This is a genomic window from Mycobacterium sp. URHB0021 (genome assembly GCF_054057895.1).
Genome location: NZ_JBSRZT010000002.1, coordinates 1,930,373 through 2,849,938, shown reverse-complemented (window position 1 = coordinate 2,849,938; position 919,566 = coordinate 1,930,373). Strand labels below are relative to the sequence as shown.

Annotated in this window: 829 protein-coding genes, 8 tRNA genes, 3 rRNA genes and 71 pseudogenes (2 of these 911 only partly in view); 404 read left to right on the top strand and 507 right to left on the bottom strand. The window is 66.0% G+C overall.

The features are described from left to right. Positions 1-626: the 5' portion of a FadR/GntR family transcriptional regulator gene (locus tag ACVWWN_RS16330; protein WP_457144814.1), read on the bottom strand. It extends 70 nt beyond the left edge of the window; 626 of the gene's 696 nt are visible here — the first part of the coding sequence; it begins with the start codon at positions 624-626; its stop codon lies off the left edge, out of view. A 206-nt stretch (positions 627-832) separates the two neighbouring features. Between ACVWWN_RS16330 and ACVWWN_RS16325 the strand changes: the two genes are divergently transcribed. The 7 genes from ACVWWN_RS16325 (at position 833) to ACVWWN_RS16295 (ending at position 9,096) form a co-directional block, all read left to right on the top strand. Further along, positions 833-2,161, top strand: a complete 1,329-nt coding sequence (locus ACVWWN_RS16325; RefSeq protein WP_457144813.1) for an MFS transporter — start codon at positions 833-835, stop codon at positions 2,159-2,161. 203 nt (positions 2,162-2,364) lie between these two features. Continuing rightward, a complete protein-coding gene (locus tag ACVWWN_RS16320; RefSeq protein ID WP_457144812.1) occupies positions 2,365-3,582 on the top strand; it encodes a CaiB/BaiF CoA transferase family protein in 1,218 nt (405 codons plus the stop codon). Beyond that, on the top strand, positions 3,579-5,087 hold the full coding sequence (locus ACVWWN_RS16315) for a carboxyl transferase domain-containing protein (RefSeq protein ID WP_457144811.1): 1,509 nt from the start codon (positions 3,579-3,581) through the stop codon (positions 5,085-5,087). Before ACVWWN_RS16320 ends, ACVWWN_RS16315 begins: the two co-directional genes overlap by 4 nt. A gap of 255 nt (positions 5,088-5,342) precedes the next feature. After that, on the top strand, positions 5,343-5,582 hold the full coding sequence (locus tag ACVWWN_RS16310) for a hypothetical protein (RefSeq protein ID WP_457144810.1): 240 nt from the start codon (positions 5,343-5,345) through the stop codon (positions 5,580-5,582). Further along, positions 5,579-7,042, top strand: a complete 1,464-nt coding sequence (locus ACVWWN_RS16305) for a sodium:solute symporter family protein (protein WP_457144809.1) — start codon at positions 5,579-5,581, stop codon at positions 7,040-7,042. Before ACVWWN_RS16310 ends, ACVWWN_RS16305 begins: the two co-directional genes overlap by 4 nt. A gap of 43 nt (positions 7,043-7,085) precedes the next feature. After that, complete coding sequence (locus ACVWWN_RS16300) at positions 7,086-8,504, top strand: PE-PPE domain-containing protein (protein WP_457144808.1); 1,419 nt, start codon at positions 7,086-7,088, stop codon at positions 8,502-8,504. Then, a complete protein-coding gene (locus ACVWWN_RS16295; RefSeq protein ID WP_457144807.1) occupies positions 8,473-9,096 on the top strand; it encodes a class I SAM-dependent methyltransferase in 624 nt (207 codons plus the stop codon). The genes ACVWWN_RS16300 and ACVWWN_RS16295 overlap by 32 nt, the downstream gene beginning before the upstream one ends. Before the next feature lie 10 nt (positions 9,097-9,106). Here the strand turns inward: ACVWWN_RS16295 and ACVWWN_RS16290 are convergent, their stop codons facing one another. Continuing rightward, positions 9,107-9,241, bottom strand: coding sequence for a hypothetical protein (locus ACVWWN_RS16290; protein ID WP_457144806.1), 135 nt, complete (start codon positions 9,239-9,241; stop codon positions 9,107-9,109). Positions 9,242-9,254: 13 nt separating this feature from the next. On the opposite strand from ACVWWN_RS16290, the gene ACVWWN_RS16285 reads away from it, so the two are divergent. Next, the gene (locus ACVWWN_RS16285) at positions 9,255-10,007 is read left to right on the top strand and encodes an enoyl-CoA hydratase (RefSeq protein WP_457144805.1); all 753 of its coding nucleotides are present in this window, start codon (positions 9,255-9,257) and stop codon (positions 10,005-10,007) included. 2 nt (positions 10,008-10,009) lie between these two features. Here the strand turns inward: ACVWWN_RS16285 and ACVWWN_RS16280 are convergent, their stop codons facing one another. The 3 genes from ACVWWN_RS16280 to ACVWWN_RS16270 are packed head-to-tail and all read right to left on the bottom strand — an operon-like array spanning position 10,010 to position 12,938. After that, positions 10,010-11,026 (bottom strand): hypothetical protein, encoded by a 1,017-nt coding sequence (locus ACVWWN_RS16280; RefSeq protein WP_457144804.1) that lies wholly within the window; start codon positions 11,024-11,026, stop codon positions 10,010-10,012. Positions 11,027-11,036: 10 nt separating this feature from the next. Next, positions 11,037-12,356: a Dyp-type peroxidase gene (locus ACVWWN_RS16275; RefSeq protein ID WP_457144803.1), complete on the bottom strand. Its 1,320-nt coding sequence runs from the start codon at positions 12,354-12,356 to the stop codon at positions 11,037-11,039. 21 nt (positions 12,357-12,377) lie between these two features. Further along, a complete protein-coding gene (locus ACVWWN_RS16270) occupies positions 12,378-12,938 on the bottom strand; it encodes a hypothetical protein (RefSeq protein WP_457144802.1) in 561 nt (186 codons plus the stop codon). A 309-nt stretch (positions 12,939-13,247) separates the two neighbouring features. On the opposite strand from ACVWWN_RS16270, the gene ACVWWN_RS16265 reads away from it, so the two are divergent. Together ACVWWN_RS16265 and ACVWWN_RS16260 are read left to right on the top strand one after the other, a co-directional pair. Beyond that, positions 13,248-13,538 carry a hypothetical protein gene (locus tag ACVWWN_RS16265; RefSeq protein ID WP_457144801.1) on the top strand — a complete coding sequence of 97 codons (291 nt, stop codon included), beginning with the start codon at positions 13,248-13,250 and terminating at the stop codon, positions 13,536-13,538. A 44-nt stretch (positions 13,539-13,582) separates the two neighbouring features. Further along, a complete protein-coding gene (locus ACVWWN_RS16260; protein ID WP_457144800.1) occupies positions 13,583-13,933 on the top strand; it encodes a heme-binding protein in 351 nt (116 codons plus the stop codon). Here ACVWWN_RS16260 and ACVWWN_RS16255 read toward each other — a convergent pair. From ACVWWN_RS16255 to ACVWWN_RS16220, 8 genes are all read right to left on the bottom strand, one after another. Further along, positions 13,930-15,162, bottom strand: coding sequence for a dihydrolipoamide acetyltransferase family protein (locus ACVWWN_RS16255; protein WP_457144799.1), 1,233 nt, complete (start codon positions 15,160-15,162; stop codon positions 13,930-13,932). The genes ACVWWN_RS16260 and ACVWWN_RS16255 overlap by 4 nt on opposite strands. Then, the gene (locus tag ACVWWN_RS16250; protein WP_457144798.1) at positions 15,159-16,223 is read right to left on the bottom strand and encodes an alpha-ketoacid dehydrogenase subunit beta; all 1,065 of its coding nucleotides are present in this window, start codon (positions 16,221-16,223) and stop codon (positions 15,159-15,161) included. Before ACVWWN_RS16250 ends, ACVWWN_RS16255 begins: the two co-directional genes overlap by 4 nt. A gap of 27 nt (positions 16,224-16,250) precedes the next feature. Further along, entirely contained in the window at positions 16,251-17,342 is a 1,092-nt protein-coding gene (pdhA, locus tag ACVWWN_RS16245) for a pyruvate dehydrogenase (acetyl-transferring) E1 component subunit alpha (protein ID WP_457144797.1), read from the bottom strand. A 99-nt stretch (positions 17,343-17,441) separates the two neighbouring features. Next, a complete protein-coding gene (locus ACVWWN_RS16240; RefSeq protein ID WP_457144796.1) occupies positions 17,442-18,260 on the bottom strand; it encodes an HpcH/HpaI aldolase/citrate lyase family protein in 819 nt (272 codons plus the stop codon). Continuing rightward, on the bottom strand, positions 18,260-18,745 hold the full coding sequence (locus tag ACVWWN_RS16235; protein ID WP_457144795.1) for a MaoC family dehydratase: 486 nt from the start codon (positions 18,743-18,745) through the stop codon (positions 18,260-18,262). The genes ACVWWN_RS16240 and ACVWWN_RS16235 overlap by 1 nt, the downstream gene beginning before the upstream one ends. After that, positions 18,742-19,902, bottom strand: a complete 1,161-nt coding sequence (locus ACVWWN_RS16230) for an acyl-CoA dehydrogenase family protein (RefSeq protein ID WP_457144794.1) — start codon at positions 19,900-19,902, stop codon at positions 18,742-18,744. Before ACVWWN_RS16230 ends, ACVWWN_RS16235 begins: the two co-directional genes overlap by 4 nt. Continuing rightward, on the bottom strand, positions 19,899-21,914 hold the full coding sequence (locus ACVWWN_RS16225; RefSeq protein WP_457144793.1) for an ATP-binding protein: 2,016 nt from the start codon (positions 21,912-21,914) through the stop codon (positions 19,899-19,901). The genes ACVWWN_RS16230 and ACVWWN_RS16225 overlap by 4 nt, the downstream gene beginning before the upstream one ends. Before the next feature lie 5 nt (positions 21,915-21,919). Next, on the bottom strand, positions 21,920-23,470 hold the full coding sequence (locus ACVWWN_RS16220) for a carboxyl transferase domain-containing protein (RefSeq protein ID WP_457144792.1): 1,551 nt from the start codon (positions 23,468-23,470) through the stop codon (positions 21,920-21,922). A 94-nt stretch (positions 23,471-23,564) separates the two neighbouring features. Between ACVWWN_RS16220 and ACVWWN_RS16215 the strand changes: the two genes are divergently transcribed. Beyond that, positions 23,565-24,203 (top strand): SACE_7040 family transcriptional regulator, encoded by a 639-nt coding sequence (locus tag ACVWWN_RS16215; protein ID WP_457144791.1) that lies wholly within the window; start codon positions 23,565-23,567, stop codon positions 24,201-24,203. Here ACVWWN_RS16215 and ACVWWN_RS16210 read toward each other — a convergent pair. The 3 genes from ACVWWN_RS16210 to ACVWWN_RS16200 form a co-directional block, all read right to left on the bottom strand. Beyond that, positions 24,200-24,355, bottom strand: a complete 156-nt coding sequence (locus ACVWWN_RS16210; RefSeq protein ID WP_457144790.1) for a hypothetical protein — start codon at positions 24,353-24,355, stop codon at positions 24,200-24,202. The two genes, ACVWWN_RS16215 and ACVWWN_RS16210, sit on opposite strands and share 4 nt — an antisense overlap. 40 nt (positions 24,356-24,395) lie before the next feature. Next, positions 24,396-24,605 carry a hypothetical protein gene (locus tag ACVWWN_RS16205; protein ID WP_457144789.1) on the bottom strand — a complete coding sequence of 70 codons (210 nt, stop codon included), beginning with the start codon at positions 24,603-24,605 and terminating at the stop codon, positions 24,396-24,398. A 93-nt stretch (positions 24,606-24,698) separates the two neighbouring features. After that, positions 24,699-26,540 carry an alpha/beta hydrolase family protein gene (locus tag ACVWWN_RS16200; RefSeq protein WP_457149153.1) on the bottom strand — a complete coding sequence of 614 codons (1,842 nt, stop codon included), beginning with the start codon at positions 26,538-26,540 and terminating at the stop codon, positions 24,699-24,701. A gap of 156 nt (positions 26,541-26,696) precedes the next feature. Here ACVWWN_RS16200 and ACVWWN_RS16195 point away from each other — a divergent pair, with 156 nt between their 5' ends. Further along, entirely contained in the window at positions 26,697-27,476 is a 780-nt protein-coding gene (locus ACVWWN_RS16195) for an MmpS family transport accessory protein (protein ID WP_457144788.1), read from the top strand. Here the strand turns inward: ACVWWN_RS16195 and ACVWWN_RS16190 are convergent. Next, complete coding sequence (locus ACVWWN_RS16190) at positions 27,473-28,789, bottom strand: MFS transporter (protein ID WP_457144787.1); 1,317 nt, start codon at positions 28,787-28,789, stop codon at positions 27,473-27,475. The genes ACVWWN_RS16195 and ACVWWN_RS16190 overlap by 4 nt on opposite strands. A 24-nt stretch (positions 28,790-28,813) precedes the next feature. Between ACVWWN_RS16190 and cmrA the strand changes: the two genes are divergently transcribed. Continuing rightward, positions 28,814-29,620 (top strand): mycolate reductase CmrA, encoded by an 807-nt coding sequence (cmrA, locus tag ACVWWN_RS16185; protein ID WP_457144786.1) that lies wholly within the window; start codon positions 28,814-28,816, stop codon positions 29,618-29,620. A 16-nt stretch (positions 29,621-29,636) separates the two neighbouring features. Here cmrA and ACVWWN_RS16180 read toward each other — a convergent pair whose 3' ends face one another. Next, on the bottom strand, positions 29,637-31,214 hold the full coding sequence (locus ACVWWN_RS16180; RefSeq protein WP_457144785.1) for a helicase HerA-like domain-containing protein: 1,578 nt from the start codon (positions 31,212-31,214) through the stop codon (positions 29,637-29,639). Between the two features lie 81 nt (positions 31,215-31,295). Here ACVWWN_RS16180 and orn point away from each other — a divergent pair, with 81 nt between their 5' ends. Both orn and ACVWWN_RS16170 read left to right on the top strand, forming a co-directional pair. Further along, positions 31,296-31,943, top strand: coding sequence for an oligoribonuclease (gene orn, locus ACVWWN_RS16175; RefSeq protein ID WP_457144784.1), 648 nt, complete (start codon positions 31,296-31,298; stop codon positions 31,941-31,943). A gap of 41 nt (positions 31,944-31,984) precedes the next feature. Further along, a tRNA-His gene (locus ACVWWN_RS16170) sits at positions 31,985-32,057 on the top strand. 56 nt (positions 32,058-32,113) lie between these two features. Here the strand turns inward: ACVWWN_RS16170 and ACVWWN_RS16165 are convergent. Beyond that, positions 32,114-33,364, bottom strand: a complete 1,251-nt coding sequence (locus ACVWWN_RS16165) for a L,D-transpeptidase (protein WP_457144783.1) — start codon at positions 33,362-33,364, stop codon at positions 32,114-32,116. Positions 33,365-33,526: 162 nt separating this feature from the next. On the opposite strand from ACVWWN_RS16165, the gene ACVWWN_RS16160 reads away from it, so the two are divergent. Next, positions 33,527-33,602: transfer RNA gene (locus tag ACVWWN_RS16160), tRNA-Lys, on the top strand. Positions 33,603-33,872: 270 nt separating this feature from the next. Next, complete coding sequence (locus ACVWWN_RS16155) at positions 33,873-35,147, top strand: MFS transporter (protein WP_457144782.1); 1,275 nt, start codon at positions 33,873-33,875, stop codon at positions 35,145-35,147. 40 nt (positions 35,148-35,187) lie between these two features. On the opposite strand, the gene ACVWWN_RS16150 is transcribed toward ACVWWN_RS16155, so the two are convergent. Both ACVWWN_RS16150 and ACVWWN_RS16145 read right to left on the bottom strand, forming a co-directional pair. Beyond that, positions 35,188-35,466, bottom strand: coding sequence for a hypothetical protein (locus ACVWWN_RS16150; protein WP_457144781.1), 279 nt, complete (start codon positions 35,464-35,466; stop codon positions 35,188-35,190). A 620-nt stretch (positions 35,467-36,086) separates the two neighbouring features. Continuing rightward, a complete protein-coding gene (locus ACVWWN_RS16145) occupies positions 36,087-36,314 on the bottom strand; it encodes a DUF3618 domain-containing protein (RefSeq protein ID WP_457144780.1) in 228 nt (75 codons plus the stop codon). A gap of 102 nt (positions 36,315-36,416) precedes the next feature. On the opposite strand from ACVWWN_RS16145, the gene bcp reads away from it, so the two are divergent. After that, positions 36,417-36,890, top strand: coding sequence for a thioredoxin-dependent thiol peroxidase (gene bcp, locus ACVWWN_RS16140; RefSeq protein WP_457144779.1), 474 nt, complete (start codon positions 36,417-36,419; stop codon positions 36,888-36,890). Here the strand turns inward: bcp and ACVWWN_RS16135 are convergent. The 4 genes and pseudogenes from ACVWWN_RS16135 to ACVWWN_RS16120 all read right to left on the bottom strand — a co-directional run bounded on the left by ACVWWN_RS16135 (position 36,887) and on the right by ACVWWN_RS16120 (position 49,136). Then, positions 36,887-38,302 carry a M20/M25/M40 family metallo-hydrolase gene (locus ACVWWN_RS16135; protein ID WP_457144778.1) on the bottom strand — a complete coding sequence of 472 codons (1,416 nt, stop codon included), beginning with the start codon at positions 38,300-38,302 and terminating at the stop codon, positions 36,887-36,889. The genes bcp and ACVWWN_RS16135 overlap by 4 nt on opposite strands. Then, positions 38,256-38,648, bottom strand: a complete 393-nt coding sequence (gene acpS, locus ACVWWN_RS16130; RefSeq protein ID WP_457144777.1) for a holo-ACP synthase AcpS — start codon at positions 38,646-38,648, stop codon at positions 38,256-38,258. The genes ACVWWN_RS16135 and acpS overlap by 47 nt, the downstream gene beginning before the upstream one ends. 15 nt (positions 38,649-38,663) lie before the next feature. Beyond that, positions 38,664-47,901 (bottom strand): annotated as a pseudogene (locus ACVWWN_RS16125) (fatty acid synthase subunit beta domain-containing protein). 500 nt (positions 47,902-48,401) lie between these two features. Continuing rightward, positions 48,402-49,136 carry a DUF1906 domain-containing protein gene (locus ACVWWN_RS16120; protein ID WP_457144776.1) on the bottom strand — a complete coding sequence of 245 codons (735 nt, stop codon included), beginning with the start codon at positions 49,134-49,136 and terminating at the stop codon, positions 48,402-48,404. A gap of 264 nt (positions 49,137-49,400) precedes the next feature. On the opposite strand from ACVWWN_RS16120, the gene ACVWWN_RS16115 reads away from it, so the two are divergent. Genes ACVWWN_RS16115 through ACVWWN_RS16100 form a run of 4 tightly spaced genes read left to right on the top strand, consistent with a single transcriptional unit; the run spans position 49,401 to position 53,360 of the window. Then, complete coding sequence (locus tag ACVWWN_RS16115; protein WP_457144775.1) at positions 49,401-50,501, top strand: ABC transporter ATP-binding protein; 1,101 nt, start codon at positions 49,401-49,403, stop codon at positions 50,499-50,501. After that, positions 50,498-51,700, top strand: a complete 1,203-nt coding sequence (locus ACVWWN_RS16110; RefSeq protein ID WP_457144774.1) for an ABC transporter substrate-binding protein — start codon at positions 50,498-50,500, stop codon at positions 51,698-51,700. The genes ACVWWN_RS16115 and ACVWWN_RS16110 overlap by 4 nt, the downstream gene beginning before the upstream one ends. Then, positions 51,679-52,560: an ABC transporter permease gene (locus ACVWWN_RS16105; protein ID WP_457144773.1), complete on the top strand. Its 882-nt coding sequence runs from the start codon at positions 51,679-51,681 to the stop codon at positions 52,558-52,560. Before ACVWWN_RS16110 ends, ACVWWN_RS16105 begins: the two co-directional genes overlap by 22 nt. Beyond that, on the top strand, positions 52,560-53,360 hold the full coding sequence (locus ACVWWN_RS16100) for an ABC transporter permease (protein WP_457144772.1): 801 nt from the start codon (positions 52,560-52,562) through the stop codon (positions 53,358-53,360). Before ACVWWN_RS16105 ends, ACVWWN_RS16100 begins: the two co-directional genes overlap by 1 nt. A 4-nt stretch (positions 53,361-53,364) precedes the next feature. Here the strand turns inward: ACVWWN_RS16100 and ACVWWN_RS16095 are convergent, their stop codons facing one another. Continuing rightward, positions 53,365-54,108: a MerR family transcriptional regulator gene (locus ACVWWN_RS16095; RefSeq protein WP_457144771.1), complete on the bottom strand. Its 744-nt coding sequence runs from the start codon at positions 54,106-54,108 to the stop codon at positions 53,365-53,367. Positions 54,109-54,452: 344 nt separating this feature from the next. On the opposite strand from ACVWWN_RS16095, the gene ACVWWN_RS16090 reads away from it, so the two are divergent. Beyond that, positions 54,453-55,754 carry an MFS transporter gene (locus tag ACVWWN_RS16090; protein ID WP_457144770.1) on the top strand — a complete coding sequence of 434 codons (1,302 nt, stop codon included), beginning with the start codon at positions 54,453-54,455 and terminating at the stop codon, positions 55,752-55,754. Positions 55,755-55,758: 4 nt separating this feature from the next. On the opposite strand, the gene ACVWWN_RS16085 is transcribed toward ACVWWN_RS16090, so the two are convergent. Both ACVWWN_RS16085 and ACVWWN_RS16080 read right to left on the bottom strand, forming a co-directional pair. Then, complete coding sequence (locus tag ACVWWN_RS16085) at positions 55,759-56,178, bottom strand: ChaB family protein (RefSeq protein WP_457144769.1); 420 nt, start codon at positions 56,176-56,178, stop codon at positions 55,759-55,761. 211 nt (positions 56,179-56,389) lie between these two features. Further along, entirely contained in the window at positions 56,390-57,658 is a 1,269-nt protein-coding gene (locus ACVWWN_RS16080) for a low temperature requirement protein A (protein ID WP_457144768.1), read from the bottom strand. A gap of 151 nt (positions 57,659-57,809) precedes the next feature. Here ACVWWN_RS16080 and ACVWWN_RS16075 point away from each other — a divergent pair, with 151 nt between their 5' ends. The 4 genes from ACVWWN_RS16075 to ACVWWN_RS16060 all read left to right on the top strand — a co-directional run bounded on the left by ACVWWN_RS16075 (position 57,810) and on the right by ACVWWN_RS16060 (position 60,388). After that, positions 57,810-58,397, top strand: coding sequence for an AfsR/SARP family transcriptional regulator (locus ACVWWN_RS16075; RefSeq protein WP_457144767.1), 588 nt, complete (start codon positions 57,810-57,812; stop codon positions 58,395-58,397). Between the two features lie 133 nt (positions 58,398-58,530). Then, positions 58,531-58,953, top strand: coding sequence for a PPOX class F420-dependent oxidoreductase (locus ACVWWN_RS16070; RefSeq protein ID WP_457144766.1), 423 nt, complete (start codon positions 58,531-58,533; stop codon positions 58,951-58,953). A 423-nt stretch (positions 58,954-59,376) separates the two neighbouring features. Further along, positions 59,377-59,529: a hypothetical protein gene (locus ACVWWN_RS16065; RefSeq protein WP_457144765.1), complete on the top strand. Its 153-nt coding sequence runs from the start codon at positions 59,377-59,379 to the stop codon at positions 59,527-59,529. Positions 59,530-59,656: 127 nt separating this feature from the next. Continuing rightward, positions 59,657-60,388, top strand: a complete 732-nt coding sequence (locus tag ACVWWN_RS16060) for an IspD/TarI family cytidylyltransferase (RefSeq protein ID WP_457144764.1) — start codon at positions 59,657-59,659, stop codon at positions 60,386-60,388. Here the strand turns inward: ACVWWN_RS16060 and ACVWWN_RS16055 are convergent. The 3 genes and pseudogenes from ACVWWN_RS16055 to ACVWWN_RS16045 all read right to left on the bottom strand — a co-directional run. Continuing rightward, positions 60,351-61,058, bottom strand: a complete 708-nt coding sequence (locus ACVWWN_RS16055) for an IspD/TarI family cytidylyltransferase (protein WP_457144763.1) — start codon at positions 61,056-61,058, stop codon at positions 60,351-60,353. The genes ACVWWN_RS16060 and ACVWWN_RS16055 overlap by 38 nt on opposite strands. Continuing rightward, complete coding sequence (locus tag ACVWWN_RS16050) at positions 61,058-62,068, bottom strand: patatin-like phospholipase family protein (RefSeq protein WP_457149152.1); 1,011 nt, start codon at positions 62,066-62,068, stop codon at positions 61,058-61,060. Before ACVWWN_RS16050 ends, ACVWWN_RS16055 begins: the two co-directional genes overlap by 1 nt. A 16-nt stretch (positions 62,069-62,084) precedes the next feature. After that, a pseudogene (locus tag ACVWWN_RS16045) lies at positions 62,085-62,453 on the bottom strand (hypothetical protein); the annotation flags it as partial. A gap of 238 nt (positions 62,454-62,691) precedes the next feature. On the opposite strand from ACVWWN_RS16045, the pseudogene ACVWWN_RS16040 reads away from it, so the two are divergent. From ACVWWN_RS16040 to ACVWWN_RS16030, 3 genes and pseudogenes are all read left to right on the top strand, one after another. Continuing rightward, a pseudogene (locus tag ACVWWN_RS16040) lies at positions 62,692-63,158 on the top strand (enoyl-CoA hydratase/isomerase family protein). A gap of 153 nt (positions 63,159-63,311) precedes the next feature. Next, the gene (locus tag ACVWWN_RS16035; RefSeq protein WP_457144762.1) at positions 63,312-65,240 is read left to right on the top strand and encodes a multicopper oxidase family protein; all 1,929 of its coding nucleotides are present in this window, start codon (positions 63,312-63,314) and stop codon (positions 65,238-65,240) included. Positions 65,241-65,979: 739 nt separating this feature from the next. Continuing rightward, a pseudogene (locus ACVWWN_RS16030) lies at positions 65,980-66,165 on the top strand (thiolase family protein); the annotation flags it as partial. Between the two features lie 71 nt (positions 66,166-66,236). Here the strand turns inward: ACVWWN_RS16030 and ACVWWN_RS16025 are convergent. Then, complete coding sequence (locus ACVWWN_RS16025) at positions 66,237-66,893, bottom strand: TetR/AcrR family transcriptional regulator (RefSeq protein WP_457144761.1); 657 nt, start codon at positions 66,891-66,893, stop codon at positions 66,237-66,239. 361 nt (positions 66,894-67,254) lie between these two features. Here ACVWWN_RS16025 and ACVWWN_RS16020 point away from each other — a divergent pair. Then, positions 67,255-67,688 (top strand): annotated as a pseudogene (locus ACVWWN_RS16020) (hypothetical protein). A 9-nt stretch (positions 67,689-67,697) separates the two neighbouring features. Here ACVWWN_RS16020 and ACVWWN_RS16015 read toward each other — a convergent pair. From ACVWWN_RS16015 to ACVWWN_RS16005, 3 genes are read right to left on the bottom strand one after another with little or no spacing between them, the layout of a single operon-like run. Then, the gene (locus ACVWWN_RS16015; RefSeq protein WP_457144760.1) at positions 67,698-68,405 is read right to left on the bottom strand and encodes a hypothetical protein; all 708 of its coding nucleotides are present in this window, start codon (positions 68,403-68,405) and stop codon (positions 67,698-67,700) included. Between the two features lie 55 nt (positions 68,406-68,460). Further along, on the bottom strand, positions 68,461-69,186 hold the full coding sequence (locus tag ACVWWN_RS16010) for an MspA family porin (protein ID WP_457144759.1): 726 nt from the start codon (positions 69,184-69,186) through the stop codon (positions 68,461-68,463). Between the two features lie 29 nt (positions 69,187-69,215). Beyond that, positions 69,216-69,905, bottom strand: a complete 690-nt coding sequence (locus tag ACVWWN_RS16005) for an MspA family porin (RefSeq protein ID WP_457144758.1) — start codon at positions 69,903-69,905, stop codon at positions 69,216-69,218. Positions 69,906-70,334: 429 nt separating this feature from the next. Here ACVWWN_RS16005 and ACVWWN_RS16000 point away from each other — a divergent pair, with 429 nt between their 5' ends. Continuing rightward, on the top strand, positions 70,335-70,850 hold the full coding sequence (locus ACVWWN_RS16000) for a hypothetical protein (protein ID WP_457144757.1): 516 nt from the start codon (positions 70,335-70,337) through the stop codon (positions 70,848-70,850). A 26-nt stretch (positions 70,851-70,876) separates the two neighbouring features. Beyond that, entirely contained in the window at positions 70,877-71,560 is a 684-nt protein-coding gene (locus ACVWWN_RS15995) for a sensor domain-containing protein (protein WP_457144756.1), read from the top strand. Positions 71,561-71,570: 10 nt separating this feature from the next. Here ACVWWN_RS15995 and ACVWWN_RS15990 read toward each other — a convergent pair. Continuing rightward, positions 71,571-71,812: pseudogene (locus ACVWWN_RS15990) on the bottom strand (oxidoreductase); the annotation flags it as partial. Between ACVWWN_RS15990 and ACVWWN_RS15985 the strand changes: the two are divergent. Beyond that, positions 71,772-71,957: a ferredoxin gene (locus tag ACVWWN_RS15985; RefSeq protein ID WP_457144755.1), complete on the top strand. Its 186-nt coding sequence runs from the start codon at positions 71,772-71,774 to the stop codon at positions 71,955-71,957. The pseudogene ACVWWN_RS15990 and the gene ACVWWN_RS15985 sit on opposite strands and share 41 nt — an antisense overlap. An 11-nt stretch (positions 71,958-71,968) precedes the next feature. Beyond that, a pseudogene (locus tag ACVWWN_RS15980) lies at positions 71,969-72,237 on the top strand (alpha/beta fold hydrolase); the annotation flags it as partial. Between the two features lie 36 nt (positions 72,238-72,273). Here ACVWWN_RS15980 and ACVWWN_RS15975 read toward each other — a convergent pair. The 9 genes and pseudogenes from ACVWWN_RS15975 to ACVWWN_RS15935 all read right to left on the bottom strand — a co-directional run. Further along, the gene (locus tag ACVWWN_RS15975; protein WP_457144754.1) at positions 72,274-73,497 is read right to left on the bottom strand and encodes a globin domain-containing protein; all 1,224 of its coding nucleotides are present in this window, start codon (positions 73,495-73,497) and stop codon (positions 72,274-72,276) included. Between the two features lie 36 nt (positions 73,498-73,533). Then, positions 73,534-73,983 carry an RrF2 family transcriptional regulator gene (locus ACVWWN_RS15970; RefSeq protein WP_457144753.1) on the bottom strand — a complete coding sequence of 150 codons (450 nt, stop codon included), beginning with the start codon at positions 73,981-73,983 and terminating at the stop codon, positions 73,534-73,536. Positions 73,984-74,058: 75 nt separating this feature from the next. Next, positions 74,059-74,700 (bottom strand): TetR/AcrR family transcriptional regulator, encoded by a 642-nt coding sequence (locus ACVWWN_RS15965; RefSeq protein WP_457144752.1) that lies wholly within the window; start codon positions 74,698-74,700, stop codon positions 74,059-74,061. A gap of 124 nt (positions 74,701-74,824) precedes the next feature. Further along, positions 74,825-75,108, bottom strand: a pseudogene (locus ACVWWN_RS15960) (DUF1330 domain-containing protein). 16 nt (positions 75,109-75,124) lie between these two features. Continuing rightward, the gene (locus ACVWWN_RS15955; RefSeq protein ID WP_457144751.1) at positions 75,125-75,304 is read right to left on the bottom strand and encodes a ferredoxin; all 180 of its coding nucleotides are present in this window, start codon (positions 75,302-75,304) and stop codon (positions 75,125-75,127) included. Positions 75,305-75,347: 43 nt separating this feature from the next. Further along, a pseudogene (locus tag ACVWWN_RS15950) lies at positions 75,348-75,616 on the bottom strand (2Fe-2S iron-sulfur cluster-binding protein); the annotation flags it as partial. A gap of 87 nt (positions 75,617-75,703) precedes the next feature. Further along, complete coding sequence (locus tag ACVWWN_RS15945; RefSeq protein ID WP_457144750.1) at positions 75,704-76,159, bottom strand: MarR family winged helix-turn-helix transcriptional regulator; 456 nt, start codon at positions 76,157-76,159, stop codon at positions 75,704-75,706. A gap of 31 nt (positions 76,160-76,190) precedes the next feature. Further along, positions 76,191-76,974, bottom strand: a pseudogene (locus tag ACVWWN_RS15940) (amidohydrolase family protein); the annotation flags it as partial. Further along, positions 76,975-78,121 (bottom strand): annotated as a pseudogene (locus ACVWWN_RS15935) (SRPBCC family protein); the annotation flags it as partial. A 238-nt stretch (positions 78,122-78,359) separates the two neighbouring features. Here ACVWWN_RS15935 and ACVWWN_RS15930 point away from each other — a divergent pair. The 11 genes and pseudogenes from ACVWWN_RS15930 to ACVWWN_RS15880 all read left to right on the top strand — a co-directional run. After that, positions 78,360-78,446, top strand: a pseudogene (locus tag ACVWWN_RS15930) (hypothetical protein); the annotation flags it as partial. 73 nt (positions 78,447-78,519) lie between these two features. After that, positions 78,520-79,807 (top strand): annotated as a pseudogene (locus tag ACVWWN_RS15925) (aldehyde dehydrogenase family protein). Positions 79,808-79,897: 90 nt separating this feature from the next. Next, positions 79,898-80,693, top strand: a pseudogene (locus ACVWWN_RS15920) (NAD-dependent epimerase/dehydratase family protein); the annotation flags it as partial. Continuing rightward, positions 80,690-81,254, top strand: a pseudogene (locus ACVWWN_RS15915) (hypothetical protein). The pseudogenes ACVWWN_RS15920 and ACVWWN_RS15915, both read left to right, overlap by 4 nt. Positions 81,255-81,583: 329 nt before the next feature. After that, on the top strand, positions 81,584-82,219 hold the full coding sequence (locus tag ACVWWN_RS15910; protein WP_457144749.1) for a TetR/AcrR family transcriptional regulator: 636 nt from the start codon (positions 81,584-81,586) through the stop codon (positions 82,217-82,219). Positions 82,220-82,311: 92 nt separating this feature from the next. Beyond that, a pseudogene (locus tag ACVWWN_RS15905) lies at positions 82,312-82,871 on the top strand (zinc-binding dehydrogenase); the annotation flags it as partial. 19 nt (positions 82,872-82,890) lie between these two features. Beyond that, positions 82,891-84,192, top strand: a complete 1,302-nt coding sequence (locus tag ACVWWN_RS15900) for an acyl-CoA dehydrogenase family protein (protein ID WP_457144748.1) — start codon at positions 82,891-82,893, stop codon at positions 84,190-84,192. Then, a pseudogene (locus ACVWWN_RS15895) lies at positions 84,189-84,584 on the top strand (acyl-CoA dehydrogenase); the annotation flags it as partial. The gene ACVWWN_RS15900 and the pseudogene ACVWWN_RS15895, both read left to right, overlap by 4 nt. 698 nt (positions 84,585-85,282) lie before the next feature. Then, a complete protein-coding gene (locus ACVWWN_RS15890) occupies positions 85,283-85,939 on the top strand; it encodes a TetR/AcrR family transcriptional regulator (RefSeq protein ID WP_457144747.1) in 657 nt (218 codons plus the stop codon). 86 nt (positions 85,940-86,025) lie between these two features. After that, positions 86,026-86,304: a hypothetical protein gene (locus tag ACVWWN_RS15885; protein WP_457149481.1), complete on the top strand. Its 279-nt coding sequence runs from the start codon at positions 86,026-86,028 to the stop codon at positions 86,302-86,304. A gap of 547 nt (positions 86,305-86,851) precedes the next feature. Continuing rightward, on the top strand, positions 86,852-87,694 hold the full coding sequence (locus ACVWWN_RS15880; protein ID WP_457144746.1) for an SDR family NAD(P)-dependent oxidoreductase: 843 nt from the start codon (positions 86,852-86,854) through the stop codon (positions 87,692-87,694). On the opposite strand, the pseudogene ACVWWN_RS15875 reads toward ACVWWN_RS15880, so the two are convergent. Further along, positions 87,667-88,301: pseudogene (locus tag ACVWWN_RS15875) on the bottom strand (SDR family oxidoreductase). The gene ACVWWN_RS15880 and the pseudogene ACVWWN_RS15875 sit on opposite strands and share 28 nt — an antisense overlap. Before the next feature lie 533 nt (positions 88,302-88,834). On the opposite strand from ACVWWN_RS15875, the gene ACVWWN_RS15870 reads away from it, so the two are divergent. The 3 genes from ACVWWN_RS15870 to ACVWWN_RS15860 all read left to right on the top strand — a co-directional run bounded on the left by ACVWWN_RS15870 (position 88,835) and on the right by ACVWWN_RS15860 (position 93,388). Further along, positions 88,835-89,638, top strand: a complete 804-nt coding sequence (locus ACVWWN_RS15870; protein ID WP_457144745.1) for a putative hydro-lyase — start codon at positions 88,835-88,837, stop codon at positions 89,636-89,638. Continuing rightward, positions 89,635-90,948: an MFS transporter gene (locus tag ACVWWN_RS15865; RefSeq protein WP_457144744.1), complete on the top strand. Its 1,314-nt coding sequence runs from the start codon at positions 89,635-89,637 to the stop codon at positions 90,946-90,948. Before ACVWWN_RS15870 ends, ACVWWN_RS15865 begins: the two co-directional genes overlap by 4 nt. 64 nt (positions 90,949-91,012) lie before the next feature. Further along, on the top strand, positions 91,013-93,388 hold the full coding sequence (locus ACVWWN_RS15860) for a flippase-like domain-containing protein (protein ID WP_457144743.1): 2,376 nt from the start codon (positions 91,013-91,015) through the stop codon (positions 93,386-93,388). Positions 93,389-93,394: 6 nt separating this feature from the next. Here the strand turns inward: ACVWWN_RS15860 and ACVWWN_RS15855 are convergent. The 6 genes and pseudogenes from ACVWWN_RS15855 to ACVWWN_RS15830 all read right to left on the bottom strand — a co-directional run. Further along, positions 93,395-93,521, bottom strand: a pseudogene (locus ACVWWN_RS15855) (cytochrome P450); the annotation flags it as partial. Positions 93,522-93,588: 67 nt separating this feature from the next. Continuing rightward, complete coding sequence (locus tag ACVWWN_RS15850) at positions 93,589-94,023, bottom strand: hypothetical protein (protein WP_457149151.1); 435 nt, start codon at positions 94,021-94,023, stop codon at positions 93,589-93,591. Positions 94,024-94,088: 65 nt separating this feature from the next. Next, positions 94,089-94,206 (bottom strand): annotated as a pseudogene (locus tag ACVWWN_RS15845) (TetR/AcrR family transcriptional regulator); the annotation flags it as partial. A 125-nt stretch (positions 94,207-94,331) separates the two neighbouring features. Next, positions 94,332-94,972, bottom strand: a pseudogene (locus tag ACVWWN_RS15840) (hypothetical protein). Between the two features lie 168 nt (positions 94,973-95,140). Beyond that, complete coding sequence (locus ACVWWN_RS15835) at positions 95,141-95,743, bottom strand: TetR family transcriptional regulator (protein ID WP_457144742.1); 603 nt, start codon at positions 95,741-95,743, stop codon at positions 95,141-95,143. 96 nt (positions 95,744-95,839) lie between these two features. Further along, positions 95,840-96,013: a hypothetical protein gene (locus ACVWWN_RS15830; protein WP_457149480.1), complete on the bottom strand. Its 174-nt coding sequence runs from the start codon at positions 96,011-96,013 to the stop codon at positions 95,840-95,842. Between ACVWWN_RS15830 and ACVWWN_RS15825 the strand changes: the two are divergent. Further along, positions 95,958-96,405: pseudogene (locus ACVWWN_RS15825) on the top strand (helix-turn-helix transcriptional regulator); the annotation flags it as partial. The gene ACVWWN_RS15830 and the pseudogene ACVWWN_RS15825 overlap by 56 nt on opposite strands. Here ACVWWN_RS15825 and ACVWWN_RS15820 read toward each other — a convergent pair. Next, complete coding sequence (locus ACVWWN_RS15820) at positions 96,406-97,044, bottom strand: TetR/AcrR family transcriptional regulator (protein ID WP_457144741.1); 639 nt, start codon at positions 97,042-97,044, stop codon at positions 96,406-96,408. It lies immediately after the preceding pseudogene. 73 nt (positions 97,045-97,117) lie between these two features. Here ACVWWN_RS15820 and ACVWWN_RS15815 point away from each other — a divergent pair, with 73 nt between their 5' ends. Further along, positions 97,118-97,612 (top strand): SRPBCC family protein, encoded by a 495-nt coding sequence (locus ACVWWN_RS15815; RefSeq protein ID WP_457144740.1) that lies wholly within the window; start codon positions 97,118-97,120, stop codon positions 97,610-97,612. A gap of 1 nt (position 97,613) precedes the next feature. On the opposite strand, the pseudogene ACVWWN_RS15810 reads toward ACVWWN_RS15815, so the two are convergent. After that, a pseudogene (locus ACVWWN_RS15810) lies at positions 97,614-97,898 on the bottom strand (hypothetical protein). Positions 97,899-97,973: 75 nt separating this feature from the next. On the opposite strand from ACVWWN_RS15810, the gene ACVWWN_RS15805 reads away from it, so the two are divergent. Next, entirely contained in the window at positions 97,974-98,147 is a 174-nt protein-coding gene (locus ACVWWN_RS15805; RefSeq protein WP_457144739.1) for a hypothetical protein, read from the top strand. A gap of 185 nt (positions 98,148-98,332) precedes the next feature. Here the strand turns inward: ACVWWN_RS15805 and ACVWWN_RS15800 are convergent. Further along, positions 98,333-98,418, bottom strand: a tRNA-Leu gene (locus ACVWWN_RS15800). Between the two features lie 318 nt (positions 98,419-98,736). Here ACVWWN_RS15800 and ACVWWN_RS15795 point away from each other — a divergent pair. Genes ACVWWN_RS15795 through ACVWWN_RS15785 form a run of 3 tightly spaced genes read left to right on the top strand, consistent with a single transcriptional unit; the run spans position 98,737 to position 99,765 of the window. Beyond that, the gene (locus ACVWWN_RS15795) at positions 98,737-99,054 is read left to right on the top strand and encodes a hypothetical protein (protein ID WP_457144738.1); all 318 of its coding nucleotides are present in this window, start codon (positions 98,737-98,739) and stop codon (positions 99,052-99,054) included. Then, positions 99,035-99,412, top strand: a complete 378-nt coding sequence (locus ACVWWN_RS15790) for a hypothetical protein (protein ID WP_457144737.1) — start codon at positions 99,035-99,037, stop codon at positions 99,410-99,412. The genes ACVWWN_RS15795 and ACVWWN_RS15790 overlap by 20 nt, the downstream gene beginning before the upstream one ends. Beyond that, positions 99,409-99,765 carry a DUF3817 domain-containing protein gene (locus ACVWWN_RS15785; RefSeq protein WP_457144736.1) on the top strand — a complete coding sequence of 119 codons (357 nt, stop codon included), beginning with the start codon at positions 99,409-99,411 and terminating at the stop codon, positions 99,763-99,765. The genes ACVWWN_RS15790 and ACVWWN_RS15785 overlap by 4 nt, the downstream gene beginning before the upstream one ends. 22 nt (positions 99,766-99,787) lie before the next feature. Here ACVWWN_RS15785 and ACVWWN_RS15780 read toward each other — a convergent pair whose 3' ends face one another. The 12 genes from ACVWWN_RS15780 to clpS form a co-directional block, all read right to left on the bottom strand. Beyond that, a complete protein-coding gene (locus ACVWWN_RS15780) occupies positions 99,788-100,375 on the bottom strand; it encodes an Rv1733c family protein (RefSeq protein ID WP_457144735.1) in 588 nt (195 codons plus the stop codon). Between the two features lie 186 nt (positions 100,376-100,561). Beyond that, entirely contained in the window at positions 100,562-101,167 is a 606-nt protein-coding gene (gene rdgB, locus ACVWWN_RS15775; protein ID WP_457149150.1) for an RdgB/HAM1 family non-canonical purine NTP pyrophosphatase, read from the bottom strand. Next, positions 101,164-101,946 (bottom strand): ribonuclease PH, encoded by a 783-nt coding sequence (rph, locus tag ACVWWN_RS15770; protein WP_457144734.1) that lies wholly within the window; start codon positions 101,944-101,946, stop codon positions 101,164-101,166. Before rph ends, rdgB begins: the two co-directional genes overlap by 4 nt. 32 nt (positions 101,947-101,978) lie before the next feature. Further along, a complete protein-coding gene (locus tag ACVWWN_RS15765; protein ID WP_457144733.1) occupies positions 101,979-102,752 on the bottom strand; it encodes a cyclic nucleotide-degrading phosphodiesterase in 774 nt (257 codons plus the stop codon). A gap of 69 nt (positions 102,753-102,821) precedes the next feature. Then, positions 102,822-103,646 (bottom strand): glutamate racemase, encoded by an 825-nt coding sequence (gene murI / locus ACVWWN_RS15760; protein WP_457144732.1) that lies wholly within the window; start codon positions 103,644-103,646, stop codon positions 102,822-102,824. Next, a complete protein-coding gene (locus tag ACVWWN_RS15755; protein ID WP_457144731.1) occupies positions 103,643-104,341 on the bottom strand; it encodes a rhomboid family intramembrane serine protease in 699 nt (232 codons plus the stop codon). The genes murI and ACVWWN_RS15755 overlap by 4 nt, the downstream gene beginning before the upstream one ends. After that, on the bottom strand, positions 104,332-105,294 hold the full coding sequence (locus ACVWWN_RS15750; RefSeq protein WP_457144730.1) for a cysteine synthase: 963 nt from the start codon (positions 105,292-105,294) through the stop codon (positions 104,332-104,334). Before ACVWWN_RS15750 ends, ACVWWN_RS15755 begins: the two co-directional genes overlap by 10 nt. A 1-nt stretch (position 105,295) precedes the next feature. Then, on the bottom strand, positions 105,296-105,568 hold the full coding sequence (locus tag ACVWWN_RS15745) for a MoaD/ThiS family protein (RefSeq protein WP_457144729.1): 273 nt from the start codon (positions 105,566-105,568) through the stop codon (positions 105,296-105,298). A gap of 17 nt (positions 105,569-105,585) precedes the next feature. Continuing rightward, on the bottom strand, positions 105,586-105,999 hold the full coding sequence (locus ACVWWN_RS15740; RefSeq protein ID WP_457144728.1) for a Mov34/MPN/PAD-1 family protein: 414 nt from the start codon (positions 105,997-105,999) through the stop codon (positions 105,586-105,588). 25 nt (positions 106,000-106,024) lie between these two features. Next, entirely contained in the window at positions 106,025-107,044 is a 1,020-nt protein-coding gene (locus tag ACVWWN_RS15735) for a P1 family peptidase (protein WP_457144727.1), read from the bottom strand. Further along, positions 107,045-107,629: an oxidative stress transcriptional regulator AosR gene (gene aosR, locus ACVWWN_RS15730; RefSeq protein WP_457144726.1), complete on the bottom strand. Its 585-nt coding sequence runs from the start codon at positions 107,627-107,629 to the stop codon at positions 107,045-107,047. Between the two features lie 6 nt (positions 107,630-107,635). Next, positions 107,636-107,938, bottom strand: coding sequence for an ATP-dependent Clp protease adapter ClpS (clpS, locus tag ACVWWN_RS15725; RefSeq protein WP_457144725.1), 303 nt, complete (start codon positions 107,936-107,938; stop codon positions 107,636-107,638). Positions 107,939-107,992: 54 nt separating this feature from the next. On the opposite strand from clpS, the gene ACVWWN_RS15720 reads away from it, so the two are divergent. The 4 genes and pseudogenes from ACVWWN_RS15720 to ACVWWN_RS15705 all read left to right on the top strand — a co-directional run bounded on the left by ACVWWN_RS15720 (position 107,993) and on the right by ACVWWN_RS15705 (position 114,300). Continuing rightward, complete coding sequence (locus tag ACVWWN_RS15720; protein WP_457144724.1) at positions 107,993-109,309, top strand: nicotinate phosphoribosyltransferase; 1,317 nt, start codon at positions 107,993-107,995, stop codon at positions 109,307-109,309. Positions 109,310-109,326: 17 nt separating this feature from the next. Continuing rightward, on the top strand, positions 109,327-111,312 hold the full coding sequence (locus ACVWWN_RS15715; RefSeq protein WP_457149149.1) for an ATP-dependent DNA helicase: 1,986 nt from the start codon (positions 109,327-109,329) through the stop codon (positions 111,310-111,312). A 113-nt stretch (positions 111,313-111,425) separates the two neighbouring features. After that, on the top strand, positions 111,426-112,871 hold the full coding sequence (locus tag ACVWWN_RS15710) for a neutral zinc metallopeptidase (RefSeq protein WP_457144723.1): 1,446 nt from the start codon (positions 111,426-111,428) through the stop codon (positions 112,869-112,871). Positions 112,872-113,027: 156 nt separating this feature from the next. Then, positions 113,028-114,300 (top strand): annotated as a pseudogene (locus tag ACVWWN_RS15705) (DUF222 domain-containing protein). A gap of 151 nt (positions 114,301-114,451) precedes the next feature. Here ACVWWN_RS15705 and ACVWWN_RS15700 read toward each other — a convergent pair. The 3 genes from ACVWWN_RS15700 to ACVWWN_RS15690 all read right to left on the bottom strand — a co-directional run bounded on the left by ACVWWN_RS15700 (position 114,452) and on the right by ACVWWN_RS15690 (position 118,775). Further along, positions 114,452-115,180 (bottom strand): MspA family porin, encoded by a 729-nt coding sequence (locus ACVWWN_RS15700; RefSeq protein ID WP_457144722.1) that lies wholly within the window; start codon positions 115,178-115,180, stop codon positions 114,452-114,454. A 134-nt stretch (positions 115,181-115,314) separates the two neighbouring features. Continuing rightward, complete coding sequence (locus ACVWWN_RS15695; RefSeq protein WP_457144721.1) at positions 115,315-116,166, bottom strand: Vgb family protein; 852 nt, start codon at positions 116,164-116,166, stop codon at positions 115,315-115,317. After that, a complete protein-coding gene (locus tag ACVWWN_RS15690) occupies positions 116,163-118,775 on the bottom strand; it encodes a glycosyltransferase family 1 protein (protein WP_457144720.1) in 2,613 nt (870 codons plus the stop codon). The genes ACVWWN_RS15695 and ACVWWN_RS15690 overlap by 4 nt, the downstream gene beginning before the upstream one ends. A 207-nt stretch (positions 118,776-118,982) precedes the next feature. Between ACVWWN_RS15690 and ACVWWN_RS15685 the strand changes: the two genes are divergently transcribed. Together ACVWWN_RS15685 and glgB are read left to right on the top strand one after the other, a co-directional pair. Then, complete coding sequence (locus tag ACVWWN_RS15685) at positions 118,983-121,070, top strand: alpha-1,4-glucan--maltose-1-phosphate maltosyltransferase (protein WP_457144719.1); 2,088 nt, start codon at positions 118,983-118,985, stop codon at positions 121,068-121,070. A gap of 4 nt (positions 121,071-121,074) precedes the next feature. Then, positions 121,075-123,282 (top strand): 1,4-alpha-glucan branching protein GlgB, encoded by a 2,208-nt coding sequence (gene glgB / locus ACVWWN_RS15680; RefSeq protein ID WP_457144718.1) that lies wholly within the window; start codon positions 121,075-121,077, stop codon positions 123,280-123,282. A gap of 15 nt (positions 123,283-123,297) precedes the next feature. Here glgB and ACVWWN_RS15675 read toward each other — a convergent pair. The 3 genes and pseudogenes from ACVWWN_RS15675 to ACVWWN_RS15665 form a co-directional block, all read right to left on the bottom strand. Beyond that, positions 123,298-124,198 (bottom strand): annotated as a pseudogene (locus ACVWWN_RS15675) (tetratricopeptide repeat protein). Between the two features lie 12 nt (positions 124,199-124,210). Then, complete coding sequence (locus ACVWWN_RS15670) at positions 124,211-124,594, bottom strand: DUF3817 domain-containing protein (RefSeq protein WP_457144717.1); 384 nt, start codon at positions 124,592-124,594, stop codon at positions 124,211-124,213. Between the two features lie 44 nt (positions 124,595-124,638). Beyond that, positions 124,639-125,820, bottom strand: coding sequence for an acetyl-CoA C-acetyltransferase (locus ACVWWN_RS15665; RefSeq protein ID WP_457144716.1), 1,182 nt, complete (start codon positions 125,818-125,820; stop codon positions 124,639-124,641). A gap of 84 nt (positions 125,821-125,904) precedes the next feature. Between ACVWWN_RS15665 and mce the strand changes: the two genes are divergently transcribed. Continuing rightward, the gene (gene mce / locus ACVWWN_RS15660) at positions 125,905-126,381 is read left to right on the top strand and encodes a methylmalonyl-CoA epimerase (protein WP_457144715.1); all 477 of its coding nucleotides are present in this window, start codon (positions 125,905-125,907) and stop codon (positions 126,379-126,381) included. On the opposite strand, the gene ACVWWN_RS15655 is transcribed toward mce, so the two are convergent. Both ACVWWN_RS15655 and nucS read right to left on the bottom strand, forming a co-directional pair. Continuing rightward, on the bottom strand, positions 126,378-126,674 hold the full coding sequence (locus ACVWWN_RS15655) for a hypothetical protein (protein ID WP_457144714.1): 297 nt from the start codon (positions 126,672-126,674) through the stop codon (positions 126,378-126,380). The two genes, mce and ACVWWN_RS15655, sit on opposite strands and share 4 nt — an antisense overlap. Positions 126,675-126,694: 20 nt before the next feature. Then, the gene (gene nucS, locus ACVWWN_RS15650; protein ID WP_457144713.1) at positions 126,695-127,366 is read right to left on the bottom strand and encodes an endonuclease NucS; all 672 of its coding nucleotides are present in this window, start codon (positions 127,364-127,366) and stop codon (positions 126,695-126,697) included. 46 nt (positions 127,367-127,412) lie between these two features. On the opposite strand from nucS, the gene ACVWWN_RS15645 reads away from it, so the two are divergent. Then, a complete protein-coding gene (locus ACVWWN_RS15645) occupies positions 127,413-129,017 on the top strand; it encodes an adenylate/guanylate cyclase domain-containing protein (protein WP_457144712.1) in 1,605 nt (534 codons plus the stop codon). A 9-nt stretch (positions 129,018-129,026) separates the two neighbouring features. Here the strand turns inward: ACVWWN_RS15645 and ACVWWN_RS15640 are convergent, their stop codons facing one another. The 3 genes from ACVWWN_RS15640 to tpx form a co-directional block, all read right to left on the bottom strand. Next, positions 129,027-131,348 carry a hypothetical protein gene (locus tag ACVWWN_RS15640; protein WP_457144711.1) on the bottom strand — a complete coding sequence of 774 codons (2,322 nt, stop codon included), beginning with the start codon at positions 131,346-131,348 and terminating at the stop codon, positions 129,027-129,029. An 88-nt stretch (positions 131,349-131,436) separates the two neighbouring features. Then, entirely contained in the window at positions 131,437-132,306 is an 870-nt protein-coding gene (locus ACVWWN_RS15635; protein ID WP_457144710.1) for an alpha/beta fold hydrolase, read from the bottom strand. A gap of 55 nt (positions 132,307-132,361) precedes the next feature. Then, positions 132,362-132,856 carry a thiol peroxidase gene (gene tpx, locus ACVWWN_RS15630; protein ID WP_457149148.1) on the bottom strand — a complete coding sequence of 165 codons (495 nt, stop codon included), beginning with the start codon at positions 132,854-132,856 and terminating at the stop codon, positions 132,362-132,364. 291 nt (positions 132,857-133,147) lie between these two features. On the opposite strand from tpx, the gene ACVWWN_RS15625 reads away from it, so the two are divergent. Next, positions 133,148-133,471 carry a hypothetical protein gene (locus tag ACVWWN_RS15625; protein WP_457144709.1) on the top strand — a complete coding sequence of 108 codons (324 nt, stop codon included), beginning with the start codon at positions 133,148-133,150 and terminating at the stop codon, positions 133,469-133,471. Between the two features lie 52 nt (positions 133,472-133,523). Here the strand turns inward: ACVWWN_RS15625 and ACVWWN_RS15620 are convergent, their stop codons facing one another. The 5 genes from ACVWWN_RS15620 to ACVWWN_RS15600 form a co-directional block, all read right to left on the bottom strand. Then, complete coding sequence (locus tag ACVWWN_RS15620) at positions 133,524-133,904, bottom strand: hypothetical protein (RefSeq protein WP_457144708.1); 381 nt, start codon at positions 133,902-133,904, stop codon at positions 133,524-133,526. Then, complete coding sequence (locus ACVWWN_RS15615; protein ID WP_457144707.1) at positions 133,873-134,616, bottom strand: squalene cyclase; 744 nt, start codon at positions 134,614-134,616, stop codon at positions 133,873-133,875. Before ACVWWN_RS15615 ends, ACVWWN_RS15620 begins: the two co-directional genes overlap by 32 nt. Positions 134,617-134,630: 14 nt before the next feature. After that, positions 134,631-136,085, bottom strand: a complete 1,455-nt coding sequence (locus tag ACVWWN_RS15610) for a carotenoid oxygenase family protein (RefSeq protein WP_457144706.1) — start codon at positions 136,083-136,085, stop codon at positions 134,631-134,633. A gap of 100 nt (positions 136,086-136,185) precedes the next feature. Beyond that, on the bottom strand, positions 136,186-136,560 hold the full coding sequence (locus ACVWWN_RS15605; RefSeq protein WP_457144705.1) for a nuclear transport factor 2 family protein: 375 nt from the start codon (positions 136,558-136,560) through the stop codon (positions 136,186-136,188). A gap of 37 nt (positions 136,561-136,597) precedes the next feature. Beyond that, positions 136,598-137,146 carry a LysR family transcriptional regulator substrate-binding protein gene (locus ACVWWN_RS15600; protein ID WP_457149147.1) on the bottom strand — a complete coding sequence of 183 codons (549 nt, stop codon included), beginning with the start codon at positions 137,144-137,146 and terminating at the stop codon, positions 136,598-136,600. A gap of 390 nt (positions 137,147-137,536) precedes the next feature. On the opposite strand from ACVWWN_RS15600, the gene ACVWWN_RS15595 reads away from it, so the two are divergent. Next, positions 137,537-138,145 carry a CGNR zinc finger domain-containing protein gene (locus ACVWWN_RS15595; protein ID WP_457144704.1) on the top strand — a complete coding sequence of 203 codons (609 nt, stop codon included), beginning with the start codon at positions 137,537-137,539 and terminating at the stop codon, positions 138,143-138,145. 6 nt (positions 138,146-138,151) lie between these two features. Here the strand turns inward: ACVWWN_RS15595 and ACVWWN_RS15590 are convergent, their stop codons facing one another. The 3 genes and pseudogenes from ACVWWN_RS15590 to ACVWWN_RS15580 all read right to left on the bottom strand — a co-directional run bounded on the left by ACVWWN_RS15590 (position 138,152) and on the right by ACVWWN_RS15580 (position 141,410). Further along, positions 138,152-139,609: a dihydrolipoyl dehydrogenase family protein gene (locus tag ACVWWN_RS15590; RefSeq protein ID WP_457144703.1), complete on the bottom strand. Its 1,458-nt coding sequence runs from the start codon at positions 139,607-139,609 to the stop codon at positions 138,152-138,154. Positions 139,610-139,650: 41 nt separating this feature from the next. Next, positions 139,651-140,857: pseudogene (locus ACVWWN_RS15585) on the bottom strand (NlpC/P60 family protein); the annotation flags it as partial. 46 nt (positions 140,858-140,903) lie between these two features. After that, positions 140,904-141,410 carry a YkgB family protein gene (locus ACVWWN_RS15580; RefSeq protein ID WP_457144702.1) on the bottom strand — a complete coding sequence of 169 codons (507 nt, stop codon included), beginning with the start codon at positions 141,408-141,410 and terminating at the stop codon, positions 140,904-140,906. A gap of 562 nt (positions 141,411-141,972) precedes the next feature. Here ACVWWN_RS15580 and ACVWWN_RS15575 point away from each other — a divergent pair. The 4 genes from ACVWWN_RS15575 to ACVWWN_RS15560 all read left to right on the top strand — a co-directional run bounded on the left by ACVWWN_RS15575 (position 141,973) and on the right by ACVWWN_RS15560 (position 145,427). After that, positions 141,973-142,281: an ATP-binding protein gene (locus tag ACVWWN_RS15575; RefSeq protein WP_457144701.1), complete on the top strand. Its 309-nt coding sequence runs from the start codon at positions 141,973-141,975 to the stop codon at positions 142,279-142,281. Positions 142,282-142,708: 427 nt separating this feature from the next. Next, a complete protein-coding gene (locus tag ACVWWN_RS15570; RefSeq protein ID WP_457144700.1) occupies positions 142,709-143,344 on the top strand; it encodes an FAD-dependent oxidoreductase in 636 nt (211 codons plus the stop codon). Between the two features lie 92 nt (positions 143,345-143,436). Continuing rightward, positions 143,437-144,924 carry a DNA-3-methyladenine glycosylase 2 family protein gene (locus ACVWWN_RS15565; protein WP_457144699.1) on the top strand — a complete coding sequence of 496 codons (1,488 nt, stop codon included), beginning with the start codon at positions 143,437-143,439 and terminating at the stop codon, positions 144,922-144,924. Beyond that, on the top strand, positions 144,924-145,427 hold the full coding sequence (locus tag ACVWWN_RS15560) for a methylated-DNA--[protein]-cysteine S-methyltransferase (protein ID WP_457149146.1): 504 nt from the start codon (positions 144,924-144,926) through the stop codon (positions 145,425-145,427). The genes ACVWWN_RS15565 and ACVWWN_RS15560 overlap by 1 nt, the downstream gene beginning before the upstream one ends. A gap of 56 nt (positions 145,428-145,483) precedes the next feature. Here ACVWWN_RS15560 and rrf read toward each other — a convergent pair. The 4 genes from rrf to murA all read right to left on the bottom strand — a co-directional run bounded on the left by rrf (position 145,484) and on the right by murA (position 152,347). Continuing rightward, positions 145,484-145,598 (bottom strand): 5S ribosomal RNA (rrf, locus tag ACVWWN_RS15555). Between the two features lie 111 nt (positions 145,599-145,709). Further along, positions 145,710-148,831, bottom strand: a 23S ribosomal RNA gene (locus ACVWWN_RS15550). A gap of 385 nt (positions 148,832-149,216) precedes the next feature. Next, positions 149,217-150,738, bottom strand: a 16S ribosomal RNA gene (locus ACVWWN_RS15545). The 16S, 23S and 5S rRNA genes sit together here, the layout of an rRNA operon. Positions 150,739-151,093: 355 nt before the next feature. Next, the gene (gene murA / locus ACVWWN_RS15540; RefSeq protein ID WP_457144698.1) at positions 151,094-152,347 is read right to left on the bottom strand and encodes a UDP-N-acetylglucosamine 1-carboxyvinyltransferase; all 1,254 of its coding nucleotides are present in this window, start codon (positions 152,345-152,347) and stop codon (positions 151,094-151,096) included. Positions 152,348-152,416: 69 nt separating this feature from the next. Between murA and ACVWWN_RS15535 the strand changes: the two genes are divergently transcribed. After that, positions 152,417-152,995 carry a cob(I)yrinic acid a,c-diamide adenosyltransferase gene (locus tag ACVWWN_RS15535; protein ID WP_457144697.1) on the top strand — a complete coding sequence of 193 codons (579 nt, stop codon included), beginning with the start codon at positions 152,417-152,419 and terminating at the stop codon, positions 152,993-152,995. Here ACVWWN_RS15535 and ACVWWN_RS15530 read toward each other — a convergent pair. The 16 genes and pseudogenes from ACVWWN_RS15530 to ACVWWN_RS15455 all read right to left on the bottom strand — a co-directional run bounded on the left by ACVWWN_RS15530 (position 152,992) and on the right by ACVWWN_RS15455 (position 167,581). Beyond that, the gene (locus ACVWWN_RS15530) at positions 152,992-153,438 is read right to left on the bottom strand and encodes a DUF2550 domain-containing protein (RefSeq protein WP_457144696.1); all 447 of its coding nucleotides are present in this window, start codon (positions 153,436-153,438) and stop codon (positions 152,992-152,994) included. The genes ACVWWN_RS15535 and ACVWWN_RS15530 overlap by 4 nt on opposite strands. 12 nt (positions 153,439-153,450) lie before the next feature. Beyond that, entirely contained in the window at positions 153,451-153,816 is a 366-nt protein-coding gene (locus ACVWWN_RS15525; protein WP_457144695.1) for a F0F1 ATP synthase subunit epsilon, read from the bottom strand. A gap of 30 nt (positions 153,817-153,846) precedes the next feature. Next, the gene (gene atpD, locus ACVWWN_RS15520; RefSeq protein ID WP_457144694.1) at positions 153,847-155,391 is read right to left on the bottom strand and encodes a F0F1 ATP synthase subunit beta; all 1,545 of its coding nucleotides are present in this window, start codon (positions 155,389-155,391) and stop codon (positions 153,847-153,849) included. A 26-nt stretch (positions 155,392-155,417) separates the two neighbouring features. Beyond that, complete coding sequence (locus ACVWWN_RS15515; RefSeq protein ID WP_457144693.1) at positions 155,418-156,341, bottom strand: F0F1 ATP synthase subunit gamma; 924 nt, start codon at positions 156,339-156,341, stop codon at positions 155,418-155,420. Positions 156,342-156,363: 22 nt separating this feature from the next. Next, complete coding sequence (gene atpA, locus ACVWWN_RS15510; RefSeq protein ID WP_457144692.1) at positions 156,364-158,010, bottom strand: F0F1 ATP synthase subunit alpha; 1,647 nt, start codon at positions 158,008-158,010, stop codon at positions 156,364-156,366. Between the two features lie 52 nt (positions 158,011-158,062). Beyond that, entirely contained in the window at positions 158,063-159,394 is a 1,332-nt protein-coding gene (locus ACVWWN_RS15505) for a F0F1 ATP synthase subunit B/delta (protein ID WP_457144691.1), read from the bottom strand. Positions 159,395-159,397: 3 nt separating this feature from the next. Continuing rightward, positions 159,398-159,937: a F0F1 ATP synthase subunit B gene (locus ACVWWN_RS15500; RefSeq protein ID WP_457144690.1), complete on the bottom strand. Its 540-nt coding sequence runs from the start codon at positions 159,935-159,937 to the stop codon at positions 159,398-159,400. An 8-nt stretch (positions 159,938-159,945) separates the two neighbouring features. After that, the gene (locus ACVWWN_RS15495; RefSeq protein ID WP_024449289.1) at positions 159,946-160,191 is read right to left on the bottom strand and encodes a F0F1 ATP synthase subunit C; all 246 of its coding nucleotides are present in this window, start codon (positions 160,189-160,191) and stop codon (positions 159,946-159,948) included. Between the two features lie 63 nt (positions 160,192-160,254). Further along, on the bottom strand, positions 160,255-161,010 hold the full coding sequence (gene atpB / locus ACVWWN_RS15490; RefSeq protein WP_457144689.1) for a F0F1 ATP synthase subunit A: 756 nt from the start codon (positions 161,008-161,010) through the stop codon (positions 160,255-160,257). After that, positions 161,007-161,465: an ATP synthase subunit I gene (locus ACVWWN_RS15485; protein ID WP_457144688.1), complete on the bottom strand. Its 459-nt coding sequence runs from the start codon at positions 161,463-161,465 to the stop codon at positions 161,007-161,009. Before ACVWWN_RS15485 ends, atpB begins: the two co-directional genes overlap by 4 nt. A 244-nt stretch (positions 161,466-161,709) precedes the next feature. Continuing rightward, positions 161,710-162,921, bottom strand: coding sequence for a glycosyltransferase family 4 protein (locus ACVWWN_RS15480; RefSeq protein ID WP_457144687.1), 1,212 nt, complete (start codon positions 162,919-162,921; stop codon positions 161,710-161,712). A 49-nt stretch (positions 162,922-162,970) separates the two neighbouring features. Next, positions 162,971-163,630, bottom strand: coding sequence for an L-threonylcarbamoyladenylate synthase (locus ACVWWN_RS15475; RefSeq protein ID WP_457144686.1), 660 nt, complete (start codon positions 163,628-163,630; stop codon positions 162,971-162,973). A gap of 69 nt (positions 163,631-163,699) precedes the next feature. After that, complete coding sequence (gene prmC / locus ACVWWN_RS15470; protein WP_457144685.1) at positions 163,700-164,545, bottom strand: peptide chain release factor N(5)-glutamine methyltransferase; 846 nt, start codon at positions 164,543-164,545, stop codon at positions 163,700-163,702. Next, positions 164,542-165,615 (bottom strand): peptide chain release factor 1, encoded by a 1,074-nt coding sequence (prfA, locus tag ACVWWN_RS15465; protein ID WP_457144684.1) that lies wholly within the window; start codon positions 165,613-165,615, stop codon positions 164,542-164,544. The genes prmC and prfA overlap by 4 nt, the downstream gene beginning before the upstream one ends. Positions 165,616-165,714: 99 nt before the next feature. Further along, complete coding sequence (rpmE, locus tag ACVWWN_RS15460) at positions 165,715-165,951, bottom strand: 50S ribosomal protein L31 (protein ID WP_457144683.1); 237 nt, start codon at positions 165,949-165,951, stop codon at positions 165,715-165,717. A gap of 209 nt (positions 165,952-166,160) precedes the next feature. Then, positions 166,161-167,581: pseudogene (locus ACVWWN_RS15455) on the bottom strand (AMP-binding protein). Positions 167,582-167,726: 145 nt separating this feature from the next. On the opposite strand from ACVWWN_RS15455, the gene ACVWWN_RS15450 reads away from it, so the two are divergent. Next, positions 167,727-168,350 (top strand): TetR/AcrR family transcriptional regulator, encoded by a 624-nt coding sequence (locus tag ACVWWN_RS15450; RefSeq protein WP_457144682.1) that lies wholly within the window; start codon positions 167,727-167,729, stop codon positions 168,348-168,350. Here the strand turns inward: ACVWWN_RS15450 and rho are convergent. The 6 genes from rho to argS form a co-directional block, all read right to left on the bottom strand. Then, on the bottom strand, positions 168,347-170,410 hold the full coding sequence (gene rho, locus ACVWWN_RS15445) for a transcription termination factor Rho (RefSeq protein ID WP_457144681.1): 2,064 nt from the start codon (positions 170,408-170,410) through the stop codon (positions 168,347-168,349). The genes ACVWWN_RS15450 and rho overlap by 4 nt on opposite strands. A 281-nt stretch (positions 170,411-170,691) precedes the next feature. Then, the gene (thrB, locus tag ACVWWN_RS15440) at positions 170,692-171,636 is read right to left on the bottom strand and encodes a homoserine kinase (RefSeq protein ID WP_457144680.1); all 945 of its coding nucleotides are present in this window, start codon (positions 171,634-171,636) and stop codon (positions 170,692-170,694) included. 42 nt (positions 171,637-171,678) lie between these two features. Then, positions 171,679-172,761: a threonine synthase gene (thrC, locus tag ACVWWN_RS15435; protein ID WP_457144679.1), complete on the bottom strand. Its 1,083-nt coding sequence runs from the start codon at positions 172,759-172,761 to the stop codon at positions 171,679-171,681. After that, on the bottom strand, positions 172,758-174,080 hold the full coding sequence (locus tag ACVWWN_RS15430; protein WP_457144678.1) for a homoserine dehydrogenase: 1,323 nt from the start codon (positions 174,078-174,080) through the stop codon (positions 172,758-172,760). The genes thrC and ACVWWN_RS15430 overlap by 4 nt, the downstream gene beginning before the upstream one ends. Positions 174,081-174,083: 3 nt before the next feature. After that, a complete protein-coding gene (gene lysA / locus ACVWWN_RS15425) occupies positions 174,084-175,463 on the bottom strand; it encodes a diaminopimelate decarboxylase (RefSeq protein WP_457149145.1) in 1,380 nt (459 codons plus the stop codon). Positions 175,464-175,498: 35 nt separating this feature from the next. Beyond that, on the bottom strand, positions 175,499-177,151 hold the full coding sequence (gene argS / locus ACVWWN_RS15420; RefSeq protein ID WP_457144677.1) for an arginine--tRNA ligase: 1,653 nt from the start codon (positions 177,149-177,151) through the stop codon (positions 175,499-175,501). A 117-nt stretch (positions 177,152-177,268) separates the two neighbouring features. On the opposite strand from argS, the gene ACVWWN_RS15415 reads away from it, so the two are divergent. Then, positions 177,269-177,341 (top strand) — tRNA-Arg (locus ACVWWN_RS15415). A gap of 224 nt (positions 177,342-177,565) precedes the next feature. Here the strand turns inward: ACVWWN_RS15415 and ACVWWN_RS15410 are convergent. Genes ACVWWN_RS15410 through ACVWWN_RS15400 form a run of 3 tightly spaced genes read right to left on the bottom strand, consistent with a single transcriptional unit; the run spans position 177,566 to position 180,119 of the window. Further along, a complete protein-coding gene (locus tag ACVWWN_RS15410) occupies positions 177,566-178,306 on the bottom strand; it encodes a 3-oxoacyl-ACP reductase family protein (protein WP_457144676.1) in 741 nt (246 codons plus the stop codon). Further along, entirely contained in the window at positions 178,306-179,166 is an 861-nt protein-coding gene (locus ACVWWN_RS15405) for an NmrA/HSCARG family protein (protein WP_457144675.1), read from the bottom strand. Before ACVWWN_RS15405 ends, ACVWWN_RS15410 begins: the two co-directional genes overlap by 1 nt. Further along, positions 179,163-180,119, bottom strand: coding sequence for a DUF5996 family protein (locus ACVWWN_RS15400; RefSeq protein WP_457144674.1), 957 nt, complete (start codon positions 180,117-180,119; stop codon positions 179,163-179,165). Before ACVWWN_RS15400 ends, ACVWWN_RS15405 begins: the two co-directional genes overlap by 4 nt. A gap of 469 nt (positions 180,120-180,588) precedes the next feature. On the opposite strand from ACVWWN_RS15400, the gene ACVWWN_RS15395 reads away from it, so the two are divergent. Then, the gene (locus ACVWWN_RS15395; RefSeq protein WP_457144673.1) at positions 180,589-183,312 is read left to right on the top strand and encodes an AAA family ATPase; all 2,724 of its coding nucleotides are present in this window, start codon (positions 180,589-180,591) and stop codon (positions 183,310-183,312) included. Positions 183,313-183,367: 55 nt separating this feature from the next. On the opposite strand, the pseudogene ACVWWN_RS15390 reads toward ACVWWN_RS15395, so the two are convergent. From ACVWWN_RS15390 to ACVWWN_RS15360, 7 genes and pseudogenes are all read right to left on the bottom strand, one after another. After that, positions 183,368-184,419, bottom strand: a pseudogene (locus ACVWWN_RS15390) (substrate-binding domain-containing protein). 67 nt (positions 184,420-184,486) lie between these two features. Continuing rightward, a complete protein-coding gene (locus ACVWWN_RS15385; RefSeq protein ID WP_457144672.1) occupies positions 184,487-185,527 on the bottom strand; it encodes an ABC transporter permease in 1,041 nt (346 codons plus the stop codon). After that, positions 185,524-187,059, bottom strand: a complete 1,536-nt coding sequence (locus tag ACVWWN_RS15380; protein ID WP_457144671.1) for a sugar ABC transporter ATP-binding protein — start codon at positions 187,057-187,059, stop codon at positions 185,524-185,526. Before ACVWWN_RS15380 ends, ACVWWN_RS15385 begins: the two co-directional genes overlap by 4 nt. Further along, complete coding sequence (locus tag ACVWWN_RS15375; RefSeq protein ID WP_457149144.1) at positions 187,056-188,084, bottom strand: NAD(P)-dependent alcohol dehydrogenase; 1,029 nt, start codon at positions 188,082-188,084, stop codon at positions 187,056-187,058. Before ACVWWN_RS15375 ends, ACVWWN_RS15380 begins: the two co-directional genes overlap by 4 nt. A gap of 8 nt (positions 188,085-188,092) precedes the next feature. Beyond that, entirely contained in the window at positions 188,093-188,734 is a 642-nt protein-coding gene (locus ACVWWN_RS15370) for a ribulose phosphate epimerase (RefSeq protein WP_457144670.1), read from the bottom strand. Positions 188,735-188,805: 71 nt separating this feature from the next. Further along, entirely contained in the window at positions 188,806-190,305 is a 1,500-nt protein-coding gene (locus ACVWWN_RS15365) for an FGGY family carbohydrate kinase (protein WP_457144669.1), read from the bottom strand. Then, complete coding sequence (locus tag ACVWWN_RS15360) at positions 190,302-190,940, bottom strand: SIS domain-containing protein (protein WP_457144668.1); 639 nt, start codon at positions 190,938-190,940, stop codon at positions 190,302-190,304. The genes ACVWWN_RS15365 and ACVWWN_RS15360 overlap by 4 nt, the downstream gene beginning before the upstream one ends. A gap of 157 nt (positions 190,941-191,097) precedes the next feature. On the opposite strand from ACVWWN_RS15360, the gene ACVWWN_RS15355 reads away from it, so the two are divergent. The 8 genes from ACVWWN_RS15355 (at position 191,098) to ACVWWN_RS15320 (ending at position 201,220) form a co-directional block, all read left to right on the top strand. Next, positions 191,098-192,018 carry a sugar-binding transcriptional regulator gene (locus ACVWWN_RS15355; protein ID WP_457144667.1) on the top strand — a complete coding sequence of 307 codons (921 nt, stop codon included), beginning with the start codon at positions 191,098-191,100 and terminating at the stop codon, positions 192,016-192,018. A gap of 25 nt (positions 192,019-192,043) precedes the next feature. Beyond that, positions 192,044-192,817 carry an SDR family oxidoreductase gene (locus tag ACVWWN_RS15350; protein ID WP_457149143.1) on the top strand — a complete coding sequence of 258 codons (774 nt, stop codon included), beginning with the start codon at positions 192,044-192,046 and terminating at the stop codon, positions 192,815-192,817. 170 nt (positions 192,818-192,987) lie between these two features. After that, positions 192,988-193,347 (top strand): hypothetical protein, encoded by a 360-nt coding sequence (locus tag ACVWWN_RS15345; RefSeq protein WP_457144666.1) that lies wholly within the window; start codon positions 192,988-192,990, stop codon positions 193,345-193,347. Between the two features lie 692 nt (positions 193,348-194,039). Continuing rightward, entirely contained in the window at positions 194,040-197,561 is a 3,522-nt protein-coding gene (gene car / locus ACVWWN_RS15340; RefSeq protein WP_457144665.1) for a carboxylic acid reductase, read from the top strand. A 174-nt stretch (positions 197,562-197,735) separates the two neighbouring features. Then, complete coding sequence (locus tag ACVWWN_RS15335; protein ID WP_457144664.1) at positions 197,736-198,554, top strand: hypothetical protein; 819 nt, start codon at positions 197,736-197,738, stop codon at positions 198,552-198,554. Beyond that, entirely contained in the window at positions 198,544-199,077 is a 534-nt protein-coding gene (locus ACVWWN_RS15330) for an FGGY family carbohydrate kinase (RefSeq protein WP_457144663.1), read from the top strand. The genes ACVWWN_RS15335 and ACVWWN_RS15330 overlap by 11 nt, the downstream gene beginning before the upstream one ends. Before the next feature lie 14 nt (positions 199,078-199,091). Next, the gene (locus tag ACVWWN_RS15325; protein WP_457144662.1) at positions 199,092-200,618 is read left to right on the top strand and encodes a GMC family oxidoreductase; all 1,527 of its coding nucleotides are present in this window, start codon (positions 199,092-199,094) and stop codon (positions 200,616-200,618) included. A 5-nt stretch (positions 200,619-200,623) separates the two neighbouring features. Continuing rightward, positions 200,624-201,220 (top strand): DUF2165 domain-containing protein, encoded by a 597-nt coding sequence (locus ACVWWN_RS15320; RefSeq protein WP_457144661.1) that lies wholly within the window; start codon positions 200,624-200,626, stop codon positions 201,218-201,220. Positions 201,221-201,333: 113 nt separating this feature from the next. On the opposite strand, the gene ACVWWN_RS15315 is transcribed toward ACVWWN_RS15320, so the two are convergent. Continuing rightward, positions 201,334-201,492 carry a hypothetical protein gene (locus ACVWWN_RS15315; RefSeq protein WP_457144660.1) on the bottom strand — a complete coding sequence of 53 codons (159 nt, stop codon included), beginning with the start codon at positions 201,490-201,492 and terminating at the stop codon, positions 201,334-201,336. Positions 201,493-201,608: 116 nt separating this feature from the next. Here ACVWWN_RS15315 and ACVWWN_RS15310 point away from each other — a divergent pair, with 116 nt between their 5' ends. Then, on the top strand, positions 201,609-203,060 hold the full coding sequence (locus ACVWWN_RS15310) for an APC family permease (protein ID WP_457149142.1): 1,452 nt from the start codon (positions 201,609-201,611) through the stop codon (positions 203,058-203,060). Positions 203,061-203,076: 16 nt separating this feature from the next. Next, entirely contained in the window at positions 203,077-204,411 is a 1,335-nt protein-coding gene (locus ACVWWN_RS15305; protein ID WP_457144659.1) for an FAD-binding oxidoreductase, read from the top strand. Here ACVWWN_RS15305 and ACVWWN_RS15300 read toward each other — a convergent pair. The 3 genes from ACVWWN_RS15300 to ACVWWN_RS15290 are packed head-to-tail and all read right to left on the bottom strand — an operon-like array spanning position 204,405 to position 206,458. Then, positions 204,405-205,070, bottom strand: a complete 666-nt coding sequence (locus ACVWWN_RS15300; RefSeq protein WP_457144658.1) for a DUF899 domain-containing protein — start codon at positions 205,068-205,070, stop codon at positions 204,405-204,407. The two genes, ACVWWN_RS15305 and ACVWWN_RS15300, sit on opposite strands and share 7 nt — an antisense overlap. Positions 205,071-205,098: 28 nt before the next feature. Further along, on the bottom strand, positions 205,099-205,980 hold the full coding sequence (locus ACVWWN_RS15295; protein WP_457149141.1) for an LLM class flavin-dependent oxidoreductase: 882 nt from the start codon (positions 205,978-205,980) through the stop codon (positions 205,099-205,101). 37 nt (positions 205,981-206,017) lie between these two features. After that, positions 206,018-206,458 carry a DoxX family protein gene (locus ACVWWN_RS15290; RefSeq protein WP_457144657.1) on the bottom strand — a complete coding sequence of 147 codons (441 nt, stop codon included), beginning with the start codon at positions 206,456-206,458 and terminating at the stop codon, positions 206,018-206,020. A gap of 94 nt (positions 206,459-206,552) precedes the next feature. Between ACVWWN_RS15290 and ACVWWN_RS15285 the strand changes: the two genes are divergently transcribed. Beyond that, positions 206,553-206,966, top strand: coding sequence for a VOC family protein (locus ACVWWN_RS15285; protein ID WP_457144656.1), 414 nt, complete (start codon positions 206,553-206,555; stop codon positions 206,964-206,966). 6 nt (positions 206,967-206,972) lie between these two features. Here the strand turns inward: ACVWWN_RS15285 and ACVWWN_RS15280 are convergent, their stop codons facing one another. Beyond that, positions 206,973-208,913, bottom strand: a complete 1,941-nt coding sequence (locus ACVWWN_RS15280) for an SLAC1 family transporter (RefSeq protein WP_457149140.1) — start codon at positions 208,911-208,913, stop codon at positions 206,973-206,975. 161 nt (positions 208,914-209,074) lie between these two features. Here ACVWWN_RS15280 and ACVWWN_RS15275 point away from each other — a divergent pair. From ACVWWN_RS15275 to ACVWWN_RS15265, 3 genes and pseudogenes are all read left to right on the top strand, one after another. Continuing rightward, positions 209,075-210,381 (top strand): annotated as a pseudogene (locus ACVWWN_RS15275) (sensor histidine kinase). Further along, positions 210,369-211,013, top strand: a complete 645-nt coding sequence (locus tag ACVWWN_RS15270; protein WP_457144655.1) for a response regulator transcription factor — start codon at positions 210,369-210,371, stop codon at positions 211,011-211,013. Before ACVWWN_RS15275 ends, ACVWWN_RS15270 begins: the two are co-directional and overlap by 13 nt. A 32-nt stretch (positions 211,014-211,045) precedes the next feature. Then, the gene (locus ACVWWN_RS15265; protein WP_457144654.1) at positions 211,046-211,924 is read left to right on the top strand and encodes a DUF4097 family beta strand repeat-containing protein; all 879 of its coding nucleotides are present in this window, start codon (positions 211,046-211,048) and stop codon (positions 211,922-211,924) included. Here ACVWWN_RS15265 and ACVWWN_RS15260 read toward each other — a convergent pair. From ACVWWN_RS15260 to ACVWWN_RS15245, 4 genes are all read right to left on the bottom strand, one after another. Next, entirely contained in the window at positions 211,921-212,286 is a 366-nt protein-coding gene (locus ACVWWN_RS15260) for an FAD-dependent oxidoreductase (protein WP_457144653.1), read from the bottom strand. The genes ACVWWN_RS15265 and ACVWWN_RS15260 overlap by 4 nt on opposite strands. A 25-nt stretch (positions 212,287-212,311) precedes the next feature. Next, positions 212,312-212,518 carry an FAD-dependent oxidoreductase gene (locus tag ACVWWN_RS15255; RefSeq protein WP_457144652.1) on the bottom strand — a complete coding sequence of 69 codons (207 nt, stop codon included), beginning with the start codon at positions 212,516-212,518 and terminating at the stop codon, positions 212,312-212,314. Next, on the bottom strand, positions 212,508-213,059 hold the full coding sequence (locus tag ACVWWN_RS15250) for an FAD-dependent oxidoreductase (protein WP_457144651.1): 552 nt from the start codon (positions 213,057-213,059) through the stop codon (positions 212,508-212,510). Before ACVWWN_RS15250 ends, ACVWWN_RS15255 begins: the two co-directional genes overlap by 11 nt. 76 nt (positions 213,060-213,135) lie before the next feature. After that, the gene (locus ACVWWN_RS15245) at positions 213,136-214,149 is read right to left on the bottom strand and encodes a nitronate monooxygenase (RefSeq protein ID WP_457144650.1); all 1,014 of its coding nucleotides are present in this window, start codon (positions 214,147-214,149) and stop codon (positions 213,136-213,138) included. A gap of 41 nt (positions 214,150-214,190) precedes the next feature. Here ACVWWN_RS15245 and ACVWWN_RS15240 point away from each other — a divergent pair, with 41 nt between their 5' ends. Continuing rightward, positions 214,191-214,955, top strand: coding sequence for a class I SAM-dependent methyltransferase (locus ACVWWN_RS15240; RefSeq protein WP_457144649.1), 765 nt, complete (start codon positions 214,191-214,193; stop codon positions 214,953-214,955). Positions 214,956-214,981: 26 nt separating this feature from the next. Continuing rightward, complete coding sequence (locus ACVWWN_RS15235; RefSeq protein WP_457144648.1) at positions 214,982-215,380, top strand: VOC family protein; 399 nt, start codon at positions 214,982-214,984, stop codon at positions 215,378-215,380. Here ACVWWN_RS15235 and ACVWWN_RS15230 read toward each other — a convergent pair. The 3 genes from ACVWWN_RS15230 to ACVWWN_RS15220 all read right to left on the bottom strand — a co-directional run bounded on the left by ACVWWN_RS15230 (position 215,373) and on the right by ACVWWN_RS15220 (position 217,307). Further along, on the bottom strand, positions 215,373-215,849 hold the full coding sequence (locus tag ACVWWN_RS15230; RefSeq protein ID WP_457144647.1) for an Rrf2 family transcriptional regulator: 477 nt from the start codon (positions 215,847-215,849) through the stop codon (positions 215,373-215,375). The two genes, ACVWWN_RS15235 and ACVWWN_RS15230, sit on opposite strands and share 8 nt — an antisense overlap. Positions 215,850-215,885: 36 nt before the next feature. Beyond that, positions 215,886-216,551, bottom strand: a complete 666-nt coding sequence (locus ACVWWN_RS15225) for a pyridoxamine 5'-phosphate oxidase family protein (protein ID WP_457144646.1) — start codon at positions 216,549-216,551, stop codon at positions 215,886-215,888. Between the two features lie 273 nt (positions 216,552-216,824). Then, positions 216,825-217,307 carry a hypothetical protein gene (locus ACVWWN_RS15220; RefSeq protein ID WP_457144645.1) on the bottom strand — a complete coding sequence of 161 codons (483 nt, stop codon included), beginning with the start codon at positions 217,305-217,307 and terminating at the stop codon, positions 216,825-216,827. Between the two features lie 71 nt (positions 217,308-217,378). Here ACVWWN_RS15220 and ACVWWN_RS15215 point away from each other — a divergent pair. After that, a pseudogene (locus tag ACVWWN_RS15215) lies at positions 217,379-217,616 on the top strand (TetR/AcrR family transcriptional regulator); the annotation flags it as partial. 47 nt (positions 217,617-217,663) lie between these two features. Here the strand turns inward: ACVWWN_RS15215 and ACVWWN_RS15210 are convergent. Both ACVWWN_RS15210 and ACVWWN_RS15205 read right to left on the bottom strand, forming a co-directional pair. Continuing rightward, a complete protein-coding gene (locus ACVWWN_RS15210) occupies positions 217,664-218,263 on the bottom strand; it encodes an isochorismatase family protein (protein WP_457144644.1) in 600 nt (199 codons plus the stop codon). Positions 218,264-218,282: 19 nt separating this feature from the next. After that, the gene (locus ACVWWN_RS15205) at positions 218,283-219,095 is read right to left on the bottom strand and encodes a class I SAM-dependent methyltransferase (RefSeq protein WP_457144643.1); all 813 of its coding nucleotides are present in this window, start codon (positions 219,093-219,095) and stop codon (positions 218,283-218,285) included. Between the two features lie 85 nt (positions 219,096-219,180). Here ACVWWN_RS15205 and ACVWWN_RS15200 point away from each other — a divergent pair, with 85 nt between their 5' ends. Continuing rightward, positions 219,181-219,840 (top strand): winged helix-turn-helix transcriptional regulator, encoded by a 660-nt coding sequence (locus ACVWWN_RS15200; protein WP_457144642.1) that lies wholly within the window; start codon positions 219,181-219,183, stop codon positions 219,838-219,840. A 5-nt stretch (positions 219,841-219,845) separates the two neighbouring features. Here the strand turns inward: ACVWWN_RS15200 and ACVWWN_RS15195 are convergent, their stop codons facing one another. From ACVWWN_RS15195 to ACVWWN_RS15170, 6 genes are all read right to left on the bottom strand, one after another. Beyond that, positions 219,846-220,586 carry a 3'(2'),5'-bisphosphate nucleotidase CysQ gene (locus tag ACVWWN_RS15195; protein WP_457144641.1) on the bottom strand — a complete coding sequence of 247 codons (741 nt, stop codon included), beginning with the start codon at positions 220,584-220,586 and terminating at the stop codon, positions 219,846-219,848. Next, entirely contained in the window at positions 220,583-222,427 is a 1,845-nt protein-coding gene (cysC, locus tag ACVWWN_RS15190) for an adenylyl-sulfate kinase (protein ID WP_457144640.1), read from the bottom strand. The genes ACVWWN_RS15195 and cysC overlap by 4 nt, the downstream gene beginning before the upstream one ends. Beyond that, complete coding sequence (gene cysD, locus ACVWWN_RS15185; protein WP_457144639.1) at positions 222,427-223,356, bottom strand: sulfate adenylyltransferase subunit CysD; 930 nt, start codon at positions 223,354-223,356, stop codon at positions 222,427-222,429. Before cysD ends, cysC begins: the two co-directional genes overlap by 1 nt. A gap of 127 nt (positions 223,357-223,483) precedes the next feature. After that, positions 223,484-225,073 (bottom strand): UbiD family decarboxylase, encoded by a 1,590-nt coding sequence (locus ACVWWN_RS15180; RefSeq protein ID WP_457144638.1) that lies wholly within the window; start codon positions 225,071-225,073, stop codon positions 223,484-223,486. An 11-nt stretch (positions 225,074-225,084) separates the two neighbouring features. Further along, positions 225,085-225,678 carry a UbiX family flavin prenyltransferase gene (locus tag ACVWWN_RS15175; RefSeq protein ID WP_457144637.1) on the bottom strand — a complete coding sequence of 198 codons (594 nt, stop codon included), beginning with the start codon at positions 225,676-225,678 and terminating at the stop codon, positions 225,085-225,087. A gap of 11 nt (positions 225,679-225,689) precedes the next feature. Then, entirely contained in the window at positions 225,690-226,169 is a 480-nt protein-coding gene (locus ACVWWN_RS15170) for a hydrogenase (protein WP_457144636.1), read from the bottom strand. 250 nt (positions 226,170-226,419) lie between these two features. Between ACVWWN_RS15170 and ACVWWN_RS15165 the strand changes: the two are divergent. Next, a pseudogene (locus ACVWWN_RS15165) lies at positions 226,420-226,602 on the top strand (PaaI family thioesterase); the annotation flags it as partial. A 176-nt stretch (positions 226,603-226,778) separates the two neighbouring features. Here the strand turns inward: ACVWWN_RS15165 and ACVWWN_RS15160 are convergent. The 14 genes and pseudogenes from ACVWWN_RS15160 to ACVWWN_RS15095 form a co-directional block, all read right to left on the bottom strand. Further along, a complete protein-coding gene (locus tag ACVWWN_RS15160) occupies positions 226,779-227,012 on the bottom strand; it encodes a hypothetical protein (RefSeq protein WP_457149479.1) in 234 nt (77 codons plus the stop codon). A 163-nt stretch (positions 227,013-227,175) separates the two neighbouring features. After that, entirely contained in the window at positions 227,176-227,922 is a 747-nt protein-coding gene (locus tag ACVWWN_RS15155; RefSeq protein WP_457144635.1) for a hypothetical protein, read from the bottom strand. Further along, positions 227,922-228,595 (bottom strand): annotated as a pseudogene (locus tag ACVWWN_RS15150) (GAP family protein). Before ACVWWN_RS15150 ends, ACVWWN_RS15155 begins: the two are co-directional and overlap by 1 nt. Positions 228,596-228,621: 26 nt before the next feature. Continuing rightward, the gene (locus tag ACVWWN_RS15145) at positions 228,622-229,611 is read right to left on the bottom strand and encodes an NAD(P)-dependent alcohol dehydrogenase (RefSeq protein WP_457144634.1); all 990 of its coding nucleotides are present in this window, start codon (positions 229,609-229,611) and stop codon (positions 228,622-228,624) included. Between the two features lie 60 nt (positions 229,612-229,671). Further along, the gene (locus ACVWWN_RS15140) at positions 229,672-230,946 is read right to left on the bottom strand and encodes a cytochrome P450 (RefSeq protein ID WP_457144633.1); all 1,275 of its coding nucleotides are present in this window, start codon (positions 230,944-230,946) and stop codon (positions 229,672-229,674) included. A 23-nt stretch (positions 230,947-230,969) separates the two neighbouring features. Further along, positions 230,970-232,373: an NAD(P)/FAD-dependent oxidoreductase gene (locus ACVWWN_RS15135; protein WP_457144632.1), complete on the bottom strand. Its 1,404-nt coding sequence runs from the start codon at positions 232,371-232,373 to the stop codon at positions 230,970-230,972. Beyond that, complete coding sequence (locus ACVWWN_RS15130; RefSeq protein WP_457144631.1) at positions 232,370-232,585, bottom strand: ferredoxin; 216 nt, start codon at positions 232,583-232,585, stop codon at positions 232,370-232,372. Before ACVWWN_RS15130 ends, ACVWWN_RS15135 begins: the two co-directional genes overlap by 4 nt. A gap of 128 nt (positions 232,586-232,713) precedes the next feature. Next, a pseudogene (locus ACVWWN_RS15125) lies at positions 232,714-233,232 on the bottom strand (glycoside hydrolase family 15 protein). A 33-nt stretch (positions 233,233-233,265) separates the two neighbouring features. Beyond that, positions 233,266-233,758: pseudogene (locus tag ACVWWN_RS15120) on the bottom strand (beta-class carbonic anhydrase). Between the two features lie 154 nt (positions 233,759-233,912). Beyond that, positions 233,913-235,880 (bottom strand): ArnT family glycosyltransferase, encoded by a 1,968-nt coding sequence (locus ACVWWN_RS15115; protein WP_457144630.1) that lies wholly within the window; start codon positions 235,878-235,880, stop codon positions 233,913-233,915. A gap of 28 nt (positions 235,881-235,908) precedes the next feature. Next, positions 235,909-237,183: a glycosyltransferase gene (locus ACVWWN_RS15110; protein ID WP_457144629.1), complete on the bottom strand. Its 1,275-nt coding sequence runs from the start codon at positions 237,181-237,183 to the stop codon at positions 235,909-235,911. A gap of 47 nt (positions 237,184-237,230) precedes the next feature. Continuing rightward, positions 237,231-239,087, bottom strand: a complete 1,857-nt coding sequence (locus ACVWWN_RS15105; protein WP_457144628.1) for an ArnT family glycosyltransferase — start codon at positions 239,085-239,087, stop codon at positions 237,231-237,233. Between the two features lie 23 nt (positions 239,088-239,110). Then, positions 239,111-240,712 (bottom strand): sensor histidine kinase, encoded by a 1,602-nt coding sequence (locus ACVWWN_RS15100; protein ID WP_457144627.1) that lies wholly within the window; start codon positions 240,710-240,712, stop codon positions 239,111-239,113. Continuing rightward, positions 240,690-241,394 carry a response regulator transcription factor gene (locus ACVWWN_RS15095; protein ID WP_457149139.1) on the bottom strand — a complete coding sequence of 235 codons (705 nt, stop codon included), beginning with the start codon at positions 241,392-241,394 and terminating at the stop codon, positions 240,690-240,692. The genes ACVWWN_RS15100 and ACVWWN_RS15095 overlap by 23 nt, the downstream gene beginning before the upstream one ends. A 187-nt stretch (positions 241,395-241,581) precedes the next feature. Here ACVWWN_RS15095 and ACVWWN_RS15090 point away from each other — a divergent pair, with 187 nt between their 5' ends. Continuing rightward, complete coding sequence (locus tag ACVWWN_RS15090; RefSeq protein ID WP_457144626.1) at positions 241,582-242,130, top strand: hypothetical protein; 549 nt, start codon at positions 241,582-241,584, stop codon at positions 242,128-242,130. Positions 242,131-242,133: 3 nt separating this feature from the next. Here ACVWWN_RS15090 and ACVWWN_RS15085 read toward each other — a convergent pair whose 3' ends face one another. After that, positions 242,134-242,379: a hypothetical protein gene (locus ACVWWN_RS15085; protein ID WP_457144625.1), complete on the bottom strand. Its 246-nt coding sequence runs from the start codon at positions 242,377-242,379 to the stop codon at positions 242,134-242,136. A gap of 16 nt (positions 242,380-242,395) precedes the next feature. Further along, entirely contained in the window at positions 242,396-242,662 is a 267-nt protein-coding gene (locus ACVWWN_RS15080) for a hypothetical protein (protein WP_457144624.1), read from the bottom strand. A gap of 340 nt (positions 242,663-243,002) precedes the next feature. On the opposite strand from ACVWWN_RS15080, the gene ACVWWN_RS15075 reads away from it, so the two are divergent. From ACVWWN_RS15075 to ACVWWN_RS15060, 4 genes are read left to right on the top strand one after another with little or no spacing between them, the layout of a single operon-like run. Then, a complete protein-coding gene (locus ACVWWN_RS15075) occupies positions 243,003-243,980 on the top strand; it encodes an ABC transporter permease (RefSeq protein ID WP_457144623.1) in 978 nt (325 codons plus the stop codon). A gap of 50 nt (positions 243,981-244,030) precedes the next feature. Next, positions 244,031-244,906, top strand: coding sequence for an ABC transporter permease (locus ACVWWN_RS15070; protein WP_457149138.1), 876 nt, complete (start codon positions 244,031-244,033; stop codon positions 244,904-244,906). Next, positions 244,903-246,738 carry a dipeptide ABC transporter ATP-binding protein gene (locus ACVWWN_RS15065; RefSeq protein WP_457144622.1) on the top strand — a complete coding sequence of 612 codons (1,836 nt, stop codon included), beginning with the start codon at positions 244,903-244,905 and terminating at the stop codon, positions 246,736-246,738. The genes ACVWWN_RS15070 and ACVWWN_RS15065 overlap by 4 nt, the downstream gene beginning before the upstream one ends. An 11-nt stretch (positions 246,739-246,749) precedes the next feature. Continuing rightward, positions 246,750-248,420 carry an ABC transporter family substrate-binding protein gene (locus ACVWWN_RS15060; RefSeq protein WP_457144621.1) on the top strand — a complete coding sequence of 557 codons (1,671 nt, stop codon included), beginning with the start codon at positions 246,750-246,752 and terminating at the stop codon, positions 248,418-248,420. On the opposite strand, the gene ACVWWN_RS15055 is transcribed toward ACVWWN_RS15060, so the two are convergent. The 4 genes from ACVWWN_RS15055 to ACVWWN_RS15040 all read right to left on the bottom strand — a co-directional run bounded on the left by ACVWWN_RS15055 (position 248,407) and on the right by ACVWWN_RS15040 (position 255,349). After that, positions 248,407-249,663, bottom strand: a complete 1,257-nt coding sequence (locus tag ACVWWN_RS15055; RefSeq protein ID WP_457144620.1) for an alpha/beta hydrolase — start codon at positions 249,661-249,663, stop codon at positions 248,407-248,409. The genes ACVWWN_RS15060 and ACVWWN_RS15055 overlap by 14 nt on opposite strands. 311 nt (positions 249,664-249,974) lie before the next feature. Next, complete coding sequence (locus tag ACVWWN_RS15050; RefSeq protein ID WP_457144619.1) at positions 249,975-251,510, bottom strand: GMC family oxidoreductase; 1,536 nt, start codon at positions 251,508-251,510, stop codon at positions 249,975-249,977. 54 nt (positions 251,511-251,564) lie between these two features. Beyond that, a complete protein-coding gene (locus ACVWWN_RS15045; protein WP_457144618.1) occupies positions 251,565-254,204 on the bottom strand; it encodes an AAA family ATPase in 2,640 nt (879 codons plus the stop codon). After that, the gene (locus ACVWWN_RS15040) at positions 254,201-255,349 is read right to left on the bottom strand and encodes a metallophosphoesterase family protein (RefSeq protein WP_457144617.1); all 1,149 of its coding nucleotides are present in this window, start codon (positions 255,347-255,349) and stop codon (positions 254,201-254,203) included. The genes ACVWWN_RS15045 and ACVWWN_RS15040 overlap by 4 nt, the downstream gene beginning before the upstream one ends. A 144-nt stretch (positions 255,350-255,493) precedes the next feature. On the opposite strand from ACVWWN_RS15040, the gene ACVWWN_RS15035 reads away from it, so the two are divergent. Then, positions 255,494-256,012 carry a SixA phosphatase family protein gene (locus tag ACVWWN_RS15035; protein WP_457144616.1) on the top strand — a complete coding sequence of 173 codons (519 nt, stop codon included), beginning with the start codon at positions 255,494-255,496 and terminating at the stop codon, positions 256,010-256,012. A gap of 4 nt (positions 256,013-256,016) precedes the next feature. Here ACVWWN_RS15035 and ACVWWN_RS15030 read toward each other — a convergent pair whose 3' ends face one another. Next, the gene (locus tag ACVWWN_RS15030) at positions 256,017-256,568 is read right to left on the bottom strand and encodes a DUF3558 domain-containing protein (protein ID WP_457144615.1); all 552 of its coding nucleotides are present in this window, start codon (positions 256,566-256,568) and stop codon (positions 256,017-256,019) included. Further along, positions 256,565-257,071 (bottom strand): DUF3558 domain-containing protein, encoded by a 507-nt coding sequence (locus tag ACVWWN_RS15025; RefSeq protein ID WP_457149137.1) that lies wholly within the window; start codon positions 257,069-257,071, stop codon positions 256,565-256,567. Before ACVWWN_RS15025 ends, ACVWWN_RS15030 begins: the two co-directional genes overlap by 4 nt. Positions 257,072-257,297: 226 nt before the next feature. Here ACVWWN_RS15025 and ACVWWN_RS15020 point away from each other — a divergent pair, with 226 nt between their 5' ends. The 4 genes and pseudogenes from ACVWWN_RS15020 to ACVWWN_RS15005 all read left to right on the top strand — a co-directional run bounded on the left by ACVWWN_RS15020 (position 257,298) and on the right by ACVWWN_RS15005 (position 262,278). After that, a complete protein-coding gene (locus ACVWWN_RS15020) occupies positions 257,298-259,025 on the top strand; it encodes an ABC transporter ATP-binding protein (protein ID WP_457149136.1) in 1,728 nt (575 codons plus the stop codon). A gap of 8 nt (positions 259,026-259,033) precedes the next feature. After that, a complete protein-coding gene (locus ACVWWN_RS15015; RefSeq protein ID WP_457144614.1) occupies positions 259,034-260,932 on the top strand; it encodes an ABC transporter ATP-binding protein in 1,899 nt (632 codons plus the stop codon). Positions 260,933-261,001: 69 nt separating this feature from the next. After that, positions 261,002-262,007 (top strand): annotated as a pseudogene (locus tag ACVWWN_RS15010) (molybdopterin-containing oxidoreductase family protein); the annotation flags it as partial. Beyond that, on the top strand, positions 261,907-262,278 hold the full coding sequence (locus ACVWWN_RS15005) for a molybdopterin dinucleotide binding domain-containing protein (RefSeq protein WP_457144613.1): 372 nt from the start codon (positions 261,907-261,909) through the stop codon (positions 262,276-262,278). The pseudogene ACVWWN_RS15010 and the gene ACVWWN_RS15005, both read left to right, overlap by 101 nt. Here the strand turns inward: ACVWWN_RS15005 and ACVWWN_RS15000 are convergent, their stop codons facing one another. Both ACVWWN_RS15000 and ACVWWN_RS14995 read right to left on the bottom strand, forming a co-directional pair. Beyond that, positions 262,279-262,863 (bottom strand): hypothetical protein, encoded by a 585-nt coding sequence (locus ACVWWN_RS15000; protein ID WP_457144612.1) that lies wholly within the window; start codon positions 262,861-262,863, stop codon positions 262,279-262,281. It abuts the gene before it with no gap. A gap of 74 nt (positions 262,864-262,937) precedes the next feature. Next, positions 262,938-263,141 (bottom strand): hypothetical protein, encoded by a 204-nt coding sequence (locus ACVWWN_RS14995; RefSeq protein WP_457144611.1) that lies wholly within the window; start codon positions 263,139-263,141, stop codon positions 262,938-262,940. Between the two features lie 52 nt (positions 263,142-263,193). Between ACVWWN_RS14995 and ACVWWN_RS14990 the strand changes: the two genes are divergently transcribed. After that, positions 263,194-264,066, top strand: a complete 873-nt coding sequence (locus tag ACVWWN_RS14990) for an AIM24 family protein (RefSeq protein WP_457144610.1) — start codon at positions 263,194-263,196, stop codon at positions 264,064-264,066. A 9-nt stretch (positions 264,067-264,075) separates the two neighbouring features. Here ACVWWN_RS14990 and dtd read toward each other — a convergent pair whose 3' ends face one another. Further along, positions 264,076-264,507, bottom strand: a complete 432-nt coding sequence (dtd, locus tag ACVWWN_RS14985) for a D-aminoacyl-tRNA deacylase (protein ID WP_457144609.1) — start codon at positions 264,505-264,507, stop codon at positions 264,076-264,078. An 88-nt stretch (positions 264,508-264,595) separates the two neighbouring features. After that, positions 264,596-265,222 carry a DUF305 domain-containing protein gene (locus tag ACVWWN_RS14980; protein ID WP_457144608.1) on the bottom strand — a complete coding sequence of 209 codons (627 nt, stop codon included), beginning with the start codon at positions 265,220-265,222 and terminating at the stop codon, positions 264,596-264,598. A 94-nt stretch (positions 265,223-265,316) separates the two neighbouring features. Between ACVWWN_RS14980 and ACVWWN_RS14975 the strand changes: the two genes are divergently transcribed. Beyond that, a complete protein-coding gene (locus tag ACVWWN_RS14975) occupies positions 265,317-267,551 on the top strand; it encodes a heavy metal translocating P-type ATPase (protein ID WP_457144607.1) in 2,235 nt (744 codons plus the stop codon). On the opposite strand, the gene ACVWWN_RS14970 is transcribed toward ACVWWN_RS14975, so the two are convergent. Beyond that, positions 267,469-268,629 carry an adenylate cyclase regulatory domain-containing protein gene (locus ACVWWN_RS14970; protein ID WP_457144606.1) on the bottom strand — a complete coding sequence of 387 codons (1,161 nt, stop codon included), beginning with the start codon at positions 268,627-268,629 and terminating at the stop codon, positions 267,469-267,471. The genes ACVWWN_RS14975 and ACVWWN_RS14970 overlap by 83 nt on opposite strands. Positions 268,630-268,670: 41 nt before the next feature. On the opposite strand from ACVWWN_RS14970, the gene ACVWWN_RS14965 reads away from it, so the two are divergent. Beyond that, on the top strand, positions 268,671-269,171 hold the full coding sequence (locus ACVWWN_RS14965) for a DNA-deoxyinosine glycosylase (protein ID WP_457144605.1): 501 nt from the start codon (positions 268,671-268,673) through the stop codon (positions 269,169-269,171). Positions 269,172-269,720: 549 nt separating this feature from the next. On the opposite strand, the pseudogene ACVWWN_RS14960 reads toward ACVWWN_RS14965, so the two are convergent. Together ACVWWN_RS14960 and ACVWWN_RS14955 are read right to left on the bottom strand one after the other, a co-directional pair. After that, a pseudogene (locus ACVWWN_RS14960) lies at positions 269,721-271,111 on the bottom strand (amidase). Positions 271,112-271,119: 8 nt separating this feature from the next. Further along, complete coding sequence (locus ACVWWN_RS14955; RefSeq protein ID WP_457144604.1) at positions 271,120-271,953, bottom strand: DUF6597 domain-containing transcriptional factor; 834 nt, start codon at positions 271,951-271,953, stop codon at positions 271,120-271,122. Positions 271,954-271,979: 26 nt separating this feature from the next. Here ACVWWN_RS14955 and ACVWWN_RS14950 point away from each other — a divergent pair, with 26 nt between their 5' ends. Genes ACVWWN_RS14950 through ACVWWN_RS14940 form a run of 3 tightly spaced genes read left to right on the top strand, consistent with a single transcriptional unit; the run spans position 271,980 to position 273,358 of the window. Beyond that, positions 271,980-272,447, top strand: coding sequence for a VOC family protein (locus ACVWWN_RS14950; RefSeq protein WP_457144603.1), 468 nt, complete (start codon positions 271,980-271,982; stop codon positions 272,445-272,447). A 16-nt stretch (positions 272,448-272,463) separates the two neighbouring features. After that, positions 272,464-272,901 (top strand): HIT family protein, encoded by a 438-nt coding sequence (locus tag ACVWWN_RS14945; RefSeq protein WP_457144602.1) that lies wholly within the window; start codon positions 272,464-272,466, stop codon positions 272,899-272,901. Positions 272,902-272,905: 4 nt separating this feature from the next. Then, positions 272,906-273,358, top strand: a complete 453-nt coding sequence (locus ACVWWN_RS14940; RefSeq protein WP_457144601.1) for a nitroreductase family deazaflavin-dependent oxidoreductase — start codon at positions 272,906-272,908, stop codon at positions 273,356-273,358. Here the strand turns inward: ACVWWN_RS14940 and ACVWWN_RS14935 are convergent. The 3 genes from ACVWWN_RS14935 to ACVWWN_RS14925 are packed head-to-tail and all read right to left on the bottom strand — an operon-like array spanning position 273,342 to position 275,764. Further along, the gene (locus ACVWWN_RS14935) at positions 273,342-273,788 is read right to left on the bottom strand and encodes a Clp protease N-terminal domain-containing protein (RefSeq protein ID WP_457144600.1); all 447 of its coding nucleotides are present in this window, start codon (positions 273,786-273,788) and stop codon (positions 273,342-273,344) included. The genes ACVWWN_RS14940 and ACVWWN_RS14935 overlap by 17 nt on opposite strands. A gap of 26 nt (positions 273,789-273,814) precedes the next feature. Then, positions 273,815-274,864 carry an LLM class flavin-dependent oxidoreductase gene (locus ACVWWN_RS14930; protein ID WP_457144599.1) on the bottom strand — a complete coding sequence of 350 codons (1,050 nt, stop codon included), beginning with the start codon at positions 274,862-274,864 and terminating at the stop codon, positions 273,815-273,817. A gap of 36 nt (positions 274,865-274,900) precedes the next feature. Continuing rightward, the gene (locus ACVWWN_RS14925; protein WP_457144598.1) at positions 274,901-275,764 is read right to left on the bottom strand and encodes a uracil-DNA glycosylase; all 864 of its coding nucleotides are present in this window, start codon (positions 275,762-275,764) and stop codon (positions 274,901-274,903) included. Between the two features lie 60 nt (positions 275,765-275,824). Between ACVWWN_RS14925 and ACVWWN_RS14920 the strand changes: the two genes are divergently transcribed. From ACVWWN_RS14920 to ACVWWN_RS14895, 6 genes are all read left to right on the top strand, one after another. Then, on the top strand, positions 275,825-277,087 hold the full coding sequence (locus ACVWWN_RS14920; protein ID WP_457144597.1) for an MFS transporter: 1,263 nt from the start codon (positions 275,825-275,827) through the stop codon (positions 277,085-277,087). Positions 277,088-277,146: 59 nt separating this feature from the next. Further along, positions 277,147-279,765 (top strand): LuxR C-terminal-related transcriptional regulator, encoded by a 2,619-nt coding sequence (locus tag ACVWWN_RS14915; RefSeq protein WP_457144596.1) that lies wholly within the window; start codon positions 277,147-277,149, stop codon positions 279,763-279,765. Positions 279,766-279,780: 15 nt separating this feature from the next. Then, a complete protein-coding gene (locus ACVWWN_RS14910) occupies positions 279,781-279,915 on the top strand; it encodes a hypothetical protein (protein WP_457144595.1) in 135 nt (44 codons plus the stop codon). 147 nt (positions 279,916-280,062) lie between these two features. Continuing rightward, positions 280,063-280,224, top strand: coding sequence for a hypothetical protein (locus ACVWWN_RS14905; RefSeq protein WP_457144594.1), 162 nt, complete (start codon positions 280,063-280,065; stop codon positions 280,222-280,224). A 70-nt stretch (positions 280,225-280,294) separates the two neighbouring features. Further along, the gene (locus ACVWWN_RS14900; RefSeq protein WP_457144593.1) at positions 280,295-281,536 is read left to right on the top strand and encodes a cytochrome P450; all 1,242 of its coding nucleotides are present in this window, start codon (positions 280,295-280,297) and stop codon (positions 281,534-281,536) included. Continuing rightward, positions 281,536-282,117 (top strand): TetR/AcrR family transcriptional regulator, encoded by a 582-nt coding sequence (locus ACVWWN_RS14895; protein WP_457144592.1) that lies wholly within the window; start codon positions 281,536-281,538, stop codon positions 282,115-282,117. The genes ACVWWN_RS14900 and ACVWWN_RS14895 overlap by 1 nt, the downstream gene beginning before the upstream one ends. A gap of 9 nt (positions 282,118-282,126) precedes the next feature. Here ACVWWN_RS14895 and ACVWWN_RS14890 read toward each other — a convergent pair whose 3' ends face one another. The 3 genes from ACVWWN_RS14890 to ACVWWN_RS14880 are packed head-to-tail and all read right to left on the bottom strand — an operon-like array spanning position 282,127 to position 285,123. Next, positions 282,127-282,264, bottom strand: coding sequence for a hypothetical protein (locus tag ACVWWN_RS14890; RefSeq protein WP_457144591.1), 138 nt, complete (start codon positions 282,262-282,264; stop codon positions 282,127-282,129). 19 nt (positions 282,265-282,283) lie between these two features. Next, positions 282,284-283,426 carry an acyltransferase family protein gene (locus ACVWWN_RS14885; RefSeq protein ID WP_457144590.1) on the bottom strand — a complete coding sequence of 381 codons (1,143 nt, stop codon included), beginning with the start codon at positions 283,424-283,426 and terminating at the stop codon, positions 282,284-282,286. Next, the gene (locus ACVWWN_RS14880) at positions 283,423-285,123 is read right to left on the bottom strand and encodes a DEAD/DEAH box helicase (RefSeq protein ID WP_457144589.1); all 1,701 of its coding nucleotides are present in this window, start codon (positions 285,121-285,123) and stop codon (positions 283,423-283,425) included. Before ACVWWN_RS14880 ends, ACVWWN_RS14885 begins: the two co-directional genes overlap by 4 nt. 66 nt (positions 285,124-285,189) lie before the next feature. Here ACVWWN_RS14880 and ACVWWN_RS14875 point away from each other — a divergent pair, with 66 nt between their 5' ends. From ACVWWN_RS14875 to ACVWWN_RS14865, 3 genes are all read left to right on the top strand, one after another. Next, a complete protein-coding gene (locus ACVWWN_RS14875) occupies positions 285,190-285,768 on the top strand; it encodes an LppP/LprE family lipoprotein (RefSeq protein WP_457144588.1) in 579 nt (192 codons plus the stop codon). A gap of 104 nt (positions 285,769-285,872) precedes the next feature. Next, complete coding sequence (locus ACVWWN_RS14870; protein ID WP_457144587.1) at positions 285,873-289,307, top strand: TM0106 family RecB-like putative nuclease; 3,435 nt, start codon at positions 285,873-285,875, stop codon at positions 289,305-289,307. Then, complete coding sequence (locus ACVWWN_RS14865) at positions 289,304-290,662, top strand: FAD-binding oxidoreductase (protein WP_457144586.1); 1,359 nt, start codon at positions 289,304-289,306, stop codon at positions 290,660-290,662. The genes ACVWWN_RS14870 and ACVWWN_RS14865 overlap by 4 nt, the downstream gene beginning before the upstream one ends. Here the strand turns inward: ACVWWN_RS14865 and ACVWWN_RS14860 are convergent. Beyond that, entirely contained in the window at positions 290,659-292,743 is a 2,085-nt protein-coding gene (locus ACVWWN_RS14860; RefSeq protein WP_457144585.1) for an MFS transporter, read from the bottom strand. The two genes, ACVWWN_RS14865 and ACVWWN_RS14860, sit on opposite strands and share 4 nt — an antisense overlap. Positions 292,744-292,834: 91 nt before the next feature. Next, positions 292,835-294,148, bottom strand: coding sequence for a multidrug effflux MFS transporter (locus ACVWWN_RS14855; RefSeq protein ID WP_457144584.1), 1,314 nt, complete (start codon positions 294,146-294,148; stop codon positions 292,835-292,837). 149 nt (positions 294,149-294,297) lie between these two features. Here ACVWWN_RS14855 and ACVWWN_RS14850 point away from each other — a divergent pair, with 149 nt between their 5' ends. From ACVWWN_RS14850 to ACVWWN_RS14830, 5 genes are all read left to right on the top strand, one after another. Next, positions 294,298-295,041 (top strand): hypothetical protein, encoded by a 744-nt coding sequence (locus ACVWWN_RS14850; RefSeq protein ID WP_457144583.1) that lies wholly within the window; start codon positions 294,298-294,300, stop codon positions 295,039-295,041. Positions 295,042-295,206: 165 nt separating this feature from the next. Further along, positions 295,207-298,941 carry a multifunctional oxoglutarate decarboxylase/oxoglutarate dehydrogenase thiamine pyrophosphate-binding subunit/dihydrolipoyllysine-residue succinyltransferase subunit gene (locus ACVWWN_RS14845; protein ID WP_457144582.1) on the top strand — a complete coding sequence of 1,245 codons (3,735 nt, stop codon included), beginning with the start codon at positions 295,207-295,209 and terminating at the stop codon, positions 298,939-298,941. Positions 298,942-299,128: 187 nt separating this feature from the next. Then, the gene (locus tag ACVWWN_RS14840) at positions 299,129-299,959 is read left to right on the top strand and encodes an SDR family NAD(P)-dependent oxidoreductase (protein ID WP_457144581.1); all 831 of its coding nucleotides are present in this window, start codon (positions 299,129-299,131) and stop codon (positions 299,957-299,959) included. 30 nt (positions 299,960-299,989) lie between these two features. Then, the gene (locus ACVWWN_RS14835) at positions 299,990-300,616 is read left to right on the top strand and encodes an SDR family NAD(P)-dependent oxidoreductase (protein WP_457144580.1); all 627 of its coding nucleotides are present in this window, start codon (positions 299,990-299,992) and stop codon (positions 300,614-300,616) included. 65 nt (positions 300,617-300,681) lie between these two features. Continuing rightward, positions 300,682-300,825 (top strand): hypothetical protein, encoded by a 144-nt coding sequence (locus ACVWWN_RS14830; RefSeq protein WP_457144579.1) that lies wholly within the window; start codon positions 300,682-300,684, stop codon positions 300,823-300,825. A gap of 101 nt (positions 300,826-300,926) precedes the next feature. Here ACVWWN_RS14830 and ACVWWN_RS14825 read toward each other — a convergent pair whose 3' ends face one another. After that, positions 300,927-301,775 carry a glycine betaine ABC transporter substrate-binding protein gene (locus ACVWWN_RS14825; protein ID WP_457144578.1) on the bottom strand — a complete coding sequence of 283 codons (849 nt, stop codon included), beginning with the start codon at positions 301,773-301,775 and terminating at the stop codon, positions 300,927-300,929. Positions 301,776-301,782: 7 nt separating this feature from the next. Further along, on the bottom strand, positions 301,783-302,943 hold the full coding sequence (locus tag ACVWWN_RS14820; protein WP_457149135.1) for an NAD(P)-dependent malic enzyme: 1,161 nt from the start codon (positions 302,941-302,943) through the stop codon (positions 301,783-301,785). Between the two features lie 141 nt (positions 302,944-303,084). Between ACVWWN_RS14820 and corA the strand changes: the two genes are divergently transcribed. Further along, entirely contained in the window at positions 303,085-304,191 is a 1,107-nt protein-coding gene (corA, locus tag ACVWWN_RS14815) for a magnesium/cobalt transporter CorA (RefSeq protein WP_457144577.1), read from the top strand. Here the strand turns inward: corA and ACVWWN_RS14810 are convergent. The 6 genes from ACVWWN_RS14810 to ACVWWN_RS14785 form a co-directional block, all read right to left on the bottom strand. Beyond that, complete coding sequence (locus ACVWWN_RS14810) at positions 304,188-304,781, bottom strand: suppressor of fused domain protein (RefSeq protein ID WP_457144576.1); 594 nt, start codon at positions 304,779-304,781, stop codon at positions 304,188-304,190. The two genes, corA and ACVWWN_RS14810, sit on opposite strands and share 4 nt — an antisense overlap. Next, positions 304,778-306,022 carry an ABC transporter ATP-binding protein gene (locus tag ACVWWN_RS14805; RefSeq protein ID WP_457144575.1) on the bottom strand — a complete coding sequence of 415 codons (1,245 nt, stop codon included), beginning with the start codon at positions 306,020-306,022 and terminating at the stop codon, positions 304,778-304,780. The genes ACVWWN_RS14810 and ACVWWN_RS14805 overlap by 4 nt, the downstream gene beginning before the upstream one ends. A 4-nt stretch (positions 306,023-306,026) precedes the next feature. Then, positions 306,027-306,863 (bottom strand): carbohydrate ABC transporter permease, encoded by an 837-nt coding sequence (locus tag ACVWWN_RS14800; RefSeq protein ID WP_457144574.1) that lies wholly within the window; start codon positions 306,861-306,863, stop codon positions 306,027-306,029. A gap of 1 nt (position 306,864) precedes the next feature. Then, entirely contained in the window at positions 306,865-307,788 is a 924-nt protein-coding gene (locus ACVWWN_RS14795) for a carbohydrate ABC transporter permease (protein ID WP_457149134.1), read from the bottom strand. An 11-nt stretch (positions 307,789-307,799) separates the two neighbouring features. Next, positions 307,800-309,197, bottom strand: coding sequence for an ABC transporter substrate-binding protein (locus ACVWWN_RS14790; protein ID WP_457149133.1), 1,398 nt, complete (start codon positions 309,195-309,197; stop codon positions 307,800-307,802). Positions 309,198-309,405: 208 nt separating this feature from the next. Beyond that, positions 309,406-309,933, bottom strand: a complete 528-nt coding sequence (locus ACVWWN_RS14785) for a general stress protein (RefSeq protein ID WP_457144573.1) — start codon at positions 309,931-309,933, stop codon at positions 309,406-309,408. Between the two features lie 105 nt (positions 309,934-310,038). On the opposite strand from ACVWWN_RS14785, the gene ACVWWN_RS14780 reads away from it, so the two are divergent. Beyond that, entirely contained in the window at positions 310,039-310,731 is a 693-nt protein-coding gene (locus ACVWWN_RS14780) for a DUF4190 domain-containing protein (RefSeq protein WP_457144572.1), read from the top strand. 17 nt (positions 310,732-310,748) lie between these two features. Beyond that, positions 310,749-311,183: a DUF4190 domain-containing protein gene (locus tag ACVWWN_RS14775; RefSeq protein ID WP_457144571.1), complete on the top strand. Its 435-nt coding sequence runs from the start codon at positions 310,749-310,751 to the stop codon at positions 311,181-311,183. Positions 311,184-311,187: 4 nt separating this feature from the next. Here ACVWWN_RS14775 and ACVWWN_RS14770 read toward each other — a convergent pair whose 3' ends face one another. Beyond that, positions 311,188-312,144, bottom strand: a complete 957-nt coding sequence (locus tag ACVWWN_RS14770; protein ID WP_457144570.1) for an HpcH/HpaI aldolase/citrate lyase family protein — start codon at positions 312,142-312,144, stop codon at positions 311,188-311,190. A 25-nt stretch (positions 312,145-312,169) separates the two neighbouring features. Here ACVWWN_RS14770 and ACVWWN_RS14765 point away from each other — a divergent pair, with 25 nt between their 5' ends. The 5 genes from ACVWWN_RS14765 (at position 312,170) to ACVWWN_RS14745 (ending at position 317,642) form a co-directional block, all read left to right on the top strand. After that, a complete protein-coding gene (locus ACVWWN_RS14765) occupies positions 312,170-313,489 on the top strand; it encodes a magnesium transporter MgtE N-terminal domain-containing protein (RefSeq protein WP_457144569.1) in 1,320 nt (439 codons plus the stop codon). Next, positions 313,486-314,037, top strand: a complete 552-nt coding sequence (locus tag ACVWWN_RS14760) for a DUF1003 domain-containing protein (protein WP_457144568.1) — start codon at positions 313,486-313,488, stop codon at positions 314,035-314,037. The genes ACVWWN_RS14765 and ACVWWN_RS14760 overlap by 4 nt, the downstream gene beginning before the upstream one ends. A 96-nt stretch (positions 314,038-314,133) precedes the next feature. Next, positions 314,134-315,534, top strand: coding sequence for a lytic transglycosylase domain-containing protein (locus ACVWWN_RS14755; protein WP_457144567.1), 1,401 nt, complete (start codon positions 314,134-314,136; stop codon positions 315,532-315,534). A 58-nt stretch (positions 315,535-315,592) separates the two neighbouring features. Continuing rightward, positions 315,593-316,735: an Mrp/NBP35 family ATP-binding protein gene (locus tag ACVWWN_RS14750; protein WP_457144566.1), complete on the top strand. Its 1,143-nt coding sequence runs from the start codon at positions 315,593-315,595 to the stop codon at positions 316,733-316,735. Between the two features lie 52 nt (positions 316,736-316,787). After that, entirely contained in the window at positions 316,788-317,642 is an 855-nt protein-coding gene (locus ACVWWN_RS14745) for a hypothetical protein (protein ID WP_457144565.1), read from the top strand. Here ACVWWN_RS14745 and tatB read toward each other — a convergent pair. From tatB to sigE, 4 genes are all read right to left on the bottom strand, one after another. Next, positions 317,639-318,037, bottom strand: a complete 399-nt coding sequence (gene tatB / locus ACVWWN_RS14740; RefSeq protein ID WP_457144564.1) for a Sec-independent protein translocase protein TatB — start codon at positions 318,035-318,037, stop codon at positions 317,639-317,641. The two genes, ACVWWN_RS14745 and tatB, sit on opposite strands and share 4 nt — an antisense overlap. Positions 318,038-318,040: 3 nt before the next feature. Further along, entirely contained in the window at positions 318,041-319,531 is a 1,491-nt protein-coding gene (htrA, locus tag ACVWWN_RS14735; protein ID WP_457144563.1) for a serine protease HtrA, read from the bottom strand. A gap of 69 nt (positions 319,532-319,600) precedes the next feature. Further along, positions 319,601-319,996, bottom strand: coding sequence for an anti-sigma E factor RseA (rseA, locus tag ACVWWN_RS14730; protein ID WP_457144562.1), 396 nt, complete (start codon positions 319,994-319,996; stop codon positions 319,601-319,603). Positions 319,997-320,101: 105 nt separating this feature from the next. After that, a complete protein-coding gene (gene sigE / locus ACVWWN_RS14725) occupies positions 320,102-320,863 on the bottom strand; it encodes an RNA polymerase sigma factor SigE (protein WP_457144561.1) in 762 nt (253 codons plus the stop codon). A gap of 177 nt (positions 320,864-321,040) precedes the next feature. On the opposite strand from sigE, the gene ACVWWN_RS14720 reads away from it, so the two are divergent. The 6 genes from ACVWWN_RS14720 to ACVWWN_RS14695 all read left to right on the top strand — a co-directional run bounded on the left by ACVWWN_RS14720 (position 321,041) and on the right by ACVWWN_RS14695 (position 326,490). Further along, complete coding sequence (locus ACVWWN_RS14720) at positions 321,041-321,757, top strand: O-methyltransferase (protein ID WP_457144560.1); 717 nt, start codon at positions 321,041-321,043, stop codon at positions 321,755-321,757. A gap of 148 nt (positions 321,758-321,905) precedes the next feature. After that, a complete protein-coding gene (locus tag ACVWWN_RS14715) occupies positions 321,906-322,592 on the top strand; it encodes a TetR family transcriptional regulator (protein WP_457144559.1) in 687 nt (228 codons plus the stop codon). After that, positions 322,564-323,499: an ATP-binding cassette domain-containing protein gene (locus ACVWWN_RS14710; protein WP_457144558.1), complete on the top strand. Its 936-nt coding sequence runs from the start codon at positions 322,564-322,566 to the stop codon at positions 323,497-323,499. The genes ACVWWN_RS14715 and ACVWWN_RS14710 overlap by 29 nt, the downstream gene beginning before the upstream one ends. Then, on the top strand, positions 323,496-325,115 hold the full coding sequence (locus ACVWWN_RS14705; RefSeq protein WP_457144557.1) for an ABC transporter permease: 1,620 nt from the start codon (positions 323,496-323,498) through the stop codon (positions 325,113-325,115). The genes ACVWWN_RS14710 and ACVWWN_RS14705 overlap by 4 nt, the downstream gene beginning before the upstream one ends. Positions 325,116-325,130: 15 nt before the next feature. Next, the gene (locus tag ACVWWN_RS14700; RefSeq protein ID WP_457144556.1) at positions 325,131-325,805 is read left to right on the top strand and encodes a methyltransferase family protein; all 675 of its coding nucleotides are present in this window, start codon (positions 325,131-325,133) and stop codon (positions 325,803-325,805) included. Positions 325,806-325,815: 10 nt separating this feature from the next. After that, positions 325,816-326,490, top strand: coding sequence for a methyltransferase family protein (locus ACVWWN_RS14695; protein ID WP_457144555.1), 675 nt, complete (start codon positions 325,816-325,818; stop codon positions 326,488-326,490). Here ACVWWN_RS14695 and ACVWWN_RS14690 read toward each other — a convergent pair. Next, positions 326,463-326,864 (bottom strand): hypothetical protein, encoded by a 402-nt coding sequence (locus ACVWWN_RS14690; RefSeq protein WP_457144554.1) that lies wholly within the window; start codon positions 326,862-326,864, stop codon positions 326,463-326,465. The genes ACVWWN_RS14695 and ACVWWN_RS14690 overlap by 28 nt on opposite strands. Positions 326,865-326,961: 97 nt before the next feature. Between ACVWWN_RS14690 and ACVWWN_RS14685 the strand changes: the two genes are divergently transcribed. Both ACVWWN_RS14685 and ACVWWN_RS14680 read left to right on the top strand, forming a co-directional pair. Continuing rightward, positions 326,962-327,816: a sigma-70 family RNA polymerase sigma factor gene (locus tag ACVWWN_RS14685; RefSeq protein WP_457144553.1), complete on the top strand. Its 855-nt coding sequence runs from the start codon at positions 326,962-326,964 to the stop codon at positions 327,814-327,816. A 20-nt stretch (positions 327,817-327,836) separates the two neighbouring features. Continuing rightward, entirely contained in the window at positions 327,837-328,451 is a 615-nt protein-coding gene (locus ACVWWN_RS14680) for a DUF4126 domain-containing protein (RefSeq protein ID WP_457144552.1), read from the top strand. On the opposite strand, the gene glgC is transcribed toward ACVWWN_RS14680, so the two are convergent. After that, a complete protein-coding gene (gene glgC / locus ACVWWN_RS14675; RefSeq protein ID WP_457144551.1) occupies positions 328,448-329,662 on the bottom strand; it encodes a glucose-1-phosphate adenylyltransferase in 1,215 nt (404 codons plus the stop codon). The two genes, ACVWWN_RS14680 and glgC, sit on opposite strands and share 4 nt — an antisense overlap. 125 nt (positions 329,663-329,787) lie before the next feature. Here glgC and glgA point away from each other — a divergent pair, with 125 nt between their 5' ends. After that, on the top strand, positions 329,788-330,951 hold the full coding sequence (gene glgA / locus ACVWWN_RS14670) for a glycogen synthase (RefSeq protein ID WP_457144550.1): 1,164 nt from the start codon (positions 329,788-329,790) through the stop codon (positions 330,949-330,951). 35 nt (positions 330,952-330,986) lie between these two features. Here glgA and ACVWWN_RS14665 read toward each other — a convergent pair whose 3' ends face one another. The 7 genes from ACVWWN_RS14665 to ACVWWN_RS14635 form a co-directional block, all read right to left on the bottom strand. Beyond that, positions 330,987-331,154 (bottom strand): DUF3117 domain-containing protein, encoded by a 168-nt coding sequence (locus ACVWWN_RS14665; RefSeq protein WP_143768304.1) that lies wholly within the window; start codon positions 331,152-331,154, stop codon positions 330,987-330,989. A gap of 116 nt (positions 331,155-331,270) precedes the next feature. Then, positions 331,271-331,921 (bottom strand): DNA-3-methyladenine glycosylase I, encoded by a 651-nt coding sequence (locus ACVWWN_RS14660; protein ID WP_457144549.1) that lies wholly within the window; start codon positions 331,919-331,921, stop codon positions 331,271-331,273. Then, positions 331,918-332,292: a DivIVA domain-containing protein gene (locus tag ACVWWN_RS14655; protein WP_457144548.1), complete on the bottom strand. Its 375-nt coding sequence runs from the start codon at positions 332,290-332,292 to the stop codon at positions 331,918-331,920. Before ACVWWN_RS14655 ends, ACVWWN_RS14660 begins: the two co-directional genes overlap by 4 nt. A 42-nt stretch (positions 332,293-332,334) precedes the next feature. After that, positions 332,335-333,297 carry a glucosyl-3-phosphoglycerate synthase gene (locus tag ACVWWN_RS14650; RefSeq protein ID WP_457144547.1) on the bottom strand — a complete coding sequence of 321 codons (963 nt, stop codon included), beginning with the start codon at positions 333,295-333,297 and terminating at the stop codon, positions 332,335-332,337. Then, on the bottom strand, positions 333,294-334,178 hold the full coding sequence (folP, locus tag ACVWWN_RS14645; protein ID WP_457149132.1) for a dihydropteroate synthase: 885 nt from the start codon (positions 334,176-334,178) through the stop codon (positions 333,294-333,296). The genes ACVWWN_RS14650 and folP overlap by 4 nt, the downstream gene beginning before the upstream one ends. Before the next feature lie 97 nt (positions 334,179-334,275). Continuing rightward, positions 334,276-336,084, bottom strand: coding sequence for a long-chain-acyl-CoA synthetase FadD6 (fadD6, locus tag ACVWWN_RS14640; RefSeq protein WP_457144546.1), 1,809 nt, complete (start codon positions 336,082-336,084; stop codon positions 334,276-334,278). A gap of 54 nt (positions 336,085-336,138) precedes the next feature. Continuing rightward, a complete protein-coding gene (locus ACVWWN_RS14635) occupies positions 336,139-336,699 on the bottom strand; it encodes an LOG family protein (protein ID WP_457144545.1) in 561 nt (186 codons plus the stop codon). A gap of 28 nt (positions 336,700-336,727) precedes the next feature. Between ACVWWN_RS14635 and ACVWWN_RS14630 the strand changes: the two genes are divergently transcribed. Beyond that, entirely contained in the window at positions 336,728-338,725 is a 1,998-nt protein-coding gene (locus ACVWWN_RS14630) for an AAA family ATPase (protein WP_457144544.1), read from the top strand. Here the strand turns inward: ACVWWN_RS14630 and ACVWWN_RS14625 are convergent. From ACVWWN_RS14625 to ACVWWN_RS14600, 6 genes and pseudogenes are all read right to left on the bottom strand, one after another. Next, positions 338,722-340,329: pseudogene (locus ACVWWN_RS14625) on the bottom strand (ABC-F family ATP-binding cassette domain-containing protein). The gene ACVWWN_RS14630 and the pseudogene ACVWWN_RS14625 overlap by 4 nt on opposite strands. A 177-nt stretch (positions 340,330-340,506) precedes the next feature. Further along, entirely contained in the window at positions 340,507-341,571 is a 1,065-nt protein-coding gene (dapE, locus tag ACVWWN_RS14620; RefSeq protein WP_457144543.1) for a succinyl-diaminopimelate desuccinylase, read from the bottom strand. A gap of 56 nt (positions 341,572-341,627) precedes the next feature. Next, complete coding sequence (gene alr, locus ACVWWN_RS14615; protein WP_457149131.1) at positions 341,628-342,749, bottom strand: alanine racemase; 1,122 nt, start codon at positions 342,747-342,749, stop codon at positions 341,628-341,630. Then, the gene (locus ACVWWN_RS14610) at positions 342,746-343,795 is read right to left on the bottom strand and encodes an aminotransferase class IV (protein WP_457144542.1); all 1,050 of its coding nucleotides are present in this window, start codon (positions 343,793-343,795) and stop codon (positions 342,746-342,748) included. Before ACVWWN_RS14610 ends, alr begins: the two co-directional genes overlap by 4 nt. A 36-nt stretch (positions 343,796-343,831) precedes the next feature. Further along, positions 343,832-345,334, bottom strand: a complete 1,503-nt coding sequence (locus ACVWWN_RS14605) for an APC family permease (RefSeq protein WP_457144541.1) — start codon at positions 345,332-345,334, stop codon at positions 343,832-343,834. Between the two features lie 119 nt (positions 345,335-345,453). Then, positions 345,454-346,383 carry a LysR family transcriptional regulator gene (locus ACVWWN_RS14600; protein ID WP_457144540.1) on the bottom strand — a complete coding sequence of 310 codons (930 nt, stop codon included), beginning with the start codon at positions 346,381-346,383 and terminating at the stop codon, positions 345,454-345,456. 48 nt (positions 346,384-346,431) lie between these two features. Here ACVWWN_RS14600 and dapD point away from each other — a divergent pair, with 48 nt between their 5' ends. After that, on the top strand, positions 346,432-347,406 hold the full coding sequence (dapD, locus tag ACVWWN_RS14595; protein ID WP_457144539.1) for a 2,3,4,5-tetrahydropyridine-2,6-dicarboxylate N-succinyltransferase: 975 nt from the start codon (positions 346,432-346,434) through the stop codon (positions 347,404-347,406). 1 nt (position 347,407) lies between these two features. Here dapD and zwf read toward each other — a convergent pair whose 3' ends face one another. From zwf to ACVWWN_RS14575, 4 genes are all read right to left on the bottom strand, one after another. Next, on the bottom strand, positions 347,408-348,811 hold the full coding sequence (gene zwf / locus ACVWWN_RS14590; RefSeq protein WP_457144538.1) for a glucose-6-phosphate dehydrogenase: 1,404 nt from the start codon (positions 348,809-348,811) through the stop codon (positions 347,408-347,410). Positions 348,812-348,816: 5 nt separating this feature from the next. Then, complete coding sequence (locus ACVWWN_RS14585; protein ID WP_457144537.1) at positions 348,817-349,029, bottom strand: hypothetical protein; 213 nt, start codon at positions 349,027-349,029, stop codon at positions 348,817-348,819. A gap of 101 nt (positions 349,030-349,130) precedes the next feature. Beyond that, positions 349,131-351,590: a GcvT family protein gene (locus tag ACVWWN_RS14580; RefSeq protein WP_457144536.1), complete on the bottom strand. Its 2,460-nt coding sequence runs from the start codon at positions 351,588-351,590 to the stop codon at positions 349,131-349,133. A 40-nt stretch (positions 351,591-351,630) separates the two neighbouring features. Then, the gene (locus ACVWWN_RS14575; protein ID WP_457144535.1) at positions 351,631-352,554 is read right to left on the bottom strand and encodes a phosphotransferase; all 924 of its coding nucleotides are present in this window, start codon (positions 352,552-352,554) and stop codon (positions 351,631-351,633) included. A 96-nt stretch (positions 352,555-352,650) separates the two neighbouring features. Between ACVWWN_RS14575 and ACVWWN_RS14570 the strand changes: the two genes are divergently transcribed. Continuing rightward, complete coding sequence (locus tag ACVWWN_RS14570; RefSeq protein WP_457144534.1) at positions 352,651-353,934, top strand: glycosyltransferase; 1,284 nt, start codon at positions 352,651-352,653, stop codon at positions 353,932-353,934. 4 nt (positions 353,935-353,938) lie between these two features. On the opposite strand, the gene ACVWWN_RS14565 is transcribed toward ACVWWN_RS14570, so the two are convergent. Then, positions 353,939-355,132, bottom strand: a complete 1,194-nt coding sequence (locus tag ACVWWN_RS14565; protein ID WP_457144533.1) for an ROK family transcriptional regulator — start codon at positions 355,130-355,132, stop codon at positions 353,939-353,941. Positions 355,133-355,184: 52 nt separating this feature from the next. Between ACVWWN_RS14565 and ACVWWN_RS14560 the strand changes: the two genes are divergently transcribed. After that, entirely contained in the window at positions 355,185-356,372 is a 1,188-nt protein-coding gene (locus ACVWWN_RS14560; protein WP_457144532.1) for an MFS transporter, read from the top strand. Here ACVWWN_RS14560 and ACVWWN_RS14555 read toward each other — a convergent pair whose 3' ends face one another. Genes ACVWWN_RS14555 through ACVWWN_RS14545 form a run of 3 tightly spaced genes read right to left on the bottom strand, consistent with a single transcriptional unit; the run spans position 356,373 to position 358,716 of the window. Then, complete coding sequence (locus ACVWWN_RS14555; protein WP_457144531.1) at positions 356,373-356,966, bottom strand: M15 family metallopeptidase; 594 nt, start codon at positions 356,964-356,966, stop codon at positions 356,373-356,375. Positions 356,967-356,968: 2 nt separating this feature from the next. Beyond that, the gene (locus ACVWWN_RS14550; protein ID WP_457144530.1) at positions 356,969-357,319 is read right to left on the bottom strand and encodes a VOC family protein; all 351 of its coding nucleotides are present in this window, start codon (positions 357,317-357,319) and stop codon (positions 356,969-356,971) included. After that, positions 357,310-358,716, bottom strand: a complete 1,407-nt coding sequence (locus tag ACVWWN_RS14545) for an acyl-CoA synthetase (protein WP_457144529.1) — start codon at positions 358,714-358,716, stop codon at positions 357,310-357,312. The genes ACVWWN_RS14550 and ACVWWN_RS14545 overlap by 10 nt, the downstream gene beginning before the upstream one ends. Positions 358,717-358,775: 59 nt before the next feature. On the opposite strand from ACVWWN_RS14545, the gene ACVWWN_RS14540 reads away from it, so the two are divergent. Then, entirely contained in the window at positions 358,776-359,324 is a 549-nt protein-coding gene (locus tag ACVWWN_RS14540) for an NUDIX domain-containing protein (protein WP_457144528.1), read from the top strand. Here ACVWWN_RS14540 and ACVWWN_RS14535 read toward each other — a convergent pair. Beyond that, positions 359,321-359,515, bottom strand: coding sequence for a hypothetical protein (locus ACVWWN_RS14535; RefSeq protein WP_457144527.1), 195 nt, complete (start codon positions 359,513-359,515; stop codon positions 359,321-359,323). The two genes, ACVWWN_RS14540 and ACVWWN_RS14535, sit on opposite strands and share 4 nt — an antisense overlap. Before the next feature lie 97 nt (positions 359,516-359,612). Between ACVWWN_RS14535 and ACVWWN_RS14530 the strand changes: the two are divergent. The 3 genes and pseudogenes from ACVWWN_RS14530 to ACVWWN_RS14520 all read left to right on the top strand — a co-directional run. Beyond that, positions 359,613-359,957 (top strand): annotated as a pseudogene (locus ACVWWN_RS14530) (pyridoxamine 5'-phosphate oxidase family protein); the annotation flags it as partial. Positions 359,958-360,095: 138 nt separating this feature from the next. After that, positions 360,096-360,500 (top strand): YybH family protein, encoded by a 405-nt coding sequence (locus tag ACVWWN_RS14525; RefSeq protein WP_457149130.1) that lies wholly within the window; start codon positions 360,096-360,098, stop codon positions 360,498-360,500. Between the two features lie 82 nt (positions 360,501-360,582). Further along, the gene (locus tag ACVWWN_RS14520; RefSeq protein WP_457144526.1) at positions 360,583-361,080 is read left to right on the top strand and encodes an Rv2253 family sensor-like surface protein; all 498 of its coding nucleotides are present in this window, start codon (positions 360,583-360,585) and stop codon (positions 361,078-361,080) included. 9 nt (positions 361,081-361,089) lie between these two features. Here ACVWWN_RS14520 and ACVWWN_RS14515 read toward each other — a convergent pair whose 3' ends face one another. Together ACVWWN_RS14515 and pruA are read right to left on the bottom strand one after the other, a co-directional pair. Continuing rightward, a complete protein-coding gene (locus tag ACVWWN_RS14515) occupies positions 361,090-362,091 on the bottom strand; it encodes a proline dehydrogenase family protein (RefSeq protein ID WP_457144525.1) in 1,002 nt (333 codons plus the stop codon). Beyond that, complete coding sequence (pruA, locus tag ACVWWN_RS14510) at positions 362,091-363,719, bottom strand: L-glutamate gamma-semialdehyde dehydrogenase (RefSeq protein ID WP_457144524.1); 1,629 nt, start codon at positions 363,717-363,719, stop codon at positions 362,091-362,093. Before pruA ends, ACVWWN_RS14515 begins: the two co-directional genes overlap by 1 nt. Positions 363,720-363,813: 94 nt before the next feature. Here pruA and ACVWWN_RS14505 point away from each other — a divergent pair, with 94 nt between their 5' ends. Then, positions 363,814-365,463 (top strand): PucR family transcriptional regulator, encoded by a 1,650-nt coding sequence (locus tag ACVWWN_RS14505; protein ID WP_457144523.1) that lies wholly within the window; start codon positions 363,814-363,816, stop codon positions 365,461-365,463. Here the strand turns inward: ACVWWN_RS14505 and ACVWWN_RS14500 are convergent. The 3 genes from ACVWWN_RS14500 to fdxA form a co-directional block, all read right to left on the bottom strand. Next, positions 365,423-365,824, bottom strand: a complete 402-nt coding sequence (locus tag ACVWWN_RS14500; RefSeq protein WP_457144522.1) for a cupin domain-containing protein — start codon at positions 365,822-365,824, stop codon at positions 365,423-365,425. The two genes, ACVWWN_RS14505 and ACVWWN_RS14500, sit on opposite strands and share 41 nt — an antisense overlap. Before the next feature lie 70 nt (positions 365,825-365,894). Next, a complete protein-coding gene (gene dapC / locus ACVWWN_RS14495) occupies positions 365,895-366,971 on the bottom strand; it encodes a succinyldiaminopimelate transaminase (RefSeq protein WP_457144521.1) in 1,077 nt (358 codons plus the stop codon). A gap of 77 nt (positions 366,972-367,048) precedes the next feature. After that, complete coding sequence (gene fdxA, locus ACVWWN_RS14490) at positions 367,049-367,372, bottom strand: ferredoxin (RefSeq protein WP_457144520.1); 324 nt, start codon at positions 367,370-367,372, stop codon at positions 367,049-367,051. A 263-nt stretch (positions 367,373-367,635) separates the two neighbouring features. Here fdxA and ACVWWN_RS14485 point away from each other — a divergent pair, with 263 nt between their 5' ends. Further along, positions 367,636-368,193, top strand: coding sequence for a PadR family transcriptional regulator (locus ACVWWN_RS14485; RefSeq protein ID WP_457144519.1), 558 nt, complete (start codon positions 367,636-367,638; stop codon positions 368,191-368,193). Next, a pseudogene (locus tag ACVWWN_RS14480) lies at positions 368,190-370,237 on the top strand (oxidoreductase). Before ACVWWN_RS14485 ends, ACVWWN_RS14480 begins: the two are co-directional and overlap by 4 nt. A 7-nt stretch (positions 370,238-370,244) precedes the next feature. Here the strand turns inward: ACVWWN_RS14480 and ACVWWN_RS14475 are convergent. The 3 genes from ACVWWN_RS14475 to ACVWWN_RS14465 form a co-directional block, all read right to left on the bottom strand. Continuing rightward, a complete protein-coding gene (locus ACVWWN_RS14475; protein WP_457144518.1) occupies positions 370,245-370,790 on the bottom strand; it encodes a YceI family protein in 546 nt (181 codons plus the stop codon). Between the two features lie 170 nt (positions 370,791-370,960). Next, on the bottom strand, positions 370,961-371,422 hold the full coding sequence (locus tag ACVWWN_RS14470) for a DUF2231 domain-containing protein (RefSeq protein ID WP_457144517.1): 462 nt from the start codon (positions 371,420-371,422) through the stop codon (positions 370,961-370,963). A 184-nt stretch (positions 371,423-371,606) separates the two neighbouring features. Further along, a complete protein-coding gene (locus ACVWWN_RS14465) occupies positions 371,607-374,186 on the bottom strand; it encodes a bifunctional FO biosynthesis protein CofGH (RefSeq protein ID WP_457144516.1) in 2,580 nt (859 codons plus the stop codon). A gap of 206 nt (positions 374,187-374,392) precedes the next feature. On the opposite strand from ACVWWN_RS14465, the gene ACVWWN_RS14460 reads away from it, so the two are divergent. After that, complete coding sequence (locus ACVWWN_RS14460) at positions 374,393-375,631, top strand: hypothetical protein (protein ID WP_457144515.1); 1,239 nt, start codon at positions 374,393-374,395, stop codon at positions 375,629-375,631. A 3-nt stretch (positions 375,632-375,634) separates the two neighbouring features. Here the strand turns inward: ACVWWN_RS14460 and ACVWWN_RS14455 are convergent, their stop codons facing one another. Further along, on the bottom strand, positions 375,635-376,066 hold the full coding sequence (locus ACVWWN_RS14455; RefSeq protein WP_457144514.1) for a hypothetical protein: 432 nt from the start codon (positions 376,064-376,066) through the stop codon (positions 375,635-375,637). Positions 376,067-376,183: 117 nt separating this feature from the next. Continuing rightward, positions 376,184-377,059 carry an N-acetyl-1-D-myo-inositol-2-amino-2-deoxy-alpha-D-glucopyranoside deacetylase gene (gene mshB / locus ACVWWN_RS14450; protein ID WP_457144513.1) on the bottom strand — a complete coding sequence of 292 codons (876 nt, stop codon included), beginning with the start codon at positions 377,057-377,059 and terminating at the stop codon, positions 376,184-376,186. Positions 377,060-377,126: 67 nt separating this feature from the next. Here mshB and ACVWWN_RS14445 point away from each other — a divergent pair, with 67 nt between their 5' ends. The 3 genes and pseudogenes from ACVWWN_RS14445 to ACVWWN_RS14435 all read left to right on the top strand — a co-directional run bounded on the left by ACVWWN_RS14445 (position 377,127) and on the right by ACVWWN_RS14435 (position 382,299). Next, positions 377,127-378,374, top strand: a complete 1,248-nt coding sequence (locus ACVWWN_RS14445; RefSeq protein ID WP_457144512.1) for a chloride channel protein — start codon at positions 377,127-377,129, stop codon at positions 378,372-378,374. An 893-nt stretch (positions 378,375-379,267) separates the two neighbouring features. Next, the gene (locus ACVWWN_RS14440; protein ID WP_457144511.1) at positions 379,268-380,533 is read left to right on the top strand and encodes a hypothetical protein; all 1,266 of its coding nucleotides are present in this window, start codon (positions 379,268-379,270) and stop codon (positions 380,531-380,533) included. A gap of 135 nt (positions 380,534-380,668) precedes the next feature. Beyond that, positions 380,669-382,299 (top strand): annotated as a pseudogene (locus ACVWWN_RS14435) (LCP family protein). A gap of 9 nt (positions 382,300-382,308) precedes the next feature. Here the strand turns inward: ACVWWN_RS14435 and ACVWWN_RS14430 are convergent. The 4 genes from ACVWWN_RS14430 to ACVWWN_RS14415 form a co-directional block, all read right to left on the bottom strand. Next, on the bottom strand, positions 382,309-384,183 hold the full coding sequence (locus tag ACVWWN_RS14430; RefSeq protein ID WP_457149129.1) for an ABC transporter family substrate-binding protein: 1,875 nt from the start codon (positions 384,181-384,183) through the stop codon (positions 382,309-382,311). A 132-nt stretch (positions 384,184-384,315) separates the two neighbouring features. Then, complete coding sequence (typA, locus tag ACVWWN_RS14425; RefSeq protein ID WP_457144510.1) at positions 384,316-386,217, bottom strand: translational GTPase TypA; 1,902 nt, start codon at positions 386,215-386,217, stop codon at positions 384,316-384,318. A gap of 298 nt (positions 386,218-386,515) precedes the next feature. Beyond that, a complete protein-coding gene (locus ACVWWN_RS14420) occupies positions 386,516-386,641 on the bottom strand; it encodes a hypothetical protein (protein WP_457144509.1) in 126 nt (41 codons plus the stop codon). 104 nt (positions 386,642-386,745) lie between these two features. Then, positions 386,746-387,135 carry a (deoxy)nucleoside triphosphate pyrophosphohydrolase gene (locus ACVWWN_RS14415; RefSeq protein WP_457144508.1) on the bottom strand — a complete coding sequence of 130 codons (390 nt, stop codon included), beginning with the start codon at positions 387,133-387,135 and terminating at the stop codon, positions 386,746-386,748. A gap of 26 nt (positions 387,136-387,161) precedes the next feature. Between ACVWWN_RS14415 and ACVWWN_RS14410 the strand changes: the two genes are divergently transcribed. Further along, a complete protein-coding gene (locus tag ACVWWN_RS14410; RefSeq protein WP_457144507.1) occupies positions 387,162-387,446 on the top strand; it encodes a 4a-hydroxytetrahydrobiopterin dehydratase in 285 nt (94 codons plus the stop codon). Here the strand turns inward: ACVWWN_RS14410 and ACVWWN_RS14405 are convergent. Further along, the gene (locus ACVWWN_RS14405; protein WP_457144506.1) at positions 387,424-388,659 is read right to left on the bottom strand and encodes a mannosyltransferase; all 1,236 of its coding nucleotides are present in this window, start codon (positions 388,657-388,659) and stop codon (positions 387,424-387,426) included. The genes ACVWWN_RS14410 and ACVWWN_RS14405 overlap by 23 nt on opposite strands. A gap of 113 nt (positions 388,660-388,772) precedes the next feature. Between ACVWWN_RS14405 and ACVWWN_RS14400 the strand changes: the two genes are divergently transcribed. Beyond that, positions 388,773-389,360, top strand: a complete 588-nt coding sequence (locus ACVWWN_RS14400; protein ID WP_457144505.1) for a hypothetical protein — start codon at positions 388,773-388,775, stop codon at positions 389,358-389,360. Between the two features lie 50 nt (positions 389,361-389,410). Beyond that, a complete protein-coding gene (locus tag ACVWWN_RS14395; protein ID WP_457144504.1) occupies positions 389,411-390,415 on the top strand; it encodes an Rv1157c family protein in 1,005 nt (334 codons plus the stop codon). A gap of 91 nt (positions 390,416-390,506) precedes the next feature. Here the strand turns inward: ACVWWN_RS14395 and ACVWWN_RS14390 are convergent, their stop codons facing one another. Continuing rightward, on the bottom strand, positions 390,507-390,653 hold the full coding sequence (locus tag ACVWWN_RS14390; RefSeq protein WP_457144503.1) for a DUF1059 domain-containing protein: 147 nt from the start codon (positions 390,651-390,653) through the stop codon (positions 390,507-390,509). A 32-nt stretch (positions 390,654-390,685) separates the two neighbouring features. Between ACVWWN_RS14390 and ACVWWN_RS14385 the strand changes: the two genes are divergently transcribed. Then, positions 390,686-391,351, top strand: coding sequence for a nitroreductase family protein (locus ACVWWN_RS14385; protein WP_457144502.1), 666 nt, complete (start codon positions 390,686-390,688; stop codon positions 391,349-391,351). 115 nt (positions 391,352-391,466) lie between these two features. Here ACVWWN_RS14385 and ACVWWN_RS14380 read toward each other — a convergent pair. Continuing rightward, positions 391,467-392,146, bottom strand: a pseudogene (locus tag ACVWWN_RS14380) (aldo/keto reductase); the annotation flags it as partial. 285 nt (positions 392,147-392,431) lie between these two features. Between ACVWWN_RS14380 and ACVWWN_RS14375 the strand changes: the two are divergent. Beyond that, positions 392,432-392,818, top strand: coding sequence for a recombinase family protein (locus ACVWWN_RS14375; protein ID WP_457144501.1), 387 nt, complete (start codon positions 392,432-392,434; stop codon positions 392,816-392,818). 4 nt (positions 392,819-392,822) lie between these two features. On the opposite strand, the gene ACVWWN_RS14370 is transcribed toward ACVWWN_RS14375, so the two are convergent. Continuing rightward, on the bottom strand, positions 392,823-393,401 hold the full coding sequence (locus ACVWWN_RS14370) for an HhH-GPD-type base excision DNA repair protein (protein ID WP_457144500.1): 579 nt from the start codon (positions 393,399-393,401) through the stop codon (positions 392,823-392,825). A gap of 113 nt (positions 393,402-393,514) precedes the next feature. On the opposite strand from ACVWWN_RS14370, the gene ACVWWN_RS14365 reads away from it, so the two are divergent. From ACVWWN_RS14365 to ACVWWN_RS14355, 3 genes are read left to right on the top strand one after another with little or no spacing between them, the layout of a single operon-like run. Then, complete coding sequence (locus ACVWWN_RS14365) at positions 393,515-393,865, top strand: DUF485 domain-containing protein (protein WP_457144499.1); 351 nt, start codon at positions 393,515-393,517, stop codon at positions 393,863-393,865. Continuing rightward, the gene (locus ACVWWN_RS14360; RefSeq protein WP_457144498.1) at positions 393,862-395,499 is read left to right on the top strand and encodes a solute symporter family protein; all 1,638 of its coding nucleotides are present in this window, start codon (positions 393,862-393,864) and stop codon (positions 395,497-395,499) included. The genes ACVWWN_RS14365 and ACVWWN_RS14360 overlap by 4 nt, the downstream gene beginning before the upstream one ends. Before the next feature lie 51 nt (positions 395,500-395,550). Next, on the top strand, positions 395,551-396,747 hold the full coding sequence (locus ACVWWN_RS14355) for an MFS transporter (protein ID WP_457144497.1): 1,197 nt from the start codon (positions 395,551-395,553) through the stop codon (positions 396,745-396,747). Between the two features lie 101 nt (positions 396,748-396,848). On the opposite strand, the gene ACVWWN_RS14350 is transcribed toward ACVWWN_RS14355, so the two are convergent. Genes ACVWWN_RS14350 through ACVWWN_RS14340 form a run of 3 tightly spaced genes read right to left on the bottom strand, consistent with a single transcriptional unit; the run spans position 396,849 to position 398,141 of the window. Continuing rightward, positions 396,849-397,460 carry a LysE family translocator gene (locus tag ACVWWN_RS14350; protein WP_457144496.1) on the bottom strand — a complete coding sequence of 204 codons (612 nt, stop codon included), beginning with the start codon at positions 397,458-397,460 and terminating at the stop codon, positions 396,849-396,851. A gap of 28 nt (positions 397,461-397,488) precedes the next feature. Beyond that, positions 397,489-397,656, bottom strand: a complete 168-nt coding sequence (locus tag ACVWWN_RS14345; RefSeq protein ID WP_457144495.1) for a DUF5302 domain-containing protein — start codon at positions 397,654-397,656, stop codon at positions 397,489-397,491. 41 nt (positions 397,657-397,697) lie between these two features. Next, positions 397,698-398,141 (bottom strand): PPOX class F420-dependent oxidoreductase, encoded by a 444-nt coding sequence (locus tag ACVWWN_RS14340; RefSeq protein WP_457144494.1) that lies wholly within the window; start codon positions 398,139-398,141, stop codon positions 397,698-397,700. Positions 398,142-398,172: 31 nt separating this feature from the next. Here ACVWWN_RS14340 and ACVWWN_RS14335 point away from each other — a divergent pair, with 31 nt between their 5' ends. Genes ACVWWN_RS14335 through ACVWWN_RS14325 form a run of 3 tightly spaced genes read left to right on the top strand, consistent with a single transcriptional unit; the run spans position 398,173 to position 400,258 of the window. Beyond that, on the top strand, positions 398,173-398,877 hold the full coding sequence (locus ACVWWN_RS14335; RefSeq protein ID WP_457144493.1) for a class I SAM-dependent methyltransferase: 705 nt from the start codon (positions 398,173-398,175) through the stop codon (positions 398,875-398,877). After that, entirely contained in the window at positions 398,874-399,395 is a 522-nt protein-coding gene (locus tag ACVWWN_RS14330; RefSeq protein ID WP_457144492.1) for a DUF1697 domain-containing protein, read from the top strand. The genes ACVWWN_RS14335 and ACVWWN_RS14330 overlap by 4 nt, the downstream gene beginning before the upstream one ends. Before the next feature lie 23 nt (positions 399,396-399,418). Then, entirely contained in the window at positions 399,419-400,258 is an 840-nt protein-coding gene (locus ACVWWN_RS14325) for a class I SAM-dependent methyltransferase (protein WP_457144491.1), read from the top strand. Here ACVWWN_RS14325 and ACVWWN_RS14320 read toward each other — a convergent pair. Beyond that, positions 400,255-400,620: a GntR family transcriptional regulator gene (locus tag ACVWWN_RS14320; RefSeq protein WP_457144490.1), complete on the bottom strand. Its 366-nt coding sequence runs from the start codon at positions 400,618-400,620 to the stop codon at positions 400,255-400,257. The genes ACVWWN_RS14325 and ACVWWN_RS14320 overlap by 4 nt on opposite strands. A 36-nt stretch (positions 400,621-400,656) precedes the next feature. Between ACVWWN_RS14320 and ACVWWN_RS14315 the strand changes: the two genes are divergently transcribed. Beyond that, entirely contained in the window at positions 400,657-401,370 is a 714-nt protein-coding gene (locus ACVWWN_RS14315; protein WP_457144489.1) for an NAD-dependent deacylase, read from the top strand. Between the two features lie 22 nt (positions 401,371-401,392). Here ACVWWN_RS14315 and ACVWWN_RS14310 read toward each other — a convergent pair whose 3' ends face one another. From ACVWWN_RS14310 to ACVWWN_RS14300, 3 genes are read right to left on the bottom strand one after another with little or no spacing between them, the layout of a single operon-like run. Further along, positions 401,393-402,028, bottom strand: coding sequence for a class I SAM-dependent methyltransferase (locus ACVWWN_RS14310; RefSeq protein ID WP_457144488.1), 636 nt, complete (start codon positions 402,026-402,028; stop codon positions 401,393-401,395). Further along, a complete protein-coding gene (locus ACVWWN_RS14305; protein WP_457144487.1) occupies positions 402,006-402,725 on the bottom strand; it encodes a TetR/AcrR family transcriptional regulator in 720 nt (239 codons plus the stop codon). Before ACVWWN_RS14305 ends, ACVWWN_RS14310 begins: the two co-directional genes overlap by 23 nt. Beyond that, positions 402,718-405,030 (bottom strand): MMPL family transporter, encoded by a 2,313-nt coding sequence (locus ACVWWN_RS14300; RefSeq protein WP_457144486.1) that lies wholly within the window; start codon positions 405,028-405,030, stop codon positions 402,718-402,720. Before ACVWWN_RS14300 ends, ACVWWN_RS14305 begins: the two co-directional genes overlap by 8 nt. Positions 405,031-405,192: 162 nt before the next feature. On the opposite strand from ACVWWN_RS14300, the gene ACVWWN_RS14295 reads away from it, so the two are divergent. Further along, positions 405,193-405,738: a DoxX family protein gene (locus ACVWWN_RS14295; protein WP_457144485.1), complete on the top strand. Its 546-nt coding sequence runs from the start codon at positions 405,193-405,195 to the stop codon at positions 405,736-405,738. A gap of 85 nt (positions 405,739-405,823) precedes the next feature. Continuing rightward, a complete protein-coding gene (locus ACVWWN_RS14290; protein WP_457149478.1) occupies positions 405,824-405,976 on the top strand; it encodes a hypothetical protein in 153 nt (50 codons plus the stop codon). An 87-nt stretch (positions 405,977-406,063) separates the two neighbouring features. Here ACVWWN_RS14290 and ACVWWN_RS14285 read toward each other — a convergent pair. Continuing rightward, positions 406,064-406,514, bottom strand: a pseudogene (locus tag ACVWWN_RS14285) (nitronate monooxygenase). Between the two features lie 40 nt (positions 406,515-406,554). Continuing rightward, on the bottom strand, positions 406,555-407,319 hold the full coding sequence (locus ACVWWN_RS14280) for a 3-hydroxyacyl-CoA dehydrogenase (RefSeq protein WP_457144484.1): 765 nt from the start codon (positions 407,317-407,319) through the stop codon (positions 406,555-406,557). Positions 407,320-407,566: 247 nt separating this feature from the next. Here ACVWWN_RS14280 and ACVWWN_RS14275 point away from each other — a divergent pair, with 247 nt between their 5' ends. Further along, positions 407,567-408,775: an IS110 family RNA-guided transposase gene (locus ACVWWN_RS14275; RefSeq protein WP_457144483.1), complete on the top strand. Its 1,209-nt coding sequence runs from the start codon at positions 407,567-407,569 to the stop codon at positions 408,773-408,775. Between the two features lie 23 nt (positions 408,776-408,798). Here ACVWWN_RS14275 and ACVWWN_RS14270 read toward each other — a convergent pair whose 3' ends face one another. After that, entirely contained in the window at positions 408,799-409,893 is a 1,095-nt protein-coding gene (locus ACVWWN_RS14270) for a CaiB/BaiF CoA transferase family protein (protein ID WP_457144482.1), read from the bottom strand. Positions 409,894-409,974: 81 nt separating this feature from the next. On the opposite strand from ACVWWN_RS14270, the pseudogene ACVWWN_RS14265 reads away from it, so the two are divergent. Then, positions 409,975-410,788, top strand: a pseudogene (locus tag ACVWWN_RS14265) (enoyl-CoA hydratase). A gap of 99 nt (positions 410,789-410,887) precedes the next feature. Next, entirely contained in the window at positions 410,888-412,144 is a 1,257-nt protein-coding gene (tet(V), locus tag ACVWWN_RS14260) for a tetracycline efflux MFS transporter Tet(V) (RefSeq protein ID WP_457149128.1), read from the top strand. Here tet(V) and ACVWWN_RS14255 read toward each other — a convergent pair. Together ACVWWN_RS14255 and ACVWWN_RS14250 are read right to left on the bottom strand one after the other, a co-directional pair. Beyond that, positions 412,141-412,854 (bottom strand): CPBP family intramembrane glutamic endopeptidase, encoded by a 714-nt coding sequence (locus ACVWWN_RS14255; RefSeq protein WP_457144481.1) that lies wholly within the window; start codon positions 412,852-412,854, stop codon positions 412,141-412,143. The genes tet(V) and ACVWWN_RS14255 overlap by 4 nt on opposite strands. Beyond that, positions 412,851-413,999 carry an NAD(P)H-binding protein gene (locus tag ACVWWN_RS14250; protein WP_457144480.1) on the bottom strand — a complete coding sequence of 383 codons (1,149 nt, stop codon included), beginning with the start codon at positions 413,997-413,999 and terminating at the stop codon, positions 412,851-412,853. Before ACVWWN_RS14250 ends, ACVWWN_RS14255 begins: the two co-directional genes overlap by 4 nt. A 129-nt stretch (positions 414,000-414,128) precedes the next feature. Between ACVWWN_RS14250 and ACVWWN_RS14245 the strand changes: the two genes are divergently transcribed. The 3 genes from ACVWWN_RS14245 to ACVWWN_RS14235 are packed head-to-tail and all read left to right on the top strand — an operon-like array spanning position 414,129 to position 415,893. Then, positions 414,129-414,299, top strand: coding sequence for a hypothetical protein (locus ACVWWN_RS14245; RefSeq protein WP_457144479.1), 171 nt, complete (start codon positions 414,129-414,131; stop codon positions 414,297-414,299). Then, the gene (locus ACVWWN_RS14240) at positions 414,296-415,303 is read left to right on the top strand and encodes a TIGR03617 family F420-dependent LLM class oxidoreductase (protein WP_457144478.1); all 1,008 of its coding nucleotides are present in this window, start codon (positions 414,296-414,298) and stop codon (positions 415,301-415,303) included. The genes ACVWWN_RS14245 and ACVWWN_RS14240 overlap by 4 nt, the downstream gene beginning before the upstream one ends. Beyond that, positions 415,300-415,893: a TetR/AcrR family transcriptional regulator gene (locus ACVWWN_RS14235; RefSeq protein WP_457144477.1), complete on the top strand. Its 594-nt coding sequence runs from the start codon at positions 415,300-415,302 to the stop codon at positions 415,891-415,893. Before ACVWWN_RS14240 ends, ACVWWN_RS14235 begins: the two co-directional genes overlap by 4 nt. Before the next feature lie 75 nt (positions 415,894-415,968). On the opposite strand, the gene ACVWWN_RS14230 is transcribed toward ACVWWN_RS14235, so the two are convergent. Beyond that, positions 415,969-416,925, bottom strand: coding sequence for a GlxA family transcriptional regulator (locus ACVWWN_RS14230; protein ID WP_457144476.1), 957 nt, complete (start codon positions 416,923-416,925; stop codon positions 415,969-415,971). An 81-nt stretch (positions 416,926-417,006) separates the two neighbouring features. On the opposite strand from ACVWWN_RS14230, the gene ACVWWN_RS14225 reads away from it, so the two are divergent. After that, positions 417,007-418,305, top strand: a complete 1,299-nt coding sequence (locus ACVWWN_RS14225; RefSeq protein ID WP_457144475.1) for an MFS transporter — start codon at positions 417,007-417,009, stop codon at positions 418,303-418,305. A gap of 76 nt (positions 418,306-418,381) precedes the next feature. Next, positions 418,382-419,101, top strand: a complete 720-nt coding sequence (locus ACVWWN_RS14220) for a fasciclin domain-containing protein (protein WP_457144474.1) — start codon at positions 418,382-418,384, stop codon at positions 419,099-419,101. Here the strand turns inward: ACVWWN_RS14220 and ACVWWN_RS14215 are convergent. The 5 genes and pseudogenes from ACVWWN_RS14215 to ACVWWN_RS14195 all read right to left on the bottom strand — a co-directional run bounded on the left by ACVWWN_RS14215 (position 419,098) and on the right by ACVWWN_RS14195 (position 422,593). Then, a complete protein-coding gene (locus ACVWWN_RS14215) occupies positions 419,098-419,430 on the bottom strand; it encodes a cupin domain-containing protein (protein ID WP_457144473.1) in 333 nt (110 codons plus the stop codon). The two genes, ACVWWN_RS14220 and ACVWWN_RS14215, sit on opposite strands and share 4 nt — an antisense overlap. A 179-nt stretch (positions 419,431-419,609) precedes the next feature. Next, positions 419,610-420,100, bottom strand: a pseudogene (locus ACVWWN_RS14210) (acyl-CoA dehydrogenase family protein). Beyond that, the gene (locus ACVWWN_RS14205) at positions 420,058-420,645 is read right to left on the bottom strand and encodes an acyl-CoA dehydrogenase family protein (protein WP_457144472.1); all 588 of its coding nucleotides are present in this window, start codon (positions 420,643-420,645) and stop codon (positions 420,058-420,060) included. Before ACVWWN_RS14205 ends, ACVWWN_RS14210 begins: the two are co-directional and overlap by 43 nt. 8 nt (positions 420,646-420,653) lie before the next feature. Continuing rightward, positions 420,654-421,451, bottom strand: a complete 798-nt coding sequence (locus ACVWWN_RS14200; protein ID WP_457144471.1) for an enoyl-CoA hydratase-related protein — start codon at positions 421,449-421,451, stop codon at positions 420,654-420,656. Next, entirely contained in the window at positions 421,448-422,593 is a 1,146-nt protein-coding gene (locus ACVWWN_RS14195; protein WP_457144470.1) for a thiolase family protein, read from the bottom strand. Before ACVWWN_RS14195 ends, ACVWWN_RS14200 begins: the two co-directional genes overlap by 4 nt. A 171-nt stretch (positions 422,594-422,764) precedes the next feature. Here ACVWWN_RS14195 and ACVWWN_RS14190 point away from each other — a divergent pair, with 171 nt between their 5' ends. Continuing rightward, on the top strand, positions 422,765-423,556 hold the full coding sequence (locus tag ACVWWN_RS14190; RefSeq protein ID WP_457144469.1) for a FadR/GntR family transcriptional regulator: 792 nt from the start codon (positions 422,765-422,767) through the stop codon (positions 423,554-423,556). Positions 423,557-423,594: 38 nt separating this feature from the next. Here the strand turns inward: ACVWWN_RS14190 and ACVWWN_RS14185 are convergent, their stop codons facing one another. The 3 genes from ACVWWN_RS14185 to ACVWWN_RS14175 are packed head-to-tail and all read right to left on the bottom strand — an operon-like array spanning position 423,595 to position 426,431. Beyond that, entirely contained in the window at positions 423,595-425,361 is a 1,767-nt protein-coding gene (locus ACVWWN_RS14185; RefSeq protein WP_457144468.1) for a DUF3556 domain-containing protein, read from the bottom strand. 52 nt (positions 425,362-425,413) lie between these two features. Beyond that, positions 425,414-425,947, bottom strand: a complete 534-nt coding sequence (locus ACVWWN_RS14180; RefSeq protein ID WP_457144467.1) for a DoxX family protein — start codon at positions 425,945-425,947, stop codon at positions 425,414-425,416. A 22-nt stretch (positions 425,948-425,969) separates the two neighbouring features. Next, positions 425,970-426,431, bottom strand: coding sequence for an SDR family NAD(P)-dependent oxidoreductase (locus ACVWWN_RS14175; RefSeq protein WP_457144466.1), 462 nt, complete (start codon positions 426,429-426,431; stop codon positions 425,970-425,972). Positions 426,432-426,466: 35 nt separating this feature from the next. Here ACVWWN_RS14175 and ACVWWN_RS14170 point away from each other — a divergent pair. Beyond that, positions 426,467-426,999: pseudogene (locus ACVWWN_RS14170) on the top strand (TetR/AcrR family transcriptional regulator). 30 nt (positions 427,000-427,029) lie between these two features. Here the strand turns inward: ACVWWN_RS14170 and ACVWWN_RS14165 are convergent. Further along, positions 427,030-428,292, bottom strand: a complete 1,263-nt coding sequence (locus tag ACVWWN_RS14165) for a WS/DGAT domain-containing protein (RefSeq protein ID WP_457144465.1) — start codon at positions 428,290-428,292, stop codon at positions 427,030-427,032. A 24-nt stretch (positions 428,293-428,316) separates the two neighbouring features. Between ACVWWN_RS14165 and ACVWWN_RS14160 the strand changes: the two genes are divergently transcribed. Further along, positions 428,317-429,120 carry an SDR family NAD(P)-dependent oxidoreductase gene (locus ACVWWN_RS14160; RefSeq protein ID WP_457144464.1) on the top strand — a complete coding sequence of 268 codons (804 nt, stop codon included), beginning with the start codon at positions 428,317-428,319 and terminating at the stop codon, positions 429,118-429,120. Here the strand turns inward: ACVWWN_RS14160 and ACVWWN_RS14155 are convergent. From ACVWWN_RS14155 to ACVWWN_RS14105, 11 genes and pseudogenes are all read right to left on the bottom strand, one after another. Further along, a pseudogene (locus tag ACVWWN_RS14155) lies at positions 429,117-430,026 on the bottom strand (alpha/beta fold hydrolase). The gene ACVWWN_RS14160 and the pseudogene ACVWWN_RS14155 overlap by 4 nt on opposite strands. A gap of 3 nt (positions 430,027-430,029) precedes the next feature. Further along, positions 430,030-430,740: a hypothetical protein gene (locus tag ACVWWN_RS14150; RefSeq protein WP_457144463.1), complete on the bottom strand. Its 711-nt coding sequence runs from the start codon at positions 430,738-430,740 to the stop codon at positions 430,030-430,032. Beyond that, positions 430,737-431,393 carry an Mce protein gene (locus ACVWWN_RS14145; protein WP_457144462.1) on the bottom strand — a complete coding sequence of 219 codons (657 nt, stop codon included), beginning with the start codon at positions 431,391-431,393 and terminating at the stop codon, positions 430,737-430,739. Before ACVWWN_RS14145 ends, ACVWWN_RS14150 begins: the two co-directional genes overlap by 4 nt. Next, entirely contained in the window at positions 431,357-432,817 is a 1,461-nt protein-coding gene (locus ACVWWN_RS14140) for an MCE family protein (RefSeq protein ID WP_457144461.1), read from the bottom strand. The genes ACVWWN_RS14145 and ACVWWN_RS14140 overlap by 37 nt, the downstream gene beginning before the upstream one ends. Before the next feature lies 1 nt (position 432,818). After that, positions 432,819-433,949, bottom strand: coding sequence for a virulence factor Mce family protein (locus ACVWWN_RS14135; protein WP_457144460.1), 1,131 nt, complete (start codon positions 433,947-433,949; stop codon positions 432,819-432,821). A 26-nt stretch (positions 433,950-433,975) separates the two neighbouring features. Continuing rightward, complete coding sequence (locus ACVWWN_RS14130) at positions 433,976-435,298, bottom strand: MCE family protein (protein ID WP_457144459.1); 1,323 nt, start codon at positions 435,296-435,298, stop codon at positions 433,976-433,978. Beyond that, complete coding sequence (locus ACVWWN_RS14125) at positions 435,295-436,653, bottom strand: MCE family protein (protein ID WP_457144458.1); 1,359 nt, start codon at positions 436,651-436,653, stop codon at positions 435,295-435,297. The genes ACVWWN_RS14130 and ACVWWN_RS14125 overlap by 4 nt, the downstream gene beginning before the upstream one ends. After that, positions 436,650-437,681: a virulence factor Mce family protein gene (locus ACVWWN_RS14120; protein ID WP_457144457.1), complete on the bottom strand. Its 1,032-nt coding sequence runs from the start codon at positions 437,679-437,681 to the stop codon at positions 436,650-436,652. Before ACVWWN_RS14120 ends, ACVWWN_RS14125 begins: the two co-directional genes overlap by 4 nt. A gap of 38 nt (positions 437,682-437,719) precedes the next feature. Further along, positions 437,720-439,177: an MCE family protein gene (locus ACVWWN_RS14115; protein ID WP_457144456.1), complete on the bottom strand. Its 1,458-nt coding sequence runs from the start codon at positions 439,175-439,177 to the stop codon at positions 437,720-437,722. Positions 439,178-439,181: 4 nt separating this feature from the next. Then, entirely contained in the window at positions 439,182-440,036 is an 855-nt protein-coding gene (locus ACVWWN_RS14110) for an ABC transporter permease (RefSeq protein ID WP_457144455.1), read from the bottom strand. Continuing rightward, positions 440,033-440,800 carry an MlaE family ABC transporter permease gene (locus ACVWWN_RS14105; RefSeq protein ID WP_457144454.1) on the bottom strand — a complete coding sequence of 256 codons (768 nt, stop codon included), beginning with the start codon at positions 440,798-440,800 and terminating at the stop codon, positions 440,033-440,035. Before ACVWWN_RS14105 ends, ACVWWN_RS14110 begins: the two co-directional genes overlap by 4 nt. Positions 440,801-441,112: 312 nt before the next feature. On the opposite strand from ACVWWN_RS14105, the gene ACVWWN_RS14100 reads away from it, so the two are divergent. Continuing rightward, positions 441,113-441,691, top strand: a complete 579-nt coding sequence (locus ACVWWN_RS14100; RefSeq protein ID WP_457144453.1) for a TetR/AcrR family transcriptional regulator — start codon at positions 441,113-441,115, stop codon at positions 441,689-441,691. Positions 441,692-441,702: 11 nt separating this feature from the next. Here the strand turns inward: ACVWWN_RS14100 and ACVWWN_RS14095 are convergent, their stop codons facing one another. Together ACVWWN_RS14095 and ACVWWN_RS14090 are read right to left on the bottom strand one after the other, a co-directional pair. After that, positions 441,703-442,176 (bottom strand): VOC family protein, encoded by a 474-nt coding sequence (locus ACVWWN_RS14095; protein WP_457144452.1) that lies wholly within the window; start codon positions 442,174-442,176, stop codon positions 441,703-441,705. A gap of 76 nt (positions 442,177-442,252) precedes the next feature. Beyond that, a complete protein-coding gene (locus ACVWWN_RS14090) occupies positions 442,253-442,864 on the bottom strand; it encodes a TetR/AcrR family transcriptional regulator (protein WP_457144451.1) in 612 nt (203 codons plus the stop codon). Between the two features lie 100 nt (positions 442,865-442,964). Between ACVWWN_RS14090 and ACVWWN_RS14085 the strand changes: the two genes are divergently transcribed. From ACVWWN_RS14085 to ACVWWN_RS14075, 3 genes and pseudogenes are all read left to right on the top strand, one after another. Further along, positions 442,965-443,828 (top strand): alpha/beta fold hydrolase, encoded by an 864-nt coding sequence (locus ACVWWN_RS14085; protein ID WP_457144450.1) that lies wholly within the window; start codon positions 442,965-442,967, stop codon positions 443,826-443,828. Between the two features lie 33 nt (positions 443,829-443,861). Beyond that, positions 443,862-446,759, top strand: coding sequence for an aminotransferase (locus tag ACVWWN_RS14080; protein ID WP_457144449.1), 2,898 nt, complete (start codon positions 443,862-443,864; stop codon positions 446,757-446,759). 155 nt (positions 446,760-446,914) lie between these two features. Beyond that, positions 446,915-447,159 (top strand): annotated as a pseudogene (locus ACVWWN_RS14075) (hypothetical protein). Here the strand turns inward: ACVWWN_RS14075 and ACVWWN_RS14070 are convergent. Continuing rightward, positions 447,146-447,760 (bottom strand): TetR/AcrR family transcriptional regulator, encoded by a 615-nt coding sequence (locus tag ACVWWN_RS14070; protein WP_457149127.1) that lies wholly within the window; start codon positions 447,758-447,760, stop codon positions 447,146-447,148. The pseudogene ACVWWN_RS14075 and the gene ACVWWN_RS14070 overlap by 14 nt on opposite strands. A gap of 83 nt (positions 447,761-447,843) precedes the next feature. On the opposite strand from ACVWWN_RS14070, the pseudogene ACVWWN_RS14065 reads away from it, so the two are divergent. Together ACVWWN_RS14065 and ACVWWN_RS14060 are read left to right on the top strand one after the other, a co-directional pair. Continuing rightward, positions 447,844-449,294 (top strand): annotated as a pseudogene (locus ACVWWN_RS14065) (purine-cytosine permease family protein). Between the two features lie 69 nt (positions 449,295-449,363). Continuing rightward, on the top strand, positions 449,364-450,941 hold the full coding sequence (locus tag ACVWWN_RS14060) for an AMP-binding protein (protein ID WP_457144448.1): 1,578 nt from the start codon (positions 449,364-449,366) through the stop codon (positions 450,939-450,941). A 5-nt stretch (positions 450,942-450,946) separates the two neighbouring features. Here ACVWWN_RS14060 and ACVWWN_RS14055 read toward each other — a convergent pair whose 3' ends face one another. Then, positions 450,947-451,894, bottom strand: a complete 948-nt coding sequence (locus tag ACVWWN_RS14055) for a hypothetical protein (RefSeq protein ID WP_457144447.1) — start codon at positions 451,892-451,894, stop codon at positions 450,947-450,949. A 28-nt stretch (positions 451,895-451,922) separates the two neighbouring features. Here ACVWWN_RS14055 and ACVWWN_RS14050 point away from each other — a divergent pair, with 28 nt between their 5' ends. After that, positions 451,923-452,708 carry an adenylate/guanylate cyclase domain-containing protein gene (locus ACVWWN_RS14050; protein ID WP_457144446.1) on the top strand — a complete coding sequence of 262 codons (786 nt, stop codon included), beginning with the start codon at positions 451,923-451,925 and terminating at the stop codon, positions 452,706-452,708. Positions 452,709-452,714: 6 nt separating this feature from the next. Here ACVWWN_RS14050 and ACVWWN_RS14045 read toward each other — a convergent pair whose 3' ends face one another. Next, positions 452,715-452,873, bottom strand: a complete 159-nt coding sequence (locus tag ACVWWN_RS14045) for a hypothetical protein (protein ID WP_457144445.1) — start codon at positions 452,871-452,873, stop codon at positions 452,715-452,717. A 41-nt stretch (positions 452,874-452,914) separates the two neighbouring features. Here ACVWWN_RS14045 and ACVWWN_RS14040 point away from each other — a divergent pair, with 41 nt between their 5' ends. Continuing rightward, positions 452,915-453,589: a guanylate cyclase gene (locus tag ACVWWN_RS14040; RefSeq protein ID WP_457149126.1), complete on the top strand. Its 675-nt coding sequence runs from the start codon at positions 452,915-452,917 to the stop codon at positions 453,587-453,589. A 156-nt stretch (positions 453,590-453,745) separates the two neighbouring features. Next, positions 453,746-454,003: a hypothetical protein gene (locus ACVWWN_RS14035; protein ID WP_457144444.1), complete on the top strand. Its 258-nt coding sequence runs from the start codon at positions 453,746-453,748 to the stop codon at positions 454,001-454,003. A 252-nt stretch (positions 454,004-454,255) separates the two neighbouring features. On the opposite strand, the gene ACVWWN_RS14030 is transcribed toward ACVWWN_RS14035, so the two are convergent. The 3 genes from ACVWWN_RS14030 to ACVWWN_RS14020 all read right to left on the bottom strand — a co-directional run bounded on the left by ACVWWN_RS14030 (position 454,256) and on the right by ACVWWN_RS14020 (position 455,896). Next, positions 454,256-454,636: a hypothetical protein gene (locus ACVWWN_RS14030; protein ID WP_457144443.1), complete on the bottom strand. Its 381-nt coding sequence runs from the start codon at positions 454,634-454,636 to the stop codon at positions 454,256-454,258. A gap of 235 nt (positions 454,637-454,871) precedes the next feature. Next, positions 454,872-455,159: a hypothetical protein gene (locus ACVWWN_RS14025; RefSeq protein WP_457144442.1), complete on the bottom strand. Its 288-nt coding sequence runs from the start codon at positions 455,157-455,159 to the stop codon at positions 454,872-454,874. Between the two features lie 302 nt (positions 455,160-455,461). After that, the gene (locus ACVWWN_RS14020) at positions 455,462-455,896 is read right to left on the bottom strand and encodes a VOC family protein (protein WP_457144441.1); all 435 of its coding nucleotides are present in this window, start codon (positions 455,894-455,896) and stop codon (positions 455,462-455,464) included. Between the two features lie 71 nt (positions 455,897-455,967). Here ACVWWN_RS14020 and ACVWWN_RS14015 point away from each other — a divergent pair, with 71 nt between their 5' ends. The 3 genes from ACVWWN_RS14015 (at position 455,968) to ACVWWN_RS14005 (ending at position 457,703) form a co-directional block, all read left to right on the top strand. Then, positions 455,968-456,573: a class I SAM-dependent methyltransferase gene (locus ACVWWN_RS14015; RefSeq protein ID WP_457144440.1), complete on the top strand. Its 606-nt coding sequence runs from the start codon at positions 455,968-455,970 to the stop codon at positions 456,571-456,573. A 105-nt stretch (positions 456,574-456,678) separates the two neighbouring features. Next, on the top strand, positions 456,679-457,005 hold the full coding sequence (locus tag ACVWWN_RS14010) for an ArsR/SmtB family transcription factor (RefSeq protein ID WP_457144439.1): 327 nt from the start codon (positions 456,679-456,681) through the stop codon (positions 457,003-457,005). After that, positions 457,005-457,703 carry a cation transporter gene (locus ACVWWN_RS14005; RefSeq protein WP_457144438.1) on the top strand — a complete coding sequence of 233 codons (699 nt, stop codon included), beginning with the start codon at positions 457,005-457,007 and terminating at the stop codon, positions 457,701-457,703. Before ACVWWN_RS14010 ends, ACVWWN_RS14005 begins: the two co-directional genes overlap by 1 nt. A 330-nt stretch (positions 457,704-458,033) precedes the next feature. Here the strand turns inward: ACVWWN_RS14005 and ychF are convergent, their stop codons facing one another. Next, a complete protein-coding gene (ychF, locus tag ACVWWN_RS14000) occupies positions 458,034-459,107 on the bottom strand; it encodes a redox-regulated ATPase YchF (protein WP_457144437.1) in 1,074 nt (357 codons plus the stop codon). Between the two features lie 83 nt (positions 459,108-459,190). Here ychF and ACVWWN_RS13995 point away from each other — a divergent pair, with 83 nt between their 5' ends. Then, complete coding sequence (locus ACVWWN_RS13995; RefSeq protein ID WP_457144436.1) at positions 459,191-460,279, top strand: DUF6542 domain-containing protein; 1,089 nt, start codon at positions 459,191-459,193, stop codon at positions 460,277-460,279. Positions 460,280-460,295: 16 nt separating this feature from the next. On the opposite strand, the gene ACVWWN_RS13990 is transcribed toward ACVWWN_RS13995, so the two are convergent. Both ACVWWN_RS13990 and ACVWWN_RS13985 read right to left on the bottom strand, forming a co-directional pair. Beyond that, on the bottom strand, positions 460,296-462,065 hold the full coding sequence (locus tag ACVWWN_RS13990) for a penicillin-binding transpeptidase domain-containing protein (RefSeq protein WP_457144435.1): 1,770 nt from the start codon (positions 462,063-462,065) through the stop codon (positions 460,296-460,298). A 49-nt stretch (positions 462,066-462,114) separates the two neighbouring features. Continuing rightward, positions 462,115-463,116, bottom strand: coding sequence for a 4-hydroxy-3-methylbut-2-enyl diphosphate reductase (locus ACVWWN_RS13985; RefSeq protein WP_457144434.1), 1,002 nt, complete (start codon positions 463,114-463,116; stop codon positions 462,115-462,117). A 54-nt stretch (positions 463,117-463,170) separates the two neighbouring features. Between ACVWWN_RS13985 and ACVWWN_RS13980 the strand changes: the two genes are divergently transcribed. The 4 genes from ACVWWN_RS13980 (at position 463,171) to ACVWWN_RS13965 (ending at position 466,290) form a co-directional block, all read left to right on the top strand. Then, positions 463,171-463,725, top strand: coding sequence for a lipid droplet-associated protein (locus ACVWWN_RS13980; RefSeq protein ID WP_457144433.1), 555 nt, complete (start codon positions 463,171-463,173; stop codon positions 463,723-463,725). Positions 463,726-463,742: 17 nt separating this feature from the next. Then, on the top strand, positions 463,743-464,990 hold the full coding sequence (gene xseA / locus ACVWWN_RS13975; protein WP_457149125.1) for an exodeoxyribonuclease VII large subunit: 1,248 nt from the start codon (positions 463,743-463,745) through the stop codon (positions 464,988-464,990). Next, complete coding sequence (locus ACVWWN_RS13970) at positions 464,987-465,199, top strand: exodeoxyribonuclease VII small subunit (RefSeq protein ID WP_457144432.1); 213 nt, start codon at positions 464,987-464,989, stop codon at positions 465,197-465,199. Before xseA ends, ACVWWN_RS13970 begins: the two co-directional genes overlap by 4 nt. Positions 465,200-465,288: 89 nt before the next feature. Next, complete coding sequence (locus tag ACVWWN_RS13965) at positions 465,289-466,290, top strand: 3-beta-hydroxysteroid dehydrogenase (RefSeq protein ID WP_457144431.1); 1,002 nt, start codon at positions 465,289-465,291, stop codon at positions 466,288-466,290. On the opposite strand, the gene ACVWWN_RS13960 is transcribed toward ACVWWN_RS13965, so the two are convergent. Next, on the bottom strand, positions 466,233-466,568 hold the full coding sequence (locus ACVWWN_RS13960) for a dsRBD fold-containing protein (protein ID WP_457149124.1): 336 nt from the start codon (positions 466,566-466,568) through the stop codon (positions 466,233-466,235). The genes ACVWWN_RS13965 and ACVWWN_RS13960 overlap by 58 nt on opposite strands. Before the next feature lie 115 nt (positions 466,569-466,683). Here ACVWWN_RS13960 and ACVWWN_RS13955 point away from each other — a divergent pair, with 115 nt between their 5' ends. The 4 genes from ACVWWN_RS13955 to ACVWWN_RS13940 are packed head-to-tail and all read left to right on the top strand — an operon-like array spanning position 466,684 to position 471,619. Beyond that, a complete protein-coding gene (locus ACVWWN_RS13955; RefSeq protein WP_457144430.1) occupies positions 466,684-468,234 on the top strand; it encodes an arylsulfatase in 1,551 nt (516 codons plus the stop codon). Between the two features lies 1 nt (position 468,235). After that, positions 468,236-469,780, top strand: coding sequence for an arylsulfatase (locus ACVWWN_RS13950; RefSeq protein ID WP_457144429.1), 1,545 nt, complete (start codon positions 468,236-468,238; stop codon positions 469,778-469,780). A 2-nt stretch (positions 469,781-469,782) separates the two neighbouring features. Continuing rightward, positions 469,783-470,724 carry an HAD family hydrolase gene (locus ACVWWN_RS13945; RefSeq protein ID WP_457144428.1) on the top strand — a complete coding sequence of 314 codons (942 nt, stop codon included), beginning with the start codon at positions 469,783-469,785 and terminating at the stop codon, positions 470,722-470,724. Then, positions 470,717-471,619, top strand: coding sequence for a formylglycine-generating enzyme family protein (locus ACVWWN_RS13940; protein WP_457144427.1), 903 nt, complete (start codon positions 470,717-470,719; stop codon positions 471,617-471,619). Before ACVWWN_RS13945 ends, ACVWWN_RS13940 begins: the two co-directional genes overlap by 8 nt. A gap of 57 nt (positions 471,620-471,676) precedes the next feature. On the opposite strand, the gene ACVWWN_RS13935 is transcribed toward ACVWWN_RS13940, so the two are convergent. Continuing rightward, complete coding sequence (locus ACVWWN_RS13935) at positions 471,677-472,126, bottom strand: SRPBCC family protein (protein WP_457149123.1); 450 nt, start codon at positions 472,124-472,126, stop codon at positions 471,677-471,679. Between the two features lie 92 nt (positions 472,127-472,218). Here ACVWWN_RS13935 and ACVWWN_RS13930 point away from each other — a divergent pair. From ACVWWN_RS13930 to ACVWWN_RS13920, 3 genes and pseudogenes are all read left to right on the top strand, one after another. Then, a pseudogene (locus ACVWWN_RS13930) lies at positions 472,219-472,986 on the top strand (SDR family NAD(P)-dependent oxidoreductase). Further along, entirely contained in the window at positions 472,983-473,783 is an 801-nt protein-coding gene (locus tag ACVWWN_RS13925; protein ID WP_457144426.1) for an SDR family oxidoreductase, read from the top strand. Before ACVWWN_RS13930 ends, ACVWWN_RS13925 begins: the two are co-directional and overlap by 4 nt. A 149-nt stretch (positions 473,784-473,932) precedes the next feature. Further along, positions 473,933-475,141, top strand: a complete 1,209-nt coding sequence (locus ACVWWN_RS13920; protein WP_457149122.1) for an AI-2E family transporter — start codon at positions 473,933-473,935, stop codon at positions 475,139-475,141. Here ACVWWN_RS13920 and ACVWWN_RS13915 read toward each other — a convergent pair. Both ACVWWN_RS13915 and ACVWWN_RS13910 read right to left on the bottom strand, forming a co-directional pair. Further along, on the bottom strand, positions 475,122-475,919 hold the full coding sequence (locus tag ACVWWN_RS13915; protein WP_457144425.1) for a dienelactone hydrolase family protein: 798 nt from the start codon (positions 475,917-475,919) through the stop codon (positions 475,122-475,124). The two genes, ACVWWN_RS13920 and ACVWWN_RS13915, sit on opposite strands and share 20 nt — an antisense overlap. A 28-nt stretch (positions 475,920-475,947) precedes the next feature. Then, positions 475,948-476,574: a DUF4245 domain-containing protein gene (locus ACVWWN_RS13910; RefSeq protein ID WP_457149121.1), complete on the bottom strand. Its 627-nt coding sequence runs from the start codon at positions 476,572-476,574 to the stop codon at positions 475,948-475,950. Between the two features lie 285 nt (positions 476,575-476,859). Here ACVWWN_RS13910 and glpX point away from each other — a divergent pair, with 285 nt between their 5' ends. The 5 genes from glpX to ACVWWN_RS13885 all read left to right on the top strand — a co-directional run bounded on the left by glpX (position 476,860) and on the right by ACVWWN_RS13885 (position 485,267). Beyond that, entirely contained in the window at positions 476,860-477,888 is a 1,029-nt protein-coding gene (glpX, locus tag ACVWWN_RS13905; protein ID WP_457144424.1) for a class II fructose-bisphosphatase, read from the top strand. A gap of 23 nt (positions 477,889-477,911) precedes the next feature. Beyond that, positions 477,912-479,333, top strand: a complete 1,422-nt coding sequence (locus ACVWWN_RS13900) for a class II fumarate hydratase (protein ID WP_457144423.1) — start codon at positions 477,912-477,914, stop codon at positions 479,331-479,333. Positions 479,334-479,356: 23 nt separating this feature from the next. Next, positions 479,357-482,119 (top strand): AAA family ATPase, encoded by a 2,763-nt coding sequence (locus tag ACVWWN_RS13895; RefSeq protein WP_457144422.1) that lies wholly within the window; start codon positions 479,357-479,359, stop codon positions 482,117-482,119. Between the two features lie 111 nt (positions 482,120-482,230). Further along, on the top strand, positions 482,231-485,008 hold the full coding sequence (locus tag ACVWWN_RS13890) for an AAA family ATPase (RefSeq protein ID WP_457144421.1): 2,778 nt from the start codon (positions 482,231-482,233) through the stop codon (positions 485,006-485,008). A gap of 40 nt (positions 485,009-485,048) precedes the next feature. Beyond that, positions 485,049-485,267: a hypothetical protein gene (locus tag ACVWWN_RS13885; protein WP_457144420.1), complete on the top strand. Its 219-nt coding sequence runs from the start codon at positions 485,049-485,051 to the stop codon at positions 485,265-485,267. Positions 485,268-485,301: 34 nt separating this feature from the next. Here the strand turns inward: ACVWWN_RS13885 and ACVWWN_RS13880 are convergent, their stop codons facing one another. The 5 genes from ACVWWN_RS13880 to ACVWWN_RS13860 all read right to left on the bottom strand — a co-directional run bounded on the left by ACVWWN_RS13880 (position 485,302) and on the right by ACVWWN_RS13860 (position 491,361). Further along, entirely contained in the window at positions 485,302-486,183 is an 882-nt protein-coding gene (locus tag ACVWWN_RS13880) for a polysaccharide deacetylase family protein (protein ID WP_457144419.1), read from the bottom strand. Between the two features lie 33 nt (positions 486,184-486,216). Then, a complete protein-coding gene (locus ACVWWN_RS13875; protein ID WP_457144418.1) occupies positions 486,217-487,530 on the bottom strand; it encodes a PhoH family protein in 1,314 nt (437 codons plus the stop codon). A 225-nt stretch (positions 487,531-487,755) separates the two neighbouring features. Then, positions 487,756-488,577 carry an acyl-ACP desaturase gene (locus tag ACVWWN_RS13870; protein WP_457144417.1) on the bottom strand — a complete coding sequence of 274 codons (822 nt, stop codon included), beginning with the start codon at positions 488,575-488,577 and terminating at the stop codon, positions 487,756-487,758. Between the two features lie 58 nt (positions 488,578-488,635). Next, positions 488,636-490,111, bottom strand: coding sequence for a glycine hydroxymethyltransferase (locus ACVWWN_RS13865; RefSeq protein ID WP_457144416.1), 1,476 nt, complete (start codon positions 490,109-490,111; stop codon positions 488,636-488,638). Positions 490,112-490,152: 41 nt separating this feature from the next. Further along, on the bottom strand, positions 490,153-491,361 hold the full coding sequence (locus ACVWWN_RS13860; RefSeq protein ID WP_457144415.1) for a DUF885 domain-containing protein: 1,209 nt from the start codon (positions 491,359-491,361) through the stop codon (positions 490,153-490,155). Positions 491,362-491,391: 30 nt separating this feature from the next. Between ACVWWN_RS13860 and coaA the strand changes: the two genes are divergently transcribed. Next, on the top strand, positions 491,392-492,330 hold the full coding sequence (gene coaA, locus ACVWWN_RS13855; protein WP_457144414.1) for a type I pantothenate kinase: 939 nt from the start codon (positions 491,392-491,394) through the stop codon (positions 492,328-492,330). A 4-nt stretch (positions 492,331-492,334) separates the two neighbouring features. Here coaA and ACVWWN_RS13850 read toward each other — a convergent pair whose 3' ends face one another. The 4 genes from ACVWWN_RS13850 to ACVWWN_RS13835 form a co-directional block, all read right to left on the bottom strand. Then, positions 492,335-492,745, bottom strand: a complete 411-nt coding sequence (locus tag ACVWWN_RS13850) for a hypothetical protein (protein ID WP_457144413.1) — start codon at positions 492,743-492,745, stop codon at positions 492,335-492,337. A gap of 119 nt (positions 492,746-492,864) precedes the next feature. Next, positions 492,865-493,224, bottom strand: coding sequence for a hypothetical protein (locus ACVWWN_RS13845; protein ID WP_457149120.1), 360 nt, complete (start codon positions 493,222-493,224; stop codon positions 492,865-492,867). Between the two features lie 270 nt (positions 493,225-493,494). Next, complete coding sequence (locus tag ACVWWN_RS13840; RefSeq protein WP_457144412.1) at positions 493,495-494,847, bottom strand: hypothetical protein; 1,353 nt, start codon at positions 494,845-494,847, stop codon at positions 493,495-493,497. 12 nt (positions 494,848-494,859) lie between these two features. Beyond that, positions 494,860-495,651, bottom strand: a complete 792-nt coding sequence (locus ACVWWN_RS13835) for a (2Z,6E)-farnesyl diphosphate synthase (RefSeq protein WP_457144411.1) — start codon at positions 495,649-495,651, stop codon at positions 494,860-494,862. A gap of 55 nt (positions 495,652-495,706) precedes the next feature. On the opposite strand from ACVWWN_RS13835, the gene trhA reads away from it, so the two are divergent. Continuing rightward, on the top strand, positions 495,707-496,444 hold the full coding sequence (gene trhA / locus ACVWWN_RS13830) for a PAQR family membrane homeostasis protein TrhA (protein WP_457144410.1): 738 nt from the start codon (positions 495,707-495,709) through the stop codon (positions 496,442-496,444). Positions 496,445-496,456: 12 nt separating this feature from the next. On the opposite strand, the gene ACVWWN_RS13825 is transcribed toward trhA, so the two are convergent. The 4 genes from ACVWWN_RS13825 to mca are packed head-to-tail and all read right to left on the bottom strand — an operon-like array spanning position 496,457 to position 500,009. Next, positions 496,457-496,828 carry a nuclear transport factor 2 family protein gene (locus tag ACVWWN_RS13825; protein ID WP_457144409.1) on the bottom strand — a complete coding sequence of 124 codons (372 nt, stop codon included), beginning with the start codon at positions 496,826-496,828 and terminating at the stop codon, positions 496,457-496,459. 10 nt (positions 496,829-496,838) lie between these two features. Further along, entirely contained in the window at positions 496,839-498,851 is a 2,013-nt protein-coding gene (locus ACVWWN_RS13820) for a thioredoxin domain-containing protein (protein ID WP_457144408.1), read from the bottom strand. Continuing rightward, positions 498,823-499,107 (bottom strand): hypothetical protein, encoded by a 285-nt coding sequence (locus tag ACVWWN_RS13815; RefSeq protein ID WP_457149119.1) that lies wholly within the window; start codon positions 499,105-499,107, stop codon positions 498,823-498,825. The genes ACVWWN_RS13820 and ACVWWN_RS13815 overlap by 29 nt, the downstream gene beginning before the upstream one ends. Before the next feature lie 29 nt (positions 499,108-499,136). After that, on the bottom strand, positions 499,137-500,009 hold the full coding sequence (mca, locus tag ACVWWN_RS13810) for a mycothiol conjugate amidase Mca (protein ID WP_457144407.1): 873 nt from the start codon (positions 500,007-500,009) through the stop codon (positions 499,137-499,139). A 130-nt stretch (positions 500,010-500,139) separates the two neighbouring features. Here mca and ACVWWN_RS13805 point away from each other — a divergent pair, with 130 nt between their 5' ends. The 3 genes from ACVWWN_RS13805 to ACVWWN_RS13795 all read left to right on the top strand — a co-directional run bounded on the left by ACVWWN_RS13805 (position 500,140) and on the right by ACVWWN_RS13795 (position 501,992). Continuing rightward, entirely contained in the window at positions 500,140-500,562 is a 423-nt protein-coding gene (locus ACVWWN_RS13805; protein WP_457144406.1) for a DUF4307 domain-containing protein, read from the top strand. A gap of 235 nt (positions 500,563-500,797) precedes the next feature. After that, the gene (greA, locus tag ACVWWN_RS13800) at positions 500,798-501,292 is read left to right on the top strand and encodes a transcription elongation factor GreA (RefSeq protein WP_457144405.1); all 495 of its coding nucleotides are present in this window, start codon (positions 500,798-500,800) and stop codon (positions 501,290-501,292) included. 37 nt (positions 501,293-501,329) lie between these two features. Further along, positions 501,330-501,992 carry a GOLPH3/VPS74 family protein gene (locus ACVWWN_RS13795; protein WP_457144404.1) on the top strand — a complete coding sequence of 221 codons (663 nt, stop codon included), beginning with the start codon at positions 501,330-501,332 and terminating at the stop codon, positions 501,990-501,992. On the opposite strand, the gene ACVWWN_RS13790 is transcribed toward ACVWWN_RS13795, so the two are convergent. Further along, on the bottom strand, positions 501,984-503,138 hold the full coding sequence (locus ACVWWN_RS13790) for a cystathionine gamma-synthase (protein WP_457144403.1): 1,155 nt from the start codon (positions 503,136-503,138) through the stop codon (positions 501,984-501,986). The genes ACVWWN_RS13795 and ACVWWN_RS13790 overlap by 9 nt on opposite strands. A 55-nt stretch (positions 503,139-503,193) precedes the next feature. On the opposite strand from ACVWWN_RS13790, the gene ACVWWN_RS13785 reads away from it, so the two are divergent. Continuing rightward, positions 503,194-504,375 (top strand): acyl-CoA dehydrogenase family protein, encoded by a 1,182-nt coding sequence (locus ACVWWN_RS13785; RefSeq protein WP_457144402.1) that lies wholly within the window; start codon positions 503,194-503,196, stop codon positions 504,373-504,375. A 6-nt stretch (positions 504,376-504,381) separates the two neighbouring features. Here ACVWWN_RS13785 and ACVWWN_RS13780 read toward each other — a convergent pair whose 3' ends face one another. From ACVWWN_RS13780 to ACVWWN_RS13765, 4 genes are all read right to left on the bottom strand, one after another. Further along, on the bottom strand, positions 504,382-505,128 hold the full coding sequence (locus ACVWWN_RS13780) for an RDD family protein (RefSeq protein WP_457144401.1): 747 nt from the start codon (positions 505,126-505,128) through the stop codon (positions 504,382-504,384). 15 nt (positions 505,129-505,143) lie between these two features. Next, positions 505,144-505,818 carry an RDD family protein gene (locus ACVWWN_RS13775; protein ID WP_457144400.1) on the bottom strand — a complete coding sequence of 225 codons (675 nt, stop codon included), beginning with the start codon at positions 505,816-505,818 and terminating at the stop codon, positions 505,144-505,146. A 186-nt stretch (positions 505,819-506,004) separates the two neighbouring features. Continuing rightward, the gene (locus ACVWWN_RS13770; RefSeq protein ID WP_457144399.1) at positions 506,005-507,399 is read right to left on the bottom strand and encodes a cystathionine beta-synthase; all 1,395 of its coding nucleotides are present in this window, start codon (positions 507,397-507,399) and stop codon (positions 506,005-506,007) included. Between the two features lie 56 nt (positions 507,400-507,455). Beyond that, complete coding sequence (locus tag ACVWWN_RS13765) at positions 507,456-508,517, bottom strand: alpha/beta hydrolase fold domain-containing protein (protein WP_457144398.1); 1,062 nt, start codon at positions 508,515-508,517, stop codon at positions 507,456-507,458. Between the two features lie 197 nt (positions 508,518-508,714). Between ACVWWN_RS13765 and ACVWWN_RS13760 the strand changes: the two genes are divergently transcribed. Then, the gene (locus ACVWWN_RS13760; protein ID WP_457144397.1) at positions 508,715-509,680 is read left to right on the top strand and encodes an SGNH/GDSL hydrolase family protein; all 966 of its coding nucleotides are present in this window, start codon (positions 508,715-508,717) and stop codon (positions 509,678-509,680) included. 48 nt (positions 509,681-509,728) lie between these two features. Further along, positions 509,729-510,946 (top strand): acetyl-CoA C-acetyltransferase, encoded by a 1,218-nt coding sequence (locus ACVWWN_RS13755; RefSeq protein WP_457144396.1) that lies wholly within the window; start codon positions 509,729-509,731, stop codon positions 510,944-510,946. Positions 510,947-510,995: 49 nt separating this feature from the next. Here ACVWWN_RS13755 and ACVWWN_RS13750 read toward each other — a convergent pair whose 3' ends face one another. After that, complete coding sequence (locus tag ACVWWN_RS13750; protein ID WP_457149118.1) at positions 510,996-511,859, bottom strand: DUF559 domain-containing protein; 864 nt, start codon at positions 511,857-511,859, stop codon at positions 510,996-510,998. 165 nt (positions 511,860-512,024) lie between these two features. Further along, complete coding sequence (locus tag ACVWWN_RS13745) at positions 512,025-512,879, bottom strand: Bax inhibitor-1/YccA family protein (RefSeq protein ID WP_457149117.1); 855 nt, start codon at positions 512,877-512,879, stop codon at positions 512,025-512,027. 201 nt (positions 512,880-513,080) lie between these two features. On the opposite strand from ACVWWN_RS13745, the gene ACVWWN_RS13740 reads away from it, so the two are divergent. The 3 genes from ACVWWN_RS13740 to ACVWWN_RS13730 all read left to right on the top strand — a co-directional run bounded on the left by ACVWWN_RS13740 (position 513,081) and on the right by ACVWWN_RS13730 (position 516,874). Next, complete coding sequence (locus ACVWWN_RS13740) at positions 513,081-514,121, top strand: enoyl-CoA hydratase/isomerase family protein (protein ID WP_457144395.1); 1,041 nt, start codon at positions 513,081-513,083, stop codon at positions 514,119-514,121. 257 nt (positions 514,122-514,378) lie between these two features. Beyond that, positions 514,379-515,152: an enoyl-CoA hydratase gene (locus tag ACVWWN_RS13735; protein ID WP_457144394.1), complete on the top strand. Its 774-nt coding sequence runs from the start codon at positions 514,379-514,381 to the stop codon at positions 515,150-515,152. A gap of 9 nt (positions 515,153-515,161) precedes the next feature. Then, entirely contained in the window at positions 515,162-516,874 is a 1,713-nt protein-coding gene (locus tag ACVWWN_RS13730; RefSeq protein WP_457144393.1) for an alpha/beta hydrolase, read from the top strand. On the opposite strand, the gene ACVWWN_RS13725 is transcribed toward ACVWWN_RS13730, so the two are convergent. Both ACVWWN_RS13725 and ACVWWN_RS13720 read right to left on the bottom strand, forming a co-directional pair. Then, positions 516,871-517,245 (bottom strand): rhodanese-like domain-containing protein, encoded by a 375-nt coding sequence (locus ACVWWN_RS13725; RefSeq protein ID WP_457144392.1) that lies wholly within the window; start codon positions 517,243-517,245, stop codon positions 516,871-516,873. The two genes, ACVWWN_RS13730 and ACVWWN_RS13725, sit on opposite strands and share 4 nt — an antisense overlap. Positions 517,246-517,248: 3 nt before the next feature. Continuing rightward, entirely contained in the window at positions 517,249-517,806 is a 558-nt protein-coding gene (locus tag ACVWWN_RS13720) for a cysteine dioxygenase (RefSeq protein ID WP_457144391.1), read from the bottom strand. A 109-nt stretch (positions 517,807-517,915) separates the two neighbouring features. On the opposite strand from ACVWWN_RS13720, the gene ACVWWN_RS13715 reads away from it, so the two are divergent. Continuing rightward, positions 517,916-518,371 (top strand): lipoprotein LpqV, encoded by a 456-nt coding sequence (locus tag ACVWWN_RS13715; protein ID WP_457144390.1) that lies wholly within the window; start codon positions 517,916-517,918, stop codon positions 518,369-518,371. Positions 518,372-518,414: 43 nt separating this feature from the next. On the opposite strand, the gene ACVWWN_RS13710 is transcribed toward ACVWWN_RS13715, so the two are convergent. Further along, positions 518,415-520,079 carry a SulP family inorganic anion transporter gene (locus ACVWWN_RS13710; protein WP_457144389.1) on the bottom strand — a complete coding sequence of 555 codons (1,665 nt, stop codon included), beginning with the start codon at positions 520,077-520,079 and terminating at the stop codon, positions 518,415-518,417. Between the two features lie 48 nt (positions 520,080-520,127). On the opposite strand from ACVWWN_RS13710, the pseudogene ACVWWN_RS13705 reads away from it, so the two are divergent. The 3 genes and pseudogenes from ACVWWN_RS13705 to ACVWWN_RS13695 form a co-directional block, all read left to right on the top strand. After that, positions 520,128-520,561: pseudogene (locus tag ACVWWN_RS13705) on the top strand (patatin-like phospholipase family protein); the annotation flags it as partial. A gap of 759 nt (positions 520,562-521,320) precedes the next feature. Further along, a complete protein-coding gene (locus tag ACVWWN_RS13700) occupies positions 521,321-522,277 on the top strand; it encodes an LLM class F420-dependent oxidoreductase (protein WP_457144388.1) in 957 nt (318 codons plus the stop codon). 82 nt (positions 522,278-522,359) lie between these two features. Then, positions 522,360-522,642 (top strand): annotated as a pseudogene (locus ACVWWN_RS13695) (MFS transporter); the annotation flags it as partial. Positions 522,643-522,939: 297 nt separating this feature from the next. Here ACVWWN_RS13695 and ACVWWN_RS13690 read toward each other — a convergent pair. Continuing rightward, a complete protein-coding gene (locus ACVWWN_RS13690; RefSeq protein WP_457144387.1) occupies positions 522,940-523,356 on the bottom strand; it encodes a nitroreductase family deazaflavin-dependent oxidoreductase in 417 nt (138 codons plus the stop codon). A gap of 151 nt (positions 523,357-523,507) precedes the next feature. On the opposite strand from ACVWWN_RS13690, the gene ACVWWN_RS13685 reads away from it, so the two are divergent. Further along, positions 523,508-523,723, top strand: coding sequence for an XRE family transcriptional regulator (locus tag ACVWWN_RS13685; protein WP_457144386.1), 216 nt, complete (start codon positions 523,508-523,510; stop codon positions 523,721-523,723). A 652-nt stretch (positions 523,724-524,375) separates the two neighbouring features. Continuing rightward, positions 524,376-528,596 (top strand): carboxylic acid reductase, encoded by a 4,221-nt coding sequence (gene car / locus ACVWWN_RS13680; RefSeq protein WP_457144385.1) that lies wholly within the window; start codon positions 524,376-524,378, stop codon positions 528,594-528,596. Positions 528,597-528,935: 339 nt separating this feature from the next. Here car (ACVWWN_RS13680) and ACVWWN_RS13675 read toward each other — a convergent pair whose 3' ends face one another. Beyond that, entirely contained in the window at positions 528,936-529,793 is an 858-nt protein-coding gene (locus ACVWWN_RS13675; protein ID WP_457144384.1) for a patatin-like phospholipase family protein, read from the bottom strand. 55 nt (positions 529,794-529,848) lie between these two features. On the opposite strand from ACVWWN_RS13675, the gene ACVWWN_RS13670 reads away from it, so the two are divergent. Continuing rightward, a complete protein-coding gene (locus ACVWWN_RS13670) occupies positions 529,849-530,580 on the top strand; it encodes an HAD family acid phosphatase (RefSeq protein WP_457144383.1) in 732 nt (243 codons plus the stop codon). Here ACVWWN_RS13670 and ACVWWN_RS13665 read toward each other — a convergent pair whose 3' ends face one another. Further along, positions 530,581-531,435: a MurR/RpiR family transcriptional regulator gene (locus ACVWWN_RS13665; protein ID WP_457144382.1), complete on the bottom strand. Its 855-nt coding sequence runs from the start codon at positions 531,433-531,435 to the stop codon at positions 530,581-530,583. It lies immediately after the preceding gene. A gap of 5 nt (positions 531,436-531,440) precedes the next feature. Beyond that, positions 531,441-532,238, bottom strand: a complete 798-nt coding sequence (locus ACVWWN_RS13660; protein ID WP_457144381.1) for a class II glutamine amidotransferase — start codon at positions 532,236-532,238, stop codon at positions 531,441-531,443. A gap of 116 nt (positions 532,239-532,354) precedes the next feature. Between ACVWWN_RS13660 and ACVWWN_RS13655 the strand changes: the two genes are divergently transcribed. The 4 genes from ACVWWN_RS13655 to ACVWWN_RS13640 are packed head-to-tail and all read left to right on the top strand — an operon-like array spanning position 532,355 to position 537,716. After that, on the top strand, positions 532,355-533,677 hold the full coding sequence (locus ACVWWN_RS13655; RefSeq protein WP_457144380.1) for a glutamine synthetase family protein: 1,323 nt from the start codon (positions 532,355-532,357) through the stop codon (positions 533,675-533,677). A gap of 31 nt (positions 533,678-533,708) precedes the next feature. Continuing rightward, positions 533,709-535,235, top strand: a complete 1,527-nt coding sequence (locus tag ACVWWN_RS13650) for an APC family permease (RefSeq protein ID WP_457144379.1) — start codon at positions 533,709-533,711, stop codon at positions 535,233-535,235. Beyond that, positions 535,232-536,539, top strand: a complete 1,308-nt coding sequence (locus ACVWWN_RS13645) for an aspartate aminotransferase family protein (RefSeq protein ID WP_457144378.1) — start codon at positions 535,232-535,234, stop codon at positions 536,537-536,539. Before ACVWWN_RS13650 ends, ACVWWN_RS13645 begins: the two co-directional genes overlap by 4 nt. Then, positions 536,526-537,716 carry an amidohydrolase family protein gene (locus ACVWWN_RS13640; RefSeq protein WP_457144377.1) on the top strand — a complete coding sequence of 397 codons (1,191 nt, stop codon included), beginning with the start codon at positions 536,526-536,528 and terminating at the stop codon, positions 537,714-537,716. The genes ACVWWN_RS13645 and ACVWWN_RS13640 overlap by 14 nt, the downstream gene beginning before the upstream one ends. Positions 537,717-537,754: 38 nt before the next feature. Here ACVWWN_RS13640 and ACVWWN_RS13635 read toward each other — a convergent pair. Next, a pseudogene (locus ACVWWN_RS13635) lies at positions 537,755-537,904 on the bottom strand (class II glutamine amidotransferase); the annotation flags it as partial. 201 nt (positions 537,905-538,105) lie between these two features. Here ACVWWN_RS13635 and ACVWWN_RS13630 point away from each other — a divergent pair. The 4 genes and pseudogenes from ACVWWN_RS13630 (at position 538,106) to ACVWWN_RS13615 (ending at position 541,907) form a co-directional block, all read left to right on the top strand. Then, positions 538,106-539,396: pseudogene (locus ACVWWN_RS13630) on the top strand (DUF222 domain-containing protein). Between the two features lie 16 nt (positions 539,397-539,412). Then, positions 539,413-539,757 (top strand): annotated as a pseudogene (locus tag ACVWWN_RS13625) (transposase); the annotation flags it as partial. 360 nt (positions 539,758-540,117) lie between these two features. After that, positions 540,118-541,164, top strand: coding sequence for a zinc-binding dehydrogenase (locus tag ACVWWN_RS13620; RefSeq protein WP_457144376.1), 1,047 nt, complete (start codon positions 540,118-540,120; stop codon positions 541,162-541,164). Beyond that, positions 541,161-541,907: an SDR family NAD(P)-dependent oxidoreductase gene (locus tag ACVWWN_RS13615; protein ID WP_457144375.1), complete on the top strand. Its 747-nt coding sequence runs from the start codon at positions 541,161-541,163 to the stop codon at positions 541,905-541,907. Before ACVWWN_RS13620 ends, ACVWWN_RS13615 begins: the two co-directional genes overlap by 4 nt. On the opposite strand, the gene ACVWWN_RS13610 is transcribed toward ACVWWN_RS13615, so the two are convergent. Together ACVWWN_RS13610 and ACVWWN_RS13605 are read right to left on the bottom strand one after the other, a co-directional pair. Further along, positions 541,904-542,962, bottom strand: a complete 1,059-nt coding sequence (locus tag ACVWWN_RS13610; protein WP_457144374.1) for an NAD(P)H-dependent amine dehydrogenase family protein — start codon at positions 542,960-542,962, stop codon at positions 541,904-541,906. The two genes, ACVWWN_RS13615 and ACVWWN_RS13610, sit on opposite strands and share 4 nt — an antisense overlap. An 80-nt stretch (positions 542,963-543,042) precedes the next feature. After that, the gene (locus tag ACVWWN_RS13605; protein WP_457144373.1) at positions 543,043-543,906 is read right to left on the bottom strand and encodes a LysR family transcriptional regulator; all 864 of its coding nucleotides are present in this window, start codon (positions 543,904-543,906) and stop codon (positions 543,043-543,045) included. A gap of 109 nt (positions 543,907-544,015) precedes the next feature. Here ACVWWN_RS13605 and ACVWWN_RS13600 point away from each other — a divergent pair, with 109 nt between their 5' ends. The 5 genes from ACVWWN_RS13600 (at position 544,016) to ACVWWN_RS13580 (ending at position 547,255) form a co-directional block, all read left to right on the top strand. After that, positions 544,016-544,726 carry an SDR family oxidoreductase gene (locus tag ACVWWN_RS13600; RefSeq protein ID WP_457144372.1) on the top strand — a complete coding sequence of 237 codons (711 nt, stop codon included), beginning with the start codon at positions 544,016-544,018 and terminating at the stop codon, positions 544,724-544,726. Next, positions 544,723-545,280, top strand: coding sequence for an MBL fold metallo-hydrolase (locus ACVWWN_RS13595; RefSeq protein ID WP_457144371.1), 558 nt, complete (start codon positions 544,723-544,725; stop codon positions 545,278-545,280). The genes ACVWWN_RS13600 and ACVWWN_RS13595 overlap by 4 nt, the downstream gene beginning before the upstream one ends. Further along, entirely contained in the window at positions 545,211-545,627 is a 417-nt protein-coding gene (locus ACVWWN_RS13590; protein ID WP_457149477.1) for a hypothetical protein, read from the top strand. Before ACVWWN_RS13595 ends, ACVWWN_RS13590 begins: the two co-directional genes overlap by 70 nt. Before the next feature lie 166 nt (positions 545,628-545,793). Then, complete coding sequence (locus tag ACVWWN_RS13585; protein ID WP_457144370.1) at positions 545,794-545,988, top strand: hypothetical protein; 195 nt, start codon at positions 545,794-545,796, stop codon at positions 545,986-545,988. 64 nt (positions 545,989-546,052) lie between these two features. Continuing rightward, positions 546,053-547,255, top strand: a complete 1,203-nt coding sequence (locus ACVWWN_RS13580; protein WP_457144369.1) for a lipid-transfer protein — start codon at positions 546,053-546,055, stop codon at positions 547,253-547,255. On the opposite strand, the gene ACVWWN_RS13575 is transcribed toward ACVWWN_RS13580, so the two are convergent. Continuing rightward, entirely contained in the window at positions 547,179-548,375 is a 1,197-nt protein-coding gene (locus tag ACVWWN_RS13575; protein WP_457144368.1) for an alpha/beta fold hydrolase, read from the bottom strand. The two genes, ACVWWN_RS13580 and ACVWWN_RS13575, sit on opposite strands and share 77 nt — an antisense overlap. A 250-nt stretch (positions 548,376-548,625) precedes the next feature. Here ACVWWN_RS13575 and ACVWWN_RS13570 point away from each other — a divergent pair, with 250 nt between their 5' ends. Beyond that, complete coding sequence (locus ACVWWN_RS13570; RefSeq protein WP_457144367.1) at positions 548,626-548,940, top strand: hypothetical protein; 315 nt, start codon at positions 548,626-548,628, stop codon at positions 548,938-548,940. Here ACVWWN_RS13570 and ACVWWN_RS13565 read toward each other — a convergent pair. After that, complete coding sequence (locus ACVWWN_RS13565; protein WP_457144366.1) at positions 548,909-549,817, bottom strand: SDR family oxidoreductase; 909 nt, start codon at positions 549,815-549,817, stop codon at positions 548,909-548,911. The genes ACVWWN_RS13570 and ACVWWN_RS13565 overlap by 32 nt on opposite strands. A gap of 41 nt (positions 549,818-549,858) precedes the next feature. Further along, positions 549,859-550,590 (bottom strand): SDR family oxidoreductase, encoded by a 732-nt coding sequence (locus ACVWWN_RS13560; protein WP_457144365.1) that lies wholly within the window; start codon positions 550,588-550,590, stop codon positions 549,859-549,861. Positions 550,591-550,688: 98 nt separating this feature from the next. Here ACVWWN_RS13560 and ACVWWN_RS13555 point away from each other — a divergent pair, with 98 nt between their 5' ends. Then, positions 550,689-551,306, top strand: a complete 618-nt coding sequence (locus ACVWWN_RS13555) for a TetR/AcrR family transcriptional regulator (protein WP_457144364.1) — start codon at positions 550,689-550,691, stop codon at positions 551,304-551,306. A gap of 53 nt (positions 551,307-551,359) precedes the next feature. Here ACVWWN_RS13555 and ACVWWN_RS13550 read toward each other — a convergent pair whose 3' ends face one another. Both ACVWWN_RS13550 and ACVWWN_RS13545 read right to left on the bottom strand, forming a co-directional pair. Continuing rightward, the gene (locus ACVWWN_RS13550; protein WP_457144363.1) at positions 551,360-551,680 is read right to left on the bottom strand and encodes a hypothetical protein; all 321 of its coding nucleotides are present in this window, start codon (positions 551,678-551,680) and stop codon (positions 551,360-551,362) included. Between the two features lie 158 nt (positions 551,681-551,838). Beyond that, positions 551,839-553,215, bottom strand: coding sequence for a cation:dicarboxylate symporter family transporter (locus tag ACVWWN_RS13545; RefSeq protein WP_457149116.1), 1,377 nt, complete (start codon positions 553,213-553,215; stop codon positions 551,839-551,841). Between the two features lie 140 nt (positions 553,216-553,355). Here ACVWWN_RS13545 and ACVWWN_RS13540 point away from each other — a divergent pair, with 140 nt between their 5' ends. Genes ACVWWN_RS13540 through ACVWWN_RS13530 form a run of 3 tightly spaced genes read left to right on the top strand, consistent with a single transcriptional unit; the run spans position 553,356 to position 555,972 of the window. Next, positions 553,356-553,703, top strand: a complete 348-nt coding sequence (locus ACVWWN_RS13540; RefSeq protein WP_457144362.1) for an alpha/beta fold hydrolase — start codon at positions 553,356-553,358, stop codon at positions 553,701-553,703. Further along, the gene (locus ACVWWN_RS13535) at positions 553,700-555,289 is read left to right on the top strand and encodes a sensor histidine kinase (RefSeq protein WP_457144361.1); all 1,590 of its coding nucleotides are present in this window, start codon (positions 553,700-553,702) and stop codon (positions 555,287-555,289) included. The genes ACVWWN_RS13540 and ACVWWN_RS13535 overlap by 4 nt, the downstream gene beginning before the upstream one ends. Beyond that, positions 555,286-555,972, top strand: coding sequence for a response regulator (locus tag ACVWWN_RS13530; protein WP_457144360.1), 687 nt, complete (start codon positions 555,286-555,288; stop codon positions 555,970-555,972). Before ACVWWN_RS13535 ends, ACVWWN_RS13530 begins: the two co-directional genes overlap by 4 nt. Here ACVWWN_RS13530 and ACVWWN_RS13525 read toward each other — a convergent pair. Next, positions 555,969-557,480, bottom strand: coding sequence for a GMC family oxidoreductase (locus tag ACVWWN_RS13525; RefSeq protein ID WP_457144359.1), 1,512 nt, complete (start codon positions 557,478-557,480; stop codon positions 555,969-555,971). The genes ACVWWN_RS13530 and ACVWWN_RS13525 overlap by 4 nt on opposite strands. 101 nt (positions 557,481-557,581) lie before the next feature. On the opposite strand from ACVWWN_RS13525, the gene ACVWWN_RS13520 reads away from it, so the two are divergent. After that, complete coding sequence (locus ACVWWN_RS13520) at positions 557,582-558,301, top strand: TetR/AcrR family transcriptional regulator (protein ID WP_457144358.1); 720 nt, start codon at positions 557,582-557,584, stop codon at positions 558,299-558,301. Here ACVWWN_RS13520 and ACVWWN_RS13515 read toward each other — a convergent pair. The 4 genes from ACVWWN_RS13515 to ACVWWN_RS13500 all read right to left on the bottom strand — a co-directional run bounded on the left by ACVWWN_RS13515 (position 558,270) and on the right by ACVWWN_RS13500 (position 561,043). Then, positions 558,270-558,719 carry a hypothetical protein gene (locus ACVWWN_RS13515; RefSeq protein ID WP_457144357.1) on the bottom strand — a complete coding sequence of 150 codons (450 nt, stop codon included), beginning with the start codon at positions 558,717-558,719 and terminating at the stop codon, positions 558,270-558,272. The genes ACVWWN_RS13520 and ACVWWN_RS13515 overlap by 32 nt on opposite strands. Further along, positions 558,716-559,132 (bottom strand): hypothetical protein, encoded by a 417-nt coding sequence (locus tag ACVWWN_RS13510; protein ID WP_457144356.1) that lies wholly within the window; start codon positions 559,130-559,132, stop codon positions 558,716-558,718. Before ACVWWN_RS13510 ends, ACVWWN_RS13515 begins: the two co-directional genes overlap by 4 nt. A 16-nt stretch (positions 559,133-559,148) precedes the next feature. After that, complete coding sequence (locus tag ACVWWN_RS13505) at positions 559,149-560,078, bottom strand: class I SAM-dependent methyltransferase (RefSeq protein WP_457144355.1); 930 nt, start codon at positions 560,076-560,078, stop codon at positions 559,149-559,151. Positions 560,079-560,233: 155 nt separating this feature from the next. Next, positions 560,234-561,043, bottom strand: coding sequence for a helix-turn-helix transcriptional regulator (locus tag ACVWWN_RS13500; protein WP_457144354.1), 810 nt, complete (start codon positions 561,041-561,043; stop codon positions 560,234-560,236). Between the two features lie 141 nt (positions 561,044-561,184). Between ACVWWN_RS13500 and ACVWWN_RS13495 the strand changes: the two genes are divergently transcribed. Next, positions 561,185-562,087, top strand: a complete 903-nt coding sequence (locus tag ACVWWN_RS13495) for a class I SAM-dependent methyltransferase (protein WP_457144353.1) — start codon at positions 561,185-561,187, stop codon at positions 562,085-562,087. Between the two features lie 316 nt (positions 562,088-562,403). Here the strand turns inward: ACVWWN_RS13495 and ACVWWN_RS13490 are convergent, their stop codons facing one another. From ACVWWN_RS13490 to ACVWWN_RS13450, 9 genes are all read right to left on the bottom strand, one after another. After that, positions 562,404-562,922: a DUF302 domain-containing protein gene (locus ACVWWN_RS13490; RefSeq protein WP_457144352.1), complete on the bottom strand. Its 519-nt coding sequence runs from the start codon at positions 562,920-562,922 to the stop codon at positions 562,404-562,406. Further along, positions 562,909-563,889 carry a nitrilase-related carbon-nitrogen hydrolase gene (locus ACVWWN_RS13485; protein ID WP_457144351.1) on the bottom strand — a complete coding sequence of 327 codons (981 nt, stop codon included), beginning with the start codon at positions 563,887-563,889 and terminating at the stop codon, positions 562,909-562,911. The genes ACVWWN_RS13490 and ACVWWN_RS13485 overlap by 14 nt, the downstream gene beginning before the upstream one ends. A 185-nt stretch (positions 563,890-564,074) precedes the next feature. Then, positions 564,075-565,004, bottom strand: coding sequence for an SLAC1 family transporter (locus ACVWWN_RS13480; protein WP_457144350.1), 930 nt, complete (start codon positions 565,002-565,004; stop codon positions 564,075-564,077). 44 nt (positions 565,005-565,048) lie between these two features. Next, a complete protein-coding gene (locus ACVWWN_RS13475; protein ID WP_457144349.1) occupies positions 565,049-565,534 on the bottom strand; it encodes a winged helix-turn-helix transcriptional regulator in 486 nt (161 codons plus the stop codon). Between the two features lie 100 nt (positions 565,535-565,634). Continuing rightward, a complete protein-coding gene (locus tag ACVWWN_RS13470) occupies positions 565,635-566,702 on the bottom strand; it encodes an aminotransferase class I/II-fold pyridoxal phosphate-dependent enzyme (RefSeq protein ID WP_457144348.1) in 1,068 nt (355 codons plus the stop codon). 129 nt (positions 566,703-566,831) lie between these two features. Next, the gene (locus tag ACVWWN_RS13465) at positions 566,832-567,896 is read right to left on the bottom strand and encodes a hypothetical protein (RefSeq protein ID WP_457144347.1); all 1,065 of its coding nucleotides are present in this window, start codon (positions 567,894-567,896) and stop codon (positions 566,832-566,834) included. Positions 567,897-568,464: 568 nt separating this feature from the next. Further along, positions 568,465-568,701: a microaggregate-binding protein 1 gene (mbp1, locus tag ACVWWN_RS13460; RefSeq protein WP_457144346.1), complete on the bottom strand. Its 237-nt coding sequence runs from the start codon at positions 568,699-568,701 to the stop codon at positions 568,465-568,467. A 148-nt stretch (positions 568,702-568,849) separates the two neighbouring features. Beyond that, positions 568,850-569,038: a hypothetical protein gene (locus ACVWWN_RS13455; RefSeq protein ID WP_457144345.1), complete on the bottom strand. Its 189-nt coding sequence runs from the start codon at positions 569,036-569,038 to the stop codon at positions 568,850-568,852. Next, positions 569,002-569,352, bottom strand: coding sequence for a hypothetical protein (locus ACVWWN_RS13450; protein WP_457144344.1), 351 nt, complete (start codon positions 569,350-569,352; stop codon positions 569,002-569,004). Before ACVWWN_RS13450 ends, ACVWWN_RS13455 begins: the two co-directional genes overlap by 37 nt. A gap of 83 nt (positions 569,353-569,435) precedes the next feature. Here ACVWWN_RS13450 and ACVWWN_RS13445 point away from each other — a divergent pair. Next, positions 569,436-570,293, top strand: a pseudogene (locus ACVWWN_RS13445) (NAD-dependent formate dehydrogenase); the annotation flags it as partial. A 437-nt stretch (positions 570,294-570,730) separates the two neighbouring features. On the opposite strand, the gene ACVWWN_RS13440 reads toward ACVWWN_RS13445, so the two are convergent. Next, a complete protein-coding gene (locus ACVWWN_RS13440) occupies positions 570,731-571,453 on the bottom strand; it encodes an alpha/beta fold hydrolase (protein WP_457144343.1) in 723 nt (240 codons plus the stop codon). A gap of 204 nt (positions 571,454-571,657) precedes the next feature. Between ACVWWN_RS13440 and ACVWWN_RS13435 the strand changes: the two genes are divergently transcribed. Both ACVWWN_RS13435 and ACVWWN_RS13430 read left to right on the top strand, forming a co-directional pair. Further along, a complete protein-coding gene (locus ACVWWN_RS13435) occupies positions 571,658-572,392 on the top strand; it encodes a TetR/AcrR family transcriptional regulator (RefSeq protein ID WP_457144342.1) in 735 nt (244 codons plus the stop codon). A gap of 79 nt (positions 572,393-572,471) precedes the next feature. After that, complete coding sequence (locus tag ACVWWN_RS13430) at positions 572,472-573,974, top strand: flavin-containing monooxygenase (protein WP_457144341.1); 1,503 nt, start codon at positions 572,472-572,474, stop codon at positions 573,972-573,974. A 71-nt stretch (positions 573,975-574,045) separates the two neighbouring features. Here ACVWWN_RS13430 and ACVWWN_RS13425 read toward each other — a convergent pair whose 3' ends face one another. The 3 genes from ACVWWN_RS13425 to ACVWWN_RS13415 all read right to left on the bottom strand — a co-directional run bounded on the left by ACVWWN_RS13425 (position 574,046) and on the right by ACVWWN_RS13415 (position 576,226). After that, positions 574,046-574,639 (bottom strand): alpha/beta hydrolase, encoded by a 594-nt coding sequence (locus tag ACVWWN_RS13425; RefSeq protein WP_457144340.1) that lies wholly within the window; start codon positions 574,637-574,639, stop codon positions 574,046-574,048. Positions 574,640-574,742: 103 nt separating this feature from the next. Continuing rightward, the gene (locus ACVWWN_RS13420) at positions 574,743-575,903 is read right to left on the bottom strand and encodes a heme-binding protein (RefSeq protein WP_457144339.1); all 1,161 of its coding nucleotides are present in this window, start codon (positions 575,901-575,903) and stop codon (positions 574,743-574,745) included. Between the two features lie 128 nt (positions 575,904-576,031). Then, positions 576,032-576,226 (bottom strand): hypothetical protein, encoded by a 195-nt coding sequence (locus tag ACVWWN_RS13415; RefSeq protein WP_457144338.1) that lies wholly within the window; start codon positions 576,224-576,226, stop codon positions 576,032-576,034. A gap of 32 nt (positions 576,227-576,258) precedes the next feature. On the opposite strand from ACVWWN_RS13415, the gene ACVWWN_RS13410 reads away from it, so the two are divergent. After that, positions 576,259-576,801, top strand: coding sequence for a hypothetical protein (locus tag ACVWWN_RS13410; RefSeq protein WP_457144337.1), 543 nt, complete (start codon positions 576,259-576,261; stop codon positions 576,799-576,801). Between the two features lie 12 nt (positions 576,802-576,813). On the opposite strand, the gene ACVWWN_RS13405 is transcribed toward ACVWWN_RS13410, so the two are convergent. Continuing rightward, a complete protein-coding gene (locus ACVWWN_RS13405) occupies positions 576,814-577,344 on the bottom strand; it encodes a substrate-binding domain-containing protein (RefSeq protein WP_457144336.1) in 531 nt (176 codons plus the stop codon). Here ACVWWN_RS13405 and ACVWWN_RS13400 point away from each other — a divergent pair. Beyond that, the gene (locus ACVWWN_RS13400) at positions 577,337-577,606 is read left to right on the top strand and encodes a thiamine pyrophosphate-dependent enzyme (RefSeq protein ID WP_457144335.1); all 270 of its coding nucleotides are present in this window, start codon (positions 577,337-577,339) and stop codon (positions 577,604-577,606) included. The two genes, ACVWWN_RS13405 and ACVWWN_RS13400, sit on opposite strands and share 8 nt — an antisense overlap. A gap of 9 nt (positions 577,607-577,615) precedes the next feature. Here ACVWWN_RS13400 and ACVWWN_RS13395 read toward each other — a convergent pair whose 3' ends face one another. The 4 genes from ACVWWN_RS13395 to ACVWWN_RS13380 all read right to left on the bottom strand — a co-directional run bounded on the left by ACVWWN_RS13395 (position 577,616) and on the right by ACVWWN_RS13380 (position 580,855). Continuing rightward, positions 577,616-578,941 carry an MFS transporter gene (locus ACVWWN_RS13395; protein ID WP_457149115.1) on the bottom strand — a complete coding sequence of 442 codons (1,326 nt, stop codon included), beginning with the start codon at positions 578,939-578,941 and terminating at the stop codon, positions 577,616-577,618. Positions 578,942-579,028: 87 nt separating this feature from the next. Continuing rightward, on the bottom strand, positions 579,029-579,313 hold the full coding sequence (locus ACVWWN_RS13390) for a hypothetical protein (RefSeq protein ID WP_457144334.1): 285 nt from the start codon (positions 579,311-579,313) through the stop codon (positions 579,029-579,031). A gap of 57 nt (positions 579,314-579,370) precedes the next feature. After that, positions 579,371-579,787, bottom strand: a complete 417-nt coding sequence (locus tag ACVWWN_RS13385) for a YkvA family protein (protein WP_457144333.1) — start codon at positions 579,785-579,787, stop codon at positions 579,371-579,373. A 45-nt stretch (positions 579,788-579,832) separates the two neighbouring features. Continuing rightward, positions 579,833-580,855 carry a peptidoglycan-binding protein gene (locus ACVWWN_RS13380; protein ID WP_457144332.1) on the bottom strand — a complete coding sequence of 341 codons (1,023 nt, stop codon included), beginning with the start codon at positions 580,853-580,855 and terminating at the stop codon, positions 579,833-579,835. A gap of 187 nt (positions 580,856-581,042) precedes the next feature. Here ACVWWN_RS13380 and ACVWWN_RS13375 point away from each other — a divergent pair, with 187 nt between their 5' ends. Further along, positions 581,043-582,404, top strand: coding sequence for an alpha/beta hydrolase-fold protein (locus ACVWWN_RS13375; protein ID WP_457144331.1), 1,362 nt, complete (start codon positions 581,043-581,045; stop codon positions 582,402-582,404). A gap of 82 nt (positions 582,405-582,486) precedes the next feature. Here the strand turns inward: ACVWWN_RS13375 and ACVWWN_RS13370 are convergent, their stop codons facing one another. Further along, positions 582,487-583,377 (bottom strand): peptidoglycan recognition protein family protein, encoded by an 891-nt coding sequence (locus tag ACVWWN_RS13370; protein WP_457144330.1) that lies wholly within the window; start codon positions 583,375-583,377, stop codon positions 582,487-582,489. A 1,118-nt stretch (positions 583,378-584,495) separates the two neighbouring features. Here ACVWWN_RS13370 and ACVWWN_RS13365 point away from each other — a divergent pair. The 5 genes from ACVWWN_RS13365 (at position 584,496) to ACVWWN_RS13345 (ending at position 587,817) form a co-directional block, all read left to right on the top strand. Beyond that, positions 584,496-585,353 (top strand): YncE family protein, encoded by an 858-nt coding sequence (locus ACVWWN_RS13365; protein ID WP_457144329.1) that lies wholly within the window; start codon positions 584,496-584,498, stop codon positions 585,351-585,353. A 452-nt stretch (positions 585,354-585,805) separates the two neighbouring features. Beyond that, positions 585,806-585,982: a hypothetical protein gene (locus ACVWWN_RS13360; protein WP_457144328.1), complete on the top strand. Its 177-nt coding sequence runs from the start codon at positions 585,806-585,808 to the stop codon at positions 585,980-585,982. Continuing rightward, entirely contained in the window at positions 585,979-586,731 is a 753-nt protein-coding gene (locus ACVWWN_RS13355; protein ID WP_457144327.1) for an SDR family NAD(P)-dependent oxidoreductase, read from the top strand. The genes ACVWWN_RS13360 and ACVWWN_RS13355 overlap by 4 nt, the downstream gene beginning before the upstream one ends. Positions 586,732-586,818: 87 nt before the next feature. Continuing rightward, on the top strand, positions 586,819-587,154 hold the full coding sequence (locus ACVWWN_RS13350) for an ABC transporter substrate-binding protein (RefSeq protein ID WP_457144326.1): 336 nt from the start codon (positions 586,819-586,821) through the stop codon (positions 587,152-587,154). A 15-nt stretch (positions 587,155-587,169) separates the two neighbouring features. Further along, entirely contained in the window at positions 587,170-587,817 is a 648-nt protein-coding gene (locus ACVWWN_RS13345) for a hypothetical protein (protein ID WP_457144325.1), read from the top strand. A 34-nt stretch (positions 587,818-587,851) separates the two neighbouring features. Here ACVWWN_RS13345 and ACVWWN_RS13340 read toward each other — a convergent pair. After that, positions 587,852-588,169: pseudogene (locus tag ACVWWN_RS13340) on the bottom strand (transposase); the annotation flags it as partial. Between the two features lie 357 nt (positions 588,170-588,526). Between ACVWWN_RS13340 and ACVWWN_RS13335 the strand changes: the two are divergent. Next, a complete protein-coding gene (locus ACVWWN_RS13335; protein WP_457144324.1) occupies positions 588,527-590,176 on the top strand; it encodes a PucR family transcriptional regulator in 1,650 nt (549 codons plus the stop codon). 65 nt (positions 590,177-590,241) lie between these two features. On the opposite strand, the gene ACVWWN_RS13330 is transcribed toward ACVWWN_RS13335, so the two are convergent. Together ACVWWN_RS13330 and ACVWWN_RS13325 are read right to left on the bottom strand one after the other, a co-directional pair. Beyond that, positions 590,242-590,931, bottom strand: a complete 690-nt coding sequence (locus ACVWWN_RS13330; RefSeq protein ID WP_457144323.1) for a type 1 glutamine amidotransferase domain-containing protein — start codon at positions 590,929-590,931, stop codon at positions 590,242-590,244. 140 nt (positions 590,932-591,071) lie between these two features. Continuing rightward, complete coding sequence (locus ACVWWN_RS13325; protein ID WP_457144322.1) at positions 591,072-592,229, bottom strand: low temperature requirement protein A; 1,158 nt, start codon at positions 592,227-592,229, stop codon at positions 591,072-591,074. Between the two features lie 488 nt (positions 592,230-592,717). Here ACVWWN_RS13325 and ACVWWN_RS13320 point away from each other — a divergent pair, with 488 nt between their 5' ends. Both ACVWWN_RS13320 and ACVWWN_RS13315 read left to right on the top strand, forming a co-directional pair. After that, positions 592,718-593,866 (top strand): zinc-dependent alcohol dehydrogenase, encoded by a 1,149-nt coding sequence (locus tag ACVWWN_RS13320; RefSeq protein WP_457144321.1) that lies wholly within the window; start codon positions 592,718-592,720, stop codon positions 593,864-593,866. A 22-nt stretch (positions 593,867-593,888) separates the two neighbouring features. Then, positions 593,889-594,467 carry a hypothetical protein gene (locus ACVWWN_RS13315; protein ID WP_457144320.1) on the top strand — a complete coding sequence of 193 codons (579 nt, stop codon included), beginning with the start codon at positions 593,889-593,891 and terminating at the stop codon, positions 594,465-594,467. A 454-nt stretch (positions 594,468-594,921) separates the two neighbouring features. Here ACVWWN_RS13315 and ACVWWN_RS13310 read toward each other — a convergent pair. From ACVWWN_RS13310 to ACVWWN_RS13300, 3 genes are all read right to left on the bottom strand, one after another. Beyond that, positions 594,922-594,995 (bottom strand) — tRNA-Leu (locus ACVWWN_RS13310). 220 nt (positions 594,996-595,215) lie between these two features. Next, positions 595,216-596,073, bottom strand: a complete 858-nt coding sequence (gene istB, locus ACVWWN_RS13305; RefSeq protein ID WP_457144319.1) for an IS21-like element helper ATPase IstB — start codon at positions 596,071-596,073, stop codon at positions 595,216-595,218. Continuing rightward, positions 596,070-597,431, bottom strand: a complete 1,362-nt coding sequence (locus tag ACVWWN_RS13300; RefSeq protein WP_457144318.1) for an IS21/IS408/IS1162 family transposase — start codon at positions 597,429-597,431, stop codon at positions 596,070-596,072. Before ACVWWN_RS13300 ends, istB begins: the two co-directional genes overlap by 4 nt. Before the next feature lie 166 nt (positions 597,432-597,597). On the opposite strand from ACVWWN_RS13300, the pseudogene ACVWWN_RS13295 reads away from it, so the two are divergent. From ACVWWN_RS13295 to fmdA, 4 genes and pseudogenes are all read left to right on the top strand, one after another. Next, positions 597,598-597,852: pseudogene (locus ACVWWN_RS13295) on the top strand (hypothetical protein); the annotation flags it as partial. Positions 597,853-599,212: 1,360 nt separating this feature from the next. Beyond that, complete coding sequence (locus ACVWWN_RS13290) at positions 599,213-600,328, top strand: NDMA-dependent alcohol dehydrogenase (RefSeq protein WP_457149114.1); 1,116 nt, start codon at positions 599,213-599,215, stop codon at positions 600,326-600,328. A 464-nt stretch (positions 600,329-600,792) separates the two neighbouring features. Continuing rightward, complete coding sequence (locus ACVWWN_RS13285) at positions 600,793-601,083, top strand: FmdB family zinc ribbon protein (protein ID WP_457144317.1); 291 nt, start codon at positions 600,793-600,795, stop codon at positions 601,081-601,083. Positions 601,084-601,165: 82 nt separating this feature from the next. After that, positions 601,166-602,425 (top strand): formamidase, encoded by a 1,260-nt coding sequence (gene fmdA, locus ACVWWN_RS13280; RefSeq protein ID WP_457144316.1) that lies wholly within the window; start codon positions 601,166-601,168, stop codon positions 602,423-602,425. 16 nt (positions 602,426-602,441) lie between these two features. Here the strand turns inward: fmdA and ACVWWN_RS13275 are convergent, their stop codons facing one another. Further along, positions 602,442-602,978: a hypothetical protein gene (locus ACVWWN_RS13275; RefSeq protein ID WP_457144315.1), complete on the bottom strand. Its 537-nt coding sequence runs from the start codon at positions 602,976-602,978 to the stop codon at positions 602,442-602,444. A 197-nt stretch (positions 602,979-603,175) separates the two neighbouring features. Further along, entirely contained in the window at positions 603,176-604,009 is an 834-nt protein-coding gene (locus tag ACVWWN_RS13270; RefSeq protein WP_457144314.1) for a LysA protein, read from the bottom strand. 190 nt (positions 604,010-604,199) lie between these two features. On the opposite strand from ACVWWN_RS13270, the gene ACVWWN_RS13265 reads away from it, so the two are divergent. The 7 genes from ACVWWN_RS13265 to ACVWWN_RS13235 are packed head-to-tail and all read left to right on the top strand — an operon-like array spanning position 604,200 to position 612,432. Further along, the gene (locus ACVWWN_RS13265; RefSeq protein WP_457144313.1) at positions 604,200-604,328 is read left to right on the top strand and encodes a hypothetical protein; all 129 of its coding nucleotides are present in this window, start codon (positions 604,200-604,202) and stop codon (positions 604,326-604,328) included. Next, complete coding sequence (kdpF, locus tag ACVWWN_RS13260) at positions 604,325-604,414, top strand: K(+)-transporting ATPase subunit F (protein WP_457144312.1); 90 nt, start codon at positions 604,325-604,327, stop codon at positions 604,412-604,414. The genes ACVWWN_RS13265 and kdpF overlap by 4 nt, the downstream gene beginning before the upstream one ends. After that, positions 604,414-606,084 carry a potassium-transporting ATPase subunit KdpA gene (gene kdpA / locus ACVWWN_RS13255; RefSeq protein WP_457144311.1) on the top strand — a complete coding sequence of 557 codons (1,671 nt, stop codon included), beginning with the start codon at positions 604,414-604,416 and terminating at the stop codon, positions 606,082-606,084. The genes kdpF and kdpA overlap by 1 nt, the downstream gene beginning before the upstream one ends. Position 606,085: 1 nt before the next feature. After that, entirely contained in the window at positions 606,086-608,269 is a 2,184-nt protein-coding gene (gene kdpB / locus ACVWWN_RS13250) for a potassium-transporting ATPase subunit KdpB (protein WP_457144310.1), read from the top strand. A gap of 1 nt (position 608,270) precedes the next feature. Continuing rightward, positions 608,271-609,179, top strand: a complete 909-nt coding sequence (locus tag ACVWWN_RS13245) for a potassium-transporting ATPase subunit C (RefSeq protein WP_457144309.1) — start codon at positions 608,271-608,273, stop codon at positions 609,177-609,179. Positions 609,180-609,187: 8 nt separating this feature from the next. Then, a complete protein-coding gene (locus tag ACVWWN_RS13240; protein WP_457144308.1) occupies positions 609,188-611,746 on the top strand; it encodes a DUF4118 domain-containing protein in 2,559 nt (852 codons plus the stop codon). Continuing rightward, the gene (locus tag ACVWWN_RS13235; protein WP_457144307.1) at positions 611,743-612,432 is read left to right on the top strand and encodes a response regulator; all 690 of its coding nucleotides are present in this window, start codon (positions 611,743-611,745) and stop codon (positions 612,430-612,432) included. Before ACVWWN_RS13240 ends, ACVWWN_RS13235 begins: the two co-directional genes overlap by 4 nt. A gap of 29 nt (positions 612,433-612,461) precedes the next feature. Here the strand turns inward: ACVWWN_RS13235 and ACVWWN_RS13230 are convergent, their stop codons facing one another. Next, positions 612,462-614,087 (bottom strand): RecQ family ATP-dependent DNA helicase, encoded by a 1,626-nt coding sequence (locus ACVWWN_RS13230; RefSeq protein WP_457144306.1) that lies wholly within the window; start codon positions 614,085-614,087, stop codon positions 612,462-612,464. Positions 614,088-614,213: 126 nt separating this feature from the next. Next, entirely contained in the window at positions 614,214-615,077 is an 864-nt protein-coding gene (locus ACVWWN_RS13225) for an alpha/beta fold hydrolase (protein ID WP_457144305.1), read from the bottom strand. 74 nt (positions 615,078-615,151) lie between these two features. Between ACVWWN_RS13225 and ACVWWN_RS13220 the strand changes: the two genes are divergently transcribed. Next, positions 615,152-617,023, top strand: coding sequence for a propionyl-CoA synthetase (locus ACVWWN_RS13220; protein ID WP_457144304.1), 1,872 nt, complete (start codon positions 615,152-615,154; stop codon positions 617,021-617,023). Positions 617,024-617,029: 6 nt separating this feature from the next. On the opposite strand, the gene ACVWWN_RS13215 is transcribed toward ACVWWN_RS13220, so the two are convergent. Then, the gene (locus ACVWWN_RS13215) at positions 617,030-618,409 is read right to left on the bottom strand and encodes an HNH endonuclease signature motif containing protein (protein WP_457144303.1); all 1,380 of its coding nucleotides are present in this window, start codon (positions 618,407-618,409) and stop codon (positions 617,030-617,032) included. A gap of 675 nt (positions 618,410-619,084) precedes the next feature. On the opposite strand from ACVWWN_RS13215, the gene ACVWWN_RS13210 reads away from it, so the two are divergent. After that, positions 619,085-619,546 carry a DUF4383 domain-containing protein gene (locus ACVWWN_RS13210; RefSeq protein ID WP_457144302.1) on the top strand — a complete coding sequence of 154 codons (462 nt, stop codon included), beginning with the start codon at positions 619,085-619,087 and terminating at the stop codon, positions 619,544-619,546. A 38-nt stretch (positions 619,547-619,584) separates the two neighbouring features. Here ACVWWN_RS13210 and ACVWWN_RS13205 read toward each other — a convergent pair whose 3' ends face one another. The 5 genes from ACVWWN_RS13205 to ACVWWN_RS13185 all read right to left on the bottom strand — a co-directional run bounded on the left by ACVWWN_RS13205 (position 619,585) and on the right by ACVWWN_RS13185 (position 623,961). Further along, positions 619,585-620,532 (bottom strand): Ppx/GppA phosphatase family protein, encoded by a 948-nt coding sequence (locus ACVWWN_RS13205; RefSeq protein WP_457144301.1) that lies wholly within the window; start codon positions 620,530-620,532, stop codon positions 619,585-619,587. Between the two features lie 148 nt (positions 620,533-620,680). Next, positions 620,681-621,184 carry a DUF501 domain-containing protein gene (locus ACVWWN_RS13200; RefSeq protein ID WP_457144300.1) on the bottom strand — a complete coding sequence of 168 codons (504 nt, stop codon included), beginning with the start codon at positions 621,182-621,184 and terminating at the stop codon, positions 620,681-620,683. Then, positions 621,177-621,866, bottom strand: coding sequence for an FtsB family cell division protein (locus tag ACVWWN_RS13195; protein WP_457144299.1), 690 nt, complete (start codon positions 621,864-621,866; stop codon positions 621,177-621,179). The genes ACVWWN_RS13200 and ACVWWN_RS13195 overlap by 8 nt, the downstream gene beginning before the upstream one ends. 3 nt (positions 621,867-621,869) lie before the next feature. Next, positions 621,870-623,159: a phosphopyruvate hydratase gene (gene eno, locus ACVWWN_RS13190; RefSeq protein WP_457144298.1), complete on the bottom strand. Its 1,290-nt coding sequence runs from the start codon at positions 623,157-623,159 to the stop codon at positions 621,870-621,872. Between the two features lie 79 nt (positions 623,160-623,238). Then, positions 623,239-623,961 (bottom strand): lytic transglycosylase domain-containing protein, encoded by a 723-nt coding sequence (locus ACVWWN_RS13185; protein WP_457144297.1) that lies wholly within the window; start codon positions 623,959-623,961, stop codon positions 623,239-623,241. Positions 623,962-624,313: 352 nt separating this feature from the next. Between ACVWWN_RS13185 and ACVWWN_RS13180 the strand changes: the two genes are divergently transcribed. The 3 genes from ACVWWN_RS13180 to ACVWWN_RS13170 all read left to right on the top strand — a co-directional run bounded on the left by ACVWWN_RS13180 (position 624,314) and on the right by ACVWWN_RS13170 (position 626,824). Next, complete coding sequence (locus ACVWWN_RS13180) at positions 624,314-625,255, top strand: EfeM/EfeO family lipoprotein (protein WP_457144296.1); 942 nt, start codon at positions 624,314-624,316, stop codon at positions 625,253-625,255. Next, complete coding sequence (locus ACVWWN_RS13175; protein ID WP_457144295.1) at positions 625,252-626,523, top strand: Dyp-type peroxidase; 1,272 nt, start codon at positions 625,252-625,254, stop codon at positions 626,521-626,523. The genes ACVWWN_RS13180 and ACVWWN_RS13175 overlap by 4 nt, the downstream gene beginning before the upstream one ends. 79 nt (positions 626,524-626,602) lie before the next feature. Then, a complete protein-coding gene (locus ACVWWN_RS13170; RefSeq protein WP_457144294.1) occupies positions 626,603-626,824 on the top strand; it encodes a hypothetical protein in 222 nt (73 codons plus the stop codon). 12 nt (positions 626,825-626,836) lie between these two features. Here ACVWWN_RS13170 and ACVWWN_RS13165 read toward each other — a convergent pair whose 3' ends face one another. The 3 genes from ACVWWN_RS13165 to ACVWWN_RS13155 form a co-directional block, all read right to left on the bottom strand. Next, positions 626,837-627,955, bottom strand: coding sequence for a nucleoside triphosphate pyrophosphohydrolase (locus tag ACVWWN_RS13165; RefSeq protein ID WP_457149113.1), 1,119 nt, complete (start codon positions 627,953-627,955; stop codon positions 626,837-626,839). Positions 627,956-627,974: 19 nt separating this feature from the next. Continuing rightward, positions 627,975-631,619, bottom strand: coding sequence for a transcription-repair coupling factor (gene mfd / locus ACVWWN_RS13160; RefSeq protein ID WP_457144293.1), 3,645 nt, complete (start codon positions 631,617-631,619; stop codon positions 627,975-627,977). A gap of 81 nt (positions 631,620-631,700) precedes the next feature. After that, the gene (locus ACVWWN_RS13155) at positions 631,701-632,303 is read right to left on the bottom strand and encodes a TetR/AcrR family transcriptional regulator (protein WP_457149112.1); all 603 of its coding nucleotides are present in this window, start codon (positions 632,301-632,303) and stop codon (positions 631,701-631,703) included. An 85-nt stretch (positions 632,304-632,388) separates the two neighbouring features. Between ACVWWN_RS13155 and ACVWWN_RS13150 the strand changes: the two genes are divergently transcribed. From ACVWWN_RS13150 to pth, 8 genes are all read left to right on the top strand, one after another. Then, a tRNA-Gln gene (locus ACVWWN_RS13150) sits at positions 632,389-632,460 on the top strand. Positions 632,461-632,557: 97 nt separating this feature from the next. Next, a complete protein-coding gene (glmU, locus tag ACVWWN_RS13145) occupies positions 632,558-634,021 on the top strand; it encodes a bifunctional UDP-N-acetylglucosamine diphosphorylase/glucosamine-1-phosphate N-acetyltransferase GlmU (protein WP_457149111.1) in 1,464 nt (487 codons plus the stop codon). A gap of 100 nt (positions 634,022-634,121) precedes the next feature. Next, entirely contained in the window at positions 634,122-635,102 is a 981-nt protein-coding gene (locus ACVWWN_RS13140; protein WP_457144292.1) for a ribose-phosphate pyrophosphokinase, read from the top strand. Next, the gene (arsC, locus tag ACVWWN_RS13135; protein WP_457144291.1) at positions 635,103-635,450 is read left to right on the top strand and encodes an arsenate reductase (glutaredoxin); all 348 of its coding nucleotides are present in this window, start codon (positions 635,103-635,105) and stop codon (positions 635,448-635,450) included. Beyond that, the gene (locus tag ACVWWN_RS13130; RefSeq protein ID WP_457144290.1) at positions 635,447-636,109 is read left to right on the top strand and encodes an LpqN/LpqT family lipoprotein; all 663 of its coding nucleotides are present in this window, start codon (positions 635,447-635,449) and stop codon (positions 636,107-636,109) included. The genes arsC and ACVWWN_RS13130 overlap by 4 nt, the downstream gene beginning before the upstream one ends. Before the next feature lie 34 nt (positions 636,110-636,143). Further along, entirely contained in the window at positions 636,144-637,010 is an 867-nt protein-coding gene (locus ACVWWN_RS13125) for an oxidoreductase (RefSeq protein ID WP_457144289.1), read from the top strand. 169 nt (positions 637,011-637,179) lie between these two features. Further along, positions 637,180-637,857, top strand: a complete 678-nt coding sequence (locus ACVWWN_RS13120) for a 50S ribosomal protein L25/general stress protein Ctc (RefSeq protein ID WP_457144288.1) — start codon at positions 637,180-637,182, stop codon at positions 637,855-637,857. A 21-nt stretch (positions 637,858-637,878) separates the two neighbouring features. Then, a complete protein-coding gene (gene pth / locus ACVWWN_RS13115; protein WP_457144287.1) occupies positions 637,879-638,457 on the top strand; it encodes an aminoacyl-tRNA hydrolase in 579 nt (192 codons plus the stop codon). Positions 638,458-638,465: 8 nt separating this feature from the next. Here pth and ACVWWN_RS13110 read toward each other — a convergent pair whose 3' ends face one another. Both ACVWWN_RS13110 and ACVWWN_RS13105 read right to left on the bottom strand, forming a co-directional pair. Then, positions 638,466-639,233 carry a cutinase family protein gene (locus ACVWWN_RS13110; protein WP_457144286.1) on the bottom strand — a complete coding sequence of 256 codons (768 nt, stop codon included), beginning with the start codon at positions 639,231-639,233 and terminating at the stop codon, positions 638,466-638,468. A gap of 55 nt (positions 639,234-639,288) precedes the next feature. After that, complete coding sequence (locus ACVWWN_RS13105) at positions 639,289-640,323, bottom strand: epoxyqueuosine reductase (RefSeq protein ID WP_457144285.1); 1,035 nt, start codon at positions 640,321-640,323, stop codon at positions 639,289-639,291. A 124-nt stretch (positions 640,324-640,447) separates the two neighbouring features. Between ACVWWN_RS13105 and ACVWWN_RS13100 the strand changes: the two genes are divergently transcribed. After that, entirely contained in the window at positions 640,448-640,990 is a 543-nt protein-coding gene (locus tag ACVWWN_RS13100) for a DUF6611 family protein (protein ID WP_457144284.1), read from the top strand. Between the two features lie 131 nt (positions 640,991-641,121). Here the strand turns inward: ACVWWN_RS13100 and ACVWWN_RS13095 are convergent, their stop codons facing one another. The 4 genes from ACVWWN_RS13095 to ACVWWN_RS13080 all read right to left on the bottom strand — a co-directional run bounded on the left by ACVWWN_RS13095 (position 641,122) and on the right by ACVWWN_RS13080 (position 645,997). Further along, positions 641,122-641,970 (bottom strand): ABC transporter permease, encoded by an 849-nt coding sequence (locus ACVWWN_RS13095; RefSeq protein ID WP_457144283.1) that lies wholly within the window; start codon positions 641,968-641,970, stop codon positions 641,122-641,124. Continuing rightward, complete coding sequence (locus ACVWWN_RS13090) at positions 641,967-642,932, bottom strand: ATP-binding cassette domain-containing protein (RefSeq protein WP_457149110.1); 966 nt, start codon at positions 642,930-642,932, stop codon at positions 641,967-641,969. Before ACVWWN_RS13090 ends, ACVWWN_RS13095 begins: the two co-directional genes overlap by 4 nt. Positions 642,933-643,048: 116 nt before the next feature. Next, positions 643,049-644,683 (bottom strand): fatty acyl-AMP ligase, encoded by a 1,635-nt coding sequence (locus ACVWWN_RS13085; protein ID WP_457144282.1) that lies wholly within the window; start codon positions 644,681-644,683, stop codon positions 643,049-643,051. Between the two features lie 339 nt (positions 644,684-645,022). Beyond that, a complete protein-coding gene (locus tag ACVWWN_RS13080; RefSeq protein ID WP_457144281.1) occupies positions 645,023-645,997 on the bottom strand; it encodes a 4-(cytidine 5'-diphospho)-2-C-methyl-D-erythritol kinase in 975 nt (324 codons plus the stop codon). A 52-nt stretch (positions 645,998-646,049) separates the two neighbouring features. On the opposite strand from ACVWWN_RS13080, the gene ACVWWN_RS13075 reads away from it, so the two are divergent. Further along, on the top strand, positions 646,050-646,847 hold the full coding sequence (locus ACVWWN_RS13075; RefSeq protein WP_457144280.1) for a serine/threonine-protein kinase: 798 nt from the start codon (positions 646,050-646,052) through the stop codon (positions 646,845-646,847). A gap of 166 nt (positions 646,848-647,013) precedes the next feature. Here ACVWWN_RS13075 and ACVWWN_RS13070 read toward each other — a convergent pair whose 3' ends face one another. Together ACVWWN_RS13070 and ACVWWN_RS13065 are read right to left on the bottom strand one after the other, a co-directional pair. Next, a complete protein-coding gene (locus tag ACVWWN_RS13070; RefSeq protein ID WP_457144279.1) occupies positions 647,014-653,751 on the bottom strand; it encodes a type I polyketide synthase in 6,738 nt (2,245 codons plus the stop codon). A gap of 30 nt (positions 653,752-653,781) precedes the next feature. Continuing rightward, entirely contained in the window at positions 653,782-662,325 is an 8,544-nt protein-coding gene (locus ACVWWN_RS13065; protein WP_457144278.1) for a fatty-acid--AMP ligase, read from the bottom strand. A gap of 281 nt (positions 662,326-662,606) precedes the next feature. On the opposite strand from ACVWWN_RS13065, the pseudogene ACVWWN_RS13060 reads away from it, so the two are divergent. Beyond that, positions 662,607-662,791, top strand: a pseudogene (locus ACVWWN_RS13060) (IS1380 family transposase); the annotation flags it as partial. A gap of 118 nt (positions 662,792-662,909) precedes the next feature. Here ACVWWN_RS13060 and rsmA read toward each other — a convergent pair. From rsmA to ACVWWN_RS13045, 3 genes are all read right to left on the bottom strand, one after another. Further along, positions 662,910-663,899: a 16S rRNA (adenine(1518)-N(6)/adenine(1519)-N(6))-dimethyltransferase RsmA gene (rsmA, locus tag ACVWWN_RS13055; protein ID WP_457149109.1), complete on the bottom strand. Its 990-nt coding sequence runs from the start codon at positions 663,897-663,899 to the stop codon at positions 662,910-662,912. After that, entirely contained in the window at positions 663,896-665,023 is a 1,128-nt protein-coding gene (locus tag ACVWWN_RS13050; protein ID WP_457144277.1) for a transglycosylase family protein, read from the bottom strand. Before ACVWWN_RS13050 ends, rsmA begins: the two co-directional genes overlap by 4 nt. A gap of 81 nt (positions 665,024-665,104) precedes the next feature. Continuing rightward, the gene (locus tag ACVWWN_RS13045) at positions 665,105-665,977 is read right to left on the bottom strand and encodes a TatD family hydrolase (RefSeq protein ID WP_457144276.1); all 873 of its coding nucleotides are present in this window, start codon (positions 665,975-665,977) and stop codon (positions 665,105-665,107) included. Between the two features lie 16 nt (positions 665,978-665,993). Between ACVWWN_RS13045 and metG the strand changes: the two genes are divergently transcribed. The 6 genes from metG to ACVWWN_RS13015 all read left to right on the top strand — a co-directional run bounded on the left by metG (position 665,994) and on the right by ACVWWN_RS13015 (position 673,146). Further along, positions 665,994-667,529 carry a methionine--tRNA ligase gene (gene metG, locus ACVWWN_RS13040; RefSeq protein WP_457144275.1) on the top strand — a complete coding sequence of 512 codons (1,536 nt, stop codon included), beginning with the start codon at positions 665,994-665,996 and terminating at the stop codon, positions 667,527-667,529. 102 nt (positions 667,530-667,631) lie between these two features. Then, positions 667,632-668,804, top strand: coding sequence for an NAD(P)/FAD-dependent oxidoreductase (locus ACVWWN_RS13035; RefSeq protein WP_457144274.1), 1,173 nt, complete (start codon positions 667,632-667,634; stop codon positions 668,802-668,804). Beyond that, positions 668,801-669,700 (top strand): RNA polymerase sigma-70 factor, encoded by a 900-nt coding sequence (locus tag ACVWWN_RS13030; protein WP_457144273.1) that lies wholly within the window; start codon positions 668,801-668,803, stop codon positions 669,698-669,700. Before ACVWWN_RS13035 ends, ACVWWN_RS13030 begins: the two co-directional genes overlap by 4 nt. Before the next feature lie 52 nt (positions 669,701-669,752). Next, complete coding sequence (locus tag ACVWWN_RS13025; RefSeq protein WP_457144272.1) at positions 669,753-670,964, top strand: NAD(P)/FAD-dependent oxidoreductase; 1,212 nt, start codon at positions 669,753-669,755, stop codon at positions 670,962-670,964. Next, positions 670,961-671,863, top strand: coding sequence for an RNA polymerase sigma factor SigJ (gene sigJ, locus ACVWWN_RS13020; protein ID WP_457144271.1), 903 nt, complete (start codon positions 670,961-670,963; stop codon positions 671,861-671,863). Before ACVWWN_RS13025 ends, sigJ begins: the two co-directional genes overlap by 4 nt. A 20-nt stretch (positions 671,864-671,883) precedes the next feature. After that, a complete protein-coding gene (locus ACVWWN_RS13015) occupies positions 671,884-673,146 on the top strand; it encodes an aminodeoxychorismate synthase component I (RefSeq protein ID WP_457144270.1) in 1,263 nt (420 codons plus the stop codon). Here ACVWWN_RS13015 and ACVWWN_RS13010 read toward each other — a convergent pair. After that, complete coding sequence (locus ACVWWN_RS13010; RefSeq protein ID WP_457144269.1) at positions 673,085-673,825, bottom strand: alpha/beta fold hydrolase; 741 nt, start codon at positions 673,823-673,825, stop codon at positions 673,085-673,087. The two genes, ACVWWN_RS13015 and ACVWWN_RS13010, sit on opposite strands and share 62 nt — an antisense overlap. A gap of 42 nt (positions 673,826-673,867) precedes the next feature. Then, positions 673,868-674,704 carry a 16S rRNA (cytidine(1402)-2'-O)-methyltransferase gene (gene rsmI / locus ACVWWN_RS13005; protein ID WP_457144268.1) on the bottom strand — a complete coding sequence of 279 codons (837 nt, stop codon included), beginning with the start codon at positions 674,702-674,704 and terminating at the stop codon, positions 673,868-673,870. Between the two features lie 24 nt (positions 674,705-674,728). On the opposite strand from rsmI, the gene ACVWWN_RS13000 reads away from it, so the two are divergent. After that, positions 674,729-676,279, top strand: a complete 1,551-nt coding sequence (locus ACVWWN_RS13000; protein WP_457144267.1) for a dolichyl-phosphate-mannose--protein mannosyltransferase — start codon at positions 674,729-674,731, stop codon at positions 676,277-676,279. A 99-nt stretch (positions 676,280-676,378) separates the two neighbouring features. Beyond that, a complete protein-coding gene (locus tag ACVWWN_RS12995; RefSeq protein WP_457144266.1) occupies positions 676,379-677,248 on the top strand; it encodes a hypothetical protein in 870 nt (289 codons plus the stop codon). Between the two features lie 1,034 nt (positions 677,249-678,282). On the opposite strand, the pseudogene ACVWWN_RS12990 reads toward ACVWWN_RS12995, so the two are convergent. Beyond that, a pseudogene (locus ACVWWN_RS12990) lies at positions 678,283-678,390 on the bottom strand (hypothetical protein); the annotation flags it as partial. 968 nt (positions 678,391-679,358) lie between these two features. After that, a complete protein-coding gene (gene arcA, locus ACVWWN_RS12985; protein WP_457144265.1) occupies positions 679,359-680,570 on the bottom strand; it encodes an arginine deiminase in 1,212 nt (403 codons plus the stop codon). A 55-nt stretch (positions 680,571-680,625) separates the two neighbouring features. Between arcA and soxR the strand changes: the two genes are divergently transcribed. Together soxR and ACVWWN_RS12975 are read left to right on the top strand one after the other, a co-directional pair. Further along, positions 680,626-681,060 (top strand): redox-sensitive transcriptional activator SoxR, encoded by a 435-nt coding sequence (soxR, locus tag ACVWWN_RS12980; RefSeq protein ID WP_457144264.1) that lies wholly within the window; start codon positions 680,626-680,628, stop codon positions 681,058-681,060. A 33-nt stretch (positions 681,061-681,093) separates the two neighbouring features. Beyond that, positions 681,094-681,691, top strand: a pseudogene (locus tag ACVWWN_RS12975) (alpha-ketoglutarate-dependent dioxygenase AlkB). Positions 681,692-681,702: 11 nt separating this feature from the next. On the opposite strand, the gene ACVWWN_RS12970 reads toward ACVWWN_RS12975, so the two are convergent. Together ACVWWN_RS12970 and ACVWWN_RS12965 are read right to left on the bottom strand one after the other, a co-directional pair. Then, positions 681,703-682,407: a DUF5642 family protein gene (locus ACVWWN_RS12970; RefSeq protein WP_457144263.1), complete on the bottom strand. Its 705-nt coding sequence runs from the start codon at positions 682,405-682,407 to the stop codon at positions 681,703-681,705. Positions 682,408-682,435: 28 nt separating this feature from the next. Beyond that, a complete protein-coding gene (locus ACVWWN_RS12965; RefSeq protein ID WP_457144262.1) occupies positions 682,436-683,104 on the bottom strand; it encodes a DUF5642 family protein in 669 nt (222 codons plus the stop codon). Between the two features lie 276 nt (positions 683,105-683,380). On the opposite strand from ACVWWN_RS12965, the gene ACVWWN_RS12960 reads away from it, so the two are divergent. Beyond that, positions 683,381-683,677: a hypothetical protein gene (locus ACVWWN_RS12960; RefSeq protein ID WP_457144261.1), complete on the top strand. Its 297-nt coding sequence runs from the start codon at positions 683,381-683,383 to the stop codon at positions 683,675-683,677. Positions 683,678-683,685: 8 nt separating this feature from the next. Here ACVWWN_RS12960 and ACVWWN_RS12955 read toward each other — a convergent pair whose 3' ends face one another. Then, positions 683,686-685,425, bottom strand: coding sequence for a PE-PPE domain-containing protein (locus tag ACVWWN_RS12955; protein WP_457144260.1), 1,740 nt, complete (start codon positions 685,423-685,425; stop codon positions 683,686-683,688). Positions 685,426-685,881: 456 nt separating this feature from the next. On the opposite strand from ACVWWN_RS12955, the gene lpqN reads away from it, so the two are divergent. From lpqN to ACVWWN_RS12940, 3 genes are read left to right on the top strand one after another with little or no spacing between them, the layout of a single operon-like run. After that, positions 685,882-686,589 (top strand): envelope biogenesis lipoprotein LpqN, encoded by a 708-nt coding sequence (gene lpqN, locus ACVWWN_RS12950; RefSeq protein WP_457144259.1) that lies wholly within the window; start codon positions 685,882-685,884, stop codon positions 686,587-686,589. Between the two features lie 25 nt (positions 686,590-686,614). Further along, a complete protein-coding gene (locus tag ACVWWN_RS12945) occupies positions 686,615-686,824 on the top strand; it encodes a hypothetical protein (protein ID WP_457144258.1) in 210 nt (69 codons plus the stop codon). A 39-nt stretch (positions 686,825-686,863) separates the two neighbouring features. After that, entirely contained in the window at positions 686,864-687,001 is a 138-nt protein-coding gene (locus ACVWWN_RS12940; RefSeq protein WP_457144257.1) for a hypothetical protein, read from the top strand. A 62-nt stretch (positions 687,002-687,063) separates the two neighbouring features. Here the strand turns inward: ACVWWN_RS12940 and ACVWWN_RS12935 are convergent, their stop codons facing one another. The 3 genes from ACVWWN_RS12935 to ACVWWN_RS12925 all read right to left on the bottom strand — a co-directional run bounded on the left by ACVWWN_RS12935 (position 687,064) and on the right by ACVWWN_RS12925 (position 689,551). Further along, positions 687,064-687,435 carry a hypothetical protein gene (locus tag ACVWWN_RS12935; protein ID WP_457144256.1) on the bottom strand — a complete coding sequence of 124 codons (372 nt, stop codon included), beginning with the start codon at positions 687,433-687,435 and terminating at the stop codon, positions 687,064-687,066. A gap of 269 nt (positions 687,436-687,704) precedes the next feature. Then, positions 687,705-688,553, bottom strand: a complete 849-nt coding sequence (locus tag ACVWWN_RS12930) for a shikimate 5-dehydrogenase (RefSeq protein WP_457144255.1) — start codon at positions 688,551-688,553, stop codon at positions 687,705-687,707. Then, positions 688,553-689,551 carry a GNAT family N-acetyltransferase gene (locus tag ACVWWN_RS12925; RefSeq protein WP_457144254.1) on the bottom strand — a complete coding sequence of 333 codons (999 nt, stop codon included), beginning with the start codon at positions 689,549-689,551 and terminating at the stop codon, positions 688,553-688,555. Before ACVWWN_RS12925 ends, ACVWWN_RS12930 begins: the two co-directional genes overlap by 1 nt. 195 nt (positions 689,552-689,746) lie before the next feature. Here ACVWWN_RS12925 and ACVWWN_RS12920 point away from each other — a divergent pair, with 195 nt between their 5' ends. Further along, positions 689,747-691,486 carry an AMP-binding protein gene (locus ACVWWN_RS12920; protein ID WP_457144253.1) on the top strand — a complete coding sequence of 580 codons (1,740 nt, stop codon included), beginning with the start codon at positions 689,747-689,749 and terminating at the stop codon, positions 691,484-691,486. On the opposite strand, the gene ACVWWN_RS12915 is transcribed toward ACVWWN_RS12920, so the two are convergent. From ACVWWN_RS12915 to ACVWWN_RS12870, 10 genes are all read right to left on the bottom strand, one after another. Then, positions 691,483-692,202, bottom strand: a complete 720-nt coding sequence (locus tag ACVWWN_RS12915) for a glycosyltransferase (protein ID WP_457144252.1) — start codon at positions 692,200-692,202, stop codon at positions 691,483-691,485. The two genes, ACVWWN_RS12920 and ACVWWN_RS12915, sit on opposite strands and share 4 nt — an antisense overlap. Beyond that, positions 692,199-692,987, bottom strand: coding sequence for a glycosyltransferase family 2 protein (locus ACVWWN_RS12910; RefSeq protein WP_457144251.1), 789 nt, complete (start codon positions 692,985-692,987; stop codon positions 692,199-692,201). The genes ACVWWN_RS12915 and ACVWWN_RS12910 overlap by 4 nt, the downstream gene beginning before the upstream one ends. Positions 692,988-693,104: 117 nt before the next feature. Continuing rightward, a complete protein-coding gene (locus tag ACVWWN_RS12905) occupies positions 693,105-693,959 on the bottom strand; it encodes a class I SAM-dependent methyltransferase (RefSeq protein WP_457144250.1) in 855 nt (284 codons plus the stop codon). Between the two features lie 113 nt (positions 693,960-694,072). Continuing rightward, the gene (locus ACVWWN_RS12900) at positions 694,073-695,071 is read right to left on the bottom strand and encodes a rhamnan synthesis F family protein (RefSeq protein WP_457144249.1); all 999 of its coding nucleotides are present in this window, start codon (positions 695,069-695,071) and stop codon (positions 694,073-694,075) included. A gap of 5 nt (positions 695,072-695,076) precedes the next feature. Next, positions 695,077-695,838, bottom strand: coding sequence for a methyltransferase domain-containing protein (locus ACVWWN_RS12895; protein WP_457144248.1), 762 nt, complete (start codon positions 695,836-695,838; stop codon positions 695,077-695,079). A 65-nt stretch (positions 695,839-695,903) separates the two neighbouring features. After that, positions 695,904-697,154 (bottom strand): glycosyltransferase, encoded by a 1,251-nt coding sequence (locus ACVWWN_RS12890; RefSeq protein WP_457144247.1) that lies wholly within the window; start codon positions 697,152-697,154, stop codon positions 695,904-695,906. Then, positions 697,124-697,534 carry a TylF/MycF/NovP-related O-methyltransferase gene (locus tag ACVWWN_RS12885; RefSeq protein WP_457149108.1) on the bottom strand — a complete coding sequence of 137 codons (411 nt, stop codon included), beginning with the start codon at positions 697,532-697,534 and terminating at the stop codon, positions 697,124-697,126. Before ACVWWN_RS12885 ends, ACVWWN_RS12890 begins: the two co-directional genes overlap by 31 nt. 22 nt (positions 697,535-697,556) lie before the next feature. After that, positions 697,557-698,027 carry a TylF/MycF/NovP-related O-methyltransferase gene (locus ACVWWN_RS12880; RefSeq protein ID WP_457144246.1) on the bottom strand — a complete coding sequence of 157 codons (471 nt, stop codon included), beginning with the start codon at positions 698,025-698,027 and terminating at the stop codon, positions 697,557-697,559. Positions 698,028-698,230: 203 nt separating this feature from the next. Then, the gene (locus ACVWWN_RS12875) at positions 698,231-698,608 is read right to left on the bottom strand and encodes a class I SAM-dependent methyltransferase (protein WP_457144245.1); all 378 of its coding nucleotides are present in this window, start codon (positions 698,606-698,608) and stop codon (positions 698,231-698,233) included. A 442-nt stretch (positions 698,609-699,050) separates the two neighbouring features. Continuing rightward, positions 699,051-699,455: a hypothetical protein gene (locus ACVWWN_RS12870; RefSeq protein ID WP_457144244.1), complete on the bottom strand. Its 405-nt coding sequence runs from the start codon at positions 699,453-699,455 to the stop codon at positions 699,051-699,053. A gap of 280 nt (positions 699,456-699,735) precedes the next feature. On the opposite strand from ACVWWN_RS12870, the gene ACVWWN_RS12865 reads away from it, so the two are divergent. The 7 genes from ACVWWN_RS12865 to ACVWWN_RS12835 all read left to right on the top strand — a co-directional run bounded on the left by ACVWWN_RS12865 (position 699,736) and on the right by ACVWWN_RS12835 (position 705,705). Then, positions 699,736-699,987, top strand: a complete 252-nt coding sequence (locus ACVWWN_RS12865) for a hypothetical protein (protein ID WP_457144243.1) — start codon at positions 699,736-699,738, stop codon at positions 699,985-699,987. An 830-nt stretch (positions 699,988-700,817) separates the two neighbouring features. Beyond that, positions 700,818-701,057, top strand: coding sequence for a hypothetical protein (locus tag ACVWWN_RS12860; protein ID WP_457144242.1), 240 nt, complete (start codon positions 700,818-700,820; stop codon positions 701,055-701,057). A gap of 18 nt (positions 701,058-701,075) precedes the next feature. After that, a complete protein-coding gene (locus tag ACVWWN_RS12855; RefSeq protein ID WP_457144241.1) occupies positions 701,076-701,945 on the top strand; it encodes a class I SAM-dependent methyltransferase in 870 nt (289 codons plus the stop codon). Further along, a complete protein-coding gene (locus tag ACVWWN_RS12850) occupies positions 701,939-703,024 on the top strand; it encodes an acyltransferase family protein (RefSeq protein WP_457144240.1) in 1,086 nt (361 codons plus the stop codon). The genes ACVWWN_RS12855 and ACVWWN_RS12850 overlap by 7 nt, the downstream gene beginning before the upstream one ends. 217 nt (positions 703,025-703,241) lie before the next feature. Beyond that, positions 703,242-704,174, top strand: coding sequence for an ATP-binding cassette domain-containing protein (locus tag ACVWWN_RS12845; protein ID WP_457144239.1), 933 nt, complete (start codon positions 703,242-703,244; stop codon positions 704,172-704,174). Next, entirely contained in the window at positions 704,171-704,914 is a 744-nt protein-coding gene (locus ACVWWN_RS12840; RefSeq protein WP_457144238.1) for an ABC transporter permease, read from the top strand. Before ACVWWN_RS12845 ends, ACVWWN_RS12840 begins: the two co-directional genes overlap by 4 nt. Next, positions 704,911-705,705, top strand: coding sequence for an ABC transporter permease (locus ACVWWN_RS12835; protein WP_457144237.1), 795 nt, complete (start codon positions 704,911-704,913; stop codon positions 705,703-705,705). Before ACVWWN_RS12840 ends, ACVWWN_RS12835 begins: the two co-directional genes overlap by 4 nt. 17 nt (positions 705,706-705,722) lie before the next feature. On the opposite strand, the gene ACVWWN_RS12830 is transcribed toward ACVWWN_RS12835, so the two are convergent. Beyond that, on the bottom strand, positions 705,723-708,917 hold the full coding sequence (locus tag ACVWWN_RS12830; RefSeq protein WP_457144236.1) for an MMPL/RND family transporter: 3,195 nt from the start codon (positions 708,915-708,917) through the stop codon (positions 705,723-705,725). A 208-nt stretch (positions 708,918-709,125) separates the two neighbouring features. On the opposite strand from ACVWWN_RS12830, the gene ACVWWN_RS12825 reads away from it, so the two are divergent. Further along, positions 709,126-710,373, top strand: a complete 1,248-nt coding sequence (locus tag ACVWWN_RS12825; protein WP_457144235.1) for a glycosyltransferase — start codon at positions 709,126-709,128, stop codon at positions 710,371-710,373. A 9-nt stretch (positions 710,374-710,382) separates the two neighbouring features. Here the strand turns inward: ACVWWN_RS12825 and ACVWWN_RS12820 are convergent, their stop codons facing one another. The 3 genes from ACVWWN_RS12820 to ACVWWN_RS12810 form a co-directional block, all read right to left on the bottom strand. Next, positions 710,383-712,149, bottom strand: coding sequence for an AMP-binding protein (locus tag ACVWWN_RS12820; RefSeq protein ID WP_457144234.1), 1,767 nt, complete (start codon positions 712,147-712,149; stop codon positions 710,383-710,385). 194 nt (positions 712,150-712,343) lie between these two features. Continuing rightward, positions 712,344-712,565: a hypothetical protein gene (locus tag ACVWWN_RS12815; RefSeq protein WP_457144233.1), complete on the bottom strand. Its 222-nt coding sequence runs from the start codon at positions 712,563-712,565 to the stop codon at positions 712,344-712,346. A gap of 58 nt (positions 712,566-712,623) precedes the next feature. After that, complete coding sequence (locus ACVWWN_RS12810; protein WP_457144232.1) at positions 712,624-712,890, bottom strand: hypothetical protein; 267 nt, start codon at positions 712,888-712,890, stop codon at positions 712,624-712,626. An 86-nt stretch (positions 712,891-712,976) separates the two neighbouring features. Between ACVWWN_RS12810 and ACVWWN_RS12805 the strand changes: the two genes are divergently transcribed. After that, positions 712,977-713,798, top strand: coding sequence for a phthiotriol/phenolphthiotriol dimycocerosates methyltransferase (locus tag ACVWWN_RS12805; protein ID WP_457144231.1), 822 nt, complete (start codon positions 712,977-712,979; stop codon positions 713,796-713,798). An 84-nt stretch (positions 713,799-713,882) separates the two neighbouring features. On the opposite strand, the gene ACVWWN_RS12800 is transcribed toward ACVWWN_RS12805, so the two are convergent. From ACVWWN_RS12800 to pks2, 4 genes are all read right to left on the bottom strand, one after another. Continuing rightward, a complete protein-coding gene (locus ACVWWN_RS12800; RefSeq protein WP_457144230.1) occupies positions 713,883-715,223 on the bottom strand; it encodes a hypothetical protein in 1,341 nt (446 codons plus the stop codon). A gap of 74 nt (positions 715,224-715,297) precedes the next feature. Beyond that, entirely contained in the window at positions 715,298-716,647 is a 1,350-nt protein-coding gene (locus tag ACVWWN_RS12795) for a hypothetical protein (RefSeq protein ID WP_457144229.1), read from the bottom strand. A 14-nt stretch (positions 716,648-716,661) separates the two neighbouring features. After that, positions 716,662-718,107: a condensation domain-containing protein gene (locus ACVWWN_RS12790; protein WP_457144228.1), complete on the bottom strand. Its 1,446-nt coding sequence runs from the start codon at positions 718,105-718,107 to the stop codon at positions 716,662-716,664. Between the two features lie 26 nt (positions 718,108-718,133). Continuing rightward, positions 718,134-724,421, bottom strand: a complete 6,288-nt coding sequence (gene pks2, locus ACVWWN_RS12785) for a sulfolipid-1 biosynthesis phthioceranic/hydroxyphthioceranic acid synthase (protein WP_457144227.1) — start codon at positions 724,419-724,421, stop codon at positions 718,134-718,136. A gap of 896 nt (positions 724,422-725,317) precedes the next feature. On the opposite strand from pks2, the pseudogene ACVWWN_RS12780 reads away from it, so the two are divergent. After that, positions 725,318-726,053, top strand: a pseudogene (locus ACVWWN_RS12780) (hypothetical protein). 14 nt (positions 726,054-726,067) lie between these two features. Here the strand turns inward: ACVWWN_RS12780 and ACVWWN_RS12775 are convergent. Beyond that, on the bottom strand, positions 726,068-726,421 hold the full coding sequence (locus ACVWWN_RS12775) for an ArsR/SmtB family transcription factor (protein ID WP_457144226.1): 354 nt from the start codon (positions 726,419-726,421) through the stop codon (positions 726,068-726,070). Positions 726,422-726,524: 103 nt separating this feature from the next. Between ACVWWN_RS12775 and ACVWWN_RS12770 the strand changes: the two genes are divergently transcribed. Continuing rightward, complete coding sequence (locus ACVWWN_RS12770) at positions 726,525-728,459, top strand: heavy metal translocating P-type ATPase (RefSeq protein ID WP_457144225.1); 1,935 nt, start codon at positions 726,525-726,527, stop codon at positions 728,457-728,459. Positions 728,460-728,500: 41 nt separating this feature from the next. Here the strand turns inward: ACVWWN_RS12770 and ACVWWN_RS12765 are convergent, their stop codons facing one another. The 4 genes from ACVWWN_RS12765 to ACVWWN_RS12750 all read right to left on the bottom strand — a co-directional run bounded on the left by ACVWWN_RS12765 (position 728,501) and on the right by ACVWWN_RS12750 (position 732,972). Continuing rightward, positions 728,501-729,286: a bestrophin-like domain gene (locus ACVWWN_RS12765; RefSeq protein WP_457144224.1), complete on the bottom strand. Its 786-nt coding sequence runs from the start codon at positions 729,284-729,286 to the stop codon at positions 728,501-728,503. 208 nt (positions 729,287-729,494) lie between these two features. Next, positions 729,495-731,054: a flavin-containing monooxygenase gene (locus ACVWWN_RS12760; RefSeq protein ID WP_457144223.1), complete on the bottom strand. Its 1,560-nt coding sequence runs from the start codon at positions 731,052-731,054 to the stop codon at positions 729,495-729,497. 44 nt (positions 731,055-731,098) lie between these two features. Further along, the gene (locus ACVWWN_RS12755; protein WP_457149107.1) at positions 731,099-731,470 is read right to left on the bottom strand and encodes a MerR family transcriptional regulator; all 372 of its coding nucleotides are present in this window, start codon (positions 731,468-731,470) and stop codon (positions 731,099-731,101) included. A gap of 26 nt (positions 731,471-731,496) precedes the next feature. Further along, a complete protein-coding gene (locus ACVWWN_RS12750; protein WP_457144222.1) occupies positions 731,497-732,972 on the bottom strand; it encodes a SulP family inorganic anion transporter in 1,476 nt (491 codons plus the stop codon). 284 nt (positions 732,973-733,256) lie between these two features. Here ACVWWN_RS12750 and ACVWWN_RS12745 point away from each other — a divergent pair. Together ACVWWN_RS12745 and ACVWWN_RS12740 are read left to right on the top strand one after the other, a co-directional pair. Beyond that, positions 733,257-733,571, top strand: a pseudogene (locus ACVWWN_RS12745) (TetR/AcrR family transcriptional regulator); the annotation flags it as partial. Then, positions 733,568-734,247: pseudogene (locus ACVWWN_RS12740) on the top strand (hypothetical protein). The pseudogenes ACVWWN_RS12745 and ACVWWN_RS12740, both read left to right, overlap by 4 nt. A gap of 33 nt (positions 734,248-734,280) precedes the next feature. Here ACVWWN_RS12740 and ACVWWN_RS12735 read toward each other — a convergent pair. Next, positions 734,281-735,393 (bottom strand): aldo/keto reductase, encoded by a 1,113-nt coding sequence (locus ACVWWN_RS12735; protein WP_457144221.1) that lies wholly within the window; start codon positions 735,391-735,393, stop codon positions 734,281-734,283. Between the two features lie 53 nt (positions 735,394-735,446). Between ACVWWN_RS12735 and ACVWWN_RS12730 the strand changes: the two genes are divergently transcribed. Next, positions 735,447-735,860, top strand: a complete 414-nt coding sequence (locus ACVWWN_RS12730) for a MarR family winged helix-turn-helix transcriptional regulator (RefSeq protein WP_457144220.1) — start codon at positions 735,447-735,449, stop codon at positions 735,858-735,860. 36 nt (positions 735,861-735,896) lie between these two features. Here ACVWWN_RS12730 and ACVWWN_RS12725 read toward each other — a convergent pair whose 3' ends face one another. Together ACVWWN_RS12725 and ACVWWN_RS12720 are read right to left on the bottom strand one after the other, a co-directional pair. Further along, positions 735,897-737,309 (bottom strand): S1C family serine protease, encoded by a 1,413-nt coding sequence (locus ACVWWN_RS12725; RefSeq protein WP_457144219.1) that lies wholly within the window; start codon positions 737,307-737,309, stop codon positions 735,897-735,899. A gap of 102 nt (positions 737,310-737,411) precedes the next feature. Continuing rightward, positions 737,412-737,963, bottom strand: coding sequence for a GNAT family N-acetyltransferase (locus ACVWWN_RS12720; protein ID WP_457144218.1), 552 nt, complete (start codon positions 737,961-737,963; stop codon positions 737,412-737,414). A gap of 58 nt (positions 737,964-738,021) precedes the next feature. Here ACVWWN_RS12720 and ACVWWN_RS12715 point away from each other — a divergent pair, with 58 nt between their 5' ends. Beyond that, positions 738,022-738,606: a TetR/AcrR family transcriptional regulator gene (locus ACVWWN_RS12715; RefSeq protein WP_457144217.1), complete on the top strand. Its 585-nt coding sequence runs from the start codon at positions 738,022-738,024 to the stop codon at positions 738,604-738,606. A gap of 9 nt (positions 738,607-738,615) precedes the next feature. Here ACVWWN_RS12715 and ACVWWN_RS12710 read toward each other — a convergent pair whose 3' ends face one another. Both ACVWWN_RS12710 and ACVWWN_RS12705 read right to left on the bottom strand, forming a co-directional pair. Then, positions 738,616-738,936 carry a hypothetical protein gene (locus ACVWWN_RS12710; protein WP_457144216.1) on the bottom strand — a complete coding sequence of 107 codons (321 nt, stop codon included), beginning with the start codon at positions 738,934-738,936 and terminating at the stop codon, positions 738,616-738,618. Positions 738,937-739,483: 547 nt separating this feature from the next. Beyond that, a complete protein-coding gene (locus ACVWWN_RS12705) occupies positions 739,484-740,419 on the bottom strand; it encodes a glycosyltransferase family 2 protein (RefSeq protein WP_457144215.1) in 936 nt (311 codons plus the stop codon). Between the two features lie 467 nt (positions 740,420-740,886). Between ACVWWN_RS12705 and ACVWWN_RS12700 the strand changes: the two genes are divergently transcribed. Next, positions 740,887-741,723, top strand: coding sequence for a 2OG-Fe(II) oxygenase (locus tag ACVWWN_RS12700; RefSeq protein ID WP_457144214.1), 837 nt, complete (start codon positions 740,887-740,889; stop codon positions 741,721-741,723). Between the two features lie 192 nt (positions 741,724-741,915). Here ACVWWN_RS12700 and ACVWWN_RS12695 read toward each other — a convergent pair whose 3' ends face one another. Together ACVWWN_RS12695 and ACVWWN_RS12690 are read right to left on the bottom strand one after the other, a co-directional pair. Continuing rightward, positions 741,916-742,773, bottom strand: a complete 858-nt coding sequence (locus ACVWWN_RS12695; RefSeq protein ID WP_457144213.1) for an ABC transporter substrate-binding protein — start codon at positions 742,771-742,773, stop codon at positions 741,916-741,918. 38 nt (positions 742,774-742,811) lie between these two features. Then, entirely contained in the window at positions 742,812-743,555 is a 744-nt protein-coding gene (locus ACVWWN_RS12690) for an SDR family NAD(P)-dependent oxidoreductase (RefSeq protein WP_457144212.1), read from the bottom strand. Positions 743,556-743,701: 146 nt separating this feature from the next. On the opposite strand from ACVWWN_RS12690, the gene ACVWWN_RS12685 reads away from it, so the two are divergent. Beyond that, a complete protein-coding gene (locus tag ACVWWN_RS12685; protein WP_457144211.1) occupies positions 743,702-744,601 on the top strand; it encodes a LysR family transcriptional regulator in 900 nt (299 codons plus the stop codon). Between the two features lie 269 nt (positions 744,602-744,870). Further along, positions 744,871-746,244 carry an MFS transporter gene (locus ACVWWN_RS12680; protein ID WP_457144210.1) on the top strand — a complete coding sequence of 458 codons (1,374 nt, stop codon included), beginning with the start codon at positions 744,871-744,873 and terminating at the stop codon, positions 746,242-746,244. A 12-nt stretch (positions 746,245-746,256) separates the two neighbouring features. On the opposite strand, the gene ACVWWN_RS12675 is transcribed toward ACVWWN_RS12680, so the two are convergent. After that, a complete protein-coding gene (locus ACVWWN_RS12675; RefSeq protein WP_457144209.1) occupies positions 746,257-746,892 on the bottom strand; it encodes a DNA-3-methyladenine glycosylase I in 636 nt (211 codons plus the stop codon). 94 nt (positions 746,893-746,986) lie between these two features. On the opposite strand from ACVWWN_RS12675, the gene ACVWWN_RS12670 reads away from it, so the two are divergent. Beyond that, positions 746,987-747,421, top strand: a complete 435-nt coding sequence (locus ACVWWN_RS12670) for an ester cyclase (RefSeq protein WP_457144208.1) — start codon at positions 746,987-746,989, stop codon at positions 747,419-747,421. A 67-nt stretch (positions 747,422-747,488) separates the two neighbouring features. On the opposite strand, the gene ACVWWN_RS12665 is transcribed toward ACVWWN_RS12670, so the two are convergent. The 4 genes from ACVWWN_RS12665 to ACVWWN_RS12650 all read right to left on the bottom strand — a co-directional run bounded on the left by ACVWWN_RS12665 (position 747,489) and on the right by ACVWWN_RS12650 (position 750,855). Then, complete coding sequence (locus tag ACVWWN_RS12665) at positions 747,489-748,796, bottom strand: hypothetical protein (RefSeq protein WP_457144207.1); 1,308 nt, start codon at positions 748,794-748,796, stop codon at positions 747,489-747,491. 147 nt (positions 748,797-748,943) lie between these two features. Further along, positions 748,944-749,090 (bottom strand): hypothetical protein, encoded by a 147-nt coding sequence (locus tag ACVWWN_RS12660; RefSeq protein ID WP_457144206.1) that lies wholly within the window; start codon positions 749,088-749,090, stop codon positions 748,944-748,946. An 8-nt stretch (positions 749,091-749,098) separates the two neighbouring features. Then, the gene (locus ACVWWN_RS12655; RefSeq protein WP_457144205.1) at positions 749,099-750,271 is read right to left on the bottom strand and encodes an ABC transporter ATP-binding protein; all 1,173 of its coding nucleotides are present in this window, start codon (positions 750,269-750,271) and stop codon (positions 749,099-749,101) included. Next, positions 750,268-750,855 (bottom strand): hypothetical protein, encoded by a 588-nt coding sequence (locus tag ACVWWN_RS12650; RefSeq protein ID WP_457144204.1) that lies wholly within the window; start codon positions 750,853-750,855, stop codon positions 750,268-750,270. Before ACVWWN_RS12650 ends, ACVWWN_RS12655 begins: the two co-directional genes overlap by 4 nt. Before the next feature lie 161 nt (positions 750,856-751,016). On the opposite strand from ACVWWN_RS12650, the gene ACVWWN_RS12645 reads away from it, so the two are divergent. Beyond that, complete coding sequence (locus ACVWWN_RS12645) at positions 751,017-751,472, top strand: cupin domain-containing protein (RefSeq protein ID WP_457144203.1); 456 nt, start codon at positions 751,017-751,019, stop codon at positions 751,470-751,472. 129 nt (positions 751,473-751,601) lie between these two features. On the opposite strand, the gene ACVWWN_RS12640 is transcribed toward ACVWWN_RS12645, so the two are convergent. From ACVWWN_RS12640 to ACVWWN_RS12625, 4 genes are read right to left on the bottom strand one after another with little or no spacing between them, the layout of a single operon-like run. Beyond that, positions 751,602-751,922, bottom strand: a complete 321-nt coding sequence (locus ACVWWN_RS12640) for an AtuA-related protein (protein WP_457144202.1) — start codon at positions 751,920-751,922, stop codon at positions 751,602-751,604. Next, complete coding sequence (locus tag ACVWWN_RS12635; RefSeq protein WP_457144201.1) at positions 751,919-753,238, bottom strand: acyclic terpene utilization AtuA family protein; 1,320 nt, start codon at positions 753,236-753,238, stop codon at positions 751,919-751,921. The genes ACVWWN_RS12640 and ACVWWN_RS12635 overlap by 4 nt, the downstream gene beginning before the upstream one ends. A gap of 9 nt (positions 753,239-753,247) precedes the next feature. Then, positions 753,248-753,415: a hypothetical protein gene (locus ACVWWN_RS12630; RefSeq protein WP_457144200.1), complete on the bottom strand. Its 168-nt coding sequence runs from the start codon at positions 753,413-753,415 to the stop codon at positions 753,248-753,250. Next, the gene (locus tag ACVWWN_RS12625; RefSeq protein ID WP_457144199.1) at positions 753,412-754,584 is read right to left on the bottom strand and encodes a CitMHS family transporter; all 1,173 of its coding nucleotides are present in this window, start codon (positions 754,582-754,584) and stop codon (positions 753,412-753,414) included. The genes ACVWWN_RS12630 and ACVWWN_RS12625 overlap by 4 nt, the downstream gene beginning before the upstream one ends. Before the next feature lie 94 nt (positions 754,585-754,678). On the opposite strand from ACVWWN_RS12625, the gene ACVWWN_RS12620 reads away from it, so the two are divergent. After that, on the top strand, positions 754,679-755,635 hold the full coding sequence (locus tag ACVWWN_RS12620; protein ID WP_457144198.1) for a LysR family transcriptional regulator: 957 nt from the start codon (positions 754,679-754,681) through the stop codon (positions 755,633-755,635). 76 nt (positions 755,636-755,711) lie between these two features. On the opposite strand, the gene ACVWWN_RS12615 is transcribed toward ACVWWN_RS12620, so the two are convergent. From ACVWWN_RS12615 to ACVWWN_RS12595, 5 genes are all read right to left on the bottom strand, one after another. After that, positions 755,712-755,787, bottom strand: a tRNA-Ala gene (locus tag ACVWWN_RS12615). Positions 755,788-755,848: 61 nt separating this feature from the next. After that, positions 755,849-756,955: a divisome protein SepX/GlpR gene (gene sepX / locus ACVWWN_RS12610; RefSeq protein ID WP_457144197.1), complete on the bottom strand. Its 1,107-nt coding sequence runs from the start codon at positions 756,953-756,955 to the stop codon at positions 755,849-755,851. 154 nt (positions 756,956-757,109) lie between these two features. Next, a complete protein-coding gene (locus tag ACVWWN_RS12605; protein WP_457144196.1) occupies positions 757,110-757,763 on the bottom strand; it encodes a GNAT family N-acetyltransferase in 654 nt (217 codons plus the stop codon). A gap of 21 nt (positions 757,764-757,784) precedes the next feature. Further along, the gene (gene glp / locus ACVWWN_RS12600; RefSeq protein WP_457144195.1) at positions 757,785-759,059 is read right to left on the bottom strand and encodes a molybdotransferase-like divisome protein Glp; all 1,275 of its coding nucleotides are present in this window, start codon (positions 759,057-759,059) and stop codon (positions 757,785-757,787) included. Positions 759,060-759,124: 65 nt separating this feature from the next. Next, positions 759,125-760,036 (bottom strand): UTP--glucose-1-phosphate uridylyltransferase, encoded by a 912-nt coding sequence (locus ACVWWN_RS12595; protein ID WP_457144194.1) that lies wholly within the window; start codon positions 760,034-760,036, stop codon positions 759,125-759,127. Positions 760,037-760,082: 46 nt separating this feature from the next. On the opposite strand from ACVWWN_RS12595, the gene ACVWWN_RS12590 reads away from it, so the two are divergent. The 3 genes from ACVWWN_RS12590 (at position 760,083) to ACVWWN_RS12580 (ending at position 762,052) form a co-directional block, all read left to right on the top strand. Next, positions 760,083-760,748 carry a 5-formyltetrahydrofolate cyclo-ligase gene (locus ACVWWN_RS12590; RefSeq protein ID WP_457144193.1) on the top strand — a complete coding sequence of 222 codons (666 nt, stop codon included), beginning with the start codon at positions 760,083-760,085 and terminating at the stop codon, positions 760,746-760,748. A gap of 213 nt (positions 760,749-760,961) precedes the next feature. Further along, positions 760,962-761,324 (top strand): FmdB family zinc ribbon protein, encoded by a 363-nt coding sequence (locus tag ACVWWN_RS12585; RefSeq protein WP_457144192.1) that lies wholly within the window; start codon positions 760,962-760,964, stop codon positions 761,322-761,324. A gap of 68 nt (positions 761,325-761,392) precedes the next feature. Continuing rightward, a complete protein-coding gene (locus ACVWWN_RS12580) occupies positions 761,393-762,052 on the top strand; it encodes an SAF domain-containing protein (RefSeq protein ID WP_457144191.1) in 660 nt (219 codons plus the stop codon). A gap of 4 nt (positions 762,053-762,056) precedes the next feature. Here the strand turns inward: ACVWWN_RS12580 and ACVWWN_RS12575 are convergent, their stop codons facing one another. Continuing rightward, positions 762,057-762,266 carry a hypothetical protein gene (locus tag ACVWWN_RS12575; RefSeq protein ID WP_457144190.1) on the bottom strand — a complete coding sequence of 70 codons (210 nt, stop codon included), beginning with the start codon at positions 762,264-762,266 and terminating at the stop codon, positions 762,057-762,059. A gap of 138 nt (positions 762,267-762,404) precedes the next feature. Between ACVWWN_RS12575 and mscL the strand changes: the two genes are divergently transcribed. Further along, the gene (gene mscL, locus ACVWWN_RS12570; protein WP_457144189.1) at positions 762,405-762,869 is read left to right on the top strand and encodes a large-conductance mechanosensitive channel protein MscL; all 465 of its coding nucleotides are present in this window, start codon (positions 762,405-762,407) and stop codon (positions 762,867-762,869) included. Positions 762,870-762,934: 65 nt separating this feature from the next. On the opposite strand, the gene ACVWWN_RS12565 is transcribed toward mscL, so the two are convergent. The 8 genes from ACVWWN_RS12565 to ACVWWN_RS12530 form a co-directional block, all read right to left on the bottom strand. Next, positions 762,935-763,588: an MspA family porin gene (locus ACVWWN_RS12565; RefSeq protein WP_457144188.1), complete on the bottom strand. Its 654-nt coding sequence runs from the start codon at positions 763,586-763,588 to the stop codon at positions 762,935-762,937. A gap of 175 nt (positions 763,589-763,763) precedes the next feature. Continuing rightward, the gene (locus ACVWWN_RS12560; protein ID WP_457144187.1) at positions 763,764-764,408 is read right to left on the bottom strand and encodes an MspA family porin; all 645 of its coding nucleotides are present in this window, start codon (positions 764,406-764,408) and stop codon (positions 763,764-763,766) included. A gap of 709 nt (positions 764,409-765,117) precedes the next feature. Continuing rightward, positions 765,118-765,660, bottom strand: a complete 543-nt coding sequence (locus tag ACVWWN_RS12555) for a MogA/MoaB family molybdenum cofactor biosynthesis protein (protein WP_457149106.1) — start codon at positions 765,658-765,660, stop codon at positions 765,118-765,120. A gap of 35 nt (positions 765,661-765,695) precedes the next feature. Continuing rightward, positions 765,696-767,060 (bottom strand): S1C family serine protease, encoded by a 1,365-nt coding sequence (locus tag ACVWWN_RS12550; RefSeq protein WP_457144186.1) that lies wholly within the window; start codon positions 767,058-767,060, stop codon positions 765,696-765,698. Positions 767,061-767,229: 169 nt separating this feature from the next. Then, the gene (locus ACVWWN_RS12545) at positions 767,230-768,705 is read right to left on the bottom strand and encodes a HAMP domain-containing sensor histidine kinase (RefSeq protein ID WP_457144185.1); all 1,476 of its coding nucleotides are present in this window, start codon (positions 768,703-768,705) and stop codon (positions 767,230-767,232) included. Then, a complete protein-coding gene (locus ACVWWN_RS12540; RefSeq protein ID WP_457144184.1) occupies positions 768,705-769,391 on the bottom strand; it encodes a response regulator transcription factor in 687 nt (228 codons plus the stop codon). The genes ACVWWN_RS12545 and ACVWWN_RS12540 overlap by 1 nt, the downstream gene beginning before the upstream one ends. Positions 769,392-769,448: 57 nt before the next feature. Beyond that, positions 769,449-769,622: a 50S ribosomal protein L32 gene (gene rpmF, locus ACVWWN_RS12535; RefSeq protein WP_048420022.1), complete on the bottom strand. Its 174-nt coding sequence runs from the start codon at positions 769,620-769,622 to the stop codon at positions 769,449-769,451. A gap of 115 nt (positions 769,623-769,737) precedes the next feature. Beyond that, entirely contained in the window at positions 769,738-769,890 is a 153-nt protein-coding gene (locus tag ACVWWN_RS12530) for a hypothetical protein (protein WP_457144183.1), read from the bottom strand. A 451-nt stretch (positions 769,891-770,341) separates the two neighbouring features. Between ACVWWN_RS12530 and ACVWWN_RS12525 the strand changes: the two genes are divergently transcribed. From ACVWWN_RS12525 to ACVWWN_RS12485, 9 genes are all read left to right on the top strand, one after another. Continuing rightward, positions 770,342-772,039: an acyclic terpene utilization AtuA family protein gene (locus ACVWWN_RS12525; protein ID WP_457149105.1), complete on the top strand. Its 1,698-nt coding sequence runs from the start codon at positions 770,342-770,344 to the stop codon at positions 772,037-772,039. After that, entirely contained in the window at positions 772,036-773,199 is a 1,164-nt protein-coding gene (locus ACVWWN_RS12520) for an acyl-CoA dehydrogenase family protein (RefSeq protein ID WP_457144182.1), read from the top strand. Before ACVWWN_RS12525 ends, ACVWWN_RS12520 begins: the two co-directional genes overlap by 4 nt. After that, positions 773,196-774,824, top strand: a complete 1,629-nt coding sequence (locus ACVWWN_RS12515) for an acyl-CoA carboxylase subunit beta (protein ID WP_457144181.1) — start codon at positions 773,196-773,198, stop codon at positions 774,822-774,824. The genes ACVWWN_RS12520 and ACVWWN_RS12515 overlap by 4 nt, the downstream gene beginning before the upstream one ends. Before the next feature lie 3 nt (positions 774,825-774,827). Beyond that, positions 774,828-776,789 carry an acetyl/propionyl/methylcrotonyl-CoA carboxylase subunit alpha gene (locus tag ACVWWN_RS12510; protein WP_457144180.1) on the top strand — a complete coding sequence of 654 codons (1,962 nt, stop codon included), beginning with the start codon at positions 774,828-774,830 and terminating at the stop codon, positions 776,787-776,789. 30 nt (positions 776,790-776,819) lie between these two features. Next, a complete protein-coding gene (locus ACVWWN_RS12505) occupies positions 776,820-777,989 on the top strand; it encodes an acyl-CoA dehydrogenase family protein (protein WP_457144179.1) in 1,170 nt (389 codons plus the stop codon). Continuing rightward, positions 777,989-778,756, top strand: a complete 768-nt coding sequence (locus ACVWWN_RS12500) for an enoyl-CoA hydratase family protein (protein ID WP_457144178.1) — start codon at positions 777,989-777,991, stop codon at positions 778,754-778,756. The genes ACVWWN_RS12505 and ACVWWN_RS12500 overlap by 1 nt, the downstream gene beginning before the upstream one ends. A 4-nt stretch (positions 778,757-778,760) precedes the next feature. After that, on the top strand, positions 778,761-779,531 hold the full coding sequence (locus ACVWWN_RS12495; RefSeq protein WP_457144177.1) for an SDR family oxidoreductase: 771 nt from the start codon (positions 778,761-778,763) through the stop codon (positions 779,529-779,531). Positions 779,532-779,625: 94 nt separating this feature from the next. After that, a complete protein-coding gene (locus ACVWWN_RS12490; protein ID WP_457144176.1) occupies positions 779,626-780,210 on the top strand; it encodes a DUF1707 SHOCT-like domain-containing protein in 585 nt (194 codons plus the stop codon). 116 nt (positions 780,211-780,326) lie between these two features. Then, positions 780,327-781,721, top strand: coding sequence for an HNH endonuclease signature motif containing protein (locus ACVWWN_RS12485; RefSeq protein ID WP_457144175.1), 1,395 nt, complete (start codon positions 780,327-780,329; stop codon positions 781,719-781,721). Between the two features lie 84 nt (positions 781,722-781,805). On the opposite strand, the gene ACVWWN_RS12480 is transcribed toward ACVWWN_RS12485, so the two are convergent. The 3 genes from ACVWWN_RS12480 to ACVWWN_RS12470 form a co-directional block, all read right to left on the bottom strand. After that, positions 781,806-782,951 carry a hypothetical protein gene (locus ACVWWN_RS12480; protein ID WP_457144174.1) on the bottom strand — a complete coding sequence of 382 codons (1,146 nt, stop codon included), beginning with the start codon at positions 782,949-782,951 and terminating at the stop codon, positions 781,806-781,808. Positions 782,952-783,155: 204 nt separating this feature from the next. Further along, positions 783,156-785,156: a VWA domain-containing protein gene (locus ACVWWN_RS12475; protein ID WP_457144173.1), complete on the bottom strand. Its 2,001-nt coding sequence runs from the start codon at positions 785,154-785,156 to the stop codon at positions 783,156-783,158. Next, entirely contained in the window at positions 785,149-786,531 is a 1,383-nt protein-coding gene (locus ACVWWN_RS12470) for a sigma 54-interacting transcriptional regulator (protein ID WP_457144172.1), read from the bottom strand. The genes ACVWWN_RS12475 and ACVWWN_RS12470 overlap by 8 nt, the downstream gene beginning before the upstream one ends. Before the next feature lie 159 nt (positions 786,532-786,690). On the opposite strand from ACVWWN_RS12470, the gene ACVWWN_RS12465 reads away from it, so the two are divergent. Then, the gene (locus ACVWWN_RS12465; protein ID WP_457144171.1) at positions 786,691-787,719 is read left to right on the top strand and encodes a methyltransferase; all 1,029 of its coding nucleotides are present in this window, start codon (positions 786,691-786,693) and stop codon (positions 787,717-787,719) included. Positions 787,720-787,774: 55 nt separating this feature from the next. Here ACVWWN_RS12465 and ACVWWN_RS12460 read toward each other — a convergent pair whose 3' ends face one another. The 6 genes from ACVWWN_RS12460 to ACVWWN_RS12435 all read right to left on the bottom strand — a co-directional run bounded on the left by ACVWWN_RS12460 (position 787,775) and on the right by ACVWWN_RS12435 (position 794,006). Continuing rightward, complete coding sequence (locus ACVWWN_RS12460; RefSeq protein ID WP_457144170.1) at positions 787,775-788,605, bottom strand: MOSC domain-containing protein; 831 nt, start codon at positions 788,603-788,605, stop codon at positions 787,775-787,777. Positions 788,606-788,637: 32 nt separating this feature from the next. Next, positions 788,638-790,236, bottom strand: a complete 1,599-nt coding sequence (gene purH, locus ACVWWN_RS12455) for a bifunctional phosphoribosylaminoimidazolecarboxamide formyltransferase/IMP cyclohydrolase (protein WP_457144169.1) — start codon at positions 790,234-790,236, stop codon at positions 788,638-788,640. Beyond that, on the bottom strand, positions 790,233-790,862 hold the full coding sequence (purN, locus tag ACVWWN_RS12450) for a phosphoribosylglycinamide formyltransferase (RefSeq protein WP_457144168.1): 630 nt from the start codon (positions 790,860-790,862) through the stop codon (positions 790,233-790,235). Before purN ends, purH begins: the two co-directional genes overlap by 4 nt. A gap of 9 nt (positions 790,863-790,871) precedes the next feature. Next, positions 790,872-792,338: a cell division protein PerM gene (locus tag ACVWWN_RS12445; protein ID WP_457144167.1), complete on the bottom strand. Its 1,467-nt coding sequence runs from the start codon at positions 792,336-792,338 to the stop codon at positions 790,872-790,874. 60 nt (positions 792,339-792,398) lie between these two features. Further along, positions 792,399-793,256 carry a DUF5336 domain-containing protein gene (locus tag ACVWWN_RS12440; protein ID WP_457144166.1) on the bottom strand — a complete coding sequence of 286 codons (858 nt, stop codon included), beginning with the start codon at positions 793,254-793,256 and terminating at the stop codon, positions 792,399-792,401. Between the two features lie 96 nt (positions 793,257-793,352). Beyond that, positions 793,353-794,006, bottom strand: a complete 654-nt coding sequence (locus tag ACVWWN_RS12435; RefSeq protein ID WP_457144165.1) for an LLM class flavin-dependent oxidoreductase — start codon at positions 794,004-794,006, stop codon at positions 793,353-793,355. An 82-nt stretch (positions 794,007-794,088) separates the two neighbouring features. Between ACVWWN_RS12435 and ACVWWN_RS12430 the strand changes: the two genes are divergently transcribed. Then, positions 794,089-794,943 (top strand): enoyl-CoA hydratase/isomerase family protein, encoded by an 855-nt coding sequence (locus ACVWWN_RS12430; protein WP_457144164.1) that lies wholly within the window; start codon positions 794,089-794,091, stop codon positions 794,941-794,943. A 47-nt stretch (positions 794,944-794,990) separates the two neighbouring features. On the opposite strand, the gene ACVWWN_RS12425 is transcribed toward ACVWWN_RS12430, so the two are convergent. Then, on the bottom strand, positions 794,991-796,154 hold the full coding sequence (locus tag ACVWWN_RS12425) for a type III PLP-dependent enzyme (RefSeq protein WP_457144163.1): 1,164 nt from the start codon (positions 796,152-796,154) through the stop codon (positions 794,991-794,993). Further along, positions 796,123-796,653: a hypothetical protein gene (locus tag ACVWWN_RS12420; RefSeq protein WP_457144162.1), complete on the bottom strand. Its 531-nt coding sequence runs from the start codon at positions 796,651-796,653 to the stop codon at positions 796,123-796,125. The genes ACVWWN_RS12425 and ACVWWN_RS12420 overlap by 32 nt, the downstream gene beginning before the upstream one ends. Positions 796,654-796,782: 129 nt before the next feature. Between ACVWWN_RS12420 and ACVWWN_RS12415 the strand changes: the two genes are divergently transcribed. Further along, positions 796,783-797,631 (top strand): LLM class F420-dependent oxidoreductase, encoded by an 849-nt coding sequence (locus ACVWWN_RS12415; protein ID WP_457144161.1) that lies wholly within the window; start codon positions 796,783-796,785, stop codon positions 797,629-797,631. A gap of 185 nt (positions 797,632-797,816) precedes the next feature. Here ACVWWN_RS12415 and sucD read toward each other — a convergent pair whose 3' ends face one another. Together sucD and sucC are read right to left on the bottom strand one after the other, a co-directional pair. Next, positions 797,817-798,734 (bottom strand): succinate--CoA ligase subunit alpha, encoded by a 918-nt coding sequence (gene sucD, locus ACVWWN_RS12410; protein WP_457144160.1) that lies wholly within the window; start codon positions 798,732-798,734, stop codon positions 797,817-797,819. Between the two features lie 14 nt (positions 798,735-798,748). Continuing rightward, positions 798,749-799,912, bottom strand: coding sequence for an ADP-forming succinate--CoA ligase subunit beta (gene sucC / locus ACVWWN_RS12405; protein WP_457144159.1), 1,164 nt, complete (start codon positions 799,910-799,912; stop codon positions 798,749-798,751). Positions 799,913-800,161: 249 nt separating this feature from the next. On the opposite strand from sucC, the gene ACVWWN_RS12400 reads away from it, so the two are divergent. Next, the gene (locus ACVWWN_RS12400; RefSeq protein WP_457144158.1) at positions 800,162-801,241 is read left to right on the top strand and encodes a M23 family metallopeptidase; all 1,080 of its coding nucleotides are present in this window, start codon (positions 800,162-800,164) and stop codon (positions 801,239-801,241) included. Positions 801,242-801,243: 2 nt separating this feature from the next. Then, a complete protein-coding gene (locus tag ACVWWN_RS12395) occupies positions 801,244-801,867 on the top strand; it encodes a hypothetical protein (protein ID WP_457144157.1) in 624 nt (207 codons plus the stop codon). Here ACVWWN_RS12395 and pcrA read toward each other — a convergent pair. Next, a complete protein-coding gene (pcrA, locus tag ACVWWN_RS12390; protein ID WP_457144156.1) occupies positions 801,864-804,200 on the bottom strand; it encodes a DNA helicase PcrA in 2,337 nt (778 codons plus the stop codon). The two genes, ACVWWN_RS12395 and pcrA, sit on opposite strands and share 4 nt — an antisense overlap. A 199-nt stretch (positions 804,201-804,399) precedes the next feature. On the opposite strand from pcrA, the gene ACVWWN_RS12385 reads away from it, so the two are divergent. After that, positions 804,400-804,711: a chorismate mutase gene (locus ACVWWN_RS12385; RefSeq protein ID WP_457144155.1), complete on the top strand. Its 312-nt coding sequence runs from the start codon at positions 804,400-804,402 to the stop codon at positions 804,709-804,711. A 29-nt stretch (positions 804,712-804,740) separates the two neighbouring features. Here ACVWWN_RS12385 and ACVWWN_RS12380 read toward each other — a convergent pair whose 3' ends face one another. After that, positions 804,741-806,765, bottom strand: coding sequence for an acyltransferase family protein (locus ACVWWN_RS12380; RefSeq protein WP_457144154.1), 2,025 nt, complete (start codon positions 806,763-806,765; stop codon positions 804,741-804,743). A gap of 70 nt (positions 806,766-806,835) precedes the next feature. Further along, entirely contained in the window at positions 806,836-808,284 is a 1,449-nt protein-coding gene (locus ACVWWN_RS12375) for an NAD-dependent succinate-semialdehyde dehydrogenase (RefSeq protein WP_457144153.1), read from the bottom strand. Between the two features lie 49 nt (positions 808,285-808,333). Between ACVWWN_RS12375 and pgi the strand changes: the two genes are divergently transcribed. Beyond that, a complete protein-coding gene (pgi, locus tag ACVWWN_RS12370; protein WP_457144152.1) occupies positions 808,334-810,001 on the top strand; it encodes a glucose-6-phosphate isomerase in 1,668 nt (555 codons plus the stop codon). A gap of 83 nt (positions 810,002-810,084) precedes the next feature. Here pgi and ACVWWN_RS12365 read toward each other — a convergent pair whose 3' ends face one another. Next, the gene (locus ACVWWN_RS12365) at positions 810,085-810,408 is read right to left on the bottom strand and encodes a hypothetical protein (protein WP_457144151.1); all 324 of its coding nucleotides are present in this window, start codon (positions 810,406-810,408) and stop codon (positions 810,085-810,087) included. Between the two features lie 217 nt (positions 810,409-810,625). On the opposite strand from ACVWWN_RS12365, the gene ACVWWN_RS12360 reads away from it, so the two are divergent. From ACVWWN_RS12360 to ACVWWN_RS12350, 3 genes are all read left to right on the top strand, one after another. Further along, a complete protein-coding gene (locus tag ACVWWN_RS12360; protein ID WP_457144150.1) occupies positions 810,626-811,972 on the top strand; it encodes a cytochrome P450 in 1,347 nt (448 codons plus the stop codon). 192 nt (positions 811,973-812,164) lie between these two features. Next, positions 812,165-812,356 carry a hypothetical protein gene (locus ACVWWN_RS12355; RefSeq protein WP_457144149.1) on the top strand — a complete coding sequence of 64 codons (192 nt, stop codon included), beginning with the start codon at positions 812,165-812,167 and terminating at the stop codon, positions 812,354-812,356. Between the two features lie 102 nt (positions 812,357-812,458). Next, positions 812,459-813,019, top strand: coding sequence for a hemerythrin domain-containing protein (locus ACVWWN_RS12350; RefSeq protein WP_457144148.1), 561 nt, complete (start codon positions 812,459-812,461; stop codon positions 813,017-813,019). Between the two features lie 7 nt (positions 813,020-813,026). Here ACVWWN_RS12350 and ACVWWN_RS12345 read toward each other — a convergent pair whose 3' ends face one another. From ACVWWN_RS12345 to ACVWWN_RS12335, 3 genes and pseudogenes are all read right to left on the bottom strand, one after another. Beyond that, the gene (locus ACVWWN_RS12345) at positions 813,027-813,485 is read right to left on the bottom strand and encodes a zinc finger domain-containing protein (protein WP_457149104.1); all 459 of its coding nucleotides are present in this window, start codon (positions 813,483-813,485) and stop codon (positions 813,027-813,029) included. A 222-nt stretch (positions 813,486-813,707) separates the two neighbouring features. Then, positions 813,708-813,950: pseudogene (locus tag ACVWWN_RS12340) on the bottom strand (DNA-formamidopyrimidine glycosylase family protein); the annotation flags it as partial. A gap of 15 nt (positions 813,951-813,965) precedes the next feature. Continuing rightward, the gene (locus ACVWWN_RS12335; RefSeq protein ID WP_457144147.1) at positions 813,966-814,358 is read right to left on the bottom strand and encodes a phage holin family protein; all 393 of its coding nucleotides are present in this window, start codon (positions 814,356-814,358) and stop codon (positions 813,966-813,968) included. Positions 814,359-814,392: 34 nt separating this feature from the next. Here ACVWWN_RS12335 and ACVWWN_RS12330 point away from each other — a divergent pair, with 34 nt between their 5' ends. Beyond that, positions 814,393-814,860 (top strand): nucleoside deaminase, encoded by a 468-nt coding sequence (locus tag ACVWWN_RS12330; RefSeq protein WP_457144146.1) that lies wholly within the window; start codon positions 814,393-814,395, stop codon positions 814,858-814,860. Here ACVWWN_RS12330 and cobF read toward each other — a convergent pair. Continuing rightward, the gene (cobF, locus tag ACVWWN_RS12325) at positions 814,857-815,600 is read right to left on the bottom strand and encodes a precorrin-6A synthase (deacetylating) (protein ID WP_457144145.1); all 744 of its coding nucleotides are present in this window, start codon (positions 815,598-815,600) and stop codon (positions 814,857-814,859) included. The genes ACVWWN_RS12330 and cobF overlap by 4 nt on opposite strands. A gap of 114 nt (positions 815,601-815,714) precedes the next feature. Between cobF and ACVWWN_RS12320 the strand changes: the two genes are divergently transcribed. Further along, complete coding sequence (locus ACVWWN_RS12320; RefSeq protein WP_457144144.1) at positions 815,715-816,626, top strand: AurF N-oxygenase family protein; 912 nt, start codon at positions 815,715-815,717, stop codon at positions 816,624-816,626. After that, positions 816,623-816,919 carry a DUF4873 domain-containing protein gene (locus tag ACVWWN_RS12315; RefSeq protein WP_457144143.1) on the top strand — a complete coding sequence of 99 codons (297 nt, stop codon included), beginning with the start codon at positions 816,623-816,625 and terminating at the stop codon, positions 816,917-816,919. The genes ACVWWN_RS12320 and ACVWWN_RS12315 overlap by 4 nt, the downstream gene beginning before the upstream one ends. 198 nt (positions 816,920-817,117) lie before the next feature. Here the strand turns inward: ACVWWN_RS12315 and ACVWWN_RS12310 are convergent, their stop codons facing one another. Beyond that, the gene (locus tag ACVWWN_RS12310) at positions 817,118-817,390 is read right to left on the bottom strand and encodes a DUF4235 domain-containing protein (protein WP_457144142.1); all 273 of its coding nucleotides are present in this window, start codon (positions 817,388-817,390) and stop codon (positions 817,118-817,120) included. 76 nt (positions 817,391-817,466) lie between these two features. On the opposite strand from ACVWWN_RS12310, the gene ACVWWN_RS12305 reads away from it, so the two are divergent. From ACVWWN_RS12305 to ACVWWN_RS12290, 4 genes are all read left to right on the top strand, one after another. Continuing rightward, a complete protein-coding gene (locus ACVWWN_RS12305) occupies positions 817,467-818,342 on the top strand; it encodes a TIGR03619 family F420-dependent LLM class oxidoreductase (RefSeq protein WP_457144141.1) in 876 nt (291 codons plus the stop codon). Positions 818,343-818,451: 109 nt separating this feature from the next. After that, positions 818,452-819,471, top strand: coding sequence for a chemotaxis protein CheB (locus ACVWWN_RS12300; RefSeq protein WP_457144140.1), 1,020 nt, complete (start codon positions 818,452-818,454; stop codon positions 819,469-819,471). Further along, positions 819,461-820,222 carry an STAS domain-containing protein gene (locus ACVWWN_RS12295; RefSeq protein WP_457144139.1) on the top strand — a complete coding sequence of 254 codons (762 nt, stop codon included), beginning with the start codon at positions 819,461-819,463 and terminating at the stop codon, positions 820,220-820,222. The genes ACVWWN_RS12300 and ACVWWN_RS12295 overlap by 11 nt, the downstream gene beginning before the upstream one ends. A gap of 43 nt (positions 820,223-820,265) precedes the next feature. Further along, entirely contained in the window at positions 820,266-822,104 is a 1,839-nt protein-coding gene (locus tag ACVWWN_RS12290) for a CheR family methyltransferase (protein WP_457149103.1), read from the top strand. On the opposite strand, the gene ACVWWN_RS12285 is transcribed toward ACVWWN_RS12290, so the two are convergent. The 3 genes from ACVWWN_RS12285 to ACVWWN_RS12275 all read right to left on the bottom strand — a co-directional run bounded on the left by ACVWWN_RS12285 (position 822,101) and on the right by ACVWWN_RS12275 (position 824,229). Beyond that, on the bottom strand, positions 822,101-822,511 hold the full coding sequence (locus tag ACVWWN_RS12285) for a hypothetical protein (protein WP_457144138.1): 411 nt from the start codon (positions 822,509-822,511) through the stop codon (positions 822,101-822,103). The two genes, ACVWWN_RS12290 and ACVWWN_RS12285, sit on opposite strands and share 4 nt — an antisense overlap. Beyond that, positions 822,504-823,205 carry a GAF and ANTAR domain-containing protein gene (locus ACVWWN_RS12280; protein ID WP_457144137.1) on the bottom strand — a complete coding sequence of 234 codons (702 nt, stop codon included), beginning with the start codon at positions 823,203-823,205 and terminating at the stop codon, positions 822,504-822,506. The genes ACVWWN_RS12285 and ACVWWN_RS12280 overlap by 8 nt, the downstream gene beginning before the upstream one ends. 79 nt (positions 823,206-823,284) lie before the next feature. Next, positions 823,285-824,229, bottom strand: a complete 945-nt coding sequence (locus ACVWWN_RS12275; RefSeq protein WP_457144136.1) for a helix-turn-helix transcriptional regulator — start codon at positions 824,227-824,229, stop codon at positions 823,285-823,287. A gap of 148 nt (positions 824,230-824,377) precedes the next feature. On the opposite strand from ACVWWN_RS12275, the gene ACVWWN_RS12270 reads away from it, so the two are divergent. Both ACVWWN_RS12270 and ACVWWN_RS12265 read left to right on the top strand, forming a co-directional pair. Continuing rightward, positions 824,378-825,139 carry an SDR family NAD(P)-dependent oxidoreductase gene (locus ACVWWN_RS12270; protein ID WP_457144135.1) on the top strand — a complete coding sequence of 254 codons (762 nt, stop codon included), beginning with the start codon at positions 824,378-824,380 and terminating at the stop codon, positions 825,137-825,139. A gap of 69 nt (positions 825,140-825,208) precedes the next feature. Further along, positions 825,209-826,207, top strand: a complete 999-nt coding sequence (locus tag ACVWWN_RS12265; protein WP_457144134.1) for an amidohydrolase family protein — start codon at positions 825,209-825,211, stop codon at positions 826,205-826,207. 30 nt (positions 826,208-826,237) lie between these two features. On the opposite strand, the gene msrB is transcribed toward ACVWWN_RS12265, so the two are convergent. Next, positions 826,238-826,738 carry a peptide-methionine (R)-S-oxide reductase MsrB gene (gene msrB / locus ACVWWN_RS12260; RefSeq protein WP_457149102.1) on the bottom strand — a complete coding sequence of 167 codons (501 nt, stop codon included), beginning with the start codon at positions 826,736-826,738 and terminating at the stop codon, positions 826,238-826,240. Between the two features lie 236 nt (positions 826,739-826,974). Here msrB and msrA point away from each other — a divergent pair, with 236 nt between their 5' ends. The 3 genes from msrA to ACVWWN_RS12245 are packed head-to-tail and all read left to right on the top strand — an operon-like array spanning position 826,975 to position 829,671. After that, positions 826,975-827,679, top strand: a complete 705-nt coding sequence (gene msrA / locus ACVWWN_RS12255; RefSeq protein ID WP_457144133.1) for a peptide-methionine (S)-S-oxide reductase MsrA — start codon at positions 826,975-826,977, stop codon at positions 827,677-827,679. 4 nt (positions 827,680-827,683) lie between these two features. Next, positions 827,684-829,432: a cytochrome c biogenesis protein DipZ gene (locus ACVWWN_RS12250; protein WP_457144132.1), complete on the top strand. Its 1,749-nt coding sequence runs from the start codon at positions 827,684-827,686 to the stop codon at positions 829,430-829,432. A gap of 23 nt (positions 829,433-829,455) precedes the next feature. Beyond that, a complete protein-coding gene (locus ACVWWN_RS12245; RefSeq protein ID WP_457144131.1) occupies positions 829,456-829,671 on the top strand; it encodes a hypothetical protein in 216 nt (71 codons plus the stop codon). Here ACVWWN_RS12245 and ACVWWN_RS12240 read toward each other — a convergent pair. Further along, the gene (locus ACVWWN_RS12240; protein ID WP_457144130.1) at positions 829,661-829,909 is read right to left on the bottom strand and encodes a hypothetical protein; all 249 of its coding nucleotides are present in this window, start codon (positions 829,907-829,909) and stop codon (positions 829,661-829,663) included. The genes ACVWWN_RS12245 and ACVWWN_RS12240 overlap by 11 nt on opposite strands. A gap of 178 nt (positions 829,910-830,087) precedes the next feature. Here ACVWWN_RS12240 and ACVWWN_RS12235 point away from each other — a divergent pair, with 178 nt between their 5' ends. From ACVWWN_RS12235 to ACVWWN_RS12210, 6 genes and pseudogenes are all read left to right on the top strand, one after another. Next, entirely contained in the window at positions 830,088-830,327 is a 240-nt protein-coding gene (locus ACVWWN_RS12235) for a hypothetical protein (protein ID WP_457144129.1), read from the top strand. A gap of 1,181 nt (positions 830,328-831,508) precedes the next feature. Next, entirely contained in the window at positions 831,509-832,306 is a 798-nt protein-coding gene (locus tag ACVWWN_RS12230; protein WP_457144128.1) for an alpha/beta hydrolase, read from the top strand. Next, positions 832,303-832,887 (top strand): TetR/AcrR family transcriptional regulator, encoded by a 585-nt coding sequence (locus ACVWWN_RS12225; protein ID WP_457144127.1) that lies wholly within the window; start codon positions 832,303-832,305, stop codon positions 832,885-832,887. The genes ACVWWN_RS12230 and ACVWWN_RS12225 overlap by 4 nt, the downstream gene beginning before the upstream one ends. A gap of 25 nt (positions 832,888-832,912) precedes the next feature. Next, positions 832,913-833,610: pseudogene (locus tag ACVWWN_RS12220) on the top strand (glyoxalase). A gap of 35 nt (positions 833,611-833,645) precedes the next feature. Then, entirely contained in the window at positions 833,646-834,137 is a 492-nt protein-coding gene (gene rnhA / locus ACVWWN_RS12215; RefSeq protein WP_457144126.1) for a ribonuclease HI, read from the top strand. 106 nt (positions 834,138-834,243) lie between these two features. Beyond that, positions 834,244-834,342 carry a helix-turn-helix transcriptional regulator gene (locus tag ACVWWN_RS12210; RefSeq protein WP_457144125.1) on the top strand — a complete coding sequence of 33 codons (99 nt, stop codon included), beginning with the start codon at positions 834,244-834,246 and terminating at the stop codon, positions 834,340-834,342. 27 nt (positions 834,343-834,369) lie between these two features. On the opposite strand, the gene ACVWWN_RS12205 is transcribed toward ACVWWN_RS12210, so the two are convergent. Next, positions 834,370-836,634: an ATP-dependent DNA ligase gene (locus ACVWWN_RS12205; protein ID WP_457144124.1), complete on the bottom strand. Its 2,265-nt coding sequence runs from the start codon at positions 836,632-836,634 to the stop codon at positions 834,370-834,372. A gap of 31 nt (positions 836,635-836,665) precedes the next feature. Here ACVWWN_RS12205 and ACVWWN_RS12200 point away from each other — a divergent pair, with 31 nt between their 5' ends. After that, positions 836,666-836,893 carry a hypothetical protein gene (locus tag ACVWWN_RS12200; protein ID WP_457144123.1) on the top strand — a complete coding sequence of 76 codons (228 nt, stop codon included), beginning with the start codon at positions 836,666-836,668 and terminating at the stop codon, positions 836,891-836,893. Positions 836,894-836,985: 92 nt separating this feature from the next. On the opposite strand, the gene ACVWWN_RS12195 is transcribed toward ACVWWN_RS12200, so the two are convergent. From ACVWWN_RS12195 to ACVWWN_RS12175, 5 genes are all read right to left on the bottom strand, one after another. Continuing rightward, entirely contained in the window at positions 836,986-838,719 is a 1,734-nt protein-coding gene (locus ACVWWN_RS12195) for a PE-PPE domain-containing protein (protein WP_457144122.1), read from the bottom strand. 110 nt (positions 838,720-838,829) lie between these two features. Beyond that, positions 838,830-839,150 (bottom strand): putative quinol monooxygenase, encoded by a 321-nt coding sequence (locus ACVWWN_RS12190; protein WP_457144121.1) that lies wholly within the window; start codon positions 839,148-839,150, stop codon positions 838,830-838,832. A gap of 11 nt (positions 839,151-839,161) precedes the next feature. Next, positions 839,162-840,223 (bottom strand): NAD(P)-dependent alcohol dehydrogenase, encoded by a 1,062-nt coding sequence (locus ACVWWN_RS12185; protein ID WP_457149101.1) that lies wholly within the window; start codon positions 840,221-840,223, stop codon positions 839,162-839,164. A 5-nt stretch (positions 840,224-840,228) separates the two neighbouring features. Beyond that, on the bottom strand, positions 840,229-840,966 hold the full coding sequence (locus ACVWWN_RS12180; RefSeq protein WP_457144120.1) for an iron-sulfur cluster assembly protein: 738 nt from the start codon (positions 840,964-840,966) through the stop codon (positions 840,229-840,231). 1 nt (position 840,967) lies between these two features. After that, complete coding sequence (locus ACVWWN_RS12175; RefSeq protein ID WP_457144119.1) at positions 840,968-842,026, bottom strand: amidohydrolase family protein; 1,059 nt, start codon at positions 842,024-842,026, stop codon at positions 840,968-840,970. A 135-nt stretch (positions 842,027-842,161) separates the two neighbouring features. Between ACVWWN_RS12175 and ACVWWN_RS12170 the strand changes: the two genes are divergently transcribed. Beyond that, entirely contained in the window at positions 842,162-843,646 is a 1,485-nt protein-coding gene (locus tag ACVWWN_RS12170) for an AAA-type ATPase lid domain-containing protein (protein ID WP_457144118.1), read from the top strand. Positions 843,647-843,663: 17 nt separating this feature from the next. Here the strand turns inward: ACVWWN_RS12170 and ACVWWN_RS12165 are convergent, their stop codons facing one another. From ACVWWN_RS12165 to ACVWWN_RS12140, 6 genes are read right to left on the bottom strand one after another with little or no spacing between them, the layout of a single operon-like run. Next, positions 843,664-844,935 (bottom strand): DUF4032 domain-containing protein, encoded by a 1,272-nt coding sequence (locus ACVWWN_RS12165; RefSeq protein WP_457144117.1) that lies wholly within the window; start codon positions 844,933-844,935, stop codon positions 843,664-843,666. Between the two features lies 1 nt (position 844,936). Continuing rightward, complete coding sequence (locus ACVWWN_RS12160; RefSeq protein WP_457144116.1) at positions 844,937-846,016, bottom strand: ABC transporter ATP-binding protein; 1,080 nt, start codon at positions 846,014-846,016, stop codon at positions 844,937-844,939. Positions 846,017-846,054: 38 nt separating this feature from the next. After that, positions 846,055-846,924 carry a carbohydrate ABC transporter permease gene (locus ACVWWN_RS12155; protein WP_457144115.1) on the bottom strand — a complete coding sequence of 290 codons (870 nt, stop codon included), beginning with the start codon at positions 846,922-846,924 and terminating at the stop codon, positions 846,055-846,057. 2 nt (positions 846,925-846,926) lie between these two features. Then, entirely contained in the window at positions 846,927-847,901 is a 975-nt protein-coding gene (locus tag ACVWWN_RS12150; protein ID WP_457144114.1) for a carbohydrate ABC transporter permease, read from the bottom strand. Beyond that, entirely contained in the window at positions 847,901-849,259 is a 1,359-nt protein-coding gene (locus ACVWWN_RS12145) for an ABC transporter substrate-binding protein (RefSeq protein ID WP_457144113.1), read from the bottom strand. Before ACVWWN_RS12145 ends, ACVWWN_RS12150 begins: the two co-directional genes overlap by 1 nt. 14 nt (positions 849,260-849,273) lie before the next feature. After that, the gene (locus ACVWWN_RS12140; protein WP_457144112.1) at positions 849,274-850,314 is read right to left on the bottom strand and encodes a sugar-binding transcriptional regulator; all 1,041 of its coding nucleotides are present in this window, start codon (positions 850,312-850,314) and stop codon (positions 849,274-849,276) included. Positions 850,315-850,518: 204 nt separating this feature from the next. Here ACVWWN_RS12140 and ACVWWN_RS12135 point away from each other — a divergent pair, with 204 nt between their 5' ends. The 3 genes from ACVWWN_RS12135 to ku are packed head-to-tail and all read left to right on the top strand — an operon-like array spanning position 850,519 to position 853,804. Next, the gene (locus ACVWWN_RS12135) at positions 850,519-851,940 is read left to right on the top strand and encodes a mannitol dehydrogenase family protein (protein WP_457144111.1); all 1,422 of its coding nucleotides are present in this window, start codon (positions 850,519-850,521) and stop codon (positions 851,938-851,940) included. Further along, complete coding sequence (locus ACVWWN_RS12130) at positions 851,937-852,890, top strand: carbohydrate kinase family protein (protein WP_457144110.1); 954 nt, start codon at positions 851,937-851,939, stop codon at positions 852,888-852,890. Before ACVWWN_RS12135 ends, ACVWWN_RS12130 begins: the two co-directional genes overlap by 4 nt. Then, positions 852,890-853,804 (top strand): non-homologous end joining protein Ku, encoded by a 915-nt coding sequence (gene ku, locus ACVWWN_RS12125; protein ID WP_457144109.1) that lies wholly within the window; start codon positions 852,890-852,892, stop codon positions 853,802-853,804. Before ACVWWN_RS12130 ends, ku begins: the two co-directional genes overlap by 1 nt. A 93-nt stretch (positions 853,805-853,897) precedes the next feature. Here the strand turns inward: ku and ACVWWN_RS12120 are convergent, their stop codons facing one another. Beyond that, positions 853,898-854,917, bottom strand: coding sequence for a hypothetical protein (locus ACVWWN_RS12120; RefSeq protein WP_457144108.1), 1,020 nt, complete (start codon positions 854,915-854,917; stop codon positions 853,898-853,900). A 159-nt stretch (positions 854,918-855,076) separates the two neighbouring features. Here ACVWWN_RS12120 and ACVWWN_RS12115 point away from each other — a divergent pair, with 159 nt between their 5' ends. The 14 genes from ACVWWN_RS12115 to ACVWWN_RS12050 all read left to right on the top strand — a co-directional run bounded on the left by ACVWWN_RS12115 (position 855,077) and on the right by ACVWWN_RS12050 (position 866,873). Then, on the top strand, positions 855,077-855,868 hold the full coding sequence (locus ACVWWN_RS12115) for an SDR family oxidoreductase (RefSeq protein ID WP_457144107.1): 792 nt from the start codon (positions 855,077-855,079) through the stop codon (positions 855,866-855,868). A gap of 10 nt (positions 855,869-855,878) precedes the next feature. Next, positions 855,879-856,952: an NAD(P)H-dependent amine dehydrogenase family protein gene (locus ACVWWN_RS12110; protein WP_457144106.1), complete on the top strand. Its 1,074-nt coding sequence runs from the start codon at positions 855,879-855,881 to the stop codon at positions 856,950-856,952. Between the two features lie 35 nt (positions 856,953-856,987). Continuing rightward, entirely contained in the window at positions 856,988-857,251 is a 264-nt protein-coding gene (locus ACVWWN_RS12105) for a hypothetical protein (RefSeq protein WP_457144105.1), read from the top strand. A gap of 20 nt (positions 857,252-857,271) precedes the next feature. Further along, on the top strand, positions 857,272-857,598 hold the full coding sequence (locus tag ACVWWN_RS12100; RefSeq protein ID WP_457144104.1) for a hypothetical protein: 327 nt from the start codon (positions 857,272-857,274) through the stop codon (positions 857,596-857,598). Between the two features lie 28 nt (positions 857,599-857,626). Then, on the top strand, positions 857,627-857,872 hold the full coding sequence (locus ACVWWN_RS12095; RefSeq protein ID WP_457144103.1) for a hypothetical protein: 246 nt from the start codon (positions 857,627-857,629) through the stop codon (positions 857,870-857,872). 76 nt (positions 857,873-857,948) lie between these two features. Next, entirely contained in the window at positions 857,949-859,175 is a 1,227-nt protein-coding gene (locus tag ACVWWN_RS12090; protein WP_457144102.1) for an Nramp family divalent metal transporter, read from the top strand. A gap of 69 nt (positions 859,176-859,244) precedes the next feature. Beyond that, positions 859,245-860,327, top strand: a complete 1,083-nt coding sequence (locus tag ACVWWN_RS12085) for a poly-gamma-glutamate hydrolase family protein (protein ID WP_457149100.1) — start codon at positions 859,245-859,247, stop codon at positions 860,325-860,327. Next, positions 860,327-861,418: a serine hydrolase domain-containing protein gene (locus tag ACVWWN_RS12080; RefSeq protein ID WP_457144101.1), complete on the top strand. Its 1,092-nt coding sequence runs from the start codon at positions 860,327-860,329 to the stop codon at positions 861,416-861,418. Before ACVWWN_RS12085 ends, ACVWWN_RS12080 begins: the two co-directional genes overlap by 1 nt. Before the next feature lie 63 nt (positions 861,419-861,481). After that, positions 861,482-862,768, top strand: a complete 1,287-nt coding sequence (locus ACVWWN_RS12075; RefSeq protein ID WP_457144100.1) for an NAD(P)/FAD-dependent oxidoreductase — start codon at positions 861,482-861,484, stop codon at positions 862,766-862,768. Further along, the gene (locus tag ACVWWN_RS12070) at positions 862,762-863,535 is read left to right on the top strand and encodes a DUF1365 domain-containing protein (RefSeq protein ID WP_457144099.1); all 774 of its coding nucleotides are present in this window, start codon (positions 862,762-862,764) and stop codon (positions 863,533-863,535) included. The genes ACVWWN_RS12075 and ACVWWN_RS12070 overlap by 7 nt, the downstream gene beginning before the upstream one ends. Then, positions 863,532-864,806, top strand: coding sequence for a class I SAM-dependent methyltransferase (locus ACVWWN_RS12065; RefSeq protein WP_457144098.1), 1,275 nt, complete (start codon positions 863,532-863,534; stop codon positions 864,804-864,806). Before ACVWWN_RS12070 ends, ACVWWN_RS12065 begins: the two co-directional genes overlap by 4 nt. Next, positions 864,803-865,588, top strand: coding sequence for a DUF1295 domain-containing protein (locus ACVWWN_RS12060; protein WP_457144097.1), 786 nt, complete (start codon positions 864,803-864,805; stop codon positions 865,586-865,588). The genes ACVWWN_RS12065 and ACVWWN_RS12060 overlap by 4 nt, the downstream gene beginning before the upstream one ends. Beyond that, positions 865,585-866,166 carry a sigma-70 family RNA polymerase sigma factor gene (locus ACVWWN_RS12055; RefSeq protein WP_457144096.1) on the top strand — a complete coding sequence of 194 codons (582 nt, stop codon included), beginning with the start codon at positions 865,585-865,587 and terminating at the stop codon, positions 866,164-866,166. The genes ACVWWN_RS12060 and ACVWWN_RS12055 overlap by 4 nt, the downstream gene beginning before the upstream one ends. Continuing rightward, complete coding sequence (locus ACVWWN_RS12050) at positions 866,163-866,873, top strand: anti-sigma factor (RefSeq protein ID WP_457144095.1); 711 nt, start codon at positions 866,163-866,165, stop codon at positions 866,871-866,873. The genes ACVWWN_RS12055 and ACVWWN_RS12050 overlap by 4 nt, the downstream gene beginning before the upstream one ends. A gap of 15 nt (positions 866,874-866,888) precedes the next feature. Here ACVWWN_RS12050 and ACVWWN_RS12045 read toward each other — a convergent pair whose 3' ends face one another. Continuing rightward, positions 866,889-867,989 (bottom strand): glutamate--cysteine ligase 2, encoded by a 1,101-nt coding sequence (locus tag ACVWWN_RS12045; RefSeq protein WP_457144094.1) that lies wholly within the window; start codon positions 867,987-867,989, stop codon positions 866,889-866,891. Between the two features lie 175 nt (positions 867,990-868,164). Between ACVWWN_RS12045 and ACVWWN_RS12040 the strand changes: the two genes are divergently transcribed. Together ACVWWN_RS12040 and ACVWWN_RS12035 are read left to right on the top strand one after the other, a co-directional pair. Then, a complete protein-coding gene (locus ACVWWN_RS12040) occupies positions 868,165-868,989 on the top strand; it encodes an LLM class F420-dependent oxidoreductase (RefSeq protein ID WP_457144093.1) in 825 nt (274 codons plus the stop codon). Between the two features lie 321 nt (positions 868,990-869,310). Beyond that, positions 869,311-869,386, top strand: a tRNA-Arg gene (locus tag ACVWWN_RS12035). A gap of 14 nt (positions 869,387-869,400) precedes the next feature. Here ACVWWN_RS12035 and ACVWWN_RS12030 read toward each other — a convergent pair. The 7 genes from ACVWWN_RS12030 to ACVWWN_RS12000 form a co-directional block, all read right to left on the bottom strand. Further along, positions 869,401-870,570: a tyrosine-type recombinase/integrase gene (locus ACVWWN_RS12030; protein WP_457144092.1), complete on the bottom strand. Its 1,170-nt coding sequence runs from the start codon at positions 870,568-870,570 to the stop codon at positions 869,401-869,403. Next, complete coding sequence (locus ACVWWN_RS12025; RefSeq protein WP_457144091.1) at positions 870,563-870,859, bottom strand: hypothetical protein; 297 nt, start codon at positions 870,857-870,859, stop codon at positions 870,563-870,565. Before ACVWWN_RS12025 ends, ACVWWN_RS12030 begins: the two co-directional genes overlap by 8 nt. Positions 870,860-870,939: 80 nt before the next feature. Next, positions 870,940-871,185: a helix-turn-helix transcriptional regulator gene (locus ACVWWN_RS12020; RefSeq protein ID WP_457144090.1), complete on the bottom strand. Its 246-nt coding sequence runs from the start codon at positions 871,183-871,185 to the stop codon at positions 870,940-870,942. Continuing rightward, a complete protein-coding gene (locus tag ACVWWN_RS12015; protein ID WP_457144089.1) occupies positions 871,176-872,315 on the bottom strand; it encodes a cell division protein FtsK in 1,140 nt (379 codons plus the stop codon). The genes ACVWWN_RS12020 and ACVWWN_RS12015 overlap by 10 nt, the downstream gene beginning before the upstream one ends. A 356-nt stretch (positions 872,316-872,671) precedes the next feature. Continuing rightward, the gene (locus ACVWWN_RS12010) at positions 872,672-873,157 is read right to left on the bottom strand and encodes an endonuclease domain-containing protein (RefSeq protein ID WP_457144088.1); all 486 of its coding nucleotides are present in this window, start codon (positions 873,155-873,157) and stop codon (positions 872,672-872,674) included. Between the two features lie 190 nt (positions 873,158-873,347). Then, entirely contained in the window at positions 873,348-873,620 is a 273-nt protein-coding gene (locus ACVWWN_RS12005; protein ID WP_457144087.1) for a hypothetical protein, read from the bottom strand. A 158-nt stretch (positions 873,621-873,778) separates the two neighbouring features. Further along, on the bottom strand, positions 873,779-874,087 hold the full coding sequence (locus ACVWWN_RS12000; RefSeq protein ID WP_457144086.1) for a hypothetical protein: 309 nt from the start codon (positions 874,085-874,087) through the stop codon (positions 873,779-873,781). Positions 874,088-874,434: 347 nt separating this feature from the next. On the opposite strand from ACVWWN_RS12000, the gene ACVWWN_RS11995 reads away from it, so the two are divergent. Continuing rightward, positions 874,435-875,517, top strand: a complete 1,083-nt coding sequence (locus ACVWWN_RS11995; protein WP_457142590.1) for an IS630 family transposase — start codon at positions 874,435-874,437, stop codon at positions 875,515-875,517. A gap of 328 nt (positions 875,518-875,845) precedes the next feature. Here the strand turns inward: ACVWWN_RS11995 and ACVWWN_RS11990 are convergent. The 5 genes and pseudogenes from ACVWWN_RS11990 to ACVWWN_RS11970 all read right to left on the bottom strand — a co-directional run. After that, a pseudogene (locus tag ACVWWN_RS11990) lies at positions 875,846-876,276 on the bottom strand (two-component sensor histidine kinase); the annotation flags it as partial. After that, a pseudogene (locus ACVWWN_RS11985) lies at positions 876,276-876,582 on the bottom strand (winged helix-turn-helix domain-containing protein); the annotation flags it as partial. The pseudogenes ACVWWN_RS11990 and ACVWWN_RS11985, both read right to left, overlap by 1 nt. 411 nt (positions 876,583-876,993) lie before the next feature. Further along, positions 876,994-878,399 (bottom strand): annotated as a pseudogene (locus tag ACVWWN_RS11980) (IS1380 family transposase). 119 nt (positions 878,400-878,518) lie between these two features. Further along, positions 878,519-879,391: an FAD-dependent oxidoreductase gene (locus ACVWWN_RS11975; protein ID WP_457149099.1), complete on the bottom strand. Its 873-nt coding sequence runs from the start codon at positions 879,389-879,391 to the stop codon at positions 878,519-878,521. Between the two features lie 82 nt (positions 879,392-879,473). Then, positions 879,474-880,652 (bottom strand): FAD-binding domain, encoded by a 1,179-nt coding sequence (locus tag ACVWWN_RS11970; protein WP_457144085.1) that lies wholly within the window; start codon positions 880,650-880,652, stop codon positions 879,474-879,476. Positions 880,653-881,459: 807 nt separating this feature from the next. Between ACVWWN_RS11970 and ACVWWN_RS11965 the strand changes: the two genes are divergently transcribed. Both ACVWWN_RS11965 and ACVWWN_RS11960 read left to right on the top strand, forming a co-directional pair. Next, complete coding sequence (locus tag ACVWWN_RS11965; RefSeq protein WP_457144084.1) at positions 881,460-881,981, top strand: MarR family winged helix-turn-helix transcriptional regulator; 522 nt, start codon at positions 881,460-881,462, stop codon at positions 881,979-881,981. Between the two features lie 166 nt (positions 881,982-882,147). Then, positions 882,148-882,633: a hypothetical protein gene (locus ACVWWN_RS11960; protein ID WP_457144083.1), complete on the top strand. Its 486-nt coding sequence runs from the start codon at positions 882,148-882,150 to the stop codon at positions 882,631-882,633. Positions 882,634-882,859: 226 nt separating this feature from the next. Here ACVWWN_RS11960 and ACVWWN_RS11955 read toward each other — a convergent pair. Further along, positions 882,860-883,060, bottom strand: a pseudogene (locus ACVWWN_RS11955) (hypothetical protein); the annotation flags it as partial. Here ACVWWN_RS11955 and ACVWWN_RS11950 point away from each other — a divergent pair. Both ACVWWN_RS11950 and ACVWWN_RS11945 read left to right on the top strand, forming a co-directional pair. Beyond that, the gene (locus ACVWWN_RS11950; RefSeq protein WP_457149476.1) at positions 882,987-883,502 is read left to right on the top strand and encodes a hypothetical protein; all 516 of its coding nucleotides are present in this window, start codon (positions 882,987-882,989) and stop codon (positions 883,500-883,502) included. The pseudogene ACVWWN_RS11955 and the gene ACVWWN_RS11950 sit on opposite strands and share 74 nt — an antisense overlap. 82 nt (positions 883,503-883,584) lie before the next feature. After that, the gene (locus ACVWWN_RS11945; RefSeq protein ID WP_457144082.1) at positions 883,585-883,815 is read left to right on the top strand and encodes a hypothetical protein; all 231 of its coding nucleotides are present in this window, start codon (positions 883,585-883,587) and stop codon (positions 883,813-883,815) included. Positions 883,816-883,962: 147 nt separating this feature from the next. On the opposite strand, the gene ACVWWN_RS11940 is transcribed toward ACVWWN_RS11945, so the two are convergent. Both ACVWWN_RS11940 and ACVWWN_RS11935 read right to left on the bottom strand, forming a co-directional pair. Continuing rightward, positions 883,963-884,331 carry a response regulator transcription factor gene (locus tag ACVWWN_RS11940; RefSeq protein WP_457144081.1) on the bottom strand — a complete coding sequence of 123 codons (369 nt, stop codon included), beginning with the start codon at positions 884,329-884,331 and terminating at the stop codon, positions 883,963-883,965. 169 nt (positions 884,332-884,500) lie between these two features. After that, on the bottom strand, positions 884,501-884,686 hold the full coding sequence (locus ACVWWN_RS11935) for a hypothetical protein (RefSeq protein WP_457144080.1): 186 nt from the start codon (positions 884,684-884,686) through the stop codon (positions 884,501-884,503). 309 nt (positions 884,687-884,995) lie between these two features. Here ACVWWN_RS11935 and ACVWWN_RS11930 point away from each other — a divergent pair. The 5 genes and pseudogenes from ACVWWN_RS11930 to ACVWWN_RS11910 form a co-directional block, all read left to right on the top strand. After that, positions 884,996-885,407, top strand: a pseudogene (locus ACVWWN_RS11930) (SLC13 family permease); the annotation flags it as partial. 77 nt (positions 885,408-885,484) lie between these two features. Then, the gene (locus ACVWWN_RS11925) at positions 885,485-886,192 is read left to right on the top strand and encodes a haloacid dehalogenase type II (RefSeq protein ID WP_457144079.1); all 708 of its coding nucleotides are present in this window, start codon (positions 885,485-885,487) and stop codon (positions 886,190-886,192) included. Positions 886,193-886,395: 203 nt separating this feature from the next. Next, positions 886,396-886,893 carry an Lrp/AsnC family transcriptional regulator gene (locus tag ACVWWN_RS11920; protein WP_457144078.1) on the top strand — a complete coding sequence of 166 codons (498 nt, stop codon included), beginning with the start codon at positions 886,396-886,398 and terminating at the stop codon, positions 886,891-886,893. Further along, a complete protein-coding gene (locus tag ACVWWN_RS11915; protein ID WP_457144077.1) occupies positions 886,893-887,522 on the top strand; it encodes a bifunctional DNA primase/polymerase in 630 nt (209 codons plus the stop codon). Before ACVWWN_RS11920 ends, ACVWWN_RS11915 begins: the two co-directional genes overlap by 1 nt. 227 nt (positions 887,523-887,749) lie before the next feature. After that, entirely contained in the window at positions 887,750-887,989 is a 240-nt protein-coding gene (locus ACVWWN_RS11910; protein WP_457144076.1) for a hypothetical protein, read from the top strand. Here ACVWWN_RS11910 and ACVWWN_RS11905 read toward each other — a convergent pair. Next, the gene (locus ACVWWN_RS11905; RefSeq protein ID WP_457144075.1) at positions 887,932-888,768 is read right to left on the bottom strand and encodes a nitroreductase; all 837 of its coding nucleotides are present in this window, start codon (positions 888,766-888,768) and stop codon (positions 887,932-887,934) included. The two genes, ACVWWN_RS11910 and ACVWWN_RS11905, sit on opposite strands and share 58 nt — an antisense overlap. Before the next feature lie 199 nt (positions 888,769-888,967). On the opposite strand from ACVWWN_RS11905, the gene ACVWWN_RS11900 reads away from it, so the two are divergent. The 3 genes from ACVWWN_RS11900 (at position 888,968) to ACVWWN_RS11890 (ending at position 892,665) form a co-directional block, all read left to right on the top strand. Next, a complete protein-coding gene (locus ACVWWN_RS11900; protein ID WP_457144074.1) occupies positions 888,968-890,059 on the top strand; it encodes a methyltransferase in 1,092 nt (363 codons plus the stop codon). Between the two features lie 1,067 nt (positions 890,060-891,126). Continuing rightward, positions 891,127-891,270, top strand: coding sequence for a hypothetical protein (locus ACVWWN_RS11895; protein ID WP_457144073.1), 144 nt, complete (start codon positions 891,127-891,129; stop codon positions 891,268-891,270). A 354-nt stretch (positions 891,271-891,624) separates the two neighbouring features. Beyond that, positions 891,625-892,665 carry a GGDEF domain-containing protein gene (locus tag ACVWWN_RS11890; protein ID WP_457144072.1) on the top strand — a complete coding sequence of 347 codons (1,041 nt, stop codon included), beginning with the start codon at positions 891,625-891,627 and terminating at the stop codon, positions 892,663-892,665. 336 nt (positions 892,666-893,001) lie between these two features. Here ACVWWN_RS11890 and ACVWWN_RS11885 read toward each other — a convergent pair whose 3' ends face one another. After that, positions 893,002-894,201: a carboxylate-amine ligase gene (locus ACVWWN_RS11885; protein WP_457144071.1), complete on the bottom strand. Its 1,200-nt coding sequence runs from the start codon at positions 894,199-894,201 to the stop codon at positions 893,002-893,004. Beyond that, a complete protein-coding gene (locus ACVWWN_RS11880; RefSeq protein WP_457144070.1) occupies positions 894,104-894,463 on the bottom strand; it encodes a hypothetical protein in 360 nt (119 codons plus the stop codon). The genes ACVWWN_RS11885 and ACVWWN_RS11880 overlap by 98 nt, the downstream gene beginning before the upstream one ends. A 189-nt stretch (positions 894,464-894,652) precedes the next feature. Here ACVWWN_RS11880 and ACVWWN_RS11875 point away from each other — a divergent pair, with 189 nt between their 5' ends. Together ACVWWN_RS11875 and ACVWWN_RS11870 are read left to right on the top strand one after the other, a co-directional pair. After that, on the top strand, positions 894,653-896,113 hold the full coding sequence (locus tag ACVWWN_RS11875) for an aminotransferase class I/II-fold pyridoxal phosphate-dependent enzyme (protein ID WP_457144069.1): 1,461 nt from the start codon (positions 894,653-894,655) through the stop codon (positions 896,111-896,113). A gap of 291 nt (positions 896,114-896,404) precedes the next feature. Beyond that, a complete protein-coding gene (locus ACVWWN_RS11870; RefSeq protein WP_457142274.1) occupies positions 896,405-897,118 on the top strand; it encodes a DUF1942 domain-containing protein in 714 nt (237 codons plus the stop codon). Positions 897,119-897,518: 400 nt separating this feature from the next. On the opposite strand, the gene ACVWWN_RS11865 is transcribed toward ACVWWN_RS11870, so the two are convergent. Then, on the bottom strand, positions 897,519-898,373 hold the full coding sequence (locus ACVWWN_RS11865) for a carbon-nitrogen hydrolase family protein (protein WP_457144068.1): 855 nt from the start codon (positions 898,371-898,373) through the stop codon (positions 897,519-897,521). Positions 898,374-898,934: 561 nt separating this feature from the next. On the opposite strand from ACVWWN_RS11865, the gene ACVWWN_RS11860 reads away from it, so the two are divergent. Next, positions 898,935-899,162, top strand: coding sequence for an acyl carrier protein (locus tag ACVWWN_RS11860; protein ID WP_457144067.1), 228 nt, complete (start codon positions 898,935-898,937; stop codon positions 899,160-899,162). Between the two features lie 235 nt (positions 899,163-899,397). Beyond that, positions 899,398-899,826, top strand: coding sequence for a hypothetical protein (locus ACVWWN_RS11855; RefSeq protein WP_457144066.1), 429 nt, complete (start codon positions 899,398-899,400; stop codon positions 899,824-899,826). Positions 899,827-901,076: 1,250 nt separating this feature from the next. Here ACVWWN_RS11855 and ACVWWN_RS11850 read toward each other — a convergent pair. Then, positions 901,077-901,748, bottom strand: coding sequence for a phosphodiesterase (locus tag ACVWWN_RS11850; protein WP_457144065.1), 672 nt, complete (start codon positions 901,746-901,748; stop codon positions 901,077-901,079). Between the two features lie 843 nt (positions 901,749-902,591). Here ACVWWN_RS11850 and ACVWWN_RS11845 point away from each other — a divergent pair. Further along, a complete protein-coding gene (locus tag ACVWWN_RS11845) occupies positions 902,592-902,981 on the top strand; it encodes a hypothetical protein (RefSeq protein WP_457144064.1) in 390 nt (129 codons plus the stop codon). A gap of 583 nt (positions 902,982-903,564) precedes the next feature. Here ACVWWN_RS11845 and ACVWWN_RS11840 read toward each other — a convergent pair. The 12 genes and pseudogenes from ACVWWN_RS11840 to ACVWWN_RS11785 all read right to left on the bottom strand — a co-directional run bounded on the left by ACVWWN_RS11840 (position 903,565) and on the right by ACVWWN_RS11785 (position 919,111). Next, positions 903,565-904,437, bottom strand: coding sequence for a GAF and ANTAR domain-containing protein (locus tag ACVWWN_RS11840; protein WP_457144063.1), 873 nt, complete (start codon positions 904,435-904,437; stop codon positions 903,565-903,567). Positions 904,438-905,332: 895 nt separating this feature from the next. Continuing rightward, entirely contained in the window at positions 905,333-905,482 is a 150-nt protein-coding gene (locus ACVWWN_RS11835; protein WP_457149098.1) for a DUF7160 family protein, read from the bottom strand. Positions 905,483-906,264: 782 nt separating this feature from the next. Then, positions 906,265-907,644, bottom strand: coding sequence for a cation:proton antiporter (locus tag ACVWWN_RS11830; RefSeq protein WP_457144062.1), 1,380 nt, complete (start codon positions 907,642-907,644; stop codon positions 906,265-906,267). Next, on the bottom strand, positions 907,626-908,405 hold the full coding sequence (locus ACVWWN_RS11825; protein ID WP_457149097.1) for an ABC transporter permease: 780 nt from the start codon (positions 908,403-908,405) through the stop codon (positions 907,626-907,628). The genes ACVWWN_RS11830 and ACVWWN_RS11825 overlap by 19 nt, the downstream gene beginning before the upstream one ends. Before the next feature lie 77 nt (positions 908,406-908,482). Then, positions 908,483-909,292: an ABC transporter ATP-binding protein gene (locus tag ACVWWN_RS11820; protein WP_457144061.1), complete on the bottom strand. Its 810-nt coding sequence runs from the start codon at positions 909,290-909,292 to the stop codon at positions 908,483-908,485. 47 nt (positions 909,293-909,339) lie between these two features. After that, complete coding sequence (locus tag ACVWWN_RS11815) at positions 909,340-910,242, bottom strand: beta-ketoacyl reductase (RefSeq protein ID WP_457149096.1); 903 nt, start codon at positions 910,240-910,242, stop codon at positions 909,340-909,342. A gap of 118 nt (positions 910,243-910,360) precedes the next feature. After that, a pseudogene (locus tag ACVWWN_RS11810) lies at positions 910,361-914,896 on the bottom strand (type I polyketide synthase); the annotation flags it as partial. Positions 914,897-914,898: 2 nt separating this feature from the next. Beyond that, the gene (locus ACVWWN_RS11805) at positions 914,899-916,641 is read right to left on the bottom strand and encodes an NAD(P)/FAD-dependent oxidoreductase (protein WP_457144060.1); all 1,743 of its coding nucleotides are present in this window, start codon (positions 916,639-916,641) and stop codon (positions 914,899-914,901) included. Between the two features lie 348 nt (positions 916,642-916,989). Further along, positions 916,990-917,490, bottom strand: coding sequence for an XRE family transcriptional regulator (locus ACVWWN_RS11800; protein WP_457144059.1), 501 nt, complete (start codon positions 917,488-917,490; stop codon positions 916,990-916,992). 62 nt (positions 917,491-917,552) lie between these two features. Next, a complete protein-coding gene (locus ACVWWN_RS11795) occupies positions 917,553-917,927 on the bottom strand; it encodes a J domain-containing protein (RefSeq protein ID WP_457144058.1) in 375 nt (124 codons plus the stop codon). Between the two features lie 402 nt (positions 917,928-918,329). Further along, positions 918,330-918,635, bottom strand: a complete 306-nt coding sequence (locus ACVWWN_RS11790) for a hypothetical protein (RefSeq protein ID WP_457144057.1) — start codon at positions 918,633-918,635, stop codon at positions 918,330-918,332. A gap of 59 nt (positions 918,636-918,694) precedes the next feature. Continuing rightward, positions 918,695-919,111, bottom strand: coding sequence for an Hsp20/alpha crystallin family protein (locus tag ACVWWN_RS11785; RefSeq protein WP_457144056.1), 417 nt, complete (start codon positions 919,109-919,111; stop codon positions 918,695-918,697). Positions 919,112-919,243: 132 nt separating this feature from the next. Here ACVWWN_RS11785 and ACVWWN_RS11780 point away from each other — a divergent pair, with 132 nt between their 5' ends. Beyond that, a protein-coding gene (locus tag ACVWWN_RS11780) for a MerR family transcriptional regulator (protein ID WP_457144055.1) crosses the window boundary here: on the top strand, positions 919,244-919,566 show its 5' portion. 28 nt of this gene lie beyond the right edge of the window; 323 of the gene's 351 nt are visible here — the first part of the coding sequence; its start codon is at positions 919,244-919,246; the stop codon falls past the right edge of the window.

The following is a 919,566-nucleotide window of genomic DNA, read 5'->3' as shown; positions in this document are numbered from 1 at the left end:
TCGTCTGGGTCCTGCTTGCGAACCGCGTCGGCGATCCGGCGATGCCCTTGCAGCGACGCCCGGGGACGGTTCTGCTGCGAAAGCGACTCGATGCGAGTTTCCCTTATCAGACCGGATATTTCATGCATCAGCTTTGCCAAAAGTGACGAGTGCGCCGCAACGGTGATGGCCTCATGGAACATCTCGTCGCCGACAACACCGCGGTCCCCCGCCTCCACCTCGGCCTCCATGGTGAAGATCGCGGCGTCGATGGCGGCCATTTCCGCGTCGGTGCGCCGCGCGGCCGCCAGACCGGCGAGGTTCACTTCCAGAGCCACTCGCGCTTCGATGATGTCCGGAATCCGATCGGCATGTTCACGCAGCGCTCGGATGGCACGTTCCTCGGTAGGGCGGCGAACGAGAATGGCGCCGTCGCCGTGTCGCACCGACAACACGCCTTGAACCTCCAGCGCCACCAGCGCCTGGCTCACCGACGCTCTGCTGACCCCGAGTTTGGCGGCAAGGTCTCGCTCAGGTGGCAGCCGATCACCCTCGGAAAGGTTCTTGTCCCAGATGTAGGCGCAGAGTTGCTCGACGATCACCTCATACAGTCGCGGTCGTGTCACCGGACTCAGTTGCTCTGCCACTAGCTCACCCACTCTCTATGCCAAAAATAGCGCACTGAGACAAGCCGGGACGGTAGCCGGCGCCACAAAGCCGATTGACAGGTGACGACGCTCACTGATTTACTGGCCTAGCCAGTGATCCACTAGGTCAACACACCACTGGACTGTGGCATCCGAGGGATCACCAACAACGTCATCATCGAGCCAGCCCAGAATCGAGACTCACTGTGACGATCAGTCAAGATCCGCCGCAATCCATGGACATCGGCGTCGAAGGCCGCGCGGACCAGCCGACGCGCCTCACCAAACCTCAACGCCGCGCCTTCTGGGGTTCATTCGGCGGTTGGGCCATGGACGGGTTCAACTGGACCGTCTTCGGCTTGGTCCTCGCCCCCACGATGCTCGCCCTGCTGCCGCGGGCGGGCATCGACCCCACCGCCGCCAACATCGGCTGGTACGGCCAGATCAGCGCCGCGATATTCCTGCTCGGCTGGGGCTGCTCGGCGATCTGGGGACCGATCGCCGACCGGTTCGGACGCATGCCGGCCATGACGGCCTCCATCCTCATGTACGGCATCTTCACCGCCTTGGCCGGCACCGCCACCAACATGTGGGAATGGAATGGATACCGCTTTATCGCCGCCATCGGGATCGGCGGTGAATGGGCCATGGCCGGCACTCTGCTCGCCGAGATCCTGCCGGAGCGCGTCCGCGCACGCTTCGGCGGAGCCATGCACTCGGCCGCCTACTTCGGCGTCCTCGCTGTCTCGGCGCTCTACCTGGTGGCCGGTCCCCAACTCGGCTGGCGGGGCATGTTCTTCATCGGCGGCATACCCGCGCTGGCGGTGTTCGTGATCCGTCGCGCGACACCGGAACCGGAACGGTGGCAGCAACACTCCGACGAAGTCCGTCGACAGTCGTTCTGGCAACCCGTCGTCGACATCCTGAGGCCCCCCTACCGAGCACGGACCTTGGGCAATCTGCTGCTGCTCGCGGTGTGTGTGATCGGATTGTGGGCCGGATCGACCTACGTTCCGACCGCCATGACCACGCTGGCCGAACACGCCGGATACGGCCACGACGCCACCGTGCGCCTCGCAGGCATATCGGCGATGACGGTGGCGGCCTTCACCATCGCCGGCTGCTTCGTCGTTCCGCGCCTCGCCGATCGATTCGGACGCCGAAGGACGCTCGCGACACTGTTCGGGCTGCTGGCCGTCGGCACCGTCGGGACCTATGGCGTCGCCTATCCGTTGCAGTCGATCGCCCTGACCTTTCTGTTCCTGCCGATCCTCGGTATCGCCGGCGCCAACTTCGCCGTCTTCACCATCTGGCTTCCCGAGCAGTACCCAACCCGCATGCGCGCCACCGCATTCGCCTTCACCACGACGCTCTCACGTTGGGTCGCAGCGGTCGGCACCTTTCTCATCGGCTACGGCATCCACGCCACCGGATCGCTGACCGTGCCCATCAGCCTGACCGCTGTGGTGTTCATCTTTGGTATCGCCATGGTGCGTCTGGCACCCGAGACCCGCGGCCAAGCCCTGCCGGACTGAGCAGCTCATACCGCCGAGGACCGTCGGCCCGACCTTCGAGCGGGCCGGCGGCCACACCTGTAATGCGACGCCCGGTCGTGTGGCCCAGATCCCACTCCATGAGGTCCCAAACCTTTGACACCGCAGGTCAACTCGTGCTTTGATGGCTTAGTTGAATTGGCTAGGCCACTAGCCCACTGAGTCACTAGGCCGAAGGTGATGTCATGATCGCTCTCAAACCGGATCAACCGCTGACCGCCGAACACGCCGGCGGCCCCCTGCACGGCCTGGTCGTCGTCGATCTCACGCGCGCGCTGGCCGGGCCGCACGCGGCCATGATGCTCGGCGATCTCGGAGCCGAGGTGATCAAGGTGGAGAACCCGGACGGCGGCGACGACACCCGTGGCTGGGGGCCACCATTCGTCGAACCCCCTCAGGGCGAACGCGAGTCGACATACTTCCTGTGCACGAACCGAAACAAGAAGTCGGTGACGCTCGATCTCAAGAACGATGTCGGTAAGTCGGCGTTGGACGCGTTGCTGCGCCGAGCCGACGTTCTGATCGAGAACTTCCGGCCGGGAGTCCTTGACCGACTCGGCTTTTCCCAACAGCGCGTGGCCGAGATCAACCCGCGCCTGGTCGTTCTGTCAATCAGCGGCTTTGGCCATGACGGACCGGAAGGCGGACGGGCCGGCTACGACCAAATTGCGCAGGGCGAGGCGGGGCTGATGTCGCTGACGGGCTCGGGACCGACCGATCTCCAGCGCGTCGGGGTGCCGATCGCCGACCTACTGGCAGGTATGTACGGCGCCTTCGGAGTTCTTGCGGCACTTCAGGAACGCGAGCGAACCGGCAGCGGCCAAGTCGTGCGTGCGTCGTTGCTCGCCGCCATCGTCGGAGTACACGCCTTTCAGGGGACGAAATGGACGGTGGCCGGCGAAGTCGGCGAGGCTACCGGGAACCACCATCCGTCGATCTGTCCGTATGGCTTGTTCGACACAGCCGATGGCGCTGTGCAGATCGCGGTCGGCAGCGAGGGGTTGTGGAGCCGCTTCTGCGAAGGATTCGGCTTCGACGCCGAGACGCCTGGAATGACGTCGAATCCGCAGCGCGTGGCCAACGGCAAGCGTGTCAACGAGATGGTGCAGGCATCGTTCGGGCTCTATTCGACCGACGAGTTACTCGAGAAGCTTGACCGAATCGGCGTGCCTGCCGGACGAATTCGGAGCATTCGCGAGGTGTATGAATGGGAGCAGACGAAGTCGCAGGGGTTGCTCGTCGACGTCGAGCACGCCACGTTGGGAACAATCACGCTGCCCGGTCCCCCGCTGCGGTTCTTCGACGCGGAAGGTATTGAGCGCACCCGCAACCAACACAGCGCTCCGCCCGTGCTCGGCGCGGACAATCACCTTCTCGCATCGCTGCCGACGGAAGACCGATGACACGCCTCGGCGCGCACGACGTCGTGGCGGCCATCGCCGATCCTGGCTCGTGGATATCCTGGGACTCGTCCCCGATCGAGATGACGACCGACCGGAGGTACGCCGATGACCTGGCGAACGCTCGCTCCAGAACGAGCCTCGACGAATCGGTGATCACCGGGGCCGCGAAGATCCGCGGCCGTCGTTGTGCAATGCTGCTGTGCGACTTCGCCTTTCTCGGCGGTTCGATCGGAATCGCCGCCGGCGATCGACTGACGCGAGCCATTCGTCGGGCCACCGAGGAGAAACTGCCCCTTCTCGCGCTCCCCACGTCCGGTGGTACCCGAATGCAGGAAGGGACCACCGCGTTTCTGCAAATGGTCAAAGTTACCGCCGCCGTGGTAGCCCACAAGTCCGCCCACTTGCCGTACCTGGTGTACCTACGTCACCCCACGACCGGTGGGGTGTTCGCCTCGTGGGGCTCATTGGGACACGTGACGTTCGCCGAACCCGGCGCCCTGATCGGCTTTCTCGGGCCGCGGGTGTACGAAGCGCTGTATGGCAAACCGTTCCCCACGGGTGTGCAGACAGCCGAAAACCTATGTGCTCGAGGGCTGATTGACGCGGTGATCCCGGTGGACCAACTCGCCGACACGGTGGACTGCGCGCTGGACCTCATCACGCACCGCCCGCACGCCACCGCCACCCCCTGGCCGCTGCGTACCGCATCATTCGACATCCCGGCCTGGCATTCCGTGGCAGCCTCTCGACGCCCGGAGCGACCGGGAGTTCGCGAACTGCTCAACCACGCGACGACCCGGGTGATGGCACTCAACGGAAGCGGACAGGGCGAGAACGATCCCGGACTTCGTCTGGCGCTCACACGTTTCGGCGACATGTCCTGCGTGCTGCTGGGACAGGATCGCCGTGGCCAGACTCCGGAGACGCCTTTCGGCCCTGGGGCGCTGCGACAAGCCCGCCGCGGCATGCGACTCGCCGCTGACCTTGATCTCCCGCTGGTCACGATCATTGATACTGCCGGTGCCGCGCTGTCGCAGGAAGCCGAGGAAGGTGGAGTGGCCGGCGAAATCGCTCGGAGTATCGCTGACATGGTCGCGATGCAAGTACCCACCGTCTCAGTACTGCTGGGGCAGGGTGCCGGTGGTGGAGCGCTCGCGCTCGTACCTGCCGACCGCGTCCTTGCCGCCCAGAACGGATGGCTCTCCCCGCTTCCGCCCGAAGGGGCCAGCGCGATCCTGTATCGCGACACGAGTCACGCTGCGGCGATGGCGGCACGGCAGCGGATCAGGTCCTCGGACTTATTGGCAGACGGCATCGTCGACTCGGTGATCCCTGAGTACCCAGACGCTGCCGACGAACCAGAGCGGTTTTGCCGTCGCGTCGGCGCGGCGATCCACAGCGAACTCGTGGTACTCGGAAACACCGACAGCGCAGAACGACTCATGGAGCGCGAACGCCGCTTCGAACGGATCGGCCGGCTGGGCCAGGCCCTGGCACCGGCCTGACACGTGGTCTGAAAGGGTTGTGGCGTTATCTGCGGCCCTCGAGTATCCATAATCGGCCGAGCGCGTCCGAGGTCGAGCGAACTCATGCTGACCCACGACGGGCAACCGGCGAAGAGGTAGACGGCCTGTCACCCCCTCGCCTGGAGTAGGACCGGCGTCATGCCGACGGCATGACTTTGTCTGATCGGGTCGTTAGATGATTGGCGCGCTTCGGGAAGTCAGGCGGGTCCATTCGCCGTAGTCGGGAGGTGGGGTATGACAAATTCTGTACCGCAACACAACTGGCTGCACGTCAGTAGACGTTACCTACCACCGGTCGTGCCGGTCCTGGCGATCGTTCTCATGCCGTTCCTCCCGTTCGTCAACGCACCGGGGCTGTGGCTCGGCCTGCCGAAGATGATGGTCTGGGCGGCATTCTGGACTATTTGCCTCACCCCCGCGATGGCCTGGTCGCAGCGACTGATGGAGCGCGACGGAATGGACGACAGCCGATGATTCTGGCGTTCGCGATTGTTGGCATCGTCGCGATCGCCGCACTGGGCGTCGCGGGCAGGAGACGCGCTCAAGCGCCGGACCTGACCGAATGGACAGTCGGCGGACGCAGGCTCGGCGCGCTGACGATCTGGTTCCTCCAGGCCGGCGAGACATTCACGACGTTCACCTTCCTCGGGATGGCCGGCCTGGCCTTCACCGGTGGCGTCGCGGGCCTCTACGCCGTGGCCTACGCTGCGGTCGGCTGCGCCATCGTGTTCTTCCTGTGCGGACGCGTGTGGAGGATGGGACGTGAGCGCGGCTACTTGACGCAGGGCGATTTCCTGCAGGACAGGTTTTCCAGCCCCATCCTGGGCACCACCTCGGCGGTGCTCGGCATCGTGTTCATCCTGCCCTATCTACAACTGCAGATCACCGGCCTGGGATTGATCGTGTCCCTGGTGGCTGGTGACAGCGGGTCCGGCACATTGAGCATGATCATCGGCGCCGTGATGGTGGCTGCGTTCGTCCTGTGGTCCGGCCTTCGTGGCGTGGCGGCCACCTCCTACTTCAAGGACGCGGTGATGCTGCTCGCCCTTGCGGTGCTGGCGGTGGCGGTGCCGGCTCATTTCCCGGGCGGCTTCTCGGGCATTTTCCGTCGGGTGAACCAGATCCATCCGGACAAACTGTTCATCCATGCCGGCGCCAACGATCACACGTGGTTCATCACCAGCGTGTTGGTGAGCGCCATCGGCATCGGGTGCATGACCGTGCCACATGGGTGGCCCGCCCTACTGTCGGCGCGTGATCCGAAGGCGTTGCGCCGCAACTTCACCTATCTGCCGCTGTACTCGCTATGCATATTGCTGCCTGTGGTCATCGGGTTCGCGGCGATCTTGCAGCTGTCCCCGAACAGCAGTTCCAACGGTGTTCTTCTGACACTCAGCAAGCAGGTGCTGCCTGGCTGGCTGACCGGCCTCGTCGTCGTGGCCGCAACAGCGACGGCGATGGTGCCCGCCGCCGGGATCCTGATCGCCATCTCGACGCTGGCCGCCCGCAACATAGTCCGGGTGCGCGGGGAAAGAGCGCAGTTGAGAGTGAACTACGCCATGGTGGTGATCGTATGCGCGCTCGCCCTGGGCCTGAGCCTGGCGCGGCCCGATCTGCTCGCCAATCTCCTGCTCTTGTCGTATTCGGGTTTGGTGCAGCTGGCACCCGCCAACATGATCGGCCTGACAAGGGCGCGGACGATAGTCGGTAGCGGTCCGCTGCTGTGCGGCCTGGCGGTGGGCGAATTCGTGGTGATCTGGACGACTTTTGTCGACAGCCACCTCGTCGGGACATTCAATGCCGGATTGATCGGGCTGGTTGCCAACCTCGCCGTAGTGGCTCTCGTCGCCCTGGTGCGACGGACCCGGGATGCGCCGACGTCCCGAGCAAAGGCCCTAGCCAATCAAATTTCCATCGGCAGCAAAGATTGTTGAATCGGTAGCTACTGCCTAACATGGCCCGGGGAGGACTCGGGACATGGGCAAAGCCGACGGTAGGCGGGCGAGCGGGATGGCGATCGGCGCCGCGTCGGTCGGGGTGGCGATGAGCGTCGTCGGGGTCAGCGCCACACAACCCGCTGCGTTCGTCGATCTGGCCGCGCTGATCGTCCTCGGCAGTTCGACGCATCCCGATGGCAGTGGCAACGAGGCGTTCTTCCGGGGAAAGTTCAACAATCCGACATACACGGGCGTGAACGGTGCCGACGGTAGCGACATAGTTCACGTCAACTTCCTGGCCGGGCCGGCCGGTATCAATCAGGCGCTGCAGGCCAACGCGGGTGAGCCCAACGCGATTCTCGCCTCGGGCTGGGGCGCCGCCAACGCGAGTTTGCTGCTCAGGCAGCTGAGCGCGCAGAACGACCCCGTCCTGAAGCAGACCGTGTTCATCCTCGACAACGACGTCGCCATTCCGAACGGCGGCTTCGGCACCCGGTACCCGTGGTTTGCGCTGATCGGGGTCAACCCGCTGCCGACGCCGACGGACACCATCGCGGCGGCCGTAGTGGACATCGCCTACCAGTACGACTACAACTCGAACGCGCCCGCCGACGTGTGGAACGTGCTCGCGGCCGTCAACTCACTGGTTGGCTACCTCTACCGCCACCTGAACCAGAACGAGATCGACCTGCCGGTCACTCTCGATGGATCGCCCGACGTCACGTGCGGCACCGCCAACACGTGCGGCGTCACCGACAACAACGTGGTGCTCAAATGTCCCGACGCACAGTGCGAGCCGGTACCGGCGGGTGACCGCGTCGCCGCCTATGTGACGCAGCGCGGAAAGACCACCTACGTCACCTACACGACCAAGGAACTGCCGCTCACCCGGCTGATCCGCGACGTCGTGCCCGTTGTCGGGAACTTCATCGCCGACCTCACCGGGCCGCTGCTGACGACGCTCGTCAACTCGGCCTATCCCAACGGCCAGCCGATCCCGGCCGATCCCAGCAAGTACCAGCCGGCCCGCATCGCCCCGCCGCTGAACGAGATCGTCGCGACGGCCGCGAAGATCCCGGGCGCTATCCAGCAGGGGGTGACCGCAGTGACCGGAGGAGGCTGGCGGCCGAGCGCAACGGTCACGAACAGTCGCACCACCGAAATGGACGAGACCGTAGAAGACCAGGAGCGCACCCGGGCCGTCGACGAAAAGCCGAAGCTGCGAAGCAACATCGTGCGCAACAGTGTCAAGGCCGTGCCGGGCACCACGGGCCTCGAGACCTCACCCACCAAAGGCCCCGAATCCGTTGAGGCCGTTGACCACTCGACGACCCCGGAGGACACGGAGCCTCCCGCGGCTCAGGAGAACGCGTCGAACGAGTCCGGTCAGACGGGGACGGCGTCGACGATTTCCCAGACGACCCAGCATGAAGCCGGGAAGGCGGCACCCGCTGCCTGAGTACTGGAACCACAACACCGCCTTCCATCCGTGGCTGGTCGACATCGCCGCCCGGCACCGGGGCGACGTGCTGGATGTGGGGTGCGGCGACGGCCTGCTGGCCCAACGACTGGCGCCGGTGTCCCGGTCGGTGACGGGCATCGATCCCGACCCCGGCGCGGTTGAGCGCGCAATCGGCCGAGTGGCGCCATCGGCTCAGATCAGCATCGCGCAACGGGACTTCGACGGATACGCGCCTGGCGGGCACACCTTCGACCTCATCACCTTCGTGGCGAGCCTGCACCACATGGATCTTCGGGCCGCCCTCGAGAAGGCACGTAGCTTGGTGCGACCCGGCGGCGAGATCGCCGTAGTCGGACTGTCCGCCAACAAGAGTGTGCGCGACTGGGTGTGGAACGCGATGTGCGTGCCGGGCGCACGTCTCGGGTCCTGGCTGCACTCGGAGACTGGCGATGTCGGCCTGGTAATGACCGATCCGCGCGAGGGCCTCGATGACATTCGCCGCGTAGTCGATGAGGTGCTACCCGGGGCATCAGTCCGGCGCGCGCCGTACTTCCGTTACCTGATGCGCTGGGCCTGCCCTCAGCCCTGATTTGCTTGTGTCACTGGGGTCCGGTTTTCAGCGAGCCGTCGATGTTGGATTGGCCGCCGTGTTTCCAGTCGCGGGCGGCGTGGTGGACCTGGGCGGTGTAGCCGAGCGCTACCTCATACCCGCAGACGACGACGAAGACGATCACTAGGCTGAGCTATGTGTCTGACTGCGTATTGGTGGAGGTCGACGACCACGTCGCCCTGATCACCGTCAACGACCCCGACCGCCGCAATGCCGTCACGAAGGAAATCTCGGCGGCGTTGCGCGCGGCCGTCGACGCGGCCGAAGCCAACGTCGACGTGCACGCGCTCGTCGTCACCGGTGCCGGCAAGGCGTTCTGTGCCGGCGCCGACCTCACCGCGCTGGGCGAAGCGACCGAGGACGGCCTGCGCATCATCTATGACGGCTTCCTCGCCGTCGCCAACTGCGCGCTGCCGACGATCGCTGCGGTCAATGGTGCGGCGGTCGGCGCCGGACTGAACCTCGCGCTCGCGGCAGATGTCCGAATTGCCGGGCCCGCAGCACTATTCGATCCGCGATTTCAGAAGCTGGGAATCCATCCCGGCGGCGGGGCGACGTGGATGCTGCAGCGCGGAGTCGGCCCGCAGGTCGCTCGCGCGTCACTGCTGTTCGGTATGCGCTTCGACGCCGAAGCAGCAGTTCGCTACGGCCTCGCGCTGAAGGTCGCCGACGATCCCGTCGCCGCCGCGCTGGAACTCGCCGCCGGGCCCGCCGCGGCCCCCCGCGACGTGGTGCTCGCGACGAAGGCCTCCATGCGGGCCACCGCCAACCCGGGTGTCGTGGACACCGAACAGCACCGGATCGCCGTCGATACCGAACTCAGGCCGCAGGCCACGTCGATCCTGTCCCCCGAGTTCGCCCAACGGTTGGCCGCCGCCAAGAAACGGTGAGGTTATTTCGTCATCGTCGCCAGGTTGTGCCACAGGTTACGCAGGCTGTCGGTCCCGCCGAATAGCGTGGTGAAGTGCGTGGAGTCGATCAGAACGATGTCCCCGGAGCGCTGACCCGACGGTGGCATCCAGATCAGGGCGTTGAACTCCGCGTTGCCTGCCTCGGTGAACGGGTGCGGCCGGTTGGGATCGACGCGCTGGCGCCCGAGCACCCGCAAGTCATCGCTTTCCGGCGCCATCAGCTCGTAGTGCGGCAGGTGCGGGTGGAAGTTGAAGGTGGTGACGTTGTCGAGCAGGCACGCATTGTCCAGATCCCGGAAACCGGTGAGCGGCGCGATGTCCTTGGTGCCTTCGACCACCGCGGGACGCAGGCCCCACGTGTTGTGCACCGGCACCTCGAGCGCCTTCATCAGTGAGCGCGTGTACTGACTGAACCGCTGTTGTCTGGGCACCAACCGATCGCCGTGATGCTCGTATTCGACCTGGCGTTGCGCGAAGTCGTCGGTAAACCCGACGTCGTGGTGAGGCGCCAACAGCAGGCACTTACCCTCCTGCTTGAGCCACTCCTTGATGGCCGCGATCTCCTCCGGCGCGGCCTCCTGTTCGGAGAGCAGATGATCGAGTCCGAACACCATGAGAGTGTCGGTGTCGGCCAGGATGCGCTCATCGATCAGGAGTTTGTAGCCGGCCTGGTCGATGCGTTGGAAGACCGCCACGGGATGTCCGGTGGCCTCCTCGGCCAGTCCCTGAAAGTCCAGGGTGGACCGATGGAACAACTCCAAGGTTCCCGCGATGCCTTGAAGAAAGTTTGCCGCGTCGTACTCCGTAGTCTCGTAGGCCGGCCACGCGACGTTGCGCACCTCGGTTATCGTGGAGAAACGGTTGTAGACCTCCGCTGGATCACGCTGCGACTCCCAGGGATAACTCCACGTCCAATAGATGCTGACGCGCCGGGCGCCATTGTCCGGCCGGGTGGCATGGCTCTGGTTATAGGTCCGGGCCCGCGGTGGTGCAGTCATGATCGGTCCTTCAATTGGCGAGCGAGGCGAGATAGCGCAGCCCGTTGAGTCCCGGCAGGAAGAAGTAGCCACCACCCCTGAGCGTGGTGAAAGCCGGTATCCCCTTGTGCACCTTGCGGATCGGTCGCTTGGGAACGGTGAAATCGAGGGTTCTGTCCTGCGTTCCGCAGATCGGGTCGTGCTCGTTGCCGAGTTCGTGGAACGTCTTGTCGTTGATCCATACGTTCTGCGCGAACTCGAACTGGCGCACCAGGTCGGCACAGATGATGAACGCAGCGATGCCGCGGTCCACACCGTCGTCGGGTGCATCATCGGGCAGCGCCGGGCCGTAGGTCGCGCCGCGCCGGATCATCCGGCGGCGATTCATGTAGTGCGCGGTATCACGTGGATTCAGCCTCCGCGCATGCGACCCCAATGGGCACGCGTATCCGAGCGGATCCATCTCCTTGTAATTGAAATCGTTGTTGCGCATCGGGTCAGCGCCCAGATCAGGGTCGTCCCGATCGGGGCTGAGCACCAGCGGTGCGCCGCTTCGCCACCGCCCCATGAACTTCGCGGCGAGTAATTCCTCGCCCTCCGGCGTGTCGGAGTTCTCACGCAGATAGTCGCGGAACGCCCCGACGTGCTCCTCCAGCCGCCGATACGCCATATAGCTGCCGTTGCGGGACAACTCGTCGGGCTGTGGCAGATCTGCCGGCGGTCCGTTTTCGTCGGGATAGCCGAGGATGAACTCTCCCGGCTCCAGTGCCGCGCCGGAACCCGGGGTCGGTTCTTCGCCCGAGCCCTTCATCACGGGCTGCGACAGTCGATCGCGAAAGCCGAAGTGGTCATGGGCGTAGTTGAACGGCGGCGTCGCGTTCAGGTCGAGGAAGGACAGGCTTCGCACACCGTCGCACCGGGCGATCAGTGCGTCGTGCACACCGATACACCGGCGGTGTTCTTCCTCGGTGCGCGCGAACAGGATCGCGATGGCATGCAGGTCCTCGCTCGCAAGATCACCCACCCAGTTGTCCGGATGGCTCGCCCCGGTGTCGCCGAGAATGTCGGCACGGGCCGCCATGCCTTCGCGGAACGCATCGGGGAAGCCGGCAAGCGATTCCTCGGACACTCCGAGCGCCCGAAGTCCGTTGAAGGTGAACGCGAGCGTGATCCAGCGTTGGGTGCTGTCCATGCCGGCGATCGCCTCAGTGGCGGAGTCGACGCGGTCGATCAACTCCGACAGCCACGCCCGGCCGCCCGCCGGGTTGGCGAACGACAGGAACTCGTAGCGTCCCGTCATCGCCGGGGTGCGCGTGAGCAGGATGTGCTGGATGTCGTCGAACTCAAGCATCGGCGCAGGTTTCGGCGCGGTTCACTGCATCTGGTCGAGCATCGCGGAGAAGGCGGCCTTCAGCCGGAGCGCCTTCTTGATCTCATCGGCGGTCACGTACGGATACTCGCCGTACTCCAGGAAGCTCGGACACTGGTGCTCGCGGACGAACTTGACGAACGCCTCCGGGTTCTCCTTCCAATCTTCCGGGAACCCTTCGAGATTCGTGAACACCGTGGTGATACCGGTTGCGCTGAACAGTTGGACCGCGTCCTCGGTGTACTTGTCGAAATCCGTGTCGAAGATGCCCTGATACTGGAAGTGCAGGCCCGATCCGACGTCGAACAGCACCCACCGCAGGTAGTGCAACCGCAGCGGTGCGAGCACATCGGGGCTTCCGGCGATGGCCTCCTCGATCTGTTTGCCGTAGGCCCGGACCACCTCTTCGCGTCCCTCCTTGACCTTCGCGATGATGGAGAAGCCGTAGCAGGCCGGTGTCCTCGGATAGACCGGCCCGTAGCGGCCTCGATCTAGCTCGAAATACCCCTCTTCCGGAATTGCCATCGCCGCCGGCTTGGCCCACTTTTCGTCCTTCGCCGCCATATCGGCCCCTCCTGAGGATCTCGGCTGACATCGCCAGTAAACACCCGATTACGCGCTGACAGTGCCAATTTGGCAACGCGGGGCCGCCTTGGGGAAAGCAATTCGTGGCGGGGGTAGCACAACTAATATTTAAGTAAGTTCGCCTATCGACATAGCGAATTCCTTCAGATGACAAGAAAATTCCGGTCGGCGAAATCGCGAATCCGCCCCGCGTTCACTGGTATCGATTTACGCTCCGCCCAGAGTGGTTCCGGTGCGTTGCCGGGGAGCGTCTTCGCGGCGGGCCGCCTTATCGAGGAGGGAGCTGCCGTGCCATTGAGACAGCGCTACCTGATTTTGGGAATTGCCATAACGGTGATGCCGGTCGCGGTCACCGTCGCATCACCGGCCTCGGCGGAGTGCGTCAACGCCGGTGGGTCCACCGTGTGCGCACAGGGCGCGGTCCGCGGCGGCGGTCCCACACCCCCGTCGGCGGGCCCGTTCTACCCGTCCTATTGCTCCGACCCCTGGTATTGCGACGACGGCTGGGGGATCGACATCGACCTCAACCCCGGTCGTCCCGGCCGCCCCGGCGGAGGCGGAGGCATAGGACCGCGCTGACCTTCTTGACTGTGTCGCACCACCATTGAACGAAGGAGCTCACCATGTTGAAAGCTTTTCGAGGCGTCATCATCGCCACCGCGGTTGCGGGCTCGCTGCTGGCCGGAACCGCCGCAACCGCCGCCGCCGACCCGCCCAACTGCACTGCCGCCGACTTGGCCGGCGTGATGTCCGGCGTGTCTGCCGGGACGTCGTCCTACCTCTTCACCCATCCGGATGTGAACAACTTCTTCACCAGCCTCAAAGGCAAGTCCAGGGATGAGATCGTGTCGGCGGTCCAGGGGTATATGGACGCCAACCCGCAGATACGGGACGAACTGAGGGCTGTCAGGCAGCCGGCGGCCGACTTCCGGGATCGCTGCAACGCGCCGCTGCCTGATATGCCGATGGGCTAGAGGTCGAGTAGCGCCACATCGGGCGCCTCGATCAAGGTGCGAAGCTCACCAAGGAACGCCGCGGCTTGCGCGCCGTCGACGATCCGGTGGTCGAACGCGCACGTCACCGTCATCGTCGGCCGTGCGACCACCTCGCCGTCGACGACGACGGCCCGCGGTTTCAGCGACCCCATGCCGAGGATCGCGGCCTGCGGGTAGTTGATCACCGGCACACCCTCGTCCAGTCCGAGCGCGCCGAAGTTCGACACGGTGAAGGTCGAGCCCTGCAATTCCGCCGGTTTGAGCGTGCCTGCCCGCGCCTCGCGGATGAGCCTGGCCACCACGGCAGCCATCTCCCGGGTCGTCACGGCGTGCGCATCGCTGACGACAGGAACCAGCAGTCCGCGCGGCGCCGCCACACCAAACCCCAGGTGTATGGCGGGATGCAGATCTATCTGCGGACCGTCGGTGGTGTCCAGCCACGTCGAATTCAGCTTTGGATGATGGTGCAGCGCGATGGCCAGCAGCCGCAACGTGAGTACGAAGGATGTGATCGGCTCGTCCACCGCCGCCAGATCGCGCAATCGGTCGCGCAGTGACAGCAAGCCCGTGCAGTCGACCTGAACACCGGCGTGAGCATCGGGGATCTCCCTGCGCGACAGCGTCATTCGATGCGCCATCTCGGCCTGCACGCCGCGCACGGCGACCATGTCGTGGGTGGGTGCCGACCGACCCGCGGCGGCCAGCACATCCTCCCGCGTGATCACGCCGCTCGATCCGGTGCCGATCAGGCGGTCGAGATCGACGTTCAACTCCGCGGCCAGCTTTCGGGCCGGCGGCTTGGCGCGTGGCCGCGTCTCGGCCGAACCCCGCCTGCTGGTGTCCATCGCGTCGTCGGTGCCGTAGCCCACCAACACCGCCTTGCGCGCCGCTCCGTTGCCTTGGTGCGCCGGAGCCGCCGGCTTGGGTTCGGGTTCTGGTTCCGGTTCGCAGGCGACGGGAACGGCCGTCGCGATGCGCACCAGAACCGAGCCGACCGTGAGGGTCTCGCCCTCCGCACCGCCGAGTTCGAGGATCTGACCCGCGTATGGACTCGGAATCTCGACCTCGGCCTTGTTGGTCTCGACCGTGCAGAGGGTCTGGTTCAGCTCGACCTCATCGCCTGCCGCGACATTCCAGCTGGTGATCGTCGCATCCTCCAACCCCTCACCGAGGTCGGGAACCAGGAAGTCCTTCACGCCCGCGCTCACGGTTGCTCCATCGATCGCTCGACACAGTCCAGTAGCCGGTCCGGACCAGGCAGCCACAGCTTCTCCAACCGCGCCGGTGGGTAGGGCGTGTCGAAACCGGTGGCACGCAGCACCGGTGCCTCCAGGTCGTAGAACAGCTCCTCCTGGATTCTGGCGGCCAGCTCGGCGCCGAAGCCGAGGGTGCGCGGGCCTTCGTGCATCACGACCGCACGACCCGTCCTGCGCACCGAGTCGGCCACGGTGTCGAAGTCGAGCGGGTTCAGCGACCGCAGGTCGACGACCTCCAGGCTCCAGCCGTGCTGCTCGGCCGCCAGTTCGGCGGCGCTCAACGCGGTCGCGACCAGCGAGCCGTAGGTCAGCACCGTGACGTCGTCGCCGGGGCGCCTGATCGCGGCCCGTCCAATGGGCAGCACGGGCGCGTTGGTGTCGACCGGTTCGCGCGCCCAATACCGTCGCTTGGGCTCCATGAAGATCACCGGGTCACGGCTCTGAATGGACTGACGCAGAAGCCAGTACGCATCCGACGGCGTCGACGGCACCACCACCTTCAAGCCCGCGGTGTGCAGCCAGTAGCTCTCGGTGGATTCCGAATGGTGTTCCACCGCGCCGATACCGCCGAACGAGGGGATACGGATGGTCACCGGCATGTCGACGTCACCGCGGGTACGCATCCGGTACTTCGCCAGATGGCTGACGATCTGATCGAACGCGGGCGCAGCGAAGCCGTCGAACTGGATCTCCGGGACCGGCACGAAACCACGGATCGCCATCCCGATCGCGATCCCGATGATCGCCGACTCCGCGAGCGGGGTATCGAAACATCGTTGATCGCCGAAGGTTTCGGACAATCCCTCGGTGACCCGGAACACGCCGCCGAGAGTGGCGACGTCCTCGCCGAATACCAGCACCCGGTCGTCGGCGGCCATCGCGTCATGCAGTGCGCGGTTGATCGCCTGCGCCATCGTCAAAGTAGGCGTCGTCGGCACCGCCGTCAGTACGGGACCGTGAGGCTCCGGCACGTCGTCGCCGTGCATCGCGGGCCGCTCGATGATCTGCGTCATTTTGCTCCTCGCGTCCGCAGTGTCACGTCACGCCTCCTTCGCCAACTCGGCCAACAGCTGTTGCCGTTGATCCACCAGGTCGGGCGTGATGTCGTGGTAGACGGTGTCGAACATCTCGGCGACATCGATGTCTTCGGCGTCGACCACCGAGTCACGCAACTCGGCGCGCAGCCGTTTCGACTTTGTCGCGACCCGCTCTTCCAACCGCTCGTTCCAGACTCCGACGGACGTCAGGTAGGTGCGGTAGCGGGTCAGCGGATCCCGCGCGGTCCACGGGTCGACGTCTTCGGTGGACCGGTACCGTGTCGGGTCGTCTGAGGTGGTGTGCGGACCCATCCGGTAGGTGATCGCCTCGATCAGGGTCGGGCCACCACCCTCACGCGCCCGCCCGGCGGCCTCGGCCATCACTGCGTAACAGGCCAGCACGTCGTTGCCGTCGACCCGGATGCCGGGCATTCCGTAGCCGATGGCGCGGTGGGCGATGGACGGTCCGGCCATCTGACGGTCGACCGGGACCGAGATCGCCCACTGGTTGTTCTGGATGAAGAACACGCACGGCGCCTGGTAGACCGCCGCCAGGTTCATCGCCTCGTGTGCATCGCCCTCGCTGGTAGCCCCGTCACCCATGAAGGCCACCGTCACCGAGTCTTCGCCGAGTCGTTGAGCGGCCATCGCCGCGCCGACCGCATGCAGGCCATGAGTGCCGATCGGGATGGCGATGGGTGCGCAGCACTTCTTGGTGAACTCGAGGCCGCCGTGCCACTTGCCGCGCCACACCGCCCCCATCTGGGCCGGCGTGATGCCACGCAGCAGGAATGCGCCGATCTCGCGGTACTGCGGGAAAAGCCAGTCGGTCTTGCGCAGACACGCTGCGGCGCCGATCTGGGAGGCCTCCTGGCCGCGACACGACGCGAACAGCGCCAGCTCGCCCTGGCGTTGCAGGTTGACGAACTCCCCGTCGAGGTCGCGGGTGACGGCCATCAACTCGTACAGCCAGCCAAGGGTCTCGGGCGGCAGCTCCCGGGAGTAACGACGCTCGGAAGTGGGGGTCCCGTCGGGCGCGATAAGTCGAATCGGGTCGAGGTCGACACGCGGCGACGCGTCAAAACCCATGGCCATACCGCCTCCTAGGGTCACTGACGACGGATCGCGCCGTCAGGCGACTGAGGTGCTCAGCACGGTGGCGGTAGAGCAAACCTCTGGTTGGAGGCCTGTCCGCTAGCTGCCTGGGTGTGGCGCTAACGCGACGATGCGCTCTGCCCGCCGCAGTACTGGGGCATCCACCATTATGCCCTCGAACTGGAAGACGCCCCTCTGATGATGCGCCGCGTCGATGACGTGTCGCGCCCATTGCACTTGTTCGGCGGTGGGTGCATAGCCGTCGCGGATCACTGCGACCTGGGACGGATGGATGGCCACCTTGACGTCGAACCCGACCGCGACCGCGTCGTCGACCTCGGCACGGAGCCCGTCGAGATTCTTGATGTCGAGGAACACCGAATCCAGTGCCAGCCGCCCATAGGCCTTCGCCGCCAGCAGCGATTGAGACCGCACGTGGCGGGCCACCTCGCGATAGCTCCCGTCCGGATATCGGTTGGCGGTGCCTCCCAGGACGGCGAACAGGTCCTCGGCGCCCCACATCAGCCCGTACGCATTGTCCACATAGGCCAGTTCGTTGACCACCAACGCCGCCAACGGAGTCTCGATCAGCACCACCACGTCGTGCGGCGCGAGCGCACTCACCTGCTCGGGCGATTCGGTTTTGGCCAGCATCACCGTGGAATAGCCGGTCCGCGACAGCGCCCGCAGATCGCGTTCGTGTTCCTCTGTCGAGCTGGGATTGACCCGGACGACAGTGCGGCCGGGGTCGAGTGGCACATCGATCAACGCCTGCCGGGCCGCCTCGCGGTCCTTGGCCGCCACCCCGTCCTCCAAGTCGAGAATGACGACGTCGGCCGCCGCAGCGGCCTTCTCGAACCGCTCGGGGCGGTCGGCCGGGCAGAACAGCCAGGCGGGCCCGGTCCGAGTCAACGCCACTATGCCTGCTCCGGACGTTTGCGCACCATGGTCTTTCGTGACGCCGTCGCCACGACGTCACCGTGCTGGTTGCGCCCGGTGTGCGCGAAGGTGACGATGCCCTCGCCCGGTCGGCTCTTGGACTCCCGCTTGTCGGTCACCTCGGTCTCGGCATACAGCGTGTCGCCGTGGAACAGCGGCTTGGGGAAGGCGACCTCGCCGAAGCCGAGGTTGCCGACGATCGTGCCCTGCGTCAGTTGGGCCACCGACAGGCCGACCAGGGTCGAGAGCGTGAACATCGAATTCACCAGGCGCTGGTTGAACGGGGGCAGCGCGTCGGAGAATGCCGCGTCCAGGTGCAGCGCCTGGGTGTTCATCGTCAACGTGGTGAACAGCACGTTGTCCGCCTCGGTGATGGTGCGCCCGGGCCGATGCTGGTAGAGCACCCCGGCCTCGAACTCCTCGAACCACAACCCGCGCTGGATGACGATTTTCTTGTCGCTCAAAGGCCTGCCTCCCGCGCGATCAGCATCAGCTGCACTTCGGTTGTCCCCTCGCCGATTTCGAGGATCTTGCTGTCGCGGTAGTGGCGCGCCACCGGATACTCGTTCATGAAGCCGTAGCCACCGAACACCTGCGTGGCGTCGCGCGCATTGTCCATGGCGGCCTCGCTGGCCACCAGCTTCGCGATCGCCGCGGCCTTCTTGAACGGTTTCCCGGACAGCATGAGTGCCGCGGCGTCATAGTAGGTGGCGCGTGCGGAGTGTGCACGGGCCTCCATGCGCGCGATTTTGAAGGCGATGGCCTGATAGGTACCGATCGCGGCGCCGAACGCCTGGCGTTCCTTCGCATACTTGACGCATTCGTCCACACAGCCCTGCGCGGCCCCGACGGACAGCGCGGCGATCGCGATCCGTCCTTCGTCGAGAATGCGCAGGAAGTTGGCGTACCCGCGACCGCGCTCGCCGAGCAGGTTCTCCTGCGGCACCCGCACGTCGTCGAAGCTCAGCGGGTGCGTGTCCGACGCGTTCCAGCCGACCTTGTTGTACGCCGGTTCGGCGGTGAAGCCTTCGGTGGGCACCGGCACCAGGATGGACGAGATCTCCTTCTTGCCATGCCCATCCCCCGTGACGGCGGTGACAGTGACCAACCTCGTGATATCGGTGCCCGAGTTGGTGATGAACTGCTTGGAGCCATTGATGATCCAGTGTCCGTCGTCGAGCTTGGCGGTGGTCCTGGTGGCCCCGGCGTCGGTGCCTCCGCCCGCCTCGGTCAGCCCGAAGGCACCCAATGCCTTGCCAGACGCCAACAGTGGCAGCCACTGCTGCTTCTGCTCGTCGTTACCGAACCGGTAGACGGGCATCGCGCCGAGCGACACACCGGCCTCCAGCGTGATCGCCACACTCTGGTCGACCTTGCCGAGTTCCTCCAGCGCCAGGCACAGCGCGAAGTAGTCGCCGCCCATGCCGCCGTACTCTTCGGGGAACGGCAGGCCGAACAGCCCCATGTCGGCCATCCCCGACACCACCTCGTACGGGAACGAATGCTCCTCGTCATGTTTGGCCGCGACGGGGGCGACCACACTCCTGGCGAAGTCGCGCACCGTCTTGGCGAGCTGTTCGTAGTGGTCGGGCAGCGTTCCGGTGGCCAGAAAATTGCTCATGATTCGTCATCCTTCGCATCTGCTGTATTGCCGGCTGTGCCGGCGGCGGTGATCCTCGCCAGCGGCTGGCCCACCTTGACCTGGTCGCCGACGGCGACGAGCAGTTCCACCACACCGTCGACCGGTGCGGCAAGCGCGTGTTCCATCTTCATCGCCTCGACGGTGACCACGACATCTCCCGTGTCGACGCGCTCGCCGTCCGCAACACCAACGGCGACAACCGAACCCGGCATCGGGCTGGTGAGCTCGGCGTCCCCGCTGCGTTCGTCCCCGGGCCGGACCGGCGCTTCCCGCACCTCCTCGACGACGGCCGTGTGGCCGCCGCCGGACAGCCAGATCCGACCATCGCCGGCCGCGACACGATAGTCGGTGCGAAGGTCATCCAGTGTGACGGCCAGTCGCTCACCTTCGAGAACCGCTGTGAACATGTGCTTTTCACCGTGCTCGACGACTGCGGTCGCGGAGCCGGGAGACCCGGTGAGGTAGACGTGGTCGGTGCGCTCGCCCGCCCGCAGTCGGAATGTCGTCGGTGCCCGCTCCCCCATCCGCCAACCCGACGGCACCTGCCAGAGGTCAGCCGGCGGGTCGGGCCAGCTGCGAAGCCACTTGTACGCGGCAGCCGCGATCAGTGCGTCGTCGCCCGGTAGCGCCGGGGAGAAATCGGGCGATCGACGGTCCAGCAGGCCGGTGTCGAGGCGACCGGCGGCCACGTCGGCGTCCGCGAGTAGAAATCGGAGGAACTCGATGTTGGTCGTGACGCCGAGGACCGCGGTATCGGCGAGCGCCCGGTCCAGCACGCGCAGCGCGCCGGGCCGGTCACCCGCGTACGCGATGACCTTGGCCAGCATCGGGTCGTAATCGCTGCCGACCACCGTGCCCTCGGCCAGCCCGGAGTCGACGCGCACCCCGGGCCCGGCCGGTTCGGCCAGGCCGATGACCTGACCGCCGGTGGGCAGGAAGCCGTTCGCGGGATCCTCCGCGTATACCCGCGCCTCGATGGCGTGCCCGCGCATCGCGATATCGTCCTGGCCGACCGGCAGCTTCTCCCCCGCCGCGATGCGGACCTGCAGTTCGACAAGGTCGACGCCGGTGACCATCTCGGTGACGGGGTGCTCGACCTGCAGTCGGGTGTTCATCTCCATGAAGAAGAACTCGTCGGGGCGGTCGGCGGAAACGATGAACTCGACGGTGCCCGCACCCGTGTAGTCGACACTGCGCGCGGTATCGCACGCCGCCGCACCGATTCTCGCGCGCGTCGCTTCGTCGAGAAGTGGTGACGGCGCCTCCTCGATGACCTTCTGGTGGCGGCGCTGAAGGCTGCACTCGCGCTCGCCGAAGTGCACCACATTGCCGTACCCGTCGGCGAGCACCTGTACTTCGATGTGGCGGGGGTTCAACACGAATCGCTCGATGAACAGCGTGTCGTCGCCGAACGCCGAGGCGGCTTCGCGGCGCGCGGAGACGAGCGCGGCCGGTAGTTCGGCGGGCTCCTGCACCACCCGCATGCCTTTGCCGCCGCCACCGGCCGACGGCTTCACCAGCACCGGATAGCCGACGTCCCTCGCGCCGGCGGTCAGGTCGGCATCGGTGAGCCCGGGGCGGGACACACCCGGCACGACCGGCACTCCGAACGCCGACACCGCGGCCTTCGCGGCGATCTTGTCACCCATGGTCTGGATTGCCGTAACCGGCGGCCCGATGAACACGATCTCCGCATCCCGAAGCGCGGCGGCGAATTGCGCATTCTCCGAGAGGAATCCGTATCCGGGATGGACCGCCTGCGCGCCGGTCCGGCGGGCCGCCTCGATGATGGCGCCGATGTCGAGGTAACTCTGCCGGGCGGCCGCGGGGCCGATGCCGACCGCGACGTCGGCTTCCCGGACATGGCGGGCGCCGGCATCCGCATCGCTGAACACCGCCACCGACCGGATCCCCATCGCGCGCAGGGTGCGGATGACCCGGACGGCTATCTCGCCGCGGTTGGCCACCAGAACGGTGTCGAAGGTATCCATCTGCGTCACATCCGGAATACGCCGTAGGAGATGGATTCCACGGGGGCTTGCCCTGCGACGGAAAGGGCCAGTCCGACAACGGTTCTGGTGTCAGCCGGATCGATAACTCCGTCGTCCCAGAGGCGGGCCGTGGAATAGTACGGATTGCCCTGATCCTCGTACTGCTGACGGATCGGCGCCTTGAAGCGCTCCTCCTCCTCCGTGGTCATCTCACCGCGTACGGTGGCCAACACGGATGCCGCCTGCTCCCCGCCCATCACCGAGATCCGTGCGTTGGGCCACATCCAGAGGAAGCGCGGCGAATACGCCCGGCCGCACATCGAGTAGTTGCCCGCGCCATAGGAACCGCCGATCACGACCGTGAGTTTCGGCACCCGCGCACACGCGACGGCGGTCACCATCTTGGCGCCGTGCTTGGCGATCCCGCCGGCCTCGTAGTCCCGGCCGACCATGAAGCCCGAGATGTTCTGCAGGAAAAGGAGTGGTGTCATGCGTTTGTCGCACAGCTCGATGAAGTGCGCGCCCTTCACCGCGGACTCGCTGAACAGGACTCCGTTGTTGGCCACGATCCCGACGGGCTGCCCGTGAATGCGCGCGAACCCCGCGACGAGTGTGCTGCCGTATTCGGCCTTGAACTCCGAGAATTCACCGCCGTCGACGATGCGGGTGATGACCTCGTGAACGTCGTAGGGCACCCTGGGGTCGACCGGCACCACGTCGTAGAGTTCGGTCTGATCGGCCACGGCATCAACGGTAGGCGTCACCTCCCAGGGAGGTTGCGATCGCGGGCCCAGCGTGGCCACGATGTTGCGAACGATACGCAACGCGTCACGATCATCGTGAGCCAGATGATCTGTGACACCGGAGATCCTGGAGTGCAGATCACCGCCACCGAGGTCTTCTGCGGTCACGATCTCGCCGGTGGCGGCCTTCACCAGCGGTGGCCCGCCGAGGAAGATCGTGCCCTGATTGGCCACGATGACGGCCTCGTCGCTCATCGCGGGCACATAAGCGCCACCCGCAGTGCACGAGCCGAGCACGGCAGCGATCTGCGGAATGCCCTCGGCGCTCAAGTTCGCCTGGTTGTAGAAGATCCGGCCGAAGTGGTCGCGATCGGGAAACACCTCGTCCTGGCGGGGCAGGAACGCACCGCCGGAGTCCACCAAGTAGAGGCACGGCAGCCGGTTCTGGCCGGCGATCTCCTGGGCCCGCAGATGTTTCTTCACGGTGATCGGGTAGTACGTGCCACCCTTCACCGTGGCGTCGTTGGCGACGATCATGCATTCGCGGCCCGACACCCGCCCGATGCCTGCAATGATTCCCGCGCCGGGACATTCGTCGTCGTACATGCCGTCGGCGGCCAGTGGGGCCAGTTCGAGAAACGGACTGCCCGGATCGAGCAGGCCGTCCACCCTGTCTCGCGGCAACAACTTTCCACGGCTGACGTGTCGCTCGCGGGACCGTTCGGAACCGCCGAGTGCGGCGGTGGCCAGCTTCGTGCGCAACTGATCGACGAGGGCAAGGTGCTCGTCGCGATGAGAAGCCCGCGGTGTCATCGATGAAACCTGTTCGGTTGAGTTAATGACGACTAACTCATGGTATGTTAGTCGCGATTAACTCAAGTGTCCACCAGGAGTTCGGAGGGCGCCAATGGCGACAACGAGGCAGGCGTCAGGGTCCTCCGCCACGCGCCGCAGCAGGGCGAAATCGGATCGACGTTCCCAGTTGATGGCCGCGGCGGAGCGATTGGTGGCCGAACGGGGATATCCGGCAGTCCGATTGGAGGACATCGGCGCGGCGGCCGGTGTGAGTGGTCCGGCGATCTACCGTCACTTCCCGAACAAGGAGGCTCTGCTGGTCGAATTGCTCGTGGGTATCAGTACCCGCTTGCTGGCCGGTGCCACCGACGTGGTCGCCCACGCCTCCAATCCCGAAGAGGCGCTCGACGGGCTGATCGACCTCCATCTGGACTTCGCCCTCGGCGAGTCGGACCTGATCCGTATCCAGGACCGCGACCTTCCCAGTCTGCCGCCGACGGCCAAACGGCAGGTGCGCAAGTCCCAACGCCAGTACGTCGAGATCTGGGTCGACGTGCTACGCCAACTCGATGACAGCCGCAGCGAATCAGACGCCCGCTTGATGGCGCACGCCACGTTCGGGTTGTTGAACTCCACGCCGCACAGCGTGCGGCCGGCTCTCGGAAAAACGACCGAGGCCAGCGCGCGGGCCGTTTTGAGAGCGATGACGGTCGCTGCGCTGACCTCGGTCGGTCAGGCTATTGACAACTAGTACCAGACTTTACGGCCGCCGACGGGACGTCCGACGCTGCCGAGAACCCAGAACACGGCACCGATGACGAGCAAGACGACACCGATGTATGTCAGGATCGAGATGCCGAAGATGACACCGAGAATCAGCAAGATGGCACCCAAGACGATCATGGCTACTCCATTTCTTTCTGAATTGGTAACGGCCAGTTGATTACTGGCTGGGCTGCGGGATGTTGCAGTTCGCTACCTTGGGATTGACACCGGCGTAGTTGAGCGGGCCGGCGACAACGGTCAGCGCAATGCTGCCCGCTGTGGCGCAATTGCTTTCGCCACCCTTGAAGTAGTCGCGCTGATACGCGGCTACCACGCCGATCAACAGCCAGACCAGCACTATGACGCCGAGCAGTCCGCCGCCTCGCATGCTGCGCCTCCATTCGTGTTTGCACCGGTCGGTGCGCAGCTGAGATTTACCCGCCGGACAATTGCGGTAAACCTTCCGACGGTCAAGATCAGGTCACGATGCGTCGGTGGGCGTGAAAGCCCGAACGAGCCACTCACACATGACCCTGACGAGCACCGCCCGGTTCTCGCGCTTGTCGATCTCATGGCCGTCGTCGTCGAACGTCAACAGTTCGACGGTGCGGCCGAGAGAACGTAAGGCGTCGAACATTTGCTGTGATTCCCCTGGGGGGACATTCGTGTCGTTCAGACCGTGCACCAGCAGCAGCGGCGCGGTCAGCGCGTCCACCCGCTGTAGCGGTGACAGCCGATCGAGTAGGTCGCGGTCGGCGACGGGGTGGCCGTACTTCGGATAGGCCGCCGCCGCGATCCACGGCTCGGTGTTGCGGTACCACGTGTTCAGGTCGCTCATGCCGCAGATGCTGATGCCTGCGGCGAACAAGGCCGGATGAAAAGCGAGCGCGGCCTGGGTCAGGTAGCCGCCATATGACCAGCCGCAGCAAGCGATGCCGTCCGCGGGCGCGAAGCCGTTGTCGACCAGATACCGGGCCGCGTCCGCGACATCGTCGATCGCGGCGAAGCGGCGTTCCTTGTCGTCGGCGTGCATGAACGCCCGCCCGAAACCGCCCGAACCGCGCACGTTCGGGAGGAACACGGTGATGCCCGTTTCGAGCAGCGGCGGGAAGAACTCGTTGTAGCCCGGTCGGCCCTGCCCTTCGGGTCCACCGTGCAGGAAGAGCATGGCGCCGATCGGCTCGACCCCCACCGGCGGGCGGAACAACCAGCCGGTCAGTTCGAGGCCATCGCGCGCCACGACGGTCTCCAATGTGGGGTCAGCGGTAGTGGGACCTCGGCTCGGTTCGCGGTCGACGGGCTCCCATTCCCGGGACCGAGGATCGACGAGTTCCACCGTCGGGGGGGTCGAGGGACCTTCCACCGTCATCGCCAACATCGAACCACCCGCGCTGATACTGAGCTCGCTGGCGACCAGCCCGGGCAGCGGGATCGGATCGTACAACGTGTAATCGGCATACTCGAGAATTTGCAACTCACTGGCGCCGTTGATGTTCCACAACATCGCGACCGTCGACAGGTCGTCACTGACAGCGAACTCGTCGAGTTCGTGGCCCGGGCGCTCAGCGAGCACCTGGTAGGAGACGCCGTCGGGGGTGGTGGTCACCTCGATCAGGCGGGCGTAGTCGGCACCGTTCTCGCTGCGGATCAGGGCGCGCACATAACCCTCGGCGCTGTTGAGGCCGTAGCTCTTCGCCGGCTGGTACAGCTCGGTGAGCTCGCCCTCGTAGCCAGACCGCAGCCGACGCGGGCCGTGATCGTCAAGGATGATGCCGAAGTCCGTCGTCGAGCCGGGATCATATGGAAGTAAAGCGATTTCGGTCAATCCGCGCAACATGATGAGGTCGCGGTAGCCTCGGGGTCCGACCCGCACCAGCGATGCTCCCGCCCACGCGTCGACGAGCCGGCCGCCCGATCGGCGGTCCAACACGACGGTCCCGCGGGTGGCGGGGTCGATCAGACAAGAGCTGCCGACGCCGTCGTCACCGGTCAGGATCGCGGCAACTTGTGTTCCGTCCCAACCGATCAGCTCGGCGGCGCCCTCTGGCACGCCCTCGGGCCACGTGTCGATCCGATGTGCATCGCGGTCGTCGGGATCGGTTGTCACCACCCATATTTGGCTTCGGGTACCGCCTTCTGGGGCGACCTGGCACGCCAGCCAGTAGCCGTCAGCGGAGTGGATGACCTTGGTGACGGCGCCCTCGACAGGTAGTTCGACGTCTCGCGAGGAACTCGCCCGCCAGCCCCGCAGGAATCGCTGCACCGCACGCGGGTATCCGCCGTCGTCGACGATATGGGCGAACGCCGTCGCATCCGGGGACATCGACGCGCCGTATACCCGGCGGACCTGCTTTCCCACTGTTCCGATTCTGCATCCTCGACGACTCGCACGAACACTGGCCCTCCCTGTTTAGCCAGGTCGCGTTGGCTAACGGCCGACTGAGCGGCTGCACAGGTACCCTGCAGCCATGAGGTGGGCATGACCGATTCACCACGCCGGGACGGGCCCGATCCGACCCAACCGCTGGGCACCAACTACCCGGGGTACATCGACCCCGCGTACGCGAGCCAGGCGCCGTACGGACCCACCTACCAGGTACCCCCGGCATCCCAGCCCACCGAACGACTGCCCGCGTACGCGCCATACGGCTACGACCCATATGCCGCGGGCCAGTGGGGCCCGTCGGGCCCGTGGGGCGGCCCGCCGTATCCGCCGGGCGAACCGCCCGAGCAGCCTCCAGAGGGTCCGAAGTCGCCACGCTGGCTGTGGATACTTGCGGCGGTCGCGGTGCTGGCGGTCATCTGCCTGGTGATCGCGCTGGTGATCGTCAACAGCTCGCAACAGGACACCGTCGTCGCACCCCTGCCGTCTCTGCCGGAGCGGAGCTTCAGCACTCCGACTCCGACCACCACGTCGCCGGCGCCCACCGTGACCATCCCGATGCCGCCGCTGACCCCCAGGCCGCCGACCAGCGGCCCGGCCACCCCCGGCGCGACCGAGACCGTGATCTACAACGTCGAAGGCGACGGCCGGGCGATCAACATCACCTACGTCGACAGCGGCGGCGTGCTGCAGACCGAGTTCAACGTGATGCTGCCGTGGAGCAAGCAAGTCGAATTGACGAAGCCCGCCGGGGATTCGGCCAGTGTCAGCGTCATCAATGTGGGGCGTGAGGTGAGCTGCTCGATCACCGTCGACGGTGTTCAGGTCCAACAGCACACCGGCGCGGGGCTGACGATCTGCACCGGCACGGGTTAACCGGCCACGGTCCGCTGCGGCGCCGTCACCGCCAGCATCGCCAACAGGCCGCCGGTGAGGACGACGAGGATGCCTCCCATGCCCGCCCGGTCGGCGCCGAAGACCGTGATGAACGTGGAGAACAGAAAGGGCGCCAGATAAGAGACCGCGCGACCCGTGGTGGTGTACAGACCGAAGGCCATGCCCTCCTTTCCCTCCGCCGAAATGTGCAGCATCAATGTGCGGGCGGCCGACAGGGTCGGCCCGATGAACAGGCATAGCGTCAGCCCGCAGATCCAGAACGCCATTGGCCCGGACAGCACCATCAGCGTCGCCGCCACCGCGATCATCGCCGTCAGCGAGCCGACGATGACGGGTTTGGAGCCCACTCGGTCATCGAGCCTGCCACCCCCGACGGCCCCGACTGCGGCGATGACGCAGGCACTCATCCCGAACAGCAGCACATCGGCATCCGAGATGCCGTAGACGTTGACGCCCAGCACCGCGCCGAAGGTGAAGACGCCGGTGAGCCCGTCCCGGAAGACGGCACTGGCGAGCAGGTAATAGACGACATTGCGGTCGCGCCGCCATTCGCTGACCAGTTCGTCCCACAGTGTGCGGTACGCCCGAAACAAGCCGACCGGTTTTTCCCGCGCAAGTTCGGAATCCGGCGGCCGCACGCCGATCAGCAACGGCAGGGCGAACAACGCGAACCAGACCGCGGTCAACAGCATGGCCGCGCGCACGTTCTGGCCACCGGCGACCGGCAGCGACAACAGCCCTCGGGTGTCGCCGTCCCCCGAGATGAACCCGAGGTAGATGATCAGCAGGAGCACCACGCTGCCCAAATAGCCCATGCCCAAACCCATTCCGGATATCCGTCCGGAGGTCTGCGGCGTCGAGAGCTGTCGCAGCATGGCGTTATAGGGAACGCTGGCCAGTTCGTTGCACGCCGCGGTGCCCGCCAGCAGCAGCAGGCCCGCCCACAGGTAGCGGTGGTCGTCGCGGATCAGGCTCATCGAGATGGTCAGCACCACCACCACGGCCGTCAGCGCCGCGAGTACCCGGCGTCGGCGCCAGGGCGGATCGACCCACACCCCGGTGACCGGCGCGAGCAGGGCGACGGCCAACCCGGCCAGACCCAGCGCCCATCCGAGCCAGCTGGTGGGACTGGTGTCACCGGGCAGGTCATGGCCGACACCGTGGGTGAGATAGACGGAGAAGACAAACGTCACGACGATCGCGTTGACGCCCGTCGACCCGGTGTCCCACAGGGCCCAGGCCAGCACCGGTGACCGTCCTGCGCGGCGCGCGGACAGCCGCCTATCGCTCATGAGCGCCCACGATATAGTCCGCGCATGCCAGTACCCGCACCCAGCGCGGACGCCCGCGCCGTCGTCACCGGCGCCTCGCAGAACATCGGCGAAGCACTGGCCACCGAGCTCGCGGCCCGCGGACACCACCTGATCATCACGGCACGTCGCGAGGACGTGCTGACCGCGCTGGCGGGCAAGCTCACGGCGCAGTACGGGGTGACGGTCGAGGTTCGTCCGGTGGACCTCGCCGATCCGACCGAACGAACCAAGCTCTGCGACGAGTTGGCCGGCCGCAATATCTCCATACTGTGCGCCAACGCGGGAACCGGAACATTTGGTCCGGTGGCGAAGCTCGACCCCGGGGGCGAGAAGGCGCAGGTGCAGCTGAATGTCCTTGGGGTGCACGACCTTGTGCTGGCCGTCGTGCCGGGGATGGCCGCCCGCAAGGCCGGCGGGATCCTGATTTCCGGTTCGGCGGCGGGCAATTCGCCGATTCCGAACAACGCCACCTATGCCGCATCCAAGGCGTTCGTGAACACGTTCAGCGAGTCCCTGCGCGGCGAACTGAAGCGTGTCGGCGTGCACGTCACCCTGCTCGCACCGGGACCCGTGCGCGAGACGTTGCCCGACGCGGAACAGCAGTCGTTGGTGGAGAAGCTGATACCCGACTTCCTGTGGATCTCGACCGAGTACACCGCGAAGGTGTCGCTGGACGGGCTGGAGCGCAACAAGGCGCGCATCGTGCCGGGTGTGACGTCAAAGGCCATGTCGGTGGCAACCGGCTACACCCCGCGCGCCATCGTGGCGCCGATCGCCGGCGCGGTGTACAAGAAGCTCGGCGGCGACTAGCCCGTTTCGGCGGACACTACCGGCGCCTGCGGCCGGTGCCGAAGATGCTGCGGGTGATCTCGCGGCCGGCCACGGTGGCCGCCGACCGGATGAAGCTCCGGAAGGCCGAACTCTGCAGGACCTCCTGCACCATGCCGCCCTCCGCCGCACCGCGGCTCGTCAACTCTCCCGACGCGGTGGCGGCGCCGGGGACGTCAACCGGCGGCGGCAGCGGCGGCGCCGCTTCGGGCGGAGGCGCCAACCTGGCGTTGAGCCGCTCGTAGGCCGAGTCCCGATCGATCGTCTGGCCGTACTCGGCCTGCAGCGGGCTGGCCTTGGCCGCCGTGGCGATGGCCTCGGGGCCGATGGTGTCCATCAGCGAGCGGGGGGCCCGCATCCTGGTCCACGCGACCGGCGTGGGCGCACCCTTCTCCGAGAGCACGGTCACGACCGCCTCGCCGATGCCCAGCGAGGTCAGCGCCGACTCCAGGTCGTAGACGGTCGTTTTCGGGTACGTGCGCACCGTCTTGGACAAAGCCTTCTGGTCGTCGGGCGTGAACGCCCGCAGGGCATGCTGAATGCGCGCACCGAGTTGGCTCAGCACGTCGTTGGGCACATCGGTCGGCAACTGGGTGCAGAAGAAGACGCCGACGCCCTTCGACCGGATCAGCTTGACGGTCTGCTCAACCTGTTCCAGGAACGCCTTGGACGCATCGGTGAACAGCAGGTGGGCCTCGTCGAAGAAGAACACCAGCTTCGGCTTGTCGACGTCGCCGACCTCGGGCAGCGTGGTGAACAGATCGGCGAGCACCCACATCAGGAACGTCGAGAACATCACCGGCCTGGCGGCCTGGTTGCCGAGTTCGAGCAGGCTGATGACGCCGCGGCCCTGCGCATCCAGGCGCAGCAGATCCTTCGGCTCCAACTCCGGCTCGCCGAAGAAGGTGTCAGCGCCCTCGGCCTCCAGATTGACCAACGCACGCAGGATCACCCCCGCCGTCGTCGACGACACCGCGCCGAGCGCCTTCAACTCGGGCTTGCCCTCGTCGCCGGTCAGGTACTGGATGACCGCGCGCAGATCCTTCAGGTCCAGCAGCGACAGACCCTTCTGATCGGCCCAGTGAAAGATGAGCCCCAGGGTGGACTCCTGAGTAGCGTTGAGCCCAAGCACTTTTGACAACAGGATGGGCCCGAAGCTGGAGATGGTGGCTCGCACGGGAACGCCGATGCCCGACGTTCCCAGCGACAGGAACTCGACGGGGAACGCGGTGGGTGTCCATGAGTCACCGGTGTCCTCGGCGCGCTGTTCGGTCTTGTCATTCGTCGCACCCGGCCGCGACAGCCCCGACAGGTCCCCCTTGACGTCGGCCATCAACACCGGCACTCCCGCCGCCGACAACTGCTCGGCGATCACCTGCAGCGACTTCGTCTTGCCTGTGCCGGTGGCGCCGGCGACAAGGCCGTGCCGGTTAACGGTGGCGAGCGGAATGCGGACTTGCGCGGTGGGATCACAGGTCCCGTCCACGACGACGCTGCCCAGCTCCAACGCCTGCCCTTCGACGGCGTAACCTGCGGCGATCTGCTGTGCGGGGGAAGCTGTCGACTCAGTGGTCATGGCTGGCACCCTACTTGGGGGCCACGCCGACCGGGTGGGTGTGGGCTACCGACTGTCGGCCTTTGTCTTAATGTGAGCGCTGTGCGTGACGAACTGGTGTGGATCGACTGTGAGATGACCGGCCTGGACCTCAAAACAGACCGGCTCATCGAAATTGCGGTACTCGTCACCGACGCCGACCTCAACGTCCTCGGCGACGGGATCGACGTCGTGATCCACGCCGACGATGCCGCGCTTTCGTCGATGATCCCCGTCGTCACCGAGATGCACAGCCGCTCCGGCCTGACCGACGAGGTGCGGGCCTCCACCATCGGCATGGCCGAGGCCGAGGACCTCGTGCTCGACTACATCCGCGCCCACGTCAAGCAGGCCAAGACCGCTCCCCTGGCCGGCAACTCGATCGCGACCGACCGCGGGTTCATCGTGCGCGACATGCCCAAGCTGGACGACTACCTGCACTACCGGATGATCGACGTCAGCTCGATCAAGGAACTCTGCAGGCGCTGGTATCCGCGCATCTACTTCGGCCAGCCCGAAAAGGGGCTGGCACACCGCGCGCTCGCCGACATTCACGAGTCGATCCGCGAATTGAAGTACTACCGCCAGACCGCATTCGTTGCCCCACCCGGGCCGTCCACCAGCGATATCGCGGCCATCGCCGGGGAGCTCGGACCGCCGACCGGAACCTCAACGGCAACCGATTCGGCTGCCGAGCGTCCGAGCGGCTAATATCGACGACGCTGCGTATGCCTTCGGGCTCGGCAGCGATGGTGGCTGTAGTTCAGCTGGTAGAGCACCAGGTTGTGATCCTGGATGTCGCGGGTTCGAGCCCCGTCAGCCACCCGATACAGGTCAGGGAGCGTCACCGCTCCCTGACCTGTTTTTGGTGGGCGTGCCGATCAGATGGTGGCGTTGCCGGCCCGCCACTGTTCCCACGGGATGTTCCAGTCGCCCAGCCCGTCGACGCCGGGCAGGATCGATCCCACCGTGTTGACGATCTCGACCACGTCCCCGCGTTTGGAGTTGTCGTAGAACCACTGTCCGTTGGCGTTGCTCACGTTGATGCAGCCGTGGCTGACATTGCTGTAGCCCTGACTGCCCACCGACCACGGCGCGGCGTGCACGAAGATGCCGCTGTAGGAGATCTGGGTGGCCCAGTCCACCTCTGTGCGGTAGCCGTTCGGCGAATTCGACGGCACCCCATAGGTGGACGAGTCCATGATCATGTGGCTGAACCGGTCACCGACGATGTAGGTGCCGTTGTTGGTGGGCGTGCTGTTCTTGCCCATCGAGACCGGCATGGTCTTGATGATCTCGCCGTTGCGCTTCACGGTCATCGTCTTGGTGCTGTCGTCGACGGTCGTGATCACCTCGTCGCCGATGGTGAACCGGGTGCTGACGTTATCCTGCCCGAACAGCCCGTCGCCGAGGTCGACGCCGTAGCTGTTCACTGCGACCTCCACCGTGGTGCCGGGCTTCCAGTACGCCGCTGGGCGCCACCGCACCTCGCGGTTGCTCAGCCAGTAGAACGCACCCTGCACGGGCGGGTTGGACTTCACGGTGATGGCCTTCTCGGCGGCCTGGCGGTTCGGGATGTTCTCGTCGAACCGGACCGCGACGGGCTGACCCACGCCGACGACCTCACCGTCGTTGGGCAGCACGTAGGGCATCGTCAGGTTTTCCGGTGAATGCGTCTGGAACGACATCTGCTGGCGGGTGACGCCACCGAGACCCAGTGACTGCGCGCTCAGCGTGTAGCGCTTGTTGTAGTCGAGCGGCTCATTCGTGGACCAGGTCAGGCCGTCGGGGCTGAGCCTGCCCTCGACCTGGGTGCCTTCTGCGTTGACCATCGTCACCGCGCCCAGCACGCCGTCCTCGGCGCTGACGGTCACGGGCGAGTCCACGCTCACACCGACGGCGCCGTCCTTGACCGATGCCGTCAGTTTCGGCACGAGCAAATCCCCGAAGGGTGTGCCCTTGTCGGCGATCACCTCTGGTGGTGGCGGTGCGGAGTTACTGCTGCAGGCGCCGAGGCCGATCGCGAGTGCCGGAACGAGCATCAGGGTGATCCACCAGCGACGATTCGGGCGCCGGAGGCGCGCAGCCGCCGGCTGATGACGCGGACGGGTCACTGTTCGGACCTGCCACATTCTTTCTTCCACCTCGCAACCAATACTCACAGACAGACTGTCGGTGGCAACAGTCTAGGGGTTACTTCACCCCGCGGCGCCCTCACTGCGCCCGCGCTCCAGCCGCACCAAACGGAAGTGATTTCACGCCTCCCAGTGCGGCCTGTTATTGTCGCTCACGCGGCGCCGTTAGCTCAGTTGGTAGAGCAGCTGACTCTTAATCAGCGGGTCCGGGGTTCGAAACCCTGACGGCGCACCAGAACGCAATGCCGGGGCAACGCGCCGATCATGCGCTGTTCCTACTGCCTCATCCAGCGCGTCAGCCAACTGCCGAGATCCCTCCGCCCTGAGTCGACACCGCATGCGCAAATATGACTGCCTGCGATAAAGTACGCATAGCGTACTTTTATTGCGGGGGGGCCAGCATAAGCACTTCGACCATCGATGTGGACGCGCGGGCAATCGCGGCGCTCGGCCAGGCGCTGCTTACCTCGGCCTCCGCACGGCGGAGAGTCCTCGAGGTCGCAGCATGAAACGCTATCTGGCCGCCACCTTCGCGTCGCTGTGCTGTCGCAATTACCGGCTGTTCTTTCTCGGCCAGTCGGTGTCGGTGGCCGGAACCTGGATGCAGAGGATGGCACAGGGCTGGCTGGTGCTGGAGTTGACCGACTCGAGCGTCTGGCTTGGTGTCACGCTCGCTGCCCAGCAGCTGCCCACACTCATGCTGACGGCGTGGGGTGGCGTACTGGCCGACCGCTTCAGTAAGCGCAACATCTTGATCTGCACTGCGGTGGCCGCGATGATCCCTGCGCTACTGCTTGGCCTCCTCACCCTCACCGGACACGTCAATGTGCAGATCGTCCTTGCTCTCGTTCTCGCCGGCGGCGTCGGTGATGCATTGGAAAAGCCTGCGCGGCAATCCTTTCCGAGTGAATTGGTGCCCGCCGGCCGCCTCACGAATGCGGTGATGCTCAACAACGTGATGCAGGACACCGGAAAGGTGATCGGCCCCGCCATCGCAGGTGTGATGATCTCGGCGGTGGGGCTCCCGTACACCTTCTTGTTCAACGGGCTGTCCTATGTCGCCGTGATCGCAGGCCTGGTGCTGATGCGTACGCGCGAGCTGTTGGCTCCCGACCCGATCGCGCGTGGGCGAGGCCAATTGCGCGCCGGCCTTGCGTACGTGGGCACCACTCCCGAACTGCTCGGTCCGCTCGCCCTTCTGGCTTCGGTCGGTCTGGTGGCCTACAACTGGCAGCTCCTGCTCACGCTGTTAGGCCGCGACGTCTTCCACGGCGACGCTCGCATCGTCGGCTATCTGCTCGGCGCGCTCGGTGCCGGCTCGGTAATCGGTGGTCTCGCACTGGCAGGAGTGCTTCGCGCCACGATCGGGCGGATCATCGTCGCGGCCGCGACGCTGGCGATTCTCTTCATCGCCACCGGAGTCGCGCCGACGCAGGCTCTGGCTTTTGCCATGGTTTTCGGCCTCGGAGCGAGCAGCGTCCTGTTCAAATCGCTTGCCAGCACTTGGCTGCAACTGACAGCGGCACCGGAGATGCGTGGCCGCGTCTTGTCCCTTCTGGTCCTCGCCATTGCTGGAACCACACCGATCGGTGCACCGCTGATGGGCTGGCTCGCCGAACATGTCGGCACCAGGGCCACCTTTGTGGTGGCGGGTGCGCTGACCGCGCTCGCCGCGGCGCTGGCCTATCTGTACATGCGCCGGACGTCTATCCCCTCGACGTCCCGGATGGTGGCGGCCAAGTCGTCAGCGCACGATCCGATCGTGGACGCCGCTACCTAGCGACCTGGATCGCGGATGCTGCCGCTCATCGATCCAAGCCTCATCGCCCGATCTGGCGCCGATCCGTGCAGCCGCCCGATCTGAGGCGCTCGGGCCGGGTCTCGGGGAAGCGACGGTGAAGCCGGTCGATCAACCCGTGCGCTTCGTAGAGTTCGTGGCGCAGGCTGGCGACCCGCCGCCGCGCGACCACCGCCGCGTGACCCTGCACCCGCCTGGTGCGATTCTCCGCCGACTCCACTTTCTTGGAGATCTCGTCGACGTGAGCATGCAGCGACTGCAGTAGTTCCCTCGCCTGGGCGGCGTCGGCATCATCGGTCACAGCGGCATCATCGCACCGACGGCGATGTTGCGCGCGACCGGGTGACCTCAGCAAATCGGTCGCCGCTACGTCGACGCCCGTTCGGCAAACAGCCAACTCACGAGCGACCATTACCGCGCCGGTGGGCACGGCTGTCGCGTATCCACCGATATGCTCGCCGACGTCCGGCACGACCCGACCCGGCGTTGCCGCTGACGGATACGTAAATTATTCGCTGATCGGCGCATCGGCCCGGTAGGAAATGTGCTGGAAGTAACATAAAGCTCCTTATGGTGCGCATTCGACAGCGCTACGTTGCGTTGCGGAAGTAATTCCGGGCATCAACAGTTGTGGTTTTAAGCTGCGGCTGAAAGGGTACGAGTGCTAGAGTTCGGTTAGCTGACGCCCGTCCAGGGCGTCACAAGGAAGCACTAGGAAGCACGGATCGAGGAATTAGCTGATGGCGGCGGCAGCGGGCCCTTTCCCGAACGGTGCGTCCGGTGCGCACGGATCCGGCGAGGTAACTACGCAGGCGCCGCTTGCGGTCTACAGCTGTAACCGCCTCGGCCGTGTGGCTAATCCCCCCGGCTTCTCGCTTTCCGACTGGTTCCGATCCGGGCGCCGCCGCAGAATCGGCCCCGTCAGCGCTGCCTGATCCGGCGCACGAACACCACGACAACGACCGCTCCCACGCCCGCCAGCGAGACCGCGACGGCCGGCTTCTTGACGAACCGCACCACCGCGAACTTGATGTCATCGGCGATCCTGCGCGGGTTGGCGCGTTCGGCGAGGGAATCCACGGTGGAGGCCAGCTGATCGCGAGCCTGATCGATGTCCTGCTTGATGGTCTCGGGATCCCGATCCGCCACTGTCGCCTCCAAGCCGCTTCAAGTCCGACGTCCTGCCGCACTACCCTAGATCAGCCGACGCCATCCGATCGCGCCGGTCGAGAAGAAGGGTTATTCAACCGCATGCCAGAAACCTCGCGCCTCGAAGTCGGCGACACGGCGCCGGCGTTCAGCCTGCCCGATGCCGACGGGAACACGGTGAAGCTGTCCGACTTCAAGGGACGCAAGGTCATCGTGTACTTCTATCCCGCGGCCTCGACCCCGGGTTGCACCAAGGAGGCCTGCGATTTTCGCGACAACCTGGGTGATCTCAACGACGCCGGTCTCGACGTCGTCGGCATCTCGCCCGACAAGCCCGCCAAGTTGGCCAAGTTCCGCGATGACCAGAAGCTGACGTTCCCCTTACTGTCCGATCCGGACCGCGGCGTGCTCACTGCTTGGGGCGCCTACGGCGAGAAGACGATGTACGGCAAGACCGTTCAGGGCGTCATCCGCTCGACGTTCGTCGTCGACGAGAAGGGCAAGATCGAGGTAGCGCAATACAACATTCGCGCCACCGGTCATGTCGAAAAGCTACGGCGCGACCTGTCCGTCTAGGTGGTCGGTTCGACGCGCAAGCGCTCATCGCCGCCGAGATTCGCGAGCAGCAGCGCCTCCGCGGTGGCTGCTCGCTCCAGCACCCGCAGGTCCAGGCTCTCGTTGATGCTGTGCGCCTGCGTCTGCGGGTCCTCGACGCCGGTCACCAGTACCTCCGCGTCCGGAAATGCCGCGGCGATCTCGGCGATGAAGGGGATCGAGCCGCCGACGCCGGTGTCGACCGGTTCGTTGCCCCACGCCTGCCTGAAGGCGGCGCGCGCGGCGTCGTAGACGGCACCGTCGGCGTCGATGGCGTACGGCTGCCCGACGTCACCCGGGGTCACGGTCACCTGCGCACCCCACGGTGCGTGCTGTTCGAGATGACGCGTCAATGCGGCGAGATGCTCCCGCGCGTCACCGCCAGGAGCGACTCGCATGCTGACCTTCGCCGTGGCACGTGGGATCAACGTGTTCGATGACCGCGCGATCGGCGTGGTGTCGATACCGATGACCGTGATCGACGGCTTCGCCCAGAGCCGTTGCGTCACAGTGCCGGATCCGATTTCGGAGACACCGTCGAGCAGGCCTGCCTCCTCGCGCACTCGCTCGGCCGAGTAATCGATGTCGGCCACTTCACCCTGATGCAGCCCGGCCACCGCGACGTTCCCGTCATCGTCGTGCAGGCTGGCCAGCAGACGGATCAGGACGGTCAGCGCATCGGGCACCACGCCGCCCCACAGGCCCGAGTGCAACCCGTGGTCCAGCGTGGCGACCTCGACCACGCAGTCGGCGAGGCCGCGCAACGACACCGTCAGCGACGGCACGTCGGTGCTCCAGTTGTCCGAGTCGGCGATCACGATCACATCGCAGGCGAGTGTGTCGCGGTGCGCCGCCAACAACCGAGGCAGTGACGGCGAGCCCGACTCCTCCTCGCCTTCGACGAACACGGTCACTCCTACGGGCGGTTTGCCGCCATGCGCCCGGAATGCGGCCAGATGCGTTGCGATACCGGCTTTGTCGTCGGCGCTGCCGCGGCCGTACAGGCGTCCGTTACGCACTGTCGGCTCGAACGGTGCGGTATCCCACTGCCCGTGGTCGCCCTCGGGTTGGACATCGTGATGGGCGTACAGCAGCACCGTCGGTGCGCCCGGCGGAGCCGGATGCCGGGCGATGACGGCGGGAGCGCCGCCCTCGCTGACGATCTGGACATCATCGAACCCCGCCGCGGACAACAGCTTTGCCACCGCGTCGGCGCTGCGCTGCACTTCGCCGCGCCGGGACGGGTCGGCCCACACCGATTCGATCCGGACCAGGTCCTCCAGATCACGACGCACCGCGGGCAGCACCTCGCGCACGCGCTCCACCAAATCGCTCATGGAGCCGAGGCTATCTCTCCTCGAGGATCGCCACCGCCGCGGCTGTGTCCGCCTCATGAGTCAGCGAAAGGTGAATCGTCACGTCCTTCAAGTGCTCGGCGATCGCACCGGTGAGCCGCACCTTCGGCCGTCCCCACATATCGGTGACGACCTCGATATCGCGGTGAATGCCCTCGGGCAGCATCGGCCGCTTCGAAAACCGTGAACCCGACCACGCCTTGATGACGGCTTCCTTGGCTGCCCACCGCGCCGCCAGATGCCGCGCGGCCGACGAACTCTTGTCGGCGGCATCACGACGCTCACCGGGGGTGAACGTCTCGGCGAACACGGTGCCGGGCTGGTCGACCTGTTCGGCGAAATCGGGAATGGAGACCAGATCGATCCCCACCCCGACTACCGCCATGGCCGCAACGCTATCTCACACCCCCGGCCGGACATACACATCGTCGTCGCCGAGCCGGGCGTTCGGGTCGAGTAGCATCTCGGCCTCCTGCCGCTTCTCCGGCGCCTCTGCGCTGAACCGTCGGTCGGCCGGCTTCTCGTAGAGCGGCCGCCCGCCGGCGATCGCCGCCGCCAGCCTGCGCTGGCCCGCCAGCACCCGAGCGTCCGCCCGCTTCTTGTAGTCATCGCGTTCCTGCGGGCTGAGCGCGGCCAGGAAGGCCTGCGGGTGCACGAGCGCGACCAGACCGGAGACGTGGCCGAATCCGAGGCTGGTGACCAGGCCGGCCTTCAGCGGGAACTGCTCTCCCAGTCGCAGGGTGTCGCGCACCCAGACCAGGTGAGCGGCGCCGTCGAGTTCGTCGTCGACGCAGTCCAGGCTGCGGTTCGGCGGAATCACACCGTCGCGCAGGATCTGGCACAGCCCCATCATCTGGAATGCCGCGGCACCGCCCTTGCTGTGACCCGTCAGGCTCTTCTGCGAGACCACGAACAGCGGTGCGCCCGGCGAGCGCCCCAGCGAATCGGCGAGCCGCTCGTGCAGTTCGGTCTCGTTCGGATCGTTGGCCAACGTGGAGGTGTCGTGCTTGGACACCACCGCGATGTCGTCGGGTCCGACGCCGAGCTTGGCCAGCGAGCGCGCCAACTGCGAATCCCGGCCGCCGCGACCGGCGCTCAGCGCACCGAGCCCCGGAGCGGGGATCGACGTGTGCATGCCGTCACCGAACGACGACACGTAGCCGATCACCGACATCACCGGCAGACCCATCTTCAGCGCGAGATCGCCACGGGCCAGCAGGAGGGTGCCACCGCCCTGCCCCTCGACGAATCCGAGCCGGCGACGGTCATTGGCCCGCGAGAACTTCGAGTCGCTGATGCCCTTGGCGCGCATCACCTCGGTATCGGCGGTGGCCGACATGTCACCGAATCCGATGATCGCCTCGAGCGTCAGGTCGTCGTAGCCGCCCGCGACCACGAACTCGGCCTTGCCGAGCCGGATCTTGTCGACGCCCTCCTCCACCGACACCGCGGCCGTCGCGCATGCGCCGACGGGGTGGATCATCGCGCCGTAGCTGCCGACGTAGGACTGAACCACGTGTCCGGCAAAGACGTTCGGCAGGACCTCCTGCAGGATGTCGTTCGGCTTGTTCCGGCCCAGCAGGTTGCCGTGGTACATCGTCTGCATCGACGTCAGGCCACCCATGCCGGTGCCCTGAGTGCTGGCGACCAGGCTGGGGTGCACCCAGCGCATCAACTCTGTCGGGCTGAACCCGGCGGAGAGGAACGCGTCGACCGTCGTGACGAGGTTCCACAGTGCGACACGGTCGATCGAGCTGACCATGTCCTGGCTGACGCCGTACACCGTCGGGTCGAATCCCGTCGGGATCTGCGCGCCCACGGTCCGCGACAGCTTCACCTTGCGCGGCACCCGGATCTCGGTGCCCGCCTTGCGAGTCACCTGCCAGTCGGCACTGTCCGGCACCGGCGCGATGACCGTGTGCTCCGGGTCGAATTGGACGAATGCCCGCGCGTCGGCCTCCGAGGACACCACGAACGTGAAGTCCTTGTCCAGGAACACCGAGACCAGCAGCGGCGCTGCGTGATCCGGGTCGATCGCACCGTCGTCGACCAGCTCGCGAATGCCCACCCGCTCGACGACCACATCGTGGTAACGCTCGACCAGTTCGCCCTCGTCGACCAGGTCACCGGTGTCGGTGTCGTACCAGCCCGGCGTGGGATCGTCCTCCCACTTGACGAGCCCGGTGGTCCAAGCGAGCTCGAGGACACCCGCGGCCGACAGCTCGTTGTCGGTCTCCATCTCGAAGCGGGTGCGCGACGACCCGTACGGTCCCAGTTCGGCACCGCCGACGATGACGACCAGATCGGCCGGATCGACGTCCAGGTCCTCCCAGGCCGGTGCCGGTGCGGCCTTGTAACCGCGTGGCGGCGACGGGAGCGCCCGGATCGTTCCGTGCTCCTGCTCCTCGTCTACGCCGCCCTTTCCGGTCTCCAGCATCTCCTCACGCGCCTTGGCGGCCAGCTCGGACATGTCGAGATCGACCTCGGCCAGGCCACCGGTCAGGTCCACCTCCAGCGGTTCACGCGCCGCGGCGACCTTGGACTCGATGCCGCAGAGATCGAGCAACATGCGGGCCATCTCGTCGGTGGTGTACGTGGTGACGCCGGCTTCCTCGACCGCGCCGACGATGGCGTCGTTGTGACCCATCAGGCCGGTGCCCTTGGTCCAGCCGATCAGCGCGTGCGCCAACGAGACTCGCTGCGACCACGACGACTCCGCCTTCCAGCGTGACACCACCGCGTCGAGCGCGGACTTGGCCTCGCCGTAGGCGCCGTCGCCACCGAACATGCCGCGGTTCGGCGACCCGGGCAGCACCACGTGCAGCCGGGCGGCGATGTCCCGCTCGGCACCGATGTGCGAGAGGCCGCCGATCAGCCGCTGCACGGCCCACAAAAGCACCTTCATCTCCATCTCGGCGCGCGAACCGGCGTCGGACAGATCACCCGCGACCCGCGGTGCTGCGAATGGGAACAGCAGCGTCGGAGTCTGGGCATCCTTGAGGTGAATCGATTGCGGCCCAAGGCTTTCGGTCTGCTCACTACCCACCCACGAGACCAGCGCGTCGATGTCGGTGTAGGACGCCATGTTGGCGGGCACCACCCACAGCTTGGCGCCGAACCGGGCATTGTCGCGGTACAGCGTGCGGTAGAAGGCCAGTCGGTCATCGTCGAGCTTGGACGTGGTCGCGACGACGGTCGCACCCCCATCGAGCAGTTGAGCGACGACCGACGCGGCGATCGAACCCTTCGATGCGCCGGTGACGACCGCAACCTCGTCGTGGTAGCAGCCCGTACCCGGGTTCTCGGCTCCGGCCGCGGCGCGGCCGTACAGCGAGGCGTGCACATTGCGGCCGGCGGCCAGCGCCTTGCCCTGCCACCAAGTGGCCTGGGTGCCGACGATGTGCCCGGCGCCCTCGAAGCGCTCGGACAGTCGCGGCCAGTCCGCGTCGACCTCACTCTCATCGAGCAACCAGAGCTTGGCCAGATCCTCACGGGCACTCGCCCAGCGGTCGTCGAACAGCACCGCCTTGCGGCCGTCGAACACCGGCGCCACCAAACGCGGCCAGTCCGAACCGAGTTCGGCGGTCACCAGGTCGATGAGCTCGGCATCGGTGGCAGCTTCGGGAGTGCTGACCGGGGCGTCGTGCCCGAGCTGATTCAGAATCATGCGGGCAGCCGAGGCCAGCACGCCGTCACGACCGGTGACCGTCTCGGCGAACTCTCCCAGCGCGGCGGAGTCCACCACGCCGCCGCCACCGCCTGCGGCCGAGGGCAGCGAGACCGGAACCCCTTGCCTGGCACCCACCGCGGTGACTGCGGCGTCGATCACCTTGTCGACCGTCGCTGCATCGGCCAGCGCACCGTCGTGCAGTCCACCGAGCCCACCGCCGCGGACACTGGAACCCTCGCGGGTGCCCAGCGCCACCTCGACCGTCACGTGCTTGACCCAGCCTGCGCCGAGCTCCCAGGTCTTGGTGACCCGTTCGGCGATGTATGCGGGACGCTTGCCCGACGGGCCGAGCACCGTGCGCAGCTGATCGTTGATCGCGTCGGAAAGCACCGGGCCGAAAGGCTTGTAGGTCCGGGCCAGCTTGGTGACCTGTCCCTTCAGCCCGGCCAGGTCGGCCTCGGCGGCACCGTCGATGGCGCCGAGGTTCAGCTCCGAACCCAGGTCCACCAGCAGCTGGTTGCGTCGCGACGACGCACCGTCGGTGATCGACTCGATCGAATCCAGTGGCTCGATCTGATCCATCCGCATCTTGGCCGACAGCGCGATCAGCGCCATGGTGGCGTCGGCCGCGGTGTAGCCGAGGTCGTCCGGACGCGGGCCGCCGCTGGGAGCGACGGGCGCGGCCGGTGCCGCGGGAGCGGCCGGCGCGGGCGCGGCGTCGGCGACCGGTGCCGGCGAGTCGTGCTCTTCCGCATCCGGCTCGGGATCGGTGTCCGTGGCGAACAACACCGCGGCGTCACGCTCGGAGTTCAGCACTTCGGTTGTGCTGTGCGAGTATTCGGGCAGTTTCAGCGTGTTCGTCGCCAGGCCGGCGACGGTCGGCGCCGATTTGACGCCGATCTCGACGAACCGCTCGATGCCCAGACCGCCGGCGGCCTCCTCGATGAAGAGCAGATCCTGGGTCTCGATCCAGCGCACCGGGCTGGCGAACTGCCAGGCCAGCAGCTCGATGACGACCTTGCGGCACAGCTCGGCCGGCCTCTCGTTACGCCAGGTGTCGTAGTCGGCGAGGATCTCGTCCAGCGGCTCGGCGGGCACCAGATCGCGGATCTCCTGGATGAAGTCGCGATCCAGCGTGAACGGCCTCGGCACCAGGTTCGGGATGTACTTGCCGACGATGAGTTCCGGATTCTGATCGCGTGGCATGACGCGCTCCAGGGACCGGCGGAAGTCGGCCACACCGACCCGCAGCACCGAGGAGTGGAACGGTACGTCGATGCCGGGCACCAGGATGAACGAGCGCTTGCCGCCACTGATCTCGCGGCGCTTCTCGACCTCTTCCTCCAGTACCTCCAGGCCACGCACGCTGCCGGCGATCGCGTACTGCGAGCCACGCAGGTTGTAGTTGACGATCTGCAGGAATTCACCGGTGCGCTCGGAGATGCCGTCGATGAACGCCGGAACGTCGGCGTCGTCGAGATCGATCTGCGACGGCCGGATCGCGGCCAGCCGGTAGTTGGACCGGCCCATGTGGTCACGCGGAACGATGTCGTGCATCTTGCTGCCCCGGTGGAACACCACCTCCAGCAACGCCTCGAGTTCGTAGACGCCGCTGACGCAGGCCAGGGCCGTGTACTCCCCGACGGAGTGACCGCAGGCGATCGCCCCCTCGACGAAGGCGCCCTGCTCCCGCATCTCGGCGACCTGTGCGGCCGCCACCGTCGCCATGGCGACCTGGGTGAACTGGGTCAGATACAGCACACCCTCGGGATGCTGATAGTGCACGCCGCTGGCGATCAGGCTGGTCGGGTTGTCGCGCACCACGTGAAGCACTGAGAATCCCAGGGTTTCACGGGTGAACTTGTCGGCGGTGTCCCACACCTTGCGGGCCGCCTTCGAGCGGGCGCGCACCTCCATACCCATGCCCTTGTGCTGGATGCCCTGGCCGGGGAAGGCGTAGACGGTCTTCGGTGCGGCGAGTTGCGCGGTCGCCGACATCACGAGTTCGTTGTCGACCTTGGCGGTGACCTCGATGATCTCCGCACCACGGTCGATGCCGACCCGGTCGACCCGGAAGTCGATTTCGTCGCCGGGCAGCACCATGCCCAGGAATCGTGACGTCCAACCCACCAAACGGGCGGGCGGAGTTGCCCTGCCGTCGGTCGCGGTCACCACGTGCTGGGCGGCTGCGGAGAGCCACATGCCATGCACGATGGGCGATTTCAGGCCGGCCAGCAGTGCCGCGGCCCGGTCGGTGTGGATCGGGTTGTGATCACCCGAGACGACCGCGAAGGCGCTCATATCGGTGGGCGCACTGACCGTGACGTCGCGGCGGCGGCGCCGTGGCGTGTCGGTGGCGTTGTCGGTGATCGCCCCGCCGGCGCGCAGCGGATCGGCGAGCTCGGCCCCGCCGGTGCGGCCGCGGATCGCGAACCGCTCCTCGAAGCGTGCTACGAGTGTGCCCTCGGCGTCGGCGATGGTCACCTCGACCGGGATGACGCGGCCGTACTCGGTGTCGGTGGCCGCCGAAGCCGTTGCGGTGACGGCTAATTCGGCCTTGGACTTCGGCATCGGGGCGAGCAGGTGGGCGGCGTGATCCAAGTGGACCAGGCTCAGCAGCCCCTCGATGACGGGGAAGCCGTCGTCGGTCACGGCCGAACCGATGGCGGCGAACACCGCGGGCCAGCAGTCGCCGACCAGCGCATCGGGCGCCAGAGTCAGGCCCGGCGCCAACGGGGCGCCGAAGGTGGCGGTCACCCCGGTGTGGTCGGCGACCTTCTCGGGATCCCAACCGACGGTGACGGTCGCGGTGTTGTCCTTAACCGGCGGCAGGTCGTCGGGGCCGTCGACGCCTGCGGCAATCGCGAGCACCGAGCGCATCGCGGTCGCCGCGTCTTCGACGGTCACCACGGGCATTCCGCCGTCGACCGTGCAGGACGGCAGCGTGAACGGGATGTTGATCCAGGTATCCGACAGTGGCACGCTCAACGTCACGCTGTCGCCGGCGCGCTCCAGCCGGGCGCCCGTGGACGGGTGTGTGGCACTGCGGTTTTCGTTGACCTGCCACTCGTCCGGGGCACCGATCCGGTGGACCGGGTTGATGGCGGTGCGTCCGGCCCACCGCACGTCGGGCGAATCGAGGACGACGGCCAGCGGACCGGTCACGTCGATCCGGGCCTGGCGGCGCGACACCACCGGTGTCGGCTCGCCGCCGGCAGCGATCACCTCGTCGATCGAGGCCTGCTCGAAGCGGTCCAGCAACTCGCCGACAGGCTCGTCGACGCGGGTGATCCCGGCGACCGCCTGCGTGCCGGGGATGATGCACACCTGGTCGGCGGTGTAGCGCGCGTCGTGTGCCTGCCACAGCGAGTCGCTGCGCCACCAGCGCCGCACATCCTTGTCGATCACGGGCACGAAGTTGACCGGCTTGCCGGGCGTCTTGCACAGCGTGATGAAGAACGGGACATCGGCCGGATGCAGCTTGACGGCCTCGGCATCGGCGTAGCGCGACGCCAGTGCGGCGATCGCCTGATCCGGATTCTCCAGCAGCGCTTCGTCATCGAACAACGTCTCGATCGGTCCGGAGTCCTGCGGATGCAGCCGGGCCTCGGCACGCTTGAGCATGTCGGCGAACCGGTCCCGCCAGGTATCGGCCAGCCACGGGCTGCCCGGCGATGCGGTATCGGCGGTGGTGTTGCCGTCACCGATCGCCAGTTCGACGTAGCGCTGCAGCCACTGCAGGTAGGTCATGTCCCCGACGTCGCCGAAGTACGGCTTGGCGGTGTTCGCCATCGCGGCGATCAACTCGTTGCGGCGGGCTGCCACGGCCTCGGCGTCACCGGCGACCTCGTCGAGCAGTCGGCCGCACCGCGATGCCGTGTTGTCGATCTCGTGAATGTCGGCACCGAGCTGGCTGCGGCTGGAAGCCATGCCGCCCTGGGCCTTTCCGGCGCTGATCCAGTGGTCAGTGCCGGTCGTGTCGACCAGCATCTGCTTCACCGACGGCGAGGTGGTCGCCTCGAGGGTGGCCATCGCGGCCGTGCCCACCAGGATGCCGTCGACCGGCATGAGCGGGAAACCGTACTGCTCGGCCCACCGGCCGGACAGGTATCCGGCGGCACGTTCGGGTGTGCCGATGCCGCCGCCGACGCAGATGGTGATGTTGGCGCACTTACGGAGTTCGCCGTAGGTCGAGACGAGCAGATCGTCGAGGTCTTCCCACGAGTGGTGGCCGCCGGCGCGGCCGCCCTCGATGTGCACGATGACGTCGCGCTCGGGGACCTCGGCCGCGATCTTGATGACGGACTTGATCTGGTCGACCGTGCCCGGCTTGAACACGACATAGCTGATGCCGATCGAGTTGAGCTCGCCGATCAGCTCGACGGCCTCCTCGAGATCGGGGATGCCCGCCGACACCACGACGCCGTCGATCGGTGCACCCGACTGACGGGCCTTCTGCACCAATCGCTTCCCGCCCACCTGCAGCTTCCACAGGTAAGGATCGAGGAACAGCGAGTTGAACTGGATCGCACGCCCCGGCTCGAGCAGTTGAGTCAGTTCCTCGATGCGCGCGTCGAAGATGGGCTCGGTGACCTGGCCGCCGCCCGCAAGCTCGGCCCAGTGGCCGGCGTTGGCCGCGGCCGCCACGATCTTGGCGTCCACGGTGGTCGGCGTCATGCCGGCCAACAGGATCGGCGAACGTCCGGTGAGGCGGGTGAACTTGGTCGACAGCTTGACCGAGCCGTTGGGCAGCGTGACCGCCGACGGCGCGTAGCTCGACCAGGCCGGCGCGATCTCGGGAGCGGCGCCGACGGTGAACAGGTTGCGCTGACCGGCCCGGGTGGCGGCGGGCACGATACCGACGCCGAGGCCGCGGATGACCGGCGCGGTGACACGGGTGATGGTGTCGCTGGGGCCGAGGTCGATGATCCACTCAGCACCCGAGTCATGCAGGCCGCTCGACCTCACCGACCCAGTCGATGGGTTCTGTGTAGATCGACTTGGTGAGCCAGTGCAGCAGCTCACGGTCGAGCCCGAGCTTGCTTCCCCAGCCATCGACGACGTCGACACCGTCGGCCAGGCGCGGGGTGTGGAAGCCGACCTCCACCTGGACCCCGTTGAACACAGGGCTGAAGACTGCGCCCCCGCGCGTCTTGTTCTTGCGCTCGGCCTCTTCCTTCTCGGTGATCTTGCTGCAGTACAGCTCGAAGCGGGCCAGCTGTTCGGGCGTGCCGGTGATGACCACCGACCGACGCCCGTTGCGGATCGAGAGGATCGGCGGCAGCACGGTGCGAACATCGGTGGAGAAGTCTTCGAGCAGTTCGGCGATGCGCTGGGGATCGGCGTTGGTGATGGACACCATCGGGGACTTGTCGCCCCGCCCGACCATGCCGCGCCTGCGCGAGATCAGCGAACCCGCGGCACCGATCAGCTGCGACATCGCCAGAATCTCGGCATCCCGCGCACCGTTGGCCTTCAATGCCTCGCAGGCGAAGATGCCCTGCGAGTGACCGGCCATGGCGACCGGCGGGGTGCCCGCCAGATCAAGCCCCTGGCGCGTCACGGCGCGGATGGCGGCCATCTGGGCCAGCAGGATGCCGGGGCCGGAGATGGCGGCGGTGATCAGCTGCTTGGAGGTGGGCAGTGGCTCTTCGGCGGCCAGGGCACGCACCCACTGCATGGGCTGGAAGCCGATCGGTCGCACCACGACCAGTTCGCGGGCCACCGGCTGGAGCAGCAGTTCGGCCTCGCCGACGACCTCGCTCAGCTCCGATTCGATGCCGGCCGAGCTGACGAGCTCCTCGAGGTTCTCCAGCCAGGCGCCGCCCTGACCGCCGAACGCGACGGCGTACGGCTCACCGGCATTCAAACGATCCACGAGGGCGGCGTGGCCTGCCAACGCGTCACTCTGCTCGCGGGTCTCGCTGATGCGGTCGGTGGACACACGGCGCTGCTCATTGATCGTCACGTCTTGTTATCTCCCTCGGTACGTCTCGCGCGTTGCGTTTCGTTCGTCTTGTGGGCTGGTGTGTGTGAAGCTCGACGACCTGCGCTCCCCTGCGGAGGTCATCTCGATTCTTCGTCGAATCACGGGCTGGCTTCGGGCGCATCCGGCGCCGCGTGGCCACTCCAGCTGTACTAAGAGTGTCATAAGGAACGACACCATCTTCACGCCCGAAATGGTTACTGGCGAGTTCTACCTCTTAGTAACCACAACTTGGATAACACCGGGCTGCGCATGGGCGGAAGACATCCGGGACAAACGTCCTGCATGCAGGTGGTTACGGTCGAGTAGGCATAACAGCGCAGATCAAAGCAGTATTGTTATGTAATCGTTATGTAAAAATTTTGGCCCGCTTCGCCCGCCACACGGTGCCGCGCGGAGCCGACAACTGGACACGCATTGTCTCGTCAGGCTCGTCGGCCACCAAAAAACGTTTGCTGAATTTTATTACTAGTCGGTAAGTCTCAGTCCCACTGACCGAACTGTGGCTTCATGATGTTGTTGATGTCCACCCCAACGCCCGCGACCGAGCGCTTATCGATCTCGACCTGGTGCAGATGTGCGGCCGGGTGGGTGACCCCCCCGGGCGAACCCCAGTTGTGCTGCCAGAAGTAGGTGCCGAGCCCGTCCTGCAGTGCCCATTCGATGGTTTTGGAGTTCGCGTAGACGCCGACCCGCTGATGTCCCAGCACCGCTTCCCAGCCCTTGAGATAGGGCGCGACCTGGCTCTTGTACTGGTCATAGGAGGGGGCGTCATCGATCGAGGCGTAGATGGGCGCGCCATAGGAACCGCCCGCGGCCAGATGTAACTGCCAGCCCCGCTGCGCGTGCTGCACTCCGGCGTTCTGACCACCGAGCCAGTCTGCGGTGTCCTGTTTTCCGAACTGATAGCAGGACACGATCTTCAGACCGTTCTGGTACAGGTCGCGGGCCTCGGGCAGTTGGATCGGCTTGCCGAGCATCCAGGCGCCGCCCGGACGCCGGTCCGATACGTATCGGATCGCACCGAGTGCGCCGGAGGACCGGAGATCGGCGGCCTTGATGACACCCGCCGCGTAGTCCAGGAGCACGCCCAGCGGCGCCGCAGAGGCCGGGGCCGGGGTCAGCGCCGAGGCCATCGCCTGCAGGCCGCCGCCCAGGCCCAGCGCAGCCGGGGCCGCGGCAGCGCTTTTCAGCACGGCGCGCCGGGATATTGACACGTGCCACAGATTACGACAGCTACATCATGTTTCACCTCAACTCCGCCAGTCACAACTGCATCAACGTGCCCAACCGCCGGTGTTCTGACTAGTTGCCCAGCGAAGGGTGCCGAACGACAGTGCGGTGGTCGATTCACCCTCACGGACCCCGAAAGGCCGCTTCGGCGCGGGTTGCTGTGATGCGAAACACGTACCGAGATCGGCGCTGGACGCAGGAATCCGCAATGCCGCTGCAGTATCGACGCGGAATTCTTAGGATCAGCCATGCCTTTCGGTATCGCCCGTGCGCCGCGCGATGCAGATACCCCGTCACCCGCCTCCGATCCCCAGATCGAACTGATCGGCGTGCGCAAGGTGTTCGGTGACCGCGGCAAGCAGATCGTCGCCGTGGAGGACGCGAACCTGGTGGTCGAGGACGGTGAACTGTTCGGGATCCTGGGGCCGTCTGGCTCTGGTAAGACGACGGTCCTGCGGATGGTCGCGGGATTCGAGCAACCCACCGAGGGCATCATCAAGCTCGGCGGCACCGATGTCACATCGCTGCCCGCCCGTCGCCGCGACGTCAACACTGTGTTCCAGGAGTACGCGCTGTTCCCCCACATGACCGTGGCGCAGAACGTCGAGTACGGGCTCAAGGTGCGGGGCGTGCCCAAGGCCGAACGTCGCCAACGCGCCGCGGATGCACTCGACATGGTGCGCCTGACCGATCTCGGGCCCCGGCGGCCCACCCAGTTGTCTGGCGGACAACGTCAACGGGTGGCGTTGGCGCGCGCATTGGTGGGCAGGCCGCGGGTGTTGCTGCTCGACGAACCGCTGGGCGCACTTGATCTCAAGCTGCGGGAGCAGATGCAGATCGAACTCAAGGCGATCCAGCGCGAGGTCGGGATCACGTTCGTCATCGTCACCCACGACCAGGACGAGGCGCTGACCCTGTGTGATCGGCTCGCGGTCTTCAACGACGGCCGCATCGAGCAGATCGGCAAGGCCCGCGACGTGTACGAGAATCCGGCCAACCGGTTTGTCGCCGACTTCGTCGGCACCTCCAATGTGCTCGACGGCGCCGCCGCGGAGGCGGTCATCGGCAAGAGCGGGATGTTCGTCATCCGTCCCGAACGCATCGCGGTCTTCAGGCCTGGCACCGACCCGGTGCCCGGTGTGCGCACCGTCGAGGCCACCATCTCCGAGATCATCTACGCCGGCCCCACGACCCGGATCGCGGCCACCGCGCCGCCGGGGGTGACGCTGACCGCCACGGTGCTCACCGCGAGCACCTGGCTGCCACCCGATCTTCACCACGGCACACCAATCACCTTGGCGTGGCCAGAAAAAGCGATTCACCAACTGTCACACGAGGAGAAGCGATGAAAGCCAATGTGATGCGAACGGGCTTCGCCCTGACAGCGTGCGCCGTATTGGCGTTGTCCTTTGCCACTGCCTGTTCGGGCTCCCAGGACTCCGGCAGCGGCGGTGAGACGCTGCCGCAGATGGAACCGCTGTCGGCGCTGGGCGACGGCGAAGGCCAGCTCAACATCATCGCGTGGGCGGGCTACGCCGAGGATGGCTCCAACGACAAGGCCATCGACTGGGTGACCCCGTTCGAACAGAAGACCGGATGCCAGGTCAATGTGAAGCTCGGCAACACCTCCGACGAGATGGTGCAGTTGATGAGGACCGGTCAGTACGACGGTGTGTCCGCATCCGGTGATGCCACGCTGCGGATGATCTATGCGGGTGACGTCGCACCGGTCAACACCGACCTGGTGCCGAATTACGCGACGATCTCATCCTTCCTCAAGGACAAGTCGTGGAACTCGGTGGAGGGCAAGATGTATGGGATCCCCCACGGCTGGGGCGCGAACCTGCTGATGTACAACATCGGGGTCGTCCGCGATGCACCGAACTCCTGGTCGGCAGTGTTCGACGACTCAGGCAGCTATAAGGGCAAGGTCACCGCCTACGACTCCCCGATCTACATCGCCGACGCCGCGTTGTATCTGTCCAAGGCCAAGCCGGACCTCGGCATCAAGGATCCCTACTCGCTGACTCCCGAACAACTCGACGCCGCAGTCGATCTGCTCAAGAAGCAACGCGAGAACATCGGCGAGTACTGGTCGGATTACACCAAAGAGGTGCAGGCGTTCGAGTCCGGCACCTCGGTGATCGGCACGACGTGGCAGGTGATCGCCAACACCATCGGCGCGGACAACAAGGTTCAGGTGAACACCGTCTTGCCCAAAGAAGGAGCAACGGGATGGTCGGACACCTGGATGGTGTCGGCCAAGGCCGCCCACCCGAACTGCATGTACAAATGGATGGACTGGATCTCCTCCCCCGAAGTGAATGCCCAGGTCGCCGAATACTTCGGTGAGGCCCCCGCGCAGACGAAGGCGTGTGAGCACACCAGCCAGAAGGACTTCTGCGACATCTACCACGCGACCGACGAGAAGTTCGCGGCCGAGATCCACTACTGGACCACACCGCAGAAGCAGTGCGTCGACGGCAGCGGCGACAACTGCACGACCTACACCGAGTGGGTCGACAAATGGCAGCAGATCAAGGGGTGACCCGAACCGGCGCCACGCTGCCGACATCCTCCATATCACTGCGGCGCCGGATCAGCCTCGCGCTGCTTCTCGTACCGCCGATGGTCTGGCTCATGGTGGCCTACCTGGGTTCGCTTGCGGTGCTGCTGGTTTCGGCATTCTGGACCACCAGTGCGTTCACCGGCGCGGTGGTGCACACGTTCACCACCGAGAACATCGAGCGGGTGCTCACCGATGAGGTGTTCCGGGTGGCGACCCTGCGCACCGTCTCGGTGGCGCTGGTCGTCACGGTGATCTGTGCAGTGCTGGCGGTTCCGCTCGCGTTCTACATGGCCAAGGTGGCCTCGCCGCGGGTACGGCTCGCGCTGGTGGTGGCCGTGACGACGCCGCTGTGGGCCAGCTACCTCGTGAAGGCCTACGCATGGCGGATGCTGCTCTCACCCGAAGGGCCGCTGGCGCGGACGACTGGCTACACCCCCGGTTACGGCCTGACCGCCACGATCGCCACGCTGGCCTATCTCTGGTTGCCGTACATGGTCATCCCGGTCTTCGCCGCGTTCGAACGCGTGCCCGACGCGCTGATCGACGCGAGCTCGGACCTGGGCGCCTCCGATATGTCGACCCTGCGAATGGTGATCGCGCCGCTGGTCTTCCCCGGCATCGCGGCGGGCTCGATCTTCACCTTCTCGCTGTCGCTCGGCGACTACATCGCGGTGACGATCGTGGGCGGCAAGACCCAGATGCTGGGCAACATCATCTACGGCCAGCTGGTCACCGCCAACAACCAGCCGCTGGCGGCGGCGCTGTCGATCATCCCGCTGGTCGCGATCGTCGCCTATCTTTTGGCGATGCGGCGCACCGGCGCGCTGGAGAATGTCTGATGCTGTCGACCACGGCCCGACGGGCTGTCCGGGTATGGACGGCAATGGTGTTGGTATTTCTCTACGCCCCGCTGCTTCTCGTCGTGATCAACGCGTTCAACTCATCGCGCTCGTTCGCCTTCCCGCCGTCCGGGTTCACGGTGCGATGGTGGGTGGACGCATGGCACAGCGAAGGGATGTGGCGGTCGTTGGCGAACTCTGCCGTGGTGGGCCTCGGCGCCACGGCGATCGCGCTCGTGCTCGGAACGATGGCGGCATTCGCGGTGCAGCGGTATGACTTCTTCGGTAAGCATGTCGTGAGTTTCCTTGTGGTGCTTCCTATTACTCTTCCCGGCATCGTCACGGGTATCGCGTTGAACGCCACCTTCACCTCCGCGCTGGGAGTGACACTCGGCATCGCGACGGTCATCATCGGACACGCGACGTTCTGTGTGGTCATCGTCTTCAACAACACGCAGGCCCGGCTGCGCAGACTGGGCACCGCGCTGGAGGATGTCTCCGCCGACCTGGGCGCCTCGCCGTGGCAGACCTTCGCGTACATCACGTTCCCGATGATGCGCGGGGCGCTCGTCGCGGGCGCGATCCTGGCCTTCGCGCTGTCGTTCGACGAGATCGTGGTGACCACGTTTACCGCGGGACCGACGGTGCAGACCCTGCCGATCTGGATCTTCGGAAATCTGTTCCGCCCGAATCAAGCTCCGGTCATCAATGTGGTCGCCGCCGCGTTGACGCTGGTCGCGATCATCCCGGTGTGGCTGGCGCAGCGCTTCGGTGGCGATCCGGCCAATACCCGCGTGTAGCCGGCTAGTGCTGATCGCGGGAGTCGGCCTCGGCCGGCGTGGCGGCCGCCCACCGGACTGCGGCGTCGAGCCGGACGGACATGATCCTGGAACCCAGGTCGCGGTAGTCCTGCGCGATGTGGCTCAGCCCGTCCGCTTCGTCGGGTCCCGGGGTGTCACCCGCGTTGAACAGGTCGGTCAGGCATTCCTCGAGCACCGCGACAAACTCCGCGCGCAGCTTCTCGACCGGTGCCCGGGTCGCCTCCAAGATCCGCAGGATCGTGCGCACGTAGCGCCGGTGATCCGACGACGACATGACGATGTCGGACATCGGAGGATCGACAAGCACCACCGCGCCGTCGACCAACTCGGCGAGCCCGTAGTCGAGCAGCTTGCGGGCGTCGTCGCTGCGCGGATCAATGTTGACGAAGGGGCCTGCCGAAACGCTGGACGCACCTTCCGGTGCGCCGCTCGCCTCACTGTCCTGATCGCCCTGCGGTCCGAGCACGGCCCGTTGAATTCCGAGGATGTCCGCAAGGTCGGCTCCGTGCCGCATGCTCTGGAAGAACTCGGCGATATGCGCGGAGTTGAACCCCTTGCGGAGCAGTTGGTTGATGGTCTTGAGCTGCGACAAGTGGTAGTCGTCGTAATAGGCGGACCGGCCGACCCGCCGTGGCGGATCCAGCAGACCGCGTTCCCGGTAGGCGCGGATGTTGCGGGCGCTGACGCCTGAAACCTTCGCGAGGTCGTCCAGTCGATACTCAGCCACTTCGATGCACATCCCCCTGGACAGAGGCGCGCGCCCCGTGGGCGCCGTGGCGAAGCATGCGACCACTGTAGCGGCCAGCCACCGTTTGCGAGCGAAGTCTATGGGCGTTTCGCGGTACTTGGCTGATGATTCGCCTTACCGGCAGTCATCTGCACTTATGCCTATCCGCACATTGGACAGTCAACGCGGAGATGCAATTCCAGCCAACTCTTCGTCGGACGTTCGGCGGGCTGGCCGGTGAGGCAGTTCACTGGCTTCGAATTGGCGCCTGCCACCGGGGATGCGCGATGATGGGGGCTGGCAAGTGTCGAGACAAGGTCTCGGTCAGATCGGAAAGGTTCGGTGTGCGTCCCTGGATCGTCTGGGCCACCGGACTGCTCGCCTACATCGTCGCCGTGCTCGATCGCACCACGCTCGGCGTTTCCGGCCTCGAGGCCGCCGACCGGTTCGGCGCCGGCCCCGCTGTCTTGTCGACCTTCGTCGTCCTTCAGGTGATCGTCTATGCCGGCGCGCAGGTGCCCGCCGGACTGCTGCTCGACCGCTTCGGCTCCAAGGTGTTGATCATCGCGGGCGCCGCGCTGATGGCGTCGGGCCAGGTCGCGCTCGCGTTCACCGAATCGCTTCCGCTGGCCATCGGCGCGCGTGCGGTGGTCGGCCTCGGTGACGCGGTCACCTTCATCTCAGTGCTGCGCCTGGTGCCACATTGGTTCACACCGCGAGAGGTCCCCCTGGTCACCCAGCTCACCGGCATCTGCGGACAGCTCGGCCAGGTGCTCTCCGCAGTCCCGTTCATCGCGGTGCTCACGGGGCCGGGCTGGACCACCGCCTACACGTCGGTCGCCGCGATGGGCCTGATCTCGATCGTGTTGACCCTGACGCTGGTGAAGAACACCCCGCACGGCGACGTGACCGAAGCCGAGGCGATGTCACTGCGGGAGACCCTGGCCGGTGTGAAGACGGTGTGGCTGCGCCCGGGTACGCGGCTGGGTTTTTTCACCCATATGGGCACGCAGTTCTCGGTGACGGTATTCGCCCTGATGTGGGGAGTCCCGTATCTCACCGTTGCACAGGGTCTGTCGATCGGTGCGGCGGGCACCTTGCTGACGATCTCGGTCGTGGCGGCGATAGCGGCGGGCATCGTCGTCGGCGTCTTCACCGGCCGAAAACCGCACCGGCGATCGCGGCTGGTGCTGGCCATCATCGCGAGCAACGTCATCGCGTGGACCGTGGTGCTGGCGTTGCCGGTTCGCGCCCCGCTGTGGCTGCTGGTCGTGTTGGTCGTGGTGATCTCGATCGGCGGACCGGGGTCGATGGTCGGGTTCGACTTCGCCAGGACCTTCAATCCGAGCACCACGCTGGGCACCGCCCAGGGCATGGTCAACATGGGGGGCTTCATCGCCGCGCTGCTGGTGATGCAGGCCATGGGTCTGATCCTCGACGCCACCGGCGATTTTTCGTTCGAATCGTTCCGCCTGGCCTGGACGGTTCAGTATGCGGTCTGGGCACTCGCGGTGACCGGAATCCTGATCACCCGTCGCAAGACGCGACACCTGCTCGAGGTCGAGCAGGAGCGGATGCTGATGGAGGGCGGTTTCGACGCTGTCGAGGACCTGGCCGCGCCGCAGGTTCGGCCTGGCGCCGGCTGACGCGCTAGCGGCCCCGCGCCGACTCGCGGCGGTTGGCCTTCTTGATCGCGGTGACCAATTCGCTCTTACTCATCGTCGAACGGCCGGGGATGTCCAACCGCCGGGCCACCTCGGTCAGGTGCTTCTTCGAGGCGTTGGCGTCGACGCCCTCGGCAGTCGCGCCCTTGGCGTCCGGCCCACCGCTTCGCGCACGCTGATCCGACGGACCCTTCTCGTCCTTGGCCTCCCAGTGGTCGCCGACCTTCTCGTAGCTGTGCTTGAGCGCACTGTAGGCGACACGGTGTGCGCGTTCGCCTTCTCCGTATTCGTCGGCGGCCGAGTCGTGCGCCTTGGCGAAGGTGCGCTGAGCCTTGGCGTCAGATTTCTGCAGCGTGCTGGGCAGTTCGCTCTGTTTTGCGCTTCCGCTCTTCGTGGTCTTCGGCATCGTGGCTCCTCCGGGTTTGACGTTGGAAGTGAGCGCCGCCGAGGCGGCGGCACCGGGATTCGCCAGCGGGTAACAGGTGAACCCAGGCCGCGTCTTGACCGTGGTTCGGTTTGCTCACGGGTTCGCAAGCAGATGCTGTGAATCTCGTCGCGCCGCCTCGGACGGCTCGCCATATCGCGTACCCGGCGGTCAGGCCACCAAAACCCGGCCTCTAGAGGGCTTCTCTGAGTCGCTTCTCGATTGCGTTCGCCGCGTGCCGGTGCCCCAGCACCTCGTAACCGATGACGGTCACCATCGGCGCAACGGTGACGACCAGCAGGCAGTTCGCCATCGAGAATCCCTCGGCGGCCAGCCATACCGCGGTCGCCAGCACGCCCACGGTGATCACGAACAGCAGCGCGTGAAACGGGTCCCAGGTCTTCAGCATGAGGATATAGAGGACATAGACCGAGGCGATATAGCCGCCCACGGGCAGGGCGACGGCCAGCACCGTCTCGACCGAGCCGAGCTCGGAGTGGTGCTCGATGTAGTATGCCGCGGCATGCAGGCCGGCGCCCGTCGCCACGATGGAACCGAAGATCACGATATGGAAGTACCCGAACCGGAACGAGAGGTGGCGACGCTCGGTGAGCAGATCCGACTGTGGCACCACGAAATACGTCCACCACATGCCGAACGTCAGCCCTGTGCCGGCCACCGCGACGAACGCGGCGTCGAACGTCCAGCCCTGCGCGGTCACCACGGCCGACAACGACGCGACGGTGCCGACCACGCCCTCACCGAGGGCGATGATCGCGAACAGCGAATAGCGCTCAGCAATGTGATGGGCGTGCCACGGTGTGCCACCCATGCGGGTCTCGGCCGTCAGCGGGCCGAGCAACTCGATGCAGATCAGCACCGCCACCACCACGAAGCTCACCGGTATCGACGTGTGCAGCCAGAGGCTGGCGATCCAACCGATCTGGGCGACGGTGACAAAGAACGCGTAGGTCAGACATGCCGACCGTCGATCCGGATCCTGTTTCGCGGCACGCAACCACTGCCCTACCAACGCAATTCGCATCACGACGTAGCCGGCCGCCATCACCCTGTTGTCGACGTGCTCCCCGTGCTCGATGGAGGCGTACATCGGGGGGAAGCCGAGCGCCATGATCACCACGCCGACCATCTGCAGCATCGTCATCAGCCGGTAAATCCAGTCGTCGGTGTCATATGCCGACGCGAACCAGCTGAAGTTGATCCATGCCCAGCACACCGAAAAGGTGGCCAGTGAGAATGCGAGCAGGCCCGCGCCGACATGGTTCTCGGCCAGCATGTGCGCGAACTCCGACGAGGCGATCCCGAACGCGACCACAAACGTCAGGTCGAAAAGCAGTTCGAGCGGGGTCGCGACCCGGTGGCTCTCATGGGGGTCCCGTCCCGCCATCCGCCGGACTCGATGCTGCAGCGGCACCGGCCGTTGCGATTCGACCTCACTCACCTTGTCTTACCCTTTCCACGTCGGCCGTTGACCGTACCCGGCCGCCCGCCGGGCCCGTGACGTTTCACCACATAGCTTGCAACGCGAGCGCCGAGAAAACAGGTAGTCGCCTACGCATGACCGTGGATCGCGCCGGTCCGAAGATCAAGGGGTGTCTGAACAGTTCTCGCTGAATATGCTCGGTGGTTTCGCGCTACACCGCGGTGATCGGCCCGTCGACCTGCCGCCGGCATGCCAGCGCATGATCGCGCTGGTGGCGGCGAAACAGCGGCCCGTGCACCGGCTATGGGTCTGCGCCATGCTCTGGCCGCATGCGCAGACGCGGCGGGCCACCGCCAGCCTCCGTTCGGCCATGTGGCGCCTACGACCCGTCGGCGCGGAGGCGCTGCTGGTGGTCGACCCGCAATACGTCGTGCTGTCACCTGAGATCAGGGTGGACCTTCACGAGGCACGGGATCGCATGGAGCGCCTCCTCGATCACAGTGAGCCCGCGGGTGCCGACCCCACGCTGATTGCCGAGTTGCTTCCGCTGCTTCGGGCCGGGGACCTGCTCGACGGCTGGGACGAAGCGTGGGTTGTCCGCGAGCGCGACGCTTACCGCAGCGCCCGTGCGGCTGCACTCGATTTGCTCGGTCGCAATTCGGACAAGCAGGTACCGCACTACTCGTGTGCGTCCAGGCACTCCGCTCACCCGCTCCGTCCTGTCGTACCTGCCAGCAACGATCCGGGGGAGCCATGAACGCCTTGTTGATCATCTGCACGTCGGTCGCCGCCCCGCTCGCGGCCTGCGGTCTGTACGAAGTGCAGGCGCGGCTGGAACGCTGGGACCACGACCGCCACGCCGAAGACTGATCGCGGCCTACGGTGATGGGATGGACGAACTTTCCGATGAAGTCATCACGTTTCTGTCCGAGGGCACTCGCACCGGAAAGCTGGGCTATCGGGCCTCCGACGGCAGACCGCTGATCGCGCCCGTGTGGTTCGTCGTGGACGGCGGCGAGTTGGTGTTCAACACCGGCAGGGACACCGCCAAGGGCCGTGCGCTGGCCCGCGATCCGCGTGTGGTGATGTGTGTCGACGATCCCCATCCGCCGTACTCGTTCGTTCAGGTCCAGGGCACCGCGACCATCAGCGAGGATCCCACGGAACTGATCGACATTGCGACCAGGACCGGCGGTCGGTACATGGGCGCCGATCGGGCCGAGGAGTTCGGCAGGCGCAATGGGGCCCCCGGCGAACTGGTGGTCCGTATCCGGCCGACCCGGGTGCGTGCGGCGTTCAACGTGGCGGGCTAGTTCTCCGGCGGGGGGTTGCGGACGGCATTGCCGGCACCGATGACGGAAGCATGGTCGACGTGCCGTCGGCGGCGAGGGCCCGAATGCGGCGTCGCCGAGCAGCGCCACCCGCCCGTCGACCATCGGGGCAGCCGCACCTGGCTCATCGCGTCGAAGTAGAAGTCGTACGCGTGGGGTAGCGCATCGATGAGACGTGCTCTCTGCCAATCGATCCCGTCGAATCGCCGTCGCAGCAACTCGCACTGACTTCGCGGATTGCCGAAGTCGACGTCGAGGGCAGGCTGCGAAACAGCAACACCACCTTCGCGCGCTGCTTTCCACGCGCCCTGAACATCGCGGCGCCGCGGCCCGGTTCGTTGTAGAGCATGGCCTGGTCGCGCAGCCCAGCGGATTGTCGACAGAAGGCGAGTTCACGCAGCGCGAATGCTGGCCGTCGGCACCGACCACCACGTCGAACTCACGAGGCACACCACGGTCGCCCACCGCACCGAACAGGATGCGCACCAGGTTCGTCCGCATGATCTCGACTTCGCGGTCGCCGCGGCGCTCGTGAGGGGACGAAGCGCCCCGTCATAGGCGCGACGACCGTCGAACCGCACCCTCGAAAGGGTGCCCGAGATGAGGACCGTCAACGGGCGTTGCACAGGACCAAAATACGAGCTTGACTGCCGGATTCACGGCCCGCAACGCTAGGGTTTCGCCCATGGGCAAGCCGTTTCACGCCGTCGGTGTGGTGCTCGCCGCGGGTCTCGGCACACGCGTCGGGGCCGACGGGAACAAGGCCTATCTGCCGTTGGCCGGGCGCAGCATGGTGTCCTGGTCGCTCGAGGCGGTCACGCGGGCTCCGGGCATCGCGCGCACGGTGTTGGTGTTCCGCCGCGGCGAAGAGGCGCTCGCCAGATCCACGGTGCAGGCCGAGCTTCCCGACACGGCCGTGGAATTCGTCGAGGGCGGCGATACCAGGCACGCATCGGAATTCAACGTGTTGCGGCATCTGGCCGCCGACATCGAAGCCGGCTCGATCGACGTCGTGCTGATCCACGATGCCGCCCGGCCGCTGGCGACTCCGGAGATGTTCGTCGGCGCGCTGACGATCGCGCGCGAAGTCGGCGGCGCGATACCGGCACTGACGGCTCCCGATGTGGCGCGCGCGGGACCCGCCGGATTGGAATCGCTGAGCGGGGCAGGCAGACTCGTGCGTGTCCAGACGCCCCAGGCGTTCCGCGCGGCGCCGCTGCTACAGGCGTATCGCGCTGCGCAAGCCTCAGGATTCGAAGGCACCGACACGTCATCGTGTATCGAGCGGTTCACCACTGTCGAAGTGCGCACGTTCGGTGGCGAGGAGCGCAACCTGAAGGTGACCTACGCCGGCGACGTCGCGATCGCGGAACGTCTGCTCACCGACGGTGATGATCTATCTGGACACACGCGATGATGGCCTCCAGAAACGCAGTGTCACGGGGTAATTCGGCGAAGATCGCGCTCGGATCGCCGTCGACGAGGGTGATCGGCACGCCGGCGCGCACCGCCTCGTCGAATTCGTCGAATGACTCGCCGGCGCGCGCCGCCAGCAGCGCCGTGAGCTGATCGACGGCAAAGCCGCGCGGGTACTGCACAAACCGCAGCGCCGAACGATCGACGGTGCCGGTCACCGATCCCCTGGCGTCGACGGCTTTGACACTGTCGGTGACGGGTAGCGCCGGCATCACCACGTCGCTGCCCGCCCGAAGTGCGGCGGTCACCCGGTGGGACAGGTCCGGTGACGCCAGCGGGCGCCGAAGATCGTGCAGGAGTACCCAGCGCGCCGACACATTATCGCCCGCCAGATATTCGAGCGCCGATGTCACACACCCGGCCCGGTCCGCATGGTCACCGGACACCGCCAAACCGACAGCCGAGAGGTCATGTGCGCCAAGACATTGGCGCACATCGTCGATCAATGCTCCGGCGGCGGCCACCACCGCGTCACCTGGCCCGGACAGTCCCGAGATCATCGTGCGCAGCACCCGGGCGAGCGGTGCCTGCCCCGCCACCGGACCGAATGCGGCAGCCTTGTTGCCGATGAAGGCCGAAGGCAGCGGGACGATCGCCCCCACCTCGCCCATCAGCGGAACCGCTTCAGGTATGCGTCCCAGTCCCAACCGGCGAGGAACCGCTCGGTCGCGGCATATCCCTTCATGTACAGGGCGTCGATCTCGTTGGCGGAGATGTCGAAGTCGAGAAAACCGATGTCGGTCGAGTCCACCCGGATCGTGCGGGCGCTCACCCAGGGCTGGTTGAGGTAGGCCTGATCGCGACCGACCAGCATGGTGGTGACGACGCTCTCCAGCAGAGTGGGTGGACCGAGCAGTCGCAGCGGCGCGAGGGCCGGAATGACCTTGTCGTTTCCGTGGGGCAGATTCGGCAGGACCGTCACACCGAAACTCGGCCAGCGCGGCTTGCGTCCGTCGTGCCGGTCGAGCGAATCGATCGGAAAGTTCGACAGCACACCGCCGTCCACCAACGTCGACGTGAGCCCGGCGGTGCTCGTCAGCGTGACCGGCCGAAAGAAGAACGGAATCGACATCGAGGCACGCACCGCGTCCGCGACCGACTGCTCGTCGGGGTCGAGGCCGTAGACCCTGCGGTAGTCCCAGGCCAACCGGACCAACTGTCCCGTCGTCACATCGGCGACGGTGACGACCAGCCCATAACGCTGTTCAGGGGGCAAATCGTCATCGCGGATCGCCAGATCACCGAACGTGCTGACACCAAGATTCTCCAACTGGCTGCGAACCCAGTCGCGCGCGTAATCTCCCCTGTACACACCGGTTCCACGCAATACAGCCACCGACGGCCCCACCACGGGGACGCGCTCGATCGGACCGGCGTCGGTGAACTTGTGGTAGTCCAATTGCAGCGCAAGCTCTTTGACTTCCTCGGGGCTCAACTGGTCACCCTGAGCGGCGGCGGCGACGATCGACCCCACGATCGATCCTGCCGAGGTGCCCGAGACCCGTTGCGAGCGATATCCCGCGTCCATCAATGCCACGACGGCGCCCACCAGGCCGATGCCCTTGACACCGCCACCTGACAGCACAAGGTCGGCGGGGCGGGGATGAGACAACGACGGCACCGCCACCGCGACGACGCTACACGGGGTCGAACGTCGAGATCAGCCAGGCGCCGTCGATCTTCTTCATGCCGACCTTCACGCTGCTCGCGGCGAAAGCGCCGTCCGGGTTCTCCTTGCTCGTCGTCATCGCATGGTTGACGAACACAAGCACGACCGCGGACTCCGGATGGATGTCCGACACCGCCGCGTGCACCACGGACGCGCTGGTCTTCACCGACTTCTGGGTGGCCGCGGGCGTCACGATCTGTTCCGTGAACTGGGTGTAATAGGACAGGAAGTCACCCGTCAGATGCGTCTTGGCGGACGCGAAGTCCTTGTCGAGGCTGTCCGGCGAATACGACAGCAGCGCCACCGTGCCGTTCTTGGCGGCTTCCAGCGCGATTTCCGGCATCCCGTTTATGCAAGCCGGCGCGCCTGCAGTTCGACATCGGCGAACGTGCCGGCGAAGGCCGCACGGCGGAGTGCACCCAGAAGCCGGTATTGGGGTGGTCCGCCAGGCCGCGGGCGACGAGATCGCCGAGCGTGTCAGTTGTCGCTCTACGTGGATTTTGTCGCACCTCCACTCTGAAGAAATGCTACTATCCGACGACGAGAATGCCAATATCGCGTTTGGAGAACGCTTGATGGTCGATCTCGAAACAGACGGTGTCTCGCGGTCATCACGATCGACCGCCCACACGCCCGGCAACGCCATCTCGCTCGAGACGATGGACCAGTTGGACAAGGCGCTCGACGGGGCGGAGGGAGCGACCGCACTTGTCCTCACCGGCGCGGGCGACAAAGCGTTCGTGTCCGGTGGTGACCTGAAGGAACTCGGCGCTGCGCACCGAATCGGAGGCCGCGGCGATGGCCTTCCGGATGCGCACCGTCTGCGGAACGCATCGGCCTGATCGACCGGGTGTTGCCGCGGGCGTCTTTCCACGACGACTTGCGCTCGATCGCCCGACTGCTCGCTTCCCGGGCCGCCGGTGAGATCAAGACCGTGATGCGCGGAGCAACCACCACCGAAGCGGTGTCGGCCTTTGCGAGGCCTTGGCGTTCGGATGAGCACTGGAGCGCGGCCGATAAGGTGATGAAGCGCGGCAAGTGATTTCGCTGCGCATAGAATGATCCGCGGCGCGGTGCGACCGTTGAACCCTTTCATGTCGCTGCGCCGTTGAGCTCTCTGACAGTGGCTTATCAGCGTCCGCCGTGCCTCTGGACTGTTCGAAGCGGATCCGTGGTTGTGAAGGAGACCTTCGTCGTGACTGTGGCAGACAGACGTGCGTTCCTGGGGGTGGCGGCGGCTGCGGTCGCCGGCGTCGCGGCGGTGGGCGCGGTGGATCTGTTCTCCGGACACGCCGCGGCGGCCCGGGACCTTGGCGGTATCGACGAGCCGCAGTTCGCCGAGTTGACGCCGTTCAAGGACGCGCTGCGCATTCCACCCACCCTGCGGCCGAAAGGGACGGGGGTGACAGAGATCGACATGGTCGAGGCGCGGATCCGCTTACACTCCCAACTGCCGCCGACCCGATTGTGGACCTACCGCGGCCACTTCCCGGGCCCGACCATCGACGTGCGCCAGGGACAACTGGTCCGTATCGCGTGGACAAACAAGCTGACCGGTACCACTCCCGTCAAAGCGGTGTGGGTTCGGGGCGAGGGTCCCGGCCCGGGCAAGCTGCCCTACAACACGCCGGGCGCACCAGGGGGATTCGCCCGGCCCGAGATCGACGCACTGACGGCCTGGACGACAGTGCATGTTCATGGCGGACACCAGCACGCCGCCAGTGACGGCGCAACGGAATACGGGATCACGCCGGGCAATGCGCAACTGGGCGAGTACGCCAACGATCAGGCGGCCACCCACCTGTTCTACCACGACCACGCCATGTCGGTGACCGCGCTCAACGTGCTGGCCGGACTGTTCGGCCACTACCTGATCCGGGATGACGAGGAGGATCGGCTCGATCTGCCCCGCGGTCGCTACGAGATTCCGCTGGCGATCGGCGATGTCAACTTCGACACCGATCCGCGGGGCCGGTTGACCGGCCAACTGCTCGGCAAGCGCGTCATAGCCGGGCACCGCGGCGCGCCTCCACCGGGCACGATCCCGGCGTCCGTTCCGTTCTTCGGGCCCTTCACCATGGCGAACGGGGTGGTATGGCCGTACCTTTCGGTGGAGGCGCGCAGCTACCGGTTCCGCGTGGTGAACGTGTCGCTGGCCCGTGCATACCGGTTGGCGGTGATCGACGAACAGACCGGCCAGACCGTGGCGGGTGCGATGACGCTGATCGGGACAGACCTCGGACTGCTCGACAAACCGCTCGTCATCGACGAGACGCTGTCGCTGTCCTGCGCCGAGCGCGCCGACGTGGTCATCGACTTCGCGGCCCATCCCGGTAAGCGGCTCAAGCTCGTGAACACCGATGTCTCCCGGCCCGCGGGAGCGGCAGCGCCGGCCGCCAACATCCCGTATCCGGACGTGATGGAATTCCGCGTCGGGCCGGCCGACCGGCCTGCGCGCCCACTGCCCGCGGCGTTGTCCGGTAACTTCCGCAGGCTGTCGGCGGCCGATGTACCGGCACACGCCGTCGAGCGGTTCGTGCTGACGTCCTACGACAAAAGCGGTGTGATGCCTCAGCTTTGGGAGATGCAGGAGGTCGACCCGGCTACCCCGGCGGGCGACGGCATCGTGCAGGTCGCGTTGCCATCAGGCGTGAAGACCCTGCGCCGCGTGGGGGTGATGTTCGAGGACACCACGACGTTCTTCGCGTCGTCCGAGACATGGGAGAAGTGGCACTTCATCAACGTCGTGTCGCCCCCCGCGCCGCCCATCAACCACCCGATGCACATTCATCTGATGAATTTCCAGGTGATCCAACGCGCGTCGATCGAGCCCGGCGGAATGGACTTCGCCGCAGGCGGCACCCGCAGGCCGATCACGCTCGGGGCGCCACTGGCCATCCTGCCGGAGGAGTCCGGCTGGAAGGACACCGTCACCGTGGCGTCCAACACGCTCGTGACCGTCGCCGGCCAACTCGCCCGGCAGACCGGAAAGGTGATGTACCACTGCCATTTTCTGGATCATGAAGACGAGGGCATGATGCGACCGTTCGTGATCATGCCGGCGCCGGTGAATCGGATTCACGACATGCTCATGGCCATGGCCAGCCGGCCGATGGCGAGGTAGCGCAGGTCGGTGAGCCCAACAGCTTGCGGATCGGCTCGCTACCGTCCCAACCCGCCGCGGCGTCGCGAATGGACTCCGCACTGGCCGCCGTCGCGTCGTGAGTTCCGAGATCTCGATGACGGTGGCGGGCGCGTTCGGCGGTTCGACGTAGGCGAAACGCACGCCGAACCGTTCCCCGCCGGACCAGACGACCGGCCAGCCGGCGTCTTCGATGGCCTTTCATCGCGGCATCGAAATCGTCTGTCGAGTGGCAAAGTCGATGCTACCCAGGCCCGTTGGACGCGAGAGACTCCGTGAGGATGGATGCTGGGCACTGGATCCAGCCGGCCCTCAACCACCGCGCCGAGCGTGCCGCGTCAGTGGACGGGATGCGGGCCGCCGCCGAACTGAATCGTCATTCCCATGTGTGCCGCATTCGTGCAGTCGATCGTGCCCGCGGCGCACGCACTTGAATTGCGGCGCGCGGCTGTCTTTTATCAGAACGTCATTTTCCATTATTGTCAACGGCGTGCGCGCCGGACGTCTCCGCGTGGCCCGACGACAAGCCGCAGCTCATCGGAAGCAGATGCGACGCGGCGCGTGTGGCGGACCATCTTCGCCATGCAGCGGCACTGCCCGAAATGCAGCGCCGGCGAGATGGCCGACGCGCCGCTGCCGCGACAGGGCACCCTGGTGGTCTGGAGGACCCAGGGCTTCCTGCCCGGCGCGCCATTCAAGGGCCATCCGGCGATCCCCTGGCATGACCACCGATACGAACTCAGTCGCCATCATCGGCGTTGGCCTTCATCCATTCGACCGGTTCGACAAGACGGCCATGAAGATGGGCGCCGAGGCGATCCAGTCCGCACTGACAGACGCGCGAGACCCACTGGCAGGATATCCAGTTCGGCTTCGGCGGCAGCTCGAGGTGTCGAACCCCGACGCCTGACCCGGGGGCGCCAAAGCCGAACGTCCGCAGGGCGGCGCTTGTGGTCGACGGCGTTGTGTCTCTACCAATCAGGGACCGAAGTGCGCGCTTTGCTCGATCGGCAATTGGTGACCGCGGGCCGACAATGCTTGCTCCGCAGGGAGCGCTTCACCCTCCAGTCGGCGAATCCACCGTTCGCAGTATTCGAAGGTCTCAGCGTGGCCGGTGGTCATGCCGAGCGCACGCTCCATCACCAACCCCTGCGACACACTGGTCGCGAACACCGTCCACACCACGGGCGGAACCTCGGTCGGGTCGATGTTGTAGCGCCGCAGGGCGGCGGTGATCGCATTTTTCTGTTGCTGCCGGGAATGTTCCGCGTAATAGACGATTTCGGCGCGCAGCGCCTTGCGGTGGATCGCCAGACCCATGAACTCCATCGTCAGGCGAGTGGCTTCCGGCTTGGTGCTGAATCTCCACAGCGCCCACAGCGGCTGAGGCGACTTCAATGCCTTCGCCAGAACGTGGAGCCCTTCCTCGGCCCTGCGGCGGAATACCGCCAAAAAGAGATCCTCCATGGTCCGGAAGTAGTAGTGCACCAGCTGAGGTTTCAGTCCGGCCCGGTCGGCCACGCGCCGCGATGTCACCGCCGCGTAGCCGTCCTGGAGAAGCAGTTGCTCGGCGGCATCGAGCAGCACCCCGCGATTCTTTGCGTCTGGCGCCCCGATTCTTCGCGCCGATGCCATGCCGACTCCCGTCCTTCGGCGAGTCCGTCCGTCCATCCGGTCTCGACACGCCGATCGTAACGTCGACCCGCCGCAGGTTCTTTACCCCAACTCTGCCACAGTGCTGGACAAGTGCTTAGCGCTGGTCATGCGTATGGATAAATCGCCGGCTTCTACAGGGACGTAGTACATGAGCAACTCCGATCCGCACCCTATTTCGACTTCCTGCGCACCGAGAATCGGTGTGCTGCCCATCAACTACGGTGTGGCTGGCCGTCACGGGCTGCGAAGCGGCGAACGCCGTCTCAAGGACACCGAGAACGACTCGTCTGCATGGCCAGGTGGTTTGATAAGCAGCCGTCGGAAGGATGAAGGGACGAGCATGAAGGCCGTGAAGGTCGCGATCGCCGCGTCCGCGCTGACCCCGGCGGCGACGGTGATCGCCCCACCCGCCCACGCCGCGATGCAACTGGGTAACTACGACGTGCTCACCAACAGGTACGACCGGGCGTCGTGGGTGTGGTTCATTTCCGCGTGCATCCCGGAGAAGTCGGCCGACTGCATCGACGTCAGCGGCATCGCGCGCCTGAAGTACTACTACGAGTAGGGGGGCGCGCGCCTGTTGAACGGCACCTACTCGTTCACCGTCGATGTGCCCGACGGCGTGCGATGCCTCGGGTACAACCTGCCCAGTCGCGACACCTACACATGGGACGCGGTCACCTCGCCGGAACCATCGATTCGCAATACGACGTCGGCTGCTTCAACGGTCCGCCCGGCTCCCAGCTCTCGACCTTCGCGCTACAGAGGCTCTAGGCAGACCACTCAGCCACCCGGTGGCGGGGGCGGCGCGGGAGCGTCGGGCGGTGGCGGCGCATCCGCGGGCGGAGCCGCCGGGTCCGGCTGGAACTGATCCAGCCCCGGCGGAATGTTGGTTCCCGGCGGCGGTGCGGTGCCCGGCAGCGGCTCGCCCAGTTGCTCCTTGGGCATCTGGCCCAAGAGGCCGCCCTTGAGCATCCCGGCGCGGTACATGTCGATGTATCGGCCGAACCACTCCCGGCGGGTGACATCGGCGTGCTCATCACCCGGAGCGACGTCGAACTCCTGACCCTTGCCGGGTGCGGCGGGCGCGATGTTCTGCTGAATGCCGTAGGCGTTGTTGAACACGTTCAGGTTCGGGGGTGTTCCCGGGTTCGCGCCAGGTGCGGTGGGAACCGGATTCTGACCCAGCACACTGGTGGCGTCCAACCCGGCGACCGGAGGCGCGCCGAGCCCGCCGGGAACGTCAGCGGGAGCTTCGCCTCGTTGTCCCAGCACCGAGAATCCGGCGGGGCCGAGAGGAACGCCGAGCACCGGAATCGGTGGACCGGGGTCCGGAGGAGGGGGCGGAGCGGCGGGGTCCGCCGGCGCCGGAAGCACCGGGTCCGGCGGCGGCGGGTCCGCAGCGGCGGTCGCCGGGAAGGCGACCGCCGCCGAAAGGGTGAACAACCCGACTGCCGCGACGCTCGCAACCGCATTCCTGCCTGCCGTCATACGATCCCGATCGACCACACCAATCGTCCTCTCTCCCTTCGGAAGCAGCCTCATTTCAGACGGACTTCGTCGTCCCGTAGTACGCGACCACGTCGTCGGTGTCCGTCGTCGAGCTCGTCAACGTGGCGTACGAGCGAAGGAACGACTGGCCGACGCATCCGTCGACCTTGACGTGGGTGTCCTTCAGTGTGACGCGCACGGGTGCCGCCTTGAACGTCTTCTTGTCGACGGTCACGGTGGACACCGTGCCCGGCTTGGGGTGGATCTCGATGGTGCCCGACAGCGGGAAGGAGATGCCCGTCGGGACGATGCCACCGGTCAGCGTCGAGCCGGAGGTGCTGATGCCGGCCTGGCCGATGAGCCTGACCTGCCCGAGCTCGATGCCGCAGCCGATCTGATAACCGGCTTCCAGCGAACCACCGTTCAGCGTCGTCTTGCCGCCCCCGCCGATCGTGCCGGTGAAGGTGCCGCCCACCAGGTACTCGCGCGACGAGGTAGCCGTCGTCAGGGGCGCAACGGGCAGCTCGCTCTCGTTGGTGGCCGCCACGGTGAGCACCCAGCCGTCCGGGGTCGTCACGACGGCCGGCTCGTTGGACGCGACCAGGCCGTTGTCCGGCGGCGGGCCGTCATCGGCGGCCTGGTCGACCGGAGCGGCCGGAGCGGCCGGAGCGGCCGGCTCCGCGGGAGCGGCCGGAGGGGCCGGAGGGTCTGCCAACGCCAGCGGTGCGGTCCCGAGCGGGATCAGCATGCAAGCGGCCAGTGCGGCAAAGCGATTAAACATGATCATCTTTCGTTCGGGTTCGACTGGGGTTAAACGGCTTTGGTGACGCCGAGGTAGGTGATGACGTCGTCGGTGTTGTCGGTCGAGCTCGTCAGGGTGGCGTACGAGCGGATGAAAGACTGCCCTGCGCACTGGTCGGTCTTGATCCGGACGCCGGTGATCGAGATGCGCGTCGACGTGCCCTTGAACGACTTCTTGTCGATCGCCACGGTCGTCACCGTGCCAGGCTTCAGGTACACCTTGCCCTGAAGACTGACGCCGAAGCCGGCGTTGGCGTTGGTGAACGGAATGCTGATGCCCGGGGTGAAGGAGGCGCCGGGGTTGATCTCCTCCTCGTCGGAGATGATGCCGCAACCGATCTGCTCGCCGGCCTCCATGGTCCCGCCGGTCAGTTTCGTCTTGCCCCCGCCGGTGATCTTGCCGGTGAAGGTGCCGGCGATCAGGTACTCGCGCGATGAGATCGCGGTGGTCAACGGCGCTACCGGCAACTGCGTCTCGTTGGCGCCGACCACCTCGAGGTGCCAGCCGTCGGGGGTGTCCAGCACTCCTGGTGCGGCCGAGGGAACTGCCCCCTCGGGAGGAAGCGGGTTGGTGGCGTCGACCGGCACCACGGCCGGATCCGGCGCCGGCGGAGGAGGCGGATCGGCCACCGCCAGGGGCGCAGTCCCGACCGGGATCGCGATGCAGACGGTTGCCAACACGGCAAAACGGTTCAACATAGTTGTTCTGGCGCCTCTCGTGGTCGGAATCCGGATGGATCCAACGGATCTGTCGCGAGGGAGCCTCTAATGGCCGAGTTTCGAAACGGTGAACAGACCGCGAACGGCCCGCACCCTGTTCCCGTCGAGTGAGCGTCCGACCCTCCCTTTTCTCACAGCGAATTCCATTGTGTACACAGTGATCTCACAGATCCGCGGCGGCCAATGGACGGCGATTGGAAATCGCTTGTTGGGTGGTGGTTCACTACCCGGACACCTGACCCATCGACCGTGGTTCCAGTTGGTGCCCTCGCGACTGGAGGGTCTCGTCGACGTGGGTTTCGGTTGGCCGGTGCGACAGGCTGCCGGCGGCGATCCAGCGCCAAGCTGAGCCTGCGGGATCGACCATTGGAGGACACGTTGAAATCGACCCATGTTTGCGGACGCGCCGTGGCCGCGTCCCTGGTCACCTTCGCTATCACAGTGGCCCCGGCCGCGACGGCGTCGGCCGACGACATCACATCCGACCCGTCCGACCCTTCGATGCCCGGCCCGGTGCAGGTGCAGGTGGCCCCGGCGGAGGCCTCGGACAACGCCGATCCCGCGGCGGTGTCGGCCTGCGGTCAGTTTGCCCAGGTGCTCGACGGTGCGTCGACCTACTACGGAGACTTCGCCGACTCGTTCGAGGGCTCGGACTACAACGACCCGGCGGTCAACGACAGCAACGCGGTCGGCAGGACGGCGCTGCGGCAGGCGGCCGGCGTGGCGATGGACGCCTCGAACACTCCCGGTCTGGCGCCCGATATCGCCGATCCGATGCGAACCTGGTCCCTCGGCGCGACCAAGCTGCTCGTCAAGATGGGACTTCGCATTCCCGGCGACAGCCTTAACAGCACCGCCACCGAGATGAACAACCAAGCGACTTCGGTTCAAGAGGCCTGCGCGGCCGCGGGGACGCACGCCTAGCAATCTCCCTTAGTAGAAGGAGCCTCGTGAAGAGGTGTGTCATCGCGGCGCTCGCGGCCGGCCTCCTGCTCGTCGGGTGCGCACGAGGCGGCGCCACGGACGCTTCGCCGCCACCGAAACTCGTCCCAGACTCCGCACTCGACGGTCTGCTGCTGAGCACCGCCGACATCGACGCCGTGATGGGGACCAGCGGGATCTCACCGCACAAGCCCGTCGCCCAAATGGGCGATCACCGTAATCTGCTGCCCAATCTCAACTGTCTCGGTGTCTGGCAGGTCAACGAATCCCCGATCTACGGCGACAGTCATTGGAAAAGCGTTCGGCAGCAATTACTTCGAACTCCCGATGCGGATCGGTGGGACACCCTCGTCGTGCAGTCCGTCGTCTCCTACCACACCGCCGATGACGCGCGGGCATTCTTCACGGCGTCGGCCGACCGATGGTCGAAGTGCACCAATCATCACGTCAACATCCGGCTCAACGATCAGCCGTTGCCGGCCTGGTTCAGCGGCGACCTGACCAAGACCGACACCGGGCTCGCGATGCCCTACACCCGCGGCACGGGTGATCAGACCCGGTCCTGTCAACGTTCGCTTGCGGTCGCGGACAACCTCATCCTGGACATCCAGGCATGTCAGCCGCAGCAGTCGTCCGCCAGCACGAAGGCGACGGATATCGCGGACAAGATTGAGGCCAAGATCCCCGGGTGAACCGCACTCCTCAAGCCGGCCAACCGACTTCGCGGAGGAGAACGCCTGCGTGTGCGCGATGCGGCCGGTCGATGACTTCGGGTCGGCGGTGCGCAGCAGCAACGCGGTCTGGGTGATGAGTTCGATGTCTTCGGTGTCGGTCTTGGCCAGATCGAGCGTGCCGGCGCCCGGTGTCGCGACGGGATTCGAGGGTGCCACGGCGTTGACGGCGATGCCGTCGTCGTACAATTCGGCCGCCAGGCTTTTCGTCATGGGCATCATCCCCGAGGTGTTCTATCTCGACGACGAGGTTTTCCTGCATGTGTTGTCTGACGAGGTGACGCCGGACAACGAGCAGCAGATCAAAGTGGCGGTGCGGGAGCGCCCCCGTCAGGCCATCGCGATCCGCGACGAGTGACGTCCGCCTAGATGCGCTTCGTCTTCGTCCACGGCGGTTTCCGCGCCCGCGTGGTGCTGGGAACAGACGATCGACGAGCTTCGACGACTCTGCCATGACGGTGTCGCCGTAGACCTGCCCGGCCACGGTGCGCGCGTCGACGAGGAACCGCGCGCTGGGCTTTCGAGCGCCTGGATCCGGAGCGGTTCGGCGACACCACCGTGACACCGGTTCTCGTACCGAATTTCTGCGCGGCCGATCTCCGCGTAACTTCACCCGGTGCCTGCAGGACAAGTCGATGCACGCTGACCCCTCAATAGACAGCGCGCCGGCTTCGCTATACCGGCTGACGGCTGCCGGTGTCCGGGCCGAACACTTCGTAGTGGATGTTCTCCCTCGGTACGTCCCGCGCGATCAGCGCGTCGCGGACGGCGGTCATGAACGGTAACGGGCCACATAGGTAGGCGCGTGTGCCGGGCTCGATCGGCAACGCGTCGAGATCGACGCGTCCGAGTCGGACGCCGCCGCCTGGCTGCCGGTCACCGAGGTCCTCGTACCAGCGGTGCACCCGTGCGTGCGGCAGCCGTTCGGCCAATTCGATCAGCTCGGCCCGGTGCGCGTGCCCGGCAGCCGACCGATCGGCGTGCAGCACGGCGACGCTACGGGCACTCGATGTCTCCGCCAGATGATTGAGCATGCCGATGATCGGTGTGCATCCGATGCCTGCTGACACGAGGAGCAGCGGCTCCTGTCCCTCGGAGAGCACGACATCCCCGAAGGGATGCGTCACCTCCAAGGTGTCTCCCTCGAAGACATTGTGATACAGAAAGTTCGACACCTCGCCGGCGTCGATATCGGTGCCGTCGGGCGCCGTCGACTTGGTGACCAGCTTGACGCTGATACGCCAGTCGTCGTGTGAAGGGGCACCGGTAAGGCTGTACTGCCGGATCTGACGTGCGCCGTCGGGTAGCCGCACAGCCACCGAAACGTATTGGCCCGGTGCGAATTCCGGTAGCGGCGTACCGTCGAGCGACGTCATTACAAAGCTGACGGTATCGGCGGACTGCAAAGCGCGCCGGCGTATCTTGACTGTCCGCCACACGTCTCCCGGTGCGATACCGGCCGACCGGTACAAATCCGCTTCCAGCGAGACCAGCGTGTCGGCCATCAGCCAGAACAGCTCGTCCCAGGCACCGGCGACGTCAGGGGTCGCCGCATCGCCGAGCACTGTGACGATGGCTTGGAAAAGATACTTGTGCACGATTCGGTATTGATCGGCGGTAATCCCCAGCGAGGCATGCTTGTTCGCGATCCGGGTCAACACGGCGCGGACCTTGTCGGCGTCGGGTTCGAGTTGCAGACCGGCGAAATTCGCGAATGCGTCGGCCAGCGCCTTCTGCTGCCCGCCCTGCTTCTGGTTTCCCCGGTTGAAAAGGTCGCGTTCCAGTTCGGGATGGGCCGCAAACATCTTCCGGTAGAACAGCTCGGTGATCTCGCCGATCGCGGCGCCCACCGCGGGCAGCGTTGCCCGGACGATGTTCATGGACTCGGGTGACAACACGGGGGTGCTCCTCTGTTTGGGTGACGCTGACGACAACTAGACGGCCCTGTGCAGTGACGGATGCAGCGTGAGCAGTACCGCACGGGTTGGTGGTTCGGCCAGTTCCGCTAGGGTCAGTTCGTCGAGGACTGCGAAGAAGGCCTCCTGCGCCCGGCGAAGCTGGGCGCGCAGCCTGCAGTTGCGGCGGAGCGGGCACGGCGCTTCGCCCTCGCACTGGATCACCTCGCCGGGGCCTTCCAGCCGACGGGCCAGCCAGCCGACGGTGGCGCTGCGACCCAGCTCGGTGATCGCCAGGCCGCCACCCCGCCCGCGCCGGGTGCTGACCACCGCGAGTTCGGCAAGGCGCGCTGTCACCTTGGTTGCGTGGTGGTAGGAGACGTTGAGCTCATCGGCCAGTTGCCGGGTCGAGGGCGCCTCGTCGTCACCAATTGTCGCCAGCAGCATGACAACTCGAAGCCCGAGATCGGTGAAGCGGGTCAACTGCATGAAGCCAACGTAGCGTAATTAGCATTTGAGACTCCAATTAAGTGACACAGCTCTCTGCCTCGGCCATCGCGGAATCTAGCGGCTAGCCTTCTTCGGCCGCGTCCTGGGCTGCTTTTCGGTGTGCCCGAGCATGGCAGCCGCCTGCCGCAACAGGCCGTCGCGGAAGCGGTCCGCGGACGGTGTCGCGAAGTGCAGCACCCGGGGAACCATCGCCCCAGCGAGCGAGGCGAGCAGCAGGTTGACGACATCCTCGGGATCGGAGGCGCCCGCGAAAACACCGGCTTTGCGGCCGTCCACCACGGTCCTGACAAAGGACTCGCCGTAGCGTCGCCAGTTCTCCTCCCCGTAGTCCCGCAACTCCGCGTCGCGGATGCCGGAGCGCCAGAACTCGATCATCAACGCGAGCGTGCGCGCCGGCATGTTGAGGTTCCGGTTGATCAGTGCCACAAGCCGATTCCATGGATCGCTCTCGGCGTCCGCGACGGCCTCCAGCGCGAGCAGCTCGCGGTCGGTCGCCTGCCGCATGGCCTCGATGAGCATGTCCTCGCGGGACCCGAAGTAATTCTGCAGCGTGCTGATCGCCACTCCGCTGGCCGCCGCCACATCGGTGAACCGGGTGTTCTCGTACCCTCGTTCGGCGAGTACCTCCACCACCGCGTCGAGAACCGCGCTCCGGCGCGAACCGCCCGCGCGGCGGGTGCGGGAAGCTGGTGGCATATCGCTATCATACGGCGATGCCGGTGCGAGTTTCCGTTGTCCGGGAAAGTCGTGCCTGGACACGAAATAGACTGCGCCAGTTCAGGTTCCAGGGGCCGTGCCGCCGCGGGCCAGGAACCGGCCGTCACAGGCCGGAGACGATGACACCGTTAGAGTCGGCTGCCGCCTGGCGCAGCTTGGCGGCCTTCTGATACACCTCCGAGTGATACCACTCGCGCGTCGCGTCGACCGACTCGAATTCCAGCAAAACAGTCTGGCTGCCGTGCCACTCCCCTCGAGCACCTCGGGCTTCTGGTCGAATGACAGCAGCGTCGCGCCGGCCATCGCCTGGCTCGCCACGTTGCCGTATTCCGCCATCCCGGCCGGGTCCTTGATATTCTCGGTGAGGATGATGTAGCCCTTCGGCATCCGAACTCCCTGATTGTCAGTGGATGTCGACAATCGGTTGTTCAGGCCAGTTGTCGATCGCGTCTTTGGCCGCGCCTTCGAGGCCGGCAGGGACCTCCGACGGGTGGGCGATGGCGTAGTCGTCGTCGGTCATGGTGAACACGTCTAAACACAGCGTCAGGCACATGCCGTGGCCGCGGCAGCGGTCTTCGTCCACGCGGACTAGGTCATGACTCTGCCATCCAGTCCCCTTCAGCTTTCTACTCGTAGATCACCCGAACGGTGCGACTGGTCGGCAGCGCCTGGCAGGTGAGCACCCAGCCCTCGGCCACCTTGCCATCTTCGAGTGCGTCGTTGTTCAGCATCCGGGCGCCGCCCTGGATGACGCGTGCGATACACGTTCCGCAGGACCCGGTTGACACGAATACGGGGGTTGCAGGCCAGCTAACCGCGCCGTCTGCAGCAGGGTGTTGCCGGCCCGATAGGTCGCGATCGTGGTCCGGCCGTCAAGTTCGATGACGACCTCTTCGGCCTCAATGACGGCGACATCTTTTTCGGCGTCGTCACTCATCAGAATCCATATTATCAAGTACCTGTCATTGGTATCACGGGCTTACTACTCAGGCCCGATGTGGTCGGTGTGCAATGGGTGCCCGGTGCCCTGTTCGATGACCCGGCCGAGCAGGTCGCGCAGCGTTTCCTGCTCGAGGCTGTTGAGCACTCCGAAAACCTGGTCGTGCGCGGCGATCGCGTCGCTGACCACCGCCTCGGCCACCTTGCGCCCCTGGGCGGTGAGAAAGGCCTGCAGGATCCGGCCGTGTTGCGGATCCTGTTTGCGCTCCACCAGGCCACGGCGCTCGAGCTCCTTCAGGGCCAGCTGCACGCCCTGTGGGCTGATGAGCAACCGGCGCGCCAGATCCGCGCCGGACAGGCCCGGCTCGGTGGCCAGTTGACGCAACATGCCGATCTGTGCGGTGCTGACACCGTGCTCACTCACCGCGTCGTTCACCGTCGTCAGCGAGAAGTACCACGCCTGCTTGAGCAACCAGAGAATGTTGTCTCTCTGTTCCATGCCAGCTCCTCCCGTCGGCGTCACCGCGCCGCTAGTTCTTGTAGAGCGCACCATTTTTCATGACGAACCGCACGTCGAGCGTGGTGGCGATATCGCACGACGGATCGCCCGGTACCGCGATGACGTCCGCGAGATATCCCGGTGCAAGGCGCCCGAGTTCGTTGTCGACCTCGCTCAGCTCCGCACTGACGACCGTTGCGGCCCGGATCGCCTGCATGGGCGTCATGCCCCTGTCCACCAGAGCGCACAGTTCTTTGGCGTTCTGTCCGTGTGGAATCGCCGGGGCATCGGTGCCGCATGCGATGCGCATCCCGCGGCGATCGCCTCGGGCGCCATGTGCCGACGGCCATCGCCTCGGTGAGGTACGTCGTTGACACGAGGAAGGTGCCATGGTCGACCATCATCGCAATGTGTCGTCGGTTGCGAGGAGACGTGCTCGATGCGGTCGATGCCGGCCCAGATGCACGCCCGGATGGCGCTGTCCCCGACGGCGTGCGCCGCCACGCGCACGCCCGCCCATGGGCCTCGTCGGCGATCGCAGCGAACTCCTCATCGGAGTACTGCTGGGCACCCGGCGCAGTGCTGTGTGGCATCACGCCACCTGAGGCGGAAACCTTGATCAGCCTGGCGCCGTGCCGAATCTGATAACGCACACATGCCCGCACATCGTCGACACCGTTGGCGATCCCCTCGGCCACCGACAGCGGCATGATGCCGGGCGCGAGCCGATGGAACACCGTGGGGCCGAGGTGCCCACCGTAGGGCCTGACCGCGTGCCCCACCGGAACGATTCGCGGTCCGACATGCCAGCCCTCAACCTCCTGGTCGCAGGGCAGGAATTTGTCGACGACCTGTGATTCGACCATGGTTTGGGTGGCCTCCAAGGTGTTGGTGTTGGCGTCCTGCAGGCCGTACTCCTTGAACGAGAGCGCGGCCAGTTCTTGCGCGATGCGCTCCCGCGGCGTGCGCGGCTTTGGGAAGTACAGCGTGCCCTCGAAGAGGTGCGAGTTATACGACGTCGGCCAGTAGTGGTGGGTCAGGTACCAGCCCTGACCCCAGACCAGGATGACGAAATTCGGGAACAGCTGGAACGAATGCAGGCCCCAGGGATCACATTTCGCTGGGTTGAGTCCCGGCGGCATGTCTCCCAGATCGGGTTTGTCCCATGGCCCGAACAGCCCACTCTGGCAGATGTCCTCGTTAGGCTTGCGTATCTCGGCGTCCATTTCCCACGCCCGGATACCCGATGTGCTGACCAGCCGGTGCGGGCCGTCGATGCGGTAGTGGGGAGCCTCGAATCCGGCCTCCGCCGCGGCTTTTGAATACTTGGACGGCGACTGGTTCGCGTACAGGACGGGTGCGTGGTAGAACTCCTGGAAGGCGTCCATGGAGGGCTTCCAATTGGCCTTGACCGCGGAGCGATAGTAGAACCGCGAGGTCATTTCGGAGAACGGGTATCCCTCGAGCCCGGTGATCATTGGGCCGAGGAAATCGCGAAGCGTCTGCTCGGGTGGTTCAGCGTTGCTCGCGAAGTTGACGAAGATGAATCCCTGCCAAACGTCGCAGTGCGCGCTCACCAGGCCGTAACGGCTCTTGTCATCGAAGAACTCTTCCTCCTGCTGCACGAACGTCAGGTTGCCGTCGAGGTCGTAGCGCCAGGCATGGTATTTGCAGGTGAACTGCCGACAGACGCCGCTGGTTTCCTCCAGCGGCATATCGTTCTAAACCAGATTGTTTCCGCGATGCCGACAGGTGTTGTGATAAGCCTTGACCTCCCCCGCGGCGTTTCGCACGATGATGATCGACGTATTGGCCGCCTTTATCTCCTTTGTGAAGTAACTGCCTTTTCGGGGAAGTTGTTCAATGCGGCCGACATTCAGCCAGGCGCGCATGAAGACCCGTTCCCAGCTGCGGATAGTGCTCCGTCCAGCTGCCGTCGGGCGGTTTGGGGAAACGGGGCATCGGCTTCTCCTGTCCACTCTTTGGCAATCAGCAACGCACCATTGCTTTTTCACCCATTCCGCAGGAGCCTGCAACGCCGACGGTATATGCTTCGACGGGTAATCACAAGTAGTTGATACTCTAGTGCGGGGAAGGGGATGCTGGCTTGTGCCGGGACGAACTGTTCATTGGTGGCCGGTGGTCGAAAGCGAGCACTGACCAGCGCATCGAGATCATTTCCCCGCATACCGAAACGCCGGTGACGCAGGTTGCCGCCGCCGGACCTGCCGATGTCGACGCGGCCGTGCAGTCCGCCCGGGTCGCATTCGACACCGGACCGTGGCCGCGAATCGAGCCGGCCGAGCGCATCGAGGTTGTACGCAGGCTGGCGGAAGGTGTACGGCGAACGACGTTCGGAGATGGCCGAGGTCATCACATCCGAGATCGGTGCCCCGATCAGCTTCGCGCAGCGGGCGCAGGTCGCGCTGCCGTACATCATGATGAAGGCGTTCTGCGATCTGGCCGAGGCCTATCCCTGGCGCGAGGCGAGGCCGGGGCTGTACGGCTCCGATGTGCACATCCGTCGCGAGCCGGTCGGCGTCGCCGCGGCCATCGTGCCGTGGAACATGCCGCAGTTCCTCATCGTCACGAAGCATTCCCGCACTACTGGCCGGCTGCACGGTGGTTTCATACCCGCACCGGAATCACCGCTGAATGCACTGCTCCTCGCGGAGATGATCGCGGAGTCGGCATTGCCCGAGGTGTGGTGAGCGTGCTGCCCGGCGATGCGGCGGTCGGCGAATATCTGGTGAGTCACCCGGGTGTGGGCAAGGTGTCCTTCACCGGTTCGACAGCCGCGGGCAAGGCCGTCGCCGCGGCATGCGCCGGCGACCCGCGCCGGGTCAGCCTCGAACTGGGCGGCAAATCAGCCACGATCATCCTCGACGACGCCGATCCCGGCACCGTCGCCATCGGCGTCCGATCGGCCAGCCTGTCCAACAGTGGTCAGATCTGCAACGCCCTGACCCGCATCCTCGTTCCGGCCCATCGCGCCGGCGACTTCACCGACGCACTGGCCACCGAGATGACGTCGATAGCGGTCGGGGATCCGACGGAGGACGTCACCCAGGTCGGTCCGGTCGTCGCGCAACGCCAGCAGGCGCGGATGCGCGGCAACATCGAGACGGGCCAGACGGAGCGGGCCCGCCTCGTCGTCGGCGGCACTGCGATGCCCGACGGCCCGGACCGGGCTGGTATGTCCGACCCACGTTGTTCGCCGACGCCGACAATTCGATGCGCATCGCCCGCGAGGAGAACTTTGATCCCGTGCTGACGGTCATTGCCTACGAGGACGAAGACGACGCGGTCCGCATCGCCAACGATTACGACTACGGCCTGACCGGGTCGGTGTACACCGCCGACACCGATCGCGGCCTCGAGGTCGCCGTGCGCGTTCGCCCCGGCACGTTCGGCGTCAAACAGGACTACACGATGGACCCGTTCGCACCTTCGGGGTGTCAAAGCCAGCGGATACGGACGCGAGTTGGGCGCGAGGGCATCGACGGCTTCACCGACAGCAAGTCCATTTCCGTGGCCGGAGGCCACATTCCGGCTTCCGTGGCCGGAGGCCACATTCCGGCTTCCGTGGGCGTCGAGCACCTAGGTGACGCGGAAATTCGCGTGGTCGACCACTTAACGCCGAGGTAACCGGTTCGCGTACATCCACGGCCTGTCAATCGGTTGAGTAATACCCGGGAGTCAGGGCAGCGCCGACAAGTCAGCGTGCGGGCAGGCCACCTGAAGGCTGCGGCAGACCGGGACAAGCTCACGGACGCCGAAATCATACCCGTGGCGCTCGACATGACCGCACCCGACTTCTCCACGCTGCCAGACGATTTCAGCTACGTCTTGCATGCGGCGGTAGATGCCGGCACCGATGACTGGACACGATGCGTCGAGACGAACGCGCACAACTCGGGCGAACTGCTCCACCACTGCCGCACCGCCAAGGGCTTCGTCTTCTGCTCGACCGGTTCGATCTACGCCTACCAGGGCCGGCGTCCGCTGCGCGAAACCGACCCACGAGTGGTGCCGCTACGGCCCAACTACAGCGTCTCCAAGATCGCGACGGAGTCGGTGTGCACCTGGATCGCCAAGCGGTACCGGATTCCACTGACGATCATCCGGATCTGCTCCACATATGGGCCCGAAGGCGGTGCACCGGCCGACCGCCTCGAGGCGATATTGGTGCGTAAGCCGATAGGACTTCACTCGGACAAGCCGAACAATTACCACTCGATCTACGCAGACGATTACGTCGAGCTCGGCATCCGGGCGATGGAGATCGCCGACATCCCGCCGGTGGTGGTGAACTGGGCGGGCAGTGAGACCGTCAGCGTCGAGGATTACTGCACCTACATGGCGGTCTCGTCGGCGTCAAGCCCGGCTTCGAATTCACATCCGACGCCCACACCCGTAGTGGCCGGACGTAATCCGAATGTACGAGGTGCTCGGCCGCACGAAAGTGCCTTGGCGAGAGGGTTTCCGCCGAATGGTCGCCGCCCGTCACCCCGAAATCGAGGTCGCTGAATGACATTGCCGCGAAAGCCGTCCGACGAGGTCGATGGCATGCTCGCCGTCGGACGCGGCGAGATCGGCACGCTGTTCGTCTCCATGGCGCGACGCCACCCCGAAGGGCGTGATGCCGAATACCTGCCCTGGCACACCCTCGACCACCGTCCCGAACAGCATCGGCTGGCTGGCGTGAGCGCCTCCCTGAGACTGGTGTCGACGCCCGCCTGCCGGGCCGTGAGGGCGCACAGCGATGAGCGTCTCGATGCGATCGACCACGTCGTGACCTACTTCTTCACCGACCAGAGCGGGCTGACGGGTTTCCTCCAACTCTCATCAGCGCTGGGCGACGCGGACCGCATGCTGCCGCTGCTGCCGCCTCCAGCGCGGCGTCTAAGCCGTGCAGGGCAAGGCGTCCGCGCCGCGCGTCAAGATCGGCGCCGACGTCTTGCACCCTGATGGCCCAGGCGGGGCGTCTACCTGCTGCGAGAAACCGGCACCGCCGATCGAACTCACCGGACCCCTGCTGGCCGCACCCTTCCACCCGGTCGCACCGTACGAGTGGGATGGCTATGTGCCCTAGTGGGTTCGCATGCGTATCGGCCTGATGGTCAGCTCGGACGAGGAACGGCCACGCGCGGACCGGCTCAGCGGTCTACTGGATGAGGGGAACACCGCGGAGATCGCCCGGGGGCCTGCGCGGATTCGCCGACCTCACATCGACGGCGGCCGACTCCCGCACATCGCACTGCAGCCACGTGACGCCAGCTCGCTTGGATGGCGGAGTCCGATAGTGACGAGAATGCGCCTGGCCTGCGGTGGAGAACTCATTCGTCATAGTTAGACAGACGTCAACTATATACACGGGCCAAATTGCTGTTACAGTCCGGCTGTGCCGAATATGCCGATGGCATGGTAGTTGACGGTGGTCAGCGTCGGGCATCCTTTCAGCGGGCGCGATCGCACGAGACCAAGCGCGGTCTGGTTCAGGCCGCGATGGCGCTGTGGCGGACCAAGGGCTACGCCAAGACGACGGTCGCCGACATCTGCCGGGCGGCCGGAGTCTCGCGGGCGCTGTTCTACTTCTATTTCCCGGCCAAAGAAGACGTGCTCTTCGAGGTCGGCCTGCTGTCCACCAGGGCCGCGCAGAAAACGGTGCACGCACTGTTGGGCACCGAGTACGAGGTGGAGGCCGTGATCGCCCGAGCGTTGCGCAGCCTGGAGCGGTCGATGGCGCGCAATCCTCGCGAACTGATCATCGAAACGATCCTCGAGGGCTACCGTCATGAACACCGGATCCTGGCCGGAGACGAGTCGGACCGATCCGACGCCGACATGTTCGGCGAACTCCTCGCCAGGGCGCAGACCGACGGCAAGCTGGCCGCGCACATCGACATCGGACATCTGTCCCTCCTGGCGCAGATGCACGTCAGGGAGGGAGTGCGGCACTGGGCCGGGGGCAGTTTCGGCGACCGATCGTTCGCCGACGTCGTCACGCGCGACATCGCGGCCTTGATCGCCGGCTACAACCAGGAGCCGGCCCGTTGAGGGTCGCGATGGTGACCGCACCGGGTGAGGCGACCGTCGTCGACGTCCCGGTGCCGACGGCCGGGCCTTCGGACGTACTCGTCAAGATGCGCCTGGAAGTCGCGCCCGAGCACATACCGTTCGACGTCGCCGCGCTCAACGAGCCGGTGGCCGTCCTCCGCCACGGGGTAAATCGCTGTGCCCCAGAGCCACCGACAAGGTCGTCGTGTTCGGCGCAGGCCCGATCGGACTCGGCGCGACGATGGTCAACTCCGCCGACGAGGACGTCATGCAACGTCTGCTCGAACGACGCGGCGCGCGCGACTCGATGTTTCCCGGCAAGGCGGGCACCGACATCTATTTCGACGCCGCGGGTGCGCCCGCGGTGATCAACACTGCGCTGGCAGCAGCCATGCCAGGCGTCCGGCTTGGGGTGGTCGCCGTGCACAACGAATCCGTGCCAGTCCATTTCGTCAACATCATGAGCAATGAGATCACCATCGTCGGATCGATGGGCTACCGCGACGAGATCTTCGAAGTCACCGAAGATCTGATCGTGAAGTGGGAGAAATACGGGGTGATCATCAGCCACCCGATCCTCTTCGACGATGTCGGCGAGACCCTGCGGATCACCTCCACCCCCGGCGCGGCCGACAAGGTCATCACCACGTTCAACCGAGAGGAGACCTTCAATGGCATGGGATTTCGAGACCGACCCCGAGTACCAGAGAATTCTAGACTGGGCGGACGAGTTCGTCCGGGACGAAGTCGAGCCGCTCGACCTCGCGTTTCCGCATCAGCAGTTCGTGCCGCTGGACGGCAAGCGCCGTCAGGCGGTCGACCCGCTCAAGGACGAAGTGCGCCGGCGGGGCTTGTGGGCGACCCACCTCGGTCCCGAGTTGGGCGGCCAGGGCTACGGACAGCTCAAGCTCGCGCTGCTCAACGAGATCCTCGGGCGCTCGCAGTGGGCCCCCATCGTGTTCGGTTGCCAGGCGCCGGACACCGGAAATGCGGAGATCATCGCCCACTTCGGCACTGAGGAACAGAAGGAGCGCTACCTGCAGCCGCTGCTCACCGGTGAACTGTTCTCCAGCTACTCGATGACCGAACCGCACGCCGGCGCGGACCCCACCCTGTTCAAGACGCAGGCGGTGCGCGACGGCGACGACTGGGTGATCAACGGCTGGAAGTTCTTCTCCTCCAATGCCAAGACTGCGTCGTTCCTGATCGTGATGGTGGTGACCAACCCGGACGTCAGCGCCTACCAGGGCATGTCGATGTTCCTGGTCCCGACTGACACGCCAGGCGTGAACATCGTCCGCAACATCGGGCTGCACGGTGAGCGCGAAGGCGAGGGGTCGCACGCGCTCATCCACTACGACAACGTGCGGGTGCCGTCCGATGCCGTGCTGGGCGGCGAGGGACAGGCGTTCGTCATCGCCCAGACCCGGCTCGGCGGTGGGCGGATCCACCACGCGATGCGCACGATTGGGCTGTCGCGTAAGGCCCTCGACATGATGTGTGAACGCGCGCTGAGCCGCGAGACACAGGGCAGCCGACTGTCGGAGAAACAGTTCGTGCAGGGTTACATCGCTGATTCGTATGCGCAGCTAGTCCAGTTCCGGCTGATGGTGCTCTACACCGCGTGGGAGATCGACAAGTACAACAACTACAAAAAGGTCCGAAAGGACATCGCCGCAGTCAAGGTCGTCATGCCCACGGTTCTGCACGACATCGCCTGGCGGGCAATGCAGGTACACGGTGCCCTCGGTGTCACCAACGAGATGCCGTTCATGGGGATGGTGACCGGTGCGGCGGTGATGGGGCTGGCCGACGGTCCGACCGAGGTACACAAGACGACGGTGGCCAAACAGGTGTTGCGCGACTACCGGCCCACCGACGATACCTGGCCCACCGAGTGGACACCGCGCAAGCGCGAAGCCGCGCGCGCGAAATACGCCGACTACCTGGAACACGAAGTGGGCAACCTGTGAGTGAAATCGACGCTTGCGCAGGTTGCCGAATGGATCGACAGCGCAGTGCTGCCCAGGAAGGCGAACGGCTGCAGGAGCTTCCTGTCCGCCGGCACCAGAATGTGATCTACCAGATCCGCCGTGGCGAAGGGTCTGCGTGCTCCGGATGCCACCGCCCGAAGCTCCGCCCGACTGCGACAAGGGCATCGCGCGAGTGGCGGATCATCGAGGCGCTCGACGGCACCGAGGTGCCGCACACCAAGGCGGTCGGGGCGTGCCCGGACGCCTCCGTGCCGGGCACGCCGTATAACCTGATGGGGTTCGTCGACGGCTGGTCGCCGCTGGACCAGGGGACGCGGCCCGGGCCGTTCGACAGCGACCCGATCGCGACCGGGCTGGCCGACCAGTGGGCCACCGATGCGCGCGTGGCCCGGCCCTACGCGAGCACCCAGCGAGGTGATGATGGTGATCATCTCGAAGTCACTGGGCTCTAAGACCTGATCCGGATCGGGCTACCTGATGGACTATCCGATCGCCACCACGTGCAGTTGGCCGTGATGTTCTCGGTTAAGAAACCGTCTTCCTCAAATAGAGAATCAATGTCCGTCGCCCTCGGGCCAGCGGGTACCGTCGCGGTCCCGGCCGTGATCGCTCCAACCAGCGAACCTGACCGTCGGGATTGACGATCCGCGAGGAATTGCGAAACCCATTGGCGATGTATCAGAACCTAATTCTCACGAACGAGGGCAGGCGCGCCGTGCGTGTGCCACGCGGCTGGCGGACCAGTGGACGACGACCGATCAGGCACTCGCCGTGATGCCTGGGCAAGAGCGCCGCAATCCGAGAACGCATCCACGCGGTCATCTCCGCCCGCAGTATTGAGTACCGCTTACCGCCGCTGCTGCGGGGGCGTGCCGAACGAGATCAGCGACACGGAAATGATACCGACGCACCTAAGACTGCGGATGTTCAGAATGAGAGTTAGTTCTCTTGGTGAGAAAGTTTTGCTCTCTGACACGTCGGCCGCGAGCGGGTCGAGGACCGCAATGGCAAGGCGTCCTCCGATACAGTCAGTTCATGTTCTCCCTAATCAGCCCGATTTGACCGCCAGGTGACCAGTCCGAGCGACGAACCAGCCTGGAAGCAGCGCGCGGTCGAGCGATCGATCAAGACGGCGAAGCTCCGGGCGGCGCAGCGGGTGCAGCGATTCCTGGACGCCGCCGAGGCGATCATCATCGAGAAGGGCAGCACGGACTTCACCGTGCAACAGGTCGTCGACCGCTCGCGCCAGTCTTTACGAAGCTTCTACCTGCAGTTTGATGGTAAGCATGAGCTGCTGCTCGCCCTGTTCGAAGATGCTCTGAGCCGCTCGGCCGAACAGATCCGCGCCGCGACGTCGAGCCAGGATGATCCGCTCGAGCGCTTGAAGGTGGCCATCCAGCTACTGTTCGAGTCGTCCCGGCCGGACCCCACCGCGCGGCGGCCCCTGTTCACGGATTTCGCGCCGCAGTTGCTGGTGTCGCATCCGTCCGAGGTTAAAACCGCCCACGCACCGTTGCTGGCGCTGCTCACAGAGCTGATGGAAAGCGCCCGCGCAGCAGGCCAATTGCGTCCAGAAATCAACCCGACGCGAATGGCCGTGATGACCATGCAGACCGTGATGTGCGTCGCACAGTCGAGCGGCGAATCCGACGACGGAGTCGCGGACCAGCCCATTACCCCAGATGAAATCTGGGACTTCTGCTCTCACGGTTTCGCCACCGACTAGACCGAGAATTTCGTTCTCGTCGCGTAGAACGTCGTCTTCACAAGGTTGGTCCCTGACCTCTGGTCCCATCTGCTGCGTGCCTTCACATGTCCAAGGAGCCACGGCCGGACAAGGCGGGTCACATCCCAGCACGCGGTGTCGCCAAGGAAGGCCGGGCCGACGAGCCCATTCACTACGAGGTGACGCGCCACCACGATGGGCGGTCCTTCGCGGGCCTCACCATCACCGCCCGTCAGAACCGCGGCGTGTCACCACCTCTGCGCGCTGAGCCGCTCATGGACGTGAACAACGTGTTGGTCGACCATGAAACCTTCAGCTCGGCCCGTGGCGCCATTGTCGAGTTGATCAAGGCCAACATCGAGTGACGCCAGTGGCGGGCATCGAATCCAGATCGTGTACGTCTGCGCGGAAGTAGCGCTTGGTGACCGACCCTTCCTAGTTCTTGATCTGCCGAGTGAACCCGGGATCCCACTTGGCGACCTGCCCCCAGCGCTTCGATCCGAAGGCCATGCCCCGTTCAAAGCCGACGCCTTCGAGAACGCGCTACCCGCCGACGGTGAAGATGTACAGCGTGGATGTCCGCGACGGGGCGTGGGCCTTCGCCGCGGCGACCACCGCTGACGTCGCCGGGGAGATCCTGCTCATCGCGGGCGATGACAACCACAATTTGAGACGGCGACATCGGCCCCTCGTTCGCCCCCACCCGCGGCCTCAAGGAGGCTACCGGCGGTCGGCGGGGTAGTCCCGACGACATCAACGACGACTGGCTCGTCGCCGACTGCACGAACACGGCGCGCAGCAAGCACTGCAGTTCTAGCACCCTTCATGGCCCGACTTGCTGACCGATCCATAGGGTGCGATCTGTGCGAACGCTCGGCGGGCCCGGCCCGGACAAGCCGTAGTGTTCGGGATGTGGATGGTTTCGACGGACGCGCCGCAGTCATCACCGGCGGCGCCAACGGCATAGGGCTCGCGACGGCACGGGAGTTCGCCCGGCGCGGTGCCCGCCTCATGCTCGGTGACATCGATGAGAACGCGCTCGACACCGCGGTCGCGACGCTGCGCACCGAGGGTTTCGACGCGAACGGCTTTGTCTGCGACGTGCGCAGGCTCGACGAGGTCAGTCACTTGGCCGATGAGGCGTTTCGCGTGTTCGGTGAGGTGCACGTGGTCTTCAACAACGCGGGCATCGCCTACGCCGGTCCGATCGCGGCGACCAGCCACGACGACTGGCGCTTCGTCATCGACGTCGACCTGTGGGGCCCGATCCACGGCGTGGAGGCGTTCCTGCCGCGCCTGATCCCGCAGCAGGGCGACAGCCACATGGTGTTCACCTCGTCGTTCGCCGGGCTGATCCCGAACGTGGGCCTCGGACCGTACTGCGTGGCGAAGTACGGCGTCGTCGCGCTCGCCGAGACGCTGGCCAGGGAGGCACGGCCCAACGGCATCGGGGTAACGGTGCTGTGCCCGATGATCGTCGAGACCGACCTGCTCGCCAATACCGAACGCGTCAGATGCGCGGACTACGCCCGAGCGACGCCGTCGGCGGCCGAAAATGTTCAGCAGTTGGCCTCCGCGCCCACCGACGACTCCGTGCTCGACGTAGTGGATGTGGCGCGGTTGACCGCCGAGGCGATCCTGGCGAACCGGCTCTACGTCCTGCCTCACCGCGCGTCGCGGGAATCGATCCGGCGCAGGTTCGAACGCATCGACCGCACCTTCGACGATCAGAACGCCGAGGGGTGGCGGCATTGATCAACCGGGGCCCAGTGGTAGTCCGCCCCTCTGCGGTTGTAGCACCAACCACTCGCGGCCTGCGTTCCGCCGTCGACGTGGATCGTCTGGCCGGTGATACAGCTCGACATCTCCGACGCATGGAAAACGCTGCCGCGCCTGCCATCTCGTCGACATGACGGGGCCGGCCCATCGGAATCAAGTGGCCGGCGTTCTGCGTAGACCATCCGGCGAAATGCGCAGCAGTCCCTCGGCCATGGTGAGGTCAGGGGCGAGCACGTTCAGCCGGATGTTGTGTGGCGGCAACTCCAGAGCGGCCGTCTTGGTGTAGTCGATGACGGGGCCTTGGCGGTCGCGTAGGCCGCGTCCCCGGGGCGGCACGGAGCGCGTCCCAGCCGTTCTCGGTGGTGTCCAACAGCGGCGAGCCGAACACCCCGCCGTCGACCTGGTCGCCGTCGCCCACATCGGTCTTGAAGCCCACTGCGCCAACGGCTTTCGGACAGACGCACACGTGTCGGCGTTTCGTTCCTCGATGGCCACCGATGCGCCGAACGAGACCTTCCGCAATACCGCGGCCGATGCCCTCTCCCCCGCCGGTCACGACCGCGACGCAGCCGGTGAGCAGGATTTCGACAGTTCGATGGTCACCGGTTCAAACCAGCGGGCGAGCCCTGGCCGCTCACGCCCTTGACCTGCTCGGCGCGATGCATGGCCGGCGCTCGTCTGATCACCCCATCGGATTCGAGTTCGGCGATCTGCTCCTCGATCAGGCCGAGACCGGACAGTATCTCGTGGTTGTGTACGCCGAGCAGACGTGCCGGGCGGGTGTGGACCCCGGCTCGCCCGCGGGAGGACGTGAACGCCAGCGCGCTGTGCCGGGTCCGCTCATTGGCGTTGGTGTTGAGACCCGAGAAGATCGGCGACTTCTCCCCACCACCGGTCCTCGGTGACCGGTACTCCCGCGATCAAGCGCGTGCCGTCGGGATGGTGGGTGGGCTCGACGTAGGACGTCGGACCCGAGAGCCCATTTCGTCTCGTTGATCTCGAGCACTTGCGGTGGCGGCGCGAACGGGCCCGGGCATCCCGGTCCATCGGATCGGCGCCCACCGCCTGAATGGCGCGGCAGAGTTACTTCTGCCGGGCAACGGGGAATGCAGGTGTATGACTGTGCGCACCGAGGAGCCCCCACACGCCGCACGCGCACGTATCCGCGCGGGCGAGCACGTTGCCCCGACCAGCGGCCTGGCGCCCGGTTTCGCGCAGGCCAACCTCGTGGTCCTACCTGCGGACCACGCTCTCGACTTCCTGCGCTTCTGCGTTCGGAACCCCAAACCGTGCCCCCTACTCGAGGTCACCGACACCGGATCGCCCCGGCCGGTCGCGCTGGCGCCTGCGGCGGATCTGCGAACGGATGTGCCCCGCTATCGCGTTTTTCGAGACGGAGTGCTTGTCGATGAGCCGACCGACGCGACCCCGTACTGGCGCGATGATCTGGTGGCGTTCCTCCTCGGCTGCTCGTTCACGTTCGAATGGGCGCTCGGCGACGCCGGACTGCCGCTCGCGCACCAGGATCAGCGCGTCAACGTGCCGATGTATGTCACCGACCGTCGCTGCGTCGGAGCCGGACCGTTCGAGGGGCCACTCGTGGTGTCGATGCGCCCCTTCGCACCGACCGACGTTCCGCGCGCCGTCGAGATCTCGACCCGCTTTCCGACCATGCACGGCGCTCCGGTGCACATCGGTGATCCCGAGGCGCTCGGCATCGCCGATCTCGCTGTCCCCGACTTCGGCGACCCGGTCCGGATTGCCACGGACCATGTCCCCGTCTTCTGGGCGTGCGGCGTGACGCCGCAAGCCGTCGCGCTCGAGGCCCGGCCGTCGCTGGCGATCTTCCACGCGCCCGGCCACATGTTCATCACTGATCGACCCCACGGCGACTTCGACTCTCAAGGGGATCTGCCATGACCGTCCATGACGCGCCCGACCGGCACAAGGACGTCGAACCGCAGGTGCTCCGCAGAGCGGTGCGCGGCGCCGCGATCGGTAACACCGTGGAGTGGTACGACTTCGCCATCTACGGATTTCTGGCCACCTACATTGCGGACAAGTTTTTCCCGTCGGGGGACGACACCGCCGCCCTGCTCAACACATTCGCGATCTTCGCCGCGGCGTTCTTCATGCGCCCCCTCGGCGGATTCTTCTTCGGCCCGCTCGCCGACCGCATCGGGCGGCAGCGGGTGCTGGCACTTGTGATCCTGCTGATGTCCGCCTCGACTTTGGCCATCGGCCTGGTGCCGAGCTACGACACCATCGGCGTGTTTGCGCCCATCTTGTTGCTGTTTCTCCGCTGCCTGCAAGGTTTTTCGGCCGGCGGCGAATACGGCAGCGGAGCCTGCTTCCTTGCCGAGTATGCGTCCGACAAGAATCGCGGATTCGTGGTGTCCTTCCTCGTGTGGTCCGTGGTGGTCGGATTTCTTCTGGGATCGCTGACCGTCACCGGTCTGGAGACGGTGCTCTCGGAGAGCGCGATGGACTCCTACGGCTGGCGCATTCCGTTCCTCATCGCCGGCGTACTCGGCGGCGTCGGTCTCTACATCCGGCTGCGCCTCGGCGACACCCCGGACTTCGAGAGGCTCCGCGAAGAGGGCGACGTGGCTTCTTCGCCGCTGCGGGAGGCCATCACCACATCGTGGCGCCCGATCCTGCAGATCATCGGGCTGGTGGTGATCCACAACGTCGGCTTCTACATCGTGTTCACCTATCTGCCGACGTACTTCACCAAGACCCTCGAATTCACCAAGACCGACGCCTTTGTGTCCATCACCGTGGCCAGCCTCGTTGCGCTGATCCTCATCCCTCCCCTCGGCGCGTTGTCCGACCGGATCGGTCGCAAACCACTGTTGATCAGTGGTGCCGTTGGCTTTGCGGTCTTCGCCTATCCGCTGTTCTTGTTGCTCAACGCGGGCTCACTGGCCGCGGCGATCGCCGCGCATGCCGGCCTGGCGGCGATCGAGTCGGTTTTCGTATCCGCATCGCTGGCGGCAGCGGCGGAGTTGTTCGCCACCAGGGTGCGTTCGAGCGCCTACTCGATCGGCTACAACGTCTCGGTCGCGATCTTCGGCGGAACGGCACCGTACGTCGCGACGTGGCTGGTCGCCCGCACCGACAACGAAATTGCACCGGCTTATTACGTGATCGTCGCGGCGGTCGTCAGTCTCGCCACGGTGCTCACCATGCGCGAGACGGCGGCGCGCCCGCTGCGCATGCGCGTCTGACGCACGCGACCCGCCCACGTAACACCCGCTCACGCCGGCTTCGGCGTGCAAAAATGCTGGGGATATGCGAGTCGACGGGCGTCACGTCACCGTTTCGGGCAGCCTGCTGCAACCGTTGACGCGACGGACCAACGACATCCTGCGTCTCCTTCTCGCTGCGGTGTTGCTCGCTGTCGTCGTCACGAGTTCACTGATCACCCGCAACGAGTGGGTCGCTCTCGAGAAATCCATCTCGGAGATCGTCGGGGTGCTGACGCCCACCCAGTCCAATCTCGTTTACTTCATTTACGGCATCGCGATCCTGGCGCTGCCGTTCATCATCTTCATCGGCCTGATCGTCGCCAGACAGTGGAAGCTGCTCGGTGCGTACGCCGCAGCCGCCTTCCTGGCGTTCCTCGCGCTGTCGGTCACCGGTAACGGGATCGCAGCGCCCAGATGGCACTTCGACCTGTCCGACCGGCTCGACACGCTTCTCTCCCAGTTCCTCGACGACCCGCGCTGGATCGCGATGCTCGCCGGCGTCCTGACGGTGTCCGGTCCGTGGCTGCCCGCGCGGTGGCGGCGATGGTGGTGGGCGCTGCTGCTGGCCTTCGTGCCCATCCATCTCGTGGTCAGCGCCGTGGTGCCGGCGCGCTCGCTGCTGGGGCTGGCGGTGGGCTGGTTCGTCGGCGCACTCGTCGTGCTCGTGGTCGGGACGCCTGCCCTCGAGGTGCCACTGGACGGCGCCGTCCGGGCGATGGGCCGTCGCGGATTCGTCGTTTCGACGTTGACCGTCGAGCGGCCGGCGGGCCCCGGACCCCTGGTGCTGTCGGCGAGCTGCGAGCAACCGCAATCGCTCGGCGTGGTCGAGATGTACGGACCGAATCAGCGTAGCTTCGGCGCGCTTCGCCAGTACTGGCGGTGGTTACGGCTGCGGAACCGCGAAACCGGTCCCCTGCAGATGTCGATGCGCCGGGCCGTCGAGCACCGTGCGCTGATGGCCATCGCGATCGGCGACCTCGGCGTCGCGAACACCACGACGATGGCGGTCGCCGCCCTCGAGCGGGGATGGACGCTGTACGCGCACAGCGCAACCCGTGGAACTCCGGTCGCCGAGGCCACTGACGAGGAGGGCGTCAACAAGGTGTGGGAGTCCCTGGGCGTCCTGCATCAGCACCAGATCGCACACGGCGATCTGCGTAGCCGCGAGATCACGATCGACGGCGAGACCGCGCTCTTCGGCGGGTTCGGCAACGCCGAATACGGCGCCGCGGACGAACAGTTGCAGGCCGACATCGCCCACCTGCTGGTGACGACCACGGCGGTGCACGGCGCCGAGCGGGCCGTGACCGCGGCGATCGCCGTATTCGGCAAGGACCCGGTACTGACGGCATCGGGGCGACTGACGAAATCGGCGATCCCGGCCCGGATCCGCAAATCGGTGGACAACGCCGGCGCCGTGATGTCCGCCGCCCGCGACGAGGTGAAGCGTCAAACCGGCGCCGACGAGATCGAAGCCGAGCGCATCACGCGTTTCACCCGTTACCAGGTGATCCAGTTGGTCCTGCTCGTCGCGCTGGTCTACGTGGCCTATCCGTTTATCAGCACGGTGCCTGCGTTCTTTTCCGAATTGCGGACGGCCAACTGGTGGTGGGCGCTGCTCGGGTTGGCGGTGTCCGCACTCACCTATGTCGGCGCCGCGGCCGCGTTGTGGGCCTGTGCCGACGGGATGGTGAGCTTCAAGAACCTGACGATCATGCAGGTGGCCAACACCTTCGCCGCGACCACCACGCCGGCCGGCGTCGGCGGGCTGGCGCTTTCCACCCGGTTCCTGCATAAGAGTGGCCTGGGCGCGCTGCGTGCGACCGCGGCGGTGGCGTTGCAGCAGACCGTCCAGGTGATCGCGCACGTCGGGTTGCTGATCTTCTTCAGCGCCGCCGCCGGAGCATCAGCCAATCTGTCGCATTTCGTGCCCAGGGCGACGGTGCTCTATCTGATCGCGGGTGTGGCGCTCGGCCTGATCGGCGCCTTCCTGTTCGTGCCCAAGCTGCGACACTGGCTGGCGACGGCGGTGCGGCCCCGGCTCAAAGAGGTGATCGGCGACCTGGCCGAACTGGCACGAGAACCCAAGCGACTCGGTCTGATCGTACTCGGTTCTGCCGGAACAACTCTCGGGGCAGCGTTGGCGTTGTGGGCCAGCATCGAGGCGTTTGGCGGCGATACCTCTTTCGTCACCGTCACTGTCGTGACGATGATCGGAGGGACCCTGGCGTCGGCGGCGCCCACCCCTGGGGGTGTCGGCGCGGTCGAAGCGGCACTGATCGGTGGACTGGCCGCGTTCGGCCTGCCCGCGGCCATCGCGGTTCCTTCGGTCCTGCTCTATCGCATGCTGACGTGTTGGCTGCCCGTCGTCATCGGCTGGCCGGTGATGCGCTGGCTCACTCGCAACGAGATGATCTGACTTCCCGTCGAACTCGATCGGCAGGCCGGTCGGTCCGCTCATGCCGAGCAGCGGCTTCCACGGCGACGGTCCGGCGCGCCGAGGGTTTCCTGAGGCGCCGCGCCAGGATGGTGAGCGCTTCGCTGCCTTGGCGGGTCGAGCGTGATAACCAGATCGCCGGCAAGCTGTTCGGCCCCTTTGGGAGTCGGGTTGCTCGAGACTCAGCCGGCTTTTGCGTCACGGATTGGTGGCCCCTGCTGCCCGGCTGCCTGACGTGCCTCGCGCTCCTGGTGAATCCGCACCAGTTCACGGAAACCCAGGAGGTGGTACTTGGGCACCGGTTGGACGCCCCACTCGTCCTGGGCGGTGTCCGTGCCCTCGGCGCCCTCCGGAGGGTCCAGCGGCGGGTAGGGGTACTTGGACTCCAAGGTGTCGTCGGAATACCGGACCTTGAGCAGTTCACTGCAGATCTGGGTGGGGCTCAGCGTCGGATAGCCGTCGTAAAACGCCATGAACGGCAATGTGAACGCGCCCTCGATCACCAGGGCGACCAGGCACACGAGCACTGCTCGTTTGATCCACTTGTGCATGTTCGCGTAGAACGCGGTGGTGCCCGGCGGCAGGTCTTCGGGCCTCGCCTTCCTCTGTGGCCTCAGGCGTCGCGGTCACAGCAGTACTCCTTGAATCATTTCAGTCGGAGAAGATTTCGCGGTTGACCGTCGAATTCCGCTGCCAGACGGGCCTCTTCCCGACCCTCCAGCTCGAAGAGCACATGTTCCTTGCTGGGAAAGTGGAAGAAGAAGGTTCCGTGCGCCGAGTATCCGTTCTCGTGTCTGCAGCCGGCGTGCCGCGCGCGCCGATGGCTAGACCTGAGGCGTCACACCTTTTGTAACGTAGCTACTGACTTAAGTCACTGAATTAAGTCAGCGAATTGCACGACCTGCACCGCTCCGTGGAGCCGAGATCAGTCCGAGACGATCTCGCGGTTGACCGTGTGCAGATACGGGATCGCAAGGAACGCCGTGATGTAGAAGATGAGCCACCAACCGACGACCAGAAGACCATCCCCGCGAACCTCACATCGGCGAACATTGTCATGTTGAACACATAGACGCACCAGATCAGCGCGCCCGTCCAGGAAGTGACGACCATCCACTGGTGGCCCCAGCGCTTCATCTGCACGAACCCGATCGCCGCGGCGATCCGCATCGTGAAGACGGTGGGGATCAGCCCGACTTCCACTGCCTTTTCGCCGGGCCCGGCGGCACCGCCGAGCCATAACTCGTCGTGGTGCCAGAAAACCCCGGCGTCGAACATGTTGCCCCAGCCGTTCAACAGCACTCGGGCCGGCATGGTGTGGTTGGCCATCAGGTCCAGCGCCCAACACACGGTATTGATCGCGGCGTCGATGATGACCAGATAGCCGAGGAGCGTGACCAGCATCGGCCGCACCGACAGGCCGTCCCCCGGTGCGCGCCGCAGCAACCAGACTCCGCGTAGGAACAGCGGAAGCCCGATGATACCGAGGGCGGCCGTGCCGATCAGGAGGCTGCCCGAGATGAGCCACTTGTCAGCCCGCCGCTGCGCAAGCCGCGACAGTTCCATGTATTCGTCCAGGCCGCCTGCGGTCCGCGTTCGCGCCTCGGCTGCGCCGTTCCCGCGGCTGTGGCGCAGATTCGACGTTGGAAGATTCAGGACTCTCCCCCTACCGATCGGGCGGACGGACCTCGCGTCGGAAACTGACTATAGTCAAAAAGAGCGTCGCCAATCCCGCTATCGGTTCTGGATGCTGCGCAGAGTCCGGTTCACGTAGTCCTCGAGCATCGCGTCTTGTGCCGGCCATTCGTCCGTAGCGGTCAGCAGCGCGTAGAGGCCGAGGAGGAAAAATACCGCGCTGTTCATCGGATTCGCGTCGGGATCCGCCCAGCCCCGGGTCTTGGCATGCTCGATCTCCCGGGCGACCGAGACGATCACCGGGTGTTCCCTGCGCTCGTCGCCAGACGGTCGAGTCTGAGAAAAGTGAAGCGCAAGAAAATCTTTGAATAACACTGCGCCAAGGCGGCGTTCCAGACCCATCACCAGACGGACGGATTCTCTCAACGTCGAGGACAGATCGCGACCTGAATCCGCGTAGCGGTCGAGCTGTTTGGCGATCCGCTCCTCTTCTCGACGCTCCAGCTCCAGCAGCACATGTTCCTTGGTCGGGAAGTGGAAGAAGAACGTGCCGTGGGCCACACCGGCCGCGGCCACGATGGCGCCGACATCGGCGGCTGCCATGCCTGATCGCTTGAACTCGGCGATGGCAGCGCCCATCAGCCGCTCGCGCGTCTGGAGACGCTTGGCCTCACGCGCAGAAGGCTTGTCCACCAACGCCATAGTTTGTTCCCTCTGGTCTAGGACGAACTGATTCCACCAACGACGATATCGCGCCGGGCGTGCATCCACTTCGTTGACTTCAGTCAATCCGGGTCGTTAGATGAGCACCACGTGCGGCGGTCCGTCCCGATCTGGAGGACTGGTATGGCGTTGGAGCAGTTCGATCTGGACGGGCAGGTTGCGATCGTGACCGGTGCCGGCAAGGGTGTCGGCCAGGTGGCCGATCGATCGCGCCCACGGCGACGATGTGTCCGACGGCTTCTTCGGCACCCTCGCAAATCTGGTGTCGGAGGCGCTGGACCACGAGGCGCCCTTGAGCCTGCCGACCTCCGACCATCCGATCGTCGCAGCCGCGCTGGGCCTATACGAAGGAGAGCCTTGCATCGATGACGGCCGACGAGCTCAGTCGCGCCGTGGCGGTATCCGAACGGACCCTGCGACGTCTCTTCCGCGACACGGTCGGACTGTCGTGGCGCAGTTATCTACTGCACGCGCGCATGCTGCGGGCGATGGCGCTGCTGGCCGGTCCCGGTCAGTCGGTGCAGGAGACGTCTGCCGCAGTCGGTTTCGACAGCCTCAGCTCCTTTACCCGCGCGTTCACCCAGTTCTGCGGCGAGACACCGTCCAGCTACCGCAAAAGAGTTGCCGGGGGACAGGATTGACTATCGTTCCGGCGAGTCGTCGTCCCCCCGCCGGAGTAACCCTTCGCGAAGCAGGCTGTTGACGGCCTTTTGCCAGCGTTCGAGCTGCATCGGCGTGCTCAACGGTTCCGGTAGGTGGCGATCGATATGGGTGCGCAGAATCTGGGCGCCCAGCACGAGCACGAGCGAGTTGAGCGCTGCCCACGTCAGATCGAGGTCGGGGCCCGTCTCGCCGTATTCGGCGCGCTGGCTCCACCGGGCGGTGCCGACGGCGACCAGCGTGTCGAAGATGGTGGTTCCCAGGGGACTTCCGTCGACGAGGGCACGTCCGACGTAGTCGGCGATATCGGGATGCTCGGCGATGATGCGCGTGACCCTGCTTCCGACTTCGGCGATCGAGTCTACGGGCGAATCCGAAATGGGTCCCGACGTGGACGAGATCACCAGCGCCAACAAATGGTCGTCGACAGCCTTGATGAGGCCGGCCTTGGTGGCGAAGTGGTGCTGGACCAGCCCGAGGGATACGCCCGCGGCCGCGGCCACCGAACGCAGCGAGGTGCCGGACGTACCGTGTCGGGCGAAGCTCTTCAGCGCCTCGTCGCGGATGCGCTCGACGTTTCGCGGTTCGTCCGTGCCCGTCCGGTCGGACTCCGACCTCACACGGCCACCGTAACCACGTCCGGAACAGATGAGTTCGGATTTCAGCCGCCTCGGGCTGCAATGATGATCCGTTATGACCCGCTGGTATCCGCTCGAATCGGCCGATGAACACTTCCTCGCCTCGGCTCCGCATGTCTTTCGCTATCAGAAGCGGTTCGCCGCTACACCCGAACAGGTCTGGGAATCGCTGACCTCCGATGTTTCGCTGGCAGCTTGGAGTCCGTCGATCAAGAAGGTCAACTGGACGTCGCCGCGGCCTTTCGGCGTCGGCACCACCCGCGATGTGGTCGCCCCCGGCGGTTCGACCATGCGTGAGCGCTACTTCCAATGGGACGAGGGCCGCAGTCATTCGTTCGCCGTCTACGAGTCGAGCCTGCCCTTGTTCAGGCGCTTCGCCGAGGAGTACGTCGTCGAACCCGATGGCAGCGGGACGCTGTTCACCTGGACGGTCGCGATCGAACCGAAGAACGCGTTCAGGATTCCGGTCAGAGTGCTGGCGCCCGTACTCAAGGCGGGTTTCGGTCGGATCGCCAGTGGAGGTCAGAGCTACTTCGCCAAGCGAGCCTGAGTCACGGCGGTGCCATGGTGGAGTCGGGATGGCGCCAGTCCGGCGACACGAAACGGGCCTTATCAACCACTCCTCGCCGACGGGCTCGAACACGTCTCGATAACGCCCGTAATGATCGAGGCCGATCTCGGTGAGTAGGTGAAATTCGAAGCAGCACCCCCATTTTTTCGAGTTTGCCGTCGAGCCAAAAGCATTGCGCGAGATCTTCGATCCGTCCCGCGTCACCCGACCGGGTGTAGCGTGCGATGGTGTCGGGGATTCGTTCCCTGGCCACCAGTTCCCACATCTCCGTTCCCGCTGGATCCTAAGCTGTCGTGGTGACGGCGGGGCGGGAACCGCTCTGGCCGTTGCCGATTCGCGGGTGGACCTCCCGGCCGACAACGTCGGCGATTTTCGTCCCCCCGGCGTGATCGTGAACAACACGACCGTCGAGGCGATCCGCGATATCTCGTACGACGCTGCGGACGCGGCGTTCAACGCAGGTGTGGTGGCTTTCACCGTGGATCCCGGTGGGCCGATTCGGGCAGCCCGATGACTACGCCGCGCCGCGGTGACGACCGCAAGGGCTGGACAAACATGCCGAAGGAGGCCTGAACCCGCGACGCGGCCTCTGTGGGCATGTCTCTTTTGCGCGGCGTCATTTGTTTGTTGACACGTTCGGGGCAACACATGGTCATGAGGTGGTGCGGGCCCGTTCCGGATCCGTCAGCATCTGTTGACTGGTGCGGGCGGTGGGACTCGAACCCACAAGCTCTTTCGAGCACGGGCACCTAAAACCCGCGTGTTTGCCATTTCACCACGCCCGCGGCGTGCCGATCGTACCGCTTCGCTCGTCCACCAATTTGTCGGTGGCGCCGCACAGCTTGATTCCGTCTCGTCGGCCGAGCAATTCGACACCGTGCAGCGGCTTGTGTGAATCGCACTGAATGACTGTGTGATCGCCCAACGAACGGGCATACCGCGAAGCGCTGTGCGGGATTGGCGGCGACGCCCGCAGTACGGCAACGGCTCCTGAGCGCATCACCGTGCGGCGTGGCGGCGGCTGTGGCGACGTGTCCTTGTGTTCGAAGCACTGGCCTTCTCTGTTCCCCCAGCACGGCCGGGTAGGAAGCACACGAGGGGCATTGCGTTGGAGCCCTGGCAACAAGCGCTCGTCGACCTGGATACCGAGGAATTCAATCCTCGGCCTCATCCACAGCGACGGCCGTCGCGTCGTCGCCAACGACTGCGGCGTCAGTAGCATCCGCTATCACTTCTCGAACAGATCAGAAGACATCCTCGGGCTGTTCACCGCTGCTCTCGACACCCTCGGCATCACCTGGACACGGTCGAGCCGATACAACGTCTCCGTATACCGCAAAGCCGCGACGGCGCGTCTGGACGAGTTCGTCGGACCGAAGATCCGCGCGGTACCGTTGAAAGATGTCCACTACACGACGTAGGAGACCGGCGCTAGTGGCGTTGGTGATCCTCGCCGCGTGCGGCTGTCTGGCCCTGGCATGGTGGCAGTGGACCCGATTCGAATCGGCATCCGGCAGCTTCCAGAATCTCGGCTACGCGCTCCAGTGGCCACTGTTCGCCGGGTTCTGCGTTTATGCCTATTACAAGTTCGTCCGCTACGAAGAAGCCCCGCCCGGGCCTCACCGTCACGGCGCCGTGACAGAAATCCCCACCGGGCTACTGCCCGAAAGACCGAAATCCACAACACAATCCGAGGACGACCCGGCTCTGCGCGAATACAACGCCTATTTGGCCGAGCTCGCGAAGAAGCCCGACAACGACGACAGGACCGCCACGTGACCGCACCCGAAACCCCTGAGGCTTCGAGCCCGACCACTCCGGTCGAGACCATCCGCAAGGCACTGCTCGGCTACCGAATCATGGCCTGGACGACCGGCGTCTGGCTGATAGCCCTGTGTTACGAGATGGTGCTCAAGTACCTGGTGCATGTCGACAACCCGCCGAATTGGATCGCGATCGTGCACGGCTGGGTGTATTTCGTCTACCTGCTGTTCACCGCCAACCTCGCGGTCAAGGTGCGCTGGCCGATCGGCAAGACCGTCGGTGTGCTGCTCGCAGGTACCATCCCGCTGGTCGGCATCATCGTCGAGCATGTGCAGACCGGCGACATCAAAGAGCGTTTCAGCCTGTAGATGCCCCGTCAGCGGCTCGAGACTACCGGTTGGCGCGCCCGCTACCGTCGTCGCTCGCCAGCCTGTCGAGTTCGCGATCCCAGCCGGCGAGTCGCGCGTGGTTGAGCCGTAGCCACACCACCATGAACACGGCGACGGCGCCGACCGCAAAACTCAGCCAGATCCCCAAACCAACCGCCACTGCATGGAATGCCGGCCACGACGGGGGCGCGACCTTCTGGCCATCAGCGTTCACCCAGATGTCCATCTGGTCGCCGACGCTGACCTCCGGGCGATCCCACTTCAACAGTCCCGTGTGCTCGCGCCCGTTGACCTGCCACCGTGCCATCACGGAGACCGGGACGGTTTTCAACCCTGCCGTGTCGATGCTGCTCTTGATCGCTGTTGCGGCCACGGTATGTGACGTCGGCGCCTGTTCGGCCAGCCTCTGGCTGCTCGAGTCATAAACCGCGGTGCCGACGGCACCGGCTATCGGCACCGAGACGAGCAGAACTCCGACCATCAGCGCCATGACCAACGCCTCGATGCGGTCACTGACCCGAATGAGCGGGTTCCTCGCAAAGATCCGGGCGATGCGCCACCGGGCAGGGTCGACGGTAAACGACTGCATTGAAGCTCCTCAGGATTCCAGCGGCCGGGCATGATCCCACGGGCCGCGTCAACCGCTGTATGGCGCCCCGCGAGCATCCCGCACCACTAGCGAAAACGCCGGCGCGAGCTGGACGAGTCCCTGCGCCGATGTCAGCCTCGCCACATTTGCCGCACCGCCACTGCAGACAGGCTCCGCAAATACCGCTCAACCGGTGGCGAGGTCGCGCAGCGCCGGCACCAACAAGGCCAGTGCCCGTGACCGGTGCGACACCGCATCTTTCTCTGCAGGCGTGAGTTCGGCGGCGGTGCGAGACGAGTCCTCGGGCAGGAACACCGGGTCGTAACCGAATCCACCGTCCCCGCGCGGCTCGCGCACGATGGCGCCGCGCCAGACCCCGCGCACCACCACCTCACCCGACCAGGAAACCAGCGCACACGCCGACACGAACGCCGCGCCGCGGCGTTCGTCGGGCACGTCGGCGATCTGCGCCAGCAACAAGGCCGTGTTGGCCGCGTCGTGCCCATGCCGGCCCGACCAGCGTGCCGACAGCACACCCGGCATGCCGTTGAGTGCGTCCGCTTCCAGTCCCGAGTCGTCGGCCACCGACGGCAGGCCCGAAGCGCGGAACGCATCGCGCGCCTTGGCCAACGCGTTCTCTTCGAACGTCGCACCCGTCTCGGGCGCTTCGTCGAACGGCTCGACGTCTTCGAGCGACAGCAGCGTCAGACCCGACACCCCGGCGGCATCGAGCACGCGGCGCAGTTCGGCCAGCTTCTTGCGGTTGCGGCTGGCCACCAGCAGCTCGGTCAGCTTCCGAACGCCTTCTTCGCCGGCTCACCCGACTCGGGCAGCACTCCGGGATATGGCAGGGCAAGTGCCTCGCGCTGGATCTCGAACAGCTGGTCGCACGCGGCCATCGCGGCGTCGAGCAGCTTGTCCAGCGTCGACCTCGGGAACGTCGCACCCTCACCGGTGCCTTGCACCTCGACCAGTGTCCCGGTGTCGGTGGCGACGACGTTCATGTCCACCTCGGCGCGCGAGTCCTCCGTGTACGGCAGGTCCACGCGGATGCGCCCGTCGACCACACCGACGCTCACCGCCGCGATCGCGCACGACAGCGGCCGTGGATCGGACAGCCTGCTCGCCGCGGACAAATAGGTCACCGCGTCGGCCAGCGCGACATAGGCGCCCGTGATCGCCGCGGTCCGGGTGCCTCCGTCGGCCTGCAGCACGTCGCAATCGATCGCGACGGTGTTCTCCCCCAGCGCCGCCAAATCGATGCACGCACGCAGCGATCGCCCGACGAGGCGGCTGATCTCCTGAGTGCGACCGCCCACCCGGCCCTTGACGGATTCGCGGTCGGAACGTTCGTGCGTCGCGGCGGGCAGCATCGCGTACTCGGCGGTGAGCCAGCCCAGCCCCGAGCCCTTACGCCACCTCGGCACCCCTTCGGTGACGCTGGCGGTGCACATCACCCGGGTCTGGCCGAACTCGACCAGTACCGATCCTGCGGGATGTGAAGTGAAGCCGCGGGTGATACTGACCGGACGCAGTTCGTCGTCTAAGCGGCCGTCTTCTCGTCTGGACACGCGCCAACCCTAGCGGGTTGGTCCGACCACGCTCAGCCGCGTTTGACGTCGAACGCCTCGTTACACACGACCGCGTGCACCGGTCCGTCGAATTCCGCCTTGGCCTCGCTGATCACGTCCTCGCGCGAGGTCCATGGCGGGATGTGGGTCAGCAGTAGCTCGGCCACCCCGGCCTCGGCGGCCGCGCGGCCGGCCTCGGTACCCGACAGGTGCAGTCTCGGCGGCCGCTCCGGCGAGTGCGTCCAGGACGCCTCGCACAGAAAAAGATCGGCACCGCGGGCCAGATCGATCAGCGCATCGCAGTAACCGGTGTCGCCGCTGTAGACAAGCGTCGCCCCGGACGGGTCCGTGATCCGGATGCCGTACGACTCGGTCGGGTGGCACACCACTCTCGGCATCACCGACAGCGCACCGATCTGCACGGCCTGGTTGTCGACCCAGTGGCGGATGTCGAAGACGTCGGAGAAGTCGTCGATCTCCCCACCCTCGGGGGATGACGCCGCGCCCAGACGAGCCCAGGTGTTGGCCGGGCCGTACATCACGCCACGCTGCTGGGCGGGCGACGGGTGATACCGCCGCCACACGAACAGACCGGGCAGGTCCAGGCAATGGTCGGCGTGTAAGTGCGACAGCAGCACGTGCACGGAGTTGGGGTCGGCGTGACGCTGCAGCGCGCCCAGTACCCCGCCACCGAAATCGATCACCAATGGAGGTGTGTCAGGGGCGGTTACGAGGTAACCCGACGCCGGCGAATCAGGCCCGACGACACTGCCGGAGCAACCGAGCACGGTGATTCGCACATTCACTAGCTTGCCATGCCCACTATCCGGTTGACGAAAACATCGCCGCTTTTAGTTCCGTTATGGCAATGAGAATCACTTTTGGGCACCGACGTGACGCTGAACAGGCCGGACTCCCTCCAACGTCGGACCGAGGAACCGGGCGGCGAGTGTGGTGAACGCCTCGGGATCCCCAGTGGCCTCGAACAGGCGGGTGGCCGGTGCCGCATCGTGGGAGCGCAGCAAATCGTTCTCGGTGAGCACCCGCAGCAAGTCCTTGGCGGTCTCCTCGGCACTGGACACCAGCGTCACTTGATCACCCATCGCCAGCTGTATGAGTCCCGACAGCATCGGGTAGTGGGTGCACCCCAGCACCAGCGTGTCGACCTCGCTGCGTTGGAGCGGTTCCAGGTAGCCCTCGGCGAGCCCGAGGACCTGGCGGCCGCTCGTCACCCCGCGCTCGACGAAGTCGACGAAGCGCGGACAGGCGACACCGATCACCTCCGTGTCGCGGGCAGCCGCGAAGGCATCCTGGTAGGCACCTGACGCGATGGTCGCCGCGGTGCCGATCACTCCGATGCGGCCATTGCGGGTGGCCGCCGCTGCGCGGCGCACGGCGGGCAGGATCACCTCGATCACGGGCACGGGTGCATACCGCTCGCGGGCGTCGCGCAGGCACGCCGACGACGCGGTGTTGCACGCGATCACCAACGCCTTCACGCCCCGCTCGACGAGGTCATCGCCGATCGCCAGTGCATGCGCGCGGATCTCGGGGATGGTCAGGGGGCCATAGGGTCCGTTGCCGGTGTCGCCGACGTAGAGGATGTCCTCATCGGGCAGCTGATCGATGATCGCCCGCGCGACAGTGAGTCCCCCGACGCCGGAATCGAAGATCCCGACGGGAGCCATCGGCGGGCTCACGGTGTCAGATACGGATTCGCCGCTGTGGCCTTGCGGAGCTCGCGCGCCTTGCGCTCCGGACCGGAGAACAGATACGCCGCCACCACTCCGGCGACGGCACCGCACAGGTGGCCCTGCCAGGACACCCCCGGCGTGCCGGGCAGCAGGCCGAGCAGCACACCCCCGTAGACGAACAGCACGATGACGCCGACGACGATTTCCCACACCTTGCGGGTGAAGAAGCCGAACACGATCAAGAATGCCAGCCAGCCGAAGATCAGGCCGGACGCGCCGATGTGGTTGGTCTCGCAGCTGACGCCGACGTACGGGCAGTGGGCGCCGACATTGCCGATCAGCCACGTGCCGAAGCCACCGAGAATCCAGACGATGGCGGTGGCGAAGATGAACCGCGACATCCCCGCGAGCGTCATCAGGAAACCGAGGATCAGCGCAGGAACCGTGTTGGCGATCAGGTGATCCCAGTTCGCGTGCAGCAGCGGCGCGAAGACGATGCCCATCAGGCCCTCGGTCTCCAGGGGCCGGATGCCATTGTCGTCGAGGCGGTGGTTGGACAGCGAGTCGAAGAGTTCGATGACGTAGAGCAACACCACGAAGCTGACGACGGAGACCCCACCGACCAGCCAGGCGGGTCTTTTCTTCGGCGCCGCGGGCGGCCCGGCCATGCCCGGATAACCGCCCGGTCCACTCATGCCCATAGCTGCCCTTCCAGCGCGTCCTCCGCGTCGTCCAGGCTACCGGCGTAGGCGCCGGTCGACAGATACTTCCAGCCGGCGTCGGCAACGATGAACGCGATGTCGGCGCGCTCACCCGCCGTGCGGGCCTTGGCGGCCATGCCGAGCGCAGCGTGCAGGACCGCGCCGGTCGAGATGCCGGCGAAGATTCCCTCCACCTGGACCAGGTCCCGGGTCCGCTTGACCGCGTCGTAGGAGCCGACGGAGTACCGCGTCGTCAGCACGTCGGGGTCGTACAACTCGGGGATGAATCCCTCGTCGATGTTGCGCAGCGCGTAGACCCCTTCGCCGTAGCGGGGTTCCGCGGCGACGATCTGGATGCCGGGCACCTGCTCACGCAAATACCGACCGGTACCCATCAAGGTTCCGGTGGTGCCGAGACCCGCCACGAAGTGGGTGATCTCCGGTAGGTCGGCCAGTATCTCGGGGCCGGTGCCGTAGTAGTGCGAGTCGGTGTTGGCTGGATTGCCGTACTGATAGAGCATCACCCACGAAGGGTTCTCGGCGGCAAGCTCTTTCGCGTGGGCGACCGCGGTGTTCGACCCGCCTTCGGCCGGCGAGAAGATGATCTTCGCGCCGTACAACTCGAGCAGTTGACGCCGTTCGATCGACGTGTTCTCGGGCATCACGCAGATCATCTGATAGCCCTTGAGCAACGCGGCCATCGCCAGCGATATCCCGGTATTGCCGCTCGTCGGTTCCAGGATCGTCGTGCCGGGCGACAGGATCCCGCGCCGCTCCGCGTCCTCGATCATCCGCAGCGCGGGCCTGTCCTTGATCGAGCCGGTGGGATTACGGTCTTCGAGCTTGGCCCACAATCGGAGGTGCGGTTCGGAATCCCACTGCGGAGACAGCTTTTTCAGCCCGACCAACGGGGTGTTGCCGAGCGCCTCGAGCAGCGAGTCGTACCGGGTCAAGTCATCCGCCCGCGACGGCGGGCAAGATGGTGACAGAGTCTCCGTCGGAGATCTCGGTCTCCAATCCACCCGAGAACCGCACGTCCTCGTCGTTGACGTAGATGTTTACGAACCGGTGCAGTTTGCCGTTATCCACCAGGCGTTCGGAGATGCCGGAGTAGTTCGCCTCAAGGTCCCTGATCACCGCCTGCAGGGTGTCACCGCTGGCGGTGACACGCTTCTCGCCACCGGTATGGGTGCGCAGGATGGTCGGAATGGAAACGCTGATGGGCATGGGTCGCTCTTCCTGAATCAGTACTGCTCAACGATTTTGACGGGCTCTTCGGTGACGACGCCGTCGACGATGCGATAGCTGCGCAGTTCGTGTTCGTCGGGGTCGCGGGTGGACACCAACACGTAGTGGGCGTCAGGTTCGGATGCGTAGGAGATGTCGGTGCGGCTCGGGTACGCCTCGGTGGCGGTGTGCGAGTGATAGAGCACCACCGGCGCATCGCCTGCCTCTTCCAAACCGCGCCACACCTTGAGTTGCTCACCGGCATCGAACCGGTAGAAGGTCGGCGACCGTTCGGCGTTGAGCATCGCGATGAACCGCTCGGGCCGGTCCGATCCCTCGGGTCCGGCGATCACGCCGCACGCTTCGTCGGGATGGTCGGCGCGGGCGTGCGCCACCATCGCCTCGACCAGGTCGGCCCGGATCACCAGCACTGGCCTACCCCTCTCGCGATCCCTGTCATTCGAACGCTCCGGGCAACAGACTGCGGTAGGTCGGTATTCCGGCGACCGGTTCCGCCGCCAGCACGCCGACCAGCACCGCACGGGCCAGACAGTCCGCCGCCGCGGCCCCGACCTCGGTGATCAGGGGCACGTCCGGTGACATCGACGCCGGCGTGGTGGGGTCCGGCGGTACCTCGACGGCACCGGTGGCCAGTGCAAACACGGTATCGCCGTCGAGCGGGGTGTGACTCGGCCGGATGGTGCGGGCCAGACCGTCGTGCGCGGCGACAGCGATCCGGCGGCACGCGGCCGGGCCGAGTGCGGCGTCGGTGGCCACCACGGCGATCGTCGTGTTGAGGGGACTGAACTCGGTGTGCCGGTCGGCGTAGGCGGCGATCTCGTCGGCCGGCGGCGCGAGCAGGCCGAACTCCTCGATCTGATACGCCAGCCAGGGCAGTCCGGTGGCCGGGTCGACGGCGTTTCCCGCCGCGTTGACCACCACCAGGGCGCCGACAGTGACCCCAGAGTCGAGCATCATCGATGCGGTCCCGATCCCGCCTTTAAGCACGCCCACGCGGGCACCGGTACCCGCGCCGACGGTGCCGATCGCCACGTCCAGACCTGCGCTCTCGGCCGCGGCATAGCCGAACTCCGCGGTCGGCCTGCACTGCCAGCCACCGACCGGCAGGTCATAGATCACCGCGGCGGGCACGATCGGCACCACACCGCCCGCCATCGCCACCCCCCGGTCACGAGCCTCGAGCCACGTCATCACACCGTCGGCGGCCGCCAGTCCGTAGGCACTGCCGCCGCTGATCACCACGGCGTCCACGTGGCGCACCGAGTTGATGGGGTCCAGCAGATCGGTCTCGCGGGTGCCCGGCGCACCGCCCCGGCCGTCGACGGCGCCGACGGTGCCGGGCGGGGTGAGGACAACGGTGGTTCCGCTGGCCCAGCCCGAGCCGAGCTCGACACCGGGATCGATTCGCTGGTGATGGCCGACCCGGATTCCGCCGACGTCGGTTATCGTGCCCATCTACCGCGCCTTCCCCATCAGCCCCAGCACGAGGTATTCCTGCAGCACGGTCAGCCATTGATACACATCGAGATGCCCGGCCATCGGGTGGTCAGCGGGCAGCTGGTCGGGACCGTTGGGGCCCACCTCGAGCATGGTGCCCAGCGCCAGCCGGACATCGTTGACCGCGGCCGCCCAAGCGTGCGCGTCATCCTCGGTCAGCTCGAACTTTCCGCCCGCCGCTGGGACGGTGTCCAGCAGGCGTTGCGCCGCATGGCGTTTGGCGTCGATGATCTCGGGCTCGTGCAGACTGCGCAGCGCGCTGTTGAGGCTCTCCGCGGCGGCCGAACCCGCCGGGTGATCGTTGTGGGTTCGGAAGAAATCGGGCAGCAGGCGCCTCATCGTGTCGTCTTCCGGCGGCCGTGAATTGCCGGTACGCATGCCGGTGATTTCTTCGAGTTCATCTGCCGGCGAAGCGGATTCGCGTTCCTCGAGCATTCCGAGCATCGACGTCACGAGGCTCGACAGCAACGCCGCCTCGTGAGAAGCCAGGGATGACCGGAACCGCGGGCCGTTAGCGGTGTCGACTCGTTTCCACTTACGCACTCTGTGTCAGCGGTCCTGCTGCATCGTCGCCCACAGGCCTGCGGCGTGGAGTTTGGACACGTCGACCTCCATGGTCTCCCTGCTGCCCGCCGACACCACGGCCTTGCCCTCGTTGTGCACCTGAAGCATGAGCTTGGTCGCGTGCGGCTCGCTATAGCCGAACAACTTCTGCAGCACGTACGTCACGTAGGTCATCAGATTCACTGGATCGTCCCAGACGAGGGTTATCCACGGGGTGTCGGTGGCATCGGCGGTTGCGGCGCCCCGCTCCTCGCTTGTTCCCGGTCGAGCCTTCGCCGGCGTAACCATGTGCCCCAGAATAGCCCGGGCATACCGAGCCGTCCGAGCGGCTACGGTTGCGGTGTGACTCTGGCCTCCCCGGCCCTGCTGACCGACAAATACGAGCTGACCATGCTCGCCGCCGCGCTGCACGGCGGCAGCGCGCATCGCCGCACGAGCTTCGAGGTGTTCGCCCGCCGCCTGCCCGAAGGGCGGCGGTACGGCGTGGTCGCGGGCACCGCACGCTTCGTGGAAGCCTTGGGCCAGTTCAGGTTCGACGAGGCGGCTCTTGCGTCACTGTCGGATTTTCTGGATCGCGAGACGCTCGCGTACCTCGCCGACTACGAGTTCACCGGCGACGTCGACGGATATCCGGAGGGTGAGCTGTACTTCCCCGGCTCCCCGGTGCTGTCGGTGCACGGCACCTTCGGCGAATGCGTTGTGCTGGAGACCCTGGCGCTGTCGATGGTCAATCACGACACGGCGATCGCCTCGGCGGCCGCGCGGATGGTCAGCGCCGCGCAGGATCGCCCGCTGATCGAGATGGGTTCGAGGCGCACTCACGAGCAAGCCGCCGTCGCCGCGGCGCGCGCGGCCTACATCGCCGGCTTCGGCGGGTCGTCGAACCTCGAGGCTCAGCGCAGATACGGGGTGCCCGCCCTGGGCACCAGCGCGCACGCATTCACGCTGTTGCACACCTCAGCTGCAGGTCCGGACGAGAAGGCGGCGTTCCGGGCACAGATCGACGCGCTGGGAGTCGGCACGACCCTGCTCGTCGACACCTACGACATCACCGCCGGGGTGGCCAACGCCGTCGAGGCGGCGGGTGCCGGACTCGGCGCGGTCCGCATCGACTCCGGCGATCTCGGGGAGTTGGCCCGACAGGTCCGCGAACAACTCGATGGGCTGGGCGCGACCAAGACCCGCATCGTGGTGTCCGGCGATCTCGACGAGTTCGCGATAGCGGCGCTGCGTGCCGAGCCTGCCGACATCTACGGCGTCGGTACGTCTGTCGTCACCGGTTCGGGCGCCCCGACCGCCAGCATGGTGTACAAACTGGTCGAGGTGGACGGCATCCCGGTGGAGAAACGCAGCAGCCACAAGGGGTCCCACGGCGGCCGCAAACAAGCGCTGCGGCTGGCCAAGCAGTCGGGCACGATCGTGGAGGAGGTCGTCCATCCCCACGGTCACCCGCCGGTCGATCACGGCTTGGTCGAACGGTGCCTTACGGTGCCATTCGTGCAGGCGGGCAGACCGGTCATCGACGACAGCCTCGAGGCCGCCCGGGAACGGGTGCGGGCGGGGCTGCTGAGCCTGCCGTGGGACGGACTGAAGCTCTCAAAGGGTGAACCTGCCGTCCCGACCCGCATGATCGCCCCCGAGCCGGGCAGAGGCGCATAGGAGTACCCACGGACGAGATAGCGGGCGTCAACGAGCTGCTGGCCACGGCGGTCACCGCGCTGGGCGGTGCGGAGCGGAGCGGCCAGATCGAGATGGCCGAGGCGGTGGCCCATGCCTTCGACACCGGTGAACACCTGGCGGTGCAGGCCGGCACCGGCACCGGCAAGTCGCTGGCCTATCTGGTGCCCGCGATCGCGCGGGCGGTCGCCGCCGAGGAGCCGGTCGTCGTGTCGACGGCGACCATCGCGCTGCAACGCCAGCTCGTCGATCGCGATCTGCCCCGGCTGGCCGATTCGCTCGCCGACGCACTCCCGCGTCGGCCGGAGTTCGCGCTATTGAAGGGTCGCGGAAACTATCTGTGCCTGAACAAGATTCACAATGGCATTCAGAATGGCACGGCAACAGAACCGGACGGGCCACAAGAGGAATTGTTCAACCCCATGGCGGCCAGCGCTCTCGGCCGGGACGTGCAGCGGCTCATCGCATGGTCGTCGGATACCGATACCGGAGACCGCGACGACCTGACGCCCGGGGTTCCGGACCGTTCGTGGTCTCAGGTTTCGGTGTCGGCGCGCGAATGCATCGGCGTGGCCCGCTGCCCGTTCGGGACCGACTGCTTCGCCGAGAAGGCACGGGACAAAGCAGGCCATGCCGACGTCGTCGTGACCAACCACGCGCTGCTGGCCATCGACGCCATGACGGATGCGGCGGTGCTGCCCGCACACGAACTGCTCGTCGTCGACGAGGCGCACGAACTGGTCGACCGGGTGACGGGCGTGGCCACCGGCGAGCTGTCGGCGACGTCGATGGGCGTGGCACACCGCCGCGCCGCGCGCCTGATCGACCCCGAACTCGCGCAGCGCCTCGAGGCCACGACCGCGACGCTGTCGTCGGCGCTCCACGACGCCGCACCGGGGCGCATCGACGTGCTCGACGAGGAGATGGCGACGTATGTGACCGCGTTGCGAGACGCCGCCAGCAAGGCTCGCTCGGCGATCGACACCGCGCCCAGCGACCCGAAAGCGGCGGCGGCACGGTCCGAGGCGGCGACGGCGCTGTCCGAGATCAGTGACACCGCCACACGAATCCTGACGTCGTTCGTGCCCGCGATCGCCGACCGCACAGATGTCGTATGGCTGGACCATGAAGACAACCGCGGAAGCGTCCGCGCGGTTCTGCGCGTAGCGCCGTTGTCGGTGGCAGGGTTGTTGCGCGGCAGGCTGTTTGAGCACTCCACGGCGGTCCTCACCTCGGCGACGCTGACGATCGGCGGGACGTTCGACGCAATGGCATCAGCGTGGGGATTGGCCGGCGCGGACGGCAAAGCAGTGAAATGGCGCGGCATCGACGTCGGTTCACCGTTCGAGCACGCCAAGTCGGGCATTCTCTACGTCGCGGCGCACCTGCCTCCGCCAGGGCGGGACGGCACCGGTTCAGCCGAGCAGCTCGACGAGATCGAGGCACTGATCACCGCCGCAGGCGGACGCACCCTAGGGTTGTTCTCGTCGATGCGCGCCGCCAAGGCCACCGCCGAGATCATGCGAGAGCGCCTCGACACCCCGGTGTTGTGTCAGGGCGAGGACACCACGTCGGCCCTGGTGCAGCGGTTCTCCGAGGACCCGGAGACGTCGCTGTTCGGCACGCTGTCGCTATGGCAGGGAGTGGATGTGCCCGGGCCGTCCCTGTCGCTCGTGCTGATCGACCGCATTCCGTTCCCGCGCCCGGACGACCCACTGTTGACCGCGCGGCAGCGTGCGGTGGCCGCCCGCGGCGGCAACGGGTTCATGGCCGTCGCCGCGAGCCACGCGGCGCTGCTGCTGGCGCAGGGTGCCGGCCGATTGCTGCGGCGCGTCGACGACCGTGGCGTCGTCACGGTGCTCGACTCCAGGATGGCCACCGCCCGTTACGGGGGCTTCCTCCGTGCGTCTTTGCCGCCGTTCTGGGCGACCACCGACCCGCAGCAGGTGCGCAAGGCGCTCGAACGCCTTCGCGCGCAGGCCTGATCGCCACTGGTTGTCGGTGTATTGACGCGCTTGCGTGCGCCTTTTCACTATCCTGTCAGCAATCTTCCAGTGCGCGCCGCCCCGGCCGCTAGACCACTCGAAAGGCGGCGTCCATGAGCCGACCACACCTGGTGGGCGTCATTGTCGCCGCGTGCTCGGCATTGCTCGTCACGTCGTGCAGCACGACGCTGCAGGGCAAGGCCGTCTCGGTGTTCGACGATCCCTTCCACGTGGCCGGCATGCCGGCGACGGACGGCCCGACCGGGCTACGCCCCGACGCGCACGAACCGGCGCGGGATGTTCAGGGCACCGATGACGGTGAGGTCGACGAACTGGCCCGCAACGCCGTCAGTGACATCGAGGAGTTCTGGGACGGCACCTACAGCGACACTTTCGACGGCTCGTTCAGCCCCGTCGAGGCATTGATCTCCTGGGACGCCAACGGTTTTGACGGCACCTTCTGTGGCGAGGATACCTACGGCCTGGTCAACGCCGCGTTCTGTCACGACGACAACACCATCGGCTGGGACCGCGGCGAACTGCTTCCGTCACTGCAACGCACCTATGGTGACATGGGCGTGACGATGGTGCTCGCCCATGAATACGGCCACTCCGTGGAGCGTCAGTCCGGGCTCACCAAGAAGGGCACCCCGACCCTGGTCTCCGAACAGCAGGCCGACTGTTTCGCGGGGTCGTACATGCGTTGGGTCGCCGAGGACAAGTCACCCCGGTTTTCGCTGTCGACCGGCGAGGGACTCAACAACGTGCTGGCGGCCGTGATCGCATTCCGGGACCCGCTGCTCGCCGAGGGTGATCCGGAGGCGGGTATCGACGAACACGGCTCGGCGTTCGACCGGCTCTCGGCCTTCCAGTTCGGTTTCAGCGAAGGCCCCTCGGCCTGCAAGTCCATCGACCTGAGGGAGATCGGCCAGCGGCGCGGCGATCTGCCAAAGCTGTTGCCGGAGGACCAGACTGGCGAGCTTTCGGTCACCGAGGATTCGGTGCGATCGATCGTCGACGCGATGGGGATTCTGTTCACACCGGCCGAACCTCCGCAGCTGACGTTCGACACGTCGCAGGCGTCGAAATGCCCCGACGGCCGGCCGAGTGGACCCGCCTCGTACTGTCCGGCCACCAACACCATCGCAGTGGACTTGGACAAACTCGCGAAAATGGGCACGCAGAACGACAACGAGGACAGCGGCGGGCTCGCCTCGGGTGACAACACCGCGTATTCGGTGCTGGTATCCCGATACATGCTGGCCATCCAGCAGGAGCGCGGTGGGCTGAAGCTCGACAATGCCGAGGCCGCGCTGCGCACCGCCTGTCTCACCGGCGTCGCGACGGCGAAGATGTCGAAGGATGTCACCACCCCCGACGGCAACACCGTCGCGCTGACCGCGGGTGACGTCGACGAGGCGCTGTCCGGAATCCTGACCAATGGCCTGGTCGCCAGCGACATCAACGGCGAGTCGGTGCCGTCGGGTTTCTCCCGCATCGACGCATTCCGCGTCGGGGTACTCGGCGACGAGGACCGCTGTTTCAAGCGCTTCCCCTGAGTCAGACCTGCTGGTGTGTCGCGCCTGAAATTCTCCAGCACACCGGGCATCGCGAAGCCGGCTGATGGCGTCCGATCGGGTTGGGCCTGTTGGCATCTGATCCCGGCCGGGTTCGGGTGGCCCGAATTTGTCGGACCTGGCTGTGATGATGGGGTTATGTCTTCGACCGCGTCGCTTGAGGTGCCGGTGGTGCGGGCTGGCGAGCGTGTTGAGGTGTTGTTCGGGGAGTTGTCGGAGTTGGCGGGGCAGCGCAATGCCATTGATGGGCGCATTGTGGCGATCGTCGCGGAGTTGGACCACGACGGGTTGTGCGGGTCGACCGGGGCGCGCTCGATCGCGGCGTTGTTGGCCTGGAAGCTGGGCGCCTCGTCGGGCAACGCCGCCACGATCGCCACCATCGCGCACCGGTTGCCGGTGTTCCGCGCTGCGCGCAGGGGATGCGGGAGGGTCGGCTGTCGCTGGATCAGGTCGGGGTGATCGCCGGCGGCGCCGCCGATGGCTCCGATGAGCATTACGCGGAGTTCGCCCGCGTCGCCTCGGTGTCGCAGTTGCGCACCGCGGTCAAGCTCGAACCCCCACCCGACCCCGACGCCCAGCCCCAGCCGCAGCCCGAGCCCGAGCCGGAGTCGCAGGTTTCGATCAGCTCCACCTCCGATGAGACGTGCACCCAGTATCGGATCACGTTGCCGCATCTGGAGGCGGCGAAGTTCGACGCGGCCCTGCGGTCTCATCGTGAGGCGCTGGTCGCCGAGGGCAAACGCGATCACGCCGCCGGCGGTGACGCGTCCGGGCGGCGGCCGCCGCTCCCGTCCACCGGCGCGGCGTTTCTGCGGTGGTGGATGCCGGCTGGGACGCCGAGGCGGCGGCCCGCCCGCACGGGCAGCACACCACCGTGGTGGTCCACGTCGATGTGCAAGACCAGGTCGCTCAGTTGCATCTGGGTCCGCTGCTGTCGGCTGCCGATCGGCGCTACCTGAGCTGTGATGCCACCTGCGAGGTGTGGTTCCAACGCGCCGGTCAGCCGATCGGGGCGGGGCGGGCGACCCGGGTGATCAGCCGCCGGCTGCGCCGCGCCCTGGAGCACCGCGACCGCAGCTGCGCGGTGCCCGGGTGTGCGGCCACCCGGGGTTTGCATGCGCATCACCTGTGGCATTGGGAAGACGGCGGACCCACCGAGCTGGACAACCTGGTGCTGCTGTGCCCCTACCATCACCGGCTGCACCACCGCGGCGGCATCACCATCACCGGACCCCCAGCCCAGTTGTGCGTCACCGACAGCGCCGGGCGCACCCTGACCCCGGGATCGCTGGCCCGCCCCCCAACCCAACCCCCATCGGCGGTCCCACCGTATCCGGGACCCACCGGCGAACGCGCCCACTGCTGGTGGTATCAACCCTTCCAACCCCAACCACCACCCACACTGAATTAGGTTCAATCACCGCAGCCGGTCAACACCGGCCCTGGGGCCATCCGCGTCCAGACATGGGGTCATGAGTTGTCGTCGCAGATGTCGATCCAGGCTCAGACATCGGCGTTGAATTGCTGGCACCGCCAACCACCGCACTGAAAATGACACAGGACTAGACCTTCTTGGTCACGCCGTACCAGGCCCGAACCGCGTCCGACATGGGGGTGGACCTGGTCAGAAACGCATACGAGCGAATGAACGACTCGCCGACGCACCCGTCGATCTTGATGCGAAACCCGTCGACCATGATCCACGGATCGGCACCGTGGAACGCCTTCTTCGACACCGGAACGATGTTGATGAGCCCGGGCTTGAGACCGACGGTCACGCCGCCGCCGATGTTGGTGCCGACGCCCGGAATGACGCCCTCGGGGATTGGCGAAACCAGGTCGGTGCCGAGCACGCCGATTGACGGGCTGAGTCCCATCGTGCCGGTCAGCGAGACACCGTTGGACGTGCTCATATCGATGCCGCAGCCGATCTGGTAGCCCACTTCGAGCGTGCCCTCCGGCGGATCCGCTGACTCCGGGCCCGTCAGGGAGCCGCTGAAGATGCCACCCACCTCGTATTCACGCGACGATATGGCTGTGGTCAGCGGTGCGGTCGTACGTTGTGTCTCGTCCCTGGCCGACAGCGTGAGAGTCCACCCGTCCGGAGTCGTGGTCGTCGCCGGTGGCGACGATTCCACCCGGCCGTCATCGGGTGGTGGCGGCGGAGCGGCCTGCGGCGCGGGGACCTCCGCAACGACGGGCGCGGTGTCGGGCTCCGCGGATGCGATCGGAGTGGCTGGCGCACACGCGACAAAGCAGGCGGCAAACACGACCAACGGACGAACCACCACAACGCAGCCCTCCTCGGCCGGAACACGGTCCGCCAAAGATCATTACCCGGCAGATGCGCTTCGAGCCGCGAGGCGACGCATATGTCGACGCGTCTTTATGCGAGTGTGACCAGGTCAGTTCGATTCGGGCGCTCTCAGGTGGGCAGTCGAAGTACGAACCCCGACTCCAACGCGACCCATGGCGCGCCATCGCACCCAATCGCCAATCCATGGGGCTCGCTGCCCGGCGGGAGGTCGATCGTGACCACTTCTGAGCCGTCACCGGAGACGCGCGCGATCTGACTCGCTCCCCAGAGGCTCACCCATACGCCGTCGTCAGGATCGGCAACCACGGCGTGTGGTTTACCCGGCAGGTCCATCTCCTGGATCGCCTCGTCCATCGGAATGCGGCCGAGCTTGTCGGCAACAATCTCCGTGAACCACACCGCGTCGTCGTGGGTCGCGGCGATGCCCACCGGCCCCGCTGCCGCGGTGGGCAATTCGCGTACTGTGACCCCATCTGCGGACGCCAACCGGCCGATCGCATTGCCTTGATTGAGGGTGAACCACAACGCGTTGTCAGGGCCGCTGACGATCATCGACGGCGCAGCACCGACCGACGGCCAGCTGGACAATTCGCCGTCTACCGAGATCCGGCCGATACCACCCGATTTCATCGCGGTGAACCACAGCGCACCATCCGGGCCCGCCGTGATGCCGAACGGACCGCTGTCCTCCTGCAATTCGAATGCGGTCAACTCGCCTGCCATGGTGATCCGGCCGATGCGGTCGTCGCCGGTGCGGGTGAACCACATCGCGCCGTCGGGTCCGGCTGCGATGATCGAGGGCCGCGATTGCGGACCGACCGGATACATCGTGACGTCGCCGTCGTCTGTGACCCGCGCTATCGCGCCGCTCTCGACCAGCGTCACCCACATCGCCCCGTCCGGAGCTGCGGCCAGCGCGTATGGCCCGCCGCCAACCGATACTTTGAGAGCAGCGCTCACGCAAGCGTGACCAGGCCGAGTTCATTGTCGCCGGCCAGCAACTCGTGGTGGGGCAGCACGCGCACCGTGTAGCCGACCGGACCGGCGACCGGCAACGGCGCGGTCGTCGAGAAGATCTCGTTGCCGCTGTCGGCGGTGCCCGTGTGTTGCATCGGCACGGTCATCGGATTCACGAGGGCGTCGCCGGCATCGACCCGGCCCAGCACCGCCTGCACCGCGACCTCGTCGGGCCGCAACCCGGCCAGGTCGACCGTCGCGGTCAGCGTGAGTTCCGAGCCGAGCAGGGGCGTATCCGGAAGCCCGTAGCTGTCCACATCGGTGATCTGGATCTTCGGCCATGCTTCATGTGCACGCGTCCGATAGGCGGCCAGGTCACGCGCGGCGCCGAACGGCTGACCGTCCCCGTCGGGTTCGACGGTCCGGCGTAGCGAGCGCGCGGCCGGGGCATAGTACTTCTCGGTGTAGTCGCGCACCATCCGCGACGCCAGCACCTTGGGCCCCAGCTCCATCAGGGTGTGACGGACCATCTCGACCCACCGCGTCGGAACTCCGCTCTCGTCGCGGTCGTAGAACCTCGGCGCGACCGACTTCTCGACCAGGCTATACAGGGCGGCCGCTTCCAGGTCGTCGCGCCGGCTTTCGTCCAGCAGACCGTCGGCGGTCGGGATTTCCCAGCCGTTCTCCCCGTCGTACCACTCGTCCCACCAGCCGTCGCGAATCGACAGGTTCAGTCCGCCGTTGAGTGCGCTCTTCATCCCCGACGTCCCGCACGCCTCCAGCGGCCGCAGCGGGTTGTTGAGCCAGACGTCGCAGCCGTAGTAGAGATGGCGTGCCATCGACATGTCGTAGTCGGGGAGGAAGGCGATGCGATGCCGCACCTCCGGCCGATCGGCGAACTTGACCACCTGCTGGATGAGCGCCTTTCCGCCGTCGTCGGCGGGGTGCGACTTGCCCGCCACGATCAGCTGGACCGGCCGCTTCTCGTCGAGCAGCAGCCGCTCGAGCCGCTCCGGGTCGCGCAGCATCAGCGTCAACCGCTTGTACGTCGGGACCCGCCGGGCGAACCCGATGGTCAGCGCGTCCGGATCGAATGCTGTTGCGATCCAGCCCAATTCCGCATCGGAAGCGCCTCGTTCCACCCATGATCTGCGTAGCCGGGCCCGGACGTCCTCGATCAACGCCTGGCGCAGCTGCGACCGGATCCACCACATGTGCCCGGGATCGACCTGGTGCAGCCGCTGCCACGTGTCGGGCTCGGTCAGCGAGCCGAGGTCTTCGCTGCCGACCAGCTCACGCCCCAGCTCCAACCACTGCGGGGCGGCCCAGGTCGGCCCGTGTACCCCGTTGGTGATCGAGCCGATCGGCACCTCGTTGGTGTCGAAGCCCGGCCAGAGCTCGTTGAACATGGTCCGGCTGACGCGGCCGTGCAGCAGCGACACCCCGTTGGCGCGCTGCGCCAGCCGCAAGCCCATGTGCGCCATGTTGAACTTCGACGGGTCGTCCTCCGCGCCGAACGCGATGATCCGGTCCAGTGACACACCGGGCAACAGCAGCGAATCCGCACCGGACGGGTCTCCGGGGGCGCTGCCGAAATAGCGCTTCACCATCTCCACCGGGAACCGGTCGATGCCGGCGGGCACCGGGGTGTGGGTGGTGAAAACCGTCGACGAGCGCACCACCGCCAACGCGGTGTCGAAGTCCAGGCCGGCGTCGATGAGCTCCCGGATCCGTTCGGCGCCGAGGAACCCGGCGTGGCCCTCGTTCATGTGGAAGACCTCCGGCGAGGGCAGCCCCTCGATCTCGGTGAACGCCCGGATCGCGCGCACCCCGCCGATGCCGGCCAGGATTTCCTGCTTGATCCGGTGCTCCTGGTCACCGCCGTACAGCCGGTCGGTGACGCCACGCAACTCGTGCTCGTTTTCCGGAATGTCTGAATCCAGAAGCAACAAGGGGATCCGGCCGACCTGCGCGATCCACACGCGGGCCCGCAACTGGGCGGAGTCGGGCATCTTCAGCTCCACCAGAACCGGATTGTCATCGTGGTCGGCGAGCAACCGAAGGGGCAGCCCCTGTGGATCCAGCGAGGGGTAGCTCTCGTGTTGCCAACCGTCCGCCGTCAGCGACTGGCGGAAATACCCCGAGCGGTACAGCAATCCGACAGCGATCAGCGGCAGGCCCAGGTCGGAGGCGGACTTCAGGTGGTCTCCCGCGAGGATGCCCAACCCGCCGGAGTAGTTGGGCAGCACCTCGGCCACGCCGAACTCCATGGAGAAGTAGGCAATGCCGTTGGGCAGCTCGGCGCCACCCGCGTTCTGCTCCTGATACCAGAGTGGCCGGGTCAGATAGTTATCGAGATCGCCCGCGAGTCCGTCGAGACGACGCACGAACGATTCGTCCTCGGCGAGCTCGTCCAGCCGCTTGGGGCTGACTTGCCCAAGCAGCGCAACCGGGTCGCACCCGACCTGCGCCCACAGCACCGGATCGATGGCCGCGAACAGGTCCTGGGTGGGTTTATCCCACGACCAACGCAGGTTGATCGAAAGCCGTTCGAGCGCGACGAGGCGATCAGGGAGGTGGGCACGGACCGTGAACCGGCGAAGGGCTTTCACGCGAGACCACCTTACTGACAATTCGCATGCCTGCAGCCCTGGTGGACCGATCGCTTCACCAGCGCTGGATTGAGCCGGACACTACGGTGGGTATAGGGCGCACGAAGGTTCAAGACGCTTTCAAGACGGTGAAGACGAACGAGAGCGGCCGTGTCGGCGACGTCGACGACTGACCTCCACGGCCGCGTCACGGTGAGGAGTGGTGGGGTGGCCGGTCGGATCGGAATCGACGACGTCGCGCCTGTCGTCTCTGGCGGGCGGTACCCGGCCAAAGCGGTCGTCGGTGAGGTTGTGCCGGTGTCGGCGACGGTCTGGCGCGAAGGCCACGACGCGGTGGCGGCCACATTGGTGGTCCGCTACCACGGCACGGCGTACCCGCAGCTGGCGGAGGGCCCGCCCGGGCTCGTCACGTCCGCGGAGCCCGTTCCGATCCAGGATGTGGTCGCACCGCCGTCCCGTAAGAAGCCGCGGGTCCTCCCGATGTCGAGCGGCCGGACGCCCGATGAGTTCCACGGCCAGTTCAGCCCCGACAGCGTCGGGTTATGGACCTTCCGGGTGGACGGCTGGGGTGACCCCATCGCCACGTGGCGAAAGAATGTGACGGCCAAACTCGACGTCGGTCAGAGCGAGAACGAATTGTCCAACGATCTGTTGGTGGGCGCCAAATTGCTGGAACGCGCCGCGACGGGCGTGCCGCGGCAGCTTCGCTACCCGCTGATCGACGCCGCGGCGAGGTTGCGCGAACCCGGCGACCCGTTCACTCGCGGGGGAGCGGCACTGGCCGAGGAGGTAACCGGGCTGCTCGATCAGTACCCTTTGCGCGAACTGGTGACCCGCGGCGAACAGTACGGCGTCTGGGTCGATCGCCCGCTGGCCCGATTCAGTTCGTGGTATGAGCTGTTCCCGCGCTCCACCGGTGGCTGGGACGAAAAGGGCAACCCGGTGCACGGCACGTTCGCGACCGCGACCAAGGCCCTGCCTCGAGTCGCGCGGATGGGCTTCGACATCGTGTACCTGCCGCCGATTCATCCGATCGGCAAAGTGCACCGCAAGGGCCGCAACAACAGCGTCACCGCCGCGCCCAACGACGTCGGCTCACCGTGGGCCATCGGCAGCGACGAAGGCGGCCACGACGCGATCGACCCGAAATTGGGCACCATCGAAGACTTCGACCACTTCGTCGCCGCCGCCCGCGACGACGGCATGGAGGTCGCGCTGGACCTGGCGCTGCAGTGCGCGCCCGACCATCCCTGGGCCAGGGACCACCCGGAGTGGTTCACCGTGCTGCCCGACGGGACGATCGCCTACGCGGAGAACCCGCCGAAGAAGTACCAGGACATCTACCCGCTGAACTTCGACAACGACCCGGCCGGCCTTTATGAAGCGGTACTGCAGGTGGTGCGGTATTGGGTCTCGCACGGGGTCAAGGTATTTCGGGTCGACAACCCGCACACCAAGCCGCCGAACTTCTGGGCCTGGCTGATCGGGCAGGTCAAGAACGAAGATCCCGACGTGCTGTTCCTGGCGGAGGCGTTCACCCGGCCGGCAAGGCTGTACGGGCTGGCCAAACTGGGATTCACGCAGTCTTATTCGTATTTCACGTGGCGCACCGCGAAGTGGGAGATCACCGAGTTCGGTCAGCAGATCGCCGAGCACGCCGCCTACGCCCGGCCCAACCTGTTCGTGAACACGCCAGACATCCTGCACGAGAGCCTGCAGCACGGCGGTCCCGGCATGTTCGCGATCCGAGCCGTCCTGGCCTCCACGATGAGCTCGGCGTGGGGTGTGTATTCGGGCTACGAGTTGTTCGAGCACCGGCCGGTCCGGGAGGGCAGCGAGGAGTATCTGAACTCAGAGAAGTACGAACTTCGACCCCGCGACTTCGAGGCGGCCCTGGCCGACGGTGAATCACTCGAGCCGTTCCTCACCCAGCTCAACGAAATCCGCCGGCTGCACCCTGCGCTGCACGAGCTGCGCACCATCAAGTTCCACCCCATCGACAACGACGCGTTGCTGGCGTACAGCAAGTTCGACCCACAGACCGGCGATCAGGTGCTGGTGGTGGTGACCCTCAATCCGTTCGGCCCCGAAGAGGCGACGCTGTGGCTGGACATGGGAGCGCTCGGAATGGAGCACTACGACCGCTTCTGGGTGCGCGATGAGATCACCGGAGAGGAATACCAATGGGGACAAGCCAACTACGTCCGCATTGATCCGGGCCGCGCGGTGGCCCATGTGCTGAACATGCCGCAGATATCGGCAGACCAACGACTCAACCTACTGCGTAGGGAGTGACGAGATGACGCAGACCAACCAACTCACCAGCCCGCACCTGAGGCCGCATACGGCCGATCTCAATCGGCTACTGGCGGGCGAACACCACGATCCGCACTCGATCCTGGGTGCTCACGAATACGACGACCACACCGTGATCCGGGCCTATCGGCCGCACGCGACCGACGTGGTGGCGCTCATCGGCGGCCAACGCTACCCGTTTGTCCACATCGAAGCGGGGCTGTTCGCCGTCGCGGTGCCCTTCACCAAACTTGTCGACTACCGGCTCGAGGTGAGCTACCCCGGCGCAAATGGGTCCACCGACGTGCACACCATCGCCGACGCGTACCGGTTCCTGCCCACGCTGGGCGAGGTGGATCTGCACCTGTTCGCCGAGGGGCGCCACGAGCGCCTCTGGGAGATCCTCGGTGCCCATCCGCGCACCTTCACCACCCCCGACGGCGCCGTCGACGGCGTGTCTTTTGCTGTGTGGGCGCCAAACGCCAAGGGCGTCAGCCTGATCGGCGATTTCAACCACTGGGACGGCACCGAGGCCCAGTTACGGGTGCTGGGCTCGACGGGTGTGTGGGAGTTGTTCTGGCCCGGGTTCGAAGTCGGCGGCATGTACAAGTTCCGCATCCACGGCGCCGACGGGGCGCTGACCGAACGCGCCGATCCGATGGCGTTCGCCACCGAGGTCCCACCGCAGACGGCGTCGAAGGTGACCAAGAGCGACTACACCTGGGGCGACGACAACTGGATGACGCAGCGGGCCACCCAGAACCCGGTGTTCGAGCCGATGAGCACCTACGAGGTGCACCTGATGTCGTGGCGGCCGGGGCTGAATTACCTTGAGCTGGCCGAACAACTCACCGAATACGTTGTCGAGCAGGGCTTCACACATGTCGAGTTGATGCCCGTGGCCGAACACCCGTTCGGCGGATCCTGGGGCTACCAGGTCACCTCCTATTACGCCCCGACCTCACGGATGGGGTCACCCGACGAGTTCCGCTTCCTGGTCGACTCGCTGCACCGGGCCGGTATCGGCGTGCTCATGGACTGGGTGCCCGCGCACTTCCCGAAGGACTCGTGGGCCCTGGGCCGGTTCGACGGAACCGCGCTCTACGAGCATTCCGACCCTCGCCGTGGCGAACAGTTGGATTGGGGCACTTACGTGTTCGACTTCGGCCGCGCGGAGGTACGCAATTTCCTGGTGGCCAACGCCCTGTACTGGCTGCAGGAGTTCCACATCGACGGCCTGCGCGTCGACGCGGTCGCGTCCATGCTCTACCTCGACTACTCCCGGCCGGTGGGCGGCTGGACGCCGAACGTGTACGGCGGCAGGGAGAATCTCGAGGCCGTGCAGTTTCTGCAGGAGATGAACGCCACGGTGCACAAGCTCGCGCCCGGCATCGTCACCGTCGCCGAGGAGTCGACGTCGTGGCCCGGCGTGACTCGCCCGACAAATCTTGGCGGCCTCGGTTTCTCGATGAAGTGGAACATGGGCTGGATGAACGACACCTTGGAGTTCATCAAACGCGACCCGATCCACCGCAGCTACCACCATCACGAGATCACGTTCTCGATGCTCTACGCATTCAGCGAGAACTTCGTGCTGCCGATCAGCCACGACGAGGTCGTGCACGGCAAGGGCACGCTGTGGGGACGGATGCCGGGCAACGACCACGTCAAAGCGGCCGGCATGCGCGGCCTATTGGCGTATCAGTGGGCGCATCCCGGCAAGCAACTCCTGTTCATGGGCCAGGAGTTCGGCCAACGGGCGGAGTGGTCTGAGGAACGCGGGCTGGACTGGCACCAACTCGACGAGAACAGCTTCTCGGGCGGGCTTCAGCGACTGATGCGCGACATGAACGACATCTACCGCACCCGTCGGGCGCTGTGGTCGCGCGACAGCAGCCCCGAGGGCTACTCGTGGATCGACGCCAACGACTCGGCCAACAACGTGCTGAGCTTCCTGCGCTTCGGCGATGACGGCTCCGTGATGGCGTGCGTGTTCAACTTCTCCGGCTCCGAACACACCCGATATCGACTCGGCCTTCCCCATGCAGGCACGTGGCGCGAGGTACTCAACACCGACGCCGATATCTACAACGGCTCCGGCATCGGCAACTTCGGCACGGTGGAGGCCACCGACGAGCCGTGGCACGGTCGGCAAGCGTCGGCCGTGATGGTGCTGCCGCCACTGGCCGCGCTGTGGTTCGAACCCGCCTGATCCCCCGCGAGCGGGTCAGTAAAGCGCGTTGGCCAGGTTGCGCCGGCCCGCGATCACTTCGGGATCGGCGGGGTCGAAGAGGTCGAACAGCTCGATCAGCCGGGTTGCGCACCTTCGTACGGTCCTCGCCCGCCGAGCGTTTGACCAGCGCGATCAGCCGATCGAAGGCGGCGACGGCGTTCTGCTGCAGGATGTCCACGTCGGCGGCGGCGAAAGCCGCGTCAATGTCGTCCGGCGCCGCGTCTGCCACGGCGACGGCATCCGGGCGCTGAGCCGAGGCACGCTGCAGAAAGCCGATCTGGCGCACCGCCCCCTTGGCCTCGGCGTGGTTGGGGTTGGCGTCGAGGATCGCCTGATACGCGGTTTGCGCCGCGTCGAACTCGCCGGCGTCCAGATGTGCCCGCGCCTGCGCGAGCTGCGGATCCACCTGTTCGGGTTCGTCACTGTCGGCGCTTCCGGCGAGCTTGCCGGCGGTGGCCTCCAGCAGCGAATCGACCCAGCGACGCAACTGCTCGGGCGGCTGCGGACCCTGGAAGCTCGAGAGCGGCTGGCCGGCGGCCAGAGCTATCACCGTCGGCACGGCCTGCACACCGAACATCTGGGCCACGCGCGGCTGGGTGTCGACATTCACGGTCGCCACCGACCACTTGCCGCGGTCGGCGGCCGCGAGCTCGGCGAGCACGGTGCCCAGTTGGACACTGGGTTCGCTCCGAGGCGACCACAGCAGCACCACCACGGGCATCTGATTGGACCGGACCAGCACCTCGGTTTCGAGGTTGGCCTCGGTGATTTCCACGCCACCCGGAGCAGCGGTGGCATCGCCGCTTTCGGCGCCTGCGGAAGCTCGCTGCTTGAGGGCCGACAGATCAACCGCACCGGCCATGGAGGCCGCGATGGGGGGTCGGGGACGAGTCACCCCCCAAGTCTGTCATGTCGTTTCGGGTGCTGACCGCCCCGGCCGGGCAACGGCGGCCCCAGATCCCGCGGCACCCATGCGCCCGGTCCGGTCGGCCCATATGAGGAAGATCACACTGCAAAGCGGCACGATGCTTGCCAGCAACGCCAGCAACCAAGTCCCGGCCGCCCATTTCAACGCGATTCCGGTCAGCAGCGCGGTCACCACGAAGGCGATGAAGACCAAGCCATGGGCCATTCCGAACACCTTGACGCCGATCTCGGTCCGCGGGCTGCCCAGGTACTTGAAATACATGCCGACCAGCAGACCCACCCAGCTGACCGCCTCCAGCAAGGCGATCAGCCGTAACCAGCCGCTGGCCGACCGAAGATCGAATGTGCTCGTCATGGGCGCCATTGTGCCGGAGCGCAACGCCAGCTACTACGACGTGTCGTTGGTTGCTAGCCGGCTCGTAGGATGAGCGCGTCGCCCTGCCCACCGGCGCCACAGAGGGCCGCGACGCCGTAACCGGAACCGCGTCGCGCCAGTTCGAGCGCGACGTGCAGGGTGATCCGAGCGCCGGACATGCCGATCGGATGCCCGATCGCGATCGCGCCGCCGTTGACGTTGACCTTCTCCGGGTCGACGCCGAGTTCCTTGATCGAGGCCAACGCGACCGCCGAGAACGCCTCGTTGATCTCGATGACATCGAGCGCGTCGATCGAGATGCCCTCGCGGGCAACCGCCTTCTTGATGGCATTGGCGGGCTGCGATTGCAGGGTGGAATCCGGGCCCGCGACGACACCGTGGGCGCCGATCTCGACCAGCCAGCTGAGCCCCAGCTCGATTGCCTTGTCCTTGTTCATCACGACCACCGCGGCCGCCCCGTCCGAGATCTGCGACGCGGACCCCGCCGTGATGGTGCCGTCCTTACGGAACGCCGGTTTGAGGCCGGCCAACGACTCCACGGTGGTGTCGGCGCGGATGCCCTCGTCCTCGGTGAACTCGATCGGGTCGCCCTTACGCTGCGGGATACTCACCGGCACCACCTCATCGGCGAAAACACCGTCTTTCCATGCCGCGGCGGCTTTTTGGTGTGACTGCGCGGCGAACTCGTCCTGCTGTGCGCGGGTGAACCGGTCGACGTCGTTGCGCTGCTCGGTCAGCGCGCCCATCGGCTGGTCGGTGAACACGTCGTGCAGGCCGTCGTAGGCCATGTGATCGAGCACCGTCACATCGCCATACTTGTAGCCCGCACGGCTGTCCATCAACAGGTGCGGCGCCTTTGTCATCGACTCCTGGCCGCCCGCAACCACGACGTCGAACTCGCCGGCCCGGATCAACTGATCGGCCAGGGCAATTGCGTCGATGCCGGACAGGCACATCTTGTTGATCGTCAGCGACGGCACGTCCCAGCCGATGCCCGCGGCAACCGCCGACTGCCGTGCCGGCATCTGACCGGCCCCCGCGGTCAACACCTGACCCATGATCACGTATTCGACGAGCGATGCTGGCAGCTTGGCCTTTTCAAGCGCCGCGGAGATGGCGATACCGCCCAGGTCGCTGGCCGAGAAGTCCTTGAGCGACCCCATCAACTTGCCGACCGGCGTACGCGCACCGGCAACAATCACCGACGTTGTCAATTCCTACCTCCAAGGGGTGTCTTCGGCGAACTGTGTGGCCGATCACACATACGCAAACATTCCAGTAAAGGTTACCGTTACGTTATGACGACCGAGCACGTAGATGCACGTCCGGTGCTCGCTAGTGCCCTGGTGACCGCAATCGATCACGTCGGCATCGCGGTGCCCGACCTGGACGCCGCGATCAAGTGGTATCACGACCATCTCGGCATGATCGTGGTGCACGAAGAAGTCAACGACGACCAGGGTATCCGCGAAGCGATGTTGTCGGTGCGTGGTGCGCCCGTCGGCAGCTCACAGGTCCAGCTGATGGCCCCACTGGACGAGACATCGACGATCGCGAAGTTTCTGGACAAGCGCGGTCCCGGTTTGCAGCAGTTCGCTTACCGCGTCAGCGACATCGACGCGCTCACCGAGCGGCTTCGCGAGCAGGGCGTCCGGCTGATCTACGACGCCCCCCGCCGCGGTACCGCAACCTCGCGGATCAACTTCATTCATCCCAAGGATGCCGGCGGCGTGCTGATCGAGCTCGCCGAGCCGGCCGCCGACCACCAGGCCTAAGACCACTTCCGCGTCGGGCCGCGGGTGCCCCGGTTCGCCCAGCACGGCGTGTGCCAGTGCCTTCTGTCGTCCCCCGCCTGCTCTCCCCGATCCGCCGGCCACGCGACGACATGCGCTGTGCCGGAACGGATTTCGTGGTCACAGCCCGGGCAGCGGTAGATCTTCGTCGCACGCGAGGCCGCTATCGCGCGCACTTCGTACTCGTAGCCGTCGGGCCCCGGTTCGATCCGACGGGTCGCCGGGAACGGCGGCAACGGGGGTGGCCTGCGGGGCGGGGTGCGGCGCCGGGGCATACTGCCCAGTGTAGGGCGGGTCAGAACAGCCGGAACTCGTCGCTGTCCATGCCCCGCATCTTGTCGTAGTCCAAAGTCACGCAACGAATCCCGCGATCGGTGGCCAATGTTCGGGCCTGGGGTTTGATCTGCTGGGCGGCGAAGACGCCGGCGACGGGGGCCAGCACGGTATCGCGATTGAGCAGCTCGAGATAGCGGGTGAGCTGTTCGACCCCGTCGATCTCACCGCGGCGCTTGATCTCCACGGCGACCGATCGGCCCTGCTCGTCGCGACACAAGAGGTCGACCGGGCCGATGGCGGTCATGTACTCGCGGCGCACCAACGTGTAGCCGGTGCCGAGCAACTCGACGTGCTCCGCCAACAGCGCCTGCAGGTGCGCCTCGACGCCGTCCTTCACCAGCCCCGGGTCGATCCCGAGCTTGTGGCTGGAGTCGTGCTCGATGTCCTCGACCGTGATGCGCAGCTGCTCCCCCGTCTTGTTCTCGACCACCCACACCGGCGCCGCGCCGCCCGCCTCCTCGGTCAGCCAACAGGGCGGACTCATCCAGTTCAACGGCTTGTACGCGCGGTCGTCGGCGTGCACGCTCACCGATCCATCGGCCTTGAACAACAGCAGTCGGCGGGCCGACGGCAGATGAGCGGTGAGCCGACCGACATAGTCGACGGTGCACTGGGCGATCACGAGACGCACCCGAACACCTTATGCGGCATCGCGGGCAAATTAGGCTGAGCCCACGATGAACTCCAACAAGAGCGTCGCCCAGCGGCTCGGCCGGGTCCTCGAGACGGTCACCCGCCAGAGCGGCCGACTCGTCGACACGCCCGACTACGGCTCTTGGCTGCTGGGCAAGGTCACCGAGAGTCAACGGCGCCGTCGCCTACGCATCCAGCTGATTCTCACGACCTTCGTGGTGGTCGCCAACCTGATCGGCATCGGCATCGCGATCCTGGTGGTGACCATCACCTTCCCCACGCCCAGCGTGTTCGAACCCGGAGTCAGGTGGATCACCTTCGCGGTCGCGCCGGCGTACATCGTCGCGGCCCTGGTTGTCGGGGTTTTCTGGGCCACCCGACGGGTCATCAACAATGTCCGGTGGGCCATCGAAGAGGTCGCACCGACCCGAGAGGATCAACGCAACACGTTTTACGCGCCATCGCGGCTGACCCGGGTACTGCTCGTGCTGTGGGGGACGGGAACTGTGGCGCTGACCACGCTCTACGCGATGGTCGATACCAATTTCATTCCAAAGGTCGCGCTGGGCATCAGCTTTCCCGGCCTGGTGGTATCAGCGAGCTGCTATTTGTTCACCGAGTTCGCGCTGCGTCCCGTTGCGGCGCAGGCCCTGGAGGCCGGTCGCCCACCGCGCCGCTTCGCCCACGGCATCATGGGCCGCACGATGCTGGTGTGGGCCGTCGGTTCCGGGGTTCCCGTGCTCGGTATCCTCCTGGCCGCCGTGATCACGCTCGCGCTGCAGAATCTGACACCGACGCAGTTCACGGTCGCGGTGATGATCCTTTCGTTGTTCGCCCTGATCTTCGGCTTCATCCTGATGTGGCTGCTGTCGTGGCTGACCGCGACCCCGGTACGTGTGGTGCGCTCCGCACTGCAGCATATCGAGGACGGCGACTTCGACTGTGAAGTCGTGGTTTTCGACGGCACCGAACTCGGCGAGCTTCAGCGCGGATTCAACTCGATGGTCGGTGGGTTACGCGAACGCGAGCGGGTCCGTGACCTCTTCGGGCGTCACGTCGGGCGCGAGGTGGCGGCCGCGGCCGAGCAACAACGTCCGAAGTTGGGCGGTGAGGAACGGCACGTCGCGGTGATCTTCGTCGACATCATCGGCTCGACGCAGTTGGTGACCGGCCGGCCGGCGACCGAAGTGGTCGACCTGCTCAACCGGTTCTTCGCGGTGATCGTGGAAGAGGTTGATCGCCACCACGGGTTCGTCAACAAATTCGAGGGCGATGCCGCGCTCGCGGTATTCGGCGCGCCGAACCACCTCGACCATCCCGAGGACGAGGCACTGGCGGCCGGCCGCGCGATCGCCCACCGGATCCGCCAGGAGGTGCCCGAGTGCGATGCCGGAATCGGCGTCGCGTCCGGGGAGGCGGTGGCGGGCAACGTGGGCGCCAAGGAACGTTTCGAATACACCGTGATCGGCGAACCCGTCAACGAGGCGGCACGACTGTGCGAACTGTCCAAGAACGCGCCGAGCCACCTGCTCGCCTCCTCGGACACAGTGGCCGGTGCCACCGAGAATGAAGCCGCCCATTGGACTTTGGGCGACACGGTGACACTGCGCGGGCATGACGAACCCACCACGCTGGCGCTGCCGGTCTAGCCCCCTCGGCTACAGCTGCGGGAAGGGCGCGAACCGGTTGTCGAAGCCGGCTTTGCGCGCCGCCAGCTGCAGTGCCCGGTCCGCATCGCTGATGCGCTTGATGTCGGCGGGCAGCGCGTCGCGCTCGTACACGGTGGCGCTGACGGTCGGAAGCCTCGTCGGATTGACGGGCAGATCCTGGAAGCGAATGGAGATCGTGCCCTGGCTCAGACCGCCGGTGGAGACCCAGTTCGCCACGCCGGGGTCGGTCGGTGAGACCACGATCGTGTAGGTCCTGCCGTCGGCGTTCTTGACGGCCTGCACATTGTTCAGGCTGGTCTGCTCATCCCAGTAGTTGTCGCTGATCGTCCAGTCATCGGTCACCGGGACGACAAAGTATTTGGCATCACCCGGGTCGATGTCGATCACCAGGGCCTGGGTGCCGGACAGCTGGAACCATCCGGCGCTCTGCAGCTGTGTCGCAAGGAATTCCGCGTTGCGGGTGGGGTTCTTCAACACGTTGGGCCCAAGGGGCAGTCCGGTTGCGGGGTCGGTCGTGGCCACCGCCATGTACGTGACCTCCCGCTGGATGCCCAGGGCCATGATCACGGCGGTGACGACGCCTCGCAGGATCGGCGGGTGGTAAGGCAGCGGTGGAATCAACGAGACCAGCGTGGTGAGCAACGGATTGCTCACCACCAGCGGCCCGAGGCCCGGGATGGCGAAACCGCCGAGCTGGCTGAAGAGGCTGTTCGGCGGGCCGCCGACGCGCTGGATCGACAGGCTCATCGGCACCTGGTTAATCCAGTCCGACAACGTGTTTCGCGACGCGATCAGGGTGGCGTCGTTGGGCAGCTGAAGATGGTTGTCGCGCCCGTTGGCAGGCGAGGAGTCGGCGGCGATGGTGAACGTGCCATCCGGATTGACTTTGAGTTGGTCCTTGGTCAGCACGCTCGCGGTGTTTCCGGTCAAGCCGGTCAGCACGCTGAACGTGGTGTCTGCGGGGACGTCGCCCGCGAAGCGGCCGGTGATGACATAGGACGACGCGGCGTTGACACCCATGAAGCGGTAGATCGTGTCCGGATTGTCGTAGAGGATGCGCGAACCGGGCACGAACTGGCCGTACCACGAGTGCGGCGGTGCCACCTGCATGACGACGGTGGGGTCGTTGGAGTTGAGAATCAGTTGCTGGAACGCCGACGCCATGGCGTATTCGTCGACCGCGGCGCCGAGTTGGTCGAGATTCTGCTGATCCGCGCGACCGAACTGCTGGTTCGCCGACGACATGAATCCCAGCCGCAGCACGAACTTCATCAATTGAACCGGAATCGACGCCGCGGTCCTGGCGGCGATCTGCTCGGCCGCGAGCTGCTGTTGAGTGCCCAGCGGACTAACGGGAGCCGCCGCGAGAGGCACCGGCTGCACCAACGCTGTCATCGCCGTGGCCGCAGGCGCGGCCGCCACCGTGGCGCCGGGGTTGAACGCATGGCCGATCTCGCGGCGCACCCAGCCGAGCAGGGCCCACAACGTCGGGGGTTCGGCCGGTGCGACCGGGCCGCTGGACACCTGCTCATTCAGTCCGACTGCCGACAACAGCCCCGCGACCAAGCCCGTCACGAAACCGACCGGACCGCGGGCGGGCGGCGTGACCAGCGACGCAGCGGCGGTCACCGGAACGGCGACGTCCTCGGTCACAGCACCGGCTCGCATGCTCACCTGCATGGACGGCGGCCCCGCCGCGTCGACGGGATCGGCCGACGAGCCACCGTCGTCGCGCATTCGGACCATTCGACCGTCCGATGGTTCGTCTGGCTCGTCCGTCGTGGATCTCTCGTCCGGGACGACGCTGCGCTTCACGACAGTCGTGGTGGTGTCGTCGGGCGCGCCGATCGGCACCGGACGGTCGTTGCGTTTGACGGGCCTCGGCGCCACCGCGTCTTTCTTCGGCACGATCTGCAGTGTCGTGTCGGCCTCGTCGTCCGTCGCCGCCGCCGCGTCGGGGACATGCGAGGTGGTCTCGACGGGGTTGTCGTCGTTCTTCTTGACATCGTGGCCGGGTTCGACCTCGGATTTGTCGTCATCAGCGGTCGACTGGGCAGACGTCTCGGCCGCCGTCTGACCGGTCGCATCCGACGACGAGTCCTTCGACGCCGAGGAGTCGGCGGACGCTGACGGCGCCCCGGAGGCAGCGCCTGGCTCCTCGTCGGCCTGGGCGATCCCGGGGGTGTTCGCAATCGCCGCGCCAAGGCCGAACGCCACTGCGAGCGCGCCGACACGGCCGATGAACCTGCCGTATCCCGCGGCCGGGGTCACCGAACGCTGGCTGGATGAATCTGCGCGCGACATCGACATCGAGGTCCGCTTTCTCTGACGGAACCGAGCGTCCCGGATTCGTTATAGCAGCGCGCGACGTTGCCAGAATGGGTTTCAGGCGGTCGGATCAACCGCCGGTGGTGGCCTCGTCGAGAAATCGCCCGGCCAGATCGGCTACCAGGCCGGGAGCCTCGTCGAGCGCGAAGTGGCCCGCATCGATGACTCGGACCTGCGCATTCGGGACATCGCGGCGGTACGCCTCGGCCTCTGCGACCTCGAAGGAGGGGTCGTATCGGCCCCACACCACCAGCAGCGGCGGTTGAGTGGAGCGCAGCCATTGCTGCCACGCTGGATAACTCGCCACGTTGGTGCGGTAGTCATAGAAGAGGTCGGTCTGGATGTCCGGCTGGCCCGTCCGGCCGAGGAACGCCAATTCGTCGGTCCAGAGGTCCGGGTCGTAGCGGTCGGGATTCGGACTGTTGCCGACGTGTCGCTGCCGGGTCGCGGCGGCCGAGAGGAAGTTCACCCGAAGCGCCTCTTCGTGGCCGCGACGGTCGGCCCAGAACGCGCGCCGCGTTTCCCAGAGCGGACCGAGGCCGTCCTCGTGGCATACCGCGTTCTGCACAACGAGCGCAGTGAGGCGATCGGGCCGTCGTACTGCCAGACGCATCCCGACTGGCCCGCCGTAGTCCTGGACGACCATGGCGTAACGCGCAAGTCCGACCTCGTCGGCGAACCGCTCGATCACTTCGGCGATGCGGTCGAAACTGTAGGTGAATACCTCGGCCGGTGGCGCATCGCTGTGCCCGAATCCCGGATAGTCCGGGGCGATCATCCGGTAGCGGTCGGCGAGACGGTCGATCAGCGGCTGCCACATTCTCGACGAGGAGGGGAAGCCATGCAGCAGCAGGATGGCCGGCGCCTCGGCCGGCCCCGCCTCGCGGTAGAAGATGTTCAGTCCGTCGACGGCGATCGTGCGGTAGTGGGTCGGCGCCATTCCTGCAGCGTAGACGGGCTATCCGCAGCTGACCGGTCATCGCCGGCCGGAGTAGTTACTTGATCGCCGAGATGGCCGCGTCGTAGTCGGGTTCGTTGGCGATCTCGGGCACGAGTTCGGTGTGAACGACGCTTCCGTCCGCGTCGACCGCGACCACGGCTCGCGCGAGCAGTCCGGCGAAGGGACCGTCGGCCATCGTGATGCCGAAGTCCTCACCGAAGCTGCCGCGGAACGCCGACGCCGTCACGACGTTCTCGATCCCCTCCGTGCCGCAGAACCGCTTCTGCGCGAAGGGCAGGTCGTTCGATACACACACCACTGCGAAACCACCGGCGGCGGCACGCTCGTTGAAGGTTCGCACGCTCATGGCGCAGACCGGTGTGTCCACCGATGGAAAGATGTTAAGCAGCAGGGGCTTACCACGGAACTGTTCGCCGCGCACCGCGTCGAGATCGGTGCCGGTGAGTGTGAAGCCGGGGGCCAGCGACCCGACGGCGGGCAACTCGCCGACCGTATTGACGGGATTTCCACGCAACGTTATCTGTGCCACCCGGACAGTCTGCCAAGGAAGAGCAGGCCGACCACACCCGGGGTCGGGATTCCCGGCGCCGTCGGCGGCGCGGAACCGCATGGACGTGCTCCGCGGGCCGGCCTCGCCGATTCTGCCGGGCGGCGTCCGCGGCACCGCGCGCTTCAATCTCATTGAGGGCAACCGTTTGCCAATCCGTTATGGCTTACACAGCGCCCGCACACTGTGAACACAGCGCTGGCCGATTTCCGGCTCCTAGCGTCTCTGTGTGTGCGGCACGCCCGTCGCATCAGCGAGAAATGGAGCGAGAGAATGTCTTTCAAGCGTGCCCTATGCGTATCGTCGTTGGCGGCCGGGATCGGCATCACCGGGCTGTTCGGCGTCGGTCTCGGAACCGCCAATGCAGATCCCTGGCAGGGATGTGGCCACCCGGGAGCCCCGCAGTGCGACGACCACCGCGATGACCACCGCGATGACCGCGGCCCCGCCCCGGTCGACTGGCACAACCGTGGAATCGACCAGGGACGCTTCGACCACCAGCCGTTCAACTGGAACGGCCAGCAAGTCAATCCGGTGCCGGCCGGTAATGGTCCCGGTTGGGGTTTCTGGTTCCTCGGAACGTGGATTCCGCTGTAAAAAATGCGCTTCACCCTGTTCCGACCAGGCCCGACGGCCGGGCCCGGTCGGATCAGGACACCTCGTGGTCCCACCAGGCGAGCACTCGCACTCCGAACAGGGTCAGCCACTTGGACGGCTCCCCTACCGGCGCATCGACTTCGAACCACACCCGTCCGGGATGCCGATGGCGCTGAAGCCAACATCCGTCCGGCTGCCTTGCGGCACGGATCATCTCGATAGCATCCGCCATACGTGGGTCTGGCGCTCGTCCGTCCAGAAGTGACGCCTGGCGGAAATACTCGGCTCCGTTGAGGACGCTGTACACCCAGCGATCGGGATAGGCGAAACGATCGACCCACGGCGCCACCGGCAGGCCACTGGACAAGCGCCGGAAGAGATCTCGCTGCAGGAGGTACTCCTCACCCGATCGCCGCGGCGCTCGTCCGTCCATCGGGATAGGCGAAACGATCGACCCACGGCGCCACCGGCAGGCCACTGGACAAGCGCCGGAAGAGATCTCGCTGCAGGAGGTACTCCTCACCCGATCGCCGCGCTGCCCGAGTGGCATCCGTGCCCCCGGTCCCCGTGTCGTAGGCGAGCAGTCCTTTCAGCACATTGAGCGTCGAGTGAAACGACGATCGCGTCGAGCCCTCGATCCACTCACAGTTCCAGCCGCCGTCGGGTAGCCGATGTTGCACGAGCCAGTCGACGACACCGGTGATGTCGGCGCCGAGCCACACGCCGTTCGCCACCGTCCAGGCATTGATGCAGCAGTCGACCTCGCCGCTCCAATACGGCAGATTCTCGTACTCCCAGCGACAGTTCGCGGTGAGGAGTTCGGCCGTGCCCCGCCGGCGTAGGACGCCGGGATCGAGGCCCCACTCCCGCAGCGAGTTGAGCGTCCACGTCGTGGCTGTCCACGGCTGTCCCTCAGACGCCTCGGGCTCTCGACAGTCGAAGTCCGCGGGAAAGAATGCGCCGCCTGCCCATTGGCCGTCCGGATCCTGAAGCGCGAGAAGGCGCGCCCCGAAGCCGTCGATCGCTATCCGCGCCCGCGTCGCCTGCCAGACCTCGGGCGGCGCGCCGACCAGATCGCGCTCGACCTGCCAGCGCAGCGCGGAGTCAGAGTCAAGGAGCCAACCGACGAGAGACTCGGGGACCACGGAACGACTCCAAGTCAATCGGCCGCCGGCACCCAGTTGCCGTGGAATCCGGCAGGCACCCGGTGAGGCAGCTTGACGGCCGCGACGTCCCGCAACGTCGCGGCATCAAGGATGGCCAGCTCACTGCGATCGGTCGCGCGGTCGTACACATAACCCATCAGCACACCGTCATCCTCGGTTGCGTCCGGCGCAGAGGGTTCAAACACGAATTCCCCCAATACTTTCCCCGATCCAAATGACCTGGCCGCGCTGGTCTCGCCGAGAAAATCGTGCTTGAGCAGCGTGTCGGCGCCGCTTGCACCGTCCCCGACCATGGGCGCATACCCGTACCGGTGCCGCTTTCCGACAAGCCGCTCGTCGACCCGAGGAAACTCCTGCCCGCGGTCGTCGATGCGCGATTCCCTTACCTTGCCGTCGGCGAGATCAACGGTCCACCGGTCCAGCGTCGGAGTCCCCTCATTGGGGCCGAGTAGGTCGGTGGCGAACATCTTCGGATGCCGGACCACGTCCAGCACGACGGTATCGCCTTCGGAAGTGTCGGAGTCGTAAGCGTTCAGCGGATGGAAGACATAGCAGGGTTCCACGTCGAACCAGCGGACGTCCGCGTTGCCGCCGTCGCGTGGCATCACACCGACCCTGGCCGGATAATCCGGATTCCACGCGTACGGGAAGCGTCGGTCGGACGTGTTCCCACGGGGCTGCCGCGCGCTGACGGGATCTGGAATGCGAACCCGTCCGATCAACGCGGACAACATCATCCGGGCAGGCAACCGCAGCCCGCGGGGCACGGTCATCTCGACGGCCTGACGAACGTTGAAGGTGACCGGCAGGTCGTAGAACACCACATGGCGTTCGGTCAGCGAGAAGTCGTGCATCATCGGACTGCCGGCCACCTTGATGTCGACGGTGCGTCGCGCCCTGCCGTCGGCGCCGATGACCGAATACTGCACCGTGTTGCCGCGGCACATACTGTACGAAACCGCGTGCAGCTCACCGCTATTTGGGTCACGTTTGGGGTGTGCGGTGTACCCACCGGTCAGCGTCCCGTCGAAGTCGCACACACCGACGGTGTCCAGATCGTCGTTGAGTTCGAAATTCGTGACCCCGGATTCGACCAGGGCCAGAGTCTTGCCCGCATGTCCGATCACATTGGTGTTGGCGCCGATCCCCGATAGACGAAACTCGCCGGCCGGCGCCTGCTCTCCCAGCGCCCTTGCCGCCTGCGGCCCACGCACCCAGCGGTTGCGGTACCACTCGGCCTTGCCGTCCCGGATACGGATGCCGTGCACCATGCCGTCGCCGACGAACCAGTGATAGAGGTCGGGATCGACCTCTCCGATCGGGTTGGGACCGTTGCGCAGATACCGTCCGTCGAGGTGTTCCGGGATCGTCCCGATGACATCAAGGTCGGTCAGCGTGTATTCCGCGTCGATCGGCGCGAATTCATCCTCGAGGTAACGGTTGGTCACGGCGGAACCCCCCATAACAGTGTGATGAATGGCTTCTGTATATCACCGTCATGGACGAGCGTGACGGCATCGAGGGCATCGCCGGGCAGGATTCGAGGTGCTAGTCCGGCCGCTGCGTCTGCTGATACAGCGCCAGCTTCCAGCCGTCGCCGGTGCGGTGGTAGACGCTGGACATGGCGCCGACGAAGGCCGGCTCCTCGCCCTCGCGGTAGCCGGTCCCGGTGTACACCAGGGCGGCGTTGTCCGAGTCGGCGGTGATCAGTCGAACGTCGTCGATCTCGTACCTGCGCCACGGCGGCGACTCCGACAAAGCCGACACGACGGTCTCGCGGTCCATCACCATGCCGTTGGCCAGCACCATCACCGCCTCGGGCAGCATCACACCGCCATAGAAGTGGGAGCCGGTCGAATCGCACAACGAATTCCAGCCCGCCCGTTCGAGTTCCAGCAACACGTCAAGCATTTCCTCGCTCATGGCTGGGCAATACCCGTTCGCCGGAGTTTCTATCTGGTCAGCCCGGGTCACACCTGGTCGGCATACCGCGCCGGTGAAGGTCGGCAAGAAACTGTGGTACGAGATTGTCGGAGGGTGCGGCGACTACCGCAATGATGTCGCGCTGCCGATATCGGCACGATGGACACTCCCACCCACGCCGCTGCGAGTTGGGCGGGCCGTGCGCGGGCTGCCCGTGCGCAGGACCGGATTGAGAGCCACGTCGTGGTCGGGCGGCAAATTGGTCGACCCGTACCGCCGTGCCGTTGCTCGGGTGGTAATGGACAAACGGCTCGTCGGACAGGTCCGCGAGGGTTACTCCCCCACCGTCTCTGCGAAAACGGTGTCCCCGGGCAACAACGACCACGATTTCCTCTTTGCGAGGACACTGACGTGGGCCGTCGTGCTGTCGGTCGAGGCCCGATCGCGATGCAGCCAGGCGGTCATCGTCTTGGCACAGGCAACCCGCAGCCGGCCGGCAGTCGCGCGGCTGACCCTTCTGCCGGCCTGTATCGCCTGTTCGGCCACGGCGAGCGCGATTCGGACCTTCGGCTACCGTCCAGCCCATGGCCGTCACCCGCACCCCCGCGGCAGGCGCTCCACCACAAGTGCGCCCACCTCGCGTTCCAGGGACGCGATCTGGTTGGGACAACGCGGGCTGCCACATGTACAGCGCGGACGCGGCCTTGCTGATCGAGCAGTGGTCGACCACTGCGACGACGCATTCCGATGTCCGCAGGGGGATCATGGCCGCATGACCAGGGCACCGACCGACGGTGAGGAAGGCATCAGAACCGCCAATCGCGTGAACTAATGGTCCTGTGCTCTATGGCCATAAGTAGCATACGGAAGGTCGCGGCGGTCAAGCCGGCCGCACTAATGCCAGTTGCGGTAGTTGGCCATTAGAATGGCGGTTCAGGATGCCACCACTACGAGCGCCGACAGATGGGGAGGGCCTATGACAATGACGTCGCCCCCGCCGCGACTGGATGAGCCCGCACCGCTCGCGCTGGCCAACACCGTCTGGATCGATCGGCACGGCGTCCACGACTCGTTCGCCGAGGGGACGTATGCGCAGGGCTGGGTCAAGGCCATTGGTGAGCGGTCCGAATTGATGACCGAAAGCCACCGCACTGACGGCTTGTCCGGGGACGCCGTGGAGCGTCTTGTCAGTCTGCGCGACGCGGTTCGCAGGCTGGCCGCTGAGCACACGAACGATCCGCGAACCGTGGGACAGTCTCCGGTGCCCGATCTGTCCACAGCGACATCGATCGTGAACGCTGCCTGCACGGCGACTTCGATGTGGCCCGAACTTCGACCCGAACACCGCGGGCTGACACGTCGTGACCGGTGGGCCGGGAAGTCATATGGCGACGCGCTGATCACCCTGATCGCCCGACAGACGATCGACCTTGTCACCGGCCCGCTGTGGCAACAGCTACGGCCGTGCACAGCACCGGGGTGCGCCTATTACTTCGTCAAGGACCACTTCCGTCGGGAGTGGTGCTCGGCTCTGTGTGGTAATCGCGCCCGGGTAGCCCGGCACGCGCAACGCCAACGCGGCTGAGCCCGTTCAGCGATTCGCGTCGCGAAAGCCTTCCAGCAGGCGTAGCCACACCTCGCTGACGGTGGGGAAGCAGGGCACTGCATGCCACAGCCGATCGATCGGAACGCGGCCGGCCACCGCGACCGTGGCCGAATGCAGCATCTCGCCCACGCCGGGCCCGGTGAAGCTGACGCCGAGCAGATACCCGTGATCCTGGTCGACGACCATGCGGGCATGTCCGCGATAGCCGTCGGCGTAAAGCTTTGCGCCGGTGACCACCTCGCCGATCTCTACGTCCACCACCTGGATCCGGTGGCCGGCCTGCTCGGCCTCGTGCGCGGTCAAGCCGACCGCGGCCGCCTCCGGATCGGTGAAGAAGACCTGGGGTACGGCGTGTATGTCGGCCGTCGCCGCATGTGGGCCCCACGGGGCGGTGTCGACGGATCGCCCGTCGGCCCGCGCGGCGATCACCGCAGCGGCGATCCGTGCCTGATACTTGCCCTGGTGGGTGAGCAGCGCCCGGTGGTTGGCGTCGCCGGTGGCATAGAGCCAGCCGCCGTCGACATCGCGCACTTGCAGGGTGTCGTCGACGTCAAGCCAGGTGCCCGGTGTCAAACCGATTGTCTCCAGGCCGATGTCGTGCGTGAGCGGTGACCGGCCAGTGGCGAACATCACCTCGTCGACCTCCAGTTCGGTGCCGTCGTCGAGTTCCAGGGTGACCGGACCGCTGCCGCCCGGTCGGCGCAGTTTGGTGATCGACACCCCGACGCGCACGGCGACCCCAGCCGCGTCGAGTCCAGCACCGACGAACTCACCGACAAACGGTTCCATCCGGGGCAGCAGGCCGGAACGTCGGGCAAGCAGCGTCACCGACGACCCCAAACCCTGCCAGGCTGTTGCCATTTCGACGGCCACACCACCACCGCCCACCACCGCAAGCCGATCGGGCACAGCGCTGCTGTCGGTGCCCTGGCGATTCGTCCACGGTCGGGCTTCGGCGATGCCGGGTAGATCCGGCAGCGCGGCGCCGCTGCCGATGCAGATCACCACGGCATGCCGCGCGGCCAGCATGACGGTCTGGTTGTCCGGCGCGGCGACCGCGACGCGCCGAGGCCCGGCCAGCCGAGCATGACCGCGGATCAATTCCGAGCCCGTCGCCTCCACCCAGTCGGCTTGGCCGGTGTCGTCCCAGTTGGTCACGTAACGATCCCGCCTGCCGAATACGCCTGAGGCGTCGATCGGGCCGGTGAGCGCCTCACGGGCGCCATCGATCCGCCCGACATCGGCGACGGCCAGCACGGGCCGCAGCAACGCTTTGCTAGGAACGCAAGCCCAGTAGGAACATTCACCGCCTACGAGCTCACGCTCCACCACCGCGACCGACAGCCCCTCCGTGCGGCTGCGTTCGGCGACGTTCTGTCCGACCGGACCGGCGCCGATCACGATGACGTCGTAGGTGTTGTCCGACATATCGGGTGTCTCCATTCCTGATTAAATTTCTTACCGTAAACGGTGGTCGTGCCTCGATATTCGATGAGGCGGGTGACGTACGGGTCATGCCCGTCGTGCGGACGGGCGAGATGTATTCATCAGATCCGGTGAAAGGCGCTTCGAGCACCACGCCCCGGCCGAGGTGGAGCGCTTCGTCTGACCTGCGTTGGGACCGTAGAAGATCAGATCACCGCGGCGCATCTGCGATGACGGGATCTTGCGGCCGGCGTTGTATTGGTCGCCTGAATAGTGGGGAAGTTCCTTTCCGACTCCAGCGAACGCGTAGAGAACGATGCCCGAGCAGTCGAAGCCCGCGATGCCTGCGCCGTCGTCGATCCCTCGCGAGGGGCCTGCGGCAGTCCCCCCGCCCCAGGAATACGGGACACCCAGCTGCGAGATCGTTCGACGGATGACGTATTCCGACGCCTGCCGCCCGTACACACGTGGGATACGACCGTTGGTGATGCCCGTGTCGGCGCCACCGACCGGGCCGCCGACATCGATGCCGAGCGCCGAGAGAAACGAGGGGCCCAGTGGTGCGGTCACCTGCGCCGAGGTCGCGGAAATCTGCAGAACTGACTTCAAAAGTGCAGCAGGATCGCCACCGACATTCGCGCTGGGCACCATCGGCAAGGTGGTGTCCGATTGGCTGCGGCCCCTCGATGGATCGGCGGCAGGCGCGCGGTCCCACAGATCGCCGCCGACGGGCCACCAGTTCGACGGCTGTGTGGCGGCCTGCGATGCGGGCTCGGTGCGGGCCCGCTGCAGAGTGGACAGGGCCACGACGAAACTCTGCGCCAGGGTCTGCTGCTGGGAATCCGCCTCGATCAAGTCCTCGGGGCTCGCCGCGGTCAGGTACGACGCCGGCGGTCCATTGACGTAATCGGCGAGCGCGAACTGGTCAAACCGCTGTTGCGCAGACGTGATCGCGGCGGTTGCGGCAATGACAGCACGGTGGCTGTCCACCACATTGCGCGAGGCCTGGTCGGCGAGGTGGCGGGCCGACTGCACCTCGATGATCGCCTTGTTCACCTGGTCCTGTCGCGTCTGGATTGCTGCGCCGACATCGCTCAATTGTTGTTCGGCGTCGGCAAGTGTGGTCACCATTTGGGCCAGGTCGTCAGAAGCGGGTTGGGCGGCCGCCCGTTGGCTGTCGAACAGAAGCACAGATGCGCACACCGCAAGCGCCAACACCGCCGCTGATCCCCTGCCCGCCGCCGTCGCAGCACCGTCAAACCACACCGCACTCCCTGCGCTTCGATCCGGATCCGGGCAGTTGGACCGACTGCTACATCGTCGTCCTGCGCCGCTGGGCGGCGCGGATCGAATCCGCCAGCGTCCAGAAAGAAAGACCCAGCAGCGGGATGTCTTTGAGCAGGAATTCGCCGGTAAGCGAGATCGCCGGGAAACCACCACCGGCCGGTTCACCCACCCCTGGTGTGGTGAACAGGAAGCTGACGGTGGATACGAACAGCACGACGGACATCACACTGCCGGCCATCGACAGCCGCGGAGCCAGTGGCTTGATGGCCAGCAAGACCGCGGCGGCGACTTCGAAGACACCCAACAGCGCCGAGAAGGTGTACACGGGCAGGAAGTCATACAGCCAGCCCATGAAGGGACTGTGAGCGACCAGCGGCTGAATCTGGTGTGCCTCGAAGTCGGCGAATTTCAGCACGCCTATCCACCCGATGACGACCACGAGCCCGTAGCGGCCCAGGACGCCCGCGATGGCATCGATAGTGGAGACGCTCAGCAGGCGGTCGCTGAGCGAGCGGTTCGAAAACGTCGTCATCGCGTCCTCCGGAGGATCGGTAGACCTAATGGTTAATCGGATAATAACCATTAGGAGGATAGGACTTCGGGCCCCGAACGGTCAAGCCCGTCGGCCGCCTGTCGTCGCTTCACGCAACGAGTGATCGACCGCCTCGCGGCGCGCACCAGACAGATTTACAGCGCTGCCGACCGTCTGCCGGCGAATGATTTGCGCGAAACAGCAACGACTTTCGTAGGTCGCGTGCCGAGGGACAGACGATGCGTCTGACGCCCCGCAGGAGCCGGGGCTAGGTGGGCAGTTGGTAAAGATCTGGACCTTTCCACGGTGGCGCGCGGCTCAACGAACCTCACACCACTCCCACAGGCAGTCATTCTTGACACCGGCGGACATCGTCTGCGCAGGCCGAAGGTGTTGACCCGCGTAGCCGAAGGTAGCTGTCAGAGTGGTCAAATGGACTGCACGCAAAGGGGTTTGCCAACCTGACGGAATCGGCGCGCCGACCGCTTGAAGGTCGACCGTGACATCGGTAAGGCCCTGCCGCGTCTCAAGTGACAGGCCTGGGGGGTGAAGGGAGTTGCAGGTGACAGCTCGGGATCGCTCTCTGCCTACCCTCATCGGCCGGCGCCGCGAACTCGCGGCCCTGGAGCAGTTGCTGGATGGAGCGCGGAGAGGCGCTAGCGCGGCGTTGGTCCTGCGTGGCGAGTCCGGAGTCGGCAAGACTGCACTGCTGGATTACTTGCTTGGCCAGGCATCGGACGTCCACGTCGCGCACATCGCCGGAGCGGAGTTGGAGATGGAACTGGCGTACGCCGGCTTACACCAGTTGTGCGCATCCATGCTCCATCTTCTGGACCAGATCTTCTGGACCAGCTCTCGACTCCACAAGTGAAGCCCTTGGCGTGGCGTTCGGCCTCCGTGAAGGAAAGAGGCCAGACCAATTCCTGGTCGCCCTCGCAGTTCTGAGCCTGCTGGCCGAATTCTCCGCCACGCAGCCGTTGCTGTGTGTGATCGATGATGTGCAGTGGCTCGACCGCGCATCGGTGCGAGTGCTGACCTTCGTGGCACGACGGGTCCTGGCAGAGCCGATCGGGCTGCTCTTCGCCGTTCGCGATCCCAGCGATGGCTGTGAGCTAGCGGGGCTCCCACAACGATCATCAACGGTCTGGAGGGCAAAGACGCCTGCGCGCTCCTTTGTGCAGCGTTGCCTGGGCCGATCGATGAGAGGATACGTTCGAGCATACTCGCCGAAGCGCGTGGTAATCCCTTGGCGCTGCTGCAATTACATGAAGATCTGACGCCGGCCGAACTTGCCGGCATTGTTCCGGCACGAGGACGAAGTCGACCTGATCCTGGCCCCCTCGGGGCGCAGGCCCGCAACCCGTGAACTCGGTTTGGAGGCGGCGGGCATTGCGACCGACGCGCACGGCGCCATCCTCGTGGACGAGCACCTGCGGAGCAGCCAGCCGCACGTGTTCGCGATCGGCGACGTCAACGGAGGCCCGCAGTTCACCTACATATCGCTCGACGACGGCCGGATCGTCGCAGACCAACTTGTGGGCGATGGGACTCGGGCCGTCACTGACCGAGTTGCGGTGCCGCAGAACGTGTTCATGACCCCGCCGCTGTCGACCGTCGGGCTCACCGAGAGGGAGGCGATCGACCAGGGGCACCGAATTCTGGTCGCCGCCAAGCCCGTCGCGCAGATCGTCGGGATGCCGCGGGCGAAAATTGTCGGGGAAACCCGGGGCATGATGAAGTTCGTCATCAGCGCCGACACCGATCTGATTCTCGGCGCCGCCATACTGAGCGTGGATTCTCAGGAGCTGATCAACACCGTCGCGCTGGCCATGCGCAACTCGGTAACCGCCAGCCAGCTGTGCCAGGCAATCTACACCCACCCCAGCTCCACCGAGGCATTCAACGATGTACTCGACAGCGCGGCGCCGAGGTAACCGGTGAACTAGTTCCGCCGCGCCCACTGCGCCGCGACATCGATGTCGTTTTTCCGCCAGTGATGTCGGTGGGTACGTGTAATTGTCGAGGTATGCACGAGGATTTCGACCGCTGCTACCGGGCCGTTCAGTCGAAGGACGCCCGTTTCGACGGCTGGTTCGTCACCGCCGTGCTCACCACCAAGATCTACTGCCGCCCGAGCTGTCCGGTGCGGCCGCCATACGCCCGCAACATGCGGTTTTATCCGACCGCCGCCGCCGCGCAGCAGGCCGGCTTTCGGGCCTGCAAACGCTGTCGTCCGGATGCTTCACCGGGCTCACCGGAATGGAATGTGCGCAGCGACGTGGTGGCCAGAGCGATGCGGCTCATCGCGGACGGCACCGTGGATCGCAAGGGCGTCACGGGATTGGCCGGCCGCGTCGGCTATACCACCCGCCAACTCGAGCGACTGTTACAGGCGGAGGTCGGGGCGAATCCGCTTGCGCTGGCGCGGGCACAACGCACCCAGACCGCCCGGGTACTCATCGAAACGACCGAGCTGCCGTTCGGAGACGTCGCGTTCGCCGCGGGCTTCTCCAGCATCCGCCAGTTCAACGACACCGTGCGCACGGTCTGCGCACTCACACCGACCGCACTGCGTGAGCGGGCGCGTTCGCGTTCGCGTTTCGAGCGAGGTGGCGGCGCCGGCGCGCTGTCGCTGAGACTCCCGGTGCGGACCCCTTTCGCGTACGAGGGGCTGTTCGGTCATCTCGCCGCGAGTGCGGTGCCCGGCGTCGAGGAGGTCCGTGACGGCGCCTACCGGCGTACCCTTCGGCTGCCCAACGGCAGCGGAATCGTCAGTCTCACTCCGCACCCCGACCATGTGCTGTGCAGGATCGCGTTGGACGACTTCCGCGATCTGTCCACCGCGATCGCGCGGTGCCGCCGATTACTCGACCTCGATGCGGATCCCGAGGCTGTCGTCGACGCGCTGAGCACCGACCCGGATCTGATCAGCGTGATCGCGAAGGCGCCGGGGCAGCGGATACCGCGCACCGTCGACGAACACGAGCTCGCGGTTCGGGTGGTGCTCGGCCAGCAGGTGTCGCTCAAGGCCGCCCGCACGCACGCCGGGCGTATCGCGGCGGCCTACGGCGCGCCGGTGGAAGACGTCGATGGTGGCTTGACGCATGTCTTTCCGGCGGTCGACGACCTCGCCGAGATCAACCCGACGCACTTGGCCTTTCCGAAGGCCAGGCAGCGGTCGCTGGTCGGTCTCATCGCGGCCCTCGCAGCCGGTGATGTGGTGCTCGACGCGGGATGCGATTGGAACCAGGCCCGCGAGCGGTTATTGGCCCTGCCTGGCGTCGGGCCGTGGACCGCCGAGGTGATCGCAATGCGTGGATTGGGTGATCCCGACGCGTTTCCCGGCGCCGATCTCGGCGTTCGGTTGGCCGCCAAGCAGATCGGTCTGCCCGACGATCCTCGCTTGCTCACCGAGCGCAGCCGCCGATGGCGACCATGGCGCTCATACGCCACCCAACATCTGTGGACAGCGCTCGATCATGCGGTCAATGAGTGGCCGCCGAAGGAGAAGTGATGGCAACATTGCAATTTCGCACCGTCGACAGTCCGGTCGGACCGCTTACGCTCGCCGGCAAGGACGGCAGATTGATGCACCTTCGGATGGTCGACCAGACCTATGAGCCGAGCCATGACGGTTGGGAGTCAGACGACGGTGCCTTTCCGGCGGCTGTCGAACAGCTCGACGCCTACTTCGCCGGCGATCGGTTGGACTTCGACCTGGCTCTCGACCTGGTCGGTACGGCGTTTCAGCGGCGGGTATGGGAGGCGCTGCTGACGATCCCGTATGGGGAGACGCGGTCCTACGGCGAAATCGCCCGCCAGATCGGCTCGCCCGGAGCGTTCCGCGCCGTCGGCCTGGCGAATGGCCATAATCCGATCGGCATCATCGTGCCGTGTCACCGGGTTATCGGCTCGAACGGCAGCCTCACCGGATACGGCGGCGGGCTGGACAGAAAGCGGGCGTTGTTAGAAATGGAGAGAAGTCGCATTTCACCAATCGCGACATTATTCGATTAGCTCCACAAATGCCTCGACCCTCCAATCGAAATTGGAGGGTCGAGGGCTTAATTTGTGTTCGGCGGTGTCCTACTTTTCCACCCGGGTTGGGTAGTATCATCGGCGCTGGCAGGCTTAGCTTCCGGGTTCGGGATGGGTCCGGGCGTTTCCCTGCCGCTATTAACCGCCGTAACTTTGTGCACTCTGTGGGAGTGCCCCCCTTTTGGTGGGTGGGGGAGGTGTTATTGGTGGTGGGGTGTGAATGCTTGTTTGGCATTCGTGGATGTGTGTGGTTGCGAGTTTGTGTGTAAGTTTTCGGCCGGTTAGTGCCAGTTCCCTGACGCATTGCTGCGGTTATAGGTCTGGTCTATTGATCCCGTGGTCTGCGGGGGGCCTTATCCCACTGAATGGGTGAGAAGCCTGGTCTTGGAGGGGGTTTCCCGCTTAGATGCTTTCAGCGGTTATCCTGTCCGAACGTGGCTATCCAGCGGTGCCCCTGGTGGGACAACTGGTGGACCAGAGGTTCGTCCGTCCCGGTCCTCTCGTACTAGGGACAGGTTTCCTCAAGCTTCTGACGCGCGCGGCGGATAGAGACCGAACTGTCTCACGACGTTCTAAACCCAGCTCGCGTGCCGCTTTAATGGGCGAACAGCCCAACCCTTGGGACCTGCTCCAGCCCCAGGATGCGACGAGCCGACATCGAGGTGCCAAACCATCCCGTCGATATGGACTCTTGGGGAAGATCAGCCTGTTATCCCCGGGGTACCTTTTATCCGTTGAGCGACACCCCTTCCACTCGGGGGTGCCGGATCACTAGTCCCGACTTTCGTCCCTGCTCGACATGTACGTCTCGCAGTCAAGCTCCCTTGTGCACTTACACTCAACACCTGATTGCCGTCCAGGTTGAGGGAACCTTTGGGCGCCTCCGTTACATTTTAGGAGGCAACCGCCCCAGTTAAACTACCCGCCAGGCACTGTCCCTGAACCGGATAAACGGTTCGAGGTTAGAGGCCCAATACGATCAGAGTGGTATTTCAACAATGACTCCACAACCACTGGCGTGGCCGCTTCACAGTCTCCCACCTATCCTACACAAACCGTATCGAGCACCAATACCAAGTTGTAGTGAAGGTCCCGGGGTCTTTTCGTCCTGCCGCGCGTAACGAGCATCTTTACTCGTAGTGCAATTTCGCCGAGTCTATGGTTGAGACAGCTGAGAAGTCGTTACGCCATTCGTGCAGGTCGGAACTTACCCGACAAGGAATTTCGCTACCTTAGGATGGTTATAGTTACCACCGCCGTTTACTGGGGCTTAAATTCTCCGCTTCACCCCCGAAAGGGTTAACAGGTCCTCTTAACCTTCCAGCACCGGGCAGGCGTCAGTCCGTATACATCGTCTTGCGACTTCGCACGGACCTGTGTTTTTAGTAAACAGTCGCTTCTCACTGGTTTGTGCCACCCCCCACCGCTGCCCACCGCAAAGGTGCTGACGGTACGGGGTCCCCCTTCTCCCGAAGTTACGGGGGCATTTTGCCGAGTTCCTTAACCATAGTTCACTCGTACGCCTCGGTATTCTCTACCTGACCACCTGTGTTGGTTTGGGGTACGGGCCGTGTGTGTGCTCGCTAGAGGCTTTTCTCGGCAGCATAGGATCACCGAATTCACCTCACTCGGCTATGCATCACCTCTCAGACACCTGAGACCCGGATTTACCTAGATCTCGTCCTACAGGTTTACCCCAGTATTACCACTGACTGGTACGGCTACCTTCCTGCGTCACCCCATCGCTTGACTACTACCCATCCGGGTCCCGCGCAGCCCTTGAACCCCATCGACCCGAAGGTCTCCGGTGGCCCAAGTTTTGGGCGGTTAGCAGAACAGATTCATCAGGGACGCGCACACACGGGTACGGGAATATCAACCCGTTGTCCATCGACTACGCCTGTCGGCCTCGCCTTAGGTCCCGACTCACCCTGGGCGGACTGGCCTGGCCCAGGAACCCTTGGTCTTTCGGCGGGCAAGGTTCTCACTTGCCTTATCGCTACTCATGCCTGCATTCTCACTCCCACACCCTCCACCACACCATTACCAGGTGGCTTCACCGGATGCAGGACGCTCCCCTACCCAGCACACACGTGTGCTGCCGCGGCTTCGGCGGTGTGCTTGAGCCCCGCTACATTATCGGCGCACAATCACTTGACCAGTGAGCTATTACGCACTCTTTCAAGGGTGGCTGCTTCTAAGCCAACCTCCTGGTTGTCTTCGCGACTGCACATCCTTTTCCACTTAGCACACGCTTAGGGGCCTTAGCCGGCGATCTGGGCTGTTTCCCTCTCGACGCACGGAGCTTATCCCCCGCCGTCTCACTGCCGCATTACACCTTGCCGGCATTCGGAGTTTGGCTGACGTCAGTAACCTAGTAGGGCCCATCGGCCATCCAGTAGCTCTACCTCCGGCAAGAACACTGCGACGCTGCACCTAAATGCATTTCGGGGAGAACCAGCTATCACGGAGTTTGATTGGCCTTTCACCCCTACCCACAACTCATCCCCTCAGTCTTCAACCTAAGTGGGTTCGGGCCTCCACAACATCTTACTGCTGCTTCACCCTGGCCATGGGTAGATCACTCCGCTTCGGGTCCAGAACACACCACTACACCAAACACTATTGTTCGGATACGCCCTATTCAGACTCGCTTTCGCTGCGGCTACCCCACCCGGGTTAACCTCGCGACATGTCCCTGACTCGCAGGCTCATTCTTCAAAAGGCACGCCATCACCCCACGACAAAATCGAAGGCTCTGACGGCTTGTAGGCACACGGTTTCAGGTACTCTTTCACTCCCCTCCCGGGGTACTTTTCACCATTCCCTCACGGTACTAATCCGCTATCGGTCACTGGGAAGTATTCAGGCTTACCGGGTGGTCCCGGCAGATTCACAGCAGATTTCACGGGCCCGCTGCTACTCGGGGACAGCTTCACAGAAGCCATTGCGTTTTCGCCTACGGGGCTCTCACCCTCTACAGCAGACCATCCCAGGCCACTTCGACTAACACAACGGTTTATCACTCCTGCCCCCCTCGGCGGAGGAGAGAAGAAACGCCCCACAACACCGCACACACAACCCCCGCCGGGTATCACATGCCTACGGTTTAGCCATCCTCCGCTTTCGCTCGCCACTACTCACGGAATCACACTTGTTTTCTCTTCCTACGGGTACTGAGATGTTTCACTTCCCCGCGTTCCCCCCCACCGGCTATATATTCACCGGTGGGTGACACGACATCACTCGTGCCGGGTTTCCCCATTCGGACATCCTCGGATCCACGCTCGGTTGACAGCTCCCCGAGGCATATCGCAGCCTCCCACGTCCTTCATCGGCTCCCAGTGCCAAGGCATCCACCATGCGCCCTTAAACACTTACAACACAAAACCAAAAGTTTAAAAAACTCTGAAATTGCACATCAACACCGAACAACACACCCACGGAAAACCATGCGCATGCCCATTCGCTGCTAGATGCTCGCAACCACTATCCACAAATCAAACACCACACCCCACCACCAAAGCAGGGCGACAACCAGACCTATCCCCGGTTTCCCACAACGGGACAAAGAGATAGCGGGCCTGTTGCCTCAAAGCCCAATAGTGTGTCCGATGATTTCGCACCCGCAGTTTCCCCTGCCGGCACCCAATGCTTGTCGCGCACCAGACCCCCACCCACTACAGGCGAAAGGCCATCCAACGAACCGCCTGGCACACCGAACCCCCACACACTGTGGGCGGGACCAGATCTCGTGGTGCTCCTTAGAAAGGAGGTGATCCAGCCGCACCTTCCGGTACGGCTACCTTGTTACGACTTCGTCCCAATCGCCGATCCCACCTTCGACGGCTCCCTCCCACAAGGGGTTAGGCCACCGGCTTCGGGTGTTACCGACTTTCATGACGTGACGGGCGGTGTGTACAAGGCCCGGGAACGTATTCACCGCAGCGTTGCTGATCTGCGATTACTAGCGACTCCGACTTCACGGGGTCGAGTTGCAGACCCCGATCCGAACTGAGACCGGCTTTGAAAGGATTCGCTCCACCTCACGGCATCGCAGCCCTTTGTACCGGCCATTGTAGCATGTGTGAAGCCCTGGACATAAGGGGCATGATGACTTGACGTCATCCCCACCTTCCTCCGAGTTGACCCCGGCAGTCTCTCACGAGTCCCCACCATAACGTGCTGGCAACATAAGATAAGGGTTGCGCTCGTTGCGGGACTTAACCCAACATCTCACGACACGAGCTGACGACAGCCATGCACCACCTGCACACAGGCCACAAGGGAACTGATATCTCTACCAGCGTCCTGTGCATGTCAAACCCAGGTAAGGTTCTTCGCGTTGCATCGAATTAATCCACATGCTCCGCCGCTTGTGCGGGCCCCCGTCAATTTCTTTGAGTTTTAGCCTTGCGGCCGTACTCCCCAGGCGGGGTACTTAATGCGTTAGCTACGGCACGGATCCCAAGGAAGGAAACCCACACCTAGTACCCACCGTTTACGGCGTGGACTACCAGGGTATCTAATCCTGTTCGCTCCCCACGCTTTCGCTCCTCAGCGTCAGTTACTGCCCAGAGACCCGCCTTCGCCACCGGTGTTCCTCCTGATATCTGCGCATTCCACCGCTACACCAGGAATTCCAGTCTCCCCTGCAGTACTCCAGTCTGCCCGTATCGCCCGCACGCCCACAGTTGAGCTGTGAGTTTTCACGAACAACGCGACAAACCACCTACGAGCTCTTTACGCCCAGTAATTCCGGACAACGCTCGGACCCTACGTATTACCGCGGCTGCTGGCACGTAGTTGGCCGGTCCTTCTTCTATAGGTACCGTCACTTGCGCTTCGTCCCTACTGAAAGAGGTTTACAACCCGAAGGCCGTCATCCCTCACGCGGCGTCGCTGCATCAGGCTTGCGCCCATTGTGCAATATTCCCCACTGCTGCCTCCCGTAGGAGTCTGGGCCGTATCTCAGTCCCAGTGTGGCCGGTCACCCTCTCAGGCCGGCTACCCGTCGTCGCCTTGGTGGGCCATAACCCCACCAACAAGCTGATAGGCCGCGGGCCCATCCCACACCGCAAAAGCTTTCCCCCACCAGGCCATGCGACCAGCAGGGTGTATTCGGTATTAGACCCAGTTTCCCAGGCTTATCCCAAAGTGCAGGGCAGATCACCCACGTGTTACTCACCCGTTCGCCACTCGAGCACCCCGAAGGGCCTTTCCGTTCGACTTGCATGTGTTAAGCACGCCGCCAGCGTTCGTCCTGAGCCAGAATCAAACTCTCCAAACAAAAACAACCCAACCCAACAGGCCAGGCGAATTCGAATCAGAACAAGTCCGACCTAACAAAACGACACCAAAACTGGCATCACAAAAAAACCACACCCCTAAACGGGAAAAAGAGGCACGGCAAAAAACAACAAACAAAAACCACCAAACACACTATTGAGTTCTCAAACAACACACCCGCTCGGCAGGCAACCCTGCCACTGTACTCCATAAGGAGAGAGACGTCAAGCCTCGTCCGCCAGTCGATTTCTACTGGGGCCGTTGGCTTCTGTTGAAATAGTACGCCCTAAAGCCGCTTAACCCAAAACGCCAGGAACACCGCGTGATTCGCCCCAATGAACCGTCGCGGATGAGTGTCAGCCGACCCGCTCGATCTCCGCGCCGAGAGCCACCAGGTTCTCGACGAAGAGCGGATATCCGCGGTCGATGTGGAACACGTCGTGCACCTCGGTGTCCCCATCTGCGACCAGGCCGGCCAGCACCAGACCGGCGCCGGCACGAATATCCGATGACCACACGGGCGCACTCGACAGCTGCGGAATGCCCCGCACCACCGCATGGTGGCCGTCGGTACGCGCATCGGCGCCCAGGCGGATCATCTCCTCGACGAAACGGAACCGGGCTTCGAAGACGTTTTCGGTGATCATCGACGTGCCGTCGGCGATCGACGCCAGGCCGATGGCCATTGGCTGAAGGTCCGTCGGGAACCCGGGGAAGGGCAGCGTTGCGACATTGACCGCTTTGGGCCGCTCGTACTGGACCACCCGGAAACCGTCGTCGCTCTGCGTCACCGTGGCCCCGGCATCGTGCAGCTTGTGCAGCACCAGTTGAAGATGCTGCGGGTCGACTCCGGTCACCGAGATGTCTCCGCGAGTCATGGCGGCGGCGATCCCCCACGTGGCCGCCACGATGCGGTCACCGATGACTCGGTGCTCGGTGGGATAGAGCCGGTCGACGCCGGTGATCGTCATGGTGGGCGTGCCCGCGCCGGTGATCTGGGCGCCCATCTGATTGAGCATTGTGCAGAGATCGACGACGTCGGGTTCGCGGGCGGCATTGTGGATAGTCGTCACACCTTCGGCCACCACCGCGGCCATCAGGATGTTTTCGGTGGCCCCGACCGACGGAAACTCGAGCTGAATCTCGGCGCCGCGCAGGTGCTCTGCCTCGGCGACCACGCAGCCGTGCTCGATATTGCAGCGAGCACCGAGTTGCCGCAGGCCGGCCTGGTGCATGTCGAGCGGGCGGGACCCGATGGCGTCGCCACCCGGCAGCGCCACTTTGGCCCGCTTGCACCGGCCGACCAGGGGCCCGAGCACGCACACCGAGGCGCGGAACTGACGGACCGCGGCGAAATCCGCGTCGTACTTCGGTTCATCGGGCGAGGTGATGCGCACGGTGCCGCCGTCGAGCTCGACGGTCGCGCCCAGACCCCGCAGAACCTCCGCCATCAGCGGTACGTCCAGGATGTCCGGGGCGTTGGTGATCGTGCTGGTCCCCTCGGCCAGAAGCGAGGCCGCCATCAGCTTCAACACGCTGTTCTTGGCTCCCCCGACGGCAACTTCGCCAGATAACCGGTTGCCACCGGCCACCACGAATCGCTCGCTCACGCGGGTTAGTGTAAACAGCGCCATGGGCCATGTCAGTTTCCCAGGCGGGTGCGCCGGTACGGTTTGACTATGGCAGTTCATTTGACCCGCATCTATACCCGAACGGGAGACGACGGAACCACCGGTCTCAGCGATTTCAGCCGGGTTTCGAAGAACGACGCCCGCCTTGCCGCTTACGCGGACTGCGATGAAACCAACGCCGCCATCGGCGTGGCAGTTGCCCTGGGCAACCCCGCTGAGCAGATCCTCAACGTGTTGCGACAGATTCAGAATGACCTCTTCGACGCGGGTGCCGACCTCTCCACCCCGGTGGTCGAGAACCCCGAGCATCCCCCGCTGCGGATCTCACAGAGCTACATAGACCGGTTGGAGTCCTGGTGCGACGAGTTCAATGCGCCGCTGCCTGCGCTCAATTCGTTTGTACTGCCGGGTGGTACCCCGTTGTCGGCGCTGCTGCATGTGGCCCGGACCGCGGCCCGCCGTGCCGAACGCTCTGCATGGCACGCCGTCGAAGCGCATGGCGAGACGGTCAGCGCGCTACCCGCCAAGTACCTGAATCGGCTGTCGGACCTGTTGTTCATCCTGTCCCGCGTGGCGAACCCCGACGGTGACGTGCTCTGGCAGCCCGGCGGCCCCGCAACAGGTTAATACGTGCGTCGCCGCGCGCGTGGCGAGGGTCGCGATTCAAGCCACGAAAGAAACGCGGTCAACGCACCGCGATCGAGAGCGATCTCATATCCCTGTCGACGTTCGGCACTGGAGTCACGCAACTCGAGAACAACGATCTCATCGGTCATGATGTCGAACTCGTCGCCGCGCGGAGACCGGCGCGACACGATCTCCACCCCGCGCCGACTCAGCCTGCGGTCAGGCCACCACCGCATGCTCGAAAGGCGATAAAACGCGGCTTCCCCACCGCGATAACGCACTACGCCATGCCGCCAGCCGTGCCCGCCATTGGCCGGCACGTCACGCAGGATCGCCGCGGTCCCACCGACCTGGCGCAGCTTCCACAATCGGTAACACAGCGCGATGACAACCAAGAGCAGCACACCGACGAGCGCCTCCATAGTCAGCGTGTAGGCGCTCATCGGCGGGGCCCGTTAGTCGATCTTGCCCAGGGCGCGAAGCCTCGCTCGGCCCCTGGCAGCAATCGCGGGTTCGTCGGAGTCGGAATCCTGTTGTGCCGCGGCTTCGTCGATCTCGGATTCGAGTTCGGCCGATTCCGCGAGGATGATGACACCTTCGTCGGTCACGGACATGAAGCCACCATCGACGGCGATACGGAGGTCGTCTTCACCTTCTCGCTCCACTCGCACCATGGCGTCGTCGACAAGTTGCGCCACCAGCGGGATGTGCCGCGGCAGGATGCCGATTTCGCCAGAGGTCGTTCGAGTGAACACAAAAGTGGCCTTGCCGGACCAGATCTGGCGCTCGACGGCGACGATATCGACGTCTAGGTCGGCCATGGCGCACCACCTCTCGGTGTAGACGAAGAACTAGTCATCTTTGTCGTCGCCATCGACCTTCTTGGCGTCGACCTTCTTGGTGTCGTCCTTCTTGGTGTCGTCGCCGCTGGGCGCACCGTCGCCGCCACCGTCGTCCATCTTCGCGCCGAGGCTCTCTGCCTTCTTCTGCAGATCCTCGAGGCCACCGATCAGGAAGAACGCCTGCTCCGGCAGATGATCGAAATCGCCCTTCGCCAGCTTGTCGAAGGCTTCGATCGTCTCTTTCAGCGGAACCGTCGAACCCGGCTGACCGGTGAACTGCTCCGCCGCCATCATGTTCTGGCTCAGGAAGCGCTCGATCCGGCGAGCCCGCTGCACCAGCTGCTTGTCCTCCTCGGCCAGCTCGTCGATACCGAGGATTGCGATGATGTCTTGAAGGTCCTTGTAGCGCTGCAGGATCCGGATGACTTCCTGGGCGACGCGGTAGTGCTCGTCACCGACCACGCTCGGGTCAAGGATCGTCGAGGACGATGCCAGTGGGTCCACTGCCGGGAAGATGCCCTTCGAGAAGACCGTACGAGACAGCTCGGTGGTGGCATCCAGGTGGGCGAACGTGGTCGCGGGCGCCGGGTCGGTGTAGTCGTCGGCGGGCACGTACACGGCCTGCATCGAGGTGATGGAGCGGCCACGAGTCGAGGTGATGCGCTCCTGCAGCTCACCCATCTCGTCGGCCAGCGTCGGCTGGTAGCCCACCGCGGACGGCATGCGGCCGAGCAGCGTCGACACCTCGGAGCCGGCCTGAGTGAATCGGAAGATGTTGTCGATGAACAGAAGAACGTCCTGGCCCTGCTCATCGCGGAAGAACTCCGCCATCGTCAACGCCGACAGAGCCACGCGCATACGGGTGCCGGGCGGCTCGTCCATCTGGCCGAACACCAGCGCGGTGTCCTTGAGCACGTCGGCGTCGGCAAGCTCGACCCACAGGTCGTTGCCCTCACGCGTGCGCTCGCCGACGCCGGCGAACACCGAGGTGCCACCGAAGTTGCGGGCGATGCGGTTGATCATCTCCTGAATCAACACGGTCTTGCCCACGCCGGCACCGCCGAACAGGGCGACCTTCCCGCCTCGCACGTACGGGGTGAGCAGGTCGACCACCTTGAGGCCGGTCTCGAGCATCTCGGTGCGCGGTTCGAGTTGGTCGAAGGCGGGTGGCTTGCGGTGGATGGACCACTTCTCGAAATCCTTGCCGTAGCCAGGCTCGTCGAGGCAGTCGCCCAGCGCGTTGAACACGTGGCCCTTGACACCGTCGCCGACCGGAACCGAGATGGAGGCGCCGGTGTCGGTCACCTCGACACCCCGCACCAGACCGTCGGTGGGCTGCAGCGAGATGCAGCGCACCAGGTTGTCGCCGAGGTGCTGGGCGACCTCGAGTGTCAACGTCTTCGCGAGATCCTTATAAGCGATCTCGGCGTGCAAGGCGTTGAAAAGTTCGGGCACCGAGCCACGCGGGAACTCGACGTCGACGACCGGCCCTGTGACACGGACGACGCGGCCGGCGGTGTCGGTGCTGGGCTTCTTTTCGGCAGTGGCAGTCATGTCTTCTCTTCGCTTCCTACGGGCTACTACTTGGCGGCGTCCGCGAGCGCGTTCGCGCCACCGACGATTTCGCTGATTTCTTGGGTGATCTGAGATTGCCGTTCGCGGTTGGCCATCAGGGTGAGGTCCTTGATGAGGTCGTCGGCGTTATCCGTGGCCGACTTCATGGCGCGCCGGCGCGAGGCCGACTCCGACGCCGCCGCCTCGAGCAGCGCGGCGAAGATACGGGTGGACACGTAACGTGGCAACAGCGCGCCGAACAGCGTCTCGGCGTCCGGCTCGAACGAGAACAGCGTGTGCGGTCCGGTGTCTTCGTCGCTGTATTCGACCTCCATCGGCGCGATCCGGCGGGCCACCGCCGACTGCGACAGCATGGAACGGAACTCCGTGAACACGATGTGCAGTTCGTCCACGCCGAGGACGTTGTCGGCGCCTGGATCGTCGCCTTCGTCGTCGACACCTGCCATGAAGGCCTCAACCAGGGTGCCCGCGATCTCCTGCGCGTGCTCGTACTCGGGCCGCTCGGAGAAGCCGGTCCACGAATCGGTCACGTCCCAATTTCGGAAACTGTAGTACCCCAGCGCTTTCCGGCCCACCACGTACAGGACGGGCTGCTTGCCCTCATCACGGAGCAATGAGAAGAGTTCTTCGGAACGCCGGAACACGTTGGCGTTGTAAGCACCACAGAGCCCGCGATCAGAGGACACCACCAGCACAGCCGCGCGCCGGGGCTGCTCGCGGGCAACCAGCAGCGGATGGTCGAGCGCGCTGGCACTGGCCAGTTCGGTGAGCATGCTGGTGATCTCACGGGAGTACGGCCGAGCCGCCTCGACCCGAGCCTGCGCCTTGGCGATGCGAGACGTCGCGATCAGCTCCTGCGCCTTGGTGATCTTCTTGATCGCCCCGGCGGAACGGATGCGTCCGCGTAACTCGCGCAGTGTTGCAGCCATTGGCTTCCCAGACCCTCCGGTCCTACTTCTTCTTCGGTGCGGGCTTGCGGACCTTCACCGATTCCTTCTCGACGTCCTCGTCCGACATCGCGTCGACGTGCTCGTCACGCACCACCGAGCTGCCGTCGGAGGCGGCGAAGCCCTTCTTGAACTCGTCTATCACACCGACCAGTTTGTCTTCGAGCTCTTCGGAGAGCTTCTTGCTCTCCCGGATCTCTTTGAAGATCTCGTCGTGCGACGCCGTGACGTGCTCCAGGAATTCCTGCTCGAAGCGCTGAACGTCCTCGATGGGCACCGAATCGAGATGCCCCCTGGTGCCGAGGAAGATGGCGACCACCTGGTTCTCGACCGGCATCGGGCTGTTCTGCGGCTGCTTGAGCAGTTCGACCAGGCGGGCACCGCGGTCCAGCTGAGCCTTCGACGTCTCGTCGAGGTCCGAGGCGAACGCCGCGAACGACTCGAGCTCGCGGTACTGCGAAAGATCGAGGCGCAGTGAACCTGCGACCTCTTTCATCGCCTTGATCTGCGCGGCGCCGCCGACGCGGGACACCGAGACACCGACGTTGATGGCCGGCCGCACACCCTGGTTGAACAGGTCGGTCTCGAGGAAGCACTGACCGTCGGTGATCGAGATGACGTTGGTCGGGATGTAGGCCGAGATGTCGTTGGCTTTCGTCTCGATGATCGGCAGGCCGGTCAGCGAGCCGCCACCGAGCTCGTCGGACAGCTTCGCGCAGCGCTCCAGCAGGCGGGAGTGCAGGTAGAACACGTCACCCGGGTAGGCCTCGCGACCGGGCGGGCGGCGCAGCAGCAGCGAGATCGCGCGGTACGCCTCGGCCTGCTTGGTGAGGTCGTCGAACACGATCAGGACATGCTTGCCGTCGTACATCCAGTGCTGCGCGATGGCCGAACCGGTGTAGGGCGCAAGCCATTTGAAGCCGGCGGAATCAGAGGCGGGCGCGGCGACGATCGTCGTGTAGTCCATCGCGCCACCCTCGTCGAGGGTGCGGCGCACGCTGGCGATCGTGGTGCCTTTCTGGCCGATCGCGACGTAGACGCACCGGACCTGCAGGTCGGGATCGCCGGTCTCCCAGTTCTGCCGCTGGTTGAGGATCGTGTCCACGCATACCGCGGTCTTGCCAGTCTTGCGGTCACCGATGATCAGCTGGCGCTGGCCGCGGCCGATGGGTGTCTGCGAGTCGATCGCCTTGATGCCCGTCTGCAGCGGCTCACTCACCCCCTGGCGCTGCACCACCGACGGCGCCTGCAACTCCAGCGCCCGGCGCTGACTCGTATCGACGTCGCCACGGCCGTCGATCGGCTGGCCGAGCGGGTTGACCACGCGTCCGAGGAATTCGTCGCCGACCGGCACCGAGAGGACCTCACCGGTGCGCTTGACCTGCTGGCCCTCTTCGATCTTCTCGAAGTCACCGAGGATCACGGCGCCGATGCTGTGCTCGTCGAGATTGAGTGCGACGCCGAGCACGCCACCGGGGAACTCCAGCAGCTCTTGGGTCATCACCGACGGCAGACCCTCGACGTGGGCAATGCCGTCGCCCGCGTCGATGACCGTGCCGATCTCTTCGCGCTCGGTGTCGGCTTCGAAGCCGGCGACGTACTCCTCGATTGCGCCCTGGATCTCATCTGCTGAGATGGTCAACTCTGCCATGGCTTTCGTCTTCCTGATTCGTGTGCGTGTATAGGTCTTCGGGGCAACCGGGTCAGTCGGGCAAGCGCGTCTCGGCCGCCGACAGCTTCGACGCCAACGAGCCGTCGATCACCTCGTCACCGACCGCGATCGTCAGACCGCCCAGCAGCGCCGGGTTGACGTCGAGCTGAATCGAGACGGGATGGCCATAGATCCGGGTGAGCAGTTCGGTCAGACGGTTGCTCTGGGCCTCATTGAGCTCGGCTGCCGCGCGGACGTGCGCGACGACCTCGCCGCGCCGCGACACCGCCAGATTCGCCAGTTCGCGAATGACTTCATCGGCGCGCTCGCCGTGCAGCAATTCGACGGTCTGTCGCAAAAGATCTGCGGCGTTCCTACTGGCCCGGCCGGCCAGCACGTTGTTCAGCAGGCTGATTCGGCCGTCCAGCGGCGCGGTGTAGTCACTCAAAATGGTGATCATCCGCGGCTCGTTGTCGAGGATGCGGCTGAACCTGAACAGCTGGTCCTCGACATCGTCGATCTGGCCTTCTCGCTCAGCACGCACGAGCAACACCAAGCGGGCGACGTGCTGCAGCCCGTGGGTCAGGTCCGACGTGGCCGACCACCGTTGTGAAACCGCCGTCTTGAGGATGTCGATGGCGGGATCGGAGACCTTGCCCGACAGCAATCGTTCCACCAACTGGACTTTCGGGCCGGTGCCCATGCTCGGATCGGCCAGATGCCTGCCCAGCAGCGCCTCGCTGCGGAAGAGCTTGACCACAGATGCCAGATCGTCGGCCAGGCGCGTCAACCCGTCTACGTCGAGACCGGAGGTGGCCTCGTCGAGCCGACCGACGACGGTGTTCAGTGAATCACGGCTTGCGGCACGCAGTTTGACCGCGACGGGATCATCGAACACGGCGCTGGAGGGGGCCATTTCGTCGAGTTGGTCGAGGAATCGGTCGACCGTCGCGGATTGCTCGGAGGGATTGGAGACGAACTCGCGCACCATGTCGCCCGCCCGGTGCACCGACTCGACGCCCAGGCTCTGCCGAAGCTCACGGATGAGCTGCTGCCGCAGCAGTCGAACCTGCTGCGCCCCTTGCGTTTTGATGCGCTCGAGCTCGATGTCGGCTTGGGCGCGAAGTTGTTCGGCGATCTTCTCCGCATCCTGCCGCGCCTCGTCGACCACTTTCGCGGCCTCGGCCTTGGCTTCTTCCAGCGCCTTGGCGTGCTCCTCGTCCGCGTCGGCGACCTTCTTCCCGGCCTCGACGTGGTCGCTGAGTTGAGTGCGAACCGCGTCCTGCTGGTTGTTCATCATCTTGCGCAAAGGTGGCACAACGTATTTCCAGAGCAGGAAGATGATGACGGCAAAACCGATGAGCTGCCCGATGAACGTCGACACTGTTTACTGCCCCTGCCCTGTCGTCACGGGCACCGTGCGGGTGGTCACGTCGACGCCGATCACGCGGCTCGCGAGGCGGGTCGACAGATTCTCCACCGATGCCTGGAGATCGGCCGTCAGCGCACGCGACTGTGCCGACAGCTCTTCGTTGGCTTGCTGCAGGACCGCCGAGACCTCGGTGTTGGCGCGGGTGCGCGCCTCGTCGACGATCTTGCGCCCCTCGGCGCGTGCCTCCCCGCGGACAGAGGACGCCTCGCGGCGGGCCTGAGTCATCACCTTGAGGTAATCGGCGTCGGAAGCGGCGCGCAGTTCGGCTGCGCGCCGGTTGTCCTCGGCGGTCTTCTTGATCATGGCGTCGCGCTCGCGCAACACCTTGCTGACCGGTGGCACCACCCACTTGCCGATGACACCGAGCACGATCAAGAAGATGACCAGCACGAAGAAGAAGGTGCCGTTGGGCAACAGGAAGTTGCTCTGGCCACCTTCTTCTGCCGCGAGGAGTTCCACTTCTCGAGAGAGGACCGACGTGCTGAGGTCAACCATGGCGTCGACTAGCCAACCGGGGTGGCGAATACGAACAGCGCCATGAACGCCAGGTTGATGAAGTACGCCGCCTCAACCAGACCCACGGTGATGAAGAACGGAGTGAACAGACGACCCTGCGCCTCTGGCTGGCGCGCGATGCCGGCGATCAGCGCGTTACCAGCGATGCCGTCACCGATACCGGCGCCGATTGCGCCGCCGGCCATGATCAGTCCACCGCCGATGAGCGCGCCGGCAGCGATTGTGGGATCCATCCATATCCTCCTTGATAACTGGTAGTTCTCTACCAGGAAGTGGGTCGAACTTGTGCGGCCATGTCAGTCGTGATGCTCATCGAGTTCCATGGACTGACCGAAGTACAGAATCGTCAGCAGCGCGAAGATGAACGCCTGGATGGCGCCGACGAACAGGTCGAAGCTCTTCCAGATCGCGTTCGGCAACCACAGGATGTACGGCGGGAACAGCGCGATCAGGGCGACCAGGATGCCGCCGGCGAAGATGTTGCCGAAAAGTCGGAGCGACAACGAGATCGGCTTCGCCAGTTCCTCGACCAGGTTGATGGGCGCCATCAGCGTGACGTGGCCCTTGAGGAGCTTGACCGGGTGTCCGACGATGCCGCGGCGCCACACACCCGCCGCGTGGTAGCAGACGAACACGAACAGTGCGAGCGCGAGCACGAAGTTGATATCCGACGCGGGCGGCTTGATCAGCTCATGGGTGGCACCCGTCGAGTCGGTGTACTGCACCGGCAGCACCGACAGCCAGTTCGCGATGAGAATGAAGACGAACAGCGTCACCGCCAGCGGAAGCACGAACGGCGCGATCTTCATGCCGATCGCGGCCTCGATCTGATTGCGCAGCTGAACGGTGATCGCTTCCCAGAACAGTTGGACGCCACCGGGAACGCCGGTCGAGGTGACCTTGGCCCGCAGGAAGAACGCGAGCGCGATCACGATCACGGCGGCCACCGCGGTGGCCAGCACGGTGTCGACATTCACGGTCAGCCCGAACCAGTGGGCCTCCTCGTGGTGGCCGACCTCGATTGCGGCTTCGGCGAGGATCGTCTCAGTCATTGCTTGGAGGCCTCCCCTTCGAGTCCGTCAGCTGTGCCTTCTGGGCTACCCGCTCGCAGCTTCTTCATCACCGGCAGCGCAGTGGATATCACCAGCACCACCTGGAAGAGAGCCATTCCGAAGACCACGCCCAGACCCTGCGGGCGGAAGATGAAGGCGATCGTCAGACCGATCACCGTCATCACCAACAGGCGGGTGGCCGAGTTCACGGCCATTTTGCGTTTCAGCGGATGTGCCTCGGCGGTAATGGCATCCACCGACCGCTGCACCAGAACCGCGTTGAGCAAACCCAGTGCGAGGCCGACGCCGAAGAACACGCCGACCATGACATGGCCCAGCAGGCCAGCGGCCAGGGTCACCAGTCCGGCCAACGCGACACAGACCGCGAGCAGCCGCAATGGCCTGAATGCAACGGACGGAAACACCAACGGCGCGTCTTGCGCTGGCGTCGTCACTGCGTCACCTCAATCCCGCGGTCATGGGAAGCTGCCGAATGATCCCGAGTTTCCTGTGCGTGGCGCCCCGAGCGTATCGGAGGGCCTCAAGCTCGCTGGAATCACCCAAGGGGTAGCTCCCTTTGTCGGTCGTTATTCCGTGCCGAACGGCGATGAACCGTCAGCCCGGAGGCCGGCAACCCGCGAGGTTTTTCGGGTTCTGACAGCACCCTAACACATGGTTAGAGCCATAAAAGGGGGTCTACTACTTTTCGTCGTACATTTGGTCGAACTGGCCGTCTCGGCGGCGCAGAAGAGGAATCAGCGTCACCACGATCGCGACCAGAGTCGCCGCCAACATGACCACTCCCGTGTAGCGAGGGTTGAAGAAAATCGTGCTCGCCGCACCCAACGCAACGATGCCCACCCACAGGTAGATGAGGAGCACCACCCGTCGGTGTGAATGCCCGATCTGCAGCAACCGGTGATGCAGGTGCATCTTGTCGGGGCTGAACGGACTCCTGCCCGCACGGGTACGCCGGATGATCGCCAGCAGCGTGTCGAGCGCCGGGACGAACATGACCGCCACGACCAAGAGGAACGGCGACAGAAGCGCGAAAACGTCGCGCGCGCCATAAGCCGTTTGCGATATCGGGCCGGCGGCGGTGGTCGATGCGGCGGCCAGCATCAGACCGATCAGCATCGATCCGGAGTCACCCATGAAGATCCTGGCGGGGTGGAAGTTGTGCGGCAGGAAGCCAAGGCAGACGCCGGCCAGCACCACGGAGATCACCGCGGGCGGATAGAAGAGAACGTCCCCACCGTGATCACGTAGCAGGCCGATGGAGAAGATGCAGATCGCCGACGCGGTGATCAAACCCAGCCCGGCGGCCAGTCCGTCGAGTCCGTCGATGAAGTTCATCGCGTTGACGATCGACACCGTCAGCGCCAGCGTCAGCAGGATCGACGACACCTGATCCAGCACGATGGTCCCGACGCCGCCGATCGGGATATAGAGCACGCTCCACGCCACCCCCATGGTGACCAGCACGCTGGCCGCCGTGATCTGACCCGCGAACTTCGTCAGCGAGTCCAGACCCCAGCGGTCGTCGATGAGACCGACGGCCATGATCAGGCCGCCGGCGACCACCACGGCCGGCATACCGGTCGAGTAGACGAAACCCCGGGTCAGTGCGGGCAGTTGGGACGCCAGGAGGACGCCGGCGACCACGCCGGTGTACATCGCCAGTCCGCCCATGCGCGGAACCGGCCGCATGTGCACGTCGCGGTCCCGCGGCACGGCCACGGCACCGAGGCGGGTGGCCAGCACCCGGACCCAGCCGGTGGCGAAGTAGGTGATGATCGCCGCGGTCAGACCGACCAGCGCGAGCTCCCGCAACGGGACGCCGGCGCCCCGATCGGAGAGCGCAAGCAGCCCACCGGCCACGTTCTGCACTTCGCTCACCACTGGATGCACCGTACTGGACAACGTTGAGAGCGACGGCCAGTCAACGCTCGGGCGCGGGTCAAGCGGTCGCGGTCAGGGTGTCGACATCGACACCGAGCACCTCGGCGATGGCCTCGGCGGTCACGGGACCCTGTCGGAGTACCCGCGGGCGGTCGCTGGTGAGGTCGACGATCGTCGATGCGGCCTGCTTCTCCGCCGGACCGCCGTCGAGATAAACCTCGACGAGATCGGCGAGTTGGCCCCGCGCGTCGTCGACGGTGACCGCGGCGGGCTGACCGGAGATGTTGGCGCTCGACACCGCCATCGGCCCAACTTCGCGCAACAACTCGATGGCCACCGGGTGCAGCGGCATTCGCAGCATCACGGTCCCCTGGGCGTCGCCGAGGTCCCACTGCAGGGACGGGGCTTGACGCACCACGAGGCTCAACGCTCCGGGCCAGAATGCATGAATGAGTTCCCGCGCGCTGTGCGGAACGGCGTACACCAGCCCGTCGATGGTGTGCCACGAGCCCACCAGTACCGGCACCGGCATGTCGCGCCCACGCCCCTTGGCCGCCAGCAGCGCGGTGACGGCGCCGCTGTCGAAGGCGTCGGCTCCGATTCCGTAAACGGTGTCGGTTGGCATCACAACCAGGCGGCCGCCCTTCAGCGCGCTGACCGCCGAGGCAATCCCCTCGGCGCGCTGCCCGGCGTCGCTGCAGTCGAAGACCTGGGTCATGACCTGAGTACCTCCGTCATTCCTCGACTCCCGCTCGCTCCGGTCCTCGCTCGCAGTCGTCTTCCGCAGTCACGAAGTCAGCCTCTCACGTACCGCCGTCACGAAACGGGGTCGGCCGGTCAAGTCGGCCCTGGCCGTGACCTCGGTGAACGATCCGGTGCGCGCGAACGTCTCGACCGTGCGGACGGACGTGGTGTCGTCGTGTTCGACGGCGCACCGACCTCCGTCCCTCAGCCATCGCGCGGCCAGGTCGACGATGTGGTCGATGACGGCCATCCCGTCCGGTCCCCCAAACAGCGCATGCGACGGATCGTGCTCGGCCACTTCGGGTTCCAGAGTCGCGCCGTCGGGTATGTATGGCGGGTTGGCGACGACGAGGTCCACGGCCCTGTCGAGCTCGGGAAGCAAACCCGACCGGGTGACGTCTGCGCGGATCAGCTCGACGGAGGTGCCTGCGGTGTTGCGGCGGGCGTACGTGAGCGCGTCGTCGGAGTCGTCGACGGCGATCACGCGCGCGGTCGGCCAGTGCTTGGCGAGCGCGAGCGCCAGCGCGCTTGAGCCCGTGCACAGATCGACGATCACCGGTTGCGACGACAACGGTTGCGCGACAGCCCAGTCCAGCAGCGACTCGGTCTCTGGCCGCGGGATGAACACGCCCGGCCCGACCTCGACGGTGACCGGGCCGAACGCCGCGGTGCCGATCAGGTGTTGCAGTGGCACCCGCTCGGCCCGTTGCGTCACCAGTTCGTCGTACCGGTCGAAGAATTCGGGACTCGCCTCGGTGATGGTGAGCCGGCCGCGGTCGGTGCCCATCGCGTGGGCGGCGAGAAGTTCGGCGTCGATGCGCGGCGATCCGACTCCCGCCGCGGCGAGCACCGCCTGCGCGGCGTCGATCGCCTGGCGGATCGTGGTCATGCTTGCTGGAGTCGCGCCTGCTTGTCGGCCACGGCGAGGGCGTCGAACAGTGCGTCGAGGTCGCCGTCGAGGACCTGGTCGAGGTTGTGCGCCTTGAAGTTGATCCGGTGATCGGCGATGCGGTTCTCGGGGAAGTTGTAGGTGCGGATCCGCTCGCTGCGGTCGACGGTGCGGATCTGGCTCGCGCGGTCCGCCGAGGCGTCGGCATCTGCCTGCTCCTCGGCGAGGGCCTGTAGCCGCGCCGCCAGCACCAGCATCGCGCGGGCCTTGTTCTGCAGCTGACTGCGCTCGTTCTGACATGTGACGACGATGCCGGTCGGCAGGTGCGTGATCCGCACCGCCGAATCCGTCGTGTTGACGCCCTGGCCGCCCTTGCCCGATGAGCGGTATACGTCGATGCGCAGATCGGATTCGTCGATCTGGACTTCCTCGACCTCTTCGGGCTCGGGATAGACCAGCACGCCCGCCGCCGACGTGTGGACTCGGCCCTGCGACTCGGTGACCGGCACCCGCTGGACGCGGTGCACGCCGCCTTCGAACTTCAGCCGCGACCAGACACCGTCGGCGGCATCGCCCTTGCTTCTGATCGACAGCGTCGCGTCCTTGTAGCCGCCGAGATCGGAGAAGGTCTCGTCGAGAACGTTCACGGTCCAACCGTGCCGTTCGGCGTAGCGGATATACATGCGCGCCAGGTCGGCGGCGAACAGCGCGGACTCCTCGCCGCCCTCCCCCGACTTGACCTCGAGGACGACGTCGTCGGCATCGTGCGGGTCGCGCGGCGCCAGCAGATCGGCAAGCTGCGTGCTCAGTTCATCCACGCTTGCCTCGAGCCCCGGCACCTCAGCGGCGAAGGATTCGTCGTCTGCGGCCAATTCGCGCGCCGCTTCCAGATCGCCACGGGCGGCTTCCAGCTTGCGGTAGGTCGCGACGATCGGCGAGACCTGAGCGAACCGTCGGCCGACCTTGCGGGCGGCGCCCGGATCGGCGTGCAGGCCGGGGTCGGAGAGCTGACGTTCGAGCTCGGCATGCTCGGTCACCAGCGCATCGATCTTCGGCGCCGTGTCCGTCATGTCACCCTCCTTTCCGCTCCGCAGCCGGTGGGTGGGCGGCTGAACGCAAACCGACGCCCGGCCTGCGCTGGCGCGCAAGATCGGGCGTCGGTGAGACAGCTACTTGTCGGCGGCCTTGTCGGCACCGGCCTTGCGCTTGCCGTAGCGCTTCTCGAAGCGGGCCACGCGGCCGCCGCTGTCGAGGATCTTCTGCTTGCCGGTATAGAACGGGTGGCACTGCGAGCAGACCTCGACGACGATCTGTCCGCTCTGCTTGGTGCTGTGGGTGGTGAACGTGTTGCCACAGCCACAGTGCACCGTGGTCTCGACATACTCAGGGTGAATACCCGATTTCATGGTTTCCTCTTCGATCGTGGGCCCCGGGTCGCCCCTCCGCTTGTCAGAGGCGTGCGGCGTGAACCGGAACCGAGGTGTCGGCGGTTCATTATGCCAGTTCAACCGCCAGCTTCCTAAACACGGAGGCGAGGTCAGCTATTCCTGGTCGGCGCCCGTGACGTGAGGTCAACGCCAGCCGAGGTGTGGCCGGTCAGATGGGCCAGGCCCGGCTACTGGACACGGAAGCCGGTGCCGTCATGCTTCCACAGCACCCGCCCGACGGGGTCGACACCGCGGGCGACGAGTTCGCGCTTGAGCACCTTGTTGGTCGCGGTGCTCGGCAGATCATCGGCGATCCAGACATAGCGCGGCCACGCCTTCGGCGACAGGTCGCGCTGGGCGGCCAGGAACTCCTCCAATGCCTGCGGGGAGAGTTCTGCGTCGTCCTGCAGCACGACGGCGGCCATGACCTGGTCACCGACGAGTTCGTCAGGGTACGGGATAGACCGCGACCCGGTTGATCGCGGGCAGTCGGAGCAGGATGCGTTCGATCGGCGCGGTGGTCAGGTTCTCCCCGTCGACGCGCATCCAGTCCGCGGTGCGTCCGGCGAGGTAGATGAAACCGTCAGCGTCGCGGTATGCCAGATCGCCGGACCAGTACATGCCGTTTCGCATCCGCTCATCGGTGGCTCCGCGGTCGTTGTAGTAACCCGAGAAGAAACCGGTGCCCGAGGTGTTCACCAACTCCCCCACGGCGACATCGCCGTTGCGCAGTGCGCCGTTCTCGTCGAACTCTGCGACCGGGCACTCCCTCACCTGTCTTGCTGTTGTAGATCTCAACGCCCGGAAAACCGATGCCGGGTTGTCCGCGTCGTCGGACCGCTCCGGCGTGGCGAGGACGTATGCCAGCGGCTTGCCGCCGTAGTTCATTTAGGTGGCACCGCACGCGCGGATGTCGTCGAGGAATCCCGAGGCCGAGAACTTCGCGGGCACCATGGCGGCGCCGGCCACCAGGGCGGGCGCCCAGCCACCCACCACGGCGTTCGAGTGAAACAGCGGCATCGACAGGTAACAGGTGTCCTCCGGCGTCAGTGCGAACTTCTCGACCAACGCTCCGCGTGCGAACAACACCATCGAGTTGGCCACCTGGACGGCCTTGGGATCTCCGCTCGTTCCCGACGTGAAGCTCATCATGAACGTGTCGTCGGCCGCGACCTCGCGGTGGGGCTTGAGCGCGGAGCGCCGGCGAGCATCGCTGCCCACTGATCGCCGGACACGTCGAACACCGTGACACCGGCCAGTTCGATGTCGCCCAGCAGATGCCGGCCCTCCTCGTCGGTGATCAGGATTTGGCAGTCCAACCGGGTGATGTCGCGGGCCAGGGCATCCGCGCGGCGGGTCGTGTTGATGCCGCACACGATGTAGCCGCCGAGCGCGGCGGCAGCCAGCGCGGTCAGCATGCCGGGGTTGTTGCCCATCAGCACGCCGACGTGCAGCGGCCGCGTCGGGTCAGCCATCGCGATGAGCGACGTCGCTTGTGTCCTCGCCTCGGCAACGTGCTCACGCCAGGTCCAGGTGCGGCCACCGTATTCCAGCGCGACGGTGTCCTGCTCAGCTCACTGACAGAACAGTCCTGCAGCGTGTTCGACATGCCTCTCCTCGTTGCACTGACGGCGTGTGAACAGATTCGGGGAAGTGTCTACCATGTTGATCCTGGCGCACAATGGCCGCCTGCGTCTTGACAGAATGCTCTGATCACGCCAGGCGAGGCGGAAAAACGATGAGGAGACAACCCGGTGACGAGCGGCACCGCCACCAAGAACGTGCGCGATCGACTGATCGACGCGGCTGAGATTTTCTTGCGCTCCAAGGGGATTCGATCGACGACCGTGTCCGAGGTGGCCGAGGCGGCAAAGGTGTCGCGGGGCTGGCTGTACCGGCACTTCCCCGACAAGGTCTCGCTGCTGGGCGCGGCGATCGTGCGCCTCAACGAGGCGTACTGGTCGGAGGCACATGCACTGCTCGAGCAGTTCGACGGCCTGGACCGCCAACTCGTCGCGGGTATCCGCCACGGCCGGACCGCCTACGACGACCCGGGCACGCTACTGATGAAGCTGCGACTGGAAGAGCCCGAGGAGTTCGCGGCATGCGCCGGCGCCGGCGTCCAGGGACTGGTGCCCGACCTCGCCGACTTCTGGTCGCGCTACCTGATCGCGGCGCGCGAACGCGGCGATATCCACCCGGACACCGATATCGCCGAAGCGTCGGAATGGGCGGCGCGCGTTGTACTTTCGTTGACCACTGTTCCCGGTGACACGCTCGACCCGAGCGACGCCGACGCGGTGCTCACGCACGTGCGCCGTTATCTCATGCCCGGACTGCGCGCCGACCCGTCGTGCGCCCACGCGCCTGGCGACTAGTCGGCGTCCATCGAGCCCGGCGTGGTCTTGGAGACCTGCACCAGGAACTCGTAGTTCGTCTTGGTCTTGCGCAGCTGGCTCATCAGCAGATCGATGGCCTGATGCGGGTCCAGGCCCGAGAGCACTCGACGCAGCTTGTGCACGACCCCGAACTCGTCCGTGGACAGCAGTAGCTCGTCCTTACGGGTGCCGGACGGGTTGACGTCGACAGCCGGGAACACCCGGCGCTCGGCAATCTTGCGGTCCAGCTTCAGCTCGGCGTTACCGGTGCCCTTGAACTCCTCGAAGATCACGGTGTCACCGGTCGAGCCGGTTTCCACCATGGCGGTGGCGACGATGGTCAGCGAGCCACCCTCCTCGATGTTGCGGGCCGCGCCGAGGAACCGCTTGGGCGGATACAGCGCGGTCGAGTCGACACCACCGGACAGGATACGGCCCGACGCCGGCGACGCGTTGTTGTACGCGCGGCCGAGACGGGTGATCGAGTCCAGCAGAACGACGACGTCCTTGCCCTGTTCGACCAGGCGCTTGGCCCGCTCGATCGCCAGCTCCGCGGCCTGGGTGTGGTCTGACGGCGGCCGGTCGAAGGTGGAGGCGATGACCTCACCCTTCACCGAGCGCTGCATGTCGGTGACCTCTTCAGGTCGCTCGTCGACGAGCACGACCATGAGGTGGCACTCCGGGTTGTTCCTGGTGATCGCGTTGGCGATGTCCTGCATGATCGTGGTCTTACCGGCCTTGGGCGGTGACACGATCAGGGCGCGCTGGCCCTTGCCGATCGGCATGATCAGGTCGATCACGCGCGTGGTCAGCTTGTCGGGGGCCGTTTCGAGCCGCAGCCGCTGATTGGGATACAGCGGGGTCAGCTTGGTGAAGTCGGGACGCTTCTTGGCGTCCTCGACCGGACCTCCGTTGACGGTGTCCAGCCGGACCAGTGGATTGAACTTCTGCCGCTGGTTGGGCTGCTCGCCGTCCTTGGGGACGCGGACCGCACCGGTCACGGCGTCGCCGCGACGCAGTCCGTTCTTGCGCACCATGTTCATCGACACGTAGACGTCGTTGGGACCGGCCAGGTAGCCCGAGGTCCGCACGAACGCGTAGTTGTCGAGCACGTCGAGGATGCCGGCGACCGGCTGAACGACGTCGTCCTCGCGCAGTTCGGTATCACGATCAACGCTGCCGCCGCCTTCACCGCCACGCTCGCGGCGCCTGCGGTCACGGAAGCGCCGGCCACGACGGCCGCCGCGGCCTTCGCCGTCCTCGTCGTCTCCGGCATTGTCGCCGCGGTTGGCATTGTCGCTGCGGTTGGCATTGTCGCCGCGGTTGGCATTGTCACCGCGGTTCTGGCCGCCGCGATTGGCATTGTCGCCACGGTTCTGGCCGCCGCGATTCTGGCCGCCCTGCTGTTGGTCGCCGCCGTCAGCCTTGCCGTCCGACTTCGCGGGCCGGTCACCCTCGGACTTGGCGGGGCGGTCACTGTCGGACTTCGCGGGCCGATCGGCCTCCGGCGCGCCCTTGGTGTCCTGGCTGTCCTGCTGCTTGCTGTCCTCGGCGCCCGCGGCGGGTGCACCTGCATTGCGGGCCGCGCTGCGGCGCTCACGGCGTGGCGGGGCCTGCTGCTCGCTCTGCTCTCCGGCGGTGCCGGTCTCGGCGGGCGTCTCGGTGGTCGTGGCCGCTGCGGGCGTTTCGGCGGCGGCCGCTTTAGCGGCGGTCGCTTTGGCGGCGGTCGCTTTGGCGGCGGTCGCCTTGCGTGGAGCACCGTTGGACTCCCCGCGGCGCTCGCGGATTGCGGAGATGAGTTCGCTCTTGCGCATTCCGGATGCGCCCTCGACACCGATCTCCCGGGCCAAGGCGCGCAGTTCGGGCAGCACCAGGCTGGTCAACGCGGTGCCGCGACCGCGATCGCCCGAGGCCACGTCGGCCGTTGGGGCGGTTTCTGCGGGCGGCGCCGAAACCGGCGCATCTGCTTCCGCGGAAGGTGAAGCATCTGGAGTCACGGTATTCGGCAGCACTGGGTTCTCGTTGCTGCCATCAGCCGTGATGAGGTCCGTTTCAGTCACGGATTTCCTTTCTTTCCCTCGCTGAGTCAGTCACGCGAGGGTCCGGGGCATTCAGCTGATGCGCTGAACGCGGAGGTTCCCACCATTGCCTCTGCAACGGTGATCGCCGGGATCCACCGGTATACGGCGGACCGTCATCCACAAGAAGAATTGGTGGTGTCCTAGTGTCGGCGCAGGCAGAGACGCTGCGATTGCTGGACGAGAGCGAGGATAACCCGCTTCGGGGCCGGAAGCAAGAAACACGCTGGTTCTTGTGTGACTGCTGTTGCGAATCGCACAGCTCAACTGCGAACGGCTACGCCTGACGTCCACCGTACGCCCTCACCACCCGCCATCTCACTGACGGTGTACCCGTTGGCGGCGCCGTAATCGAGGGTTTCCACCGGCAACTCGGTCCGCGTGGTGAGCACCAGCAGCGCGGGACCAGCTCCTGAGAGCACCGCCGCAACTCCACAACGTCGCAGGATCCGCAGGTATTCCGCCGATGCCGGCATGGCACCAGCACGCGCAGGCTGGTGAAGGACGTCTTCGGTCGCGGCCATCAACAGATCGGGCCGCTGAGTCAGCGCCACCACCAGCAGCGCCGTCCGGCTCAGGTTGAAGCGGGCGTCGGCGTGGCTGATCCGGTCCGGAAGCAGCACGCGGGTCTCGACCGTCGACGACCGCTCCTGGGGAATGAGGGAGAACAGCCGGATGTCGGGGTGCAGATCGAGTGATGCGGCCGCATAGTGCCGCTGGGCTCCGTGCTGCTCGGTCCAGGACACCACCGCCCCGCCGAGTACGGCCGCCGACGCGTTGTCGGGGTGCCCTTCGAACTCCGACGACAACTGAATCAATTCCGCTTCGGTCAGCGGCATCGAATCAACTTGTGCAACAAGGCCATTGACCGCAGCAAGGCCACCAACCACGGCGGCTGCCGACGAGCCCAGCCCGCGTGAGTGTGGAATGTCGTTACGGCAACGGACTATCAGACCCCGCGCGGTGACACCGGCGGCCTGCAGACCCCGTCGCACCGCCTGCACCACGAGGTGTGTCGAGTCGAGCGGGATCTGCCCGGCGCCTTCCCCGTCCACCTCGACCGTGAGCCCGGATTCGGTTGTCTCCAACACCACTTCGTCGTACAGACTCAGGGCCAACCCGAGGCTGTCGAAGCCTGGCCCCAAATTCGCGCTGGACGCCGCGACGAGAGCACTGGCCGTCAGCCCGGCCGGCAGGGTCTGGGTCACCGACGGACCTCCTGCTCCTCGGATGCGCGCAAGTCCGCTCCGCTAGACCAGGCCGAGCTTGTCGACGACTGCCGCGGGGTCGACCGGCACCGGCGTCACGGCCGGCATGCCCTTGAGAGCAGTATCGGGGTCCTTGAGCCCGTTGCCGGTGACGGTGCAGACCACGGTCGATCCCTTGGGCACCCAGCCGTCCTCGATCGACTTGAGCAGCCCGGCGATGCTCGCCGCGGACGCAGGCTCGACGAACACGCCCTCGGTCCGTGCGACCAGGTGGTATGCCGCGAGAATCTCCTCGTCGGTGGCGGCCAGGAAGCGGCCCTTGGACTGCTGTTGGGCCTCCACCGCCGACGCCCAGGAGGCCGGCGACCCGATCCGGATGGCCGTGGCGATCGTCTCAGGGTGGCTCACCGGTTCGCCGAGCACCAGCGGCGCGGCGCCGGCGGCCTGCGTGCCGAGCATCCTCGGCAGCCGGTCCGACAACCCGTCACGGTGGTATTCGGTGTAGCCCTTCCAGTACGCGGTGATATTGCCGGCGTTGCCGACGGGCAGGGCATGGACGTCGGGAGCGGCGCCGAGCGCGTCGACGATCTCGAAGGCCGCGGTCTTCTGTCCCTCGATGCGATACGGGTTGACCGAGTTGACCAGTGACACGGTCGGGAAGTCGGCGGTGAGCTTGCGGGCCAGCTCCAGGCAGTCGTCGAAGTTGCCGTCGACCTGGATGATCTTCGCGCCGTGCATGACCGCCTGGGCCAGCTTGCCCATCGCGATCTTGCCCTGTGGCACCAGCACCGCACACGTGATGCCCGCGCGCGCCGCATACGCCGCGGCCGATGCGGACGTGTTGCCCGTCGATGCGCACAGCACGGCCTGCTGGCCGCGGGCCACCGCCTCGGTGACGGCCACCGTCATGCCCCGGTCCTTGAACGAACCGGTCGGGTTGAGCCCCTCCACCTTGAGATGCACAGTGCAGCCGGTGTATTCGGACAGCCGCGGAGCGGGCAGCAGCGGAGTGCCGCCCTCGCGCAGCGTGACCGACGACCAGCCGTCCTCGACCGGCAGGCGGTCGCGGTAGGCGGCGATCAGGCCGGGCCAGGGCCGGTGGACCGCGAGCTGTTCGCCGCTCATTCGCTGGTCCCCTCCATGCGCAGCACGCTGTTGACGCTGTCCACCACGTCGAGGTCGGCGAGTGCGGCAACGGTGTCCGACAGCGCCGCGTCGGTCGCCTGATGAGTGACCACGACGATGCGCGCGCCGCAGCGCTGGCCGCCCTCGTCGACCATCCCCTCCTGGCGCACCTCGGCGATGCTGACCTCACGTTTGCCGAATTCGGCTGCGACCGAGGCCAGCACGCCGGGACGGTCGGCGACATTCATGTTGACGTAATAGCGGGTCGGGATGAAACCGATCGGTGCGATGGGCAGCTTGGCGTACTTGGACTCGCGCGGACCGCGTCCGCCCTGCACGCGGTTGCGCGCGGCCATCACCAGATCACCCATCACCGCCGAGGCCGTCGGCGCTCCGCCCGCCCCCTGGCCGTAGAACATCAGCCGGCCCGCGGCCTCGGCCTCGACCACCACGGCGTTGAACGCACCGTTGACCGCTGCCAACGGGTGTGCGTGCGGCACCAGTGCCGGGTACACCCGAGCCGAGACGCGTTGCTGTCCTTCGTCGTTGGTGAGCCGTTCGCAGATGGCGAGCAGCTTGATCGTGCATCCCAGCGCGCGGGCCGACACGAAGTCCTCGGCGCTGACCTTCGTGATGCCTTCGCGGTAGACGTCGTCGGCGGTGACCCGCGTGTGGAAGGCGATGGACGCGAGGATGGCGGCCTTGGCGGCGGCGTCATAGCCCTCGACGTCGGCGGTCGGGTCGGCTTCGGCGTAGCCCAGGGCGCCGGCATCGGCCAGTGCGGAGTGGTAATCCGCTCCGGTGCTGTCCATCTCCGAAAGGATGTAGTTGGTGGTGCCGTTGACGATTCCGGCCACGCGCAGCACGGTGTCACCCGCCAGCGACTGGGTCAGTGGCCGGATGACCGGGATGGCACCCGCAACCGCGGCCTCGAAATACAGATCGACGTGGGCGTGCTCGGCGGCCTGGGCCAACTCGCCGGTGGACACCGCCATCAGCGCCTTGTTGGCGGTGATCACCGACTTACCCTGCTCCAGCGCGGTGAGGATGGCCTTGCGCGCCGGGTCGACCGGACCCATCACTTCCACCACGATGTCGACGTCGTCGCGGGACACCAGTTCCTCGACGTCGTCGGTGAGCAGTTCGACCGGCACGCCACGATCGGCAGCGACTCGGCGCACTCCGACGCCCCGAAGCTCCAGCGGAGCGCCGATGCGCGCGGTCAAATCGGTGGCGCTTTCCTCGATGATCCGGACGACCTCGCTGCCGACGTTCCCCAGACCCAATACCGCCACGCCGATTGGCTTCTCACCCGTCATCGCTTACCTCACTTCCAGACTGAGCAGATCGTCGACCGTCTCCCGGCGCAGGATCAGGCGGACCTGCCCGCCGCGCACGGCCACCACTGCTGGGCGGCCGATCAGGTTGTAGCGGCTCGACATGGAGTAGCAATAGGCGCCCGTCGCCGCGACGCCGAGCAGATCACCAGGTGCCACATCATCCGGCACCCAAGTGTCTCGGACTACGATATCGCCGCTCTCACAATGCTTTCCGACGATGCGCGACAGCACCGGCGGCGCCTCGCTGGCGCGGGAGAGCAGTCGGACGTCGTACTCGGCGCCGTAGAGCGAGGTGCGAATGTTGTCGCTCATGCCGCCGTCCACACTCACGTACCGGCGCTTCGCGATCTGGCCGATGGCCACATCCTTGACCGTGCCGACCTGGTACAGGGTGATGGTGCCGGGGCCCGCTATCGCCCGTCCGGGCTCGACCACAAGTCGCGGCGCGGGCAGACCGACCGCGGCCGATTCGCTGCGAACGATCGCCTCGAGCTTGGCCGCAAGGTCTTCCACCGGCGGTGGGTCATCGGAGGGTAGGTACGAAATGCCCAGTCCGCCACCGAGGTCCACCGTGGCGATCTGCGACGTCTTGTCGACGCCGAACTCGGCGACGACGTCGCGCAGCAGCCCGATCACCCGGTGCGCGGCCAGTTCGAAGCCGGCCACGTCGAAGATCTGTGATCCGATGTGGCTGTGCAGGCCGACCAACCGGAGGTTGTCGGTTTCGAAGACTCGCCGAACGGCGGTCATCGCGGCACCGCTGGCCAGCGAAAGCCCGAACTTCTGGTCCTCGTGCGCGGTGGAGATGAACTCGTGGGTGTGGGCCTCGACGCCGACGGTGACGCGCACCAGCACGTCCTGGACCACGCCCGCCGCACCCGCGATCTCGTCGAGGCGGTCGATCTCGATCATCGAGTCGAGCACGACGTGGCCGACGCCGCTCTTGACGGCCATGGTCAGCTCATCCACGGATTTATTGTTGCCGTGCAAGGCGATTCGCTCGGCAGGGAAGCCTCCGTGCAGCGCGACGGCCAACTCACCGCCGCTGGCCACGTCCAGCGAGAGAGCTTCTTCGTTGATCCAGCGCGCAACTTCCGAGCACAGGAACGCCTTGGCGGCGTAACGCACGAACTCGCCCCCGCCGAATGCCGCGGCGATCTCCCGGCACCGGGTGCGGAAATCGTCCTCGTCGATCACGAACACCGGTGTGCCGAATTCCTCGGCGATGTCGGTGAGCCGCACTCCGCCGATCGACACCACCCCGTCGTCCTGACGAACGGTATTGCGTGGCCAGACGTTCGGAGCCAACCCGAGCACCTCGGCAGCCGTCCGCGGGCGCGGTGGGGCGCCGCCGTGGTGAATCTCCTCGGCATGCCTGGGCCCGGCGGGGTGCGCGTTCACATCCGCTCCGGGGCGCTGACGCCGAGGATGCCCAGACCGTTCGCGATGACCTGCCGGGTGGCCACACACAGCGCAAGACGCGCGGCGTGCAGATCGTTGGGTGTTTCATCGCCCTGGGGCAGCACGCGGCACGAGTCGTAGAACCGATGGTAATCACCGGCCAGATCTTCCAGGTAGCGAGACACGCGATGCGGTTCACGCAGCGTCGCAGCCGTTTTGAGCACGCGCGGAAACTCGCCGATGTTGCGGATCAGCTCGCCTTCCTTCTCGTGCGTGAGGAGTTCGGGGTGCTCCGCGCTGGGCACAAGCCCCAGCTCAGCGGCGTTACGGGCCAGGGCCGATAGCCGGGCGTGTGCGTATTGCACGTAGTAGACCGGGTTTTCGTTCGACGCCGACGACCACAGCTCAAGATCGATGTCGATGGGTGAGTCCACCGATGACCGGATCAGCGAGTACCGGGCGGCGTCGACGCCGATCGCCTCGACGAGGTCGTCGAGAGTGATCACGGTGCCTGCGCGCTTGCTCATCCGCATGGGCTGACCATTGCGGACCAGGTTGACCATCTGCCCGATGAGGACCTCGACGGTGGCGGGATCCTCACCGAGCGCCGATGCGACGGCCTTGAGCCGGGCGATGTAGCCGTGGTGGTCGGCGCCGAGCATGTAGATGCACAGATCGAATCCGCGCTCACGCTTGTCCAGGTAGTACGCGATGTCCGCGGCGACGTACGCGGGCTGGCCGTCACTCTTGATGACGACACGGTCTTTGTCATCGCCAAAGTCGGTAGTGCGCAACCATACTGCGCCATCGTCCTCGTAGATGCTGCCGGCCTGCCGAAGCTTGTCGATGGCGTGTTCGACCCGGCCTGAACTGTGCATCGAGTCTTCGTGCGTGTAGACGTCGAAATCGGTGCCGAAGTCGTGCAGCGACTGCTTGATGTGGGTGAACATCAGGTCGACGCCGATCGCGCGGAAAGTCTCGCGCATTTCGTCGTCGGGCAGGCTCAGGGCACGGGGGTCTTTCGCCAGCACCTGCGCGGCGATGTCTTTGATGTAGTCGCCGGCGTAACCGTCCTCGGGGGTGGGCTGGCCCTTGGCTGCGGAGATCAACGAATTGGTGAACCGGTCGATCTGGGCGCCGTGGTCGTTGAAGTAGTACTCCCGGACGACGACGGCGCCCTGCGTCGAGAGCAGCCGGCCCAGCGCGTCGCCGACAGCGGCCCAGCGCGTGCCGCCGATGTGGATGGGACCGGTCGGGTTGGCCGAGACGAATTCGAGGTTGATGTGTTGGCCCTCGAGCGCAGCGGAGCTGCCGTATCCCGCGCCGCCGTCGAGGGCGTTGTTGACGATGACGCCCTGTGCGGAGGCCTCGATGCGCAGGTTGACGAAGCCCGGACCGGCGACGTCGGCGGAGGCGATACCGTCGGCCTCGGCCAGCGCGGCAGCCAGCCAACCGGCCAGCTCGCGCGGGTTGGCGCCGACCTTCTTGCCCAGCTGGAGGGCCAGGTTGGTCGCGTAATCGCCGTGCTCGGGATTGCGCGGACGCTCGACGGTGGCTGTCGCCGGCAGTGCCGCCGTATCCAGCCCATGCTCGGCGAGCACCACGGCTGCGGTGTTCTTGAGCAGGTCGGCCAGGTCGGCGGGTGTCACGAGGATCCATCCTATGGTCTGAGGTGGTCAGGCCCCGAATCCATTCCGGTTGCCAGGCCCGTTACCCGGATGCGTTAGGCTGTCGAAGCCCGACTGGCGCAGAGTTTCCGCTGTTGCGCCCCCGTAGCTCAGGGGATAGAGCGTCTGCCTCCGGAGCAGAAGGCCGCAGGTTCGAATCCTGCCGGGGGCACTTACATCACCGCAGTTCAGAGGCCACTATGTGCCTCCAGCCGGTCAGCGGGCGTGCCGATGTTTGCCGTCTGTTAGTCGTCGGCAGCTCAAGCAGGCGACTCCCCCGTGCCCTGGTCGAAGCCCTGAGAGCCACCCTCCGGGTGAGTTCACCGATTTGGTACCGGGAAAGTGCCCGCCGCGGCAGTTTCAGTCTGAGCTTGATTTCCGGCCCGCTCCGTCAGGTCAGGCGGCGAATCCGCCGTCGACATTCCAGCTGATGCCCGTGATGAAGCCTGCTTCTGGGCTCGCGAGGTAGGCGACTGCACTGGCGATGTCAGCCGGCCGGCCGTAGTGGGCGACGGCGATGCGTTCACGCATCGCATCGGCAAATTCACCCGCCTCGGGGTTGGCATCGGTTGCGGTCGGGCCTGGCTGGATCACGTTGACGGTGATCCCGCGCGGCCCCAGCTCGCGCGCTAATCCGCGTGTCAATCCGGCGACGGCGGCCTTCGTCATCGCGTAGACAGCGCTGCCGGGCCGCGGGACGTGGTCGGCAAAGATGCTACCAATCGTGATGATCCGCCCACCGCTAGCTAGGTGAGGTATCGCACGCTGAATCGCGGTGAAGACGGCGCGAACGTTGATCGCGAGCATCCGTTCGAACCGCTCCGGCGGAAAAGACTCGACCGAACCGGAGGTGGCCATCCCGGCGTTGTTCACGAGGATGTCCAGTCCGCCGAATTGCGACACTGTTTCATCAACGGCCGCGATGACCTGGCGCGTGTCGGCGCTGTCGGCCTTGATCGCCACCGCCATACCGCCCTGCGCCAAGATGTCCGATCGCAGTTCGTCGGCCGGGCCAGCCGATGCGGCGTACGTGAACGCCACTCGGGCACCGTCCGCTGCCAACCGCTGCACGATCGCCGCACCGATTCCGCGCGACCCGCCGGTTACCAGTGCACGCCTTTCGCATAGCAGCGTCATCAGGTTGTCCTGGTGGCCGGTTCGAAGGTCTGCTGCACCCAGTCGGCGAACGAGGTCCATGCGATATCCGGGTTCTGCGCGCGAAGGACGTCGACCCCGACACGGTATCCGGGGCCGTTGAGGAACTGCCACATCGCATGCATATCCGGATTGCGGATCGACTCGAGCGGTGTCTGTTCGTGTCGCACTGGTCGACCCAGCGCTGTACTGAGGACCGCGCTCATCTGCCGCGGCGTCACGGAGTCGCCGGCGAGTTCGATGCGCTGCCTTACAAATGGTTTCGGCTCCAGCAACACCTTCGCGACGAAAGCACCCAGATCCGAGCGGGCCAACTGTTGCAGGGGGCGGTCGGGCGGCAGGGGTAGCTCGAGAACTCCGGCATCGATACCGTCCATGCCCCCGAGCGCGTTGTCGAAGAAGTAAGTGGGCGCGGTGATTGTGTACGGCAAACCACTCGAGATCAGCTCCTGTTCGATGATCGCCTTGCTCTCGAAATGCGGCACCCCGGTGTGCTGGTCGGCGCTGGCCACAGAGCTGAGCACCAGGTGCGGGACGCGCGCGCCGACTGCTGCGCCCAGGATGGCGCGGCCCTGGGTCACCTCGGCATCAACCCCGCTCTCGAACGGAGTGGTGACGGCAAACACTGCATCGACACCACGCATCGCCGTGCTCAGCGCCGCGAGGTCGTCAAACGAACCCGCAACGAGGTGAACACCACGCTCACCAAGGCGGCGGGCCGAGAGCGCCTCAGGCCGGCGCACCATGGCCCGCACCGCCGCCCCACGGGTGAGCAGCGCGTCGGTCACCGCGCCGCCCTGTCCCCCCGTCGCTCCTAGTACCAGAATCGGCCTACCAGTCATGTGAGGCGCCGGGCAATTACGTTGGCGGACAGCCGGTGCGGATCGTCTTCGAGTGCGGCGCGGTCCCAGCCACCGCGGTCCGCCGCCGCGGCGTACGTGCTGTGCAGGAACTGCGAAAGCGTCTGATCTGGATTGTCGGCGGTGCGCACGGCCTCGTACGGCAGGAGGAACTGCTTGTACTCGTCGCTGTAGAAGGCAGCATCAGGCCCTACCGCACAGTCCGCGAAGCCCTCCGGCTCGGGATATGCGTAGGCGTAGAAGGCGCCTTCTTCGCCACCGCCGGGCCAGAAGCCACAGCTGCTGAGCTCACGGGAGTAACCCTCGGTCATCACCCAGTCCGGGCAGTTGGGTGCGCCGCCCGCGTGCTCGGGCGCCGGCCGTCCCGAAAATCGGGTGCAGGCCAAATCCATAGCGCCCCAGAAGAAATGCACAGGACTGACCTTGCCGACAAATGAGGCGCGAAATTCACCGATGACACGATTGGCCTGCACCAGCTGCTGCCAGAACATGCGTGCAGCGTCGGGGTCGTAATCGGCATGCTGATAGTCCTCAGCGAACCGAATGGCGGCGTGAACCTCGTTCGGGTGCGCGACGATGCGCGATGCGATGCCCAAACTGTCCAGCGTAGAGAGCGTTTCGCCGTAGAATTGGGCCACCGATTTAGGCGCCAGTGGCACCGAACGCTCGCTTCCGTCGCTGTGACGGATCGCCAGCACATGGTCGACGAAGTTGAACTCTATGTCGAACATCGCAGTGCCGTATGGGATGGCGCCCGTAGTCAAGCCGCGCGGGCTGACGTACAACGTCACCTGCCACCAGTGGTTGATCAACGGCATGTGGGCCAGGCGAATCTTACCGACGATCTGCGCCCACATGTGCAGGGTCTCTCGGGTGGGCGTCCAGTCCTCAACCCGCGGCGATGGCCATCCGTACGTCCCGACCCGGGCCTCCATCCGGCTCCTTTCGAGCGGCACCTCCACCGCGACGCATGCCAAGAACCGATCCGATGTTCGGCGTAGCGACTTCACTCAGAACCGTGCGCGACGGTCCTGGCCCGGTGCCCGGTCCCTGATCTGGGTAGCACTGTGCGATCGCCGCGAAGAGGCGCCGTGCGGTAGGCCTGCGACAAATTGTGCCGCCACCGAAAGGGTATAAGACGGGCCGGGCGTCGGCCAGGGCTCACACCGTATTGGTGCCGCTGCGAGCGACCTCATCGCATGTGACCGCCTGGACGCCGGGCCAGAGTGCGGTGCCCACCGCGCGCCGGCGCCGAGCGCCTCGATGACCGCCAGCCGGGCGCGTGCTGAAGCCCCGAGCCTGTCGAGTTGAATGCCATTGGCGGATGGCAACCATTGCCCGATGAGCCGCCGTGCGAGCAGAACTGCATGTAGAGCGGTGGCGGATTTGGAACTATCTATTGCGATGGAGCTGATCAACCGCCGGGCAGAACGCAGCCAACTGGATGGTGTGCTGCGGGATTTGCGGTCGGGTCAGAGTCGGGTGATGGTGATCCATGGCGATCCGGGCATCGGCAAGTCGGCGTTGATGGACTACCTGGCGAGTGAGGCCTCGGACTGCCGACTGGTCCGTGCCGCCGGTGTCGAGTCCGAGATGGAATTGGCATACGCGGCTCTGCAGCAGTTGTGCGTGCCCATGCTGGATCGACTCGGCCGTCTTCCGCCCCCGCAACGTGCCGCTCTCGAGACGGCGTTCGGCCTGAGTCCGGGCCCGCCGCCGGATCGGTTCCTGATCGGGTTGGCAGTGTTGAGCCTGTTCGCCGACGTGGCCGATCAGCCCCTGCTCTGCTTGATCGATGACCTGCAATGGCTGGATCGCGGCTCGGCGCAGACTCTCTCCTTCGTCGCACGCCGCCTCGGCGCCGAAGCGGCGGGCATGGTCTTTGCGACCCGGGTTCCCCATCCGGACCTGGCGACGCTGTCTGAGATGGCGGTCGGTGGCCTGCGCGAACCTGATGCCAGGGCGTTTCTGGACTCCACGCTGGCCGCGCCTCTCGATGATCAGGTCCGCGACCGCATCATCGCCGAGACGGGCGGAAATCCGTTGGCGTTGCTGGAGTTGACTCGCGGTTCGAGTGCGCATGAATTTGCCGGTGGGTTCGGACTTCCGGGGACCGCGCAGTTGTCAGCCGCGGTTGAAGCTAGCTTCATGCGCGACGTGCAGGCACTGCCTGAGACGACTCGCCGCCTGCTGCTGCTGGCGGCGGCCGAGCCGCTGGGTGATTCGGCGCTCTTGTGGCGAGCCGCCGCACGGTTCGACATTGGAGGTGACGCGACTGCGCCGGCAGTCGAAGCGGGCCTGGCGTTTTTCGGTGCCCGCGTGCGATTTCGCCATCCGCTGGTGCGTTCAGCCGTCTATCGATCTGCGTCCGTTCGGGACAGGTACGCGGTGCACCAAGCGCTGGCGGCGGCTACCGATCCACAGATCGATCCTGACCGGCGTGCGTGGCACCGGGCCCAGGCAACCGACGGTCCCGACGAAGACGTCGCCGCCGAACTCGAGCGTTCGGCGGCCCGTGCACAGGCTCGTGGGGGTCTGGCTGCAGCCGCCGCGTTCCTCGAGCGAGCGACCGTGTTCACATTGGATCAGGGCCGGCGGGCTGAACGGGCGCTGGCCGCAGCGTCGGCCAATGTGGATGCGGGTGCGTTCGACGCTGCGGTGGACCTGCTGAAGGCGGCTGAAAGCGGCCCGCTCAGCGATTTTCAACATGCCCGCGCCGACCTTTTGCGGGCCCAACTCGCATTCGTCACAGGCCGGGGCAGCGAAGCCCCGCCGTTGTTGGTGAAGGCCGCCGAGCGGCTGGAGTCGATCAACGTCGCGCTGGCCCGCGCGACCTACGTGCACGCTCTACAGGCGGCGATATTCGCGGGTCGCTTGGCGGTCGGTGGCGGCATCGTGGATGTGGCACGTGCGGCGAAGATGTCGCCGCGGCCGTCGAATCCGACTCTCTCTGACCTTCTCCTCGACGGATTTGCGGCGAACTTCACAGACGGGTACGCCGCCGGCCTACCGATGTTGCGCCGCGCCGTCAGCATGGCCCGCGGCGAGGTGACGGGCGAAGAGCAGCGGTTTCTGTGGTTGGCCGGAATCGCCGCTTTACACGTCTGGGATGACGACAGCTGGGACGCGATCTCGAGTCGTCATGTCGAGCTCGGCCGTTCGGCAGGCGCGCTGGCCGAGCTGCCGCTGGCACTGAGTTCTCGTGCGATCATGCTCACGTTCGCCGGTGACCTCACCGCAGCCGGCGCCCTCCACCAGGAACTGAAGACGGTGACAGAAGCGACCGGCGACAGCCTCGCGACCGATCCCGCGATGAGCCTTGCCGCGGTCCGCGGCAATCGGGATCAGGCGTCGGCGTTGATCGAGGCAACCCACCAAGGTGTCATGCGCCGCGGTGAGGGGATGTGGCTGAGCGTCGCCGAGTGGGCGGAGGCGGTCCTGAACAACGGTGTGGGCGACCATCAGGCCGCGCTGACCCCAGCCCAACGCACTGTCCAGCAGCCGGATCTCGCCCTTTCCGCCTGGTCTGCACTCGAGCTCATCGAAGCCGCCGCGCGTAGTGGGGCCTCCGATATCGCGGCCGGCGCCGTCGCGGAGCTCTGTGAGATGACGAGTGCCAGCGGCACCGATTGGGCGCTCGGTGTCGAAGCGCGATCACAGGCGTTACTGAGCGAGGGAGCCGACGCCGAGCCACTGTATCGGGACGCCATCGAGCGGCTCGGTCGTACGCGGATGCGCGTCGAACTTGCCCGTACCCATCTGCTGTTCGGGGAGTGGCTGCGCAGGCAGCGGCGCCGGACCGACGCACGGACCCAGCTGCATATCGCGCAGGATTCGTTCGATGCAATGGGAATGAAGGCGTTCGCCGACAGGGCCCGGCGAGAACGTCGAGCCACCGGGGAGAGTGCCCGCCCCCGCGCAACCGGGCCGACCGGTCCGCCACTCACGTCGCAGGAAGAACAGATCGCGCGATTGGCCGCCGAAGGCTTGACCAACCCTGACATCGGCGCCCGGCTCTTCATCAGCGCCAAAACCGTTCAATACCACCTGAGCAAGGTGTTCGCCAAGCTCGGCATCAGGTCACGGAGCCAGCTCGAGCAGACCTTCGCCGGCAATCGCGGCTCCTAGAGTCGACAACAAAGGCCGGTCACCGAGATGACCGGCCCTGTTGTGCACTAACGCTTTACGGCTGCTTCTGGCCGGGGATGCCTTCGTAGGCGATGTCGCCGGTCTTGAGGTTCTGCGCGGTCAGCTCGCTGAGCCCGTCCAAGAACTTCTTGCGGTCGGTCACCACATGCTGGATCGCTACGTCGACGTTGTCCTTGGTGATGGCTGGCATGATGTAAACGGGTTCGGTGTTGACCTGTTCCTTCTTGGCCAGCGCGTTGGCAACGGCCAGGCCTGCGGACAGCTCCACGGTGCCGTTCTGCAATGAGGTACCGATGAACTCACCGCTCTTGACCGCGTTGAGGCCGTCCTCGATACCGTCGATCCCGACGATCGGCACATCCGTGCGGCTGGATTCCTTCAGTGCCTGCAGCGCCCCGAGTCCCATGTCGTCGTTCTCCGACACCACCGCGTTGATCTGGGGTCCGAAGCCCGAGATCCAGTTCTTCATCTTGTTGACGGCCTCGTCGCGCTTCCAGTTGGCGGTGTCCTTGGCCAGCACCTTGATGTCGGGGTACTTGGCAAGGACCTGCTCGATTCCCTTGGTGCGGTCGATTTCACCCGACTGCCCCAGCGGGCCCTGCAGGATCACGATGTTGCCTTTGCCGCCGAGAGGTGGTCGGCCATCATCTGCATCTCCTGCTCGCCCGCGGCGACATCGTCGGGTTGCACGTTGCCTGCGACGTCCTTGTTGTTCAGCGCCGCATTGACCGGAACCAGCGGAATTCCCTTGGCTTTTGCCGATGCGACCTGCGGGCCCAGCGAATCCGCCTGCACCGGCACGACGATGATGGCGTCGACGCCCTGGTTGATCATCGAGTCCACCTGGTTGGCCTGAGTGGACACGTCGAGATTGGCCGAGTTCCAGACCAGTTCGATGTTGTTGTCCTTGGCGTATTGATCCATGCCCTCCTTGCCCGCAGTGATGAAGGAGCTCATGTCGTACACCGAGACGCCGATCCGCTTGGTGTCCTTGTTGGCCGAGGTGTCGCCCGCGCCGCAGGCAGTGAGGCCGAGGCCGAGCACGCCTGCCGAGGCGATGGCCGCGATCTTGATGGGAGTTTTCATTGGTAAACTCATTTCTCTTGCAGTGACCTATTTCGACTGTGGAATATGCTGCAGCGCTTGGACTTGCTCAGATGCGCCTCCTGGAAGACCACACGTCGACGGCCACCGCCGCGACGATGAGCACGCCCTTGATGACGTCCTGCCAGTACGCGGGCACGACGAGGATGTCCAAACCGTTGTTCAGGGTCATGATCATGAACAGGCCCAAAGCCGTTCCCCAGACGGTGCCGCGTCCGCCCATCAGGCTCGCGCCGCCGATCACGACCGCGGCGATGGCGTCGAGTTCGTAACCCTGCCCCAGGTTGGGTGGGCCGGAGATGACGCGAGATGCCAGCATCACCCCGGAGATTCCCGCTAGCAGTCCCGAGATCGCGTACACGCTGAACAGCACGTTCTTGGCGTTGATACCGGCGATTTCCGCGGCGCTGCGATTGCCGCCCACGGCATAGACCCGCATGCCGTAGGTGGTGCGCTTCATGATGATCGCCAACGCGATGATGCCGACGATCATGAGCAGCACCGGGATCTGGAGACCGAGGATCTTGGTGTTGGCGATCGAGCCGAACTCGGCGGGCAGCCCGTTGATCGGTGCGCCCCCGCCGATCACATATGCCATGCCGGAACCTGCGGTGAGGGTTCCCAGCGTCGCGATGAACGGTGGAACGTTTATGCGCGACACCAGGATTCCGTTGAGGGACCCGACGGCCAGGCCGACCACCATGGCGACGAGCACCGTCATCCAGACCTGTCCGGGGTTGGCCTTGGCAGTTGCCGCGGCTGCCATCGCCGACACGGCGATCACACTGCCGACCGAAAGATCGATGCCGCCGGTGAGGATGACCAACGTCTGGCCGAGTGCGATCAGTGCGAACGGCGCCGCGGCCACCAGGATGGTGATCAGGTTGTCGGGTGTGGAGAATCGTGCGCTGCGGTAGCTGAAGTAGGCGATCACCAGCAGCACCACGATCACCATCGAGTAGCGCAGGAGAATGCCCGAAAACCACTGCCGGGAGAACAGTTTGACGGGCTCGCCAGTGGTCGCGGAGGCGACGGTGTGGGTCGTCGCCGTTTCCGGCGGCTTGCCGTCTGCGTCGAGTTGGGTGGTCATGAGGCTTTCTCCTCGGTGGTGTCAGTGTTCTTGGCGTCCAGAGCGGTGGCCAGTCGGAAGACCGACTCCTGAACCTCGGGATGGTCGAGCGCGTCGCGGTCGAGCTCGCCCACCAGCGTGCCGCCGCGCATGACGAAGGCCCGGTGGGACAGCCCGACGATCTCCGGCATATCCGACGATGCCATCAGCACCGCCATGCCTTGGGACGCGAATTCCGTGACAATGCGGTAAATCTCGCTGCGGGCCCCGACATCGACACCGCGGGTCGGCTCGTCGAGCAACAATACGTTCACGTCTCCGGTGAGCCAGCGGGCCAGCACCACCTTCTGTTGGTTGCCGCCGGACAGGGTGCCGACCTCCTGGCCCAGCCCGCGGCTGCGCAGGCGAACCGAGGTCATCACGTCGGAGACCGCCTTGGTGCGCGCCTTGCCCCGAAGCCAGCCGGCCAGGGATAACGAGGACAGCCGGGGCAGTGAGCCGTTGTCCAGCACGCTCATCGACAACACGACGCCGGACAGCTTGCGGTCCTCGGGCACCATCGCCATGCCTGCGGTGATCGCCGCGGCGGGTCGATTGCGCTTGACCGTGCGTCCGCGGACCAGGATGTCGCCGGCCGTGGAGCTGCGGGCGCCGAAGATCGCCTCGAGCAGTTCGGTTCGTCCCGCTCCCACGAGTCCGGCCAGGCCGACGATCTCGCCTGCCTTGACGGTGAACGAGACGGGTCCGGTGGCGCCCGCGACGTGAAGGTCGCGGACCTCGAGGACGGTGTCGGCACCCGGTGCCGGACGCTCGGGGAACAGCGCATCGAGTTCTCGGCCGATCATTGCGGTGACGATGTCGTCGTCGGATACGTCCGCGATGGGTTTGTCGAGAATCAGTCCGCCGTCCCGCAGCACCACGACCCGGTCGGCAACAGCACGGATCTCGGCCATCTTGTGGGTCGTGTAGACCATGGCGACACCGCGCTCACGGAGCTGCCGGACGACCTTGTACAGCCCTTCGACCTCCCGCTCGGAGATCGCGGAGGTGGGTTCGTCCAGCATGACGACCTGCGCACCCGTCCGCGCCGCCTTGACGATCTCGACGATCTGGCGCAGTCCGACCGGCAGGCTGCCCATTCGGGCGGTCGGCGAGATCGCGACATCGAAGACGGCGAGGGTCTTTCGGGCCTCGTCGATCATGGCGCGACGGTTCAGGAAGGGTCCGCGGCGAATCTCGCGGCCGACGAAGAGGTTCTCGTAGACGGTCATGTCCTCGATGGAGGCCAGCTCCTGCGGCACGATCGCCACGCCGTGCTTGACGGCGTCGTGAGTGTTGCCGGGTGTCAGGTGGGCGCCCTGCACCGAAACTGTGCCATGGTCGGCGGTGTACTGTCCGCTGACGATCTTCATCAGCGTGGACTTGCCCGCGCCGTTCTCGCCCGCCAGCGCGGTGACGGTGCCCGGTTCAAGTACCAGCGAGATGCCCGTGAGCACCGGCACACCGCCGAAACCCTTTCGGATGTCGGTGCATTCGAGCAGCGGCTGACTCACGAGGGCACCACGATCGACTTGAGGCTGGCCGGTTCGGAATCGCTGTCGAGAGCCTCACCAACGTGCTCCAGGTCGTACCGACCGGTCACTATCCCGTCGAGGTCGACGGCACCGCTGGACACCAAGTGGATCGCCGCGGGCCACGTGTCGGTGTAACGGAAGACGCCGGTCACGCTGATCTCCAGGTTCTGGATATGACTGATCGGCAATGGAAAGTCGCCCGAGCCCATGCCGACCAGCACGACGTGTCCAGCGGGGCCGACGGCCTTGATGCCACTGACAACTGCGGGGGCCGCACCACTGGCGTCCACGAAAGCGTCGACCGGGGGATCGAGCGCGGCGACGTCCACGGCCGCCGGATCGAGCACCTCGGTGGCGCCGAACTGCAGCACCCGCTCGCGGCGGGCAGGCATGGGGTCCGATACGACGATCCGCGCGGCTCCGAACGCCCGCGCGGCTTGAGCGCAGATCACCCCGATCGGTCCAGCGCCTGCGATCAGAAGGGACGAGCCGGGCACCACGTGCGCCTTGCGCATCGTGGCGATCGCCACCGACAGCGGTTCGAGCAGCGCGGCGGCCTCATCGGACATCGAATCCGGCACGGGATGCGCCATGTCGTCGTCGGTGAGCACGTACCGGCAGAACGCACCGTCGATCGGCGGCGTGGCATAGAACTCCATGTCCGGACAGAGGTTGTAGCGACCGGCCTTGCACTGCTTGCACCGGCGGCACGGATGCTGAGGCTCCACCGCGACACGCTGACCGACCCGTTGCGGGTCCACTTCGGCGCCGACCGCGGCGATCCGCCCGGACAGTTCGTGCCCGAGGATCATGGGTGCATCGACGACGAAGTCCCCGATCCGCCCGTGCTGGTAGTAGTGGACGTCTGAACCGCAGACCCCGACGGCGGCAACTTCGACGAGCACTTGGTGGGCGCCGGGGACGGGCACCGGCCGGTCTTCGATCCGCAGTGTGCGGACGCCCGTCATCACACTCGCCCGCATGGTGCTGGGCGCAGGGTCCATCGTTGCGGTCACTTCACATTTCCTTTCGCTGGGGCGAGCAGGGCGCGCCCGACGACCATGGATTGAACGCCGGCCGCAACACACAGCGGCGCAACTTCTTCGGTGACGCCGCCGTCGACGATGACCGGCAGCTCGGCAGCGCAGGCGGCTGCGATCGCGATCCGATCCGGCAGGCAGGTCCCCGCCGTCCCGGGTTCGAGGAGCATGACGAGCGCTCCGTCGGGCGACGTGGGCCACCGCGGTACACCCACGCCGTCCCATTCGGTCCACAGCGCGATCCAGGGCGAGCAGCCCGCAGCGCGCACGGCCTCAATCCGTTGACCGGTGAACGAATGCCAGGGCAGGAACACCTTGCCGGGTCGGGTCGCCAGCACGGCGGGCAGCACGGCGTCGACAAAAGCTTCCGAGCCGATGAGTTGCACACCGACGCGGACACGTGGAACCGACTCGGCGATGTCCCGAAGTTCTTCCACGCTCACTCCGACGGGATAACCTTCGTCGGCGGCCATCACGTCGACGTGCACATCGAGGCCGGCGTCGGCCAACTCGCGGGCGCTCTGCCTGCGCTCCCCCCGCGGCACGGCGTACACCGACCCTGCCAACAGCCCTGGGTACCGGGCATGCCACCGGGCGAGGCGCCTCGGGATCATGCCTCGACTCCCGCTCGCTCCGGTCCTCGCTCGTCCCTCGCTGCGATCCTCACTCGCGCTCGCCTTCGGGATCATGCCTCGACTCCCGAATCCAACACTGGCGACGCCGCCAACTCCGCCCACCTGTTGCGCAGCGCCTCCAGATCGCGGCCATGCCGGGCCGCCGGTACGCGTTGGCGGACGGCGGGTTGCCATGACTTGGCCAGATCCGTCAGTCCGGCGACATCAGCCCCGCTCGCGACCGCGGCGGCCTGCACGCACGCCCCTCGAGCGGTGGCGTCATCGGCATCGAACACGACGATCTCGTCGTCCAGCAGATCAGCGAGCAGTTGCAGCGTCGCCGGCGACCGTGCGCCGCCGCCCACGGCAACGGCGGCACCGTCGAGGCGGATCCCACAATCGAGCAGCTGATCGCGGCCGCTCATCAGAGACAACAACGGACCCTCGACGAAGGCGCGCGCGAGTTCCGCGCGCGTGGTGTGCGAGGTGACGTCGGCCAGCGCGCCGCGCGCATGCGGCCGGTCCGGTTTGCGTTCGCCGTCGAGGAAGGGCACCAGCACCGGACCCACGGTGTCGCCGGCATCGAGCGCGAGTTCAGCCAGCCCGGCGAGGTCGGTGCCGAGCAGACGTGCCGCGACATCGCTGACCCGCGCGGCGTTGAGCGTGCTGACAAGTGGCAGGTACCCGCCGGTGAGGTCGCAGACACCATCGACCATCCCCTTGAGGTCGTAGACGGGCATGCGCGAGGAGGTGGCGATAACCCCGGAGGTGCCGATCCCGATGTACTGGTCGCCATCGGTGAGCCCGAGCCCGAGGTAGGCGGCATGCTGGTCACCCCCGCCGGCCGCGACGACAATGTCGGAGCCGTCGCTGTCGAGGCCGAGACTGGCGATGGCCGCCGGACCGACGGTGCCCGCGGCCTCGCATGGTGAAAGCACCGACGGCAACAATGCAGCCCAGTCCCTGCTGCCGCCGGCCAAGGCGAGGTATTCCGGGATCCACTGTTCTGCAACGGAATCGAAATACCCGGTACCCGACGCATCGGAGCGGTCGGTGACCTTCGCCCCGCTGAGCCAGAACGTCAGGAAGTCATGCGGCAGCAGGATCGACGCGGCACGGTCGAGCACGGCCGGTTCTTGGTCGGCGATCCAGGCCAGTTTGGCGATGGTGAAGGCGGCGGTGGGAGTGGAACCGATCCGCCGCAACCACTTCTCGGCCCCGATTCGCTCGACCAGCCGATTCAGGTTGGGCGTGGCGGTCGTGTCGTTCCACAGTTTCGCGGGACGCAGCGGCCGGTCATGTTCATCGAGCAGTACCAGGCCGTGACATTGTGCGGCGACCGCGATGGCGCACAGTCGGGGCGTCTCGACGCAGTGGGCCAGCGCATCGCGCGCCGCGTCGACGAAGGCGGCGATCCATGCCTGCGGATCCTGTTCACTGCTCGGCGGAAAGGCAGGCGGATGCGGGGCGGACGCTCGGGACAGCAGCTGTCCGGTGACCAGCTCACGGACCTCGACCTTGCACGATTGCGTTGACGAATCTACGCCCAGCACAACAGGATTGGCGCTCATGTCCGCACCACAGGCTCCGATTCGTCCCCGGGCCGGTGCCCGCGGTGGCCAACGCCGCCCGAGGGATGGCTGTTGATGACGTCGCGCAGGGTGAGCCCGCGCATCGCCATGGTGACCACCGCGAGCGCGTCACCCCACGCGCCGACCGCCAGCGTGCTGGCGAGCGCGATCATGTCCCCGGGATCGGCATCGGGCGCCGTCGGCGGCAGGAGCGCCACCATGGTCGCGGAGCTCGCGAACGGCGATTCGGGATTCTCGGTCACTGCGACCACCTCCACGCCGCGGTCGACGAGACGGCGCACCAATTCCGTCAACTCACCGGATCGCCCGGTCTTGGAGATCGCGAGCACCAGGTCGGCGCGCGTGATCGCGCCCATCCCGCCGTGAAGCGCATCCATCGACGGCAGATAGACCGCGGGTGTTCCACATACGGACAGGAGGTGAGCGAGTCGCTCGGCCATGATGCCGGAGGTGCCCGACCCCGTCGTCACGACCTTGCCACCGACGGCCAGCACCTGGCGTGCGACATCGATGACGGCCTTCTCCGTGGTGCCCACCAGCGCGGCAACCGCGGCCGATTCGCGGGACAGTACCGAGCCGGCCAGCGTCACCAACTCGACGTCCTGTCCTTGCATCCAGCCGCCTCCCGGGTGCCGTCTACCCAACGCTCGTTTGTGATATGCGTCGCTCATCTGATTGCTTGTGATGCGAATCATTCTCGGGGCTATGCTCATATGTCAAGCGGTAGCGCTCATATGAGCGGGCAATGGGGATGCAGTGAGGGAGAGCGTCGTGAGGCCGGATGAGCTGTTCCAGCGCGCCGTGATCGCGCGCCGCTACTACCTCGAAGGACGCACGCGGGTAGAGATCGCCGAGGAGTTCGGACTGTCACGGTTCAAGGTGGCCAGGGTGCTGGAGGAAGCGCTCGAATCCGGCATGGTCGAGATCACCATCCACGACCCCGGCTCGATTGACGTGGAGGTGTCTACTGCGCTTCAGCGGCGGTACTCCCTGCAGCACGCGTACGCGGTCGCCGCCGATGCCACGAACACCGCCGACCGGGTCGAGGCGGTCGCCAAGGCGATGGCCGAGTTGCTGCAGTCGATCGTGCGCCCGGGGGATGTCATCGGCGTCGACTGCGGCCGCACGATGACGCACATCGCGCCGTATCTCAGCGACCTACCGCAGTGCGACGTCGTGCAGCTGACGGGATTGGCCGGAGCCCTCACGACCAACGGTGCCGACCTGGCTCGACGGATCAGCGCCGCCGCCGGCGGCAAGTCATGGCCGCTTTACGCCCCCCTGGTCGTGCCGGATGCCCGAACTGCCGCGAGCCTGGCAGGTAATCAACAGATCCAGCACACCTTTGCCCAGCACGACAAGGTCAGCTGCGCCCTTGTTTCGATCGGCGCGTGGGGACCGGACACGTCACAGGTTTACCCGTCATTGCCCGAATCGGAGGCGCTGGCGTTCCTGGAGGCCGGTGTGTGCGCGGAGACGTGCGCCTTGTTGCTGGATGCCGATGGCAACCGGGTACCCGGGCTCGACGAGCGTCGGATGGGAATCAGCGAGAACGCGCTTCGGGCAATCCCGACCGTCATCGCCATCGCCACGGGTTCCGCGAAGATCGCGGCAACCAGGGCCGTGCTGCGTTCCGGACTGGTGTCGGCCGTCGTCACCGACACCGAGGTCGCTGCCGCCGTACTCGATTGACGTCAATCCCGAAAACCGAAAGGACATCACCGAAATGCCGGAACCGATCGTTGATTTGGACTTCAACCTACGCGACAAGACCGCACTGATCACCGGCGGGGCCTCCGGCATCGGTGCGGCCATCGCCTCGGCGTTCGTCGCGAAGGGCGCCCGGGCGGCGGTCGTCGACCTCAACGAGTCCGCGGCAATGGAGATGGCCGCCACCGTCGGCAACGATAGCCGCGGCTTCCATTGCGACGTCGCCGATCCCGCATCCGTGACCGCGACCGTGGATGAGGTTGTCGAGGCGCTGGGCAACATCGACATCCTCGTCAACAGTGCGGGGGTAGCCATCCTCGCCCCCGCCGAGGACCTTGAACTGGGCGCGTGGGACAAGACGATCGACGTCAACCTGAAGGGCACGTTCCTCATGAGCCAGGCGGTGGGCAGGCACATGTTGGCGGCGGGCCACGGCGTCATCATCAACATGGCCTCGCAAGCCGCGACCGTGGCGCTCGACCAGCACATCGCCTACTGCGCATCGAAATTCGGGGTGGTCGGCATCTCGAAGGTGCTTGCCGCAGAATGGGGCGGCCGCGGCGTGCGGGTCAACACCATATCCCCCACCGTGGTGCTCACCGAACTCGGCCACAAGGCGTGGGACGGACCGCGGGGCGACGCGCTCAAAAAACTCATTCCCACCGGGCGCTTCGCCTACCCGAACGAAATCGCCGCCGCCGCAGTGTTCCTCGCGTCCGATGCCGCGGCCATGATCACCGGCGCCGACCTGCTCGTCGACGGCGGTTACACCATCAAGTGACGGCACCGCCGGCCGCGTGATCCCGACAGCCGGCTCTCAGATACTTCTGCGGCATACACGGCGTCGGCCAAAGCTCACAGCGGGCCTCAAGCTCGCGCTGTTCGCGCTCTCATAATTGCGGCTTAGCGTCGAGATGCGTTGCACCACTTAGTTATGAAGGGAGCAGATCGATGCTACGAAGATCACCGCTACGGACACTCACGCTCGCGGCGGCGGGAGTATCACTCATGGCCGCACTGGCGGTTCCGGCTGTCGCGTCGGCCAACGTACCGACGGCGCCACCGACTGGTTATGCGACCGACTGGGGACACTACGGCCGTAACGGGCCTGCGCACCCGCGTGACTGGGATCACCCGGAATGGGGTCCCGGGTGGAACAATGGCTATCCGGCCCCCGGCTGGTATCCGCCGGCCGGCTGGGCGCCACCCCCGGACTGGTACCCCCCGCGCGGCTGGGCGCCGCCTCCGGATTGGGTCGGGCCCTGCGCCGGACCACTTTTCAACCTGTTCCACCCGCTACGCTGCCAATAGCCGATGCTCTGAGCCTGCCCCCACGTGGGGCAGGCTCAGAGCCCTTATCGGTTGTAGACTTCGAGCGCATGCGCGATCCAGCCGGCGCAGCGCCCGATCACGAAAACCGCCTCCCCGGCAATGCCCCTGACCGGCTGTTGCGGGAAACCGACTGGCCGCACAGCGGAGGCAGGGCGCGGACCACGGACAACCGGTGACGGTTGAACCCTTCCGCACCGAAGACGACATGCTTCTGCGCGTGAAACACATTGTGTGGAATAGCATCAGGTGACCGAATCTGATCCGAAGGGTTGGCCGGACGCCAGTCCATGGAACCAGGGACTGTCGGCCCCTCATTTCAGCAGCGGACGTAGCGGATTCAACATCGGACAGCCTGACCGCGGAACGTGCCAAGAGCCGTGTCGGAGGTCACAGACCTCGGACGATCCGGCGCAGCGCACACGCGTGATATTGATCACCGTTTCCGGCGCCGGGTGCTTCCAATATTGCGCGGCTTCTGCCGCCTGAACGGAAGCATTTGTCCGGCAAATGCTTTCATCGCCTCCGAGCCAGGCTCGGTGACCGCGCACTCAGCCGTGTTGGCGCATTGACAGCGACCGTCCAGGAATAATTAGCCTTCCTAAGGTACTTAGTCTAGTAGGCCGTTAGGCCACATTGACACTTAATTCATGTTCGTTGAAGGAGATCTTCCGATGTCAACTTCAGCCAATACTCGCGAAGCACGGACCCAAAGCCGCTTCGAGAAATTGACCTCGACCGACCCGCAACTCATCGCGGCCCGGCCAGATCCGGCGGTGACCGCAGCCCTTGCCGAGCCCGGCCTGCAACTCACTGACGCAATCCGCACAGTGATGAACGGCTACGCCGACCGCCCGGCGCTGGGCCAGCGCGCCGTTGACTACGTCACCGGCGCAGACGGCCGTACCGTCGCCGAACTGCTGCCCCGCTTCGACACCCTGACCTTCCGCGAGACGTGGAATCGCGTCCGCGCGCTCGCCGACGCACTGGCCGGCAACCCGGTCCATCCCGGCGACCGCGTGGCCACTCTCGGCTTCACCAGTGCCGACTACGCGATCGTGGACATGGCGCTGTCACTGACCGGCGCCGTCGCAGTTCCATTGCAGACCAGCGCGCCGGTGCAACAACTGCACCCCATCCTCGTCGAAACCGAACCGGTCGCGATGCTGTCCAGCGTCGACCACCTTCCGGACGCCGTCGAACTCGCGCTCACCGCCTACACACCAAAGCGCCTGGTGGTCTTCGACTACCACCCGCAGGTCGACGATCACCGCGAAGCGTTCGAGTCCGCCGCGGCACGCCTCGCCCCGCACCAGGTCACCGTCGAGTCGCTCGACGACGTCATCGACAAGGCCGCCCAGCACACCGACGGACCCGAGATTCAGCGCGGCGACAGCGATGCGCTGCGGCTCCTGATCTACACATCCGGCTCCACGGGAACCCCGAAGGGCGCGATGTACACCGACCGGCTGATGACCAACTGCTGGCGTGGATGGTTCAGCCCCGAATGGGACACCGACAACAGGCTGCCGTCCATCACGATGAGCTTCATGCCGATCAGCCACGTGATGGGCCGAGTGATCCTCTACTCCACCCTGGCCGCAGGCGGAACGTCTTACTTCGCCGCTCGCAGCGACCTGTCCACTCTGCTCGACGACCTCGCGCTGGTGCGCCCGACCAAACTTGATCTGGTGCCCCGCATCTGGGAGATGCTGTTCCAGGAGGTGCAGAGCCAGGTCGATCACCGCTGGATCGAGGGGACCGACCGCGACACCGTCGAGCAGCAGGTGATGGCGGAGCAGCGGGAGAAACTCATTGGTGGGCGCCAGTTCTCGGCGCTGACGGGCTCGGCGCCCATTTCACCAGAACTGCGGTCGTGGGTGGAGGATTTCCTCGACATTCGCCTGACCGAAGGCTACGGCTCCACCGAGGACGGCGTCATCATCGTCGACGGCCGCATCAAGCGCCCACCGGTGACCGACTACAAGTTGGCGGACGTTCCCGACCTCGGCTACTTCGCCACCGACCGGCCCTACCCGCGCGGCGAACTGCTCGTCAAGACACCGGATCTGATCCCCGGCTACTACAAGCGGCCGGAAGTCACCGCCGAACTCTTCGACAGCGAGGGCTGGTACCACACCGGCGACGTGATGGCCGAGCTCGGGCCCGATGAGCTCGTCTATGTGGACCGCCGCAACAACGTGCTCAAACTTTCGCAGGGCGAGTTCGTCACCGTGTCCAAACTGGAGGCGCTCTATGGCGGACATCCGTCCGTGCGTCAGATCTTCGTATACGGCAACAGCGCCCGCTCGTACCTTCTGGCAGTGATCGTCCCGACCGACGATGCACTGGCCAGTGTCGGCGGTGACGTCGCGGCGGTGAAGCCGGTGCTCAGCGAGGCGCTGCAGAGCGTCGCGAAGGACGCGGGTCTGCAGTCCTATGAGGTGCCCCGGGATTTCCTGGTGGAGACGACACCGTTCACGTTGGAGAACGGACTGCTGACGGGGATCCGTAAGCTGGCCCGCCCCAAGCTGAAGGAGCATTACGCCCCGGTGCTCGAGCAACTGTACGTCGATCTGGCGGACAACCAGGCCGACCTACTGCGCTCCCTGCGCAAGGATGGTGCGAAGCGGCCGACGGCGGAGACCGTGACCCGGGCCGCAGGTGCGTTGCTGGGTGCCGCCTCTGCCGATGTGAACGTGGGCACGGCGTTCACCGATCTGGGTGGAGATTCGCTTTCGGCGTTGACCTTCGGCAACCTGCTGCGTGAGATCTTCGACGTCGACGTGCCGGTCGGCGTGATCGTCAGTCCGGCCAGCGACCTGGCATCGATCGCGGCCTACATCGACGCGCAGCGTGCCGGCGGCGCCAAGCGACCGACCTACGATGCCGTGCATGGTCGCGACGCGACGGAGGTGCGTGCCCGCGACCTGACGCTGGACAAGTTCCTCGACGAGGCGACGCTGGCCGCCGCACCGTCGCTGCCCAAAGCGAGCCACGAGGTCCGCACGGTGCTGCTGACCGGGGCGACCGGTTTCCTCGGACGCTATCTGGCGCTGCAGTGGCTCGAGCGGATGAATCTGGTTGAGGGCAAGGTGATTCTGCTGGTGCGTGCCCGCGACAATGCGTCCGCGCGGCAGCGCATCGACGCGACCTTCGACAGCGGTGACCCCCGCCTGCTCGAGCATTACCGGTCGTTGGCGGCGGACCACCTCGAGGTGCTCGCCGGCGACAAGGGTGAGGCGAACCTCGGGCTCGACGACGCCACCTGGCACCGGTTGGCCGACACTGTCGACCTGATCGTCGACCCCGCCGCCCTTGTCAACCACGTGCTGCCCTACAGCGAGTTGTTCGGGCCCAACGTCGTCGGCACCGCGGAGCTCATCCGCATCGCCCTGACGACGCGGATCAAGCCGTTCGTGTACGTCTCGACGATCGGTGTGGGTGACCAGATCGAGCCCGGCAAGTTCGTCGAAGAAACCGACGTCCGCCAGATGAGTGCGACCCGGGCGGTCAACGACGACTACGCCAACGGATACGGCAACAGCAAGTGGGGCGGCGAGGTGCTGCTGCGCGAGGCCCACGACCTGTGCGGTTTGCCGGTGTCGGTGTTCCGCTGCGACATGATCATGGCCGACACCACCTATGGCGGGCAGCTCAACGTGCCGGACATGTTCACCAGGATGATGCTGTCGCTGGTGGCCACCGGGATCGCGCCGTACTCCTTCTATGAACTCGATGCCGACGGGCAACGCCAGCGCGCGCACTTCGACGGGTTGCCGGTGGAGTTCATCGCCGACGCCATCTCGACGCTGGGCGTCAATGTGGTCGATGCCTTCGAGACCTACCACGTGATGAACCCCTACGACGACGGCATCAGCATGGACACCTACGTCGACTGGCTCATCGAGGCCGGCCACCAGATCACCCGCGTGCCCGAGTACGCCGACTGGCTGGCGCGGTTCGAGACGAGCCTGCGCGGGTTGCCCGACAAGCAACGTCAAGCCTCTCTGCTGCCGTTGCTGCACAACTACCAGAAGCCCGACCATCCGATCAACGGCTCCCTGGCACCTGCCGATCACTTCCGAGCGGCCGTGCAGGACAACAAGATCGGACCCGATAAGGACATCCCGCATGTCTCTGCACCGGTGATCGTCAAGTACGCGACCGATCTGGAGCTGCTCGGACTGCTCTAAGCGGCGGGCACAGATACCCTCCGGGCGGTTTCCACCTCAGCCGCCCGGAGGTGCTTGCCGTCTCGGATCTGCAACGGGTCGCACTGTGATCCCGGTAACACTCTTGACGCTTTGTCGGACGGTCGCGTTTTAGCGAGTAGGCGCCCTCGAGCTATGCGTCGCGAAGGAGTTGGCATGGATATTCGTGGCTACGACACCGGTCCGATTCCGTGTCAGGCGGCGTTCACCGCCGATTTCACCGCACCCGCCGGCGTGACAGTGGATCTCCTCGTCAACGCCGCCGAAGCGGACCGGCCCAGCATGGACGTTCGATCGGGGATGCGCCACAAGTACACACCCCTGCGTTTCGATCCCGCGACGGGGACCATCCACTCCGGCGGTCGTTACCTCTTCGACAATGTTGGCGACGCCGACGATTACCTCCGATTCACCACTGCGGAGCTGGAGCTGGAGCCCGGCGTGAAGTTCTGGGACCGGCCGTTCCTCCTGGGGGCTGACAAGCGGACTTGGCGAGTGGTCGGCGCCGAGGACCTCATGCCGATCGGCACGCACTTCGTCAGCCGACTGCAACGCTTCACCTACAGCGGCTCGTACATCCTCGGCTCCCTGGCGGCGGTGTGGCTCGCGATGCGCGACGATGCGATCCGCCAGGGTATGGCGAGCATCTGGCTGCTGGTACAGCCCGAGGATCGGCAACTCGGTATCGTGACGGCAGCCGCGTGGGCGCCGGGCAGCGACATCACCGATGCGGCTTCACGGTCCCTTGCCGCCCTCGAGCACAGCGAGTCCCTGGCACGTCTCCTGCCGCCGGAACTTTCGCTATGTGAAGAATTCGACCGCACGAGCCTCAACGTCTCTCTCTGGCTGCCGAAGTCACGCGACGCCGGAGGAGATGCGAGCGCGTTCCCGGCCTATCCGCTGCATCCCCGGCCGGTCGCCGCCCGCAATGGCACGTCCCACACGTCGGTGGGCTCGAGCGCGCGTGGCGCCTAGCTTCCTGATCGGAATCGATGTCGGAACCACAGCCGTCAAGGCGATCCTGATCGATGCGGCAGGCAATCGGCTCGCCGATTTCCAGCGCCCGGTGCCGATGTCGCGGCCGTCGCCCGGCTGCGCAGAACAGAATCCGGACCATTGGGCAGAAGCGGTGCTCGCTGTACTGACGCTGTTTGCCTCTCGCGTTGATCTGTCCGGGCTCGCGGCGATCGGCATCTGCTCGCAGGTGAACACCCATGCGTTCGTCGGCTCTGACCGCGGGGGGGCACTGATGCCCGCAATCACATGCCACGACACCAGGTACACCCCCGAAGCCGAGGCGCTGGACGCGCAGGTGAGTCGCTCCGAAGACGGCCTGGTTCGGCGGTCCGGTGCCGATCGACGCGAGCCGCGCGCTGTCCCGGATGGCATACGCGGCCCGGGTTCATCCCGATGTTTATGCCAAGACACGCGTGTCCCGAGCAACATGGCCGGAGGCGGGAACAATGCGCGCTATCGCCGCCGCGCACCACTGCCATGAGAGAAAGAAGCCCGATGTCCGACCATCGAAGGTATGACTTCATCGTCGTTGGCGCCGGCACCGCGGGATGCGTGCTGGCCGCCCGGCTGACCGAGGACGGACGAGCCTCGGTGCTGGTGTTGGAGGCTGGGAGCGCCGTACCGCTGGATGCGATGGCCGTACCGCAGCTGTGGCCGAGTTTGGCAGGCACCACAGCGGATTGGTCGGACCGGACCGTGCCGCAGGAGATCAACGGTGCGGTGGTGGATTGGCCGCGCGGGCGCGCCCTCGGCGGTTCGTCGTCGATCAATGCGATGAGCTTCAACCGCGGTCATCGGTCCAGCTATGACGCCTGGGCTGTTTCGGGTTGGGGTTTCGACGACCTCCTGCCCTACTTCAGACGTTCCGAACGTGCGCCGCACCGCGACGCTTCGCTGCGCGGTGTCGACGGGCCACTCACCGTGGCATCGGCGGCAGATCCGCACCCGGTGGCTCGGGCGGGGCTGGCGGCCGCCGAACACGCCGGTTTCGGGCGGGCATCCGACATCAGCGGTGGTTTGGACGAGGGCTTCGACTTCGTCGATTTGAACATCGTCGACCGCAGGCGTCAGAGCGCCGCCGACGCCTACCTGAATCCGGCGCGCGAACGGGACAACCTCGAATTGATCAGCGACGCGGTGGTCCATCGCGTGCTGATCGACGGTGACAGGTGCACGGGGGTCGAGTACTCGGTCGGCGATCAACTGAGCACCGCGTACTGCGTCGAGGATGGCACCGTCGTGCTGACCGCGGGCACCGTGGGTTCCGCGCAGGTGCTGATGCTCTCCGGCATCGGCCCCGCCAAACATCTGAGGGCGCATGGCGTTTCGGTGGTGGTGGACGCGCCCGGCGTCGGTGACAATCTCCACGACCATCCGATGTGCGGGGTGGTTTACCGGTCCGTACGACCGGTACCGCCGCCGACCTACTCCTTCGGCGATGGTCAAGGTTTGATCCGCAGCGGCGTACCGGGCGGCATCGACGGACCCGACGTGCAGATCATGACCGCTGTTGTGCCCTTGCGGGATTTCGCGCTGCCCGGCCCCGATATCGGAGAGGGGTACGCCATCATCTCCTCGCTGATGCTGCCGCAGACGCGGGGCACGGTGCGACTGGCGAGCGCGACGCCCGGCGAGGCGACCGTCATCGACCCTCGCTACTACGGCGAGTACCGCGACCTCGCAGCGATGGCGGCCGGCCTGCGTGCTGCCCGCAAGATCGGGATGTCGGAACCGTTGCGCGAATGGCGTGGCGCAGAGGTATGGCCCGGTCCCGAAGTCGCCGATGATCAATTCGAGAACTACGCCCCGCACAATATGCGCACCTACTCGCACTACGCGGGCACCTGCCGCATGGGGTCCGATGCCACAGCCGTCGTCGACCCCGAATTGCGCGTATACGGCGTCAGCGGCCTGCGCGTTGCGGATGCATCGATCATGCCCGGCCCCGTGTCCGCCAACACCAATGCCACCGTCTACGCCATCGCCGAACGGGCCGCCGACCTCCTCGCTCGATCAAAATGACATCGATGGGATCGGACCACCAAAGAAGCCATCGCGCGCCGGCGGCGCCACGATGGACAGCGCTCGGCACCCTCCCGGCCGTCAGCGGCGTGCTGGTGGGATTGAATGCGCTGTACCTGATCCTTGTCGTCGTCGGGAACATCACCGACTTCGGCGTCAACCAGCAGTTCGTCCATCACGTCCTGGCGATGGACACCATCAACCTCGGTCAGGCTCCCGGCACCCGTTTGGACCCGCACGTGACGTGGCGCGCACTGAACGCGACGGCTCTGCAGGATGCCGTCTATATCGGCATCGTCATCTGGGAGCTGGCAGCGGGTCTCGTGCTCGCGACGGCTCTGGCGATGTGGTTCGTCGACCGCGCGCAGCGCCGAGAATATGCACGTCGACTTTCGACCATCGGACTGTTGATGGTCGTGCTGCTGTTCTTCGGTGGATTCATCGACATTGGCGGCGAGTGGTTTCAGATGTGGCGGTCAACCACATGGAACGGGCTAGACACCGCGTTCCGCAACGTCCTGCTCGCCATCGCGACGCTCATCGTGATCCACCTGCCCGTCGCGGAGGCATCTGACGCGGCCCAACGTGACGTTGAAATGTGAAAGTGATTGTAATAGCGCAACAATCGCGATCCGAGTTGACCACACGGAGGTGGCCCGTGCGGATCGTCGAGTTGCCCAGTCGGCCGATGTCGACGTCATCCCCGCTCACGCTTCTACGACGATGGAGGCACCGTGCCGTCGACGTACATCGTCTGTGATCGAGACACCGCCTGGCCGCCCGGCGGCCAGGCGGCCAGCCGGGCTTCGCGACGCGGACAGCCCAGCCGCCTCGACCAGCAATTATTTTCGTATCCGTCAATTAGTTTCGTCATTCGAGCTCACCGTTGAGGAACTGTGTTCATAATCGACACGTCGGCAACTCGTCAAATTTGATCGGAATCCGACTTCCTCCAAACGAAGGTGAGGCGGCGCGGTGACGGAAGCTCCGATCAAGGTTCAGACCGCCGACGAAGAATGCCGGGACTGCGGCTACCAGCCGGAGCTCAAACGCACTCTCGGCTCCTTCCAGGTGTTCGCCGTCTCGTTCGCGTTCATCTCCGTTGCGGTCGGCATTTTCGGCACCTATGACAACGTTCTGCGCGACGCCGGACCGGTGGGAATCTGGCTCTGGGTCGTCGTCGCATTGGGGCAGACCCTGGTGGCCCTGGTCATCGCCCAATTCGCGGCACGGATACCGCTGTCCGGTTCCTCCTATCAATGGGCCTCCCGGCTCGCCAACCCGAAAGTCGGCTGGCTGTTCGGTTGGCTGACGTTCTGCTACCTCGCCCTCGGCGTCGTGACGGTCGACAACGCTCTTGCGAGCTCGGCGCTCATGCCGCTGTTCGGCATGGAGCCGGACGAGGGCACCGCGCGTGTGCTCACGCTCGCCGTGGTTCTCGTTCAGGCCGTGCTCGTGGTGGCCTCGACCCGCCTCGTCGGCCTGATCACGTCGGGCGCGGTGGGACTCGAGTTGGTGATCATCGTGGTGCTGTCGATCGGCCTCTTCATCGCGGTGGCGGTCACGGGCGAGGGTTCGGTCGGCAACCTCACCTCACGCGGTATCGCTGACGGCGCGCCGGACTACTTCGCCATCGGCGGGGGGTTGATGGCCGCGATGATCATGGGGCTCGCGACGCTGGTTGGCTTCGACTCGGCGGCCAACATGGCCGAGGAGGCCAAGGACCCGTTTCGCAGCGTGCCCCGCGCAATCGTGGGATCCGTGGTCGCGGCCGGGGTGCTGGGATTGATCTTCCTGATCGCGTTGACGATCGCGATCCGCGACATCCCCCGGATCAGCGCCAGCCAGACACCGGTCGCGGCGATCCTGCGCGATCAGCTGGGTCCGGTAATGGAGCGCTCGCTGTTGATCGCGATTGCGTTCGCATTCTTCGGCGCCGGACTCGTAACGCTGGCGACCTGTTCGAGGATGGTCTTCGCGATGTCGCGTGACGCACGCTTTCCCGCTCACCAACTGATGCGACGGGTCAACCCGCGCACTCAGACGCCGATTCCCGCAACCGTTTTGATCGTCATCGTCGGATTCGTCCTGATGGCCGCCCTGCCCGGTGGCGCACTGCTCGAGTTGCTCACGGTTGGTACGGTCCTCGCCGCGGTGCTCTACGGCGGCATCATAGTGCTCTACCTGGCGGTGCGGAAACGGCTGGGACGCAAAGAGGACGCGTTCGACCTCGGCCGCTTCGAGATCCCAGTAGCGATCGGCGCGCTGGTGTGGTCAGCCCTGGTGTTGTTCATGGTCGTATCACCCCCCTCGGCGGTGACATCAGTACTGATCTCTGTCAGCCTGCTCGTCGCCGGCGGGCTGTACTTCGGCTATCTGCTGATCTTTCAGCGCGAGGTGCTGGAAACCGAACCCGGCGCAGCCGCCGTCTTCTCGCATTGATTCCGAACGTGACCGCATGACGACCAGTCAGCTGACCGGCGAGGTGGTGCGGGCCGGGGATCCCGGCTACGAGGCGGCGCGGATGGGCTGGAACCGCCTGCATTCCCGCTACCCCGACGCAATCGTTTTCTGCGCCAACGCATCCGACGTGGCCAACGCGGTCACATGGGCCCGCGAACACGGCGTGGCGCTTCGCGCGCGCAGCGGACGACACAGCCTGGAGGGGTGGTCATCGCTCGACGGCGGACTGGTCATCGATGTCAGCCGGATGAAGACCATCGAGATCGACGAGTCGACACGCACCGCGCGGGTCGGGACCGGGCTCACCCAGGCCGAAGCGGTCGCCGCGCTGGGCCGACGGGGCCACGTCATACCGACCGGCTCAGAGGGAGGCGTCGGCCTCGGCGGTGTCGTACTGGGCGGCGGCTTCGGATTGCTCACCCGGAGCCTCGGACTGGCCTGCGACAACCTGCTCGCGGCAGAGATTGTGATTGCCGACGGCGCACACTCGGCGAAGATCGTCGAGGCCGGCGAGCACGACCACCCCGACCTGCTGTGGGCGTGCCGGGGCGGCGGCGGGAACAACTTCGGGATCGCGACGTCCTACACCATCAGGTTGCACGAGTTGTCCGACGTCCAGTTCCTCATTGCCAAGTGGACCGGCCGCGAGAATCTGGCTGCGTTGTTTCGAGTTTGGCAACGCGATGCACCGGCCGCCGACCCTCACATAACGAGCGCACTGGAGGTCAACTCCGACGCCATCGAGCTCACCGCGCTGCTGCACGGTGGCCCGCCACTGAATCTGGAGGAGGAACTCGGCTCTCTGCTGGCGATCGGCAACCCCGAGGTGGAGGCGACGCATGGCGATTGGCCCACCCTCTACGGAGATGTGGACAGAGGTCCCGAGCTTCCCTACTGGAAGTTCTACTCCCAGTTCGTCAAACAGCCGTTTCCCGATGAGGCGATCGACCTGGTCGTGCATTACATGGCCAATGCACCCACCGCGCCGAGTAATTTCTTCGCCACCAGCTTCGGCGGCGTGGTGCGAAGCGATCCGCCGGGCGGATCGGCGTTTCCCCACCGCGACGCGCTGTTCTACTGCGAGCCCGGGGCGGCCTGGGACGACCACGCGCTGGACTCGAAAGCGCTGGGTTGGGCCTGTGACTTCTGGCATGCACTGCGTCCGTACGGCGACGGCGCGTATGTCAACGTACCGAACGCCGCCGCATCGAATTGGGAGCATGAGTACTACGGCGCCAACTGCGCGCGACTGCGTGAAGTGAAGGCCACCTTCGACCCTGACAACGTCTTCAGCTTCGACCAGAGCATCCCGTCGGCACGTTGTCAATAGGAGTCGTGGAGCCGCATCCACTCATAGGGTGGCCGCTGCGGCCAGCCCTGCGGTGAGTCCTCCCAGGTTTCCTGGCGGCCGAAGGGAGTGAGGTCGAGCAGATCGAATACGACCATGAACGGTTCTTCACCGCGGGCGAAGGTCGACCAGGTGTGGAAGACGCGATTGCCGTCGCGCAGGAACACGCTGATTGCCTGGCGTTCCTCTCCGTCGACCGTCGCACCGAAGTCCTCGTTGAACGTCGAGGACTCCGACGACACCCAGGGCAACCGCCAACACATCCGTTCCCGGAACGCCAGCAGCTTGGCCAGCGGTGCACGCGAGACCATGGCGAACGACGTGTCTTTCGCATGGAGGTGTGACAGCGGACCGATGTGGTCGGCCATCATCGAGCAGCCGTCGCAGCCCTCCCGCCAATCCGGACCGAACATGAAGTGCTGCACGATCAGCTGTCGCCGGCCGTCGAACAGATCGAGCAGCGACGCACCGCCGGCCTCTGTGGCGAACATGTACGAATCGGTGACCTCCACCATCGGAAGGCGGCGCCGCGCGGCGCTCACCGAATCCTTCAGCCGGGTCAGCTCCTTTTCACGGACAAGCAATTCCGCGCGGGCCTCGTCCCATTCGGAGCGGGACACGATCGGTGGCAACGGTGTCATGGTTCCAGCCTGCCACGCGGCGGCCCGACTAGGCGAAATCCTCCGCCACCTCCACTACCCGCCGCAGCTCGTCGATGTTCGAGCTGGTCGGGATCAGCTGAATCTCGTCGGTACCGATTTCGGCGAATTCGGCCAGTAGGTCCCGCAATTCGTCAGCGGCGCCTGCCCATCCGGTGGTCGGCGCCATGGCGTCGACGATGTCGGCCGGCACCCAGTTCATGTAGTGCCGCAGATGCCGGTGCACCTGTGCCCGCGGCTCGTCACCATCACCGATCGCGAACCAAAACGAAGTGGCCAGATGGGGTTTGGGCTTACCCGCACCGGCCCAGGCCCTGCGCGCGATGTCGAACAGCTCGTTCTGCTTGCCCACGTCCAGATCGAGGGTGGTGCCTGCCAGCCCGTCGGCCCATGCGGCCGCGCTGCGGACGGTCTTGGGCCCCATGGTGCCGACCAGCAGCCGGGGGCCGCCGGGTTGTACCGGCACCGGGCCGACCGGGACGACGGAGTCGGTCACCTTCTCCCCCGCCCAGATCCGCTTCATCGTCGCGACTCGTTCGGCCATGCCACGGATCGTCTGCGTCGACGGATCGGCGCCGACGGCGTGATAGTCCTCCTGTCGGCCGCCCAGACCGACGCCGACGGTGAGCCGGCCTCCGCTGAGCAGATCACCGGTGGCGAGCTGCTTGGCCAGCAACACCGCGTCGTGCAGTTGCGGGATCACCACCGTCGTCACCAGCTGCACCCGCTCGGTCCACGCCGACAGCGCACCCATCAGCGTCAGACACTCGGGGTTGTCGAACGCGATCCGCTCGCCCCAGCACAGTGACGAGAACGGGCCGGTGTCGATGGTGCGGGCCCAGGCCTCCAGCGTGACGGCGTCCAGGCCCGGCTCCATCACCGGCATCGTCATCCCAATGCGCATCCCGGGATTCTGGCACGCCGGCGACCTAGCTCCGCCGCAGCCCGAGGATCCTCAGCAGTTCCGGTCGCCGCAGGACGAGGCCGACCCACATCAGCACACCCAGGTATACGGCGAACAACGTGTGGGACAGCAGCGGCGCCTCGACCCGCATGTTCGCCGTCACCGCGCCGCCGAGGTACGCGGTGACGCCCAGCGCGCCCAGCACCGTCGTGCGGGGAATCGCATAGACGACCACGCAGAGGGCCAGGACGATGCCCATGATGAGCGCCTGACCTGCCGGGAACCCGAGGTCTGCGGTGCCCTCCTTGACCTGCGCCGCGCCGGCGAGCTTGCCGGCGGCGTCGAAGGTGAGGAACGCGGTGACCAGCGCACTGATGCCGATGCCGGTCCTGCGTGGCCACGAATTCGCCGGGCGATGTGCCTGTTCGACGCCGCCCTGATCGATGTGATTGGACAGAACGCTCATGGTGGTGCTCCCTGCTGACGTAACGACGTTGACGCCAGGACAGACCGGCGGGGTACACATAATTCATCGCGGGTGCTGCTGGCAGCATGGTGGTATGCCGATCACCACCACGTCCATCGCCCACGTCCGGATCACCGTGACCGACATCGCGCGGTCGCGTCAGTTCTACGAGAGCGTCTTCGGCTGGCCGGTCGCGATGCAGGTTCCCGCAGACGCCGACGAGGCCACCCGCGACGCCCTCTCGTTTCTGTTCGGTGGGGTCATTTATCAGATGGGCGACTCGCTGATCGGCCTGCGACCGGCCGCGACTGACACGTTCGACGAGGACAGGGCGGGCCTCGACCACCTCGCCTTCCGCCTTGCCGATCGGGCCGAACTGGATTTGGCCGCAGCACATCTCGACGATCTCGGGGTCGCACATGAACCCGTCAAGGACATCGGTCCGGCCTACATCCTGGAGTTCCGCGACCCCGACAACGTCGCCCTGGAGTTCAGCGCCCCGAAATAGGTCTGCTCAGCTGTCGTCGTCGACGAGTTGCGGGGGTTGCGGTCCGAGTTCGTACACGTGGTCGGGTGTCGCCAGCGATGTGACGACTGTCGCGATCTGGTCCGCCGAAGTGGGCTGGGGAATGTCGGAGTTCACACTGACCACAAGTGTGGCGTCCCGTTCCGGCAGGTACACCGATACGGTTGTGTAGCCGGGGATATCACCGTTGTGGCCGATCCACCCGTGCGCGTTGAAGATCGCGAAGGCGTAGTCGACGCCGTCGGTCACATAGCTGCCGTCCCCGATCCGGTGCGCCTGGGTGTCGGGTTGCAGCAGCGTGCCCTTGCCCAGCGCCGCCGCCCAGGTTCGGAGGTCGGCGGTGCTGGACACGATCTTGCCTGCCGCGTCGGCCCATTGCGGGTTCCACAGCGTGGCGTCGAAGACGGTTCCGTCCGGGGCCTTGTTGTAGCCGTGGGCGTAGGGGCCGGGGAGCAGTCCGTTGGCGGGATAGCTGGTCTGCGCCAGCCCCAGCGGGCCGAAGATGTTCTGCTGCAGGTAATCGCCGAGCGGCACGCCGCTCACCCTCTCGACGACCATGCCCAGCAGCACGAGGTTGGTGTTGCCGTACTTCCACTGTGTTCCCGGTGCGAACACCGTCGGTTGCTCGAAGGCCCAGTCGACGAGTTGTCGCGGCGTGATCGCGAAGGCATCCGGTCCGGTCGGCGCCTCGGTATACAGGCGGTCCAGGAATGCATCGGAATCGCTGTAGTCCGGCAGACCACTGCGCATCCGCCCCAGGAGATCGAGGGTGAGCGCGTCGCCGTTGGGCACCCCGTCGACGTAGCGGGAGATCGGGTCGCTCAACCGGATCCGGCCCTGGTCGACGAGCTGAAGCACGGCCGTTCCGACGAACGTCTTGGTGACACTGCCGATTCGGGTGCGGTCGGCGGATGTCATCGGAATGCCGGTGGCGGTGTCGCCGATCCCGAAGGCCTTGACGTAGTCGATCTCGCCCGGGATCGATAGCGCCACTACCGCACCGGGAACACCCATCTGCTCGATCCGCGCCTGGATCCCCGCGTCGAGCTGGGCGGCCAGATCGGTGGCGGGTTCGGCGGCGGCCGGTGACGCCGAAAGGGCCGCGATTGCGATGAGCGCCGTCGCTGCGGCGATCACCTTGCGTGCTGACAACATCGTTGCGCCGCTTCCGTTGAGGTCCGCAATGCGCCCAGATTCGCACCCAGTATGTTCGAGATCCTCGTCGGCGATCAGTCTTTGGACGCCTTGATGGGGACCGGTGACGGCGGCACGAAGAGGTAACCGCGCCATCCCCGCGGACGGTACGGACGGCGACCAGACACCACGTGGCACGGCGAATCCCCATACCGGCACGCCGTAGAGGATCGCGAACACACGCATGTCGTCGGCGAGGCGCGGCACGCGCGCGGTGCCGGAGGTCGCGAGCCGACTCCCGATCATCGTGATGATGACGATCGACGCGACGAGCGACAACCGAACATCGCGTAGCAGCTCTAAAGCATGGTCTGTCTTCCGGTTCCGGGCACCATGTGCGGGATCAGCAGGGCTGCCGTCCGCGGATACCATCGGAGGCACCACAGGCATCAGCCATCCCCGAAGGCGGCGTCGGGCTCCACCCGGTACTGGGTGGACATCATGTACGGAAGGCTGATCGCGTGAACAGCCCGCCGATCGTGCCCGCGGTCCACAGCAGCCAGTGAGGTGGACGGCGGCGCGTTCACCGATCAGTTCACGACCGACCAGCACCGCGCCCGCGCCGGCGGTGAGCAGCGCCATCGGCGCCGCCCCGTAGAAGTGCGCCATCTTCGGGTTGCGCCCGTGGTTGCGCGTGACGGTCGGGTTCCGCAGCCGGTGCGCTGCCACCGCGACCATCAGCAACAACAGCCAGACGGCGGCCACCACCCACACCGCCTCCGTGAATCCGGGGATCGTTCGCTGCGAGCGTGCGGCAACTCTCGATTCGTGACGGCGTGTCGCCCGCAGACACGCACGCTCGCGGGAGTTGGGGTGCCGGCGCGGGGGTTTTCCCCCGCAAGGTTGTCGGGAAAACGCAGTGTCGCAGGGCGCCGCGGGTCCATAGGTTGGTTGCCATGGTCGCAGTCACCGAATCGAGTTCAGACGCCGCGACGGCGCCTGTTGCCGTCCATCGAAACCCGACGTGGGCCCGCAACCTCGGCGTGGTGCCGACGGCGTCGATGATCACCGGCGCCGCGATCGCCGTGGTGTGGCTCTGGATTCCGTTGACGATATTGATCATTGGCATCTCGTCGATCCCCAGTGGGATCGGGTTCGCGCTCTCGGCCGTCGTGTTCGTCTACCTGATGCGGGGCACCGAGCATCTCGAGCGACTCCGCAGCGAGGCGGTGTTCGGTCTGGGGATCGGTGTTCCGCCGCGGCGAATGTCGCCCTACACCGGCTTTCGGCGCTGGCTGCATCAGCTGTGGCTGGACATCAGCAGTGCCAGATTCTGGAAGGCCTGCGCCCATCACTTCCTGCGGATGATCTATGACCTGCTGGTCACCGGTGTGGCGGCCGCTCTTCTGGTCTTCGCCTTCCTCGGGCCTGCCGCCGCGATCGCGATCGGGCACAGCGACGTCGACGCCGGACTGTCGTTCCTGTCGCCGCCACTGGCGTTCCTGCTGGCCGCCGTCGCCGCCGCGGCGGCCGTTGCGATCCTGGTGTTCGCCCCTGCGGTCGATGCCGTGATCGACCGATGGCTGCTGGCACCGTCACCGACCGCGGCGCTTCAGCACCAGGTCAGCGCCCTGGCCGACGCGCGCCTAGGGGCGGTGTCGTCGGCCCAGACCGAACGTCACCGCATCGAACGCGATCTGCATGACAGCGTGCAGCCGCGGCTGGTTTCGCTGGCGATGACGATCGGGCTGGCCCAGACCAAGCTGACACCGATCTGCCCGCGGCCAAGACGCTGATCGCCGAGGCCCACGACGACGCCAAGAACGCGCTGGTCGAATTGCGCAACGTGGTGCGCGGCATCGCCCCGACGATCCTGGCCGACCGCGGCCTGGATGCCGCCCTGTCCTCGGTGGTGCAACGGTCGGCCGTGCCGACCACCCTCAACGTCCACCTTCCCCGGCGGCTGCCGGACGAGGTCGAGGCGTGCGCGTACTTCGTGGTCGCCGAGGCGCTGACCAACGTCGCCAAACACGCCCATGCGAGCCAGGCGGTCGTCACGGTGCGGCTCGACGAGGTCACCAACCGGCTGCATGTCACGGTGTTCGACGACGGACGCGGCGGCGCGCAGGTGACGGACGACGACAACGCCACCGGCCTGCGGGGGCTGGAGGAACGCGTGCGAGCCGCCCGCGGCACCTTTGACGTGGAGAGTCCGGCGACGGGTCCGACCATCGTGACAGCGGTGTTGCCGTGCGCATCGTGATCGCCGAGGACTCGGCGCTGCTGCGGGCGGGCATCGAGCGCATCCTCACCGACGCCGGGCATGAGGTGGTTGCCGGGGTCCCGGACGCCACCAACCTGCTTCGGCTGGTCAACGAGAAGCGCCCGGATCTGGCGATCGTGGACGTGCGGATGCCGCCGACGTTCACCGACGAAGGCATTCGCGCCGCCGCGCTGCTGCGCAGCCAGAATCCGGAGTCGCCGGTGCTGGTGCTGTCGCATTACGTGGAGGAGCGCTACGCGGCGGATCTGATCGCTTCGGACACCAGGGGATTCGGCTACCTCCTCAAGGACCGGGTCGCCGACGTTCCCGCGTTTCTCGACGCCGTCGAGATGGTCGGTGCCGGCGGAACCGTGCTCGACCCCGAGGTGGTGTCGCAGATCCTGGTGCGGTCCCACCGCCGCAGCTCGCTGGACCAGCTGACACCGCGCGAACACGAGGTGCTGCAGCTGATGGCCGAGGGAAAGACCAACTCGGCGATCGCGGGGGCATTGCATGTCTCCGTCGGCTCGGCCGAAAAGCACATCGCATCGATCTTCACCAAGTTGGGCCTGGCGCCCGACGAGAGCGAGAACCGCCGCGTGCTGGCGGTGCTGCGCTTCCTTGAGTCCTGAAGAGTCCTGAAACCACTTCGAAAGGGATTCCCGTGACCACCATCGCTCCCCCACCACCGGCACCGGCCACGCCGCCGCCTCCGCTGTCTCCCGGCGGGCGCACCGCGGTGCGCGTATCGCTCATCGTCGTCGCGACGGTGCTGGTGGTGGGGACCGTCGCGTCGCTGGGTGCCGTCGCCTTGGGCATCAGCAGCTTTCGGGTGATCAAGGACAGCAAGCCGCTGCCGACCGGGATGCGATCGCTGGTCGTCGACACCGGTTCGGTTCCGATCGCGATTCGCATCACCACCGACCGGGAAGCCCGCGAGCCGCGTGCGGATCTGCGCATGGTCAACTCCACGCGTGCCGGCGCAAACCCGTTGGCGGTCAACGGTGATCCCACCAACGCCCGGGTCACGATCGATGGTGAGCCGTCACCGTTCCTGCAGTGGGGCCGCGCCGGTGAGATCAAGGTCGTGCTGCCGCCGGACCTTGCGCGCACCATGACGGTCACCACGCAGCAGGAGACCGGCGTGGTGCTCGCGCAGGCCGACATCGATACGCTGATCGCCCGGACCGACGACGGTGCGGTCGTTCTCAGCGGTGCGGCCCACCGCGTCGAGATCCACAACGACAGCGGCGACGTGGTCACCCGCGACCCGATCCGGGTGTCCGAATCCTTCACCGCCACAACGGTGACCGGTGACATCACGGTCGATCTGAAGGAGACGGCGCCGCGCACCGTCGATGTGTCGAGTGAACACGGTGACGTCATCGTCGCGCTGCCCGAAACAGGCCGGTACGCCGTAGACGCGAGCACCCGCACCGGCGACACGGTGGTCCGGGTGCCGCAGACCACGGGCGACCAGACCGCCGCCATCGTCAGGGCCAGGTCGGAGACGGGCGACGTGATCGTCGACAACCTGCGCTAGCCGAGGATTCGGTCCGCTTCCCGTAGTCCGCTGAGATACGCACCGTGGACAGTTGCGTAATATTTCTCGTGGGTCGTCTCGCCCGCGAAAAGCACCCGCTCACTTGCTGATCGGGCCACGGCGCGCAGGTCCTCGGGGCCCGAACCGACCGCGATGTGGCTATACGAGCCGCGGGCATACGGGTCCGCGGCCCAGCGCGTGACGACTGCGCCGTTCGGCTCGGGGGCGTCGATCGCGGCGCGTACCTGCTCGAGGGAGTCTTGATCGGACAGGGCCTCCCGTGACCGTGCCGCCTCGCCCCCGCGAATCCCCACCAGAAGCGGTGTACCCGTGAACGAGAGGCCGTTGACCAGATCGCCCAAGGGCTGCTGGTCGCCGAGAAGCCCGTCATGTCGGAGGATTCGGCCAGAACGGTTGGCCGAAGGCGAGTACGACCTTGTCCAGCACGCCGAACCCGAGCCGCTCGATCGCCTGACGCTTGGCTTCCGGAAGCGGTGGGTCGAAATCGATCGTTCGAGCCTTGAGCACTCCGAGCGGGACCGTGACGATCACCCGGCCGCCCTCTACGGCGCCCGAAGACGTCTCAACGCGCACGCGTGCGTCGTCGTATGCGGTCCGGTCCGCCCATTTCCTCTTCGCAGCCGAACCACCGCAGTGACAACTGAACCGGATCGGCGCCGTACTCGGCGACGATGCCCGACCTCACGCACCAGGCGATCAGCGGGTCGGCGAGGTCCGCAACCGCTGCGAGACCACCCGCGAGCGAGTTGTCCTCGGCCGCGTCGTGGCTCAGTGCATACAGTTTCGTCATGATGTCGTCCCAGGCGGTGAACGCGGCGTTGACGTCTGCGGCGTCGACAATGCGGCCGTTGTCATACACGGCGACGTCGAAGAAATCGGTCCCGACGTCCGTGCGCCCGCGTCGTGGGCCAGTCCGACGAGCGGATTGCCTTCCGTGCCGTGGATCCACGCCCGCGCCGAGGTCGATCGGGACACCCAGCGACGTGTCGGTCCAGACCCGGCCGCCGATCCGCTCGCGCGCCTCGATCACCGTGACGCGCATTCCGCCGTCGGACAGCCGCCGCGCGGCCGCGAGGCCCGCCATTCCGACGCCGATCACGACGACGTGCTCCATGACCTCGACGTTATCCGGCGGCGGTCAACAAACAAGTGATGACGCTTCGACAAGAAGTGGTGCCGTCGTCAACGGGTCAGATGAGCCGGCCCACGATGTCGGCGACCGAACCCGCTGTGGCCCGCCGAAAACCCGTGCCCGCCCAGATGTTGACAGCCGCCGGGTCACCGGCGCGCACCGACGCCGCGCGCAGTGGACTGGTCAGCCAGTGGACCTCCGGATACCCCAGGGGCGCTTCCGCCTCGTGATCGTTGACGAACCGGTTGCGCAGCCCGCGCGCGTAGCGGCCGGAAAAGGCCCGTGTCACAACTGTTTCGGTGAACTGCGGATCCTGCAGCGCGGCCCGGTGCACCGGGCTGCTGCCTGACTCGTCGCTGAGCAGGAACGCGGTACCTAGTTGGGCCGCGACCGCACCCGCCGTGAGCACGCGTTGCACGTCGTCGGCCGTCATCAGCCCACCCGCCGCGATGACCGGCACGTCGACGGTCTCGATCACCGACGCCAACAACTCGTCCAGCGGCTCGGTCGCCGGCTGCGCGGCGGGATCGAAGGTGCCGCGATGTCCACCGGCCGCGGGTCCCTGCGCGGCCACGATGTCGATGCCGTGCTCGACCGCCAGCCGTGCCTCCGCCACCGTCGTCACGGTGCCGACGGTGGTGATTCCCGCGGCGCGCAGACGCTGCACCTCTTCGACGCTCGGCAGACCGAACGTGAACGATGCCACCTCGGGTCGCACGTCGAGGAGTACGTCGACCTTGTCGGCCCAGTGGTCGTCGTCGTAGCGGGGCTGGCCCAGTTGCGCGCCGTAGTGCTCGGCCTCTGAAGCCAGCGCGGCCGCGTAACGCTCGATCGCCTCGGCGGTGCCCGCACTGGGCTGCGGCACAAACAGATTGGCACCCAGCGGGCCCGCGGTCAGCCGACGCGCCGCCTCGAGTCGCTCGGCGAACACCTCGGCCGTCAGGTACCCCGCCGCGACGAAACCGAGTCCACCGGCGTTCGCACCGGCGGCCGCAAGTTCGGGCGTCGACGGGCCGCCGGCCATCGGCGCGACGATCACCGGGACTGCAAGATCACGAATATCCAGCGCCATGGCTTCTTCGTATCACGCAAACCTGGATAATTCGACGCTAGATGTTCTCCGATGGCGAGGCTTACGAGCACTTCATGGGCCGGTGGAGCCGAAGGCTCGCGCCGCGCTTCGTCGAGTTCGCCGGTGTCCGCGAAGGTGAACTCCTGTTGGACGTCGGGTCGGGCACCGGGGTACTCGCGTTGGCCGCCGCGGCGGCGATCCCGTCGGTGCGGGTGACGGGGGTCGAGCCCTCGCCCGGCTATGTGCGGTATGCCCGTCAACACGCCGACGACCGGGTGCATTTTCAAATGGGCGACGCCGGCGCGCTGCCGTTCGCCGACGACGCGTTCGACCGGACGCTGGCGATGCTCGTGCTCAACTTCCTGCCCAATCCGGGGGGGGCGCTCCGTCAGATGATCCGGGTCACCCGGCCAAGCGGCGTCGTGGCGGCCGCGGTGTGGGATTACGGCGACGGGATGGAGATGCTCCGCACGTTCTGGGACACCGCGGTGGCGCTGGACCCGGCAGCCGAGGCGCGCGACGAACGCCACATGCCGCTGTCGACGCGCGGCGCGCTGGCCGATCTGTGGCGCACCCACGGTCTGCACGGCGTGGATGAAGACGGCCTGACCATTGACACGACGTTCGCGTCCTTCGATGACTATTGGCAACCGTTCCTGAGCGGACAAGGTCCCGCCGGCGGATATGTGTCATCGTTGAGCGAATCTGCCAGGGAAACACTGAGAATCGGGTTGACCGAGCGGACGGCGGGCGCGGGTCTTGCGATGCGCGCTCGCGCCTGGGCGGTGCGTGGCGTTGTCACCTGATCGGCGTGGTGGTTGACTGGATTCACATGGCTATCACGTTCAACCACACCATCGTCGCCGCGAAGGACCGCGAGGATTCGGCCCGCTTCTTCACCGAGTTGTTCGGCCTGCCCGACGCCAAGGAATTCGGACCGTTCCTGGCCGTGACGCTCAATCACGGCGTCAGCCTCGACTACGCCCAGGCGGCCGAGGGCGAACAGATCCACCCGCAGCACTACGCGTTCCTGGTCTCCGAGGACGAGTTCGACGCCATCTACGGCCGGATCCGCGCGCGGGGACTTCAGCACTGGGCCGATCCGCGGGGCAGTCGTGCCGGCGAGATCAACCACAACGACGGCGGCCGAGGCGTCTACTTCCAGGATCCGGCGGGCCACTACCTGGAGATCCTCACCCGGCCCTACGGGTCAGGCGCCGGCACTAATTGACCGAGTGTCCGCGCTCTTCTTCCTGGTCGCGGTAGTCGTCGGCCATGGTCTGCACGTGGGTGGGCAAGGCGCCCGCTGCGACATCCGCCAGGCTGGTTTCCTCGAGCACCGAGCGCATGCTGGCCCGCAGTGCCCGCCACACATCGGTCAGGGACGCCGTCGGACCGGAATAGGGCAGATCCCCCAGCCCGATGTCGCGGACGCTGGCCAGCGGACCGTCGATGCAGCGCAGCACGTCGGCGATGCTGATGCCGGCAGCGGAGCGGGCCAGCTCGTATCCGCCGTCACGACCGCGGTGGCTGCGGACCAGCCGATCGGTGCGCAGGTCCGAAAGGATGTCCACCAGGAATTGCGGCGGAATGCCCTGTGCCTTGGCCAGGTCGTCGGTCTTGACCAGAATGCCGTCGTCGACGGTGGCCAGCTGAACCATGGCCCGGACGGCATACTCCGCCTTGGCCGACATGCGCATACCGCGAATTCTGCCAGGTACGTCCGGCCGGCTGCGCTACCGAGCCTGAGGCGGGGTGTTGCCGCTCAACGCCCATACCGACGCGGGCGTCGGCGTGCCCGGTGGCACGTCAGGCGCGGCGCGCGGTTCACCGTAGCTGACCGTCATCGGCACCACGCCCGCCCACACGCCGGCGGCGATGTCCTCCTCGGGATCCTCCGGCCAGCCTTCGCTGATTTTCAGGGACCAGTTCGTGTCGTCGATCGGCATCCGCAACGCCAGCGTCGCCGCCAGCTCCTTGCGGCTGCTGGCGCGCAACTCGGCTACCCGGCCGGGGATGAACGATTCGACCAGCGCGTCCAGGTACCGCACCTTGCCGCCCTCGGCGATCGTCTCGAACACACCGAAGAGCGCGGCGCTGCGGTAGCGGAACGACGACTCGAATCCGCTGCGGGCCACGACCACACCGTCCAGCGCGGTCACTGAAACGGCCGCCGCCGCGCCCGACGCCAGCGCGCGAATCCACGGTGAACCCGTCGACCCGTGGATGACCAACTCGTCGCCTACGCGCGCGAAGCCGGTCGGAAACATCACCGGGTGACCGTCGCGCACCAGCGCGACCGTGGCCAGCGGTGTGCTGTCGAGAAGCTCGTCGAGCCGGCCCCGCGACGTGTCCTGCATCTCGCTGAGACGGGTGACCTGGGTCGAGGGCGTGGCCGACATGGGGCCAGGGTAGCCGGGGGTGTCAGCCCGACATCAGCGTTCCGAAGAGCTCGCCCATCTAGTCGCCGGGTCCGCGGGGCGCGGTGAAGGCCGCCCCGTCGAAACGCGGGCGTCGCTCATTCGTCGGTCCAGCTGACCGGTAGTTCCTTGATGCCGTAGATGCCCTGAGCACACCGTAGCCAAAAGCCAAATGCCCCCGGGTGTTCCGCTCGACGTCGAACGAATCAGCGTGATCGACGAAGTTCTCGTCCCAGTTTCCGGCGGGCAGGTTCATCACCAGGAAGTCGCCGGCACGGATCGGCTGATCCCCGAGCGTGAGGTCCTCGGTCGCGCCACCCGCTCCACCTCGCTGTGCACGATGGTGAGATAACGCATCAACTCTTCGACGGTGTTGGCGACGACGGCCCGGTCGTCGGTCCGGCCCAGACGATCGAAGACCTCGCGATGCTCGAGCAACGCAACGGTTCCCAGCGCAATCATGTTCGCCGTGGTTTCGTGGCCGGCCTGCATCATGATGACGCCGTTGGCCGCCGCGGTCGCGCGGTTGAGCCGGCCGGTCGCGACGTAGTCGGTGACCAGACGGCTCATCAGGTCGTCGCCGGGTCCGCCTTCCTTGCGCTCCAACAATTCCCAGAGATAGGCGAACATGGATCCGAAGGCCTGCGCCCTGTCCTCGTCGGACGAGTGTTTCGGCTGACCACCCAGGTCGGCCTTCCGTGGTTCAGGGCCAGTCGCAGCCCGTCGCCTTCGCGCCATTGCGCGAACTCTGAGGGTGGTGCGAGTGGACACCCGGGGTCGCGCGGCGCCGGAATCACGGGGAGATCGGTGTCGGAGCCGAGGCTGACCAGAGCATCGCCGAGGACCTGTCACCGGTTATCGAGCAGGCGCTTCACTCTGAGGACCCGTTGCAGGGGCTCACCGAGCTGATCGAGGCGGCGGTCTCGCTCGGCGCCCGTGAACACCACATCCTGGCGGCGGCACGCAGGGCGGGGCGTGCTGACTGCCGATGTGTCCACCGATCTGAACAACGCTCTCGGCGCGCTTGCCCGCCGCGCGCAGAAGGCCGCGCGCTACACGCCGGCCACGGGCAGCTGGCCCCTGCGAGGCACCCGTCAGTCGGGTATCGCGGCCCCATCGGGCACGACGACCGCGAACAGGTCGGCCACCGCGGCAAGACTGGCGGTCTGCATGGCCGCGGCGGGCACGGCCGTGCCGTCCACTCCGGGCAGCGCTCGGGTCGCGGTGGCGGCGGCGACCACCGTCGGCGCGTAGCCGAGATTGAAAGCGCCACGGGCGGTTGAGTTCACGCACATGTGAGTCATGAATCCGGCCAGCACGAGGTTGGACGCGCCGGCCGCCTTCAATCGCTCGTCGAGGTCGGTCTGCACGAACGAGTTCGGGTAGTTCTTGACCACGACCGGCTCACCCTCACGCGGGGCGACCCTCGGCACGATCGCGCCGCTCTCGCCCTCGATGTCGTAGAGCGAGCCAGGGCCGTCAGAGTGCTGGATGTGGATGATCGCGATGCCCGCCGTTCGGGCACGGTCGAGAAGTGCGGCGGCTTCGTCGAGCGCGGCCTGCACCCCCTCGAGTTCCATCACGCCCTGGGTGTAGGTGTTCTGGCAGTCGATCATGATCAGCGTCGATTCAGCCAGGCTGACGGGATTGAGCGGCAGTTCGGCGAGAGCACGGAGCGTGGTGGGATCGGGCACGCTGCCGAGCGTACTGCGCTCAGGGGGCGGTGGCCGTGGCGATCAGCGCCGGTGCGGCGAAACGGACGCTCCCGTCGCCGCCGACGAATTGCTTCAACCGGGTGGCCGCCGCGTGCTGCAGCGTCGCAAACTGGTCGTCGTGGATGTGCTCGGACAGCGTCCATCCGCGAATTTCGGTGTGCAGCCAATCGTCGAGCGATCGGAAGCGTGCCTCGCCGTCGTGGCGGGCCACGGCGACATCGGGGAACGACGGCCGCAAAAGGTCGCCGAGTTCATCCGGTTCACCAAGGCGGAACGGCGCCCGCAGCGCCTCGGCCGCCCAGTCTCCGATCTCGTCACTGAGCAGGTCGACCATCGCCGCGTAGCCCGGCGACTCCTGCAGCGCGGCCCATGCGGCCACCGCGACCCGACCGCCCTGCCGGGCAACGCGGGCCATCTCACCGACCCCTGCAGCCGGGTCCGCGAAGAACATCAGCGCGAACTGACAAGTCACACACTCGACTTCATCGCTGTCCACCGGCAGGTGCTCGGCCACGCCAGGCCGGATGTCGAGGTCGGCGGCCAGCCGCCGGGCCACGGCGAGCATGCCGTCATTCGGGTCGACCGCGATGACCGTGCCGCCCGGGCCGACCCGCGCGAGTGCCGCCCTCGCGACGACGCCGGTCCCGGCACCGACGTCGAGCAGACGGTCGCCGGCGCCGGCGCGCACGGCATCGAGCAGCGGCTCGACGAATTGACCGAACAGCGCAGGCACGAAGAAGTGTTCGTATACCTCGGCGGCGGTCAGAGAGACCTGGCCCGCCGAGGCGTCGGTTGAACGATTCATACCCATGCTGGAATCGTCCGCTCGCGATGACCGCCGGGAAAGTTCGGAATCAGAACTTCACCCGCCGCGCCTGCGGTGCGACCATTGGTGCGTGGGCACGTACCGCCAGTACTGTCCGATTGCACGCGCTTCGGAGATTCTCGCCGAGCGGTGGAATCCATTGATCGTGCGCAATCTGATGTTCGGCGCCGAGACATTCACCGCCATCTCCCGGGGTGTTCCGATGATGTCGCGCTCGATGCTGGTCAAGCGATTGGACGAACTCGAACGCGCCGGCGTCATCGCGTCGAATCCGAAACCCGACGGCCGCGGTCACTGCTATCGGCTGACCGAGGCCGGTGCCGACCTCGCCGGCATCATCGGCGGGCTGGCCGAATGGGGTGAGCGCTGGCTGGAGGTCACCACCGAACATTCCGACCCCGGTTTTGCCCTGTGGGCATGGTGCCAGGTGCAGATGGATCGGTCATTGCTACCGGCCGGACGCGTCACCGTCGCCCTGATCTTCCCCGACGAGGCACCGACCAATCGGCGGTACTGGCTGTTGATCGACGGGGGGGAAGCCGAGCTCTGCTACCGCGACCCCGGGGGACGGCCAAATCTGGTGGTGGAGGCCGCGTCGCAGCCGTTCGTGGACTGGCACCGCGGCGCGCGCAGCTGGCACGACATCCTGCGGTCAGGCGAGGTCACGATGACAGGACCGACGTGGCTGCGCCGGTCGTTCCCGACGTGGAATGCGCACCGCCTGACGTAGCCGTTCTAGCCTGCGGTGACGGCGAGCACCGCGTCCGCGAGTTCCGGCCGGCACACCACCAGATCAGGCAGCAGCGGATCCGGCCGGTTGTAGACCAGCGGCGAGCCGTCGATGCGGGAGGTGTGCAGGCCTGCCGCGCGCGCCACCGCCACCGGGGCAGCCGAATCCCACTCGTACTGTCCGCCCGCGTGGACGTACACATCGGAGCGGCCCCGCACCACCGACGCGACCTTGGCTCCTGCCGACCCCATCTCGACCAGTACACCGCCCAGCGCGTCACACACCGCGAGGGCGATCGCCGGGGGCCTGGTACGCGAAACGACGACGCGCGGCTGATCCGGTGCGGACGGCGGCCCGGGGACGGTGGGCGTCGCCAGCGTAATACCTTGCGCCGGAAGGGCCACCGCGCCCGCGATCAGCTGACCGGACTGCCAGAGCGCGACGTGCACGGCCCAGTCGTCGCGGCCCCGTTCGGAAAACTCCCGGGTGCCGTCCAACGGGTCGACGATCCAAACCCGGTCGGAACCGAGCCGGACCGGGTCATCGGCACCCTCCTCGGACAGCACGGCGTCGGCGGGTCGCTGGCACGCGAGTGCCGCCATCAGAAAGTCGTGGGATCGCTTGTCTCCCGCGGCTTTCCGCTCGGCTTCGGTGGCGTCGGCGAGCTCGGCGCGGACATCGAGAAGCAGCGTGCCGGCATCAGTCGCCAACTTTGCGGCCACCTCGTCATCCGCGCGGTCCGTCACTGCCGACTCTCGAGAAGTTCTATCACCGACGCCGCGAGTTCATCGGACGCGCGGTCGGGCGTGAGGCGCAGATCGGGGTTCTTCGGCCGCTGGTACGGGCTGTCGATTCCGGTGAAATGGGTGATCTCGCCGGCGCGCGCCTTCGCGTACAGCCCCTTCGGATCGCGTCGTTCGCAGTCCTCGATCGGCGTGTCACAGAACACCTCGAAGAACTCGAGACCGGCTTCGGTGGTCAACCGCCGCGCCAGCGCGCGGTGCTCCTCCAGTGGGCTGATTGCGGGCACCAGCACCACCTGACCGGAGTCGGCGAGGATGGCGGCGATGTGGGCCAGCCGACGCTGATTCTCGGCCCGGTCGGCCATTGAGAACCCGAGGTCGGCGTTGAGACCGTGACGCAGGTTGTCTCCGTCGAGAACGTATGCCGGAACACCCTTTTCGAGCAGCTTCTGCTCGACGAGCATGGCTACCGACGACTTGCCCGAGCCGGAGAGCCCGGTGAACCACACCGTCCGGCCCTTCGAGAGCCGGTCGTCGGCGGTGCACAGCGATTCGTGGCGCACGGTGTTGGGGCTCGCGGTGCGCGCCGTCAAGTAGGGCAGGATCATGCCCGCGGCGACGGTGCCGTTGGTGGTCGGGTCGATCAGGATGAACGAACCGGTCACCGAGTTGCGCCCGTATTCGTCGAGCAGCAGCGGCACCTGGGACCGCAGCGAGATACGGCCCAGCTCATTGAGTTTGAGCGCGGTGGCCGCCTTGTCGCGATGCAGCGTGTTGACATCGAGGCGGTAGTCGAGCGCGGTGACCTTCACCCGCGTGGTCCGGGTGGTGTGCTTGATCAGGTAGTCACGGCCCGGCTCGAGAGAGGACTCGTCGGCCATCCAGCACACCGTGGCGTCGAAATCCTGCGCCACCCTTGGCTGATTGTTGGGCCGGGCGATCAGGTCGCCCCGCGAGATGTCGATGTCGTCGGCGAGGCTGATCGACACCGCCATCGGCGGGAATGCCTCCTCGACCGGCCCGCCGGGTCCTTCGATCGAGGTGATGCATGACGACTTGCCACCGGGCAGCACGACGATCTCGTCGCCGGGTCGCATCACGCCGCTGGCCACGGTGCCCGCGTAGCTGCGGTGGTCCAGATGGTCGTGGGTCTGCGGCCGGATCACGTACTGCACCGGGAACCGCACGTCGACGAGGTTACGGTCGCCTGCGATGTAAACCTCTTCGAGGTGCGACAGCAGCGACGGCCCCTCGTACCAGGGACTGTTGGCCGACTTGGTGACCACGTTGTCGCCCAGCAGCGCCGACAGCGGAATCGTGGTCACATCCTGGACATCCAGCCGGGCGGCGAACTCATGGAAATCATCCCGGATCTTCTCGAACTGATCGCGATCCCAGCCGATGAGGTCCATCTTGTTGACCGCCAGCACGATGTGCCGGATGCCCAGCAGCGAGGCCAGGAACGCGTGCCGGCGCGACTGTTCGAGCAGTCCGTGCCGGGCATCGACCAACACGATCGCCAGCTGCGCGGTCGACGTCCCGGTGACCATGTTGCGGGTGTACTGAACGTGCCCGGGAGTGTCGGCGATGATGAATTTCCGCTTGGGGGTGGCGAAGTACCGGTAGGCGACGTCGATCGTGATGCCCTGTTCCCGCTCGGCGCGCAGGCCGTCGGTCACCAAGGCCAGGTCGGTGTAGTCGTGCCCGCGCTCTTTGGAGGTGCGCTCGACGGCGGCCAGCTGGTCCTCCATGACCGCCTTGGAGTCGTAGAGCAGCCGACCGATGAGCGTGGACTTGCCGTCGTCGACGGATCCCGCGGTGGCTAGCCGAAGCAACGTGGCCATCAGAAATACCCCTCACGCTTGCGGTCTTCCATGCCAGCCTCCGAGATCCGGTCGTCGGCGCGGGTGGCGCCGCGCTCGGTCAGCCGGGACACCGCCGTCTCGGCGATCACCTCGGACACCGTGCCCGCCAGCGATTCCACGCAGCCGGTGCAGGTGACGTCGCCGACGGTGCGGAACCGCACGGTCTTCTCGACGACCTCCTCGTCCTTGCGCGGCTGCAGGTACTTGTGGACCGCCAGGAACATGCCGTCGCGCTGAAACACCTTGCGTTGATGCGCGTAGTAGATCGACGGCAGTTTGATCTTCTCGGCTCCGATGTAGGACCAGATGTCGAACTCGGTCCAGTTGGAGAGCGGGAAGACACGGATGTGCTCCCCCTTGTGATGGCGCCCGTTGTAGAGATTCCACAGCTCGGGGCGTTGCCCCTTCGGATCCCATTGGCCGAACTCGTCGCGGAAACTGAACACCCGTTCCTTGGCGCGCGCCTTCTCCTCGTCGCGGCGGGCGCCGCCGAACGCGGCGTCGAACCTGTTCTCGCGGATGGCGCGCAGCAGCGTGAACGTCTGCATCGGGTTGCGCGAGGGAATCGTCTCGACCACGCGCCCCGCGTCGATGTCGTCCTGCACCTTGGCGACGACGAGGCGCACCCCTGACTCGGCGACGAGGTCGTCGCGCGCTTGCAACACCTCGTCGAAGTTGTGCCCGGTGTCGACGTGCATCACGGGAAACGGCAGCCGACCCGGCCGGAACGCCTTGATCGCCAGGTGCAGCATGACGATGGAGTCCTTGCCGCCGGAGAACAACAGCACCGGCCGCTCGAACTCCGCGGCCACCTCGCGGATGATGTGGATGGCCTCGGCCTCGAGCGAGCGCAGATGGCTCAGCTCGTAGCGGCCGGCATTCTGCGTGAGCCCCTGGGTCGCCGTCATCGTTTCCCCATAATGTTGGTAGAAATTACCAGATTTATAACCTTAACCCGATATGAAACCAGCACGGGACAGGCAGAGTCAACATCTGCGCGAATCTGGAGTTACCGGAACGTGAAGTAGGCCCGGCCTACACGTCCGGCAGCCGCTTGGACAGCTGCTCCATCGTCAGTGATTCACGCCGTTCGTCGTCGAGGTAGGGAATGCCAATCCCGTACTCGTGCCAGCGGGCAGCGACCCGGGCCTCCAGCTCCGGGGCGATCTTGTTGACCGCCGGGTAGTGACGGCCACCCCACTCCGGCCGGGGTTCGAACTCCCAGCTTCGGGTCGCGTCGATGAGCACTCGGTGCCATTCGCCGGAGCCGTACTTGGCCATGTTCGCCTTCTCGGGCGGGGTGGACGGATCCAGCGGCGAGCCGAGAGTCGGCCCATAGAAAGCGATATCTCCGAGTCCGGCGTTCACCCGGTATGCGAGGGCCCAGTCAAGCGCCTCCGGGTCGCGGATGTCGATGTCTTCCTCGACGACCATCACGTGCTTGTAGAACCATCCGGATCCACTGGTCCCCCACAGCGCCGCGGCGACCTGCTGGGCGTGGCCGCGGTAGGCCTTGCGGATCTGCACCACGATGTTGGTGCCGTTCGACACCTGCGACATCCACACGTCCGTGATGCCCCCGACGCCCAGGCCGGTCAGCACATTCCAGGCGATCGCCGAGCGCGCGTAGTTGACCATGGCGTCCTCGACCAGAAATCCGGGCCGAATCCCCTCGAGGGTGCCGCGCAGCACCGGGTCGTCACGGTGACTGATCCGGGTGACCCGCAGGACCGGCGTCGGTGCGGGATGGCCGTCGAGGTAGCCCGGGTACTCCGCGAACGGGCCTTCCGCCATGAACGTGGCGGGGTCGGGATCGAGGTAGCCCTCGACGACGATCTCAGCGCTGGCGGGGACGTGCAGTGGCACGGATTCGCAGGCCACCAGGTCCACCGGGCGTCCGAGCAGGGCGCCCATCATGTCCCATTCGCAGACGTCCTTGGGGAACGGGCTACCGGCGCAGAACGGCAGCACATCGTGCCAGCCGTAGACCACGGCGACGGGCATCGGATCGGGCTTGTACTCCTGGAAATGGCCGCCCCAGCCCTGGGTGGGCACCATCAGCTTGGCGATCTTGTCGCGGTCGACGATCATGCCGCGGTAGACACCGACGTTGTCGCGTCCGGTCACCTTGTCCTCGGTCACCACACCACAGAAGGTGTCGATGTATCGACCGCCGTCGGTGGCATGCCACTTCGGGGCCGGAAACTGCCACAGATCGATGTCCTCGCCCTCGACGATGTTCTCCTTGACCGGACCGGTCTCGACCATGCGTGGCGGGACGGGCTTCGTGAACACGTGCCTGAGGTGTCGCACGATGGCCGCATCGCTGGTGTCTTCGGACAGCCCCAGCATCAGCTGGATTTGCCGCCGGTTGCCGATTCCCGATGTCAAAAGCTTTCTGCAGCGCGTGTATTCGTGGCCGACGATGTTCTCGAACAGCAGCGCCGGTCCGCCGAGGGAAAGGTTCGCCCGAGTGATGGCGCCGATCTCCTCGTCCCAGTCGACCGAGGCCGTGACGCGACGCAGCTGGTCCGCTTCTTCGAGCGTGGCCAGCCAGCTGCGCAGATCGGGCCCCACCGACCGGGTCGTGGCGGTGGCGGCCGGCGGGCTTGTCTCCGTACTCAATTTCGTTCTCCTCACACGATCGCGGGTCGGTCGCCGTTCACGGGGTGCTGGTCGTCCTTCCAGCGCTTGATCAGCGAGTGCTCGATTCCGAGTTGGTCGATGACGCGGCCCGCCACGTACGTCGTCACCTCATCGACTGATGTGGGCCGCGCGTAGTAGGCCACCGTCGGCGGGAAGATCACCGCACCGAGGCGCGCCAGGTAACCCATGTTCTCCAGGTGGATCTCGCTCAGGGGCGCCTCCCGCGCGACGAGGACCAGCCTGCGGCGTTCCTTCAACGTCACGTCGGCGGCACGAGTGATGAGATTGTCGCTGTAGCCCACCCGGATCGCGCTCAACGTCTTCATGCTGCAGGGGCAGACGACCATGCCGTCCGTGCGGAACGACCCGCTGGAGATGCCCGCGGCAAGATCGCGCGAACTGTACGCATGCGACGCCAGTGCCCGAACGTCATCGGCGGTGTGCTCCGTCTCGAGCTTGATTGTCGCCCGCGCCCAGTCGCTGAGAATCAGATGCGTCTCGACACCAAGGTCCGCAAGAGCTTCCAGCAGACGAATGCCCAGCGCCGCCCCGGTCGCTCCGGTCATCGCTACCACCAAGCGCATCGTCTTGCTCCTTACGACGCGGCCGCCTCGTCGGCCGGTGCGACCCGAGTTTCGGCAGCTGCGTCCGGCACCGGTTGACGACGGGCAAGACCCCACAGAACCAGGACAACGGCAATGAGGATCGAATACGCGATGCTGCGGAAGCCGGCCCCCGCCAACTTCTCCTGCCACGGTTTCCCGTGACGCCCCTGCGACAGAATCGGATTCGCTGCGGCAGTGCCCATCGCGGCACCAAGCGTGGTGAACAGCCAATTGCCGTAGGTACCGAACAACAGCGTCGATCGTGCCGCCTTCTCAGCACCTGGTGGAAGTTCGACGTGGCCCCAGATCGCACCCAACGCGATCAGGAAGGTTCCGTTCATCACCCCCTCGAGATGCGCAGACAGCGCCATGCGCATGTTCTTGAAGCGCCGCTCCTGCAGGCCCGTCACGAGTCCGATCAAGAACAGGAACGCGCCGTGCCACATCAACCGGCGGTCGGCTGATCGCATGAGATCCCCTTTCCAGCCAAGCACCGCTGGAGCGCGCCAAGCTGCTTGACCACGTTGTCGACGTTTTTGCCGGCACTCGAGTGAACGCCGCCGCCCAGGCAAACTATTCGGATTGGCCCTAGGCTTCCCGCATTGAAATTAGGGCCTCGGCATGAGCGTCTCCTGTGTCTGCGCTGCAAGCACGCTGATCGTCGACGGACCAGTTGCCCCTTACCCCCGGGGTAATTGATCCACCGCAGATACTGGAGCCATGTCGACTCCCAGCCAGCCGCAGAGCGGCGCGGACGTCATGGCGCAGTTCATCCCGCAGTCCCCCTTCGTCCGCAAGCTCGGCATCGTGGCCGATTTGCTCGATGCCGACGAAGTGCGGCTGCGCCTGCCCTGGGACCCGACCAACGTGACGATCGGCGACATGGTGCACGGCGGCGCGATCGATGGCCGCCGCAACGCACCCTCCGATGAAGGCCGCGACGGCCTTGTCCCAGATCAGATCGAGGTAGCGCCCTTCCGTCGCGAAGAGCGGGACGAGCGCAATGCTCATCCAGAACACCGTCGCGGCGAAGGAGATGGGTGCGCTGACGATGGCGAAGAACACGCCCACCGCGCCGATCACGGCGGTCCAAAAAAGTTGTCCGGGACGCTTGCCGCGATGGCGACACCGGCGGTGGCTCCCACGATCGTGGCCGCGAGCCATATCCACGCTCGCCGGGTCGATGCCTCGGCCGATCCGGCGATGATGACGTACGCCGTCCACGCCACGAGGAGGCTTTGCTCGTTCCCCAGCGATTTGGCGATCAGCCCCGCCAGCACCGCCGCGACGGCGGCCTGTATCGCCGGAGCCATTGTGGGCGCTAGGGTGCGTCCGGCAGACGGCGCATACAGTCTTGTTGCGCGGCGGCGGTGGAGCTCGGCGGTACGGCGGCGATCGAGGCTACAGGCGATACCGTCGCCAATGCTGTTGCCTGCGAGATTGACTGGGCGATGAGGTGGGCCGCGCCGACCGTGGTCAGAACTGCCAGAGCGCGTCGCTGCGGACGGTGTGGTGTCTCATTGGCTGTCGCTGCAGTGGTCGCCGCATCGTAGAGGGGTCGCGGAGGCTCTGAAGTTCGTATGCGATCGCGTCCAATGACTGCGCGTCGGTGCTGTCTCTCAGGGCATTCGCAAGGACACGTAGGGCGCTCGCGATGGATCTTGCGATGTCGACGGGCAGCATGTCAATCCACCGCGGATCGTCGGCCTGGTTGATCACCTTCTGAATTCCTCTTTCCGCGCAGTACAGTGCCACGCGCAATTGTTCGATGTCGTGTTGTCCGAAGGCGGGCGGGAGAGCGCCGGAGAGCTCGCCCTCGACGGCCGTCCGGCACCGCATCACCCGGTCGAGACTGCGGCGCAGCGCTTTTGCAACACGATCGGGTGCGTGGCCGGTCAGCAAGCCCGCAGCGCCGGCGACCGCGTCTCCCGCGATCCGGCTGACTTCGACGGTGACAAGGATCACCACGGCCGCGGCAACTGCAGCCCAGCCGAACGTGTGAACGCGGTCGCTTCGGCAGGGATCGGTAACCAGCAACGCTCCGAAGAAGCACGCTGCGCCGCCGAACAGCGTTATTGGGAGCTGGTTGGCGATACCGAACGCCGCGGTCGCCAGTTCCGGTGTGAGTCCTGAAAGGACTGTCGCGCAAGCGGTTCTAGCACCACGGCGGACTCGAGCGAAGCCGGGATCGACGACTTCCAGTCGCACAGCAACGCATGCCATCATGAAGGTAAGCCGTGAATGCCCTTGTACAGCAACACAAGTCCGATGACAATGAGGATGGCCGCCACCAGCGCGGCGTTATGCCGCTCCATCCAGTCCTTGAGCCGGGCCAGCGGCCCGTCGAGCCGCTCACCGGCAGCGGCGTAGGCCAATACCGGAACCGCAACCGACGACGCGGCGACAAGGACGTAGAACGCCTCGGAAGTCCATGCACCCGCGATACCCAAGCCCGCGGACCCAATCGCCAAACCCGCTGCCGCGCAGATGAAGAGCACCTTTGGGTTCACCACCACCAAGGCCACCGCGATGGCCGCCGCCCGGCCCGGGCTGGCCCGGTGATCTTGTTCATCCAGGCTGGCGTGTGAACCGATCGCTTGCGCGTCAGCCAGCGGAACACACCAAAGACGATCAGCGCGATACCAATGACGATGCGCAGCCAGGAGGCCCATGTCGGCGTCTTGTCCAGCCCGACCAGCAGGCTGGACACCTCGACGAAGATCGCCGTCAACGCGGCCAGCCCGAAGATCCAGCCGGCCAGGAATGCCAGGCTGGTCGGCTTCGGCCGTGGTGTGTGCAGCACCAGCACGGCCGGGATGATCGAGAGTGGCGAGACCGCGACGACAAGCGCGAGGGGAATGAGTTCGATCAATTCCGAGCGCCAGCCGCCTGTCATCTGCGATATCTGATCGACGCGGGCCGTTAGTCGTTCGGTGTAATGACGGCGCGTCCCTGGATCTTCCCCTCGTGGAGCAGGTGATACGCGTGCGCCGCATCGTCGAGGGCGAAGTGTTCGACGAGCATCCTGATCCTGCCGGTCTGGGCGAGGCTGATCACCTCGATCAACTCGGGGATGGTGCCCCAGAACGGCGACGCGACAGAACATTCCTTCGCCGGGCTGTTGAAGTTCACCGGAAGCGCGGCGTCGCCGAGCCCGACGATGGTGAGGTGCCCGAGTACCCTTGACACCTGAGCGGCCATCGCGAGTGTCGGACTGACCCCGACCAGATCCAGCACGAGTTCGGCACCGTGGCCCTTGGTGATGTCCTTGATTCTGGTGACCGCGTCGTCGCCGGAAATCAGTGCCTCGTCGGCGCCCATCGCCGTGGCGATGTCCAGCTTGTCAGCCGAAGTATCCACCGCGACTACGGTTGTCGCCGACGCCAACGCCTTGAGCACCTGGATGGCCATCTGCCCCAGACCGCCCGCGCCGATCACCACCGCCGTCGAGCCCGGCCCCAACAGGTGCAGCGATCGCTTCACGGCGTGGTAGCTGGTCAGCCCCGCGTCGGTTAGCGGGGCCGCCGCCCGCGGATCGAGGTCGCCCAACGGTATGAGATAGCGCGTTGACGGCACGAGGAAATACTCGGCCATGCCGCCGTCGGTACCACCGAGGCCGCCCGGACTGGGTTTTCCGGGCGTCTGGCAATAGTTCTCCATCCCCTGACGGCAATTCACGCACAGCCCGCAACCCCACGGGCCGTAGACGATAACGGGATCGCTGGGTGCGAAACCCGTTGCTCCCGCACCCATCGTCTCCACCCAACCGGCGTTCTCATGACCCAGGGTGAAGGGCAGCGTCATCGACTTCGATCCGGCGGGCGCCTCCAACAGATGGAGATCCGAATGGCAGGCACCGGCACCGCCGACCCTCAGCAGCACCTCCCCCGGCCCCGGCTCTGGTACCGGCACGTCCCGAAGTTGGCCCGGCTGTTGCCATTCGGCGAACTGGAAGGCCTTGATGACGCGGCCTCAGTCCGTGATCCGGTCGAACTCGACCTCGAGATGTAAGGGTCCGCGGAACACCTGGTTCACCCGGTAGGGCGGCGGGTCGACCATCAGTCGTGGGTTCTCGACGCGCCGCAGGAACGTCTCCAACGCGATGTTGACCTCCAGGCGTGCCAGTGGACCGCCTACGCAACTGTGTACCCCGCGGCCCCAACCCACGTGTTGGTTGTCCGGGCGCAGGATGTCGAACGTGTCCGGGTCGGGGAATCGCTTGGGATCGCGGTTGGCCGCGCCATACAGCAGGTGCACCGCCGAGCCCGCAGGGATGACGGTGCCGCCGACCTCGACGTCGGCGGTCACGCTTCGGCTGGGGAAGAACTGAACCGCGGACTGCAACCGCAGGACCTCTTCGATCGCCTTCGGGATCAGTTCGGGTTTCTCGCGGAGCAGGTCGAGCGACTCGGGGTTGCGCAGGAGGAGCAGCACACAATGCGCGATGGTGTTCACCGTCGAATCATGACCGGCGATCAGCAGCAGCTGCGCATTGGCCGCAGCCTCGGCGGGCGCCATCGCGCCGTCGGGGCCGTCCGTATCGCTCACCAACTTCGACAACACGTTGTCGCCGGGCTCCTTGACGAACCCCTCGATCAGTCCCGCCATGTATTTCTTCATTGCCGCCATGCTTTCGCGGCCCTTTTCCAGGCGTGCCTGCCCTTCTTCGGTGGCGGCGTCCGGTCCCAGGTCCGTGCCGGCCATGAAGTCGAAGATCCACTTATGGAAGGTGGGTTCGTCCTTCACCGGGACACCCAGGATCTGGCAGATCACTGCGACAGGCACCGGATAGGCATAATCGTCGACCACGTCGAAGATGTTGCCGCCCTTGGCTTTCACCTTGTCCAGCGAGTCGTTGCACAACGTCTGGATGTCGGCTGCCATGTTGGGAATGACGTCCGGGGAGTGCGGCGGCGCGAAGTGCCGCATGACCTGTCGACGCTGCCTGTCGTGGCTGGCAGGATCGGACACGATCATGCTCGCTTGCCGACCGTAGGCCTGCATGTGTTCGGCGCCGACATCGGGCGCATCGGCCGTCGGCTGGGCCGAGATGGGACTCTTCGAGATGTCGGAGCTGACGTGCGGGTCGTGCGCGAGCTGTAATAACTCGCGGTAGCCGGTGACGACGTAGACCTTGTCGGCCACCTGCACGACCGGCGTCATGCGAAGCTCGTCGAAGAATCGGTACGGGTCATGACGGTTCTCGTATCGCATCGCCTCGGTCCAGGCGGTTTCCGCGGTTGTCATCGGGGCTTTCCTTTTGGGGTGGGCTAGCGTTTTTTGGCGCGGAACTCGGCGCCGCGGGATGTCGGGTCGTGGCCGGTCAGTACGACGTCGGGAATCCCCGTCGGCTCGCGCGGATCCGGGAAGCGCGCCGACATCGGTTCGGAGTTCGCGGGCACGTCATACCCCGCCGGCGGGGGCGGGAAGGGCGCCGACTGTTCGATGAGCCTGCCGTAGTACTCCAGCCACTTGCCATGGTTGAAGGTGATGGCTCCGACGATGCGGCCCTTCTTGCCGAAGGCAGCGGCAAAACGGAGATCCTCGACCGAGCCCTGGGTGAACACGATCTCATCACCGAAGGAACACACGCCAACACCTTTGATGTTCACGCCGAACTGGCCGGACCAGAACTGCGGCAACGGAAGATGCGGACGCCGTCCTTTCTCGAGGTTGACCATGTTGTGTGCCGCGGTCTGGGCGCCCAATACCGCCGCATCTACGTGCTCGATCGCCATGAACTGATACTCGTAGAGAACGTGTGGCGCCCGCGCGATGTCGCCGGCGACGAAGATGTTGTCCGTGACCACGCCGTTCATGTCGAAGGCGCGGCACCCGGCGTCGCACGCCACCCCCCAGAACCCGCTCGCCAGCTCGGCCCCTTCGAGCCATTCAATATTGCGGACGGATCCCAGCGATGCCACCACCACATCGACGTCGAGCAGGGTCCCGTCCGACAACTGAGCCTGCCGGACGTGCCCGTCAGCATCACCTTTCAGCGCCTCCACCGCCACACCGGTGCGCAGGTCGACGCCGGCGTCGCGCTGCATCTTGGCGGCGATGTCGCCGATCACGCCGCCGAGAGGCCCAACCAGTGGTGCGCTGGAGCGTTCCGCGACCGTCACTTCCAATCCGAGATCACGACAGACCGAGGCCATCTCGGAGCCGATGAAGCCCGCGCCGACGATCAACACCCGCTTCGGCCTGGCCTTCAACGCCGCTTGCAACTCGGCCGCGTCATCGCTGGTCCGCAGCGTGTAAAGACCCTTCAGCTTGGCCTCTTCAGGGTTGAACCATGCTCGGGAACGGACGCCGGTCGCGATCAACAACCGGTCGTAGGGCACCTTGTCACCGTTGGCGAGCAACACCTCCCGCGCGTCGCGGTCCAATCCGGTGGCCGCCACGCCCAATCGCCAGTCCGCATTGACCTCCCGCAGGCGCGGCAGCTTGGTGTCACCCGCGGAGACCCATCCCTTGAGCACCTGCTTGGACAGCGGCGGCCGGTCGTACGGCTCGTGGACCTCGTCACCGATGATGGTCAGCGAGCCAGAGAACCCCTCATCGCGCAACGCCTCCGCGGCACGCAGCCCGGCCAGCGACGCTCCGACGATGACGATCCGACCCTCTGCCTTGAAGGTCCTGACGAGGTCGGCGACCAGCGGATGCGTCCTCACTTCGTCGTCCTGTCCGCTGGGGGGTCCATCTCCGCGATGATTGCCTGCACCGGGCAGGACGCCACGGCCCGGGCGACCTGCTGACGTTGCGAGTCATCGGGATTCGGGTCGTAGGCGAGCGCTTCCTCCCCTTGCAATTGGAGGACATCCGGCGCCAGCGGGACGCACTGTGCGTATCCCAGACATCGATTCAAATCCACGACAATTCGCATCGTTTCGGCTCCTTTTCAACCGACGCTGAGGGCTGGTCAGCGGAGCTCCCGAAATCGCACGGGAAGGGTGCCGACAGTACCGCTTATGCACCCGGAAGTGATCCTTTTGGCGGATTGTTGACCGGCGGTCAGGTCGGCGCGTTGGCTGGCAGAAACACCCCGGAGATATCCGCGTCTTCTTCGGCGCGGATGACATGCATCACGGCGTTGATCAACGCCAGGTGGGTGACGCCTGTGGAAGATTGCCCAGGTGCCGACCCGTGCGGGGCTCGATCTCCTCGACGTAGAGATGCAGTGCGCTGGCGAAGGACCGCAGCCGCTCGCACAGGTGCTTGGCCCCGTTGGACTCACCGATCTCCACCACGGGCGGAGACCAGCCAGAACGAGCAGATGGTGAAGGTGTCCTCCGCGCCGGAAAGGCCGTCGTCGGTCTTCTCCACGCGGTACCGCAGCGCGAGCCCCTTCTCGGTGAGCTTGTCGGCGATGGCCAGCACCGTCCCGCGTAGACGAGGGTCCTCTGCCGGCAGGAATCGGGTCAGCACCGCCGGCAGGCCGTTCTCATCGGCTGGCGTCGTCTGCTGCCGGACCATCTCGACATCATCGACCGGCCCACCATCACGCGCAGGCGCAGACCCGGTCCCGGCCAGTCGGCCGCCGAGGCCGGCAGGTGGCCGGGCTCGCTAGAGCGTGACTTCGTCGAGCTTTCCCGAGGCGACAGCGAAGAATGAATCCGCGCGCGGATTCGTGTTTCGTCACGAACGGACTGGCCCCGATGCGGCGCAGCGACTGACCCACGTCCGCCTCGAGGTCCGGAAACGCCTCGGCGGCCCATTCGGGCTTGATGCCGGTGTCCTGCTGGATCGACTTCTTGAAGTCGTCGTCGGTGAAGGTCAGCATGCCGCAGTCGGTGTGGTGGATCAGGATGATCTCTCTGGTCCCCAGCAGCCGTTGGCTGATGGCCAACGACCGGATCTCGTCGTCGGTGATGACGCCACCCGCATTCCGGATCACATGCGCCTCACCGGCGCCGAGTCCCAGGATCCGGTAGACGTCGAGCCGGGCGTCCATGCACGCGACGACGGCCACCTGCGTGCTCGGCGGCAACGGCAGCGGCCCGCTGAAACTCTTCGCGTACTCCCCGTTGTTCTTCAGGTACTCGTCGGTGACGGACACTCAGGCCGCCTCGCTCGGCGGCAAACGACCCGACGATAACAACACGTGCGGCCCGCGCCACGAGTCAGAATCAGCACGATCGGATGAGTGACGGCCGCCCTGCCCGGGGGTCAGCAGAGCGGCCGTCACGACTAGTCTCGCCAGCGCCGTCTGGTCAGCGGGATCCGGTCGCTGCGCTGAGGTCGTACACGGTGACGCCGCCGACGTCGATGGGCGCGAAGTTCTGTTGCACCCATTGCGTGATCTCGGCGCCTGGGCCGGAGCGGTGGCCGCCGGGGCCTCCCCTCTCGCCGGCGATGAAGTAACGCACCTGGCGGTCGCCCACGTACTGCTGGAACTGGGCGAGCGTCGGCGAGTTGTCCGAGCCGGTGAACCCGCCGATCGCCATGATCGAGGCACCCGTCTTCAGCTCAAGGCTGCTCGCCGTGAACGACCCCACTCCCGCTGCCGCCCAACGGTTGTCGACGCCTTGCACGAGCTGTTCCAGCGCAGCGTTGTCCGATCCGAAGCCGGGACCGCGCTTGCTGCCGCCTGGCGGGAAACCGCCGCCGGGCCCACCGGGACCGCCGAATCCGCCGGCGCGGGCCGGTCCCGACATCGTGCCCGGACCGCCATGTGGATGGATGACGTTGTAGATCGAGAACGCCGCCGGTGCGGCCAGCGCCAGAAGGACGGCCGCGACGGCCACCGCGCCGGTGACGCGGCCGAGCTTGTTCGCGCCGACGGCGATCACCGCAGCCACCAGGGCGGAGCCGATCACCACGACCCAGCGCAGCCAGGGATTCCACTCCGGCGTACGGTCCAGCAAGACGTAGGCCCACCCGCCCGTCACCGCGACCATCACGGCCAGCACGATCCGCGGCGTCAGGAATGCCTTGCCACGCCACAACTCTCGTGCCGAGATACCGACAAGCGCGGCGATCGCGGGCGCCAGGGCCACGGTGTAATAGGGATGCACCGTACCGTCCATGAAGCTGAAGACGGCGCCGGTCACCAGCAACCAGCCGCCCCAGAGCAGCAACCCGGCCCTGATCCCTGCGGTACGCGCGGTCCACCGGGTGAACCACAGACCCGCAAGCAGACCGATCAGTGCGGCGGGCAGCAACCACGACGCCTCCACACCCATCGACGGCCCGAACAGCCGGCCGATGCCGGCATTGCCGCCGAAGAACAAATTCGCCCCGCCGTGCCCACCCGGACCGCCGGAACCACCGAAGCCGCCGTCACCGTGACCGCCTTCACCACCGGTGATTCGTTCGATCCCGTTGTACCCGAACGCAAGTTGGAGCAGGCTGTTGTCGGTCGATCCGGCGATGTAGGGACGCGAACCGGCGGCCCACAGGCTGACCAGTGCCACATACCAGCCCGCGGACACGATCATCGCGGCGCCGCCGACGAGCAACTTCCGGATGCGCTGCCACAGCCCGATGGGTGCGGCCACCAGGAAGGCCAGCGCCAGGCCCGGGACGATCAGGAACGCCTGCAGCATCTTGGTGAGGAATGCCAAACCGATGGCGCATCCGACCAGGGCCATCCAACGGGCGCTTCCCGTCTCGATCGCCCGCACCATGAAGTACGCGGCGGCCACCAGCAGAAGAACCAACAGTGCGTCTGGATTGTTGAATCGGAACATCAGGGCCGCCACCGGTGTCAGCGCCAGGGCGGCGCCGGCGATCAGGGCTGCACCCGCGCCGCTGGTCCGGCGAACGGTGGCGTGCAGAAGCGCCACCGAGCCCACACCCATCAGCGCCTGAGGCAGCAGCATGGTGAATGCGGTGAAGCCGAACAGCCTGCCCGACAAGGCCATCACCCACATCGCCGCAGGCGGCTTGTCGACCGTGATGGCATTGCCGGGGTCCAGCGATCCGAACAGCCACGCCTTCACGTCCTGAGTGCCGGCCTGCGCGGCGGCGGCGTAGTAATCGTTGGCCCAGCCCGACGAACCGAGGCCCCAGAGGTAGAGGAGGGCGGTGAGCACCAACAGCATGAGCAGCGCCGGACGGGCCCAACGCGGCTGGGACCCGTCGCCCAAGAGCACGCGTTTCAGGCTGCCTTCGGACCGGCTCGGTGCATCGTGCGAGATCACCGTGGCCGGTGACGGCACGTCAACAGTGGTTGCCATCGAACATTTCCCTTGTCTCGGAGTCCGGTCATCGGGATCTGCGGGGGTGAAACACCCAGCCGCGCAACAACACGAAGCGGACGGCGGTGGCGACCAGATTCGCCAGCACCAGGACGCTGAGCTCCACCAAGTGGTGCGGTTGGGCGACGACGGCGTGCAGCACACCCAGCGCGCTGCTGGTGATCGCCAACGCGATCGCGAACACGATCAGACCCTCGACATGATGGCGGGTCACGCGCTCGCGTCCGCCGACACCGAAGGTGAACCGACGATTGGCCGCGGTGTTGCCGATGGCCGTGACGAGCAGCGCGATCAGATTCGCCGCCTGCGCCCCGGACCAGCCCTGCATCAGCATGAAAAGCACGACATAGGCCGCCGTCGAAACGACGCCGACCGCGCCGAACCGCACGACCTGACGGAACAGCGATCCGGGTGCCGCAGATAGCTGCGACGAAGCCAGTTGAGCGGCAATGGTGTTCACCGGGATCGACCCGTTGGCAAAGCCGCGCAGCAGCCGTCCGACGCCCTTCAGGTCGGCCGTCGCGGTGGCGAGGATGTCGACCCGGGTGTCGGCGTCGTCCACCCAGTCGACCGGCACCTCGTGGATACGCAGGCCGCTGCGCTCGGCGAGCACGAGCAACTCGGTGTCGAAGAACCACCCGGTGTCCGCGACGTGCGGGAGCAGTCGAGCGGCGACGTCGGCGCGGATCGCCTTGAAGCCGCACTGGGCATCGGAGAAGCGGGCGGAAAGAGCGGATTTGAGGATCAGGTTGTAGCAGCGGGAGATGATCTCCCTCTTGGGACCGCGCACCACCCGCGCGCCGCGACCGAGCCGGGTGCCGATCGCCAGGTCCGAGTGACCGGAGATGAGCGGTGCCACAAGGGGTGCCAGCGCCGCGAGATCGGTGGACAGATCGACATCCATGTACGCCAGCACGGGCGCATCGGAGGTGGACCACACGCTGTGCAGGGCGCGACCACGGCCCTTCTGCTCAAGCCGCACCACCCGCACGTCGGTGAGCTCGGCGGCGAGTCCGGCGGCGATCCGCGGCGTGTCGTCGATGCTCGCGTTGTCGGCGATCGTGATGCGGGCCGTGAACGGGAAATGCTCATGGAGGTGACGGTGCAGTCGATGGATGGAATCCGCGAGGTCGGCTTCCTCGTTGTACACGGGAACCACGACGTCGAGCACGGGCACGCCGGCGAGACGGGCGGCCACCACGGCGTTGGGGCGTGATTCGAAGTGGATCCGGCGACCCCAGTTGGCGTCACGTTCGAGAGCGATGTCTGTCATGACACCCATGTTCGGGGGCCAGGATATGTCCACCGTTGGGTGAAGCTATGCACAGCCTATGAATCCTTCGGCCGCTGCGTGAGGTCGTAGACGACCACGCGATCGACGGTCTGCGGCGCGTAGTGGGTCTCCACCCAATCGGCGATCTCGGTGGCGTCGGTGCTGCCGCCGGCAGCGCCGCCCCAGTGCCCGATCATGATCCTGCCGCGGATGAAGTAATGGATCTGCCGGTCGGTGACATACCGAATGAACTCAGCGAGGGTCGGCGAGGGATCGGTCCCGTTAAAGCCGCCGATCGCCATAATCGGTGCGCCGCTGGCTAATTGGTAGCCCGCCGCGTTGTTGGAGCCGATCACCGCAGCGGCCCACCTGTAGTCTGCGGATGCCAGGGTGGCCGACAGCACGGCTCCCGGGTCGGGCGAATCCAAGAGGCCGCCAGGCCCGGCGAAGCCACCGCCGGGGCCGTGCCGAGCCGGACCGACGGACGGAATCGCTCCGGCATGCGAGGTGGCGGCCGTCGCGACGGAATACGCCGCGGGCCCGGCCAGGCACGACACCACGGCCAGGACCGCCACGACGCGAGCGACCGGATCGGCCAACCGTCCGGCCACGAGCAGCAGCACGGCTGCCCCGACTCCCCCGACCGCGATGGCCGCGCGCAGCCACGGCATCCACGTACTGTCACGTGACAGCAGCACCGCGGCAAGGACACAAGTGACAGGCACGGCGCCCGACAGAGCCGTCGCGGCGCGAATGTCGGAACGTCCGCGCCACAGCAGGGTTGCGCCGATGCCGATCGCCGCGCCGATCGCCGGTGCGAGCGCCACCGTGTAGTAGGGATGCAGGATGCCGTTTGCGAAGCTGAACAGCACCGCGGTGATGGTCAGCCAGCCGCCCCACAGGATCAGCGCGGCGCGCGTCGAATCGGTGCGTGCCGCCCGGCGGGTGAGAATCAGGCCGGCCATCAGGCAGATCACGGCCGCGGGCAGCAACCAGGCGACGTCCATACCCATGCCGGAGCCGAAAAGCCTGCCCCACCCGACGTCGTAGTTCAGGTTTCCCAGCCCACCCGGCTCGTTGCCCGTCAACCGTCCGAAACCGTTGTAACCCAAGGCGAGTTCGATGATGCTGTCGTGTTGCGATCCGCCGATGTAGGGCCGCGATGAGGCGGGCCACAGCTCGACGAGCAGCAGGTACCAGCCGCCGGTCACAGCGACCGCCGCGGCGGCTGCCAGCAGGTCGACGAGTCGGCGGCGCATCGATCGGTGCCCTGCGATCAGGTATGCGGCCCCGAAGCCGGGCAGCACCAGGAAGGCCTGCAGCATCTTGGCGAGGAACCCGAAGCCCACCGCGGCACCGGCGGCGACCAACCACCAGCGGCTGCTGTCCGGTTCGCAGGCCCGTTGCACGCAGTACGCCGCCGCGACGAGAAGCAGCACCAGCAGCGCATCGGGATTGTTGAAGCGAAAGATCAACGCCGCCACCGGCGTCAGCGCAAATACCGCTCCCGCCAGGAACGCGGCGCCGGGTCCGGCCACTCGCCGGACGGCGGCGTAGAGCAGCGCCACGGCCGCGACTCCTTCCAGCGCCTGGGGCACCAGCACGCTCCACGGGTTCAGACCGAACAGCCGCACCGAGATGTCGATCACCCACAGCGCGGCGGGTGTCTTGTCGACGGTGATGGCGTTGGCCGGGTCGCTGGATCCGAACAGCATCGCGGTCCAGTTGCTCGCACCGGCCTGCGCCGCCGCGGAGTAGAAGGCGTTGGCCCATCCACTCGCCGACAGGTTCCACAGGTAGAGCACCGCGGTGGGGATAAGCAATCCGAGGACGGCAACAGGCTCGGCAAGCCTCCGGCGCGCCTTTGCCGCAGCGACAACCGCAATGCTCGGTTCCGCCGCTACGAGGGTCACCCGATCGATCTTGGCCTTCGCGGCTAGGCCCCGGATTTGGCCCCGCTGTGGCTTGGCTGTGAATTGCCCGGCAGCTTCACCACGAACTCCGTCTTGCCGGGGCTGCTCTGCACATCGATCGTGCCGTTGTGGGCCCTGACCACTGCGGCGACGATGGCCAAGCCGAGCCCGGTGCTGCCGCCGCGCCGGGAGCGCGACGAATCACCGCGGGCGAACCGCTCGAAGATCTCGGGCTGAAGCCACACCGGTATCCCCGGCCCGTCGTCGGAGACGGTGAGCGTCGCTGCGCCGCCGCCGCCGTCGTCGACGGCGAGCGAGGTGGTGACCGCGGTCCCCGGCGGCGTGTGGGTACGGGCGTTGGCGAGCAGATTGGCGAGCACCTGGTGCAGGCGCGGCTCGTCGCCGATCACGGTGACGGGCTCCTCGGGCAGGTCCAGCAACCAGTTGTGGTCGGGACCGGCGACGTGCGCATCGCTGACGGTGTCGACCACGAGCCTTGACAGGTCGACGGGCTCGCGCTCCAGCGGCCGGCCGGTGTCGAGCCGGGCGAGCAACAGCATGTCCTCGACCAGCCGTGTCATCCGCTCGGTCTCGGACTCCACCCGGCCCATCGCGTGAGCCACGTCGTCGGGGACGTCGTCGCGTTTCCGTTGGGCCAGCTCGGTGTAGCCGCGAATCGCGGCGAGTGGGGTGCGTAGCTCATGGCTGGCGTCGGCGACGAACTGGCGCACCCGCGTCTCGCTGGCATGACGCGCAGACAGTGCGCCCGCGATGCGATCGAGCATCCGGTTCAGGGCGGAGCCGAGCTGGCCGACCTCGGTGTGGGCGGCGATCGGATCGACCTTGACGATGGGTGTCGGCAGGTTCACCTCGCCGCGGTCGAGTTCGAGATCTGCCACCTGCCGCGCCGCGGCGGAAACCCGTGACAGGGGCGCGAGTTGGCGACGGATGATCAGGATACCGACGGTCGCCGCCGCTATCAGCGCGATCACTCCGACGACGCAGAACATCACCAGAACGGACAACAACGTGTCATCGACGTCGGAGGTCGGAATGCCCGTGACGATCGACTGACCCGGACCTCGAGCGTGATTCGCCAGTACGCGATAGCGGCCGAGTCCGTCGAGATCGACGGTCGTCGGATGCCGGTTTGGTGTAATCTTCGAAAGTTGTTCCGCAGCAACCGTACTGATGCCCTGGCGGGTGCCGTCGGCGGTGATGATGCCCGCGTCGACCGTGGTGCCGTGGGAGACGACGGCGCCGAGGGTGCGGCTGGCCTGTCCCGGGGCGTTCAGGAACTCCGGTCCCGGTCCCCGGTCGTCACGAAAGACCCGTCGCCGATACTCGGGCGCAGGTCCGAAGCCGGGCCCCGCAATCATCCCCGGCGGCGAAGGCGGTGGCCCGAACTCGAAGATCGCCGAGGAACGCCGACTCGTCTCGAACAGCTGGGTGTCCAGCTGATGCATCAGGAAACGTTGCAGCGCAAACTCGGTGGCGATGCCGATACCGGCACAGACCACCGCGAGCAGCGCCACCTGGGTGACCACCAACCGGGTCCGCAGCGACCACGCGCGAGGCGAACGCAGGCGCCTCGATCCAGGATCAGCGCGGGGGCTTGAGGACATACCCCGCACCACGCAACGTGTGGATCATCGGCTCGCGGCCGCTGTCGATCTTCTTGCGCAGGTATGACACATACAGCTCGACGATGTTCGACCGCCCGCCGAAGTCATAGCTCCACACGCGGTCGAGGATCTGCGCCTTGCTGAGCACCCGCTTGGAGTTGCGCATCATGAACCGGAGCAGTTCGAACTCCGTCGCCGTCAGCGTGATGACCTCACCGGCGCGGGTGACTTCATGGCTGTCCTCGTCGAGGACCAGGTCCCCGACGACGAGCTTTGCGCCGCCCGTTTCGCTCGTGACCCCGGTCCGGCGCAGCAGCGCACGCAGTCGCAGCACCACCTCTTCGAGGCTGAACGGCTTGGTGACGTAATCGTCGCCGCCGGCGGTCAGCCCGGCGATGCGGTCCTCGACGGAGTCTTTCGCGGTCAGCAGCAGCAGCGGCAGCCCCGGGATCTGCTCGCGGAGCCTGTGCAGCACATCCAAGCCGCTCATGTCGGGCAACATCACGTCGAGCACGACGACATCGGGCGGCGTCTCGCGCGCCAGTGCGATGGCGGTGGCTCCGTCACCTGCCGTCGCGATCTCCCACCCTTCGTACCTCAGCGCCATCGAGACGAGTTCGGCCAGGACGGGCTCGTCATCGACGACGAGGACGTGGATCGGATTGCCGTCAGCTCGGCGCATGACGACGCGGGCGGGCTCGTTGTCGTTGACGGCGGATCCTTGGGGACTGGCCACGGCACTCATTATTCGCGGCCGCCATGGGCGAATACTGTGGGTTGTCTATGCGTCCGCTGTGAAGTGGACGATCACATCGAGCGCTGAATCCGCTCACAGCGCACACTAATATACCGCCTGCACTGTTGGTCGCATGAGCGCTGACGGGACGTCTGTCGACACTCCGATGTGGGGCTCGCCTTCGACCTCCACATCACGCTGGGGTCTACGCGAGACCCTCACCGCCATCGGTGTGGCGGCGGTCATCGCAGCACTCGGCGGCGCCGCCATCTACGCTGCGACGGAGGGGAATTCGAGCGCCTTCGGTGGCAATCACCACGCGTTCAGCCCTGGCGGCAGGCCCGGCGGGCCGCCGGCGCGCCCCGGTGGCCCCGGGCCGTCGGCTCCGGAAGACGCGTCCCTGCACGGCGAGTTCGTGGTGCGCAACGGCGTAGACGGGGCGGGCGGCTACACCACCGTGGTGACGCAGACCGGTTCGGTGACGGCGATTTCGCCGACGTCGATCTCCGTCCGCAGTGACGACGGCTTCAACGCGACCTACGTGATACCGCCGACGGCGGCCCACGCCACACCGCCGTTCCACACAGGCGACGACGTCGTGATTCGTGCCACCCGCAAGGGTCAGACGCTGACCGTAACGAACATCGGCGACCCGCGCGGCGGCGCACCGCACCCGAACTAGCCGCTATCCGCCACCGTTGCCGAATCCATCGGGAGGTTCCGCCGTCACAGGCGGCGTTACGAAGGTGGTCTCCATTTCGGTCGGCGCAGCGGAATCCGTCGTGGTTTCACCCAGGGTGATTTCGGGGCCGTCGCTGAGAGTCCCGGCTTCGTCGGGCGACGTGGCGAACGATGCGCCCAGCGCACCCATCGCGACGGCCGCGCCGGCACCGATGCCTGCGGCCAAAAGCTTGAACCGATTCGATTTCACAATGACATCTCCATGATCATGGTTGTTCCGCCGTTGGCGGGAAGGCCGACGGTGTCGTGGTAATCGGCGGCACGAACGCCGATGTCTCCGGTGCCTCCGGCGCCACCGTTTCGACGATGGACTCACCGGTGGTGACTTCGGACGTCGTCATGGGACCCGGCGGCGCCGGCTCGGGCGTCTCAGCCCCGCTGACGTTGCTGAATGTCACGGTAAGCGCGCCCATGGCCACCACGGCCGCAGCACCGGCGGTGGCCGCGATCACCTTAAACTGACTCGATTTCACGTCTGACCACTCCGTTCGGTCACTCCTCAGCCGCCCCCCTCCAGCGGGGACAGCCGTCGAACATTACGTGGAGGGTATTTATTCCCTCCACAGTCACGGGTAACCGAACCCACAGGAAGTAAAACGCCCGGCTGACGGCGCGGCCGCCGGGTTATCGGGGCGGTCACCCGTTCACAGTGGTCGCCTGTGAAAAATGAGGCAGAAGTTGCGACGCGGCGGCCTGTCGCGCGTCACCGCGGCCAACCGTCCGGCGCCGAGCCGCGCCCGAACTGCAGAAACCCGCCGCCGCGCCACCCATCTCATAACCTGTGCGCATGCAGCCGTGGGTGGGATGTCGCCGATGACGCGATTCCTCGCGCGCCAGCTGTTCAGCAAGATCGTGCTGCTGGCTCTGGCCTCCTTCTTGACCTTCTCGATGACGTCGCTGGCATTCAAACCGCTGGACAGCCTGCTGCAGCGGAACCCGCGCCCACCCGCGGCGGTGATCGAGGCGAAGAGCGTCGAACTGGGCCTGGACAAGCCGATACCCCTCCGCTACGCGCACTGGGCCGCTGGGGCGGTGCGCGGCGACTTCGGTACCACCAACGCCGGGCAGCCGGTCTCCGCCGAGCTGTGGCGCCGGATCGGGGTAAGCCTGCGGCTGCTGATCATCGGTTCGGTGCTCGGCACCGTGATCGGCGTCGTGGTCGGCGCGTGGGGCGCGATCCGCCAGTACCGCCTCTCCGATCGGGTGATCACGGTGTTGTCGCTCCTGATCATCAGCACACCGACATTCGTCATAGCCAGCCTGCTGATCCTTGCGGCGCTGAAGGTGAACTCGGTGCTCGGTGTCCGTCTCTTCGAGTACACCGGTGAGACGTCGCCCGACGCAGTCGGTGGAGCGTGGAACCAGTTCGTCGACCGGCTGCAACATCTGGCGCTGCCGACGCTGACACTCGCCCTGTCGGCGATCGCCGGATACAGCCGGTATCAGCGCAACGCGATGCTCGACGTCCTCGGACAGGACTTCATCCGCACCGCCAGGGCGAAGGGCTTGACCCGGCGCCGCGCACTGTTCAAGCACGGGCTGCGGACGGCGTTGATTCCGATGGCCACCCTGTTCGCCTACAGCGTCGCCGGGTTGGTCACCGGCGCCGTGTTCGTCGAAAGAATCTTCGGCTGGCACGGCATGGGCGAATGGGTGGTGCAGGGCATCGCGACCCAGGACACCAACATCATCGCCGCGATCACGTTCTTCACCGGTGCGATGGTTCTCCTTGCCGGCTTGCTCTCCGACGTCATCTACGCCGCACTCGATCCAAGGGTGCGCGTCTCATGACCGAACCCGTCGAGACCGAAACGTCGACGTCCGCGAAGTCCGGCGTTGACGTGGCGCGGTTCGCGTCGCGGCGCACCCTGACACTGCGCCGGTTCCTGCGCAGCAAGACCGCGGTGGTGTCACTGGCCCTGCTCGCCGTGCTGTTCGTCGGCTGTTACGCGCTGCCGCCGCTGCTGCCGTACAGCTACACCGACCTCGATTTCTATGCCCTGCAGCAGCCACCCAGCGTCAACCACTGGTTCGGGACCAACGCGCTGGGCCAGGACCTGTTGGCGTTGACGCTGCGCGGCATGCAGAAATCCATGCTCATCGGCGTGTGCGTGGCCTTCATCTCGTCGATCATTGCAGCGACCGTGGGATCGATCGCCGGCTACTTCGGCGGATGGCGAGACCGCACTTTGATGTGGGTCGTCGACCTGCTCCTGGTGGTGCCGAGTTTCATCGTGATCGCGATCCTGACGCCACGCATCAAACAATCCGGGACCACGCTGTGGCTGATAATTCTGCTGTCCGTTTTCGGCTGGATGATCAGCTCCCGCATCGTCCGCGGCATGACGCTGAGTCTTCGAGACCGCGAATTCGTCTCTGCGGCACGCTATATGGGAGTAAGTAACCGGCAGATCATCATTCGCCACATCCTTCCGAACGTCGCGTCGATCCTCATCATCGACACCGCCCTGAACGTCGGACTGGCGGTGCTGGCCGAAACGGGGCTGAGTTACCTCGGTTTCGGGGTACAGCCTCCCGATGTTTCACTCGGGACGCTGATCGCCGACGGCACGAAATCAGCGACGACCTTTCCCTGGGTGTTCCTCTTCCCTGCCGGAGTACTGGTGCTGATCATCTTCTGCGCCAATCTCGTCGGCGACGGCTTGCGTGACGCCTTCGATCCGGGCGCCCGAACGCTGCGGAGGAGGCGCCGATGAGCCTACTCGAGGTCACCGATCTGACGGTCGCCTTCCCGACCGACACCGAGCGGGTAGCCGCGGTGCGGGGCATGAGTTTTCATGTCAATCCGCGCGAGGTCGTCGCGCTGGTCGGTGAATCCGGGGCGGGAAAGTCGGCCAGCGCGATGGCGATCGTGGGCCTGCTTCCTGAGTACGCGGAGGTGTCTGGGTCGATTCGGCTGCACGGCAACGAAATACTGGGTCTGCCCGATCAGCGGATGTCGCAGGTCCGCGGTAAGAGCATCGGCACCGTTTTCCAGGACCCAATGTCGGCACTGACGCCCGTCTACAGCGTGGGCGACCAGATCGCCGAGGCGCTCGAGGTGCACGATCGCAGCCTGGGTAGGCGCGAAGCGCGGCTACGCGCCATCGAACTGCTCGAACTCGTCGGCATCGCCCAGCCGGAACGCCGCGCCCGCGCCTTTCCGCACGAACTGTCGGGCGGGGAACGTCAACGGGTCGTCATCGCCATCGCCATCGCCAACGATCCCGACCTGTTGATCTGCGATGAACCGACGACGGCGCTGGATGTGACCGTGCAGGCCCAGATCCTGGAGGTGCTCAAGACCGCCCGAGATATCACCGGCGCGGGCGTGTTGATAATCACCCATGATCTCGGGGTCGTCGCCGAATTCGCCGACCGCGCGTTGGTGATGTACGCCGGTAAGGCCGTCGAGACCGCACCCGTCGTCGAGCTCTACCGGGATCGCCGGATGCCCTACACGGTGGGCCTGCTCGGGTCGGTGCCACGCCTCGACGCGCCACAGGGCGCCCGCCTCGTGCCGATCCCGGGGGCGCCGCCGTCCATGGCCGCGTTGCCGCCCGGCTGCCCGTTCGCGCCGCGGTGTCCACTGGCCATCGACGAATGCCGTGCCGCCGAACCCGAGTTGGTCCGGATCGGAACACACCACGAGGCGGCTTGCATCCGAACCGAGGACGTCACAGGCCGTAGCGCCGCGGAAATCTACGGCGTGTCCACTGCTCCGACCAGGGAACCGGAAGACACCACCGCGGAGACGGTGCTGCGCGTACGGAATCTGGCGAAGACCTACAGGCTGACCAAGGGCGTCGTGTTCCGCCGTCAGGTGGGCGAAGTGCGGGCGGTCGAAGGCGTCAGCTTCGAGCTGGAACAGGGCCGCACCCTCGGCATCGTCGGAGAGTCGGGCTCCGGCAAATCCACCACGTTGCATCAGATCCTCGATCTGAAACCGCCTCAGGCCGGTGTCATCGAGGTGCTGGGCACCGACATGGCGACACTCGACAAGCGCGGCCGCAGGGCACTTCGCGGCGACCTACAGGTGGTATTCCAGGACCCGGTGGCGTCGTTGGATCCTCGGCTACCCGTTTTCGACGTGTTGGCGGAACCATTACAGGCCAACGGGTTTGACAAGACGGCCACCGACAGCCGCGTCGCCGAGCTGCTCGGCATCGTCGGGCTTCGGCGCGAGGATGCCAGCCGATATCCCGCCGAATTCTCCGGCGGTCAGAAGCAACGGGTCGGCATCGCCCGGGCGCTGGCATTGCAACCCAAGATCCTGGCGCTCGACGAACCCGTTTCGGCACTGGACGTATCCATCCAGGCGGGCATCATCAACCTGCTGCTTGATCTCCAGGAGCAGTTCGGGCTCTCCTACCTGTTCGTCTCGCATGACCTCTCGGTCGTCAAACACCTGGCCCACCGGGTGGTCGTGATGTACCAGGGCACGATCGTCGAACAGGGTGACGGCGACCAGGTGTTCCGCCACCCCCAGCACGAATACACCAGGCGATTGCTCGCCGCGGTACCGCAGCCCGACCCGGATCGCAGTTAGAGTCTGTCCGCATGAAGATCCGACGCTTCGCCGCCGCAGCCCTGATCGGCGTCCTGACACTGACCGGCTGCTCGGGCGGCAGCCAGGAGGCGCCCCCGGCCGGCGGCAATGCCGAGATCGGCACCACCAACGACACCAATCCGCAGGACGTGGCCGCCCTGCAACGGGGCGGCAATCTCCGCCTGGCGCTCACCGATTTTCCGTCGAATTTCAACACACTGCACATCGACGGCAACCAGGCCGACAGCGGGGCGATGCAGAAGGCGACGTTGCCGCGAGCGTTCCGGATCGCTGCCGATGGCTCGGCCACGCTGAACACGGACTACTTCACGTCCGCGGAGCTGACCAGCACCGAACCCCAGACCGTGACCTACACCATCAACCCGAAAGCGGTGTGGTCCGACGGCACACCGATCACTTGGGAAGACATCGCCTCGCAGATCAATGCCACCAGCGGAAAAGACAAACGGTTTCTGATCGCCGGCCCCAACGGTGCCGACCGAGTCGAATCGGTTACCCGTGGTGTCGACGATCGCCAGGCCGTGGTGAAGTTCGCGAAGCACTATTCGGAATGGCGTGGCATGTTCGCGGGTAACACGATGCTGCTGCCGAAAAGCATGACCGCAACGCCCGAGGCCTTCAACACCGCGCAGCTCAACGGCCCCGGTCCGTCGGCCGGCCCGTTCATCATCAGCACACTTGACAAGACCGCACAGCGCATCGTGCTGACCCGTAATCCGAAGTGGTGGGGGACTCCTGCGCTGCTGGACAGCATCACCTACTCCGTGCTGGATGATGCGGCGCGGATCCCCGCCTTGCAGAACAACGCGCTCGACGCCACCGGCCTGGTCTCGCTCGACGAGCTGACCATCGCCCGGGGCACAGCCGGGATCGCCATTCGGCGTGCGCCCGGAAACAGCTGGTATCACTTCACTTTCAATGGCGCGCCGGGTTCGATCCTGGCAGACAAGGCGCTGCGGCTCGCGATCGCCAAGGGCATCGACCGCCAGACCATCGCCAATGTGACGCAGCGTGGACTGGCCGACAAGCCCGCCCCGCTCAACAACCACGTCTTCGTCGCGGGGCAGCAGGGCTATCAGGACAATAGCGCGGTGGTGGCCTACGACCCGGAGAAGGCCAAACAGGAACTCGACGCACTGGGCTGGCGGCTCAACGGCCAGTTCCGCGAAAAGGACGGGCGACAGCTGGTCATCCGAGACGTGCTGTACGAGTCGCTGACCACCCGCCAATTCGGCCAGATCGCACAGAACAACCTCGCGCAGATCGGCGTGAAGCTCGATCTCGACGCGAAGTCCGGCGGCGGATTCTTCACCAACTACATCAACACCGGCGACTTCGACATCGCGCAGTTCAGCTGGGTCGGCGACGCCTTTCCGCTGTCCGGGCTGACCCAGATCTACGCGTTCGGGGGCGAAAGCAACTTCGGAAAGATCGGTAGCCCGGAGATCGACGCCAAGATCGAGCAGACGCTCGAGGAACTCGATCCCGACAAATCCCGCGCGATCGCCAATGAGGTGGACAGGCTGATCTGGGGCCAAGGCTTTTCGTTACCGCTGATTCAATCGGCCGGAAATGTCGCGGTACGAAGCAATCTGGCGAACTTCGGCGCCTTCGGCCTGGCCGATGCGGACTACACCAAGATCGGCTTCATGAAGCCATGACACGCGCCACGGTACGGGGTACCGCGGGGGGCACCGCCTGTTCCAGCATTGCGGCGGCGCCGATGCCCCACACCAACAGCCGGACCCCCAACCCGCTCGGGGCGGAATCCAGCTTCGCGGCGCGTGACGGCAGGCCGGTGATCGCACCGTCGTAGACCGCCGAGATGATCTCCAGCGCCGCACGCTCACGAAAGTCGATGATGCTGTGGCCCGCGGTCGCGAGGGTGACCAGAACGGCGTCGGGAATCAGCGTGGCGATCCGCTGTGCGACCGCCGGTGGGGTGATCAGATCACGGCCGCCGGAGATGACGACCGTCGGCCAGCTGAACTTGGGCATCTCGATCTCGAGATCGTAGGGCTCGGCCTCGAACTCCATTGTGTCCGGAGCGGACTCGCGGAACGCAAGGGCCGGGTCGAGTGGTTTGCCGTCGGGCACCGCGCCGTAGTTGAGCTCGCGGTAGCCGATCCGTCCGACCAGATCCGGTTCGTTGCGATACGGCGCCTTGCGTTCGGACACGAACTTCGCCGCCTGGCTCATACCCCACCACAACAGTTTGCGACCCGTCAGCAGCAGATCGAGTTGACGTCGCAACACGGCGGGACCGGCGAACCCGTAAACGGCGACGGCAAGCTGCTCGGAGGCCGGGGTCAGCACCTCGTCACCGACGAGTTGACGAACCTTGGGCGCCAAACCCGCCGTCTCGGGGTGGTCTCCGTCCCACAGCAGGCGGCGGGTGGCTTCCCGGACCGCATCGATGTCGCGGGCCGACAGCAGCGCCGAGTCGAGGACCATCGCGTGCACCCGATCGGGGTGCCGCACACCGAGACCGGCGGCCAGGTAGGTGCCGTACGAGGTGCCGTAGATGACCGCCTTGTCCACCGCAGCGTCGTCCAGCACGGCCGCGATGTCCTCGATCGCCTGGTCGATGGTCAACGCGTCCTGGGGCAGATCGGCGCCCCCGTCGTCATGGCGGGACATCCCGACGCCGCGGTGCTCGATCATGATCACGTCCAGGCCGTTGGCCACGGCACGTCGCCGGAACGCGCGATAGAGCGCCACCGAGGCGGCACCGGGACCACCGGGGATGACGACCAGCGGATGGGCCGACTTTCGCCCGGTCCGGACGTAGTAGAGGTCGAACTCGTCCTCACCGTCGGGCCGGACGGGCCGCCGCACCGGACGCACACCCGGCAACGCGGCCAGCTTGTCGTGCGCCCGGCGACGCTTGGCGTTCATCGTCATCACGACTTATTCTGCACCGCCCGGAGATCTTCGGCGCGGGGTGATCCGGGACAGCGCGGCCGGCACACACAAACGCCATCGCCCACACCTCGACCACCGATGGAACGTCACTGATGAAGTGTAAGCACCGATCACCTGGACGTCACGCTGCTCATCACCTGGACCGGTGTGCGCCGCGAAAATCTCTGTGGCGCAGACATCCTCCGTCATCATTTCGACCGTGCACGTGAATACTGTTGCGGCGCCGTATTTCGTTCCGGACCCAGGTACTGGCGCATGACCCGACGGTGGCGATCGCTGCCGACCCGCCATCAAGAAAGGATCAGGTCAGCGGCCTTCTCACCGATCAGCACGCTGGGTGCATGGGTGTGGCCGCGGATGATGGTCGGCATCACCGAAGCGTCCGCAACCCGTAGCCGCTCGACGCCACGCACTCTCAGCTGCGGGTCCACCACGCTTGCGTCGTCATTTCCCATCCGGCACGTCCCCACCGGGTGATAGAGGGTGTGCGACAGCGAATTCAACCCACGTTCGAGTGTCTCGTCGTCCAAGGTCTCGGCGCTCAAGGGCCTGGCGATCTTCCCGATGACGCCGCGCAGGGCCGGTGACGCAGCAATGGCCGCCGTCATCCGCAGGCCCGCCATGAGGGCCGCGCGGTCAGCGCCGTCGTCATCGGTGAGATAGCGCGGATCGATGATGGGCTTGGCCTTCGGATCGGATGAGCGCAGCGTGATGGTGCCGCGGCTCCGCGGTGTCAGCAGGATCGGGCCCATCACAACGGCGTGTCGGTCGTAGGGGTCGCCGATGCCTTCCTCGAAATACGGTGCGGGCGCGAAGATCAGCTCGAGGTCGGGCAGTTCGAGGTCGGGGCGGCTCTTCACAAAGCCGTACGCCTCCCCCACGTTGGAGGTCAGCATGCCGCGGCGCCGCAGGAGATAGTTGAGCAGCTCGACCGGCTTCTCGGCGGCGAACAGGGTGTCGTTGGGGACGTCGAAGCCGAGGGGCACGACGAGATGGTCGGTCAGGTTGTTGCCCACGTCGGGGGCGTGCCATACCAGATCCACCCCGTGCTCGGCGAGGTGGTCACGGTCACCGATGCCCGACAGCATCAGCAATTGTGGGCTGTTGATGGCGCCTCCGCACAGCACCACCTCACGACGTGCGCGGACGACGCGGCGCGCACCGTCGTGCTCGAATTCCACTCCGACCGCCCGGTTTCCGTCGAACATCACCTTCGTCACGGCCGATTCGGTGAGCACCGTCAGGTTCTCCCGCTTGAGCGCGGGCTTGAGGTATGCGTCGGCGGTGCTCCACCTGGCGCCTCTGCGCTGGGTGACGCGGGTCTCGCAAAAACCTTCAGGAGCAGCCCGATCCGGCGGATCGATCCGATGACCGCACTCCTGCACGGCGGTCAGCCACGCCGCGGTGGACGACCGCGGGCTGCGCTGACGGGAGATGACCAACGGGCCGTTCTCGATGCGGTCGAAGTACCGCTCGATATTCGCATAGCTCCACTGCTCGCCCGCGTGCTCGGCCCATTCGTCGTAATCGGCCGCGAAGCCACGCACCCACATCATCGCGTTCATCGACGACGAGCCGCCGAGCATCTTGCCTCGCGGCCAATAGATCTCGCGACCGTCGAGTTCCTTCTGCGGCTCGGTTCGGTAGTTCCAGTCCGCCGCGCCGCGCATCAGCTTGGCGAAACCGGCCGGGATGTGTACGAACTTGTCCCTGTCCCTGGGTCCGGCCTCCAGCGCCACTACGTGGACGGACGGTGGCGCGCTGAGCCGGTTGGCCACGACGGCTCCGGCAGAGCCTGTTCCCACGACAACGTAGTCGGCCTCCATCTGCCGGAGTCTAGACGCCGGCACCCGTCGATCGGCCGCTTCCGTGACGGGCGTCTACGCGCTCAACTCGATGTGGTGGGCGGCACCGACGCCGGCATACCGCTGCGGGCTGCACGTCAGCACGATCACCTGGCCGTCGCCTCCGACGGCGTCGAACACCGCGCCCATTTTGGTCAGCCGGTCCGCGTCGGAGAAGCCCAGCGCGTCGTCGATGACGACCGGGACGGCGTCCTCCTTGGCGACCAATGCCGCGCCGGCCAGCCGCGCGACGATGCCGAGCTGCTCCTTTGCGCCACCCGACAGGGATTCGTACGGGACGGTGCGACCCGCAAGCGTTCGGCTGCAGATCCGCAGTGCGCTGTCGATATCCACCTCGAAGCTCTCACCGAACACGATGCGGCCAAGCCGCTCCACCTGGGTGCGGAACGGGTCGACGTACCGCAGCCGGGTGGCGTCACGATGCCGCGTCATCACCGAACGCAGCGTCTGGGCGGCGCGGGCGCGGCGCTGTGCGCCCACGTATTCGGCTTCGGCATGCTCACGTTCCGTCTCGGCCGCATCGAGTTGCCCCTTGCGCCCTTCGGTGCCGTAGACCTTCAACCGGGTGGTCACCTCGCGTAGCGCGTCGGCGACCTGGTCGTGGCGGGTCTGGACCGCGTTCGCGCCCCGCATCGCGTCATCGAGAGCGGCGGCAACCACCGCCGGCGCGCTCCGCGCCAGCTCATCGGCCAACTCCGCGACGAGGGCGGCGGCGCGGCGCGCGGCCTCCCCGTCGGCCTCCGCCTTGACCGACAACTCGTCGTCGCCCGACACCGCACGCTGCTGCGCCAGCCGCTCGCGGATGCTGGTCAGCTCGGCCAGCGCCGTAGTGAGCTTCTCCTGCAGCACACTGGCGCGTGTCGTCCTCTCGCCGAGGCGCTTCGCCGCCTCCGCGGACACCTTGCGATGTGTTTCGCAGTTCGCCATCGCCTGCTGGTTCGCGGCCACCGCGGCGTCGAGCTCGGCGCGCGCCGCCGCGGGATCGGTCGGTCCGCCCGCCGCGACCACGAACAGGGCGCCGTCGGTGGCCTGCCGTTCCTGCAGCTCGGCCAACCGCGTCCGCAGCTCGTCGATCGGACCGTGGTCGGCCAGTGCCGCCGAGGTGGCACGCAGCCGATCACGCGCAGTGATCAACTCTCGGCGGTGTTGGTCGAGGACACGGGCGGCGGCAAGGTCCTCGACCCGCGCACCGGCGAGCGCGGTCGCCAGAACGTCCTGGGCCGCAGCGAGTTTGGCCTGGGTTTCCGAGGCTGGTACGCCCGGCACCACGCGCGCGGTCAACAGCCCGGGAACCTCGACATCGATGGGCGCGCTGATGCTCGCCGACCACCTGGCGCCCGCGCCGAGCGTGACCGGTTCACCGTCGAGGCGCAGGTCGACGTCAGTGACGGCCACGAACTCGATGTGCGCGGACGCCAGCTCCACCTGACCGGTGGCCCGTTCGACCGCGACGGCGGCCGCCTCGATCGAGCGCATCCGCTCGTCGGTCAGCGCGATCGCCGCCAGCTCGCGGTCCACTCGCTCGAGCTCGCGCCTGGCGGTGTCGATCCTGGCGATTCTGGCCGCCAGCCGCTCGGCTTCGTCGCGGTCGGACAGTCGCTCCGCGGTGCGCCGCGCCGACTCGACGCGTGACTGGCCGGCCTCCACCGCCGCCCGCGCCTCTTCGGCGGCGGCCTCGGCGGCTGCCTGCACCTCGGTGGCGGTCGCCAACTCTTCGACCTCTTCGGCGGCGACGACACGGAGTGCGTCGATCGCCGCGGCCCGCTCATCGATGTCGGCACGCAGCCGGCGGCGCTCGGTGAGTGCCGCCACCGACGCGGCGTGTGTGGCGGTGGCGGCGTTCGCGATCACCTCGGCTTCTTTGAGCCGGCGGCTGAGCATGGCGACGGTGTCGGCCGCGGCCCTGGCCGCGGCGAGCTGTTTCGCCGCCTCCGCCCGCCGCGCCGTCAGTCCGGCGAGTTCCCCGGCCAGCACGGCATGGTTGCGCACCGCGTCGTCGACCTCGGCAACCGCGGCGGCACGGGTGGCCACCTCGTCATCGGCGGCCTTCAGTCGGTTGACGGCGGCCGCCCACTCCCCCGTAGGCCGGCCGGTCGCAGTGAAGTAGCGCTGGTACTCGGCGTCGATACGGTCAACCAGCAACGGCTCGACGCCGGAGAGTTCGACCACTTCCCCGGCCGACACGTCCAGGGCCCTCGACAGCGCGTCACAGCCGGACAGGTCCACCGCCACGGTGGACGTCGCCTGCAGCACGCGCTGGGCCTGCCACAGGTCCATGTCGACGGTCTCGGCCAGCATGGCCCGTACCCGCTCGTGTGCCTCGTCTCCGGTGAGCTGCTCGCGCCGCGGAGCCAAGACCGTGAGCTGCGTCTCGGCGCGCTTGTGAAACCGCTTGTGGTAGACGAATCGATAGGGGCCGGTGGATATTTCGGCGGTGATCTCCGCTCCGACATCGGCGTGCGTCGGCTTGACCTGCTTGACCTCTTTCTTGGTGGACCGGTCCTTCGCCTCCAACAGCAGGTCGAGCGCCTCGATCATCGACGACTTGCCGATCTCGTTGGCGCCGCTGACGACCACGACGCCGCGGTCCGGGAATTCGATCTCGCGGTGGGTGATGCCGCGGTAATTGGTCAGGACCAGGCGGTGCAGTTTCATGCCACGCCCCGCTCGACGAGACGGAGCAGAAGCGCCAGCGCCGCGCGCGCGTCATCGGCGTCGGCACCGTCGGCGCGCGCCGTGATCACCAGTTCGTCCACGGCCGCCGCGGCGAAACCGCCGATACCGAGATCGTCGAACTCACCGTCGGCGGGGACCACCGCGATGTCGGTCTGCTTCTCCCACGTGCCGAGCGCGGCGAACAGCCGGGCGTATTTGTCCAGGCACGCATCGAGCGACGCCTTGTCGGTCACCGTCAACGACCCGCTCAGCGCGAGCCGGACCACTGTGCGCTCCTTGTCGGGCAGCAGGTCGAGGTTGATGTCGAGGTCGGCCACATCGCGGCTGTCGTCGACGGACCTGCGCAAGGTGACAAAGCGCCAGCGACCGACGTGACGGGCCTCGACCCGCACCGGACGGTGCGGCCCGTCCTCATCGATGTCCACGATCAGCACTTGGCCCGGGTCCGGTTCGATGTCGTCGTAGTTGGTCACCTCGGGCGAGCCCGAATACCAGATCCGCCCGGTGGAACCGACCTGCATGCGAGAGTGCTTGTCGCCCAGCGCCGCATAGTGGACGGCGCCGCGCGCGATCGCGGCTTCCAGCGCGTCGAGCCGGATCAGCGACGCCCGGTCCTTGTCGGGCACCAGGATGTCGACGGCACCGTGGCCGACGACGATGCGGGTGACACCGTCGGCCGCAAGGTGGTCGAGCACGTCCGCGACCAGGTCGGTGGTGGGCGCCTTGGAATGCCAGGGCGCGGCGACGATCTGCAGGCCCGGCCGAATCTCATGGATGCCCGCGCGGTCGAGAACCCTGACGTTGTCCGGGCATTCGGCAGTGAAGAGCGCACTGGTGTAGACCGATGCCGCATCGAGCGGGTCGTGGTTGCCGGGCAGTAGGTACACCGGAATCCCGATGGCGCGCATTGCTTCCAGCGATTGACTGACGTCACGTGGTGCGAGTTGGTTGTGCTCGAAGACGTCGCCCGACACGACGACGAACTCCGCTTCCGACTCCGCCGCGACCGCTCCGAGAGCCGCGACGACGTCTCGCCGTGCCGCCGAATACCGCGGCTGCGCCTCTCCGTTCAGGAAGTGGCGGGTCATGCCGAGTTGCCAGTCGGCGGTGTGCACGAATCGCATGTCGGCCCGTCCCTTTCCGGTCGTGTCTCATCAGGCATGGCGAGTGTAGGTCCGGCCGCTGACAAGTCGCGGGACCTCGATCGGCATGTACGCGAGCGACGATTTCAGGTACCGCCGGCGGCGACGCACCCTACGGTGGGGTGGGTGAGCGCCGGCTACCGCACCCTGTTGTTGCTACGACACGCCAAGTCGGACTATCCGGGCGGCGTGGTGGATCACGAGCGGCCGCTGGCGCCGCGCGGCGAACGGGAGGCCGGCCTGGCCGGTGACTGGCTGCGGGCCAACGCGCCCGCGGTCGACGCGGTGCTGTGCTCGACGGCCACCCGGACCCGGCAGACACTGCAGCGGACCCGCATCGACGCCCCGGTGCACTTCGTCGACCGCCTGTACGACGCCACCCCCGGCGCGGTGATCGACGAAGTCAACGGCGTCGGCTCGCGCTTCGATGCGGATGTCGCGACGCTGCTCGTCATCGGCCACGAGCCGGCGATGTCGGCGGTGGCGCTCGGGTTGGCCACCGTCGACGGCAGCAATTCCACTGCAGCCCAGCCAATCTCGACGAAGTTCCCGACGTCGGCCATTGCCGTGCTGCGCACCGCCGAACCATGGGATCAGCTGACCCTCGGCGGCGCCGCACTGATCACGTTCCACGTGCCCCGCTAGCCGGTCAGGAGTTGGTCGCGAGCGTCAACTCCATCAGCTTGATCGCCATCCCGCAGGCGTCGATGCCGGGCGCCTGGGGGTTCACCCACCAGCCGACGGCGCCGCCGGCGTCGCTGGCCACCCCGCACGACCCGTTCGGGTCGTTGGTGCGCATCACGATCGAGGGCACTCCGGCGATCGCCCGATTCTCGATCTGATATTGCAGCTTCTGCGCCGTCTCACGCTCGTTTTCCAGGCTGTCCTGCTCGAACCAGAACCGGGTGATGTCGATCAGGCCCGCCGGGTTGGCCGCCTGCCAGCGGCATACCGCGCCGACGAACGTGCTCTGGATGTCGAGGGGATCCGCACCGACCGTCTTGGCGAGGATGTCTTCGGTCAGCACCTCGCATTCCTTGAGCAGGTTCGGGTACTGCTTGGCGGAGTCGTCGTTGCGCGGTACGTCACCCGATCCTGCCTTGGCCGCGGTGCCCTGCACGGTCGATGTGCAGCCGGTCACCAGGGAAAACGCGGCCAGCGCGGCGACCAGGCCGGCCAGCGCGCCGCGACCGCGGGTCATTTGGCATTCACAATCGTCTGGCGGGTCAGTTCCTTGGCCACGTCGCACGGGTCGGGGAACGGCTCCTCGTTGAAGCTGATCGACCACTCGATGAAGTCGTCCTGGAACTGGATACCGATCTCGCACAGGTTGTTACCGATCGTCGGATCCTCGCCGAGCGCGATGAACCCGTTGTGGCCCTCGATGTTGATGTCCTCCACGCTGGCACGCGACAGTTCCTCGGTCTTGCGCTCCCGGCCGATCGGGCTGCCCCGGTACCAGGTGAACGAGAAGTGCGGACCCAGGATGCCGCCGCCCTGCAGCCACTGGCAGCCCACCGAGTTGCGGGCGGTGTTGACCAGGCCGGTCACCCGGGTCTGTTCGGCGATCGTCTGATCGCTGACGCCCCCGCACTGAGGGAAGAACGGTCCGTGCGCGGCGTTCGCGGTCGGCGCGGGCGACTGGGAGGCGTCCGGCGAGCTCGACCGTCCCGAATCCGAGCATGCGGCGAATATCGGAATCATGGCTGCGGCCGCAACGGCCAGCACCTTCGCGTTCCGGCCGGGTTTCCGTCCGCCGCCGTCTCGGCGCCGCAGTCCGGTCGCGCACGTGCTGGTGGTCACGCCATGCACTGTAGCGGCCACCCAATACCTCAACCACCGACATGCCGATTGACCTGCAATTTTATCGAATTCACAGGTGTTGCGGCCGAACACAACTCGGGGTGGACCGATGTGCGACAGTATCGGGATGCTCTGGGCGCTGCTGCGACAGTATGTCCGGCCGTACCGCGGACTGCTCACCGCCGTCGCCTCCCTCCAGCTGATCAGCACGCTGGCGTCGCTGTATTTGCCCACCGTCAACGCGGCGATCATCGACGACGGCGTCGCCAAGGGCGATCTGCAGGCCATCGTGCGACTGGGCGGAGTCATGCTGGCGGTGACCGCGCTGCAGGTGCTGTGCGCGGTCGGCGCCGTGTACTTCGGCTCGCGCGCCGGGATGGGGTTCGGCCGAGACCTGCGCTCGGCGATCTTCGGACACGTGACCAGCTTCTCCGCGGAGGAGACGGCGCGGTTCGGTGCGCCGTCCCTGCTGACCCGCACCACCAACGATGTCCAGCAGGTCCAGCTGCTGGTCCAGCTGACCTGCACCATGCTGATCACTGCACCCATCATGTCCGTCGGCGGCATCTTCATGGCGATCCACCAGGACGCCGGACTGTCGTGGCTGCTGCTGGTCAGCGTCCCGGTGCTGGCACTGGCCAACTACTGGATCGTCTCGCACCTGTTACCGATCTTCCGGCGCCTGCAACGACTCATCGACGGCATCAACCGGGTGATGCGTGAGCAGCTCTCCGGCATCCGGGTGATCCGGGCCTTCGCGCGGGAAGCATTCGAGCGCAACCGATTCGCCGAGACAAACCAGGCGCTGGCCGACACCGCGCTGGAGGCGGGTCGCTGGCAGGCGCTGATGCTTCCGGTCACCACGCTGGTGATCAACATCTCCAGCGTCGCCTTGATCTGGTTCGGCGGCCTGCGGATCGACGCCGGCCAGATGCAGGTGGGCTCGCTGATCGCGTTCCTGTCCTACTTCATGCAGATCCTGATGGCGGTGCTGCTGGCCACGTTCATGCTCGTCATGATTCCGCGGGCGGCGGTGTGTGCCGAGCGGATCACCGAGGTGCTGTCCACCACACCGCAGATCGCGAGCCCCGAAAACCCGGTGCGGCCACCGACCGTCGACGGTGTGATTCGGTTGACCGCGGCGACATTCAGTTATCCCGGCGCTGATCGCCCGGTGCTGCACGATGTTTCGCTGACGGCCCAGCCGGGCACCACCACCGCGATCGTCGGCTCCACCGGATCGGGCAAGTCGACACTGGTGTCGTTGGTCTGCCGGATGTACGACGTGACGTCGGGGTCGGTGGCGGTGGACGACGTCGACGTCCGCGACTACGACACCGAGCAGTTGTGGGCGGCGATCGGCCTGGTTCCGCAGCGTGGATATCTGTTCTCCGGGACGGTCGCCGAGAACCTGCGCTACGGCAAAGCCGACGCCACCGACGAGGAGATGTGGGAAGCGCTGCGGGTCGCCGCGGCCGACGACTTCGTCCGCGCCCACGCCGACGGCCTCGACATGCCCGTCGCCCAGGGCGGCATCAACTTCTCGGGCGGCCAGCGCCAGCGGTTGGCGATTGCGCGGGCCGTCATCCGGCGACCGGCCATCTACCTGTTCGACGACGCGTTCTCGGCGCTCGATGTGCACACCGATGCGCGCGTCCGTACCGCCCTTCGCGAGATCTCCGCCGCTTCGACCGTGGTCATTGTCTCGCAGCGTATTTCGACCGTGGCACAAGCGGACCAGATCGTTGTCGTCGACGACGGGCGGTTGGTGGGCATCGGCACACACGAAACCCTGATGGCGGACTGTCCCACCTACGCCGAGTTCGCCGATTCCCAGTCGGTGGGCGCGCAGTGAGCGGGCCGATGACGCGCCCCATCCGCGGTATGGTCCAGGCCCCGACGCAGCGGTCCCGCGACTTCAGGGGTTCCGCGATCCGGCTGCTCAAGCGGCTCACACCGCAACGGGGCCTGACGTCGCTGGTCCTTCTGCTCGCAATCGCCGGAATCGCGATCGGGGTGATCGGCCCGCGGATCCTCGGCCACGCGACCGATCTCTTGTTCAACGGTGTGATCGGCCGCCAACTGCCCATGGGTCTGACCAAGGAGCAGGCCGTCGAGGCCGCGCGGGCCCGTGGTGACGGCACCTTCGCCGATCTGCTGTCGGGGATGAACGTGGTCCCCGGTCGCGGTGTCGACTTCGATGCGATCGGCCGCACACTACTGTTGGCATTCGGGCTGTATCTCCTTGCGGCGCTGCTGGTCTGGCTGCAGGCACGGATCCTGATCGTCGCGGTGCAGCGAACCATGGTGGCGCTGCGGTCAGATGTCGAGGACAAGGTGCACCGCCTTCCGTTGCGCTACTTCGATTCGCGGCAACGCGGCGAGGTGCTGAGCCGGCTCACCAACGACGTCGACAACATCCAGACGTCGTTGTCGATGACCATCAGCCAACTGTTGACCTCCCTGCTGACCGTGGTGGCGGTGCTGGTGATGATGCTGACGATCTCGCCGCTGCTGACATTGCTCACGGTGGTGACGGTGCCGTTGTCGCTGCTGGTGACCCGCGCGATCGCGCGGCGGTCGCAACGTCTGTTCGTCGAGCAGTGGGCCAACACCGGCAAGCTCAATGCGCACATCGAGGAGACCTACAGCGGTTTCACCGTCGTGAAGACGTTCGGCCACCGCGCCCGGGCGCAGGAGCAGTTCCGCGAGGTCAACGAGGACGTCTATCAGGCGAGCTTCGGCGCCCAGTTCTTCTCCGGGCTGGTCTCGCCGGCGACCGTGTTCGTCGGAAACCTGAGCTATGTCGCGGTGGCGGTGGTCGGCGGGCTGCAGGTGGCGACCGGCCAGATCACGCTCGGCAGCATCCAGGCCTTCATCCAATACGTGCGCCAGTTCAACCAGCCACTGACCCAGGTGGCCGGCATGTACAACACCCTGCAGTCCGGGATCGCCAGTGCCGAGCGTGTCTTCGATTTTCTCGACGCCGAAGAGGAGCCGGCGGATCCGCCTGCGACGCTGCCGGGTCGGGCCGCTCAGGGGCGCATCGGCCGCGTCGAATTCCAGAACATCAGCTTCGGCTACCTGCCCGGCACCCCCGTCATCGAGGACTTGTCACTGGTCGCCGAACCCGGCAGCACCGTGGCCATCGTCGGGCCGACCGGTGCAGGCAAGACCACCCTGGTGAACCTGCTGATGCGGTTCTACGACGTCGATGCGGGCCGGATTCTGCTTGACGGGGTGGATATCTCGACGATGAGTCGGCAGTCGTTGCGCTCCCGCATCGGCATGGTGCTCCAGGACACCTGGCTGTTCGGCGGCAACATCTACGACAACATCGCCTACGGCCGACCCGATGCGAGCGAGGACGAGGTGCACGACGCCGCGAGAGAGTCCTACGTGCACCGATTCGTCCAGAGCCTGCCCGACGGTTATCAGACGCGGGTCAACGACGGTGGCATCAACATCAGCGCGGGTGAGAGGCAGCTGATCACGATCGCCCGCGCGGTGCTGGCCCGCCCACAGTTGCTCATCCTCGACGAGGCCACCAGCTCGGTGGACACCCGCACCGAACTGCTGATCCAGCAGGCAATGGGTGAATTGCGGCGAGACAGGACGAGTTTCATCATAGCGCACCGTCTTTCGACCATCCGCGACGCCGATGTCATCCTCGTCATGGAAGCCGGCCGGATCGTCGAGCGGGGCACACACGAGCAGCTGCTGGCCCGGCGCGGCGAATACTGGGCGATGACGCAGGCCTGATCGCCGATCAAGCGGTCCGCTCAATGCCAATCGTCGGTTTTATCCAAATCGGTTGGGCAGGATGACGGCATGAGCAGCACGACGGTGCACACCTTCTGCCGCTACTGCCTGGCGTCATGTGGTGTGAAGTGACGGTTGACGACAACCGGGTCACCAAGATCTCCCCCGACAAGCAGAATCCCCACACCTGGCAGGACTTCTGCGCCAAGGGCCGCACGGCCAGTGAGCTCGTCGAGCATCCGCGACGGATCCTCGACCCGATGCGGGCGGGTGGGCGACGGCAGGTACGTCGAGGCCACCTGGGATGAGGCCATCGGTGACATCGCGGCCCGGATGAACGTGCTGATCGACGCCCACGGCCCGGACGCGATCGGGGCCTACTACGGCAACCCGTCCGGATTTTCGTCGTCGAACATCATCTTCATGAACGGCTGGCTCGACGCCGTCGGCACCCGCAACCGCTATTTCGTCGGCTCGGTCGACCAGAACGCGATGCACGTCGTGGCCACCGCGATGTACGGATCGATGCTGATGGCCCCCGGTGTCCGACATCGACAACTGCGACTATTTCCTGCTGGTGGGGACCGACCCGGCGGTCAGCGCGTGGAACTGGCTGGAGACGGTGCCTGCCGGCTGGCGGCGCGCGGTCGGCCGCCGCAAGCGCGGCGCGAAGATCGTCGTCGTCGACCCGTTGCGAACTGAAACCGTCGAGAAGGCCGACCTGCACCTGGCCGTGCGGCCCGGGCAGGACTGGGCACTGCTGCTGGGATTGGTCAAGGTGATCCTGGACGAAGGCCTGGAGCATCGCCGCGACTGCACCGATCTGGCCACCGGCGTCGATGACCTGCGCAGCCTCGTCTCGGACGCCGATCTCGACGATCTGGCGTTGCGCTGCGACATTCCCCGCGCGCGGATCGAGCAGGTGGCACGCGAGTTCGCCGCCGCGCGCGGCGCGATGGTGGTCACTCGCACCGGTGTTTCGCTGCATCTGGCGGGCACCGTCGCCGAGTGGCTCGGCCACCTGCTCGGGCAAGTACAACGAGGTGATCATCCACCCCGACGACGCCGACGCCCTCGTCATCACCGAGGGCGATCGGGTGAAGGTGTTCTCCTCCGTCGGCGCCATCGAACTGTCGGCGTCGGTGAACGACCGGCCGCGACGCGGCGTGATCGTCATCGACCACGGGTGGGGCTCGCGGATCTTCGATCCGCGCGGCGGTGCGACGTCGGAAGCCTTTGCCGCGAACCGCAATCTGCTGATCGACGGCGGACCCGTCGACCCGCTGGCGCAGACCACCGCGTTGAGCTCGTCCTACGTCGGGCTCGAACGCGTGGACCGGAGCTGATCAGACCTGCGGACCTTCGGCGCGCAGGTCGTCGACGTTGCGCATGGCTTCGCGCAGCTTGCCCAGCCACTCGTCGGCGTGCTCGCCGACCAGCTTCACCGACCAGGCCAGTGCGTCCGATCGCGACCGCGCCACGCCCGCGTCGACCAGGGTGTCGAGCACCTGGCGCTCAGGCTGCTTGAGGCGGGTCATCACGGGTACAGCTATGTGCGTGAACAGGATTCGTTGAAACGTGTCGTCGCCTACCGTCCCGATCTCTACGCCCCAGGCGACCTTGCGCCCGTAGCGCGCCTCTGCCTCGTCGGCGATGCGCATGCGCTCGCCACGGGTGTCCTCCCGGAAGCGCGCAACGCGTCCCGAGGCTCGCGCCGCGCTCTCGGGATTCTCGGCGTCTTCGGGTTCCGGCAACCGGCCGGTGACGGTGATTTCTTCGCGGTCGACGACGACCGTCGGGTCGCCGGCGAACCAGCCATCGGGGAGGCGGCCGGCGATCCAGTCGGCGGCGTCGCTTGCGTCGGGTTGTTCAGCCTGCTGCCAGCCGCCGGAGCGGCCGGAACGTCGGCCATGGAGGTGATGGTTTCGCATAATTACATGATTACACCGTTACATTACTGACGGGACGGCTTTCACCGCCAGCGAAACGCCTGAGTTCGTCGCAGTCAGTCACGCTTCCTGAGCAGGACGACCCCGCCACCGACGAGGAGCCCGATCAGCAGGCCCACCCCCAATGTCGGACTGACCAACCACCACACCAGGGCCACCGTGATGATCGCCGGCGACAGCGCGAACAGCACCATGCCGGGGTGCTGCTTGATGACCGCGAGGGCGCCCCGCGCCCGTGTTCGGTCGATTTCCTTTGCCATGGTTAGAGAATGCCAGCGTCGCAGTCGCCGTGACTCGCCTACTGTGAGAACGGTGACAGGTAACTGGCAACCGGATCCCGAAGGCCGCTACGAATACCGCTGGTGGGATGGAGAGCGCTGGACCGATCAGGTCTCCCACCGCGGCCAGGTCGGCCGCGCACCGCTGGGTGCCCCCCCGCAGCCGCAGGGTGGTCCGCCGCAGGGTGGTCCGCCGCAGGCCGCCGCCGTCCCGGCTGCCGGCGGTGACGGTTTCGCCGGTATCACCGGGGATCTCGTCGACGGGCGCTTCAGCGAGAAGGAAGCCAAGGCGATCGCCAACCAGAACTCGAAGCTGCTTCGGGTGCGCCTCGGTGAGCCGTTCATGGCCCGGCAGGGCGCGATGGTCGCCTACCAGGGCAACGTCGACTTCACCTTCGAGGGCGGCGGCGCCTCGAAGTTCATCAAGAAGGCGCTGACCGGTGAGGGGCTGCCGTTGATGCGGTGCCAGGGCCAGGGTGATGTGTTCCTCGCCGAGCGCGCCTACGACGTGCACCTGCTGAACCTGAACAACACCGGCCTGTCCATCAGCGGCAAGAACGTGCTCGCCTTCTCGTCCAGCCTGGACTGGAACATCGAGCGGGTGAAGGGCGGCAGCATCGCGACGGGCGGGCTGTTCAACACGACGTTGCGCGGATCCGGATGGGTGGCGCTGACCACCGACGGCCCGCCGGTCGTGCTGAATGCCGCAGAGGCACCGACCTTCGCGGACACCAATGCGGTGGTGGCCTGGTCGGCGAACCTGCAGACGCAGCTGAAGGCGAGCTTCCGGGCGGGTGCGCTGATCGGCCGCGGATCCGGCGAGGCGGTCCAGGTGTCGTTCTACGGTCAGGGATTCGTCATCGTCCAGCCGTCGGAGGGCGCTCCCGTCGCCGTGCAGGCACACTGACCGCACGACTCACAGCTCGAGCAGCACCGTGACCGGGCCGTCGTTGACCAGTGCGACCTGCATGTCGGCGCCGAACACACCGGTCTCGACGTGCGCGCCCAACTCCCGCAGCGCATCGGCGAAAGCCGCCACCAGTGGCTCGGCGACCGCCCCTGGCGCGGCCGCGTTCCAGGTCGGCCGCCGGCCCTTGACGGTGTTGGCGTAAAGCGTGAACTGGCTGACCGCCAGAATCGGCGCGCCCACGTCCGACGCCGACTTTTCGTCGTCGAGAATGCGTAGCTGCCAGAGCTTTTCGGCCAACCGCTTGGCTTTGGCGGCATCGTCGGTGTGCGTCACACCGACCAAGGCGAGCAGTCCTTGGCCGTCCGGTTGCACGGCGCCGACCACCTCGCCGTTGACCGTGACACTGGCCGACGTCACCCGCTGCACGAGAATGCGCATGGTCGCAGATGCTGCCAGACGCGGCACTCGACACCCACGACGGATACCCCCGGCGGGCGGTACTGTCCGGGCTGCTGCAGGTCGTGGGCTACAGCGAGCCGAGCATGCCGTTCATGGCGTCGATCTCCCGCTGCTGCGTCTCGACGATCGACCGTGCCAGTTGCGTGGCCGACGGATACTGACCGATGTCGATCTCCTTCTGCGCCATGGTTATTGCCCCCTGGTGATGCGAAATCATCTGCGTCAGAAAAAGCTTCGACGCCTCAGCACCCTGCGCCGCGGTCAAGGCCGCCATGTCCTGTTCGGACATCATGCCGGTCATATCGTGCATGTCGTGGCCCGACATCGCGGGCATGGGCGGCACCTTCCACTGGTCGAGCCATCCCTGCATCTGCCGGATCTCCGGGCCCTGCTCGGCCTTGATCTGATTGGCGAGAGCGGTGACGCGCGGATCGATGCCCTGCTTCGCCAGCAACATATCGCTCATCTCCACCGCTTGCCGGTGGTGCGGGATCATCTGCTGCGTGAAAGCCACGTCCGCGTCGTTGTGCGCTTCGGCGCCGGGCGCCGAGGAGCCGGTGGCGCTTGCCGATGCCGACGCCGAATGACCCGAAGAGTGCTCACTGGTATTCGACTCGCCGCTGCTACATCCCGCCGAGACCACGACCACCACCAGAGCACCCGCACCTGCCAGAGCCGTTCGTTTCCACGTCACTTTCGGTCATCCCTTCTCATGACGAACATTCCCCTTTTACCTATACCCCCTATGGGTATAGGATGACAAACATGATGATGTGGTCGGTTTTGGCATGACCTCGGTCACCCTGGCGCTCGGCGGCATGAGCTGTGCCTCGTGCGCAGCCCGGATCGAGAACACGCTGAACCGGATCGACGGGGTTTCCGCGAGCGTCAACTTTGCCACTGAGCAAGCCGAAGTCGACTTTCCGCATGACGTGAGGCCGGAGGACCTGGTGAGCGCCGTGGAGGCGACCGGATATAGCGCGACGTTCGCCACAGTAGCCGGGGACGCTGCGCCGCAGGTGGCCGACGACTCCGCATCCCTGCGGGTGCGCCTCGCGTTGTCCGCGGCTCTCACCGTGCCTGTGTTGGCGCTTTCGATGGTGCCCGCGCTGCGGTTCGACAACTGGCAGGACGTGGTGCTCGCGCTCGCGACACCGGTGGTGGTCTGGGGTGCCTGGCCGTTCCACGTTGCGGCGTGGAAGAACCTGCGGCATCGCGCCACCACGATGGACACCTTGATCTCGCTGGGCGTGTCTGCGGCCTACGCCTGGTCGTTGTGGGCCTTGCTGTCCACACGGCCCGAGGCACCCGAGCCACATCTGTACTTCGAGGTGGCCGCGGTGGTCACGACATTCATCCTGGCCGGCCGATTCTTCGAGGCGCGGGCCAAGCGACGGTCGGGCGCGGCGCTGCGCGCGCTGCTCGACCTGGGGGCCAAGGACGTCGCGGTGGTACGGAACTTGGTCGAAACGCGGGTTCCCGTGGGCGAACTCACGGTCGGTGATGTGTTCGTGGTGCGCCCCGGTGAGAAGATCGCCACCGATGGCGTGGTCACGGTCGGGACGTCGGCCGTCGATGCGTCGATGGTGACCGGCGAGTCGGTGCCAACCGAAGTCGGTCCCGGTGACGCCGTGGTCGGAGCGACCGTCAATGTCGGCGGCCGGATTCAGGTGCAGGCGACCAGGGTGGGGGCCGACACCCAGCTCGCCCAGATGGGTCGGCTGGTCAGCCAGGCGCAGAACGGCAAGGCCGCGGTGCAGCGGCTCGCGGATCGGGCGTCGGCGGTGTTCGTCCCGATCGTCGTCGGCCTGTCGTTTCTCACGCTCGCGGCCTGGCTGCTGGTCGGCGGATCGGCCGGCGCGGCGGTCTCAGCAGCGGTCGCAGTGCTGATCGTGGCGTGCCCGTGCGCATTGGGACTGGCCACACCGACCGCACTGTTGGTCGGAACCGGCCGCGGTGCCCAGCTCGGCATTCTGATCAGGGGTCCGGAGGTGCTCGAGTCCACCCGGCATATCGACACGATCGTCCTGGACAAGACCGGCACCATCACCTCCGGTGCGATGACGTTGATCGATGTGATCGCCGTGGACGGCGAGCAGCCCGACGAGGTGCTGCGGCTGGCCGGAGCGCTCGAGGACTCTTCGGAGCATCCGATCGCCAAGGCCATCGCAACCGCCGCCCGGGACAAGCTCGGCGACCTTCCGGCGGTCGCGGAGTTCAGCAACGCACAGGGACTCGGCGTGCATGGGCGCCTCGAGGGTCGCGACGTGATCGTCGGCCGGCCACGCTTCCTCGCGGAGCGGTCGATGCGGTGGTCCGACGAACTCTCGGCAGGCGTGAAACACGCAGAGTCCGAAGGGATGACGGTCGTCGCGGCCGGCTGGGACGGCAAGGTGCGCGGGCTGCTGGTGGTGGCCGATACGGTGAAGCCCACGTCGGCGGAAGCGGTTTCCGGGCTGCGCGCCCTGGGGCTCACGCCGATCATGCTGACCGGCGACAACGACGCTGCTGCGCGGACGATCGCCGCCCAGGTCGGCATCGACGACGTGATCGCCGAGGTGCTTCCACAGGACAAGGTCGCGACCATCAAACGGCTGCAGGCCGACGGCAAGGTGATCGCAATGGTCGGCGACGGTGTCAATGACGCGGCCGCACTCGCGCAGGCGGACCTCGGTCTCGCGATGGGCAGTGGCACCGATGTGGCGATCGAAGCCAGCGATCTGACCTTGATGCGCAATGATCTGCGCGCGGTTGCCGGCGCAATCCGCCTCTCGCGCAAGACGTTGTCCATCATCAAGGGCAACCTCTTCTGGGCGTTCGCCTACAACGTCGCGGCGCTCCCGTTGGCCGCGCTCGGCCTTCTGAATCCGATGATCGCCGGCGCTGCAATGGCTTTCAGCTCGGTATTCGTCGTGAGCAACAGCCTGCGGTTGCGCCGGTTCAATCCGTCTCGCGAGCCGAAGAGTCCGCTTGTTCGGCGGCCGCGGCGCGGCGCGCGCGGAAGACCTTCACCTCAGACTTGATGCCCTTGAGGTGGCGCCTGCCCGCAAACGACCAGGTGAACCGTCTGTCATCCCCGATCGCCTCACGGGCCGATTCGGCCACCAATATCGAGCCGGGACGAGCCGCTCCGGTGACCCGGCTGGCCAGGTTGACCGGACTCCCGAACCAATCACCGCCCCGGCTCACCGCCATTCCGGTGGCCACACCGACCCGCAGTGTCGGATAGTCCTCGTCGTCGTCGGTGGCGTCGACCAGGTCCAGCACCGCGTCCAGCAGCGCGATGGGATCCGGGCTGACCAGCATCACCTCGTCGCCGATCGTCTTGATGAACCGCACGGGCTGCACGGCTACCTCACGAGCCAGATCGGCGAGCCGGTGGGCCAGGCCCTCGAGTTCTTCGGGCGGCACCACCTCGCCCAACCGAGTGAAGCCGACCAGGTCGGCGAACGCGATCGTCACCAGCCGCGCCCCGGGTATGCGCTGGCCCTCGGCACGCTCGCTGGCGCTGACGGCCTCATGCTCCATCAGATGCCGTAGCTGAAACAACAGCAACTCGTGGATCATCGGCCCGAGTATCGGAGCGACCTCTGTCAGCAGTGCCTCGGACGCCTGTGCGATCTCCAGTTCGGTGGCGCCGGGAGTCAGCACCGTGGCCAGCCCGGTGTACCTCATGACCTCGGCCGCTCGGGACAAACCCTCGCCCAGCATGTGGGTGATCTGCACGATGTCGTCCGGCGTGATGCCGAGATCGATGAACTTCTGCGCGAACGCCGCGGCTTCGGCGTCGGCACGCAGATGCACCGCGGCGTCGGGGTCGTCGACCCTCGGCAAGCCCATCGCGCGTTGCAACCGCTGCAGCAGTTCCAGATCGATCCCGGTCGTCTCGCTGGTCTCCCGCGCCGAGACGTAGACGCCGTCATCGCCCAGGATCCGGCGCGGGGCCAACAGCATCGGAGCGAACGCACCGCGGATGTGTTCGACGGTGATGCCGCGGTCGAGCAGCCACGGGATCAGTTCGGCGCGTTCGGTTCGGGCCTTCCCTTCGAGGCCGTCGAGCAGTCCGGACGCCTCGACGTCGAAGTCTGTCTCTTTCGGCACCGGCTCAACGTATACCGCGGCCGAATGCGATATTCAGAGCCGTGACGTCACCCTTGCTGCGCGGACTGCCGCAGATAATCGGCAACCGCCCCCACACGCTGATCCTCGGCAATATGCCGAGCGTGATGTCGCTGGCCGCGCAGCAGTACTACAGCAATCCGCGCAATGCGTTCTGGCGGATCATCGGTGAGATCCTCGGGTTCGACCCGAGCGCCGCCTACGACGTCAGAACAGCCGGCCTGCTCGAGCACGGCGTGGCCGTCTGGGACGTGTTGCGCGCATGCCGACGCGTCGGAAGCCTGGATTCCGCGGTCGAGCCGGGCAGCATGGTCGCCAATGATTTCGAGCAGCTGTTCGGCGAACATCGGCATATCACACGGGTCTTCTTCAACGGATCGGCCGCCGAGGCGAACTTCTCCCGGCTGGTACGCATCGACCACCCGCTCCGTTTCCAGCGCCTGCCGTCGACCAGCCCGGCCAACACTGTGCGATATGCGGACAAGCTGGACGCCTGGCGAGAAGCCATAACTGCACGTCAATAACGATCCCGGCATGGTTGGCACCCCTATCCTCAGTGCAGCAGCAGTGGCGAACACCCGGGGGTCCGTCGGATGACGACAGCAGTGACATGCCGGGAGTGCGGTACCGCGCCGCGAGCGGGGGTGCGGGTGCCGTGAGAGCCTGCGCCGCTTTGCGGCACGGAGCTGTGCGAGAACGCCAGATTCTGCGATGAGTGCGGATCGCCGGTCGGATGGCGCACGCTCGCCGAGCACAAGCAGGTGACCGTCCTGTTCCCCGATGTCGTTCGGTCGTTGGAGATGGCTTCCGCCTTCGACCCGGCACGGCTCCGCGAGAATCATGGCCGAGCTTGGTGTACATCAAGAATCTCGACGCCCCCGTCGTGGCGCGGCAGCTGCTGTCGATCGGCGGTCATCAGCCCCGCCGGAGGGACGAATCGAAACTCGTCGGCCGCACCTGGGAACTGAACACACCTATCGCGACCACTACCGCCAGCGACTCCGTCAGCGTGCGTGAACTACGAAATTTTCGCGGCGTGTCGGCCGCAGACACGCACTCTCGCGGGAAAGGGGTCAGGAAAGTGGGGGGCGGCGGTGGGCCCAGGGACGCGCCTTCTCGATCTGGCCGGCCAGCGCCAGCAACGTCGCCTCGTCCCACGGCCTGCCCACCAGCTGGATCGACGTCGGAATGCCGTCGCCGTCGAGCCCCCACGGCACCGCGGCCGCCGGCTGACCCGTCACGTTGAACACCCCCTGGAACGGTACGCGCGGTGCGACGAGCATCAGCGTCGAGATGGCGCCCCGCCGTTGATATGCGCCAACCCGCGAGGGTCCGCTCGCCGTCGTGGGCGTGATCACCACGTCGACGTCGTCGAAGATCGATTGAACGCGTTCGGCGACTTGGCTTTCCGTGGCGCGGATCGCGTTCATCCGCTTCGCCGAGATCAAGCCGCCGATCCGGGCGAAGCCGCGCGTGCGCGCCTCCAGCCGCTCCGGGTGCGGCAGCGACCGCACGTCGTCGTACACGCCGCGGAAGAAGCGCGGGAGCGCCTGGCCGTAGGCGGCCGACGGCGGATAATCCGGGTCGCGCACGTGCACGTCGTGACCGAGTTCGCGCAGCAGTGCGCCGGCCTCGTCGAGGGCCGCCCGCTGTGCCTTGCCGACGCGGGCGGTGAGCGGCGGTGGCACCTTGTGCTCAACGCGATCCGCAGCCGACCCGGCTCACGGCCCGCCGCGCCGACGAATCCGCCGTCGGGCGCCGGCTGCGTCGTCGTCACGTCGAGGAAGAGCGCCGCATCCTCGACGGTGCGCGCCAGCGGGCCGTTGACGCTCAGGCCGTTCCACGCATCGTCGTGCGGCGCCAGCGGCACCCGGTCCCGCTGGGGCTTGAGCCCGAAGAGCCCGCACCACGCCGATGGGATACGAATCGAGCCCATGCCGTCGGAACCCAGTGCCATCGAGGCGAGACCGGCTGCCACTGCGGCCCCGCTGCCGCCGCTGCTGCCGCCGGGCGCGTAGTCGGTGTTCCACGGATTGCGCGTGGCACCGTAGGCAAGCGTCTCCGTGAAGGACCAGATCATCATCTCCGGCACGGTCGTCTTGCCCACGATCACCGCACCGGCCGCCCGGAGCCGGCGGATGACCTCGGCATCCTCCGTACACGCCGGTCCGTGTGCCGCGCTGCCACAGGTGGTCACCTCGCCGGCGACGTCGACGTCGTCCTTGACCGCAATCGGCACGCCGAGCAAGGGCAGTCGCTCCCCCGCATCCAGCCGGGCCTGCGCGGCGACCGCCTCATCCCTCGCCCGAGCTGCGAGGACGACCCGATAGCAGCGCAGCGCAGGATCCAGCCGGGCGATGCGGTCCAGATAGACGTCGAGCAGCACCGGCGCAGTTGTCGTGCCGTCGGCAAGCAGGCGGGCCTGCTGTGCGGCACCCGCGAAGGCCAGATCAGTCGGATCCACGTGCGTTCCTAACTTCCATGGGTGGCGGCGTAATCACCCGGCGTAGTGCCGAGCATGGTGCGAAAGTCGTTGATGAAGTGCGCCTGGTCGTACCAGCCGAGCCGGACGGCGAGATCGGCGAAGTCGACGCCGGGTACCGTCTCGATCTCGAGCGCGGCCTGCTGCAGCCGATACCGGCACAACACCCATTTGACCGGCACACCAACGTAACGGCGGAACACCCGCTGGGTGGTGCGTGCGCTCCACGGCGAATGGGCCATCACCTGCTCAACCCTGTGCAGCCGATCGTCGTCCCGGATCCGGTCGACGAGCGCGGTCAGGGAGACGAACGTCGGGTCGGGATCACCCGGAAACGCCCCGATCAAGTCGTCGAGCCGGGCGGCGGCCGCATCCTTGTCGTCATCGAGATGAACGGGCCCGCTGAACAATTCGTCGTCGACCGGCTGCACCCGCCCCGTCATCTGCGCCGCGTCGCGAGCGAAGCGCGCGGTGAAGCCGCCGGGCCGGAACCGTGCACCGACGACACAGCCCCGCTCGCTGATCGTGGTATGGAACACCCGCTCCACCACGCCGTGCACCAACGTGTTCGGCAGGGAAAAACCGTGTCGTGGACCGTCTTCGCCCCATTCGTGGGTGAGGTGCATCGACGGGAAGGTGATCACACTGCTGTCGAAGGGGCCGTCTTCGCGCAGATCCCAGCTCACGGACCAGAAGTGCTCGACGAACCTGGCCGTCGCCGTCGATGGTGCCCACCGATCCAGATCGAACACGCCCGAACTACCCGCGCGGCCCACGACGCCGCGGGTGGGCGCCGGTCCTGTCGCGTTTTTCCAAGCGCCCATGGAGTAAGGCTACGAAACTGGCGAACATGAGCGTCAAACCAATCCCGGAGGGCTACACCAGCCTGACCCCGTTCCTGTGCATCGACGGCGCCGCCGCCGCGATCGACTTCTACACCTCGGTGTTCGGCGCCCAGCTCGTCGACCGGATGGACGGCCCCAACGGCACGGTGGCGCACGCCGAACTGGACTTCGGCAATGGACGCCTCCAGCTGGGCGACCCCGCCGAGGCCTACCAGATTGCCGCGCCCGACCCCGATCAGCCGGCGACCCATTCGGTCGCGCTGTACTGCGACGACACCGATGCCGTTGTCGCGAAGGCGGAAAAGGCCGGCGCCACCATTCGTGAACCGGCGCAGACGTTCTTCACCGGCGACCGTTTCGCCTCGATCGTGGACCCCTTCGGCCAACGCTGGACGGTGATGACCCGCGTCGAGGATGTCTCGCCGGAAGAGCGCGACCGCCGGATGGCCGACTGGGCGAAAGCGAACGCGTAGCGGCTACCGTGGCGGGATGTCCTGCATGTTCTGCGCGATCGTCGCCGGGGCGGCCCCGGCCATCACCATCAGCGAGGACGCCGACTACCTGGCCATCCTCGACATCCGTCCGTTCACCCGGGGCCACACCCTGGTCATCCCCAAGCGCCATACCGTCGACCTGACCGACACGTCACCGGAGACCGTCGCCGGCATGGTGACCCTCGGCCAGCGGATCGCCCGGGCGGCGCGTCAGTCGGGGCTGCACGCCGACGGCAACAACATCGCGATCAACGACGGCAAGGCCGCATTCCAGAGCGTGTTCCACATTCACCTGCACGTGGTGCCGCGGCAGGACGGCGACAAGCTGTCGTTCGCCAAGGGCATGCTGCTGCGACGCGATCCGGACCGCGAGACATCCGGCCGAATGCTGCGTGAGGCTCTGGCGCAACTCGACACCGCTGCGCAAGACTGACGTCATGGACATCACCCGATGGCTCGAGCAAAACGTCGGCGCCCCGCTGCTGATGATGCATGACAGGATCTACAAGAGCACCGGCGGCCGGATCGGCCATACGATCCCTGGCGGTCCGTCGAACCTGATCCTGCACACCACCGGCGCGAAAACCGGCCAGAAGCGGGCCAACACGCTCAGCTATGCCAGGGACGGCGACGACTATCTCGTCGTCGCGTCGAAGGGCGGCGATCCCAAGGCGCCGGGCTGGTACCACAATCTCAAGGCCGATCCGAAGGTCGAGATCAACGTGGGCCCAAAGCGATTCGCCGTGACGGCCACGCTGGTGCCGCCGGACGATCCGGACTACCCGCGGCTGTGGAAGATCGTCAACAACATGAGGGGCAACAAAGATCGCTACATCGGCTACCAGAAAAGGACGTCGCGGCCGATTCCGGTGGTCAGGCTGACGCCGTAGGCCACAGTTTCGCCTTGATCTCGCGCGATAAAACGTCGGGGTCGGTCTTGAGATCAACGAGGATCCGAACGGCGCCACCGTCACCCTCGCTCAGCAGACCAAGGAACAAATGCTCTGGCCCGATGCGGGCATGACCGAGCGCCAGCGCCTCCTCCAGAGCCGACTTGAGCGAATTTTTCGCCTGGTCGCTGAAGGGAAGATGACCACTCGGTTCTTCATCGCCGACGCCGAACGTCTGCTTGATGCGGTCGACCAAGGCCTGGAATTCGATCCCGTGAGCCTCGAAGACCGCCGTGGTGACCGGCTCCGGCTGGAGCATCACACCCAGCAACAGGTGCTCCGTTCCAACGGAGGTCTGTTTGAGCGCTTTGGCCTGCCACTGACTTTGCACGATCACCTGCTTCGCGGTGTCGTTGAAGCGCTCGAACATCGACTAAGCGTGGCACATCGGTGGCCTTAGAACAGCTCCTTGGCCAGCAGTTCCAGGGTCGAATCGCGCGCTGACGCGGTGGCCGGATCGGCGCCACGGCGGGCAGAGGCGACGGGGTTGATCATCACCTCGTCGACGCCGAACTGCTGCGCCAGTGCGCGCACCTGCTCGGCGGCCTCAGCAGGGGTGCCGACGACGGCGCGACGCAGGCCGGATTCGATGACGGCCTCCGCCTGAGGGCTCATCACGGTCTGCTCGGCATCCTCGACCAGGTCGAGCGCTCCGAGAAGTTGGCCGGTCCGCAGCCGGCCCATCATCTGCAGATTCGGCAGCAGCAAAGCCATTGCCTCGTCGTGGGTTTCGGCCACCACGGCGTTGACTGTCAGAAATGTCACCGGTTTGTCGGCCCGTTCGCTGGGCCGGAACTCGGACCGGTACACCTCGAGCGCCTCGGCGGTGCCCTGCCCCGAGAAGTGGTGAGCGAAGACATACGGCAGACCCTTGGCGGCCGCCAGATGCGCCGAGTACATCGACGATCCCAGCAGCCACAGCTTCGGCTCGGTGGCCGCGGCCGGGGTGGCCTTGAGGATGTAGTTCTCCCGCATCAGGTCGCGCGGCAAGGGGACCCGCACGCCGTGGGCCCTCATCAACGCCACCACATCGTCGAGGTACTGCGGAAACGCCTCGATGTCGCGGTCGTCGCGGCCCGCGGCCCCGCGCAACGCCAGCGATGTGACGGGATCGGAGCCGGGCGCGCGGCCGATCCCCAGATCGATACGGCCGGGATGGGCGGCCTCGAGAAGAGCGAACTGCTCGGCGACGGCCAGGGGGGCATGGTTGGGCAGCATCACGCCGCCGGAGCCGAGTCGCAGCCGCGACGTCTGCGCGGCAAGGTGCGCGATCAGCACCGGCGGGCTGGTGGCCGCCACGGCGGGCATGTTGTGGTGCTCGGCGATCCAGTAGCGCGTGTAGCCGAGGCGATCGGCCGTCTGCGCGAGGTGTGTGGTCGCCGCCAGGGCATCGGACGTCGACTGGTCTGTCCGTACGGGCACCAGGTCGAGCACGGAAAGCTGCATGGCTACCTCAACACTCCCGGACAACGGGATAGTCCTTCACTGCACACATCCGTCAGTATCGATTTCGGCGGCGGCCTGCATGAAGATGTCGTCGAGCATCTGCGGAGTGAGCCTGCCGGTGAACGTGTTCTGCTGGCTCGGGTGGAAACACCCGATCAGGGTGACCTCGCCCCGACCGGTGCGCAGCTCGGCCGTCGCGCCGTGGCCGAACTTCGGTGCGGGCGATGGCACTGTTCCTCCCCCAGTCCGGATCATCTGCAACGCGGCGCGCCACGCAAACCCACCCAGCGCCACCACGATTCGCACATCGGAGACGGTCAGGCGCCATTCGGCGTCCAGCCAGGGCGCGCACGTCGCCCGCTCTCCAGGCGTCGGCGCGTTCGCGGGCGGTGCGCAGCGCACCGCCGCGGCCACCCGAGTGTCGTTGAGCACCAGACCGTCAGCGGCATCCACCGATATCGATTGGTTGGCCAGTCCCGCGCGATGCAGGGCGGCGAACAGAAAATCGCCCGAGCGGTCCCCGGTGAACACCCGCCCCGTGCGGTTGGCGCCGTGGGCCGCGGGTGCCAGCCCCACCACCATCACCCGCGGCCGCGCCGACCCCCACCCCGGGGCGGGGCGGCCCCAGTACGGCTGATCCGCATACGACTTGCGCTTGACGACGGCCACCTCCTCACGCCACTCGACCAACCGCGGACAGGCCCGGCATACCGACACCTCGGCGTCGAGTTCCCCGATGGACCGCACGGCCTGAGCCATCGCCACCACCTGGGCGGCATTGGTGGCGACGGCGGTGCGCGGCGTGGCCGGATCACCGGGCCAACCACGTCCGGGGGGCACCGGCGAATCGAACGGCACGCCGGTACGCGGATGGGCCGATTTCACCCCACCACTCTGCATGCGCGGCGCAATCGGACGCCCGGCGGCCCCGCCCGCTGTTAGATTCGGCCGCGATACCCCATGACCGATTCCAAGCGCGGCCCGCTGCTGTTGATCCTGTTCGCGGCACTGCTGGCCGGAGCGGGCAACGGCATCTCCATCGTGGCCTTCCCGTGGCTTGTGCTGCAGCGCAACGGCTCTGCGCTCGATGCGTCGATCGTGGCGATGGCCGGGACGCTGCCGCTGCTGGCCGCCACACTGATCGCCGGCGCCGCGGTGGACTTCCTCGGGCGCAGGCGGGTGTCGATGCTCTCCGATGCGCTGTCGGCGTTGTCGGTGGCCGCCGTTCCCGTGCTGGCCCTGATATTCGGCGTGGACATCATCAATGTCGGGGTGCTGGCGGGCTTGGCCGCCCTCGGCGCCTTGTTCGACCCGGCCGGGATGACTGCTCGGGAAACCATGCTGCCCGAGGCGGCCACCCGTGCGGGCTGGACGCTGGATCACGCCAACAGCGTCTACGAGGCGGTTTTCAACCTGGCCTACATCGTCGGTCCGGGCATCGGCGGCCTGCTGATCGCGACGCTGGGCGGCGTCAACACGATGTGGGTGACCGCATCCGCCTTCGCGATGTCCATCGCCGCAATCGCGATCCTCCGCCTGGAGGGTGCGGGCGTGCCCGATCCCGACACACTCCCGCGGGGCGTGTGGGCGGGCATTGTGGAAGGCCTGCGCTTCGTCTGGCACAACAGGGTGCTGCGCACGCTGGCCTTCGTCGACCTCGCGGCCACCGGGCTGTATATGCCGATGGAATCGGTGCTGTTCCCGAAATATTTCACGGATCGCAATGAACCGGCCCACCTCGGCTGGGTGCTGATGGCGTTGAGCGTCGGCGGCCTGGTGGGGGCATTGAGCTACGCGGTGATGTCGAAATACGCGAGCAGGCGGGCCGTGATGCTCACCGCGGTCCTGACGCTCGGCGTGGCGATGACCGTGATCGCGTTCCTGCCGGCCCTGCCCGTGATCCTCGTCCTGTGCGCCGTCGTGGGGTTCGTCTACGGGCCGATCGCACCGATCTACAACTACGTGATGCAGACCCGCGCCCCGCAGCATCTGCGCGGCCGCGTGGTCGGGGTGATGGGCTCGCTGGCCTACGCGGCGGGCCCGCTCGGGCTGGTTTTGGCCGGCCCCCTGGCCGATGCCGCGGGGTTGCATGCGACGTTCCTCGCGTTGTCACTGCCGATGCTGGTGCTCGGCGTCGCCGCGGTATTCCTGCCCGGTCTGCGGGACCTGGACCGTCCGCCAGCCGGCCCGGTCGGCGAAACCGACCCGGCGTCGCGCAGATAGCGCACGCACCTTTCCGCGATTTGACGCGTGTGTGAGTTAGTACCTTCTAGGCTTTTCCGGTGCGGTTGACGTGGCCACTGACCGGTCGTCTCGAGGAGAAGCGAACCATCGAGGCCGCCCTGTCGGCGCCCGATCTGTCGGGAATTCTGGTGTGCGGGGCCGCGGGGGTGGGCAAAAGCCGGATCGCCCGAGAGGCGGTGTCCGCGGCTTCGTCGCGCGGATGCGAATCGCGCTGGGCAGTGGGGACGACGTCGGCTCGCAAGGTCCCGCTGGGGGCGTTCGCCCCGTGGGCCACGTCCACCGGTGGTGACCGGCTGCAACTGGTGCGCGACGTGATCGAATCGGTCACCGCGGCGCCGCCGGGCAGGACGGTCATCCTCGGCGTCGACGATGTGCAGCTGCTGGACGAACTGTCGACGTTCGTCCTGCACCAGATCGTCCAACGCGATGCCGCCAAAGTGGTACTGACCCTGCGCGACGGCGAACAGATTCCCGCCGAGGTCCACGAGATATGGAAGGGCGGCCAGTTCGACCGGCTCGACGTCCAGCCGTTGTCGGTCGACGAGATCGCCGAGCTGTTGTCCGCCGCGCTGGACGGACCCGTTGAACCGGACGTCGTCACCCGGCTGTGGAAACTCACCCGCGGCAACGCCCTGTATCTGCGCAACATCGTCGAGCAGGAGGTCGCCGACCGGCGGATCGAGCAACGGTCCGGGGTGTGGCGATGGATCGGCGACCCGATCATGCCCAACGGCCTGGTCGAAGCCATCGAATCCCGCTTCGGCACCTTGGCCACCCCCGTCCGCGACGTGATCGACGTTCTCGCGATCGGCGAGCCTCTGGAGCTCAGCGTGTTGAGGCGGATCGTCGATCCCGATGCCATCGAGGAAGCCGACGTCCGCGGCCTCATCACCGTCGACGAGGTGGAGACCGGCATTGAAGTTCGTGTGGCACATCCTCTCTACGGTGAGGTACGCAGGCTGCGCGCGCCGGCTACCACACTGCGGCGGCTACGCGGCCTCGTCGCCACCGAACTCGCCGCCGCCGGTGAGGGCGATATCCGGGCCGAGGTGCGGCGTGCGACGCTGCTTCTGGAGTCCGACCTGCGCCCGGACGTGGATCTGCTGCTCAAGGCGGCCAACGGCGCGATCTGGCTCGGCGATCTGCGGCTGGCCGAGCGGCTCGCGGAGACGGCGATCCGGGCCGGCGCCGGAGCGGAGGCGTATTTCATTCGCGCGCATGCCTTGTCGTGGTTGTTCGCCGCACCGGAGGCCGACGAGGTACTGGCCCATATGCCGACCGCCGGTCTGACCGACGACGAACGCGCCCGACTGGCCTACCTGCGCGCCTCAAACGCCTTGTGGGCGCTCGGCGACCCGGCGCGGGCCAAGAAGATCATCGACGAGGCGGCAACCAGTACCCCGCCGGGCGCGCGCACGTGGATCGATGCATTTCTGACGATCTACTCGTTCGCCATGGATCAGCCGGATGCCGCGCTGGAAGCGTCGAGAAGCCTTGTCCTCGAAGATCTGCCGCCGGTCGTTGGCGCCGAGACCTCATGGGCGCTGACCGTCATCACCTCCGACGCCGGCCGGACGTCGGACGCCGAGACCGTCGCCAACACGGGATATGCGGTGGCGTCCCGGGCTTTCGATTCTCCCCACATGAGATTCAACATCGCCGACGCCCATGTCAGTGCGCTGCTGTTGGCCGGCCGGATGGATGACGCGCTCACGGTGGCCGAGAACGTACGGCGTCAGGCCACCGAGATGTTCGGCGCGGCCGAACTGCTCGGCGCCGCGGTCGCCGGGCGGGCAGAGCTGGCTGCGGGCCGCCTCGACACCGCATGCGCGCTACTGCAGCGGACGGCGCCTGCACTGGTCGCGTCGGGCCTCGCCCTCGGTTGGGGATACCGCTACCAGATCCCGCTGGCCACCGCGTTCGCCATGCGTGGCGCGACGGCCGAGGCGGCCGCCGTACTCACGGCGCTCGCCCAGGTGCAACGCACGTACCGAATGTTGGATTACGAGCGCAGCCTGGCCGAGGCATGGGTGGCGGCGAACCAGGGGGCGGTCAGCGAAGCGATCCAATTGATGTTGTCCGCCGCGCAAACATGCGGATCCCGCGGTCAGTTCGCCGCAGAGGTCCTGTGCCTGCAGACCGCCGTTCAGTTCGGTGACCATTCGGGTGCGTCCCGGCTGGCCGAACTCCAATCGATCGTCGAGGGACCGCGCGCCGGCCTGGCGGCCCGCTTCGCCGCCAGTCTGCGCGACCGCGATGGACCTGAACTAGACGCGTTGTCAACGGCTTTCGAGGAGATCGGCGATCTGGTCGCAGCCGTGGACGCCGCCGCACACGCCGCCCTGGTGTACCGACACCGAGAGTTGCCCGGTAAGCGGCTGACATCTTCTGCACACGCGGACGCGCTCGCCAAGCAGTGCGGCGGCATCAACACGCCCGCGCTCTGCCAGGTCGCCGAGCCGATGCCGTTGACGGGGCGCGAGCGAGAAATCGTGATGCTGATCGCCACCGGGATGTCGACCCGCCAGATCGCCGACCGGCTCTGCCTGTCCGTGCGGACGGTCGAAGGCCACGTCTACCGGGCGATGACCAAGACCGGAACGACCACGCGCGAGGAGCTCGTGGCGCTCTTCAAGCATTACAAGCCGGACTCGTAGGCCGCCGCAGCGGCCATGAAGCTCAATCGCAAGACCAAGCAGGCGCTCGACCCGGAGGGCATCCTCAACCCCGGCGCGGCCATCTGGACCGACTCCGGCTCTCGCGGCTGCCTGCACCTCGCCGACCCGTCGTGTGCTGTGAACCTGTAGTCGAGCGACGGAGAACTTTCATGCCCACGTTCACCTTGCCCGACGGCGACATCCTGGGCTGCGAAACGCACGGCGACGGCCGCCGCTACTGGTGACCGGCGCCGCGCTCGCCATGCCGCACTGCCCCCGCCCCGGCTGAGCCGTGCAGTGGCTGAACGCATTCCGGGCGCAGAGTTCGTCGTCGTCGAGGGCGTCGGCTCGAGCCACGGAATGATCTACGAGCGGCTCGACGAAGGGGTCGACCCCGTCCGCGAACACCTGCGCCTGGTGGGACAGCACGTCCCAGCTGGCCGTCCGACCCACGGCTGACGTAACGGTCGGTGGAACGATTCGCCTGCGGCTATTGACACGACCTGGTGGCCTGTCGTACACATAAGACATGACCGCCACTTTGTCTCATGGCACACCGGTCCGCTTTCGGCTTGCTGACGCCGGCACCTGGGCGACACCGTGGCCGATGTACCGGGCGCTGCGCGACCACGACCCCGTGCATCACGTCGTGCCGGACGACCGGCCCGATCACGACTACTTCGTGATGTCCCGGCATGCCGACATCTGGGCGTCGGCACGCGACCACGAGACCTTTTCGTCGGCGCAGGGGCTGACGGTCAACTACGGCGAACTCGAGCTGATCGGGCTGGCCGACAACCCGCCGATGGTCATGACGGATCCGCCGGTGCACACCGAATTCCGCAAGCTGGTGTCGCGCGGCTTCACCCCACGGCAGGTGGAGGCGGTCGAGCCGAAGGTCCGCGAATACGTGATCGAACGCATCGAGCGCATCCGCGCGAACGGCGGCGGCGACATCGTCGCCGAACTGTTCAAGCCGCTGCCGTCGATGGTGGTCGCGCATTACCTCGGCGTGCCGGAAGAGGACCGCAGCCAGTTCGACGGCTGGACCGACGCGATCGTCGCCGCCAACACTTCCGAGGGCGGCGTCGCGGGAGCGTTGGGCACACTGGGCGAGGCGCTCGGCGAGATGATGGCCTACTTCACCGCTTTGATCGAACGCCGCCGCGTCGAGCCCGAGGACGACACCGTCTCGCACCTGGTGGCAGCGGGCGTCGGCGCCGACGGTGACATCGCGGGCGTGCTGTCGATTCTCGCGTTCACCTTCACGATGGTGACCGGCGGCAACGACACCACGACCGGCATGCTCGGCGGGTCGGTCCAGCTGCTGCACCAGCGGCCCGACCAACGCAGACTGCTGGCCGACAATCCCGACCTGATCCCCGATTCCATCGATGAGTTCCTGCGGCTGACGTCGCCCGCACAGATGCTCGGCCGCACGGTGACTCGCGATGTGACGGTCGGCAGCGTCACCATCCCCGAGGGGCGGCGGGTGATGTTCCTCTACGGCTCGGGCAACCGAGACGAGCGGCAGTACGGCGACGACGCAGGCGAACTGGACATCACCCGAAATCCGCGCAACATCCTGACCTTCAGCCACGGCGCGCACCACTGTCTCGGCGCCGCGGCCGCGCGCATGCAGTCGCGTGTCACGCTCACCAAGCTGATGGCACGGATCCCTGACTTCGAAGTGGATGAGTCCGCAATTGTCTGGGCCGGCGGCAGCTACGTCCGTCGTCCCATCTCCGTTCCGTTCACGGTGAAGCGCTGATGGCCGGTGATTGGCTGGCCGCGCGCCGGACCGAGGTGGCCGCCGACCGCATCCTGGACGCGGCGGGCGATCTGTTCGCACGCCAAGAGGCCGCCACCGTGGGCATGCACGAGATCGCCTCGGCCGCAGGGTGTTCGCGTGCGACGCTGTACCGGTACTTCGAGAATCGCGACGCGCTGTACACCGCATACGTGCACCGGGAGAGCTACCGGCTCTACCGCGAGATGACCGAGCAGATCAATTCGGTGGTGGATCCGCGGGAACGCCTCATCGAAGGCATGATGGCCTCGCTGCGCAATGTCCGCGAAAGCCCGGCGCTGGCATCGTGGTTCGCCACCACCCAACGTCCCATCGGCGCCGAGATGGCCGATCAATCCGAGGTGGTCAAGGCGCTGACGGAGGCCTTCGTGATCTCACTGGGGCCAGATGAGCCCGATCTGGTGGCGCACCGGGCCCGCTGGCTCGTGCGGGTGATGACATCACTGTTCCTGATTCCCGGGCCCAGCGAGGACGACGAGCGCGCGATGCTCGAGGAGTTCGTTGTCCCGACGGTGATACCGGCTGCGCGCGAGGTGACCTGACCGGCTTCTCTATCGGCGCGGCATCGAGATAGTGAACTCATCCTCCGCGGTGCCAAGGTGGTCGTGGCTGTCCTGGCCGATCTCGATCGTCACCTGGTCGATCGGTCCGGTGAACTTGTTTTCGTGCGGTCCATAGTTTTGCGTCATAGCCCTTTGCCCGCGGCCGTCAGCCGGTGCGGACGCGGGTGAACCGGTGCAACAGCCAGGCCAGTGGAACCGTCACCAGGACGGTGACGACGAACAGGGTTCCCATCGAGCCCGTATAGATCGGGAAGTGGACGATCTCCACCATCACCAGTTCCATGGTCACCAGATGGATCAGGAAGATCTCGTAGGAGATCTCGCCGAGGAAGACCATCGGCCGGCTGGCGAGAAATCTGGCGTACAGGCCGTGGTCGCCCAGCGCGAGGGGGGCCACCGCCAACGTGGCGATCACCGCGTAGAACGCCGCCTTGAACAGTGCTTCGCGGAGTTCGGCCGGCGACGTGGTCGGCGCGCCCGCGATCGGGGTGGACACGATGAAGTAGCAGGCCACCGCGAGCGGCACGCACACCAGCGCGTATGCCCGTACGCCCATCGGCTGCAGCACCGCCAGCATCATTCCGCCGATGAACCACCCGAGATACGTCGGCAGCCACAGCCGGGAGCCGTCGGGCAGAAAGTCGGTGGTGTGCACCAGGATCAGCCAGGCCGGCGTGATCAACGCCAAGCCCGACAGACCGGCCAGCAGCAGCACAGGTCGCCAGCGCCGCCGGCACAGCGCGCCCAGCAACACGTAGGACAGCAACGGCAGCGCGACATAGAACGCGACCTCCACCGCCAGGCTCCACATCTGCGTGAGTCCTTGGTGCAGATACGAATACAGGTAGTTGTCGGTGTAGATCTGCGAGAGCGTGAGGTTGCGGAACAACCCCGTCCACGTGTGACCGGGGTTCGGGCCCGCGGTGCGGAAGTGGTACACGGCATAGGCCACCAGCACGGTGACGACATAGGCCGGCATGATGCGCCGCACGCGATGCCAGGCGTAGCGGCGCACCGACGGCGGCGCGTTTCCCGACGCAGTGGCCTTCACCCAAGGGCCGAACAGCAGGAATCCGGACAGCACGAAGAAGATCGGCACCCCGATCTCCATGCGCGAGTAGATCAGCCCGACGTAGCCATGGGTGTATTTGCCTGTGGTGTAGGCGGCATGGGTGGCAACGACGAGCAACGCTGCAACCGCGCGGATGCCGGTGAGCGATGCGACCCGCTCGACTTTGGCGACCGACTCGAGGCCGCCCTGTGCGTCGACGTTCTTCGACAGGGTCATTTGGATTTGTGGCTGGGTTTCCCGCCTTTGCGTGGCGGGCGATCCGGTTGCAGATTGATCAGCATGCCCTGAATACGGGTGCGCTCCAAGGCTTTCACGGTCTCGCGGGACAGCTCGGCCGGCAGCTCCACAAGAGAGTGGTCGGGCCGGATGGAGATGTGCCCGAAATCGCTGCGGTTCAGACCGCCTTCGTTGGCGATGGCGCCGACGATAGCGCCTGGACTCACCTTGTGCCGCTTACCCACCGCGATGCGATACGTCGCGAAGCCCTGCCCCGCTCTGCGCGACTGCTTGGGTCCACCGTCGGAGCGCTCAGGTCGATCATCGCGGCGGCGCTTCTCCGGCGGCGGTTCGGACATCAGGAACTGTTCGCCGTCACGCGCCTGCGCCGCCAGTGCGGCGGCGATGTCCACCATCGGGACGTCGTTCTCGCGCTCGTAGTCCTCGATCATCCGCCGGAACAGCTCGAAGCCCGGAGCCCCGAGTGCATCGGTGATGGAGTCCCGGAACTTGGCTACGCGCTGCGCGTTGACGTGATCGACGGTGGGCAGTTCGGCTTCGGTGAGTTGTTGGCGCGTTGCCCTTTCGATGGACTTGAGCATGTGCCGCTCCCGCGGCGAGACGAACAGGAGGGCCTGTCCGGACCGGCCTGCGCGACCGGTTCGCCCGATCCGGTGCACGTAGGACTCGGTGTCGTGCGGAATGTCGTAATTCAGAACGTGCGAGATGCGCTCGACATCCAGCCCGCGAGCGGCCACATCGGTGGCCACCAGGATGTCTATTCCCCCCGGGCCGACCTCCTTCAGGGCCGCGATGGTGCGCTCGCGCTGCGCCTGCGGGATGTCGCCGTTGATCGCCGCCGCGGCGAGGCCACGCGCGCGCAGCTTCTCGGCGACCTCCTCGGTGGCCTGCTTGGTGCGGACGAAGACGATCATCGCGTCGAACGGCTCGACCTCGAGGAGACGGGTGAGCGCGTCCATCTTGCGTGGACCGGAGACCTGGATGTAGCGCTGCGTAATATTCTCTGCGGTGGCGGTTTTCGACTTGACCGACACCTCGACCGCGTCGTGCAGATATTTCTTGGTGATCTTGCGGATGGCCGGCGGCATGGTGGCAGAGAACAACGCCACCTGCTTGTACTCGGGAGTGTCGGACAGGATGCGTTCGACGTCTTCGGCGAAGCCCATCTGGAGCATCTCGTCGGCCTCGTCGAGCACCAGATAGTCCAGGTGGGTGAGGTCGAGGGTGCCTTTCTCCAGGTGGTCGATGACCCGACCTGGTGTACCGACGACCACCTGGGCGCCGCGCCGCAGACCCGCCAGTTGCGGGCCATAGGACGAGCCGCCATAGATCGGCAACACCTTGATCTGCGGCAGGTGGGCGCCGTAGCGGCTGAACGCCTCGGCGACCTGCAGCGCCAGCTCGCGGGTCGGGGCCAGCACCAGGGCCTGTGTCGCCTTGTTGGCGGGGTCGATCTTGGACAGGATCGGGATCGCGAAGGCGGCGGTCTTACCGGTGCCGGTCTGGGCCAGACCGACGACGTCGGAGCCGTTCAGCATCGCCGGGATGGTGGCGGCCTGGATGGCGGACGGCGACTCATATCCGACATCGGAGACCGCCTGCAGCACCGAAGGGTGAATCTGCAGGTCGGCGAAGGTCAGCTCGGCGCCGGCCGGATCAGGTTCCAGGGAGGTCATCGGGGTCAAAGTCTAGTGGCTCGAAGCCGGATCACCCGCCGCGCGCCTGATCGACCGTCCAACGCGATGCCGGTACGGTGCCCAGTTGTGAAAAGGGCGGTCGTGATCACGGCGGCGGCGCTGACATTTTCCGGCTGTGGGTCGAGCGACTCGACGGCCTCGCTCACGCCGGAGCCGACTGTCAGCAATGCCGCTCCCGCGACGCCGCGTCCCGCCGCCCCACCGCCCGTCGCTCCCCCGCCGCCGGCCGCGACCGCCGAGGCCGATCCGTGCGCGATCAACCTCGGCGCGGACGAGATCGCCAGGGCCGTCTCCACTCTGCCTCGCGATCCGCGAAGTAACCAGGGATGGAGCGCCGAGCCGCTGGCGGGGAACTACAACGAATGCGCGCAGTTGTCGGCGGTGATCGTCAAGGCCAACACGAACTCTGACAACCCGAACACCCGCGCGGTGATGTTCCACCTCGGCAAGTTCATCCCCACCGGCGTGCCGGACACCTACGGATTCAACGGCATTGACAACTCGGCAACCACCGGCGACACCGTGGCGCTCAAGTACTCCGGCGGCATCCAGGGCCTCGACAACGTGGTGAGGTTCCGCTGGAACGGCAACGGTGTCGAGCTGATCGGCAACACGCCCGGCTGACATCCTCGCCGAGACTGCGTAGAGATCCCGGTCACAGGCCGGAAGGCGATCTGTGCGCAGTTTCGGCGGGATCAGGTGTCGGCCGGCTCACATACAGTGGGCTCGTGTTCCTGGCATCTGAGGGGGCCGACGAGCGCGTCATCTACAGCGCATCAGACCTCGCCGCGGCCGCCCGCTGCGAGTACGCGCTGCTGCGGGCATTCGATGCGCAACTCGGCCGCGGCCCCGCCGTCGCGTCCGACGACGAGCTCCTCGCGCGCACGGCCCAACTCGGCGGCGAACACGAACAACGACACCTCGACGAGCTACGGGCGACGGCGGACGTGGCGGTCATCGGCCGACCGTCGTACAGCGTCGCGGGGCTGACCGCCGCGGCCGGGGCCACGCTGCAGGCCGTCGAGCGCCAGGCACCGGTGATCTATCAGGCCGCGATGTTCGACGGCCGGTTCGTCGGCTTCGCCGACTTCCTGATCTTCGACGGCGAACAGTACCGGCTGCGCGATACCAAGCTCGCGCGGTCGGTCAAGGTCGAGGTGCTGCTGCAACTCGCCGCCTATGCCGAGACTCTCGCCGTGGCCGGGGTGCCGGTGGCCCAGGAGGTCGACCTGGTGCTCGGCGACGGGGCGACAGCGAGCTACCGGGTCGACGAATTGCTGCCGGTCTACCGCCCGCGTCGTGCCGAACTGCAGGTGCTGCTGGATCGGCACCTCGCCGGTGGCGAGCCCGTGTCGTGGGACGACGAGCAGGTGCGGGCGTGCTTCCGCTGCCCCGAATGCACGCTGCAGGTGCGCGCGCACGACGACCTTCTGCTCGTCGCGGGCATGCGGGTCAGTCAGCGTGCCCGGCTGATCGACGCCGACATCACCACCGTGCACGAGCTGGCCGGCCACACCGGCCCGGTGGACGAGCTGTCCGCCCGCACGGTGAAGACGCTGGCGGCGCAGGCCCGGCTGCAGGTCGCCGAGCGCGTCGACGGCAAGCCGCCCTACGAGGTGGTCGACGCGCAGCCGCTGATGGTGCTGCCCGACGTCGACAAGGGCGACCTGTTCTTCGACTTCGAAGGCGATCCGCTGTGGACCGTCGACGGCCGGGAGTGGGGCCTGGAGTACCTGTGGGGCGTGCTGACCGTGGCCGATGAGTTCACCCCCTACTGGGCGCATGACCGGGCCGGCGAACGCCAGGCGCTGGTCGACTTCCTGGCCATGGTGCGCAAGCGGTTGCGGCGCTACCCCGGCATGCACATCTACCACTACGCGGCCTACGAGAAGAGCACCCTGCTGCGGCTGGCCGGCCGCTACGGTGTCGGCGAGACCGACGTCGACGACCTGCTCCGCAACGGTATTCTCGTCGACCTCTATCCATTGGTACGCAAGAGCATTCGCGTCGGCACCGAAAATTACAGCATCAAGTCGCTCGAGCCGCTCTACATGGGCAACGAGCTGCGCAGCGGCGAGGTGACCACGGCGACCGACTCCATCACGCAATACGCCCGATACTGCGCGCTGCGCGACGAGGGCCGGGCCGACGAGGCGGCATCGGTGCTCAAGGAGATCGAGGACTACAACGTCTACGACTGCCGATCGACGCGGCGGCTGCGCGACTGGATGATGGCACGCGCCATCGAATCCGGCGTACCGCCGCGCGGCCCCCAACCGGTGGCGGCCGAGGTCCCGGCCGAACCGAGTGACAGCCTGGAACGCAGGCTGCTGAAGTTCGCCGGCGATGGTGTCGAGGAACGCACCGCCGAGCAGCAGGCCGTGGCAATGGTGGCGGCTGCCAGGGGTTATCACAAGCGCGAGGACAAACCGTTCTGGTGGGGCCATTTCGACCGGGTCAACAATCCCGTCGACGAATGGGCGGACAACAGCGACGTTTTCATCGCCGAGCGCGCCGAGATCGTCAACGACTGGCATCAGCCAGCGAGGGCACGCAAGCCCCAGCGGCGCGTGCGGCTGATCGGCGAGATCGCCAACGGCGAACTGGGCACCGAGATGTATGCGCTGTACGACCCGCCCGCGCCCGCCGCCCTGGCCGACGATCCGGACCGGCGCGGGTTCGGTGCGGCGACGGTGATCGACTGCGACAACCCCGAGGCGCCCACCGAGGTGGTCATTCTGGAGCGCCAGCCCAAGGACGGAGACGTCTTCGACCAGCTGCCGTTCGCCCTGACCCCGGGTTCTCCGATTCCCACCAGAGCGCTGCAGGATTCGATTGCCGACACCGCGGCGCTCGTCGCGGCGGGCCTGCCCAACCTGCCCGCCGACGCGGTCACCGACATCCTCCTACGCCGCGCACCCCGCACCGTCAGCGGCCGACCCCTCCCGTGCACCGGCGTCGTCGCCGATGACATCACCGCCGCACTGCTCGACCTCGACTCGTCCTACCTCGCCGTGCACGGCCCTCCCGGCACCGGCAAGACGTTCACGTCCGCGGTCGTCGTCGAGCAACTCGTCAACCGGCACGGGTGGCGTGTCGGGGTGGTCGCACAGTCGCACGCCGTCATCGAGAACCTGCTCGGATGCGTCATCGACGCGGGCGTCGACACGAACCGGGTCGGTAAGAAGAAGAGCGCCGGCGCGAAGTGGCGCGACCTCGACGAGAAGGACTACGGCGCGTTCATCACCGAAGCCGCGGGCTGTGTGGTCGGTGGCACCGCATGGGACTTCGCCAACTCCAATCGTGTCCCGCGGCTGGCGCTGGACCTGCTCGTGGTCGAGGAGGCCGGCCAGTACAGCCTGGCCAACACCATCGCCGTGGCACCGTCGGCCAGGAACCTGATGCTGCTCGGCGACCCGCAGCAGCTGCCACAGGTCAGCCAGGGCACGCATCCCGAACCGGTGAACGAGTCCGCGTTGGGCTGGCTGGTCGACGGACACCACACGTTGCCCGCCGAGCGCGGCTACTTCCTCGAGTACTCCTACCGGATGCATCCCGCGGTGTGTGGACCGGTCTCGCGGCTGTCTTACGACGGGCGGCTGCGTTCTCAGGAGAGTGTCAGCGCCGCGCGTCGCCTCGCCGGGGTGGCTCCCGGCGTCCGGTTGCTGACCGTCGCGCACAACGGAAACTCCACCGACAGCCCCGAGGAGGCCGACGCGATCGTCGCGGAGATCCGCCGCCTGCTCGGCGCCCCGTGGACCGACGAAACCGGCACCACCGCGCTGGCACAGGGACACGTTCTCGTGGTGACGCCGTACAACGCCCAGGTGGTGACGCTGCGGCGCCGCCTCGACGCCGCGGGGCTCGCCGACGTCGAGGTGGGCACCGTGGACAAGTTCCAGGGCAGGCAGGCGCCGGTGGTCTTCGTCTCGATGACGGCGTCGTCCGCGGACGAGGTGCCGCGCGGGATCTCGTTCCTGTTCAACAGAAATCGACTCAACGTGGCCGTGAGCAGGGCCAAATACGCCGCGTTCATCGTGCGTTCGGCGCTGCTGACCGACTACCTGCCCGCCACCCCGGACCGTCTGGTGGAACTGGGTGCGTTTCTGTCGCTCACCGGCTCAGACGAGCCGACCAGCCGGTGTGATACACCGTCGCAATGACCGAAACGCTCGCTGAACGGCTCGCTCGGATCGTCGGAGCCGCTCACCTGAGCACCGATCGCGACGTGCTGGACGGCCGCAGCGCCGACCACACGGGCCGCTACCGCGGGCACGCCAGCGCGCTCGTCAGGCCCGCTGATGCCGACGAGGTCGCCGCCGTGCTGCGCACCTGCCGCGACGCGGGCGCCCATGTCACCGTGCAGGGTGGCCGCACCTCTCTGGTCGCCGGGACCGTCCCCGAACACGACGACGTCCTGCTGTCCACCGAGCGGCTGCGCGGGATCGGCGAAGTCGACACCGTCGAGCGGCGCATCCACGCCGGCGCCGGCGTGCCGCTGGCCGCGGTGCAGCGCGCTGCGACGGCAGCCGGGCTGGTGTTTGGCGTCGATCTCGCCGCTCGCGACTCGGCGACCGTCGGTGGCATGGCGTCGACGAACGCGGGCGGGTTACGCACCGTCCGGTACGGGAACATGGGCGAACAGGTCATCGGTGTGGACGTCGCGCTGCCCGACGGCTCGGTGGTGCACCGGCACAGCCGGGTGCGCATGGACAACACGGGATACGACCTCACGTCGCTGTTCATCGGCGCCGAGGGCACGCTGGGCGTGATCACCGGGCTGGACCTGCGGCTGCATCCCGTTCCCACCCACCGCGTGACGGCGATCTGCGGGTTCACCGAGCTGGCTTCCCTTGTCGAGACCGGCCGCCGGTTTCGGGACATGGACGGCGTCGCCGCACTGGAATTGATCGACGCGCGGGTGAGCGCGCTGACCGCCCGACACGTTGGCGTCGCGGCGCCGGTCGACGGGGCCTGGCAGCTGCTCATCGAATTGGTCGGCGACAGCGATCAAACGGAGCGGCTGGCCGACGAGCTGGAGAACGCCGAGCTGGCCGCCGAGCCCGCGGTCGGCGTCGACGTCAATGCCCAGCAGCGGCTGTGGCAGGTCCGCGAGGCGGTCGCCGACGTGCTCGGCGTGCACGGCCCACTGCTCAAATTCGATGTGTCGCTGCCGCTGTCGGCGATCGCGGACTTCGCCGCCGAGTCGGTGGAACTGGTCGCCGCGCACGCCCCCGACGCCATCCCGGTGTTGTTCGGCCATATCGGTGAAGGCAATCTGCACCTGAACCTGGTGCGGTGCGCGCTCGACGCTGAACGCGAGCAGGCGCTCTACACGGCGATGATGGAGCTGATCGCGCGCTGCGGCGGCAACGTCAGCTCCGAACACGGAGTCGGCACGCGCAAGCGCGATTACGTCTCGATGTCACGTACCGATGCCGACATCGCGGCGATGCGGGCCGTGAAGGCGGCGTTCGATCCCGAGGGCTACCTCAACGCCGGCGTGCTGTTCGGCTAATCGCGGCCCGGCATGGAATGCCTGCCGCGACTTGACGTCTCGTCAGGATCGACCCGCGAATGCCTGCCGTCGGCCTGGAACCAAGACGGCCGGCGCTCGGGTTCCTCGTCGGACCGATGGTGCCGGGCGGGACGTTCGTGGGCTTTCTCGGGGCGGCCCAGAGGCTGGAACCGTTCCTCCTCGTCGACGTGGAAACCGTTGTGCGCGAAGCCGACCGGCTCGACTGGCGACTGGACCGGCGACGCCTGGCTGACTTCGGGCACCGGCTTCGCTGTCACCTTCGGTATCCGTTCGGTCGGCTCGTCTTCAGGCGACCAGTGCCAGGTCGTGCCCGGCGCAGGAAGCAGATGGTCGGTACGCGATCGCATCGGCTCGGTGACGGTTTCGTCGAACCGGTCGATGGCCGGCGCCTGCGGGCGGCGTGGTTCGGGTTCGTCGTCGTCGTCCCACGACACCGTGTATTCGAGGTACTCGTCGTCGTCAACGAATGTCTCCTCTCCGCCGTAGTCGACCGCGTAACCGGCGAGACGATCCGCGTCTGCCACATCGTCGTCGACTCCGCCGTCGAGGGGGGCCGGCCGGGCAGTGGGGAAGCCGAGCATGAACAACGCGCCGATCACCCCGAACAACGCGATGAAGGCAGGCAGCAGCAGGGCCTGCGACATGGCCGCGGCGAACGGTTCGTGCAGGAAGGCCGGCAGCGCGACCACGGAGCCTCCGCCGCCTTCGCCCTGCGTCGCCCCGGCCGGCATGGGCGGCAACTCGGCGCCGATCCGCGACGTCATGAACGCGGCCATCCCGGCACTACCCAGCACCGAACCCACCTGTCGGGTGGCGTTGTACACACCGGAGCCGGCGCCGGCCTGCTGCAGTGGCAGGTTGCGGGTGGCCGTCGCGGCCAGCGGCGACCAGATGAAGGCCGAAGCGATGCCCATCGCGGTCAGGGGCAGCAGGAGCCGCCAGATCGGCGTCGCCGGCGTCATCTCGACCGACAGCCAGGTCAGGCTGATCGCCAGCACCGAGAAACCGAAACCGATGACCGGCCGGGGGTGGGAGCGGTCGACGATCTTGCCGACGAACGGCGCCAGCACGCCGGTCGCGATGGCCATCGGGGCGGTCAGCAGCGCGGCGCGGGTCGGCGACAGCCCGCAGACCACCTGGGCGTAGAACATCACCGGCAGGATCATGGCCGTCACCACGAAGCCGATGGTCGCGACGCCGAGGTTCGACATCGAGAAGTCGCGATCGCGGAAGATCCCGAGCGGGATGAGCGGCTCGTTGCGGTTCACCGACTGCCAGTAGAGGAACGCCGCCATGAATCCGATGCCGGCCGCGATGGTGCCCCATATCCATGGCGCCCAGTCGTGCGCCTGCCCTTCCTGCAGGGCGAAGACGATCAGGAACATGGCGAGGCCCGACAGCAGCACGCCGAGCACGTCGAAGCGGTGCTTCTGCGTCGGCAGCGCGGGAATCAGCCAGACCGCCAGGCCCAGGCCGACGATGCCGACCGGGACGTTGACGATGAAGATCCACTGCCAGCCCAGGCTGTCCACCAGCACGCCGCCGGCCAGCGGGCCGACCAACGTCGCCACGCCCGCAGTCGCCCCCCACACACTCATCGCAACACCGCGACGGTCGGCCGGGAAGATGCGGGTGATGGTCGACAACGTCTGCGGCGTGAGCAGGGCGGCACCGATGCCCTGCACGACGCGGGCGGCGACCAGCGTCTCGATGCTGCCGGACAGGCCGCACCACAACGAGGCGGCGGTGAACACCGTCAGCCCCAGCAAATAGAGATTTTTCGGGCCGTACCGGTCACCGAGTCGCCCGGCCACCAACAGCGGCACGGCGTACGCGAGCAGATAGGCGCTCGTCACCCAGATCACGGCGTCGTAGCCGGCGCCCAGCTTGTCCATGATGGACGGATTGGCGACGGCCACGATGGTCGCGTCGACCAGGATCATGAAGAAGCCGACCATCATTGCCCACAGGGCCCGCCATGGATTGTCCGCTGTTCCGACGGCTTTGAGCCGCACCCGTCGAGCGCGGCTTTCCTGCCGGTTGGTCAGCGTTGGGAACATCTCGAACCGACTAGATGAGGAATGACGATTCAGCCGACGCTACGGACGTTGGGCGTATCCCGACAAGTCGGGGTCACGCCCGTGACATACGTCAGGCGGGCTCGGCGACGGCGTCACCGCTGACGTCGCCACCGGGTGCGTTGGCCGGCGCTCTCACCGCCCGGGAGTACTCCCCGCGCAGTGTGGGGGCTAACGCCAGCAGCGCGATCACCATGCCGGCCATCATCACCAGCGACAACGCTACCTCGTCGTTGCCGAGCGCCCCGACCAGCGGCGCCACCGCCGCGCCGAGGCCGAATTGAGCGGCGCCCAGCAGCGAGGCGGCAGTGCCCGCGGCGTCGGGGTGGCGGGCCAGCGCCACCGCAGGTGCGTTCGGAATGACCAGGCCCATGGCGGCGAGGATGCCCCACACGGGCACCACGAAGCCCGCCAGCCCGCCGGCGTGGGTGGTGGACAGGCCGACGAACGCGGCCCCGGCCAGCGCCGCCGCCACCAGCGCCCACACCGTGATGACCTGGGGCGAGAAGCGGCGCAGCAACACCACGTTGAACTGCGTCGCACCGATCAACGCCACCGCGCCTGCGCCGAACACCAGGGCGAAGGCCTGCTGGTCGAGTCCGTAACGGCCCTGCAGCACGAAAGGGGCGCCCGCGATGTAGGCGAACAGCCCGGACATCCCCAGCGCAGCGACGAACACCAGAATGACGAAACGCGCGTCGCTCAGCACCTCGACGTAAGTGACCGCGATGCTGCGCACCTTCAGCGGGCGCCGGTGTGACGGGGGCAGCGTCTCGGGCAGCGCCATTGCCGCCAGCAGCAGCAGGGCGCCCGCCAGCACGACCAGCACGGCGAACACCCAGTGCCAGGAGGCCTTCAGCAACACCGCGGCGCCAAGCGAGGGAGCCACCACGGGGGCGACCCCCAGCACCAGCATCAACCGTGACATCATCGTCGCCGCGACCGATTCGGCGTAGAGGTCGCCGACCACGGCTATCGCCACCACCATTGCCGCGGCGGCGCCCACCCCCTGCAATGCGCGCGCCACGCCCAGCACCGCGATGTCGGGCGCGAACAGGCACAGCGCCGACGCCAGCATGTGCAGCACGACACCTGCCATCAACGGCCTACGGCGGCCGAGCGAATCCGACAGCGGCCCGACGATCAGCTGGCCCAGCGCCAGCCCGGCCAGCGTGCCCGTCAGCGTTAGCTGCGCCACCGAGGACGACACCCGGAGTTCGTCGGCGATCCTGGGCAGCGCGGGAAGGTACATGTCGATCGTGAGCGGACCGAGCGCGACCAATGCGCCCAGGATGACGATCATCCGGACCTGGCTTCGGCCAGCCGCGTCCCGGTTCACAGTCACGGATTCGATACCTCTCGCGTCCACGTCAGCCGATGTTGCCACGAAGATGGTTAGCACCGCATATCAAAATTTTCTTCCCCAGCTCACAGACAGTGACTGCAGTCACGTTCGGGCACCGGCGGTGCGTCCGCGTACGTTGGACAAGCGTTAGCCTGGAAGATCGGCTGCGAAAGCATTGAGGGGGACCGCACATGAGTGCTCGGTCAAGCGCCAAGAACCAGCTGCCCGCTACCACCGATGAAGATGCGGGTGCCGCCGCGAAGGTGCTGTCGCAGATCATCGAGCGCGGCTCCCGCGTCCAAGAGCCCGCGATCAGGGCCTACGTCGGCCGGTTGCGCGCCCACAGCCCGGACGCGACGCCCGCCGAGATCGTCAAGAAGCTCGAGAAGCACTACCTGGCCGCGGTGATGGCCAGCGGCGCCGCTGTCGGCTCGGCCGCGGCGTTCCCCGGGGTCGGGACGCTGGCCGCGATGTCCGCGGTCGCCGGCGAGACGGTGGTGTTCCTGGAGGCGACGGCCGTCCATGTGCTGGCCGTGGCCGAGGCGTACGGCATTCCGGCCGATCACCGGGAGCGCCGTCGCGCGCTGGTGCTCGCGGTGCTGGTCGGCGAGGAGAGCAAGCACGCGGTCGCCGATCTGATCGGGCCGCGCCGCACCAGCGGTGCCTGGCTGTCCGACGGAGCGGCGACGCTGCCGCTTCCCGCGGTGTCACAACTCAACTCGCGGCTGCTGAAGTACTTCGTCAAGCGCTACACACTCAAGCGCGGAGCGATCGCGTTCGGCAAGCTGCTGCCGGTCGGCATCGGCGCGGTGGTCGGCGGGGTGGGCAACCGGATGATGGGCAAGCGGATCGTGGACAACGCCCGCAAGGCGTTCGGCAACCCGCCGCCCCGGTGGCCCGCGTCGCTGCACGTGCTGCCGCCGCCGCGATCGTAGCCAACGCGCGATCGGCCCTTAACTGCCGTTCGCGTGGTTCGGCCGACGCCGGAAGCGTTAGCCTTTAGGCGGCGGAAGCGGGTCACCGTGGACGCTGCGAAAACCAAAGTGGCGAGCGTCGTCGCGCACGCTCGCCCGACAGATGAATCGAGGCGAGTAGCTGCCGTGAGCAGTTCACCTTCACCATTCGGTCAGAACGAGTGGTTGGTCGAAGAGATGTACCGCAAGTTCCGCGAGGATCCCTCCTCGGTCGACCCGAGTTGGCATGAATTCTTGGTCGACTACTCGCCAGAACCGCCCGCCGAAGCACAATCCACCGCAGGCAACGGAAGACCGTCCAGCGCGCCTACCGCCCCGCCGGAGCCGGCGCCCGCTCCGCCGCCCGAGGCGGCCGGCAGTAACGGGGTCGCCCCCACGAAGTCGGCACCGCAGGCGACAGCCGCACCCGTCGAGAAGACGGACAAACCGGAGAAGGCGCCTGCCAAGCCGAAGGTGGCGGCCCCCGCCACGGCGGACGGCGACGAGGTTCAGGTGCTGCGCGGCGCCGCCGCGGCGGTGGTGAAGAACATGTCGGCGTCGCTGGAGGTGCCGACGGCGACCAGCGTGCGTGCGATCCCGGCGAAGCTGATGATCGACAACCGGATCGTCATCAACAATCACCTCAAGCGCACGCGCGGCGGCAAGATCTCCTTCACCCACCTGATCGGCTATGCGCTGGTGCAGGCGGTCAAGCGGTTCCCCAACATGAACCGCCATTTCGCCGAGGTGGACGGCAAGCCGAACGCGATCACCCCCGAACACGTGAACCTCGGACTGGCCATCGACCTGCAGGGCAAGGACGGCAATCGCCAACTCGTGGTGGCGGGCATCAAGAAGACCGAAAACATGCAGTTCGGTCAATTCATCGCCGCCTACGAGGACATCGTCCGGCGCGCGCGCGACGGCAAGCTGACCGCCGAGGACTTCAGCGGCGTGACGATCTCGCTGACCAACCCCGGAACCATCGGCACCGTGCACTCGGTGCCGCGACTGATGCGCGGCCAGGGCGCGATCATCGGCGTCGGCGCGATGGAGTACCCCGCCGAGTTCCAGGGCGCGAGTCCGGAGCGCATCGCGGAGTTGGGCATCGGCAAGCTGGTCACCTTCACCTCGACCTACGACCACCGCATCATCCAGGGCGCGGAGTCCGGCGACTTCCTGCGGACCGTCCACGAATTGCTGCTGTCGGACGACTTCTTCGACGAGATCTTCCGCGAGTTGGGCATCCCGTACGAGCCGGTGCGCTGGCGCATCGACAACCCCGACTCGATCGAGGACAAGAACGGTCGCGTCATCGAGTTGATCGCCGCCTACCGCAACCGCGGCCACCTGATGGCCGACATCGACCCGCTGCGGCTGGACAAGAACCGCTTCCGCAGCCACCCCGATCTGGACGTGCTGAGCCACGGGCTGACCCTGTGGGACCTGGACCGGGAGTTCAAGGTCAACGGCTTCGCCGGCGCCGAGTACAGGAAGCTTCGTGATGTGCTCGGACTTCTTCGCGACTCCTACTGCCGCCACGTCGGCGTGGAGTACACGCACATCCTGGAACCCGAACAGCAGCAATGGATTCAGGAACGCGTCGAGGTAAAGCACGAGAAGCCGACCGTCGCGGAACAGAAGTACATCCTGTCCAAGCTCAACGCCGCCGAGGCGTTCGAGACGTTCCTGCAGACCAAATACGTTGGGCAGAAACGGTTCTCACTTGAAGGCGCGGAGACCGTCATCCCACTGATGGACGCCGCGATCGACCAGGCCGCCGAACACGCGCTGGACGAGGTCGTGGTCGGCATGCCGCACCGCGGCCGGCTCAACGTGCTGGCCAACATCGTCGGCAAGCCGTACTCGCAGATCTTCAGCGAGTTCGAGGGCAACCTGAACCCGTCGCAGGCGCACGGCTCCGGCGACGTCAAGTATCACCTCGGCGCCACCGGTAACTACATCCAGATGTTCGGCGAGAACGACATCCAGGTGTCGCTGGTGGCGAACCCGAGCCACCTGGAGGCCGTCGACCCGGTGCTGGAGGGTTTGGTCCGGGCCAAGCAGGATCTGTTGGACAAGGGCGACGGTCCCGACGGTTTCACCGTGGTGCCGTTGATGCTGCACGGTGACGCCGCCTTCGCCGGTCAGGGTGTGGTGGCCGAGACGCTGAACCTGGCGCTGCTGCGCGGTTACCGCACCGGCGGCACGATCCACATCATCGTCAACAACCAGATCGGTTTCACCACATCGCCTTCCGACGCAAAGTCGTCGGAGTACTGCACCGACGTCGCGAAGATGATCGGTGCGCCCATCTTCCACGTGAACGGCGACGACCCGGAGGCCGCGGCGTGGGTGGCGCGGTTGGCCATGGACTTCAGGCAGCAGTTCAAGAAGGACGTCGTCATCGACATGCTGTGCTACCGCAGGCGCGGGCACAACGAGGGCGACGACCCGTCGATGACGCAGCCCGCGATGTACGACGCCATCGACCTCAAGCGCGGAGTCCGCAAGACCTACACCGAGGCGCTGATCGGCCGTGGTGACATCTCGATGAAAGAGGCCGAGGACGCGCTGCGCGACTACCAGGGCCAACTGGAGCGCGTGTTCAACGAGGTGCGCGAACTGGAGAAGCACGAGATCGAGCCGAGCGAGTCGGTGGAGGCCGACCAGATGGTGCCCGCGGGAATGAACACTGCGGTCGACAAGTCGCTGCTGGCCCGAATCGGCGATGCCCACTTGGCTTTCCCGGAAGACTTCACGGTGCATCCGCGCGTCAGACCCGTGCTGGAGAAGCGCCGGGAGATGGCCTACGAGGGCAAGGTCGACTGGGCGTTCGCCGAACTGCTCGCACTCGGATCGCTGATCGCCGAGGGCAAGACGGTCCGGCTGTCCGGTCAGGACACCCGCCGCGGCACGTTCACGCAGCGGCACTCGGTGATCATCGACCGCAAGACCGGTGCCGAGTTCACGCCGCTACAGCTGCTCACCGTGAACAAGGACGGCACGCCGACCGGCGGCAAGTTGATGGTGTACGACTCCGCGCTGTCGGAGTTCGCCGCGGTGGGCTTCGAGTACGGCTATTCGGTCGGCGATCCCGAGGCACTTGTGTTGTGGGAGGCCCAGTTCGGCGACTTCGTCAACGGTGCCCAGTCGATCATCGACGAGTTCATCTCGTCCGGCGAGGCCAAATGGGGTCAACTCTCCGACGTGGTGCTGCTGCTGCCGCACGGTCACGAGGGTCAGGGTCCCGACCACACGTCCGGACGCATCGAGCGGTTCCTGCTGCTGTGGGCCGAAGGTTCGATGACCATCGCGATGCCGTCGACGCCGGCGAACTACTTCCATCTGCTGCGCCGCCATGCGCTGGATGGGATTCACCGCCCGCTCATCGTGTTCACCCCGAAATCGATGTTGCGCAACAAGGCGGCCGTCAGCGACATCCGCGAATTCACCGAGAAGAAGTTCCAGTCGGTCATCGAGGAGCAGACCTACACCGACGGCGACGGAGACCGCGGCAAGGTCAAGCGGATCCTGCTGACCAGCGGCAAGATCTACTGGGAGCTGGCGGCCCGCAAGGCCAAGGAGCAGCGCGCGGACGTGGCGATCGTGCGCGTCGAGCAACTCGCGCCGCTGCCGAGACGACGGCTGGCCGCAACGCTGGACCAGTATCCGAGCGTCGAACAGTTCTTCTGGGTGCAGGAGGAGCCGGCCAACCAGGGCGCATGGCCCACGATGGGTCTGACGCTGCCCGAGGCATTGCCCGAGCTGACCGGCATCAAGCGGATTTCGCGCCGCGCCATGTCGGCGCCGTCGTCGGGTTCCTCGAAGGTGCATGCGGTCGAACAGCAGGAGATACTCGACGAGGCGTTCGGCCAGTAGCCTCACCTCCCTTTTGCGCGAGCCGGGGCCGCTCGCGTTCGCGGGGGAGCGTGTCTGGGTGCGACACGCCGGTGGCGAACCCCAGTTCGTGCACGCTCGCGGGCGGCGCGGCCTGACCCGCTGAATGCGCTACCGCCGGTACCGGCTAACCTCGTCCCGATGTCACTGACGTGAGGGGAGGATGTCCATGCAGGGATTTGCCGGGAAGGTCGCGGTGGTCACGGGTGCCGGGTCCGGTATCGGGCAGGCGCTGGCGATCGAACTCGCCCGCTCGGGCGCCTCGGTGGCGATCAGCGACATCGACACCGACGGCCTGGCGGTCACCCAGAAGCGGCTGACAGACATCGGCGCCCCGGTGAAGGCCGACCGCCTCGACGTCACCGAGCGAGAAGCGTTCGAGCAGTACGCAGACGGTGTCGTGGCGCAGTTCGGCACGGTGAACCAGATCTACAACAATGCGGGCATCGCATTCGCCGGCGACATCGAGGCCACCGGCTACAAGGACATCGAAAAGGTGATGGACGTCGACTTCTGGGGCGTCGTCAATGGCACCAAGCTGTTCCTCCCCCACCTGATCGCCTCCGGCGACGGCCACGTCGTCAACGTCTCCAGCATCTTCGGGCTGTTCGCGGTGCCCGGCCAGGCGGCCTACAACGCGGCGAAGTTCGCGGTGCGCGGCTTCACCGAGGCGCTGCGGCAGGAGATGGTGGTTGCCGGGCATCCGGTCAAGGTGACGACGGTGCATCCGGGTGGCATCAAGACGAATATCGTGCGGAACATGACCACGGTCGACAGCGTGGACAAAGACCGGCTGTCGAACACCTTCGACAAGAAGCTGGCCAGCACCACGCCGGAGAAGGCGGCGACGGTCATCCTCGACGGCGTCCGGAAGAATCGGGCCCGTGTGCTGATCGGTTCGGACGCCAAGGCGCTCGACCTCATCGTGCGCCTCACCGGCTCCGGGTATCAGCGGCTCTTCTCTACCGTCATGTCCCGAATGGTGCCCGAAGCGCACTGACCGGGGACCCGCCCCTGTGATACTGCCGCCGTGGACACTTTTGCGGGCAAGGTCGCCGTGGTCACCGGTGGCGGCTCGGGCATCGGGCAGGCGCTTGCCACCGAACTGGCGCGCCGTGGCGCCAAACTCGCGATCAGCGATGTCGACTCGGACGGTCTGGCGCGCACCGGAGCAGCAGCTGCACAACGAGGGCGCACAGGTCAGAGCCGACTGCCTGGACGTGAGCGAGCGGAATCCGTGCTGGCATATGCCGATTCGGTGAAAACCCGTTTCGGCACGGTGCACCAGAGCGACCACATCGCGGGAATCGCGTTCATGGGTGACATCGAGGTCACCGCGTTCAAGGATCTCGGGTGGGTGATGGACGTCAACTTCTGGGGTGTCGTCAATTGCACAAAGGCGTTCCTGCCCCACCTGATCGCCTCGGGCGACGGCCATCTGGTGAACATGTCGAGCATGTACGGGTTGTTCGCCGTCCAGGGCCAAGCGGCGTACAACTCCGCCAAGTTCGCCGTGCGGGGATTCACCGAGGCGATCCGGCAGGAGATGGTGTCGGCCGGCCATCCGGTGAAGGTCACCTGCGTGCATCCCGGGTACATCAAGACGCCCTTGATCCAGCACCGACCTGGGCCCAGGGACTCGATAGGGCTGCGCTGACGGCCGTCTTCGACAAGGTCGCCATCACCAATCCACAGCGCACCGCGAAGATCGTCCTGAACGCCGTGCTGAGAACAGCCAAGAACAAGGCCCGGGTGCTACCGGGTCCCGACGCCAAGCTGTTCGATCTCATCGTGCGTGTCACGGGATCCGGCTACATGCGGTGGTTCGTCCCGATGAACAGACGGCTGTTGCCGCCGACGCGCTAGGAGCGCGAACGTGCGCGAAGTCGTGTATTCGACCGGCGTGTCGGCCGCAGACACGCTCCCCCGCAAGCGGGTCGTACCCCCAGCTCGCGGAGGGAGGTGCCCTAGCGGCCCAACGGGTGTTCGGCCAGGAATCCGTCGGCCACCAGTGCGGGGTCTTTGCCATCCGCGACCTGACCGAGCATCTGCGCGAGCGCGGCGGTGTCGAGCACCCCGGCCACCTCGTTGAGTGCCAGCGCCTGCGACTCGTTCAGCTCGTTGCGACGGTACAACGGCACCAGGTTCTCGGCGCGGATCAATGAGGTGCGGTCGGACAGCGTCAGCAGCTCGGCGGGGATGGCCTGCGCCGCGGTCGTCGTCCACGCGGCATTGATCTCCCCCGATCGCAGAGCCGCGAAAAGCGTTGACTCATCAGAGAACTGGCGCGGCCTCGGCAGCTTGCATACCCCGATCGAGGCGGGCTGGCGGGCGCCGCGCACTGCCCCGGGCGACAGTTTGGCGCAGTTGCGGACCGCGGCGGCGACATCGCGGCCGCCCCAGGCATCGGCGGTGGCTTCGGTGACCGCGAGCGAAGGTTTGTCCTCCGCGGACGTGGTGTAGTCGCCGGCCGCGACTCCTTCCGGCAGCGCGGCAACCATCTCGCGGTACACCTGTGCGGCGGACCGGGCGCTGGCATCCGGATCAAACCGGGTCAGGAGTCGGCCGGTGAAGCCGGGGACGACGCGCACCTCCCCCGAATCCAGCCCCGACAACGGATCGGTCATCGACTGGACGTGGGCGGGGTTGCCGTAGAAGCGCAGCGCGGCGGCGTAGAGATGCGCCACCAGCGCCGACCCGTGGTCGTCGGTGGCGCCGACGGCGATGGACGGAGCCTCGTCGTGGCCGCCGCACCCGGCGGCACAGATCATGATCAGCGCAATGAGCGCCGACGCCAATGCGCGGCGTAAGACCATCGCCGGCTCAGCCGTCAGAGGCTGCCGCGACCGCTTCCGCCACCGCCAGGCCGACCCGTGGGTCGAGTGCGTTCGGCACGATGTGGTCGACGGCCAGGTCGTCGCCGACCACCGAGAAGATCGCCTCGGCCGCGGCGAGCTTCATGGCCTCGGTGATGCGGCGGGCGCCGGCGTCGAGTGCACCGCGGAACACACCGGGGAAGGCCAGCACGTTGTTGATCTGGTTCGGGAAGTCGCTGCGGCCGGTGGCCACCACGGCCGCGTATTTCTTCGCGATGTCCGGATGAATCTCCGGATCCGGGTTGGACATCGCGAACACGATGCTGTTGGGCGCCATCGTCGCGATGAGTTCCTCCGGCACGAGGCCTGCCGACACACCCAGGAACACGTCGGCGCCTTCGAGCGCCTCGGCCATGCCACCCGTCCGCCCTTCCGGGTTGGTGCGGGTGGCCAGTTCTGCCTTGAACGGATTGAGGTCGTCGCGACCCGTGTGGACGATGCCCTTGGAATCCAGCACGGTGATGTGGCCGATGCCCTCGGCGAGCAGCATGTTGGCGCATGCCACGCCCGCCGCGCCGGCGCCCGAGATGACGATCCGAAGCGACGACACGTCGCGATCGAGCACCTTCGTCGCACCCAGTAGCGCGGCCAGCACGACGATGGCGGTGCCGTGCTGGTCGTCGTGCATGACGGGGCAGTCCAGCGCCTCGATCACCCGACGCTCGATCTCGAAACACCGCGGAGCGGAGATGTCCTCGAGATTCACCGCCCCGAACGTCGGCCGCAGCCGCACCAACGTCTCGACGATCTCGTCGGGGTCGTTGGTGGCCAGCACGATCGGGATGGAGTCCAGCCCGCCGAATGTCTTGAACAGCGCGCTCTTACCCTCCATCACCGGGAGCGACGCTTCCGGACCGATGTCACCGAGGCCGAGTACGGCACTGCCGTCGCTGACCACCACCACCAACCGGTTGGCCCACGTGTACCTGGCGGCCAACGTCCGATCGGTTGCGATGGCGCGGCTGACCTGCGCCACACCCGGGGTGTAGGCGATCGACAGGGCGCGCTGGGTGTCCAGCGGCGCGGTCAACCCGACCGAGAGCTTGCCTCCTTCATGGTGGGTGAAGATCTCGGCATCATCGATGACGACTTGCGGCGTGCGCACCATTTCGGACACGGCGTCAGGGTACTTCACAGCAGGGCCTCACAGAGGCGAGATCCTCTGTCGTGACAAGACTCTTCGCGGTTCGGGCGCGTACCATTTCAAAGGCCCGACCAGGCAACTCCAGGTCTGAGGGGAGGTTCGCGTATGCCGTCATTCCGAGCACTACAGCCATCACTGCTACGTCCGGCAAACAGAGGCAAGGCACCCGAGCCGGACGCCAGGAGTATTCACGTCCCCGTCTCGCGGGCGATGGTCGACTGCGGCGTGTACTCCGACGGCGCGCGCCTACCCGGCAAGTACACCCACGCCGCCGCGCTGAACAAGGTGCACGACCTCGAACGCGAGGGCAAACAAGCGTTCGTGTGGATCGGGCTGCATGAACCCGACGAGCACCAGATGCAGGCCGTGGCCGACGTCTTCGGCCTACACGAACTGGCCGTCGAGGACGCCGTGCACGCGCATCAGCGGCCGAAGCTGGAGCGCTACGACAACACGCTGTTCCTGGTCATCAAAACCATCACCTATGTCGAACACGAGTCGGAGGCCAAGGTCCGTGAGATCGTCGAGACCGGCGAGATCATGATCTTCGTCGGACCTGACTTCGTCGTGACGGTCCGCCACGGAGACCATGGCGGCCTGGCCACGGTGCGCAAGCGGATGGACGCCATGCCTGCCAACTGTGCGCTGGGGCCCTATGCCGTGATGCACGCGATCGCCGACCATGTCGTCGACCACTACCTCGAGGTCACCGATCTCGTCGAGTTCGACATCGACGCCATGGAGGAGAACGTCTTCTCCCCGAGTAGCGCCACCGACATCGAGCAGATCTATCTGCTCAAGCGCGAGATCGTCGAGATGCGCCGGGCGGTCAGCCCGCTGACCCTGGCGTTGCAACGCATCGGCACCGACCACAACGACCTGATCTCCAAGGAGGTCCGGCGGTACATGCGTGATGTCCTCGACCACAACACGCAGGCCTCCGATCGGATCGCCAGCTACGACGAGGTGCTCAGCTCGCTGGTGCAGGCCGCGGTGGGCAAGGTGTCCATGCAGCAGAACATCGACATGCGCAAGATCTCGGCGTGGGTGGCCATGGCCGCGGTGCCGACCGCGCTGGCCGGCATCTACGGCATGAACTTCGACCACATGCCGGAGCTGCATCAGGTGTGGGGTTATCCGGCGGTGCTGTTGGTGATGGCCACGGTGTGCGGGATTTTGTACACGACGTTCCGGCACAACCACTGGCTCTAACTGGGCTGTGCGGCCGGACGGGCGGGATCGAAGACGTCGACGCCGTCCTGCTGCCACGCCTCCCTCATGGCGTCGGCACCCTTGAGCCGCACCCACGCGGCCTCGGTCGCCGTGATCGGGATGGCCGACAGCACGGTGACCGGCGGCAACGGCGCGGTCAACGACACGTCGTCGATGTCGCTGCGGCCCAACAGAAACGCGGTGAACGCGGCGTCATCCCACAGCGGTGACTCAAGGTCGATGAGCGCGTCGGGTTCCAGGATCAGACCCTCGACGGCGGGCGCCGCCGCGACGATGGCCAGGGAGCGGGCCAGGCCGGCCGGCGACGGGCCGCGCAGCGCGGCCACCACCTCGGCGCGCGGGCCGTGCAGGGCGTCGGTCACCATCTCGGTCGGATCGAACATCGGATGCCGCGAACAGCCAAGCGACACATAATGGCTGACACCGTCGGCGGCTGGCCCGAAGCGCAACACGTCGATGCGTTCGGAGCCGAGGAACGTCACGCTCGCTTCGTCGGGCTCGGCGATAACCCCAGCCCCGGCGAAGTGCGCGCGCAGGTGCGCGCGGACTGCGGCGAGGACGTCGATCACTCGGTCGATGGCGGATCGCCGGGCTCCGCCGTCTGCTCGGTCTCCGACGGCGTCGGCTCGGCAGCTTCTGCGCCGCCGGGCGGGAGCATCAGGTTCGCCCCGCTGTCCGCGTCGAAGATGGTGATCTTGGATGTGTCGAAGGCCAGCTCCATGGTCTGGCCCGGCGTCACCTTGGATTCGGTGGAAACCCTTGCCACGAACTCGTTTTCGCCAGCGCCGGAGTCGGCGGCGAGCTCGGCCAGCTGGGCGGCCCGGGCGCCCGCTCCCTCGGTTTTGAAGTGCACGTACTTGTCGGCGCCGAGCGATTCGACGAAGTCGACCTTGACCTGGAAGGTCAACGCGCGGATCCGCGCATATGTGTCGATCAGCGCGGCGTCCTCGAGGTTCTCCGGCCGCACGCCGACGATCACGTTATCGGGCTTGGGGTGGCGCCCGAGTAGGTCGTGGACCTCTTGGGTGAGCGTGACTTCGCCGAACGGCAGGCGCACACCGACGTGGGTCAGGGTGGCCGGGAAGAAGTTCATCGCAGGCGATCCGATGAATCCCGCCACGAACAGGTTCGCGGGGTTGTCGTACAGCTCTTCCGGCGTGCCGATCTGCTGAACCTCGCCGGCGAGCAGCACCACCACCCGGTCACCCAACGTCATGGCCTCGGTCTGGTCATGGGTGACGTACACGGTGGTGGTGCCAAGGCGATTCTGCAAACGTGCGATCTCCGATCGCATCTGGACGCGCAGCTTGGCATCCAGATTCGACAGCGGCTCATCCATCAGAAATGCCTTGGGGTTGCGGACGATCGCCCGGCCCATGGCGACCCGCTGCCGCTGCCCCCCCGAGAGCTGCCCGGGCTTGCGATCCAGAAGCTCGGTCAGGTCAAGGATTTTCGCCGTCTCTTCGACCTTCTGCGCGATGTCGTCCTTCTTCGCCTTGGCCAACGTCAACGGGAACGCGATGTTCTGCCGGACGGTCATGTGCGGATAGAGGGCATACGACTGGAATACCATCGCGATGTCGCGGTCCTTGGGCGCCTTGTCGTTCACCCGCTGACCGCCGATGCGCAGCTCGCCCGAGCTGATCTCCTCGAGACCGGCGATCATGTTCAGCGTGGTGGATTTTCCGCAGCCGGAGGGCCCGACCAGGATGATGAACTCGCCGTCGGCGATCGTGATCGACAGATCTTTCACGGCCGTCGCGCCGTTGGGGTAACTCTTGGTCACCCGGTCCAACACAATTTCGGCCATGGAACTATCCCTTCACCGCACCGGACGTCAGGCCGGCGACGATCCTTCGTTGGAAGATTAGAACAAAGATGACGATCGGGATGGTGATGACCATCGCACCCGCCGCAATCGATCCGGTGGGCTCCTCGAACTGCGAACTGCCGGTGAAGTTCGCGATCGCCACCGGCGCGGTGATCGCCCGCTGAGTGGCCGTCAGAGACAGCGCGAGCAGCAGATCGTTCCAGGCGAAGATGAACACCAGGATCGCGGCGGTGACGATGCCCGGCGCCGCCAACGGCGCGATGACTCTGCGGAACGCCTGGGCGGGGCTGGCGCCGTCCATCTTGGCCGCCTTCTCCAGATCCCATGGAATCTCTCGGAAGAACGCCGACAGCGTGTAGATCGCCAGCGGCAACGCGAACGTGATGTACGGGATGATCAGGCCGGGCCAGGTGTCGAACAGGCCGATGCTGCGCCACAGGTTGAAGATCGGCGTGACCAGGGAGATCTGCGGGAACATCGCGATCAACAGGGCAACGCCGACGAGCAGGCGCTTGCCGGGAAAAGTCAGCCGCGCAACCGCATACGCCGCCATGCCGCCGACGACCACCGCGATCACGGTGGTGATCAGCCCGATACCGATCGAGTTGATCAGCGCGGAGGTGAACATGTCGCCAGAGAAGATGCCCTTGTAGTTGTCGAAGGTGATCTGCGTGGGAATCAGCTTGCCGTCTTTGACGCTTGACGTCGGCTTGAGCGAAAGGCTCAGAATCCACAGCACGGGGAACAGTGCGTAGAGCACGACGAGGATGTTGACGACCGTCCAACCCGCCGTGCGCCCCGTGCCGCCCCGCTCGGCCATGTCAGCGTCCCTCCGCTTCGGCGCCGGGCGCGGAAGCGCCGAAAAGCTTGATGTAGACGAACGCGATGAGTGCCACGGAGAGGAAGATCAGCACGCTGATGGCTGACCCAAGGCCGAGATTGAACGCCTTGAAGAGGTTGTCGTAGCCCAGGATTGAGACCGATCCGGTGTTGTTCGCTCCCCCGGTGAGCACGTAGATGTTGTCGAAGATCCGGAACGCATCCAACGTCCGGAAGAGCAGCGCCACCAGGATGGCCGGCTTGATCAGCGGCAGAATGACTTTGACCAAGCGCTTCCACGCGCCGGCCCCATCGACCTGGGCCGCGTTGAGCAGGTCCTGCGGCACCAGCGCCAGGCCGGCGAGCAGCAGCAGCGCCATGAACGGTGTCGTCTTCCAGACCTCGGCGAGTACCACGATGGCGAGTGAGGGAATCTGCTCGGTCAGCGGCGCGCTGCCCTCCGGCAGCAGGTTGGCCAGATAGCCGGTACCCGGTGTCCACGCGTAATACCAGCTGTAGGACGCGGCGACGGTGACGATGCCGTACGGGATCAGAATCGCGGTGCGCACCACACCCTTGCCGAAAATCGTTCGGTGCATCACCAGGGCCAGCGCCATGCCGAGCACCAACTCGATCGCCACGGAGACCACAGTGATCGCCAGCGTGACCATGAACGCCGTCCACCAGTAGCGGTCGGTGAGGACGGTGATGTAGTTCTGCAGCCACACGAACGAGGTGTCGTCGGGGGTGGCGAGGTTGTAGCGCTGAAGGCTCAGCCACACCGCGTAACCGATCGGGTACGCCGTGACCGCCACCATCAGCAGCACCGCGGGGGCGATCAGTATGTACGCGAGGCGGCGCTCGGACTTCTTGTCGTCGGTGCCACCGGCGGTCGCCCGGGACGCCGGGGACGCATCGACAGCCATGGGAGGTGCGGTCATGGAATCAGCCCCTTGCCGTCGATGGCCTTCTGCACCTGGACGGCCAGCTCGTCTGCCGTCCGCTCGGGATCGATGTCGGTGACCGGCGCCAACGTCACCGACATCCGCGTCGAAACCGCCTGGTAGACCGGTGTCGCTGGGCGCACCGCCGCATTGGTCAGCTGATCGCGGATGATCGCGTATTGCGGGTACTTGGCCTGGAACGCCGGGTCGTCGTAGAGCGATGCCCGCACGGCGGGCAGGCCGCCCTCGACGGATGTGTATCGCTGGTTCTCTTCGTTGCGAATGCAGCGGATGGCCTCGAAGGCTTCCTTGCGATGCTGGGTGGTCTTCGCGACGGCGAGGTTCAGCCCACCGAGCGTCACCTTCGCGGGCTCACCGGCCGCCACCCCCGGATAGGGCGCGAAGCCGAACACCTTCTTGCTTGCCTCGTAGGCGGACCGGAACTGGTCGTCGGTGGGCGAGAAAGTCCCGGCGTCGTTGATGCTGCCAGCCAGGTCGGGCTGCTTGTCCAGCGGCAGGAAGCTCACGCCGCCCTTGACGGCGTTCTCCAGCATCGACGGCAACACGAACGGCCAGTTCACCTCGAGCGCGGCTTTGCCCTGCTCGAGCGCGAGCCTCGCGGTGCCCTCATCGGTCTGGGTGATCGACGGGTCGGCGCCGGGCGCGGTAGCAACGGCCTTCATGATCTGCAACGCCTTGACGGTGGCGTCGCGATGCTCCTTGGTGTCGGTCAGCGTGACGGTCTTGCCGTCGGCGGAAAGCACTTGACCGCCTGCGCTTTCCAGCAAGGTGTTGAACCAGACCACCAGACCCTCGTACTGCTTGGCTTGCAGGGCGATCCAGCTCGGTTTTCCCGCGGCGTGCAGGCGCGTCGCCTCGGCCACCATGCCGTCCCACGTGTCGGGCGGTTCGTCCATCAAATCGGCTCGATACCAGAGCAATTGAGTGTTCGTCGTGACGGGTACCGCGTACAGCTTGTCCTGCCATTTCGCGGTTTCCAGCGGGCCGGGCAGTGTATCGCCGGTGGCGTCGGCCTCGGCGCGGCCTGCCGGATCGTCCGACAGCGGCAAAGCCCAACCCGCCTCGGCGAACTCGGCGGTCCACACCACGTCGAGCGCCATCACGTCGAGCGTCTTGTCGTTGCCGGTGAGCCGCCGCGCCAGCTGCAGCCGCTGCGCGTCGGCTTCCTTGGGCAAGCTGATCTGTTGGATGGTGAAGCGTCCGCCGAGTTCTTCGTTGCAACGCTTGGCGACCGCGGTGAACGTGGCCATCTCGCTGGCCGGTGTGTAGTAGTTGATGACGATTCCGCCGCCGCCGGAACCGCATGCGGTCACCAATGACGCAGTCGTCAGCGCGGCCGATGCCGCAGCACATAGCCGCCGAGCGAGCACCAGCCGCCTCCCGTCTGCGTCCGATGTCGCCACCGGGGCGGCTCCGGGCGGGAACCTCCCGCGGGCAAACCGTAGAGCGACATGCGCACCATATGCAACAGTTTCCGCCGCGCGTCGCACACCCGTTATTCAACCGCGAACGTGCGCAAACTCCCTGCTGATATCGGCGTGTCGGCCGCAGACACGCACTCTCGCGGGAGAAAGCGGGCTAGATCTTCAAGCGCGCCAGCAGATCCCGGCCCTGTTCGGCACTCTGCGGATCGCACAACACGTCGTAGCGGCCCGCCACAAGCTGCATCGTCGAGCTGAAATCTCTTGTGCCGCGCGCCATCGCGTAGGGGACGGCCGAGGTGATCAGTCCGAAGAACACCCCGGCGACCAGGCCGGTGGCCAGCGCACCCCACGGGCTGGGGCTGAAGAATCCGAGGATCAGACCGATGAACAGACCCAGCCAGGCACCGGTCAGCACGCCGCCGCCCAGCACTTTCGGCCAGGTCAGCCGTCCGGTGACCCGTTCCACCTGCATCAAGTCCACGCCGACGATCGTCACCTGCTGCACCGGGAACTGTTGGTCGGACAGATAGTCGACGGCGCGCTGCGCCTCGGCGTAGGTGGGATAGGCGCCGATCGGCCATCCTTTGGGCGGCGTCGGCAGGCTCGCTGGTCCGCCGCGTCCCGGGGTCGGGTTACCGGTTGTTCCGCTGGCGCTTTGTCCGGGTTGGAACGGGCTGGTCATCGATCCTCATTCTCCTCTATCCGCGGCTGAATTGCGCGGCTCTGTCTCACCAGGCAACGACTCGGCGGCCGCGATGGTGCCCGCCGGTTGCGCTAGGTTGACAGCATGACAAACCCGGGCGAGGACGCAGGCCGAACGTCATCATCCGACTCCGACTCAGGGGGATCGGAGCCGTCATCGGCAGGCTACGAGGCGCCGCCGATCGAGCAGTCGCACGGACCGGCCGAATCGGAATCGCCGCAGGCCCGGGGGGCTGCTGAAGCGCCCACGGCCTACGAGGCCCCCGGCTACACCCCGCCGCCGGCCTACATCCCGCCCAGCCCGCCGCCGGGTTATGAGACACCGCCCGGCTATCCGCAGGGGCCGGGCTACCCGCAGGCGCCCGGCTATCCTCCGCCCGACTACTTTCAGCAGGCCGGCGGTGGGCAGCCTGGCTATCCGCCGCCCTACCCCGACCCGTCCGGCGGCTACGGCGCCCCCTCCTACCCGCCGCCACCCCCGTACGGCGCGCCGCCGCCCGGGTACGGCCCCCCGCCGTCGGGCTACCCGGCCCAGGGCGGGTACGGGCAGCCGGCCCAGGGCACCAACACGTTGGCCATCGCGTCCCTGGTCGCGTCGGCGATCGGCGTGCTCTGCGGAATCGGCTCCATCATCGGCATCGTGCTCGGCGTCATCGCGCTCAACCAGATCAAGCAGAGCCGCGAGGGCGGCCACGGGCTGGCCATCGCCGGCATCGCGGTCGGCGGGGTGACGCTGCTCATCAACATCATCTGGACGGTCGTCGTTTTGAGTAGCTGAGTCTCGAGTAGCCGAGCATGACCACCGGCGGCCCCGAGCAGCCGTACGAGGACACCCCGCTGGACTATCCAGCCGACGCCGCCGGGCTGCCACCGCCGATCTACCCGCCGCCGTACCCGGGTGCCTACGGCCACCCGGGCTACGCCGGTTACCCCGCCTATGCCGCGCCCGGTTACGACCCGTACCGGCCGACGAAGCCGCCCGGCACCAACGGCAAGGCAATCGCGGCGCTGGTCACGTCCTTGGTGGGCCTCATGTGCTGCGGCCTGCCGTCGATCGCCGGCCTCATCATCGGCGTGATCGCGATGCGCGAGACCAGGCGCACCGGTCAGGACGGCTACCCCATCGCCCTGATCGGCACGATCATCGGTGGTCTGGTGGTGGCGGGTTGGGTGGTCTACCTGCTGCTGTCCGTCGGGCTCTACGCCAGCGGCTGGCAGTGGGCGCCGTAGTGCGCTAGACGGGCGGCCGGAACGGCTCGGCCTGGCGGACCATGCCCGCCGCGCGGCCTTTGCCCGCGATCACCAGGGCCATCTTGCGGCTGGCCTCATCGATCATCTCGTCGCCGAGCATGACCGCGCCACGCGCGCCGCCGGCCCGCGAAGTGTGCCAGTCATAGGCCTCGAGGATCTGCTCGGCGTGGTCGTAGGCATCCTGTCGCGGGCTGAAGATCTCGTTGCCGGCCGCGATCTGGTCGGGATGCAACACCCATTTGCCGTCGTAGCCCAGCGCAGCCGACCGCCCGGCCACCCGACGGAACGACTCGACATCGCGCACCTTAAGGAACGGTCCGTCGATGGCGGCGATGCCCCGGGTGCGGGCGGCGACGAGGATGCGCATCAGCACATGGTGATAAGCGTCGCCGACGTCGTAGCCCTCCGGCTGTTCCCCGACCTCCAGCGTGCGCATGTTCAGGCTGGCCATCATGTCGGCCGGGCCGAGCACCAGCGCCTGCACCCGAGGGGCGGCCGCAATCGCGTCAATGTTGGTCAGGCCCTGGGCGTTTTCGATCTGCGCCTCGATGCCGATCCGGCCCTGCGGTAGTCCGTGAGCGGTCTCGAGTTGGTTCAGCAGTAGATCCAACGCATGGATGTGCGCGACCTCGGTCACCTTGGGCAGCACGATGATGTCCAGTGCGGCACCGGCCGCGGAGACCACCTCGATGACGTCGGCGTAGGTCCACGGCGTGGTCCAGTCGTTGACCCGGACGCCGCGAAGCTGCCCCGCCCAGCCCGGTTCAGTCAGCGCGGCCGCGGCCCGGGTGCGGGCCTCGCCTTTGGCATCGGGGGCGACGGCGTCCTCGAGGTCCAGGAACACCTCGTCGGCCGGCAGGCCCTTTGCCTTCTCGATCATTCTGGCGTTGCTGCTGGGAACGGACAGGATCGTTCGACGGGGTCGATACCGGTTATCCATAAGCACACTCTCTACCCTTTGATCCATGGCTGCGGTGAACAGGGTCTATGCGGCCCGGCTCGCGGGAATGGTGGTGCTGGGTCCCGATGGGGAGTCCATCGGTCGCGTGCGTGATGTGGTGATCAGCATCAGCACCACGCACCATCAGCCTCGAGTTCTCGGACTTGTCGTCGAATTGCTCACGCGCCGAAGGATTTTCGTCCCAATACTGCGCGTCACGGCCATTGAGCCCAGTGCCGTCACGCTCGCCACCGGCAATGTGTCCCTGCGCAGGTTCGCGCAGCGGCCCGGCGAGGTGCTGGTGGTGGGCGAGGTGATCGAAACCCGGGTGCGCGTCGACGACCCCGATCGCTCCGAGCTGGCCGGAATCGACGTCGTCGTCGTCGATCTGGGCATCGAGCTGACCCGCACGCGCGATTGGGTGGTGATGAAAGTCGCGGTGCGGCCGCAGCGTCGGCTCGGCCGTCGCGGCAATGTCGTCATCGTCGACTGGAACCGCGTACAGGGTCTGACGCCGTCCGGACTCGCCATGCCCGACCAGGGGGTGGCCCAGTTGCTGGAACAGTTCCTGGGCCAGCGCCCGATCGAGGTGGCCGACGCGATTCGCGAGCTGCCCGCCAAACGCCGCCTGGAGGTGTTCAAGGCGCTCGACGACGAACGCCTCGCCGACGTGCTGCAGGAGCTTCCCGACGACGAGCAGGCCGACATACTGCGGCAATTGGAGACCGAGCGCGCCGCCGATGTGCTCGAAGCGATGGATCCCGACGACGCGGCCGATCTGCTGGGCACGATGACGCCCGCCGATGCCGAACAGTTTCTGCGCCGGATGGATCCCGAGGAGTCCGAGGATGTCCGACGGCTGCTCAGCCACTCCCCCGATACCGCGGGCGGATTGATGACCTCCGAACCGGTGGTGCTCGCCCCCGACACCACCGTGGCCGAGGCGCTGGCCCGGGTTCGCGATCCCGACCTGACCCCCGCGGTGGCGTCGCTGGTGTTCGTCGCCCGACCGCCCACCGCGACCCCGACCGGCCGGTATCTCGGATGCGTGCACCTGCAACGACTGCTGCGCGAACCGCCCGCCGCACTGGTCAGCGGCATCGTCGACACCGACCTGCCGAGCCTCCGCGCAGAGGACTCGCTGTCCGCCGTCACCCGGTACTTCGCTGCCTACAATCTGGTCTGCGGTCCGGTGGTCGACGATGAAAATCACCTTCTGGGTGCGGTGTCCGTGGACGATGTACTCGATCATCTGCTTCCCGACGACTGGCGGGAGCGAGAAGAACCCGAGCTGTTCGCCGCGCCGCCGGAGGCCGCGGGCCGAGCTGCAGAAGGGGTGACATGAGCGACTTGACGGCGCGCCAGCGGCTGGACACCCCCCGCGTCTCGCGGCGCCGAATTTCGTTCAACGTCGACGCCGAGGCCGTCGGGAATTTCAGTGAGTCGATCGCGCGATTTCTCGGCACCGGCCGTTATCTGGCGTGGCAGACCATCCTCGTCGTGGTTTGGATCTGCCTGAATCTCTTTGCGGTGGGGCTGCGCTGGGATCCGTATCCGTTCATCCTGCTCAATCTCGCATTCTCCACGCAGGCCGCCTATGCCGCGCCATTGATCCTGTTGGCGCAGAACCGTCAGGAGAATCGCGACCGGGTGTCGCTGGAGGAGGACCGCAGGCGCTCCGAACAGACCAAGGCCGACACCGAATATCTGGCCCGCGAGCTGGCCGCCCTGCGGTTGGCCGTCGGCGAGGTGGCCACTCGCGATTACCTGCGCCGCGAACTCGAGGAAGTGCGCGAAATGCTGACCGAATTGCGGGAGGCAACCGACTCCTCGATCGGCGATGGCCCGGGGAGATCGGAGAATTCAGAGCGAAGGGCAAAGCGGACGAGCTGAATTGCTCTCGCCATTGCGGCAACGAGCGAAGCCAGACTATGTATGGTGACTTGATTCACATTGCACTTTGGTAACAGCACACCTTAGGACGGTTGAGTGCACATAGGGGGAAGGACCGCCCTCGAGCAAGCGCGAAGCCGCGCAGGCCGAGCGGTTCGTACGCCTGCGTTCGGTATCGCTGTGATCGCCCCGATCGTCCTGGCCGGCGCCGTGGGCGCGTCCGCGCCGTCGTCCGTCACGCCTGTCCGCAATTCGGCGGTGACGCCTCTGGCCGCCGTCGAGCAGTCCCCGGGTAACCGCTCCGGCGTCACCGTCGTCGCAGTCACCAAGACCCCGACGGCTTTTCACATCGCCGCCGCGACCGTCTCCTCTCCTCCGCCCGCCGCGGTAGTCAATTCGCCCGGCTCGCTTCGCATTCCATCAATGGCCCTGTCCGCCTACCGCAATGCCGAACGGATGATGGCGGCGGCCGCCCCCGGCTGCGGCGTGAGCTGGAATCTGTTGGCGGGAATCGGCCGGATCGAGTCGATGCACGCCAACGGCGGCGCGACCGACGCCGGCGGCACGGCGGTGCGGCCGATCTACGGTCCCACGCTGGACGGGTCACTGCCCGGCAATGAGATCATCGTGCAGAGCCGCTCGGCCGACCGGGTCAACTACGCCCGCGCGATGGGGCCGATGCAGTTCCTGCCCGGCACGTGGTCGCGGTACGCCTCCGACGGTGACGGCGACGGCAAGGCCGACGTGCAGAACCTCTACGACTCGACGCTGGCGGCGGCGCGGTACCTGTGCAGTGGCGGGCTCAACCTCCGCGATCCGTCTCAGGTGATGGCGGCGATTCTGCGCTACAACAACTCGGTGGCCTACGCCCGTAATGTGCTGGGCTGGGCCGGTGCTTACGCAACGGGTGTGGTGCCGGTGGATCTACCGCCGATCACCGGACCGGTGCCGCCGATCGGCGATACACATCTTGACAACTACCAGGGCCTCGGACCGGGGCTGCCGATGAACGCCGCCGGGCTACCGGCCAGCGACCCACTGGCGCTGATGCCACTGGTGAACGGCAGCGTCGCCAGCCAGATCCCCGTTTACCCTGGCCAATCGCTCGGCCCGCTGCCGGGACCGGCGCCCGCTGCGGTTCCGGTTGCGCCGCCGCCGGAGCAGCCCGCGCCGCCGCCGTGGCTGCCGCCGTGGCTACACCCGCCCCCGGCCGCCCAGACGCTGCCGCAACGGCCCCCCGAGTGCGCGGTGTTCTGCATTCAGAGCACACCAGTGCCCGCCGCTGTGCCGCAGGCGCCTGCCCTGGCGTCAGCGCCGGGTGCCGTCGCGCCGCAGGCCACCCCGGCCGAGGCGCCCAATGCGGCGCCGCCGGCACCGTTCGGACTGCCACCGCCGCCACCGACACCGTTCGGGCTGCCGGCGCCGCCCCCGGCCCCCGAACAGCCGGTCGGCGTGCTGCCGCCCGCGCTCGGACCTGCGCCCGGTCCGGTGAACTGACCGGAGTCCAGCGGCCGCCGTCGGATGAGCCCGGCGAGTCGGCCTAGACTCGCAGGTGATGTCACAAAATCGCACCGACCTGGAATCCGCGGTTCGCGCCGCGCTCGGTAAGGTGATCGACCCCGAACTACGGCGGCCGATCACCGAAGTCGGGATGGTCAAGAACGTCACCGTCGACGCCGATGCCGGCGTGCACGTCGAGATCTACCTGACGACCGCGGCCTGTCCGAAGAAGAACGAGATCTCCGAGCGCGTCAACCACGCGGTCGCCGATGTGCCCGGCACCGGGGCGGTGAAGGTCAGCCTCGATGTGATGAACGACGAGCAGCGCACCGAACTGCGCAAGCTGCTGCGCGGCGACTCCCGCGAACCCGTCATCCCGTTCGCCCAGCCCGGCTCACTGACCAAGGTGTACGCCGTCGCGTCCGGGAAGGGCGGCGTCGGGAAGTCCAGCGTGACGGTGAACCTGGCCGCCGCGATGGCCACCCGCGGCCTGTCCGTCGGCGTGCTCGACGCCGATATCTACGGGCACTCCGTCCCGCGCATGATGGGCACCACCGACCGGCCCACCCAGGTCGAGTCGATGATCCTGCCGCCGGTCGCCCACGACGTCCGGGTGATTTCGATCGCGATGTTCACCCAGGGCAACACCCCGGTGGTGTGGCGCGGGCCGATGTTGCACCGGGCGCTGCAACAGTTCCTGGCCGACGTGTACTGGGGTGACCTGGACGTGCTGCTGCTCGACCTGCCGCCCGGCACCGGCGATATCGCGATCTCGGTCGCCCAGCTGATCCCCGGTGCGGAGATCCTGGTGGTGACCACGCCGCAACTGGCCGCCGCCGAGGTGGCCGAGCGCGCCGGCGCGATCGCCCTGCAGACCCGTCAGCGCATCGCCGGCGTGGTCGAGAACATGTCCGGCCTGCTGCTGCCCGACGGCACCACCATGCAGATCTTCGGCGAGGGCGGCGGCCGCCGCGTCGCGGAGAGCCTGTCGCGGGCGGTCGGCGCCGACGTACCGCTGCTGGGCCAGGTGCCCCTGGACCCGACGCTGGTGTCGGCGGGTGATTCTGGTGTGCCGCTGGTGCTGTCGGCACCCGATTCGGCGGCGGGCAAGGAATTGCGCGGCATCGCCGACGCGCTGTCCAGTCGCAAGCGTGGGCTCGCCGGCATGTCGCTCGGGTTGGATCCCGCCGGCCGCTGACGGTCGGCATATCGATCTCGGCGACGCGTCCGGGATGGCATCATCAGGCGCGATGGATTCTGAGCAGGTCATTCGCATCGCCCTGACGGTGGTCACGCCGATCCTGACCGCTGGAATCGGCATCGTCGCCCTCGTCATCGGCGACTGGCGGGAACGCCGAACCCAACACGGCCGGCGCAAGCTGGCCGTCGAAGACGCCGGCAGGCAGGTGGCGTTCGCTCAGGAGTGGTTCAACGCCAGCAAGCTGATCGCACCCGATGCGCAACAGCGGGCCGCCGCGCGCGCGCAGGCCTGGCTCGACGAAGCCGCGGAACTCCTCGCCGTCTCCAAGCCGGAGAAGGATGCCGACGAGAGGCGATCCGTCACCGCCCGGCGGTTGCTCCTCGCCTACCCGATGCACCGCCGGGGCGCGAGAATTCTTCGCGGCTTCTATTACTTCTTCATCGGCATGGTGGTCCTCCAGGTCAGTGGGGCGCTGGGATCCGCCTTCGGCCGAACGGACACGCTCGGCATACCCAACTACTTCTCGGGTGGGCTGATCTACGCCGACCTCATCGGCATCTTCCTGTACACGCTCATCGCGATGGCCTTCCGGTTCTGGTCGTTGCGCGCGGAGGAATCTCGGGCCGCTGTCGCGCCGAGAAGCCGGATGACGTTTCGGCGCGCGTGTCTGCTGTACAGGTTCAACGGGTCGAGGGCCGCCGTTGCGCGCTTGGTCTTCCACTGCTGGGTGGCGTTGACGGTCCTGGTCGCGGTCCTGACGGTGCTGAGCACGGTCGACGACCCAAGGGTGTTGCCCTCCAACCTCGTTGCGTTCGTCGCTTGGGCCGGATGGGGAATCGGCCTGCGCTACTGGGCGGTCTCACTGAACGAACGCACGACGATCAAAGCCAGGCCGGCCGGCTAGGTGGCGTCGGTGTCGAAGGGTGTCGCCGTCGGCTCCGCGGGCGGGTTGACCGGCTGCGGCGACGACGATGACACCGGTTTCTCCTGCGCCTTTTCCGGCCCGTCGAATTTGCCGGTGAAGAACGAGTCGTCGCCGTCGAGCAGATGCTTGGTGAGCGCGGCGCGCGGCGTCATGCCCCGCAGTTTCTGCAACTCGCTGAGCGGTTCGCGCAGGTCCTCGAACTCCGGGCCGAGATCCTCACGCAGCTGGCTGGTCGCCCCGCTGACGTAGTCGCGCGCCTGACGCAGCGCGCCCGAGGTCCAGCGGATCGCGCCCGGTAGCCGTTCGGGTCCGAGGATCACCAGACCGGCGATCACCAGGACCAGCATCTCGCCCCAGCCGACGTTGGCGAACATCGTTTAAGTGCTGTTGTCCGGGCCGGGCGTGATCGTGAGGGTCACGTTGCGGCCCTCGCGGACCACCTCGATCGGAGCGGGCTCGCCGATCTTGAGCTGGCGCACCGCGACCACGAACTCGTCCGCATCGGCGACCGTGCGGTTGCCGATCTTGACGACGACGTCGTTCTCCAGGACGCCCGCCTTCTCGGCGGGACCGCCCGCCTTCACATTGGCGATCTGCGCTCCGGAGGCGATGTCGTTGCTGACCGATCGCGCGGTCAGGCCCAGCGTCGGATGGGCGATCTTGCCGTCCTCGATCAGGGTCTGGACCGTGTTCTTGACCTCGTTGACCGGGATGGCGAAGCCAAGGCCGCTGGCACTGTCGGACAGCGACTTGCCCGCGGTGTTGATGCCGATCACGTCGGAATCCATGTTGATCAGCGGGCCGCCGGAGTTGCCGTGGTTGATCGCCGCGTCGGTCTGCACGCCGTCGATCACGGTGTCGGTGTCGGAGCCGTCGCCCGACAACGGCACCGGCCGGTGCAGCGCGCTGATGATGCCGTGGGTGACCGTGCTGCGCAGACCCAGCGGGGCACCGGCGGCGATCACCTCGTCCCCGACGTGCAACTTCTCGGAGTCACCGAGTCGCGCCACCCTGAGATTGTCGACGTTGTCGACCTTGAGCACCGCCAGGTCGGTCTTCGGGTCGCGGCCCACAAGGTTGGCCGGGACCTCCTTGCCGTCGTTGAACACGACCGACAACTTGTACTGGCTGGGGTTGGTGGCGGCCTCGGAGATTACGTGGTTGTTGGTGACGATGTAGCCACGGCCGTCGATGACCACGCCGGAGCCCTGCGACCCTTCGCTGTCGCTGGTCGCCTCCACCGTCACCACCGAATCGGCAACGGCGGCAGCGACTTTGGCAAAACGGCCGGCCGGGATATCGGGGTTGTCGTCGGTTTCCAGCGTCACCTTCGACGTGGTGAACGCCTCGACCACCTCGGCGGTCTTGCGCCCCACCCAGCCGCCGGCGAAGCCGATCACCAGCGCGACGATCCCCAGCACGGCCAGCGCGACATAGGACACCCTGCCGCCGAACAACACGTCGCGGACACCGAGCTTGCCCATTCCGACGTTCGATGTCGCGGGCGCCGTCTGCGGCAGCGCGGGCGTACCGAGCGCGGCGGCGGCGCCGGGATCGCGCCATGGGTCGTCCGGTTCGTCGGCGCCCTGCCCGTCACGCTCGGCATCGAGCGCGCCGGCGTCGGCCGGATGACGCTGCAGCGAGTCACCGCCGGAGTAGGGGCGGCCGAATGCCTCGGCGAGCACCGGGTCCGGCGCCTGATCGGTCGGGGTGTACTCACCCTGATCGCGATAGCGGTCCAGGCCCACGAACGATCCGTCGACACCGTCGGGCCGACCGAATGCGCGTCGCGAGGCCGGATCGACCGGTGGACGCGAGACGGGGCGCGGCTCCAGGCGCTCGCGCCCGGTCTGGTCCAGATTGGTCACCCGTTCATCACCCTCTATTGACGCGCCCGCCATCGCGAGCACTGGTCGCTGCTCGAACTTGCATTCACCCTACCGGCGCCTGCGCCGGGTACGCGGCATGCCGTCAGCTAACTGCGACGGTTCCGGCTGCTCCGGCGGATGCTGCGCGGTGTCGTGCGGGATCTGCGACAACATCCCCAGAAGCGAACTCGGGATGACGATCGGACAGGAATCCCGCAACGCGGCACGTGCCTGGCGCTGCGCGTCCACCTCGGTCGCGCACTCCGGGCACAGCGACAGATGATGCGCGGCGCGCAGGTGCGCGGTCATCCGAAGTTCGCCGTCGACGAACGCCGCGATGGCCTCGCTCGAGAGATGCTCGGTGGAGCCGAACTGCCTTGGGCCGACGGGCGTTTCGCTCTGCGAAGCGAACTGGGCGGGCAGCCAGGAGAATGCGCGTCGGAACACGTGTCCCGGGTCGACCATCACCCAGCTCCTCTCCCCGTTATGCACGTCCCCACGAAGTACGTGTGTGCATGATGTACTCAGTTGAATGTAGCGCGGCAGCCTGTGCCCGACACCGGCGAACACTCAGGCAGATTTGAGAGCGCTGTCCGGATGAGTGGCCAGGTAGTCGCGCAACGCCTGTCTGCCGCGGTGAATGCGGCTCCGCACCGTGCCCAGCTTGACGCCCAGCGTCGCGCCGATCTCCTCGTAGGACAGCCCTTCGATGTCGCACAGGACCACGGCGGCGCGGAATTCCGGCGGGAGTGAGTCCAGCGCGGCCTGCAGGTCCGGGCCGAGCCGGGAGTCGTGGTAGATCTCCTCGGGGTTCGGCTCGTCGGCGGGCACGCGGTCGTAGTCCTCGGGCAGGGCCTCCATGCGGATGCGGCCGCGGCGCCGAACCATGTCGAGGAACAGGTTGGTGGTGATGCGGTGCAACCAGCCTTCGAACGTGCCGGGCTGATAGTTCTGCACGGAGCGGAAGACGCGGATGAACGTCTCCTGGGTCAGGTCCTCGGCGTCGTGCTGGTTGCCGGACAGGCGATAGGCCAGCCGGTACACCCGGTCGGCGTGCTGACGGACCAGCTCATCCCATGACGGCATGGTGGTCTTGTCGCCGGTCGCATCGAACACCGCGGTGCCGCTCAACTCGTCGGCGGGCTCAACCCACTCCGCGTCGGTGTACTGCTCGCGATGCGCCATGGAGACAGGGGCAGCAGCGGCATTTGTCGTGGTGGTCGTCAGATCCTCCTGGTCAGAGCCGTCACCGGTCATCGACGGCCCGATGTCGATGGCAACATGAATATCAAGGTCGTTATTCCCGAAATGCCAGCGTCCGCCGTCTTCCATGGGACATACCGTCTCCGACCGGGGTGTGCTTGGCATATGAGCAAACTGAACATTTCCTGAGAAAGATTGCTACCCATTTTTCAACGAGCGAAACCGGGCGTTTTCGCCCACATTCTCGCCTGTGGACGCGGGCGTGTCGCGGTGTTGGGCAACACGGGTTGGCTCTACGCTGCGGACATGGACGACGCGGCGGGTCAGGACCGGGGCCGCACCGGGGGCGACAGTGAGACCCGGGGCCGCACCGGCGGCGACAGTCAGACCAAGCCCACCCGGGCCGAGTCGATCGTCGCGCACGCCGAACAGTCCATCTCCGAGGACGCCATCGTCGCCGCTGCCCGTGAGCGCGCCGTCGACATCGGCGCGGGCGCGGTGACGCCGGCGGTCGGGGCACTGTTGTGCGTGCTGGCCAAGCTGACCGGCGCCAAGGCCGTCGTCGAGGTCGGCACCGGCGCCGGCGTCAGCGGACTGTGGCTGCTGTCCGGGATGCGCGAGGACGGCGTGCTGACGACGATCGACGTCGAGCCCGAGCACCAACGGACCGCCAAGCAGGCGTTCGCCGAAGCCGGTATCGGCCCGGGACGCACCCGCCTGATCGGCGGCCGGGCGCAAGACGTGCTCACCCGCCTCGCCGACGGGTCCTACGACGTGGTGTTCATCGACGGCGACCCGGCCGATCAGCCACAGTTCGTCATCGAGGGCATCCGGTTGCTCCGGCCCGGTGGCGCGATCGTGGTGCATCGGGCCGCCCTCGGCGGCCGTGCGGGCGATGCGAACGCCAACGATGCCGAAGTCAGCGCGGTCCGTGAGGCCGCGCGGCTGATCGCCGAGGATGAGCGGCTGACGCCGGTGCTCGTCCCACTCGGCGACGGCCTGCTCGCCGCCGCCCGCGACTGACTTCTTTGCCCCGAAACAACGTTCCCGGTCGTTGATCGGGCGGATTGACGACCCGGAACGTTGTTTCGCCGGGCGTTTGACCATTTTTACGGATTCCTGACGGGGAGCCGCTTGACCATCCGCTGAACACGCGTTTAGTGTACTGAACATGCGTTCAGCTTCAGACGATCGCACGGGCATCGCCCGGATCCGCGACGCCGCGATCGACCAGTGGGGGCGGCACGGGTTCGGCGTGGGACTGCGCAAGATCGCCGAGGCCGCCGGGGTGAGCGCCGCGCTCGTGATCCACCACTTCGGCTCCAAGGAGGGCCTGCGCAAGGCCTGTGACGACTACGTGGCCGAAGAGATCCGCACCGGGAAGTCGGCGTCGCTGCAGAGCAAGGATCCGGCCGATTGGTTCGCCCAGATGGCCGAGATCGAGTCGTACGCGCCGATGATGGCCTACCTGGTGCGCAGCATGCAGTCCGGCAGCGAGCTGGCAAAAATGCTGTGGCGCAGAATGATCGACGACGCCGAGATCTACATCGAGGAAGGCGTGCAAGCCGGCCTCATCAAGCCGACCCGCGATCCGCGCGCCCGCGCCAAGTTCCTCGGCATCAACAACGGCGGCGGATTCCTGCTGTACCTCCAAATGCACGACAACCCAACCGATCTGCGGGCGGTGCTGCACGACTACGGCGAGGAAATGGTACTGCCGGCGCTGGAGATCTACTCGAACGGCCTACTGACCGACTCGACCATGTACGACGCATTCCTCGAACAGCGCGAGAACGGCGTCACGTTCACATCGGACAAAGGAGATGGCGATGACGGCCCAGACAAACAAGCGGGCTGACCCGACCGACCGGTCGCAGCCGGCGGTCGAGATCCGCGGTCTGTCCAAGTCGTTCGGCCGGACCCAGGCTCTTGACGGCCTCGACCTCACGGTCGCGCCGGGCGACATCACCGGATTCCTCGGCCCCAACGGCGCGGGCAAGTCGACGACCATCCGGGTCCTGCTCGGACTGCTGCGTGCCGACGGTGGGACCGTGCGACTGCTCGGGGGCGATCCTTGGCGTGACGCCGTCGCACTGCACCGGCGGATCGCCTACGTGCCGGGCGATGTGACGTTGTGGCCCAACCTCACCGGCCTGCAAGCCATCGATTTCCTCGCCCGGCTTCGCGGCAACGGCGTCGACACCCGTCGCCGCGACCAGTTGATCGAGCGATTCGAACTCGACCCGCACAAGAAGGCCCGCACGTACTCGAAGGGCAACCGGCAGAAGGTGGCCATCGTGGCGGCATTCTCGACCAATGCCGAGCTCTACATCCTCGACGAGCCGACGTCCGGCCTTGACCCGTTGATGGAGAAGGCGTTTCAGACCTGCGTCGAGGAGGTCGCCGACCACGGTGCCGCGGTCCTGCTGTCCAGCCACATCCTCGCCGAGGTGGAGAAGCTGTGCGACAACGTCACGATCATCCGCGACGGTCGCACCGTGAAATCGGGGACCCTCGAGGAGCTGCGGCATCTGATGCGTACCAACATCACCGTGCGCACCCGCGGTGACGCCAGTGGACTGCAGTGGATGGCGGACGTGCACGACTTCGAGAGCCAGGACAACGCGGTCCGGTTCTCGGTGGACCGCACCGATCTGGACTCCACCATGGAACGTCTCACCGATCTGGGTATCGAACAGCTCACCGTGACACCGGCCTCGCTGGAGGATCTGTTCCTGCGCGAATACCAGGGAGTGGAGCGATGACCACCACCCTGGTGCCGCACGCCGGTCGCCATGAGGCCGCCGCGGCCGGCCCGCCGTGGACCGGCGTCGGCAGCCTGATCATGCTGGCACTGCGCCGAGACCGGGTCCGGCTCAGCGTGTGGATCGCGATTCTGACGCTGATGATGGTCTACGCACCGAACACGATCGAGATGGCCTACCCGGAGGAGGCCCAGCGGCTCGCCCGGGTGAACCTGATGAAGACACCCGCCGGAACGATATTGGGCGGGCCCATGTTCGGCGTCAACGAAGCCGACCTCGGTGTGATGATGGCGAACGAGCTGATGCTCACACTGATCGTGGCGGCGTCGATCTTGTCGGTCTTCACCGTCATTCGGCACACGCGCTCCGAGGAGGAAAGCGGCGCGGCCGAATTGGTGTTGTCGTCGGTGGTCGGGCGCTACGCGCGCACCTCCGCTGCACTGATCGTCGCCGGCGGCGTCAACGCGATACTGGCGGTCACCATGACGGTCGCCATGGCGTCCACGGGATTCGCCGTCGCCGACACCGCGGCGATGTGTCTGGGTGTCACCGGCGTTGCCATGGTGTTCGGTGCCGCCGCCGCGGTGACCGCCCAGCTCTGGCGTCAATCGCGGACGGCGACCGGAGCGGCGCTGGCACTGCTGGCCATCGCGGCACTGATCCGCGGAATCGGCGACGTGATCAACAATTCCGGCAGCGCGTTGAGCTGGTTCTCCCCCATCGCATGGGCCCAGCAGATGCGTGCGTTCGTCGATCTGCGGTGGTGGCCGTTCACGCTGCTGGGGGTACTGGCCGTCGCGTTGATGGCGCTGGCCGCAGCGCTGGAGGGCCGGCGACAATACGACGACGGCACCATCCCGTCGGCCGGTGAAAAGCCGAACGCCCGCCCGATCACGGGAGTCTTCGGCTTGCACCTGACGCTGCATCGCGGTCAGACGATCGGCTGGGCCGTCGGATTGTTCCTGGCGGGGCTGGCATTTGGCTCGATGACGAGATCGCTGACCGATGCTGCGCAGGACAACCCGCTGCTGGCGCGGGTGCTCACCGCGCAGGGCAACGATGGCGTGTACACCACGATGACGCAGTTCCTGGCCGCCGCGGCCACCGCCTATGTCGCCAGCGCCGTGCTGCGCGTGTCCAGCGACGAGGAGTCGGGCCTGGGTGAGGCGGTGCTGGCCGGTGCGGTGTCGCGCTGGACGTGGTTGATGACTGCCGTGGCCTCGGCCCTGCTCGGCTCGCTCGTGTTGATGTTCTTCGCCGGGCTGGGCAACGGGCTCGGCGCCGGCATCACGCTCGGCGAACCGGGCACAGTGCTGCGCCTGACGCTGGCCGGACCGGCATACCTGCCCGCAATGGCTGTGGTGGCCGGTGTCGCAGCGCTGGCGGTAGCGGTCCGGCACACGTGGCTCGGTTGGCTGGCGGTCACCTTCGTCGTGGTGTCGCTGTATCTCGGTGCGCTGCTGCGGCTGCCCCGATGGCTCATCGACCTGTCACCGGTCGGCCGTACCACCGCACCGTCGAGTCTGTCCATCGGCGCGCTGACGGTCATGGTCGTCGTCGGCGCGGCGCTGACCATGAGCGCCGGCTGGTTCTACCGCAGCCGCGACGCACTGTAGAGAGAGGTGAAGGACATGAAAACCGCACTCCGAGCGGTCCTGACCACCGTCATCGGCCTCGCCGCCTTCCTGCTGATGGTGTTCTGGCCGGCGGGGACGTTCGACTACTGGCGCGGCTGGGCGTTCATCGCGGTGTTCGCCGCCGCGACGACGATCCCCAGTATCTACCTGGCGGCAACCAATCCGGAGGCGCTCAAACGGCGGATGCAGGCGGGGCCCGCGGCCGAGTCCCGGCCGTTGCAGAAGGTCATCATCACGATCGCGTTCGTCTCGATAGTTGCGATGATCGTGGTGAGCGCGTTGGACTTTCGCTTCGGCTGGTCATCGGTGCCCGCGGCGGTCTCCGTGTTCGGTGACGTGCTGGTCGGCGTGGGGCTGCTGATAGCGATGATCACGACGATCCAGAACGGATACGCGGCCGCGAACATCAACGTCGAGTCCGACCAGAAGGTGGTGTCGACGGGCGTGTACTCCGTTGTCCGCCATCCGATGTACTTCGGCAATGTGGTGTTGATGATTGGCACTCCATTGGCACTCGGTTCGTACTGGGGACTGCTGTTCGTGATCCCGGGATTGGCGGTGCTCGCCACCCGCATCATCGACGAGGAGAAGCTGCTGAGCCAGGAGCTCGCCGGCTATCCCGATTACGCCCAACGGGTCCATTACCGGCTGGTGCCCTATGTCTGGTGAAGGAGCAACCGTGAAGATGTTGGTGCAGGCCGTGGTGACGAGCCTGTTCGGCCTGCTGTTCTTCGGTGTGCTGCTGTTCTGGCCCGCGGGGACGTTGGCCTATTGGCAGGCATGGGTTTTCATCGCGATCTTCGCCGGGCTGTCATGCGGCCCGACCGTGTACTGGGCCTTGCGCAGGCCTGACGTGCTGCGCCGCCGCATGCGCGCCGGCCCGACGGCCGAGACCAGACCGGCGCAGAAGCTCGCCATCGTGGGCACCATCGCCACTGTCGTCGCGGTGTGTGTGGTCAGTGCCCTCGATCATCGCCTCGGTTGGTCGCAGGTGCCGTTGGCGGTCGTGGTGGTCGGCGACGTCCTGGTCACGCTCGGGCTGGCCATGGCGATGATCGTCGTCAGCCAGAACAGTTTCGCGGCCGCCACCATCACGGTCGAAGCGGACCAGACCGTGGTATCGACCGGTTTGTATGGCATGGTGCGGCATCCGATGTACGTCGGCGCGCTGATCATGATGATGGGCATGCCACTGGCGCTCGACTCCTTCTGGGGTCTGGTCACTCTCGTCCCGGGCGTGGCGATGCTCGCCTTGCGGATCGACGACGAGGAGAAGATGCTCCGCAACGAGCTCGCCGGCTACGACGAGTACATGCACAAGGTGCCCTACCGGCTGGTGCCCGGCCTCTGGTGATGGCGAGCCGCCGACCACCCGGCGACGAACACGACGACAACGGTGAAGCGCAGCACCGTGTTGGTGATCATCGTGGCGTTCACCGCGGTCAGGCTCAGGTAGACGATGTCGAGGATTCCACTGGCCAGATGCAGCACGACGAAGGTCGTGACGATGAGCCGCAAGGCGTCGAGGTCGGTGATCCGGATCGCGCCGAATGACAGCACGGCGACGGCCAACTCGGCCGCGCCGACCAGATAGACGAGCAGGTAGTCCGGCCGCTCGACGGCGATGCCCACGGCCGAGGGGATCGCGGTCGGCAACACGGTGAGCACCACCGCACCGGCCAGCGTTATCAACCCATGAACGAGGAAGATCACCCTCAGGGCTTTCATATCGTCACTCCTGTCGTCTCGGCCCGCGTTCATCCGTCATATGAGTGACGACCCGCGCGCGCGGAGTATGACGCGGACGACGACAAGGGGAGGTGCGGTGCCTACGGAGCCGTTCGAGGAGCACCGCCCGCATCTGCGGTCGGTGGCGTTCCGGATGCTGGGTTCGGCCGGCGAGGCCGACGACGCCGTACAGGAGGCATGGCTGCGGATGCACCGCGCCGACATTCGCGGGGTCCGCAATCTGCGCGGCTGGTTGACGACCGTCGTCGCACACATCTGCCTCGACATGCTGCGCGCCCGCAACACCCGAGCCGACGAGCCGCTCAGCGAAGTCACCGCGACCGCAGTGCCCGGCGCCGTCCTCGACCCCGAAGCCGAAGCGGTGCTGGCCGACTCGGTCGGGGTGGCCCTGATGGTGGTACTTCAGACGCTGTCACCGGTCGAGCGGCTGGCGTTCGTGCTGCACGACATGTTCGACCTGCCGTTCGCCGAAATCGCCCCGATCGTCGGGCGATCGGAGAACACGGCCGCCCAGCTCGCGTCCCGGGCCAGGCGCCGGGTGCGTGGGAAGACACCCGGGCCGGCAACCGACCTCGGGCGTCAGCGCAGGCTCGTCGACGCATTCCTCGCCGCCGCCCGCGACGGCGACTTCGACGCCCTGCTGGCGGTGCTGGACAGCGAGGTCGTGCTGCGCGTCGACGCGGCCGCGGCGGGATCGGCGACCACAATTCGCGGCGCGCACGCGGTCGCCAGCAATGCGCGGGCCTTCGCGGCCAACGCCCGCTTCGCCGACACGGCTCTGGTCGACGGGGCGGTCGGCATTGTCGTCGCACCCGAGGGCAGGCTGACGCTGGTGCTGCGGTTCACCGTCATCGACGCCAAGATCGCCGGGATCGACATCGATGCGGACCCGGCGCGCCTGAGTCGTTTCAGTCTGGCCATCCTCGACTGACCCGCGCCCATAATGCACAGATGGAACTGCTGACCGGTTTCGGGCTGGCCACCGCGGCGGGGTTGAACGCCTACATCCCGCTGCTGGCCCTCGGACTGCTCTCGCGGTTCACGGATCTGGTGACGTTGCCGCACAGCTGGGCCTGGCTCGAGAACGGCTGGGTCATGACGGTCGTCGCCGCACTGCTCGTCGTCGAGATCGTGGCGGACAAGATCCCCGCCCTGGACAGCGTCAACGATGCGATCCAGACGTTCGTGCGGCCGACGGCCGGCGGCATCGTGTTCGGCTCCGGCACGGCGGCACAGACGTCGGCGGTGGCCGATCCCGGTGCGTTCGCGCAGTCGGGGCAGTGGATTCCCATCGCCGTCGGCGTGGTGACCGCACTGGTGGTGTCGCTGACGAAGTCGGCGGTGCGGCCCGCCGCCAATGTGGCGACCGCGGGGATGGCGGCGCCGGTGTTGTCCACGGTTGAAGACGTCGCCAGCGTCGGCCTGGTGTTCCTGGCGATCCTGATCCCGGTGCTGGTGCTGGTGGCGCTCGTCGCCCTGGTCTGGGCCGGCTTCCGGATGCTGCGCCGACGCCGGAAGAGAAGGACGCCGTCGCGCCAACGGATCGGCGACGCCGAACCGGATTAGATCCAGATGCCCTTGCCGACCGCGACGACGCCGCCGGCGCTGATTGCGAACCGCTCCCGGTCCTTCTCGAGGTCGACGCCCACCATCTCTCCCGGCCCGACGACAACGTTTTTGTCCAGGATCGCATGGCGCACCACCGCGCCGCGGCCGATCCTGGTACCGGGCATGATCACGCTGCCCTCCACGATCGCGCCGTCGTCGACCACCACGTTGGACGACAACACTGAATTGCGGACCGACGCGGCCGAAATGATGCTGCCCGCGCCGACGACGGATTCCTGGGCGGAGCCACCGTTGACGAACTTCGCGGGCGCGAGCATCTCGGACTCGCCGCGGATCGGCCAGCGCTTGTTGTAGAGGTTGAACACCGGGTGCACCGACACCAGATCCATGTGAGCGTCGTAGAACGCGTCGAGCGTCCCGACGTCGCGCCAGTAGCCGTGGTCGCGTTCGGTCGCGCCCGGCACCTCGTTGTTGTGGAAGTCGTAGACGGCCGCCATGCCGTCACCGACCAGGCGCGGGATGATGTCGCCGCCCATGTCGTGGTCGGAGTGGTCGTCGTCGGCGTCGGCGCGGATCGCGTCGATGAGCACCTTGGTGGTGAAGATGTAGTTGCCCATCGACACGAACGTCTGCTCGGGGTCGTCGGGGGTGCCGGGCGGATCGGCCGGCTTCTCCACGAACTCGCGGATACGTCCGGACTCGTCGGCGTCGATGCAGCCGAAGGCACTGGCTTCGGCGCGCGGCACCCGGATGCCGGCCACCGTCGCCCCGGCACCGCTCTCGATGTGGAACTGGACCATCTGCTCGGGGTCCATGCGGTACACGTGGTCGGCGCCGAACACCACGATGTAGTCCGGGTCCTCGTCGTAGATCAGGTTCATCGACTGATAGATCGCGTCGGCCGACCCGGTGTACCAGCGCGGGCCGAGTCGCTGCTGAGCGGGAACGGGCGTGATGTACTCGCCGGCAAGCCCCGACAAGCGCCAGTTCTGCGAGATGTGGCGATCCAGCGAATGCGACTTGTATTGGGTGAGCACACAGATTCGCAAATATCGGGCATTGACCAAGTTCGACAGCACGAAATCGATCAACCGATACGCGCCGCCGAACGGGACCGCCGGCTTGGCACGGTCGGCCGTCATCGGATACAGCCGCTTGCCCTCCCCGCCGGCCAGGACGATACCCAGCACGTGTGGCAACTCCCGCATAGAAACAAACCTATCGGCAGGTTCTGCCGTCGGCTAGGCATTCGCACTATTGATCGTGATGTCCGGGGCTGTCTGTCAAGGCAATTGGTGCGACGAGTCCGCTCGACGCGACTACGGTCATGGATATGCGGGTCGCGATGATGACGCGGGAGTATCCACCCGAGGTGTACGGCGGGGCGGGAGTACACGTCACCGAACTCGTCGCCCAGCTCCGTCACCTCTGCGAAGTCGACGTGCACTGTATGGGCGCGCCGCGGGCCGGCGCGTTCGTGCACCAGCCAGATCCGGCACTTCGGGGTGCCAACCCGGCCTTGTCGACGCTGTCGGCGGATCTCAACATGGTCAACGGCGCATCAGAGGCCTCCGTCGTGCATTCGCACACCTGGTACACCGGAATGGCCGGGCACCTCACCTCACTGCTGTACGGCATCCCCCACGTCCTGACCGCCCATTCGCTCGAGCCGATGCGGCCGTGGAAGGCCGAACAGCTCGGCGGTGGTTATCGGGTGTCGTCGTGGGTCGAGAAGACCGCCGTCGAGGGTGCCGACGCGGTGATCGCGGTCAGCGCGGGCATGCGGGACGACGTACTGCGCACCTACCCGGCGCTCGACCCCAACCGGGTGCACGTGGTGCGCAATGGGATCGACACCGAGGTCTGGTATCCGATCCAGCCGGAGCCGGGCGATTCGGTGTTGGCCGAACTCGGAGTCGACGTCAGTCGCCCCATCGTGGCCTTCGTCGGCCGGATCACCCGGCAGAAGGGTGTGGCGCACCTGATCGCCGCGGCGCATCACTTCGATCCCGACATTCAGCTGGTGTTGTGCGCCGGCGCGCCGGACACGCCGGAGATCGCGGCCGAGGTGACGAACGCGGTCCAGGAACTGGCCCGTGCCCGCAGCGGCGTGTTCTGGGTGCGCGAGATGCTACCCATCGCCAAGATTCGCGAAATACTCTCGGCTGCAAGGGTTTTTGTCTGCCCATCGGTGTACGAGCCGCTCGGGATCGTCAATCTCGAAGCGATGGCGTGCGCGACGGCAGTAGTGGCATCCGACGTCGGCGGCATTCCCGAGGTGATCGCCGATCAGCAGACCGGGCTGCTGGTGCACTACGACGCGGATGACCCTGCCTTCTTCGCGCAGCGGTTGGCCGACGGCGTGAATGATCTGGTGAGCAGTCCGGAGCGCGCCCGACAGTTCGGTGAGGCCGGACGGCAGCGGTGCATTCAGGAATTCTCCTGGGCGCATATTGCCGAGCAGACCCTGGAGATTTACCGAAAAGTGTCTTCGTAGGCCGAACGCGGCCCACCGGGTGGCCGGCTGATGAACTAGCCGGTGACGCCCTTCAGTTCGTCTCCGAGGGCGGCGGCCTCTTCGGGGGTGAGCTCGACGACGAGTCGCCCGCCGCCTTCCAGTGGTACCCGCATCACGATGCCGCGCCCCTCCTTGGTTGCTTCCAGTGGACCGTCGCCGGTCCGGGGCTTCATCGCCGCCATCGAGTGCTCCCTCCGCATGAGCCGGCTGCCCACCCGTCGACAGCTCCCGGCACTGAACTGCTACTGAACTCCACCTATTGTTCCCTATACGCGCCGTTCGGTGTGCAAAGACCCGGCTAAGCCCCTCGCGACGACGGGTGTTCGGCCACCGGGACCCAGCAGTCGACGGTGTGGTCATCGACCATTCCGGTGGCCTGCATCAACGCGTAGGCGGTGGTCGGTCCGACGAATTTGAACCCGCGCCGCTTCAGTTCCTTGGCCATCGCCGTCGATTCCGGCGTCACTGCCGGAACCTTGGACATGTCCGCGGGCCGCGGGCGGGAAGCCGGGGCGAAGGACCACAGCAACTCCCCCAGGTCGACTCCGGCGTCCGAGAGATCGGCGACCGCGCGCGCGTTGGCGATGGTGGCCTCGATCTTGGCTCTGTTGCGCACGATTGACGGGTCGGCCATCAACCGATCGACGTCCTTGGCGGTGTAGCGGGCGACGCGTTGCGCGTCGAACCGGTGGAACGCGCGCCGAAAGTTCTCCCGCTTGCGAAGGACGATCAGCCACGACAGGCCACTCTGGAAGGCCTCCAGGCTGACCCGCTCGAACAGGGCATTCGAGTCGTGCAGCTGCCGGCCCCACTCGGTGTCGTGATAATCGCGGTACAGAATGAAATCTGCCGGTGCCAAACGTGATTCGTCGATCCACGCGCAGCGGACCCGGCCGTCGGGCTCCGGCGCGGGTGCGCTGTTCTTCGTGTTCTTCGCCGCCGCGCTCATGATTCGTCCCCGGCGTCGGCCTGCATCGCGTGCGCGCCGCCGTCGACCGGCTCGTCGGCGGCGTCGGTGTCATCGTCGAGACCGTGGGCGGCCCGCACCGCGGCGAGCTGACCACGAAGCAGATCGAGCTCCTGGGCCAGCCGGTCGAGCACCCAGTCCACCTCGCTGGTCTTGTAGCCGCGCACCGTCTGGGTGAACTTGACGGCGTCCACGTCCACGCCCGTGACACCGGAGGCCGGCAACACGGTGGCAGTGGTCGCGCGCGGTAGTGGCGGCAGCGGCTCGCCCCGACCGAAAAGCGCACTGCCGAGACCGAACAGCACCACGGCCACCAGGATGAGCACCACCAGGTACAGCAGAACCAGAGTCACGACGTCGATATTGCCCGATGTCCCCGACAGCGGCCCGGTGGGTCAGCCGCGTGGGCGCAGTGTGACCATCGGCGGGCGGTCGTCCAGCGACACACTCGACGTGCGAGGCGTGTAGTCATCGCCGTCGACGAAGAATTGCGTCAGCCCGACGGCGGAGTCCGGGATGCCGCAGCGCGACAGAAGCGTGGCGATGACCTGCCGGCTCATCGACGCGAGCTCGGTCAGCGGCCGGTTGCGGTGCGACCGGACGCCGAGGTTCACCTGGGCGATCGCGTCGAGGCCCAGCCGGTCGTAGGTGTCGACGAGCAAGCCGATCTCGACGCCGTAGCCGGGCGCGAACGGTACCGACGTGAGCAGTTCACGGGTCCCGGCGTATTCGCCGCCGAGCGGCTGCAACAGGCAGCTCAGCTCGGGCCGCAGCGCCGCTAGCAGTGGTCGCGCCACCAGTTCGGTGACCCGGCCGCCACCGTTGGCGTCCTCACTGCCGCTGATCTTCAGCGGCCGCCGGTAGAAACCCTTGACCAGGTGCACCCCGTCGGTGGTCAGCAGCGGGCCGACCAGCCTGGGCACGAACATGGGATCGGGATCGAGCAGATCGGAGTCGACGAAGACGACGATGTCGCCGGTGGTGGCGGCCAGCGACCTCCACAACACCTCGCCCTTGCCCGGCTGGGGCGCCACCTCGGGCAGCGCGACCTCGCGGCTGATCACCCGGGCACCCGCCGCGACCGCACGGATCTCGGTGTCGTCGGTGGAGCCGGAGTCCAGCACGATCAGCTCGTCGACAAGGCCGCCGAGCAGCGGCGTGATCGTCTCGACGACGCTTCCGACGGTCTCCTCCTCGTTGAGCGCGGGCAGCACCACCGAAATCGTGCGACCGGCCTTGGCGGCCACCAGCTCGGCAACCGTCCACGACGGCCGGCTCCAGCTGTGGTCGGCCAGCCACCGACCGGTGACGACGTCGGCGCCGGGCACTTCGGGTATCCGCTCAGAAATCAAGGTCATGCCAGTCCCCTCACCGTGCGCGTCGGCGGCCGTACGCCCTGGATCGACGCGACCATCTCGAGGACGCGCCGTGTGGGCCCGACTTCGTGCACGCGGAACATCGCTGCCCCGTCGGCCGCGGCCAGGGCGGTCGCGGCCAGGGTGCCTTCCAGGCGTCCCATCAGGTCCACACCCAGAGTTTCCCCGACGAAATCTTTATTGCTCAGTGCCATCAGCACCGGCCATCCAGTTTTTACAAGGTCTTTTACGTGACGCAACAAACTAAGACCGTGATAAGTGTTTTTGCCGAAATCGTGGGTCGGGTCGATGAGGATCGCGTCCTTGCGCACGCCGATCGCCGCGGCGCGTTCGGCGGCGGCGGACACCTCGGCGATCACGTCGTCCACCACACCGCGCTCCGAGGTGCCGTAGCTGACCCTGAACGGGCGGGTTCTGGGCACCGCGCCGCCGGTGTGGGAGCAGACCAGACCCGCGCCGAACTCGGCGGCGACCTCGGCGAGGCCCGGATCCACCCCGCCCCAGGTGTCATTGATCAGATCGGCGCCCGCCGCGCAGGCCTGCTTGGCCACCGGCGCCCGCCAGGTGTCCACACTGATCAGCTGGTCCGGGTAGGCGTCGCGCAGCCGTTCGATGAACGGCACCACGCGGGCGATCTCCTCGTCGACGCCGACGGTGCTGCCCGGGCCGGCCTTCACACCGCCCACGTCGACCACGTCGGCGCCCTCCTCGATCACCCGGCGGGCGGCGGCCATGGCGTCCTCATCGCGGAACGTGGCGCCGCGGTCATAGAAGGAGTCCGGTGTCCGGTTCACGATCGCCATGATCAGCGCGCGATCAGCCGCGACGGGACGGCCGCAGAACGTGGACTGCACGCCCTCCATAGTGCCTGGCCGTCTGTCGTAGCCGCCCCAGCGGCCGATCTCTGCACCATGGCCGCGGATCACGCGGACCAACCACCCTTACGCAGAGGTCGGCGAGCTATTCGGGCTTCTTGCCGTCGACCACGTCCTGCAGGTACTCGTCGTAGAACGGCACATAGCCCTCATCGCGGCCCGCCAGCACGTAGATCGGGTCCTCGATCTCCTCGACGTCCTCGTCGCCTTCGCCCGACGTGCCGCCGTAGCCCTCCTTGCGGAGGTGGCCCTTCTGGCTCTTGAAGGTCGACGTGTGCGCGAGTTCGCCCATCACGCGCACGAACAACGGCACCGCATAGCCGGGCAGCTTGTCGTAGGCGGCCTTGGCCAGCGCTTTGCCGTCGAACTCCTCGCCCTCCTTGAGCTGGACGGCGACCATGCCCGCCTTGCCGCCCGCGCCGGGCACCTCGACGCCGAACACCGTCGCCTCCTCGATCTGCGGATCGGTGGACACCGCCGCCTCGACCTCGGTGGTGGCGACGTTCTCGCCCTTCCACCGGAAGGTGTCGCCGAGCCGGTCGGTGAACGCGGCGTGACCGAATCCCTGCGAGCGCATCAGGTCGCCGGTGTTGAACCAGACGTCGCCCTCCTTGAACGCATCGCGGACCAGCTTCTTCTCGCTCTCCTTCTTATCCGTGTAGCCGTCGAACGGCTGGAAACTGCTGACCTTGGAGAGCAACAGGCCGGGCTGGCCGGTCTTGACCTTGCGCACCCGGCCGTCATCGCCGCGCTTCGGGTCGCCGGTCTCCTCGTCGTACTCGACGAAGGCCACCGGCGTCGGGCAGATGCCGGTCGACTTGTCGATGTTGAGCACGTTGACGAACGCGGTGTTGCCCTCGCTGGCGCCGTAGAACTCGCAGACCCGCTCGATGCCGAACCGCTCGGTGAACTGGTCCCAGATCGTCGGGCGCAGCCCGTTGCCGCAGATCACCCGCACCTTGTGCGTGCGGTCGGTGTCCTTGGCCGGCTGGTTGAGCAGATAGCCGCAGATCTCGCCGATGTACACGAACGCGGTGGCGTCGTAGCGGATGACGTCGTCCCAGAACTTCGACGCCGAGAACGACTTGCCGAGCGCCAGTGCCGCGCCCGAGTTCAGCACCGACGACAGTGCGACGGTCAGCGCGTTGTTGTGGTAGAGCGGCAGGCAGCAGTACAGGGTGTCGTTGCTGTTCAACCGCATCCCGAGGCCGCCGAAGCCGGCCAGCGCGCGCAGCCAGCGGTAGTGCGTCATCACCGACGCCTTCGGCATGCCGGTGGTACCCGAGGTGAAAATGTAGAACGCCTTGTCCTTGGCCAACACCGCTGCGGTGGTGCTCGGGTTCATGGTCGGCGCGGTTTCGGCCAGCCGCTCGAATTCGTCGAGGCTCACCATTCCGGAGGTGTCCGCTCCGCTCTCGGTGATCGGCTCGATGAAGTCGCGGTCGGCGACGAGGATCGTCGCGGACAGCAGTCCGAGGCTGTGTTCGAGGACATCGCCGCGCTGGTGATAGTTCAGCATTCCGGAGATGGCGCCGCACTTGACCGCCGCGAGCATCAACAGCACCGGCTCGGGTGAGTTGCGCAGCATGATGCCGACGACGTCGCCGTGCCCGACGCCGCGGGCGGCCAGCACGGCGGCGAAACGATTCACGGTCTCGTTGGCCTCGCGGTAGGTCAGTTCCCGGTCCTCGAACTTGAGGAAGACCTTGTCTGCATATTGCGCCGCTCGGTCCTGGAACACCTTGCCGATGGAGGTCTTGGCCGACGGCCGGGCACCGAACCCGGTGATGACGCCGCGCAGAATCGTCGGCGCGTCCATCAACAGGCCGGGCACCTGCCCGACGATGTCGAGCAGTCCGACGCTGCTGCGCGTCCCCGATTTGTCGTCGGCCATCTCGTGTGTCCCCTCCGCTGTTGGTTTGTCGCACACCCTAACGGCGGGTCACCGTCACGCGGGCGGTTCGCAGACCGCCATCGCCGCGTCGAGATCGTTGACCACGACCAACCGGTCCATCGCACTCTCGGTGACATACCCCCTGTCGACCAGGCTGGAAAGCCAGGTCAGCAAACCGTCGTAGTGCCCGAACGGGTCGAGCATGATGATCGGCTTGTCATGCATACCCAAATAAGCCGCTGTCCAGGCTTCGAAGAACTCCTCGAGGGTGCCGATTCCACCGGGCAGCGCGACGAACGCGTCCGCGCGCTCCTCCATCACCTGCTTGCGCTCACGCATGGTGTCGGTGACCACCAGCTCGTCGGCCTCGGTGTCGGCGACCTCTCGGTGCACGAGAGCCTTCGGGATGACGCCGACGGTGCGCCCGCCGTGCGCCCTTGCCGCGGCCGCCAGCGCACCCATCGCCGACACGTTGCCGCCGCCCGAGACCAATGTCCAGCCGCGGTCGGCGATCGCCTGACCGACGCGGCGCGCCAGCGTCAGCAGCTCGGGATGCGTTGGGCCGGATGCACAGTAGACACAGACCGCCCATTCGCGGCCGGGTTTCGCGGACACACGACAAACCTAGCCATAGACTCCGGCGGTGCCTGTCGACTGGGTGACCGCGCCGCCCGAGCCGGCACTCGAATCGCTGGAACGCGGTGTGCGCGACGGATCAGGCGCGGTGCTCATCGGCGCCGCGGGCGTCGGCAAGACCTGGCTGGCGCGAACGGCCGCCGAACGGCTCGAGCCGCAGTTCGACTCGGTCGACTGGGTGACGGCGACGTCGCCGGCGGGGGCGGTCCCATTCGCCGCGTTCAGCCACCTGATCGAAATCGGTGAGTCGAGCAAGACCGCGGCGGTGCTGCGGGCCGCGCGCGAAACGCTGGGCGACGGCCGGCTGCTCGTCGTCGACGACGCCCACCTGTTGGACAAGCTGTCCGCAGCGCTGGTCTACCAGTTGGCGGTCAGTCGCGCGGCGACACTGATCGTCACTGTCGCCTCCGGCGGGCCTGCGCCCGAGGAGATCTCGGCGCTCCTGCGCGACAACCTGCTGCCGCGCATCGATGTCGAGCCGGCCAACCACGACGAACACCGGCTGACCACCCAGGTCGAGGAATTCGTCTCGGCGCTGCCCGCCGGAGCGCATCGGGTGCTGGAGTATCTGGCCGTGGCCGATCCGGTGCCGCTGGGCGATGTCGTCGCGCTGGCAGGCCGGGAAGCCGTCGCCGAAGGCGAAGCCGCGGGTGCGGTCGTGATCGCCGAAGACCACGTGCGGCCCGCCCATCCCCTCTACGTCGACGCGGTCCGCAACGCATTGGGCGGACCGGATCTGCGCCGGCTGCGTACCGAGTTGGTCGACCGGCTGGCCGGGGCGCCGCGGCGTGGTGTCGTCGACCGTCTCGGCCTCGCGGTGCTGGCGCTGGACAGCGACCGCCCGCAATCGGTCGTCGAGGTGGCCGCGGCGGCCGACGAGGCGCTGCGGCTCGGCGATCTGCGCCTGTCGGAACGGCTTGGCCGGGCGGCGGTCGAGCGCTCTGGTGGGCTGGCCGAGCGGCTGACGCTGGCGTACGCGCTGGCCTGGCAGGGCCTCGGACGCGACGCCGATGCGGTGCTCGCCGAGGTCGATCCGGCGGGGTTGTCGGAAACCGAGCTGATGGCGTGGGCGTTGCCGCGCGCGGCCAACCAGTTCTGGATGCTCTCCGAGCCGGAACGGGCGACGGCATTCCTGATCGCCACCCGGAACCGGGTCTCCTCACCGGCCGCGCAGACCACGCTGGACGCGCTGTCGGCCACGTTCGCGATGAACGCGGGCAACCTCAGCCACGCCAGGGAGATCGCCGACGAGGTGCTGGTGTCGCCGGCCGCCGACGACACCGCCGTCGGGTGGGCCGCGGCCGCGGCGGCATTGAGCTCGGCCCGGATGGGCCGGTTCGACGACGTCGATGCGCTGGCCGAGCGGGCCATCGCGGCCGGGCATCCCGGACTGCTGCGCTTCACCAGCGGGTTCGGCCAGACGACGGCGCTGCTGATGGCCGACGAATTGGACCGGGCGCAGGCGCTGGCCCAGCAGCTCACCGACTTCGCGCAACTGCAGCAGCCGGGCCGCGCGATCGGGGAAGTCCTGGTGGCCGACGTGTTGATCGCCCGCGGCGAACTGGACGCCGCTGTCGCGGTGTTGCGGGGCGCCGCCAATGCGCTGTCCCCCACCGGATATTCGTGGGGACCGCTGGCGTGGATGCTGCTGGCGCAGGCGCTCGGCCAACAGGGTGAAACCGTCGAGGCGGGAAAGGCATTGTCGCGGGCGGAGTCCCGGCACGGCCTCAAGTCGATGCTGTTCTCACCGGAACTCGCGCTGGCGCGGGCGTGGACCATGTCGGCACGCCGGGACCAGCACGGCGCGGTGGCCGCGGCACGAGAGGCGGTGCGCGCCGCCGAGCGCGGCGGGCAGAAGGCGGTGGCGCTGCGCGCGCTGCACGAGGCGGCGCGCCTCGGCGACATCCGCGCCGCCGACGGCATCGCCCGGCTGGGCGCCGAAATCGCCTGCGCCTTCGGGCGATCGGCGCTCGAACACGCGCGATCGGTGGCCTCGGGCTCCTAGACCGTCACCAGCTGGCCGCCTTCCAGACGCAGCTCCCTCTCGACACCGATGTCGGCCAGGAACCGTTCGTCATGGCTGACGACGACGAAGGCGCCCTCGTAGGCGTTCAGCGCCGACTCGAGCTGGCCGACACTGACCAGGTCGAGGTTGTTCGTCGGTTCGTCGAGCAGGAGCAGTTGCGGCGCCGGTTCGGCGAAGAGCACGCAGGCGAGCGTGGCGCGCAACCGCTCGCCGCCCGACAGGGCGGTCACCGGCAGGTGAATCCGGTTGCCACGGAAAAGGAACTGCGCGAGAAGATGCCGGCGGCGCGTCTCGGACAGACTCGGCGCAAAGGCGGCGAGGCAGTCCGCGACGGAGCGGTCCGGATCGAGTAGGTCCAGCCGCTGGGACAGGTAGGCGATACGACCGTCGGCCCGCCGGATCGTGCCGCCGTCGGGGTCGAGCTCGCCGCTGATGACGCGCAGCAGCGTCGACTTGCCAGTGCCGTTCGGCCCCGTGAGCGCGATCCGCTCGGGACCACGGATAACCAGGTCGGCGGCTGCGAACAGATTCCGGCCGCCGCGAGTCATCGTCAGACCCTCGCCGCTGAACACCGTGCGCCCCGCGGGTACCTCGGTGGCCGGCAGGTCGAGCACGATCGCGTCGTCATCGCGTAGCGCGCGTTCGGCATCGTCGAGACGGGCCTTGGCGTCGGTGATCCGCGCGGCATGGACACCGTCTACCCGTCAGGACGATTCCTGGGCTTTGCGTTTCATCGCGCCCGCGATGATCTTCGGCAGCCCCGCATCCTTGATGTTGCGGCCGGCGGTGCTCGAGCGCCGCGCCGCGCGTTCGCGGGCCTGCTGACGCTGACGCTTCTGGACCTTCAGTTCTTGTTCGGCGTTTCGCACGTTGCTCTCGGCGGTCCGTTGCGCCTCGCCGACCGCCTCCTCGTACTCCGCGAAGTTGCCGCGGTAGAACAGCATTTCACCGCGATGGAGCTCGGCGATGCGGTCCATCCTGTCGAGCAGCACGCGGTCGTGGCTGACCAGAAGCAGGCACCCGCTGAAGTCGTCCAGCGCCTCGTAGAGCCGGTGGCGGGCGTCGACGTCGAGATTATTGGTCGGCTCGTCGAGCAGCAGGACATCGGGCCGCTTGAGCAGTTGGCCCGCCAGGCCCACCGAGACCACCTCACCTCCCGACAGTGAGCCGAGGCGACGCTGGAGCGAGACGTGCCCAAGCCCCAGCCGGTCCAGTTGCGCCCGCGTGCGCTCCTCGACGTCCCACTCATCGCCGATCGCCGCGAATACCTGCTCGCGGGCATCACCGGCGTTCAGCGCGTTGAGCGCTTCGATGACGGGCGCCACGCCCAGCACGTCGGCGACGGTGCGGCCCGCGTCGAACGGCAGTGTCTGCGGCAGATAACCGAGGACGCCGTCGACACCGACCGAACCTGCGGCAGCGCGATAGTCGCCGATGATCAGTTTGAGCAAAGTGCTCTTGCCCGCTCCGTTGGGTGCGACGAGGCCGGTGCGGTTGCCCTCGACCACGAACGACAGGTCGGTGAAAAGCGCTGTGCCGTCGGGCCAGGAGAACGACAGATTCGAACAGACGATGGAAGACATGCGAGGGATCTCTCATGAGGTGGTGGCGATGGGACGCCCAAAACGGGCGTCACGCGCCGCAGGAACAGAACGGACGTGTGCCTCCAGAACTCACCTGGAGATCTCGTCGTCTCCCACCATGTCGTCAGCCCACCTCGATGTCTGAAACGCTTGCGGTCACCCATGCTACCGAACGGTTCAAGCGGTTAAATAACGCCGCAATACGTCCGTGGCGGCGGTGATCTGGGCGATCTCGACGCGCTCGTCGGCGCGATGGGCCAGGTTGGGGTCGCCGGGCCCGTAGTTGACGGCGGGGATGCCCAGTGCGGCGAACCGGGCCACGTCGGTCCAACCGTATTTGGCGCGAACCTGGCCGCCCGCGGCGTCGACCAGCGCCGCCGCCGCCGGTATGGTCAGGCCGGGCAGCGCTCCGGCGGCGGAGTCGGTCAGTTCGATCTGCACCGGCAGCCCGTCGAACACCTCGTGGACGTGGGTCAGGGCGTCGTCGACCGTGCGGTCGGGGGCGAAGCGAAAGTTCACGGTCACCGAGGCGGCATCGGGAATCACGTTGCCCGCGACGCCACCGTCGATCCGCACCGCCGACAATCCTTCGCGGTAGGTGCAGCCGTCGATGTCGACGTGGCGCGACTCGTAGGCCGTCAGCCGGGCCATCACCTCGCCGAGTTTGTGAATCGCGTTGTCGCCCAACCACGATCGAGCCGAATGTGCGCGGGTCCCTGCGGCGCTGACCACCACCCGCAGGGTGCCCTGGCAACCGGCCTCGATATAGCCGCCGGACGGTTCCCCCAGAACGGCGACGTCGGCCTGGAGCCAGTCGGGGAGCTCACGTTCGATCCGGCCCAAACCGTTCGCCGACGACTCGATCTCCTCGCAGTCGTACATCACCAGCGTGATGTCGTGGGCGGGCTCGATGACGGTGGCGGCCAGGTGCAGGAACACCGCGTCGCCGGACTTCATGTCCGAGGTGCCGCAGCCGTGCAACTGGCCGTCGGACTGCCGGCTGGGCAGGTTGTCCGCCGCGGGCACGGTGTCGGTGTGACCGGCCAGCAGCACCCGCGACGGTCTGCCCAGGCGGGTCCGGGCCAGCACGGCGTCGCCGTTGCGGACGATCTCGAATCCGGAGGTCTGCTCGCGCAACGCGGTCTCGATCTCGTCGGCGATGCGCTGCTCGTGGCGCGACTCGCTGGGAATGTCCACCAGCGCCGCGGTCAGTGCGACTGGGTCGCTGTTCAGGTCCAGCACAATTGACCACGTTAGCCGCTCGGCGGGTCAGTGCCCCAGCGTGCGGCGGCCGCAGGTCACGTCAGGTAGCGGCGGACCCGGCGGCCGCGGATCGCGGTCAGTATCTCGTAGTCGATGGTCCCGGCCTGCTCCGCCCAGTCCAGTGCGGTCGGTTCTCCGTGGGCACCCGTGCCGAACAGGACCGCGCGGTCTCCCTCGCGCACGCCGGATCCGTCAGCGCCAAGGTCGACGACGAACTGGTCCATGCAGATCGTGCCGATGTTGCGGTGCCGTCGCCCGTTGATCCACACCTCGAGCCGGTCGGACAGCACCCGCGGCACCCCGTCGGCGTAGCCGCACGCCACCACGCCGGTCACGGTGTCGCATGGTGCGACCCAGGTGTGGCTGTAGGACACCCCCTGGCCCGCGGACACCCTTTTGATCTGCGTGATCTCGGACGTCAGTGTCATCGCCGGGATCAACCCGAAATCGCCCTGCTCGGGCACGGGCGTGCGGCCGTATACGGCGATACCGGCACGCACCATGTCCCGGGACAGGTCCGGCCGGGTCAGTGCGGCGGCGGAGTTCGAGACGTGCACGACCTGGGGTGGCGCGCCCGCGCGCCGAAGCTCGACGACACACTCGTCCAGCCGGTCGGCCTGCCGGACGTTGAGCGGGTGGCCGGGCTCGTCACCCCTGGCCAGGTGGGTCATCGCCGTGCGGAGCGAGATGGCCTCCGAGGCCTGGTATTTCGCCAGGTCGTCGCGGAGTCCCGGCCATTGGTCACCGGAGACACCGCTTCGGCCCAGGCCCGTGTCGACCTTGACGCCCACCGTCGCGGTGCGCCCCAGCGCGTCGGCCGCGGCGACCACCGCGGACAGCTGGCGCGCCGACGACACCACCACCTCGATGTCGGAACGCAGCGCCGCCGCGAAATCGGCTGCCGGCGTGTGTAACCAGGCGATCACCGGTCCGGTGACGCCGCCCTGCCGCAGTGCCAGGGCTTCCTCGATCGTGGCCACACCGATCTCGGCGGCACCGGCCTGTAGCGCGGCCCGGGCGACCGGTACCGCGCCATGGCCGTAGCCGTCGGCTTTCACCACGGCGAGCACCCCGACGCCGGACCGGTCACCCAGCACCGTGACGTTGTGGGCGATCGCGGCCAGGTCGACGACCGCCTCGACGGCGGCCACGGTCAGTACTGGATGGCTTCGATCAGCGGGGACGGCTCGTCCATCAATGCCCAGAACCGGTCCCGGATCTTCACCGTCAGCGGGCCGGGCTCGCCGTTGCCCACCGGTTCACCGTCGAGGGTGTTGATCGGCGTGACACCGCCCGCCGTGGTGACGGCCATCACCTCGTCGGCGTCGTACAGTTCGCGGCTGGTGACGTCGCGCAGGGTGGCCTCGATGCCCATCTGGTCGGCGAGCTCGAACACGGTCTTGCGGGTGATGCCCGGCAAGGCATTTCGCGACGGGGAGGCCAGTTTGCCGTCCTTGACGACGCAGACGTTGAAGCCGGGCCCCTCGGCGACACAGCTGTCGGAGTCGAGCAGGATCGCCGTGCGCGCGCCGCGGTCCTTGGCCTCGAAGCTCGCCGCCGTCAGATCGCCCCACTGGTAGTTCTTGATGGTCGGGTCGACGGTGTTGCGGCCCGCCCGGCGAACGTGGCGCGGGACGATCGCCGTGGTGCCGAAGATCTGCTCCGCGGGCGGAAACGCCCACAGGTACGGGATGGCGTAGATGTACACCTGATGGGTGAGCTTGGACAAGTCCTTCTCGCCCTTGCGCTTTCCGTAGCCGCGGGTGACGGTCAGGTTGACGAACGACTCACGCAGCTGCGACATCGCGACGCAGCGCTTGGTGATATCGGCGAGTTCCTCCTTGCTGATGCCGGCGTCCAGACGCAGTTTGGCCGCCCCGTCCAGCAGCCGGTCCAAATGGTCGCCGAGCCGGAAGATGTTGCCGTGCCACACATGCGCGACGGTGTAGGTCAGATCCGAGTGCCCGAAGCCGGTGTCGAAGATGGAGATCTTGGCGTCCTTGGCGGCCATGTACTCACCCTCGATCCAGGCCACGCCACCCGCGAACGGGCTCGAGGTGTCCAATTCGTAGTCGCTGTACTGGATCACCGACCCCGGTGGCGTGTCCTCGCGGATGGCGCCGGGTTCCACGGCGACCAGATTGCTGGTGCCGAGTGTCGGAGTGGTGGATGAGCGCTCGTGTGGCGACTGTGTGACGGTCATGATGGTCCCTTCGGAATTGCGTTGGGTCAGCGGTTTTCAGGAGATATGGGTCTTGGCGTAGTCAGGCCCGGCCTCGCCGGTGGCCAGCCGCTTGCGCAGTCCGGTGAAGGCCCAGAGCGTGGCGAGCACCAGCAGGCCGAGGAACACGTAGCCGTTGTTGGCGAACTGCGGGAGGAAGATCAGCGCGGCGCACACCAGGGTGAAGGCGATGACCGCGAGCCCGGCCACCGGCACCCGCGCCTTGCCGAGGTCGAACGTTCCCGGCTCGGCCGTCGGGATGGTTCCGCGGCGATTGGCGATCAGCACTGCGATCGTCTGCAGGAGGTACATCGAGCAGACCGCCAGCGAGGAGAGTCCGAGGATGAGGAAGAACGCCTTCTCGCTGATCAGTGCCGACAGCAACAGGATCGTCGAAAGCCCAAAGATTCCGAGCACGGCGTAGGTGGGCGTGCGGTTCGACGGGGACACGTGCCGCCAGACGTGCGAGAACGGCAGCATGTTGTCGCGGGCCATCGAGTAGGTCAACCGGGTGGCGACCAGGATGTTGGCCAGGATGCAGGCCATCACGTTGGTCAGGGCCACGGCGACGACGATCTTGCTGATGACCGGGCCGACCTGCTGGGTGATGATCTCCTCGATGGGGGCAGCGGAGGCGGCCGCAACGGCGTCCTGGTCCTTGATCGCCAGCACGTAGACGACGTACATGCCGAACTCGATCACGATCGAGGCGGTCAACGCGTAGAACATCGTGCGCGGAATGACGTGGCGAGCGTTGACGGTCTCCTCGGCGATGTCGGCACTGGCTTCCACTCCGATGAGTCCGAAGAAGGGGCCGAGCGACGCGGCCAGCCAGGCCAGGATGTACGGGGCACTGCCGTCAGACGTGCCGCCCGTGAAGAGCACCGAGACGGATTGGTGGTTGTCCGGCGAGGAGAAGGCGACGATCGCGACGAGAATCGTGGCCCCGACGGTGATCACGAACTCGAGGCTCACGCCGATGTTGTTGACCATCGTCGCGAACCGCACGCCGTACAGGTTGACGAGCATGCAGACGGCCATCACGCCGATGGCGACGAGGATCTGCGCGGTCTGGCTCATGTTCCAGCCGAACAGGCTGCCGAGGTAGCCGGACAGGATGAAGCCGACACCGGTCATGCCGCAGATCCAGCCGGCCAGCGCCAGTACGCCGGTGAACAGCGCCATCGTCGAGCCGACGAGGCGACTGGTCCACTGGTACGAATAGCCGGCCAGCGGGATCTTGGCCGTCAGGTCGGCGGCGATCAGCGTCCAGATCACGAACACCGCGGCGGCGAGCAGCAGCGTCCACACGAACGGTCCGCCCGCGGTGAAGTAACCGGCGCCGAAGCCGGTGAATACCGCGGTGGTGGCGCTGATGGTCGCGAAACCGATCGCGAACGATGCGAGTCGGCCGACGGAGCGGTCGAGCTTCTGGGTATATCCGAAATGTTCGAGTTTGGCGTCCTCGGCGTTGGCCGGGAGCGGCACTTTTGCGTCGGCGGCGGGTACGACGTCGGTCATGGTTTCTCCAGCGCAGTTGGGCATTCAGTGTTGTCAGCAAACCCGACGCTGCGGCACCGCGGAAGTTCCAAAAAATGATCTACTGATAAAGCGAGGTTATGAGTGGCTGGTGATCGACGTCAGTAATAAGTGGCGGGATGGTCAGGCGCTCTGCCGCCCGCTGAGCCCTCCCCCAAGCTCCATTGTTCGCGGACGTGGGCAATCAACGCCGCAGACTCCTCATTCAGCGTCTCGGGGTTCCACGCCAGCGCCGTGTAGTTGCGTGGGCGGTCGACGATCGGCACGTATGTTATGCCCTGGCGGTTGTACAGACGGGCGCTTGCCTCGCTGGTGAAACTGATACCCAGGCCCCGCGCGATGGTGGTGGTCTCCTCTTCATAGGTCGCCGCCACCGCGGCGATGGTCGGCGGCTTACCGCCTCTGGCGTCCATCGCCATCCAATAATCCCGCCACAGACCTGCGCTGGCGGGCGCGACGACGATGGGGTCGTCGAGTAACTCGGCGATCGACAACTCGGAGCGGTTCGCCAGGCGATGATCGCGGGGGAGGCAGGCCACCCAGCTCTCCGCGTCGAGAATGAACATCCTGTGGTCGGGCAAATCCACGGGTGGCCTGATGATCGCCACTTCCGTCGTGCGGTCGGCGAGACCGGCTGTCGGGTCAGAGAAATCGAATTCCCGTGCTTCCAAGGTGATTTCGGGATGCGCCGCCTCGAAGTGACGCACCAGCCGGAACAGCAAGTCGGCACCGGTGCCGATCAGGTAGCCCAGCTTGATCCGGCGGCGATGCGCCGCGAGCACGACGAGGTCGTCGATGGCGGCGTCGACACCGTGCAGCGCATCTCGTACCTTCGGCAACCAGACGCGGCCGAGCTCGGTCAGCGCTACCTCACGCGTGCTGCGGGTGAAGAGCGTGACGCCCACCTGGTGCTCGAGTTGTTTGATCGCGGTCGACAGCGCCGGCTGGGTGATGAACAACTTCTCCGCCGCACGCCGATAGTTCAGTTCCTCGCCGAGAACGGCGAAGTAGCGCAGCTGGCGCAACGTCACATCGCCGGTCGTGGCTGGCCTCTTTCCTGGTCGGGAGCCTGTGAAGCGATGCTAGGCGCACCGGTAGCCTGGAGCACCGTGACTGGAGCTTCGGGTATTGGATTGGCGACCATCACCGCCGACGGGACCGTTCTGGATACGTGGTTCCCGGCTCCGGAGCTGGGCGACGACGGGGCGTCGGGCACGAATCGGTTGTCGGTCGCCGAGGTGCCGGCAGACCTCGCGGCCCTCGCCGAGCGTGACGAGGCCCGCGACGTGGAGACCGTCCTGGTGCGGACCACCATCGCTTCTCTCGACGAGAAGCCTGCCGACGCCTTCGACGCCTACCTCCGTCTGCACCTGCTGTCGCATCGACTGATCGCTCCGCACGGGGCGAACATGGACGGCATATTCGGCGTCCTCGCCAATGTCGTCTGGACCAGCGCCGGCCCCTGCGCGGTCGACGGCTTCGAGTCGACCCGGGCCCGGCTGCGGCCCCGCGGCCCCGTCGCGGTGTACGGCGTCGACAAGTTCCCGAGGATGGTCGACTACGTGGTGCCGTCGGGCGTGCGGATCGCCGACGCCGACCGGGTCCGGCTGGGCGCGCACCTGGCGTCGGGTACCACAGTGATGCACGAGGGGTTCGTCAACTTCAACGCCGGCACGCTGGGCAGCTCGATGGTGGAGGGCCGGATCTCGGCTGGCGTCGTCGTCGGCGACGGGTCCGACGTCGGCGGCGGTGCGTCGATCATGGGCACGCTGTCGGGTGGCGGCACCCAGGTCATCTCCGTGGGTAAGCGGTGCCTGCTCGGCGCCAACGCCGGGCTCGGCATCTCGCTCGGCGACGACTGTGTCGTCGAGGCCGGCCTGTACGTCACCGCCGGGACCAAGGTGCAGACCGCCGACGGGGAGACGGTCAAGGCCCGCGACCTATCGGGCGCCAACAACCTTCTGTTCCGGCGCAATTCGGTCTCGGGTGCGGTCGAAGTCGTCAAGCGCGACGGCTCCGGCATCACGCTCAACGAGGCCCTGCACGCCAACTGAGTCAGGCCGAACTACCGGAATTCAGCCAGGGCTCGCGCCAACCGGGATGCCCGGCGAGCAATTTGTCCGCGGCCGGCGGCCCCCACGACCCGGGTTGGTAAACCACCACCGGCGGTGGTGCGTCGAGCAGCGGTTGCACGATTCGCCAGGTCTCCTCGACCCCGTCTTCCCGAGTGAACTGGCTGGAGTCGCCGCGCATCGCGTCGCCGAGCAGGCGCTCATAGGGTTCGGGCGCCTCGCCGAGTTCCTCGGCGAAGATCAGCGACAGGTCAACCGTGCGGGTGCGGTCGGCACCGGGCTGTTTGGCCTGCACGATCAGATCGGTGCCCGGATCGGGATCGATGCGCAGCACGAGTTCGTTGGGATCGGGCACCTGCGGGGTGATCGCCAGTCGGGGCGGGCGCTTGAAAATGACCCGGATCTCCGTGGCGCGCACCGGCAGTGCTTTGCCGGCGCGGAGGTAAAACGGAACACCCGACCAGCGCCAGTTGTCGATCTCCAACCGCAGGGCGGCGAAGGTCTCGGTCTGCGAATCCCATTGCACCCCTTTGATGGACTGGTATCCGGCGTACTGGCCGCGGACGTAATGCGCGGGGTCCGCCGAGGGAATCGAGCGGAACACCTCCGCCCGCTTGTCGCGCAGGCCGTCGGCACCGGCGAGGCTGGGTGGTTCCGCAGCGAACAGCCCGATCAGCTGCAGCAGATGGTTCTGTACCACATCGCGCAGGGCTCCGACGGAGTCATAGAAGCTGCCCCGGTCCTCCACCCCGAAGTTCTCGGCCATGGTGATCTGCACGCACTGGATCCGGTCGCGGTTCCACAGCGGCTCGAACACCGAGTTGGCGAACCTCAGGAACATGATGTCCATCGCCGGTTCCTTGCCGAGGAAGTGGTCGATGCGAAAGATCTGCCATTCCTCCAACACGCTGCGGAGTTCATCGTTGAGTGCGCGGGCGGACGTCAGGTCGTGGCCGAACGGCTTCTCCACCACGACCCTGGCGCGCGAGGTCAGGTTGGCGTGCGCCAGCCCCTCGACGACGGGCCCGAACAACGAGGGCGGCACCTCGAGGTAGAACACCGGCGTGTGCTTGCCCTCGATCGCCCGGCCCAGCCGCTCATAGGTGTCCGCGTCGTCGAATCCGCCGGCCACCATCGATAGGCGGTTCGCGAACCGGGCGAACACGTCCTCGTCGACCGTTTCACCGGCGCCCTCGATCGCGCTGCGGGCATGCTCGCGCAGGGCGTCGCTCGACCACTCGTGGCGGGCGACTCCTACGATCGGGCACTTCAGCAAGCCGCGCCGTTCCAGCCGGTACAGCGACCGGAACGTCATCTTCCTGGCCAGATCGCCGGTGATGCCGAAAATCACGAGCACATCCGCGGGTGTCGTCGCCGGTGCAGTCATGGTGCCTACTTCCTTCCGGCGTCGCCGCCGAATTCGCTGCGCATGGCCGAAAGTACCTTGTCGCGCAGAGAGGTCGCACCCGTCGCCCCCCGCACCCCCTCGGCGTTCACGTCGTGGACGACGCGGCGATGTCCATCGTCCATCAATCGCCGCACCAGGTCGGCCCGCGTTCGGCCGAGTCCCACCATGCCCACTTGCATGGGCGTGTCAGTAGACATGTCCCGCCTTCCTCCCCGGCCGTCATTTCCGTTCGCGGTATTCGTGGGACTCGTGGTCCCGGCCATAGCCACCCTGGACGGCACACCCGCGCACGCAGTGGTCAGGGCCGGATGCGCTCGTTCGCCGGGTCGTAGAGCGGCTTGAGCGACACCGAGATCGGGTACAGCTGGCCGCCGACATTGACCTGATAGGCGCCCGCGTTCACCCAGTCCGCGTTGATCACCGAACCGTCGGAGGCGCGGAGGTAGGCCAGACCGACGCACGCACCGGTCGTCGCCCCCCACGCCGCGGAGGTGACCTGACCGGCCACCGCACCGTCGCGCAGCACCAATTCGCCGCCCCACAGCATCGCCTCGGCGTTGTCGACGCGGAACCCAGCCAGTTTGCGGCGCGGCCCCTCGGCCCTGGCCTTCTCGACTGCCTCCCGGCCGAGGAATCCGATGTCGGTCTTGAGCTTGCAGGCGAACAGCAGACCCGCCTCGACAGGGTTTTCGCTCGGGGTGAGTTCGCGTCCGAAGGCGCGGTACCCCTTCTCCAACCGTAGCGACTCGATGGCGTAATAGCCGCCGCGGCCGACGCCGAACCCGGCCCCCGCCTCCATCAGGTCGTCGTAGACGCCGACGGCGAACTCGGCAGGAACGTAAAGCTCCCAACCCAATTCGCCGACATAGGTGATGCGGGTGGCGCGGACGGTGGCATATCCCAGTGCGATCTGTCGACTGCTGGCGAAGCCGAACGCGTCGTCGCTCAGATCGGCCGCGGTCAACGTGCACAGCAGGTCCCGCGACCTGGGACCCATCACACCGAACACGGCGTACGCGGATGTCACGTCGATCAGCGAGGCGCGGGCGCCGTCGGGCAGGTTCTTGCGGATATGATCCCGGTCGCGCTCGGTGGTCGCGGCGCTGCTGACGATCAGGAACTCCTCGGGGCCCGTACGGGTGACGGTCACGTCGGACTCGTAGGTGCCGCGCGCGTTGAGCATCCCGGTGTACACCGACCGGCCGACCGGCACGCCGACGTCGGCGGTGCAGAGCCACTGCAGCACCGCCTCCGCATCGGGCCCGACCATCACGTACTTGGAGAACGACGTCTGGTCGAACACCGTGACCGCTGTCCGGGTGGTGGTCTGCTCGGCCGCCGACCACGTCAGCCAGTTGGGCTTCCCCCAGGTGTATTCGATCGCCGGTACGGCACCGGGCGGGGCGAAGAAGTTGGCCCGCTCCCACCCCATTTTGCTGCCGAAGTTTGCGTTCGCCGCCTCGAGCAGGTGGTGTACCGGCGACCGGCGGAACGGCCGCGCGGTCGTCATCTCCCGGTTGGGCCATGGGAGTTCGTAGTGCAAGCCGAGGATCTCGGCGACCCGGTCATGCAACCAGCGGTTGTTGCCGTTGAACGGCGCGAACCGGCGAATGTCGACGCTGGTGAGATCACTGGTCGGTGATCCGTTGACGATCCACTCGGCCAGCGCCCGGCCCGCGCCACCGGCGGTGGCGATGCCGACCGAGTTGAATCCGGCGCCGACGAAGAAGTTGGCAACTTCGGGCGCTTCCCCGAGGATGAACTGGTTGTCGGGGGTGAAGCTCTCCGGGCCGTTGTAGAACTTCTTGATGCCGGTGGTCTCCAGTGCCGGAATCCGCAACAGTGCATTGTTCATCAGGATTTCGAAATGTTCCCAATCCTCCTCCAGCAGCTGGAATTCGAACGGGTACGGAATCTTGTCCGGCGCCACCCATGGCTTGGCCTCGGGTTCAAACCCGCCGATGACCAGGCCGCCGACCTCTTCCTTGAAATAGGTGTAGCCGTCGGGGTCCCGCAGGATCGGCAGGTCGGGGTGGACTCCGTCGATGCTCTCGCTGACCACGTAGAAGTGCTCGGCGGAGTGCAGGGGCACGTTCACCCCGGCCATCGCGCCGACCCGCTTGGCCCACTGGCCGGCACAGTTGACGACGATCTCCGACTCGACGTCGCCGTCGTCGGTGCGCACTCCGGTCACCCGGCCGTCGATCGTGAGAACATCAAGTACCCTGACCTTTTCGATGATCAGGGCGCCGCGCATACGGGCACCCTTGGCCAGCGCGAAGGTCAGGTCCGTCGGGTTGGCCTTCCCGTCGGCAGGCAACCAGACGGCACCGACGAGGTCGTCGACCCGCATCACCGGATAGTGCTCGAGCGCCTGCTCCGGGGTCAGCAGTTCGCATTCCATGTCGAAGGCCGCGGCGTTGGCGGCGGTGCGGCGCAGCTGGATCATCCGGTCCTCGGTCCGCGCGACCGTCACGCCACCGCACTGCTTGTAGCCGGCGGACAGGCCGACCTCGGCCTCCAACTCGGCATAGAGCGCCGTCGAGTACTGCACCAGGCGGGTGGCGCTCTCCGAGGCGCGCAGCTGCCCGACCAGTCCGGCGGCGTGCCAGGTTGTGCCGCTGGACAATTGGCCTTGTTCCAGCAGAACCACGTCGGTAAGGCCCAGCTTGGTCAGATGGTAGGCGACACTGGTGCCGATCACCCCGCCGCCGATGACGACGACGCGGACCCGGTCGGGAAGGGGTTTGGTGGCCATGGGTGCAGTCGGTTCCTCAGTGCTCGGTTTGTGACGTCGCTCAGTCGGTGGCCTGCGCGTCATCGAGCAAGCGGGCGAGATGCGGGCCCTGGAATGCGGCGACGGCGGCCTCGTAGCGCTCCATCGCCCAACCCCAGAAGTCGACATCCAGTGAGCTGGAGCCGTTCTGGATGCAACCCCACAGGGTCCAACCGTACTTGGCGACGATGCCCTGCAGGTGCGCGCGGGCGATCTTGTGCCGCAGCCGTCGACCGTAGTAGGCGGTGACCAGTTCGTCGAGCTGTTCGGTGCTCAGCCCGCACTCACTCCATACGTTGCCCAGCTCGAAGCACGGATCGTTGTTGCCGGAGTATTCGTAGTCGATCACCCACATCCGCTCGCCGTCCTCGATGAAATTGCCGGCCAGTAGGTCGTTGTTGCACGGGACGGTGGTCCGGTCGGTCGCGGTGAGGACCCGTTCGATGTCGGCGAACGTGGCGGCATGGTCGAGGTAGTCGTGCGGGATCTTGAATCCGTTGTCCCTGACGGTTTTCAGGTAGGTGGGTTGGCGTTCGAACATGTCGAACCGGCCGCGGAACCGGGGTCCGGAATGAAGCATCCGGCAGGCCGCGGCGGCCTTGGCGATTATCCCCGGTCGCTGGAAGTCCTCGTTGCACAGCGTCTTTCCGTTGAGGTAGCCGAGGAGGAGCACGCCGAGGTCCGGCCGGTAGTCGATCACCGGCGCGCCGACGCCCGCCTGCTCGGCGGCCTGACTGTTGAAATGTTCCCGGTCGCGATCGATCCCCAGCAGGTTGCACGAGATGTCGGTGCACCGGGCCACGTAGACTGCGTCGGGAGTGGTGATCTTGACATTGCGATTGGTCAGTCCCCCGGATAGCTCCTCGAGCTGTCGCGGCCGCCCTGCCAGCACGCCAATCTTGTCGAGCTGCTCGTTGAGCTGAGCATCCGTGAGCCGTAACGACATGGTTGTTCCTAAGCGGGCCAGCATGGTTGGTTCACTGTAGACCGTCGCTCCGTTTTGCGGCGCCGACTGCGCGCGGGCGGCGTAGATTCTGCCGGTATGAGTCGTCAGCCCACGGTAGCCCTGTTTCCCGAGCCCGGTGCCTGGGGCCCGACGAACAACCTGGTCGCGGTCGGCAACCATTTGCGTGAGCGCGGCATCCGCACGGTGTTCGTCATCGAGGAGTCGTTCGAGGGAGAACTCGCCGCCCGCGATTTCGAAGAACGGCTGATGCGGATGGCGCCCGCCCCCGAGGGCGACGAGGCGGTGGGTGGCGGCTGGGCCGAATTCGTCCGTGAGACGTCTCCGCAGTTCCGGCGCCCGACCATCGAACAGTTGGAGACGGTGACGGCACCGATCTGGGGTGAGTTCGTCGACGGCGCCGAGTACTCGCACGACCGCCTCACCGAGATCTGGGCGGAGTTGCGCCCCGATGCCATCGTGCACGACTGCGTTGCCAGCTTCCCGTCGGTGTCGGCGGCCGGCTGCCCGTGGATCCGGGTGGTCTCGGCCAATCCCCTCGAGGTGCGCGATCCCGACGTGCCACCGGTGTTCTCCGGATACCCGTCCGGCGACCGCAGCGGATGGGAGGACTTCTGCGCGGAGTACCGCAGGCTGACCGACCCACTCACCGGGCGGTCGAACGACTTTCATCGGCAGTGCGGGGCACCGCCGTTGCCGCCGGGCGAGTTTCAGTACACCTCGCCGTATCTGAACCTGTACATGTTTCCCGCCGAGCTCGACTACCGGCGGTCGACGCCGCTCGGGCCGACCTGGCGCCGGATCGACACCGCCACCCGCAACTCCGACGGCGCGTTCGACGTCGCGGACAAGGTCGGCGCCGAAGGAAAGCTGGTGTACCTGTCGCTGGGCAGCCTCGGCTGCATGGACGTGCCGTTGATGCAGCGGGTGATCGACTCGCTGAACCAGACGCCGCACCGGGTGATCGTGTCGATGGGCCCGCTGCACGAGCAGTTGCGGCTGGGCGAGCGGATGTGGGGCGAGCAGTTCGTTCCGCAGACCGCCATCGTGCCGCAATGCGACGTGATGATCACCCACGGCGGAAACAACACCGTGGGCGAGGCGTTCACGTTCGGGGTGCCGACGATCGTGCTGCCACTGTTCTGGGATCAGTACGACAACGCGCAGCGCATCGACGAATGCGGTTACGGCATACGGCTTTCCACCTACGAGTTCACCGATGACGAGCTTCATCAGACGATCGAGCGGCTGAGCGGCGATGCGGCACTGGCGGCGCGGCTGGCAACGGCCTCGAAGCGCCTGCAGACCTCGCCGGGCCGGCTGCAGGCCGCCGATCTGATCGAACAGGTCGTCCGCGGCTGAGCCGTCAAACGGGCTGTCGATCAACCCAATCCGCCAACCCGGCCGGGGTGGTGACGTGGTCCATGGCCAAGGCCACGGCGCCGTGGAGTGGGCCGTCCTCAGCGTGCTCGGCGTCGCGCACCGGCGGCGGGCAATTCTTGCGGAATGCCATCAGGCCGTCCCGGTAGGCGGTGTCGAAGGCCTCGGGCGCGGCGGCCCGTAGCAACGCGGCGACACCGCCCAGCGTGACGACCTCGGGATCGTGCAGGTTGACCAGGCCACCGATACCGCGGCCGAGCGATCCGGCCACGGCTTCGAAGGCCCGACGCGTCGCCTCGTCCGCTTCCGGACGGCCGACCAGATCGTGAACGTAGCCGACGGGATCGTCGGGCGGGGCATCGCCTCGATGCCGCGCCAACGCGCGGCCGTCGACGGTGAGGTCCCAGCAGCCGCGCGCACCGCACGGACAGACCAGAGCCGGGTCGCCGATTGGGATATGGCCATATTCGCCTGCCGCGCCGTGCGCACCGGCGAGCGGCTCGCCGTTGACCACCAACGCGCCGCCGATCCCTTGCGCGACGATGAGGTGCAGCGCGGTGGCGGCGGAGCGGGCCGCGCCGGTCCGGGACTCCGCCAGCCCCGCCAAAGTGGCGTCATTGCCTAGTAACAGCCGGATGCCCGCGCGGTCCGGAATATTGGCAGTCAACACCGAGAGGTTGACGTCATGCCACCCTCGAGACGTGAACTGGACCAGCTTGGCGCCGCTGATCGTGCCCGCGACCGAGACCGCTATCGCTTTGAGCCGCTTGGCTTTTCGACGGTAGACGGCGCCGATCGCATCCGCCAGCCGGGACAGCGCGACATCCAGCTCCTCACCGGCATACGCGTCCTGGGCCACCACCTGCGGTGCACCGTCGATGCCGGCCAGAGCCAGCCGCCAGTCGGCCGCGCGTAGGTCGGCCGCAAGGACGAGCGGCCCGTGTGCGTGGGGACCCAGCACCGTTGTCGGTCTCCCGCGGCCGTGCGCAGGGGCGGGGGTCTCGTCGAGCAGTCGCGCTTGCCGCATCCGGGCCACCAGCTCGGTCGCGCCGCCGCTGCCGATCCCAAGGCGCTGCGCGGCCGCGGCGCGGGTGATGCCCGGCTCGGACCGCACGACCTCGACGAGTTGAGCCGCACCCGACCAGCGGACCGGTGCCGCCTGACGTGGATCCTGTACCACGACCGTAGTATCCCATTTGATTAAACTCGTCGCCCGAGTATATTCGAAACGCATGACGGTCGCCACCGAGCGCGTACCCACCTCCGGCATTCGGCAAAGCCTGCCCGGACTGCTGTCGCTGGCGTTGGCGTCCTGCCTTGCGGTCACGACCGAGATGTTGCCAGTCGGGCTGCTGCCGGATATCGGCGCGGCGTTCGCGGTGCCCGATTCCGTCACCGGGCTGCTGTTCGGTCTGTATGCGGTGATGGTCGCGGCGCTCGCCGTTCCGCTGACCGTCCTCACCACCCGATTCGCCCGGAAGCCGCTGCTGCTGACCACCGTGGCCGGCTACGCCGTGAGCAACGCGCTGGTCGCCACGGCGCCGGTATTCGCGGTCGTCGCGGCGGGACGGACCGTCGGTGGGGTGACGCACGCACTGTTCTTCTCACTGGTGATCGGATACGCCCCGCGACTGGTGTCGCGGGGCCACGTCGGCCGCGCGCTCGCGCTCGCCGGCAGTGGCGGCTCCGCGGGCTTGGTTCTCGGTGTGCCGCTGTTGACGACGCTGGGTACCGCCGCCGGATGGCGCATGTCGTTTGCGGTGCTGGCCGCGCTGTCGGTGCTCACCTTCGTACTCGTGGCCAGGCTGCTCCCCCGGGTGCACCACGAACCGGCGTCATGCGGCTCCCGGCAGCGCGGCCGCGGTCCACTCGTCGCGGTGGCGACATCGAATATGTTGGTGTTTCTCGGACAGTTCACCGTCTACACGTTCATCAGCCTGGTGCTGTTGACAAGTGGAGTGAGTCCGGCGTTCCTCGGGCCGATCCTGCTCGCGTGCGGTGCCTGTGGGCTTCTCGGCCTGTGGTATGCGGGGCGAGGTCTCGACCGGAAGCCGAGGCGAACCGCGGTGGCCATCGTGGGCGTGGCCATGGGTGGGGTCGTGGTACTCGGCAGCACGTGGCCGACGCTGGTAACGGTGCTGATCGCCACCGCGGTGTGGAGTGCAGCGTTCGGGGGTGCGCCGTCCATCTACCAGACGTGCGCTGTGCGCACGCACGTGATGCCGCCGGAACGGGCCGGGGCGTGGATCAACGCCACTGCGAATGTCGGCATCGCGGGTGGCGCCGCCATCGGCGCGGGTCTGCTCGAAACAGCGGGGCTCTCGACCCTGCCGTGGGTCGGCGCCCTGCTGATCGGGCTCGGCCTGGTCGTGATCATGCTGTCACCCCGGGCTTTTCCGGTAGGTCTGCCGCGCGCGTGATCAGCCGGCCGCGTTGGGTTTCAGTGGCGGACAGCGGCCCTGTGCATCGGCGGCCAACTCGAAATGCCAGATCTCGTTGGCGTAGATCTGACACAGGCCGAACTGGGGTCCGTTGCGGATCAGCCAGTTGTCAGCGTCGACGGGCGCGATGTCGACCGCCTGGCCGGACACGTGCTTGGACGCATCCGGCGAGGCGACGAACTGATCGGCGGCGGCGACGCTTCCGTATCGCGCGACGGCGTCGTCGAACAGCCGTTGCTGGAATCCTCTTGTCCGCCAACCGGAGTTGACGCGCATGTCGATATTTGCTGTGGAGGCCGCGCGGGCGGCGTCCTGCACCGCGGTCAACAGGGCGGGATCGAGCAGACCCACGACGGGATTTTTCACATCGAACGGGCTGAGCGTCACACCGTCCGGGAGCCATCCGCCGACCGAGTCGGTGGCCGCCGGCCCGATCGTCATATCCGCCGGCGACGACGGCGGCGGCGCCAGTGTGTCGGTGGTGGCCGCCGGCCGCACCGACACCGCGTGGGGCGCACCGCACGCAGACAGCACCAGCGCCAGCAGGACGGCCCCGGCGCACCACTTCTGCACGGTCAGTCTTTCGGGGCCAGGATGCAGAACTCGTTCCCCTCCGGATCGGCCAGCACCACCCAGCTTTGGTGGCCCTGGCCGATGTCGACATGCCGTGCACCCAAACCGACCGCCCGCTCCACCTCGGCCTGCTGATCGTCGGGACGGAAGTCGAAGTGGATGCGGTTCTTGACCACCTTGTCGTCGGGGACGGCGATGAACAGCCAGTTGGGTCCCGCGCCCGGCGGGGCGTGCAGGACGACATCCCCGTCCTCGTCGACGTCCTGCGACCAGCCGAGCATCCTGGACCACCAAGCGCCGAGCGAGGTGGCGTCATGGGCGTCGATGCAGATCTCATCGAACTTCAGAGCCATCCCGTCAACTCCTTCTTGAGGACCTTGCCCAGGGCGTTGCGCGGTAGGCTGTCGACCAACCGAACCTCCCGCGGCCGCTTGTGTGCCGAAAGTTGCTGCGCGACAAATTCGATCAAGGCCTCCGGTTCGGCGTCACCCACGATGAATGCAATGATGCGCTGACCGAGGTCGTCGTCGGGCACTCCGATGACCGCCACTTCCTGGACACCGGGGTGTCCGAGCAGCGCGGTTTCCACTTCCCCCGCACCGACCCGGAATCCGCCCGTCTTGATCAGGTCGACCGACTCGCGACCGACGATGCGGTGCATGCCGCCACCGTCGATCACGGCGACATCACCGGTGCGGTACCAGCCGTCACTGCTCAGCACTTCGGCGGTGGCGCCGGGACGGTTCAGGTAGCCGTCAAAGAGGGTCGCGCCTCGAACCTCAAGCCGGCCAATGGTTTCGCCGTCGTGGGAAACGTCGGCGCCATTCTCGTCCACCAGTCGGGTCTCGATTTCCATCAGCGGCAGCCCCACCCACCCCGGTCTGCGCTCGCCGTCGACGCGGGTGCTGATGGTGATCAGCGATTCGGTGGCGCCGTACCGCTCCACCGGCGGGTGCCCGGTCGCCTGGGCGAGGCGCTCGAACAGCGGCACCGGCAGGGGCGCGCTGCCCGAAACCAGGAGCCGCGCCGGGGCCAGCGCGCGGGCCGCGTCACCGTCGTCGACGACCCGCGACCACACCGTGGGCACCCCGAAGTAGAGCGTGCCACCCGCCGCTGCATATGCCGCCGGCGACGGTCTTCCGGTGTGCACGAAACGATTTCCGATCCGCAGCGATCCGAGCAACCCGAGCACCAGGCCGTGCACGTGGTACAGCGGAAGGCCGTGAACCAGGGTGTCCTCGGGCGTCCACTGCCAGGCCTCGGCGAGCATGTCGAGGTCGGCGGCGATGGCTGCACGGCTGACCACCACCCCCTTGGGGGGACCGGTGGTGCCCGATGTGTACATGATCAGCGCGGTGGCCTCGGGCGGCGGCTCGGCGTAGCGGTGCCAGGAACGCGCATGCCGCCGCACCGGGATGTGCGGCAGTCCGTCGGTCTCTTCCGGCGCGTCACCCAGCCACGCCTGGGCCCCGGAGTCGGTGAGGATATGTCTGCGCTCGGCGACCCCGACGTCGGCGGGGACGGGGACGATGGGCACGCCTGCGATCAACCCGCCGGTGATCGCCAGCACCGTCGCGGACGTCGGCCTGGCCAGCACCGCCACCGGCCCCGCGCCGGCGACCCGCTCCGCCACCGAGGTCGCGGCGCCGACCAGGTCACTGCGGCTCAGGACGTCCTCGCCAATGCGCACCGCGTCGCCGACATCGGCACCACCGGCGACGGCTGCGGGGTTCAGCGAGGTCAGCAGCACGTGATGAGGTTACCGGCCGTGCCATCCCCCTGGGCTGCAGACTGGGCAATACTGGGGCGGTGGAACCCATCCAGACCCTCACGACGCGCGAGGTGTACCGGAACAGCTGGATAACGGTGCGTGAGGACGACATCCGCCGCCCGGACGGAACGCACGGCATCTACGCCGTCGTCGACAAGCCGACATATGCGCTGGTCGTCCCGCGCATCATCGACGAAGACGGTGACCGATTCCATCTGGTCGAGCAGTACCGCTACCCCCTCGGGCTGCGACGCTGGGAGTTCCCGCAGGGCACCGCGCCCGAGATGGCGCACCTCGAGCGCCATGAGCTGGCCGCTCGTGAACTCCGCGAGGAAACCGGCCTGCGCGCCGACTCGATGTCGGTGCTGGGCCAGCTCGACGTGGCGCCCGGCATGAGCAGCCAGCGCGGGTGGGTGTTCTTAGCCACCGGCATCACCGAGGGTGAGCACGAACGCGAGCACGAGGAACAGGACATGCGCAGCGAGTGGTTCAGCCGCGCCCAAATCGTCGGCATGATCCGCGACGGACAGATCACCGACGCCCAGTCGATCGCGGCCTGGGCGCTGCTGCTGATCTCCGAGCGTTAGTCGAATACCCGTCGAGCGGCCGACCCGCTCCCACGCGGCCAGTTCCGCCTTCGCGTCCTCCAGGGCGCGGCGATCCCGTTGACGGCATCCTCACCGAGCGCGAGTCGCAGCGGCGGCCGATCGGAGTCGAGCGCCTGCAGGGCCGCGGCCGCGGCCGGATCGCCGGGCTGCCTGCCGTCGTCACCGGGCATGCCGGTGCGCAGCGGTTCGGTCTTGTACCCGCGCCGCCCGTGCCGTGCACTCGTATCGCGCCGATGAAATGCGTCCGCCGGACCGGTCTAACCAGGCATGAAGGTCACAAATCAGAAGAACCTCGCCGGATACGGGCTGGCCCCGATCGCCTGGGAGGGTGTCGAGCAGGCGCTGGCCAGCGATGTCACGCAGGCGCCCCACACCGGTGGACCGAATCGGCACACCTCATGGCTGACCACCATCAACCCGGACGGCGCACCGCATGTGACTCCCATCGGTGTCATTCAGATCAATGGGATGTGGTACTTCACGTCCGGACCGGGAACCCGCAAGTCGCGCAATTTGGCCGAGAACCCGCGGTGCACCGTCAGCGTCGCGACGCATCCGTTCGATCTGGTCGTCGAAGGCAGCGCGGCGCGTGTCACCGACAGCGCCGAACTACACGCTGTCGCAGACAAGTTCAACCACGCCGGCTGGCCGGCCCTGGTGGACGGCGACGCGCTGACGGCGGAGTACAGCGCGCCGTCGGCCGGTCCTCCGCCGTGGCATGCCTACCGGCGCGACACGGTACGACGTCCGATGACCGACGAAGTGATGATCCGCGAGCTCGTCACCGGCTGGGCGAGGGCCGTGCACACGGGTGACCTGAACGGCGTACTGGCCAACCATGATTCGGACATCGTGATGTTCGACGTGCCGCCGCCCTTCGACGGGGTCCGCGGCATCGACGCGTACCGGGACAGCTGGCCGCCGTTCTTCGAATGGCAGCGACAGGGCGCCGAGTTCGAGATCGTGGAGCTCGACGTGACGGTGGGCGAAGACGTCGCGTTCGCCTACGCACTGCTCAAATGTGGCACAGCGGAGGAGCTGGAAGCCAATCCGGCAAACCGCCTCCGGATCACCATCGGCCTTCGTAAACAGGCTTCAGGCTGGACTGTTACCCACGAACACCATTCGTTTCCCATAACTGTTGCAAACCCGTAATCCAACGGAGCCTTGTCGCTCACGCTTTTGAGGGTACGGCCGAATAGTCTGACATTTCCAGTCCGCGAGCAAAGGAAATGCCATGCCCACCCGTCCGATCTGGAGTGCGCTGTCGACAGCGAGTTGCGTTGCGGCGGCCTGCATTTCGGTCTCGGCCGCCGCCGAGGCGGCGGGACCGGCGTGGAACGGGCGGTACTCCGTGGTGACCTATGCGTCTCAGAAGACCGGCAGCAGCGGGGCAGCCCGCCAACCCGAGTCCGACTTCAGCGCCCAGTTCGACTTCGTGACGGACTGTTCGAGTGGACGGTGTATCGCCACCGCCAACGGCCCGGCGCCCAGTAACCCCACCATCCCGCGACCTGCGCAGTACGGCTGGGACGGCTCCCGCTGGCTGTCGGTGTACACCTGGCAGTGGGAGTGCTACCGCGGCGAAACGCTGCCAAGGGAATACGCCCCGGCGCGGTCGCAGGTGTTCTACGCCCCCAGCGACGGGTCATTGTTCGGGACGTGGCAGACGGAGATTCTCAGCGGAGCCTGCCGCGGCACCGTCGTGATGCCCGTCGTGGCCTATCCGGGCTGACGCGTCGGATCAGTGTCTGCGCTCGGCCAGAGCGCGCAGGAAGAACGTCAGGTTGGCCGGACGCTCCGCCAGTCGCCGCACGAAATAGCCGTACCACTGCGTCCCGAACGGCACGTAGACGCGGACGTGGTTGCCCGCGTCAGCCAGCCGCCGCTGTTCGTTGTCGCGGATGCCGTAGAGCATCTGGTACTCGAAATCCTCGACGCTGCGGCTGGCCTGGCGTGCCATCGCGGGCACCGCCTCGATGATCTCGGGATCATGGGAGGCCACCATCGGATATCCCGTGCCAGTCATCAGCACCCGCAGGCAGCGTAGATACGAATCGGTGACGTCGTCGCGATCGCGGAAAGCCACCGATGCCGGCTCGTCGTAGGCGCCCTTGCACAACCGGATCCGTGCGCCGGACGCCGCGAATTCCTCACAGTCGCCGTGGGTGCGCCGCAGATACGCCTGCAGAACCGTGCCGAGCCAGTCGAAGTCGGCACGGAGATCGCGGACGATCGACAGTGTCGAGTCGGTCATCGTGTGGTCTTCGGCGTCGACCGTCACCCAGACACCGAGCTTTTGTGCGCGTTCACAGATGGTGTGGGCGTTCTCGAGCGCGATCTTCTCGCCGTCGCGGGGCAGCGACTGCCCGAGCGCGGACAGCTTCAGCGAGACCTCCAGCGGCCGCACCTTGCCCGACTGCTCGTCGCGACTGCCGAGCGCGTCGAGAAGGCCGAGGTAGGCATCGACGGTGGCGTGCGCCGTGTCGATGTCGGTGACATCCTCGCCGAGGTAGTCGATGGACACCAGACGACCCGAATGCCGCAACTGCTCAACGGAATTCAGGGCATCGGCAACCGTCTCCCCCGGTACGAACCGGTGCACGACCTCGCGGGTGACCGGCAGCCGCTCCGCGGTGCGCCGCAGGCCGTCGCGGCGGCTCGCGGCCATGATCGCCGGACGGGCCACCCGGTGGAACGCGCGGTGAGCGCTCGCGCGAAGAGCCGACGACACAGCGTCGATCATCACTGCTCCATGTGGGGGTAGTTGTGGTCGGTCGCCGGCACGAAGGTTTCCTTGATCGACCGGGCCGAAGTCCACCGCAGCAGGTTCAGCGCCGAACCGGCCTTGTCGTTGGTGCCCGATGCCCGGGAGCCGCCGAACGGCTGCTGCCCGACCACGGCTCCGGTGGGCTTGTCGTTGACGTAGAAGTTGCCCGCGGCGTGCCGTAACCGCTGTTCGGCCTTGAGCACCGCCGACCGGTCGTCGGCGATCACCGCACCCGTCAGCGCGTACTTCGCACCAGTGTCGACGACGTCGAGGATGCGGTCGTAGTCCTCGTCGCGATACACGTGGACCGACAGGATCGGACCGAAGTACTCCGTGCAGAACGCCTCATCCGTCGGGTCGTCGGACAGCAGCACCGTCGGTCTGACGAAATACCCTTCGCTGTCGTCGTATTCGCCGCCGACCGCGACGGTGACGTTGGCCGCGCTCTTGGCGCGCTCGATGGCCTTGACGTTCTTGGCGAATGACCGGTCGTCGATCAATGCGCCACCGTAGTTGGTCAGATCGGTGACGTCGCCGAAGCGCAGCGCCTCGGTGGCGCCGAGCAAGTCATCACCCATCTGCTGCCACACCGATCGCGGGATGAAGGCCCGCGACGCCGCCGAGCACTTCTGGCCCTGGTAGTCGAACGCACCGCGAATCAACGCGGTACGCAACACGTCAGGGCGCGCCGAGCTATGGGCGAGCACGAAATCCTTACCACCGGTCTCGCCCACCAGCCGCGGATACGTCTGGTAGCGGTCGATATTGGCGCCGACCTCCCGCCAGAGGTGCTGGAAGGTGGCCGTGGATCCGGTGAAGTGGATGCCGGCCAGGCGTGGATCCGCCAGCGCCACATCGGAAACCGCGATTCCGTCGCCGGTGACCAGGTTGATCACACCCGGCGGCAGGCCTGCGGCCTCCAGCAGCTGCATGGTCAGGTAGGCGGCGAAGGTCTGCGTCGGCGACGGCTTCCAGACCACGGTGTTGCCCATCAGGGCGGGCGCGCTGGGCAGGTTGCCCGCGATGGCGGTGAAGTTGAACGGCGTGATGGCGTAGACGAAACCTTCCAGCGGCCGGTAATCGGTGCGGTTCCACACCCCGCGCGAGCTGATCGGCTGCTGGGCCAGCAGCTGGCGGGCGAAGGCGACGTTGAAGCGCCAGAAGTCGATCAGCTCGCACGCCGAGTCGATCTCGGCCTGGTACGCGGTCTTGGACTGGCCGAGCATGGTGGCCGCGGCCACTTTCGCCCGCCACGGGCCCGCCATCAGGTCGGCGGCGCGCAGGAAGACCGCCGCGCGTTCGTCGAACGGGGTGGCCTCCCAGTCCGCCTTGGCGGCGATCGCGGCGTCGACGGCGGCGGTGGCATCGGCGTGCTCGGCGTTGGACAGGGTGCCCAGCCGCGCGGCGTGGCGGTGCGGTTGGACCACGTCGATGCGTTCACCGCCGCCCATCCGGTGGTGGCCCCCGATCACATGCGGCAGGTCGATGGGGTTGTTGCCAAGGGCCTCGAGGGCGTCGATGAGCCGGGTGCGTTCAACCGATCCAGGTGCGTAGTCTCCGACCGGCTCGTTGACCGGCAAGGGAACCTCGGTGATGGCGTCCATGCTGCAAGGATGCCCTCTTCGGGGGCGCACAACCCATATCTGATCGGACAACGGAATCGGGCGTCTATAGTCGAATCGGACAAAAGGAGCGTCGATGGCCGAGCCGGCGACGGGGCTGGGACTCGGCCAGTTGCTGCTCGCCCTGGACCGGACGATGGTGACGCTGGTCGATGCGCCGCGCGGACTGGACATGCCGGTGGGGTCGGTCGCGCTGGTCGACGCCGACGACGTGCGGTTGGGCCTGGCGGTGGGGCCGGGTTCAGCGGATCTGTTCTTCCTGCTCGGAGTGTCCGACGACGATGCCGTGCGGTGGATCGAGCAGCAGGTCGCGGGCCAGCACAGCAAGCTGCCCGCCGCGATCTTCGTCAAGGAACCGACTGCCGCCGCGGTGAAACGGGCCGTGGCGCTGGGCACTGCCGTGGTGGCGGTCGAGCCCCGGGCGCGTTGGGAGCTGCTCTACAAACTCGTCAACCACGCCTTCGAGCACCACGGCGACCGCGGTGATCCGCTGTCCGCCTCCGGTACCGATCTCTTCGGACTCGCGCAGTCCATCGCCGACCGCACCCACGGCATGATCAGCATCGAGGACGCGGACTCCCACATGTTGGCGTACTCGGCGTCCAGCGACGAGGCCGACGAACTGCGCCGGCTGACCATCCTGGGGCGCGCCGGACCGCCCGAGCATCTGGAGTGGATCGGCCAGTGGGGCATCTTCGACGCGTTGCGTGCCGGCGGCGAGGTGGTTCGCGTCGCCGAGCGGCCCGAGCTGGGTCTGCGGCCACGGCTGGCCGCGGGCATCCACCTGCCAGCCACCGATGCGCGCCGCCGGCCAGGCTTCGCGGGGACGATCTGGCTGCAGCAGGGCTCGGCGCCGCTGGCCGACGACGTCGAGGACGTGCTTCGTGGCGGGGCGGTGCTGGCGGCGCGGATCATGTCGCGGCTCGCGGCGGCCCCCTCGACGCACACCGTCCGGGTGCAGGAACTGCTGGGGCTGGCGGCGGCTTCCGGGACGGGTCCCGATGACGCCGACGTGGGTGTGATCGCGCGTGAGCTCGGGATCGCCGCCGACGGGCGGGCGGCGCTGATCGGGTTCCAGGGCTCCGACATCCCCGTTCCCGCTGATGTGATCGCCTTGAGCGCCGGCGCCTTTCGTGCCGACGCCCAGATCGCATCGACCGGTGAGCGGGTGTACGTGCTACTGCCCAAGATCGGCGCCCCGTCCTCGGTGAGCTCGTGGGTGCGCGGTGTGGTCGCGGCCCTGCGCCGCGAGCTCGGGCTGACGCTGCGGGCGGTGATCGCGGCGCCGCTGGCCGGGCTGGGAGCGGCCGCCGGGGCCAGGTCGGAGGTGGACCGCGTGTTCGACAGCGCCGAACGCCACCCTGGCGCCATCGGACAGGTGACGTCGCTGGACGAGGCGCGCACCACCGTGCTGCTCGACGAGATCGTTTCGCAGGTGGCCCAGCGGCCGCGCCTCGTCGACCCGCGGGTTCGGCAACTGCGCGAACAGGATCCGATGCTGGCGGAGACGTTGCAGATTTATCTCGACGGCTTCGGCGACATCGCTGCGGTGGCGCAGCGGCTGCATGTTCATCCGAACACGGTGCGCTACCGCGTCCGCCGCATCGAGAAGCTGCTCTCCACCTCGCTGGACGACCCCGATGACCGCCTGGTGCTGGCGTTGGGGCTGCGGGCGACCGAGGCGCTCAGCGAGCCGCCGGGTGCCGCAGGTGCGCCCGCGCGCTGATTTCGTCCTCATCGAGGAACGTCATCATCGGCACATCCGGTGAGCACAGCATGAACACCACGAACTTGCTCTCGATATCGGTGCGCAGGTTCGCCGCCTGATAGTGCACTACCTCAAAACCCGGCTCCCAGAACGCTTCTCCGGCCTTGACCGGATACGGCTCGTCACCTTCGAGTTCGAAGAGGATCTCACCCTCGAGCACGAAGCCGAACACCGGACCGGAATGACGATGGGGACCCGAGCCGGGATCACCGGGCGGGATCGTGACGGTGGCGACCATCGTGCACGAGCCGGCCGCGATCGCGGGTGTCTGGTGCAACAGCACATCGAGTGTGTTGGTTGGCGAAGACCCGATCGGCATACGTCAACGTTAGGGCGTAGCGCCCGGAGTCGGCGGTCCATTTTCGGCCCGCCCGCATGGGCCAATCGGGCTATGCCGTAAGCCGTTGCACGGCAGCCGATATCCGCTCGTCGGTCGCCGTCAGCGCGACACGTACGTGATGCGATCCGCGGGGTCCGTAGAACTCGCCCGGCGCGACCAGGATACCCAGCTGCGCCAGCCACGCCAGCGTGTCACGACCGGGTTCGTTCCGCGTCGCCCAGAGATACAGGCCCGCCTCGGAGTCATCCACCCTCAGCCCCGCCGACTGCAGGGCCGGCAGCAGCACGGCGCGTCGTGCCGCATACCGCTCCCGCTGCTCGCGTTCGTGGGCATCGTCGTCGAGCGCGGCCACCATCGCGGCCTGCACCGGCGTCGGAACCATCATCCCGGCGTGCTTGCGCACCGCGAGCAACTCCGCGACGACGGCGGGATCGCCCGCGACGAAGCCGGCCCGGTACCCGGCCAGCGACGACGTCTTCGACAACGAGTGCACGGCCAGCAGGCCGGTGTGGTCACCGCCGCTCACCGCCGGATGCAGCACCGAAAGCGGGTCGGCATCCCAGCTGAGGCCGAGGTAGCACTCGTCGGATGCGATCAGCGCACCCCGTTCTCGGGCCCAGCTGACCACCTTGCGCAGGTGCTCGACGCCGAGCACCTTGCCGGTCGGGTTGCTCGGCGAGTTGAGAAAGACCAGCGCGGGCGATCGCGGCCCGAGTTGCGTCAAGGAGTCCGCCCGCGCCACCTGTGCACCGGCCAATCGAGCGCCGACTTCGTAGGTGGGGTAGGCCAATTCGGGCACCACGATGAGATCGTCGGGGCCGAGACCGAGCAGCGTCGGCAACCATGCGATGAGTTCCTTGGTGCCGATCACCGGCAGCACCGCGTCCGCCGGCACGCCTGCGATGCCGTAGCGGCGGTCCAGGGCCGACGCCGCCGACGCCCGCAGTTCCTGCGTGCCCGCGGTGGTGGGATAACCCGGTGCCGAACTGGCCGCGGCCAGCGCCTCGCGGATTATCCGCGCGACCGGATCGACCGGTGTGCCGACCGACAGGTCGACGATGCCGTCCGGGTGCGCGCGGGCCAGCGCAGTCTCGTCGGCCAGGGTGTCCCAGGGGAACACCGGCAACGACGCCGCCGGCGTCCTTCGGGTCGCTCCGCTGCGCTCCGCGGACGTGAGCCTACCGAGCTGTTGGCGAGGCGTTATCAGTCCTCACCTTGAGGCGGCAGGTCCTTGACTACCTGCGGATCGTTGTCGGTCTGACCCACCTTGGAGGCGCCGCCCGGCGAGCCCAGCTCAGCGAAGAAGTCCGCGTTGATCTGGGTGTATCCGTTCCACTGGTCGGGCACATCGTCTTCGTAGTAGATGGCCTCGACCGGGCAGACCGGTTCGCAGGCGCCGCAGTCCACGCACTCGTCCGGGTGGATGTACAGCATGCGTGCGCCCTCGTAGATGCAGTCGACCGGGCACTCCTCGATACATGCCTTGTCCTTGATGTCGACGCAGGGTTCGGCAATCGTGTACGTCACTGAGTACTCCTCAAGTCCTCTCGTACCTGACCAGTGGGGCTGTTCGGTCTTAGGTAGGGCCCGCTAATTCGCTGCAAGTATCCGTTGCCGATACTTGCACGCCGGTCTCAGTGTGCCCTAACTCGCGCGTCGCCCGATTAAGGGTCGCGCACGGTTACTGATACTAGACGTAGCAGATACAAATTGCCTACACAGACACCCTATGCGCGGAGTTTTAGTGCAACAAGTTGCATATGGACCACCTCGGGTCCTACGCTGCGGCGGTGGCCCTAACCCACGCGATCCTGGTATCGCTGTGCGAACAATCCGGCTCGGGTTACGAGCTGGCCCGCCGGTTCGACCGGTCGATCGGCTACTTCTGGGCGGCCACCCATCAGCAGATCTACCGCACCCTGCGCGCGATGGAGGACGACAGCTGGGTGCACGCCACACCCGTCGTCCAGCACGGCAGACCGGACAAGAAGGTGTACGCCGTCTCCGTGGCGGGCCGCGCCGAACTCGCCCGCTGGATCGCCGAACCCCTCTCCGGTCGCGGCAGTTCGGTTGCCGACAACCGCACCCGTGACCTGGCGGTGAAGGTTCGCGGCGCCGCCTACGGCGACGTCGCCGCGGTGCACACCCAGGCCGTGGCGCTGCGCGCCGAACGTGCCGAGTTACTCGACACGTACCGGGGTCTCGAGAAGCGCCAATTCCCCGACCCCGGCGTGCTCACCGGCAGCGTGCTGCACCAGTGCCTGGTGCTGCGCGGCGGCGTCCTCGCCGAAGAGAGCGCGGTCGAATGGCTCGACGAGGTCACGGCAGCCCTGCCGGCGGCGCCATGACGGATCCCTATCCGAACCTGTTGTCGCCGTTGTGATCTTGGATTCACCACCTTGCGCAACCGCGTCATCATGGGATCGATGCACACCGGGCTGGAGGATCGGGCTCGCGATACCGCAAAGCTGGCCGACTGTTTCGCCGAACGCGCGCGCGGCGGTGTGAGCCTGATCATCACGGGCGGGTACGCGCCGATCCGGACAGGCCGGCTCCTGCCGTTCGCCGCGCAGATGGCGTCCTCCACGGACGCCCGGCGGCATCGCCGCATCACCAATGCCGTACACGAGGCCGGCGGCAAGATCCTGTTACAGATCCTGCACGCCGGACGCTATGCCTACCACCCGTTCTCGGTCAGCGCGTCGGCCATCAAGGCGCCGATCAACCCGTTCCGGCCGCGCAAGCTGTCGTCGCACGGGGTGAACCGCACCGTCGACGACTTCGCCCGCTGCGCCGCGCTGGCCCGCGAGGCCGGATATGACGGCGTCGAGATCATGGGCAGCGAAGGCTATCTGCTCAATCAGTTCCTGGCGCCCCGTACCAACAAGCGCACCGACGCCTGGGGCGGTACACCGGCGAAACGGCGCCGGATGCCGGTCGAGATCGTCCGCCGAATCAGGGCAGCCGTCGGTGACAACTTCATCGTGTGCTACCGGATGTCGATGGCCGACTGCGTCGAGAACGGCCAGAGCTGGGACGAAATCACCGCCCTGGCAACCGAAGTGCAGGCAGCGGGAGCCACCATCATCAATACCGGCATCGGCTGGCACGAGGCACGCGTCCCGACCATCGTCACGTCGGTGCCCAACCGCGTGTTCGTCGACATCAGCGATGCGGTGTCCGAGCATGTGCGGATTCCGGTGATGGCCTCCAACCGGATCAACATGCCGCAGGCCGCCGAGCAGATCCTGGCCGAGACGGGTGTGCAATTGATCTCGATGGCCCGCCCGCTACTGTCCGACCCCGAATGGGTGCGCAAGGCGCAGGCAGACGCCGCCGACGAGATCAACACGTGCATCGCGTGCAATCTGGCCTGCCTGGATCATGCGTTCGTGCACAAGACGGTGACGTGCCTGTTGAATCCGCGCGCCGGCCACGAGACGACGCTCGTGCTCGGGCCCACGCGCGCGGTGAAACGGGTGGCCGTCGTCCGCGCCGGACCCGCGGGCCTGGCCACCGCCGTCACGGCAGCGCAACGGGGCCACCGCGTCACGCTGTTCGAGGCGGGCGAGACGATCGGTGGTCAATTCGATCTGGCCCGAAGGATTCCCGGCAAAGGAGGAGTTCCGCGAGGCGATCCGCTACTACACCACGATGCTCGACAGGCATGGTGTCGAGATCCGACTGCACTCCCGCGCCGGCATCGAGGAACTCTCGGGGTTCGACGAGGTGGTTCTGGCGACCGGCGTGGTGCCGCGGATTCCCGACATCGCCGGGATCGACCACCCGATGGTGCGGTCATACGCCGAAGCCATCTCGGGCCGACCGGTCGGCGAGACCGTCGCAGTCGTCGGCGCGGGCGGGATCGGGTTCGACGTGAGCGCCTTCCTCGTGGCCACGCCGGCGGAGCGGGCAGACGACCACAGAAAGCCGTCAATCATTCTCGAGGCCTGGAAGGCGGAATGGGGCGCCGCGGATCCGCGAGAGGTACGCGGCGCATTGATCGCACCGGCTCCGGCGCCGGCCGCACAAGCGGTGTACCTGCTACAGCGCACGAAGGGGCCGCAAGGCACGCGGTTGGGCAAGACATCGGGCTGGGTGCACCGTGCGTCGCTGAAAGCCAAGGGTGTCCAACAGTTGTCCGGCGTGAATTACGAACGCATCGATGACGACGGACTGCGCATCAGCTTCGGTCACGATCATTGCGGGCGGCGGGTCCTCGCGGTCGACAACGTGGTGATCTGTGCAGGGCAAAATTCCGTGCGCGATCTCGAGGAGGGACTGCGCCGTCGCGGTCTGCACCCCCATGTCATCGGCGGCGCGGCGCGGGCCGCCGAACTCGATGCCAAGCGGGCGATCCGGCAAGGCACCGAGCTGGCGGCCCGGCTTTAGGACTGCGTCAGGCTTGCTTGATCGCCTCGATCTGCAGCGTGATGGTGACCTTCTCGCCGACGACAACGCCACCGGTCTCCAGCGGGATGTCGGCGTCGATCCCGAAATCTTTGCGGTTCAACACAACCGAGGCCTCGAACCCGGCGACCTCGCCGTGGCCCATCCCGGGATTGACCCCGTTGAACTCCAGCGCCAGACTGACGGGCTTGGTGATACCCCGCAGCGTGAACTCACCGTCGACAACGTAGTCGTCGCCGTCGGCCCGCACGCCCGTGGACCGGAACGTCGCGGTCGGATGCGTCTCGGCCTCGAAGTAGTCGGCCGACTTGACGTGCGCGTCGCGCTGCTCATTGCCGGTGTTGATCGAGTCGACGGCGATATCGGCGGTGACCGATGGCGTGCCGTCCTCCGCAACCACGATCGCGCCGCTGAACTGATCGAAGGTGCCTCGCACCTTGCTCACCATCAGGTGTCGCACGGAAAAGGCGATCGATGAGTGAACGGGATCGATCGCCCAAGTTCCGGTGCTGAGCTGGGTGGTGGCTGTGGTCATCACGGTGTCCTTATCACTCGGAGCGTCGGCCTCCCCGACGCCTCATCGAGCCAAAACGGACTCTGGTCCGGATCTATTCCTGAAGCCAAAAGAAAAAGGTGAAGCCACTGCGCAAAATCGCCAAAAACGCAGTGGCTTCACCACTACGTCTAACGCTCGACGACTCGAAACTAGTCGGTCCTGCCCCAGACGGCTTCCGAGCCGGCGTCACCGATTCGGACCACAGCGACGATCGTGGACGCGCCCACAACCAGCGCAAGAACCGCGACCACCACTTTGGCCGCCGTCTTCGGTGCGTCGGATCTGCCGGTCAGCCAGTGCAGCACGACCAATGCGAGCGCCACCACCAGCAGGCCGACCGAGAAGTAGATCATCCACTGGCCGCGCTCGGCGTGCGTCTGCAGGATGGCGGGTGGTTTGGCCTGCTGGTCGTAGAGCCACTGCCCGGCCTGAATGGTCAACGGTGTCAGCGCCAGGGTCACCGCGGCGAACGCGAGCACCAGCCACACGAGTCGTCGGCGGGCGGCCGGCCACAGCGCGCACAGCATTTCGAGCAATGCGGTCAACGGTGCCAGCACCACGATCGCGTGAACCAGCAACGCGTGTGCGGGAATACCGGTGATCGTGGTCATGGGCGCTCCTGGCTGTGTTGGCGCGTGGACCCAGATCGGACGGACGGGAAATTCGCTGACACCAGATGCTACGCGCCGCAGCCGTCGTGAGCGTGCGCAAAGTGTCGCCGGTCAGCGGCGTGTCGGCCGCCGACACGCTACCCCTTGCCGGGGGAGGTGCCCCCAGCTCGCGAAGGCGGAGTGGTCAGGCGGCGAGTGGGGTGTAGGTGGTGGAGCGTTGGCGCGCGGGGCGGCCGATGCCCGCGGCGATCTCCACCAGTTCGGCCACAGTCTTGGCCGAGCCGAACTCCGAGCCGGCCATCCGCGAGATGGTCTCCTCCATCAGCGTGCCGCCCAGATCGTTGGCGCCACCGTTGAGCATCACCTGGGTGCGTTCGACGCCGAGCTTGACCCAGCTGGTCTGGATGTTGGAGATCCTGCCGTGCAACATGATTCGGGCCAGGGCATGCACCGCCCGGTTGTCGCGGTGGGTCGGGCCCGGCCTGGCGCCACCGGCCAGGTACAGCGGGCTGCTCTGGTGCACGAACGGCAGCGGCACGAACTCGGTGAATCCCCCGGTCCGGTCCTGGATCTCCCGCAGAACCCGCAGGTGACCGACCCAATGATGCGGCTGATCGACGTGGCCGTACATCATCGTCGAGCTCGAGCGCAGCCCGACCTCGTGTGCGGTGCTGATCACCTCGATCCACATCGACGTGGGCAGCTTGCCCTTCGTCAACACCCAGCGGACCTCGTCGTCGAGGATCTCGGCGGCGGTGCCGGGAATCGAGCCCAGCCCGGCTTCGCGCAGCGCGGTGAGCCAGTCGCGGATCGACGTCCCGCTGCGGGTGGCACCGTTGGCGATCTCCATCGGCGAAAACGCGTGAACGTGCATCGACGGCACCCGGGCCTTGACCGCGCGCACCAGATCGGCGTACCCCGTCACCGCCAGCTCCGGGTCGATACCGCCCTGCATGCACACCTCGGTCGCCCCAGCCACGTGCGCCTGCCAGGCCCGCTCGGCGACCTCCTCGGTCGACAGCGAGTACGCATCGGCGTCGCCCTTGCGCTGCGCGAACGCACAGAACCGGCAGCCGGTGTAGCAGATGTTGGTGAAGTTGATGTTGCGGTTGACGACGAACGTCACGTCATCGCCGACGGTGTCGCGGCGCAGCGAATCCGCCAGCGCGCCAACCGCATCCAACGCCGGGCCGTCGGCAGTGGCCAGGGCCAGATACTCGTCGTCGGTGCAGCCCGCGGGATCACGCTCAGCCGAGCGCAGCGCCGCCAACACATCGGTGTCGATGCGCTCGGGCGCCCGGGCGGCCAGCTCCCCCACCTTCTCCCGGATGGACTCCCAATCCCCGAACGCGCTGCCCAGATCGCTGCGGGTTTCGGTGAGCCGGCCCTGGGAATCGATCGCCTCGTTCAAATCGGTGCGGCCCAAGGATTGCCACGCCTCGTCGGGCTCCTGCCACGGCAGGCCCACCGGATTGACCTCACGCGCCCAGCCGGTATCCGGGTCGGCCAGCGCATCGACGTGCCCACGCACCCGCGGGTCGATCCACGCCGCACCGGCCTGCACATACTGTGGCTGCGCGGTCAGCCGCTGCACCAGGTCATAACCGGCCTGCGTGGTGACCGCCGACAATTCCTCCAGCGCCGGCCACGGCCGCTCGGGATTGACGTGATCCGGGGTCAGCGGCGACACCCCGCCCCAATCGTCGACACCCGCGCCGATCAACGCCAGACATTCGGCCCGCGACACCAGGTTCGGCGGAGCCTGGATGCGCATCTTGGGCCCCATCACCAGCCGGGTGACGGCAATCGTCGCCAGGAAGTCATCGATACCCGCATCGGGCACCGCGGCCATCGCCGTGTGATCCTTGGCCCGGAAATTCTGCACGATGACTTCCTGGACGTGCCCGAACTCCTTGTGCAACCGGCGAATCGCATGGATGGTCTGCGCGCGCTCGGTCACGTTCTCCCCGATGCCGACCAGCAGCCCCGTGGTGAACGGAATCGACAACCGGCCCGCATCGGCCAGGGTGCGCAGCCGAACCTCGGGATCCTTGTCGGGGCTGCCGTAATGCGCCAGCCCCTTGGTCTCGAACAGCCGCCGCGACGTGGTCTCCAGCATCATGCCCATCGACGGCGCCACCGGCTTGAGCCGCGACAGCTCCGACCAGCTCATCACGCCGGGATTCAGATGCGGCAGCAGACCGGTCTCCTCCAGCACCCGGATCGCCATCGCCCGCACGTAGTCCAAGGTGGAGTCATAACCCCGCTCATCCAGCCACTGCCGCGCTTCCTCCCAGCGCGCCTCCGGCCGGTCGCCCAGGGTGAACAACGCTTCCTTACAACCCAACTCGGCCCCGCGACCAGCCACCTCGAGGATCTCGTCGGGCTCCATATACACGCCCCGACCCGCCGCGCGCAGCCGACCCGGAACAGTCACAAACGTGCAGTAATGGCAGTTGTCGCGGCACAGGTGAGTGACCGGAATGAACACCTTCCGCGAATAACTCACCGGCAACCGCCCGGCGGCGCCGCGGCGCCCCACCGACTCCAGTCCCGCGTCCCGCACCCGCGCCGCACTCGCACACAGATCGGCAAGATCGTCCCCGCGCGCGACCATCGCGATCGCGGCCTCATCGACATTCAATGCCACCCCATCACGAGCCCGCCGCAACACCCGCCGCAACGCGGCAGGCGGCAGTGCATCGGACTTTGGTGGGACCACCGGGCTGGGCAGATCGGCGCCGCGCTGGGGGTTCAGAGCCACTCCCCTGTAACCCCGGCGTAGTCGAAAATCATCCGCATGTCTCACATTCTGAAAACATTGCGCCTGGCATATCGGCCACAGTAGTCCCGCCGCCCGACCCACTGTGCGCCACGTCCTCGATCGGTTGCTCAATGTCGACCTGCTCGCATCGCCCACGCGTAAGTTCACTGACTATCCGGAGAACCACAGGCTCGAGGAGGCTTCTCATGGGTAGTTTCGTTCGCTCGTATTTGACGATCGGCGTGGCGACGGTGACCGCCGCGACCATCGCATTCGTCCCGTCAGTCAAGGAGCCCGCCGCCGTCGCATCGGATCCGCAAGTGGTTCAGGTCGCATCACCGCCGATCAAGCTCGCTGCGCTGGTTCAGCCGTCGGTGACGGCGACCAATCTGCCCGACCTCGTCTTCGAATGGCTGCAACGGGTCACGGTGCCGCCGAGCGCAGGCGCGGCCTTCCCCACACCTCAGCTTCCGCCGGTGGTGGTGGGAAATTCGGTAAGCAGCGTCATCAAGAACACCTACAACGCCGTCGAGCCGTGGGTGCAGTGGGGGTTCGAAGTTGCGGCTTATGCGGTCGGGTGGGTCCCGTACGTCGGCTGGCTGGCACCGCAGATCAATATCTTCTACAACTTCGGCGAACAGATCGTCCGCAGCATCACCTTCAACGTCGCCGATTGGATCGGCGGGCAAATCAGCTTCGTCCAGGGCCTGTCGAACGTCGGCGTGGATACGGTCAATGCCTTCATCTACCTGGCCAATGCGCAACTGGCGTTCTGGCTTCCCCCGCTTCCGCCCATCCCGCCGATCCGACCCTTCGCCGCCGTGGACAGTGCCAGCACCCTCGGCTCGCCGATCGAGGCCCTGTCGGCCGTGGGGCCGGTCGACGGTACGGAAATGAAGCAGGACCCGGGTCTCGCCCATGTCGAGGCCGATGTCGAGGAGGGCGACCAGGCTGTCCCCGTCGATGGCGACCAGACCGTCGTCAACGCGGAAGACCTCGGCGCCGGCACGGAAGATGTCACGATCACCACCGAAGACGTCAAGACCGAGACGGAAGCACTCACACCGGCCGAAATCGTGCCTGCCGAGTCCACCCCGTCCGTGGAGAACGTCGAGCCGGCGGCTGCAGGGAACGAAGTCCAGGGGACGCCTCCGTCCGCCAAGCCGGTGACAACGCCGGCGACAGAGAAGACACCCAAGTCACCGCCAGCCGAACCGGTCCGCGCCCATGATCGAACGGGCAATCAGACACACGAGCGCGGCACACCGGGCGACACGACCGCGGATCCGGGTGCCTCCTCACCACAGAAGCACGACAGGGTCGACAGGCCTCTTCGGGGCGAAAGACCGGACACCGTGAAGCGCTCCGGTGAGAAGGCCGGCCATGACGACGCATCGAATGACTCCGCACCGAAGCGGACGACGACGGGCGCAGGCCGGGAGTAAGGGTCAACCGGCTGGGTGCGTGTGCCGCCACAGCACCCAGGCCGGTGGCAGCGTACCCACCGCAATCAGGACGAACGGTGCGTACTCGGTGATGCCGACGCCACCGAAGACGATGTCGTCTCCGGGGCCGCCCAACGTCAGGCCGGCCACGGTCAACAACCAACCCCACAGCGGGAGGGCGGCAAGCCGTGGCGAGGACGTCCATTGCAGCGCCGCCCACACCAGCGCCGCGTTGATCAGCCCACTGAGCAGCGCGCTGATCGGAAACGGAACCGAGCCGATTCGCAGCGGCAGAAAGAACGCCGCCGCGACGGCCGACAACACCCCGTCGATGGCGAGGAAAGTGAGGACGACGGGGCGAAGCGGTGTCGGCTCGAGGTCGGCTGTCAGGTCGGGATGCTGTCGAGCAGTGCGACCAGCGAGCCGATCACCCACTGGAAGTTGTCGGCACGGTCCTGCTGATGCTGCAAGTTGGGATCCAGATCCGGGTCCATCGCCATCCCTTCCGCCACGCGCGCCGATTGAGCCGGAGCTTACCCCGTGCTGCATTCGCTAACCGAGGTTCACACCGGCGAGCAAGTCGCTCTCCCGGCCGCGATCGTCGCGGTCACCTGGGTGTCCGGCGGCGAGGATGTAGTACTCCGCCGCACCGATCGGCAAGGCCATGTTGTTGGACAGCGCGCACGCTCGGTCATCGGGCGCCAGCATGATCTGGGTGGCGTGCGCACGTAGCGCGGCCACCTTTGCCGGCAGCTGATCCGTGGCGTCGATGACCGCGTCGATCTCATCGTCGGGATAGCCGAAGGACAGGTCGTCGATCGCCACGCGCCGCCAGCCCGCCGGTATGTCGTCGATGGCCTGCAGCCCGGCCGCCATCGCCGATTTCGAGGTCACCGCCCAGTAGAGCTTGGGCACGCTCCAGGGATCGCCGGGAAACTCGGTTCCCGCCGACGCGGCGACGGCGGCGGTCGTCACCTCGTGCGCGTGGATGTGGTCGGGATGTCCGTACCCGCCGTCGGGGTCGTAAGTGACGACAACGTGCGGACGCAGATCGCGGATGATGGCCACCAGGGCGCCCACCGCCTCGCGGGGGTCGGCATCGATGAACCTCTGCCGGTGCCGCGGCGGCGAGCCCTTCATCCCCGAATCACGCCACCGGCCGGCACCGCCCAGGAAAATGGGGCCGTCGACTCCGAGGGCAGCCAGCGAGTGGGTCAGTTCTGCGATGCGGAACCCGCCGAGCTGGTCGGCCTGATCGACGGCCAGCTGGGCCCAACGGTCGCCGATCACTTCGCCTTCCTCGCCGAGCGTGCAGGTGACGACCTGCACCTGCGCGCCCTGGGCTGCGTAATGCGCGATCGTCCCGCCGGTGGTGAGGGTCTCGTCGTCGGGGTGCGCGTGCACGAAGAGAAGGCGTGGAGTCTGCATTCGTATCAGCTTGCCCTGTGATCGCCAGACGAACACACGCACCGTGCGGCTGGCATAGATTCACCTGGTGACGCGGCGCACCGTTGACTTCGGTTGCGCCGTCGTCATCATCGGTCTGCTGGCCGGCGTCGCGGGGGGCGCGACGACGCTGCTGTTGCACTGGATCGAACACCTCACGTATCACTACACATTCGGCACACTGCTCAGCGGCGTCGGCGGCAGCAGTCCGGTCCGGCGGGCCGTCGGCCCGATGATCGGCGGCGCGTTGGCCGGTGCGGGCTGGTGGTTCCTGCGGCGCCGAACCGAGGTCCGGCCGTTGGCGGAGACGATTTTGGCGCACCGGCCGATCCCTCGGTTGCCGATGGCGATCGATGCGGCCCTGCAGGTGTTGATAGTCGGGTCGGGTGCGTCGCTGGGACGCGAGGGCGCACCCCGCCAACTCGCCGCCGCCCTTGGCGATTTCGGCACCAGCCGGTTGTCGCTGACACCGCGCGACCGCGAGATCCTGTTGGCCTGTGCGGCCGGGGCGGGTCTGGGCGCCGTCTACAGCGTGCCGCTCGGCGGCGCACTGTTCGCCGCCCGGATACTGCTGGGCACGTGGCATCCACGCGCCGTGGGCACCGCTTTGATCACGTCGAGTCTCGCAGTGGCTGTCGCGTCACCGGTCACCCATCTCGAGCACTCACTGACTTGGCCTGATGCCAGGTTGTCGTATCTGTTCGTGTTCCTGGCGCTGGCCATCGCGCCGTTGGCGGCCGCTGTCGGGCTGGCGTTCAACATCGTGATGGCGATCGCCCGGCCCAAGGTGCAGTTCAAGTCGTGGATGCTGATTCCGTCGGTCGCGGCCGTGGGCTTGTTGACCGGCATCTGCTCCATCTGGTGGCCCGAGCTGCCAGGGAACGGCAGAAGCATCCTGACGGTGAGTCTCAACAGCGGTCTGACGCTTGGCGCCGCCGCGCTCATCTTGGCGTTGAAGCCGCTACTGACCGCGCTGTTTTTGCGTTCGGGCGCCGTCGGCGGCCTGCTCACCCCCGCACTGGCGACGGGCGCAGCGGCGGGATCGCTCGCGGCGCTCGCGCTGAACCAGTGGGCAGGCACCGATGTCCATGTGGCAGCGGTGTCTCTGACGTGTGCCGCGGGCGTGCTGGCGATCACGCAGCGGGCACCAGCGTTCGCGGCGCTTTTCGTGTGGGAGCTCGCCCGCCCACCCTTTTGGCTGCTCGTGGTGTTCACCATCGCGGCGTATGCCGCCCACGGAGTGCGTTTGCTCCGAGAAAGACGCCGCCGCGAGGATGCGGTAGTAACGCAACTGTAGATTGCTGTGGGGCGTCGACGGTGCCACAGCGAGGACAAGGACTGCTGATTACAGCGGGGTAACTGCGTTTGCGGACAAATGGTATTCATCAAAGATTTACACGCAATCGGCAAGCTTCGGCGGAGTGTCGCCCCAGCGGTTTCGGCGGAGTCAGATTGCTCGCGTCGTCCATGTGGGCACGAGCTCATAATTTGACGACATTGAGGGCCTTGGAGCCACCGTTCCTGCGATGTTCCTGCGATCTCGACACCACCTCCGCACTCGATGAGGAGGCTCCGCGTCGAGCCCGTGTGACAGGTCTGGGCGACGGCGAGTAACCGCCGCCAGGCTGCCTGTCCGGGAAGCGAAATGACGGGATCTTGTGCACGAACTTTTTTTGGGTGGTTCGAGACCGGCACGCGATTCCAGGCGAGACCGGGGCCAACAGCCTGCCGAGGCCGCTGTTTTGCATCAAGTCGTTGCCAAACATGCGTTCTTGCGCGTTGCCGCGACCTAGCGAGACGGCCTGTCAATCCAGACACGCCGGCCAACCACGCAATCGGTGACCACGATGGCAACTCAGCGACAGCTGTCGCCGAGTGGATGCGCGGGTAAAAAAATCCCGTATCGGCAATCGCCGCTAATCAAACTCAGGGGCAGAGCCGTCGAACCCGCTGTTAGGCGCAATGCGTACCCAGGCCTCAATGCTTTGCCGATATGAATTCTTTGCCGAAATGTGATTCATACTCGCGAGTAGCAATTTCAGTTACTTTTACATGCGGATGATTGGCGGTTCAGGCCTGAAAATTCACTTTGCGGAGACACACTTCGTGGTACTAAATTCGACGCTTTGTACGTTGTACTCAGCTATGTTTGCTGTATTGGACTCACGACAAGCTTGAAAGGGATCGAAAATGCAAATCGCACTACGTCGCTCCTATGCCACCGCCGGGGTGGCATTGGTCGGAGCTGGTGTCATAGCCATGAGCCCGATCGCACCGCAGGTGCCAGATATGCACCCTCCCACCCTGCAGGCCCCCGCAGTCGAGCTGACGGCGCTACCGAGCTGGCTGCAATGGGTGGACGACGGCACTCTGCAGCTCCAGACGCAGATCGCCGGCGTCGTAGCTCAACTCCAGTCCCAGATCGCCGATCCGCTGCCCGTCCTGGTGCAGATCGCCAGAAACCAGGGCGCCAATATCCAGCGGCTGGCGAGCGCCTTCACCACGTCCGGCGGAGATATTGCCGACGGGTTCGTCGGTGCACCGGCAGCACTGCTGAACGCCATCAATGATGCGATCGCCAACCCGGCAGATATCCCGGCAATCGTCGCCAGCCTGGTGAATGGCGCTGTTCAGAACGTAGCCGACGCGGCTGCCCCGGTAATCGATGCGGTTACCGCCATCGCCACGATCACTGTCACCCGTGCCGGCGGAGCAGCCCAAGCGCTCGCCGCCAATATTGAGCCGGTCACGCTCGCCACGCTGACCGCGCCGTTCGCGATCGGCGAGCAGGTCGTCACCAGCACCATGGCGGTGCTGGCAGCGGTGGCCACGCTCGATCTGACGCAGGTCATCCAAGCAGTCGGCGAGGGCGCGTTTGCCATCGAAGGCGTCGCGGCCCAGCAGTTCGGCAACATCTCCGGTGCCCTGACTACCCTGCGCGACGACGTCTTCGGCGCAGTGTCGGAACCGCTTCCGGCCGCAACGATGATGGCGCGGGCAGCGGGACCGGCGGCGCTGCCGAAGGCGCTGAAGACCTTCGACCTGAAGGTTTCCCCAGCCGCCGAGGCCACCGGCAAGGCAGCCGAGGACAGCACCGCCACCAAGGTCGAAGGCACCGACGCCAAAGCCGATACGGATGGCAGCGCCACCAAGGCCGAGGGCGATGACGCCTCCTCCGGCGCAAAGGGTTCTACCGCCGCAACCGGTACGGAATCCAATTCGGGCGAGGGCGCCACCAAGGGTGACACCGACACCAAGGGCGAAACCGCGAAGGGCGACACCGCGTCCAAGAGCGACACCACGAAAAAGGCCGACGCGTCCACCGCGAAGGGATCCGACTCGGACACGGGTTCGGCGTCGACCCACAAGGCCGACAGCAGCACGAAGAAAGCGTCCGACTCCAAGAAGGATTCCGGCGCCGCGAAGTCAACTCACAAGACGGCCGCCAAGGAGTAACCAGCCGTATATCCGAATCGGCCCCCTCTCCTGGCAGGGAGGGGGCCGATTCGGTGCTCGGCTACGAGCCTGCGCCGGCTGAGAGGACCGCGGCTGCCCGCACACAGGACATTCCGGGATAATTCGACGCTAGACATGACACGACCCGCCGAGCCGTCACGGCAGACGGACCCCCTGCCGGGAACACGACGGCCACGGCATCGCCTGAACCGTCGACCGAGCCGTGTCCGGATACTGGCCGGTGGCCGGGTGCTGGGCGGGCTTGTCACGGTCGCGGTGCTCGCGCTGACGGGGATCGGGTGGGCCGGTTACCGCAACCTGTCGGGCGGCATCACCACTTCTCAGGCGCTGGCCGGCGGAGCCGCATCCACGGGCGGTGAGCAGAACATTCTCATCATGGGCCTCGACAGCCGGCTCGACCAGCACGGCCAGCCACTGCCCCAGGACATCTACGACGCGCTGCACGCCGGTGACGAAACCGTGGGTGGCTACAACGCCAACGTGCTGATCGTGTTGCACATACCGGGCGGAAACGGCCCGGTCAGCGCGGTGTCGGTGCCCCGCGACGACTTCGTCGACCTGGTGGGATGCCCCAGCGGGGTGTGCAAGGGCAAGGTGAAACAGGCCTACGGACTGGCCTACCAGCAGAAGTTGGATTCACTGAGCTCCTCAGGGTCGTCGTCGGAGTCGTCACAGTCTTCGGGGCCGGCGGGCAACGAGCAACTGGCGCGCGAAGCCGGTCGCATATCCGAGATCAACACCGTGCGCCGCCTGCTGGGTGTGCCGATCGACCACTTCATCGAGGTGACCCTCGGCGCGTTCTTTCAGATCGCCGGCGTCGTGGCTCCCATCACCGTCTGCCTGAACGACGACACGTCCGACAGCTTCTCGGGGGCCGACTTCCACCGCGGCGTGCAGCAGAGCAGATCGACGCCGCCCAGGCGATGGCGTTCGTGCGCCAGCGTCGCGACGAGAACGACGAATTATTCACCGACCTGGATCGCACCCGCCGGCAGCAAGCGTTCATCGTCTCGCTGGTGAGCGCGCTGCGCCACGGCGGTGCGCTGTCCAGTCCCACCGCGCTACGCAATCTGCTTCGTGTCGCCCAACAGAACATCGCCGTCGACGAGGGGTTCGACCTGTCGGCGTTCGTCGGCAACGCGTCCCTTCTGAGCGACAGTCGGTTGTCGCTGTACACGTTGCCGATCCGCGAATTCGGCAGGGACGCCCGCGGCGAAGACGTCAACATCGTCGACGTCCACCACATCAGGGCCATCGTGCGCAACATCTTCACCAACGGCACGCCCGATCCGCCATCGACCAGTGCGCCGCCGCAAATACCTACTGCCCCAATGATTCTGGATGTGGTCAACGCCACGAGCCATGAGGGGCTCGGCACAGCCGTGGTGAAATCCCTTGGCGTCGACGGCCTGTCGGCAGGCTCCGTCACCACCGGTGGCAGCCTGGCCGAAAGCAGTGACATCACGTACGGTCCCGGCGCGGGCGAGGCGGCCGTCAGGCTGGCCGAGCAGCTTCAGCTGACGGCGACCGCCTCTGACGTCGTGGCGCCCGGCACGGTTCGGTTGACCATCGGCTCCGACTTCCCCTCCGCCGAGTACCTCACCGACAGCACGTCGACGAGCACTTCGGTCACCACCGCGCCGGCATCGATCACCACCGTCGACGCCACCGCCTCAGGCACCCGGGCGCCGGAACCCACCGACCTCACGGAGATGACGGGGAACAGCACGCCGTGCGTGAAGTGACGTCGGTCGCTACTGCGGGCTCTTCACCCACTTGCCCGCGTCGCCGACGATGCCGACCGGCACGGCGCCCGACAGGCTGACGTTCTGGACGCTGGGACCGGCCGCGACGATCGTGGTGTCCTGCAGGATCGGCAGCACCGTCGACATGTTCCACAGTCGCGGCTCGACCGCGGTGATCACCTCACCGATCTCCTCGGTGCCGTCGAGAGCCGCGTCGATCTTGGGCTGGATGCTCCGGTCACAGATCCCGGTGATGTTGCTCGGGGCCTGAACGAGCTGACCGGACTCCGGCGCCGGCAGTGGCGAGGTCGGGGTACCCGTCGTGGACGGTCCGGACGGCACCGATGAGGTGCTGGTCGATGCGGGGGACGACGACGACGTCGCCGGTCCCGGCGTGGCCGTCGACACCGCTGTGGCCTCCAGGGCGGGGCAGCCGTACCGGGAGGAGAGTGAGGTGGCGAGATCACCGCCGGCCTGATGCCAGCCGACCACGGCGTCGACGCGGTTGTTCACCAGCGCGTCCCCGTAGAGGGCGACCGGATCCAGCGCCGACACCGACGCGGTGATGCCGACGTTGCGCAGTTGGTCGGCTGCGGTGTTGGCCACGGCCACCGAGGTCGGGTCGTTGGCCGCCACCCCGAGCACGATCGTCAAGGGAATGCCGTCCTTGGTGATCCGGCCGCGGTTGTTCTCCGGGGCCGGAGTCCCCGGCGTCGGCGGCACCGGTGTGTCGACGGGATCGATGTGATAGTCCGCCGCCGCCAGCAGTCCCAGCGCCGCTTCCTTCGTCATCGCGGGCGGAGCGGTCGGCACATAACCGGGGTCCGACGGTGACCGCACCTGAGCCTGGGCCAGTGTGACCGTGTTGTCGACACCGGCGCCCACGGAGGCGAGCAGATCGACGTCGAGCAGACCCAGAATCGCTTTGCGCACTTGAGAATCCGCGAGCGCAGGCTGCTGTGCGCGCAGTGTCAGCTGCATGACGCGTGGCGTGACGATCCGGGCGGTGCGCACATCGGGAATCGCGGACAGCTGCGCGAACGCGGCGGAGCCGCCGTGTACCTGAGCGACCTGGGTGTCACCGTTGCGGATCGAGTCGGCCAGCGCCGCGGGCGCACCGCCGCGCCGGAACAGCACCTGGTCGGGTTTGGCGGGCGCGCTCCAGTATCGGTCGTTGCGGGCCAGCAGGATCTCGTCGCGCTGTGGATCGATGCTCTGCACACGGAACTGGCCGCCGGTGACGGGCAGGGCCCGCGCGAGCCCCGCCGCGAAGCCGCCGGGCACGTCCTTGACGATATGAGCGGGCAGGATGTCGTTGAACAGCTCGCGCCACGCCGGATAGGGCTGCGCGAAGGTGACCACCGCCGTCTTCCCGCCTTCGACCGACTGGACACCGGTGATCAGATCGTAGCCCGCAGGATCGACCACTCCCGGCTGGCTGACCATCTGACGCCACAAGTACCAGTAGTCGTCGGCGGCGATGGGGGCGTTGTCCGTCCACTGCGCTTCGGGCCGGATCTTGTAGGTGACGGTGAACGGGTCTTGATTGGTCACCTCCGCCGACTGCAGCAGAGTGGTGTCGAGTTCCCATCGCGAGCCCGTCGATGACATGGGGTCGGGAACCGGACGGAACGAGCTGGGCAGTACCAGCGCGCTGATCGCCGCGTTCACCGGGGACTGGTCCGACAGCAGATGCGGATTGAAACCGGGACCGATCGAGTCGATGGCCATGATGATCTGCGACGCGCGCGGCGGGGGCGCCGCCGTGGTCTCCGAGGTGTCGGTGCTCTGCGGCGCCGGCGGCGGGCTGACGGTGCACGACGCGACCAGCGCCACCAACGTCACCAGCACGGACAGCGTGGAGATGACGCGTAGGGGGCCCAGCACGCCATTTAGGGTATCGGCCCCTCCGCGGCCGGCTTCGGCGGTGATGACGCGGGCCGGAGCGCCACCTCGAGACCGCGGTGAGGTCACGTTTCGTGCCTCGGGGGAGAGCTGTGCGCAGGCTCGATCCCGTTACCCCCGGGCCTTGGCGCGAGCCTTGGCCCGGCCACGCAGGGTGGCGTCCAGCTCGACCTTGCGGACCCTGACCACCTCGGGCGTCACCTCGACACATTCGTCCTCGGCGCAGAACTCCATGGCCTGCTCGAGGCCCAGCTCCAGTGGACGGGCCAGCGTCTCCATGACGTCGGCCGTCGAGGACCGCATGTTCGTCAGCTTCTTCTCGCGGGTCACGTTGACGTCCAGATCCTCGGCGCGCGGGTTGATGCCGACGACCTGGCCCTCGTACGTGTCCTGGCCCGGCTCGACGAAGAACTGGCCGCGGTCGGACAGCTGGATCATCGCGAACGGTGTGATCGAGCCGGACCGGTCCGACACCAGCGACCCGGTGTGCCGTGCCCGGATCTCCCCCGCCCACGGGCGGTAGCCGTCGAACACGGCGTTCGCGATGCCGGTGCCGCGGGTCAGCGTCAGGAAGTCGGTGCGGAAGCCGATCAAGCCACGGCTGGGGACGATGAAGTCCATCCGGACCCACCCGGCGGCGTGGTTGGTCATCTCCTCCATACGGCCCTTGCGCGCGGCCATCAGCTGGGTGATGGCGCCGACGAACTCCTCCGGGCAGTCGATGGTCATGGCTTCGAACGGCTCGTGCAGCTTGCCGTCGATGGTCCGCGTGACCACCTGAGGCTTGCCGACGGTCAGCTCGAAACCCTCGCGGCGCATCTGCTCGACGAGGACGGCCAGCGCCAGCTCACCTCGGCCCTGCACCTCCCACGCGTCGGGCCGGTCGATCTCGACGACCTTGATCGACACGTTGCCGACGAGTTCGGTGTCGAGGCGCGACTTCACCATCCGGGCGGTCAGCTTGTGCCCCTTGACCTTGCCCGCCAACGGCGACGTGTTGGTGCCGACCGTGACCGAGATGGCGGGTTCGTCGACGGTGATGCGGGGCAGCGCGTGCGCGTGCTCGGTATCGGCCAGGGTGTCGCCGATCATGATCTCGGGCAGCCCCGCCACGGCCACGATGTCGCCGGCGATGGCCTCATCGGTGGAGGTTCGGTCCACGCCCTCGGTGACGAGCAGTTCGGTGATCTTGGCGTTCGTGATGACCGGGTGGCCGTCCACTTCGCGCATCCAGGCGACCTGCTGGCCCTTGCGGATGCGGCCCTTGTAGATGCGGATCAGCGCGAGCCTGCCGAGGAACGCCGACGCGTCGAGGTTGGTCACCAAGGCCTGCAGCGGCGCCTCCGGGTCGCCCTGCGGCGGCGGGATGTGCTCGAGCAGCACGTCGAACAGCGGGTCGAGGTTCTCGCCCTCGGGGTTCTCTCCGTTGGCCGGCTCGGTGGTGCTGGCGATGCCGGCCCGGCCCGAGGCGTACAACGTCGGAAGTCCGAGCGCGTCTTCTGCGGCCTTCTGCGCCTCCTCGTCGAGATCGGAGGCGACGTCGAGAAGCAAGTCGTGACTGTCCGACACGACCTCGGCGATACGGGCGTCGGGCCGGTCCGTCTTGTTGACCACCAGGATGACCGGCAGATGCGCGGCCAGGGCCTTGCGGAGCACGAAGCGGGTCTGCGGCAGCGGGCCCTCGGACGCGTCGACGAGTAGGAGCACCCCGTCGACCATCGACAGTCCGCGCTCGACCTCGCCGCCGAAGTCCGCGTGACCGGGCGTGTCGATGACATTGATCACCGTCATGCCGCCGTCCGAGTGCTTGCGATGCACGGCGGTGTTCTTCGCCAGGATCGTGATGCCCTTTTCTTTCTCCAGATCACCGGAGTCCATCAGGCGCTCGACCGCGTCATCGCCGCGATGACTCAACGCCCCCGATTGCCGCAGCATCGCGTCGACGAGGGTCGTCTTCCCATGGTCGACGTGTGCCACGATGGCGACGTTCCGGAAGTCAGGGCGAGAATCCACGACTGAATCATCCCAGTGCTGGCCGCCGATCACGAAAACGAGAGACGCCCGTCACGCGATGCCGCGCAACTTCGCCGAGCTGAAACCCAAGAAAAAGTGCTGCCGCAGCAAGCCGCGGTGCACGCATTGCCCGGTGGTGGTCCATGCGGTGCGCAAGGCGGAACGCAACGGGTTGGGGGGTCAATAACTGGCCAACGTGTTCTATCGGGCGCCGAAGTCGCGAACAGCCCTACTCAGAGTCCTATGTCTCCCATTTCGTCAAGGAGGCCTCGGCGGTCAGCTTGAGCGACCTGCTCGGCTACCTCCGATTGGCGATGGCCGAGAACCTGTTGCTGGCTACCGGCAGCACCATGCTGGAGATCGCCGCGAGCTGTCGATTCTCCGACGTGAAGTACTTCACCGCTCCTTCGTCGACTGGTTTCATCAGTCGCCAGCGGACTATCCAGGCGCTATCAGCCAGAAACACTGCGGGACAGTCGAACGCCGACGGACGACGAGCGCGAGTTGCTGTCCGACACGCTCGAGGTGCTAGGGCGCGAGGGCTCGCCTCAGCTCCTCGAGCCACTCACGGTCGGCCGGCACCCACGGCAGGCCGTCCAGTTCGTCGACACCGACCCACCGCAACGCCTGGTGATCGTTCGGATGCAGGGCACCGCCGGTCTGTGTGACGCGGTAGGCGCGCAGGCTCATCGACGCGCTCAGCGCGACATCGGTCCCGATGCGGGCGCCGACGGTGACGTCGACACCGAGTTCTTCGCGCAGCTCGCGGGCCAGCGCGCCGGCGTCGCTCTCCCCCGCCGCGACCTTTCCGCCCGGCAGTTCCCAGAGGCCGGCCAGCTCGGCCGGCCTGGCACGCTGCGCGACCAGCAGCGCGGAACCCGTGATCAGAGCACCCGCGACGACGATCTGTTTTGACATCCTCGCCGACGGTATACGGTCGGGAGATGGCTGTGTTAACCGACGAACAAGTGGACGCCGCACTGCCCGACCTTCCCGGCTGGGAGCGCACCGACGGCGCCCTGCGCCGCTCCATCAAATTCCCCGGATTCCTCGACGGCATTGATGCGGTCCGCCGGGTCGGCGAACACGCCGAGGAGAAGGATCATCATCCTGACATCGACATACGTTGGCGGACAGTGAGTTTCGCACTGGTTACCCATTCTGAGGGCGGCATCACCGAAAACGACGTCAACATGGCGCGCGACATCAATCAGATCGTCGGCGGCTAGCGGCGATCCACGCCAGCGTCGCCAGGGTAGCCACGCCGTAGACCAGGCCGGCCCACGCCAGGTACCACGGCCGGCTGATCACCCAGATCGTCGGCTGCGCAAAGCTCAGCAGCCACGGCACCCCGACCAGGGTCAGGACGAGCCAGCCCCAGCCGAGAATCCGTGCGCCCGGGCGCTCCCGCAGGGGGCCGTGCAGCAGCCAGATCATCAGCGGAATCAGCCAGACCCAGTGATGCGTCCACGAGATCGGTGACAGCAGAAGTCCGAACAGCTGCACGATGACGATCGCGCCGAGACGGTCCTCGGCGCCGCCGATCGCGCGCCAGGCCAGGATCGCCAAGACGGCGGTGACGGCGAGGGCTCCGAGTACCAGCGGCCCGTAGCCCGCGTCGTGCCCGAGAATCCGGGAGAAGCCGCCGCGCCAGGACTGATTGAACGAGGTGCCGATCGGTCCGATGCGGGAGGCGTTACCGAGCAATTTGGTGAAGTAGTAACGGGTTTGGCCTCCGACGACCAGTGTCGAGACGGCGATCGTGCCGAAGAACACCACGGCGGAGAACAGCACGCTGCCCCACCGCTTGGCGCCGAGGAAGTACAGTCCCGACACCGCGGGGGTGAGCTTGATTCCCGCGGCCAGTCCGACGAGTAGACCCGACACCCACCACCGTGTGCTGTACACGCCGTACAGCACCGCCAGCGCGAGCACCACGTTGATCTGTCCGTAGTCGAAGGTGCTGCGCAACGGTTCGATCCAGATCCCGACGGCGGTCCACAGCATCGCGACGCGCGGATTCCCTGCACCGTCCCCGGGCAGCAGGCGCTGGCTGATCCGCACCACCCCGTACAGCGCGGCGATGATGCCCAATTGCCAAGCGAACGCCAGCAATCCGAAGGGCACCATGTGCAGCGGATAGAACACCACCGCGGCGAACGGCGGATACGTGAACGGCAGCGGGAAGTCCGGTGTCTGGTCGGCGTAAACGTAGTCGTACAGCGTGCCGGGATGATCGAGCGTCCCGGCGCCCCCGACGTAGACATGCAGGTCGACGAAGTTGGCCCCGTTGGGCGCCAGGTAGGTCCACGCCAGTCGCGCGGCGATGCTGAGTGCCAACAGCAGCGGTGCCGCGGCGGCCAATCGGGGGGCCAGACGCGGATTCGTCGCGGCAGTCGATGCCGTATCTCTGTCAATCCGTCCGACTCTATCGACGGTCACCGAAACAGTTCGCCTTCGTCACGGTTGCATAAACGCCACACGCGTCACTTGAGTCACAGCAGTAACTGCGTAGCTTCGGGCTCAGGGCTTGCCGTCAACCGATTGGAAAAATGATGAAATTCACCAGGAAAATGCTTGCCACCAGCATGATCGCCGCTGCGGGCGCCGTTCCCGTCGCGCTCGCGCTCAGCGGCACGGCAGCCGCCGATCCGGTACCGCCGGCCCCAAGCGTGCCGAGCGTGCCGGGCCTGCCGTTCCTGCAGCAACTCGCCTCCAATCCGGCCGCGGCGACGCAGCTCGTTCAGGGGCTCACGTCGATGCTCGGCGCGGCGTCCGCGCCGGCCACGCCGGCCACGCCGGCCACCCCCCCGCCGGCCGCGACGGCCTCGGTGACGCTGCCGGGTGCGCCCGCGGCACCGGGCGCGGCGGCGCCTGCGGCCACCCCGGCCTCCGCGCCTGCGGCCACCCCGGCCTCCGCGCCGGCGGCCGGACCTCAGAGTCTGCTGCCGGCCAACGTGCCGCTTCTTTCGGACCTCGGCGCGCTCATGCCCGCCGGATCCCCGATCGCGAGCCTGACTCCCGCGGCGGCTGCCGCTCCGGCCGCCGCTCCGGCCGCCGCTCCCGCGGCTCCGGCAGCACCCGCCGCGGCGCCCGCCGCCGGTCTGCCGCCGCTGCTGATGCCGCTGTCTGCCCTCCCCTGATCGCGGCCGCAGCCGACGTCCACAACTACAAACACGCCTTTGGGGGAACGATGTCATCGACCAGGACGATGATCACGAAAACCGCCGTCGCGGTCGGCTCGTCGGCCGCACTGCTGCTGGGTGGTATGGCGGGAGTGGCGCACGCCGATCCACCGTCGCCGTTGCCGATTGATGCTCTGCAGGCACCCGGACTGCCGGCGGTGCAGAGCCTTGGCCCCGCCATCCAGCAGGCGGCGAACGACCCGACGAACGCGGCGTCGCAGCTGATGGCCGCTGCCGCAGTGTTCGCGGGTAACTCGCTGGCGCCCCCCGACTCGCAGAACGTGGCGTCGGCGGTGAATCAGTTCGTGTCGCACGTGCCTGCGCCGGGTGCGGTGCCCGGTGCCGAGGCGCACCTGCCCATGGGCGTCGACCCGGCGCACGCGGTGGGCCCGGTGCCCGATGCGGCACCGATGGCGGCGCCGGCCCCCGCGGCCGCACCGGCACCGGCGCCGGAAGCCGCACCTGCCCCGGCGCCGGAAGCCGCTCCCGCACCGCAAGCCGCGCCTGGTCCGGCACCCGAGGCCGCACCTGCTCCGGCACCCGATGCGAACCCGGCACCGGCACCTGGGCCGGCTCCGGCTGGTGCTCCGGCGTTCGGTCCGGATGCGCCGCCGACGCAGGACTTCATGTATCCGTCGATCAGCAACGGGTGTCTGGCGGACGGCGGCAATGTGTTGGCGACGGCAATCTCAGTGGCCGGACCGGCCACGATTCCGGCGCCGGGACCTCAGGCCGGCCAGACCGCGTATGTGTTCACCGCGATGGGCACACCGGGACCCGCTGCCGAGCAGAAGCTGCCGCTCAACGTCACGTGGGTCAACCTGACCACGGGCAAGTCCGGCAGCGCGACGCTGAAGCCCCGAGCAGACATCAATCCACAGGGACCGACCACGTTGTCGGTGATCGCGGACACCGGGTCGGGCAGCATCATCTCGACGATTTTCGGCCAGGTCTCCACGGCCGAGAAGCAGTGCCAGTTCATGCCGACCATCGGCTCGACGGTCGTGCCCTAACGGCTCACTCACCCCCCACCCTCCCGCGAGCGTGCGTGTCAGCGGGCGACACGCCGGCGCATCAGCGGAGAACGCGCACGCTCGCGGGTGGTCAGTAAGCCATGAAGAGGATCGCGTCCCGGTCGTAATCGCGGCCGGGATGCGCCTCGGACAAGTGCGCCTGGGCCTTCTCGACCAGATCGTCCTCGTTCTCGCCGGTGATGGCCTCACCGCACGGGCAGTTCAGGTGTGTCTTCATCTCTTCACCATCCCACAGGAAAGATGACGCGCATGGAGCTATACGACGTCATGCGTACCACAGCGGCAGTCCGCGAATTCAGTGATGATCCACTGCCCGACGAAGTCCTGGAGCGCATCCTTGACAACGCCCGATTCGCGCCGAGCGGCGGCAACCGTCAGGGCACACACGTGGTGGCGATCCGTGACCGCAGCACCCGGGAGACACTCGTCGATCTCACCCTCCCGGGCGCGCGGCGTTACGTTGCGCAGGGGCGCAACGGCGAAAGCCCATGGAACCCGGTGCAGCCCATGGGCGTATCACCCGAGCAGGTGGCCGCGACGGAGGTGCCAACCTGGTTGACCGCACCGCTGGTGGAGTCGGCCGTCGTGCTGGTCGTGTGCGTCGACCTCGCCGTCGTCGCCGCAATGGACCAGAACCTCGACCGGGTCGGTGTCATCGCGGGCGCCTCGGTGTACCCGTTGGTGTGGAACATCCTGCTGGCGGCGCGCAACGAGGGCTACGGCGGCGTGCTCACCACCATGGCCGTGCCCGAAGAGCCCCGCATCAAGGCACTGCTCGGCATACCCGAGAGCTACGCGGTCGCGGCGATCGTGCCGCTGGGCAAGCCGGCGCAGCAGGCCACCAAGCTGAGCCGCGCACCGGTCGACGAACTCACCACCCGCGAACGCTTCGACGGCGAACCCTTCCGCGCCTAGCGGTCGATGGTGGACATATTGGCGTACCGTTCGCCGGCGGCCGGGGCGATCGCGTCCAGCCGGGCAAGCTGGTCGGCGTTGAGCGTTATCCCGTCGGCGGCCGCGTTCTCATCCGGGCGCTCGACCGCGCGTTGTTGCGGCGAAAATCGTTGGGAGCCAAATCTGCCCGTGAACGGATCTGTCCCGCCAGAAAGCCGCGCACAGCAGGGAATAGGCGACGAAACCGATGCCCAGCTCGCGGGTCAGCGGCAGGAGATCGGCCCCCGGATCGCGCGTCCACAACGAGTCCTCGGTCTGAAGCGCCGTCACGGGATGCACCCCATGTGCCCGCGAATCGTTTCCGGCGCCGCTTCCGACAGACCGATATAGCGGATCTTCCCCAACTGCACCAGTTCCGCCAATGCCCCGATGGTGTCTTCGATCGGCGTACCGGGATCAACCCGGTACTGGTAGCCCAGGTCGATGTGATCGACCTCCAGCCGCCGTAGCGACCGCTCCTACCCGCCCGGAGGCTGTCCGGCGAACTGTCGAGGCCCTAGGCCGGCTCACCGCCCCGATGCGAGATGAAACAGCACGACGTCATCCCGGTGTCCGGCGATCGCTCTGCCGACCAACTCCTGGTTCGTAAAGGCCCGTAGATCTCGGCGGTGTCCAGGAACGTGATGCCGAGTTCGAGTGCTCGGTGGACGGTCCGGATCGATTCGGCATCGCTGCCCGCTCCCGCGTATCCGACATGCCCATACATCCCAAGCCGAGCCGCGATACGTCCGCACCTCCAAGTGAGACATGCTTGATTTTCTCCACGCTAGCCCGCGAAACCGGGCTGCACAGACCACCGGCGCCAACCGCGGCGCGGCCAAGCCAGGACCCACTTCGCCCGGCAGCTGCGGCCCAGCCCGGTGCCAGGATCATGCTGTGAAACCGATGTCCTCGAAGACCGGCGCGCGGTGCTGTTGCGGCAGACGCCCCGACGAGTTTCCGACTCTCGACATGTAGATGTTCCGTAACAGTTCGGCTGTTAGCCAGACTCGATCGGCGTTGCCGCTTCCCACCGCACCGAAGCCATGGGAGCTTGGATCCGTGACCTGCACGCTGGGCTACGCGACAGCCAGCACCGCCGAGCCGGACCTTGGTAGTCAGCTGGCGGAACTCAACGCGGCCGGGGTCGACCCGAGGCGCGTGTTCACCGACAAATTGTCCAACTCCGCCGATCGGGTGCGCGCGGGTCTGCTCGCCATGGTCAGCTACGCCCGCTCGGGCGACACCGTGATCGTCGTCGCCCTCGACCGGCTCGGGCGATCGACCGCCGAGGTGACGCGGACCATCGCCGACCTCACCGACCGCGGGCTGCGGTTACGGACGCTGAAGGAAGGACTCGATACGGGTACCACCACCGGACGCGTGGTTGCCAGCGTCATCACCGCTCTGGCGCGCCTCGACCTGCAGCCCACCGACGAGCCTCTCTGAGTCGTCAGGCCTTGGCGGCCTTCGCTGCTGCCTTCGCCTGTTTCTTGTACGACCGCACCTTTTCCAGCGATCCTGCGTCCTTCACGTCCGCCACCGACATGAAGGATCCGGCTTTGCCGTAATCCCCCGCCGCCTCACGCCAGCCCTTGGGGGTGACGCCGTACTGCTTGCCCAGCAGGGCGAGGAAGATCTTTGCCTTCTGCTCGCCGAATCCGGGCAAGCCCTTCAGTCGGCGGTACACCTCGGCGCCGTCGGCGCCGCCGGCCGTCCAGAGCGCGGCCGCGTCACCGCCGTACTGGTCGACGATGGTCTGCGCGAGCGTCTGGATCCGTTTTGCCATCGACCCCGGAAACCGATGCACCGCAGGGCGTTCCGCGCACAACGCGGCAAACTTGTCCGGGTCGTAGTCGGCGATCTCGCGGGCGTCGACACCGCCCATCCGGTCGGCGATCTTCTTCGGTCCGCCGAAGGCCACCTCCATCGGGATCTGCTGGTCGAGCAGCATGCCGACCAGGAGCGCAAAAGGATTGGAGTCCAGCAGTGCGTCGGCCGCCGGATCTTGCACTAGCTGCAGTTGTGCCACGCGACCAGTCTAGATCGGGGGTTTGACGCCGATCTTCACAGGGAACAACACGGTGTGACACAGGCCTCATTAAGCTTCCTCACGACAACTTCACAACGAGGTCAGGAGTGTTCGTGCCCGAAAACGACCTTCCATCCACCGACGTCGCCGTCGGCGGCGTCCGATTCACCGAAATCCAGGCCAGTCCGGAGTTCCAGGAACTGCGAAGCCGTCTGCGCCGCTTCGTCTTCCCGATGAGCGCGCTGTTCCTCGTCTGGTACGCCGCCTATGTGGTGCTGGGCGCATTTGCCCACGATTTCATGGCAACTCAGGTGTGGGGCAACATCAACGTCGGCCTGTTGATCGGCATCGGTCAATTCGTATCCACGTTCGTCATCACCGGTATCTACGTCCGGTTCGCCAACCGCGAGCTCGATCCGCGGGCCGAGGCCATTCGCGCCGAGCTCGAAGGTGGTGCGGCATGACCGGCACGCTGCTGGCCGCGGAGGGCACCACCGTCGGCAATCCCGCCACCAACATCGCCATCTTCGCGCTGTTCGTCGCGATCACGCTATTCATCGTGATCCGCGCCAGCAAGAAGAACGCCACCGCCGCGGAGTTCTTCACCGCGGGCCGCTCGTTCACCGGACCGCAGAACGGAATCGCGATCTCCGGTGACTACCTGTCGGCAGCCAGCTTCCTCGGCATCGCCGGCGCGATCGCGGTGTACGGCTACGACGGCTTCCTGTACTCGATCGGGTTCCTCGTCGCATGGCTCGTCGCGCTGCTGCTGGTTGCCGAATTGCTGCGCAATGCAGGCAAATTCACGATGGCCGATGTACTCAGCTTCCGGCTCAGACAACGCCCGGTGCGGCTCGCGGCCGCGACCACCACGCTGGCCGTCTGCCTGTTCTACCTGCTGGCGCAGATGGCAGGCGCCGGCGGGCTGGTAGCCCTGCTACTCAACATCACCAGCGACGTCGGCCAGGCCTTGGTCATCGCCGTGGTCGGCGTGTTGATGATCCTCTACGTGCTGATCGGCGGGATGAAGGGGACCACCTGGGTGCAGATCATCAAGGCCGTGCTGCTGATCGGCGGCGCCGCCGTGATGACCGTGATGGTGCTGGTGAAGTTCGGGGCGAACATCTCCGACATGCTCGGTGCCGCCCAGACCGCGGTTTCGGAATCCTCCAGCGAGGCCGTGGCCGGCCGCGACGTGCTCGCTCCGGGCGCGCAGTACGGCGCCTCGCTGACGTCGCAGATCAACTTCATCTCGCTCGCGATTGCGCTGGTGCTCGGGACCGCCGGCCTGCCGCATGTGCTGATGCGCTTCTACACGGTGCCCACCGCCAAAGAGGCACGCCGCTCGGTGGTGTGGGCCATCGTGCTGATCGGCGCCTTCTACCTCTTCACGCTCGCGCTGGGTTACGGCGCCGCGGCACTCGTGGGACCCGACGCCATCCTGGCGGCACCCGGCGCGCAGAATTCGGCAGCACCGCTGCTGGCCTTCGAGCTCGGTGGCGTCGTGCTACTCGCCGTGATCTCTGCGGTGGCGTTCGCGACCATCCTTGCCGTGGTGGCCGGACTGACCATCACCGCGGCAACCTCGTTCGCCCACGACATCTATGCCAGCGTGCTCAAGAGCGGCCAGGTGACCGAGGACGAGCAGGTACGGGTGTCGCGCATCACCGTGGTGGTGCTCGGCATCCTGTCGATCGGCCTGGGCATCCTGGCCGCGGAGCAGAACATCGCGTTCCTGGTCGCGCTCGCGTTCGCCGTGGCGGCCGCCGCCAATCTGCCGACCATCCTGTACTCGCTGTATTGGCCGCGGTTCAACACCCGCGGGGCGCTGTGGAGCATGTATGGCGGACTGATCGCGACCATCGTGTTGATCATCTTCTCCCCGGCGGTGTCGGGTGCGAAGACGGCGATGCTGCCGAACGTCGACTTCGCCTGGTTCCCGTTGGCCAACCCGGGCATCGTCTCCATCCCGCTCGCCTTCATCCTCGGCATCGTGGGCACACTGACATCATCCGATCGCGGCGATCCGGAGATCAACGCCGAATTCGAGGTACGGGCACTCACCGGGGTCGGCGCGGAGAAGGCGGTCTCGCACTGAGGGCCGTTCTCGCCGCGACCCGCCCAGGACCACCGGCTACCGTCGGATGTCGTGCCCGGTCGCCCACGTCGTTTGGCCTTAGGACTGCTGGCGTACGCGTTCGCCGCCATCATGGTCGGCACGACGCTGCCGACGCCGATGTATGCGCTGTACGCCGAGCACATGCACTTCGCGGTGCTGACCACCACGGTGATCTACTCGACGTATGCGGGCGGCGTGCTGTTCGCCCTGCTGGTGTTCGGTCGCTGGTCCGATTCCATCGGCCGGCGCCCGGTGCTGCTGGCCGGCGTGGCCCTCGCCGTCTCCAGTGCGGTGGTATTTCTGTTCGCAGATTCAGTGCCCACGCTGCTCGTCGGCCGGGTGCTGTCCGGTCTGTCGGCGGGGATCTTCACCGGCACCGCTACCGCTGCGGTGATCGAAGCCGCTCCCGAGACCTGGCGCACCCGCGCCGCGGCGGTGGCGACGGTCGCCAACATCGGCGGTCTGGGCACCGGCCCTCTGCTGGCCGGAATCCTCGTCGAGTACGCGCCGGAGCCGCTGAAGCTGAGCTTCGTCGTGCACATCGTGCTCGCTGCGCTGGCCGGGATCGCCGTGGCGATCGTCCCGGAAACATCCTCCCGCAACGGCAAGATCGGACTGCAACGTCTGTCCGTACCCGCCGAGGTGCGCGCGGTTTTCGTCATCGCCGCGCTCGCGACCTTCGCAGGTTTCGCGGTGACCGGGTTGTTCACCGCGGTGTCGCCGTCGTTTCTGGTCAGCGTCGTCGGGATCGACAACCATGCGCTCGCAGGCCTGATCGCGTGTCTGAGTTTCGCCGCATCGGCGGCCACACAGATCGCCGCCAACAACCTCAATCCGCAACGTGCCGTTGCGATCGGCTGCGCGATCCTGGTGATCGGCATGGTGATCCTGGCCGTGGCGCTGTATCTTTCGTCGCTGGCTCTTCTGATCGCCGCAGCAACCGTGTCCGGTATCGGCCAGGGCATGAGTTTCGGCCGTGGACTGGCGGCGGTCATCGAACAAACACCCCCCGACCGCCGGGCCGAGGTCAGTTCGACATATTTCGTCGTCGCTTACATCGCGCTGTCGGTGCCGGTGGTCGGCGAAGGCCTCGCCGCGCGGGCCTGGGGATTGCGCACCGCCGGCGTGAGTTTCGCGGTCGCCGTGGCCATCCTGGCCGTCGCCTGTCTGGCTGCCATTCTCGTGCGGGAAGCACGCGACTCCCGGCGGGAAGCCGCCGAAATCTGAGCGCTTTATCGAGATTCGGGGTCCTTGCAGCGGCGCTTGGGCAAGCCTGCCGAATCGGTCTCCGTGGCGTTGGTCGCCGCCCGCAGGCGCGCCGACGATCTTCAGCGGGTCTGCGCCGCCAGCCGGCCGGCGAGGACGACATAGGTGGCGGCGAAGCTGCGCCGCATCCACGCCACGATTCGCGGACGGCAGCTCACCTCACGGCGGACCGCCGAGGCGAACACACCGTAGAAGCTGAACACCACCAGAGTCACCGCCATGAAGATGGTGCCCAACCACACCATCAGCATCACCGCGCCGTCACCACCGGGTGCCACGAACTGCGGCAGGAACGCGAAGAAGAAGATGGTCAGCTTTGGGTTCAAGGTATTCACCAGGACCCCGGATACGATCACCCGCCACGGCGACACCTTCGCCGGATCGGCCTGCACGTCGAAGACCGACTTGTCTCGAAATGTCTTCCAAGCCAGATAAAGCAGATATCCGACGCCAAGCCATTTGATGACGGAGAAGGCCATTGCACTGGCGTGCATGATGGCCGCCAGTCCCGTCACCGCGGCGATCATGTGCGGCACGATCCCGAGCGTGCAGGCCACTGCCGCCACCAGGCTGGCCCGCCGGCCGCGCGACAATCCGGCGGCGACGGTGTAGAGCACACCGGCACCTGGCGTCGCCACCACGATCAGGGTCGTCAGCAGAAACTCGGGAGTCACTGTTGTCCTCCTGCCCCGCGTGTGCGGGCTAGCCGCTCTTGCGGCGGAACTCCCGACGGTTCTCGACCGGGCCGTGCGTCCGCGGCTGCTTGGCTCCCCGATCCTTGTGATCGGAACCGCCCGCCGACTTCGCTTTCTTCCGCTCGAGCGCTTCCCGGAACTTGCGCTTGTTTTCATCTTCCGGTGCATCAGCCATGAGCGCAGCGTAGCGCGGCGCTCGGGAGTCGTCGTACCCTTTTACCGCCTGCCCGGCGGCATGCCGTAGACGTGCGAGATCGGCAGAGTCAGCAGCACGCGGCGGTCATCGACCATGGCCCTGCGGTAGTCGTCCCAATCCGGATGCTCACCGGCGATGTTGCGATACAAGGCGATCAGTGCCTCCACCGTGTCATCACCGGGCTCGGCGGCCGGCGGGGTGAGGATCGCGTCGCCTTCGGCCACCGCGTAGGCCCAGCCGTCGTCGGAGCTGACGTGGATCGACGCGCGCGGGTCACGGCGCAGGTTACGGGTCTTGGCCCGCGGTTCAGTGATCGAAACCTGGATGGTCACATCGCGCGGGTCGAAATAGTAGGACACGTTCGACAGCTGCGGCCTGCCGTCGCGCTTGACCGTGGCAAGCACGCCCAGTGAATTTCCGCCGATGAGCGCCAGCAGCTTGTCGTCGAACACGTCGCGTCCCATAACCAGAGCGTACGGCTCTACGATCACATCAATGGCCGACCGCACTGGGTTTCTTCAAATCGACGGCGACGTCTTGGACGGCGTATCCGCCACCACGCTGTGGACGCTGCACAGTCGTGGCACCGAGGCCAAGCGCTCGGACGGGGTGATCCGCGATCCGTGGGCGCTCGGCGAAGGGCTGCAGACCAGCTTCTGGCGGCTGGACCGGACCGGCATCGCGAACGAATTGACGTGGTATTCGGTCGATTCGCCGCCTGTGATGGCGTTGCGAGATCGGTTGCTGCCGAAAGACGGCCGGATCGTCGCGCTGGCACAGTCGGCACTCGACCGCAGCTGGATGGACCGTGTCGATCCAACCAATGGGGTGTTCATCACGGCTGAGGGACTCCGGATGCATCTGCGACCCGACGACGTGCTGAACCTCATTCGTTACTGCGCGGCGCGGTTCGGCGGCGGCCAGATGATGTTCGACTCGGTTCCGCACTGGTTCAGCAGGCGCACGGTGAAGGGTTACACGCCGTCCGACCGCCATACCGCGCCGCCGATGCCGTTCGGGTTGAGCGCCGACGAGGGGGTCGCGCTGGCCGGTCGCATTCCCGGCGTGGCGGTGGCACGTGACATCGCCGCTCCGTCCGCTCGCGGCCTCTTCAAGGTCAACACGTGGCCGCCACTGGATCGCATCGGCCTGTTTCGGCGCATCCGGCCGAGCCTGACGCTGCTGGAGTTCGTCCGATGACCCGCTATGCGGCCTTCCTCCGCGGTGTCAATGTCGGAGGCGTCAACCTGAAGATGGCCGAGGTGGCCAGGGCGTTCGAGGATGCCGGGTTCAGCAACGTGCGGACCATATTGGCCAGCGGCAACGTGCTGTTCGAGAGTCGGTCAGGTGTCGACGCGGTGCGTAAGAAGGCCGAGAAGGCGCTCCGTGACGGATTCGGTTACGACGCCTGGGTATTGGCCTACGAGATCGACACCGTCGCGGCGATCTCGAGCAAGTATCCGTTCGAACGCGAGGTCGAGGGCCACCACTCCTACATCACGTTCGTCACCGACGAGAAGGTGCTCGATGAGCTCGCCGAACTGGCCAAGGAAGCCGGCGCCGACGAGAAGATCAAGCGCGGCCCGGGCGTCATCTACTGGCAGGTGCCCAAGACGGGGACGCTGGACACCACCATCGGCAAAACAATGGGCAAGAAGCGCTACAAATCGTCGACCACGACCCGCAACCTGCGCACCATCGACAAGGTGCTCAAATAGCCGCTACGGGTAAATTTGCCGAGGTGAGTTCGACACCGACAGCGAAGGTCGACGGAAGAGTCTTGACCGGCGTCTCCGAGACCGCCCTGATGACATTGCATGTTCGGGCGAGCGAGGCTCGCAGGCCCGACTCCATCATCGATGACCCCCTGGCCATCCAGCTGGCCGACAGCATCGAGTTCGACTACGCGAAGTTCGGCTTCACTCGTCGTCAAGACATGGCGGTGCGCGCGCTCGGCTACGACAGGCAGACCCGCCGATATCTGCTCGACCACCCGCAGGCCACCGTGGTGGCGCTGGCCGAGGGACTGCAAACCAGCTTCTATCGCCTCAACTCCGCCGATGTCGGTGATCGATTCTGCTGGGTCACAGTCGATCTCCCGCCCATGATCGAGCTCAGACGCAAGCTTCTGCCGCAGTCGGACCGGGTAACCCTGATCGCCCAGTCCGCACTCGACTTCAGCTGGATGGACCGGGTCGAGACAGAGCACGGTGTATTCATCACCGCCGAGGGACTGTTGATGTACCTGCAGCCGCCGGAGGCCCTGTCGCTGATCGCCGAATGCGCCAAGCGCTTCCCCGGCGGGCAGATGATGTTCGATCTGGCGCCGTCGAGGTTTGCCGCCCTGTCCCGCCGCGGCATGCGGACCTCACTGCGTTACCGGGTGCCGCCGATGCCGTTCAGCCCGTCGGTGTCCGATGCGGCGAACCTGGTCAATTCGGTAGCCGGCATCAGGGCCGTGCACGATCTCCCGCATGCCGCCGGACGGGGCAAAGTCTTCAACGCGCTGATGTGGACGCTGCAACGGTTGCCGCTTTTCGACCCCCTCCGGCCGTTGCTGATCCTGCTGGAATTCGGCTAGCCGAACGCGGCTTCCACATAGCGCAACGCCTCGCCCTTCTCGATCCCGAGCGCTTTCGCCGCGGACACGAAGGCGTGTGCCGCCGTTGCCATCGCCGCATCCGCCGGGTCGGCACGAGCGACGAAAGTGCCGAAACGCCCGCGGGTTTCGAGGATCCCCGCCGTCTCGAGCTCTCGGTACGCACGCGCGACCGTGTTGACCGCCAGGCCCACCTGCCCAGCTAGTTCGCGGACCGTAGGCAGTCGGGTGCCCGGCGCCAGCTTGCCGTCCCGCACCCCGTCGATGATCTGCATCCTGAGTTGGTCGAAGAGCGGCCTGGAAGCGTGCTGATCAACGCGTACCCAATCCCCCAAGTCGGCCACGTGCTCAGTATCACCTAAACCGGCTACTTTGGTGGGGTGCAACTGACGGTCCTCAGCGGCGCCGGCATCTCCGCCGAGAGCGGCGTGCCGACGTTCCGCGACGTCGAGACCGGTTTATGGGCGAAGGTCGACCCGTACGAGATCTCCAGCGCGGAGGGTTGGTGCGCGCACCCGGAGAAGGTGTGGGCGTGGTACCTGTGGCGCCACCGCATGATGAGCTCGGTGCAGCCCAACAACGGCCATCGCGCAGTGGCGGCGTGGCAGGACTACGCCGACGTGCACGTCGTCACCCAGAACGTGGACAACCTGCACGAGCGGGCGGGCAGCAAAAATGTCTACCATCTGCATGGCAGCCTGTTCGAATTCCGTTGCGACCGCTGCTGTTCCGCCTATACCGGTGAATTGCCCGCGATGGGCGAGCCGGTCGAGACGGTCGACCCGCCGCGCTGCGCGTGCGGAGGATTGATCCGGCCCAACGTGGTGTGGTTCGGCGAAGCGCTGCCCGATGAGGCATGGCAGCGTTCGGTCGACGCGGTGACCAACGCCGACGTGATGATCGTGGTGGGCACCTCGTCGATCGTCTACCCGGCCGCCGGACTGCCCGAATTCGCGCTGGCCGGCGGCACAACCGTCATCGAGGTCAACCCCGAGCGCACGCCACTGTCGGACAGCGCGACGGTGTCGCTGCGGGAGACTGCCGCCAATGCTCTGCCCAATCTGTTGCAACGTCTGCCCGCGCTGCTGGGCTGAGCCCGATGTCGATCGCCGAGCGCTAGGCGGGCCGGATCGCCCGGCCGATCGCGAACTCCGTGACCGGCACCGGCACCCATGCGGACAGGGCCCGCTCGCGTCGTGCACCGACGACCTCGAACCCGGCGTCGCGGATGGTCTGCTCGGTGTGACGGTGTGTGTGGCAGTTGCCGAGGAGCCTCGGCCACACTGTCGCGTCGGCGATCCTCTGCAATCCCGCACGCAAACCACCGCCGGCGACGTGTTCCAGATACCGCAGTTCCCCACCCGGCCGCAGCAGCGAAAGCAACTGCCGTCCCACGTCATCGGGTTGATCGACCGAACACAACACCAGTGAGCACACCACCGCGTCAAAGGGTCGGTCGGCCAGGAACTGCTCGACGGTGTCCATACTGACCGTGACAGGCACCCTCGCGCGGGCTCCCGCCTCCTGCGCCAGCACGCCGAGCCTGCGTTCCGGTTCGACCGCGACCACCTCCGAAACCGTGGCGGGATAGAACTCGAAATTGGTCCCGGTGCCGGCGCCGACCTCGAGCACCCGCCCCGATAGCCCGGCCAGGTTCTCGCGGCGCAGTTGCCGCAGCGATTCGGGTTCGTGACCGGACATCACCGTCCACAGCCGCGCGAAGAACGGGTTATCGACCGTGCTGCTGCTCATCGAGCATTCCCTTCACCATGGTGATCGCTTCCTGCGGCGGCATGTCGGAAGCGAGCGCGCCGGACACGATGCGGCCGAGGCACACCGATCTCAGCACTCGGTCGGCGAACTCCTCCACGTCACCGAATGGCAGATAGGGCCGCGAGATGAGCAGCGCGGCCAGCCCGTGCGCCACCGTCAGCAATTCCAGCGCCATCGTGGTGGAGTCCCCGTCGGGATAGATACCTTCGGCCATCAACGACTCGACCGCATGCCGCAGGTGCAGGAAAGCCGAACTGTTCAACGTCAGGTCGACGTCGCTGCCGGGCCGTCCCTCCCCCATCGTCGCAATGCGGTACAACTCTGGGGTTTTCAGCGCAAAGCGGACATAGGCCAGACCTTGGGCGCGCAGCACCTCGATCGTCGACGGCTCGACTCCGTCCGATGGGGCCGCCGCCCGCTGCATCTCATCGTCGAGCTTCTCGAAATACCGCGCACAGACCGCATCCAGCAGTGCGTCCTTGTCGGCGAAGTGCAAGTAGATCGACGGCGGGGTGACACCGACGCGCTCCGCGACCGACCGGATCGACACCGCCTTGGCGTGGCCCGTCTCGAGCAGCAAATCCTTAGTCGCGTCGAGGATCTCGGCACGCAACTGGTCACCGGAACCACGCGGAGCGCGGCGTCGCCGCAGAGGCTGAACCGCCACGTCAGCCATTATCCGTTACGGAGACGGCGGCGCGTTCGCGGTTGGCCGGCGGTGCGGGATCGTCATCGCCTCCTTCACTGATGCCGATCCGCTCGTGCAACCGGGCCAATGGCCTGGGTGCCCACCAGTTCCATCGGCCGAGGCGGTGCATGAACGCCGGCACCAGAAGCATGCGGACCAGCGTGGCGTCCGCGAGCACCGCGACGGTGAGACCGACGCCGAACATCCGCATGAACGCCACCTGCGCCGCGATCAGTGCAGCGAATGAGATCGCCATCAGCAGCGCCGCGGCGGTGACGACGCGTCCGGTGCGCGCGAGCCCGAGCGCGACGGCCTCATCGCTACGCACGTCGGGTGGAATCTCGCTGCCGTCCGCGCAGAAAGCCGCCGACTTGAGCCAATACTCACGGATCCGCGAGACCAGGAACACCTCATAGTCCATCGACAGGCCGAAGGCGATACAGAACAACAACACCGGCAGGTTGGCCACCAGCGTTCCGGTCGGCGTGGTGCCCAGCGCGCCCAGGTGGCCGTCCTGGAAGATCCACACCAAGGCGCCGAACGCGGCGGTCAACGACAAGACGTTGAGCACCAACGCTTTCAGCGGCAGTATCACGCTCCCGGTGAGCAGGAACAGCAGCACGAGCGTGATCGCGGCGATGATCCCGAGAACCATCGGCAGCCGCGATGTGATCGCCTGCGAACTGTCGCGGTTGACCGACGCGTTGCCGGTCAGCTGAACGGAGTGCCCGCCGGGCGTGCTGACCGCCCGCAACCGGTCGAGCTGGGTTTCCGACGCGTCGGTGAACAGCGGAGCGGTGCTGCCCACGGTGAGGAATGCGCTTCCATCCTTCAATCCCGTCGCCGCCGCGGGAGGTCCGGCTTGACGACCGTCGACGAACGAGCCGCCGGGCGCGGACACCGAGGCCACGTCGGGCACCCGCGACAGGGCCGCGGCGTAGCGGTCCAGATCGGCGGGCGTGATGCCGCCGGAGTCCGGCATCACGACGGTCACGTCCCTCGCCGAGTCGACGGCGAAGTCGTTGCGCAGCTGATCGCCGATCTGGCGCGCCGAAAGGGATTGTGGAAGCACACGGTCGTCGGGGAAGCCCCATTTGATGCCGAGGAACGGTGCACCGAGCACAAGCAGCAACACGATGATCGCCAATCCGATCGAAAGTGACCGGCGCATCACGAATTTGGTGCAGCGATACCAGAAGCTCTCTTCGACAGCCTTTGGCAGCGGCTCCGGCCTGCCGCGGATACGGCGGATGAGCCGGCGCACGTCGAGCGAATCCAGCCGGTCTCCCAGCAGGGCGATCGCCGCGGGCGCCACCACGATCGCGGCGACCGCGGCGAATGTCACCACGGCGATGCCGGCGTAGGTGAAGGACTTCAGGAAGTACATCGGGAACAGCACCATCGCGATCATCGACAGCGCGACCGTCATCGCGGAGAACAGCACGGTCCGGCCGGCGGTGGCCATCGTGCGCACCAGCGCGCGGTCGCGGTCGGCGCCGTCGGCGAGCTCGTCGCGATACCGGCTGATGATCAGCAGCGTGTAGTCGATCGCGAGTGCGAGGCCCATCGCCACCGAAAGGTTCAGCGCAAAGATCGACACGTCGGTGATCAGCGTGACGGCGCGCAGCACGGCCATCGAGCCGAGAATTGCGAACCCACCGACGACCAGCGGCAGCGCAGCGGCCATCAGCCCGCCGAACACCCAGACGAGCACGACGAAGCTCAACGGGATCGCGATGGACTCCATCATCAGCAGGTCTTTTTCGCTCTGACCGTTGATCTGGACGTATGTGATGGCCTCCCCTCCGGCCTTGACGGTGACACCGTCGCGGTCGTGCACCAGCCGGTCGGTGAGTTCCTTGGCGTATTTCTGGGCCCCGCTCTCGCCTCCGGTGATCCCCGCGACGATCAACCCGGTCTTGCCGTCCTTGCTGATCAGCGCGGAGGCGGCCGACTCCGGCGCGGTCCAGGCCGAGGTCACCTCCGCCACATGCGGTGACGCCTTCAGCTGCTCGGCGATCTCGGTGCCGACCGATCGGACCTGTTCGGTCTGCGCCGCGCCATCGCGGTCGGCGGTCACGCTGATCAACAGCTCCATGCCGCCCTGGCCGAACTTGTCGACCAGCAGTCTGGTCGCCTGCGCAGACCCCGACGTCGGATCCTGAAAGCCGCCCGCGGACAGGCTCTTGGCGACAGGTATCCCGAAGATGCCGCAGGCCACCATCACAAGGGCGGCAACCGCGATGATCCGTCGCGGAGCGGCGATGGCCAGCAGCGCGATTCTTTGCAGCACGTGCCCGTCCCTCCAGTCGCCGCGGCCGAATATCATCGCTAACTTATCGACGGTAACTTACGACGGCCGGCCCGGCCATCCTTCCCGTATCACGTCGCCAGGTCACAGGGAGTTCACAAGCGGAGCGTTCACAGCGACTTCACAGAAGAATAGGCTCGATTCATGTCGACCTTCGACGTGAAATCTTCGACAACCTCCGTCGCCGACCTTGCCCTCCCGACTGGGCTGCTGATCCTCCGGATCGGCATCGCCGCGGCAATGTTGCAGGCAGGACTGATAAAGGCGCTCGATTTCGACGCCACCGCCGGATTCATGGAGACGGGTGGCTGGCGACTTCCGACGTTCGCGGCATTCATGGTGACCGCGGCCGAAACCGCAGGCGGGATCGGTCTGCTGCTGGGTCTGCTCACACCGCTGGCCGCATCGGCGGTGGTCGGCGCGATGCTGTGCGCCTGGGCCGTCAACGTCTCTGGCGACGCGTTCTGGGCTGAGCCGTTCAACGTGCCGTTCCTGATCGCCGTCGGTGCCGCCACGCTGCTGTTCACCGGCCCGGGCGCCTACTCGATCGACGCTCGATTGTTCGGATGGAGCCGCGTGAGGGTCAAGATCGGGGCCGGCCTCTTCATCGTGGCGATCGTCGCGGCGCTGTTGACCTGGATCCTGCTGAACGGCACCAATCCGATCAACTTCACGGCCCCACCTGGGTAATTGCTACTCGCGGGTAGATCCGGACCCTACCCGGCGGTAAGAATTGCCACCATTTTCCGAATCGTGACTCAAAGAATCCTTAATAGTGACAGTTACTGTCCAGTACATGTGGATCGACGACACCAGTGCTGATGTCATCAAGGTTGACTTCGATGCGCTCTACCACGGCGATGTTCTGGTAGAGGGCGACACCTCGGAGCAACTCGACGACGAGCACACACTGCCGACAGCAGTCTGAGCAAGCGCGCATCCGGTGGGTGCGCGCTCACCCGGGACCGTTTGCCCGCTTGCGGGCACCCTGCGTTGATTTTTACTGATCCGATTTCTATGCGACGTTCTCCGCGACCGTCTGCACCACCGTGTCGGCGACTCGGCCGGTGATCAGCTCTTCTGCCTCGTCAACGATGCGTGCGACCAGGTCGGCGACCGTCGGGATGTCATCGATCAGACCCATCGCGGCGCCCACCGACCAGATGCCGGCGTCCAGATAGCTCACCTGGCAAACCTTGACTCCACGCGTGCCGGCCACCAGATCCTTGACGTCATCGGGCGTTGATCGTCGGCAGGATCGTCAGATTCGCCCCGAACGGCTTGTCGGTGAGTTCCGGGCACTTGGCGATCTCGTTGGCAAGATCCGCAGGCGTCGGCTGCGTCAGCGCGGTGATGAAACCGAGCGCACCCGAGTTAGCCGTTCGCACGGCCAACCCATTGGATTCCGACCTGCACGACGGGGCGCTCGACTCCGAAGGCTCGGTGAACGTCGTCGTGATCGCCACGGCACTTACCTGGGCCGCCGCCTTCTTTTCGCGGAAGCGCTCATCGGGGCGCCATTCGGATGGCACCGTCGAGCCGGATGACCTCGCCGTTGAGCATCGGGTTCTCCACGATGTGCACGGCCAGCGCGCCGTACTCGTCCGGGTTGCCGAGCCGCGATGGGTGCGGAACCTGCTTGCCCAACGACTCCTTCACGGGCTCGGGCAGCCCGCCCAGCAGCGGGGTGTCGAACAGGCCCGGCGCGATGGTCACCACCCGGATCAGATTCCGGGACAGATCGCGGGCGATCGGCAGGGTCATGCCGACGACGCCGCCCTTGGACGCCGAGTAGGCGGCCTGGCCGATCTGTCCGTCGAACGCTGCCACCGATGCGGTATTGACGATGACGCCGCGCTCTTGGCTTGTTTCGGGCCCGACGGGCTCAGTCCTGGCGATGCGCTCCGCGCCGAGGCGGATCACATTGAAGGTGCCGATCAGGTTGATCTCCACGACCTTCTTGAACAGGTCGAGTGGGAATGGGCCATCCTTGCCCAGCGTCTTGATCGCATTGCCCGTGCCTGCGCAGTTGACGACGATGCGCACCGGGCCCAGCCCTTCGGCGATGTCCAGCGCGGCGGTCACCGCCGCCTCGTCGGTTACGTCGGTCTCGGCGAAGACAGCGCGGTCGCCGAGTTCGTCGACAGCCGCTTTACCCCTGATGTCCAGCACGACTACCTGCGCACCGGCATCGAGCAGTCGTTTGGTGGTCGCCAGGCCAAGGCCCGAGGCGCCACCCGTGACGACAGCTACGGAGTCTTTGATCTGCACTGATTGGTTCCTTAAGTTCGTAGGTGCAGTTACGTCGTGTTGTTACGTTGTTCTGCGACCCGGATGGGTCGGGTGAGGCTGATGTGGGTTTGCCGGCCTTCGGGTGCGGCTTGAAAGGACTGGCCGCCCGACTTGCCTGGACTTCTCTGGCCGCTGATTGAGATCTGCGATGTGATCGCTTGGTTAAGGAAATGCCGGCGGGGTCGTCCGTGGGGATCATGTTGGTAGACAAGGGAAATGAGGATCGATGACTATGAGCCAGTTGTGGGCTGGTGTGGATGTCGGCAAGGAACATCACTGGGTCGTAGTCGTCGACGACACCGGTACAGTGAAGCTCTCTCGCAAGTTGGTCAACGACGAGCAACCCATCCGGGCACTGGTGGCCGAGATCGACGCCATGGCGGAGCGGGTGTCCTGGGCGGTCGACCTGACCACGGTGTATGCCAGCTTGATGTTGACGGTGTTGGCAGACGCTGGAAAGTCGGTGCGTTATCTGGCTGGTCGCGCGGTATGGCAGGCCTCGGGAACCTACCGCGGTGGCGAAGCCAAGACCGACGCCAAAGACGCCCGAGTGATCGCCGATCAATCGCGCATGCGCGGCACCGATCTGCCGGTGCTGCATCCCCACGATGACCTGATCTCGGAACTGCGGATGCTGACCGCTCACCGCGCGGACCTGGTGGCCGATCGCACCCGCACCATCAACCGACTGCGTCAGCAACTCGTGGCGGTGTGCCCGGCCCTCGAGCGAGTGGCCCAACTGACGCAGGACCGTGGTTGGGTGGTGCTGTTGTCGCGTTACCAGCGCCCGAAAGCCATTCGACAGAGCGGCCTTTCGCGCATTACGAAGACCCTGACCGAGGCTGGGGTGCGCAATGCATCCACCATCGCCGAAGCCGCCGTCACGGCCGTGAAGACCCAGACCCTGCGGCTGCCCGGTGAAGAGGTCGCCGCGGCGCTGGTCGTCGAACTGGCGCAGGGGGTGATCTCCCTCGATGACCGCATCAAAGCCACTGACGCTGACATCGAGGGCCGATTTCGCCGCCATCCACTTGCCGAGGTGATCACCAGCATCCCCGGCATCGGCTTCCGACTCGGCGCCGAATTCCTTGCCGCCGTCGGCGACCCGACACTGATCGGCTCGGCCGACCAACTCGCCGCCTGGGCCGGACTGGCTCCCGTTCCCCGCGATTCGGGGAAACGCACCGGACGGTTGCACACTCCCCAGCGCTACAGCAGACGACTGCGCCGGGTGACGTACATGTCCGCCCTGACCGCCATCCGCTGCGACCCGCACTCTCGGGCCTACTACCAGCGCAAACGAGACGAAGGCAAACGGCCCATCCAAGCCACGATCTGCCTGGCCAGACGCCGCACCAACGTCCTCTACGCACTCATCCGCGACAACCGCACCTGGCAACCCGATTCACCCCACATCACCGAATCGGCGGCTTGACATCTTCATTGAGAGTCCTTTCTCTATACCCAGTCGCGGAGGACGGCTTCGGTGTCGGCCCCTGGCACCCCTGGCGCCTTCGGAGCCGACGGCACGCTACGAGAGAACCGCGGCGCGGGCGCGGGGAACAGATAGCCGTTCTCGCGGTAGAAGGCCGAGCGCTCGGTGTTGTGCGATTCGGTTTCCACCTCCGCGAACGACAAGACGGGCGTGCAGCAGGCGTCGCTGTCGGCGAACACCCTGGCCCAGTGGTCGCGGTCCTGCGACGCGAAGACCTCGGTGAGCCGAGCGCGTAACTCGGGCCAGCGGCTCATGTCGTTCTGGTCGGGTAGATCGGCCGGGTCCAGACCGAGCTTCGAGAGCAGCTCCGCGAAGAACTGTGGCTCGATCGCACCGACGGCGACCCAGCGGCCGTCGGCGCACGTGTAGGTGTCGTAATACGGCGCGCCGGTATCGAGCATGTTGACCCCACGCTCGTCACTCCACATGCCCATCGCGCGGAAGGCCCACATCATCTGCGAGAGGACGCCGGCACCGTCGACCATCGCCGCGTCGATCACCTGCCCCTTGCCGGACCGTTCGCGCTCCCACAACGCCGACAGGATGCCGACGATGAGAAACATTGAGCCGCCACCGAAGTCGCCGGCAAGGTTCAGCGGCGGAACCGGTCGGTCGTCCGCCCGGCCGATGGCGTGCAGCACCCCGTTGAGCGAGATGTAGTTGATGTCGTGTCCGGCCTGCTGGCTGCGCGGACCGGTCTGTCCCCACCCCGTCATGCGGGCATAGACGAGCCGCTCGTTGATCTTCGCGCAATCGTCGGGCCCGAGGCCGAGCCGCTCCGCGACGCCCGGTCGGAAGCCTTCGATCAGCACATCGGCCTTGGCGATGAGGCGCAGCACGAGGTCTCGATCTTCCTCGCTCTTGAGGTTGGCCGCCACCGAGCGACGGTTGCGCAGCAGGTAGTCATTGCTGGGTGTGGCCTGCGGACCGGGACCCTTACCCGGCCGCTCGACGCGCACGACATCGGCGCCGAGATCGCCGAGGATCATGGCGGCGTGCGGGCCGGGGCCGATGCCGGCCAGTTCGACGACTCGCAGTCCTTGCAGTGGTCCAGCCATGCCCTAACCGCCCCTTCATCAGACCAACGCTGGCCGACATAGCTTACTTGTATAACCAGGGCCCGACCTAGGGTGCCTTCTATGACCCCCCTCGACTCCAGTGCCGACGCGTACCTCGGCATCGACGACCTCGCGGTCGCGCTTTCCGACGGCGTGCTGTCGGTGACGATGAACCGGCCGGACAGCCTCAATTCGCTGACCGCGGCGATGCTCACCACGATCGCCGACACGCTGGAACGGGCGCACACCGATCCGCGGGTGCGGGTGGTGCGTCTCGGCGGATCCGGACGGGGCTTCAGCTCGGGTGCGGGCATCAGCGAGGACGATCGCGCCAATTCGGGCACGGCAGGCACGCCGGGCGATGTTCTCGACGCGGCCAACCGCGCGGTCCGGTCGATCGTGAACCTGCCGCAGCCGGTGGTGGCCGTCGTGCAGGGTCCCGCGGCCGGCGTCGGCGCGTCGCTGGACTCCGACGTCGTATTGGCCTCGGAGAAGGCATTTTTCATGTTGGCGTTCACCAGGATCGGGTTGATGCCCGACGGCGGCGCGTCGGCACTCATCGCCGCGGCGGTCGGCCGCATCCGGGCCATGCGGATGGCCTCGTTGGCCGAGCGGATCCCGCCGCCGAGGCGCACGAGTGGGACCTGGTCAGCGCCGTCTATCCGGCAGATCAGTTCGACGCCGAGGTCGACAAGGTGGTGTCGACGCTGGTGAATGGTCCGGTCGTGGCGCTGCGCAAGACCAAGCAGGCGATCAACGCTGCCACGCTGGCCGGACTGGCCTACGCGCTCGAGCGGGAAGAGGAGGGTCAGTTGGTGCTGATCGACTCACATGATTTCCGCGAGGGCACCAAGGCATTCCAGCAGCGGCGTCGGCGAACTTCACCGACTCCTGACGCGTGCGGCCGCGGGTCCGAGGCGAAAATCAGTGGACTTGGGCGAGGTTCGTCGGCGACCATCGACACGTGAGTACGCAGTTCGACATCCAGCAGCCGGTGGCGCCCACCGGTGGCTGGCGCGTGCTCGCACCCTTCCGGATCCGCGAGTACCGGCTGCTGATCACCGCCGTCTCGCTGTCCATCTTCGCCGAAGGCATGTGGGCGGTCGTGATGGCACTCCAGGTCATCGAACTCGACAACGACCCGGCGTCACTGTCGCTGGTCGCCACCTGCCTCGGCGCCGGCCTGGTCGCCTTTGTGTTGGTGGGCGGCCTTGCCGCCGACCGGATCAGTCAACGCGCGATCATCATCGCCGTCGAGGTCGTCAACGTGATCGCCGTCGCGGCCATCGCTGCACTGGGATTCGTTGGCGCCCTGAGGATCTGGCATATGGCTGTCGCGGCGGCCGCGCTGGGCATCGCCGCCGCGTTCTTCTTTCCCGCCTACAGCGCGATCCTGCCGCGGATCCTGCCCGCCGACCAGCTGCTGGCGGCCAACGGCGTGGAAGGCGTGGTGCGTCCGGTATTTCAGCGGGCGATCGGGCCGGCCCTCGCCGGCCTGGTCGTCGGTGCGACGTTCCCGTCGCTCGGGTCCGCCGTCGTCGCCGCGCTGTTCGCCGTCGGGTTGGCCCTGCTGGTCGCAACCCGTCCGGCGATGAAAACGCCCCTGCAGCAACCGGACCAGGAGCACCCTCGGCTTTTGCGTGATCTGCGCGACGGCTTCGTCTTCGTGCTGGGCACGCCGTGGCTGTTGTGGACGCTGTTGTTCGCGAGCATGTTCGTGCTGCTGGTGCTGGGACCGATCGAGGTGCTGCTGCCGTTCATCGCAAACCAGCGCTTCGAAGACGGCGCGCAGACGTACGGCTTCATTCTCGCCTTCTTCGGGATCGGCAGTGCTCTGGGTGCGCTGGCGGTGTCGTCGCGGCGACTGCCGCGGCGCTACCTGACGGTCATGATGACGATGTGGAGTGTCGGCTCGGTCCCGTTGGTCATCGTCGGCATCACGTCGTTGTTTCCGTTGATGGCCGCCGCGACCTTCGTCATCGGTGTCACGGACGGCGCGGGCATGGTGATCTGGGGAACGCTGCTGCAACGCCGGGTCCCGACTGCGATGCTCGGCCGAGTGTCCAGCCTGGACTTCTTCGTCTCGCTGGCGTTCATGCCGGTGTCGTTCGCGATCGTCGGGCCGCTGTCGAAAGTCGTTTCAATGCAGACCATCTTCCTGGTGGCAGGCGTCGCGCCGGTGCTGCTGGCGGCGGTGGCGATGTGGGCCGCGCGGATGCGCCGCGACGAGCTGGCGCATCCGATGAACTAGACGCCGAACATCGGTGGCAGTGCGAGCACCAGGACCAGACCCCAGAAGAAGTGGGTCAGCATCGGTGCGAGCACGCCACCGGTGGCTCGGCGTTCGAATGCGCACACCGCGCCGAGGACGATCGCGGCGAATCCGAGCATCGGATTGCCCGTGGTGGCCGACGTGGCGAGGACGTAGAGCACGGTGGAGATGACAACGGGATACGTCTTACCCAGCGCGGTGTAGAGCGCGCCACGGAAGAACAGCTCCTCGGCGATGCCGTTGATGACCGTGATGAACACGACGAGCCACAGCGGTCCGTAGTTGGCGAATTCTAGTACCCGCGTGATGTATTCGCGCACCCCCGGAATCTCGCGCGCGATCAGCCCGCCGATGACGAAGGCGGCGCCGAGCAGCAACCCGACCGCGGTGCCCGTGATCAGGGGGCGCTGGTTACGCCCGCGCAACCGCACGCAACCCAGGTGCAACGGGCCGGACGCGAAGGCGCCGAACGCCCACACCGCCGCGAGCGCGAGGGTCAGCCAGTAGAACGACGCGTCCCCAGGGTGTCTGGTCAGCGAATAGCCAAGCAGCGCACCGCCGAACACCAACACAACGGCCACGACAACCCGCCTGCGCCGGATCACCGAGGGTGGCTCGTGATGCGGTACGGCGACGGTCCAGGCGACGTCTCGGATCTCGCGCATGACACCCGAACGCGGCTGCGTCATACCAGGCTGACCTTCGGCACCAGCTGTAGAAACGTGTCCAGGCCGGTGCGCACGGCGGCGGCGACGGGACCGGGCATGAGGCCGAGCAGGCGCAGAGCCGGCCGCGCGAATGGTGGCGTGAACGGCCGGGCCAGTTGGTCGATGCGCTCCGTATCACCGCCCGCCCATGCCGGGTCGGTGTCGGCGAGATGGTGCGGGTCGTCGAGCGCGTTGACAGGCTTGCGGCGACGGCTCGACAGTGACAGCGCGATCGCGTCGTCGATGGGCACAAGGCCGCCCGGCGGGTCGGGCACCAGCCCACGCAGATGGGTGTCGGACGCCATCATCGGATGGTCCAGAGACTCCACCAGATCCGAAGCCAGCCCGCCGGGCACCGGCAAAACGGCGCCCGTCAACCACGAGACCACGCTGGTGTCCACGCCGTTGACCGGCAGGCCCGTGCGCCACTTGCCCGCCACCCGGGCGAAGGTCCGCAGCAGATCTCCGTACGAGGTGGTCTCCGGCCCGAAGATGTCGTATCCGCCGGGAGGCACCCGGTCGGCGTCGGCGGCGGCGACGAGGTAGTAGATGACATCGCGAATCGATATCGGGTCGATCGGATTGGCCGACCATCCCGGCAGGGGAATCACCACGAAGCGGTCGCCGACGTAGCGCATCATCTCGAACGATGTCGAACCCGCCCCGATGATCATTGCCGCGCCCAGCCACACCACATCCGGCCCACCGTCCACCTCCAACGCGTGCGCCACCTCGGCGCGGCCGGTCAGATGCTCGGACAGCCCGACCTCGTCCGGCACGAAGCCGCCGAGATAGACGATTCGCCGCACACCGGCGTCCCTGGCGGCGGTCGCGACGTTGGCGGCGGCGCGGTTGTCGGCCTCCCGATAGTCAGGCTGGCCGATCCCATGCACCAGGTAATAGACCACCTCGATCGGGCCAGCCTCGGCGAACGCCCTGCGCGCCGAGGCCTCATTCCCCGCGTCCAACTCGACACCCGTTATCTCGTCGTGCCAGCCGAACGCGGCCAGCCGATCGGGGCTCCGAGTGGCGGCCACGACTTCGTGTCCTGCCGCGAGTAGGGCGGTGACGAGCCGCGAGCCGACATACCCGGTGGCACCGGTGACCAGGGTCCGCACGTTGTTCACGGTAGGGGCTGTACCCGAATCGGTCAGCCGGGAACCTGCTGTGTGATCAAAGACCAACCCGAGCGCACCGATTTCTTGTAGTCAAGTGCAATATTGCGGTTGACTGCACTCAACCGTAGCATCCGGTTGGTGCGCAAAGTCGCGGGCTGCCTGATCATCAGCGAGCTGCAGTGCAACGACGTTGTCTCGCTAGCGTTTTCGCACGTGCGATCCAGGGATCTTTGCGGCATCCAGGAGCAGGTCGCTCCGTACGCGGTCGACAGCGAGCAGGCGACGGCACTGTGGAACGTGCCCCGATGAAGGTGCACCTTCAGGTCGACGGGGCGCCCGCGACGATAGTGGACAGCATCCGCGGTATCGAGAGCGCCGGCGCCGACGGCATGTTCACCTTCGAGGGGCAGCACGACGTGTTCTTCCCGCTGGTGATCGCCGCGCGTGAAACGGATCTCGAGTTGATGACCAACGTCGCGATCGCTCTCCCGCGCAGCCCGCTTCACCTCGCGCACTCGGCCTACGACCTGCAATCGCTCAGCGGTGGCAGGTTCCGGCTCGGACTGGGATCGCAGATCCGCGCCCACATCGAGAAGCGGTACGGCAGCCAGTGGGGCAGGCCCGCGCAGCGGCTCGGCGAATCGGTGCGCGCCATCAAGGCGATATTCGATGCCTGGGAGGGTCGCTCCCGCCTGGATTTTCGAGGCGAGTTCTATACGCACACGCTGATGGCCCCCAATTTCAACCCCGGACCCAATCCGTTCGGTCCGCCACCGGTGCTGATGGGCGCGCTGGGTCCGATCATGACGCGCGCGGCCGCCGAGGTCGCCGACGGATTGCTCGTGATGCCGTTCAACAGCGCACGTCATTTCAACGAGCGGACCGTGCCCGCGATCACCGAGGGCCTGCGCCGGTCCGGTCGCGACGCCGGACAGTTCGGTGTGATCGCGCAGGCGATGGTCGCCGTGGGCTCGTCCGATCAGGAGCTCGCCGCTGCGGTCGACAGTGTCGCCATGCTGATCGCGTTCTACGGGTCGACGCCTGCGTACCTCCCGGTGCTCGAGGTGCACGGGTGGGATCACATCCAACCACGACTCAACATGCTGTCGAAGGAGGCCGAGTTCCGCCGAATGCGCGAACTCGTCACCGATGAAATGGTGGAAACCATTGGAGTGGTGGGGAACCCCGAAAAGTGTGCAGCGGAAATCGTCGACCGCTTCGGTGCCCACGCCGGTGATGTCTGCTGCTACTTCCCGGGGTATCGTCCCCGCCCCGAGAGCATCGCCGCACTGGTGCGGGGGTTGCACACGTGAGCAGGCTGGATCGGCGCAAGATGGAGGTGCGCGACCGGATCCTCGGCGCGGCGATCGAACTCTTTCTGTACCAAGGTGTTTCGGCGACGAAGATCGAGGACATCTGCAAGCGGGCCGACGTCGCCAACCGCACCTTCTTCAACCACTTTCCGACCCGGCAGGACATGATGCGCGCGCTCGCCGAGCGTCGCCTGCTCGACCTTCGCGACATCGTGTTCGACCGCGAAGACCAACCGATCCCGACCCGGCTGGTCGGGCTGTTCGACGACATCGCCGCCGCCCTCGTCCTGTCCAGCGACACCTATCGCGAAGTCATCGCCGAGATGCTGGCCGCATCCGGTTACGGCATCCAGCGCGGATCCGCCTTTCACGACACGTTTCTCGATCTCGTCAAGGACGGCGTCGCCCGTGGCGAGGTCGGCACGCGCCACGACGCCCAGACTTACGCCGACATCATCGTCGGCGCGCTGACCGGCGGCGTCGTCAACTGGACGGTGGACAACACGTATTCACTCAAGACAGGCCTGCACGACCTCGCGGTGGCGCTGGCTGACCTGTTGGTAGGGGAAACCGGTGACATCCGCACCTGACGACGCGGGCACCTTCCGCGACACTCCCGCCGAGCTGCCAGGGTCTTGACCTCGATACGCCGAAGAACACTGAGGTCACGACCCTTGGTAGACCTTGCGATAGCTGGAGGGCGACATGCCCACGCCGCGGCGCAGGTGGTGACGCAGGTTGCCACCGGAACCCAGCCCGGACCGCCGGGCCACCTCGTCGACGGGTAGGTCCTGGGACTCCAGGATTTCCCGCGCGCGATCGATGCGCCTGTTGCGGATCCACACCCCGGGCGACTGACCCGTCTCTTCGCGGAAGCGCCGGTTGAACGTCCGCGCACTCATCTTCGCGTGCCGGGCCAGTCGCTGCACCGGCAGTTCCTCATCGAGGTGGCGCAGGGCCCACTCGCGCGTCGTCGCCGTCGCGTAGTGGTCGGGCGCAGGCACCTGCCGATCGATGAACTGCGCCTGGCCGCCCTCCCGCCACGGCGGCACCACGCAGTACCTGGCGACGGCGTTGGCGGCCCGTGCCCCATGGTCGGACCGAATGATGTGCAGGCACAAGTCGATTCCCGCGGCGAGACCCGCCGATGTCAACACGTCACCGTCATCGACGAACAGCACGTTCTCGTCGACCAACACCTCCGGGTACAGCTGGCGCATCGCGTCGGCGAACTTCCAATGCGTGGTCGCGGGCCGGCCGTCGAGCAGTCCCGCTGCGGCGAGCACGAAAGCGCCGGTGCAGATCGACACGAGGCGAGTGCCCGGCCGGATCCGGGCCAGCGCGGCCGCGGCCTCCGCATCGAGCACACCGTCTGTGCGGGCGGGCGGATAGCGCGTGCCGGGGATCACCACGGTGTCGGCGGTCGCGAGCGCTTCCGGCCCGGCGCCGGGCAGTACGTCGAAGCCGCTCGTCGCCGCGACTACCCCCGGCGTCACGCCGCACGTCACCACCTCGTAGAGCGGCGCTCCGTCGGCATCGGTGGCGCTGGAGAACAGCGTCGGCGCGATCGCTGCATCGAATCCGACGACGGGCGCAAACAGCAGAACGGCGACGCGATGCATGAAGCCATTTTGGCATGTTTTTGACGAATGGTGGCGTTTATGCCACTGGCCGGATGATGGCCCGTCGGTGACAGTGGTCGGGTGACGCTCACCGCCGCAGGCACCCGCACGCCCGGAACCCGGATCCACTGGGCCTGGGTGGTCGCCGCCGTCAGCTTCGTCGCCATCCTGGGCGCGGCGGGCTTCCGGTCGGTTCCCGGCGTGATGATGAACCCGCTGCACCACGAGTTCGGCTGGTCGCACGGCGTGGTCGGGCTGGCGATGTCGGTCAACATGACGCTTTTCGGGCTGACGGCTCCGTTCGCGGCGGCGTTGATGGACCGCCTCGGCGTGCGCAGGGTGCTGACCGCGGCGCTGGCGTTGATCGCGGCCGGTTCGGCGCTGAGCGTGACGATGACGGCCAGCTGGCAGCTCGTGTTGCTGTGGGGCGTGCTGGTCGGCGTCGGCACCGGTGCGATCTCGATGGGTTTCGTCGCGACCGTGGCGAACCGCTGGTTCGAAGCGCGGCGCGGGTTGGTGACCGGCGTGCTGACGGCGGCCAGCGCGACCGGACAGCTGATCTTCCTGCCGGTCGTCGCGGAGGTGACCACCCGCCACGGCTGGCGCTGGGCGTCACTGATCGTGGCGGCCGCGGCGCTGAGCGTCGTTCCCCTGGTCGTCGTGTTCATCCGAAACCACCCACACGACAAGGGCTTGACGCCGTACGGCGCTATGTCGGCCGGCCAGACCGCCACGGTGCCCGTCGCAGTGCCTGCGTCGAGCTTCCACGCGGCGTTCGACGGACTGCTTCTCGGCGCCCGGGTGCCGGCGTTCTGGCTGCTGGCCGCGAGCTTCGCGATCTGCGGTATGACCACCAACGGGCTGATCGGCACGCACTTCATCCCCGCGGCCAACGACCACGGCATGCCGACGACCGTCGCGGCGGGCCTGCTGGCCACCATCGGGATCCTGGACGTCGCGGGCACGGTGTTCTCCGGCTGGCTCACCGACCGCGTCGACCCTCGGTTGCTGCTGGTCGTCTACTACACCGGCCGAGGCGTCTCCCTGCTGCTGTTGCCTTCCTTGCTCTCACCACACGCCGAACCCAGCACCTGGGTGTTCATCGTCTTCTACGGGCTGGATTGGGTGGCCACCGTGCCGCCGACGATCGTGTTGTGCCGCAACTACTTCGGCACCCGCTCCCCCGTGGTGTTCGGCTGGGTGTTCGCATCGCATCAGCTCGGCGCAGCGGTCGCGGCGGTCGGGGCCGGTCAGCTAAGGGATCTGCAGGGCAATTACGACCTCGCGTTCTACCTGGCCTCGGGACTCTGCTTCGTCGCGGCGGTGCTGTGCGCGAATGTGCGCAAAGTGCAGGTCAGCACCGCTATTGCCGAAGCCTGACGCGGTCGTCGCTTTGGCGTTGGCGCAGGTGTACCTCTAACATGCCATGCGACCTAACGAAGCCGAGGAGCCGAACGTGAAGACTCGTACCAGCAAGGCATTGGGCGCCGCCGCGGGCATCGCCGCGATCGCCGCATCACTGCCCCTGGCGATCACCGCCTACGCCGACCCGGAGCCGGCCCCGGCGCCGACAACGCCCACGACGACGTCGTCCATCGAGGCGCCGATCCCCGATCCGCAGGGCTCCGGCTGCGACGCATTCAAGAGTGCGCTGCCCACCTGGAAGAACTTCGCGACCCAGCCGGTCGGCCAGGTGCTCAGCAGCATTCCGGACATCTCCACGTTCAACTCGTTGATCTCGGGTCAGGCCAATCCGGCCGTCAACATCGTCTCGGTGCTCGACAACGGTCCGTATGTCGTGTTCGCACCCACCAACGCGGCGTTCGCCCAGATGGACCCCGCCGTACTGGAGGCCATCAAGGCCGATCCGGCGGCGCTGGCGAAGCTCGACTACTACCACGTCTTCCTGGGCCTGCTCGGCCCGGACGACGTGCACGGCCAGCGTCCGACGCAGCAGGGTGAAGAGATCAAGGTCACCGGCAAGGGCGGCGACATCAAGATCAACGACACCGCCAAGGTCGTCTGCGGCGGCATCCAGGCCGAGAATGCGCGGATCTACATGATCGACACGGTGCTCGACTCGTCGACCCCGCCGGAGCCGATCACTCCGACCGCCACGTCGTCCACCACGACGACGACGCAGGCACCGGCCCCCGCACCCGCTCCGGCCGGCTAGGCGACAGTCGGGTCCCAGCGACCGTCGACGGCAACCGCCTCGTCATCGCCGGGCCACGGCGGCATCGTCACACCGAGCGCTGCCAGCGGCGTCGAGCCGTGCGCGCGGAATTGAAAACGGGTGCCCACCGGAATGGTGAGGCAGTCGCCGGAAGTCACGTCGACGATCTCACCATCGCTGTCCGGCGACGCCAGCCACATCTGCCCGCGCCCGCCGAGAAAGAACCAGATTTCCTCGACCGTGCGGTGCACCACGGCGATCGACGTCTGCCCACCGGCGAGTTCGAAGTGCGCACAACTTCCGCGGTTGGTCGCCAGCAGCACGCGCACGTCGGAGCCGTCGGGAGCGGTGACGGCAGCCGCATCGTTTCCCAGGTGTCAGAACTCACTGCGGCAGGCTATTACCGATGGCCAACTGACGGCAATGCCTGTGCGACACAACACATTTCAGTTGCAAACCGGGCAGCGTCACGCTGAAGACGGCAGCGGTTTGCGCGGCAAACTCCGGCTCAAAGACCAACGTCGCGACCGATGATCTCTTTCATGATCTCGGCCGTGCCGCCGAAGATGGTCTGGATGCGCACGTCGACGTAGTCACGGGCGAGCTTGTACCCGTTCATGTAGCCGTATCCACCGTGCAGCTGCACGCGTTGTCGACCACCCTCTTGCCGACCTCGGTGCACCACCACTTGGCCTTGGCGCCTTGTACCGCGGTCAGCTCGCCGTCCACCACGGCGCACACGCACCGATCGATGTACTGTTCGGCGATCTCGAGCTCGGTGTCCATTTCGGCCATCAGGAACCGGTTGTGCTGGAAGCTGCCGATCGGCTGTCCGAATGCTTTGCGGTCCTTGACGTATTGCAGGTGTCCGTCCAGGTTTGGCGGGCACCGGCGATGGCGGTGACCGCGATCGAGAGCCGCTCGGAGGGCAAATTGGACATCAGACGATAAAGCCCTTACCCTCCTGGCCGAGCAGGTTGCCGGCGGGCACGCGACCACCAACAGCGAGAAGTCCTTGTGGCCGGCCTCGGGATCGGTGCGGCGACGACGATCACCAGGTCGCCGTTGATACCGGCGGAGATGAACGTCTTGGAGCCGTTGACCATCCAGTCGTCACCGTCGCGGACGGTCGACGTCTTGATACCGCCCGGGTCGCTGCCGGCACCGGGCTCGTTTATCACCATCGCGCCGATCAGCTCGCCGCTGAGGTAACCCGGCAGCCACCGCTGCTTCTGCTCGTCAGTGGCCAGCGACGCGAAGTACGGGCCGACGATGTCGTTCTGCAGGCTCAGGCGGGGGCCGCGGGGCCGAATTTGGGAAATTCCTCCACGATGACCGCGTTGAACCGAAAGTCGTCGACCCCCCGCCGCCGTACTCCTCCGGCATGTTGAAGCCGATGAGTCCGTATTTGCCTGCGGCCACTTATGATTCGCGGTCGACGAGCCGCTCCCACTTCTCGACGTGCGGCGCGCATTCTTCTCGAGGAACTGCCTCGCCGTCTCCCGTAGCGGCTCATGCTCGGTTTCGAAGACCAGTCGCTTCATTGGAGTTCTCACCTTGCTTTCCAGACCGGCTGACGCTTCTCCGCGAATGCCAGCGGCCCTTCCTTGGCGTCCTCGGAACGAATCAGTGTCCCGATTTCACGCATGGTCCGTGCCCAGCCGGACTCGTCGGCGTCGATGACGCCGCCATCGACGCCCATGGCCACCCGCTTGCTCGCCCAGACCGCCAGCGGCGCGTTGCAGGTGATCCGTTCGGCGAGCGCGAGGGCGGCGTCGACCGCGGTGCCGTCGGGCACAACCTGATTGACCATTCCCCACCTGAGCGCGTCGGCCGACGTCAACGGCTCGCCCGTGAACAGCAACTGCATCGCGACCTTGCGCGGCAGGTGGTCGACGATGCGGAATGCACCACCGGCAGCTGCGATCAGTCCCCGCTTGACCTCGGGAAGCCCGAACTTCGCCCGCTCCTCAGCCACCACGAGGTCGCTGGCCAGCGCCAACTCGGTGCCGCCACCGAACGCGGTGCCATTGACCGCGGCGATGGTCGGCTTGTCGATGTAATGGTGGACGTAGCCCGCGAAGCCCCATTCCCCGTGGTCGGGGTGGAACAGGTTCTCCCGCCGCGAAATGGCCTTGAGATCGGCGCCCGCGCAGAAGGATTCCCCGGCGCCGGTGATCACCACGGCACGCACGGCGGGATCGTCCTGCGCCTCCTGGAGTGCGTCACCGACCGCGGTGCTGACCGCGCTGTTGACGGCATTGCGCGCCGCGGAGCGGTTGATCGTGATGAGCAGGACGTTGCCCCACCGCTCGGTGAGAGCGGCCGGGGCCGTGGCAGCCTCGGTCACAGCAGTTCGAGAATGGTGGCGTTGGCCTGGCCGCCGCCCTCACACATGGTCTGCAATCCGTACTGAATTCCCTTGTCCCGCATGTGGTAGAGCATGGTGGTCATGATGCGGGCGCCGGAGCCGCCGAGCGGGTGGCCGAGCGCGATCGCGCCGCCGTTCGGGTTCAGCTTCTTCTCGTCGGCGCCGATGTCTTTCAGCCACGCCAGCGGCACCGGGGCGAACGCCTCGTTGACCTCGAAGACCCCGATGTCCGCCAGCTTCAGGCCCGACCGCTTCAGCGCCTTCTGCGTGGCGGGGATCGGAGCGGTGAGCATGATGACGGGATCGGCGCCGGCCAGGGTCGCGGTGCGCACCTTGGCGATCGGCTTGAGCCCCAACGACTTCGCCTTTTCGGCCGACATGAGCAGCAGCGCCGCCGAACCGTCCGAGATCTGCGAGGAGTTTCCGGCGTGGATCACGCCGTCCTCCTTGAACGCCGGCTTGAGCTGACCCATCTTCTCGATGGTGGTGCCGCGGCGGATGCCCTCGTCCTGGAGCACCGGATTACCGTCCTGATCCTTGATGGCCACGATCTGGTCATCGAAGGCGCCGGAATCCTGTGCGGCCGCGGCCTTGCCGTGTGAGGCCAGCGAGAACTCGTCCACCGCGGTGCGGTCGAAACCCCACTGCTCGGCGATCATCTCCGCGCCGATGCCTTGATTCGGCGTCTGGCTGTAGCGGCCGCGGAACGCCTCCGGATACGGGTGCCCGCCGTGGGCCAGCGACGCGCCCATCGGCGTGCGTGACATCGATTCCACCCCGCCGGCCACCACGACGTCGTAGTGCCCGGCCACGACACCGGCCGCCGCGAAGTGGATGGACTGCTGGCTGGACCCGCACTGCCGGTCCACGGTCACCCCCGGGACGCTTTCGGGCCAGCCGGCGGTGAGCACCGCGGTGCGGCCGATGTCGAGCGCTTGCTCGCCGGCCTGCATGACGCAGCCCCAGATGACGTCGTCGACGATCTCGGGGTCGATCCCGGCCCGCTGGGCCAGCCCGTTGAGCACCTGTGCGGAGAGCTCCGCGGGGTGCACACCCGACAGACCGCCGTTGCGCTTGCCGATGGGCGACCGCACGGCCTCGACGATGACGGCTTCAGCCATGGAACGTACTCCTTCGAAGACGATGGTGTTCCTTCGAACGTAAAGGAACAAGGTTTACTAGGTCAACCTGCTGCTTGGGAGGACGTCACACATCGCCGCCGCTTCCTCCACATGGTTTACTGAGTTGCACAGCTGGCAAAACGGCCGGTGATCGTCGTCCTGGGAGATGTCGTGGCTCGAAGCACACCGCTGGCGCCGATGATCGGCGCGAGCGCCATGAGTGCGAGTGCCCCGGTCCGGTCTCCCAAGACCGCCGAGCTCGTCGCAGGCACCTTGCGCCGGATGGTGGTCGACGGCCAACTCAAGGACGGCGACTTCCTGCCTAACGAAGCCGAACTGATGGCGCACTTCGGCGTGAGCCGCCCGACGTTGCGCGAGGCGGTGCGGGTGCTCGAGTCCGAGCGCCTGGTCGAGGTGCGCCGCGGATCGCGGACCGGGGCGCGCGTGCGGGTGCCGGGACCCGAGATCGTGGCCCGCCCCGCCGGTCTGCTGCTCGAGTTGTCGGGCGCCACCATCGCCGACCTGATGACCGCGCGGTCGGGCATCGAACCGATGGCGGCGCGCCTGCTGGCGGAGTCAGGCACCCCGGCGTCATTCGACGAACTGGATGCTCTACTCGCCGCGCACGTCCCGGCCGGCTGGCAGTCCGGGCGGCTCGCCGAGGCGACCGGCGAGTTCCACCAGCGCATGGTGGAACTCTCGGGCAACACCACGCTGACGATCATCGCGGGCATGTTGCATGAGATCACCGTCAGACACACCGCCTTCGCGATGAAGGAACGCCGCCCGGTGTCGAAGGCGGACTACGACAAGCTGATGCGGTCCTATCGGCGGTTGATGCAGTTACTGCGATCGGGCGACGGCGCTGCGGCGGAGGCACATTGGCGCAAGCACCTCGACACCGCGCGCGATCTGTTGTTGAAGGGTCTGGAGACCGTCAAAGTCCGCGACGTCGTGGGCTGATGTCGCGGCAGCCCCGCCGAGACTGCGGGGAGATCGCGTCATCGCGCTGAATCGCGATCTGTGCGCAGTCTCGACGTGTCGGTCCGGTTCACATACACCGGAACGTCGTCGGCCCACGGCTGGCGGGTCACCATATCGGCCACTTTGACGTAGCCCGTTTCGAATTCACCGGTGGCAGCGTCGACGAGCCGGTACTGCTGGGTCTGCCGGTGGATCGGTTGGGCATCGATCAGAACGATGCGCACCTCGCCGGGCTCGAAGTGACACCGCTCCTGCAGCGCGGCGATGAGCTGTTCGTTGTGCATGTGCCCGTCGCCGAAGTTCCAACCGATTGCGGTGCTGCAGATCCGCTCGCCGTCGGTGAGCATGTAGTCGCTCTCGTCGTATCCGGCCATTGCCCGGTGCGCGAGGGTGAACTGGGCCCGACCATGAGTGTTGAAGGCGCGGAATGCATATCCCATGTAGAGATACATCTCCGCGGTTTCCTTGCTGCCGTAGAAGCGCTCCATCTGGGCGGCGGGCATGCTCGCGATCGCGACGATACCGTTGGCCATCTTCTCCTCGGCCGAGGACTTGACGCACCACAAGCCGGTGTCCCAGTTGCCGGCGTAGTACCGCATGCCGGGCAAGAACGAAACCTTGCGCGGGAACATGTTTCCGATCACGACCGTGCCGGCGACGACGAGGAACAGCAGCACCGGCAGCGGTGTCGTCATATCGGTCAGCCCGATGTCCGCGTGCCCGACGAACAGCGCCAGCACGCAGAACATCATGAAGACGTTCCATTCCAGCGGCACCCCCATCGGGATCGCGGACAAGATGCCGAAGTGAAAGCAGACCATCACGAACGCGGCGATCGCCGTCACCCACCCGCCGTGGGAGAAGAACAGCGCGAGTGGTACCAGGCCCTCGATCGCCGTGCTGAAGTGCGCGAGACCCCGCGACAGCCGCCCCGGCCGCAAGTCGTCCGGAAAGTGCTCGAAGAACCGGCGTTTGATGACCCGCGGCCGGAACACCGGACTGTTGCTCATCATCGTCGAGATGACGAACGGGAAGTGCTTGTTGAGCTTGGAGGTCGCCGCCCCCAGCCAGATCACCAGGCACACCAGTTTGGCGGCGATGATCATGTCGCCCCCGTAGCCGACGAACAGGAACGCGACGGTCAACGAGGCATAGACCTCGCCGCGGGCCGCCAGGAAGATGACCTTGTCGCGCAGCGCCGCCGCGGCCAGGATTCCGAGGATCGTCCAGATCTGCCACATCGGAAGCACGCCGACGGTGGTGCCCAGCGCCGGGGCCGGTCCGGTGCCGTCGGAGAACAGCGCCACCGCCAGAATCACCAGCAGCGCGGCGTACAGCACCACGTCCACCGGCGTCCGTGCGGTGCCCTTGGTCAGCGGAACTCGACCCGGCCAGGGCGGCAGCCGGATGGTTCCCGGCCGCAGCCAGTACAGGATGGAGCCCATCGGCGGGAAGAACCGGTTGTTCAGCGGGCCGAAGCCGCAGCCGAGACCGATGACCTCGAAGAGCATCGTGTACAGCACAACCTTCTGGAAGACGATCGGTTCGGCGTACCAGGACGCCACGGCAGTGAACCCGTCGATGCCTCGGGCGGTGAGCGCAATCAGCCACGCCGCGAGAACGTAGAGGAGGATTTTCACGATATAGAACAAGTGCAGAACCACCGGCGTACCGAAGCCGACCTCGGCCCAGTGCCGGGCCATCGGGACCATCTTCTCGGCGCGGGTCCCCATGCTCCATTCCTGGTAATCGACGACTGGTGCGTCCTGCTTGAGAAAACCCATGGCGAAAGATTAGAACGTGGTTCTAGCGGGTGGATTCGGTTCAACCGAGCCGTCAGGCGTCGGCCTTGGCCGGTGGGCGCCAGAAGATGGCCAGCTGTCCGATGCCGCCGCCGAGACCCAGCGCTACCGAGATCACCAGGCCCCACCAACCGTGCAGGAGGTCGTAGAACCCCGTCGTGCGGAAGAAGAGGTAATCCAGGCTGAACTTGCCTGCCCCGATTGTGGCCACCGCCGCCGCGGACACCGACAGCGCCAGGTTGTACTCCCAGCCCTCCTTGACGATGAAGAAGCCGTTCGGTCGGTGCACCGTCCAGGCCGCCACGAACATCAGGGCGACGAAGCCCGCCGCGGGGATCGGCGTCAGCAACCCGACCGCCAGACCGATGCCCGCCGACATCTCCGTGGTGGCGGCAACCCGAGCGTGGAACATGCCCGGCTTCATCCCCATGCTGTCGAACCAGCCCGCGGTGCCGCCGAGGCCCCCCTTCCCGAAGAACTTGTTGTAGCCGTGTGCAGCCATGGTCAGACCCAGTACCACTCGAAGAATCAGCAGTCCGGTGTCGATAGCTGTGTGGTCGGCAGTCATGCAACAAAATCTAGGCCAGGTGTTAAACAGCCGCCCACCCGCCGTCGACGCTGCGGATCGCGCCGTGGATGTTCGCGGCGTCATCGCTCGCCGGGAAGACCACCGTGCCGGCGACCTCGTCCGGTGTGCCCATACGTCGCGACGGGATACGCACCGGCATGGCCGCCACATGGTCGCTGAACTCCGCTTGACGCTCCGTGGCGAGGAGCCCGGGCGCCACCGCGTTGACCCGCCCCCAACGGCGGCCGTATGCGTCGGCCCACGACTGGGTGAACGAATGAATGGTTGCCTTGGTCGCGGAATAGATCGCCGAACCGGCGCTGCCCCGCAGACCGGTGTTCGAGCCGATGTTGACGATCGCGCCGCTGCCACGCTCGGCCATGGCCGCAGCGATGGCACCCGTCAGCAGGAACGGACCGAACACATTCACGGCGAATGCATCGCGCAGTACCCGCTCGGAGAGGTCGCCTGTCGGGGCCGACATCAGCAACATGGCCGCGTTGTTGACCAGATGTCGAGATGTCCGCCCGCGGCGTCGGTGGCCTCGCCGTCGCCAACCTCGACGACATCATGGCGCGTACGAGGACATCCGAGAGCCAGTTGTTCCACTACTTCCCCGACGGCAAGGAGCAACTGTTGCTGGCCGTCGCCGAGCATGAGGCTCAGATGGTCCTCGCCGATCAACAGCCGCAGCTGGGCGCGTGACCTCATGGGCGGCGTGGCAGCGCTGGCGCGACGCCGTGATCGACCGGTACCGGCGCCAAGGGCAGCACTGCCCACTCGCCGCGCTCGTGTCGGAGATCGGCCGCAGCACGCCCGGCGCACAGGCGGTGACGTCCGCACTGATGACCAAGTGGCACACCGAGATCACCGCTGGCGTGCAGCACATGCAGGACCGGGGCAAGGTCGCTGATCGCCTCGACGTGGACCGGTTCGCCGCCGCGCTGCTCGCCGGCATCCAGGGCGGCGTCGGCATCATGCTGGCCACCGGCGACCTCGGTTTCCTCGAGTCGGCGCTGGATGTTGGCATCGAATCCCTGCGCGCGGTATAAGACAAGGCCACCTCGGCACCGACGTCGTCGTCAGCCCAGCGCGTCGTCCAGCCGCGCCACGTACGCGTCGACGTCGCCGATCGCGGACTCGGCCGCGTGCACACTGACCGAGATGGTGTCGCCGATGCCGCACACCGCGTGCGTCAGGCCCATCATCGGCGACAGTCCGGGGAAGGCGGACGCCATGACCACCGGTGCGCCGCCGAAGCTGAAGTCCGCGGCGCCGCAGTTCACGCTGGAGACCACGGTGTTGCCGGTGACCATTCCCACGCGAACATCTGGATCGAATCGGTCTATGCCCCAACGCAACAACGGCGCCGGGGTGGCCGCGAAGGCCAAGTCTGAAGCACGCATTGCGGGGTGGGCGGCCCGACGGCGTCGCGCGTCGAGATCGGCAGCAATCCGGTCGCCGCGATCCCGATCGGTGAGTTCCGGAAAGAGGCCGATACCGACGTTGCCGAAGTGGTTGTAGGCCAAGCGCGGCGGCGGTTTGGCCATCGGCACCTCGGCGCCAAGGAACGACGGGTCGTCGCCGAGGGCGCGCAGATGGGCGGCGAGCGCAGCGGACACCGACGACAGAACAGCGACCGTCACCGGATGGCCGGCCAGGTCGGAGCGCCTTCGCACCACCGTGCGAAGGTGTCTGGGGCCCGCCGGGCGCGTATTGGTTCGCAGCACCGGACGCAGATCGGCCGGTGGTGGAACTCGCCCTGCGTCGGTGTCTTCGATCATCCGGCGATGCGCCCTGGCCGCACGAAACCCCAAGAGCGGCAGTGTGAATACCCCGGGCGGCGAGGCGTCGATCCCGCGGACCACCGCAGCGGCGCGGCCGAACATCTGCGCCGCCGGCGCCGAGGTTCGGCCGCCGCCGCCAAGCGCGTGCGAGATCTGCAATACCGCGACCGTCCCCCGGCCGAGCACTCCGGGGACACCCCCGATGTCGGTGAACACATGCATTCGCCACGCCGCCGCCCGCGCTTCCAGCGGGTCGGCGGTGACTGCGCTCGCCTGCGCCAGACATGCCGCCCAGGTGCGGTCCCCGACGTCATGCACGACGAAGTACGAGCGGTCGACGTCGCGACGCACCCACGCGGGATACTCGAGGCGGCCGCCATCGTCGATGCGCACCATCAGGTCGGGGCAGTCGCGCGCACGCGCCGCGAGCTGTTCCAGTGCCTGTTCCAAGTCGACCGGCGCACCCGCGAAGGCATACAGCAGGACGGTGTCGTTGGGAATCTTGGCCGACATCCAATACGTTTGCGCATCGACCGCCGTTAAGCGGCGCACCGTCATCGTCTCAGGCTAGGCTCTTCAGCCATGCTTCCGCCCCCGAGCGACAACGGCGCCGCAATAATCACCGGCGCATCCTCGGGAATCGGTGAACAGATCGCGCGTGAATTGGCGGGCCGCGGTTATCGATTGGTCCTCGTTGCCCGCCGAGCCGACAAGCTCACCGAAGTGGCCGAGACGCTGGCCGGGCGCGCACACGTGATTCCGATCGATTTGGCCAAGCCTGCCGACCGCGCCATGCTGCCCCACGAGGTCGCCGCACTCGGACTGGTCACCGACATCCTGGTGAACAACGCGGGCCTGGCCACGGCGGGGCCGGTCGCGGAAGCCGATCCGGAAACCGAACTCAACGTCGTCCAGGTGGACGTCGCCGCGGTCGTCGACCTGTGCTGCCGGTTCCTGCCGGGCATGGTTGCGCGGGGTCGCGGGGCAGTGCTCAACGTCGCGACGGTCGGAGCGTTCGGGCCGGTTCCCGGGCAGGCGTCCTACGGTGCGGCCAAGGCCTTCGTGATGTCCTACACCCAGGCGATGCGAGAAGAACTGCGCGGCACCGGCATCAGCGCCGCTACGCTGTGTCCCGGACCGGTACGGACCGGCTTCGGGGAGGCCGCGGGCATACCCGACGAGGTAGCCGAGAAGTCCCTGCCGAAGTTCCTGTGGGAGGAGGCCGACACGGTGGCCAGGGCCGGAATCGACGGCCTGGCTTCGGGTCGGGGCGTCATCGTTCCCGGTATCGCCAACCGCGTGGCATCCGTGCTCTACCACCACGCGCCACGGAAGTTGTTGCTGCCGCTGATCGCGCGGAATCACCCCGGACTGAAGAAGTCTTAACGGGCCGCGCCGACGAAGTCGATGAGGTGGCGTGCGACGACGTCGGGCTGCTCGAGTTGCAGGAAGTGCCCGGCGTTTTCGACCAGCGCGGTGGTGCTGCCCTCAGGCAGTATCCGTTCGATCCGCGGGGTGTAATCCTCGCAACAACTATCGTCGGTGCCGTGCAAATACACCGTCGACAGCCGCGGCGTGGACAGCCAATACTGCTGCAGTCCCGCGTTTTGCGCCGGCGGGCGTCCACCGCGCAGGGCGGCGCGGTAGTAGCCGAGTGCGGCGCGCCACCTGTGGGGGCGCCGATCGGGGCATCGACATGCCGCAGGTCCTCGTCGGCGCGGTAGCCGGGCGACCACTGCCCCCACAGCCGCGGTGTCACCCATGACGCCGAACGGTCTGGCAGCCAAGGTGATTGGAAGTACAGGAAGTACCAGCTGTGAAGCAGCTGACGCGGCAGCTGCGCAGCCGGCCGCCGAGAGTCGGGAACCCACCCGAGCGGGCGGAAGGCCGAGCTCACCGGTACCGACATGACGACCGATCCGGCGAAGGGGCTCTTCGGCGCCGCGATCAGCCCGGCTCCCGCGATCGCACCCCAGTCGTGTCCGGTCAGGACATCGCGCCCGTGGGTCCGACCGCATCCAGCACGCGCAGCGCATCGTCCATGAGCGCGCCCACGTGATAGCTGCCATCGGTCGGCAGCGACGACGGCGCATACCCACGCAAGAACGGCGCGACCACCCGCCGACCGGCATCGGCGAGCATGGGCGCGACAATGCGCCGCGTCCAGGCCCTATCGGGGAAACCGTGCAGGCACAAGGCGATCGGCGCGTCCAGGTCATCCGGCGGTCCCCATGTCAGGGCTCGCCGATGCATGTTGGGCGTGGCGACGTCCAGCCAGGCTGGTTCGCTCACCACCTAGACCGGATCGAATTTGGAGATCAGCCAGCGGCCGTCGACCTTGTCCAATGTGACGCGGACGCTGGACGCGGTGTCGGTCGGTGGATCCTGGCCGACCACGACGGTCTGGTTGACGAACACCAGAACCACCGCATGGTTCGGGCTCACCGACACCGACGCCGCGGCAGGCACCGATGCGACCGCCGAGATCTGCTTCTGTTTGGCTCCCGGGATCACCACGTCGTTGGTCAGCGAGGTGTACTGCTGCCTGAAATCGCCGGTGAGCCGGTCACGCGCTTCGGCCAACTGCTTCTCGACCGTTTCCGGTTTGTAGGACAGCAACGCGACCGTGCTGTCCTTGGCCGCCTGCACCGATTCGGTCGCGACAGAAGGGTGCTTGGATGCATTCACCGGCACCTCGCTGTAACGGTAGGAACTGTCCTGCCATTTCAGGAATCCCGCTCCCAACGCCAGCAGCAGTGCCAGCGCGGGCAGCACCGCGAATGCGACGATCCGGGACCCGCGGCCGTTGCGCTCCGCCGTCTTCGGCCCGACGGCCGCCGATGTGTCGGCGGCCTCCGGCGTCTCGTCGGAGGCCGCGGTCGCCGAGTCGGATTCGTCGCCCAGCTCAGTGCCCGACGTCTCGGCCAGCTCAGCACTCGTCGTGTCCGTGTCGGCCACCACCGGGCTGTCCTCTTTCACCGTCTTGACTTTGCGCTTCCTGATCACGGAACGAACTCCACGTTGCTCACCTTGGCCTCGTCGCCGACCTTCTCCACCGAAATCCGCATCCGCCACGCGCGTGGTTGTTGATCGGGCGCACCGGCATTCGTCGTCTTCACCGTCACCGCGACGAGCACCTGGGCTTCGTCGTCCGATGCGGTCTCGAGGCCGGCCTCGGCGATGGTTCCGGTGGATTTGGACTGCGCCTGCTTGACGATCTCGATGAACGGCTGCGCACGCTTTTGGAAGTCGTCGTAAAACGTTCCCGTCGCCGAGTCGAGGATGCGCTGAACGTCCGCGTCGGCCTGCTGCCAGTCGATCGTGGTGAGATTCAGTGCGCCCTGCCTGCCGACCTGGAGGAAGAGCTTGCGCTCCGCGTCGGCCTTGTGCGATTCGTAGGTGCGGTAGCCGAGCCAGCCGGTCAACGCGGCCAGCGCCACCACCAACCCGAGTCCGGCGATCGTCGCCAGCCGCACATGCGACATCGGCGACCTGGGCGCGATGGCCGCCACGTCGTCGATGTCGTCGTCTTCGTCGTCATCTACGCCGTCTACGTCAATCGCGGTGGACGCATCGGACTCGGTTGCCTCGGTCTTCGTGGGGTCTGTCGCGGTCGAGTCGGTCAATTCCCCGTCGGGGGCAGCAGCATCGTCTGCCATGTTTGCTCCTCTGTGGCACTGCGGGCCAGGTTTGCCTGCGTGTACACACGCCCGTCCGGTCCAACGTACGTGCCGTTCACGGGGTCGTACTCGGCGGCCGCTATCGGCGGCGGCGCCGGACCCGGCGGCGGTGCCGCTTCCGCAGGCGGCGAACCCGGCGGCAACTCGGGAACCGGCTGTCCCGACAGGGTCGCGTTGGGGTCGCCCTTCCAGTTGTAGCCATCGTTCAGTGGCACGTAATACTCGTTGCTCTCGCACATCTTGGCCGTCGGCGCGCGTTTGCCCGGCACGGTCACACAGGGCAGATTGCGCGCACCGCGCACGTTGAACGGCGCATCCTGCGGGACGCGGCAGTAGACCTCGCCCGGCGCCCGATCCGGGTAGTCCTGCAGAGCGGGGGCCCGCCGCTGCTGGGGAGGCAGGAACCCGGTGGTGCACGGCGGCGGCAGGTTGAGGTTCAGATTGAGGGTCAGATAGTCACCCTCGTAGTCCTGCTTGGTGTTCCGCTTGGCCACGCCGATCGCCTGGGTGGTGGCGGTGCCCTGCGGCAGCAGCACGATCAGCTGTTCGAGGCTCGGCTGATAGGCGACGGCGACCTCACCGATGCTCACCAGGTTGGCGAGCACGATCGGCAGCGTGGGCTGCAACCGGTTGAACAGCGCCCGCACCTCGTCAGCGGCTCCCGGGCCCTTCTCGAGGACTCCGGAGACGGCCGCGTCCTGCGACTGCAGTTGATCGGTGATGTCCGCCAGATTCGACGCCCACGCCTGGATCGACCCCGCCGAGTCGGTCTGCGAGTCCAGTACCGGTTTTGACTGATCGATCAGGGCGGTCAGCGGATCGAGGTTCTTGCGCGCATCGATGGCGAGCGCGGTTCCGCCCTGCACCAGCCGCGAAAGCTCTGGTCCCAGTCCGCCGAACGCGATATAGGACTCGTCGACGGCCGTTTTCAGGCTGTCGCGCGGAAGCGCAGCCAGGCCGCGGTTGGTGGCGTCCAGGACCGTGTTGACATCGATCGGGACCCTGGCCCGGTCCTGCGATATCACGTCGCCGTCCGCCAGGGACGGTCCGTTGCCGCTGCGCGGTAGCAGCGTGACGTACAGTTCGCCGACCGCCGACTGCGAGTGCACCTCGGCTTCGACGTCGGCCGGGATTCTGATGCCGGAATTCAGCGAGAGCTCCGCCTCGGCACCGGAATCGGTCAGGCCGACGCTCTTGACGATGCCAACCTGGGTACCGCGGTACGTGACGTTGCTCCGCGGGTACAGACCGCCCGTTTCCGGCAACTCCAAGGTCACCCGGTACTGCCCGATGCCGAACATCGCCGGCAAGCGCATGTACCCGAAGATCATGATGCCGAGCGCCACGACCGCCAGCAGGCTGAAGATCAGCAACTGGATGACGATCTGCCTGGTCATTCTCATGTCACGGCCCCTGATCCCAGTGGTACGGAACAAGTATCGGGTTGCCCAGGGTGTACGAATTGCCGCCGGTGCAGGGACTGGGCATCTGGCCGATGGTGCGACCCCACTGCAGCTCCAGCCACGTCAGATCACACTCCCACCGCGTCCCGGTGAAGAACCCGGCGTCGATCCGGCTCAATGTCATGTCGACGATCAGCGACAGATTCGCGTAGTCGCCGCGCAACCAATTGGTCAGTGTCTCTTTCGGAAACGGGAACGTGGGCAGGAAGCTCAACGCACGGGTCAGCGCCGGACCGGCGTTGGCCAGTGATTCCAGCACCGGTCCGAGATCCTTGAGTTCTTGAACCAGGGCGTCCTTGGTCTGATTCACCGAGTCGCCGGCGACTGCGCTGAACTTGCCCAGCTGGGCAAGCGCCTCAGTGAGGTTGTCACGCTGATCCTTGAGCACCGCGAGGGCGTCCGGAATGGTCTTCAATGCCTTGTCCACCACGGGCTTCTGTGCTGCGAACTGACCGACCAGGTTGTTCAGGCTCTCGTTGGCGGAGATGATGTCGTCTTTCTGGTCGTTCACGTAACCGATGAACACGTTGAGCTGATCGATGAGGCTGCGCAGGTCGGCCTCGCGGCCGGCCCAGGCGGTGGAGAATGCCTCCGTGATGTCCTGAACCTTGTCTATGCCACCGCCGTTGAGCAGCAACGAGACAGCGGCCAACGTCTGCTCGGTGCTCGGATACTTGCTCCCCGACGACAGCGGGATCAGCGAACCCTCGTGCAGCCTGCCTTCCGGCGCCGCGTCTGTCGGAGCGGCCAACTCGATATGCAGCGAGCCCAGCAGGCTGGTCTGGCCGAGCTTGGCCGTCGCGTTCGCGGGTAGTTGCACATCGCCGTTCAGTTCCATCGTGACCAACGCGTGCCAGCCCTGCCGCTCGATCTTGGTCACGTTGCCGACCGTGACGTCGGCGACCCGCACCCGGGAGTTCGGTTCGATGTTGTCCACATCAGGCATCTGTGCCTGGACCGTGAACGCGTCCGGCCCCGTGCCCTGGACCCCCGGCAGCGGGAGCGAGTTCAGCCCTTGCCAATCGCCGCACGCGGTCAGCAGGGTCGCGATACCGAGCATGAGCGCGGCCATGTGCCATCGAATGCGTCTCGCGGGCATCATGATCCAGCTCCGGCCGGCACCATCAGACCCTGCAGGCCGTCGGCGGGGTTCGTCGGGATGGGCGCCTCGGCCGCCAGCGGGGACGGTGGTGGCGGCGGGGGCTCGCCCTCCGCCGGAAGCGGGGCGGGAGCGGCCGGCGGCGGTTGCGGCGGAACGTATTCGGGCCGCATCCATTCCTCGCTGTAGGTGATCTCATTCGGGCGCGCGGTCGCACCGATGAAGAGATTCTGGCCGATCGGCGGAAAGCTGTACTGGCGGTTCTTGACGATCGGAGCGAGGTACTGCGCGCACAGCTTCGCCGACTGCTCCGCACCCAGCCGCGACGCCGCCTGCACCGCACCACAGATGAAGATGATCGGATCCGCGAAGTTGTTGACCGCCAGGATGGCGCTCGCCCCGCCCTGGGCGGGTTGATAGACGTTGATGTAGTTCTGGATCGCGTTGGGCGCCACATGCAGGAACTGTTTGACGTCGTCGAGGCTGTCGTGCAGCGCCTGGGTGATGCCCGCCAGCTTGTCCGACGTGGTACCCAGTGATTCGCGATTGTCGGCCACGAAACTCTGGACGTCGCCGACCACGGCGTTGAGATCCCGTACGGCAGCGGCGACCTCCCCGGGATTGTCCGCGAGCACCCCGGTCACCGATGCCAGGTTCTGGTTGAGCTGTCGCATCAGCGTGGTGCTGTCCTGCAGTGCCGATACCAGGATCGACAGGTTCTTGACGGTGGAGAAGATGTCGGTGCTGTGATCACCCAGCGCCGAAAACGCCTGCGACAGCTTGATCACGGTGTCGCGAATGTTGGCGCCCTGGCCGCGGAGGTTGTCCGCGGCGGTGTTGATGACCGAGCCCAACGGGCTCACGCCGCCCGGCTCGGTCGGCTGCAGCTGGACCGCGATCCGCTCCAGTTGCTTGCGCAGGGTGTCCCATTCCACCGGAACCACGGTGCGCTCGCGCGGGATCACCGTGTGGTCGGCCATCACCGGCCCACCGGTGTAGGCAGGCGTGAGCTGGATGGCCCGCGACGTCACCAGTGTCGGAGACAGGACCGCGGCGTTCGCCTCGGCGGGCACCTTGTACTTGCTGTCGTACCAGAACGAGATCTTCACCCTCTCTGGCTGCGGCTCGATGCTCTCGATCCTGCCGACGTTCACACCCAGAATGCGAACGTCGTCACCGACGTAGATGCCATTGCTGTTGTCGAAATAGGCGACGACGTTGTGGCGGTTGAGGGTTTCGTCGGCCCGGAACAGCACCACCACTCCGGCGATCAGCAGCAATGCCAGGGCCACCGCCACCAAATTCCTCGCGTTGCGCATCATTGTCCGCCCTCCGCCGGTGGGAGGTGCGGCACCTCACCGGGCGCGGGCACCAGCACGGGGCTGGGTGTGGGCACCGGCGTGGCTTCGAGGCCCGGTGGCGCCTCGGCGGGCGGCCCCGGTGGCGGACCCCCGGGCGGTGGCGCGGGCAGCGGCTCGCGGTACGGGTAGCAGCCGGTGGGACCCGGCAGCGGCAGGCCGGGCGGACCGCACCCCTGTTGGCCGGGGTTGCCCGTGATGGCATCGGGCAGATACAGATTCGGTTCGCCGCCCTGACCCGTCCGCGGGAAGGGCACGGGCAGCGCGGGCAGGCCGGGCTGGCCGATCTGTGGGTCGGTGCGCTCGGACGGCAACAGCACGCTCGGGTCCAGGCCGAGGTCCGAGAACGCCACATCGACGAACGGCTGCACGAATTGACCGGGCAGCAGGTTGGCGATGTAGTTCTTGAAGAACGGCCCCGAGGACACCGATTCGCCCAACGACATCGCATACGAATTGAGGAGTTTCAGCCCCTTCTGCAGGCGCTCCTTGCGGTTGTCGATGATCGTGAGCACGCCGTTGAGCTTGTCGATCGCCGGCTTCATCGTGTCGCGGTTCTCGGCGATGAACCCTTGCAGCTGCTGGCTCAGCGTGGAGATGCTGCCCGAGATCTGATCCAGCGCTGCGCTTTGACTCTCCAGCTGGATCAACAGGGCGTTCGTGTTGGAGATCAGGCTGACGATCTGGCCGCTGCGCTCGGAGAGCACGGCCGTCGACTTGTTGGCGTTGGTCAACAGCTCGCGCAGTTGCGCGTCGCGATGGTTGAGGGTGTCGGAGAACCGGGCCACCCCCTCGACGGCGATCCTGAGCTCGGGAGGTGTCTCGGAGAACGTCTGTGACAACACGCGCAGCGAGTCGGACAGCTGGTCGGTGTTGAGTCCACTGATCGTCGTAGCGAGTTCGCCCAGCGCATCCGGCAATTGATACGGCGACGTGGTCCGCTCGAGCGGAATGGGTCCGTCCTGCCGGCCGTCCCCGCGCGAATTGACCTCGAGCATCTTCGTGCCCAGCAGGCCCTTCGTCTTGATCGCGGCCTCGGTCCGATCGCCGAGGCGGATGTTCTTGGCGATGGTGAACTTCACCAACACCCGCGGGCCGTCGAGCTCGATAGAGGACACCTGGCCCACCTGGAAGCCCGAAACCTGAACGCCGGCACCGGTTGTCAGCCCGCCGGCCTCGGCGAAGTAGGCCGAGTAGCTCTTGTTCTGGTTCAGGAATGGAATCTTGTCGTACTGCAGCGCCCCGACGATGATGACCGCGGTCAGCGCCAGCCCGATGGCGCCGATGACAAAGAGGTTGCGTTCGCTGAAAGGCTTCATCGGGGTGCGCACCTCCCGGTCGACTGGCCCGCGACCTTGACGTACACCGGCTGGCCGCCCTTGCCGTTGAGCTTGAGGATCAGGTCGCACAGATAAAAGCTGAAGAAGTCGCCGCTGATACCCTGCCGGGCCAGCGCCTGATAGGCGTCCGGCAGCGTGTTGAGCAGGTTGTCGAAGTAGTCGTGGTCGGCGACCACGATCCCCGCCGCTCTGTCGGTTTCGGCGATGGTCTTGGCGAACGGCGGACGGGCCTGAGTCAGCAGGTCGGCGACACTGCCTGCGGCGGCGTTGACGTACGCCACGCTGTTGCTGATGTCCTGCTTGCGCGCCTCCAGCCCCTTCACCAGTTCGTCCAGCGAGTCGATCGCCTTGGCGAACTGGTCACTCTGGCCGCCGAGCGAACCCAGCACGGAGTTGAGGTTGACGATGACCTCCCCGATCAGCTGGTCCCGGTCGGCAAGCGTGTTCGTCAGCGCCGCAGTCTGATTCAGGAACGAGCCGATGGTCCCGCCCTGCCCCTGAAAGGCAGCGATCAACTGCCCGGACAACGCGTTCACCTGGTCTGGATCCAGTGCGGAGAACAGCGGCCGAAACCCGCCGATCAGCGCGTCCAGATCGAGGGCAGGTGAGGTGCGGGCCAGCGGGATGGTGTCTCCCGGATTGAGTTTCGCGGTGCCACCGGCGCCTTCCTGCAGGGCCAGATAGCGGCCGCCGATCAGGTCGTCGTAACGGATGACGGCCCGGTTACCCTCCGTGAGAACAACCGATTGGTCGGCGGTGAATTCGACAAGCGCGGTGGTGTCGTCCTGGATGGAGACCTTCTCGACCTTGCCGACCTCGACGCCGGCGATACGGACGAAGTCGCCGTTCTCCAGCCCCGTCACATTCGTGAATTCGGCGCGGTACGTGTTGGCCTCCTCGCCGAAACGAAGTTGCCCGAACACCGCGTACAACGCAAACACGCCGAGCAGACACAGCGTCAGGAACACGCCGAGCCGCCAAAGGGCGTGTTTCCAGTCGGTGGCCATGGCGTGTTCCTTTCTTTACTCGTCGCCGGTGCTGGTGGTCATGGTGCCGGCGCCGCCAGCTCCGGCAGCGGGACCGGCGGCAGCGGCGTGGGCTGCAACTGGGCAGGCGCCGGAACCACGAACGGCTCCGAGCCCGGCCTCGGCCCCGGGTCTCGCGGCGCACCGGGGGGCGGCGCAGGCGGCAGGCCCGGCCACAGCGGGGTGCCGTCCGGCGCATACATCGGCGCGCCGTACGCCGGAGCGCCCGGATAGGGAATCGGTCCCGGCGCGGGCCCACCGAAGTTGTTGCGGATCAGGGGTGGTTCGGGCACCCCGCGAGTGACCGGCAGGTAGTTGAGGTAGCCGGGGAAACCGATACCGGGGTTCGGCCGCCAGTCGACACCCGTGCCGAAGCCGGTGTTGGTGATGAGTTGGCGCACCGGCCAGTTCTGGGCGACGTCGGGCAACGAGCCACAGCCGGGCTTGCCGCCCGGTCCGCCCTTGGCGCCGATGACCGGCAGGTTCTGCGGGTAGTGGTAGGGGTCGTCGCCGAGCGTCAGACCGGCGTCGAGGATCAGCGTCCGCCCGTCACCACCGGGCGCTTCGTATCCCCCGGTGTCCAACAACGTCTTCGCCCCGAGCAGCAAGCAGGTGTACTCCGGGTTGTACTTCATCAGTAGGTTCGTGGTGGGTTCGAGCACGTTGATGGCCTTGATCAGGTTGGCCTGGTTGGGCGCGAGCAGGTCGATGCCCTTGTTCGACAGCCCAATCGTGGCCAGCAGCAAGGCATCAAGCGCCTTGGCGTGACTGGTGACCGTGACACTGGTGGTGCTCGCGGCGTTCAGTGTCGAGAGGATGTCCTGCGCCGCAACACCGTACGTGTCGCTGACGCCTTTGAGCGCCTGCCAGTCCGCGCGCACCGTCTCGCTGCGGGGGTTCAGCGCCAGAAGCACCTGATTGGCATCGGTGGTGGCCTGGCCGATGCGCTCACCCTGACCACGGACGCCGTCCGCCAGCGCCGAGAGCACGCTGTTGAGCTTGGCGGTGTCGATCTGCTCGAGCACGCCGACCACGTTCTCGAACACCGTGTTGACCTCGACGCTGACGTTGCGTGACTTCAGCACCTGACCGGCCTGGAGCCGCTTCGCGTCTGGATCGCTGGGATAGACGAGGTCGACGAACTTGGCGCCGAACACCGTGGTGGCCCGGATTTGAGCCTCGACGTTGGCCGGGATGTGCTTGATCTGGTCCGGGTCGATCTCCAGCTTGAGCTGTACCGGTTCTCGCCCACCGACCACCGCGGCGACCCGGCCGACCTGTACGCCACGCAGTTTGACCTTCGCGTTGCTGTCCATGACGAGGCCCGACCGGTCCGACACGAGGGTGACCGGCACCGTCGACTTCAGGGTGCCGGTGAACAACGCGTACGTCAGCCAGATCGAGGCGATCAGGAGCACCAGCAGAATCAGTGTCCACCAACCGGGGTGCAGTCCTTCGTTCTTTCTCGCCTCGGCCATGGTGCTACCCGGCCAGGTTGAAGTTGCCGGATTGCCCGTATACGGCCAGCGAAATCATCATCACCACGAACGCCGAGATGATCAGCGAGGTGCGGACCGCGCGCCCGACGGCCTCGCCAACTCCCGCCGGCCCACCGCTTGCGGTGAAACCGTAATAGGTATGTATCAGCATGATGACCACCGCCATGGCGATGCTCTGGACGAACGACCAGATCAGGTCGGTGGGATTCAGAAACGTCCGGAAGTAGTGGTCGTAGACGCCCGTCGACTGGCCGTAGAGCGCGGTGGTGCCAAAGCGCGCCGCCCAGAACGACATCAGCACGCCGACGCAATACAACGGGATCACCACGACGAGGCCGGCGATCACGCGGGTGGACGCCAGATAGGCGGTACTGCGGATACCCATGACCTCGAGCGCGTCGATCTCCTCGTTGATCCGCATGGCGCCGAGTTGTGCGGTGGCGCCCGCGCCGATCGTGGCGGCGAGCGCGATGGCGGTGGTCGCGGGCGCGATCAGCCGGACGTTGAAGAACGCCGACGCGAATCCGGTCAACGCCTCAACGCCGATCTCCGAGAAGTCGGTGTAACCCTGCACCGCAACCAGTGCGCCGGTGGTCACCGTCAGGAAGGCCACGATCGCCACGGTTCCGCCGATCACCACGAGCGCCCCTGCGCCAAGGCCCATTTGAGCGATGATTCGCATCAACTCCACCCGGTAGTGGGTGAAGACGTAGACGATGTTGCGCAACGTGTTGCCGTAGAACTGTGTCTGCGTTCCGATGCGGTTCCACCCGGTACTGAAGCCGCGGGCGCGGCTCTTGATCCACGGGAACTGAGAATGTGGTCTCGCGACAGTCACATCGTCACCTTCACGGCCACGGCTGTCGCCACCACGTTGATGGCGAACAGCGCCATGAAGGTGAACACCACCGTCTCGTTCACCGCGTTGCCCACCCCCGCCGGGCCACCGCCCACGGAGATGCCCTTGTAGCAAGCGATCAGGCCGGCCGAGAGTCCGAACAGGGCGGCCTTGACCAGAGCGATCGTCACGTCCAGGGTGCCGATGATCAGCGTCAGACCCGCCGCAAAAGCGCCCGGCGAGACGTGCTGAATGTAGACGCAGAAGAGGTACGCGCCGGCCAGCCCGACCAGGATCACCGTCGCCGACAGGGCGAGCGACACGATGGTCGCGGCCAGCACGCGAGGAACCACAAGGGCCTGAATCGGATTGACACCCATCACGCGCAGCGCGTCGAGTTCCTCGCGAATGGTCCGGGCGCCCAGATCCGCACACATGGCCGTGGCGCCGGCGCCGGCGACCACGAGAACCGTTACGATCGGCCCGATTTGCCGCACGGTGCCCAGTGCGGCGCCCGTTCCCGAAAAGTCCGCCGCGCCGAACTCGGTCAGCAAAATGTTGAACGTGAACGTCAACAGCACTGTGTAGGGCACCGTCAACATCAACGTCGGCACGATCGACACCCGTGCGACGAACCACGATTGCATGATGAACTCGCGCCAGGCGAACGGCGGCTTGAACATCAAGACGAAGGTGTCGAGTGCCATCGCATAGAAACCGCCGACGGCGCGCACCGGCTTGGTAAACACGTTGGAAGCAACCATTTAACGGTTCCTCCCTCGTGTGCCCCTCACCGCCATAGGCCGCGATCCCTCCGACCAACAACCCGCTCTTCGTGAGGTTGTTGGCTGACGTTACAACGGGACGACGCCGAGGAACCCTACATCGCGAATTTCTCGCTGAGCAACCGGAATCGTTACTTTGGTGGTACCCCCTGCGCGGGCCCCGGTTCCGAGGACCTACACCGCCTCCGACGCGTCTCCGACGATGCGTGTCAGCAAACGCATTCCGGGCCGCATGCAGTCATTCCGGAGTTAGGTCGCAAGCCCGGCGAGATGTCGGCTAACTTGTCTTTCATGGTCACCCCGACCCGGCGTTGGGCGAAGACTGATGCGACGCAACTGCGCATCCTCGACGCGGCCACCGACGTCTTCGCCGCGCGTGGATTCACCGCGGCGACGATGGCCGACATCGTCACTCAATCGGGTGCCAGCATCGGCAGCATCTATCACCATTTCGGCGGTAAGAAGGAGCTGTTCCTCGCCATCTTCGAGCGGCTGGCCGCCGATATCGACCGACATATCGACGCAGCCACGCAGCGAGCCGCGCACCTGGACCGGAGACAGGCCTTCGAGGCGAACGCCCGGGCTTACCTCGAGGCCATGTGGGCCAATCGGCGGGCGGCCATGGTGATGGCCTCGGGTGACACGCCGGCCGGCTTCGACGGGGTACGCCGCAGCGCCATGATGAAGGGTTTCCGGCGCTCGACCACGGTGCTCGAACTCGACGGCTCGCCGCGCGGCCAGCTACTGACCCGCATCCTTGTCGCGGTGATGGTCGAGGCGTCGTCGATGGTGATCATGTGCGATGACGTGGGCGATGTCGGCCCGATCACCGGTGCCACCATCGAATGCATCGACAGGTTGACCGGCTGACGGGCCGGCGCTCACACACCGCGGACGGCGTCCTCCAGCTCGGCGATGATGATCTTGCGCATGCCGAGCATCGCCTTGGTCGCGGCGGTCGCCCGGGCCGGATCGGGGTCGCTGGTCAGCTCGTTGAGTCGCGTCGGCACGATCTGCCAGCTCAGCCCGAACCGGTCCTTGAGCCAGCCGCACTGCGACTCCTCGCCGCCCTCGACGAGGCGGGTCCAGTAGTAGTCGACTTCCTCCTGGTCCTTGCACTCGATCAGGAACGACACCGCTTCAGAGAACGTGAAGACCGGACCGCCGTTGATTCCGATGAACCGGTTGCCGTCGAGCACGAACGTGCCCGACACCACCTCGCCCGGGATGCCCGGGCCCGCGTCGGTGTACCGCTCGTATCCCTCGATCGACGAGTTCGGGAAGACCGACGTATAGAACTGCGCGGCTTCCTCCAGGTCGTTGTCGAACCAGAGCGATGGCGTGATCGACGGCATGGCGGGGCTCCTTTGAAAGATGACTTTTCGATCTTCCCGTACAGACCGGACCGTCGCCGGGAACTCATCGCCGGGCTCAGAGTTGCCGGCGCCTGTCGGCGCCCAGGGCGCGCAGCGCGAAGTCCAGCACCAGATCCATCGACCGCCGCACCCCCACCTCGTCGTCCGGCGACTGCGACAGCAACACGCGGCTGATCACGGCGCTGATCGCGATCGCGTCGCGATCGGGCTCGGCGAGCGGAAAGGTCCCGTCGCAGCGGCCGGCGCGCAGGATCTCGACCAGCGAGCGCTCCCGGTCGGAATGGGCCTTCTCGCGGGTCTCGCGATAACCCTTGGCGGCGCGGATCTCGTCGGAGTCGATGACGGTCAGGTGCATGCGCACCTCCGCGTCGTTGATCACGCCGAACATCTCCTCGATCCAGGCCTTCAGCTGCCGGACGGGGTCGCCCGGCACCTCGTCGACGATCCGATCCAGCCGTTCGGCCAGCGCGTCGGTCTCCCGCCGCAGCATCGCCAGGAAGAGCTCGTCCTTGGACTGGAAGTGACGATAGAACGCCCGGCTCGAGACCCCGGCCCGCTGAAGGATCGCCGCAACGGGGACCGGCCCACTGTGCGGCTCGGACAGACACCTGTAGGCGGCGTCTATGATGCAGCCGCGATCGTCGTCATTGGCGGTCTCGGGCTGCACGATCGCAAAGTCTAGGGACGCCACCGACCTCCCGGGCCGAAGATCGCTGCAAATCATCTGTGGGTAACGTGAGCCCCCGGGGTCAGCCGAGAGGACGTCCGTGAGCACTACAGACACCGAGCCGCAGACCGTGGAGTTCCGCGGCGTCGAGGGCCTCACGCTGGTGGCCGACGAATGGAACCGCGCCGCAGAGTCGGCGGCGTCCAGGCCGACAGTGTTGATGCTGCACGGTGGTGGGCAGAACCGGTTCTCGTGGAAGAAGACCGGCCAGGTCCTGGCCGAGCAGGGCCTGCATGTGGTTGCGCTCGACAGCCGGGGACACGGCGACAGCGACAGGGCGCCGAAAGCGAACTACTCGATCAACGCGCTGTGCGCGGACACCCTCGAGGTGCTCGACCAGATCGGCCGCCCGGTGGCCTTGATCGGCGCCAGCATGGGTGGAATGACCGGCATGTTGGTCGCCGACGCGGCCGGACCACAGCGGCTGACGCAACTGGTGCTGGTCGACGTGGTGCCCCGGTACGAGAAAAGCGGCAGCGCCCGGATTCGCGACTTCATGTTCAGCCACGTGCACGGCTTCAAATCGCTCGAGGAGGCGGCCGACGCCGTCGCCGAGTACCTGCCGCACCGGACCAAGCCGCGCAGCCCGGACGGGCTGAAGAAGAACCTGCGCCTGCGCGACGGACGGTGGTACTGGCACTGGGATCCCGCGTTTCTCTCGGCTCCCGATGACGATCCGTTCATCCGCGTCGAGAGGCTCGAGCAGGCCGTGATGAACCTGACCATTCCGATCCTGCTGATCCGTGGCAAGCTATCCGACGTGGTCAGCACCGAAGGTGTGAAGGACTTCCTCGACAAGGTCCCCGGCGCCGAGTTCGTCGAGTTGTCCCACGCCGGTCACACCGCGGCCGGCGATGACAACGACGCGTTCTCCGAAGCCGTGGTGCAGTTCGTCAGCCGGTGACCCGTGGGCTTCAATTTCCTAGAGCAGCCTGAGTTGCCGGTACCCCGGGTCGGCGAAGCGCAAGCCGAGGAAATTCTGCGCGTCCACTACGACATGCGCGCGCAGGCCACGTCGTTGGGCAGCAACCAGGACCAGAACTTCGTCGTCACCGGTGCCGACGGCAAGATCGCCGGGGTGCTGAAGATCGCCAATCCGGCGTTCACCGCAGCCGAACTCGAAGCGCAGGACCTGGCGGCGGAACTGATCGCCGAGGCGGCGCCGGATTTGCGCGTTGCCGTGCCCATCGCCGACGCGTCGGGCCAGAAGTGCACCGCCATAACGGGTCTGGTCGACGGTACCGCCTATGTGCGGCTGTTGCGCTTCTTGCCCGGCGGAACACTGCTGGAGTCGGGCTACATCTCGCCGTCGGCGGTCGCCGGGCTGGGCGCGGTCGCAGGCCGGGTGAGCCGGGCGCTGGAGAAGTTCACCCATCCGGGGCTTGACCGCGTCTTGCAATGGGACCTGCGATACGGCGCCGACGTGGTGGCAGCACTGCTTTCGCATGTTTCCGACACCGCGGACCGCGACAGGCTGGCCACCGCCACGCGCGAGGCGTGGTCGCGCATCGCCCCCGTGGCCGACGAACTGCCGCGTCAGGCGGTCCATCTGGACCTCACCGATGCGAATGTGGTGGTGTCACGCGCGGCTGACGGAACGGTCCGGCCGGACGGCGTCATCGACTTCGGCGACCTGGCCGACAGCTGGGCGGTGTCCGAGTTGGCGATCACCGCGTCATCGGTGCTCGGACATCTCGGCGCCGATCCGACGTCGGTGCTGCCCGCCATCCGTGCATTCCATGACATTCGGCCCTTGAGCCCGGTCGAGGTGGACGCCTTGTGGCCGATGCTGGTGTTGCGCACCGCGGTGTTGATCGTCAGCGGCGCGCAACAAGCCATGCTGGATCCGGACAATCCCTACCTCAGCGACCAGTCCGGTGGCGAGCAGCGAATGTTCGATCGTGCCACGTCGGTGCCGATGGATGTGATGACCGCAGTCATCAAAGCCCACCTGGGACTGGCCGCGCGGCCCGAGCCGCCGACGGTGTCGGTGCCGCTGGTTTCGCTCGATCCGGCAGCGGTGGTGACACTTGACCTGTCGACCACGTCGGATGTCTACGACGACGCCTTCGGACCCGACGGCACAATGCGACCGGGCATCGAGGAATCGTTGGCGCGCACGGCAGTGCAAGACGGTGCCGCAATCGTCCTGACGCGGTACGGTCAGCCACGGCTGAGCAGGGCCCCGAAGTTGAGCCAGATAAGCCCCGACGTCGTACCGACGGGGATCAGCGCATGGGCCGCATCGACCATGTCACTGGTCGCACCGTGGGACGGCGAGATCGTGGACCGCGGGCACGACCGGCTCACGTTCCGCGCCACCGGCTACGAGCTGACGTTGACCGGCGTCGGCGCGGTCGCCGAACTCGGGAGACTGCAAGCGGGACAGGTGATCGCGGAGGCCGCGCCGAGCACATGGTTCGAGGTCGGCGTGCGGCCGGCCGGAGCCCCCGCGGCGCCATTGTTCACCCGCGCCGAGCTGGCACCCGGCTGGCTGACCCTGACGCGTGACCCGCGGGCGTTGTTCGGGCTGCCCACATTGGAGACCCGCGACGTCGGCGACCTCTTGAGGCGCCGCGATGCAAGTTTTGCTTCAGTGCAGGAGCATTACTACCGCACGCCACCGCAGATCGAGCGGGGCCGACGGCATTACCTGATGTCCACCGAGGGCCGTTGGTACCTCGACATGGTCAACAACGTCACGGTGCTGGGTCACGCACATCCCCGGGTCGCGGACACGGCGGCCCGACAGCTGCGCAAGCTCAACACGAACTCACGGTTCAACTACGAACTGGTGGTCGAGTTCAGCGAACGCCTGGCGGCCACGCTGCCGGAGCCGCTGGACACCGTGTTTCTCGTCAACTCCGGTTCGGAGGCAAGCGATCTGGCCGTCCGCCTGGCCACGGCGGCGACCGGCAGGCGAGACGTCGTCGCGGTCCGCGAGGCGTACCACGGGTGGACGTACGGCACCGATGCGGTCTCCACGTCGACCGCAGATAACCCCAATGCGCTTGCCACCCGGCCGGATTGGGTGCATACGGTGGAGTCACCCAACAGCTTCCGCGGAAAGTACCGAGGTTCCGACGCCGCCCAATACGCTCGTGATGCGGTACAGCAGATCGAGAAACTCGCGGCCGACGGTAGACCGCCGGCCGGGTTCATCTGCGAGAGCGTGTACGGCAATGCCGGGGGCATGGCGCTGCCCGACGGGTATCTGCAGCAGGTGTACCGAGCGATCCGGGCGAGCGGCGGGCTGGCGATCTCCGATGAAGTTCAGGTCGGTTATGGCCGCCTCGGCGAATGGTTTTGGGGGTTTCTTCAGCAGGATGCGGTGCCCGATATCGTCTCGATCGCCAAGTCGACGGGCAACGGGTATCCGCTGGGCGCGGTGATCACGAGCCGGGCGGTCGCCGACGGATTTCGGTCGCAGGGTTACTTCTTCTCCTCGACGGGCGGCAGCCCGTTGTCGTGTGCGATCGGCATCACCGTGCTCGACGTGCTCGGCGAGGAGAGCCTACAGGAGAATGCCGCGCGCGTGGGTGCGCACCTCAAGTCCCGGCTGCAGGCGCTGGGTCACCGGCATCCGATCATCGGCACGGTGCACGGCAGCGGGTTGTATCTCGGTGTCGAAATGGTCCGCGACCGGCACACTTTGGAACCGGCAACCGAGGAGACAGCGGCCATCTGTGACCGCATGCTCGAACTCGGAGTGATCATCCAGCCGACCGGAGATCATCAGAACATCCTGAAGACGAAGCCGCCCTTGTGTATCGACGTCGAATCGGCCGACTTTTACGCCGACACGCTCGACCGGGTCCTTGAGGAGGGCTGGTAGATCTAACCGCCCTCGTCGTCTTCGTTCCCCTCGCGGCCTGGCGGCGGGTCAGGGTCTCCCACTGATGGGCTGGCGCCAGTGTTGGCCAGATTCCAGCGGGCGCTGACCTCTGGAGGCGGGCGGACACCCGCCGGCACGTCCTAGCCTTTACGGCGATGTCCGCTATCCTGCTCAGCGCCCATGTCATCGTCGCGATCCTCGCGGTCGGGCCAATTGCCGTCGCGGCCAGCATGTTTCCGCGCTATGCACGCGACAACGTCGCACCCGTTCTTCCCGGCCAGCGCGCAGCGCGGGCAACCCGGTCACCCGGATGGCGGTGACCACCGGAATCTTCAACGCGCTCTGGGTGGCCGTCACGATCCTGATGATCGTGCGACCGGGCCCCGCTACCGGCGTTTGAGGCCGGGGTCGACTCCCAGTTCGGAGGCGAAATACGCCTGCGCGATGTGCTTGGCCTCGTCCGACGGGACCGCGCGCACCACCTTCTGGGCGCCCAATCCGTCGATCATGGTCAACAGCCGTCGCGCCGCGACGTGCACGTCCGCCACGCGGAAGCAGCCCTCGACTGTGCCCGCCTGCACGATGTCGGCGATGCAGTCCAGCCAGTCGGCAGTCAGCGTCGCCGCTTCGGCGGCCAGCGGCGCATTGCGCCGGCCCAGGCTCCACGCCTCCAGCCACAGGGCGCTGGCGTCGTCGCTGGCGTCATCGAGCACGTAGTCCATCAACACGTCCATCTTCTCGACGGCCGTCTCGGCGGCATCGACGCGCGACTGCGCCTCCGCAAGGTCGGCCAGGGCCGCCGTCCGGAAGGCGGCCGTGATCAGCTGCTCCGCCGCCGCGAAATAGTGGCTGACCAGGCCGGGTGTCACCCCGAGGTCGGTGGCGACGCGGCGCAGCGTCACCGCGGTCAACCCTTCGGCCTGCGCGATCTCGACAGCCTTGGCCAACAACTCGTCGCGGCGCTCGGCCGGCAATTTCCGCTTGGCATCCCGCACCGGCACGGTCAACTTCGGTCCTTCCTATTGACGGATGACGATTCTTATTGAACACTACATCAACACTATTGAAATACCCATCAACAAGGATGCCGCTCATGACCGCAACCCTGTCTCTCCGTCCGGAGATCGACTTGTCCACCGACCGGGTCGGGGCGATCGAATCCGCCGGCGTCGAGTACCTGTCCGAGGACGCCCGGGACTCACGGGCACGCAATCTCGGTGCGGTCTTCCTGGGCGCGAACCTGACCTGGACGAACGTTGTGTTCGGCGCGTTCGCGATCATGTTCGGGCTGAGCTTCTGGCAGACGCTCATCTCGATGACCGTCGGTATTGCCGTCGGCACCCTGGCCGTGATGCCCACCGCGATCATCGGACCCGGACCGGCACCAACATGACGGTGTCCAGCGGCGCGTTCTTCGGCATTCGCGGCCGGTTCATCGGCTCGGGCATCGCGTTGCTCATCGCCTTCGGGTTTGCCGCGGTGACCGTCTGGACGAGCGGCGACGCGCTCGCCGCAGCGGGCCACCGACTGCTCGGCACGCCGGAGAACGACATCGTGCATGCGGTCACGTATGCGGCGGTCGCCGCATTGATGGTCACCGTCGCCCTTTACGGGCACGCGACCATCGTCGCGATGCAGAACATCGTCGTCCCGGTGGTCGGGGCGCTGATGATCCTCGGTGTGTTCGCATTCGCGGGGGACTTCCGCCCGGGGGCCTCCGCCGGCGGGTATGCACTGGGCGGGTTCTGGCAGACCTGGGCACTGTCGGCGGTGTTGTTCGCGGCGGCGCCGATCTCGTACGGTCCGACGATCGGTGACTACACCCGTCGGATCTCGGAACGGGCGTTCAGCAATCGGCGGATCAGCGGGTCGTTGGGTATCGGGATGTTCGTCGGCGTGCTGCTGCCAAGCCTCTTCGGCGCGTTCACCGCGATGACCTTCGCCAACCCGACCGATTCCTACCTCGATGACCTGGTGGCGGCCTCCCCCGGTTGGTACGTCCTGCCGATCGTCGTCATCTCCCTGCTGGGCGGGCTGAGCCAGGGCGTGCTGTGCGTCTACGCGAGTGGCCTGGATCTGGAAGGGTTGGCACCCCGGCTGAAGCGGACGCAGACCACGATCATCACGGCCGCCATCGCGATCGCGTTGCTCTATCTCGGCGTTTTCGTGTTCGACGCGGTCGAGTCCGTGACCGCGATGACGGTGGCATTGAACGCGGTCATCACACCTTGGGTCGCCATCCTGGCGGTGGGTGCACTTCGCACCAAAAGCTACGACCCCACCGATCTGCAGGCGTTCGCGCAGAACAGGCACGGCGGCCGCTACTGGTTCACCGCGGGTTGGAATCTGCCCGCTGTGGCGGCTTGGACAGTCGGCGCGGCGTTCGGTCTGCTGGCGGTCAACACCACCCTCTATGTCGGACCCCTGGCAGACATCGCGGGCGGCGTCGACCTGAGCACCATCGGGTCGGCCGTCCTGGCGGGCTTGATCTACGTTGTGTCGCTCGGCTTCAGCAGGCATTCGCCGTCCAGTTAGACACGGCGCATCGTTGTGGTGGGCGCCACCAAACAAACGCATTACGGAACTCGGCGCGTTGGGCGTGATATGACGACGATTCGTGTCGAACCGAAAACGCTGAAAAGCCAAGAAGGCCACCCGCCGAGCGACAAGACACTCACCGGGTTCGTATCGGGCGACAGGCGTATCAGCGCCGAACAGATGACGAACCGCGTGGCCCGCGCGGCAACCGTGCTGGAAAGACACGGCGTGACGCCAAACGACCACGTGGCCGTCATGTTGCGCAACGACTTCGCCTTCTTCGAGGCCTCCTATGCCACCCAGACGCTGGGCGCCGTCGCCGTCCCGATCAACTGGCATTACAAGGGCAACGAGGTCGGGTTCATCCTCCGCGACTCCGCCGCCAACGTGCTCGTCATTCACGCCGACCTGCTCGGTCAGATCGAGGGCCGGGTGCCAGACGGGTGTGTCGTGCTGGTGGTCGACACCCCTCCGGAGATTGCGGCGGCGTACGGCTGCCAGTCGGCGACGGCGCCCGCCGGCTCATCCTGGAACGCCGCCGTCGAGTCCGCGCAGCCGTGGCAAGGTGAGCCCCGCGCGGCGGCGCCGAGCATGATCTACACCTCGGGGACGACGGGGAAACCAAAAGGGGTGCGCCGCTTCGCTCCGTTGAACCCGGCCCATCCCGCGATGACCGGCGTTGTCAACGCGCTGGGGGTCGCCCCCGGGATGCGCACGGTCATGTGCGGCCCGATGTATCACACAGCGCCCAACGTGTACGGACTGCTCGCCGGGCGGCTCGGCGACCTCGTGGTCCTGCAGCCGAAGTTCGACGCGGAGGAACTGCTGGCGCTCGTCGAGCGTTACGCGATCGACAGTCTCCACCTCGTCCCGACGATGATGGTCCGGCTGTTGGCGCTGGACGCGAATGTCCGTGCTAGCTATGACATCTCGACTCTGAAATGCATTGCACACGGCGCCGCGCCATGTCCGCCCGCGGTCAAGCGCGCGACGATCGAGTGGTTGGGCCCGATCGTCAACGAGTACTACGGCGGCACCGAATCGGCCATCGTCACCGCCTGCAACAGCGAGGAATGGCTGGCTCACGCGGGCACCGTCGGCAAGGTCACCGCGGGTTCCGTGGTGAAGATCCTCGACGCCGACGGCTCGGAGTTACCGCGGGGCGAGGTCGGCGATGTCTATGTCTGGAACCCCGGTTACGGCGACTTCACGTACCACGATCGCGACGACGACCGCGCCGCGATCGAGAAGGACGGTCTGGTGACGATCGGCGACATCGGTTACCTGGACGATGACGGCTACCTGTTTCTCTGTGACCGCCGCAAGGACGTGATCATTTCCGGTGGCGTGAACATCTACACGGCAGAGATCGAGGCGGAGCTGATCCAGCATCCCGACGTGGCGGATTGTGCGGTGTTCGGCATTCCCGACGACGAGTTCGGTGAGTCGGTCGCGGCGGCCGTGCAACTGCGCGATGGTGCGGTCGGTGACGTCGACGGCATCCGGGCCTTCCTCGACGAGCGGCTGGCATCGTTCAAAGTGCCGCGCACCATCGAGTTCGGTGAGCTGCCTCGTGAGGACTCCGGCAAGGTGTTCAAGCAGAAATTGCGGGCACGCTACTGGCCCGAGGGCAAGGCCATCTAGACCCATCACGCCAGCAGCGGCACCGCGTCCTCGCGGGTGTCGGTGAGGATCTCGAACATCACGCGCCGGGTGGCGACGAGCTCCGTGCGCTCAAAGGCGTTACCCGCCAGTCGGATTCGGCAGCTGGCGATGGCGGAGTTATAGCAATATTTCGCGGCGCCGTCGGTGTCGGTGTACTTCAGGCCGATGATGTCGCCGGGCTCGGCCATGATCTCGCCCTCGATCATCTGCTCGGAGACCCGCCCGCCGAAGGTCCACGAGAACGGCCGGTACCGGCCGTGGGTGTGCAGGCTGCCCGGGACCGAGCGCACCGCGAACTCTGTTCCGGCATGCCGGAACACGAACAGCGTGGCCGACGGCAGGAGAACAGGACCGAGCGCTGCCCGCGCCGTGACGATCTCCAGGCTGGATTCCGGGGCATCCTCGAATCCGCACACCTGGCCGAAGGCGTACGCCGGGGTGTGCCGCGTGCCCCAGTTGTGGTTGACGCTGCCCGCCCATCCTTCTACCGAGAGCGCGACGTCATCGAGGTCGAGTCGGCCGTCGAACTGTGCCAGCGGATCGCGAACCATGGTCTTGGCCGTCGGAAGGCGTGCCCTGTACCCGCGTTCGGTGAGGAGTTTGACTGGCGCCGCGGTTCCCGGGGCGATCCGCAGGTCCCAGCGCGCGGAGCCGTCGGCGATCGCGCCCTGCACAGACCGGTCGTCGATCGACGCCTCGCCGATTCGGGCCCTCCAGTCGTCGTACTCGAATTCCGCGGCGTCGATCGGATGCGGCTGCTTGCGCGCGCGGTTGCCCGCGCCGTCGGGGTCGAACACCATCAGCCACACATCGGCGGCTGCTTCGCCGGCCGTCGGCAATAACAGCGTGTGGCGCAGCCACAGCGCCTGAGGGTGTTCCGGGTGGTTGGCCCGGATGTAGCGACTCTCGTAATAGGGGGCCTTCGCGGACATCACGGCCTCAGCATCCAATACTGGAGCCGTGACCGGAGCGGAGATCGCGGCCTACGCGCTTGCCGGAGTGGCCGTGCTGGAGGCGGTCGCACTGATCGTGCTGTGGGTTCGCCACTCGCACACTCAGCAGGAACTGGCAGAACTGCGCCGCCGCACCGATACCAGGAGCATGCTGCTCACTGGTGGACGCGAGGCGGTCAAGACGGTCTGGCAGACGGCCAACATCCTGCGCAAGGACGGGTTCGGCGCAGCGGTGCGGTCATCGATCGAGGACCTTGCCGACTGGGCCGAGGTGGAGCGGCCGGACCTGGCCCGACTCGCACCGAACGGCAAGGTGGCGATCCTGTTCTCCGATATCGAGCAGTCGACGGCACTCAACGAACGCATCGGCGACCGGGCATGGGTCAAACTGCTCGGACAGCACGACCGGCTGATCCGCCGCCACGTCAAGAGCCATTCCGGCCACGTCGTCAAGAGCCAGGGCGACGGGTTCATGATCGCGTTCGCCCAGCCCGAGCAGGCTGTCCGCTGCAGCGTCGAGGTGCAGCGCGCACTTCAGAAGAGGCCCAACGGCATTCGAGTTCGGATCGGCATCCACACGGGTAAGTCCGTGCGACGCGGTGACGATCTCTTCGGCCGCAACGTCGCGATGGCGGCCCGGGTGGCCGGGCAGGCGGACGGCGGCGAGATTCTGGTCAGTGAGGTGGTGCGCGACGCCGTCAACGAGGCCGAGGACCTTGACTTCGACGATGGCCGCGACGTCGAACTCAAGGGATTCTCCGGCACGCACCGGCTGTACGCGGTCGCCGTCTAGCCCCGCTCAGTCCTCGGCGGCCTCGGCGACCCGCTGATGCAGCCGCGTCCGGATGTCCTCCGGTGTGTAGGCGTTGCGACGGCGCTGGTCCCGCGTGACCAGCACGCCACCCGCCACCACGCCGGCGACACCGGCCAATCCGACCAACTTCCATATGCCACGCATGGGAAGAGTCTGCCTAAGCTGCGGTGGTGAAAGAAAGCACGGTGTCGCTGCAACGGGCGCTGGACGAGACCCGCACCGGGGATATCTGGCTGTTTCGCGGCAGTTCAGGGCCGGATCGGGCGATCCAATCGATGACCAACAGCCCGGTCAACCACGTCGGGATGACGATCGCCGTCGAGGACCTGCCGCCGTTGATCTGGCACGCCGAGCTGGGTGACAAGCTGACCGACCTCTGGACGGGCGGCAATCATCGCGGTGTTCAGCTCAACGACGCACGACAGGTCGTCGAGCGATGGATGCAGAACTACCACCAGCGCTGCTGGCTGCGAGAGCTGACGCCGTATGCCGACCGCGATCAGGAGGACCGCGCGCTCAAGGTGGTCGCCCGGATGGACGGCACCCCGTTTCCCAGCACGGCCCGGCTCACCGGCCGATGGTTTCGCGGCCGGATTGCCGTCGGCGATTTCACCCGCGGGATTCCCTTCGTGCACAGGAAGGTTCGTGAGGCGACTCAGCGCACGAAAGACGAAAAGCTCGACGTCGGACTGGAAACGGCCTATTGCGCGGAAACCGTCGCGATCACCTACGAGGAGATGGGCCTGCTCGCGACGGAAAAGCACTACAACTGGTTCGATCCCGGATCGTTCTGGAGCGGCGACACGCTTCCGCTCGCGCCGGGTTATGACTTGGGCGACGAAATCGCCGTTCTCCCATAGCTTTTCTGAGCCCAAGCCTAAGAAGAGCTGAGATTCATGGTTGGGATCTGAGCATCGTTAATGACAATTCCAGCTAGCGCCAAGGACATCCGCATGCCGAAGGGCGAACATTGTTCCCAAGTCCAGTGAGGATGGCCCAGCAGGCGGGAGAACATCATGACACCGACGATCAAATACCTTGCTCCGTGGTTGGCCGCGGCCGCGATCGGCGGCGCGATCACCCTCGCACCCATCGCCGGCGCCGCCGCTCCCGCGCGCGTCACGACCACCGTTACGCATCACGACCCCGACACCGGTACCGATCCGCTGGTGCCCTACGGCACCGATCCCGAGGTTCCGTACCGGCTTGGGTACATCAACCCGAACCACGACCAAGGCAACACCACCAACGGCGAATTGGATCTGCCCTTCTGATCACGCCCGGTTGGTTGGCGCGGGAAACCACCGACGGCGGGACGCGCTGCCCAGCAACGCGTTTGCGTATTGAGCATGTCGGTTCCAACGTGTAAGGATGATCGCCGAGCACCGTGAAGGTCGGTCCGTACCCGCGGCGATGCCGCCGAGGCGGTCCTCCGTCTGCCAGGCCACGGAGTTCAGCAACCCTTCATGACAGGGCCGGTGCTGGATGGCCCCACGTCCTCCACGCAGTCACAGATTCTGCCGTTGCTACTGGTGACGTTGTTTCTCGAACTCCGGCGTACCGGGTTGCACCGCGCACTCTCCCGCACCTTCGTCGGTGTGCTGTTCTCCGTTTTCGGGATCATCGAGACGGTGCTGGTGCTCTCGATCGACGGCATGCTCTACCAGTTCCAGTGGGGCGATCTTCTGTCGGCGCTGGCGATCTTCACACGGACACCACGGCGGGATCGGACAGAAGTTGAGGCCAGGCGGCGGAGCCGGGGCCGGCGGAGTCTCTCCCTCCCAGAAGTTTTGGGCGACGTTGCCCTGCCCGGCGTAGACGGACCAGTACGTGTGGCAGACATTCGCGTCCCACATCACCGGGTTGACCCTCAATTGCCGGCCTGCACCGGAGGATCCCCCGGGCACCAGCGACAGGGACCCGAGGGGTTGTCCTCCGGACAGCCGGGTCAGCTACCCAGCGGCACAGGACCGGGTTTGGACAGCCGCCGACAGCTTGACGTGTTCGCTCTGGTCATGGTGACCCCTTTTCGGTGCACGGTGGCACCCGACCCACTCGCCACCGATGTCAGTCGAACTCGGTGTGCGGTTGTGCGATCACGCTATTGCGTTGAGCAAACTGTGACAAGCCTCCGCGTTCAGGCTAGGGACACCAGGTCAGGTGCCCGAGCGGACCGCTGATGCAGCCCCACCGGCCGTAGCCGTAATCGGGGCCGTAGCCGTAGTCACGACGACCACCCCAGTCTCGACGGCCGCCGTGATCACCCCAATATCCGCCCCCGTGTCCCCAGTCCTGCTTGAATTGAATTCCCGTGACGAGGGGCGCGGGCGAGGCCGGCTCGGCGTTTGCGACGCCCGCACCGAGTCCAACTGCAGTGAAGCCGAGCGCACCGCTGATCGCCGCACCGGCCAGGATTTTCTTCAGATTCATTGGGCAACTCCATTTCGAGGACTTACTTAGACTAACAACGTAAAGACCCCGGCGTTCATGCCCTCTTCCGGCCACCAGATTCCGAAATCGTCTCAGACAGAAGGGTATCCATTCATCGGGATCGTGACGTTGCCCGCGTGGTCGCATCCGCGGCGCCGGACCGCCGTGTGTGCTCGCTGTTTTGCGGTCACCGACCGAAAGCAAAAGGTTTGCGGGGCGGTCAGTTCCACATCGAGGGAACGTGAGGGGCGTCACAGGCGCACCCGGAGAGGGGTCGAAATCTCGTCGCGTTCCGACGTCTGTCAGTCGAGGCAGAACTCGTTGCCTTCGATGTCCTGCATCACGATGCAGGACTCTTCTCCGTCGTCGGCAGATAACAGTCGTATGCGGGCGGCACCGAGTGTGACGAGCCGGGCACACTCAGCCTCGAGTGCAGCGAGGCGATCCGCGCCCACCAGCCCGGTACCGACCCTGACGTCGAGATGCACCCGATTCTTGACGACCTTGCCTTCGGGAACCCGTTGGAAGAACAGCCGCGGCCCCACACCTGTGGGATCAACGCAGGCGAACGCGGCACCCTGCTTTTCGGCGGGTAGTGCGCGGTCGAACTGGTTCCAATCCGCGAATCCCTCGGGCGGAGGGGGCACGACGTAGCCGAGCGTTTCACACCAGAAGCGAGCAACCCGCTCGGGCGCCGCGCAGTCGAAGGTGACCTGGAACTGTCGGACCCCAGCCATTTCCCCACAATAGTGCCGCGAGGCGCGCGTCGACGCCCATGAGCGGCCAGCGCCCTCCTAGGCTCTGCGCGATGACCGAAGCCGCGATCAGACGCCGCTACACCGAGATTGCTGACATCTACATCCGGATGTTCGGTGCCGTAGAACATGTCGATCCTGAAGACCTGGGATTTCTCGAGCGTAATCTCGGCGAGTGCGAGGGCACGGTCCTCGATGCCGGTTGCGGGCCTGGCCACCTCACCGCCTATTTGACGAATCTGGGTCTGGCTGCGACGGGTATCGACCTGGTGCCGGAATTCATCGACAGCGCCCGCGCGATCTGGCCCGAGGTCGACTTCGCGGTCGGCTCGATGCACAAGCTCGATATTCCCGACCGCTCACTGAGCGGAATCCTCGCTTGGTACTCGTTGATTCACTGCGAGCCGGCCGCCGGACTTGCAGCGGTTCTCACCGAATTCCATCGGACGATGTCCCGCGGCGGAACGCTTGTCGTCGGCTTCTTCGAAGGCGGCGAAGTCGCACCGTTCGACCACAAAGTGACAACCGCCTATCGCTGGCCCGCCGACGAAATGTCGCGGATGCTGTCGATGGCCGGGTTCGTCGAGGTCGACCGTCTGCGACGACCTGGGACGGATCGGATCCGGCCCCACGCCGCCCTTGCCGCGTGTGCGAAATAGTCTTCCGACAGGCTGCTCGCTAGACGCTGAATGGAACGCCACGCCGACTCCGGCGGAAATCAGTTCACGCTTCTCTGAATACAGAAGCTGATGTACTTTCGGTGGATGGAAACGGTGATGCATCGGGACGCCCTTGCCCGCTTCGGTTACGCCTTGTCCGATGCCACTCGTGCGCTGATTTTGCTGAGCCTTCGGGACGGCGGGCGGTATCCGTCCGATCTGGCTGACGAGATGGGCGTGTCTCGACAGATCGTGTCCAACCATTTGGCGTGTCTGCGGGGTTGCGGGCTGGTGGTTGCAGTGCCTGAGGGACGGCGGATCAGATACGAGCTTTCCGATTTGCGTATCGCTCATGCGCTTAACGACCTCCTCGGTCTGGTGCTCGCCGTCGATCCGGCGTGCTGCCCATCGAGCGATGAGGGCGGCTACTGATGGCCCATGACTTGAACGTTCCTTCGGCACAGCCTCGCGTATCGGATCAGCGTCGCTGGGTGTTATCGAGACGTATTCGCCTGTTGGTCGCCGCGACCATCACTTACAACGTGATCGAAGCCGTGATCGCGTTGACGGAGGGAGCGCGGGTTTCCTCTACGGCACTGATTGGGTTCGGGCTGGATTCCGTCATCGAAGTATCCTCGGCGGCCGCGGTGGCCTGGCAATTCGCCGGACGGGACCCAGAGGCGCGGGAGAAGATCGCGCTGCGAATCATCGCCTTCTCGTTCTTCGGACTGGCCGTCTACGTCACCGTGGATTCCGTCCGATCCCTGTTGGGTATCGATGCAGCCCAACACTCCACAATCGGCATTGCCTTGGCGGCGACAAGCTTGGCCATCATGCCGGTGTTGTCGTGGGCGCAACGCCGCGCCGGCCGTGAGCTCGGATCGTTGTCGGCGGTCGCTGACTCCAAGCAGACCCTGCTCTGTACATACCTGTCGGCGGTGCTGCTTGCGGGGTTACTCCTCAATAGTCTGTTCGGCTGGTCGTGGGCCGACCCACTGGCCGCACTCGCAATCGCGGTGATCGCCGTCCGGGAAGGCATCAACGCCTGGAAGGGCGATACCTGCTGTGCCACGCCGGTAACCACGAAAACCGGGAAGGACCACAACTGTGACTGCTGCGATGACGGCTGATGACTGGAAGGAGCTTTGATGGCCCGCATCAGCACCCGGTAAAAGTGGCACGGCTCACGCGGAGTGCGGTTGCGATGGTGCTCGCCGACCCTCCGCTGGCATGCATCCGCAGCGCCAACGCACCTTTGGACTTGTCTAGCGCCTTTGGGGTTCGATGTGTTGTCCGCGTGCCTTTCGGGCTTTGGGTGCCGCCGTCCGACGCTCGGCCACTCGAACGCGTCGGTCACTCTCAGAACCTACGGCCCACTTGTCCGACGCGGACGACGTTGTACGCGCTCTGCACTGCCTACCGGATGCATACCCGACGACGCCAAAAAGGCTTCTGCACATCTAGACGTTGAAACGGAACTCGACAACGTCGCCGTCGGCCATCACGTACTCCTTGCCTTCCATCCGCACCTTGCCCGCTGCCTTCGCGGCGGCCATCGAGCCGGCGGTGATCAGGTCGTCGTACGACACGATTTCAGCCTTGATGAAGCCCTTCTCGAAGTCGGTGTGGATGACGCCCGCCGCCTTCGGCGCGGTATCACCCTGGTGAATCGTCCACGCACGTGACTCTTTTGGGCCGGCGGTCAGGAAAGTCTGCAACCGCAACGTGTGAAAACCGGCCCGGGCCAGGGCGTCCAGCCCGCGTTCGCTCTGACCGATCGACTCCAGCAGTTCGGCCGCCGACTCATCGTCGAGCTCTTGCAGCTCCGCCTCGATCTTGGCATCGAGGAACACCGCGTCCGCCGGTGCCACCAACTCCCGCAGCGACGTCGTCCTCGCATCGTCGGTCAACACCGCCTCGTCGGCATTGAACACATAGAGGAACGGCTTGGTGGTCAGCAGATTCAGCTCACGCAACAGCGACGCGTCCACGCCTGCAGCGAACAGCGTCGTGCCCGAATCGAGCGTCTCCTGGGCCGCCACCGCGGCGTCGTAAACCGCCCGACGGTCTTTGTGGGTGCGAGCCTCCTTCTCCAGCCGCGGCAACGCCCGCTCGAGCGTCTGCATGTCGGCGAGGATCAGCTCGGTCTCGATCACCTCGATGTCGGACTTGGGATCGATGCGGCCGTCGACGTGGGTGACGTCTTCGTCGGTGAACACCCGCACCACCTGACAGATGGCGTCGCTCTCGCGGATGTTGGCGAGGAATTTGTTGCCGAGTCCCGCGCCTTCGGAGGCACCCTTGACGATGCCCGCGATGTCGACGAATGTCACCGGCGCGGGCACGATCTTGTCCGACTCGAACATCTTCGCCAGCTCGGCCAACCGTGGGTCCGGCAGCGCCACCACACCCTCGTTCGGCTCGATCGTCGCGAACGGATAGTTGGCTGCCAGCACGTTGTTGCGCGTCAGCGCATTGAACAATGTCGACTTGCCGACATTCGGCAGTCCGACGATTCCCAGGTTGAGGCCCACAGGCACCAGAGTCTAGGAGACAGTGACGGGCACGCCGAACCGAGCTGAAGGTCACTTTTGGGTTAAGCCGGTACGGTCAACCTGTGTCAGCACAGCGCACGCGGTCAGCGGTGACAGCCGACCACCGCTCCGCGCATCCCAATTTCCCAGGTGTTCCCTGGTGGGGTGCGCTGTTGTTCGCAGTGACGCTGACGGCCGTGGGCTTCGCGTTCGACGCCGGTTCAGGCGACAAAGAACTGTCTATGGTGTTCGCCGCCTGCTACGCGCTGGGCTGTGTCGCCGCGGTTCTCGCGGTGCGCCAGTCCTCGATCTTCACCGCTGTCATCCAACCGCCGCTGATCCTGTTCGTCGCCGTGCCGACCGCGTACTTCCTGTTCCACGGCGCGCACATCACCGGCATCAAGGACACGCTCATCAACTTCGGTTATCCGCTCATCGAGCGGTTCCCGCTGATGTTCTTCACGTCGGCCGCAGTGCTGATCATCGGCATGCTCCGCTGGTACTTCGGGATGTGGACGCGGCGCGCAGTGCCTTCGGACACCGCGGACGACGCGGCGGGCAACGGCAACAACCTGGTGTCGTCGGTCACCTCCAAGGTGTCGTCCTTGTTGGGCGGCAACGACGAAAGCGACGCCGACGACGACGCCGATGACGCCAGGCGGCCCCGCCGGCGCCGACATTCCATCGACCGCCCCGTCCGACCCAACAAGGCCGTCGCGGAGGAAACTCCCAGGAGCGGCAGGCCACGGCGCGTCGCTGCGCCGCGGTCACGGCATGCGCGGCCACCCGAGACCGAGATCATCGAACCGATCGTCGAGCGCCCGCGTCGCCCCCGCCGCCAGACCGAGCCGCCGCCGACGCCGCCCGGAGAACCGCGTCGCAGGCCGCGCACCTCGTCCACGCGCGAGCCGCGCAGTTCGTCGGCACGCGAACCGCGTAAGGGGAGCCCGCCGAGCGACCGCCGAACCCCCTACGAGCGCCCCGAGCGCCGTCGCCGCTATGACGACTACGAACCGAGGGAACCGCACACCTCCAACGGCAACGGGACCCATCACCCGATCTCGCGCGTGCGCTACCGCGGAGAGGGTGAAAGCGACAACCGCGCGGAATACCGGGTCCGGCGGCGGACCTCGCGCGACGCGGAAGCCGAAGGCTGGGAGTACGACATCTGACTCGCAGTGGCGAGTGTCACATCGGCGCGCGCAAGAATCGTCCCGCCGCATCCACCGCCGGACCGGAAGTGCCTGCGTCGCTGACGAACACGGCGATCGCGAGGTCGCCGTCGATGCCGACGAACCAGCCGTGTGCGTGTTGATCGTCGATGTATTCGGCGGTACCCGTCTTGCCCAGCATGTCGGGGATGTCCTGCAGTTGGGTCGCGGTGCCGCCGGTGATGGTCTCCCTCATCATCGATTTGACCTGATCGGCGACGCTCGACGGAAGCGGCTCGGGAGCGCGGTCCGGCTTGCCGGGCTGACCGGCGACGATCGCCGGCGCGGGTACCGAGCCGTGGGCCAGCGCAGCGGCCACCAGCGCCATGCCGAACGGAGACGCCGTCACCTGGCCCTGACCGATGCCCTCCTCGACACGCAGTGCAGCGGTGTCGGCGACGGGCACCTTGCCGGTGACGGTGGTCATGCCGGGCGCGGTGTAGTCGATCCCCAGCCCGAGTTGCGCGGCCGCCTTCGCCAGGCCGTCGGGCGGCAGATTCACCGCCAGGCGACCCATCGTGGTGTTGCACGACCGTGCGAACGCCGTGTGCAGCGGCACGTCGCCGAGGTCGAAATTGTCGTCGTTCGGGATCTGCCTGCCCTCGATGTTTTCGGTTCTCGGGCACCCGAGCACGGTGTCGGGCGTGACCTGGCCGGCCTGCAGCGCAGCCGAGACGGTCACGGTTTTGAAGGTCGATCCGGGCGGATAGAGACCCGTCAGGGCGATGGGCCCCTGGGCGTCGGCGGGCGCGTTCTGGGCGACCGCGAGCAGGTTGCCGGTCGACGGTTGGATGACGACCATCGCCGCGGGCGTGGGCAGCGGCGCCAGCGCGGCTTCGGCGTTGTGCAGCATGCCGCTGTCGAGCGTGCTCGAGATGTCGGGCACCGGTTTGGCCGGCTGGCCGCCGACCTGCTTCGCGCCGCCGGCCGCCTGAGCGTTCACCGCCCATCCGGTCGCGTCGTCGGTGGCGTGCTGCCAGAGGTCGGACAGACCGGACAGCGTCGGTGCCGACAACGCCTTGTCGGAGGTGAGCAGCCGCGTCTGTGGTGCGAGCGTGACGTTCGGCAATGCCGACAGCGGCTCCTGGATCGGCGCAAGGTCGTCGGCGCGCAGGGTGATCGCGGTGACCGGCTGGCCGTTCGCGCCGTCAAGCTGCGTTTGCAGTGATTGCGCAGTGATGCTCCCGTCGAGCGGGTTCACCAGTCCTGCAACGGCATTCAGGTCGGCCCCCGGTGACACATTGACCAGCGTCACAACCTGATTGGTCAACAATTCCGCGCCCGTGCGGTCCAGGATTCGGGCCGACGGATCAGGCGCCACCGTCCTGTATGACAGCGGTCCGGCGTCCAGGCCCGGCGCAATGGTCGTCGGGCTCCACGCGATCTTCCAGTCGTCGCCGGACGCGGCCGCGCTGCCGGTGGTGCTGTAGGTCCACTGATTTCGGTCGTTCGGGCCGAGCTTCCACGTGGCGGTGAGGCTGAAGGTGCCCTCGGCGTCCTGGTGGTCGACGTTGGCCACGTCGAAGTGCACGTCCTTGCCGAGGCTGTCGAAAAGCTTGCCGAGAGTGTCCGACGCCGCGGTGGGATCACTGGTGACGGCCGCGGCCGCCGAAACGTCGCCGCGGCTCAGCGCGTCGGCGAACGTGTGCACGGTGCCGTTCAGCCGGTCCGCCGCGTCGTCGCCACAGCCGGCAGTCGCCAGCACGGACACGACGAACAGTCCAAACAGCTTCCTGCGTAAGCGCACTCGGTTGACAGTACCCAGCACACCGAACGCCGGATCGCGACGCGCGGGCCTAGGTGCGAGCCGGGCGGATCTCCCGGGGCAGGGCGAATACCAGGGTCTCGTTGGCGGTGGTGACCGGCTGCACCACGTCATAGCCGTACTCCGCCAAGCGCTCGAGCACACCGCGCACCAGGATTTCGGGGACGGACGCGCCGGAGGTGACGCCGACCGTCGTCACCCCCGAGAGCCAGGCAGGGTCGATGTCGTCGGCGTAATCCACCAGGTGGGAGGTCATCGATCCGGCACCGAGCGCGACCTCCACCAACCGCACCGAGTTCGACGAGTTGCGTGAGCCGACCACGATCACGAGCTGACACTCCGGCGCCATCGCCTTGACCGCGACCTGACGGTTCTGGGTGGCGTAGCAGATGTCGTCGCTGGGCGGATCCTGCAGCGTCGGGAAGCGCTCCCGAAGCCGCCGCACCGTCTCCATCGTCTCGTCGACGCTCAGCGTGGTCTGGGACAGCCAGATCACCTTGTTCTCGTCGCGGACCGTGACGTTGTCGACCGCGTCAGGCCCGTCTACCAGCTGCACGTGATCGGGCGCCTCCCCTGCAGTGCCGATGACCTCTTCGTGGCCTTCGTGGCCGATCAACAGGATGTCGTAGTCGTCCCGGGCGAACCGCTTGGCTTCGTTGTGCACCTTGGTCACCAGCGGACACGTCGCGTCGATCACCTTGAGGTCGCGTTCCTGGGCGTTCACGTGCACGGTCGGGGCCACGCCGTGGGCGGAGAACACGACGATCGAACCCTCCGGCACCTCGTCGGTCTCGTCGACGAAGATCGCGCCCGCCTTGGCCAGCGTCTCCACGACGTGCACGTTGTGCACGATCTCGTGCCGGACGTACACCGGCGCGCCGTGTTTCTCCAGTGCGCGTTCCACGGTTTCGACGGCTCGGTCCACCCCGGCGCAGTACCCGCGAGGCTCGGCCAGCAGTACGCGCTTGCCGGCAACGCCACCAGTGACCGAGCTCGTGGCGCCCGGAATCCCCATGTTGACAGTCGGTGGCATGGCTCCCAGGGTACTGACCCGCGACCTCAGGAGGCCAGCCGTAGGCTGTGGGCCATGGCAACTGCACCATATGGGGTCCGTCTGCTGGTAGGTGCGGCGGTGACCGCCCTGGAGGAAACCCGGAAACTCCCGCAGACCATCCTGATGTATCCGATGACCATTGCGAGCCAGATCGCGCACCTGGTGATGAAGATGCAGCAAGACGTGGCCGACCTCGTCAACAAGGGTGACGAAACACTCGAGGCGATCTTCCCACCCAAGGACGAGCAGCCCGAATGGGCGACCTTCGACGAGGACCTCGAGGACGAGCCGTCCCGGCCCATCGATGGTGAACGCCTCACCGAGGGCCGCTTCGCGCTGTTCACCGGCGGTGAACCCGAGACGCCGGACCCAGCGCCCGACGCGCAGGAGCCACGGCGCGCCGGCACGCCCGAAATCGTGGCCGACCTCGACTACGAGTCGCTGACGCTGGCCCAACTGAGGGCCCGCCTGTCGACGCTGCGGGTCCCCGACCTGGAGGCCCTGCTGGACTACGAAGCCGCCACCAAGGCCCGCGCCCCGTTCCAGACCCTGCTCGCCAACAGGATCACCCGCGCGACTGCCAAGTGACCGAGCGGGTCGCCGCAGTGCCGAGCACCCCGCAGGGACAGTCGGCGGACAATCCGTACCCGGTCCGCACGGTCGCGATGTTGGTCAAGGGCTGGATCGACAAACTCGGCACTGTATGGGTCGAGGGTCAGATCGCCCAGATGAACGTCCGCCCGAATTCATCCACCGCCTACATCACCCTGCGTGACCCGGCGGCGGACATGTCGCTACAGATCACCTGCCCGCGGGAGCTGGTGCACAACGCGCCGGTGAAGCTCACCGAGGGCACGCAGGTGATCATGCTGGGCAGGCCGAACTTCTTCGTCGGTCGCGGGACGTTCTCGTTGCGGGTCAACCAGATTCGTGCGGTCGGCATCGGGGAGCTGCTGGCCCGCATCGACCGTCTCCGCCGGCTTCTTGACGCCGAGGGTCTCTTCGATCCCCGTCTCAAGCGGCCTATTCCGTTCCTGCCTGACTCCGTCGGCCTCATCACGGGTCGCGCGTCGCACGCCGAGCGCGACGTCGTCACGGTCGCGGAGACACGTTGGCCGGCGGTGCGGTTTGTGGTCCGCAACACCGTGGTTCAGGGTCCTAACGCGGTGCCGCAGATCGTCGAGGCGCTGCGCGAACTGGACGGCGACCCGGCTGTCGACGTGATCGTGATCGCCCGCGGCGGTGGCAGCGTCGAGGATCTGCTGCCGTTCTCCGACGAGACGCTGTGCCGCGCGATCGCCGCATGTACGACCCCGGTGGTCAGCGCCGTCGGCCACGAACCCGACAACCCGCTGTGCGACCTCGTGGCCGACCTGCGCGCGGCCACCCCGACCGACGCCGCCAAGCGGATCGTCCCGGACACCGCCGCCGAGCAGGCACTCATCGCAGATCTGCGGGGTCGCAGTGCCCGGGCCCTGCGCAACTGGGTGAATCGCGAACAGAACGCCCTATCGGCGCTGCGCAGCCGGCCCGTGCTGGCCCAGCCGCTGACGGCGCTCGCCGCCCGCGCCGACGAGGTTCACCGCGCCCGGTCCGCCGCCCGGCGCGACATCACCCGGCTGCTGGCCGCCGAGAACGAGCGCATCGGCCACCTGTCGGCGCGGCTGACGACGCTGGGCCCGGCGGCGACCCTGGCCCGCGGTTACGCGGTGGTCCAGACGATGTCCGCGGGTGGGACCGCGGGGATTCTGCGAGCGACCGCGGACGCCCCCGACGGGACCCGCCTGCGGGTGCGGGTGGCCGACGGCGCGGTCACGGCGATCAGCGAAGGCCCCGAGGGAGGCACAACATGAAGCCCATTAGTGAGTTGGGGTACGAAGAAGCGCGGGACGAGCTGATCGAGGTCGTACAACAGCTGGAGCAGGGTGGCCTCGACCTGGACGCGTCCCTGAAGCTCTGGGAAAGAGGCGAAGAGCTGGCTAAACGATGCGACGAGCACTTAGCCGGCGCGCGCAGGCGAGTGGAGGATGCGCTGGCCTCCAGGGATGGCGGAGAAAGTTGAAATTGAAACGAGTTTCAGTTTGATGCCTCGAAACTGAAACACGTTTCATTTATGCTCGCCGCTTTGGTGACCCAACGCTGACCACTGAATTGGGAAAAGTTCTCGTCACCGGAGGCTCCGGCTTCGTCGGCGCCAACCTTGTGAGCGAACTCCTCGATCGTGGTCACCGGGTCCGGTCCTTCGACCGCGTTCCGTCCCCGCTTGCCGGGCATCCGCGGATGGAGGTTATCGACGGTGACATCTGCGACGCGGACACCGTGGCGGCCGCTGTCGACGGCGTCGACACCGTCATCCACACCGCGGCGATCATCGATCTGATGGGCGGGACGTCGGCCACCGAGGAATACCGGCAACGCAGTTTCGCGGTGAACGTGACCGGCACCCAGAACCTGGTGCACGCCTCGCAGGCGGCCGGCGTGAGGCGGTTCGTCTACACGGCGTCCAACAGTGTCGTGATGGGCGGCCTGCACATCTCCGGCGGCGACGAAACACTGCCCTACACCGAGCGATTCAATGATCTGTACACCGAAACCAAGGTGGCGGCCGAGCGGTTCGTGTTGTCCCAGAACCGTGTTGGTGAAATGCTCACGTGTTCCATCCGGCCCAGCGGCATCTGGGGCCGCGGCGATCAGACCATGTTCCGCAAGGTGTTCGAAAGCGTGCTCGCCGGCCACGTGAAGGTGCTCGTCGGCGGCAAGAACGTCAAGCTCGACAACTCGTATGTGCACAACCTGATTCACGGCTTCGTCCTTGCCGCCGAGCACCTGGTGCCGGGCGGGACGGCGCCCGGTCAGGCCTACTTCATCAACGACGGTGAGCCGATCAACATGTTGCCGGGGCGGCTGGTGCGGTTCGCGATGACGGTTTGGCAGTGGTTCCACTTCCGCTTCGGCCTGCCCAAGCCGATGCTGGAACCCCTTGCCGTGGAACGACTCTACCTCGACAACTACTTCTCCATCGCCAAGGCGCGACGCGACCTCGGTTACCGGCCGCTGTTCACCACCGAACAGGCGATGGCCGACTGCCTGCCCTACTACGTCGACCTCTTCGAGCAGATGAAGGCGGCCACCCCGCAGCCCGTGTCCGCATAACGGACATCCAGCCCGGCAGACCTTCGGGCCCGGCCGCAGAGGTCGTGCGGCACGCGTGTGGCCTCCTCGCCGATCACCGGGTGTCCACAGCCCGCGGGGTCACGGTGGGCGTCCCCGCGGGTGGTCAGTGTGTCGCCGCCATTGCGCTGCGCGTGCGCGGTCGCGTGCATGTGCGTTGCATCCTGGTCGAACTCGATATCGACGCACCAGTTGTTGCTGAAGTCCTTGTCATACTCGCCATCACCTGCTCCCTCAAGGGACCGCCCGTTTGTCCGGATGCGGGTGGGAGCGGTCGCGTAAATATCGGCTGAGAAACGGGGCGAACCGCTCCGAATCGGGTTGACGCGGCCTAGCGTTCGCCTCGGACACAGTCGGTGCGAGAGAGGTCATGCAATGCCTGACGGCAAACCCAACATCCTGGTCATCTGGGGCGACGACATCGGGATTTCCAACCTGAGCTGCTACAGCGACGGCCTGATGGGGTACCGCACACCCAACATCGACCGGATCGCCGACGAAGGGATGCGGTTCACCGACTCATACGGAGAGCAAAGCTGCACCGCCGGCCGCGCAGCGTTCATCAGTGGACAAAGCGTGTACCGCACGGGAATGAGCAAGGTCGGCGTGCCTGGTGCCGACGTCGGCTGGGCCGCGGAGGATCCGACCATCGCCGAGCTGCTCAAGCCGCTCGGATACGCGACCGGGCAGTTCGGCAAGAATCACTTCGGCGACAAGAACAAGCACCTGCCGACCGTGCACGGCTTCGACGAGTTCTTCGGCAACCTCTATCACCTCAATGCCGAAGAGGAACCCGAACAGTTCGACTACCCCCACGCCGACCAGTTCCCCAGGCTGCACGACTTCGCCCTGCCGCGCGGAGTGCTGAAGTGCAAGGCCACCGACGAGGTGTCGAAGGAACCCGACGACCCGAAGTTCGGCCCGGTCGGCAAGCAGGTCATCGAGGACACCGGGCCGCTGGACACCAAGCGCATGGAGACCATCGACGATGACACCACCGGGGCGTGCATCGATTACATCAAGCGTCAGCACGACGCCGGCACACCGTTCTTCGTGTGGATGAACACCACCCACATGCACCTCTACACCCACACCAAGCCGGAGAGCCGCGGCCAGGCGGGGCTGTGGCAGTCGGGCTACCACGACTCGATGATCGACCACGACCGCAACGTCGGGCAGCTGCTGGATTGCCTGGACGAACTCGGCATCGCCGACGACACCATCGTCGTCTACAGCACCGACAACGGACCGCACCGCAACAGCTGGCCGGATGCCGGCACCACCCCGTTCCGCAGCGAGAAGGACACCAACTGGGAAGGGGCATTCCGGGTTCCGGAGATGATCCGCTGGCCCGGAAAAATCGAGGCGGGCTCGGTGTCGAACGAGATCATCCAGCACCACGACTGGCTTCCGACGTTTCTGGCGGCGGCGGGTGAACCGGACATCATCGAGAAGCTGAAGAAGGGCCATAAGGCCGGGGCCGACGGCAAGACCGAGTACAAGGTTCACATCGACGGTTTCAACCTGCTGCCCTACCTGACCGGCGAGGTCGAGACGAGCCCCCGGCGCGGCTTCTTCTACTTCTCCGACGATGGCGACCTGGTCGCGATGCGGTTCGAGAACTGGAAGGCGGTGTTCATGGAGCAGCGCTGCCAGGGCACGCTGCGGATCTGGGCCGAGCCGTTCACCACACTCCGGGTGCCCCTGCTGTACAACCTGCGGACCGACCCCTACGAGTACGCGAACATCACGTCGAACACGTACTACGACTGGTTGCTGCACCACGACTACTTCATCTTCTACATGACCGCGATGGCAACCATGTTCCTGGAGACGTTCAAGGAGTTTCCGCCGCGGCACGAGCCGGCCAGCTTCAGCGTCGACCAGGCGGTTGAGAAGCTTCACAAATTCCTAGCGAAGGATTGAAATGCCCGACAAGAAACCGAATATCCTCGTCATCTGGGGCGACGACATCGGCATCTCGAACCTGAGTTGCTACAGCCGCGGGATGATGGGCTACTTCACGCCGAACATCGACCGGATCGCCGACGAGGGAATGCTTTTCACCGATTCCTACGGTGAGCAGAGTTGCACCGCGGGACGGTCGTCGTTCATCACCGGACAGAGCGTCTACCGCACCGGCATGAGCAAGGTCGGGATGCCCGGCATGGACATCGGGTTGCAGAAGGAGGACCCGACCATCGCCGAACTGCTCAAGCCGCTCGGCTACGCGACGGGACAGTTCGGCAAGAACCACCTCGGTGACCTCAACAAGTTCCTGCCCACCGCGCACGGCTTCGACGAGTTCTTCGGCAACCTCTATCACCTCAACGCCGAGGAGGAACCGGAGAATCCGGACTATCCCACAGAACAAGAAGCTCCTCTGCTTCGCAAGGCACTGCTACCGCGTGGAGTCATTCACTCCTGGGACACCGACGAGGACGCCGGCGAGGTCGACGACCGATACGGCCCGGTCGGTAAGCAGCGCATCGAGGACACCGGACCGCTGACCAAGAAGCGGATGGAGACCATCGACGACGAGACCACCGCCGCCTGTACCGATTTCATCAGACGCCAGCACGAGGCAGACACGCCGTTCTTCGTCTGGATGAACATGACGCACATGCATTTTCGCACCCACACGAAACCGGAGAGCGTCGGCCAGGCCGGCCGCTGGCAGTCGCCGTACCACGACACCATGATCGACCACGACCGCCACGTGGGCACGCTGCTGGACCTGGTCGACGAACTCGGGATCGCCGAGGACACCATCGTCATCTACTCCACCGACAACGGACCGCATGCCAACAGCTGGCCGGACGGAGCCACGACCCCGTTCCGCAGTGAGAAGGCCACCAACTGGGAAGGCGCCTTCCGGATACCGGAGATGATCCGCTGGCCAGGAAAGATCAAGCCGCGCTCTGTTTCCAACGAGATTGTGCAGCATCATGATTGGCTGCCGACATTCCTGGCCGCCGCCGGCGAGCCCGATATCGTCGAGAAACTGAAGGGTGGGCACACCGCCGGAGATATGAAGTACAAGGTTCACATCGATGGCTACAACCTGCTGCCGTACTTGACCGGTGAGGTGGAGAAGAGCCCACGACGAGGGATGATCTACTTCTCCGACGACTGCGACGTGCTGGGCATCCGCGCCGAGAACTGGAAGGTCGTGTTCCAGGAGCAGCGCTGCCAGGGCACCCTGCAGATCTGGTTCGAGCCGTTCACACCGCTGCGGGCGCCGAAGTTGTTCAATCTGCGGACCGATCCGTTCGAACGCGCGGACATCACGTCGAACACATACTGGGACTGGGTCATTGACCGCATCTTCCTGGTGCTCTACGGGTCGGCGATCGCGACACAGTTCCTTGAGACGTTCAAGGAGTTCCCGCCGCGCCAGGAGCCGGCGACGTTCACGATCGACCACGCGGTCGAGGAGCTGAACAAGTTCCTCTCCACCCGGGGTGGCTGAAGGTGGCAGAACTCGCGACATGGTGCGACGGGTCCACGAAGTCGGCGATTGTCGACTTCGTCGGCCGGGTCACCGCCGAGGATGGTCCCGACCATGTACCGCCGGACGCGCGTGTCGCGGTGTTCGACAACGACGGCACGTTGTGGTGCGAGAAACCGATGTACATCCAGCTCGATTTCATCGTGCACCGGCTCGCCGAGAAGGCAGCTGCCGATCCGGCGCTGCGCGACCAGCAGCCCTACCAGGCGGCGACCACCGGAGACCTGAACTGGTTCGGCGGCGCCATCACCAAGCATTACCAGGGTGACGACTCCGACCTGAAAGGTCTTGCCGCGGCTGTGATGTCGCTGCACGCATCGATGACCGTCGAGGAGCATGCCGCCAAGGTCAGCGCGTTCTACGCCGAGGGACAGCATCCGACGCTGGGCCGGCCGTATCGGGCCTGCACCTACCAGCCGATGGTGGAGCTGTTGCGCTATCTCGAAGCTCACGACTTCACGTGCTACATCGTTTCCGGTGGCGGCCGTGACTTCATGCGACCGATCACCTCGGCGATTTACGGAATTCCACCAGAACGCGTCGTCGGGAGTTCACAGGGGCTGAAGTTCGACGGCGGCATTGGAGCCGAGGCCGGCCACGGCAACCTCCTTATTCAGCCCGCGCTAGACGTCTTCGACGATGGTCCAGAGAAGCCGGTGCGCATCTGGAACCGAATCGGCAGGCGCCCCATCTTTTCTGCGGGCAACTCCAACGGCGATGACGAGATGCTGATGTACTCAGGCAAGCCCGGTGCCCCGGCGCTGCGACTTCTGGTGCTCCACGACGATGCCGAGCGTGAATTCGACTACACCGCGGGGGCAGAGCGCGCATTGGAGCATGCCAAGCAGTACGGCTGGACCGTGGTGAGCATGCGAAACGACTGGGCGAACGTCTTCAGTGACTGACCTCGTCTGGATTCCGGGGCAGACGACCGTGCTGGGCTCGGAAGAGCATTACCCGGAGGAGGCGCCCGCCCGGGAGGTCGATGTCGACGGGTTCTGGATCCATGACCGCCAGGTGACAAACCTTGATTTCGTCGAATTCGTGGGCGCTACAGGTTATGTCACGGTCGCCGAACGTCCGCTCAGCGCCGACGACTACCCCGGCGCGCCGCCCGAGAACCTGCAACCGGGCTCGATGGTGTTCACCCGCACGGCCGGCCCCGTCGACCTGCGGCACCTCAACCTGTGGTGGACGTGGACGCCCGGGGCGTCGTGGCGCCGCCCGGTCGGCCCGCACTCGTCGATCGACAAACGCGCCGACCACCCGGTGGTGCACGTCGCCCACGAAGACGCCGAAGCCTACGCGGCGTGGGCGGGGCTGTCGCTACCGACGGAGGCCGAATGGGAGACCGCGGCACGCGGTGGCCTTGTCGGAGGGAAGTACACCTGGGGCGACGAGCCGGAACGGCCGGAGCAGCGACTCGCGAACTATTGGCACGGCGACTTCCCGTGGCGTCCCGAGCGGGGCTACGGGCGAACGGCGCCAGTCGGAAGCTTCCCGCCCAACCCGTACGGCCTTTTCGACATGGCGGGCAACGTCTGGGAATGGACCACCGACTGGTACGCCGACTCCCACGCGGGCGGATCGTGCTGCGTGGCGGACAGCTACGACCCGCAGCAGCCACAGTTCAAGGTGCCCCGCAAGGTCGTCAAGGGCGGCTCGTTCCTCTGCGCCGACGACTACTGTCTGCGTTACCGTCCCGCCGCCCGCCGGCCCCAACCGATCGACACCGGCATGAGCCACATCGGGTTCCGCTGCGTTCGCCGCCCGCAGTCGAGTTCTGCACCAGGCTTGTGAAATCTGCGGCGGTTTCAAGGGACGAACGACCCTGATGCAGAACTCGCGGGAGCTCGGTCAGCCGGCCTCGGCGGCTTTCTTGATCGCTGCGAGGGTGGCCGGGATGCCGCTCCTCGCCTGATCGGTGCGTTTCTCTATCTCGGCGTCGGCCTGGTCGCCGTACCGTTCGCGAAAGCCGGCGATGCCGGCGGGCAGAAACTCCCACGATTCGGTGAGTCGCGTGCCGTCGTTCTCCGGTTCAAACGAGTAGCCCCAGTAGACGAAGCCGTTGTTCACCTCCCAGGCGAACTTCCGACCCGGCTCGGCTGCCACCACCTGACATCGCGTCTCCCAGGTCCGCTCCGGAGTCTGGTTGCGGCCGGTGAACCACGCGCCGACCTGCGGGCCCCCTCCCTCGTCCCACCAACAGGCCTGGCAGATCGGGCTCCACTCACCGGTCCGCGTCACATCCGACACCAGCGCATACAGCTCGTCCGGTGTCACAGCCACGGAAATCGAATCGGACATCTTCAGCTCGGTCACGACTCGAGTCTGCCTGGTGACGGACCACTAGCGCTAAGTTGGAACGCGTTCTACCCCGTCGTGGAAGGGCCAACTGGATGAGCAACGGTAACGAGCGGCTCGCCGTCGTCATCGGCGCGGCGTCCGGAATCGGCTGGGCCACCGCCCGCGCCCTGGCCGCCGACGCTGCCGCGTCGTCATCGCCGACCGCAACATCGACGGCGCGAAAGCCAACGCCGCCGAACTCGGAAGCCCGCATACCGCCGCGACCGTTGATGTCATTCACGAGGAGTCGGTGCAGCGGCTGTTCGACGAGGCCGGGCCGGTCGACGTCGTGGTCAACTGCGCCGGGTTCAGCAATGTCGGCCTCATCACGGACATGCCGGTCGAGGACTTCCGCTCCGCGATCGACGTCTGCCTCAACGGCGCCTTCATCGTCGCCAAGCACGCGGGGTGGCATCTGCGTGAGGGCGGCGCACTGGTCTCGATCAGCTCGCTCAACGGGCCAGCCGGCGGCCGGGATGAGCGCCTACTGCGCCGCCAAGGCCGGTCGGTCCATGCTCACCCAGGTCGCCGCCCTGGAGATGGGGCCGCGCGGAATCCGGGTCAACGCCGTGGCGCCGGGTTTCGTGCACACCCCGCTGACCGCACCGGCGGCCGCCGTGCCGGGAGTGGTTGAGGACTACGTGGACAACACCGCCCTCGGCCGGGCAGGCACACCGGAAGACATCGCCAACGCGGTGCTGTACCTGTCTTCGCCGAGCTCGTCGTGGCTGACCGGCGAGGTACTCGACATCAATGGCGGTGCCCACCTCAAGCGTCATCCGGACATCATGGCCCGTGTGATGAAGCTTGCGGCACAATGAATTTCAGCGGAAAGCAGGCGATCGTGACCGGGGCGGGCTCCGGTATCGGCGCGGCACTGTGCCGTGCGCTGGCCGGCGCGGGCGCGAATGTGGTGTGCACCGACATCGACGGCGGCGCCGCCGATCGAACCGCGGCGGTGATCGGCACCCGCGCACGCTCGGCGCGCCTCGACGTCACCGATGCGGCAGCCGTCCAGGGAGCCGTCGACGACGCGGTGGACCGCGCCGGGCGGCTTGACCTGATGTTCAACAACGCCGGCATCTGCTGGGGCGGGGACACCGAACTGCTCACGCTGGACCAGTGGAACGCGATCATCGACGTCAACATCCGCGGTGTCGTGCACGGCGTCGCGGCGGCCTACCCGCTGATGCTGCGGCAGGGGCATGGTCACATCATCAACACCGCGTCGATGGCGGGCCTCACCGCGGCGGGCCAGATCACCAGCTACGTGACCACCAAACACGCCGTCGTCGGAATGTCGTTGGCGTTGCGTTCGGAGGCCGTCCCCCGCGGGGTCGGGGTGCTGGCGGTGTGCCCCGCTGCGGTGGAGACCCCGATCCTCGACGAGGGTGCAATCGGCGGCTTCGTCGGCCGCGATTACTTCCCCGCGGCCCAGGGCGGCAAGACCTACGACGCCGACCAGCTGGCCGGTGACACCCTCAAGGCCATCGCAAAGAACAAGGCGCTCTTGGTGAAACCCCGAAGCGCACACGGCCAATGGCTATTCGCGCGGCTCGCGCCCGCGCTGATGAACCGCATGTCGATGCGCTTCATCGAAGGCCAGCGTGCGAAGTAGGCCGCCGCGCGCGTCGGAATGGGGTTTCTTGACTGAGTTGAGGTTTCACCACCCGGCACTCGGCGGATAACCCATTCATCGCAAAGCGCACGAAGTGTGAAATACGCTGTTGACAACCGAACTGGGGGTGGAGAAGACCAGTGGCCGCCATGGATACCGAATTCACGCTGACACAGAAGCGTGCCTTGGCCGTCGCCACGGTCGTCGCCGTTCTGTTCGGCGCGTACTTCCTGCGGAACTATTTCATTCTCATCGTGGTGGCCGCGGTCGTCGCCTACCTGTTCAGCCCGGTGTACAACCGCATCAACAGGCGACTGAGCAAGGGCGCCTCGGCTACGCTCACGCTGTTGGCCGTGATCGCCAGCGTCATCGTCCCCCTCGGCCTGATCGTGTTGCTCGGGGTCGTCCAGATCACCGAGATGGTAAAGAGCGTCGCCGGCTGGGTCGAGCGGACCGACCTTTCCACGTTGGGCGACAAGACCCTGCGCATCATCAACGAGTTCCTCTCCCGGGTGCCGTTCGCGGACGTCACCGTTACTCCGGAGATGCTTCGCAAGGCGATGACAACCGTCGCCCAGAATGTCGGTCAGTGGCTGTTGCATGCCCTGCAGGGAGCCGCCGGCGGCGTCGTCGGCGGGATAACCGCCGCGATCCTCTTTCTCTACGTGTTCATTTCGCTGCTGACGAATCAGGACGGCGTGCAGACGCTTATTCGCCGGCTCAACCCGCTCGGCGAGGAGGTCACCGACCTCTACCTGGCCAAGATGGGCGCGATGGTGAACGGCACGGTCAGGGGCCAGTTCGTGATCGCCCTGTGCCAGGGTATCGCGGGCGCGGTCTCCATCTACGTCGGCGGCTTCCATGACGGGTTCTTCATCTTCGCAATACTTTTGAGCGCGCTTTCCGTCATTCCGCTGGGCAGCGGTATCGTCACGATTCCCTTCGGCGTCGGAATGATCCTGTTCGGCAATGTGATCGGCGGCCTCTTCGTCATTCTCTTTCACCTCATCGTGGTGACGAACATCGACAACTTCCTGCGGCCGATCCTGGTCCCGCGTGAGGCGCGTCTCGACTCGGCACTGATGTTGCTTGCCGTTTTCGCCGGAATCGGCATGTTCGGTGCATTGGGAATCATCATCGGCCCGGTGCTGATGATCGTCATCGTCACCACCATCAGCGTCTATCTGGCGGTGTACAAGGGCGTGCCCATGGACCAGCATGACGACGAGGGCTCACCGAAGAAGAAGCGCCGCTTGGGCTGGTTGACGCGCCGGGCCAGGCGGGTGCAGCCGGAGGCGCCCGAACCAGACGCGGACGCACCCGCGGCGGACCGGGGCGCTACGTCAGCCGGGCCCTGAGGAATTCGACGACGCGCTTGCGGGCCTCGTAGGCGGGGTGCCCCTCGTGCTCCCGCATCTCCAGGGTCAACACCGAATGCGACATCGTGCCGAATCCGTGCTCGTTGCCCTTCTTCGAGCTGATCTCTATCACCTCGAACGCGTCACCCAGACGGTCCTTCAGCGTCGTGAAGCGTTCCGCCGGCGACAGGCGGTCTTCGCTGAACCGCAGGCCCAGCGCGCAGAGTCCCTCGTCGGCGGCCCGCCTTTCGACGATCTTCAACTCGGCCTCGGACAGCCCGGGATCGCGTCGTTGCTTGGCCGTCAACCCAAACGGGAGCGACGGCTGGCTCAGCACCGGGGCCAGCACGCTGTCGTCCACCGCGGCCGCGAGCGCGAAGCCGCCGCTCCAGCACTCGCCGATCACCCCGACACCCTTGCCTGGCGTCTTCTCGTTGAGGTCGCGGGCCACGGCGCGAAGGTAATGCGCAACCGGCCGGTCCGCGTTCGTCGCGAACGCTGCGAATTCCTTTGCCACACAACCGCGCAGAATCACCGGCACCATGCCCGGCCGGACGCCGGGCGCACCCGGGGTACCGAACAGGGACGGGCAGGCGACGGTGAACCCGTTGTCCACCAAATGATTACCGAGCGCCAGCACACCGGGGTGGATTCCCGGCATCTCGGGGATCAGTACCACGCCGGGACCCTCACCCTTGCGGTAGACGTCGTGGGTGTAGCCGGTCGCGGTGAACGGCGCCGCGCTCCATCCGGTCAGATCTGCTTCGGGCGCGGTCATGCCGTCTCCGTCCTCGGGGATCGCGGGCCTACTTGACTGGCAGCGGCGGCTGCGTTTGCGTCGCCTGGGCCAGAATACGGTACTCATCAGTACCGGCGGCGCCGGTCAGCGCAATCTGTGCTCGTCCGGTCGGACCGCCCAGCCGGGTGGTCCACACCGGCTCGGCGGCCTTGCCGTCGTCGCGCTCTCCCTCGTAAACGATCCACCGGACGCCGTTGATGTCCTGCACACCCGTGGGGTGCAGTTCGGGATTGATCGAAGCGACCAGCTTGTCCTCGTCGGCGTTGCTCTGGGTCAGGCTCAGGTACACCCCGCTGGGCGTCAGGTAGCCCACGGTCGAGCTGACCGCGCGCGCCGGCTGGCCCGACGCGGCATCGGTGCGACCACCGTCGATGCCCTTTCGGCTGCCGGAGTTCGACTGCCAGCCCGGGGGCAGCTTCGGCAGCCGGATCGGAATGTTCAGGGCATCGGCGTCTGCCTGCAGCGCGGCCGGCGCGTCATAGGTCGGCACCGCACCCTGGCCGGGCCCGGTGGGCGCGAACGAACACATGCCGAGCATCCCGGCCAGCACAATGCAGGCCAGCACCAGTGGAGCGATCGACCAGAACATGTCCCGGCCGTCCTGCAGCAGGCGCGGCTTCGCCGGCCTGGGCACCGGAGCCGGGCTGCCGGCGACATCAGACCGCGGAGCCGGGCTGCCGGCGACATCAGACCGCGGAGCCGGGCTGCCGGCGACATCAGACCGCGGAGCCGGGCTGCCGGCGACATCAGACCGCGGAGCCGGGCTGCCGGCGACATCAGACCGCGGAGCCGGGCTGCCGGCGACATCAGACTGCGGAGCCGGGCTGCCAACGGGCTCGGGACCCTGCTGCGGCTGCGTCGTCATGTCAGCCAGTATCCCAGCTCACCTCGGACATGCCGTTAATGGGAGAATCGGGCCATGAGCCCCCAGCGTGGTGAAGCCCCTGATCGCAACCTCGCACTCGAACTCGTGCGCGTCACCGAAGCCGGCGCGATGGCGGCAGGTCGCTGGGTCGGCCGCGGCGACAAAGAGGGCGGTGACGGCGCCGCGGTCGACGCGATGCGCGAGCTGGTGAACACGGTGTCGATGCGCGGCATCGTGGTGATCGGCGAGGGCGAGAAGGACAACGCGCCGATGCTCTACAACGGCGAAGAGGTCGGCAACGGCGACGGGCCGGACTGCGACTTCGCCGTCGACCCGGTCGACGGCACCACGCTGATGAGCAAGGGGCTGCCCAACGCGATCTCGGTGCTCGCGGTCGCCGAGCGCGGCGCGATGTTCGACCCGTCGGCGGTGTTCTACATGAACAAGATCGCGGTCGGACCCGAGGCCGTCGACGCCATCGACATCACCGCCCCCATCGGTGAGAACATCCGCCAGGTCGCCAGGGCCAAGCGTCTGTCGGTGTCCGACATGACGGTGTGCATCCTGGACCGGCCCCGCCACGAGCGGCTGATGGCCGAGGTCCGCGACGCCGGTGCCCGGATCCGGCTCATCACCGACGGCGACGTGGCAGGCGCGATCTCGGCGTGCCGGCCGAACTCGGGCACCGACCTGCTCGCCGGCATCGGTGGCACACCCGAGGGCATCATCACGGCGGCCGCCATTCGCTGTATGGGCGGCGCCATTCAATGCCAGCTCGCCCCGAAGGACGACGAGGAACGCCAGAAGGCGATCGACGCCGGCTATGACCTCGACCGGATCCTGTCCACCGAGGATCTGGTGTCCGGGGAGAACGTCTTCTTCTGTGCCACCGGCGTCACCGACGGCGACCTGCTCAAGGGCGTCCAATACTACGGCGGCGGTTGCACCACGCAGTCGATCGTCATGCGGTCCAAGTCGGGCACGGTGCGGATGATCGAGGCCTATCACCGGCTGTCGAAACTGAACGAATACTCCTCCATCGATTTCACCGGCGACAGCAACGCCTTCCAACCGCTCCCCTGACCACCGACACCAGAAGGGCACACATGACCACCGACGCCGTCGACAACGCCGTCGAATACCGCATCGAACACGACACCATGGGCGAGGTCCGGGTACCGGCCAGCGCGTTGTGGCGGGCGCAGACCCAACGCGCGGTGGAAAACTTCCCGATCTCGGGACGCGGCCTGGAGCGCACGCAGATCCGGGCGCTGGGCCTGCTGAAAGGTGCCTGCGCACAGGTGAACAAGGACCTCGGGTTGCTCGACGCCGACAAGGCCGACGCCATCATCGCCGCGGCCTCCGAGATCGCCGACGGCCGCCATGACGGCCAGTTCCCCATCGACGTGTTCCAGACCGGTTCGGGCACCAGCTCGAATATGAATGCCAACGAGGTGATCGCAGGCATCGCCGGCCAGAACGGCGTGAGTGTGCACCCCAACGACGACGTCAACATGTCGCAGTCGTCCAACGACACCTTCCCCACCGCGACGCACATCGCGGCCACCGAAGCGGCTGTGCGCCATCTGATTCCGGCGCTGGAGGTGCTGCACGACGCGTTGAAGTCCAAGGCGCAGCAGTGGCGCACCGTGGTGAAGTCCGGCCGCACCCACCTGATGGACGCCGTACCGGTGACACTGGGCCAGGAGTTCAGCGGGTATGCGCGCCAGATCGAGGCAGGCATCGAGAGGGTGAAGGCCACGCTGCCGCGGCTGGGCGAACTCGCCATCGGCGGCACCGCCGTCGGCACCGGCCTCAACGCGCCGGACGGCTTCGGTACGAAGGTCGTCGACGTCCTCGTTCAGCAGACTGGGGTCGCTGAATTACGCACCGCCGTCAATTCTTTCGAGGCACAGGCCGCCCGCGACGGGCTGGTCGAGGCCTCGGGCGCGCTGAAGACGATCGCGGTATCCCTGACCAAGATCGCCAACGACGTCCGCTGGATGGGCTCGGGGCCGTTGACCGGCCTCGGCGAGCTCCAGCTGCCTGATCTGCAGCCCGGTAGCTCGATCATGCCGGGCAAGGTCAACCCGGTGATCCCCGAAGCGGTCACCCAGGTCGCCGCACAGGTGATCGGTAACGACGCAGCGATCACGTGGGGCGGCGGCAACGGCGCATTCGAACTCAACGTCTACATCCCGATGATGGCGCGCAACATCCTCGAGTCGTTCACGCTGCTCGCCAACGTCTCGACGCTGTTCGCCGAGCGCTGTATCAGCGGACTGATCGCCAACGAGGACCGGTTGCGCGAGTTGGCGGAGTCGTCGCCCTCGATCGTGACGCCGCTGAACTCCGCGATCGGCTACGAGGAGGCCGCCAAGGTCGCCAAGGAAGCGCTCAAGGAACGCAAGACGATTCGGCAGACCGTCATCGACCGCGGACTGATCGGCGACAAACTGTCGGAGGCCGAACTGGACAAACGGCTGGACGTGCTGGCGATGGCCAAGGTGAAAGAAGACCAGCGGTAGCGGGGCAGCCGAGTATCACCGTGGTGGCCGGCATCGCGAGCCGCCCTGCTGAGGAGGCCGCGGTGGCCGAGTTCCTGGACTCGGCGGCCGGCGCGCCGGCCGCCCTCGTGATCGAGGGCGAACCGGGCATCGGCAAGACCACGCTCTGGCTCTCGAGTCTGGAGCGGGCGCGGGGACGCGGTTTCCAGGTGCTGTCGGCGCGCGTGGCCACGGCGGAGTCCGTGTGTGCCTACGCCTCGCTGGCCGATCTGCTGGCCGGTGTCCTCCCGGCCGTCTGGGCTGCGTTGCCCGACCCGCAGCGAATAGCCGTGGACCGCGTCGTGTCACGGGAGGACGCCGTGACGCCCGCCACCGATCAACGCGCCGTCGCGGCGGCTTTCCTGTCGGTGATCGACCATCTCAGCGACGATGCACCGGTCCTGGTCGCGATCGACGACCTACAGTGGCTGGATCCCTCCAGCGCTTACGTCATCGCTTACGCCGCACGGCGGCTGTCCGGGCCGGTGGGATTTCTGGCCGCGGTGCGCACCGATTCGGACAGCGGTGACGTCGCATCCTGGCTGCAGCTACCCCGACCCGAAGCCGTACATCGGATCGAGTTGCGCCCGTTGACTTCTCGTGCACTTCACACCGTGGTGTCCGAGAACCTCGGCCGGCCGGTCCCCCGGGTGACGATGACCCGTATCCACGAGGCGTCGGGCGGAAACCCGTTTTATGCGATCGAATTGGCGCGCGCTCTCGAGGAGGGCGCCGTTGAACTGCTGCCCCACACGCTCGCCGATTTGGTCCGGGCCAGGATCGGCAGCCTCGACCCTGCGATTCACGACGCGCTGCTCGCGGCCGCCTGCCTGGCCACCCCGACCGTCGAGGTGGTCGGCAGAGCGATCGCCATGGACAACGACCACCTCGTCGAAGTCCTCGAGGCCGCCGAGCGCAAGGGCATCATCGCGATCGAGGGCCATCGGATCCGGTTCACTCATCCGCTGCTGGCGTCCGGTGTCTACACCGAGGCCTCCTCGACGCAGCGGCGAGTGATGCACGGCCGGCTTGCCGAGGTGATCGACGAATCGGAGTTGCGCGCAAGGCATCTGGCACTGTCGGCGGCCACGGGTGATCAGGACGCATTGCGTGCCCTTGATGCGGCCGCGGCTTCGGCCGACGCACGCGGCGCCCCGGCCGCCGCCGCGGAACTGCTCGAACTGGCGATCGCGTTGGGCGGCGACACCGTCGAGCGCCGGATTCGACTGGCGGCCCACTGTTTCGATGCGGGTGATCCGGGACGTGCGCGTGCGCTCCTGGAACGGGCGATCGCCGGCATGAAGCCCGGTCCACCCCGGGCGCACGCCCGTCACACGCTGGCGATCGTGCGGTTCATCGACGACGGATACCCCGAAACGGTCCAGCTGCTGATGCGCGCGCTCGACGAGGACGACCCCGATCCCGCACTGCGAACCCGGATGCTGGTGGCGTTGTCGCACGCCCTGTTCAACATCGGCAAACCCGAGGCAGCGCGGGATCGCGCCGAGGAGGCGGTCGCCCAGGCCGACCGTCTCGGCGATCGTGGCCTGGTCAGCCAGGCACTCGGCGTGCGAGCGATGCTCCACTTCCTGCGCGGCGACGGCATCGACGAACCGGGCCTTGCGCGGGCGCTCGAACTCGAGGATCACGAATCGTTCACCCCGACGGCGCTGAAGCCCAGTGTGGAGTGTGCGCTGATCCTGGGTTGGACCGGCGAGCTGGACAAGTCCTACGAACAGATGAGGGCGATCCAGCAACGGTGCATCGAGAAGGGCGAAGAAGGCGAACTGATCTTCATCGACTTTCACGTTGTGGTGAACCGGATTTGGCGCGGTGATTTCGGCGAAGCCAAGCGGGTGGCCGCCGCCTCGATGGAACTGGCAGGACAGCTGGGCGGCGAGTTCCCCGTGATGTTGAGCCGGATCATCCGGGCCTGGCTTGCGGCCTTCGGCGAGTCCGAGGACGACGCCCGCGCAGCCATCGCTGACGCGATAGACGCCAGTAAGCGCAACGGTTCGACCTGGCTCGAGGAGTGGTCGCTGACGGCGCTGGGCTTCCTGGAGACGTCGCTTGGCAACCACGAGGCCGCCTTGAACACGCTCGAACCCCTGCTGGTCAGACACGCGTCGATGCCGAACTCGACGGAGATCTTCGCGGCCTCGTTTGTGCCGGACGCCGTGGAGGCGCTGACGGCGTTGGGTCGGGTGGACGAAGCCGCGTACCTCGCGGACACGATGGAATCAAACGGGCGAAGGCTCGGCCGCGCCTGGATGCTCGCGGTCGGCGCGCGCTGCCACAGCATGGCGCTCGCGGCGGGCGGCGACACCGACGCCGCGCTGGCCGCGGCGCACCGCGCCATGGCCGAACACGACCGGGTGCCGATGCCGTTCGAGCGGGCCCGGACCCAGCTGTTCCTGGGGCAGCTCACAGATCGCCGCCAGACCGAGGACCCGGCGGCTGCGCTGCGCGCAGCGCTCACCACATTCGAGAGGCTCGGCACCCCGTTGTGGGCGGACCGGGCGCGCGCCGAACTGACCCGCACCGAGGCCGCGCGGCGGCGTCCCGCTGGGCTCAGCACCGCTGAACAGCGGGTCGCCGAGCTGGCCGCAACGGGAATGACCAACCGGGATGTGGCCGCCGCGCTGTATATCAGTCCCAAGACCGTCGAAGCGACGCTGGCGCGGGTGTACCGCAAGCTCGGCATCAAATCGCGCGGCGAGCTCGGCCGGCGCATCGCGACGGATACGGCCGGACCGACACCCTCCTGAGGATGTGTTGCCGGCCGGGGTGTGATCGGCCAAATGACGCAAAAAGGTGACCGCCGCGCCGTTAGCTGAGATTCTTCTCCTATGCCGGGGGTGGGGACTGCAAACGGTCCGATGAAAGCCCGGGCTGTCGGCGGTTTCTTGGCGTCCGCGTCCACGGCTCCGGCGGCGTTGCTCATCGAGGGTGAGCCGGGAATCGGCAAGACGACCCTCTGGTTGGCTGCGCTGGAGCAGGCGCGCGAACAGCGGTTCACTGTGCTGTCCACCCGGACCGCGGCCGCCGAGTCAGTCCTCGCATACACGGCGCTCGCCGATCTCCTCGATGGCGTCGATGCCTATGCGTGGGCCGACCTGCCTGAACCTCAGCGAGTCGCCGTTGACCAGGTGCTGTTGCGCGCCGAGAACGGCACCGCCACCGACCAGCGAGCGATTGCCGCGGCGTTCCTGTCGGTGGTCGAACGGCTCGCCGACGACGCGGCGGTACTCCTGGCGATCGATGATCTGCAGTGGATCGATCCATCCAGCGCGCGTGTCATCGCGTTCGCGACGCGCCGGCTCACCGGGCCGGTCGGTGTCATCGGTACCGTGCGTGCCGAAGCCGTCGAAGGCGCAGGCGCGAGCTGGCTGCAGATGCCGCGGCCGGACGCCGTCAATCGGATTCGACTGCACCCATTGGGCGTTCAAGACCTGCACGCCGCGGTGTCGGCACGGTTGCGCAGGCCGTTCTCCCGTCCGACGATGGGCCGCATCCACGAGGTGTCCGGCGGCAACCCCTTCTATGCAATCGAATTGGCCCGCGCGATGGGCGAGCACGCGCCGGGCAGCGAGACGTCGCTGCCGCGCACACTCACCGACGTCGTGCGGGCCCGGCTCGGCGGCCTCGACCCCGCGGTACACGAGGCACTGCTCGCGGCTTCCTGCATGGCCACGCCGACGGTGGAACTGGTGTCGAGCGCCACGACCACCGACGACGAGCGCCTGGTGGAGCTTCTCGAGAATGCGGAGAGCAACGGCGTCATCGCCATCGACGGAAACCGGATCAGCTTCGCGCACCCCCTACTGGCTCGAGGGGTGTATGCCGAGGCCGCACCGGGGCAGCGCAGGACGATGCATCGCCGCCTCGCCGACATCGTCGACGAACCCGAACTACGGGCGCGTCATCTGGCTCTGGCCGCCACCAGCGGAGATCACGTCACGCTCGGCGCGCTCGATGCCGCCGCGGAATCGGCGCGGGTTCGGGGCGCCCCGGCGGCGGCGGCGGAGCTGATGGACCTGGCGATCGGGCTGGGCGGTGATACCGCCGAGCGCAGGCTTCGTTCTGCGCTCCATCATTTCGACGCCGGAGATCAGGAACGGGCAGGCGTCGTGCTCGAAGAAACCGTCGAGATGCTGCCGCCGGGCAACCAGCGCGCGGAAGCGTTGAGCCGGCTGGCCATTGTCCGGCTCTATGGCGACGGCTTCCTGGAAACGTCACGTCTTCTTCAACGCGCGCTGCACGATGTGGACGACGACAGCCCACTGCGGGTGCAGATATTGATCACCCTGGGCTATGCGCTGCTCAACGCCAACCAGGCCGAAGCAGGACTGCACACCGCAACAGAGGCGGTGGCCAGTGCCGAACAGCTCGGCGAACCGCAGCTGCTCAGCATGGCGCTGTCAATGCGGGTGATCCTGCAATTTCTGTGCGGTCTGGGAATCAACGCCCAGGATCTGCGGCGTTCACTGGAGTTGGAGAATCCGGATATCCTCACGCCGTTGGTATTTCGGCCCTATGTACAGCACGCACTGTTACTGGAATGGACGGGTCAGCTCGACGCGGCCGACGAGAAGCTGCAGGCCGTGCGCCGCCGCTGCTTCGAGAAGGGTGAGGAAGGCGAGGACATCTTCATCGCCCAGCATGTCGTGCTGAACGCGATCTGGCGTGGCGACTTTGTCGAGGCGGGGCTCATCGCCGAGGACAGCATGGAGCGCGCACGCCAGCTCGGCGGCAACTCCCCGTTATTCCTGGCCAACAGCCTGCGAGCGCAGCTGGCCGCGTATGCCGGCCGCGAAGCCGAGGCCAGAAGCGCCATCGACGAAGCGATGGAGATCGGAAGACGTTCCGGCGCCGAGCGGTTGGTAGACCGCGTCATCGGCACGCTCGCGTTCCTCGAGGTGTCGCGCGGCGACTACCAGGCTGCCGCGGCGGCCCTGGAGCCGCTGCTGGCCCGTTTCAATCCGGAGAAAAGTCCAACCGAACTTCCCAGCGGCGCGTTTCTGCCCGACGCGATCGAGACCTTCGTTCAGCTCGGCCGGGCCGCGGAGGCGGAGCCGATGGTGGCGGCGCTGGAGCGAAACGGCCGCAGACTCGACCGGCCGTGGATGCTGGCGGTCGGCGCGCGAGGCCGCAGCATGCTGCTGGCGGCGACGGGTGACGTGGCTGGCGCGGCGGCAGCAGCACTACGGGCCGTCGCCGAACACGACCGCGTCGCGATGCCGTTCGAGCGGGCGCGAACCGTGTTACTCCTGGGCCAACTTCAGCGCCGCCTGCGCACCAAGGAGCCGGCATCGGCGAGCCTGCAACAGGCCCTTGCCGTGTTCGAGGAACTAAACGTCCCGCTGTGGGCGGACCGGGCCCGCGCCGAACTCGTCCGCGCCAACGTCGGGCCCCGCCGAACCGGTGACCTCACCCCTTCCGAACAGCGGGTCGCGGAACTGGCGGCGTCGGGCATGAAGAATCGCGACGTCGCGACCGCGCTCTTCATCAGCCCGAAGACGGTCGAAGCCAACCTGGCCCGCATCTACCGCAAACTGGGCATCAAGTCGCGGGCCGAACTGGGCCGACACATGGGAAGTCCTGGTGCCGTCACATATAGGGAAACACCCGATTCCCTCGGCGCGCATGACGAATAGCGTCGTGCGCGCCACCTTGATACGCCACAAAGGAGGACGGGTGCCGGTCAACCAGGATCCCGCGACCCTGGCCAGTTTGAGCACAGCTGCTCTGGTCACGACCGCAACCAGCCAGCCCGCGTTGCGCACAGGCTTCGCGATGCTCGGCCTGGTCTCACTGCTCGACCTGCCCAAAGCCGATCGGGCGGATCGGGTGGTGGCGCTGAGCGGCGCTGCGGCCGCGGGCTGGTTCCTGGTGCGCGGCAACCGCCGACGCTAGGCGCCGGCCCGAGCGCCGGCCCTGCGCACCAGTCCTAAGCACCGTTGTTGGGACCGCCGGAGTTCTGATCCGGGATGTCGGTGATCGGGACGTTCGGCATCGGCGTGGGCGACGGCGTGGCCGCCAGCGGGGGGATCTCGGCGGCCGGGATGTCGGTGAGGTCGTTGACCGCCGGCCCGTTGTCGCGGCTGCCGTAGCTGGTGCCCGGTTCGCGCGGGCCGACCATCTGGCTCACCGTGACGAGATGATAGCCATTGGCCTTCAAAACGGGGATGAATTGGTACACCAGATCGACTGTTGACGAGTACGTGTCGTGGAAGAGCACGACCGAATTCGGTTTGATCTGGGTCATCAGCATGTACCGGGTCGCGCCGGTGTTGGCATCGTTGGCCCAGTCGAACGGGATGACGTCCCAGTTGATGTCGGCCAGGCCCTGCTTCTTGGCCTCGGCCAGCACCGCGTCGTTGATCAGCCCGCCCGCGGTGCGGACCAGCTTCGGACGCTGACCCGTCGCCGCCTCGATCGCGTCACCGGCTTTGCTGAACTGCGCGGGAATGTCTTCCGGCGGGATGGTCGTCATGTTCGGGTGTTCCCACGTGTGGTTGCCGATCTCCATGCCCGCGTCGGCGATGCGCTTGGCGCCGGCCGGGTTGGCCGCGACCTTGTTGCCGATCAGGAAGAACGTCGACCTGGCGTCGTTCTGGTTGAGGATCTGCAGCAGTCGGTCGGTGAAGGGACTCGGCCCGTCGTCGAACGTCAGCGCGATGCACTTGACCTTCGAGCAGTCGACGTCCTCTGCGCCGGCCTTGCGGACATGGCCGGTGAGTCCGCCGACGAGCAGCACCGCGGCGGCCGCGACCACGCCCAGAACGGTCCTGGCGTACCGCCAGACCTGGTTGTCGGGACGCCTTGGCACCTTGGCAGCCTACCGGGGCGTGCTGAGCTCAATTCACGGGAGCGCGCCGGGACTGAACTCCTCCAGCATCTCGGTGACCAGCGCCGCGATCGGCGAGCGCTCGCTGCGCAGCAGGGTGATGTGCGCGAACAACGGGTGGCCCTTCAGCTTTTCGATCACCGCGGCAACACCGTCGTGCCGGCCGACGCGGAGATTGTCGCGCTGGGCGACGTCGTGGGTGAGCACCACCCGCGATCCCGCGCCCAGTCGGGACAATACCGTCAGCAGCACGTTGCGCTCCAGCGACTGCGCCTCGTCGACGATCACGAACGAGTCGTGCAGCGAACGGCCACGGATGTGGGTCAACGGCAGCACCTCGAGCATGCCGCGTGACAGCACCTCTTCGAGTACCGCGGGGCTGGCGAGCCCTTCCAGGGTGTCGAAGACGGCCTGCGCCCACGGGCCCATCTTCTCGCTCTCGCTGCCCGGCAGATAGCCGAGGTCCTGGCCACCGACCGCATACAGCGGCCGGAACACGACGACCTTGCGTTGGGTGCGGCGTTCCAGCACCGCTTCCAGCCCGGCACACAGCGCCAGCGCCGACTTACCGGTGCCGGCCTTACCGCCGAGCGAGACGATGCCGACGGACTCGTCGAGCAGCAGGTCCAGCGCCACCCGCTGCTCGGCGGAGCGGCCTCGCAGGCCGAACACCTCCCGGTCGCCGCGCACCAGCTGCACTCGCTTCTCGGCGTTGACCCGCCCGAGCGCATGGGAGTTTCCGCCGAGCAGCCGAATGCCGGTGTGGCACGGAAGATTTCGGGCAGTCTCCAGATCCACTTCGCCCTCGGCGAACAGTGCGTCGATCTCCTGGGCCGTTACTTCGATCTCGTCCATCCCGGTCCAGCCGGACGTGACCACATCCTGCGCGTGATATTCGTCGGCGGACACGCCGACCGCGCCGGCCTTCACCCGCAGCGGAATGTCCTTGCTGACCAGCGTGACTCGCTTGCCTTCTGCGGCGAGGTTGGCCGCGCAGGTCAGGATGCGCGCGTCGTTGGTGTCGGTACGGAAACCCGCAGGCAGAACTGTGGGGTCGCTGTGGTTGAGCTCGACATGCAGCGTACCGCCCTGTGTGCCAACGGGAATCGGCTGATCCAGCCGCCCGTGCTCGAGGCGCAGGTCGTCGAACATCCGCAGTGCCTGCCGGGCGAACCAGCCCAGCTCGTGGTGATGACGCTTGGCCTCCAGTTCGCTGATCACGACCAGCGGAACCACCACGTCATGCTCGGCAAACCGCGTGCACGCCCAGGGATCGGACAGCAGAACGGAGGTGTCGAGCACATAGGTGCGGAGAGCAGAATCGGTCACGTAGCGCTCCTCGAGGCGAGGGAATTCATGCGGCCCCGCACGATCTTCTCGGCGGACACTGCGGTACCAGGACCGGGGCCGGCCCTTTCGTGATCAAACCGATCGGTACCGCCCGGACAGCAGAGCATGTCGCTAGCCATCGAAAAAGACGCTACTCCCGTCGGCGCACGCGCGCCGGGCAGGCGCGCCGTCGCCGGGCTCGCGGTGTGTGCCGCGGCTAACGCCTCAGGCGAACTCGCGCAGCACGGGCTCGTCGGCCAGCCCCCACGCGGTGACGCGGTCGGAGATCACCTGGCGCAGCTGATCGGGGCCGAAGATACCGGCCTCGGCCACGGCGGCCACCTTGTCCGCGTAGGCGTCGATGTCACCGCCGACCACGCGGAGTCCGGCGGCCCGGCGGGCGATCGCCTCGATGGTTTCGTCGCGGCTGTAGGACAGGCAGTGCGTGACGAGGTTGGCGAAGAACTCCTCGTGGCGCTCTTCGTCCCTGGCGATCCTGCCGACCAGGCCAGCCAGCACCGGCTCGGTGATTTGCGCCTGCAGGTTGCGGCAGAACACCGCGTGGGCGCGCTCGAAGAACGCCATGAACGCCAGGGTCTCGATCTGGCTGTACGTGTCGGCGCGATAACCCTTCATCACGTGCTGGACGCGCACGTCCTCGTTGGCGGCCGGGTCGATCTCACGAGTGACCACCAGGTAATTGCGCAGCGCCACGGCGTGCAGGTGCTCCTCGGCGGTCCAGCGGCCGATCCACCGGCCCCACTTTTCGTCCAGGATGAAGTTGAACACCAGCTCGCGGTGATATCCGGCGAGGTTGTCCTTGGTGATCAGCAGGATTTCCAGGGCGTCGGTGACGGTCTTGGGCAGCGTGACCTGGGACGGATCCCAGTCGTGACCGCCCAGGAAGGCGAAGTTCTCCCCCTGGTCGAAGGGGACGAAATCGTGGGCGTACCAGATGTCCTCGGAGTCCAGATGGCGGCGCAGCTGCTCGCCGACCACCGGCTCGAGCTCCAGGATCAACGCATTAGCGACAGGTTTCTGTGCCATGCGGTTACAGTAACTCAATTCTGTGGGAATCGTAAAATTCCCACGCCGGGCGCGGCGCCTAGAGCGTCAACCCCGGATAGAGGGGGTTGGCCGCCAACATCTCCGCCGCCGCCGCGTGCACCCGCTCGGCGGTGCCGTCGGCAAGCTTGTACTTGGCCTTGGACGGCCCGGCAGCGCCTTCTCCCGGCTGTGTGTTGGACAACACCTCGACGACGAGTTCGGCCACCCGGTCGAATTCGGCGGTGCCGAAGCCGCGGGTGGTCAGCGCCGGAGTGCCGAAGCGGATGCCGCTGGAGTACCAGGCACCGTTGGGATCGGCCGGGATCGAGTTGCGGTTGGTCACGACGCCGGAGTCCAGCAACGCCGATTCGGCCTGGCGGCCGGTCAGTCCGAACGTCTGGACGTCCAGCAGCACGATGTGGTTGTCGGTGCCGCCGGTGACCAGCCGGGCGCCGCGGCGCAGCAGCCCGTCGGCGAAGGCCTTGGCGTTGTCGGCGACGCGTTGCGCATACGACTGGAATGCGGGCTGGCGGGCCTCGGCCAACGCCACCGCCTTGGCAGCCATGATGTGAGACAGTGGCCCGCCCAACACCATTGGGCAGCCCTTGTCGACGGCGTCGGAGTACTCGGGCGTAGCGAGCACCAGCCCGCCACGCGGGCCCCGCAGCGACTTGTGGGTGGTGGTGGTCGTGACATGGGCGTGCGGAACCGGGTCCTCGTCACCGGTGAAGACCTTGCCCGCGACCAGCCCGGCGAAATGGGCCATGTCCACCATCAGGGTGGCGCCCACCTCGTCGGCGATCTCGCGCATCTTCGCGAAGTTCACCCGCCGCGGATAGGCCGAATAACCGCCCACCAGAATCAGCGGCTTGAACTCGCGGGCGGCGGCCGCGAGCACGTCGTAGTCGAGCAGACCCGTCTCCGGATCCGTGCCGTAGCTGCGCTGGTGAAACATCTTGCCCGAGATGTTCGGCCGGAAGCCGTGGGTGAGGTGCCCGCCCGCGTCCAGCGACATGCCGAGCAGCCGCTGGTTGCCGAGCTTGTGGCGCAGCTTCTCCCAGTCCTCCTCCGACAGGTCGTTGACGTGCTTGGCGCCCAGTTCGGCCAGTTCGGGCGCCTCGACGCGGGTGGCGAGGATGGCCCAGAAGGCGACCAGGTTCGCATCGATGCCGGAGTGCGGCTGAACGTAGGCGTACGGCGAGCCGAACAGCTCACGCGCGTGTTCGGCGGCGACACTTTCGACGGTGTCGACGTTCTGGCAGCCGGCGTAGAACCGGTGCCCGATAGTGCCCTCGGCGTACTTGTCCGACAACCACGTGCCCATTGTCAGCAGCGCGGCCGGGGACGCGTAGTTCTCGCTGGCGATCAGCTTGAGCGAATCCCGTTGGTCGGCAAGCTCTTTGCGCGTCGCCGCCGCGATGCGTGGCTCGACGGACTCGATGACATGCAGCGCGGCGCGGTAAGCCTCGCTGGCGGTTTCGGCGTACTCGGCGCCGGGAGCGGCCGACGTCGTGGCGGTCGAGTCTGCAGTCATGTGGTTCAGCCTACGACGGCCCCAGCAGCGAACGTCACGCCTCACCCCCGAAGTGCGGACGGAATCAGCGGCTCGTCGAGCAGCGTCCCGAACCGCTCGGTGAGGCTGACACCGTCGGGGCGGGCATCCAGCCAGCCACGCAGCAACCGGTAACCCTCGACGTAGGTGCTCGTGTAGGCCCGCCACAGTGGCGAGGACAGGAATCGCAGCATCTGCCGGGCGCGCTCGTCATTGACCAGCAACCAGCGTTTGAGGAAGTCCACGACGTCATCGACATCGCGATGCTCGTCATGCAACATCAGGGCGGCGTCCTGACGCACATCGGCCAGGGCGGCGGCGGCCTCGGAGACGGCCGCGGCCCGGTCGCCATCGAACCGCAACCCGAGGTCGGCATAGATGGCACCTGCCCAGTCGCCCCAGTCCGGGCCGACCGCGGCGTACAGCGCCAGGTCGGCCAGGCCCTCGGCCATCAGGCATTGCGGGGTGTTGACCAAGAAGATGGTCTGCTCGTTCTGTCCCTTGCCCTCGACCAGTCCGGCCTCTTTGCGGCAGTGCTCGGTGTGGTGGCCGGGATAGGACTCGTGTGCCACCAGCCGAGGCAGGTTGGACATCTGCTGTTTCAGGTCGGCGTTGACGGCGACGGTCGACCGATAATCGCCGAGGTAGTAGTTGAAGCCCGACCACGGCTTGTCGGTGACGACCTCGTAGGTGATCGTCTCGCGCTCGGGCAGCGGAAACTCGGCGCGCACCCGGTCGCGCAGCGCACTGGAGAACGCATGGATGCAGTCCTCGAGGCGGGCGGGCGGTATCTCCTCCCCTGCCCGGTAGGACTGCATCCGGTCGGCGAGCGGGCCGGTGCCGCCGAGCGCCTCGTCGAGGTTGCAATGCGCCTGCCGGTACCGCTCGGGGTCACCCTTGCTGATGTGCACGTCGAAATACGCCTCGACCTCGTCGACGAAGCCGACCTGCACACCGGCGAACTTGCGGCCCGCGCACGCGAGGGCACGCAGGTGGGCGGCCACGTAGTCGGCCCGCGTGTGGTCGAACCCGCCCTCCCGCGGTACCTGCGGGAGCTCGGCCAGCAGGCGCTCGGCCTGACGGGCCAGGTCGGCGGGGTCGGGCTGCGGCTCGGCCTCGACCACGCCACGTAGGGCGGCATCTCCGGTGAAGGAGTCGACGTAGCCCTCCTCGACGCGGTCGAAGCGCAAGCCGAGCAGCAGGTATTCGCGGATCAGGGTGCCGGGCTCCATGCCCCCCACGCTAACTGCAAGACTTAGCCCATGCCGCGGCTGAGCGAGCCGAGCCCCTACGTGGAGTTCGACCGGAGTCAGTGGCGTGCGCTGCGTATGGCGACGCCGATGAAACTGAGCGAAGACGAGGTGCTGCGTCTGCGAGGTCTCGGTGAGACGCTCGATCTGCTCGAGGTCGAAGAGGTCTATCTGCCGCTGGCCCGGTTGATCCACTTGCAGGTGGCCGCCCGCCAGGCGCTGTTCGCGGCGACGGCGGAGTTCCTCGGTGAGCCGCAACAGAATCCGGACCGGCCGGTGCCGTTCGTCATCGGGGTGGCCGGCAGTGTCGCGGTGGGCAAGTCCACCACCGCCCGCGTGCTGCAGGCGCTGTTGGCCCGCTGGGAGCACCACCCGCGGGTGGATCTCGTCACCACGGACGGCTTCCTGTACCCGAACGCGGAGCTGAGCCGTCGAAACCTCATGCACCGCAAGGGCTTTCCCGAGAGCTATGATCGACGGGCGCTGATGCGATTCGTCACGGCCGTCAAATCGGGATCCGATCACGTGTGTGCGCCGGTCTACTCACACCTGCTGTATGACATCGTGCCCGGCGACAAGCAGATCATTCGGCACCCTGACATCCTCATCCTCGAGGGGCTCAACGTGCTGCAGACCGGCCCCGCGCTGATGGTTTCGGACCTGTTCGACTTCTCGGTGTACGTCGACGCCCGCATCGAGGACATCGAACAGTGGTACATCGCAAGGTTTCTCGGGCTGCGCACCACGGCATTCGCCGACCCCGCGTCGCACTTCCACCACTACGCCACGCTGACCGATCAGGCGGCGGTGTTCGCCGCCCGCGACATCTGGCATTCGATCAACCGGCCCAACCTGATCGAGAACATCCTGCCGACCAGGCCGCGGGCCACGCTGGTGCTGCGCAAGGACCCCGACCACTCCATCAACCGGCTGCGGCTTCGTAAGCTCTGAGGCTTCAGTGGCGCTTGATGCGCCGCACGCCCTGATACTGCAGCTCGGCGAACACCAGGGTGTACACGCCGGTGGCCAGGGTCAGGACGACGCCGGTGGCGATGAGTGCCCAGACATCGGCGAGCACGACGACGAGCGAGCCGACGGTGTACACCAGGTTGCCGATGACTACCGCGACTCCGGGTACGCGCACGGATCGAAGCGCGGCCAACCCGAACACGACGACGCCGTAGGCGATGAAGAAGGCACCCATGGCGTACTCCATCGCGGGTGTCGTGCCGGAGATCTCAGCGATCCAGCTAGCCAGTGCGACGTTCATCACACCGAGAACACCGGTGATCAGCGCATCGGCGCGCATGGCGAGGCGCAACAGCGAGTCGGTCGACTCGGAGAGTCGAGAAGCAATGGCGGTCATGCAATTTCCTTTCTTGGGTTACTTCTCGATGCCGGTTCCGGAGCCGACGCCGCAACCTCTTGCACATGCTGATTGCTCTTCACGTGCGCGGGCCGGCTCCGGACCCGGTCGACAAGGAGTCACGCCAGCCGGCGGACCCCGAGGTACTGGGCGTAGGCAAAGGCCACCGTGACGACGGTGAACGCGACGGTCGCGGCGACGCCGAGTTCGGTCAGCGGCACCCAGCCCTCCGCGAGCACGACCGTGACGACGATGGCGAACGCGACGTTTCCGGCCAGCACGCCGATGCCGACGCGCCGGACGTCGGCCACACCGGCGGCCGTGAACAGCAGCACGCCGTAAGCGACCAGGGCGGCGCCGCCGATCCATTCGGCCGTGGCCGACAGGCCGGACAGTCGCGACAGCGGGTCGGCGGCGATGGCGACGAGCAGGCCAAGACCGGCGCACAGGGTGGCGTCGGCGCGAAGGGCGAATCGCAGGAGCGCATCGCCTGACGCGACATCGGGCCGAGGAGCCGCGCCGGCGGCGAAATCGGGCCGAGGAGCCGCGCCGGCGGCGACATCAGGCCGAGGAGCCGCGCCGGCGGCGACATCAGGCCGAGGAGCCGCGCCGGCGGCGACATCAGGCCGAGTGCCCCGGATTGGGCGGGTATTGATGGCGGTCATGTCACCGATGCTGCTCAGCAGCCACTGCCAGATCGACACGCGACGCTGCCAGTTACTGCCAACGGCAGCTCAGCGGCGGTGCCGTCAGTCTTGCGCGGTCACCAGACTGCCGCGCAGATCGGCGGCGATGAGCCGCGCAGCGGCGTTCTGCCAGTTGTGCAGCGACCGCTGCGGCACCTCGGTGACCAACCACTGCCAGGCCTGCCGCGAGACAGGGTCCAGGCCGGCGGGCGTGGCGTTCTGTGCGTACGCCCGCACGCCGACGACGTAAGGGAAATACAGCGAGTTGTAATGCCGCCATTGCTCGGTGGTGCCGAAGTCGCCTGCGTCGCGGGGCTTGAGGCGGGCGATGCGGTCGGCCAGCAGCGCCCTGAGTTCGTTGGCCCGCTCGAGCGGCTGATCGGGCGCAGCGCGCGCGGCCAGCCGCGAGTCGATGATCGGCAACGCGGTGAGCGGACTCGCGACGAGCTTGGACAGATCGCCGTAGTGGCCGAGCGCGCGGCGGGTGAGCCTCGCGAAGGTGTCGTCGTCGATGCCGGCGAGCGGGCTCGGTGAGCGCAGCGGCAGCGCGGCCTCGGTGCGGCGCAGCGCGGCGCGGTCGGCCCGCAGATCGGGTGATCGCGAAAATGCCACTCGGTCAAGCAGACCGGCGAGCGGATCGGCGAGCACGTTGATCCCGATCGCGACGGTCAAACTGGTGAACAGCAGCACGGTCAACGCCGTCTCGTGACCGGTCATGGCCAACCCGACCAGCACCTGGCCGCCGAACAGCAGTGCTACCACCGCGGTCGCCGCGAATGAGCGCAGCATGTCCGCGCGGAGCGCCTGCCCCTCGTCGAACGCATCCCACATCGCCACGGCCACGCCCAGCAGCGCGACGTCGAAACCGGTGGACGCCAACGCCAGCCAGCTGGGGACCAACCCGAGGGGGATGACCAGAATCGCGTTGCCGAGCGCGAAGAACAGCGTCGCGACCACGAGGTAGCCCACCACGGGCCTGGGCTGCCAGGGCCCGAACACCGCCCGCAGCATCGCACCGAGCGACGACAGCGAGATCACCGCGAACATCACCCAGTGGCCCGGCCGCAGCGGCCCCTCGACGCTGCCCGCCATCGCCGCGCCGACGAAGGCGACCGTCGCGACGCCGGTGACGAGTATCACCTCGAGGGCCCTGCCACGCCACGTGTCGGACGGCCGCGACAATTCGAGCAGCACGGCGAACCACACGACGCCCGGCACGGCCACCAGGTAGATCTCGATGCGGCCGAGGATGTCGGAACCGGCGACCGACCGCACGGCGTCCAGCGCCACCACGACGGCGAAACTCGTCAGGCCGGCCGCGGCCAGCACCAGGACCGGTTTACGCGGGTCGCGGGCCAGCAGGTAAAGGCCCAGCCACCAACTGAGCGAGAAGACCAACGCCGAAAGCGCAGCCATGACTCAAGTCTCTCATTTGCCGTACCGGCGATGGCGGGCCGTGTAATCGCGCAGCGCACGCAGGAAGTCCACCCGCCGGAACTCGGGCCAGTAAGCCTCGGTGAACCACATCTCCGAGTACGCGCTCTGCCACAGCAGGAACCCCGACAACCGCTGCTCACCCGAGGTGCGGATGACCAGGTCGGGGTCGGGTTGTCCGGAGGTATAGAGATTCTCCGAGATGGCTTCGGCGGTGACGGCCTCGATCAGCTGATCGCCGCTCGCGCCGTTGGCCAATTCCTTGCCGAGCAGCGCGCGCACCGCGTCGACGATCTCCTGACGACCCCCGTATCCGACGGCGACGTTGACATGGAACGACCCAGCAGCCGCTTCTGTGGAAAGGACGGCCTCGCGGAGCCGCCGCGCGGGCTCCTCGCCGATCAGCTCCAGATCGCCGACCGTGCGGACGCTCCAGCGGTTGGCGGGGGCGCAGATCTCCTCGACGACGTCGGTGATGATCTCGATGAGCGGCGACAGCTCGTCACGGTCGCGCTGCAGGTTCTCGGTGGACAGTAAGTAGACGGTGGCCATTTCGATGCCGGCTTCCTGGCACCAGCGCAGCATTTCGGCGATCTTGCGGGCGCCGGCCCGGTAGCCGAAGCTGACATCCTCGTGACCTACCTCACGCGCCCAGCGCCGGTTCCCGTCGCACAGCACGGCGATGTGGCGGGGCAGTACCGCTTTCGACGAGGACAGGCCCTGCAGCAGCCGCATCTCGTAGAGCCGGTACATCGGTTCCTTGAGCCGCGGAGGAATGATGTCCACGAAGATCCAGACTACTGTGACCGACGTGAACCCCCATGCCATTAGTGGAGGTGACATGGCTCAGATGGACTCCGCTGACGAGGCTCAGCAGCCGCCACCACGCGCATTCGCCGAGGATCTCCCGGAAGCCGTCGTCGAACGCGTCGAGAAGTTCTTCGGCAGGCCCCGGGCCCGGGGCTGGATCCACGTCTACGCCGCCGTGGTCGCGTTCGTCGCGGGCGCCGCACTGGTGTCGGTGTCGTGGGCGCTCGAGGGGACACGTGCGGGTCTGGCCACGCTCCTCTACACCTGCACGATCGTGGCCATGTTCGGAGTGAGCGGCGCCTATCACCGGGTGACCTGGACATCGCAGACGGCACGCAAGTGGATGAAGCGCGCCGACCACTCGATGATCTTCGTGTTCATCGCCGGCAGCTACACGCCGTTTGCCCTGCTGGCCCTCCCGTCGGAAAAGGGCTGGGTGCTGTTCTGGATCGTCTGGTGCGGGGCGATCGTCGGGGTGTTCCTCAAGATGTTCTGGCCGTCGGCGCCACGGTGGGTCGGCGTGCCGCTCTACCTGCTCCTGGGCTGGGTCGCCGCGTGGTTCGTCGGTCCGATCATGGAGGGCGCGGGCGTCGCCGCGCTGGTGCTGCTGATTGTCGGCGGCGCCCTCTACAGCATCGGCGGTGTGCTCTACGCGCTCAAGTGGCCGAACCCGTGGCCCTCGACATTCGGTCACCACGAGTTCTTCCACGCCTGCACCGCGGTGGCAGCGATCTGCCACTACATCGCGATGTGGTTCGCGGTGTTCTAGAGGCGTGTCGTTCTAGAGCCGCGTGACGTTCTCCGGTCCCCAGTAGGCCTTCATCGACGCGATCTTGCCCTCGTCGTCGAACGTCATCACGCTGATGATCTCGATGCGCAGCCGGTTTTCGCCGAGAACGAATATCAGCGACCAGTAGAACGCCACCTCGCTGCCGAGCGCGCGCAACGTGAACACTTCGAATTCGGCATCTGTGAGCGGTTGGCCGGCGTAAAAGCCGCGGATCGCCGCATGCCCGATGTGCACTTCTCCCCCGACCGGATCCTCGACGGTGCCGTCTGAGGCGTAAAGGTCGGCGACGTCGTCGGCGCGACCCTGCGAGGCCAGCTCGAGGTAGCGGTTGACCGTCTCGGCGTTGTCTTCCGGCGTGGACATGCGCCGCACGCTACACGGCAATGCCCAGTGCCACAGCGAGTTCGGTGGTGGTGGTGACCGGTAGGTCGCAGACCTGACCACGGCACACGTAGGCCGCGTCGGCTCCGTTCACGCGGTCGCGATCGATGAGCAACTCGGTCGAATCGACCGGCCCGCCGACGACGACGGCGCCACCAGGCGCGAGCGTGCGCGCGGCGGCCAGCAGCTCCGAGCGCCCGGGATCGCACGCCACCGCCACCTGGATCGGTCCGCGCACCACGGCCTCCGCGACGGCCAGCCAGTGTCCGCCGGAACGTGCCAACCGGGCCAGCACCGGCGTCGCGCTGGCCAGCGTGGCATCGGCCGCGGCCGCATACCGCCCGGCCCGGTCGGCGGAGGCCAAACGCGCAGCCAGCATTAGCGCCTCGGCGATCGACGAGGCGCCAGACGGGGTGGCACCGTCGAGCGGATCCGACGGGCGCACCATCAGCTGCTCGGCGTCGTCGGCGGTGTCGAACCAGCGGCCGTCGCGGTCCGGGTCGGCGAAATGGTCGAGCGCGACATCGAGCAATGCCGTGGCAGTGTCCAGCCAGGAGCGCTCGCCGGTCAACTGATAGAGCGTCAGCAGGCCCGTGGCGAGCATCGCATGGTCTTCGAGGATGGCCGCGCTGTCGCCGACGCGGCCACCGAGGCTGGCCCTGCGCAGCCGGCCGTCGACGATATGGAGATCGATGACGGCGCGGGCGCATTGCGTTGCGGCATCGAGTAATTCGGGGCGGGTCAGCGCGACGCTGGCCTCGGCGAGCGCCGTGATCGCCAGCCCGTTCCATCCACTGACCACCTTGTCGTCGCGTCCCGGCTGCGGCCGGGTCAGGCGTGCGGCCAGCAGCGCGGTACGCACCCGGTCGAACCGGCCGACGTCGTCGGGGTCGGTGTGCAACTGCAGCACCGAACTGCCGTGTTCGAACGTCCCGGACTCCGTGACAGCGAAAAGCTGTGCGGCCCAACGTCCGTCGTCCTCGCCGAGCACCTCTCGCAATTGGGCGGGGGTCCACGCGTATGTCAGGCCTTCCCTGCCGTCGGCGTCGGCGTCGAGCGACGAGGTGAGCATGCCGTCAACGCCCAACTCATCCACCATGAATCTGGCCGTCTCGGTAGCCACCTTGCGCGCCAGCGGCTTCGATGTCCGACGTGCCCAGTGCGCATAGACACGCAGCAGCTGGGCGTTGTCGTAGAGCATCTTCTCGAAGTGCGGCACCACCCACGAGGCGTCCACGCTGTACCGCGCGAACCCGCCGGCGAGCTGGTCGTAGATGCCGCCACGGGCCATCGCCGTGCAGGTGCGCTCGACGGTTTCCAGCGGCAGCACGTCACCGGTGCGCTCATGGTTGCGCAGCAACGCCTCCAGCAGCGCCGACGGCGGGAACTTCGGCGCACCACCGAACCCGCCCCGTTCGATGTCCTCATCCTGCAGAGCCGCCGCGACAGCGTGGTCGCAGAGCGCGGGCTGCACCGGAGGGCCGCCCCCGGGAAGGCCCGAAGCCATCGAGCGCAACTCACCGGCGATTCGGTCGGAGGCCTCTTCCACCTCGCCGCGGCGGTCGCGCCACGTTTCGGAGACCGCGGCGAGCAGGTGCAGGAAGTTCGGTTTCGGGTAGTAGGTGCCGCAGAAGAAGGGTCGGCCGTCAGGGGTGAGGAAACACGTCATCGGCCAGCCGCCCTGACCGGTGAGCGCCACGGTCGCGTTCATGTAGACGGCGTCGATGTCGGGGCGCTCCTCGCGATCCACCTTGATGCAGACGAAGCCGTCGTTCATCACCGCGGCCACCCGGTCGTCCTCAAACGATTCGTGGGCCATCACGTGGCACCAGTGGCAGGCGGCGTAGCCGATGGACAACAGGATCGGCACGTCACGGGTCGCGGCCTCGGCCAGCGCCTCGGGAGTCCACTGCCGCCAGTACACGGGGTTGTCGGCGTGCTGGCGCAGGTACGGACTGGTCGCCGCGCCGAGGGTGTTACCCGCCGGGCTCACGCTTTTTCCCATCGGTCGGCGACTCCGTGGTCAGGTCAGGGTCGACGCCGACGGTGCCTTGGTCGGCGCCGGCGTCGACGTTCTGGTCCGCATCGGGGCCGCCGCGGTCGAACGACTGCGGCAGCTTGCGTAGGTGCCGGTTCATCGACCACACCAGCAGGAAGGTGCCGATCAGCAGCAGGACGACGACGATCAGCCCGAACGGGCTGGCCTTGCCGAAATCCGGGCCGGTATCGCGGGGGGCGTCGTCGGCCAGCAGACCCGTCATCAGATCCAGACCCACCGCCAGCGTGCCGTTCACCGACCGGGCTCGATCCCCGTGAACAGATCGGTCTCGGGCAGGGACACCGGCACCCGCGAGCGCGCGAGTTCGTATTCCTCTGTCGGCCAGAGCCGCTGCTGCCATTCGATCGGCGCCCGGAAGAAGTCGCCGTTGGGGTCGATCTGCGTCGCGTGGGCGCGCAGGGCGTCGTCACGCAGCGCGAAGTACTTGGAACACTCGATTCTGGTGGTCACCCGCTTGTCGAAGATGTCGCGCTCGGCGTCCCAGTGCTTCAGCCATTTCTCGAACGGCCCTTCCAGGCCGTGCTTGGCGAACTCGTCCTGCAGAAGCTGCATGCGCTTGCGCAGGAAGCCATGGTTGTAATACAGCTTTGCCACCTCCCACGGCTCGCCGGCATCCGGGAAGAGCAGGAAATCGCCTGCCGCTTCGTAGGCGGCCACCGACACCTGATGGGTCCGGATGTGGTCCGGGTGCGGGTAGCCGCCGTTCTCGTCGTACGTCGTCAGGACGTGCGGCTTGAACTTCCGGATCACCCGCACCAGAGCCTCCGTCGGTTCCTCCAGCGGCACCACCCCGAGGCAACCCTCGGGCAGCGCCGGCAGGGGGTCCCCCTCGGGCAGACCTGAATCGACGAAGCCCAGCCACGTGTGTTCGACGCCGAGGATCGAGGCGGCCTTCGCCATCTCGTCGCGCCGGATGTCGGCCATCCGTCCGTGCACCTCGGGCAGGTCCATCGCCGGGTTGAGGATGTCGCCACGTTCGCCCCCGGTCAGCGTCACGACGAGGACGCGCACGCCCTCGTCCACGTAGCGCGCCATGGTGGCAGCGCCCTTGCTGGACTCGTCGTCCGGGTGGGCGTGCACGGCCATCAACCGCAGTTCGCTCAACCTGTTCCCTCTTACCTGCTCACCTGTGCCGACCCTGTCGGTCGGCGTTTGACGGACGTTTCAACCATTTGGGGTAGTCCTATAGTTCCAGTTCTGTAGATCTATCCGACCGACGGGCATACAAAACGACATGATCGAGCGTCCCGCCGCCCGCTATGGGCGGCAGCGGCTGACGCGCAGCAACCGTCGCTGGATCGCCGTCGGTCTGACCGTGCTGGTTCTGGGCCTCGGTGTCGCGTTGGCACTGGTCGCCTCGCAGCGGCTGGGCACCGGCGAGGTGAAGGGCGAGCTGGGCGGCTATCAGCTGGTCGACAACGAGACCGTCCAGGTGACGATCACCGTCACCCGGGACAACCCGTCGCAGCCGGTGGTCTGCATCGTGCGGGCCCGCGCCGTCGACGGCAGCGAGACCGGCCGCCGCGAAGTGCTGGTACCCCCGTCGCAGCAATCCACCGTCCAGGTCACCACGATCGTGCGGGCCAGCCCCAAACCGGTCGTCGGCGATGTCTACGGCTGCGGCACCGACGTGCCGTCCTACCTGGTGGCGCCCTAGGCCACGGCGGTGGGCGGTGCAACAAACGGCATACTGCGAATACGTGAAAAATCGCTGTCGCGGCGGTGCTAGAATAGTCCGATACACGGTTCCCGCTGGGGCCGTGTATTGCTGCATTTAGTGCGCGGTTAATCGTTGACCATAGCGGCAATACAACTACGGGCTCCCGGCGGCGTACTCACGACATTTCTTACGCGAAGATGCGCGAGAGCAACGACGACAGGAGCGCGACGACATGACCGACACTCAGGTCACCTGGCTGACCCAGGAGGCGCATGACCGGCTGAAGGCAGAGCTCGATCAGCTGATCGCCAACCGCCCCGTCATCGCCGCGGAGATCAACGACCGACGCGAGGAGGGCGACCTCCGCGAGAACGGTGGCTACCACGCCGCCCGCGAGGAGCAGGGCCAGCAGGAAGCGCGCATTCGCCTGCTGCAGGAGCTGCTGAACAACGCCAAGGTGGGTGAGGCGCCCAAGCAGTCCGGCGTGGCGTTGCCCGGCTCTGTCGTAAAGGTGTATTACAACGACGACAAGAGCGACACCGAGACCTTCCTGATCGCCACCCGCCAGGAGGGCGTCAGCGACGGCAAGCTCGAGGTGTATTCACCCAAGTCGCCGCTGGGTGAGGCGCTGATCGACGCCAAGGTCGGCGAGAGCCGCAGCTACACCGTGCCCAACGGGAACACCGTCAAGGTGACCCTCGTCAGCGCGGAGCCCTACCACTCCTGACGCGACCGGCCGGCGCGGTCGCGATTACAGTCCGCTCATGGCGCAGATCGCCGAAGACCTGTTTCTCCTGCTACTGGACAACGCGTCCGCCCAGCCGGGGCTGGACCGTGCGCGCCGCGACCGCGTACTGGCCGCCGCGGTGTTGCTGGACCTCGCGCACAGCTGCCGGATCCGGCCAGCGGTGGCCGGCGAGCAGGTAGAGCCCGGCCGGCTGATCGTCCTCGCCACACCCGGACCTCTCGATCCCGTCGTCGCGCCGGCGTTCGGGCTGCTGCAGCGCGAACCGCTGCGCCCGGTGACCGCGCTGAAGCGGCTCGGCAAACATACTCAGGACGATCTCACCCACCACCTCGAGCGGACCGGTCAGATTCGCCGAATCCGCCTGCAATCCAAGCGATTCAGCCGTCCGTACGCCTGGCCGCTCACCAACCGTCAGCGCGTCACCCAGGCGAGGTCGGCGTTGCTGGCGGCGCTGTTCGACGGTCGGCCACCCACTCCGTCGACGGCCGCGATCGTCTCCCTGCTGCACGCGGTGGACGGTCTCGGGGCGCTGCTCAGCCTCAACGACAGGGGCTGGCGCTGGGTGCACGCGCGGGCCGGTGAGATCGCCAGCGGCAGTTGGGTGGACGAATACCCGACAGCGCTGGCCGAAGTGAATCTGGCCGTCACCGCCTCGGCGGTGCGGGCGGCGTTAACCTAGCGCCTGCTCCAAATCGGCCAGCAGGTCGGCAAGATCCTCGATGCCGACGGACAGCCGGACCAGATCGTCGGGCACCTCGAGCTGTGATCCCGCGGTCGACGCGTGCGTCATCGCTCCGGGGTGCTCGATCAGCGACTCCACCCCACCGAGCGATTCGGCGAGAATGAACACCTCAGTGCGCGAGCAGAAGTCGCGCGCGGCCTGCGGTCCACCGCGTAACCGGACCGACACCATACCGCCGAATGCGCTCATCTGCTTGGCGGCGACCCGGTGTCCCGGATGCGACGGCAGCCCGGGGTAGAGCACCGTTTCGATGGCCGGATGCCCATCCAGGAATTCGGCGATCACCGCGGCATTCTCGCTGTGCCGCTGCATCCGCAACACCAGTGTCTTGAGGCCTCGCATGGCCAGGTAGGCGTCGAACGGCCCCGGTACCCCGCCGGCGCCGTTCTGCAGGAAACCGAACGCCGCGTCGAGTTCCTCGTCGTTGGTCAGCAGGGCGCCGCCCACCAAGTCGGAATGCCCGCCGATGTACTTGGTGGTGGAGTGCAGCACGATGTCGGCGCCCAGCAGCAGCGGCTGCTGCAACGCCGGAGAGGCAAAAGTGTTGTCTACTAACACCTTGGTCTCCGACGCCCCGGCGACCGCGGCGATACCGCTGATGTCGGCGATGGACAGCAACGGGTTGGTGGGTGTCTCGACCCAGATCAATTTCGTGTTCGGGGTGACCGCCGCGCGGACGGCATCGAGGTCGGACAGCGCGGCCGCGGTGTAGTGGATGCCCCACTGCGTGAACACCTTGTCGATCAGCCGGAACGTGCCGCCGTAGGCGTCATCGGGCATCACGACGTGATCCCCCGGGCGCAGCAGCGCACGCAGTGCACAGTCGGTAGCGGCCATCCCCGAACTGAACGCCCGGCCGAACGCCGCCTCCTCCACCGCGGCCAGCGATGCCTCCAGCGCCAGCCGGGTCGGATTTCCGGTGCGCGCATACTCGAACCCGCCGCGCAGGCCGCCGACGCCGTCCTGCGCAAACGTCGAACTGGCATAGATCGGCGCGTTGACGGCGCCGGTGCCGGGATCGGGGCGAAACCCCGCGTGGATCGCCTTGGTCGCCAGGCCCTGATACCTTCGCTGCTCACTCATCACGGATCAGGGTAACGATGCGGAGGCGGCGCGCCGCGCGGTGTAGACATGGATCATGACTTCAGGCTCCGCGAGTGGCCGGATCGACGATCTGGTCGACGTCGACTCGCTGCTGACACCCGAGGACATCGAGTTGCGCCAGACCGTGCGACGGTTCGGCGAGCAGCGGCTACGCCCCCACGTCGCCGACTGGTTCGAATCAGCCGAGGTGCCGGTCCGCGAACTGGCTTCCGACCTGGGCAAGCTCGGTCTGCTGGGCATGCATCTGAAGGGGTACGGATGTGGCGGCTCGACCGCGACCGCCTTCGGATTGGTGTGCCAGGAACTCGAGGCGGTCGACAGCGGGCTGCGCAGCCTGGTGTCGGTGCAGGGCTCATTGGCGATGTTCGCCATCTACCGATGGGGCAGCGAAGACCAGCGCAACCGGTGGCTACCCGCGATGGCCACCGGCGACGTGATCGGCTGCTTCGGGCTGACCGAGCCGGACTACGGATCCAACCCCGGGGGCATGCGCACCACGGCGCGTCGCGACGGCTCCGACTGGATCCTCAACGGTTCCAAAATGTGGATCACCAACGGCTCGGTCGCCGATATCGCGATCGTGTGGGCCCGCTCCAAGGAAGGCATCATCGGATTCATCGTGCCCGCGGGCACGCCGGGGTTCACGACCCGGGACATGACCCACAAACTCTCCTTGCGGGCGTCGGTCACCTCCGAGCTGCACTTCGACGACGTCCGGCTACCCGCCGATGCCCAGCTGCCCGATGCCAGTGGTCTCGCGGGCCCGTTGAGCTGCCTGTCGGAGGCGCGTTTCGGCATCGTGTTCGGCAGCGTCGGCGCCGCCCGGGACTGCCTGGAGACCACGCTGGACTACGTCGGCACCCGCGAAGTCTTCGACAAACCGCTGGCGGGATATCAACTGACACAGGCGAAGCTTGCAGATATGGCCGTCGAGCTGGCCAAGGCGCAGTTGCTCGCGCTGCATCTGGGCCGGCTCAAGGACGAGGACCGCATCCGGCCGGAACAGGTCAGCCTCGGCAAGCTGAACAATGTGCGCGAGGCGATCAAGATCGCCCGGCAATGTCGGACACTGTTGGGCGCCAATGGGATCACCCTGGAATACCCGGTGATCCGGCACGCCAACAACCTCGAGTCCGTGCTGACCTACGAGGGCACGTCCGAGGTGCATCAGATGGTCATCGGGGAGGCGCTGACCGGAGTCAGCGCCTTCCGATGAACCTCGCTACTGCGGGCGGAACTCCTGCGATGGCGGCGGCTGCGGGTTGAGGCGCGGGGCCTCCAGCGGCACACAGACGGTGGTCATGATCTTGTCGGCGAGCGTCTGACGCTTGGCATCCCACAGCGGGAACAAGTAGCCGATGTAGCAGATGGCCCCATCGATGATGTGCGCCAGCTGTCGCACGATCGACAACCCGAAGCCGATTGGCCGCCAGGTCTTTTCGCTGACGACGCGGAACTTCATCACCGACTTGCCAATGCTCGAACCCGTGGTTCCCTGCCGGTAGCCCCAGTTCCACACCCAGTAGGCGGCCGACACGATGTAGGCCAGGGCGAGCAGGATCACACCGATCGTCGAGAAGTTCGACGTGCAGTAGACCCCGTAGTCGTAACCGCCGTCGCCGCCGACGCACCGGTTGTCGGCGGTGCCGAAGGCGACGCCGTACCCGATGCCCAGCACGATGAAGGCCGGGACATTGTCGATGAGCCACGCCAGCACCCGGGTCAACCACGGGGTGTAAGCCTCAGTCGGCAGCGCCGGACCCGGCCCAGCCGAGGCCGGCGGGTACCCAGGCCCACCCTGCGGCGACGGCCGATAGCCGGACTGTGGCGGGGGGTATCCGCCCGGTGGTGGCGAGTATCCGTCACCGGGGCGCGGAGGGTAGCCGCCCCCCGGAGGCGGCGGCGGGTAACCACCGCCAGGAGGCGGCGGTGGGTAGTTCCCCGGCGGCGGGGGCGAGTGATCGGTCATGCGAACCTTCCGGGCCTAAATCGGTACGGCGACGTTGGAGAAAATCTTGTCCACCAACGTCTGCCGCTTGTGATCCCAGAGCGGGAACAGCACCGCGACGAGCCAGAGAATCCCGAAGCAAAGCCCGGCGCCCACCCAGTAAATGACTTCGCGAACGAGCGATATGCCGAAACCGATTGGCTGCCAAGTCTTTTCGCTGACTATCTTGAACTTCATGATCGACTTGCCAATGCTGGAGCCCGTAGTGCCCTGTCGATAGCCGAGGTTCCAGACCCAATACGCTATGGCGAGAATCCCGGTAATCGCGACAGACACCTGGCCGAGCGTGGAGGCGCCGCTGGCGCAGAACTCGCCGAGGTCGTACTCCGACGTATCGGTGATACACGCCGTCTCGCGGGTGCCCAGCAGCAAACCCCAGCCGATGCCTTCAAGGATGACCACCGGAATGACGTCGATCAACCACGCCAGCACCCGGGTCATCCACGGGGTGTACGCCTCTGCGGGCAGTGCTCCCAGCGCCGGACCCGCGGGCGCTTGCCCGTAACCGGCCTGCCGTGGCGGCGGTGCGTAGCCACCACCGGGCGGTGGTGGCGGTGGGTAACCGCCGCCGTGAGACGGAGGAGGCGGCGGATAACCGCCGGGCGGAGGCGGAGGAGGCGGGTAGTTCCCGGGTGGCGGTTGATCGGTCATGGACGCCTTCCAGTGATCTTTTAGCTGGGAACGAGCGGTGCCTACCCTACCGGAGAAGCCGTCGTCAGCAGGGCTTCTGGCAAGATCTTGATCACGGGCGGACGACGTCGTCTGCTGGCATATTTCGGCCCGGATGACGGCGGGATGATCCTTTGCCAGCTTTAGCGAGACGGCCGGTGCACAGTGTTAGCGGCGGGTCTGACCGTCGGACAGGAAGCCGAGCAGATCGTGACGGGTCAGCACGCCGACGGGCTTACCCTCCTCGACCACCATCACCGCGTCGCATTCACGCAAGGACTTGGCGGCGGTGCTGACCATTTCGCCTGCCCCGATCAGCGGCATCGGCGGGCTCATGTGTTGCGAGACGGCGTCGGCGAGCTTCGCGCGGCCCTCGAAGACCGCGGACAACAGTTCGCGCTCAGAGACACTGCCCGCTACCTCGCCCGCCATCACCGGCGGTTCGGCCCCGACCACCGGCATCTGCGAAACCCCGTACTCCCGAAGGATGCCGATGGCGTCGCGGACGGTCTCCGACGGATGCGTGTGGACCAGGTCGGGCAACGCACCGGACTTGCGGCGCAGCACGTCGCCGACCGTGAACTCTTCGACCGATCCGTCGAGACGGCTGCGCAGGAATCCGTACGACGACATCCACGCGTCGTTGAAAACTTTTGAGAGATAACCTCTTCCGCCATCGGGCAGCAGGACGACGACCAATGCGTCCGGGCCCGCCTGTTCGGCGACCTTGACCGCCGCCACGACAGCCATGCCGCATGACCCGCCGACCAGTAGCGCCTCGTCGCGGGCCAGCCGTCGGGTCATCTCGAATGAATCGGCGTCGGAGACCGCGATGATCTCGTCGGGCACCGTCGGGTCGTAGGCGGACGGCCAGAAGTCCTCGCCGACACCCTCGACGAGGTATGGCCGCCCGGTGCCACCGGAGTACACCGACCCCTCGGGGTCGACGCCGACGATCTTCACCTGACCCCCCGAGACCTCCTTGAGATAGCGGCCTGCGCCGGTGATGGTGCCTCCGGTGCCGACGCCGGCGACGAAATGCGTCACCTTGCCGTCGGTGTCGGCCCAGATCTCCGGCCCCGTGGTTTCGTAGTGGCTGGCCGGGCCCATCGGATTGGAATACTGGTCGGGCTTCCACGCACCGTCGATCTCCTCGACGAGCCGGTTGGAGACGCTGTAGTAGCTGTCGGGATGGTCGGGCGGCACCGCAGTCGGGCAGACTACGACGTCAGCGCCATAGGCGCGCAACACATTCCGCTTGTCCTCGCTGACCTTGTCTGGGCAGACGAAGATGCATTTGTAGCCGCGCTGCTGGGCCACCAGCGCCAATCCCACTCCGGTGTTTCCCGACGTGGGCTCGACGATGGTGCCACCGGGTCGCAGCTCACCGCTGTCCTCGGCGGCGTCGATCATCTTGACCGCGATGCGGTCTTTGGCGCTGCCGCCCGGATTGAGGTACTCGATCTTTGCCGCGACGGTGCCGGCACCTTCGGGGACAACCGAGTTCAGCTCAACCAGAGGGGTATTGCCGATGAGCTCACTGATGTGCCGCGCGATCCGCATACGTTTATCGTCTCAGGCCCGCGGCCGCGGAGATAGGCGGCCTCCCTGCGGCGGTGCTACCAGGTGGCCTCGCGGATGTAATCGCCGATCTGGCGCAGCGACCTGGTGGCCTCCGACACCGCCGGCGCGGCCAGCTGAAACACGTGCATCTGGCCGGGCCATACCTTGATCTCTACGGGCACCCCGGCGGCGGCCAGCATGTGGGCCGCCTTGCGGGCGTCGCTGACGAGGACTTCGGACCCCGATACATGGATCAGGGTGCGCGGAAGGCCGGGCTCGATGTGGTCCAGCGGCTCGTAGACCTCTTCAGGTTTTCCGTCGACGAGGTGATGTTCCGCGGCCTCTTTTATGAGCTCGACCAGCGCATGGAACGCCTTGGGCGGAAACATGGCATCGGTGCGGGTGTTGGGATGGTTCGCCCGGGCTTCGTTGTCGATCTCGAACAGCGGTGACATGGTGACGATGGCGGCGGGCGTTTCTCCCTGGAGGCCTTCGGCCTGCAGCTTCTCGGCCAGCGCGAGCGCCAGATAACCACCGGCCGAGTCACCGGCCAGCACGATCTGGTCGGGCTCGTAACCCTTCAGCCGCAGCCACTCGTAGGCGTCGTAACAATCGTCCAGCGCCATCCCGACCGAGTTCTTCGGGATCATCCGGTAGTTGACCACCAGGACAGGGCTGTCCGCGTAGCGCGATAGCGCCGTCACCAGCCGGCCGTGTGAGTTCGCGCCGCAGGTCAGGAACGCCCCACCGTGCATGTAGAGGATGACGCTACGGTTGCCGTCGGCGGGCAACACGCCGTCGGCACGCACGAGTTGCGCGGTGCAGTTCGGCAGTCCGATGGTGGCGCGCACGGTGCCGGGAGCAGGCCGCAAGACGCGAGAGGCGAAGTCGACCAGACCCCAGGGCCACGGCAGTCGCGGAGCGTAGCTGCCAATAGCCAGAGTTGGCTTGATTGTTAGCAGAGCCGCCAGTGATACCAGCCTTCCAGCAATGCTCGGGCCGTCCTCCACAATCTCGAGAGGCGCTCCGTCGCTAACCGGAAATTTACGCGGTTTACGGGCTCTAGCTGGGCTGACTCCAGCGTAAATCGACCGGGATACCTTGCTCGGTGCCGTCATCGCCACCACTCCTACGCAATCGTAGTGCCGGGGTGTCCAGCGTTTACTGAGCTAACCCAACGGACTTAGCTTGACACCCTACAACCAGTTCAACAATCAACGAGTCGAAATCGATACCGCACTTGATACCGCACTGTGACCGCCGGGGTGGTTCATGCCACGCTGATAAGCCGAAAATTCCCACTTAAACTGACGGGGTGGGCATACGTGCACCGCGTCGGACGACCATCGCCCTGGCGGCGGCGGCCGGACTCGCGTCGACGGGTTCCGCGTACGTCGGGGCCCGCAACCTGCTGAGCGGGCAGGCCGACAAGGCTCGACGACTGATACCGAAGTCGTGGGACATCCCGCCGCGCGCCGATGGCGTTTACTCCCCGGGCGGCGGCCCGGTCGAACGCTGGTACCGCGGCCTCGCGGTCGACCTGCACCTGATGATCTTCGGCGACTCGACCGCCGCCGGCTATGGCTGCCAGAGCGCCGACGAACTGCCCGGCGTGCTGGTCGCCCGTGGACTGGCCGAGGAGTCCGGAAAGCGCGTCCGGTTGAGCACGAAGGCGATCGTCGGGGCGACGTCGAAGGGCCTGGCGGGTCAGATCGACGCCATGTTCGTAGCCGGTCCCCCGCCGGACGCGGCCGTGATCATGATCGGCGCGAACGACATCACCAAGCCGAACGGCATCGGGCCCTCGGCACGCCGGGTGGGCCGGGCGGTCCGGCGGTTGCGCGCCAGCGGCGCCGTCGTCGTCGTCGGCACCTGCCCGGACTTCGGCGTCATCACCGCAATCCCGCAGCCGCTGCGCTGGGTGGCGCGCAGCCGCGGGTTGCGCCTCGCACGTGCCCAGGCCTCCGAGATCCGGTCGGCCGGCGGCATCCCGGTACCGTTCTCCGATCTGCTGGCGCCCGAATTCCGCAAGATGCCCGAGGTGCTGTTCTCGCACGACATGTTCCATCCTTCGGCGGCCGGATACGCGTTGGCGGCCAACCAATTGCTTCCCGCCCTCGGTAAAGCCCTGCCAGAGTTCATCGGCCACCCGGTGTCTGAAGATGCGCTGGAATCGCGATCGCCCGAGGGCACTTCGCTGTTGGCCCGGGTCGGCAACCTGAGCAGGCTGTGGCGACGCTCGACTGGGGTCCCCGCGCCCATCGTGGTGACCGCGGGCTAGGTTGTCCATCTGCTCGATGGTGTCGAGTCAGTCGATTGAGGAGCCGTCATGCCTGAAGCAGTCATCGTTTCGACTGCGCGTTCGCCGATCGGCCGCGCCGCGAAGGGTTCTATGGTCGAGATGCGGCCCGATGATCTCGCCGTGCAGATGGTCCGCGCGGCGCTGGACAAGGTGCCTGGGCTGGACCCGAAGGACATCGACGACCTGATGATGGGTTGCGGTCAGCCCGGCGGCGAGGCCGGTTTCAACATCGGCCGCGCCGTCGCCGTCGAACTGGGCTATGACTTCCTGCCCGGCACCACGGTGAACCGGTACTGCTCGTCGTCGCTGCAGACCACCCGGATGGCGTTCCACGCCATCAAGGCCGGCGAGGGTAGTGCGTTCATCTCCGCTGGGGTGGAGACCGTTTCGCGTTTTCCCCGGGGCACGTCGGATGGCTGGCCGGACTCGCACAACGCACTGTTCGCTGATGCCGAGCAGCGCAGCGCACAAGCCGCGGCCGGCGCCGACGAATGGCATGACCCGCGTCAGGATGGCGTGCTGCCCGACTTCTACATCGCGATGGGTCAGACCGCGGAGAACGTGGCCTTGATGACCGGCATCAGCCGCGAGGAGCAGGACCACTGGGGCGTGCGCAGCCAGAACCGGGCTGAGGAGGCCATCAAGAGCGGCTTCTTCGATCGCGAGATCGCGCCGGTGACGTTGCCCGACGGCTCGACCGTCGCCACGGACGACGGCCCGCGGGCCGGCACCACCTACGAGGCGGTCAGCCAGCTCAAGCCGGTGTTCCGGCCGAACGGCACCATCACGGCCGGCAACGCCTGCCCGCTGAACGACGGCGCCGCGGCGGTGGTGATCGTGTCCGATACCAGGGCCAGGGATCTCGGCCTGAAGCCGCTGGCCCGCATCGTCGCGACCGGTGTGTCCGGGCTGTCGCCGGAGATCATGGGCCTGGGCCCGATCGAGGCGACACGCAAGGCACTGGCCAACGCCGGCATGACGATCGACGACATCGACCTCTACGAGATCAACGAGGCGTTCGCGGTGCAGGTGCTCGGCTCGGCCCGCGAACTGGGGATGGACGCCGACAAGCTGAACGTCTCCGGCGGCGCGATCGCACTGGGCCACCCGTTCGGCATGACGGGTGCGCGTATCACCGCCACGCTGCTGAACAACCTGACCACCCATGACAAGACGTTCGGCCTCGAGACGATGTGTGTCGGCGGCGGCCAAGGCATGGCGATGATCATCGAGCGGCTGTCCTGACACCTCCGCCGACTCACACCTGCGCCGAAACTGCGGAGAGATCGCAGAATCATGAGATTTCGCGATCTGTCCGCAGTCTCGATGCCCAGGCGCGCTCGATTCGGCGAATGATATCCGCGGGACAGTTCTCCTTCACCACCCTCACCCGTGTCCAACCGAGCTCGTCGAGATCCTCGGATCGCTGGATGTCGTAGGCGAATTGGACTGGGTCGACGCGGTGCTGCTCGCCGTCGTACTCCGCGGCCAGCTTCAGTTCCTTCCATCCCATGTCGAGGTAGTACTGCCGGCGCCCGTCGGGGCTCACCATCGGAATCTGCGTCTGCGGTCGTGGAAAGCCGGCGCGAATGATCAGCAGTCGCAGCCACGTCTCCTTCGGCGAGGCCGCGCCAGGGTCGTAGAGATCCAGCACGGCCTCGAGGCGACGCAGCCCCCGGGCACCGCGGTGTCGACGGGCGACCGCATAGACCGACTCGGCGGTGAGTCCGGTGGCGTTTCCGAGCACATCGACGCGGGCCACTGCGTCGTCGAGGCGACCGCGCCGCGCTATGTCGAAGCCGGTACGTGCCGGCGTCGTGACAGGGAGGCCGTTCAATCCGGCAAATTCCTCGCGGCGCAGTCTGATGTCGTAGGTCTGCAGCCCGTGCGGGCGTCGGGCGTTCGACCAAACGATCTCGATGGGCTCGCGCTCGTCCACCCATTTCGCACCGTGGAGCGCCGACGCCGTCAGCCCCGCGACAACACCCTGACGATGGGAGTACAGCCACGCGGCGTGGGCTCGCTCTTGAATGGTGAGAACCGCGCCCTTCGGCACGTATACATCGGGAAACAACGCCTTGTATTGGGCTCGAAGCTCATGTTTGCCAAGCGCTCCGTTGGCGATTGCCTCGCTACCGACGAACGGGCGGTAGAACATTTCCATCGTCCGACTCTCGCCTGTCGGGGCCGCCGAGAATGCGGTCAGATCGTGATTTGTGGATCGATCGCGATCTGTGAGCAGTTTCGGCGATGTCGAGGCAGCCAGGCACGAGACCCGAAAAAGCCCGGCACGTAGTCATGCCGGGCTTTTCTCGCAGGTTTACTAGTTCCGGTTCAACATGCTGAGCAGGTTGAGGATCTCGATGTAGAGCCACACCAGCGTCACGGTCAGGCCGAGGGCGATGCCCCATGCGGCCTTCTCCGGGGCGCCTGCGCGGATCATCTGGTCGGCAGCGTCGAAGTCGATCAGGAAGCTGAACGCCGCGAGGCCGATGCAGAGCAGCGAGAAGAGGATGGCGATCGGGCCGCCGCTGCGCAGGCCGAGACCTTCGCCGCCGCCCACGCCGAACATCGCGAGCAGGAAGTTACCGAGCATCAACGCCAGCACACCGAACAGGCCGGCGACGATGAAGCGGGTGAATTTCGGCGTGACCCGAATGGCACCGGTCTTGTAGACGACGAGCATGCCCGCGAACACACCGATCGTGCCCAACACCGCCTGGCCGATCAACGCACCTGCGCTGACGTTCGACACGTAGACGTTGGCCAGGATGAAGGAGATCGCGCCGAGGAACAGACCCTCCAGCGCCGCGTAGCTCAGCACGATCGCCGGGCTGTCCTGCTTGCGGCCGAACGTTGCGATCAGCACCAGGACCAGACCACCGAGACCGCCGACGACGGCGAACGGGGTGGCCAGTGACAGATTCTGGGCGATCAGGAAGTAGGAAACGACCGCGACCGCGGTCAGCACGGCCAGCGTGATGCCGGTCTTGGTGACGACGTCGTCGATGGTCAGCGGCCGGGAAACACCCGTCTGCCGCTGGTCGGGGTACTGCCCCACATATGGCTCGGCCTGTACCGCCTGCGCACCGTAGCCGGCGGCTCCGGTACCGAACTGTGCATAGCCGCCCTGCGTCTTGGGCAGGGAACGAAATACCGGGTTGCTGCTTTCCCGCACCGTCGGATCCTCTCCTGTGCTGTGGTTCGACAGATTGCCGAACATCCGCTCAACGATCGAAGACCTCGTATCAGTTCCCGAGAGAACCTCCCAGGTCTTTCACAGGAAACCCTACCCGCGGCCGATCAACTCTGGGGAACGATCTAGATTGCAATCGGGAATACTAGGAACTCCAAGCTTCGACGAAGGGGTGCTGCGGGCGTGACCGCTCAAACCGACAAAATCCTGGCCCACGTCGACGGTGGCGTCGGGCTCTTGACACTCAACCGACCCCAGGCCATCAATTCGCTCACCCATGCGATGGTCGTCGCGATGGACCGGGTCCTGACCGAGTGGGAGCACGACGGAGAGGTCGAAACGGTCCTGATCCGCGGCGCCGGCGATCGCGGCCTGTGTGCGGGCGGCGACATCGTCGCGATCTACCACAGTGCGCGCGGCGACGGCACCGAAGCGCGCGAGTTCTGGTACGACGAGTACCTGCTCGACCGGCATATCAGCCGGTACCCCAAGCCGGTCATCGCATTGATGGACGGCATCGTGATGGGCGGCGGTGTCGGTGTCAGCGCGCACGGCGGCGTCCGGGTGGTCACCGACACCACCAAAATGGCCATGCCCGAAGTGGGTATCGGCCTCATTCCCGACGTCGGCGGCACGCTGATCCTCTCCCGCGCGCCCGGTCTGGTCGGAATCCATGCCGCGCTCACCGGCGAACCGTTCGGGGGCGCCGACGCCATCGCTATGGGTTTCGCCGACCACTTCGTCCCCCACGACGAACTCGCCGGATTCACCGACGCGGTCATCGCCGACGGTGTCGATGCCGCGCTGTCCTCGTATGCCGCGGAGCCGCCCACGAGTCCGGTACTGGCACACCGGAAATGGATCGACGACTGCTACGCCGGCGAAACCGTCGAGGACATCGTCGCCGCGCTACGCGGCCACGACGCCGGCCCGGCCAACGACGCGGCCAACCTCATCGCCACCCGCTCCCCCGTGTCGGTCTCGGTGGCACTCGAGGCGGTACGGCGCGCCGGCAAGCTGGACACCCTGGAAGACGTGCTGCGCCAGGAGTATCGGACCTCTTGCGGAGCGCTGCGCTCCCATGATCTCGTCGAGGGGATCCGCGCCCAGGTCATCGACAAGGACCGCAACCCGAAGTGGTCGCCGGCGTCGCTGGCCGCGGTCACCATTGATGACATCGAGTCATACTTCGCACCCGCCGACCGCGAACTGACCTTCGACTAGACCATTCGACTAGACCAGGAGCAACGATGAAATACCGAAGACGACGACGAGCGAGGATCGCAGCGAGGAACGAGCGAGGACCGCAGCGAGGAGGAGTCGAGGCATGAATTACCGAAGACGACGACGAGCGAGGATCGCAGCGAGGAACGAGCGAGGACCGCAGCGAGGAGGAGTCGAGGCATGAATTACCGAAGACGACGACGAGCGAGGATCGCAGCGAGGAACGAGCGAGGACCGCAGCGAGGAGGAGTCGAGGCATGAATTACGAAACCATTCTCGTCACCCGCGACGACCGCGTCGGTACGATCACGCTGAACCGGCCCAAGGCGCTCAATGCACTCAACAGCCAGGTGATGACCGAAGTCACAACGGCGGCTGCAGAATTCGACAGTGATCCGGGCATCGGCGCGATCATCATCACCGGCAACGAGAGGGCATTCGCGGCGGGGGCGGACATCAAGGAAATGTCCGCCCTGTCCTTCGCCGACGTGTTCGCCGCGGACTTCTTCGCGCAGTGGTCGACATTCGCCGCAACGCGCACCCCGACCGTCGCCGCGGTTGCGGGCTACGCGCTCGGGGGCGGGTGTGAGCTGGCGATGATGTGCGACCTGCTGATCGCCGCCGACACAGCGAAATTCGGCCAGCCCGAGATCAAGCTCGGCGTGCTGCCCGGCATGGGTGGCTCACAGCGGCTGACGCGCGCCATCGGCAAGGCCAAGGCCATGGATCTGATCCTGACCGGACGCAACATGGACGCCGAAGAAGCCGAACGCGCCGGCCTGGTGTCGCGGGTGGTTCCGGCGGACACGTTGGTGGACGAGGCGAACGCGGTCGCCGCGACGATCGCCGGAATGTCGCTGTCGGCGTCCCGGATGGCCAAGGAGGCCGTCGATCGCGCCTTCGAGAGCACGCTCGCGGAGGGCTTGCTCTACGAACGTCGGCTGTTCCACTCTGCCTTTGCCACCGACGATCAGACCGAGGGCATGAACGCATTCACGGAGAAGCGCCCCCCGAACTTCACCCACCGATAAAGTTCGTTCGTGACCGACACCGGCGAAGCCACTGCAACCGCCGCGCCGACCAAGGAGGCTCCGCAGCGTGGCGAACCTGCCGAGCGGCCGTGGTGGCTCCGGCACTACACGTTCACCGGAACCGCTGTGGGCCTGGTGTTCCTGTGGTTCTCGCTGACCCCGTCGTTGCTCCCCCGCGGACCGCTGTTCCAGGGGCTGGTCAGCGGCGCGGCCGGAGCGATCGGCTACGGCCTGGGCGTGTTCGCGGTGTGGTTGGTGCGCTACATGCGGTCCAAGGAGACCAGTCCGCCCCCACCGCGAGGGGCGTGGACCGTCCTGGTCGTCATCGGCATCATCGGCCAGATCCTGATGATCATCTACTTCCACACCTGGCAGGACGAGGTGCGCGATCTAGACGGCGTGGCGCGGATGGGGTTCTGGGATCACCCGCTGACCGCCGTCCTGTCGATCGTCGTGCTGTTCTTCTTCGTCGAGATCGGCCAGCTGGTCGGCAGGTTGGTGCGCTTTCTGGACCACCAGCTGGAACGCTTTGCCCCGCCGCGGGTTTCGGCGGTCGTCGTCGTCGTGCTGCTGCTCGCGCTGACGATCGCGCTGCTCAACGGCATCGTGGTCCGGTTCGCGATGAGCACCCTCAATTCGTCGTTCGCGGCGGCCAATGACGAGACCGATCCCGATTTCCCCGCGCCGATGTCGCCGTTGCGGTCCGGTGGCCCTCAGTCCCTTGCCAGCTGGGAGTCGCTGGGACATCAGGGCCGGGTCTTCGTGTCGGCCGGACCGACGATCGACGAACTGTCCGAGTTCAACGGCAGGCCGGCCATCGAACCGATTCGCGCCTATGCGGGTCTCCATTCGGCCGACGGCATCAAGGCGACGGCCCGGCTGGCGGCCGAGGAACTGCGGCGCGAGGGTGGCCTCCAGCGCGCTGTGGTCGCCGTCGCCACCACGACGGGGACCGGCTGGCTCAACGAGGCCGAAGCATCCGCGCTCGAGTACATGTACAACGGCGACACCGCGATCGTCAGCATGCAGTACTCGTTCCTGCCCAGCTGGCTGTCGTTCCTGGTGGACAAGGAGAACGCCCGACAGGCCGGGCAGGCGCTGTTCGAGGCCGTCGACGCGCTGATCCGCGAGATGCCCGAGGCCCAGCGGCCGCGGCTCGTGGTGTTCGGCGAGAGCCTCGGCTCGTTCGGCGGCGAAGCGCCGTTCCTGAGCCTGAACAATCTGGTGGCGCGGACCGACGGCGCGCTCTTCAGCGGGCCGACGTTCAACAACACGATCTGGGCTCAACTCACCCGCGACCGCGACGAAGGCTCCCCGATGTGGCTGCCCATCTACGACGAGGGTCAGAACGTCCGGTTCGCCGCCCGGTCGGACAATCTGAAGAGGCCCGCCGAGCAGTGGGACCATCCGCGGGTGGCCTACCTCCAGCATGCCTCCGACCCGATCGCGTGGTGGAACCCGGATCTGCTGTTCGCCGAACCAGATTGGCTGAGGGAGCCCCGCGGCTACGACGTGTCCGGACGGATGCAGTGGATACCGATCGTGACGTTCCTCCAGGTGTCCGCCGACATGGCCGTTGCCGTAGACGTCCCCGACGGGCACGGCCACGTCTACGTCAGGAATGTCGCGAACGCATGGGCAGCCATCTTGGAGCCGCCGGGGTGGACCCCCGAGAAGACCGAGAAACTGCGCCCGCTGCTCAGCAACGACGAAAACGCTTAAACCAGAACACCTTCGGCCTTGAGCGCGTGATACCCGCCGACGACGTCGGTGGCACGGTGCAGCCCGAGGTCGACCAGCGCGGCGGCGGCCAGGCTCGAGGTGTAACCCTCCGAGCACAGCACCACCCATTCCACGTCGTCGCCGACGGCCTGCGGCAACCGTGCGTCGCTGGTGGGGTCGCACCGCCACTCGAGCACATTGCGTTCGATCACCAGAGCCGACGGCACCTCGCCCTCGCGCTGCCGCTGCGCCTGCGGGCGGATGTCGACGAGTAACGCGCCACGCTCCAGTGCTGCCGGCACGTCACGCGCGGCGAGGCGGCGCAGCCGGGTGCGGGCGTCCTCGAGGATGCGGTCGATGCGGCTGGCCATGAGTCAGTCCCCCTCGGGTGAGTCGGTGAGCTCGGTACGGTTGCGGCGCAGCGTGTTTCTCTCGGTGACGTCGTAATACGACATGGCCGTCAGCGGCGGCGAGTACGCGTGCACGCTCAGCGTCGGCGCGACTGGTGCCGACAGATCGCGTTCCGGCGTCCACACGACGTCGTGCACCCAGCCCAACGGGAACCCGGCCTGATCGCCCGCGCGTAGCCGACGGCGCCGCAAGGCCTGCCCGTCCCACCGGGTCTCCCGAAGGGCGCCGGAGACAACGGTCAGCGCGCCGAGCGAGCCACCGTGGTCGTGCAGTTCGGTGGAGCGTTCGGGCACCCAGCTGATCAGCCAGATGTCCAGTTCGTCGTCACCGTGCAGGCGCGTGAACCAACGTTCGTCAGCCGGTGGGCCGCCCTGTGGCAGCAGGTGGTCATACCGGCCGGACAGCACGTCGTCGGCACCGACATCAGTGGCGTGCAGCAGGTCGGGCAGCCGGAGCCGGGTGGGGGCGGACACGGCGGGGATACCGGCAGGGGGCAACACAGCGGATCGTGCGGGAAGCATCGGGAACTCCAGGGAATGACGAACGGGTCGGGGTCGGCGCTAAGGCCGACAACACTCTCCAGACCAGGTCATTTCCATCACGGCCGCCAGTGTTGCATAGATTGAGCAGATGCGCAGACACCCCTATGGCCTCGTGCTGTGCAGTGCGGTGGTCGGACTGGCCCTCGCCGGTTGTTCGTCCGGGGGCGAGAACAGCGGGAAGTCGTCCCCGACCCCGACGGCCCCCTCCGCCTCGACCCCGACCAGCGAGCCGCCGCCGCTTCCCGCCGAGCCGACCCGACCCGACGCGGTCGGGGTCTCGCCCGGTGGGGTGACGACCAAGGTCGATGTCCCCGCCGACTCCACAGAATCCCAGTACGGGCAGGCCTGCCACGCCGCGAAAGTGTGGATGGACGGCCAGCAAGGCGACCCCGCGACACTGGTCGAGCCCTATCTGAAAATGATGCAGGCACCCGACTTCACCGGTCCGGGCAACTTCAACACGCCGTGGGCGAACCTGACACCGGCACAGCAGGCCGGCGTCATCGTGGCCGTCATCGGGGCGGCGAACGGCGCGTGCGAATAGGCCGCGGGCCCATTTGAATCACGGCTGCACAAAAGTCCGTCAATTACCGGTCGGCCACCCACTGCCGCCCGCGCGCGACGGCGATGTCGAGCGCGCCGAACACCTCATCGGTCGCCTCGATCATGCCGTCCGGCCCGAGCACGTTGGGCAGGCCGCCCCTGGCGAGAATTCGCGCAGTCGCCGGCGTCACCCCGGCGATGATCAGCCGGCCGTTGTGTGCGTGGAGTTCACCCGCCCACCGTCGTAGTGCCTTGATCGCGACGGACGACGGCACGTCGGGCAGGGCACGCAGGCTGAGCACCACGACGGCGTTGCGGGTGTCGGCGACCGACGGCCACTCCTCGTCGATACGGGCCACCTCGGCGAACAGCCCGACTCCCTGATAGTGCAGCACCGTCACGCTGCCACTGGTGCAGCGCGAGGGCACCGCGGCCACCCGCCAGTGGCCGTCCTCGGTCGGTTCGAGCGCAACGAGTTGCGCGGACTGTGCGGCCTTGACGCAGTACAGGACCAGCGAGGTGATGACACCGATCAGGATCGCTGTGTGCAGCGGCAGTTGCGTGGTGGCGGCGAACGTGATCAGCATCGCCAGCGCGGATATCGGGGCAACGCGCAGCACCAGCTTGATGTCGGGGAGCCGGCCCACCACGAGTTCGACGCCGATGACGATGATCAGGCCGCCGATGACGGGCATCGGGATGATCTCGGCGGCTGAACCCGCGATCAGAACCAGTACCGCGAGCCAGATGCCTGCGAAGACGCCGGTCCACCGGGTCTGTGCACCTGCCGATGTCGCGACGCCGGTCCGCGACATCGAGCCGCCGGTCGGCAGGGCACCGAAGAATCCGCCCGCGAGATTGCCCGTCCCCTGGGCCAGGAAATCGCGGGACATGTTGGGCCGGCTGCCGTCCGGGTTCGGTGCGGCCGCAGAGATGCTGGCCGCCTGCGCCAGGCCGACAAGGGCGACGGCGACACCGCCGACGAGCAGCCCCGGCATGGCAGCGAAGTTCGGAACGACAAGCGGTGGTAGCGAATTCGCGATCGACGCGATGTCGCCCACGGTTTCGACATCGATCCGGGCCAGGGCCACCACCCCGGTGGCAACGACGAGCGCGAGCAAGATCGCGAACGCCTCGAGCGGCCTGATGAAATGGAATACCGCCCACACGACGATGGTGCCGACGGCCACGGCCACCGCATGCGGATGCCACCGTCCGATGTGGACCAGCCAATCGACAATCTTGCCAATGGTGTTGCCGCTCCGGGGTTTATAGCCCGTCGCATCGCCGAGCACCCCGGCGACTATCTGCACGGCGATGCCGGTGGAGAAGCCGGTCATCACGGCGTTGCTGACAAAACTCATGATCGACCCGAACTTCAGCAGCCCGAAAATCGCCATCACGGCGCCCACTACCACGGCCAACGCCGCGACATTCGCCGGGTCGCCCGGATCCAGCCCAGCCTCGTTGAGGACGCTGCGCGACGATAGTGCGATGGCACTGGTCAGTGTCGTCACCATCAGCACGGTGCGGGCAAGAAGCGACGCGACGATGCCTGGCACGATGCCCGAGTACAGGCCGAGCACCGGGTTGAATCCGGCGATGCTGGCGTAGGCCATTCCTTCGGGAATCGAGAACAGCCCGGTCACCAACCCGGCCAGCACATCGCGCGGTTTGGGCCGGCCGAGGCCGCCCAGCGGATTCCGCATGCGCAGATTGTCGCGTGCGTCCGCAAGCCGTCGCGCGACAATGACGGTATGGCGGGGAATCGTGTCGCGCTGGCACTCGCCAGCGGGGGTGCCCGCGGCTACGCGCACATCGGGGTGATCGACGAGTTGCGCCAGCGGGGCTAAGAGGTCGTCGGCGTCGCGGGTTCGTCGATGGGCGCACACGTCGGTGGTCTGCCCGCGTTGGGCCAAGCTCGACGACTGGGCCCGGTCGCTGACCCAGCGTGCCGTGCTGCGGCTGCTCGACCCGTCGATCACCGCGGCGGGTGTGGGGCGCGCGGAGCGGATCCTGGACGCGTGCGCGACATCCTCGGTGAGGTGACGATCGACGAGCTGCCGATCCCTACACCGCCGTGTCCACCGACCTCATCTCCGGTGAGTCGGTGTGGTTGCAACGCGGTGCGGTGGACGCGGCGATCCGGGCGACCATCGCGATTCCCGGGGTGGTCATGCCGCACGTGCTCGCGCTGACGCCGCAGAGTGACCGCCTCGGGAATGACGGAACAAGCACCGCGAGGAACTGAATCGACGATCCACCCAGTCGATCCAGGTGAAACCTAGCCCTACCGCAAATGCCGGAGCGATCTCCGCTCCCTTCCGCCTGGCCACGCACAAACCATCACTGTGACGACAAGCGTGCGGTGCAGCCCTTTTGATACACCGCATCGGGTGTGCCTAGCGCACAGGGCTCAGGGTCGACAGTCGGCCAGGCTGTGAACGACCCCTACGCTGACCGACCCCCGGGTGCTTCGTAGTGGCGAAGCATAAGGCGACACACAATCGCGGCTGGCCCTAGCCCGAGAAACGTCACAGCGACGAATTACACAGTGCTGCAAAAATTATCGGCCTACCATCGCCATCGAGTTCTGCAACTGGCTGACCGTGTTTCTGTCACCATAAGACCGGCATGGTCTGCATCCCGCCGACTGCCCGGACAACCGAGTGACCACCGCCGGCGAGACGCTCGTCAGATCATGACGCGGACCTGCGCTCGCTGTTCGCTGACTGGATGCTGAGAACCTTTCGAGATGGTCGGCGATGGCGTCTCTGTTGCGGGTCAGGATACGTTCGGGCCGCCGAGCCTTCCGCGTCGCAGCGTGATCGAGCTTACATTTGACCTTCACACCAGTGTGAACGTTTAACACTCGAAGGATGGCCCGAGTACAGCCGACATCAGCAGCCTGCGGCGGCGTCCACAATCGCGACCACATCGGAGACTTCAGATGAAGATCGGACTTCGCCTGCCCCAGAGATTGGGGGTCGACCTACAACACGACGTGATCGAAGCGGCCCGAACGGCCGAAGCCGCCGGATACGCCAGTTTGTGGACGTATGAACGGCTGCTCTTCCCGGCGTCGCCCCTCGAACCCTATGCCCCGCCGAACGAGCCGTGGCCGGAATCCTCGCGGCAGGTCGCCGACTCCCTGGCAGTCCTCACCGCAGCGGCGGTGGTGACCGAAAACGTCCGTCTCGGTACTGCCATTCTGATCGCTGCGCAGCACACACCCGTTCAGCTAGCGAAGGCGCTTGCCACGATCGACCAGATCAGCGGCGGCCGCATGATCGCAGGCATGGGCCCCGGCTGGTCCAGTGACGATCTCCAGGCCGCCGGCGCCACCCGGGCGGATCGCGGCCGCTTCCTCGACGAGACACTGGACGTCTTCGATGCCGTGTGGGGGCCCGACCCGGTCATCTTCCGCAGCCCTCGCGTCGTCATCGACAACGCCGCTGTCCTACCCAAGCCCGCTTCGAAAATCCCCGTGATGCTCGGCGGCGGTGGCAGCAACCTGGGCCGCAGCACCAGTCTCAAGGCCGTGCAACGCATTGCCAAACGCGCAGACGGCTGGCTGCCGCTGCTGACCACACCCGGGCCAGCCGGAGCCGCAGAACTGCGCGCAAACTGGGACCGGCTCCGGGAAATGGCATCTCAGTACGGCCGCGACCCCAGCCACATGGAGATGATCGTGGTCGGAAACGTGACCTTCACCGACCGTCTCGCAGGACCAGGCCGATCTGCGTTCGTTGGCACCCTCGACCAAATCCTCGACGACGTCCAAACCGCCGCGGATGCCGGCGCCGACGAACTCATCATCGACCTAAACCTGCAAGACTGGTTCACCAACACAAAGCAAATGCTCGAGACGGCTATAGAAATCCGCGAACGAACCGCAACCTCATAACCGATGGACCCAACGCCGAAAAACGCGAGAATCCCTCTGCCGCACGCCAGCCGAGTACGGCGCGGCAGCCAGCGTGCGAGTCATCGGGCTTCCGTTGCACGGCTATAGCTTTGAGTCGACACTGCTGTGGGCAGGCATCTACATGCTGCCGAATGACTGCGGGCTTCCTCATCGCCGGTCCGCTTGCGGGGTCGCTGTCAGATCGGTACGGAGCGCGGCCGTTCACGGAGTCGGCGATGGCGCTGATGGCGGCGTCGTTCATCGCGCTGGTGATGATCCCGCTGGACTTCAACTACTGGGTGTTCGCGCTGCTCGTATTCCTCAACGGGCTCGGCGGCGGCATCTTCACCGCAACAAACACCGCCGCCACTATTGTTGCCGCCCTTCTTCGTTGGCGTCACGGGCAGTCAGATCGAGCACATCGCGCTTGATCTGCACCTGCACCTGGGGCCCCGGCCCACGCGGACTTGCACACTTCAGTAGGGAGGAACACGGATTTCTGTGGCGAGTTGGTTCGAAGTCTCAATTGGCGACTTATAGACGATTGGTGCAAACGCCTCGACCGTAAACGTGTGCGTGGCCTAAACACGCTGTCGGCGACCGTTTGCACGCCACGCTCGCGCGTGGCAGGCCGGATTCCGTAGTCGTCCCTCCATGGCCCGTTATTCCACTATGAACAGAGGAATTAGCCGCGACGTCTTGGTTTGGTATTCCGCGTAGGGCGGATAAGCCTCGACGGCGCGCTTCCACCAGTACTCACGCTCGACGCCGTCGATTTCTCGCGCGGTCAGAGTCACCAACTTATCGCCGTCCTGCAGCGTCACGGTGGGGTTGGCCTTGACGTTGAAGTACCAGGCGGGGTGTTTGGGGTCGCCGGCCTTCGAGGCGACCATCGCGTACCGCCCGCCCTCCTCTACTCGCATCAGAGGCACGTACCGCTTCTTGCCCGACCTCGCTCCGGTAACGGTGAATAGAACAACTGGTCCGTCGCCGACTCCGTCGGTCGTGCCTTGCTTCAAGACGCGCTCCGTGTGCTCGCGTACCCAATCGGTAGGGCTGAGTTCCACTTGTTCAGTCACGCTTGTTCTAACAATGTGGCACCACTACGCAATACTCTGCAATTCTATGGCATACAACACACCATGTGTTCGGACAATCCGGACGCTGACAGCGTACGTAATGACGCCAGTCCGCCTGTACGGCAATACCTTTACCGTGTAGACGATTGGCGTGATCACCGCTGTCACCAAGCGCCTCACCCAACGGCTCGTCACCGCGGCTCAAGCAGCTGCCGTTCTCCAGTTCACCGGCCCACGGGTGACGAAGCTACTCCAGCCCAACATCGACGAATTCACGCTCGAGGAACTAGTCAGACGCCTGCGGCGCGTTTCGCCGGAAGCTAGATTACGTCAACTGGGCCGAGAGTTCGACTGCAGTACAGGCTGATTCACGCGCTGACAAAGGGGGGAGCGGACGTACCTTGGCGATTCCATACGGCCGCAATGCCACGACGACTGCGCTCTTCGGCAGACTGCGGCGCCTAAGGATGTACCCATCACGGACACGCCACGCACACCTCCGCCGACCGCAACCCTCGCGCTGCCCCACACCGCCGTCGCGCGCGCGGTAAGTCAAACGCGACGGCTTCTACGAACTCCACCCTCTGTCGTTTCTCAGGCACATCGATGCCGCGAGGTGAAGGGATGCGCGACGCCTTCGAGGACGGTGACGGCCGCGCCCGGGATTGTCTTCGCCGTCTCGCTCGCCTCAGCCACTGAGAATGTGGTGTTCTCGCAGCGGCGACCACCAGCACGGGTCTCCACACCCAGGTACAGCAGCGGGGCGCTGATCCGGGCGGCCCCGTCGGCTGCGCCTTGGTCGCGGCCAAGCCCGCCGCTGTTGCGGCGACAGCGGCGGGCTCTGGCCCCTGTTGGGCGCACTCAAGTGGCCCACGACCATCGCCGGTCCCCGGCTAGCCTCGGACATGCGTTGGTTACGGTGCCGCCATTGAGGCCTGGCGCGGTAGCTACCTGTTGCGCGTCTAAATTGCCGGGCCGCAAATCATTCCGGTCGATGGCTGTTGATCCCAGGAGGCTCCATGGTTCTCCCCGCGCTGCTTCTCGTCCACGGCGCCTGGCACAGGCCCGAGCACCTGCAATTGCTGGTGGATGAACTGTCGGGCATTGACGTGCACACTGTTTCTCTTCCCAGCAGCGGCGAAGACCCGGCTGCGTTGGGTGACATGTATGCGGATGCCGAAGTCGTCGCCGCGGCAGCCGCCGCGATCGACGCCCCGGTTGTCGTGGTTGCGCACTCCTACGGGGGGGTCCCCACCACCCAAGCACTCGCCGAGGTCAGCAACGTCCGACGCATCGTCTACCTTGCCGCCTTCCAGCTTGACGCAGGCGAGTCACTGTTCTCCATCAGCAGGGGGCCTATGGCCTTCTCGAACGTCTGTCGCAGGGAGGGCGTAGACGACTACCTCGAAGTCGCGGACCCTGTGAAGGTCTTCTATGGTGACGTCGATGCTGCAATCGCCCGGCAAGCTGCTGCGCAGCTGGGCTATCTGTCGTACGCAGCCGGGGAGCAGCCGCTGACGGAAGTGGCCTGGAAGAAGATTCCGAGCACGTACATCATCTGCGAAGCAGATCTGGCACTTTCACCACGATTCCAGGAACTCTTTGCCCAGCGCGCCGGAAAAGTGCTGCGAATGAACACTTCCCACTCCCCCTTCCTCTCGCAGCCCGCCGCGCTCGCGGCTCTCATCAGAAATGAGTTGGCTGAATCCCAAGGCGATGATCAGCCAGCGCAGACTACCCGTGAAGAGCGCTTCGAGCGCCGCCTTGCTGACCTGTACGCGACTGACCAACAGTTCACCGACGCCCGACCGAGCGAGGCGATCACGCGTGCGCTCGAATCGCCGGAGCTGCGACTGCCCCAGATCGTTCAGACCATTCTCGACGGCTACGCCGACCGGCCAGCACTCGCGCAGCGGTCCGTCAAGTTCGTCACCGACACGTCGACGGGCCGGACATCCGCGGAACTGATCCCCCGTTTCGACACCATCACCTACCGCGAGCTCTCGGACAGGGTCGACGCTGTCGCGGCGGCACTCACGGGGAATCCGGTGCGAGCGGATGATCGGGTCGCCATGCTCGGGGTCACGAGTGTCGATTACACGACCGTCGACATGGCCCTGCTACGCCTCGGGGCGATAGCGGTCCCCTTGCAAACCGGCGCATCACTCGGCCAGTTGCGGCCCATTGCCGCCGAGACCGAGCCGGTGGTCATCGCGTCTTGCGTTGATTTCCTCGACGACGCCGTAGAACTCATGCTGTCCGGCCACCTTCCTGAGCGGCTGGTGGTGTTCGACTACCGCGGCGAGGTGGACGACCACCGAGATGCCCTGGCGGCCGCGAGCGCGCGACTCGCCGGATCCACGGTTGTTATCGAGACATTGGCCGACGTACTCGCCCGCGGCAATGCGCTGCCGACGCCACCGTGGGTCGAGCGCGATGACGACACACTGGGCCTGCTGATCTATACGTCGGGTAGCACCGGCGCCCCCAAGGGGGCCATGTACAGCGTGAAGGCGGTTGCCGACCCCTGGCGGCAGTCCAACGTGTCGGCGGTGAGCAGTGGAGGCGCGTTCCCGGAGATCACGTTGAACTACATGCCGATGAGCCACATCATGGGACGCAACGTTCTGTACATCACGCTCGGCGCCGGCGGTACAGCGTATTTCGTTGCCAAGGGCGATCTTTCGACATTCTTCGACGATCTGGCGTTGGTGCGGCCCACCAAGTTGGGATTCGTGCCGCGGATCTGGGACATGGTGTTCCAGCAGTTCCAGAGCATGGTCGATCACCGGTCCGCCGATGGCGGCGACCGCCGGGCCGTCGAGGCAGACGTGCTGGCCGAAATGCGCAGCAACCTGCTCGGTGGGCGGTTTGTCTCCGCGGTGACGAGCTCGGCGCCCATCTCCACGGAGATGAGATCATTCATCGACTCCTTGGTCGACGACGTGCACTTGACCGACGGATACGGCTCCACCGAAGCGGGGCCGGTTTTCGTCAACGGTCGGGTGCAACGCCCACCGGTGATCGACTACAAATTGGCTGATGTGCCCGAACTCGGCTACTTCTACACCGACCGCCCCCATCCCAGAGGTGAGCTGCTGGTCAAGTCCGAGACCATGTTCCCCGGCTACTACAAGCGGCCGGAGGTCACTGCGGAGGTGTTCGACGCCGACGGTTACTACCGCACCGGCGACATAGTCGCCGAGGTGGGTCAGGACCAACTCAGGTACCTTGACCGCCGCAACAACGTGTTGAAGTTGTCACAGGGTGAGTTCGTCGCGGTCTCGAACCTGGAGGTGGTATTCGGCGACAGCCCGTTGGTGCAGCAGATCTTCGTCTACGGAAACAGTGCTCGGCCGTATCTGCTGGCGGTCGTCGTTCCCACCGAAGAGGCACTGCTGCGCTGGCCTGAGGCGGAGCTGAAGCAACTCATCACCAAGTCATTGCAGGACATCGCAGTGGCTGCGGGTTTGCAGGCGTATGAAATTCCGCGTGACTTCATCGTCGAGACCAACCCTTTCACGGTGGAGAACGGCCTCTTGACAGGCGTCCGCAAGGTCGCACGGCCGAAGCTCAAGGAGTATTACGGCGACCGGCTCGAACAGCTCTACACCGTCCTGGCTGACATCCAGGCCGAGGAGCTTCGGGAGCTACGCCTGCACGGCGCCGACCGCCCGACGCTGGAGACCATCAGTCGGGCCGCAGGAGCCCTACTGAGCGCGACAATTTCCGACCTGCAGCCCGACGCGCACTTCACCGATCTCGGCGGAGATTCTCTGTCCGCGTTGACATATTCCAAGCTGCTGCACGAGATCTTCGACATCGACGTGCCCGTCGGCGTCATCGTCAGCCCGGCCAGCGACCTGGCCTCCCTGGCGGCCTACATCGAGGCCGAGCAGCAGCCCGGCTCGACGAGGCCGACATTCGCGTCCGTGCACGGCCGCGACGCGGCCGAGGTGCACGCCCGTGACCTGACCCTGGACAAGTTCATCGACGCCAAGACACTTGCTGCGGCCGCGTCGCTGCCTGGCCCGAGCTCTGAGGTGGGCACGGTTCTGCTGACGGGTGCTACGGGCTTCCTCGGCCGCTACCTGGCCTTGGAGTGGCTGGAGCGGATGGCCATGGCCGGCGGCAAGGTGATCTGTTTGGTGCGCGCCAAGTCCGACGAGGAGGCGCGAGACCGACTCGACGCGACCTTCGACTCCGGCGATCCCGAATTGCTGCGGCACTACCGCGAATTGGCCGTCGACCATCTCGAGGTCATTGCCGGCGACAAGGGCGAAGCCAACCTCGGCCTTGAGTTGAAGACATGGCAGCGACTGGCCGACACCGTCGACCTGATCGTCGACCCTGCCGCACTGGTGAACCACGTGCTGCCCTACAGCCAACTGTTCGGTCCCAACGTGCTCGGCACAGCCGAGCTGATTCGCATCGCGGTGACCACCAAGAAGAAGCCAGTGATTTATCTGTCAACGATCGGGGTGGGTGCTGGGATCGAGCCCGGCAATTTCACAGAGGACGGCGACATCCGGATTATCAGCGCTACCCGAACGGTCGACGAGAATTACGCCAACGGCTACAACAACAGCAAGTGGGCCGGCGAGGTTCTGCTGCGCGCGGCACACGACGTGTGCGATCTGCCCGTCTCGGTGTTCCGCTGTGACATGATCCTGGCCGACACCACGTATGCGGGGCAGCTCAATTTGCCGGACATGTTCACCCGGCTGATGCTGAGCCTGGTGGCCACCGGCATCGCGCCCGTCTCATTCTACCAACTCGACGCCGACGGCAACCGGCAGCGGGCCCACTATGACGGTCTACCAGTCGAATTCATCGCCGAGTCGATCTCCACGCTGGGTGCACAAGTGGTTGACGGTTTCGAGACCTATCACGTGATGAATCCCCACGACGACGGCATCGGCCTCGACGAGTACGTCGACTGGCTCATCGACGCGGACCTTCCGCTCGGGCGCGTCACCGGCGATTACGCCGCCTGGTTGCGGCGATTCGAGACCGCGGTTCGCGCTCTGCCCGAACGGCAACGTCACGCCTCGCTGCTCCCGCTGCTGCACAACTACCAGCGGCCGGAAACGCCGATTCGCGGGTCGACCGCCCCGACCGACCGGTTTCGTTCCGCGGTGCGGAAAGCGGAGATCGGCGCGTGCAAGGATATTCCCCATGTCACGCGGGAGGTCATCGTCAAATACATCACCGACCTGCATCTGCTCGGACTTCTGTAGCTACATCGAGCGTCAAGCCGGGTGGGTCGTGTTTCCGGCTTCCGCTCAAGCAACTGCAAGCAACCGGTGAAACCTACGACTGGGACAAGTTGCGGCCGAAGTAGTCGGAGCAAATCTCGCGCGCGGCACGCGCGTTACGCAGGGATCAGCTGAACTTGGATTGACGGAATCATAGCTCGTGACGCTGGGCCCCAGCGCTGATATCGACAGGTGTTCGCGGCGCATGTCGTGTACGCGTAACTCGCCGGACGCCGTGAGCCAGTGAAGTTCCGGAACTCCGAACGCCCGCACCAGCGGCGTGGCCAGACGAGCTCGAAAATCCAACGCGGGAAGGCTGATTCAGCGGCCGAGAAACTGCGCGACCTGCGTGGCCACTCGCCGCCCCTGGTTGCGACCGGCCAGCGCGGACGATGTCCGGCAGGCGGGGTCGAGCGGGTTGGGTCCGAACGCCGCCAGGGACTCGTCGTCGGCGAAGACGCCCAGAACGGATCCGGGAAAAGCGTCGACTTCCTCCGCGGCGCCATTACCGAACGGTGACGGGGTAGCCCGGCCCTGCGGAATCAGGACCACCGCGACGTCGCAGTCGGCGGCCAATGCCATGTTGACGCCACTGCCGACGCCACCGTCCATGTAACGGCGATCGCCGATCGTGACGGGCGGCCAGACCGCGGGCACGGCGCAGCTGGCGGCCACCGCGTCGATCAGGCTGACGCCCGACGTCCGGTCGAATGTCACCAGTTCGCCTGTCGCGGTGTCGATCGCGGAGATCCGCAGATCCCTGTCCGGCCAGTCGTGCGACGGCAACCGCGCGGCGATCACCTCACGCCGAACCGTTTCGGTGACCGTCGATCTGGACAACGCGACGGCGCCGATCTTCCGCAGTTTCTCGGCGGTGGTCGCGCCGGGCTGCATCATCGCGGCGACGAACAGTTCGGTGATCTCGTCGACACTGACACCGGGATTGATCTCCGCCGACGTCGGCTCGGTCTGCCGCTCGAACAACGCATCCAATCCAAGGCCACTACCAAGTTGCGCGGCGACCGTCGACCCCGCGGAGGTGCCCAGGAGAACGTCGGAACCCAGCAGTGCCTGCGCCGACGCCGGCGACTCGTCGGCGATGCCCCGAAGAATCCCGGTCTCCCATGCAATGCCCGCAACGCCGCCACCGGCGAGCACCAGCGCTCGTCTCGTCGTCACGCCAGCGAGTGTGCCAGGCGTGCCCGAGCTACGCTCATCCAGCTAAAGTTCCGCCATGCGCGCACGCCCGTCGATCGTCCTGGCCGCAATGGTCGTCGCCGCGGTGTGCGGGCTCGCGCCCGCCGATGCGGAGCCGCCGGCGCCCCCCGCACCGATCATCCCGCCGCCGGTGCAGCCGGCCAACATCGGCGATCTCAAGGCCGACGTCACCCAGTATTACGACAGCGGCGCGTATCTGACCGATCTGGCGCTCGCGTCCGCTCCCGCGATCGGCTGGATCAACGACGAAGCACCCCGGGTCACTCGACCGGCGGTGGTATTCGACATCGACGAAACCGCGTTGTCGAATTGGGAAGCCATCAAGGCCAACGACTTCGGCCGTTTCATCGACGGCCCGTGCGTGGAGCTACCTCAGGGGCCGTGCGGTTGGCGGGCCTGGGATCTGCGCGGTCGGTCAACGGTGATCCAGCCGACGATGGACGTCTTCAACACCGCCAAGGACCGCGGCGCGGCGGTCTTCTTCATCACCGGCCGCGATGAGACGCAGCGCGCTGCGACCGAACGCAATCTGCAGTGGGTCGGCTACACCGGCTACACGCAATTGGTCATGGAACCGACGGGCTCCCATTATGCTTCGGCCGCCGACTTCAAGGCCCCGCAGCGCGCTCGCATCGAGGAGCACGGCTACACGATCATCGCCAACATGGGCGACCAGCCGTCCGACCTGGCCGGCGGGTTCGCCGAGCAGACCTACCTGCTGCCCAACCCGTTCTACCGAATTCCGTAGTCACGGCAGGAGTTCGGCGTTCCGCTGGTCCTCCCACAGCGCCATCCGGGTGCGGGCCGGCTCTCCGATCGTGTCCATCACCAGCGGGATGAGCAGCTCGGTGAGCAGGAAGCCGGCCGCCATGCTCTGGTAGGTGGTGCCGACGGTGCTCGACGCGGCGAGCACGACTTCGGCTTCCGGTGCGACCGGGCAGGCGAGGTCGTCGGTGATCAGCAGGACCGTTGCCCCCGCCCGGTGCACGCGTGCGGCGAGCTCGGCGGCGCTGCGTTGATAGCGGTGGTAGTCGAACAGCACCACGACGTCTCGTCGGGTCAGCTCGATCATCGCACCGAGGTCGCGTCCACTGGGGTCACCGAGCAACCTCACCCCTGGACGCAACTGCTCGAGGTGGGCGGCCAGATGCATCGCCAGCAGGTGCGAGAACCGGCCGCCGTGCAGGTACAGCGGGCGGCCCGTGTCGGACAACAGCGACACGGCGGCTTCGACCGCCGGTGCCGGCAGCTGGGCCAGCGTCTCGGCGGCCCGCTTGTTCTGTGCGTATGCCTGCTGCAGCAGGCGATCCAGCGGGCCGTCGGCGGGGGGTGCGCCGGGTAACCGGGTGATCGGGCCGTTGGACCGCGCGGTCAGCTCGGCCCGCAGCGCCACCTGCAGGTCGGTGAACCCGTCGTAGCCGAGCGACTGCGCGAACCTCAACACGGTCGGCGGACTGACTTCGGCACGCTCGGCAAGTCGGGCGGCACTGGCCAGGCCGGCGCTCGGGTAGTCGGCGAGCAGCGCCCGTCCCACCCGCCGCTCTGCCTTGCTGAGCGCGGGCAGCGCGGCACCCGCCCGCACGGCCACTGTCTCGTCGGTCACCGCGGTCAATCCGCCGCGAGCGGAAGTACGGAGACCGCCATGCCGTCCAACGGGATTGCGGTCACGCATTCCGGCTGCAGCGGCTCCCACCGGAGATCGCCGAAACCGGTGGAGCCGATGACCACGATGCCGTCGGCTGGGCGCGCCATGCGCAGCGCGAAGTAGTCCTCGAGATGCTCCGCGGGCAGGTCGGTGGCGCTGATCTCCTCGATGTCCTCGTCGAGTAGCCGGCTGCGCGCATGGGCGTGCACCGCGATCAGCTGACCCTCCCCGAGGAGCAGGGCGTTGAGGCTGGCGTCGGGATAGATCTGCCGGAGCTGGGCGACCGCGCGCCGGACCGCCTCGGCGAGATCCGGTGCGGTGCGGCGGTGTTGCCGGATCAACGCGAAGTACCGCTCGCTGTCGGTGGTGCCGCGCAGCGACGCCGCGACGTCGCGTTCGAGCAGGCCATCCAGCGGGCCCATCGGCTTGATACTGCCGTTGTGCGCCATCGCCAGGCCGTCGGCGAGGAACGGATGGGAGTTCCGCGGTTGCACCGCGAGCCCGTTCGTCGCCCAACGCAGGTGGACGACCGCCGCCGTGGACCGCGGGTCATGCGTTGCCGAACTGAACGCCGGGTCGTCGAGGGCAGTGCCGGCGGAGACACGGACCCGGGGATTGTCGCCGACGTGGTCCGCGCTCGCGACACCCCACCCGTCGCCGTGGATCTTGGTCAGGGCGAGAAAGTCCTTCAGCACGTCGTCGCCGACGGCATCGGCGATCGACACGGGAACCGCGGACACGACACCCAGCAGCCGGCACATGAGGGCATCCTCCGATCCCAGATTTTATGAATCAACCATAAACCGCCGATTTTAAAGATTCTGAAACATTCATGACATAGCTTTTGTGCAGACTCACGAACGTCCAAGGAGGTTCCATGCCGGAGGCGAGTGACCGCATCGAGGAACTGCGCGCCGACGGCGTCGAACTCGTGGCCGGCTCGGTGACCGATCTGGCAGGCGTCACCAGGGCCAAGTACGTCCCGCTGCGACGGCTGGGCGACTTCCACCGGGCCGGCATGGGTGTCTCACCGTCATGGAGCGTGTTCTGCGTCGACAGCGGTATCGCCTTCACCCCGACCATCGGTGTCACGGGCGACCTCCGGATCCGCATCGATCCGGCCGACGTGCGTGTGGTCGAAAACGGAATCGGCTGGGCGCCAGGTGATCTCACCGATCAGCCCGGCGATCCAGCCCCGCTGTGCCTGCGTTCGCTGCTGGCCCGCGCTGAACAGGCGGCCGCGCAACGGGGCCTGACCGCACTCGTCGGCGCCGAACTGGAGTGCACGATGCTGGCGCCCGACGCCACCGCGGCCTCGACCGACCCGTGGTCGCCCTACGGGATCCGCACGTCGCTGGACCGTTCGGCGTTCCTCGTCGACCTCGCCACCACCGCGGAGCGGGCCGGGCTGAATGTGGAACAGATCCACACCGAATACGGCCACGACCAACTCGAGGTTTCGCTCGCACCGACCACACCCGTCGCCGCCGCCGATGCCGCGGTCCTGGCCCGCATCGTGCTCGGCCGGGCGGCAGCCCGGCATGGATTGCGAATCTCGTTCTCGCCGGTGCCGTTCGAGGGCGCGGCGGGCAACGGGGCGCACCTGCACCTGTCGTTGGCCGACGACGACGGGCCTCTGTTCTCCGGAGGTGACGGGCCCCACGGCATCCGGTCCGCAGGCGGGTCCGCCATCGCCGGTGCCGTCGACTCACTACCGGACCTGCTCGGGGTTTATGCCGGTTCGCCGCTGTCGGGAATGCGGCTCAAGCCAGGCAACTGGGCCGGTGCGGTGCCGTGCTGGGGCCTGGAGAACCGCGAAGCGGCGGTGCGGCTCATCGCCGCCACCCCGGGCAACCCGCACGGTGCCAACATCGAACTGAAGCTGATAGACCCGAGCGCCAACCCGTACCTGGCCACCGCCGCGTTCATCGGCAGTGCGCTGCGCGGTATCGACCGCGGTCTGGAGTTGCCCGCCGAGGTGCCGGATAACCCCGCGCACTCGGAGGCGGCACCGCCGCCCCTGCCCACCGGCCAACGGGCGGTGATCGAGGCCTTCGAGAACTCGGCGACCGCCGCGGAGCTTCTCACGCCCGCGGTGATCGATGCGCTGTCGGCCGTAAGACGTTACGAACTCAGCACTTTCGGCGACCTACCGCCTGCCGAGACCACCAAGGCACTGCGCCTGGCATGGAGCTGTTGATTCTGATGACCGCGGACGTGAGGAGCCCGAAATGACCGACAAGGAGACATCGATGAGCACGAACACGTCGTCGGCGCGTCCGTCAGAAGGAGCCGATCAGCTTCCCCACCGCAGGCTGCCGTTCTGGGTGGCGCTGGCGCTGTCCGTGGCCCTGGTCGGGCCGACCCTGGCGATGTCCGGCAACGGTCAGGGCCTGATCGGCACCGTGGGCAAGGCCATTCCGCTGGTGTTCCTGATCGGCCTGCTGGGAGTGTCGCTGGTCGGCTACAGCTTCGTCCGGCTGACCCGCCACCTCAATCACGCCGGCTCGGCGTACGGCTTGGTGGGCGGCACCATCGGGCCGAGGACGGGGTTCTTCTCCGGCTTCGCGATGCTCGGGGCGTATTGGGGTTTCTCCATCGGCACCCTGGCGCTGACCGCCGCCTTCACCAACGCATTCATCGCGCAGATGCAGCCGGGCAACGACAACCCGTATCAGCTGCCGTGGCTGGTGGTGGTGGTGGTGGGGGCCGCGATCTCGTTGCTCTTGTCCGGCCGCGACATCCGGCTGCTGGCGAAGATCCTGCTCGCCATCGAGGGCATCGGCATCCTGTCCATGATCGTGCTGGTCGTGGTGATCTTCGCCAAGGGCGGGGCCCCGTCGACCGGGTTCGACTTCTCGGTGTTCTCCTTCTCCGGCGGCGTCTCCGCCTCCGCGGTGATCAGCGGTGTGGTCGCGGCGTTCCTGTCATGGGCCGGTTTCGAAGCGTGCGCGTCGATGGGTGAGGAGACCGACGATCCCGGCCGCAACATCCCCCGGGCCCTGGCCGGCACGCTGCTGCTGACCGGCGTGCTGTTCGTGGTCGTGATGTTCGCCCAGGTCATCGGTTTCGGCACCGACCAGGCTGGGCTCGACGCCTTCCAGAATTCGGGGAATACGTTGGGCGACTTGGGCGGTACGTATGTGGGTCAGTGGTTCTCGCTGGTGATCATCTTCACCGCCATCGTGTCGGCCTTCGGCTGCCACCTGGCGACGTCGGCGACCTCGGGACGGATGCTCTACGCGTTCGGGCGTGACGGCTTCGGCCCGAAGGCATTGGCCCACATCCATGCCGCGACCGGTGGCCCGCGCCGCGCCACCTGGCTGGTCGTCGGAGTCGCTGTGGTGGTCGTCCTGATCTGCGGGGCCGCCGGCTGGCCCGACATGGGTACCGGCAACGACGCGATCAACACCTATTTCCTGTTCGCGGTTGCCGGTTCGGTGTGCCTGATGGTGTGCTATCTGCTGGTCGAGGTGGCGGCGGCATGGTTCGTCGGAGCGCCGAAATTCGTTGAGGTGCATGGCGGCAAGGGCAAGGTTCCCGGGCTCATTCTGCCACTGCTGGGCGCATTGGTAATCGTGGTGGTGCTGTGGTTCAACGTAAAGGATGCCGAGACCTGGTCGGCGGCACCGCTTCTGGGACTGTACTGGTGCCTGGTCGGTCTGATAGTTGCCATCGCCGCTTCCGGAATCGCCAAGCGAGTGGGTGAATCCCTTGCCGTCGAACTGGCGCAGACTCCGCCGGTGCGAGCGGAATGAGCACGCTCTATCAGCGTGACGACGCGGCCATCGCCGGTATCGAGAAGCTGCGATTCTTCCCGCTGGAAGTGGTTTCGGGGCACGGCTCGACGCTGGTGGCGCCCGACGGACGCGAGCTGTTGGACCTGTCGGCGACATGGACGGCGAGCGGGCTCGGCCACGGTCACCCGGCCGTCGCCGAGGCCGTCAGCCGCGCGGTGCGCAGCGCCCCCGGTTCGGGTGGCTTGTCGGCCGTCCATCCCGATTCCGTCGGCCTGGCCGAAGACCTGTTGGCCCTGGTACCCGGCAGCGGTGAGCGCCGCGTTTATCTCGGGCACGCAGGCTCCGACGCCAACGACGTCGCGCTGCGCGCTTGCAGGCACGCTACCGGCCGTCGCACCGTCATCGCGTTCGAGCACAGCTATCACGGCGGCGTCGGTATCGCCATGGGCGTCTCGGGTGTACATGTCGATGCCGGTGTTGCGGCAGACCCCGACGCCGTATTCCTGCCCTATCCCAACCCGTTTCGGCCTGTCGGCGCCGGTGTGGACGTCGACGAGACCGCCTGCCTGCAGGCCGCAGAACAGCATCTCGGCGGCGGCGCCGTCGCCGCCCTGATCGTCGAACCGATCCTGTCCGACGGCGGCCTCGTCGTGCCGCCCGACGGATTCCTGGCCCGACTGCACGAGGTGTGCCGCCGGCACGGCGTCCCCATGATCTGCGACGAGGTCAAGATGGGGCTGGGCAGGTCGGGGACGCTGCACGCGTTCGAACACGATGGCGTGACACCCGACATCGTCACGTTCGGCAAGGTGCTCGGCGGGGGCCTGCCGTTGTCGGCGGCGGTGGGGCCTGCGGAAATTCTCGACAACCCGCCGGCCGCCGCGCTGCTCACCACCGCAGGTAACCCGGTGTGCACCGCGGCGGGCCGCGCCGTACTGGCCACCATCGTGGGAGAACGCCTGCCCGACCGTGCCGCCGAGGTGGGCACGCTGCTGGCCGACGGGCTCCGCGCACTGGCCGGCTCGCCGGGTTCCGACCGCATAGGTGACATTCGTGGGCGCGGCCTGGCGATCGGCCTGGAACTCGTCGACGCCGCGACCGGTGACCGCGATCCCCGGCTCGCGGCACAGGTGGTCTACCGTGCGTGGGAACTGGGAGCGGTCGTCTACTACGTCGGCGGCAACGTCCTGGAGATCACGCCGCCGTTGGTGCTCACCGAGACAGAGGCGAACCGGGCGGTGGAGATCCTCGGGAGAGCCATCGCCGATGCGGCCGCGGGAAGAGTGAACGCCGAGGAGGTCGCACGGTATGCCGGCTGGTGAGCTGCCCGGTGGTCGGCTGGCGGATGTGTTCGCCGGGGTCGACGCCGACGTGCCCGAGGCGTTGGCGGACCGCCTGCGCAACATCGGGCTGATCGACCACCACGTCCACGGCACCTACAACAAACCGGTGGACCGCGCCGGCTTCGAGGCGGCCATCAACGAGGGGTCCACCGATCCCGTGCCCAGCTTCATGACCCAGTTCGATTCACCGCTGGGACTGTCCATTCGGCGTTGGTGCGCACCGCTCCTCGGGCTCGAGGCCCACGCAGGCGCCGACGACTACTGGGCGCGACGTAGCGAACTGTCCCCCGACGAGCTGGCCGGGGTCATGCTGCCTGCCGCAGGCGTCTCGCGCTGGATCGTCGACACCGGGTTCAAGGGCGACCTGATCACCACGCCAGAGCAGCTCACCAGGCTCAGTGATGTGCCGTCGTCGGAGATCCTCCGGCTCGAACGCGTCGCCGAGGACCTGCTTGAGGACGGGACGCCACCCGGCGACTTCCCCGAGGCGTTCCGGTCGAAGCTGAGGGAGGCCGTTGGAAATCCGGATGTGGTGGGCACCAAGACGATTGCGGCTTACCGGACCAACTTCGACATCGACTGGTCCAGGCCAGGCGATGCCGACGTCGTGGCCCAGGCGCGCGAACTCACCGGCCGAGCCGGGCCGCTTCGGCTCGACAGCCCGCTGCTGATCGCGTTCGCGGTACACGAGGCGGCCGCGCACGGCCTGCCGATCCAGGTGCATGTCGGCTTCGGTGACCGCGATCTCGACCTGCACCGCTGCGACCCGATGTTGCTGCTGCCGTTGCTGCGGTCGATGGCACCGGTGCCCGTCCTGCTGCTGCACTGCTACCCGTTCCAGCGTCAGGCGGGCTACCTGGCCCAGGCGTTCGACCATGTGAACTTCGATGTGGGACTGGCGATCAACTACCTCGGTGTCCGGTCAACGGGCCTGGTCGCCGAGGCGCTCGAGACTGCCCCGTTCGCCAAACAACTGTTCTCCTCCGACGCCTTCGGCCCTCCCGAACTGCACGTGCTGGGCTCGGTGTTGTGGCGGCGCGCAATGGGTTTGGTGCTGGGCGGCTGGGTACGTACCGGCGACTGCACCGAAGACGATGCCATCAGGTTCATCGACATGATCGGCGTACACAACGCCGAGCGCGTGTACGCCCTCTGATGCGCGACACCCGCGGGTCCGTCACATCACCGAAAGATGTCCCCGTCGCGGTGGCGGACGGCCGCGATGATCAACGTGAAGACGCGTTCGGAGTCGGTCTCCCCCTTCACCAGGCCGTCGGCGCCGAGTTCACACAGGGAGGCGTCGACGACGTCGAGACCCGTTACCACACCGTTGTGCGCAAAGATTGGCATCAGCGGTCTACACAATGTTGGCGGCATGCGGAGTCGGCAAAACCCTGTCTGACAACGATGTTGCAGGCCGGCCGTCGCGATCATTGGTGGCGCAGGGGTGCTCGCCGCCACCGATCGGGTTGGGCCTGTTGGCATCTGATCCCGGTGGGACTCGGGTGGCCCGAATTTTTCGGATCTGGCTGCGATGATGGGGTTATGTCTTCGACCGCGTCGCTTGAGGTGCCGGTGGTGCGGGCTGGGGAGCGTGTTGAGGTGTTGTTCGGGGAGTTGTCGGAGCTGGCCGGGCAGCGCAATGCCATTGATGGGCGCATTGTGCAGATCGTCGCGGAGTTGGACCACGACGGGTTGTGCGGGTCGACCGGGGCGCGGTCGATCGCGGCGTTGGTGGCCTGGAAGCTGGGCGCCTCGTCGGGCAACGCCGCCACGATCGCCGCCATCGCGCACCGGTTGCCCGGGTTTCCGCGCTGCGCGCAGGGGATGCGGGAGGGTCGGCTGTCGCTGGATCAGGTCGGGGTGATCGCCGGCGGCGCCGCCGATGGCTCCGATGAGCATTATGCGGAGTTCGCCCGGGTGGCCTCAGTGTCGCAGTTGCGCACCGCGGTCAAGCTCGAACCCCCACCCGAACCCGACCCCGACCCGCAGCCCGAGCCGCAGCCCCGGCCCGATCCCGAGCCCGAGCCGGAGCCGCGGGTTTCGATCAGCTCCACCTCCGATGAGACGTGCACCCAGTACCGGATCACGTTGCCGCATCTGGAGGCGGCGAAGTTCGACGCGGCCCTGGCGTCTCATCGTGAGGCCCTGGTCGCCGAATGCAAACGCGATCATGCCGCCGGCGGCGACGCGTCCGGGCGGCCGGCGGCGCTCCCGTCCACCGGCGCGGCGTTTCTGCGGCTGGTCGATGCCGGCTGGGACGCCGAGGCGGCGGCCCGCCCCCACGGCCAGCACACCACCGTGGTGGTCCACGTCGATGTGCAAGACCAGGTCGCTCAGTTGCATCTGGGTCCGCTGCTGTCGGCTGCTGACCGGCGCTACCTGAGCTGTGATGCCACCTGCGAGGTGTGGTTCCAACGCGCCGGGGCGCCGATCGGGGCGGGGCGGGCGTCCCGGGTGATCAGCCGCCGGCTGCGCCGCGCCCTGGAGCACCGCGACCGCAGCTGTGCGGTGCCCGGGTGTGCGGCCACCCGGGGTTTGCATGCGCATCACCTGTGGCATTGGGAAGACGGCGGACCCACCGAGCTGGACAACCTGGTGCTGCTGTGCCCCTACCATCATCGTTTGCACCACCGCGGTGTCATCACCATCACCGGACCCCCACACAAGCTGTCGGTCACCGACAGCCGGCCGGATTCTGAGCCCGGGATCGCTGGCCCGCCCCCCAACTCAACCCCCACCGGCGGTGCCGCCGTGTCCCGGACCCACCGGCGAACGCGCCCACTGGTGGTGGTATCAACCCTTCCAACCCCAACCACCACCCACACCCACCTAGCTTCAATCACGAAGCCGCCCGGGGCTACGCCACCTTCGGCGTCGCCTGCCGCGGCTGCCCGTTGCGTGCGCAGTGCACCACCAGCGCCACCGGCAACAGCCTGTAGATCCGCCCGCACGACGCGCTCCAACGCGCCGCGCGCCAACACTCACGGGAGCCGAACTGGCTGAACGAATATCGACAACACCGACCGATGGTCGAACGCACCATCGCCTGGCTGACACGCAACAACCGCAAAGTCCGCTACCGCGGGGTCACCCGCAACGATCACTGGCTGCACCACCGCGCGGCGGCTGTGAACCTGCGTCGCCTGATCACCCTGGGACTGACCCAAACCGGCGCTGGCTGGGCCATCGCCTGACCCCGTAGGGCCGGGCTCTTGCATCACTGAGCACCAAGTGCCACGCTCAACACGGCGGGGTGACCCTCATGTTGTCGACCCCAGGTTCTGACTTAAACCCACGCGCCACAGAGCGCTCTGAGGCACCCCGCCCCAAACACCCCTAATTCAGCAGACTCCTAGGCCTGCCAGCCCCAGACCGCAACTGCTCACGCTCACCATCGGTCAACACCACGGGCACAACAATCAGACTCGGCACCCGATTCTCATGCCGACACCCGTACCAACGACACATAACACCAGGTCTTGCGGTGGCTCGAAAGTTCGACCATCAGCCGCGGCGTCACGTACCGATGGTAACTTCGCGACCAAGGGAGGGATATGGCGACCGAGACGATGCGGGCCGAACGTTTTTACGGTGATTCGAGAACCATTGCCGTGGAAGATGTTCCGATACCCGAGCCCGGTCCCGGCCAGGTGCTGGTCAAGGTGGCGTTCTGCGGGATCTGCCATTCCGACCTCAGCCTCATCAACGGAACGTTTCCGGCGCAGCGCCCGGTGGTGACGCAGGGCCACGAGGCGTCCGGAACCGTCGCCAGACTCGGCCCCGGCGTCACAGGCTGGGCCGAGGGCGATCGCGTGATCGTGGCCGCCGGCCGGCCGTGCACAGTCTGCGCCAACTGCGGCCGCGGTGACTACTCGAACTGCCAACGGATACAGCTGATGGCGTTCGCCTACGACGGCGCCTGGGCCGAATACACCCTCGCGCAGGCCGTCGGATTGACCCGTGTCCCCGACAATGTCCCGCTGGAGCAGGCGGCGATCCTGGCCGATGCGGTGTCGACGCCGTTCGGCGCCGTGGTCCGAACGGGAAAGGTGGGCCTGGGCGAATCGGTCGGCGTGTGGGGTGTCGGTGGAATCGGCACTCACATCGTGCAACTCGCGCGCCTGGTCGGCGCCGTCCCGGTGATCGCCGTCGACATCAACCCGGACGTGCTCGATCGCGCCCTCGCCGTGGGCGCCGACCACGCGTTCGACGCCCGCGACGATCAGCTGCACGACAAGATCGCCGACCTCACCGGCGGGCGCAAGCTCGATGTGGCGTTCGACGCGGTGGGCCTGAAGTCGACGTTCGAACAGGCGCTCGACTGCATCACCGTCGGCGGGCGCCTGGTTTGCGTGGGGATGAGTGCGGAGTCGCCGAGCGTTGGTCCGATCAGTATGTTCGCACTCACTCAAAAGCACGTGCTGGGCCACCTCGGCTACCAGAACGTCGACATCGAGACCCTGGCAACGTTGGTGTCGACGGGGCGCCTGAACCTGTCGCGCTCCGTAAGCGAGATCGTCTCGCTGGAGGACGTCCGGTCGGGCATCGAGATGCTCGAACGGCAGGACGGCAACCCGATCCGGATCCTGGTGAAGCCGTGATCGACGATCTGAAGGGCCGCATCGCACTGATCACGGGTGCCTCCGGTGGCATCGGGACGGCCATCGGCCGCCGCCTTGCCGACGAGGGCGCCGACCTCTGCCTGTCATACGGCCGTCACGCCGACGACGCCGAATCGGTCGGCGAATACGCCCGCCAGGTGGGCAGGCGCGTCACCGTCGTCGCCGCTGACATGTCCGATCCGGACGGTCCGGCCACCCTCGTCGAACACGCGACAAAGGAACTCGGCCAGGTCGATCTGCTCGTCGCCAACGCGGGCACCGCCGACATGAAGGATTGGCAGGACATCGACTTGGCGGCGTGGAACGCCACGCTGGCGGTCAACCTGACCGCGCCGTTCCTCCTGGCTCAGCAAGTCTTGCCCGGCATGATCGAGCGCACGTTCGGACGCATCCTGTTCATTTCGTCGGTCGCGGCCATCACCGGGGGTGTGGTGGGGGCACACTACGCGGCCAGTAAAGCGGGCCTGCACGGCCTGATGCATCACCTCGCACCGCGGGTGGCCGCCCAGGGGGTGACGGTCAACAGCCTCGCGCCCGCGCTGGTCGGCGCAACGAAGATGTTCCCCGCGGATCTGGAGACGGGCAAACCTCCGGTCCCGATTCCCGTCGGCCGCGTCGGCCGGCCTGACGAGATTGCCGACATGGCAATAGCCATGCTGCGCAACGGTTATCTGACCAACAAGGTCATCACGCTCGATGGCGGCATCGTTCCGCGCAACTAGCGCAGGCGCGGTGCCGCCTTGGCGCTGATCAACGGAAGGTCCAGCAGGGTCAGGATGCCCGGGTCTGCCGCGCAGACCGCGGGGACCGAATTCACACAATGCGCCGCGGTGCCGACGATGCCGTGCTCCGGCCCCTCGCCACCCACCTCGGAGTGAAAACCCTTGACAGCGATCATGATATCGGGATTGCCCCGGACCTCCATCTCGTACCGTTGCCCCTCGGGTCCGAGCGTCCATGCGGGCTCGAGGTTTTCCTCGCCCATCAGCCAGTTCACCGTGACCCGCACCACGGCCTCGCCGTCGACGAGCGCCTCCCAGTGGAACCGCCGGCCGGCGACCTGGCCGGGCTGGAGCACGCCGAGGGGAGATTCGATCGGTGCCGTCGCCACCGCGACCTCCTGCGACGCACGCACTTTCGGATCGGAGTTGAAACCCAACTGGTCGACGCACATCCGCACGGCTTGGATGAACCCGCTGTCGAGCATCTTCTGCATCGGTCCCGTCAGCGCCTTCTCCGGAACCTCACCAAAACCCATCACATGGCGCAGCACGTCGGGCGCCTGGTATGTCCGCAAATCAGAAAACTCCTCGGCGCGAACGAATGTCACGCCGGTGGAGAACGCCGAGAAGAGCAGCGGGAACTTCTCGCTGATACCACCCGGCGCCATCCCGGTGCCATGAAGCGTCGCGTTGCCTTCCAGCGCGGCGGCCCGCATCGGTGCGGCGCTTCGCTCGCTCGGGTACAGCCAGCCGACGGGGGTCACCACGTTCTTGCCCGAGCGCAGCAGCGCGGCGACCTCATCGGGGTTGGCGATCAGCGGCGAGTAGATCACCGCGTCGGCATCCAGGGCCAGGATCTCGTCGATGGCGTTGGTGGCGGTGACCCCCAACGGTTCGAACCCAGAATCTGCAATCAGTTCGCCGACGTCCTTGCCCGTCTTGTTCGTCGAATGCACCCAGCAGCCGGCGAGCTCCAGGTCGGGGTGTTCCAGCACGCCTCTGATCGCGGCTACACCCACGCCGCCCGTCGCCCATTGCACCACCCGCAGACCCATCTGTTCTCCTTCCGGGAGGACACAGAACTAGAACACGTTCTACGCAGGTCTACACCACTCGCCGGGGCCACGGGCCAGAGTCAATGCAGATCGAGCGCGGCGATGTGGTCCAGGAACGCGCGGGCGGGCGCCGACGCGCTGGCGGAGACGACGACCCCCAGATGCCGGACGGTCCTGGGCGTCAGCGGGCGCACCACCACATCGTCGGGCAGTTCCGGCAGTCCGGCCACCGGCAGGATGCTGACGCCGAGTCCGGCCCGGACGATTTCGAGCACCGCGGACATCTCCCGCGCCTCGAACGCGACATCGAAGTCGACGCCGAGCCGGCGCGCCACCGGCCCGAACACGTCCGCGCAGCCGCCCGTGGACCGGATGAACGGCTCCTTGGCCAGCTCGGCGTAGCTCACTTCGTCCCATTCGGCCAACCGGTGCCCGGCCGGCACCACCGCGACCATGTCCTGATTGCCGAGTACCGCGACGTCCATCCCGCGGATCGGCAGGCTGACCACACCGGCCTCGGCGGCGCCCTGGTCCAGCCAGTCCCGCACCTCCGTCTCGCTGCCTTCGAGCAGGCGGATCGTCACGCCCGGATACCGTGCGGCGAATGCCTGCAGCAGCGGCGCGATGAGAATGGCCGTGACGCTCGGCAGGCTCGCCAGGCTCAGGGTTCCGGTGACCTCACCCGCGAGCGCGGCAACTTCTCTGCGCATCAGGCTCAAATGCCGCACCGCCTCGCGCGCGTGTGTCAGCGCCACCGAACCGGCCCCGGTCAACGACAGCCCGTCGCGGCCGCGGATCAACAGCGGCGCGCCCAATTCCTTCTCGAGCGTGGCGACGGCCCGGCTGACAGCCGGTTGCGACAGCCCGAGCCGGCGGCTCGCCGCGGTGAAACCGCCCTGTTCGACCACCGTCACGAACGACTTCAGCTGCAACAGCGTCGTCATCGGTCCTCCTGCGATAACCCGAACGACATGAGCCATATCAATTCTGTTATCGATATTTGGTCACTCAATACGTTGATGTAATCAGCACAACGATTTAGGAGGAGATCCCATGTCATCGCGACGGATATTGATCACCGGAGCGTCCAAAGGCATCGGCCGCGCCGTCGCCAACCGATTGGCCGCCGCGGGCGACCTGCCGGTTGGTGTTGCGCGAACCACCCCGCAGGACTTCCCTGGCGAGTTTCATCAGGTGGACCTGGCCGACCGCGCAGGCACGGCCGAGGTGTTGGACAGGATCGTGGCGACCGGGAGGATCGATGCTGTGGTCAACAACGTCGGCTTCGCGCACTTCGGCCGAATCGGGTCGATCGACCTGGACCACCTGTTCGAAACCTACGACCTCAATGTGCGCACGGCGGTACAGGTGGTCCAGGCGGTCCTGCCCGGGATGCTGGCCGCGGGCTGGGGCCGAATCGTCAACGTCACCAGCCTGGTCACGCTCGGCACCCCCGAACGCACGCCCTATGCCGCGTCGAAGGCGGCACTCGAGACCTGCACCCGAATCTGGGCCAATGAGCTCGCCTCGACCGGCATCACGGTCAACGCCGTCGCGCCGGGACCTACCGAAACCGAGATGTACCGCGAGCGCAGCCCGATCGGCTCCGAGCGCGAAGCCCGCTTCCTGGAAACCATTCCCCTCAAGCGCGTCGGGGCGCCGCGGGAGATCGCCCATGCGATCTGTGCGCTGTTGGACGACGACGCCGGTTACATCACCGGTCAGATCATTCGCGTCGACGGTGGCGGGAGCATTGCGGCGTGACCGCCTCGGGCGGATCGGCCATCGGCCGAGCGGGTGATCCGTCCGCGGTGCGGTCTCTGGCGCTCGACGATGTGGAGGCCACCTACGTGGTCGACGGCGTGCTGCACACGCAGCCTGCGGCGTTCTTCCCCGCGATGCCGCGCGACTACTGGTCGGCGCGGCCGGAACTGTTCGCCGCGGCCGGCACGATGCCGATGAGCGCCGGCGGTCTGCTGATCGAGCGGGGCGATACGACCCTTCTGATCGATGCCGGGGTCGGCATGGCGACAGTGGATTTCCCGGGCGCCGATGTCGACTGCGGCGCGATGATCGACGTACTCGAAATGATCGGTCGCCGCCCCGAGGACATCGACGTGGTGGCCTTCACCCACCTGCACTTCGACCATGCCGGCTGGGCGTATGCGAACAGTGCCAAGATGTTTCCCCACGCGCGCTATGTGATCGCAGCGCGGGAGTGGGCCCGGTTCGCCGACGGCACCCACCCGTGCCGCGACAAGACAACGCCCTGGCATGTCGTCTGGCAGTTGCGTCCGACGCCGACTCGATCAATCTGATCGACGACGGCGAGGAGATTGTCCCCGGTGTGCGCGCCGTCGTCACCCCGGGCCACACGTCCTACGTGATCACTTCCTCCTCTGGGCGGCGCCTGGTCGCGCTTGGCGACGCCTTCCACACCCCGGCTCAACTCGCCCACCCGGAGTGGCTGTCGGCCGCCGACCCTGACGCGGCGGGCGTCGAGAGCGCCCGGCGCCGACTGCTCGCCGAACTGACCGAACCAGACACGCTCGGGTTCGGCTTCCATTTCGGTGATCAGTGCTTCGGACGAGTCATCTCGGGCCACGGCGGGGAGACGGCCTGGGAGCCGGTGCCCACCTCGGTGCTCGCCCCGTCCCCACGCTGACGCCTCACCCGCGCATTCGGGCTGTGGCACTGAGCGGCGTCGACTCGCCCGCGACCTGGCACTACACCGACACACCGGCGACCGAGAATCCGCCCAGGGACATCCGCGGACTCCGATGTCACCCCGAACTCCGAACCGGGATCCGACGACATCGCCAGGGAGTCCGATGACCCCCGCGCGTTGCTTCGCCAGGTTCACCAGGTTTGCCAGCATTGCCGGCACCGCGCTTGCGGCCGGCGCGCTCGGACTCGCCGCCCTCGACTCTGGCGCCGACCCGGTGCACCTGGGCACCGAGATGCTGGAGCACATCGACCTCACCACCCACCAGGCCGTCGTGTTCGTCGTCTCGGCAGCGAAGTAGTGCATCTAGACAGTTCGCCCGCCATGTGTTTCTGTCGACCGCAGGAACAGCGAAGGGACCAGGGATGCCGACCGCAGGAAAGAACCGAGTATTCGTCGTCGGAGTCGGGATGACGAAGTTCGAGAAGCCGGGCCGCCGCGAGGGCTGGGACTACCCCCAGATGGCCAAGGAATCGGGCACCAAGGCGCTGCAGGACGCCGGCATCGACTTCTCCGAGGTGCAGCAGGGTTTCGTCGGCTACGTCGCAGGCGATTCGACGTCGGGCAACCGGGCGCTCTACGAACTCGGCATGACCGGGATCCCGATCTCAAACGTCAACAACAACTGCTCCACCGGGTCGACCGCACTCTTCCTCGCCGCGCAGACGATCCGCGGCGGCCTGGCTGACTGCGCCATCGCGCTCGGGTTCGAGAAGATGCAGCCCGGCCCGCTCCAGGGTGGCGCCGAGGATCGGGAATCGCCGATGGGCAGACACGTCAAGGCCATGGCGGAGATCGACGAATTCGCATTCCCCGTCGCGCCCTGGATGTTCGGCGCCGCCGGACGCGAGCACATGGGTCAATATGGAAGCACCGCTGAGCATTTCGCCAAAATCGGCTACAAGAACCACAAGCACTCGGTCAACAACCCGTATGCGCAGTTCCAGGACGAGTACACCCTCGACGACATCCTGGGGGCGCGGATGATTTCCGATCCGCTGACCAAACTCCAGTGCTCCCCCACCTCCGACGGGTCCGGTGCGGCGATCGTGGCCGGCGAGGCGTTCGTGGACAAGCACGGCCTGGCCGCCCAGGCCGTGGAGATCGTCGGGCAGGCGATGACGACCGACTTCAACAGCACCTTCGATGGCAGCGCCAAGAACCTCATCGGCTATGACATGAATGTCCAAGCAGCACAGCAGGTTTACGATCAGTCCGGGCTCGGTCCGGCCGACTTCCAGGTGATCGAACTGCACGACTGCTTCTCCGCCAACGAGCTGCTGCTGTACGAGGCCCTCGGTCTGTGCGGCGAGGGCGAGGCCCCGAAGCTGATCGACAACAACGACACCACATACGGCGGTCGCTGGGTGGTCAACCCCTCAGGCGGGCTGATCTCCAAGGGCCATCCACTGGGCGCGACCGGCTTGGCACAGTGCGCCGAGCTCACCTGGCAGTTGCGCGGCACCGCCGACAAGCGGCAGGTCGACAACGTCACCGCGGCGCTGCAGCACAACATCGGGCTCGGTGGGGCGGCGGTGGTGACGGCCTACCAGCGCGCCGAGCGCTGACTGTTCTCTGCGCCAGCAGACGCAAACGGTCCCACACCCTCTGCCCGCCAAGGGCTTTTGTATCTTCTGGCCATGCATGATGGGGCCCCTCACGGAGCCGGTCGAGCGTAATACGCTGGGGTATTTCGGTTCCGAGTACATCTGGGGTGTGTTCGTTCAGGGTGCGCAATGGCGACTCATCCGTCAGCAGCGCGTCCGCCCAGCACTCCACGGAGACCGGCGCACCATCAGCCCGTCTGTCGGCCCGCAGCGCTTCACCGAGTTCGGCGGCCAGCAGCCTGCGCATCAGGTCGACCCCCTGTCGGGGATTGGCCAGCATCCACGAGTGATACGCGCCGGGCACACGGTAGAGCGCGCCGTCGGCACGGTCGGCCATGTCACGCGCGCTCTCGAACGGGACCACCAGATCCTTCTCGCCGTGCACCACGATCGTCGGCACCCGGTATTCGCGCATGGCGCCCAACATCGGCGTGTAGTCACCCGAGCCGATGATCGCCCGGAAAGCGCCGGGCAGCCCGAGTGGCGTCCGCGCGTTGCGTGCCAACGCCGACATCATCGCCAGCAGATAGCGGTTGCGCTCCCGCGACGGCAGTTGCAGCGGATCGCCGTGCGCGTCGTAGGCCGCACCCAGCAGGGCCCGCACGGTGCGTCGCGGTGACAGGGCGGGCCCGCGAAGCGACTCGTCGAAGGGCGCCCCGGCGGCGGCGTCGAGCAGGACGGCGGCCAGCACGCGTTCGGGCGCGACGGCCGAGAGGCCGACGATCATCCGCCCGCCCATCGAGTGTCCCAGGAAGACCGCCTTGCGGACGCCGAGCGCATCGAGGGTACGAATCGTCAGATCGATCCGCCGGGTCAGGTCGGCGGCCTCGCGCGGCAGGTTCGGAGTGTGGCCGTGTCCGGCGGCGTCGAGCGCGACGACCAGGAATCCCATTCCCGCGAGCCGGCTGAGCAACCGCACATACGCGCGGCCGCTGAGCGCGATGCCGTGCAGGAAGACCAGCGGAACGCCGCGGCCGCCGACGGTGACGCCGACCCGATGACCGTCATCCAGGGTCACCACGCGGTGTGTCAGCCTGACGCGCGTGGCCGGCTCCGCACCGGCCGCCGATGTCTGCCTCACCCGAACATGGTTAACCGCGCCGCGCGGCGCTGACCATTTCAGGCAGTGTGTGGTTGGTTACCGCCGGATGCCGCTGTGATGCACTTGGTACCGCACGTCACAGCGATCTTTCAGGTTGAGGTGAACCACACCGGCGACGATTACGTTCCACAACAGAGGTGAGTGCAGGACAAACGCGGGAACGAAAAGAGTTTCGCGGGCGATGTACTTGGAGGATCATGTGAACTCGCGGAAGACGGGAGGTGTGGCCATGCGGATGACGTTCAAGCTCGCCGCGGTGGCTTTTGGGGTGTGCGGGGTGATCGCAGCGCCCGCGGCCCTCGCCTCGGCCGAAACGCCGCAGGAGTTGATCAGCCGGCTCCAGAGCCAGGGTTACACGGTCAACATCGATCGAGTCGGAACAGCGCCGATAGATCAGTGCGTGGTCACCAATGTGCGCAACCCGCAGCAGGTCACCCAGTGGGTGCCCTACACGGGGCCCGGTCGGGGCCGAGACGGCGACCGCGTACTGGTGCAGGTCGTCACCAGCCAGTCTATTTCGGTGTCCCTGAACTGCTCACGCTGAGCAGATCGCTGAGACCGATCCGCTGGTAGAACCACTGCCGGACCCGGTCACCCACGCGGAAGACGTCCTCGGCGCCGTCGTCGGCCGGGTCGATGTAGATCCGGAACGGCCGTGAACCTTTCTCCGCGTCAACAACTTTCACAATCTGGCGGGCGACCTCGAACGGGTCGGCGTCTGCGGGCGCGATCTCGGCGAGCTTCTGCCCGACCTCGTCCAGCAGGCCCGCGTATTCGGTGTCATAGGCGGCCGCGACGTCGGCGTCGGCCGGGTGTCCGGCGTTGTCGAAGTGGTTGGTGCCCGTGGTGAACGAACCGGGGATGACGATCGTGGTGTCGATGCCGAAGCGGGTCAGTTCCGCGGCATAACTGACCGCGAGGGCATCCTCGGCGGCCTTGGCTGCGAAGTAGGGCCCGAGATAGGGCGGGGTGCCGCCGCGTGAACTCGACGAACCCACCCAGAGCACTAAACCGTCCCGTTGCGCCCGCAGATGCGGCAGTACCGCCCGGTTGACCCGCTGCGTGGACAGCACGTTGGTGTCGTAGATCGCCGCGACCTGCTCGGTGGTGAAGGCCTCGGCGGGCCCCAGCACCATGTGACCGGCGTTGTGGATGACCACGTCGATGCGGCCTTCGGCGTCGAGCACACTGCCCACGGCCGCGTCGACCGAGACCTGGTCGGACACATCCATCTCGACAGGATGGAGGGCGACGCCGTGTGCGCCGGAGTAGGCGCGGGCGGCCGCGGCCGCCTCGGTGTTGCGGCCGCCGATATCCCGCATGCCCGCATAGACAGCGTGCTTCGCGTCGGCGAGCGCTCGCGCCGTCATCGCGCCGAACCCGCTCGAAGCGCCGGTGATCAGGATGACCTTGGAACTCATGACCGTCCTTTCCTGGATCGGGAAAACTATTGGGGCACGTGTCAGGAAACGACGCCGCCATTGACGAGGATGACCTGACCGTTGACCCAGCGCCCCGGCCCGGCGAGGAAGGCCACCGCCTCGGCGATGTCCTGCGGCTCACCGAGCCGCTCCAACGGTGCGGCCGCCTTCGCGCGGTCGATGACGTCCTGCGTCTTGCCCTCGAAGTACAGCGGTGTGGCGGTCGGCCCGGGTCCGACGGCGTTGACGGTGACATCGCGACCCCGCATCTCCTTGGCGAGAATCAGCGTCATCGCGTCAACGGCGCCCTTCGTTGCGGCGTAGGCCGTGTAGCCGGGTACGGCGATCTTGGTGACCGAGGTCGAGAAGTTGATGATGGCGCCGCCCTTCCGGACGCGGCGCGCCGCCTGCTGGCTCACCACGAACGTGCCGCGCACGTTGGTCCGGTGCATCCGGTCGAAGTCGTCGAGGTTCAACTCGGTCAGCGGCGACAGCAACATGATGCCTGCGGTGTTGACCACCACGTCGATGCCTCCGAATTCGGCCTCGACCTCGTCGAACATCGCTACCACCTGCGCCTCGTCGGCCACATCGGCGGCCACCACGAGCGCGCGTCCGCCGGCGGCGACGATCTCCTCGGCCACCGCCTGCGCGCGGTCCTTGTTTCCGGCGTAATGCACGGCCACGGCCATGCCCGCCTGCCCGAGTCGGACAGCCACCTGATGTCCGATTCCGCCCGATGCACCCGTCACCAGGGCGACGCGATCAGCCATCTCACTCACACTCCTTGCCGTTGTGTACGATCCGTCCATATAAACATTAAGTGGATGCAGTGTCCATATATTCCGCCGACACCCGCCAAGGGACTGTGATGAGCGAACCGGAAAAAATCGGGCCCCCCGAGAGAGGGCTCAAGAGAGGGCGCGGGCGCCGCCCGGCAGCGGAGGTCCTCCGCGACGTACTGGAGGCCGCGGGCGAGCTGTTGTTCGGCGAGGGCATGGCCGCCTTCACCATCGAAAAGGTCGCACAGCGCTCGGGCGCCAGCAAGATGACGATCTACAAGTGGTGGCGATCGAAGGGAGCCCTCGCGCTCGACGGCTATTTCCACCGAGTGGAGCCGGACCTGAGGTACCCCGACACCGGCGACATCGAGACCGATCTGCGCACCCAGCTGCACGCGTTCCGGCACGTCGTCAATGACACCCCGGCCGGCCGGGTGATCGCGGAGCTGATCGGCCAGGCGCAGTCCGATCCGGATCTGAAGGTTGCCTATCTGCAGCGATATTCATCGCCGCGCCGGGCAATGGCGGTGGCGGCGCTCGACAGGGCCAGGCAGCGCGGACAATTGCGCGCGACTCTGGATCCCGAGTCAGTCGTCGACCAGCTCTGGGGCGCCTGCTACCACCGGCTGCTGCTGCCCGATCAGCCGCTCACCGACCAATTCGTTGATGCCTTGATAGACAATCTCTTTGGTGGAATCACTGCGTGAATAGGACGAGACCCCGGCCGGATCCCTCCCTCCGGCCGGGGTCTCGTCTGGTGTCAGCGTGCGGAGCAGTCAAGCGACACCGTGATGTTGCGATCAACCACCACAGGGACGAAGTCCCGGTTCCCGTTGCGTCCGCGCCCTCCGACGATCACGGGGGCGAGTTCGGTTCGCTCCCTTGGGTTGCGCACATCGGTGACCACACACTCCGAGAGCGGCGCGCTCCCGATGCGGTCGACCTTCACGTCGAACCCCTGCGCCTCGAGTTGACCGATCGTCACCTGGGCGGACTCGGCCGAGGCGATCGCTGTCGGTGCGATGATCGCTGCGCAAGCCGCCGCAGCCAACCCGATGAGTGTTAGCAATATGGCACGCATGGCGTCGCCTCCGTTTCTCCCGTGTACCGGGCTTTTTCGTCTTCAGCCGGATCAACGGGCATACCGCGGAGGAGGTTCAAAGGGATTTCAAAGTTTTTTACGCGCAGCGAAAGGCCCGGCCAGCGAGGGGTCTGACCGGGCCCTTCTCTTGGCGCGCCCTACGCCGGCGCAGGGACTCGCTCCTGCACTGGCTCTTCGACGCGCGGCGCACGATCGTCGTCGACCATGGTGAGTTCGTCGAACGGATCATTGCCGCCCAGAACGGCATTCACCTTGTCTCGATCGATCGTCTTGGTCCACGATCCGACGAGCATCGTGGCGACCGCGTTGCCCGAGAAGTTCGTCACCGCGCGCGCCTCGGACATGAACCGGTCGATGCCGACGATCAGGCCGACGCCGTCGAGCAGATCGGGACGGTGGCTCTGCAGTCCACCGGCCAGGGTGGCCAGGCCGGCGCCCGTGACACCCGCGGCGCCCTTGGACGCGACGATCATGAACACCAGCAGGCCGATCTGCTGACCGACAGACAGCGGGCTGCCCAGCGCGTCGGCGATGAACAGAGACGCCATCGTCAGGTAGATCGCGGTCCCGTCGAGGTTGAACGAATATCCGGTCGGCACCACGACACCGACGGTGCTGCGTTCCACGCCCAGATGCTCCATCTTGGCGATCAGCCGTGGCAGCGCGGATTCCGACGACGAGGTCGAGAAGATCAGCAGGTACTCACGCGCCAGATACCGCACCAGCTTGAAGATCGAGACACCCGACACCACGCGCAGCAGCGTGCCGAGTACGCCGAACACGAACACCACGCACGTGAGGTAGAACGCGAGCATCAGCGTGAGGAGTTGCGTCACGGCGGTCCAGCCCGTCTGCCCGACGACGTTGGCGATCGCGCCGAACGCACCGATCGGAGCCAGCCACAGGATCATCACAAGGACCTTGAACACCAGCTTCTGCAGGTGCTCGATGCCGCGCAGGATCGGCTCACCGGTGCGGCCCATCGCCTGCAGCGCGAAGCCGACGAGCAGCGCCACGAACAACGCCTGCAGCACATTGCCTTCGGTGAGGGACGACAGCAGCGAGGTCGGGATGATGTGCTGGATGAAGTCCATCAGGCCACCCGCTTCGTGCGCGGTCTCGGCCAACTCGGCGCCTTTGCCCGCCGCGCTCTTCGACAGGTGCATACCGCTGCCGGGATGGATCAGGTTGCCGACCACCAGACCGATCGCCAGCGCGAAGGTGGACATCACCAGGAAGTAGACGAACGCCAGCCCACCGACCTTGCCCACGGTGGCGGCCTTGCGGACTGAGCCGATGCCCAGCACGATCGTGCAGAAGATGACCGGCGTGATCATCATCTTGATCAGGCTGACGAACATCGTGCCGAGCACGGCCACGCTCTTGCCGACTTCGGGGGCCAACAAGCCGACCGCGATGCCGGCCAGCACCGCGACGATGACGGCGATGTACAGCCAGTGGGTGCGGTCGCGGCGCTTCGGGCCGGGCGGCTCGGGTACCGGTGTCCTGTCCATTTGAGTGCTCACGTCGAGTTCCTCCAGTTCATCCACCTCAGATTTGAATGTGGTCTGCAAGGATGGTCGGCGAGGGCGTGAGCCAGGTCACGTTTTAGTTCATTGTGTTCAGCGAAAGGCGCGACGCTCAGGTGGCGGCAGTGAAGACCCGAGACGGCCGTGAACACACCTATCTGGAGGTGGGAGAACCGAACGGCCTTCTGGTGATCCACAACCACGGTGGACCGAGCAGTCGGCGGGAAGCGCACCTGCTCGGACAGTCGGCGGCGAAGAACAGACTGCGACTCGTCTGTGTGGACCGGCCCGGAATGGGACAGTCGAGCCCGCAGACCGCGCGCAGCTACGCCGGTTGGGTGGAGGACATGACCGCAGTCGCCGACGAGCTGGGCTGTCACGAATTCGGGGTGACCGGCTGGTCGGAAGGTGGACCCTGGGCACTGGCGGCCGGCCGCTTCGCGATGGCGGCCGGGGAACTGAACACATCGTGAGTCGGAGGTGGCTGGGCCGGATCGGCCGCTCGCGGCCGCGTTCCCTGGCGACACAGGCGATCGCCCTGCAGATCCTCGTGATCGCGGTGGTGGTGCTGGCCGCCAGCGGCCTGGCGTTGCTCGACGCCCGCAACGACGGCGACGCCGCGGCGCGTCAGCAGGTGGTGAGCATCGCCACTGCGCTGGCCGATTCTCCATCGACGGCGACCGCCATCGAATCAGGAAGGGCCACTGAGGTTTTACAGCCGGTCACGGAGGCGGTCCGGACAAACACCGACGTCGCGTTCATCACGATCATGGGCCCCGACGGCATCAGGTTCACCCACACCGACCCGAACCAGATCGGCGGCCACTACCTGGGCACCATCGATCCCGCGCTGCGTGGCGAGACCTTCAGCGAGGTCTACACCGGCACACTGGGCCCGTCGATCCGGGCCATCGCACCCGTACGCAACCAATCCGGGCGCATCGTCGGACTGGTGTCGGCCGGAATCACCCAGCAGACGCTGGCTCAACGCTGGCGGTCGCAGTGGCCGACGATCGCCGCGGTCAGCGCTGCAGCGCTGGCCATTTCACTCGTCGGCGTGTGGTTCATCCGGCGCAGGTTGTTGCGGCAGACGCACGGGCTGCGGCCCGACGAGCTGCGGGTGATGTACGAGCACCACGATGCGATCCTGCATTCGGTGTCCGAGGGTCTGATCGTGCTCGACGGCAGCGGAGTGACACTCGTCAACGACGAGGCTCGCCGACTGCTTGCGCTGCCGCCAGGCCCGGTGCGGCGGTCCGATCTGCCCGAGTTCCTGCGCACCTACAACCCGGGAGCGCGGGACGAAGTACACGTCACCGACGAACGGGTGCTGGTGGTCAACCGCTCCCCCGTCGACAACAGATCGGGGAATTCGGAAGTCGTCACGATCCGCGACCGAACCGAATTGCAGGGCGCATTGGGCGAACTCAGCTCGCTGCAGGTCCTGACGAAATCCTTGCGATCGCAGGCCCACGAGGCCGCCAACAAGCTGCACACGGTGGTCACCATGGTCGAAATGGGGCGTCCGGAGGAAGCGGTGAAGTTCGCCACGAACGAATTGCAACTGTCTCAACAACTGGTCGACCGGCTGTCGAGTGCCGTGGGCGAGCCTGCACTGGTCGCGCTGCTGCTCGGCAAGTCCGCACACGCCGACGAACGCGGCATCGAGTTGACTGTCACCGAGGAGACGCACCTGCCGTCCAACACCGACGACATCCCACTGAGCGGCCAGGAGATGGTCACGGTGCTGGGAAACTTGATCGACAACGCGATGGACGCCTGTGACCGTGACGATCCATGGGTCGAAGTGACCGTGAGCCAGGAGAACGGCACGCTGTTGATGCGCGTCGCCGACAGCGGACCGGGCATGGACGCCGACACCTTCGCGAAGGCCATGCAGCGTGGGTACTCCACGAAGTCGGGTACCGATGCCGAGCCACACGGCCTCGGCCTGGCGTTGGTCGCCCAGGTGGTCAAGCGTCACGGCGGCCGGTTGACCGCCGACGTGACGTACGGGTCGGTGGTCACCGTGACCATCAACAACGCGGTCGAACCATGATCCACGTGCTGATCGTCGAGGACGAACCCCTGATCGCCGAGGCGCACCAAACCTATCTCGCTCGGCTGCAGGGCTTTTCGGTGGCGGCCGTCGCCCACACCGCCCGCGATGCCATGCGCGCGGCGTCGGAGGCGGCGACCGGTGACACGCCGATCGATCTGGTGTTGCTGGACATCGGGCTTCCTGACGCCAGCGGGATCGCGCTGGCGTCCGGGCTGTCCGGACTGCGCCCGGCGCCGGACATCATCGCGATCACGTCCGAGCGCGACCTGGAAATGGTGCGCGCCGCGGTGGGCCACGGCGCGCTGGCCTATCTGTTGAAGCCCTTCACGTTCGCGGCGTTCCGCGACCGCCTCGAGCGCTACCGGCGTTACCGTGAGGCACTGCCTGCGGGCACCGATGCCGCGAGCCAGGCAGAGGTCGATCGCGCGCTGTCCGAGCTACGTATCAGCACCGACAGGTCTGCACCGAAGGGCGCGGCACCCGGCACCAATGACGAAATCGCCCGCGCGGTCAGGGATTCCCGCGACGGGGTCACCGCCGATGAGGTCGCCAAGCAGGTCGGGGTGTCCCGGGTCACCGCCTGGCGTTACCTCGAACGTCTCGCCGACGAGGGGACCGTCACGCGGCACACCGATTACGGCAAAGCCGGGCGCCCGAAGACCCGCTATCAGTGGCGCTAGCCGTTCCGGATCAGCTCGGCGCCGCGTTCGGCGATGCCGTAGACGGTGGCCATCGTGTTGTTCGACGGCAGCGACGGCATCACCGAGGCGTCCACCACCCGCAATCCGCTGATCCCGTGCACGCGCAACTCGCTGTCGACCACCGACTCCTCGGTCTCGCCCATCGCGCAGGTGCCGACAGGGTGATAGTAGGACGACGTGGTCGCGCGGATGAAGTCACGCATGGCGGTCTCGTTGTCGACCGCGGGCCCAGGAGCGATCTCCGCCGCGCGCCACCCATCGAGCGCGGGCGCCGTGCCGATCTCGCGCGCGATGCGGAAGCCTTTGAGCATCGTGCGCATGTCGCGCGCGTCGCCCAGGTAGTTCGGGTCGACGATCGGAGCGACGTCGGCGTCGCGGCACGCCAGCCAGACCGAGCCGCGGCTGTGCGGCTGCATCACAGAGACCCCGATCAGGTAGGTGTCCGGCACATCGAGACCGACGACGGCCGAGGAATCGACGAACAGGATCTGGAGATTCGGCGCCGTCGTCTCGGCCGTGGTACGCAGCACTCCCATGGCCTCGCCGTGATTGTTCTCGGCGACAGGGACCGGCCGTGAGGATCGGTAGATGACACCGGTCACCGGATGATCCTGCAGGTTCGCGCCGACGGCGGGCAGATCGTGCACCACGTCGACGCCCACGGACCGAAGGTGGCCGGCCGGCCCGATCCCCGAAAGCATCAACAGCTGGGGCGATCCGATACCGCCTGCGGCGAGAATCACCTCGCCGGCATTCACACTGATCGATTTCCCGTTCTGGCGGTATTCGATCCCCGTGGCACGCCCTCGTTCGATCAGAACCCGCTGCACGATTGCGTCGGTCACGAGATCGACATTCGGGCGCTCGAGCGCCGTCGCAAGGTACGCGTCGGCGGCACTCTGCCGGTGGCCGTTCACGATCGTCGAATCCGCTAAGCCAAACCCGGTTTCCAGGCCGCCACTGATATCGGCGGCTTTCCGATGCCCCCGCTGAAGTGCCGCCGTCAGGCAGGCGACGACCACGGGGTTGATCGGGTCGGCGCGGCCGACGACCAACGGACCGTCCACTCCCCGGACCGCAGGATCACCGTGGACCACCTTTTCGCTGCGTTTGAAGTACGGCAGCAGGTCGTCGAATGTCCATCCCTTCGCCCCGAACCGGTCCCAGTCGGCGTAGCTGTCCCGATGCCCGCGGACGAACATCATCGCGTTGATCGACGATGACCCTCCGACACCGCGGCCGCGCGCCAGATGGATCGCGGTTCCGGTGCCCGGCTGCACGGTGGTGAGGTGGCCGAGGTCGGCCGGCCCCCGGAGCATGGTGTGCCATTCCGGCGGGTTGGCACTGGCCGGTGGCGGCGTGGCGCCGCCCCCCTCGACCAACAGCACCCGAGTGTGGTTGTCCTCGGACAACCTGGCCGCCAACACAGAACCGGCCGTTCCGGCTCCGACGACGATGAAGTCATACGATTTGTCAGAGCGTGTCATCGCGGTTTCCTTTCTCTACCACTCGATGTTTCCACTGTTATCAATCGTCGAGCTATCGCCGATAATTCCGTTGCTACAGCGATACTGTTACCATCGGAAACATGTCCGGGATGAAGACGCAGGTGGCCCCGCCGGCCGAACGGATTCTTCGCGCCGCCGCTGACCTGCTACGGGCTGGCGGAATCGACGCCGTGTCGACGCGCGTCGTCGCCGCTGCCGCGGGGGTCCAACCGCCGACGATTTACCGTCAGTTCCGCGATAAGGACGGCCTGCTGGACGCCGTGGCCGGCTTCGTTCTACGGGACTATGTCGCGCAGAAGCGACTCCTGCTCGCCGCGTCGAAGAACCCCATCGTCGACCTACGGGCGTTGTGGGAGTTGCATGTCGAGTTCGGGTTGAGCGAGCCCCACTGCTATGTCCTCACCTATGGCCAGGTGCGTCCGGGGCGGGTAATTCCGGTGGCGGAGGAAACCATCGGGCTGTTGAGCGAGGTCATCGCGCGGCTCGGAGACCAGGGACGGCTTCGTATGAGTGTCGAGCGCGCAACCGCCTATTTCCGCTCAACCTGTGCGGGATTCATCCTCAACCAGATCGGCGTCGGGCCCGACGGGCGTGACCCTGAGCTATCAGCGATCCTGTTCGAAAGTACGATGGCTGCGATCACCAACGATTCCGACTCGAAGGCTGCGTCTGACCTACCCGGGCGCGCCATGGCGTTGCGAGAAGCGTTGCGGGACGAGAAGTCTTTGCCGTTGACAACGGCCGAGCGCAGGTTGCTCGCCGAGTGGCTCAAGCGCCTCGCCGACGGCGACGGGCGCTAGGCGGGCGTTTCGACCCGGGCGGGACTCCATGACCAGTTCTGCCGCTCGTAGAGCGGCCGAAGCCCGAAGCGCAGCATGTGTTCAGCGAGGGATTGGATCGGTCGTGTGCCACGCCGGTCTCGGAGACCAGCCAGTGGCAGCCCGCTTCCGCCGCGGCCTTCGCTCGGGCGACAAGCAAGGCGGACTGGGCGCCCTTGGAGCGATGGTCGGCAAGCGTGGCCGCGGAGTTGAACGAACCGACACCTGCGTGGATGAACAGGTTTGCCGTCGCGACCATCTCGTCGCCGTCCCACGCTGCGAACGGGCGGAAGCCCGGATGAGCGATGGCGGCCGCCATCATCTGGGCCAGCCCCTCCTCGGGCATGCCGAATCCCCGCATGGTGACCGCCGCCCACTCATGGGTGCTGTCTTCCGTCACGGGGCCGACACGGAGTTCGGTCCGAACCGGGGCGCCGAAGCCTTCGACCCGGCACATGAGTTTGAACCACGCGTCCTGCGCGCGAATATTGCGTTCGGCGGCCAGCTGCTCCCAGTCGCCCGGTAGGCAGGCGGCGAGATCTGGATGACGGCTCCCGGGCTGGACTCGGCCCGGTAGAACTCGAGCACTTCGTCGATCAGAGCAGATGTGACAGGTTCGGTGACACCGAAACTCACTGCCTTGCGCCAATATCCCGTGACATCGTTGCGCATCGACAAGACGACGCCGCCGCCGATCCGCGTGGTCGAAATACCCAGCTGCGCCTTCACCGCGTTCGGAGCCATCGACTCGTACTGATACATGAATTCCGCCTCGGCACTCTCGGCAAAGGCGAAGCTGTCGTTCTCGGTCATCTACCCTCCGCTCGTATCAATGACGAAAAGCGGAGATGTATGCGGCGAGAGCGAACGGAGCGCGATGCGCATCTCCGCCGTCGACCTCCACAATTCCGTTCTCCGCGAACAGTTCTGATGTCGTCGTCTTCGTTGCCAGCCACCCGCGGTCCGCGAGATACTCCTGGAGTCCGCTGCGATGCTCGAGATGAACGGAGTCCGTCAAGTCGCTGTTCAGCCCGTTATCCCGCCAGGTGTCGAGCAGACAGCCGATCATCCGCAGACAGTGCTCTTCCTCGGTAGCTGAGAGGTTGGGAAGAACATCCGCGGCGAACCGGCTGCCATTCACACTCAGTGCCGTGATGTCGTCCACCAAGCGATCTTGCGCCTCGGGCGACAGATAGTTCAGCAGCCCTTCCGCGAGCCAGGCCGTGGGCTTGTTCTTGTCGAAACCTGCGCGCAGAAGCAGTCGCGGCCATTCTCCTTTGAGATCGACGCCGACGAATCGGCGGTCGGCGAGCGACCCTATTCCCATACCTGCGATCACTTGGCTCTTGAAGGCGATGACGAGCGGTTGATCGACCTCGTACACGGTCGCGGTCAATGGCAACCGCAACCGGTACGACCGTGCGTCGAGGCCGGCTGCGAGAATCACGATTTGCGAGATGCCCGAATGCGCCGCCTCGGTGAGGAAGCGGTCGAAGTGGCGAGTGCGGACAGCGAGCACATCGACCAGCCGCCGTATTGCGGGTCCCTGCTTCGCATCACATGCGACATCGTCGAACTCGCCGTCCGCGATACGGATGAAGAACTCCACCCCCACGGCCCGGACCAGAGGTCCCGCGAACGCGTCGTTGATAACCGCGTCGGATCGTCTGCTCGCTGCCGCCCTGGCGGCCGCGACCATTGTGGCCGTCGGCCCCACGCTCGTCGCCAGGTCCCAATGATCGTTATCGGTGCGCGTCATCCCATCCCCGCGGCACCGTCGTCATGGCACACCGACGTGGTCCTCCACCCATCCGGCAACGGCGAAAGCTTATGGACAGCAAAGAATCCCTTTTGTTCCACACTCCCAAAGTACGTGGATTCAGTGCGCATAACCTGTCCCTGTTACTAACAGTCTCATGACGTCGCCGGCGGCCCCTCGGCCAGCGCGCGAAGGCGATTCTCGGATGGCGACGCGGGCTCGGCCCAACAAAGGACGAGGAGATGCCCCGACGTCGGCAGAAGAAGGTGCTGAAAGTGCAGATCCAACGGCCCACTCCGGGCATGGTTGATCAACAGCGGCCCGCTGGTGGCCCATTTGACATCGTGTCGCACCCACAGATCGCGGAATTCCTCACAGCGCGCGGTCACCTCACCCACCAGCTCGACCAACTCCGGATCGGGCTTGTTGCCCATGAGAGAACGGACGAAACGTGCCGCCCACGCGGCCACAGTGGGCCACTCTCGATAGAAATGTCGCATCTCGGGCTCGAGAAACAGTGACCGCAAGGCGTTCGCGCCGGGTGTGTAGGTCGGCGAAAGCGCCCGCGCCAATCGATTAGCAGCGACCACTGTCAGCGAACCATTGAGCACCTGTGCGGCGGTCATCGGCCAACTGTTTATCAAGGAGACCATCGTCGAATCGACGGAGCGGGACAGTGGGATCCGACTCGGTGGTTGCCGGGCCAGGCTCCGCATGTAGTTGGTCGCTTCCTCGCCCAGCAGTAGGGCTCGGGCGATCCCGTCAAGCACCTGCTCGGAGGGAAAGCGGTCGCGGCCCTGTTCGAGTCGCAGGTAGTACTGAGTGCTGATGCCGGCCAGCATCGCAACCTCTTCGCGGCGCAGGCCGGTGACACGGCGGCGCTTCCCGGATGGCAGACCGACGTCAGCCGGGCTCAGCGCTTCTCGGCGCGAGCGCAGGAACCGTGCCAGTGTCGGATCGTTCACCGTGATCGCGCGCATTCAGGGGGGCCGAGCGGGCCCGGCGCCGATGTTTTGTCGGCACGGTGAACCGAGTCGGGGTGGTGTGCCGTTGAGGATATCGACGGAAGCTGTTCGGCGAAATCGTGGATCGGCGGGTGAGGGAGAATGTGGATCGACGAGCTCGAGGCTCTCATCGCTCTTCCGCGAGCGGACCAGTACGCGGCGCTCAGGCGCATTCGCGACGCCGCCGGTTCCTCGTACGAGCAGTGGAATACCGACTTCAGCCCAGCCAGCCTGTACGGGGCGTGGACGAAGCTACCGATCATGCAGAGCCTGTATCGCGACAATCGCACGGTGATCATGCAGGCCTTAGACGGTCGATCCGATTGGCACATCGTTGAACTCGGCGGCGGCACGGGGGCCCTTTGGGAGGGGTTCTTCGACGAGGGGTCCGCCGGCACGTTCACCCTGATCGACCCACATCCTCAGGCCCACACCGCGGTGGCCGCGCGGTTGCCGCAGGGCGTTGTGTTCGATCCGGTCACGTCCGGCGCCGAGCATGCCGAGATACCGGCGGCGGACGTCATCGTCTGCAGTCTGACGCTGCATCACGTCGCCGGATCGGACGCCGCCCAACGCCAAACGTTCGGTCTCGACGGCGACGGGAAGGCCGAAGTTCTGCGGCGCTGTGTCGCCGCGATCCGCCGGCGTGACGGCGTCGGCGTGCTCAATGAGGCGGACATCTACAACGAGATCGACCTCGCCCCCGGCGATCCCGTCCTGGTCGACAATTTCATCGACGTCTACGTCCGGCGTACCGCACGCGCGGTCGCGCACGCGATCGGCGAGGCCGATGGCGCTCCGGATCTCGTGGCGGCGTGGGAAGCCATCCTGCGCCATTGGTGTCTCGACCAGGTCGACAATGCGTTCCTTCCCCGGCATGAGCGCGACGTCTACGAACTCGACACGCAGCATTGGACTCGCCTCCTGCGGCAGGCCGGCGCTGCGGATATCGCACACAGCTTCACCGATGACTGGAACCTCTTTGCGCAGTACTTATTTCGCTGACCGCGATCAGGATTCAGGCAGATGGGCACCCCGGGTTGGGTGCATCCTCAGCCGCGGGCTTGTTGTCTCCGGCGTTGTAGACGCCGTCCACGGCGCAATCGGATCGGTAATGGGTCAGAGTGCCCGAAGACTGGGTGAGCTGACCCGAATCCACGCCCGACGCGGGAGTCGCCGACTCCCCACTGGACGACACGCGCAGCATCAAGGCTGACGTCGCCGGGACCAACCACGGATACCGCTGGGTCATGTAGCGTCGCCCTTTCGTCGCAGCGGCCAACGGTGGCCGCCTATCGGTATAACGAAAAAACGACGTCGACTATGCGCTCGGCGGCCAGGCCGTGACCTTCGATGCAAGTGCGGCGAGCTTCGCGTCGAGCTCTTCTGCGGCCGCCAGCAGAGCGGGGTTGTCCTCGACGACCATCAGGGACGACGGTTTCACATAGATCAAACTGCTGCGATCGCCCTCCTGCTCGAGGAGCAGTAGCTCGACCGGCGCGAACAAACCAGCGGTCACGTCATGACGCAGCATCGTGATCGCGATCAGTGGGTTGCCGATGATGGTGCGCAGCACCTTGCGGTCGATTCCCGCTTTCTTGATCCACCCGCCATGGTTGAACAGGCCGAACAGCATGAATCCGCTCGGGCCGACATGGGGTTGCACCGCAGCCTCATAGTCGTCCCAGCCGGCCGTCGTGGCGCCGAGATCGTCGATCGGCACCGGTTCTTTGCCGACGTCGGCCAGCAACGCGGCCACCAGTTCGTCATAGGACTTTTCGCTGTCGTAGCGCATGCGGACGCCCTGGAATGGGACGCCGTGCGGATCAGATTCCGGCATGATCGATCTCCTCTGCGCTCGCGACCGGCATCTGATCGAAGCGGTCGTGAATATGGGCGGTCGGCGTGCGGTCGATCAGCAGGCTCAGCAGTTCGGGACGGCTGTAATGTCCGCTGGCGTCCATCTTCGACTTTCGGCTGTCGATCAACGAGAAGTCGAGATCGGCGATCACCTCGCCCTCACCAGATCGAATCGGCTCGCCGAGGAGCTCGCCCTGCGGTGTGACGATCGCGGTGAAGCAGCCACTGGAGATCGGCCCGGTGGGCCCGCCGCCGGTGTCGGCCACTATCTGCGCCTGCTGGTCAGCGTCGAGCCATCCGGTGGCATTCACGACAAAGGCACCCGACTCGAGCGCATGATTACGCACGCTGATCTCGACCTGAGTCGAGAACAACTCGCCACCAAAGGATCCCGGCCACATGGCCGAGTGGATCTGCTCACCGTCGGCGATCAGCGCATAACGGGCAAGCACGGTGTAATGCTCCCAACAGGCCAGCGCACCGATGCGTCCCACAACGCTGTCGACCGCTCGCAGGCCGCTGCCGTCGCCCTGACCCCAGATCATGCGTTCGTGGTACGTGGGTGTGATCTTGCGGCGGCGCTGAATCAAACTGCCGTCGGCGTCGAAGAGGAGTTGCGTGTTGAACAGGGAACCGCCGTCTCGTTCGGTGATCCCGATGGACACCACCATTCCTGCCGCCAGCGCGGCTTCCCCGATGGCGTCTGTCGTCGGCGACGGAACGGTGACCGCCTGATCCATCAACTTCAGATGCTCGGTGCCCATTTCGTACGGACGCTGGACAAATGAGAAGTACGGGTAGTACGGGATGATCGCCTCGGGGAACGTCGCGAACTGCACGCCCCGGACGCCGAGTTCCTCGATTTTCTTGACTACCCTCCCCGTAGTTCCTTCCCGGCTGTAGAGCACCGGACTGATCTGTACCGCTGCCGCTCGGATCACGGTCACGAGAGAACCTCCTTTTCACCACTCTGTGATGTGTTGCTACTACTAACAACAAGACGGAAACGGGAGGAATTATTCCGTTGCTAGAACGAACACGTATGCATTGCAGTGCATTTCACGCCTCGCGAGCGGTCGAATTGCCGTCGGCGAGTTGATCGACTCAGCGTCGGCGTAACGTCCATTTGGTGCTATGAGGTTGTAGCACAGGGCATCTGGCGGATACCCACGATAATGTGGTTCGCGAACATTCGAGTGGTGTGTATGCCCAGCAGTGCCACCACCGAAGTTGCAATGGCAACAGCGACCCAGACAACCGGCGCAGCCGCCGGGCCGGGAGCAGCTAGGCCCCAATGGCCGACCGTGTTGGCCGAGGCGGCGACGGGAAAGGTAAAGACCCACGCGGACATCGTGAACGGCCGCCGCAGGTACTCGGGGAGGATGAACAACTGGATGAGCGCCATCATGGCCAATATCGCGGCCAGTCCGGCGCCGATGGTGGTGACGCGATTGCCGTGCATGGCGAACCAGGCGAGGCTGCCAGTTGCAGGCGGCACCATGAGCACCGCCAGAGATGGGTACCGCGCATCACTCAGGGGCTCTTCGCTCATCAGGCGATTCATGATCAGAGTCGTGAATATCAGCCAGAAGAACGCACCGAGGATGAACATCGCCGGGGCGAGTTCACCCCATCCGTTCGCCTGCAACGAGATTGCGGCAATAAATGGCCCCGCAACCACCGGCATCGACAGCCCCGGATGGATGGCGCGCCGTTCAGATGGCCTTGTGATCCATTGCGCCACAAGGGCTGCCGTGATCATCGCCCACGCCGTCAGCAAGATCATGTCGAGTATCCGGGCCGCCGGTACGCCCCGCCCGACGTGCGCCAGCAGCAGCAGCGGGATCACCGGCATGTAGGCGGCGGTGAAGCCCTGCTGCCGGTGGCGCAGGTCGGTGGCGAATGCCCGGGGGTTCAGGCCGCCATGCCGGAAGTACGCGATGGTCACGGTCGCCCACGCGAGTGCGCACAGCACATCCAGTGTGTCAGCCACGATGGCCGGTGCGCCGAAGGGGCCGGCTGTACGCCAGACTCCGCCCAGCCCTCCCAGGCCGAGCGTCAACGAATAGTAACCAAGCCAGCGAGCGCGGTGTATCGCGCTCATCTCTAGCCCGCTGCCAGTGGGATCAACCGTTGCGGATCGCTGGCCCTGCGCCATCCGGTGTTTCCGCGGGCCAAGGGCGCCGCACACGTCCGGCACCAGTCCGCGCTTTCACTGATCTGGCCGCACTTCAGGCACTCGATCCGCAGATTCCAACCGCCGGTCGGGGATTCAGTGTGACGAGTACCCCACTGCGACAATGCATTCAGCACTGGAAGCGTGTCCGATCCCGCATCGGTGAGGAAGTACTCGACGCGAGGGCGGACAGAACCGCCGTACGGAACGCGCTTCAGCAGACCGGCATCCACGAGCGCGCGGAGTCTCTTGCTCAACACCGTGTCGGCGATCGCCAGTTCATCCTTGAGTCCGTCGAACCGTCGATTACCCGTGAACACCTCGCGCAGGATCATCAGCGCCCACGGATCGCCCAGGACATCAAGCGCTCGCGCCATCGGACACTCGAGCCCGGAGAGCGGCGTCCGCAGTGTCATCGATGCCTCCAACCCAGTCATGAACCCTCTGCACGATTCTAACAGATTTACTATCTTAAAGCTAGTAAATCAGGCTGGGGCCCGTCGGGACACGGCAGGGTCAGGCCGCCACGCGTCCATCGATCACGTCGGTCACCGCCGCGGCGAAGCGGGCTCGTTCGTCACGGCGCGGTGCCATGATCCGCAGTGCGTCGGGCACGACACCGTGCGCCTCACCGAGCACGCGCACACCGATGCCGTGCCGATGGAACACCCTGGCCACCTCGTGAGCCCGCTTGCACAAGGCGTACTGGAAATGCACGTTCTGGTTGGCGAACAGATCGAAACCGGCGATGCCGGAGAGATGCTCGGCAAGCCAGGCGTTGTCGGCGTGCAGCTGCACCCGGGTGTGCTCCGACCACGCGAAGCTGCGTACCGCGGCGCACGCGACACGCACGTCCATCCCCGACAAGCCCCACTTCTCCTGCTTGCCGAACAGGTATGCCAGAGGCCCGGATTCGGCACACCATGCGATCCCCGTGCGGGTCGCCGCGATGCCGTAGAACTTCGTCGTCGACCGGAGCACGACGATGTTGGGGACGTCGCAGCCGATCACCGACCAGCCCACCGGTTCGGGAGTGAAATCGATGTAGGACTCGTCGACCACCAGGGTCGCCGCGGGATGCCCACCGGCGATGTCGATCAGCCCATCGGGATCGAGGTAGGCACCCGTCGGGTTGTGCGGGTTGGACATGATGACGACACCTGCGGCGTTCATCGCCGCGTCGATCTGGTCCAGCGTCGGGGTCTGCTGTCCCGCGGCGTTGAAACCCCGTCCGGGAAACGCCTCCAGGTAGTCGGTGTACGCGGGAAGCGGCACCTGCACGGAACTGGGCGTGAGCTCACGCCCCATCGCCCAGATGAACTCGCTGGCGCCGCGGCCGGCGATCATCGCGCCGTGCGGGACGCCCGTTGCGCCGCGGTACAACTCGACGAGTCGGGGCGCGGCATCATGCGGGTGCAGCAGGATGTCTTCGGGCTGAATGGCATGCAGCGCCGAGAGGGCCGCGGGCGGCGGCCCGTAACGATTCACGCAGGTGCTGAGATCGATATCGACGCCCTGCTCAGCATCCCTTTCTTGGGTACCGAAGTCGAGCGTCGGCACGTCGGCGGCGGCTGGGATGCCCATGTTGTTCTCCCCGATCGGCACTTTTCTTCATTGCGCTTGCGACCGTAGGGAGCGCCTGCGCACCGCCACACGCGTAGTTCACTACCTGTTTGTCGGCGGCGCCACCCGCAGCGGCGGATCGGCCGGGCGTCAGACGGCGGCGGGTTCGAGCTTGCGCCTCGGGCTCAGCGAGATGGGGTCGGTCGCCATGAGCTGCGAATACCGCAGCGGAAGCGTCGACGTCACCGCGAATACCGTGACACCGCCTGAGTAATCGGCCACCGAAAGCCGGGTCCCGTCGGCGCCAACCGCGACACACGCCGGACGCTCACCGATGGTGATCGTGTCAACGACGTCCAGGCTCAGCGTGCACAGCACCGCGATGCGGTCATAGTCGACGATGTAGGCCTGCGTCTTGTCCGGACTCATGGTCATCTGCGTCGGCGCGCCGCCGAGTTCGACAGTGTCGGTGATCCTGTCGGTGGCGAGATCGATGACGCTGACAGCACCACCTCGGACACGGTCCGATGTGAGCACGTAGACCGTTCCGTCGGCGAAGGCCAGATCACGGATCGGCGACCCGACCCACACCGTGCGGTCCACCGCGGCCGTTTCGGTGTCGACGACGACGAGGCGGCTGCCGCGGTCGTCGGTGGTCGCGACGTAGAGACGCTTACCGTTGGGGTCGGCCATCACGGAGTCGATACCGATTCCCGCGCCGGTGGCAATGTCGATGGTTCCGACGCGCTCGGCGGTGATGTCGATGACGGCGACGTCGACCTGGTCGTGGCCGGTCCGGCCGGCGTAGACGCGCTTGCCGTCGGGGCTGACGGCCAAGGCAGTGACGCTGAAGACCAGCGGGTAAGTCGCGATCATGGTTCCGCTGGTGAGATCAATCACCGCCACCGCGTCGTAATTCTCCGAGGACGTGCTGACGTACGCGCGGTCCTCGGTCATGACCACCGCAAACGGCTCACCGTCGACGGCGATGTCGCGCTCGACGGCCAGCGACACGGCGTCGAGCACGGAAATGCTGTCGCCGCAGGCGTTCGTCACCACGACGGTCGAACTCTCGGTGAATGCGGCGATGTCGCCGATGGGACCGCGGTCGATGACGACGGAGCCCATCACGGCGACGTCCGCTTCCACAGCGGTCTCGTCATTCACATGCGACACACCAGTGTCCTTGGGCATCAAAAAGTTAGCCATCTTCATCGGTACCTCCGGCAGCACGGCTTTCACCGGCCCTCGATTGCAAGTCCTCATGCGCCCTGTTCGGCGCGATCTGGATCGAGTCTAGCGACGAAATTTTCAGTTCCACGGGGCGCGATTTTCCGGAACGTCGTTACCGCCGCAGATCCTCTCAGACGCCGCTTAGGAAACTCTTCGTTATGCAAGCGTTATGTTGTGCTAGCAATATTGCAAAGGGCACTTTCCTGCATGATCACTCGGTCAGCTATCGAATTCCGGCCACGTTCGAGGGACCTGCAGATAACGGTTTCTTAGCTTTCCGAGCGAAAGTGAGCGGTAAATCACACCGCGACACGTCAGCAAACTTTACGGCGGGCATTGCGCCCGCGACCGCTGCGGACCGTGAGCGCCCGCGTCCGCAATCGGGCGATCGCCGCGAGATTCGCTGGCTTCCCGGCGTTCGCCCGCCGTTCACCGTGCCCGGTTGAGCGTGGCGGAATCGCCTGTGCGGGAACGAGATTCCTTCGACCGACGAAAGGCAGGCACCGCGCCAACCTTGTTGACGCGGTGCCTGCCGATTTCGGAGTTCTGCCTACTGCTCGGCCTTCTGACGCTCTTCGCTGGCCTTGGCCGCCGCGCGTGCGCTCTCGGCTTCGGCTTCCTTCTTGGCGGCATCGCGCTGCGCGTCCGCCTTGTCCTGCTGTGCTTCACCCTCGCGCTGCAGATCGTCGCGACCGGTGACCACACCGATGACTTCCTTGGCCTTGCCCTTGACGCCTTCCACGACGCCCTTGACGGCTTCTTCCGGGCCTGAATTGTTGTCGGCCATTTGCACGCTCGCTTTCTGGTGTTCTGCCCCGGACCGCATGTCCCGGGAGCGGCGTTACCGCCCAGCGAACGATTTATTCCCCCGAGGGGTGGCCGGCCAAACATCGCACCACGTGAACCGCCCTTGTCCTGGGCGCTCGGCGCACGGACTACGTCCGGCGGCCTCGCGCGGCGGCGAACGCGATGCCGATACCGATCAGCGCGATGATGGGACCAAGGATCGACCAGGTCATGGTGTTGCTCATCGGGCTGCCCCCCACCACGCCGATGCCCTGCAGTGTGAACAACAGGCCGAAGAGCGCTACGAAGACACCGAGGACGACCATGGCAATACGCATGGCTTCACGCTAGCCGCGATGGCTGGCCGGTCAGCTGTGCCCCTGCAGGATTCCCTCGATGTTGCGCTCGGCGAGTGCGGTGATCGACATGAACAGGTTGCAGCCCAGGTAGCCGGGAGCAGTGAGGCGTCGTTGACGTACAGCTTGTCGTACCCGTTGACTCGCCCGTAGCCGTCGGTCGCCATGCCCCGGACGCAGCCCCCGAGGGGGTGCACCGTATTGGGCGCGAACACCTGCCCCTCGAAGATGTCGCTTCGATAGTCGACGCCGTTGGCCTGGGTAACGCGATCGAACACCGCCTGAGCCCTCGCCACGAGGTTGTCCGTATACCCCTCGGGCCAGCCGATATTGATGGCCTCGGTGGCGCGGTCACCAGTGAGCGGACGCTGGCATTGTTCTGACGCCGGAGCGGTTCGCAAAGGCCCCTAACCTGAAGCTGGTCATCACGGCCGGAATCGGTTCGGACCACACCGATCTCGAGTCGGCCATCGCCCGCGGCGTCACGGTCGCCGAGGTCACCTACTGCAACAGCATCAGCGTGGCTGAACACGTCGTCATGATGGTCCTGTCCCTGGTGCGCAACTACCTTCTTTCGAATCAATGGGTCCGTGACGGCGGATGGAACATCGCCGACTGTGTCGGACGGTCCTACGACCTGGAGGGCATGGACGTCGGCACGGTGGCGGCCGGCCGAATCGGGCTCGCGGTCCTGCGGCGGCTGGCGCCGTTCGGTGTCCGGCTGCACTACTTCGACAAGCACCGGCTGCCCGAGGCCATCGAGCGCGAGCTGAACCTGCAGTACCACCCGAGCCCCGCGGACATGGTGCCCAACTGCGACGTGGTGACCATCAACGCGCCGTTGCACCCCGAGACCCAGAATCTGTTCGACGACGAGCTCATCAGCAAGATGCGTCGGGGCGCCTACCTGATCAACACCGCACGGGCGCTGATCGTGGACCGGGATGCCATCGTGCGCAACCTGCAGTCGGGCCAGCTGGCGGGCTACGCCGGCGACGTCTGGTACCCGCAGCCGGCATCTGGAGACCGCCCGTGGCGGACGATGCCCCACCACGGCATGACGCCCCACATCTCCGGGTCGTCACTGTCGGCGCAGGCCCGCTACGCAGCAGGCACCCGGGAAATCCTGGAATGCCACTTCGAGGGCAGGCCGATCCGCGACGAGTACCTGATCGTCGACGGCGGTCATCTCGCCGGGGTGGGCGCGCACTCCTACACCGCGAAGGCCGGCAAGTAGCAGTTCAGCAATCACGAGGCGCCACCGGCGATATCACCGGTGGCGCCGTTCGTGTTTGGTTCGGTCACACCGAAGTCAAGCGAGCGAAATCACCCCGGCGAGGATCCGAGCGACCTCGCCGGGACGGGACACGAAACCCACGGTCCGTGAAACCAGCTGTTTACCAGCAGAAGTCGACTCGGATTGCCGCTGCCTGACGCGACTTCTCGGCCAATGCCGTCCACGATGGCGACCCCTTGTGGTCACGCCGACTACTAATGCTTGACGGGCAGCGGCAATTCCATTCGGCAACGGTGCTGACGCCGGAAATCCGTCCCTGGCCTCAGTGCACGGTGATAGTCGCGGTGGACGTGTTTATGCACGCCGGAACCCAGGACTCAGTCAGTTATACGTGAATTCGGAGAAACCATCACTGGGCCCCGGCTGCCAGGATCCAGTCACCGAGGAAAACGGCCCACTTCGGCGATGATTCGAACAAGCTCGCCAGGTCGGGAAAGCATCGGGGAGTGGCTACTCGGAAGGCGGCGGATGTTCGTTGCGCGTTTGGCCAGGTGCTCCTGGACTGATGGCGGAAGCGCCCGGTCTTGCTCGCAAATCACATATGTCGACGGGATATCCTGTGACGCCATGGACTTAAGCCGTTGCGTGACCATGGCGTAACTCGACGGTCGCAGACGATCGACTGCGCGGAGCGCGTCATCGCGAGGGACGTCGTGGTAAAAAATCTCCAGGGGCCGGTCGACAGTTATCGTGTCACCGGCGATGTTCCACCACGGAGGTGGTTCGTCGACGAGGTCCAGCACCGATTCGCCGATGTCGAGCTGCAATGCCGCAAGAAACACAATGTGACTGACGTTCGCCAGGCCCGTGGCCGCTTGCGTGATGACCACTCCCCCATAAGAATGCGCGACGACCACGACCGGACCGTCTATGGCCTCGATACGACGGCGAACCTCGGCCGCGTCATCGTGGATGCCGTAGCGCACATCGCTCACGCCTGCCACGCTTGGTAATTCAACCGTATGCACCCGCCATCCGAGCGGTTCAATGCATTCGAGAACCTTCTCCCAAACCCAGGCGCCGTGAAATCCCCCGTGAATCAACAGGAGTTCGGTTTCGCGGACGCTTTCCGCCGAGTCTTCTGCCAGCGTTTCGTTCATGATTACTCACCGACCTTCATTGTCCGCGCCGGCCGCCCTGTCTTCTCTGCGGTCGAAATTCGAGAGGTATGCGACTGCTATCGCCGTCATCGTGTGACCCCTTCATGATCTTGGTCTCAAGGAACAGCATGTTTCCAGTGATATCTAATGCACCGATACCACCGATAATTCCATCGATAGCGGGATCCTGTTATCGTCGGAAACATGACTGGATCGAAGCGTGAGGCGACGCCGCCCGAGGAGCGGATTCTGTGGGCGGCGGCCGGCTTGCTACAGAAGGGCGGAGCCGAGGTTTTTTCGATGCAGGCGGTGGCAGGTGCCGCCGGCGTTCAACCGGCGGTCGTCTACAGTCACTTCGGCGATAGGGATGGCCTGCTTGACGCCCTCGTTAGTTTCCTCCTGCAGGGCCACCTCGACGAGAAGCACCGGATCGTACCCACCGCAGAGGACCCTGTGGTGCAGCTACGTCGGCTCTGGGACTTGCACGTCGACTTCGGATTGACCCAGCCCGACAGCTACGTCCTCGCCTACAGTCAAGCGCGGGCCGGAAGGCTACCATCGGCAGCCGCCGAGGCGATTGCTCTGCTGACTGCGGCGATCAGACGACTCGGCGAACAGGGTCGTCTGACGATGACTGTTGAGCGCGCGATCAATTACTTCCGTTCCAGCGGAGCAGGATTCATCCTGACACAGATGCCGCTGCCGCCGAGTGAGCGTGATCCCGAACTGTCGTCGATCATCTTCGAGAACACCGTGGCGGCGATGACAGGAGGCGCCAAAGCTCAAGGCTTGTCGCGGTCGGGCTCTGCAGACGATCTGGAAGACCACGCGGTGGCGCTGCAGGAAGCGTTGCGGCAAAAAGGAAGTCCTGCGCTGACGCCGGCTGAGCTCAGCCTGTTGTTCGAATTTCTGACTCGCCTTGGCGGGGATCACCCCTGAACTCTGCGCGTTATGCGAAGCGTTAGAGACCACAAGGAGCAGTACATGATTCGGCGCCCACAATGGAAATGAGGTTACGATGATCGCAGTTCCCGACGATTTCCCATCCGCCACAGCCACACCGCCGAGCGATGCCGAACAATTCGACGTCGTCATCATCGGCGCAGGCATTTCCGGCATCAGTGCGGCCTACCGGATTGCGGAACGCAACCCCGAAATGCGTTACGTCATCCTGGAGCGGCGCGCACAGATCGGCGGCACGTGGGATGTCTTCCGGTACCCGGGCGTTCGCTGCGACACCAGCACGTACACGCTGTGCTTCCCGTGGGAGCCCTGGACCCGCGCGGAAGCCATCGCCGGTGGCGAACAGATTCGCGACTACATCGCCGCGACCGCACATAAGCACGAGATCGATAGGCGCATCCGTTTCAACACCCACGTGCGTTCTGCCGATTGGAATTCCGCCACCGATACCTGGACGGTGCTGTCGCACGGCACCACTGGAGAAGCAACGACCTTCCGTGCCCAATTCGTCTTCTTCGGCACCGGCTATTACGACTACGACGAGGGCTACACCCCCGTCTTCCCCGCCATCGAGCAGTTCGCCGGCACCGTGGTACACCCTCAGCACTGGCCGCAGGACCTGGACTACACCGATAGCACGATGGTGGTCATCGGGAGCGGTGCCACCGCCGTGACGATGGTCCCTACACTGGCGAAGCGAGCAGCGAAAGTGACCATGCTGCAGCGTTCGCCGAGTTACCTACTCTCGCTGCCGAGGGTCGACCATGGTGCGGCGCTGGCACGTAAGGTGTGCTCCCCCAGGATCGCTCATGAGGTCACCCGGTTGCGGATCGCATTGGTCGAAGTGATGTTGTGGGAACTGTCGCACCGGGCCCCCGGCATGATCAAGCGGCTGCTGCGCAGGGCGGCACAAGCGCAACTGCCGGAGGGCTACGACATCGACACGCACTTCACGCCGCGGTACAACCCCTGGGATCAGCGGCTGTGCCTGATGCCCGACTCCGAGTTCTATTCGGCGATCCGTGACGACGGGGTGCAGGTGGTCACCGACGAGATCGACCATTTCGATGCCACCGGGATCGCACTGATGTCGGGTCGACACCTGGATGCCGACATCGTCGTTACCGCCACGGGCATGAACTTGCTGGCGCTCGGCGGGATCGCGATCAACGTCGACGGCGCGACGATTAGACCGCAGGACAGGTTCATGTACAAGGCGCACATGCTCGAGGACGTTCCGAATCTCGCCTGGTGCGTCGGTTACGCGGGCCTGACCTGGACGTTGCGGGCCGACCTCACCGCCCGGTCATTCGCCAAGCTGCTGGCGTACATGAAGTCGCGGCGATACACGTCGGCTTACCCGCATCGGGGTAGCGGGGCGATGCCGTCCGGACCGTTGCTGGATCTCACGTCGGGCTACGTGCTACGTAGCGCCCCTGAACTACCGAAGTCGTCGGGGGTATCAGGTCCCTGGAAGGTGGGCCAAAACTATTTCGTCGATGCGTTCCGCAACCGCTTCGGGCGCATCGACGACGCCATGGTGTTCGGCAGGACTTGAGGGCCGGTTTCTCGGACGATTGGCGATCCGCCATTCGCGATAGGTGCCGTCTTGGTCGCGCTGGCCGGAACTCAAGCGAACGACATCACCTCGGCGATGATCTGAGCAACCTCGGCTGGCCGGGACAGCATCGGGGAGTGACTCGTCGGCAGGCGGCGGACATTCGTCGAGCGCCGCGCCAGGTGCTCTTGAACCGCAGGAGTGATGGCGTGGTCCTGGTCGCAGATGACATATGTGGACGGGATGTCGCGCCACGCGGCGGCCGTCAACCGGTCCGTGACAATGGAGTAACTCGACGGCCGCAAACGAGCCACCGCCCGGTCGGCTTCCTCGGCCGGCACGTCGTGATAAAACGTCTCGACGGGGCAGTCGGCTGTCATCGTGTCACCGTTGATGTTCCACCACGGGGGTGGTTCCGTGATGGTGTCGAGCAACGATTCTCCGATGTCGAGCGCGAACCCCGCAACGACGACGATCGGTCCGTCGATGGCTTCGAGACGACGACGGACCTCCGCCGCGTCATCGAGCATGCCGTAGCGCGGCTCGCCCTTGGCGGCCACACTGGGCAATTCGACGGTCTGCGGCCCCAGCGGTGCCAGGCTGCTGATGACACTCTGCCAAAACCACGGCCCGTGAAATCCGCCGTGTACCAGCAGGAGTCGCATCCGGTTGCCTGCTTGCGTCCGCGTCTAAGGAAACACCTCCCCCATGCCTAATGCGGCGACGGCACCGAAAGAGTCCATCGCGTCACGACTCGCAGCAACGGGTTTACAGCTGCACGGTGGTCGGATCGGCAGGCACCAGCGTTGCCACCGATACGTGCGGCCACGTCAGGTTCGCGAAATTCAGGGACACGGTCTGGCTGTATTGGATCTGCCGGTAGCTCGCGGTGACCGAGCGCCTCTCCGCGTTTGCCGATCCCGCCCGGACACTGAACGTCGGCTGGGGCGCTCCGCCCGGCATCGAGGGCGTGACGATCTGCGTTGCTCCTGCTTTCATCGGTCCGACATCGATCGTGAGCTGCACTTCCTCGATCCAGAAGATCGCCGACATCTGGATCGCAGCAGCGTTGGGCCGGTTGGCATCGCCTGTCAGAAAACTGATGTTGTCGGTGCCTCCGCCGACGAGCGTCGACTGGGTATCGATCTGGATCACATCGGTGGACAACATTGTCAAACCGTCAATGTGCTGACGCAACAGCGTGTTCGGGTCGTCCAGCAACTCCTGCGTGATGGCCGGTGCGACGGACAGGTCCTGGGGTATGCGCGCAGTCGCAGAATCGCTGACGGTCTGACTCGGAAACCGGATGCGCGCCGACGGGTCGCCGGCTTTGAACGGCGTGATATCGACCGGGTCGATCTTGGGTCTGCCCTTCACCGTGAAGAACGTGCCCTGGGCATTCACCGTCGTCCCGTGCGGGATCGACGCCAGCCGCGCCAATGTCGGCTGCGTTTCGCTGGGGTCGGTGGTCGGTGGAACGATCATCCAGAGTCCGGGTTCGAAGTGAATGGACGTCGCGACCACCGGGTCGGTGACATCGTTGATGGACTGCAGGTAGGGCACACCATTGAGAAAGACATCACCCTGCGCCTCGCCCCGGTTGGGCACGGCGCCCAGGCTGGCCGAGAAGGACAATGTCTCGGCGGTCAAGTTCAGCTCGAGCACGTTGTCGCTGTCGGGCTGCGGAACAGGCAACGCCGTGGGAGTGGCCTTGTTCTGCGGCCGGAAGATCACGTTGAAGCCGTGCCCGGTGAAAATTCCCTTGAACGCTTCCAACGGGCCCAGCGACGGGGCGTTCTGTGCGACCGTTTCAGGCGCGATGCCCGGTCGGGCCGGAACTTCGTTCATCAGGAAGTTCCGCGGTTTGCAGACCGCCGCAGTGAGGTCGATCGCCGCGGTGGTGCGCGACCTCTCGTTCAATTCGGTCATCGTGATTCTCCTGATTCGGTGGGGCGACGCTCGTCGGTGGTCCGGCGTAAGTCACAACGAATCCGGCGCATACGGGTTCACTGTTCATGACCGATCAGCTGAGCGGCCGAAGGCTTTGTCGTTGCCGTTCAATGCCATTCGTGCAGCTCAGCGGCAAGCGCCGCGCTCTTTGCGGTGACAACACTCACCTGACGGGCGTGCACCACCTGTTCTGACATTCCGGGCACGGTCGTTACTCGGCTCACAACGTCGAATATCTCCCAGTAACGCGTCGCCGCCTCACCGGCGGTTTGCCCCACACCGACTCCGGTGCCTGCAGTCATGCGGAAACCGAACGGTATGGAATCGTGTCGGCATGACATCGATTCGGTCGGCACCCACGTTCACTGCGAAATGGCGTGTCATCGCGGGCATTCTGGTACTCGGCGCGGCCGCCATCACGACGGTCAACGCAACCCGGGCCACCGCGGCGCCGGCAAACGCTCGAGGTGCTGTGACGGTGCACTTCGGGACGCCCACCAAGCTGCAACGCTTCAAGTACACCGACCTGTACGAGAAGAAGCCGTTTCCCGATGCGGTGCTGCTCTACTACGACAACGGGATGTATGCCATCCTGTCGCAAGGCGAGAACCACTACGGCACATACGTGAAGCAGGGCGACTTCACCGACGCCACCTTTACCGTGAACTTCATCTCACTGCCGTCGGAGGATTGGTCAGGCACCAGCGTTCTTCACACCCTGGTGTTCGACAACACCGCGGGCACCTTCACCCAGCAACTCACCAATCCCCTGGACCCCAACGTGCCCAAGCAAACCGGCCATTTCACCACCGCCGACAACACAATCGCCGACCCCACCCAGTTGACCTGGGACTCGGCCCAAAATCTGGGTCGGTGAGTGCCGCCCGGACTACTGGCTCGCACCGTTCGTCACCCGCGCGTAGCGATCCCGCCACTCCGCGGAATGGGCAAGCAGGTCATCCTCCGGCGCCTCGATCAACTCGAGGCCCGTGAGGGGATCACCTTCGCTCGTCACCGAGGGAATCCGATTGACGCTCTCGAGCACCTTCTGCCCCTCGGTGAGCAGAAAGTCGGTGAACAGGACCGCCGCGGCTGGATGCGATGCGTGCTTCATCGTGGCTACACCGTTGGGGCGCAGAGTGATCGGTTGGACCGGTTGGCCGCTGGCCGGACGCCACGTTACGGGGGCGCCCTTGGCCGCGGGGGTATCGATGTTCTGCGTGTACGCCGAGACGAACACGCTGTACTGGCCGGCGCTGAGAAGTTCGCCGGTCGCGGTGTGGCCCTTGGTGATCTTGGAGTTGGCGGCGATCGCGTCGAAGAGGTCGTCGATCTGCGCCTGCGTCTTCCCGTGGCTCAGCCAATAGGTGCTCAGCGACGCGTACCAGTCGACCTCGTTGACCTCCATCGTGATGTTCAACAACCGTGCGTACTACAACGACTGGGAACACCAGGAACGGCTCGCCCGCCAGCGGGGGACGCCGCTGGAGAGAGCGCGCATCGGGATGGAGATCGACAACCCGGCACCCGACTTCGCTACCCTCGCCCGTTCGTTCTCCTGGCATGCGGAGGGACCGATCACCGACCCCGCCGATATCGAGAAAGCGGTTCAGCGTGCCGCCGAGTACGTGCAGTCGACGGGCAAACCCGCTCTGGTGGACGTCGTCTGCCAACCGAAGTAAGGCTGTCGATCACCCGCTGACGTGGGCACCCGCATCGCGGGGCAGGCGCAGGGTTTCGATGAGCGTGACGGCGAGCAGCGCACCAAGGAGCAGATATGCGTACGGGTAGGACGAGAGCAGGCTGAGTAGCAGCGCCGCCACGGCGATTCCGAGGCCCGCGGCGAGTTCCTGCACTGACGCGTTGAGCGTGTTGCCGTGGGTGAGGTCGTCGCCGTCGACGCCGGCGAACGCCAGGCTGTTGTACGCGGTGAAACCGATGGACCGCAGTGCTCCGCTGACGTAGAGGATGAGCGCTATCCCGATGATCGGAAGGCCCGGTCGCAGCAGCGCCAGCAACCCGAACCACCCGACCGAGGCGATGCCGTTGACCAGCAGCACACGCCGGATGCCGAATCTGCGCATCATCGGTGTGGTCGCCGGCTTGATCGTGAGGTTACCGGCGAACAACGCGGCCACCATGAGGCCCGAGGCAAACGGAGTCCAGCCGAACTCCAGCTGAAACTGCAGTGGTAGCAGGAACGGAACCGCAGTGATCACCATCCGGTAGAGCGAGCCCGCGGTGACCGTGATCCGCAACGTCTGCACGCGCAGCACATGCAACTGCACCAGCGGCGCGTCGGCGCGCAGCAGATGCCTGACCGCCCAACCCAGCAACACCGCCGCGAGGGCGCCGCCGACGCTGACGAACACCCAGTCGGTCCCGCTGACGCGGATGTGTTCGACCGCGATCAGGGTCACCGAGATACCGAGGCCGATCAGCAGCATCCCGCGCCAGTCCAGGGCCCGCACCGACGGCTTCGGACCACCGTGTACCAGCTTGAGCGCCAACAGGAATCCGATGATCCCGATCGGGATGTTGATCAAGAAAATCCATCGCCACGAGGTGTATGTCGCGATGGCGCCGCCGAGCGCCGGCGCGATGACGGGAGCTGCCAACGCCGGCCAGGTGAGCAGCGCGATGGCGCGGACCAGGTCGGATTTGTCGGAATCCCGCAACACCGCCAGCCGCCCGACCGGGACCATCATGGCGCCGCCGATGCCCTGCAGCACCCGCATACCGATCAGCATCGGCAGAGACACGCTGGCCGCACATCCGATCGAGGCGATCGTGAAGACTGCGATCGCCGTGATGAACACGCGCCGGATGCCGAATCTTTCGGCCAGCCATCCGGAGGCGGGGATCAGGACCGCAACGGTGATCATGTAGGCCGAGATCGCCACGTTGACGTCGACCGCCGCGACGCCGAACGAGTCGGCAATACGCGGAATGGCGGGTGCGACGATCGTGGCGTCGAGGATCTCCATGAAAAACGCGCCCGCCACCAGCAACGCCATCGCCCGTGGGAACGACGGTCGGGACGGCTGGGCGGGCGTCGGATCAGTCATCGACCGTCAACCTAGCGGGTCGTCGACCGCGATCTGCTAGTCGAGGTGGATGACGTAGGTCCCGTCGTCGTCTCGTTCGACCGGACGGCCGGCGGCGTCAACCCACACGATCGGGTCGCCGGGTGTGCCGATGTACGCATTGGTGACCGCGCCGCCAGGCGCCAGGTAGGCGCTCCACTCCTCGGCGGGCGAGAACACGGTCACAAGCTCTTCCCCGTCCGCGCGGCGGATCGACAGCGTATGAGCGTTTTCGTCCGCCACCACCGCGTCGTCGACGTCGTGCTCGTCCTCGTGCGTCAACTCATCGTCTCCGTCATGCATGGACTCAGCGTAACGAGGGCACTCACGCCAGTCATCGGCTGTTGCGGTGCATTTCGATTACCGCGGATCGGGCAACCTGCACAGTCGGCGCAAAGCCGCGAGGCCGTCCGGGGTGCCGGCCCAATGCCGATCCAGCGCATCCGGTCCCGCCAGGCGGGTGACCGAGCGAAGCACCAGTGCCACGACGATCGCGTCGTCGGCATAACCGAGGACCGGCACGAAGTCGGGAATGATGTCGATGGGCAGCGCGAGGTAGGCCGTCAGCAACACAAGCCGGACGCGGACGCCGCGCGGCATCTCGGGATCGGCAGCCAACCGCTTGAGCAGCCGGACGAGATCGGGCAGCAGGCGGATCGCGTCGCGAATGCCATTGCCGTCGGGTTTCGAGAGCCACAGCGCGACGATGAGGGCAAGCCAGATCAGAACCAGACCGCCGACGACGCTCAGCGGGATCAGCCACCAGCTCGACCACACGTCTCGACCCTAGAGGGGAAAGCGACACGACCCGGGAACTACTGCTCAGGGCGTCGGGCCACCCGTCGAGCCGGTCGCGAGGATCTGCACCGCCCGGTCGACGCCGGTGACTCCGTTGAAGCTGAGCCAGTCGTGGTAGTGGATGTGCGGATTTCGGATGAGGAAGTCACCGACGACTATCGCCGTCCTGACCACCTTCGCGAACGTCTCGGGGGTGTTGGCGAGGTTGAGCAGCTCGAGGAACTCGTTGCTCTGGATCAGGCTGAGGATCTTGACGGCGAACGGCAAATCGAGCTCCAGGGCGGTGAGCGCCTCGTAACCCAGGTGGAGCAGTGTGTCATCGGTGGTGGTCGAGTACATGTCGCCGTCGAGGACGAAATCGTAGGTCCTCGAACGAAATTCCTCAGGGGGATAGATTCCCGATATGCCCGCTCCCGGCAGATTGTTGCCCAGCAGGGTCGGCCCGGGCGGGCGGCACGGGCTGCCGAAGGTGACCACCCGGATGAGGTCACCGGCGCGGTGCGCCAGCGGTTGGCCGGGCGACATCAGACGCATCGTTCGCACCACCACTTCGGCACCCTGACTGTAGCCGCAGAGGTAGAACCTGCCGCCGTTCATCAGGATGAGCCGCACGAGTTCGGCGACGCCTAGCGCGACAGATTCGTTGTAGCTCAAGAAGGGGTTCGGATAGAGAAAGCCCGAGGCGGGATAGCCGACCGGCTGATTGCGAACCCGGCCCATCTGTTCCAGTCGCCACCCGACATCGAACGGCGGACCCATGAACGGCGTCTGCCACGTGCCGGAGGCACAGTAGAAGAACGGCAGGTCCGTCGGCAGCGCGGGGATTTGTTCGAAGTTGAGCCCGAGCCGCCCGAGGGTCTGTGGGCCGGCGATCCCGTCGACCACGAGCCCGGCGCGGCGCTGGAACTCTCTGACCGCGGCGGTTGTGCGCGGACCGTAGACGCCGTCGACCACCAGGTTCGAGTAGAGCGGGTAGTCGCGGTTCAGGCGGGCTTGAAGAATGCGGACCAGGTCATTGCTGTCGCCAGGATTGAGTACGACTGCCATTCTTCAGACGCTACGCCGAATAACGTTTGCAGATAATGCGTTTCGGCCAAATGCACACTCGGCAGGCTGCCCCGCGCCGCTCGGACGCCACGCCCAACCCAAACGGTTCAGCGCCAATCCGCCACCACCGACGACCGCCGCGGGCAAAATCGAGGCTAGAGCCAGTTGCCACCGAAGGAGTGAAACGATGGTCAGAACACATACGGTTGTCGCGGGGGAAACGCTGTCGGCTTTGGCGTTGCGCTTCTATGGCGACGCGGAACTGTACCGGCTGATCGCCACCGCCAGCGGGATCACCGATCCCAACGTCATCAATCCGGGACAACGGTTGATCATGCCCGACTTCACGAGATACACGGTCGTCGCCGGAGACAGGCTGTCGGCTTTGGCGTTGCGCTTCTATGGTGACGCGGAACTGGATTGGCAGATCGCCGGTGCCAGCGGGATCGCCGAGTCCAGCGTGATCAACGTGGGGCAACGGCTGATCATTCCGGAAATCACGACACATACGGTTGTCGCCGGCGACACGCTGTCGGCACTGGCTGCGCGCTTCTATGGTGACGCGGCGCTTTATCCGCTGATCGCCAAGGTCAACGGCATCGCCGATCCCGCCGTGATCAACGTCGGCCAGGTACTGGTCATCTTCGTCGGGCGTAGCGACGGGTTCGGCCTGACGATCGTGGACCGCAACGAGAACGACCCTCGGCTGTGGTACTACCGGTTCCAAACCTCGGCAATCGGCTGGAATCCCGGCGTCAATGTCCTGCTTCCGGACGATTACCGCACCAGCGGACGCACCTATCCTGTCCTCTACATGTTCCACGGCGGCAACGAGGATTTCCGCCAGTTCGACTTCCTGGGTATCCGCGAACTGACCGCCGGAAAGCCGATCATCGTCGTGATGCCTGACGGCGGGCACGCGGGCTGGTATTCCAACCCGGTCAGCTCGTTCGTCGGCCCGCGGAACTGGGAGACATTCCATATCGCCCAGCTGCTCCCGTGGATCGAGGCGAATTTCCGAACGTACGCCGAGTACGACGGCCGTGCGGTGTCCGGGTTCTCGATGGGTGGCTTCGGTGCGCTGAAGTACGCAGCCAAGTACTACGGCCACTTCGCCTCGGTGAGCGCCCACTCCGGCCCGGCGAGTCTGCGCCGCGATTTCGGCCTGGTGGTGCATTGGGCAAACATCACGTCGGCGGTCCTGGACCTGGCGGGCGGCACGGTCTACGGCGCGCCGCTCTGGGACCAGGCCAGGGTCAGCGCCGACAATCCGGTCGAGCGTATCGACAGCTACCGGAACAAGCGGGTGTTCCTGGTCGCCGGCACCAGTCCGGACCCGCTCAACTGGTTCGACAGCGTGAACGAGACCCAGGTGCTTGCCGGCCAGCGGGAGTTCCGCGAACGTCTGCGCGAAGCCGGCATCCCGCATGAATCGCATGAGGTGCCCGGCGGCCACGTCTTCCGGCCCAACATGTTCGTTCTCGACCTCAACGGCATCATCGCCCGGCTACGCCCCGCGTCACCCGTGAATGCGGTGCCGCAGCTGTGACAGGACAAGAAGGCACTTGCATCTGGTGAGACTGTCTCCGGATCGGCACACTGTTTAAGGCCCACGCGCGGTGACCAGTGTTTCAGTCCGTTTCGTTGTCGGCCACCAGTAGCAGCTCTGCAGGTGACACCACCCTCAAGTTCAAGGCGGCAGCCGTGGCAGGGCCGACGATGCCGTCGACCTTCAAGCCGCGAGTGCGTCGCTGAAACTCCCTGACCGCGGTCTCGGTTTGCGGGCCGTAGACGCCGTCGATCACCAGACGCCCCGCATAGGCGTTGTAGCCGTACTTGAGCTGGCGCTGTAGCTGGGCGACCTGTGGTCCCTCCGAACCGCGGAAGAGCAGGATGTCGGCGTACTGACCGACCGGCACGGGCGGTCTCGGTGTCGGCGCCGGGTCGGGAACGGTGCCGATTCGGGCTTGAATATCGCTGCGCAAGATGTCCATGTTGATGGCGCCCGGATCCCATTTGCCTTGGGCACGGCCGGCGTACTCCTTGTGTCCGATTGTGCGGCTGGAGTTCTGGGCCAGGCGGCGGTTGATCGCGGCGCAGCAACGTACCAGAGCGTCATACTGCGCGTCGGGCCAATTCATGCGGTGCGGCGCTGTCGGGCTGGTTCCGCTGTTGGCGCATTCGATTCCGATCATGTGCCAGTTGCCCATGTTGGTCGGCAACCACGGATACATGCCAATGCCCGCGTGCCACGCCACGCCGACCGCGATGATCGTCACCGAACCGTTGCGCGCGATGTGCAGCTGAGCCAGTGGCCCGGCAAGATCGGGGCGGCCTTCGGCGATCGAGGCCGCGCTTGCGACGTCGGATCCGGTGTGGTGCACCATCACGCCTCGGATGTCCTTGAAGTCTCCGTGACCGCGGCTCAGCCAGCCGGGATACTCGGCGGGGTTGACGCCCTCGGCCCGAAGCACATCGGCAAGCCAGACGGGATCACCGGTCCACGGTCCGGTCTGCGGCATCGAGCGGCCCCTTACTCTCGTTGCAGATCCTACGTCGGCGTCCCGACAACAGCTTCGAAAGCAAAACAGACGCCGACTCCTTAACCGCGGCGGTCGCGGCAAACAGCGCTAGCCAGCTCAGTGGATCCGCGACGGCGCCCAACCACCACCTCGATGGCTGGGCGGGCATTACAACCGTGTTTGCCGCAGCGGCGGCATTCGCGCGGATGACCGAGGCGGCCCGACCGGTATCCCCGTACCGGTCGGCCATGGTGGTAGTCGGTGGTGTACTGACCATCAGCCCGTGGAGGAACCTTCCTCAGCGTTAGTGTCAATGGCGTCACTCAGCGTGAGCCCGAGCATCGCGGCCAGGCAGCCGTGATCCGCGCAGTCGTGTTGGGTGACCGCTCTGGCGGTCACTTGACGGGTAGAGCTGGTTGTCTTGGCAGTCATCTCAATTCTCCTGTTTGCGTTGCTATCTCGAATGGTCACCGGCTTGTTCCGGTGCCTGAACGTGTCACAGCACCGAACCTACGGATGCGCCATCACCGCGTCGCGGTTGTGCGCACAAGCCGCGTAACAAGCGATCTTCGCCTTTTGCGCATTTTGACGTTGGGGGCGGGCGCTGTCGAAGCCACTACATGACCGGGCATCGAAAGGCCCTGAAACGCAACGCTCCTCGTGTACCTCAGGGTTGTCTAACGTTATCGAGAGGGTTTTAATGTGCACGTACTCAGCGCTGACAGGTGCCGCGCCCCCCAACCCGCTTCGCAATGGGTTGGGCCGCCGCACGACAACTTCGGGCACGTCGAGGTCCAAGAAGCTCGCGTATGCCGATACGGACGGCCTGGTGGACGGCTGCGCCGCGGTGGGCTGCAGGCCGGGGAAGTGGGTCGCCGGGGCGAGCTGAGGAGTTGTAGGCCCTCGCCACCGGCTAGCGGGCCGAGGCCCGGCGTAGCGTCAATACGGCGTATATATACATCTAGCAAAGGGGAGATGCAGTGCGATGGCGCTTGAGGCTGCTAGCTGGTCTGGCGACCGCCCTTGTTGGATGCTCGGCGTCGCCGCAAGTGGGCAACTTACCGCTTCGACAGGTGTCTGAGACGCCACTGACCGGAGGTCCGGTTCGGTTTGACTACATGGCGCTTGACGCCTCGCGCAGTCGACTGTTCATCGCACATATGGGCGCAGGCGAACTTATCGACGTAGACGTGAACGCCCACAGCGTGGTACGCACGGTTCCTGATTTACCCGACGTTCATGGCGTGATCGTCGTCCCCGATAAGCGCCGCGTGTACGCGACGGCCACCGGCAACAATCAGCTCGCCGCCATCGACGAAGACACCGGCCAGGTTGTCTTCCGCGCACCGACAGGCAACTATCCCGATGGACTGGCGTACGACCCGATCAGGCGCAGTGTGTGGACGACGAACGAGAGTGTGGGCACTGAGACAGTGATCGACGCCGAAACCGGTGCCGTCCGCGCGACCGTCCCGTTGGGCGGCGAGGTGGGAAACGTCGTGTACGACCCTGTCTCGGATCGGATGGTTGTGGCGGTGCAAGGCCGCAATGACCTCGCCATCATTGACCCTGTCAGTTTCACTGTGACAGAACGGATTCCAACGCCTGGTTGCGACCACCCGCACGGCCAGGCGCTCGACGTCACCGACCAGATAATGTTCGTCGGCTGCGAAGCCAACGCGACCATGGTCACTGTTGATTTAGCCAACCGAGCTGTGATCGACCGCCACGAGGTCGGCGAAACGCCCGACGTGCTGGCCTACGATCCCGGCGTGAACCGTGTCTATGTCGCCGCTGAAAGCGGTTGGGTTAATATCTTCGATCACACTCGTGGTCACCTGGCCGCGAAGGGTTCGTCTCACCTGGCAGATGGGGCGCACACACTGGCACTCGATCCAGCGACGCACCACATCTACTTTCCGATACCCAAGGGGAAAGATGGTTCGCCCGTCTTATTGGAATTTGGACCTGCTTGAGTCGCGGCATCTCGAAGTCTCGCGGAGGTAACTAGTGTCGCGCGTCTGAAGTTCGTTGACGTTGGGCGTGCGGCAGGATTTCGACTTACTAGTTGTGACAATGTTGTGACTACGTCTTGCGTCAAAGCTGTCGGCTGCTTGAATATCCACGGTGTTTGCTGAGCTGCTTGATGATCAGGTGCGCGGCGACCTGCTGGCCAATACAGGAACAACGTCTTCCCGACGGATTTGCAGAGCGCACGATCCCATCGACGTCAATGTGCTGACCGACGTTCACCGCGGGCTGTTGGGGGCGCGCACAGCCTGTTTTCCAGGTAGATTGTGGGGTGGCTCACAACGGGCAGGTGCAGCACTTGGCGACTGCAAGCGCCTCGGTCAGTGCCGAGATAGTGGAGCGCCCGATGGATCGGGTCCGGGGTTTCGTGCGTCTGTACCGACCTCAAATGTGCTTGGTGGCAGGCGAAATCGTGGCCGACGCCACGCCAGCCGCCCCGTACCTCGGGCCTCCACGCGAGCTGGTTCGTGGTGGGGCAATCGAGATTGAGCCCAACGACTGGGCCATCGGTGGCGCGCCCGCCAGCGTCCGCCGACGTGATGATGTGCGCGCCCGCGCGGCGGCCCACCAGTGAGCCCAAGCGCGCAAGCCGTTGTCGTCGGAGCGACCGGCGAGGTCGGCGCCGCCATCGTCGCGCGGCTGCGCAAAGCCGCGGTGCCCGTGGTCGCGGTGGCACGCGACCGTGAACGCCTCGAGCAGTTGAGCGCAACCGACGACGGGATCACGGCATGCCCCGCGGACATCGGTGATGACTCGTCAGGTGAGGCGATCGCTGCCGCAGTGTCCGGGCCCGTCCGGATGGTGGTCCAGTCAGCAGCCGAACCCGCCAGCCCGCCGCTGGCCACGATCGACCCAGACACCCTTGGCCGGTCGGTGTCGCTGAAGCTCGGCGGACTGCTGCGCCTCATCCGCGCTGTTGAGGACCGGTTTGTCGAGGGCTCCCGGATCGTCGCCATCGGCGGCCATTTCGGTTCTGAACCCACGCCGCAAACCTGCGCGGCCGGTGTCACCAATGCTGCTCTGGCCAACCTCGTTCGCCAGCTCGCCGACGCCTACGGGCCGCGGGGGGTGACTGTGCACATGATCGCTCCAGGTGTCTTAGAGACCGGTCGCCTCCGTCGGTTCGCCGGCGCGGCAGCCCAGGCGCGCGGCGTCAGCATCGAGACCGTCCTCGATGAATACCGATCCCACTCACCGCTGGGTCGGCTTACCACGGTCGACCAAGTCAGCTGGGCAGTAACTCAATTGCTAGCGCCCGAAGCCGACGCGCTGCATGGCGCAACCCTCGCCTTGGACGGCGGCGCCCGCCGAGGCCTCTTCTAGCCCGTTCCAGCCGGGCCGGTCAAGTGCGGGACGCCCTCAGATTCCGCCGCGACAGAAGTCATCAGATTGGGGAAGGGGGTTTTGGCCGTGCAGACCATCGATCTGGCCTACGTCGAGCGTGGCGTCCACGAGGAACTGGTCGCCTATGTGGCCGACCAGGAGGGCTATTACGAAGATGAAGGTGTCCATGTCGCCGTCCGCAACGGGATCGGCTGGGACCCGGAGCGTCTGCGCCGCGGCGCGTCGATCGGTCTGGGCCGGGCCTTGTTGCACCGGCTGACCGGCGGCATCGGTTGGAACGTGCTCAGCGTCAACACCCATCGTCCGCTGTTCTGGTTTGTCGGCAGCGCCGATGTGACTTCCATGGCTGATCTTCGCGGGCGCCGCGTGGCGGTTCATCCTGCCCAAACCGCCCCCGGTTGATTCACCCGGATCGTCGTGCGCAAGCACGGCCTGGACCCCGACCGCGACCTGCAATGTATGGCGCGGCTTCCGGTTAACTACCAGATGGACCTGCGACGGCTTCGGGACGGCTCGATCGACGCCGCCTGTGTGGGCACCACGTTCTCTCCCGAACAAGTCGCCGAGGAAGAAGGGTTCCACGTGCTGGCCTGGGTCGGCGACCACATCCAGATTCCCACCGTGGGCGTCGCGGTGGACCCCGTCCACATCCCGCTGGACAGCCCCGCACTGCAGGCGCTCGTGCGGGCCAACAATCGGGCCCTGCAGACGATCGCCGAACGCCCCAGCCTGGCCGTCGACTACATCGCCTCGTTCCTCGACCGGCTCACGCGTGACGAAGTGCAGCAGTACTACGAGCGCTACATCGGCCCGTACTTCACCCCCGACGGACACGTAGACCTCGCCATCCCGCAGCAAGGTATCGACGCGGTCGCGGCAGAACTCGGCCTCGCCTCAGTAGCCGCCGCGAGATCTATCAGCCGCCCCAGTGAGCCGCGGCATACAACCAGCCGGGGAGACCGCGGCGTAGCCTCGCACCCACCGCGTAACCGGTCCTGGCCGCAGCGGCAGAATCGGTGCGGTGCGATCGAGCGCCTGGATTCGCCGAGATCAACGACTGGGTAGCCGAACACCCCCGGGTCACGCTGCTTTTCAGCCCGACCTCCGGATCGAAGGTGCTGTTGGTGTCCCGCGGCACGTCGAGCTCAACCTGGCCGATCTCGGTGAACACCGTCTTCGATCGAGTGCCATTGCGGGAGTTTCCGCTGCCGCGCCCCGCGGAGTCATGCTTGTCGTAGCCGAGGTGCTCGGTCATCTCGGCACCTAGCGCGGTCTCGAGGACATTCTTGGTCAGTTGATTGAGCAGGCCGTTCGGACCTACCAGTTCCACACCTTGTTCTTTGGCCTGCGCGAGCAACTGCTCGGCGAGCTGCTTGTGATCCACATCGATCGCCACGGATTTCAGTGTTTCGGACATCATCAGTCCTTCCCGCCAAGCTCACGCCCGGCGTGTCAGACCAAGACCAGATCAACCGCTATTCAGACAGTCCCCGCTTGCGCGGAGATCCCGGTTGTCTCCTCACAGTTGTGCCGGTGACTTGACAGCGAACGGTTGTCGTGGTCGGCACATGCCCGTTGCATGTGCGCCCCGCATGTGTGCGCTGTCGACGGCGATCGCCACCTTTTACGAGCTGTTTGGCAGAGCATGCCGCGGGTAGGCAGAGCGTGCAAGGGCTGCGGTTCGTCGTGATATCGATCGAACGGCGGTGCGAGAGCAGTGACACAAGGAGCCGCGGTTGCGGGGGAATCGATACGTCCGGCCGGATGCCGCATCATGACTCCCACATCGCGGGGCGCCACTCCGACATCCGCGGAGATCGCCGCCGTGTCCGCCCTCACCTTCCAGGGGCTCGACGCGGGGGGCATCCTCGACGACGTCGGGGCCGCGGTGTTTCGGCTCGGGCCGTGTCGCACTGAAGCCACGTACCACCTCGTCGACGGTGTATGGCATATGTGCCCTGACGGCCAACAGCGCGAACGCCACGACCTCGAGCAACTGGTAGCCGAATCCGGCGGCAGCGGTCCTCTGACGATATCCGGGTGCGCGTGGGGTTGGGCATTCCCGCTCCAGCACCAAAAAAGGGTCGAGGGCTCCCTTGTCGTCAGCGCCACCGACCGACCCTCGAGCGGGCACATTCAGCTGTTGATGGCCCTGGCAAATCAGGCGGGCGCCGCCCTGGCATGTCTTGCCCACCATCAGCGACGTGAACGGTGTACCGAGGAACTGGTCAAAGCGACCACCGACCTCGCCGGCGCGCGGCAGCGGCTGCGGAGTCGAACACATGTCCACGAGATCATCGAGGCGGCGCTGGGAGGCGGTGACGGGGAGCATGCGATCACCGACGCGCTACATCAGTTGACGGGGTTGCCCATAGCTCTCGAAGACCGGTTCGGCAACCTGCGCAGTTGGTCCGGACCAGGACAACCGGTGCCGTACCCAAAACCAGACCCGGAACAGCGTCAGCGCCAACTTGCCGTCCTCGCCGATCGCCAACGGCCCATGCCGACGAAGAATCGCATCGCCGTCCTCGTCCAGCCGCGCGGAGAGATCCTCGGCGTGTTGGCAATCGTCGACCCGCACAGGCAGGTAACCGAAGACCACCTCTTTGCGCTGCACTTCGCGCGCACGCTGCTGGGCTACGAGTTGTCCCACCAGCGGAGTCTGGTGGAGATGGAGCTCAGCGTTCGCCGCGAACTCGTCGATGACCTGATCGCAGGCACGGACGACGACGGCGCCTTCGCACGAGCGGAAGCGTTGGGCCACGACCTTCACCGCCCGCATTATGTGGTCGTCGTGCACAGCTCGGCCAGTTCCGATTCCATGGTTGCCACGGCCGCCACCCGCGCCGCCGCTGCACTGCGCCTGAACAGGCTTCAAGGACGTAGCGGCGGGCTGGTGGTGCTTCTGACCGAAGGCCGCCCCGACCCCGAAGCCCTTCACAGCACGCTTACCGAGTTGATGGGCCGAGCCACGTGCGCCATCGGCATCGGCTCACGCTGTGAGGCACCTTCGGACTTTCCGAAATCGTTCGCCGAGGCCCAACGCGCCCTCAATGTGCGGCTGCATTCAGCCGCGCCCGCCGGGGCATCTGCTTACGACGAACTCGGGTTCTACCGTCTCATCGACGCAGCCCATACGTGCGGAGCCGTCGAGGATTTCATTCGAGAATGGCTCGGCGCACTACTGGAATACGACTTGACCAAGAGGTCGCATCTCGTCTTCACGCTGAGCGAACACCTGGAAAGTGGCGGCAATTACGACGAATCCGCCAAAGCGCTGCACATCCACCGCAGCACGCTGCGCTACCGGCTGGCGCGCATCAGCGAACTGACCGGTTATGACCTGCGCAATGTCAACACGCGATTCAATCTCCACGCCGCCACTCGTTCGTGGCGTTTCCTCTACTCCGGAGACGCCCACTAGCCACCGGCCCCCGGCTCGATGGTGCACCACCACTCGACCTTTTCGTCGGGGGCCGACGATACTTCCTAGTCTCGGATCGACACCCTTCTGCGCAGCGGCGGCGTCAGCGCGACAGCAGCGACACTGGTCAGGGCCGCCGCCGAGGGCTTGGGCGACCAGCGCAATGCGGCCATCGCCCAGCCGAGCGGCTTGTCGAGAGGCGAATCAGAGCCGGCATTGTCGGGGACCATCTCCTGTAGCTGACTCGTCGGCTGGGTGAAGATGTCGAGCATGGCAGGCACGAACGCCCGCATGTCCTGAGGCCCTCGACTCGTGACAAGATTGCGGTCCCGCACGACTTCGCGGTCAAGCCAGGTGGCGCCGGCATTGACCAGGTCGTCGCGGATGCCGGGCCAGGAGGTCAGGGTGCGGCCGGTCAGCAATCCGGCCGACGCGAGCACCCATGGACCGTGGCACAAGGTGACGATTGGCTTGCCGCTGTGGTCGAACGCGCGCACGAAGTCCCGCGCGGCCGCTGACTGCCGCAAGAAGTCGGGGTTGATGAAGCCGCCCGGAAGCAGCAGTCCGTCGTAGGAATCCGGGTCGGCCTCGGTAACCAGCTTGTCCACGCCGACTCGGGTGGCCGGCATGTGCAGGTTGACCCCACGGATCCGGCCTTTGCGTAGTGACACGATGTCGACTTTCGCACCGGCCAGCTGCAACGCACGCATGGGAACCACCAGTTCCACCTTCTCGAAGCCATCGGCTGCAAGCACCGCGATCTTCCGCCCTGCAAGGCGTCGATTGTTTGACATGACCCTCCCGTCAGTGTCGTGGCGCGTAGCGCCACTTGATCTTTCGAGCGACGGCTGCTGCTCAACCGACTTCGTACCCACTCATCTCATGGGCAACCACCTCAGCGCGCCTGCCCTGCTACGCCGGTACCGATGCGCGGACGCTGCCACAATTCCCAGGCCAATCGAACGCCTCCGATGCCGGTGAGCAAGGCAAGCGCCGCTAGGCCGGGAATGTGTAACAGCACCGGCAAGGTCGCTGCGGCGACAATCCCGGCCGCGGCGCGGTCGACGGGGATCTGTCGGTGGTCGCGCCATCGGTAGGCGACATCAGCCAGGTAGAACAACGCCGTGCCCGCGGCGAGTGCAATGGCTGGCAATAACGGCAGCGGGGCGGTGGCGTGTGCGACGGTGGCGTGGGCGCCGACCGCGAACAGCATGATGCCGGCGACCAGCGGTAGATGCAGGTAGCTGTAGGCGTCGCGCGCGAGATGGGCCCGTTCTGTACCGGTCGCCTGCTCCAGCCGCTGCTTGGCTCCGCCACTCAGGCCGAAGTACGTCCACCAGAAAGTCGCCATGATTGCGACACCCAGAACCAGAGCGGCAATCACCTCGAAACGGCGGAGATCCGTTGCGCCGGCGCCTAGCTCGACGATTGCCTCACCGAGCGCGATGATGATGATCGAGCCGTGGCGAGAGACGAAGTACGACGGTGAGACGCGAAATCCGCCGAGGCCGAGCACGGCCGGTGCGCCGTAGTCGATCACCGCTGCGGCGACCCACAGCAGCTCGCGGGCTGGCGATTCAACGAAGGCGGCCGCCACGATGCAGGCGGGCGCAGCGACGAAGGCCGGCGCGATGCGCCTGACGCTGCGCCGCAGATCGGCGTCTTCGTCCGACGAGTAGGCGACGAACTTCGCGACATGAATCAACCGCACCACCAGAAGAGCGATCGCGAAGACCAACGCCCCCGACGTGAACGCCGTGGGCAGCGCCGTTGCGGCGACCAGCATTGCCGCCATCGCAGCGATGACAACCGCCTCGTGCCAGACGTTGGCGGTGTCGAATGTGTTGATCAGCCAGGTGTAGCCGACCCAGGCCCACCACACTGCGAGCAGTGCGAGCGCCGCCCGACCGAATCCCGTCGGCGACAGATCATGCAGCATGAGCTGGGTGACCTGCGACATCGCGAAAGTGAACACCAGATCAAAGAAGAGTTCGAGGTTGCCCTCCGAAGTTGGCCCCCTCTGTTCATCGGAGTTCTGGTCAACGCCGGTCACGGTCTTACTCCCCCTCGTGCGTTACGCACTTGGAGCAACGCGGCTCTCGTGGGCGGCCTATCCTTCACCGATGACTTCCTTCCCCCGCAAAGGCGTACGGCCAGTTTGCCAACGCGAGACGAACGCATGCCCCGACCTCACAGTCGCAAGCGTTGATGGGTGATTCGTCATGACAGGCCGAAATAGCCCGTAACCGGCATAGCGACTGTGCGCCGGTGAGCGAATGCGCCGTCGTGACGAAATGCCGCCGCTTTTTTCACCCCGTCAGTACCAAGTGGCGAATGCGGTGGTTAGCCAGATTGCGCGACGTCGTCATGGCTATCCACTAATACATTGTCTATCAGTATGTTCCGGCAACACGTTGCGCGAATACCAAGCATTAAATGTTCGCTGAGAATGGTGCCACGTCGTCGCTGCGCCCCGTTTGGCCGACGACCACACGGGTAAAGGGGCTCGATCCTGACGCTTTCACGACACAAGGAGCACAGATGAAGGCAATGACCTATCGCGGACCTTACAAAGTGCGGGTCGAAGAGAAGGACCGTCCTAAAATCGAGCATCCCAACGATGCGATCGTGCGTGTACAGCTCGCCGCGATATGCGGGTCGGATCTGCACCTCTACCACGGCCTCATGCCGGACACTCGGGTCGGCCACACCTTCGGGCACGAATTCATCGGCGTCGTCGACGAGGTCGGCTCGTCGGTCCAGAACATCCAGCCCGGGGACCGGGTGATGGTGCCGTTCAACATCTACTGCGGTTCGTGCTACTTCTGCGCCAGGGGACTGTATTCGAACTGCCACAACGTGAATCCGAACGCCACCGCGGTCGGCGGAATCTACGGCTACTCACATACATGCGGCGGCTATGACGGTGGACAAGCCGAGTTCGTCCGTGTTCCGTTCGCCGACGTCGGCCCGTCGGTGATCCCGGACTGGATGGCCGACGAGGACGCCTTGCTATGCACGGATGCACTATCGACGGGATACTTCGGCGCACAGCTCGGCGACATCGTCGAAGGCGACACGGTGGTGGTCTTCGGCGCCGGTCCGGTGGGCCTCTTCGCGGCAAAGTCGTCATGGTTGATGGGGGCCTCGCGGGTTATTGTGGTCGATCATCTCGACTATCGGCTGGCCAAAGCCCGCGACTTCGCCCATGCCGAGACGTACAACTTCAGCGAGTACGACGACATCGTGGTGGAGATGAAGAAGACCACCGATTTTCTCGGCGCCGATGTGGCCATCGACGCCGTGGGCGCCGAGGCTGACGGAAACCTACTCCAGCACGTCACCACGGCTAAGTTGAAGTTGCAGGGCGGCTCACCGATTGCGCTGAACTGGGCCATCGACTCAGTCCGCAAAGGTGGCACTATCTCGGTGATCGGTGCGTACGGACCAATGTTCAGCGCCGTCAAGTTCGGTGATGCGATGAACAAGGGTCTGACTATTCACACCAACCAGGCGCCAGTGAAGCGGCAATGGCCCCGGTTGTTCTCACATATCGAGAACGGTTACTTGAAGCCCAGCGAGATTGTCAGCCATCGAATTCCGTTGGAGCACATCGCCGAGGGCTACCACATCTTCTCGTCCAAGCTCGACGAGATCATTAAGCCGGTCATCACCGTCAACGTCAACTGACAACTGAAAGAGGAGGAATCTCATGACACAAACCACCGAACGCGTGCCGGCGTACACAGCGGAACATCCGGCAGTGCCCGACAGAGACAGCCTGCAGGCGCGCATCCCCGGCTGGGGCGCCGACCTCAACAAGGAGGACCGGCCCTCGGTGCCCAAGCTGAAGTTCCTCGACACCGGTGCCTGGTGGGACTTTCCGGAGCGTCAACCCGAGAAGTGGCCGCGGGAACGCTCGGTCGAGCACAGGTTTCTCACACCGGTGTTCGGGACGGCTCAGCCGCCCAGTGGTCTTTCTGGCGTCATGCGCCGGTTCGCCTACAAGTTCAGCGAAGGCCGAGCGCTACATTGGCTCATCCTGCTGTACGCCGATCGCGTTGATGCCGCCGAACATCACATCCGTTCGATGGCAAGTCTGCGACCGGACAACCCGATCACTGAAACCGGAATCAAGACCGAATGGACCCATAAGGGAATGAAGTCCAGGTTCGGCAGGAAAAGGGTTGACACCCACCACATGTGGCTGGACCCGATGATCATAGGTGGGCCATGGCTTTTAGCAGGTGCGGTGATCGCCCTCCTGCTCAAAAGACGGCGAGCCGGCTGATGATGGTGTGGTGACTTCCGCGCGGCGCTTCTCTTGCAGACGTGGTTGCGTTGGGGCGAACCAGACGCGTCCGGCCCGCCCGGCTGGCCAGCCTCTGCTCAAGCCTAGCTGCGCAGGGGATGACACCATGCTCTGTGCCCCGGCGATCTGTCCCGCCATACCGAACCGACGGACGGCTGGCGGAGCCGGGCCGATGCAGGCCGGTCAGCGGCGGGTCTGCCAGGAAGCCAGAACTAGACCCTCAAGATGCCAATCCCGCGCGATCCCCAACCTCGCCAAGATCGGCTAGGCACGCGTCGGCCTCCTCGATTAACAAACCGCGCCCTAGCAGAAAGTTAGCTAGCGCTGCGACCTCTCCACCGGTCCTCTGCCACCCGCCGGGGCGACGCCGGGGTGAGCGGGGGCGCGAGCCGATCCAGCCGCGTACAGAACGCGTCTACCAGCGCCTGTGCGGTGCCCCCAGTCGGACTCGAACCGACACTGTGCGGATTTTAAGTCCGTTGCCTCTGCCAATTGGGCTATGGGGGCGTTGCAGCTCAGAGCTTACTTCGGACCAACTTGGCCTCAACTGATCGCCGTGAGCACCTGAGAGCTATCGATCGCCTTACCCAACGCATCGGCGACACGGTTCATATCGTCATCGAGGAGGACCGTATCGATCGAGCCTCGTCAGCAGCTGTCGCCTGTGACTGCGCTCATCGAAAGTCCTCAGGTGTGCTCGTTGAAATTCCTCACCTGTGAGCAGTGGTCAGTGTAGTGGTTGGCGGGTTCCGGTGGCGGCTCGGCGGAGGGTGTCGGCGGCGGCGTGGTGGTCGCGGAGTCGGTAGGACTCGCCGTCGAGGTTGATGACCACGGAGCGATGCAGGAGTCGGTCGAGCATGGCGGCGGCCACAGTGGCGTCACCGAGGATGTCGCCCCAGGCTCCGACGCCACGGTTGGTGGTCATCACGATCGAGGTCTTCAAATAGCGTTGGGACACAACCTGAAACAACGCCGAAGCAGCCTCAGCAGGCAGGGGCAGATATCCAAGCTCATCAATCACCAGGAGTGTGGGGCCGGCGTAGAACCGCATGGTGGTGGCCCAGCGACCCTCGATCGCGGCGCGGTGGCAGCGGGCAGCCAGGTCGGCAGCGGTGGTGAAGTAGGTGCGATATCCGGCATGGGCTGCTGCCCTTGCCAATCCGACCGATAAGTGAGTCTTGCCAGTCCCCGGCGGCCCGATGAGCAAAATGTTGGTCGCCGACTCGAGGTAGTGGCAGGTGCCCAGCTCATCGATCAAGGCGCGGTCGATACCGGCGGCTGCATCGACATCGAAATCGGCCAGAGTGGCCGGGGTGGGTAGGCAGGCGAACCGCAGTCGGCCGGCCAGCCGGCGGGCGGTGCTGGCGTCGACCTCGACAGCCAACAGCCGCTCCAACGCCACCGTCAGCGACAGCCCCTCGGCGGTGGCCTGGTCCAGCACGGCGGGCAGGGCTTCGGCAGCGGCGGCGAGTTTGAGCTCGCTCAGGTGGGAGCGCAGTTGCTGATAGCGGCTCGCTGCAGCCGATGGTGCCTCGTTCTCAGCGGGGCGGGTGGTGGTTTTCGGAGTGCGGGTCGTGGGCGTCATTGCAAGGTCCTTTTCTGGGCGGCCCGCTCGTAGACGGACAAGTCGATGAGCGTGGAATCGAGTGACGGAGTTGAGGATTGAGATTCAGGTCGCGGGTTGCCACGTAGCGTGAGTAGTTGTACTGCAGCAGCTTTGGCCGTCGGACCGGGTGGGATACGTTCCTTGCGGCGGTGCGGCCGCGCGGTCGATGCGGTGGCCATCGCCACAGCATCCAAGGCGATGACATGACCGGTGTCGCGGACCATCACCCCCAACCCGTCGGCGGCCATGCGGTGGCGGGCGACCACGATGCCGCTCGTGGCGGCGATGTCGAGGTATTCACCGCCGACCGGGTGGCTGACCGTGACTTCGGCGGCGGCCAACTCTGGTGGCACCGAGTAGCGGTTGCCGCGGTAGGACACCAGCGCTTGCCGCGAGGCGGTACGGGTCTCGGACACGATGACCGGATACGGCGCCGCTGGCAGAGGGCCGAGCGGCTCAGACTTGGCGACGACCGCGACCGAGGACCGGCCGTTAGCGGTGGCGCGGATACGGGTGTCGCCGCGTACGCGGGCGAAGCGGTCCACACTGGCCTGGGCCGCCTCGACGGTCACGTCGTCGGCCAGGGTGCGCCACCAGCGTTGCGCGGCGGTGTGGTTGACCTTCTCCACCACACCCTTGCGGTTGCCGCGCCGCGGCGGGCAGATCGCCACCGAGACGCCATAGTGCTTGGCCACCCCGGCGAACGACGCAGTCACCCGACCACTGCCGGGATCACACACCGTGGCCATCCGATCGAAACGCCACACCCTGCTCACCCCTCCCAGGCCGCGCACGATGCGGTCGATCGCGGCGACCAGATGAGGCTGATCGGCCGAGGGCGACAACACCGCCCGCCACTTCCCGGAATGCGCCAACGACCCCACCAACAGCAAGGCCTTCTTGCCCCAGCCCCACGATGCCGGCGGATCGGGCAATTCCAGCCAGTCCCACTGGGTTTCATCCCCTGGCGGATGCGCGATCACCGCGTTCGGACGCTCAGTGGCGGTCCGGCAAGCCTCACACACCGGGCGCAGATTCCGAGCACGGATGTTACGGGTCAAACTCGGATACGACAGGTCGAAGCCGAGCTCCTCCAACTCGTCGAACAGGGTGCGGGCCCACAGGTGCGGGTCCTCAATCAGCCGGGCGGTGATGTAGTCGACGAACGGGTCGAACGGATCCGGACCCGGCCGTGCCCGCTCTCCAGGCTTGCCGTCGCCGGCCAGATACTTGCGGACCGTCTTACGGTCGAAGCCGGTGTGGCGAGCGATCGCTGAGATCGTCCAACCACGTTTGCGTAGATGGTGTACTTCCATGTCGTCCTCCCATGTGAGCATGAGAAAGCGGGCCTCCTTCAACGGAGCTACTGGCGTCAGACACCAGCAGCATCGAGGGAGGCCCGCCCTTCTCGGCGAAGCCACACGGGCGGGGAATTTCGATGAGCGTCAATGGGGAAATTCAGCGAGCGCGGTCACCTGCCCCAGAAGCGTCTGCACGACCTTGACCAAGGTCACCAAAGGCCCCGGGTCCCGCGCCGCCGGAATTGCTTGGCCTACATCCTCATCGACGCCCGCCCAAGTCCGCCGGGGCGCCGTCAACGCCTCACCTGATGGCAGTGATCCGCGCCGGCGCCGTCTTCCGCAAAGGCAAATCCGCGAACGCCCATCGACATCACCCCACCGGAGCAAGACCGAATCAACAAATACTCAGGTCGCCAAAAGCTGGTCTTCGTTATTCGGGTTCGGCCCACCCACTTAGGCGGTGTCGATCTGGAGGAGCAGCCGGCCAGCTCACGCTCACCCATCTTCTGCGCTGCGATCAGGGTCACAATCGCCATCAGTGCCGGTATGACCATGCCGTGTCGTTATACCAAATATCGGGAGCTTGTCCCGTGACGGTCCTGCGCCAGGAGGCTCCGGGCTGTGGGTAAGTCCCGATTGAAACATCTGGAGTGTGAATTCATCGAGACTGGTACGACGGTCACGGACATTGAAGAGCTCACAGCGCCGTGTAGACACGCCGGAAACCCGGTGTTGCGAGCGAGGAACCCATGGTGGAACACCCTCAACGGCTTCAAGCGGTTCCGCACCGACTTCCCCCAACCCCGACGGCCCGCTCACGCCCGACGGTTGTTGCCCGACTGCGCAGCCGAGGATGAAGGCGACGCCGAATGGGACCGTAGGAAAGCATCATCGCGTCACCGAGGCCGCACGGATAGCGCTGGTGTTTAGTCTTCGTCTGATGTCGTTGTCTCCGAAGGAATGACAAGTACCTCACTGCGCGTTCGTACCTGCTTGCCGGATTCACAGCAGCCAGCATCGTCGCCGCCATCCCGATGGCGCCAAGGCCACTTGACCATGTGCCGAGTATGCGCGCCGTTGACGTACGTCTGGCGGCTGCCGAATCGAAGATGGCGTCGGCGGCGCGCACACTGCGAGCCGTGGACCGGTCAGTGTGGACGATCAGCACCGCCCCGCGCATATGCCGGGCACAATCCAGACCAGCCCGGCACACGGCACGAACACTTCCGTGCATTCCACTTCCGTGCATTCCACTTCCGTGCATTCCGCACCCGCCAAACCGTCTGCGCCCGCCAAGCGGCACACGGACGGACCGAAACACAGAAAGCACTGACGGCACCTACCTGATGGACCACACACCGGGTACCGCGCCGCCCGCGTAGACCCACGCAACTTCCGGAAGGATCAAACTTGTCGCGGGACAGCCTCCCCGCCCTTGCCCGCGTCGACGTGGATTCAACGATCGACCACGACGGTCCCAATGTTGCAGAGACGCCGGATAGCACCCCGCCCGCGACCGGCCGGGTTTGCAACCGTCGTCGACCTGACGAATAGGACTGGGAAGACCAGGGTTTGGGGCCCGAGTCGGCCGGCCAACGCATCACTACCTCTGTATCGCTATGTCGGGACCTTGCGTTGACACCGTATAGGTCACTCATTCGCACAGCTGTGCCTCGCCAGGCCGGGACTCGGAGCTGGTCTGCCGCACTGCGTCCGAATACGCGACCGGATCGAAAGACACCTCGGCGTGAGGGAAGCACTTTTGCCTGACGCTGACGCCACTCGTGACTAGAGAAAGATTCAACGTCCTGATGACGATAAAGACGCGCAGCGCCGTGATACGACAGGTCCCAGGGAAATTCGAGGTTGTTGAATTGGATCTCGACGAGCCCCGTCCCGGTGAAGTGTTGGTGAGGATGGTGGCGACGGGACTGTGTCATTCCGATTACCACTTGGCCTCCGGCAGCCTGCGCGCAGAAATCTTGCCGATGTGTGCCGGGCATGAGGGCGCAGGCGTTGTCGAGCGGCTGGGGCCCGACACCCACGGGGTGGAGGTTGGCGACCATGTGATTTTGGCTTTCATCCCGGTTTGCGGACGATGCAGGTTTTGTTCGGCTGGAATGCAGAACTTGTGCGACCTTGGCGCACACGCAACCCGCGGCTCGCGCGCCGTCGATCCGGATAGCTTCCGCATGCATCTGGACGGCCGCCCCGTCGGCCAGGCCCTGGGTTTGGGGGCATTCTCTGAGCACACGACGGTGGACGTCAGGTCGGTCGTGCGGATTCCCCGCGATGTTCCATTGGATTTGGCCTGCCTGGCGAGTTGTAGCGTTCTCACCGGTTGGGGCGCGGCGGTCAACGCAGCGCAAGTCCGCCCCGGTGACGTTGTGATCTGCATGGGCGTCGGCGGCATCGGTGTCAATGCCGTTCAAGGCGCGGCGCATGCGGGCGCTTCTGCAGTCATCGCTGTGGATCCCGTAGAGCTCAAACGCACCACCGCGTTGGAGTTGGGAGCTACCGCGGCCTTCGCCGATATGGAAGAGGCCACATGCTATGCGCGTTCGCTGACCAATGGCCAAGGCGCAGATCAGGCCATCGTGGCTATTGGAGAGTTGACAGGAGACGCTGTTGCAGAAGGGTTCGCCGCCATCCGCAAGGCGGGAACCTTAGTGGTCGTCACCCTCGGGGACGTTGCCGATCATGGCTTGCCGATCCCACCGCTTGAGCTTGTGGCATATCAGAAGCGTATCCAGGGAACACTTTTCGGCTCGTCCCGACCATTGTCGGACATCCCGATGGCACTGGACATGTACCGAGCGGGCAAGCTGAGGCTCAAAGAGCTCGTGACCAAACACTACCGGCTGGATGACATCGGCCAAGGGTATGAGGACATGCTCGGCGGGCAGATAGTGCGTGGAGTGATCAGTTTCTAGCGTCTGATCGGCTGGGTGCGCCGCGAAGATAGAGCCAGACGGAGACGGAGTCCGGCTTCTCAGAACCCAAGCCGCATCGATCAGCGTGCGCTTCGGCGACGTAGCGCACCAGCTGGTCACCTCGGTTGCCTTGACATGGCCCACGCTGCGCCGGATCGAGACACCGCTAGGAAGATCCCGCCGAGCAACTGCGGCTCGCGTCTCAGTCGTCGCTCCCCTGTGGCAGAGTCGGCCATGCTGTCCGCGTGGTTTCGGCCGCCGTGCGCTCCGATTCTCAGGTCGAGGACGCCGAATCCAATGTCGTCGCACCACATTCCTGATAACTTGCGCACAGTGTTGACAACTCGTCGCGACAGCGGACAGTTCGTGGCTTAGCTTAGGACGCAAGGTACTGGTTCGACTCAGCACGCTTCGCCCCCAACCCTTTCCGCACCGACCAGCGGCTAGGAGGAGGACTATTTCGCATGGCCACCTACCAGTATCGATGCGCCGACGACGGCGACTTCGACATCAGCCGCCCGATCGGCACGGCTACCCCCAAGTCGCAATGCCCGGCATGTAGCAACGACGCGGTACGCGTCATTCGCGCCCCGATGCTCTCCATGGCTTCCCGCGCCCTGATGACTGCGATCGACCGCACCGAGAGGACTCGAGACGAGCCCGATGTGGTGTCGGCGCCGCCGCAACGGACCTCCAGGAGTCGAACCCCGCCGCCCCCGCAGAACCCCGCCTGGCAGCGCCTGCCGCGGCCGTGAGCATTCCCGTACGCGAACCGGCAACGTTTTTCGCAATCTTTCTCGCCGCCGACCGAGCATCCCCAATCAGTCAGGAGATCCGATGCCGCAGGTAGTGTTCCCCCTCGATTCCAGCAAGAAGTTCACCGACCAACAGATCGTCGGCCACAACCGGTGGCACCCGGACATTCCGGCCCAGGTCCAGGTCAAGCCGGGAGATTCGTTCCGCGTCCACTGCCGCGAATGGTTCGACGGCGCCATCCACAACGACGACTCCGCCGACGACATCCTGAACGCACCCCTTCCCTCGGTGCATGTTCTGAGCGGTCCGATCTCCGTACAGGGCGCCAAGCCCGGCGACCTGCTCATCGTCGACATTCTCGATGTCGGCCCGATACCCCAGGAAGACTCCGGCCCGCTGGCCGGCCAGGGCTGGGGTTACACCGGTGTGTTCGCCACCAAGAACGGCGGCGGGTTCCTCACCGAACAGTTCCCCGATGCCTACAAGGTGATCTGGGACTTCCAGGGCGGCGTCGCGACATCGCGGCACGTGCCGGGCGTCTCCTATGCGGGGATCGTGCATCCCGGCTTGATGGGGACCGCGCCCTCGGCGGACCTCCTCGCGAAGTGGAACGCCCGCGAGCAGGCGCTCATCGACACCGATCCGGACCGGGTGCCGCCGCTGGCGCTGCCGCCGCTACCGAACTCCGCCGTTCTCGGCACCCTGTCCGGTGCGGATTTCGACCGGGTTGCCGCCGAAGCCGCCCGCACCGCACCGCCACGGGAGAACGGCGGCAACCAGGACATCAAGAACTTCACCAAGGGGACCCGGGTGTTCTATCCGGTCTTCGTCGACGGCGCGAACCTCTCGATGGGTGACCTGCACTTCTCGCAGGGAGACGGTGAAATCACCTTCTGCGGCGCCATCGAGATGGGTGGGTTCATCGACCTGCACGTCGACCTGATCAAGGGCGGCATGGAGACCTACGGCGTCAGCGAGAACGCGATTTTCATGCCTGGCACCACCGATCCGCGGTTCAGCCGGTGGCTGGCCTTCTCCGGAACGTCGGTGACACTGGATGGTGAGCAGCGCTACCTGGACTCACATCTGTCCTATCAGCGGGCCTGTCTGCACGCCATTGACTACCTGACCAAGTTCGGTTACAGCCCGATCCAGGCCTACATGATCCTGGGCTCGGCACCGATCGAGGGCAGGTTGTCCGGAGTTGTGGACATTCCCAATTCCTGTTCGACGGTCTACATCCCGACGGAGATCTTCGACTTCGACGTCCGACCCTCTGCCGCCGGTCCGGTGCAGATCGATCCCGGGATGGGTGTCCCGATGTCCAGCGCCGGAGGCTGACCCGCACACGTGACAATCACGCGCGGATGGACAGCGTCAGCGCAGGCCGGGGATAGCGGAACCGCGCACAACCGTCCTCCACGACGCCGTCGATCAACTCGGCGGCGCGCCGTAGCGCGGGCGGATCGGCGAAGTCGGCCAGATCGACGTCACCGAGGCTGAGCCGGGTCAACATGACTGCGTGCTCGCGGCTGATGTGAAACATCTGCGCGAACAGCTCATCCACCGTTGTGGCGAGGGTCGTCAGGTCGGTCTGGCCGACCCGGTAGTGCAGGCCGATGAGCTCCAATCGACCGTGCTCGGCCACCTCCGCGGCCAGCACATCCGGACGCTGCTCAGTTGCGTCCACGAGGACCCGCATCGGATTGGCCGCCAAACCCATTCGGCGGCGGGCGATCTGGTCGATATCGTCGACGACGTAGCGGCCGGCTCCCGCATGCGCCGCGGCCCTCATCACGCGGTGGTCCCGACAGCGCACGACGGTCTGCGCCGCCGGAATTCGGGCCGCCGTCGCGCGGTCGAATTCGTCGCCCGAGGCAACGTCGACCGTCACGCCTTCGGACCTGCACCAGTTCGCCACGGCATCGAATCGCAGCAACGGGGCCGGACAGCCCACCGCGGATCCGTGAAAGGCCCTTCGGTACAACGCACACCGGCGAAGAGCGATCGCCTCGTCGAGGCGTAGATCCGGCGTGGGCTGCGCCGAGACGCGCGCGGGAAGCACTGTCGTCCCGCCAGGTGGATGAACGATCATGCCGCGATCCGCCCCACGATCGCTTGGCCTGGGGAGAGGACCACTAGCGGACGTGGGTGACGCAATGTGGCGCAGGCGTCGTCAACCGATTGGTCGATCTGCGCGGCGAGGTCCGGCAGCTCGACGGACCAGTCGCCCGATGGCACCGCCCGCCCACCGCCGAGCCCCACCCGGTTGAGCACCACGCCGTGATGCCGGCGGATCCGGGCCATCTCAGTGATCATGTGGCCGATCGCCGCCGGGTAGCTGACGAAGTCGTGGTCATTGGACCCGACGTCACAGTGCAGCCCGACGAGGTTCAGCCGCACCACCGCGGAGATCCACGAGATCGCGGTTGCCAGCTCAACGGAATCGAAACGGAAGTTCCTTGCAACGGTGTCCTCTTCACCCGCCACGGCCGGCGCTGCCGGGTTGACGTCCGTCACGCGGACGACGACTCCCTGGGTCCGGCGCCCCACGGCAGGGGCCAACACATGAAGCTGGCCCATGGAGCTGACGACGATACGTCCCGGCCCGAGAGCGATCGCGGCGCGCAGTTCGGACTCGTGCAATCCGTCGGCGTGGAGGGTCATTCGGCCGGGATGGATGCCGACCGCGATCGCTAGTTCGAGCTCATCGCCGGACCGGACGTCCACCGTCAGTCGCTCATCGCGCACCCACTTGGCCAGCACATGATTCCTCAGCGCACTGCTCGGAACCGCGATGTCGCTCATCGGTAAGGCGGCGCGATAGGCCTGGCACAGATGCAACTCTTCACGCTCGTCGGCCTCCGCCGGCGGGTAAGGCCTTGGTCCCGAGAAGACCGACAGAAACACGCCGGAGATCGTCACGTCGTCGATGATTCATCCCGCCAAAGCCGCTGGCCGCAGTCCTAGTGGTCTCTTGACGGCCGCACGCCGAACCTTGACGGGACCCTGATGCGATGCCGATGGAGCGATGCAATCCGTAAAGGAACACCGCCGGACCGTCAAGAAACCGTAAACGCCGGTATTGATGCCCTGAGCTGCACCGATTCTCTAAGTGGTCGACGAAATACGGCGACCCGTAAACGCTCAGGAGCACGACATGTCTTGGCTGGTCTTCACCGTGCTGACAGTGGCGATCTTCGCCCTGCTCGGCCTTGTTCAGAAGTTGGTCGAGGGACTGTGAGCTACGACAACCTGGTCGGCCTGGTGCTGTCGATTCTTCTCGCGCTGTTTCTCTTCGCCGCGCTGCTCTTCCCGGAGAGGTTCTAGTGACAGACACAACCGCCGGGATCCTTTTCCTCGCTTCAATGATCATCGGTCTGGCGGCCGTGCACGTGCCGCTGGGCGACTACATGTACCGGGTCTACACCAGCACGAAGGATTCGCGCCCCGAGCGCATCATCTACCGGTTGATCGGTGCCGACCCGAAAGCGGAGCAGACGTGGGGTGCCTACGCCCGGAGCGTGCTGGCCTTCTCTGCGATCAGCATCCTGTTCCTCTTCGTCCTGCAACTGGTGCAAGGCAAGCTGCCGCTGCAACTCAACGATCCGGCCACCCCGATGATCCCGGCGCTGGCCTGGAACACCGCCGTCAGCTTCGTCACGAACACCAACTGGCAGGCGTACTCGGGTGAGTCGACCCAGGGCCACCTGGTCCAGATGGCGGGCCTCACGGTACAGAACTTCGTCTCGGCAGCGGTCGGTATGGCCGTCGCGATGGCATTCATCCGCGGCCTCGCCCGCCGGAGCAGCGGCGAGCTCGGCAACTTCTGGGTGGATCTCGTCCGCGGGACCATCCGAATCCTGCTGCCGCTCTCGGTGATTGCGGCGATCATTCTGATCGCCGGTGGCGCCATCCAGAACTTCCACCTGCATGACCAGGTCATGAACACATTGGCCGGTGGCCAGCAGACGATCACCGGCGGCCCGGTGGCCAGCCAGGAAGCCATCAAGGAACTCGGGACCAACGGCGGCGGCTTCTACAACGCCAACTCCGCGCACCCGTTCGAGAACCCCAACTCGTGGACCAACTGGGTCGAGATATTCCTGCTGCTCCTTGTCAGCTTCTCACTGCCGCGCACCTTCGGCCGCATGGTGGAAAGCAAGAAGCAGGGCTACGCGATCGTCGCGGCCATGGGCGTGATCGCCACGTCCAGCGTCAGCCTGATGATGCTGTTCCAGCTGCAGCATCACGGCACCGTGCCCACCGCGATCGGTTCGGCGATGGAAGGCGTGGAACAGCGGTTCGGCGTGGCCGACTCCGCGGTATTCGCCGACGCTACGACGTTGACATCCACCGGCGCGGTCGACTCGTTCCACGACTCCTACACCAGCCTCGGCGGCATGATCACGATGTTCAACATGCAACTCGGCGAGGTCGCCCCCGGTGGCACCGGCTCTGGCCTCTACGGCATGCTCATCCTCGCGATCATCACCGTGTTCGTCGCAGGCCTGATGGTCGGGCGCACGCCCGAATATCTCGGCAAGAAGATCACACCGCGCGAGATCAAGCTGGCTGCAACATATTTCCTGATCACTCCGCTGATCGTGCTCACCGGCACCGCCGTTGCGATGGCGATGCCGGGCCAGCGGGCCAGCATGCTCAACTCCGGGCCGCACGGCCTGTCGGAAGTGCTTTACGCGTTCACCTCCGCGGCCAACAACAACGGATCGGCGTTCGCCGGTATCTCCGTGAACACCGAGTGGTACAACACGGCGCTCGGCCTGGCCATGGTGTTCGGCCGATTCCTGCCGATCGTCTTCGTACTGGCGCTGGCGGCGTCGCTCGCCAAACAGGGCAAGACGCCGGACTCCATCGGCACATTGCCCACCCATCGACCGCAGTTCGTCGGCATGGTCGCCGGTGTGACGTTGATCTTGGTCGCCCTCACCTTCCTGCCGATGCTCGCGCTCGGCCCGCTCGCTGAAGGAATTCACTGAAATGCCAAGTACCAAAACCTCACAAGTCGCCGACCGTCAGGCCAGCGTGACCGCCGGAACCGAACGTCACGCCGGCGCGACGTCGGGCGGACAGAAGCGGATTCAGGGCGGCCTGCTGGACCCCCGGATGTTGTGGAAGTCGCTGCCCGACGCGCTGCGCAAGCTGAATCCGCGCACGCTGTGGCGTAACCCGGTCATGTTCATCGTGGAGATCGGCGCGGCGTGGAGCACCATCCTCGCCATCGTCGAACCCTCCTGGTTTGCGTGGCTCATCGTGGTGTGGCTCTGGTTGACAGTCATTTTCGCCAACCTCGCCGAGGCGGTGGCCGAGGGCCGCGGCAAGGCGCAGGCCGAGACGCTGCGCAAGACCAAGACCTCGACCATGGCCCGGCGCCTGATCGACTGGCGGCCCGGCGCACCCGGCCGCGAAGAAGAAGTAGCCGCGCCGCTGCTCCAGCAGGGCGACATCGTGGTGGTCGAAGCCGGCCAGACGATCCCGGGTGACGGCGACGTCGTGGAAGGCATTGCCTCGGTCGATGAGTCGGCGATCACCGGCGAGTCCGCACCCGTCATCCGCGAATCCGGCGGTGACCGCTCGGCAGTCACCGGCGGCACCACGGTCCTGTCGGACCGCATCGTCGTCAAGATCACCCAGAAGCCGGGTGAGAGCTTCATCGACCGGATGATCGCTCTCGTCGAGGGGGCCAACCGGCAGAAGACCCCCAACGAGATCGCGCTGAACATCCTGCTGGCCTCGCTGACGATCATCTTCGTGTTCGCGGTGGCGACGCTGCAGCCGCTGGCCATCTTCGCCAAGGCCAACAATCCCGGCGTCCCGGACACGTTGTCGCTCACCCGCAACGGCGTGAGTGGCATCGTCATGGTGTCGCTTCTGGTCTGCCTGATCCCGACCACCATCGGTGCGCTGCTGTCGGCAATCGGCATCGCCGGAATGGACCGTCTGGTGCAGCGCAACGTGCTGGCCATGTCGGGTCGCGCGGTCGAAGCCGCGGGCGACGTCAACACCCTGCTGCTGGACAAGACCGGCACCATCACGCTGGGCAACCGGCAGGCCGCGGCATTCGTCCCGGTCACCGGCGTCTCCTCCGATCAGTTGGCGGATGCGGCGCAGCTGTCCAGCCTCGCCGACGAGACACCGGAAGGGCGCTCCATCGTCGTGTTCGCCAAGCAGGAGTACGGGCTTCGCGCCCGCACACCGGGCGAGCTGGACAAGGCGCGCTGGGTCGAGTTCACCGCCCAGACCCGGATGTCCGGCGTCGACCTGGAAGACGGTCACATGCTGCGCAAGGGCGCCGCGAGTTCGGTCGCGGACTGGGTGCGCGACCAAGGCGGCCGGGTGTCGACCGAACTCGGCGACATTGTCGACGGCATCTCCGCCGCGGGCGGCACTCCCCTGGTCGTCGGTGAGGTCGTTCAGGGTACCGCTTCGGTGCTGGGCGTCATCCACCTCAAGGACGTCGTCAAGCAGGGTATGCGGGAACGCTTCGACGAGATGCGCTGGATGGGCATCCGCACGGTGATGATCACCGGCGACAACCCGTTGACCGCCAAGGCCATTGCCGACGAGGCGGGTGTCGACGACTTCCTCGCCGAGGCCACGCCCGAAGACAAGATGGCCCTGATCAAGAAGGAGCAGGCCGGTGGCAAGCTGGTCGCGATGACCGGTGACGGCACCAACGACGCCCCGGCACTCGCCCAGGCCGACGTCGGCGTGGCGATGAACACCGGCACCTCGGCCGCCAAAGAGGCCGGCAACATGGTCGACCTCGATTCCGACCCGACCAAGCTCATCGAGATCGTCGAGATCGGTAAGCAGTTGCTGATCACGCGCGGGGCGCTGACGACCTTCTCGATCGCCAACGACATCGCGAAGTACTTCGCCATCATCCCGGCGATGTTCGTCGCGCTCTTTCCCGGCCTTGACCTGCTGAACATCATGCGGCTGCACAGCCCGCAGTCGGCGATCCTGTCCGCGGTGATCTTCAACGCGATCGTCATCGTCGCGCTGATCCCGCTGTCGCTGCGCGGTGTGCGCTACACACCGAGCAGTGCCTCAAAGCTGTTGAGCCGCAACCTCTACATCTACGGCCTCGGCGGCATCATCGCCCCGTTCATCGGCATCAAGCTGATCGACCTGGTCATCCAACTCTTCCCAGGAATGTGACATGAGATTCTCCAACATTGCTCGTCAACATTGGGCGGCGCTGCGCGCGCTGCTGGTGCTCACCGTGATCCTCGGTATCGCCTACCCGGTCTTCATCTGGCTGGTCGCCCAGATTCCGGGCCTGCGAGATCAGGCCAATGGGTCGATCATCGAAGCGAATGGAAAGCCGGTGGGCAGCAGCCTGATCGGGCAGTCGTTCACCGACAGCGACGGCAATCCGTTGCCGCAGTACTTCCAGAGCCGCCCGTCGGCGGCCGGCGACGGCTACGACCCGATGGCCACCAGTGCCAGCAACCTCGGTCCGGAGAGCATCGTGGACACCCCAGGTGACCCGACGCTGTCCGCCGATGACAACGGTTACAAGGCCAGCCTGTTAACCTTGGTGTGCTCGCGCAGCGTCGCGGTCGGCACGCTCGAGGGTGTGGACGGGGCGCGCCCCTTCTGCACCGGCGGCGGCGTCGGAGCCGTGCTGTCGGTCATCGGTCCCCGCGACGCCCGCGGCAACGTCATCCACCCGACCCAGGTAGTCAGCGTCAACGAACCGTGCAAGACGACGTCGACCCCGTTCCTCAACAGCTACGAGGGCGTGCGTGTCCAGTGCGCCAAGTTCGGCGACGACTACAGCATGGGTCAGATCGTACCGATCCGCGGCAGCGCCCCCGCCGACCCGCAGGTGCCCGCCGACGCCGTCACCGCCAGCGGTAGTGGGCTGGACCCGCACATCTCGATCGGCTATGCGGACATCCAGGTGAATCGGGTGGCCAAGGCGCGCGGTGTCAGTGCCGACCAGATCCGGCAGGCCGTAGCCGACCACAGCGACGGCCGGTGGCTCGGCTTTTTCGGTGAGCCCAGGGTCAACGTGCTCGAACTCAACCTGGAACTCGACCAGAAGTATCCGGCAAAGAGCTGACGTGACCGGTGGATGATGGGCGGGTGAGCACTCACCAGTACGCCGCCAAACGCGGGGAGCTGCGCATTTATCTGGGCGCAGCTCCCGGCGTCGGCAAGACGTACGCAATGCTCGGGGAGGCGCATCGCCGGCTGGAGCGCGGCACTGACCTTGTCGCCGCGGTCGTCGAGACGCACGGGCGCAAGAAGACCGCCGAACTGCTCGAAGGCATCGAGTCGGTGCCGCCCCGCTACCTCGAGTACCGCGGCAAGCGTTTCGCAGAGCTCGACGTGGACGCGGTGCTGCACCGCCGGCCACAGGTCGTATTGGTCGACGAGCTCGCCCACACCAACACCCCCGGCAGCAAGAACCCGAAGCGATGGCAGGACGTCGAGGAGCTCCTCGACGCGGGCATCACCGTGATATCGACGGTCAACGTGCAGCATCTGGAAAGCCTGAACGATGTCGTCACGCAAATCACCGGTATCGAGCAACAGGAGAAGGTGCCCGACGAGGTGGTGCGGGCGGCCGACCAGATCGAGCTCGTCGACATCACCCCGGAAGCGTTGCGGCGCAGGCTGGCTCACGGAAACGTCTACACTCCCGAGCGGATCGACGCGGCTCTGTCGAACTACTTCCGCCGAGGCAACCTGACCGCGTTGCGGGAGCTGGCGCTGCTCTGGTTGGCCGACCAGGTGGACGCGGCGCTGGAGAAGTACCGGGAAGAGAACAAGATCACCGAACCGTGGGAAGCGCGCGAGCGGGTGGTCGTCGCAGTCACCGGTGGATTCGAGTCGGAGACGTTGGTGCGCAGGGCATCCCGGATCGCTTCGAAGTCCAGCGCCGAGCTCATGGTGGTTCATGTGGTCCGTGGCGACGGCCTTTCCGGTGTCGCCGCCCCGCAGATGGGCAAGGTGCGCGAGCTGGCCAACAGTCTGGGCGCCACCCTGCACACGGTCGTGGGCGACGACGTGCCCGACGCCTTGCTGGATTTCGCACGCGAGATGAACGCCACCCAGCTGGTTCTGGGGACGTCGCGGCGGTCACGGTGGGCGCGCATGTTCGACGAGGGCATCGGCGCGTCGGTCGTGAAGCAGTCCGGGAAGATCGACGTGCACATGGTCACGCATGAGCAGGCCCGCCGCGGCCCCGCGTGGTCCGACTTGTCGACGAATCAGCGCCATGCGACGTCCTGGCTTGCCGCCCTTGTGGTTCCATCCGCGATCTGCGCGGTGGTCGTCTTCCTCGTCGACCCATATCTCGGTATCGGTGGCGAGAGTGCGATCTTCTTCATCGGCGTGCTCGTGGTGGCGCTGCTGGGTGGTGTCGCGCCCGCCGCGCTGTCCGCGCTGCTGTCCGGGTTACTGCTGAACTACTTCCTCGTCGACCCGAAGTACACGTTCACGATTGCCGAGCCCGACAGTGCGGTCACCGTCGTCGTGTTGTTGCTCGTCGCGGTAGCGGTGGCCGCCCTCGTCGATGGCGCGGCGGGCCGCGCGCGCGAGGCCCGCCGGGCGTCGCAGGAGGCCGAACTGCTCGCGCTGTTCGCCGGATCGGTGTTGCGGGGCGCAGACCTGGACACGTTGCTGGAAAGGGTGCGGGAGGCCTATTCGCAGCGCGCCGTCAGCCTGCTGCGCGAGGGGCTGCAGGGTCCCGTACCCGTTGGCTGTGTGGGCGACGACCCGTGTCTGGACACCGACACCGCCGACACCGCGATCGAGGTCGGTGACGACGAGTTCTGGTTGCTTATGGCCGGAAAGCGACTGGCCGCCCGCGACCGCAGGGTGCTGGGTGCGGTTGCCAAACAGGCGGCGGGACTGATTCGCCAACGCGAACTGACGGAGGAGGCCGGCCAGGCCGAAGCGATCGCGCAGGCCGACGAACTGCGCCGCTCGCTGCTGTCCGCCGTGAGCCACGACCTGCGGACACCACTGGCCGCCGCCAAGGCCGCGGTGTCCAGCCTCCGCAGCGACGACGTCGACTTCTCCGAGGAAGACACGGCGGAGCTACTGGCCACCGTCGAAGAGTCCATCGACCAGCTGACGGCGCTGGTAGGCAACCTGCTCGACTCCTCACGGCTGGCGGCCGGTGTCGTGCGTCCAGAGCTGCACCGGGTATACCTGGAGGAGACCGTGCAACGCGCGCTGCTCGGAATAAGCAAGGGCACCACTGGGTTTGGCCGACAAGGCGTAGATCGGGTGAAGGTGGAGGTGGACGGCAGCAATGACGGGGCGGTGGTAATGGCGGACAGCGGTCTGCTCGAACGTGTGTTGGCCAACCTCATCGACAATGCGCTCCGGTACGCGAAGGGCAGCCCCGTGCGCGTCACCGCCGGCCGCATCGGCGAACGGGTGCTGATCGCAGTCGTCGACGAGGGCCCGGGTATCCCGCGCGGGACCGAGGAGCAGATGTTCGCACCGTTCCAACGTCTCGGCGATCACGACACCAGCATCGGTGTCGGCCTCGGCCTTTCGGTCGCCCGCGGCTTCGTCGATGCGATGGGCGGCTCGCTGACCGCAAACGACACTCCCGGCGGCGGGCTCACCGTCGAGATCGACCTGGCTGCCCCGAAGGATCTGACCACATGACACCGAAGACCAGGGTCCTCGTCATCGACGATGAACCACAGATCCTGCGCGCGCTGCGAATCAATCTGTCGGTGCGGGGCTACGAGGTGACCACCGCGGCCACCGGCGCCGACGCGCTGCGCTCGGCCGCCGACCACCGACCCGACGTCATCGTGCTGGACCTCGGCCTGCCCGATATGTCCGGGATCGAAGTGCTCGAGGGAGTGCGCGGCTGGCTGAGCGCGCCGGTGATCGTGCTGTCGGCGCGCACCGATTCGTCGGACAAGGTCGAGGCACTCGACGCCGGCGCCGACGACTATGTCACCAAACCCTTTGGGATGGACGAGTTCCTCGCCCGACTTCGCGCCGCCGTGCGACGCGGCGCGGTGGCTTCCGAAACCGACGAACCGGTCATCGAGACGTCGTCGTTCACCGTCGATCTCTCCGTCAAGAAGGTGACGAAGAACGGCGACGAAGTGCACCTGACCCCCACCGAGTGGGGCATGCTCGAAATGCTGGTGCGCAACCGCGGCAAGCTGGTCGGCCGCGAGGAGTTGCTGAAGGAGGTATGGGGCCCGGCCTACGCCAAGGAGACGCACTACCTGCGGGTCTATCTCGCGCAGTTGCGACGCAAGCTGGAGAACGACCCGTCTCACCCGGTACATCTGTTGACCGAGGCGGGGATGGGCTACCGCTTCCAGCAGTGAGTATCTGGCGATCATCCGTTCGCCCAACGCTATGTTGGTGTGTCGAGCACCCGCAACACGGAACCGCCGCGAATCGCCTCGACCGAGAGCACCCGGTAGCCGTAGTAGTCGAACAGCACAGTGACCCGGTCCGAGTCACCCTGCAGCACGACGCCAGGCCCCCACTCCCGGTGTTCGACCCGTGTGCCCGGGGCGATCGCGGGTTCTCCGGCACTCGCCGCGTCCCCTTTGTCACGGCAGCGGTCACAGTTGCCGCACGGCACCGGCAGGTAGTCACCGAAGTAGGCGAGCAGGAATTGACGCCTGCAGTCGGGGGTTTCCGCGTACGACCGCATCATTTCGACCCGGGTGCGGTCCACGCGCGCACCGATCTCGGCCATCTCGATCGCGTCCTGGACCGCCGCCGCCACCGGCACGCCTGAAGCCGAGAAGCCGGACCGACCGGAGGTTACCGCCCCGGCCTGCTCGAGCAGGTTCACCGCAGATGTCAGACTGCGCCCGCGGACACCGAGTTCTTCGCGAAGCCCTGTGAGCCGCACCGGCCCCCGCCGGTCGATCACCGAATACACCTTGTGCAGCATGTCGTCATCGACGTGCCGGCCGGCGAAATACGTACCCAGCGACAGATCCTCGGCGCGGTAGAACAGGAGCGCATGGGCCACCTCGCCGTCGCGGCCCGCGCGTCCCATCTGTTGGTAGTAGGAGTCGATCGAGTCCGGGATCGACCCATGGACGACGAATCGCACGTTGGGCTTGTCGATTCCCATGCCAAAGGCCGAGGTGGCCGTCACCACGTCCACTTCGTCCGTCTGGAACCGTCGATGAACGTCGTTGCGGTGCGCCGAACTCATGCCGGCGTGGTAGGCGACCGCCGAGAGACCCCGCATCTCGAGCTGATCGGCATAGTATTCGGCGTCCTTGCGCGTGGCGCAATACACCAGTCCGGGCCGCGGCATGCCCTCGACCGCATCCGTGACGGCGCTTCGCTTTTCGGCGTCGGTAATGGACTGGCGCACTTCGAGAGCGATGTTCGGCCGGTCGAAGCCACCGGCGACGACCAGAGGTTCGCGCAGCCGCAGGAAGTCCACGACCTCGCGGCGGACCACGGCCGACGCCGTCGCGGTCAGCGCAGCCACCGGAGGCCTGCCCAGTTGGTCGATGGCGTCGGCCACTCTCAGATAGGTGGGCCGGAAGTCGTGGCCCCATGCCGACACGCAGTGCGCCTCGTCGACGACCACCAGCGACGGCTTCGCCGCGCGAAGTCTCGCCACGACGTCCTCTTTAATCAGCTGCTCCGGCCCGAGGAAGACATACCCGGCTCGGCCGTCGTCGATGTCGGCCCACGCCCGATCCAGCTCGCGCGTTTTCTGTCGCGAGTTGATGGCGACCGCCCGCGGCGCATCGGTGCTCTGCAACTGGGTGATCTGATCCTGCTGGAGGGCGATCAACGGTGAGATCACCAGCACGGGACCCTCCAACAACACCGCGGGCACCTGATAGATGGCCGATTTGCCCGAACCGGTGGGCATCACCGCCAGCACATCGCGGCCACCGACGATTGCGGTCATCGCTTCGAGTTGGTCGTCGCGCAGCGCTGCCCAACCGAAGACCCTGGCGGCGATTTCTTGAAGTTGGCTCACCGTGTCGTCAGGCACACAACGGTGCGGGTCCGCCGAAGTGGGGGCCAAATCCGATCCCCCTCGACGCGCCGCTCACCAATGCGAGATCGTTCACCATGGTCGTGGGCTACCCGGCCGACGGGGCGCCAAACACGATCAGCGTCAGTGGCGAGTCTCCTCGGCGAGCGCAATGAGCTTTGCGCGCACCAGTTCTGGCCGCTCATCGACAATGAAGTGGGAGGCGTCGACCGTTTCCAGCGTGTAGTCGTCGGCCCTGGCCGTCTCGGCGGCCGCCAGCGATACGTGAATCGCCGTGTCCCCGCTACCGAACAACGCGCGGATCGGGATCGTCGCGCGCCGCTTCTCGGGCCGCCGGGCACCGCTCGGGATCTCCCTAAGCAGGAACGTCCGGTAGGTGTCACGTCCCGCGCGGGCCACCGCCGGATCGCGGAACCGATCCGAATAGACGCGGGCGGTCTGCGGATCCAATCTCGATCCGACCTTGAAGGCGAGGTCGACGAACCCGGTTCGCGTCTGCACCGGCACTCCCAGCGCGGCGATGAGCGGCTGATACTTCAGGAAGGGCGCGAAGTGCGGCAACAGGATCCGCGCGGTCACCCATGGGTGCGCCATGTTCAGCGCGAGGTAGCCGTCGAACCGTTCCGGGGAGCGCAGAACCATGAGATATCCGACGAAGCCGCCCCAGTCATGCCCTACCAGAAGGACGCGGTCCAGCCCGAGCGCATCGAGAAGAGCCAATACGTCGCTCGCGACGTCCTCCTTGGCCCAGCGGTGCGGAGCGGGCCCCGACCAGCCGTAGCCCGGCAGGTCGGGAGCGATGATCCGCAGTCCTGGCGGCGGCTCGGCCAGCAGATCCCGGTACGCCCAGTGGTGCTGCGGCCAGCCGTGCAGTGCAACGACGGGTCGCCCGTCTGCCGGGCCCGACTCGGTGACATGAAATCGCACGCCGCGGGCCTCGACGAATGATCGGCGCACCCCTGGGATCGGCGGCGGTTCGGCTGTCACCATGACTCCTCGCGCAAACGTTGGTCGATCACCAATCGGACTATAAGCGACCGTTCTCGCGCTACCGTGCGGGTATGGCCGGATATCGGGCACTCTTCGACGCCAGCATCTCCGATCCGACGGCCTTCTGGGCCGATGCCGCGCGGGCGGTGACGTGGACTCGCGAGCCACAACGGATCCTCGACGACTCCAATCCCCCGTTCTACCGATGGTTTCCCGACGGCGAGCTGAACACCTGCGTCAACGCGCTGGATCGCCACGTCGACGGCGGGCGCGCCGAGCAGGCCGCGCTGATCTACGACTCGCCGGTGACGGGTTCACAGCGCACCTACACCTACCGGGAACTGCTGGACGAGACCGCGCGCTTCGCCGGTGCGCTGCGCGGACTGGGTGTCGGCAAGGGCGACCGGGTGGTGATCTATCTGCCGATGGTCCCCGAGGCGATCATCGCGATGCTCGCGTGCGCCCGCCTGGGTGCCGTGCACTCGGTGGTCTTCGGCGGCTTTGCGGCCAATGAGCTGGCAGCGCGGATCGACGACGCCAAACCGGCCGTCATCGTTTCGGCCTCCTGTGGTATCGAGCCGACGCGCACCGTCGACTACAAGCCGATGCTCGACGCGGCCCTCGAGATCGCCGAGCATGCCCCGCCGGTCTGCGTGATCTTGCAGCGCGAGCAGCGTCCGTGCGCATTGACGGCGGGCCGGGACCTGGACTGGCGCGAACTGGTGGCGAATGCCGAACCGGCGGAAGCGGTTCCCGTCGCGGCGACCGACCCGCTCTACGTGCTGTACACCTCGGGCACCACCGGTAAGCCCAAAGGCATCATCCGCGACAACGGCGGGCATGCGGTGGCGCTGCTGTGGACCATGCGACACCTGTACGACACCAACCCCGGCGACGTCTACTGGGCCGCATCCGATGTCGGCTGGGTGGTCGGCCACTCGTACATCGTGTACGGCCCGCTCCTGCTCGGCGCGACGACGGTGCTCTACGAGGGCAAACCCGTCGGGACACCCGATGCCGGCGCGTTCTGGCGGGTGGTCTCCGAGCACGGGGTCAAGGCGGTGTTCACCGCGCCGACCGCGATCCGGGCCATCAAGAAGGAAGACCCCGACGGCCTCCACCTAGGGAAATACGACCTGTCCAGCCTGCGGTATCTGTTCCAGGCCGGCGAGCGCCTGGATCCCGGCACCTACGAATGGGCTTCGGAGAAGTTGGGTGTCCCCGTCGTCGATCACTGGTGGCAGACCGAGACGGGCTGGGCAATCGCGGGCAACCCGATGGGCGTCGAGCCGATGCGCACGAAGCCGGGCTCGGCGACCCTGCCGATGCCCGGCTACGACGTGCGGATCCTGCGGCCCGACGGTTCGGAGTGCGACCCTAACGAAGAGGGCGCGATCTGCGTCAAGCTGCCCTTGCCGCCGGGCACCTTGCCGACCTTGTGGGGCGCGGACGACCGCTACGTCTCCTCGTACCTGTCGGCGTTCCCCGACCACTACCTCACCGGCGACGGCGGTTACATCGACGAGGACGGCTATCTCTTCGTCATGGGCCGCACCGACGATGTGATCAACGTGGCGGGCCATCGGATGTCGACCGGATCCATCGAAGCCGTGCTGGCCGGCCATCCCGCCGTCGCCGAATGTGCGGTGATCGGTGTCGCCGACGAGATCAGGGGCCAGGTGCCCCGGGGATTCGTCGTGCTGAAATCGGGTGCAACCGCCGATCGCCTCGCCGAGGAGCTCGTCGAGGCCGTTCGCCAAAAGATCGGTGCCGTAGCGTGTTTCAAGCAGGTCGATGTCGTGCCGGGACTTCCCAAGACGCGCTCCGGCAAGATCCTGCGCAAGACCATGCGCAGCATCGTCGACGGTCGCGACGAACCGCTGCCGTCGACCATCGAGGACCCTGCGGTGATCGATGCGCTCAAGCCAATCCTCTTGCGCTGATCTCGGTTACGGATCGTCGTCGTCTTGTTTCCCGTCGTTGTCGGGTAGTAGGTAGCGCTGGGGGTGGTGGTAGTTGTTGATCCGGGTTTGTCCGGTGTCCAGTTGTGGGGGTGGGAGCCATTCGGTGCGGCCGTCGTTGCGTTTGCGGGTGTTCCAGCCGCCGGGTTTGACGCGGCGGTTGTCCGGGCCGCAGGCCAGGGTGAGGTCGGTGATGTTGGTTTGGCCGCCCTGGCCCCAGTCGGCGGTGGCGTGGTGGACCTGGGAGTGGTAGGCGGGGGCGGTGCAGCCGGGGAAGGTGCAGCCGCGGTCCTTGCTGTAGAGCACGATCCGTTGAGCCTTCGACGCCAGGCGCCGGGCCCGGCCCAGATACAGCGGCTCTTCGGTGTGGTGGTCGAACACCGCCAGATAGTGGTGGGCGGCGCCGGCTTGGCGGATCACCTCTGACATCGGCAGCAGGCTGCCCCCGCCGGTCACCGCGTGCCCGGCCGCTGATTGCAGCTCTTGGAGGGTGGTGGAGATGACCAGGGTGACCGGCAGCCCGTGGTGGCTGCCCAGCTGCCGCGAGGCCAGCAGCGCCCGGCCCATCGCGGTCAGCGCGTCGTGGTTGCGTTGGCCTTGGGTGCGGGTGTCGCCCTGGGTGGCCTCGATTGAGGGGGCCCCGTCCACACAGGGGGTGTCGTCGTCGGGGTGGCACATGCCGGGGGCGCCCAGTTTGGCGATCACCGCATCCAGCACGGCGCGGCCCTGCGGGTCGAGGCGGCCGCGGACCTCGCTCATCCCGTCGGGCTGCTGCGGGCCCAGGTGCAGGTAGCGGCGCCGGGCCCGGTCGGCGTCGGACAGTGTGCCGTCCTGATCCAGCAGTGCCGCCAGCCGGTCGGCGGCCGCGCGGAGTTCGTCGGGGTTGACCTCGGCGGCGATGTCGGCCAGCTGCGCTTCGGCCAGGCCCCGGGTTTCGGGGTCGACGAAGGACGGCAGCGTGGTGAAGAACTTGCGAATCTTTTTGACGTGTTCGGCGCCGATGCGGCCCTGCTGCTGGGCGGCGGCCGTGGCCGGCAGCACCGGAGCCAACACCTCACCGGTCAGGGTGTGCCGCGGCGCCAGATCCCGGGCCAGCCGGACCCGACCGGCGGCCTCGTCCTTGGTGATCCGCAACAACGTGGCCAGCGCGGCCGCGGGCGTCGGCGCCCCCAACTCGGCGACCGGGGCCGCGGCCAGCGCCGCCACCAGCCGATGCCCCAGGGCGGCTTGGCGGCGGACCAGGGTCTCCCACTGATACGTCAGGGCCAGCTGATCGGCGGTGCTGAGCATCTCCAGCGGCTCGGCCAACAACGCATCCAGCTCGGCGCTCATCGCCGCGACCCGCTTGGCCACCACCCCCAACCCCATACTTCGAACACTAGTGCGACCCACCGACAAATCCGGGCCCCACCGACCCCTGAAACCAAAGTGACACAAGTGAATTCATGCTCGGAGATCACGCGTTAACCACCACGCTTCCCGGTGCTGGTCCCAGCCAAGCCTTCAGCCGCGAGATCCTGTCATTCATTCGCGACCTCGACCGTCCCGGAATTCACAGCTGTCAACCGGATTCCGGATACCCGCGTTTACACCGAAAAGGCCATCGAGATGAGCAGGCCCCGGAAAACCGGATACCAACGGTCATCGGCCAGGGATATCCGATTCGTCCAAACCTGCGCAGGCACAAGCCTCGACGGCGCGGCGCCACGGGTGCGGCGGACCATTATTTCCGATGTGCAGCGAACTATTGTCAAATCGTCATATGTTGATATGCGTCGGCGCTACCGAACTCTGCTCCCACCTCGACAGGCGGTCAGAGCTACAGAGGAGTTGATCTGCGATGCGAGTATCAGAAGCCAAGGCGGGCTCGGGCTGTTCGTGCCATTGCAACGCCTGCGACAGCGGCCATCACTGCGGAAACCCGCCCAACTGCAACATCAGAAGGTAGTTCGAGGACGCCTTCGCCTGGCAGGTTAAGGGCTAGCGGACCGGGGTATTTCCTCTACCAACGCGTCAGTACGTGTTGGGCGAGGAGGCCTGGTGATGGCAAAGAGGCCCAAGGTGATGGCTGTTCAGGCGGCGGCGGTGCTGGTAGGGGCCGGTTTCCTGGTCCTCGGCGTGTTGGGTTTCATCCCGGGCGTGACCACCGGCTACGAGCACCTCGCCTGGGCCGGACACCACTCCGGGGCCAGATTGTTCGGGGTCTTCGCCATCTCCGGCCTGCACAATATCCTGCATCTGGCGTTCGGTGTGGCCGCGTTCGGATGCGCGCGCACCTACGCTGGGGCGCGGGCCTACCTGCTCGGCGGCGGGTTCATCTATCTCGGCCTGTGGGTGTACGGGCTCGTCATCGACCTCGCCGGCAGAGCCAACTTCATGCCGCTCAACGGGGCTGACAATTGGCTCCATCTCGGTCTCGGCGTACTCATGATGCTGCTGGGCGTCACGCTGGCCGGGCAGCACGACCCGACCAAACGGCGCGTGCGCGCGAAGGTTCGCGCCTGAACTCGACGAAAAGACCGGCGATTCAGCTGGTTTGGCGGCTAGGCGATCGAGAGCGCGATGCCGTCGAGGATGTCGTGCTCGCTGACCACCAACTCGTTGATGCCGGCGCGCTGGCGCAGCGCATCCGCCAACTCCTCGACGATGATCGCCCCGCCGCCGATCACATCGACGCGGCCCTCGTGCATGGGACCGAGCACGGCCCGCTGCCGACGCGTCATCGCGATCAGCTGGTCGCACACTCCCAGCAGATCTCCGAAGCCCACGCGCGACAGGTGGATGGCCTGCGCGTCGTAGGTCGTCATGTGTGCCGCCAGCGCCGCCAGCGTGGTCATCGTGCCGGCCACGCCCACCCAGGTGTGGGCCTTTTCGACGGGCACCACCCGTAGCGCTTCGCCGAGTCCGTCCCGCACTACCTCCCGAGCGGCGGCGATCTCGACCGCGGTCGGTGGGTCCGAATGCAAGCACCGTTCCGTCAGCCGCACACAGCCGATATCCGCGGAGAAGCTGGACTCGACGCCGTCCTCGGCCCGTTCGCCAAGCACCACCTCCGTCGACCCGCCGCCGAGATCAACGACCACGAAAGGCGCTGAGGCCGAGTCTAATTCGCCAACCGCCCCGCGAAAAGAAAGCGCCGCTTCCTCGGCGCCGGTGATCACCTCGGCGACCGCCCCCCGGATCACCGCGCCGAGCACCTCGGCAGTCATGGTGAAGAACTCGTCGCGGTTCGCGACGTCGCGCGCCGCCGACGTCGCGACCATCCGGACATCGGACACGTCGAAATCGCGGAGCAGTCGGGCGTAATCGGACAGCGCCGCCTGCGTGCGGCCCAGGGCGTCCGGCGCGAACTCTCCGGTGGCGTCGACACCCTGACCCAACCGGACGATACGCATTTCGCGGTGCACATCGCGCAGCCGACCGTCGATCTTGTCCGCGATCAGCAGTCGGATCGAGTTCGTACCGCAGTCGACGGCGGCAACCCTGCTCATGCCTCGACTCCCACTCGCTCCGGTCCTCGCTCGTCCCTCGCTGCGGTCCTCACTCGCGCTCGCCTTCGGGCCTCATTTCTCGACTCCCACTCGCTCCGGTCCTCGCTCGTCCCTCGCTGCGATCCTCACTCGCGCTCGCCTTCGGGCCTCATGAGGCATGCTTGCTCCATCTCCCCCGCTCGAGTACTCCGGCCATCGCCGGTTCGTCGGCCAGCACCGCCAGCGCCTCGTCGCCGAGCGGATTCACCCCCGGCCCCTTGGCCAGCGAGTGCGCGATCAGTACGTGGAGGCATTTGACCCGGTCGGGCATGCCCCCACCGGAAAACGTTGTGCCCAAAGGCTCGATCTCGTCACGCTCGGCCAGATAGGACTCGTGTGCACGGCGATAGGAGCCGGCGAGCTGGGAGTCGCACTGCAGGCGCTCGGTCATCTCGCGCATCAGGCCCGACGATTCCAGCCGACTGGCCGCCGCGGTCAACGCCGGACGCGTCAGGTAATACAGCGTCGGAAACGGCGTGCCGTCGGGCAATCTCGGCGCGGTCTTCACAACGCCGGGTTCGCCGTCGGGACACCGATAGGCGATCTCGAGCACACCGCGCGGCTCGCGGCCGAGCTGTCGCGCGACGGCGTCGAGATCAGACTGCTCAACCACCGGGAGGCGGGCCGCCGGGCGGAGCGGTGTCCGGCGGAGCGGGTGGTGGTGGAGCGTCGGGGGCGGGCGGCGGCGGCAAAACACCATGCGGCGCATCTGCGATGGTGTGCCACAGCGAGGTGTACCACGGCCCGGTGGGCGTCGTCACCGCCGGCTCGGCGCCGGGATTCTCCGGCACCGCCGCGTTGGCGGGCAACTGCACCTGATACGGAATGTCGCCGGGCATTACGAAGCCCAGCCGCTCACGGGCCTGTGCGGCGATGAACACCGGATCGGCAAGCTTGACCTTCTGTTCTTCCAGCTCGGCAATCTGTCCCCGCAGCTGCGACTCAGTTGCCTTGAGCTGCTTCATCTCCGTGCGCTGCGCGAAATACGTGCGCACAGGTCCGGCGATGGTAAGCGTCAGCACACACACCACGGCGGCCAGGATCGCCGCCCGGCGAGCCGCCGACCCGAACCGCTGCTCGGATTGCTGTTCGGCTGCGACCGCAATCGATCGGCGGATCGAATCGGCGGTTTCCTGCGGCTCGGCTTCGGCAACCGGTTTCGGTTCGGGGCGGGGTTCACGCCGAATCGGCGACGCCTTCCGCGGACGACCCCTCGAATCGCCGGCCTTGCTCGGCTTGCCTGGTCTAGGTGCCGGAGACCGTCGTTTCGGATCGGGCCGTTTCGCTTCGGGCACGGGCTATTTGGCCTCCACGGTGAAGCGGGGGAAGGCCAGATCACCCGCATACCGTGCGGCGTCGCCGAGGGTCTCCTCGATCCGCAACAGCTGGTTGTACTTCGCGACCCGCTCACTGCGCGCTGGGGCGCCGGTCTTGATCTGTCCGCTGCCCACCGCGACGGCCAGATCGGCGATCGTGGTGTCCTCCGTCTCGCCGCTGCGGTGGCTCATCATCGTGCGGTAGCCGCTCGAGTGCGCCAGCGCCACCGCGTCCAGGGTCTCGGTGAGGGTGCCGATCTGGTTGACCTTCACCAGGAGTGCGTTGGCCGCGCCCCTCTCGATGCCGTCCTCGAGTCGCTCGGGGTTGGTGACGAAAAGGTCGTCGCCGACCAGCTGGACGCGGTCGCCGATCGCCGTCGTCAGCGCCACCCAGCCGTCCCAGTCGTCCTCCGACAGCGGGTCCTCGATCGACACCAACGGGTAGGAGTCGATCAGCTCGGCGTAGAACGCAGCCATCTGATCGGCGCTGCGTGTCTCCTTCTCGAAGGCGTAACCGGTTCCTTCCGTGTAGAACTCGGTGGCCGCGACGTCGAGCGCGAGGGCCACATCCGTGCCGGCCTTGTATCCGGCCGCCTCGATCGCCCACAGAATCAGGTCGAGCGCCGCTTTCGTTCCGGCGACGTCGGGTGCGAACCCGCCCTCGTCACCGAGCCCGGTCGAAAGCCGTTGCGCCTTCAAGACACCCTTGAGCGCGTGGTAGACCTCTGCTCCCCAGCGGACCGCCTCCTTGAAGCTCGGCGCACCGATCGGCGCGACCATGAACTCCTGGACGTCGACTCCAGTGTCGGCGTGCGCGCCACCGTTGAGGATGTTCATCATCGGCACCGGCAGGATGTGGGCGTTGGGCCCGCCGACATAGCGGAACAACGGCAATCCGGCGGACTCGGCCGCCGCCTTGGACACCGCCAGTGACACGCCGAGAATGGCGTTGGCGCCCAGCCGCGACTTGTCCGGCGTGCCGTCGAGGTCCAGCAGGGCCTGATCGACCAGCCGCTGATCGTCGGCGCTCAACCCGATGACGGCCGGCGCGATCTCGTCGAGCACGGCCTGCACCGCCTTGTCGACGCCCTTGCCGCCATACCGGGTCCCACCGTCGCGCAGTTCGACCGCCTCGTGTTCACCGGTCGACGCGCCGGATGGCACGGCGGCACGCGCGAACGTGCCGTCGGTCAGGGCCAGCTCGACCTCGACCGTCGGATTGCCGCGGGAGTCGAGGATCTCGCGGGCTCCGACCTGCTCGATGATGGGCACTGGCATCTCCTTGGTCGCGGGTCTGACGGGATTTGTCGTACGACGTTGAGCCTAGAGCTTCGGGCACCGACCGGCGTGCTCAGAGGGGGTGCCCGCCGGCGTAGGCCGTAGCCCAGTCCCGCACCGTGCGGGCGTACTGATCTGAGAGGTTGTAGGCACGCAGTGCATTCATCCAACCGCGGGGGGTGGCCATGTCCTTACCGCGCCAGCACAGATAACCCGCCGCGGACAGTGCCGCATCGTCGAAATTGTCCGGGCTGACGATGCCGTCGTTGTTCGCGTCGACGCCGTAGAGCTTCCAGGTATCCGGGATGAACTGCATCGGCCCCATCGCCCGGGCGAACTCGGAGTCACCGTCGAGGTGACCGCCGTCGTTGTCGATGATCTCCAGATTGCCGTTGGTGCCGTCCAGGCGGACCCCGCGAATCGGCGGCGTGACATCGCCGTTGAGGGCGATCTCCGCGCCCCGGTAGGTGCCGTGGTGGCTCTCCACCTGACCGATCCCGGCCAGCGTCGTCCACGCCAGATGGCAGTCGGGGTTCTCGACTTCTGCGACGCGCGCGGCATAGGCATACGCCTCGAGCGCCTGCACCGGCATACCCAGCGCCGGCGCACGCTCCGCAGCCCATTCACGCAGCTGGTCGGCGGGTCGTCCCTTGGCGTGGGTATCGATCTTGGGCACCGGTTCGCCGGGCGGTGGCGGCACACCCTCGGGTATCGGGGTGCCCAACTGCCACGAACAGCTGGAAGCCAACAGCAGCGCCGTCGCGCACGTCACCGCGGCGGCCCGAAGCCACCTCATCGGGGCCGCCCTCGCGACGCTCCTGCCCCCTGCGCTGGATGCGGACTCCGTGGCCGACGCCCGGGTCGACACGCTCCCGTCGTCCGACAAAGCACTCCCTCAACCGGTTCTGGGTCGACATCACATGTTCCCACGCGACCGGGTCAACTCGGCTCTTCGACCCGGGGATGCGGCGGCTCCGGGCCGCCGGGCTTGTCGAGCTGCGGTTCTCTGCGCCCCGGGTGACGAATCTGTAAACGCCAGATTAGCGGTGCAGACCTGGGAAGCAGGGGTTGCTGCCATCAGTTCATTAGGTGTGCCTACCCTGCCTTCGAACCATGTAAGGTTCACGCCGATACCACAAGGAGGTTCGATGAAACGGCATCTCGCCTGGCAGATTCCTGTCATTGCGGTAGCGCTGGTCGCCGCCGGCTGTTCGAGCAAAGAGGCCGACAGCGGCACCGACACCAGCTCGAGCGAAAGCATGAGCAGCGCTAGCGCGAGTGAGAGCACCAGCGCGGCCGCCGCGCCCAGCCCCGAGCTGCAGAAGGCGGCAGACGACTACAAGGCCTATGCCATCGCGCAGGGCGACGAACTCGTGCGCGTCGTCAAGGTCTTCACCGATGCCGTGCGGGCGGGCGACCTGAAGGCCGCCCAGGATGCGTACGCGCCGTCGCGTCAGCCGTGGGAGCGCATCGAGCCGATCGCGGAACTCGTCGAGGACACCGACGCCATGACCGATTCGCGCGTCGACGACTTCGCCGGCGTCGATGACGCGAAGTTCACCGGTTGGCACCGGCTCGAGTACCTGCTCTTCGAGAAGAACACCATCGAGGGTGGCGCGCCGTTCGCCGACCAACTCGACAAGGACATCGCGGCGTTGAAGGATCAGCTACCGTCGGTCACGGTCGAGCCGATCAACGTCGCCAACGGCGCGGCCGAACTGATCGAAGAGGTGTCGCAGGGCAAGCTCACCGGCGAGGAGGACCGCTACTCCAAGACCGACCTGTGGGACTTCGACGCCAACCTGCTGGGTTCGCAGGTCGCCATCGACAAGCTGAGCGGGCCGCTGGGCGTAAAGGATCCCGCCCTGCTGGGCAAGATCACCGCAGGAACGTCCGCCCTCTTCGACACCATGCGGCCGCTGCGCCGAGGCGACGGCTGGGTTGCGTTCTGCATCGAGAACAGTGAGTTCCCGTCGCCGCTGTGTCCCGCGGTGACCGTGCAGCCACAGGTCGTCGACACCATGAAGGCGCAGCTGGCGGGGCTGTCCGAGGACCTGTCCCAGGTTGCGGGAGTGCTAGGACTGAAGTGACAGAGGGGCAGTCGCGCCGGGGCATCTCACGACGCGGATTCGTCACGGGTGCCCTCGGCGCGGGTGCCGGCGCTGCCGTCGGTGTCGGCGCCACCATGGCGCTGACGGACTCCGGAGAGCGCGACGCCGTCGCGTCTCCTCCGCCGCCCGCGTTCGTCCCGTTCGAGGGTTCGCACCAGGCGGGGATCACGACGTTGCCGATCCCGGAGCAAGGCCTGGTGGCGTCGTTCAACCTCCAGACCAGGGACCGCGCCGGGCTGAAGTCGACGCTGCAGGAACTCACCGCGGAGATCCGCGCGTTGATGGCGGGCAATCCGCCCGAGACGCGTGACCCGGCCTATCCGCCCGTCGACTCGGGCATCCTCGGGGAGAAGCCGCCTGCGGACAATCTCTCGATCGTGGTCGGCGTCGGCGCGTCGCTGTTCGACGACCGGTTCGGGCTGGCCAACCGCAAACCCAAGGAACTGGTCACGATGCCGTTCTTGGCCAACGACCGGCTGGATCCGAGGCTGTCGCACGGCGACGTGTCGATCATCTTCGAGGCCGGACACAACGACACCGTGCAGTTCGCGTTGCGACAGTTGATGCGCCGCACCCGCAGCGACCTCGTGTTGCGATGGATGGTCGACGGCTACGCCCGCGGGATCGGCGCCGGGCAGGCGTCGGAGGAAGTCACTCCGCGGAACCTGCTGGGGTTCAAGGACGGAACGGCCAACCTCGACGTGGACGATGCCGCGCTGATGGACCGCCACGTCTGGGTGGGGTCCGACGACGGCGAGCCCGAGTGGGCCGTCGGCGGCTCGTATCAGGCCGTGCGCGTCATCAGGATGTTCGTCGAGTTCTGGGATCGAACCCGGCTCGCCGAGCAGGAGGCACTGATCGGCCGCAGCAAGATCAGCGGCGCACCACTCGGCCTGACCGGCGAGTTCAGCGATCCCGACTACCCGGCGGATCCCGACGGCAAGCGAATTCCGCTCGACGCCCACATCCGGCTGGCCAATCCGCGCACCCCGCAGACCGACGAGAACCGGATCCTGCGCCGCGGCTTCAACTATTCGCGCGGATTCGACCGCGCCGGGCGACTGGACCAGGGTCTGGCCTTCATCGCCTACCAGCGCAGCCTGCAGAAGGGATTCCTGGCGGTCCAGGAGCGCCTGAAGGGCGAGCCGCTCGAGGAGTACATCCTGCCGGTCGGCGGCGGATTCTTCTTCATCCTTCCCGGCGTCGTCGGCGGAGATCGATTCCTCGGCGATCACCTGGTCGACTGACGTCTTCTCTACCGCACGCTTGCTGTGATACACGTCACGGTCGGACTATATTTGTCTGTCACCACAGCGGAGGTGTCCTATGGCAGACATGCACAACGGCGCCGTGGTTCCGTCCGACGTCGGCCCGCCCCGAGCAGCCCGCGCGCCGAGGGACACCCACATGATGTGGGAAGTGATCTTGGCCGTCTTGTTCGTCGCTGCGGTGGCCGCCATCGTGGTGACGGCGCTCCAGGGACTGACGACCACCGCCTTGATCATCGCGATCTTCACCGGCGCGTTCTTCTCGCGCTGCGCCTGCTGACGCTGGACGCCGCTACGCGCTGAACTTCTCGCTGTGAGCCTCGTCGTCCCGGTCCTCGGGTGACGGCTCGGGCACCTCGACGGGCGCCGGCTCCGGAACCTCCACCGGCGCCGGTTCGGGAACGTCGGCAGGTGTCGGCTCCGGAATGCGATCCGGCGCCGGTTCGGTCTCGGCCCGGTCCTGCTGTGTGCCCTGGTGTGGCCAGTGTGACCGCCACTCCTCCTCGGTGATCACGCCGAGCGACGCGATGTCGAGTTCCGCGGGCACGTCTTCGCCCCGGCGCCCGGCGGCGACGTCGCGCTCCACCCGCCGCACGGTGTCCATGAACTCCAAAACCGATGCCCGCAAGACGTTCTCCGTATCCTGGTCCGCCGATACTGTGATGGACGTGATGGCTTCGGGAAGGAGTTCGGCAGGCAGCCCCGAGGCGGTGGCTCGCTCGATCACCTTCTGCGCCAACGCCAATGCCGGCTGACCCGTCGGAACGTCGTCCATCGCGGAGTTACGGGATTTCGCCCTCTTCTCCATCGCCTTGCGCTCCTCCCACTGGGCGAGCTGCTCGTCCAGCGAAATCGGTTCGCCCGCAAGGACTGCAGGCACCCGGTTGCCGAGCTTGCGCACCAGCGAATCGGCGACGTCGTCGATGGTGAACGCATGCTGCGGCGCGTCCTCGGCGATGCGGGCGTGGAACAGCACCTGCAGCAGCACGTCACCCAGTTCCTCGCGCAGATCGTCGGCATCGCCGCTGCGCACGGCGTCGAACACCTCGTAGGTCTCCTCGAGCAGGAAGCGCCGCAGTGAGTCGTGCGTCTGCTCGCTCTCCCACGGTCCCGCCGTCCGCAGTTTGTCCATCATCGCGACCGCGTCCACCAACCGCTCGCCCGCCTGCGGTTCGGGTGCCGAGATCAGCCGGTCACCCGCGGCGAGCCGCGCCTTCACGGCCGGATGCCCGGGATCGGATGACAGCAGTACCGGAGCGTCCTCGCCGTCGTAAGCCGGGCGGGCCGCCGGCAGCGACCAAGGCACCTTCACCGGCATCTCTTCGGTGTACTGGACGTCACCGGAAAGCAGATCCACCGCCTCGACGGGAACCAGGGAGGGGCGGCGGGCGTCGACCAACACCACGGTCATCGCGCTTGGCGCCTGTGATTCACGGTCGCCCACCTCCGAACTTCGTTATATCAATATCTGCCTGCGGTTTTCCATCGAGTGCCAATATCAGTCCAGCCACCATCGCGACGAGTTCGAGGTCGCGGATGCGCGGGGCACCCACCCCGCTCCCGGCCCGCGGGATCGGCACCTGCACCGTAGACGTTGTCGCGCGATAGTGCGCGCCGGGGTACATCCGCTTGAGCCGCAGTTGCTGAGAGTCCACCAGTTGCAGCGGGGCGACCCGAAGCGTCGACTCCGACAGCGCGCTGACCTCGGTGACGCCGTAATGGCGGAGCAGCAGCCGCAGGCGCGCGACCGCGACCAGACGTTGCACGGGTTCCGGGAGCGGCCCGTACCGGTCGACCAGCTCCTCGACGACCGAGTCGACCGCAGCGTCATCGTGCGCGGCCGCCAACCTGCGATAGCCCTCCAGCCGCAGCCGGTCGCTGGCGATGTAGTCGGGCGGCAGATGCGCGTCGACGGGCAGGTCGATCCGCACATCTTTGGGTTCCTCTGCCGTGGTGACCGTCTGACCGTCGGCGGCCGCCCGGTAGGCCTCGACCGCCTCGCCGACCAGCCGCACGTACAGATCGAAGCCAACGCCCGCGACGTGGCCGGACTGCTCCGCGCCGAGGACATTTCCGGCACCCCGGATCTCCAGATCCTTCATCGCGACCGCCATGCCCGCGCCGAGCTCATTGTTCTGCGCGATAGTGGCCAGCCGGTCGTAGGCGGTCTCGGTCAACGGAACCTCCGGCGGATACAGGAAGTAGGCATAGCCGCGTTCCCGGCTGCGGCCGACCCTGCCGCGCAGCTGGTGCAGCTGCGAGAGCCCGAAGGTATCCGCCCGCTCCACGATCAGCGTGTTCGCATTCGAGATGTCCAGCCCGGTCTCGACGATCGTGGTGCACACCAGGATGTCGAACTCACGGTTCCAGAACCCCTCGACCGTGCGTTCCAGAAGATCCTCGGGCATCTGCCCGTGCGCGACGACCACCCGGGCCTCGGGCACCAGCTGGCGCACCCGGGCCGCCGCCTGGTCGATCGACCGGACCCGGTTGTGAATGTAGAAGGCCTGCCCGTCGCGCAGCATTTCGCGCCGCAGCGCGGCCGCGACCTGCTTGTCGTCATGCGGGCCGACATAGGTCAGCACCGGGTACCGCTCCTCCGGCGGTGTCAGGATCGTCGACATCTCCCGGATGCCGGCCAGGCTCATCTCCAGCGTGCGGGGGATCGGCGTGGCGCTCATGGTGAGCACGTCGACGTGGGTGCGCATCGACTTGATGTGCTCCTTGTGCTCGACGCCGAATCGCTGCTCCTCGTCGACCACGACCAGGCCGAGGTCCTTCCACGTGACACCGGTCTGCAGCAGGCGGTGCGTGCCGATCACGATGTCGACGCTGCCGTCCTTCATGCCCTCCAGCGCAGCCCGCGATGCGGCCGGGTCGGTGAACCGGGACAGCCCTCTCACCGTGACCGGGAAGCCCGTCATCCGCTCGGAGAACGTCTGCAGGTGCTGGTCGGCAAGCAGCGTCGTCGGCACCAGCACCGCGACCTGCTTCCCGTCCTGCACCGCCTTGAACGCCGCCCGCACCGCGATCTCGGTCTTGCCGTAGCCGACGTCGCCGCAGATCACCCGGTCCATCGGGACCGGCTTCTCCATGTCGGATTTGACCTCGGTGATCGCGGTCATCTGGTCGACGGTCTCGGTGAAGCCGAACGCGTCCTCCATCTCGGCCTGCCACGGGGTGTCCGGGCTGAACGCATGGCCGGGCGACGCCTGCCGCTTGGCATACAGCGACACCAGCTCCGCGGCGATCTCGCGAACCGCCCGCCGGGCCTTGGTCTTGGTGTTGGCCCAGTCGCTGCCACCCAGCCGGCTCAGGGTCGGCGACTCGCCGCCGACATAACGGGACAGTTGGTCCAGCGAGTCCATCGGCACATACAGCCGATCCGACCCGCCGCCACGCTTGCTAGACGCGTACTCCAGAACCAGGTACTCGCGGCGCGCCCCGCCCACCACGCGTTCGGTCATCTCCACGAAGCGGCCGATGCCGTGCTGGTCGTGCACCACCAGGTCACCCGCGGTCAGCGCCAGCGGATCCACCACGTTGCGGCGCTTGGCGGCCAGCCGCTTGCCGTCGGTCGCGGTTGCGCGGTTGCCCGTGAGGTCCGTCTCGGTGATCACCACGAGGTTGGCGCCGGCGATCACCACGCCGTCGTGCAGCGGGCCCTTCAGCACGCCGACGACACCTTCCCGGGGCGCCTCGCCCGGCGCCAACATTGTTGCGGGCGTGTCGGATTCACCGAGTTGTTCCACCACACGCATGGCGGTGCCGGTGCCGGGGGCGACGACGGCGGCGTATCCGCCGGTGACGACGTGGGCGCGCAGCATCGCGAAGATCTCGGCGATTCCAGAAGGCCCAGATTGTTGGCCCCGCGCCGATGGCGCCGGCCTGACGTTGAGCTGCAAGGCCGCCTCGTCGCTCAACTGGCTGAGCGTCCACCACGGGTGTCCACCGTCGCGCGCGGTCGACCGCGCGTCGTCGAGGTCGATGAAACCCGAGGCGCCCATGGCCTCGATGTCGATCGGCACATCCCCGCCGACCGCGGCGGTGGACCACGACGCCTCCAGGAACTCGCGGCCGGTTTTGATGAGGTCCGATGCGCGGGTACGCACCTTCTCGGGGTCGCAGATCAGCAGCGGGGCGCCCGCGGGCAGGTGGTCCGACAGCGTCGAGAGCCCGGTCGGGCGGAGCAGCGGCAACAGCGCCTCCATGCCGTCGACCGGAATCCCCTCCGACAGCTTGGCGAGCATGTCGGGCACGCTGCCGACGACGCTGTTCTCGTGAACCGGGTGCTCGGCGGCCAACTCCGCGGCCCGCACGCGAACCGCGTCGGTGAGCAGCAGCTCGCGGCACGGCACGGCGATCAGGGTGGTGATCTCGATCTCGGGAATGGACCGTTGGTCGGCCACCGAGAACATCCGCATCTCGGAGACCTCGTCGCCCCAGAACTCGGCGCGCACCGGGTGCTCGGCAGTGGGCGGGAAGACGTCGAGAATGCCGCCGCGGACGGCGAACTCGCCGCGCTTGCCGACCATGTCCACCCGGGTATACGCCAAGTCGACCAGCCGTTCGACGACGCGGTCGAACTCCGCCTCGGCGCCGACCGTCAGCGTCACCGGCTCGATCTCGGCCACATCGGGCGCCATCGGCTGCAGCAACGACCGGGTGGTCGTGACCACCACCCGCAGCGGTGGTCCGAGACGTTCGTCGTCCGGATGGGCGAGCCGCCGCAACAGCATCATCCGGGCACCGACGGTGTCCACCCCGGGCGACAACCGCTCGTGCGGAAGCGTCTCCCAAGACGGGAACATCGCGACGGCTTCACCCCAGACGCCGTGCAGTTCGGCGTTGAGGTCGTCGGCTTCGCGGCCGGTGGCGGTGACCACCAGCAGCGGTCCCGCTTGGGCGATGGCGGTCGCGGCGAACACGCGGGCGCTGGCCGGGCCGACGAGGCTGAGATCGGCGGGTCTGTCGGCGGCGCGGCGGGTGACTTCTTGGAGAGTGGGATCCCGAAGTGCCAGTTCGACTAGGCCCGCGATCGGGGTTTGGACATCGATGGTCCCCGATGCGGTCATGATGCCCCCATCCTAGGCGGCGTACCGAAGTCGTTGTCTCCCTGGCCAAGCGGCCCGGGCGCGGGTACGGGTCGGGGCGTGCTACTCGTCGACCAGTTGCGGGTCGTCCTCGAGGTGCACCAGCCCGTTCCAGCACAGGTTGACCAGGTGCGCCGCCACGACGTCCTTCTTGGGTTCACGCACATCGAGCCACCATTGCGCGGTCATCGACACCGACCCGACCAGCGCCTGGGCGTACAGCGGGGCCATGTCGGGGTCCAGGCCCCGGCGGGAGAAGTCGCCCGCCAAGATCGACGACACCTGGTTGACGGCCTCGTTGAGCAGCGTGGAGTAGGTGCCCGAAGTGATCGCCGCCGGGGAATCGCGGATCAGGATGCGAAACCCGTCGGTGCGCTCGTCGACGTAGGTCAGCAGCGCCAGTGCCACCCGCTCGATACGCAGCCGGGACCGGTTGTTGGTCGTCCTGGTCAACGACGACGTGATGCCGTCGAGCAGCGCCGACATCTCGCGGTCGACCACCACGGCGTAGAGCCCCTCCTTGCCGCCGAAGTGTTCGTACACGACGGGCTTGGAGACACCGGCGCGTTGCGCGATCTCCTCGATCGACGTGCCTTCGTACCCCCGTTCGGCGAACAGCGATCTGGCGATGTCGATGAGCTGGTGACGCCGCTCGGTGCCGGTCATCCGAGCGCGGGGTACGCGGGCGTCCTTCTCGGGTGCTGGCACGGCTACCAGGCTATCCGCTTCGACTAGAGTCTGACCCGACCATTCCGTCGTGGTGTAATCGGCAGCACCTCTGATTTTGGTTCAGATAGTTCAGGTTCGAGTCCTGGCGACGGAGCGAGGCTTGCCGAGCGACAATCGGCACGGAGCGAGGCTTGCCGAGCGACAATCGGCACGGAGCAGCTTTCGCGGCAAGAGGAATATCTATGTCCAACATGCACGGTGACACCGCGGTCCTCGTTCTGGCGGCCGGGGCGGGCACCCGCATGCGGTCCGACACACCCAAGGTCCTGCACTCGCTGGCGGGGCGCACGATGTTGTCCCACGCATTGCATGCGGTCGCCGGGGTGGCGCCGCGACACCTGGTGGTGGTGGTCGGCCAGGACCGGGACAAGGTCACACCGGCGGTCGCCGAGTTGGCGGCCCAACTCGGCCACACCATCGACACGGCGGTGCAGGAAAAGCAACTCGGCACCGGGCACGCGGTCAGCTGCGGTCTGGCGGCGCTGCCGGAAAACTACGACGGCATCGTCGTGGTCACCTCTGGCGATGTCCCGCTGATGGACTCCGACACGCTGGCCGACCTGATCACCACCCACCGCGCCGAATCGGCCGTTGCCACCGTCGTGACCACGACGCTGCCTGATCCGACCGGCTATGGGCGCATCCTGTGGACCCAGGACCGCGAGGTCATGGCGATCGTGGAGGAGGCCGACGCCTCGCCGTCCCAGCAGGCCATCTGCGAGATCAACGCCGGCGTGTACGCGTTCGACATCCAGGCGCTTCGCTCCGGCCTGAGCCGGCTGCGGTCCCACAATGCCCAGGAGGAGCTGTACCTCACCGACGTGATCTCGATCCTGCGCCAGGACGGCGAGAAGGTGCACGCGAAGCATGTCGACGACACCGCGCTGGTGACCGGGGTCAATGACCGCGTGCAACTCGCCGAGCTGGGCGGGGAGCTGAATCGGCGGATCGTCGCCGCACATCAGCGCTCGGGCGTCACGGTCATCGATCCGGCCTCCACATGGATTGATGTCGACGCGACCGTCGGCCGCGACACCGTCATCCACCCCGGCACCCAGCTGCTCGGGACCACCCGCGTCGGCGCTCGCTGCCAGATCGGCCCGGACACCACGCTGGCCGATGTGTCGGTCGGCGACGGGGCTACGGTTGTCCGCACCCACGGCAGCGCGTCCGCCATCGGCGTCGACGCGACCGTCGGGCCTTACACCTACCTGCGCCCGGGCACCGTCCTCGGGGAAGACGCCAAGCTCGGTGCGTTCGTCGAGACCAAGAACGCGACCATCGGCGCCGGCACCAAGGTGCCGCATCTGACTTACGTGGGCGACGCCGACATCGGCGAGCACAGCAATATCGGTGCGTCCAGCGTGTTCGTCAACTACGACGGACAGAACAAGACCCGCACCACCATCGGCTCCCATGTCCGGACCGGCTCCGACACCATGTTCGTCGCGCCGGTCACGGTGGGCGACGGCGCGTACACGGGTGCGGGCACGGTGGTGCGGGACGACGTGCCCGCCGGAGCGCTGGCGGTATCTGCCGGCCCGCAGCGCAACATCGAGGGCTGGGTGGAGCGAAAGCGGCCGGGATCGGCCGCCGCGGAGGCGGCCCGCAAGGCCCGCGGGAATCAGTCGGGGCCGCAGGCCGACGACGAGTGATGTGACGCCTTCCGTTGGCAATCTGGTAACCCGACAACCGACAGGCCGCAAGGCTACGTACGATTGGCGCGTATCGATCCCCAACCGGCAAGGGCGTTCAGTGGGCACCGAGTGGACCGACAACCGCAAGAATCTGATGTTCTTCTCGGGCCGCGCGCATCCCGAGTTGGCCGAGCAGGTGGCCAAGGAGCTCGACGTCCCGGTCACCGCGCAGACCGCACGCGACTTCTCCAACGGTGAGATCTTCGTCCGGTTCGATGAATCCGTACGTGGCAGCGATGCCTTCGTGCTGCAGAGCCATCCGGCGCCGCTGAACAAGTGGCTGATGGAACAGCTGATCATGATCGACGCGCTCAAGCGCGGCAGCGCCAAGCGGATCACCGCGATCCTTCCGTTCTACCCGTACGCCCGGCAGGACAAGAAGCACCGCGGCCGCGAGCCCATCTCGGCGCGCCTGGTCGCCGATCTGTACAAGACGGCCGGCGTGGACCGGATCGTCACCGTGGACCTGCACACCGATCAGATCCAGGGTTTCTTCGACGGTCCGGTCGACCACATGCGGGCGCAGTCACTGTTGTGCAGCTACATCGCCGAGAACTACCGCGACCATGACATGGTCGTGGTCTCCCCTGACTCCGGGCGCGTGCGCGTCGCCGAAAAGTGGGCCGACTCGCTGGGCGGCGTACCGCTGGCATTCATCCACAAGACCCGCGACCCGCTGGTGCCCAACCAGGTCAAGTCCAACCGCGTCGTCGGCGAAGTGCGCGGCAAGACCTGCATCCTCACCGACGACATGATCGACACCGGCGGCACCATCGCCGGTGCGGTCAAGCTGCTGAAGGAGGACGGCGCGGGAGACGTCCTGGTCGCCGCCACGCACGGCGTGCTCTCGGACCCCGCGCGCGAGCGGCTGACCGAATGCGGCGCCCGCGAGGTGATCGTCACCAACACGCTGCCGATCGGCGAGGACAAGCGGTTCCCGCAGCTGACCGTCCTGTCCATTGCGCCGCTTTTGGCCAGCACCATCCGCGCGGTGTTCGAAAACGGTTCGGTGACGGGGCTTTTCGACGGGTCCGCCTAGATGACCGCTGGCTTCACCATTTATCACAACCCGCGCTGTACGACATCACGCAAGACGCTGGACCTGTTGCGCGACAACGGCATCGAGCCGACGGTGATTCAGTACCTGAAGACCCCGCCGACACGCGCCGAACTGGCCAAGATGATCAAGGATGCCGGCATCGACGTCCGCGCCGCCGTGCGCAAGCGGGAGTCGCTGTATGCCGAGCTGAACCTCGCCGGCGCCGACGATGACGAACTGCTCGACGCGATGGCCGAGCACCCGATTCTGATCGAGCGGCCATTCGTCGTCACGCCCAGGGGCACCAGACTGGCCCGGCCGATCGACGCGGTTCGCGAGATTTTGTGACGGGCCGCCGGTGCGCGGCGGTCGTCGCGTCGGTAGCTCTGGCAGCCACCGGGTGCGGCGCGGAAACTCCTGACTACCAGTCGATCTGGTCGACGTCGGCGATCACGACAACCCCGGCGTCAACCGAGGCGCCGGTTCCGATTTCGCAGTTCCTGGAGCAGGCGGGAGTCGTCGGCCAGCCCGTCGCGCCGGACAAGCTGACCGATCTGACGATCACCATGGCCCGCCCGAAGGGTTGGCAGGGGTACAGCAACGTCAACCTCGCGCCCGGTACCCGCGTGATCGCCAAAGGCGACACCTACCCGACAGCGATGTTGATGGTGTTCCAGCTCAACGGCGACTTCGACGTCGCCGAGGCCATCAAGCACGGCTACGCCGATGCTGAGCTGTCGGAGAACTTCCGGCGACTCAACGCCTCCACCGATAATTGGAAGGGCTTTCCGTCCTCGATGATCGAGGGCAGCTACGACCTCAACGGTCGCCGCATGCACAGCTACAACCGCATCGTCATCGCCACCGGCGCACCGCCCGCCGATCAGCGGTACCTCGTGCAGTTCACGGTGACCGGTTACGCGGACAAGGCCGCCGCCGAGTCGACCGACATCGAAGCGGTCATCTCCGGCTTCAACGTCGCGGTGCCCGGCGCCCCCAAGAAATAGCGGCGACCAATCTGCCGCCATTAGGGTGTTTGCCATGAGTGCGTGGACCGCCGCCGATCTGCCCTCCTTCGCCGGGCGCACCGTCATCGTCACCGGCGCGAACAGCGGCCTGGGACTGGTCACTGCGCGCGAGTTGGCCCGAGTCGGGGCCACGACAATCCTTGCCGTACGCAATACCGCGAAAGGCGCCCAGGCCGCCGCGGGGATGACCGGCAACGTCGAGGTGCGCGAACTCGATCTGCAGGATCTGGGCTCGGTGCGCGCGTTTGCCGACCGGGTGGACCGCGTCGACGTGCTGATCAACAACGCCGGCATCATGGCGGTGCCTTACGCGCAGACCGCTGACGGCTTCGAAAGCCAGATCGGCACCAACCACCTCGGCCATTTCGCACTGACCAACCTGCTGCTGCCCAGGATCACCGACCGGGTGGTCACGGTTTCGTCGTTCGTGCACCTGATGGGCTACGTCAGCCTCAAGGACCTGAACTGGAAGTCGCGGCCATACTCGGCGTGGCCGGCCTACGGCCAGTCGAAGCTGGCCAACCTGCTGTTCACCAGTGAGCTGCAGCGACGCCTCGACGCGGCCGGCTCCGCGGTGAGGTCCTACGCCGCTCACCCCGGGTACTCGGCCACCAATCTGCAGGGCCACAGCGGACGCCGGGTGGCCGACACGTTGATGTCGCTCGGAAATCGGCTGGCCAGCGGCCCCGACTTCGGCGCCCGTCAGACGTTGTACGCCGCGTCCCGCGACCTTCCCGGCGACACTTTCATCGGGCCCAGGTTCGGGATGCGCGGCTCCACCGGCCGGTCGCCACGCAGCCCGCTGGCCCGCGACGAGCAGAAGGCCGCCGGGCTCTGGGAGCTATCGGAGCAGCTCACGGACACCAAATTCGCGCTCTGATTTGGACGCCAGCTGCTGCTCGCGCTAACCTTGCGGGCGTCACGGCGAGGGTGGTCCGTGATTTCTCCGGAAATCTCCAGCCACCGTTATCGACGGGAAACCGCATCTCGAAGGTTGCGACCCTGGGCCGTGTCCGAACACGACGACCGGCATACAGGAGCAACGACCCATGGCCAAGACAGCGGCTCGCAACGAGAACAAGATCACGGCTCTGGTCCGTACCGAGACGGGTAAGGGCGCGTCGCGTCGCGCTCGGCGCACCGGCAGGGTTCCCGCCGTCCTCTACGGTCACGGCAGCGAACCGCAGCATCTCGAACTCGACGCGCACGATCTGTCCGCCGTGCTGCGGCACTCCGGCACCAACGCCGTGCTGACCCTCGACATCGCCGGCAAGGAGCAACTCGCGCTAACCAAGGCGCTCGAGATCCACCCGATCCGCCGCAGCATCCAGCACGCCGATCTGCTCGTCGTGCGCCGCGGCGAGAAGGTGACCGTCGAGGTCAACGTCCTCGTCGAGGGCGAGGCGGCCCACGGCACGCTGGTCACCCAGGACGCCAACACGATCGAAATCGAAGCGGACGTGCAGTCGATCCCCGAGAGCCTGTCCGTCTCTGTCGAGGGCGCCGAGATCGGCACCCAGTTCGCGGCGAGCGCGATCACGCTGCCCAGCGGCGTCACCTTGATCTCTGATCCCGAGACGCTGGTCGTCAACGTCGTCGCGGCGCCGACGGCAGAGGACCTCGAGAGCGAGGGTGCCGGCGAGGCAGCGGCCGAGGCAGCCGAGGGCGCACCGGCCGACGAGGCCGAGGGCGAGACCGGCGAGGCACCGGCCGAAGAGTCCGAGTAGTTCGGGTAGGCGGAAACCGTCATGGCCGAGCCTTTACTGGTCGTCGGCCTGGGCAACCCTGGACCGCAGTACGCCACGACGCGGCACAACCTCGGCTTCCTGGTGGCCGACATCGTCGCCGACCGCATCGGCGCGGGATTCAAGGTGCACAAGAAGTCGGGGGCCGAGGTCGCGACGGGGCGGCTGGCCGGCCTGTCGGTCGTGCTGGCCAAGCCGCGGGTGTACATGAACGAGTCGGGCCGCCAGGTCGGGCCGCTGGCCAAGTTCTACTCCGTGCCGCCGGCCGACGTCATCATCGTCCACGACGAGCTCGATATCGAATTCGGCCGGATCCGGCTCAAGTTCGGCGGTGGGGTCGCCGGGCACAACGGTCTTCGCTCGGTGGCTTCAGCGTTGGGTACCAAGGACTTTCACCGGGTCCGCATCGGCATCGGCAAGCCGCCGGGACGCAAGAGTGGTGCGACCTTCGTGCTGGAGAACTTCAGTGCCGCCGAACGGCCGGAGGTCGGCACCATCTGCGAGCAGGCCGCTGACGCGACCGAGTTGCTGATCACCCACGGGCTGGAACCGGCCCAGAACACCGTGCACGCCTGGAGTTGATCAGCCTTTCAGCCGCCGGTGTGGCCCGCCAGCGTGCTGACCGGCGCCGCGCCGGTGAGCCGGTCCGCGGCGAAATGTGCGGCCTGCGTTGCAAATCCGGCCTCGACATACAAGCTGTGAGCCGGTGTGTCATCGCCGTCGGAGCAGACCGGGTCCGCACCGTTGCACAGATCGATCGTCTTGTATCCGTAGAGCGGGCTCAGCGACGTCAAAGGTCCGCCGAGCAGGCGGATGGACGGGTTGCCGAACACCGCGACCGCGGCGACGTGGTCGGCGACGGTGGCGGGCATCGGATCTGCGAAACCCAGGGTCGGCGTGCCGGCGACGGTGATGATGTCGATGACGGCCGCGCCCTGCGAATATCCGCCGAGAACGATCTTCGTGTCAGGGCAGGTGTTGGCGATGTTCTGGACGAACAAGCTGGCGTCGTTGGCACCATCGGCGGCACGCAAGAAGTCCCGCGTGGCCGGGTAGTTGACCCCGTACACCGCGACCGACTTGCCCTTGGCCAGCGGCCGAAGTTCGTCGACGAAAGCCTGACCGACCCGCCCGATGCCGTCCGGTTCGCCCGTTCCTCGCGCGAACACCACCTGGACGGCCGGGCAGGCGTCCGCCGACGCCGACGCGGCGCCGCCGACCTCGCCCTGAGGCAGCAAAGCGGGTGCGACCAGGGTCACCCCCGAAATCACCACAGCCGCAATCATCGTCAAGAGCCGACGCGGCGGCGACACAGCTTCTGACTTGGCGCGAAACGCCGCAACATCGACGATCTTCATGCATTGGGCAAACGCCGTCGCGCGCACAGGTATTCCATAGACAAGCGGTTGGGCGCTAGCGACCGCTGATCCCGCTGTCCACCACCTTGACCGGTTTGTGGGGGTATCGGCGCTCGGCATGCTCCTTGGCGGCCGAGTTCGGCAGCACGTAGAGGGTCTCCTTCTTCTCCTGCAGCGGCTTGAGCACCAGGTCCATGAAGCCCTTGCGGTCCTCCAGATACGGCTCGATGACGTCCTCACCGGCGGGACACACCGCCAGGCAGTAGGCGGCCTTGTAATTGGCCTTGAACGACAGGCTCTGCCACATGGAGGCGTTCTCGGAGTCGCTGACGCGGGAGCGGAAGTCTTCGGCGTCATCGCTGTCGGCGATGGTCTGGGCCCAGTCGGTGAAGCCACCCATGAACTCGCGGTAGTTGTGCACCGAGCAGGCGACGAAGTCGAAGTCGCCATTCTTCTTGATCGCACCCACGGGGCACGCGGCCACGCACAGCTTGCACTCAAGGCAGGGCGAATAGTCCAGCGGCTCACCGTAACTGGTGATCGGCGCGGCAACCAGGACGGTGCCGAGCAGGATGAAGTTGCCGAACTTGGGATGGATGACATTGCGGTGAATGCCCATCACGCCGAGGCCGGATGCCACCGCGACCGGTTTGTGCGCCACCACCCAGATACGGCCCGGGAACTTGTCCATCTCCATCGGGAAGGACATCGACGGGTTGATCGCGCGGTAGCCGGCATCCTGCAAGGCCCGGGTGATGCGGTGCGCCGCCTCGTTCATGATCTCGCCACTGCGGTGGAACTCCTGGTTGGCGACGCTGCGCGCGGTGGAACGAACGTTGTCACGGTTCATCTTGACGACGAGCGAGATGAAGCTCTGCGTTCCGGGTAGGGCCGCATCGACGTGCTCACGTTCCGATGCGAGGTCGGGGTTGTCGACGCTGGCGAACGCGACGTCGTCGACGCCCGCGTCGAGGCACACCTGACGCAGCCAGTCGGCGTCGATGATTCCGGGCTTCCGGGTGGGCCGCGCCCGGACTCGGCGAACCGTGGGATGGTCGGCCAGCCGGGCGGGAAGGCTTTCGATCGTCATGCTGGGTATAGTACACATTACTCAGCTCAGCGCGCCTCTTCGATGGCCGTAAAGAGATCCCCGGCGCGCGTAAAGAATCCGTTTGGGCCGCGGGTCGGCGTCATCAGGGCGGGTACACCGGGACATGCACGACATCGGGACAGGCCACGGCCTCCTGCACAGGGGCTGGCAGCGGGTGCTCGCCGGCGAGCGGCGCTGGGGGGCGATGGAGGTTCGGCCGGACCGTTTCGGGGTGACCCGTTACCGCTTGATGGTGTACCCGCCGGGCATCAGCGAATCCGAACGGCGCCGGGTCCGCGTGGCGCGGGGCTGGCCGCTGTGGGGCGCGCTGATGTGGGTGGTGTCCGAGATCTTCCTCAACCAGATGACTGGACCGTGGACCACACTGGCCATCTCGACGTCGCTCGTCGTCGGGTTGGGCACGGTGGCCACGATCCGCGCCGGAGATCCACGCAGGATGGTCAAGACCGCTTTCGTGGCGGTGCTGGCCGGCCACCGCGATCCGGTGACGATGGCCGAACGCGACCGGCTGGAGAACTTGGCGGGCGTGTTGATGGAGGCGGATGAGTTGCTTGCCCGCGGCGAACTCTCGGAAAGCGCCCACGAACTGGTGTGGTGGCGGGTCTACGACCGGATGGGTCCGGCCTCTCCCCGCGTCAAACGCTGAATCTGCCCGTAGGCGTCGATGCCCTGCTGTGCAAGGCCAGCCCAGTCGGCGAACGCGGTTCGCCCTGTCACCCAGGACATTTCGAGCACGGCGAGGATCGCCCGCTCGGATTGGTAAGCGGCGCTGCGACCCTAGCCGCCAGTGCGGCGACGGTACGCGCGCAATGCGAACGGCGCGAAGACCGCCGTCAGCGCGAGCGACCACAGAATCGTCGCCGGCACCGGATGATGCAGCGGAAGCTGCGCGCTCTCGGGCGCCGGTCCGCCGTTACCCCAGAGCTCGCGCATCGCCTGGGCCAGCGACGACACGGGATTCCATTCGGCGACCACCCGCAGCCACTGCTGCATCGGCTCCGTCGGGGCAAAGGTGTTGGCCAGGAAGGTGATCGGGAACAGCACGGTGAACATCACGCCGTTCACCGCCTCGACCGATCGCATCACCGAGCCGATGAGAATGCCGAACCAGATCATGCTGAATCCGAACAACAGGATCAGCACGAATGCCAGCACCGCCTCGGCGATGCCGCCCCGGATCCGCCAGCCGATCGCCAGCCCCGTCACCGCCATCACGACGACGCCGATCGACGAGTGCAGCAGGCTGGCCACGCTCCGCCCGATCAGCACCGACGACCTGGAGATCGGCAATGAGCGGAACCGGTCGATGATGCCCTTCTCCACGTCGGCGGTGATGCCCGACGCCACCACGAAGGCCGTGAAGACGATGGTCTGCGCCTGGATCCCGGGCAGCAGGAACTCGCGGTAGGACGCGCCGCCGCCGGTCGCTATCGACGCGCCGAACACGAACGCGAACAGCAGCACGAACATGATCGGCTGCACCGTCACGTCGCTCAGCATCTCGGGCATGCGCTTGGTGTCGATCATGTTGCGTTTCACCATGATCCACGACTGCTGGGCGATGTTGGTAGTCCGGGTCACCACCGGCCGCAGCCGGATCTGCGCCGGCGTGGCAGTGGCGGTCACGCCGACGCCTCCTCGTCATGCTCCGCGCTGCGGTGGCCCGTCAGCGACAGAAACACGTCGTCGAGGCTCGGCCGGGACAACCCGATGTCGTCGACGGCGATGCCACTGTCGCGCAGCCGGCCGGACACGCGGATCATGTCGTCGAGGCCTTCGGCGGCAGAGGTGAGCCGCCGGGTTGCCGGGTCGACGAACACCTCGGCGCCCGACTTGGCCAGCAGCGACTGCGCGGCGGGCAGGTCGTCGGCCCGCGTCACCGTGACGACCAGGCTGGCGGCGCCCGCCTGCTGCTTGAGCCGAAGCGGCGATCCCTCGGCGATTATGCGGCCCTTGTCGACCACCACGATGTTGTCGGCGAGCTGATCGGCCTCCTCCAGATACTGCGTGGTCAGCAGCAGCGTGGTGCCTTGGGCGACCAGCCCGCGCAGCACCTCCCACAGGTCGCTGCGGCTGCGCGGGTCCAGGCCGGTGGTCGGCTCGTCGAGGAAGAGCACCGGCGGCGACGCCAGCAGGCTGACCGCGAGATCGAGCCGTCTGCGCATGCCGCCCGAATACGACTTCACGGCCCGATCCGCGGCGTCGGCGATGGCGAACTGCTCCAGGAGCTGGTCTCCGAGCCGCGCGAGATCCCTGCGCCGGATGCCGTAGAGGCCGCCGATCATCCGGATGTTCTCGCGGCCGGTCAGCAGTTCGTCGACCGTGGCGACCTGGCCGGTGAGGCCCATGTTGCGGCGCACCATGTCGGGTTCGCGGCGGACGTCGTAGCCGGCCACCCGGGCGGTGCCGCTGGTGGGTTCGGTGAGGGTGGCCATCATCCGCACGGTGGTTGTCTTGCCCGCACCGTTGGGGCCCAACAGGCCGAGCACGGTGCCGGGCGGGACCGCGAAGCTGACCCCGTCGACGGCGCGATTGTCGCCGTAGACCTTCACCAGGTCGATCGCTTCGATAGCCGGCGCGGGTGGCATGACACCGAACGTATCGGCCTTCACCGACACGGCGTTACTTTGCGGGCGTGCGGAAAGTCGCGTCTGGCAACGGCGTGTCGCCCGCTGACACGCACGCTCGCCGGAGAAAGCGAGGGCTAGGTGACCAGCGAGACCGACGTCGAGCGGCGCAGCTTGCCCGACGGGGTCTTCGGGATGGTGCCGGGTCCGAGCACCACGACGTTGCGCGGACGCACGTCGACCTCGGCCACCACTTCGTGGGCCACCTGATGCTCGATGCGCCGCACCTCGAGCGGGTCCTGCCAAGCGTTGGACTCGACGGCGACGGCGAACGTCTCCCGCGAGTGCCCGGCGTCCAGTCGCACTGCGACGGCACAGCCGGGGCGGACACCTTCGACGCGGCCCGCCGCACGCTCGATGTCGGTCGGGTAGATGTTGCGGCCGGCCATGATGATGACGTCCTTGACGCGGCCGCACACCACCACATGACCTTCTTCGGTCAGGTAGCCCAGGTCGCCGGTGTCGTACCAGCCGAGGTCGTCCTGGGCCGGGATGAAACCGCCCATCGTGATGTAGCCCGGCGTCAGCGGCTCGCCACGCAGTTCGATGACCCCGACGCCGCGGGCCGGCATGACGTTGCCGTGCTCGTCGATCACCCGGGCCTCGAGCCCCTCCAGCAAGGGGCCCAGCGTCGCGAGCCTGCGGGTGTTGCCCTTGGAGGCGGGTACGGCCCGACGCAGCGCCGCCAACAGGTCGGCGTCGACCTCGTCGACGACCAGGCCGGCACCGCATTCGGAGAACGACACGGCCAACGTCGTCTCGGCCATGCCGTAGGCCGGCAGGATCGCCTCGGGCTTCAGACCGAACGGCTTGCCGGCGTCGATGAGGTCTTCGACGTCCGCAGGCTCGACCGGCTCGGCACCGGACAGGGCGAACCGCAGGGTGGACAGATCGAACTCGCCGGGCTTGGCCTGCCGGCGCAACCGCTTGGCGAACAACGCGTAGGCGAAGTTCGGCGCCGCCGTCATGGTGCCCTTGTACTTGTCGATCAGCCGGGCCCACAGCAGGGTGTCGCGCAGGAAGTCCATCGGGGTGACCTTGACCAGTTCGGCCCCGAAGTACATGGGAATGGTCAGGAAGCCGACCATGCCCATGTCGTGGAAGCAGGGCAGCCAGCTGACCATGACGTCTTTCTTGACGTCGTACTCGGCGCCGATGAACATCGCCTCGGCGTTCGAGTAGATGTTGCGGTGAGTGATCTGCACTGCCTTGGGAGATCCGGTCGAACCGGACGTCAGCTGCATCAGCGCCAGATCGTCCTCGCCGACCTCGACGGGGTCGATCGGCTCCGACTCCAGCAGATCGGTCACCGTGAGGACCTTGATGCCTTTTTCTTCCAGCACCGGAATGGCCACCAGGAAGGGTTCCGACACGATCACGGCCTTGGCCTCGATCATGCCGATCACCATCATGGTGTCCTCGGCCCACAGCACCAGGTCGGTGCGCGGCGTCGGCTGGTGCAACATCGTCAAACTCGCACCGCGCATCCACAGCCCCTGCGCGGTCGGGGCGATCTCCACCGGAAAACCGGCCAGCACGCCGACCGCGTCGCCGAGGCCGACACCGGCGGCGGCCAACCCGCCGGCGATCCGGCGGGCACGCTCGTGGACCTCGCCCCACGTGTGCCGGACAGGCTCGTACGGTTCACCGGTGACCATGCCCGTCGTGACGGTGCGGGCGTTGCGGTACATCTTCTCGGTGAATCTGCTCACGACAACCTCCTCGGTTCCGGCGCAAAAGCCCGGATGTAATGCTCCACCTGGTAGACGGCGCTTTCACGAAGGCGCGCACACAATTGGGGAGCGGTTAGGTCTCGAATCGGTGATGCGCTGGAACCTAACTGCATGATTGCCGGTGCGGTCCCGTCGGCTCCGTCGACACGTCTGGCTGAGCGCCCGCCGAGGTTTCCGGCGGGAAAAGTCGTCGCGCCCGATACGTGACCGCTAGCTTTCACCGTCGCTCATCTTAAGCAACTCTTAAGTAACCGCCAAACTCTGGTGCCAATTGAGGCGTGGGTCACACTTCGTGGGACCGGCCCGCCGGCCGAGAAATCACGCGGATGTCGACGGTGCGGGCACCACCCTGGCGCCGTGCACCGGCCCGCTGGCCACCCTAACCGTCCGGCACACGCCGGCGCCGGCCAGTTCGGCGCCGACGTCCACCGCGGCCGAGGACGAGGCGCACAGGAAGGCACACGTCGGCCCGGAACCCGACACGATGCCGGCCAGAGCGCCCGCCTCGGTGCCCGCTCGCAGGGTGCGGCGCAGGTCCGGATCGAGGCTCAGCGCCGCGGGCTGCAGATCATTACCCAGCAGCGGCGCCAGTTCGGCCGGGTCTCCCGACGCCAGCGCGGCCAGTACGGGCTCGGGGTCCGCCACCCGCGGCGGGGCGTCGCGCCCGGCGCCGGCCGTGTCCCGCAATCGGTCGATCTCGGCGAACACCGCAGGGGTCGACAGGCCGTCGTCGGCGAAGGCGAGCACCCAGTGAAACGTATTGCGGGCGAGCACCGTGGCCAGCTCCTCGCCGCGGCCGGTCCCCAGCGCCGTGCCACCGTGCAGCGCGAACGGCACATCGCTGCCCAACTGGGCGGCCAGCGAGTGCAGGTCACGCCTCGGCACTCCGAGCTCCCAGAGGGTGTTCATCGCCACCAGCACCGCCGCGGCATCGGCGCTCCCGCCCGCCATGCCACCGGCGACCGGGATGGATTTCTCGATGGAGATCGACACATCCGGTGCGCGTCCGACGTGAGCGGCCAACAACTCCGCCGCCTGCCAGGCGATGTTGCGCTCGTCGACGGGAAGTGAGTCGACACCCTCGCCGGACAGCTCCAGCGACAGCACATCCGCATTGCGCACGATGACCTCGTCGAGCAGCGACACCGCATGGAAGACGGTCGTCAGCTCGTGATAGCCGTCGTCGCGGCGGTCCCCGACACCGAGATACAGGTTGACCTTCCCCGGGACCCGCACGGTGACCGACCCGGTGGGAACCCACTCGGAGGCGGTACTTCCGTCGGACGCAGACACGGCACGACACTATCTCTCACCCTTGGTGGCCACCGAACCTTAGGGTGAGAAGGTGCTTTCGCCCGGTGACCGGTTCGCGGGCTACGTCATCGAGGCCACCGTCGGCCGCGGCGGGTACGCGACCGTGTACCGGGCTCACCACGCCGTCGGGTCCGATCATGCGATAGCGCTGAAGCTGCTCGACGAACAGCATCGCCATGCATCTCAAGTCGCCCGGCTGCACCGCGAGTTCGACTTCGCCCATCAACTCGACCACCCGCACATCATCCGGACCTATGAACGGGGCCCCGGCTGGTTGGCGATGGAACTTCTGTCCGGAGGCTCCGTCGCCGTCCTCCGAACGCTCACGGATCGGCTGGCCGCACTGTCCCAGGCCGCCGACGCCCTGGATTACATCCACAATCGCGGAATCGTGCACTGCGACGTCAAACCGTCGAATATCTTGACGCACCAAGACTTTTCCCGGAACGGGATAGCTATCATCGACTTCGGCGTCGCACGATCGATGACCGACGACATCGGCTACCGCCCAACGCGCGTCGAGGCGTCGCTGCCGTATTCGGCACCTGAGTTGCTGACCGGACACGCACCGGCCAGCGCCACCGACGAGTACGCGCTGGCGTGCACCACGGTCGAACTGCTCACCGGCTCACCACCATTCACGGCCAAGACGCAATTGGCGTTGATCAATGCGCACCTGAACAGCCCTCCCCCTCGCCGGTCTCGTCGGATTGATTGGCTCCCAAGGGTTTTCGATTCCATCCTGGCAAAGGCAATGGCGAAGAATCCCGCCGACCGCTATGGGTCCTGTCGCGAATTCATTTCATTGATCACTCGAGCATTGCGTTAACGATCGCCGTATACCCTTGTCACGTAGCTTTTTGGGTCTCCGAGTTTCGGGCTGGGGCCCGCCAGCACTAACACTGAGCATGCGCCCTCCGCGCCTGCGCAAAGAGTTCAGCTTGTCCTGAGGCCGCACGACACCGACCTCAGCCAAGCCACGCAGAAAACCGAGATCAGCAGTCGATCTCTGCAGTCAGGTCGAATTCGGCGAAGGTACGCGCCACGATCTCCCGCAGCTCATCTTTGGTATTTTGCCGGCCGAGAAGATAAGCGGAGACTCTGACGAAGATCCTCCCGTGGCTTCGCCCCGAAGCCAGAAACAGTTGTCCGCCCATCTGCTCGAGTGTGCTTTTCTTGATGTCCGGCTCGAGAGCCCTCATGTACACATAGTCGGCATCGGTGCCGTCGGGCCGGTTCGCCGCCGGCGGCAGGTCACCGACATTGGAGCAAGTGACCGGAAGGCTGGCACCACCCGCCGCAATCACTGCTAGCTTCCTGGCCACCCACTTCGGGGTCAGCGATGTCAGCGGAAGAGGCGCCAAAACCTCGTCGTTGGAGTTGTCGATCGCTTCGAGCATTGCGTGTGTCATCTTGACCTGGAGTCCCCCGAGGTCCGTCACCGGGTGCGTCGGGTCAACTGTGACATCGACAGCGGTGAGCGCATTGCCACGACTATCGTCTTCGGTCCGAAGCGATACCGTAAATCGTAGGGTGACCGTTCCGTCGTCACGAACGCGCCCCATACCCACCGCGAGTCTGCAAGCGAATCCTGCAACAAGCGAGTTACTCGTCCCGCCAAGGCTTTTCGCGCGAGCATCCCATTCCGCCACGTCAACGTATGCGGTCAGGGCGGGTATCTCTACTGTCTGATCGTTGCTGGCCGACCCCGGGGAAGGCGGAGCCACTTTGATCGATGGTTTGAGTTCTTTGAGATCACGCCGGGCTCTTCGCGCCACGGCGACCAACGCCTGCGCGATGTCGGGCAGTTCTTTGACTGTCTGCCGGAGGTCCTCACGTAACGCCTGCTTGCGGGTGCGCGATCCCCCGGGCGGATAGCCCAGATTGTGTGTCCTGCCCTCGGCGGCATCGGCTATCGCCTGGGTGAACGCGATCGCGTCGACGAGCGTATGCGAAACCACCAGACTCAACGCGGTCCCGCCATCCTCGAGCGGAAGCATTCCGAGATGCCAGCCGGGTCCCCACTCCGGATCGATGGGTAGGCGCGCCCTCTCGTCGGCCCATGCACTCACATCGGCGGGCCGCCGCGGTGTTGCAGCGATATCAATGTCGTCCGACGCCGGCGACGAGATCCAGCGATCACGCGCGAACGGTAACGGAGACCGTTCGACCCTGCGTCCGAACAACCCGCATCCAAGATTGCGGTGAAAACGCCGTAGTCCATCAATATCGATGGCACGGTCGTATATCCAAGTCACCTGAATCAGCGCGCCGTGAACCGCGCGCAGCGCGAGAAATGCCGCTTGATCCAAGTGTGCAAGCCTATTGTCCACCGGCTCTTCGTCATTCGGGCTGCCCTCAGACGCCAAGACCGCGGGCGCAGAGATGTCGGCCAGTAGGTCGGCCAGGTGGGTGACGATCGTTTTGGGGGTGGGGTAGTCGAGGGCCAGGGTTGCGGGCAGGGTGAGGCCGGTGTGATGGTTAAGGGTGTTACGTAGTTCTAGGGCGGTCAGTGAGTCGATGCCGAGGTCTTTGAAGGGTCGGTCGGGATCGATGGCGGCCGGGTCGGGGTGGGCCAGCACGGTGGCGGTGGCGTTGGCCACCATGGTGGTAAGGGTGCGGAGTTGCTGTTCGGCGGTTTGACCGGCCAGCCGCGCCACCAACCCTCCGGGGCTGGCGGTGGCGGCCTGTGGGCGGTTGGTGGTCAGCGCGGACAGGACCGGATCCAAGGTGTTGTCGCGTGCGTGGCGGGTCAACGCGCTGGTGTTGACGGGGCTGGCCAGCAGGTTGGGCCGCTGATCGGTGAGCGTGGCGTCGAACAGGGCCAGACCCTGTTCGTTGGTGATTGGGGTCAGGCCGGTGTTGGTCAGGCGGGTCAGGTCGGTCGTGGTGAGGTGGCCGGTCATGCCGGTGGGTGTATGCCAGTAGCCCCAGGCCAGACTGGTGGCCCGGCGGGTGTGATTACGGTGGCGGGCCAGCGCGTCCAGGAAGGCGTTGGCGGCCGCGTAGTTGGCCTGACCGGGGCTGCCGAGTATTGCCGCCGCCGAGGAGAACAAGACGAACGCGGCCAGATCAAGCTCGGCCGTGAGGTTATGCAGATGCCAGGCGGAGTCGGCTTTGGCGGCCAGAACGACATCGAGTTGCTGCGGGGTTAGTTCGGTCACCACGGCGTCAGCCAGGACACCGGCGGCGTGGATGACCGCCGTCAACGGGTGGCCGGCTGCAATGCTGTCAAGCACTGCGGCCAACTCGTCGCGGTTGCTGGTGTCACAAGCGGTGATCGCGACTTCCGCGCCCAGCCCGGCCAGACGTTGTTGCAGTTCACCGGCGCCGGGAGCGTCGGGTCCGCTGCGAGACACCAGCAGCAGATGCTTGATGCGGTGACGGGTGACGAGGTGTTCGGCGACGAGCGCGCCCAACATCCCAGTACCGCCGGTGACCAGCACCGTGCCCTCGGAATCCAACACCGCGGGGGCATCGGGCGGGGTCAGACTCGAAGTGCGGGCCAGGCGGGGGATGTGGACGACACCGTTGCGCAGGGCCAACTGCGGCTCGCTGGCCGGTCGCGTCGAGGCGATGGCCAGCAGGTTGTCCTTGCTGGCAGCACTGTCATCGGTGTCGAGCAGAATGATCCGGTCGGGTTGCTCTTGTTGAGCGGTGTGTATCAACGCCCAGACCGCGGCATGCGCCAGATCGGGGACACCGTCATAAACACTGACGCTGACCGCGTGACGGGTGAGGATCATCAGGCGGGTGTTGGCGGTGTCGGACCGGGCCAGCCAGCCCTGAAGCTGGGCCAGAACGTGGCGGGTCAGAGTATGCACTCGCCGCAGCGATTCAGCCTCCCCTTCCCCCATCCCCTCGGTTCGGGGTAGGAGCCAGATCACCAGGTCCGGGCATGGCGTCACGGTGGCCAGCTCGGTGTGAACCGGGCCGTCGGACAGGCTGGCCGGCAGGCGCCCGGGTGAATCGGTGCATACCGCCCACGTCGGCGGTTGGGTCGTCGACGGATCGGGCAGATCAGGCATCGACGGCCAGGTCAGCTCGAACAGGCTGTCGGATACCCCGGCTATCGACATCGGCCGGCCGATGTCGTCGGAGACAGTGCGCAAAGTCAACGCGCTGATGGTGATCACCGGCGCGCCGGCGGGATCGGTCGCGTGCAGCTCAAAGGTGTCCTCGCCGGTGCGAGTCAGCTGGACATGCAGCTGGGTGGCCGCGGTGGCATACAAAGTGATCCCGCTCAACGCGTACGGAAGCCGCAGCAACGCCGAGTCGGCATCACCGGTGCGGTCCAATACGGAGGCCAACGGATGCAGGGCAGCGTCCAGCAGGGCCGGATGAATACCGTAGCCGGCGACATCGGCGCCTGCAGGCAACGCCACCTCGGCATAGACGACCTCGGGTCGGGCCGGGTCGGTGCCGACACCGCGCAGCGACCGGAACAAGCCGCTGTAGCGGTAACCCCGCTGAGCCAGCCGTTCATAGAAGTCGTCCTGGTCAAGGGCTTCCACACCCGGCGCCGGCACGGGGGGCGCCGCGGCAGGCGGACCAGCACTCAACGCGCCGCTGGCATGCAACATCCACGCGGCGGAATGCTGGCCACCGGTGCGCGAGTGCACGCTAAACGGGCGCCGCCCCTGCTCATCGAGCGCCTGCACCACGATCTGCAGATCCGTCGGTACAGGCTCCGACAGAGTCAGGGCACTATGCAGAATCAGCTCACTGATCACCGGGCACCCGCTCAATTCACCGGCTCGCAGGATCACCTCGATGAACCCCGCCGCCGGGAACACCACGATGTCGTTGACCTGATGGCCGGCCAGCCAGCCCTGGGTGCTTGGTGACAGCCGCCCGCTGACCAGCAGCTGGTCTTGGTCGGCCAGCGCGGCGACCGCCCCCAACAAGGGATGCTCCGCACGGTCCAGACCCAGCCCGCCGGCATCCCCGGCCGGGGCCGGAGCCAGCCAGTAGCGACGATGCTCGAAAGGGTAGGTGGGCAACCCGACGGTGCGGGCATGGGGAAACAGGGCCGACCACGACGGGCTGTGACCGTGATTGTGCAGCTGGGCCAACGTGGTGGCCAGGCTGTCTCGGTCGGGCCGGTCGCGGTGCAACGTAGGGATCACCGCCGACTGGGTCCGCCCCGCGGCCTGAGCCAAGGTGTCGGTGATCGCTGGGGCCAAGACCGGATGCGGGGAGAGCTCCACAAACGTGCACTCACCGGCGGCCAAAAGCGCGACCACACTGTCGTGGAACCGGACCGGCTCACGCAGGTTGCGATACCAGTAGTCGGCGTCCATGGTGGTGGTGTCCAGGGGACCGGCTGAAAATGCTTCGCCCACAGTGGAGTACAGCGGAATGCGGGCGGGCCCCGGAGCCAGATCGGCCAGCTCGGCCAGGAGACGCCCACGTAGTGGTTCGATCTGAACAGAGTGCGAGGCGTAATCGACGGCGATGGGCCTGATGTGGATGCCGTCACGATCACAGGCTGCGGTGAACTGCTCCAGCGCATCAGGGGTGCCGCTGATGATGGTGTGTGAGGGACCGTTTATCGTGGCGATGCTCAACGCCTCACCCCAGGGCCGCAAGCGCGGGTGCAGTTCGTCGGCGCCCAGCAGAACCGACGCCATGGAACCGCCACCGCACAGTGCGCTCAGCGCCTGACTGCGCAGCGCCACAACCTTGGCGGCCTCGGGCAGGGAAAGCGCCCCGGCGACGTAGGCCGCGGCGATCTCCCCTTGGGAGTGGCCGATCACTGCGTCGGGAACAATGCCGTAACTGTCGAGCACCGCGGCCAGCGAAACCATCATCGTGAACAACACAGGCTGGACCACATCGACGCGGTCCAGGGGCGGGGCCGCCGGGTCCTGGCACAAGACCTCGCGCACCGACCAGCCCGTGAACGGGCGCAACGCCTGGTCACATTCGTCGACAGTGTCGGCGAAGACGGAGTGGTGTTCGTAGAGTTCTCGACCCATACCGAGGTGTTGGCCGCCTTGGCCCGGAAGGACGAACACGGTTTTCCCGCGAAGGTGGGCCAGGTGATGATGTTGGGTCAGCTGCGGGTGGGGCTGGCCCGTGCGCAGGGCATGTAGAGCGTCGAGCAGATCTTCGCGCGGATCGGCGGTGCCCACCGGTGCGGTGATCACCGCCCGATGGGAGTGATGCGTGCGGGTGCTGGCCAGGCTGTAGGCCACATCGGTGAGATCCAGGTCGGGATGGCGGACCAGATGTTCGTGCAGCCGGTCGGCCTGGGCGCGCAACGCTGTGGGGGTGCGCACCGAAACCGGCCACATCACCAACCCAAACCCAACACCGTCATCGCTTTGCTCAGCCGACACCTCCGGCGCGGTGGGCGGTTGCTGCAGGATCACATGCGCATTCGTGCCACTGATCCCGAACGAAGACACCGCAGCGGTGCGGGGATGATCGGTGACCGGCCAGGGCACCGGTTCGGTGAGTAGGCGAACGGTGCCCGCTGACCAATCGATGTGCGGACTGGGCTGCTCAACGTTCAGGGTCGGAGGCAACACGCCATGATTGAGGGCCTGAATCATCTTGATCATCCCCGCAACACCAGCAGCGGCTTGGGTATGGCCGATGTTGGATTTGACCGATCCCAGCCACAACGGATGCTGCGCATCACGCGCGGCACCATAAGTCGCGATCAACGCACCCGCCTCGATCGGATCACCCAACGTCGTGCCGGTGCCGTGAGCCTCCACCACATCAACCTGATCAAGCCCGACACCCGCATTGGCCACCGCCTGAGTGATCACACGCTGCTGCGCCGGCCCATTAGGAGCACTCAAACCATTAGAAGCACCATCCTGGTTGATCGCCGATCCCGCGATGACCGCCAACACCGGATGATTGTGGCGCTGGGCATCACTGAGCCGCTCCAGGACCAACACCGCCGCCCCTTCACCCCAGCCAGTGCCATCAGCGTCGCCGGAGAACGCTTTACAACGCCCATCAGCAGCCAACCCGCGTTGCCGGGCGAACTCGGTGAACACCGCCGGCGTGGTCATCACCGTCACACCACCGGCAAGAGCGAGAGTCGACTCCCCGTTACGCAACGACTGACACGCCAAATGCGTCGCCACCAACGATGACGAGCAGGCCGTGTCGACAGTCAGGGCGGGACCCTGCAAACCCAACACATAAGCCACACGCCCAGAAGCCACGCTGGTGGACGAGCCGGTCAGACCATATCCCTCCGAACTGTCAGAACCGCCCCCGCCGTAGACCTGTGCCCACGCCCCGACGAACACCCCGGTCTCCGAACCCACCAACGCAGCCGGATCAATACGCGCGGTTTCCAACGCTTCCCAGCACACCTCCAACAGCAACCGCTGCTGAGGATCCATCGTCTGGGCCTCGCGCGCCGAGATCCCGAAAAACTCCGCGTCGAACCCCCCCACCTCCGCCACAAACGCTCCGGCACGGGTGTAGGTCTTACCCACCGCATCAGGATCCGGATCAAACAAACCCGCCAGATCCCACCCCCGGTCGTCAGGAAACTCCCCCAACCCCTCCGTACCGCTGGCCACCAGCTCCCACAACGCCGCCGCCGAATCCACCCCACCCGGGAATCGACACGCCATCCCCACCACAGCCACCGGCTCATCGACACGCGCAAGAAGAGCACGATTCTGTCGCTTCAGCCGCTCGATTTGTAATAATGAGTCACGAAGAGCTTCGATTATATCGTCGTTTTTAATTGCCATTTTAGAATTTGTTCCTAATTGTTGAATTTATTACTGATTGCTCTTGTTCCCACGAGCAATGTTCATAAGTTCGCTCAGGCTCATGCTTGCAATGGCATCTTCTTCAGGCTTTGGTCCTGCTGAATTCATATCGTCTGCGATTTCGCGAAGCATCGCTAGAACCCCTGCATCCGCAAGCCGTTTTCCTGGAATTATTGAGATGAGACGCTTAATTTCGCCCTCCGGCAAATTGTGAGTTCCGCTAATGGCACTGTTTCCGGACAATTGTTCGCGAAGGCGCCTGGCCAGTGTAGCGGGCGTGGGATGGTCGAAGGCCAGGGTTGCGGGCAGGGTGAGGCCGGTGTGATGGTTAAGGGTGTTACGTAGTTCTAGGGCGGTCAGTGAGTCGATGCCGAGGTCTTTGAAGGGTCGGTCGGGATCGATGGCGGCCGGGTCGGGGTGGGCCAGCACGGTGGCGGTGGCGTTGGCCACCATGGTGGTAAGGGTGCGGAGTTGCTGTTCGGCGGTTTGACCGGCCAGCCGCGCCACCAACCCTCCGGGGCTGGCGGTGGCGGCCTGTGGGCGGTTGGTGGTCAGCGCGGACAGGACCGGATCCAAGGTGTTGTCGCGTGCGTGGCGGGTCAACGCGCTGGTGTTGACGGGGCTGGCCAGCAGGTTGGGCCGCTGATCGGTGAGCGTGGCGTCGAACAGGGCCAGACCCTGTTCGTTGGTGATTGGGGTCAGGCCGGTGTTGGTCAGGCGGGTCAGGTCGGTCGTGGTGAGGTGGCCGGTCATGCCGGTGGGTGTATGCCAGTAGCCCCAGGCCAGACTGGTGGCCCGGCGGGTGTGATTACGGTGGCGGGCCAGCGCGTCCAGGAAGGCGTTGGCGGCCGCGTAGTTGGCCTGACCGGGGCTGCCGAGTATTGCCGCCGCCGAGGAGAACAAGACGAACGCGGCCAGATCAAGCTCGGCCGTGAGGTTATGCAGATGCCAGGCGGAGTCGGCTTTGGCGGCCAGAACGACATCGAGTTGCTGCGGGGTTAGTTCGGTCACCACGGCGTCAGCCAGGACACCGGCGGCGTGGATGACCGCCGTCAACGGGTGGCCGGCTGCAATGCTGTCAAGCACTGCGGCCAACTCGTCGCGGTTGCTGGTGTCACAAGCGGTGATCGCGACTTCCGCGCCCAGCCCGGCCAGACGTTGTTGCAGTTCACCGGCGCCGGGAGCGTCGGGTCCGCTGCGAGACACCAGCAGCAGATGCTTGATGCGGTGACGGGTGACGAGGTGTTCGGCGACGAGCGCGCCCAACATCCCAGTACCGCCGGTGACCAGCACCGTGCCCTCGGAATCCAACACCGCGGGAGGGGTCAGCACGATTTTGCCGGTATGGCGGCCTTGGCTCATGTCACGGAAGGCTTGCGGCGCGTTCAGCAGGCCGAAGCTGGTGGTGGGCAGCGGTTTGAGGACGCCGGCGGCAAACATCGGCATCAGCGCTGTCCATGCTCGCAGGAGGAATTCTGATGCCGCGTTGCCCAGATCGTAGGCCTGATAGTGCACACCGGGATGGGCTGCGGCCACGTCGTCGGCCAGGCGGATGTCGGTCTTGCCTAATTCGATGAAACGGCCCCCACGGGGCAGCAGTTGCAGTGAAGCATCGACGAAATCTCCACTGAGGCTGTCCAGCACGACATCCATGCCCTCTCCATGGGTCGCGTCGCGGAAGGTATCGACGAAATCCAGCGTGCGCGACGAGGCGATGTGCCCGCGGTCGACCCCCAGATCGTCGAGGACGTGATGTTTGTTCGGGTGGGCGGTGGCAAAAACCTCCGCACCCAGGTGGGTGGCGATCTGGATGGCGGCTTGACCGACACCGCCAGCGCCGGCGTGGATGAGCACCCGCTGCCCAGCCGACAGTCCTGCGAGTTCAACCAATGCGATATAGGCGGTCAAAAACGCCGTCGGAACCGAGGCCGCCTGAGCAAACGACCACCCAGGCGGGATCCCAACCACCGCGCGGTGGTCAGTGACGGCGGTAGTCGAAAAAGCGTTCTGGGGGAAAAGGCCCATCACCCCATCACCGGGCCGAACGCTGGTGACGTCGGGGGCGGTGTCGATGATGACCCCGGCGGCTTCAGCGCCGAGGCCCTCATCGGCGATGGCACCTAATGCCACCACCACGTCGTGGAAGTTCAGCCCGGCGGCCTGAACCTGAATGCGGATCTGCCCCGGGGCCAGCGCCGTGGGAGCACTGGCGGGAACCAGGGTCAGGTTGGCTAAGTCACCTTTGCCGGTAGTGGCCAGCTGCCAGGCGGGGGCATCGGGCGGGGTCAGACTCGAAGTGCGGGCCAGGCGGGGGATGTGGACGACACCGTTGCGCAGGGCCAACTGCGGCTCGCTGGCCGGTCGCGTCGAGGCGATGGCCAGCAGGTTGTCCTTGCTGGCAGCACTGTCATCGGTGTCGAGCAGAATGATCCGGTCGGGTTGCTCTTGTTGAGCGGTGTGTATCAACGCCCAGACCGCGGCATGCGCCAGATCGGGGACACCGTCATAAACACTGACGCTGACCGCGTGACGGGTGAGGATCATCAGGCGGGTGTTGGCGGTGTCGGACCGGGCCAGCCAGCCCTGAAGCTGGGCCAGAACGTGGCGGGTCAGAGTATGCACTCGCCGCAGCGATTCAGCCTCCCCTTCCCCCATCCCCTCGGTTCGGGGTAGGAGCCAGATCACCAGGTCCGGGCATGGCGTCACGGTGGCCAGCTCGGTGTGAACCGGGCCGTCGGACAGGCTGGCCGGCAGGCGCCCGGGTGAATCGGTGCATACCGCCCACGTCGGCGGTTGGGTCGTCGACGGATCGGGCAGATCAGGCATCGACGGCCAGGTCAGCTCGAACAGGCTGTCGGATACCCCGGCTATCGACATCGGCCGGCCGATGTCGTCGGAGACAGTGCGCAAAGTCAACGCGCTGATGGTGATCACCGGCGCGCCGGCGGGATCGGTCGCGTGCAGCTCAAAGGTGTCCTCGCCGGTGCGAGTCAGCTGGACATGCAGCTGGGTGGCCGCGGTGGCATACAAAGTGATCCCGCTCAACGCGTACGGAAGCCGCAGCAACGCCGAGTCGGCATCACCGGTGCGGTCCAATACGGAGGCCAACGGATGCAGGGCAGCGTCCAGCAGGGCCGGATGAATACCGTAGCCGGCGACATCGGCGCCTGCAGGCAACGCCACCTCGGCATAGACGACCTCGGGTCGGGCCGGGTCGGTGCCGACACCGCGCAGCGACCGGAACAAGCCGCTGTAGCGGTAACCCCGCTGAGCCAGCCGTTCATAGAAGTCGTCCTGGTCAAGGGCTTCCACACCCGGCGCCGGCACGGGGGGCGCCGCGGCAGGCGGACCAGCACTCAACGCGCCGCTGGCATGCAACATCCACGCGGCGGAATGCTGGCCACCGGTGCGCGAGTGCACGCTAAACGGGCGCCGCCCCTGCTCATCGAGCGCCTGCACCACGATCTGCAGATCCGTCGGTACAGGCTCCGACAGAGTCAGGGCACTATGCAGAATCAGCTCACTGATCACCGGGCACCCGCTCAATTCACCGGCTCGCAGGATCACCTCGATGAACCCCGCCGCCGGGAACACCACGATGTCGTTGACCTGATGGCCGGCCAGCCAGCCCTGGGTGCTTGGTGACAGCCGCCCGCTGACCAGCAGCTGGTCTTGGTCGGCCAGCGCGGCGACCGCCCCCAACAAGGGATGCTCCGCACGGTCCAGACCCAGCCCGCCGGCATCCCCGGCCGGGGCCGGAGCCAGCCAGTAGCGACGATGCTCGAAAGGGTAGGTGGGCAACCCGACGGTGCGGGCATGGGGAAACAGGGCCGACCACGACGGGCTGTGACCGTGATTGTGCAGCTGGGCCAACGTGGTGGCCAGGCTGTCTCGGTCGGGCCGGTCGCGGTGCAACGTAGGGATCACCGCCGACTGGGTCCGCCCCGCGGCCTGAGCCAAGGTGTCGGTGATCGCTGGGGCCAAGACCGGATGCGGGGAGAGCTCCACAAACGTGCACTCACCGGCGGCCAAAAGCGCGACCACACTGTCGTGGAACCGGACCGGCTCACGCAGGTTGCGATACCAGTAGTCGGCGTCCATGGTGGTGGTGTCCAGGGGACCGGCTGAAAATGCTTCGCCCACAGTGGAGTACAGCGGAATGCGGGCGGGCCCCGGAGCCAGATCGGCCAGCTCGGCCAGGAGACGCCCACGTAGTGGTTCGATCTGAACAGAGTGCGAGGCGTAATCGACGGCGATGGGCCTGATGTGGATGCCGTCACGATCACAGGCTGCGGTGAACTGCTCCAGCGCATCAGGGGTGCCGCTGATGATGGTGTGTGAGGGACCGTTTATCGTGGCGATGCTCAACGCCTCACCCCAGGGCCGCAAGCGCGGGTGCAGTTCGTCGGCGCCCAGCAGAACCGACGCCATGGAACCGCCACCGCACAGTGCGCTCAGCGCCTGACTGCGCAGCGCCACAACCTTGGCGGCCTCGGGCAGGGAAAGCGCCCCGGCGACGTAGGCCGCGGCGATCTCCCCTTGGGAGTGGCCGATCACTGCGTCGGGAACAATGCCGTAACTGTCGAGCACCGCGGCCAGCGAAACCATCATCGTGAACAACACAGGCTGGACCACATCGACGCGGTCCAGGGGCGGGGCCGCCGGGTCCTGGCACAAGACCTCGCGCACCGACCAGCCCGTGAACGGGCGCAACGCCTGGTCACATTCGTCGACAGTGTCGGCGAAGACGGAGTGGTGTTCGTAGAGTTCTCGACCCATACCGAGGTGTTGGCCGCCTTGGCCCGGAAGGACGAACACGGTTTTCCCGCGAAGGTGGGCCAGGTGATGATGTTGGGTCAGCTGCGGGTGGGGCTGGCCCGTGCGCAGGGCATGTAGAGCGTCGAGCAGATCTTCGCGCGGATCGGCGGTGCCCACCGGTGCGGTGATCACCGCCCGATGGGAGTGATGCGTGCGGGTGCTGGCCAGGCTGTAGGCCACATCGGTGAGATCCAGGTCGGGATGGCGGACCAGATGTTCGTGCAGCCGGTCGGCCTGGGCGCGCAACGCTGTGGGGGTGCGCACCGAAACCGGCCACATCACCAACCCAAACCCAACACCGTCATCGCTTTGCTCAGCCGACACCTCCGGCGCGGTGGGCGGTTGCTGCAGGATCACATGCGCATTCGTGCCACTGATCCCGAACGAAGACACCGCAGCGGTGCGGGGATGATCGGTGACCGGCCAGGGCACCGGTTCGGTGAGTAGGCGAACGGTGCCCGCTGACCAATCGATGTGCGGACTGGGCTGCTCAACGTTCAGGGTCGGAGGCAACACGCCATGATTGAGGGCCTGAATCATCTTGATCATCCCCGCAACACCAGCAGCGGCTTGGGTATGGCCGATGTTGGATTTGACCGATCCCAGCCACAACGGATGCTGCGCATCACGCGCGGCACCATAAGTCGCGATCAACGCACCCGCCTCGATCGGATCACCCAACGTCGTGCCGGTGCCGTGAGCCTCCACCACATCAACCTGATCAAGCCCGACACCCGCATTGGCCACCGCCTGAGTGATCACACGCTGCTGCGCCGGCCCATTAGGAGCACTCAAACCATTAGAAGCACCATCCTGGTTGATCGCCGATCCCGCGATGACCGCCAACACCGGATGATTGTGGCGCTGGGCATCACTGAGCCGCTCCAGGACCAACACCGCCGCCCCTTCACCCCAGCCAGTGCCATCAGCGTCGCCGGAGAACGCTTTACAACGCCCATCAGCAGCCAACCCGCGTTGCCGGGCGAACTCGGTGAACACCGCCGGCGTGGTCATCACCGTCACACCACCGGCAAGAGCGAGAGTCGACTCCCCGTTACGCAACGACTGACACGCCAAATGCGTCGCCACCAACGATGACGAGCAGGCCGTGTCGACAGTCAGGGCGGGACCCTGCAAACCCAACACATAAGCCACACGCCCAGAAGCCACGCTGGTGGACGAGCCGGTCAGACCATATCCCTCCGAACTGTCAGAACCGCCCCCGCCGTAGACCTGTGCCCACGCCCCGACGAACACCCCGGTCTCCGAACCCACCAACGCAGCCGGATCAATACGCGCGGTTTCCAACGCTTCCCAGCACACCTCCAACAGCAACCGCTGCTGAGGATCCATCGTCTGGGCCTCGCGCGCCGAGATCCCGAAAAACTCCGCGTCGAACCCCCCCACCTCCGCCACAAACGCTCCGGCACGGGTGTAGGTCTTACCCACCGCATCAGGATCCGGATCAAACAAACCCGCCAGATCCCACCCCCGGTCGTCAGGAAACTCCCCCAACCCCTCCGTACCGCTGGCCACCAGCTCCCACAACGCCGCCGCCGAATCCACCCCACCCGGGAATCGACACGCCATCCCCACCACAGCCACCGGCTCATCCGAAGCCGTTTGCGATGCCACCGGTAAAGCCGCGGCAGCCGACCCGGTCATTTGCTGGCCTAGGTGGACGGCCAACGCGGCTGGGGTGGGGTAGTCGAAGGCCAGCGTGGGAGACAAAGTCAGTTCGGTGGCGGTCTGAAGCCGGTCAAGCAACTCGGCGGCCTTCAGCGAGTCGAACCCCAGTTCCTGAAACGCCCACTCAGGGTCGATGTCGTCAGGGCTGGGATGCCCCAACACCACTGCCGCCTGCGCGCACACCACCCCAACCAGCAGGTCATGTTGCTGCTGCCGGAGCGTGCGCAGACGTTGGGCCCATCCCGAGTCGGCTCCGGCGTCCGCCGCCGTGTCATCGACCACGGGCTGCTCTGCCCGGCGGATCGTCCCGTCTAGGCGGGTAAACCCATCGTCCAGATACCGCTGCAGGCAGTCCCGGCGTCTGACCTTGCCACTTGTGGTGAGGGGAATCGAATGTGGGGGTACCAGCACAAGATCCGCCACACTCAGACCGTGCGACTTCGATATCGCTGCGGTGATTTCGCGCCTGACGGCGCCCATCCTGTGCGTCGCAGCCTCTTGGACGTCGTCGCCAGGCTTGAGTTCGACGATGGTGACCAGCTGCTCAACGCCGCCCTCGTCCGGAACCGCTATCGCCACGCAGCGTCCTCGGGTAATCTCCTGGATCGTCGCCTCGATGTCGTCGGGAGAGTGGTTGCGCCCGTACACGATCAAGAGATCCTTGATACGGCCGACGATGAAGAGCTCGCCGGCGGAGATGAAGCCCAAGTCCCCGGTTCTCAGCCAGGGCCCGTCGGGTGTACCGGGCGACGGATCGACAAGCGTTGCACCGAAGGTGCGTTCAGTCTCTTGAGGTTTCTGCCAATAGCCGCTGGCGACGTTGTCGCCATGCACCCAGATCTCACCGACTCGTCCCGCCGGATGCTCGACACGGGTCTCGGGGTCGACGATACGCACGATACCGCAGTCGCCGAAGCCGTAACTGACCAGCGGTATTCCGTCTCCGTTTGAACACCGCTGGGCATGGCCGGCGCTCAGCTTCGCGGATTCGAACGAAACGCTTGCCGGCGGTTTACCCGCGGTGCTGCACGCAACCAACAGCGTGGCTTCTGCGAGCCCATACGACGGTCGTAACGCCTTCGGGTCAAGATTGAAGCGAGCAAACCGCTCAGCAAAGCGTCTGAGAGTCGCCGGGTTTACTCGTTCGGCACCGTTGACAATGTTGCGCACGTCCCCGAGGTCGAGCCCGGCCATGTCGTCATCTGATGTTTTGCGTGCCGCCAATTCGAAAGCGATGTTGGGCCCACCCGAAAACGCGTGACTGTTGCTGGCCAACAATTGCATCCACCGCGCCGGTCGCTGCAGGAACGACGACGGACTCGTCAGCACGGCGGGAAACCCTCCCAGTATCGGGACGGCAATTCCCAGTATCAGTCCCAAGTCGTGGAAGAGCGGCAGCCACGACACCACAGTGGTGTCCGGCGGAGCAACCCCCCCGTCGTCCCCATACCAGGCGGACATGAGCTGTTCGAAATTGGAGCGAATGTTTTCGTGTGAGACCACGACTCCCGCCGGTGTGCGGGTCGACCCTGAGGTGTACTGCAAATGCGCGATGCTCGTCGGACTATCGGCCTCGGCAGCCGGTCCTATCTCAGAGTCGAGATCCAGCAAATCAACCTCGATGACCGATGGCGCGGATTCACCGGGCTTCAACCTGATGTATTCGGCGATGTTGCCTGCGACAGAGGAGGTCGTGAGAATGGTCGACGCCGATGCGTCACGCAACACTGAACCAACACGCTCATCGCTGGCACCACCCAGCGGGACTGACAGCGGAACCGCGATCAGTCCGGCCTGTAGTGCGCCCAGGAACCCAGTGACGTACTCGAGTCCTTGCGGCGCCAATATCACGGCACGGTCACCGGTTGACCCGCAACGTTTGAGCTCCTGCGCGACGTTGAGCGTTCGCCGATACAGCTGCAACCACGTCAGGCTTTCCGCAACGCCGGCCCAGTCCTGCTCGTAATCAACGTATGTGAACGCTGTCTCACTGGACCGAAGACCAGCGCGCTCCCGCAGCACAGCGGGAATGGAAGACTCAAACACAGGTTGACGATACCCGGACAGAGATCGATGAGAAAAACGGGATGCGTTGCCCAGAGCATCGTTCTTGATTGTAGTCGCCGCTGTCCAGTGAATGGTGACGCTGCTCGCGCGAGCACAGTCATGCCACGCACCGCCATTCCCGCCCTTGCCGTTGCGACGTCATCCGCAACGCGCCGAGTTATATTGCAGCAGTGAACAAGTGAGTGTTTGCGCGCCAGCTTCACCGGGGGCGTGCAGCGACCGGGCGGGCTCACGGCCCGGTCGGCCAACGATGAGATCACTTATTCGGTGGAGTGTGCGCCCTCGACAGTCGGAAGCCTGTTGCGTGAGTTCAGGTTCGGCCACGCCCGTCAACTGGAACCCATGCTGCGCGACCACCTGGTTGCTGGCCGGCGACGATACGCGGGCGTTCGGCGGCGACGTCGACTCACGACTGCGCCCGGTTGACGGCCACACCAGGATCGGGCGAACAGAACCTCCGGAGAGGGCGATCACGGTCGACATCGAACGCGCGGCGCTGGTGGTCGCCGGCAAACGCGCTGTCTGCACGATCGGGTCACCGGCCAGATGGGTGGATCGAGGGCCTACATCACCCGAACGTCGTGAGCTTCGTGCTCGGACTGCTCGGGCTGTTCGATCACGTGATGGACCTGCTGCACCTGCGGCTCGAGTACCTGCTGCACCTGCGGCGCCCTGATCGGCGCCGGCTGCTCGACGCCGCCCGAGCGCTGCAGCAGCCGGACGAAGTCCGCGATGCTGAGGGTTTCACCGCGCCGTGACGGGTCGATGCTCGCCGCGAGGAGACGGCTCGCCGACTCGTTGCCCGAGCCCGCCCACTCGGCGAAGGCATTGCGCGACGTCTTGCGGCGCTGCGCGAAACCGATGTCGATGAGGTTGAAGACCTGCTCCCGGAAATCCGAGTCGGTGGGCCACGATGAAACCTCGTAGCGGTCGAGACGGACCAGACCCGAGTACACCCGCGGGATGGGCCAGAATACCGTCGGCGAGACCATGCCGTAACGGCGGACATTGCCGAAGAACCTGATCTTCGCGCTGGGCACGCCGTAGTCCTTGCCGCCGGGTTCGGCCGCCAGACGCTCGGCGACCTCGGCCTGCACCATGACCATGACGGTCCGGATGGTGGGGAACTCGGCAAGCAGGTGCAGCAGCGCCGGGACGGCGACGTTGTATGGCAGATTCGCCACCAGCGCCGTCGGCTGCTCGATCAAGTCCGATTGCTTGAGAGTCACGATGTCCTGGTTGAGCACCGTCAAGCGGTTGATCTCGCTGTGGGAATGCTCCGCGATGGTCTTGGGCAGCTGCCGCGCCAGCACCGGATCGATCTCCACAGCGGTGACCCGCGCGCCCCGGTCCAGCAGCGCCAACGTCAGCGATCCCAGGCCCGGACCGACCTCCAGGACGCTGTCATGGCGGTGCACGCCGGACGCAGATACGATGCGACGGACGGTGTTGGCGTCGTGGACGAAGTTCTGGCCGAACGACTTGCGTGGCCGGAAATCAATCTCTTTCGCCAGGTGTCGAATCTCGGTTCGCCCGAGTAGTCGGATTGTCAGGACGTCCCCACTCTCCCGCTACACACGGGCCACGCACCCCAACCTTGACGCGCCCGAGTGACCTCAGCAATCGCGATCTGCTCTTCTCTCGTTGCCAGATCCGCCCTCGCAGCATACCTCAGACCACCGTTCCGCTCCCAGGTATTTTGATCAAATTGCACTCCGCCGTAGAAACCGTTGCCCGAATTGATGGCCCAGTTACCCGTCGATTCGCAATGTGCTAGCGCATCCCATTGGGCTCCATTGCTGACCGGCGGCACCTCGGTCCCCGGCTTTGCACCTACCCGGAGCACGGCGTCGCGGGCCGGCGTGATAATGACATTGGCTACTGGCAGCCTGCCGGTCTCGACCCCATTTACCTTAGCGACAGCAAATGTAACGTCCTGAACACCGGGACCTCCGGGATCGTCGACGACCTGACGGCTCATGTTCATGGTCGGGTCGTCGATGCGCTTGTTGGCCGGCAGCAGCGGAATGCGCTGCTCAAGCTTCTCCAGGCGGATACGGGTCACCTGGATCTGCATACCGTCGGTCACCGGCGAGGACGCCGCGGGAACCACGGTGTCGCGCTGCTCGAGCGGGACGCCGGCGGCCTGCAGCAGACCGGCGACATTCGGGGCGGCCAACCGCACTGTGCGGACCACTCCGGCGTCGTCGAGCTGCACGGTCTTGGCGCTGACCACGGGTAATGACATCCCGGATAGCGGGACGCGGCTCCCGCGAGACGCCGCGGCGGGAGCCTTGTCGGTCATCTGCAGCTGGGCCAGTGCCTCCTGGACGGTCGCTGCGGTCGTCCACACCTGGCGGCTTCGCTCGCCGTCCAGCGAAATCTGCAGCGGCCGGCTGCGACGCAGCACGATCGTCTCGGCCTGATGCACGGGCTGGTCGGCCGCGGGGTACAGATCATCGCGTTGGTCGACGTCGAACCCGTTCTCTTTGACGACATCGATGACCCGGGACTTCATGGTGGCGACCGTCATCTGCGCGCCGTCCACGGTCAGCGTGACCGTCTTGCGGGCGGCGACAGCAAAGCCGCCAGCAAAGGTGAGTGCGAGCAGTAACGCACCGACGAGAAGACGCAGCGCTGGCGAGCGCTCTTGGTGGAGCTTGTGCAAAGTATTCAAAACGTGTTTTATCCCGACTATCGGACGGTTGACGGACGAGCCGCTTCCCCCCGTTCGATCACGACACGGTAACGAACAAGCCTAGGGGCGGCAACTCGCCAGCCCATAGGCGTGTCGGGCCGTCGAAGTGGTTTCCCGCGCAATCACTTCTGCGGGACGGTCGACGACTTCGGCAAGCGCTCGCACGGTGTACGGAAGGCAATACGGCTCGTTCGGGGCGCCACGATACGGGTGCGGGGTCAAAAACGGCGCATCGGTCTCCACGAGCAGTTGGTTGGGCGGGATCAACGGTGCGGCCTCACGCAGGGCGCGGGCGTTGCGGAAGCTGACGGTGCCGGACAGGCTCAGCAACCAGCCGGCGTCGATACACGTCCGTGCCATCGCGACGTCCGACGAGAAGCAGTGGAAGATGACCGTCTCGGGTGCACCCTCCACACGAAGCACGTCGAGCACCTCCGCATCGGCGTCACGGTTGTGGATCATCAACGGCTTGCGGGTTCGCTTCGCCAGATCGATGTGCCAGGCGAAGGCGTCGCGTTGGTCGGCAGCCGCGGCGCAGCCTTCGAGCCGGCCCGGCCAGTACATGTCCATGCCGGTCTCGCCGATCGCCACCACCCGGGGGTGCCCAGCCAACCGCTCGATCTCGGCCTTGGCCTCCTCGGTCAGCGCGTTGGCCCGCGTCGGGTGCAGCGCGACGGCGGCGTAGACCCGGTCATCCCAGCCGGCCGCCTCCGTCACCCAGCGCGCCGACGCAAGATCGTCGGCGATGGTGACGACGGCCCCGACCCCGACCGCCGCGGCACGGTCCACGATCGCCCGCACGCCGGCGGCGTCGGAGGCTCCGCACGCATCGAGATGGGTATGGGCGTCGATCAACGGGACCAGTGGCTCCGGTGGCGGCGGCGCGGGTCGCCGGGCGGAGGGCGGGGACGCTTCGGCACTCACCCGCCACACAATAAGGTGAGACCAAATGAGCGAGCCGTATTACATAACGACAGCCATCGCCTATCCCAACGGCGACCCCCACGTCGGACACGCCTACGAATACATCGCCACCGACGCGATCGCGCGGTTCAAACGGCTCGACGGCTTCGACGTCCGATACCTCACCGGCACCGACGTCCACGGCCAGAAGATGGCGGAGACCGCCGCGGCTGAGGGCATCCCGACCGCCGAGTTGGCGCAGCGCAACTCCGACGTCTTCGAGCGGATGCAGGAGAGGCTCAACATCTCCTTCGACCGCTTCATCCGCACCACGGACGAGGACCACATCGACGCCTCCATCGACATCTGGAACCGGATGAACGAGGCTGGCGACATTTACCTCGGCAATTACTCCGGCTGGTACTCGGTACGCGACGAACGCTTCTTCACCGAGGGCGAGACGAGCGTCGGCCCCGACGGCGCCCGGCTGGCCACCGAGACCGGCGCACCATTGACGTGGATGGAGGAGGAGACCTACTTCTTCAAACTGTCGGCCTACGCCGACCGGCTGCTCGCGCACTACCAGGCTCATCCGGAGTTCATCGAGCCCGACGTGCGGCGCAACGAAGTGGTCAGTTTCGTCTCCGGCGGGCTGCGCGATTTCTCGATCTCGCGCACCACATTCGACTGGGGTGTGCCGGTGCCCGACCACCCCGACCACGTCATGTACGTGTGGGTTGACGCGCTGACCAACTACCTCACCGGTGTCGGCTTCCCCGACACCGACTCGGAGCTGTTCCGCCGGTTCTGGCCGGCCGATCTGCACATGATCGGCAAGGACATCATCCGGTTCCACACCGTCTACTGGCCCGCGTTCTTGATGTCGGCGGGAATCGAGTTGCCGCGCAAAGTCTTTGTGCACGGGTTCCTGCTCAATCGGGGCGAGAAGATGAGCAAGTCGGTGGGCAACGTCGTCGACCCGATGAACCTCGTCGACACCTTCGGCGTGGACCAGGTGCGCTACTTCTTCCTGCGCGAGGTGCCGTTCGGGCAGGACGGGAGCTACAGCGAGGACGCGATCATCGGCCGCATCAACGCCGACCTGGCCAACGAGCTGGGCAACCTGGCGCAGCGGTCGTTGTCGATGGTCGCCAAGAACCTGGACGGCGTCGCCCCGGAACCCGGCGAATTCAGCGGCGACGATCTCGACCTGCTGGCGGCCGCCGACGGGCTGCTGGAGCGGGTGCGGACCCACTACGACGCCACGGCCATGCATCTGGCGCTCGAGGCGATCTGGTCGGTGCTGGCGGCGGCGAACAAGTACTTCTCCGCGCAGGAGCCGTGGGTGCTGCGCAAGAGCGATCCCGACCGGTTCAGGACGGTGCTCTACACGACGCTGGAGACGGTGCGGATTGCGGCGCTGCTGAGCCAGCCGGTGATGCCCGAGTCCATGGCCAAGCTGCTCGAGCTGCTCGGCCAGCCCGCGGACCAGTGCTCGTTCCTGGCGATCGGCACCCGGCTGGCGCCGGGGACCGCGCTGCCGGCCCCGGTCGGGGTGTTTCCGCGCTACCAGGTGCAGTGATATAGGGCACATCCGGACGTGGATCGTCACACTCCGGAGGTGCGCGGTGTCTGGGGGGCAGACCGGCTCACAGGACGAGCCGAATGTCCCGAGGAGACAGAAGTGACGAAACTGAACACCCGCGTCGTCGTGCTCGGCGGCGGATACTCCGGCGTGATGGCCGCCAACCGACTGACCCGGCGCGACGATTTGGACGTCACGCTGGTCAATGCCCGGCCGGCGTTCGTCGAGCGGATCCGGCTGCACCAACTCGTCACCGGAAGCGACGACGCGCTGGCGGACTACTCGGCCGTGCTGGGTGACGAAGTGCGCCTGGTGGTGGGCGAAGCCGCCCATATCGACGCGGCCGCCCGGCGCGTCGAGCTGGCCTCGGGTCAGTCGCTTGGTTACGACTACCTGATCTACACCGTCGGCAGCACCGGCGCCGTCCCGGCCGCTATCCCGGGTGGCGCCGAGTTCGCCTACCCGATAAGCGAACTCGAGCAGGCGCAGCGGTTGGCCCACCGGCTGGGGGATGTGTCGGCGTCGGCTCCGATGGTGGTGGTTGGCGGCGGGCTCACCGGAATCGAGACGGCGGCCGAGTTGGCCGAGGCGGGACGTCCGGTCACGATGGTCACCAACGTGTTGGGACCGTCACTCGGGCGGGCTGGGCGTCGTTCGGTCGCCAAGCGGCTGGCCAAGTTGGGCGTCGCGGTCATCGAGGGCGCCATCGTCTCGCGCGTGGCCGCCGACCGGGTGGCACTCGGCGACGGGCGTGAGCTGCCCAGCGCCGTGACGGTGTGGACGGCGGGCTTCGGTGTTCCCGGGCTCGCCGCGGCCAGCGGGCTGACCACCGACACCATGGGCCGGTTGCTCACCGACGAGACGCTGACCAGTGTCGACGATCCGCGCATCATCGCCGCCGGCGACGCGGCGGCACCGTCGGGTCTGCCGTTCCGGATGAGCTGCCAGGCCGCGCTGCCGCTCGGCGCACAGGCCGCGAACACGGTGCTGTCGCGCCTCGCGGGCAGCGATCCTCGGGGCGTGAACCAGGCGATGTTTGCGCAGTGCATCAGCCTCGGCCGTGGTGCCGGCACCGTGCAGCTCGGCCACACCGACGACTCTCCGACACGTTTCTACGCCGGCGGACGCACCGGTGCGCTCATCAAGGAGCAGGTGTGTAGGCAGACGTTGAGGTGGATGCGCGGCGAGGCGGCCAAGCCGGGCTCGTACACGTGGGTCAAAGGCCCCGACCGTCACGAGCAGTTGGCGACGGCGGAGGTCGCCATCCCATGACCACCACGCCGGGTGACGAGCACGCCGAAAGGTTCGTCCTGCTGCGGCCGTTGCTGTTCACGATTGCCTACGAGATCCTAGGCAGCGCAACGGAATCCGATGATGTGCTGCAGGAGAGCTACCTGCGATGGGCCAACGTCGACCTCACGACGGTGCAGGACACCAAGGCGTACCTGGCTCGGCTCGTCACCCGGCAGTCGCTCAACGCGCTGAGGGCTCAGTCCCGACGCCGCGAGGACTACATCGGACCCTGGCTGCCCGAACCGCTGCTGCTCGACGCGAAGGACGCCTCGACCGATGTGGTGCTCGCCGAGTCGGTGTCGATGGCAATGCTCGTCGTGCTGGAGACATTGAGCCCCGACGAGCGCGCGGTTTTCGTGCTGCGCGAGGTGTTCGGCTTCAGCCACGACGAGATCGCTTCGACGATCGGCAAGTCCGCCGCCGCGGTGCGTCAGATGGCGCACCGCGCGCGGGACCATGTCCAGTCCCGCCGCAAGCGATTCGACCCTGTCGATCCCAAGCTTTCGTCGGAGATCACCGCGCGGTTCTTCGCGGCCGCATCGACCGGAGACGTCGACGGGCTGTTGGCGATGCTCACCGACGATGTCGTGTGGACCGCCGACAGCGACGGAAAAGTCACCGCCGCCCGCAAGCCGGTACGCGGTGCCGAGCGGGTCGCCAGGGTGATCATCGGCCTGGTCCGCGTGGCCGGCGAAGCCGGGCGCATCGAGCCGGCCATGTACAACAACTCGCCCGCCTTCAAGCTGTACCTGGGCGACAACTTCGAAGGCGTGATCATGATCGAGCTCACCGAGGGACGGATCAGCCATTTCTACGTGATGCGCAATCCGGACAAGCTGGTCGGCGTCGACCGTCGACGACAGATCAGCCGGTAGTGACCCACATCACGTTCTGTCACATATACGCCGCCGGTGGTGTCTTGAGGGCATGACTGATCACAACGCAACAAACGATTCGCGGCTCGCCGCGGCTACGAAAGTCGTCGTCATCGGCGGCGGCTACTCCGGCACCATTGCGGCCAACCATCTGCGGGCGCGCGCCGACACCGACGTCACGCTGGTCAACCCCCGCCCGAAGTTCGTCGAACGGATCAGGCTGCACCAGTTGGTGGCGGGCACCGGCACCGTCACCGTCGACTACGGCACACTGCTCGGCGAGGGCGTGCACCTCGTCGTCGACAGCGCGACGCGGATCGACACGGCAGCGCGCACCGTGGCGCTGGCGTCGGGCCGCGAGCTGGATTACGACTACGTAATCTACGCGGTCGGCAGCACCGGCGCCGTGCCGGCATCGGTGCCCGGCGCGACCGAATTCGCCTATCCGATCGCCGAATTCGAGCTTGCGCAGCGGCTGCGCAACGCCATCGACGAGCTTGCCCCCGGCGCCCCGATCACCGTCGTCGGCGCGGGCCTGACGGGCACCGAGACCGCAGCCGAGCTGGCCGAACAGGGCCATGCCGTCACGCTGGTCTGCGGCGGCCGGGTGGTCCCCACGCTGTCGGAGCCCGGACGGCGGTCGGTCCGCAAGTGGCTGTGCAGACTCGGCGTCACGGTACTCGAGAGCGACGTGGTGACCGAGGTCCGCGCCGATGCCGTGGTCTTCGCTGACGGCGCGGTGCGACCGAGCGCGCTGACCGTCTGGACCGCGGGCTTCGGTGTGCCGGAACTGGCTGCGGCCAGCGGGCTGCGCACCGACGCGCTGGGCCGGCTGCTCACCGACGAGACGCTGACCAGCGTCGACGATCAGCGCATCGTCGCGACCGGTGATGCCGCGTCACCGTCGGACCAGCCGGTTCGGATGAGCTGCCAGTCCGCGTCGCAGCTTGCCCCACAGGCGGCCAACACCGTGCTGAGCCGCATCGCCGGCACGGAGCCGGCTCGCATCGACGTGGGCTTCCTCGGTTCCTGCGTCAGCCTCGGCCGGCACGCCGCCGTCATCCAGCCCGCCCGCAGGAACGACACGGCGGTGAACGCCTTCGTCGGCGGACGTGTGGTCGCCTGGGCCAAGGAGGCGGTCTGCAAGGGCACCGTGTGGAGCATCCGCCGCGAGGCCCGCAAGCCCGGATCGGCGTTCTGGTTGAAGAGTGGCGAGCGTCCCACCCGGTGGGCCCCGACGCCGCAGGCGGTCGCGAAACCGTGACCATCTCGTCCAGCGAGCACGCCGAGCGGTTCACCCATCTGCGGCCGCTGCTGTTCACGATCGTCTACGAAATACTCGGTTCGGCAACGGAATCCGACGATGTGCTGCAGGACAGCTATCTGCGGTGGTCCGATGTGGACCTTGCGACCGTGCGGGACACCAAGTCGTATCTGGCGCAACTGGTGACGCGGCAGGCGCTCAACGCGCTGCGGGACAGCGCCCGCCGCCGTGAGGACTACATCGGGCCGTGGCTGCCCGAACCGCTGTTGCTCGACGACCGTGACGCCTCGGCCGACGTGGTGCTGGCCGAATCGGTGTCGATGGGCATGCTGGTATTGCTCGAGACGCTCAGCCCGGACGAGCGGGCCGTGTTCGTGCTCCGCGAGGTGTTCGACTTCGACTATGACGAGATCGCCGCAGCGGTGGGCAAAGAGCCCGCGACGGTGCGCAAGGTGGCCCATCGCGCTCGCGAGCATGTGCAGGCGCGACGTCGGCGGTTCGCGCCCGCCGACTCGGCGCGGACTACGCAGATCACCGAACAGTTCATGACCGCGGCCACGACCGGCGACATGGACGGCCTGCTCGCGATCCTCGCGCCGAACGCCACCTGGACCGCCGATCACGGCGGAAAGGCGACGGCGACCCAGCGGCCGGTGGTCGGGGCCAGGAAGGTGGCGGCCGTGATGGGCGCCCTGTTCCGCGCGGCACGCCGCATGCCGGAGATCCGGTTCGAGTCGGTGATCTGCAACAGCGCTCCGGCCGTCGTGGTCTACCGCGGGGATCATCTGGAAGGGGTGTTCCTGCTCGAGATCATCGACGGCAAGATCACCAACTTCTACGCCATGCGGAACCCGGAGAAGCTGGCCTCCATCCTGGTCCCGCGGGTGATCAGCCGGTGAGGTTCTGTCACGCTTGACCGGTGCGAATCGAGCGCCTCGGCGACCTGGGCACCGCTCCGGCGGTGCTGCGGGCCGTCGCCGCCGGCGCCGCCGGTGCCGGGCTGCCGCCGACCGCCGCACTGATCGGCGACTGGTTCGGCTCGGGCGCCGTCATCGTGCCGTCGCTGGCGGTGGCGGCGGTGGACGCAGGCGAGGTTTTCGACGTGCCGCCGGGCGCGGGAGGCGACGCCGTCGGCGGGGGGTGGTTCGGCTATCTGTCCTACCCGGATGCGGGCGCCGACGGGTTGGGCCCGCGGGTTCCGGAGGCGGCGGGCGGATGGGCGGATTGTGTGCTCCGCCAGGATCGTGATGGTCACTGGTGGTACGAAAGCCTCTCGGGGGCAACAATTTCGCCCTGGATAATCGATGGACTGCGAAACCCCTTGGCGCCGGGCAACTTCCACATCCCGTGGCGCGGAGCCGATCGTGAGGCGCATCACCGCGGGGTGCGTGACTGCCTGGAGGCGATCACCGCGGGCGAGGTGTACCAGGCCTGTGTCTGCACCCAGTTCGCGGGCCGGCTCGACGGCGAACCGATCGACTTCTTCGTCGACGCCGTCGCGCGGACATCCCCCGCCCGTGCCGCATACCTGGCGGGCGAGTGGGGCGCCGTCGCGTCGCTGTCGCCCGAGCTTTTCCTGCGGCGGCGAGGCGACGCGGTGACGTCGTGCCCGATCAAGGGCACGCTGCCCCGGCACGCGGACCCGTCGGAACTGCTGGCCTCGGTCAAGGACGTCGCCGAGAACATCATGATCGTGGACCTGGTGCGAAACGATTTGGGCCGGGTCGCGTTGACCGGGTCGGTGACGGTGCCCGAGTTGCTCGTCGTGCAGCCGGCACCCGGGGTGTGGCACCTGGTATCGACGGTGTGCGCGCGTGTCGGCGCCGACGTGCCGATGCGGACGGTGCTCGACGCGACGTTCCCGCCGGCATCGGTGACGGGTACTCCGAAGGGCCGCGCCCGTGAGCTCCTGGTGGGATGGGAGCCGCGACGTCGCGGGGTCTATTGCGGCACTATCGGTTTGGCATCGCCCATCGCGGGCTGCGAGCTCAATGTGGCGATCCGGACGGTGGAGTTCGGCGCCGATGGGTCGGCGGTTCTCGGGGTCGGCGGCGGGATCACGGCCGACTCCGATGTGGACCGGGAGTGGGACGAGTGCCTGCACAAGGCCGCACCGCTCGTCAGGACGATCGCGACCGACAGCGCTCGACCAGTATCTCGGCCAGCCGTTCCGGCTCGCTGACCATCAGCCCGTGGCAGGTGTCCAGCTCGATCACGTCATCGACTCCCCCGATCGCCTCCATGCTCGCACGCTGCTCTGCCGGTGGATGGGTGCGGTCGCGTTTCGTCAGAATCCAGGTGCGCGGCACATTTTCGGGCATCGCGCCTCGGGACACCGTCTCCAGCGGGATCTGCGCGGACTCCGGATACAACCGTCCCGCCATGAACCGTCGGCGGTCACGCCCAACGCCGTTGAGGAACATGAATCTGGCCGCCACTCGGGGAAACTCATATGGCGCACCCTTTCTGGCGTTGCGTCGAGCGACGAATGCCGCCGGTCGGGACACCACATCCACCATCGCGGCGCGCTCGGGCGGCACGCAGGCCCCGGCCAGGATCAGCTCACGGACCCGCGGCGCGCCCAGCTTCGTCACCACGCCCGGAGCAATCAATCCCGCCATCGAATGGCCGACGATGACCACGTCCCCGAGTCCGGTGTCCTCGATGTCGGCGACCACCGATTCGATCCAGGCGGCGATGCGGGCGGCGCGGAGATCACCGGGCTTTCCCCGCCGGCCCGGCAGATCGACCGCGAGCACCCGCAGCTCGGGTTCCAGTCGACGGATCTCGTCCACCGTCAGGTCCCAGCAGTCGCCCGCGTGCGCGCCGCCGTGGATGAGGACGAGAGCGGGCAATGTCATGACTCCTCCAACGCCGCCCATCGCCTCGATGCGTCTGTGCGGTCAGTCTCGCGAGCGCAGCACCGCATCGTAGAGCTCGCGTCGTGACGGAGAGCCGGGATTCTCCGCGACCACCTGTGCGCAGGCGTCCTTCACGCGCGCCCCGGCAACGACGAGTTCGTTCACCTCGGCCACGAGGGTCTCCAAGTCCGCCTGCGGCGTCGCGCCGGCGACCACGACCGTGATCTCACCCAGCACGCCGTCGGTCGCCCATTCCGCGAGTTCGGCGAGCGTGCCGCGGACGATCTCCTCATGGGTCTTGGTCAGCTCCCGGCAGACGGCCGCGCGCCGGTCCGGCCCCAGCATCTGCACCGCGTCGCGCAGGCAGTCGGACAGCCTGCGGGGTGATTCGAAAAACACGGCCGTGCGGGTCTCGCCGGCCAGGGCCTGCAGCCACGTCAGCCGGGCCGAGTGCTTGCGCGGCGCGAAACCCTCGAAACAGAACCGCTCCGACGGCAGCCCGGACACCGCCAGCGCTGTCGTCACCGCGGACGGCCCCGGCAGGCAGCTGACCGGCGCCCCAGCCTCGATGCATGCCGACACGAGCCGATACCCGGGGTCATTGATCAGCGGCATGCCGGCGTCGCTGACCAGCAGCACCGTGGCCCCGCCTTCGATGTCGCCGACCAACGCGGATACGCGTGACGCCTCGTTCTGGTCGAACAGGCTGACCACCCTGCCTGCCAGTCTCACCTCGAGCGCCTGGGCCAGGATGCGGATCCGCCGGGTGTCCTCGGCGGCGATGACATCGGCGCTGCCCAGCGCCCTCACGAGTCGAGACGAGGCGTCCGACGGCTGACCCAGCGGCGTGGCTCCGATCAGCAGTCGGCCGGTGCTCATTCGCAACAGCCTACGATCGCTCTCGTGACCGCCCCGGCCGAAGCAGTCGTTGCCAGGGAGCGCGCGGTTCCCGTGATCAGCCCCGCGCCCCTGGTACCCGTTGCCGACTTCGGGCCGGTGGATCGGCTGCAAGGCTGGGCCATGACCGCCGTCATCACGGCTCTGGCGGCGATTTCGCGTTTCCTGAACCTGGGTTCCCCGACCGATGCGGGCACCCCGATCTTCGATGAGAAGCACTACGCGCCGCAGGCCTGGCAGGTGCTGCACAACCACGGCGTCGAGGACAACCCCGGTTACGGCCTGGTGGTGCACCCGCCGGTCGGTAAGCAACTCATCGCGCTCGGCGAGGCGATCTTCGGCTACAACGGACTGGGCTGGCGCTTTGCCGGCGCGGTGTGCGGCGTCATCATGGTGGCGCTCGTCGTGCGGATCGGCCGACGCATCAGCCGGTCCACGATCGTCGGCGGAATCGCTGGCCTGCTGCTGATCTGTGACGGGGTCAGCTTCGTGGCGGCCCGTACGGCACTGCTGGACGGGTTCCTGACGCTGTTCGTGGTCGCGGCGTTCGGCTGCCTGATCGTCGATCGGGACGAGGTGCGCGAACGGATGCACATCGCGCTGCTGGAGGGCCGCATCGCGGAGACGCCGTGGGGTCCGCGGCTCGGTTTCCGGTGGTGGCGATTCGGCGCCGGCGTGCTGCTCGGGTTGGCATGCGCGACAAAGTGGTCCGGGCTGTACTTCATCGTGTTCTTCGGCCTGATGACGCTGGCGTTCGACATCGGCGCACGCAGGCAGTACCGGGTGCCGCGGCCGTGGCTGGGCGCGTTGCGCCGCGACGTCGCGCCCTCGTTCTACGCGCTGGTGATGATTCCGTTCGGCGTGTACCTGGCGTCGTATGCGCCGTGGTTCGCCTCGGAGACCGCGGTGAACCGCCACGAGGTCGGCCAGTCGATCGGGCCGCACAGCGCGCTGCCCATTCCCGACGGCCTGCGCTCGCTGTGGCATTTCACGTACGGGGCGTACCGCTTCCATTCAGGGCTGACCAACCACGCGGGCAATCACCACCCGTGGGAATCGAAGCCGTGGACGTGGCCGATGTCGCTGCGTCCAGTGCTGTACGCGATCGACAACCAGAATGTGGCGGGCTGCGGCGCGCAGTCCTGCGTCAAGGCCGTGATGCTCGTCGGGACGCCGGCGATGTGGTTCATCGCGGTGCCGGTGCTCGGCTGGGCGGTGTGGCGGGCCTTCGTCAAGCGGGACTGGCGCTACTCGGTAGTCCTGGTGGGCTACGGCGCGGGATTCCTGCCGTGGTTCGCCGACATCGACCGGCAGATGTACTTCTTCTATGCGGCGACGATGGCGCCGTTCCTGGTCCTGATGATCGCGATGATTCTCGGCGACATCCTCTACAAGCCCAACCAGAACTCGGAGCGACGAACGCTCGGCCTGCTGGTGGTGTGTTTCTATGTCGCCCTTGTGGTGACGAACTTCGCGTGGATGTACCCGATCCTGACGGGCATCCCGATCTCGCAGGCGACGTGGAACATGCAGATCTGGTTGCCGTCCTGGCGCTAGTTTCGCGCCGAAACAATATTCCCGGTCGCGATCCCGGCCTGTTGACAACCCTCTCTGAAGGCTCGCCGGCCGTCGGAGGTGCAGATCACCATCGGTGCCATGGACGATGTGTTCTTGGGCAGCGAAGCGCTGAGACGCGGTGAGATCACCCGCGGCGATCTGCGATGGAACTACCGAGCGATCTACCCCGATGTATACGAGCGCAAAACGGCCCAGCCGTCGTTGCACGCCAACACGGTCGGCGCATGGTTGTGGTCCAAACGCCGAGGTGTCATCACGGGACGAGCCGCCGCCGCCCTGCACGGCGCATTGTGGGTCAGCCGGTCCGCACCCGTCGAACTGCTGTGGCGGAACTGGAATCCACCTCGCGGCATCATTGCCCGTGACGAGCGCTTCACCTGCGACGACGTGGTCGAGATCGAGAACATGGCCGTTGCGACGATTCAGCGCACGGCGTTCGACCTCGGCCGCCATCTGGGTCGCGACGCAGCCGTCGTCCATCTCGACGCGCTGGCACGCGCGACGGGGCTGGCAGCCGAGCACGTCGTGCCGTTTGCCGACCGGAACAAGGGTGCACGTGGTGTGCGGCGACTTCGGACCGCGCTCGATCTGATGGACGCCGGAGCGCAGTCACCCAAGGAAACCTGGCTGCGGCTTCTGCTCATGGATGCCGGCTTTCCGCGGCCGAGAACCCAGATCCCCGTCCTCGACAACCACGGCGATCCCTTCGCCTACCTGGATATGGGATGGGACGAGGTCATGGTCGCCGTCGAATACGACGGCGATCAGCACCGGACCGACCGTGTTCGCTATGCATGGGACGTCAAGCGCCTCAGACGGATTCAAGATTCAGGGTGGCTGCACATCAAGGTGATATCCGAGGATCGCGGCTACGACATCATCGAACGGGTGGCACGCGCATGGCGGCTACGCGAAACAACAGCCAGGGCTGTGAAACGACCCGCGTGACGACCGGGAATGATGTTTCGGCGCCCGTGTTGGGCGGCACGCAACGAGTACGGGCGGCCGACGTGCTAGTCGGCCGCCCGTAATCACGTGCACTGCAACGAGTTAGACGACTACTGGCCGCCGCCACCTGGGCCGTCGCTGTCAGCGCCGCCGTCGGAGCCGCTGTCGCCCTTCCCGCCGCCGAGGCCGCCGGCACCTCCGGCACCTCCGGCGCCACCGGTCTTGGTGCCACCGGTGTCACGCCCGGAGGCGTTACCGCCGTCACCGCCGCCGCCGCCATTGCCCCCGATGACGCCGCCACGGCCGCCAGTGCCGCCACTGCCACCGGTGACGTCTCCGTGATCGGAGTATGAGCCGCCGCCATGACCGCCGCTACCGCCGGGACCCGCGATCGCGCCGCCACGGCCGCCAGTGCCGCCGCTGCCACCGGTGGTGTCGCCAAAGTCGGCATCCGCGCCGCCTCCCTGACCGCCGCTACCACCGGGACCTGCGATGACGCCGCCACGGCCACCGGTACCGCCGGCACCGCCCTGGCCCGCCGCGTCGACGTACGCGTCGGAGAAGCCGCCGTCGCCGCCCGTGCCACCGCTACCGAACGCCGTTGAACCGCCTGCCCCGCCGGCACCGCCGGTAGCGGTCACGTCGGTCTTGGGTCCCTCGTAATGGGACTCCCCTTCGCCGCCTGCGCCACCGTTACCTGCCGTGCCGGTCGTCGAGTTGCCGCCCGCACCGCCTGCGCCGCCAGTGGCGTTGCCGTCTTCTGAATCTGCGAAGCCGCCCTCACCGCCGGCGCCACCATTGCCGCCGAGGAGGCCGCCGCGGCCGCCCGCACCGCCGGCACCGCCATTGGCGTCACCGGTGACTCCGTCGTTGCGGTTGCTCTCGTCGGGATCATTGTCGTCAACGCCGCCGCGGCCACCGCCGCCGCCATTGCCGAACAACAAGCCGCCGTTGCCGCCCCTACCACCCGCGGTCGCCGCGGAAACCTGGACTATTTCACCGGTTTCGCCGCGCTTCTCGTATACGGCGTCCACACCGTCCCCGCCTGCGCCGCCGTTACCGAAGAGCAGACCACCGTTTCCGCCGTTTCCGCCGAACGCCCCTGCACCTCCGTTGCCCCACAGCAGCCCGCCGTTGCCGCCTCTGCAATTGGCGGTGCAATTGGGATCGAGCTGAAGACCGCTGAGGCCATCGCCGATCAGCCAGCCACCCTGGCCGATGATCGGTCGAAACGCCGGAAGCTGGACGGTCCCGACACTGAGGGACGCTCCGAACATCGAGTTGGTCGTGGGCGAGCCGCTGGAGCCGAGCACATTGCAGCTCGGACCACTCAGCAAGCAATTTTGTGGCGGGCCGAGCGGCAGCATCGACCCGGTCGATGTCAACTGCACTTCCACAGTGACCGGCGCCGGCGCGCCCGGCGACGCGACTGCCAGCGCGCCGATCCCGGCCAACGCGAACCCTGCTACTCCTGTACCTACGTATTGGCGTGCCGACATCCGCGGCGCGCGCTTGCGCTGTTCGGACAAGGTGTGACCCCCTTTGGTTTCGTACCTGTCGACACCCGGCAGGCGCTGTTTCTGCGTCTTCCCTGAGAGAGATTTGGCAACTGTATGGTCGTTGCTACCACTGTGTCAAGCAAACACATCACAGTCTGCAAGCTAATTTCTGTGCGCGCGAGTGGATGGTTCGTCGATTAGCGCCAACCTGGACGGTGGAACGGCCGTCGAAATGGGCGAAGATGGTAACGGAGACTCGGGTGTGCCATCGCCGTTCTCATATAACTCGCAGCTAGAAGGTCTGAAGTAGGGCCCGGCGGACTGTGCGAAGGCCGTTCCCCGACACATACCAACCGACTGGCTTCCGACCGTTCACGCCGCCGCCCAGCGGGACATGCGGACAGCAATCTGCATCGACTTGCAGATTCAGCAATCGTTCTCGAGTGCTCCAACAACGTCGTTGATCCTTGCTGTATTCCCGGCTGCGTACCGCTTGAGCACCCCTGGTGACACGTGCGTGCGACGAACCCCACCGACAGGTCGCCGAAACAACAGCAAGGGCTGTGAAACGACCTGCGTGACGACCGGGAATGATGTTTCGGCGGGGAACCCTAGAGCGGATCGCGAGCCGCGGGGCATGACATGCAGCGGGGCCCGCCACGGCCGGTCCCCAGTTCGCTCGCCGAGATCGGCAACACCTCGATGCCCGAATCCACCAGTCGCGCATTGGTTTCGGCGTTGCGCTCGTAGGCGACCACGACGCCGGGCGCCACCGCCAGGGTGTTGTTGCCGTCGTCCCACTGCTCGCGTTCGGCGGTCACGGGGTCCAGGCCCGTCGCGATCACCCGCAGCTTTTCGATACCCATGGCAGCCGCGGCCGCCTCGATGAACGGGGCCGCGTCGTCGATCTTCACCTCACCGTCGCCGACCCGGTGAATCGTGAAGGCGGACAACGAGTCCACGATGTTCGGATACATCACGACGGCGTCCACATCGACCATCGTGCACACGGTGTCGAGGTGCATCTGTGCGCGTTCCTGTGCGATCGGCACTGCCAGCACCGTATGCGCCAGATCGTCGTCGAACAGGCTACGGGCAAGCGCCTCCGCGCCGGCGGGCGTGGTGCGCTCGCCCACCCCGACCGCGACCACGCCGGGCGCCAGCAGCAGCACGTCCCCGCCCTCGACGGGCGCCGAACGCGACTCGTAGGCGCGGCGCACGCCGAGGAACCGTGGGTGGTGCGCGTAGATCAGGTCGGTCAGCGACGTCTCACGCACCCGTGCCGGCAGCGCCAACGACGTGATCGCCACCCGGGGACCCATCCAGAACGACGAGTCTCGGGTGAACATCAGGTTCGGCAGCGGCTCGATCACGAAGTCACCACCGTGGTGCATCCTTCGCACCAGCGACAGCTCACCACCGCTGATCGGCAGCTCGTTGAACGTCATGCCCGCCATCAGCACCCGCGCCAGCGGCGCCGGCTCGAGTGTCCGCAGATATGCCGAAAGCTCCTGCGCCAGCGGTAGTCCCAGCCGCCGCGGATCGACCGCCGCGGCGATGCCGTGCATCCGGGCCGCGCCGCTCTTCGACAGCGCCTCGGTGAGCAGATCCGCCAGGAGCAAGACCTCGACACCTCGCGAGAACAGCACCGCGGCGAACGCATCGTGTTCCTCCTGCGCCTTGGTCACCCACGGCAGACCGTCGAACAGAAGCGCGTCGTTGTTGCGCGGCGTCAGCCGTTGCAGTTCGGCGCCGGGCCGGTGCAGGATGACAGCGCGCAGCCTGCCGACCTCGGAGTCGCAGCCCAACACGGTGTCTGTCACATCTAGCACCGTAGCGGCCGGCCCGTCGACTGCCACCTCAACTATGGTTGAGGTCATGGATTTGATCCATGAGCTGACCCCCGGCGAGATGGCCGAACGCAGCGGCGTCGCGGTGTCGGCGCTGCACTTTTACGAACGTGAAGGGCTCATCCACAGCCGGCGCACCGGCGGCAACCAGCGCCGCTATGCACGCGAGACGTTACGCCGGGTGGCGTTCATCCGCATGTCGCAGCGGCTCGGCATTCCCCTGATCCGCATCCGCGAGGCGCTGTCGACATTGCCCACCCACCGCGTGCCGACCAGCAAGGACTGGGCGAAGCTGTCGGCCGGCTGGCGGCAGGACCTCGACGACCGGATCCTGCACCTGCAGCGGCTGCGCGACAATCTGACCGGCTGCATCGGCTGCGGGTGCCTGAGCCTGAAGACCTGCGCGCTGTCCAATCCCGGTGACGTCCTTGCCGGACAGGGCCCCGGCGCGGTTCGACTGTGACGATTCGAACGGGTGTGCGATAGACTCGTGTACATGGAGTCGGCGCTGCAAAGCTCTCTCTTCGAACACGCCGAACGTCGTCACCTCGGTAACGGCGCATGGGTCGACGTGCGGGCCGGCTGGCTGACCGACGACGAATCATTGTTCGACGAGCTGCGCGAGTGCATTCCTTGGCGCGCCGAGCGCAGGCAGATGTATGACCGCGTGGTCGACGTCCCGCGGCTGGTCAGCTTCCACAACCTCGTCGACGAGCCGGTGCCGCATCCGCGGCTCAAGCAGATCCGTCGTCGCCTCAACGACGCCTACGGCGGTGAACTCGGCGAACCGTTCACCACCGCGGGCCTGTGCCTGTACCGCGACGGCGAGGACAGCGTGGCCTGGCACGGCGACACCCATCGGCCGCAGCAGCACCCGGGACACCATGGTGGCCATCGTCAGCCTCGGCGCGACAAGGGTTTTCGCGCTGCGGCCGCGCGGCGGCGGCAAATCGCTGCGGCTTCACCACCATCACGGCGATCTGCTGGTGATGGGCGGGTCCTGCCAGCGCACGTGGGAGCACGCCATCCCGAAGACTGCCCGGCCCGTCGGTCCGCGGATCAGCATCCAATTCCGGCCCCACGACGTGCGCTGACGCGGCAGAACCTAGCCCTCGACCGCGGCGACGGCGGCGCCGAGCAAGTCGCGGGCCCGTTTCGTGTCGACGGGCGCGACGGGCTTGTCGGGCACGACGAGCGGGTTGGCGGTGACGATCACGATGTACTGCCCGAATCTGGCGACGTAGTTGTAGAGTTCGCCGGTGCGGGGCTTACCGTCGACCGTCGTCTGCACCACGCGGTGTACGCCGAGAGTGTGCACGTTCTGAATCTGGGGGGCGTCGACGACTTCGGCGACCCCCCGCATGCCCGGCCCGGTGAACCCGACCTTCTGGCAATTCGATGCGGGATCGTTGGGGGGCACCGTCTCCGAGGTCTCGACCGCGATCGCGATGAACCGGTTGCCCTCGCCCTCGGCGGTCAGCGCCGCCATGTTGCCCTTCACCCCGGCGGGCAGCACCGCGTCGGTCGCCGCCTTCCCGCAGTCGGCCGGGTCGAATGTGATTCCCGGCGGCAGGGGCTGGGGAGCGAAGAGCTTCGGATCGATGCCGGTCGGTGCGGTATCGGTGACCTGGAACGGTGGACCGAAGCTGGACCGCACATTCTTGACGTTGGCGATGTCCGCGTGGGACAGGTCGGGCTCGGCCGACTGGCCGGTGCCACATGCGGCCAGGACGCCGGCGCATGCGATGACGGGTACGGCTTGCCGGAGGGCAGGAGCGTAGTGACTCGGGAATGTGCGCCGGTTGAACATCGCCGTCAATGTACCCGCAGGTCCCCGCTCAGCCCCGTAATGCCGACAACGTTTTGACGAGCAATGTCGCGGCAAAATCCTGTCGGAGTGGAGGATTCGGCGATCCAGGATCGGTGACAACGGTCACGAAAGCGACGTAGTCACCGAGATACGCGGTCACCGTGTCGGCATGTGCGCGGGTTTCGGTGCCACCCTCGACGACGGTCGTCGTCGCGGTGCTCATCGCCACCGTCGCGGCTCCGTCGACGGCGGGCGCATCGACCAGTGTGACGCTTCCGCTCGTATGCCCGCCGGCCAGCGTCCAGTGGCCGCAGTCGGCGACCAGCGCCGGATCGAGACCGGTGTGAAGCGGCGGCGAGCCGGTGACCACGACGTGCACGATTCCGCCGGGACCGGAACCCGACCACCCTCGGGTCGTCACGGCGGCGTCGACCGGATCGCCGAGCGACCGGCACTGCGTCGGCTCAGCGCTCCATCCGGGACCCAGACCCCACAGACCGGCAGGCGCCGCCACCCCGGTGAGGTCGACGATCTCGTATCCCGGGGGCAGATCCCCGCGCAACCGGTCGACGCCGGCGGGGTTCACGGGCCGGTGGGACGACGGCGTGGTCTGCACGACGGATGACGCGGGACCGGCCGGCAGGCCACACGCCGCCACCGGGAGGGACAGCGTGGCCAGCAAGGCAAACAGCCGCACTCCCGTTGATACCACAGAGGTTGCCGAGAAAAGCCCTGCAACATCCCGTGTCCCCAGACCAGGACTTTCGGGGCAGATCGACCAACGGGTGGCGAGATTGCGCCGTGCGCTGCGCGCAGGCCGCGGATCATAACAACTTCCTGCGCTTCGAATCCCGGCGCGAGGCGTTGGACACACCCGGAATCAATCTGTGCAGCCGCAGGTTTCATCCTTTAGACCGGCGCTCACCGGGAACGGTGCCAGCTGGCCGGGGGAAACGACGTGGAGGCACCACAGATGAATATTTTCACGTTCGCCGTCATCGCGGGAGGCTCACTCACCACGCTCGCGATGGGGCTCGCTGCAGGTGCCGAGGCCGCGCCGTCAGGCCTCGGTTCGGCGCAGGACACCGTCAACGAGCTGGAAAGCTACGGCTACAAAGTCGTCCTGGACAAGTTGGGCCCCCGTCCGCTCGACCAGTGCTCGGTCGACTCGGTTCGGCCCGGTGCCGCGGTCGTCCAGCCGGTCGGGGCAGGCAGCGAGATGCTCAACGAAATCGTCTACCAGACCGTGTATCTCACGGCCAAGTGCTGAGGCATCGGTCAGGCGGCGTCCTTCTGGTCGGCAGCCGCAGCCTCGTCACGGTCCTCACCCGTGGAATCCGCGTTTTGCGCACCGGTGGCGTCACCGCCGGCGACCGGGCCATCCGCTGATCCGTCCGGCTTTTCGCCCTCCGACGCCTGACCGGAGGGCGTGCCCGGTGATGACGGCACGTGGGATCCCTTCGGACCGTCGAACCGGATGGGACCACGTACCTTGGGCCGATCCGGATCGGTTGCGGACACCTTCCGCTTCACCCCCGGGTTGCTGACCGGTTCGACCGGCTTGACGGTTGTCTCGGTGTTCTCCACCCCGTTCTGTGCTGTTTCCCCACCGGTGACCTCTGGCTGCGTTTCCGCACGGATTACCGGCTGCTCTTCAGCGGCCCCCGCAGGAATCTCGGCATCCTCGGGTGCCAACTCGGTCTCGACCGGCGACCCGGCCATCGGCGACTTAGCTTCGGGGACAGCGGATTTCACGATACCGCGGGCAGTGAGCTCGACCGGCTGCGACAGCCGGGATGTGTCTGTGGTGTCCACAGCTCCCGCGGCGGCCGGACCATCGAGAGCATTGATCGCCGGCGACGGCGGATTCGGCAGCGACGGACCACCGACACCGAACGGTCCCGCGGGTGTGGTGCCGAGCGGTCGGCCGAGGCCGAACCCCTGCATCATGTCGTCGAAGCCGACCGGTATGGAGCGCAACAGGTTTATCACCACGGCGATCGGGTTTCCGACCGGCAGGATGCTCAGCCCGACCCGCAGACCCGGGCTCAGATTGCGCACATACGCGTCCTCGATCAACACCCGCATCGGCGCGTCGATGAGTTTCAGCAGCGCCTTGGGGATACCGATCTGCTGCAGCGGCATCAGGATCGGCAGGATGTCCGTGGGGAACATGTAGTAGGTCGTGTCTCCCACCGTGTCCTGATATTTCGCTTCGCTCAACGGCTTGTCGACCACTTTGCCGTGCAAGAGCAGGTAGCCCGCGAAGGCGTTGATGGTGGCCAGCCAATTGAGGAATCGCGGAGGGAAGTCACCCCCGAGAGCGTCGTACTGCTGGACGACGTCGATCGTGGGATACAGGAATGCCCCGCCAGGGCCCACCGGGCCATTGTTCGGCGCGGCCCCGTAGAACGGAATTCCCATGATCGGGATAGTGGGGATTCCATTGCCCCACATCATGATTCCACCGTTGGGACGCATCGGATTCGCGATCAGGTTGAACATCCGGGACGGATCCCCCGGCTTGTAGGCGTTGATCAGGTCCTGCTTGACCAGCGAGGCGATCACCGCGCTCTGCGAATATCCGAAGATCGCCATCGGGTCTGCGGCGCCCGGCGGCGAGTAAGCCCCGCCATTGTGGTCACAACCGACTCCGGTGAGACAGCGGTGGACGTTGGCACGGCCGTCGGCGACCGACCGCTCGAAGGTCATCAATCCGGAAACCGGAAAGAACTCCTCGGGCGTGACCACCGCTACGGCGTTGGTCACGAGTTCCCGCTCGCCCATTGATCCGGAGCTGATTCCCGGGTTGATGTAGCGCCTGACCGCACCGTCGAGGTAAGAGCCGATGAATCCGGGCGAATCCCGACCACTGAGCGGATGGCCCGTCCCACCCATGACGAGGGCCGTCGCGGCCTGCAGCTGAACCGCGGTCGTCATGCTCCAGGAAACCGTCAACCCGATGGCCGCGAAAAATGCCAGAAAAACCGCCGACAGCGAACGGATATTCATACGCATGGCCAGGACCCCTCTGCCACTCTGCCCATATCGATGAGATGCACGTCTGACGGATGCCGGGCCCCGTGAGTTATCGAGTGTCCAACTTGAATCAGCAGTACAGGTGGATCTTCCACCCGTCGTGGCGAACCCAGGAGGGATTCCGAATGCTCGAAAGCAAATTGCTTGACGAGTCAAGCAATTTGGTTTGCTGGCGCAAACGTATAGACCATTTATTCAGGCCAGCAAACTGCAGAAACGAGTTCTAGGTTCCGTGCTGTTCTGAAGCACGCTATTTGCGATGACAACCGTATCGGTTTCCTGGCGGTGCGCTGCAGATCCTCGGCGATGCCCTAAAGCACCCACGCTTCCTCCGGTTTTCCGGTGACGATCCGCCGATGCCGTACCGATTCCCGCTGCGCCAAGTGTTTGCCGACCGTAGGCTACGCCCGAGATTTCCAACCGACGGGAGACCCAATGACAAGCTCACTGCGAGCCGGCGTGATCGCCATGGCCGCCGTTGCACTCGGCATCGGCCTGGCCGGCTGCGGATCGGATACCAAAACCGAGCCGTCGTCCTCCACGCAGGCGAGCAGCAGCAGCAGCGAAGCGGAGACCACCAGCAAGGCCGCACCGACCACGTCGGCGCAGGCAGCCGCGGGAACGAACAAGACGATCGTCGATTACATCAAGGAGAACAACATCACCGAGACGCCCATCCATCGCGGGAATCCCGGGTCGCCGACGATCGACCTGCCGTTCCCCGAGGGCTGGGAGGACGCAGGCAACCGCACGCCGGAATGGGCCTACGGCGCAATCGTGGCCACCGATCCGGCGCTGGCACCCGACCCGCCGACCATCATCGCGCTCGTCTCCAAGCTCGTCGGCAACGTCGACCCGGCCAAGATCCTCGAGTTCGCACCGGGTGAGATCAAGAACCTGCCCGGATACGAAGGGGCCGAGGAGGGCAGCCCGAGCACGCTCGGCGGCTTTGACGCGACCCAGATCGGCGGCACCTACACCAAGGAAGGCGCCAAGCGGATGATCGCCCAGAAGACGGTCGTGATACCGGGCCAGGACGGGCTGTACGTCCTGCAGCTCAACGCCGATGGCACCGAGGATCAGATGGGCCCGCTGATGGACGCGACCTCGGTCATCGACGAGCAGACCACGATCACCCCCTGACGCCGCACCGACAAGGTCGGAACCGATGACTTCAGGGCAGCCGTCCGCTTCCAACGAGCCTGCCCCGCCTGCGCGTGGCCTCATCTGCGAGGAGCGCGGACGCGATGTCAGCGCGGCGCAGGGTGAAGCCGAGGCGGAGACGTCGAAGGTTCAGCATTACTTGCGCGCGATGAGCCCTCGGTTCGTGTGGTCGATGGCCGAGGGCTATCCGGTGGTGGTGAAACAGTTCATCTAGTTCTGCCTGATCATCATCTGTCCGGCCTGGGTGTTCGCCGTGCTCGCCGGCGCCCTGCTACACCTGGCGTTTCACGTAACAATCTACCCGCTGCTGTGGCTGCTGTTCTGGCCGATGCGGGCCTACCAGAAGAAGCACCATCCCGAGGAGTACGCCGAGTCGCAGCGGAAGAACTAGCGGCCGGGCGTGGGTCTCTTCGGCTCCGCGCGGCTCGAGTGGGGCTACCACAACTTCTACCGCTACCACTGGGCAGGTCGGCACCGATTACCCAGCGCGGCAAGCGAATTCACCGGCACCTCGGCATCGTTCACGGTGCCGTCGTGGGCACCGAGGTCCTCGCCGGTGCTCGCGAGGTGGGCTTGCCGACTCGTCGCCGAACGCGGCGGCCGCGACGTCGACACTGACGGTGGGTTCGCCGTCGTCATCGCCACCGCCGACGTCGAAGCGGTCGAGGAACCGATGCAACGGGTCTGGGGAGACGGTGCCACCGTCATGGACATCATGATCCCGTCACCGGTGTACCGGGCAGGCGAGACGATCTCGGGAAACGTGACGTTACGCCCCAGCAGGGCGTGCCGAACGGAGACGTCGCGGTGTACTGGCAACGCCAACGCGAGCACCATCCGCTGGACAAGTATCCGGCTCAGGGGGTGCGCTCGACGGTCGAATCATGCAGCTGGACAGGGAGATTCCGCTGCGCGCCGGTACGCAGATCGCGCTGCCCTTCGAGTTGGCACTACCCGATGACGCGGCCCCTCGGCGGAATCCGTTCACCTGTCGTTGTCGTGGTTCGTCGCAGCGAGGATGTTCTATTCCGGCGTCACCAGCCACGGTCGAACGCGCTCGCCGCCCGATCGTCGTGGTCAACGCGCCCTGACGGTCACGCCCGCGAGATCGCTGACGCCTCGGCCACCTGGTCATCGGTCGGACGCACGCCGGTGTAGCGCTCGAATTGTTCGGCGGCCTGCAGTGCGATCACTTCGGCTCCGGTGATGACGCCTACGCCCGCGGCCCGCGCGGCGGTGATCAACGGCGTTTCCGACGGCATCGCGACCACATCGAAAACCGTGTGCGCCTTGCCGATTGTCGACTCGTCATACGCCCGCTCGGATTCCTCGGGCCCACCGGCCATACCAAGCGGCGTGACGTTGACGATGATTTCCGCCGCCAGCGAGCCGACTTCCCGGGCGTAGTCGTAGCCGAGGCGCTCGGCCAGCACACGCCCGGCCTCGGTGTTGCGGGCGATGACGGTGCCCGTGTTGAATCCGCTGTCCCGGAATGCGGCACCGACCGCACTGGCCATCCCGCCGCTCCCCCGGATCAGCACCGACTGTGTCGGCTCCAGCCCGTGCTTGTCGATGAGCCGTTGTACCGCAAGGTAATCCGTGTTGGACGCGGTCAGGCGTCCATCGTCGTTGACGATGGTGTTGACGGAATGGATGACCCGCGCTGACGGCTCGACATGGTCGACGAGCGCAATGACGTCCTGTTTGAAGGGCATCGAGACCGAGCAGCCGCGGATGCCCAGCGCCCGCACGCCCCCGATGGCGGCGGCGATATCGGTGGTGGTGAACGCCTTGTAGATGAAGTCGAGAGCGAGGTGCTCGTACAGGTAGTTGTGAAACCGCGTGCCGATATTACTGGGACGCCCCGACAGCGAGATGCACAGCCGGGTGTCCTTGTTCAGCGCCGGCCTCTTCCCGCCGGCGGTGTTCAGTGCATCCGGCATCAGCCGACGGCCCTGATCACCTGGCGCGTCATAGCGCGGATCTGCTGCGTGAGCTCCGGCGTGAAGTGCAGGTCACGAGTGTCTGGGACGTCGATGGAGGTGGTGACTACACCGAGATCGTCACGGTGCCACTGCGCTCCGAAATGATCGAGGATGGCTCGCATGGGGTAATTCTCCGTCAGCACCCGCGCGGTGAAGCGTTCGACTCCGTCGTAGCCCGCGGCCACCGCCAAGGCGTCCATCAGAATCGTGCCGATACCGCGGCCCTGGTAGGCGTCCGCGACGATGAAAGCCACTTCGGCGACGGTCGCGTCGTTCTCGTCGCGGACGAAGCGGGCGTCTGCCACGACGGGGCCCTCGGGTCCGTCGGTCATCACCCAGACGAAGTGATCCACGTAGTCGACCTCGAACAGGTACGTCATCAACGACTTGGTGGGTCCGCGCGCCGACTGGAAGCGGCGGTACATCGTCTCGCTGGAGAATTCGACGGGCCCGTTGGTGGTGCGCTCGTTGTCACCGGGCAGGACGGGCCGCAGGAATAGCTCGCTGCCGTCGCGCAGGCTGACCGGAATCGGCGTGATGAAGGCGGCCAGGCGCTGGCGCGCCGTGCGCACCAGCTTGTCCATCATGCTCGGGATCTCGAGCATGGTGGCGAAGGCGTCACGACCGCCCACCCAGCCCTTCAGCCGGTCCACCGCGACGACCGTGGCGGTGCGTGGGGCGTCGCGGAGCAACGCGATCTCACCGACGATCAGGCCCGGTTCCAAGCCGACGACGGTGTCGTGGCCGTCGACCCCGGTGTGGCTGACCTCGGCCCGGCCGCTTCCGATCAGCAGGAATGAAACCGCCAGCTCGCCCTGCTGCATGAGGACCTGACCCGGCGCGGCGCTCAGCGGTCGCATTCGCGCCGCCAGCGGCGACAGGGCCTCGACGGGGCAGCCGGCGAACACCGCGAGGACGGCGAGTTCGTCAGCACGCACAGCGGTCAGGCCTGCCACGCCACGAGGCTACGGGGTGTACATCGGCCCGATCAAGGAATCCGGCGCCGCGCCAACACGTCCGTACTGGTACTTTCCGCTAAATTGGTTCCGCACGATTCGTTTGCTTAAACTCGTCATTTATTGTCGGTCTGGTTAATATCAAGACCGGCGGAGCAAACACCGTCCGACGGCCGAACAGAGGGGCTGACGCTTATGCCGGGGTCTTCGATACCCGCTGTGTTGCGCGAGCGCGCCAGTCTGCAGCCCAACGACGAGGCATTCACATTCGTCGACTACGACACCAATTGGGAAGGTGTCCCCGAAACGGTGACGTGGTCCCAGCTCGCGCGACGCGCGTCGAACGTCGCACGCGAACTACGGCTTTGCGGTCAATCTGGCGATCGCGCAGTCATTTTGGCGCCGCAGGGGCTGGAATACATCTACGCCTTTCTCGGTGCGTTGGAGGCCGGGCTGATAGCCGTTCCACTGTCCGTCCCCAACCACGGCGCGCACGATGAGCGCATCACCTCGGTACTCCGCGACACGTCACCGTCGGTGATCTTGACGACGTCTGCTGTCGCGGGCGATGTCGCCGGTTACGCAACGCCAGACAACGATGGACCGGCTCCAAAAGTGATCGAGGTCGATTTGCTCGACCTCGACGCCAGGAAGGTGCCTCGCATTCGGGACGCCGACCGTCCGGATATCGCCTATCTGCAGTACACCTCCGGGTCGACCCGCGAACCCGCCGGGGTCATGATCACCAACAGAAACCTTTCAGCTAACTTCGAGCAGCTCTATGCCGACTTCTTCGTCGAATACGGAAAAGTTGCCCCGCCGGATACCACGGTGGTCTCGTGGCTGCCCTTCTACCACGACATGGGTCTGCTGCTGGGCGTTTGCGTCCCGATCCTCGGCGGCCTGCGCACGGTGCTGATGAGCCCGATGGCGTTCCTGGCACGCCCCGCCCGGTGGATACAACTGCTGGCCACCAATACCCGGTGCATGACCGGGGCACCCAATTTCGCTTTCGAGTTGGCGGTGCGCCGGACGACCGACGAGGACATGGCCGGTCTCGACCTCGGCAGTGTGCTGGGCATTCTCAGCGGTAGTGAGCGGGTGCACACCGCTACCCTGCGACGATTCACCGACCGATTCAGCCGCTTCGGTTTCCGCGACACCGCGTTCCGCCCCTCGTACGGTCTCGCAGAAGCAACCGTGTACGTGGCGACCCGGCGACCCGGCGATCCTCCGGAGATCGCGCACTTCGAATCGGAGAAACTGTCGGCCGGACACGCGAAGCGACGCGCCAACGGCGGCGGCACCGACTTGATCAGTTACGGCGTGCCGCATTCACCGTTCGTCCGGATCGTCGATCGGGACACCAACACCGAATGCCCGGCCGAACAGACGGGCGAGATCTGGGTGCACGGCGAGAACGTGGCCGCCGGTTATTGGAAGAAGCCGCAGGAAACGGAGCGCACCTTCCACGCGGCGCTCGTCGCCCCGTCGTCGGGGACGCCGGGAGGGCCGTGGCTCAGAACCGGCGACCTCGGGTTTATCTCCAATGGCGAGCTGTTCATCATGGGCCGCATCAAAGACGTGCTCATCGTCTACGGGCGCAATCACTACCCCGAAGACATCGAGGCGACGATCCAGGAGATCAGCGGCGGCCGGTGCGCAGCGATCGCGGACTCCGACGCGGGGACCGAAAAGCTGGTTGTCATCGTCGAACTCAAGAAGCGCGGCGCCTCCCACGAGGACGTCCAGGCGAGATTCGAGGCGATCAAAGGTGAAATCGCCTCGGCGGTCTCGACGTCGCATGGACTCAGCATCGCTGATTTGGTGTTCGTGGCGCCCGGATCGATCCCGATCACCACCAGCGGCAAGATCCGGCGGTCGACGAGCGTCGAGCAGTACCGGGAGGGCCGGTTCATCCGCCTGGACGGTTAGCGGATTTCCTTCCATTCCTTACTTGCCGACCGTTTGAAAAACCACACCGACGTGGTGTTGGTAAACCATTCCCAGATCAGACTTCGCCAGCCGGTCGAGTGCGCCCTTCTACCCGTGTGGTAGACGCTGAGCGTCTTTTCGAAACGCGTTCTGCCTATCTTTGACAGCCGGAGAAACAAATCCATGTCTTCGGCGGCGGCCATGCTTTCGTCGAATCCGCCGATTCTTCTGAACGCATCGGTGACGATCATCTGAAATTCACCCCCGGAACCGCCGAAGTGCAAGATGTTGTTCTGCAGGCGTAGTTGCAATCCGAGCATCGCAAAGACGATGCGATCAATGGTGGTACTCGACTCAGGGAGAACTTTATATTGCACGGTCAGCGCGACCAATCTCGCGTTTTCCTGAAATGCTTTCCCTGCGGTTTCGAAGAATCCGTCGATATCGGGAACGACGACGTCAGCATCGAGAAAGACGAGATAATCGCCGCTGGCAGCCGCAGCTCCGATATTTCTGGCCATGGCTATCGTCTGTCGGGTCGGTTCGCCGTGAACGAAGACTTTATCCGTATATTTTCGGGCCACCTCGACGGTGCCGTCGCGGCTGTTGCCGTCGGAAATTATGATCTCGTGCTCGCCTGAATAGCCGGCCACGCACCGTAGAGTCATCTCGATCGTCTTGATCTCGTTCAGCGTCGGGATGACAAAGGAAATCATGTCTGCCGTTCAGTTTGGCTATTGTCGGCAATTTCGACAATCGGGGTGGACTCGGGTGCCGCCGCCGCTAAGCGCACAATGCTGGTGCGCGTCGCGAGCATCCGCCATTCCTTGATCCAGTAGCGCAGCAGCCCGTACCGGTAGCGAAACTGAGCCCGCGACCCGTAGAGACGGCTCAAGCCGGTGGCCGATTGCCGTCCGAAATGGTTGATGTACGCCATCTCGGTTCCGTAGACGCCGAACCCGGCTTTTCGGGCGCGAAGGCAGAGGTCCGCGTCGGCGCCCCAGGCGAACTTCCCCCAGGCCCGCTCGTCGAACTCGCCGACCGCCAACCAGGCCGCCCTGGAGATCATGAAGGCGCACCCGTCGGCGAACGGCAGCTTCCGGAGGACGGGTTTGGGGTGATAGTCCGCGGCCGGGCCGCGGTACTCGGAGACGATCCGGAGATGGCCGTTGATGTCGTCGTAGACGGGCACCACGATCCCGGCGTCCTCCGGGTTGCGCGGATCAAGGACGCCGTCGACGAAACCCGGGGACAGCCGGGTGTCGTTGTTCAACGTCATCGCGTGGCTGTAACCATTGGCGAATGCGTAACGCAGGATGAAGTTCGACCCGCCCGCCCACCCGAGATTGCGGCCCGGCGTGATGACCTGTTCGTCGCCGATTCGGGGGTAATCGCCCTTGTTGTCGACGATTACGAAGTCGGCGGGTTCGCGGCGCAGGTCGGCGAGAAGTGCGTGGGTGTACTCGTGTTGACCGTAGACCGGAACACCGATCAGCAGCATTTGCTCGCTCCCCCTGAAGTTGACGGCCCAATGCTAGACGAGGCGCTTCGCCGTCTCGCCTCGCGAGCGTGGACAAACTCCCGAAACGCATTGGTCGGCGACACGTTCTCGCAATCGCTACGAGGTCCGTCGAAGCCAGATACCGCCTGGATATACCTTCAAGCCCTCGGGGAAGTACTGACGTACCAGCTCCCGGTGCTTCAGCCAAAACCACGAGTTGAAGAACAGGATTTCAAAGGTGTCGTTGTAGCTGAGGAACGCGCGCAACAGATACGCCTCATTCCAGCTGCGCCGTTCGGCCAGCCAAGCATCGGGATACTCGAACGGAAAGAAAATGTCGTGGATGTGCACCAGCACGCCCGGCTTCAACCGCGGAAGGACCCGGAAGAACAGCCAGTTCACGTCGCTGCCCGGCTTGCTCACATGGGTGCTGTCGATGAACAGGATGTCGTTTTCGCCGAGCTCATCGAAGACGTCGAGGGGAACGTCCTGGACGGCACTCCGATGGATCGTGGCCGTCCTGTCGTCTCCTTCGCCGAGCAGACGCGACAGGCGTTTCGGGTAGGGCTCGATGAAGGTCAGTTCGACGTCAGGTAGTTCTTTATCGCGGACGTCCAGAGCGACCGCCGAGGAAAAGCCGGAGCCGACCTCCACGATGCGCTTCGGCCGGAAGGTCGTCAGGATGGAGTAGTAAATGGCTCCGTCGCCTAGCCCGAAGTACTCGTTATCCGGCGCGTACCGACGCCATGTCTTCGAGAAATCGCCCCATTTCGGCCCGATTTGGCTGGCGAATTCGATCTGCTGCTCAGCGCGCAGGTCATAGGCGTCGCTGACCTCGAGACCGGCACGCTGGGCGCGTGCACGGTCGGCGTCGGCCACGCTGGACACCGGGGAATAGAAGTGTCCGGGCGGATGGAACAGACGCATCGTTCGGGCAGCGTTCAGCACCTCACCGGCGCTAGGCAACCTCACCGACGACACTCCCCTCTTCTGGTTCCGTCAGATCGTAGCGGTGCGCCGGCTGTGCGTGTCATCTGGATAGGCAGGTGAACATGTTTGCTGAGCGTCGCGTGCCCTTCTTGTGTTCAGCGTTGGCGCCCGAAGCGCTGCGTGGGGCGCGGCGGCGCAGGAGGTGGTCTGACCCAGGATTCCGCTCCACCGCCCAGCCTGTTGACGTTCGTTTGGATCAACGCGTACGGGTAGGACGTGTGCTGCTCGATGAAGCTCCTCAAGTCGGCCATGGAGTCGTGCCACGGGTCGTTGTGTCGCGGCAGGATCGTCTTGAGGAACGGAAAGTGGAGGTGCTCGATCAAGCCGTCCCAGAAGTAGAGGCTGTTGTTCGTCGGCGGCCCGGATAGTCTGTCGGCCCACTGGTGTGCCGGAGATCGCGCTATTGCCGCTTCGATCGCGTCGGCGGACGCGAACGCCCTCATCGTCAGCCCCGCCTTGCGGGCCCGTTTGGACAAGCCGATTTCATATCGGGTGATGAGCTTGAACTTTTCGACGACGTACTGGAAGCCGTTCCAAAAATCGTCGAGGAAGGGCCGCGTGCGCGAATTGAGTTCCCAGGCAAGGAAAAACGACTGCAGATGCCGCCCCTGCTCGCGGCTCTCGATCGCGCCGTACATGTCGGCACCTTGAAAAGTGCTCCACATCTCTTCGATGGGGAACAACGGACCGTAAATGCTGTCGTTGGCAATCACGAAGCGGTCGAATTGGTCAAGCGACCAACCGCGCCGCCGCAGGATGTTCCACGCGAGGTGCCACGAGCCGAAATCCAGTGACAAGGTATACCGGGTATAGATGCCGGCGCAGAGGGTGCGAATCGGTTCGACCGACTCCGGCGTGAGGGTGGGTGAGCCCGAGACGAACACGATGGTGGCGCCGAGCCCATGCAGTGCCTGCAGGTAATAGACGACGTAAGGATCAACGACGCCGTCTGGGTCGTAGTGGGCGAACAGAACCAGGGTCCGACGGTCGGGCGGCGGGTGCGCCGGCACCTCCTGGTGCGTTTCACAGATGAAGCGAAGTGCGTCGCGGCCGAAGCGGTAACGCAGCGCCTCTCGCTTGTTGGGGGAAAGCACCCCCATTATTTTCTCGCAAGCGCGAAGAAATCGGTTCGGGTTGTGCTGATATCGAGAATCTCCAGATTCAGATGGCACAGAAGAGCTTCGATCAGCTGGACGTCGAAGACGTGGTGGTGAAGCGTCCGGTTATGCAGGTTCTTCAGGCTTCGTTCTTTGAACTGAGTCAGGGTGCCTGCCGGCGGGTCCATCGACAAGTCATGGTTCGCCAAGATCTCGTCCAAGTGGGTAAGGTCGTCCTCCCCGACATCTTTGGTGAAGTCGTCCAGCAGGTGGTCGAATTCGGTCACCGGTCGTCGGTGGTCGAAGTTGCTGGCCTGATTCGGCAAGACGAGTACAAACCCACCGCCCGCTCGTACGACTCGCTTCCACTCGACGAGCGCCTTGATGGGGTTGGCGACATGCTCCAAGCAGTTCGAAGACAGCAGGAAATCGTACTGATCGGAATCGATTTCGCTCAAGTCGGTAGCATCAGCGATGAATTGACGGCCGGCCTTGTCGCCGAAGAAGTCGTACCTCTCGCCGGCGTGGATGCGACCCTCCCAAATGGTATCCGTGGCGAAGTTGACACCATCTAATGACCGTACGTGCGGGTACACCGGCAGCACGGTGCTGAACACCGCGCTCGGGCCGCCTACCTCGACACCATCCTTGTTGTCGACGAACGGCCTGTACTGCCGGAACGGTAAGCGCCATCGGTCATACCGCAGATAGAAGTACAGGTCGACGGCCGGCCTCGAGACATATTCTTTGATGCCCGCGCGCATATCCCTCCCAAATTTCTTCGATCGTTGCACACGTCCCATTCGAGTTGCACAACGCCCACTGGAGGCTAAGAACGCCCAGCGAACAACGGGGTAGCTCGCGCAGTCTGCAGTTTCCGCGGAAGCTGTGTCGGGGCGCGGAGAAGTAACCAAAGGCTGTCCCCGCAGACACCCACCAGTCGCGGACCAGTGCGACCGGCGGCACGCACGATCGCGGGGAGATCCTCAAGCGATACATCGGTGATTAGAGCCGCGCGGCCTGCTGCGATGGAGCGCTCCACGCTTTCGAGAAGGGATTCCCTGTCGGATACGGCAGTGAAGTACACCTCGCGCGCCCTTCGGTGCAGCCTTACCTCATCTCCGGCCGATTCTGCGAATGTATGCTCGCGATCGAGATTGATCACTTCAAGGGCGCCCTGCAGGTCGAACGCGTCGACAACGAAACATATGTCGCTCAGTACCGCTGGCGCCCCGATCCGGCGGCTGGCCCTGGCGGCAAGGATCGATTCCAGCATCCACGTGTTGCGCCAAAGGAATCCATCGCCCGACACCTTTGTCAACCAAGAACTCGGATCCCGAACTACGCCGCAAGTGGTGCTGATCGGAAGCTGATCAGGGTAGAGCGCGGCCAAGTGACCATGTGCGACATTCAACCTGGCCTTGTACTCGTCGGTGGTCAGGCTGTTATGGGTGATCTCTAAGTTCACTGCGCCGATCTTGAATCCGCGCGATCGCAGGCGGACACAAAGCTCGGCCCCGTATGCGTGCCAGGCCAATCGCTCATCCTCGGACAGCGGATTCTGCCGCAGGACATCCCGGCGGCCCATGATAAGGACCTCGTCGAGATTGACCACCTCGGAGGGAGACGGTGAGCTCTGGCCCATGAGCTGCACTCGATCCCTCACGCGCCCGATGTGTGGACCACGTGCCGGCACTCCGATCGCGCCGAACAAGCCCCACTGCCGGTCCGCCAGCAGCATCGTCGCCACCTCGAGGATCCGATCGATCGAGTGAAGGTAGATGTCTTGGTGCACGAGCACCATCACTTGGTGGCGAGCCTTACGTATTCCTGCGTTCAGCGCGGCGCCCGCACTCGCGAAAGCGCCACCGGTATTGTCGATTGGGATGTACTCGACCGTGCCGGGATCGGCCGCGAGATTGACGGATCTGTCAAGGCAATCGCGGCGGACATCCGGGTCGTTGTAGACACAGATGATTGATACGCCGGCCCGTTCTGGCGCTTCTTGAATCATTCCCCACCCGTTGGCGTCCCGAAAACCTTGGCCTTTTACTGCACAGTCAATATGCAGTGGTGCCACAGTAGGGCGTCAGGCAGCCGACCGGGTAGGGATCCGCGTATTAACTGGGTTAATTCATTGCTTGCGCCACAAGGCGCCGTCCAATCGATCGTTTCTATCGACTCGGTAATGCCGAAGCGTTCCCTATAGTCACTTATCGCACATTCGCACGCCGGGACGGCGCCATAGTCGTCGACGATCAGGTACCCGCCGGGCTGCAACTTGGGGTACAGCGCCTCGATCGCCTGCATCGTGCTTTCGTACATGTCGCCGTCGAGGCGAGCCACTGCGAGCTTCTCGATCGGGGCCGTCGGCAACGTGTCCTTGAACCAGCCCTTGAGAAACTGCACCTGATCGTCGAGTAGGCCAAACCGGGCGACATTGGCGCGAACCTGCTCCAGAGAGACGGCGAGTACGTCGTCACTAATTCAGAACACGCTGCCTTCGTCGGCGGGGGTAACGCACCGCGTCCGGCTTCGGCAGGCCCTGGAACGAGTCGGCTGCGAATACCGTTCGGTCGGTAACGCCGTGGGCGTTCAATATGGCCCGCATCAGGATGACGCTGCCGCCGCGCCAGATGCCGGTTTCTATCAGGTCGCCGGGTATGTCGTCTTTCAACACGGTCTCAACCCAATGGTGAAGATTATCCAGACGCTTGGTCCCGACCATCGTCACCGCGAGTGACGGCCAGTCCTTGCCGTCGACCCGTTCAGCATCCGGGATTCGCTGGACCAAAGAGACATCGCGTGGCAGCAGCTTCCGTACAATTGCGCGCCGCCAGCTCTCGTCCGGTTTGTAGTCCATACCATCGTTACGCTCATACAGCGAACAGGTCAGGCTCTTCTTGACTAGTTCGATGTACAGGTCGACGGGGTCATCGAACAGGGCGGCCATGGTCTCACTTTCTGCGTGGTACTCAGTCATTGGTTCGTGGCTACCGATAAACGGTGCGCGGCACCTCCCGACACCCCTTCGCGCGGTGGATCACCGCTATCGAGTCGTAAAATTCGACTTCTCAACGAGCGTGGTCGCGAGTGGCACGGCGAGCTCCGTCAAACGTTGCGGGTCACCCTCGCGGAAACTGATCTCTTTGTCGGTTACTTGGTAGTGCGCATGCATCGCGACATCGGGCTGTCTCGGAACGGTCTCCAATGTTTGGCCGCGACATCCTCGACGATGTAGACACCCGCTGGCGCCAGTCCTTTCACGAACATGTAGCGAAAAGTTGCCACCATGTGCGACGTCATGTGGCTGCCGTCGTCCAGGATCACGTCGAAGGGGCCGAGTTCGCTGACAACGCTCTGCAGGAAAGACGTGTCCTGCTGACGGCCGATCCGCACATGCAGCCGTTGGGTGGAATCATCGAAACGCTCAGTGGCCGGGTCGATGTCGATGCCGACGATCACCGACTCGGGGTGAAGATACTGGCGCCACATCTGCAGGGAGCCGCCGCGTGCAACGCCGATTTCGAGCATTCGTACCGGGCGCGAACGGATCGTTGAAAGCGCGGAGTCGTATACGGGCAGATAATGCCGGAACTTGTGGATGTTCTGCGCCGCCTCGAAGATTGATGTCAGCTCGCTATCTGACGCGGGCGTATCGGAGACGGCCCAAACTCACTTCGGCGCCTAGCACCGGACCGAGCGCTTTGAGCATGCGGTGCCTGCCGCGGTACGGGTGCCGCCAGGTGACGAACGGCGGTCGGCGCGATAGGGCCAGCCCAACCCTGAAGTCGCGGATACGGGGCTTCAAGCCGGATAGCACCCTTCTTGATAGCGGCCGGGTATTCGGCCGAGGTCATGTCGGGGCCATCGTACGAACTCTTCGACAGCAAAATATGCGACTTCGATAATATAAATTCGCGTTGCCGGTGCGTCCCATCCGACGCTGTGCACAAGACGTTTGACAGCTTCGTCTCTAGGCGCTGAGGCGCTTAGCCAGGTCGTCGCCGATCCACATTCCACAGACCCCGCAGCAGTCCGGGTCGTCATGCCGTGGGCTGTGGCTGCCGGCATGTTGACAGAGCGCAATGTCGCGGGCAACCCGGTCGCGGACGGCAACGACCATATCCACCAGCGGACTGTGAATGATCTGATAACCGCCCTCGCATCTCAGCCAACGGTTTGCCAAGCAGAGCTCCAGCACGGCCGTGGTGGTGTCGCCGGGATATGAGTCGAGAAGGGCGTCAGGGACGAAGCCGGGGTTTGCCGTGCCGATGCTGCGGACGGCAGCCGATGCGTCGAGCGAGCTGGTGTAGTGCGGTAACGCTACCTCGGCGCAAGTCTCACACCGGCAGACCACAAGAGATTCAAATGTGTCCATAACAGACCCCTTGCCGTTTGCGGCGCCTTCAAAGTCGGACGAAAGGCAACCGTCGATGGCAACTTTTCTTCCATTTGCCCAAAACATATGCACGCTACCTGAGAGGAGGCTGAGCAGATCCCGTGTATAAGTTCAGCGAATCGACACGATTTGATCACGGCTGCGAGCCGGTCGGCTCTCGTCATCGGTCACCTGACGACCACGGCCGTGCTGAAGGAAAACACCGAACTACAAGCGCCCGACCCCACGAGCGCTGAACCGCGCCGGGGTACACAGCAACATGCGTGACGACAATCTGGCCCTGACATCGCCGTCGATGCGGTCGATCACCAGCGGTTTCCGCTCGGTGCCGACGATCCTGGCGCACCCGACGGCTACGGGCAACTCGTCATCCGCCCCGCCGGAGAAGCGGAAGGGTACCTTCGCGCTGGCCGCTGCGGTTGCGTGCACCGTGGTCGGCGCCAAACTCGTCACCATTCGGCACTCGGTTCACCGATGCCATTCCGCGATCAATGGGACGCGGATGCCCTGACGCCAGATGCGCCGTATCTCAACGGCACGCTGTCATTCGCCGGCCCGTTCGAGCCGCCAACGAAGATCGCATTTTCGTTACCCGCATACTCGCGTTGCTGCACAGCGAACTGGCCGGCGAGTGGAACACACGGTCGCAGATGATCCTCAACGCGATATTTCACACTGCACTGATCACCTGGTTGGCGGCGCTGCTGATGCCTCTCGTCGCGCCATCGCGGCGGATGCTGCTGGGCTGGTTCGTAGCGTTATTGTTTGCGGTGCCGATCGCCGACAAGAACACGTTCGGGCGGTTCAGTCGCGGCTCTACCTCACGCTGCTCCTCGGCATTGCTGCGCTGGTCTCCTTCGCCCCCGCTCGGGCATTCTCCCTTCGCTGGTTTGGTGGACTCGTTGTGGCGGTCCTCAGCTGCCTGTCCTACACATTGGGAGCCGCCACGAGTCTCGTCGCCGGCATACTCGTCGGTCTTCAGCTCGCAACCGGTTTTCAAAAGCGTTGTGCACGTGAGCTCCTCGGGTCGCCGCCATGGCGGCATTTAGCGTGGCCATGGTCCTGTTGGGTGGCGCCAAGCAACAATCAGGGCGCTTGGGGGTCATCGCGATTCAGCGACCAAGGGCCTGGTTCTCCGTCCGTACCCTTGCGGCGCGCCCGCCGGTGACCGACCGCGGCTGGGTGGCGGTTGGAATCGCCGGTTGGGTGAGCACACAGCTTGTCCCCTATATCCCCTGATGCGCGTCGACTCCCCGCGATTTTCTCAGACACGGATGTGCGCGCCATTCTGCCGTCCGAATTCCGACGGGCCGACGCGGACAACGCTGGGCTCGTGACCGCATGTGGCTCAAGGGTGAGCTCGCCGGTGCCACCGACGGTGCGGTCCGACTCGCACTTGCCGCCGGCCCCGTGAATCTCGCACTGGGGATGGGCCTGTTCTACGTTGTCGGAGCACTGCACAGCCTCCGCGGCAGCGAAGAGGCCGCCGTCAGCCGTTCAGACCTCCGGATAGCTGCCGACGATACGGTGCCCCTGCGCTGTCATTGGCCAGCACGTAGTATCGGCGCACTGCTGCTCTGAGCGAACGCGGGGTTACGAATGACGTTGCAGAACGTGTCCGGATGTCTTGACGAATACTGGCGCGAGCGAAATTCGATCGTCGGAGCTTTCTGGGACATCGATTTCCTGCTCTTCGATCAAGTTCTTCGGATGCAATTTTCACACGATATTCAAGGCGACCTGCTTGAGATTGGAGCGCTGTACGGAAAGAGCGCAATCGTCTTGGGTCTGCACGCACGGTCCACAGAGAAAGTCATTGTGTGCGACGTCTTCGACGATGCCGGTGGCGATGCAGAAAACACCGCAGAGAATGTGCAGTCATATAACGGGCTTAATCGGCGCAAGTTCGAAGACAACTATTCACGATATGTGCACCAGTCGCCGGTGGTCATTCCCGAACTGTCTGAGCACATCGCCGAACGGGTGACCGCCCAGTCTCTGCGTTTCGCCCACGTCGACGGCGGACACCTCTACACCGTCGTTCGCGCCGACATCGCCAACGTCAAGGGCCTGATGAGCGACACCGGCGTGATTGTGATGGACGATATTCGCCAGCTACACACGCCCGGAGTGGCGGCGGCCGTCTGGGAAGCCGTCGCAAATGACGCCCTGCTGCCAATCTGCATGACCGAGCAGAAATTCTATGGCGCATGGAATCCCGACGTGGCGCGCCAGACACGCGAATATTTGACCGACTGGGCCGCCGACCAGGGACAAAACCTTAATTTCGGCACGCAACTCGTTTCCGGGTCGAGCCTTCTCGTCATTGAGAATCCGACCATCCAATCGCTCCGAAAACGAATCGAACGCTTCGTCCCGCCGATTCTTGTCGAACGCTCGACCAAGGGTGCGGCCCGACCCTACTTGGGAAGTCGGGAGCCAAATCGCACTACTGCGCCCGAATGGTAACCCGATACTTGACGGCGACCACGCTGGCAGCAACTTTTGATCCGCGTGCCAACTCACTAAACGCGCTGCGACTGCTTTTCGCGTCAGCCGTAATCGTGTCGCATTCATGGCCGTTGACCGGGCGCGAGCCGCAGCCTCACTTCGGCGGCGCCTACCTTGGCTCGTGGGCGGTCTTCGGGTTCTTTGGCATCTCCGGATTCCTCATCACCCGCAGTCGCCTCAACGGCCGGCCGGCGCGAGATTTCTACCTGGCCCGCGGCCTACGGATCATGCCGGCGTTCATCGTGGCGCTGCTCGTCGTCGCCTTCGTGTTCGCGCCCCTTTCCGAGCTTTTCGACCCGATAGCCGTCTGGCACCCGGTCAGTTCGATCACCTACGTCCTGCACAATTTGCCGCTTTACCCGCCGGCTCCATTTCCGCAGCCGGGTATCGCGGACACGCTTGCCAACGTGCCGTTCCCGCGAAACTGGGACGGGCCGCTGTGGACGCTGTACTGGGAAGCGTGGTGCTATATCGGCATTGGTGTCATGGCCAGCTTGTTGCCGCGCAAAGCTCTGCCCATCGCGACCGTCATAGGTTTCGTCGTGCTCACCGGCGTTGCGCTCGCAGGCAGGTTCGGCGCTCCAATCCCGGAGATGACTCAGCTCATCGTCTGGATGATCATCGCGTTCATCAGCGGAATGCTTTTATTGCTCTTCGGAGATCGCATACGCGTGAACGCTGTCCACATTGCGACGGCGATCGTGGTATTCGCGGTCGCGATCGCGGTGAACCTGGGCCCGCATCTCGGCGCGCTTCCGATGGCGTACCTGGTGTTGGTACTGGGCAATGTCCTCCCGCTATCGAAGGTCGGTGCGAAATTTGACATCTCGTACGGTGTATACATCTACGCCTGGCCAGTTCAGCAGCTGGTAGTTCTGACGGGCGGAGCCCGGATGCCGCTGATCGCCTACATCCTGATTGTCTTCATCGGCACCCTGCCGTTGGCCTTTCTCAGCTCCTGGCTCGTAGAGCCACCCGCGATGCGCCTGAAGCACCGGTCGATCATGCGCGTGGCAGAGGAGGCGCCGACACCTTGAATTCAACCGGCGACCGTTGCGGGAGCCGCTCTCGCCGCAGCTGCAAAAGACGTTCGTCTGCGGTCGTTTTCCATCGCTTACCACGACCCGTTACGCTCAGCCGTGGGGGAGTTGCTGGACGCCGCGGTTGCGCGTAACGCCGACGGTGATTTCATGAGAGGATGCGGTCAGAAAACGTCTGGTCGGACCTCTACAACCAACGGAATAGTGTGCATTTGTGATTGAGCTTGAGGGCGTTGCCAAGACCTTCGATGGGACCGTTACCGCCTTGCGGGACGTCAGTTTCTCTGTTCCCACCGGGTCCGTGTGTGCTTTGCTCGGCCACAACGGCGCCGGCAAGACGACGGTCATCAAAATCCTCTCCACCTTGATGCGGCCAACCGCCGGCCAAGCGGTGGTGGCGGGGTATGACGTTGGCCGCCAGCCCGCTCAGGTACGGGCGAGCATCGGACTCACTGCGCAGGACGCCGCCCTCGATCAGTTGCTCACCGGCCGGGAGAACCTGGTGTTGTTCGGACGACTCCGCGGGCTGAAGCGCCAGGAGGCACGGCGGGGGGCCGAGGAACTGATCGAGCGGTTCGAAATGCAGCAGGCTGCCGACCGGCAGGTGTACACGTATTCCGGCGGGATGCGGCGTCGCATCGATATTGCCGCCGCTCTGGTGGTTCCGCCGAAAGTGCTTTTCCTCGATGAGCCGACAACCGGTCTCGATCCGCGCAGCCGCCGTGACGTGTGGTCCCTCGTATCATCGCTGTCCGAGCAGAACATCACGGTTTTGTTGACGACGCAGTACCTCGACGAGGCGGACGTTCTCAGCGATTCGATCGTCATCCTCGACACGGGACAGGTGATAGCCAGCGGGACGGCCGAGGATCTGAAACGACGCGTGGGTATGGGCTATTGCGACGTGACGCCGGTCAATCCGGCGGACTTGAGCCGGATTTTCGCCGTAGTGGCAGACATCGAGGGCGCAGAGCTCGTCTATGCTACGAACGCGGTATCGGTGCCAGCCAGAGATGGCGTGGCGACTCTCGTCGACGTGCTGCGCCGGGTCGAGAACCTCGGCGTCGACCTGCTCGACATATCGCTTCGCAAGCCGTCGCTCGATGAGGTGTTTCTCCAGCTCACCTCATCCGAAGTCACCGCATGACCGCGGTTGTCGCGCTGACCGAACGCGTGGTGCTGGCCTCGCTGCGTGATCGTGACCTACTGTTTGGGATTTTGACCCCCGTCGTTACTCTCATCGGCGCCACCGCTGCTTTGCAGAACGTGATCGACACGGGCGGTATGAGCTATGTCCAATACGTCCTTCCTGCCGTGGTTGTCCAGGCGATGCTCTTCGGGGCGTTGACCACTACTGAGCGAGCCTCGAGTGACCGCCGCCTCGGCATCAGTGTTCGCCTGCGAACGTTCGCGATCTCCCCGGCGGCACCGTTGATGGCTCGCATGCTCTACTGCCTGCTGCGGGGTGCCCTGGCCTTGATTGCCGCGATCGCCGTGGCCTATGTGTTCGGCTTCCGGATGACGGGGGGACCCCTCTTTGCCGCGGCTTTCGTTGTGTTGGCTCTGCTGTTGACTTTGACACTGTCGCTCGGTGCCGATGCCACCGGATCTCGCAACTACACGGTCGACGCAGCCAGCCAGTTGCTGCTGATTCCACAGTTGTTGCTGGTGTTGCTATCCACCGGGATGGCACCGGCCACGGCATTCCCCGACTGGCTGCAGCCCTTCGTGCGCTATCAGCCCATCTCGCAGGTCACCGAAACGCTGCGCGGGTTTTCTGTCGGTCATGTGATAGGCAGCAATGTGGTGAGCACCGTGGCCTGGTGTTTAGGGCTGCTGGTCGTGTTCGGTGCAATTGCACTACGAATTCAACGGCGGACGGAGTGACCACGACCACGCCGCCGCGTACGTCGATGGTCGCGGAGAGTTTGTTGTTCGCCGGTCGACATTTCAAACAGTGGCGAAACATGCCGGTGCTACCCCTGCAGAGTGTTTTGCTTCCGACCCTCCTGCTGATCGTTTATTACCTGCTGGTCGGTAAGTCGATGGTGATCATCACCGGTACGGACAATCTCGACGGGTTGGTGCCGATGTGCGCCCTGGCGGGAGGCATGTTCGGCGCGCTGGGCGCAGGCTTTTCGGTGCCCTTCGAGAAATCCAGCGGTCTCCTCAGCCGCTGGTGGACGTTTCCCGTCCATCGGGCCAGTGTCATCGTCGGCAGGCTGATCGCCGAGGCGGCGCGAACGCTGGTGGCTGCCGCGCTGATCACCAGCGTCGGCGTGGCCCTCGGGGTCCGATTCAGGGGCGGCTGGATCGCGGTGGTTCCGTTCCTGATCGTGCCGGTTGTGGTGGTCGTTGTCTTTGCCACCGTCATTCTGACGTTCGCACTTTCCGCGGGACCTAACGTGAACACACTCTTCACCTATCTGGCGACGGGGTCCATTGGGATGGTGTTCTCCAGCTCTGGCGCTGCTCCCCTCGAAATGTTCCCGACCTGGGTACGGCCAGTGATTCAATACCAACCGATGTCACTGGCGATCGAGTCGATGCGGGCCTTCATCGAAGGAACGTCCGCGGTCTGGCCGCTGACGCTGACCTTTGCTTGGGCGCTGGCCTTCGCTGTCGTGTTCGGGCCGCTGGCCGTGCGCAGATACCGTCTCGCTGCCGAGGCCGGATAGCCCGGCCGGACAATCCCTTAGTAGGTAACACCCGATCCCACGGGCCGGGCGGGTGATCGGGTCGACAACCTGATCCGCCTGATGTTTTTCCGCCGCCCCTCGGCTCGGATGCACTTCCTGCTCTTCGGACCCAACGCCGACGAATCGGACGCCTCGGGCGCGCTGTCATCCTCCAGTTGTTCTTGACCGAAACGCTTTCGCTTTCGGAGCATGTGCCCTTTCGACGGCCACCAGTTGCCGTTTCCGAGCAGGACAGCTATCGCCGGGACGGTGATGGTGCGCACCACGAACGTGTCCAGCAGCAGGCCCACACCAATGACGAAGCCGATCTGGACCATGGCGGCGATGCTGCTGAAGGTCAGTCCGAACATCGACGCCGCGAAGATGAGACCGGCCGAGGTGATGACGCCGCCCGTCGCGCCGATGGTGCGGACGACCGCGGTTCGAGTACCCCGATGCGCTTCCTCGCGGATGCGGGAGATGAGCAATAGGTTGTAATCGGCACCGACTGCCACCAAGACCAGGAAGGTCAGTCCCGGGACACTCCAGGAGATTTCCTGCCTGAGGATGTATTGGAAGAAGAGGACCCCGACGCCGATCGCCGACAGATACGAGATGATCACCGACCCGACCAGGTAGATCGGCGCGACGAGGGAGCGCAGCAGCAGTGTGAGTATCAGGAACACCACAACTAGCGTGACTATGAAGATGAACCGGATGTCGCCGTTGTAGAAATTGCGGATGTCGTTCTGCACTGGCGCGAAGCCGATCATCGAGATTTTGGCATCGGCCAGTGTCGTGTTGGGTCGTGCGCTTTGGGCGGCGTCGATGATTTCCTGCACCTGAGACATCGCTTCGGTACCGAACGGGTTGAGCGCGGTCTGCACCATATAGCGCGCCGAGTGGCCGTCGGCCGAGACGAAAAGCGCTGCCGCTTTCTTGAATTCCGCCTGGGTCAGAATCTGAGGCGGGATGTAGAACCCGGCCGCCGATGGATTGGCGGCGTCCTGCTTCATGGCCATCAGGAACGCCGACGCCTGGTCCAATCCGCCGCCCATCGCCTTGGTCTGATCGACGAGCAGCTGAGTCCCGATGGCGAGTGCACGGCTCGAGTCGGCCAGCAAGTTCGCACCTTGCTCCACATTGGCGAGCTGCGAGCCCACGCTGTCCGGATTGTCCAGCCCAAGTTGGCGCGCCGCCTCGGTGGTGCTCTGCATGCTTTGGCTGAGATCGCGCAGCGTCTGATCGAGTGTCTGGGTCCCGTCCGTGCCCTCCAGAGCCCGGCCTAGCACGGTGATTCTCTGCACCAGCGCGCCATTTTCGGGGGCGGTGAGCCGCTGCAGGTCATAACGGGACGCGGCGCAGGACGGATCGGCGTTGCATGTGGGACTGACGTTGAGGGCATTGACCATGGGAATCGCCCAGGAGTAGATGTCGCTGATCCGGGTCGTGTTGACGCCCAACGCCTGTCCGAGCGCCCGCATGTTCTCCACCAGGCTCGCGGTGGTGTCGACCTGCTCGAGCGTTTTGGATCCACCGAGCTGTTGCTGCATGGCGGCGAGAGCCTGCACCAGCGGACGAATGGTGATGAGGGAGCTCAGCACACCGTTGCGGAGCTGGTCCAGGGTGTCGGCCATCTGGTGCTGTCCGCCGGCCAACGTGTTGAGGCTGGTGTCGTTCTGGTTGATGAGTTTAGATACATCGCCGAGCTTGCTTCCCACTTCACCGGCTTGGTAGGTGGCTTTCGCCTGTTCGAGCACGTCGCCGGTGGGTCGGGTGATGCCGCGAACGCTGTACATGTCTGGTAGCTGCGCAATTCGCCTGGCCATCTCCTCCATATCGGCGAGCGCCTTCGGGGTGCGCAGATCCTGCTTCGACTGGATGAACAGGAACGCCGGGACGGTGGTGCTCACCGGAAAGTGATTGGCGAGCGCGTCGTACCCCAGGTTGCTTTCGGCGTCCGCTGGCAGGTTCTTGCGGTCGTCGTAGTTGTACTTGATCAACGATGCAGAACTGGCGAGGGCGATCAGGATGACCAGGCTGACCGCCAGATGGGGTACCGGTCGACGGACGATGCGAATCCCGGAACGTCGCCAAAACCGGGCGGTCAACTCCTTGCGTGGTTTGATCCAGCCTCGCCGTCCGACCAGCACGAGTATCGCAGGCAGCAAGGTGATCGAGGCGAGGAAGCCCACCCCGACGGTGACCGACAGAGCGGGGCCGACCGTCGAGAAGACCCCCAGTTTGGTGAAGGCCAAGCCCATGAAGGTGATCGCGACGGTTCCCGCCGATCCGGCAATCACCTTTCCGATCGATCCGAGGGCGGCGATCACCGCGTCGTCCGAACTCAACCCGCTCCGGACACCATCGTGGTAGCGGCTGAACAGGAAGATTGCGTAGTCGGTCCCCGCACCGACCATCATCGCGGTCATCAACACCAGCGTCTGCGGACCAAGGCCGATCACGCCCAGTTCGCCCAGGCCGGCTACGGCTCCCTGTGCCACCCCGAGCGCGACGGCGATCATCAGGAACGGCACGATCATCGCGACCACGTTGCGGTACACCGCAATCAAGATGGCCAGCACGATGACCACGGTGGCGATCTCGATGACGTGCGCGTCCTCCGTGCCGTAATTATTGAGGTCATCGACCGTCGCCGACGCGCCGATCACGTTCGCCTTCAGCGTCGTGCCGGCCGTCTTCTCGCGAACGGTCTCGATAAAGCTCCGATAAGCCTGCTGACCGCCTGCCTCACCCATCGTCCCGCTCAGGCTGACGGGCAGCTGCCACGCCTTGACGTCCTGGCTGGTCATCACCGGGCGAATTTCGGGGGTGCTGAAGAAGTCCTGCACGCCGGTCACACTCTTGGTGTCCGCCTTCAGCGCGTCCACCAGCGTCCGGTAGGTTTGCTCGTCTCGTTTGGTGAGCCCGTTTTCGTTGCTCAGCACAACGATCGCGCCGTTTCCCGTGCCGCTCTCATGGAAGGCGTCCTGCATGCCGTTGATGGCGGCCAACACCGATGAGCCCTCGGGCAGCAATCCAGGCGGCTTCTGCTGGGCGACCACCACCAATGGGGGCACCGCCAACAGCAAGGTGGCCACCAAAGCCAGCCACCCGGCGATCACCAGCCATGGGTGGCGAACGATCATCCGGCCCAGCGCCGGAAGGCCCGCCCCTTCTAACGCACCGGCCGACCTGGCGCGTCGCAACATCTCCATCAGGCTACACGCGCGCCACGTCTTGCAAACGCCATACAAGTTTGCTCAACACAGTTCACAGCTTTCTCAGAACTTCCGTCGATCGGCCCCCGCAGCCCAGTTCTCGCACAACTCTCGGACACCACTCCCCCGGCCCCACGACATCGTAGCTGTGCTCTAATCGGGGCGTGTCCGAGCCGTGCAGCGCCCAGCGGGGCCATCGATGAAATTCGTTGTAGCGGTCCATGGAACTCGCGGGGATGTCGAGCCCTGCGCCGCGGTCAGCCAGGAGCTTCTCAGTCGGGGCCATGACGTGCGCCTGGCGGTGCCGCCCAACCTGCTGTCCTTCGTCGAGAGGGCGGGACTTCCGCCGGCCGTTGCCTACGGGGTGGACTCTCAGCAGCAGCTGGACGCCGACATCTTCCGCAAGTACTGGAAGATCCAGAATCCCGTCACCGCGCTGCGTGAGCTGAGGGCGTACATCACCGAGGGCTGGGCCGAGATGAGTACGACGTTGACGTCGTTGGCTGGTGGCACGGATCTGATCTTGACCGGCACGACGTATCAAGAAGTCGCCGCGAACGTCGCCGAGCGCAACGGCATACCGTTGGCTGCCTTGCATTACTTCCCCGCACGAGCGAACAGCCAAGCCCTCCCGATTCCGGTGCCGCCAGAGGTGGTCCGTTCGGTGTGGGCGGCAGTGGAGTGGCTGCACTGGCGGGTACTGAAGGGGGCCGACGACGCCCAACGGCGCGAATTGGGCCTCCCCAAGGCCACCGTGCGTGCGGTGCGACGCATCGTCGACGGCGGAGCGCTGGAGATCCAGGCCTATGACCCGGTGTTCTTTCCGCGTCTTGATACCGAATGGGGCGGTCGCCGCCCGCTCGTCGGGTCCATGACCTTGGCGCTGGGAACGGATACCGACGACGAGGTGGCGTCATGGATTGCGTCCGGAACGCCACCGATCTATTTCGGGTTCGGCAGCATGCCGGTCACATCCCCCTCTGACGCGGTCGCAATGATCACCGATGTCTGCGCGGAACTCGGCCAGCGTGCATTGATCAGCTCGGGAATATGGGATCTACCGGGTCTCCAGGCTGCCGAGCACGTGAAATTCGTGACGGCGGTCAATCACGCGGCGGTGTTCCCGGTGTGCCGGGCGGTGGTCCATCACGGTGGCTCAGGAACCACGGCTGCGGGAGTTCGGGCCGGCGTACCGACATTGATCTTGTGGGTCGGAGCCGACCAGCCCTTCTGGGGGGCCCAGATCAAACGACTCAAAGTCGGCACGTCTTTACGGTTTTCGCGTACGACGCGAAAGACGCTGCTCGACTCGCTTCGAACCGTTTTAGAACCGCGCTACCGCACCCGAGCCCGAGAAGTCGCGACCCAGTTGACAAATCCTGAACAGAGCGTCACAACAGCCGCGGACCTGCTCGAAGAGGCCGTCCGTAGAGTCGGTGCGCGCTGACCGACTCCGCTAGGCGGATTCGGCGCGGGGCGCTGAGATCCGGTCGTCCAATCGGATGAACTGCTTGTTGCGGTACCGCTCGACACAGGCGGCCCTGCGAATCTTGCCGCTCGTCGTGATCGGAATCGCCCCGCGGGGTACCAGAACCAGATCCGCAGCACTCAGACCATGCGACTGCGAAATCGCCGAGGTGACGTCACGCTTCAAATCGAGAAGCTTCTCCACCGCCTCGTCGGAATCGGCGCGCGCCTTCACTTCCACGATCGCGACAAGTTGTTCGGTACGGTCCTCTTCCACCGATATCGCCGCGACCCGGCCTCCCGATATCTCCTGGATCGTCGCCTCGATGTCATCCGGATAGTGATTGAGTCCGCGCACGATCAGCAGATCCTTGATGCGGCCCGCGATGAACAGTTCCCCCTCGGAGATGAAGCCCACATCTCCGGTTCGTAGCCAGGTGCCATCGGGCGTGCCCGCCAGAGGGTGGGCGATCTCCGCGCCGAACGTCTCCTCCGTCTGCTCCGGCTTTTCCCAGTAGCCGAGGCATACATTCTCACCCTGCACCCAGATTTCACCGAGCATGCCCGCCGGGCATTCCGACCTGGTTTCCGGATCGACGATCCGGACCACCGGCGATTCGGGTGCGCCGTAGCTGACAAGCGGTGTTCCGGATTCGTTCTCGCACCGCCTGGCATGCCCGGCGGACAGTTTCTCGGGTTCGAAGTGCACGAGGAGGGGCGGTCGGTCGATCGGACGGGTTGCCACGTAGAGCGTTGCTTCGGCGAGCCCGTACGACGGCCGCAGTGACTCCTCGGGCAGGTTGAAGCGGGCAAATCGCTGCGCGAACCGCTTCAGCGTTGCCTGGTGTACCCGTTCGCTACCGCTAAGCACGCGTTGCACGCCGCCGAGGTCCAACCCGGCCAGGTCATTGTCCGACGTTCGCCCCGCCGCCAACTCGAAGGCGAAGTTCGGGGCCGCTGTCACGGTGTTGGGGTGGCTGGCCAGCAACTGCATCCAACGTGCCGGGCGGACAAGGAATGACGTCGGAGTGGTGAACACCGTGTGCCAACCGGCGAGGATGGGGGCGCATAGACCCAGCATCAAACCCATGTCGTGATAGAACGGCAGCCACGACACGGCCGTGGTGTTCGGCGGCGATATCTTGCCCTGGTTTCGGAAGAAGTCGGCCATGACCTGCTCGAAATTGGCCGTGAGATTTCTGTTCGACACCATGACGCCGGCCGGCGCACGGGTCGATCCGGAGGTGTACTGCAGGTAGGCCGCGGCGGGTCGAGGTCCGCGATCCGATATCGGCTTCCTGCGCGAGTCCAGGTCGAGGGAATCGATTTCGATGATGGTCGGGGCAGCCTGATCGTGCTGCGCCACAGCGTATTCGGCGACGGAGTCGGCAGCGGCCGATGTCGTCAGGATGATGGCGGGTGACGAGTCCTGCATCACTCCGACAACTCGTTCGTCGTGCACGCCGATCATCGGAACCGACAGCGGAACCCCGATCAGCCCGGCCCGCAACGATCCGAGGAATGCCACGATGTAGTCGAGTCCCTGCGGCGCCGAGATCACCGCCCGATCGCCGACCGACGCCCGCTGCCTCAGCTCGTGCGCCAAGCTCTGGACCCGTCGATTCAACTGCGCCCAGGTCAAAGCTTGGGGAACGCCGTCCCACTCATGGTCGAAGTCGACGAAGGTGAAAGCGACCCCGTCGGGTTGCAGGCTGGCACGTTCGCGTAGGACGCCGGTAACGGAAGCATCGGTCATGACCGTTACCTTTCTAGTCGATCACGCCGGTGTAGTCGAACTCGGCTTCATGTTTGCCAGCGGCAAAGAAATTGGGCTTCCAATTCGAGCTGACGCTTCAGTTGGGGCGACGATGCCCGTCGAACATTTTGCCATCTCGGCGGCCGACCCTCACGCCGAGGAGGCCGAGAACCGGGCGGTGTCACCGGTGTGCGCTATTGAATCACTCCGGTCAGGCCGAAGTCCGCCAGCGTGGCAGGGACGAGTTGGGGCAGGTTGCGCGCCGAATTGTCCTTGCCCGGAAGGTAGGCGCGAACGCTGATGAAGATGTTGCCGGAGATGCGTCCGGTCCCCGGATTGAGCTGCCCGCCGACGAGCTCGGGGCTTCCCGTCGTCAGGTTCTGTTCGATGATTCGCAGCGAGACGTTCGTCAACACACTCTGCCCCGCCGCGACCGCGAGCTGACTCGGCGATATCGATGTCCGGCGAGTCGTGCTACGCCACCCGGCCATGGCGTCCGATTGGAAAGTGCGACGGCTCGACCCGACGCCCCAGCGGCCCGTGGCCAAGTTTGTCACGAGGGCGGCGCAGCCCACCTAGGTCGATGTCGCGGTGGTACACCCACGTGCACTGAATATCGTGAACATGGCCACTGACCGGCACCCATAGGTACGAGGCCTCGTCCATGAACGCGAGGGTGTTGTCGACCGACCCCTCGTGTTCGACCAGAATTTCGAACTTTTCAGGGGGTTTGGCGTTCACAAACCTTCGCCTCCTTCGAGCGGCCCGTTCGTCGACTTTCCGGGTGCCTGTGACAGTACGTCGGGCACCTGAAATACTGTGGCGCGATGCTTGAGCAAATTTACCGTCCGGTGCTTACCAGGGTCGTGAACCTTTCACACCGGCGCTTCGGGAAAATCGTTGGAAAATACGGGTATAGCTTGATCACCCGGCGACTCGGCGATGACGAAGTGCTGTTCCTCAACTGGGGTTATGAAGAGGACCCGCCAATGGGCCTGCCGCTCGACCCGCCCGACGAGCTTGACCGGTATTGCATTCAGCTCTACCACCGAGTCGCGGCACAGGTGGACCTTGCCGGTAAGCGGGTGGCCGAAGTCAGTTGCGGCCACGGCGGTGCAGCCTCGTACATCACCCGCACCATGCATCCCGCGTCCTACACGGGGCTGGACCTCAATCCCGCGGGCGTCGCGTTCTGCCAACGCCGGCACAAGTTGCCGGGGCTGTCGTTCGTGCAGGGCGATGCGGAGAATCTGCCGTTTCCAGATGCGAGCTTGGACGTCCTGATCAACGTCGAAGCCGCCCACCTCTACCCCCACTACCGTCGTTTCCTCGACGAGGTGACGCGAGTCCTGGCCCCGGGCGGGCACTTCCTATACGCCGATCTGCGGGGCCGTGACGGAGTCGCCGAATGGGAAGCGGCACTTGCCGATTCCGCGCTGCGGGAAGTCTCAAAGAAAAACATCAATCAGGAGGTGCTGCGCGGGCTCGAGAAGAACTCTCCCCGCTACCAGGACCTGATCAATCGGCATGCGCCGCGGATTCTGCGCAAGGTGAGTCGCGATGTCGCTGTCACCAAAGGCTCGCCGCTGTACGAAGAGGTGCAACGAGGCGATATCGACTACCGGCTCTACTGTTTCGCCAAAGACTGACGCCGGGCGGTTCACCTGGGTGACCGACTCGTCGTCTTGTCAATCTCCGAGCGACGAAGTCGCTGTGAGGCGGGCGCTTCAGGGTTAGAGGATCTCGCCGGTCAGATCGAAATCGGACAGTGCCTGCGTCGCCAGTTCACGCAATGCGGGTTTGGAGTCGACTGAACCCCGTTGATAAGCAACGACCGTGATGGACATCTTGCCGTTGATTCGTCCAGCCACCAGGACGAGTTGCCCACCTGCCCGCTCGACGTCGGCGCGCCGGACGTTTTGATCGACACCCCGAAACATGACGTACTCGGCATCCGTGCCATCCGGTCGGCCGATCTCGGCGGGGATGTCGCCGAGGTTGGAGCAGGACGACGGCAGATCTTCGCCACCTCCCAGGAACTGCTCCACGACTCCCTTCAGCGCCCGCCTTGGCACGAAGGGAATCAGCGGGATGAGTTGCAGCATCTCATCGGGAACTTCCCGCGCCGTCTTGAGCGCCTTCCGAATCTCGTTCCGGGCGTTGGTGAGATCCTCTGTCACCTGCGCAGGGTCGAGACTCAGCTGAGGGAACAACATTACGTTGGCCCGCGTATCGTCAAAGCTGCTGCGGTCATTTAGCGCCATGAGAAGGGTCGTAGAGCGGTCGGAGCGCGCGCGACCCATCCGTTCGGCGAGTTTTGCGGCGAAGCCCGCCAGCAGTGAATAGCTGTTCCCGTTGAGGGCACTCGCCCGGGCATCCCAGTCCGCCAGATCGACGAAGACCGAGGTCGACGGCAGCACGACGGTCGAGTTGTCGTTTGCGTGGCCGACGGTGGACGGTTTCGGTCCGCCCGACGAAAGGTCATGCCGGTGCGCATACCCGAGCTTCACCGCCGCTCCCAACGCGCGGACGGCTTCGGGAATATCCTTCGCGGTTTGGCGGAGGTCGGTCAACGTGTCGCGAAAGCGCTTGCGAGACCTCGGCAATGGGTAACCGATATCGCGCCGGTTTCCGAGGACCGCTTCCACGGTCGTCAGCAGGGCTGCGGCGCCGTCGCCTATACAGTGCGAGCCCAGCAGGGTGATCGCGGTCGAGCCGTCGGTCAGCGGCAGCACCCCCATGTGCCAGCCAGGCCCCTTTTCCGGGTCGACAGGCAATTCAGCACGTTCATCGGCCCAGTCGGTGACCTCGTCGCGTGGGCGCGCGCACTCCTCGAAGTGGAGTTCGGAGGACGGCCCCAACGAGGACACCCAGCGGTGCCGGCCAAAGGGCAGCGTCGACCTCTCGATCAGTCGTCCCGCCATCCCGTAGCCGAAATCCCGGTGAAACCGTCTCACCTCATCGAAGTCGACCGGGTGATCGTAGATCCAAACGAACTGCAGGAGCTTTCCGGTTCCAGTCGCACGCAGCAGATCGAAAACGGTCTGGTCCATGAAAGTCAGCCGATTGTCCATCTGCACATCGTCTTTGGATGTCCATCGTCTGAACGATCGACGGCGGGGATGCGTCTGGATAGCCAATCTTGTCTCTATTCGATCACGCCCACGAGGCCGAACTCGGCCAGCGTGTTCGCTGCCAGCTCGCGCAACAGGGCTTTGGAATTGTCTCTACCGGGCTGGTAAGCGATGACGGCAATCGAGATCTTGCCGGCAATGCGACCGGCGAGCACAGTCAACAGACCGCCTCTTCGCTCGAGGAATTGACGAGTCACGTGCCGGTCCACGCCGCGCAGCATCATGGATTCGGCGTCGGTGCCGTCGAGGCGAGCCGCCACAGGATCGACATCTCCGAGATTGGAACACGATACCGGCAGATCGTCGAACCCAAAAACCACGTCGGCACCTCGTCTCACGGCCCGCTTCGGGAGAAACGGCGTCAGCGGGAGAAGCTCCAATGTCTCGTCTGGCACTTCCCGAATCGCGGTCAGCGTCTGCCTGATCGCGACCCGAGCACCCGACAGGTCGGTCGTCACATCAGTCGGGTCCAGCCGGGCATCGCCAAGGGATACCGCGTTGGCGCGGGTGTCGTCCGGCCCCCGGTCGCTGATGGGGATGTTCAGGGTGACGGCACCGTCGCTGGCGCGCCGGCGCCCGATTCGCTCGCCGAGTTTCGCGGCCAACCCAGCAACGAGCGCATGACTGGTCCCGTTCAGGTCTTTCGCGCGCGCGTCCCAGTCGTCGAGAGCGACGTATATCGTGATCGCCGGCACCACGACGTTCGATTCGCCGGCTTCCCGTTCGGTCGCCGTGGTGGGCCGCGATGCTCCTGATCGGAGCAGCTCATGCCGGCGGCGGAATGTCTGTTTTCCCAACGCGCCGAGCGTTCGGGCGATCTCCGGTGCACCTTGCGCAGTTTCCCGGAGGTCGACCAACGTGCCGCGGAGGCGCTTGCGTGCCCGCGGCGGCGGATAGCCAAAGTCACGCCGGTTGCCCTTGACCGCATCGACAATCGTCAGAAACAAGCCGAAACCGTCGGCCAGGCAATGCGACATCACCAGACTGACCGCCGTAGAACCGTCGGTCATCGGCAGCACTCCGAGATGCCAGCCCGGCCCCGATTCCGGATCGATGGGCAATTGTGCCCGGTCGTCGGCCCAGTCGCTCAGTTCCGCGCGAGGGCGCGCATGCTCCACAACCTCGATCTCCGACGGCGCGCCCAGCGACGAAACCCATCGGTGGCGGCCGAATTTCAGCGGCGACCGCTCGATACGCCGGCCGAACAGGCCATAGCCGAAGTTCTGGTGAAAGCGCCTAACCCCATCCATGTCGACCGGATGCTCGTAGATCCAGACGACCTGCGTCACCAATTCCTGGCCGGTCGCCCGTTGTCCGAGGAACAACAGCTGATCGGTGAATGAGAGTCGATTGTCCAATCCCATTGAAGCGGATTCGATCAGGCCGGTTTCAGGTCGAAGTCGACGAGACTGGCCACAGGCACCGTCTCCCCGCGACCCTCGGCGACAAGAGTGAATACCTTCTTCATCACGTCGAGGTAGCGGTTGACTGATTCACGGGCGATTGGGTTGTTCGGGAATGCCACCGTCACCGATGTGCCACTGCCGAGCCGATTGACCCAGATGCCGAGTTGATTGGCCGCTCCGAGTTCGCTGTAGATCCTCGCCTTCAGTCCGTTGAATTCAGCGACAACCGCCGGCGAGAACTGTGCGAGTGTCGCGTCGAGGTAGGAAATCATGGCAACGCCCGGCTCGGGCTTCCTGACCGTCCGGTCACGGGCGGCGAGTTCCAGCACTCGATCGAACGGGACGTGCGCCAGGTCGAGACCCGAGTCGAACGACACCTGCGCGGCACCTGCCGTGGCGCCGAAAGACGATGGGGTGACAGGGACGGTGACCGGAACCGTGCCGGTGAACCATCCGGTGGTCATCATCTCCGCCGGCGTAGTACGGGTACTCGTCGGAGTGATGACGCAATAGACCTCGGAGCCGGTCAGTTCGTGTTCCGTGAGCGCGGCGGCCGCAAGCACGCCGCCGATGAAACGAGCGCCTGCTCTCGCGCATGCAGATTCGAATCGGTCGGACTGTTCCTCGTCCATCAGCTGGACGGTGACGAGATCGCCTTCGCAGGGAACCGAAGAGTCGCCGAGTGACAATGGGAATCGAGGTAGGGTACCGCTGTTGCGCTGCGCGAAGTTGATCCATTTACGCACCTGCGGCGCTTCGAGTGTGAGCGCGGATGTGAGCTGGTGCTGCCGGACACAGTAGTCGTCGTAGCTGCCGACCTCCGGCAGGGAGATGCGGGCTCCGCCGGCCACCAGAGCCGCGTACATCATGTGGATCTCGAGGTAGGCCACACCCATCAACCCTGCGTCGTGGTGCAGATGATCGATGCTCATGTAGAACGTGAAGTGGTCTGCCCGTTGAATGAGCCCGAAGCGGAAGCAATCCCATTCCAGCGGGCTCGGGGTCGCCAAGATGTGCTCTCGCCACTCCGCCGCTGACTTCTGGCCGTGCTGGGTCGGCGCGAACTTGATGTCTTTGGGGTTGCGGATGGTTCGCCGAACGACTCGATCGTCAACGGTGAACTCGAACCAGCTGTGGTACGTGTCATGGCGACGAAGATAGGCGTTGATCACGTATGTCATCGCGCGGATATCGCAGCGTCCGGCGATATTCCACGCGGGAATTGCCAGTCGCGCCATCTCGGTGCCGCGTCTTGAATGCTCGCGATAGCTCCGAACATGCTGCGCCTGCTGATAGCTGGCCGGAACACCGGTCACCGGGGCTTCTTTGGCCTTCGCCACCGTATTGGGCGACGGGCTCCAGGAGACGAGTTCCCCTGGCTCCTCCACCCACTCATGGATTGACTCTAGAGTAAACACTTCTCCCCCTTACTCCTGCTCCGTCGTCACGACGACGCCGCCACGGTGTCTTCGGCCGCAAGAGTTTCGCACAAACTGTCGGCCAACGCCCGAACGGTGTTGATTCCCATGGCATTGATCCGGATGCCCGTTTCGGCCTCGATACGGGTGCGGAGCTCAAGGTTGCCCAGCGAGTCCAGCCCGTACTCGGACAGCGGGCGGTCCGGATCGATGGCGCGGCGAAGGATCAGGCCGACCTGTGCCGCGATCAGCCGGCGCAGGTGCGTCGGCCATTCGTCCCGTGGCAGCGCTGCCAATTCCGCACGAAGCTTCCTTCCCTCTGATGAACTTTGGCCCGCCGACTTGAACGCAGCGGCGAACGGACTGCGTTGTGCGAAGGTGGTCAACCACGGAGTTCCCAAGACCGGGGCATAGCCCGAGTAAACCCGGTCGTGACGGAGCACCGTTTCGAACGCGTACGCGCCCTCGTCGGGCAGAATGGCGGCATCGCCTTCGGCGAGGGCCGTGCCGCGGCCGATCTCCGCCCACGCTCCCCAAGCGATCGTCGTGGCTGGAAGGCCTTGCGCACGACGCCAATTCATGAACGCATCCACCCAGCTGTTGGCACTGGCGTAGGCGCCCTGACCCGGCGACCCAACTAGCGCCGCTGCCGACGAGAAGGAGCAGAACCAGTCCAGTGGCTCAGACTCGGTCGCCTGGTGCAGTTTCCACGCTCCGTAAACCTTTGGCGCCCAGTTTCTTTCGACTAGCTCGTCGGTGATGTTGGTCAGTATGGCGTCCTCGACGACGGCCGCGGCATGCAACACCCCGCGCAGCGGGAGACCGGTGGCAGTGGCTGCTGCTACTAACCGCTCGGCCGTGCCGGCGACGGCGATGTCGCCGCACTCGACCACGATGTCCGCACCCGTCGAGCTGATCAGCTCGATGATTTCCTGCGACTTGACGGTCGGCTTGCTGCGCGATGTGAGCACAATGCGCCCACAGCCCGCGGCAGACATCTTCTCAGCGAGGAACAGCCCGAGACCACCGAGGCCACCGGTGATGATGTACGCACCGTCATTGCGGAAGACCGGCATCTCCTCCGGCGGCACCACGGCGCGGCTCTGCCCGGTGTGGGGCACGTCGAGCACCAGCTTGCCGGTGTGCTGAGCGCCGCCGATCTGTCGGATCGCGGTCGCCGCCTCGTCAAGCGGGTAGTGCGTGATGTCGGGCAAGGGCAGCGAACCATCCGCCGTCAGTTGGTACACCTTCTCGAGCAACCCGCGGACCTTGTCGGGATGGGTGACCGTCATCAGTGCGAGGTCGACGGCGTAGAACGACAGGTTGCGGCGGAACGGTGACAGCCCCAACCGGGTGTCGCCGTAGATGTCACGCTTGCCGATCTCGACAAACCGCCCGCCGAAGGCGAGCGTCTCCAGCCCGGCGCGCTGCGCCGCTCCCGTCACGGAGTTCAGCACGATGTCGACCCCGTAGCCGTCGGTGTCCTCGCGGATCTCGTCTGCGAACAGGGTGCTGCGGGAATCGTAAACGTGCTTGATTCCCCAGTCGCGCAACAACTGTCGCCGCTGTTCGCTACCGGCGGTGGCGAAGATGTCCGCACCCGCTGCTCGCGCGATCGCTATCGCCGCCTGTCCGACCCCACCGGTCGCGGAGTGGATCAGGACTTTGTCACCCGCCGAGATCCGGGCCAGCTCCTGCAGGCCGAACCACGCGGTGGCATATGCGAGTCCCACCGCGGCAGCCCCGCGGTCGGTGAGCCCGGCCGGCAAGGTTGTTGCGAGGCTGGCCTCACACGTCACGTAAGTGCTCCAGCAGCCGTCGGCCGACACACCACCGACGCGGTCACCTACCTGATGCGCCGTCACGCCCGGCCCAACGGCCGTGACCACACCGGCGAATTCAGAGCCGAGTGCCGGTAGCCGTCCGTCAAAGCTCGGGTACAGCCCGAACGCGACCAGGACATCGGCGAAGTTGATGCTCGACGCATTCACCTGGACCTCGATCTGACCCGGCTCCGGCGGAACACGGTCGAACGACACCAGCTCCAGCGATTCCAGATCGCCTGGCGCGCGAACCCGCAAGCGCATGCCGTCGCGCTCGTTGTCGCCCGTCGTGGTGCGCCGCTCGTCGACCCGCAGAGGTGCGGGACACAACCGCGCCGTGTACCACTGACCACGACGCCAGGCGGTCTCGTCCTCCGGCGAGGCCGACAGCAGCTGGCGAGCCACCTGCTCGCTATCAGTCGCCTCGTCTACGTCGATCTGAGTGGCATGTAGCCGCGGATGTTCCATGTTGATCGACCGCACGAGGCCACGCAGCCCCGCCTGTTCCAGCGCGGGAACGTCGTGCGCCACAACTGTTTGGGTATTTCTGGTGACCACGTACAGGCGGGGCGGCTCGCCCGGCCCTTCCGGTAGCTCGCGGGCGATCCGGACCACATGGCGCACACTGTCAGCGCCGCGAATCCCGGTCTCGCCATCCGGGCTGACGTTCGTCGGCTCGGTCAGCACGACCACGCCGGTGAAAGCCTGCTCAGCCAGATAGGAAGCGAGCAGCTCAGCGTTGGCCTCATGGTCACTGCGCTGCAGCCACGCCATAGTCGTGCACTCGGCGCCCGCCGACTTCAGGGCGTCGCCGAGATCGCTCCCGTCGTCGGTGGTCGAGATCAGCAGCCAGAACCCCGCCTCGGTGTGCTCGACCGCGGGCAGCTCGGAGTGTTGCCATTCGATGGCCAGCAGCCGCTCGTTCAGCAACCGGTCCGCCCGCGCCTGCTCCGAAGCCCCACCGAGCCGTACGCCGGTGAGGCTCAACAGCACCGAGCCGTTTTCATCGAGTATCTCGAGGTCCGCCTCGACCCCGTCCACGTCTGCCTTGATGATCCGGCTGTAGCAGTAGTGGGCGCCGCGGGCGGAACCGTAGGCTCGCAGGCGGCGAACGCCCATCGGCAACATCATGCCGTTGGCAGCGGCGCTTTGGACCTCGGGATGTGCCAGTACCGACTGGAAGCAGGCGTCCAGCAGCGCGGGGTGTACTCCGTAACTACCCTGCTGCGACCGCAATGGCCCTGGGAGCGCGACTGTGGCCAGCACGGTGTCCGCCGACTCTTCGGTGGTGTAGGCCATCGCCAGGCCTGAGAAGGCGGCTCCGTGCCGAACGCCTACGGCTTGGAAAGCAGCGCGCAGGTCGGCGCCTTCGACTCCGTGCGTGTGTGCCGCCATCAGTGCGTCGATGTCATATGACGTCGGGCCGAGTTCACTCGGATCGACGTGCAAGACCGCGACCGCGCGCTTCGTCCGTTCGCCCAGTTGATATGTCTCAACTGCGAACTCGACGACACCCGGGGCCACCGATGACGCCGATGCAGAGACCGGCGTCTCGTCGTCCAGCAACAGCATCCGCTCGAAAGACACGTCGCGTACTTCGCTGCCGTCGCCATGGACCGCTCGCGCCGCTGCCAGCGCCATTTCGCAGTACGCCGCGCCCGGCAGGACCGGCACCTCATGTACCTGGTGGTCATTCAACCAGGGCTGCGCGTCGGTGCCGACCTCACCCTGCCACAGGTGACGTTCGGGTTCCTCCGGCAGCACGACGTGGGAACCCAGCAGCGGGTGAACCGAAACCGTGTGGCCGCCACGCACAGTGGAGTCGTGACCGTCGCGGTCCAGCAGAAGCGCGCTGGTGTGAGTCCATGTCGGCAGTGGGGCATCCACCAGCCGGCCGTTCGGATAGAGCACCGAAAAATCGACGGCGGTGCCGACACTGTGCAGATCGGCGAGGAAACCACGCAAACCCTGGGGTAGCTCTTGCTCGCGGCGCATCGCCGGCAACACCGCCAGCGGGACGTCCAAACTGCGCGCCGTCTGATCCACGGCGTGCGTCAGCAGCGGATGCGGCGACAGTTCGGCGAACACCCGATGGCCGTCCTCCAGAGCGGCCTGAACCGCCGCCGCGAATCGCACCGTATGACGGAGGTTGTCGACCCAGTAATATGCGTCCCCCTCCGCGCTATCACGTGGGTCGTACAGGGTCGCCGAGTAGTACGGGACTTCGGGCTCCATGGGGTCGAGGTCGGCCAGTGCCTCCGCCAGTTCGTCGAGGATCGGATCGACCTGCGGCGAGTGAGAAGCGACGTCCACGGCCACCTCGCGCGCCATCACACCCCGCTCTTCCCAAGCCGCAACCAGATCGCGGATGGCTTCCGTGGCACCGCCAACCACAGTCGACTTGGGTGACGCGACCACAGACAGCACGACATCGGTCACACCACGGCCAGCGAGCTCGGAAAGCACTTGCTGGGCCGGCAACTCCACGCTGGCCATGGCTCCGGAGCCGGCGATGCGCGACATCAGCCGTGAACGCGTGCAGATGACCTTCACACCGTCCTCGAGCGTGAGCGCTCTGGCGACGACGGCAGCGGCGACCTCTCCCATCGAGTGCCCGATCACTGCGCCCGGACTCACTCCGTACGACTTCATCGTCGCGGCCAGCGCCACCTGGACGGCGAATACGGTGGGCTGAACCTGCTCGATTCCCGCGACTGTCTCTGGCGCCGACATCGCCTGTGTCACAGAGAAATCAGATTCTCGCGCAATCAGCGGCTCGAGCTCGGCGACGGTGGCTGCGAATACCGGCTCGCTGGCCAGTAGTTGTGCACCCATCCCGGCCCACTGCGAGCCCTGCCCGGAGAACACCCACACGGGACCGCGGTCGTCCTGAGCCACCGCGGCCTGGTACGGGGCGTCGCCGTCGGCGACGTCTCGTAGTTGCTTGATCAGTTCCTCGCGATCGCCGGCGATCACCGATGTCCGCACGGAACGATGTCCGCGGCGGCGGGCGAGGGTGTATGCAAGATCAGTCAGGTCGATGGCGGGTCCACGCCCGTTGCCGTCGCCCCCTCGTGCCAACCAATCGGCCAGCCGGCCCGCCGTCCCGCGCAGTTGCTCCGCAGAGGTGGATGACAACGGGAATATCAGCGGGCCTGCCGCATCGGTACGCGGGGGCGGTGTCTCGCGCGTAGGCGTCACGGGGAATTGCTCGAGGATCGCGTGGGCATTCGTGCCCGACAAGCCGTACGCCGACACTGCCGCACGCCGAGGGTGGTCGCCATCGATGGGCCACACTGTATTCGCCTTGGGCACAAAGAGCTTGGTCTCGATACCGGCGAGCTCGTCCGGCAGGCGATTGAAGTGCACGTTCTGCGGGACGACACCGTGCTGCAACGCGAGAATCGTCTTCATCATCCCGAGCGCACCCGCAGCGGACTGGAGATGCCCGAAATTGGTCTTCGACGATCCGAGGCCGCACGGGCCTTGAGTGCCGTACACCCCGGCAAGGCTCGTGTACTCGAGCGGATCCCCGACGGGGGTGCCTGTCCCGTGAGCTTCCACCATGCCTACGGTGCTCGGGTCCACGTTCGCCACGGCAAGCGCCGCTCGGAACACCGAAGTCTGGGCATCAGCCGACGGTGTCGCGATGTTGACAGTGCGTCCGTCCTGGTTGGCGGCGGTTCCGCGGATCACGGCCAGGACCCGGTCCCCATCGGCGACCGCATCGTCCAGTCGTTTGAGCGTGAGCACGACGCAACCCTCGGACGAGACGAAGCCGTCGGCAGCGGCGTCGAATGCGTAGCAGCGACCCGTCGGCGAAAGCATGCCCGCCGCCGATCCCGAAGCCAGCTTGCGGGGTTCCAGCAGCACCGACACGCCCCCGGCAAGGGCGATGTCACTCTCACCGTCGTAGAGGCTCCTGCAAGCCGTGTGAATGGCGATCAGGCTGGACGAGCATGCCGTATCCATCGTGATAGCGGGCCCATGGACTCCCAGTGCGTACGCGATGCGGCCGGAGGCCAGGCTGAAACTCGTTCCCGAGAAACCGTAGGGCCCCTCCAAAGCGTGAGTGTCTGCTGCCAGATATGCGTAATCGTTATGGGTAACTCCGACAAATACGCCGGTCTGCGAACCGGCCAGCGTCGCCGGATTGATTCCAGAATGTTCGACGGATTCCCATGCGGTTTCCAGCAGCAGACGGTGCTGCGGATCGATCGCCGTCGCCTCACGGTCGGTGATGCCGAAAAACTCGGAGTCGAATCCTCCGACGTCATCCACGAAGGCGCCCCACTTGGAGACCGAACGGCCGGGCACCCCGGGCTCAGGGTCGTAGTACTCCTCTGCGTCCCACCGGTCGGCCGGAACCTCAGTTACCAGGTCCTCTCCACGAAGCAACGCATCCCATAGTTGCTCGGGTGAGTCAATCCCGCCTGGGAGACGGCAGGCCATTCCGATAACCGCGACCGGAATAACACTTCTTTCGCCCACGTACGTTTCCCCCTTCTGAACGTAAAATTCCTCGTGGCGAGTGAATTGGGATGCCGGGGCCCTTGGCCCCTACGTCAGGCCGACAGCACCAGTGGAACTGCCGGCCGACACCGATTCTGGGCGGCGTGCAGCAGGGTGTCCAAAACCGCGAACGACGGCAACAGGCGTTGCCTGCCCTTCCACCCGCAGCTGCAAAGTCCGTGCGCCCGCACGCGGCCTCTGTCGACCCACACGACACCGGGGTCGGCCAATCCAGCCAGCAACAATCCATTCCGTCCCGCAAACGCCGACAGGGGGTCGCTGCACGAGTCATCGAGGCCCGTGTAAGGGGCCCCGGTTGTTTGCGACGGGTACGCGAGAGCCGACATGTGGGCAATCTAGCAGCCAATTCCCATAGGTGGGACATTATTCCTTGATTCGCTACGGCTGCCGCGACCGGCCCCGAGTGCCCTGATTTCAGCAAACTTACCTAGCATGACCCAGCGTCTCTCGAGGTGGCGCATGCGTAGGGTGCAGCAAAGCTGGCAAACGATGAATCCATGTTGGTGCACACTTCGCTGGTTCACCCCCTGTCCTCTGAACGATCTACATGACGCAGGAAATCTGACGCGCCAGATGTTATAGGCAGATGACATCCGCCGCATCCCCTGCGAACTTCCGTACGGGGGGTTCCGCCCGAGCCGAGCTATCTCATCAATATGGGTGATAACAGTTGTATAACAGGGTTAGACGTGCCGTTTGTCACAAGCTGGCAACCATGCACTGCTACCTCCGCAAATGGAACGATCATGTTCCGCGCAAATAAAATTTTCTGCAAATTTCCTATCCGCGGGGCCGTTCCGGACGCTTGCTGCGCACTAGGTTGAGTACCGACACGGACTTGGGGGGACGTGCGGATGGCGCTGGCAACTCTCATCGCGATCACGCTTAGTTACGCGGATTGGAGCCTGTGGGTACGCCCTGTCACCTGGACGTGTCGGTGGGAGGTCGCCGCCACACTCAACATCGCGCTGCATGGCGCCGCCGTGTTTCTCATGTCGCCGTTCGCGTCGGAAACCATCGGCCACTGGGTTGCACGCCCTGACCGGAAAGTGGAACCTCGAGGACTGCCTCGGCCACGACTGCTACGTCGTCGCGGCGTCGGCGATCGTTTACAACGCGATCGGCCGGCCCGCGGACGACAACAGGATGCAGTTGATGTTCAAACGCCACGTCGAGATTCCGGCGACGCTGTGTGTCCCGTTACTGTTGGCGACGTTCTCCATGGGCAACGGCGCGACCGTCTATCGGTCGGACTTCTTCGTGGTCCCCACCGACCTCGGGCTGAGCCTCTACTGGCTGCTGTTGTGCGGCACCCTCATCTAACTGCTGGGCTACGGTGCGCGGGCCCTGCTGGTCCTCCGTAAGGACGAGCGATCCCGGTTCATCGCAACCTGGTACATCGCCGCCTGCGCGTCCGGCATGCTGGCGTGCGTGGTGCGGATCGTCACCGCGTTCGTCACTCCGATCCAGGCGCTGGAGGGCGGCACCCTCGTCTGGATCTTCGCCTGCACGTGCGGCGCCGGCTTCGCGCTGGCTTCGGCACACGCGTGGCGCACCAAGACGAAGTGGTTCACCCGGTCCGACCGATAGGCAGCGCCCTCGTATCAGGCGGGGGCTTCCGTGGCACCGAGGCGCAGGTGCTCGATGTGGTAAACGGCCTCGTCGAGTAACTGGGCGACATGATTGTCGTAGAGGCGATAGACGATGGTCCGTCCGTTTCGGTCACCCGCAACCAGGCCGAGCGCCCGCAGCAGTCGCAATTGGTGAGAAACCGCCGGCTGCTCCATCCCGACCGCGGCCGACAGGTCGCCCACCGAACAGGGTGACTGGCGCAACCGCGTGAGGATCAGTAAGCGGTTCGGGGACGCCAGCGCCTGCAGCGTCTCGGCGACCTTGCCCGCCGAGGCAGAATCGAGGGTCGCCGGAGGCGTTGCGCGGCCTTCGACTCCGTGTCCCATGTGTTCAATTGAAGCACGGCCCGGCCCTCAGGAAATGACATATGTAGAGCTGTACATGTATACATGTACGAGCTATGTCGATCAGCAGGCGGAGGTCCGTTCGATGACTGCCGTGACGGCGCGACCGACGCGCAGACTCGTCGCAGCACCCACCCGCCTGGGCGTATCCGCACTCTGGTCCGTGACGTCGGTGCGGTGGGCCGCGGTCGCCTTGTGCCTGTTTCTGGCTGGACTCGCCGCCCAACTGCTCGATGCCCCCTCGGCGATCTGGTGGGTGCTCTATCTGGCGTGCTACGTGAGCGGCGGATGGCAGCCGGCCTGGGCAGGCGTGCAGGCCTTACGGTCTCGGACACTCGACGTCGATCTTTTGATGGTGATAGCCGCCGCCGCGGCTGCGGGCATCGGGCAGGTCTTCGACGGCGCGTTGCTGATCGTCATCTTCGCAACCTCCGGCGCGCTGGAAGATGCCGCGACACAACGCACCGAGGCGTCGGTGAAGGGACTGCTCGACCTGGCACCAGACCATGCGACCCGGATCGACGCGGATGGCACCGAACGATCGATGAATGCACAGGACCTCCGGGCGGGCGACCTCGTCATCGTGCGACCCGGTGAGCGCGTCTCGGCCGACGGGATCGTGGTCGGCGGCTCGTCGGACGTCGATCAGTCCTCGATCACCGGCGAACCACTGCCAGTCGGCAAGACGATGGACGACGACGTGTTCGCGGGCACGCTCAACGGTGCCGGCGTGCTGCGAATCCGGGTCACGCAGAATCCCTCGGATACGGTGGTCGCCCGGATCGTCACCCTCGTCGCCGAGGCTTCCGGCACGAAAGCCAAGACGCAACTGTTCATCGAGAAGGTCGAGCAACGGTATTCCGTCGGCGTCGTGGTGGCGACGCTTGCCATGTGCGCGATCCCGCTGGCCCTGGGAGCGGATCTGCAGTCCACGCTGCTTCGGGCGATGACGTTCATGATCGTCGCCTCGCCGTGCGCGGTGGTGCTGGCCACCACGCCGCCGCTGCTGTCGGCGATCGCCAACGCCGGACGCCACGGTGTCCTCGTCAAATCTGCGGTCGCCATGGAACATCTGGCGGACACGACCCTGGTCGCCATCGACAAGACCGGCACCCTGACCACAGGCACTCCGCGACTGAGCAGCGTTGTCACTCTGAGCGATCAGCACCCGGACTCTGACGAGATACTAGAAATCGCCTCTGCTGCAGAACAATTCAGCGAGCATCCACTCGGCCGTGCCGTCGTCGCGGCCGCTCGTCAACGCGGTATCGCCATTCCGGCAGCCGTCGGGTTCCAGGCCGAGCCGGGACGCGGAGTGCGGGCTCGCGTCGGAGGTAGTGCTGTCGAGGTCGTCAGCCCGCGAGCACTCGCGGGCGATCCGCCGGCCCGTGCCACCGATCTGGAGAACGCCGGATCAACGGCAATCGTCGTGGTCGTCGACGGGCTGCCCGTCGGGATCCTCGGACTGGACGACACCGTTCGCGATGGGACCGATGAGGTGATTCTTGCGATTCAGGCCATCACCTCCAACCCGCCGGTTCTGCTGACCGGCGACAACCAGCGTGCCGCGGACCGACTGGGCGCCCAGGTCGGCATCGTCGACCTTCGCGCCGGCCTCCTGCCGGACGACAAGGTCGCCGCGGTGCGTCGACTCCAGGCCGATGGCCATCGCGTGCTGTTCGTGGGAGACGGCATCAACGACGCCCCGGCCATGGCGGCCGCGCATGCCTCGATCGCCATGGGACACACCGGAGCCGACCTGACGTTGGAGACCGCCGATGCCGTCACGGTTCGTGATGAGCTCGGCACCATCCCGGCTGTCGTCGCGCTGGCTCGGCGGGCACGCCGTGTGGTCGTCGCCAACCTTGCGATCGCGGCGACGTTCATCGCCACACTCGTCGCATGGGATCTGCTCGGAACCCTGCCCCTGCCTCTCGGCGTCGCGGGCCACGAAGGTTCCACGATCATCGTCGCCCTCAACGGCCTGCGCTTGCTGAGTTCCCGCGCCTGGCGCGATTGATCGCTTCGGTTCGCGTCGACGTCGATGTCGCTCGGGTGGCACTATCCGGAAGACAGCGAGCGGACGACTTCTTGCAGGGGCTCCGAGGTCGTCCCCACTGCGCCTAGGTAGGGATGCGACAGTTCCAGAATGAGGAAGAGATTCATGGCGACGATGACGCCGACGACGACGACCATCGGGTAGTGCAGGACGGGTCGTTCGACGCCGTAGAAGACGACGGTGCCGAGGACCATCCCGCTCACGAGGAAGATGACCACCCACAGCGGCCACGGTGGGCCGACGTCGTCGCGGGCCGTGAGAATGCGTACGGTGCGCGCCTGACTGACCTTGTCGAGGTTGGAGAAGGACGTCGCGAGCAGCGTTTTCTGGGTGTCCGTCGTCGCCTGAACCTGCTCGTAGGCCGTGTACAGGCGGGCGAGGGCGGTGTCGGCTTCAGGCGATCGACCGGCGCCGGCGCGCGGCCATTCGGCGATCGCCGCCCGCTCGAACGTCAGCAGACTCCGGTGAATTCGGTCTCTGTCCGCGGGTTCGAATACCACTGCGTCCCTGCGCATTTGCACCGCCGCCGCGCCTTCGGCTCGGGCATTCCCGTCCGCGGCGTTGATTTGGCCCCACATCGCCGATACGACGAATCCGATGAAGAACGCGTAGACCAATCCGATGAAGCCGTACGTGAATTTGATGACGTCGTTGTGCTCGTCGCCGGTGAGGCCGGGGAACCGACGCCGCACATAGGTCTGCATGAGCACCGCCCCGCCGGCGATCACAACGATCAGGACGATGAGCAGCACCCAGGCCGGGATGACGTTCACCATCCAACGACTCACTGGCCGCCCTCCTCTCGGCCCATCATTCCTGGGGCATGCCGCTAACTCTTCGTCGCAACGCCGAGTTGATCCAAGAGAAGTCCTCGTCACGACGTCCCGACATGGCCCGGTTTCCCATGATCCGGCTGGCCACATTCCGCCAACAGCAGGAGCATCCGCCGGCCATCAGTTCGGGATTGCTGCCAAGGTGTCGGAATCGGCGAGCACGTCATGACTCGCTGGGGGCGCTGTGTTCGGTGCTGGACCCCGACTGCTGTCGCTGATCTGTGGATGCCCGAATGTCGGCGCCGCTCGTCTGCACCAGCGACCAGTAGTGCCGCTCCCGTGAGGTCATCTCGTTCGCGGTGATGGCGCCGAAGGCAGCGGCGTCGCAAGCGAATCGGGCTGGAGCGCCGGCTAGCGCGTCGGGTCCCTCGAGCCGAAAACTGCTCGGCGCGAGCGGGCCGAACAGCAGGGCGCGGCGCAGCTGCGGCCAGTTGTCCAGGTGCGGCTCGACGCCCGCCGCTCGAGCGAAGGTCAGCGCCGCAAGGTTCATCCGGGTCTTCTGCGACAAGCCCCGCCTCGACCGATAGCCGGCGATGAACGAACGCTGGTCCGTTTCGCTCGTTGCCGCAATCGCGCCACCCCAGGTGTATGCGATCCAGCGGGCCTGCAGCTCCAACGGCACGAAATATCCGCCCGACTGATCCCACATACCCACGAAGGCCAGGCCGGGGACATCGGGGTGGAAGGTGTATCGGTCCGCGTCCATGTGCACCGCGTCGAGGTCGAGAACCGAGCGGATTTCCTCGCTCAGGAAGGGCAGGCTCAAGTCGAATCCGGTGCCGAAGGCGATACCGTCGAACTCTTCTGCGCGCCCGTCGGCGAACGTCACAGTCCGTCCCGCGACTGTCTTCATCCACGGACGCACCGTAATCCGACCCTCGGCCACCAGCGGCAGGTACTCCTGGTTGAGGGTGACGCCCGCGACGAACAGCGACGGGTCAGGCTCCGGGGCGCCGTACTGCTCAGGGCTGCCCCCGGCCTCGACGACGATCTCCTTGAGTTGCCTGTCGATCTCCGCCGGCGGCAGGACCTCGTTCGCGAGGGTGCCGTAACGGGTGAAGATCCGGTGATCCGATGGAACTCCGGCGGCGAACTTTGGCAACACGTAGCGCTGTCGGCGTTGGGTGACCACGACACGGGCCGCGCCGAGCCTGGTGAGTTCGGCGGCGATCTCGAGGGCACTGACCGCGCTGCCTGCCACCAGCACACGCTTGCCGAGATATCGAGAGGGCTCCCGGTAGTCATAGGTCGACGTCACTCCGGCGTCGCCGGTGAAGGTGTCGAGCCCAGGGACCGCCGGCATGGCCGGTTTGTGAAATCTGCCGGTTGACACCACAACTCGGTCGAAAAGCTCTCCTGTACCGCGGTGATCCACCTGCCATCCACCGTCGGCGCGGCTGATCAGATCCACCGGGGCGCCGAACCGGATACGTGATCCGAGGCCGAAGGTTTCGGCGTAGCGATGCAGGTAATCGAGGATCGCATGACTCGACGGGAAGACCAGATCACTTTCGGGTTCGAGATCGCTGAAGGCGGTCAACACTCGGCTGGTGTTGGTGTGCATCGTCGGCCATACCCCGCTCTGGCCGGCGATTCCCGCCCACTGCCCGCCGAGAACCTGGCCGCGCTCGAACACGGTCGGCTCGAACCCCTGCGCGAGTAGCCACCGCGCAGCCACCAACCCGCCCGGCCCTGCCCCGATCACCGCGACACTTCCCGTCATCGGGGAACTGTCGCACGGCCGCGATCTGGTTTGGCGCGGTCTGCCTAATCAGCCCGGTCGGAGAGCAGTCCGCTGAGCTCCTCGGCATACGCGAGATGCTTGCGGAGCGTCGAAGCGCTCTCATCGACCTTGGACCGGCACTCGTGGAGATAACGTGCTGCCGTTGCGCGCCGTTTCGCGGTTGTTCCTTCGCCGGCAAGTACTTCCAGCGAGTCCAGCAGGTCCTTCATTTCGGCAAGGGTGAATCCAAGCGGTTTCATCCGCCGGATCACCAGGAGCCGTTCGACGTCGGCCTCGGTGTAGAGGCGGAAGCCGCCGGCCGAGCGAGCCGACGGCGTGACGAGGCCAACCTCGTCGTAGTGACGCACCGTGGTGATGGATAGCTCGGTGCGCGCGGCGACCTGCCCGATCTGCATTTGCACGTCGCCACCATCACGCAGATTCAATGTCCCGCGCCAAGCATTCCGGAGAGTCGGTCATGCCGATCGGCTGAGTCGGTGTCGAGGCCGATGATTTCGACGCGCTTACCCTTCGCCCGATACTTCGTGGTCACCGCGTCCAGGGCAGCGACGGTGGAGGCGCCCCAGATGTGTGACTCGGACATGTCAATCACGACGTTGCGTGGGTCGTCTACGTAATTGAACTGGTACACCAGGTCATTACTGGACGCGAAGAACAATTCGCCGGTCACCCGGTAAACCACGGTCTCGGGGGCGGCATCGCTGCATCCTTCGGACGCCTCCACCTTCTGCACCGTGACGAGATGGGCGACCCGTCGCGCAAAGAGCACCAACGCAGTCAGCGCACCCACGATGACGCCGTAGGCCAGGTTGTTGCTGACGACCGTGACAGCCACGGTGGCGAGCATGACCAGAGTCTCGCTACGCGGCATCCTGCGCAGCGTGGACGGCATGATGCTGTGCCAGTTCATCGTGCCGACCGACACCATGATCATCACCGCAACCAACGCCGCCATCGGAATCAAGCCCACGATGTCGCCGAGTCCGACGACGAGTCCCAGGAGGAACAGTCCGGCCAGGAACGTCGAGATTCGTGTGCGGGCGCCCGACACCTTCACGTTGATCATCGTCTGACCGATCATCGCGCAACCGCCCATGCCACCGAACAAACCGGTGACGATGTTGGCTACGCCCTGTCCCCAACTCTCGCGGGACTTGTCGCTGTGAGTGTCGGTGATGTCATCGACCAACTTGGCCGTCAACAGCGATTCCAGCAGCCCGACCAATGCCATCGCCAACGCGTAAGGGGCGATGATCGACAACGTGTGCAGATTGACGGGTACCTGCGGCAGCAACAGCGTCGGCAGGCTCGACGGCAGTTCGCCTTCGTCGCCGACATTGGGAATGTGCACGTTCAAGGCAAGTGCGGCGGCAGTGAGAACGATGATGGCGATCAGTGGAGCGGGAACCACCGTGGTGAACTTCGGCAGGAACACGATGATCAGCAGACCGATCGCGACGAACGGGTAAACCAGTGCCGGCACGCCGATCAGGTACGGCAGTTGCGACAGGAAGATCAGAATCGCCAGCGCATTGACGAATCCGACCATCACGCTGCGTGGGACGAACTGCATCAGGCGGGCCACACCCAACAGGCTGAGCACAATCTGCAACGCGCCGCCCAGCAGCACCGTCGCGATCAGGTAGTCGAAGCCGTGCTCACGAACGAGTGGGGCGATGACCAGTGCAACAGAGCCAGTGGCCGCCGAGATCATCGCGGGACGGCCACCGACGATCGCGATGGTGACCGCCATCGTGAAGGAGGCGAACAATCCCACCCGGGGATCGACCCCGGCAATGATGGAGAACGAGATGGCCTCCGGAATCAACGCCAGAGCCACCACCAGACCGGCGAGTACCTCCGTCCTGAGACGCCTCGGCGACCTGACTGCCGCCATCACCGATGTACTCGGACCTCCTGCCTCGCGCACATCCGACGCCGGCGAAGTCTCTTGAGCAGACAAGGCATTCCATTCGATTGAGTGCGCACGATGATGCCCACCGGGGATGAGTTCGGGGAACTTCGGGCCGTCGCATCGATGCGAACAACGCATTGGACCCTGCGACCGTCTCGGTGGGGTCACGCAACTTCCCGAAACGAACCCTACTCTCGCCTCAGGTGAGAGTAGCAATTGAGTGGGCTGACTCACCTGGCCTGACCACGCTCTCCTTGCGCCACAGCGCCCATGTACTCGCCGCCGAACGTCGTTTGGGCCCGGCGGTTTTCCGGGACATGCTGGGGTTGCACTTCTCCTCGACCCGGCCGGTCGAGGACGAACTCACTGAGCATCCGCTGGCGGAGTTCGTGTTCGCCGCGATCAGCGATGCACAGGATGCCGGTCGCGTCCCGCCCGAGGCGGACGCGAGCGAACTCGCGGTGTTCTTCCTAACCGGCTTGTTCGCATTGCTGGCCACCGGCGCTCACGATTCCGCGACGGCGAAGGCCCTGTTGGTCCGGTACGTGACGACGATTGTCAAAGGAATGGAATCACGATGAACCGCAACGGAGTCGACGGCTACCGAGACTTTTTGAAGCGGCGCCACGGGGACGCGGATCTGCCGAACCGGCGCTTGGCAAATCGCGAAGAGTTCTTCGGCGCTCTCGAGACCGACCCCGTCCGGTCGATCCACCCCGCGGATCGACCGACCTTTCTCCGCCACCTGCGCCGCCGGCGTCCCGAGCCCGGCCTGGACAGGAAGATGCTGTTTCTGCTCGCCACCGGGAAGTCGACCTGACGTTCCGGGTGGTGCCCCCGCCGTTCGTGATGCGACAGTTCGTCAAGATCGGGGTGTTTCTCCCGGAGCGGCTCGGGTTCGTCTTCGTGGGGGCCGCGGAGATGGCGGGCTGCGTGATGTTCGACGAACTGCGCCGCGTCGGCAGGCAACTGTTCGCCGATGAACCCGAGGTGGCCGAAAGAATCGAGCTTCTCTCCAGCGATATTCTCACCGACGAGGTGGCCACGTCGGCTACTGCGCATCCCGGTGTACATCAGCGGAACGAGCCGTGATGCGCCGGCTCTACCCCCGCATCGGGCGGCTGTTCGCACGCCAGACCGTCGAGATCAGTTTCCTCGTCGACCCCGTGCGCTCCGTGCCCGCCTCCACCGCCCTTTGACGTCGAGGAACTGACTGCGGGCCTGAACAATGAGACGTACCTCGTCACGCACCCGTGAGTGCCTGCGTACCGACGACGTCGAGCACGCGCGTCAGTAGGGCCGGTCGCCCTCGGGCATCACGTAGTCCGAGATCGGCGCGGAGACACCGTTCACCGTCGTTCCGCCGTTGGTGAGACCCGGGGCCATCGGCAGCATGGTCTGCGGGAATCCGAAGGTCGGCGCGGTGATGTCGTCGAGGCGGGCGAGTTCCTCGGCGGTGAGTTTCACGTCGAGGGCGCGGATGTTTTCCTCGAACTGCGAGAGCCGGCGCGCGCCGATGATGATCGACGTCACGGCCGACTGCACCTGGAGCCACGCCAGCGCCACACTGGCGACCGTGGTCTCGTGCGCTTTGGCGATGATCTCGAGTTCGTCGACGACCTCGTAGGTCTTCTCGTTGAGGGACCCTTCGATCAAAGAGGCGCGGTCGGCCTTGCCCTGGCCGGCGTTGCTACGGGTGTACTTGCCGCTGAGCGCGCCGCCACCGAGCGGTGACCACGGCGTGATCCCGAGGCCGAATTCGGAGGCCATCGGGACCAGTTCCTGTTCGACCGTGCGTTGGAGCAGTGAGTACTCGATCTGTAGCCCGATGAACGACGGCCAGCCGCGGAAACGGGCGGTGAGATTTGCTTCGGCGATCTTCCACGCCGGGGTGTCCGATACGCCGAGGTAGCGCACCTTGCCGGCCCGAACGAGATCGTCGAGTGCGGCCATCGTCTCCTCGATAGGAGTGTTGGCATCCCAGATATGCAGCCAGTACAGGTCGATGTAGTCGGTCTGCAGGCGCCGCAGCGAGTTCTCGCAGGCGTTGATCAATGACTTGCGGCCCGAGCCGCCACCGTTGGGATCGCCCGGATACAGGTTGCCGCTGAACTTGGTGGCGAGCACCAGGCGATCGCGGCGCGCGGGATGGCGCCCGATGTGGTCGCCGATGATCTTCTCGGAATGGCTCTTGGTGTAGAAGTTGGCGGTGTCGATGAAGTTGCCACCGAGATCGACGAATCGGTCGATGATCTGTTCGGACTCCTCCACGCTGGATCCCCAGCCCAGGTCTTCGCCGAATGTCATTGCCCCCAAGCACAGCGGGCTGACGCGAAGACCAGATCGTCCGAGTGTCACGTAGTGATCCAAAGGCACAGCGCGCCCCTCTGATAGATTGTTCATAGGTGTGTTAGTTCAATTATGAACTAATCTAGCTCTGAACAATCTAGGTGGCAATGTCGACGACACGGGACGACGCGGCGAAGATCTGGTCGCTGAACTACCGGGTGCTGCTGTCCGTGATCTCCTCCGTCGAGGCCGACATCACCGCGTTGGGCCTCGACCCCAAAGCGCTGTTCCTACTCGCCGAGATCGGTGAGCATCCCTACCCTGCCGAGTTGGCGACGACATTGAGCATGCCCAAGGCGACGGTGACGGTTTACCTCAAACGACTCGAGGCCGCCGGATTCGTGCGCCGGCAGATCGACCCGGCCGACCTGCGCCGCCACCGCCTCGAGACCACACCGGCCGGGCGTCAAGCGACCAAAGAAGGTCTCTCGCTCCTGTCGGACGCGTTCGGAAAGCGCCTGGAACGCCTTTCCAGATCACAACAGAAAGAGCTCAAGAACCTACTCGAACACATTCTTTGACCACCCACGCCCGACCGGCTCGGTCATCGGGCCCGATTACGTCGCGGTCTGACCGAGGGTGACCTGCACGGTCTTGGACGCACCGGAGGCGTCCACGTACGTGAGCGTCACGTTGTCCCCGGGAGCCTTCGACCGCACCGCGGCGACCAGCGCATCAGCGCTGTCGATCGCGTGGTCGTCGACCTTGGTAACCAGCACGCCCTCCGGCAACCCCGCTGCCGCGGCCGGCCCATCAGCGACCACCGCGGCGACCGCCGCCCCATTGGCATTGATTTCATTACCGAGCTGTACACCCAACGAGGCGTGGGTCGCAGTCCCGGTCGAGACGAGTTCGTCCGCAATGCGCTTGGCCTGATCCGACGGGATCGCGAAGCCCAGGCCGATAGAGCCACTCTGCGCGCCCGCGGAGTCCTGCCCGCCCCCGCCGCCCAGCGACGCGATCGCCGAATTGACACCGACCAGTTCGCCGTTCATGTTCACCAAGGCGCCGCCGGAGTTGCCCGGGTTGATCGCAGCGTCGGTCTGGATCGCACTGATCACCGAATGTTGGCCGGTGCTCGGGTCGCCGGTGGTGACGGGACGGTCGAGCGCGCTGATGATGCCCGTCGTCACCGTGCCCTGCAGGCCGAGCGGCGAACCGATGGCCACGACGTTCTGTCCGACCTTCAGGTCCTTCGAGGATCCCAGCGCGATGGGGGTCAGTCCCGAAACACCTTGTGCGCGAACGACGGCGATGTCATCGTCTGGATCGGTACCGACCACGCTGAACGGCGTGGTGCGGCCGTCCGCGAACGTCACGGTGGCTTGCGCACCCTGACCCGAAGGTCCCTCGGTATCGGGCGAGGACTGATCGTCCAACCCACCCAGTCCACTCGGCGCCTCCTGGGCACCTGCGGAGCCGCTGACGGCGGCGACGACGTGGTTGTTGGTCAGGATCAGCCCATCCGGGCTCAGCACGATGCCGGACCCCTCTTCGCTTCCCTGTCCCATATCGATCTGAAGCTTCACCACGCTGGGCAGCACCTTCGCCGCGACCTGCTCCACCGAACCGGACGGCAGCCCGGCCTTCGGCTGGGTGACATCGGGCTGAGTAGGAGCCGACGACGCCGACGCGGCAATGCCAGGGGCCGCATCGTGATGTTGGCCCGCCAACACCAGCGCACCGGCAGTGCCGGACGTCACGGCTACCGCAGCGGCCCCGAAGATGGCGGCACCGACTCGAGAACGTTTACGCACCTTGGGAATCGGAGCGGTCGGCGCCGAATCGGCCTGACGCATATCGCGGTAGGGATCCTGCGGCGGTCGGGCTGTCTGCGTCGCGTAGCGCCAGTCGTAGGGCTGCTGATACGAATTCCGCATCGGGTAGCCCGAATAATGCTGCGGCACAGGGTGGCTCGAGGCTGATGGATAGTCCGGTTTTCGCCGTGAGGACCGCGGGCGTTTCTTCATAGCGTGTTCTTCCCGTCAAGTTCGGATAGCAAAGTAGTGAGTCAAACTCTGCATTAGCTGGCTGAGACCCGGCTGAGAGGATGATCTGCGCAGTCCAAGACTTTACGTTGCGGCCGAGACGTGTTCGTTACTGCTCGGCGATCGGGACAGGCCCAACGTCCAGTTCTGGCCGACCAGATCGTGACCGAAGCTGTGGTGTGGCTCTTCGTCTGCGAGAACGAAGCCGAAGGCCAGGTAAATCTTGCGTGCCGAGGTCAGTACATCGTTGGTCCACAAGGTGATCCGGCGGTAACCGGCCTTGCGGGCGAAGTCGAGGCACTGCTTGACCAAAAGAGTGCCGATGCCCAGACCTCGAGCATTGGGCCTGACCAACAGGATTCGCAATCTCGCAACGTCAGGTTCGTTTCCCGCAACACAGAAGACGCATCCTGCGCGTTTACCGTCCACTTCGGCGATCCAAGCAGCTTCCCGGGTTTCGTCGCGATCCTCGTGGTACTCGGCGACGATCCTGGCGACCAGAGCCTCAAACGAGGCGTCCCATCCGAACTGTTCCCGATAAACCTCGCCGTGGGCCATCACCACCCAACCGAGATCACCGGCGCGGTCGGCTGTGCGCACCCTCACTCGCGACTGTGCGACGTTCTGCTGGGACATGGGTTGGCTTCCCGTGCTCTCACATTTACTGAAACAAGTGTTTCAGTAGACTACCAAGATGACCGAACAGGCAACAAGCCCGTCCGCTCGGCACACTGAATTGCTGGAAGCCGCCTATCGCTACGCCCTGGAACACGGCATCGCGGACATCTCGCTGCGCCCGCTGGCGGCCGCCATCGGCTCCAGCCCGCGCGTGCTGATCTTCCTCTTCGGCAACAAGGACGGCCTGGTCAGGGCACTGCTGGCGCGTGCCCGCTCGGACGAATTGGCACTGCTGAATCAACTCGGACGGAACGGCGGCCGTGCCCGCATCGGTCTGAGTGCCGCGATGGAACAGGTATGGGAGTGGCTGGCCGACGAAGCGCATCGTCCACTACTGAGACTGTGGACCGAGGCATACGCCCGTTCCCTGGTTGAACCGGGTGGTGTGTGGACCGGTTTCGCCGAATCGACGGTCAACGATTGGCTTACCGTACTGGCCGAATACCAACCACCGAATGAACAACGCAGCAAGGTGGGCATCGCCCGCCGCACACTGGCGCTCGCAATCCTGCGGGGCGCTTTGCTCGACCTACTGGCTACCGGAGATGATCACCGCACCGGCGCCGCCGTCAAACACCAGGTCGTCCTGCTGGATCACTAGATCGCCGACCTAGGGGGACGGCACCAAGGGATCCGATGGCGGTGGCATCGAGGGATCCCCCGGTGGCGGCATTTCCGCAGGCAGTGGCGGACCCGCGACGTCGTTGACCGGCTCCGACACGGGAGCCTCGGCCGGCGGAGCCTGCTCCGGCGGCGGGAGACACGACAGAACGGGCTGTGGCGTCATCGACAAGAGGAAGGGGTCACAGTTGTCGGCAACCGCCTGGGCCGCCAAGCCCAGCGAGCAGCCTGCGATGACGGTACCGGCGGCGAGAATTCTCGCCGCGTTCTTTCCCGAGGTGATGAGTGCCGTGCGCTTTGATCCGGTCATGAATTGGTGCCGCGCTCTCTCTCGTCGGGCCGCTCGAGACATACCTTCCTGCGGCCGGGTTCTCGAAGCGTAATGCTTGACCCATAGGCCCGTCGCGCTTCGGCAATCATCGAGGCCATCGTCGTAGCTGCCAGACCTCGCAATCAAACTGTGGCGCGCGGAAGTAGCCGTCGAAGTGGAAGGTCTACGGGCCGCCCATAAATCGAACACTCTGCGCCGCGGTTCGGTCGCGAGCTGCCGGAGCAGCGATCATTCACAGAAAACGAGCCGATATTGGAACTTTTCGAAACCGATTGTCCTATGAGGACCAAGAAGCGTACAGCGCCGCTACTTTCGATGACGAACCCGATCGTTCCCGTGCGTCGCTACCCAATTGGACGGTCCCATGACTTCACAGATTGCGCCACTGTAGAGAGCCATTCAGTGAACGACCCGTGATCGCTCTGGTCGGACCGAGGTGTTCGGCGTGACGAACAACCGGACAGTCTTGCATTCACATCACCGTTGGCGTGGGCTAAGGCACCTACAGCCTGGCGCCCCTATACATCTAGCCGCAGAAAATGGATCTCGCGCGTCCGAATTCGCGGAACGGCGCCGCCGCCGCCGCCTTAAGACGCAGTAATCGCTGCGGCCCATAGGCCACGCTCTGGATCATGGCCCGCACCCACATGGGCAGCCACCACGCCAGACTGATTGCCCGGATGACAGTAGGCGCCGCTGGATCCACCACCAACGTCGTGATGACTCGTAGCTGATCGAGCCAGTCGCGCTTGGTGGCGGCATTGCGCGCAGTCTCCGTATCGGCGGTGTGGCCACGCACAGAGTATTCGCGCGGCAGGAAGCAAACCGTTGATCTGACCATCAGTCGCAGCCACAAGTCGAGATCGAGCAGTTGATAGATGTCTTCTCGAAACCGGCCAGCGTCGATGGCCAACTGCCGCCGGAACATCACGCACGTCGGTTCGCCGACCCAATTGTCGGGGACACCCAGAAGCGCAACCTGCGTGGCGATTCGCCGTCCATCATTGCGCCGACGCAGCTTCCAGAACTTTCTGTAGTGCGCGCCGTACTTCCTTAGCCACTCAGCGTCCTCGGTAACGACCTTCCTTGGCGCCCACGCCATTCCACCACCGCATGCATCCAGCTCGTGCGACAACGCGTATAAAGCCCCAGGAAGCAACCAGTCGTCCGCGTGGACGAACTGAACATACCTGCCGCGGGCCATGTCGATACAGCGGTTGTGATTGCCGACCAATCCGAGGCGATGGGCATTGCGTAAGAAGCGATCTCCTGGCCTCAGCGCACCGGAGACGAGTACCGCCGTGTCGTCAGAAGAGTCGTCGTCGACTACGACGATCTCGAAGTCCACTCCCTCCTGCTTCAGGATGCTGTTTAGGCACCGAACGATGGTTTCGGCGCTGTTGTACGTCGGAATGCAAACCGACACGGTTGGTAGACCGGATACCTCTGCTTCGTCAGACATGGCGCGACAGCCTCGCGGTCCGAATGTCGATCTTCACTGTGCCCTTGTCAATCGTCCGTGATGGCGCCGCCCGAGTGGCATCCACCTTGGGTGCATATCAGGCGACATTCGCTCTACCGTCGCGCGCGCAACGACCAGCAAATGACTGCGTCGCCCGTGGAAGTTGAGTCTATCCCGAGCGACGACGCGAATTGTCGATGAGTGCCGACAATTCACTCCACGTGCCCATGACCACGCTCAGCACATCTCCTCGACACCAGAAGAGCCTGCAAACTAAGCAGGGCGGACGTATGCGAGCAAACGCGTCGGCCATTGCGGTCGAGTGCTTCATTCGCAAGCCTGCGTCACTACTGCCGGCCACGACTGTCGATCATCGAAACGGTCGACTACTGTCCGCTGTGGACAGGCGTCGAGCGGGCTTTACAACACACCTACTCGAGCCAATGGAACACAAATGGAGTGACGTCATGCCGGTTCTCGACCTTCACGATCGCGGTGGATTCCTTGTGCTCGATGAAGAGGAATGCCGCCGGAAAGGCGCGGCCCTCAAGTCTCGGTACACGGCCGCGAAGCCCTTCCCTCACGTGGTGCTCGACGACTTCATCGAACAAGCGGTGCTTCGCAAGGTCCTCGATGAGTTCCCAGGTTCAGATGACAAGTCCTACTACAACCGTTCTCAGGAGCGCTTGAAGTATCAGTACGGCCCGAAGGACTGGACCGGCGCCACTACGCACAATTTGTTCGCCCTGTTCAACAGCGCGGCGTTCGTGGCGTTCCTGGAGGCGATGACCGGTTTCAAGGGTCTGATCCCCGATCCCGGCTACGCGGGCGGCGGTCTACACGAGACCAAGCGCGGCGGGCACCTGAGCGTCCACGCCGACTTCAACCTCCATCAGCAACTCGGACTGATCAGACAGCTGAACTTGCTGGTGTACCTCAACGACGATTGGTCACCGGAGTACGGCGGCACGCTCGAACTGTGGAACCATGGGATGACGGCGCGTGAGGTCTCGGTTCTTCCGGAACTTGGGCGCGCTGTGGTCTTCACCACCGCGCTGGACAGTTACCACGGACACCCGGACCCCCTCAACTGCCCGCCTGACCGGTCCCGGCGATCGATGGCGCTCTACTACTACACCGCCCCAGAAGAAGGGTTGGCGGATGTTCCGTTGCGTACGACGCAGTTTCAGGTGCGTCCGAATTCGACGGACAAAGTCGACCGCAAGGTCAGAATTCAGCACGCCATCGGCGATTGGGTGCCGCTGGCCATTCGCCGCCACCTTCCCAAACCGAAGATCGATTAGGTAGACGCCTACCGCTTCTGGCGAGATATCTGCTAGGCCGCAGGCGCTCTCGTCGCCGGCATCAGCGCGCGAGCGCGTTCAATCTCAACGCCATCGTCATCGCCGCAACTGTCCTCACCGTGTCTATGGGCTGCCCGCCGCCCGCTGAATAACCGACACACCGTCACCAGCAATCAGCGAGGCCACCGTCGTTCATTGATAGATCTCGTCTGCGGCTACTGGCGCAACCCCGAGTTCGGCCGCGACCGCATCGATGGCCTGCCGCGCGACGTCGAGGTCCACGTCGCCGTCGGCGGTGAAGTATGGAGCGATGTAACGCTCGTAGTGTTGTTGCGCTTCATCCCGCGTCAGCCGGTTGAGGAACGCGGCGACGTAGTCGACGGCCAGGGCAGGCTGCTCGGCGATTGTCCGCAGGGCCCGCCGGTTGGCCCGCACCAGGGCCTGCAGCGCGGGGCTGTCCAGCGGGATGCGGGTCGGGTCCACCGCGACGCCCACGGTGGGGATCTGGAAGTGGTCGCCGACCCAGGCCAGCAGATGAAACCCTTCTTCCTCGGCGACCTGTTCGGGTGACAGCGTGCTGCCTACGTAGGCGGCGTCGATGGAGCCGTCCCGAAGCCGTCGCAGGTCCATCTGGTAATCACCGGGAAGCCGCGCCACGCATTCCAGGTCGCGGTCGGGATCAAGGCCGTGCTTGCGCAGGACGATCCGGGCGAAACACCCGGGCGCGGTGTGGGCGCCGTGAACGGCGAGGCGGCGCCCGCGAAGATCCGCCATCGACCCGACATCGGCGCTGCCGAGAAACCAGAACAGCGGACGATGGGTGTTGACGCTGAGCATTGTCCAGCCGATGCCGTCGGTCAGCCTCGACAACAGGGCCCGGCCCAGGCCGATCGTGGCACCGCGGCGCACGCGCTCGGTTTCCCAGCCGACTCCGTCGCGGATGGCAACGTGGACGCCTTCATCCTCGTAATAGCCCTCCTGATCGGCAACATAGGCGACCAGCTCCTCGTGGTAGCCATGTCCGACGTAGGTCAGATCGATAGTCGGCACGGCCGAACTCCTTCCCGAAATTGTGCGCCGCTGTTTCGTCAGTCCATCGCAAGGCCGCCGTTGACCGGCAGGTAGTGGCCGGTGGTGAAGCCGGACTCCTCACCGGCCAGGAAGGCCACCGTCCGGGCCACCTCGGCGGGTCGCACCAGGCGCCCCATGGGGTTGGATGTGCCCAGATGGCGCAGCTGCTCGGTGGTCAACTGCTCGGTCACCTTGGTTTCATCGACCGTGGCCGGCGCGACCAGGTTCGCGGTGATCCCGTGCGGCGCCAGTTCCAGTGCGATGTAGCGGACGAACTGATCGAGTGCCGCCTTGGCGACGCCCAGATTGATCATCCCGTCGCGCGGACGGCGGGACAACCCCGTGCTGAGGTACACCAGCCGACCGTAACTTCGGGAAATCATGTTTGGCACAACGGCTTTGGTAATCAGGAAGGCGGCATGCAGCTCGCGATCCAGCTTGCCGCCAAGCTGCTCCCAGCTCAGATCGGCGAACGAGGTGACATCGAAAGGGATCAAGGCGTTGTGCACCAGCACGTCGACCCCGCCCCATTGTTCGTTCGTTTGGTCCACCATCGCGGCCACATCGTCGGCCTCGGTGACATCTGCCCGAATCGCCATGGCCTCACCGCCGGCCGCGGTCGCCGCGCGGACCACCTCGTCCGCCTGCTCGGCACTGGAGCGGTAGTTGACCACCACCCGAAACCCCTGCTCGGCGAGGACCAGAGCGGTCGCCGCACCGATCCCCCGACTCGCTCCGGTGATCAGAGCAACACGACCCATCGTCATCATCCCTCTCACGTGCCGTTCCCATCCTGCGTCGTCGTCTTCACTGAACGACCCGCTCGGCTCGATTCCCAGTGTTCTGCCAGATAACAACCTGCGTCAAACAGATGTTTCAGCGGAAATTCCTGAATTAAAGTTGGTTTATGCGGATGACTCTGCGTCAGATGGAGTACTTCGTCGCCGTTGCCGACCGAGGCTCGATCGCCGCGGCCGCCGCTGACCTTCCGATCTCGGAGTCGGCGGTGTCGGTGGCCATCTCCGAGCTGGAGAACATCGTGGGGGTGCGGTTGCTGCATCGCGTACGGGCGCGGGGCGTCACGCTCACCGCCGCGGGTGCCGCGCTGCTGCCGGAACTACGGTCGCTGGTCGCACGGGCGCGAGAACTCGAGCGCAATGCCGCCGACATCGGCGGCGCAGTGGCGGGCGAGCTGAAGGTTGCGTTGGACCCCGTGCTCACACCGGTGCTCCTTCCACAGCTCATGTCGGGATTCCTGAGCTGTTACCCGGCAGTGGATTTCAGCTTCCTGGAGGGCACGCCCAGCGAAGTCCAGGCCTGGCTCGTTCAAGGTCGATGCGATGTTTCTCTGATGTACGACCTCGATGTGCGCGACGGCCTCAGTTCACATCGCCTCTTCACAGTCAGCCCGAAAGTCCTTGTAGCGGAGGATTTCGTCGGCCCAGGCGAGCACAGCATCACGTTGGCCGGCCTCGCCGACGAGCCCATGATTCTCATCGATATCTCGCCCGGAGAAGCCTTCTATCGCGCCATCTTGTCGGCAGCCGGGGTGTCGCCACGGGTCGTGCACAAGACCTCGAGCGTAGAAGGCGTTCGCGCCCTCGTCGCGCGTGGATTCGGATGGTCGATGTTGCTGCAACAGTCCCGCACCAACCTCAGCTACGAGGGACTGCCATACCGCGAACTCGACATCGCCGACGACGTTCCTGCCGTAGCACTGCTGGCCGTGACGCTGCATGGGCGTCTCGCCCGCCGGACCGCCGCCTTTCGCGACTACTGCACGAAACAGTTCGCCGCTGCCAATTAGGTCCCGGCCACCAGTTTGACAGGACATTCGTAATGTTCAGCCGGGAATATGGGGTGCCTGAATGCTGTTCGTCAATCTCGGGTCGGTCGTCCCGCCTCGGGCAGCGCTGCCCTCGGTGAGGGGCGTAGATTCATCGATCGCAAGCCGGAACCAGGGTGCGTTGGATCTCCGGGCAGACAACGGGAAGGGCGGATCAGCCGGCGGTGAGTTCGACGTCAACAGCCGCGGTGGGTTTTCGCTCGGAGCGCGGACCTGTCCTGATCTCGGTCATGCTGAGTACCGGTTTGGTCGCCATCGATTCGACGGTGCTCGCGACCGCAATCCCTTCCATCGTCGGCGAGCTGGGCGGTTTCCACCAATTCCCCTGGTTGTTCTCCGCCTACCTGCTGGGACAGGCCGTTACCACTCCGATCTACGCGAAACTCTCCGACATCTTCGGCCGCAAACCGATCCTGCTGCTGGGGATCGCGCTGTTCCTGGTGGGGTCGATCCTGTGCGCCGCGGCGTGGAACATGCTGGCGTTGATCGTGTTTCGGGCAGTGCAGGGCCTCGGGGCGGGCGCGGTCCAACCCACGGCGATCACGATCGTCGGGGATATCTACACGTTGTCCGAACGCGCCCGTGTGCAGGGCTACCTGGCCAGTGTGTGGGCAATTTCCTCGGTCGTGGGGCCGATGCTGGGCGGTGTCTTCTCGCAGCTCGGGATCTGGCGCGGCGTGTTCCTCATCAACATCCCGCTGTGTCTGCTTGCGGCGTGGATGTTCACCCGGCACTTCCACGAGACGATCACACCCCGGCATCGGACGGTCGATTCTCTGGGCGCACTGCTTCTGGCGGGCGCGATGACGTCGCTGGTGCTTGGTGTCCTCGGCGGCGGACAGACCTGGGCATGGACCTCTGCGCCGAGCATCAGCGCGTTCACGGTGGGCGCGGTGCTGCTGGCGTTGTTCGTCATCGTGGAGCGCCGGGCCCCCGAGCCGATACTGCCCCTGTGGGTGTTCTCCCGCCGGCTGCTCTGTGCGACCACCATCGTCGCGTTCGGCGTCGGCGCCCTTCTGATGGGGCTGACGTCCTACGTGCCCACCTATCTCGAAGGCTCGCTGGGCATCCGTCCGATCGTCGCGGGACTGGCCCTGGCCGCGTTGACGCTCGGCTGGCCGGCCGCGGCGAGCATGGCGGGAAGGCTGTATCTGCGGTGGGGATTCAAGAAGACCGCCGTGGTGGGCGTCACGCTGGTGATCGCCGGGGCGTCGGTGCTGGTGGCGATGGCACATCGGCCGAACGTCGCCGTCGTCGCGGTGGTGTGCTTCGTGATCGGCGCAGGCATGGGGTTCCTGGCCGTTCCGACCCTGATCGGGGCGCAGTCCAGCGTCGACTGGAACGAACGCGGTGTCGTGACCGGCAACAACATGTTCGCCCGTTCACTGGGCAGCGCCGTCGGCGTCGCGGTGTTCGGCGCGATCGCCAACTCGATATTCGGCCCCGGTGATGTGCATTCGATCGGACCGGCCGCCATCCAGGCGGGTTCGGCCGCAGTGTTCACGGGCGTGCTCGTCGTCGCGGTGGCAACCGCCGTCGCGGTGCTTGCCATGCCACGCACCCCGCCGTCGCACCACGGCACACCCGCGGCGGAGTCATCTTGATGCCGCAACGCGTCAGTTGACGCGTCCGTCGAACCACTCGATCGGTACTTCCGGCTGGGCGCGAAAACAGCCTTCGAAATGTCCGTTCTCCACGCCGACGGCCTGCATGAACGAATGAGCCACCGCCGGCCCGACGAGCCGAAATCCGGCCTTCCGGAGGGTCTTCGCCAACTCGCGCGACTCCGGGCTGTGCACTCTGCCATCGGTCCGCTTTCGTAACCGATGCCGACGGGGCCGATGCCGCCACACCAGTTCGTCCAGCGACACCGACTGCATGACTTGTGCGTTGTGAACCGTGGCTTCGATCTTGGCGCGGTTGCGGACGATGGTGCGGTCGAGCATCAGTGCCTCGATTTCCCGACGGGTGAATGCCGCGACTTCGGCTGGTTCGAATCCGTGAAAGGCCCACCTCAACGCTTCACGCTTGCCGAACACGACGGCGAAGGAAAGGCCGTTCTCGAAGTACGTCATGGCGAGCGCCTCGAGAAGACCCCTCTCCTCATGCACCGGCGTCCCCCACTGCCGATCGTGATAGTCGACGAGATCTGGCTGCGTTTCCGTGGCCCATCGGCATCGCACGGTGCCGTCGCCGTGCGGCACCACCATCGGATCGTTCGCCGGTACGCCGATGCCCGACATCGCCCTCATCGCTCCATCATCGCGGCTGCGCTCCCCGGAATAGATCGGACCACGGTCCGCTTGTACGAATTGAGTGCCGAGTACGCGAGATCGAGGGGCGACAATGGCGATCAACGAGGCTGGCGAGGCGGCCAAAACCGTGGTCCGTCGCAACACCGAGGAAGTCCAGGGCGGTGGCAACTTCGACCTGTTCGACGAGTTGTTCGCCGACGACTTCGTCGACCACACTCCGCAGCCAGGGGCCGGTGCCGACAAGGCGGGTGTCCGCGAGCTCTATGCCGGGTTACGAAAAGCGTTTCCAGACTTCCGGGCGCAGATCCACTGGCAGTCGGTTGACGGTGACCTCGTCACGACATACAAGGTCTACTACGGCACGCATCGTGGCACTTTCCTCGGCGTGGCACCCACTGGACGGGCGGTCCACTTCGAAACTGTCGATTCGATGCGGGTGCGTGATGGCCAGATTACCGACCACTGGGGCGTCGGCAACCTCTACTCACTGCTGCAGCAGTTGGGCGCTCTGCCGACAAGTCCTTAACCTCACTCGCCGAAACGGCCAGGGCCGCTGAGTCGTTGGGTTAGCGACCCTGGCTTCTATCCCGGCGTCAGGCGGCAGCGTCCGCCGCAGGCTTCGCGTCGGTGCCGGCGGCAGGCTTCGCCGCAGCGTCCGCGCCGTGCCTCGTGACCCTGTCCTTCTTTCCGCCGCTGACGGGCCCGGTGGTGCCGGTGTCCGCGGCGTCCGTGGCGGATCCGTCGGTCGCCTTGTCGACGGTCTGATCGACCCGCTTCGGTGTCTTCACGACCGTGGTGGCGTGGATCGGCTTCTTGGGTAGGCGGGTCGGGGCAGTTCCAGCCTGCCCAACGTCGGTCGACGGCGATGCATCGGATGCGGCGGGGGTTTCCGGCGTGTTCTGCGGTTCGGCCTCGGCGGGATTTTCCTCAATACCGCCCACAGTGGTCGTCGGTTCCTGACCGTTCTGTACCGGAGCAACGGGGTCGGGTGTAACGGCCGTCGAACCCTCGACAAGGCTGAGCATCGGACCGTCTGCGGATTCGGCTACGTCGTCGACTCCGGAGTTGGATATCGGATCCTCGCTCGCGGCAACGGTATCGAGCGTGAGGACATTCGATGTCCGGGCAAGGCTGAAGGCGTCGGCGGCTTTCCGGGTGCTGAGGACGGCGTCATCCGCAAAGGGACTGGGCGGCGGCGGGGTGGCCAGCGCGGTGGCGATCCCCAGCTGCGCGGCCTCGATCCCGTCGACGATCAACCTGAAACCTTCGCCGAGTGAGACGACGAAATTCCTCGTGCCATTGACGGCGGCATCGATGATGTTGCCCAGATTGAGGGTGAGGACGGCGGCGACGAGGTCCTGTGTGCCCTGGATCAGCGAGGTCGTGACCCCATTCCCGGCCGCCAGAAATCCGTTGGCGATGTCGATGAAGGCCTGGGGCCGTGCGGCCTCCAGTGCCAACGATTCCGCGTAGTACTTCTGGTTGCGCCAGATCAGCGATTCCAGCAACGGCTGTCCCACGGCCACCACCGAATCGCGAACCCCTTGAGCGATGGTGTTGAAGGCGCCCACGAGGTCCAGCGCCAGCACTTGCTGGGCGATCTGCACAGTGACTCCGGGTAACGCCAAGAACGAATTGACCAGTCCGGCACCCGACTTCGCGAGCCCACCCAGGTAGACCGCCCAGTTCTCGACCCAGTTGGCGAATTGTTGCCGCAAGATCGGCAACGTCAGAATGTAGGGGATCTCGAGGGCCGTGAGGTGCACCTCCGGCGCGAAGGTAACCGTTGGGGCGTGCGTCTCCACCGTCCGTGGCGTGGGGGAGATCGGTGATATCGCTATCGTGCTCGCGCTGACGAGCGCAAGTCCCGTGGTAAGCCACGGGCGCAGCGAAATTTCCATGTGCCACCCCAACCCTGAGAATCCGAATCCGACGAAGCTGTCCGGACAGTAGCCCGACGTAGCTCGGCGCGGGCTGGCTCGGCGAAAATTGTCGGAGGCGACAGCGATGTCGGATACAGGGGCATGCTTCCGTTGGGAGCAGGTTCGCTAGCTCCCGGGCGCGACAGCGCCCGTCGGCCGGCTGATATCCGTGTCGGATGGCACCGGGCAAACCAGCCCGGGATCGACGTTCTGCGCCTCGTACAGCCTCTTGTACAGACCGCCTCCGGCCATCAGCGAGTGATGGTCACCCACCTGTGTGATCATTCCGTTCTCGAGTACCAGGATTCGATCCGCAACGGCGGCGATGAAGTCCATGTCGTGACTGATGACCAGGCAGGTGCGATCGCGGGCATAGTCGCGGATCTGCCGGTCAGCCGCGCCCGCTGGTCGGCGTCGAGGTTCTCCGTCGGTTCGTCGAGCAGCAGAACCTCGGGTTTGCGTAACAGGCAGCGTGCCAACGCGATCAGTCGCTTCTGGCCGCCCGAAGGCACCTGTACGTCCATGACGGTGTCATAGCCGTCATGCAGCTTCGAGGGATCCGTGATGATCGAGTGGACGTGCGCGTGCTCGCACGCCTGCTCGATCTCGGCATCGGCGGCCTCCGGCCGGGCCAGCCGGATGTTCTCGCGGATCGTTTCCTTGGTGAAAAACGGGAACTGAGCGAGCTTGGACACCTGCTCACGCAGTGAGGCCATCGTGACTGACGTGATGTCGTGGCCGTCGAGGAGAATTCGGCCCCCCTGCGGCTCCAAAAACCGCAGCACGAGGTTGAACACCGTCGACTTGCCGGACCCGATGCCGCCCACGAGGGCCACCGTCTCGCCCTCTCTGATCGACAGCGACAGAACGTCGAGGATCTTCTGGTCCGGCGTGTAGCCGAAGGCCACGTCTTCGAACACCAGGTTGCCGTGCACGGTGCCGAGCGGGACCGCGTCCGCGCGGTCCTGAATCGTCGGCCGGGTGTCGAGCAACTCGTACGTCGATGCCGCGTTGGGCGCCACCGATTGGTACATCGTGTAGGCACCCATCACACGCTGCGCCGCGCCGAACATCGTCGGGACCATGCCGGCGAAGACCATCAGGCCGGCGAACGTGAGACCAAAGCTCGTGCTGAACCCGATGCCGACCAGCAGCACGACGACGGTACTGAGCGCGACGAACACCTGACACCCGTTCGCCGTGGCCTGCATCCAGACCACGATCGATGCCGAACTCCTCGCCGCGTTCTCCGATACCTCGTGAAATCGCTTGCTGCGTACGGGTTGGGCATTGAACATTTGGATCTCGGCGATGCCGTTCGCCGTCTGCTCGAGCTCATTCGCCATCGCACGGTCGGCGTTCATCACTCGTTGCGTGGCCGCCTGGACGTGGCGGCCCGCGAACCTCAACGTGATCAAGGCCAACGGTGTGAGGACGAGCGCCGCGACGGTCATCTGGATATGGCCAGCAGGTAGGCGATCGCCCCGGCCAGCACGACGGCATCGATGAGTGGCGGCAACAGACAATCGGTCAGAATCCGCTGTACCCGGGCGGATTCGATCGTCACACGAGGGATCAGCGCACCGCTGCTCGAGCCGGCGAAGAAGTCGAGCGACAGCGTCTGGATGTGATCGTGGAGTCGTTGGCGGATGTTCGTGAGGAGCACCCGGTCGACCTTCGATCCGACCCAGGCGTTGACGAAGTACATCATCTGAGCAAGCAGGAGAGAGGCTGCCCACGTCCCCAGAAGCACGGCGAACGGCACCGGTCCGGCCAGCGAACGAAGCAGACCGTCATCACGGGCAACCAGCGGCCCGCGTAATTCCCATACCCCGCTCAGGTTTCCGCTCATTCCTGCGTCGGCGACGACCTGCATCATGGGCCCGAACGCCGCGGCCGAGATGTAGGGCAACGCCGACGCAACCATCCCGAGGGAGACCAGAACGACCATGAGACCGCGCACCGGTCGAAGCATGCCCAAGCTGCGCCGCACCAGATGGGCAGACGGCGTCTCGCGTGGCGTCTTCGAGTCGGCCAATTGAGTCCCCTTCTTTCGGGCGTTGGCCGTGCCTTGATCACTGCCTACCGTGAACCGCTAAGGTTAAGGGCCTCGCTCCGAGCGTGCGGCTAATTGGCAACTGCCGCCGTGTCGATACGCCTGTTCACCTCACGGCGAGTTCCAGTATTACCGTTGGGTGCATGAGTGGTGCTGATGGCTTTCATCCTGACTTCGTCGATGCTGCCGGGCCGACGACACGCAATCGTGTGCGCCGTGTGAAGGCGTCCGAGCTCGACGCGAATACGGCGCAATCCGACGGCATGCAACGCTTCGCGGCGCTCAGTGGACGTACGGTGGGCACCGAAAAACTGTGGATGGGTGAGACCGTCGCGGCACCGGGCACCGTCTCCGCCAACCACCATCACGGAGAGTCGGAGACCGCGATCTACGTCCGAAGTGGCCACCCCGAGTTCGTGTTCTTCGACGGTCAGCGCGAGGTCCGGATCGCCACCGAACCCGGTGATTACATCTTCGTCCCGCCCCACCTGCCGCACCGGGAGGAGAACCCCGATCCGAGCGCAGCCGCGGAACTGGTGATCGCCCGAAGCACTCAAGAAGCGATCGTCGTCGATCTGCCCGCGCTGTACGCGCTGTGAGTCTGCCGATCAATGATCTACCGACGACTCGCCTCGCCCGACTCCGCGGCTGCGGGCCGTTGTTGACGTCAGAACGCAAACGCGTCGCAGTACGCGCGGGCGATGCGCTCTCGCCTGTTCAAAGGCGTGTTACGCCGGAGCCGGGATACGCAGGCCCAGCAATCGAGAGCTCAGTGACTTTCCATGGCTGTCCAGTGCCAGCGATGTTGTCACGCCGCCGTCGAGTGCGTGGGTGCACACGAATTGCAGACCACTGATCGACGGGACTTCGTAGCGCGTCACCTCACCGCTGATGTGATCAGCCAGATAATCCTTGACGCGTTCGGCCGTCAGATGAGTGGCAAGCCATCCGTAGTGCCGATCGTCGAGCGGAAACACCGACAGAATGGCGGTGTCGCCTTTGTCCCCCGCGCGGGCGTGGGCAATCTCGCGTAGATGCACGGTGCTCACGATGACTCCAAGATCTCGGTCTGAGGTGTGATGTCGTCTCGATCGATGAAGGTCGACAGGATGCCGATGACGTCGGTGACAGTAGTTCGTACACCGCCGCCACCAGCGGGTCCATTCAAGTAGAGTGCCTCGACTTCCCGTGTGATGTGCTGGGCGTGGTCGGAGCTAGCCGTCTTTGCGGCCACCCGCAATCGACATTCGCCGTGCGACATCGAGTTCGGGGCGTCGAGGGTTCCGATGAGATCAATGCGCGGATCGATTCCGCTGCGTCGAATGCGCTCTGCCACGATCACTCCGGCCAGCCGAGCACGATCGACGCAGCCGAGGCCGGCGTAGGAAATCTCCGCTTCGCCACGGAAGCCGGCGCGGTACCCGACGCTGACCTTCAGCTCGTCTGGGCGGCGTCGTCCCGCAGCCCCGCTGACGTGGACACGGTCAGGCCCCACTTCGCCGAGCGACACACCGTATACGTCGAGGATGACGTCAGGTGTCTTGTACGCGCCCGGATCACCGAGTTCATAGAGCAGCTGTTCCCGTACGGTTCGCCGGTCGATCAATCCCCCTGTTCCGTCCAGCTTTCCGATGATCATCGTGCCGTCGCGCGCTATGTCGGCAAAAGGCAGACCGACCGCCTCCAGCCTGGGCACGGACTTGTATCCCGGGTCCGCGAAGTATCCGCCGCTGACCTGTGTGCCGCATTCGAGCAGATGACCAGCCAGCGTTGCGGCGGCCATCATCGATTCGTCGGCAGGATCCCAGCCGAACCGATCTATGAGTGGCGCGACGAATAACGATGGGTCAGCCACCCGGCCCGTGATCACAACGTCCGCGTCTGCTCTGAGCCCAGGCAACAAGCTGTCGGCACCCAGATATGCATTGGCTGAGACGATTTGACCATGCGACGACAACGGCTTGCCGTCCTCGAGCGCCGGCGCCTCCTGGTCGATGAGCGCGAGCACGTCGTCCCCGGTAACGACCGCCACCCGGCAGGCCAGGCCGTTGTCCTCCGCTACCTGAACCGCCAGCCGGCCGGCGGCAAGGGGGTTGGCCGCCCCAAGGTTGCTCAAGATCCGCACGCCGCGCGGTATCGCCTCGGGTAGTAGGGCGCGGAATCGCTCTTCGGCATAGAGGTCGTAACCCTGCGAGGGGTCGACGCGTCGGCGAGAGTGCGCAAGCGCAATCGTGCGCTCGGCCAGGCATTCGAGTACTAGGTCGTCCAGTGCGCCACCGCGGACGAGATCCACGGCCGAATCAATCCGGTCACCGGCGAATCCTGCGCCGGAACCGATGCGGACCGTGTTGATCGCTGACGTCATCCTCGCGTCTCACAGACTCAGGGCGCCGGTGACCAACGCGACCCCGGTCATGACAAGTGTTGTAGCCAATGCCCACAAGAAGATGTGGCGCTGATGCTTGCCCAACTCCACCTGTGCCATCCCGACGAGGATGAAGGTCGACGCCGTCAGGGGACTGAGGGGGAAGCCTGTCGTCATCTGCCCGAGGATCGCTGCTCGACCGACCTCGGCGGGATCGCCGCCGAAGGACGCCGTAGTTTCGGCCAGGACAGGCCACCGAAGTAGAAGGCGTCTGGGGTGAATACGAGACTCAGCGGCATCGCGAGTACCGCGGTAATGACCGGCAGCAGGCCCGCCGCACTGTCGGGGACCACGCCGACAAGCGCTTCGGCCATCGCCTTGATCATGCCGGTCCCGGATAGGATACCGGTGAGCACGCCGGCGGCGAATATCATCGAGACCACCAGAACTACGTTGCCGCCGTGTCTTTCGAAGAGTTCCCGCTGCTGCTCCCAGTTCGGGATGTTGACCGCCACCGCCAAGGCGAATGCGACGACGAACGCCACTTCGAGAGGAAGCAGTTGGAACAGCAACACGATGACGAGGGTGACGGTGAGCGCGATATTGAAGACCTGCCTGGCGCGGAACGCCACCCGCCGCCGTGTCGACAGGTCGTCTTGATGCACGGTTCCAGGTCCCCCCGCCGACTTGACGCCCGGTAAGTCGTCGATTGCTGACTCGCTGACTTCGCAGACGCCGATCTTCGACCGTTCCCGACGGCCAATGAGATAGGCAGCCAACAGAACCCACGCGATGCCGGCGCCCATGGCCGGCAGGACTGGGATGAACAGATCGGCGCTGGACATGTTCAGCGAAGCCATCGCGCGAACCGTCGGGCCGCCCCACGGGATCATGTTCATCACACCGGCAGCCAGAGCCACCACACCGGTGAGTACCAATGGCCGCATTCCGATGCGCTTGTAGATCGGCAAGAACGCCGACACGGTAATCAGGAAGGTGGACGCGCCGTCACCGTCGAGTGCGACCAACAGAGTCACGACGGCCGTGCCCACGGTGATCTTCATCGGATCGCCACCTGCCCACGCGACTATTCGCTTGATCACCGGATCGAGTAGCCCGAGATCAACCATCAAGCTGAAGTACAGAACAGCGAACGCGATCATCACGGCGACAGGAGCAACCTTGAGTACGCCGTCGCCGATAAAGTCACCAAGTTGCGCGCCGTAGCCCCCGATGAGGGCAAAGACGATGGGGACGAGAACCAGACACACCAGCACCGACGCCCGCGTCCAGAGCGTCAATGCGAGGAAAGCCCCCACGGTGAGAAATCCGAGTGTCGCGGTCATCGCTGCTCTCCGTAACGTCGATCACATTGCATTGCGAGTATGGGACAGCTGACCTACTCGCGTCCAACATAGATAGCGCATAGATTGATGAGCCATGCGCATAGATGTGACCTTGAGCCAGCTAGAAGCGGTGGTAGCAGTTGCACAGGAACTCAGCTTCAGCAAGGCGGCCAGATTGCAGATGGTCTCCCAGTCGTCCTTGAGCAGAATCGTCGCGCAGGTCGAGCGGATATGCAGTGTCCGCTTGTTCGAACGCACCACCCGTCAACTCAATTTGACCAGCGACGGTGAGCAATTCATTCGGATGGCACGCAACATCCTTCGCGCCTATCAACAGGAAAGCAGCGATTTCGAGGCATACCTGTCCGGCACAAAAGGCATCCTGCGACTCGCCGCCCTGCCTTCGCTGGCCGCGTTGCTGTTGCCGCCGATGATCACCCGCTTCAGAGCTCGCTACCCAGAGATCATGGTGGAGGTCGAAGACGTGCTCGCTGATCAGATCACCGACTACGTACGCACCGGTGCAGTCGATTTGGCGGTTACCGCTGAACCACCGGAGTCCCTTCGTGCCGCGATGGCGGCAGCCGGCATCCGATTCGACGCCATCGCCGTCGACCATTTCCATTGCGTGCTGCCCGACGGCCATCGTCTGTTGGACCGGCCTTCCATCGAGTGGACCCACCTTGGCGGTGAAGCATTCATCGCGTTCGACGAATCAAGTTCAGTCAGACGGATCGTCGACGAGGTACTGATGAGCCGCGGTGTGATGCCTGCACGCCTGATCAGCGCCCGAAACGTGGCTTCGGTTGCCGGGTTGTGCGCCGCCGGCCTCGGTGTCTCCGCGGCGCCGGGATTCGTTCTTCCGCTTATGGCGGTACCCGGAGTCACCACTCGCCCGATCGGCAGTGTCCCCGTGGAGCGACGGATCGGAGCACTGCGCGACACCCGACGGCGTCCCTCCCCGGCCACGCGGCAATTTCTGGACATCATCGATGGTGCGCCGGCCGATATCGACCTGCCCCCCGGCGCCTACTGGAAACGCGACCAGTAACGTCGCGGCGTCTCTGCGGCGCGTGTACGAGCGGTCCCGCGCAAGCCGCAGCACAGACGCCTGACCTGCTGAAATGTGGTGGAGCTAAGGGGAATCGAACCCCTGACCTACTCGATGCGAACGAGTCGCGCTACCAACTGCGCCATAGCCCCTGATACCGGTAGCAGGCTACCAGCCGGCGTCGGGCCGCCGAAATCGATATCGCCGCTGAACCTACTGACCCGCTGCGTGCGGCAGGTCGTAGTGACGGGCGAAGGGCGCGTAGTCCAGGTGCTCGAAGATCGGATCCTCGTCGTCGATCTCCAGCACCACCGATCCGGGCCTGCGCAGCCGTGACGGCACCACGTCGAATTCCGGGTCGTCGGTGTTCTCCACGCCCAGCCGCGAACGTGCCAGCCGCTGCGCCCGCCGTCTGCGCATCCGCTCCTCGATCCGGGTCTGACGGCGCAGGTAGACCAGGTACAGCAGGGTCACCGCACCGAGGGAACCGACCACCCACCAGGTTCCCGGCAGAACGGTGTACGCCGCCGCGACCGAACCCGCCAGGACCAGTGTCATCGCCATCAGCATTCGCTTGCGGAACTTGTACTTGCGGGCGGCGACGGCCGCCGACGTCTTCGACTCGTAACGACGCCGGCGTGATTCGCTCATCGAATCGGCCACGTGGAGGTCGGCTTCCGACGGCGCCTCCAGGCCCGACGAGTCCGCGACGTACTCGTACTCATCGTCGGCGGGTTCGAGTTGCGGTTCGGCTTCGGTGTCTGTTTCGTATTCGGCTTCTGCCTCATCGTCGGCTTCGGCAACCCGCGTCTTGTCCGCGCCGACTTCGCCGGAGCCGTCGAAATCGAGTGGCAGTTCCTCGGTTTGAAGCTGGGCAGTCTCCTCCGCCAGCGCGGCCGAGACGCCGACGGGCAGCGCACCGGAATCCTCGTCGACGACATCGACATCGAGATAGTCGGATTCGGCCACCACGTCGCTCGCGTCCGTGGCAGCCAACACGACCGATCGCCCGGTGGATTTCTCACGAGCGTCGTCATCGAGATCGTCGACTGTGTCGTCCCCGTCGTCCCCGTCCCCGCTGTCCCTGTCGTCCGTGTCGTTCATGGACGGCCGCCAGTCCGGATCGCTACGGTGGCCGGTCGCCGGACCCCGACGCCGGAGCAGTCGCGCTCCCGTGCCGCTGTTGAGCACCCGCGTCGCCAACGCCACGTCGCTGGTGCGGCGCACGGCGTCTCGCTTGCTGATCAACATCGGGACGAGCACGAAGAGCCAGAGCACAACAAGAGATATCCACAAGAGGGACTGGGGGATGCTTGGCATTCGCCGGCTCCTTTCCCCATCAGGCTAGGTCCGTGACCAGCGCATCCGAGGGCGGCGCGCCGTGTCAATTACACACCTGTAATTCAGGTCTGACAAGCACCACCAGTCACAAATGTCACATTGGTAACAGCTTTGCTTGTTCAAGATCGCCCATTCAGGCCCAGCTGGCGTACCCCTCGCGCACCAGCGACGACGTCGCCGAGCCGTTGAGCTCCTCGTTGGTGATGGCGACCAGCAGATGATCGCGCCACGCGCCGTCGACCTCCAGATAGCGCCGCAGCAGTCCTTCTTCGCGAAATCCGACCTTTGCCAACACTGCGCGACTCGCGGCGTTCTCCGGACGAACGGTCGCCTCGACGCGATGCAGCATCACCGGTCCGAAGCAGTGGTCGAGCCCGAGCGCGAGCGCGGCCGTCGCCACGCCGCCCCCGGTGGCCGTACTGGAGACCCAGTAGCCGATCCACGCCGAACGCAGTGCGCCGTGCGTGACGTTGCCGATGGTGAGCTGTCCGGCGAACTGGTTGTCGACCTCGATCACGTACGGCAGCATCCGGCCCTTACGCGCCTCCGACCGAAGCCCCGAACACACCGACGGCCAGGACGAAACCGAGTGTCTGGCTTCCCATCGCACGCCCGTCACCGGTTCCCACGGCTCCAGAAGGTGACGGTCTGCCAGCCGCAGCCGACTCCACTGGCCGGCATCGCGTAGCCGCACCGGCCGCAGCCGCACCAACCCGCCTCGCACCCGCAGCGGGCCGACCGGCAACGGCCATCCGGGGTGCAGGGAGCTGGTACGCCACATGTTCATCGCGCCACGCCGGTGAGCGGCTCAGCCGCGCTGGGCCAAGAAGGCGACGTCGACGATCTCGCCCGTGCGGACCTGTTCGGCCTCGCTGGGCACGATCACCAGACAGTTTGCCTCGGCCAGCGTGGCCAGCAGGTGCGACGACGCGCCGGGCGCGCCTCCGAGGGCCTGCACCAGGTATTCGCCTGTGTCCTGGTCGCGCATCAACTGCCCCCGCAGGTAGCCCTTGCGCCCGGTGACCGAGGAGATCGGTGACAGGGTGCGGGCCTGCACGACGCGGCGCATCGGCGTCCGCTTGCCCAGTGACAGCCGGATCAGCGGCCGGACCATCACCTCGAACACCACCAGCGCACTGACGGGGTTGGCCGGCAGAAGGAACACCGGCACGCCCTCGGATCCGAGCTGACCGAAGCCCTGCACGGAGCCGGGATGCATGGCGATGCGGGTGACCTCCATCTCGCCCAGATCGCCCAGCACCGTCCGGACGGATTCGGCGGCCGCGCCGCCCACCGCCCCGGCGATCACAAGGACCTCGGCCCGATTGATCTGTCCCTCAACGACTTCGCGGAGCTCCTTGGGCTCGGTGTCGATGATGCCGACGCGGTTCACCTCGGCACCGGCGTCGCGGCCCGCGGCGGCCAACGCATAGGAGTTGACGTCATACACCTGCCCGTTGCCGGGGGTCCGCGACACGTCGACGAGTTCGCCGCCGACGCACATCACCGACAACCGCGGTCGCGGGTGCACCAGGACGCGGTCGCGTCCGACCGCGGCGAGCAGGCCCACCTGCGCCGGGCCGATGATCGTTCCGGCCCGTACCGCGACGTCGCCCGGTTGCACGTCGTCGCCGGTGCGGCGCACGTAGGCGCCGGAGCGCACGCCTCGTAGCACCGTCACCCGGGACTCGCCGCCGTCGGTCCACCTCAGTGGCAGCACCGCGTCAGCCAGCGTCGGCATCGGGGCCCCGGTCTGAACGCGCGCGGCCTGCTTCGGCTGCAGCCTGCTCGGGGTGCGCGCGCCCGCTTCGATCGTTCCCATCACCGGCAGGCTGAGGTCACGCTCCGCGCCGTCTCCGATATCCCCGCCATCACCGTCGCCGTCGCTGCCGACACCGAGGACATCCACACTGCGGACGGCGTATCCGTCGATGGCGGCTTGGTCGAAACCGGGCAGCGGGCGCTCGGTGACAACTTCCTCGGCGCACATCAATCCCTGCGCTTCGGCGATGGCTACCCGGACAGGCCGGGGCGCCACCGCTGCGGCGGCTACCCGAGCCTGCTGTTCCTCGACCGAACGCACAGCACCCCTATCCAGTCGTCAGACAGCCCTTTTGCTCCTCGCGTGCGCGAAGCCGTCATGACGTGTCAGCAGTCGATCAGCCCCAATCGCTCTACCAACCACCGCCGCAGTTCCGGCCCGTAGTCGTCGCGCTTCAACGCAAAGTCAACCGCAGCCTTGAGATACCCGCCGGGATTTCCAAGGTCGTGTCGAGAACCGCGGTGTACAACCACATGGACGGGATGTCCCTCATTGATCAGAAGAGCGATCGCGTCGGTCAGCTGAATCTCACCGCCGGACCCGCGCGACACTCGTTTGAGGGCGCCGAAGATCGCGCGATCGAGCACGTACCGACCGGCCGCGGCGTACGGCGACGGCGCGTCCTCCGACTTCGGCTTCTCGATCATGCCTCTGACCCGTAGCACGTTCGGGTTGTTGCTGTCGGCCACCTTCTCCACGTCGAAGACGCCGTACGCGCTGATGTCGTCGTCCGATACTTCGATCGCGCACAGCACCGAGCCGCCCCGCTTGGCCCGCACCTTCGACATGGTCTCCAAGATCCCGGTGGGCAGGACGAGGTCGTCGGGCAGCAGCACGGCAATGGCATCTTCGTCGGGCCCAAGGCTGCTCTCGACGCAGCCCACCGCGTGGCCGAGGCCCAGTGGCTCGTCCTGAACCACCGACTCGACCTTGATCAGGGCGGGCGCGCGGCGCACCTTCTCGAGCATCGACTTCTTGCCGCGGGCTTCCAGCGTGCCTTCCAGGACCAGGTCCTCGACGAAGTGCGCGACCACGCTGTCCTTGCCCTCGGATGTGACGATGATCAGTCGTTGCGCACCGGCCTCGGCGGCCTCGGCGGCCACCAGCTCGATACCCGGCGTGTCGACGACGGGCAGCAATTCCTTGGGCACTGTCTTGGTGGCGGGCAGAAACCGCGTGCCCAAACCGGCAGCGGGGACCACCGCTGTATGCGGGATGGGAACCAGGGGCCGTGTCATCGTTCACACATTAACCGCATCAGCTTCGCCAAAAGCTGCTAGTTCGATGTTGCGTCGACTTTGCGGCGCCGGGGAGGCGCCTGTCATCGTTGACGCCGTGGTGTGCCCGACGAAGTCCGAGCTGCGGGCCGCGATCCTTGCCGCCCGCCGCGCAGTGCAGCCGGAGGTGCGCGACGCGGAGTCACTTGCCCTGTGCGCGCATCTGCCGGCCCTCGTCGGTGACGGCGACACGGCGTGCGCATACGTGCCCGTCGGCGCCGAGCCGGGTTCCCTGGAGCTGATCGACTCCATGCTGCGGCGCGGAGTCCGGGTACTGCTGCCCGTCGCGCGCCACGGCGGTACCGGCATTCCGCTGCCGCTCGAGTGGGGCGAGTATCGTCCCGGCGGCCTGGTCGGGACGCGGTTCGGTCTTCTCGAACCCGGCGAGCCGCGGCTGCCCGCGGACACGGTGGCGTCGGCGGCGGTGATCCTGGTGCCTGCGCTCGCCGTCGACCGCGACGGCGTGCGTCTCGGCCGCGGCGCCGGCTTCTACGATCGCTCGCTGCCGCTCGCCGCCCCGGCGGCCAGGCTGGTTGCGGTGGTGCGTGATGACGAACTCGTCGAGCGGCTGCCCGCCGAGGCACATGACGTGCGGATGACGCACGCGCTCACCCCGACACAGGGGTTGGTCGCGCTCGGTCAGCCCACGGCTCGCCGAACCGGTAGCGGGTGAAGCCGGCGTTCCAGTCCCAGCCCTTGACGGGAAGCTTCTGCAGCAGAGGCGTGCCTGCGCAGAGGTGGAGGTGTGGTTCGGGCTGGCTTCGCCGGTGTGGGCTCCGCGCGGAATTGATCTCCGGCGGCCGGGCGGGAATGATGTGGCCCACATAGCGGTTCTAGCACTTGAGCCGGTAGAGTGCTAAGAAGTTTGACCATCTCGGAGGTTTGCGTGCCTACCTATTCCTATGCGTGTACTGAGTGCGGCAACCGTTTCGATGCGGTGCAGGCGTTCAGCGACGATGCGTTGACCAGCTGCGTCAAGTGCAGCGGCCGCTTGCGCAAGTTGTTCGGCAATGTGGGAGTGGTGTTCAAGGGCAGCGGCTTCTACCGCACCGACAGCCGCGAGGCGGCCAAGAGTTCCTCCGGCAGTGGATCGTCCAGCAACTCCGAGTCCACGAGCTCCTCGACGTCGTCTTCGTCGGACAAGTCGTCATCCTCGTCGGAGAAGTCCGGCGGCTCCTCGGAGAAGAAGTCCAGCGGGTCGAGTTCGAGCAGCTCGAGCAGTTCGGCACCCGCCGCCGCCGCCAGCTGACACCGAAGTTATCCACAGGGGCCGCGCTCCCGCACCCGCGATCACCATCGGCTGCCTAGCGTGGCGCCATGGGGGAATCTCTGAATCCGACGGCGATGAGCCGGCTGCTGGGTGCATTGCGCCCGGACTGGAGCCGCACCGTGGCGGCGCGCCGAGTTGCCGCGGGCACGCTGGTCATCCTCGCCGCGATCGCCGCCGTGCGCTCCGATCCCGACGGGGACCGAGTGCACATCGTCGTCGCCGCCAAGGATCTATCGCCGGGCGTGGCGCTCAGCCCGTCAGATGTCGTCGTTGAAACACGCACGGCCACAACGATCCCCGACGGATCTCAATCGGATGTCACCACGGTGGTCGGCGCGACGCTGGCCGGTCCGGCGCGGCGCGGCGAGGTGATCACCGACGTACGCCTGCTGGGGCCGCGGCTGGCCGAATCCGCGGCGGGCTCAGACGCCCGCATCGTGCCGTTGCCCCTAGCGGACACCGCGCTACTCGACCTGATCCGGCCCGGCGACGTGGTGGACGTGCTGGCCGCCGGCCCCACCGACACGGGCACCGACGCCGGACCGCAGGTGATCGCCACCGACGCGATCGTCGTGCTGGTGTCCGAGAAGCCGAAGGGCGCGGCCAACGGCAGTGACCGGGTGGTGATGGTGGCGGTCGGCGCCCAGGAGGCCAACGCGGTGGCCGGGGCGGCACTGGTGCAAGCGGTGACGCTGACTTTCCACTGAGCGGTCAGCGGGGCGGAGCGGGCACCGGAGTGGTCGTCGGCGCGGCGGGCCCGCCCTGCTCGATTGCGTCCATCACCATGTCGGCCAGTTCATCCGACGTGGACGTCCCCGGAGTGGGTGGGCCGGGCTGCGCCGGTTCGGCATTGGCCGTTCCCACCGCCAGCACCGAAAGGCCTAATACCACGCCGGTCACCGCCGTCCACACCCACCGCATCGCCACCCCTTTTGCCCTGTTGCACGCGGAACTGGATTACCCCGCGAAGCTAGCACCGGAGTAGCCGCACCGCGCGGCCAACCCGACTAACGTCAGGTATCCGTTCGCTTGCACACGACTGCAGGAAGGTTCCAGCAAATGTTGAAGGGCTTCAAGGAGTTCCTCTCCCGGGGCAATGTCATCGACCTGGCGACCGCGGTCGTCATCGGCGCTGCATTCACCGGGCTGGTCACCTCTTTCACCGAAAAAGTGATCCAGCCACTGGTGGACCGGGTCGGTGCAGGCGGCGACAGGGGGTACGGGATTCTCAAGGTCTCATTGGGCGGTGATCCCGAGCAGTTCCTTGACTTCAATGCGGTTCTGTCAGCCTTCATCAACTTCCTGATCGTTGCTGCGGTCGTCTACTTCGTGATCATGGTGCCCTACAAGAAGCTTCGCGAGCGCGGCGAGGTCGAGCAGGCGCAGGACACCGAATTGAGCCTGCTGACCGAAATCCGCAACATCCTGATGGAGACCAACGGGTCCAGCGGGAAGCACGTCACCGGACCCGGCACTGGACCCAGCCCTGATACCGCCGAGTACACGAGCGCCGACCGCGGCTGACCTGTCGACACGAAACAGCCCCCGGCCGGTGGTCGGGGGCTGTTTCGTAACGCCTGAGCTGGGAGTTAGTTCATGTTCCAGGGCTCGCCGTAGGTGGTGACGCTGTCACCGGCCTTGCTGATCAGACGAGCGAACGGACGCAGCAGCACACCACCGGCCGCACCGGTCACCGTGCCGTGAGCGTTGGACACCGCCACCCCACCGCTCGGGCCGGCCACATCCACCGAGAAGGTCGCAACCTCCTGAATACCGGGACCGTTACCGAGGTCGGCGCTGATCGACACACCCGGGAACAGGTTCGGCGTGATGACCGAGCCCAACGGGTTGAACCCGGCGCTCAGCGGGTTGATGTTGGCGTCGTCAAGCAGGATGTTCGGCGTGGTGTAGCTGAAGTTGATGCCCACCCCCAGCGACCAGGGGAAGCCGATCTGGTAGCCCAGCTCCAGCGTTCCCTCGAACTCGTCGGCACCCGGGCCGTCCACGATGTACTTCGCCCGACCGGAATGGAACCACTCACGGGTCAGCCGGTTGCGGTCCAGGGGGAAAACACCGTTGAGGAAGGTGTCCCACTGCTGGATCGTCATCGTCCGATCCTGGCCGTCGACCAGGCTCATCTCATTGTCCAGACCTGCGTGAGAGGTGCCAGTGCTCACGAACAACGCCGCGATCGCCGCGACCAGCGCGACCAGCGCGACCAGCACCCGACCGATTGGTTTCATGTACTCCCCATTTCTCTCTGGCCTGGAGCTACACACGGTCATCGTTAAACGTGATGCAACCGTTACAGCTGTTGTAGCTGGTTTGTTGCGTTACTGAGGGGGTTATGACGAAATCAATGAAAACAGCCCCCGGGCCGGGTGGCCGGGGGCTGTTTCGTAACGCCTGAGCTGGGAGTTAGTTCATGTTCCAAGGCTCGCCGTAGGTGGTGACGCTGTCACCGGCCTTGCTGATCAGACGAGCGAACGGACGCAGCAGCACACCACCGGCCGCACCGGTCACCGTGCCGTGAGCGTTGGACACCGCCACCCCACCGCTCGGGCCGGAAACGTCCACCGAGAAGGTCGCAACCTCCTGAATACCGGGACCGTTACCGAGGTCGGCGCTGATCGACACACCCGGGAACAGGTTCGGGGTGATGACCGAGCCCAACGGGTTGAAGCCGGCGCTCAGCGGGTTGATGTTGGCGTCGTCAAGCAGGATGTTCGGCGTGGTGTAGCTGAAGTTGATGCCCACCCCCAGCGACCAGGGGAAGCCGATCTGGTAGCCCAGCTCCAGCGTCCCCTCGAACTCATCGGCACCCGGGCCGTCCACGATGTACTTCGCCCGACCCGAATGGAACCACTCACGGGTCAGCCGGTTGCGGTCCAGGGGGAAAACACCGTTGAGGAAGGTGTCCCACTGCTGGATCGTCAGGGTCCGATCCGAGCCGTCGACCAGGCTCAGCTCATTGTCCAGACCTGCGTGAGAGGTGCCAGTGCTCACGAACAACGCCGCGATCGCCGCGACCAGCGCGACCAGCACCCGACTGATTGCCTTCATGTTCTCCCTAGCTATGTAGACGGTGAACCCGCTGGCTCACCGTTGTTGTTGTCCGTGTTCGGCAGGAACCGCATCACCACACACGACGCAGGAGTCCGATGTGGGGTAAATGAGGGACCTCACATAGTGCTCTTACGTTTCGCTCATCGTTGACAGGAGGAACATAACGGGGAGGCATCCACCCGGCAACGCCTGGGCGTCCACGTCGCACATGGCGCATACGAATTCTGTGGATTTGCTGGTCGCCTGACAAGGCGATCGCTTGCCAACCGGTTAGCGGATCGGATGATTGCCGTGCGGCAACTCCGCTACCTTCGCCTCGCACCTGCCTGGCATAATGTGACGCCCATTTTGGGCTGACCATTTCCCGCGCTTAAAGCGAAATCACTGGTCAATCATGGTGGGGCGGAACGTTGTCCCGCAACCAACGGTCGTGCTCGGTGTCGTCTTCCGGCGAATCTCTTTCGCGTTCGTCAGCCGTGGTCTCGGGGAGCGCATCCCCGAAGATCTTGTTAACTGCGTCGCGTGAAGGCTTTGACGTACCCATCACAGTCGCCTTTCAGTGTGACGAACATCACAATTGGGGGGAGGTTGCTGTTCACCATCGATTCACCCGACGGCCGGGGACGGACACGGTGCCGTCGACGCAAAACGCCGACGCGATGCCAATTCTGCATCGCGTCGGCGTAAGGCCTGTAAGTGCAGGCGGTTAGATCTCCAGGCTGGATAGCTGACCGATGATCTGGACGGCCAGCGGATTCAGCGTCGCCATGCCATCGCGCACCGCCGCGCGGGAGCCCGCCAGATTAACTACGAGCGTGCTGCCGGAGATACCGGCCAACCCACGCGACACGCCCGCATCGACGATGCCGGCCGACAGCGCAGACGCTCGAAGCGCCTCGGCGATACCGAGCAGCTCCCGGTCGAGGATGTCGCGGGTCGCTTCCGGAGTGACGTCACGCGGCGTCACGCCGGTTCCGCCCACTGACACCACCAAATCGACACCTCCGATGACGGCCGTGTTCAGTGCGTTGCGGATCTCCACCTCGTCAGCGGAGACAACGACCACGCCGTCGACGACAAATCCCGCCTCGCCGAGCAACTCGGTGACCAACGGACCGCTGTGGTCCTCTTCGCCGTGAGCGGTGCGGTCATCCACAACGACAACCAACGCTCGGCCCACCAACTCCCCTGGCTGTTCCATGAGTGCAACCGTATATGTGGCCAGGGACGGCGGTGCGGCCACTCTCAGCGTTGCGACCGCCGGCCCGGAACTCACGGTCGGGGTCACTGCGCGGCCTTGCCGAGAGTGACCTGCACCGTCTGCGGCTTACCCGTCGGATCCATATAGGTCAGCGTGACCTTGTCGCCCGGCGCTCTCGACCGGACCGCCGCCACCAGCGCGTCGGCGCTGGTGATCGCCCGGTCGTCGACCTTGGTCACGACCACACCGTTCGGCAGGCCGGCCGCTGCAGCAGCGCCGTCACTGGTGACCTCGACGATCTTCGCGCCATCGGTACCCGCATCGTTACCCACCTGGACGCCGAGCGAGGCATGCGAGGCTGTCCCGTTCTGGATCAGTTCGTCGGCGATCCGCTTGGCCTGGTCGACGGGGATCGCGAAACCCAGGCCGATCGAACCGCTCTGGGTCTGCGGGCCACCACCGCCTGCGTCACCGCCGAGCGTCGCGATCGCCGAGTTCACGCCGACCAACTCGCCGTTCATGTTCACCAGCGCACCGCCGGAGTTACCCGGGTTGATCGCGGCGTCGGTCTGGATGGCGTCGAGCACGGTGTTCTGGTTCTGCGCGTCGCCACCGGCGGCCACCGGCCGGTTCATCGCGCTGATGATGCCCGTGGTGACGGTCCCTTCCAGGCCGAGCGGTGAGCCGACGGCCACCACGTCCTGGCCGACCCGCAGGTTGGCCGACGAACCCAGGGTGATCGGGGTGAGCCCGGACGCATCCTGCGCGCGAACGACGGCAATGTCACTGCTGGGGTCGGTGCCGACCACGGTGAACGAGGTCGTGCGACCGTCGGCAAACGTCACCTTGGTCTGCGCGCCGCCCGGTCCGGCCGCGGAGTCCTTGGCCGCCGCAACCACGTGATTGTTGGTCATGATCAGACCGTCGGAGGACAGGATGATGCCCGAACCCTCTTCGGACTGGCGTCCCATGTCGGTCTCCAACTTGACCACGCTGGGGACGACCTTGGCTGCCACCTGCTCGACCGAGCCGGCGGGAAGGTTGGCGGCGGGCACACTGGGCGCCACCCCCGACATCGTCGCGCTGATCGCCGGGTGGTCGGGGTACACGAGCAGCGCGACACCGCCGCCGATACCCGCCGAGACAACCGCTACGGCGAGCGCGCCCGCTGTCAAAGCACCTGCGCGAGAACGCTTTCGCGGCGGATGCGGTGGCATTCCTGCGGTCTGCGGCGCGCCGCGGTACGGGTCATAGGGAGCGCGGAACTGGTGCGTCTGCTGGTGCTGCTGCTGGGTGGCCTGGGTGGCATAGCGCCAGTCGTATGACGGCTGCTGCGTGTAGGGGCCTGGCCGCTGTGCACCCGTATATCCGGGAGCCGCGTGCTGAGGGTCGCCCGGCCGGCGACCCGGCTGCGGTGGCGGCGGCGTGTACCTCGGGTGGTTCGTCATGTGGCTCTGAGGCTCTTCCTGGAGTAGGTTCCGTTATCCGGAACAACGAAGGATTCATGTCCACAGTGCCCAGGTGGGCTGAGAATCCACTTAGAGAACGTTCGGGAGACACCCAGACTTCCCTCCGTGACTTCGTCCGCGTCACAGGGTTCGGCGCCGAATCTCCCCGTCACCCATTCTCAGCGCTGACCGCGGGTTCGTCCACGTCCGCGGAGGGCCGTGTCGGCATGGGCCTGCCGGGCAGCACCACATGCATGGATGTGCCGGGCGGTTGTCCGCCGGGAACGGTGTCCTCGACCCGCAGCGTGCCACCGTGTTTGAACACCACCTGCTTGACGATCGCGAGCCCCAACCCCGATCCGGGCATGGCACGCGCCGACGTCGAACGGAAGAACCGCTCGAACACCAGCCGACGTTCCTGCGGCGGGATGCCCGGCCCGAGATCGGACACCACCAGCTCGGCGTGCAGCGGATCGATCTGGGTGAGCCGGACGCCCACCCGCCCATCGGGCGGGCTCCATTTCGCGGCGTTGTCCAGCAGGTTCAGCACGGCCCGGGCCAGCCCGCCGCCGTCGCCGTACACCTGCCAGCCGGTCAATGATACGTCGAAGTCAATATCGTTGCGCCGCCTACGGACTCGTTCCAGCGATCGCTCGACGACGTCGGTGATGTCCACCGGCTCGTGGATCACGCCTCCTGCCTCGTCGCGGGTCAGGTCGACGAGATCACCCACCAATGTGGACAATTCCTCGATCTGCGCGATCACGTCGGTGCGTAGCCCGGTCATCTCCTCGTCGGGCAGCCGGGGTGCACCGGGAGCCATGGACGCCATCAGCAGTTCGACATTGGTCCGCAACGACGTCAGCGGGGTGCGCAACTCGTGGCCGGCATCGGTGACCAGTCGGGCCTGCCGCTCCCGTGACTCGGCCAACGCGCGCAACATCATGTTGAAAGCCTCAGTGAGGCGGGCGAGTTCGTCGCTGCCGAACACAGGGATGGGTCGGAGGTCGTCGGTGCGGGCCACCCGTTCGGCGGCTTCGGTGAGTCGCGCCACTGGCCGCAGCCCCGCGCGGGCCACCGCACCACCGGCGATGGCGGCCACTGCGACCCCGAGCCCGCCCACGATGAGCAGCACCGTGCCCAGACTCTTCAGCACCTGGCTGGTCGGGGCCAGACTCTTGGAGATCAACAGCGAACTGCCGTTGGTCAGGTGCTGGGCCAGCACCCGCTGATGGTTCACGGTGCGCAGCGACATCAACAGCTCGCCCTGCACCACGTCTTTCTCCGGCTCGCCGAGCGGGAGGGTCTGGCCCTGCTGGTTGGCGGTGTAGATGGATCGTCCCGGGTTGACGAGCATCGCGTTCACATCCGAGTACGCCGTGCCCTCGATGGCCTTACCCGGATCGGCGGCCAGCGACCCGCTCTCGATGAGCAGGCGCGCCCGGCTGTGCAGCTGGTTGTCGACGTCCTCGTAAAGCGCACGCGAGACCACGGCGTAGACGGCGACAGCCATCAGCACCACGACCATCGCCACCATGGACATCGCGAGCAGCATCACCCGCCAGCGCAGCGACAGCGAACTCGCGGCCGGCAGCGCGGCCCTCCCGTCGGGCCGCGGCCGGAAGTTGGACTTCTGGGCGAACATCAGGGAGGCGTCTCGCGCAACACGTAACCCACCCCGCGCACGGTGTGGATCAGTCGCGGCTCTCCTTCTGCTTCGGTCTTGCGACGCAGGTAGCCGACATATACCTCGAGCGCATTCCCCGAGGTGGGGAAGTCGAATCCCCAGACCTCCTCGAGGATCCGGCTGCGGGTGAGGACCCGACGTGGGTTGGCGATCAACATCTCGAGCAACGCGAATTCGGTGCGGGTCAAGCTGATCTCGCGAAGGCCGCGGGTCACCTCGCGAGTGACGGGATCCAGCGACAGGTCGGAGAAGGTCATCGCCGCCGACTCCGCGCCGTCATCAGGGGTGGTGCGGCGCAACAGCGCCCGCATGCGGGCCAGCAGCTCCTCGAGCGCGAACGGCTTCGGCAGGTAGTCGTCGGCTCCGGCGTCGAGTCCGGCGACGCGCTCGGACACCGAGTCCCTGGCGGTCAGCACCAGGATCGGCAGATCATCGCCCGTGCTGCGAAGGTGGCGGCACACCTCGAGACCATCGAGGCGCGGCATCATCACATCGAGCACGAGGGCATCGGGCCGATCGCTGGCGATCCGGTCCAGAGCCTCGCGCCCGTCCTGAGCAAGCTCGACCGAGTAACCGTTGAAGGACAGCGACCGGCGCAGGGACTCGCGCACAGCGCGATCGTCGTCAACGACAAGTATGCGCACAGCCACAGTGTCGACCCCGTGTCTGAGAGCGGCCTGAGAGGCGCGCCGAGCTAGGGCCTAGCGACGATCGAGGTCGATCAGGCCCAGACGCGCCGCCTTGAGCAGGCGCCGCGGCACCTTGTGCTGTTGACCGGCGACGGTCACACCGACGAGTTCGGTGCGGGTGGCCTTCCACTGCGCGCGCCGGCTACGGGTATTCGCGCGCGACATCCTGCGCTTGGGCACAGCCATGATCGAGCTCTCCTCTTTAAGTACTGAAGTGCGAGCCGGGCAAGCCCCTGATCTGGCGGGACGGTCGGCAATTGCCCCTCAGGATAACCGGTGAGCTGCGTAGCCTCCAAAACCGTCACTGATCGATCGGCCCGGCCGGGGTGGGCGGGTACCGAAAGCGCCGCTCGTGCCGACGCCACACCCACCACACAGTCGCCTGCAACAAGCCCGCTCCGAGCAGCATGGATGCGGAGGCGATCAGCACCACCTGCCACCGCTTCAATTCCATCCCGTTGTCCACGTGTGCCCTTAATCCGTGTCGAACTCGCCGAAAGTCCGCCGCGTTGCCCGGCCCGTAGATCACCGGAAGCAATAGCGTTTGCTCAGACTACACCGTCAACGCCGCCGCGGATTCGGAGCCGCGAACGATCTCAAGGCTCCGAAGTCGATCCCCGCAGTTCATCCCCTGGATCAGGCGTACATCTTCGACGACAACGTCGTTTTTACGGGCCACCATAGCTAACTTCCGCAACATAGCAGCCATTAGCCAGTGGCGCCGCGGCATCGCTCTGCTGCCCACCTTGCGGGCGACCCCTTGGTTTAGGCTGCAGGGCATGACCAACCGCTAACCTACCGGTTGGTTGGCTTGGGTATTGATGACGGCGAAGGGAGGCCCCCGCGTGACAGCTCTCGTCCGCATCGGCAACTGCTCGGGCTTCTACGGAGACCGGCTGGCGGCGATGCGGGAGATGCTCACCGGCGGGGATCTGGATTACCTCACCGGTGACTACCTCGCCGAACTCACCATGCTCATTCTCGCTCGCGACCGGGCCAAGTCACCCGACCGCGGCTACGCGAAGACGTTTCTCCGCCAGCTCGAGGACTGCCTCGGCCTCGCGCTGGACCGCGGCGTCCGCATCGTCGCCAACGCCGGCGGGCTGAACCCGGCCGGGTTGGCGACCGCCATCCGGTCGCTGGCCAAGCGGCTGGGGCTGGATGTCAACGTCGCCCACGTCGAGGGTGACGATCTGGTGGGCCGTGCCGAGCAGTTCGGCTTCGGAGCCGCGCCGGCGGCGACATCGGGCTCCGGAGCCGCGCCGGCGGCGACATCGGGCAGGGGCACGCCCCTGGCCGCCAATGCCTACCTCGGTGCGTTCGGCATCGTCGACTGTCTCAACGGCGGCGCCGACGTGGTCGTCACCGGCCGGGTGACCGACGCGTCCGTGGTCGTCGGGCCCGCGGCGGCTCACTTCGGCTGGTCCCCCACCGATTACGACGCATTGGCCGGTGCCATCGCCGCGGGCCACATCATCGAGTGCGGCGCACAGGCGACTGGCGGGAACTATTCATTCTTCGGCGAGATCACCGACCTGACACATCCGGGGTTCCCGCTGGCCGAGATTCACGCCGACGGCACCTCGGTGATCACCAAGCATCCGGGCACCGGCGGTGCAGTCAGCGTCGGTACGGTCACCGCCCAGCTGCTCTACGAGATCACCGGTGCGCGATACGCCAATCCCGATGCGACGCTGCGGGTCGACACGATCGAACTCTCCGGCGACGGCCCCGACCGGGTCCGGATCACCGGTGTGAAGGGTGAGCCGCCGCCGCCAACTCTCAAGGTCTCGCTGAACAGGATCGGCGGCTTCCGCAACGAAATGACCTTCGTGCTCACCGGTTTGGACATCGAAGCCAAAGCCGGCCTGGTGCGGCGGCAGCTGGAGACAGGCCTGACCGTCAAGCCCTCCGAGCTGGAGTGGACGCTGGCCCGCACCGATCAGCCCGACGCCGACACCGAGGAGGGTGCCAGCGCGCTGCTGCGGTGCGTCGTCCGCGATCCTGACCCCGCCAATGTCGGTCGCCGATTCTCCTCCACCGCGGTGGAAATGGCACTCGCCAGCTATCCGGGATTCACCAGCACCGCACCGCCGGGCGACGGCCAGGTCTACGGCGTGTTCACCGCCGGCTTCGTGCCTGCCGGGCAGGTCCCGCACGTCGCGGTGCACGCCGACGGAACCCGCACCGAGATACCGGCCGCCGCACAGACACTGGACCTGGCCCCGGTCCCACCCTTCGCGCTGCCCGAGCCGCTGCCCTTCGGCGACACCGTCCGGGCCCCGCTCGGCACCATCGCCGGAGCACGCAGCGGCGACAAGGGCGGCGCCGCCAACGTCGGCCTCTGGGTACGCACCGAAACGCACTGGCGCTGGCTCGCGCATGCCCTGACGGTCGAGAAGCTGCGCGAATTGCTGCCCGAGACAAAGGATTTCCCCGTCACCAGGCACCTGCTCCCGAACCTGTGGGCGGTCAACTTCGTCATCGACGACATCCTCGGGCAGGGCGTGGGGTATCAGGCCCGGTTCGACCCGCAGGCAAAAGGGCTGGGCGAATGGCTGCGCAGCCGGTATATCGACATTCCGGAAGGGCTTCTCCAGTGAGTATCTGGCACACCCCCGAACGCGAGCAGCTGCGGAAGACGGTGCGCGCGTTCGCCGAACGCGAGGTTCTGCCTCACGTCGACGACTGGGAACGCAGCGGTGAACTCCCCCGCGACCTCCACCGCAAGGCGGGCGCGGCCGGCTTGCTCGGCGCGGGGCTGCCCGAGGCCGTCGGCGGTGGCGGCGGTGACGGCGCCGACGCCGTGATCATCTGCGAGGAAATGCATTACGCGGGCTCGCCCGGCGGGGTGTTCGCCTCGCTCTTCACCTGCGGGATCTCGGTGCCGCACATGATCGCCTCCGGTGACCGACGGCTGATCGACACCTACGTGCGGCCCACGCTGCGCGGTGAGTTGATCGGCAGCCTGGCCATCACCGAACCCGGCGGCGGCTCCGACGTCGGGCACCTGACCACCCGGGCGGTACGGGACGGCTCAGGAGATGGGGACTACATCATCAACGGCGCCAAGACCTACATCACCTCCGGCGTGCGGGCGGACTACGTGGTGACCGCCGCCCGCACCGGCGGGCCCGGTGCGGCAGGGGTGTCGCTGATCGTCGTCGACAAGGGCACCCCCGGCTTCGAGGTCAGCCGTAAACTCGACAAAATGGGCTGGCGCTCTTCGGATACCGCCGAGTTGACCTACACCGACGTCCGGGTGCCGGCCGCCAACCTGATCGGCATCGAGAACACCGGCTTCGCCCAGATCGCGGGCGCGTTCGCGTCCGAACGCGTCGGCCTGGCCGCGCAGGCCTACGCCAGTGCCCAACGCTGCCTCGACCTGACCGTGGAGTGGTGCCGCAATCGTGAGACTTTCGGCAAGCCCCTGATCGCGCGCCAGCAGGTGCAGAACACGCTCGCCGAGATGGCGAGACGGGTCGACGTGGCGCGGGTCTACACCCATCACCTCGTCGAACGTCAACTCTCATCTTCCGAAGCCGCCAACCTGATCACCGAGGTGTGCTTCGCGAAGAACACCGCCGTCGAGGCCGGTGAGTGGGTGGCCAACCAGGCCGTGCAACTGTTCGGTGGGATGGGCTACATGACCGAGTCGGAGGTCGAGCGGCAGTACCGCGATATGCGCATCCTCGGCATTGGCGGCGGAACCACCGAGATCCTCACCTCGCTGGCCGCGAAAACGCTGGGATACCACGCATGACGACCTCTCATTCTCTTCGCGCAAGCGGCTCATCGGCACTGCGGTCGAGTATCGACGCGACCTCGCCCGCCTACACCGAGGCGGCGTCGGCGATGGCCACGAAGCTGGCCGAACTCGACGCCGAGTACGCCAAGGCGATCGCGGGCGGCGGCGAGAAGTACGTCCAGCGCCATCACGATCGCGGCAAGATGACCGCCCGTGAACGCATCGAGATGCTGCTGGATCCGGACTCGCCGTTCCTCGAACTGAGCCCGCTGGCCGCCTGGGGCAGCGCTTTCACGGTCGGCGCCAGCACCGTCGTCGGCATCGGCGTGGTCAGTGGCGTGGAATGTGTGGTCGTGGCCAACGACCCGACCGTCAAGGGTGGTACGAGCAACCCGTGGACACTGCGAAAGATACTGCGCGCCAATCAAATCGCGAGGGAAAACCGACTGCCGGTGATCTCGCTGGTGGAGTCCGGTGGCGCCGACCTGCCCACCCAGAAAGAGATCTTCATTCCCGGCGGGCAGATGTTCCGCGACCTGACCCGGCTCTCGGCGGCGGGCATCCCGACCATCGCGCTGGTGTTCGGCAATTCGACGGCGGGCGGCGCTTACATCCCGGGGATGTCCGACCACGTGGTGATGATCAGGGAACGGTCCAAGGTGTTCCTGGCCGGTCCGCCTCTGGTGAAGATGGCCACCGGCGAAGAATCCGACGACGAATCACTGGGCGGGGCCGAAATGCACGCCCGTACATCGGGTCTGGCGGACTACTTCGCACTCGACGAACTCGACGCGATCCGGATCGGTCGCCGCATCGCCGCCCGGCTGAACTGGCGCAAGCACGGCCCGGCGCCCGGCCCCGTCACCGAGCCGCTGTTCGACGCCGAGGAACTGCTCGGCATCGTGCCGCCGGACCTTCGGGTGCCTTTCGACCCGCGAGAGGTGATCGCCCGCATCGTCGACGGCTCGGAGTTCGACGAGTTCAAGTCGCTGTACGGATCCTCGCTGGTGACCGGCTGGGCCACCCTGCACGGTTACCCCATCGGGATCCTGGCCAACGCCCGCGGCGTGCTGTTCAGCGAGGAGTCGCAGAAGGCCACCCAATTCATCCAGCTGGCCAACCGGTCCGACACACCACTTCTCTTCCTGCACAACACCACCGGCTACATGGTCGGTAGGCGATACGAGGAAGGCGGGATGATCAAACACGGCTCGATGATGATCAACGCCGTCTCCAACTCGACCGTCCCGCACATCTCGCTGCTGATCGGCGCCTCCTACGGTGCCGGCCACTATGGCATGTGCGGGCGCGCATACGACCCGCGGTTCCTCTTCGCCTGGCCCAGCGCGAAGTCCGCCGTGATGGGCGGCGCACAGCTGGCCGGCGTGCTCTCTATCGTCAGCCGCGCGGCCACCGAGGCCCGCGGCCAGCAGGTCGACGAGGAGGCCGACGCCGCGATGCGCGCGGCGGTCGAGGGGCAGATCGAGGCCGAGTCGCTGCCGATGGTGCTGTCCGGAATGCTGTATGACGACGGGGTGATCGATCCGCGCGATACTCGTACTGTGCTGGGAATATGCCTGTCCGCCATCGCGAATGGCCCGATCGAGGGGACGTCGAATTTCGGCGTCTTCAGGATGTGACGCATGATTTCGAAGGTACTGGTCGCCAACCGAGGTGAGATCGCGCGCCGCGTGTTCGCCACCTGCCGCCGCCTCGGCATCGGCACCGTCGCGGTGTACACCGAACCGGACGCGCGGGCGTCCCACGTCGGCGAGGCCGACGCGCGGGTGCGATTGCAGGGCCGCAACGGGTATCTGGATGTGGCGCAGCTGATCGAGGCGGCACGGACCGCGGCTGCCGACGCCATCCATCCCGGTTACGGATTCCTTTCCGAGAAGGCCGAATTCGCCGCCGCAGTACAGGAGGCGGGACTGACCTGGATCGGTCCGCCGGTGGCCGCGGTGCAGGCGATGGGCAGCAAGATCGAGGCCAAGAAGATGATGTCGGCGGCGGGCGTGCCCGTGCTCGAGGAGCTCGACCCCGACACCGTCACCGCGGACCAGCTGCCGGTGCTGATCAAGGCATCGGCGGGTGGTGGCGGCCGCGGGATGAGGGTGGTCCGCGAACTCGCCGAGCTGCCGAAGCAGGCGGAGGCCGCGCGCCGCGAGGCCCAGTCCGCGTTCGGCGATCCGACGGTGTTCTGTGAGCGCTACCTGGCCACCGGTCATCACGTCGAGGTCCAGGTGATGGCGGACGCGCACGGCACGGTGTGGGCGGTGGGTGAGCGCGAATGCTCGATTCAGCGACGGCACCAGAAGATCGTCGAAGAGGCGCCCTCCCCCCTTGTGGAGCGTGTTCCCGGCATGCGCGCCAGGCTGTTCGAGGCGGCGCGGCTGGCGGCCGGGGCGATCGGCTACACCGGCGCCGGCACCGTCGAGTTCATGGCCGATGATCGCGGCGACTTCTTCTTCCTGGAGATGAACACCCGTTTGCAGGTCGAGCACCCGGTTACCGAGGAGACCACCGGGCTGGACCTAGTCGAGCTGCAGCTGCTGGTCGCCGACGGCGAACGGCTGGACCCGGAACCGCCCGAGACGCACGGGCATTCGATCGAGGCGCGGCTGTATGCCGAGGATCCCGCCAAGGATTGGCAACCGCAGGCCGGCCCCATCTACCGCTTCGAGGTTCCGACCGTGCAGTCCCGGTTCGGTCTGCTCGGCCGTGCGGGTGTGCGTGTCGACTCCGGAGTCGTCGACGGGTCGGCGGTATCGGTCTTCTACGACCCCATGCTCGCCAAGGTCATCTCGTGCGCGCCGACACGGAAGCAGGCCGCGGCGATCCTGGCCGATGCGTTGGCCCGCACCCGGCTGCACGGCATCAAGACCAACCGCGACCTGCTCGTGAACGTGTTGCGCCATCCCGCATTTCTCGACGGCGCCACCGACACGGCGTTCTTCGACACCCACGGCCTCGCCGAGCTGGCCGCGCCGCTCGCAGATCCGTCCGCGCCCCCGCTGTCCGCGCTTGCCGCGGCGCTGGCAGATGCGGCCGAGAACCGCAGCGCCGCCGTCGTGCTCGGTGGATTGCCCAGCGGGTGGCGCAATCTGGCGTCCGGGTACCAGACCAAGCGCTACCTCGACGCCGCGGGCACCGACCACGAGGTCAGATATCGATTCGGCCGCAGCGGTCTGCAGGTCGATGGCGACGACACCGCGAGCCTGGTGTCCTCGGCACCGGACCGAGTCGTGCTCGCCGTCGACGGCGTGGAGCGCACCTTCGACGTGGCGCGCTACGGCAACCCGGAATCCCCGGAGGTCTTCGTCGACAGTGCGCTCGGGCCCGTCCGGCTGTCCGCGCAGCCGCGATTCCCCGACCCGGATTCCGACGTCGCGCAGGGCTCGCTGTTGGCCCCGATGCCCGGCTCCGTGACCAAGGTCGCCGCGTCGGTCGGCGATCAGGTCACGGCGGGACAGGCGCTGATCTGGCTGGAAGCCATGAAAATGGAGCACACCATCGCCGCCCCGGCCGATGGGGTGCTCGCCGAACTGAACGTCACGGCCGGCCAGCAGGTCGACGTCGGCGCTGTCCTCGCCCGCATCGCCTGACCCGTCAGCATCCCGAAGGAGACGAACCCGATGAGTTTCACCGAAACCGACGAACAGCGGGAGCTGCGGAAGTCCGTTGCCGCGATGGCCGCCGGCTACGGCGCCGACTACTACCTGGCCAAGGCGCGCGCGGGTGAACACACCACGGAGTTGTGGAGTGAGGCAGGGAAACTCGGCTTCATCGGGGTCAACCTGCCCGAGGAGTACGGCGGTGGCGGCGCCGGCATGTACGAACTGTCGCTGGTCATGGAGGAGATGGCGGCCAACGGTTGCGCCCTGCTGATGATGGTCGTCTCGCCGGCCATCAACGGCACGATCATCAGCAAGTTCGGCACCGAGGAGCAGAAGAAGCGCTGGATCCCCGGCATCGCCGACGGCTCGATCACCATGGCGTTCGCCATCACCGAGCCCGACGCGGGCTCGAACTCCCACCGGATCACGACCACCGCACGCCGTGACGGCAGTGATTGGATCCTCAACGGTCAGAAGGTCTACATCTCCGGTGTCGACCAGGCGCAGGCGATCCTGGTCGTCGGTCGCACCGCCCAATCGAACGGGGCAGCCAAGTCCGAATCACTCAAACCCGCGCTGTTCGTGGTTCCGACCGACACCCCGGGCATGTCCTGGACGAAGATCGACATGGAGATCGTCAGCCCCGAGAACCAGTTCCAGCTCTTCTTCGACGAGGTGCGCCTGCCCGCGGACGCCCTCGTCGGCGCCGAGGACGCGGCGATCGCGCAGCTGTTCGCCGGCCTCAACCCGGAACGCATCATGGGCGCGGCAAGTGCGGTCGGGATGGGCCGTTTCGCGATCAACAAGGCCGCCGACTACGTCAAGACCCGGCAGGTGTGGAAGACACCGATCGGTGCGCACCAGGGCATCTCACACCCGTTGGCGCAGAACTATATCGAGATCGAGCTCGCCAAGCTGATGATGCAGAAGGCCGCGACGCTCTACGACGCAGGCGACGACTTCGGCGCCGCCGAGGCCGCCAACATGGCCAAGTACGCGGCGGGTGAGGCGTCGGTGCGCGCCGTCGACCAAGCCGTGCAGTCGTTAGGGGGCAACGGGTTGACCAAGGAGTACGGCATCGCGTCGGTGCTGACGGCGTCGCGCCTGGCCCGGATCGCGCCCGTCAGCCGGGAAATGATCCTGAACTTCATCGCGCAGACGTCACTCGGTCTTCCCCGGTCGTACTGATGCGCGCGCTAGTCCACTACTCCGTCAAGGGCAGCGTCGCCCGGTTGACGCTGGACTCGCCCGACAACCGCAATGCGTTGTCCACCGCGCTGGTCCACCAGCTGCACCAGGGCCTCACCGATGCCGTCGAGGAATACGGGGTGCGGGCAGTCGTGCTCGATCACACCGGCGGAACATTCTGCGCCGGCGCCGATCTCGTCGAGGCCGCCGGCCGCGAGCCACGCGATGTGGCGGTGGACCGCGCCGGCGAACTCACCCGGCTGCTGCGCCGCATTCTCGAGCTGCCGATGCCGGTCATCGGCGCGATCGATGGGCACGTCCGCGCCGGAGGCCTGGGGTTGGTGGGCGCGTGTGACATCGTGGTCGCGGGCCCCGCGTCGACGTTCGCGCTGACCGAGGCGCGCATCGGCGTTGCGCCGTTGATCATTTCGCTGACCCTGTTGCCGAAGATGACCGCGCGGGCGGCCGCCCGGTACTTCGTGACGGGCGAGAAATTCGGTCCGGCCGAGGCCGCCGAGATAGGTTTGATCACCACTGCCGCCGAGGATGTGGCCGCGACGGTGACCGCGCTGACGGCCGAGATCGCCAAGGGGTCGCCACAGGGGTTGGCCGCGTCCAAGGCCCTGACCACGGCGCCGATCCTCGAATCCTTCGATAGTCACGCGAAGGAACTGACCGAGCAGTCCGCCAGGCTGTTCGTCTCGGAAGAGGCACGCGAAGGCATGCTGGCTTTCCTGCAGAAGCGCCCACCGAAGTGGGTGGACTGATCCGATGTCGGCGATTGCCCGCGAAATTCTGATCACCGGTGCGACCGGAACCCTGGGAACGGACGTGGTCGCGGCATCACTCGCGGCGGGCCACCGAGTGCGGGCACTGAGCCGAAGCCAACGCACCGACGACACCGGTGCACAGTGGCGCCAGGGTGACTTACTCACCGGCGCCGGCATCGACGCCGCCGTCGAAGGCGTCGATGTCGTCGTCAACTGCGCCACCCAGCCGACGGGCGGCAAGGACGTGACCTCGATGCAGAACCTCGCGGCCGCAGCACGGCGCGCCGGCGTCGGGCATATCGTCCACATCTCGATCGTCGGCATCGACCGCATCCCGTTGCCCTACTACCGGACCAAGCTCCGGGCCGAACATGCACTCCAGGACTCCGGTGTCGGGCACACCATCGTGCGGGCGACCCAATTCCACGACCTGATCGCGACGACCTTCTCGGCCCAGAAGCACTTCCCGATGCTCTTCGCGCTGCGCGGTGTCCGTTTCCAACCGATTGACACCTGCGACGTGGCCGCCCGTCTTGTCGACCTCGCCGATGGCGATGCGGTGGGGCGGGCTGCCGATATCGGGGGTCCGTCCGTGCACACCCATGCCGAACTCGGCCGCATGTACCTCGCCGCGCACAAGGGTCGTCGCCCCGTGCTCCCGGTCCCCGTGCCCGGACGCATCGCGGCGGGCTTCCGGTCGGGAGCCAACCTCGCACCGGACAATCCCGTCGGCACCATCGGATTCGCCGAATACCTCGGGCGAACGCAATAAAGTTTGCCCATCTACATGGTTCGCCGAAAACGATGAGACCACAGTTTGGCCAACGCGCTTGCATGTGCCAGCGTTAGTCGTAGGCTCGATACCGATGAGCACTCCAGCGCCGCGGAACGGCTCGATGCGTGCTGCAGACACGGATCGCATTGAGGTGGCGCAGTTGCTCACCGAGGCCGCGGCTCAAGGCCAACTGCAGATGAGCGAATACGAAGATCGACTGACCAGGGCCTACGCGGCGCAGACATTTGACGAACTCGATCGGCTGTCCGCCGACCTGCCCTCGGCGGTCGCCCGCGTGCACGGCGGCGGCCCGTGCAGGCCCGCTCCCTCGACCCTTCTTCTCGCAATCATGAGCGGCTACGAGCGCCGCGGCCGATGGAATGTGCCGAAGCGGTTGACGACCTTCGCTTTGTTCGGCGGTGGTGTGCTGGATCTTCGCTACGCCGACTTCACATCGCCCGAAGTGGAGATCCACTCGTACTCGATCATGGGCGGGCAGACCATCCTGGTACCGCCCGAGGTCAACGTGGAACTACACGGTATCGGCGTCATGGGCACGTTCGACCAGTCGGTCGTCGGTGAGGGCTCACCGGGTGCGCCGCACGTACGGATCCGCGGCTTCTCAGTGTGGGGCAGCGTCGGCGTCAAGCGTAAGAAGCGCAAGGCCGCTTACTAGTCGAGGGTCCGTGGAGTAGCTCGCACGACGTTCGACCACGAATTCACTTGTGTCTCTTTGGTTTCAGGGGTCGGTGGGGCCCGGATTTGTCGGTGGCTCGTACTAGTGTTCGAAGTATGGGGTTGGGGGTGGTGGCCAAACGGATCGCGGCGATGAGCGCCGAGCTGGATGCGTTGTTGGCCGAGCCGCTGGAGATGCTCAGCACCGCCGATCAGCTGGCCCTGACGTATCAGTGGGAGACCCTGGTCCGCCGCCAAGCCGCCCTGGGGCATCGGCTGGTGGCGGCGCTGGCCGCGGCCCCGGTCGCCGAGTTGGGGGCGCCGACGCCCGCAGCGGCGCTGGCCACGTTGTTGCGGATCACCAAGGACGAGGCCGGCCACCGGGTCCGGCTGGCCCGGGATCTGGCGCCGCGGCACACCCTGACCGGTGAAGTGCTTCAGCCGGTGCTGCCGGCCACGGCCGCCGCCCAGCAGCAGGGCCGCATCGGCGCCGAACACGTCAAAAAGATTCGCAAGTTCTTCACCACGCTGCCGTGCTTCGTCGACCCCGAAACCCGGGGCCTGGCCGAAGCGCAGCTGGCCGACATCGCCGCCGAGGTCAACCCCGACGAACTCCGCGCGGCCGCCGACCGGCTGGCGGCACTGCTGGATCAGGACGGCACACTGTCCGACGCCGACCGGGCCCGGCGCCGCTACCTGCACCTGGGCCCGCAGCAGCCCGACGGGATGAGCGAGGTCCGCGGCCGCCTCGACCCGCAGGGCCGCGCCGTGCTGGATGCGGTGATCGCCAAACTGGGCGCCCCCGGCATGTGCAACCCCGACGACGACACCCCGTGTGTGGACGGGGACCCCTCAATCGAGGCCACCCAGCGCGACACCCGCACCCAAGGCCAACGCAACCACGACGCGCTGACCGCGATGGGCCGGGCGCTGCTGGCCTCCGGAACACTGGGCAGCCACCACGGGCTGCCGGTCACCCTGGTCATCTCCACCACCCTCCAAGAGCTGCAATCAGCGGCCGGGCACGCGGTGACCGGCGGGGGCAGCCTGCTGCCGATGTCAGAGGTGATCCGCCAAGCCGGCGCCGCCCACCACTATCTGGCGGTGTTCGACCACCACACCGAAGAGCCGCTGTATCTGGGCCGGGCCCGGCGCCTGGCGTCGAAGGCTCAACGGATCGTGCTCTACAGCAAGGACCGCGGCTGCACCTTCCCCGGCTGCACCGCCCCCGCCTACCACTCCCAGGTCCACCACGCCACCGCCGACTGGGGCCAGGGCGGCCAAACCAACATCACCGACCTCACCCTGGCCTGCGGCCCGGACAACCGCCGCGTCAAACCCGGCGGCTGGAGCACCCGCAAACGCAACGACGGCCGCACCGAATGGCTCCCACCCCCACAACTGGACACCGGACAAACCCGGATCAACAACTACCACCACCCCCAGCGCTACCTCATACCCGACAACGACGGGAAACAAGACGATGCGGGGGACGAAGACGACGAAGACTAGCTGTCTGTCGTACGCCCGGGGCCGAAAACCGAAATCGGGCGGGCTCTTTCGAGCCCGCCCGACCTCTTTCGGATAAGAATCCTTCTAGGGAGCGCCCTGGCCGGATGTGTCCGGTCCGAGTCCAACCGCCGCGCGAAGACCGTTGGCAACTGCCCCGTAGCCGCGCATGCCGTTGTCGGCGGCACCCTTGCCCTTACCGCTGCCGAACAGCACGGGAAGCCCAACCGGCGAGAACTTGGCCGAATACGATCCGTTCCCCGACTTGTTGCCGAGCTTGGTGGTGCCACCAGGCGTCCCAGTTGCGGTGCCTTCGGTTGGAGTCGTCGCCGCGAGCGTGGTGGTGGTCGTCCCACCGGTGCCGGTGGTGTCTTCCGTGGGGTCCGGCTCCGTCGGAGTCGTGATCGTGGGCGTCGTCGGAGTGATGACTTGTGGAGCGAAGCTTCGTGCCGTAGGAGCCGGATCCACCGCCGGCCCCGCCAGCGTGGCGTTCGCCGTCGTCGCTTCCGGCGGCGGCGCCGGCAGATACGCCTGGAGGCCGCTAAAGGCGTCGATGCCGGTCAGGGCTGTCACATCACCCGCGGCGGCATCCCGGTATGACGAAAGACCGCTCAGCGCGGCATAGCCATTTTGGCCGCCTTCTACCTGGTCGAACGCCGACACGTCACCGCTCGCGGCGAAATCTGCGAATGACTGAATACCATTTGTCGATTGCAAAGCATTTAACCCGGCCGGATTGCCGGTCGCGAGGGCCAGATACGCCGGTATCGCGTTCGTCGACTCCAAGTCACCCAACGCGCTCAAATCACCACCTGCGAGCGCCTGGTAGGCCGGAACAGCACTGACGCTATCTAGGTCGGCCAGAGCTGCCGTGTTCCCGGTCGTGATGAACGAAACGAGGGGGTTTATCGCACTCAACGAGTCCAGATCGTCAAACCCCGTCACGTCGCCTTGGGCAAGCGCCACGAATGCCGGCACCGCATCCGTCAGGCCGTAGTCACCCAGCGCCGCGACAAGTTCTTCCGGGGTGGTCGCGGCGAGCAGAGCCTGGAAAGTCGGTAGCGCGCTGAAGGCATCCAGGATCGATAGATCGACCTTCAGATTCACGCCGCGTTCAACCGTCGTCGCGAGTTGATCAGCCGCGCGTTCGGCCGCCGGCGTCGTCGTCGCGACCGCCAGGCACGCAGCGCACAGGACGGAACCCAGTGCGACAGGAGTCTTGGCCCACACCATCGTTGTTCCCCTTTTTCGAATGCGGACCGCGGACCGCATGCCACCTTTGCTGGAGAACATACCTTAGAAAGGCCTGAGACGCACTACTTACCACCCGCTAACGCGATATTTGCCGGTAGCAACCACAGATCTAGCCCAGTGAGTGCAAAGCCGCAGGTGTTCGCTGTAGCGCGACATCGTCGTCGAACCCGACGCCTCTTAGCGCTACCGGCGCCTGCGACGTGCCCGCAGATAATCTCCGACAACCGCGGCACCCAATCCGTCGAGATCGGGCACCACCACCCGGCCCTCCACGCGCCGTGCCACCTGGTCGATGAACCGCGCCAGGCCGGGATCACTCCCCAACCGGAAGATCGTCACCTGAGCACCGAGCCGTGCGATCTCGTCGAAGCCCTTCACGGTGTGGGCAATCGTCCGCGGGTGCGGCGGGTAATCGAAGAACACCGACGTCGCGCCGTCACCGTCGAAGTCCTCGAGGTGCGCGGTCGGCTCGCCGTCGGTGACCACCAGCACCACCGGCTGGGCGTTGGGGTGGCGGCGCAGGTGCCGGCCTGCCAGCGCCAGAGCATGGTGCAGGTTGGTGCCCTGCTCGTAGACACCCTCCAGGCCGGTCAGCTCGGCCGCCGTCACCGTGCGCGCGTAGCGACCGAACGCGATTATCTGCAGCGCGTCAGAGCGAAACCGCGTACTGACGAGATGGTTCAGGGCCAGCGCCGTGCGCTTCATCGGCAGCCAACGGTTTTCCATCACCATCGAGAACGAGGTATCCACCAGCAGCGCGACCGCCGCTTGGGTTCTAGTCTCGGTTTCCGAGATCTCCACATCGTCGACCGTGATTCGAATGGGCCGGTCGGCTACACCCGTTCCGGCCCGGCGCAGCACCGCGTTGTTCAGCGTCCGCGTGACGTTCCACGGTTCGGTATCGCCGAACTGCCACGGCCGTGTCGCCCCGGTCAGCTCGCCCGCGGCCCCCGCACGTCTGGTGTCCCGCTCGCCGTGGCGACCCGAAAGCTGTTGCGCCACATCACGCAATGCGGTCTGTCCCAGCTGGCGCATTGCCTTGGGAGAGAGCCGCCACTGACCGTCGGAGCCACGATCGAGGAACCCCTGGTTCATCAACGCGCGCTCGAGTTCGGCCAATGTGCGCGCGTCCACCGCCGCGTCCTCACCCAGCTGACGAGCCAGCATGTCGAGGTCGACGTCGTCCATCTGGGCACCGGCATAGCTCTGCGACAGCTGCTCGGCGAGCTGTTCGAGCTCGGCGATGTCGGCCATCGCCTGCGCACCCTCTCCCATACCGAGCGGATTGTCACCAGAGAACCTCGATGAGCCGCTCCAGTCCTCCCCGGGCCGGGCCGCCTGCAGATTCGCGTCGAGCCGGTTGAGCGCGTTCATCAAAGACGGCGAGCCGAATGCCTGCTGCGCCAACGCATCCAGCTCGGCACGCTGATCGGCGGACAGGCTGTTACGGAACCGCTGCGCCGCGGCCGCGCGCTGCGCCAGCGAGTCCAGCAGCTCGTCGACGTTCTGCGGGTTCTCCGGAAAGAACTCGCCGTGCTTGTTCATGAAGTCTTTGAAGTCTTCCGGCGTGTCCTCGCCGCGGTTGTGCTTGTCGAGCAACTCGTTGAGATCGTCGAGCATCTCGTTGACCCGCTGACGGTCCTCGTCGGTGGCGTTCTCCATCGCCTGCTTCATGCCCGCGAACCGCTGGTCGAGCATCTCGCGGCCGAGCAGATCCTTGATCTGCTCGTACTTCTCGCGCGCCTCCTGGCTGCGCCAGTCGTAGTCGGACAGCTCCTGCACAGCCTTCGCCGGCGACGGGGACAGCGCGTCGAGTTGCAACTCGCCGAACCGGGCATCGTCATCGAGTGCGCGGGCCAGTTCCTTGCGCTCGGCGAGCACCGCCTCGTCGAGCAGCTTCTTGATCTCCTGCAGCGTGCCGTCGAGATTGTTGCGGTGCATCAGTTCGCGGCGCCGCCGATTCGCCTCGGCGGCCAGCCGGTCGGCCCCGGCCATGTTCCGGGTGCCGCGCCGCAGCATCTCCGACAGCGCCCGCCGCGGCGACGTGCCTTCCATGACTTCTTGACCGATCTGCTCCAGCGCCTCGCGCAGGTCAACCGGCGGCGCCAGCGGGTCCGGCCCGCCGCTGTAGGCCGAGTAACGCGACGACCTGCCGTGGCCCCGACGCGAGAACGGTTTAGCCATAGACGGTTTCGCCCTCTCCGGAAACCTTGTCGATCCGCTTGGCCAGGAACAGCGCCTCGAGCGCCAGCTCGATCGCCGCCGCACGCTGGCCCTCGGACTGCGCACCCAGACGACGCTGGATCTCGGCGACGGCGGGCACCTCGGGCAGCGCCGCCAGCACCTCCCTGGCCGACACCCGCTCACCCGTGGTGACCGGTGAGCCGTGTTCGACCGCGGTCACGATCGGCCCGACGTCGATGCCGCCCAGCAGCCGCTGCGCCGTGTCCGCTGTGGCGCGGCGCAGCAGGTGTTCGAGCACCGCCTGCTCGCGCCCCTCCTCCCCAGATTCGAACTCCAGCTTTCCGCGCAGCACGTCGATCACCGTTGCGAGGTCGACGACCCTGGCCACCGACTCCTCCTCGCCCAGCACCGCGGAACGATGCCGGGCGGCGGCCGCGACGGTCTCCGCGGCCGCGATCGCGAACCGCGCCGAGACGCCGGACCGTTGGTCGACCGAGTTCGATTCACGCAGATTCCTGGCGAACCGGGCCAGGATCTGCAGCACGTAGTCGGGCACCTCGGCGGCCAGTTGCGCCTCCTGGTTGATGACGCCGACCTCCGCCTCCAGTTCGCGCGGGTAGTGCGTACGAATCTCGGCGCCGAAGCGGTCCTTCAGCGGGGTGATGATCCGACCGCGGTTGGTGTAGTCCTCCGGGTTGGCGCTGGCGACGACGAGCACATCCAGCGGCAGCCGCAGCGTGTAGCCGCGCACCTGGATATCGCGCTCCTCCATCACGTTCAGCATCGACACCTGGATGCGCTCGGCGAGGTCGGGCAGCTCGTTGACGGCGACGATGCCGCGGTGCGCGCGCGGGATGAGGCCATAGGCGATGGTCTCCGGGTCGCCGAGGCTGCGGCCTTCGGCGACCTTGATCGGATCGATGTCGCCGACCAGGTCGGCCACGCTGGTGTCAGGCGTGGCCAGCTTCTCGGTGTAGCGCTCACTGCGGTGCCGCCAGGCGATCGGCAGGTCCTCACCCGACTCCGCGGCCCGCCGGATGGACTCGGGGGTGATCGGCGTGTACGGGTGCTCTCCCAGTTCGGCGCCGGCGATGACCGGGGTCCACTCGTCGAGCAGACCGGTCAGCGCGCGCAGCAGCCGCGTTTTTCCCTGGCCGCGCTCACCGAGCAGGACCAGGTCGTGCCCGGCGATCAAGGCGCGTTCGAGTTGGGGGAGCACGGTGTCCTCGAAGCCCAGGATTCCCGGCCATGGATCGCGCCCGTCGGCCAGCGCGGCCAGCAGGTTCTCTCGGATTTCCTGTTTGACGCCCCGTTCGCGGTGGCCGGCGGCTCTCAGCTCGCCGATGGTGCGGGGCAGATCATGAGGTTGGGTCACTACTCCACGCTACGACTGCTGTCGACAACCGGCAGGGCCACGGCCGCAAATGCGCCCGAAAATGGCAGTCCGCTGGGCATGGACTCAACCGAGCCAGGCGCGCCGTTTGTTGGTTAGTACCGACCACCGCGAAATCTATGTCCTCGTGAGGAGCAACGAATGTCATTACAGGCTGCACCATGGGCTACCGGCGACGACGTCCACAGCCAGATGCTGGGAACGGTATTCAACTACTGGGCCTGTCAGACGATCAGCGCCATAGCGGATCTGTCCATCGCCGACCATCTTGCCGGGGGCAGCCTTACCGCCGCGGAGGTGGCGGCTCGCGAAAACAGCGCGCCCGACAGCACCCTGCGCCTGATGCGCGCTGGTGTGGCTGTGAACCTGCTGACCGAAGAAGCCGATGGCCGATTCGCCTCGACATCGCTGCTGGAAACTCTGCGTAGCGACGATCCGCGTTCACTGCGGCCCTTTGTGACGAGCATGCTCGGCGACTGGCTGCCCTGGGATCACTTCACCGCCGGCATCCGGGACGGCAGCAGTCCCTTCACGAAAGCCCGCGGCATGGAGATCTTCGAGTATCTCGCCCAGGACCCAGACCACGCCGAACACTTCGCCGCGGCCATGGCCAGCTTCACCAGCGTGTGGGGACCGGCGATCGCCGACGCCATCGACACCACCGACGTGAAGTGCGCCGTCGACGTCGGCGGCGCGAACGGCACACTGCTGCAGATGCTTCAGCGTAAGAACCCGTCGCTGCGCGGAATCGTCTTCGACCGGCCCAACACGATGGAGTACGCCGAGGCCGCGATCAAGCAGAACGGTCTCACTGAGCGCACCAGCGCGGTCGGCGGAAACTTCTTCGAATCCGTCCCCGAGGGGGACCTGTATCTCCTCAAGTTCATCCTGCACGACTGGTCCGACGAAGACTGCGTCAGGATCCTGCAGAATTGCCGCAAGTCATTGACCCCTGGCGGACGAATCGCCGTCGTCGACTTCGTCGTCGACAAGGCCAATCCCCATGCCGCGCTGATCGATATGAACATGTTCGTGGCAACCCCGGGTCGGGAGCGCTCCCTCGAGGAGTTCGACGCGCTGTTCGCCGCCGCGGGTCTCAAGCGAACGGCGCTGCTCCAGACCGGCACACCGCAACCGGTGATCGAAGTCGGTCCCATGGAAGCCGACTAGCACTCGGTAGAGACCCGTTGCAGCGCTTGGTGAACCAGCGCAGGCAACCTGTCTTTCAGAGTTGTTCCGTCGTTACCGGATCGCCGATGTGGACGGTCCCTGGTGCCAGCGCCTCGAGATAGATCCCGACACACGGCAACACGCCGAGACCCAGTGCCTCGACGCGATTCTCGGCCGCAGGGATGCGGAGGGCGTGCGGCGCTCGAGACAACGCACCGTGTTCGAGGGTCGGCACCACGCACCGTGGAGTCGGACTCATTGCGCGCAAACGCAATTCGCCAACGGCCAGGATCCGATCCATCCACTCGTTTTCGGCGTACGCGGGGTAACCGGCCGGGGTCGCGATCACCAGGTTGGGACGGTAGCGAACCGCCTCGGCACCGATGTGCTCGAGCGTCGCCGAGGTGACGGCGTGCAGCGGTGCGTAATCGGTGAATGAACTGCCAGGCGTGGCTTCTGCGATTTCCAGAACGGGAGTGTCGACCTCGGCATCCAGACCCAAGTCGAGCACCTGATCCGGGTCCGGCCGTTCGACCGAGGCGCCCAGCGGCCGATCGTCGATCAGGCGCACGGCTCGTCCCAGCAGCCGGGAGAGCACGTCGTCGATATCGTCGTCGTCGGCTGCGGCCGTTGTCGCATCAGGCAGCCGGATGAACACACGACCGGTGTCCCAGGTGGCACTGCATTTCAGAAGTGCACGCCAAAACCGCGGTTGTTTTGCGCTGGCGATCCGGCCCGTTGCCGTGTCGATCACGGCTGACCGCCGGTCTCCGGCGGCTCCCGACTCGTCGACGAACAAACGCTCGACGCTTTCGCCGAGCATTGATTTGACCGGGTAGCGGCGCAAACTCTGCACCCGCATCACAGCCGCGTCGACAGTTGTCATCTCGTCCCCTTGACCTGCGTTGCGCTCAGTGCTCAGTGCGCGAAATGCCGTGCGGCGGTGAGGTAGAGCGTGATGCCGGCCTTGGCAGCGGCTTCGGTGACCACGTCGTCGCGCATCGAGCCGCCGGGGTGGACGACGGCCTTCACCCCGGCGTCGGTCAGCACCTCGAGCCCGTCGGGGAACGGAAAAAACGCGTCGGATGCGCCGACCGCACCGCGCACGCGGTCGCCGCCGCGCTGCACCGCCAGTCGCGCCGCATCGACGCGGTTGACCTGGCCCATTCCCACCCCGACCGTCGCGCCGTCGGCGGCGATCACGATGGCATTGGATTTCACCGCGCGGCAGGTGCGCCACGCGAACTTGAGATCCGCCAGGGTCTCGGGGTCGGCCGGTGAGCCGGTGGCCAGTGTCCAGTTGACGGGATCGTCGCCCGGCGCGTCGAGCGCGTCGCGCTGCTGCACGAGCAGGCCACCGCCGATCTGACGGGTCTCGATGCCGCCGCCCTGGGGCTGGGATGCCACCAGGACGCGGATGTTCTTCTTGCGCGCCAGCACTTCGACCGCACCCGCTTCGTAGGCGGGCGCGATGATCACTTCGGTGAAGATGTCGGCGACCGTCTCGGCCATCTCGACACTGACTTCGGTGTTGGCCGCGATCACCCCGCCGAACGCCGACAGTGGATCGCATTCGTGAGCCTTGCGATGGGCGTCGGCCACCGAGACCGAGGAGATCGCGATACCGCAGGGATTGGCGTGCTTGATGATCGCGACGCAGATTTCCTCGTGGTCGAACGCGGCCCGCCACGCGGCGTCGGCATCGGTGTAGTTGTTGTAGGACATCTCTTTTCCGTGCAGCTGCTCGGCCTGCGCCAGGCCGGGCCACGCGGTGTCGTCGAGATACAGCGCCCCCTGCTGGTGCGGGTTCTCCCCATACCGCAGCTCCGCCGCACGTCGCCACGTCGCGCCCAGCCAGGCCGGCAGATTCTGCGCAGGCTCCTCGGGTGCGAGCACCGAACCCATCCACGACGCGACGGCGACGTCATATTCGGCGGTGTGCCGAAAGGCCAGTGATGCCAGTATCTTTCGCTCGGCCAGCGTGAATCCACCGGCCCGGACCGCGGCCAGCACCCCGTCGTAACCGAGTGGATCGACGACGACGGCGACGCTGGGATGGTTTTTCGCGGCGGCGCGCACCATCGATGGGCCGCCGATGTCGATCTGCTCCACGCACTCGTCCTCGCTTGCACCCGATGCGACGGTCTCGCTGAACGGATACAGGTTGACGACCACCAATTCGAACGCCTCGACGCCGAGCTCGGTCAGCGCCGAAACATGTTCCGGCTTGCGCTGATCGGCCAGCAGCCCGGCGTGCACACGTGGGTGCAGGGTCTTGACTCGGCCGTCGAGCACCTCGGGGAATCCGGTGACCTCTTCGACCGATGTCACCGGAACACCGGCGGCGGCAATCGTTTTAGCGGTCGATCCGGTGGATACGATCGCCACCCCGGCGTCGTGCAGGCCGCGGGCCAGCTCGGCAAGGCCGGTCTTGTCGTAGACACTGACAAGGGCGCGACGGATGGGCGTGCGTCCGTCACCGGAGGCACTGGTCGCCGGTATCTGATCTTGGCTCATCCTATCGTCGCCTTTCGTCCGGTCCAGGTCACGCCGCCGGTGGCCAGCGCTCCCAAAACGTCCACCAGCAGCCGTCGCTCGACGACCTTGATGCGTTCGTGCAGGGTGGCTTCATCATCGTCATCGAGCACGGGCACGGCCTGCTGCGCCAGGATCGGGCCGGTGTCGGTGCCCGCGTCCACGAGGTGCACGCTGCAGCCGGTCACCTTGACGCCATAGGCCAGCGCCTCGGCCACTGCGTGCGCACCGGGGAAGGCGGGCAGCAGCGCTGGATGGGTGTTCACCACACGGCCGGGGAAGCGGGAAAGAAACTCGGGCCCAAGGATCTTCATGAACCCGGCGGACACGACGAGATCCGGTTTGTGCGTTGCGGCGGCCTGCATGATGGCGGCGTCCCACGCCCCCCGGTCGGCATGGTCGCGCACGCGGACGGTGAAGGTCGGCACCGAGGCCGCCTCGGCGATGTCCAGCGCCGGACACTTGCGGTCCGCGCCGACGGCCACCACCCGGGCCGGAAATGGGCCGACCGCCGACTCGAGCAGAGACGCGAGCAACGATCCGGTGCCGGAGGCCAGCACCACGAGTCGCGCCGGTGCGCTCGGGGGCACACGGAGCGGATGCTGCACGCCTCGACCTTAGTCGGCGGTGCCGCGTGTCTCGTCGCGGGTCGCACCGGGCGTGGCGTCGTCATCTGCGACGAAATGGTCCTCCGGGTCATCGAACGCCGTCTGCGGGTCGCGGGGGGTTTCGGCCGTCCACACCTCCTCGTCGGCGACCTCCAACGGCTCGTCCTCCTCGACGACATCCACCGCCCCATCGTCGACCGTCGATGACGGCTCCTCGTCGGACAGGTCGTCGTCATCGGGCAGTCGACCCGGTTCGGGCGGTTCGGTCCGCGGTTCAGACGCGGCGACGGGTTCGGGTTCGGCGACGGGTTTTAGGCCGGGTTTTGGGACGGGCCGCGGCACCCTGGCCCTGCGTGCGATGCCGCCCGACAGCGCCACGGTCAGCGCACCGATGCCCCCGAACCACAGGAAGACGGCGGGAGCGAAGGTGCTCTGGTCCACGCCGACGTCGCCGAAGTTGCCCAGCCTGCCTCCACCGGCGTAGCCGAGCAGGGCCATCACCATCGCGGCGACGACCGCGGCGACGACGAGCTTGCCGAGCGCTGCCAGCGGCGGCAGCGGCCGGCGGGCGCACTGCTGGCCGAGGGCGACACCGGCGGCCGCCGCGACGATCAGCAGCGCCACCCACACCGGACCCAGCGGTGGGGTCGGCACCGCGGCGAGCACCGGCAGCGCCGGGATGTCGCCGCCGAACACGGTGAACGAACTGAACGTGGCCAATCCGACGTGGGCGCTGGAGCCGACGGCCACAGCGGCCGTGCCGACCATCACGTTCGGTATGTACAGGACCGACAGCAGCGTGAGGCTGAGCTGCCCGAAGATCGAGTCGGTGATCGCGTACAGGTCGTTCATCGTCGACCAATGCACCACAAGGGACCCGACCATCACGACACCGGAGAGCCCGACCAGCGCCAGCACGCCGGCGGTGGCGGCGCGGAATGCGTCGGGCAACCAGGCAGGCAGCCGCCACACCCTCACCAGTCGCCGGCCCGTCCGCGTTCCGACGCCGATCACGGCGCCGACCGCGTGCACGCCCGCGACACCGCAGAACGCCCGCAGTGAATTCGGCGTCTGGAGTTCGGTGAGCACCGACGACGCATCGTGAATGACGGCAAGGCAGATGGCGGCGATGAGCAGCGGCCCACCCAGCGCGGACGCGACGACCCATCGGGTGACGAACCACGACGCGTTCCCCGATGTGGCTGCCGCCGTCGTGCGCGCGGCGCCCCACACCATCGCCAGGACCGGCAGCAACGGCATCACCCCGAGTACGCGACCCCCGATCGAGACCGGCACCTGGTGAACACCCAGCCACATGCTGGCGATCGCACCCAGCGCACCCGTCATGTCGCTGTTGGCGATGAGCAACTGCAGGAGCGTGACCGCCGCGATGACGACAAGCGCCACGATCGACGGCCCGAATGCGACCCGCAGCAGGTCACGCGCCTGGCGTGTGCCGTCGGGGAGACTCTCCACGGGTCGGGCCGCTCCTCGCGTCAGCTCACGCGCGCGAAGTCGACGCACGCGCGGCTCAGACTACGACGGTGCGGGGCCGGACTGCGAGGATGACGACGATTGCGGCGATTGCGATGATTGCGGCGGCACGGGCACCTGCGTGGTCGGCGCGGAACTTCCCGGGGGCTGCCCGTAGGCCGGGAACCCGGTGGGAGGTGTCGGCGAGCCGCCCTGGTTTCCCGCGGGGAACCCACCGGTCGACGGGCCACCGGGGTAGCCACCGCCGTACTGCTGCGACGGCGGGTAGCCCGGGCGCTGCTGCTGGTGGCCCTGCTGGTGCTGCGGACCGCCATGCTGGGGCTGTCCGTAATACGGTCCCTGGCCGCCGTACTGGCCGTACTGCTGCTGGTGGTCGTACTGCTGCTGGTCGTGTTTGGGCCGCGGGGCTGGTGCTGTGATGATCCCCGCATCGAAGAGCAGCACGGCGACCGCCACGATGGCCTGCACCACGCTGAACGCGATGATGAGGTACAGGCCCCAGTCGATCGACACGCCGTTGGGCGCGGTCAGCACGATCGCGATCACCAACAGGAAGCCCAGCACCGACAGCACCGCGACGAGCGCGGTCGAGGCGACCTGCTTCGGCAGCAGGGCCACACCGGCCAGCAGCGCGGCGAGGAGCGACGCGACCACCCCGAGATCGAGCAGTGTCGGGGTGAAGAAGTCTGCGCTCGCGGTGAACAGCGGGCCGAAGCTCGACAGGTAGACGGCGAGCCCGAGCGCGGCCACCGCAGCGGTCAGATACACGGGCAGCTTGCTCGGCCCGTCGGCAGCCGCGGCGGCTTCGGGGGCCTTGCCGAACTGCTGGGTGGGAGCGGCGAACTGCGTTGTCGGCTGCTGTGCGGGCGGATATCCGGGGCTACCGGGCGGGTACGTCATGACCTCTCCTGTGCTGGACGGGCGTCGGCCATCCACGCTAGCGCACAGCTCGTGGCGAGGGTGCCGGACATCGTGCCGACAAGCGTCGGGTACGTCTCAGGCCGACGCGCGAACGGGTGCGTCAGACGAATCCTCTTCTCGATCTTCGGAATCCTCAATTTCGCGCACCAGCGGCAGCACCCGCGAGCCGAAATACTCGATCTCTTCCTGAAAGTGCAGGAATCCACCGAGGATGAGGTCGACGCCGCGTTTGCGGTACGCCGCAATGCGTTCCGCGATCTGCTCGCGTGTGCCGATCAGCTGGGGGCGGAATCCGTCGTTGTACTGCACCAAATCCTCGAACGTGGAATCGGCCCACATTCCCCGCTTGTCGCCGGTCGAGTTGCCAGCCTGTTGTACGGCGCCGCGAAAACCCTCGACGGCGGGACGGTTGGCCTTGTCGATGATCTCTCTGAGGACCTCGCGTGCTTCTTTCTCGGTGTCCCGCTCGATGACGAACCCGTTGAGCCCGAATCGGACCTCGCGGCCGGCCGCCCTGGCGTGCTCGCGCACCTCGACGACCTGCTCGGTGAGTCCGTCGAAATCCTTGCCGTTGGAGAACCCGTTGACGTCCGCGGTCCGCGCCAGCTTGGCGTTGTATTCGTAATTCCAATCGGTGCGCTGCTCGATGTCGCTGGTGACGAGCCCGCCGCTGACGTCGGGCACCCGGTAGGCGAACTTGACGTGGTCCGCGATGCGTTCGGTGGTCATGAGATGCCATCACATCAACGGCACTGCACATCCGTCGCGGGTAACGCTCGCGGTGAGGGGAAGTGACACCAATAATCGCCGTATGACGGACGCGCCCGGTGCCGGAAGGATTCTCCTGACGCGGCAATCGCCGAGCTATTGGCGGGTGACGTTCGCCATGCCGCCGCTGAACATCTTCGGCCCGGACGCTCTCCCCCAGCTCGAGGAGGTCGTCGCCGCGCTCGAGACCGACGAGCAGGTGCGCGTCGTCGTGTTCGACAGCGCCGTCGACGGGTTCTTCATCACGCACTACGACTTCACCGCGAAGCTGGAGGACACGACGCGGATTCCGCCGGGGCCCACCGGCCTGCAGAAGCTGCCGGACCTGCTGGCCCGGGTGAGTCGCGCTCCGGTCGTCTCGATCGCGTCCATCCGCGGCCGCGCGACGGGCGTCGGCAGCGAGCTCGCGCTCGCCAGCGACATGCGGTTCGCCAGCCGGGAGAAGGCGATCCTGTCGCAGTGGGAGGTGGGCGCGGGGCTGGTGCCCGGCGGCGGGCCGATGGCGCGGCTGCCGCGGTTGATCGGGCGGGGCCGTGCGCTCGAGGTACTGCTCGGCGCCGACGACATCGACGGCGATCTCGCGGAGCGCTACGGCTATGTCAACCGGTCGTTGCCCGACGCTGAACTGGACACGTTCGTGGACGCGCTCGCCACCAGGATCTCGTCGTTCGACAAACAGGCCATCGCCGAAACGAAGCGCCTCGTCGACCTGAACAGCCTGCCTCCCGACGCCGAGATCGCACCCGAATGGGACGCGTTCCTCGCCGCCCTCGACCGGCCCGCCGCGCAAGCACGCATTCAGACCCTCTTCGAGCGGGGCTTCCACCAGCCGGGGGACATCGAGACCCGGCTCGGCTACCACGTCGGCCGGCTCGGGGACGCTGTCGACGGCAAATAGGGTCGCGGGCGGCATCACTCGACGGCCACGGCCGTCTGGCTCATCACTTAGCTCATCACAATGGGGGTGGCCGCGATGCCGTTGAACCGCGACGACGTGACACTCGTATAGGCACCCATCATCGGGCTGGCCACGATGTCGCCGACCGCCAGTGGCGGCATGGGATAGTCGCGCACGATCACATCGGCACTGTCGCAGGTGGGACCGGCGAGGGTGACCGGCTCGTACGCCGCCTCCTCGTTGGATCCGTCGAGTTCGCGCAGCGCCAGGATCGGCGGGTGCACATCCTCGGTCATGACATTGGAATAACTTCCGTAGAGCCCGTCGTCGAGGTAGTGCCACACCTGACCGTCGCGCACCGCGCTGCCGACGACACTGGTGAGCAGCGTCATGCAGTCCGCAACCAGGAACCGGCCGGGCTCGGCGAGCAGTGTGAACTCGTGGCCGGCGTCACCGAGGACGTCGTCGATGATGTCGCCGATCTCCCCGATACCGGGCAGCCACTCGCGGTAGCTGACCGGAAATCCACCGCCGATGTCGATCACGCGGCTGGATATCCCGAGCGTCTCTTCGATGTGGCCGACGAGATCCAGAGTGCCTTGCAACGCTTCGCGGTACGGCTGGGCCGAAGCGCTCTGGCTGCCGACGTGGAAGCTGAACCCGGCGAATCTGGCTCCGGCGGCGATCGTGTGTTTGACGAGCATCTCGGCCTCGGCCGGCTCGACGCCGAACTTGGACGAAAGATCGGACTTCGCGGCGGGGTTGCGGAAGGCCAGCCGCACGAGCAGCTCGACATCATCCGTGCATCCCACGAATTTCTCTGTCTCACAAAAGTTCTCGACTACAAACGTGCGGATGCCGGCCGAGTAGGCGTGCTCGATGTCGGCGGCCTTCTTGATCGGGTTGGTATAGATGGCGCGGTCCATCGGCATGCCGAGCTGCTGCAGAAGGTCGACCTCGACGCGGCTCGCCACATCGAACCCACCCCCGCAGATGCCGATGGTCGACAGCACCAGGGGATGGGGCTGTGCCTTGACGGCGTAGTGGAGCCGGAATCCCGGTAGCGCCGCGGTCAACTCCCGGTATCGCCGGGCCACCCGGTGCGGCTGCAGCACCAGCAGCGGTGTGCCGTGACGCTCGACAAGCGAGGCCAATCGGGCTGCATCAGAACACAATTCGTCACGCAGCCGCGACCGTCGCGACGGATCCATCGTCGACCTCCCCCGCATGTGGTTGACGCCGCACCAGAAGTTCCTTGAATCGCTCGTAGCTGAGGATCGCCAGAACGTAGAACGCGACGTCGGAGACCAACTTCCCGAAGATCCAGCCGGCGACCACACCCCCGAAGATCTGCGGCCCGACGTAGAACGCCACCGGCCTGACCACCAGACTGTCGATCAATTCCGCCGGCCCGAATTCGATCGCCACGCTGCGTACCGCGAGCACATTGGCCATCAGCACTCGCGACAGACGTCGACGCGCGGCGTGCTGGCGGTAGCTCCAGCGCACGGCGGTGAGGTAGGCGGCGGTGTAGTAACCCGCCGATGCGCCGACGGTCGCGGTGATGGCGGCGGCGGCCAGCGAGCCCGTCATCAGATAGGCCACTGCGGCCCCACCCAATTCCCCCACTGTTCCGGCGATCTCGCACGGCAGATAGCGGCGCACCCATTCCATGAATTTGGTCCGCGTTGTGCGCCCGGGAGTTCTCACCCAACGGACTGTCCACGGATAAGGCCTCCGGATCACGAGTGGTGCACTACTCGCTTCCGGCCGAGGCGTACTCGGTCGGTTATTACCCCGCCCTTGCCCGTCAGACTGGAACACGTTCTAATTCGTGCCATGGACTATGGACTCGTGCTGTTCACCAGCGACCGTGGGATCACCCCCGCCGCCGCGGCCATACTGGCCGACGATCATGGCTTTACCACCTTCTACGTGCCCGAACACACCCATATTCCGGTCAAGCGGGAGGCCGCGCACCCGACCACGGGCGACGAGACGCTGCCCGATGACCGCTACATGCGCACGCTGGATCCGTGGGTCAGCCTGGGCGCCGCCGCCGCGGTCACTTCGCGCGTCCGGTTGTCGACGGCGGTGGCGCTGCCCGTCGAACACGATCCGATCACGCTGGCGAAATCGATCGCCACGCTCGACCACCTCTCCCGGGGTCGCGTCAGCCTCGGGGTCGGATTCGGCTGGAACACCGATGAACTCGCCGATCACAACGTGCCGCCCGGCCGGCGGCGCACGATGCTGCGCGAGTACCTCGAGGCCATGCGCGCGCTGTGGACCGAGGAGGAAGCCGCCTACGCCGGTGAATTCGTCAACTTCGGGCCGAGCTGGGCGTGGCCGAAGCCGATCCAGGCCCAAATTCCCGTGCTGGTGGGCGCGGCGGGCACCGAGAAGAACTTCAAGTGGATCGCGCGCTCCGCCGACGGCTGGATCACCACGCCGCGCGATGTCGACATCGACGAACCGGTCAAGCTGCTGCAGGACACCTGGGCCGCCGCGGGCCGCGAGGGCGCACCGCAGATCGTCGCCCTGGACTTCAAGCCCGACCCCGACAAGCTGGCGCGCTGGGCCGAGCTCGGGGTGACCGAGGTGTTGTTCGGGCTGCCCGACCGCGACGTGGCCGAGATTCCAGGATACGTCGAACGGCTGGCCGGCAAGCTCGCCGCCGTCGTCTAGGGCGCACCGCGCCGCGATTTGGTCCCCGGGGGCAGGCGGGCATCGGACTTAGGCTGGTACAGCAAACTCGTAGGAAGCCCGGTTCGGCCCGCGAGCGTGCGTGGACTCGTGAAATCTCACGGCGTGTCGGCCGCAGACACGCACGCTCGCGGGGGGTGGGGTACAGGGTTTGGAGGGTTGGAGGGTTAGAGGTTCTCGAGGATCTCGCGGGCCAGCGCCGCGGTGGCCGACGGCGTCTTGCCGACCTTGACACCCGCGGCCTCGAGGGCCTCCTGCTTGGCGGCGGCGGTGCCCGACGAACCCGACACAATCGCCCCCGCGTGGCCCATCGTCTTGCCCTCCGGCGCGGTGAAGCCCGCGACGTAGCCCACAACCGGCTTGGAGACGTTGGCCTTGATGTAGTCGGCGGCCCGCTCCTCGGCGTCGCCGCCGATCTCACCGATCATCACGATCAGCTTGGTCTCGGGATCCTTCTCGAACGCCTCGATGGCGTCGATGTGGGTGGTGCCGATGACCGGGTCGCCGCCGATGCCGATGGCGGTGGAGAAGCCGAGATCGCGCAGCTCGTACATCATCTGGTAGGTCAGCGTGCCCGACTTCGACACCAGACCGATCGGTCCCTTGCCGGTGATGTTGTTCGGCGTGATGCCGACCAGCGACTCACCCGGCGTGATGATGCCCGGGCAGTTCGGCCCGATGATGCGGGTCTTCGGCGCCCCGTCGCCGTCGCTTTGGGAAATGTTGTAGGCCCACGCATATGCGCTGTCCTGCACCGGAATTCCCTCGGTGATGACGACCAGCAGCGGGATTTCGGCGTCGATGGCCTCGATGATCGCGTCCTTGGAGAAAGCCGGCGGCACGAAGGCGATCGACACGTCGGCGCCGGTCTCCTTGATGGCCTCGGCGACGCTGCCGAACACCGGCAGTTCGACGTCGTTACCACTCTTGTCTTTGTGCGCGACAGTGGTTCCGGCCTTGCGCGCGTTCACGCCGCCGACGATCTGGGTGCCGGCCTTGAGCATCAGCCCGGTGTGCTTGGTGCCCTCGCCGCCGGTGATGCCCTGGACGATGACCTTGGAATCTGCGTTAAGGAAAATAGACATTAGCCATGGGTCCTTTACTTGTTGGCCAGCTCGGCGGCCTTGTCGGCGCCGGCGTCCATGGTCTCGGCCTGGATCACCAGGGGATGGTTGGCCTCGGCGAGAATCCGGCGGCCCTCCTCGACGTTGTTGCCGTCCAAGCGAACCACCAGCGGCTTGTTCGCCTCGTCGCCGAGGATCTTCAGCGCGTTGACGATGCCGTTGGCGACGGCGTCACACGCGGTGATGCCGCCGAACACGTTGACGAACACGCACTTGACCTGCTCGTCGTTCAGGATGACGTCGAGCCCGTTGGCCATCACCTCGGCCGAGGCGCCGCCGCCGATGTCCAGGAAGTTGGCGGGCTTCACCCCGTTGTGCTTCTCACCGGCGTAGGCGACGACGTCGAGCGTGGACATGACGAGCCCGGCGCCGTTTCCGATGATGCCGACCTGGCCGTCGAGCTTGACGTAATTGAGGTCGTTCTCCTTGGCCTTCAGCTCGAGCGGATCGGTCGAGTCCTTGTCCTCGAACTCGGCGTGCCCGGACTGGCGGAAGTCGGCGTTGGCGTCGAGCGTCACCTTGCCGTCGAGCGCCAGGATCTGGTTGTCCGGTGTGCGCACCAACGGGTTGACCTCCACCAGGGTGGCGTCCTCGTTGACGAACACCTCCCACAACTTCTGGATGGTGACGGCCGCGGCGTCGAGCACCTCCGCAGGCAGGTGGCCCTGCTCGGCGATCGAGCGCGCGAAAGCCACATCGACACCCTTGACGGCGTTGACGGGCACCCTGGCGAGACGCTCGGGCTTGGTCGCGGCCACCTCCTCGATTTCCATGCCGCCCTCGACGGAGCACATCGCGAGATACGTGCGGTTCGCGCGGTCGAGCAGGAAGGAGATGTAGTACTCCTCGGCGATGTCACTCGCCTCGGCGACGAGGAGCTTCTTGACGACGTGGCCCTTGATGTCGAGGCCGAGGATGTTCTGCGCATGGGTGAAGGCGTCATCGGGGCTGGCCGCGTACTTCACGCCGCCGGCCTTACCGCGCCCGCCGACCTTCACCTGCGCCTTGACCATGACGGGCTTGCCGATCTCCTCGGCGATGGCCTTGGCGTCTTCGGCGGTGTCCGTCACGCGACCGGGCGTGGTCGGCACATTGTGCTTGGCGAACAGCTCTTTCGCCTGGTACTCGAAGAGATCCATGAACTCACTGTCTGTCTGCGTCGACTGTCGAAGGTTTACGCCCGAGGGGCTTTGGGGAACTTTATCGACACCGCATGAAGCCCGAGGCACCGCCCACCGCTCATGTGCTTGATCTCACCACCGGTGACTGCGTGATACATGTCACAAACCCCGGTGGAACAGTTGCTCGAGTTGCCACGAACATTGGAGTTTGGTTAACGTCCTCTGGTCTAGATAACGTTCTGGTCACGACTAGAAGGACATTCCAGGTTGGCTTCGCACCGTTCAGTCCGCTCTCACCAGGGAGTTTCGACGAACGCTCGCTCCACCCGGGCCGTTACCGGCGCCCCAGAACAAGCCGCCGAGATCACGGACATCATCCCGTTCAACGAGTTCGGTGGACTCGCCGACGTCGATTTCCGCGACAACAGCGCGTTCGATCGCGAGTCGCAGGTGATTCACGCGCCCGAACTCGACGACATGCACGACACCGACGATCTGGTCCCGCTGCGGTTGGCCGTGCCGTCGGAGTTCCGCCCGGACGCGCGCGCGGAGCGCCGCTCCCGGTACGCCTATCGGGACAGCAGGACCGACGTCTCCGACGGCGTCGCCGCCACCGACATCATCGACATCAGCGGCCGCCGTGGCCTGCACCGTAAGCAGGACGTCCCGATCAAGGGCCGCCTGATGGTCGCCGCGATGGCTGTCGGCGCGACCGCCGCGGGCGCGTATTCGGTGGCCAACGCCTCCGCGAAGGCACCGACGGATGCGGTGCTGGCCGCCGACCAGACGGCGATCAACGCCACCGGGGTGGTCACCGGTTCAGTCGACGGCATGCAGATCGTCTCGGTGACGCCCGCGGCCGATTCGTCGATGCACGCCGAGGAGGTCGTCAAGGCCGCCGCGTTCGCGCAGGAGCGCGCCGAGCGCGAGGCGCGCCTGAACCGCCCGCTGTACGTGATGCCGACCAAGGGCGTGTGGACATCGGGCTTCGGATACCGCTGGGGCGTGCTGCACGCCGGCATCGACATCGCCAACTCGATCGGCACGCCGATCTACGCCGTCGCGGACGGCGTCGTCATCGACGTCGGCCCGACCGCGGGCTACGGCGCCTGGGTCAAGCTGCGCCACGCGGACGGCACCGTCACGCTGTACGGCCACGTCAACACGTGGGTCGTCAGCGTCGGTCAGCGGGTGATGGCTGGCGATCAGATCGCGACGATCGGGAACCGGGGCAACTCGACCGGTCCGCATTGTCACTTCGAAGTTCTACTGAACGGCACCAACCGGGTCGACCCGGTGCCATGGCTGGCGCAGCGGGGACTCAGTCCCGGCAACTACGTTGGCTAAGTGTGAGCGACGGCCAGCCCGAACACCAACCCTCCCCTGATCGACCGCGCATCCGGCGGCAGCCCGACGGCGGCACGCCGTCCACGCCCTTCACGGCGCAGAGCGAGCCACAGACCAGCATCATCCGCCGTCACCCGACAGGCGAGATTCCGACCTCGGGTGTGGATGCGCAGACCAGCTACATCCGCGGCGCTTCCGGTGCCGACATGCACACGAGCTACATCCCACGGGCCAGACCGGCCGTCGTCGCGCATCCGCGTCCGACCCCGAAGGCGGCGATCGCCACTGCTGTGATGAGCATTCTCACGGGCTGGGCCACCGCGGTCATCGCCACCTCGCTGATCTCCGGCTGGTGGCGCTCGGACCGCCTGTTCTGCGTCGCCGTCGCGTTCCTCACCGCGGTGTCCGCGGCAGCCCTGATCGGCGGCCTGATCGCGCTGCTGCTGCGCCAGCGGATGGCCCGGCTGCTGATCGTCGTGGGTGCGGTCGTCGCGCTGCTGATCTTCTCGAGCCTCTTCGTCGCCGGCGCCACCCTGCCGCCGGTGGTCTTCGCCATCCCGGTGCTACCGGTCGCGAGCGCCGTGCTGGCGGTGCTGCCCGCCACGAAGCGCTGGGCGCAACGCTAGAGCTTGGCCACCGGGGCGTGGTTGTGCATCAGCTTGACCCTTCCGGAGCTGCCGAAGTCGATAAGCGACATGGCCGATTCGCCGACGCCGGACACTTCCTCGACGCGGCCGAGGCCGTACTTGTCGTGCGTGACGCGGTCGCCGGGCTCGAGCACTAGCAGCGGCCGCTTCCCCGCCGCCGGCCGGGTGGGTGACGGGCGGGGCGTGCCGAATCGGCCGGCACCGCTCACCGGCGCGGATAACGTCGGCGTCGCGTCGGTGCGGCGCCAGTCGATCAGCTCCTGGGGGATCTCCCGCAGAAACCGCGACTCCGGATTGAGCATCGGCTGGCCCCATGACGAGCGGACCTTGGCCCGGCTGACGTACAGGCGCTGACGGGCCCGGGTGATGCCGACGTAGGCAAGCCTGCGCTCCTCGCACAGCTCGGTGGGATCACCCAGCGCCCGCATGTGGGGGAACATGCCGTCTTCCCATCCGGTGACGAAAACGACTGGGAATTCGAGGCCTTTGGCGGTGTGCAGCGTCATCATCGTCACCACACCGGCACCGTGCTCGGGCAACTCGTCGGCGTCGGCGACCAGCGACACCCGCTCCAGGAATTTGGCGAGGACGCCCGTGTCGGGGATGTCTTCGTCCTCCGGCTCGCCGAGGGCCTCCGCGTTGGCCAGGTCTGTGCTGAATTCGTGTGCAACGCTGACCAATTCGTTCAGGTTGTCGAGCCGCGCCAGATCCTGTGGGTCGCTGGAGGATTCGAGCTCGGCGCGGTATCTGGTGCGGTCGAGCACGGCCTCGACGACAGCGCCGAGCTCGTCATCCAGCTTCGCGCGTAGTTCGTCGAGCATCTCCACGAATCCGGCGATGGCCTTCTCGGAGCGGGTGTTGAGCATCGGGACCCTGCCCTCGGCCGCCGCCTGCAGCGCGTCGTTGAAAGAGGCGCCGGTGTTCTCGGCGTACACCGCCACGCAGGCTTCGGCGCGGTCGCCGATGCCGCGCCGCGGCGTGTTGAGGATGCGTCGCATGCTCACTGAGTCGCCGGGATTGTCCAGCACCCGCAGGTAGGCCACGATGTCGCGGATCTCCCGGCGCTCGTAGAAGCGAACGCCGCCAACGACTTTGTACGGAATGCCGGCGCGGATGAAGACTTCTTCCAATGCCCGCGACGAGTTGTTGGTCCGGTAGAAGACCGCGACGTCGTTGTAGGAGATTTCCCCTCGGTCGGCCAGCGAGTCGATCTCGCCGGCGACGAACCGGGCCTCGTCGTGCTCGTTTTCGGCGACGTAGCCGACGATCAGTTCGCCGTCCCCCTCGGCGGTCCACAGCCGCTTCTCCCGCCGGCCCGCATTGCGGGCGATCACCGAGTTCGCCGCGTTCAGGATGTTCTGCGTCGACCGGTAATTCTGTTCCAAAAGAATCGTTGTGGCGTCGGGATAGTCGCGTTCGAAGTCCTCGATGTTGCGGATCGTGGCGCCGCGGAACGCGTAGATGGACTGGTCGGCATCGCCGACGACGCAGAGTTCCGCGGGTGCCACCCCGGCTTGGTCGTCCTGCAACGCTGTGGCGCCACCCCCGACAAGCTCCCGCACCAACACGTACTGCGCATGGTTGGTGTCCTGGTACTCGTCGACCAGGATGTGCCGGAAACGCCTGCGGTAGTACTGTGCAATCTGCGGAAAGGCTTGCAGCACAGCCACTGTCTCGCCGATCAGATCGTCGAAGTCGAGTGCGTTGGCCGACCGCAGCCGGCGCTGGTACTCCGCGTAGACCTCGGCGATGACGCGCGCCAGGTCCTCTTCGGCCTCGGACGCCTCCGCCGCCGCCTGCTCCGGGCCGATCAGCTCGTTCTTGAGGTTGGAGATGCCATTGGCCAGCAGCCGCGGCGAGTGGCGCTTGGTGTCCAGGCCGAGGTCCTTGCCGATCATCAAGAGCAGACGCCGGGAGTCGTCGGCGTCGTAGATCGAGAAGTTGGAGTTCAGCCCGGGCAGCAGCGAGGCCTGGTTGCGCAGAATCCGCACGCAGGTCGAGTGGAACGTCGACACCCACATCGACCGTGCCCGCGGGCCCACCAACTGCACCACCCGTTCGCGCATCTCGGCGGCGGCCTTGTTGGTAAAGGTGATGGCGAGCACCTGACCGACGCCGACGTCGCGGGCGGCGAGCAGGTAGGCGATCCGCCGGGTGAGTACCGCGGTCTTGCCCGACCCGGCCCCGGCGACGATCAGCAGCGGCGAGCCCTCATGCAGCACCGCGAGGCGCTGCTGGGGATTCAGACCGTCCAGAAGGGCGTCGGCCTGCTCGTTGGGGCTGGAATTCAGATCGGTCACGTGCAAAGTCATGTCTGCCCCAACTTACCGCTGCCAAACGACACCTTTGCGCTGGCACGGCCCCGGATGGCAGACTCATTGGGTGCTCAGCAAGCAGTGTCGATTTTTTTACGGGTACCCGCCAGCGGTGCCCGTGGTCTAGCTGCTTCCCAGAGCCCCGCGGTCCGCTTCCGGATCCGGGGCTCGTCTGTTGTGTGAGGCCCGAAACCGGATGAGACCAGATCCCCCACACGACGAGAGCGAAGAGGATCCCATGACGATGGAAGCCGAAACCGAACCCGTGTCCGACATCGACGACCTGCGCCAGGAGATCGACCGGCTCGATGCCGCGATCCTGGAAGCCGTCCAGCGCCGCACCGAGGTCTCGAAGATCATCGGCAAGGCCAGGATGGCCTCGGGCGGCACCCGCCTGGTGCACAGCCGCGAAATGAAGGTCATCGAGCGCTACCGCGTGCTCGGGCCCGAGGGCAAGGACCTGGCGATGCTGCTTCTTCGCCTGGGCCGCGGTCGCCTCGGCCACTGATCCCACGATTGTCGCCGAGTTCGGGCCGGCTAGGGCTTCGGCGGTCGTAGCGCGTCGACCAGCCACGGCATCAGCCACTTCACCGCCTCCGGCGTGGGGTGCACGCCGTCGCTGCGCATCTTGATGCCGTCCACCTTGGTGGTGTAGCGGCCGTTCGGGCCCATCTTCTTGTTGAGGTCCAGCACCGTCACGTTCGGGCGCTGGCCCACGACACGGCGCAGCAGGGTGTTCCAGTTGTCTGCGCGCGTCGGCTGATCCTCCGGATACAGGCTGCCGTCCGGCTTCTCCGCCCGCCGGTTGTACGGCTCGGTCGTCACGACGATGCGGGCCCCCGTGGAGCCGAGGATGTCCAGGGCGCGGGTGAGCTCGCCTCGCAGGTACGCGTCGTAGGGGGGATCGCCGATGTGTGTCCACCGCCCCTCGTTCATCCGGTCGACCACTTCCCAGCGGCCGATGATCAGCAGCACCACGTCAGGCCGGTCGTGGCTGATCCGCTGCGCCCACCGACTCGGCCAGGCGTCGCATTCGGGTTTCTGGGTCAGCCGGGCGCCGACGTACCGATAGGGGCCGCCGCGGGCGATGCCGCAGCCGATGGTGGTGTAGTTGGCGAAGCTCAACCCGGGTGTCGGCGGCAGGTACCGCATCAGCGTCCACGCGACCGAGTCACCGAACACCGCGACGCGCTCGGTTCCCGGGGCGAGCTGTCCCGCGGGCGCCTGGATCTCGACGGGTATCTCCGGCGACACCACCAGGGCGGCGGAGTCGACGGCCGGGTCAGGCGGCACGTCATCGGTTTTCGGCGTCACGGGCAGCACCTGCATGGTGACCACGGCGGCGGTGGCGGCCATCGCGCCGGCCAGCGGCAGCATGGGGACGAGGACGGGTTGCCACCGCCGGATCGGCTGTTCGAGCAGCCACCAGGACGCTGCGGCCACCGCAACCGTGGCACCGCACCGCAGCGCGAACAGCGGCCAGCCCGCCAGCCCGGTGCGTTCCCCGTTGAGCAGCAGGAAGATCGGCCAGTGCCAGAGGTACACGCCGTAGGAGACGGCGCCGAGCCACACCAGGGGTCCCCAGGCCAGCACGCGCGCGACGGCGCCGTTCTGGTCGAGTGCCACGGGCGCGATTACCAGTGCCGCGGCCACCGCCACCACGATCAGCAATCCGCGACGGAAGTCGCTGACACCGCCCGTCGCGAAGTGCGCCGCCACTCCGAGCGCCGACAGTCCGACGACCGGCAGGGCGCGCGCGGCCCACCGGCCCCACCGCGACCTGATCAACGTGCCGTAGATCGTCAGCGCGGGCCAGTCGCGCACCAGCAGCGCCGCCGCCGCGGCGCCGACCAGCAGCGCCTGCGCCCTGGTGTCGGTGCCGAAGTAGATGCGGTTCAGCGACGCGTCGGAGGTGAACACGATGGCCGCGGCCGCCGACGCCAGCGCACCCACACTGGCGATCACGAAGACCGTCCAGCGCACGGCGCGAATCGGCTCCTCGCGACCCAGGCGCCGCACCGCGGCGCCGACTCCGGCGGCGACGATGATCAGCAGCACGGGCCAGATCAGGTAGTACTGCTCCTCCACGCCGAGCGACCACGTGTGCTGCAGCGGCGACGGTGTGCTGCCCTGCGAGAAGTAGTCGGTGCGCTGGGCGACGAACGCCCAGTTGGCCAGCCAGAAGAACGAGGCGACGGCATCGGTGCGCAGCGCGGCGACCGCGTCGGACGGGAACAGTTCACGCACCGCGACGACGGCCAGCACCATGACGAGCAGCGCGGGCAGCAGCCGCCGGGCACGCCGGATCCAGAACGCGGTCAGGGTGATTCGCCCGGTGCGGTCCAGTTCGTCGAGGAGCAGCGAGGTGATCAGGAAGCCGCTCAGCACGAAGAAGACGTCGACGCCGAGGAAGCCTCCGGAGAGGCCGGGGATCCCACCGTGGTCGGCGAGCACGAGAGCGACGGCCAGCGCCCGGATGCCGTCGAGCGCGGGGATGGATCGAGCGTGGGTGACGGGTCGACGGCGCGCCGCGGCAGGGACGGTCGACGCAGTCACGTCCATGCCCTCCCTCATCGGGTCCGAGCATGGAATCTTAGGTGTCCGTCGTCCTCGAATTCGGTAGGCGCGCCTGCTACTTCGTCAGGGCGATGTACTTCGTGTCGAGGTACTCCTCGATGCCCTCGCTGCCGCCCTCTCGGCCGAAGCCGGACTCCTTGATCCCGCCGAACGGCGCGGCCGCATCGGAGATCACCCCGCGGTTGACGCCCACCATGCCGGACTCGATGCCTTCGGCCACGCGCAGGGCACGATCCAGCGACTTCGTGTACACGTAGGCGGCCAGGCCGTACTCGGTGTCGTTGGCGGCGGCGATGCCTTCTTCCTCGGTGTCGAATCCGGTGATCGGGGCGACCGGGCCGAACACCTCCTCCTTGAGGATTCGTGCGTCGGCGGGCACGTCGGCGAGCACAGTGGCCGGGTAGAAGTTGCCCGGGCCGCCGGGAGCGACGCCACCCACGGCGACTGTCGCGCCGCGCGATACCGCATCGGAGACCAGTTCGGTCACGGTGGCGACCTGCTTGGAGTTGATCAGCGGACCCAGCGTCGCCGACTCGTCGAGACCCTTGCCGAGGGTGAACTCGCTCATCCGCTTCACCAGCTTCTCGGTGAACTCCTCGCGCACCGAGTTCGCTACGTGGAAGCGGTTGGCCGCGGTGCACGCCTCGCCGCCGTTGCGCATCTTGGCCAGGATCGCCCCGTCCACGGCGGCGTCCACATCGGCGTCGTCGAACACGATGAACGGTGCGTTGCCGCCCAGTTCCATCGAGGTGCGCAGCAGCTTGTCGGCGGACTGCTTCACCAGCGACTTGCCGACGCCGGTGGAGCCCGTGAAGGTCAGCTTGCGCAGCCTGCCGTCGTTGATCAGCGTTTCCGACACCGGCCCGGGACTGGTGGTCGGCAGCACGGACAGCACGCCCTTGGGCAGGCCGGCCTCGTCCATCAGCTTGGCCAGCAGCAGCATCGTCAGCGGAGTCTCCTGCGCGGGTTTGACGATCATCGTGCAGCCCGCCGCGAACGCGGGGCCCATCTTGCGGGTGCCCATGGCCAGCGGGAAGTTCCACGGCGTGATGGCGTAGCAGGGACCGACCGCCTGCTTGGTCACGATGATGCGGCCGTTGCCCGCCGGGCTGGGTGTGTAGCGCCCGCCGATGCGAACCGCCTCTTCGGCGAACCAGCGGAAGAACTCGGCGCCGTAGGTGACTTCGCCCTTGCTCTCGGCGACGACCTTGCCCATCTCGAGAGTCATCAACGCGGCAATGTCGTCGGCCCGCTCGGTGATCTTCTCGAATACCGCGCGCAGGATTTCGCCGCGCTTGCGGGGCGCGGTGGCGGCCCACTCGCCCTGCACCGCGCACGCGGCGTCGAGGGCGGCCGTCGCGTCGTCGGCGGTGGCATCGGCGATCGCGATGAGCACCGAGTCGTCGGAGGGATCGAGCACGTTGAACGTGGAAGAGCCGGCGCGCTCCTCACCGCCGATCCACAGTCCGGTGGGAACCGAAGAGAGCAATGCGGAAGTATCCATACTCCATCTCTTACACCTTTGGTCATCTGGCCGCACTAGGGTCGAGAACATGACCGCCGACAGCCAGCAGATTTCCGACATCACCGCGACGCCCGCATGGCAAGCCCTGCAACGGCATCAGGAGCAGATCGGCGGCAAACACCTGCGGGAGTTCTTCGACGAGGATCCTGGTCGCGGCACCGAGCTCACCCTCACCGTCGGCGACCTCTACGTCGACTACAGCAAGCACCGCATCACCCGGGAAACGCTCGAGTTGCTCGTCGATCTGGCCCGCGCCGCCGGGCTCGAGGAGCGCCGGGAGGCCATGTTCTCCGGCGCTCACATCAACACCTCCGAGGACCGTGCTGTGCTGCACCTCGCATTGCGGCTGCCCCGCGACGCAGAGTTGGTGGTCGACGGACAGAACGTCGTGGCCGACGTCCACGAAGTGCTCGACCGGATGGGCGACTTCACCGACCGGCTGCGCAGCGGTGAGTGGACCGGCGCCACCGGTGAGCGCATCAAGAACGTCGTCAACATCGGTATCGGCGGATCGGATCTCGGCCCGGTCATGGTCACCGCGGCACTGCGTCACTACGCCGACGCGGGCATCTCGGCCCGTTTCGTGTCGAACGTCGATCCCGCCGACCTGGTGGCCAAACTCGACGGGCTCGACCCCGCCACAACGCTTTTCATCGTCGCGTCCAAGACGTTCTCGACGCTGGAGACGTTGACCAACGCCACCGCAGCGCGGCGCTGGCTGACCGACGTCCTTGGCGACGCCGCGGTGTCGAAGCACTTCGTCGCGGTGTCGACCAACAAGAAGCTGGTCGACGACTTCGGCATCGACACCGCCAACATGTTCGGCTTCTGGGACTGGGTCGGCGGCCGCTACTCGGTGGACTCCGCGATCGGGCTTTCGGTGATGGCCGTCATCGGCCGCGAACGCTTCGCCGAATTCCTCGCCGGATTCCACACCGTCGACGAGCATTTCCGCAGTGCGCCACTGGAAGCCAACGCGCCGGTGCTGCTCGGGCTGATCGGACTCTGGTACAACGAGTTCTTCGACGCGCAGGCGCGCGCGGTGCTGCCCTACTCGAACGACATGGCGCGGTTCGCCGCCTACCTGCAGCAGCTGACCATGGAGTCCAACGGCAAATCGGTGCGCGCCGACGGCACACCGGTCACTTGCGACACCGGCGAGATCTTCTGGGGTGAACCGGGAACCAACGGCCAGCACGCCTTCTACCAACTGCTGCACCAGGGCACCCGCCTGGTGCCCGCCGATTTCATTGGTTTCTCACAGCCCACCGACGATCTACCGACCGCGGACGGCACCGGCAGCATGCACGACCTGTTGATGAGCAACTTTTTTGCACAGACGCAGGTGCTGGCGTTTGGCAAAACGGCCCAGGAGATCGCCGCCGAGGGCACCCCGCCGGAAGTGGTACCGCACAAGGTGATGCCGGGCAACCGGCCCACCACATCGATCCTGGGCACCCAGCTGACTCCGTCGGCGGTCGGGCAGCTCATCGCGCTGTACGAGCATCAGGTTTTCACCGAGGGCGTCATCTGGGGTATCGATTCGTTCGACCAGTGGGGCGTCGAGCTCGGCAAAACTCAGGCCAAGGCGCTGCTTCCGATCATCACCAGCGATGCGCCGCCACCCGAGCAAACGGATTCGTCGACCGATGCCCTGGTGCGCCACTACCGCGCCGGACGCGGGCGGTCCGCCTAGCCAGATGCTGAGGCCGACGTAACGCCATAGCGGGGAAGAAGGCGGAAACCCGCCATGGCGTTACTGTCGGCGATCTTCAGGCGTCAGCCGACTGGAACGGTTTGACACGGGCCGTTGGGCACGCAGGCGATCGCGCCACCGGGCCCGGCCTGTGCCCACGGCCCGCCGGGAACACCGGCTGACACCTGGCCGTTCGAACCGGCCTGCGCGCCAGGTCCACCCGGAACCTCGGCACCTGCGCCCTGCGGGCCGGCCGACGGGGTGCACGGCGTGCCGTCAGGGTTGAAGCATGGCGGCGGCGGCGGGGGCGGTCCCGGCTCGGCACCGGCGATCGGCGCCGCGGCAATCGCAGCTGCCGCAGCGCCCGCAAACAATATGGGCGTGATCTTCGCAAGTTTCACCATCATGAACTTCGGCTACCACCATTGCCGGCCACCTAAACCCGTCGGATCGATCAAGTGAAACAGGCGGCGAGCTGATCTTTTTGCCGGGTCACACCCGAAGACCAGCCAAGCCCGGAAGAGGCCGAGTCATACGTTTGGTGGGCTAAGCACCGGGTAGCCGTGACCTTGTTCGCGGCGTAGAGCAGGCCGGTCCGGGTGAAGCACCAAGAAGGAGTCGACGATGTCGCGGGGATCACGGCTGTCTGGACTGCAGGCCGCGGCGACGCTGACGGATCTTGGATTCGCATCCATCGCGGCCGGAGTGCTGGCCCGGCGGCGGCCGGTCGCGCGGCTACTGGAGCGGATGCAGGCCGACGAGCGGGCCGTGAAGCGGATGCAGCAGCTGCGTCGTCAGTTCGGTAGCGGCCCCGTCGAACTGGTGCTGCCCGGTCGCCGGATGGTAGTGATCCTCGATCCGAAGGACGTCGCAACCGTGTTGGCTGGAGCCCCCACCCCCTTTCACCCCGCCAACCAGGAGAAGCGCAAGGCGCTGCAATGGTTCCAGCCGCACGGCGTGCTGGTGAGCAGAGGGGCGATCCGTCAACCGCGCCGCGCCTTCAACGAGGCGGTGCTGCAGACCGATGCGCCCGTTCACGAGTTGGGGCAGAAGTTCACCGAGATCATCGCCCAGGAAACCGACCAGTTGCTCGGCGAGGCACTCAAGCGTCGACAGCTCGACTCGGGACAATTCATGACCGCATGGTGGCGGCTGGTACGCCGACTGGTGCTCGGTGGTCAGGCCCGGGACGACGGGGGACTCACCGATGAGCTGTGGCGACTGCGATCGGCGGGCAACTGGTCGTTTCTGTCACTGCCGCACTATCGGATGCGCAACCGGTTCATCGAGCAGTTGTATCGATATGCCGAGAGTCCGGATCCGGACAGCCTGCTCGGCCTCGTGGCCAACACCCCCGCCGGCGGTGCCGTTGATCCGATCGGTCAAGTACCGCAATGGTTATTCGCTTTCGACGCCGCCGGTATGGCCACGATCCGCACGCTGGCTGTGCTCTCGACGCATCGTGAGAATCTTGCCCGTGCGCTCACCGAGGCAACCGACGCAGGCACCGTACAAGTTCGGGCCTACCTGCGGTCGTGCGTCCTGGAATCGGTGCGCTTGTGGCCCACGACGCCGACGATCCTGCGGGACACCACTGAAGAGACCGTGTGGCAGGACGGGCACCGGTTCAGCATCGCCGCGGGCGCGGGGCTGATGATCGTCACGCCCGCCTTCCACCGCGACCCGGAGCTGCTGCCCTTCGCCCACGAGTTCACCCCTGACATCTGGCTTGACGGACGCGCTGAGCGATATCCCCAGCTCGTTCCATTCAGTGCGGGACCGGCAGAATGCCCAGGGCGCAATGTGGTGCTACTGGTAACCAGCACTTTGTTGGCGAATCTGCTTGCCGGTGCGGACTTCTCGCTGACGTCGACGCCTCGTCCGTCGCCGGAGAAGCCACTTCCGATGACGTTCAATCAGCTGGATCTCGACTTCGCTGTCCAGCCGCTGCCCAGCCGCGTGCTGCAATGAGGGCCCGCTCCGCCCGATCTGGCGGCTTCTTCCTTGGTTGGGCCTTGAGATGTCGCACATAAGGCGCTGGGGAGCGGTTTACGTGCTCCTTTTGCTCTTCGCCGGATCCTGGATGGGCAGTTCTTCACGCAGCTTGCCGAGTACACCACCAACCAGCAAACGCACGGGCAACCGTTCGAATGGGGCGGCTACTTGAGTGAGTTCTTCGCCAGCACACTGGAGAACTGGCAGAATGAGTGGCTGCGGCTGGTATTCCAGGCCATCCTTCTGCTCGGCGCCAAGCATTGGATCTTCCGCGTGGATGCGGAGGACATGGAACGCATCGAGGCGAAACTCGACGATGTCCGGGATCGTTTGGGTATTCCGACTCCACCGCCGTCGTAGTGGCTCGATCCAAGCGAACAAACGCGGCGTATTGCCCTGCCGAAAGTCGTTTGACCGGCAGCCGGTCGGGTACGCCGCCCGCATAGACGGGAGTAGGAACAAATGACTCAACAAAACAGCGGCAACCTTGTCGATGACATCATCGCCGATCACCGCGAATTCCAGGGCATCTTCGACGAACTCGAAAGCGGTGGCGAGCCGCACGAACAACCCGACCTCGTCGAACACGTGATCGCCGGACTTGTCCGCCACTCCGTGGCCGAGGAGCAGTACCTCTACCCGGTGGCAAGGGAGGTGCTTCGCGACGGTGGCGACATGGTCGACCATGAACTCAAGGAGCACGCCGAAGCCGAAGAAGTCATGAAGCGGATAGAGCAGTGCGACCCAGCGGACACGCAGTACGACGACCTCGTACGCGAGCTGATCAGTGACATCCGCCATCACGTCGAGGACGAGGAGAACGATCTCCTCCCGAAGATGCGCGACGCATGTCGGCCGGACCAACTCAGCGAGCTGAGCGATAAGTTCCAGCGCAGCAAGAAGATGGCGCCCACGCGACCGCATCCGTCGGCGCCGGACCACCCGCCGGCCAACAAGATCCTCGCCCCCGGCGCCGGTTTGGTGGACCGACTTCGTGACGCGCTGACCGGACGCAACGCCTGAGCTCAGGCTATTTGAGCAGCCGCGACAGCCGCCTGTCGGCCAGCACCTTTCCGCCGGTCTGACAGGTCGGACAGTACTGAAAGGACTTGTCGGCGAACGACACCTCGCGCACGGTGTCACCGCAGACCGGGCACGGCATCCCCGTGCGCGCATGCACCCGCAGACCAGAGCGCTTCTCGCCCTTCAACGTTGCCGCCTGCTGGCCGACGGACCGGGCCACCGCGTCGGTGAGCACGGAGATCATCGCATCGTGCAGTGCGGCGAACTGGGCCTCGGTCAGCTTGCCCGCCGTGGCGAAGGGCGAGAGCTTGGCAACGTGCAGGATCTCGTCGCTGTACGCGTTGCCGATGCCCGCGATCACCTTCTGGTCGGTGATCACGGTCTTGATGCGCCCGCTGTTGCCGGCCAGCACTTCGGCAAGGCCCTCGGGCGACAACTCCAGCGCATCCGGGCCGAGCGCAGCGATGCCGGGAACCTTGGCCGGGTCGTCGACCAGCCAGACCGCCAGCCGCTTCTGGGTGCCGGCCTCGGTGAGGTCGAAGCCCGGAGCCGCCCCGGCGGCGACATTCGACCCCGGAGCCGCCCCGGCGGCGACATTCGACCCCGGAGCCGCCCCGGGCGTCCCGAGGTGCACCCGCAGTGCGATCGGCCCCTTGCCGGGTTTCAGCGGCGCAGCGGCGAGTTTGTCGGACCACCGCAGCCAGCCCGCCCGGGACAAATGGGTGATCAGGTGCAGGTCGCCCACCTCGAGCCCAAGGTACTTACCCCAGCGGTTGGCGCCCGTCACCGTCTGGCCGTGCAACGCCGTGATCGGCGGGTCGAACGTCTTGAGCACCGAGAACGCCGACACGTCGATGCGGCCGATCGACAGGCCGACGGCGTGGCGCCTCAGGTGGTCGGCGAGTGCTTCGATCTCGGGCAGTTCGGGCATGTGTCCAGTGTGCCGTCAATGTCGGACGCGGCGCCCGGCGATCAGCGAGAGTAGCCAGCTCACGATCGACAGCACGATCGCCGCCCAGATCGCCGTCCACCAGAAGTCGTCGATGTAGAGGCCCCAGTGGGTGGTGTGCTCGGTGATCCGCGAGGTGATCCAGAGCATCAGTGCGTTGACCACGATGTGGAACAGCCCGAGGGTGAGGATGTACAGCGGGATCGACAGTAGCTGCACGATCGGCTTGACGATCGCGTTGACGAGTCCGAAGATCACCGCCACCACGAAGATGATGCCGATCCGCGCGGGCGTGGTGTCCCCGCCGATGAAGCCGACGCCGGGCACGATCTTCGTGACAACCCAGAGCGCCACGCCGGTCAGCGCGGCGCGCAGCAGAAACGACCCCATGCGGCCGATCCTGCCACGGGCATAGGCTTTTTCCGTGGACTACGCCCAGCGCACAATCGAACTCGCCCGCCGCAATGTCGCCGAAGGGGGCCGCCCGTTCGCGACGGTCATCGTCAGGGACGGCGAGATTCTGGGCGAGAGTGCCAATCAGGTCGCCCAGACACACGACCCGACCGCGCACGCGGAGATCCTGGCGATCAGACAGGCGTGCACCAAGCTGGGCACCGAGCATCTCGACGGGGCGACGATCTATGTGCTGGCCCATCCCTGCCCGATGTGCCTCGGCTCCCTCTACTACTGCTCCCCCGACGAGGTGGTCTTCCTGACCACCCGCGAGGAGTACGCGAAATACTATGTCGACAATCGAAAGTACTTCGAGCTCAACACCTTCTATGACGAGTTCGCCAAGCCTTGGGACGAGCGTCGGCTGCCGATGCGGTATCAGCCGAGCGACGATGCGGTCGATGTGTACCGGTTCTGGTGCGAGCGCAACGACAACTAGTCCGGCGACCGCAACAGGTAGGTGTCCATGATCCAGCCGTGGCGTGCACGGGCATCGGCGCGCAGTTCGGCGATCTCGTCGCCGACTTCGCCAACGGTGCCCGCCGCCAACAGCTCGTCGGCGGTGCCCAGATAGGCGCCCCACCAGATCCGGGTATCGGCCGGGCACTCACGAAACGAGCAGTCCGCATCGAGCATCACCACGGCGGTGCCGGACAACCCGTGCCCGCGCAGCTGCCTGCCGGTGGTGATCAGCACCGGCTCCCCGACGTCGTTGAGCGGGATGCGGTGGCGTGCTGTCAGCGCCTGGATCGCGGTGATGCCCGGAACGACGTCGTATTCGATGTCGAGCCGATCGGTGACGGTGCGCAGAATGCGCAGCACGCTGTCGTAGAGGGACGGGTCACCCCATGCCAAAAACGCGCCGACGCCGTCGGGGCCCAGTTCGGACTCGATGGCACCGGCCCAGATGCGGGCGCGCTCGGCGTGCCACTCCGCGACCGCCTGCCGGTAGTCAGCGTCCTGGGCCCGTCGCGGGTCGGGCAATGCCACGAACCGATAGCCGGGCTCGCGGATGTAGCGTTCGCAGACCTGCCGGCGCAACGCCACCAGGTCGTCCTTCGTCTCGCCCTTGTCCATCGCGAAGAAGACCTGCGTGTCGTTGAGCGCCTCGACCGCCTGCGCCGTCACATATGCCGGATCGCCCGCACCGATACCGATGACATGGATCCGCCGAGTCACAGGGGCCAGTATGCCTGACCAGGCAATTACCCAAGTACCCGGTACCGCAGGTATTGACTTGTCGGCCCTGGCCATTTACCGTCGACACACACGCTCAACGAAGGGACGTCGACGGTGACTTCTTCGGTGAAACCACAGGCCGGCGCGACCCGTGAAGAGTTCGCGGAGCGGCTGCTGAAGGGCTCGGTCAAGAAGTCCTACGCTCCGGTCGTCGACATCGACTGGGACGCGCCCCCGGATCCGGACAAGTTCTTCCTGCCGCCGAAGACGTGCTCGCTGTACGGCACCCGGATATGGGACCAGATGCCGCGCGAACAGCGTATCGAGTTGTCCCGTCAGGAATTGGTCAACACACTCTCGGCCGGTATCTGGTTCGAGAACATTCTCAACCAGGCGCTGCTGCGCAAGATGATGCACCAGGACCCCACCGCCCGCGCGACGCACTACGAGCTGACCGAACTCGGCGACGAAACCCGGCACATGGTGATGTTCGGCAAGGCGATCACCGCGGTCGGCGCAAAGCCGGTGAGGCCCAGGCTGTATCAGCGGATCATCATCAACGCGCTGCCGTTCGCGTTCAGGGGTTCGGTGTTGTGGGTCGCCGCGCTGGTCGGCGAGGAGATCTTCGACTCGCTGCAGCGGCAGATGATGGACGATGCCGAGTTGCAGCCAATGGTTCAGCGCCTCATGCGTATTCACGTCACCGAGGAAGCCCGCCACATCCAGTTCGCCCGCGACGGCCTGCGAAAGCGGACCCCGGCCATGCGCCGCATTCCCCGGCTGTTCGTCAGCAACATCAACGGCCTCGGCGGATACTTCTTCCGCTACCTGTTCACCAATCCCGTCCCCTATCATCGCGTCGGACTCGACGCCCGCGAGGCCCGTCGGGTGGCCCGCACCAGCCCGCACCGTCACGAGACCCAGATTCTCGGATTTGCCCCGCTGGCCGCCTTTCTCGAAGAAGTCGGATTGATGGGCTACTTCGCCCGCCGGATGTGGAGCCGCACCGGGTTCCTGCCGCGATGATCGACCCCGAGCCACCCGACGACGACGATGACGGCGTCTACGACGGGCCGGCCTCGATCCGGGTCGGCGCCGCCGAGCGAACGTCGCGGGTACGTCTGACCGGCCAGTTCCAGCCCATCGACGGCCGGTATCACTGGCAAGGAATGGTTTTCGACCCGCTCGATGGCATGGTGGCCAAGGTGCCGCAACAGGTGGAAGTCGTCATCGACGGCCACGCCGCGACCGGCCGGATCACCGAGGCGACTCCGTGGAACACCTGGTCGGTGACGGGCGTCGGCGCGCCGCCGTTCTGAACGCGGCCGGTCCGCAGCGCCCGATATCCACCTCACCGTCGGTGCGAACCGGTTGATGCCCATGTACCGCGGGGCTTGGCCAGAGCACGGGGCAATAGCGAGTTGAGATGATCCGGCAGCCATAATGAGTCGGCACAACATTGCGGTCGGCGAGAAGACCGTGTTCAGGGTCTCGCCACGATGCCGACCTTCATGCAGTCAGCGCGGATCCTCGTGTGTGACGGCCGCGTACCCCTTCGCGCTCGCGCGGTCGACCGATGCCCGCACCAAACCGAAGATCAGGCCCTGGACCCCGGCGGCGATGAGCGCTTCGCGGGTCGAGCGGGTGAGGTCCTTGGGTTCCGGCGGCTCTTCCTCGGACGGACTGATCCGCTGCCACACCTCGGTGAAGATTTTTCCGGCCAATAGTCCGCCTGCCACGCTGGCGGCGATCGACAACGGCTTGTACAGGGCCTTCGATGCTGCGCTCACCGCTCCCGCGTTCCCCGACACGCGAACCCTAAACGCCGCTGCGCTAGAACACGTTCTAGCATTCTAGGATTTTGGGGTGCGGTTCACCTTTGCAGAAGCGATGACCGACCCGACCTACTACATCCCGCTGGCCAAGGCCGCCGAGGCGGCGGGTTATCACGCGATGACGATCCCGGACAGCGTCGCGTATCCGTTCGAGTCGGACTCCAAGTATCCCTACACCCCGGACGGCAACCGGGAGTTCCTCGACGGCAAGTCGTTCATCGAGGCGTTCGTGATGGCCGCCGCGCTGTGCGCCGCCACCACCACACTGAGGTTCAACTTCTTCGTGCTGAAGTTGCCGATCCGGCCGCCCGCGCTGGTGGCCAAGCAGGCCGGGTCACTGGCCGCGCTGTTCGACAACCGGCTGGGCCTCGGGGTGGGCACCAGCCCGTGGCCGGAGGATTACGAGCTGATGGGCGTCCCGTTCGCCAAGCGCGGCAAGCGGATGGACGAATGCATCGACATCATCAAGGGCCTGACGACCGGCGACTACTTCGAGTTCCACGGAGAGTTCTACGACATCCCGAGAACGAAGATGACCCCCGCGCCCACCAAGCCGATCCCCATCCTCGTCGGGGGGCACGCCGAGGCTGCCCTGCGGCGCGCGGCACGCTGCGACGGGTGGATGCACGGCGGCGGCAAACCCGAAGAACTCGATCAACTTCTCAAGCGGCTCAATCAAATCCGGGACGAGCAGGGCCGGAGTGGTCCGTTCGAGGTTCACGTGATCTCGGTCGATGCCTTCACCGTGGACGGGGTCAAACGCCTTGAGGACAAGGGCGTCACCGACGTGATTGTGGGATTCCGGCTGCCCTACATCATGGGGCGGGACACCGAACCGCTCGACCGCAAAATCCGCCACCTCGAACGGTTCGCAGAGAAGGTCATGGTCAAGGCGGGGGCGGGCTGACCAGGCCCCGATGAAGGCGTAGCGTTTTCCTCAGCCTGGTCCGCTCAGCACGGGGTTGAACGCGACGACGGAGAGGGTTGCCGACACCGGGCGTGGGTAACCCAGCGGTATGGCGAGCACTTCACCGTCACAGGGCCGGCTCAAGGGTGTGGTGGCAATCGGTGCGTCCGCCGGTGGCGTGGAGGCGCTCAGTCAATTCGCTTCGGGCCTTTCCGCCGACCTGCCGTATGCCATGCTCGTCGCGCTGCACATGCCTCCCGGGGCGCCGAGTGTGCTGGCGAAGATCATCGACCGCGCCGGGCCGTTGCCCGCCCAGACCGCCATCGACGGTGCCGCCCTCGAGCCGGGCCACATTTACGTAGCCGTTCCCGACCACCACCTCCTGGTGGAGGACCATCGAGTCCAGCTCTCGGAAGGCCCCACGGAAAACGGCTACCGGCCGGCGATCAACGCCTTGTTTCGTTCTGCCGCATTGGCTTTCGGTCCGTACGCCATCAGCGTGTTGATGTCGGGTGTGCTCGACGACGGCGTGCTGGGTTCAGCCGCCATCCGCTCCCGCCGCGGAACCACCATCGTGCAGCGTCCCGATGACGCGATGTATCCAACCATGCCGCTGAACGCGCTGAACGCCGGCGTGATCGACCACCAGGTCACCGCGGCCGATATCGGCGGCCTTCTGAAGCGGCTGGCGGATCGCCACATTGAGGAGCTGACAATGGAGCCCGATATCAGGATGGAATTGGAGGATCGCATCGCCAAGGGCAAGCGGTTCTCGGTGTCACTCGACGCTGAAACGTTGGGCCCACCGTCGGGCTATACCTGTCCCGACTGCAACGGCTCCCTGATGACCGTCGGCGAAGGGGGATATCGCTGCCGGGTCGGCCACGCCTGGACCGCCGACGCCCTCCTGGCCGCCCGCGATGACGAGGTGGAAGGAGCGCTGTGGATCGCGCTGCGGAGCTTGCAGGAGAAGGCCGCCCTGTCCCGGCGGTTGGCCAAGAACGTCGGCTCGGGAGCGCTGTTCGAACGGTATACGCAAATCGCCGACGAAGCGGACCACGCCGTCACAATCCTGGGCAGGCGACTGTCCGCATCGCCGCCGGAGAAGGACACGCGCGATGCGCGCTGAGGCGCCAAGCCCGTTGACAGTCACCGCGAGCACGGAGGCCGGAGCAACCGTGCTCGCCGCCGACGGCGTTCTGGACAGCACCACCTACATGACACTTCGAGATGCCATCATCAAGGCGGCACTCGCCCAACCGTGCGCGGTGATCGTGGATGTCACCGGGCTGGCCGTGCCTGCACCGTCGGCGTGGGCGGTGTTCACCAGCGCACGCTGGCATGTCGGCAGATGGCCCGAGGTCCCCATCATGCTGGTCTGTGCCCATGCCGCAGGCCGAGAGGCGGTGAGACGCAACGGAATTACGCGCTACGTGCCGATATACGCCGAAACCGATCGTGCCGTCAAAGCCCTCTCCGAACAGGATGCCCCGCCGAGCCGTCGGCGCGCCCGGGCCAGACTGCCCGCCAGTAGCACCAGCCTGAGACGGGCACGCCGAGTCACCGACGAATGGCTGACGGAATGGTCGCTGACAGAGTTCATCCCGGTCACCAGGGTCATCGTGACCACGTTCATCGAAAACGTGCTCGAGCACACCGAGAGCGCGCCCAACCTCCGATTGGAAACCGACGGGACAACCGTGACGGTCGCGGTGGAAGACACCAGTCACGCTGCCGCAGGGTTGCGTGAAGAACCCGACTGCCCGGGCCGGCCGTCAGGGCTGAGCATTGTCGCCGCGCTGTCCCGGGTATGGGGAAATGCGCCCAATTCGTCGGGCAAGACGGTGTGGGCGGTGGTCGGCCCGGAGAACATCTTGTAGCGGGTATGTTCGGTTTGCGCGGCCATTCGGCGGACAGGACATGATGGACGAAGAGACGGGCGAGCCCTTCGAGGCTCTACTGCGCTACATGCGGGATGCGCGCGGGTTCGACTTCACCGGCTACAAACGAAATTCCTTGATGCGACGGGTACGACACCGAATGGATCAGGTCGGCTGCGAGGATTTCGCGGACTACCTCGACGTGTTGCAGGCCAGTTCGGATGAATTTGTGGCGCTGTTCAACACGATCCTGATCAACGTGACGGCGTTCTTCCGAGACCCCGAGGCGTGGGAATTCGTGGCCTCCGCCGTCATACCCGCGCTACTCGCCGAGCGCGGGCCGAACGACCCGATCCGCATCTGGAGCGCGGGCTGCGCGTCCGGCCAGGAGGCGTACAGCCTGGCCATGCTGCTGGCGGAGGCTCTCGGGGCGGACGCTTTCAGCCAACGGGTCAAGATCTATGCCACCGATGTCGACGAGCAGGCACTCGCGGACGCGCGGACCGCCGTCTACGACGCGAAGGCCGTCGAATCGGTCCCGAAGCACCTGCTGGAGCGGTATTTCGATCCCAACGGCGGACGGTACGCCTTCCGCAAGGACCTTCGACGGGCGGTCATCTTCGGCCGCAACGACCTGGTGAAGGACGCCCCGATCTCCCGTGTCGACCTGTTGGCGTGCCGGAACACGCTGATGTACATGAACGGTGAGACGCAGCGCAACGTGCTGAACCGGTTGCACTACGCGCTCGCCCCACACGGGATGCTGTTCCTGGGTCACGCCGAGATGTTGCTGACCCACACCGATCGGTTCGCGCCGATGGACCTCGACGCGCGGGTGTTCCGCAAAGCGGGTGGGTCACAATCCAACGCAGAGCGTTTCGACCCGTCGAGCGGCATGCCGCGCCACGGCGAGGTGTCAGGTCTCAACCCCACCCGCGATCTCGCGTTTCGGGCAAACCCCATTCCGCAGATCGTGGTGACCGGTGACGACACGGTCGCGATGCTGAACGAGCAGGCCGAGCAACTCTTCGGGCTGTCCGCACGCGACATCGGCCGGCTGCTGCGCGATCTGGAAGTGTCCTACCGGCCGTTGGAGCTGCGCAACTACATCGAGCAGGCGAAGATCGATCGGCGGTCCGCCCTCATCCAGGACGTGCAGTGGCAGCGCCCCGGGGGCGACACCGCCTGGTACGAGGTCCACATCAATCCCCTGATCGACTCGGACAACGGGTTGATCGGCGTCTCGATCGCCTTCTTCGACGTGACCAGCACCAGGACGCTGCTGGACAAGGTCGTCGAGACGAACCGGCAGCTCGAGTCGGCCTACGAGGAGCTGCAATCGACCAACGAAGAACTCGAGACCACCAACGAGGAACTGCAGTCGACGGTGGAGGAGCTGGAGACCACCAACGAGGAACTGCAGTCCACCAACGAAGAACTCGAGACGATGAACGAGGAATTGCAGTCCACGAACGACGAATTGCACACCATCAACGACGAAGTGCGGGCGCGCAGTCTTGAACTCGATGAGGCGCGAAACTTCGCCGAATCGCTGATCAACTCCATGCGCGTCGGTCTGGTGGTGCTCGACCGGGAAATGCGCGTCGTCGCGTGGAATCGGGCATGCGAGGAACTGTGGGGTCTTCGTTCGGACGAGACCGCCGGTTCGCTGCTGTTCTCGCTCGACTTCGGGTTACCGATGGAGGAGATCAAACCGTTGATCGGCAAGGCATTCGTCGATGTGGATTCGGTCGGCGAGACGACGATCGATGCGGTGAACCGGCGCGGCCGCGCGGCCAAGGTTCAGGTCACGTGCACGGCGTTCCGCGCGTCGGACGACACGATCAACGGTGCGCTTCTGTTGATGGACGCGCAGTCCTAATTCAGCAGGCGATGATCGTCTTCTTCCTGCGCCGCTGATTCCTCGACAGCGGCCACATCATGCAGCTCGGCCGCCTCGCGGTGCCGTTGAGCCGCATCCTGATGAGCCCCGACGGCGCTGTCACCGGCGAGGATGGCCGCCTGCTCATGCGCCGCCGCGGCGCGCCGGTGCGCCTGGCCGGCGTCGAGGTGCCTGCTGGCGGCGGCTTGATGAGCGAGGCTGGCGCGCTCCAGCGCCTTTTGCGCCCGCACATACGCCCGGTGTGCGGTCTCGGCGGTCGCGGGCTCACCATGTTCCAATTCGCTCAGCCGCTGCCGCAGCTCGTTGGCGCGCGCACGCGCGTTGTGCGCGCGGGTTTCGGGCGCGTATTGAGCGCTCTCGCTGTCGTCTCGTGGTGTGTCACTCATTGTCGGGGCGTTCGGCGTACACAAGCTGCCGGGCCACTTCCACCAACTGCAAGTTGGACTCCTGTGACAGCCGTTTGAGCAGCTCGAACGCGTGCACCGCATCGATGTGAAAGCGCTCCATCAGCATGCCCTTGGCCTGGCCGATGATGTCGCGGGACTCGAGCGCGCTTCTGAACTGATCGTCGCGCTTCAACATGTTCCATGCGATGGCGGTGTGGGCGGCGAAGATCAGACCGATCTCGATGGCACCGTGGTCGAAGGCGCGGGGCTGCTCGGCGTAGAAGTTCAGGGCCGCCATCGACCGTCGGTTGGCGTACAACTGAAACGACACGATCGACCGGATCGGTGTCTGGTCGACCACTTCGCGGCAGTACCGCGGCCACCGTCGATCGGTGCCGACGTCGTCGATGCATATGGTGTGGTGTTCCCATGCCGCGGCCATGCACGGGCCCTCTCGATGGGTTTCCTGAACCTTGTCGAGCAGCGCCGGGTAGGGGTGGGTCGCCCCGAGAGTGTTGATCCGGCCCTTCGCGTCGACGATGGTGATGCCCGCATAATCGGCGTTCATGGCTGCCGCGGCGCTCGAGGTGAGATCCTCCAGGGCCGAAGAGACGGGGATGTCCGTGCGTTGTTGGATGCTGCGCAATCGCTCGGCCAATCGGAGAGCGAGTAAACGCTCGACATCTGCGGTCATGATCCCTCCCGGCGCAGCGAGTGCGGGTCAATGATACCGCCGGTTTCGCCCTCTGACCCCGGTCTGTCAGCCTCGACGGTCAACCTCGAAGCGTCTGATGCGGGCTTTGTCCGTAGGTCTGGCGGTACTGCACCGCGAACCGCCCCGTATGTGCGAACCCCCAGCGCGCCGCAATCGCCCCCACGGTTTCCCGCAGTCGATCGGCGGCCAGGAGCTCTTCATGGGCGTGACGCATCCGCAATTCACGGAGGTACTGCATCGGTGTCAGCTCGAGATGGCGACGGAACATGTACTGCACGGCCCTCGGCGTGACGTGGACTGCCTCGGCGATGTCGTGCAGCGAGATGTCCTTGTCTGCATTCGACTCGATGTACTCGATGGCGCGCCGGAGCAGTGCGGGGTGGTGATCGGCGCGGTCATGCGGCGCCGCGACGCCGTTCTTGGTGTGGGGAAACGTCTCCAGAGTCACCGCCGCGAGCAGGCGGCCGGCGTGGCCGACCACCAGCGACGTCGCGGCGGCGTCGGTGGCCAGCACATCGTTCTTGATGAAGCCGACCGTGCGCTTCCACAGCCGCTCGGCGGCCGTGCTGACCGGTTGGAAGCTTCCGAAGCGCACCGGTAACGACGATTGGCCGATCGGCAGGCCGGTGGCCACGCTCGCGACCAGCACAGGGTCGAGCAGCACGGAGATGAGCCGAAGGTCTTCCGCCCGAACGCTGTTCGCGAGTCCCGGCTGCGAAATCAACGTGACCTCGCCAGCACCGGCGGAGCTGTTCAGATCGCCGTTTCGACCGACGAGCTTGCCGTGGTTGATCCATCCCCCGATGACTTTGTTGACCGGACCGAGTTCACACTCGATCACTCCGGGGAGCCGAATTTCTTCCAGTGCCAGCAGGCCGACATCGGTGCGGACGTGGGTCATGGGACCGTCGGCGGGATCAATCGAGGCGTCCCATCGACGCATCTTGATTCCGTACGCGTGCTCGAGAAAGGCGCGGATGTCGTCCGGGCGTGACTGAACCACCCGCGACCGAGTGGGCGGGTGTGCTTGTGGCGTCACGTTGATCGTCCTGACCACCCCTTGAGGCGGACGTGCAGGCTGTCGGCTCTCAACCCTTGGATCTGACAACGATACGCGCCGGGGTGGCGAATGGCACGGCTAGCCTGGCCGGATGCCAGTACTCGACATGTTCCGACTGGACGGCAAGGTCGTCATCGTCACCGGCGCGTCTTCAGGTCTGGGAGTGTCGTTCGCTCAGGCATGCGCGAACGCCGGCGCCGACGTGGTGCTGGCGGCCAGGCGCGAGGACCGACTCTCAGCGACGGCCGGTCTGGTGCGCTCCGCCGGACGGCGAACGCTGACGGTCGCGACGGATGTGTCGGATCCGGCTCAATGCCAGGCCCTGATCGATGCCGCCATGCACGAGTTCGGCCACGTCGACGTGCTGGTGAACAACGCCGGAGTCGGCACCGCCGTTCCCGCCACTCGGGAAACGCCCGACGAGTTCAAGTCGGTGGTCGATATCAACCTGAACGGCTGTTACTGGGCCGCGCAGGCGTGCGCTCGGGTGATGGAGCCGGGTAGTTCGATCGTCAACATCTCCAGCGTGCTCGGGCTGACGACGGCTGGACTTCCGCAGGCGGCGTACAGCGCCAGCAAGGCCGCTGTGCTGGGCCTGACCCGGGATCTGGCCCAGCAGTGGGGCCCGAGGAAGGGCATTCGCGTCAACGCGATCGCTCCCGGCTTCTTCGAATCCGAGATGACCGACGCCTACAAACCCGGCTACCTCGAAAGCCTCATGCCGCGTGTGCTGCTGGGCCGGATGGGCGACCCTGCCGAGCTTGCCGCCACGCTGGTCTGGTTGGTGTCCGCGGCGGGAGGTTTCGTGACCGGTCAGACCATCGTCGTCGACGGTGGCGTCACCATCACCTGAGATTTCCCGCCCGGAACCGGCCACAGTGGACTCTCAGCCGCCGATCATATGTTGGCCGGTGGAGGACCAATGAGAATCATCACGATCGAAGAGCACTTCCATCACCCCGCGGTGGCTGCACGGGTGCGAGAACTCGAAGGCCAGGGCGCCGTCGCCCCCGACGAGGGATTCCGGGAATTCGTGCACAACTGGATGCCCGACCGCGACAGTGCGGAGAAGCTGGCCGGCGAGCGGCTGTCCCACATGGACCGCGTCGGCATCGACATGCAGGTGGTGTCCCATGGCGCCGGGAGTCCGGGCACTCTGTTCCATCCCGAGGCCGTGGGGCTGTGCCGACGGGTCAACGACGAGCTCGCGAAACGGATCTCGGAGCACCCCAACCGATTTCGCGGCTTTGCCACGTTACCCCTCTACGACCCGGACGCGGCGGTCACCGAACTGCGCCGCTGTGTCGGCGATCTGGGGTTCGTCGGGACGTTGATCGCCGGCACCTGCGGTGGCGCATTTCTCGATGACGAGAAGTTCGAACCGATCCTGACCGCGGCCGAACAACTCGACGTGCCCATCTATGTGCATCCGGGCCAGCCGGCGACCCCGGTCTCCACCGCGTACTACGCCGGAAACTGGCCGGCCGCGGTGCATTTCCTGTTCGCCGGCCCGGGATTCGGCTGGCACGCCGAGGCCGGAATCCACATTCTGCGGCTCATCCTGTCCGGGGCGCTCGAACGCCACCCCAATCTCAAACTCATCAGCGGACACTGGGGCGAAATGGTGGCGACCTGGCTGGACCGCGCCGACGAGATACTCGGCGCCGGAGCCACGCATTTGTCCCGCCCGGTCAGCGGCTACTACCACCAACAGGTGTGGGTGACGCCGTCGGGCCTGTACAACCACAACCAGCTCGACCACATCGTCGCCGAGATCGGCGCGCACCGCATCATCTACTCCGAGGACTTCCCGTACGTGGTCCGCGACGACGTATCCGAATTCCTGAACAAGGCATCGCTTTCCGAGGCGGACAAGAACGCCATCGCCCACGGCAACCTCGAGGCCATCATTCGCATCTGACGGCTGGCAACCCCGATATCGGTGTCCGTGCTACAGCGCACGGAAGGTCATGGCGGCGCCGTTCATGCAGTATCGGAGACCAGTCGGCTTCGGTCCGTCGTCGAACACGTGGCCGAGATGGCCTCCACACCGGCTGCACAGCACTTCGGTACGTGTCTCCATCAGGCTGCTGTCTTGGCGTTCGAGCACCGCGTTGTCCATGGCCCTCCAGAAGCTCGGCCACCCGGTGCCACTGTCGAACTTGGTATCCGAGGAGTAGAGGCCCAGCGCGCAGCCTGCACAGTCGAATTCGCCGTGCCGGTGTTCGTCGTTGAGCGGGCTGCTGTACGGAGCTTCGGTGCCGGCGTCGCGCAGCACGTCGTATTGGCTTGGGGTCAGGAGCTTTCGCCACTCCGCGTCAGAGTGGGTGACGGCGAAGGTGGCTTCGGGCGGCGCCGACGTCGCCTTGCCGGCGCACGCGGTTATCGCGGCCGCCACCGATAACGCGGTCATACTTCCGGCGAGGACGAACCGTCGTCTCGTCACATCCATCAGATCAATACCCAACGCTCATAGGGGAATCCGGCACAATCACCGTAGCGTGCCGAGTGGTACCCGGTGAGCCCCGGCTGCGTTTCGTCATATTCCGGTAAGGAGGGAATGCTGTTTCGGGCGCCATCGATTTGAAAGAATTCAGGGCGCCAGGCACCGCCAATCCGGAGGCGCCAGAAGCCGACATTGACGCTGATCGCGGGGACATCGTGCAGAGATCACAGAGAACGAACCTGATGCGGCTGGCCGCATTCTTGAGCATGGCCATTTTTCAGGTCACCGCGTGCACGGTCCCGGCATCGGCGCTGGGCGGCGCGCTGGGTGGCGCCACGCCCGCGGTGAACATTCCCGCGCCGGCGGTGGATGAGCCCGCGGGTACACCCGGCGCCCGCGAGACTGCCCTGCTGGCGGGGGGCTGCTTTTGGGGTGTGCAGGGCGTCTTCGAGCACGTCAGCGGAGTGGACCGGGCGGTGTCCGGATACGCCGGCGGCGCGGCATCGACCGCGAATTACGACATGGTGAGCACCGGTACGACGGGGCACGCGGAGTCCGTGCAGATCACCTACGACCCGACCCGGATCACCTACGGACAACTCCTGCAGATCTACTTCTCCGTCGTCCACGACCCGACGCAGCTCGACAAGCAGGGCCCCGACACCGGGAGCCAATACCGGTCGGCCATCTTTGCGAACAACGACACACAGAAACACGTCGCCGAGGCCTACATCGCTCAGCTCGACAAGGCCAACGCCTTCGACGCCCCGATCGTCACCCGCATCGAGAGGGCATCCGGATTCTTTCCCGCCGAAGCGCACCACCAGGACTTCATGAACACCAACCCGGACTATCCCTACATCGCCATCAACGACATGCCCAAGCTCGACAACCTCCAGCGTCAATTCCCGGACTTCTATCGCGAGAAGCCGGTCCTGGTGTCGTGACGACATGTTGACCCTCATCGCCATCGGCCTCGTCGGCGGCCTCATCACGGGCATCTCTCCATGCATTTTGCCGGTGCTGCCGGTGATCCTGCTCTCGGGCGCGCAGAGCGCCCGGGCGGGCACCGCCGGCCCCCGCGCGACGGGGGCCGTTGCCGTCGCCCCAGCCGAACCGTCACGCGCCGAGTCGTTGCGGCCATACCTCGTGATCGCCGGTCTGGTATTGAGTTTCAGCGCAGTGACGTTGGCGGCGTCGGCGTTGCTGTCCCTGCTGCAGCTGCCCCAGGATGCCATCAGGTGGGTGGCGTTGGTGGCACTGGTCGCAATCGGCGTCGGGTTGATCTTCCCCCGTTTCGAGGCGCTGCTGGAAAAGCCGTTCTCCCGGCTGCCGCAGAAGCAGTTCGGCTCGGGCAGCAGTGGTTTCGGGCTGGGTCTCGCGCTGGGCGTGCTGTATGTGCCGTGTGCAGGGCCGGTGCTGGCCGCCATCGTCCTCGCCGGCGCAACCGGTTCGATCGGATTGCCGACGATCGCGTTGACGCTCTCGTTCGCCGTCGGTGCGGCGGTGCCCCTGTTGTTCTTTGCGCTCGCCGGGCGCAGGGTGGCGGAACGGGTACAGGCCTTCCGCCGCCGCCAGCGCGAAATCCGGATCGCCGCGGGCGTCGTGACGATCCTGCTGGCCGTCGCGCTGGTGTTCAACCTGCCTGCGGTGCTGCAGCGGGCGATCCCCGATTACACCGCTTCCCTGCAGGAGAAGGTCGGTGGTGGCGACGAGGTCCGTCAACAGCTCAACCTCGCCGGTGCCGCCAATGAACAGAACGCCGGGTTGTCCAACTGCACCGGCGGTGCGACCGAACTCGAGAATTGCGGCACGGCACCAGACATCAAGGGGATCACCGACTGGCTGAATACGCCAGGGGGTGCGTCGGTCGACCTGAAATCGTTGCACGGCAAGGTGGTGTTGATCGACTTCTGGGCGTACTCGTGCATCAACTGTCAGCGCAGCATCCCGCATGTTGTCGGCTGGTACAACAGATACCGCGACAAGGGATTGGAAGTCATCGGTGTGCACACGCCCGAGTACGCCTTCGAGCGGGTGAAGGGCAACATCGCCAGCGCCGCGGCCGATCTCGGGATCACCTATCCCGTCGCGATGGACAACGACTATGCGACCTGGAACAACTATCGCAACCAGTACTGGCCGGCCCACTACCTCATCGGCGCCGACGGCACCGTACGCCATATCAAGTTCGGCGAGGGCGATTATGACGTCACGGAAAACTTGATCCGGCAACTGCTTTCGCAGGCCGGCAATGGCGCCTCCCTGCCATCGGCGGTCGATGCCCCGGATACCACCCCGACGTCACCGCTGACTCCGGAGACGTACCTCGGCGTCCAGACGGTGGTCAACTACGGCGGCGCGGACGCCTATCAGAACGGCACGGCGAACTTCATCTATCCCGCTCAACTCCCGGCCGATTCGTTCGCCCTACGGGGTACCTGGACCCTGGACGACCAGGACGTGACGGCGCGGGGTGACGGCGACGCCATTGCGCTGAACTACCACGCCCACAATGTCTACCTGGTGGTCGGCGGTGACGGCACACTCACGGTGACGCACAACGGCGAGACCACCCGCATCCCCGTCAGCGGGCCGCCCAACATGAGACAGATCGTCACCGACGACCCCTCAGGGGCGGGCAGCATCGAGGTAGGGCTGTCCCAGGGTTTACAGGCCTACTCGTTCACCTACGGCTGACCAGGCCACCAGGCGGAGCCGGAGTGCCTCGGTGGACCTCGTCGAAATCACGGGCGCGGGCCTCGGTGCCCGGGTCCATGTGGAACACCGTCTTTCATGATTCCCGCGATGGGCCGTTGATCTTGCAGGATGGTGATGTCCTGCAACGGATCGCCGTCGACGAGGATCATGTCGGCGAGAAGGCCTGTTTTGATGTGGCCGAGTTCGTCAGGCAGGCAGCCGGTTCCCTCATCGGATAAGTAGTTGTCCTCGGCGTGCTGGTTGCCGGTTGATCTCCTCGCCGGCCATCGACAGTTTGGCCAGGTCCGCCCCGAGTTCGACGTTCTTGCGGACCGCCTTGCGCATCTCCTCGGGGCCGTCGGCGAACGCCGTGATGCCCTCGACGAGCTTCCCCCGGTGACCGCGATCTCTTGACAGTTGGCAGGTAGCGCGGGCCCGGAGCCTGGCCGGCCCGCCGAAGTCATCGGTCGCTGACACTGGGTGCGGACAGGAGGCATGGTCACTCGATCAACCCATGACCTGCCGAGTCCTCATCGAACAAGAGAGAGCAATCTGATGGGAATTTCGGCCCGCTCGTACCTGACCGCCGGGGTGCGCTGAGCGCAGCGACCGCGATCGCGTTCACGCCGGTGGCGATCCCCGCCACCACCATCCGGTGGACATCCCGAGGGTCGCGGTGGCGGATGTTCAACTGACCGTCACGCCGGCGGACATCGAAGCCTTGATCGCTGACGTTCAGGCCGTCTTGCGCGAAAACATCACCGGCGCAGAGAATGCGGTTGGCATCCCGTGCCGGTCACTGATCGGAACGGTCGACAACATCGTCAGCACCGTCGACACCGTCTTCGGCGGGCTGATCGGCGCGACGGCAATCAGACCATCGCGGCATCGTTGACCATCGTGAGGACGCTCTCCCACGATGCGTTCGCGATGCTCGCCGAGAACCTCGGTCGGATCAATCCCGCCATCACAACCACGACCGCACAGGTCGGCGAATTACTGGCGAGCGCGTTGACCGGTTCGCTGCAGAATGCTCTGGTCGCGATCGTGAACCTGGCCGACGATCCGCTTTCGTTCGCGAATTACGCCGGACTACTCACCGCCCACGTAGCGAGTGGCCAGCTGCTTGCCGGCAACGGCCTGCAAGCGATCCAGCGCCTCGGTGACGGCGGGTCCGAAATCGCGGGGATTGGATCGCCCTCACCGAGATCACGTTTCAGTTCAACAACGCCGTCACCGGGCTCAGCTCGCTCGTCACCCAGCTCGGCGAGGCCTCCGGTAGCGCCATCGTCGAGGCCGTCATCCGAGCGGTTCAAGCTCTCACGGTCGCTCCTGCGCTGGCCGTCTTCAACCTCGGCTCAGGCGTGGCCGGCACCGTCCTGTCGATGGCCAACGCCGGCATCGACATGGTGCTCGCCGGAGCGACCAGGGTCGTCGACTCGACGGGCAGCGCACTGCAGTCTGCGATCACCGGCACCGATACCATCGCGCTTGCTCCCGCCGATCCGCAACCATCGAGCCTCGAAGATTCCCGTGCCGCTGATGGTGGATTCGCTTGCGCCCCGGCGCCTTCAGGCAATGCTCTCCCGATTGCGGGCGAGCAGACAAGCCAGCCGCCGGCTGACGTCGCAGTGGACGACCAAACCCGGGCGGACGATCGTGCCGCCGAGGACGCCGTGGCCAAAGACGCGCCTGCCGCAGACGCTTCAACCGCGGCTCCTTCTCAGCCACTGTCTCGTCGTCGGCGACGGCCCCGTCCTCCGTGGACTCTTCCTCGACGATTCCGTCGGCGGGCACGTCCTCGTCTACAGCGTCCTCGACCCCAGCGTCGGCGGACGCAGGGGAAACGGCTCGCGACAAAGCGGCAGCGGCACACGACACTCAGAACGGCACCGACAGCACCGACCACAGCACCCGCGGGGACAGCGACTTAGGTGACAAGTGACCCAATTACCTACGGCGCCGCGGATCTGTGGAGAGTCGCTCCGCATACTCCCGGAAATATTTTTCGCCCCGCCGCCGTTCTTGGCACTGCGATGCTTATGTAACATCGTTCCATAAGAGACAGGAACAGCCATGACAAACGTCGTCCTGATCCATGGGCTGTGGATCTCCCACACCGCCTGGCAGCCGTGGATCGAGCACTTCGCCGCGCAGGGCCATCACGCCATCGCTCCGGCGTGGCCCGGCGAATACGCCACCGTGGAAGAGACGCGAAAGAACCCCAGTGACCAAGCCGGAATCGGCATCGACGACCTGACCGAACACTTCGCCAAGGTCCTCGAGCAGTTCGACACCCCGCCGGTGGTGATCGGACACTCCTTCGGTGGCCTCATCGCCCAAAAACTGCTGGGGCAGAACAAGGCCGGGGCCGTGATCGCCATCGACCCCGCCCCGATCAAGGGAGTCAAGCCTCTTCCTTTCGCTCAGCTCCGCTCGGCTTTCCCCGCCCTGGGCAACCCACTCAACCGCGGACACGCCAAGGCCCTGACCCAAGCGCAGTGGCGCTACGGCTTCGGCAACGCGCTGACCCAGGCGGAATCCGATGAGCTCTGGGAGCGGTGGGCGATCCCGTCGCCCGGCAAGCCGCTGTTCGAAGCCGCAACGGCGAACTTCTCCGGCAATTCGCCGGCCAAGGTGGACACCGTCAACAGCGCCCGTGGGCCGCTGCTGATCACCGCGGGCACGGCGGATCACACAGTGCCGTTCGTGTCGGCGAAAGCGGCGCACGGGCTGTACGCAAAATCCGGTGCCATCACCGACTTTCACGAATTCGAGGGACGCGGCCACTCGCTGACCATCGATCACGGCTGGCGCGCCGTCGCAGACACCGCCCTGTCCTGGATGGCCGATCGGCAGTTCGCCGTGCCATGACGGTCCGCCGTCGCACCGCCAGCCATCAGGTCTCGGCCGCGTTGCTCGACGCGGCCGAGACCGTGCTGGACCGCGATGGGAGTGGTGGCGTGACCATCCGTGCCGTCGCGCTGGAGGCCGAGGTGTCGCCCACGAGCGTCTACAACAGATTCGAGAACAAGGACGGGTTGATCGTCGCGCTGGCCATGCGGACGTTGGACCAGCTTGCCGACGCCATCGATGTACCCGAGGACGTCCAGCCGGTCGAGCGCTTTCGACAGTCCTGCCGAAACTACCGAGACTTCGCTCTGCGGCATCCCGCTCGGTACTCATTGATCTTCGGCGCCGGTAGTCCACTCGAAAACCAATCGTCTGCGGTGGCGGACTCCGGTCGCGCCGTTTTCGCCGTGTTGGTCCAGCTGATCAATGCGATCAAAAAGGCGGCACCCGAACAGGATTCAACCGAAGACGGACAAGCCGTCTGGAGTGCGATCCATGGTGCCGTAACCATCGGGATGGCCCGCATCGGCCTGACCCCCGACGCCGACAGTACCTTCGAGCACATGCTCGACCTCTTCACGAACGGTCTCACAGGAACCTAGCCGTCGCGATGTACTCTGGGCCGTAATGACCGTCACCATCGCGAGTTAGAGGTCGCTGATTCCGCGGACGCCTAGACGCAAGCCGGTTTCAGAGTGAGCTCGGACGCCGTCTGCCGGATCGGCGGTGTACGCATCCGGCTGATCGGCCGTGACCGCGGGGCCGCCCCAGCGGCGACATCGGACAACGGCACCGGCATCACGGGGTGGTCGCTGCGCGGCCTGCCGTCCGACACCTCGGTCGATGAGCTCGACGGCATCCCGACAACATGGAGCCGCCCCGGCGGCGACATCGGACCGAGGTCGAGTGCGGTCACTGCGGCGCCGGCAATGCACCCGAACGGCGTCATCGCGATCGACCACGTCGTTCTGCTATCGCCTGACCTGCATCGGACCGTCGCGGCACTGGCCGCTGTCGGTGTGGCACCGCGCCGGGAACGGGACGGTGAACTCGGCGGACGACAGATCCGCCAGATCTTCTTCCGGTTCGGCGAGGTGATCATCGAGGTCGTCGGTTCGCCGCAGACGGCGAGCGAGGGTCCATCGAGTCTTTGGGCGGTCACGTACGCCGTCGCCGACATCGACGCCACTGCCGCGTTCTTCGGTGACCGCACCACGCCGGTCAAGGAAGCGGTGCAGCCCGGGCGCCGGATCACAACGCTGCGGCACCGCGAGCTCGGAATGTCGGTCCGGTCGGCGATGATATCGGCGCCCGCGCGTCGCTGAGCCCGACCGTCGGATGCGGTGCCTATCCTCGGCGCATGACCGAGTCCATCGAGCACACCGTAGTGATCCACACCGACGGCGGGTGCCGACCCAACCCGGGCCCCGGCGGCTGGGGGGCGGTGCTGCGCCAGCGAGAGCATGTCCGCGAGATGTGCGGTGGCGAGTCCCGCGAGACCAGCAACAACCGGATGGAGTTGACTGCGCCGATCATGGCGCTGGAGGCGCTCACCAGACCCGTGGTGGTGCACCTGTACACCGACAGCACCTACGTCCGCAGCGGCATCACCAAGTGGGTTCTCGGCTGGGAACGCAACGGCTGGATGACCGCGGCCAAGCAGCCGGTGAAGAACGTCGATCTCTGGAAGCGGCTGCAGAAGGCCTGCGCACGGCACCAAGTCGAGTGGTTCTGGGTGAAGGGGCACGCCGGTGTCGCGGACAACGAGCTGGCCGACGTGTTGGCGACCCGGGGTATGCGAGAAGCTATCGAGGCCTCCCTTACTCCCAGACGACTGGCGGAGATGCAGTAATCGAATCGTGTGGTATTCGTTCGGGTTGCTTCGGTAAGTACCGACGTGCTGGCAAGCGAAGAACGATGCGTACTGCTTGCCCGCGCGGTCGTGGCTTGAACAGCTGATGATCATCAGTCCTCGCACCGTGGAGTGGCACCTGAGCAAGATCTTCGCCAAACTCGGTGTGTCGTCCCGGCGCGAGTTGAGGCGCCCACGCGGGTGAGACTGCAAGCAGCACCGTTGGCCATCCCTATTCCCAGACAACCTCGCCAGGCTCTTTGTCCGGCCGTAGGCCACGCCAGCTGGGTTGACGCAGCCGGCCGTCCGAGGTGCGCTCGCTGTAGCGGACCTCGCCCACCAGGTCCGGACGGACGAACGTCACACCCTTGGCATCCTGAGCGGGAAGCCTTGCGTTGAACGGTGATTCGTCGGTCCTCAGCGGCTCGAGCGTTTTCCTGAGACTGGTCAGCGCCTTGTCGGTGAATCCGGTCCCGACGCGGCCGGCGAAGTGCAGGCCGCCTTCGCCGGGGACGCCGAGCATCAACGCACCGATCCGGCTGGTGCGTCCACCGGTGCCTTCTCGCCAGCCGCCGATCACGACTTCCTGGGTGGTCCAGATCTTGTCCTTGATCCAGGACGCCGACCGGCGCCCCGGCTGATACGTCGAGTCGCGTTTCTTGGCGACCACGCCCTCCCAGCGGTGCTTGCGCGCGTAGTCCAGCGCCTCTGGCCCGTCGCCGGGCAATGGGTCGGGCACGACGAGACCGCCGCCGTCGGCCAGCGCTTCCAGGATGCGCCGCCGGTCGGAGTACTTGGCGCGCAACAATGATCGGCCGTCGAGATGCAGGATGTCGAACGCCCAATATTCGACGCGGGTGGACCTGGCGCGGTTCTGCATCTCACCGAAGCTGGGCACCCCCGACTCGTCGAGCGCCACCGCCTCGCCGTCGAGGATCACATGGTGATCCGCAAGATCGGCGGCCAGCGCCTCGAACTGCGGGTACTCGCCAGTGACATCGCGGCCGCGCCGCGATCGCAGGCTGAGCCGTCCGTGGTCGGCATCGCCCAGCAGCCGGTAGCCGTCCCATTTGCCTTCGAACGCCCACTGACCTGATTTCAATTTCTCCACCGATCCTTCGGTGGCCAGCATCGGCGCCAGATCTCCTGCGGTGGGCTGCTCCTGCTCCTTCATCCGGTGGGCGAGCCAGTTCTTGCCGTCGGTCTGGATCAACGCGTAGCGCCCGGAGATGCGGCCGCCGTGCAGCGTGACGATCACCTCGCCGCCCTTCGCCGGACCATCGGGCGGGTTGTCGTTGAACTTCTCGGTCTCGTAAGTGCCGGTGTCCCAGACAATCACCTTGCCCCCGCCGTACTCGCCCTTCGGGATCTCGCCCGCGAACGTCAGGTACTCCATCGGGTGGTCCTCGGTATGAACGGCCAGATGATTGACCGCCGGGGTGTCGGGCAGATTCTTCGGGACCGCCCAGCTCACCAGCACGCCGTCGCGTTCCAACCGGAAGTCGTAATGCAGCCGCCGGGCGTGGTGCTCCTGGATCACGAAAGCGTCGTTGTTACCTGTCTTCGGCGCCTTCTGCGGGACCGGTTCGGGTGTCTTGGCCACGTCGCGCATGCTGCGATAGGTGCTGAGCTTGTCGGGCAGCGTGACCTTTTGGTCCAGTCCCTCCAGCAGATCGCCGTGCTTTTCGACGCGCTCCAGCACCTCGTCGAACCGCAGGTGCCGCAGATCGGGGTCCTTGATCTCGTCCCACGTGCGCGGCGCCGCCACCGTCGGAAGTTCGCGACCACGAAGCGAATACGGCGCGATCGTGGTCTTGTTGCCGTTGTTCTGGCTCCAGTCGACGAACACCTTCCCCTCGCGGAGGCTCTTCGTCATCGTGGCCGTCACGAGTTTGGGCATGGCCTTCTCCAGCTGCTGAGCCACCCGGCGGGCCAGCACGGACGCGCCGTGCGAGCTGATCGGCGCATCGAGCGGCACGTAGAGGTGTAGACCCTTGCTGCCACTGGTCAGCGGGTAGGTGGTCAGCCCGATGTCCGTGATCAGGTCGCGCACCTCGGAGGCGACCTTGCACAGCTGGCGCATGCTCACGCCGTCACCGGGATCGAGGTCGAACACGATCCGCGTCGCGGGTCCCGGTTTGTCGCCGACGAACCGCCACTGCGGCACGTGCACCTCGAGCGAGGCCTGCTGCGCGATCCACGCCAGCCCTTCCCGGGTGTCGATGATCGGATATGTCGTCGTCCCGGATTTGTGCACGATCGTGCCGCGCTCCAGCCAGTCCGGTGCCGACGATGCGAGCTGCTTCTCGAAGAACGAGGACTCGTCGACGCCGTTGGGCCACCGCTTGCGCGTCACCGCACGCCCGGCGATGTGCGGCACCATCGCGTCGGCGATGCTGACGTAATAGTCGAAGACCTCCGCTTTGACGGTGCCGGTGCCGGGATACAGCACCTTGTCCGGGTTGGTCAGCCTGACCCGGCCGTAGCTATCCACCACCTCACGGTATTACCCGCGGTAACGTTGGACCATGACGAGAGCTTTTGCGGCGTGCCTGCTGGCGGCGGCGGCAGCGCTTCTCGTGGCCCCGCACGCCGGAGCGGACCCGCAGCAACTCGTCCCGTACTGCTCCGGTGACCAGACCCCGATGGACGACAACTGTCAGCCCACGGCGCACCAAGTCTTCACCGACGACGCCCCCGGCGCCAACCCCGAGGTACCGCTGGGGACCAATCCGGGTTTCGCACCGGTGACCTGACGCCCGGATGTATCGAGTCGCGAGACCTTCGATCACATCGGGGTGCGGCAGCAGCAAAACTGACCAAAAGCACGCTTTCAGTGAGTTACTCGTCAGGCCGCTGCCGGGTGCTCGGTGTCCGGTGAGTCGTCACCGGACTTCTTGTCGGTGTCCCGCTTCGTGCCGGTGCTGGGCTTGGTGTTGTGATCCGGCTTGTCGGCGTCGATCCTCGTTGCGCCGTCACGGTCCTTCGTGATCTCGCCACGGTCCTTGGTGACCTCACCACGGTCCTTGGTGATCTCACCACGGTCCTTGGTGACCTCGCCACGATCCTTGGTGACCTCGGCCGCGCCGTCATTCTCGTCCTCCACGACGTGCTCGTCGTGCTTCGCAGTGTCCTGCGGCAGTGTGGACTCCTCGGGCTGAGCGTTATCGACAACGGTGCCCTCGGTCATCACATTCGTCTTCCCGACGACGGTCTGACCATCGGTCGAGTGCGGTTCCTCGGTCTCAGCCTGCACCACATCGTGCGGGCCGGATTCCTGGTCTTCGCCCTGCCCTCGGCCTTTGGTCAGCTCGACCGACGTCTGTTCATTCCCTGTCAGCTGAGCGTTGGCACGCATCGTCGCATTGATCGTCGACGTCGACCCTGTCATGTTGGGCGCAAGGGCACCGGCGCCGACTCCGAGGTCTGCAAGGAATGCCTGAACGCCTTGCCCTGCCGCGGCAGCGAGATTCATCCCGACGCCGATCCAATTCTGGAAGGGGTTGAACGGCAACGGTGATAGGAACCTGACCTGGCTCGGATCGCCGCTCCAGTCGTATCCGAGATCGGCGATCACCTTCAGCACCGGCGCGGACAGGTCGACGAACGGTTTCACCAGCGGCTTCAGAACGGCCGGCGTAATCCCCATAACGAGGTTCGTCAATGGCAAGCTCCTTGCCGGAATCATCACGTAGGTGTTGCCGTACTGATCGACGCGACAGTTCCCCGGATGATCACCGCAATCCAATTGATCCTCGAGCTCTGTCGGCGAGTACCCATAGGCCAGAGATGAGCCTTCGTCTGCGAGGTAGAAACCATGAACGGTCAGCAACGCGGCTACCGCATTGAGCACGGCGACCGGGTTGCCCCAATAGAGGGGTGAATAGACGACCGGATCGTATTGATAACCGACGGTATAGAACTTGCCCTCCAATTCGGGAATGTCGACCGGCATCGGCGGGCGTGGCGTGAGGTTGAGAATCGGAATGTAGGGAATGAAGCTGAGGCGCGACCACACCCCGCCATCGGGGTTCATGATGTTGCCGATCGTCACCACTTTGTTGATCTTGGCCAACAGATCAGGGGTGTACCTGATGTTGGCGAGCTCCGTGGAAACGACAGCACCACCCTGCGAATACCCGAAGACCACGACTTCACCCGATCCTGATGCGGACGGGGCGGGCGCCGCTCTCAACGCCTTATCCAGGTTCGCCACGCCGGTGCCCACGGATGCGTTCCAGGTGTCGCACGACAGCCCTGGACACCAACCGGGGAGGGGAACGGGCCAGAACGTCGCTGGGTAGTCGATCCCGAGCAGGCCTGGGTTCGCCGGGTTCCCCGTGGTGTTGACCGGGCAATTACTAGTGCCAGTGTTGCTGCACGCCGTTCCGTTCATGTAGTAGTCGCGGGCATGCTCCAAATAATCAGGAATGATGTTGGCGTTGGGAGTGCCGGTGCCCGGCACGATCAACGCCGTGGCCCCCAGTGCAAGGGCCGACACGAATGCCGAGGCGAAGCCGAGAAGGAATGTTGTCAGCAGTGAGACGAATACCAGAACAATTGCCCGCGACGTTTTCCGCATTTGCTAACGATCACACGACAATTAGCCGCGCGAAGGTAGAACACGAAACTTTTCTGGACAGGAATTGTCAATATGTGGGGGTACCGGCCCCTACGTAGGTCCCGGTGCGCCTAGACCGTCATCTCGCCCATCTCGGACCAGCCCGTCGCGTCGATGGTCTGGCTGATGATCAGCGGGGTCGACGACAGCAGCGCCGGGGTTTCGGCGATGAACTTCTTGAAGTGTTCGGCGGTGACATGCTCCTTTCCGGCGTCTCCATCGCGGAATCCTTCCACCAGAACGTATTCCGACGGATCGTCCAGGCTCCGCGACCATTCGAACCACATGTTGCCCGGCTCGTTGCGGGTGGCGGCGGTGAACTCGGCTGTCAGCTCGGGGAACCTCTCGACGTACTCCGGCTTCGGCCTGAACTTGACGACGATAAAGATCACTGGGCTCTCCTCTAGGGGGTTAGAATCGCTCGACCGCGGACATTGCCGTTGTCGAGATCGGTGATGGCGGACTGGAAGTCATCGAGTGCGTATTTCTGGGTGTGTAGGTTGACCGCGCCGCGTGCGGCCAGCGCCATCAGATCGCACAGGTCGTTGTAGGACCCGACCAGGTTGCCGATGAAGTTGATCTCGGTGGAGATGATGTCGATCGTCGGCACGTTGATGTTCTCGCCGTAGCCGACGACGTGGTAGTCGCCGGCGCGGCGCAGCATCGCCACCCCTTCGGAGGTGGCCCCGCCCTCGCCGACGAAGTCGACGACGGTCTCGGCTCCGTTCCCACCCGTCAGCGACAACACCTGATCGACCACCGACGAGCGCTCGGGCGAGGAGCCGACAACCTGGGTGTCGTCGGCGACCACGGTGTGGTCGGCGCCGATCGATTCGGCCAGCTTGAGCGCCTCCGGATTGCGGTCGACGACGATCAGCTCGGCAGGCGAAAGGGCCTTCAGCACCTGAATACCGATGTGGCCCAGCCCGCCGGCACCGATGATCACGCAGCGGTCCCGCGGGGTGAGACGCCGGGCCGCCTTGGCCGCAGCGTGATACGCCGTGAGACCGGCGTCAGCGAGTGCGGCGACGTCGGCCGGCTCCAGCGACTCGTCGATCCTGACCACACTGCGTGCCGACGTCTTGAGGTACTCGGCATACCCACCGTCGCTGTCGATACCCGGGAACGCGTTGGCCTCGCAATGCACGTCGTCGCCGGAGCGGCAGGCCCGACACAGCCCGCAGGTGATCAACGGGTGCACGATCACCTTGTCGCCTTCGCCGACATTGGTCACCGCGGAGCCGACTGCAGATACCCAGCCGGCGTTCTCGTGCCCGATCGTGTACGGCAGCTGCAAGTCTGGGTTCTTCTCGGCCCACTGGCCTTCGAGGATGTGCAGGTCGGTGCGGCATACGCCGGCGCCGCCGATCTTGACGACCACGTCGAACGGTCCCGTCGGCGTGGGTATCGGCACCTCCGCCATCTCGAGGTGCTGGTGGTAGCCGACGACCTGGACGGCTCGCATGGTGCTCATGACTGGGTTTCCTTTCCGACGAGTGTGAGCTGTTGCTGTTCGGTGTCGGGGTAGCGGGTGCGGAGCAGACCGCGGCAGAAGTGCGCGTTGCCGTCGATGGAGATCCGCGTTGACCGCGCGCGGCGCAGCGCCAGTGGCACATCATCGGCGGCGCATCCCTCACCACGGTGGTCTACCATCACCAACGCGTCGCCGTCGATCGACAATCCGATGGCGCAGCGCCGGCGCAACAACGCCCTGGTGGCATCGTCATAGGGCAGCTCACGCAAGACCACCCGCCCCAGTGAGGTCACCTCCCGCCCGGGATCGGCACGCAGCAACGCCGTCAGGCAGCGTTCCATCGCCGCCATGTGCGCCTTGCGCAGGAACGCCATCCGAAGTTCGTCGAGGTCCTCCTCGGCCTCGTGGCCGAAGGTTCCGCGATAGCCGGCGTCGGCGGCCAGACCGGCGTTGATGATGTCCGAGTCGTGGTGGTCGTCGAGCTCGACGACCACGTCGTGCGTCCAATCGAGTGCCACCAGAACATCTTTGGCGTCCGACACCATCAGGTAGGCGAAGTTGGGTGCGCAGAACGACGTCGGCAGCCGGAGGTGGACCTCGACGTCGCGGCCGCCGGTGACCACCACCGAGTGCACGAATCCCAGCTCGGTGATCGGTTCGTCGAGTTCGGGGTCGATGACGGCGTCGAGCGCGCGGCGTACGGTGTCCTCTCTGTCCTCGGTGACCTGCCGCATCTCAGGCTCCGACCAGATGGTCGGCGTTCTCCGCCGTGTTGTCCGCGCCGCGCGGGCCGACCGCGGGCTCGTCCGCGTCGGCCAGCTGCAGGTCGGCCGGCACCGGGATGTCGTACATCTTGGCCGCGTTGAGCCCCAGAATCTTCTTCTTCTGCTCGGTGGTGATCGGCGCGTACTCGCCCAGCTCGTCGGGAATCTGGAAGTCGACGAACGCCTCGACCAGCCAGCGTGGTGTCCAGATCGCGTAGTCCGACGCGAACTGAATGCGGTCCTCCCCGATCCAGTAGAGCAGTTCACCGACGATCTGAGCGAAGTACTTCGGCCGGGTGTGGATGAACGGCATCGCGACGGCGAGGCCCGCATGGACGTTGGGTTCCTGGGTGGCGATCCAGCAGAAGTCCTCCAACCGCGGCAGCCCGCAGTGCTCGACGATGAAGTTCAGATCCGTGAAGTCGGACGCCACGTGGTCCACGTCGGCGACGTCGAACGCGTCGCGGTCCAGCGGCCGGATGGTCGGGCCCTTGTGCACGTGGATGTTGCGGATGCCGAGCTCGCGGCACGCCTCGAAATACCGGTACGCCCACGGATCATCGAGCCGCCAGCCGCGGGAGTCGCCGTGCCATTCGGCGGTATAGAGCTTCAGGCCTTTCAGCCCGAACCGCTTCGCATCCTGGCGCAGCTGATCGAGCCCGGCCTCACCGTTGCGCGGGTCGAAGTTGTGGTTGTAGGTCAGCTTGTCGGGGTGCGCGGCGGCGAGCGCGGACGCCTCGTCGGTCTGGCCGAATCCCTTGTAGTAGAACTCGCCGAGTGCGGCAGGCTGGAAGATCGCGTGATCGACGTAGCCGTCCTCGAACAGGTCCTTCATCAGCCGCTCGCCACCCTGATAGAGGTAGTCCTCGTACTCCCAGACCTCGGCTTCGGGTGACAGGTTGCGGTGGTAGTCGTAGAAGCAGTCGATGAACTGCTTGCCGTGGACGTTGCGCTGATTCTCCGGACGAGCGTCCCAGAGTGCGACGTGGGCGTCGACGATGAAATAGCTGGTGTCGTCCTTGCGGTACATGCCGGTTCTCCCATGTTCAGTCCTTGGTGTGAGGGCTGTCACACCAACTGACCGGAGCCTATGGCCGCGCGGCGGCCCAGCCGAGGCCGCGACCGTCTCAATCTGAGACGGGGACTGCTTGTAACGTGGGTCACAGTGACCAACGAATTGCCGGATCGAGTGAAACGGCAGCAGCTGCAGAACCGCGAGGCGGAGGGCGTGCCTCGCCGCTTGTTGGCGTCCTGGCAGCGCAGCGAGGAATACGGCGTTCCGCTGGAGAGCGTCGAGCCCGCCTTCACCGGTACCGACGATCTCGGCTCGCTGTTCTTTCAATGCGGCAACGAAGTATTGCTGGACCTGCACCGCACGCTGGCCAACGAGCCGGTCAGCATGATGCTCACCGACGCCGACGGCGTGGTGCTCAGTCGGATGAGCGGCGACCACAGCCTTCTGGCGGCACTGGACGATGTGCACCTGGCCCCGGGATTCGCCTATTCCGAGCGGGAGGTGGGGACCAACGGGCTGGGGTTGGCGCTGGCCGATCGCGCGCCGACGCTGGTGCGTGCCGACCAGCACTACGCGTTGAGCCTGTGCACCTTCACCTGCGCCGCCGTGCCGGTGCTCGAGGCGACGACGGGACGCCTGGAAGGCTGCGTGAACCTCACCACCTGGTCGCAGTCGTCCAGCGATCTGCTGCTCGCGCTGGCGCGGTCGGCGGCGAGCAACACCTCCGCGCTGATGCTGGCCCGATCCAACGGCCGGCGACCCCGGTCGACACCGCGGGGCCAGGTGTTCCGCGTCGAGGTTCCGCGGCTGGAACCCGGTGCGGGAACGCTGCATTCGCTGTCGGAATCCTGGAACGCCACGGTGCGCCGTACCGAGCGGGCGTTCGCCGACGGCAGGGTCGTCGCCGCTATCGGCGAGCCGGGCGCCGGGCGGTCGACGATGCTCGCCCAGGCCGCGCGGCACATCTACCCGCACGATCGCATCCTGTCGGCGAGCACGCCCGCACCGTCGGACCTGGAGACCTGGCTTGGCCTGTGGACACCCGAGCTGGGCAAGTCCCACACCGCGGTCGTCGTTCGCGATGTGGACATGCTGCCCGCCTGGGCCGCCGACCAACTGCGGGACCTGGTGATCCGTTCGGGTGGCGCGTCGGCAGTGCCCTTCGCGCTGACAGCCGAACGGTTCGAGGACATCCCGCCGTCACTGGCAGCACTGGTCGACACCGTGGTCGAGGTATCGCCGCTGCGCGACCGGTCCGACGACGTACTGCCGCTGGCCGCCCACATCGCCAGGCGGGCGCGCGGTCGCGACGTGATGTTCACCGCCGCCGCGTCGCGGGCGTTACTCGGCTACGGCTGGCCGGGCAACGTCGAACAGCTGTCCCGCGTCGTGTCGCAGGCCGCCAACCGCGCCGACATCGTCGACGTCGGCAGCCTGCCGTCCGAGATTCTCGCCGGCAGCACACGTCACCTGTCCCGGATCGAAACGTTCGAGCGCGGCGAGATCATCAGGGTGCTCTCGGCCGGCGGGATCACCATGCACGACGCCGCGCGAGAACTCGGGATGAGCCGGGCGACGCTGTACCGCAAGATCGGTCAGTACGGCATCCGGATGCCGAAAGACGGTGTGCGCTAGCGGCGATCGTGGGGCGCTCACTGATCATCGTCGTTCTGCAGGACCGCGAACGGTGCGGTCGGCACCTCGGCGACGGCCATCTTCGCGGCCGAGTCGGTGGGGATGACATCGCGGGCCAGCGCCGCAAGCGCACGGTTGGTGCCGACGTCGTGGCCCGCCTTCTCGCTCAGTAACCACCGCACCTCCAGCAGATCGCAGTAGGCCTGGATGGCCGTACCGGTGTGATGTACCGCTTCGTGTGCCAACTGCTCGTACGGGGTCAGCACCTCCATGACCCACAGCCGGGCGGCCGTCCGCTCGTCGACGTCGTGCCCAACCTCCCGGCACAGCTGCGCCTGATACGCGCGTAGATCACCGAGCAAAATTTGGGCCTGCCCCTCGCCGACGTCGAGGCCGGTGAGCTCCTGCAGGTGCTGTGCGTGGTAGCGCCGATCACCCACGGCGACGCGAAGTTTGAGTCGGCTCGGGTCCGCGCTGTCCGGTTGCAGCGACAGTTCGTCGACGGCGAAGCCGAGTTCGTTGAGTCGCCGGATGGTCGCTTCGACGCGGTAGCGATCGCTGAACCCGAACACCGACTCGGCGTGCAGCACCTCCCAGAGGGTGTCGTAGCGGACCTGAACCTGTTCGGCTTCGGCGATCAGGGTGGTGTGCATCTCCTCCGGTAGCCCGAGCCGCTCGGCGAGGTCGACCAAGCCTTCCGCCACGTTCTCCACCAGGATCTCGAGGTCGTGTCTGCGCTGCCCACGGCTCAGCGTCGGGTGCACCTCGGACGTCTCGGCGTCGACCAGCCAGGCCTGAAGAAGCTGCCCGTCCCGCGAGAACAAGGTGTTCGCCAACGAACAGTCGCCCCAGAAGACGCCGTGCCGGTGGAGTTCCACCAGCAGGCCCGCCATCGCGTCCAGCAGGCGTGCGCGGTGGGTCGGCTCGTCGGGCGGCAGACGCATGAACAGCCTGCGGTACTGCCACGATCCCTCGAGGTAGCGGGTGACCAGGATCGCGGTTTCGAACTCGGGCTGCAGAACCAGACCCGCCGGACGCACCGCGGGCAACCCCATGTCCTCGAGGCGCCGCAGCACGTCGTACTCCTTGATCGCCACCCGCGGCGGCATGTCCTTGACCGCCCACAACTGCTCGTCGGCGTCGACGAACTTCACCAGATGGCGGCTCATCCCCACAGCGATGTCGCGCAATGGCACGTCAGGGACCACCCACTCCGACAACGGCCGGTCCCACGGCAAGCCGACGAGGCCGGGCGTCGGTGCGCGGAGCCGAAACTCCGGCGCGTGCATATCAGTTCAGGCGTTCGCCAGTCTGCGGGTGGAACAGGTGCACCACGCCTTCGGGATGCCTGCGCAACCGCACCGTGTCGGCCAACTTCGGCGCCGTGCGCGGATTGCACCGTGCCACCAGCTCGACACCCGAACCCGCGTGCGTGTAGACGAAGGCCTCGCTGCCGAGGTCCTCGACCAGGTCGACGACGACCTCCACGCCACCGGAGTCGGTCAGCTCGAGTTGCTCGGGCCGGATCCCGAAGGTGACCTCCGACAGGCCCGCCTCGTTCAGCTTGGTCAGATTGTCGCGCTCGAGTTCCAGTGTCGAGTCACCGATCTTGACGCCGTCCGGCGCGACCGGCAGCGTCACCAGGTTCATCGCGGGCGATCCGATGAAACCGGCGACGAACGCATTGGCCGGCCTGTCGTAGAGCTCGTTGGGCGCGGCGAACTGCTGCAGCTTCCCGAAGCGCAGCACGGCCACCCGGTCGCCCATCGTCATGGCCTCGACCTGATCGTGGGTGACGTAGACGGTGGTGGTGCCGAGGCGGCGCTGCAACGCCGCGATCTGGGTGCGGGTCTGCACGCGCAACTTCGCATCCAGGTTCGACAGCGGCTCGTCCATGCAGAACACCTGCGGCTCGCGCACGATCGCGCGGCCCATGGCGACGCGCTGACGCTGACCACCGGACAGCTTGGCGGGCTTGCGGTCCAGGTGTTCGGTCAGGTCGAGTACCTTGGCGGCCTCCTCGACCTTCTTGCGTCGCTCGTCGGCCGACACCCCACGCAACTTCAGTGCGAAGCCCATGTTCTCGGCGACCGTCTTGTTGGGGTAGAGCGCGTAGTTCTGGAACACCATCGCGATGTCACGGTCCTTCGACGGCACGCCCGTCATGTTCTTCCCGCCGATCTCGATGCTGCCCTCGTCGATGTCCTCAAGGCCGGCCAGCATGCGCAGCGCGGTGCTCTTGCCGGATCCGGACGGGCCCACCAAGACGACGAACTCGCCGTCCTGGATGTCGAGGTTGAGGTTGTCGACGGCGAGTTTGTCCGAACCTTCGTAGATGCAGGAGGCGTTCTTGTAGGTAATCGATGCCATGTCTGGATTCTCCTTGTCAGGTAAGGGAAGTGGGAGGGTTACTTGATCGCGCCGAACGAAAGTCCGCGCACCAGTTTGTTCTGGGCGAACCACCCGCACAGGATCACGGGCAGTGCGGCCATGGTTGCGGCCGCCGACAGCACGGCCCAGTACTGACCCTCACCGGCGATGAAACCGACGAGGTACACCGGCATGGTCTGAGCGTTCACCGCGGTCAAGTTCACCGCGAGGAAGAACTCGTTCCAGGCAAAGATGACGCAGATCAAGGCGGTCGCTGCGATGCCCGGCGAGACCAGCGGCAGGATCACTTCTCGCACCGACCTCCACAGACTGGCTCCGTCCAAGCTGGCGGCCTCGAGGAGTTCGCCTGGCACTTCGAGGAAGAAGGACCGCATCATCCAGATTGCGATCGGCAGGTTCATCGACGTGTAGAGGACGACCAGCGCCCAGATGTTATCCAGCAGACCGAGGTTGGACACGATCACGTACAGCGGCAGGATCGCCGCGACGACGGGCAACATCTTCGTGCTCATGAAGAAGAACAGCGCATCCGACGTCTTGCGGACGGGTCGCAGCGACAACGCGAACGCGGCGGGCACGCCCAGCAGTAGCACCAGAATCGTCGACATGCCGGTGGCGAACACCGAGTTCAACATCGCAGGCCCGATGCCCTGATCGAAGACTGCGGCGTACTGATCGAGCGTCGGAGCGAAGAACAGCTTCGGCGGATTGGTTGCCGCGTCACTCTCCTGCTTGAACGACGTCAGGACCATCCAGAACACCGGGAAGAAGAACCCGAGGCCGACGAGCCAGGCCACCACTCCCCACGGGCTGAACTTCTTCGACTTCTTCTTGTGGACCGGAACGGCATCACTTGTCGCTGTTGTTTTTTCGGCAGTAGTAGTCATGTCTAGGCCGCCTCTTCCTTGCCGCTGAACGATTTGAAGATCAACCGCAGCGCAAAGCTGGCGATGATCATCGTGAAGATGACGACCACCACGCCCATGGCCGCCGCCTGCCCCATGTCGAAGCCGAGGAACGCACGCTGGTAGATGTAGAACGGCAGGTTCGCACTGGCGACGCCCGGGCCGCCCTGGGTCATCATGAAGATCGCGTCGAACGTGTTGACCAGGTAGATCGCACCCAGCACCACTCCCAGTTCGATGAAGCGGCGGAGGTGGGGCAGCGTCAACTCCCGGAAGAGTTGAAACGCGCCGGCCCCGTCGACTCGGCCGGCTTCCAGTTGGTCCCGGGGCATCGATGTGAGGCCGGCCAGGATCAGCAGCATCATGAACGGGGTCCACTGCCAGATCAGCTCGACCATCACCATCGTCAGCGGGAACTGGCCGATCCAGTCCACGGGACCGATGCCCACCAGCGACAGCAGCCAATTCAAGATGCCGTTGGTGGGATCGAGAATCGTGGTCTTCCAGACCAGCGCTCCCGCAACGGGTGTGATCAGGAAGGGCGTGATCAGCAGCGTCCGGATCACCCCGCGGCCAAGGAATGCCCGATCCAGCAGCAGGGCCAGCAACAAGCCGAGCAGGGCCGAGACGAGCACGACGACGACGATCAGGATGACCGTGTTCAGGGCCACCGACCAGAACTGGCTGTCCTGGACCACCGCGACGTAGTTGTTCAGGCCCACGAATTGCCGTGACCCAGGGCGAACCAGGTTCCAGGACAACGTCGAGTAGTACAGCGTGAACAGGAACGGCACCTGCGTCACGGCGATCATGAAGATCAGCGCGGGCAGCAGCGGTCCACGCCTGCGCCAGCCCTCGGCGCGGCTTACGCCGGTGTCCTGGGCTTCCCGGATCTTGCGGACCCGTTCGGCCACTGCCTCCCGACTGGCGTCTGACTCGGTATCAACAGTTAGAGTCATCACTTCTCCTGGTAGCTCTTGCCGACGACCTCGGCGTATTGCTGTGCTTGGTCCATCGCGGCATCGACGGACTTTTGGCCGGCGATGGCCGCGCTGATCTGCTGGCTCACCCGCGTGCCCAGATCCTGGAACTCGGGAATCCCGACGAACTGCACGCCCGTGTACGGAACCGGTTGAACCGTCGGCTTGTTCGGGGTCGCGTTCTTGATCGACTCCAGAGTCAGCGGCCCATACGACTTCGAGATCGCCTGGTACTCCGGCAGGTCGGTATAGGTGGAGGTACGGCTGCCCGGTGGGACTCGAGCCCAGCCGAGCTTCTCGCCGACCAGTTTCATGTAGTCCTTGCTGGTCATCCAGGAGATGAACTTCCAGGCGCCGTCGGGGTTCTTGGCTCCCTTCGGGATGCCCAGCGACCAGGTGTAGAGCCAGCCCGAATTGGGCTTCTCGGCGATCGGCGCGGGCAGATAACCGATCTTGCCGACCAGATCCGGGTAGGTCTTGGGATCCTCGAGCACCGAGACCGCCGACGTCGCGTCGTACCACATCGCCGTCTGACCCTGACCGAACAAGTTGGCGCACTCTTGGAAACCCGTTGAGGATGCACCCAACTCGCCGGATTTCTCAATGGTGTCGACGTAGAAGTTGACCGCCTTCTTGACTTCCGGGCTGTCGAGTTGCGCGTTCCACTGGTCGTCGAACCAGCGACCGCCGAAGGTGTTGATCACCGTGTCCAAGGGGGCCAGCACCTCGCCCCACCCCGGCTTGCCGCGCAGGCAGATGCCGGCCCGGTCATCGGTCTTCAATTGATCCGCCCACCCCGCGACTTCTTGCCACGTAGGCTGATAGTTCGGATCCTGGTTGACCTTGATGCCGGCCTGCTCGAACATGTCCTTGCGGTACATCAGGAACGACGACTCGCCGTAGAACGGGACCGAGTACATGTTGCCCTCGTACGACAACGAGTCTCGCAGCGACGGGATGAAGTCGTTCTCGTCGTAACCCGGCGTGTTCTTGGCGTAGTCCGAAAGGTTCAGCAGCCAGCCATCCTTCGCCCACTGCGGGGTCTCGAAGTTGCTGATCATCACGACGTCGAACTGACTGCCGCCCATCGCGGTCGACATCGTGATCTTAGCTCGCGCCTGGTTCTCCGACAGCGAAATGAACTTCAGCTTGGTGCCGGGATTCTCCTTCTCGAACTCCGACGACAACTTCTGGGCGTCCGTCATCTGCGAGTTGGACACCAGGGCGATGGTCACCTCGTTCGCCGATGACCCCAGGCTGCCCGCGCCGGCGCACCCGGATGTGACGACGAGCCCCGCGGCCGCGGCGCACCACGCTAGTTTTCTGAGCACTTTCACGTTCGTCTTACCTCTCATTGCGTCAACAGCCAACGGGCACAATCGATGTCGCACACCAACAACTTGGCGAGCTTGCCACGCAGCGCGCCGAGTGTGGCGCGGTGCTTGGCGACTCCACTGGAGATCAGGATGGTCTTCTCACAGGCCTGAACGTCTTCGAGCGGAACCGAGACCGCCCGCTGCTGCAGCTCGGTCTCGACGGGCGTGCCATGGGCATCGAAGAACCGGCCACCGATCTCCCCCACCGCACCGAGGGAGACGAGCTCGTCGAGCATTTTGGTGTCCAGGAAGCTCCCTTCGAACAGCGTGGTCGAGGTCGAAGCGGCACCGACCCCGAAGAGCATGATGTCGGCGCGCCTGCCGGCCTCCAACGTGCGTGAGATCACCGAGTCACTGCGCATCGACACCACCGTGGACGGGTCCGCGTAGAGCGGGGCGGGCAGCCGGATCGCAGTGGCACGCAGCACGTCGGCGCACCGGCTGAGGATGAACTCGGTGCCCGTTTGGTATGCGGCGGTCGACATGGCGCCGTCGAGTTGCACCACGGCCCGACAGTTGGCGACGCCGGGCGTCAGCGCGGCAGCGACCGCCACCTGTTCGGGTCCCCACGTGAAACCCATGACGTCGCCGGGGGCGAGCCGGCGCATCAGCAGCGCCGCGGCGGCCCGTCCCACGCTCGCAAAGACGGCGGGCCGGCCGGGTGCGCCGATATCGACGCCGTGCCCGGCGACCACGGCCTCGGTCAGGCCGAACCGGTGTTCGAGTTCACGCTCCTCGTCGGCGTGCAGATCGTCGCGCATGTCCGGCGGCACGACGACGTCGATGCGAACCAGTCCCTTGGCCTTGGCGCGGGCGATGAGCCGGCCGGCGGTCGGTCGCGAGACGCCGAGCCGGGATGCGATCTCCGCTTGGGTGAGGCCGTCGAGATAATAGAGCGTCGCGGCGCGCAAGGCGAGCCGCAGGTCTTCGGGGGTGGATCGGCGATCGCGCGATGACGCCACAGGCCGGCCCCCGATCGTGCCGGCAACCTCTCCGTTCGACGTCGGAATTGTCACTGTGCCCCGCCCCGTTCCGCGTTTTTCTGTGAGCATCTGCTCATGTATGCGAGTAGATGCTCATCACGTTAACATGGACAGTGTGACGCACACAACACTTTCGCCAGGTACCCATATCGGGGACGCCGTACTCATCGAGCCAGGTCGGATCGGGTACTGCAGCACCCACACGCCGAGTAGCGTCAAGACAGTGGTGACGGTGCGATGAAGCTCAACGACGCGAATCTCGCCCAGATCCCGATTGCCAAGCCGAGTTACGACCGCAGCAAGATCGGCATCGGCATCGTGCATTTTGGGGTGGGCGGCTTCCATCGCGCGCATCAGGCGATGTACGTCGATCGGCTCCTCGAGGCCGGCCAAGCCGAGGACTGGGGCATCTGCGGCGTCGGCGTCATGCCGAGCGACCGCAAGATGGCCGACGTGATGCAAGCTCAGGACTGTCTGTACACACTGCTGCTGGAGAACCCGGACGGCACCCGCGATGCCCGGGTGATCGGTTCCATCGTCGACTATCGCTTCGCGCCCGACGACCCCGAGACGGTCATCGAACTCCTGGCCGCACCGACCACCCGTATCGTGTCGCTGACCATCACCGAGGGCGGCTACAGCATCGACAGCGCCTCCGAAGAGGTCAACGTTTTCGGCCTGGTCGCCGAGGCGCTCGCGCGCCGGCGTGACCGCGGCGTCGCGTCCCCGACGATCGTGTCTTGCGACAACATCGAGGGCAACGGCGACGTGGCCCGCCAGGCGTTCACCACCTACGCCGACCGGATGCATCCGGGCCTCGGGGACTGGATGCGCGAACACACCCGGTTCCCCAACTCGATGGTCGATCGCATCACCCCGGTCACCACACCCGAGGTGATCGCGGCGCTGGAAAGTGAATTCGGCGTCGAGGATCAATGGCCGGTGGCGGCGGAGCCGTTCACGTCGTGGGTTCTCGAGGACGACTTCTCCGACGGGCGGCCGGCATTCGAGGATGCCGACGTGCTGCTGGTCGACGATGTGACGCCGTACGAGCTGATGAAACTGCGGCTCCTCAACGCCAGCCATCAGGGCCTGTGCTATTTCGCCTATCTGGCCGGTTATCGCCTTGTCCACGATGCGGCCGCCGACCCGCTGTTCGCCGAGTTCCTGCTCAGGTACATGGATGAGGAAGCGACCCCGACCCTGAAGCCGGTGCCCGGCATCGATCTGCCTGACTACAAGCGGACCCTCATCGAGCGGTTCGCCAACCCCGGCGTCAAGGACACCGTCGTGCGTCTGTGTTTCGGTTCCTCGGACCGGATCCCGAAGTGGCTGTTGCCCGTGATCCGGGAGAACCTGAAGACCGGTGCGCCGCTTCGGCTCTCGACGGCGACCGTCGCGAGCTGGGCGCGCTATGCCGAAGGCGTCGACGAACAGGGCGAGCCGATCGATGTACAGGATCAGCTCGCGGACACACTGGTGCCGCTGGCCCGCGAGCAGCACGACAATCCGACGGCGTTCATCGAGAACACCGATGTCTTCGGTGACCTTGCGCAGCAGCCGAGGTTCCTCGAGGCCTATCTATGGGCGCTCGAGTCGCTGCACCGCGACGGTGCGCGAGCGACGCTGGAAGCCCTGCTGCATAAGGAGACGACATGAGCGCACCCGGCACACCGCTGCGGGCCCTGGTGATCGGCGAGGCGCTGATCGACATCGTCGAGCGCGACGGCGAGATAATTGGCGAGCACGTCGGCGGCAGCCCGCTCAACGTGGCCGTGGGTCTGTCCCGGCTGGGCCGGGACGTCGACTTCCTCACCTACATCGGCACCGATCGGCGCGGACAGCGCATCGTCGAGTATGTGGAGCAGTCTGGTGTGCAACTGGTCTCGGGCAGCACCTCGGCCGAGCGCACACCGACCGCGCTGGCCACGCTGGACGCCGCGGGCTCTGCCCAGTACGTGTTCGATATCGAGTGGCAGCTGTCCGGGACTCCGGAGGTCACCCCACCACTGGTCGTCCACACCGGCTCCATCGCCACCGTGCTCGAGCCGGGCTGCCGGGCCACGGCCGCCTTGCTCGACACCTACCACCCGTCGGCGACCGTGACCTACGACCCGAACGTCCGCCCCGTGCTGATGGAGGATGCCGACATCGGACGCGGGCGCATCGACAGGTTGATCGAGCGCAGCGATGTGGTGAAGGCCAGCGACGAGGACATGCGCTGGATCGACCCGAACCGCTCGCCCGAACAGATCGCACAGGCCTGGCTGGGATTGGGTCCTTCGATCGTCGCGGTGACCATGGGCGGCAACGGCGCGTACGCGGTGTGCGCCGCCGGCGAGGTGCGGGTGCCTGCACCGCGGGTGAATGTGGTGGACACGGTCGGCGCGGGCGACTCGTTCATGAGCGGCTTGATCGACGCACTGTGGTCGCTCGATCTTCTGGGCGCCGAACGGCGGCCTGCGCTGGCCGCCGTCGGCGTCGACGCGCTGACCGACGTTTTGCGGACGGCCGCGCTGTCGTCGGCGCTGACGGTTTCCCGCGCGGGTGCCGACCTGCCCGATCGCGCCACCCGCGACGCCGCCCAGCAATCAGCCATACTGGGCTGATGCGTTCCATATGGAAAGGTTCGATCGCCTTTGGCCTGGTGAACGTGCCGGTCAAGGTCTATAGCGCAACCGAAGACCACGACATCAAGTTTCACCAGGTGCACGCCAAGGACAACGGGCGCATCCGGTACAAGCGGGTTTGCGAGGTCTGCGGCGAGGTGGTCGAGTACCGCGACATCGCGAAGGCCTACGAGTCCGATGACGGCCAGACGGTGGTCATCACCGACGAGGACATCGCAACCCTGCCCGAGGAACGCAGTCGCGAGATCGAAGTCCTGGAGTTCGTTCCCAGGAGCGAGATCGATCCGATGATGTACGACAAGAGCTACTTCCTGGAGCCCGACGGTAAGTCGTCGAAGTCCTATGTGCTGCTGACCAAGACACTCAAGGAGACCGACCGCGTCGCTATCGTGCACTTCGCGCTGCGCAACAAGACCCGGCTGGCCGCATTGCGCGTGCAGGACTTTTCCAAGCGCGACGTGATGATCGTCCAGACCCTGCTGTGGCCCGACGAGATCCGCGATCCCGACTTCCCGGTGCTGGACAAGGAGGTCGAGATCAAACCCGCCGAGTTGAAGATGGCCAGCCAGGTGGTGGAGTCGATGACCGACGACTTCAACCCGGACCGCTACCACGACGACTACCAGGAGCAACTGCACGAGCTGGTCCAGGCGAAACTTGAAGGCGGCGAGGCGTTTACCACCGAGGAGCAGCCAAAGGAACTCGACGAGGAGACCGAGGACGTCTCGGATCTGCTCGCCAAACTGGAGGCCAGCGTGAAGGCGCGACGCGCCGGCGGCTCGGGCGACGACAAGCCGGCCAAGAAGGCGCCGGCCAAGAAAGCCGCGACCAAGAAGGCGCCCGCGAAGAAAGCCACGAAGAAGGCCCCCGCGAAGAAAGCCGCGAAGAAGTAACGGTCAGCAGGCCTGTTCGTTGAGTGCCCGTTCGGCATTGATGCGGCGTGCAGTTTCCGCGGCGCTGAACCCGCGCGGCGGATCGAAGGTCGCTCAAGCCATAGCGGCCCGGCACTGGCGGGGTGTGAGTTCGTTACAAAGGCGGGCAAGATCAGCCGGACTCAACATGGTATCCGGAAAAGTTTGGAAGGGCGTCCTGCTCGAGTAGCTGAAGGTCATCGAGTATCGGTCGGTCTTTGTCGGCGCCTGGGCGCGGTGAAACACCCGACTGGTGTCGACGAATATCGCCGATAAGCGAGGACCGATGGCTTGAATCCAGTCCGCCGGCGGGACCGTGCGCGCCATTGTGGCGTCGGATACAAAGCCGGATGAATATTTGAGGATGCGAGCGGCGTGGTTGCTCGCGGGGCGGTCAATGTACTCGAACGGCCCACCTCCATCGCTGACATCGCTCAGGTAAACGATGATTTTCAGCATCCGGCGGTCTTCGATGTCCCTGTGCCATTGCCGTACATCGTCGACAACGCCGTCAGCCCGCTCCCGCCTTACCCCCACGCCTAGGTAATGCACTGGCAGGCCGATGTAGTGCTCGGCCAAGTCTAGGTTGTCATCCGTCAGACCCCACTTGTAGAGAGCGGGGTGGGCCGCCACATCGTGAGGCAAGACTATGTCCGGCGTGGCGCATTCCCGCAAACCGACGACGAAGCGATCGGCTACCTCGAGTGCAGCCGCCGGTATCGTCATTGCGTCCCGGATGGCGACGCCGTGAGCCCTGAGGTCGGTGATGACGTCGAATCTGTCCCGGCTGACCCATGGCAGGTTTTCCGCGTGCCGTCCGAGTCGGGCATGGTAACGATGTTCAGACCACGGCTTGACGAGCGGGGCACGCAGGAATGTTCGTATGGTTTTCCCGCGCACGCGCGCCCTGAGGCCGGATGTTAGTAGGTAGTGACCCATGCGTTCCCCTTCGATGAGTATTGGAGCCAGCTCGCGCAACCACCCGCCGAAGTGCCCACTAAACCACATGCCGAACGCCCGCACGCAGGAATGAGGTGCTCGCAGCACAGTCGAGCGGATTCGCGGAGTAATCCTGAAGGCGAGGCGATCGACCATTCAAGCATGGACTAGTCGCAACAGGCCGGTTCGTAAGTGCATTCCCCAGCTCCTACGCTGGCAAATATCCACCACCAACTAGAACATGTTTCAAGAAGCAATCCCGGTGGATGGCACCGCCTGTTACGGTTCGCCCGGCACACAGGAAGAGAGGCTCACGTGATTCTGGACAGGTTTCGGTTGGACGACCACGTCGCGGTGGTCACTGGCGCAGGTCGCGGACTCGGTGCCGCAATGGCGCTGGCCTTCGCGGACGCCGGTGCGGACGTGCTGATCGCATCGCGCACGCGGTCCCAACTCGAGGAGGTCGCCGAGCAGATTCGCGGCACCGGACGACGCGCCCACGTGGTTGTCGCCGACCTCGCCCACCCGGACGACACCGCCAGGCTCGCAACCGAGGCCGTCGAGGCGTTCGGCAAACTAGACATCGTCGTCAACAACGTCGGCGGCACCATGCCGGCACCTCTGGTGAACACCTCGACCAAGGACCTCCGCGACGCGTTCGCGTTCAACGTGTCGACCGCGCACGCGCTGACCGCGGCCGCCGCCCCGCTCATGCTCGAGCATTCCGGCGGCGGCAGCATCATCAACGTCACGTCGACGATGGGCAGGCTGGCCGGCCGCGGCTTCGTCGCCTACGGCACCGCTAAAGCCGCACTTGCCCACTACACCCGGTTGGCCGCCCTTGACCTGTGTCCGCGGATCCGGGTGAACGCGATCGCACCCGGTTCGATCCTCACCTCGGCACTCGACATCGTCGCCTCCAACGACGATCTCCGCGAGGCGATGGAGAGGGTGACGCCGATGCGCCGACTGGGGGATCCCGAGGACATCGCGGCCGCCGCCGTCTACCTCTCCTCGCCGGCGGGCAGCTACCTCACAGGCAAGACCCTCGAGGTCGACGGCGGCCTCACGTTCCCCAATCTCGACCTACCCATCCCCGATCTGTGAGGAGTACTGAATGGCCATTCGCGTAGCGCAGATCGGCACCGGAAACGTCGGCCGGCACGCTCTCAGCCAACTGATCACCGACCCAAGATTCGAGCTGACCGGCGTGTGGGTGTCCTCGGCGGCCAAGGCCGGCAAGGACGCCGCAGAGCTTGCCGGACTTGACAATTCGACGGGAATCACCGCCACCGATGATCTGGACGCCGTCCTGGCGGGCAATCCCGAATGCGCGGTTTACACTGCCATGGCCGACAACCGTCTCCCCGAAGCGCTGCAGGACTACCGGCGCATCCTGGCGGCGGGTGTCAACGTCGTCGGCAGCAGTGCGGTGTTCCTGCAATACCCATGGCAGACACTGCCCGACGACCTCGTCTCGCCGATCGAGGAGGCCGCGAAGGCGGGTAACTCGAGCATTTTCGTCAACGGCATCGACCCGGGCTTCGCCAACGACCTCCTTCCGCTCGCGCTGGCAGGCACATGTCAGAGCATCGAGCAGATCCGGTGCATGGAGATCATCAACTACGACACCTACGACAGCGCCACGGTGATGTTCGACGTGATGGGCTTCGGCAAGCGGCTCGACGACATCCCGCTGCTGCTGCAACCGGGCGTGCTGAGCCTGGCGTGGGGGTCGGTCGTCCGGCAACTCGCCGCGGGCCTCGGCGTCGAGCTCGACGAGGTGACCGAGACCTACCTACGCGAGCCGGCACCCGAGGACTTCGAGATCGCGTCCGGACACATCGCCAAAGGCACCGCCGCGGCACTGCGGTTCGAGGTGCGGGGCATCAAGAACGGCAAGGCCGCCGTCGTGCTCGAACACGTGACGCGACTGCGCGACGACCTGCACCCGGATTGGCCGCAACCCGCTCAGGACGGCGGCTCGTACCGGATCGAGGTGACCGGCGAGCCGTCCTACGCGTTGGACCTCTGCCTCAGTAGCCGCAAGGGCGACCACAACCACGCCGGGCTGGTTGCTACCGCGGCCCGCGTCGTCAACGCGATCCCCGCCGTGATCGACGCTGCGCCGGGCATCACGACGACGCTGGACTTACCCCTCATCACTGGAAAAGGGCTGTACGCTGGCTGATAACTCGGGGATCACTTGAAGCGAAGGGCTTGCCTATGCGGACGACGCTGCGTTATCTCACCCCGCTGGCCGCAGCGGCAGGTGTCGCCGCGGCAATCCTGACGGCCCCCGCCGCCTTAGCCGACGACCCGGCGCCGCTGCCCCAGTGTGTGGACACCGGTGGCGCCGAAGCCATCGGCGGCTCGACGACCGAATGCGCGACGCCCGGCAACGTGGAGATCAACGCCACGCCTGCCGAGCCCGAGTTCGATGGTCCGTGGGGCGACATGTGGGGGAGCGAGGGCCTGTTCTTCCCCTGATCGGCCTGAGGAGGCCAGTGGTGCGGATTGGCATCCGGTATCTCACACCAGTTTTCGTAGCGGCGGCTGCCGCGGCGGCGATGGTGACCGCACCTTCCGCCGTCGCCCAACCCGGCGACTCCTCCACTCTCCCGTCGTGCGTCGACACGGGTGGCGCCGAAGCCATCGGCGGCTCGACGACCGAGTGCGCGACACCGGGCAACGTCCAAATCAACGCCACCCCGGCTGAACCGACATATCTGTATCCGTGGGACGACGAGTTCTACGGCCCCGCCCTCATCATCGGCGGTGGAGGCTACGGCCCCCACGGCGGCGGTGGTGGCGGTGGCGGCCATGGCGGCCGCTGACATCCCTGGCCCCTTGAGGAGGCCGACCATGCGAACCAGGATTCGCTATCTCACTCCGCTCTTCGCAATGGTGGGCGTTTGTGCCGTCGTCGCGACGGCGCCGAGCGCCGCCGCGCAGCCCCGCTGCACAAACGTGGGACCGAACACGACTCAATGCCAGACCAACGGCAGCGCGCAGATCACCACCTCGCCCCCGCTGAACAACAACAATTGGGGCTGGCCCTACGGCGGCGGTCTCATCATCGGGATCGGCGGCTTCGGTTTCGGGTGGTGATTCACCACTAGCCGCTGCCCGAGGTTTCGTCTAACCTAACTTTTCTATTCGCATTCCCGGATAGAAGGTGGGTGAGTTGATACCGGACACCGAGGCGCCGCTACGTCCGAGCTGGTTGCTGCTGGGTCCCGCGTTCGTCGCCGCCATCGCATACGTTGATCCCGGTAACGTCGCGGCCAACGTCAGCGCCGGCGCACAGTTCGGTTTCCTGCTCGTCTGGGTCATCATCGTGGCCAATGTGATGGCCGGTCTCGTGCAGTTCCTGTCGGCCAAGCTCGGCCTGGTCACCGGACGCAGCCTGCCCGAGTCGGTCGCCGACCACTCCCGCACCAGTACCCGGATCATGTATTGGCTGCAGGCCGAATTCGTCGCAATGGCAACGGATCTCGCCGAGGTCGTCGGCGGTGCGATTGCCCTGCATCTACTCTTCGACCTGCCGCTGTTGATGGGCGGTGTGATCACCGGCGCGGTGTCGTTGGTGCTGCTCGCCATCCAGAACCGCAGGGGTCAGCGCGCCTTCGAACGGGTGATCAGCGGGCTGCTGATGGTCATCGCGATCGGATTCCTGGTCAGCCTGTTCGTCGAACCGCCGGCCGCCGGCGACGTCGCCGCGGGACTCGTGCCGCGGTTCGAAGGGGCCGAGAGCGTGCTGCTGGCCACCGCGATGCTCGGCGCGACGGTCATGCCGCACGCGGTCTACCTGCACTCGGGTCTTGCGCGGGACCGTCACGGTCATCCCGATGCCGGTCCGCATCGCCGACGACTCCTCAAGATCACCCGGCTCGACGTCGTGCTCGCGATGCTCGCCGCGGGCGCGGTGAACCTGTCGATGGTGCTGGTCGCCGCGACCAACCTGCAGGGTCGCGACAACACCGACTCCATCGAGGGCGCCCACGCCGCCGTCCGCGACACCCTCGGCCCCACGGTTGCGCTGTTCTTCGCCGTCGGCCTACTGGCCTCCGGGCTGGCCTCGACATCGGTGGGCGCGTACGCCGGCGCGATGATCATGCAAGGCCTGCTGCACCGCTCCTATCCGCTGTTGTTGCGACGGCTCGTCACCCTGATCCCCGCGCTGGTGATCCTGGCGATCGGCGTCGACCCCAGCCGCGCCCTGGTGCTGTCACAGGTGGTGTTGTCTTTCGGAATCCCGTTCGCGCTGATTCCCCTCGTGCGGATGACCAGCGACCGCCGCCTGATGGGCGATGACACCAACCACCGGTTGACGACTGTTCTGGGCTGGTCTGTCGCGATTCTGATCAGTGTGCTCAACGTCGTACTGATCTACCTGACCATCACTGGTTAGCTGGTCCGCGTTCTCGGCACCACACGAAATGCGCAGGTCAGTGGCTCGATTAAAATAGACCGCGTGGTTATGGACAGCGAGGTGCGCGCTCGGCATAACTACTTCGCCTATGGCTCCAATATCTGCGTGCGTCAGATGGCGCGAAGATGCCCCGACGCCGTGGATCCCCGACCCGCCACACTGGCCGATCACGGCTGGCTGATCAACCAGCGCGGGGTCGCCACGGTCGAGCCGTTCGACGGCTCGCAGGTGCACGGCGTGCTCTGGCAGGTGACCGATGACGACCTCGCGACCCTGGACAGTGCCGAGGGTGTGCCTTCGCGCTACCGCCGCGACCGCCTGACCGTTCAGACCGACGCGGGCTCCTCCGAAGCCTGGGTGTACATCGACCATCGCGTCGACCCTGGCGCACCGCGGCCGGGCTACCTGGAGCGCATCGTCGACGGTGCAGTGCACCACGAACTGCCGCACCGGTGGATCGAATTTCTCAAGCGGTGGGATCCGACGAACTGGCCGCACCGTGCCGACAAGTCGAGTTCGATTGCACCTCGGTCACTTTCGGAGTTACTCGCGTACCCCGGCGTCATCGAACACGCCACCCTGCGGTCGACGTTCGGCTTCCTGGCCATCCACGGCGGCGGGCTGGAACAGATGACCGACGTCATCGCCGAGCGTGCCGCCGAGGCGGCCGGCGCCTCGGTGTACGTGGTGCGCCATCCCGACCACTACCCGCATCACCTGTCCTCCGCGTTGTACAACGCGGAGGAGTCCGACAGGTTGGCAGAGTTCCTCGACCACGTCGACGTCGCGGTGTCGGTGCACGGATACGGACGCGTCGGCCGCAGCACCGAACTGCTCGCCGGCGGGGGCAACCGGGAACTCGCCGAACAGCTCGCGCGCTACGTCGTGGTGCCCGGCTACCGGATCGTCACGGATCTCGACGCGATCCCGCGCGAGCTGCGGGGCCTGCATCCCGACAACCCGGTCAACCGGGTGCGGGGCGGCGGCACCCAACTCGAACTGACCCCCCGGGTGCGGGGCATCAGCCCACGCAGCGGGCTACCCGGCGACGATGGCCTCACCCCGGCGACGTCGGAGTTGGTGCGGGGCCTCGCCGCGACCGCCCATTCCTGGGAACTGACCTCCGCATAGTGCGCACCGCAGTGCTCGCGGCCACCGTCGTAATCCTCGGGCTCGCGGTCGCGCCGGCGTACGCAGCTCCCGATGCCGTCGACGGAGCGCTGGCCCGCATCGTCGCCGACGACGATCTGGCGGGCGGAATCGCGGTCATCCGCGACGGCACCAACCTCGTCCGATACGCTGCCGGCTTTTCGGACGTCGACATCAGGGCCGGCTTCGCGCCGAACACCCATATCCGCGCCGCAAGCATTACGAAAACCTTTGTCGCCGCGACGGTTCTGCAACTGGTCGCGGAGGACAAGATCGATCTCGATGCGCCGATCGAGACGTACCTGCCCGGCCGCATCCACGGCGAGGGCATCGACGCCGGCGCCATCACGGTCCGTCAACTGCTGCGCCACCAGAGTGGCCTTCCGGAGTACTTCGACGCCGACACCCCCGTCCCCACGGAGCCCGTCGGCGCGGATGAGCTCCTGGGCGCGGCCCTGACCCGGGCCGCCCAGTTTCCGCCGGGCGCGGCGGTCAAATACACCAACACGAACTACGTCATCGCGGGTCTGCTGATCGAGACAGTGACCGGACGACCGGCCGCGGAGGAGGTTACGCGCCGAATCATCCTGCCGCTGAGACTGTTCGACACCTACTTTCCCGCGCCCGGTGACGACGGGCTTCGCACGCCGTTCGCGCACGGCTACGAGGTAGTCGACGGCCGCCGGACGGACGTTACGGCCTTCAACGCGTCTGCGGCGGGCATGTCTGGTGCGCTGATTTCCACCAACGAAGACACATCGGCGTTCCTCACCGCACTGCTCGACGGCCGCGTCATCCCGCGTGCGCAACTGGACGAGATGATGACGACGGTCCCATGGGGCGACGCGGGCCCCGGCTTCGGCTACGGGCTGGGGCTGACCCGTATCGACCTGGATTGCGGCGTCACGGTGTGGGCCCACGGCGGCGATATCGACGGCTACCACAGCCTGATCACAAAGGCCTTCGGCAAGCCCGCGTTGTCGATGACGTTGACCCAATCGCCGCCCGAGACGGATTCGATCGCCGAGGATCCGCGCGCCGCGCTGGTCTCGGCCGTCTACTGCCCGGCGTAGCCGCGGCCGCGCCGCACCACCCATCCGCCCGTCCCCCGGCTCCGAATAGGGGATGTGGAACGCATGCGCCCCTACGAACGCTCGGTCGCGGTCATCGGCAGCGGGGTGGCCGGCCTGGTCACCTCGTACGTGCTGTCGGCCCAGGACAGGGTGACGCTTTTCGATGCCGACACCCGCATCGGCGGGCACGCCCACACCCACTATGTCGACCGCGGGGACGGCTACACCGTCGGCGTCGACAGCGCGTTCCTGGTGCACAACGACCGCACCTACCCCACGTTGTGCCGGCTCTTCGACGAACTGGGTATCGCCACCCAGGACACCGACATGTCGATGTCGGTTCGCGATGACGCCAGCGGCCTGGAGTACGCGGGTGCCCGTGGCCTCGGCGGCCTTTTTCCCTCCTGGTCGTCGCTGGCCCGCCCGCGCTACCTCCGGATGCTGACCGAGATCAAACGGTTCCACACGGCCGCCACCCGGCTGCTGACAAGCGACCCGGGCCGCGACGAGACGCTCGGCGTGTTCCTCGACCGACATGGCTTCTCCGCTTACTTCGTCGACCATTTCATGACGCCGCTGGTCGCAGCGGTCTGGTCGTCCCCTCCGGACGAGGCGCTGCAGTATCCCGCTCGCTATTTGTTCGTCTTCCTCGAGCACCACGGCATGCTGTCGGTCTTCGGCTCCCCCACCTGGCGCACCGTGGTCGGCGGATCGGCGACCTACGTCGAGGCGATCCTGGCCCGGGTCGACGAGGTGTGCGCCGGTGCGCCGGTGCGCTCGGTCCGGCGGGTACCCGGCGGCGTCACGGTGACAGCGGCGGGTAATACGCGGCTCTTCGACGCAGCGGTCATCGCAACCCATCCCGATCAGGCACTGCTCATGCTGGCCGAACCCACCGTTCCCGAGCGCGCACTCCTCGGCGCCATGCCCTACTGCATCAACCGCGCCCAGTTGCACACCGACGAATCGGTGCTGCCCCGACAGAGTCGGGCGCGCGCCTGCTGGAACTACCTGCGCACGCCGAACGACGACCGGGTGCTGGTCACCTACGACATCACCCGGTTGATGCGGCTGGGCGGCCCGCGTCGATTCCTCGTGACACTCGGCGGGCACGAGCACGTCGACCCCGCGACGGTCATCGCCGAGATGACCTACAGCCATCCGGTCTATACCCCGGATTCTTTTGCCGCTCAAAGGCTTCTGCCCACACTCGACGACGACCGCGTGGTATTCGCAGGCGCCTACCACGGCTGGGGATTCCACGAGGACGGTGCGGCGTCCGGCCTGCGGGCGGCCCAGCGCCTGGGTGCGCAATGGCCGTCCATCCCCCGTGAGGCGGTCCCGTGTTGAGCTCCGCGTTGTACCGCACCACGATCACGCATCTTCGCCGGGCGCCGGTGCACCACTACTTCGAGCACCGCAGCTACACCTGGTACATCGACCTCGACGACCTGCCCCAGCTGCCGCGCTGGCTGCGGCCGTTCGCCCGGTTCGAGGCGCACGACCACCTCTGGGATCCCGGGCCCGGTGAGCCGAACGACACTCTGCGGCAACGCATCGACGCTTTCTTGGCGGAGCGGGGCATCGACCTGTACGGCGGCCGGATCACCGCGTTGATGCAGCCCAGGGTGTTGGGCTACGTGTTCAATCCGCTCAGCCTCTACTGGTGTCATGACGCCGACGGCGTGCTGCGCCACATAATCGCCGAAGTCCACAACACGTACGGCGGCAGGCATGCGTACCTGCTGCCGCCCGACAACAGTCGGGCGACGATGGTGCGCAAGAAGCTGTACGTTTCGCCGTTCAACGACGTCGACGGCTACTATCTGGTGCACGCGCCCCGGCCGGACGATGCGTTGGACGTCCGTATTTCGCTGCACCGCGACAACCAGCCCGCTTTCGTCGCCACGTTGCGCGGCACCAGGCGGCGGGCGGGCATCCCCGAGATCCTGTGGCTTCAGGTCGTCGCGCCACTGGCCCCGTTGATGGCGGCACTGGGCATTCGCATTCAGGGCATCACCCTGTGGCTGCGACGGGTTCCGATCGTGCCGCGCGCCGACAGCGTCGACAACGAACCTGTCCGCCGGCGACATCAGGAAGAGGTCGAACAACTGTGACCACGCATATTGCCCGATCTGAGACCGCGGCAATCGATCCCGTTCGCTGGCCGGCCGTGGCGCGGTTGCCCCGCGGCCCGGTCAGTACCTTGACCGGCGCGATCGCCGACCGGCTGTTCCGGCAGGCGGCCGCACGGCTGCCGGTCCGCGTGGTCTATCCCGATGGCATGGTCATCGGTGCCGCGGATCCGACGATGCCGACGATGCTGGTCCACCGACCCGAGGCGCTCGTCCGCCGGATCGGCCGGTACGGGCTGATCGGCTTCGGGGAGTCCTACATGGCCGGCGATTGGAGTTCGGCCGATCCAGCGGCCCTGCTCACCGAGTTCGCCAAAAGGCTCGCCGAGCTGATTCCGCCTGCGCTGCAGCAGTTCCGCCCCCTTGCGGTGGTCCGCCACCCGCGTTCCCAGCACAACAGCCGGATCCAGGCGCGGCGCAACATCGCCGAGCACTACGACCTCTCCAACGAGTTGTTCGGCGAGTTCCTCGACGAGACGATGACGTATTCGAGCGCGTTGTTCGAATCGCTGCCCGCGACCCCGGCCGTCCTGGCCGAGGCGCAGAACCGCAAGATCGATCGGCTGCTCGACAACGCACACGTCGGGGTCGGCAGCCGCGTGCTCGAGATCGGCACGGGCTGGGGTGAACTCAGCATCAGGGCGGCGTCACGGGGAGCTCAGGTCCGGTCCATCACCCTGTCGGCCGAGCAGCAGCGGTTCGCACGAGAGCGGGTGGCCGCGGCCAGGCTGTCCGACCGCGTCGAGATCGACCTGTGCGACTATCGCGATGTCGACGGACGCTACGATGCCGTGCTGTCGGTCGAGATGATCGAAGCGGTCGGATATCGGTTCTGGCCGACGTACTTCGGCGCCCTCGATCGGTTGGTGGCGCCGGGGGGACGTGTCGCGATCCAGGCCATCACCATGCCGCACGACCGAATGATGGCCAGCCGCACCACATATACGTGGATACAGAAATATATCTTTCCCGGCGGCCTGCTGCCGTCCACCGAGGCGATCGTCGGCATCACCGAGCGTCATACCCGGTTGCGCACCGTGGACATGTACTCGCTGCGCCTGCACTACGCCGAAACCTTGCGGCTGTGGCGGGAACGCTTCGCGGGACGCCGAGATGCCTTGGTCGCGTTGGGCTTCGACGACGTTTTCCACCGGATGTGGGAGCTGTACCTGGCATACTCCGAGGCGGGTTTCAGGGCCGGTTATCTCGACGTCTATCAGTGGACGTTCGCACCGACGGGACGTGAGCGATGACGTTCGTCGTCGTCTCGGCGGCCTCACTGGCAACCGTGCTGGCGATGTTCGGCGTGACATTCGCGATCGGCAGGCGGATCGGACGGTACAACGTCGTCGACGTCACGTGGGGACTCGGATTCGTGGCGGCCGCGGCGGTGGTCGCCGTCCTGGGCACAGGTGACCTGTTCCGGCGGGTCCTGCTGCTGGTGCTGGTCGCAGTCTGGGGTCTTCGACTGGCCTGGCACATGGTCGTCAAGTCGGCAGGCAAGGGCGAGGACCCTCGTTATCGCGATCTGCTGCGCGGCGACTTCTCGGCGGCTCACGTGCTGCGCCGGGTGTTCGCCGTACAGGCCGCTGCAACGTGGTTTGTCTCGCTACCGCTGCAGGTTTCGGCGGTATTGGGCACGACTCCTTCGGGCCTGCGACCGGTCTTGATCGTCGGAATCGCCGTCTGGTGTGGTGGTCTGCTTTTCGAGGCGGTCGGCGACCACCAGTTGCGCCAGTTCAAGGCGGATCCGGCCAACAAAGGCGTGGTCATGGACCGCGGCCTGTGGGCGTGGACCCGTCATCCCAACTACTTTGGCGATGCGACTGTCTGGTGGGGACTGTGGCTCGTCGGCGTCGCCGGTTGGGTTTCGGTTGCGACAGTGCTGTCTCCTGCGGTCATGACGTACTTCGTCGTGTACGCGACTGGTGCCCGCCGCACCGAGAAATACATGGCGGACCGACCTGGCTTCAATGAATATCGTTCGCGCACTTCATTTTTCGTCCCAACGCGTCCCAAATCGCGATTACCGTGACGATTTCGACAGCGGTGGCTAGGCTACCGCTCGTGACCACCGATCTCGACGGACTGCTACGCCAGGTGGCCCGGCGGGACATCGACGCGTTCACGAGCTTTTATGACCAGACCCGCGCCCGGGTGTTCGGCCTGGTCACCCGGGTGCTCCGCGACCCCGGCTACAGCGAGGAAACCACACAGGACATCTACCTGCAGGTTTGGCGCACGGCCGACAGCTACGACCCGAAGGCCGGCTCCCCGCTGGCATGGCTGCTCACCTTGGCCCACCGGCGCGCGGTGGACCGGGTGCGTTCCGAGCAGGCCGCCGGCGCACGCGAGTCGCGCTACGGCGCCGCGAACGTCGACCCGCCCTCGGACCAGGTCGCCGACACCGTGGTGCTGCGTGACGAGCATCGCCAGGTCACCGACTGCCTCGAGTCACTCACCGACGCACAACGGCAGGCCATCCAACTCGCCTATTACGACGGGCTGACCTACGTCCAGGTGTCCGAGCGGCTGTCGGCGAATCTCGCCACGATCAAATCCCGGATGCGCGATGCCATCCGGGGCCTCCGCAGGTGTCTGGGGATCCCATGACCGAGCCACGACCCGACCTGATCGAACTCGCTGTGCCGTACGCCCTGCATGCGGTTCCGGACGCCGAGTACGCCGACATCGAACAACGCCTCGCCGCGGCACCTCCCGACGTAGTGCGTGCCTTCCACGACGAGGTCCGCGCCGTCAGGGAAACCATGGCCGCCGTCTCCGCGGCCACCGCTGTCGAGCCACCGCTTCAACTGCGCGACCGAGTGCTGGCCAGCGTGAGCCCCGAGGCCGCGCCGGTATTGCGCCCACGCATCAAACGCTGGCAGGCCGTCGTACTGGCCGCGGCCGCCGCGCTGGCAATCGGTCTCGGGGCACTCGGCGTCGGTCTGGCGCTGCGGCCCCCGCCTGCCCCGTCGACGGCGGCCGAGGTGTTCACGGCGCCCGATGTGCGGACCGTGTCGGGCAGCATTCCCGGCGGCGGCACCGCCACGGTGGTGTTCTCCCGCGAAAAGGACGCCGGGGTGTTGGTGATGAACAATGTGGCGCCGCCGGAGGCGGGCACGGTTTATCAGATGTGGTTGGTTGCCCCCGACGGCCCGCATTCGGCGGGCACGATGGACGCCGGGGCCGTCGCCCCGTCTACCACCGCCGTGCTGCCCGATCTGGGTGCGTCCAACGCGCTTGCCTTCACTGTGGAACCTCCCGGTGGCTCGCGGAGCCCGACCACACCGGTGTTCGCCGAACTGCCGCTGGTCTAGACATTCGGGGTGTTTCTAGACTTCGGACAAGGTTGCGGAGGCAACCTCGGCGATCACGTCGGCCACCGCGTGACGGCGATGCCAGGCACGACGCTGGCGCATCGCGCCGTTGCCCTCCACGTCGACACGTGCGCGCTCCGCCGCGACGAAGTCGTAGTCACCGACCGCGTCGAGCGCCGGCTTGACGTGCTCGATGAGGCGGTCCACCAATGTGCGCGCGCGGATCGGCCGGTGACTTTCCAACAAGTCGACGGCGCGCCCGTTCAGGCCGTCGCGGGCGGACCTCCAGTACGCCGCCGCCAACGCGTGCGTGCCGATGGGCACCACCGGTTCACCGCGCCGTTCCTCGTCCAGAGCCGTCATGACGCTGGCCCTGATCAGGGCGGCCAGCATTACCGTTTCGCCGACCGTGGCCGGCACATCGGCGACGCGCACCTCGATCGTCGGGAAACTTGCCGACGGCCGCACATCCCAATAGATCATGCCGTCGTCGAGCGCTGCACCGGCGTGTCGGAGCATCTCGTTGATGGCGTCGTATTCGTCGATGGAGTGGAAATGAGGCGGTGGTCCCGCGCTCGGCCAACGTGCCCACAGCACACTGCGCCAGCTGGCGTATCCGGTGTCGGCGTTGCGGTAGATCGCCGAGTTCGCGGTCAACGCCAGGAACGTCGGAAGCCATGGCCGCAGCCGGTTGCTGACGCGGATCGCCGCCTCGCGGGTGGGCACCGCGACGTGGACGTGGCACCCGCAGATGCCTTGCTCGTGCGCGATCATGCCGAATCTGCTCGCGATCTCCCGATAACGGGGATTGTCGGTGATCGGGAACTCGTGCGGCACGGTCGGCGGCAGTGCGACAGCCAGCAGCCGCGCCTTGTTCGCCCGCGCCGCTTCGGCGGCAGCGCCGCGCAGTCGCGCCAGATCGTCGCGGAGTTGGGCGCTGCCGCTGACCACCTCGCTGGTGGTCTCGACCTGGCAGCGGGTCAACTCGAGTTGGAGTTCGACGCCGTGCTCGGCAGCGTGCCTGGCGACGGCCTCGTTGACGGCGACGGGTTCCCCCGTGGTGGGATCGACGAGGAGGAACTCCTCCTCGACGCCCATGGTGGGGTGGCTGGTCATAGTCAAAGTATTGATCCGGCCCGTCGGGATTACTCACAACGGGCCGGATCGGGACAAACAAGTCAGTGTCGGGCGCAGGTTCACGTTTGAACCTGCGGAAGTTAGGTGCCCACAGCGGGCATCCGCCAAACCTCGGATGTCCGAAAATTTTGGAGCCGCCGAATACGATCGGCGCATGGCAAAGGATTTCCGGTTCGGGCTGGGCCTGTTCGAGGCTCGGTTACGGCCGAGGATCCAGGATGCGGCGCGATGGGCCGAGGATCTCGGCTATGACGTCATGCATGTGCCCGACCATCTGCGGGCGCCGGCGCCGTTCCCGGTGATGATGGCCGCCGCCATGGCCACCAGCACGTTGCGGCTCGGGACGTTCGTCCTCAACACGGGTTTCTACAAGCCGGCGCTGCTGGCCCGCGATGCGGCGGCCATGCGCGATCTGTCCGACGGCCGATTCGAACTCGGGCTCGGCACGGGGTACGTCAAAGAGGAATTCGAGGCCGCCGAACTGCCCTACCCCACCGCCGGAGAGCGGGTCGACCACCTTCGACACACGACGAAGTACATGGAGGTCAACCTTCCCGACGTGCCGATCATGATCGCCGGCAACGGGGACCGGGTGCTGAGGATTGCCGCGCAGCACGCCGACATAGTCGGGCTGACCGGCGGCGACCGGCCGGTCACCGTCGAGGAGGATCCGCTGACCGAGCGAGTCGCTTTCGTCCGCAACGCGGCCGGCGACCGCTTCGCTGACCTCGAGCTGAACATCGCGATCACCGCGATGCCGATCGATGCCTCCGGGATGCCGGACCTGACCATCCCCCGGCGCTTTCTTCCCGATTTCACCGACGAAGAACTGCTGGGCCATCCCGGTGTGCTGTCGGGGACGACGCGAGATATCGCCGACCGGATCCGGGGCTACCGCGACACCTATGGGGTGAGCTACATCATCGCGCAGGCGCCGCACGCCGAACAATTCGCAAAGGTCATCGCTGAACTGCGCTGACGCCCATGTTTGACCGCACGTCGACGGGAACGTCCATCCGTCATGGACGTCGACGATGCGATCGTTGATCCGGCCCCGCAACGCCGCGGGGACACTCGAAAGCGCCGAGACCTGCTGGCGACGCTGCGCCGGTGCACGATCGACGCCGCCTTCAACGAGATCATGAGCGCGTCCAGACGCCATGGGTTACCGACGGGTTCGACGATGCCGCGTCTGACGATGACGCGGGCGCGGCCGCCAGGTACGAATGGGGCTCACTTGTCCAAACTCGCGGCGAGATTCTCGCTCAGCGGATCCCTTCGGTAAGCTCCGAGCGGTTACGCCCCCGTAGCTCAGGGGATAGAGCACGGCTCTCCTAAAGCCGGTGTCGCAGGTTCGAATCCTGCCGGGGGCACCACTTGTTTCTGCAGGTCAGCGAAGGTGTCCGGGCAACTGCCTTACTCCTCTTCGCTCCTCTCTGGTCTGGTGTATGGTCGGTGCTTCTGTGGCATCAGATGGTGCCGCCTGTTTCGCGATGGTCTGACGAGCAGCGGTATCGAGTCGTTTTGCAACGTCGTCGAGGTCGCTTGGGAAAAGGCCGGCGTAGTGGTTCAGCGTCGTCGCGGCTGACTCATGACCGAGCAGACGGGCCACGGCGACGACGGACCCGCCTGCTTGGATGGCGAGCGATGCCGCGGTGTCACGGAGGTTGTGCGGAGTGATGTCCAGGTCCAGGGCATCAACGGCATCATCGAAGACGTCACGGCGGAAGTTGCGATTACGGAGCGGCGCGCGATTCGCGGATGGGAAAACCAGTCCGTCTGGTTTATGGTCTGCCCGGAATCTAGCGAGTTCCTCCGACACGATCGCAGGAACCGGCACGGTCCGTGCCTGGTGGTCCTTGACCGGTGACATTTCGCCCCGCGGCGCCTCTTCCGAGAACGCACGTGCCACCCGCAACGTGTTCTTGTCGAGGTCGACGTCAGTCCATCGCAGCGCCGCCAGCTCGCCCCACCGCAAACCACAATATCCGGCTATGAGGACCAGGACGCGGTCCCGCAGCTCTTCAAGGTGATCGGCAAGCTGCCAGAGTTCGTCGTGCGTCAGCGGACGTGGATCGTTGGCCTGGACCTTGGGCAGGCGGATACCGGCAGCAGGGTTGCGATGAATAGCGCCATCGCGGGCCGCGTGGTCGAACACTCGGCGGAGAACTCCGAGCGAATGGCGAGCCGTCGCGGCGGACTGCTTGCGCGAGATGTCGGCCGCCCAAGCCTGAACCTCGGAGGGGCGGACAGACACCAGCGGCCGCCTGCCGAAAGTGCCGGCAATCTGCTTTCTGATGACACCGCGAATCTTCCGCTCCGTTGCCTGTGCCCTGGCAGGTTGTGCCGACAGCCAGATGTCGCACCATTCGCGGACCGGCCACTCCCCCGCTTTGGGGTCGGCCCATGCACCGGTCTTCAGCGTCTCGACTTGTTTGCGTTCCCACTCTTGGGCGTCACGCTTGCGAGGGAAGGTACGGGAGGCAACGTAGCGTCCGCGGTAGTAGACCCGGGCGCGGTAGACGCGAGCACCGCCGCGCCCGACGCGAGACTCAATCATCCGGACACGTGTGGGGACGATCGCCGAACTCTTCGTCCTCCTCCTGGTTCCATACCGCCTTCACGTCGCCGTCCGGCGAGACAAGGCTGATCCCCCGCGGTTCGAGTGACAGGTGGTAACGAGACAGGGAGGGAAAGTATCGCCGGACAAGAGCCTCCCGTCGCCGGAGAACGGGGACGTACATATCGACCGCCTCAAAGACTGCTTCATGGACAATTTGGATGTCCCCGGTCGCGCAGGCCCCCTCGACATGCTCCGCGATCTCGCGATCTGCCCGGACGATCTCCATGCACTCAGCTACGAAATTCGCGCAGGCACCAGCCGCGTAGCGGCCCCATAGCGGATCAGGCATAGCAGGAGTCCTCTCCCTCATCCGACGCCGTAACGTGACTCGCGCCGCGAGTCGAGCCACTCATCGACTTCGGCTGCGTCCCAGCGCAATGCGGTTCCGATGCGAATCGCCGGCGGTCCTTCTCCCCGAAGCCTCCAGGCTCTGATGCAGCCGACTGACACCTTTAGACGACTCGCGAGCTGATCGATTTTCAGCAGTTCATCGCCGCGAGTAGCAGCGCGAACATTAGGCCTTCCTTGCACCGTCACTCCTTTCAAACCCATGGCTCACGCGCCGGCAGGCGCCGGCTTGTGTCCGAGCAGTGGATGTCAGTCGAGCTCGCGTCGCCGCCGCAGGCTTGGCTTCTCTTGGTCAACTCCATGAGCGCGTCACCGAGAAGATCGAGCGGATTAGCTGCGAGGCCACGCAACGTTTCGATATGTCCGCGCAGTACGTCGTCGGGCACGAAGGGACTCCTGAACCGAACCTGGACCCCTTCAGCGGAACTCACGCCGACACCCGTAGGAGCCCCGATGGGACTGATCTCCGAGTCGGCCGAGAACTCACCCAACACTGAAGTTGCGGCTTCGCGTGTTCGGACGGAGAAGCACACCCTCAGCGCACAGTTGTCACGCGTACTCGTCGGAATGCTGTCCGCGGTCGGTCGTTGCGTGCTGAGGACGACGACAATTCCCGCGGAACGACCGCGTTTCACCAGATCTCGTACGAGCGAATCGATCTCCGCTCCAATTGCTTTCGCCTCCTTCGTCGAATGTGACCGCGCATCCAGATAGGCCTGGCACTCGTCGATGACCACGACAACAACTGGATGCAGCGGGGATGGACCCGCCGACCACAGATTCGGCTGGCCATAGAGTTCCGGCGCATTCCTCAGCCGTTCGCGCATCAGAGTCTGAATGTCTTGGAGCGAATCCCTAACCACTTCGAGATCCCCTGCCTCATCGCCGCTTATGTACCGATATGCCCGCGACGCCAAGCCCTCAAGGTCGTAGCCCTGCTTGCCGTCGATCAGCAGCCACTGCACGTCGTCGCGATGGGCCAGCGAGCCGAGTGCGAACGCCAGCCATGCGCTTTTTCCGCCGCCGGGGACACCTCCGACGACGACCCCGCTCACGTTGCGACATGAACCCGACACCGCGGCGCCGTGCTCGTCGACGTCGAGGGGAATCTCCCAGCCTCGCGCCATCTGAGGGGTTGCCAGAAGGATCGGCGCAGCAAGTGGATCACGCACCCGGAGCGCAAGTTCGAAGATGCCAGCGCGTGGTTCTGCGACTGTCACCTCCCGGACTCGCAGTGCGGAGCTCAGCTGCCCGCAATGACGTTGCCAAACCTCCCAACTCTGCCCGGGAGCACCTACCACCGTCACCGCCATGCCGTACGGCGCTTTCCTCATCTCTGCGATTGCCGGGATGTATCGGACAGGCCGCCGTTCTTCACGCGTGAGACCCAGCGCAAAGGCCGCCCTTGTCGTTCGTGACCGACGCAGATCGGCGTCAACGGAGAGATTCAGTATCTCTGCAAGATCCGCCCACCTATCGCGACTTGAGAGCACGGACATTGCATATCGGAGGTCGGGGCCATAGATCGACCTGTGACGACGGCGGCGGATCCGGAACACGACGCAAGCCATTGCGATCGACACGCCGGTGGCGCACATACACCAGATCAGAAGTCCGCCATACCCGAACAATGAGACCAACCAGAAGGTGAAACACGTTGCTCCACAAAGCAATACGATTCGGCGATGTCTCATGTGTTCACGACTCCCCGCAGCGACCTTCTTACTTCCAAACCATCGGGATGTCGGCCCCACCAGTCGTTCGCAACCTTGCACAGAACAGCCTCATCAGGAACTGTCCACCGCCAGTCTGTAGGGTCTGCCGACGGCCAGGTCGTCTGATCCAACACATCGAACCCCACGATCGCCCGCCGCACTTCATCGAGCGCACGCTGGCGATGACTCGCCGGATACCGCAGCTGCAGTCTCGCCGCAGGCGGTGCGTTCAGGTAGCAGGCGTAACGGCACTCTGCCGAGTCGGCGTGCACACACGTGTCGACCCAGGCGTTGCACACACGGCAGAGCAGACCACGAACCAGGCCAGAGAAGTGATCATGATCGACGACATGGCCGTAGCGTTGCCCGCATGACGCGCACGTCGGCCCAAACTCGTCGACCAAGATGTCGTATAGCCGTTGCCGTGACGCTTTTTTGAAGCGCCCTGGCAGATCACCCATGTCACGACTCGACGGCGTGAAGCACGGTCTCCTGCTAAGTACCGAAATGACCACCCTGATGTCGTCAGACGACCGGTAACTCGAGGCAACCCCGGGAATCTCGACCCTCTCCGAACCGCGACGGCACAAGAGTGTTCGGATAACCATCGGCTGGCGATGTTTCGGGAATGCGCCCAGAGGATCACTCATCTCAGGAACCAGCCACGCCGTAGGTCACTACACATGCCGGGCCCCACACGACTCCGTCTTTGCCGATCGCGACCACAGATGGTCCAGTGCGCATCGGATTCAGATACTTCAGGCCCAAGGAAGGCATCGGATGGCAGTCGTATCCAGGGAGGTCGACCACTTCCGACGACGACGGGCCAACACGCAGGAGCGTGGCGAGCCCCTCGTCCGGAGCACCTGCGGCGATCGTCTGCTGTCCCGGTGATGCAGGCTGCATCACCGCGAAGACGATCACAATCCCGATTAGAGATACAGCGGACATGACGCCGAGAAGGACTAACAACCATCGGCGCATCAACGCTGGCCCGCGAAGCCATGCCACTGCGGCCCTGCACCGGCCGAGTGCGGACAAGCGAAAGGGATCCGAAGACCGAATTCTATTCCCCCTGAACATCACTCACCGCCACCGCGGCGCGACCCGCTGTTGGCTCCACGAAGGATGTCGGTCACCGAGCCGACCGGCTTCAGCGTCTGGATGTAGACCGTCACGGCCAGCACGCCTCTCGGTCCTCGATTCCCCCAGCCTGGCCGAGCATCAGCGCGAATGGACAGGGTGCAGCGGCCTTCCGCCTGGAACAGCACGCCTGCTGGCACGGTCTCAAGCGGAGTGGTGGTCCGCACCTCGGCACCGTCCAGTCCACGACCGCCAACGCTGACCGCGAGGCCGGTCACCTTGTAGAGCTGCGCATCGTCGACCAGCACGGGTTCATCTGTCGCGGCTCCGTCTCGGTACACACTCTGCGCTCGCGCCCCACCACCTGTGCCAAACGCCAGGACGTGAGTTGGGTCAAGTACGAGTTCATCCAGTCGAGTCAAATCAGCCATGAGTCAATGCCTTTCGGTTGCGGGGACGTCGAGTGCGCCCTCTGATGCGAGTTTGCGTCCGGCGTTGTCAGCAGGCACTACTCGTCACCAAACCGAGAAAACCGCAGGTCAAACCATCCGCGAAACCGGATTTCGGCGTTGATATGCCACCACCAGCTACCAGTCCACGGCACCTAGTGGTGTGTCCTGTAATTAATTGATGATTCCTTGGTAGGCTTCACGCCATGAGGCAACCCGTTCCGGCTCTGTCGGTGTCTACAGGGCAGCGTGAGGTTCTCGAGTCGGTGGCGCGGTCGCAGTCCGCGCCGCATCGCGAGGTGGTCCGCGCGCGGGCGTTGTTGATGGCGGCCGACGGTCGGGCGAACACGGCGATCGCGGAATCGTTGTCGGTGTCGCCGGGGTCGGTCAGCAGCTGGCGCGCCCGGTTCGCCGAGGAGGGGCTGGTCAAGTTCGCCCAAGTCCGCGAGGGCCGGGGTCGCAAGAAGACGATCCCCCAGGACAAGATCGATGAGATCGTGGATCTGACACTGAACTACCGTCCCGAGGGCGAAACCCATTGGAGCTGCCGGACCATGGCCGCGGCTACCGGGGTGTCGAAATCGACTGTGCAGCAGGTGTGGTCGGCCCGGGGCCTCAAACCGCACCGGGTCGAGACGTTCAAGCTGTCCAACGATCCGAACTTCGAGGAGAAGCTGGTCGATGTCGTGGGGCTCTATCTGAATCCCCCCGAGAAGGCCATCGTCTTGTGCGCCGATGAGAAGTCCTCGGTGCAGGCGCTCGACCGCACCCAGGCATCGCTGCCGATGGTCAAGGGGCGGGGCGAGACGATGACCCACGACTACAAGCGCCACGGCACCACCACCCTGTTCGCCGCTCTGAACGTGCTGACCGGCATGATCATCAGCCAGTGCATGCCCCGGCACCGGCATCAGGAATGGTTGAAATTCCTCAAGAGCATCGACCGGCAGGTCCCCAAGGACCTGCAGATCCACCTGATCCTGGACAACTACGCCACCCACACCCACGACGATGTCCGCCAGTGGCTGGATAAACACCCCCGGTTCCACCTCCACTTCACCCCGACATCGTCGTCCTGGCTCAACCTCGTCGAACGCTGGTTCCGGGAACTGACCGACAAAGCGTTGCGGCGCGGGGTCTTCCACTCAGTGCCGGACCTCGTCGCCTCCATCCAGGAATACATCGACGCCCACAACAACGACCCCAAACCCTACGTGTGGACCGCCACCGCCGAGTCCATCCTGGCCAAAGTCGCACGCGGCCGGATCACACTCGAAAAAGTCAGCTAAAAGCAGGACACACCACTAGCTCCTGGCGAGTGATCCACCGGTCACCGGTAGTGCTGTCCATGACGGCGCCCTTCGTTGAGGTTCGCGAATCTGTGTTTAGGCGGAGAGTTCTCATTTGGTCCGAACGTAAGCCTGCTAGCCAATGTCCGTCTACCACTGCACCGACATTCAGTGGCGGATTTCTCAAACACACCTAGATCAGCGTTTTTCGCCACACCATGTTGAAATACGTTGACGTGTACCGATGCTCGGAGGGCGTGGCCTTGGTAGGCCACCGTCACAACCGGTTAGGTGCCGGCGACTCCGCCCTGGCACCCCGTATGCGACCTTTTCCGACCGCGGCCACGACTGCATCGAACTCTTTGCCCAAGCGCGGAGGTGGAACTCGAATGTCGTACTGTCCGTCGGCGACTGCGGACGCCGCCCGCGAGACGCGGTGGCCGACCGATGCACCCGATGACTGAGGTACCAGCTCAAGGTGAGCGCGGCCAGAGCGGACACCGCTAGCGCGATGCCTACTGACAGCGCGGTCGCATCGCGGAAGGCACGTTCATAGGGATGGCTGCCGTTGAGCCCGGGTACTACCGCGGTGTCCATGAGGCGACGAAACATTGGTGGGCCAACGATTTCGGCGACAACGCTCGTCGTGACGATACACGCAATGACGACGACTGAGTTGGCGACCAATAGCCGCATCCGGATGCCGTGGCGGCCGCGCCGCCATTGACTCGGTTGACTCCTGCGATCTCGAAGCGCCATCAGCCGGTGCCCATGCGATACCCGACGCCGCGCACCCGTGGTGACATAACGCGGTAGCGCCGGGTCGTCACCGAGCTTGCGTAGTAGATGGCCAACGTTCACATCGACGATGTTGTCGTTGCCCACCGACGTCTCTCCCCACACCGATGCGGGTAGTTGCCGCCTGCTCAACACCGTCCCTGCGCGCGACGACAAGGTCGCCAATACGGCGAACTCCTCGCGGCTCAACATGATCGGCGTTTGGTCGATTTGAACTTCCCGGCCGTCGACGTTGATGCGGAGGTTCCCGATCGATCGAGGAAGGCTCGAGTGCTGTTGGCGCTGGGCGGCGACCCGTTCGTTCAGCCGCCGGAGCTCGTCCTCCGCCGCCAACAGCTGGTTGCGTGCGCGCCGGTATTAGCTCGACTCACGGGGGACCTGATGTTCGGGTCGCGGAGCGCGTCTCCCGCCACTTGTTCATGTCACGCGGACTGCGCTTGGGCGCCATTGTTTTTCTTCCTTTCTCTGCTCCGAAGCGTCTACCTTCCACAGTTCGGGAAAATTTGGAGCGTCGTTTCCTATTGCGGTTCTTCACTCCGCCTTAGCCGCGATCCACCGACTGACCTTGGTCACTGATCTCGGGTAGTGATGATTTCGATCTTCGGGTTGTGGGCGTGAGGTTGCCGCTGGTCTGTCCAGCTTGTCCTGTGCGTTCCGGTCGGGCCTTGCGGCGGGTGGTCAAGGTGTCGCTGGTAGTGGTGGGCTGTGTCCGATGGTGGTGTTCCACAGTGCAAGCCAGGCCTTCGACCAGGGCCAGTGGGTAGGTAGGTGCAGGATCGGTCGGCGTTGCGGACGGGCGAGGCGGGCCGGGACGTTGACGATGCGGCGGCGCAGGGTGGATCCCCGTGCTCGGGTGTGCTGGCCACCGGCGAGCACGCCGGCGGCGCGCAGCAGGTTGTGGGCGATCGCCGCGCACAGCACCCAGGCGGAGTTCGCGCCGAAACGGCCCGAGGGGATGTGTGCCAGCGGCCCGTCGATCAGGTCGGCGAACACGGTTTCGATGATCGCGTGTTGGCGGTGGATAACGTCGGCTTCAGCCACCGGTTTGTCGGTGTTGGTGAGGAACGGGTGATACCGCCACACCGGGGATAGGGCGTCGGGGAAGCGGGCGTCCTTGACCCGGCGCACGACCAGGCGAGCGGTAATCCGGTCTTTGGTGGATGCGAAAGCGCTGTAACCGATTTCGGCGACCTCGGCATCGGAGATCCAGGCGCCGGTGTCGGGATCGCGGACCGCGCCGGGATAGGACACCGGGGTCCATGCATCGTTGTCGATGGCGGCGATCGCTCGGTCGACGGCCGCGTTGCGGGTCATCACCAACGAGAACTGGGCGCCTGCGCGCCGACACGCCCGCACCAGCTTGCGGTTGCCGTAGGCCGAGTCGCCGCGCACCAGGATCTGCCCGCGGGCGCCGCAGTCGTGGGCGGTCCTGATGGCTTGGGCGACCATCCGCCCGGCGCCCTTGCCCGAGCCAGTCTTCCCGGCGCGTAGCCGCATCCCGGCGATGACCGGTGCGGCGCCCCGGGTGCTGATCGTGGTCGCCAGCGCAGACAATCCCTTGCGCAGGATCTGCTTGCCGGCGATCTTGGTGTGTCCGTAGGACGCGCCTTGTTTGGCGTGCCCGTAAACCGGCCGTAGCAGTGAATCGATGTCGATGAACACCTGCTCATCGGCGCCCGGCAGCAGATCGACCCGCTCGCACAATGCGACCAAATGCTCGCGCAGTACCGACTCCAACTGGCGGGCGTGTCCGAAAGTGAACTCCCGCAACAACGTTCCCACCGTCGACGGTGCGTACACGCCACCGAAGAGGCTCTTCATGCCGCCTGAGCGGATGACGTCGATGTCATCGATGCAGTCCGCCCCCGCGCACATACCCGCGATCAGCGTGGCCAGCTTGGGCGCCGGGTTCGCGGCCCCGGACCTGATCCTCGGCGCGGTGATGTGGACCTTCTCACCGAGAAGTCGCGACAGCCCGGTGTGGGCAGCCAATCTCATCATCGGCACCAGCCCCGCGCACGACACGAGATTGCCGTCGTCGAACACACCGCGGACTCCGCGGCGAACCTATGCGAAACTTGCACCGGAAGCGCCTTTCCGAACTGACCCGATTGATGCCTAGAGAACACAATCATCCCAGTTCAGAGGGCACTTTCTTCATTCCGACACCCCTATAAGAGCAAGTCAGTCGGTGGATCGAAGCTTAGGCGTCCACCATCGCGAAGAGGGTGTTGAAGCCTTCCGCCAGGAGCGGGTGCGTGAAGATCGCATCCGCCATAGCGGTGTCGGTGAGCTGGCCCAGCATGGCGACCTGCATGATGGTCATGATCTCGCCGCCTTCACTGCCCAGCATCGCGCAGCCCAGGATCTGCCCGCTGTCCGCGTCGATGACGGCTTTCATGAAGCCGCGTGTCTCCCCGGTCTCGATGGCGCGGATGACGGCGCTCATAGGGAGCTTCGCCACCCGGATCGCGCGTCCTTGCGCCATGGCCTCGCGCTCGGTCATGCCGACGCGGCCGAGCTGCGGGTCGATGAACACCGCGTACGGGACGATCCGGTCCCGCGTGCTCGCCTTCTCGTGCCTGATCAGGTTGGCGTGCAGGATGCGGTAATCGTCGTAGGAAGAGTGGGTGAACGCCGGGCCGCCCTTGACGTCGCCCATCGCGTAGATGCCGGGGACACTGGTTTGCAGGTAATCGTCGACCTGGATGAAGCCGTGGTCGTTGAGACGGATGCCGGCCGCCTCGGGGGTGAGCGCCTCCGTATTCGGGATGCGACCGATGGCCGACAGCAGGTGCGAGCCTTCGAGCTGTCGCTCACCGTCTTGTGTGCCGATGGTCAGTCGCACCCGGCCACTGTCGGCCTGCTGAACCCGGACCGGCGTCGAGGAGGTCATGACCGTGATCCCGTCATCGCGCAAGATAGCCGCGACCTCGTGCGAGACGTCCTCATCCTCGACCTTCAGCAGGCGAGCGGCGCGTTGGACGATGGTGACCTCGCTGCCGAACCGGCGGAACATCTGCCCGAATTCCAGTCCGATGTAGCCGCCCCCGAGAATGATCAGGTGCTCCGGCAGCTCGGCCTACTCCATGCTCGACGTCGGCGCGATTCGAGGAAACCTAACGCCGCCGGTGTTTGCCCAGTCCCTTGTCATGAGCTCATATCGGGTAGTTGGGCAGCTTGAAGTCGTCGCGCACGCTTCGGGTGAGGAGCACGTCGGCGAGGGGTCGGAAGTTCATTGTCCGCATCACCAGGTCGCGAAATCGGATGCCCAGCCGCGTCTGCGTCGCGAAGACCGGGAGAAACTTCTGTGCGGCGGCCTGTTTGTGTTCGACCAATCGGCGTAATCGCGCCTCGTAGGCGTCGAAAGCCCGCCGGTAATCGCCACGAGCACAGGCGAGTTCACCGGCCAGCACGTAGGCCTCGGTCATCGCCAGACCGGTGCCCTCCCCCGCCATCAGCGAGACACAGGCCGCCGCGTCGCCGACGAGCGCCGTTCGGCCCCGCGACCAGCGATCCAGCCGGATCTGGCTGACGACATCGAAGTACAGATCATCGACACCGTCGAGCGCGGCTAGAATTTGCGGGCATTCCCAGCCCGCGTCACCGAACTCGCGGCACAACAGCGCCTTACGCGCGGCCAGCTCGCCAGGATCGACGGCTTGCGCGGAGCGGAACACGAACAGAAACATCGCGCGATCCCCCCGCAGCGAAAACCGCCCGACCGATCGACCCGGCTCGCTGTAGGTCACGTAGACCAATTCATCGCGGGGCCGATAACCCTCGACGACACAGGCCGCGACCAGACAGCCCAAATAGTGTTCGACGTCTGACTCGGGCCCGAACATCAGTCGGCGCACATTGGAGTGCAACCCGTCGGCACCGATGACCAGGTCGAAGTCACGGGTCTTTGCCTGCGCGAAGCTCACACACACGCCATCGGGTTGTTCGTTGATCGCGGTAATGGAATCACCGAAGATCGTTTCGACGTCGTCGGCGATCGTGGCGTAGATGGTCGCGGCCAGGTCGCCGCGCGGCAGGCTGGTCAATTTGCCGCCCGCCGCGCGCCGGAACGCGTCGACGCCCAGGCTGGCCCGGACCTGGTCGTCGGGTCTGACCGAGCGGACCGACTGCACCTGATAGCCGGCATCCCGCACGGCCGCCTCGATTCCCATGAGTTGTGCGACCTGGTAGCCCACCCCCCAGAAGTCGATCACGTAGCCGCCGGTGCGAAAGTGCGGTGCCCGCTCGATCAACGTCGGCTCGTGGCCGGTTCGGTGTAGCCAGTGCGCGAGCGCCGGGCCCGCCACACCGGCTCCGCTGATCGCGATTTTCATGCCGTCAACCCTCCGACCGCGCTGATAGCGGTGTTGTCGGGGCCGCTGAAATGTCCTAGGACACCAACCGCTGACACCTGCCATGTCGGGACTGCGCAACCGGGTCAGACACGCCCGACTTCAATCCCGGGTAGCCAACCGGACGAACGGCATTCGTTGCCCGACCGCCCGGAAGTCGGCCTCGGACCCGTCGACGGCGAATCCCATCAGCCGAGGGAGCAGGTAGGTCGCCGCGGTGCGGTGTCGGGCGGCGTATCGGGCGAAGATTTCGGCCCTTCCTCCGCGGTGAGTGGTACCGCCGTCACCGAGATCGTGTGTCTTCCGCCCTGGACGCTGACTGCGGTGTGTGAACAATGTTGCGGTACCAAGCGGCGGTGGGTCCCCAGCCGGAGGCGACCACGAAGCTTCCGTTGGTGGGATCGTGCTCAACGACTTCCAAAATGACTTGGCGCTGCATGCCGGAGACTCGCGCAGAACAATGCCCGGGTCACCCACGATGGTGGTCGCACGTTCTTCACGATCTTCATCGTTTGCCTCCTGCAATGCTGCGACGCCCCGAAAGGGCTTGCCCCTCAACGGGTGAACCGCCAACCACATGCCTCAGACCCACGCGACGGGCGTAGGGCCCGTGTGGTCCGCCCGCGCCGGGTCTGACAGTGACATCCAGCGGACTGCCGTTCGGGATTCACACCGTCGCATTCCACGCTACGCCCATCGTTGCACCATGCACAATATCCATCCTGCATGCGATGCACAGCGGATATAGTGCCGGGCGGATGTATTCTCCGGAACGGAGGGAGGCCGCCCATGACCACCACGGGAAACTCCAGCCGGCCCAAAGGGTCGGCGGAAGCCGAGGAATACCCCGTGAGGCTCGAACGAGCCACCCGAGGACTGCTCGCGCTCAACGTCTCCGTCCTCGAACGCATGGAAGACAATGTCGGTCTGGAACCACTGCGAGCGCTTCAATCCCTCGACCGTCGCGGCCCCAGCATGGTGGGCGAACTCGGCGACGACCTCAGCCTGGTGCCCTCCACCGCGAGCCGGCTCAGCGACCGCCTCGCCGAGGCCGGCCTGATCACCCGCCGCCCGGCACCGAGCAACCGGCGATCCACCCTGCTGGAACTCACCCAAGCCGGCCGCGCCATTCTCGACGAACTGGTCGCGCTACGCATCCGCGCGTTCGGCGAGGTCGCCGACCAGATGAGCAACCAAGACCGCGCCGCGCTCCTTCAGGGCGCCCACGCATTCACCGCCGCGCAACAACGATTGTCCGACAACAGCACCAAGCAGCGCGCCGAGTCCCGCCGAGCCAGCGACAAGCCCTGAACGTCGACTCCAACGAGGACCTTGTGCACGCGGATCGGCCAACCGACGATCATGGCCGACGGCTGCCCAACCGGCTCGTAGCTTGCCTATTGCCGATCAGAATGATCCGCCGTACGGAAACCGGGGCACAATTGATCGTGACGGCAATCGTCAAGGAGTGCTGGCGATGCACGACTTAATTCGCGGGATGGCCACCCTAGGGCATCACCATGTCGACGACTCGCTGCCGGACACCTTCACCGAGGCGTCGATTGTCACGCGGGTGATCGCGGGGCTCTTCGCGACCCGGTTCGACAAGCAACTCGCGGCCGGCGTGGCACCCGAGCCCGGCAGCGTCATCGCCGCCCGCGTGTCGCGATTGGCGTCGGCGGGCGAGCGACGCACACTCGCGGAAGCGCTGCACCACAGCCTCTGCGAGGCCGACTCGCGCCGTACGCGGATGTCGCCAACAATCCCCGTCGACCGGTCAGCCGTCGCAGCCGCGGAGGGTTTGATCGACCAAGTCGTGCAGCGCCTGACCGGTCCGCGCCCGGTGAGCGCGCGCGGTGTCGCGCGGCTGCGCCTGCTCCTGTCCGACGGTGCCGGGCCGATGTACTGGCCCGGAGGTGGCGACCTGAGCGCCGAACTGCGCGCTGTGCTCGCCCAGCTGTGACAACACCGATCGCACCATTGCTGGTTTAGATGCCTCACGACGGGGCCAGCGACTGGTGATACCAGCGGTTGAGCAGCGCGGGGATTTCGCTGAGGAGGAAGGCGTAAAAGTCCCGCATCTGGGTGAGGCGCTGATGATGCGGCCATCGCGGCGATACGATGTCGCGATCCGATTGATGGTTAGCACGATGGTTAGCACGATCGACATTGGGGACTCCTTCCCAGCCCAACACGAAGTAGCGCAGCCAGAGATAGATCGCGCCGAGCGCGATCGACATCACGGTGACCACCGCACCCTTGCGGGTGAACTCCCAGAACGAGATGGGATTGTCTGCGCGGCGGGCGATTCCGAGCATGACGACGTTGGCGCTGGCCCTGACGGCGGTCAGGTTGCCACCGAAGTCGGCGCCGAGCGCACGCGCCCACCACAGCACGGAAGAGTTGGCCGAACGTGCGCTATTCCTTCTCTGGCGTGGAGGTGACTCGCCGAAGCTCGAAGCATCCAGGCAGCCTGGTGTCCACCGATGCGGGCCGGATGTCGAGGTGACCGGCTACCTGTTCGGTTGTCGATCAACCTGTTTCGAGCCTGAGGACACCCAGCGTCGGCAATCACTCGAGGATCCGGCGGTGCTAACTGGCCAGCGGCTCGGCGACCAGCGTCGCCCAACGGAGCCACTGAACGAAAGCGGCACGCTGACCGATCCCATCAGGATCCGCCACGAAGATGAGAAAATGGCTTCCGCCATTCTAGCGAGAAGTTGCTTAGCCTGGCTCAATATCGAGTACCTGGGCAGCGTCAGCACCTGTACGCTCACGGCAGCAGCGGTTACTCGTGAATACCAGCGGGAGAATCGTTTACGTTCGGCTTGATGCTTCGCCGGTAACGGATGAAGGAGGGCTACCCATTTCACCGACGACGAATAGCGCCGCGGCGCACTGGGGACGACGCGGCATGGCGGTGGCCGCCGACGTGACTGGCGGATATCCGTACTTCCTGCAGGCGGTCGGTGAACCCCTGTGGGACAACGCGATCAGTTCACCGATCGGCGCTGACGACGTGGGCGGTTGCATGCTGATCGCCGCAAGGTCAGCGGTGGCGAAAGATGGTCTGCCATTTACAAATGACCGGGTGGCAACGAAACCCGAGGTCATCGCGGTGGGCGGAAGGGCGCGCAAGCTTTAGGACGATTTTGCGGCGCGGGGTGAGTCCGGAAGTTCTCGTTTCTCAGACAAGGGGCCCTGCGCGGGCCCCCGGGAAACCTGGCCGTGTCCTGATCGGCGGGTCTGGGAATCGAAACCTTGGCGTCGCGGGGCGGCATCTCGATGGTGGTTATGAGGATTTGTGTCTCGACAGCAGATCGCCGATTGCGACGGCGGAAAGGCACTCTTTCTCTAGGAAGCCAACCGCCGGGCTGACGGCGATCTCCTCGGCGTAGTCCTGCTCGGCATAGCTGGAAATCAGGATCACCGGCGGCGGTTCCGGCGCGCCCTGCCGATGAAGTTGCTCGGTGAGTTCGATTCCGCTTTCCCCGCCGAGGTCGATGTCGACGAGCACGACGTCGGGCCGGAGGCTCGCGCAGCTGTTCAAGGCGTCGGCGCTATTCGATGCGCCACCAACGACCGTGATGCCCGCTTGCTCGAGCATGCGGCTCGCGGCTTCGCGGAAGCCAGCACTGTCATCAGCGATCAGACAGCGCATGGGTCCCCCACAGCAACATTCCTACAGGGTCGCGGGCATTTACCTTGCGCGCATCCCGGCTAACCGGAAAATTAATCGACCGCAAAAGGTTTATGCCACCGCGCTGGATAACGGCTCCACCCACGGGCTACGGCCAGGCCGGGTTGGGCTCCAACCAGCAACCATTCGCTCAACAGCCCGGAACCATGCCCATCCCCTTGATGCAGACCCCGGGCATGCCGGTACCCACCGAGACCACCGCCGCCCGCTCTTTGATCACAACGCCACTCAGCCGCCTAGTTCCGCTCCATGCAGAAGGTTTCGGCACGACCGTCTGGGCGACGGCGTCCGCGATGATCAACGGTCTATCGGCCATGGACATCGTGGGCGCGATGCACTTCGCGGGCCTACCGACGCCGAATCCTCTCGACGTCACGACCGAGAAATGCCGAAAGTTGCACCCTCACGATTGAAATAGAAGCTGCCTTGTGGCGAAACGTTCGCCACGGCAGCCACTACCTGTGTCGGCGGCTCCACGCCTACAGGCTGGAGTTTGATCGGGCCGGAAGCGACGAGCGCGTGATGGTTCGATCAGGTGAGCCGAGGGCTCTACTCAGCGGCGAGCCGGGCGAACCCCTTTACGCCTTCGGGCGCCAGGCGCCGTCTTCGTCGGGGTCTTCACCGCTTCATCGCCCACTCGGTGCTGCACATCGCGCCTTCGATGGTGGCGTTGCTCGGCGCCGGCATTCTGGTGCTGATCTCGCGGCTGTAACGATCCGACTACCTGTCCAGCGTCGAGTGGGAGATGCTGCTGTTTTTCGCCGGACTGTTCATTATGGCCGGCGCCCTGGTCAAGACCGGGTTCATTGACCAGTTGGCCCGGGCGGCCACCGACGTCACCGGCGGCAACGCGCTGCTGACCGTGATGCTGATCCACGGCGTCTCGGCGCCGGTGTCGGGCATCATCGACAACATCCCCTGCGTCGCAACGATGACACCCATCATCGCCGAGCTGGCCGCGAACATTCCCGACATGGCGCACCCGGACGTGTTGTGGCGGGCGCTGGCGGCTGGGCGCCGACTTCGGCGGCAACCTGATCCGCGAAGCCCCGGCCTGGATAGTCAGCTAATTGTTCACGCCGACCCGAAGTGTTGTGCGGCCATACTGGACCGGGTGGACGCGCAACGGACAATCAAGGCATTGACCGTCGACACCGGGGGCACGGTGTTGGACTGGCATGGGGGTGTGACCGCCGCCCTGGCGCGGGTGGGCGGCCGCCGGCGGGTGGAACGGGATTGGGCAGAGATCGCTCGTATCTACCGACGCCGGGCACTGCAGAGGATGACGGGATCGGTTTCGCCCGACTTCAACATCGACGATGTTCATCGAGATGTGCTGGGGGAGTTGGTGTCCGAGCATGAGCTGACGACATTCAGCGTCGATGATCGGAAGGAGATCTGGCGTGCGTGGCACGAACTGGATGCGTGGCCAGACGCTGCAGAGGGGCTGGCCCGGATGCGTCGGCGCAACCCCGTCGTGTCGCTGACCATCCTCAGCACCGCACTGATGGTGGATGTGTCCCGTCGCAACGGGATCGACTGGGACTGCGTGATCACCTGCGAGATGCTCGGCGTGTACAAGCCGCGCCCAGAGGCTTACCGGGGCGCAGCCCGTTTGCTCGGGGTCCGGCCTGACGAAGTCCTGATGGTGGCCACGCACAACTTCGACCTGCTGGCCGCGCGCGACGTCGGCTTCCGCACCGCGTTCGTCCACCGCCCCGACGAGTGGGGCAGCGCGGGGCCACCCGACCCGGTGCCCGACCCCGCGCACGACATCGTCGCCGCCGACTTCCTCGATCTCGCCCGCCAACTCGGCACCTAAACGACACCGCCGCAGCGCCTAAGCTTAGTCCACCGAGCTGACAGAGCCCTCGGCTCGCGCCAGGGGAAACCTGGCCCCATCAGCGCGCATGGGGCGTCGGCTCGCTCGACATCCAGACAGGGCGCCCTTGTCGCGCCGCCCAAGGCGAACGATCACAAATCCTTCGCCATGATGGCCTGATCGTGGATTGGTACGGCAATCACGTGCCACGCGCGCCTCTGAAACCGCCGGAGATTCAGCCGTTCGACGACGCACTCATCGACCAGCTGACCATCAACGCGCGCGCCGGCTACAGCGAATTGGCCACCCCGCTGGGCACCTCCGCATCGACTGTGCGCCGCCGACTGGAGCTGCTTCTCTCCGCCCACGTGGTGCGCCTGGCATGTGAAGTGGACCTCCACCTGCTCGGCATCGCCAGCGAGGCACTGCTCTGGATCGCCACCGACCCCGGCGGCCTGGAAGCGACCGCAAACGCGCTGAGCCGACACTCGCAGGTGCGTTTCACCGCCGCGACGACCGGGGCCGCTAACCTTCTCGTGGCCGTCGCCGCCGAAAATCTCAACGGCCTCTACACCTTCCTCACCAAAACGGTTGGATCGCTCGACGTCGTCCGCAGTCTGGAGTTGACCCCGATCCTCAACTCGGTCAAACGGACCGGCCGGGTCCGCCCGTCCGAACCGTTCGCGATGGCGTCACCGTGATGGCGATACGAACTTCGAAATCCCTGTCGATATGCGTCGAGTTGAGCGCCGAGAGTGCAAGGGCGAGTGTGGACCTTGCGGGTCACGGCGTCTACGACGCCACGAAAGACGTTAGGGTGGTGGCGCAATGGTGGGGCCGGCCCGTATGCCGGAGCCAACAGCCTCGGTCGAGTCCCGTGGCCGCGATGGTCGTGCTCGACGTCGACCCGCGTAACGGCGGCGACCAGTCCATCGCCGCGCTCGAACATCGTCACGAGCCGTCACCGGAGACCCTGACAACGATCTCCGGGCGCGGCGACGGCGGCAGGCATCTGTTCTACCGCCGTCCTTGGGGCAAGATCTCAGCGAAGCGGTTAGGGCAGGGAATCGATATCAAAACGTCGTTTGGGTATGTGGTCCTTCCGCCGTCGATCCATCCCGACACCGTAGGTCGTGCACCCGAATCTCTCACCCGGTGGCGGCCCCGCCAGTATGGCTGTTCGAGCTACTGGCGCCTGAGCCGCAGGCTGCGGCGATGCCGAAGCCTGACCGATCGTTTCCGACGTTCGCCGGCCCGCGCTCCCGGACGCGTTCAGCGCAAACACATCCTGGGCCGACATCCTGCAGCCGCATGGCTGGGCGTGCCTTGACGCTGATCCTGACGCGGACGGCACCCGCTGGCTGCGCCCGACCGCGACGTCATCCTGCTCGGCCACGATCAGGAACCGCTGGTTGTTCGTCTACTCCACGAACACCCCATTCGAGGTGACCGAGCCCGGAGCCCCAACGGCTACACCAAGTTCCGGGCCTGCGCGCTGTTGAACTACACGCGCGATCTAACCGCTGCCGGCCGGGCGCTCAAGAAGGGGCTGGCGTGATGATCGACGCTGATTCTGTTGACGTGATGCACAGTGCCGACGGTGCCGAACTGCTCGACGAGGTGCTCGCCGTCCTTACCCGCTACGTCGTTTTGCCGAACACACATGCGGCCGCAGCGGTGACGTTGTGGATAGCCACCACTCACGCTTTACCGGCGTTCGGCGAGATCGACCGCGCCCGTCACACCGTCCAGACGGTCGTCTCGGCGACTGAGCGGCGGGGCGTCACGGGAGGCTGAGTCGTGTCCGTCGGCGCCGAGCCCAACCGGATGAGCGCTTGCGGGTAGGCCTCTGCGTCGAAGAGTTCGCACGCAAGTACCATCCGGTCACGCATGTCCGTCATCGGTTCGGTCAGGGCACAGGACGGCAGTCCCAGCGCGGTGGCAGAGAGCAGCAGGTGGCTCAGCGCCTCCCCGGCGCGCAAGCGCATGGTGTCGTCGTCGGTGCCGGTCGCGAGGACCAGCAGGAAGCCGTCGGCGGCGCGGGGCTGCTCGCCGTCATGAGCGTCGGGGCCGTAGGCCAGCCGAATCACCCCGTCCGGCAGGCGGTTCCAGCGCAGCTTGGGCACGACGCTCACCTGCACTCCGTATCGGGCGGCGCGGATCAGGAGCAGCTCGAGCGTGGCCGGCGGTAGCGGTGAGGCGGAGTAATCGCGGCGATCCGATCTGCGCCGCGGGATGGCGGTCGCCAACTCGACGGCTCCGTCGGTCGGTGCGCGGTGGATCAACTCGAAGGACGCCATGTGGCCGCTGCCGTCGGGGAATCGCCGGATCCGGGGTCGCCAGCCCGCCGCAGCCAAACTCACCGCACAATGATCCAGAATGGCGCCGCAGCCCAGCAGCACGTTGCGCCGGTCGGCGTCGGTGTCCCCGACCCCGCGGTCCCAGTCGGCGTCGAGGTGGAGTCGGGCGGCGTCGACCTGCCATCGCCACGGCTGCGAATTGCGCAGCGAGGGCGCCCACGCGGCGAGCCCCAACACCCTTGTCAGCGTGGCGGCGTCGGGAAACTCGCTTGGCAACCCCGTCTCCATCGTGACCTCACAACCATCTGACCTCGCATTTTAGAACATGTGAGCGGTCAGCTTTCCACCGCCCGAACGGGCCGACCGCTGCGGAGTCAGCCGCGGAACCGGCGGCTCGTGTTGCTCGATGTGACGACTTGATGGCAGCGCCCGGGAACGCGTAGCCCCACAGCGCCGCGAGGGCTAGCCTGCACGGATGCCATCGACGCCTCTCCCTGTGGTGCTAGCCACGCTCACCCTGCGCCGCAGGCTGAAGCAACTAGCAGACATGCTGGTGCCGCCCGAAATCGCGATGCTGGATCTTGGCGAGGGGGTCGGCGGCGTCCAGATTGCCGCGACCATCGCCGAACTCGGGATTGCCGACGTGCTCGCCGGTGGGCCGATGACCGCGCCGCAGATCGCCGCCCGGATCGACTGCGATGAGGAGACCACGCATCGCCTGCTGCGCGGCGCGGTCGGTTGCGGTCTCTGCACGATGGACCGCCGAACGGGAGCGGTGAAGCTGACCCGAACCGCAGCTGTGTTGCGCAGCGACCATCCTGCTTCGCTGCGGGCCTGGATGCGCTATAAGGGGATGCGGTCGACTGTCAACGCGTGGGGTGGCCTGGCCGCCAGCGTGCGAAGCGGCCAAAGCGCCTTCGCGCTCGTACACGGGATGTCGGTGTGGGAATGGTTAGCCGCGCATCCGGACGAGGAAAGCATCTTCGCTGCGACGATGCGTCAGGCCACCGAGATCAGTGCCCGCGCCATCGCGCGCGCCTATCCGTGGCCCGACGGTGCTGTGGTGTGCGATGTGGCCGGCGGGATCGGCACGCTGCTGTCGGTCATCGTGACCGAGTCGCGCGCGCACCTGCGTGGGGTTTTGGTCGACAGTGCGGGGATGATCGCCGAAGCCGAACGATTCCTCGCCGACCGCGATGTTGCTGACCGCATCGATCGCGTCGAGGGCGACATCTTCCGCGCCATCAACGCCACCGCCGACGTGTACGTGCTCAAGGATGTACTTCACGACTGGGACGACGAACGCTGCGGGAAGATCCTCGCCGCGGTGGCGGCGAGCATGCCCAGTGGCAGCCGGCTGGTGGTGGTCGAATATCTCCAGCAACGTAATCGCCCGAATCCGTTTTCACCGCTTCTCGACCTGCACACGCTGACCCAGAGGGACGGCGGACGCCTGCGCTCGGTGGCCGACTTGTCGGCCCTGCTCACCGAGGCGGGCCTACGACCTACTGGCCGCCGGTTCTCGGTCGTACCGCACGACCTCATCGAAGCAGAGAAGATCTCATGAGAGGCATCGGGTTTGGGATCGGCTTGATGGGGCCCACCCCCGCGCATGGACCACTCGCGGCTGCCGATACACCGCACTCGCATGATTCGACCGCCGGCAGCCCCTGAGGTGCAGGGTTCTGGCATCCCTTGTGTAATGAAACGATTTCATTTTAGGAGCGGCACTGTGACTGTCTCCGAATCGCCGCGGGCCGCCCAGTCCCGCCAGCGCATCCTGGCCGCGGCCGGAGGAGCTCGCTGAAACCGGGGACCTGGAGATAGCCGGGGTCTGCCGGCGCGCCGGTGTCAGTCTCGGACTGCCGGACCGATATCTCGACAGTCGCAGCGCACTGCTGGTGGCAGTGGTCGAGCAGTTCTACTTACGACTGTGTCATGCCGCGGCCGGCCGTGCCTAGGGCAGCCGTATCCGCGTCAAATCAGTCGTGTCGAAAGTTGTGGTCTTCCAGCGGCGCCGAGCTCGCGGAGGGGAAAACAGATTCGGAGGGCAACGGCAGCGCCGGTAGCTTGGTCAGCTCGTCCACAACAGTTCTCCTTGCACGCACGAGATACTCGCAGCCGACACAGTTCGAGATCGATATCGGAACGCGGCAGCTTCGCTCCAATTCATGTCAACCAATTTGACACGGAAACTCTGTCACTGCCCGCGACATCCGCAGACATTCGACGAAGCGAAAGCTTTTGAGGTCGTGGTGACCGACGCTCCATAACAATGAGTTGTGAGCAATATTTCGCTATTTCGCTGGACGCAAATCCATTTATAGATGAAGGGTGGTCAGAATGTCGGGAAACTGGAGGAAATGCTCAACGCAGCGCAGATTGGAATGTTGCCCCCAGTCGGCGAAGTCCCGTCGGGCCTGTCTTGGAGGATCCATGTTCGGCCATCAGTGCGTGAAACTGCTGCCCGTGCCACGAACGACCCCACTACGCCGTCGGAGCGATGGGTTGGCCGATTTTGATGTCGCCGCGACCCGCGACAGTCGGCCCCGCACATTGACCCTGGATCTACACTTTGTCCGGCGACGGCCAGCCGCTCACCACATCGAATTCCAAACGTGGCATGGGGATAACGTGACGCCGTGGCCGATATTCGAAGGCGATACAGGCACCACCACACCTCCGGAACTCGTTCCGATCAGCGCCCATGTGTTCGAACCCAAGCCGGTGCACATCGGCGGTGTCACGATCGCGGGTATGCGCCGAATGTTGGGGTGATCTCGTTGAAGAGCTCGATAGGGCGGCGATTTCGTTCACGTTGTGTTGCCGGATGAGAGACTTTTCGACGCGAGCATGTCCAGGACAGCAGGTCGTCTGGCCGAACGACATCGGCGGATAAAGAGCGTGTTTGTTTACGACGCTAGCTTCGGAACGAAATCTGCCCGCGGTGCGTCAGTGCCACTTCTATTTGGTGAGTTAATGTCGCCATTGGAGGGGTCCGCGCGTGCCGGCGCACAGATGACGTTGTCGGCTGCGACGGGTTGTTCGGTGTGAGTCGACCGATCTATTTGGGGGCGTGCGGTGGCGAGGTGGGTCGGCCGGTGGTGGCGCCAATCCGACCATTTCGAGTGGATGAGCGGTTACCTGCAGGCTCGTGGCATGCTGACGTTTACTCGCGTAGGCCTTGCGGTCATGGTGTCCTCGTTGGCGGCGATAGCGATTCTTCTGACATTCAGTTCGACGGGGTCCCGCGGCACGGTGGCGGTAGCGATGACATGGTTGGGGGGCATCGGCGGATTCGCCAGCGCTCTGCTGTGGTTTGCGCGTTGGCCCAGCAAGGCACAGTCGATCGTTCTTACTATCGCTGCCACCGTCAATATCGCACTGGTCTGCCTCGCCCAAAGTGATCCCCTAGTCGGTTTGATGGGATGCACGGCATTTGTCACGGTCGCTGGCTATATCGCGTTTTTACACACCGCCCCCTACGTCCTGTACAACTTCGCGGTCGCCGCTGTCGTCGCCGGCATGGAAGCTCTACGGCTGGCGTCGACGGGTCGGGTGATAATCGCTGTCACCCTTTTGTGGCTTGCGCTGGTGTTGAATGCCGCAGTGCCGTTCGGGATTCAAACCGTGGTACATGCGCTTGGTGTGGATTTGGTGCGTTCTGATCGGGATCCGCTAACGGGTCTGCTCAACCGCCGCGCGTTTTACCGGAGGCTCGCCGGCCTCATCACCGCCAACCGTATGCGCGGCGATTGCTATCTGGCGGTGGCGATGTTGGATTTAGATCGCTTCAAGGTGCTCAACGACACAGAAGGCCACGCTGCTGGTGATCTGGCCCTAGTGGCGGTCGGGCAGGCTTTGCGCGATAACAGCCCGGACAACACGCTGATTGGCCGCACGGGCGGTGAGGAATTTTTGATCGTCCACACCTCGGCATCCCCGGATATCATGGGGATGGCCAAACGACTTTGTGCAGCAGTCGCCTCTATCCCAGGTCCGGTTACCGCCAGCGTCGGCACAGTGAGCGTGCACTTCAAGCGGATCAAGGATCGCTCACCCGAGCATGTCATCGACAGACTTGTCACAGAAGCTGACGCTGCGATGTATGCCGCAAAACGCAAGGGCGGCAACCAGGTTGCGCATAGTACGGCGATAGTTGGATTTGACTGAGTCAGCCGGCTGCTGGCGGTCGGACCGCGATCGACCCCGCGGAGCCGGCATCTCCAATACGCTGCGGTGCCACGCGCTCGTCACAGTGACGGCATTGATAGCGGTATACGAGGGGAGATGAGGAGCGGTCGGCCAGCGACCGCGTCACTCGGGCTACACCCGCCAGGATCTGGGTGCAGCGCCACCTAGCAGTTGAGTCATTCACTAATCGATTGCGTCGTAGATCCCGCAGGACCTGTGCGCAACAGCTGCGTACCTGACTGCCAGCCGTCGGCGTAGTTGAACAACACCGCATCCAGCCTCAGGACTTTCTGGGGACGTCCTCGACGACCTCCGCTAGGCAGCCGGCCATGCGTCCGAACCCCAGCATCGTGTTGCCCGGACAAGGCACTGCACGACTTGCCGGAGGTCGCGGCTAGCCGCGAACTGCGCCCGTTGAAGATCGGCCGATGTCCCGCGGTTGAGTACGCGGGCCAGCAATCTGCTGATTGAATCGAATTCACCATGCTCGCGCAGATCGGGTTCCAGCTGCGCGGCGACGCGCCGGATCACCAGGGTCGCAGGCATAATCGCCCCGCTGACCGGATCAAACAGTTGCCCCCGAATCCCGTCGTGCGCGGCGCGCCACCGTGCCGCAATGATCGTCGCATCCGATACCTCAGGGGCATCGCGCTCTAATTCTCGCGCGAGGGTTCGCACCAGTGAGCGCAGCAACCCGGCATGCAGGATGGCATCGTCGATGTCCGTACAGATGTCCGCGGCCCGAAACTCCAGTGTGGGGTAACGAATCGACGGCCGGACATCCCAGTACAACGTCGACGCGTCGTCGATGACCCCGCCGGCGATCAGATCGGCCACCACCCGCTCGTACGCGGCAGCACTCGGCAGCAGCGGCGGCACGCCGGATATCGGCCACATGGACCACCACATGGTGCGGAAACTGGCAAATCCGGTATCCACCCCCTCGTGGAACGGTGAACTCGACGTCAGGGCAGCCAGCGCAGGCACATACGGCCGGACGCGATTCATGATCGCCAGCGCGGTCGCCAGGTCGGGAACCGAGACATGCACATGCAAACCGCAGATGTTCTGGCGATCCGCCAGGGCTCCGAAGCGATCCGCCAGGCGGTCGTAGCGGGGCAGTCGGACACGCTGCAGATCCTGCCAGCGGGCGAACGGGTGCGTACCTGCGACTAGGATCGCCGCGCTCGACTGCGCCGCCGCTTTGCTCGCCGCGCGGCGCGCCTTGACCAGGTCTTCGCGGAGTTCGGTGAGGGTCCGACACACCTGCGTCCCGATCTCGAGCTGGCTGGACTGCAGCTCACCCTTCACATAGTCTTTATTGACGAACTGTACTGCGGCACTGACTAATTCGCCAGTGGTCGGATCGACGAGGTGATATTCTTCCTCGACGCCGAGCGTTTCTCCCGCGGCCGGGTCAGATGTCGGCATGGTTATCCTCCGACAATGGAAGCCAGCGCAGATAGTGCTGCAGCGCAATGGAACCCAGCGGCATATCATTTCCGCACCGGTCACCCCACTGCCGATACGTCCTCAGCACGTGGTTGTAGATGCAGCCGTTGAAGACGATCACGCACCTGTCATCGCTCATGGGCTGAGCACCGGTGTCACTAACGTCGATGGCGGCCAGCCTCCGGCGCCCCAGGGCACCGGGACCGTCGTGCCGCACGCCGGCGCCACCAGGTCCTCGGGGAGCCAGGGCATGAGCCGTCTCGAAGGTTGCCTGCGGATCCGCCGCGCAACCATCAATGCGGTTCTCGCCACAGATACCGCACATATCGCATCCTGAGGCCGCAATTCGACACAACGGCTGCGCGGTGAGGTCCGGTGTGGTCCAGTACCCACGTCGCAGCTTCCGAAGCGCCCGGGCTGGACTTCAGATCACAGCGGCATACCCGTTGACACGTGCGTCAAACGTTGTGGAGCTATCGCGATTCGAGCGTCTCAGCCGGGGTATTCCAGCGTTGTGGATCAATCGAAAGCGCCGCTGTTGGCGGCGTTGGCCGACTATCACCGCAGCGAGCGGTACGGCTTCAGCCCGCCCGGACACCGTCAGGGCCGCGGAGCCGATGAGCGGGCACTCGCCGTCCTCGGCAAAGACCCGTTCCGCGACGACGTGGTGGCCTCGGGCGGACTCGACGATCGATTGTCTCGCGGCGGGTTCCTCTCCGAAGCCGAAGACTTGATGGCCGAGGCCGTTGGCGCGGATTCGGCGTTCTTCTCGACCTGTGGCAGCTCCTTGTCGGTGAAGGCCGCCATGATGGCGGTGGCCGGCGGAGCGGAGGGCGGTCTGCTGGTCGGCCGAGACAGCCACAAGTCGGTGGTCTCCGGCCTCGTTTTGTCTGGCGTGCAGCCCTGCTGGATAACGCCGCAGTGGGATGCGAAGCGGCACTTCTCGCATCCGCCGTCGCCCGATCAGGTGCGCCAGGCGTGGGAGAAACATCCGGAGGCCGCGGGCGCACTGGTGGTCAGTCCCAGCCCCTACGGGACGTGCGCCGATTTGGTCGGCATCGTCGAGGTATGCCATGAGCGGAACAAGCCGCTCATCGTCGACGAGGCCTGGGGTGCTCACCTGCCCTTCCATGACGACCTGCCGACGTGGGCTATGGACGCCGGCGCCGACGTCTGCGTAGTCAGCGTTCACAAGATGGGGTCGGGATTCGAGCAGGGTTCAGTGTTTCACCTACAAGGTGACCTGGTCGACAGCGATCGGCTGGTCAAGTGCGCGGACTTCTTGATGACGACAAGCCCGAATGTGATGGTATACGCGGCGCTGGACGCATGGCGGCGCCAGATGGTCGAGCGCGGCTCCGACTTGCTCGGGGCTGCATTGGAATTGGCGCGTAATGTGCGTCAGCGCATCAACCAGATACCGGATATCACCGTGATGGAGCACGAGTTGCTCGGAAATCAGGCATCACACGACTTGGACCGCCTACAGGTGTTGATGGACATCGCCGACACGGGTACGTCGGGATATCAGGCGGTCGACTGGATGCGCGAGCACTGCCTGCTCGACGTCGGCGAAGGCGACCATCGCCGCATGGTCGCCAAGATTTCCTACGCCGACGACAAGCACACCACCGAACGACTCCTCGACGCATTGACATCATGGCGCGACGCCGCCCGCGGCTTCGATGCCCCGCCTCAGATCGATCTGCCGTCGCCAGAAGAGATCCAATTGGAAACCGTGATACTGCCGCGCGAGGCGTTCTTCGGGCCGACCGAAATGGTGCCCGCGGAACGAGCGGCGGGCCGAGTGTCTGCTGAACTCATCACGCCGTATCCGCCAGGCATTCCGGCGGTGACGCCCGGCGAACTGCTCAACGACGCAGTGATCAACTACCTGCGCACGGGTGCGGACGCGGGGATGAACCTCCCGGATGCGTCGGACTCGCAAGTGCACAAGTTCAAAGTGGTCGCCTAGGTTTACGGCCGCCAAGTCTGCGGCGGGATACAGACGTTCGTAGACAGGCAATTAGATCGTCAACAAATTGCACTGGCGAGCCGACGCCCTGTCATGCCGACTGCCCCCTCCCGGTCGGGCGGGGGGTGGTGCGCGGCCGACTTCGGCTCGGTGGCCGACCGCATCCTGGTCCGCCGGACCGACGCCGGTCTCGCGAACAGGGTTTCAGGAAATGTCGAGTTCTTGTTTCGACCCCGCGTCGGGGGGTACCGGTCGCGGTATAACACCATCGCAACACAGGGGGAGAGTCAGGTGAAGATCAAGAAAACGGCCGGAGCCGTCGCGGCCACGGCCGCCATGTTCGGCCTCGGTGCGGTTCCACCAGCCTGGGCGATCAGCAATATTCAAGTAATGGGCGTGGCCGAAACGCTCAAGGATGTCAACGGCCCGTTGATCGGTTACACGGTCACGGGCCTGATGCCGAGCTCCGACCCCGTTCCGTACCCGGTCGCCGGCCGGCTGTATGAGGCTACGGTGAAAGCCGACGCGCTGGTCGGTACGGTCATGCCGGCGGTCTGGGATTTCAACGCCCGCGCCGAGAGCGGGGCCAACTATCGCGCGCTCGCCAATGTCTCCAGCCTCAGTGCAGCGCCCATCGGGCAGGGTGGCAGCTCCACCGGCAAGGTCTACTTCGATGTCGTCGGCGACATGCCCAACAGCGTCGTCTTCAACAATGGCTTCGAAGACATTTTGGGCTGGATCCAACCGCCCGGTATCTCACCCGGTGGCTCGCCGACCGGCGGTGGCGGTGGCGGCGGTGCCTCCACCGGGGCCAACGGCGGTGCGACCGGCGGCGGTGGCAATGCACAGTTGGGACCCTTTGGCCCGGGCGGTAATACGGGCGGAGATTCGGGTAACGGCGTTACGGGCAATGATCCCGGCGCCGGTGGCGGGGCGACCGGCTCCGGTGGCAGCGGAGCCGCCGGAGATACCGGCAGCGGGGCCGCGGGCGGCGGGGCCGGCTGACTTCGTTCCGGCACCACATGCCGGTAGCGCGGGGGGCCCGCCGGCTGACGTCTGCTTCCCCGGTTTAGCCGGATATTCCGGCGTGCTTGCTGACGTGCTATCCACTGAGGCGGATAGTTGGGCCTGGCACGCAACGTCAATGATGCGCACTTCGTCGGAAAACGCGCTCGCGGTCTGTATAGGCGGCGGATGGAGCGCGGCGTCGAAACGCCGGAATACGTCCATGGACTGTCAGCACGCATAGGCGCGGGCCAACTCGTCGGCGCCGGGTTGAAGACATCCGACGAACCATGCCGATCTGTATCTCGTCGCGTTACCCAGTTTTCAGAGCGAGTTTGGGTGCGCTGTCGGTGGAAGTGGACACGGGACTTCGCTGTAGGCCAGAGATGCTGTGGCCGAGTCAGTGCTTCGGTCGCCAGGTTTGCGGCGTGATACGGCCTCCGTAAATGGGAAGCTCGATGGGGCGGTCGGTTTCGGCGAACTGCGACCACGGCTTGGTGACCCCGGCCGTACCGTGGTCGCGAGTGCGACGGACTTCATCGAGGTCGATGGTGGCCGCGAGCACGGTCTGTTCGGCGCCGACAGCCGCGGCCAATATGCGTCCCTGTGGGTCGACCAGCAGGCTGCGGCCTTGTCCTCGAGGGGCCGCCGCATTGACACTCGCGACGAAGACCTGATTGACGATCGCGTTGGCTTGAGCCAGCACGACTTCCTGCGCGCGGTCAGCGGTCGGGGTCAGGACAACGTTGAGTAGGAGTTCGGCACCCATCCAGGACAGCTGGCGAGAGACTTCGGGGAACCACGCGTCGTAGCAGACCGTCAAACCGACAGTGCCTACGTCGTTGATGGGCAACGTGACGAAGTCGTCTCCCGGCTCACACTTCTCCACCGGACGCCACGGAAACACCTTGCGGTAGCTGGCCGCCAGTTCCCCGGTGGATGAGAACACCACCATCGTGTTGTAGATCAGTCCCGACTCGGTACGTTCCAGGATGCTGCCTGGAACCAGCCAGATGTTGAGTTCTGCTGCGAGGCGGGCGACTTCGCGGCACAGACGCCCGCCGAGCGGCTCCGCGTGCCGGACTGTACTTTCGGCATCCCAGGGGTCCCATGAGCCCAGAAGGTGTTGCTCCGGGAACACGAACATCGACGTACCGGGATACTGCCGCACCAGGATCTGCATCCGGCGGCCGAAGTCCTCCGGCGAACCGACGGCGTCGTCCTGTACGAGAGCGAGAGACAGTTCTTTCGCCATGACCTTCTCGATCCTGAAGTAATTGAGTTGAGAAACGGTAGGCAAACGGGATGTAGCGGGCGCTGCGGGATCGAACTCCTTGAGGCGCCCATATCAATACCCGCATCGCTTCCGATTATTCGGCGAGGCGTTCACTATCTTGGTGGAGGAGTACTGCGAAACCCGCCGGATACGCTGATCGGCTGAGTTCCGGCTGCTGCAGTTCGCAGGTTGTCGCCACCACTTGGTTCCGCCGGGCACCCGCTGATCATGTCTGACGGCTGTCGAACCGTCATCGAGCCGACTCAACACCGGCGTAGTCAGGTGACGAGTAAGAGCCGATATGCCCGGCGTTGCTCCACAGGCTGCCCTTGCGTGCCGCGCCTAAGCATGAGGGCGTTTTCGTGGCTGACGACGTGTCACCGGCGACCAACTCTTCGCGCGCCCCAATAAGTCCTGCCCGCGGACGCGAGCCCGCCGAGCCCGCCCATGAGGAAGAACGTCCCTTTCTTCTCTGCTGCGCCGTTTATCCGCTAGCCCTGCGGGTACATCGGGCGTTTGGAGCCAATGAAGGAGGACACCGTGGCTACTGGAGAAACCGGATTCGACGACGTCACATTCGATCTTATTTCGGTTCAATATCATTCGTTGAAGGCGGGGCATGACTACGGCCAGTACGTACGTGATGCGAAGAACGCCGGTCTAGACGACATTGCCTCATTCTTCGAAGAGGTGATGGCGCAGGATTCAGACCGCGCCCACAAGTGCCACGACTTTCTCAAAAAGATCACCGCCTCCTCGCAGTCATAGCCCCTCGGGCTTCGCCGGTTATGTGTGCCGGGGCATTCGCGTAGCCGATGACGGCGATGCCGCGGGACGTTCAAGTTTGATCTCATGTGGCGAGCGGTGGTCGCTGGTCGGTTCGGTTTCGTGGTTGACCGGTGTGCGCCCGACCAGTGCCACAGCCCGTTCTGTCACGGTTGAAGAATGGGTGACAAGCGGCTAGCGGCGCAAGCAACCGCCCCAACGAGGTGCAGGATTGACGATGAGCGAGCCCACCAACAGTCGCATCACCGTGCACGTCGCCGACGACTACGAAGATTGGTTTATCCACGGCCTCGTCGCTGTCCAACTCACGTTCCCCGTCCCAACTACCAGGATCGAAGCTGCGGGCAGCCTCGAGAAGGTGATCGCACCGGTCATCGAGCAAGCCGAAGCAGCGACCCATCGATGGAGCGCACCGCACATCTACGTGATGGAACTGCACTACGGCGTCAGTGCCTATACCAGCGTGCACCGCAGCTACCAAGGCGCCCGGCGCAGCCTGACCGACTGCTGCGCAGAATGGGGCATTCTTGATTTGCTTGCCAGCTCAGAGATGGGTGCCCTTGGCACACCCGGAACTGGGGTACCGAACGCCGATGAAGACAACCAACTCACCTACGGCATCAGCTACCTCGAGGTCGAGGAATGAAACACGGGGAGCACCGTGCAACTTCCCAAGGCCGGCTAAATATCGCCCGTAAGCATGGTCGCATGGCCATCACGGTGCAGGTGTGCCGTAGGACCGCCACGGCGCACAGAGTCGTCACCGCTTTCCGGTAGCCATCGGCGCCGGCTTGCCCTGTCGTGGGCAGGGCGAAGCGTCCGTGCTTCTGCCAGCTGGCTTGAGGAAGAACGATCGGTTGCCGCCAGCTTGTTGGTCAGATTTCAATTGCCGTTGACACGAGACAGCCGGGGCCACTGCCGCTTCACCGGACTGGTTAATCGTGTCACGTTCGACAAAGTCCGCGAGCTGGGCTTCGAAGTCTTCCGTAGCCAACGCGCGTCGGTTCAAGCAGCGCGACGCCTACACGCAGCCGACGTCTCGAAATTAAGGCGTCGGCGTCGTCGTCAGCGCCTTCGGCCTGACTTGGTTGCTCGGCTCCCGACGTCATCATCTTCGGATCGGCGTCGGGATCGCGGGGCTGTGGATCTTCTGGTCCCTGGTTCGGTCGATTCATCGCCTGCCTTTCGTCTACAAGCGCCGCATACCCACGTGACCCTTGTTTATCCGCATCGGTCGGTCGAAGCCGCCGGCGGTTGTAGCTTCGCCGCGATAGCGCATCTGAACGCGGCGGCGAACGGGGCACCGGGATGTCGCCTCGCAGCAACCGTCTCTGGCTACAGAGTTTCGTCTAGGAGACACCGGCACGGTCCCTCGCGGAATTGCGGTTGTAGCTCATCAATGTCGATTGCGAGCTGTCACGTTGCAACATGGTTTCGAATTTCGGTTGGTGAGTGAGTTGCCGAATAAGTTCCGCCATCACATGCCGAAGGAGGTCGGCATACTCACGGTCGTTCAAGTTGGGACCCCCTGTCATCGAGTGGTGATGCGAAGCCGGCTGAAGAGTCGATGATCAAAGGGCCGAAGATCAAACCTCGGACGCGACTGGTGAACCGCGCACGCAATGGTGGGCCAACTTGCGTTACTCGGACTGCATAGCGATCGATAGCCCTCGGTACGTCCGGTGCTCGTACAGCGGAAGGGGCCGGCGCTCACGTGATCGCCGCCGAACCCACAGAACTCGCGACGCGTGGCGTGAGGCGCGCGCCGCCACCGGGCTGCCCGATGAGGTTCGGGTGATCGGACAGATACCGATTTGCTGGGCCTGAAGCAGTATTGGGACGAGGGAGAACGCCCCCGACGTCACCGAAACCGACCGGCAGCCGACGGCCTGAGCGCTAGCCGGTGTCGCGCCCTTTGCGGCTACGGCGATATGCCGCGCGCCGAAAGTCGGTGAGCCATTGGGGCGTCAGTGCGACCTCGGAATCGGTGTGCATTACCGGATCGAACGCGATGTCGTCCTGGCTGGGATCGACATGGCGAAGCGTCAACCGGGCCAGCGGTCGAAACGGCCCGGTGGCCGCAGCTTGGTCGATGTCGAAAGTGACTGTTCCCAAATCGATTTGCTCTTGGATGTCACACAGCGACAACCCCGCAGCTTTGATGTCGGTGGACAACCGAGCGCGCACCCACCACACGCCGCCCTGGAATCGAAGCGGCATCAGACTTGAAAAAGTCGTACCCGACCATCTCGACACCGGCGACAGAACGATGCGGCTGTTCGCGATGGTGGACGCCAGTAACACATCCCACGGCGTACAGCTCCGAAGATCCTGTTGTGGCGGCATGCGCCAGGCTAATCCAGCGATATCGGGCAACCGTCCCGGCAGGCCGACGCCCTTGGAGACCCTGGCGATCACGTCGCAGGACTCCACCGGCAATCCCTCGCCTGGCGGTGCGACACGCTCGAAGATGCCCTCAGCGACTACCCCCACAGGGTGGAAAAGCCGTCGGTGCCGTAGGGCCGATCCCAGTTGGACCGGCAGCGCAACGACGTCGGAAATACGCACGGCCCATGGGTGCCCGCAAATTCGCTGAGTGAAACGGCGCACGCGTCTCAACGGGAACAGCGACATCAGGTTCACACCACCGCCAGAGCCTCGGTGGGCACGGCTTCGAGATACCGATGTGCGCGACCGCGCCCGACGTGCTCCACACCTGAAAGACTCCCGACGTAGCCACCGGTAGAACTACTCGGTGATAACTGGCGGAGTCGTGGGAATGACTTGAGCCGGAGAGCTTGACGTGGTCACCACCCCATTGCCGGCAAGGGAGTCGGTAGAACTCCTACGTGCCGACACGCCGCTGACGCTACGACTCAACCACCGCGATGAGGTTGTCGGGCCGAGGACTGGGTAGCAGTAGTTCAGGTGATGCGGGAGTCCGGACCCTCGTTTCGCTTAGCCCTCGGTAGTCATGAAGCGGCTGCCGGGGGCGACTCTGGGCCAGGCCTTTGACACCCAACAGGCAATGGCAGTGGCGAACCTGTCGAATACTGAGATGCGTTTATCGACATCGGACGGCATATCGGCGCCGACGTCGCGGTGACTCTCAGGGGTAGTCATGACGCTCCTTGGCTTGCTTGACATCGGGGCCGCTGAATACCCCGTGGTCAGGAAGTAACCTGAAATCCTCCGGAAACGATGGAAGAGAGCCGCGAGGCCAACGCCGTCCTCGCGTCAACGTGGTTTCGCCTGACCCATGTCACGTTGAGCGGTTCCCGATAGATGAAATGCGCGCGACGCGCCGTGAGGCCGGTGGACTGTCAATCTCCTGGGAAACCAAAGACCAGCCGTTTGCGCGGCGATCTCCCGGGTAGGCCGGTGCCCCAGGAATGAGAAGGAGAAGCAGGCGTGGCAACAGAAGAAATGCTCGAGGTGCGCATGGGCGCACCCGGTAAAGTGCTGGAGATTCGAGCCGGCCGCGTGGAGATCGATATTCCGCGCTCGGTGGGTTACTTCGGGGGTTTGGCGGCCGCTGTCGGCTTGGGCCTGGTGGAGCCACCGCTGGCAATTTTCATCGCTGCCGTTCCGGCGTTCAAGGTGTTAACCAACTCCGCATTGCCCCGTGCCGTCCGAGTCGTCGGTGAAGCACTGGAGGGTGCGGCTAAACCGGTAGGCAGCGACGCTGAAGGGGTCATCCTCCTCCAGGATCAGGGCAAGGCCGACACCCACGTGATGGCACTTCCGCCAAGCCGTCGACGCACTGCCACGCCGCCGAAAACTGCTCGTCAGCGCGTTTGATCGTCGCCACCTCCTGGTCAAATGGGCTTGCGCGGAGCTGCCCTGGCGACCGTCATGCCGACCCGCCGACCGCGGATACGCCGTCCCTGGCAACCGGACGCGCGGTGTTGAAGCCGATTTGGGTGCCCGTGCCGCCAGCACCGAAAGACCCTGCAGCGGCCTTACCGACCGTTGGCCAGCTGCGCCACGGATGGGGCTTGCGAAGACGGGCGTCATGTGTTTGTCGCCCCGATGATCGCCGCTGGCATATCCGCCGCGAGACTGACAACACAATTCCCGCAGGCGTGCAGGCTATAGGAGGCCAGGTCGACGGCGCACTCGAGGACGCCGAATTGGTCTAGCCCCTGGTCGGTTCGCCATAGGCGCAGACCTTCGGCTGTCGACGAGCCAGCCGGTTGAGCGCACGGATAACGGGTACGTCGGAGCACTACACCGGCGGTAAGCAGCACGCGCCACAGAAATATTGATGTCCAGGAGAAGCATGGCGCACGACATATCGTCCAAGGTGGACGAAGCAATTGCAAAGCATGAAAGCGACCCGGCCTACGAGGTGCATCTCGGTGGTGTCGTGGACATCGCCGGGTCAGCCCACCGGGTTGTGTCGATCTGGTTGGAGGGAGTCCGGTGGTCGGGCTATCTCAAGCAAGCAGAACCCGCGCGAACTCGAGCCGCCTCCGTCGGCCGGGTAGCCGCGTTGGCGGTCGGCGTCGTAGTCCAAGATTGCCATGCCGCGCTGATCCCCCGCCAGCAGCAGTCGAGCGACCGCTTCAAGCGAATCGTGCTGCTCTTTGGACAATTGCACCAGCACCGACACCGCCTGTGCCACATCTAGATCGAACCGATGCATAAGCCGCTGCTTGGCTTGGCCGACGACGTCCGACCGATGAGCAGATCCGCGCACTATTTTGCGACCGCTCGGTGACCGCATCACTCGGGTCAGCTGGCGGCCGAATACCAAACCCATTGCCGTAGCGCTCTCGTCGAACGCCTTTGCCTTGTCTGCGTACAGATTCAAGGCGGCGTGGGCGGTGTCGTCATCGGACAGCGGAATCGCAAGAATCGATCGAACCGGCGTGCTTCTCAGCGCCTTCTCAACGAACATGCTCCAACGCGGCTCCCGCTCGAGATCAGGAACAGCGTACGGGCGCTGGTCGTGCGCCGAGTGATAGCACGGCCCCTCGAGGAAGCGTCGTTGCAGGTTGTCCAGAACCAGTGGATGTCCGTCAGTGGCGCCCAGCGACCGGATCACTCCACTGGCTTCGATCAGCGTGATGCCCGCGTGGTGGACAGGTGGGATCAGGTCCACGGCCAGCGCTGTGATGGTCGACAGAATGGAATAGACGTCTCCGTGCCCTTGCCGCCGCGTAGTACGAAGCTCGGCAGAAATGGCCTCATCGATCCGGGCAGTGATGTCACCCGCGTCATCTGCCGATGGCGGCCCCTGAAAACCCGTCATAACCTAACCCCCTGACAAGACCCGGCGCATGTGGGCGACTTGCGCGCAGTGTCTACCGTCAACTCATACCGCCTCGTGGGTACGCCAGCGCGGGTGTTCAGATCCTCCCCCCGCGACCGTCGGGCGGCGCGGTCGACGGTGTCCCGGCGACCGATCATCAGGGTCAGCGGCACGGCAGCGGCGACGTTGCCGAGCGATCGGCGTGCGACCACCGGATGTGGCCGCGTCGCGGCTGTCCGTCGCACCGCCTCCCGTGCATAGCCGAGCTGCATTGAGCGTGCGCCGCGAGGCTCCTTGCTGGAGCATCGGCTGCAGCCGGACCTCTTCGGCGCGGCTCTCGAACGTCAGCTGTGCGACGGCGTCCGGAAAAATCAGCCGACACAGCTGCCTGAGGTGCTTCCGTGGACAATCGCCGGTCGAGACGTCGATCCCATTCAGCAGACGATTGAAATCCATATGGTCGGGCTTTTGGTGGACCAGAATGCCGCGGGTTCCGCCCATCGGAACTCCTTTCAAGGCCCGCCGGATGCCCCTACATAGTGACTCGAATACATAGTGACTCGAAACATCCACGACTTTCGTTCTTTGACGGTTGTGGCGGTTTTCTCTCCGTGGCGGCCGCCTGAGCAACCGCGGTGGCGGCCGTGCAGTACGACCTTCTGTTTCGGTACCTCCGAGGGCTCGGACAGCCCTCGGTCTTCAATGTTGCCTACAGTGCCCGTTCCGGTTGAACGTTGAGCGGGCCTCCTCTAGCAGCGACCTGTGGTTGCCGCCTGGCCCGATCAAACCGAGCGCATGACCAGGCCGTCGATGGGCCGGTTACCAAGGACCGCCTGACGGCCAGCCGCGGACGTCTTCTCCTAAGCGGCAACACGATCCGCACGATGAAGAGCGCTCATAGTGCTTCCCACCAGCCTGGCTGCACACCACAGCGGCCACATTCGACGTCGACGAACCACCGCGTCGGCTCCTCGTGGCCGGCCGACCAGACTGGCTTGACCCATACGATCTTCGCTGACTGGCTGCATACGTTACATAAAGCCATTACGGGCGGGCGTGGCAGCACCTCGGCAGGTTAGCCGGTGAGACCGGGTCTAAACCCAGATCGAACACCAGTCGGGAGCCGAGCAGTCCCATCGTCCCCAGTGCGACAGCCAGGGGGCGCGCTGGCGGACTCGCTTTATCTGCAAGCCAGTGGCCGATACGGCGCGGGAGGTCCTAGCGGCAGACTAGGGCTAGGAGCAGCGGCGGCTCTCAGATTTCGATCGGATCAGTCGTGCCGCCGAAGCACCGATGCCAAGCGACGGCCCGCTTGTGCCCCAGTAGGAGAGATGCCATGCCCAGATTCGATATGCGTTTCAGGTCTGCCACTGTCGATGGTCCCGACCTCCTTGACCGTGAGGCCCCCAGCCGAATGATCGACGATGACTTCGGGCGACACAATGAGGTATTCGACACCAGGCACTTTGCTCTCGCCGTATTGATCCGCGACCTTCGCGGCCCCAGGCCGATCGGAAACCGTTGATCGTCCGCCTTTTCGAAGAAGTGTTGGAAGCCTACGGCGGACTCAACCGTGGGAACGCGTTCACTAAGGTAAAGGCGACGATTGTCAGCGGAGGTCAGCTATGAGGCATCATGGGGTGGCACAGGACGATTCCCCGAGACATATGGTCGCCGCACTTCGCCACGAGCGGTCTTCGGTTCAACCGTACGGCGCCCAGGACCAACGACCGAGCTTCACACCGCAGCGGATTGCCATCACCAACAATGTCGGGTTGTCCCGTTACTTCTCACGTCGAAACCACCCGCGGGCGTCTGCGAACGCGACTACGAACCAGATACGTAAGGAACCTGAGACACTTCGCCGTGAGGCTCCTCCCCTGCCGGGCCGAACTTCGACCCCGACTTCTCAAGGCGGCGTTCGAACAGTCGCTGCAGCGGTGTGGCGACGAACGTGGTGATGATCGTCATGAGCGCCAGGATGGTGTAGAGCTTCCCCGAGATCAGTCCGGCTTCGAATCCGATGTTGAGCAAGATGAGTTCCATCAGGCCACGAGCGTTGGCGAGTGCTCCCATCGAACCGGCCTCGTGCCAACTCATGCCCTGCGAACGGGCTGCCAGCCCAATGGCACCGAACTTTGCGGCGAAGGACACGACGAGTACGACGCCCGCCACGAGAAGAGTGGCTGGGTCCAGTATCAGGTTGAGCTGAGTATTGAGCCCCGAATAGATGAAGAACGCTGGCAACAGCAGGTATGCGACCAGCGGTTCGAACCGCTCGCGGATCGTCTCGAGTAGCGCACCGCGTGGCATGACGGCACCAGCCACGAAAGCGCCGAACACGGAATAGATTCCGACCAGATCGGTGAACCAACTTGCGGTCAGCACGACGAGGAGAACGATGCTCGTGTGCGCGATCGGCACGCCGCCGGTGCGTTCGATATCGGCGCGGGGTGGCGTCCACGTCGCTAATCTCCCGAGCAGCGGACGGCCGACGTAGACCATGAACGCCAGGTAGGCCAGCCCGCCTCCGATGGCCAGAAACGCGCCGAACATGCTTCCCTTGGCCGTCGCAACGACTGTCGCCAACAAGACCCAGGAGCACGCGTCGTCAATGGCGGCGCAGGACAGCGCCATCGTCCCCAACCGGGTATCGAGCAGTCCGGAGTCGTAGACGATCCACGCCAACATCGGAAACGCCGTAATGGCCACGGCGGCTGCGACGAACAAACCACCCTGCCAATGCACGACCTTGTCCGTGAAGTATCCGCCGACGCTGACCATCCACCATCCGACGACGCCACCGAGCACCAGAGGGACACCGATACCGGCGGAGGCGGTGACACCGGCCTGCCGCACGTGTGTGCCGAGGATGTCCAGCTTGAACGACGCCCCCACCAGAAACATGTAGAGCACGAGGCCGAGTTGGCCGACGACGTAGATGACCGTGAGGTTGGGGTGGGTGAAGGTTTCGCCTCCGATGGTCAGCTTCGCGGGGAACAGCCAATGCTGCCCGGCTGCCCATATGGATCCCAACACCGAAGGGCCGAGCACGAATCCGGCCACCATGATGGCGACCACCTGGACCTGGGCGAGTCGGCGGAACAACGGCCACAGCAGGCGATAGGTCGCGAGGATGACGGCGATCTGGAGGAAGAAGTGGGAGGCGATCGACAGAAGCGGGGGCATCAGCGTTTGTCCGACCATCGGAATACGGAGAGGCAAGCCAGCAGACCGACGATGCTCCACGCGGCCAAGACCAGAAATGTCCGCCCGTGCTCCCAGCTGCCGGCCGGTTCGAAGACGACCATCTGCGGCGGCAACAGGACCGACCGGAAGCCCTGAGCCATCCACTTGACGGGAAAGATCGAGCCGACGATCAACATCCACGTGGGCAACACCATGAGCGGCACATAGGTGCCCGACAGGAACTGCAGACCGACTGCCGGGCCGTTGGTGATGACCGCAGCCGAAAGGGCGTTGCTGACGAGGTTACTGACGAAGATGCCCAGGAGTGAACAGCTGATGATGCCAAGAATGAACACCCAGCTCAGCGTGAACCATCCGAACACGTCGGTGGGTAGATGAAGCCCAAAGACCAGCACGCCCACCAACAGAAGGATGAGAGCCTCGGCGAGACTCGCGATGGCGACCAGCATGATCTTCCCGGTGAAATACGACGATGCAGTCGCCGGCGTTCCACGTAGTCGCCTCAGGGCGCCCGTTTCCCGGTCGGCTGCGATGCTGATCCCGAGGTTGGTGAACGATGTCGACAGGATTCCGTAGGCGAGCATGCTCGCTGCGATGACGGCACCGGTGCTTGTTTCCGCACCGGGCAGTTTCGCCGAGAAGATGGAGCCCAACAGAAGGCAGATCACCGCAGGCATCGAGAAGGTCAGAGCCAGCTGTTCGGGACGCCGATAGAACATCTTCAGCTCGGGAACGACTCGGGACAACCCGATGCGCATTGGAGACGGCAGGGTTGAGCGGGAGTCGTCAACGCGGTGCCCGGGCTGGGCAACGTTCTCCGTCGCTTCGATCGCCATCACGCCAGCCCGATCAAGTGCAGATAAGCGTCTTCAAGCGTGGGTCGTGTGACGGTGAGTTGAGCCAACTCCGCCCCACCCGTCGACCGCTGCCGTATCAGCTCGGTCGGATGGTCGGTCTGCTCCACATGGAGCACATCTCCCTCCATCCACCGCACCGTCGCGGCCACGTTCATGTGTGCGGTCAATCTTGTCGGCGAATCCACCGCGGTCACCCGGCCACTGGCGATGACCGCGACGCGGTCGGCCAGAGCGGCGGCCTCCTCCAAGTAGTGGGTGGTGAGCAGAATGGTGGTGCCGTCGTCGGCCAAGACCCTGATGAGATCCCAGAACTGTCGTCTCGCCTCGGGGTCGAATCCCGTGGTCGGTTCGTCCAGGAAGAGCAGTTCGGGCTCGGCGATGATGCCGAGAGCGACGTCGAGCCGACGTCGCTGTCCCCCGGAGAGCGTCCTGACCTTCGAACCGGCACTCGAGGCGAGTCCCACGACTTCGAGTAGTTTCTCGGGCACCCGGGCCTCGCCGTAACACTTGGCGAACATCCGTGCCGTCTCCAGTACAGTCAGCATCCCGAAGTCACTGGTCTCCTGCAGCACGATGCCGATCCTGGCGCGCCAACTGCGCCCCGCAGTCCCAGGGTCTTCGCCTAGAACGTGTACCTGCCCGGCATCGCGTTTCCGGTGGCCCTCGAGAGTCTCGATGGTGGTCGACTTGCCGGCCCCGTTGGGACCAAGGATCGCGAAGACCTCGCCGTAACCGACGTCGAGATCCAGATCCTGTACCGCATGTAATCCCCCGTAAGCCTTCGACAATCCGCGCACGGTTATTGCGGACGACTGATTCGTGGGTGGTGAGGACGTCACGAGTGTGGCTCTCCCGCTTCCGTCTCGGCCTCAGCCTCCAGTTCGGCTAGCAGCTTTCGCACATCGGCGTCGGACAGTTCGTCCATCAGCCGGTCTACCTCGTCGTCGACCACAGTCGGCGGCGGTGGCGACGAAGCTCCGGTGGCTGCGGACACGTCGCCATGGATCGAGCGGAGCTCGGCGAGCACTCGATCGGCCAATGAGTTGACGCTGACGCCTCTGAGTATCTCGAGGACTGGGAGATCGATCGAGAACACCATATTGATCCTGACCCGGAAATCCATCGCCATCATAGAATCCAGGCCGATGTCCTCCAGCATAACGTCGGAATCCAAATCGTCTACGGCGCAATCGAAGACAGCGGCGACGATGTGTTTCACGTGATCCGCGATGACCGCCGGCCTGTCGACCTCCGGAGCGGCTGCGAGAACGGCGAGCACCGAGCCGTCGGAATCGGTCGCAGCTGAGAATGTTTCGGATGTTCCGAGATCCGAGAACATCGGTGGTGGCAGTCCGCCGAATCCGGCCTGCCGGGCTCGGCTCCAGTCGGCATTGATGGCGACGACGCTGGGTGTCCTTTGGTTGATGAGCCGATCGAGAATGCGTGCGCCCACTGCGGGTGTGATCAGCTCGATGCCCCGCTGGGCGTAGATCTTCTCCAACTTGAGCTCTTCGACCATTCCCACCGACCACGGTCCCCACCCGATGGTGAGTGCCGGCAGGCCCTGCGCGACACGGTAGTGCGCGAAGGCGTCGAGGAAGGCATTGGCGGCTGCATAACTCCCTTGACCCGGTGACGCAATCGTCGATCCAGCGGATCCGAACATGACGAAGAATTCGAGGTTGTGATTCTTGAAGGTGTCGTGCAGCACCCAAGTACCGATGACCTTGGGCGCCATCACCTTGGCGAAGTCGTGTCCACTCATATTCACAAGTAGTTGGTCGTTGACCGATCCTGGCGGCGTGGATGATTCCGCGGACCGGCCTGCCGCCATCTCGCATGTGGTTGCTCAGCCAGGCATTTACCTGCTCGCCATTGGCGACATCGACACTGGCGGTCGAGATTTGAACACCGAGGCGTTCGATCGCCCGGATCGTGCTGATGGTCGCGAAGTGCGGGTCGTCTTCGGCCAGTGTCAGCCATCGGCTTCTCGACGGAATGCTGCTTCGGCTCAGCAGCGTGATGTGGCGTGCTCCGCGTTCGGCCAGGTAGGCGGCCACAATGCGGCCGAGCGCTCCTGCACCGCCAGTCACGACATAGGTCGCATCAGGGGTCAGCTTGGTGGGAAACGGTCTTGTCAGGCTGCTGCACGGGCGCAGTCGTGGGACGAACGTCGTTCGGCCGCGGATCGCGATCTGATCTTCGGACCCGTCGTCGAGAAGGTGCTCGCAGATGCGTGCGGCGGTTTCAGCGCGGTCGTCGGTGTCATCGATGTCGATGATGCCGCCCCAGTGTTCGGAGAATTCCTGGTGGCCGATGACTCGACCGAGACCCCAGATAGCGGCCTGGTCGACGGCACGCAGTTGGGTTCCGGGAGCCGGCTGCGCGTTCGTGGTGATCAGGTGAAGGCGGGACTTTACGGTGTCGTTCTCCGCGAGTGCCTTCACGAGGCTTAGGGTGGCGAACGCGCCCAGCTGATGATTCTCGTCGGCGGAGAGGCGGTCGGAGATATCGAGTGGCCAGCAGTTGACGATGCCTTCGAGGTCGCCTTTGCCGCCGAGGTCGGTGAACAGCTGGCCCATCTGCTCGGGGCATCGGGTGTTCATCACGTAGTCCCCGTCGATCTCGGTGAGTGCAGCGACGGGTTGGTGGTTGACCACGAGAACGCGGTGGCCGCGGCGACGCAGTTCCTCCGCCAGGGTTGCGCCGACACCGGTGTCGTCGGCGAGAACGAGCCAGGACATATTCCGGGTGGCGTTCTCATGCTCCTCGCGCACGTCTGTTTTCATCTCATCGGACGTGGCACACCACTGAATCTCAAACAGCCCGTTGTCGATACGATCGGGTGACACGCGAGACGAGGCGTTCAGCGACTGCACCGAGAAGCCGTCGAAGACAGCGAGCGGCCTCCCGACAGCGTCGGTGATCGTGATGTCGCTCTCGACCTCTTCGCTGGTGGCCGAAACGACGCGAACGTGAACCTTCATGTGTTGTTCAGCTGCACCGTAGATAGCGCAGTGTCGTATCCGGGTCGGGAGGTACGGGTCCTGGTTCTCTTCCTGCCCGAGGAACGGTGCCCCGAATAATGTTTGGAAGGCGCCGTCGAGGAGTGCCGGATGGAATCGGAAGTGGTCGATGTCGTCGGTGATCGCCGCCGGAACAGCGATCTCAGCAACGGCCCAGTCTTCACCGGCGGTCACACTGTGGACGGATCGAAACGCGTCGCCGTAGTCAAAGCCGATTGCCGCGGTGCGGAGGTAGAAGTCGTCACCGCCGATCGAGGTGACCGGCTGATTCCGATCCGGCCGGTCCTGACGGCGCGGCGCCGCCGGAAGGGTGTTGAGCTCCGCGGTCGCGGTGATGGCCCATTTGGAATCGCCGTCGGCCGTGACCGTGAACGCGGCGAACTCCAGCGTGCCGTCGTCCTCGTTCAGGGTGGTTTTGAGAATGGGGTCGCAGGTTTCGTCGAGTATGACTGCGCGGTGAAGTACCAGGTTGTCCACACTGTGGTTCGACCCGTAGACCGCGTTGGCGGCCGCCGAAGCCATTTCCACGTATACCGCGCCGGGCACGACGACGCTGCCCTGCACCCGGTGGTCGGCGAGAAATGGGTTGAAAACGGAGCTGAGTTCGGCTTCCCAGGTGGGATGCAGGGCGCTTACGGATTGCCCTAGAAGTGGATGCACCGGGTCGTAGAACAGCGACTCCACCGCTTCCCGGGTTTCGTTCCAGAAACGCTTCGTCTGCCATGGGTAGGACGGGAGCGTGAGCAGTCGGCCGCCGTCCCGGGGGTTCACCGCGTTCCACGCGATCTCATGACCGTTGCAATGTAGTGCGCCGATGCAATTGAGTAGTGCGCGGCTGTCATCGAGGTTCCGTCGCTGGGTGGCCATCACCGAAACCCGTTGTTTCCCGGCGATTTCGAAGATCGACGCCGCGAGAACGGGATGTGGGCCCAGCTCGACGAAGTGGGAGTATCCATCCTCCAGCATTCGGCGGACCGCCGGTTCGAAGAGAACGGTGGCGCGCGTGTTCTGCCACCAATAGGCGGCGCCGGCCTGGTATCCCTCCAACTGTTCACCGGTAACCGTCGAATACACCGGGATCGCAGCGGCTTTGGACGATAGGCCTTCGAAGGCGCTGACGAGGTCCTGCTTCACCGCGTCCATGTAGTGGGTGTGATACGGCACCTTCACGGAGAGATACCGATTGAAAATTCCTGCCTCTTCCAATTGGCCGGCCATGTCGTCGAGGACGTCACTGTCGCCTGCGATGGTCACAGCCGACGGGCTGTTGATCGCCGCCACCGACACGCGCTGGCCGAACTCGTCGAGTGCCGGCCCACTGATCGTCCGCATCAGGGTGTCGGCGTCGAGGCCGACAGCGAGCATCCGGCCCTGTCCGCTCGTGCGCTGCTGGAGCCGGCTCCGATGATAGATCACCTCGACCGCCTGCTCTAAGGTGAGCAGACCGGCCAGATGGTGGGAGGCCACTTCACCTGCGCTGTGGCCGATCACGGCATCCGGGCGGATCCCGAACTGTGCGAGCTGCTCGGCCAACGCGATCTGAATGGCGAAGTTGGCCGGTTGCGCGATCTCCGTCTCTGCCATGCGAGAGGCGGTCTCATCGCGTCGGAGCTCATCGATGAGAGACCAGTCCGCGTAACAGGACAGCTCTCGGTCGCTGCGCAGGATGCTGTCGGTGAAGGCGGGGAAGACGTCCAGCAGCCCCCGGCACATCTTCCACCACTGCGGGCCCATGCCACTGCACACGAAAGCGAGCTTCGGCGCGGTGAGATCGGTGCGGCCAGTGGAGATCGCTCCACCGTCGGCGAGGGCTCGAAGTTGTTCTGCCGCTTCGGCGACACTGTCGGCGAGCACGGCATGACGATGGTTCAGGTGGGTTCGTCGCCGGCCGAGCGTGTAACCCAGATCCGCCAGCGACACATCGGGGTGCGCGACCAGATGCCCGGCCAACCGACCGGCCGCCGCGGCCAGCGCTTCTTCGCTACGAGCCGAGATCGGAAGCAAGGTCGGCGCCAGCTGCGCGGGCTGATTCACTGCGGGGGCGGAAACCCGGGCAGGCGGTTCGGCGAGCACCACATGGGCGTTGGTGCCCCCGAATCCGAAAGAGTTCACTCCGATCACGCGTCGCTCGTAGTCGGGGAATGGTCGACCCGTCCCAGGAACGTCGATCTTCAGGTCGGCGGGAGACACGTGTCGGGTCGGAGACTGAAGGTGCAGATTCGCCGGGATGTATCCGTGCTTGGCCACCAGTGCGGCCTTGATCAGGCCGGCCACCCCGGCGCCGGCCTCGAGGTGACCGATGTTGGTCTTGATCGATCCGATCAGAAGGGGATTTGTTGCCGTCCGATCCAACGTCAAGGCGTTTGCAAGCGCCTGCATCTCGATGGGGTCGCCGACGGGCGTGCCGGTGCCGTGCGCTTCCACGTATCCGACCTCGGACGGCTCGACACCTGCTCGCCGAAGGGCGGTCCTGATCGCAGCTTCCTGGGCTTCCTCGCGGGGCACGGTGATGCCGTCGGTGTGGCCGTCCTGCGACACCGCCGTGCCGAGGATCTGTGCGTAGATCTCGTCGCCGTCATCGAGCGCCCGTTGAAGCGGTTTGATGATGACGATTGCGCCGCCTTCTCCGCGCGCATAACCGTCCGCGGAGTCGCTGAAGGCCTTGGAACGTCCCTCGGGACTGAGAAATCCGCTCTTCGATTCCGCAATGGCAGTGTTGGGGCCGATCATGATGTTGACACCACCGGCAAGGGCGACATCGCACTCTCCATGCCAGATGCTCTGCGCCGCCAAATGCACCGCGACAAGCGAACCGGAACACGCGGTGTCGATAGTCATACTTGGGCCGCGAAAGTCGAAGGCGTGCGAGATCCGGTTCGCCAGCATCGTCATCATCATCCCGGTGGCCGAATGGGACTTGAACCGGTAACGACTGGTACGGCCCTGATTCTGCAGCAGTTGATAGTCGAGGGTGAATCCGCCGATGAATACTCCGACGTCGGTGCCCGCCAATCCATCGGCGGGAATTCCCCCGTCCTCCAATGCCTCCCAGGTGGCGTGCAGCAGGAGGCGCTGCTGCGGATCGAGTGAGTGCGCCTCGCGCGGAGACATCCCGAAGAACTGGGCATCGAACTGATCTATCTCGCTGAGAAATCCACCTCGCCGGGTCACGATCTTGCCGACCTTCGATGGATGCGGGTCGTGGTATCGGTCGGCATTCCAGCGTGTTTCGGGGACGACGCCCGTCGCGTCGGTTTCACTGCACAGCAGGTTCCACAGGCTCCCCGATGAGTCGGCGCCGCCGGGGAGACGGCAGCCGATGCCGACGATCGCCAACGGTTCGTGGTCGCCGTGTCCGGTGAGCATGGTCAACTGGACTGCAGGACCGGTGAGGTGGCGACGATCCAGTCACTGCTGACCGGGTTGCTCGCCTGTTCCTGGCGATAGGCCGATCTGAGCGCGTGCAAGAGCGAATCCCGTTGCCAGGCCTGCACTTGCCGCATCACGTCGTCGTCTGCGAACATCGACGATTTCTCCGCGAGAACGGTTTCGACCAGCTGACCTGCCAGTTGACGCAGCAGCCGAGCATTCGTATCGAATTGTTCGGCGAAGTTCGGGCTGGTTCCCATCATCGCGGTGTGCAGGGCCACCATGAAGTTCAGCGGCGAATACAGATCGACGAACGGCACAGAGGAGGAGCCGCTTTCCACTGCTGCCCACTCCCGGAAGAACCGTTGGACACGGTTGCTGAGCGCGATGAGTTCCTCGAGGTGGGGAACGAAGCCAAGATCGTCGGCGAAGCTCACGAACCGGCCGTTCATGTAGAGAAAACCGACGAATCCCCAGTAGAACGCGACATCCCAGATGATCTTCGACGACATCACGGTCGGCGTGCCCATCAGTGGGTACTGGTCCTGGTAGACGGCGAGCCACATCTCGGTGAGCGAACGAAACAGGGAGTCGCTGATCTGGGCTCGTCCGACGACATCCTCACCGTCCAGTTCACGGGCAATCATGTCGGTGATCAGACCATTGCCGATCGCCACCAGATCCAGTCCCGATGAATACAACGGATCCAGGAACACGCCGGCGTCACCCGTGAGGCACCAACGGTCGAGGCCGTCGAAGACCTTGGTCGCGCCATGACTGTACTTCTTCATCACCCGGAAGTCTTTGATCAGGTGGGTATGTTCCGCCACCACCGCGGCGCACTGCGGCTCGTGTGCACGCAGCCAAGCTCCGGCCTTGGCCAGCGTGTTGAACTCGTCGAAGCTGTGGAACGCCGGGTCGGCCACGATACCGACGCTGGTGGCGCCGGATGCAAGTCGAATGAGCCAGACCCAGTACCCCTCCCCCATCAAGTGATTGGTGGACATCGCACGGTCACCCTCGATGAGGCGCCCCTGCCAGTCCGGATCGTCGCTCCATCGGCCGATGTCGATTTCCGTTGCGACGCGAAACCAGGCAGCGTTGCAGTCGTGCTCGTTGGGCCGCTTGAGATCCAATTGCCGGGGCAGCATCCGGTTCCGGCCCGACGCGTCAACCACCCACCGTGCCGTGGTCTGCGTGACTGCGTCGTCGCTCTGAAGAGAAATCGTGTGCGGACGATTCTCGGAGCCGACCTCCACTGAACGAACCCGGCCGATGGCGATATCGACGCCCTCCGCCACGCAGCGTCGGTTGAGCTCGTTTTCCAACCTGCCGCGGTCGATTTGGTATGCCGCCTGCGGTACGAACGAGGAACTTCCCAGTTCCATCCGTTGCGCGATATCAGTGTTTCGCCCGTCGGAAAAGAACATCCGCAAGCCCATCTTGCGAATGTGCGAGGTGCTCAAGTGGTCGGCCAAACCCAGCTGATCCCGCAAGTAGTGGGCCGACACCTCAACGGTCGACTCGCCGACCGTATGGGTGACCTCAGGCACCGGGTGAAGGTTCGGCTCGATCACGAGAATCCGCGTGGTCGGACGCGCTCGGTGAATCTCCAGCGCCAAGGTGAGGGCCGCCACGCCGCCGCCGACGATGCTCACGTCATGATCCGGAGCCGGGTCATCGGCAGGGGACAGGCGGGATCTGATCCGTTGCGCGAGAGCCTGTCGTGCCTCCCGACTCATCTGCGCCACCTGCCCCCGCTCGTCCACCCGTCACCCTTTCTCGAGTCTTATCGACCACGTACCCAGAACTGCGACCGCCACACAGTCTGCGGTTGCTAGAGAAAGAGGCCGCTGACCACTCGCATGCCCAACCGTCGGAACACCGGGCCCGCGAAGAAGGACATCCCGAGCGAATCACACTCACGGCGCGCGGACAGCGTGCAACTGATTACCGATTCCTGACGTCTTCGTCAAGCCCGCCACGGACGACGGACCCGTCCGATGCGTTTGCCACAGGACAGTGGCATTTCCACCTTGCGATCTGCGCCGCACGCCTGCGTCGTGAAGCTTTTCCGACATTCGCCCCGGTTAGCGCGCTTCATCTCCTGCGTTGGCCGGCACGACCTGAATGGTCAGCTCAAGGGCGGGAAGTAGTTCGAGTAGGTCGTCGAGCGTGAACTCGTGGATGCGGGCTTGAAGTAGCTTCGTCACCCGTGGGCCGGTGAGATGGAGAAGAACGGCTGCTTGAGCCGCGGTGAGGCGCTGTTGGGTGATGCGCTTGATGACAGCGGTGATCAGTGTCTGGCGTGCTGACCATGTCGCTGCATTTTCCTCTTTGGTGTCAATCTCACTGGGCAGAAGGTTGGTTGGGCTGCAAGGTTCCAGGTGTGGTCTATCGACGTGGCTCGGTGAAGTCGGTATCTCGCCCGATGTTGGAAGGTCTGGTGCGGCCTGCATGGTGATTGAGTTGATCGCGGGGATCGTGGGTGGATCGGATAGGTCGATGCGCACAACGTTGTCCCGCGCGGGTTTTGGGTTCGCCACTGCCGTGCGTGGTTGGTCGAGTGCACTCTTTGTGTCGAAGCCCATACGAGGTCCTCTGTGGCGTTTAGTGATTCGGACTGTGCGCCTACTGTCCGGCAGAATCGCAGTTACCGGTGCCGGCGCACCGGGCCGGCCCGCAATGGTGGCACTGAGACGTGTGGCGCAGTGGGGCTGGTGTTGCGGAAGGTGACTGGGATCCGGACGCGGTCGCCCAGGGGACGGCCAGCATGTGTCGGACGTTGTGAGCCGCGTGGCGGCATGGCGGTTGCGCGGTCGTAGTCGGCGCGGCGAGCGGGGTCACGGAGCAGAGCGTAGGCAGCAAGCACCTGCCGTAGGTGCTCGTCGGCGGTGTGCGGGGTCGGTGTATGGCGTGTGTCGGGGTGGTGGGCGCGTAGCCGGCTGCGGTAGGCGTGGGTGATCTCGGCCTGGGATGCCGTCGGTGACACACCCAACACCAGGTAGGGATCGGGATTCTCGCGCACGGCGCTGCTACCTCCGAGCAATGGTGCGGTGACTCCCGGGATTACAGGGCGACCGGGAGCCACCGCCGTGAGACGGTCCATCGGACACTGAGGCCGATCGCGCCGTCGGGTTCAACTCATCGAGGCCACGTCGCCGAGGACTCTCTTTGATGCTTGTTGTGAGCGACCCCGGGCAGCCGGCAGGGATGCCCCGAAGAGCCATCCCGCCGACCTGCCGGGCCTGGCAACGACGTGATGCACTGCCCACTTCGAACTGCCACCTCGAGTGGCGGTGCGTACGCGGGCCGATCCCGGACGCTGGAGCCGGCCGCGGTGACGCGACATCGGAATCATTGTGGGCGACACGCGCGTCGTTGCTGCTGATGATCATCGGTGGTGGCATCACCTCCCCTGTCTGACAGTTCATTTCAGCAGGACAACCGGGCTTGCCGGAGGAGACCGCTGGGTAGCCCATACCGGCGTTGGGAGGCATCGCCGCGTCGGGCACCTGCGACGGTCGTTTGGCACCCATTGGCCTGGGCGCCGCCGCTGCGTCGTGGTGACGCCGAAGCGGGGCGGGCCGGGGCGGGCCGCAGGCATCTCGGAGAAAAGGTCAGCGACCTCACGCTCCCATAGGGCCTCGTCCTGCTGCAGGCGCATCCACTCGGCCTCCACTATCGCCGCCGCCTCATCGAGCAGGCTGATTGCCCATCCGGTGTAGGTCGCCATGTCATTCACCCCCTTCTCTGAATACCGCGGCCCTGCCCCAGTCGTGAGGTGGGCCGTCGTCAGGCGCCGATTGCGGTCTTCTCGTCGCTGGCGATCTTGATTCGGCGCGGCTTGGCCTTCTCGGCTACCGGGATGGTCAACCGCAGCACCCCGCCGCCATAGCTTGCCTCGATCTGGTCGCTGTCGAGGGTCTCGCCCAAGAACAACTGCCGGCTGAACACTCCACGCGGCCGCTCGGCGGACACCATCTCGCGGTTGGGATCCAGGTCGGGTCGCTTGGCGTGCACGGTGAGCACATTGCGCTCGACGTCGAGGCTCAGCGAATCTTCGTCCACGCCCGGCAGATCGAACTCCACAATGAACTTTTCTCCGTCACGCCAGGCATCCATCGGCATCACCGCCGGGCGTGCCGCCGTGCCCAACACCTGCTGGGCGAGGCGGTCGAAGTCGCGAAACGGATCGGTGCGCATCAACATGATCTCTTCCTCCTACCCATCTAGACTGTCCGACAGATCTATGTGAACTGTCATAGATTTCTTATAGCACTAGAGTTAGTTTCATGCAAGGATGATTTTCGGACGTAGTCGGTGGCGAAAGGGAGCCGTTCAGTGCCTAACGATCCTCTGCCGCGGTCAGCGCGGGGCGTGTACGGCATCTCGGTGGCCTCGGAGCTGACCGGCATTGATCCGCAGACCCTGCGGCTCTACGAGCGGCGCGGACTACTCACCCCCGGACGCACCGACGGCGGCACCCGCCGATACAGCGAGGACGACCTGGATCGCCTGCGGCGGATCAGCGACCTGGTTGCCCAGGGCATCAACATCGCCGGCATCGCCCAGATCTTGCACCTGGAACACCGCAACACCGAACTCGCTTCCGACAACAGCGACCTCAAGTCCGAAAACGCCCGGCTGCGATCCAAGGAACCGAC

Excerpts from the sequence above, each read along its gene's own strand:
- ACVWWN_RS12250 (WP_457144132.1), top strand. The coding sequence starts at position 827,684 with ATGTTGACCCTCATCGCCATCGGCCTCGTCGGCGGCCTCATCACGGGC.
- ACVWWN_RS13525 (WP_457144359.1), bottom strand. The coding sequence starts at position 557,480 with ATGACACGCTCTGACAAATCGTATGACTTCATCGTCGTCGGAGCCGGA.
- ACVWWN_RS14015 (WP_457144440.1), top strand. The coding sequence starts at position 455,968 with ATGACCGAAGCCGCGATCAGACGCCGCTACACCGAGATTGCTGACATC.
- ACVWWN_RS13215 (WP_457144303.1), bottom strand. The coding sequence starts at position 618,409 with ATGGGGTTGGGGGTGGTGGCCAAGCGGGTCGCGGCGATGAGCGCCGAG.
- rpmE (WP_457144683.1), bottom strand. The coding sequence starts at position 165,951 with ATGAAATCGGGTATTCACCCTGAGTATGTCGAGACCACGGTGCACTGT.
- ACVWWN_RS13300 (WP_457144318.1), bottom strand. The coding sequence starts at position 597,431 with ATGCTCACATGGGAGGACGACATGGAAGTACACCATCTACGCAAACGT.
- ACVWWN_RS12795 (WP_457144229.1), bottom strand. The coding sequence starts at position 716,647 with ATGGGATTGGACAATCGACTCTCATTCACCGATCAGCTGTTGTTCCTC.
- ACVWWN_RS15525 (WP_457144695.1), bottom strand. The coding sequence starts at position 153,816 with ATGGCCGACCTAGACGTCGATATCGTCGCCGTCGAGCGCCAGATCTGG.
- ACVWWN_RS14230 (WP_457144476.1), bottom strand. The coding sequence starts at position 416,925 with ATGCATCGCGTCGCCGTTCTGCTGTTTGCGCCCGTCGTCGGATTCGAT.
- ACVWWN_RS13785 (WP_457144402.1), top strand. The coding sequence starts at position 503,194 with ATGACTTCAGGCTCCGCGAGTGGCCGGATCGACGATCTGGTCGACGTC.
- ACVWWN_RS14520 (WP_457144526.1), top strand. The coding sequence starts at position 360,583 with ATGCCCACCCGTCCGATCTGGAGTGCGCTGTCGACAGCGAGTTGCGTT.
- ACVWWN_RS13410 (WP_457144337.1), top strand. The coding sequence starts at position 576,259 with ATGACATCGATTCGGTCGGCACCCACGTTCACTGCGAAATGGCGTGTC.
- ACVWWN_RS14700 (WP_457144556.1), top strand. The coding sequence starts at position 325,131 with ATGAAAACCGCACTCCGAGCGGTCCTGACCACCGTCATCGGCCTCGCC.
- ACVWWN_RS12685 (WP_457144211.1), top strand. The coding sequence starts at position 743,702 with ATGCGGATGACTCTGCGTCAGATGGAGTACTTCGTCGCCGTTGCCGAC.
- ACVWWN_RS13865 (WP_457144416.1), bottom strand. The coding sequence starts at position 490,111 with ATGACTGCAGACTCGACCGCCACGACGTCGGCCGCTCCCGGCGCCGAG.
- ACVWWN_RS12665 (WP_457144207.1), bottom strand. The coding sequence starts at position 748,796 with ATGGAAATTTCGCTGCGCCCGTGGCTTACCACGGGACTTGCGCTCGTC.
- ACVWWN_RS15560 (WP_457149146.1), top strand. The coding sequence starts at position 144,924 with ATGGCAACATTGCAATTTCGCACCGTCGACAGTCCGGTCGGACCGCTT.
- ACVWWN_RS12595 (WP_457144194.1), bottom strand. The coding sequence starts at position 760,036 with ATGACACGGCCCCTGGTTCCCATCCCGCATACAGCGGTGGTCCCCGCT.
- ACVWWN_RS15205 (WP_457144643.1), bottom strand. The coding sequence starts at position 219,095 with ATGGGTATGAATCGTTCAACCGACGCCTCGGCGGGCCAGGTCTCTCTG.
- ACVWWN_RS15865 (WP_457144744.1), top strand. The coding sequence starts at position 89,635 with ATGACCGTCCATGACGCGCCCGACCGGCACAAGGACGTCGAACCGCAG.
- ACVWWN_RS13125 (WP_457144289.1), top strand. The coding sequence starts at position 636,144 with ATGAGTGCGTGGACCGCCGCCGATCTGCCCTCCTTCGCCGGGCGCACC.
- ACVWWN_RS15220 (WP_457144645.1), bottom strand. The coding sequence starts at position 217,307 with ATGGCGCGAAGGCGACGGGCTGCGACTGGCCCTGAACCACGGAAGGCC.
- ACVWWN_RS15965 (WP_457144752.1), bottom strand. The coding sequence starts at position 74,700 with ATGCCACCAGCTTCCCGCACCCGCCGCGCGGGCGGTTCGCGCCGGAGC.
- ACVWWN_RS15870 (WP_457144745.1), top strand. The coding sequence starts at position 88,835 with ATGACTGTGCGCACCGAGGAGCCCCCACACGCCGCACGCGCACGTATC.
- ACVWWN_RS13565 (WP_457144366.1), bottom strand. The coding sequence starts at position 549,817 with ATGAGTTCCAAGGTCATCCTGATCACCGGCGCTTCGAGCGGGTTCGGC.
- ACVWWN_RS14515 (WP_457144525.1), bottom strand. The coding sequence starts at position 362,091 with ATGATCGACGCTGTGTCGTCGGCTCTTCGCGCGAGCGCTCACCGCGCG.
- ACVWWN_RS14995 (WP_457144611.1), bottom strand. The coding sequence starts at position 263,141 with ATGGCAAAGGAAATCGACCGAACACGGGCGCGGGGCGCCCTCGCGGTC.
- ACVWWN_RS15605 (WP_457144705.1), bottom strand. The coding sequence starts at position 136,560 with ATGAGCGAGGAAATGCTTGACGTGTTGCTGGAACTCGAACGGGCGGGC.
- ACVWWN_RS12025 (WP_457144091.1), bottom strand. The coding sequence starts at position 870,859 with ATGGAGATCGTCCGGGCAGATCGCGAGATCGCGGAGCATGTCGAGGGG.
- ACVWWN_RS15375 (WP_457149144.1), bottom strand. The coding sequence starts at position 188,084 with ATGGACCCTGCGCCCAGCACCATGCGGGCGAGTGTGATGACGGGCGTC.
- msrA (WP_457144133.1), top strand. The coding sequence starts at position 826,975 with ATGCGGCTGGCCGCATTCTTGAGCATGGCCATTTTTCAGGTCACCGCG.
- ACVWWN_RS12210 (WP_457144125.1), top strand. The coding sequence starts at position 834,244 with ATGATCATCAGTCCTCGCACCGTGGAGTGGCACCTGAGCAAGATCTTC.
- ACVWWN_RS13765 (WP_457144398.1), bottom strand. The coding sequence starts at position 508,517 with ATGACGGCACCGAGCAAGGTATCCCGGTCGATTTACGCTGGAGTCAGC.
- ACVWWN_RS11960 (WP_457144083.1), top strand. The coding sequence starts at position 882,148 with ATGCACGACTTAATTCGCGGGATGGCCACCCTAGGGCATCACCATGTC.
- ACVWWN_RS14460 (WP_457144515.1), top strand. The coding sequence starts at position 374,393 with ATGGGTAGTTTCGTTCGCTCGTATTTGACGATCGGCGTGGCGACGGTG.
- ACVWWN_RS15900 (WP_457144748.1), top strand. The coding sequence starts at position 82,891 with ATGGCATGGGATTTCGAGACCGACCCCGAGTACCAGAGAATTCTAGAC.
- ACVWWN_RS14605 (WP_457144541.1), bottom strand. The coding sequence starts at position 345,334 with ATGACCGACGTCGTACCCGCCGCCGACGCAAAAGTGCCGCTCCCGGCC.
- ACVWWN_RS14950 (WP_457144603.1), top strand. The coding sequence starts at position 271,980 with ATGAGCGTCAAACCAATCCCGGAGGGCTACACCAGCCTGACCCCGTTC.
- ACVWWN_RS12920 (WP_457144253.1), top strand. The coding sequence starts at position 689,747 with ATGCCGGGGTCTTCGATACCCGCTGTGTTGCGCGAGCGCGCCAGTCTG.
- ACVWWN_RS12620 (WP_457144198.1), top strand. The coding sequence starts at position 754,679 with ATGCGCATAGATGTGACCTTGAGCCAGCTAGAAGCGGTGGTAGCAGTT.
- greA (WP_457144405.1), top strand. The coding sequence starts at position 500,798 with ATGACCGACACTCAGGTCACCTGGCTGACCCAGGAGGCGCATGACCGG.
- ACVWWN_RS12285 (WP_457144138.1), bottom strand. The coding sequence starts at position 822,511 with ATGAGTGACACACCACGAGACGACAGCGAGAGCGCTCAATACGCGCCC.
- ACVWWN_RS13860 (WP_457144415.1), bottom strand. The coding sequence starts at position 491,361 with ATGGAGCCCGGCACCCTGATCCGCGAATACCTGCTGCTCGGCTTGCGC.
- ACVWWN_RS12085 (WP_457149100.1), top strand. The coding sequence starts at position 859,245 with ATGGACAGCGAGGTGCGCGCTCGGCATAACTACTTCGCCTATGGCTCC.
- ACVWWN_RS13235 (WP_457144307.1), top strand. The coding sequence starts at position 611,743 with ATGACACCGAAGACCAGGGTCCTCGTCATCGACGATGAACCACAGATC.
- ACVWWN_RS16295 (WP_457144807.1), top strand. The coding sequence starts at position 8,473 with ATGAAGCCGGGAAGGCGGCACCCGCTGCCTGAGTACTGGAACCACAAC.
- ACVWWN_RS13550 (WP_457144363.1), bottom strand. The coding sequence starts at position 551,680 with ATGCGTGCCATATTGCTAACACTCATCGGGTTGGCTGCGGCGGCTTGC.
- ACVWWN_RS15090 (WP_457144626.1), top strand. The coding sequence starts at position 241,582 with ATGAGCGCTGACGGGACGTCTGTCGACACTCCGATGTGGGGCTCGCCT.
- ACVWWN_RS13205 (WP_457144301.1), bottom strand. The coding sequence starts at position 620,532 with ATGAGCAGGGTTGCCGCCGTCGACTGCGGTACGAACTCGATCCGACTG.
- sucC (WP_457144159.1), bottom strand. The coding sequence starts at position 799,912 with ATGGATCTCTTCGAGTACCAGGCGAAAGAGCTGTTCGCCAAGCACAAT.
- ACVWWN_RS13495 (WP_457144353.1), top strand. The coding sequence starts at position 561,185 with ATGTGGATCGACGAGCTCGAGGCTCTCATCGCTCTTCCGCGAGCGGAC.
- ACVWWN_RS14955 (WP_457144604.1), bottom strand. The coding sequence starts at position 271,953 with ATGGGCGCTTGGAAAAACGCGACAGGACCGGCGCCCACCCGCGGCGTC.
- ACVWWN_RS14890 (WP_457144591.1), bottom strand. The coding sequence starts at position 282,264 with ATGACGCAAAACTATGGACCGCACGAAAACAAGTTCACCGGACCGATC.
- pdhA (WP_457144797.1), bottom strand. The coding sequence starts at position 17,342 with ATGGCCATGGGTTTTGACGCGTCGCCGCGTGTCGACCTCGACCCGATT.
- ACVWWN_RS16300 (WP_457144808.1), top strand. The coding sequence starts at position 7,086 with ATGGGCAAAGCCGACGGTAGGCGGGCGAGCGGGATGGCGATCGGCGCC.
- ACVWWN_RS12705 (WP_457144215.1), bottom strand. The coding sequence starts at position 740,419 with ATGTCTGACGAAGCAGAGGTATCCGGTCTACCAACCGTGTCGGTTTGC.
- arsC (WP_457144291.1), top strand. The coding sequence starts at position 635,103 with ATGACCGCTGGCTTCACCATTTATCACAACCCGCGCTGTACGACATCA.
- ACVWWN_RS13585 (WP_457144370.1), top strand. The coding sequence starts at position 545,794 with ATGACCCCCGCGCGTTGCTTCGCCAGGTTCACCAGGTTTGCCAGCATT.
- ACVWWN_RS14650 (WP_457144547.1), bottom strand. The coding sequence starts at position 333,297 with ATGACCTTGATTTCTGAGCGGATACCCGAAGTGCCCGGCGCCGACGTC.
- mshB (WP_457144513.1), bottom strand. The coding sequence starts at position 377,059 with ATGCAGACTCCACGCCTTCTCTTCGTGCACGCGCACCCCGACGACGAG.
- ACVWWN_RS12755 (WP_457149107.1), bottom strand. The coding sequence starts at position 731,470 with ATGCAGATCGGGCAGGTCGCCGCGCGCACCGAGCTATCCATCACCACG.
- ACVWWN_RS12015 (WP_457144089.1), bottom strand. The coding sequence starts at position 872,315 with ATGAGGAAAGCGCCGTACGGCATGGCGGTGACGGTGGTAGGTGCTCCC.
- ACVWWN_RS12580 (WP_457144191.1), top strand. The coding sequence starts at position 761,393 with ATGGGGGAATCTCTGAATCCGACGGCGATGAGCCGGCTGCTGGGTGCA.
- ACVWWN_RS12440 (WP_457144166.1), bottom strand. The coding sequence starts at position 793,256 with ATGACGTACCCGCCCGGTAGCCCCGGATATCCGCCCGCACAGCAGCCG.
- ACVWWN_RS15635 (WP_457144710.1), bottom strand. The coding sequence starts at position 132,306 with ATGGCGCCGACCCACTACCGCACGATCGCCGTCGACGGACTGAACATC.
- ACVWWN_RS15600 (WP_457149147.1), bottom strand. The coding sequence starts at position 137,146 with ATGGGCTGGACGGTAGCCGAAGGTCCGAATCGCGCTCGCCGTGGCCGA.
- ACVWWN_RS12060 (WP_457144097.1), top strand. The coding sequence starts at position 864,803 with ATGACGTTCGTCGTCGTCTCGGCGGCCTCACTGGCAACCGTGCTGGCG.
- ACVWWN_RS12160 (WP_457144116.1), bottom strand. The coding sequence starts at position 846,016 with ATGGCATCGATTACCTACAAGAACGCCTCCTGCATCTACGAAGGTTCG.
- ACVWWN_RS14385 (WP_457144502.1), top strand. The coding sequence starts at position 390,686 with ATGGAGCTATACGACGTCATGCGTACCACAGCGGCAGTCCGCGAATTC.
- ACVWWN_RS14720 (WP_457144560.1), top strand. The coding sequence starts at position 321,041 with ATGGACGACGCGGCGGGTCAGGACCGGGGCCGCACCGGGGGCGACAGT.
- ACVWWN_RS16055 (WP_457144763.1), bottom strand. The coding sequence starts at position 61,058 with ATGGGCGAGGTGGGGGCGATCGTCCCGCTGCCTTCGGCCTTCATCGGC.
- ACVWWN_RS13770 (WP_457144399.1), bottom strand. The coding sequence starts at position 507,399 with ATGCGGATCGCGCGGCACATCAGTGAGCTCATCGGCAATACCCCTCTG.
- ACVWWN_RS12560 (WP_457144187.1), bottom strand. The coding sequence starts at position 764,408 with ATGAAGGCAATCAGTCGGGTGCTGGTCGCGCTGGTCGCGGCGATCGCG.
- ACVWWN_RS13100 (WP_457144284.1), top strand. The coding sequence starts at position 640,448 with ATGCACGACATCGGGACAGGCCACGGCCTCCTGCACAGGGGCTGGCAG.
- ACVWWN_RS15645 (WP_457144712.1), top strand. The coding sequence starts at position 127,413 with ATGAACTCCAACAAGAGCGTCGCCCAGCGGCTCGGCCGGGTCCTCGAG.
- ACVWWN_RS13165 (WP_457149113.1), bottom strand. The coding sequence starts at position 627,955 with ATGACCGTGGTGTTGGTCGACGCCCGCCGCCCCTCCCTGGTTCCCGTC.
- ACVWWN_RS11840 (WP_457144063.1), bottom strand. The coding sequence starts at position 904,437 with ATGACGGGTTTTCAGGGGCCGCCATCGGCAGATGACGCGGGTGACATC.
- mce (WP_457144715.1), top strand. The coding sequence starts at position 125,905 with ATGACGACCGAGCACGTAGATGCACGTCCGGTGCTCGCTAGTGCCCTG.
- ACVWWN_RS15400 (WP_457144674.1), bottom strand. The coding sequence starts at position 180,119 with ATGGAGGCCCGGGTCGGGACGTACGGATGGCCATCGCCGCGGGTTGAG.
- ACVWWN_RS15040 (WP_457144617.1), bottom strand. The coding sequence starts at position 255,349 with ATGCGATTCGTGCACACCGCCGACTGGCAACTCGGCATGACCCGCCAC.
- ACVWWN_RS15595 (WP_457144704.1), top strand. The coding sequence starts at position 137,537 with ATGACAATGACGTCGCCCCCGCCGCGACTGGATGAGCCCGCACCGCTC.
- ACVWWN_RS14390 (WP_457144503.1), bottom strand. The coding sequence starts at position 390,653 with ATGAAGACACACCTGAACTGCCCGTGCGGTGAGGCCATCACCGGCGAG.
- ACVWWN_RS16200 (WP_457149153.1), bottom strand. The coding sequence starts at position 26,540 with ATGTCCCCGGATGCGACGGCGTTCGCCCATATCGTCGACGACGGCGGA.
- pcrA (WP_457144156.1), bottom strand. The coding sequence starts at position 804,200 with ATGACTTTGCACGTGACCGATCTGAATTCCAGCCCCAACGAGCAGGCC.
- ACVWWN_RS14255 (WP_457144481.1), bottom strand. The coding sequence starts at position 412,854 with ATGACGCAGCCGCGTTCGGGTGTCATGCGCGAGATCCGAGACGTCGCC.
- ACVWWN_RS11915 (WP_457144077.1), top strand. The coding sequence starts at position 886,893 with ATGGCGATACGAACTTCGAAATCCCTGTCGATATGCGTCGAGTTGAGC.
- ACVWWN_RS12185 (WP_457149101.1), bottom strand. The coding sequence starts at position 840,223 with ATGCGAGCCGTCCAGGTCGTCGGCTACCACCAGCACCTCGAGATGGCG.
- ACVWWN_RS12460 (WP_457144170.1), bottom strand. The coding sequence starts at position 788,605 with ATGACAACTGTCGACGCGGCTGTGATGCGGGTGCAGAGTTTGCGCCGC.
- ACVWWN_RS12735 (WP_457144221.1), bottom strand. The coding sequence starts at position 735,393 with ATGAACAATCTATCAGAGGGGCGCGCTGTGCCTTTGGATCACTACGTG.
- ACVWWN_RS14760 (WP_457144568.1), top strand. The coding sequence starts at position 313,486 with ATGAGCGACTTGACGGCGCGCCAGCGGCTGGACACCCCCCGCGTCTCG.
- ACVWWN_RS16110 (WP_457144774.1), top strand. The coding sequence starts at position 50,498 with ATGAAAGCCAATGTGATGCGAACGGGCTTCGCCCTGACAGCGTGCGCC.
- ACVWWN_RS15230 (WP_457144647.1), bottom strand. The coding sequence starts at position 215,849 with ATGCGCATGTCGGCCAAGGCGGAGTATGCCGTCCGGGCCATGGTTCAG.
- ACVWWN_RS11865 (WP_457144068.1), bottom strand. The coding sequence starts at position 898,373 with ATGGCGAAAGAACTGTCTCTCGCTCTCGTACAGGACGACGCCGTCGGT.
- ACVWWN_RS16105 (WP_457144773.1), top strand. The coding sequence starts at position 51,679 with ATGGCAGCAGATCAAGGGGTGACCCGAACCGGCGCCACGCTGCCGACA.
- ACVWWN_RS13755 (WP_457144396.1), top strand. The coding sequence starts at position 509,729 with ATGCCTGAAGCAGTCATCGTTTCGACTGCGCGTTCGCCGATCGGCCGC.
- ACVWWN_RS13210 (WP_457144302.1), top strand. The coding sequence starts at position 619,085 with ATGGCAAAGAGGCCCAAGGTGATGGCTGTTCAGGCGGCGGCGGTGCTG.
- ACVWWN_RS13985 (WP_457144434.1), bottom strand. The coding sequence starts at position 463,116 with ATGCCACCGACTGTCAACATGGGGATTCCGGGCGCCACGAGCTCGGTC.
- ACVWWN_RS12030 (WP_457144092.1), bottom strand. The coding sequence starts at position 870,570 with ATGATTGAGTCTCGCGTCGGGCGCGGCGGTGCTCGCGTCTACCGCGCC.
- ACVWWN_RS13900 (WP_457144423.1), top strand. The coding sequence starts at position 477,912 with ATGACCACCGACGCCGTCGACAACGCCGTCGAATACCGCATCGAACAC.
- ACVWWN_RS12385 (WP_457144155.1), top strand. The coding sequence starts at position 804,400 with ATGAGACCAGATCCCCCACACGACGAGAGCGAAGAGGATCCCATGACG.
- ACVWWN_RS13105 (WP_457144285.1), bottom strand. The coding sequence starts at position 640,323 with ATGACGATCGAAAGCCTTCCCGCCCGGCTGGCCGACCATCCCACGGTT.
- pgi (WP_457144152.1), top strand. The coding sequence starts at position 808,334 with ATGACCGCCGACAGCCAGCAGATTTCCGACATCACCGCGACGCCCGCA.
- ACVWWN_RS14240 (WP_457144478.1), top strand. The coding sequence starts at position 414,296 with ATGAAGGTGCACCTTCAGGTCGACGGGGCGCCCGCGACGATAGTGGAC.
- ACVWWN_RS13285 (WP_457144317.1), top strand. The coding sequence starts at position 600,793 with ATGGCCACCTACCAGTATCGATGCGCCGACGACGGCGACTTCGACATC.
- ACVWWN_RS14820 (WP_457149135.1), bottom strand. The coding sequence starts at position 302,943 with ATGGTGCGCACGCCGCAAGTCGTCATCGATGATGCCGAGATCTTCACC.
- ACVWWN_RS12550 (WP_457144186.1), bottom strand. The coding sequence starts at position 767,060 with ATGACGAACCACCCGAGGTACACGCCGCCGCCACCGCAGCCGGGTCGC.
- ACVWWN_RS16005 (WP_457144758.1), bottom strand. The coding sequence starts at position 69,905 with ATGTTGAACCGTTTTGCCGTGTTGGCAACCGTCTGCATCGCGATCCCG.
- ACVWWN_RS15225 (WP_457144646.1), bottom strand. The coding sequence starts at position 216,551 with ATGTCGGCCACGCCCTCGACCCAGGTCACCCGTCTCAGCGAGATGCAG.
- ACVWWN_RS11815 (WP_457149096.1), bottom strand. The coding sequence starts at position 910,242 with ATGGCGCCCAAGGTCATCGGTACTTGGGTGCTGCACGACACCTTCAAG.
- ACVWWN_RS12760 (WP_457144223.1), bottom strand. The coding sequence starts at position 731,054 with ATGACGGGAAGTGTCGCGGTGATCGGGGCAGGGCCGGGCGGGTTGGTG.
- ACVWWN_RS12670 (WP_457144208.1), top strand. The coding sequence starts at position 746,987 with ATGGCGATCAACGAGGCTGGCGAGGCGGCCAAAACCGTGGTCCGTCGC.
- ACVWWN_RS14775 (WP_457144571.1), top strand. The coding sequence starts at position 310,749 with ATGACCACCGGCGGCCCCGAGCAGCCGTACGAGGACACCCCGCTGGAC.
- ACVWWN_RS12525 (WP_457149105.1), top strand. The coding sequence starts at position 770,342 with ATGCGGGAGATGCTCACCGGCGGGGATCTGGATTACCTCACCGGTGAC.
- ACVWWN_RS14925 (WP_457144598.1), bottom strand. The coding sequence starts at position 275,764 with ATGCAGAGTGGTGGGGTGAAATCGGCCCATCCGCGTACCGGCGTGCCG.
- zwf (WP_457144538.1), bottom strand. The coding sequence starts at position 348,811 with ATGACTGCACCGGCGACGACACCCGCGGATGTGCTCGTGATTTTCGGC.
- ACVWWN_RS15745 (WP_457144729.1), bottom strand. The coding sequence starts at position 105,568 with ATGCCCATCAGCGTTTCCATTCCGACCATCCTGCGCACCCATACCGGT.
- ACVWWN_RS14920 (WP_457144597.1), top strand. The coding sequence starts at position 275,825 with ATGACCGATTCCAAGCGCGGCCCGCTGCTGTTGATCCTGTTCGCGGCA.
- ACVWWN_RS12380 (WP_457144154.1), bottom strand. The coding sequence starts at position 806,765 with ATGGACGTGACTGCGTCGACCGTCCCTGCCGCGGCGCGCCGTCGACCC.
- ACVWWN_RS15290 (WP_457144657.1), bottom strand. The coding sequence starts at position 206,458 with ATGAGCGTTCTGTCCAATCACATCGATCAGGGCGGCGTCGAACAGGCA.
- ACVWWN_RS13570 (WP_457144367.1), top strand. The coding sequence starts at position 548,626 with ATGCGGATGACGTTCAAGCTCGCCGCGGTGGCTTTTGGGGTGTGCGGG.
- rsmI (WP_457144268.1), bottom strand. The coding sequence starts at position 674,704 with ATGAGCACCGGCCGACTGCTGATCGGAGCCACGCCGCTGGGTCAGCCG.
- ACVWWN_RS11910 (WP_457144076.1), top strand. The coding sequence starts at position 887,750 with ATGATCGACGCTGATTCTGTTGACGTGATGCACAGTGCCGACGGTGCC.
- ACVWWN_RS14785 (WP_457144573.1), bottom strand. The coding sequence starts at position 309,933 with ATGACCAGCCCGTTCCAACCCGGACAAAGCGCCAGCGGAACAACCGGT.
- ACVWWN_RS11900 (WP_457144074.1), top strand. The coding sequence starts at position 888,968 with ATGCCATCGACGCCTCTCCCTGTGGTGCTAGCCACGCTCACCCTGCGC.
- ACVWWN_RS13955 (WP_457144430.1), top strand. The coding sequence starts at position 466,684 with ATGCCTGACGGCAAACCCAACATCCTGGTCATCTGGGGCGACGACATC.
- ACVWWN_RS11995 (WP_457142590.1), top strand. The coding sequence starts at position 874,435 with ATGAGGCAACCCGTTCCGGCTCTGTCGGTGTCTACAGGGCAGCGTGAG.
- ACVWWN_RS12480 (WP_457144174.1), bottom strand. The coding sequence starts at position 782,951 with ATGGTGTGGGCCAAGACTCCTGTCGCACTGGGTTCCGTCCTGTGCGCT.
- ACVWWN_RS14585 (WP_457144537.1), bottom strand. The coding sequence starts at position 349,029 with ATGTCTACTGACACGCCCATGCAAGTGGGCATGGTGGGACTCGGCCGA.
- ACVWWN_RS13470 (WP_457144348.1), bottom strand. The coding sequence starts at position 566,702 with ATGGGCATCCCAGCCGCCGCCGACGTGCCGACGCTCGACTTCGGTACC.
- ACVWWN_RS14575 (WP_457144535.1), bottom strand. The coding sequence starts at position 352,554 with ATGTCGTTACGGCTCACGGATGCTCAGCTCAACGAGCAGCTCGACAAG.
- ACVWWN_RS14535 (WP_457144527.1), bottom strand. The coding sequence starts at position 359,515 with ATGCCCGGTGACGACGGCAGGCAGCCCGGCGATCCGGCCGCGGCCGCG.
- ACVWWN_RS14550 (WP_457144530.1), bottom strand. The coding sequence starts at position 357,319 with ATGGCTCTGAAGTTCGATGAGATCTGCATCGACGCCCATGACGCCACC.
- ACVWWN_RS14020 (WP_457144441.1), bottom strand. The coding sequence starts at position 455,896 with ATGGCTGGGGTCCGACAGTTCCAGGTCACCTTCGACTGCGCGGCGCCC.
- ACVWWN_RS16280 (WP_457144804.1), bottom strand. The coding sequence starts at position 11,026 with ATGACTGCACCACCGCGGGCCCGGACCTATAACCAGAGCCATGCCACC.
- ACVWWN_RS14865 (WP_457144586.1), top strand. The coding sequence starts at position 289,304 with ATGACCGAAACGCTCGCTGAACGGCTCGCTCGGATCGTCGGAGCCGCT.
- ACVWWN_RS14035 (WP_457144444.1), top strand. The coding sequence starts at position 453,746 with ATGACACCGACGATCAAATACCTTGCTCCGTGGTTGGCCGCGGCCGCG.
- glgB (WP_457144718.1), top strand. The coding sequence starts at position 121,075 with ATGACGCAGACCAACCAACTCACCAGCCCGCACCTGAGGCCGCATACG.
- ACVWWN_RS12465 (WP_457144171.1), top strand. The coding sequence starts at position 786,691 with ATGTCATTACAGGCTGCACCATGGGCTACCGGCGACGACGTCCACAGC.
- ACVWWN_RS14345 (WP_457144495.1), bottom strand. The coding sequence starts at position 397,656 with ATGGCTGATGCACCGGAAGATGAAAACAAGCGCAAGTTCCGGGAAGCG.
- clpS (WP_457144725.1), bottom strand. The coding sequence starts at position 107,938 with ATGGTTACGCCGGCGAAGGCTCGACCGGGAACAAGCGAGGAGCGGGGC.
- ACVWWN_RS12725 (WP_457144219.1), bottom strand. The coding sequence starts at position 737,309 with ATGAAGAAACGCCCGCGGTCCTCACGGCGAAAACCGGACTATCCATCA.
- dtd (WP_457144609.1), bottom strand. The coding sequence starts at position 264,507 with ATGCGCATTCTCGTGCAGCGGGTGACGTCGGCCAGTGTCACGGTCAAC.
- ACVWWN_RS16070 (WP_457144766.1), top strand. The coding sequence starts at position 58,531 with ATGGACGAACTTTCCGATGAAGTCATCACGTTTCTGTCCGAGGGCACT.
- ACVWWN_RS13380 (WP_457144332.1), bottom strand. The coding sequence starts at position 580,855 with ATGGCAGTCGTACTCAATCCTGGCGACAGCAATGACCTGGTCCGCATT.
- ACVWWN_RS12530 (WP_457144183.1), bottom strand. The coding sequence starts at position 769,890 with ATGGAATTGAAGCGGTGGCAGGTGGTGCTGATCGCCTCCGCATCCATG.
- ACVWWN_RS13530 (WP_457144360.1), top strand. The coding sequence starts at position 555,286 with ATGATCCACGTGCTGATCGTCGAGGACGAACCCCTGATCGCCGAGGCG.
- ACVWWN_RS14185 (WP_457144468.1), bottom strand. The coding sequence starts at position 425,361 with ATGGGTTTTCTCAAGCAGGACGCACCAGTCGTCGATTACCAGGAATGG.
- ACVWWN_RS14095 (WP_457144452.1), bottom strand. The coding sequence starts at position 442,176 with ATGCCGTCGATCACGCCATCGCTCTGGTTCGACAACGACCTGGAGGAA.
- ACVWWN_RS14560 (WP_457144532.1), top strand. The coding sequence starts at position 355,185 with ATGACGGTCGCCACCGAGCGCGTACCCACCTCCGGCATTCGGCAAAGC.
- ACVWWN_RS13870 (WP_457144417.1), bottom strand. The coding sequence starts at position 488,577 with ATGGCACAGAAACCTGTCGCTAATGCGTTGATCCTGGAGCTCGAGCCG.
- ACVWWN_RS12820 (WP_457144234.1), bottom strand. The coding sequence starts at position 712,149 with ATGACCGATGCTTCCGTTACCGGCGTCCTACGCGAACGTGCCAGCCTG.
- ACVWWN_RS12690 (WP_457144212.1), bottom strand. The coding sequence starts at position 743,555 with ATGGGTCGTGTTGCTCTGATCACCGGAGCGAGTCGGGGGATCGGTGCG.
- ACVWWN_RS15945 (WP_457144750.1), bottom strand. The coding sequence starts at position 76,159 with ATGGAACAGAGAGACAACATTCTCTGGTTGCTCAAGCAGGCGTGGTAC.
- ACVWWN_RS12875 (WP_457144245.1), bottom strand. The coding sequence starts at position 698,608 with ATGCTCGAAATCGGCGTTGCACGCGGCGGCTCCCTGCAGATGTGGCGC.
- ACVWWN_RS14440 (WP_457144511.1), top strand. The coding sequence starts at position 379,268 with ATGCAAATCGCACTACGTCGCTCCTATGCCACCGCCGGGGTGGCATTG.
- ACVWWN_RS13750 (WP_457149118.1), bottom strand. The coding sequence starts at position 511,859 with ATGTTCTACCGCCCGTTCGTCGGTAGCGAGGCAATCGCCAACGGAGCG.
- pth (WP_457144287.1), top strand. The coding sequence starts at position 637,879 with ATGGCCGAGCCTTTACTGGTCGTCGGCCTGGGCAACCCTGGACCGCAG.
- ACVWWN_RS14045 (WP_457144445.1), bottom strand. The coding sequence starts at position 452,873 with ATGCGTGGCATATGGAAGTTGGTCGGATTGGCCGGTGTCGCCGGCGTG.
- ACVWWN_RS15970 (WP_457144753.1), bottom strand. The coding sequence starts at position 73,983 with ATGCAGTTGACCCGCTTCACCGATCTCGGGCTTCGAGTTGTCATGCTG.
- ACVWWN_RS12590 (WP_457144193.1), top strand. The coding sequence starts at position 760,083 with ATGTTGCGTCGACTTTGCGGCGCCGGGGAGGCGCCTGTCATCGTTGAC.
- ACVWWN_RS11880 (WP_457144070.1), bottom strand. The coding sequence starts at position 894,463 with ATGTGCGGTATCTGTGGCGAGAACCGCATTGATGGTTGCGCGGCGGAT.
- ACVWWN_RS14840 (WP_457144581.1), top strand. The coding sequence starts at position 299,129 with ATGCAGGGATTTGCCGGGAAGGTCGCGGTGGTCACGGGTGCCGGGTCC.
- ACVWWN_RS13700 (WP_457144388.1), top strand. The coding sequence starts at position 521,321 with ATGAAGATCGGACTTCGCCTGCCCCAGAGATTGGGGGTCGACCTACAA.
- ACVWWN_RS12230 (WP_457144128.1), top strand. The coding sequence starts at position 831,509 with ATGACAAACGTCGTCCTGATCCATGGGCTGTGGATCTCCCACACCGCC.
- ACVWWN_RS14055 (WP_457144447.1), bottom strand. The coding sequence starts at position 451,894 with ATGTCCGCGAAGGCCCCCTATTACGAGAGTCGCTACATCCGGGCCAAC.
- ACVWWN_RS12020 (WP_457144090.1), bottom strand. The coding sequence starts at position 871,185 with ATGGGTTTGAAAGGAGTGACGGTGCAAGGAAGGCCTAATGTTCGCGCT.
- ACVWWN_RS12865 (WP_457144243.1), top strand. The coding sequence starts at position 699,736 with ATGCGTGACGACAATCTGGCCCTGACATCGCCGTCGATGCGGTCGATC.
- ACVWWN_RS11855 (WP_457144066.1), top strand. The coding sequence starts at position 899,398 with ATGAGCGAGCCCACCAACAGTCGCATCACCGTGCACGTCGCCGACGAC.
- ACVWWN_RS14295 (WP_457144485.1), top strand. The coding sequence starts at position 405,193 with ATGTCGACCTTCGACGTGAAATCTTCGACAACCTCCGTCGCCGACCTT.
- ACVWWN_RS14750 (WP_457144566.1), top strand. The coding sequence starts at position 315,593 with ATGTCACAAAATCGCACCGACCTGGAATCCGCGGTTCGCGCCGCGCTC.
- ACVWWN_RS11830 (WP_457144062.1), bottom strand. The coding sequence starts at position 907,644 with ATGGTCGGACAAACGCTGATGCCCCCGCTTCTGTCGATCGCCTCCCAC.
- thrC (WP_457144679.1), bottom strand. The coding sequence starts at position 172,761 with ATGAGCGGCGAACAGCTCGCGGTCCACCGGCCCTGGCCCGGCCTGATC.
- ACVWWN_RS13335 (WP_457144324.1), top strand. The coding sequence starts at position 588,527 with ATGACTCCCACATCGCGGGGCGCCACTCCGACATCCGCGGAGATCGCC.
- ACVWWN_RS12500 (WP_457144178.1), top strand. The coding sequence starts at position 777,989 with ATGCGCGCGCTAGTCCACTACTCCGTCAAGGGCAGCGTCGCCCGGTTG.
- ACVWWN_RS12720 (WP_457144218.1), bottom strand. The coding sequence starts at position 737,963 with ATGTCCCAGCAGAACGTCGCACAGTCGCGAGTGAGGGTGCGCACAGCC.
- ACVWWN_RS14525 (WP_457149130.1), top strand. The coding sequence starts at position 360,096 with ATGACCGACGAAGTGATGATCCGCGAGCTCGTCACCGGCTGGGCGAGG.
- ACVWWN_RS13155 (WP_457149112.1), bottom strand. The coding sequence starts at position 632,303 with ATGACCGGCACCGAGCGGCGTCACCAGCTCATCGACATCGCCAGATCG.
- ACVWWN_RS14500 (WP_457144522.1), bottom strand. The coding sequence starts at position 365,824 with ATGCCGATCGGGTCTTCGCCAACCAACACACTCGATGTGCTGTTGCAC.
- ACVWWN_RS14930 (WP_457144599.1), bottom strand. The coding sequence starts at position 274,864 with ATGCAGCTTTCCGTGCTCGACCTGGTGCCCGTACGGACAGACCAGTCG.
- ACVWWN_RS14975 (WP_457144607.1), top strand. The coding sequence starts at position 265,317 with ATGACCTCGGTCACCCTGGCGCTCGGCGGCATGAGCTGTGCCTCGTGC.
- ACVWWN_RS16085 (WP_457144769.1), bottom strand. The coding sequence starts at position 56,178 with ATGCCGAAGACCACGAAGAGCGGAAGCGCAAAACAGAGCGAACTGCCC.
- ACVWWN_RS15910 (WP_457144749.1), top strand. The coding sequence starts at position 81,584 with ATGGTAGTTGACGGTGGTCAGCGTCGGGCATCCTTTCAGCGGGCGCGA.
- ACVWWN_RS12495 (WP_457144177.1), top strand. The coding sequence starts at position 778,761 with ATGTCGGCGATTGCCCGCGAAATTCTGATCACCGGTGCGACCGGAACC.
- ACVWWN_RS13790 (WP_457144403.1), bottom strand. The coding sequence starts at position 503,138 with ATGAGTGAGCAGCGAAGGTATCAGGGCCTGGCGACCAAGGCGATCCAC.
- ACVWWN_RS12375 (WP_457144153.1), bottom strand. The coding sequence starts at position 808,284 with ATGGATACTTCCGCATTGCTCTCTTCGGTTCCCACCGGACTGTGGATC.
- ACVWWN_RS13815 (WP_457149119.1), bottom strand. The coding sequence starts at position 499,107 with ATGACGGGTCTGCTGGCCGACGACGCCCCCCGCGATACCGGCCCGGAT.
- ACVWWN_RS15100 (WP_457144627.1), bottom strand. The coding sequence starts at position 240,712 with ATGTCCTCAAGCCCCCGCGCTGATCCTGGATCGAGGCGCCTGCGTTCG.
- ku (WP_457144109.1), top strand. The coding sequence starts at position 852,890 with ATGCGTTCCATATGGAAAGGTTCGATCGCCTTTGGCCTGGTGAACGTG.
- ACVWWN_RS16015 (WP_457144760.1), bottom strand. The coding sequence starts at position 68,405 with ATGACGGCAGGCAGGAATGCGGTTGCGAGCGTCGCGGCAGTCGGGTTG.
- ACVWWN_RS12775 (WP_457144226.1), bottom strand. The coding sequence starts at position 726,421 with ATGGGACACGGAGTCGAAGGCCGCGCAACGCCTCCGGCGACCCTCGAT.
- ACVWWN_RS15710 (WP_457144723.1), top strand. The coding sequence starts at position 111,426 with ATGAGCCGACCACACCTGGTGGGCGTCATTGTCGCCGCGTGCTCGGCA.
- ACVWWN_RS13715 (WP_457144390.1), top strand. The coding sequence starts at position 517,916 with ATGCGCAGACACCCCTATGGCCTCGTGCTGTGCAGTGCGGTGGTCGGA.
- ACVWWN_RS12675 (WP_457144209.1), bottom strand. The coding sequence starts at position 746,892 with ATGAGGGCGATGTCGGGCATCGGCGTACCGGCGAACGATCCGATGGTG.
- ACVWWN_RS13825 (WP_457144409.1), bottom strand. The coding sequence starts at position 496,828 with ATGTCCACGCCGGAAGACAACGCCGAGACGGTCAACCGCTACCTCGAG.
- ACVWWN_RS11940 (WP_457144081.1), bottom strand. The coding sequence starts at position 884,331 with ATGCGCTGTCTGATCGCTGATGACAGTGCTGGCTTCCGCGAAGCCGCG.
- ACVWWN_RS13370 (WP_457144330.1), bottom strand. The coding sequence starts at position 583,377 with ATGCCGCAGACCGGACCGTGGACCGGTGATCCCGTCTGGCTTGCCGAT.
- ACVWWN_RS12295 (WP_457144139.1), top strand. The coding sequence starts at position 819,461 with ATGCGCGCTGAGGCGCCAAGCCCGTTGACAGTCACCGCGAGCACGGAG.
- ACVWWN_RS12490 (WP_457144176.1), top strand. The coding sequence starts at position 779,626 with ATGAGCACTCCAGCGCCGCGGAACGGCTCGATGCGTGCTGCAGACACG.
- ACVWWN_RS16210 (WP_457144790.1), bottom strand. The coding sequence starts at position 24,355 with ATGATCGTCTTGGGTGCCATCTTGCTGATTCTCGGTGTCATCTTCGGC.
- ACVWWN_RS14105 (WP_457144454.1), bottom strand. The coding sequence starts at position 440,800 with ATGGTTGCTTCCAACGTGTTTACCAAGCCGGTGCGCGCCGTCGGCGGT.
- ACVWWN_RS12200 (WP_457144123.1), top strand. The coding sequence starts at position 836,666 with ATGACGAGAGCTTTTGCGGCGTGCCTGCTGGCGGCGGCGGCAGCGCTT.
- ACVWWN_RS12575 (WP_457144190.1), bottom strand. The coding sequence starts at position 762,266 with ATGCGGTGGGTGTGGACGGCGGTGACCGGCGTGGTATTAGGCCTTTCG.
- fadD6 (WP_457144546.1), bottom strand. The coding sequence starts at position 336,084 with ATGGCCGACGACAAATCGGGGACGCGCAGCAGCGTCGGACTGCTCGAC.
- ACVWWN_RS13490 (WP_457144352.1), bottom strand. The coding sequence starts at position 562,922 with ATGCCGGAATCTGATCCGCACGGCGTCCCATTCCAGGGCGTCCGCATG.
- ACVWWN_RS12135 (WP_457144111.1), top strand. The coding sequence starts at position 850,519 with ATGAAGCTCAACGACGCGAATCTCGCCCAGATCCCGATTGCCAAGCCG.
- ACVWWN_RS15370 (WP_457144670.1), bottom strand. The coding sequence starts at position 188,734 with ATGATCCCGAGGCGCCTCGCCCGGTGGCATGCCCGGTACCCAGGGCTG.
- ACVWWN_RS16315 (WP_457144811.1), top strand. The coding sequence starts at position 3,579 with ATGACACGCCTCGGCGCGCACGACGTCGTGGCGGCCATCGCCGATCCT.
- ACVWWN_RS15155 (WP_457144635.1), bottom strand. The coding sequence starts at position 227,922 with ATGGCATGCGTTGCTGTGCGACTGGAAGTCGTCGATCCCGGCTTCGCT.
- ACVWWN_RS12120 (WP_457144108.1), bottom strand. The coding sequence starts at position 854,917 with ATGGTCGATCGCCTCGCCTTCAGGATTACTCCGCGAATCCGCTCGACT.
- ACVWWN_RS12415 (WP_457144161.1), top strand. The coding sequence starts at position 796,783 with ATGGACTATGGACTCGTGCTGTTCACCAGCGACCGTGGGATCACCCCC.
- ACVWWN_RS15175 (WP_457144637.1), bottom strand. The coding sequence starts at position 225,678 with ATGCGCTTGGTGGTAGCGATGACCGGAGCGACCGGGGCGGCGCTGGGC.
- ACVWWN_RS13600 (WP_457144372.1), top strand. The coding sequence starts at position 544,016 with ATGTCATCGCGACGGATATTGATCACCGGAGCGTCCAAAGGCATCGGC.
- ACVWWN_RS14115 (WP_457144456.1), bottom strand. The coding sequence starts at position 439,177 with ATGGCCGAGGCGAGAAAGAACGAAGGACTGCACCCCGGTTGGTGGACA.
- ACVWWN_RS14400 (WP_457144505.1), top strand. The coding sequence starts at position 388,773 with ATGAAATTCACCAGGAAAATGCTTGCCACCAGCATGATCGCCGCTGCG.
- ACVWWN_RS13120 (WP_457144288.1), top strand. The coding sequence starts at position 637,180 with ATGGCCAAGACAGCGGCTCGCAACGAGAACAAGATCACGGCTCTGGTC.
- ACVWWN_RS14825 (WP_457144578.1), bottom strand. The coding sequence starts at position 301,775 with ATGGTCTTACGCCGCGCATTGGCGTCGGCGCTCATTGCGCTGATCATG.
- ACVWWN_RS14310 (WP_457144488.1), bottom strand. The coding sequence starts at position 402,028 with ATGAGCAGCAGCACGGTCGATAACCCGTTCTTCGCGCGGCTGTGGACG.
- ACVWWN_RS12680 (WP_457144210.1), top strand. The coding sequence starts at position 744,871 with ATGCTGAGTACCGGTTTGGTCGCCATCGATTCGACGGTGCTCGCGACC.
- ACVWWN_RS15985 (WP_457144755.1), top strand. The coding sequence starts at position 71,772 with ATGCCGTCGTCGTACAATTCGGCCGCCAGGCTTTTCGTCATGGGCATC.
- ACVWWN_RS13890 (WP_457144421.1), top strand. The coding sequence starts at position 482,231 with ATGAAAGCCCGGGCTGTCGGCGGTTTCTTGGCGTCCGCGTCCACGGCT.
- ACVWWN_RS13660 (WP_457144381.1), bottom strand. The coding sequence starts at position 532,238 with ATGTGCCGGCTGCTGGGTGTCGTGTCCGCGGTTCCCGTGTCGATCGCC.
- lpqN (WP_457144259.1), top strand. The coding sequence starts at position 685,882 with ATGACAAGCTCACTGCGAGCCGGCGTGATCGCCATGGCCGCCGTTGCA.
- ACVWWN_RS16225 (WP_457144793.1), bottom strand. The coding sequence starts at position 21,914 with ATGGATACCTTCGACACCGTTCTGGTGGCCAACCGCGGCGAGATAGCC.
- ACVWWN_RS14360 (WP_457144498.1), top strand. The coding sequence starts at position 393,862 with ATGACCGGCACGCTGCTGGCCGCGGAGGGCACCACCGTCGGCAATCCC.
- ACVWWN_RS11785 (WP_457144056.1), bottom strand. The coding sequence starts at position 919,111 with ATGTTGATGCGCACCGATCCGTTTCGCGACTTCGACCGCCTCGCCCAG.
- ACVWWN_RS16010 (WP_457144759.1), bottom strand. The coding sequence starts at position 69,186 with ATGTTTAATCGCTTTGCCGCACTGGCCGCTTGCATGCTGATCCCGCTC.
- ACVWWN_RS13025 (WP_457144272.1), top strand. The coding sequence starts at position 669,753 with ATGACTGATCACAACGCAACAAACGATTCGCGGCTCGCCGCGGCTACG.
- ACVWWN_RS13180 (WP_457144296.1), top strand. The coding sequence starts at position 624,314 with ATGAAACGGCATCTCGCCTGGCAGATTCCTGTCATTGCGGTAGCGCTG.
- ACVWWN_RS13415 (WP_457144338.1), bottom strand. The coding sequence starts at position 576,226 with ATGACTGCAGGCACCGGAGTCGGTGTGGGGCAAACCGCCGGTGAGGCG.
- ACVWWN_RS13390 (WP_457144334.1), bottom strand. The coding sequence starts at position 579,313 with ATGCATGACGGAGACGATGAGTTGACGCACGAGGACGAGCACGACGTC.
- ACVWWN_RS13970 (WP_457144432.1), top strand. The coding sequence starts at position 464,987 with ATGAAGCCCATTAGTGAGTTGGGGTACGAAGAAGCGCGGGACGAGCTG.
- car (WP_457144665.1), top strand. The coding sequence starts at position 194,040 with ATGTCAACTTCAGCCAATACTCGCGAAGCACGGACCCAAAGCCGCTTC.
- ACVWWN_RS12700 (WP_457144214.1), top strand. The coding sequence starts at position 740,887 with ATGCCGGTTCTCGACCTTCACGATCGCGGTGGATTCCTTGTGCTCGAT.
- ACVWWN_RS13465 (WP_457144347.1), bottom strand. The coding sequence starts at position 567,896 with ATGAAGATGGCTAACTTTTTGATGCCCAAGGACACTGGTGTGTCGCAT.
- ACVWWN_RS15625 (WP_457144709.1), top strand. The coding sequence starts at position 133,148 with ATGTCTTTCAAGCGTGCCCTATGCGTATCGTCGTTGGCGGCCGGGATC.
- ACVWWN_RS12715 (WP_457144217.1), top strand. The coding sequence starts at position 738,022 with ATGACCGAACAGGCAACAAGCCCGTCCGCTCGGCACACTGAATTGCTG.
- ACVWWN_RS14305 (WP_457144487.1), bottom strand. The coding sequence starts at position 402,725 with ATGGCTGACGTGGCGGTTCAGCCTCTGCGGCGACGCCGCGCTCCGCGT.
- ACVWWN_RS14875 (WP_457144588.1), top strand. The coding sequence starts at position 285,190 with ATGCCGGTACGGTGCCCAGTTGTGAAAAGGGCGGTCGTGATCACGGCG.
- ACVWWN_RS13725 (WP_457144392.1), bottom strand. The coding sequence starts at position 517,245 with ATGGCCAGCCGCATCGACCGCATCCTCGAGGACGCCCGCACCCGGCTG.
- ACVWWN_RS12825 (WP_457144235.1), top strand. The coding sequence starts at position 709,126 with ATGAAATTCGTTGTAGCGGTCCATGGAACTCGCGGGGATGTCGAGCCC.
- ACVWWN_RS12335 (WP_457144147.1), bottom strand. The coding sequence starts at position 814,358 with ATGGGGTCGTTTCTGCTGCGCGCCGCGCTGACCGGCGTGGCGCTCTGG.
- ACVWWN_RS12930 (WP_457144255.1), bottom strand. The coding sequence starts at position 688,553 with ATGCCGGATGCACTGAACACCGCCGGCGGGAAGAGGCCGGCGCTGAAC.
- ACVWWN_RS12945 (WP_457144258.1), top strand. The coding sequence starts at position 686,615 with ATGACTTCAGGGCAGCCGTCCGCTTCCAACGAGCCTGCCCCGCCTGCG.
- coaA (WP_457144414.1), top strand. The coding sequence starts at position 491,392 with ATGCCGCGGCTGAGCGAGCCGAGCCCCTACGTGGAGTTCGACCGGAGT.
- ACVWWN_RS16190 (WP_457144787.1), bottom strand. The coding sequence starts at position 28,789 with ATGAGCGATAGGCGGCTGTCCGCGCGCCGCGCAGGACGGTCACCGGTG.
- ACVWWN_RS15885 (WP_457149481.1), top strand. The coding sequence starts at position 86,026 with ATGTCCAAGGAGCCACGGCCGGACAAGGCGGGTCACATCCCAGCACGC.
- ACVWWN_RS15095 (WP_457149139.1), bottom strand. The coding sequence starts at position 241,394 with ATGCGCCGAGCTGACGGCAATCCGATCCACGTCCTCGTCGTCGATGAC.
- ACVWWN_RS14330 (WP_457144492.1), top strand. The coding sequence starts at position 398,874 with ATGACCCGCTATGCGGCCTTCCTCCGCGGTGTCAATGTCGGAGGCGTC.
- ACVWWN_RS14805 (WP_457144575.1), bottom strand. The coding sequence starts at position 306,022 with ATGGCCGAAATTGTGTTGGACCGGGTGACCAAGAGTTACCCCAACGGC.
- ACVWWN_RS12850 (WP_457144240.1), top strand. The coding sequence starts at position 701,939 with ATGGTAACCCGATACTTGACGGCGACCACGCTGGCAGCAACTTTTGAT.
- ACVWWN_RS11965 (WP_457144084.1), top strand. The coding sequence starts at position 881,460 with ATGACCACCACGGGAAACTCCAGCCGGCCCAAAGGGTCGGCGGAAGCC.
- ACVWWN_RS14570 (WP_457144534.1), top strand. The coding sequence starts at position 352,651 with ATGAGTCGTCAGCCCACGGTAGCCCTGTTTCCCGAGCCCGGTGCCTGG.
- ACVWWN_RS12635 (WP_457144201.1), bottom strand. The coding sequence starts at position 753,238 with ATGACGTCAGCGATCAACACGGTCCGCATCGGTTCCGGCGCAGGATTC.
- glmU (WP_457149111.1), top strand. The coding sequence starts at position 632,558 with ATGCACGGTGACACCGCGGTCCTCGTTCTGGCGGCCGGGGCGGGCACC.
- ACVWWN_RS13320 (WP_457144321.1), top strand. The coding sequence starts at position 592,718 with ATGAAGGCAATGACCTATCGCGGACCTTACAAAGTGCGGGTCGAAGAG.
- ACVWWN_RS13950 (WP_457144429.1), top strand. The coding sequence starts at position 468,236 with ATGCCCGACAAGAAACCGAATATCCTCGTCATCTGGGGCGACGACATC.
- ACVWWN_RS14180 (WP_457144467.1), bottom strand. The coding sequence starts at position 425,947 with ATGACTGCCGACCACACAGCTATCGACACCGGACTGCTGATTCTTCGA.
- ACVWWN_RS14270 (WP_457144482.1), bottom strand. The coding sequence starts at position 409,893 with ATGGCTGGACCACTGCAAGGACTGCGAGTCGTCGAACTGGCCGGCATC.
- ACVWWN_RS16275 (WP_457144803.1), bottom strand. The coding sequence starts at position 12,356 with ATGCTTGAGTTCGACGACATCCAGCACATCCTGCTCACGCGCACCCCG.
- ACVWWN_RS13365 (WP_457144329.1), top strand. The coding sequence starts at position 584,496 with ATGGCGCTTGACGCCTCGCGCAGTCGACTGTTCATCGCACATATGGGC.
- ACVWWN_RS13560 (WP_457144365.1), bottom strand. The coding sequence starts at position 550,590 with ATGGCTGATCGCGTCGCCCTGGTGACGGGTGCATCGGGCGGAATCGGA.
- ACVWWN_RS15245 (WP_457144650.1), bottom strand. The coding sequence starts at position 214,149 with ATGGCGCTGGATATTCGTGATCTTGCAGTCCCGGTGATCGTCGCGCCG.
- ACVWWN_RS15050 (WP_457144619.1), bottom strand. The coding sequence starts at position 251,510 with ATGGAGGCCGACTACGTTGTCGTGGGAACAGGCTCTGCCGGAGCCGTC.
- ACVWWN_RS15430 (WP_457144678.1), bottom strand. The coding sequence starts at position 174,080 with ATGACGGGTGAGAAGCCAATCGGCGTGGCGGTATTGGGTCTGGGGAAC.
- purH (WP_457144169.1), bottom strand. The coding sequence starts at position 790,236 with ATGAGCCAAGATCAGATACCGGCGACCAGTGCCTCCGGTGACGGACGC.
- ACVWWN_RS13090 (WP_457149110.1), bottom strand. The coding sequence starts at position 642,932 with ATGCCACCCGCGCCGGCTATCGAAGCGATCGACCTGGTGAAGGTCTAC.
- ACVWWN_RS16180 (WP_457144785.1), bottom strand. The coding sequence starts at position 31,214 with ATGACCACTGAGTCGACAGCTTCCCCCGCACAGCAGATCGCCGCAGGT.
- trhA (WP_457144410.1), top strand. The coding sequence starts at position 495,707 with ATGGCTCAGATGGACTCCGCTGACGAGGCTCAGCAGCCGCCACCACGC.
- ACVWWN_RS15130 (WP_457144631.1), bottom strand. The coding sequence starts at position 232,585 with ATGCGAATTGTCGTGGATTTGAATCGATGTCTGGGATACGCACAGTGC.
- ACVWWN_RS13640 (WP_457144377.1), top strand. The coding sequence starts at position 536,526 with ATGCCGGCTGGTGAGCTGCCCGGTGGTCGGCTGGCGGATGTGTTCGCC.
- ACVWWN_RS14900 (WP_457144593.1), top strand. The coding sequence starts at position 280,295 with ATGACCGCCACTTTGTCTCATGGCACACCGGTCCGCTTTCGGCTTGCT.
- ACVWWN_RS15020 (WP_457149136.1), top strand. The coding sequence starts at position 257,298 with ATGCTCTGGGCGCTGCTGCGACAGTATGTCCGGCCGTACCGCGGACTG.
- soxR (WP_457144264.1), top strand. The coding sequence starts at position 680,626 with ATGGATTTGATCCATGAGCTGACCCCCGGCGAGATGGCCGAACGCAGC.
- kdpB (WP_457144310.1), top strand. The coding sequence starts at position 606,086 with ATGCCAAGTACCAAAACCTCACAAGTCGCCGACCGTCAGGCCAGCGTG.
- ACVWWN_RS13775 (WP_457144400.1), bottom strand. The coding sequence starts at position 505,818 with ATGACCGATCAACCGCCACCCGGGAACTACCCGCCTCCTCCGCCTCCG.
- ACVWWN_RS14680 (WP_457144552.1), top strand. The coding sequence starts at position 327,837 with ATGGAACTGCTGACCGGTTTCGGGCTGGCCACCGCGGCGGGGTTGAAC.
- ACVWWN_RS14010 (WP_457144439.1), top strand. The coding sequence starts at position 456,679 with ATGGAAACGGTGATGCATCGGGACGCCCTTGCCCGCTTCGGTTACGCC.
- rseA (WP_457144562.1), bottom strand. The coding sequence starts at position 319,996 with ATGGTCGACCCGGGACACGTGTTCCGACGCGCATTCTCCTGGCTGCCC.
- ACVWWN_RS12970 (WP_457144263.1), bottom strand. The coding sequence starts at position 682,407 with ATGTTCAACCGGCGCACATTCCCGAGTCACTACGCTCCTGCCCTCCGG.
- ACVWWN_RS14880 (WP_457144589.1), bottom strand. The coding sequence starts at position 285,123 with ATGACCTCCCTGGAACCTGATCCGGCCGGCGCCGAGCTGACCTTCGCC.
- ACVWWN_RS12150 (WP_457144114.1), bottom strand. The coding sequence starts at position 847,901 with ATGACTCTAACTGTTGATACCGAGTCAGACGCCAGTCGGGAGGCAGTG.
- ACVWWN_RS13030 (WP_457144273.1), top strand. The coding sequence starts at position 668,801 with ATGACCACCACGCCGGGTGACGAGCACGCCGAAAGGTTCGTCCTGCTG.
- ACVWWN_RS12095 (WP_457144103.1), top strand. The coding sequence starts at position 857,627 with ATGCGAACCAGGATTCGCTATCTCACTCCGCTCTTCGCAATGGTGGGC.
- ACVWWN_RS12105 (WP_457144105.1), top strand. The coding sequence starts at position 856,988 with ATGCGGACGACGCTGCGTTATCTCACCCCGCTGGCCGCAGCGGCAGGT.
- ACVWWN_RS15170 (WP_457144636.1), bottom strand. The coding sequence starts at position 226,169 with ATGCGATCAGCCGACCGCCGGTTGATGTGGCACGGCGCGTTCCTGTTC.
- ACVWWN_RS14420 (WP_457144509.1), bottom strand. The coding sequence starts at position 386,641 with ATGAAACCAGTCGACGAAGGAGCGGTGAAGTACTTCACGTCGGAGAAT.
- ACVWWN_RS16220 (WP_457144792.1), bottom strand. The coding sequence starts at position 23,470 with ATGACACCGCGGGCTTCTCATCGCGACGAGCACCTTGCCCTCGTCGAT.
- ACVWWN_RS14470 (WP_457144517.1), bottom strand. The coding sequence starts at position 371,422 with ATGACCACGATCACCGGTATTCCCGCACACGCGTTGCTGGTTCACGCG.
- ACVWWN_RS12960 (WP_457144261.1), top strand. The coding sequence starts at position 683,381 with ATGAATATTTTCACGTTCGCCGTCATCGCGGGAGGCTCACTCACCACG.
- ACVWWN_RS16100 (WP_457144772.1), top strand. The coding sequence starts at position 52,560 with ATGCTGTCGACCACGGCCCGACGGGCTGTCCGGGTATGGACGGCAATG.
- ACVWWN_RS16215 (WP_457144791.1), top strand. The coding sequence starts at position 23,565 with ATGGCGACAACGAGGCAGGCGTCAGGGTCCTCCGCCACGCGCCGCAGC.
- ACVWWN_RS13935 (WP_457149123.1), bottom strand. The coding sequence starts at position 472,126 with ATGTCCGATTCGATTTCCGTGGCTGTGACACCGGACGAGCTGTATGCG.
- ACVWWN_RS13110 (WP_457144286.1), bottom strand. The coding sequence starts at position 639,233 with ATGAAGATCGTCGATGTTGCGGCGTTTCGCGCCAAGTCAGAAGCTGTG.
- ACVWWN_RS13220 (WP_457144304.1), top strand. The coding sequence starts at position 615,152 with ATGGCCGGATATCGGGCACTCTTCGACGCCAGCATCTCCGATCCGACG.
- ACVWWN_RS14885 (WP_457144590.1), bottom strand. The coding sequence starts at position 283,426 with ATGACCCTGTCGAAGAACGTCGACGCACAGGGCGGCCTCGAGTCGGTC.
- ACVWWN_RS15530 (WP_457144696.1), bottom strand. The coding sequence starts at position 153,438 with ATGAGCGCCTACACGCTGACTATGGAGGCGCTCGTCGGTGTGCTGCTC.
- atpD (WP_457144694.1), bottom strand. The coding sequence starts at position 155,391 with ATGACTGCCACTGCCGAAAAGAAGCCCAGCACCGACACCGCCGGCCGC.
- ACVWWN_RS16305 (WP_457144809.1), top strand. The coding sequence starts at position 5,579 with ATGATTCTGGCGTTCGCGATTGTTGGCATCGTCGCGATCGCCGCACTG.
- ACVWWN_RS14395 (WP_457144504.1), top strand. The coding sequence starts at position 389,411 with ATGTCATCGACCAGGACGATGATCACGAAAACCGCCGTCGCGGTCGGC.
- ACVWWN_RS12655 (WP_457144205.1), bottom strand. The coding sequence starts at position 750,271 with ATGACCGTCGCGGCGCTCGTCCTCACACCGTTGGCCTTGATCACGTTG.
- ACVWWN_RS14415 (WP_457144508.1), bottom strand. The coding sequence starts at position 387,135 with ATGTCAAAACAGATCGTCGTCGCGGGTGCTCTGATCACGGGTTCCGCG.
- ACVWWN_RS13735 (WP_457144394.1), top strand. The coding sequence starts at position 514,379 with ATGAATTACGAAACCATTCTCGTCACCCGCGACGACCGCGTCGGTACG.
- ACVWWN_RS16260 (WP_457144800.1), top strand. The coding sequence starts at position 13,583 with ATGTTGAAAGCTTTTCGAGGCGTCATCATCGCCACCGCGGTTGCGGGC.
- ACVWWN_RS12870 (WP_457144244.1), bottom strand. The coding sequence starts at position 699,455 with ATGGACACATTTGAATCTCTTGTGGTCTGCCGGTGTGAGACTTGCGCC.
- ACVWWN_RS14145 (WP_457144462.1), bottom strand. The coding sequence starts at position 431,393 with ATGGCAGACGATGCTGCTGCCCCCGACGGGGAATTGACCGACTCGACC.
- ACVWWN_RS15410 (WP_457144676.1), bottom strand. The coding sequence starts at position 178,306 with ATGACGCTGCTATGCGAAAGGCGTGCACTGGTAACCGGCGGGTCGCGC.
- ACVWWN_RS13070 (WP_457144279.1), bottom strand. The coding sequence starts at position 653,751 with ATGGCAATTAAAAACGACGATATAATCGAAGCTCTTCGTGACTCATTA.
- ACVWWN_RS15475 (WP_457144686.1), bottom strand. The coding sequence starts at position 163,630 with ATGACCCAGGTCTTCGACTGCAGCGACGCCGGGCAGCGCGCCGAGGGG.
- ACVWWN_RS15030 (WP_457144615.1), bottom strand. The coding sequence starts at position 256,568 with ATGACCCGCGGTCGCGGCGCGCTGGCCGGCCTGGTCGCCGCGCTGGCC.
- ACVWWN_RS14850 (WP_457144583.1), top strand. The coding sequence starts at position 294,298 with ATGAGTGCTCGGTCAAGCGCCAAGAACCAGCTGCCCGCTACCACCGAT.
- ACVWWN_RS16195 (WP_457144788.1), top strand. The coding sequence starts at position 26,697 with ATGACCGATTCACCACGCCGGGACGGGCCCGATCCGACCCAACCGCTG.
- ACVWWN_RS12365 (WP_457144151.1), bottom strand. The coding sequence starts at position 810,408 with ATGATGGTGAAACTTGCGAAGATCACGCCCATATTGTTTGCGGGCGCT.
- ACVWWN_RS12165 (WP_457144117.1), bottom strand. The coding sequence starts at position 844,935 with ATGCACGCGCCGGAGTTTCGGCTCCGCGCACCGACGCCCGGCCTCGTC.
- ACVWWN_RS13245 (WP_457144309.1), top strand. The coding sequence starts at position 608,271 with ATGAGATTCTCCAACATTGCTCGTCAACATTGGGCGGCGCTGCGCGCG.
- ACVWWN_RS15755 (WP_457144731.1), bottom strand. The coding sequence starts at position 104,341 with ATGGGCATGAGTGGACCGGGCGGTTATCCGGGCATGGCCGGGCCGCCC.
- ACVWWN_RS16115 (WP_457144775.1), top strand. The coding sequence starts at position 49,401 with ATGCCTTTCGGTATCGCCCGTGCGCCGCGCGATGCAGATACCCCGTCA.
- ACVWWN_RS15160 (WP_457149479.1), bottom strand. The coding sequence starts at position 227,012 with ATGGCTCCGGCGATACAGGCCGCCGTCGCGGCGGTGCTGGCGGGGCTG.
- ACVWWN_RS13185 (WP_457144297.1), bottom strand. The coding sequence starts at position 623,961 with ATGAGGTGGCTTCGGGCCGCCGCGGTGACGTGCGCGACGGCGCTGCTG.
- ACVWWN_RS12505 (WP_457144179.1), top strand. The coding sequence starts at position 776,820 with ATGAGTTTCACCGAAACCGACGAACAGCGGGAGCTGCGGAAGTCCGTT.
- ACVWWN_RS13315 (WP_457144320.1), top strand. The coding sequence starts at position 593,889 with ATGACACAAACCACCGAACGCGTGCCGGCGTACACAGCGGAACATCCG.
- ACVWWN_RS15565 (WP_457144699.1), top strand. The coding sequence starts at position 143,437 with ATGCACGAGGATTTCGACCGCTGCTACCGGGCCGTTCAGTCGAAGGAC.
- ACVWWN_RS14705 (WP_457144557.1), top strand. The coding sequence starts at position 323,496 with ATGACCACCACCCTGGTGCCGCACGCCGGTCGCCATGAGGCCGCCGCG.
- ACVWWN_RS13395 (WP_457149115.1), bottom strand. The coding sequence starts at position 578,941 with ATGGCGTTGCTGGTGGCGGGCGCGTTTTTCATGGAGATCCTCGACGCC.
- ACVWWN_RS12195 (WP_457144122.1), bottom strand. The coding sequence starts at position 838,719 with ATGCGGAAAACGTCGCGGGCAATTGTTCTGGTATTCGTCTCACTGCTG.
- ACVWWN_RS11825 (WP_457149097.1), bottom strand. The coding sequence starts at position 908,405 with ATGCGCATCGGGTTGTCCCGAGTCGTTCCCGAGCTGAAGATGTTCTAT.
- ACVWWN_RS13840 (WP_457144412.1), bottom strand. The coding sequence starts at position 494,847 with ATGGCTGCGCTTTCGGCGTTGGTCTTCTCGCTCAGTTGGTGGCTGGGC.
- ACVWWN_RS16230 (WP_457144794.1), bottom strand. The coding sequence starts at position 19,902 with ATGAGCAATTTTCTGGCCACCGGAACGCTGCCCGACCACTACGAACAG.
- ACVWWN_RS12225 (WP_457144127.1), top strand. The coding sequence starts at position 832,303 with ATGACGGTCCGCCGTCGCACCGCCAGCCATCAGGTCTCGGCCGCGTTG.
- ACVWWN_RS11790 (WP_457144057.1), bottom strand. The coding sequence starts at position 918,635 with ATGGCGACCTACACCGGATGGGCAATCAGCCTGCTCGATGAGGCGGCG.
- ACVWWN_RS12180 (WP_457144120.1), bottom strand. The coding sequence starts at position 840,966 with ATGCGGCAGGTCACCGAGGACAGAGAGGACACCGTACGCCGCGCGCTC.
- ACVWWN_RS12075 (WP_457144100.1), top strand. The coding sequence starts at position 861,482 with ATGCGCCCCTACGAACGCTCGGTCGCGGTCATCGGCAGCGGGGTGGCC.
- ACVWWN_RS12565 (WP_457144188.1), bottom strand. The coding sequence starts at position 763,588 with ATGAAACCAATCGGTCGGGTGCTGGTCGCGCTGGTCGCGCTGGTCGCG.
- ACVWWN_RS14665 (WP_143768304.1), bottom strand. The coding sequence starts at position 331,154 with ATGGCGGCGATGAAGCCCCGGACCGGCGACGGTCCACTGGAAGCAACC.
- ACVWWN_RS12995 (WP_457144266.1), top strand. The coding sequence starts at position 676,379 with ATGGACGATGTGTTCTTGGGCAGCGAAGCGCTGAGACGCGGTGAGATC.
- ACVWWN_RS13555 (WP_457144364.1), top strand. The coding sequence starts at position 550,689 with ATGAGCGAACCGGAAAAAATCGGGCCCCCCGAGAGAGGGCTCAAGAGA.
- ACVWWN_RS15535 (WP_457144697.1), top strand. The coding sequence starts at position 152,417 with ATGGCAGTTCATTTGACCCGCATCTATACCCGAACGGGAGACGACGGA.
- ACVWWN_RS14275 (WP_457144483.1), top strand. The coding sequence starts at position 407,567 with ATGACTATGAGCCAGTTGTGGGCTGGTGTGGATGTCGGCAAGGAACAT.
- ACVWWN_RS14130 (WP_457144459.1), bottom strand. The coding sequence starts at position 435,298 with ATGATGCGCAACGCGAGGAATTTGGTGGCGGTGGCCCTGGCATTGCTG.
- ACVWWN_RS15000 (WP_457144612.1), bottom strand. The coding sequence starts at position 262,863 with ATGCGAAACCATCACCTCCATGGCCGACGTTCCGGCCGCTCCGGCGGC.
- ACVWWN_RS14120 (WP_457144457.1), bottom strand. The coding sequence starts at position 437,681 with ATGGCCACCGACTGGAAACACGCCCTTTGGCGGCTCGGCGTGTTCCTG.
- ACVWWN_RS12770 (WP_457144225.1), top strand. The coding sequence starts at position 726,525 with ATGACTGCCGTGACGGCGCGACCGACGCGCAGACTCGTCGCAGCACCC.
- ACVWWN_RS15335 (WP_457144664.1), top strand. The coding sequence starts at position 197,736 with ATGGATATTCGTGGCTACGACACCGGTCCGATTCCGTGTCAGGCGGCG.
- ACVWWN_RS13780 (WP_457144401.1), bottom strand. The coding sequence starts at position 505,128 with ATGACCGATCACTCGCCCCCGCCGCCGGGGAACTACCCACCGCCGCCT.
- ACVWWN_RS15405 (WP_457144675.1), bottom strand. The coding sequence starts at position 179,166 with ATGACTGGTAGGCCGATTCTGGTACTAGGAGCGACGGGGGGACAGGGC.
- ACVWWN_RS15780 (WP_457144735.1), bottom strand. The coding sequence starts at position 100,375 with ATGCAGTCGTTTACCGTCGACCCTGCCCGGTGGCGCATCGCCCGGATC.
- ACVWWN_RS13710 (WP_457144389.1), bottom strand. The coding sequence starts at position 520,079 with ATGCGGAATCCGCTGGGCGGCCTCGGCCGGCCCAAACCGCGCGATGTG.
- glgA (WP_457144550.1), top strand. The coding sequence starts at position 329,788 with ATGCGGGTCGCGATGATGACGCGGGAGTATCCACCCGAGGTGTACGGC.
- ACVWWN_RS14660 (WP_457144549.1), bottom strand. The coding sequence starts at position 331,921 with ATGAGCGCGGCGGCGAAGAACACGAAGAACAGCGCACCCGCGCCGGAG.
- ACVWWN_RS12315 (WP_457144143.1), top strand. The coding sequence starts at position 816,623 with ATGATCGACCCCGAGCCACCCGACGACGACGATGACGGCGTCTACGAC.
- msrB (WP_457149102.1), bottom strand. The coding sequence starts at position 826,738 with ATGGATGTGACGAGACGACGGTTCGTCCTCGCCGGAAGTATGACCGCG.
- ACVWWN_RS11800 (WP_457144059.1), bottom strand. The coding sequence starts at position 917,490 with ATGGGCTTCGACACAAAGAGTGCACTCGACCAACCACGCACGGCAGTG.
- ACVWWN_RS14580 (WP_457144536.1), bottom strand. The coding sequence starts at position 351,590 with ATGGCCACCAAACCCCTTCCCGACCGGGTCCGCGTCGTCGTCATCGGC.
- ACVWWN_RS15860 (WP_457144743.1), top strand. The coding sequence starts at position 91,013 with ATGCGAGTCGACGGGCGTCACGTCACCGTTTCGGGCAGCCTGCTGCAA.
- glpX (WP_457144424.1), top strand. The coding sequence starts at position 476,860 with ATGAGCCCCCAGCGTGGTGAAGCCCCTGATCGCAACCTCGCACTCGAA.
- corA (WP_457144577.1), top strand. The coding sequence starts at position 303,085 with ATGCCGTCATTCCGAGCACTACAGCCATCACTGCTACGTCCGGCAAAC.
- ACVWWN_RS14770 (WP_457144570.1), bottom strand. The coding sequence starts at position 312,144 with ATGGATAACCGGTATCGACCCCGTCGAACGATCCTGTCCGTTCCCAGC.
- ACVWWN_RS13455 (WP_457144345.1), bottom strand. The coding sequence starts at position 569,038 with ATGCGTATTGCCATGGTCGTCCTCGGTGTCTTCGTAGCGCTCTTCGGC.
- ACVWWN_RS12430 (WP_457144164.1), top strand. The coding sequence starts at position 794,089 with ATGACGGACGCGCCCGGTGCCGGAAGGATTCTCCTGACGCGGCAATCG.
- ACVWWN_RS14860 (WP_457144585.1), bottom strand. The coding sequence starts at position 292,743 with ATGTTCCCAACGCTGACCAACCGGCAGGAAAGCCGCGCTCGACGGGTG.
- ACVWWN_RS14795 (WP_457149134.1), bottom strand. The coding sequence starts at position 307,788 with ATGGCTGTCGATGCGTCCCCGGCGTCCCGGGCGACCGCCGGTGGCACC.
- ACVWWN_RS15790 (WP_457144737.1), top strand. The coding sequence starts at position 99,035 with ATGTCCACTACACGACGTAGGAGACCGGCGCTAGTGGCGTTGGTGATC.
- ACVWWN_RS14690 (WP_457144554.1), bottom strand. The coding sequence starts at position 326,864 with ATGAAAGCCCTGAGGGTGATCTTCCTCGTTCATGGGTTGATAACGCTG.
- ACVWWN_RS16065 (WP_457144765.1), top strand. The coding sequence starts at position 59,377 with ATGCTGGCCGTCGGCACCGACCACCACGTCGAACTCACGAGGCACACC.
- ACVWWN_RS14710 (WP_457144558.1), top strand. The coding sequence starts at position 322,564 with ATGACGGCCCAGACAAACAAGCGGGCTGACCCGACCGACCGGTCGCAG.
- ACVWWN_RS13650 (WP_457144379.1), top strand. The coding sequence starts at position 533,709 with ATGACCGACAAGGAGACATCGATGAGCACGAACACGTCGTCGGCGCGT.
- ACVWWN_RS15735 (WP_457144727.1), bottom strand. The coding sequence starts at position 107,044 with ATGGGCACGATAACCGACGTCGGCGGAATCCGGGTCGGCCATCACCAG.
- ACVWWN_RS13820 (WP_457144408.1), bottom strand. The coding sequence starts at position 498,851 with ATGGGAAAAAGCGTGAGCCCGGCGGGTAACACCCTCGGCGCGGCGACC.
- ACVWWN_RS13400 (WP_457144335.1), top strand. The coding sequence starts at position 577,337 with ATGTTCAACAACCGTGCGTACTACAACGACTGGGAACACCAGGAACGG.
- ACVWWN_RS13670 (WP_457144383.1), top strand. The coding sequence starts at position 529,849 with ATGCGCGCACGCCCGTCGATCGTCCTGGCCGCAATGGTCGTCGCCGCG.
- ACVWWN_RS13720 (WP_457144391.1), bottom strand. The coding sequence starts at position 517,806 with ATGCTTCCCGCACGATCCGCTGTGTTGCCCCCTGCCGGTATCCCCGCC.
- ACVWWN_RS13610 (WP_457144374.1), bottom strand. The coding sequence starts at position 542,962 with ATGGGTCTGCGGGTGGTGCAATGGGCGACGGGCGGCGTGGGTGTAGCC.
- ACVWWN_RS12350 (WP_457144148.1), top strand. The coding sequence starts at position 812,459 with ATGACTCAACAAAACAGCGGCAACCTTGTCGATGACATCATCGCCGAT.
- cysD (WP_457144639.1), bottom strand. The coding sequence starts at position 223,356 with ATGACGGCGACCCAGGGGCTCACGCAGAATGCCGGCCGCTACGAGCTG.
- ACVWWN_RS14715 (WP_457144559.1), top strand. The coding sequence starts at position 321,906 with ATGCGTTCAGCTTCAGACGATCGCACGGGCATCGCCCGGATCCGCGAC.
- ACVWWN_RS15315 (WP_457144660.1), bottom strand. The coding sequence starts at position 201,492 with ATGACGAAACTAATTGACGGATACGAAAATAATTGCTGGTCGAGGCGG.
- ACVWWN_RS14910 (WP_457144595.1), top strand. The coding sequence starts at position 279,781 with ATGAAGCTCAATCGCAAGACCAAGCAGGCGCTCGACCCGGAGGGCATC.
- ACVWWN_RS15250 (WP_457144651.1), bottom strand. The coding sequence starts at position 213,059 with ATGGAGCACGTCGTCGTGATCGGCGTCGGAATGGCGGGCCTCGCGGCC.
- sepX (WP_457144197.1), bottom strand. The coding sequence starts at position 756,955 with ATGCCAAGCATCCCCCAGTCCCTCTTGTGGATATCTCTTGTTGTGCTC.
- ACVWWN_RS16135 (WP_457144778.1), bottom strand. The coding sequence starts at position 38,302 with ATGAGGCGGACACAGCCGCGGCGGTGGCGATCCTCGAGGAGAGATAGC.
- ACVWWN_RS13915 (WP_457144425.1), bottom strand. The coding sequence starts at position 475,919 with ATGACCGCGCCCGAAGCAGATCTGACCGGATGGAGCGCGGCGCCGTTC.
- ACVWWN_RS13645 (WP_457144378.1), top strand. The coding sequence starts at position 535,232 with ATGAGCACGCTCTATCAGCGTGACGACGCGGCCATCGCCGGTATCGAG.
- ACVWWN_RS14505 (WP_457144523.1), top strand. The coding sequence starts at position 363,814 with ATGGCCGAGCCGGCGACGGGGCTGGGACTCGGCCAGTTGCTGCTCGCC.
- ACVWWN_RS13920 (WP_457149122.1), top strand. The coding sequence starts at position 473,933 with ATGGATACCGAATTCACGCTGACACAGAAGCGTGCCTTGGCCGTCGCC.
- ACVWWN_RS16250 (WP_457144798.1), bottom strand. The coding sequence starts at position 16,223 with ATGACGCAGATCATCGAGCGGCCCGCGATGCACGGCGACGACGTGCCG.
- atpA (WP_457144692.1), bottom strand. The coding sequence starts at position 158,010 with ATGGCAGAGTTGACCATCTCAGCAGATGAGATCCAGGGCGCAATCGAG.
- dapD (WP_457144539.1), top strand. The coding sequence starts at position 346,432 with ATGCTAGGCGCACCGGTAGCCTGGAGCACCGTGACTGGAGCTTCGGGT.
- bcp (WP_457144779.1), top strand. The coding sequence starts at position 36,417 with ATGCCAGAAACCTCGCGCCTCGAAGTCGGCGACACGGCGCCGGCGTTC.
- ACVWWN_RS14800 (WP_457144574.1), bottom strand. The coding sequence starts at position 306,863 with ATGGCCGAGCGGGGCGGCACGGGGCGCACGGCGGGTTGGACGGTCGTC.
- ACVWWN_RS14475 (WP_457144518.1), bottom strand. The coding sequence starts at position 370,790 with ATGACCACAGCCACCACCCAGCTCAGCACCGGAACTTGGGCGATCGAT.
- ACVWWN_RS11935 (WP_457144080.1), bottom strand. The coding sequence starts at position 884,686 with ATGGCCGATAGACCGTTGATCATCGCGGACGCCGTCGCCCAGACGGTC.
- fmdA (WP_457144316.1), top strand. The coding sequence starts at position 601,166 with ATGCCGCAGGTAGTGTTCCCCCTCGATTCCAGCAAGAAGTTCACCGAC.
- ACVWWN_RS15655 (WP_457144714.1), bottom strand. The coding sequence starts at position 126,674 with ATGCCCCGGCGCCGCACCCCGCCCCGCAGGCCACCCCCGTTGCCGCCG.
- ACVWWN_RS12895 (WP_457144248.1), bottom strand. The coding sequence starts at position 695,838 with ATGCGCGCGGGCATCAAAGAATATGTCTCGAGGCCGGCCGTCGACCTG.
- ACVWWN_RS15345 (WP_457144666.1), top strand. The coding sequence starts at position 192,988 with ATGCTACGAAGATCACCGCTACGGACACTCACGCTCGCGGCGGCGGGA.
- ACVWWN_RS12805 (WP_457144231.1), top strand. The coding sequence starts at position 712,977 with ATGCTTGAGCAAATTTACCGTCCGGTGCTTACCAGGGTCGTGAACCTT.
- ACVWWN_RS14025 (WP_457144442.1), bottom strand. The coding sequence starts at position 455,159 with ATGAATCTGAAGAAAATCCTGGCCGGTGCGGCGATCAGCGGTGCGCTC.
- ACVWWN_RS15640 (WP_457144711.1), bottom strand. The coding sequence starts at position 131,348 with ATGTCGATGTCGCGCGCAGATTCATCCAGCCAGCGTTCGGTGACCCCG.
- prfA (WP_457144684.1), bottom strand. The coding sequence starts at position 165,615 with ATGACGGACACGGCGCCGAAGATCGATGCGCTGGTGACCGAGCATGCC.
- ACVWWN_RS16320 (WP_457144812.1), top strand. The coding sequence starts at position 2,365 with ATGATCGCTCTCAAACCGGATCAACCGCTGACCGCCGAACACGCCGGC.
- ACVWWN_RS12750 (WP_457144222.1), bottom strand. The coding sequence starts at position 732,972 with ATGGCGGCAGTCAGGTCGCCGAGGCGTCTCAGGACGGAGGTACTCGCC.
- ACVWWN_RS15110 (WP_457144629.1), bottom strand. The coding sequence starts at position 237,183 with ATGGGTGTCATGACAGACATCGCTCTCGAACGTGACGCCAACTGGGGT.
- ACVWWN_RS14125 (WP_457144458.1), bottom strand. The coding sequence starts at position 436,653 with ATGAAGCCTTTCAGCGAACGCAACCTCTTTGTCATCGGCGCCATCGGG.
- ACVWWN_RS14780 (WP_457144572.1), top strand. The coding sequence starts at position 310,039 with ATGACAAACCCGGGCGAGGACGCAGGCCGAACGTCATCATCCGACTCC.
- sucD (WP_457144160.1), bottom strand. The coding sequence starts at position 798,734 with ATGTCTATTTTCCTTAACGCAGATTCCAAGGTCATCGTCCAGGGCATC.
- ACVWWN_RS14060 (WP_457144448.1), top strand. The coding sequence starts at position 449,364 with ATGACGACGATTCGTGTCGAACCGAAAACGCTGAAAAGCCAAGAAGGC.
- ACVWWN_RS12710 (WP_457144216.1), bottom strand. The coding sequence starts at position 738,936 with ATGACCGGATCAAAGCGCACGGCACTCATCACCTCGGGAAAGAACGCG.
- ACVWWN_RS13980 (WP_457144433.1), top strand. The coding sequence starts at position 463,171 with ATGGCAACTGCACCATATGGGGTCCGTCTGCTGGTAGGTGCGGCGGTG.
- ACVWWN_RS14140 (WP_457144461.1), bottom strand. The coding sequence starts at position 432,817 with ATGAGAATGACCAGGCAGATCGTCATCCAGTTGCTGATCTTCAGCCTG.
- ACVWWN_RS13605 (WP_457144373.1), bottom strand. The coding sequence starts at position 543,906 with ATGACGACGCTGTTGCAGCTGAAGTCGTTCGTGACGGTGGTCGAACAG.
- ACVWWN_RS12645 (WP_457144203.1), top strand. The coding sequence starts at position 751,017 with ATGAGTGGTGCTGATGGCTTTCATCCTGACTTCGTCGATGCTGCCGGG.
- ACVWWN_RS13520 (WP_457144358.1), top strand. The coding sequence starts at position 557,582 with ATGTCCGGGATGAAGACGCAGGTGGCCCCGCCGGCCGAACGGATTCTT.
- ACVWWN_RS15325 (WP_457144662.1), top strand. The coding sequence starts at position 199,092 with ATGTCCGACCATCGAAGGTATGACTTCATCGTCGTTGGCGCCGGCACC.
- ACVWWN_RS12800 (WP_457144230.1), bottom strand. The coding sequence starts at position 715,223 with ATGGACAATCGGCTGACTTTCATGGACCAGACCGTTTTCGATCTGCTG.
- car (WP_457144385.1), top strand. The coding sequence starts at position 524,376 with ATGGTTCTCCCCGCGCTGCTTCTCGTCCACGGCGCCTGGCACAGGCCC.
- ACVWWN_RS15025 (WP_457149137.1), bottom strand. The coding sequence starts at position 257,071 with ATGATTCCGATATTCGCCGCATGCTCGGATTCGGGACGGTCGAGCTCG.
- ACVWWN_RS12010 (WP_457144088.1), bottom strand. The coding sequence starts at position 873,157 with ATGGGTGATCTGCCAGGGCGCTTCAAAAAAGCGTCACGGCAACGGCTA.
- ACVWWN_RS16205 (WP_457144789.1), bottom strand. The coding sequence starts at position 24,605 with ATGCGAGGCGGCGGACTGCTCGGCGTCATAGTGCTGGTCTGGCTGTTG.
- ACVWWN_RS12130 (WP_457144110.1), top strand. The coding sequence starts at position 851,937 with ATGAGCGCACCCGGCACACCGCTGCGGGCCCTGGTGATCGGCGAGGCG.
- tatB (WP_457144564.1), bottom strand. The coding sequence starts at position 318,037 with ATGTTCGCCAACGTCGGCTGGGGCGAGATGCTGGTCCTGGTGATCGCC.
- ACVWWN_RS13545 (WP_457149116.1), bottom strand. The coding sequence starts at position 553,215 with ATGGACAGGACACCGGTACCCGAGCCGCCCGGCCCGAAGCGCCGCGAC.
- ACVWWN_RS14895 (WP_457144592.1), top strand. The coding sequence starts at position 281,536 with ATGGCCGGTGATTGGCTGGCCGCGCGCCGGACCGAGGTGGCCGCCGAC.
- ACVWWN_RS15060 (WP_457144621.1), top strand. The coding sequence starts at position 246,750 with ATGAAGATCCGACGCTTCGCCGCCGCAGCCCTGATCGGCGTCCTGACA.
- ACVWWN_RS14945 (WP_457144602.1), top strand. The coding sequence starts at position 272,464 with ATGTCCTGCATGTTCTGCGCGATCGTCGCCGGGGCGGCCCCGGCCATC.
- rpmF (WP_048420022.1), bottom strand. The coding sequence starts at position 769,622 with ATGGCTGTGCCCAAGCGCAGGATGTCGCGCGCGAATACCCGTAGCCGG.
- ACVWWN_RS15285 (WP_457144656.1), top strand. The coding sequence starts at position 206,553 with ATGCCGATCACCACCACGTCCATCGCCCACGTCCGGATCACCGTGACC.
- pruA (WP_457144524.1), bottom strand. The coding sequence starts at position 363,719 with ATGGACGCCATCACCGAGGTTCCCTTGCCGGTCAACGAGCCGGTCGGA.
- ACVWWN_RS15065 (WP_457144622.1), top strand. The coding sequence starts at position 244,903 with ATGAGCCTACTCGAGGTCACCGATCTGACGGTCGCCTTCCCGACCGAC.
- ACVWWN_RS15385 (WP_457144672.1), bottom strand. The coding sequence starts at position 185,527 with ATGACCACCCAACTCGACGCAGACGGCAAGCCGCCGGAAACGGCGACG.
- ACVWWN_RS12830 (WP_457144236.1), bottom strand. The coding sequence starts at position 708,917 with ATGTTGCGACGCGCCAGGTCGGCCGGTGCGTTAGAAGGGGCGGGCCTT.
- ACVWWN_RS13510 (WP_457144356.1), bottom strand. The coding sequence starts at position 559,132 with ATGACCGAGAACGACAGCTTCGCCTTTGCCGAGAGTGCCGAGGCGGAA.
- ACVWWN_RS11970 (WP_457144085.1), bottom strand. The coding sequence starts at position 880,652 with ATGAAAATCGCGATCAGCGGAGCCGGTGTGGCGGGCCCGGCGCTCGCG.
- ACVWWN_RS15055 (WP_457144620.1), bottom strand. The coding sequence starts at position 249,663 with ATGACGATGAACGCCAAGCGTCGCCGGGCGCACGACAAGCTGGCCGCG.
- ACVWWN_RS12045 (WP_457144094.1), bottom strand. The coding sequence starts at position 867,989 with ATGACCAGCCACCCCACCATGGGCGTCGAGGAGGAGTTCCTCCTCGTC.
- ACVWWN_RS14340 (WP_457144494.1), bottom strand. The coding sequence starts at position 398,141 with ATGGGACGCGACGTGTTCGACGACAAGCTGCTGGCGCTCATCGGCGGA.
- ACVWWN_RS14165 (WP_457144465.1), bottom strand. The coding sequence starts at position 428,292 with ATGACGGTGCGCCGCTTAACGGCGGTCGATGCGCAAACGTATTGGATG.
- ACVWWN_RS15015 (WP_457144614.1), top strand. The coding sequence starts at position 259,034 with ATGACGCGCCCCATCCGCGGTATGGTCCAGGCCCCGACGCAGCGGTCC.
- ACVWWN_RS12425 (WP_457144163.1), bottom strand. The coding sequence starts at position 796,154 with ATGGATCCGTCGCGACGGTCGCGGCTGCGTGACGAATTGTGTTCTGAT.
- ACVWWN_RS12360 (WP_457144150.1), top strand. The coding sequence starts at position 810,626 with ATGTCGCGGGGATCACGGCTGTCTGGACTGCAGGCCGCGGCGACGCTG.
- ACVWWN_RS12855 (WP_457144241.1), top strand. The coding sequence starts at position 701,076 with ATGACGTTGCAGAACGTGTCCGGATGTCTTGACGAATACTGGCGCGAG.
- ACVWWN_RS15835 (WP_457144742.1), bottom strand. The coding sequence starts at position 95,743 with ATGGCGTTGGTGGACAAGCCTTCTGCGCGTGAGGCCAAGCGTCTCCAG.
- ACVWWN_RS15305 (WP_457144659.1), top strand. The coding sequence starts at position 203,077 with ATGACGACCAGTCAGCTGACCGGCGAGGTGGTGCGGGCCGGGGATCCC.
- ACVWWN_RS13580 (WP_457144369.1), top strand. The coding sequence starts at position 546,053 with ATGCCGACCGCAGGAAAGAACCGAGTATTCGTCGTCGGAGTCGGGATG.
- ACVWWN_RS13620 (WP_457144376.1), top strand. The coding sequence starts at position 540,118 with ATGGCGACCGAGACGATGCGGGCCGAACGTTTTTACGGTGATTCGAGA.
- ACVWWN_RS15235 (WP_457144648.1), top strand. The coding sequence starts at position 214,982 with ATGGCTATCACGTTCAACCACACCATCGTCGCCGCGAAGGACCGCGAG.
- ACVWWN_RS13475 (WP_457144349.1), bottom strand. The coding sequence starts at position 565,534 with ATGACACTGCGGACGCCGCTCTCCGGGCTCGAGTGTCCGATGGCGCGA.
- ACVWWN_RS15495 (WP_024449289.1), bottom strand. The coding sequence starts at position 160,191 with ATGGATCCCACAATCGCTGCCGGCGCGCTCATCGGCGGTGGACTGATC.
- ACVWWN_RS11950 (WP_457149476.1), top strand. The coding sequence starts at position 882,987 with ATGACGACGTTGGCGCTGGCCCTGACGGCGGTCAGGTTGCCACCGAAG.
- acpS (WP_457144777.1), bottom strand. The coding sequence starts at position 38,648 with ATGGCGGTAGTCGGGGTGGGGATCGATCTGGTCTCCATTCCCGATTTC.
- ACVWWN_RS13170 (WP_457144294.1), top strand. The coding sequence starts at position 626,603 with ATGGCAGACATGCACAACGGCGCCGTGGTTCCGTCCGACGTCGGCCCG.
- ACVWWN_RS12910 (WP_457144251.1), bottom strand. The coding sequence starts at position 692,987 with ATGCTGCTGATCGGTGTTCCGGTCTACGGTCAACACGAGTACACCCAC.
- ACVWWN_RS14935 (WP_457144600.1), bottom strand. The coding sequence starts at position 273,788 with ATGTTCGAGCGCTTCAACGACACCGCGAAGCAGGTGATCGTGCAAAGT.
- cysC (WP_457144640.1), bottom strand. The coding sequence starts at position 222,427 with ATGGCCACGTTGCTTCGGCTAGCCACCGCGGGATCCGTCGACGACGGC.
- ACVWWN_RS16165 (WP_457144783.1), bottom strand. The coding sequence starts at position 33,364 with ATGTGGCAGGTCCGAACAGTGACCCGTCCGCGTCATCAGCCGGCGGCT.
- ACVWWN_RS11835 (WP_457149098.1), bottom strand. The coding sequence starts at position 905,482 with ATGGCTTTATGTAACGTATGCAGCCAGTCAGCGAAGATCGTATGGGTC.
- ACVWWN_RS14100 (WP_457144453.1), top strand. The coding sequence starts at position 441,113 with ATGGTCACCCCGACCCGGCGTTGGGCGAAGACTGATGCGACGCAACTG.
- ACVWWN_RS12485 (WP_457144175.1), top strand. The coding sequence starts at position 780,327 with ATGGGGTTGGGGGTGGTGGCCAAACGGATCGCGGCGATGAGCGCCGAG.
- ACVWWN_RS15590 (WP_457144703.1), bottom strand. The coding sequence starts at position 139,609 with ATGGAGACACCCGATATGTCGGACAACACCTACGACGTCATCGTGATC.
- metG (WP_457144275.1), top strand. The coding sequence starts at position 665,994 with ATGAGCGAGCCGTATTACATAACGACAGCCATCGCCTATCCCAACGGC.
- ACVWWN_RS14410 (WP_457144507.1), top strand. The coding sequence starts at position 387,162 with ATGGCTGTGTTAACCGACGAACAAGTGGACGCCGCACTGCCCGACCTT.
- ACVWWN_RS15140 (WP_457144633.1), bottom strand. The coding sequence starts at position 230,946 with ATGACAACCGCGGAAACCGCCTGGACCGAGGCGATGCGATACGAGAAC.
- ACVWWN_RS13440 (WP_457144343.1), bottom strand. The coding sequence starts at position 571,453 with ATGAACGAAACGCTGGCAGAAGACTCGGCGGAAAGCGTCCGCGAAACC.
- ACVWWN_RS13435 (WP_457144342.1), top strand. The coding sequence starts at position 571,658 with ATGACTGGATCGAAGCGTGAGGCGACGCCGCCCGAGGAGCGGATTCTG.
- ACVWWN_RS12955 (WP_457144260.1), bottom strand. The coding sequence starts at position 685,425 with ATGCGTATGAATATCCGTTCGCTGTCGGCGGTTTTTCTGGCATTTTTC.
- ACVWWN_RS14765 (WP_457144569.1), top strand. The coding sequence starts at position 312,170 with ATGGCTGCGGTGAACAGGGTCTATGCGGCCCGGCTCGCGGGAATGGTG.
- ACVWWN_RS15300 (WP_457144658.1), bottom strand. The coding sequence starts at position 205,070 with ATGACACCGTTGCCACCGATCGTGTCCCGCTCCGAATGGGACGAGGCC.
- ACVWWN_RS13420 (WP_457144339.1), bottom strand. The coding sequence starts at position 575,903 with ATGACCGAATTGAACGAGAGGTCGCGCACCACCGCGGCGATCGACCTC.
- ACVWWN_RS12630 (WP_457144200.1), bottom strand. The coding sequence starts at position 753,415 with ATGACGACAGGCTTCCCCCTCAGTCCCCTGACGGCGTCGACCTTCATC.
- ACVWWN_RS13505 (WP_457144355.1), bottom strand. The coding sequence starts at position 560,078 with ATGACGCGCACCGATAACGATCATTGGGACCTGGCGACGAGCGTGGGG.
- ACVWWN_RS16270 (WP_457144802.1), bottom strand. The coding sequence starts at position 12,938 with ATGGCGGCGAAGGACGAAAAGTGGGCCAAGCCGGCGGCGATGGCAATT.
- ACVWWN_RS13795 (WP_457144404.1), top strand. The coding sequence starts at position 501,330 with ATGGCGCAGATCGCCGAAGACCTGTTTCTCCTGCTACTGGACAACGCG.
- ACVWWN_RS14610 (WP_457144542.1), bottom strand. The coding sequence starts at position 343,795 with ATGACCGTCACACAGTCGCCACACGAGCGCTCATCCACCACTCCGACA.
- ACVWWN_RS12110 (WP_457144106.1), top strand. The coding sequence starts at position 855,879 with ATGGCCATTCGCGTAGCGCAGATCGGCACCGGAAACGTCGGCCGGCAC.
- ACVWWN_RS13425 (WP_457144340.1), bottom strand. The coding sequence starts at position 574,639 with ATGCGACTCCTGCTGGTACACGGCGGATTTCACGGGCCGTGGTTTTGG.
- ACVWWN_RS12050 (WP_457144095.1), top strand. The coding sequence starts at position 866,163 with ATGACCGAGCCACGACCCGACCTGATCGAACTCGCTGTGCCGTACGCC.
- ACVWWN_RS13850 (WP_457144413.1), bottom strand. The coding sequence starts at position 492,745 with ATGACCGCCATTGCTTCTCGACTCTCCGAGTCGACCGACTCGCTGTTG.
- ACVWWN_RS12040 (WP_457144093.1), top strand. The coding sequence starts at position 868,165 with ATGGCAAAGGATTTCCGGTTCGGGCTGGGCCTGTTCGAGGCTCGGTTA.
- ACVWWN_RS15670 (WP_457144717.1), bottom strand. The coding sequence starts at position 124,594 with ATGGCGCCCATGACGAGCACATTCGATCTTCGGTCGGCCAGCGGCTGG.
- ACVWWN_RS12175 (WP_457144119.1), bottom strand. The coding sequence starts at position 842,026 with ATGTACCGCAAGGACGACACCAGCTATTTCATCGTCGACGCCCACGTC.
- ACVWWN_RS15365 (WP_457144669.1), bottom strand. The coding sequence starts at position 190,305 with ATGAGCGCCAATCCTGTTGTGCTGGGCGTAGATTCGTCAACGCAATCG.
- ACVWWN_RS12840 (WP_457144238.1), top strand. The coding sequence starts at position 704,171 with ATGACCGCGGTTGTCGCGCTGACCGAACGCGTGGTGCTGGCCTCGCTG.
- ACVWWN_RS16025 (WP_457144761.1), bottom strand. The coding sequence starts at position 66,893 with ATGGCATCGGCGCGAAGAATCGGGGCGCCAGACGCAAAGAATCGCGGG.
- mbp1 (WP_457144346.1), bottom strand. The coding sequence starts at position 568,701 with ATGGCCGACAACAATTCAGGCCCGGAAGAAGCCGTCAAGGGCGTCGTG.
- ACVWWN_RS13925 (WP_457144426.1), top strand. The coding sequence starts at position 472,983 with ATGAATTTCAGCGGAAAGCAGGCGATCGTGACCGGGGCGGGCTCCGGT.
- ACVWWN_RS12270 (WP_457144135.1), top strand. The coding sequence starts at position 824,378 with ATGCCAGTACTCGACATGTTCCGACTGGACGGCAAGGTCGTCATCGTC.
- ACVWWN_RS15075 (WP_457144623.1), top strand. The coding sequence starts at position 243,003 with ATGACGCGATTCCTCGCGCGCCAGCTGTTCAGCAAGATCGTGCTGCTG.
- ACVWWN_RS15815 (WP_457144740.1), top strand. The coding sequence starts at position 97,118 with ATGACCCGCTGGTATCCGCTCGAATCGGCCGATGAACACTTCCTCGCC.
- ACVWWN_RS14205 (WP_457144472.1), bottom strand. The coding sequence starts at position 420,645 with ATGAAGCGACTGGTCTTCGAAACCGAGCATGAGCCGCTACGGGAGACG.
- ACVWWN_RS13010 (WP_457144269.1), bottom strand. The coding sequence starts at position 673,825 with ATGACATTGCCCGCTCTCGTCCTCATCCACGGCGGCGCGCACGCGGGC.
- prmC (WP_457144685.1), bottom strand. The coding sequence starts at position 164,545 with ATGACCACGATCCGCCAGGCGATCGACGCCGCGCAGGCGGTGCTCGCC.
- ACVWWN_RS14335 (WP_457144493.1), top strand. The coding sequence starts at position 398,173 with ATGGCCGACCGCACTGGGTTTCTTCAAATCGACGGCGACGTCTTGGAC.
- ACVWWN_RS12265 (WP_457144134.1), top strand. The coding sequence starts at position 825,209 with ATGAGAATCATCACGATCGAAGAGCACTTCCATCACCCCGCGGTGGCT.
- ACVWWN_RS14175 (WP_457144466.1), bottom strand. The coding sequence starts at position 426,431 with ATGTCGGCCCCGACAGGCGACCTCTCCGAGCGGGTACTGCGCGATGCA.
- ACVWWN_RS13375 (WP_457144331.1), top strand. The coding sequence starts at position 581,043 with ATGGTCAGAACACATACGGTTGTCGCGGGGGAAACGCTGTCGGCTTTG.
- ACVWWN_RS12155 (WP_457144115.1), bottom strand. The coding sequence starts at position 846,924 with ATGACTACTACTGCCGAAAAAACAACAGCGACAAGTGATGCCGTTCCG.
- ACVWWN_RS11890 (WP_457144072.1), top strand. The coding sequence starts at position 891,625 with ATGAGCGGTTACCTGCAGGCTCGTGGCATGCTGACGTTTACTCGCGTA.
- ACVWWN_RS12280 (WP_457144137.1), bottom strand. The coding sequence starts at position 823,205 with ATGACCGCAGATGTCGAGCGTTTACTCGCTCTCCGATTGGCCGAGCGA.
- ACVWWN_RS15500 (WP_457144690.1), bottom strand. The coding sequence starts at position 159,937 with ATGGTTGACCTCAGCACGTCGGTCCTCTCTCGAGAAGTGGAACTCCTC.
- ACVWWN_RS15320 (WP_457144661.1), top strand. The coding sequence starts at position 200,624 with ATGGGATCGGACCACCAAAGAAGCCATCGCGCGCCGGCGGCGCCACGA.
- ACVWWN_RS14160 (WP_457144464.1), top strand. The coding sequence starts at position 428,317 with ATGCTTCCGCCCCCGAGCGACAACGGCGCCGCAATAATCACCGGCGCA.
- ACVWWN_RS12730 (WP_457144220.1), top strand. The coding sequence starts at position 735,447 with ATGTCGACGACACGGGACGACGCGGCGAAGATCTGGTCGCTGAACTAC.
- atpB (WP_457144689.1), bottom strand. The coding sequence starts at position 161,010 with ATGACTGAGACGATCCTCGCCGAAGCCGCAATCGAGGTCGGCCACCAC.
- glgC (WP_457144551.1), bottom strand. The coding sequence starts at position 329,662 with ATGCGGGAGTTGCCACACGTGCTGGGTATCGTCCTGGCCGGCGGGGAG.
- ACVWWN_RS14005 (WP_457144438.1), top strand. The coding sequence starts at position 457,005 with ATGGCCCATGACTTGAACGTTCCTTCGGCACAGCCTCGCGTATCGGAT.
- ACVWWN_RS14135 (WP_457144460.1), bottom strand. The coding sequence starts at position 433,949 with ATGGCCGCGCTCATGCTCGGTATCGCGACCCTGCTGACCGCGTGCGGC.
- ACVWWN_RS13430 (WP_457144341.1), top strand. The coding sequence starts at position 572,472 with ATGATCGCAGTTCCCGACGATTTCCCATCCGCCACAGCCACACCGCCG.
- ACVWWN_RS14195 (WP_457144470.1), bottom strand. The coding sequence starts at position 422,593 with ATGGCTGAAGCCGTCATCGTCGAGGCCGTGCGGTCGCCCATCGGCAAG.
- ACVWWN_RS13655 (WP_457144380.1), top strand. The coding sequence starts at position 532,355 with ATGCCGGAGGCGAGTGACCGCATCGAGGAACTGCGCGCCGACGGCGTC.
- cmrA (WP_457144786.1), top strand. The coding sequence starts at position 28,814 with ATGCCAGTACCCGCACCCAGCGCGGACGCCCGCGCCGTCGTCACCGGC.
- ACVWWN_RS15580 (WP_457144702.1), bottom strand. The coding sequence starts at position 141,410 with ATGACGACGTTTTCGAACCGCTCGCTCAGCGACCGCCTGCTGAGCGTC.
- ACVWWN_RS12515 (WP_457144181.1), top strand. The coding sequence starts at position 773,196 with ATGACGACCTCTCATTCTCTTCGCGCAAGCGGCTCATCGGCACTGCGG.
- ACVWWN_RS15620 (WP_457144708.1), bottom strand. The coding sequence starts at position 133,904 with ATGGACGGACGAGCGCCGCGGCGATCGGGTGAGGAGTACCTCCTGCAG.
- ACVWWN_RS12625 (WP_457144199.1), bottom strand. The coding sequence starts at position 754,584 with ATGACCGCGACACTCGGATTTCTCACCGTGGGGGCTTTCCTCGCATTG.
- ACVWWN_RS12435 (WP_457144165.1), bottom strand. The coding sequence starts at position 794,006 with ATGACCACCGAACGCATCGCGGACCACGTCAAGTTCGCCTACCGGGTG.
- ACVWWN_RS15360 (WP_457144668.1), bottom strand. The coding sequence starts at position 190,940 with ATGCAAGGACAGGACGTCGAGTTGGTGACGCTGGCCGGCTCGGTACTG.
- ACVWWN_RS12545 (WP_457144185.1), bottom strand. The coding sequence starts at position 768,705 with ATGTTCGCCCAGAAGTCCAACTTCCGGCCGCGGCCCGACGGGAGGGCC.
- ACVWWN_RS12915 (WP_457144252.1), bottom strand. The coding sequence starts at position 692,202 with ATGATTTCCTTTGTCATCCCGACGCTGAACGAGATCAAGACGATCGAG.
- ACVWWN_RS15395 (WP_457144673.1), top strand. The coding sequence starts at position 180,589 with ATGGAGCTGATCAACCGCCGGGCAGAACGCAGCCAACTGGATGGTGTG.
- ACVWWN_RS15115 (WP_457144630.1), bottom strand. The coding sequence starts at position 235,880 with ATGGCAACCACTGTTGACGTGCCGTCACCGGCCACGGTGATCTCGCAC.
- mfd (WP_457144293.1), bottom strand. The coding sequence starts at position 631,619 with ATGACCGCATCGGGGACCATCGATGTCCAAACCCCGATCGCGGGCCTA.
- ACVWWN_RS12860 (WP_457144242.1), top strand. The coding sequence starts at position 700,818 with ATGTGGCTCAAGGGTGAGCTCGCCGGTGCCACCGACGGTGCGGTCCGA.
- ACVWWN_RS15240 (WP_457144649.1), top strand. The coding sequence starts at position 214,191 with ATGTTCTCCGATGGCGAGGCTTACGAGCACTTCATGGGCCGGTGGAGC.
- ACVWWN_RS11945 (WP_457144082.1), top strand. The coding sequence starts at position 883,585 with ATGGCGGTGGCCGCCGACGTGACTGGCGGATATCCGTACTTCCTGCAG.
- ACVWWN_RS12300 (WP_457144140.1), top strand. The coding sequence starts at position 818,452 with ATGGCGAGCACTTCACCGTCACAGGGCCGGCTCAAGGGTGTGGTGGCA.
- ACVWWN_RS15515 (WP_457144693.1), bottom strand. The coding sequence starts at position 156,341 with ATGGCTGCAACACTGCGCGAGTTACGCGGACGCATCCGTTCCGCCGGG.
- ACVWWN_RS12510 (WP_457144180.1), top strand. The coding sequence starts at position 774,828 with ATGATTTCGAAGGTACTGGTCGCCAACCGAGGTGAGATCGCGCGCCGC.
- folP (WP_457149132.1), bottom strand. The coding sequence starts at position 334,178 with ATGGAGGGCGTGCAGTCCACGTTCTGCGGCCGTCCCGTCGCGGCTGAT.
- ACVWWN_RS13805 (WP_457144406.1), top strand. The coding sequence starts at position 500,140 with ATGATCGAGCGTCCCGCCGCCCGCTATGGGCGGCAGCGGCTGACGCGC.
- ACVWWN_RS15045 (WP_457144618.1), bottom strand. The coding sequence starts at position 254,204 with ATGAAACTGCACCGCCTGGTCCTGACCAATTACCGCGGCATCACCCAC.
- ACVWWN_RS16060 (WP_457144764.1), top strand. The coding sequence starts at position 59,657 with ATGGGCAAGCCGTTTCACGCCGTCGGTGTGGTGCTCGCCGCGGGTCTC.
- ACVWWN_RS16310 (WP_457144810.1), top strand. The coding sequence starts at position 5,343 with ATGACAAATTCTGTACCGCAACACAACTGGCTGCACGTCAGTAGACGT.
- ACVWWN_RS12475 (WP_457144173.1), bottom strand. The coding sequence starts at position 785,156 with ATGGCTAAACCGTTCTCGCGTCGGGGCCACGGCAGGTCGTCGCGTTAC.
- mscL (WP_457144189.1), top strand. The coding sequence starts at position 762,405 with ATGTTGAAGGGCTTCAAGGAGTTCCTCTCCCGGGGCAATGTCATCGAC.
- ACVWWN_RS11805 (WP_457144060.1), bottom strand. The coding sequence starts at position 916,641 with ATGAGTCGGGAGGCACGACAGGCTCTCGCGCAACGGATCAGATCCCGC.
- ACVWWN_RS14745 (WP_457144565.1), top strand. The coding sequence starts at position 316,788 with ATGGATTCTGAGCAGGTCATTCGCATCGCCCTGACGGTGGTCACGCCG.
- ACVWWN_RS12290 (WP_457149103.1), top strand. The coding sequence starts at position 820,266 with ATGGACGAAGAGACGGGCGAGCCCTTCGAGGCTCTACTGCGCTACATG.
- ACVWWN_RS14940 (WP_457144601.1), top strand. The coding sequence starts at position 272,906 with ATGGACATCACCCGATGGCTCGAGCAAAACGTCGGCGCCCCGCTGCTG.
- ACVWWN_RS16155 (WP_457144782.1), top strand. The coding sequence starts at position 33,873 with ATGAAACGCTATCTGGCCGCCACCTTCGCGTCGCTGTGCTGTCGCAAT.
- istB (WP_457144319.1), bottom strand. The coding sequence starts at position 596,073 with ATGACGCCCACGACCCGCACTCCGAAAACCACCACCCGCCCCGCTGAG.
- ACVWWN_RS12605 (WP_457144196.1), bottom strand. The coding sequence starts at position 757,763 with ATGAACATGTGGCGTACCAGCTCCCTGCACCCCGGATGGCCGTTGCCG.
- sigE (WP_457144561.1), bottom strand. The coding sequence starts at position 320,863 with ATGGAAGACGGCGGACGCTGGCATTTCGGGAATAACGACCTTGATATT.
- ACVWWN_RS15295 (WP_457149141.1), bottom strand. The coding sequence starts at position 205,980 with ATGACGATGCCGGTGATGGAGCCGGGCCTGGACGCCGTCACGCTGGAG.
- rnhA (WP_457144126.1), top strand. The coding sequence starts at position 833,646 with ATGACCGAGTCCATCGAGCACACCGTAGTGATCCACACCGACGGCGGG.
- ACVWWN_RS12880 (WP_457144246.1), bottom strand. The coding sequence starts at position 698,027 with ATGGCCGCCCTGTTCGATGACCCCGTCGACCTGTACATCGAACTAGTC.